The organism is Janthinobacterium darwini (genome assembly GCF_051380905.1).
Classification (GTDB): Bacteria; Pseudomonadota; Gammaproteobacteria; order Burkholderiales; family Burkholderiaceae_D; genus Janthinobacterium.
On record NZ_JBNYXX010000002.1, the window covers coordinates 1 to 661,198 of the forward strand.

The window sequence follows — 661,198 nt, forward strand, 5'->3', positions numbered from 1 at the left end:
CATTGAAGAGTCGGGCGTCCCTGCAGACGAAGTAGTGCGGATCATAGCTGCCCATGAGCAGCTACGTAAAAATGGTGGGCCTCCCGTGAGTCGAACACGGCACCAACGGATTATGAGTCCGCTGCTCTAACCAAGCATGAGCTAGAGGCCCGGGGACTGCGGCGTGGCGGCGCTGTTGATGCCCGCCTCGCGCGGCCGTTATGGAAACGGACACGCGAGGATAGGGGTATCAAGGGCGCACGTCAAGCCCTATTGGCTTCTAGTTGCCTTCCAAGAAGCTTTTCAGCTTGTCGGAGCGCGATGGGTGGCGCAGCTTGCGCAGCGCCTTGGCTTCGATCTGGCGAATGCGCTCGCGCGTCACGTCAAATTGCTTGCCCACTTCTTCCAGGGTGTGGTCGGTGGACATCTCGATGCCGAAACGCATGCGCAGCACTTTCGCTTCGCGTGGGGTCAGGGAATCGAGCACGTCCTTGACCACGCCGCGCATGGACGCGTGCAGGGCTGCGTCGGCCGGCGCCAGGGTGTTGTTGTCCTCGATGAAGTCGCCCAGGTGGGAATCGTCGTCGTCGCCGATCGGCGTTTCCATCGAGATCGGTTCCTTGGCGATTTTCATGATCTTGCGGATCTTGTCCTCGGGCATCTCCATCTTGATCGCCAGGGTGGCCGGATCGGGTTCTGCGCCCGTTTCCTGCAGGATCTGGCGGGAAATCCGGTTCATCTTGTTGATCGTCTCAATCATGTGCACGGGAATACGGATCGTGCGCGCCTGGTCGGCGATCGAGCGCGTGATGGCCTGGCGGATCCACCAGGTCGCATAGGTCGAGAACTTGTAGCCGCGGCGGTACTCGAACTTGTCGACGGCCTTCATCAGGCCAATATTGCCTTCCTGGATCAAATCGAGGAATTGCAGGCCGCGGTTCGTATACTTCTTGGCGATCGAAATGACCAAACGCAAGTTGGCCTCCGTCATTTCACGCTTGGCCTTGCGCGCCTTCATTTCACCGGCCGCCATCTGGCGGTTGATATTGCGCAAGTCCGGCAGCGGCAATACGACGCGCGCCTGCAGGTCGATCAGGCGCTGCTGCAGTTCCTTGACGGTCGGAATGTTGCGGCCCAGGATGGCGCTGTACGCGTGTCCTGCGTTGACTTCGCCATCGACCCAGTCCAGGTTGGTTTCATTGCCCGGGAAGACCTTGATGAAGTGGGCGCGCGGCATGCCGCAGCGGTTCACGGCCACGTCGAGAATCTGCTTCTCGATATGGCGCACTTCATCGACCTGGCCGCGCAGGGTGTCGCACAGCTTTTCCACCACCTTGGCCGTGAAGCGGATGCCCAGCAATTCTTGCGAAATGGCTTCCTGTGCCTTGGCGTAAGGCTTGGAGTTGTAGCCTTCTTTCTCGAAGGCGCGGCGCATCTTGTCGAATTGCTGCGAAATGACGGCAAATTTTTCCAGCGCCGTGCGTTTCAGGGTTTCCAGCTGCTCGGCCGAGAAGCCGGCCGCGCCGGAAGCGCTCGCCTCTTCCTCTTCCTCGACTTCCTCTTCTTCCGCTTCGCCCTCTTCCTCGTCTTCTTCGACGGGAGCGGCCACGACAGGAGCGGTGGCAACCGGCTCGTTTTCATCGACGAGGCCGTCGACGATTTCGTCGATCTTGATCTCTTCGTTGGCGATGCGGTCGGCGGCGGCGATGATTTCGGCGATCGTCACGGGACAGGCCGAAATGGCCTGGATCATGTCTTTCAAGCCATCTTCGATACGCTTGGCAATCTCGATCTCGCCTTCACGCGTCAGCAACTCGACCGAGCCCATCTCGCGCATATACATGCGCACGGGGTCGGTGGTACGGCCGAAATCGGAGTCGACGGTCGACAATGCGGCCTCGGCCGCCGCTTCCGCCTCATCGTCACTAGTGACAACGGCAACGTTATCGGACAACAACAAGGTTTCCGCATCGGGCGCGTGCTCGTAGACGGCGATGCCCATGTCATTGAAGGTACCGATGATGCCTTCGATGGCTTCCGGATCGACGATATTTTCGGGCAAGTGATCGTTGATTTCCGCATAGGTGAGGAAACCGCGTTCCTTGCCGAACTTGATCAGGGTCTTGAGTTTCTGGCGCCGACGCTCGAGTTCTTCCTCGCTCGCTTCCGTGTCGGACGAGAACGCGTCCTTCAACAGCGCGCGCTCCTTCGCCTTGCGGTCTTTGGCCTTGGCCTTGTCGACGGCTTTCAGTTCGGCCCGCTCGACGGCGTTCAGGGCGGCGACTTCATCATTTTCTGGCTGGAATTCTTTTGGCTTACGGCCGCGGCGGCCTGGCACTTTTACCGACGGCAAGACATAGCCGGACGTATCGATGGCCGCCAGTGTGGCGGCGTCGGTGGTCTGGCTGACCACGGGCGCGCTGGTGATGCGCGCTTCTGGCCGGTCGAGCGCCTTTTCGGCTTTCGTGGTAACTTTAGTGGGCTTTACAGCCGCTTTGGATTCGGGTTTCTTGATTGGCACAGGCGCTTTCGATTACACAACGACTTGCTTTACGGTGGATTAGGATAAAGTTTGCTGCCAGTTCCCTGTCTACCTGCGGGAACCACCATCTTCGAACCTGCCGACAACGCAAATTCGACACTGTTACGTTACTTACACCTCATCGGCCACGATCCGCGGGAAGCGCAGCAATTCCTGTCCACCGGCTGTTGCCAGCCGCCTCGGCAAAAATTCCTGCATCGACCGCGTTGGGAGCAAGAGCCTGGCGCGGCTTGCCAGCGTCCGCGAGCCTTGCCCGCAACGCTGAAAACGCCAGTTGGCCCTGGCTGCCGACACGATCCACCGCGCCGATCAAGAGCCTAACTTACTGAAAACAAATACTATTTACGAAACAGAACTAGCTTGCCAAAGCACACAATACTTAGCATTTAATTATAGCACGCGAAAAATGTTTTTCCAGTGCGCGCCATACCCTCAGAGCAAGATTAGCGATTCAATAACTCGGCATCGCGCTCACGCTCCAGATCGCCTTGCTCCTGCATGATTTCGCGGTAGCGTACACCAATTTTCTCCGATGGCAAACCCGACGCAAACAATTGCTGCAATTCCGCCTTCAAGGCATTCAATTTGATCTCGCGGATGGTGCTCACCAGCCACGACAATTCGCTGTCGTAATCGGATTCCGTGCCGGCCGCGATCTCGCCGATGATCTCATCATATTCGCTGCCCAACTCCTTCAACTGCTGCGCCAAGGCGGCGAAACTGCCATGCTCGCCCAGCGCCTGGCCCACGGCCACCAGCTGCCCCAGGCTGTGGGCTGCGTCCGGTCCCAGGTGCTGGAAGGCGGTCAGGGCCGCTTCGTCGATGCGCATGGTCAAGGGCGGATGCGCCACCAGCATGCGCATGATCTTCAATTCCAGCCCTACTGGAACGGGGCGACCCGATTTCGGCGGCGCGCGTCGCGCCACGGCAACGGGCTTGGCCAGCTCGAACAGGGCTTCGATCTCGGCCGGGGTGGACTGCGTCAGCTGCGCAAGTCCCCGCACGATCTGCAGGCGCAAGGACGACGGCGCCATCAGCTGCAGCAGGGGCTTCGCGTCGAACTGCACGCGGGCGCGCCCTTCCGGCTCGGACAGATCATGCTCGCCCGACACTTCTTTCAGCAAAAATTGCGACAGCGGCATGGCTTCATGCACTTGTTGCTCAAAACCTTCGGCGCCAAATTCACGGATATAGCTGTCCGGATCATGTTCCGACGGCAAGAACAGGAATTTGATCGTTTTATTGTCCGACACGTGGGCCAGGCTGGCCTCCAGCGCGCGGCGGGCGGCGCGGCGGCCTGCCTTGTCGCCGTCGAAACTGAAAATCACGTTATCGGTCTGGCGCAGCAGTTTTTGCACGTGGGTGGGTGTGCACGCCGTGCCCAGGGTGGCCACCGCCTGCGGGAAACCCATCTGCGCCAGCGCCACCACGTCCATATAGCCTTCGGTCACCAGCACGTAGCCGGCGTCGCGGATGGCCTGGCGCGCCTCGAACAAGCCATATAGTTCGAAACCCTTGGAAAACAAGGGGGTTTCCGGCGAGTTCAGGTATTTCGGTTCGCCATGGTCGAGGACACGGCCGCCAAAGGCGATAACCTGGCCTTTGGTATTGCGAATCGGAAACATGATGCGTTCGCGGAATCGGTCGTAACGCTTGCGGTTATTCCCCTCTTCATCGACCTTGTCGATCACGAGACCTGCCTCGGCCAGGGCTACCACGTCGTAATCGGGGAAGACGGAGCGTAAATTATCCCAGCCGCCGGGCGCAAAACCCATGCCGAAGCGAGCGGCCACTTCGCCCGTCAAGCCCCGGTTCTTCAGGTAGGCGATGGCTTCGGGCGCGTGGCGCAACTGGCCACGGTAATAGTCGCAGGCCTGCGTCATGGCATCAGACAGGGCCATGCTTTGCGCCTGGATCTGGGCGCGCTGGGCCGGCGGAATCTTGTCATCCGCTTCCGGCACGACCATGCCCACATTCTGCGCCAGGTCCTTGACGGCGTCGACAAAGCCCATGCCCGAGTACTCGATCAGGAAGCCGATCGAGGTGCCATGCGCGCCACAGCCGAAGCAGTGATAGAACTGCTTGGTGGGGCTGACGGTAAAGCTGGGCGATTTTTCACTGTGGAACGGGCACAAGCCCATGAAATTGGCACCACCTTTTTTCAGCTGCACATAGCGGCCCACGACATCGACGATATCGACACGGTTGAGCAAATCGGAAATGAAGGATTGAGGTATCACTGGCTAGGGCGGGTCTTGTTATAGGTCAAACTATACTACCGCACGTGGCCTGAGGTTGAGCCAGGTCAACGTGTGGGCGATTGAGCGGCTGCCAGCATGGGCCGGCAGCCGATTACTACTATTGTATGCTTACGCTGCTGGCGTCAAGGCTTTCTTGACCAGCGCGGACACCACGGTCATATCGGCGCGGCCCGCCAGCTTAGGCTTGACGATGGCCATCACCTTGCCCATGTCTTGCGGACCGGCGGCGCCCGAGGCGGCCACGGCGGCAGCCACTTCGGCCGCCACTTCTTCGTCCGACAGACCGGCAGGCATATAGCCCGTCAGGTGCACCAGCTCGGCTTTTTCGATGTCGGCCAGGTCTGCACGGCCACCGGCTTCGAACTGGGTGATCGAATCCTTGCGCTGCTTGATCATCTTTTCCACGATGGCAGTCACATGGGCATCCGTCAATTCGATGCGCTCGTCGACTTCCTTGCGCTTGATTTCCGCCAGCAACAGGCGAATCGTGCCCAGCTTGCCCGCTTCCTTGGCGCGCATGGCGTTTTTCATGTCTTCGGTAATTTGTTCTTTTAAGCTCATGGCAATCCTCGTGTTGGTAAGTTGGGCTCGATGCTCGTGCGCGCAGACTAAGAGCACCTAACATAAGCTACTGCGCGTCGCGATTTGCGGCCTCCGATGCTCACTGCGCATTCGCACAGCTGCGCTTCTCAGCCGCAACTCACTGCAGCTCGCTACGGTTCTGTTAGGCGTTCCAAGCAGGCGGCCACAAAAGCGAAAACCCGCTGCGGCGAACCGGAGCGGGTATGCGACTCATCTGAAGTATCACTCCAGGCGAATCAAAACAAAACCCGTGGCGAACAATGCGCCGAACTACCCGGGTTGGTTCTGACTGAACAGTCTTAGAATAATTTTTTCGGCAGTTGTTGGCTGCGGATGCGTTTGTAATGACGCTTTACAGCAGCTGCCAGCTTGCGCTTGCGCTCAGCTGTTGGCTTTTCGTAGAATTCGCGTGCGCGCAATTCGGTCAGCAGACCCGTTTTTTCGATGGTGCGTTTGAAGCGACGCATTGCGACTTCGAACGGCTCGTTTTCTTTAAGGCGAATAGTGGTCATGTAAAATTCAAACCGTTGAGGTGGTGTATAGGAAGAGATAGATAGTAGCAGCTTTTATTCGGAAAGGGAAGCCCCTCCCCCACTTGCGTGCGGCATGCAGCCTGCGGTCGCTGCCGGAATGTGGCGTAAACCACGCACCAGGGCCGGCGCACCGGGCGCCAACACCCAATACTACAGAGTTGCTTACTGCAAGGCAATACCTGCCGCCACGCCGGAAGCCCAGGCCCACTGGAAGTTGTAGCCGCCCAGCCAGCCCGTCACGTCGACCGCTTCGCCGATGAAGTACAGGCCCGGCACCTTGTTGGCCATCATGGTCTGCTGCGACAGCTCGCGCGTATCGATGCCGCCGCGTGTCACTTCGGCCTTGCGGTAGCCTTCGGAACCGTTCGGCACGATGGACCAGGCATTGATGGCCAGTCCCAGCTTGCGCAGCTGTGCGTCGGGCATGTCGGCGATGCGCGCGTCCGGCGCCAGGCCGTTGACGGCCAGCATGCAGTCTGCCAGGCGCTGCGGCAGCCATTGCGCGACGATATTGCCCAGCTGCTTCTTCAGGGTGCCCTTGCCTTCGATGAGGGTCTGCGCCACGTCTACTTCCGGCAACAAGTTGATGACGATGGGCGTGCCCGGCAGCCAGTAGCTGGAAATCTGCAGGATCGCCGGGCCGGACAGGCCGCGGTGGGTGAACAGCAAATCTTCGCGGAAACGCGCACCTGTTGCCTTGCGGCCTTTCAGGCTGCCCGTTTCCACATCCACTTCCAGGGCGATGCCGGACAGTTCCGCGAACGGCGCCCAGCTGGCCGCATCGAACGTCAGCGGCACCAGGGCCGGACGCGGTTCGACCATCATCAAATCGAATTGTTTGGCGATGCGGTAGGCAAAATCCGTCGCGCCGATCTTCGGGATCGACAGGCCGCCCGTGGCAATGACGATGCTGGCCGTCTCGATGTCGCCGCTATCGGTCTGCAGCACGAAGCCGCCATCATCTTGCTGGACAACATTTTCAATCTTGCACGGCATGCGCCAGTGCACGCCGCCAGCGGCGCACTCGTCTTTGAGCATGTCGATGATCTGCTCGGCCGATTCATTGCAGAATTGCTGGCCCTTGTGCTTCTCGTGGTAGCCGATGCGGTATTTTTTCACCAGCGCGAGGAAATCCTGCGGCGTGTAGCGTGACAGCGCGCTTTTGCAGAAATGCGGATTTTCCGAGAGGAAATTTTGCGGGGTGGCGTTAATGTTGGTGAAATTGCACCGCCCGCCGCCCGAGATGCGGATCTTTTCGGCCAGCTTGGCTGCGTGATCGATCAACACCACGCGCTTGCCTTGCTGGGCGGCAACAGCCGCACACATCATGCCGGCCGCGCCCGCGCCGATCACTGCCACATCAAATTGTTTTGCCATAAGAATTCCGGTCACCGCTGATTACAAAGACGCCATTGTAAACTGCGGCGACGCAGCTAGCGCGGCCGTGCTGCAATCTCCCGCGATGCCATCAGGCATTGCTCCACCTGCTCGGCGATCGACGGCGGCACGGGCACCTCGCCGCGCAGCACGGCAGCGATCCAGGCAGCCGTGGTGGCCGCATCGCGCTCGGCCGGCAAATGCGGCAACTCTTCCACCAGCGCCTGCTTTTCCACCAGCACCGTGCGTTCAGCACCATGGAACCAGTCGATCTGCTGCGCCTTGTTGGCGTTGGCCACCGTCTCGCCTTCCGTACCGCGCATCAGGAAAGCGTCGCCGCGCGCAGGATCAGAGGCAGTCAGGAAATATTCACCGAGCATTTCCAGGTATTCCGGGTGCGTGTACGACACCAGGCGCAGGGCGGGCCCGGCGAAGGGCTGCATGATTTTCACCAGGGTATGCGTGGAATTGCGCACGCCCAGCACGCGCCGCAGCGACAGCATGTGTGCCAGGCGCGGTGCCAGTGACGCTATGGGCAGGAAGGCCGCTTCCCCGCGCGCCATGGCGGCCTCGGCTTGCGCATGATCCGGCGAGGCCGGCACGCCCAGCGCGGCCAGCACTTCGGCCGTGGTGATGCGACCAGGGTCGCTGGTGACACCATGCACGAGCACGGGTGCGCCCGCGCGCGCCAGCAGCAGCGCCAGCAAGGCCGTCAGATTGGCCATCTTGCGCGCGCCGTTGTAGCTGGGAATGATGATCGGAGCAAATTCACCTGCCGGCGCGGCAAGGGGTACGAACGACGCTTCAGCCGCGTCGAGGAAACCGGCGATCTCATCCACAGATTCGCCCTTGATGCGCATCGATAACAAAATGCCGCCCAGCTCCAGGTCCGACACGCGGCCCTCGAGCATGGCGCGGTACAGGGCGCGGGCATCCATGCGCGTCATGCTGCGCGCGCCGTTCTTGCCGCGTCCTATTTCTTTGATGAAACGTGCAGCGGGGAATGGCTCACCGGCCACGTCAGTATGGGGTATGGAAACAGTCGTCATGGCGCCAGCTTACACGGATTTTTCCCCGTGCAGACGGGCTGGCGGATGGCTTAGGCGCCAATGCAACAGTCTTCCAATCTATTTTTTTACGAATTTGCATCGCGTCTGCATCCGTACGCGCCGCTGCTACGTATAAGACTGCACGGGAGGACTCATCATGGAACACGCGATCAAACAGGAAACGGCCTTCGTCGGCATCGAAACGAGCAAGCTGCTGCTGAAAGCCGTGCTGCTCTCGGGCGGCGAAGTACTGTGCAAGGTGTTGGAAAACGACATGGCCGGCTACCGCTGGCTGCGCAGCTGGCTGCAAAGGAACGACGTCACCATCATGGGCTTGCGCGTCTGCATGCGCCTCGACATGCCGTACAGCGAGGTTCCTGCCCGCGTGCTGGCGGACATGGGCATGCTGGTCTGCGATGCCCAGCCCTCGCAACTGGAAGAATATATACGCGGCCAACGCTTGCCCGAGGACGCGGGGCGCAGCGCCGTGGTGCTGGCCAACTACTGCGAGGACAGGCGCCCCGCGCACTGGACGCCGCCATCGCCTGCCTACGTGGAGCTGCGCCTGTGGCTGCGCCGCCTGCACGCCATCGAAGGCGTGCGCAAGCAGGAGTCGGCGCGCCTCGATGCCCATCTGCAGGCGGGCCAGCATGCGCTGCACGCCCTGTTGCGCCAGCAGGTTGCCTGCCTGGACGCGCAGATACGCCAGCATGAAACGGCGATACTCGAGCATGTGCGGCGCCATCCCGGCCTGCCCCGGCCACCCGAGCTGGCCGGCAACTACCAGCGCATCGCCCGCTACAGCTTTGGCGCCAGCCTGGCCGGCGGCCATTGAGCGCCCGGGAGCAAGGGGCCGGCGGCGTGCCGGCCCTGCCATAAAAACAACTCATGCATTCCCGTTTTGGCCTCATCCCCGCCGCCAGGCCGCATTTCCGCTACACTATTGCCTCTTAAAGAACGCAATAGCGAAAGCCGAGCCAGAATCATGAATACGCCAGACATCGAAAATATCAACGTCACCTCCTTCGCGCCCATGCCGACACCGGCAGAACTGCACGCCAAGCTGCCCCTGTCGGAGAGCGCCTTCGACACCGTCAGCCGCGGCCGCGAAGCGCTGCGCAACATCATCGACCGCAAGGACCAGCGCCTGTTCGTCGTCGTCGGTCCGTGCTCCATCCACGACCCCGTCGCCGGCCTCGATTACGCGCGCCGCCTGAAAGCGTTGCAAGAGGAAGTCAAAGATACGATGCTGCTGGTGATGCGCGTGTATTTCGAAAAACCGCGTACCACCACGGGCTGGAAAGGCTATATCAACGACCCGTATATGGACGACTCGTTCAAGGTCAACGAAGGCATGGAAAAGGCGCGCCAGTTCCTGCTCGACGTGTGCGAACTGGGCCTGCCCACCGCCACCGAAGCGCTGGACCCCATCTCGCCGCAATACCTGGGCGACCTGATCGCCTGGACCGCCATCGGCGCACGCACCACGGAATCGCAGACGCACCGCGAAATGTCGTCCGGCCTGTCGACACCGGTGGGCTTCAAGAACGGTACCGATGGCGACATCAGCATCGCGGTCAACGCGATCTTGTCGTCGGCGCATCCGCACTCCTTCCTGGGCATTAACGCCGAAGGCAACGTCGCCATCGTGCGCACGCGCGGCAATGCGTATGGCCACGTGGTACTGCGCGGCGGCGACGGCCGCCCGAACTACGATTCGGTCTCGATCGCCATCGCCGAGCAGGCACTGGCCAAGGCCAAGCTGCCGGCCAACCTGGTCGTCGACTGCTCGCATGCGAACAGCTATAAAAAGCCGGAACTGCAACCGCTGGTGATGGCCGACGTGGTCAACCAGATCCGCCAGGGCAACCACTCGCTGGTGGGCGTGATGATCGAATCGAACATCGTCAGCGGCAACCAGAAGATTCCGCAAGACCTGTCGCAACTGACCTACGGCTGCTCCGTCACCGACGGCTGCATCGACTGGGATACGACGGCCACCATGCTGCGCGACGCGCATGCGCATCTGCTGAACCGTCCCAAGTAAGCAGCAAAGTGCCGGGGTCAGACCCCCGACCACGTTGGCGCTGACCCTTGCGCTAGCGGCATTGTGGGTCTGACCCCATATACCTATGCCATCTGCACATGCGGCAGCACGGCGTACGACCCGGCCAGCGCCTGTTCCGCCTTGCTGGCCGGGATATTCAGTTCATTGACGTCCAGGTAGATACGCCCGTCCATGATGCGCACGGCGTACAGGCGCGCCATGCCCTGCACGGGCGCCACCAGGCGGCCCGAATCGAGCTCGATGATCCAGCTGTTCTTCGGCCCCATCAGGTTTTTCTCCATCAGCACCCCGTGCGCCAGCGGGCCACCCAGGCAAGGCACCGTATCGAGCAGCGCGTACACCGTATCATCAGCCGTGCGGAACAGCGCCACGCCCGGCAAATCCTGCCACGCAAGGCCCCGCTGCACCATGCGCGCACCCGCCAGCGGCATATCCTTCAGGCGGCAAATCATTTTCCATTGTTCTGGCATCGCGAACTCCCGTGAAAAAGGCACACGCTTGCCTAAGCAAAAGCGGTGCCAGTGCCGGTACAGGCGCAAGAAGGGCGAAATACCAGGCAAAACGCCACTGCGGCGCACTGCGCAAGTGCACACTGCCGCCGAAATGGTGCGCCGGCCGCACGGTGGACTGCCCGGCTTTCCTTTACAATGGCGGATTACTCCTCCCTATTTAACACCTTCATGATTGTTCTTGGCGTCGAATCCTCCTGTGACGAAACCGGCCTGGCCTTGTACGACACGCAACGCGGCCTGCTGTCGCACGCCCTCTATTCGCAAGTAGCCATGCACGAGCAATATGGCGGCGTGGTGCCGGAACTGGCGTCGCGCGACCATATCCGCCGCGCCATCCCGCTGCTGGAAGAGACCTTGGCCAAGGCTGGCATCAGCCTGCCCGAAATCGACGCCATCGCCTACACGCAAGGCCCGGGTCTTGCCGGCGCGCTGCTGGTGGGTTCCTCCGTTGCCTGCAGCCTGGGCCTGGCCATCAACAAGCCGGTGCTCGGCATCCACCACCTGGAGGGCCATCTGCTGTCGCCGCTGCTGGCGTCCGAGCCGCCGGAATTCCCCTTCATCGCGCTGCTGGTGTCGGGCGGCCACACGCAGCTGATGCGCGTCGATGGCGTGGGCCAGTACACCATGCTGGGCGAAACACTCGATGATGCGGCCGGCGAGGCATTCGACAAGTCGGCCAAGCTGCTGGGCCTCGGTTATCCGGGCGGCCCCGCCATTTCGCGCCTGGCCGAATTCGGTGACCCGCTGGCGTATAAACTGCCGCGCCCGATGCTGCACTCGAAGGACTTCAATTTCAGTTTCTCCGGTTTGAAAACGGCCGTGCTGACGGTGGTGAAGAACCATGAAGAAAAAGTCATCGCGAATATCTGCGATCAGGACAAGGCGAATATCGCGCGCGGCTTCGTCGACGCCATCGTCGACGTGCTGACGGCCAAATGCGTGTCCGCCCTCAAGCACACGGGCTTGAAACGCCTGGTAATCGCCGGCGGCGTGGGCGCCAACGCACAGCTGCGCGCTTCGCTCAACGCGGCCGCCGCCAAGAAGCGCTTCAAGGTGTATTACCCGGAGCTGGAATTCTGTACCGATAACGGCGCCATGATCGCCTTCGCCGGCGCCATGCGCCTGCAAATCAATCCCGACGCCGCCAAGCACGATTATTCGTTCAATGTGCGCCCGCGCTGGCCGCTGGACGAAATCCGCGAAGTCTGATCACTCCAGCAGGAAGTTGCGCGCGCCCGCCAGGGCCGCGCCCTCTTCCACCGTTTCATCCTTCAAGTCCACGCCCGACAATTGCCGGCTGAATGCCTGCGACAGCAGGTAGTGCAGCCGGTACGCGGCCGGCGCATACGCCAGCCCCTCGGGGCGCACGTTCGAGATGCAGTTGCGGCGCTCGTCCAGCAAGCCTACTTTTGGGGCCCACGTCAGGTACAGGCCCAAGCTGTCCGGGGAACTCAGGCCCGGCCGCTCGCCGATCAGCACCAGCACAGCCTTCGCTTGCAGCAATTGCCCCACCTCGTCGCCGATGGCCACCCGCCCCTGCGCCACGATATGCAGCGGCGACAGCGTCCACGCCTCCATCGCCAGCCGTTCGCGCAAGGCGGCCAGAAATGGCGCCGCGTGGCGCTGCACGGCCAGCGCCGACAGGCCATCTGCCGCCACCAGCGCCAGGTCTACTCCCTTGGAGCCACCTACCAGCCGCGCGCGTGAAACGTCATCGAGCCGGCGCCCCAGGTCAGGCCGCTGCAGGTAGATGGCACGCGTGGCGGCGGCGCTATGCAGCTGCACGCAGTCTTGCCCTTGCGCGGCCAAGGCGCGTGCCAGTGCCTCGCCATCGAGCGCCAGATGCACGGCATCGCGCGCCTGGGCGTGGGCCAGCTGGAACGCCAGTTGCGCGCGGGTCGGCACGCTGACGCCGCAGCGTCCCAGCGCGATGCGCGCGACCGTATGCCGGCGCAAGGCTTGCCAGTCACTACCGACACCAATATCCGTTTTAGCCATACAGCCTCCCTGCAAGCGCGTATCCTTGCTACACTGCGCCGCAATTCCAGTTTATCACCGTCACTCACCACGCCAGGAACGCCATGATTGTTGCCGCCGATGCCGCACAGTGGGACCAGCTGTACGATTTGCCTTTGCTCGAGCGCCTTGGGCCCGCCCAGGATGAAGTCATCGCCCATGTGGCGCAAGTCAATGCCTCCACCGGCATCGCCGCGCAGCCCACTTCCAAGCAGGTAGACGCTGATTTCCATGCCGACGTGCGCGCGGCCATGGCCACCATGCCGGCCTCCGTGCAGGCGCTGCTCGACGGCGTGCTGCTGGGAGTGGGCTTTGCGCGACAGCTGGGTTCCTCGGCCATCAGCGACATCGTCGTCAGTAGCGAGGGCGTGATCCTGGGCGTAGTGGTGGCGCTCGACGTGGAAGCGTTCGAGGCGCGCACGGCCAATGCCTGGGCCACGTGGAAGGAGAACACGCCCTTCACGCCGCAAGATGGTTATCGCCTTGAAGCGCAGATCGCCGCACCCGAGGACGACAACCGCCAGCGCGCACTGCAATACTTGCTGCTGCACGAATTCGGCCATGTGCTGGCCGCCGGCCGGGGCTTGCTGCCCGAATGGTGGAACGCCGCGCAGGCTATGCGCAGCGCGCACGACTACCACTACCTGCCGCTGACCTGGCAGATCACGCCAGCACTGCAGGTCGTGCCCCTGCCAGGCAACGATTTCTCCCTGCGCGCAGACGTCGTGTATTACCAGGCGCCGCGCCTGGCCGCCAGCCAGATGCGCGACGCGTATGCGCAGCTGCAGGGCACGAACTTCGCCACCCTGTATGCGGCCACCAGCATGCATGAAGACTTTGCCGAATCTTTCGCCAGCTATGTGCACGCCGTCATGCTGGGCCAGCCCCAGCACATCCGCATTTTTCACAATAACGCCCTGCTGCTGCAGTTCGACGGCTACTGGAAAACAGAACGCAGCACGGCCAAGCGCCGGCTGCTGAAGCAGTTATTGGGCAAGTAATCAGTTAGCGGCGCAATCACCGGCAGCTGCCCGCGCCAGCATGGCGCGAAACGCCATAAAGACCCTCTGCATGACCGGACGCTTGTATGGATACAGGACTTCGGCATCCATGGCGTGTACGATCATGGCGTTGTCTGCTTCGAACACCAGCAATTCACCGTCACGCGTTTCGGCGCAATCGATGCCCAGATAAGGCATGCCCATGCGTGCATTGATGGCACACAAGGCAGCCGCATGACGCCGCGCAAATTCCTCGTCAAAATGCGCCATGCACCGGGCCTCCTCGGCGCGCTTGGCCGCGCTTTCCTCCATGCCCGCGTTCAGGTAATGAATCATCCAGTGCGAGGACACGGCGTAGTGGCAGATGTACGGCAAGCCGTCGATCAGCACGATGCGGTACTTTCGGAACTGGCCATCCTCGCTGCGGTAGTCGACAAAGCGGGCGATGTAAAAGAGTGGCGCGTCGACGGCCTGCAGATAGGCGTGCAAGTCGCTGGCGTGCTCCATCTTTTCCAGGTCGTGGCCCGCGTGCGAACCGAGGGGCCGCACGATCAGGGGAAAGGCGTCGCCGGGCAGCACGGCATCGAGCGGCAATTCCCCCGCAGCTAGCGCCGCCAGCTCCGCGCGCGCGATGCGCACCGTGCGTGGCATGGCCACACCGGGAAAATCCTGCAGCTTCCCACACAGGCCATCGCGCGAGGTATGTGCGATATGCTGGGGCAGGTTGATGACCGGGCGTGGCCAGTCCGCCACGAATTGCGCCAGCAGCGCCAGCAAGGGCTGGTTGGCGTCCGACTCGGCCACGCCCACCAGCAGCACGTCGTGATCCGGCACTTCTTCCGGCAAGGGGCCTTCCAGCGTCAGGTACAGCAGGTCGAGCGCCACGTCGGACTGCTCGACGAGAAACTCAATGGGCGTATTCGACATCAGGTCGCCTGGCCCCATCAGTACCAGCACGCGGATGCCAGGGCCAGATTGCGGCGCTTGCGCGGGCAGCGCATACAGCTGCTGCAAGTCGATCGCCTGCGCCTGCACGGCCAGCGCCATCTCGCGCTCGCCCTTCAATTGCAGCACGGTGGAAAAATCCAGGCAGGCGTGCGCGTCATCGGGATACGCTTGCGCGCGCGCCAGCAGCGCTTCGCCCAGCGGCGCCAGGTCTTCCTGCAGAAAGGCAAGGCGCATCAGGGGCGCCAGGCCGATCAGCGGCGCATATGGCGTGGCAGCGTGCAGCAGCAAATCGTTCATATTGGCTTTCCTTTCAGGACAGGCGCGCGGCGCCGAAGCGCAGCACGCCCGCCAGCAGCGCATCGATATCCTCGGTGCGCGTACGGTGATTGACGATGGCGGCGCGGATGGCCAGCTGCCCGCCGATGGTGGTAGTCGATGGCGCCGCAATGCCAGACTCGTGCAAGTCGGCGACGATCTCGCCATTGAAGGCATCGCTGTCACCATCGGCGACGCCACGGTGGCGGAAGCAGACGATGTTCAGGGTCACGGGCGCCAGCAATTCCAGCTCCGGTGTGGCCGCTATCTGCTCGGCCAGGTAGCGCGCCAGCACACAGGTGTGCGCGATGGCAGCGCCCATGCGTTCGGCGCCGTGTACCTTGAAAGTGAACCAGGTTTTCAGCGCACGGAAGCCACGCGACAGGTCGGGGCCGAAATCGCAGGGCCAGGGCGAGCCACCCGCCAGCCCACGCGTTTCGCGCCGCAGATAGGCCGCCGGAGCGGCAAACGCCGCCATATGCCGCGTGCCGTCACGCACCAGCAAAAAGCCCGCGTCATACGGCACTTGCCCCCACTTGTGAAAATCAAACGCCAGCGAGTCTGCCAGTTCAATGCCAGCCAGCAGGGGCGCTACCTGAGGCGAAAGCATGCCCAGTGCCCCATAGGCGCCATCGACGTGGAACCACAGCTGTTCGTGCCTGGCCAATGCCGCCAGCGCCGATAAATCGTCGATGGCGCCCGTGTCCACGGTGCCGGCCGTGCCAGCGATAAAGAAGGGACGCAGGCCCGCCGCGCGGTCACGCGCGATGGTCTGCGCCAGGGCGGCGACGTCGATCTGCTGCCGCTCGTTGACGGCAATGCGGCGCAAGGCAGCCGTGCCCAGCCCGGACAGGTCCATCGCCTGCGCGATGCAGCCATGCGCGGCGGCCGAGGTGTACGCCACCAGCGGCGCGCCCTGCAAGCCATGCTGGCGGGCCTCCATGCCCAGCGCCTGCGTGCGCGCCACCAGCACGCCCATCAAGTTGGCCATCGAGGTACCCGTGACGAACACGCCGCTGGCCGACTCGGGAAAGCCGAACAGTTCGGCCATCCAGCGGGTAATCTGGCGCTCCACTTCCACCGGCATCTGGTTACGCCCGCCTACATTCGCATTCAGGCCGGCCGCCAGCATCTCGGCCAGCATGCCCACGGGCGTGCCGCCGCCATGCACCCAGCCCATGAAACCGGGATGCACATTGCCTACGGCGTAGGGCAGCACATCCTGCATGAAACTGGCGTGGGCCTCACCGAGCTCGCCCGGTGCGCGCGGCAACGGTTGCGCGAATGCCGCGCGGGCGCTGTCCGGCGCCGCCTGCCAAACAGGCCGCTGGCGAATTCGCTGTGCGTAGTCGAGCATGTCGTCGAGCATGCGATGGCTTTGCGCGCGAAACGCATCCCAGTCGTGCGGATCGAGGGAATCGGGGTCGGGTGGCAGCATGATAGCGTCGAATGGGGAGATCGCCGATTATCGCACCGGCGCACCCGCCCGGGGCGTCAATTTGCGCCGTTTTACGCCGGCAGCCGCCCCAGCGCCGCCTGGAAGGCGTGCGCCAGCACCCACTTCAGCCGGCCCTGCGCATCGGTGATCTGCATGTGCGCCAGCCAGGCCTCGAATTCGGGTGCGGGACGCAAGCCCAGCACGCGGCGCGCATACAGGGCATCGTGGAACGAGGTGCTCTGGTAGCCAAGCATGATGTCGTCCGCGCCCGGCACGCCCATGACAAAATTGCAGCCGGCCACGCCCAGCATGGTCAGCAAGGCATCCATGTCATCCTGGTCCGCTTCCGCGTGGTTGGTGTAGCACACGTCGCAGCCCATGGGCAGCCCCAGCAGCTTGGCGCAGAAATGGTCTTCCAGCCCCGCACGCATGATCTGCTTGCCGTCATACAGATATTCGGGGCCGATGAAACCCACCACAGAATTGACCAGCAGCGGCTGATACGCGCGCGCCACAGCATACGCGCGCGCCTCGCACGTTTGCTGGTCCATGCCGTGGTGGGCCCCGGCCGACAGGGCACTGCCCTGCCCCGTCTCGAAATACATGACATTGTTGCCCACCGTGCCGCGTCCCAGCGACAGGGCCGCCGCCTGCCCCTCGGCCAGCAGCGCCAGGTCGATGCCGAAGCTGCGGTTGGCCGCCTGCGTGCCCGCCACCGACTGAAACACCAGGTCGACGGGTGCGCCGCGGCGTATCGCCTCGAGGGTGTTGGTGATGTGCGTGAGCACGCAGGACTGGGTGGGTATTTGATACTGGTCGATGACGGCGTCGAGCAAGTGCAGCAGCGAGACCACCTGCGCCACATTATCTGTGGCGGGATTGATGCCGATCACGGCGTCGCCGCTGCCCAGCTGCAGGCCATCGAGGATGGAGGCGGCAATGCCCGTGGCGTCGTCCGTCGGGTGGTTCGGCTGCAGCCGCGTGGACAAGCGGTTTTCCAGGCCCAGCGTATTGCGAAAGGCCGTGACGACCTGGCACTTGCGGGCCACCAGTACCAGGTCCTGCAAGCGCATGAGTTTCGAGACGGCCGCCGCCATTTCCGGCGTGATGCCGGCGGCGATCCGGGACAGTAGCGCCGTATCCGTCGCGTCATCGAGCAGCCAGTCGCGAAAGTCGCCCACGCAAAGGTGAGAAATCGGCGCAAAGGCGGCGCGCGCATGCGAGTCGATGATCAGGCGCGTGACTTCATCATCTTCATACGGCACCAGCACCTCGTTGAGGAACAGCGATAACGGCACCTCCGCCAGCGCCAGTTGCGCCGCCACCCGCTCCCGCGCGCTCGATGCCGCCACGCCGGCAAGCACATCGCCCGAACGGGGCGGCGTGGCCTTTGCCAGCAGCTCCTTCAGGCTGGCGAACGCATAGGTATGCTTGTCTATCGTATGACTGAAGCGGGGCATGGTTCGGTTCCTCCATGCCCCATTCTACGCCAGGCTACAGGCTGCGCAGCGCCCCTTCCAGCTGTGGATAGCGGAAGACAAAGCCGTCGGCCAGCAAACGGCGCGGTGCGACCCTTTGACCTTCCACCAGCAAGTCGGCCTGCTCGCCCAGCAAGGCGCGCATGGCGAAGGCCGGCGTGGGCATGAAGCTGGGCCGGTGCAGTACCGCGCCCGCCACCTGGGCGAAGCGGCGCTGCTCGATGGCTTCCGGCGCGCAGAAGTTGTACGCGCCGCTCACCGCGCCTTGTTCGCTGCGGCGCGCCAGGTAAGCGACACCGCGGATCACGTCGCGCACATGCACCCACGATACCCATTGCTTGCCGCTGCCGAGCGGGCCACCCACGCCGAAGCGGATCGGCAAGAGCATCTGCGGCAGCGAACCCTGGTGGCCGAAGACGAGGCCAAAGCGCATGCAGCCCAACTGCACGCCAAATTTCTCCGCCTGGCGCGCGGCCGCTTCCCATTCCTGGCACAGCTGCGACATGAAGATGGCTTGCGGCGCGCTCTCCTCCGTCAATTCCGTCGCGTCGCCCTGCGGCTGCACGCCGTAGTAACCGATGGCCGACGCGGACAGCAGCACCCTCGGCTTGTGCTGCGCGCGGGCGATCCACGCCACCAGGTCCTGCGTCAGCACCACACGGCTGCGGCGCAGGGCCGCCTTGCGCGCGTCCGTCCAACGCTTCCCGACGATGCGCGCGCCGGCCAGGTTGACCACCATATCGATGCGCTGCGCGTCCGATAATTCGTTCAGCGACTGGATGCAGCGCAGCTTGCCGTCGAAGGTCCACGCGGCCTGCTTCGGCTGGCGTGTCAGCACCGTCACCGCGTGGCCGTCGGCCAGCAGGGCGCTGACCAACTGCTGGCCGATGAAACCCGTGGCGCCCGTCACCAGCACGGACTGTGGCGCGGCGGCAAAGCTCAGGTGTTCCTCTTGCTCTGCCGTCTCCTGTACCTTGCGCCGGCCCAACTGCCACACGGCATACGCGTCGCGCAGGCCGGACAGGCCCACGCCCACGCCACACAGGGCCAGGAAGACGCTGAGCCAGCCATAAGGCTGCCACACGAGGGCCGTCGGCAGGCTCGCCCACTGGCTGCTGTTCAGGGCCAGCAGGGCGATGAAGGCGCCCGCGTTGATCGCCAGCACCGTGTGCGTGACCCGCTCCGTGGCGGGCAAGAGGCGGGTCTGGTCTTCCACGACGAAGTCCCACAGGGTCAGCACGATTTCCACGCCAAACACGATCACCAGTACCCAGGCCCAGGCGCCATGCCATTCCCAGGCGGCCAGGCCGACGAACAGCAGGCTGTAGATCAGCGCACGCGTGGCATGGATGGTCAATTCCAGGCGCGCCGAGGCCTTTTGCGGCAGCGCTTCCGTGATTTCATGGTGATAGATGGTGTCGAAGGCGCCCAGGCAGCCTTGCGCCGCCATCAGTTGCAGGGCCAGCAGATGCGTATTCATGGTGTGTCCTTGTGAAGGGTGGGCGCCGCGCTTTCGCGGAACACGCCGACCTGGGTGAAGGTGGTGCCGAACAGGGCATGGCGGATTTCGATGCGGATGTTGAACTGCTGCGGCGTGTCGTTGCGGTGGCAGAGATAGGTCCTGCCTGGCGTGAGCACCCCGGGAAGTGGCATCCGCCAGCCGAAAAGATCGAGAAAATAACCATCGCTGGTGAAGTGCAGGTTGCCTTCTTCGACATGCAGCACCAGCTTCATGCCCAGCCCCATACCCACGTATTCGAGCACTTCGCCCTGTGCGCTTTCCGCCATGTAGGACGTGAAGCGGATGGGCGCGCGCCCGTGCAGACGGTAGGTGCGCTGCTTGAAGATGAAGGGGCAGCCGGGACGTGAATAGACTTCGATATCGACGGGGAAGTCGTGGTCGTCGTACGGAATCAGCGCGCCATCGATGAAGGGACGCGTCAGCCATCCCAGCACCTTGCCCAGGCGCGAACTGGTGAGTTCACTGAGTTCGCCCTGGTAATACAGGGGCTGGCCCGGCGCTGGATTTTTCTCGAAGCGGCGGCGGATGTCCGGATGCAGGGAGAGCCACTGCTCGCCCATCACCTTCCTGAACAGTTCTCCTTCGGAAGGCCCGTTCATGACTTGCCCGGCTTTTTCGATTTCGCCGGCTTGTCGTCCGGACTGAGGAACTTGGCCACCTTGCCGCCCATGGAGAGCATGCGCTGCAGGGTGGCCGGCGGCAGGTTTTTATAGTCGCTGTAAGTGCTGCTGAGCATTTCCAGGAAGGCCAGCACTTCGCCCATGCGTTCCAGGGTGGCCGGCGGAATGGCCGCATCGTGCTCGCCCTCGATCGCGCACTCGCGCAGCACCGTCAGGGTGGGATCGATCTCGCGCCGCTTGCGCTCCTCCATGATGACCCGGAAGATTTCCCACACATCCTGCAGGGCGACGAAATGGTCGCGCCGGTCTTTCAATACATGCGTGATGCGCACCAGGCCCCAGCTTTGCAATTCCTTCAGGCTGTTGCTGACATTCGAACGGGCCAAGTTCAGGCTGGCCGCGATGTCTTCCGCCGTCAGCGGTTCGTTGGCCAGGAACAGCAGCGCGTGGATTTGCGCCACCGTGCGGTTGACGCCCCAGCGGGTGCCCATTTCCCCCCAATGGAGAATGTACTTTTGCGTGGTGGGACTCAGTTCCATGATTTTCTCTTATTTCTGTCGTTACAGAAATGTAAGACGGAACGGAAACAGAGTCAAGCACGATTCGTCAAGACTTTGCGGGCGGCTGGCCCATGGCGCGCAGGAAGGCTTGCTGCGAGGCGTGCAGCTGGCCATAACCGAGTTCGCGGTAGACGAGGCCGTGGCGCGGCGCCAGTTCGGCCAGGATGCGCGCCAGCGCCGGGTAGTGGCGGTGATTCCAGGTGGGGAACAAATGATGCGTGAGGTGCAAATTCAAGCCGCCGAGCCAGTAGCCGAGCCAGCGCAGGCTGCGCGGTTGCGGCGTCCAGTCGCAGGCCGTGTAAAACGTGTGCTGGTACCAGTCGTGCGGCAGGATGCCGTCTGCGCCCGGCTGAAAAAACTCCACTTCGGCCCAGTGCGTACCGAGGATCAGCGCCACCAGAGCGCATGAGGCGATCATCTGGCCCACGAAATACGCGCCCAGCACGACGTCCCAGGCTATGCCGTGCTGCTGCAGCAGCCACATGGGCAGCGCCAGCACCAACGCCACATGGCCCAGCTTCCAGCCCAGGAACGACAGCCAGCCGCGCCAGCCCTGCAAGCGGCTGTGCGCGGCCACGGGTGTCTTGCCGAATCGGTCCAGCCAGTCGCCATACCAGTTCAAATAAGGCAGCGACAGGGCAGCCACCACTGGCCAGTACAGGTATTGATAGCGATATTGGGGCGACCAGCTTTGGTACGGCGTCTGGCGCAGGAATGGATTCGGTTCCGTGTCGAGGTCATAGCCTTCCACGTTGGCATAGGTGTGGTGGAAATGCACGTGGCGGATAGTCCAGAAATCCGTATCCACGCCCACGGGCAAGCTCACCAGCCGGATCAGGATGCGATTCAGGCGTCCCTGGCGGAAGACGGCGCTATGGGCAGCATCGTGCAGGGTATTCATGGCCAGCGCCATGGCCGTGACCAGGCAAGCCACATAGCTGCCGACGAAGCCCAAGGTGCTGTCAGCGCGCAGCGCCAGCACATACAACAATACCGTCAGCACGGCCAGGAAGACGGCTTTTGCGTGCATGCGCACATCGCCAAAACGGTGCTTTCCTTCGGCCGCCAGGTAGGCGTCGGCGCGCGCGCGCAGTTCGCGGCGGAAGGCGGAATCGCGTGCGGGCTGGAAGCGCAACGGGGGCAAGGGGGGCACAGGCGTCACGCGCGCGTCCCCGCCGCTGCCGGCCACCACAGGCGGCGCGCGCCGTCGAGTCCATGCGCCAGCAACGCTGCCAGGAATGCCGTGCCCCAAGCATCGCGGGCGCCATACCAGCCCAGATACAGGGCCGGCATGGCCAGGGCGATGGCCACCCAGGCGATGGCGCCCCAGCGGCGCGCATCTGACAGGCCACCCAGGGCCAGGGTGCCGGTGAAGATCAGCGCAAACAGGATCGCCTGCTGAGTGCCGGCCAGCGCCGCTTCATGGTTGACGTAATAGATCACCAGGCCAAACAGGATCACGCCACCAATGCCGATGAACAGCTCGGGCACGTGGAAGTTGCCGCGCGACTGCCAGTGGGGAAAGCGCGCGCGCAGCCATTTGAACAGCTTTCCGTTGCTGGCCAACAGGGGGTTGTGCGTGGGCGTCATGCCCTTCACGCCATAGCGCATTTCCACCCCCGCGAGTTCGGGCTGGAAGCTGCCGAACAGCCTGTCCCACAACAGCAGGGTACCGCCGAAATTACGGTTGATGTAGCGTTTATCGGTGCCGTGGTGTACGCGGTGGTGCGAAGGCGTAACCATAAATTTGTCGAGGATGCCAGACTTGTTCACCAGCGCATTATGGTTATAGAACTGCACCGTGTAATGCAAGGACGAGACCACGAGGAAGATTTCCAGCGGCACGCCAAGCACGGCCAGAATGGCGATGAAGGGGAAATTCGTCAGCGATGAATACCAGGAATTACGCACGCCCAGCGACAAGTTGAAATGCTCGCCCTGGTGGTGCACCACGTGCACGGCCCACAGCAAAGGGATTTTATGGTGCAGCCTGTGCATCCAGTAAAAGCACAGGTCCCAGGCAAAAAAGGCGAACACCCATTGCGCGGCCACGGGCCACTGGTCGACGATATGCAGGTTCACATGGCGCAGCAGCATGGCGAAGGCCGCCACTTCCACGCCACGGAATACCCACATCAGGATGTGGCCGGAATTGAGATTGAAAATGACGTCTTTCCACGGCACCGGCGTCTTGCGCACCCATTTCAGGATCAGCAGTTCGGCCAGCACGAAGGCCAGCATGACAAGGAAAGAGAGGGCAAAGGGATTCATCATGATGCGGATTTTATGGAAATGGCGCGGCGGGCAGTCAAGGATACCTGCATTTTCGCCAACATGCCGCCAGCGATGCCCACGGCCAGACCGGCGGCCAGGTCGATGCTCACGTGCCGGCGCAGCGCGATGATGGCGTAGCAGATCGCCAGGCCCAGCATCACGGCCAGCGCGGTGCGCACCAGGTGACGCCTGTCGCACAAGGCCCACACGCACAGCAGGGTCAGGGCGCCATGCAGCGACGGCAGGCAGTTTTGCGCGGAATCGGCCGCTTGCAGCAAGCGCAGCGCCTGCGTGCTCCAGGCACTGCCTTCACCCACGGGCGGATATGCGAGGGTGGTCGGATACAGCAGGAAGACCACGCCGCAGCTCAGGGCAGAAAGCGCCATTGCGCGCGCCAGCCAGCGCACACGCGCTGCATCGGCCACCAGGTAGGCGTAGGGGATCAGGATAAAGAAAGACAGGTACAGCCAGATGGCGGCATCCGTATAGGGAATGGCGCGGTCGATGGCCGTTTCGGGCAGCAGCACGCCCTGCCCTTGCAGCAAGTCGCTGGAAAAATACACAAGGCCGACACTGCCCCAGCCGGCCAGCAAATGCAGCAGGCGGCCGCGTGCAGTCATGGGAGAAGGATTCATGCTGTCGCAAGGCGCCGGATGCGGCGCCGTTTCATGGTGGGGTCAAAGGAAGGCAATTCGGCGCTCATCGTCCAGGCCAGGCCGTCGACGGCCACGCCCAGGCCGCGCAGCACCGTTGCCAGGTGCGCGCGCAGGGCGGCCAGGCCGGCATCGTCCAGGGCCGCGTGCAGCTGCAAGGCCGCTACATCCGACTGCACCAGACGGTAATCGGCGTCCGGCGGCAAGGCTTGCGCGAAGGCCCGCGTCAATACATCGGCAAACACGGCGACGGGTTCGCCGCCGCACGCGGAAGGCAGCAGCAGCATGTCGTCGCAGCGCCCTTCGATGCCGGCGATAGCGCGCGTGGCGCGGCCGCACGGGCATGGCGTGGCGCGCGCGAGCAGGATGTCATCCAGGCGGTAGCGCACGATGGGCTGCGTGATGCGCGTAAAGTCCGTAATCACGGGCACGAAGCGGCTTTGTTCCTCATCCAGCCATTGCGGCTCGACGTGCACATATTCCTCGTTCAGATGCAGCACGCCGTGCTCGCAGCTACTGGCAAGAAAACCCTCGGTGGCCTGGTAGATTTCATGCACGGCGCTAAACGCCTGCACGATCAGGGCGCGGTCCTGTGCTTCGAGCACTTCGGCAACCGAAATGACTTTTTTCGGTCCCAGCACCAGGCTGCCGTCGATGACGCGCAAGGCCAGCTGGCGCAGCACCTGGGCCGGTGCGACGATGACGGAAGGTTGATATTGCGCAAGCTGCGCGCACAGGCTGTCGAACGGTTCGAACAGGTCATAGAAGGCAAAGGTGAGCCACGGCGAACGCACGGCCGTGTACAAATTGCTGTTCGCGCGCAGGAACAGGGCCACCCGTTCGCCGGAAAACAGCCCGTCTGGCAGCGCCTTGGCCAGCATCACGCCCGCCCATTGGGCTTTTTCGCGGGGGCTGACGGTAAACACGGCGCGCCGCGAGGAGGTGCCCGACGACAGGCCTACGGTGATATCGCCCACGGCAGGCGTGAAGTCGCGGCTATGCTCGGCGGCCATGGCAGAAGCCATCGCCTGCGCTAAAGTGACGCCTTCCGTGTTCATGGCATCAAAGTGTTCGAGCATCAGCGCCTTGTTCATGCTTGGCCACTGCGCCAGGGGCAGCTTGCGGTACGGCGCAAAGTAGCTGCTGCGCGCGCACAGCGTGTCCATGAAACGCGCCAGTTGCTCCTCCTGGTAACTTTCCAGCTGCGTGCGGCTTGCGAAGCGCAAGCGGCGCGTGCGCCAGTACGACAGCAACAGCCAGAAAATACGCTTCACGGGCGGCCCGCCACAGGCAAATAGTCGAGCGTATCTTCATGCGTGATGCGTATCTGCGCATTGCCCGACTGGTGCAGCTGGTGCAAGCGGTTCAGGGTCGCGTAATACGGGGCGCGCTTGTGCTGGATGATGAACGACAGTTCGGACGGCCCGCGCAGCTGCTGAAAACTCTCCGGCACCCAGGCCGCGTCCGAGGCCAGCAAGGTCCAGCCGCCATCCTGCAGCACGAAGGCACCGATATGGCCGATGGCGTGGCCGGGCAGGTCGACGATGTAAATCTCGCCTGTGCCGCTGACATCGCGCCCGTGCGTAAACGGCAGCAAGGCGGCCGGCAAGGGCGTCTCCGGCACGCTTTCGACAAAAGCCAGGCGGTCGGCAATGTCGGACGGCAGCAGCTCGGGCACGAAGGCCTGGCGCACGGCGGCCACGCCGGACAGGCCGCGCACGGCGTCCCAGCCCGGTTTTGACGCCATCAGACGCGCGCCGGGAAAGTCGCGCAGGCCGGCGATATGGTCGGCGTGGAAGTGCGACAGCAGCAAGGTGTGGATGTCGCCGGGGGACACGCCATGCGCGCGCAACTGGCCCTGCAAGGACTCCTGCGCGTCAAACGAGATCGGCGTCACCCACGCATACATGCGGTACACGCCCTTCGCCGTGGCGGCGCGGAAGTGTTCGGCGTAACCGGTATCCCACAGGTACAGGCCCGCGCGCGTTTCGATCAGGTAGGCGCGCGAGGGGAAGCAGAGGCTGGCCAGCCCGCTGCCTTTCAAGACCATGCACGATGGGTGGGTGCAGTGGCCGACGCGAAACGCGGTAATGCTAGCCATTGCGTTCCTTGCCCACCTTGTGCGCCGCCGCTTCCTGGCGCATCCACTGCGCCGTCAGGGCGATGCCTTCCTGCAGGCTGACGATGGGACGGTAGCCGAGCACCTTGCGCGCCTTGGCGTTATCGAGCGTCATGTCGAAACTGAGCGCGCCGATGCTGTAGGGCGTGAGGGAAGGCTCGCGCCGCGTGAAACGCGAAGCGAACTGCATCAGGCGCGCAGCCAGCGCCAGCACGCGGTACGGCACGTTGACGATCTCGAACGGCTGCTGCAGATGCTCGCAGAACAGGCTGCGCAAAATGTCGCACAGGCGCGCCGGTTCGCCATTCGTGATGTTGAAGGCGGCGCCCGAAGCGATGGTCTTGTGCACGGTGGCCAGCCACATCGCGTGCACGACATTGTCGACATAGGTGACATCGATGGTGACCGCGCCGCCCCTGGGCAGCGGCAGCTTGCCGCCGCGCTCCTGCAGCACGCGTGCCAGGCGCGGGATCAGCACCTGGTCGTGCGGGCCGAAGATGGCGCGCGGGCGCAGGATCACGCAAGTCATGCCACGATGGCGGTCGACCGACTCCTGCACCAGCTTTTCCGCCATCGCCTTGGAGCGCGCATAGGCGTTGACGTAAGCTTCTGGGCGGAAGGTTTCCGCTACCTCGTAGCGGTTGCGGTAATCGAAATACATGGCCGGGGTGGAGATGTGCACGAAGCGCGCCACGTGCAGGCTGGCGGCCGCGCGCAGCAACTGGCCCGTGGCCGTGACGTTGGCGGCGATGAAGTCGCGCTCCGGGCCCCATGGCGAGGACAGCGCGGCGCAGTGCCAGACGGTGTCCATGCCGCGCACCAGTTCATCGACCTGGCGCGGCGATGCTTGCGCCAGATCAAGCGCGACGAATTGCGCGCCCATGCGTTCGAGTTCACGGCCGACAGCGGCGTTGCGGCCCGTGGCGCGCACTTCCACGCCCTGCGCCAGCAATGTACGCACGGCATTGCGTCCCAAGCCGCCCGTTGCTCCCGTGACCAGTATCCGCCTCATCGCACCGCCTTCACAGATCAAGAATCATGCCGCCGATGGTCAGGCCTGCGGCCGTGCCCATCATCAGCAAACGCTGGCCTGCGACGGCCCGCCCCGTCATCACCGCCTCGTGCAGGGCGGTGGGCAAGGACGCGGCCACCTGGTTGCCATGCGTTTCGAAGATCTTGATGATTTTAGCATCGGGAACGTCGAGGATGCGCGCCGCATGCGCGAGCCCCAGCGGGCTGGCCTGGTGCGGCACGACCACATCGACTTTCTCCAGGCCGGCGCCCGCTTCCTGCATGAGTTCCGCCAGGAAATCCGGCATCACCTTGACGGCCAGGCGGAACACGGCCTTGCCATCCATGCGGAACAGGTAATCGCCCGGTGCGCAGCCGTTGCGCGGGTTGCGCTCGGTGCCGCCGCCGCGGATTTCGCAGTAGCGCCGCCCTTCCGGATACGTGCCCATCTTGTAGGCGCGGATGCCGGCACTGCCGTCACCCCGCTCGACGATGACGGCGGCGGCGCCGTCGCCAAAGATCATCGACGCTTCCGGCTCGCTCCAGTCGACCCCGCGCGAGGCGAGGTCGGACGAGACGATGGCGATGCGCCGGTAGGCGCCACCGGCCAGCATGGACGCGGCCACGCGGAAAGCGGCCATGAAACTGAGGCAGCTGGCGTTGACATCGAAACTTTGCGTGCCTGGCGGCAATCCCGCGTGTTCTGCAACGAAACAGGCCGTGTTCGGCAAAGCCTGCTCAGGCACGCCGCAGGCGCAGATCAGCAGATCGATGTCGGACGGACGCAGGCTGGCGTTCTTCAGCGCGTCGAGCAGGGCGCCAGCGCCCAACTGGCTTTGCGATTCATCGGGCGCAGCGACAAAGCGCGACAGCACGCCGCTCTTGCGCAAGGTGTAGCCGGCCGGATGGCCCAATTTCAGGTCCAGGCTTGCGGAAGTAACGCTATGCGACGGCACGGCTTTGCCCGTCGCGATCAGGCGAACTGGAATCATGTTGGCCTTAACAAAATAAAGTAAATACGGTCTATGTATGGTCTATGAGCTAATCGCGTGCCAGCGGCGGCAAATCAACACCGCAGTTCTTGCAGAAATTGGCATCATCATCGAGCCCTTCTTTCAGGCACGTGGGGCAGGTACGCGTGGTCACCAGCTTGGAACTGCGCTGTACCGTCATTTCGGCACTGATAATGCCGGTAGGCACTGCCAGGATGCCCCAGCCGAGCAGCATCATCAGAGAAGCGATGGTGCGCCCGATGTCGGTGCGCGGCGTGATATCGCCGAAACCCACCGTGGTCATGGTGCTGATGGCCCAGTATATCGAGGTGGGAATACTGCTGTAACCGTTATCCGGCCCTTCCACGACATACATCACAGTACCCAACAGAAAGACCACCATCATGACAAAAGACAAGAAAATGAGGATCTTGCGGCGGCTGGCCAGCAAGGCCCGCCCCAGCACCGTGTATTCATGCACATAGGACGTGAGCTTGAGGATACGGAACATCCGCAGCAGGCGCAAAATACGCACGTCGATCAGCACGTGCGCACCTGGCAGCAGCAAGCCGATGTAAGTCGGCACGATGGCCAGCAAGTCGATAATGCCAAAAAAACTCTTGGCGTAGCGCACCGGATGCCGCAGGCACGACAGGCGGGCAAGGTATTCGATGGTAAATAAAATGGTGAAAAACCATTCCAGCGCCGTCAGCCAGGTGCCATAGCGCTCCGCCACGGAGGCGACACTGCTGAGCACGACCACCGTCACGCTGATCAGGATAGCGGCGATCAGCAGCAGGTCGAAGGCGCGGCCCGTGCGCGTTTCCGCCTCGAAAATGACGGTGTACACCTGCTCGCGCCAGCCCCGTTCGGGCTTGCCAAATTTTTGCTGCGTTTCCTGCGCCGCAATCTGCTGCGGCGTCAAGGGTGCCGCCCCGCTCTTCGTCGCGGCTTTCATGTGGGTAGTGTGCTCATATACTATTATTGTATAGATAATTGACAAAGCACGGCGACACGCACGTTTGCGCTACAGGTTTCACTACGACAGCACTACGACAGCTTCTTCGCCAGCAGCACGGCATTACGCCGGTCGCGCTCCGCTTGCACGATGTCCGTCGTGCGCGCTTCCGAGAGGCCTACCGTGTGCAGCACGGTGGCCGTCAGCTGCAGCGCCGATTCCAGTGCTTCGGGCACGACCAGGGTGGCGCCCGCCTGCATCAGGGCCACCGCATGCGCCTCGTCGCGCGCACGCGCATACACGGGCAGCTGTGGATATTCGCGGCGGATCGATTTCACGGCATGCAGGACGGACGCTGCATGGTCCATGGTCAGTACCACGGCGGCAGCCCGGTCGGCATTGACTTTTTGCAACAATTCCGCGCGCGACGCGTCGCCGAAATACACGGGGAAACCGCGCGGATGCAGGGTCGTCACCAGGCGCGCATCATTTTCTATCGCCACATAGGCGATATCCTGCTCCGTCAGCACCTTGGCCAGCAACTGCCCCACCCGGCCGAAACCGGCGATGATGACGGTGCTGCCCTGCGGCGGCAGCGCGCCGTGCGCAAGGTCGGCCAGTTGATGGTGATGGCGCTTTTCCCACCAGTTGCCGAAAGCGCGCGCCGCCTTGGCCAGCGCCGGCGTAGCAAACAGGCTCAGGCCCACCACCAGCATGACGAACTGCGCCACCTGCGGGCCGATCAACTTCGTGCCCAGCGCATACGCGACGACGATGAAGGCAAATTCGCCGCCCTGCCCCAGCAGCACGCCCGTTTCCACGGCGCGCCCCCAGTGAAAACCGCCGATGCGGAAAATCACGCTGATGACCAGGGTTTTCACCGCAAACAGGCTCAGCACGGCCAGCGGAATCAAGATCGGCGACTTGAGGATCTCGCGCACGTCGATCTGCATGCCCACCGACATGAAGAATAGGCCCATCAGCAAACCTTTAAAAGGCTCGATCGTCACTTCCACTTCGTGGCGAAATTCCGTTTCCGCCAGCAGCAAGCCCGCCAGCAAGGCGCCCAGCGCCATCGACAGGCCTGCCAGATACGTCAATCCCGCGATACCCAGGGTGCTGAGCAAGGTCAGGGCCATGAACACGTCAGGCTGGCGTTTTTTGACGAAAAACTGGAACAGCGGACGGATCACGCGGCGCCCCAGCAGATAGATCAGCAGGATGGCGCCCGCCGATTTCACGGCTGCAAAGCTGAGCAGATACGCCAGGTCGTCGCTGCGCCCGCTGGCAAACACGTCGATCAGGATGAACAGCGGCACCACCATCAAATCCTGGAACATCAGGATGGAAAAGCCCGCCTGGCCGCTTGGGGTCTGCAGGGAGCGCTGGTCGGTCAGCAACTGCATCACGACGGCCGTGGAGGACAGCGACAGCACCAGGCCCAGCACGATGGACGCTTCCAGCGACAGGCCGAAGTAATACGCGACGACGCCGATCAGGCAAGCGCTGACAGCCACCTGCCCCACGCCCGCGCCAAACACCCAGCGCCGCAGCGCCCACAGGCGTTCGGTCGACAGTTCCAGGCCGATCATGAACATCAAAAACATCACGCCCAGCTCAGCCAGGCCGCTGACCTGCTCGGCACGCACGAACGAAAAATACGTCAGCCACGTGAATTCACCGGCCCACAGACCGAAGCCGAACGGGCCGAACAGGGCGCCGACGGCCAGGAAGCCGAGCACCTGGTTGACCTTCAGGCGTTGCAATAGCGGAATAAAAATCCCGGCCAAGGCGAGAAACAGCAGGGTTTCTCGCAAATACGGTAAGGCGTGTTGCTCTTCCAAAATAGTCCTAACTTAATGACATCCATGCTGAATTAACAATTGTCGCATGCACGGCCACGGCGAAGTAAGTGCACACACGATATTTTTTGCCACAGGGCAACATCTACGCTATTCATACTCCTGCGCGGGTGGCGCCAGCATGTCGGCACGGGGACGGCCCCAGCCCGGCACGTAGGCGGGACAAGGCCGACCCCGGAACTGCTGCAGCTCCACGGTCGTAAAATTGGGCAGCATGCCGGGGTTGAAGCGCACGTCCGTCAGCTTGTCCGCATTCAAGCTGGGCATGCGGGCAAAGCGGAACCAGGCGTCGACATAGCAATTATCTTCCTGCAAGGCGCGCAAGGTCGCCAGGCTGCCCGCCGCCTGGGCCGACACGGCGATGCCGGGCGCCAGTTGCTGGCCCCGCTTGCCGGTTTCGGCCAGCCCGGCCGGGCACGCGGCGGGCGCCAGCGATTCGGGCAACAGGCTCAACGTGCCGCGCCGCAAGGTGTACACATCTGTTTTGCTGTCGAGCGAGACATAGATCCAGCACAGGGGATTGCTGGGGAATGCCGTCATGGCCACATCCCACACGCGCGTGCCGGGGTCCAGGCGCTGCACGGCCGCCTCGATGCGCGTACGGCCGAGGGCCGAGGCCACGCCCTGCGTGCCAATGAAGGTGGCGGCCAGTGCGAAGGCCAGCAGCAGCGCTCCCCGCCCCCGCTCGCCGGCCCGCCCTTGCAGCACGGCCAGCATCACGCCCAGCCCCAGCAGCACGGCCAGCGAGGCGGGTGCCAGATAGGTTTTATAGGTAAAGAAACACAGGGCTGCCGCCAAGGCCGCCAGCAGCACGCTTTTGACGATGCCGTAGCGCAAGGACATGATCACGGGCACGCCCAGCAGCACCCAGAACATGGGCTCGACAATGAAGACCATGTCGCCATACAGCCAGCGGCTGTCGAACGGGTAAAACGGGTGCAAGCCATAGGAATTAAGGAAATCCATGCCCATGTGCAGGCAGAATCCCAGCAGCAGACAGGCTGCCAGGCCCACGCGGGCGGGCACGCTGCTTTTCAGCAGGCGGCGCGCGCCGGGCCACAGCAGCCATAGCAGCGCCAGCAACAGCAGCGCCTGCGGCAAGGCCAGCAGCAAGGTATGCGTGTGGCCACGGTGGTGCAGCATGTAGCCGAAAGGACGCGGCAACAGCCTGGTCAGGACCAGGTCCAGGTCAGGCGCGTTGCTGGCAAACCAGGCCGTAAACAGAAACAGCGCGCGCCGGGTGCGCTGGGCGGGGGCTTGCGGCTCGGGCGGCAGGCTGCGGTGTACCAGTTCGCCGACCCCGAGGCCGATGAACGAATGCGTAATATTATCCATCGGGCAATTTTACAGGATGGGCCGACCCGACGCGCTCTTGGACTACTACTTGCGCTACAGCTTCTCCAGTTCCGGGCCGCGCATGCCCACCAGCAAGGCGCGGCCATCGGGCAGGACGCGGAACTCGCCATAGCGGGCCTTTTCCCAGCGCGCCGCCTCGCCTTCCTTGAAGAACCAGGCATCGCTGACCAGCACCCAGTTCCCATCCTTGGGCGTCAGCTCGAGCAGGAATTCGCCGGGCGCCAGCGCCTCCTTGGTGTACGGGCGCAGCAGTTCTGCCACGCCGCGTGCATCGCGCATGGCCACCACGAGGGGCCGCCCTGGCGCCCTGTCCACGCTGGCCAGGGTGCTGAGGACGCCGAGGTTGACGAAATTGAGCCGCATGTAGTCGCCCTGCATCAGCGAACGGGGATCGACGGGTTCCAGCGCCACGAAGATCGCTTCCCCCTTGGCGATCAGCTGCTCTTTCTGCCAGATGCCGATATTTGCCACCAACAGCACCAGCAGCAAGCCCGCCAGCACGCCCAGGCGCACGGCGCGGGTTTCGGTCAGCGCGGCCGCCTGCTTGCTTTCCACCAGATGCAATACCTTGCCGCGCGTGGCCAGCCACGACAGCGCGCACAACAGCGCGCCCGCCATGGCCAGCAGCGCCGCCTTGCTGGCCAGTGGCCAGGCCAGCTGGTAATAAAAGCTGCCAAGTATCCACGCCGCCGCCAGCCCGGCCGCCACGGCCACGCGCGAGCGCCCGCTCGTCAGGCAATACGCGAGGATCAGCAGCACGGGGCCCAGCGCCGGCATGAACCACGCCAGCACGATCAGCACCAGCGCCACACCAATGGCGGCCAACTGGCGCAACGCCGGCCAGCGCCAGCCTGTCCAGACGGCGGCCGCCGTGGCCAGCACGAACGAGACCCCGTTCAAGGCCTGCGCATACCAGGCAGCGCCCTGGTGCCGCGTCACTTCACGCGCCACGTCGCCGGCAATGCCACCGCCGCCCAAGGCACCGCCCAGCATGAAGGTCATGCCGGACCAGAAGACCAGGCCCAGCAAGATGGCCAATACCCACCCCGTCGACAGCGATTCCAGGAAGGCGGCGATGGGCGCGCCGCGGCCATCGTTGAAAGCCTGCTTCTGCAGCCAGTGCGCGCCCAGCCAGCATGCCAGTGCCAGCATCCAGGCCAGATACAGTTGCGTGGGGTCGTTCTCGAAAATCCAGTCGCGCCCACTATCGACGATGCCCAGCGCCAGCAAGCCGCAAGCGACCAGTCCCAGCAGTACGCGCAGCCAGTCGCGCGGCAGGGATGCCGCCACCACCAGGCATGCCAGGCACATCAATAGCGAGGCAATTTGCGTGGCATAGTCGCGGAACAGGGCGTAGCCCAGCAAGCCGCCGCCCACCAGCAGGCAGGGCACGGCCAGCTGTTCGACAAACAAGGCCACGCCGCGCATGCGGATCAGCAGCACGGACGCCACCAGCACGATGGCGGCCACGACATACGCGCCGGGACCGTGGCGCACCACGCTTTCCAGGCCCACGCCCAGCGCAATCATCAGGGGAATGGCGGCCAGCCAGGCGCCGAAGGCCGTCATCAGCACCAGCGGCCACGGCCTTGCATCCTGCACCGGCCGGCTAGTGCCGGGCGGCAGCACACCAGCGCGCGTGGCGTCATCGATCAGGGTGGCGAGCGCATCGGCCCGCTGACTGTTCAAATTGCTCATGCCGCCTCCTGGCGCGTGCGCCACAGTATTCCTTGCACGGTCAGCGCCAGCAGCACGGCCGCAAACAAGCCCAGCATCACCAGCCTGCCGACACCATCGCCATTCCCCCCATTAAGCAGCACGCGCGCCAGGCCGCCCACCAGCAAGGTGTTGACGCCCAGCGCGACGGCACTCAGGCCGAACACGTCAAAGTAGCGGCGCGTGGCCAGCAAGACGCCGGCGACGGCCAGCAAGCCCAGCCCGGCCCAGTACGGCGATTCGACATGGCTGCCGAACAGGGCGCTGACGGCCGTGCCCGTGATAAGGATCGTGGCGAGTACCAGGCCCAGGCGCAAGGCCCAGCTGCCCGCGCCCGTCCAGCGCGCCAGCAGGGGCGAGACAAAAGCACAGGCAAGCAGCACGGCCAGCCAGCCGCTGACGAAAATGGACAGATCGCTTGAATCGATGCGCCAGCTGTGGTGCGCGTGCGCCTGCATCCACAGGGCTGCAGCCGTGGCCAGCACCAGCATCCACGGCGTCCACAGCACGTCGCTGCGCGCCACCAGGCACAGGGGCAAGGCCAGCGCGGCCCACAGGGCGAACAGCTGCCACGGATCGGCGCCCGTCTGGTACGTCTGGCCGAAATACGCGAACAGGCCGCCAATGGCCAGCAAGGCCAGCAGCAGCAAGGGCACGCGCGCCTTGGGCATGGCAAACGCGCCCGCGCAGGTGGCGGCAAACACGCCTTGCAGCAGGGCAAAGCGGCCCATGCGGCCCAGGTCTTCCCAGTTGGCGGCGACCCAGCAGATCAGGCCCATGCCCAGCAGCGCGGCGCCCAGCACGGCCACGCCGCGCGGCAGCCAGTAGGCCAGGCGCGCAGGCTCGCGCTGGAAGCCGGCCACTTCCTGCAATTGCCGGGTTTGCTGGGCGTCGAGCGCGTTGTCCGAGGCGAGTTGGTACACGGCGAGGCGTAAATCCATCGTCTGCTTTCTTTGTCAGGAAATAGGGGGCGTCAGGTCAGCGCTCGACGCTCACGCCGCGCCAGAAGGCGACGTAGCCGGCAATTTGCCTGGCGGCGTCCTTGGGCTGGGGGTAGTACCAGGCCGCGTTGGCATTTGTCTGGCCATCGACAACGAGGTCGTAATAGCTGGCCGTGCCCTTCCATGGGCAGGTGGTCGTGTGGCTGCTGGGACGAAGGTACTCCTGCGTCACCGCCGCCAAAGGAAAATACACATTGTTTTCAACGACTTGCACCTGCGCATCGGTGGCTTGCGCGATGACGGCGCCATTCCAGCTGGCTGTTGGCATTTGACTATCCTCCCTTTGCGCCGAGTGTAGCGCAAAAAGTCCGCCATGGCGCGCGCCGTTGGCGCCCCGCTCAAGCGCCGGCGATGATCTGGCGCAAGGCTTGCTCAAACACTTCGGGCGGCTGGCCGCCGGAAATCAGGTGGCGCTCGTTGATGATGACGGCGGGCACCGAGTTGATGCCGTTCTGCTGGTAGAACTGCTCCTGTGCGCGCACCTCGTCCGCGTAGGCGCTTGAGGCCAGCACCTCGGCCGCTTTCACCGTATCCAAGCCCACCTCGCCCGCCACTTTCAGCAGCACCTCGTGCGAAGACGGGTTCTGGCCCTGCGTGAAGTACGCATCGAACAGCGCCATTTTGAATGCCTTCTGGCGCCCTTCCAGCGCGGCCCAATGCAGCAAGCGGTGCGCATCGAAAGTGTTATAGATGCGGCCGCGCTTGTCCATGGCAAAGGTAAAGCCCAGCTGCTCGCCGCGCGCGCGGATCGCTTCGCGCGACTGCGCCATCTGTTCCGGGGTGGAGCCGTATTTGCGTGCGATGTGTTCGCCGATATCCTCGCCTTCGGCCGGCATGTTGGCGTTCAACTCGAAGGGCTGGAAGTGGATGTCGGCCTGGACGGTATCGTGCAGCTTGTCCAAGGCTTGCTCCAGCGACTTCAAGCCGATCACGCACCAGGGGCAGGAAACGTCGGAAACGAAGTCGATACGGATGGGAGTGGGTGTGGCGGGAGTGGAACTCATGGTGGGCAGCCTTTGCGCGAGTCGGTGGCGGCCGCACCGCGCGGCGCCGCAAGCACAGCATATGCGTGCGGGCCGCGGGAAATCAAGCGCTTACTTCTTCATGGCGGACGCCTTGGCCGCATCCTTCTTGCCGCCGATCTTGCTTTCTTTGCCAGAGAGCAAGTTCGCGATGTTCTGGCTGTGGCGGTAAGCCAGCAGCACGCTCATGACGATCACGGCCAGCAAGATGGGATCGACCCCGAACAGCAAGCCATAGTAAAACGGCGCGAACAGGGCTGCCACCAGAGCTGCCAGCGACGAATAACGGAAGGCGTAGGCGATGATCAGCCAGGTCGCCAGAGTCGCCAGGCCCAGCCATGGATTGATACCGAGCAACACACCGAGGGCCGTGGCCACGCCCTTGCCACCGACGAAGCGGAAGAACACGGGCCACAAATGGCCGAGGAAGACGGCGATGGCCACCAGGGCCACGGCCGTGTCACCCACGCCCAGCGCGCTGGCAAAATGGTCGGCCAGGAACACGGCCAGCCAGCCCTTGGCGCCATCGCCCAGCAGGGTCATGATGGCGGCGCCCTTGTTGCCGCTGCGCAGCACGTTGGTGGCGCCCGGATTTTTCGAGCCATAGGTGCGCGGATCGGCAATGCCGTAGACCTTGCTCATCACCACGGCAAACGATATCGAGCCGAGCAAGTAAGCGGCCACTGTCATTGCCACGGTTGTGATTACTGGATTCATTTCTTCCCTTTATTATGTTTATTGCACCAGCATCGAGGCTGGCGCAGCAGAATATACACCATGCTCTATGCCCAGCAACAGGCTTTGGGCGATTTCCTTAATCCTGCAGCGCGCACTGCACCGGCTTGGCTTGCAACAAATCAAGCAGTACCTGCGGCGCCAGCGCGACGAGAAAACCGCGCCGCCCGCCATTGATATAGATACGCTCGAGCGCCAGGATGGATTGCTCCACATACACGGGCATGGCCTTCCGGGTGCCGAACGGCGACGTGCCGCCGATCAGGTAGCCGGAATGGCGCTGCGCCACCTCGGGTTTGCACGGCTCGACGGACTTGCAGCCGATGGCGCGCGCCAGGTTCTTGGTCGATACCTTGCAATCGCCATGCATGAGCACGATCATCGGCCGCGCCGCCTCGTCCTGCATCACCAGGGTCTTGATCACCGCGTGTTCCGGCACGCCCAGTTCGCGCGCCGAGACGCTGGTGCCGCCGTGCTCCTCGTAGGGATACGGGTGTTCTTCAAAGGAAACTTGATGCTTGCGCAGCAGCTGCGTCGCCTGCGTTTCGGAAATATGCTCTTTTTTAGCCATGCGTGATACGCTGATCGTTCAGTGAGGAGTACTAATTATGCAGCAAGAAATCCGCTTTGCCACATTCAATGTCTGCAACCTGGCCCCGGCCGGGGCGAAATTGTATGACAACCTGGAACCGTTGAGCCCGGCGCAATACGAGGCCAAGGCGGAGTGGACGGCGCGGCAGATCGACCTGCTCGACGCCGACGTGATCGGTTTCCAGGAAATTTTCTCGCAGGCGGCCCTGCGCGACGTGCTGTCGCGCACGCGCCACTACCGCGACGCCACGCTGGCCGGCTACGATGCGGTCGATACGGCAGGACGCATGCTGCCCACGGTGGCACTGGTGTCGCGACTGCCGCTGGCCGGCGCAGGTGTGGCCCATGCGAACTTTCCCGCCGGTATCAGCCTGCCCGCCGACTCCTATGCCACCGACGACAACGCCTGCCGCTTCGCCCGCGCGCCACTGCACGTGCAGGTGCTCTTGCCTGGAGGGCAACTCACCGATGTGGTGGTCGTGCACTTGAAATCGCGCCGGCCCGACTACCGCCATGGCGACAGCAACGATGCAGCCGCCTACGCGCTGGCCAACCTGCGCTCGCTGCAGCGGCGCGGCGCGGAAGCCGTGGCCCTGCGCGTGCTGGCAAGCGAACTGGGCCACAGCGGCCGTCCCCGCATCGTACTGGGCGACTTCAACGACATCGCCAATGCCGTCACCACGGCCATCGTCATGGGTGCCGGTGCACCCTGCGAATCGCATGGTGACATGCCTGAAATGCGCGCGCGCCTGTACGACGCCAACGCCATCCAGCTGCGCCAGGACGCCTTGCGCCACGTGGGCTACACGAATATCCACGATAGCGCCTATATGACGATCGACCACATTCTCGTGTCCGAACATTTCCACGCCAACTCGCCGCGCGCCATCGGCGTGGTGCAGGAAGTAAGCTGCCTGAACGACCATTTGCTGCTGGGCCTGCCGTACGCGTCCGACCATGGCCAGGTCTTGATGCGCGTCAAGCTGCTGGGAAACATTCATTGATGCAGGCACTAATGTAACAACGGCGCCAGCTGCTGCGCCGTTAAGTCGTCGATGGCCAGCCTGGCACCCACCGCGTCACTTCCCGTTCCAAACAGCCGGCTGGCAGACCCGACACGGCGAGCGCATTTTGTACACTGAGCAATAAATTATTGTGCAGGCATTGCGCCGTCGACAGATTCACGGCCTAGCGCCAGGCATGGCCCGCATCGTGCCAGGCGCGCGCGCCGGCAGGCTTCCTGCCACCCGGTTCGGCAAGTCGGTGAGGACATCGTGCGAGGCCAGGTGGCGCGCGTGCTCCCCGTTTTTCTTGCGCTCACTGAAATCGTTGAGTATGGCCAGGTCATTGCTCAATTGCCCCTGGCTGTCGCGGATGGCCGTCAGCGACAGCCAGGCCGGATAGCCCGGCATCCATGCCGCAGTGGTCTTTGGTCGCCGTTTTTTGCATTCCAGCCCCGATTTTGTGCAATCTGTCGCACGGCGATGGCGGCCGGAGCTGATTCTTCCTAAAGTGGCAACATGCGCATCGCCGTGAACGGCCGCAGCGGCAGGCGTGCTGCCTGCGGCCGCCACGGTGATGCGCTACCCGAATTCCCCCCGGCCAGCGACAGGCCGGGTCCGTACCGAGACCTGGCGCCGAGCCCCTGCGCCGCTCCTGAAAAAAATCTATGAAAAACGAGACCCTGCCCCCCGCCTCTCCCCTTGCCGCCACGCGCCGCCGGCGCTGGCGCACCCCCGTGCTGATCCTCGTCGTACTGGGCCTGGCCGGCGGCGGCTGGACGGTGATGCAGTCGAAGCAGCAGGCCGCCAAGGCTGCCGAATTGCAAGCGAGCAAAAAGAAGGAACAGGCCAAGACGCCCGTGCATGAACTGGCGCAGGGCGACGTAGCCGCCATCGATGCGCGCGCGCTGGCCATCAGCCTGCCTCTGTCCGGTTCGCTGGCGCCCGTGACCCAGGCCACCATCAAGGCCAAGGTTTCCGGCGTCATCGAGGAAACGACCTTGCAGGAAGGCCAGCCCGTGGCCAATGGGCAAATCCTCGTGCGCCTGGATGCGGCCGACCTGCGCGCCCGCCTGACGCAGCAGCAAGCCATGCTGGACGAAGCGCAGGCGCGCCTGTCCATGGCAGCCAAGAATGAAGCGAACAGCCAGGCGTTGCTGAAGCAAAAATACATTTCGCAGACGGCTTATGACACCACGCAAAACTCGGTCGACCTGGCGCGCGCCAACGTCAAGGCCGCCGCCGCCATGGTCGACATCGCCCGCATCGCGCTGGCCGACACGGTGATCCGCGCACCGATGGCCGGCATCGTCAGCAAACGCCACCTGCAGGCCGGCGAAAAAGTCTCGCCCGACATGCCCGTCTACACCATCGTCAACCTGGCGCAGCTGACCCTGGAAGCGCCCGTGCCCAGCGCGGAAATCCCCCGCATCAAACTGGGCCAGGACGTGCACTTCAAGGTCGACGGCTTCGGCGCGCGCGACTTTGCCGGCAAGGTCACGCGCATCAACCCCACCACCGAGAGCGGCTCGCGCGCCATGCTGGTCTACATCGCCGTCGACAATGGCGATGGCGCGCTGCGCGGCGGCATGTTCGCCAAGGGCAGCATCGTTACCGAACGATCAATCGTGGCGCCGCTGGTGCCCCTGACGGCCGTGCGCAATGAAAAGCAGGGCCACGTGGTGTATGCGCTGGTGAACAACAAGGTGGTCGCCCAGCCCGTCACGCTGGGACTGCGCAACGAGGATGAAGGCTATGCGGAAGTGACGTCCGGCCTGGTGCCGGGCGCGAAAGTCATCATCGCCAAACTCGATGGCGTCAAGCCGGGCCACAGCGTGACCTTCGCCGCGCCAGCCACCGCGCCCGCCGCGCCGGCAGCCGTGCTGGCACGGAAGGATTAAGCCATGTGGATGACCAAAGTCAGTATTCAAAACCCCGTCTTCGCCACCATGGTCATGGTGGCGCTGGTGGTGCTGGGCATCTTCTCCTACCGGGGCCTGGGCGTGGAAAGCATGCCCAGCGTGCAGTTCCCGTTCGCCGCCATTGAAGTGAACTACCCGGGCGCCTCGCCCGAAGCGGTGGAAAACGACATCACGCGCCCTATCGAGGACGCCGTCAACACCGTCAGCGGCATCAAGACCATTCGCGCCAACTCGTGGGAAGGACGCGCCGGCGTCTACCTGGAATTCGAGCTGTCGACCAACATGGACAAGGCCATGCAGGACTTGCGCGACAAGGTGGCCCTGGTGCGACCGCGCTTCCCGAAGGAAGCCAAGGACCCGTTCATCGCGCGCGCCGAAGGCGACAACGAGCGCCCCATCGCCACCATCGTGCTGACCTCGACCGGGCATGACCTGCGCTCGCTGTCGACCATGACGGAGCAGATCATCAGCAAGCGCTTCCAGGGCGTGGCCGGCGTGGGGCAGGTCAAGCTGCGCGGCCTGCGCGCGCGCCAGATCCTCATCAGCATGAAGCCCATCGAACTCAATGCCCAGGGCATCGGCGTCGATGAAGTCATCCGCGCCATCCAGGCGACGAATACCAACCTGCCGGCCGGCTCCATCAGCCATGGCGCGGCCGAACAGCTTGTGCGCGTGGAAGGCAAGATCAAGGATGCGCGCGAATTCGGCAAGATCATCGTCGCGCGCCGCGCCGTCGGCCCCGTCTACCTCGACCAGGTGGCCACCGTCGTCGACGGCGAGCAGGAAGAGCTGTCAATCTCGCGCATGAACGGCCAGCAAGCCGTGACCATGGAAATCACCAAGGTGCAGGACGCCAACGTGGTCGAAGTGGGCACAGGCATTCTGAAAGTGGCGGCCGACCTGCAAAAGACCCTGCCGCCCGATATCAAGCTGCGCGTGCTGGACGACGAATCGGAGCGCGTGCAAAGCCAGCTCAATAACGTCAAGCGCACCATCATCGAAGGCGCCGTGCTGACCATGGTGATCGTCTTCCTGTTCCTGCACTCGTGGCGCTCGACCATCATCACGGGCCTGACCCTGCCGATCTCCGTGCTGGCCAGCTTCATCGCCATGAAGGCGTTTGGTTTCACGCTGAATTTCCTGACCCTGATGGCGCTGTCCTTGTGCATCGGCCTCTTGATCGATGACGCCATCGTGGTGCGCGAAAACATCGTGCGTCACCTGGGCATGGGGAAAAATCACTACAAGGCGGCCAACGACGGCACCAATGAAATCGGCCTGGCCGTGATGGCTACCACGTTCGCCATCGTCGCCGTGTTCGTGCCCGTCGCCTTCATGGACGGCATCATCGGCCGCTTCTTCCTGCAGTTCGGCATCACCGTCGCCGTCGCCGTTCTCGTCTCCCTGTTCGTTAGCTTCACGCTCGACCCCATGCTGTCGTCCGTCTGGCGCGATCCCGTCAAGGACCGCTTCAAGTATGCGCCGTGGCTGGGCCGCTTCATGGCCTGGTTAGAGACGGGCATCGACCGCCTGCACGTCTGGTACGGCAAGGTGTTGAAAGTGGCCCTGCGCTGGCGCAAGACGACGCTGGCCACCGCCGTGGCCCTGTTCGTGGGCAGCCTGATGCTCGTGCCGATGATCGGCGGCGAGATGTTCCCGGAAACGGATCAGGGCTGGGTCAATCTGCGCTTCAAGACGCCCGTCGGCTCCAGCCTTGAATATACGGATTCCAAAGTGCGCCAGGTGGAAGCAGCCTTGAAGGAATTCCCCGAAATCGACAGCCTGGTGGCCAATATCGGCACGCCCGATGGACGCAACGCAGCCGAAGTGAACCTGAAGCTGACAGATATCAAGACGCACAAGCGCCGCTCGCAGCAGGAACTGGAAAAGCTGATCCGCGAACGCCTGGCGCCGATTGCCGGCATCACCCTGTCGGTCGGCAACCGCCCCATTTTCATCGCCATCCTGGGCACCGACGAAGGCAAGCTCGATGCAGTGGCGCACCGCCTGATGGACAAGATGCGCACCATCAAGGGCCTGGCCGACATGGAATACAGCCAGGAAGGCGCCAACCCGTCGACCACGGTGAAGATCAACAACGAACTGGCCAGCGACCTGGGCTTGTCGGTGCAGCAGATCGGCAATGCCCTGCGTCCGTTCGTGGCGGGCGACACGGTCAGCCACTGGCTGGCGTCCGACGGGCAAAACTACGACGTCAACGTGCAGCTGCCAAAGTCGGGCCGGCAAAAGGTGGCCGACCTGGCCGACCTGTCGCTGGCGTCGAGCAAGCTTGACGCGAACGGCAAGCCCGTCATGATTCCGCTGCGCCAGGTGGTCGATTTCGTGCCGTCGTCCAGCCCGCAGGTGCTGAAACGCCAGGCCTTGCAGCGCAGGGTGGCCATCTATGCGGGCGTGCAGGGCCGCCCTGCCGGAGACGTCGACGCCGACGTGCAGAAAGCCATCAAGTCCATCGACCTGCCGCCGGGCGTGCGCTTCGATGTGGCCGGCAATGCGCAGCAGATGGCTGAAACAATGGGCGGCGCGATGATGGCGCTGGGTATCGCCGTGATCTTTATCTACCTGGTGCTGGCCTCGCAATTCGGCAGCTTTTTGCAGCCGATCGCCATCATGGTGTCCCTTCCGCTGTCCCTGATCGGCGTGCTGCTGGCCCTTCTCATTACGGGCAGCACCCTGAACATCTTCTCCGTGATCGGCTTCATCATGCTGATGGGCCTGGTCACCAAGAACGCGATTCTGCTGGTGGACTTCACCAACCAGCGCCAGCGCGAAGGCCTGGGACAGTTCGAAGCGCTGATGGAAGCGGGGCAAGTGCGTTTGCGCCCCATCCTGATGACGACACTGGCGATGGTCTTCGGCATGCTGCCGATGGCCATCGGCATGGGCGACGGCGGTGAATCGCAGGCGCCGATGGGCCGCGCCGTCATTGGCGGCGTCATCACCTCGACTCTGTTGACCCTGGTGGTGGTGCCCGTCGCCTACACCTACCTCGACAGCCTGGGCAAGCGCGCCGCGCGCTTTTTCGGCGGCAGCGGCGGCGGCGAGCATGCCCACGCGGATGCCACCGACGACGGCAAAGCACACGCCCACTGATTGACCGGTCGCCTTCACCGTCCCCGCATTGGCGGGGACGACGCGGCGGCTTCCTGAAGAGAGCTTCAGTTGACCAAAGCGGCACCACTGGCTAGACTGTCCCCCGTTATCAATGATATGGAGTGACTCGTGGGTGCTTGTTCCAGTGACAGTAGTCGATTGACCATCGGCGATCGGCCTTAGGCAAGACGCGCGCATTCCGCCCGCCTTGCCCATGGCAAGGTGCGGTTTTACCAGCGGCGATGTACATTCGCCGCCACTTCCCTCCTCATCGTTCCACCGTTATCGTCTGCTGCCCCCTTTCGGGGCGAATTGTCTTCGCCCTTGCACTCGCCTGTTCCTCCCCAGCCGGGAGAAACTGATGGTGGTATTTGACTTTGCGCTGCGCGTTGCCGCAGCATTGACACTGGGGGCCATGATCGGCGCCGAACGCCAGCTGCGCCAGCGCATGGCGGGCCTGCGCACGAACGCGCTGGTGTCCGTCGGCGCCTCGCTGTTCGTGATGGTCTCCGTGCTCGAAGGCGATCCCGACGGCCATCTGCGCATCGCCGCGCAGGTAGTGTCGGGCATAGGCTTTCTTGGCGCAGGCGTCATCATGCGCGAAGGCATGACGGTGCGCGGCCTGAACACGGCAGCCACCCTGTGGTGCTCGGCCGCCATCGGCGTGCTGTGCGGACTCGGTTTCGCGCTGGAAGCGGCCATCGGCACGGGCTTCGTGCTGGTCGCCAACCTGGTGCTGCGCCACCTGGCGCAACGCATCAACGCCCACGGCAGCGAAGCGGGCATCGAGACGGAAAGCATCTACCGCGTCACGGCCGTGTGCGAGGCGGAGCAGGAAGTGCAGGTGCGCAAGCTGATGCTGCGCTTAATCAGCGGCATGCCGGCGCTGATGCTGCAATCCTTGCACAGCGAAGACGCCGCGCAGGCGGGACGCATCGAAGTGCGCGCCGACCTGCTCACACCCTTGTCCAGCCTGGGATTGCTGGAGCAGATCGTCAGCCAGGTCAGCCTGGAAGGCAGCGTCTCGGCCGTGCGCTGGGCGCTGGTCAACAATGCGGAATTTGTCGCCGAGCGGGGAGTGTGATGATGAAAAAATTCTTCCATTGGTTTGCCCGGCGCGGTCCTGTCGTGGCAACCTACCGCCTGACCGTCACCTGCCCTGCGGCGCAAGCCGACCACGTGGTGCGCCTGCTGCTGGCAGAACTCAAGGGAGCGGGCCTGGCGCCGTCGCAGATGCTGCGCAGCTGGGACGAAGCCCGCCAGGTGGTGCGCCTGATCGCCACGGTGCTGTGCCAGGCCGTGCAGCGCGCCGTGCTGGTGCGCTTCGTCAACCGCGCGGGCGCCTGGCCGCAAGTGCGGCAGGTGCGCTGGGAAGGCGTGGCGCCGTCAGCTTGAAGCGGGCAGGCGCATGATGAACAGCGCGCCGCCCTCCGGGCGGTTCTGCGCCTCGATACTGCCGCCGTATGCGTGCACGATAGCTTGCGACAGGGCCAGGCCCAGGCCGAAGCCGGGCGCCTCGCCCGCGCGCGCCTGGGCGCCCCGGTAAAAACGTTCAAACAGATGCGGCAAGTCTTCCACGCCTATGCCCGGTCCCGCATCAGCCACGCCCACCAGCGCATGCTCGCCATCGCGCGACACCTGTACGCTGATAACGCTGTCGGGCGGCGAAAACTTCACGGCGTTATCCAGCAGATTGGCCAGCACCAGGTCCACCGGGCCGGCAGCCACCCGCGCGTGCACGGCCACGCCTTCATCGAAGACAATGCGGATGCCGCGCTGCGCTGCCGCCTTTTCAAGGCGCTGCGCGGCCGCGCGCACGAGCGGATTGAGTGCGATGGTTTCCACGGCATTGCGCTCCTGGCCCGCATCGAGGCGCGTGAGCATCAGCAATTCTTCCACCAGCGTCGTCAGGCGCTGCACTTCATCAAGGCAGGACGCCAGCGCATCGACATACTCGGGCGCCTCGCGCGGGCGGCGCAGGGTGATTTCGATTTCCGTGCGCAGGCGCGACAGGGGCGAGCGCAGTTCGTGCGAGGCGTCGGCCGTAAAGCGGCGCTGCGCATCGTAGCCGTGCTCCAGGCGGTCCAGCATGGCGTTCAAGGTATCGACCAGGCGGCCGATCTCGTCTTGCGTGCCGGAATGCGGCAGCCGCTGGTGCAGGCTGGCCTCGCCGATCGAATGCGCCTGCCGCACCACGTCGTCGATGGCGCCCAGCACGCGGCGCGTCAGCATTTCGCCTGCCAGGCCCACGGCCGCCAGCAAGGCCAGCGCCATGGCGCCAAACAGCACGGTGGCCGCGGCCAGCACGTGGTTGACGTCGTCGAGCGAACCTGCGACCTGCACCGCCAGGCGCGAACCGGGTGTGAGTACGGGGATGGAAACCATGCGCAGCGGCTCCTCGCCAAACTTGGGCAAGGTTTCAAAGACGGTGTCGCCAGCCGCAAGGCGCGCCAGCAGGGCCGGTGGCGCCGGCAGCTGCGCCGCCTCCAGATTGCGGCTGCGCGCCAGCACGCGGCCTTCGCCATCGATGATCTGCACCAGGCGGTCTAGCCGCATCAACGACGGCGGCGCCAGGCCCGACGCCACCTCGTGCACCTGCACGGGCTGGCGCGGCGCGGCCGGCAGCATGGCCATTTCCGTTTCGGCCAGCGCCAGCAGGGCCGCATCCAGCTGGCCATGCACGGCGCGCGACAGCCCCCAGTAGCCGGCCAGCGCGGTACAGGCAACGATGGCGACGATGACGGCCAGGTGCACCCGCAGCAGGCGCTTGCGAAAGCTAGCCACCGCTGTTTTCCGCCAGGCGGAAACCACGTCCGCGCACCGTATGGATCAATGGCGGCAGGCCAGGCGCATCCACTTTTCCCCGCAAGTTGCGCACGTGGACATCGATCAGGTTGTCGATGCCGATCAGGTCCGCCTGCCATATCTGCTCGGCCAGGCGCGCGCGGCTGACCACCTCGCCCGCCTGGCGCAGCAGGATCAATAGAATCGCATATTCCTTGGGGGTCAGCACCAGCGGCGCGCCGGCGCGCATCACCTGGTGGCTGACAGGATCGAGCGTCAGGTCGGCCAGCGCCAGCACCAGCGGGCGGCTGATGTCGGAGCGGCGCAGCAGCGCGCGGATGCGCGCCAGCAGTTCCTCGAATTCGAACGGTTTGGTGAGGTAATCGTCGGCGCCCGTGTTCAGGCCCGCCACCCGGTCAGCCGTGGCGTCGCGCGCCGTGAGCATCAGCACGGGCGTCTGGATGGCGCGTGCGCGCAAGTCGCGGCAAAAATCGATGCCCTGCTTGCCTGGCAACATCCAGTCCAGCACGATCAGGTCGTAATCGACGGCGTAGCTTTCATCCTCGCCTTCCTCGGCGCTGTGCGCCACGTCGACCACAAAGCCTTCTTCCTGCAAGCCACGCGCCAGCAGGCGCGCCGCCTTGCGGTCGTCTTCCACCAGAAGAATTCTCATGCCCGCCTTTCCCATTGCACCGTGTTTTCCATGCTGGCATTTTACCGCGCCGTACCGTACGCGCACCGAACCTGAAGAATGATTCAGGCGAACTTGGGCGCTTCTTCAGGACGGCATTGCTATGCTTTCCCGGCGCTGTAGTGACCCCGTTCTTGTGACGCTAGCTGCGCCCCCCTCTGACCGCCCCCTGGGCACGGCATCCACGCATGCCCCTCACCATCAATAACAAGGAAACACGGGATGAACACGACCACCCGCAACGCCCTGGGCGCCAGCTGCGCGCTCGCTCTCGCCTGCTCGGCCCTGGCCGGCTGCGCCAAACCGACGCCAGCGGCCATACCGCAGACCCAAGCGACGCATCTGGACGATGGCAGTATCGCCGTCGACAAGATGTCGCCGCTGCGCCAGCGCCTGCAGATCGCGCCCGTACTGGAACAGGACATCGCCACGCAGACGGATGCGCCGGGCAGCATCGAAGCCATGCCGGAAAAAATGGTGAAAATCACGCCGCCATTGGCCGGCCGCATCACGCGGCTGCAACGCGCCCTGGGCGACAGCGTCAAGGCGGGCGACCCGCTGTTCACCCTGGACTCGGCGGAACTGAGCGCCGCCTACGCGGACGACAGCAAGGCGAAGTCCGCCCTGCTGCAGGCGCGCCAGGAACTGCAGCGCCAGAAGACCCTGTTCGAGGCGGAGATCACTGCACGCAAGGAGTACGAATCGGCCCAGGCGACCTACGACCAGGCCGCCAGCGACGCACAGGCCAGCGCCGACAAGCTGGCCCAGTACGGTGCCGGCGCACGCGGTTCGCGCCGCGACTACGTCCTGCGTTCGCCCATTGCCGGCAGCGTGATCGCCATGGACGGTGCCCAGGGCGGCTACTGGAACGATATCAACGCCCCCGTCATGACGGTGGCCGACCTGTCCACCGTGTGGCTGTCGGCCAACGTGGCTGAAAGGGACCTGGCGCAGGTGGCCGTGGGCCAGACAGCCCGCATCACCGTCGATGCCTGGCCCGGCAAGGCTTTCGAAGGCAAGGTCGCGTATGTGGGCGCCGTGCTCGATCCCGAGACGCGCACGGTGAAAGTGCGCGTAGCCATCGATAACCGTGCCGCCACCTTCAAGCCGGGCATGTTCGCCCACGCGCTGTTTTCCGGCGCCAGCCGCCGCGCCATCCTGGTGCCAGCGTCCGCCGTGCTGCAAAGCGGGCCGTCGACGCGCGTGATGGTCGAACGCGGCCCGCTGCGCTTCTCGCCTCGCACGGTAGAAGTGGGCGCCAGCCATGGCGGGCAGGTGGAAATCCTCGCTGGCCTGAAGGCGGGCGAGCGCATCGTCGTCAAGGAAGGAGTGCTGCTCAATGATTGACCGTTTCATCGCCACCTGCTGCCAGCGGCGCGGCATCGTCTGGCTGGTACTGCTGTTCGTCGCCGCCTACGGCGTCTACTGCTGGAAGCAGCTGCCCATCGAAGCCTATCCCGACATCGCCGACGTCACCTCGCAAATCGTCACGCAGGTGCCGGGCCTGGGCGCCGAGGAAATCGAGCAACAGATCACGATACCGCTGGAGCGCGCCCTGATGGGCACACCGGGCATGCATGTGCTGCGCACGCGCAGCCTGTTCGCGCTGTCGCTGATCACGGTAGTGTTCGAGGATGGCAGCGATGGCTACTTCACGCGCGAACGGCTGCAGGAACGGCTCGCCAGCGTGAACCTGCCGTACGATGCCAAGCCAGGGCTCGATCCCTACACTTCACCCACGGGCGAGATCTACCGCTACACCCTGGAATCGAAAACGCGGTCCTTGCGCGAACTGTCCGAGCTGCAGTTCTGGAGCGTAATCCCGCGCCTGCAGCAGGTACGCGGCGTGGCGGACGTCAGCAATTTCGGTGGCCTGACGACACAGTTCATGCTGGAACTCGATCCTGCAAAACTGGACAGCTACGGCTTCTCGCTGGCGCAGGTCAAGGACGCCATCAACGCCAACAACATCAGCGGCGGCGGCAGCGTCATCGACCGCGGCCAGCAATCGTACGTCGTGCGCGGCGTGGGCTTGCTGCACTCGCTCGACGACATGGGCAATGTCGTCGTCAGCAGCAAGAACGGCGTACCCGTGCTGGTGAAAGACCTGGGCAAGCTCGCCTACGGCAACGTGGAGCGACGCGGCATCCTTGGCAAGGATGACAATCCCGACACCATCGAAGGCATCACCCTGCTGCTGAAGGACTTCAATCCGTCCGAGGCGCTGGCAGGCATCCATGCGGCGGTGGACGATTTGAATGACAATCTGCTGCCGAAGGACGTCAAGGTCGTGCCCTACCTGGACCGCAGCTCGCTGATCGACGCCACCCTGCACACGGTCAGCTATACCTTGGGCGAAGGCATGCTGCTGGTCGCGCTGGTGCTGCTGCTGTTCCTGGGCAGTCCGCGCGCGGCCGCCATCGTCGCGCTGACGATACCGCTGGCACTGCTGATCGCCTTCATCTTCATGCACCATTTTAAAATTCCCGCCAATTTGCTATCCCTGGGGGCGATCGACTTCGGCATCCTCGTCGATGGTTCCGTGGTGGTACTGGAGAACATGCTGCGCCGCCGCGAGCGCGAGCAGGATCGGCCCCTCACCCTGCAGGACGCCATCGAGGCGACCCTGCAGGTGGCGCGCCCCATCATGTTCGGCATGGCCGTCATCATCGCCGCCTACTTGCCCCTGTTCGCCTTCCAGCGCATCGAATACAAGCTGTTCTCGCCGATGGCGTATGCGGTGGGCGCGGCGCTGGTGGGCGCGCTGGTGGTGGCGCTGGTGCTGATTCCGGGCCTGGCCTGGCTGGCCCTGCGCAAGCCGCGCCGCACCTTCCATCACCGCGTGCTGGAACAGCTGGCGGCCGCCTATGGCCGCTTCCTCGAGCGCATGGTGGGCAAGAAGCGCTGGGTGGCGATGGTGTGCGCCGCCTCGCTGGCGGGCCTGGCCGTCCTGGGCGGGGGCATAGGGCGCGACTTCCTGCCCTATCTCGATGAGGGTTCCCTATGGCTGCAGGTACAGATGCCGCCCGGGATCACCCTGGACAAGGCATCCGAGATGGCCAGTGAACTGCGCCGCGCCGCGCTGGAGTTCCCTGAAGTGTCGACCATCGTCACGCAGACGGGGCGCAACGACGACGGCACCGATTACTGGACGCCGTCGCACATCGAGGCCAGCGTGGGCCTGCATCCGTACAAGAGCTGGAAATCGGGCCTGAGCAAGCAGCAGCTGATCGCAAAAATGAACGAGCGCTTCACCCGCATGCCAGGCGTCACGGTGGCCTTCATGCAGCCGATGATCGATGGCGTGCAGGATAAATTATCGGGCGCGCACAGCGACCTGACGGTGAAAATCTTCGGCAATGACCTCGATGAAGTCCGCGCCATCGCCAGCAAGGTGGCCAATGTCCTGAAGACTGTCCATGGCGCCTCCGACGTGGCTGTGGACGTGGAGCCGCCGCTGCCGAACCTGAAAGTGGAACTGGACAGGGCAAAGGCGGCCCGCTACGGCATCAACGCGGCCGACGTGGCCGACCTGATTTCCACAGGCATCGGCGGCGCGCCCATCGGCCAGGTCTACGTGGGCGAGAAAAGCTATGACATCGCCGTACGCTTCCCGCCCGCCGCGCGCTCCGACCCGGACGCCGTCGCCAAACTGATGCTCACCGCCGCCAATGGCGCCAGGATTCCGCTGGCGCAGGTGGCAAGCATCAGCACCACCTCGGGCGAAAGCGTCATCGTGCGCGAAATGGGACGGCGCCACATCATCGTGCGCCTGAATGCCCGTGGACGCGACCTGGCCGGCTTCCTGGCCGAAGCGCGTCCCCTGGTGGCGCAAGCCGTGGCCAACGAGCACCAGCGCATCAGCGTCGAATGGGGCGGCCAGTTCGAAAACCTGCAGCGCGCGCAAAGCCGATTGGCCCTGATCTTGCCGATGACCCTGGGCGCCATGTTCTTGCTGCTGTTTGGCCAGTTCCGCAACCTGCGCCAGCCCGCGCTGGTCTTGCTGGCCGTGCCGCTGGCCATGCTGGGCGGCCTTGCCGCGCTGCACCTGCGCGGCATGACCTTGAATGTGTCGAGCGCGGTGGGCTTCATCGCCCTGTTCGGCGTGGCGGTATTGAATGCCGTCCTGATGCTGGCGCAGATCAACCGATTGCGCACCGACGAAGGCCGCAGCCTGCGCGAGGCCGTGCTGGAAGGCGCGCGCGACCGCATGCGCCCTGTGTTGATGACGGCTACCGTGGCCGCCCTGGGCCTGACGCCCGCCATGCTGGCGACGGGCCTGGGCAGCGACGTGCAGCGCCCGCTGGCCACCGTGGTGGTGGGCGGGCTGGTGACGGCGACGGCACTGACCCTGCTGCTGTTGCCGTCCCTGTATTACCTGATCGAGGCGCACCTGCAAAAACGCCTGACAGACAAAGGAGTGAACCATGACACGTTTTAATGTACTGCTGGCGGCCTGGCTGATCGCGCCCGGCGCCATTGCCGCCCCCTTGAGCTTCGAGACCTATCTGGCCGCAGTGGAAAGCCACAGCCTGGAACTGCAGGCGCAGCAGACCAGCATCACCTCGGCCAAGGCGGGCATCGGCATCGCCGGCCTGCGTCCCGATCCCGAATTCACCCTGGGCGCCACGCGCGAAACCGTGCGCAGCGTCGAGCACCGCCCCATCACATGGAACCCAGCCATCAGCATGGCCATCGAGACGGGCGGCAAGCGCGCTGCGCGGTTGAAAGCGGCGCACAGCAATGTCGCGCTGGCCGAGGAGACGGTGGCTGGCTTCAGGAGCGAACTGTATGGCACCGCCGCCGCCGCGTTCACGGAAGCGTGCCGCACGCGCGAAGTCGCCGCGCGCAAGCGACAGACCATGGCGGCCCTGTCGACGGTGGTGGAAGCGAACGCCGTGCGGCGCAAGGCAGGCGACGTGGGCGGCATCGAGCTGCTGCAGTCGCGCGTGGAGCGCGACCAGTTCCAGGCCGAGCTGGCACAGGCGCGCAGCGAGGCGGACAGTGCCATGTTGGCCCTGTCGCCGCCGCTGGGGCGCCAGTTCGATGCGCTGTTTCCGGACGCGCAGCTGGCATGCGACTTCGCCGCGTATGAGAACAAGGATGCCAGCGTACTGGTGGCGCAGGCGCTCGACGCGCGCAGCGACGTGCGCATTGCCCGCGCCACCTTGGACAATCTGCGCGACGGCGCGGCGCTGGTGCGCGCCAACCGGTCCGTCGATCCCACCGTCACGCTGGGCCTTGCCGCCGCGCGCGGCTACCATGACGGCATCGATGGCAGCGGCAATCCCGTCGATGGGTCACCCCGCTCACGCGCATTGAGCCTGTCGCTGGCCATCCCCATTCCCCTGTCGCGGCGCGACAAGGGCGACGTGGTGCAGGCGGAGGCGGGCGTCACGCAAGCGATGCTGGCCTTGCGCCAGGCGGAACTGCAAGCGGAGACGCAAGTGCGCACGGCGCAGCGCCAGCTGCGTGCGGCGCAGGACAGGCTGGCGCGCTACCGTGACGGCGTACTGGTCGATGCGCAAAAGGTGGTGGACGGCATGCGCCTGTCCTACGTCAAAGGCAATGCGTCGCTGCTGGAATGGCTGGCGGCACAGCGTTCAGCCGATGACGCTTATCAGGGCTATGTAGAGGCGCGCGCCGATGCCGCCATCGCCAGCACGCAGCTGCAACTGGCGATCGGCCAGCGGCCGAGCTTATAGCGGGTAGAAGGTAGGACGAGGAGATGCCGGCGCGGCGATGCCGCACCGGTCATCAGGAACGGGGAATTACTGCGGCTGAGCTGGCGCGTCGTTAGCGTCATCGGCGTCGTCCGCTTCCGGCTCATCGCCCTCGCTGCCATCGGCCGGCTTGGGATTGTTCTTCGCTTCCAGCTTGCGCCTGGCTTTTTCCTCGGCTTTCTTCTTCTTTTCCAGCTCTTTTTGCCGTTTTTCGTATTGGAAATTTGTCTTGGCCATTTACTACCTCTTTAGTTTTTAGATGTTACAGATAAGCACATAAGGCACATTATGACGTAATTGGACCAAACACCAAATGTTTAGCCTCGCGGATGATGCTGCGCATGCAGCAGTTTCAGCCGTTCGCGGGCCACATGTGTGTAAATCTGCGTGGTGGAAATATCGGAGTGCCCCAGTAACAATTGCACAACACGCAAGTCCGCTCCATGGTTCAGCAAATGGGTGGCGAACGCGTGGCGCAGGGTGTGCGGCGACAGCGGTGCCGTGATGCCGGCGTTCAGCGCGTGTTTCTTGATGATGACCCAGAACATTTGCCGCGTCATGGCGCCCCCGCGCCGCGTGACGAACAGCGCATCGTCCATCTGGCCATCGAGGATGACGCCGCGCGCCTCCTTCAGGTAGCGCTCGATCCACAGCCGCGCCTGCTCACCGAAGGGCACCAGGCGCGTCTTGCTGCCCTTGCCCGTGATGCGCAGCACGCCATCATTCAGGCTCAGCTCCACGGATTTCAAGTCCACCAGTTCCGACACGCGCAAGCCGCTCGCGTACATGAGCTCCAACATCGTGCGCTCGCGCAGGCCCAGCGGCGTGCTCACGTCCGGCGCCGCCAGCAGCGCTTCCACCTGCGCTTCGCTCAAGGTATGCACGAAGCGCGCGGGCTGCTTGGCCGAAACCATCTTCAGGCACGGGTCGGCAGCGATATGCTTTTGCCGCAAGGCCAGCTGGTAGAAGCGCTTGAGCACGGACAGGCGCCGGTTCGACGACGTGGCCTTGCTCTCCTCGTGGCGGGCGGCGAAATACGCTTCGATATCGGCCGTGGACACCTCATACAGGCCCTCGCGTCCGGGGCGCGCCACTTCCAGCCAGCGCGAAAACAGACGCATGTCGCGCCGGTAGGCATCCAGCGAGTTTTTCGACAGGCCGTCTTCCAGCCAGAGGCTGTCGCAGAATTCATCGATCAGGGTGGCGTTGTCCGGCGCCAGCAAGCTGTTCATCATGCGTAACCCTCGACGCCTTCATGTGCCAGCAGCCAGCGCTTTACGCCCAGATGAAAACCGCTGGCATCGTCATGGTGGGCAAAGCCGCCCAGGCCGCCAGCGGCCGTGATCCGGTGACACGGAATCACCACGGGATACCAGTTGGCGCCGCATGCCTGGCCCACGGCCCGCGGCGCGGAGCCGATCAGGCGCGCCACGTCGCCATACGTGCGCACCTGGCCGCGCGGGATGCCGGCGATCGCCGCCCATACGCCTTGCTGGTAGGCGCTGCCCAGCGCGGCCAGCGGCAAGTCAAAGACATGATCGGGATCGCGGAAGTAACGCGCCAGTTGCTGGCACGCCCGCTCGGAGACGGCATCCTGCGGCGCCTTCTCGTCGAAGTGCGGCGGCAGGTAGACCAGTTCGCGCAACTGGCCGTCCTGCGCACGCACACCCATGGCGCCAAACGGGGCTGCCACGATGGCACTGAACAGCTCACTGCCCTGTTGTTTTTTCATCTGCTGATCATTATTCAAGTGTGGCATATATACAACCCGCCGGCGCTGGGTACAGCGCCACGGGAATTATGCACCGACTTTGGGCGTGCCGGCGGACGTTTCCCGCGCACGAAAAAAAAGCGCACCAGTCGGTGCGCTTCAAATATTGCTTCACGTTCCCGGTCGTTTGGGTCCGCCGGTGCCGGCTTGTTGCGGCAGACAGCGATGACTCAACAACTTCTGTGAAACGTGTGTCTCCTCAATATATCCCCGGTATCAATACCGTTTTTATAGACCACTCCCCCACCAACCTTGTTGCCAATTCTGTATTTCAGCCTTGCTACCAGGGCGTATATGCATATACGTGTTTCCCCTTAAGGCTGCCCATCATAGCGCATTTATTCGGCAGGATCGACTTTTTTTGCACCATGACGGGGACAACTGTTTTAGTTGTAAATTAAATTTGGCAGCCACAGCGAGATTTGTGGTACGTAGGTAATCAAGCCCAGGAAGGCGAGCATCGTCAGCAACCATGGCATCACGGCCACGGTCAGCTCCGAAATGCCCATCTTGGTGATGCCGGACGCCACGTACAGGTTCAGTCCCACGGGCGGATGGCACATGCCCACCTCCATATTGACCACGATCAAGATGCCGAAGTGCACAGGGTCGATGCCCAGCTTCATGGCGACCGGGAACAGAATCGGCGCCATGATCAGCACGATCGACGATGGTTCCATGACGTTACCAGCCAACAACAGCAGCACGTTGACTACCAGCAGGAAGCTGATCACGCCCAGGCCTTTGCCCGTGATCCACTCGGCCATCGCTTGCGGGATGTTTTCGCTGGTCATCAGGAACGAGAACAGCACGGCATTGGTGATGATGTACAACAACATCGCCGACATGGCGGCCGAGTCGAGCAAGACCTTGCCCACTTGCTTGATCTTCAAGTCCTTGTAGACGAAGACGGCAATGATGAAAGCGTACACGGCAGCCATGGCGGCCGCTTCCGTGGGCGTAAACGCGCCCGAGTAGATGCCGCCCATGACGATGACGATCAGGAGCAGGCCCCAGGCGCTCTTCTTGAAGGTCACGAAGCGTTCCGTCCAGCTGGCTTTTTTCATGCGCGGATAGTTGTTCTTGCGCGCCAAAAACCAGGTGGTCAAGCCCAGCAGCATCGCCAGCATCATGCCGGGAATCACGCCCGCCATGAACAGCTTGCCCACGGAGGTGTTGGTGCTGACGGAATACATCACCATCACGATCGACGGAGGAATCAGGATGCCCAGCGCGCCCGAGGTGGTGATGACGCCGGCACCGAAGCCCCGTGGATAGCCCTGCTTGACCATGGCCGGCAGGATGATGGAACCAATCGCCACGACGGTGGCGGGGCTGGAGCCGGAGACGGCGGCAAACAGCGCGCACGCCATCACGCCAGCCAGCGCCAGGCCGCCATGCCAGTGGCCCACCATGGAGCTGGCGAAGTTGATCATGCGCCGCGCCACCCCGCCATGCGTGAGGAAATTACCCGCCAGGATGAAGAAGGGGATGGCCATGATCTCGAATTTCTCGATACCCGTGAAAATCTTCAGGGCCACCGATTCGATGGGCACGCTGGTCATGGTAAACAGGAACGTGAGCACCGTCAGGCCCAGCGAAATGGAAATCGGCATGCCGGTCAGCATCAGCGCCAGCAGCAACACAAAAATGATCAGCGCGTTCATGCCTTGGCTCCTTTTTCTTCAGCCGTCAATTCTTCTTCCAGGCCTTCGACATGCGAATGGTCGTGTTTGGGCAAGGCGCCCGTCTTGATGAAATGCACCATGACTTGCAGGAAACGGAAGCACATCAGGTAGGAACCGAGCGGCACGGCCAGGTAGACCAGCCACATCGGCACTTCCATGTCGGCCGAAGTCTGGTCCGTGTGGCCAATCGACCACACGAAGCTGGCGCCCAGGGTCCCGACGATGCCCGTAAACAGGGCGCCGGCGCCCAGGCCGAAGACGATGAAACGGTCGCGCCAGCGGGGGTTCATGCGGTTGATCAAGACGTCGACGCCCACGTGGATGCCCGTGCGCACGCCATACGCGGCGCCGAACTTGGCCATCCAGACGAACATGTAGATGCACAGTTCCTGGGCCCAGCTGGTATTGATTTGTATCAGGAAGTCCTGCACGACCGGTATCGGCAAGCCTGCCAGGTAGCGGTGCACGACCGCGACGAAAATGATGAAGGTGGCGGCGCCCATCAGGGACGCGATCAGCCACTCTTCCAGGTGATCCAGAAATTTCATAGTGGACTTTCAAAGAATGCGGGTACGCAGGCACCCGCGCAGGACGCGCAGGTGCCGGTGATACGGAACGACAGGGGATGCCCTGCCAGCCGCGCCAAGAGGCGCAGCAAACGCTTACTTCGCGCTTTCCTTGTTGATGGCCGAGATCAGATCCTTGCCAATGCGCCCTTCCATGGCCTTCTGCACGGGCGCCAGCGCCTTGCGCCATTCGGCCTGTTCCTGCACCGTCAGGGTATAGATCTGCGTCTTGCCCGCTTTCTTGATGGCGTCGAGGGCCTGGTCATTGTCGCGCTGGGCGATGGCTTTTTCAAACGTGGTCGCTTCGCGCATGGCTTTTTCCAGCTGGCCACGGATATCGGGCGGCAAGCCATCCCAGAATTTCTTGTTGACGATGACGGCATAGCCCAGGTAACCATGGTTCGATACGGTCACGTGCTTTTGCACTTCATGCATCTTTTGCGTGTACATATTCGATGGCGGATTTTCCGTGCCGTCGACCACGCCCGTCTGCAGCGCCTGATACACTTCCGAGAAGGCCAGCACTTGCGGATTGGCGCCCAGCGCGCGCATTTGCGCGTCGAGTACCTTGGACGACTGGATGCGCATTTTCAGGCCCTTGAAGTCGGCCGGGTTGTGCAGCGGCTTGTTGGCTGACATCACCTTGAAGCCATTGTCCCAGTAGGCCAGGCCCGTGATACCCTTGGGTTCCAGTTTTTTCAGCAGGCTCTTGCCGATTTCGCCTTCGGTGACGTTGTACAGCGCCGTCTTGGTGGGGAAAATGTAGGGCAGGTCGAACGCTTCGAATTCCTTCACGCCCAGCGGGCCGAACTTGGCCAGCGATGGCGCCAGCATTTGCACGGCGCCCAGCTGCAGCGCTTCGAGTTCTTCCTTGTCCTTGTACAGCTGGCTGTTCGGGTACAGTTCGACCTTGACCTTGCCATTCGTGGCTTTTTCAGCCAGTTGCTTGAAGCGCTCGGCGGCCTGGCCTTTTGGCGTATCGGTCGCCACGACGTGGCTGAACTTGATGACGATGGGGGCTTGCGCGTAGGCGTGTACGCCGGCAGTGGCGCCGATGGCTGCGCACAGCGCGACGAACAGGGTTTTCATTTGTGGCAGTTGCATTTTTGTCTCCTGAGTGGTTTTTTAAAAAACTTTATTATTTGTCTACTTGGATATTGTGCCAAAGAAACAGCCCCGGCTATTGTGGTTAACCACAATAGCCGGCTCCCGATAAGCCGCTACCCTGCCAGCCATGCCGACTCCCCCCACCCTTGCGCGCCGCTTCAAGCTATCGAGCCCGATGCGCTGGCTGCTGCCCGTCATCCTGCTGCTGCTGTTCCTGTCCATCCTGTTCTGGCTACCCTGGCAGGCGCGCCAGATGGAAAGCAACGAGCGCCAGGAGCAATTGATCGCCGATACCCTGTGGGTGGAGCAAACCATCCGCTTCCAGTTAGCGCGCAACGAGGAAAGCCTGTTCAACCTGGGCGTGGATATCGCCAGCGCCTCGCTGGGCGCGGAAAAAGTGCACGAACGGCTGCAGCAGATGCTGCGCAATGGCCGCGAATTGCAGCGTGTGCTGTGGCTCGACACCAGCGGCAAGGTACTGGCCACCAGCGACAACAGCCTGCCGCATGCCCTGGCGTTTTCCCCGGCCTCGCTGACGGCAGCCGACAATGCGCGCCGCCTGCACCGGGGCCAATATGCCCAGCCTTCGCAGCAAAGCGGTTTTCCCGACGCGCCGCCAGGCGCCATGCTGATGGATTACCACCAGCCCCTGTTCGATGGCCAGCGCTATGTGGGCAGCCTGGTGGCAACCTACCAGATCAGCAGCCTGCTCGATGAAATGGTGCCGTGGTGGTTCGCCCAGGATAACCAGATTTCGCTGATCGACCGCGACGACAAGGTGCTGGCGCGGCGCGCCGCCGCCGGTCCCGGTCACGGCGTGTACACGCACAAGCGCGCGCTCGACGTGCCCGGTGCCACCATCATCCTGTTTACAGACAGCGTGAAAAGCCAGCCCAAGCTGCTGCCCAATTTACTGGTCGGCTCCGTCATCGCCCTGTCGCTGGGTTTGCTGTGGAGCTTGCTTGCCCTGTGGCGGCATATTTCGCGCCGCCTGGTGGCCGAAGGGGCGCTGCGCCAGCAGATGCTGTTCCGCACGGCGATGGAAAACTCGCTGGTGACAGGCATGCGCGCGCGCGACCTGGAAGGCCGCGTCACGTATGTGAATCCAGCGTTCTGCCAGATCGTCGGTTATCCGGCCGAGGAAATCCTGGGCCGCCTGCCGCCCATGCCCTACTGGGTGCCGGAAGCACTGGAGGAATACCAGCAGCGCTTCGTCAAGGCGCTGGCCGGCAATCCCACGCCGCAGTTCGAAACCTATTTTCAGCGCCCGGACGGCACGCGCGTGCCCGTGCTGATCTTCGAAGCGCCGCTGGTGGACAAGAACGGCCAGCAGACAGGCTGGATGGGCTCCGTGCTCGACATCTCGGACCGCAAGCGGGTCGAGGAACTCAATCGCCAGCAGCAGGAAAAGCTGCAAACGAGTTCGCGCCTGGCGACCATGGGCGAACTGGCTTCGATGCTGGCGCATGAACTGAACCAACCGCTGGCGGCCATCTCCAGCTACACCACGGGCGCGCTGAACCTGATCCGCCGCGCGATCGAGCATGGCGCGCCCGTCGATCCGAACACCCTGAAGCCGGCGCTGGAGCAGGCCGGCGCACAAGCGCAGCGGGCCGGCCAGATCATCCGCAGCGTGCATGATTTCGTGCGCAAGAGCGAACCGCAGCGCCAGGATATCGCCATCCGCACGCTGATCGACGGCATCCGCGCGCTGATCGACCTGCAGGCGCGCAAATACTATGTCACCATCCAGGAAGAAATCCCTGCCGACCTGCCGCTGCTGCGCGCCGATCCCGTGATGATCGAGCAAGTGCTGCTGAACCTGACGCGCAACGCCATCGAGGCCATGCAGGATGCGGCGCCCGGACGGCGTATCATGCGCCTGCGGGCCAGCCACGATGCGCAGCAAGGCATGGTGACGGTGGACGTAATCGACCATGGCCACGGCATCCCGCAGGACGTGGCCGAGCGGTTATTCTCACCGTTTTTCTCGACCAAGTCCGAAGGCATGGGCATGGGCCTGAACATCTGCCGCACCGCCATCGAATTTCACGGCGGCGCGCTGACCTTCAGCGCCAACCCCGCTGGCGGTACTATCTTTACATTCAGCGTGCCGGCTGCGCCGCGCGCGCCGCACTAAGCGACAACAACGACAAGCCGGAGACACCATGCTACATATCATTGACGACGAAGAGGTCGTACGCGACTCCCTGTCCTGGCTGGCCGCCTCGCGCAGCATCGACGCGCGCATCTACGCCAGCGCCCAGCAATTCCTCGATAGCCTTGACGGCAGCTTCGACGCCGCCGGCGACTGCGTGCTGCTCGACGTGCGCATGCCCGACATGAACGGCATCGCCCTGTTCGACCAGCTGGTCAAGCGCGACCTGACGGCACGCCTGCCCGTGATTTTCCTCACCGGGCACGGCGACGTGCCGATGGCCGTCGACAGCCTGAAACGGGGCGCCTTCGATTTCTTTGAAAAACCGTTCAACGACAACGACCTGATGGACCGCGTGCAGCAGGGCCTGGCCAACTCGCGCCAGGCAGGCGAGATGGCCGCCGTGCACGCACGCCTGGCCACACTGTCGACGCGCGAACGCGAAGTGCTGGACCTGATTTTGGCGGGCAAGATGAACAAAGTGGTGGCCGACAAGCTGGGCATCAGCATGCGTACCGTGGAAGTCCACCGCGCGCATATCTTCGACAAGATGCAGGTCAAGACGGCGGTGGAGCTGGCGGGATTGTTGAAGTAATGCAGCAATGTTGGATTACGCGGCGCTTGCGCGCCGCTAATCCAACCTACATTGCAATGTAGGTCGGGTAGGTCGGGTTAGCGCAACGCGCGTAAGCCGACACCACCACCATCACTCATCATGATGCTCATGGTGCTCTTCCACCCCATGCTTCCAGTAGCTGGCCACATGCAGATGCTGCTTCGGCACGCCGGCGTCGATGAAATGCCCGCGCAGGCCCTGCACCTGCGCATGCTCGCACGCCACCCACACATAACCGTCGCCATCCTGCGGCAAGGCGACTTGCGCCAACGCTTGCAGTAGCAGCGGCCCCTTGCGGCCATTGCGCGCCACCCAGCGCACGTCCGGCTGCGCCGCGCAATCGAGCGCGATCTGTTCGCCGTCTTCGACGATTTCGATCACGGCAATCGCCCGCGCCGTGGCCGGCAGCTGTTCCAGGCGGCGGGCGATGGCCGGCAGGGCCGTCTGGTCTCCCACCAGCACATACCAGTCGAAGTCGAACGGTACCAGCATCGAGCCGCGCGGGCCGCCCACGCCCAGGGTCTGGCCGGGCGCGGCTTGCGCCGCCCACAGCGATGCAGGCCCGTCGCCATGCAGCACGAAGTCGATTTCCAGCTCACGCCGTTCGGCGTCGTAGCGGCGCGGCGTGTAGTTGCGGGCGATGGGACGCGCGCCTTGCGCGTACTGGATCGGGTTAACGCCGTTGCCCAGCACGGGAAGCACGGGGGTAGCCTCGCCCGGAGCGGGGAAGAACAGTTTCACGTGATCATCGTGCGCGGGCGAGACAAATCCTTCCAGGTCGTCGCCGGCCAGGGTGATGCGGCGCATGTGCGGCGTCAGCTGCTCGGTGCGCACGACGGTCAATACGCGCAGTTTCAAGTCGTGGCGCACGCGCTCGATGGCATGCGGGCGTGGTGTTGCTGGTGATGCGGTAGTCATTGCTTATCCTTGTAAAGTAGGCTCAGTGGCCGTCGACGATGGCGTTCGCCGCCTGTTCCAGCACGGCGGAAACGCGCTCGGCTTCCGCTTCGCTCCAGTTGGACTTGTTCAGCAACAGCGCATGCTTGAGGGTGTGCATGGCCTGGTGCACGCGCTCGGGCAAGGCGTTTTTCGCCTGGACGCGGGCAAACATGTCGAGGCGGGCCAGGATGCCATCCACCTGGGCGCGGTTCTCGTCGAGATAGGCGCGTCCCAGCTCCGTGATCGTGTAGAGCTTCTTGCCGCTGGCGCTTTCGCCCGACGTGACATAGTCCTGCTCTTCCAGCAGGGTCAAGGTCGGATACACGGCGCCGGGGCTTGGGGCGTAGGCGCCGCCGCAACGCTCTTCGATGGCCTTGATGATTTCATAGCCGTGGCGGGGACTGATTTCGATCAGCGCCAGTACGATCAGCGGCAGGTCGCCGCGGCCAAAAACGCGCTCGGCCCGTTCGCCGCGTCCGCCCCGGCCACCGGGGCCACCGGGGCCGCCATGCCCCATGCCGTCGCCGCGCTCGTCGAAGCCGCGCGGGCCGCGACCGTGCATGAAGTGCTCATGGCGATGTTCGTGGCGATGTTCGCCGGAATGGTGATGCTGGCCGCCATGGGCGTGATGATGGTGATGGCCGCCGTGGCCCTGTTCTGCGTGGTGTGAGTTTCTCATGTTTTCTCTTTAAAGATATATCGTTAGTAGGTATCTCTATTTTATAACGATATATCGATAAGTCAAGGAGGAATTTGTTATGCTCGTCTTCTCCCAATCCACATGCCCATGCCATGCCCGACAAAACCATCGCTGAAAAAATGTTTGTGAAAAATGCCAAGACCCTGGACGTGCTCAATGACGGTGGCGAGCATGCGGCCTTGCTGGCGCAGCTGCCGGCGGAGCGACGGGTGAATGAAGGAGAGCGGGCCGACTGGCTATTGCTGTTCGCGCGCAGCCGCGCGGAACTGGAGCAGCATCTGCCAGTGGCGCAGGCGCGCCTGGCGCCCGGCGGCGCACTGTGGGTAGCATACCGCAAGGGCGGCGTGAAGGCAGGCAGCGACATCCACCGCGACGATCTGCGCGCTTTTGCGCAAACGGTGGGACTCGACAGCGTGGCGATGGTCGCCATCGATAGTGAGTGGTCGGCGCTGCGCCTGAAACAGGTTTAAGCGCAGTGATAACCGCGGGTCAAGCGATGCCGTGCAGCGCCAGTGCCCATTCGACGTGCTCGCGCACGATGGCCGACGGGTGCTCGCGGCGCGACAGCAGGGCCGCGACGATATCGGCCTGGCCCCGGGCCTTGGCGGCCGCGTTGCCCATGCCGACGGCCAGGTTGCGCAGCCAGCGTTCGTGGCCAATGCGGCGAATCGCGCTGCCTTCCATGCGCCGGTTGAATTCCTCTTCCGTCCAGGCGAACAGTTCCACCATGCCCGCGCTGCCCAGGCTGTGGCGCTCGTCGAAATCGGGCACCACGGCGCGCTGGGCGAACTTGTTCCACGGGCAGACGGTCTGGCAATCGTCGCAGCCGTACACCTTGTTGCCGATCAAAGGCCGCATCTCGACGGGAATGGCGCCCTTCAACTCGATCGTCAGGTAGGAAATGCAGCGGCGCGCGTCGAGCTGGTACGGCCCCAGGATGGCTTGCGTCGGGCACACCGTGATGCACGCCGAGCACTGGCCGCAACGCGGCGTTTCAGGCGGGTCCACGGGCAGCGGCACGTCGACGAGGATCTCGCCAAGGAAAAAGAAGGAACCGCCCTGGCGGTTGATCAGCAAGGTATGCTTGCCGCGCCAGCCCAAGCCTCCCTTTTGCGCCAGTTCGACTTCCATCACGGGCGCCGAATCGCTGAAGACGCGGTAACCGAAGTCGCCGATCTCGCCCTTGATGCGCTCGGCCAGCTGCTGCAGGCGCGAACGCATGACCTTGTGATAGTCGCGGCCCCGCGCATACACGGAAATCACGGCTGCCGCAGGATCGGCGTCGCGCGCCGCCTCGTGCTCACGCCAGTCGGGCCCCAGCGCCGGCGGCAGATAATTCATGCGCGCGCTGATGGCGCGCACCGTGCCCGGCACCAGTTCGGCAGGGCGCGCACGCTTCATGCCGTGGCGGGCCATGTAGTCCATTTCGCCGTGGTACCCTGCATCGATCCAGGCCTGCAAGGGCGCTTCCATGTGCGACAGATCCACGTCGGCGATGCGCACCTCGGCAAAACCCAGCTCGCGCCCCCACTCTTTAATGGTGCGCGCCAGGACGGCGAGATCGGTGACGGTGGCGGACATAGGGGACTTTACGGAAAACGGCAGGCGCGCGGGCGGTTACAATGACAGCAGCCTCCATTTTATGCGATACCGAAGATAATGACCGAACACTTCAAAGCCCACCTCCACGACGAAGCCGGCACCGCCGCGCTGGGCGCCGCGCTGGCGCGCGCGCTGGCGCCCGGACTGGCGATCTACCTGCACGGCGACCTGGGTGCCGGCAAAACGGCGCTCACGCGCGCCCTGCTGCACGCTGCCGGCCATGCGGGCCACGTCAAGAGCCCCACCTATACGCTGTCCGAACCCTACACGGTGCGGCTCGATGGCCAGCCCATTAACGTCATCCACTTCGACCTGTACCGCATGGGCAGTGCCGAGGAATTTCTCGACGCGGGATTTCGCGAAGACTTCGACGGCCGCAATATCTGCATCGTCGAATGGCCGGAGAAAGCCGAACCGGTGTTGCCGCCGGCTGACCTGAATGTTTATTTGAGCGTTGCGGGTACAGGACGTGATGTAGAATTGCAAGCGTCTTCTGAATTGGGTCTGTCATGCCTTCACCGTCTCAAATTCGCCCCGAACCTTTGATCTCCTCGCCCATCACCCGGCGCACGGTACTCAAGGCCGGCGGCACCCTGCTATTGTCCGTGTTCGCGCCCATGTCGGCGATGGCGGCGCAAATTCTCGCCGTACGCGTCTGGCCGGCCGAGGACTACACGCGCGTCACCCTGGAAAACGACAGCATCCTGAAGGCGACCCACTTCATCGTCAAGGACCCGGAACGGCTGGTGGTCGACATCGAAGGACTGGAACTCAATCCCACCTTGAAAGGCCTGGTGGCGAAGATCCAGTCGAACGATCCGTACATCAAGCAGGTGCGCGTGGGCCAGAACCGGCCCAACGTCGTGCGCCTGGTGTTCGACCTGAAGGAAGAAGTCACGCCGCAGCTGTTTACCCTGCCGCCGGCCGGCTCCTACAATCACCGCCTGATCTTCGACCTGTATCCCGTGCGCGAGCCGGACCTGATCGCCCAGATGATCGAAAAGGGCGACTGGTCGAGCGACCCTGCCAAACCGCCAATGGCCGGCACGCATACGCCGCCCCCCGCGCTGCCCCTGCCCGACAGCGGCAAGCCGCCCGTGGCCGCAGTGGTGCCACCGGTCGCGCCCATCGTGCCGCCGGTAGCCGATATCCGCCCCGAACAGCGCCCCGAGGCACGCCCATTGCCAGGCCAGAAAGTGGTGCGCATGATTACCATCGCGCTCGACCCAGGCCATGGTGGAGAAGACCCGGGCGCCATGGGTAGCAGGGGCAGCCGCGAAAAAGACGTGGTGCTGGCCATTGCCAAGCGCCTGAAAACCAAGCTGGAGCTGCAGCCGAACATGCGCGTCATGCTCACGCGCGACGCCGATTTCTTTGTCCCGCTGGGCATGCGCGTGGAAAAGGCACGCAAGGTTCAGGCCGACCTGTTCGTCTCGATCCACGCCGATGCGTTCATCCAGCCGACGGCGCGCGGCTCGTCCGTCTTCGTACTGTCCGAAAAGGGCGCCACCTCGACTGCCGCGCGCTGGCTGGCCAACAAGGAAAACCAGGCCGATCTGATCGGCGGCGTGAACGTGAAGAACCACGACAAGCAGCTGGCCAGCGTGCTGCTCGACCTGTCGACGACGGCGCAGATCAATGACAGCATGAAGCTGGGCAAGGCCGTGCTGCGCGAAATCGGCGGCATCAACCGCCTGCACAAGGGCTCCGTCGAACAGGCCGGCTTCGCCGTGCTGAAAGCACCCGACATCCCCTCCATCCTGATCGAGACGGCTTTCATCTCGAATCCGGAAGAAGAAGCCAAGCTGACCGACAATGGCTACCAGGACCAGATGGCCGACGCCATCGTCACGGGCATCAAGAATTACTTTGCCAAGAATCCGCCGCTGGCGAAAAGCCGTTTGACCTGACATGGACACCCGCATGAGCAAGAGTACTTTTGGCCAGTTGCCGGCCGTGACCATCCGCGCCGCCGATGGCGCGCAGGCCACCGTCACCCTGTATGGCGGCCACCTGGTCTCGTGGCAGACCAGCGATGGCCAGGAGCGCCTGTTCTGCAGCCGCGCATCCAGCCTTGATGGCAGCCGCGCCATCCGTGGCGGCGTACCCGTGATCTTTCCCCAGTTCGGCGCGCGCGGCACGGGCATGCGCCACGGCTTTGCCCGCGTGGCGACCTGGCAGCTCGCGTCCAGCGGCGAAACCGATGGCGCCGCCCATGCGGAATTTATCTTGCAGCACACGGACCTGCCGGACGCAATCGGCGCCACCTGGCCCTGCGCCTTCACCCTGCGCCTGCGCGTGGCGGTACAAGGCCAATCGCTGGAACTGAATCTGTCCGTGCACAACACGGGCGAGCAGGCGTTCCCGTTCTCGGCCGCCCTGCACAGCTATTTTGCGATTGATCAATTGAGCGAGGCGCGCGTTGGCGGCTTGCAGCGCGTGCGCTATTCGGACGAGACGCCGCAAGATGCCTTGCAGGCGGAAGAGTGGCTGCAATTCGCCGACAAGCTGGACCGCATCTACTACCAGCTGCCGGGCGCCTTGACCCTGCAGTCTGGCAGCCACACGCTGCGCCTGGAGCAGCAGGGCTTCACGGATGCCGTCGTGTGGAACCCCGGCGCGCAAGACGCAGCCGCCCTGCCCGACCTGGCCGACGACGAATACCCGCGCTTCATCTGCATCGAGCCGGCACTGATCCAGCCCGATACGCTGGCTGCCGGCGCCGAGTGGACCGGCCGCCAGCGCCTCGCATTTATTTAATTCGATTCCTTGATGATGCGGCCATTGCCCGCTTGGATGGGCCGCGCATTCAAGGGATACAAGCGGCTGAACAGCGCCATCTGCGCCGGCGAGGCCTGTACCGGCTGCTTCATCACCAGCCACAGCACGCCTTCGCTGCAAGGCGGCTCCGTCATCGATCCCATGTAGGTGTAGTAATCGCGCCGCGTCGGCAGCATCTCGGCCGGGTCGAGCAGGATGGTCGGCTGCATGGTCTCGAATTTTTCCAGCGGCAGGTTGTTCCACACCGTCTGGATGGTCGCTTGCGCAGCGCCGCGTTCCAGCAGCAGGGCCAGCACAGCTTGCCGGCCTTCGGCGTCGCGGTGCACCAGGTGCACCACCATTTCAAACGCCTTGCCATTGATGCGCTCTTCGGAAGGGCGATGGAAATGGAACTGCTGCAGCTCGAACATGCGGTTCTGCACCGTGATGTAATTGCCGCCGCTCACGCCCACCTGCACCGTGTGGCCATTGTCGACCACATTGAACGACGACGGGTGGTAGTCAAAGCTGATACGTTCGAGTTCCACTTTCATGCCATCGCGGATATCGATCGGCGACTGGCGGCTGCCATTGCCACACTTGGCCCAGTCGACATTGATCTTGCTCCAGTTGGCCGGGCCGCTGTCGCCCTCGTACGACCAGTGCGTGCCGCGCGGCACGGGTGGCGGTGGCGGCGGCGCGGCCTTCACCACGGCGGCGCGCCTGGCGCGGGCGGCGGCGCGGGCCGCCTGGGTGGCGCGCATTTCCGCCAGGCGCGCCGCGATGCGCTCGGACAGGTCGACTTCGGCCGCTTCCTCCTTCTCGCGCACTGTGGGCGCGACGACGACAGGCGATTTGGCCTCCTTGCCCTTCACCGATTCGGTCAGGGTTTTCATGGCAGCCGCGCGCGCCGACGCCGACATGGGCGCGGATGCGGCGGCGGTCGCCGACGCGGGGGCATCTTTGGCGCTTGCCATGGACGCCATGGCGGCAAGGCTGCAAGCTAACAGGGCGCTCAAATGTCGCATGGAAATCCAGAAAGTGAGAATACCCTCTGGTTTACGGCTGGAAAGCAGCAAAACTTGAATCAGCGTGGGAGCAAAACAAAAACAACGAAGAGAAAAACGGGATCCGGGGCCTGCTGCGGGCTGTGCCGCAACGCGCTTGCCCCGGATCCATGCGGCCTTAGGCCGACTTGCCGACCATGCGCTTGTAGAGCTTCCACATGCCGCCTAGTACCACTGGCACGACGGCGGCGCCAACACCGATCAGCACGATCAAGGTCAGGTGGTCGCGTATCCACGGGATATTGCCGAAGAAGTAACCCGCCGTCACCAGGCCGACCACCCACAACAGGGCGCCCGTCACGTTGTACATCTGGAAGCGCGCATGCGTCATGTCGGAAATGCCGGCGACGAAAGGGGCGAAGGTGCGTACCACCGGCACGAAACGGGCCAGGATGATGGTCTTGCCGCCATGCTTTTCAAAGAATTCATGCGTGCGGCGCATGGCATCCTTGTTGATCCAGCGGTAATCGTGGGTAAACACCCTTTGCCCGATGGCCTCGCCTATCCAGTAATTGAGCGTGTTCCCCGTGACGGCGGCCGTCACCAGCAAGGCAATCAGCAAGCCCAGGTGCATCTGTCCCGTCGCGCAAAACGCGCCGGCGATAAACAATAAGGTATCCCCAGGGAAGAAGAACAGCACCACGAGGCCTGTCTCACAAAAAATAATGGCAAACAGCACTGCATACACGAGGGTACCGTACTGCTCGATCAAGAGACCCAGCGTCTTGTCGACATGTACGATCATGTCGAGGAATTGCACAAAATCCATATATTTTTCCCTAAAGGTAGCGGCGGAATCATACACCACCCGGCCAGCGCAACGGCAGTCCCCGGGCCGATAATTCAGGATTAATTATGTGCCGCCCTTGCGCGTGTGGCAATTTAAGTAAAGGTTAAGGAAATACCCTCGCCAACTTGCGCAGGCCAGCCTTCCTTCGCGCATGCCATGTTCGGCCCGTACAATGTTTTTTCAGCGAAATATTGCCATTCCGGTATACACTTTCTGACCGGTGCAATTCGCGCCGACCAGGAGAGAATATGTATCTGCATCCACTGAGCAGCCTGACCATGGCCACCGTGCTGGGCCTTGTCCAACTGTCCGCCCACGCGGCACCTGTCCAGATCAAGGCGCCCGCCGAGCTGCCCGCCAAGGCGACGCTCGCCGACGTGATCAAGGCCTCCAAACCGTCCGACTGGCGTCCGCTGGACCCTGACAACACCCTGTACATGGACATTCCCGCCGGTCGCGTGGTGATCGAGCTGGCGCCCGACTTCGCGCCGAAGCACGTGGCCAATATCAAGGGCCTGGTAGCCGAACAGTATTACGACGGTCTGGCCATCACGCGGGCGCAGGACAACTGGGTGGCGCAGTGGGGCGATCCGAACGAGAAAAATCCCAAGCCCATTTTGCATGCCCAGCGCACCCTGCCCGGCGAATTCACCGTGCCCTTGAAAAACGTCAAGAGCTTCACGCGCTTGCCGGACCTTGACGGCTATGCGCCGCAGGTGGGCCATTCGAACGGCTTCCCGTCCGCGCGCGATCCGAAAACCGGCACGGCCTGGCTCGCGCATTGCTACGCCACCGTGGGCGTGGGCCGCGACAGCGCCAGCGACAGCGGCGGTGGCACGGAACTGTACGCCGTCATCGGCCAGTCGCCGCGCCACCTGGACCGCGACATCACTGTCGTCGGCCGAGTGGTCTCCGGCATGCCATTGCTGTCGACCCTGCCACGGGGCGCTGGCCCCATGGGCTTTTATGACAGCCCCGAGAAAAACGTGCCGATCAAGACCATCCGCCTGGCCGCCAGCGTACCGCCAGAGCAGCGCGCAAACCTGGAAGTGATGCGCACCGACAGCGCCGCCTACCAGGCCGTGCTGGAAGCCCAGCGCCACCGAGGCGGCCCCTGGAGCAAAGTCACGGCCGGCCACGTCGACCTGTGCAACGCGCCGATACCGGTGCGGGAGGTGGCGAAGTAGGCCAACTTTTAGCCCAAGAACAAGGGCTGGGGTCAGACCCGACGGGTCTGACCCCGGTATAATTACCGCATGAACGCTCCCATCACGCCCCACCGCCCGATCCAGGCCCTGCCTGACCAGTTGATTTCGCAAATCGCCGCTGGCGAGGTGGTCGAGCGGCCATCGGCCGTGGTCAAGGAATTGCTGGAAAACGCACTGGACTCGGGTGCCACGCAGATCACGGTACGGCTGGAAGAAGGGGGCGTGAAACGCATCGCGATTACGGACAATGGCTGCGGCATCGACAAGGAACAGCTGCCGCTGGCCCTGGCGCGCCACGCCACTTCAAAAATCGCCTCCCTGCACGACCTGGAAAACGTGGGCACGCTGGGCTTTCGCGGCGAGGCGCTGGCATCCATCGCCTCGGTGGCCGCCGTCACCCTGACCTCGCGCACGGCGGACGCTGCCCATGCGTGGGAAATCGTCGGCTCGCACAATGGCAGCGTCTCGCCGTCGTCCGGCGCGCACGGCACCACGGTCGACGTGCAAGACCTGTATTTCAACACGCCCGCGCGGCGCAAGTTCCTCAAATCCGAACAGACGGAATACGGCCACTGCGCCGAAGTGGTGCGCCGCATCGCCCTGGCGCGGCCGGACGTATCGTTCTCGCTGTCGCACAACGGGCGCACCATCGACCAGTGGAATATTAGCGAACTGGCCAAGCGCAGCGCCCACATCCTGGGCAATGACTTCGCCGAAGCGCGCCTGGCGCTGGACGAGTCGGCCGGCACCCTGCGCATTCACGGCTTTGCCGGCTTGCCGACGGCGTCCAAGGCGCGCGCCGACGGCCAGTTCTTTTATGTCAACGGCCGCTTCGTGCGCGACAAGCTGCTGGTGCACGCCGTGCGCATGGCCTACCAGGACGTGCTGCATGGCGACCGCTTCCCATCGTACGTGCTGGCGCTCGACCTCGATCCGGCCCTGGTCGACGTCAACGTGCACCCGTCGAAGATCGAAGTGCGATTCCGCGACAGCCGCTCCGTGCACCAGTTTGTCTTCCACGCCGTGCAGCGCGCGCTGGCGCAGACCTCGGCGACGGCCTTCGGCAGCGTGCCGGCTCCCTTGCCGGCCGCTTCCAGCCTGGGTGCTGGCGACGCTGGCGCCGCCGGCGGTGGCCCCGGCATCTGGCGCCGCGAGCAGACGCAAACCTCGTTCGGCGCGCAATTTACGAACACCTTTGCGCCCGCCTCGCCCGGTGCGGCCCATCCCTTCTTTGCCGAGGTGCCAGGCATCGCCCAGGACACGGCGGCCTATGGTGCCCTGTTCGGCGGCGGCACCGCAACGTCGCCGATCACGCAGGTCGAGCCCTACATCGCCTCGCCCGAAGCGATGGCGCGCGAAGAATACCCGCTGGGCTTTGCCCTGGCCCAGCTGCATGGCATCTACATCCTGGCGCAAAACACCAAGGGCCTGGTGCTGGTCGACATGCACGCAGCGCATGAGCGCATTCTGTACGAACAGCTGAAAAACGCGCTGCAGGCGCAAGTCTCGGGCCAGGATATGCAGGTGCAATCGCTGCTGATCCCCGTGACGTTTTACGCGGATGCCATCGAAGTGTCGACGGCAAATGAAAACCAGGAGACGTTAAAGGCGCTGGGCTTCGACATCGCCGCCCTGTCGCCCACCACCCTGGCCGTGCGTTCCGTACCGACCCTGCTGAAGAACGCCGACGCACAAACCCTGGCGCGCGACGTGCTGCGCGATGTGCGCGAATACGGCGGCTCGCGCGTGCTGATCGAGCGCCAGAACGAGTTGCTGGGTACCCTGGCCTGCCACACGGCCGTGCGCGCCAACCGGATCTTGTCGGTGCAGGAAATGAACGCCCTGCTGCGCCAGATGGAGAGCACGGAACGCGCCGACCAGTGCAACCATGGCAGGCCCACGTGGGTGCAGGTCGAAATTAACGCCCTCGATAAACTGTTCCTGCGCGGCCAGTAGGTCGGATTAGCGCAGCGTAATCCGACACTGCAGCGGCGGCATCACGTCGGCTTACGCTTGCGCTAAGCCGACCTACGCACCACCTTACAAGAGTCAACATGCAAAACACTCAACACCTCCCCCTGGCCGTCGCCATCATGGGCCCCACGGCCAGCGGCAAGACGGCCAGTGCGCTGACCATCGCGCAAGCCATCCCGTCCGAGATCATTTCCGTCGATTCCGCCCTCGTCTACCGGGGCATGGATATCGGCACGGCCAAGCCGTCGAAAGAGGAACTGGCCCAGGTACCGCATCATTTGATCGACATCATCGACCCGCTGGACGCCTATTCGGTGGCGCAGTTCCGCAACGATACCCTGCGCCTGGTGAGCGAAATCACGGCGCGCGGCAAGCTGCCGCTACTGGTCGGCGGCACCATGCTGTACTTCAAGGGTCTGGCCGATGGCCTCGACGACTTGCCCGGTGCCGATCCTGTTCTGCGCGCGCAGCTGGAAGAGGACGCGGCCGCCATCGGCTGGCCCGCCATGCATGCGCGCCTGGCGCAGCAAGACCCCATCACTGCCGCGCGCCTGGCGCCGCAGGACGCGCAGCGCATCGGCCGCGCGCTGGAAATCATCGCCCTGTCCGGCCAGCCCATGTCGGCCTTGCTGGCCCTGCGCGAAAAGACCGTGCTTCCGTTCCAGTTGCAGTCGTTCGCGCTGGAACCGTCTGACCGCGCCGTGCTGCACGCACGCATCGCCACGCGCTTCGACATCATGCTGAAAAACGATGCCTTGCTCGATGAAGTGGAGCAGCTGCGCCGGCGCGGCGACCTGCATCCCGGCTTGCCCTCGATGCGCTGCGTGGGCTACCGCCAGGCCTGGGAGTACCTCGATGGCCGCATCGACCGCGCCACCTTGCGCGAGACGGGCATCATCGCCACGCGCCAGCTGGCCAAACGCCAGCTAACCTGGCTGCGCTCGATGCCGGAACGTATCGTCATCGATTGCCTGGGCTTAGACCCGGCCAGCGCCATGCTGGCACAAATCGTCCCTTTGCTAAAATAAGCGTCGCCACACAAGCACCGGCCAGGCGCTAGGCTCGACTTAGGCTGCGCGCCATGCCGGAACGTATCGTCATCGATTGCCTGGGCTTAGACCCGGCCAGCGCCATGCTGGCACAAATCGTCCCTTTGCTAAAATAAGCGTCGCCACACAACCACCGGCCAGGCGCTAGGCTCGACTTAGGCTACGCGCCATGCCGGAACGTATCGTCATCGATTGCTTGGGCTTAGGCCCGGCCTCGTCCATGCTGGCGCAAATCCAGCCCTTGCTGACGCCGTTACAAAAATAATCACGCCGGCAAGCCGCCACGAAAAATCCACAGATTTTTCATGGCCGGCATTGACAAGGAAATGGGAAGACTGGATAATGCTCGGCTGTTGGGTGATATAGCTCAGTTGGTTAGAGCACAGCATTCATAATGCTGGGGTCGGTGGTTCAAGTCCACCTATCACCACCAAAGAACAAGGATCATGGTTCGCATGGTCACAACCAGCATCCGGTCTGACCGGTCTGTTTGGTGATATAGCTCAGTTGGTTAGAGCACAGCATTCATAATGCTGGGGTCGGTGGTTCAAGTCCACCTATCACCACCAAGAATTTGCAGTCTTGATAAACCCGCCCCTGCCTCGCGCAGCGGCGGGTTTTTTCATTGCTGGGCAGCCTCGCGTGCGGCCTGTAAGCAACACCCGCCTCATCCGCAAGCATTGGGGATTGTGGCAAGCCGCCACTGGCGCTTACAATGAGAATAATTCTCATTCATAATCTTTCGCAACCTTATGTCCATCGCCCAGCCCAGCCTGCAACAGCAAGTGCAGTCGCTCTACAGCGAGCATCACGGCTGGCTGCTCGGCTGGCTGCGCAGAAAACTCAGTTGCCCGCATGGTGCAGCCGACGTGGCGCAAGACACGTTCGTGCGCATCATCGCCTCGCGCGACGCCCTCTTCGGCATGCGCGAGCCGCGCGCCTACTTGTCTACCACGGCGAAGCGATTGCTGCTCGACCGCGCGCGCCGCCAGATACTCGAGCGCAGCTACCTGGCGGAACTGGCCCTGCTGGCCGACAGCCTGCCCGGCGCACCCTCGCCGGACGAGATACTGATGGCCGTGCAGGCACTCGAGCAGATCGCCACGGCGCTGGGCGGCTTATCGACCAAGGCACGCGACGCCTTTTTGCTGCACTACCTGGAAGAACAGCCGCAGGCCGCCGTCGCGGCGCAACTGAACGTCTCCACGCGCATGGTGCAAAAATACCTGGTGCAAGCCTTGCTGGCGTGCCGCCACGCCTGCCCGGCCATGGCGGCATGAATAGCCCCCGCACCGATGTGGCAGCCGAGCAGGCCGCGCACTGGATTGTGCGCCTGAGCGCCGACGACCCGGCCGAGCGCGACATGGCGCAGGCCGGCTTCGCCGCATGGAAGGCAGCCGACCCGCTGCACGCGACAGTGGCCGCCGGCATGGAAAACCTGCTGCGTCAATTGAACGCCGTGCGCGAGCCGGCCGGCGGCGACCATAGGCCCGCGCGCGCCGCCCTGGCCGCCATCGCCCAAAAGCGTCCCCGCCAGCGTCTGCGCCAGCTGGCCGCGGCCAGCGCCGTGGCCGTGCTGGTGCTGACAGGTGCGCTGGTCATCAGCGAGCGCCCCGCCTACCTGCTGGCCGACCTGCGCAGCCCCACGGGACAATGGCAGACGCACACCCTGGCCGATGGCAGCCGCCTCACACTGGGCAGCGACAGCGCCGTCAACGTGCGTTTCAATGCGGGCGAACGGCATGTGGAGCTGGTGCGTGGCGACATCCTCGTCGATGTGGCCAAGGATGCGCAGCGCCCCTTCATCGTCGATAGCAAGCAGGCGGCGATCCGCGCGCTGGGCACGCGCTTTGCCGTGCGCAGGGAAGACGGCGCCACCATCCTGAGCATGCTGGAGTCCAAAGTCCTGGCGCAGGTTCCGCAACATCCGGCCGTCGTGGTGCAGGCGGGCCAGCGCACGCGCATCACGGAAGATGGCGTGGGCCCGATGCAAGCCATCGATGCGGCCAGCGTGCAGGAGGCGTGGCGCGCGCGCCAGCTGGTGGTCGACGACTTGCCGCTGGCCGAGGTGCTCGACGAGCTGGCCCGCCACCGACCCGGCCAGCTGCATTACGACGGGGCGCAGATAGCGGGTATTCGCGTGGCCGCCGTGCTGCCTCTGGACGACACGGACAAGGCACTGCAACTGCTGATCGACAATTTCCCGCAGCTGCGCATCCGCATGCTGACGCGCTACCTGGTGATGGTCGACGCCCCCGCCAGCGGTCCGGCCAAAAAATAAATCAGAAAATTGTGCGTTCGCGGTTCCAATTTGCGCCTCTCGTGCGTCAAGGCAGCTGAGATCATTCAAAAAAGGCTGTCACCATGTCCGTTCAAGTCCTTGCCGTTTCCCCGAACACCCTGCGCACGCGGCTGCACCCCCTGGCCCTGGCTGCCATGCTGCTGGCTGGCGCCGGCCTGCAGGCCCAGGCAATCGCCCAGGCCGTGCCGGCAGTCGCCAGCTATGCCATCCCCGCCGGTCCGCTGGCCGGTGCCTTGAACCGCTATGCCCAGCAGTCAGGGGTATCCATCGTCATCGACGCGGCCAAGGTGCAGGGTTTGACCAGCGCAGGCCTGCAAGGCAGCTACGCCATCGAGGACGGTTTCGCCGTGCTGCTGCGCGGCAGCGGCTACGCCATCGGCAAGACGGCCACCGGCTATGTGCTGGTGGCCGCGCCGGCGTCCGCACCCACGGCGGCGGCAAGTACCGCCTCGGCGGCCGAGCGCACCATGCCCTCGATTACCATCGTTGGCCAGGCCGAACAAGGCGCCACCACGGAAGGCAGCGGCTCCTACACGGCGCGCAGAATCACCCTCGGCAAGGGCGAGCAATCGATGAAGGACATGCCGCAATCGGTCAGCGTGCTGACGCGCCAGCGCCTGGACGACCAGGGCATCACGGACTTGCGTGTAGCCGTCAACAACGTCACCGGCGTGGTGGGCGTGCATGGCGTGGGCCCGGGCGTGGTGATCACGGCGCGCGGCTTCCAGATCGATCAATGGCAGTACGATGGCGTGCCAATCGACCGCAACACCTATGCGCTGGGTAACTGGGGTCAGGAAAACATGGTCATCTACGACCGCCTGGAAGTGCTGCGCGGCGCCTCCGGCATGCTGGTCGGCACGGGCAGCCCCGGTGGTTCCGTCAGCCTGGTACGCAAGCGTCCGACCGCCGCGCGCAGTGTCAGCATGACGGCGCGCGCCGGCTCGTGGGACCATTATGGCGCCCAGCTCGACGTCAGCAGCCCCTTGAACGCGGACGCCAGCCTGCGCGGGCGCGTTATTGTCGATGAAGACGATACCCATTCCTTCGTCGACCAGGTGTGGAGCAAGAACCGCACCCTGTATGCGGCACTCGACTATGACCTGGGACCGGCCACCACCCTGGGCCTGGCCATCAGCAACGTCAATGACCACGGCCGCCCCACCTTCATCGGCCTGCCCCGCTATGCGGACGGCAGCGCGCTGAACCTGCCCCGCTCCACCTTCACGGGTGCCGACTGGAACCGCAGCGAGGCCAGGCAAACCAACGTTTACCTCGACCTGGAACACCACTTCAACAGCCAGTGGAGCCTGAAGGCATCGGCCGTGAACATGAAGGAAAACACCAGTTCCGTGCACCAGCGTGTGGCCATGCCCATCAATCCCGACGGCAGCGGCGCGCGCTATGGCGACTTTGGCATGGATTTCGACAACCGCAAGCGCGGCATCGATGCTTTCGTACGCGGAAAATTCGACAGCCTGGGCGTGGCGCAGGAAGTCCTCGTGGGCGCCAGCTATGTCACGCTGGCGTCGGACGACGTCTATGCCCGCGCCTGGGAATCCGGTGCGGACGTCTTCAACATCAGACACAACCGCCCATGGCAAGATATCGACAGCATCGACAGCATCGCCGCGCGCGGCGTGCGTCCCGTCAGCACTTACGAAGTACGCCAGAAAGGTCTGTATGGCAGCTGGAACGGCCAGTTGACCGGCAAGCTGAAAACCGTGCTGGGTGGACGCTTCAGCTGGTACGACTTCCTGTATGCGACGCCCGAAGGTCCCGAAGAACAACTCAACGCCACCGCCAAGTTCACGCCGTCGGCGGCACTGATCTACGCGCTCGATCCGCAATGGTCGGCCTACGCCAGCTATGCCGACATCTTCACGCCGCAAAGTATCCGCGATGCGCAAGACAAGGTTCTCAAGCCCATCACGGGCAGCAACTACGAGGCGGGCATCAAGGGTGAGCTGATGGATGGCAAGGTCAACACCTCGCTGGCCGTGTTCCGCTACGACCACAAGAACCGTGCCGTCACCGACTATGATGGGGGCATGGTGTGCCCCGACGGGTACTGCTCGCGTGCCTCGGGCAAGGTGCGCAGCCAGGGCCTGGAAGCGGAAGTGTCGGGCGAAGTGGCGCGCGGCTTGCAGCTGTCGGCCGGCTACGCCTATACGACGACGACCTATCTGAACGACCCGGACAATCAGGGCAAGGTCTTTTCCACCTGGACGCCGAAACACATGCTGCGTGTTTGGTCCAGCTATACCCTGCCCGGCGCCTGGGACAAGTTCAGCGTGGGCGCTGGCGCCAACCTGCAAAGCCATACGGTCGATACCGGGTACAAGTTCAAGGTTGCCGGCTTCTCGATCTGGAATGCACGCCTGGCCTGGCAAGCCACGCCGCAGGTGGCCCTGTCGGTCAACGTCAACAACGCCTTCGACAAGCGCTACATCATCCCGGCCTACAACACCACCGGGTCGAATAACTACTATGGCGACCCGCGCAACGTGCAGTTCACGCTGAAGTACACACCGAAGTGGTAGGCTGACACCTTGCGGTGACGGAACAGGCGGGCCGGCATTCAGCCGTGCCCGCCTTTTTTTCGTTTTTTTTCGTTCAGTGCTAGGCTTGCATTCAAGAAACCATTCACAAAAAACCATGCCCCTATCGCTTCCCCTGTCCAGCGTGCCGCTGGCCCTGGCCCTGTACGCCAGTCCCGCCCTGGCCTTCGACGGCGACTATCAAACCAAGACGCCGTATGCGCCGCAGCAGGACCCGGCCACGTATGCCGCGCCCCCGGCCGGCTTCCAGCCCATCTACACGCAACTGGTGGCGCGCCACGGTGCGCGCGGGCTGACGGGCATGAAGGGCGACGCGGCCTTGTACGCGATGTGGCAGCAGGCCGCCGCGCAGGATGCCTTGACGCCCCTGGGGCGCGAACTGGGCCCCGATATCCTGGCCCTGATGCAGGCCAACGCCCTGCTTGGCTATGGCGTGACCGGCATTGAGCGGCCTGGCTACGGCAATCTGTCGCAGACGGGCATCGAGGAACACCGGCAACTGGCCGTACGCATGCTGGCGCGCCTGCCCATCCTGTTTGCGCAAGTGGGGCAAGACGCCGCGACGGCGCCACGCCAGCTCGTCACCATCCATTCCGGCGTGGACCGCGCGCGCGATAGCGCACGCTTTTTCACGCAGTCGCTGCTCGAACACGCGCCCGCGCTGGCGCCCTTGTTGTACCTGCCGCCAGCGCCGGCGCCGTATCCGCAGGGACGCGCGCCCGTGCTGCAGCCTGATGGCGTCAACCGCTTCCTGCTGTACGCGCACAAGCTGGCGCCGCAGACGGATTTTGTCGCCGATCGCGCCACCACGTATTTCGCCGCCTACGGCACCAGCCAGGCTTACCAGCACTACATCAGGACCAAGCGGCTGGACACCCTGATAGCCCCCCCCGCCAGGCAGCCGGCAGCCGCCAAGCATGCGCGCCAGGTGCTGGAGCGCTTGTTCACGCCCGCCTTCCTCGCGCAGTTTAACGGCGGTGCCACCAGCTATGCAGATACGGGCAGCTACACGTTCACCAGCGCGGACGGCAAACTCACGCGCACCCTGAAGGGCAGCGGCAAGACGGCCATCCGCAGCGTGAATGCGGCCGCCACGACGCTGTATGAGCTGTACGCCATCGCCGCCGGCATGCGCCACGAGGTGAAGGCCGATTTCAGCCGCTACATGCCGGCCGACGATGCGCGCTATTACGCCTCGGTGGCCGACCACGAGGATTTTTACAAGAAGGGGCCGTCCACCACGGACAGTGCCGGCGTCACCTGGCGCTTCGCCGTGGCGCTGCGCGAGGATTTTTTCCGGGAAGTCGATGCGCTGGCCGCAGGCGACCTGCGCCACGCGGCCAAGCTGCGCTTCACGCATGCCGAGATGATCATCCCGCTCGCTTCGGCCATGGGCTTGCAGCAGCCGCTGCCGGCTTCGGCCAGCTATGGTTATGACAATCATCCATGGCGCGGCCAGACCGTCTCGCCGCTGGCGGCCAACATGCAATGGGACGTGTACCGCAATGGCGATGGTCAACTCATCGTGCGCCTGCTGTACAACGAAAAGGAAACGCCCTTCCAGGCATCGTGCGACAGCGCCCGCATCGCGCCGGGCAGCGTCTTCTATGACTACACGGAGCTGAAAGCCTGTTACGGCCACGCGGCGGCGCAATAAAAAAGCCGCCAGCTGGACAGCTGGCGGCTTGTGGGGCACTCACACGGGGAGCGCGTTTACTCGTTTATTGCCAGGCTTCCTTGCCTGCCCTCGGCTTGCCCACCATCAACAGCGCGCCCAGGGTCAGCACGGCTGCCAGCGACAGGTAATAGCCCACGTATTGCAAGCCATGATTGGTGGCCAGCCAGGTGGCGATGTACGGCGCCAGCGAGGCGCCCAGAATGCCCGCCAGGTTGAAGGTCAGCGAGGCGCCCGTGTAACGCACTTCGGGCGGGAACAGCTCGGACAACATGGTGCCCAGCGGTCCGTAGGTCATGCCCATCAGGCCCAGGCCGACAGCCATGAAGAGCGTCACTTCCCACGTCACGCCGGAACCGAACATCGGGGCCAGCACCAGGCCGAAGATGGCGATGGCGACGGAAACCCAGATCATGGTGGCACGGCGGCCGCGGCGGTCGGCCAGCACGGCCGAAAACGGAATCGTCAGGGCAAAGAACAGCACGGCGAACAGCTGCACGATGAGGAATTCCTTGCGCGTGAAGCCCAGCTTGGTCGTACCCCAGCTCAGCGCGAACACCGTCATCAGGTAGAACAGCACGAAGGTGGCCAGGGCGATGATGGTGCCCAGGAACAGCATGCGGCCATGCTGACGGAACACGGTGGCGACGGGCAGTTTGACGACCTCGTTCTTGTCGATGACTTTCTGGAAGTCCGGCGTTTCCGTGATCTTCAGACGCACGTACAGGCCGACGATGACCAGCAGCGCGCTGGCCAGGAAGGGGATGCGCCAGCCATAGCTGAAGAATTGCTCATCGGTCATGGTTTCGCTCAGCAGCAGGAAGATGCCGCCCGACAGGAAGAAACCGATTGGCGCCCCCAGCTGCGGGAACATACCGTACCAGGCGCGTTTGCCCGGTGGCGCGTTTTCCGTGGCCAGCAGCACCGCGCCGCCCCACTCGCCGCCCAAACCCAGGCCCTGGCCGAAACGGCACAGCGCCAGCAGTAATGGTGCCAGCGTGCCGATGGCGGCGTAGGTCGGCAGCAAGCCGATGATGACGGTGGAAATGCCCATGGTCAGCAAGGCTGCGACGAGGGTGGCCTTGCGGCCGATGCGGTCGCCGAAATGGCCGAACACGGCCGAACCGATGGGGCGGGCGAAGAAGGCGATGGCGAACGTGGCCAGCGACTGCAGCACGGCGGCCGACGGATCGCCGGCAGGGAAGAACAGTTTCGGGAACACCAGCACGGCGGCGGTGGCGTAGATATAAAAGTCAAAGAACTCGATGGTGGTGCCGATCAGGCTGGCGAACAGCACCGTGCCGGGGGAATTTTTCTTGGGGGGGGTGCTCATTTACTGCGCTCCTTGGGGAGGGTGTCTAAAGGCCATTCTCTGGATGTTTTTTCAGGCAGCAGCACAGCACGTTGTCTAGGCGCGTTGTTGGCATATCATAGCCGTGCGCGCCAGCGTTTGCCGCGCATTTGCTATTAAATTTGCAAACAAAAAACAACGGTTTTTGTTGCCGTAGCGAACTACCGGCAACGCGCGCTAACGCGCTGTGATCAGTACTGATGTAGAGAAACAACGGTCGTGCGCCATCCGGTTACCCGGGGCACGGCAGGAAAGGCGTCAGGGGATGGGCGACGTGTATCAGGCCCGGCGTATCGCCAGGCATTCCGTACCAGACCCGCGCGTCGGCATCGCGGCATCGGTCATTTGTGGTGAATCCTTGCCTGCGGCCCCTCCGGGTGGAGCAGGCCGGCGATCATCGCGCTGCATCACTAAGGATGCGGTTGATCTTGCTGTAAGCGGCTTATCATACGCGCAGTGGTGCAGTGCGGCAAGATAATGTAAGCCCGTTAGGCCTCGATCAGGGCAAACGCCTTGCCGATCTCCGCGCTGTCGAGCGGGCGTACGAGGCGCACCACTTCCTGGCCGTCCTTGAGAAAGATCAAGGTCGGCCACAGTTTCACCCGGAATGAACGCCCCAGCGCGCGGCCGGGCCCGTCTTCCACGCGCAGGTGCAGCACCTCGGGGTGTTGCGCAAATGCGGCGGCCAGCGGCGCCTGGGTGGCGCGGCAGTGGCCGCACCAGCCCGTGCCAAATTCCAGCAGGGCCGGCCCCGCCAAGGCGTCGATCTCGGCACGCGTGGGTTGCGCTACAGAATAAGTGTCGCTCAGCATGGTATCTCCTTGAGTCAAAATAAAAGCCCGCAAGGCGATTGTGCGCCATGCGGGCTTGCTGTGCTGTGCGCCAGGGCGCTTTACACGATCTTGACCCGCAGTTCGCCCAGGCCGTCGATGGCGCCCACCAGCGCGTCGCCGCGCTGCACGGCCGCCACGCCGGCCGGCGTGCCCGTGTAGATCAGGTCGCCTGGCTGCAGGGTGAAGTAGGTCGACAGGTCGGCGATGGTTTCGGCCACGTTCCAGATCAGCATGTCGATGCTGCTGCCTTGACGCAGTTCACCATTCACGTGCAGGGTGATGGCGGCATGGCTGACGTCGCCCGCCTGCGCGGCCGGGGTGATAGAACCGATGGGTGCCGAGTGCTCGAACGCCTTGCCCGTCTCCCAAGGACGGCCCTGCTTTTTCGCTGCGCCCTGCACATCGCGGCGCGTCATGTCCAGGCCTATCGCATAACCCCATACATGGCTCAGTGCATCGGCCACGCCGATATCGCTGCCGCCCTTGCCGATGGCCACCACCAGTTCCATCTCGTGCTGGAAATCCTGCGTTTGCGCCGGGTACGGCAGCTCGCCCGTCGTGCCCGCTGGCACGGGCAGCACGGCGTCGTTTGGTTTCATGAAGAAAAACGGCGCCTCGCGGCCCGTGTGGCCCATTTCCTTGGCGTGGTCGACATAGTTGCGGCCCACGCAATAGATGCGGTGGACAGGGAAAGTATCGACGCTGCCGGTGACGGGAACGCTGGGCTGGATGGCTGCGGGAATAACATACGGCATGAGGACTCCTGATCGGCACGATAAAAAGGCGGTGATGAAAAAGGGGACACCGCAGTGTCCCCCATTTTACGGCAACGTTACTTCAGCAGGCCAGAGCGGCTCGGGTCAGGCATGCGGATGGCAACGATGAAGGAAATCAGGCACATGATGGTCACGTACCAATAGAAATACTCTTCCACGTGCCAGGCCTTGAACTGCAGCGCCACGTATTCGGCCGAACCGCCGAACATGGCGTTGGCAACCGCATACGAGAGGCCCACGCCCAGCGCGCGCACTTCGACAGGGAACATCTCCGCCTTGATCAAGCCGCTGATCGACGTGTAGAAACTGATGATGGCCAGCGCGATGATGATCAGGCCGAACGCCGCGTACGGGCTGCTGATGTCTTTCAAGGCATGCATGATGGGCAACACGCACAGGGTGGCCAGGCCGCCGAAGAACAGCATCGAGGTGCGGCGGCCGATGCGATCGGACAGGGCGCCGAACACCGGTTGCAGAATCATGTACACCAGCAAGGCGCAGGTCATGACGGCGCTGGCCGTCTTGGTATCCATGCCGGCCGTGTTGACCAGGTATTTCTGCATGTAGGTGGTAAATGTGTAGAACACCAGCGAGCCGCCGGCCGTAAAGCCCAGCACGGTGATGAAGGCGCGCTTGTGCTTGAGCAAGCCGCGCAGGCTGCCCGCGTCTTTATCCTTGCGCTCGCTGGCGGTGGTCGTTTCCGTCAGGGATTTACGCAGGTTCAGCGACACCAGGGCCGCCAGGGCGCCGAAGACGAACGGGATGCGCCAGCCCCAGGCACGCAATTCTTCCAGGGTCAGCAATTGCTGCAAGACCACCAGCACCAGCAGCGCCAGCAGCTGCCCGCCGATCAGGGTCACGTACTGGAACGAGGCGAAGAAGCCGCGCTTGCCCGACTCCGACACTTCACTCATGTAAGTGGCGCTGGTACCGTATTCGCCGCCCACGGACAGGCCCTGGAACAGCCGCGCCACGAGCAGCAGGAACGGGGCGAAGGCGCCGATGGTGTCATAGGTCGGCATGACGGCGATCATCAGCGAGCCGCCGCACATCATCAGCACGGAAATCATCATCGACTGGCGGCGGCCGTATTTGTCGGCGATGCGGCCGAACAGCCAGCCGCCCACGGGACGCATGAGGAAGCCGGCGGCAAAGATGCCGGCCGTCTGCAGCAGCTGCGTGGTGGGGTTACCGGAAGGGAAGAAGGCGTGCGAGAAATACAGCGCGCAGAACGAGTAAATGTAGAAGTCGAACCATTCGACCAGGTTACCGGAGGAAGCGCCAATGATGGCCTTGATGCGCTGCTGGGAAGTCAGCTGCGCAACGTCATGCGGAGTATCGTGGGATGTCATATCAATCTTCTTGTTCGTGTAAAAAAGCCAACGCCAGCCTGGTTGCCCGGACTGGTTTTGCATCATACGCCCTTGATCAGGGTCAAAAAGGTGCCCGGCATACGCGTTAATACGTACTGCCGGCAAATTTTTTCGCCGGCGGACGCACAGGATCTAGACGCGTTCCAGCACCAGCGCAATACCCTGCCCTACGCCGATGCACATGGTGCAAAGCGCATAGCGTCCACCCGTGCGGTGTAGCTGGTTGACGGCCGTCATCGCCAGGCGCGCACCGGACGCGCCCAGCGGATGGCCCAGGGCAATGGCGCCGCCGTTCGGGTTGACGCGTGGGTCGTCGTCGCGCAAGCCCAGCTGGCGCAGCACGGCCAGGCCCTGCGCGGCAAACGCTTCGTTCAGTTCGATGACGTCGAAGTCGGCCAGGCTCAAGCCCGTCATGGCCAGCACTTTCAGGGTGGCGGGCGCGGGGCCGATGCCCATGATGCGCGGCGCCACGCCGGCCGTCGCCATGGCCACGACGCGCGCGCGCGGCGTCAAGCCAAAGCGGGCCGCGTTCGCCTCGTCGGCCAGCAGCAGCGCCGCCGCGCCATCGTTGACGCCGGACGCGTTGCCGGCAGTAATCGTGCCGTCCGCGCGCACGACGGGTTTCAATTTGGCCAGGGTATCGACGGTGGTGGCGCGCGGATGCTCGTCGCGGGAGACAACGATGGGGTCGCCCTTCTTTTGCGCGATGCTGACGGGGCAGATTTCGCTGTCGAACACGCCCGCCTGCTGCGCCGCCAGCGCTTTCACCTGGCTGGCCAGGGCGAACGCATCCTGGTCAGCGCGGCTGATGCCAAACTCGACGGCCACGTTTTCCGCCGTTTCCGGCATCGAATCGACGCCATACTGGGCCTTCATCAAGGGGTTGATGAAGCGCCAGCCGATGGTCGTGTCTTCCATTTTCATGCCGCGCGAAAAAGCGCTGTCCGCCTTGCCCATGACAAACGGTGCGCGGCTCATGCTTTCCACGCCGCCGGCGATCAGCAAGCCCGCTTCGCCGCTCTTGATGAAGCGTGCCGCGCTGCCGATGGCGTCCAGGCCCGAACCGCACAAACGGTTCAGGGTGGCGCCCGGCACGCTGTCGGGCAAGCCGGCCAGCAAGGCGGCCATGCGCGCCACGTTGCGGTTGTCCTCGCCAGCCTGGTTGGCGCAGCCGTACAGCACGTCGGTGACGGCCGTCCAGTCCACGTTCGGGTTGCGCGCCATCAAGGCACGGATGGGCACGGCGCCCAGGTCGTCGGCGCGCACGCCGGCGAGTCCACCGCCATAGCGGCCGAATGGGGTGCGCTGCGCGTCGCAGATATAAGCGTGGGTCATGTTCTTTCCTCCAAGAAAGTGTATCGAGTGTAGATGGTGAATTAGCGGGCGTCCCTCAGCGGCACGGCCGTCAAGGCTTGCAGCTGCGCAAAGCTCAAGCCATCGACCAGCTCGACGACGGCGGCGCCGGCGTGGGACAGGTCAATCACGGCCAGGTCGCTGTAGATGCGGCTGACGCAGGCTATGCCCGTCAGCGGATACGAGCACGCCTGCACCAGCTTGCTTTCACCCGTCTTGGTCAGCAAATCCATCATGACCCAGGTCTTTTTCGCGCCGATGGCCAGGTCCATGGCCCCGCCCACGGCGGGAATGGCATCTCGGTCACCCGTGTGCCAGTTGGCCAGGTCGCCCGCGGCAGAGACTTGAAAAGCGCCCAGTACGCAGATGTCCAAGTGGCCACCGCGCATCATGGCGAAGCTGTCGGCATGGTGGAAATAACTGCCGCCCGCCAGCAGGGTGACAGGCTGTTTGCCCGCGTTGATCAGGTCATAGTCTTCCTCTCCCGGCGCGGGTGCCGGGCCCATGCCGATCACGCCGTTTTCGCTGTGCAGGATGATGTCCGCGCCAGCCGGCAAGTGATTCGCCACCAGGGTCGGCAAGCCGATGCCCAGGTTCACCACGGCACCCTCATGGATGTCGGCCGCCACGCGGGCCGCCATTTGATCTCGATTCCATTTATTCATTGTGATATTCCTCAGGCAGCTTTGAAGCCGGCAGGGCCGGTGGCCGTGCGCGGCACTTGCACGATGCGCTGCACGAACAGGCCCGGCGTGATGACGTGCTCGGGATCGATGCTGCCCAGTTCGGCAACCTCGTGCACGGAGGCAATGCTCACTTTCGCGGCCATGGCCATGACGGGGCCGAAGTTGCGCGCCGTCTTGCGGTAGGTCAGATTGCCCCAGCGGTCGCCCTGCTCCGCCTTGATCAGCGCGAAATCGGCGTGGATGGGCGACTCGAATACATACATGCGCCCGTCGATCTCGCGCGTTTCCTTGCCCTTGGCCAGATCCGTGCCATAGCCCGTGGGGGTGAAGAAGCCGCCAATGCCGGCGCCGGCGGCGCGGATACGCTCGGCAAGGTTGCCCTGGGGCACCAGTTCCAGTTCCAGCTTGCCCGCGCGGTACAGCGCGTCAAAGACGTGGGAATCGGCCTGGCGGGGGAAGGAGCAGATGATCTTGCGCACCTGCCCGTTTTTCAGCAGGGCGGCCAGGCCCGTATCGCCATTGCCCGCGTTGTTGTTGACGATGACGAGGTCGCGCGCGCCCTGGGCGATCAAGCCGTCGATCAGCTCGGCCGGCTGGCCAGCGCCGCCGAAGCCGCCAATCATGACGGTGGCGCCATCGTGGATATCGGCCAGCGCCTCAAGGACGCTGGAACGCAGTTTGTCGATCATTGCTGTCTCCTACAAATCAAACACATCATCAATTTGTTCGTATAGAGAACAAATATTCGTATTTAGAACTTATTCGTGAGAATATGCCTGATCGGTGCGCTTGTCAATTTGCCGTTTTCACCAGCGCCATGGCTATAATTGCCACCTTGACCCATTGGAATTGCCATGACCGCACGCAGCAGCACGCCCGTTTCAGCCGAAGAACTCCCCGATGCCGACGGCGCGCCGCGTCCCGGCGACAGCTATGTGCAATCGTTTGCGCGGGGCCTGGCCGTGCTGCGCAGCTTTGGCGCCGACGCGCCGCGACAGACCCTGAGCGAAGTGGCGGAGCGGGCGCAGCTGACGCGCGCGGGCGCGCGGCGCATCCTGCACACCTTGCTGCATCTCGGTTATGTGGAAGCGGATGGACGGCTGTTCCGCCTGACGCCCAAGGTGCTCGACCTCGGCTACGCCTATCTGTCGTCCTTGCCCGTCTGGACACAGGCGCAGCCGCTGCTGGAAGAGCTGATGCACACCGTGCGCCAGTCGTGCTCGGCCACCGTGCTCGACGGCGACGACATCGTCTATGTCGTGCGCCTGTCCGCGCACCGCACCATGTCGATCAACCTGGGCATCGGCAGCCGATTGCCCGCGTACTGCACCTCGATGGGCAGGGTGTTGCTGTCGGGCTTGCCGCCCGAGGTGTTGCGCGAACGGCTGTCGACAATGGCGCTGCTGAAGATCGCGCCGGCGACCAAGGTCGATATCGACGTCCTGATGGAGGAAATTGCGCAAGTGCGGCGCCAGGGCTGGTGCCTGGTGCAGGAAGAACTGGAGCAGGGCTTGATCGCCCTGGCCGCGCCCGTGTTCGACCGGGCCGGCAAGGTGGTGGCGGCGATCAACGTCAGCGGCCAGACGGCGGGGCCGTCCGTGGCGCATCTGCTGGAACACAGCTTGCCGAAACTGCTCGATACGGCAAGCCGGGTCAGCGCCCTGGTGCGGGTGCAGCAGTAAGTATTGCTGCTTGAACCTTATTTTTTAAACTTCGCGCACGGGTCCGGGCGCGGTTGCGCCGGCATCGTTTGCGTCAAGTCGAACGTGCCCTTGTAGCCGCTGCCGCCCTGCTCCAGGTAGCCGATGCTGCGCATGTTCAGTTGCGGGTCAGCCAGCTTCAGCCAGCGGGGCACGCCGATGTCCTTGCGCACGTGCTCATTGCCGGCGATCAGCACCACGTCGCGCGGCGCCTGGTCGCGGATCAGCTTGGCCATCCAGATATCGCGCGCCACCTGGGCGTTGACGACACCTTTGATCATCATGTCGGGCAGCATATTGCAGCGGGCCGCCTGGACTTCCTTCTGTTGCCCTTCCAGAATATCGGTCGGTACGGGCGCGGCCAGGTAAGTGGCGACCATGGCCGGCGGCATGGCCCATTGGATGCCGTCGCGCACGATGCGCGAGGCATCGGCCGGCGACAAATTGCCTGCGACCAGGGTCAGCTGGTAGCTGATGACGAGGTCCAGCACGGGCCGGTACAAGCTCCAGTCCCAGCGCGGCTGTTCCATCACGCGGATGATGCAATCGGGGTCGGCGCAATCGCGCGCAGCGCGCGTCAGCAAGGCCTGGTTTTCGCGATCGAATTGCTCCATGACAATCACGGGACGCCAGCCAGCCGCCAGGCGGCGCTGCAACTCTGCGACGCGCAAGCGCTGGCCTTGTGCATTGTCATGCACTTCCCCCAGCAGCAACACTTGTGGATTGGGCAAGGTGTCAGCCACGGGCGCGGGAGCGGGCGGCGCTTCCTTCTTCAGCAAGCTGCCGCAGGCGGCCAATGCCAGCACGCTGCACAGTAGGGCGGCGCGCGCGCCGGCGCGGAAAATCACGGTCTTCATGTAAGCGGGTATCCGAAGTGGCGATGCGCCAGATTGTACCGTCTCAGGCCGGCGCGGGTAGCTTGCGGCGCTCCAGCACTTCAAACAGGGCCATGCCGGCCAGCATGGCGGCGACAAAAATCCAGGCCTTCGGCTGGCCCGCCAGCAGGGAGACGAGGGCGGGGCCGGGACAAAAACCGGCGATGCCCCAGCCCGCGCCAAAGGCCAGGCTGCCCAGCAGCAAGCGCCGGTCGATGCGCCGCGACGCCGGCAATTGCATGGGTTCGCCCAGCAGCGCCGTGCTGCGCCGGCGCGCCAGCCAGAAGGCAGGCATGGCCACGCCGATGGCGCCGCCCATCACCAGCGCCAGCGATGGATCCCAGGCGCCGGCCAGGTCGAGGAAACCGAGCACCTTGGCCGGGTTGCCCATGCCGGAAACGATCAGGCCCAGTCCAAAGACTAGGCCGCTCAACAGGGAAAGGATCAGCTTGCTCATAAGCTTGCTCACAGATGGCGCAACAGATAGACGGTGAGGAAACCGGCCGCCATGAAGGCACAAGTGGCTGCCAGCGAACGGGGTGACAGGCGTGACAGGCCGCATACGCCGTGGCCGCTGGTACAGCCGGCGCCATAGCGCACACCCACGCCCACCAGCAAGCCCGCCACGATCAGCCCCGTCGTGCCCGCCTCGATCTGCACGGGCGGCAAGGCTTGCCACAGCGAATACAGTACGGGCGTGCCGATCAGACCGGCAAGAAAAGCGATACGCCAGCCCAGGTCGCCACTGCGCGGGCGCAGCAAGCCGCCGAGGATGCCGCTGATGCCGGCGATGCGGCCGTTAAACAGGATCAATAGCGCAGCCGCCAGGCCGATCAGCATGCCGCCCGCCAGCGACGCCCACGGCGTAAAATTCTGCCAAGCAATATTCATGACGAGCCTCAGTCTGCTTCGTCGTTGAACGGGGGGCGCGGCGCGCAAAATTGCGCATACAGCACTTGCAGCACGGCCAGCACGGGTGCGCTGGCAACGCGGTAATAAATCTGTTTGCCGTCGCGCCGCGTGGCCACCAGCATCTCTTCGCGCAGCACGCCCAGTTGCTGCGACAGGGTCGGCTGGCCTATGCCCACTTTTTGCTCGAGGTCGCTGACGCAATGCTCGCCCTGAGATAGCTGGCACAGCAGCATCAGGCGATCGGCATTGCCCATGGCCTTGAGCAGCGAGCTGGCCTTATAGGCCGAGCCACGCATGGCATCGAGGTTGTACTCGGCGTGTTGTGTTGCGACTGTCTCCATCTTGCCCTCCCACAGGCGGTCATGTTGTGCATCATGCGATAAACAATATACTAATCAATATATTGTTTTTCTGCTGGCGATTCGCACAAAAAAACAACAGTGTTTTTTCAGCGATAGCGTGCTCATGCAAAGTGTGAGGCAACGATAGTTTTCGCGCTATCAAAATGATAAATATTCGTAATTTAAAGCAAATATACGTAGCAAAATTGCCACGATTTGTGATGTAATAATATCTCGTCAGAAAAATCGTGATACGCCCCCGTACAGGCGCATTGTCCGTCCAAGCGCATGCCGGTTTCGGCCGCGCCGCACGGTGAACCAGGGAGTCAAAGATGAAGATACTTCAGTCGCTATGCATGACCATGCTGACGCTGTCGGCCAGTGCAGGGAATGCGGTGGCAATCGGAGCTGACACGCCAGGCAACCCGCACACAGTAAACGCCCAGGTCGTGAGCGACGACAGTTTCGGCTTCAATAACACTGCGGACAATCCCGGCTGGGAAACACCGGACTTGCCGTATGCGCGCCTGCTGGCGCAGAGCACGACGCTCAATGCGCCCCCGCGCTGGCGCAGCGCCGGTGCGCGCCAGGGCGCACTGCCGCCGCCCACCGCCACCAACACCCCTGCCGTACAGCACGCGAACGTGCCGCCGCCCGTACCCGAAGCGAGCATGGTCTCGATGTTACTGGTGGGACTGGGTTTACTGGCCTTCAGCATACACGGTGAAAAACAGGAAAAATTCGATGGCTGACCCATTCCGGCGGCCAATACCGCTGCCATAAAAAAATTCCGCCTTGTGCGGAATTTTTTTTGGCTGCTTCACCTGCAAGATCTCACTTGTTGAGCAAGCGGCAAACCCTTTCGATATTGCCCACAGGAATACCAGACTTCAGGGCGCGCGCGATGCAGCCCGCCTTGTCAGGTCCAGAGGCAGACATGAGCACGAAGGCCGTGCCCACTGCGCTGACGGCGACCAGCAGGATCAGCACGCCCTTGACGATATCCCAGTTCATGGCGCCTCAGCAATGTCATACGTAAAATCATAATAATGCTTGCCATCTTCGATGCGGATGGCCAGGCTGCCCGACAGCCCTTGCAACTGGCCAGTGCCCGTGTCGGGCACCACGCTGACGGACAAGCTGGGCGTGCCACGCGCCATGCTGCCACTGTGCTGCAGGTAAAAACTGCCGTGACGCCCGTCCAGGGTGCCTTCCAGCCGTTCCAGCGCCACATAGCCGGCTGAACCTGCCACGGCGGCGCGCACGCTGAGCATCTCGCCCTGCGCGCTGGCCTCGAGAGCGCCGTAGTAGCGCTTGGCTAGCGACAAGCGTCCCAGCCCCGACTGCGCAGCAGTGTCCGACAGGGTTTCCGGGGTGATGGTGACGTCGAACGCACCTGAAATGGTAGGCATCATTACTCCTTGGAAAATGACGATGTGGCGGTCGGATCGGGCCCGTTCAGCAGCGCAAGCAATTTTTGCATGGTGGCCCAGTTGCGCGAGGTGACGCCATCGCCCAACACGACACCCAGTGCCGCCACCACCTTGCTGGCCAGCACGCCCTCGGGGCACCAGGCATACGCGGCCCATCGCCCCAGCGCCAGCGCTTCCGGCTGCCACGGCCGCTGCAAGAGCGGCGCCAGGCGCTGGACATCGGCCGGATTGTTCAGCACCAAGGTCAGCAAGCGGGCCGCATCGGCCGCGGGCGCCAGGGTATTTTGTTCGATCAGTTCGGCAAACTGGGTGGCCGACAGCACCGTCACCCTGGCCGCCACGCCCAGTTTCAGGACCAGCGCTTCCTCGATGCGGGCGGCGGCCTCGGCCGGCGCCACCGCCCCCCCATCATATATGGCGTTGCCGCTGTTGAGTACCGTGCGTACCTGCGTAAAACCCAGGTCGCCCAGCAACTTGCGCAGGTCGGCCATGGCCACGCGCTTGGCGCGGCCCACATTGATCCCGCGCAGGAGCGCCACTTGCTGAGTGTTTTCTAGCTGTGCCATGTCTCTTCTCCTTGCCTACGCAGGGCTGCTGCTTTCCGGCAACGGCGTCACCATGGGCAGGCGCAGCAGGAATGTCGCGCCCTGTCCCAGCGTGCTGCTGACGGTGATGGTGCCGCCAAACTGCTTGGCAATCAAGTTGAATACGATATTCAAGCCCAGGCCCGTACCGCCCTGTCCCCGCCGCGTAGTGACAAACGGGTCAAACACACGGTCGAGCATGTCGGGCGCGATGCCGCAGCCGTTATCGCGCACCTGCATGGAGATCCACTCGCCGTCGCGACGCACGTCGATATGGATGTTGCCGGCCGTGTCCGCGTCGAAGGCGTGCTCGACACAGTTCAAGACCAGGTTCGTCAGCACCTGCGCCAGCGCACCCGGATAGCTGTCGAGCATGATGTCAGCCGGGCAATCAATATCGATGCTGATGCGCGTCTTTTTCAAGGTCGGCTGCAGGCTCGAGATCACTTCACCGATATAGTCGCGCAATTCGAACAAACGGCGCGCCTCGCTGACCTGGTCGACGGCAATCTGCTTGAAGCTGTGGATCAGGTGCGCGGCGCGATAGGCATTGTTCATGATCAGCCGCGCGCTCTCGCCGGCCGTTTCCAGGTAGCGCACGATATCGGTTTTCTTCACGCTGCCGCCGGCCACCGCTGCGCTGAGGTGATCGGTGGCCTCCTTCAGCACCGAGGCGCTGGTCAGCGCGATGCCGACCGGGGTGTTGATTTCATGCGCCACGCCCGCCACCAGGCTGCCCAGCGAAGCCAGGCGTTCCGACTGCAGCAACGATTCCTGCGCGCGGCGCAGCTCGTCCATCGCCTGCGCCGTTTCCTGCTGCGAGCGGCGCGCCATGTCTTCCGCCTCGCGGCTGCCCTCGATGATGGACTTGAGCTTGCGCTGCACGCCATTGAAGCCGCGGATCACGTCGCCCAGTTCATCGCGCCGGTTTTCCGGCAGCTCTTCGACCTCGTCGCTGCCGCGCGTGGCCAGGTCGAACAAGCCGTCGCGCAACTGCTTCAAGGGCCCGAAGACGATGCGCAGGCTCAGCGCCAGGGCGCCCACCAGGATGATGTCAAGCAGCAACACTTCCAGGACCTTGCGCCGCACTTCGCCGCGCAGGGCCGCATCGATCTGCGCGCGGCTGAAATTGACGATGACCTTGCCGACGATTACCGGTTTACCGCCCGTGGCCGCCGCCACGGCATCGCGGAACACCAGCGGCGCCTCGACGGGCGTGCCGCCCATGGCCACATCGGAGGTCAAAGGCACCAGGGTGCCGGCCGCATCGCGTACTTCGCCCGCGAACAGGCCCACGGAGGCGTCGTAGACACGGATGCCGACCAGTTCCGGCGGCAGCATTTCAGCCGCGACAATACTGTCGACCTTGGATTTATCGAGATCCCACAGGGCCGAAGGCAAGCTCGTCTGCAAGCGCGTGAGCACGCCGCTGCGCAAGCGCGCGCTGCCCGATTCGAGTTCCTGACTCAGTGTATATTGGGTGTAGCTGCCAGAAATGCCGAGCACCAAGGTGACGATCACGACAAAAAGCAGGGTCAGCCGGACTTGGATACTCACCATCGATCAACACTCCCCGGGCCAGGCCTGCCGCCGGCCCGCGGCGCGGGCGCAGATACGTCAACGGACTTCAGCCTGAATCAAATGTACGGTATGACCTGCTTATTGGCAAGATTTACAGCATCCCCGTTTTAACAGGGCTTTGATACAGCTTGAGACATTGCGTCATGGCAATGGTAATATCCCGCAATCATCTAAGGAGTCGTCATGGCGGTCTTGCATCAACATCTACCCCTTGAACAAGTGCGTCCTGGCATGGTCTTGTCGGATGTCTTGCTCGACGCGCATGGACAAGTGCTGTTACCACAAGGGGCGGTACTGACGGAAAACATGCTGTCCCTGATGCCGCGCCACGGCATCGACATGCTGCCGATTCAGGCGCCGCCGCCCTCGCCGGAAGAAGTCGCAGCACAGCAAGCGCTCCACAGCGCGCGGCTAGCCCATCTGTTCCGCAAGCATGATCCGGACGATCCCGAGGACGTGGCCACCGCATTGCTGCGCAGCTATGTCACGCAATACCGCCTGGGCACGGGAGGCGCGGCATGAGCAAGCAGCTGACACTCGACGATATCGTCGCCCACCTCGATGACCTGCCTTCGCTGCCCGCCGTCGTCATGGAGTTACTCAACAGCATAGACCAGGAAGACGTCGATATTTCCGTGCTGGCGAAAAAAGTCTCATACGATCAGGCGCTGACGGCAAAAACCTTGCGCCTGGCCAATTCCTCGCAATATGGCTTGCAGGTGAAGGCCACCACCATTCAGCAGGCGATCACTTACCTGGGCTTCCAGACCACGCGCAGCCTGATCACGTCGGCCGCCATCACGGGCTGCTTCCCGGAAGGTCGCTGCCCCGGCTTCGACGACAAGGCCTTCTGGCGCCATTCGGTAGCGACTGCCGCTTGCGCCAAGGCGCTGGCGCGGCAGATCCGCTTCAACCAGGATTACGCCTTCACGGCCGGCTTGCTGCATAACATCGGTCGCCTGGTGCTGGTCAGCAGCTTTCCCGCACAATACGCGCAAGTTATCGTGCACCAGGCGGCGCACGATTGCAGCCTGCTTGAAGCGGAGCAGGCCGTGCTGGGCGTAGACCACGTGCAAGCAGGCGTGGCACTGGCCGAGCACTGGAATTTTTCCGACACCATGCGCCTGGCGCTGGCCAACTACCTGCAGCCGGAAACGCCGGGGGCAGGCTTCCTGGCAGCGCTGATCCACGTGGCCAATGCCATCGTCTGCGCGCTCGACCTGGCGCAGGCGGGCGACGACATGGTGCCGCGGGTCTCGACGGTGGCCTGGGATGCGCTGGGCCTGGGCGAAGAAACCTATCTGCAGCTATTCCGCGAAACGGAGTTGCGCTACGACGAAATCACCTCGGCACTGCTGAGCTAAACGCCGCGCCAAATGCCAACGGCTCTCGCCGCGAAGCGAAAGCCGTTATGGGTACTGCGGTGTGTCCATGCCGCCCGGTCCACGCCAGCCTGTTGCCGCCAGCAATGACGCAAGCAGCACAGTCAGCGTGCAACCGCCACATCAGTGCGCGTAATTCGATTCTTGCGCATCGCCGCGGTCTTCCGCTTTTGGACGGCCCTGGGCGTCGGACAGACGATACTTGGTGCGGCGGTCGCCCATCAAGTCGCGCAGGTCACGGATGCTCATGCCCGTCACTTCGTGCATGCGGATCAGCAGCGAGGCGCCGACCGGCAAGCGGTGGTGACGGATCTTGCTGATGACGGGTGGCGCCACTTCGAGCAGGCGCGACAGGGCTGCGTCGTTCTTCAGCTGCATCTTGCTCAGCAGAATATCCAGCAGGTGATTCGGGTTGTAACTCTCTTGCGATGCTAATGCATGATGTGTCATGATTTTTCCTCGTCTAGTGAATGTTGAAAGAATGCCGATATGAACTTAAGGCTGGCTTAGAGTGTTTAAAGAAACGTCTTTCCATCGGATTCAGCCCTCCCATCTTGTTGCACTGCCCGCACAGGACTCGCACAGCCACGTCCAGCCAACGTGCACAGCTTGCCGCGTGAGTAAAAGCACTGCAATCCACCAAAATGAATTGCATATAAAACAATATACCAGTCCAAACACGCCGCATCCGCGCCTCGCGCAAACTTCCTGATTGTTAAATATCAATCAAGCTGCTGGTTGGCTAGCCAACGATGCTATTTCAACACATTAGGATGCCAGCGGGCGCACACAAGGCTTTGCAGCAACTTGTTACAAATCAATGGTGTCCCACAGCAATAAATGCTTTACGGCATCGCCGTGCCGGGCGCCGTATTCACGCTGCAATCTTGTCGGCAAGGTCAGTGCGGCATGGCCCGTCCCGGCGATTTACGCTAAACTATGGCCTGAACTTGCAGCGAGCCTGCCACCGGGCAGCCAGAGGTGCCCGGCCGGTCATCCAGCGCCTCCCGCCCAGAGCGGCGCACGGCGCAAGCCCCCTGCCCAGCTTATTTGCCGCCACACTTATTTGCCCCACTTATTTGCCGCCACATTTACCGATAAGCACCCGACTCCATGCAGAAAAAAGTATTCATTAAAACCTTCGGCTGCCAGATGAACGAGTACGACTCGGACAAGATGGCCGACGTGCTGGGCGCCTCCGATGGCCTGGTGCGCACCGACACGCCGGAAGATGCCGATGTGATCTTGCTCAACACCTGCTCCGTGCGCGAAAAAGCGCAGGAAAAAGTGTTTTCCGACCTGGGCCGTCTGCGCGAGCTGAAACTGGCCAAGCCGCACCTCTTGATCGGCGTGGGCGGCTGTGTGGCCTCGCAGGAAGGCGACGCCATCGTCAAGCGCGCGCCGTATGTCGACATGGTCTTCGGCCCGCAAACCCTGCACCGTCTGCCGCAAATGATAGCCCTGCGCCGCACCAGCGGCGCCTCGCAGGTGGACATCAGCTTCCCGGAAATCGAAAAGTTCGACCACATGCCGCCGGCCAAGGTGGACGGCGCTTCGGCGTTTGTTTCCATCATGGAAGGCTGCAGCAAGTATTGCAGCTATTGCGTCGTGCCCTACACGCGCGGCGAGGAAGTGTCGCGCCGCTTCGAAGACGTACTGACGGAAGTGGCGGGCCTGGCCGCCCAGGGCGTCAAGGAAATCACCCTGCTGGGGCAGAACGTGAACGCCTACCGTGGCGTGATGGAAGGCGGAGACATTGCCGACTTCGCCCTGCTGCTCGAATACGTGGCCGACATTCCCGGCATCGCGCGCATGCGTTTCATCACCAGCCACCCGAAGGAATTCACGCAACGCCTGATCGACGCCTATGCGAAGATCCCGCAACTGGTCGACCATTTGTACCTGCCGGCCCAGCACGGTTCCGACAAGATCCTCGGCGCCATGAAGCGCGGCTACACGGCCCTGGAATACAAGTCCATCATCCGCCGCATCCGCGCCGTGCGCCCGAACATGGCCATTTCGTCTGACTTCATCGTCGGTTTCCCTGGCGAGACGCAAACCGATTTCGACGCCATGATGAAGCTGATCGCCGACGTGGGGTTTGACAACAGCTACAGCTTCATCTTCAGCAAGCGCCCCGGCACGCCGGCCGCCAGCCTGGAAGACGACACGCCGCACGAAGTTAAACTTGCTCGGTTACAACAACTGCAAGCTGCCATCGACGCCAACACGCGCAAATACAGCCTGGCCATGGTGGGCAGCGTGCAAACCATCCTCGTCGAAGGCCTCTCGAAGAAGGACACGATAGCGCGCGAGCTGCAAGGCCGCACGGAAAACAACCGCGTGGTTAATTTCGACGCCGGCCCGGACGCGCTGCAACTGCTCGGCCAGCTGGTCGACGTGCGCATCACAGAAAGCCATTCCTACACCCTGCGCGGCGAACTCGTCGCCAGCGCCCCCGCATTGAAAAGAGCCAGTTGAAAACCAAAGCCCCGATACAGCCGCATTACTTCATCCCCGAGCCGCTGGACAACACGCGCCTGGCGCACTTGTGCGGACCGCTCGATGAAAACCTGCGCCAGATTTCCGCCGCCCTCGACGTGACGATCTTCCGCCGCGGCGAGAAATTCATCGTCGGCGGCAGCAATGCCGAGCGGGCCGTGGAAATCCTCGATCAGTTCTACGCCATCGCCAACAAGGTCGTGCCGCTGGAAGAAGTGCAGCTGGCCCTGGTGGAGCAGCGCGCGGGTCTGTCCGCCGCCTCGGAACACCACGCCAACGCGCCCATCAGCACCTTCGTGGAGCCGGACATCGCCAGCCCCGTGCTGAAAACCCGCCGCAGCGACCTGCGCGGGCGCACGCCGCACCAGATCGCCTACCTGCGCGACATCCTCGAACACGACATCAGCTTCGGCGTGGGCCCGGCTGGCACGGGTAAAACCTATTTGGCCGTTGCCTGCGCCGTCGACGCGCTCGAACGCGACGCCGTCAAGCGCATCATCCTGACGCGCCCCGCCGTCGAAGCGGGCGAGCGTCTGGGCTTCCTGCCAGGCGACCTGGCGCAAAAGGTCGACCCCTACCTGCGCCCCCTGTACGATGCGCTGTACGATTTGCTGGGCTTTGACCGCACGCAAAAGCTGTTTGAAAAACAGGTGATCGAGATCGCCCCGCTGGCCTACATGCGCGGACGCACCCTGAACCACGCCTTCGTCATCCTCGATGAAGCGCAAAATACCACCGTCGAACAGATGAAGATGTTCCTGACGCGCATCGGTTTTGGCAGCAAGGCCGTGGTGACGGGCGACGTGACGCAAGTCGACCTGCACAAGAGCCAGACGAGTGGCCTCATCGACGCCGTGCACGTGCTCAAGGACGTACGCGGTATCGGCTTCACCCAATTTAACAGCACCGACGTGGTGCGCCATCCGCTGGTCGCGCGCATCGTCGATGCCTATGAAACGGCGCAGGCGGCCGGCGCCAACGCCGCCCAGTTACTCCCCCTGATCAAACCAGCAGCCGCCAAAAATGTCCGAAAAAAATAAACTGTCCTTGTCCGTACAATACCCGGACGCCCGCCTGGAAAGCCTGATCACGCGCCCCAAAGTGCGCCGCTGGGTCAAGGCGGCCCTGTTCGCGCCTGCCGAATTCACCATCCGCTTCGTCGATGCCGAAGAAGGCCGCAGCCTGAACCGCGACTACCGCGAAAAGGACTACGCCACCAATGTGCTGACCTTCGCCTACAACGAAGGCGAAGAGTTGGCTGACGACGAGCCGACGCGCGCCGACATCATCCTGTGCACGGACGTGCTGGAAAAGGAAGCGGCCGAGCAAAAGAAGAGCGTGGAAGAACACACGGCCCATTTGATCGTGCACGGCGTGCTGCATGCGCAGGGCTACGACCACATGGATGACGAGGAAGCCACCGAGATGGAGGGCCTGGAGACGGAAATCCTCGCGAAACTCGGCATCACCGACCCGTACAAGGAATAAGACCATGGGAACCTGGGCCACCGACGCCTTCGGCAACGACTACGCCATGGATTGGGCGCAGGATCTGCACGAATACAAAACCCTGGAATTGGTCGAGACCACGCTCGACAATGTCATCGACAGCACGGAAGCGGAGCTGGAAGCGCCGTTCGCCGCCGAGGCGCTGGCCGCGCTGGAAGTGATCGCGCGTCTTCTGGGCAAACCGGGCGAGGACGACCCGGCCACCGCGGAAGTGGACGAATGGGTAGCCGCCTGCAAGAAGAAAGTCACGCCGCTTCTGCAGGAAAAAGCGCGCCTGGCGTTCGACAAGATCGTGGCCGAGTCGTCGGAACTGCGCCAGCTATGGCAGGACAGCGAGCATTTCGCCGACTGGCAGGCCGACGTGCTGGATTTGCGCACGCGCGTGCTGGGCCAGGACGCCTGAAACGTCGGGCAACGGTACACTTCAGCGTATTAAATTTGCATCAAAAGCGGGGAAATCCGGTATTCCCCCACTTTTGGTGTATCCTATATCCCTTCGCAACAACGGCTCACGCCTCCTATGCCCGAGCACCCTAGTGGCGTCAGAACTGACGTCAAGCCCCACCGGTCACTGTTTGAACGCCTGACCGCACTCATTTCCCCCGAGCCAGAGAACCGTGCAGAATTGCTCGATGTTCTACACGATGCGCATGAACGCAAGCTGATCGACGCCGACGCACTGTCGATGATCGAAGGCGTGTTCCAGGTATCGGATCTCTGTGCGCGCGACATCATGATTCCCCGCTCGCAAATGGATGTCATCGACATCAGCAAGCCGATCGAGGAATGGATGCCGGAAGTCCTGTCCACTGCCCACTCGCGCTTCCCCGCGATTGAAGGCGAGCGCGACAAGGTCATCGGCATCCTGCTGGCGAAAGATTTGCTGCGTTATTACGCAGAAGAAACTTTCGACGTCCGCGACATGCTGCGCCCCGCCATCTTCATCCCCGAATCGAAACGCCTGAATGTGCTGCTGCGCGATTTCCGCGCCAACCACAATCACATGGCCATCGTCGTCGATGAATACAGCGGCGTCGCCGGCCTGATCACCATCGAAGACGTGCTGGAACAGATCGTCGGCGATATCGAGGACGAATACGACTTTGACGAAGCCGAGGACAATATCCTCTCGCTCAAGGAAGGCCAGTTCGGCCCCCGCTGGCGGGTCAAGGCGCTGACCGAGATCGAACAGTTCAACGAAGAAGTGGGCAGCCACCTGGTGGACGACGACGTCGACACCATCGGCGGCCTGGTGTCAAAGTACCTGGGCCGCATGGCGCACAAGGGCGACATCTTCGACCTGGGCAATCTGCGCTTCGAGGTGCTGCGCGCCGATGCGCGCCAGGTGCACGTGCTGCTCGTCGAACGCCTGCCCAACGTACCGGAACTGGAACTCTGACATGCGCGTGCTGTAAATGCGTTTCAGACGCCTGGATCCCAACGCCCCCGCCAAACCGCCCCGCAGTACGTGGGCGCGCATGCTGACTGCCGCCATCGCCGGCGCCGTCGCCGTGCTGGCGTTCGCCCCTTTCGGCTACTGGCCATTGCAAATCCTCAGCCTGGGCGTGCTGTTCTACCAGGTGCTGCGCGCCTCGGACGTCAAGGCAAGCGCGCTGATCGGCTGGGCCTATGGCTTCGGCTGGTGCGCGGCCGGCACGCACTGGCTGTACATCTCCATGCACCGCTATGGCGACATGGCCGCGCCGCTGGCCGTCATCGCCGTGGGCCTGCTGGCCCTCTTGATGGCCATTTACGTGGCCCTGGCCATGGGCGCGGCCGCCTGGCTGCGCAAGCGCTGGGTACTCTCGCTGCCGACAATGACGCTGTTGATCTTGCCTTCCCTGTGGACCCTGTTCGAATGGACGCGCGGCTGGCTGTTTACAGGTTTTCCGTGGCTGGCCACGGGCTACGCCCACAACACGAGCCCGCTGGGCGGCTTTGCCCCCGTCATCGGGTCGTATGGCCTGGGCTGGCTGGCGGCCCTGTCGGCCGGCTCCCTGCTCTTGCTAGTCCACCCCCTGCGCCGCACGCGCTGGAGCGCGCTGGCCGGCCTGGTCTCGCTGTACGCGGCCGGCGTTGGCCTGCAGTACGTGAACTGGACCCATCCTGTCGGACGCCCGATTACGGTGCGCCTGTTGCAGGGCAATGTGCCGCAGCAGCAGAAATTCGACCCCGGCTTCGTCCTCGGCGCCCTGCAGATGTACCAGAGTGCCATCACCAGCGCGCCGGCCGACCTGATCGCCACGCCGGAAACGGCCGTCACTGTGCTGCCGCACCAGCTTCCGCCCGGCTATCTGGATAGCTTGGCGACTTATTCACAGCAGACGGGCAGCACGATTTTGCTCGGCCTGCCGGTGCTCGACGAGCAGCAGCGCTTCTACAATGCGGCGCTGGGGATCACGCCCAACGGCACGCCAGGTCCTTACTATCAGTACCGCAAGCACCATCTGGTCCCGTTCGGCGAGTTCGTGCCGCCCGGCCTGCACTGGTTTGTCGCCATGATGGCCATCCCGCTGGGCGACATGGGCCGTGGCGCCGACGTGCAGGCGCCGCTCCAGGTGCGCGACCAGCTGGTGCTGCCGAATATCTGCTACGAAGACTTGTTTGGCGAAGAAATCGCGGGACAGCTGGCCAGCGCCCACCACAATGGCAAGCAGTCAGCCTCGGTGCTGCTCAATATGTCGAACCTGGCCTGGTTTGGTGACTCAATCGCCATTCCGCAGCATCTGCAGATTTCGCAGATGCGCAGCCTGGAAACGGGCCGTCCGATGCTGCGCTCGACGAACACGGGCGCCACCGCCGTCATCGACGGCAAGGGCGTGGTGCAAAGCCTGCTGCCGCCGGAACAGCAAGCCACCCTGGCGGCCAAGGTGCAAGGCATGGGCGGCATGACGCCATACATTCTGTATGGCAATAAACTGGTGCTGGCCCTGGCCGCACTGGCCTTGCTGACGGCCTTCCTGCTGTCGCGCGCCGCCCGCCGTGGCAGCGCCGCGCAGCAATAAGCGGCCGATATTGCCCGAAGAGTCACAGTGGGCCCGTAAAAACCGCTAAAATTAGCAAAACTCCGGCCCGGACGCGCTTTCCAAGCAGGCGTCCGGCCTTCAAGCAACCCCTTACAGCGCGCAGCCTCCCGCGCGGCGAACTCATACGATGCTCACATTTCAACAAATTATCCTGACCTTGCAAACCTATTGGGACAAGCAAGGTTGCGCCCTGCTCCAGCCTTACGACATGGAAGTCGGCGCCGGCACCTTCCACACCGGTACCTTCCTGCGCGCAATCGGCCCGGAACCCTGGCGCGCCGCGTATGTGCAGCCGTCGCGCCGCCCGAAAGATGGCCGCTATGGCGAAAACCCGAACCGCATGCAGCACTACTACCAGTACCAGGTGGTCTTGAAGCCCGCGCCGGAAAATATCCTCGACCTGTATCTGGGTTCGCTGGCCGCCTTGGGCCTGGACTTGAAGCAGAATGACGTCCGCTTCGTCGAAGACGACTGGGAAAGCCCGACCCTGGGCGCCTGGGGCCTGGGCTGGGAAGTCTGGCTGAACGGCATGGAAGTGACGCAATTTACCTACTTCCAGCAAGTTGGCGGCCTCGATTGCAAGCCTGTGCTGGGCGAAATCACCTACGGCATCGAACGCCTGGCCATGTATCTGCAAGGCGTGGAAAACGTGTATGACCTGGTATGGACGGAGTGGGAAGAAAACGGTATTACGAAAAAACTGACCTACGGCGACGTTTTCCACCAGAACGAAGTGGAACAGTCGACCTACAACTTCGAGCACGCGAATACGGACCTGCTGTTCGAACAGTTCGGCAACTACGAAGCGGAAGCGAAGCGTCTGATCGAGCTGCAACTGACCCTGCCCGCCTACGAAAAAATCATGAAGGCCTCGCACAGCTTCAATATGCTGGACGCGCGTGGCGCCATCTCGGTGACGGAACGCGCCGCCTACATCGGCCGCGTGCGCACCCTGTCGCGCCTGGTGGCGCAAGCGTATTACGACTCGCGCGAGCGCCTCGGTTTCCCGATGCTGCCCGCCGCAGACCAACCCGCCGCCGCTTGAATTCGAGCCTTTACATCGCCGTACCAGACAAGAACACCATGAACCAAACACTGCTCATCGAACTGCTGACCGAAGAACTGCCGCCGAAAGCGCTGGCCAAACTGGGCGCCGCCTTCACTGCCGGCATCGTCAACGGCCTGAAGGCGCGCGACTTCCTGGAAGCCGACAGCGTCGCCACCAGCTACGCCTCGCCGCGCCGCCTGGCCGTCTCCATCACCAACGTGCGCGAAGTCTCGCCCGACAAATCCATCCGTGAAAAAGTCCTGCCTGTCTCCGTGGCGCTGGACGCGAACGGCAATGGCACGCCGCCGCTGGCCAAGAAACTGGCCGCGCTGGGCTTTCCCGATCTGACGGTGGCCGAGCTGGAACGCGCCGTCGACGGCAAGGCTGAAAGCTTCTTCTACACCTACACGGCGCCAGGCAGCCAGCTCGCCACCGGCGCGCAGGCGGCATTGATGGAGTCGGCCGCCAAGCTGCCGATTCCAAAACTGATGAGCTATCAGCGCCCGGACGGCACGACCGTGCAATTCGTGCGCCCGGCCCACAGCCTGATCGCCCTGCATGGCATCAACGTTCTGCCTTTGACCCTGCTGGGATTGACAGCCGGCCGCAGCACCCTGGGCCACCGCTTCCTCACCGACGGCAAGTCTATCACCATCGCGCACGCGGAAAACTATGCGCCTTCCCTGATCCTCAACGCCAGCGTCATCGCCAGCAACGAGGAGCGCAAGGAGCGCATCCGCGCCCAGTTGCTGGACAAGGCCGGTGCCGACCAGGTGCTCATGCCCGAAGCGCTGCTCGACGAAGTGACTGCACTGGTCGAATGGCCGGTCGTGTATGAGTGCCACTTCGAGGAAGAATTCCTGGCCGTGCCGCAGGAATGCCTGATCCTCACCATGCAGACGAATCAGAAATATTTTGCGCTGACCGACAGCGAAGGTAAGCTGCGCTCGCGCTTTTTGATCGTCTCGAACATCGAGACGGACACGCCGGAACACATCATCGGCGGCAACGAGCGCGTCGTACGCCCGCGCCTGTCCGACGCCAAGTTCTTCTTCGAGCAAGACAAGAAAAAAACGCTGGCATCGCGTTTGCCACTGCTGGCCAACGTGGTATACCACAACAAGCTGGGCACGCAGGCGGCCCGTACAGAAAGAGTAAAATCATTAGCCGGCGCCATTGCGACCAAGCTGGGCTACGACGTGGCCCTGGCCGAACGCGGCGCCCTGCTGGCCAAGACCGATTTGCTGACCGACATGGTGGGCGAGTTCCCAGAACTGCAAGGCATCATGGGGACGTACTACGCGCGCCATGACGGTGAACCGGAAGAAGTAGCGCTGGCCGCCTCCGAACACTACCAACCGCGCTTTGCCGGCGACAGCCTGCCGTCCACCGCCACCGGCATCGCCGTGGCCCTGGCCGACAAGCTCGAAACCCTGGTCGGCATCTGGTCGATTGGCCTGGCGCCTACGGGCGACAAGGACCCGTTCGCGCTGCGCCGCCACGCCCTGGGCGTGCTGCGCATGCTGCTGGAAAAACGTTTGCCCCTGTCGATCCAGAGCCTGCTGGGCGACGCCGCCGCGCAATTCGCAGCCATTCCCGGCTTCAAGGACCCGGTGGCGGATGTCACCACCTTCATGCTCGACCGCCTGCGCGGCATCCTGCGCGAACGCGGCTTCTCGCCGAATGAAATCGAAGCAGTCGTGGCGCAAAATCCCGACCGCCTGGACGACATCGTGCAGCGCCTCGAAGCCGTGCAAGCGTTTGCCGCACTGCCGGAAAGCGCCTCGCTGGCCGCCGCGAACAAGCGCATCACCAACATCCTGAAAAAGAACGAGGAAGCAGTCAACCAGGTCGCCGCCGGTGGCGTCAACGTGGCGCTGCTGCAGGACGAAGCGGAGAAAAAACTGGCCGCTGCCGTCTCGCGCGTGCAGCCGGAAGTCGACGCAGCCTTCGCCAAGGGCGACTTCACCAGCACCCTGCAAACGCTGGCGCAGCTGCGCGACGACGTCGACGGCTTCTTCAACGACGTGATGGTGATGGCAGAGGATGTCGCCCTGCGCAACAACCGCCTGGCCTTGCTGTCGTCGCTGCACGGCATGATGAACCGCGTGGCCGACATTTCCAAGCTGGCGGCATAATGGGCACTCCGGCGCTGAAACTGATTATTCTCGACCGCGACGGCGTCATTAATCATGACTCGCCGGACTTCATCAAATCGCCGGCCGAATGGTTGCCGATTCCCGGTTCGCTCGAAGCGATAGCCCGCCTGAACCAGGCCGGCTATCGTGTCATCGTGGCCTCGAACCAGTCGGGTATCGCGCGCGAGTACTTCGACATGACGGTGCTGAACGCGATCCACCAGAAGATGCATACCCTGGCACAGCAAGTGGGCGCCGATATCGACGCCATCTTCTTTTGCCCGCACGCAGGCGCGGACAATTGCGACTGCCGCAAGCCGAAACCGGGCATGTTCCATGAAATCTCGCAGCGCTACAACACCAGCCTGAAAGGCGTGCCCACCGTCGGCGATTCGCTGCGTGACCTGCAGGCCGGTTTCATCAGCGGTTGCGTGCCCTACCTGGTCCTGACGGGCAAGGGCGAAAAAACCAACGAAACGGGTGGCCTGCCGCCTGGTACCCAGGTATTCCCCGACCTGGCCGCCGTAGTCAGCCACCTGCTCAAGGCGCCAGCGGCGCCAGCGCCCACCGTGGCATTCAGTATCTAATTTTCGGAGAACCGCATTGCGTAATATTTCCCTGTTCCTGCGATCCCTGCTGTTCATGACCATCATGATCGTGGCCACCATCGTCTGGGCCTGCGTGTGTTTTTTTGCCGCGCCATTGAGCTACAACAAGCGCTATTGGGTCACCTCGCGCTGGAACGTGTTTATCCTGTGGTGTGCCAAGGTCATTTGCGGCATCCGCTATGAAGTCAAGGGCGCCGAGAACTTCCCGGATGCGCCAGCCATCGTGCTGTCTAAGCACCAGTCAGCATGGGAAACCATCTTCTTGCTGCCCAGCCTGCCCCGTCCGCTGGTGTATGTGTTCAAGAAAGAGATCCTGTACATCCCCTTCTTCGGCTGGGCCATGGCGCTGCTGCGCATGATCCCCATCGACCGCAAGCAGGGCAAGCATGCCTTCAAGAGCGTCGTCGCGCATGGCAAGCGCCGCCTGGCCGATGGCCAATGGATTATCATGTTCCCCGAAGGTACCCGCATTCCCGTGGGTCAGGCGGGCAAGTACAAGAGCGGCGGCACGCGCCTGGCCATCGCCACGGGCGCCGTGGTGGTACCGATTGCGCATAATTCAGGCGAATGCTGGCCCAAGCAGTCATTCCTCAAACGCCCGGGATTGATCACCGTCTCGATAGGCAAACCGATTTCGCCGGAAGGGCAAACCCCGGACAGCATGATGCAACAGGTGGAAAATTGGATAGAATCAGAAATGCGCGTCATTTCGCCTCACGCCTACAACGCTGGCTAGACGGCATCAGCGCGGTCATCCAGGAGCCGACCCTGCGCCAGCAGATGAAGACCATCAAGGTCGGCGATCAACAACTGGATCTGTTCGCGCACGACGTCTCGACCAGCACGCCCCCGGCGGTGCGCCCCACGGCACCGCCAGCGCCGCCCGTGGCGCCACCGCAAGTGGCGCCCGCGCCACCCATCGTTCCCCCTGCCCCATCTCCCCTGCCTTCCCCGCCGCGCACCGCTGATGGCCCGCCACTGCGCCAGCTGCAGCTGGGCAGCCACCTGATCGAATTCGCCCTGCGCCGCTCCACGCGCCGCTCCATCGGTTTCATGATCGACGATAACGGCTTGCGCGTGACCGCGCCCAAGCGCGTCACCCTGGCCGAAATTGACAATGCCATCCGCGCCAAGCAGGGCTGGATTGTGTCGAAGCTGCTGGAACGGGGCGAGCGCAAGGTGCAGCGCCAACAACGCCCACCCGTGGCATGGGTCGATGGCGCCGTGCTACCCTACCTCGGTGGCGAGATCACATTGCGATTGCACCAGGCGCCGCGCCACCGCGCCAGCTTCCAGCGCGAGACGAATGAATTGCACGTCTGGGTCACGCCCACGGGCAGCGAACAACAATTGAAGGAAAAAGTGAAGGGCTGGTTCCAGCATGAAGCGCGCCAGCTGTTTGAAGCGCGCCTGGACCTGTATGCGGACAAGCTGGGCGTGCGCTACGACTCATTATCGCTATCCTCGGCCGGCACGCGCTGGGGCAGCTGCACCATCGAGCGCAAGATCCGTCTGAACTGGCGCCTGATCCACTTCGCCCTGCCCCTCATCGACTACGTGGTGGCGCACGAACTGTCGCACCTGCTGGAAATGAACCACAGCGCCCGCTTCTGGGCCACCGTGGAATCGATTTATCCCGATTACGATGGCGCCAAGCAGGCGCTCAGAAAGCGCTCGCAGGAGCTTCCAGTCCTGTTTAATTAAGCTGCCAGTAAAGGCTTGATGGCCGCAATAGTGCGCGGCGTGGCACCCCGGTGCTGGTTGGCAAACGCCAGCGCTTTTTCTCCCATCAACGATAACCGCGCCGGATCCTGCAGCAATGCCGCCGCTTGCGCCATCAGCGCGTCCGCATCCGCCACTCGCGCGGCGCCGCCGGCGGCAATCGCCTGCTCGGTCACCAGCGCAAAGTTGAAGGTGTGGGGGCCGATCAGCACGGGTTTCCCCAAGGCCGCCGGTTCAATCAGGTTTTGCCCGCCCAGCGGTGGCAGGCTGCCGCCGACAAAGGCGCAATCGCAGGCCGCGTAATACGCAAACATCTCGCCCATCGAATCGCCCAGCAGCACCTGCGTGCCCGCCGCGACGACACCATCCGGGCCCAGACCGGACCTGCGCTGCACGGCCAGGCCGTGGGCAGCAATCATTTTTTCCACCTCGTCGAAGCGCTGCGGATGACGCGGCACGATCAGCAGCAGCGCATTAGCGGGCAAACTGGCGCGGGTATAGGCATCAAGGATCAGCTGCTCTTCGCCTTCACGCGTGCTGGCGCACAGCAGCACGGGACGCTGGCCGATGGCTGCGCGCAGCGCGGCCCCCGTCGCCAGGGCCGCCTCGGGCACGACGACGTCGAACTTGATACTTCCCGTGACGACCACGCCCTGCACACCCAACTGGCGCACGCGCTCGGCATCGTCCTGCGTTTGCGCCGCCACCAGGGTGATGCCGCGCGCCGCATCGGTGATGAGCTTACCCAGGCGCTGCGCCTTGCCCAAGGAACGCTGCGACAATCGCGCATTGGCCAGCACCACCGGCACACCGTGGCGATTGCATTGGTGTATCAAATTCGGCCACACTTCCGTCTCCATCAGGATGCAGATGCGCGGCGCGAAATGGCGGATGAAACGGGCCGGCATGGCGCCCGTGTCATACGGCAGATAGCTTTGCACGAGGCGCACACCATGTTTGGCGAACAGGGTTTTACCGGTCGCGCGCCCCGTGGGCGTCATGTGCGTGAGGACGATGCGGCAATCGGGCCATGCGGCCAGCAACGCATCGATCAGCGGCTCGGCCGCGCGCGTCTCACCGACGGAGACGGCGTGCAGCCAGAGCGTAGGAATCAGTGGTTTGGCCTGGCGACCGTAGCAGCCCAGGCGCTCGCCCCAATGCTGGCGGTAGCCGGGCTCCTGGCGTCCGCGCAGCCACAGCCGCGCCAGCACCAGGGGCAAGGCCAGCCACCAGGCGAGGGTATAAAAAAGTCGCATGATTGTTTAACGTTGAAGTCAGGCGGGAGGATGCTCGGCCAGCAGGCGCTGCGCCGCGGCCAGCACTTCCGGCACGCTGGGAGGCGTACTCTTGTCGCCCAGGTTGATGATGTTCGGCGACCAGTTGCCTTCCGTTTTCCATAGCGGCGAATCGGCATAGATTTCCACCGTTGGGCGCAGGAAAGCGGCGGCGATATGCGTCAGGCCCGTATCGACGCCGATCACCAGCGCCGCGTGGCGCGCCAGCAGCGTGGCCTCGTCCATCGACAGCTTCGGCAGCACGCGCGCATTCGGCAGGCCGGCCGCCAGCACTTCTGCTTCTGCCTTTTCCTTGGGCGAACCCCAGGGCAGCAGAATGGCCATGGGCGAGAGCGCATGGCCGAGGGCGATCCAGTTTTCCGGCGCCCATTTCTTGGCGTCGCGCGCCGTGCCGTGGAAATACACGCAATATGGCGCAGCACCCATCCAGTCCGGGCGTGGTTCCTTGCCTGACACTGCCGGCAAGCCGAAATCAGCCGTCGTGTCGACCGTGTAGCCGAGTGCGGCGGCGGCTACCAGGCGGCCGCGCGCAACCGCGTGCGTACGCGGGTCGAGCGGAATGCTTTTGGTATGGAACAGACGCGAAATACCTTCGTAGCCGGAGCCTTCGCTGCCATTCGCCAGGCCAACCTTCTGTCCGCCTGGCGCCAGGCGCGCAGCACCCATGATGATGCCCGTCTTGAGCAAGCCCTGAGTATCGAACACGTAATCGTAGCGCGTCTGGCGCAGGTTACGGAAAAAGGCAGCGATTTCCGCGCGTGTCTCCTTCTTGCCCAGGCTCTTGCGCCAGCGCCGCAGCGCGAAAGGGAAAATGGTATTCACGCGGGGGTTCAGGCGCACCAGGCTGGTGTAGCCTTCCTCGACCACCCAGTCGATGGTCGCATCCGGATAATGGCAGGCGATGTCCGCCACCATCGGCAGGTTATGCAGCACGTCGCCCAGCGAAGATACCCGCACCAGCAGGATTTTCAAGGGCGCCTGTGCGCCAGATTGACCGGCCATGCTGTCAGAACGGCAGAACGGCGTCAGGCTTGGCGGCCAGGATCACGCTCTTGAACTGGCCCTGGATGCGTGCCAGGGCTTGCGGCGTTTCCGCTTCAAAGCGCATGACGATCACTGGCGTGGTGTTCGACGAACGGGCCAGGCCGAAGCCGTCCGCGTATTCCACGCGCAAGCCGTCGATGGTGATGATCTGTTCATTACCGGGGAAGACTGCGTCGCGGCGCAGCATGTCCATCAACGCGACGTTCTCGCCTTCCTTCAGTTCCAGGTGCAGCTCCGGCGTACTGTCGGACTGCGGCAGGGAGTTCAACAGAGCGGAAGGATTGGCTTCGCGCGTGAGGATTTCCAGCAGGCGCGCAGCCGAATACAGGCCATCGTCGAAACCATACCAGCGGTCCTTGAAGAAGATATGGCCGCTCATTTCGCCGCCCAGCGGCGCACCCGTCTCGCGCAGCTTGGCTTTCACCAGCGAGTGGCCCGTCTTGTACATCAGCGGCACGCCGCCATGCTTGCTGATCCACGGCGCCAGATGGCGCGTGCATTTCACGTCATACAAAATCTGCGCGCCGGGGTGGCGGGTCAGCACGTCGGCGGCAAACAGCATCATCTGGCGGTCAGGGTAGATGATCTGGCCATCCTTGGTGACCACGCCCAGGCGGTCGCCGTCGCCGTCGAAGGCGATACCGATTTCGGCATCCGTCTCGGCCAGGCAGCGGATCAGGTCTTGAAGGTTTTCCGGATGCGCAGGGTCCGGGTGGTGGTTCGGGAAATTGCCATCGACATCGCAGAACAATTCGATGACCTCGCAGCCCATGCCGCGGAACAGGTCGCCCGCGAATGCGCCGGCCACGCCATTGCCGCAATCGACGGCGATCTTGATCGGGCGCGCCAGCTTGACGTCGCCCAGGATGCGCTCCAGGTAGGCGGCGCGGATATCGTGCGTGGCATATGTTCCCAGGTTGGCAACGTCCTTGGCGCTGGCGCTGCCTTCGTGGGCGACGATGCTGTGATACAGCGCCTGGATCGCTTCGCCGTGGATCGCTTCGCCCGCCAGCACCATCTTGAAGCCGTTGTAATCGGGTGGATTGTGGCTGCCAGTGACCATGATGCCGGAGCGGGTGTCGAGCACGTTCGTGCCAAAGTAGACCATCGGCGTGGCTACCACGCCCAGGTCGATCACGTCGACGCCAGCGGCCTGCAGGCCCTGCGCCAGCGCCGCCGTCAGTTCAGGCCCAGACAGGCGGCCATCGCGGCCGATCACGACCCGCTGCTCCCCCTTGGCCAGGGCGGCCTGGCCAAATGCCTGACCGATCTTGTAGGCCACGCTGGCATCGAGGGTTTTAGCGATGATGCCGCGAATATCGTAGGCCTTGAAGATCGTTCTGGACAATGGAAGCATGGTGTGGGCGGTATAAGTAAGGGTATCGATAGGGTGCCTGGCAAGGTACAGCACGTGGCTGGCAGCTTGCCACTGCGCCAAGAGTATACCGAATTATACGCGCAGCAGATCGATGGACTTGCCCGATTCTACCCACTGCCTGACCCACAGCGGCTGGCGGCCACGTCCTGTCCACTGTTCAGCGGCATTGTCAGGATGGCGGTAACGTACCGCGACTTTGCCCGTACGCGGATGCAAGCCGTCGAGTATCAGCTGTTTCAGCGGAATGCCCGCTTGCTGCGCGATGGCCATGATCTGTTCGCGCGCCTTGTTCAAGTCTTCACGCTCGCGGCTATTCAATTCCTGCGTCACATTATTTTCCAGCTTGCGTAATTCCTGCATCGTCATCGTTGACAGATCCATTGCTACATCCTTTATATTAATTCAAATAATAAAATCACTTGGAATATACTACATTGCATAATCCATCGCCGTTTGAATCACGGCTATCGACTTATTGATCTACCCAACATCAAGATTAAATGAGGACTATGCCGATAGCGCGCGTGGAAAATGAATAAACATGGATGAAATGGCATTCCGGCACGTGTGAACGGCGTGCCGGCGGATTACTTTTCGGTATATGGCAGCGGGATATAAAGCAAAATTACATCCTCATGCAGCATAATCGGCATCCGCTTTTTTCATCCCGCTGGCCATGTAAGCAATCGCGCACCTGCCAGGAATACATCTAACGCCAAAAAGCAGCCATGCTTATAATGCATGCGCGTAATTCACTTCACCTCGGCACCTATGAAAACTTACTTTATCGGCGATCTGCAAGGCTGCCATGCACAAACCGTCGAATTGATCGAACGGATCCAGGCAGCGGCAGATGGCCCGTACCGGCTCCTGTTCGCGGGCGACCTGATCAATCGCGGTCCGGCATCGCTGGCCACCCTGCGCCACGTGCATGCGCTGGCGCAGCAGGGCCTGGCCGACAGCGTCCTGGGCAACCACGACTTGCACTTGCTGGCGGTGGCCAACGGCATCCGCCCGGAGCATGCGTCCGACACGCTGGCCGAGATCCTCGATGCGCCCGACCGCGAGCAATTGCTCGCCTGGCTGCGCCACCGTCCGCTCGCCTTGCAGCACCAGGGTCATGTACTCGTGCATGCAGGCCTGCTGCCACAATGGAGCGCAACCCAGGCTTTGTCCCTGAGCGAGGAAGTGTCGACCATGCTGCGCAGCGACGGTTGGGTGGCGTTCCTGCGCACCATGTACGGCAACGAACCGGCCGCCTGGCGCGACGACCTGCAGGGCGCCGACCGGCTGCGCTGCATCGTCAACGCCATGACGCGTTTGCGCTTTTGCACGCCGGACGGCGTGATGGACTTCAAAATGAAGGAGAGCGGCAGCGCGCCGCCGGGTTCCGGCCTGCTGCCGTGGTTCGACGTGCCTGGCCGGCGCAGCGCTGGCGACACCGTCGTCTTCGGCCACTGGTCGGCGCTGGGACTGCAGCTGCACCCCCACCTGATCGGCCTCGATAGCGGCTGCGTCTGGGGCGGAAAACTGTCGGCAGTGTGCCTGGAGGACCGCTCGCTGCTGCAAGTGGACTGTCCCGCCTTCCTGCAGCACAGTGGCAAACAGTAAGCTGCATCGCGCGCATATGCTTAGTCGAAATCGGTCGTTTGCCTTGCCGCGCGTGGCCCGTATGATGCAGCTTTTGCCTGTCCCATCCCATGCATCCTGATACCGACAGACTGGCACGCTGGCTGCTGGGCAGCCTGGAACTTGACACCGCCGTCCTGCATGTGGGCCAGTACTGCGGCCGCTGGCGCGCCTCCACGGCGGGCCGGGAACTGGGCAGCTTTCACCTGGTGCTCGATGGCCATTGCTATTTGCACCTCGATGGGGCGGCACCGATTGCGCTCGGCGCGCGCGATGGCGTCTTCCTGCTGCGCGACTTGCCCCACTTCCTCAGTCCCCACAGCGATCCGCTGCAGGCTGTGAGCGCACAAGCCATGCTGCCGCTGCAGGCGTCCACGGACCAGCCGGCGACGGCGCTGGCGTGCGGCTTCTTTCAATTTCGCGGCGCCCTCTCCGCACTGATCGTCGACTCCTTCCCGCCGTACCTGCTGATACGCGGCGACGCGCCCGCCTTCAGTGCCGCCGCCGCGCTGTTCGACCTGATCCTGGCAGAGGCCGGCGGTGACCCGGAACAGCCATCGCCACTCATCGCGCGCCTGGTCGAACTGCTGTTCTTCTACCTGATCCGCCATGTGGCGCAGGGTGAGCAAGTGGCGGCCGGCCTGCTGTCGCTCTTGCACCAGCCCGCATTTTCGCCGCTGCTCGAACGCATGCTCGACGCCCCCGCCGCCGACTGGTCGATTGAAAACATGGCCAAAGCCGCCTGCATGTCGCGCGCCAGCTTCTGCAAGCATTTCGCCAGCGCCAGCGGCCACTCGCCGGCCCAGTTCCTGCTCCTGCTGCGCATGAAGATCGCCGCGCGGCGCCTGCACGATGGCGTCTCCGTCGAACGCGCAGCCGAACTGGTAGGCTACCGCTCGCACGCCGCCTTTACGCGCGCCTTCAAGCGGGTCACGGGCGAGCAACCGGGCGCCTACCGGCGCGACCAGCGCCAGCGTCAACTGGCCAGCTAAGGTTCAGCTGAGGTTCATCTTGACCTCAAGGTTTGCGCAATCAAAGACGAACGAGCACAAAAGGACGACGCTGACGTCTGTTGCACGCACGGCATGGCCGATATAATGCCGGGGTGACTTACTAACTTAGCAAGGTACCCCATGTCCCGTCTGACGCTGCACACTCTCGATACCGCCCCGGCCGATAGCCGCCCCTTCGTGGAAAAGGCCATCGCCAACAATGGCTACCTGCCCAACCTGATCGGCGTGCTGGCCAATGCCCCATTGGCGCTGGAAACCTATCTGACCGTATCGGGCATCAATGCGCGCGCCAGCCTGAGTTTGATGGAACGCGAAGTGGTGCAAATCACCGCCGCGCGCATCCACGGCTGCGATTTCTGCATCGCCGGCCATAGCGCCATCTCGCTGAAAAAAGCGGCACAGACGCCTGATACGGTGCGCGCCCTGCAGCATGGCCAGCCGACCGGCGACGCCAAGCTGGACGCCGTCGCCGCCTTCACCACGGCCGTCATCGCCACGCGTGGCGCCGTCAGCGACGCCGAATATCAAACCTTCCTGGCAGCAGGCTACAACGAGCAACAGGCGCTGGAAGTCGTGCTGGGCATCAGCCTGGCCACCCTGTGCAATTTCTCCAACAGCCTGGCCGGCACGCCCGTCAATCCGCAATTGACGCCCTACCTGCCTGGCGCCGTCTGAGATGGCGAACCTCAATCATTGGCTGCACATGCATGCCGACCAGCTCGACCAGTCATCGGCACTGGCTGACACCGTCTTGCCGGCATTGGCCGGCGACCAACTGCTGGCCATCGGCGTGCCACAAGAGCACGGCGGCGCGGGCGGCGACGTACGTGACGCCATCGACGCCATCGCCAACGTGGCCGAGCAATCGGTAACGGCGGCCTTTGTCTTCTGGGGCCAGCGCTGCTTCATCGAGTTCCTGCTGCAAAGCGAGAACCGCGCGCTGGCAGAACGCCGCTTGCCAGGCCTGCTGGCGGGCACGCAGGCGGGAGCCAGCGGTTTGTCGAACGCCATGAAATTCTTGTCCGGCATAGAGCAGCTGCAAATTACGGGCGCACGCCAGGATGACGGCTTGCTGGTCGATGGCGGCCTGGCGTGGGTGACAAATTTACGCAAAGCGGGCTTTGTCGCGGCGGCCGCCGTGGCGCCCAACGATGGCGCGCCCCCCGTCATCGTCGCCTTTGACAGCAGCACGGCAGGCGTCAAGCGCAGCGACGATCTGGACTTGATCGCCCTGCGCGGCAGCAATACCGCCTCCGTCAAGCTGACGCAGGTGCATATTCCCGCAGCGGACATCATCAGCGACAATGCGCCAGCCTGGCTGCCGCAAGTGCGCCCATCGTTCCTCGGCATGCAGTGCGGCCTGTCCATCGGCCTGGCGCGCGCCAGCCTGGCGCAGGCGGCGCAGATCTCGGCCGGCTCGCGCAACCAGCTCACGCCGCGCATCGAAGCGCTGCAAGCGACCCTGGAGGCGGCTGTTGCCACCCTGCTGGCCGGCGTGCACGATGGCCGCTTCAAGACGCAGGCGCCGGCCATGTTCCGCCTGCGCATACAGCTGGCTGAATTGCTGCAGCAAGCCCTGATGCTGGAACTGCAGGCCATGGGCGGACGCGCCTACCTGAACGCGGAGCAGCAGGGCTTTGCGCGCCGCTGGCGCGAGTCGTCATTCATCCCCATCGTCACCCCCAGCCTGACGCAATTGCAGGCAGCCTTGCAGCTGTTCGACAGCCAGCAGGCGGCAACAGCGGCGGGAGCGCCCGCATGACGGCAGCAGTGGAAGCACAAGACTGGGCGCTGCAGGCGCAGGACCTCAGCTACGCCTACCCGGGTACGGCGCCCGTTTTCCAGCACGTCTCGCTGGGCGTGCGCAAGCGCGAAATTGTCTGCCTGCTGGGCGGCAGCGGCTGCGGCAAATCAAGCCTGCTGCGCGTGCTGGCCGGCTTGCAGCCACCATCGACGGGCGCGATCCAGTTTCTCGACGCACCGATGCGCGAACCGGACCCGCGCAGCGCCCTGGTGTTCCAGCAGGCGAGCCTCTTGCCCTGGCTGAACGTCACGGGCAATGCCGGCTTTGGCCTGGACTTCAAGCACCAGCCGCAGCTGACGCGCGAAGCGCACCAGGCGCGCGTGGCGCAAGCCATCGAAGCGGTGGGCCTGAAGGGCCGCGAAAAGCTGTATCCGTCCGCCCTGTCGGGCGGCATGGCGCAGCGCGTGGCCTTGGCCCGCGCACTTGCGCGCGAACCGGAACTGCTGTTCGCCGATGAGCCGTTTTCCGCGCTCGACGCCATCACCCGCGCCGAGATGCAGTCGCTACTGGTCGACGTGGTGCACCGCTGGCACACGGCCGTTCTGCTGGTCACGCATGATATCGACGAAGCCATTCTGGTGGCCGACCGTATTTTGCTCATGGGTGGCAAACCGGGCAACATCGTGCGCGAATGGCCCGTTGCCATCGCCCAGCCCCGCATCGGCCACAGCGCCGACGTCATCGCCCTCAAGATGGACATCCTCGACGCGCTGCAAGCGCTGCAAAAGCAGGACCAGCAGCCCGCCGTCGCCCCCTTTAATTGACCGGAGTACTTCCATGTCCTTCCAAGAAAATAACAAACCCCTGCACATCTGCGCCTCCTCCGATTGCGACTGCGGCCTGACGCGGCGCGACTTCCTGCGCATGTCGGCCCTGGCCACGGCCAGCGTCGCTTCGCCCCTGCTGTTCGCCGGCGACGCCATGGCCCAGCAAGGCCCGAAAGGCGACGACCAGCCCGTGAAAATCGGCTACCTGCCGATCACTGACGCCACCCCGCTGCTCGTCGCCCACGCCCGCAAGCTGTTCGAGGCGGAAGGCTTGCAGGCGGAAACGCCGCGCCTGTTCCGCAGCTGGGCGCAGATCATCGAAGCTTTCGTGGCTGGCCAGGTCAACGTCATCCATTTACTGTCGCCCGCCACCCTGTGGGTGCGCTACGGCGCCAAGTTCCCGGCGAAAGTCGTCGCGTGGAACCACGTCAACGGCTCCGCGCTGACGGTGGCCAACGAGATCAACAAGGTCTCCGACCTGGGCGGACGCACGGTCGCCATCCCGTTCTGGTACTCGATCCACAACATCCTGCTGCAGCAAATCCTGTCCTCGAATGGTTTGACGCCGGTCACCCGCGCGCGCAACGCAGCCATCAAATCGAATGAAGTCAACCTGATCGTGCTGGCACCGGCCGAAATGGTCTCCGCCCTGGCCAGCAAATCCATCGCCGGCTACATCGTGGCCGAACCGTTCAATGCGGCGGCGGAAAACGCCGGCATCGGCAAGATACTGCGCTTCTCGGGCGACGTGTGGAAAAACCATGCATGCTGCGTCACTTTCCTGTCCGAGCGCGACATCAACACGCGTCCCGAATGGGCGCAAAAAGTCACTAACGCCATCGTCAAGGCGCAGCTGTGGACGCGCTCGAACCAGGTCGACACGGCCAAGCTGCTGTCGAACGTGGGCGAACACCGCTACACGCCGCATCCGCTGCAGGTGCTGACCAAGGTGCTGGCCACGACCGATTACGCCGGCTATGAAAAGCAGGGCCTGATCGTGCACAAGAACTGGCAGCAGCGCCGCATCGACTTCCAGCCGTATCCGTTTGCCTCGTACACGGAAGAACTGGTGCGCGCCATCGGCCGCACCAAGGTCGAAGGCGATACGCGCTTCCTGGCCAACCTCGATCCGAAGTTCGCCGCGCGCGACCTGGTCGATGACCGCTTCGTGCGCAAGGCCATCACGGCAGTCGGCGGCCCGGCCGCCTTCGGCTTGCCGGCCAACCTGCTGCGCAGCGAAACCGTGGCGGTCTGACGATGGCAAGCAAGTTGTTCACGAAGTTTGGCCTGCCCCTGGTGGGGCTGGCCTGTGCCTTGCTGCTGTGGTCCATGGGCGTGACGGCACTGGAGAAATCCACGCCCATCGCGACCGCCTTTGCGCCGCTGCCCACAGCGCTGGCGTTCAAGGAAATGCTGGGCGGTTCGGATATCTGGCTGCACGTGGTACTGAGCCTGCAAAGGGTGGCCGTGGGCCTGGGGCTGGCCATCGTCATTGGTGTGCCGCTGGGCGTGCTGGTGGCCATGTCGAAAAGCTTTTCCGGCGCGGCCATGCCGCTGTTCCAGCTGCTGCGCATGATTTCGCCGCTGTCGTGGATGCCGATTGCCGTGATGGTGCTGGGCGTCGGTGACGCGCCCGTGTATTTCCTGCTGGCGTTTGCGGCCGTCTGGCCGATTCTGCTCAATACGGCGGCCGGCGTGGCGCGCCTCGATCCGAACTGGCTGCTGCTGGCGCGCAGCCTGTCTGCCACGCGCAGCGAAATCGTCTTCAAGGTGATTTTGCCGGGCATCACGGCCGATATTCTGACGGGCGTGCGCCTGGCCATCGGCATCATCTGGATCGTGCTGGTGCCAGCGGAAATGCTGGGCGTGTCGGCCGGCCTCGGCTACTTCATCCTCGACACGCGCGACCGCCTGGCGTATTCGGAGCTGATGGCTGCCATCGTGCTGATCGGGATTCTGGGTTTTATCCTCGACTATCTGGCCCGCGCCGCGCACGCGCGCTGGCTGCATGTGAAGAACTAAGCGGCCTTTTCCAGCGGCAGCGCGGCGGCAACCGCCGCCTGCGTTGCCGCAGCCAGCTCACGCCGGTGTGCACCGGCCGTGGCTTCCGGCGCCAGGCAGGTCAGGCGCGCCGTGATCGGCGGGCCGCTCAAAATCGCCACCATGCTTTGCGCAAAGCTCATCTCGCCAATGAAGTCGACGGCGTGATGCAAAGCCCCCTTGTCATCCACATACACGAGCGCGAACGGCTGCACCGGCACTTGCGCATCGATGGCCGCCTCGAACAAGTTAGCGTGAAACGGCAAAATCTGCCCTTGCGCGGCGGTCGTGCCTTCGGGGAAGAACGCAATGCGCTCGCCCGCCGTCAATTTATCGACCAGGCCCTGAAAGATCAGACGCAGGTCCCGCTTGCTGCCGCGTGAAATGAAGATGGTGCCGGCGCGCCCCGCCAGCCAGCCAAGAATCGGCCAGGTGCGGATTTCCGCCTTGGCGACGAAACGGCAGGGATGGACGGCATTGATGACGAAGATGTCGAGCCACGAAACGTGGTTCGCCACCACCATCGCATGGTCGAGTGCCGGCACGCTGTCGGCCGGAAGCACCACGTGCACGCCGCAGATATCGAGCAACTGCGTCGACCAGCGGCGGATGCGCCGGTTGCGCCCTTCCAGGTCCAGCCAGGGAAACAGCACGGCGCTCTTGGCCATGCCGCAGCTCAGGTGAATGGCGATGCGCGCGAGGCGGTAAGTAAACAGAAGTTTCAAATGACACCAAGGTTGGAAGCAAATCCATACAGCCGCGTAGGTCGGCTTAGCTGCGCCGGTGAGGCGCTGCGTAAGCCGACAGAAGCCGCCATGGACTGGTCGGATTACGCGTACCGCTCATCCGACCTACGGCTCCGATACAAATAATTAACGCTGAAACGCCACCTGTCCAGCCACGATGGTCGCCTTCACGATACCACTCAGCTCATAGCCGAGGAAAGGCGTGTGCTTGCCCTGACTGGCCAGCGACGCCGACGACACCGTCCAGCGCGCGTGCGGATCGAAGACGCAGATGTCGGCCTCTTCGCCCACGGCCAGGCTGCCGGCCGGAATGCCGGCGACACGTGCCGCGTCGGACGTGACCTTGGCCACGGCGCGCGCCAGTGGACGCGCACCGGCCTGCGGCTGCGCCAGCGCATAGTCGTCAGCCCATTTCAGGGCCAGCGACAACAGCAGTTCCAGGCCCGTGGCGCCCGGCGAGGCTTCGCCGAAGGGCAGCAGTTTTTCATCGTCATCGACTGGCGTGTGGTCCGAGCACATGGCGTCCACCGTGCCATCGAGCAGGCCGGCACGGATCGCATCGCGGTCGCGCTGGCTGCGGAACGGCGGCGTGACGCGCGCGTTCGGATCGAAAAAGCCGATGTCGGCGTCCGTCAGATGCACATGGTGCACGCCCACGTCGCAGGTGACTGGCAATCCTTCGGCCTTGGCGGCGCGGATCAGCTCCAGCCCCGCCGCCGACGAGATGCGGCACAGGTGCACGCGCGCGCGGCTGGCGCGCATCAATTCAAAGATCGTATGCAGGGCGATGGTTTCGGACATCACGGGCACGCCCGACAAACCCAGGCGCGACGCCAGCGGACCGCTGTGGGCGATGCCGCCACGACCGATGTGCGGATCCTGCGGGCGCAGCCAGACCGTGTAGCCGAATGTGTTCGCGTACTGCATCGCGCGCAGCAGCACGGTGGTGTCTTCAATTGGCTCTTCCGCCTGCGCGAAGCCGATGCAGCCCGCTTCCGTCAGCTCCGCCATTTCCGTCAGCGACTTGCCTTTCAAGCCCATGGTCAGCGCGCCCAGCGGGTGCACGTGGGCCTTGTTCTGCGTCTTGGCGCGGTATTTCAGCATCTCCACCAGGCCAGGCTCGTCGAGCACGGGATCGGTATCGGGCGGGCAGACCAGGCTCGTGACGCCGCCCTGCAGGGCCGCCTGCAATTCCGATTCCAGCGTCGCCTTGTATTCGTAGCCCGGCTCGCGCAGGCGCGCGGACAGGTCGACCAGGCCGGGGGAAACCACCAGGCCGGCCGCATCAAAGGTGGTATCAGCCTTGAAACCGGCCGGAGCGCTGCCCACGGCAAGCACTTTGCCATCGGCGATAAACAGGTCTTGCAAGCCATCGATGCCGTTGGCAGGGTCGATCAGGTGGCCGTTCTTGATATGTAGTGTCGTCATGCTCGCTTACTCGTCCTTGGGCTATCAGCCCTGATTACCAGCCAAAATACTCATCACCGCCATGCGCACGGCGATACCGAACGTCACCTGCGGCAGAATCACCGCCTGCGGGCCATCGGCCACGGCCGAATCGATTTCAACGCCGCGGTTCATCGGGCCCGGATGCATGACGATGGCGTCCGGTTTCGCCAGCGCCAGGCGCTCGGGCGTCAGGCCGTAGCTCTTGAAATATTCCTGCGCCGATGGCAGCAGCGCGCCGCTCATGCGTTCATTCTGCAGGCGCAGCATGATGATCACGTCCACGCCTTTCAAGCCTTCATCCATGTTGGTGAAGGTGCGCACGCCCATTTGTTCCAGGCCGCCCGGCAGCAGGGTATGCGGGCCGATGGCGCGCACTTCCGGCACGCCCAGTGTGGTCAGCGCATGGATGTCGGAACGGGCCACGCGGCTATGCAGGATGTCGCCCACGATGGCCACCGTCAGATTGGTGAAATCCTTCTTGTAGTGGCGGATCGTGTACATGTCGAGCAAGCCCTGGGTCGGGTGCGCGTGACGTCCGTCGCCCGCGTTGACGACGTGGACGTGCGGCTGCTTGGTGTCGATCAGGTGCTTGGCGATCAGGTAGGGCGCGCCCGACTGCGCGTGGCGCACGACGAACATGTCGGCATGCATGGCCGACAGGTTGTCGATGGTGTCGAGCAGGGACTCGCCCTTGCTGGCCGACGAAGCCTGGATGTTCAGGTTGATGACATCGGCCGACAGGCGCTTCGAGGCGATCTCGAAGGTGGTGCGGGTGCGCGTGGAGTTTTCAAAGAAAAGATTGAAAACGCTCTTGCCGCGCATCAGCGGCACCTTTTTCACGTCGCGGTCGGAAATGCCGACGAACGAAGATGCGGTGTCGAGGATGTGGTTGACGATAGACTTCGGCAAGCCTTCAATCGTCAGCAGATGTTGCAGTTCGCCGTGTTTATTCAGTTGCGGATTAAGCATGGTGGGTATCTAGGGTGAGCGTGAATTTTCCATCGTCGGCTTGCTTCAGGACCAGGGCCTGGCCCGCCGGCACGGCAGTGAAGGCGGCCACAAAATCTGCGGCCACCGGCAGTTGGCGCTCGCCGCGATCGACCAGGGCGGCCAGCATGATCTTGGCCGGACGGCCATAGTCGAACAATTCATTGATGGCCGCGCGCGTGGTGCGGCCCGTGTACAGCACGTCGTCGACCAGCAGGATGGTGGCGCCGGCGACGTCAAAGCTGATTTTCGTCGGCTTGACGTCGGCATGCAGGCCTTTCTGGGCAAAGTCGTCGCGGTAGAACGAGACGTCGAGCACGCCCAGGCGATCCACCAGGTTCAGGTCGCGCGCCAGGCGCTCGGCCAGCCAGGCGCCACCCGAATGGATGCCGACGATGGCCACGTTGGGGATGCCCGCCAGGCCGCTCTGCACCTGCTGCAGCAAGACCGCGTACAGGGCCTCGGCGTCGAGTTGGGAAGGATTCGTAGGATGCGGCATAGAGTTCTTAATCATTCAGGATGGGAGGCTAAGGTCAGATTAATAATTCGCGTCGAAATACTGTTGCAGGATAATGGCGGCGGCGCGGTCGTCGATGACTTCACCGCGCTTGGCGGCGATAACGGCCGAGGAATAACGCTCATCGACCAGTTCCACCGGCAGGTTGAAGCGGCCATGCACCTGGTTGGCGAAACGGCGGCAACGCGCGCTCATCTCGTGCTCGGTGCCATCCGGATGACTGGGCAGGCCTACCACGATGCGGCTCGCGCCCCACTCCCTGATCAGGCTATCGATGGCGGCAAACTTCGGCTCATTCGCCGTGGCCGTGATCACGCTGAGCGGCTTGGCCTGGCAAATCATGGTATTGCCGATGGCCACGCCGATGCGTTTCAAGCCGAAATCGAAGGCGAGGATGGTGTCGATGGCGTCACTCGTCACAGCATTTTTCCATAATAAAGATCAACATAGGTGGTGCCATAAACCGTGGCGAGCAAGCTCAAAGTCGGGTTGAATAGCGGAGCTGCTCGAAGGTACAGCGAGCAACGGATGCCCGAAAGTGGGCTGCGCAATAGGTTTATGGCATCCACCTCATGCGTGTCCGGCCTCGCTCGCCAACATGAGGGGATCGATGCCCAGCAATTTGATGGCCGCGACGTAACGCTGCTCGATGGGGAAGTCGAACAGGATATCGGCCGAGGCGCCCACCGTCAGCCAGCCATTGCGGCCGATCTCGTCTTCCAGCTGGCCCGGGCTCCAGCCTGAATAGCCGATCGAAACGAGCATGCGCTCGGGACCATCGCCCTTGGCGACGGCTTCGAGCACGTCGATCGAGGTGGTAAACGCGATTTCATCGGTCACCGTCAGCGACGAGGAATAGTGCGCACCCGGCGTATGCAGCACAAAGCCGCGGTCGTCCTGCACGGGGCCGCCGAACATGATAGGTTCATTGATGATGGGCGTGTCGCTGCCGGCCGCCAGTTTCAGATCGATGCGGTCAAACAGCACTTCCATGGTCATGTCGGTGGGTTTGTTGATGACAACACCCAGCACGCCGTTTTCATTGTGCTCGCAGACGTACACGACCGTGCCGCCGAAGATCGGATCTTGCATGGCCGGCATCGCGATCAGGAAATGGTTGGCCAGATTCAAGGTGGAGGAACCGGTCGCCGCCGGCTCTCCCACACCCTGCATCAAACGATGCCCTGGTAGAGTCTGGTCAATTTTATTTTTCATACGCGATGCTCTCTCTGTGGGCTTGCTGGCAAGTCTCGCTTACCCCGCTATCGTACGCCTGGCGCAAGCTGCCGCGAATGCTGGGCGGCGCGCACCGTGATGCCAGGCGCTATTCTTGTTATGTTGTAAATTTATTATAAATTAGCTATCAATTCGCTTGGCCTTGCGGCTACGCCACGCACGCTTTGCGATTTGCGCAAAATTAAACATCACCCTGCTTGCGGGCGCATGGCCATGCCAAATGTAAAATTGATTGCACAATCGCTGTCGCACATAAACCACCACGAACATACACACTAGTTTACACTGAATTGCCGCTGCAGCGACGCCAAAGGCACGACGCGAGCGGCCATAAAGCCCTGTTGGCGGCAAAAAATGACCTATCTTTGACCCTGAACACGCAAATAATGACTATCAAGACTTCCCTGGTGTGGTTCCGGCGCGATCTGCGCGCGTTTGACCATGCTGCACTGCATCACGCCCTGCGCCAGAGCCAGGCCGTGCATTGCGTCTTCGTGTACGACACCGCCATCCTGGCAGCGCTGCCGCGCCGCGACCGGCGGGTCGATTTCATCCATGCCAGCGTGGCCGAGCTGGCCGGCGAGTTGCGCCAGCTGGGCGGCGACCTGATCGTGCTGCACGCGGACGCCGCCGAGGCCATCCCGCGCCTGGCCGCCGAATTGAAGGCCGACGCCGTGTTTGCCAACCACGACTACGAACCGCAAGCCATCGCGCGCGACGCCACCGTGGCCGCCGCGCTCACGCAAGAGGCGCGCCTGTGGTTCAGCTTCAAGGACCAGGTCATCTTTGAAAAGGACGAGGTGCTGACGCTCTCGGCCAAGCCGTACACCGTCTACACGCCGTACAAGAATGCCTGGCTGAAGAAAATGCGCGCCGAACCCGGCTGCCTGGCGCCGTTCGCTGTCGAACCGCACGCCGCCAGCCTGGCGCCGCCGCGCACCGGAACGCCTGCGCCTCTGCCCACCTTGGGCGAGCTGGGTTTCGAAGCCAGCAACCTTGCCGAACTGGCGATTCCGACTGGCATGTCGGGCGCCAGCACACTGTTCGAAGATTTCCTGCCGCGCGTGGCCCGCTATGACGTGGCGCGCGATTTTCCCGCCTTGAAGGGACCGTCCTACCTGTCCATGCATCTGCGCTTCGGCACCGTGTCGCTGCGCTATCTGGTGCGCACCATTGTCGACCTGATGGACCGGGGCGGCGGCGGCGATGGCGCGCCCGTGTGGCTGGCCGAACTGATTTGGCGCGATTTCTACGCCATGATTCTGTACCAGAACCCGCATGTGGAAGGCGGCGCCTTCAAACCGGCCTACGACGCCATCGCCTGGGAAACGGGGCCCGAAGCCGATGCCGCGTTTGCCGCCTGGTGCGAGGGGCGCACCGGCTACCCGCTGGTGGACGCGGCCATGGCGCAGCTGAATCAGACTGGCTATATGCACAACCGCCTGCGCATGGTCACGGCCTGCTTCCTGATCAAGGATCTGGGCATCGACTGGCGCCGCGGCGAAGCGTATTTCGCGCTGCACCTGAATGACTTCGACCTGGCTTCGAACAACGGCGGCTGGCAATGGGCCTCCTCGTCCGGCTGCGACGCGCAGCCCTATTTCCGCATCTTCAATCCCATCACGCAGTCGGAAAAATTCGATGCGAGCGGGCGCTTCATCCGCCGCTACCTGCCACAGCTGAAGGCGCTGGGCGACAAGGAAATCCATGCGCCCTGGCTGGTGCCGCGCATGCTGCTCGAACAAAAAAACATCGTGCTGGGGCGCGACTATCCGGAACCGCTGGTGCAGCACGATGAGGCGCGCAAGGAAACGTTGGCGCGCTATGCGGTGGTGAAGGTGGTCGCGTAGGTCGGATTAGCGGGGCAAGGCCCCGCGTAATCCGACGATATTGTTGCCTAGGCCGGTGGTGGTGTCGGGTTACGCGCTGCGCGCTAACCCGACCTACGCCACCTCACCGCCCAGCAAGCGCCCTACTTCCGCCAGCAATTCCTCTTCCTGGAACGGCTTGCCGAAATACGCATCCACGCCCAGTTCAAACGCGTGCGCGCGGTGCTTGTCGGCGCTGCGCGAGGTGATCATGATGACGGGGATGGCGCGAGTCTTGTCATCGCTGCGCACATTGCGCGTCAAGTCAAAACCGTCCATGCGCGGCATCTCCACGTCGACCAGCAGCAGGGCCGGCATGGCAGCCGGTTCCATTGCATGCAACTGCTCCAGCGCATCGAGGCCATCCTTGGCCAGCAACACCTGGTAGCCTTCGCGCTCGAACAGACGCTGCATCACGCGGCGCACCGTCAGCGAATCATCGACCACCATCACGCGGATGGCAGGCACGGCCAGTGCGCTGGAGGCGGCATGCTGTTCGCTGCTGGCCAGCGCATACTGCGACAGCAGTTCCGGGTGATGCTCCAGGTGCTGCGCCAGCGCCACCGGATTGAGGATCAGCACGATATCGCCCGTGCCCAGTACCGTGGCGCCGGCGATGCCCGGCATGCGCGCCAGCTGCGGCCCCACATGCTTGACCACGACCTCTCGGTTGCCCACCACGTCATCGACCTGCAGCGCCAGCCTGTCATTGCCATTCCTGAGCAGGAGCACGGGCGCATAGCGCAGCGTGGCCTGCGCCACCGGCGTTTCGCCCAGCATGGCCGACAGGTGATGCAGTGCCAGCGACTGCCCGTGCGACGCGATGCACCCGGCTGCCCGCACCTGCTCCAGCTGTTCGCCTTTCAGGTGCAGCACCTGCTCCACCAGCACCGATGGCAAGGCATACGTCTTGCCGTTCGCCGCCAGCAGCACCACTTGCGTGACGGCCAGGGTCAGCGGCAGGTGAATGGTGAAGCGCATGCCCAGGCCGGCTTGCGTCAGCGTCTCCACGCGGCCGCCCAGGGCCAGCGCTTCAGAGCGCACGATATCCATGCCAAAACCGCGGCCTGCCAGTTCCGTCAGGCTGTCGGCGGTGGAAAAACCCGGCGTGAAAATCAGCTCGGCCGCCTGCACGTCGCTCAGAGGCGCATCCGTCGCCACCAGGCCGGTGCCGTGTGCCTTGGCGCGAATGCGTTCCAGGTCGAGCCCAGCGCCATCGTCGGAAAATGCAATCGCCACTTCATTGCCCTGCTGGCTGACCTGCACCAGCAGCTCGCCCGTCTCGCTCTTGCCCGCCACCAGGCGCGCTTCGCGCGGCTCGATGCCGTGCACGATGGCGTTGCGCAGCAGGTGCTCGAACGGCGCGGCCATGCGTTCGAGCACGCTGCGGTCGATTTCCACGCCACCGCCGCGGATGTCGAGGTTGACGCGCTTGTCAACTTCCTTGGCGCTTTGCCGCGCCACACGGAACAGCCGTTCGGCGATGCTGGCAAACGGCACCATGCGTATCTGCATCAGGTCGCGCTGCAGCTCGCGCGTCAGCCGCGCCTGCAGCACCAGATCGTCCGTCACCGCATCGACGCTGTGGCTGAGATTTTCGTGGAACGAGGCCACGTCGTTGACGCTTTCGGCCATCATGCGCGTGAGTTCCTGCAGGCGCGTAAAGCGGTCGAATTCGAGCGGGTCGAATTCGCGCTCGCTGCCGACGGCCATGCGCGAGGCGATCTGCGATTCGGCCTGCATTTCCACTTCGCGCAACTGGCGCCGCAGACGCGCCAGGTTGTCGGAAAACTCGGACAGCGAAGCGCCCAGCACGCCGACCTCATTTTCCATTTTAGAACGCGTGATCGACACTTCGCCGGCCTGGTTCACCAGGCGGTCGAGAATATCGGCGCGCACGCGCACCAGCGCCGCCTTCGGTTCGGCGGCCGGCGTGTCTTCCATGCCCGGCAAGGGCAGCAACGGTTGCTGCAACTGCTCGAACAGGTGCAGCGCATGGTCGTAATGGGCCAGCAACTCCTCGAAGGCCTGTGGCGTGGCGGTGCCCGCGTGCAGCATGTTTTCGATATGCGTCTCGATTTCATGCGCATGCTGGCCCAGGCGCATGGCGCCGGCCATGCGCGCGCTGCCTTTGACGGTATGCAGGGTGCGCAGCAGCATCTGCGCCTGGCTGCTGTCGTGCGGCTGCTGCTGCCAGCTGCGCAGCGCCTCGCCGATCTGCGGCAGCAGGTCGGCGCCCTCTTCCAGGAAGACAGACAATAGATCGAGATCGAGTTCATCGCTGATGCCGGCGCTCGCTGCCAGCAGCGCGGCCGCATCTGGCGGCATGATGGCCGGCGCCGGCGCTTCCGGCACGGCGTGCTCCAACGGCGGCGCGTGTTCGAAGCCGGCGTCGAACAGGTCGTCGCTGGCGCCGCGGTCGTGTGCCTGCGCCTGTGCCGGCGCCGGCGCCGGCGCATCAGCCGGCCGCAGTGCATCGGCGACGATGCTCGCATACGCCGCCTCGAACAGGGTCTCGAGCTGCGCCGCAGGGATCTCGGCCAACGCGTCGTCCTGCGCTTCGGCCGGCAGCACCGGCGTGCCGACGATGCTGGCGTAAGCGGCCGCAAACAGGGCGTCGAGCCGGTCTTCCTGGCTCTCGCCGGGCGGCGCCGTCAAGGTGCGCCACAGGGTGTTGAGCGCTTCGATCATGTCCGGCTGCGATGGTGCCAGGTCGCCCAAGGCAAACGCCTGCAGCATCTGCGCGATGCGCTGCGTGGCCTGTTCCAGCACGTCATGCTGCCCGGCGCGCAGGCCGGCCAGCGGCACCACCACCGTTTCGATCACTGTCTCTAGCGCGTGCGCCAGGTCGCGCAGGGACTGGAAACCGACCGTGCCGGAAGTTCCCGCCAGGGTATGCACAGCTTGCAGCGCCTCCGCGCTGACGGCGCGCTGTTCATGGCGCCATTCGCCGAAATCGCGCGTGAGCACGCGCAGCAATTCATCCGTCTCGGCCAGGTAGATGTTGTACAAGGGGAGGCTGATGCGCAGTTCGCCGACGTGCTTGAGGTTATCGTCAGGCGCGTCGTGGGCGGCGGGCGCCGTGGCGGATGGAAAGCCGATCACATTGCCGCTGCTGGCCACGGGCGTCGCCGCGCGCGGCTTGCGCAGTTCAAACGGACCGCCTTCGCGCACGCGCTCAGCCGCCGCCAGCAGCATGCCGGCCTCGCGCTCGCGCCCTGCGCCGCCTTCCAGTTCGGCCAGCCATTCGCTGAGCTGGTACCAGCCGTAATTGAGCAAGGTGAACAGATCATCGCTGACGGGGCGCGCTTCAGCCAGCCAGGTATTCATGACACGCTCGATGGCGCCGGCTGCTTCGGCAAACTGCGCCAGGCCGATCATGCGGCTGCTGCCTTTCAGGGTGTGGAACGAGCGGCGCAGCATGGCCAGGTGGTCGCCGCTGGCGGCCTGCTCGCGCGGCAAGGCCAGGGTGGTGTCAATGAAGGCCAGTACTTCGCGCGCTTCGGCGATAAAGATGTCGAGCATCTCGGCGTCGACACCGGTCACTTCTGGCGCAGCATCCATGCCAGCAGGCGCGGCGGGCGCCAGCGCCTGGTCGAGCAAAGGCACCGGCACGGCGCCGGCGGCGGCGACTTTTTCAAATGGCAGGGCGCGGAAGGTGCCGGCGACGGCATCGAAATGGAAACGCCCGCTGGCCGCTTGCGCGTTGCGGCCCAGCATATCGACAAAAAAGCCCAGTGCGCTGACATTTTGCGCGATCTCGTCGAGCGCCTCGGCATGCGCCTTCGCATTGGCATCCGCATTTGCGTCACCACCAGCCAGCTGCCGCACGGCCGCGTCAACCTGCAGCACGGCGGCGCGCGCATCTTCCTGTCCCAGCCCGGCCAGCTGCTGCTGCAACTGCCCCAGCACAAGCGCGACGCCATCGAGGCCCCCCGCCCTCGCCCCCGCTGCATCCGCGTAATAGGCGTTAAGCACCTTTTCCACCTGGCGCAGGCCCGTCTTCATTTCCTCGGCCAGCGCGGCGACGGTCTGCCCCTGTTCGATCTGGCGCGACAGCTCGCCCGCCGTGACGGGTGGCGGCGCTTCGCCGGCCAGCAGCGCCTGCAGGCGTGCGGCGATGGTTTCCGCATTGCCGGCAAAATCGTCGGGCAGGCGGCGCACCTGCTCCAGGCCCGTATCGGCAAACAGCAGCGCCATGCCGATTTCATTCTCCAGGGCCGCGCTACGCCCGGTGGCCACGGCTTGCCGCGCCACCGCCGCGCATTCGCGCAGCAGGCTGGCCAGGGCCGGCTGCTTCAGGGACTCCACATGTGCCGCCACCTCTTGCAGCGACGCGTCAAAATCCGTGCCCAGAACGGGATCGAGGTCGGCTTGCGCCAGGCGGCTCCAGCTGGCGCGCGCCTGCGCCAGGGCCGTGCGGGCCCCTTGCAAGGCATCCTGGTCGACCTGGCCATAGCGCCGTGTTTCCACGTCGGCGGGCACCTGCCCTTCCAGCGCAAAAGCGGCACGCAGCTGGCGTGCCTCCGGCGTCGGCTCAGTGGCGGCCGCGATGAAGAACAGGGCGTCGCGCAGCATCGGTTCGGGCAGGCTGGCCGTGCCCTGCGCCAGGCGGCGCAATTGCAGGTTGATCAGGCCGAACAGCTGTTTGACGTTGAGCGTGCCCATGCCCTCGCCGCTGGCCGCCAGTCCGGCAAACGCCTGCATGGCGAACCAGAAGGTGCGCGCCGGCGCTTCTTGCTGGGCGTCCGCCACCAAGGTCAGGGTGGCATGCAATTCGCTTGCGTGCTGGCGCCGCGCCGCATCATCCTGCGCCTTCAGGAAGGGCAGCAATGACTTTTCAAAGCGCCCGCGCCAGGCCGGATAATCGGCCAGCGGGGGCGCGTCCGCCAGCGCGATGGCATGCCCTTCCAGCATCGATGAAGGTGGAAAAAACAGGTCCGCCGGGTGTATGCGCTCGGCGCCCAGCATGGTTTGCAGGGCGCGATAGTAGGGGAACAAACGCGTCGGCTGCGGTGGCGTGCCGGCCACCAGGTCTTCCAGGTATTCGATCAGGGCCTGATACAAGTCGGCGACAATCTGCGCATGGTCCAGCGTGTATTCCAGGCTGCCGTCGCGAAAGCGCGCCAGTGCCTGTTCCGCGCCGTCCGTCAGCAGGCTGGCGCCGGCTACGTCCACCATCACCAGCGCGCCATGCGCCTGGTGCAGGTGCGAGCGGGCATGCTGCAGGGCCGTGGCGCGTTCCTCGCGCTCGCGGCCACCCGCTTCGAACAGCGCCGTTTTCGAGCGGCCCAGCGCTTCGCGGATTTCCACCATCACCCACGACAACGGCTCACTGTCAAACGGCTTGGACTGCTGTGGACTAACAGGTGTGCTCATGCATGCCTCGGTAAAGAAATCGCCTGGACTGGCGCGGCGTTCAGGCGGCGACGCGGAAGCGCGACACCGAATTTTTCAGTTCCTGCGCCAGCATCGACAGTTTATGGATCGATTGCGCCGTTTGCTGCGTGCCATCCTGGGTCTGCTCCGTCACGCTCAGGATATGCTGGATATTCAAGGCTACGCCGCTGGCCGAACCGGCCTGCGTGCCCGTGGCGAACGAGATGCCCTGAATCAGTTCGGCCAGGTGTTTCGACACCTGGCTGATGTCGTTCAAGGCAGCGCCGGCCGCGTCGGACAGGTGTGCGCCCTCGACCACGCCCTGCGTGGATTTTTCCATCGCGCGGGTAGCATCCTGGGTATCGGCCTGGATGGTGCGCACCAGCGCGCCGATCTGCTTGGCGGCAGCTGCCGAGCGTTCTGCCAGGCGCTGCACCTCCTCGGCGACAACCGAGAAGCCGCGCCCCGCTTCGCCAGCCGATGCAGCCTGGATGGCGGCGTTCAGCGCCAGCACGTTGGTCTGTTCGGTGATGTCGGAAATGAGCTCGGTGATTTCGCCGATTTCCTGCGACGATTCGCCCAGGCGCTTGATGCGCTTGGAGGTATCCTGGATCTGCTCGCGGATTTCATGCATGCCCTTGATGGCATTTTCCACCGCCGTCGCCCCCTGCTGCGCCGCCGCCACCGACTGGCGAGCCACGTCGGCCGAGACACTGGCCGACTTCGACACGTCGGTAATCGCATTGGCCATTTTGACCACGGTGGCGCTCACGCCCTGGATTTCGCGCGACTGCTGCTGCGAAGCGATCAACAGCTTGCTGGAGATACTTTGCGCCTGCGTCGAGGCGCGGTTGACCTGTTCGGCCGTCGCCGTCACGCGCCCCACCAGGCCGCGCAATTCCTCCACCGTGTAATTGACGGAATCGGCGATAGCGCCCGTGATGTCCTCCGACACGGTGGCCTGTACCGTCAGGTCGCCGTCGGCGACCTTCTGCAATTCGTTCATCAGGCGCAGGATGGCCGCCTGGTTCTGGTCATTCTTGGCCTTGGCCTGCTCTTCCTTTTCCTGCGACAGCAGGCGCAGGATTTCCGCTTCCTGACGCCGCCGCTCGGCGTCGCGCGTACGGTTGACGGAGTCCTGCAGCAGCACGCGGCCGATGCCGGCCGCCGCGATCAGGGTCAGCAATACGCCGCCAACCATCATCCAGAAGGCCATGCCCAGGGTTTCCTGGTTCACGTGGTACATCTGCTGCAGCAGGGTCAAACGCTGGCGCAGGTCTTCGTTCTCGTTGAAAATCAGCTGTTCGGCGCTCTTGGCCGAACTGAATTTATCCAGCCGGTCGAGTATCGACGAAACCAGCTTCTGGTAAGTGTCGAAACTGGCTTTCAGCGCCACCAGCCGGTCGCGCAGTTCGGCGTCGCGCGTGGGCGCCAATTGCAGCGACATGCTGCCGTTGAGCAAGCCTTCGACGGCGGTACGGAAATACGTCGTGTCGCGCCCCAGCGAAAATGCCGTTTCCGAGCTGATGCTGCCCGACGACAGAAACTCGCTGGCACTGCGACTCATGCGCTGGCTCAGCATCATCAGGCGGCCGATGACGGCCAGGTCGCGCGCGTTGCCGCCGCGCTGCACCTTGAGCGCCGCTATTTCCTCGGTCTGCGCCAGCAGCGCCGGCGACAGTGCGTTCAATTGCTGCAAGGTCTTGTCGAATTCACCCAGCTCCGTTTTCAGGCGCAAGATGGTGCTGGCCGCGCGGTCGCTGCTGGCCCACTTCTTGCGCGCGTCGGCCACCGCCGCCAGCAGGCCGGAACGCGACTCGCCGATATCGCGGCCGTGATACGTCCCGCCGCGCAGCATCAGGCGGAAATCCTGGTTCAGCTCATTGCGACTTTCCTCGAGCTGGCGGAAGGCTTCCGGATTACCCTGCACGGCATTCGGCGCAGCCTTGCCGATGCGCTGCGAATGCATTAACGCGTCGCTGGCCAGCTGCGTCTGCGCCGAGGCGATATTGCCGCTGCGCGTATTGAGGCCGACGAACAGCAGGCTGGCGGCCAGACTCAGGGCCATCACCGTCGACAGGATGCTCAATTGCCTTTGCAGCGGCAAATGGCCGATCAGCGGCAGCTTCAAGTCGCTGACCGGTGCCTTGGCCAGCGACTTGCGCCGTCCCAGCGCGTCGCGCAAGCGCAGCGGCAGGTCGGCCGCCGCGGTCGGCCCGTCAGCAACGTGGTCCGTCTCGGGCATGCCGGTAGTCAGGATAGGAGAATTGGCGCCCATCAGCGTATGTCCTCGTGGTCGGCGAATCCGCCAAAACCGGCATCAAGGAAGCGTTCCGATTGCGCCAGCTGCGCCAGGTCCAGGCGCAGCCACTGCTGCCCTGCGCTGTCGCACAGCGTCTGCGCCGCCCAGGAAGGCACCTCGCGAGCCGCCTCCGGCATGGGCATGGATTGCATCGTGCGCAGCTGGCGCAAGCCCAGCACGCGCTCGACCAGCAGTGCGCAATTGAGGCCCAGGCGGGGAGAAAACGTGATGATGCGGCAGTGGCTGCCGGGCGCGCAGGCCGGTTCGCCCATGTAGCGGGCCAGGTCGACAACCCCCGTCAGGCGTCCGCGCATGGCCGCCAGGCCCAAATACCAGTCCTGCGCCAGCGGCACGCCCTGGATCTGCACCCCGGCGGCAATGACGATTTCACCGAGCTGCGTCAGATCGAGCAGGCACGGCCGGCCACCGAGCATCACGCCCAGTTCCTTGCGCGCTGCCAGCGCGCCGCTGCGCGCGGCCTGTATCCGCTCGATCAATTGCAGCTGATACTGGCGCAAGCGCCCCTGCCGCGCCCCCATATCGAAAGATGACATGGCGGCAGCGGCAGGCGGGAAGGCCGCTGTGGACACGCCGTGACCTGGCATCGTTTGCATTCTCAGGAAATCGCGGCAATCTTGGCCAGCAGCTCGGCTTCGACCACCGGCTTGACCAGGTAATCGCGCGCGCCCTGGCGCAAGCCCCAGATACGGTCCGTTTCCTGGCTCTTGCTGGAACAGATAATCACCGGCACGTCCTGCAGTTCGGGATCGCGCGCAATCGCGCGCGTGATCTGGAAGCCATTCGCACCGGGCATCACCACGTCCATCAGGATCAGGTCGGGCCTGGCCTGCTTCAGTTGCGCCAACGCGTCGGCACCGTCCTGCGCCGTGACGACGGCATAACCGGCACGCACCAGCATCTCGCTCAGGTAATAGCGTTCTGTCGGCGAGTCATCGACGATCAGAATTGTGTGTATGGCCATCTGCTTCCTTGCTGCGTTGTCAATCAATAAACCACTTACTCAAATTGCCTGGCCAGGTGCAGCCGCACGGCTTCCAGCAGCGCCTCGCGCGCCAGCGGCTTGACCAGGCAGGCGCTGGCGCCTGCCATGGCACCGCGCGCGCGGTCAAACAAGCCCTCCTTCGACGACAGCATCAGCACCGGCGTGGCATGAAAGGCCGCACTGGCCTTGATCAGCGCACACGTGCGGTAGCCGTCCAGGCGAGGCATCACAATGTCGCACACGATCAGCGCCGGCTGGCAGTCGGCGATCTTGGCCAAGGCCTCGAAGCCGTTTTCCGCCACCACCACGCGATAACCTGCCTCGCGCAAGACCTTTTCGGCCGCGCTGCGGCTGGTGGCGCTGTCGTCGATGACCAGTATCGTGGCGCTGGCGCACACGGCATCGGACGGTGCCTCGGGCAGAATTGGACGCGACATGTAATTATTCGACAATCTTTCATACCATAGCACAGGCTGCCGCGATACCAGCGTGCGGCAGCACCATCCCAGGGTTCTGGATTAGTTAAAGCGCCACCATCTCGAAATCATCCTTGCGCGCACCGCATTCAGGACAGGTCCAGTTCATCGGAACATCGGCCCAACGCGTGCCGGGAGCGATGTCTTCGTCGGGCAGGCCGGCCGCTTCATCATAAACCCAGCCGCAAATAAGACACATCCACGTTTGGAATTGCTGCGTTGTTTCGTTGCTACTCACGTTCTGCCACCCTTCAATCAAGTAAAATGCTGAATTAGGTATCTTAATCTACCCGCCGTGCAAAACCAAACTTCTCCCCTCATATTAAGCTTCGGCGTGTCCGATCCGGTCGGCGCGATCGGCATCCAGGCCGACCTGGCCACGTTTTCAGCCTTCGGCTGCCATGGCCTGTCGGTCACCACGGGCCTGTTGATCAGCGATACCGCGCGCGTGGAAGACGTGCAAGCGGTCGACCCGGACTGGGTTTCCGACCAGGCGCGCGTGCTGCTGGAAGACATGTCCGTCTCGGCCATCAAGATCGGCGCCCTGGGCAGCGTGGAAAACGTCACGGCCATCGCCGAAATCGTCTCCGACTATCCGAACGTGCCGCTGATCCTCGATCCCTTCATTTCGGCGCTGCCGGAACAGGGCATGGACGACGAAGACATCCTCACCGCCGTGCGCCAGCTATTGATCCCGCAAACGACTTTGCTGGTGCTCTCGCCGGTGGAACTGGAGCGCCTGGCAGAAACCTGGCGCGACGCCGACCCGGACGACACCCTGCAAAACGATGTCGATTACCTGGTAGCTCTGGGCTGCGAGTACGTGCTCGTCACCGGCATGCCCGCCGACGCCAGCAAATCCGGCACGGCCGAAGGCAAGTTGCGCGCCAATACCCTGTTCGGCGAGGACGGCGTGGTGCGCCACGACGAATGGCAGCACCTGCCGGGCATCTTCAACGGCGCCGGCAGCACCCTGTCGGCGGCGGCCACCGCCCTGCTGGCCCTGGCTGAAAACGAAGACGATGTACCGCAGGTGGTCGTGGCGGCGCAGGAATTTACCACCGGCGCGCTGGCCCACGCGCAGCGCCACGGCATGGGCAAGCTGGTGCCAAACCGGCAGTTCCAGCAGCAGCGCCAGCGCGGCGTCCAATAAGCACAGACCAGACGACACAGACAACGATCCACTTTCAAGGCACGATTATCATGACGACGACTTCACAGAACGACATCCTGTTTGCCCGCGCACAAAAAACCACGCCAGGCGGTGTCAATTCGCCCGTGCGCGCCTTCCGCTCCGTCGGTGGCACGCCGCGCTTCATCACGCGCGCCGAAGGCCCGTACTTCTGGGATGCGGACGGCAAGCGCTATATCGATTACATCGGTTCGTGGGGCCCGGCCATCGTCGGCCACGCCCATCCGGAAGTGGTGAAAGCGGTGCAGGATGCGGCCGCGCTGGGCCTGTCGTTCGGCGCGCCGACCGAAGGCGAAGTGCTGATGGCCGAGGAAATCACGCGTCTGGTGCCGTCGATCGAGCAGGTGCGACTGGTCTCGTCGGGCACGGAAGCGACCATGAGCGCCCTGCGCCTGGCGCGTGGCGCCACGGGGCGTGACAAGATCGTCAAGTTCGAAGGCTGCTACCACGGCCACGCCGACTCACTGCTGGTGAAGGCAGGCAGCGGCCTGCTCACCTTCGGCAACCCGACCTCGGCCGGCGTGCCGGAAGATTTTGTGAAGCACACCCTGGTACTTGACTATAACAACGTGGAACAGCTGAAGGACGCCTTCGACAGTTTCGGCGCGGAGATCGCCTGCGTGATCGTCGAGCCCGTGGCCGGCAACATGAACCTGGTGAAAGCCACGCCGCAATTCCTGCAGGCGATGCGCGATCTGTGCACGCAGCACGGTGCTCTGCTCATTTTCGATGAAGTCATGTGCGGCTTGCGCGTGGCCCTGGGCGGCGCGCAGGCGCTGTACGGCATCAAGCCCGACCTCACCGCGCTGGGCAAGGTCATCGGCGGCGGCATGCCGGTGGCGGCCTTCGGCGGCAGCGCGGCGCTGATGCACCACATGGCGCCCCTGGGCGCCGTCTACCAGGCCGGCACCCTGTCGGGCAACCCGGTCGCCGTGGCGGCCGGCATGGCCACCTTGAAACTGATCCAGCAGCCTGGCTTCTACGAGCAGCTGGGCGCCACGGCCAAGCGCCTGGCCGAAGGCCTGACCGCCGCAGCCAAAGAGGCGGGCGTGGTCTTCTGCGCCGACTACATCGGCGGCATGTTCGGCATTTATTTCAGCGCCACGCCACCGAGCAGCTACGCGGAAATGATGGCGGGCGACCGCAGCAAGTTCAACGCCTTCTTCCACGCCATGCTGGACGAAGGCGTGTACTTTGCGCCCGCTGCCTTCGAGGCAGGCTTCGTCTCGGCGCAGCACGATGATGCCGTCATCGACGCCACCATCGCTGCCGCGCGCAAAGTGTTTGCCAAGCTCGTGTAAGTTATACCACCGCGGTGTCCATTACCGCCGCCACCAGCGCCGGCAGCTTGGCCATGTCGCTGAACACGACATGCGCGCCGGCCGCCTTCAGGCGCGCTTCCTGGCCGGCGGCGATATGCCCGCCGCCGATGAATCCCAATACCGTCATGCCCGCCGCCACGGCGGCCGTCACGCCCGTGACGCTGTCTTCCAGCACCAGGCACTGGCCTGGCCGCACGCCAAACGCGGCAGCCGCCGCCAGGTAGACGCCCGGGTGCGGCTTGGCGTGGCCCACCAGGTCAGGCGTAAAGACGCGTTGATCGAACAGCGGCGCCATGCTAGTGCGCTCGAGCGCCGACAGCACGCGTGCGCTGACGCTGTTCGAGGCCACGGCCTTGGGCAGGGGAATGGCGGCCAGCGCCTGCGCCACGCCGGGCACGGCGCGCAATTGCGCGTCGCAGGCCGCATCGACGGCGTTGCCGATAGCCATGATTTCGTCGGCCGGCAATTGTGGCAAGCCCAGTTCCTTGTAAATATCCTGCATCAGCGGCACCAGGCGCTGGCCCAGGCGCGGCTCGATCAAGCCTTGCAGGGTAACACCCTCGGGCAGGTTCGGCAGGCGCGGCGCCAGCAATTCCAGCAGCGCTTGCAGGGCCACGGCTTCGCTGTCGATCAGCACGCCATCGCAGTCGCTGATCAGATGGGTGAAACGCGGTGGGGTAGTGGCGGTATCAGGCATGGACTCTCCAGAAAGCAACGGTGACGGGAAATGCGGCGGCCGGCCGGCCAAGGCTGGCATCGCACGATCATAGGTGGAACAGGCGGACGCTACTACGCAGAAAACGTCTCAATGACGATACTTTTCTGCAAAAAGCAGACTACGGGGGGAAGAATCGGGCGCCAGGCAAGCGTTGACGGACAAACACCAATTCAATACCACGCAATACCAATGATTATCGCTGATTTTTGAATTTGCTGCGTTCGCCTTGGAATCCGGGACGCAGCCCGGTGGCGTATCCGGAACGCGGACGCGTCCCGGCGAAGAATGCTTATTTCAGCCAGCCGCGATGGCGGAAGTACAGGAAGGGCGCGATGGCGCTGGTGATCATCAGGCCCCAGGCCCACGGATAGCCAAACGACCATTCCAGTTCCGGCATCAGCTTGAAGTTCATGCCGTACACGCTGGCGATCAGGGTAGGCGGCAGGAAAGCCACGCTGGCCACCGAGAAGATCTTGATGATCTTGTTCTGGTTGATGTTGATGAAACCGACGGTGGCATCCATCAGGAAGTTGATCTTATCAAACAGGAACGAGGTATGGCCATCGAGCGATTCGATGTCGCGCAAAATCTGCCGCGCTTCCTCGAACTGCTCGGAATTGAGCAAGCGGCCGCGCATCAGGAAACTCACGGCGCGGCGCGTATCCATCATGTTGCGGCGGATACGGCCATTCAAATCTTCTTCGTGGGCAATGGCATTCAGCGCTTCGGCTGCGTGCGCATCGGTAAATTCCTTTTGCAGCACGCGCGTGCTGACTTCTTCCAGGTTCTGGTAGATGCCTTCGAGCACGTCAGCCGAATATTCGGCATCGGTGGCGTACAGGTCGAGCAGCACATCCATGTAGTCGGCAATCGAACCGGGCCGCGAACGGGCGCGCATGCGCACCAGTCGGAACACGGGCAGATCGTCCGTATGCATGGAAAACAGAATCTTGCGGGCCAGAATGAAGGCCACGGTGATGACGCGCGAGGGACCATCGTCCTCTTCGCGCAAGAAGTCCGTGCGCAGATGCAAATCGCCGTTTTCCGCTTCGTAATAGCGCGCCGACGCTTCAATATCCTTGACTTCGTCTTCGCCCGGCAGGGTAACGTTGTAAATGGCCTTGACCCAGCCCCGTTCATCGTCGGTGGGATCGGTCAGGTCGACCCACACCGGTTCGGCATTTTCGAGGTCTGCGCGGCTGTCGATCGGCACCTGGTTGAGCCGGCCATTCTGTAATACAAAGACATTGATCATGCGCGCTCTCAGCCGGATGTTGGGTTATCGTGATGTGCTGGCGCTTGCGCCAAAAATGAAAACAGCGCAAGTGTACCCGCAAAGGCCTTTTCACGACCACCCCCCGGCACCGCTTTTTCACGGAAAAAGTGCGGCGTTGCACCAAGCGGGGTGATTAAGATGCTGCGCCGCAATAGTACAGATTAAGCATTCTTAATTTTATGAAAAGAAAGCCGGCGGCCATCAAGGCAATTCAGCCGCCCCCATGCGGCGCAGGATGACACCCGTGCGCCGGTTCAGGTAGCCAGTATCGCGGTGGCGGTCGTAAAAGCGGGGATTCGGCAGCATCACGGCCAGTTTCGCCGCCTGCGCCGCGCTCAGGCCCGCCGCGCTGACGTGATAATAGTGGCGCGCGGCCGCTTCGGCGCCGAAGATGCCCGTGCCGAATTCCACCACGTTCAAATAAATTTCAAAGATGCGCTGCTTATCCATCAGACTTTCTAGCATGTAGGTGATGATCAGTTCCTGGCCCTTGCGCACATAGCTGCGCGAACCGGACAGGAACAGATTCTTTGCCAGTTGCTGCGTGATGGTGGAGCCGCCCGCCACGACCTTCTGCTTTTTATTATTTTTTTCGTACGCCTTTTGCAAGGCTTCCCAGTCCACCCCTTCATGCTCGGAAAAATTCGCATCTTCCGAGGCGATGATGGCCCGTTTTAAATTGTTCGAGATGCGGTTGTACGGCACCCACGTCTGCTGGATGGTGGCATTGGGATTCTTGTCCTGCAAGACAGACAACTGTTCGCGCATGAAGGCCGTGCTGGACGGGTTGTGGTCGACCCACCACCAGATTTGCAGGAAGAAATACAGTTGCACGACGATAAAGGCCAGCACGGGCACGATAAACAGCCACTTGATCCAGCCATAGCGGCTGCCGCGACCAGCTTTGTGCGCGCCTTTCTTGCCGCCGCTCACGAACTGCCCCGCATGTGCGCCAGCAAGTCCTGCGTCTGCGGCCGCACGCCGCGCCATACGTAAAACGCTTCCGCCGCCTGCTCCACCAGCATGCCCAAGCCGTCGCGCACCTGCGCGCCATGCTGGGCGGCAAAGTCCATGAAGACGGTGGGCTGGGCGCCATACATCATGTCCAGCGCCAGCGTGTGGCTGCCGAAGACACTTGCGGGCACGGGCGGTAAATCGCCCGCCAGGCTGGCCGAGGTGGCATTGATGACGATATCGAAGACGCCTTCGGGCTGCGTGTAGCCGCAGGCATGCAGTTGACCGGGATGACTGAGCGCATCGGCAAACTGGGCCACCAGCGCCTCGGCCGTGGCCACGGTGCGGTTGGCAATAAGAATTTCCTTCGGCCCCTGTTCCAGCAAGGGCAGCACCACGCCGCGCGCCGCACCGCCCGCGCCCAGCAGCAGGACGCGTTTGCCGGCGATGTCCACGCCCGCGTTGCGCACGATGTCCGCCACCAGGCCCGCGCCGTCGGTATTGTCACCAAGAATGGCGTCGCCATCGAAACGCAAGGTATTGACGGCGCCGGCCGCTTGCGCGCGTGGCGTCAGGACAGTGGCCAGCGCACACGCATCGAGCTTGAATGGCACCGTGACATTCGCGCCCTTGCCCCCTTCGGCGGCGAAGCTGCGGGCCGCCAAAGCAAAGCCGTCCAGCGGCGCCAGCCGGCGTTCATAGGCCATGGCTTGTCCTGTCTGCAGCGCAAACGCGGCGTGGATCAAGGGAGACTTGCTGTGGGCGATGGGATTACCAAAGACGCAATATTGATCAGAATGTACTTCGCTTGTATTTAGTTCGTGTGTACTCAATTGCTGCCGCCAGTCAGGTTAGCTTCCATTTTTTCTTCGCGCGTAAATTTGAAACGGGTGATGACGACCCACAGGTCATCCTTGTCACTCGACAACATATTCGGTGGGAAACGGCCGAAAGGCGCCGCGCGGCGCACGATGGCCAGGGCCGCCGCATCCAGCGCCGGGTTGCCCGAGCTTTTCTCCACGCGGGCGCCGCCCTCCTTCTGGTAAATCGTGCCGTCCTGGAAGATGGGGATGTAGACGACCAGTTCGCCATATATCTTGCGGCCATTCTTTTGCGGGAAATTCAGGGTGCCTATTTCCTCGATGCGCTTTTGCAGGGTCTTGTAATACATGGCATAGCCGACCTCTTGCGTGCTGGGCGTAATGAAAGTCTTGCGGGGACGCTTGTTCTGGTCTTCCACGGTCTGGCTGATCTCGGCCGCCATGCGCGCGATGGCCTTGCTGCTTTCCATCAAGTCCGAACCGCTGGCCAGGGGATTGGGCTTGTCTTTTTCCGTGACGGGCGCGGCGCTGTAGGGCGTGGTCTTGGCCGCCTGCGTCAGCAGTTCCTGCTGCTTTTGCTCCAGTTCGGCAATGCGTCGGGCGCTGGCCTTGGCGCTATCGCCCTCTTCTACCTTGCGCATGTCGGGCAAGGGCGACTTGGCGCGGCCCTTGTCGGCCTGGCCACCGCCGTCGAGATTGGCTTGCGCCAGGGCCTCGGCCTTCAGCGGCTTGTTCGCATGCTTGGCGTTGACCAGGATCACTTCCAGGCCGGGATCGGTGGCCACGGCCCGCTGCGGGGCCGGGGCGACAAAATGCATCGCCAGCAAGGCGCCGTGCGCCAGCAGCGACACCGCCACGGCGATCATCAGGAAACGATACTCTCGGAAATACTTCACGCGCAACCCAGTTCGCAACAAGCACAAGATGTGCTGAATTCTACGTCAAAGGGCGGTGCCGGCAACAGTTATCAGCACCGCCTTGTGGCTTGGCGGCGGCCTTACTTGACCTCGGGCTCGCTGACCACGTCCTCGCTGGCCAGTTCCGCCACTTCCGCATCGGCGTCGCTGACCTGGTTCGCCGCTTCCGGAGAAGCTTCCGGCGCCACTTCGACCTCCTCGGCGCCTTCGTCGCCCGCATCTTCCTCGTAGTCGAGCTCGGCGTCGGCCGCCGCATCCGGCACGGCGGCAATTTCCAGCAGGCGCGCTTCGATGCTCAGGTCGACTTCATCCCAGCGCAGCAAGTCCAGTTTCACCTGGGCGCCGCGCGCCACCGATGGCATGCCTGGCAGCTTGATGACCAGCGGGATATCGACCAGGCGCAGGATTTCATCTTTCAAGACGACGGCATCGACCTGGCGTGCATTTTCCTGGTGCAGCCAGCGCAAGCACCAGTAGCGTTCCATGTTCGACTGGAAATCGCCATACGCGGCATACGCCGCGTCAAACGCCGAGACGATGGCGAACAAATTCGCATCGCGCGGCTTGAACGGGGCCACCAGCGGTGCCGTCACGCCATGCTCGGCGCAGGCGATAATTTGCCATTGGTTCACCAGGTCCGTGTAGCGGCGCAAGGGCGAGGTGCTCCACGCGTATTGATCCACACCAAGACCCTGATGCGGCGCCGCATGGGTGACCATGCGCACCTGCATTTTTGCCGCCCAGCTATTGCCGCTGCCGCCGCCCTGGCTGCGGTAAATGCCTGGCACACCATGGTCGTGCAGCATCTTGCCCCAGGTACTGTTGGCAAAAATCATCAGTTCAGCGACGATCTTGTCCAGCGGCGCGCCACGCTTGCGGCGCGCCACGGTGACGATGTCGTTTTCCACATAAAAGTTGAAATCGACGCGGTTATTCTGTTCCGGCTTCAGGCCAAACGCTTCGCGCTTCTTCATGCGGCCCTGTTCCAGCTGCTGCGCCCATTGCCACAACACGGCGAAATCGGCCTTGTGCGGGTACTCGCCTTCGCCGCTGGCCAGGGTTTCTTCGTTGACCAGGTCGTCCAGCTGGTTATGGCGCAAATTGCTGGCGATGGGCACCAGCTCGGCGCGCGTCTGCGTGCTGATTACCGCCCACTCCGCTTTCGGGTCCAGGGTCGCGTACAGCGACAGGGCCGGGCACGTCGTGCCTTCTGCGAGCGTGAAAGCATTCACGATTTCGTCCGGCAGCATGGTGATCTTGTCGCCCGGCATGTAGACGGTGGACATGCGCTGGCGCGCCATCTTGTCGATCACGTCTTCCGGGCGGATGCCCAGGCCCGGCGCGGCGATGTGGATACCCACCTTGATCGTGCCATCCGGCAATGGCTGCACGGAGAAGGCATCGTCGATCTCGGTGGTAGTCACGTCGTCGATCGAGAAGGCGGCCACGTCGGCCAGCGGCAGCTTGGCCGTCACGGACGGCACGGGCACGCTCGGGAAACCGGCGCCCTTGGGGAAGTTCTCGAACAGGAATTTCGACAGGTGCAAATCTTTTGCCGAAGCAATACCACCAACGGCCAGCATCAGGCGCGGCGGCGTCGTGTGCAATTCCGTGCAAGCCGCTTCCAGCGCCTTGTATTCAATCGTATTCTTGTCGGGCTTGAACAACAGTTGCAGCACCATGGGCTGCATGGACGCAGGCAAACGGTTCTGTTTCAGCTCTTCCACATACGCGGCTTGCACCAGCGCCTGCTGTTTTTTCTTTTCGATGCCGGCCAATGCCGCCTTCAAGGACGCTTCCGGCGCCGCCTTGTAGCGACCACGGCCCTTCTTGTAGAAATACACGGGCGCCGAATGCAGGGCCAGGATCAGGCCGGCCGCTTCCGGCGGCAGCGGGGCATGGCCGAAATACTCGGCGCCCAGCTCGGCAAAGCCGAACTCGTCTTCGCCCGCCACTTCCCACAGGAAATCGAGGTCGATTTCGGCGGCCACGGCCTTGGCTTGCTCCAGCAGCTCGGCCGGGGCCGGTTTTTCATACTGCAGCAGCACGTCCTTGGTCTTGACCTTGGTGCGCTTGCCGCTGGCCATTTCGACCTGGTAAGCCTCACCTGCTTGCGACAGGACCGTGCCGACCTTGAAATCGCCGGATTCTTCAAAAAATAGATTCATTGTTATGCTTTGTTCATTAATGTGTCGGTTGCAACGGTGCGAGTGACGGGCTTCAACTCAAACACCGCCGGCAAAAATACTTCGGTTACCAGTAGCAAGCCCTGGTGGCGCTGATACAGGCAGCGGCGGGCAAAAAACAGCGCCTTTTCATCGACGCGCTGCCCTTCCCGTGCCAGCGCCGCCTGCGCCCGCTGTACCAGCGGGTGACCTGCGCGCAAGCGGGCAAATTCAAGAGTGCCGCGTCGCACCATGCGGTCGCCAAACAGGGTCGTGCCCAGCGAGCGCTCGCCCAGCGCGGAAAACAAAGGCCAGTCCGTGGCCGTCGCCTGCATGGGCACGACGGTATGGCCAAACACGGCCGGCCTGTTATCACACCGCAGCAGCACTTCGCGTTCCCACACGCGGCCCGAACGGTGCAGGCCGATGCTGGCCGCCTCGTCGCTCAGGCAGCGTGCAGTTTCCTGATGCAAACATTGCACGCGGAACGCGCTGCTATGCGCTTTCAGCTTGGCCGTCAAGGAACCGCCACCCTTGAGCCAGTGGCGCAAGGCCGGCGGCGCATTGACGGCGTTCACGTGCGCATGCCATTGCGCCTGCCGCAGCGAACCAGGCCTCACCGGGCGGCGTCCGTATGGATGCCACAAAAGGCCAGCACGGGCACCAGGTATGCGGCAAATTCGCTGATGCCATGGTCACTGCCGTCGATGACGCACTGCTGCGCCCCCTGATAATGCGCCAGCATGTCGCGGTAGTCGAGTACTTCATCGCCAGTGGCGGCAATCAGGAAATAGCGTTGCGGCTGCGTAATTTTCTGTACGGCAAACGCGCGCAGCTCAGCTATGTATTCGCGCTTGAACTCGAATGGCTTGTCCGAATGGAACTCAGTCGTCACGCCCACATGCTGCTCCAGGTCGATCAGCGGCACGATGGCGGGGTTGAGCAGCACGGCGCGGCAACCGAGTTGCTCTGCCAGCCAGGTGGCGTAATAGCCGCCCAGCGAAGAGCCGATGATCGTCAGGTCGCCCGGCGCCACGTCCTTGACCAGCGACAGAGCCAGTGCGATGGCCAGCTTGGGCGAGGCCGGCAATTGCGGGCACAGCCACTCTGCTTCGCGGCCCAGCGCCTGCATCTGCGCGGCCAGCAGGCGCGACTTCATCGACAGGGGCGACGAGCGAAATCCATGCAGGTACAGAATCATCGGCCCAGCGCCTCCAGCAATTTCTGGTGCACCCCGCCAAAGCCGCCATTGCTCATGACGACGACCTGGTCGCCGGGACGGGCGCTAGCGACCACGGCCGCCACCAGCATATCAATGTCTTCATAGGCGCTGGCAATCTTGCCCAGCGGCGCCAGCGCGTCGCCCAGGCTCCAGCCCAGCGCAGCATGGCTGCCGAAACCGAAGACCAGGTCGGCATCCTTCAGGCTGCCCGGCAGCGCATCTTTCATGGCGCCCAGCTTCATGGTGTTCGAACGTGGTTCCAGCACGGCCAGGATGCGGCCGCTGTCGCCGACGGTTTGGCGCATTTTTTGGCGCAACCCGCCCACGGTGGTGGCAATGGCCGTCGGGTGATGCGCGAAATCGTCGTACACGGTGATATCGTTGACCACGCCGCGCACTTCCATGCGCCGCTTGACACTCTCGAATGTGGCCAGCGACGCGCAGGCCTGGGCAATAGGCACGCCCACGTGGCGCGCGGCGGCGATGGCCGCCAGCGCATTGCTGCGGTTGTGCTTGCCCGTGAGCGCCCACGCCACATGGCCTTCCTGCTGGCCATTGAAAACCACGTCGAAGCTGCCATCGGCCTGCTCTTGCAGTTGCCAGTTGGCATCTTGGCCAAAACATTCCTTTTCACTCCAGCAACCGCGCGCCAGCACGCGCTGCAGCGACGCTTCGTCGCCATTGAACACAAGGCGGCCGATGCCGGGCACCGTGCGCACCAAGTGGTGGAATTGCGTCTCGATCGCGTGCAGATCGGGGAAGATGTCGGCGTGATCATATTCCAGGTTATTCATGATCGCCGTCTTCGCATGGTAATGCACGAACTTGCTGCGCTTGTCGAAGAAGGCCGTGTCGTATTCATCGGCTTCGATGACGAAGAAGTCCGAATCTACGCTCTTGCCATCGATCTTGCCGCTGAGGCGGGCAGAAATGCCAAAGTTCATCGGCACGCCGCCGATCAGGAAGCCGGGCGCGTAGCCCGCGTCTTCGAGTATCCATGCCAGCATGGCCGAAGTTGTCGTCTTGCCATGCGTGCCGGCCACGGCCAGCACCCATCGATTGCGCAAGATGTGTTCGCCGATCCACTGCGGTCCGGAGACATATGGCAGGCTGCGGTTGAGGATTTCTTCCACCAGAGGGTTGCCGCGCGAAACCACATTGCCAATCACATACAAATCCGGATTCAACTGGGTTTGTTCCGGATCAAAGCCTTGGATCAGTTCGATTCCCTGCGATTCCAGCTGAGTGCTCATCGGCGGATAGACGTTGGCATCGCAACCGGTGACTTTATGGCCGGCTTCCTTGGCCAGGACGGCCAGACCGCCCATGAAGGTACCGCAAATACCGAGAATATGAATATGCATGTGATCAGTGCGAAAGGTGCACGCTAAAGTAAGTAAGACGGTGAGCTAAAAAAGGGCAAGTGTAGGATTTTACCTGACGCCATGACTTTTTCCGCTTCGGAGTATCATCTCGCTCATGACGAACGATGCATTTGACGATAGCGCGCAGTTGCGCCTGGAAATCGCCGCCGCTGCCGCGCGCCTGGTGGCGCAGGATGGCGCCGACTATGGCAGCGCCAAGCGCAAGGCCGCGCGGCAGGTACTCGGCGACGCGCCGAACCGGCCCAATGTACTGCCTGACAACGACATGATCGAAGAGCAGGTGCGGCAATACAATGCCCTGTTCCTGGCCGACAGCCAGCCGGCGCGCCTGTTTCAGCTGCGCACGATTGCGCTGCAGGTCATGGAAGCGTTGCAACAATTTCATCCCCTGCTCAGCGGCCCCGTGCTGAACGGCACGGCAGGCCCCCACGACGAGATCTATTTGCAGCTGTTTGCCGAGAGCGCCAAAGATATCCATATCTTCCTGCTCAATAAAAATGTCGTGCTCGACATGTCGGAAAGCCCGCATTTCAAGGGAGCGCGTTATGATGCGGTCGAGACGGCCAGTTTCTTATGGAAAAACGAAGGCGTGCATGCAGCCATGTATGAGCTCGACGACATGCGCGGCGCGCTGAAAGCCAAGGCAGATGGAAAAGTGCTGCGCACCGATATCGCGGGTCTGCGCAGCCTGCTGGCCGCCAGCCTCGCCGATGGCGTGCCGGCTGCCGACTAACATTGATATAGATAAAGTTATGACAAAAAAGAATTGGATCGCCTGCGCCATCGTGGCACTGATGTTTGGCGGCATGGGCGCCTACGTGGGCATGCATAAAGAGAAGGAAAAAGCGGGGCCTCTGACGACGACCATCGCGCCGGGCGCGACGGGTCCCGTCAACGAACTGTATGCACTGTCCCTGCCGGACGCGGCTGGCGCCACGCAAGCCTTGTCGCAATGGAAAGGCAAGAATTTGCTGGTCAATTTCTGGGCGCCTTGGTGTCCGCCTTGCGTGGAAGAAATGCCGGAGTTATCCGAAGTACAAGGGCACTATGCGGCGAAAAATCTGCAGGTCATCGGTATTGGTATCGATTCGGCCAGCAATATTGCTACTTTTGCCAGCAAGGTAAAGATCGCTTATCCCGTGTATGTTTCCGGCCTGAGCGGTACCGACCTGTCGCGTCATTTTGGCAATGCCACGGGCGGTTTGCCCTTTACGGTGCTGATCGGCGCCGATGGCGAAGTCAAAAAGACCTATCTGGGCCGCTTGAAATTTGATCAGTTGCGCGCCGATCTGGATAAATTGTAAATTCGGAGCGTGCTTTTTTCTCTTGCCAATGCGTATCTTTGGCGGCAAAATGCGGAACTTTCGCTAAAACGGTCTTCCATACATGGCAAAAAACCTCCTTCTGCTCAACGGTCCCAACCTGAATTTGCTGGGAACGCGCGAGCCTGAGGTCTACGGCGCCAGCACCTTGGCCGATATCGAGCAGGCAGCAATGGCGCAAGCCATGGCGGCCGGTGCCGACCTGGTCTGCTTTCAAAGCAACCATGAAGGCGCGCTGATCGACCGCATCCATGCCGCGCGAGCGGAAGGGATCGATGCCATCGTCATCAATCCTGGCGGCCTGACACATACCAGTGTTGCCTTACGCGATGCGCTGGCCGGGGTCGCCATTCCGTTCGTGGAAGTCCATATCTCGAATATTTATCAACGCGAAACGTTTCGACATCACTCATTTCTCAGCGCGATCGCGCAGGGGACGATCTGCGGGCTAGGTATCGATGGATATCGGCTTGCCATCGACTTCGCGCTTAAAAAACGTTAATCTACGCGATCTGCACGCATTTAGCGCGGCGATAGGTTCTGGACATCACCGCATCACTCATAAAACAAACTACATTCCTAGGGGTTTTACATGGATCTACGAAAACTCAAGACCTTGATCGACCTGGTCGCCGAATCGGATATCGCAGAGCTGGAAGTTACCGAAGGCGAAAGCAAGGTTCGCATCGTCAAATCGTCGGCCATGCCGCAAAACCAGATGGTCATGATGCAGCCGCAAGGCATGCAAGCCCACTACCAGCCCGCCGCGCCAGCCGCCGCTCCCGCTGCGGCAGCTGCCGTCGTGGTAGCCGCCGAGCCAACGGGCTATGTGGTCAAGTCGCCCATGGTTGGCACCTTCTACCGTTCCTCCGCTCCTGGCAGCGCCGCCTATGTTGAAGTGGGCGCTACCGTCAAGGAAGGTGATACCCTGTGCATCATCGAAGCGATGAAGCTTCTGAATGAAATCGACTCCGATAAAGCCGGTGTCGTGACCCAGATCCTGGTCGAAAACGGCCAGCCGGTCGAATTCGGTCAACCCTTGTTTGTGATCGGCTAAAACCCAGTCCACACGGCCGGCAACGGCCGTTTGCAGTTTTAGTCCCTCACACTTGTTGTTTCGCCGGCTCGCCGGCTCTCACAGACATACGCGAACCTACCATGTTTGAAAAAATCCTGATTGCCAACCGTGGTGAAATTGCCCTCCGTATTCAGCGCGCCTGCCGCGAAATGGGCATTAAAACGGTTGTAGTCCACTCCGAAGCCGACAAGGACGCGAAATACGTCAAGCTGGCCGACGAATCCGTTTGTATCGGCCCGGCACAGTCGTCCCTGAGCTACCTGAACATGCCCGCCATCATCAGCGCCGCTGAAGTGACGGATGCACAAGCAATTCACCCAGGCTATGGCTTCCTGTCGGAAAATGCCGACTTTGCCGAACGCGTCGAGAAATCGGGCTTCGTCTTCATCGGCCCCCGCTCCGAATCGATCCGTTTGATGGGCGACAAAGTGTCGGCCAAGCAAACCATGATCAAGGCTGGCGTACCCTGCGTCCCAGGCTCGGAAGGCGCGTTGCCGGATGATCCGAAAGCGATCGTGCAAATTGCCCGCAAGGTCGGCTACCCGGTCATCATCAAGGCTGCCGGCGGCGGTGGCGGACGCGGCATGCGCGTGGTACACACGGAAGCCGCCCTGATCAACGCCGTGGCGATGACCAAGACGGAAGCCGGCACGGCTTTCGGCAACCCTGAAGTGTATATGGAGAAGTACCTGGAAAATCCGCGCCACGTGGAAATCCAGATTCTTGCCGATGAACACAAGAATGCCGTCTGGCTGGGCGAGCGCGACTGCTCCATGCAGCGCCGCCACCAGAAAGTCATCGAAGAAGCACCAGCGCCGGGCATCCCGCGCAAACTCATCGAAAAAATTGGCGACCGTTGCGCCGAAGCCTGCCGCAAGATCGGCTACCGCGGCGCCGGCACGTTTGAATTCCTGTACGAAAACGGCGAGTTCTATTTCATTGAAATGAATACCCGCGTGCAAGTTGAACATCCGGTCACCGAGATGATCACCGGCATCGACATCGTACAAGAGCAGATCCGCATCGCCGCCGGCGAAAAATTGCGTTTCCGCCAACGCGACGTCTTGCTGTCGGGCCACGCCATCGAGTGCCGCATCAATGCCGAAGATCCATTCAAGTTCACGCCATCGCCAGGCAAGATCGTGTCCTGGCATGCGCCGGGCGGCCCTGGTATCCGCGTCGACTCGCACGCCTACGCCGGCTACTACGTGCCACCGCACTACGACTCGATGATCGGCAAAGTGATCGCTTACGGCGCCACGCGCGAGCAAGCGATCCGCCGCATGCAGATCGCCCTGTCCGAAATGGTGGTCGAAGGTATCAACACGAATATCGCCCTGCACCGCGAACTGATGATCGATGCGCGCTTCATCGAAGGCGGCACCAACATTCACTATCTGGAACAGAAACTGGCCGACATGCCGGACCTGGGCAAGAACCTGAATGGCGGCAGCCCCAGCATCGCCAAGAAATCCGAAATCAAGGCGGGCGCATGAGCTGGACGGAAATCGTCATCGAAATCGCCCGTGACAACGCCGAGGCCATGTCCGACGCGTTGATGGAAGCGGGCGCCCTGTCGGTATCGGTGGAAGACGCCGATGAAGGCACGGATGCCGAGCAGCCCCTGTTTGGCGAGCCAGGCATGGAACCGAAGGAAGCGGCGTGGGAACGCAGCCGCGTGGTGGCGCTGACCGACGTCGACGCCGACCAGGCCGCCATCGTGGCCGCCGCAGCCGAAGCTGTCGGCATGGCAACGGTACCGGTGTTTACCATGCGCCCCGTGGAAGAGCAGGACTGGGTACGCCTGACCCAGTCGCAATTCGCACCGATTCACATCGGCAAGAATATCTGGGTCGTGCCCAGCTGGCACGAGGCACCGGATCCTGCTGGCCTGATCCTGGAACTGGACCCGGGCCTGGCATTCGGCACGGGCAGCCATCCGACCACCCGCCTGTGCATGGAGTGGCTGGAAGCCAATCCCGCCCCTGGCAAGACCGTGCTCGACTACGGTTGCGGCTCCGGCATCCTGGCCATGGTGGCAAAGAAGCTGGGCGCGCAAACAGTGGTCGGCGTCGATATCGACCCGCAAGCGATCGAATCGGCTGGCGACAATGCCGAACGCAACCAGTGCGAGATCGAATATTTCTTGCCAGATACTTTTGCCACTTCGGCGCACGCCACGGCGAAATTTGACATCGTCGTTGCCAACATCCTGTCGAGCCCATTGAAGCTGATGGCGCCGATGCTGTCGGGCAGAGTCGCCGACGGCGGCGCCCTGATCCTGTCCGGCGTGCTGGCACGCCAGGCGGAAGAAGTCGCTGCTGCCTACGCACCGTTCATCCAGCTGGGTGTCTGGGCCGAGCAAGACGGCTGGGTAGCCCTGCATGGCCGCCTGGGCAGCACGCAAGCGCCTGCGCCCCGCGCGGAAGGTGCATAAGCACTGTAATGGCCCTCGCCACCAAATGCCCCCATTGCAACACGATATTTCGGGTCGCTGCTGACCAGTTGAAGTTACGTGGGGGCATCGTACGCTGTGGCACGTGCAGGGAAGTGTTTGACGGCAATGCCGCGCTGGTCGATCCAGCTGCCGCATCGCCGTTTTTAACGTCTCGCCCCGGCGCTGCCGCCCCGCTGTCGACCAGTTACCCTGCCGACAACAGCCTGCCGTCCGCCACGGACGACGAACCCATCTATTCTCTCGATTTCGACACCTCGTTCGACCCGTTCGGCATCTTGCCGGAAACGGCGCAGCTCAAGGAAGACGATGGCGAACACATCGAGCTGAACCTGGACATCGGCCTGCCCGACGAGGCGCTGGCCGACGCGCCTGTCGCCGCCCCTGTCATTGCACCGGTCGAACCGCCCGAAGCGCCGCTGCCCCAGCCGATGGCGCCCTTCAAGCGCCGCCAGGTCGATGACGCACCCGCCTTCGCCACGTATTTGCGCGACAGCCGCCGCGAACCGAACCTGGAAGCGGGCCCGGCGCCAATATTGCCTGCGACCGAAAAAATCAGCCTGGACAAACCATTGCCTGTCGCGCCTGCACCAACGCGCTTGGAACCGACCTTGGCCGACCACTCATTTGAAGCAATGCCCGCCCCTGTTGCGCCCGAGCCAGTGATGGAAGCCGAGGCCGGGAAAACGGCAGTGGTGCCGGCCGACGACGAACCGGCCTTTGTGATCCAGGGCCGGCGCCGCGAACAGAGCGGCAGAGCCTTGCGCGTGGCGATGGCCATCGGCTCGGTGGTGCTGCTGCTATTATTATTGCTGCAGGTGATGACCACCTTCCGCAATCCGCTGGCGGCGCAGTTTCCGCAGTGGAAGCCGACCCTGGTCGCGCTGTGCAAGGTCAGTGGCTGCCAGGTCGACTTGCCGGCGCAGATCGAGGCGCTGTCCATTGAACAGGGTGAATTGCAAACCCTCAGGGAACAAACCTTTTCCTACGTCTCGCTGCTGCGCAACCAGAGCCGCAGCGTGCAAGCCTGGCCCAGCATCGAACTGATACTCAACGATGCCAACGACAAGCCGCTCTTGCGCCGTGTGATCGCGCCGCGCGACTACCTGCCGGCCAATATCGACGTGAGCAAGGGTTTTGCGCCTCGCTCCGAACAAACCATCAAACTGTACTTTGCATTAGACCAGCTCACGGCGTCTGGCTACCATATCGCCATCTTTTACCCTTAACCGACACTATCATGACCAAAACATCGCTGATCTGCGGCTCGCTTGCCACCGACACCATCATGCAATTCCCTGGCCGCTTCGGCGAATCCCTGCTGGCCGACCAGTTGCACAAGGTGAACGTGTCCTTCCTCGTGCCCACCATGCGCACGGAGTTCGGCGGCTGTTCGGGCAACATCGCCTACAGCCTGAAAATGCTGGGCGGCGACCCGCGCATCGTCGGCGTCATGGGGCAAGATAGCGCCGCCTACCTGGAACGCCTGCAAAAGCTGGGCATTTCCACCGCCAATATCCTGATCAAGGCCGACAGCTATAACGCGCAGTGCTTCGTCACGGCCGATGCGGACAATAACCAAATCAATGCCTTCCACCCGGGTGCCATGTCGTTTGCACATGAAAACCCGATCGCCAATGCGGGCCCAGCCAAGGTTGCCATCATTTCGCCGGACGGCGACCTTGGCATGCTCAAGCACGCCGCCGACCTGGCCGAGCTGGGCATCCCCTTCATGTTCGACCCAGGTCAACAGCTGCCACGCTTCAATGGCGAACAGTTGATCGACTTCATCAACAAAGCCACGTATGTGTCGGCCAACGACTATGAAATGGAAATGTTGATGGAACGCACGGGCTTGACCCTGCCGGACATCGCCAGCCGCCTGGATGCGCTGATCGTCACGCGTGGCGAAAAAGGTTCGGAAATCTATACGGACGGCAAGCGCATCGACATTCCTGTCGTGGCCGCCAAGGAAGTGCTGGACCCGACCGGATGCGGCGACGCCTACCGTGCTGGCTTGCTGTTCGGCATCACCAATGACCTGGGCTGGGAAACCAGTGGCCGCCTGGCCAGCCTGCTGGGCGCCATCAAGATCGCCACGCAGGGCGCGCAAAACCATGTATTTACGCCAGCCGGTATCGCAGACCAGTTTGAAGCGGCGTTCGGCTACCGCTATTAATGAGCTGGGGTCAGATCCGCCGGTTCTGACCCCATATGCACGTCGGCTTGTGCCAAAGTGCTGATGTCGGGTTACGCTACGCTAACCCGACCTACGCCACCATCACCGTCATCGCAGCACGATAATCATCCCCACCAGCACTTGCGCGACCTGCAACAGAATCAGCGCCACCAGCAGGGACAAGTCCAGACTGCCGACCAGCGGCACGACCTTGCGGATCGGACGCAGCAGCGGCTCGTTCAGGGCCCGTACAAACGGTGCCAGCGGCGCATGCGGGTTGACCCAGCTAAAGATGGCTTCGATGATCAGCAAGGCCATGAAACCGTAGAGTATCCATTGCAGGAAGCGTTGCAGCGACTTGAGCAGCACCACTTCGACGGGAGCGCCGGAAATAAACAGGAGCGAGCTGGCCAGCAGCACGATCAGGAAGGCGCCGATCAGGCTGGCCCAGTCATACCCGCCCACGCCCGGCACCACGCGGCGCAGGGGGCGCACCAGCCAGTCGGACAATTGAAACGTGAATTGCGCCACCGATGAAGGGGGCCGCACGCGTACCGCCTGCATCCAGAAGCGCAGCAGCAGCACGCCGCCCAGCAAGGTGGCAATGGTATCAACGATCAATGTAAGGATAACGATCAGCACGACTAATTCTCCAAAAAAAAACCGCTGTGTGATTGAGTCACACAGCGGCGTGTTGCCTCATCCAGGCACCCGTATCGTAGGAATTACGATGGGCGAGTGCTGGTTGGGAATGGCCAGGCTGCAGCCGGTGCCAACACGGTTTTTGCTACAGGTGCGATAGGCGCCGATGGCTTGGCGACAGGCGCTGCCTTCTTCGGTGCGGCCTTCTTAGGCGCGGCCTTTTTGGCTGCTGGCTTGGCGGCCACGGCGGCTGGTGCCGCTGGCGCCGCTGCTGGCACTGCTGCCACGACTGGCGCTGCGGCTGGCTTGGCGGCAGGTTTCGCTGCTGCTTTCGCTGCCGGCTTGGCTGCTGGCTTGGCTGCAGCTTTCACTGCTGGCTTCGCTGCTACCTTGGCCGCTGGCTTGGCTGCCGGTTTCGCTGCGACCTTGGCGGCAGGTTTCGCTGCTACTTTGGCTGCCGGCTTGGCGGCCACTTTGGCGGCTGGCTTGGCGGCAACTTTTGCTACCGGCTTCGCTGCTACCTTGGCCGCTGGCTTGGCTGCAGCTTTTGCTGCTGGCTTCGCTGCTGCCTTGGCTGCTGGCTTGGCTGCAGCTTTTGCTGCTGGCTTCGCTGCTGCCTTGACCGCTGGCTTGGCTGCGGCTTTTGCTGCTGGCTTGGCTGCTGCCTTGGCGGCCGGTTTCGCTGCTGCCTTGGCGACGACTTTTTTCGCTGCTGGCTTGGCTGCCGCTTTGGCGGCCGGTTTCGCTGCTGCCTTGGCTGCAGGTTTCGCTGCTGCTTTTTTCACTGCGGGCTTGGCTGCTGCCTTGGCCGCTGGCTTGGCTGCTGCTTTTGCTGCTGGCTTCGCTGCTGCCTTGGCGACGACTTTTTTCGCTGCTGGCTTGGCTGCTGCCTTGGCTGCCGGTTTCGCTGCTGCCTTGGCTGCAGGTTTCGCCGCGGCTTTTTTCACTGCTGGCTTGGCTGCTGCCTTGGCGACAGGCTTGGCTGCGACTTTTGCTGCTGGCTTCGCGGCCGGTTTTGCTGCAGCTTTTTTCGCTACAGGCTTGGCTGCTGCCTTGGCGGCAGGTTTCGCTGCTGGCTTGGCTGCCGGTTTTGCTGCAGCCTTGGCCGCTGGCTTGGCTGCGGCTTTCGCTACTGGCTTGGCAGCCACTTTTGCTGCAGGCTTGGCTGCGGCTTTGGCGACGGGTTTGGCGGCTGGTTTCGCTGCTGCTTTGGCAGCTGGTTTAGCGGCAACCGTCTTCGCTGCGGCTGCCGGCTTCTTCGCGGCAGGAGCAGCCTTGGCGGCTGGTTTCTTTACTTCTGATTTCTTAGCGGCTGTTGCCATTTGTCTCTCCTTCATCTGAGATGAGAAATTTAAGCTACAAGATTTAAACCCGTCCGACCCACCACAGGGATAGGCCAGGCGAATTATTCATCGGCACAAACGGTCGTTTGCGCTAATGAATTCGGCACCAGCTGAACTGCTGCAACTCCTCACGTTTGCAGCACTTCAGCCATCGTCGGTGCCACCCTGCTTTATCTCGCAGCTGGTGGCAAAGTCTGAATTCGGTCATTCGTTTTCGATGCCGTGCGTTTTTTCGCTCCTCGCATCGCGCTCGCTACAACACCCATGCGTCAAATAAAAAACCGCCATGCCTGAAAAAATTCGGGCACGGCGGCAGACGAAAACGGTGTGGTTTTGTGCATATCCGTGTAAATCTGTATCCCTGTTTTGCGAGGTTTTTTCGCTACCGCGCTGGTTAAAAAACCCCGCATTCTAACGCTCGCATTTGCAATCTCATAAAGTACACGAAAACCTTGTCAATGCGCAACCGGCACGACACGTTTTCGCCCGCTTTTTTGCACGTTACGCGTGCTATCGCACAATCGCGCGGCAAATGCCGCCACCAGCGTCTCCGGAAACGCTTTTTTACACCCGCGATGCGGCCGTTCGCGGCATCCGAAAAACCTGGCACAAGGCGCTTCACATTGCTGAATGATGCCCGCATTTTTCCGCCGTGACGGCGGCGCTTTTAACCTCGCGCGGCGGCCGCATTTTTCGCCGCCAGCACGCGAAAAAAAAGCGCCGTCACGATGACGGCGCTTTTGGCATTGGCAGGAAAACGCTTATTCCCAGTTCAGCGCACCACCGGTCTGGTACTCGGTCACGCGCGTTTCGAAGAAGTTGCGTTCCTTCTTCATATCGATCATTTCGCTCATCCACGGGAACGGGTTTTCTTCCTGCGCGAACAGCGGCTCGATGCCGATCTGCTGCGCGCGGCGATTGGCGATGAAGCGCAGATAGCCCTTGAACATCGGCGCGTTCAGACCCAGCACGCCGCGCGGCATGGTGTCTTCCGCATACGCATATTCCAGCTCTACGGCCTTCATGAACAGCACTTTGATCTCTTCGCGGAATTCGGCCGTCCACAGCTGCGGGTTTTCCATCTTGATCGTGTTGATCAAGTCGATGCCGAAGTTGCAGTGCATCGATTCGTCGCGCAGGATGTACTGGTACTGCTCGGCAGCGCCCATCATCTTGTTCTGACGGCCCAGCGCCAGGATTTGCGTGAAGCCCACGTAGAAGAACAGGCCTTCCATCAGGCAAGCGAAGACGATCAGGGATTTCAGCAGCTTCTGGTCGTTTTCCACCGTGCCGGTGACAAACGCAGGATCGGTCAGCGTGTTGATGAACGGGATCAGGAATTCATCCTTGTCGCGGATCGACTTGACTTCGTTGTAGGCGTTGAAGATCTCGCCTTCATCCAGGCCCAGCGACTCGACGATGTACTGGTAGGCGTGCGTATGGATCGCTTCCTCGAACGCCTGGCGCAGCAGGTACTGGCGGCATTCCGGCGCCGTGATGTGGCGATAGGTGCCCAGCACGATGTTGTTGGCGGCCAGCGAGTCGGCCGTCACGAAGAAGCCCAGGTTACGCTTGACCAGGCGACGCTCGTCGTCCGTCAGGCCGTTCGGGTTCTTCCACAGCTCGATATCGCGCTGCATGTTCACTTCCTGCGGCATCCAGTGGTTGGCGCAACCGGCCAGGTATTTGTCCCACGCCCACTTGTACTTGAACGGCACCAGCTGGTTGACGTCCGTCTTGCCGTTGATGATGCGCTTGTCGTCGGCATTCACGCGGCGCGCCACTTGCTCGGCGTTCGCTTCGGACGGCTCGGCACCGGCCGGCAGGTTCAATTCGGTATTCCCCAATGGCGCTTGCTGCGCCGGACGCGGCACAGCTGCCGACGTGGTTTCATCATCCCATGACAACGACATAATCTTCTTCCTTTCCATGCCGGCAAGCCGGCGATCCGCAACAGGTCCGTTGTATCGGACAATGCGGACATTAACAACATTGAATCAGCCCGACCGTGCCGGGCTGACAACTTTAAATTTTTTAAAAACCGTCGCGAGCAAGCCCGATATCGGGTCGAGTAGCGGAGCCGTACTTTAGTACGGTGAGCAACACAGAACCCGAGAGGGGGCTGCGCAGCAGGTTTTTACTGGCAAGCTTCGCATTCTTCGAAACCGTCATCACCCGGACGCAGGTAGCAGGCTTCGCCATCGGCGTCGTCCGCTGCCGCAGCCACCACGGGTGCCACCACGGCGGCAGCGGCTGCCGCCACGACCGCTGCCTGGGCGCTCTGCGCGCTGGCCGACATGCCGCCATCGACGGCCACGGCGTTCAGGGCACCCGTCTTGGAGGTCGATTTCTCCATGTGGGTAGCGGCGATGGTACGCAGGTAGTAGGTGGTTTTCAGGCCACGCAGCCATGCCAGCTTGTAGGTCTCGTCCAGTTTCTTGCCCGATGCGCCAGCCATGTAGATGTTCAGCGACTGAGCCTGGTCGATCCACTTCTGGCGACGCGAAGCCGCTTCCACCAACCAGCTTGGCGACACTTCAAAGGCGGTGGCGTAGATGTCACGCAGGTCTTGCGGGATGCGGTCGATCTTCACCAGCGAACCGTCGAAGTACTTCAAGTCGGAGATCATGACTTCATCCCACAGGTCGCGCGCCTTCAGGTCGCGCACCAGGTAGCCGTTGATCTCGGTGAATTCGCCCGACAGGTTCGATTTCACATACAGGTTCTGGAACGTTGGCTCGATACAGGCCGACACGCCGATGATGTTCGAAATCGTCGCCGTCGGGGCGATTGCCACGCAGTTCGAGTTGCGCATGCCGAACTTGGCGATGCGTTCGCGCACCGGGGTCCAGTCCATGGCCGACGAGGAATCGACTTCCAGGTAGCCGCCGCGCTCTTCGGCCAGCAGTTTCACCGAGTCTTGCGGCAGGATGCCACGGTCCCACAGCGAACCGGCGTAGGATTCATAGCGGCCGCGCTCTTCGGCCAGTTCCGTCGACGCTAGGTAGGCGTAGTAGCAGACCGCTTCCATCGAGGTGTCGGCAAACGATACGGCAGCGTCCGAGGCGAACGGGATGCGCATCATGTGGAGGCAATCCTGGAAGCCCATCACGCCCATGCCGACCGGACGATGGCGCATGTTCGAATTGCGCGCCTTTTCGACGGCGTAGTAATTGATGTCGATGACGTTGTCGAGCATGCGCATGGCGGTGCGGATGGTCTTGGCCAGCTTGACGTGATCGAGCTTGCCTTCCTTCATGTGCGCCGGCATGTTCACTGAACCGAGGTTGCAGACGGCGATTTCGTCAGGGCCCGTGTTCAGCGTGATTTCGGTGCACAGGTTCGAACTGTGGACGACGCCGACGTGCGACTGCGGGCTGCGGATGTTGCAAGGATCCTTGAACGTGATCCATGGGTGGCCCGTTTCAAACAGCATCGACAGCATCTTGCGCCACAGGTCCAGCGCCTGGACCTTCTTGAACGAGCGGATTTCGCCGGCGGCGGCCTTGGCTTCGTAGCCCAGATAAGCCTTTTCAAAGGCTTTGCCGACCAGGTCGTGCAAGTCTGGCGTTTCGGATGGCGAGAACAGGGTCCACTCGCCTTTTTCCATGACGCGCTTCATGAACATGTCGGGAATCCAGTTCGCCGTGTTCATGTCATGCGTGCGGCGGCGGTCGTCGCCCGTGTTCTTGCGCAGGTCGAGGAATTCCTCAATGTCCATGTGCCAGGTTTCAAGGTAAGCGCAGACGGCGCCCTTGCGCTTGCCGCCCTGGTTGACTGCCACGGCCGTGTCGTTGACCACTTTCAGGAATGGCACCACGCCTTGCGACTTGCCGTTGGTGCCCTTGATATGGGCGCCCAGGGCGCGCACTGGCGTCCAGTCGTTACCCAGGCCGCCAGCGTACTTGGCCAGCAGCGCGTTGTCCTTGATGGCGTCGTAGATGCCTTCCAGGTCGTCCGAGACGGTGCTCAGGTAGCACGACGACAGCTGCGAGCGCAGGGTGCCCGAGTTGAACAGGGTCGGGGTCGAGCTCATGAAGTCGAACGAGGACAGCAGGCTGTAGAACTCGATGGCGCGTGCTTCGCGGTCCGCTTCGTTCAGCGACAGGCCCATGGCCACGCGCATGTAGAACGCTTGTGGCATTTCGATGCGCACGTCCTGGATGTGCAGGAAGTAGCGGTCATACAGGGTTTGCAGGCCGATGTAGCCGAATTGCAAGTCGCGATCGGCAACGATGGCCTTGGCCAGGCGCTCCAGGTCGAAACTGGCAAGTACCGGGTTCAGCAGGTCATTGGCGATGCCCTTGGCGATATATTGCGGGAAATACGTCAGGTACTCGGCAGCAGCGGCCGCTTGCGGCACTTCCTTGCCGAACACTTCCTTGCGCACCGTGTGCAGCAGGATGCGGGCCGTGACCTGGCTGTAGGCCGGATCTTTTTCCATCAGCGCGCGCGCCGCCAGGATGGCAGACTTGTGCAGCTCTTCGACGGGCACGCCGTCGTACAGGTTCTTCACCGTTTCAGCCAGGATGGCGTCGGCATCGACGTGCTTTTCCAGGCCGGCGCAAGCGGCGTTGATCAGGTCGCGCACTTCCTGCATGTCCAGCAAGCGGCGCACGCCGTTATCAAGCACGTTCAGCTGGGGCGCTGCGACTTGCGCGGAGGCGCCTTGCGCCTCCTTCTGCAAACGGCGCTCTTCCATGTGCTTGGCACGGTACAGCACGTAGGCACGCGCCACGTCGTGCTCGCCCGAGCGCATCAGCGACAGTTCCACCTGGTCTTGCACGTCTTCGATATGGAAGGTGCCGCCACCCGGATGGCGGCGCACCAGCGCGGCGACGACGCCGTCGGTCAGTTGTTCCACCAGTTCGCGGATGCGTGCCGAAGCGGCGCCCTGGCCGCCGTTAACGGCCAAAAATGCCTTGGTCATGGCGATGGCGATCTTCGACGGCTCAAATGCCACCACCGCGCCGTTGCGGCGGATGATGCGATAGTCGCCCAATGCCGCGCCCGTGCTCGCCACGCTATTGGCCGCGCCTGGCGCTGGCGATACTGGCGTTGAATGGATGGAAATATCTTGTGGTGATTGCATTGAAGCTCCCGTTGTCAGCTAAAGTCAGCCTGCAGTTTTGCTGCCGCGTGTGTTGTTGAATAGAACGCCCGATGGTCAGGGTTTCTTCAGGTATTTGTTGCTAAATAGTAAATAATATACAGCCAGAAATCATACGGCCAACCTGTACAGCCGGGCTGGCGCGAAACACGATCAAGGGTGATGAAACGCCAGTTCCCGTTGCTATATCAACAAACAGGGTAGCTTTGGTAATAATTCTGAAAACGTCTGTGATGGCACTACATATAGTCTTTAAATCCAAGTTGTGCACTAATTGTAGTGCCCATCGAAAGGCGATGCAATAGTTTTCCGGCATCCTCCAGCGTAATTTTTTGTATTTTCATATACGATTTCGGTTGACTTTTCAGGGCATGGATGGAAAGCCCAATGCCCGCGTAGTAAGCGCTAACGCAGCTTGCCCGCGCACAGTTTCCAGCCAGCATTCTTGATAAAAATGCCAGTCAAAAAACGGCCCCGGATCCGTCTTCCTCCCCGGCGCAATATGCTCGTGGCCGCGCACCTGGGACAGCCCGTAGCGCGCCACCAGTGCCGCCGTCAGCGCCGCCAGGACATGGTATTGCCGCTGCTGGAAGGGCACATCGTCCGCGCCTTCCATTTCGATACCGATAGAATAGCCATTGCAGTGCGGGCGTCCTTCGAACATGGACACGCCGGCATGCCAGGCACGTTGATCAGTAGAAACATATTGCAACAGCGCACCATCGCGCCGCACAAAAAAGTGCGCCGACACCTGCAAGCCACGCAGGTCGGCGAAAGAAGGATCGGCATTATAGTCTACCCGGCCGGTAAACAAGTCCGACACATGCGGTCCGCCAAAGTGGCCTCCCGGCAAGCTGATGTTATGGATCACCAGCAAGTCGACTTGCGCACCGTCCGGGCGCGCATCCTGGTACGGCGAGTCATAGCGCCGCGCGCCGTCGCACCAGCCGTCTTCATCTATCGTCCATACTGTCATCAAGGTAGCGGTTCCTGTATCGTCAATTTCTGCATGCGGTAGCGTAACTGGCGCACGCTGAGTCCCAGCTGGCGCGCCGCCCGTGCGCGGTGATAGCGCGCCTGCACCAGCGCCTGCATGATCATGTCACGCTCGGCCTGGCGCAAATACATGTCCAGCGGCAAGGCCGGGGCAAGGCCGGACAGCGCCATGCCGGGCAGGCACAGTTGCCGCTCCGGCACTGCCGATGACTGCGCCGCCCGCTGCCCGGTGACGCTCGCCGCCGACGGCAAGCCCAGCCCATCGAGCGCGATCACGCCGCCATCGGCAAAAGCCAGTGCCCGTTCCAGCACGTTTTCCAGTTCGCGCACATTGCCGGGAAACGCATACGCGGCCAGGGCCGCCAGCACCGGCGGCGCCAGGCTCACGGCCTGGCCCGGTGCCAGACGCGCCAGGATTACCTCACATAATACCTGCAGATCGCCGCACCGCTCACGCAGCGGCGGCAGCGCCAGTTCGATGACATTGAGGCGGTAAAACAGATCCTGGCGAAACGTGCCGGCATCCACGCCGCGCGCCAAGCCATGCTGGCTGGCGCACAAAATGCGTACGTCGATGGCCTCGTCCGTACTACCGCCCAGCTTGCGCACGCGTCGCTCCTGCAGGACGCGCAACAGCTTTACCTGCATGGCCAGCGGCAGATCGTCGACTTCATCGAGCAGCAAACTGCCGCCATGGGCCGCCTGGAACAATCCTTCACGCTCGTGCAGCGCGCCCGTATAGGCGCCCTGACGGCAGCCGAAGAATTCAGCCTCCATCAACGCTTCGGGAATCGCGCCGCAGTTGACGGCAATAAAAGGGAAGCTGGCGCGCGCACCCTGCGCATGGATGGCGCGCGCCGCCAGTTCCTTGCCCGTGCCCGATTCGCCCCGGATGGCCACCGGCGCGCCACTGCGAGCGATGCGGCCAATCTGCGCGCGCAGCGCCTGCATGGGCAGGGAGTTGCCGCTCAGTTGCGGCGCGGGCGGCATGCGGCCAGCCCCCAGCTTGCCGGTGGCGGTCAAGGAATGCGGGCTGAGACTGGACATAGGAGAACGCGCCTCTCTGCAGGGACGGTGGCGAACCGCTTCGCTGCAGATGCTACGCCGGACGGATGCCGGGGGACGTTACGATACGGATGAGCAACGCGGCGCTAGCCTGTCCTTACAGCGTGGCGTGCGCCTGGCTGCAGTAATCGTGGCCCTTGGCCTGCACGTTTTCGGAGGCCGGGTAGTACACACCGCAATGGGCGCAACACAGCATCAGCTCCGCATCCGGCAATTCCTGTGGCCGGCCCGGTGGCGCAAATGGATTCGGCTGCTGTTGCTGTTGCTGCGCGCGGGCCCGTTGCTGCATGCCCCGGATCTTGCTGCGGATGGCAAACAGCACCAGGAACACCAGCGCCAGCCAGAATAAAACACGTGTCATGCGAATCCTCGGTGTAAAACCACTTCCAGTACAAAACGGCTGCCGACATAGGCCAGCAGCAAGGTGGCGAAACCGGCCAGTGTAAAACTCAGGGCCGTCTTGCCGCGCCAGCCGCGAAAGCGGCGGCCTGCCAGCAGGGCGGCAAACAACAGCCACGACAGCATGGTAAACACGGATTTATGATCCCAGTTGAGCGCCTTGCCAAATAATTGCTCGGAAAACACGATGCCCGACAGCACGGTCAGGCTCAGCAGGATGAAGCCCAGGCCGATCATGCGGAACAGCAGCTTTTCCATGGTCAGCAGGGCTGGCAGCTGGTCCAGCGCGCTGCCGATGAAGCCGCGGCTTTCGCTGCGCGTATGCAAGCGCGATTCCTGCAGCGCCATGAGCACGGCGTGAAAGGCGGCAATCGTCAAGGTGCTGTAGGCCAGCACGGCCACGGCAATATGCCAGCCGAAGACGGCAGACTTGCCCTCCATGCTGACCTGGCTGCCAGGAAAGGCCCAGGCCAGGCCGATGGCGATGACGGCGCTGGGCATGACCATGCGGCGCAGTCCATCCAGGCTGAAATTGCGGTTCTCTATCCAGTAGGCGCCCACCGATACCCACAGCGCGGCCGACAGCATGGCGGAGAAACCGAAACGCAAGGTGCCAGGCGCCATCAGGTCGAACCACAGGGTGGCGGCATGCGCCAGCCAGGCGACGCCGGTCAGGCCGGCAATGAGTCGGGCACGGGATGAGGGAAGCACCGCGCACGCCGCGTACAACAGGGCGGCGATGAAAAAGAAATAGATCTGCATAGTTTAAGTTTACACCATAGCCGACAAGCGCGATTCAAGCGACAGCCCGGGTGACAGGCATTCCGCCGCCAGCCAATGCTGCAAGCCTGCCATGATATCGCGCCTGAGGCGCAACGGGGTAGCGCACCCTCAAGATTTCGACAATCTTTCCTGCTGCGCACTGCCGTAGCGCGGCGGCCACATTGCCATCCTGTTGGGCCAGTCCTATAATTATGTCCATAAAGCAATATTCATCCACCCTTACGCCCTCCCTCCCTCGCCATGTCTTTTCGAAAATTTTCCTGGACCTGCCTCCTGCTGGCCGCCTGCACTGTATTAAGCGGTTGCATGAAAGATGCGCCGTCCCAATCCACGTACGAGGAATATTTCCGTACCTCGATTCAAAGCTATGACCTGTACACGGACTACTTCGAGATCGCGAAACTGGAAAAGCTCAATGGCTGGAAAGAGAACGAACAGTACGAAATCAAGGGCTCGGCCATCCTGCGCGCCAAGGTAGGCTACCTGGAACTGCTGGCCGACGTGGTCGACAAGCTCGAGACGCAGGCGAAGACCGATGGTTCCGTGGGTATGACCATGGGTCTGGGCCTGATGGCGCGCGGCATGAGCGGCGAAAACAAGGTTTTCCGCGACTTCTGGGCGCAGCAGCAGGAAAAGAAAGCGATTCCCGCGCCGCTGCTGGCCCGCCAGGCGGCGATGACGGCCGAGCGCTTCGACAACCTGCTGCAATGGTCGGACCAGATCGTGCAAGACAATTACGGCGCGATCATCAACCGCCAGCTCAAGAAAGGCGATGAACTGACGCGCATCTATACGCTGAGCTTCCGGCAGACGGAAAAAGGCTGGATGGGCTTTAACGCCCGCTAAGGGCGCTGCACATAAAAAAACCTCCGGACCATCGCTGGCGCGGAGGTTTTTTGATGGTTTTACTGATTTACTTCACATTCAAGCTCTTTTTCGCCTGCTCCAGCAAGTCCGTCTTGACCCAGTCCTTGGCCACGGGCGGCTTCGTCATGCGGCCCACGCCCGTTTTCACCATGACATCGGTGGTCACCTGGATATGCTCGGGCGAGATATCGTACGAATATGGCGAGTTGCTGATCGCGTCGTCGAAGTCATCCTTCGTGATCTGGCCGCGGAACACGACTTCGCGCACATACTTTTCCGCCGTCGCCTTATTGTCGATAAAGGTTTTCGTCGCTTCGACGAAGCAGCGCATGAATTTCTCCGCCACGGGGCGGCGTTCCTTGTAGAACTTTTCCGTCATCACCATGGTGCGCACGGGCTCGCCGATCGGCGTGTCGTACGGTTTGATGACTTCGGTGCCAAAGCCCTTGTTGATCGCCTGCGACGATTGCGGTTCCGACTGCATCATGGCATCGATATTCTTGCCCATCAGTGCCTGGTTCAGGTCGGCGTAAGCAAGGAACACCAGTTGCACATCCTTGCCCTTGGTTTCGGAATACGTCAGGCCCGCTTGCGACAGCTCGGCCAGCAGCAGCACTTCCTGAATGCCGCCGCGCGTCACGCCCACGCGCTTGCCCTTCAAATCCTTGACGCTGGCGATCTTTTGTCCCATGCCCCCCACCAGGCGCGCACCGCCCTTGGCAAAGCCGGCCACCACATAGATGGGCGCGCCGCCGGCGCGGCCGGAAATGGCAGCTTCGGACGCCGTCGCACCCACGTCCAGCTCGCCCGCGATAATCGCCTGCATCACATCGAGGCCCTTGGCGAAGATATGCTCTTCGACCTTGATGCCACACTTGGGCGCGATTTCCTTGATGTACGACACGGCGCCGTAATGGGCAAACTTCAAATTACCCAGGCGCACGACTTCCTGCGCCTGGGCCGACCCCACGCTGAACGCCAGCATGAGGGCGGCGGCAATACCGGTCGTCAAGGTTGATTTTTTCTGCATCGGGTTCTCCTGTGGTGGTTGGTATGTGCCCGCAAGGGCATAAAACGCGAAACACTGCTTCTTATTATGAGGAGATAGTACCGCGTGTTGGAACCAGGGCAACATTTTTTTGCCGGCAGCCGCGCTGCCGGCCTCGTTGGCATACCTACTGTCCGGCCAGCGCCACCACCGGATCGAGTCCCGACGCCTTGCGTGCCGGCATGAAGCCAAACACCAGCCCCGTCACCACGGCGCAGGCAAAGGCGCCGGCGATGGCGCTCAGTGAAAAGATCACCGGCACGTCCCATACCAGCAGCAAGCCGGCCACCGTCACGCCGACCACGATACCGGCCACGCCGCCCACCACCGACACCAGCACGGCTTCGGTAAGGAACTGGCGCAGGATATCGCGCCGGCGCGCGCCCGTCGCCATGCGGATGCCGATTTCGCGCGTGCGCTCGCGCACCGTCATCAGCATCACATTCATGACGCCGATGCCGCCCACCACCAGCGAGACGGCCGCGATCAGGCTGAGCATCATGGTCATGTTGTCCTGCGTCCTGGCTTCGGCGGCGATCGACGCGGCCGCGTTGCTGATGCCATAGTCGCGGATGCGGTGGCGCTCGAACATGGTGGCGTCGACTGCCGCCTCCACCTCGGTCACGCGCTTGACGTCGCTTACCGCCATCACCGTGTACGTCGGCTCGCGCTGGCCGAAGACGCGGATGCCGGCCGTGGAAAACGGCAGCAGCAGCACGTCGTCTTCATCCTTCTCGCCCGTCAGCGCGCCCTTCGCGCTCATCACGCCGATCACCTGGAACGGCACATTGCCGATCAGGATGCTCTGCCCCACGGGATTGGGCACGTCGGGCATCAGCTTTTCGGCCAGGTGCGCGCCCAGCACGGCCACGGTGGCCATCTCGCGCTCGTCTTCCTCGGTAAAGAAGCCGCCCTTGGCCACCGGCCAGGTCTGGATCTGCGGCAGGGCCGGCCCCGTGCCGCGCACATAGGTCTGCACGTCGAGGTTGCCGTGGCGTATCACCTTGTTGCCGGTGACATTCGGCAGCACGTGGGAAATACCTGGCACATCTTTCAGCGCATCGAGGTCGGCCAGGGTGATGCTGCGCCCGGGGATGCGCGAGCTTTCGCCGCGCGACGCCATGTACAGCAGATTCGAGCCGAACGCCCCCAGCTGCGCCATCACCTGCTGGCGCGTGCCCAGGCCAATGGCCAGCATGACGATCACGGAAGCGACGCCGATGACGATGCCCAGCAGGGTCAAGCCCGTGCGGAAGCGGTTGATCCACAGCACGCGCCAGGCCGCGCGCGCCGCGTCGAGCAATTCCGTGCCCAGCGACGCGCCCGTATCGTGGGCGGCGCGCGACATGTCCAGCGGCGGCAGGGCCGTCGACGTGGCGGGGATGGCGACGGCGCCCGAGTCCGCGATGATTTCGCCATCGCTGATCTCGATCACGCGGCGCGCCTGGGCCGCCACCTTGCGGTCATGCGTAATCAGGATGATGGTGTGGCCCGCGTCGGCCAGTTCGCCCAGCAGCGCCATGACTTCGGCGCCGCTGCTGCTGTCGAGCGCTCCCGTCGGTTCATCGGCGAGGATGATGCGCCCGCCATTCATCAGGGCGCGCGCGATCGACACGCGCTGTTGCTGCCCGCCCGACAATTGATTCGGCCGGTGATCGAGCCGTTCACCCAGGCCCAGGCGCTTGAGCAGCGCTTCCGAGCGGGCGTGGCGGGCGGCGGCCGGCATGCCCGCGTACAGGGCCGGCACTTCCACGTTTTCGCGCGCCGACTCGGTGGCGATCAAATGGTAGCCCTGGAAGACGAAGCCGAAAGCTTCGCGCCGCAGCCACGCCAGTTCATCGGGATTCAGGCTGGCCACGTCCTGGCCGGCGAAGCGGTAGGTGCCGTCGCTGGGACGGTCTAGGCACCCGAGCAAATGCATCAGAGTCGATTTGCCGGAACCGGACGCCCCCACGATGGCGACGAATTCGCCGGCGCCGATAGTCAAGGTCAGGCCGCGCAGCACTTCCACGGCCGGCGCGCCCTCATGGCCGCCGTAGCGCTTGCGGATGCCGGCAAGTTCAATCAGTGGCGCCGGCTGGCCAGGTTCTCCGGCTTGCCCCAGCGACGCGGCCTCGCTCATGGCACTCATAACTGGAACCTGCTGGCGCCGCTGCTGGCCGGCTGCTCGCCCGTGACCAGTAATTCACCTTCGCGCAAGCCTTGCAGCACTTCCGCGCTAAGGCGGTTGCGCACGCCCACGGTGACGGAGCGCGTATTGACCTTGCCGTCCGCATCCATCACACGGGCCGTGAACTGCCCCGGCTTGGCGCCTTCCTCGGTCGATGGTTTCAGCGCCGGCAAGGGCACGGCCAGCACATTCTTCGCCGCGGCCGTGACAAACACCACTTGCGCCGTCATCTGCGGCATCAGTTCGCCATCGGCGTTATCCACGTCGAACAGCACTGTATACAGGATCACCTTGCTGGTCGACGGCGCCAGGGCCGTGCCAGCGGCGGAACCACCGGGCACCGGCGGGGCCGGCAGCACTTGCCGCACCTTGCCGCTCCAGCGCCGCTGGTCGCCGCCCAGGGTGGTGAAGTACACGGGCATATCCGGGCGCACGCGACGCACGTCCGCTTCCGACACTTCCGTCCATACCGTCATGGCCGACAAATCAGCAATGCGCAGGATGTTCGGCGTCTGGTACGTGGCGTTCAGGGTTTGCCCTTCTTTCGCGTCCAGGCCCACGACCTTGCCGGCCATCGGCGCGTAGATGCGCGTATAGCCGAGGCGCGCCTCGTCCGCCTTCAGGCTGGCCTGGGTCTGGTCGATCTGCGCCTTCAGGTGGTCGATCTTGGCACCGGCCGAGGCCAGGGTGGCTTCGGCCGTTTCCAGGTCGGCCAAAGGCGTCGAGTCGAACTTGGCCATCTGCTTCTGGCGCACGTGCTGCTGGCCTGCCAGGCGGTGCTGCGCCTGCTGGTCGGCCAGCTGCGCGCGCAAGCCCGCCAGGGCGGCGCGGCCCGCGTCGACCGTGGCTTGCTGCACGCTGGGGTCGATCTCGGCCAGCAACTGGCCTTTTTCCACGGCGCTGCCAGGCTGCACGTGCAGGCGCGTGATCTGGCCCGACACCTGCGCGCCCACGTCGACATAGGTTTGCGGCTGCAGGGTGCCGATGGCCGTCACGCTGGCCTCGATGTTGCCGCGCTTGACGGGCGCCGTGTCGAACACGGTTGCAGGGCCCCGCGTGGCCCACAGTGCACCGGCGCCCAACAGCGCCAGCAAGACCGCACCGCCCAGGATGCGGGCGCGGCGGGTAGGCAGGCGGGCCGCCATCAGGAAGCCGCCTTCAATACATTAAAAAAATCAAACGGTGTCGCCTGGCGTGAAAAGTACATCGGTCTATCCTTGAAAATGGCGGTGAACATCACCGCAGGAACGTTACAAGACCTGCCAGCGCGGCGACGGCTGCCAGCAGGGAACTACGCAACAGCAATCGGGGGGCATACGGCAGCAGCAGGGCCACCAGCAGCGCTCCCGCGCCGATGAATCCCAGCCAGGCGACGACGCCGACGGTGGCGCTCCAGCCGGCCACGCAAGGCCAGATGGCCAGCGCCAGCAACAGCGCGCCGGCCAGTTGCAGCGCGCGCCGCACGTTCGGCGCCGCGTCCCTGCCCCAGATCTGGCCATGATGGCGGTCCATCGCCAGCGAGAGGCTGGCCATGCCCGCATACGACAGGCCCAGCGCACACAGGATGGTATTGATCATGACTGTCCTTCCGTAGTGACTTGCAGGCTGGCCGATGGTGCCGGGCCTTCCTTGGCCGCAGCCTTTCCGGCCGGTTTTTCCTTGCGCGTGTGGACTTTCCACGCGCCCCATCCAGCCAGCAGGCCGAAGGCCATGCTGCCCAGTTCCACGCCCGCGCTTTCCCAGTCGCCGCGCACGACCTGCGCCACCAGGTTGTCGCCCGTGCTCAGTACATTCAGGACGGGCAGCAGCAGGCACAGGGCGGCCAGCAGGCACAGTTGCTCGATCCACGCGCGCTTTTCCGCGCGCAGGCAGGCATGCACCAGCATCAGGAACCATACGCCGAAGAAGGCGCGCACTTCCCAGCCGGCGCGCTGCTCGAGGCCGACGGGGATCAAACGGTTGGCCCACAGGAAGCCCACGCAGGCGATCGCCAGGCCGGCAATTGCCGCCACGTTCAGGCATGCGATGACGCGGTACACGCGCTGCGTATAGGCGCCGAACTCGCCGCCGGACTTCTGACGCCGCTTGACCAGGAACAGGATCGCGCCCGTGCCCATCATGGCCGTGCCGGCCAGGCCGCAGAGGAAATACAGCCAGCGCATCGGCGTGCCGCCGAAACCGACCATATGCAGGTTCGACATGACGGAGCGCGTCAGGCCGGCGCCGCCCGTGTCCGACTCGCCCGGCCGGCGCACGGCGACCTGCTCGCCCGTGGCCAGCGCATAGCAAGCCCGGCCCGTGTTGGCGCTGAGGCGTTCCATCGTGTCCGTATCTTCGTTCCAGCCATACATGCAGACGCGCATAGAGGCATCGTTCGGATTGTCCAGCACCACGGCGCGGATTTCCTGGCCGATGGCCTGCTCGGCGCGCAGCGCGAACGATTCCAGCGCGGGAATCGCCAGCGGCTGGCCCGACCGTGCAGGCTTGCCCGCATCGTTCCAGTCGGCCAGGAAGGCCTTCTTGGGATTGTCCATGCCGTATTGCGCCACCACGGGGGCCGGCACATAGTCATCGCTGAAAAATGCCAGGCCTGTGTAGGCGATCATGAACTGGAACGGCAACGTCAGCACGGCCACCGCGTTGTGCGCGTCGAGCCACGAACGCTGGCCCTTGGCCGGGCGGAAGGTAAAGAAATCCTTGAAGATGCGCTTGTGCGTGATGACGCCGCTCACCAGCGCCACCAGCATGATCATGGTGGTGATGGCGACGATCCATACGCCGATGCGTCCCGCGTGCAGCTCGTAGTGAAAATCGACGAAATGGTGGCCGCCGATGGTTTCCCGTTCCGTTGCCTCGCGCGCATGCTCGATGACGGCGCCCGTCAGCGGATCGAGGTCCGCCGAGCCATAGCCGCCGCTGGGCTGGAACCAGTAGGCGGACAAGCCGTGGCCGGGACGCTGCACGGGCCAGATTTCCCACATGTCCGCCTTCGGGTGCTCCTTCGCCATGAAATCGAGCGCCAGCTCCAGGCGGTGCGCGCGGTCCGTGACCTTTGGCAGCGGCGGATCGTTTGCGTGCGCCGCCTCTTCCAGGGCGTGTTCGGGCGTCATCCAGTGGCCGATCGGGTCGTCGAAGACAGCCAGGGTGCCGGTCAGGAAAATGGCGAACAACAGCCAGGAAATCCACAGGCCGCTCCACGTATGCAGCCAGGCCATGGCCTGGCGCAAGCCGCCCTGCTGTGGCGTCTTGACCACTTTATCTACCTTGACGGCGTTCATGCGGCACCTCGCGACAGCAGCATGCCCATGCCGCCGCAGACGATGGCCGGCAGCAGCATGCCTAGCCAGGCGCGGCGCAGGTCTTGCACGGCAAAGACCCAGATCACGGCGCAGGTGTAGACGACGAAGGCGCTCAGGGTCGCCGTCAGCACGGCTTCGGCGCGCGACAGCGGCAGCACGGCAGACAGCAGCACGGCTACGCCGGACGTGAGGGCATAGCCGCCAAAGACGGCGGCAAGCACGCGCGAGAACAACATCATGTTGGCCGATTTCATCATCGCGGCGCTCCCTGCGGCATACGCGGCTTCACGCCATCGCGGGCCAGATTCAACTGCACATCCATAAGCCATGCATCCTTCATCAAGATAGATCATTCAAAAGTGATTATTTACAGTTTGTAGTTCAAGGTCAGCATCAGGTTGCGCGGCGCCCCCGCCAGATTGCCGAAGACATCGGAGTAGATGCTCTGGTAATAATGCTTGTCGAGCGCATTGTTCACGTTCAGGCGCAACTCGGCGCGGCTGTCGATCTGCCACGCTGCGTTCAGGCCCAGGATCGCGTAGCGGCCCTGGCGCAGATGGTAGGTGCCGTCGCTCGACTCGGTCGCGCCCTGCCCGTACACCGAGGCGCCGATGCGCCAGCCCTGCGCCGCGCCGGACAGGCGGTAGCTGGTGGCCAGCTTGAGCTGCTGGCGCGGATAGCGGCTGTTGAAATCCTTGCCGATGTTGGCCGGATCGCTGTCGCGCGTAAATTGCGCCTTCACATAAGTAAAACCGGCCGACAGCTGCCAGTCGGGCGTCAGCGCGCCCGCCACGTCCAGCTCCACGCCTTCGCTACGCACTTCGCCCGACGCGCGCTGGCAATAGCCCCAGGTACTGCCCGGGCAAGGATTCGGGCCAGCCAGGTCGTCCACGCCCCGGTTTTGCTGGCGGATCTGGAACACGGCCGCGCTGGCATTGAGCGCGCCGCCAAAGTATTCGCCTTTCACGCCCGCTTCATAGTTGGTGCCGCTGATCGGCTTCAAGGGTTGCGCATAGACGTCGGTGGCTGCCTGCGGCTGGAAGATCTCGGTCCAGCTGGCGTAAACGGAATGCTGCTTGTCGAGGTCATACACAACACCGGCGTAGGGCGTGAATTCGCGCGCCACCGAGTAGCCGGCGTCGTCCTTGTACCAGCTCACACGCCCGCCCAGCACCAGCGACAACGGATCGGCCAGGCGCAGGCGCGTACCCGCATACACACCGCTTTGCTCGGTAACGCTGGCCGTGCCCCACTGCGCATAGTTGATGACGGGGCGCGCCACGCTGCCCGCATCCCAGTGGTATGGGTCGATCACCGGCGCGGCCGCGCCCCAGCTGTACGGCGCCCAGCCGCCATAGCTGTTTTTCGACGAACGGCGGTGGCTGGCGCCGACGGTCAGCTCGTGCTGGCGGCCAAACAGGCTGTAACTGCCGCTGGCATAGGCGTCGTAGCTGGTGTTCGCCAACTCGGCGCGGTAGCTTTGCGAATTGAAGCGCAAGGTGTCGCCGCGGCGGTTGATGCCGGAAAAGGTCGTGTCAATCTCAGGCGTCTTGCGCGTGGCTGCCAGCTTGACCTTCCAGCCGTTGCCGAAGCGGTGCTCCAGTTCGGCGAAGAGGGTCTTGTCCGTCTGGCGCCAGTCATCGAAGTCGGTACCCAGATAAGTCGAGCGGGGCAAATTCAAAAAGCTGCCATCGGCAGCCGTCACCACGCCCGTGGTAACGCCGTCGTTATCGGTCTTGCGGTAGTGGGCGCCCACGGTCAATGTCGTGTCGGGGCGTAAATCAGCCTCGATGATGCCGTACAGCTGGTGATTGCGGCCATGCAGCACGTCGACAAAATCCTGCTTGTCCTGCAGCGTCACGACGATGCGCCCGCGCAGGGTCTTCGCTTCGTTGAGCGCATTGGCCGCATCGGCTTCCAGGCGATAATTGCTCCAGCTGCCGATGCTGGCCGAAAACGACGCTTGCGGCGTGACCGTGGGGCGCTTGCGCACCAGGTTGATGGCCGCGCTGGGCGTGCCGCTGCCCGTCATCAAGCCCGTGGCGCCGCGCACCACTTCGATGCGGTCATAGATGGCCAGGTCGTCATTATCGCCATTGAAAGTGCCATTCGCGCCCAGGCTGGTGGGCAAGCCATCGAACAGGATGTTATCCACGGGAAATCCCCGAGCGCTGAAACTGCCCGAATCACCCGTAAAGTTGCCTTTTTGCGTGACCAGGCCCGTGATCGACTGGACAGCGTCGTCCAGGGTCGTGATGCCCAGGTCATCGATCTGCTGGCGCGTCAGCACGCTGACCGACTGCGGCGTCTCGCGCAGCGACAGATTCAGTTTGGTTGCCGTATTGCTCACGCCCGTCGTATAGGAACCGCTGCCTTCCGTTGTCGCATCGCGCCCTGCCGTGACGGACACGCCGAGCATGGTTTGCTCGGTGGCGGGAGCAGCAGGCGTGGCCTGCTGCGCCAGCGCCGGCAGGCTGGCGGCCAGGCACAAGGCGGCCGCCGCTTGCGCCAGCGGGCGCAGTGCGGAGTGAGACGATGGCAAACTGACAAAATGCAAAGCGTACAACATGAAAATTCCTGATGGTGGCGTCATGAGACGGTGAAAAACAGGCGCCCTACTCTGTAGGTGCCGCGAAAACGAAAAACGGGCAGCCGGATGGCTAAATATTTTTGCGCAGCGTGCTATGGCGCCGGTTCGACGCTGACCCAATACCGCGTGCGGCTGCGCACCTGCACCGGCAGCGAGTTGGGCAGCATGTTCAAAATGCGCTGCGTGTCGGCCAGCGGGAATACCCCTGACAGGCGCAGCTGGGACACTGCCGGCGCGCAGTCGATCACGCCAGGGCGGTAGCGGGCCAGGTCGGCCAGGAAATCGCCCAGGGTCACGTCATCGACGATCAGTTGCCCGCGCGACCAGGCGGCCGCATACGCACCGATGGCGTGCGGCGCGTCAAGCGCGTGGCGGGAAAATGCCACGCCCCGCCCTGCCGCCAGCAGCAAGGGTGCGCCGCCGCTGCGCAGGCGGACTTCAACGGCACTTTCAAACACCTCCACCCTGCTGTAGTCATCCTGCTGGCGCACGGCAAAGCGCGTCCCCAGCGCACGCACCTGGCCTTCGCGCGTAGCCACCACCAAAGGCGCGCCGCTGCCGGTGCCGTGACCGCTGGTGATGAGGATCTCTCCGGCCAGCAGCTCGATCAGGCGGCGGCTGGCGTCGAAACGCACGTTGACGGCCGATCCCGTATTCAGGCTGAGCACACTGCCATCGCCCAGCACCACCTCGCGCCGCTCGCCCGTGGCCGTGCGATAGTCGGCACGCAAGGCGCGCACGCCATCCCAGGCACCCGCTTTCGCGGCCAGCATGCCGCCGCCAGCCACCACGCCCAGCCACGCCAGCAACTGGCGCCGCTTGCCGTTGACGGCTTTCTGCTGCGTGCCTGCCAACGCCTGCGCGGCCGCACTGCGGTGCAAGCCGTTGAAGCGCTGCGACACCGCTTCGATATGCTGCCAGGCCCGTTCATGTTCCGGGTCTGCCCCGCGCCAGCGCTGCCAGGCGGCGTGTTCCGCTTCGCTTGCCTCGTCCGACATCAGCACGGTCAGCCACTCGGCCGCCTGCTGCTGCACGTCCTCGCCGATGGCCATCGGGCCTGCTGCCTCTGTCACCGCGCTCATGCTGGCAGTGAGAAAAACACCTGGCGGTTGGCACGCGTCAGGTATTGCTTGACCGAGCTGGCAGACACGTTCAGGCGCGCAGCGATCTCGGCATAGCTGAGGCCTTCGAGCTGCGCCAGCAAAAACGCCGTGCGCACGGGCGCCGGCAAGCCATCGAGGGCGGCATCGATTTCCTGCAAGGCTTCCAGCGCCAGCAAGCGATCTTCGGGCGCGGGCGCCACTTCGGGCGGCAAACAGGCCAGCGCCTCCAGGTAGGCGTCTTCCAGCACTTGCCGGCGGTAGCGGTGCGCCACCAGGCGCCGCGCGATGGTGGCGAGAAAAGGCCGCGCTTCGCGGATCTGCGGCGCCGCGCCGTTGGCCAGCACGCTGAAAAAGGTGTCTTGCGCCAGGTCCGCCGCTTCGCCCGCATTGCCCAGCTTATGCCGCAGCCAGCCCTGCAGCCAGCCGTGATGGCTGCTGTAGAGCGCGTGCAGGTCTTGTTGCTGGGCAAAATCGGCGGCCGACATGGCATCCTTTCCGGTCAAGCGCAGTGCGCCTGCAAATGTAAATAAGAATTATTCTCATTTTAACCGTGTTTTTGGCTTTCATGCAATCGTGGCATTGGCAGAAATACCAACTAATTCAAAAGTAGGCGAACCGCCAGGCAGCGCAGCGCAAGACCGCCAGGGCCGCGCGATGGGGTAAAATGGCGCCCATCGTCCGGCTTGCGCCGCCCACTCCCAAGCTTTTCATTGCAGGTTCATCATGCTAGATAATCTCACCCAACGGCTTGCCAAAGTCGTCAAGACCATGCGCGGCGAGGCGCGCCTGACCGAAGCGAACACCGCCGACATGCTGCGCGAAGTGCGCCTGGCGCTGCTCGAAGCCGACGTCGCCCTGCCCGCCGTGCGCGAATTCATCGCCAAAGTCAAAGAAAAAGCCATGGGCGAGGATGTCATTTCCTCGCTCACGCCAGGCCAGGCCCTGGTCGGCGTGGTGCAGCGCGAGCTGGCCGCCCTGATGGGCGCCGATCTGGGACCAGAAGCGTCGCAGATCAGCTTTGCGCAGCAGCCGCCCGCCATCATCCTGATGGCCGGTCTGCAGGGTGTGGGTAAGACCACCACCGTCGGCAAGCTGGCGAAATACCTGAAGGAAGAAAAGAAGAAGAAAGTGCTGACCGTCTCGGCCGACGTGTATCGTCCTGCCGCGATCGCCCAGCTGCAATCGGTCACCGCCCAGGTGGGCGCCGACTTCTTCCCGTCTTCCAGCACCGACAAGCCGGTCGATATCGCCCTGGCCGCGCTGGACTGGGCGAAAAAGCATTACCACGATGTGCTGATCATCGATACGGCAGGCCGCCTGGGTATCGACGAAGAGATGATGCGCGAAATTGCCGCCGTCCACAGCGCAGTGAAACCGATCGAAACCCTGTTTGTCGTCGACGCCATGTTGGGCCAGGACGCCATCAACACGGCGAAAGCCTTCAACGATGCGCTGCCGCTGACCGGTATCGTGCTGACCAAGCTCGATGGCGATGCACGCGGTGGTGCCGCCCTGTCAGTGCGCCACATCACGGGCAAACCGATCAAGTTTGCCGGTGTCTCGGAAAAACTCGACGGCCTGGAAGCGTTCGACCCGACCCGCATGGCCAACCGCATCCTGGGCATGGGCGACATCCTCGCGCTGGTGGAAGAAGCGCGCAAGGGCGTCGACAGCAAGGCGGCGGCGGACCTGGCGCAAAAGATCAAGGTCGGCGGCAAGTTCGACATGAACGACTTCAAGGCGCAACTGGGGCAAATGAAAAAGATGGGCGGCATGGCCAACCTGATGGACAAACTGCCGGCGCAGTTCCAGCAGGCGGCTGGCGGCAAGAACATGGATCAAGCCGACAAACAGGTGCGCCGCATGTGCGGCATCATCGATTCGATGACGCCGCAGGAGCGCGCCAAGCCTGAACTGATCAAGGCCACGCGCAAGCGCCGCATCGCTGCCGGCGCCGGCGTGCAAGTGCAGGAAGTAAACCGCATGCTGACGCAATTCGAGCAAATGCAGACGATGATGAAGAAATTGTCGGGCGGCGGCATGATGAAGATGATGCGCTCCATGAAGGGCATGATGCCTGGGATGAGGTAGTAGAAGGCTTCAAAATCCGCTGCGCGGTGGTCCTTGCGGCCGGCGATGCTCACCGTACTAAAGTACGCTTGCGCTTCCCGGCCACAAATCATCCCCGCTCGCTGTGGTTTTGAAGGCCTTTTTGACGCTCCGTATCTAAACTCGACAGGTCAGAAAACATCGTTCCACATAGCGCCGGATTGCATTTTCATGTATCCGGCATCACTCTTCCCTCCCCCCGCAGCCCCCCTCCCCGCATAGCCAGCAAGCATGCCATTTACGGGCAAAAACGCCGTTCTGCGTCCCCAAGCGGTGCGCCCGGGCGACAGCATGGCCATTTCCCTGCTTTTTCCTCGTAAAAACGTGAAAAACACTTGCATACAAGGTAAATCCACACCAATATTAGCCGTGCGATTAATTGCGCAATTTCCCATGTGTTTGTTAAGGAGGCTCGAAGATGGCAACAGCCAAAAAAACCCCAGTAGCAGCGCCAGCCAAAGCAGCAGCAGCCAAGCCTGCAGCAGCCAAAAAAGCAGCACCCGCAGCCAAAGCAGCAGCTAAACCGGCAGCGGCGAAGAAAGCGGCAGCACCGGCAACACCACGCAAGCCAAACGCAGCATTCATGAAAGCAATGACGCCATCGAAAGAGCTGGCCGCCGTTGTTGGCGCAGCACCATTGCCGCGCACGGAAGTGACCAAAAAGGTATGGGATTACATCAAAAAACTCGATCTGCAAGATCCGGCCAACCGCCGCATGATCAATGCGGACGACAAGCTGAAAGCTGTTTTCGGCGGCAAAGCCCAAGTCTCCATGTTTGAAATGACGAAACTGATCTCCGATCATTTGAAATAATCAGATACGCGCCGGCCCAACACCGAGCGAGTGCCCCGCAGCTGAATCAGCGAGCGGGGCATTTTTTTTGGGGGTCAGACCCTCAACACCGTTAACACAGAGCTCTGCGCCAACGCTCCCGGAGGTCTGACCCCAGCCTTCATCTGAACTCCCACTGCCTCCACGCCGCCCGCACGGCATTCGGATACTCGGCTCGCCCCCGGCTGCCGTTATACCGCCCCAGCGCCAGGTACAAGTCCCCTCGCTCCATGTCCAGGTACATGCGCAAAATCGCGCAGCCATAACGCAAATTCGTTTGCATGTGGAACAGTTTGCTGCGGTCGCTATCGCCGATGACGCCCGTCCAGAAGGGCATCACCTGCATGTAGCCGCGCGCGCCGGCCAGCGAGACGGCGTATTTTCGGTAGGCCGACTCCACCTGGATCAGGCCCAGCACCAGGGCTGGCTCCAGACCCGCGCGGCGCGCTTCGTACCATACCGTCTCCAGAAACTCCGTGCGCAACTGCGCGTCCGGCAGCTTGCGCTGCAGGCGTTGCGACATTTGCGCCAGCCATTGCTGGTAGCGCTGCAGTTCGATGGGGGTGGCAAATTTGGGTTGCGGCGGGCGTTCGTCGCGGATCGCGTGCGACAGGGCCAGGCGGACGGAGTCGGCCAGCGCCTCCTCTTTCTGATTACCGGCCTGCGCCGGGAAAGCGCAGGCCAGACTGGCGGCAAGCGCGAGCGCGCCAGCCACCTTGCTTACGGATAAACGCTTCACTGCGCCATTTTGCCCTGGATGAAGGCGACGATCTCGTCCGGCGCTACGCCGGTGGCTTCCGCGTCGCGGCGGCCCTGGTATTCCAGCTTGCCTTCTTTCAGGCCGCGCTCGCCGATGACGATGCGGTGCGGCACGCCGATCAGTTCCCAGTCGGCAAACATGGCGCCAGGACGCAGGCCGCGGTCATCGACGATGACATCGACGCCAGCGCCTTGCAGGGCCGCGTACAGCTTCTCCGTCTCTTCCTTGACCAATTCGCTGCGGTCCATGCCCATCGGGCACAGCACAACTTCAAACGGCGCGATCGACGCTGGCCAGATGATGCCCTTGTCGTCGAAGTTCTGTTCGATGGCGGCGCCCAGGATGCGCGTCACACCGATACCATAGCAACCCATCTGCAGCGGCGCAGGCTTGCCATTTTCGTCGAGGAAGGTGGCTTTCATGCTTTCCGAGTACGCCGTACCCAGCTGGAACACGTGGCCCACTTCGATGCCGCGCTCGATGGCGAGCAAGCCCTGGCCGTCCGGCGAAGCGTCGCCGGCGACGACATTGCGCAAGTCGGCCACAATGGCAGGCTCGGCCACGTCACGGCCCCAGTTGGCGCCCGTGTAATGGTAACCGGCGTCATTCGCGCCGCAAACGAAGTCGCTCATATGGGCGACCGTGCGGTCCGCCACCACGGTGACGGGTGCTTGCGTGCCGATCGGGCCCAGATAGCCGGGAATCGTGCCATAGACTTCCAGAATTTCCGCTTCGGTCGAGAAACGATGGCCGGCCAGACCGGCAACCTTGCCTACCTTGATCTCGTTCAATTCATGGTCGCCGCGCAGCAGCAGCATGAAATGCTGTTTCGTGACTTTCTCGTCCTTGCCCGTCGTTTCCACCGTCAGTGCGATGGTTTTCACGGTTTGCGACAGATCAATACCCAGCAAGGCGGCTACGGTTTCGCACTTGACGGTGTCCGGCGTGGCCGTTTTTGTCAGCGCCTGGGCAGCAGCTGGGCGCTCGCCCGCTGGCGGCAGCGCTTCGGCCGCTTCCATGTTGGCGGCATAATCGGAGGTCGGGCAGTACACGAGCGCGTCTTCACCCGTGTGGGCGATGACGTGGAATTCATGCGAACCGGAACCGCCGATGGCGCCGTTGTCGGCTGCGACAGCGCGGAATTTCAGGCCAAAGCGCGTGAAGATGCGCGTGTAGGCGTCAAACATGACCTTGTACGATGCCTGCATGCCGGCCAGGTCGCGGTCGAAGGAATAGGCGTCCTTCATGGTGAATTCGCGGCCGCGCATCAGGCCGAAGCGGGGACGGCGCTCGTCGCGGAATTTGGTCTGGATGTGATAAAAGTTCAGCGGCAACTGGCGGTAGGACTTGATTTCCGTACGCACGACGTCCGTGATGACCTCTTCCGATGTCGGCTGGATCGCGTACTCGCGGCCGTGGCGATCTTTCACGCGCATCAGTTCGTCGCCCATCTTGGTCCAGCGGCCCGTCTCCTGCCACAGTTCGGCCGGCTGCACGAGCGGCATCAGCAGTTCGATGCCGGCGGCTTTGTTCATCTCGTCACGGATGATGGCTTCCACCTTGCGGATCACGCGCAGGCCCATCGGCATGTAGGTATAGATGCCGGAACCGAGGCGTTTGATCATGCCTGCACGCATCATCAATTGGTGGCTGACGATTTCCGCGTCAGAAGGTGCATCTTTAAGTGTGGAAATAAAAAAACGGGAGGCGCGCATAACGGTGAATTCTTTTTAAAAAGAGAGGGTTATAATCAACCTAATTTTAAAGGATTAGCTGGCTGATGCGTCCATACTTTACACAAATGCGCTCAATTGGTGCGATTCCGGCGCTTTTCGCACCCCGAAAAGGTCACCGGCTTGCGAAGTTGTGGGTAATTATGTAAAAAAGGACGCACTGTCGCAGAAAGTTTGAGGTGCATTATGCTCGACCGTGAAGGGTTTCGGCCCAACGTCGGCATCATCCTGCTAAACGCCCAGAACGAGGTGTGGTGGGGCAAGCGGGTGCGCGAGCACTCATGGCAGTTTCCGCAAGGCGGTATCAAATATGGCGAAACACCGGAACAAGCCATGTTTCGCGAACTTGAAGAGGAAATCGGACTCAGACAGGAACACGTCAAAATTGTCGGCCGCACCCGCGACTGGCTGCGCTATGAAGTGCCAGACCACTTCATCAAGCGCGAGATTCGCGGCCATTACCGTGGCCAGAAGCAGATTTGGTTTCTGCTGAGAATGTGCGCGCGCGATAACGACGTCAATCTGCGCCTGACCGACCATCCCGAGTTCGACGCCTGGCGCTGGCATGAATATTGGGTCCCGCTCGATGTCGTCATTGAATTTAAACGCGATGTCTACCAGCGTGCCTTGCAGGAGCTGTCCCGCTTCCTGACCTGGCCCGTGCATGGCAACGCGCAGCAAGCGCACCGCCACACGTCGCGCTATCTGCGCCAGCCCCATGCGCCACGGGCGCAGGATGGTACGGCACTGGCCAAACCTTGCGACGGCGTTGCCGCCGAAGGGTGTACGCCGGAGCTGATTCTGCCAGGCAAGGGGTAGTCCACCGCAATGAACGCACTCTCCCACGCAAAAGGGGCAGCCTGAACAGGCTGCCCCTTTTTTCATGCCGGCAGGAAACTTCCCTGCCGGTCAGACAGACTTAGTTTGCTGCCGGCGCTGGTGCAGCGGCGGGAACGTCCAGCGTAATCGCTTTCAAGCCCAGGATATTGCTGCTGTACTGGCGGATCTTGTTGGCCAGGGCTGGGTCATTGTTCAGCTTTTGGCCGTACGACGGCACCATTTCCACCATCTTCGCCTGCCATTCCGGCGTTGCCAGGCGGCTCTTGAATGCCGTTTGCAGCACCTTGATCATGATCGGCGGCGCGGTCGAGGCGCCTGGCGATGCACCCAGCAGGGCAACGATGCTGCCATCGGCGGCGCCGACGACTTCCGTACCGAACTGCAACAAACCACCTTTGACAGGGTCATCCTTGACGATCTGCACGCGCTGGCCCGCGTTTTGCAGCGTCCAGTCTTCCATCTTGGCGTTCGGCAAGTATTCGCGCAAGGTCTTCAAACGGTCTTCCGGCGTGTTCATGACTTGCTCGACCAGGTACTTCGTCAACGGAATATTGTCGTAGCCGGCTTGCAGCATGGGCTTTACATTGCCCGTGCCGATCGAGGCCGGCAAGTCGATCCAGGAACCGTTTTTCAGGAACTTGGTCGAGAAGGTGGCAAACGGGCCAAACAGCAGGGCTTTCTTGCCATCGATGATGCGCGTATCGAGATGCGGCACGGACATCGGCGGCGAACCCACGGATGCCTTGCCGTAGACCTTGGCCGCATGCGCCGCCACCAGTTCCGGATTGGTGGTGACCAGCCATTGGCCGCCCACCGGCACACCGCCGTAGCCCTTGGCTTCAGGAATACCCGATTTTTCCAGCAGCGGCAGCGAACCGCCGCCCGCGCCGATGAAGACGAACTTGGCACGCACGGTCTTTTCCTTGCCGGCGGCCAGGTCTTTCACCGTCACGTTCCACACGCCATCGGCGCCGCGCTGGATATCTTCCACCTGGTGGCGCAGGTGCAGGACCATGCCGTGGCTGTCCGTCAGGTATTTCACCAGACCGCGCGTGAGGTTGCCGAAATTGACGTCAGTACCGATTTCCATGCGCGTCGCGGCCACTTTCTGGCCCTTGTCGCGGCCTTGCATGACCAGCGGCGCCCATTGCTCAATCTGCGCCTGGTCTTCCGAGTACAGCATGCCCTTGAACAGGTTTTCCTTTTGCAGCGCGGCATAGCGCTTCTTCAGAAAGGCAATATTGTCATCGCCCCAGACAAAGGCCATGTGCGGCACATTGTTGATGAAGGTTTGCGGCGCGCCCAGGTGCTTGTTGGCTACCTGATAGGCCCAGAATTGCTTGGATATTTCGAATTGCTCGTTGATGGCAACGGCTTTTTTCGTCTCGATGCTGCCATCGGCCGCTTCCGGCGTGTAGTTCAGTTCGGCAAAGGCCGAGTGGCCCGTGCCCGCGTTGTTCATCGCGTCCGAGCTTTCGGCGGCCACGGAATCGAGGCGCTCGACCATTTCCATCGTCAGCGATGGATCGAGTTCCTTGAGCATGCTGCCCAGGGTGGCGCTCATGGTGCCGGCGCCGATCAGCAGCACGTCGACCGGTTTTTCGGACGAGGCCGGAGGGGTCTTGTTACATGCCGCCAGGATCAGGCACGACATCAAAAGTAATAGCGATTTACGCATTCGTAACTCCATTTTTGGATACTGAAGGATGATTCTTGCGCGCCACCGTGGCGACACCATCGCGGCTATCGACGGATCCGACGAAAAACAGCCCAGCCTCCGGCACGCCAAGGCGGCAGGACAGGTCAATGTCGATGGTGATAGGCATGCTGCCGTGCTCCGGAATATCCCGAGAGCAAGATCTGGTGGCAAAGGTGCGGGCAAAGGACAGCGCGGACTGCGTTGTCGGCTGAAAAACCGGCAATGAAATCGCCGTCATGTCCAGTGCAAATATCAAGAGCGGCGATTTTATCACCGTTATTTGACACCGCCGGGCCGCGGCGGTAGTGGATAATACTTACTGCAGGGTATTAAATTGCAGTGACTATAGGGTCCCGCAAACTGGTGCCAGACGACAAAAAGGGCATCCTCGATGCCCTGAATTGACGTACGCGGTACAATGCCGGCTGCCCTTTAGCCATAGTCAGTCAGCCATGTTCAACCCCTCTTCCGACGACGTGCGCCGTTTCTTTTGTGAAACATTGCGCAAGCACCGCGCCCATGAAATCCTTACGCCGATGGAAGCCATCGCGCTCGACTGGATTCTGGAACACCCCGAGTACGAAAACGAACTCTCCGACGTCGAAGCGGCACTGGCGCGCGACTACTCCGTCGAAGGTGGTCAGGCGAATCCGTTCTTGCACCTGTCCATGCACCTGTCGATCACGGAGCAGGTGCAGGTGGACCAACCGCGCGGCATCCGCCCGGCCGTCCAGCAACTGACCCAGCGCCTCGATTCGGCCCATGCGGCCCAGCATGAAGTGATGGAATGCCTGGGCCAGATGATCTGGGCTTCGCAGCGCTCGGGCTTGCCGCCGGACACGGACGCCTATATAGACTGCGTGCGCCGCCGGTAGGGACACAGGTGCTGTACCAGTACTACCTCACATCGGTTTTACTGCCGCTTTCATACGCTGAGGCAATACCTGTGCTGGCCCTTTTTCCAGCAAGCCCAGCACCACTTGCAGCGCCATGGCGACGGCGCCGACGATGAAGACCACGTCACCGAAGGTGCGTATCCAGCGCAGGTTCTGCAACAGCGGCTGCTGCATGAATTCCTCACTGCGCGCATACCACAGGCCTTCCGTCACGCTGGCGTGGAACTGGATGACGCCAATCGGCAACAAGCTGGTAAAGATCATCAACACCAGGCCCGCGTTCAAGCCCCAGAAAGCCGTCTTCATCAACGCAGTGCTGAAGCGGTAGTCGGGCCGTAAATAACGTAGCACCAGCAAGGTAAAACCCAGCGCCAGGAAGCCATACACGCCGAACAGCGCCGCATGCGCATGCACGGGAGTCGTGTTGAGGCCCTGGATGTAGTACAGCGCCACGGGCGGATTGATCATGAAGCCCAGCACGCCCGCGCCCAGCATATTCCAGAAGGCGACGGCGACAAAGCACATCATGGGCCAGCGCAACTGCTCCATCCACGGCGCACGCTCCTTCAGGCGCCAGTTTTCCCACGCTTCATGCCCCAGCACGATCAGCGGCACCACTTCGAGCGCGCTGAAACTGGCGCCGATGGCCATCACCGGCGTGGTGGTGCCGGCAAAGTACAGGTGATGGAAAGTGCCGGGTATGCCGCCCAGCATGAACAGCGAGGCCGACGCCAGGCTGGCCGCCGTGGCCATGCGCACCGACACCAGCCCCAGGGTCGAGAAGATGAAGGCCAGCGCCGTGGTGGCGAAGACTTCGAAGAACCCTTCCACCCACAGGTGCACCACCCACCAGCGCCAGTATTCCATCACGGACAGGTGCGTGCGTTCGCCGTAGAACAGGCCGGCACCATAGAACAGGCCGATAGCGCCCACGGACGCGGTCAGCAGCGCCAGCAGATTCTTGTCACCGCCTGGCTGGCGCAAGGCCGGCACGACGCCGCGCAGCATCAACACCAGCCACAGCAGGATGCCCACGTACTTGCCGATCTGCCACAAGCGTCCGAGGTCCACATATTCATAGCCCTGGTGACCGAGCCAGAAGTTCCACTCGGGCGGCATGATTTGCGCAATCGCCAGGTAATTGCCGATGAAGGAGCCGACAACTACAAGCACCAGTGCCCAGAACAGCACGTCGACGCCCAGGCGCTGCCACCTGGGATCCTTGCCGCCATTGATCAAGGGCGCGAGGAACAAGCCAGCGGCCAGGAAGCCCGTGGCGATCCAGAACAGCGCGGCCTGGATATGCCAGGTGCGCGTGAGCGCATACGGGAACCAGCGCGACACATCGATGCCGTAGAACTGCTGTCCTTCCACCGTGTAATGCGCCGTAAAGCCACCGATGAAGACCTGGAAGATGAACAGCGCCACCACCAGGAACAGGTACTTGCCCAGTCCCCGCTGCGAGGGCGTGAGGGCGAACGTCGTCAACGGGTCGCGCGGGCCGGGCGCGGGAAGCGCTTCGTCGTGGTCGCGCAAAAAGGCCCAGCCCCACACGAGGAAGCCGACACCGGCCAGCAGCACCACCACGCTGGCGACCGACCAGACGAGGTTTTCGCCGCTGGGCTGGTTGCCGATCAGCGGTTCATGTGGCCAGTTGTTCGTGTACGTAACTTTCTGGCCCGGACGCTCGGTGGCGGCGGCCCATGCCGTCCAGAAGAAAAACTGCGTCATCTGTGCGCGCCGCTCGGCACTGGGCAGGGTATTTTCCTTCATGGCGAAATGTTCGCGGCTGGCGTGCAGCGCTGGCGCGTCGGAAAACAGCTGGTCGTAATAGTGCGCCGTGTTGGCGATGGCTTGCACGCGGCGCGGCGACAGGTGCAGTACTTGTTCTTCATCGACCCGGTTGCCGCGGTATTCCAGCTTGAGCGCTTCGCGCAACGCCGCCTGCGCGGGGCCGTCAAGCGCCGCGTACGTCTTGCCATGCTGCTCTTGCGCGGCCAGTTCCAGCCAGGCCGTCAGTTCGCGGTGCAGCCAATCGGCCGTCCAGTCGGGCGCCTGGTAAGCGCCGTGGCCCCAGATGGAACCCAGCTGCATGCCGCCGACGGATTGCCAGGCTGTCTGCCCATCGAGGATGCCCTCGCGGTCGAACAGTTGCCGGCCATCTTGCGCCAGCACTTGCGCGGGGATGGGCGGTGCCTGCCGGTAAACTTCGACACCGTAGTAGCCGAGCAGCGAAAACGTCACGATCAGCACACCGATCAGTGTAAACCAGAGTTTTTTGTAGGGACCCATGGGTCTTTCCTTTGTCAGTGCACCACGGCCGGCGCAAAGCGCTCGAACAGGATATTGTTTTCGGTATGAATGTGCGCCATCAAGTCTGCACGGAAGGTACGCAGGCCCGTGTACAGCGCGCGCCAGGTGGTGCAGGCGCCGGCCGGCGCGGTGATATCGTTCGTCATTGCCTCCATGGCGCGCAAGGCCACGCCATGGTCGTCATGCTCCATGCGCATCACGTTGATGGGCGCGCCGGCCCGGGGGCCATGGCCGCGCACGATCATGGGGAACAGCACGTCTTCTTCCTTGCGCATATGGCTTTCCAGCTCCTGCGCCATGGCCGACAGATGTTCTGCCAGCCCGTGCGGACAGTCGGCGCGGTCGCCATGCACCTGCTCGACCTTGCGTGCCAGGCGTATCAGCTCTGGCAGCTGCTCGCGGTGCACGGCGTGGTAGCGCGCCAGGATATGCTCCACCAGCTCGGTGGCCGGGGCTTCCTGCCAGTCACGCTCGCCACTGGTATCGGCGCGTGCTGCCAGCACTTGCAGTTCCTCGACGATGGGCGCCGCGTCCACGCCGGCCGCTTCGGCCGCCGCGCGCAGGGTCTTGTTGCCGCCGCAGCAAAAATCCAGGCGGTGGGCATCGAACAGGCGCGTGGCGCCAGGGATGCGGCGGGCCAGCTGGCCCAGGGATAGGTCGATCATTTCCATAACAGTTCCTTGATGATGAATGGGGGTGGTTTATTGCACGGCGCCCGCGTGGTAGACGCCCGGTACGGGCTCGCCCGTCACTTCCAGCACGCCAACGGCGCCCTTGCCGGCGCGCGACAGCGCATGGTCGACCAGCAGATAGCTGCCCGGGTGCTGTACCTTGAGTTCGACGATGGTCGCGCCGCCCGGTGCCACGAGGGTGGTTTGCACGTCGTGTTTCGGGCTGCTGATGGAGCCTTCGCTATATACCTTGTCGAAGATCTCGCCGATGATGTGGAAGGATGAAATCTTGTTCGGGCCGCCCACGCCGAAATAGATGCGCACCGTCTCGCCGACCTTCGCCTGCAATTTGTGCGTCTTGCTCAGGGCGCCTACTTCGCCATTGAAGACGTAATAGTCGGGCAGTTCATTGGCCATTTTTTCCAGGTTAGGTTCCTGGTGCACGGGCGCGCCGTGCGGACGGCCCGTGTACATTTCGCCCTGCATCACGTAATACTCGCGGTCCACTTTGGACAGGCCGCCTTCCGGTTCGACCAGGATCATGCCGTACATGCCGGCCGCGATATGCTGCGGCACCAGGGGCGTAGCGCAGTGGTACACATACAGGCCTGGATTGAGCGCCTTGAAGGTGACCGTTTTTTCCTGCCCTGGCGCCACCTGCGTATGCTGTCCGCCGCCATGGCCGCCCGTCACCGCGTGCAGGTCGATCGAGTGGATCATCTTGCTGTCCTTCGCATTGAACAGGGTCAGTTCCACCGTGTCGCCCACCTTGGCGCGCAGCATCGGACCGGGCACTTGCCGGTTGAAGGTCCAGTAAGTAAAACTGGTGCCGTCATCGAGCTTGCCCGGCAGCTCCACCGTCTCCATGCGGTACTTGAGCAACTGCGGCGCGCGCGCGCCGATGGCGGCCGGCACGGAGGCCGGGTTGGCCGCCACGCTGACAGCCGAGGGATCGGGACCGCGCATCGGCGACGGCGCGGGCGTGTACAGGGCCAGCGCGGCGGCCTGGCTGGACTCGTTGGCCGCGCTGCCGGTGCCAGCAGCCTTCGGTGCTCCGGCTTCGGCCTGCGACGTCCCGCTCACTTCCAGCTTGCCTTCCATGCCGATCTGGCGGTGGCCGGGGATCGAGCAGTAATAGGTGAACGTGCCGGCGCGCGTGACCTTGAAGCGCACGCTGGTGCTGCCGCTACTGGCGCTGAATTTGGCGGATGCCACGTTGAGTTCCGGGATCAGCAGATCGTGCTCGGCACCTTCGCCGCTTTTCAGCACCAGTTCGACCGTGTCGCCCACGTTCGCCGCCAGCACGGGATTGACCTGGCCCTTGGCATCGATGAATACCATCTTGCCGTCGACGATATTGGTTTGCAGTTCATAGCGCTTGAGCGCGGCGGCGGCAGAAGGTTTGGCCGCAGTAGCGGCAGCGCTGGCCGGCAGGCTCGCCTGTGCTTGCACGGACAGGGGCATGGCCAGGACGCAGACGGCGGCGGCAATGGCGCGGAGGGAGGGAGTCGTTTTCATCAAGCTTTCCTTGGTCTTGTATGCCGGTTCGGCACTCTTATCTAGGCAAACCGTGTGCCAGGAAAAACTTGTTTTAAATCAACGATTTGAAAAATGCAGGGTCGTAATGACCCATGTTTGCCGTGGTTCCTTGTACCCTGCATGGTACTTATGACCACCACCGCCGTCCACCTGCTGCTACTCACCGATCTGGTCGCCGACCTGCCCGTGGCCGTGCGCCTGCAGCGCCTGGTAGGCAGCCTGCGCGCGCACTTCGGCTGCGAGGCCGTGGCCTTGCTCAAGCTCGATGGCGAGCACCTGCGCCCCGTGGCGATGGCCGGCCTGGCCAGCGACGCGCTGGGACGCCGCTTCGCCGTCGCCGACCACCCGCGCCTGGCCTCCATCCTGCAGCGGCGCGGCGTGCTGTGCTTTCATCACGACAGCTCCCTGCCCGATCCCTACGATGGCCTGATCGCCGAGCGGGCGGGCGAGCCGCTGCCCGTGCACGACTGCATGGGCATGGCGCTGGACCTGGAAGGCGAACGCTGGGGCGTAATTACGCTCGACGCGTTACAGGTGGGCACCTTCGACGCGCGCGCGCAGCGCGACCTGGGCGAGCTGGCCTGCGCCATCGAAGCGGCCGTGCGCGTGACCCGCCTGGAGACGGAAATCCGCGCCCTGCGCCTGTCGGGCGGCACCATGCTGGCCGACGCGCAAGCGCCGCGCGAGGAACACGACTTCGTGGGCCAGAGCAGCGCCATCATGCAGCTGCTGCACGAGCTGCAGGTGGTCGCCGAATCGGACCTGCCCGTGCTGCTGCTGGGCGAGACGGGCGTCGGCAAGGAACTGTGTGCGCACCGCCTGCACCGGCTGTCGCGCCGCGCCGGCAAGCCCCTGATCCACGTCAATTGCGCGGCCTTGCCCGAATCCCTGGCAGAAAGCGAATTGTTCGGCCATGTGCGGGGCGCGTTTTCCGGTGCCGTCAGCGATCGGCCCGGGCGTTTCGAGGCGGCCGAAGGGGGCACCCTGTTTCTCGATGAAGTGGGAGAGTTGCCGCTGTCGATACAGGCCAAGCTGCTGCGCACCTTGCAAAATGGCGAAATCCAGCGCCTGGGCGCGGACCGGCCGCGCCGGGTCAACGTGCGGGTGATCGCCGCCACCAACCGCAGCCTGCGCGAGCATGTGCGCGACGGTTCGTTCCGCGCCGACCTGTATCACCGTTTGTCCGTGTATCCGGTGCAGATTCCGCCGCTGCGCGAGCGGGGCAATGACGTGCTGCTGCTGGCCGGCGGTTTCCTTGAGCTCAACCGCGCGCGCCTTGGCCTGCGCAGCCTGCGCCTGTCCGCCGCAGCGGAAAACGCCTTATGCCATTACCGCTGGCCGGGCAATGTGCGCGAACTCGAACATGTGATCAGCCGGGCCGCGCTGAAAGCGGTGATCCGCGGCGCGGACCGCAAGGACATCGTGACCCTGGAAACGGATATGCTCGACCTCGATGCGCTGGAGACGCCAGCCGGTACGGAGACGCTGCCCCCAGTGCCAGGCGCGTGCGGCACGCCGGCGGCGCCGCTGCTGTCCATGCATCAGATCGTGGAAGCGAGCCAGCGCCAGGCCATCCGGCAAGCGCTGCTCCTGCATCAGGATAACTGGGCCGCCGCCGCGCGCCAGCTGGGACTGGACTCCAGCAACTTGCACAAGCTGGCGCGCCGGGTGGGACTGAAGAACAACTAGGAAAACCTACTGCGCGTCGTGATTTGCGGCCGCCGATGCTCACTGCCTCGGCGTCACCGTACATTCACACAGCCACGCGTTTCGACCATAACTCAGCGCCGCTCGCTACGGTTTTGTCAGGTGTGAGAAAAACGAATGGATCCGGCGATACCGCTCAGCGGTGAATGACCAGGGTGGTCGGCAAGCTGTGCAGATAGGCGGCCAAGTCCTTGATGTCCTGGTTGCTCAGCGGTTTCACCTGGCCCGTCATGATGGCGTTATTGCGGCCATTGGCCTTGTCGCCCCGTTTATACGCCGTCAAGGCGTGTTCCAGGTAATCCTTGTGCTGGCCCGCCAGTTTTGGGTACGACGGATCGATGGGCGAGCCGTAATCCTTGCCGTGGCAGGTGGCGCAGCTGTATTTTTCGGCCAAAGCCTTGCCCGTGTTGATATTGCCGGCGGCGCTGGCGCCGAACGAGACAGTGGCGCATACGAGGGCGGCGAGTAGTGTTTTCATCATCTGGCTGATCCTCAGTTCGGCTTGGCTTGTTGCGCATAATACGCGGCGACATCGGCGATATCCTGGTCGGACAGGCTGCTGGCGATGCCCTTCATGCTCGGGTGCTTGCGGTCGCCCTTCTTGTAGGCTTGCAGCGCATTCTCGATATATTTTGCCGGCTGGCCACCGATCATCGGCACCTGGAACACTTCGGGGAAGGTCGCCTTGTAACCGGGAATGCCGTGGCAGCCGATACACATTTCCACCTTGGCAGGGGCTGCCTTGGCGTTTCCTACAATGTCAGCCGCTGTGACGGCATTTGCTATGCCGGCAAGCACGAGAAGTGCAAATATTTTTTTCATAGTGGCAATGTGAACAAAGGTAATCGGAGAAACGCCAGAGCTGGTTTTTATTGATCTTATGTGTTGACAATTAAGGTTGACAATTAATCTGCTGCTTGCCGATTCTAGCCAAGATATTCTTGCAAGTCCACCTATAAAACCCGCATTGTAGGCAGGCAGGCACAGCCCGTCCGCGTGGCGGTGCGCCACAGTTCTGTTTATACTCTCCATTTCCCTACTTTGGCAGACCGCTCATGCAAGCACAGCACACCCAGCAAGGCCAACGCTTCGAAGGTTCCGACAGCTATGTTGCCACCGCCGACCTGAAACTGGCCGTGAACGCGGCGCTGACCCTGCAGCGCCCGCTGCTGATCAAGGGCGAACCGGGTACGGGAAAGACCATGCTGGCAGAAGAAGTGGCCGCCGCGCTGAACATGCCGCTGATGCAATGGCATATCAAATCGACTACCAAGGCGCAGCAGGGCCTGTACGAATACGACGCCGTTTCGCGCCTGCGCGATTCCCAGTTGGGCGACGAGCGCGTGCGCGACATCCAGAACTACATCGTCAAGGGCGTGCTGTGGCAGGCATTCACGGCGCCCGAACCGGTGGTGTTGCTGATCGACGAGATCGACAAGGCCGACATCGAATTCCCGAACGACCTGCTGCGCGAACTGGACCGGATGGAATTCTATGTCTACGAGACGCGCGAAATGGTCACGGCGCGCCACCGCCCGCTGGTCATCATCACCTCGAACAATGAAAAGGAATTGCCGGACGCCTTCTTGCGCCGCTGTTTCTTCCATTACATCAAATTCCCGGACAAGGACACGATGGAGCAGATCGTCGCCGTCCACTACCCACACCTGAAACAGGAATTGCTGGCCCAGGCGCTGCAAACCTTCTATGAAGTGCGCGACGTGCCAGGCCTGAAGAAAAAACCCTCGACGTCGGAATTCCTCGACTGGCTCAAGCTCCTGCTGGCCGAGGACATCCCCGTCGAAGCGCTGCGCAGCAAGGACAACAAGGCGGTCGTGCCGCCCCTGCATGGCGCGCTGCTGAAAAACGAGCAGGACGTGCATCTGTTCGAGCGCCTGATGTTCATGTCGCGCACCAACCGCTAAGGAGCTCCGGTGAACGACATCAGTCCGGACAAAGTCTTCGTGCCCCTGGAACTGCACGGCATCCGCCTCGAAGCGCTGGCGCCGCACCACGCGCCCGGCCTGCGCGCGGCGGCTAGGGATGGCGAACTGTGGAATCTGCGCGTTACCTCCGTGCCCGAACCGGACCAGGTGGACCAGTACATTTTCAAGGGAATCGAGATGCGCCCCGCGCGCTTCGCCTTTGCCGTCATCGACGTGGCCAGCGGCGAGGTGCTCGGCACCACCAGCTACCACGACGTGGTGCCAAGTATTGGACGCCTGGAAATCGGCTACACCTGGTATGCGAAGCGCTGCCAGCGCAGCCACGTCAACACCACCTGCAAATTGCTGCTGCTGGCGCACGCCTTCGAGGCCCTCGGCTGCGCGCTGGTGGGTTTTCGCACCGATAATTTCAACCATGCCTCGCAGGCGGCCATCGAGCGCCTGGGCGCGAAAAAGGATGGCGTGCTGCGCCACCATGCGCTGCGCCGCGACGGCACCGTGCGCGACACGGTCATGTACAGTATCACGCGCGGCGAGTGGCCCGAGATCGCCGCCCACCTGCGTTACAAGCTGGCGCAGCGCCCTGTCGCCGCGCTGCCTTGCGCAGGAGGCGAAGGGACCGCGGCAGGGACAGAGGAAGCGCCATGCTGATCGATTTCTTCTTCACGCTCAAGGATGCGAAGATTCCCGTCTCGATCAAGGAATTTTTGACCCTGCTCGAAGCGCTGCAAAAGAACGTCATCGACGCCTCCATGGACGATTTCTACTATCTGGCGCGCCTGACCCTGGTCAAGGACGAAGCCCATTTCGACAAGTTCGACCGCGCGTTTGCCCAGTACTTCAAGGGCGTCAACGCGGCCTTTGACACGAACGCGGCGATTCCACTCGACTGGCTGCTCAAGCGCATGCAGCGCGAGCTGTCCGAGGAGCAGAAGGCGCAGCTGGAGAAATTCGGCTACGACAAGCTGATGGACCGCCTGAACGAGCTGCTGAAGGAACAGAAGGAACGCCACGAGGGCGGCAGCAAGTGGATCGGCACGGGCGGTACTTCGCCGTTCGGCAATGGCGGCACAAATCCGGAAGGTATCCGCATCGGCGGCAAGGGCGGCAACCGCACGGCGGTGAAAGTGTGGGAAGCGCGCAGCTACAAGGATTACGACGGCGAGCGGGAACTGGGCACGCGCAACATCAAGGTGGCACTGCGCCGCCTGCGCAAATTCGCGCGCGAAGGCGCGGAAGACGAACTGGCCCTGGACGCCACCATCGCCGCCACGGCCAACAACGCGGGCTACCTCGACATCCGGATGCGGCCCGAACGCAAGAACCGCATCAAGGTACTGATGCTGTTTGATGTGGGCGGCAGCATGGACGACCATATCGAGCGCACCGAGGAACTGTTTTCGGCGGCGAAGACGGAATTCAAGAACATGGAGTTCTTTTACTTCCATAACTGCGTCTACGACACCCTGTGGAAGAACAACCGGCGCCGCAATGCCGAGCGCTTTCCCACCTGGGACGTGCTACGCAAGTATCCGCCCGATACCAAGCTGATTTTTGTCGGCGACGCCACCATGAGCCCCTATGAAATCCTGCAGCCGGGCGGTTCGGTCGAATACAACAACGAAGAAGCGGGATCGACCTGGCTGGCACGCTTTACCCAGGCGTTCCCGAAATTCATCTGGCTCAATCCCGAGTCGGAGGGATTGTGGCAGTACCGCCAGTCGATTGGCGTGATGCGGCAATTGATGAACAACCGCATGTTCCCCCTGTCGATCGACGGGCTGGAACGGGGCATGCGTCTGCTCAGTAAATAAAAGCACGCAACAAAAAGTCCATGGCGGCAGGGGGCCGCCATGCCGTACACTGCGACACGAAACTACCGTGCGGAGCATCTCCGCTGCGGGCGGGTACCATACGCTGATACCAGCCCTGCCCTAACCTGCTGCATCCTGTGCGCGGCCGCCATGGCTGCGACACTGTTCGATTGCGCACATCGTGCGCGCCTTCTGCTCCGGTAGAATCGGCGCATCGCTCTGCGCAAACTATGCACCATCGCTGCACCACGACCTTGCCGCGCCAGCCCCGTGCTGCCGGCAGGTGCCAGCGCCATTTTCAAAGGAATGAGCATGCAAAGTCTGATCTCGATCGCCGCCGACCTGTCCTGGCCGTTCGCCATTACCCTGGCCTGGGTGGTGGGCGAATTCGGCCACCGCTGGACTGGCCTGCCACGCATCAGTTTTTATGGCGTGATCGGTTTCGTCCTCGCGCAGACGCAGGTAGGCGTACTGCCGCAGACGGACGCCGGCCCCATGCTGGTGCTGGCCGACGTGGCCTTCGGCCTGATCCTGTTCGAGGTGGGCTACCGCATCAACCTGCGCTGGCTGAAGAACAATCCGTGGATCGCCGTCACGGGCCTGGTCGAATCCTTGCTGACCTTTGCCGTTGTCTACTTCATCGGCATCGAATTCGGCAGCACCTCGATGACGGCGCTGCTGCTGGCCTCTCTGGCCATGTCCACCTCGCCGGCCACCATCATGCGCGTCATCAACGAGGAACGCAGCTCAGGCCAGGTCACGGAGCGCATCGTCCACCTGACGGCGCTCAACTGCGTGCTGGCCGTCTTTACGTTCAACATCATCGTCGGCTTCTGGATGTTCCAGAGCTCCACCGACCTGATCGAAGCGAGCAGCAGCAGCGCCGCCGTGCTGGCCGCCTCCGTGGCCGCTGGCACCGTCTTCGGCATCGTCGTGCCGGCCATGCTGCGCCGCCTGGGCAATATGGCGCAGGATGCCACCGTGGCGTTTGCCCTGTCAGTGATGCTGCTCGTCGCCCTCACCTATACCACCAGCCTGTCACCGCTTTTGGCCACCCTCACTTTTGGCCTGGTGGCGCGCCACCGCCGCGTCGCCTTCAGCCAGGCGCAGCGCAATTTCGGCGCATTGGGCGAACTGCTGACGGTGCTGCTGTTCGTCTATGCCGCCTCGACCCTGGAATGGGCCAGCGTGACGGCCGGCGCGGGCCTGGCCCTGGCCGTCGTCGGCGGGCGCCTGCTGACGAAAGTCGTCGGCGTGGCCGCGTTCTCGCATGTGAGCGGCATTTCCTGGCGCAAGGGCGTGCTGACGGGCGTGGCCCTGACGCCCGTCTCCGTTTTCATCATCCTGCTGCTGGAACACGCGCGCCAGCACGGCGTGAACTTCGGCGACGAATTGAACGCCTTGGCCGCTGTCACCCTGGGCCTGGAACTGGTCGGGCCCGTGCTGGTGCAGCGCGTGCTGATGCTGGCTAAAGAAACCCATGAAATCAAGGAGCGCTAAATGCCGCTGGAACCCTTTGGCCAATCGGCCGCGCTGACCTTCGGCGTCGAACTCGAACTGCAACTGGTGAACCTGTCGGACTATGATTTGACGGCTGCCAGCCCCGATCTGCTGCACCTGCTGAATAAAAAACCGTTCCCGGGCAACGTCACGCCGGAAATCACCGAGAGCATGATCGAGATTAACTCGAGCGTGCACACGCATCACGGCCCCCTGCTGGAGCAGTTGCAGGAAATCCGCGACACGCTGATCACGGCCGGCGACAAGCTCAATATAGGCATTGCGGGCGGAGGCACGCACCCGTTCCAGCAATGGTCGTCGCAAAAGATCTTTTCTAAGCCCCGCTTCCAGGAGATTTCGGAACTGTACGGCTACCTGGCCAAGCAGTTCACCATCTTTGGCCAACACGTGCACATCGGCTGCGCCTCGGGCGATGACGCCATGTTCCTGCTGCATTCTCTGAACCGCTACATCCCCCACTTCATCGCCCTGTCAGCGTCTTCGCCCTACGTGCAGGGGCGCGACACCCTGTTCGATTCGGCCCGCCTGAACTCCGTGTTCGCGTTTCCCATGAGCGGGCGTGCGCCTTTTACACTGAGCTGGGACCAGTTCTCCAACGAGTACTTCGCCAAGATGGAGAACACGGGCATCATCAAGAGCATGAAGGATTTTTACTGGGATATCCGCCCCAAGCCGGAGTTCGGCACCATTGAACTGCGCGTATGCGACACGCCGCTGACAGTGGAGCGGGCCGCCGCGCTGGCCGCCTACCTGCAAGCGCTGTGCCGCTACCTGCTCGAACGCAAGGAAGCGCCGCCTGTGGAAGACGATTACCTCGTATACAACTACAACCGCTTCCAGGCTTGCCGCTTTGGCCTCGATGGCGCCATCACGCATCCGAAAACCTATGAGACGATGTCGCTGCGCGAAGACATCATGACCACCCTGCGCAAGATGGAGCCGCATGCCGAGGCGCTGGGCAGCACACCGGCCTTGAAACACCTGTCGGACGTGGCCAAGCAATGGAGTGACGCGCAATACCTGCGCAAACAGCACAGCCTTCAGGGCAGCGCCGAGGGCATGGTCGACTCGGCAATCCGATGTTTTCGCGGTGAGCCGATGAATTATTGACGCTGTCCAGTCCAGCCAACGTCGCGTCCATGGGGTCTGACCCGCCGGGTCAGACCCCAGCATTCAACAACGTCAACCAAAAAACCACACCCCGCCTCCCCGTCATTTACAGCCCCCACCCCCGCTTGTTACAATAAGTGAGAATGATTCTTATTATTGTTTAAAAACACCAGTCCACCCGGACCGGCCATGCAAGGGGAACGCGATGCCGCTGGCAGAGCCGCTACGACGCCAGGACATCGCGACACTGTATGCCAACCACCACGGCTGGCTGCAGGGCTGGCTGCGTAAAAAACTCGGCAGTACGGCCTGCGCGGCCGATGTGGCGCAAGACACCTTCATGCGCCTGCTCGACCGCGAAGACGCCGTCGCCGCGCGCGAACCGCGCGCCTTGCTCGCCACTGTCGCGCAACGCGTGCTGTTCAACCATTACCGTCGCCAGAAGCTGGAACAGGCCTACCTGGACGTGCTGGCGCAACTGCCGCCCCTGCACACACCGTCGCCGGAAGATCGGGCAATGCTGCTGGCCACCGTGTTTGAACTCGACTGCATGCTCGACGGCTTGCCGCCCCCCGTGAAACGGGCTTTCTTGCTACGCCAGCTCGACGAGCTGCCGCAGGAAGACATCGCGCGCCAACTCGGCATCTCGCTGGCCACAGTGAAACGCCATCTGCAGCGGGCCGGCAGCGCCACCCAGGCGTGGCAGCAGCTGCAAACGCAGCACGAGCATCTGCCGCCCGCCATGCACGCGACCCTGCTGCGCGCCTGCGTGCAAGCGAATGCGCCGCGCCGCCATGCCGTCAAGACCCTGGCCCTGCTGCTGACCTGCGGCGCCTCGCTGTATGCGTTCGAACGCCGCAGCCCCTGGCGCGACTGGACAGCCGATTACCGCACGGGCGTCAACCAGCACCGCGTCGTGACCCTCGATGATGGCACGCAGCTCACGCTCAACACCAGCAGCGCCGTGAATTTCGATTACAGCGGCGCGCAGCGCCGTATTGAACTGCTGGCCGGTGAAATTTTCATCGCCACCGGCAAAGATGCAGTACAACGCCCCTTCTTCGTCGACACACGGCATGGCAGCCTGCAGGCGCTGGGCACGCGTTTCACCGTGCGCCTGCACCAGCAATACGCCAGCGCCGGCGTGCTCGAAGGCGCCGTCGCCGTGCTGGCCGGCGATGGCGCACAGCGCCTGGTGCTACATCCAGGAGAAGGCGCCCATTTCGACGGCACGAGCTGCCACCGCCAGGCGCTGGCACCGTATGGCGGCGCATGGCTGGACGGCATGCTGGTGGCGCGCGACATGCGCCTGGCCGATTTCCTCGCCGAGCTGTCGCGCTACAGCGACCATCCACTGCGTTGTACGCCCGCCGTCGCCAACCTGCGCGTGTCCGGTTCCTACCCACTGGCCGATGTGGGCGCCATCCTCGACGCCGTCAGCGCCAGCCTGCAACTGCGGCGCAATACGGTCACGCGCTTCTGGGGCAATCAGGTGGTGCGCATCGAATTGGCGGCCCACTGAAGAATATTTTCAGCAAAGTGAGCTGTTTCGCCGTGCTCGCGTGACTTGGTAGATAGGCAGTCTCCATCTTGCGCATCCACGAAAGGCTTTATTCCATGTACCACGCTTCGCGTTCCCTCCTTACCCGCACCGTCCTGGCCTGCGCCCTGTCGCAGATCGGCATGGCCCTGGCCCTGCCGGCGCCAGCCCTGGCACAAAGCCAGCAAGTACGCGTCTATGGCATCCCCGCCGGCCCGCTCGGTGACGTGCTGACGCGCTTCGGCAGCGACAGCGCCATTTTATTGTCGTTCTCCAGCGAGGCTACGCAAGGCTTGCGCAGCGCCGGCCTGCAAGGCAGCTATGACGTACAAGACGGTTTCCGCGTGCTGCTGGCCGGCAGCGGCCTGCAAGCCGTGCCGCAATCGAATGGCGGCTACCTGCTGCAAAAGATCCCCGCCAGCGCCAGCGCACCCACGGCGGACAGCCGTGGCGTGACCGTCATGAGCGGCGTCACCGTGGTGGCGGCGGCCGAGCGCAGCGCCGCCACCAGCGGCACGGGCAACTACACTGGCGGCCCCGCCAGCGGAGCCACGGGCCTGGCCTTGACGCAGCGTGAAACGCCGCAATCGCTGACCATCGTCACGCGCCAGCAGATGGAAGACCAGAACAGCAATGCCGTTTCCGACGTCATGAAAAACGTCAATGGCGTGAGCGTGCAAAACTATGACAGTGACCGCTGGAGTTTCCAGGCCCGCGGCTTTTCTGTTACCAATTTCCAGTACGATGGCGTGTCGGCCATCTATGACGGCGTCTACGACTGGGGCACGACGAATAGCGACATGGCCATCTATGACCGCATCGAAGTGCTGAAGGGCGCTACGGGGCTGATGAGCGGCTCGGGCGACCCATCGGCCACCGTCAACATGGTGCGCAAGCGCCCCACCGCCCACTTCGAGGGCTCGGCCACCCTGGGCGCCGGCTCGTGGGACAACTACCGCGGCGAAGCCGATATCTCCGCCCCCCTGAATGACAGCCGCACGCTGCGCGGCCGCCTGGTGGGCGCCTACCAGGACAAGCACTCCTACCTGGACCGCTACACGCAGCAGAAATCCGTCGCCTACGGCATCATCGAGGCGGACCTGACACCAGTCACCTTGCTGACGGCCGGCTTCACGCACCAGGATTACAAGCCACGCGGCTCCACCTGGACGGGCTTCCCCTTGCTGCTTTCCGATGGTTCGCGCACCGATTTCCCCACCGCGTGGAACCCGGCTACGGACTGGAGCCGCCGCGACATGCAGAACACCACTCTGTTCACGTCGCTGGAACATAGCTTCGCCAACGAGTGGAAAATGAAATTGAGCGCCAACCAGTTGCGCAGCAAGCATGACAGCGTTCTCGGGTCGGCCAGCGGCGGCAACCCACGCCCCGACACAGGCGAAGGTAGCTATTTCTTCATGGGAAAATACAAGGGCGACCGCCGCCAGAGCACAGTCAACGTCGACGCCAGCGGCCCGTTTACCCTGTTCGGTCGCCAGCATGAAGCAATGATCGGCTATTCCACCTCGACGGCCAAGCAGGATGGCCCCGTCTACGAATCGATCTATCCACCCCTCGATGGCAGCTATTTCCACTGGCGCGGCCAGTATGCGGAACCGGCCTTCAAGCGCCTGGGTAACGACAACGACCGCACGCGCCAGAGCGGCCTGTATGGCGCCGCGCGCCTGCATCCCGTCGATGCGCTGTCCGTCATCGTCGGCGCGCGCGTCAGCAACTACAAGCAGGAACAGGACCGCACTTTCTTCGACGCCGGCACCGCACGCATCACCTCGCGCATCGAAGAAAACAACGTCATCACGCCGTATGCGGGCGTCGTGTATGACCTCGACAAGACATACTCCGTGTTCGGCAGCTACACGAGCATCTTCGCACCGCAGAGCAATCGCGACATCAACCGGCGGTTTCTATCGCCCGTGCGCGGCAAGGGGTTTGAAGCGGGTGTGAAAGCGGAGTACCTCGACGGCAAGGTCAATGCCAGCGCGTCCCTGTTCCAGATCCGTCAAAGCAACGTGGCCAGCTCTGTGGGCGAAGTCAACGGCGAAGAAGCGTATAAAGCCATCGACGGCGTCACCAGCCGCGGCGTGGAAATGGAGGTGACGGGCGAAGTGGCCAGGGATGTGAAGCTGAGCGCCGGCTATACCTACACCCACGTGCGCGACGCGGATGGCAAGGACGTGTTTTCCACCATGCTGCAAACCACGCAGCCTGCCCACCTGCTGCGCGTGCAAGGCACGTGGCGCCTGCCGGCCAGCCTGGACAAGCTGACCGTCGGTGGCGGCATCAACTGGCAAAGCAGCTACTACGGCAATATCTGGAATCCCGCCATCGAGGACTATTCACGCATCAAGCAGGGCAGCTACGCGCTGGTCAACTTGATGGCGCGCTACGAGATCAGCAAGAACGTCACGGCCAGCGTCAACGTGAACAACCTGCTGGACAAGAAGTACTTCACGGGACTGGGCCTGTTCCAGACGGGCTTCTACGGCGAACCGCGCAATGTGATGTTCACCGTGCGCACGAAGTTCTAACGCGAAGTTCTCACTAAGCACCGTACAGCGCCAGCGCCCAGGCTGGCGGGCGCAATTCCAGCGCCAACGGCAGGTAAGCGGGATCGAAGCGCGCCGCCAGCAGGTACACATTGGCGGCGCCCTTCGGCTCCCATTTCCCCGTAAAGCCCTTTTCACCGGCCGCCACGCGCTTGCGGTCGAAGGGCACAGCGCTCTTCGCGAATTCCTCGTGCGTCTTTCTGCCCTGCGCATACGGCGCCAGCCAGGCCAGCGCCTCGGCCAGGCGCCGCGCTTCCGGCGCGTCATACCAGTCATCGCCATGCGCCTGCGCCATCAGAGCTGTCGTCAGCAGCGGCTCCAGGCTGTAGGTGGTGTAATGCAGGGCGTCGCGCTGCTCGAAGTCGAAGGGCACGCCGCCTGCGCCGATATTGCGCGGCACGTGCGCCAGGAAGCGCTCCTTCGCGCGCGCAATCAGCAAGGCCTCGCCCGTGACATACGCGGCGGCCGTGCCGATCTTGATGCGGTGGCTATGCCAGTTGTTGCGCGCCGTGGACGGACCGCCCACCTTGATGGGATCACTCAGATACCCCTGCGCCAGGGTGCGGCAGAACACGTGCACCTGCTCGCGCTCGACGCCGCTCAAACGCTCCTGTACCAGGTCAAAGCCCATCAACAGGCTGGCCAGCTCCGTCTCATCGACAGGGCTGAACGATGGCTGATAAGAACCGCTCCAGGTCAGCAACAGCTGGCGCGCTGCCTCGAAATGCGCCATCTCGCCCGACAGTCTCCAGGCCAGCGCCTGCAAGCGTGCCTGACGCCAGTCTTCCTGCGCCTGCTGGCTGGTCTCGCGCCCGCCCTCGCCCTTCAGCAAGCCGCCCGTGCGCACTTCGGCCATCAGGTGCACGGGCCGTGCTGCATCCTTGCGCGCCGCCTTGAGCACCTGTTCGGCAACGGCCGGCGCCACCCGCGCCTTGAGCGTGCGGGTGCGCGCCGCGGACATCAGCGCAAACGGCGGCGCGCTATCACGCGGGTGCGGCGCGGCGCGCAAGCCGGCCAGGGGCAGCGCCAGCAGGCCGCCCAGCAAGGTGCGCCGGCGCGTAAAGTGCGCGCTCAAAACCGCGTTTCCCGCGCCGCGCGCAAGAAGTTATCGAGGATGGGCGTGCAGTCGAGCAACTCGACGCCGCCCGCCGAATGAAATTCCGGGTGCCACTGCAAGCCCATGACGAAGCGCGCCCGCTGGTAGCGGATGGCTTCGACGATATTGTCCCCTTGCGAATACGCTTCCACGGTGATATCGCGCCCCAGGTCCTTGACCGACTGGTGGTGAATGGAATTGACGAGCGCCTCGCCCGTCTTCGGGAACAGGCCCGCCAGGGACGAGCCTTTCGGGAAGACGATGGTGTGGCGGTGGCGGTCATACAGGTCGTTGACGTGGGAGGTCGCGCCATCCACGTCCGAGGCGATATCCTGGTACAGGGTGCCGCCAAAGCCCACATTGATGAGTTGGCAGCCGCGGCATATGCCCAGCACGGGCTTGCCGGCATCGACGAATTCGTGCAGCAGTTCCAGTTCGTACAGGTCGCGCGCGCGGTCGCCGCTCCATTCGGGCCGTGTGGCCGCCTCGGAATAGGTCTGCGGCGAGACGTCGGCGCCGCCCTGCAGCACCAGGCCGTCAAGGTGACGCGCATAGTGGCGCAAGGTGATATTGCTCGGGTGTAGCTGGCCACTGGTATTGACCGTCGGGATCATGAACACCAGCACGTCGCGCGACATGACCCATTGGGCGATCGACTCTTCCAGGTATTGCAGGTTCTTGCTGCGCAGGCCAGTGGCGCCCGGCTCCGGGTGGAAAATGCGTGCCGAGATGCCGATGCGCAGAGTACGCCGCATGAAATCGCGGCTGGCCTTGTCGCGCATCGAGCGGTAGCGCGACGAGATCACCCGCCAAGCCAGCGCCAGCGGCGTGTCGTTATCCTTCAGGTAGCGGGGCGCCGCATCGCGCGCACGGTGCTCATCATCGGGTGCCCTGCCGACCCGGTCGGGTCGCGCCGGCGGCGCTGGATCGGGGGAAGGGGAATGCTGGGGATCTTTTTCGTCTGACATGGCAAGGCTGACTGAAAGCGGAGACGTTTTCAATATAAACCCCTGCCTCCCAAAGCACGATTCAATTTTGTAACAAAAGCACATGTGCGGCGCATCCACGCAACAATTCCGCGGCCCAGCGCATACAGCCCGTTTACGCGGGCGGCCTCGCTTTTTAGAGAATCTTTACGCCCCCGCTGCTAATCTTGAACGTACCTCAACCACCGCTGCAAAGCCACCATGGAACCCCATTCACGCCTGCAAACGCATCAAGCACATCAAGCACTGCCCCACCGCCACCCCCGCCTGCCCACTTTCCTCATGCATATCACGGTCGACAAGTCCTGCCTGGCCGAGCTGCGCCAGCTGGTCGTCAAGACGTGCGGCGGCATGCTGTCGTTCATGCGCGTCGAGGCGGTCGACCACGCCGAACGCATGAAGGTATGGCTGTGCGTGACGGAGCCGGCCCTGCGCCTGACCATGGATGCCGTCATGCGCCTGCTGCCGGCGGCGGAATTTGGCCGCATCAGCCAGGGGAAATCGTCATGAACCAGTACTCCTGCGAGCAGGCGATGTCTTCATCGCGCATTACCGCGCATTTCCAGGGCATCTGGGTGCCGATGGTCACGCCATTCCGTGATGGCGATGGCGAAATCGACTTCGACGCCGCCCAGCAGCTGGCCAGCGAACTGGCCGCCAGCGGCATAGATGGCCTGGTGGTGTGCGGCACCACGGGCGAAGCGGCCATGCTGAGCGCCACGGAGCAAACCATGCTGCTCGAAAGCGTACTCGAAGCCATCGGTCCCCGCTTCCCCGTCGTAATGGGCGTGGGTGGCAGCGATACGCGCGGCGTCGTCGCCACGGTGCAGCGCTATCACGACCATCCGCTGGCCGGTCTGCTGGTCTCGGCACCGTCCTATGTACGCCCTTCGCAAGACGGCATCGTGCGCCACTTCCAGGCCATCGCCGCCGCCACCGACCAGTCCATCGTGCTGTACAACGTTCCTGCCCGCACGGGGGTCAATATCGAACCGCAGACGGCGGCGCTGCTGGCGTGCGACTCGCACTTCGTCGCCATCAAGGAAGCGGGTGGCAAGCTGCAGCAACTGGGCGAACTGCTGCTCGACACGCGCCTGGACGTGCTGTGCGGCGACGATGCGCTGCTGCTGGCCAGCCTCTCCATGGGCGGCCATGGCGCCATGTCGGCCGCCGCCCAGATACGCCCCGACCTGTATGCGCAGCTGTACCACCTGGTCAAGCAGGGCCGCCACGGCGCCGCCGGCGCCCTGTTCAAGGTCATGCTGCCCGTCATCCGCCTGCTGTTTGCCGAACCCAATCCTGGCCCAGTGAAGGCGGCGTTGGCCATGCAGGGCAAGGTGCGCGACGAGCTGCGACTGCCGATGACGCCGATGTCTTCGGCCGGCAAGCACAAGCTGGCCGAAGCACTCGAACCACTGATGGCACTGCCCGTATGGACAGCCGGCGACAGGGACGCGCCACGCGAAGGCTGTTTGCTGCAACTGATCTCCGCCGCCAACCTGATGCCAGCCGTGCGCCAAGATGATCATCGCCATCACGGATGAACGCGGGGGGATGGAGAAATCCATCCTGGCCGGGCGGCTGGCCGCCTCGCGCGCGCTGGCCGGACGCAAGGTACTGCTGCTCGATGCCGATCCACGCCAGGGAGCCATGGAGCAGGCCAGGAATATGCACGACGGGGCCAAGCACGGCAGCATGACGCGGCCAAGCCTGATGGCGCGTGCCATCAGCGCCAAGGGCCTGCAGCCGGAGCTGGAACACCTGGTGAACTGCTACCATGACATCGTCATTGACAGCGAAGGCCGCGACTCCATGGGCAGCCGCTCGGCCCTGATCGCCGCGCGCGTGCTGGTGGTGCCGCTGGACGGTGTCGTGGACGGCGCCGCGCAGGCTTGCCTGGCGCGCCGCATCGCGCACGCGCGCAGCGTCAATCCTGACCTGCGCGTCCTGCTGGCGACGGACACGCAAGCGGCCCCCGCCCATGCCCTGGCCGCACAGATTCCCGCCTCCCGCGTGGTCAGCCTGGGACAGCTGTATTGCGCCGTCTTTAACCTGCCAGCCTAGCTCGGCATGCAAAAAAAAAAGGCGGCGCATGCGCCGCCTCTCCTTTTATCTCCGTCAATTAAAACGTTTTGCTGACCGTCAGTTGCAGCGCTGTCTTGCCCATGAATTTGCCATTCACCGGCGACGCATAGGCCGACTTGCCCGCGTTCGTGCCGATCACGGCCAGCGCGCCTGTCACGATGCCGAAATCGCGCGTGACGCCCACTTTCCAGTCCGTGTAGCTCGACGCATCATTGTTTTTGACCTTCTGGTGGCCAGCGTGCAGGGTGCCGGTCCAGCCGTTCGTCAGGTCGATATTCGCGCCAATGTCCAGGTAGCCGCTGTTCTTGCTGTTGACGATACCGAACAGGTTGGAGACGGCGTGCGAATACTTGATATAGGCGGGACCATACGACAGCTGGCCGTAGACTTCCTGCGTATCCGCGTCGGCCAGGCCGGCGATACCCTTCAAGCCATTGTCCGCATACACATACGCGAGCACGCCCACGTCATAGCCGATATCGGCCGTCAACTGGCCGCGCTTGCCCGCATACAGATCCACTTCCACGTCGCCACTGCCGCCCGCATCCTTGGTCCACTTGATGGTGGAGGCCCAGGCGCCCGCATACAGGCCGGTGGGGTTGTTGACGTAATCGACGCCGCCCTGCAGCGCGGGTTTCAAGCGCGTCTGCGAAATGCCGCGATAACGGTAGTCGGACACGCCGGCCACGTTGAAGCTGACTTCATTATCGGGCTTGGCCTCTTCCGCATGGGCCAGGCTGCCCGTAAAGGCGGTGGCGACGGCAAGTGCAAGTAGCATTTTATTCATGGTTTTTTCTTCTTCATGGGTGGTATGGGCCTTTGCCAACATGGCGCAGCTGGCCCGCCGCTGCAAAACAATGGGTAAAGCGTCCCCCCGGCGCGCGCGGCGCCCGTTTTCCAACAGGGGATTAACAGTTGTTAGAGCGGCAGCAGCAAGCGGTAGCCGACAGCCGTTTCCGTCAGCAGGTACTGCGGCTGGGCCGGGTCGGCTTCCAGCTTCTGGCGCAGATGCCCCATGTAGATACGCAGGTAGTGGCCGTTTTCGCTATTCGATGGCCCCCACACTTCACGCAGCAGTTGCGGATTGGTGACCACCCTGCCTGCGTTCTTCACGAGTACCGACAGCAAGCGGAATTCCGTTGGCGTCATGTGCACCAGTTGCTTGTTGCGCGTCACCAGCCGGTCCTTCAAGTCGACCCGCACGTCGCCGAACTGCACCACACCATCGTCGCTGGCGGCAGGCTGGCGCTGACGGCGCAAGGTGGCGCGCACGCGGGCCAGCAGCTCGCCAACGCCGAACGGCTTGGTCAGGTAATCGTCGGCGCCCGCGTCCAGCGCGCGTATCTTGTCCTCTTCGTCGACACGCGCCGAAAGCACGATGATGGGCACGGCCGACCATTTGCGGATGTCAGCGATGAAGTCGATGCCGTCGCCGTCGGGCAGGCCCAGGTCCAGCACGATCATGTCGGGCCGGCGAGTGCCGGCATCGATCAGACCCCGCTGCATGGTGGCGGACTCGAAAATCTGCCAGCCCTCGTCCTCCAGCGCGGCACGCACGAAGCGGCGGATTTGCGGCTCATCCTCAACCAGCAAGGCGGTGGCGGAAGGTTCGTTCATGATGGTTTTCCTGTTTCATAGTCGTTGGCGTCATCGAGTTCTATCTCTGGCGGCGCAGGGGGCGTGCCCAGCGGCAGGCTGAACACGATGGCAGCGCCCTGTCCCGGCGCGTGCGGCTGCGCGTGGATGGTGCCACCGTGGGCTTCGACGATGGCGCGGCAGATGGCCAGCCCCAGTCCGACGCCCGGCTTGTTCGATTCGCGCTCGCCGCGCGTGAATTTTTCAAAGATGGCTTCTTCGCGGCCAGGCGGCAGGCCCGGGCCATCGTCAAACAACCTCACCTGCAGGAACTGGCCGTGCACCCCGGCCGCGACCGTGATGGTGCTGCCGGGCGGCGTGTACTTGGCCGCGTTTTCCAGCAGGTTGCACAGCACGCGCTCGATCAGCACGGCGTCGTAGCGCACCAGCGGCAAATCCGGCGCCAGCTGCGTCTGCACGGCATGTTGCAGCAATTGCGGGCCGCTGGCGCGCAGCGCGCTGCCCACCACTTCTTCCAGCGCCTGCCATTGCAGGTTCAGGCGCACCTGTCCGCTTTCGATGCGCGCCATGTCCAGCAAGTTCGCCACCAGGGCGCTCATGCGCACGGTTTCGGACTGCAGCGAGCGCGCCATGTCCAGCTGCGCAGGTGACAACGCCGGCCTGGACAGGGCCAGCGATTCGGCCAGCCCCACCAGCGACGTCAATGGCGTGCGCAAGTCGTGCGAGAGTGCCGCCAGCAGAGAGTTGCGCAGGCGCTCGGACTCCATCTGCAGCAGCGCACCCTGGGCCACGTCGATGTAATGCACGCGCTCGAGGGCGATGGCCGCCAGGGCGGCAAAGGTATCGAGGTGCTGGCGCTGCTCCGGTACCAGCAGCCAGCGCCCGTGCTGGGCAGCCTCCAGCGGCAACAGCGCCAGCACGCCCCGCGTGCGCATCGGCGCGATCAGCGGCAGGTAGAAAATGGGGGAAGCAGGCAAGGTATCGGTACCCGTGCCAGCTGCCTGCGCATGGTCGAAGGCCCACTGCGCGATGCCCATGTCCAGCGCCTCGCTTCCGTTCGGGGTCTGCAGGCTGCCCTCGTCATCAGGCAGGAGCAAGGAGGCGCGTGCGCGGAAAGCCCGCTCGATGGCGCTTTTCGTGATATCGAAAATCTGCTCCGTCTGCAGCACGCCGGACAATTCCCGCGAAAACTCGTACAGGGCGCGGGCGCGCGCTTCGCGGTGCGATGCAACGCGTGCCTGGAAGCGCAGGCCGGCCGTCAGGTGGCCTGTGATCAGGCCCACGGCCAGCATCACCCCAAAGGTGATCACATACTGAAAATCGCCCACGGCAAACGAGAAGCGGGGCGGCACGAAAATGAAATCGAAGCAGGCCACGCCCACCAGGCTGGCCAGCGCCGCCGGCCCGCGCCCCAGGCGCACGGCCACCAGCACCACCGTCAGCAGCGACAGCATGGCGATATTGGCCAGGTCCAGGTAGGGTTGCAGGGGGACCGAGGCCAGGGCCGTGCCCAGGCTGGCGCCGGCGGCCAGTATGTAGCGCCAATGGCGCGATGGCCTGCGCGTCGCCTCCGCATCCTCGCCCGGCGCGCGCCGGGGCGCCGCATCCGCTGGCGGCAAGCCTACTTCGATCAAATCGATATCGGGTGCCAAAGTGGCCATGCGCACGGCGGGCGGCGCATGCCACAAGCGCGCCAGCGCACCGGCGCGGCCACGGCCTACGATGACTTTCGATATATTCGCGCTGCGCGCATACTCGACCACGGCGCCGGCGATGTCGGCGGACGGCACAATGGCCGTGCGTGCGCCCAGGTCCTGCGCCAGTTTCAGCGTTTTCAGGATGCGTTCGCGTTCGCGCGCCGGCAGACGCTGCAGGCGCGGCGTTTCCACGTACAGCGCGTGCCATTCGGCATTCAGCTGGCTGGCCAGGCGCGCCGTGCTGCGGATAACGTGTTCGCCACCCGCGTGCGGCCCCACGCAGGCGAGCAGCGCGGCGCCCGTCTTCCAAACGGAATTGATGGATTTCTCGACGCGGTAAGCCTGCACGTCGTCCTGCACCCGGTCCGCCGTGCGGCGCAAGGCCAGTTCGCGCAGGGCGATCAGGTTACCCTTGCGGAAAAAATGCTGGGATGCCCGCTCGGCCTGCTGCGGCTGGTATACCTTGCCCTGCTTCAGGCGGCGCAGCAATTCATCAGCCGGAATATCGACCAGCACCACTTCATCGGCGCGGTCGAACACTGTGTCAGGCAGGGTTTCTGCCACGCGCACGCCCGTGATCCCGCCCACCACATCGTTGAGGCTTTCCAGGTGCTGCACATTCACGGTCGACAGCACGTCGATGCCGGCCGCAAGCAACTCCTCGACATCCTGCCAGCGCTTCGGATGACGCGAACCGGCCACGTTCGAATGGGCCAGTTCATCCATCAATATCAGCGACGGCGCGCGGCGCAGGGCCTCGTCCAGGTCGAACTCGAAAAGGGTCTTGCCCCGGTATTCGATCGCCTTCAAGGGGAGTACGGGCAAACCGTCAAGCTGGGCGGCCGTATCCTGGCGCCCATGCGTCTCCACCACGCCCACCAGCAGATCCTGGCCATCGGCCAGCAGTTTGCGGGCGGCGGCCAGCATCGCATAGGTCTTGCCGACGCCGGCCGATGCGCCGAAGTAAATGCGCAGCCGGCCGCGCGCGGCTTTCTTTTCCTGTGCCTGCACTTGCGCCAGCAGGGCATCAGGGTCGGGGCGTTGGCTGTCGTTGGGGAGCATGGGTATCTTTTAATTGTCGATTAGCCCAAGAACAAGGGCTGGGGTCAGACCCGACGGGTCTGACCCCGATATCATCTTACTTCGCGGCCGCATCGAGCGCCAGATTCAGTTCCAGCACATTCACCCGTGGTTCGCCGAAAAAGCCGATATACGCGGTTTTCTGTACCTTGGCGATGGCGTTTTCCACCTGCGCCAGCGGCACTGCGCGTACGCGGGCCACACGCGGCGCCTGGTACAAGGCTGCCGCCAGGCTGATTTCCGGGTCCAGGCCGCTGCTCGATGCCGTCACCAGGTCGACGGGAATGGCGCGCGTGTTGCCTGGATCAGCTTCCTTCAGCGCGGCGATGCGCGCCTTGACGGCGTCCACCAGGGCCGGATTGGTCGGTCCCTGGTTCGAGCCGCTCGAACCGGCACCGTTGTTGGCCATCGGCGCGGTGGCCGATGGACGGCCCCAGAAATACTTGGGCGAGGTGAAGGACTGGCCGATCAGCATCGAACCGACGGGCTTGCCACCACGCTCGACGATGCTGCCATTGACTTCATCGTTGAAGGCCAGCTGCCCGATGCCGGCCGTGGCAAACGGATAGACGACACCGCAAATCACGGTCAGTGCGGCAAACAGGACCAGGGCGGGACGTACGATAGTGCTCATGATGGTTCCTTTAGACTAAATTGAGTGCGGACAGCAGCATGTCGATCAACTTGATCCCGATGAAGGGCAGGATGATGCCGCCCAGGCCGTAGATCAGCAGATTGCGACGCAACAGGCTGGCCGCGCCGATGGCCCGGTATTGCACGCCCTTCAGGGCCAGCGGGATCAGCACGACGATGATCAGTGCATTGAAGATCACAGCCGACATGATGGCCGAGGCGGGGCTGGCCAGGTGCATGATGTCGAGCGCCTTCAACTGCGGATAGGTGCCTACGAAGGCGGCCGGGATGATGGCGAAGTACTTGGCGATGTCGTTCGAAATCGAGAACGTCGTCAGCGAACCGCGCGTCATCAGCATCTGCTTGCCGATTTCAACGATTTCCAGCAGCTTGGTCGGGTTCGAATCCAGGTCGACCATATTGCCAGCCTCTTTTGCCGCCTGCGTGCCCGAGTTCATGGCTACGGCCACGTCGGCCTGGGCCAGCGCCGGGGCATCATTGGTGCCGTCGCCCGTCATGGCCACCAGGCGGCCTTCGGACTGGTAGCTGCGAATCAGCTTGAGCTTGTCTTCCGGTGTCGCTTCGGCGAGAAAATCGTCCACGCCAGCCTCGGCTGCGATGGCCGCAGCCGTCAGCTTGTTGTCGCCCGTGATCATGACGGTCTTGATGCCCATGCGGCGCAGTTCCGCAAAACGCTCCTTGATGCCACCCTTGACGATGTCCTTCAGTTCCACGACGCCCATGACGCGGCCATCGTCGACCACGACCAGCGGCGTGCTGCCGCGGCGCGCGATATCGTCGACGGCGCGCGCCACCTCGGCCGGATACGGCTCGCCCAGCGCTTCCACATACTTTTTCATGGAATCGGCCGCACCCTTGCGCAGCTGGCGCACCTGCTGTTCGCCAGGGATATCCACACCGCTCATGCGCGTTTGCGCCGTGAAGGGCACGAAGGTGGCGTGCAGGCTGGCCATCTCGCGTTCGCGGATGTTGAACTTCTGCTTGGCCAGCACGACGATGCTGCGCCCTTCCGGCGTTTCATCGGCCAGCGATGCCAATTGCGCCGCGTCGGCCAGCTGCTGCTCCGTCACGCCGGGAGCAGGCACAAAGCTTGACGCCTGGCGGTTGCCCAGGGTGATGGTGCCCGTTTTATCGAGCAGCAGCACGTCCACGTCGCCCGCCGCTTCCACTGCGCGGCCCGAGGTGGCAATCACATTGGCTTGCATCATGCGGCTCATGCCAGCCACGCCGATGGCCGACAGCAGGCCGCCGATGGTGGTCGGAATCAGGCACACCAGCAGCGCGATCAGCACGGTGATGGTAACGGGCGTGCCACTGCCGGCTGCCGCCACGGAAAACAGCGAATACGGCAGCAAGGTCACAGTGACGATCAGGAAGACGATCGACAGAGCCACAAGCAGGATCGTCAGGGCGATTTCATTCGGCGTCTTCTGGCGCTTGGCGCCTTCGACCATGGCGATCATGCGGTCGATGAAAGCTTCGCCCGGGTTGACGGAAACGCGCACCAGCAGCCAGTCCGACAGCACGCGGGTGCCGCCCGTGACGGCGGAGAAATCGCCGCCCGATTCGCGGATCACAGGTGCCGATTCGCCCGTGATGGCGCTCTCGTCGACGGAGGCCACGCCGGCCGTCACTTCGCCGTCGGCGGGAATGACGTCACCCGCCTCGACCAGCACCGTCATGCCCTTGCGCAGGTCGGTTGCCGGCGTGGGCAGCCAGGAGGTGCCGTACTTCGGCGTTTGCATTTTCTTTGCCATCACCGTTTGCTTCAGGGCGCGCAACGAGGCCGCCTGGGCCTTGCTGCGGCCTTCGGCGAGCGCTTCGGCGAAGTTCGCGAACAGCACGGTAAACCACAGCCACACGGCGACGGCGACAATGAAGCCGAACGGCGCTTCACCCTGGCCGTTCAGGGCCTGGATGGCCAGCAGGGTCGTGATGATGCTGCCCACGTAGACGACGAACATCACGGGGCTGCGCCACTGCGTGCGGGGGTCAAGTTTTTTGAACGCATCGACGATGGCAGGGCCAATCAATGCGGAATCGAACAAGGTCAGGCTTGTGCGTGACATGGTAGCCTCTTATTTTGTAAAAAGTTGCAGGTGTTCGACGATCGGGCCCAGGGCCAGCGCGGGAACGTAATTGAGCACGCCGACCAGCACCACCACGCCGATCAGCAGGCCGATGAACATGGGGCCGTGCGTAGGCATGGTGCCGGCATTGGCCGACAGGCGCTGCTTGGCCGCCAGCGAACCGGCCACTGCCAGCACAGGTACGATCACGCCGAAACGGCCGAACCACATGGCGATCGCCAGCATCACGTTGTAGAACGGCGTGTTGGCGGACAGCCCGGCAAACGCGCTGCCGTTATTGTTTGCCGCCGACGTGAAGGCGTACAGAATCTCCGAGAAGCCGTGCGCGCCGGGATTGGCCACGCCGATCTTGCCCGGTTCGACCATCACGGCGATCGCCGTGCCCGTCAACACCAGGGCTGGCGTGACCAGGATGGCCAGCGACACCATCTTCATTTCATAGGCCTGGATTTTCTTGCCCAGGTATTCAGGCGTGCGGCCTATCATCAGACCGGCGATGAAGACGGCCAGGATGGCAAACATCAGCATGCCGTACAGGCCCGTGCCCACGCCGCCGAAAATCACTTCGCCGAATTGCATCAGCAGCAGCGGCACCATGCCGCCCAGGGGCATGTAGGAGTCGTGCATGGAATTGACTGCGCCGCACGATGCCGCCGTCGTCACCGCCGCGAACAGAGTCGAGGAGCTGATGCCGAAGCGCGTTTCCTTGCCTTCCATATTGCCGCCCGATTGCAGGCTGCTGGCCTGCTGGTCCACGCCCAAGACCTGCAAAGCGGGATTGGCTTGCTGCTCGGCGCTCATCACGCCGGCTGTCATGACGACAAAGATCAGGGTCATGGCGGCCAGCACGGCCCAGCCCTGGCGCAGGTCGCCCACCATGCTGCCGAACGTGAAGCACAGGCCGGCGGGAATGATGAAGATGGCCAGCATCTGCAGGAAGTTCGACAGCACGGTCGGATTTTCATACGGATGCGAGGAATTGGCATTGAAGAAGCCGCCGCCATTCGTGCCCAGCAGCTTGATCGATTCCTGCGACGCGACGGGGCCCATGGCGATCGTCTGCGTGGTCGCCACTTGTGCTTCCATTACGGGCTTACCGGCGGCATCCACCACGGGCTGACCATCGGCCGTCATTTTCGGCGTTTCATACGCCACCTGGTCGAGCAGCGTCACTTCCTTGTAGGCGGAAAAGTTCTGGATCATGCCTTCGCCCATGAAGACGACGGACAAGGCCAGCGACAGCGGCAGCAGGATGTACAGGGTGGAGCGCACCAGGTCGACCCAGAAGTTGCCGATCGATTTACCCGAGCGCGAGGCGAAACCGCGCACCAGCGCGAAGATCACGGCGATACCGGTGGCCGCCGAAAAGAAGTTCTGGCATGCCATGCCCAGCATCTGGGTCAGGTAGCTCATGGTCTGTTCGCCGCCGTAGCCCTGCCAGTTGGTATTGGCGACGAAGCTGACGGTGGTATTGAACGAGGAGTCGGGGCTGACGGCACCCAGGCCCTGTGGATTAAGTGGCAAGAAGCCCTGCAGGCGCTGCAGGCCGTAGACGAAGACGGCGCCCACGGTATTGAAGACGATCAGGGCGATGGCATAGCTTTTCCAGCCCATGGCCTTATCGGCAGGCAGGCCGGACCAGCGGTACAGCAGGTTTTCCAGCTTTTGCAGCCAGCCCAGGCCACGCACGGGGCCATCGCCGGCCACCTTGGCCATGTAGAGGCCCAGCGGATAGCCGGCGGCCAGCAGTACAACCAGGAAGGCCACCAATAACAGTATCGATTGCGTCGTCATCACAGTTCCTCCGCCTTCAACAGTGCCACCAGCAGGTACACGAGCAGGCCAGCCGACACGACGGCGCCCAGCACATAAAACGCGTTCATTTGACGCTCCCTAATTTGTCGCAGGCGACGGCAAAGCCGACCACCACGACGAAAAAAACGGCAATCAAGCCGAGATACACGATATCCATTCCCACCCTCATTCAGGTTTGTTTTGATAGTGAGCAGATTAGCCAAAAGGGTCTAAAAAATTCGTAAAGACTGGAGAGTCAGCTGTAAACAAGATGTAAAAACGGGGGCTTTAGGGCATAAAATCGTCCACAATGGGCGCAAAACCGCGCGCGCAGCGCACTGTTGTTGCCCTGGAGTAGCGCTATTGCTCGCTGGACAAGATAGAATGCGCGAGCGTCCGCACAAGGACGCCATGCCTGCCGCACTGCCCTCTCCCAGTGACGCTGGACGGGATATACTGTATATTCATACAGTTATCGCCGCCGTTGTCACTGCGCCCTGCAGTGCCCTGGCCTGGCGTTCCAACCACTGTCTTTACTTAGCTTGAACACGTATGGCCACTAAAAAACCAGCATCCGACTACAGCGAATCATCCATCCGTGTCCTGAAGGGACTGGAACCCGTCAAGCAGCGCCCGGGGATGTACACCCGCACTGAAAATCCGCTGCACATCATTCAGGAAGTGATCGACAATGCCTCCGACGAGGCGCTGGGCGGTCACTGCACGCATATCGCCGTCACGCAAAACACGGATGGCAGCATCACCGTAGAAGACAATGGCCGCGGTATTCCCGTCGGACTGCACCCGGAAGAAGGCGTGCCGACGGTGGAAATCGTGTTTACAAGGCTGCACGCGGGCGGCAAGTTCGACAAGGGTTCGGGCGGCGCCTACGCGTTTTCGGGCGGCTTGCACGGCGTTGGCGTGTCCGTCACCAATGCGCTGTCGACGCGCCTGGAAATCACCGTCTGGCGCAAGGAAAGCGACGGCAACGGCTTGCACCACATGGTGTTCGCAAATGGCGACGTGATCGAACCCTTGAGTTCCCGCCCCGCTCCGCGTGACGGCAAGAAGTCGGGCACGCGCGTGACGGCCTGGCCCGATGCGAAGTATTTTGATTCGCCCAACATCTCGCAAACCGAGCTGCAGCGCTTGCTGCGCTCGAAAGCCGTGCTGCTGCCGGGCGTGACCGTCACCCTGACCAACGCGAAAACCGGCGACACGCAGACCTGGCTGTACGCGGAAGGCTTGCGCGGCTACCTGACCGAATCGCTGGCGCAGGTGTCGAATGGCGAAACCCTGATTCCCCTGTTCGAAGGCGCGCAGTACGCGGGCCCGGACTCGGAAGGCTTTGCCGAAGGCGAAGGCGCGGCCTGGGTGGTGGCGTGGACGGAAGAAGGCGCCATCGTGCGCGAATCGTATGTCAACCTGATTCCCACCTCGAATGGCGGCACGCACGAATCGGGCTTGCGCGACGGCCTGTTCGGCGCCGTGAAAAATTTCGTCGAGATGCACTCGCTGCTGCCGAAAGGCGTGAAACTGCTGCCGGAAGACGTGTTTGCGCGCGCTTCCTTCGTGCTGTCGGCGAAAGTGCTGGACCCGCAATTTCAGGGCCAGATCAAGGAACGCCTGAATTCGCGCGACGCCGTGCGCCTGGTCTCGACCTTCACCAAACCACCACTGGAACTGTGGCTGAACCAGCACGTCGACTACGGCAAGAAGCTGGCCGATCTCGTGATCAAGCAGGCGCAGTCGCGCCAGCGTTCACTGCAAAAAGTAGAAAAGAAAAAATCCTCGGGCGTCGCCGTCCTGCCGGGCAAGCTGACGGACTGCGAATCGTCGGACATCACGCGCAATGAACTGTTCCTCGTCGAGGGTGACTCGGCGGGCGGTTCGGCCAAGATGGGCCGCGACAAGGAATTCCAGGCGATTTTGCCCCTGCGCGGCAAGGTCCTGAACTCGTGGGAGACGGACCGCGACCGCCTGTTTGCCAATAACGAAATCCACGACATTGCGGTGGCCATCGGCGTCGATCCGCACAGCGTGGGCGACACGCCCGATCTGTCCGGCCTGCGCTATGGCAAGATCTGCATCCTGTCGGATGCGGACGTGGACGGCTCGCACATCCAGGTACTGCTGCTGACCCTGTTCTTCAAGCACTTCCCGGCCCTGATCAACAAGGGCCATATTTGCATCGCCCGCCCGCCCCTGTACCGGGTCGATGCGCCAGCGCGCGGCAAGAAGCCGATGCAGAAAATCTATGCGCTCGATGACGGCGAACTGGTCGCCATCGAGGACAAGCTGCGCAAGGAGGGCGTGAAACAGGGCGCCTGGTCGATCTCGCGCTTCAAGGGCCTGGGCGAGATGAACGCCGAGCAACTGTGGGAAACGACGATGAACCCGGACACGCGCCGCCTGCTCCCCGTGACTCTGGGCGAAATCGACCACATGACTTCCGCCGCGCGCTTCAACATGTTGATGGGCAAAGGCGAAGCGGCAGGACGGCGCGCCTGGATCGAGGAACACGGCAATGAGGCGGAGGCCGATATCTGATGATCATCGGCATCGACCTGGGCACCACCAACAGCCTGGTCGCCATCTGGCGCGACGGCAAGGCTTCCATCATCCCGAATGCGCTGGGTGAACACCTGACGCCGTCGTGCGTGAGCATCGATGACGACGGCACCGTGCTGGTTGGCCGCGCCGCGCGCGAGCGCCTGCAGACGCACCCGCAGCTGACGGCCGCCGTCTTCAAGCGCTACATGGGCAGTGAAAAGAAGATCACCCTCGGCACGCAGCAATTCCGTCCGGAAGAGCTGTCGTCGATGGTGCTGCGCGCGCTGAAGGAAGATGCCGAAGCCTTCCTGGGCCACAAGGTCGAGGAAGCCATCATCACCGTGCCCGCGTACTTCAGCGATGCGCAGCGCAAGGCCACGCGCATCGCCGGCCAGCTGGCGGGCTTGCGCGTGGAGCGTCTGCTGAACGAGCCGACAGCCGCCGCGCTGGCCTACGGCATCCGCGACAAGGAACAGGAAAGCAAATTCCTCGTCTTCGACCTGGGCGGCGGCACGTTTGACGTGTCGATCCTGGAGCTGTTCGAAGGCGTGATGGAAGTACGCGCCTCTGCCGGCGACAATTTTCTGGGCGGCGAAGACTTCGTCACGGTGCTGGTCGACGCCTTTTTGGACGGCAGCGGCTTGCGCGACGCGGCCGGCAGCCGCCTGTTCGACCCGCGCCAGCAGCAGTTGCTGCGCGATGAAGCCGAGCGCGTCAAGCGCCTGTTGTCGGAGCAGCCATCCGTGCGCATGGCCACGCGCTACGAGGACAAGGAATACAGCTGGGAAATCAGCGAAGACAGGCTGGCGCAGTTGTGCGAACCGCTGCTGGCGCGTTTGCGCCTGCCCGTGGAACGGGCGCTGCGCGACGCCACCATCCGCGCTGCGGAATTGAATGAAGTGGTGCTGGCCGGCGGCGCCACGCGCATGCCGCTGGTGCGCAAGCTCGTATCACGCATGTTCGGGCGCTTTCCCGCCATCCACCTGGACCCGGACGAAGCCGTGGCACTGGGTGCCGCCGTGCAGGCTGGCCTCAAGATGCGCGATGCGGCCCTGGACGAAGTGGTCATGACGGATGTGGCACCGTATTCGCTGGGCATTTCGATTTCGCGCCAGGTCGGCGCAAACCAGTATGAAGGCGGGCATTACCTGCCCATCATCGAGCGCAACTCCGTGGTGCCCGTCTCGCGCACGGAAAACATCACCACCATCTACGACAATCAGAAGGAAATCAACGTGGCGATCTTCCAGGGCGAGTCGCGCCTGGTGGCTGACAACGTCTTTCTCGGCAAGATCAGCTTCCCGATACCCGCAAAAAAGGCGGGCGAGATCGGCATCGACGTGCGCTTCACCTACGACGTCAGCGGCGTACTGGAAGCGGAAGTAACGGTGCTGGCCACGCAGGAACGCCACAAGATGATCATCAGCGACAACGCGGGCGTGATGACGCCGGAACAGATCGAGCAGCGCTTCCTTGAACTGGCCGACCTGAAGATCCACCCACGCGAACAGATGGAAAACCGCACCCTGGTCACGCGCGCCGACCGCCTGTACGAACAGTCACTGGGCGACGTGCGCCAGTATCTGGCGGCGCACACGGCCAATTTCCAGGCCGCGCTGGAAACGCAGGACCCGAACACCATCCGCAAGGCCCGCCAGGCGCTCGACGAGGTGTTGCGCCAGGTCGAGAGCGAAAGTTTCCTGTAAATGGACGGTGGCATGCACAACGGACAGCGCAGCCTGTGGGATATCCTGGGCACGGAGCCGACCGGCGACGAACGCGCCCTCAAGCGTGCGTATGCGAAGCGCCTGAAGGTGACGCGCCCCGAAGACGATCCGGCCGCCTTCCAGGAACTGCGCGAAGCGTATGAATACGCGCTGCGCAATGCGCACCTGTTTGCTGCGGAGTTGCCGGAACCGCAATCGGCTGGGGCCGAAGCGGAAGCGGCGGAAGTGCCAGAAGCGGCGCCCATGGAACCGGCCGACCTGTGGGGCGTGATCGACGATGCGGCGCAGGAGCCGCCCGCAGAACTGTGGGGCATCATTGCCCGGGAGCCCGCACCGCCGCCAGAACAATGGGGTGTGGTCGCCATCGATCCGACGCAGGAAGCGGCCAATCTGTGGCAAGGCTGCCTGGCGCAGACGCGCCACGCCGATACCAGCGACGTGCTGGCCCGCATGCTGCAGGACGACGCCATGCTGAACCTCGACGTGCGCGAGGAGTTCGACCTGTGCGCGCTGCGCTATTGCGCCAGCGCCGGCTATGACCTGGCGCTGCGCCAGGCCCTGTTCGAGCAGCTGGGCTGGGACCGCGATTTTTCCTACCTGGCGCGCAGCCATGCGGACCTGGTGCGCAGCGCCGTGCAGCGCTACCGGGCGGACCGCTCGTTCGCCCATTTCAGCGACAACCGCGACAGCTACCCCGGCCTGGACTGCCTCATGTCGCAGCAGCCGCCATCGGCCTACGCGCGCCAATTGTTCGACCGAAAATTCACGCTGCAGCTGCGCGAACTGCTGCACGCGATACGCTGGCAGCACGCCGAGATGCTGGCCTGCAAGCTCGATACGGACCTGTTCGAGCAGTGGGAACACGCCGTCCATGCCAAGCGCTACTTCAAGCAGACGGCGCTGGCCTCGGGCGGCCTGGGTTTCGTGCTGCACTTCATGCTCGCCGGTGTGCTCGATGCGGCCGGCTTCAAGCTCGGCGATACGGCCGCCTATGCCAGCCTGCTGGGCTTCCAGGCGCTGGCCTTTGCCCTGCTGGCCATGCATGCTTTGCGCTGGCCCTCGCCGCTGTTCGCGCGGCTCGACACGCTGCAGGAAGCGCTGCAGGAACGCCTGCCCGTGCTGTGGGCGCGGCCCGGCTTGCGGCAACTGGGCTGGATCGTGCCCTATCTCGTGCTGGCGCTGCTGCTGTTCCTGCCCGAGCGCAGCGAGACCATGCACCTGGTGACTGCGGCCGGTTTGTGCGCGTCGGCCCTGCTCGCGTATGCGCTCAATCGCCAGCTGCTGCATGGCATGCTGCTGCTCCTGTGCCTGGGCCTGTCGCTGTTCGTCGCCATGTTCATGAGCGGCAAAGGTTCCACCGCGCTGGCCATCGGCGATGCCATGCCATTGATGTTTTGCCTGGCGGCGCTGGCCCTGCGCAGCGCTACCGGCCTGTATGGCGATTGCGGCTGGCCCGAGGCGCTCTTGCCCCGCCTGCGCGCGGCATGGCTGGTCGGCTGTGCGGGCTTGCTGTCGCTACTGTATGCGCAGCAGTTGCCAGCCCCCCTCGTCGGCGCCACGCTGTATGCCTGGTCGTGCGCCGGCTTGCTGTTTTCCCCCAGCGATTTCAAATGGAAGACGATGTGGCCGCTGGTGCTGGTGCCCTCCATTGCCAGCTTCGTGCTGGCCGGTCAGGCTCTTTCCATCCGCGCCATGCCAATGATGCATAACAGCGTCGCACTGGCCGTGGCCGTGCTGTATCTGACCTTGCGCTACATGTATCTGACGTACGGCAAGTCCTTTTCCAAATCCAGGCTGTCATAATCAGCCCCACGAATTCAACCGCAACCACTAACACCGAAACAAGCGCCATGTCCACACAAACCAATTTATTTGACGATGCCCAGCCTGAGCCGATCGAGCCGGATGAACCGGTATTCGACGGCGAAGCGCTGACCCTATCCACCTTTGCCGAGCGCGCCTATCTCGATTACGCCATCTCCGTCGTCAAGGGTCGCGCCCTGCCCGACGTGTGCGACGGCCAGAAACCCGTGCAGCGCCGCATTCTGTATGCGATGAATGAACTGGGGCTCAATTCCACGGCCAAGCCGCGCAAATCGGCGGCAGTGGTCGGCGACGTGCTCGGTAAATTGCATCCGCACGGCGACCAGTCCGTGTATGACGCGCTGGTGCGCATGGCGCAGGATTTCTCGCTGCGCTACCCCTTGATCGATGGCCAGGGCAACTTCGGCTCGCGCGATGGCGATGGCGCCGCGGCGATGCGCTACACGGAAGCGCGTTTGACGCCCATCGCCAAGCTGCTGATGGATGAAATCGGCATGGGCACGGTGGACTTCCAGCCCAACTACGACGGTTCGACGGAAGAACCGAAGCTGCTGCCGGCGCGCCTGCCGATGGTGCTGCTGAACGGCGCCTCCGGCATCGCCGTGGGCCTGGCGACAGAAATCCCGTCGCACAACCTGGCGGAAGTGGCGAAAGCGGCCGTGGCCATGATCCGCGATCCGAAGATGACGCACGCCGAACTGATGGCCATCATTCCCGGCCCGGACTTCCCCGGCGGCGGCCAGATCATCACACCGTCCTCGCAAATCCAGGACATGTATGCGAGCGGCCGTGGCAGCATGAAAGTGCGCGCGCGCTGGAAGATCGAAGAGCTGGCGCGCGGCCAGTGGCAAGCCGTGGTAACGGAACTGCCGCCCGGAACCTCGTCGCAAAAGGTGCTGGAAGAAATCGAGGAACTGACGAATCCGAAGATCAAGCTGGGCAAGAAGGCGCTGTCGCCGGACCAGGTGGCCCTGAAGGCGCTGATCCTCAATTCGCTCGACACCATCCGCGACGAATCGGGCCGCGCCGCGCCCGTGCGCCTGGTGTTCGAGCCGAAGTCGAAGAACCAGGACCAGACGGAATTCATGCTGATGCTGCTGGCGCACACCTCGCTGGAATCGTCGACCTCGATCAACCTGGTGATGATAGGCGGCGATGGCCGCCCACGCCAAAAAGGACTGGGCGACATCCTGCGCGAGTGGATCGACTTCCGCTTCGAGACCGTCACGCGCCGCACCGGCTACAAACTGGGCAAGGTCAAGGACCGCATCCATATCCTGGAAGGCCGCGAAGCGATCCTGCTCAATATCGACAAGGTGATCCAGATCATCCGCAATTCGGACGAACCGAAAGCGGCCCTGATCGAAGCGTTCAATCTGTCCGAACGCCAGGCCGACGACATCCTGGAAATCCGCTTGCGCCAGCTGGCGCGCCTGGAAACGATCAAGATCCAGCAAGAGCTGGCCGAGCTGCGCAAGGAAGAAAAGTCGCTGCAAGACCTGCTCGACAACCCGGGCTCGATGAAGCGCGCCATCATCCGCGAAATCGAGGCGGACGCCAAGCAGTTCGGCGACGCGCGCCGCACCGTGATCGAGGAAGCGCAAAAAGCCGTAGCGGAACAGAAGGTCGTCGACGAGGCGGTCACCGTCATCATTTCGGAAAAAGGCTGGGTGCGTGCGCGCACCGGCATCGGCCACGATGCGGCGCAGTTCACCTTCAAGGCGGGCGACACGCTGCATGGCGCATTCGAATGCCGCACGGTCGACACCCTGCTGGGCTTTGGCAACAACGGCAGGATTTACTCGGTTCCCGTCTCGGCGCTACCCAACGCGCGCGGAGATGGAGTGCCGATCACGACCTTGTGCGACCTGAGCGGGGGCACGCCGGGCAACGCCGTGCGCATCCTGCATTACTTTGCGGGCAATGGCGCCACCAACTTGCTGCTGGCATCGAGCGCCGGCTACGGCTTTATCGCCAAGGCGGGCGACATGAGCAGCCGCCTGAAAGGCGGCAAGGCCTTCATCACCCTGGACGACGGCGACGTGCCCCTGGCGCCGAAGGTCATCCCCGATGCAGCCAGCGCCCTGGCCTGCCTGACGGAAGGCGCACGCCTGCTGGTGTTTGGCCTGGATGAAATGAAAACCCTGTCCAAGGGCGGCACCGGCGTCAAGCTGATCGACCTCGATGCCAAGGACAAGCTGCTGGCCGTGCAGCCGATCACCCAGCGCGGCGTGGTGGTCTCGGGCATCGGCAGGGGATCGAAACCGCAGGATGCGTCGCTCGGTGCCACGGCCCTGGCCGAGCACTTCGGCAAGCGCGCCAAGAAAGGCAAGGCGCTGGCGGCCAAGCTGAAACCGGTGTCCATGGCGGCCATCGGCTGAGCGCCACCCGTCCATACGAAAAGACAGGTTCGCCTGTCTTTTTTTTCGTCCATCGCCGCGTACCGGCAACAGGAGAAAATAGTTTTATAGATACGCGCCGCGTTCCCGTTATCCCTGCAGGCATTGCCACCGGCATGCAGCACATGGACAGGAGAACAGGGATGAGAAGTCAGTTTTCAGGCACAGCGACATGCAGCGCCTGACCCCGGCCGAGCGGCTGGTCGCGGCCATGGCGGCCGAAGGCTTGCCGTACAAAAGTATCGCCAGGGAGCTGGGCAAGTCGCCGGCCACCGTACGCAACCAGCTACATGCGATTTATCAGAAACTCGGCGTGGGCAACCGCACGGCGCTCGCCTACAAGCTGCGAGGCGCGCTTTAAGGCCGCGACAGGCGCAGCACCTCGGGCGTCGCTTCAACGATATCGATCACGTCCTGCGCCCCGCTTGCATCGCCCAGCGCGTAACGCCCCATGCCCAAAGGCCGCAGCCGGGTAACGGAGCCGGCACGGGGACGGTCATCGGGGCCGGGTGCCACGGACGTCAATGTCGCCTCCTCCTGCGCCATGGCGGCGGGCGCGCCGAACTCCAGCACCTTGCGCCCCTTGCGGCTGGGAGGAAAGGTGAACGTGGCCGTGGGCCGGTACACCTCGATACCATCGGCATCCTCCTCGAAGGAATGCGTCCAGCTACCGCTGGGCAATGCCGTTGTCATGCCGTGCATGCTGCCTCCCGTTTACACATTGACGTCAGAAACACGATACCACGCCGCCCAGGCTTTCATAGCCGCTCACGGAGGGCGACCAGGCCGTCCCGTTCCACGCCTTGTGGAACAGGGCGCCATTCGTGCCCGTGACAAACACATCGAGGCGATTCGGCGCCCAGGCCGTGGCGCGTGGCCGCGAGGTGCACACGCCGCCCAGGTTGTCAAAGCCCGTCAAGAAAGGCGACCAGGCAGATCCATTCCACGCCTTGTGGTACAGGGCGCTGTCCGTGCCGATGACGAACAGGTCGAGTCGCTTGGCCGCCCACGACACGGCTTCCACTTCGCCCACGCAGATGCCACCGAGGCGCTCGAAGCCATCGTTGGACGGCCACCATTGCGCGCCATCCCACCACTTGTGGTACAGGGCGCCATCGGTGCCCGTGACAAACACATCGAGGCGGTTCGGCCCCCACGCCACCGCCTTCGGCAACGAGGTGCAGATGCCGCCCAGGCGCTCATAACCCGTCAGCGACGGCTCCCAGGCCGTGCCATTCCAACACTTGTGGTACAGCGCATGGTCGGAACCGATCACGAAGACGTCGAGGCGGTTCGGTCCCCAGGCTACCGCTTCCGGCCGCCCCAGGCAGATGCCGCCCATGGCTTCGTAGCCCGTCAAGGATGGCCCCCAGGCGGCGCCATTCCACCACTTGTGATACAGGCCGCGGTCCGTACCGACGACAAACACGTCAAGGCGGTTTGGCCCCCAGGCCACGGCGCTGGGGTCGCCCACGCACAGCCCGCCCAAGGATTCATAAGCTGTCAGCGACGGTCCCCAGGCCGTGCCATTCCACCATTTGTGGAACAAGCCGCTGTCGGTGCCCGTCACAAATACGTCAAGCCGGTTCGGCGCCCACGAGACCACCTGCGGCGCACTGGTACAGATGCCGCCCTGCCCTTCATATCCGGTGACGGACGGCGCCCAGGCCGTGCCATTCCAGGCCTTGTGGTTAAGCGCGCGGTCCGTGCCCAGCACAAAGACGTCGAGGCGGTTCGCGCCCCAGGCCACGACGGGAGATGAGCTCTGGCGCGGCGTGGCGCCGGTGCCGCCCGACCCCGTGCCGATGCTGGCGCGCGGGCCATCGAGACAAGCCTGCATGCGCGCAACCTGGCCTGCCGTGAACATGAACATGGCCGGATCATCGACATAATCCATATAGTTCATGAACATGTCGCCATTCGGCCCGTTGCTGCAGGACACCTGGGGAAACGAGGGCTGGCCCGTGTTCGGCCCGCCCTGGTTCGGCGTGTCGGCCACGTTGTCGGTGCCCGAGCATCCGGTGCCGTCGTCGCCCCAGATATGATTCAGGTTCAGCCAGTGACCGATTTCATGCGTGGCCGTACGCCCCAGGTGGAACGGTGGCGCCGCCGTGCCGCTCGTGCCAAAGGCCGATTGCAGGATCACCACGCCGTCGGTGGCGGCCGGGCCGCCGGGGAACTGCGCGTAGCCAAGCAAGCCGCCGCCCAGCTGGCACACCCAAATATTCAGGTAACTGTCGGCTGGCCAGGCATCCATGCCGCCCGTCGCCTGCGACTTGACGGCATCGTCCGCACCAAAGGACGTCACCGTCGTCTGGCGCCGCTCGATGCCGCTGGTGGCCACGCCATGCGGATCGATCGTGGCCAGCACAAACTCCACGCGCGCATCGGCCGTCAGCGGCAGGAAGGGCGCCGGCGTGCCGTTCACATCCGGATTGACGCGGCGGAAATCGCGGTTCAGTACGTCGATCTGGCTGGCAATCTGCGCAACCGAAATATTCTGCGCGGCCGTATTCCACACCACGTGCACGACCACCGGTATCTGCGTCGCGCCGGAACGTCCGGCAATGCCGCTGTCGCCCTCGTACAATCCGGCCTGATTTTCGATATCGGCGCGCACACTGGCATAGGAAGGATCTTCGCTCAGCAGGCGGCGATGCACGTCCATCGTGGCGCAGGTACGCGTCTGCGGCGTGCCCCCTCCCTGGCCGCCGCCGTCGCCGCCCATGCCACCTCCGCCGCCCCCACTATCGCGGTCGTCCCCCATGCCGCCGCCACCGCCCACGTGCATGCAACTGGTGCCAGCCGTGCCATGCGATGCGTGCAGCATGCCGCCGCCTGGCATGGCATCGCCGCCGGCCGCATCAGCGTCGGCCTGCATGTCACCTTCGACCGGCATGGATTGCATGGCGGACATGGCTGGCGTGCCTTCAGCCGTACTGGTAGCCGGTGATTTTTTCGTTTTAGCGATGCTCATGATGTCCCCCTTGGTCTGTTTGCCAATTCACTATGGCACGGCGAAAAGAGGAGCATTTGCGCCAGATCAAGACTGGCAAGCGGTGCAAAAGAAAAGCGGCAGGCGAAAAAAAAGACAGCCGAAGCTGTCTTTTGGGCTTGCAGGCCGTGGCCCGCAAACGGGAAATTACTTGGCGGCGGCGGCCTTGACTTCAGCGTCGGCCTTGGCCTTGGCTTCTTCCGTCTTGGTGGCGGCGATGGCTTTATCGGCGTTCGCTTCCACTTTTTCCTTGGCGACTTTGGCATCCGCTTTCACGGAGGTTTTGCCCGCTTTAGCATCGGCCTTGGCAGCAGCCTTGTCAGCCTTGGCTTGCGCCTTCATTTTGTCTTCCGGATCGGCATCGACTACTTTGTCGTGGGCCTTGGCCTTGGTTTTGTTCGCCTTGTGCTGGGCGTCGGCTTTCTTTTCGTCAGCCTTCATTTCAGCCTTGGCGACATTGGCGTCAGCCTTGGCATCGACTTTGGCTTCCTTGTTGGCAGCCTTGTTGACGTCATGCTGCGCAGACGCTTGGGCGCTGGCAACGGCTGGGGTAACTGGCGACGTTTGCGCGATGGCAGCGGTGGCAAACAGGGTAGCGATCAGGGCGGCGAGTAATTTGTTCATGATGAGACCTTTCAATATGGTTTAATTTTATTCTTACTAAAGGCGGGCAAAATGTTCAAAATTTGCCAGGCATCGCGCTGTTTCTTGATGTAGCGCAATGGCATGACTTCATAGTAAAGATAACTGGCAAACCACACAGTGCGTTAGCGCACTCAACGGAAAATATGTGCAATTCGGCAAATTTCCGCTGAGTGCGATGGCACTGTCAAATCCTCAAGCGCTCACTGCCAGCGCCGCGTGGCGTGCCGCCACCCACTCTTCATTGGCCGGCTCCACGCCCACCACGATGCGGCTGGCATCGCTGGAAATGCGGCTGGCGTTGCGCGCATTGGCCTCCGCGTCAAGCACCGGGCCGATGAAACCCAGTTCGGCGCAGATACGCTGGCGCAGTTCGGCGCTATGCTCGCCGATACCGGCCGTAAATACCAGCATGTCCAGCCCACCCAGCACGGCCGTCAGGGCGCCGATCTCGCGCACGATGCGGCGGATATACAGGGCCAGCGCAGCGCGGATCCGTTCGCCCGTGGCATCCTGCCGGTCCTGCTGCGCCAGCAAGACTGGTGGGTCGGCCGACACGCCCGACACGCCCAGCAAGCCCGATTCGTGGTACAGCACATGCGCCACCTTTTCCAGCGACAGTTTTTCGATTTCCATCAGGTAGATGACGGCACCCGGATCGAGCGAACCGCAGCGCGTGCCCATCATCAGGCCATCGAGCGCGGAAAAACCCATGGTGGTGGCAACGCTGTGCAAATTGTCCATGGCGCACAGGCTGGCGCCGCTGCCCAGGTGGGCCACGATGACCTTGCCGCGCGCGACAGCACCAAAACGCTGCTCCAGCACCAGCGACTGATATTCATACGACAGGCCGTGGAAGCCATAGCGGCGCAAGCCCCGCTCCCATGCATCGTAAGGCAGGGCCAGCATCTGTTCGACCTGCGGCACCGTGTGGTGAAAGGCCGTGTCGAAGCACGCCACCTGGGCGATATCGGGACGCGATTCCAGCAGCACCTCGATCGCCTCCAGTGCGAAAGGCTGGTGCAGCGGCGCCAATGGAACGAAACTTTTCAGGTCCGACAACACGGCAAAATCGATGCGCACGGGGGAGAAATACTTGCTGCCGCCATGCACCACGCGGTGCGCCACGGCGCGCAGCGGGCGCCCGGCCAGCTGCGCCACGACCTGCGCACGGATGGTTTCGAGGGCTGCGTGATGGGGCTGCTCCGGATCGAGCTGCAGGGATACGGCCGGCAGGCCGCCGGCGCGGTAAGTGGCGTTCTCGCGGCCGATGCCTTCGACCTTGCCGCTCCATTGCGCCTGCTGCGGCAGCACGCCACCCGCTTGCTCGAACAGGGCGAACTTGATGCTCGACGAGCCGCAATTGAGCACCAGGATCAGGGCGCCATCGGCGGCATGTTGGACTGCTGCGCTCATGGTGGCGTGCTCCGGTAATGATTGGCCAGCATCACGGCGATGGCGCACGAAGCGATGCGGCTGGCACGCGAATCGGCGCGACTGGTGAGAATAACGGGAACCTTCGCCCCCAGAACGATGCCGGCGCTGTCCGCGTCGCCCATGTATTCAAGCTGCTTGGCCAGCATGTTGCCGCTTTCCAGGTCGGGCACCAGCAAAATATCGGCACGGCCCGCCACTTCCGAGACGATGCCCTTGACAGTGGCGGCAGCAATTGAGACGGCATTATCGAAGGCCAGCGGGCCATCGAGGATGGCGCCCGTGATCTGCCCGCGGTCGGCCATCTTGCACAGGGCGGCCGCATCCAGGGTGGCAGGCATGTCCGCATTCACCGTTTCCACGGCGGCCAGGATGGCCACGCGCGGCCTGGCCACGCCGATTACGTGCGCCAGGTCGATGGCGTTGCGCACGATGTCGGCCTTCATGGCCAGGTTCGGCGCGATATTGATGGCCGCGTCCGTGATGATGAAGGGGCGCGGATACGCAGGTGTCTGCATCAGGAAGCAGTGGCTGATGCGGCGCTTGGTGCGCAAGCCGGCGCTGGCAGACAGCACGGCCGACATCAATTCATCAGTGTGCAGGCTGCCCTTCATCAGCGCCTCGACTTCGCCCTTGCCTGCCAGCTCGGCGCCACGCGCGGCGGCGGCATGGCTATGTTCGACGTCCTCGATGGCGATGCCGGCCAGACTCAGACCAGCCTCCAGCGCCACCGCTTCCAGGCGCGCGCGCGGCGCCACCAGCACGGGCGTGATCAGGCCGGCCGCATGGGCGTCCAGCGCGCCCGACAGGCTCAGTTCATCGCAAGGATGGATCACGGCCACCTTGATCGGCCCCAGCGTGCGCGCATGCTCGAGCAGGCGCCGCGTGCCGTCGCCGTTATGCAGGCGAACTTCAGGCAAGGTAGCGCGCACTCTTTCGATCTGTTCGGCGGGCGCGATTACCTGCGCTTCGCCGTCGAGCACCACGGCGCCATGCTGGTTAACACAGCGGCAGGCCAGAGTCACGTGGCGGTTGCGCGGTTCGAGCGCGGTGACGGTGACGCTGATGGCCAGCGTATCGCCCACGCGCACGGGCTGCAGGAAGCGCAGGGTCTGACCCGTGTAGACAGTGCCGGCGCCGGGCAGGCGCGTGCCCAGCACAGCGGAAATGAGGGCGGCGCCCCACATGCCGTGAGCGATGACGCCCTCGTAGCGGCTGGAGGCTGCAAATTCGGCATCCAGGTGCTGCGGGTTGTCATCGCCCGACATCACCGCAAACAGGGCGATATCGTCCATGCTCAGGGTGCGCGTGATGCTGGCGCTGTCGCCGATGGCGATCTGGTCGAAGGTGCGGTTACGCACGATATGCAAATCATCGTCTTGGGTAGTAGTCATCATGGTCTTTTATGCAGAGATAATGTTTTTGGCAGGTTTTCCTTTGGCCTTGGCCGGGGGAGCAAGCTGAGATGCAGGCTGGGATGCGCGTGCGGCCGCCGGCAGCGCCTTCGCGTGCGCCTTGATCGCACGATCGAATACCGCCAGCATCTGCTGCAGGCTTGCTTCCTCATCCGGCGTGGGCGCTTCGGGCACTTGCAGCACTTGCTGCAGCCATTCGCCCAGCGCGCCGATGGCATCCGGTTCTGCACGCGACAGCAAAGTTGGCAAGGTGGAGATGGCGGCATCGAAATCATGCAGCATCAAACGTGCCTGCTGACGCACGATGCCGCGGAATTCTTCCATGTTGAAGCCTTGCGTGTATTGCGGCTTGACCAGTTTGAGGGCCAGGTTGACGCGGCGCTCGTCGGCGATCATGCGGAAGCGGTAGATGTAGAACAGTGCGCGTACGGCCGCTTCCACCAGGCCGCCGTGCTGCATGTCCTCGTCCATCTTGCGCGTTTCGCAGCGCACGTATTCGCAGTGCTCGGGCGAGATGCCAGGGTGGGGGCGCGGCGGCGTAGCGTCGCCGATGGCTTGTCCCGTCAGCGCCTGTACCAGGGGCGAACCGTACACCAGGTCGAAGGTCGTTTCCTGCACGGTATCGCGCCAGTCGCGCCAACTGTTCAAGCTGGCCGTGATGGCGCCGGAGATGGCCTCCTGCATGGCCAGCAGCGGGTTGTCCGGCGCCACCGGTTGGCGGTGAGCACGCACTTTCTCCGCCTCCTTGGCTACCAGCCTGGCCAAAGGATTGTGGTCCGTCCAGCGCTCGTACGACACGCGCAGCGGATGCGTGAGCTGCAGGAAGCGTGCCGACTGCGGCGTGACCATGGCGCGTACCCACGGTTGCGCGAAGGTACGGTACAGTGCCAGGTTCACCTCGGACACGCGCGCGGCAGCGGCGAACTTGCGGTCGTTTTCCACGCTTGGCTGCACGATGGCGCGCACGTCCTCTATGCCGCGGTGCTCGACCTGCAGCACATAGTCGCCACTGGCCAGGTCGGCGTTCGGCGTATCAGGCGTCTTGTCGACGATCCTCGCTTCGTAAATGCCGGCCGGCAGCAGGTTGATCAGGTCGATATTGCTGGCGAATTTCTGGTGTTCCTTGTGTCCCACCTTGGACGACACGAAAATACCCAGGTGGCCGATGCTGTCATGTACTGCATACACGATGGTCTGGTCGTGCAGCAGCACATCGTTGTCGTCGCGGTACAGGTCCGTGATCCAGCCCAGGGCCTGCGGCGGCGGCGTGATGTTGTCGCCGTTCGAACAGAACACGACGATGGGCGAACGGATATTGCGCAAGTCCAGGCGCACGCCGTCGGAAGTGATCAACTCCGCCGTGGCAAGGCGGTTGCCGATGAACAGGTTGTCGACGATATACTGCATCTCGACATCGTTGAGGAACACGTGGCCGCCCCAGTATTTTTCAAATTCCAGGTAACGGGGCGCTTCCGTATCGATGTGCGCGTACAGGTTGTACTGCTTGCTCCACAGGGTATTGGCCGGATTCAGCTTCTCGAAATTCTGCACCAGGCTGGCGCCGTCGAAACGGCCGTTGCCCAGGTCGCCCGCCAGCGCCGTAGCCCAGCTGCCGCCCATCAGCCCACCCGCGTAGCGCATCGGGTTGCGGCCATGCCAGCCGGCCCAGTACGACACGGGTGCGCCGGCAACGATGATGGGGCCGAACAGCTCCGGTCGCATGGCCGCGGTCATGAGGATTTGCCAGCCCGCCTGGCAATTGCCGATGACGACAGGCTTGCCCTCGCTCAGAGGATGCAGGGCGATGACTTTTTCCAGGAAGGCCGCCTCGGCGTGCATCACGTCTTCCACCGTCTGTCCCGGCACGGGATCGGGCAAGAAGCCGATGAAGTAGCACGGATGTCCGGCGCGCAGGGCCACGCCGATTTCGCTCTCGGCCTTGAAGCCGCCGATGCCGGGACCGTGGCCGGCGCGCGGATCAACGACGACGAACGGCCGCTTGGCTTGATCGGGCTCCGGTGCATCGGGCGTCAATATGCGCGCCAGGCCGTAGTTGACGGGACGCGCAAGCTCCAGGCCGGACATCACCAGTTCGGCGGGAAAATCCAGCACGTTCGGCACGTCCTCGGCCAGATGTTCCTGGTACTGGTTGCCGCGCCGGCGCATCACATCGGCGTACAGCACGATGCGCTGCCACGAGTCGCGTGCATAGTCGCCCAGCATGCCCAGGGACGGCAAGCCGCCGGTGGAGAAAAATGGAGCAGTTTCGATCTTCATGGCTATCCTTTTCATGCAAACAAACGCCGGAACATTCCGGCACGGGGGCTACGCCATCTGGCTGATGGTCTTGCGAAAGCGCGCCAGCGCGAAGGTAAACAAGGCCGTACCAATGGCCAGCAGTGCCAGGAACGGTTTCCACACCACGTCGATGCCGGCGCCCCGGTACAGGATCGCCTGGCTCAATTCGACGAAATGCGTGGTAGGCGCGATCAGCATGATGTTCTGCACCAGCTCGGGCATGCTTTCGCGCGGCGTGCTGCCGCCCGAGAGCATCTGCAGCGGCAGCAGCACGAGGATCAGGAGCATGCCGAACTGCGGCATGCTGCGCGCCACGGTGGCCAGGAAAATACCCATCGAGGTGGTGGCAAACAGGTGCAGGGCCGCGCCGCACAGGAACAGCGCGATCGAGCCTTCGATGGGCACATGCAGCATGCCGCGCACCACCAGGTTCAGCGACAGGGCGGCGGCCAGCAGCACCACCAGGCCCATCGACCATACCTTGCCCAGCATGATTTCGGCCGGCGTCACGGGCATCACCAGCAAGTGCTCGATGGTGCCGTGTTCGCGCTCGCGGATCAGGGCCGCGCCAGTCAGGATAATTGACAGCATCGTCACCTGGTTGATGATTTCCATCAGCGAGCCAAACCATGCCTGGCTCAGCGAAGGATTGAAGCGCGCGCGCATCACCAGTTCCACCGGCGAGACCGTTGCGCCGCGATAGCGCTTGGCGAATTCGGCCACTTCGCCGGCGACGATCTGCTGGATGTAGCCGCTGCCGCTGAAAGCCTGGCTCATGCGCGTGGCATCCACGTTCAGCTGCAACTCCGCCTGGCGCCCACCCAGCACGTCCGACTGCAGCTTGGGCGGTATCGTCAGCACGAAGGTGTACTGCCCCGCGTCCAGGCCCGCATCGACCTGGCTCTGGTTGATCATGGCCGGCGGCGTGAACTGCGGCGGGAAAAAGGCCGAGGCGATGCGCCCGGACAGCGGCGATCCGTCCTCGTCGACGATGGCGATCGAGGCCATGTGCAAGGTTTCCGGCTTGGCCGTGGCGGCCACGTAGATCGCCAGCGTAAAGGTGTACAAAATCAGGACCAGCATCATCGGATCGCGGATCAGGCTCCAGATTTCCTTCACTCCCAGGCGGTAGATATTTTCAAGATGGCGCATACGTTTACGACTCCTGTTTCTTCAGCAGCGCCACCGTCACGCCGAGGATCACGGGGATCGCCACGATCAGAGGCCAGAACGAGGCGTGCAGGTCGCCGAATCCCAGCGCCTTGTTGAATACGCCGCGGCTGATATTGAGCATGTGCGTGGCCGGGTACATCAGGCCGATCGCCTTGCCCACGCCTTCCATCGAGGAGACAGGATTGAGCAGGCCGGAAAACTGGATGGCCGGGATCATGGTGCCGATCATGGTCACGAACAAGGCCGCGATCTGGCTGCGCGTAAACGTCGAGGCGAACAGGCCGATGCCGGTGGCGCAGATGTTGAAGATGAAAGTAGCGCCGATCAAGGTCGGCAAGCTTCCCTTTATCGGCACACCGAAGGCTGTCACCGCCAGCAGGGCCATGAGCACGAAGTTGAGCATGGCCAGCAGCACGTAAGGCACCTGCTTGCCGAGCAAGAATTCCAGGCGCGTGACGGGGGTCACGTACAGATTGATGATGGAACCCAGTTCCTTTTCGCGCACCACGGATAGCGCAGCGAGCATGGCCGGCAGCATCAGCAGCAACAAAGGAATCACGGCCGGCACCATGGCTGGCAGGCTTTTCACGTCCGGGTTGTAGCGGTAGCGCGTCTGGATGGCGACGGGATTGTTCATCTTGATGCCATAGCGGTGCAAGGCCTGGTCGGCCAGCCACAGTTGATGCATGCCCTGCACGTAGCCCTGCACGGTTTCGGCGCGCATCGGCATCGCGCCGTCGATCCACGCTCCCACCTGCGCAGGCGCGCCGCGCTGCACGTCGCGCGCAAAGCCAGGGGGAATCTCGATGGCCAGCGACAATTCGCCGCTGCGCATGCGCTTGTCGATATCGGCGTAGTCGCGCAGCGGCGGGCGCTCGACAAAGTAGCGCGAGCCAGCCAGGTTGTTTGTGTAATTCTGGCTCAGGGTCGTCTGGTCGTGATCGAGCACCGCATAACTGAGGTCTTCGACGTCCAGGCTGATGCCGAAGCCGATGACGAACAGCAGCAGCACGGAGCCCCCCAGCGCGAGCGTCAGGCGCACGGGATCGCGGCGCAATTCCAGCGTTTCGCGCCACATGTAGCTGAGCATGCGCCCAAGACTGAAGCGGCTTCGCTGCTGCTTTTGCTGCGGCGCCTGCGCTACCGCTTCCTGCACGGGTGCCGCCGTTTCCGCCACTGTCGCCGCTGCCGTGCCACCACCCGCTTCTTCCAGGTAGGCGATGAAGGCCGCTTCCAGCGATGGTGCACCCTTCTTGCGCACCAGTTCTGCCGGTGCATCGCTGACCAGCACTTTACCCGCATGCATCAGCGAGATGCGGTCGCAGCGCTCGGCCTCGTTCATGAAGTGGGTGGAGATGAAGATGGTAACGCGGTCGCGCCGCGCCAGCTCGATCATCAGGCGCCAGAAATTGTCGCGCGCGATCGGGTCGACGCCGGACGTGGGTTCGTCGAGGATCAGCATCTCCGGCTTGTGCACCATGGCCACGGCCAGCGACAAGCGCTGGCGTATGCCCAGCGGCAGGCTGTCGGGCAAGTCGTCCATCACTGCGCGCAAGTCGAAGCGCTGCGCCATTTCATCGATGCGGGCAGCGATTTCGGCTTCCGGCACGTGGAACAGGCGCGCATGCAGCACCAGGTTCTGGCGCACCGTCAATTCACTGTACAGTGAAAACGCCTGCGACATGTAGCCGACTCTTCGGCGCGTGTCGATATCGTTGGAATCGACTTCCTTGCCGAACAGCCAGGCCTTGCCTTCCGTCGCCGGCAGCAGGCCCGTGAGCATCTTCATGGTGGTCGACTTGCCGCAACCGTTCGAGCCGAGAAAGCCGAAGATCTCGCCGCGGCCAATGCGGAAATTCACATGATCGACGGCCGTAAAATCGCCGAAGCGCATGGTCAGGTCCTGCGCCTCGATGGCGACATCCTGCGCACTGGCGGCATCGAGCGGCGTGATCACCACTGGCTGATGGCCCGCCCGCTTGGCTTCGGGCAGCAGCTTGATGAAGGCGGCCTCCAGGTTATCGCTTTGCGTACGCGCCAGCAGTTCGGCCGGAGTGCCCGTATCAAGCACCTTGCCGTCATCCATGGCGACCAGCCAGTCGAAGCGCTGCGCTTCGTCCATGTAGGCGGTGGCGACCATCACGCTCATCTGCGGGCGCTGCACGCGGATGCCGGCGATCAAGTCCCAGAACTGGGCGCGCGCCAGCGGGTCGACGCCGGTGGTCGGTTCATCCAGAATGAGCAGGTCGGGATCGTGGATCAGGGCGCAGCACAGGCCCAGTTTCTGCTTCATGCCACCCGACAGTTTGCCCGCCGGGCGTGCCAGGAAGGGATGCAAGCCCGTGCTGCGGGTCAGCTGGTCGATGCGGCGGCGGCGTTCGGCGGCATCGTGGCCGAACAGGCGTGCGAAGAACTGCAGGTTTTCCTCGACCGACAGGGTCGGATACAGATTCTTGCCCAGGCCTTGCGGCATGTAGGCGATGCGTGGGCAGACATCGTCGCGATGGCGCGCATCGCGCATGTCGCCGCCCAGCGCCATCACGCTGCCTTGCTGCACGACGCGCGCGCCGGCCACCAGCGACAGCAGGCTTGATTTGCCCACGCCATCGGGCCCGATCAAGCCCACCATGCGGCCGGCCGGCACATCAAGGTCGATGCCGTCGAGCGCCACCGTCTTGCCGTAATGCTGGCTGACGCCCTTGATGCTGACGACAAATGGGGTCACGTCCATGGTCACTGCGGAACCTTGGCCGTCAGTTCAGCCGGCCATGCCTGCTTTGTATCGAGACGCACCCAGGCTACGCCGGGCAAGCCCACTTTCACCAGCGCCAAATGCTTTTGCAGCAGCTCGCGGCTGATCTGGGCTTTCACGCGGAACATCAGCTTCTGACGCTCGCTGGCCGTTTCCACCGTCTTCGGCGTGAACTGCGCGCTGGCAGCGACAAACGAGATCGTTGCCGGAATCACGTAGTTGGGCGCTGCGTCGAGGATGATGCGCACTTCGCCGCCCATCGCCACCTTGCCAGCCGCCGTCTCGGGCAGGAAGAAAGTCATGTAGACGTCCGACAGGTCGACCAGGTTGAGGACCTTGCCGCCACCGGCAAGTACTTCACCCTGCTGCGCCACCAGGTATTGCACGCGGCCGTCGCGCGGCGCGGCCAGCTGGCCATCGGCCAGGTCGGCGTCGATGCGCGCGGTGGTCGCTTCGGCGGCCGTCACTGCTGAACGCGAACCGACCACCTGTGCCTTGGCCGCATCGATGGCCGCCTGCGCCGCCGTGACCTGTGCCTTGGCCGCATTCAGGGCTGCGGCCACGCTGCGCACGCGGGCGCGGTCATCGTCAAGTTCCTGCACCGAGGAAGCGCCCTCTTTCGACAAGGTTTCCGAGCGGGCCAGGCGGCGCCGGGCCGCATCGAGTTCGCTTTCACGCTGCGCAACCAGCGCCAGTGCGGCCGCCTTGTCGCTCTCGCGCACGGCCACCTGGGCCTGCGCACCGACCACCGCGTCGGACGCCTGCTGCTGGCGCGCGCGCGCCTCGTCACGCTGCGCCGTCAGCGAGTCCACCTGCATGGTGGCCAGCGGCTGGCCCGCCTTCACGAAGTCGCCCTCGCGCACGAGGATGTCCTTGACGCGGCCGGACAGCTTGGTGGCGACGTCGATTTCGGTTGCTTCGATGCGGCCATTGCCGCTGACGAAACCTTCACCGGGTCCGGTGGGGCGCATTTTTTGCCAGGCCACAAAGCCCAGTATGAGAACGGCGGCGACCAGCGCGGCGGGGATGAGTTTTTTCTTCAGTTGTGGAGTCATGGTGTCGGCAATCGCAATTAATTGGAGAACGTGGTGGCGGCAGCGGGTGCGCCGCCGCCCAGGGCGGCATACAGGCTGACCTGGCTGGAGAGCAGCGCGCGGCGCGTCTGCACCAGTTGCTGCTCGACCGTCAGCAGGTCGCGCTGCGCATCAAGCACTTCCAGGTAGGGCGCGGCGCCATTGTCGTAGCGCAGCTTGGCCAGGCGCGCACGTTCGCTCTGCGCGGCCAGGGTAGTCTTGCCGATGTCCACCTGCAGCGCCAGCCAGCGCCGGTTCGACAACGCGTCGGCCACTTCGCGAAACGCGCCCTGAACGCTCTTTTCATAATTGGCCACGGCCACGTCGCGGCGTACCTCGGCCAGGTCCATGTTGGAGCGGATGCGGCCCGCGTCAAAGATCGGCAGCACCAGGCGCGGCGCGAAATTCCAGGCGCCGCTACCCGAATCGAACAGGCCGCTCAATTCAGCGCTGGCCGTACCGTAGGCCGCCGTCAGCGAAATGGTGGGAAAGAAGGCGGCGCGCGCGGCGCCGATATTGGCGTGCGCGGCGCGCAGCTGATGTTCGGCCGCCACCAGGTCGGGGCGCTGCGCCAGCAAGGCAGATGGCAAGCCCGCATGCAAGGGCTGCAGCACGCTGGCGTCATCGAAGCGGCGCACCTCACCAGCCACCGGCGTCAGGTCGACGGGGCCGCCCACCAGCTGGGCCAGCGCGTGCGCCTGGACGGCACGCGCCTGCTCCAGCTGCGCCGACAGCGACAAAGCCTGGCTAAGCAGGGTTTCCACCTGCGTCAGATCCAGCTTGGAAATCGAACCGACCTCGAAGCGACGCGTAAAGATGCGCAGCGACTCGGCGCGGCTGTCGACCGTGGCGCGCGCCAGCGCCACCCGTTCATCCAGTTCGCGCAAGCCCAGGTAGCCATTGGCCACCTGCGCTACCAGGGCCACGCCGACGGCGCGGCGCGCCTCGTCGCTGGCCAGCAAGGTTTGCAGCGCGCTGTCCTTCAGGCTGCGCACGCGGCCCCAGAAATCGAGCTCCCAGGCGCTCACGTTCAAGCCCGCCTGGTACTGCGCGCTTGTCATGGGGCGGCCCGTCACGCTCAGGTCACCGGGCACGCGCGCACGGCTGCCGGAAGCGCCCAGCGCGATGGTGGGGAACTGCTCCGCGCGCTGTATCCCATACGCGGCGCGCGCCTCTTCCACGCGCAGGGCGGCGATGCGGATATCGCGGTTGCTGGCCAGCGCCTGCGTAATCAGCGCCTGCAGGCGCGCATCGGCAAAGTAGGCTTGCCAGGCGATATCGGCCGCGTGCGCGCCGGCGGAATCGGTTTCCGGATACTGCTCCGCCACGGGGAGCGGCGGTGGCGCGTACGGCGGCGCCATCGAGGCGCAGCCGGCCAGGGCCAGCGTGGTGGCCAGCGCGGCCATCCTGGCGCACGCGGATAATGCGGGAACAGGCATGATCATCTTCTTCCAGTCAATTCAGAATGTTGTAGCCGCCATCGACATACAGGGTGCCACCCGTGATGGCGCGCGCGCCGTCGCCGGCGAGGAAGGCGCACAACGCGCCCACGTCCTCGATAGTGGCCAGGCGCCGCATGGGCGAGCGTTCGATGGCGTCGGCCATCAGGCGGTCGAAATGGGCAATGCCGGAAGCGGCCCGGGTCTCCAGAGGACCCGGCGAGATGGCATTGACGCGGATGCCTTGCGGGCCCAGTTCGGCGGCTAGGTAGCGCACCGATGCTTCCAGCGCCGCCTTCACGGGTCCCATCAAGCCATAATCGGCGATGACTTCCTCGGCGCCCAGGTAACTCATGGTCATCAGGCTGCCGCCGTCCGGCATCAGGGGTTCGGCCAGCTTCGCCATGCGCATGAGGGAGTGGCAGGAGATATCCATCGCCTGCGCGAAGCCGTCAGCCGAACTGTCCGTCACGCGGCCATGCAAGTCTTGTTTGGGCGCGTAAGCGATGGAATGGACCACGAAATCGAGCCCCCCCCACTGCTGCGCGATCTGCGCAAACAGCGCTTCGAGCTGGCCCGGCACGGCCACGTCGAGTGGCGCCATGATGGCCGCCTGCACTTGCTGCGCCAACGGTTCCACATGTGGACGGGCCTTGTCATTGAGCCAGGTGACTGCCAGTTCGGCACCGGCTGCGCGCAATGCGCTGGCGCAGCCCCAGGCGATGCTTTGCGCGTTGGCGATACCGACCACCAGCCCCCGCTTGCCCTGCAAAGGCAAGTACTGCTGCAAGGCGGCCGTCATGCCTGAACAGGACGCAGTGCGGGCCAGGGAGTGGCCGCATGCACGCAACGCACTGCGCCGGCACGCATGGCGGCGGCGCAAATGGCCAGGGTAACGCCGCCGGCACGCGCATACGGCAAGGCAATGGGAGTGTGGGGGTGTAAGGTACTGCACGCGTCAGGCGCGGGGATCTGCATCTTCATGAATCGGGCTTCCGTCACTGAAATTCGAGGCCAGCACCAGTGCATTCTCGGGGAACTGGTACGGGGCGAAATTACTCTACAGCATTTAGAAGCGTGATTCGTGATAAGTCCGATCCGCATTTCATGACGCTTTGAGCTAGGTCAACTATAAGTGCGATTGCGGCAATGCAACATTGATGTAAATCAAATTTTACCTCAATATTATCTAAATGAAATATTTTTCAAGCAAGCGTGCGGGGATGCTCATTTGATAATTTCACTGGGCTGGCGGGAAGAAAAGTGACTTTGCCAGCGAAGGCAGGAGTTGCCAGGAAAACAAGCAACACTGGGCAGTGGCGGGCGGTGGGTGGTGAAGGATGGACAGAATGGGGGCCATGCTATTGCGTTGCAACATGGCCCGCCATGCCTTGCGGGGTTAAGCTGAACGACCTTATTTGCGCGGCGCCGTGGCGGGACGCGAATACAGGTCGATGATAGTGCTGATGCCATCCTGGCATACGGAGCAGAACGTCTCGCTGCGGTCGAACATGATGCACTGCATCTCCGGCCGGTAGTAGCCGGACGATTCGTAGTTGGCGCCTTCAAAGGCGCCCACCGCATGGCGCTGCGGCGCCTTCGAGAACAGCTGTTGCGTGTACGCCAGGTCGGCCTTGAACAAGTCGCTCATCTCGCTTTCCGGGCGGTTGGCCGAACGCAGGGCGGCGCGCTGTTTCTGGTACTCGCGCGCATGGATGTCGTACGCCTCCTTCGGCCATGGCGTGGGCAGCGGCGTGCCCGCCTTGACATGGTTCTTCCATTTCAGCCTGGCCGGATCGCGCAGCGCCGTGGCATTCGGCTCCCACGGTTCCTGCCGCTCGCCATTCGACTGATAGGCCACGGGCGAGGTGTAGTACTCGTCGGCCAGGCCGGCGAAATGGTGGCCGAATTCATGCACGAACAGGTAATTGGCCCAGTCGTTGTTCGCTGCGGCCGTGCTGAACTGGCCAAAGATGCCACCGCCGCCGTAGGTGTCGTTGTTGACGAGGATTTCAATGAATTCATACGGCGCATATTGCGCCAGGTCGCGCAGGGCGCGGTTATCCGTCGTCAGCACATAGCGCTCGCTGCCGAAGATATCGTAGCGCGTGCCCAACGGCGACGCATGGTGCACGCCCGTCGATGGACGCGACACACCCGACTCCTGCGTCGGCGCGGCCATGGCCCACACATTGAAATCATTGGCCCGTTCGCGGAACGGCGACACAGTAAACAGGTGCTCGGCCAATTTCCGCGCCGTCGCTTCGAACTTGCCCATTTCCGCGGCCGTGTAGCCATCTCCCATGATCAGCAGGTCGACCTTGCCGGACGACGGACCGCTGACACGGATCGGGATCGGTTTGACGGGCGCCGGCGGCTGCTTGCGGATCACATCCTGCGCCGCCGGGTCGACATCGGTGCTCCATACAATGGAAAACAGGCCACGCTCGTCGCGCTTCAGGATGCGTACGCGCACGGGCTGCTCCGGCTGCGGGAAACGCACGGATTCCTGGAAGGCGCGCGTGGTGGTTTTCGCTTCATCGGTGCTGGCCCACTCGCCGAAGATGGTGGAAAAGCCGCGCGAATACAGCACCTTGCCCGACTTGATATCGACCACTTCCAGCAGGTTGTTGCCGCGGTTGCTGTCGTCGATAGGGCGCGCCGGATTGCCAGGCCATGGCAAGGGCTCGACCAGCACGCGTTCAACCGCATAATGTTCGCCCAGCGCATTGCCGCTGTGCTGGTAATCGAGGCGCATGGTGGCCTGCTGGGCGGCAATGGTCGCCGCCGCGACAGGGAGCGTGCCGGCGGCCAGCGCCAGAGCGCAGAGGAAGGAGCGAATCGGAGTCTGCTGCATGTCATTCCTAAAACGGTAGAAAAACAGGTGAAGGGAACGGTTTTCCAAACAATCAGCGGGCTCGCCGGCAGGCGCGGGGAAAACCGCTGCGGCACATTGTAGCGACAGGAAGGGGGCATGCAAAGCGCCCATTTCACCCGATACGCTTGACCATGCCACCCTATCGGTTTATATTAGATTGACTAGTCGATTAAAGAATTAATACGGAAAACGGACAGACACCATGCGCACCATCGATCCTGATAAACACGCGGCCCGCCGTGACGCCATCGTCGCCGCAGCGCGCCACTGCTTTGCCCGCAAAGGCTTCCATCAGACCAGCACGGCCTCCATCTGCGCGCAAGCGGGCATGAGTCCCGGCAACCTGTTTCATTACTTCCCCACCAAGCAAGCCATCATCGCCGCCATCGTCGACCAGGAAGGCAACGAGACGGCCGCCTATTTCGCCGGCGTGCAAGGCGGCGCCGATGCGTACGGCGCCCTGCTCGATTTCATGGACCTGGTGCTGGCGCTGGCGGCCGACGGGGATTTTGCGGGACTGGCGCTGGAAATTTCTGCCGAAGCGATGCGCGATCCAGATATCGCGGCCAGGGTGGCGCGCAACGATGTCGTGCTGCGCGCCGGCGTGCAGGCGCTGCTGGAAAGCGCTGCTGCGCAAGGCCAGGTCGACACCGCGCTGGATGCTGCGCAAACGGCCAGCTGGATCGCCGCGCTGATCGACGGTATCTTCAATCGGGTCGCCGTCGATCCCCAATACGCACCGCTGGCGCAGCGCGCCAGCTTGCACCTGCTGCTGGCGCGCTTCCTGCGCCCTGCCCGCTCATGAGCGGCGCCATGACGGCAACACCGGCGCGCATCGCTGACGTCGACGCCCTGCGCGGCTGCGCGTTATTCGGCATTTTGGCCGTCAATATCGGCGCCTTCGCCACGCCCTGGTTCGGCTTGGGCTTGACCGATCCCGCCTTTCACGGCGGCGTGGACCGCGCCACGCATTTTCTCGTCGCCCTGCTGTTCGAGACCAAGTTCTATCTGCTGTTTTCCTTCCTGTTCGGCTACAGCTTCACCTTGCAGATGCAGGCTGCCGCGCGCGCCGATGCGCCGTTCGTGCCGCGCATGCTGCGGCGGCAAGCTGGCCTATGGCTGATCGGCGCCCTGCATGCAGTGGTCCTGTTTCATGGCGACATACTCACCACCTACGCCCTGCTGGGCATCGTGCTGCTGGCGCTGCATCGTTGCGGCGAACGCCAGGCACTGTCCCTGGCCCTGATTCTCGTCACCGTCTGCGTGGGGTTCTGGGGATGGATGGCCTGGCTGCAAAGTCTGCAGCCGGCGGGCGACGCCGCCCAGCAGGCCGTGGCCATGGCGCAGAAAGCGGCAACCGCGCTGGCCGCCTACCGCGCCACTCCGGCCACCGTCATCCTGCAGCATCTGCGCGAACTGAGTGACATCTGGATCGTCCTGCTGCTGGTACAGGCGCCGTGCGCGCTGGCCATGTTCCTGTGCGGCCTGGCTGCCGGCAAGCGCGAGATGCTGCTGCACGCAAGCGATTACCTGCCTCTGCGCCGCCGCCTGCTGTGGGCCGGCACGCTGGCGGGATTACCCGGCGCCGCCTTCTATGTATGGACGTCCGTGTATGTGCAAAGCCAGGCATGGCAGCTGGCGGGACTGGCCGTGGGACTGGCGAGCGCGCCGCTGCTGGCCGGCACCTACCTGGCGCTGGCGCTGGCCCTGTTCGAGCGCCTGCGCGGCGGAACGCTGTTCCCCCTGCTGGCCGATATGGGCCGCATGGCCCTGTCGAACTACCTGCTGCAGTCGGCCATCTGTGCCTGGCTGTTTCTCGCGTACGGCGCGCGGCTGATGGGCAGCGTCTCGCCGCTCGGGGCACTGGCGCTTGCCGTCATCCTCTTTTGCGTGCAGCTGCCACTGAGCCGCTGGTGGCTGCGCGGCCACGCGTATGGCCCTGTCGAGTGGCTGCTCAGGGCATTGACGATCGCCGCCTGGCCACGCTGGCGGCGCGCCAACGCCGCTTATTTGTAGCGGTACAGCGGCTGGCGCAACTGGATCGGGCGGATATCGAGGCGCAGCTTCAGCACCGAATACGCTTCCGCCTCGGTCGAGCTGTAGCCGACGCTGTTGACGGTCTTGCTGAACCTGAATTCAAAACCCAGGTCCGGATACGGATCGCGCGGGTTGCCAAAGGCGATGCCGATGGCTTCCTGCTGCGCGTTGTCGATCAGGTTGCCCATCAGGTCGAGCACAGCGTTATTGCCGAGGATATCGTTGGTAAACACGGGCTCGCGCATATCCGGCTGGTTCGGATCGAGCTTGTTGTCGGCCTTGTCCGGCGACGGCGTAAACACGCGCGTGACGAGGTTGAATTTGTCGCCCCGGTCCAGGTAGCTGATGGCGGCGTTGCTGATATTGAAATTTTTCACGCCACGGTCGCTGATGGCGCCCGACAGGTCGATCAGCAAGGCGCCGCTGTAGCCGATGACTTCCACGTCGCGCATGGCGTCGACCACCATGGCGCTGTTTTCATCGATGCCCAGTCCCAGGTGATAGCCTTTTTTCAGCATCACGGGAATCATGCGCGCAAAGCGCCCGCGCACCAGCAGATGCTGGTCCACGAAGACATCGCTGCCGATGAAGCCCAGTCCCGGCGCAATCTCGCGGCCATCCGTCACGCCCATCTTGAGCATGTCGAGCACGGGTTTGGCGTCATAAAACATGGTGGTGCTCATGATGGCCGCACCGGCGCTGGAACCGGCGATCACGCCGCCGCTGCGGTAAACCGACCAGATGGCTTCCAGCGCGGCCGTGCGGCTGCCGTCCGGGCGCAGCAAGGCTTGCGTGATGCGCCCCTGGTCGCCACCGGCAAAATAAATGCCGGTGGCCGACTTGATCTGCGTGACGATGGCCGGATCTTCGGCGGCCTTGCGGTAATCACGATTGGCCAGTTTGACGGCCAGTGGCACGAAAAAAGCATCGGCGCCATATTGATTGAGTTTCTTAATGATGCTTTCACCCGATTTTTCCGGATTCATCGCGGCCGAGGCCAGCACGGCAATACGCGCGCCCGGCCCGCCCGACAACTTGACGATGCGCTGCCAGACTTCGGCATTGTCGGCGCGCAGGCCGCCACCGATGATGACGAGGGTGCCCTGCGGGGCGCTGCCGATGGCACTTCCGCCAGGCGCCGCCACGGCATGGAAGCTGCACAATGCCAGCGCGAACAGCAGCGCGGCGCGGAAGGTGTGATACAGGCTTGAAGATGATTTCATGGTACCTCTCGAATACACGGAAAGGGGCACGCGCCTGGCGCGCGCCCTTGCTGCCCAAACCACTGCTTGCAACCCAACTCCATCGAACTACGATATTACTTGCTGCATATGACAGCGTTGTTGCGGTATCTCCACGCTTCAATGTAAAACTGCTTACTTGAAGCTGTAATTGGCGCTGGCATAGAAGCGCCGGCCACGCGGATCCGAATAGCTGGGATCATAGCCGGACAGGAAGAAGTACGCCTGGTTCGAGTACGGCGGGCTGGTATTGAACAGATTCTGTATGCCCGCGCGCAGCTTGAACTGCTTGCTGACCGCATACGCGCCCGACATGTCCCACAGCGTGTACGCCTTTACCCGGTTCGACTTGACCACGCTGCCATCGTCCGTGTTGATGGCCGAGTTCTGGTCATCGTAGCCGCTCGAATAGGTGTTCGACAGGCTGGCCGAATACGGGCCGTTGTCCCAGTCGAGGGTGATCGTATGGCGCCAGCGCTGCACCACGCCGTCCGTGACGAATTTATTCAAGTTGCTGATGAAATCGTCTCCGGGGCTGGTCTGGATTTTCGAATCGAGCACATAGGTGCCGCTCAGGTGGCCGCCAAAACGTCCCCAGGCCGTTTTTACGCCATGCAGGTCGGCCGTGATATCGATGCCCGCAGCCTTCTGCGCGCCACGGTTTTCCTTGCGCAGCTCGATATAGTCGATTTCATTGTCCTTGTTGCGGTGCACCAGATCGCCGTATTTGGCCAGGTTGCCCAGGATGATGTCGTCGCCGATTTCGCTGATCAGATCCGTGCGCTTGATGTTCCAGTAGTCGGCACTGAAGGTCCAGTGGTGGCTCGGTTCCAGCACCAGGCCGACCGTGAACTGGCGGCTGCGCTCCGGTTTCAGCTTATCGTTGCTGTAGCGGCGCGTATCCCAATTATCGGCGCAGACGGAGTAATCATTGTTCTCGCTCGCGCAATACACGGGATCCGGTAGCGTCGCCGTACTGCTGTAGGCGGTGGGCCGGTGCAGGTCCGACATCGACGGCGCGCGGAAGCCCTTGCCAGCCGACGCGCGCAGCAGCACCTGCTTGCTGGGCATGTAGGTCAGGCCGATCTTCGGACTAAGGGCACCGCCCACCTGCTGGTAATGGTCGTAACGACCAGACAACTGCGCCTGCCACTGCTTGGTAAACGGCAGCAGCAATTCGCTGTAGATGGCTTGCACCTTGCGGCTGTCGCTGGTGGCCACGCCGCCTTCGGGCGCCGCGTCGTTGTTGATGTTGTCGCTCATCAGCAATGCCGATGGACGGAACTCGGTGCGCTCGCGGCGCACTTCGCCGCCCACAGCCAGCGCCATGTCGCCGCCACCCAACGCCATCAGCGCGCGCGATGCCTTGAAGTCGAGTGCATCCATGGTGCCGCGCGCATGCCGTACTTCGTCATTGACCTGGATGCTGTCGAGCAGCGCCCTGCCCTTCGCGTTCGATGGGCCAAACGGGTTGATGTCGCCGGAGGCGATGCCTTCCAATAGCTTGTCGTACAGGACATAACCATGCGTATCGCGGTCCTTCACGATGTTGACGCTGTGATTGAAGCCCACGTCGTAATCCCAGCCGGCGAGCGTGCCGCTGGCGCCCACCACGAAACGCTGGCTCTCGCTGGTCAACTGGCTGGTGCGCATGCCCGCCTCATTAAGGCGCATGCGCAGTTCCAATTCGCGCGCAGTCGGATTGCCGTCTTCGTCGATGATGCTATCGAGGCCGGTATTGGCCAGTTGCGGTACCTTGCTGTAATCGAGATAGCCGATCACGCGCGCCGACGAACCCACGTAATAGCTGCGCGAGCGGCTCAGCGCCACTTCCGCGTACAGCTGGTGATCATTATTCAGCTTCAGTACGCCGCGCGTGAGCAAGTTCTGCTTGTCCGTCTTCGGGTACAGCTCCGTGTCGCCCATGTAATCGTAGGTACAGGCATCGACGCCGCCCGTTCCGGCCGGCAGGTACAGATTGGCCGGAGGCGAACAGTTCGGTATCGACAGATTGATCTGTCGGTTGGTAATCGGCTTGCCATTGAGCAGAAAGCCATTGTCCTGCAAATAGTCACGCTGCTCTCCCGACAGGCGGATATTCGCCGGGCTTGTAAAACTTGACAGCAAATGCCCCAGGCGCTGCGGAACCTGCAGGTTAGGAATGAACTTGCGCTGCGAGGAGCTGAGGCGGTCTGTTTTTTGCAGGTCGACCACAGCAAAGATATTGTAGCCATCCGTGGCCAGGTCGCCCGTGCCGGCCGTGATACTGGCCGTGCGCTTGCCGGCGCCCCCTTCATCGGTGCGGCTGCCGTAGACATTCAGCTCCACGCCCTGGTAATCCTTACGCGTAATAAAGTTGATGACGCCACCGATGGCGTCCGTACCGTACAGGGCCGAGGCGCCGTCGAGCAGCACTTCCACGCGCTGCAGGGCGGCGGCGGGAATGTTGTTCAAGTCCACGCCGGCATCGTCGCCCGGCGAGGCAAAGTTCGCCATGCGCCGGCCATTGAGCAGCACCAGGGTCGATGAGGTTCCCACTCCGCGCAGGTTGGCGCTGTTGAAGCCGCGCTGGTCGCCGCCCACATTGATGCTGGCGCCGTCGGTCAGGCCGCCCACGTTGGCTGACACGCGCGCCATCAGCTCGGCCGCCGTCGTAACGCCCGCCTTTTCGATCTCGGCGCGCGTGATGACCTGCACCGGCAGCGCCGTCTCCGATTCCAGGCGCTTGATGGCCGACCCCGTGATCTCCACGCGCTGCATTTTTTTCGGCGCAGGCTCTCCATCCTGTTCCTGCGCCTGCGCGGCGCTGGCCAGCATGCCCAGCGCAGCCGACACGCTCAAGGCGCCCAGCGCGAGACGCACGCCTTGCGCCAACGCCGATTCGCGTGGAAATATGGAACGGTCGTCCTGTCTTTTCATGTGCATTGCATCTCTCCCCGATGGTGTATGTCTGATTTTTGTCATGATTTTTATACTGCCTTGCGCTGCCTGGATACTGCTTTCCGGGGCCCCGGCACGCCATGCTCGCCGCCATACAGATAGGCGGCAATGACTTCGCTCAGGCGGGCCGCTTTTTCAACGTTCTTCTTGTTCGATACCATCAGCGCCACGGCCAGCGCCTCGATCATGGCCAGCGCGGTGCTGGCGCTGCTGGGCAGGACAGGATGCGTGCTTTGCGCATACAGCGCGTGATCGGCCAGTTCGGCGAGGGGGGATGCTGGAGAGTCGGTGAGCGCCACGATGCAGGCGCCGCGGTCGCGCGCGAAGCTGGCCAGGCCGATGCAGTCGAGCGTGTAGCGGGGGAACGAGATCACCACCAGCACGTCTTGCCCCGTCAGGTTGACCAGGTGTCCGGCCGCCACTTCCGAACCGCCGATGCCCACCACTTCCACCACATGCGGGCAAAACGGCTGCAGATGCTGCACCAGCATGCCCGCCAGGTTGGCCGACAAGCCAAAACCCATCACATACACTACCTTGGCGCGCGTCAGGCGCCGCACCACGGCCTGCATGGCCGGCGGCGACAGGGCATCGGACGTGGCCGCGATGTTCGCGGCCGCATACTCCAGGCTTTCCGTGATGGGTGATGTGGCGCGCGCACGCCGTTCTATCGTGCGGCGCAATTTGTCGACTGGCTGCAACAGCGATTGCAGGGTTTCGGCCATGGCGCTGCGCATAGCCGAATAATTCTTCTGGCCGATGTCGCGCGCAAAGCGGCTGATGGTCGCCGTCGATACCTGGCAGCTATCGGCCAGTTCCTCGATGCCCAGCGCCGTCACGCGCATTTGGTTGCGCAGCAGGTAATCGGCGATCTGCCGCTGCGAGGCCGAGCCGCTGGCCAGCACGTACATCAGCGCTTGCCCCAGCGGCGATTGCGCGAAGGCGGCATCGGGCGACGACAGGACGGCGGCCACTGGCGTGCGGGAGCTGTTACGGGCAGGACTGGCGGATGATTTCATATCACTGGCGGCCTGTGTTCTTGTGCATGGCGGATGAAGGATAAAAAGGCGAAAACGGGTCGTTGGAACTTACTCTACTCATATCAAAAAGAAAACTCAACAAATATTTGTAAAAGGATTTTCATTGATTTACTTCGTGAAAATAATGCTACATAATCGACCGAAATCCATCAACCGCGCCCCGTTTTGGGGCGAATTCACCATGCAAGTACAACAGCATCCCATCTCCAGCGCGCACGCCAGCGTATCTTGCCAGTTGAGCAGCTTTCACTTTGGTACGGCGGCGGCCGGCAGCCGCAGCGGCAAGAAGGTGTATATCCAGGCAGCGCTGCACGCGGACGAAGTGCCGGGCATGCTGGTATCGCAATTCCTGCGCCGCGAACTTCTGGCGCTGGAGGCGGCGGGCAAGATCCACGGCGAAGTGATCCTGGTGCCGGCCGCCAATCCCATCGGCCTGGCGCAAGCCATCCATGGCGCGCCGTTTGGCCGCTTCGACCTGACCACGGGCATCAACTTCAACCGCGCCTACCGCCACGTGGCAGATGAATTGAAAACCACGCTCGATGGCCTGCTGGGACAGGATGCGCAAGCCAACGTAGCGCTGATACGCGAGCATGCGCGCGCCGCCGTCGCCGCCTGGCGGCCGGGCACGGACGCGGAAACACTGAAAAAAACCTTGCTGGGCATGGCAATCGATGCCGACATCGTGCTCGACCTGCATTGCGATAACGAAGCGGCACTGCACATCTATACAGGCACGCCGCTGGCGGCGCAGATCGCGCCCCTGTCCGCACTGCTGGGCGCGCGCGCCGTGCTGCTGGAACTGGCTGCCGGGGAAGAGCCTTTCGACGAAGCCTGCAGCCGCCTGTGGTGGGATCTGGACGCGCACTTCCAGGGACGCTATCCAATCCCCGCCGCCTGCCTGTCGACCACCGTCGAATTGCGCGGCGAAGTGGAAGTGAGCTACGCCCTGGCAGAGCGCGATGCCACTGCCTTGCTGCGCTTTCTTGCCATCGAGGGCGTGCTGGAGATAGCCGGCGCCGGCGACGACCTGCCCGCACCGCAATGCGAACCAACGCCGCTGGCCGGCGTGGAGCCGATCCTCGCGCCGCACCACGGCGTACTGGTGTATCTGCGCGAAATGGGCGATGTGCTGGCCGCCGGCGATGCAATAGCCGACTTGATCGATCCCGTCAGCGGCGAGACGACGACCTTGCGTTGCACGGTCGCCGGTGTCTTCTTTGCGCGCAGCGCCCACCGCCACGTCCTGCGCGGCATGAACGTCGGCAAGGTCGCCGGCGCCATCGCCTTCCGCGGCGGCAGCCTGCTGAGCCAATGACGCCATGAGAAAATTCAAGCTCCCCAACACCTTCGTCCTGCTGTGCGGCATCCTGGCCATGATCGCCCTGGCGACATGGCTGGTGCCGGGCGGGAAATTCGATACGCAACTGGTCAACGGCAAGCAGCTGATCATCCCCGGCACGTTTCACTACGTGGACAACAAGCCGCAGGGACTGGCTGCGCTGATGATGGCGCCCATCAAGGGCTTCGTCGACGCCAGCCTGATCATCGGCTTCGTGCTGATCGTCGGCGGCGCCTTCGCCGTGCTGCAAAAGACGGAAGCCTTCGATTCGCTGATCAAGGCCATCGCCAAGGCGCATACCAGTTCGCGCTTCGTGCGCGCGGCCATCATTCCCGTCTTCTTCACCATGTTTTCACTGGGTGGCGCCACCTTCGGCATGAACGAGGAAGCGATTCCCTTCATCCTGATCTTCGTGCCGCTTGCCCTGGCCCTGGGCTATGACACCATCACGGGCGTATCGATTCCCTTCATCGGCTCGCAGGTGGGCTTTTCCGCCGCCTTCCTGAACCCGTTCAATGTCGGCATCGCGCAGGGTATCGCCGGCGTGCCGATCTTTTCCGGCATCGGCTACCGCCTGATCGTGTGGGCCATCGCCACGGCGGTCAGCATCGTGTTTTTGATGTGGTACGCGGCGCGCATCAAGCGCCATCCGGAAAAAAGCCCGACCTATCTGCTCGACATCGAAAAGCGCAGCGAACACTCGATGGACCTGGACAGCTTTGCCGGCATGACGCGCACGCACCGTGCCGTGCTGTGGATTTTCATGGCGACCTTGCTGACGATGGTCGTCGGCGTCGTCAAGTACGACTGGTTCATCGATGAAATCGCCGCCCTGTTCCTGGTGATGGCCATCGTCGTCGGTCTGGTCGGCCGGCTCGACATGGACAGCCTGGTGGCGTCTTTCGTGCAGGGCGCGCGCGACATGGTGAGCGTGGCGCTGGTCATCGCGCTGGCGCGCGGCACCATGATCCTGGCGCGCGATGCGCAGATCATCGACACCATGCTGCATGCGCTCACGCCCCTGGTGGCGTCGTCAAGCCCAGTCTTTGCAGCGCAAAAGATGTTCTTCATGCAGTCGGTAATCAATTTCTTCATCCATTCCGGCAGCGGCCAGGCCGCGCTGACCATGCCCATCATGGCGCCGCTGGCCGACCTGGTGGGCGTGACGCGCCAGACGGCCATTCTTGCCTTCCAGTTCGGCGAATTCACCACGCCGATGATTCCCACCTCAGGCATCACCGTCGGCGTGCTGGCGCTGGCGCGCGTGCCGTGGATTACCTGGGCCAAGTGGATGATCCCGTTGCAGCTGATCTATCTGGTGCTCGCGCTGCTGCTATTGATTCCCCCCTGCCTGATGCACTGGCAGTAAAGAAAGCCACGGCGATGCACAGTCGCCGTGGCTTTTTTGCGCCCGACGCTCAAGGTAATCAATCAACGCTGGTAGATGTCCGGCACATAGCGTTCCATCAGCGTTTCCGGGCGCAGCGGCGCCGTAAAACCGTAACGCGCGTACAGCGTATGCGCCGTGCTGGTGGCCAGCATGAAACGGCGCAAGCCCTGCAAGTCGGGATGTGCCATCACGGCGTCCATCAGGCGCTTGCTGTAGCCGCGGCCGCGGTACTCTTCCAGTACATACACGTCGACCAGATAGGCAAACGTGGCGTAGTCGCTGACCACGCGGGCAAACGCCACCTGGCGGCCGTCAAGCGTGCCGCCGAAACACAGCGAACGGTCGATGGCGCGCTGTACGGTAGCCAGCGGGATGCCGATGGCCCATGTCGATTGCGTGCTGAGAAAATGGTGGATGGCCGGAACGTCAAGTTCCGCCTTGTCGGTACTGATCATCAAAGCTGACATTGTGCAGGCCTTGCTATCGTTGAAAACACGATCATCGGTCTTTTTTCTGCTGCTGTCACCTGGGCTGGAAAGAACCGGGGGGGCGACGCCCGTTCTGACTGTCCATGTACGGTACTGCTGTGTGCTACTGATATTTTTCGTACTAGCTGCATTGCATCGCCACTCTTACAGGGCGGCTTTTTCTTCTGCGCTCAGGCGCTTGGCGCTGACATACACGGTGTGCATGGTGGCTTGATCGGCGCTGGCGTGGATGGTGGCTGGCGCAGCGCGGAACTTCGGCACGGCGGCGGTGGCCAGACTGGTGGCGGCGGCGATGGCGACGATGGCAACGAAGATGGCTTCCATGTTTTTAGCGATGTTCACGATATTTTCCTTGAGGTTGAGGGGTGTTGCTGTTTGTCCTGCGATGATTGAACTGTAGGCCGATCACCGCTGAACTGCCATCGGATTGCGACAAAACGCACGATTTGCGGGACAGAATACAAAAAGCCCGGATGGAACGCGCAACAGCGCCCGTACCGTGGCATTTGATGCTTGCCAGCCCCATTACTGGCCATTTCAGCGCCCTGCAAGCCCCTAAAAGCACTACCGCAGGCCAACCTTGTTTATAATCGCCCTACACTAAAGGACTTCTTTCATGACTGATCAATTCTCCAAAAAGGGCGAAGCCTGGTCGGCCCGGTTTTCCGAACCGGTCTCGGACCTCGTCAAGCGCTACACAGCTTCTGTATTTTTTGATAAGCGCCTGGCGCTGTTCGACATCGAAGGTTCGCTGGCCCATGCGGAAATGCTGCATGCGCAAGCCATCATCAGCGCGGCCGACTACGCGGAAATCCAGCGCGGCATGGCGCAAATCTCGCAGGAAATCGCCGCTGGCCAGTTCGAATGGCTGCTGGACCTGGAAGATGTCCACCTGAATATTGAAAAGCGCCTGACCGAACTGGTAGGCGATGCGGGCAAGCGATTGCACACGGGCCGTTCGCGCAACGACCAGGTGGCCACCGATATCCGCCTGTACGTACGTTCTGCCATCGACGACATCACCACCCTGTTGGCGACGTTCCGCAGCGCACTGACGGACCTGGCAGAGCAGCATGCCGACACCATCATGCCGGGCTTTACCCACATGCAGGTGGCCCAGCCGATTACCTTCGGCCACCACATGCTGGCGTATGTCGAGATGTTCGGCCGCGATGCCGAACGCATGGCCGATTGCCGCAAGCGCGTCAACCGCCTGCCGCTGGGCGCAGCCGCCCTGGCCGGCACCACCTTCCCCATCGACCGCCTTCGCGTCGCCAAGACGCTGGGCTTCGACGACGTCTGCCACAATTCGCTCGACGCAGTGTCGGACCGTGATTTCGCCATCGAATTCTGCGCCGCTGCCTCCGTGCTGATGATGCACGTGTCGCGCATGGCCGAGGAACTGGTGATCTGGATGAGTCCACGCATCGGCTTCATCGACATCGCCGACCGCTTCTGCACCGGCTCGTCGATCATGCCGCAAAAGAAGAACCCGGACGTGCCGGAACTGGCGCGTGGCAAGACAGGCCGTGTGTATGGCCACCTGATCGGCTTGCTGACCCTGATGAAAGGCCAGCCGCTGGCCTATAACAAGGATAACCAGGAAGACAAGGAACCGCTGTTCGATACCGTCGATACCGTCATCGACACGCTGCGCATCTTCGCCGACATGGCCGGTGGCATCACGGTGAAACCGGAAGCGATGCGCGCGGCAGCCCTGCAGGGTTATGCCACTGCGACCGACCTGGCCGACTACCTGGTCAAGAAGGGCCTGCCGTTCCGCGACGCCCATGAAGCGGTTGCCCTGGCCGTGCGCGCCTGCGTCGATGCCGGTTGCGACCTGGCCGACCTGTCGCTGGAGCAGCTGCGTGCGTTTTCCCCGCTGACGGGTGAAGACGTGTTTGAAGTGCTGACCCTGGAAGGCTCCGTCGCCGCGCGCGACCACGTGGGCGGCACTGCGCCGCGCCAGGTGCGCGCCGCGATCGCCCGCGTGCGCACGCAGCTGGAAAAATAAACCGCGCTTGCGCGCACAAGCGCCCCGCTGCATCGCTGCAGCGGGGCGTTTTTCATTGCGCGAGGATTGTCGACAACACGGAAAAGGCGGCGTCCGTCTGCGACGCTTCCAGCAGCAAGGTCAGCTGGGCGGATACACACCCACGGTAGCCGTGCCGATGGCACAGCTGACACGCCAAAGGGCGAAGGAGCAGGAATTACGCAGCGCCCTGATCGAGATACCTGTAGCCGTCGATGCCTACAAGCGCGCTTGGGACAATAGACGCATCAAGCTGTCGCTGGGCGCGTCCGGCTATCCGAAAAATCTCGATGAACTGGTCGAGGGTGTGCCCGACCAGTTCAGCGCCGCAAACAGCACTATGCGGACTGGCATTTCATTATCCGCACGACCTCGTGCTGCCCCCGCCCGATGCCGCCGGCGGCGCGCCCTGGCTCCAGCAGAAAGGCGCGAACTGATATCATGCCCGCATTCCAAATCAGCATCGAGCAAAGGAGCAGGCATGAGCATAGGTGGCACTTCCATCGAACAGGCATTGGCATCGCTGTCGGACATGACGGGCGGCATGGTTGCCATCGGCAAGGACGAACACGCGCAACGCATCGCCAAGGCGCAAGCATTCATGCGCGAGCAGGGCATCGCCGCGATCTACCTGAACGCGGGCGCCAACCTCACCTACTTCACGGGCACCAAATGGTATGCCAGCGAACGCATGGTGGGCGCCATCCTGCCGGCCAGCGGCGAGATCGAATACATCGCTCCCGCCTTCGAGGAAAGCACCTTGCAAGGCTTCATGCTCATCGAGGGCATGGTCAATTGCTGGGAAGAGCACGAGAGCCCGTACCAGCTGTTCGTCGACGTACTGGCGCGCATGGGGATTGCCCAGGATGCGGACGCGCCGCCGCGCGTGGGCATCTGCGAAAGCGCCGCCTTCTTCATCTATGACGGCATCCGGCCGCTGGCACCCGGCTACGCGCTGGAAAATGCGCGTGCCGTCACCGCGTACTGCCGCAGCCGCAAGTCACAGGCCGAAATCGCCCTGATGCAGCGCGTGATGGACATGACCCTGGCCGTGCACGTGGCCACGGCCAGCATGCTGTACGAAGGCATCACGACGGTGGAAGTGGAAGAATTCATCCAGCGCGCGCACCGCAAGGTGGGAGCACCCCGCTCGTATTTTTGCATCGTGCTGTTCGGCGAAGCGACGGCCTATCCGCATGGCGTAAACTACGTGCAGACACTGAAGGCAGGCGACACGGTACTGATCGACACGGGTTGCCAGGTAATGAATTACATCTCCGACATCACGCGCACCTATGTGTTTGGCGCCATCAGCGAACGCCAGCGCAGCGTGTGGAACAGCGAAAAGGCGGCGCAGGCAGCGGCATTCGCCGCCGCCCGGCTGGGCGTGCCCTGCGGCGACGTGGACCGCGCCGCGCGCGTCTCGCTGGAGGCCGACGGCTTTGGCCCAGGCTACAAGCTGCCGGGACTGCCGCACCGCACGGGCCACGGCATCGGCCTCGATATCCACGAATGGCCTTACCTGGTGGGCAATGACACGACGCCGCTCGACGTGGGCATGTGCTTCTCGAACGAGCCGATGATCTGCATCCCCGGCGAATTCGGCATCCGCCACGAAGACCATTTCTACATGACGGAAAACGGTCCGCGCTGGTTCACCGAACCGGCACACAGCATCGACGATCCGTTCGGCTTGCGGACTTAAGCCGCCTTCGTCAACGCCAGCCGCCGTGCCGCCGGCACGGTAGCGATCGGCGCCAGGCTGCCCTGTGTCAGCTTGAACACGGCCAGCGCCGTGCCCAGTTGCACGGCCTGTTCCTGCAGCGATTCGGCGGCCGCCGACGCTTCTTCCACCAGCGCGGAATTTTGCTGCGTCATCTGATCCATGCTGCCGATGGCCACGCCGATGTCGCCGATGCCGGCGCTTTGCGCCTGGCTGGCGGCACTGATCTCGGCCATGATGTCGGCCACTTTTTTCACGGAATCGACGATCTGCCCCATGGTCAGCCCAGCCTCGTCGACCAGTTTCGAACCGACATTCACCTTTGCCACCGAATCGCCGATCAATTGCTTGATCTCGCGCGCTGCTGCCGCACTGCGCTGCGCCAGGTTGCGCACCTCAGATGCCACCACGGCAAAGCCGCGCCCCTGCTCTCCCGCGCGAGCCGCTTCCACGGCCGCATTCAAGGCCAGGATATTCGTCTGGAAGGCGATGCCGTCGATGACGCCGATGATGTCGACGATGCGCCTGGATGAATCGTTGATCTCACCCATGGTGGTAACCACCTGGCTGACTACCTGCCCGCCTTTGACCGCCACCACGGATGCCGACACGACCAGTTCATGCGCCTGCCCCGCATTGGCGGCGTTGTCGCGCACAGTACTTGTGAGGCTGTCCATGCTGCGCGCCGTCTGGTCCAGGCTGCCCGCCTGCGACTCCGTACGCGCGGCCAGATCCGCGTTGCCCTGGGCGATTTCCGCGCTGGCCACCTGGATGGTTTCGGCCGATGCCTTGATACCGGACACCATGCCGGCCAGCCGGCCGCGCATCTCCTTCAGCGCCGCCAGCAGGCTGGCCTGGTCGCCCGCCTCGGTCACGATCTGCATCGAGAGGTCGCCGTCGGCCACGGCGCGTGCGATCTGGCGCGCATATTCAGGCTCGCCGCCGAGCTGCTGCCAGATGGCACGCACGACGAAATGTGACACGGCCACCAGGCAGACGATGACGGCCAGCGCCACGGCAATGCTGGTATTGAGGGCATTGCGCACATTGGCCGCGCTGCGTTCGATGCCCTGTTTGAACTGCGTCTGCGCCTGCTCATTGGTCTTCGCCAGGTCCGTATTGAGCACGGCCAGCGCACCCTGCATGCGCGCCACGGTCGCTTGCGGGTCACCCTCTTCCATTTCCAGCATGATGCGCGCCGCGCTCAGTGCCGGCGCATAATAGGCATCGAATTCCTTTGCCAGGCGCTGGCCCTGCTCGCGCTGCCCGGGGATCGCCGCAAAGTCGGCCAGCTTGGCACGCAGCTTGACCGCCTGGCCGCCGACTTGCCCGATACGCTCCTTGTCGCCTTCGCTGACGGCATCGCGCAGGGCGTCGCCGACGGCAGCCACGTCCAGGGTCAGCGACTTGGCCATGTCGAGCACGGGATAGTCGGCGCTCTCGGTGGCGTGGATGGAATTGAGCGTGGCCGTGGACAGATAGGCGCTGACAGCCAGCCCCAGCCCGAAAATCACGGCCGAGATGACAGGCAGCGCCCATATCTTGCGTTTGATGCTCATTGCTGTCTCCTGATTTTTGATGAATTATCGGGCCGCCGCATGGCGTGCGGCCCGAGCGGGCTTTATGGCGCCGTCAGCACAACTTTCACGGTGCCGTCGACGGCACTCTTTTCGATATAGCCGATAGCTTTCGGATCGGCCGCCACGGCCTTCTTCACGTCAGCGCTATTGGCCACTTCCTTTGGCAAAGTCGCCTTGCCCGTGAACACCAGCTTGGACCAAAGGGCCTTCGCCTGCGACGGCTCCTTGTCCGTCACCTTCTTGTAGAACTCGGCGCGCACAGGGGCGCTTTCCGGCTGATCGATCGGCGTCATGGCTGTCGATTTTCCGAGAAAGAATTGTGCCACCTGTTCATTCGTCATCGCACCGGCAGCACTCTTCGAATTGACCACAACGACTACTTCAGCCATGGCAGGAACGGCAACCGACAGCGCCAGCAAGGCAGCCACATTCACAATAAATGGTTTCATGCGGCGCTCCTTAAAAAACGAAATCGATGGCGGCGGCAGCCACCGTGACTGGGCCATGGAAGCCAGGCTTGGCTTGCACGAAGAGACCTGGGCCATTCTTCGGCTTGATGCGGTCGATCTGCACTTTCAGCGCAGCCGAACGGTGGAAGTCCCAGCGCACACCGATGCTGTCCGTCGATTGCTCCAGCTGATTGCGCATAGTGGCCAGCGCGTCGACGCCTGCCGACAGGGCGCGCAAGGTCGGCGTGCAGGCGGCAGGATAACCGGCAGGGCAGGCGGCCGGCACGGTGTTGCTCACGCGGCCATCGGCCTTCAGGCTGGCGTGGCTGTAATACGGAAGGAAGGCACCGATGCGGTAGCCTCCCATCACGTACCACGAGGTGCTGTCGCTGACATAGCTGTCCGTCTTGCGCTTCGCATATTCGGACTGCACCAGGACATTGTTCCAGTCCAGGCCCAGGCCCACGGAGGTAAATGACGCCTTCTTGTCCTTGACTTCCAGCGCATCGGCCAGGGCGCCCAACTGGGAGATCCGATAACCACGACCGGCCGCGCGCAAGCTGCCCATCAAGGTATTCAGGCTGGGCGAATCGTTGATCGTCAGCTTGGTCTCGGCACGGCCGAAACGCACAGTAACGGGGCCATGTTCGGCCACTACGTTGAGGGCGACGATGGACTTGCCTTCCACCTGCACGGTCGAATCGGGCCCTGTCGCCAGGGTCGCCTTGGTACGGCCCAGCGCCAACTGCGTAGTGATGCTGGTGTCGCCCGCGCTGAACTGGTAGGTGCCGTCGATGCCGTCGATGCTGTTCAGGGGCACCTGCGAATACATTTCGCCCGGTGGGCGCAGCATGGTGTTGGTATAGCCCACGTTACGGTAATCGGAAATCATGAAGACGGGCAGACCCATGCGGCCAACGCGCACACTGAAGCTGTCCGACACCTTGGCCTTGGCGAAGGCCCACGCCAGTTCAGCGCCGAAATCATCCTCGCCATCCTTGCGCGCCAGTCCCTGCACGGTGGCCGAGAGCCAAGGATTGACGGTGACATTGGCCTGCAGACCCAGGTTGGAATCGACGCCCGTGCGGGCAGTGCGGCCCGCGCCGGCAGCCTGGTTCGGACGCGCAAACTGCGCCTTGTCCGTATCGGCCATGGTCAGCGCGGCCGTGCCGTAACCGCTGATCTTGACGGTGGGACCACTGGCCTCGTCGGCGTAGGCGTGGCTGATGGCCAGGGGCATGGCCAACAGGAAAATCAGGACGTGTTTATTCATAGTAATCAAATACCCGTAGCGGTGAACATTAATCGTGGAGTGGACTCGAGATCGACGGCTCACCGGCCGTAAAAGGCCGGGTCCGTTTTTTCGCGCCGCCATCGCCTAGGGCGTGCATGGCAGCGTGACCAGTGAGTAAAACCATGCTACAGAGAAAAGGTTTTACGTTGGAAAGTTTTCTTGAGGCAATGAGCGAATTCGCCCGTTTTCATGAAAAAAGCACGCCTTCTAGAGGGGTTTATCTAAATAGCACGCCGTGCAAAACCACACTTTCGCCAGACTTTTCATACACTTATGGATAGTTCAGCCGGTACAAAGTCCTGGCGCCCTGCCAAGCGTGCCAGTGTGCTTCTCAGGCCGTCAAGCGCACGCCGGCGGCGCCGGCAAGGGGCCGAACAGCGCCTCCAATGACAGGCCGATGGCCAGCAAACGGCTGTCGCTGGCCAGCGGTCCGTCGACCTCCATCCCCACCGGTAAACCTGCAGCCGTCACACCCGCAGGCAGGGACAAACCGGGAAGGCCCGCGTTGCTGGCCGGGTCCGTATTGCGGATCAGGGTAGTAAACGCGTCGCCAGGCGCACCGTCCGCCACCGCGATGACCGACGAACCCTGCACGCCATCAATGGCCACGGCGCACACGGGCGTTGTCGGAAAAAAAATGGCATCCAGGCGGTGGCGCGCAAAATAGTCGCGGTACAGCGCCTGCAAACGGGGCCGCTGCACCTGCACGGCATCGGGATACGCGGCACCAAACGCGTCGCCCAGGATGGCGCCAAACGCGTGCCGCACATCGGGGCTGGCCACTTGCGCGGCGATATCGTCCAGCGTGATTTGCGCGCCGCTGGCGGCCAGGTAGGCGGGAATCGCCTGGCGCGGCTCATGCAGCGCCAGCGGGAACGACACCTTGCCGTTCACCGCCATCACGTCTTCCATGCCGATATCGACCAGCACCACGCCCGCCTGCGCCAGCGTCTCCCTGGCTTGCGCCATCACGGCCGCCACGTCGGCGTCCAGCGGCTGCCAGAAAGCGGCCGGCACGCCGAAACGCAAACCGGCCAGCGGCTCCGGCGATGGCACGGGAAGGCCGGACAGCACGCTGTCGAGCAGAGCCACGTCGGCCACCGTGCGCGCCATCGGGCCCACCGTGTCGCGCGTGTGGCTGATGGGGACCGTGCCGCTGGAATCGTAGCGGCGCTGTATGCCGCCATCGCCCACGGACGGGCGCAAGCCAACGATGCCGCACAAGGCGGCCGGCACCCGCGTGGAGCCGCCCGTATCCGTGCCCAGGCCTGCCGGCGCGATGCGCGCGGCGATCGCCGCCGCCGTGCCGCCGGAAGAGCCACCGGGGATGCGCGCGGTGTCATACGGGTTTTTCACGTGGCCGGCGAAACTGGAAAAATTCGTGCTGGTGGCGCCAAACGCCAGTTCATGCATGTTCGCCTTGCCCAGGATAATGGCGCCAGCGTCCAGCAGGCGCTGCACGCTGGGCGCGTTCACGGCCGGATGCCAGTCGCGCAAGGCCGGCGTGCCGGCGGTCGTCGGCATGCCGCGCGCGTCGATATTGTCTTTTACAACGATGGGCAAGCCGGCCAGCGGCGGCAAGGCATGGCCCGCCGCGCGCGCCGCATCGACCTGCGCGGCGGCGTCCAGCGCGGACGCCGCATTGACCGTGATCAGGCTGTTCAAGCCGGCTTGCGCACGGGCCTGCGCCAGCAGGGTATGCATGTAGTCGACGGCGCCCAGGCTGCCATTGGCGATGGCGGCAACGGCATCGCTGGCGCTCAGGGCCAATTGCGCCTGCACGGCGATGGAAGGTTGATCGTCTGCCTTGCTCATGATGTATCTCCAAAAAAAATGCGCCGCCCTAGCGTACATCGCAGGCGGCGCCGGTCAAACCTGTCCTGCCAACGTGGCTTACTCGCGCTTGGAGACCAGGGTCAAGATGTCGTAGCTGGCCACCAGTTCCTCATTCTGGTTGGTCACCTGCACGTCCCAAGCGACCACGCCCTGGCCCACGCCAAACACGTCCTTGCGGTTACGGTCGACCTTGCGCTTGCAGGTCAGGCGGGCGCGGATGGTGTCGCCGATGGCGACGGGCGCGACAAAACGCAAATTATCCAGGCCATAATTGGCCAGCACGGGGCCGACGCCAGGCGAGACGAACAGGCCAGCGGCGGCCGACAGCACGAAGTAGCCGTGGGCGATACGCTTGCCGAACTGCGATTCCTTTGCAGCGATTTCGTCGAAGTGCATGTAGAAGAAATCGCCCGAGATGCCGCCGAAGGCGACGATGTCCGCTTCGCTGACGGTGCGGCGGTGCGTGAGCAGCGAGTCGCCCGTCTTCAGGTCCTCGAAGTGCTTGCGGAACGGGTGGATCGGGCTTTCGTTGACATCCGCGCCGCGCACGTATTCACCGGTGATCGCCGCCAGCATGGTCGGCGAGCCTTGCACGGCCGCCCGTTGCAGGTAATGGCGCACGGCGCGCACGCCGCCCAGTTCCTCGCCGCCGCCCGCGCGGCCTGGGCCGCCGTGCTTCAGTTGCGGCAAGGGCGAGCCATGGCCCGTCGAATCGACGGAGGCCACGCGCTCGAGCACATGCACGCGGCCATGCGTGGCCGCCACGTGCGGCACCACGCGCGCAGCGATCTTCGGATCGCGCGTCACCAGGGTACTCACCAGGCTGCCCTTGCCGCGCGCGGCCAGGGCCAGCGCCTCGTCGATATCCTTGTAGCCCATCATGGTGCTCACGGGGCCGAACGCTTCCACGTCATGCACGGCATCGTTGCCGAAAGCGTCGCGGCACAGCAGCAGGGTCGGCGAGAAGAAGCTGCCATCCTGTGCCCCATCACCCAGGGGACTGAAGCCGTCGGCCGCGCCGAACACCACTTCGTTCCCTTGCGACAGCGTGGCGACCCGTTCCGCCACGTCGTTCTGCTGTTCTTTCGATGCCAGCGCGCCCATGCGCACGCCTTCGATGGACGGGTCGCCCACCACCACCTTGGCCAGGCGCTCGCGCAGGCGCGTGCCGACGGCGTCCATCAGGTGCTCGGGCACGATGATGCGGCGAATCGCCGTGCACTTCTGGCCCGACTTGCCCGTCATTTCGCGTACGACTTCCTTGACGAACAGGTCGAATTCCACGTCGTCGGGCGTGACGTCTGGCGCCAGGATGGCGCAGTTGAGCGAATCGGCTTCGCCGTTGAAGGGCACGGACTGGGCGATCAGGTTAGGATTGGTGCGCAGCTTGGCGGCCGTGGCGGCCGATCCCGTAAACGTGACGAAGTCCTGTCCATTCAGGCGGTCCAGCAAGTCGCCCGTGGAGCCGATCACCAGTTGCAGGCTGCCAGCCGGCAGCAAGCCAGATTCATGCATCATGCGCACGACGGCTTGCGTCAGATAGCTCGTCGCCGTGGCCGGCTTGGCGATGCAGGGCATGGCGGCGAGAAAACTCGGCGCAAATTTTTCCAGCAGACCCCAGATGGGGAAGTTGAAGGCGTTGATGTGCACGGCCAGGCCGCCGCGCGGCACCAGGATGTGCGTGCCGGCGAAACCGCCCTTCTTGCCCAGCGCGATGGCCGGGCCTTCATGCAGCACGTTCGACGACGGCAGCTCGTTGCTGCCCATGCTGGCGTAGGCGAACAGCGTGCCCGTGCCGCCTTCGATATCGACCCAGCTATCTGCGCGCGTGGCGCCCGACAGGTGCGAGATCGCATACAGCTCTTCCTTGCGCTCGACCAGGTACAGGGCCAGCGCCTTCAGGCGCGCGGCGCGCTGCTGGAAGTCCAGCGCCATCAGGCCCGGCACGCCCGTCTTGCGGGCATACGTGACGGCTTCGTCGAAGTCGATCTTCTCGGCATGCGTGTGATAGATGACGCGGTTGTTCAAGGCGCTGTGCAGGGGCACGGCGGCGCTTTCGCCCAGCCAGCGGCCGGCGATCAGGCTTTGCAGGGTGGATATTTGAGCCATGTGGTTTCTCCGTAAAACGAGGGTGTTGGTGACGTTGGTGTGGTGTCGGATTACGCTGGGCGCTGCCCCGCTAATCCGACCTACGCCCATATTGTTTATTGCGCTGCGGCGTTCTTGTGCAAGTGCAGCGGCAATGCGGATTCGAAATTGAGACGCTGGCGGTTCGCCTCGACTTCCGTCAGGGCTTCCACTTCGCGCATCGTCTGCATCGAGCGTACGGCCAGTTCGTGGTACTGGCCCGTGCCCGAACTCTTCCATTTGATTTCATCGTCGGTGAGCGACCGTATCACCTTGGCTGGCGTGCCGACCACCATGCTGCGCGGCGCAACGATCATGCCCGCCTTGACGAAACTCATGGCGGCGACGATGGATTCCTCGCCAATGATGGCGTTATCCATCACCACGGCGTTCATGCCGACCAGCGCGTTGCGGCCGATGCGGCAGCCGTGCAGCACGGCGCCGTGACCGATATGTCCGTCGACTTCGACTACCGTGTCGCAGCCGGGGAAGCCGTGCATGACGCAGGTGTCCTGCAGATTCGCGCCCTCTTCCAGGATCAGGCGACCGAAGTCGCCGCGGATCGAGGCCAGCGGGCCGATGTAGCAGCGCGGCCCGACGATCACGTCGCCAATCAGTACAGCCGACGGGTGCACATAGGCGCTGGGGTGGACGACGGGGGTGACGCCGTTGATTTCGTAGACTTTGACCATGTTGCTCTCCAAAACATTATTGCCGGCCGTAGCGGCTGATGTCGGATTACGCGCAAGCGGCTCGGCGCCCCCGCTAATCCGACCTACGTCTTCACATACCCAAGTAGGCGCTTTGTACCTGCTCGTTAAGCAGTAACTCGGGACCGGGACCGGACAGCGTGATGGCGCCCGTCTCGATCACATAGCCCACGTCGGCGATCGACAGGGCGGCGTGCGCGTTCTGCTCGACGAGGAAGATGGTGATGCCCTGGTCGCGCAGTTCGGCCACGATGCGGAAGATTTCCGCGATCAGCAAGGGTGCCAGGCCCATGCTCGGTTCGTCGAGCAACAGCAGTTGTGGACGGCCCATCAGTGCGCGCGCCATGGCCAGCATCTGCTGCTGCCCGCCCGATAAGGTCCCGGCCAGCAGCAGCCGCTTTTCCTTCAAAATCGGGAACAGGCCATACATGCGCTCCATGTCACCCGCCACGTCCTGTGCGGGGCGTGTAAAAGCGCCCAGGCGCAGATTGTCTTCCACCGTCATGGGGCCGAACACTTGCCGCCCTTCCGGCACTTGGCAAATGCCGGCGCGCACGCGCCTGTCGGCGCTCATGCGGCTGACGTCCTGACCGGCGAAGGCGATGCTGCCGGCGCTGATCGGCTGCACGCCGGAAATCGCCCGCAGCAGGGTCGTCTTGCCGGCGCCATTCGCGCCCACCAGCGCCACCAGTTGCCCTTGGCGCACCTGCAGGTCGATGCCGTGCAGGGCCTGAATGCGGCCATAGTGGCTGGTCAAGCCCTTGATATCGAGCACCAGCGGCGTCTGATGTTTTTCCTGATTTTTTTCGTACTTCATGCAGCCACTCCCAGATACGCCGCCACCACATCGGGATTGGCGCGCACTTCGGCGGCGGTCCCTTCGGCCAGCTTCTTGCCATAGTCGAGCACCAGGATATGGTCCGACAGGTTCATCACCAGTTTCATGTCATGCTCGACCAGCACCACCGTCACGCCCGATTGCGCCACCTTGCGTATCAAGGCTTCGATCTCGCCCGTCTCCGTATGGTTCAGGCCAGCGGCCGGTTCATCGAGCAGCAGCACCTTCGGCTTGGCCGCCAGTGCGCGGGCGATTTCCAGGCGCTTTAATGCGCCATACGACATCTGACCCGCCTCGTCGTCAATATGCCGGCCCACGCCGACAAACTCCATCAGGCCCGCCGCCTCGTCGCGGCATACCGCATCGGCACGGCGTACGGACGGCAAACGCAGCATGGAAGCGAACAGGTTCTGGTTCAAGCGCAGGTGCGCGCCCACCATCACATTGGCTATGGCCGTCATGTTCATGCACACCTGCAGATTCTGGAAGGTGCGGCTCATGCCGCGCCGCGCCAGCGCATCGGGCGGCATGGCAGCCACGTTCTCGCCATTCAGCAAAATCTCGCCCTTGGTCGGCGTGTACACGCCCGTAATCAAATTGAACAAGGTCGTCTTGCCGGCGCCATTCGGCCCGATCACGGAGTGGATATTGCCTTCCTTGACGGTGAAGCTCACGTCCTGCACCGCGTGCACGCCGCCAAAGCTCTTGCTCAGACTATTAATCGTCAGCATTTCACACCTCCTGTGCCGATGGTTTTGCCGTGCCTTCGTCGGCTTTGGGTGCCTGCGGCACCCCTGCCCGCTTGCGCGAACGGCTGGCCAGGCTGGGTACGAGACCTTTCGGCATGAAAATCATGGTCGCCATCAGGATCACGCCGAACACCACCGTTTCCCAGCCTTCAAAACTGGATAGCAGTTGCGGCAGGATCGTCAGCAGGGCCGCACCGATGATGGAACCGAAGATCGATGCCATGCCGCCCACCACCACCATCGTCACCAGCTCGATCGAGTGGAAGAAGCCGGCCAGGTTGGGGGTGATAAAACCGATGTAGTGGGCGCTGATGCTGCCTGCAATACTGGCAATGACTGCCGACAGCACGAACACGCGCACCTTGAAGCGGGTCGTGTCGACACCGACCACGCGTGCCGCCACTTCCGAGCCGTGAATCGCCTGCAGCGCGCGCCCGACGGGCGAATCGATCAGGTTCAGTGCCAGCCACGTGACCAGCAACAGCAGCACGGCGCACACCAGGTACCACGATTTTTCACCGGCGATTTCCAGGCCGGCGACACTGAAGGCGGAGACGCCGATGCCGTCCGGGCCGCCCGTCCACTGCGTTTCGTTGTTGATGACGATGGAAATGATGATGCCCAGGCCCAGGGTCGCCATGGCCAGGGTATGGCCCTTGAGCTTCAGGACGGGACGCGCCAGCAGCAGGGCCAGCAGACCCGTGGCGACGGCACCCGCCGCCAGGGCAGCTAACGGGGGCCAGCTGTAGTGCGTGGTCAGCACGGCCGACGCGTACGCACCCAGGCCATAGAAACCCGCGTGGCCCAGGCTGATCTGGCCTGTGTAGCCCATCAGGAGATTCAGGCCGATGACGACGATGGCGTTGAGCGCAATGCGGATCGCCACGTCATAGTAGAACGCGTTGGTGAGGAACAGCGGCAAGATGGCCAGCACCAGAGCCAGCACCAGCAAGCCACCGTGACGCGAGCGGGTAAAGAATGTTGGCAACCGCGTCTTCATACACGCTCCGAATTTTTAGCACCAAACAAGCCTTGCGGCAGGAAGAACAGAATCAACAGGATCAGCACGAAAGGCACGGCGTCCTTGTAGGCCGAGGAGATGTAGCCGGCCGTCATGGCTTCAGCGATGCCGAGAATGAGGCCACCGGCAATTGCACCCACGCCACCGCCAAGGCCACCAAGTACGGCGGCGACAAAACCTTTCAGACCCAGCATGATGCCCGCGTCATACGAGGTGTAGGTGATCGGTGCGACCAGAATACCGCCAGCCGCGCCCAGCAAGGCTGACAAGCCGAACGAAAACAGCAGTACCTTGCGCGTGTTGATGCCCACCAGTTGCGCGGCCAGCTTGTTGTGCGATGTGGCCAGCATGGCCTTGCCCATCAGCGTGCGGCCAAAGAACCAGCCCAGCACCAGCACGATGACGACGGTGACACCCAGCACCCACAGGCTTTGCGGCAGCAGGCTGGCGCCCAGGAATTCGATCGGCGCGTCGCCGGAAAAGGCTGGCAATGTATGCGTATCCTTGCCCAGCCAGATTTGCACCAGGCCACGCAGCACCAGCGAGGCGCCGATGGTAATGATCAGCAGGGTGATGACCTGCGCATTTTGCGCCGGTTCGATCACGGCTTTTTCCATCAACAGGCCAACCAGGCCCGTGGCGATGACGGCCAGGATGATGGCCAGCGGCAGCGGCACGCCAGCGGCGGACATCACGGCGGCCAGCATCCCGCCCAGCATGATGAATTCGCCTTGCGCGAAGTTGATCACGCCGCTGGTGTTGTAGATGATGGTGAAGCCCAGCGCCGCCAGCGCGTAGGCGGAACCGACCGTCATCCCGGAATACAGAAATTGTAAAAATTGAGCGACTTCCATGGTGTCTCCATTATGTTCGGCTATGCGCGGGCCGCCTTCGAGGACGGCCTCGCGCAGGTACTTCCGGCTTACATTATTTCGACAATTGCCATTCGCCGTTCTTCACTTCCACCATGCGGAACGCCGACAGGTCCAGGCCCATGTGGTCTTTGGCCGACATGTTGAAGACACCGGTGGTGCCCACAAAACCCTTGGTCTGTTCCAGCGCCGTGCGCACTTTTTCGCGGTCCGTTCCCCCTGCGCGCTTGATGGCATCCACCGACAGGTTCAGGGCATCGAGCGCATAGCCGCCAAAGGTCGACGGATCGATCTTGTAGCGCTCTTTATACGTCTTGTCGTAGCCAACCACGATGGCCTTTTGCGCGTCGCTGTCCGGCAGCATGGCGCCGATCAGCAGGGCCGGCGTTGGCAGACGCACGCCTTCGGCAGCCTTGCCCGACAGTTTCAGATACTCGTCCGATGCCACGCCGTGCGACTGATACAGCGGCAGTGCGGCCATGCCCAGCTGGCCATAGTTCTTGGTCACGACCGCAGGGCCCTGGCCCAGTCCAAAGACGAATACGGCTTGCACGCCAGCCGTGTTCTTGATGCGCGTGAGCTGCGCCGTGATGTCCGTATCTTTCGGTCCATAGGTTTCATCGGCCACCAGCGTGATGCCATATTTCGAGGCGACGATCTGCGATTCCTTGCGGCCCGAGGCGCCGAAGCCGCTCGTTTCCGACAGCAGGCCTACCTTGCTGATGCCGCGCTTTTTCATGTCTTCGAACACCTTCTCGGCAGCCATGCGGTCCGTATGCGGCGTCTTGAACACCCATTTCTTGACCGGATCGATAATGACTACAGCGCCCGCCAGCGAGATGAACGGCATGCTGGCGCGCTCCACCAGTGGCGCCATCGCCATCGTCGCACCCGTGGTGGTGCCACCAATCAGCACATCGACCTTGTCCGACTCGATCAGGCGCTTGGTAAAACCGTTGGCCTTGGCCGCGTCGCTGCCATCATCGTAGTGCACCAGTTCCAGCTTGCGTCCCAGCACACCGCCTGCCGCATTGATCTTCTCGATATACAGCTGCAGGGTTTTCAGCTCCGGATCGCCCAGGAAGGCGGCAGGTCCCGTGACGGACAGCACGGAACCGATCTTGATGTTATCGGCCGCATACGCGCCCGCAGCGGACATCGCCAGCACACCGGCGATCAGGGTTTTCTTGAAAATATTGGCAATCATTGTGGTCTCCACCAGGTTGGCACTACGGTCAATGTATTGTTGGCGCTTTTTTACAAGCCTGCGCCTTTTTTGTTTTTACTTTGTTATACGCGTTCAATTACTACAGCAATACCCTGCCCCACGCCGATGCACATGGTGCACAACGCATAGCGCCCGCCCGTGCGTTCCAGCTGGTTCAGGGCCGCCATCACCAGCCGCGCGCCCGATGCGCCCAGCGGATGGCCGATGGCAATCGCGCCGCCATTCGGGTTCACGTGGGCCGCGTCGTCAGCCAGGCCCAGGTCGCGCGTGACGGCCAGTGCCTGCGCCGCAAACGCTTCATTGAGCTCGATGACATCCATCTGCTCGATGGTCAATCCTGTCTGCGCCAGCACCTTGCGCGAGGCTGGCGAGGGTCCAAAGCCCATGATGCGCGGCGCCAGACCGGCCGTGGCCATGCCCAGCACTTTTGCGCGCGGCGTCAATTTGTATTTATCCACGGCAGCGGCGGACGCCAGCAGGATGGCGCAGGCGCCGTCGTTCAGGCCCGAGGCATTGCCGGCAGTGACCGTGCCATCCGGCTTGACCACGCCCTTGAGCTTTGCCAGCATGTCCAGCGAAGTATCGGGACGCGGATGTTCATCCATTGTCACCATCTTCGGCTCGCCTTTTTTCTGCGGCACGGCAACAGGCACGATTTCGCGCTCGAAGACGCCAGCCGCGTTAGCGGCGGCCCAGCGCTGCTGGCTGCGCAAGGCCAGCGCATCCTGGTCGGTGCGGCTGATGCCAAATTCCACGGCCACGTTTTCCGCCGTTTCCGGCATGGTATCGATGCCGTACTGCGCCTTCATCTTGCCGTTGACGAAGCGCCAGCCCAGGGTCGTGTCTTCAATTTTCGCAGCGCGCGAGAATGCGCTGTCAGCCTTGCCCATCACGAAAGGCGCGCGCGTCATGCTTTCCACGCCGCCGGCGATGATCAGTTCCGCCTCGCCCGCCTTGATGGAGCGAGCGGCCATGCCGACGGCGTCCAGGCTGGAGCCGCACAGGCGATTGATGGTATTGGCGGGTACGGAGGCAGGCAAGCCAGCCAGCAGCGCGGCCATGCGGCCGACGTTGCGGTTGTCCTCGCCCGCCTGGTTGGCGCAGCCGTAGAACACATCGTCGATGGCGGACCAGTCGACGGACGGGTTGCGGGCGATCAGCGCGGCGATCGGCAGCGCGCCCAGGTCGTCCGCGCGCACGCCGGCCAGGGCACCGCCATAGCGGCCAAATGGGGTGCGTACGGCGTCACAGATAAAAGCGTCGTTCATGTGTGTTTCCTTGTTCGGGCTATCAGGAGAAAATCTTCGGGCGCTGGTCGACCACGCGGCGGGCCTTGCCCGTCAGGGTGCGTTCGATGCCGGCGGCGGCCACCAGGCGCACGCGCGTGCTCACGCCCACATGCGTCTTGATGCGGTGTTCCAGCTCGCGCGCCAGACCTTCGGTCTCGCTGGCCGAGATGGTGGCAGTGAGATCGATACGCAGCTCGGCGATCACTTCAAGCTTGTCGAGGTGGCCGTCGCGCGTGACCACCAGCTGGTATTGCGGCGCCAGCTTCGGCATCTTCAAAATCAGCTCTTCGATCTGCGTGGGAAAGACGTTCACGCCGCGGATAATCAGCATGTCATCCGAGCGGCCCGTGATCTTGCCAATGCGGCGCATCGAGCGTGAGGTGGGCGGCAGCAAGCGGGTAAGGTCGCGGGTGCGGTAGCGGATAACGGGCAGCGCCTCCTTCGACAGCGAGGTGAAGACCAGTTCGCCCTCTTCGCCATCCGGCAGCACTTCGCCCGTTTCCGGATCGATGATCTCGGGATAAAAATGGTCTTCCCAGATGACGGGACCGTCCTTGCTTTCGATGCATTCGGAAGCCACGCCAGGCCCCATTACTTCGGACAGGCCATAGATGTCGACGGCGTCGATGCCGGCGCGCGCTTCGATTTCCGAACGCATGGCGTCGGTCCACGGCTCGGCACCGAAGATGCCCACCTTCAGTGACGATTCAGCCGGATCGAGACCCTGGCGCGTGAATTCCTCGATGATGTTGAGCATGTACGACGGCGTGACCATGATAATCGATGGCTTGAAATCCTGGATCAGTTGTACCTGCTTTTCCGTCTGGCCACCCGACATCGGGATGACGGTGCAGCCCAGGCGCTCGGCGCCATAGTGCGCACCCAGGCCGCCCGTGAACAGGCCGTAGCCGTAGGAGATATGCACCATGTCGCCCGCGCGGCCACCGCCGGCGCGGATCGAGCGCGCCACCACGTTGGCCCAGGTATCGATGTCGTTCTGCGTGTAGCCAACCACCGTTGCCTTGCCCGTGGTGCCGCTCGACGCGTGGATGCGCACAACTTGCTCGCGCGGCACGGCGAACAGGCCAAACGGGTAATTGTCACGCAAGACTTTTTTATCGGTGAACGGGAATTTCGACAAGTCGGACAGCGACTTCAGGTCGTCCGGATGCACGCCCGCTTCGTCAAAAGCGGCACGGTAATGGGGCACGTTGTCATACGCGTGCTTGAGCGTCCATTTCATGCGTTCAAGCTGCAGCGCCTGCAATTCATCCTTGCTGGCGCGCTCGATCGGCTCGAGGTCATTTGGGGAAGGCGTACGTTGGACCATCATTGTCTCCTAATTGGTTCTTTAACTTTTCAAATCAGCTGCGGCAGTTCGAAGCTGCTCTTGTAACCTCACTTGTCACCTCAGCCGCTAATGACTTCACCCGCCACACGGATCGACTTGCCGCGAAAGAGCGCGATGGCGCGCCCTTCCTGGTTGCTGACCTTGACGTCGTAGACGCCGCTCTTGCCGGCCAGCGCCTGTTCGACCGCGTGCGCCGTCAGCACGTCGCCCTCGCGGCCCGGCGCCAGGTAATCGATGGTGCAGCCGGCGCCCACGGTATTCATGTTGTAGCTGTTGCAGGCAAACGCGAAGGCGCTGTCGGCCAGGGCGAAGATGAAACCGCCGTGGCAGGTCTGGTGTCCGTTGAGCATGTCGGCGCGCACCGTCATCGTCATGCGCGCATGGCCGGGGCCCACCTCGGCCAGGGCGATGCCCATGGCAGCGGTGGCGTTGTCGCGCGACAGCATGGAAGCGGCCGCCGCTTCGGCCAATGCCTGTGCAGTCATGTTGTGATCTTCATTCGGCATGAAACGTCGCTCCAGTGGCAAGTTTGCGGCGCAGCAGCGGCGAAACACGGTAGCGGTCTTCGCCATAGCCATGCGCCAGGTGGTGCAGCACGGTCACGATGTGTTGTATGCCCACCGCATCGGCCCAGGCCAGCGGTCCGCGCGGATAGTTGACGCCCTTCTGCATGGCGATATCGGCGGCAGCCACCGTGCACACGCCCTGGTTGACAGCATCGGCTGCCTCGTTGGCCAGCATGGCGACCGTGCGCATGACAGCTAGGCCAGGCACGTCGTCCAGGCGCGTGACGATGAAACCGGCCGCCTGGAACAGGCCGACGACGGCCGCATAGGCGGCATCGCTGCACTGGTCGGCACGCGCCACGGCGATGCGTTTTGCCCCGGCGTAATCGAGCGCCAGGTCGAACAGCACCGTGTCCGGATGCTGGTTATCGTGCGCGCGCTGGGTGGCGCTGCGCCCATCGGTCAGATAAATCGCGGCGCCATGGCAATGCAGGGCGGGCGCCTCGTCGTGTGTCTGGCCTTCCTGCATCACGCGGCGGCTCACGGTGATGCCCGCCTGCTCCAGGCGCTGCACCAGGCTGCGAATGACGCCGCTGTGGCCACGGCCATCGCCGCCGATGGCCGCCGACAGGGCAACAAATTCCGGCTTCGGCTGCGCGCTTTCCGCCTGCGCCACGGGGGCCGGCGCGCCTTCGTGATACTGGTAAAAGCCACGGCCCGATTTGCGACCCAGGAAACCGGCGCTGACCATTTCCTGCTGCAGCACGGACGGCGTGAAGCGCGGGTCGTTGAAATAGGCGCCGAACACGGATTGGGTAACGGAAAAATTGACGTCGTGGCCGATCAGGTCCATCAACTCGAATGGGCCCATGCGGAAACCGCCCGCTTCGCGCAGAACCGCGTCGATGGTGGCGGGATCGCCTGCCTGCTCGCTCAGCAAACGCCAGCCTTCTGCGTAAAACGGACGGGCGACACGGTTGACGATGAAGCCGGGCGTCGATTTCGCATGCACGGGATTCTTGCCCCAGGCAATCGACGTGTCATACACGGTGGCGGCGACTTGCTCGCTGGTAGCCAGGCCACTGATCACTTCCACCAGCGCCATCAAGGGAACCGGGTTGAAGAAGTGCATGCCGACCAGGCGTTCCGGGCGGCGCAGCTTGGCGGCGATGGCCGTCACGGAAATCGACGAGGTGTTCGTCGCCAGGATGCAGTCGTCGCTGACCACAGCTTCCAGTTCGGCGAACAGGCCGCGCTTGACGTCGAGGTTTTCCACGATGGCTTCCACCACCAGCGCGGCATCTGCAACGTCGGCCAGGCTGCCGGCCGCCTGCAGGCGCGCCGTGGCGGCGGCCGCTTCGTCCACCGTCATGCGGCCCTTTTCCGCCAGCTTTGCGTACATCTTGCCAATATCGAGCAATGCCTTGCTCACAGCTTCCGCGCGCGTGTCGTACAGTTTTATCCGGTAACCGGCAGCCGCCGCCACCTGTGCGATACCGGCGCCCATGGCGCCGCTGCCGATGACGGCAACGATACTGTTGTTTGCCAATGCGGTCATATCAGTGTCCCTTGAATTGCGGTGCGCGCTTTTCCATGAAGGCGGCCACGCCTTCGCGGTAATCGTCGCTGTTACCGAGTTCGCTCATCATGCGCGCTTCCAGCGCCAGCTGCTGCGGCAGGGTATTGGCGCCGCTGGCGGCCAGCGCCTGCTTGGTGAACGCCAGGCCCTTGGTCGGCGCCGTGGAAAAGTGCACGGCCAGCTTGCGCGTTTCCTCCACCAGTTGGGCATCCTCTACGCATTTCCAGATCAGGCCCCAGTCTTCCGCTTTTTCCGCCGTCAGTTTTTCACCGAGCATGGCCAGGCCGATGGCACGCGCGGAACCGATCAAGCGTGGCAGGAAGAAAGTGCCGCCCGTATCGGGAATCAGGCCCAGCTTGCAGAACACTTCCACGAAACTGGCCGACTTGCCAGCGATGACGATGTCGCAGGCCAGCGCCAGGTTGGCGCCCGCGCCGGCGGCGACGCCATTGACGGCGCAAATCACGGGCATCGGCAGTGCTTTCAAGGCCAGCACCAGCGGCGCATAGTTCTTTTCCACCGACTCGCCCAGGTCCACGCCCTTCGAACCTGGTTCGACGGCGCGGTCGGACAAATCCTGGCCTGCGCAAAATCCGCGCCCCGCGCCCGTCAGCACGAAGACACGCACGGAGCCGTCGGCGTTTACTTTCGCAATCGCATCGCGTACTTCCTCGTGCATGGCCTGGGTAAAGCTGTTGAGCTTGTCGGGACGATTCAGGGTCAGCGTGGCGATGCCCTGCTCGATGGTGAAGAGGATATTCTGGTAGCTCATGGCGTCTCGTTTTTTTTAATGGGTACGGCGGGGCGCGTGCCCTGCGCCGGCTTTACTCTGCCTGGTCGAAGTCGACCACGACCTTGTCGGTGAGCGGGAAACTCTGACAGCTGAGGACGAAGCCGCGCGCTACTTCATAGTCTTCCAGCGCGTAGTTGACGTCCATTTCGACCTTGCCATCGAGGATCTTGCAGCGGCAGGTCGAGCATACGCCGCCCTTGCACGAGTAGCGCATGTCGATGCCATGGCGCAGGCCCGCATCGAGGATGGATTCCTTGTCCTTGTCCATCGTGAAGGAGGTGTGGTTGCCATCCATGATGACGGTCACTTCCGTTTCCTGCACGGCGCCCGCGTCGAGCTGGGCGCGCGGCTTGTGGGCGTTTTTCGGGATGCTGGCGGCGAACAGTTCAATCTTGATGTTCTGCTTCGGCATGCCGGCCGCCTGCAGGGCGGCGGAGACGCCCAGCATCATGTCTTCCGGGCCGCAGATGAAGGCGTTGTCGTAATCTTCGACCTTGATCCAGTGCTGCAGGAATTGTTCGCATTTTTCCTGCGTGATGCGGCCATTGAACAATTCGATGTCCTGCTGCTCGCGGCTCATCACGTACACCAGGTTCAAACGCTCCAGGTACACATCCTTCAAATCCGTCAATTCTTCCTTGAAGATGACGGACGACGAAGCGCGGTTGCCGTAGAACAGGGTGAAGCGGCTCAATGGTTCCGTCAGCAGGGTCGTCTTGATGATGGAGAGAATGGGCGTGATGCCGCTGCCGGCCGCGAACGCCAGGTAGTGCTTGCGGTTGACGCAGTCGAGCGGCACGTTGAAGTGCCCCATGGGCGGCATCACCTCGATGGTGGCGCCAGCCTTCAAGGTGTCGTTCGCCCAGGTGGAAAAAGCGCCGCCCGGCGTGCGCTTGATGGCCACACGCAGAGTGCCATCCTGCACCGCAGAACAGATGGAATACGAGCGGCGCACGTCTTCCGCATTGATATTGGCGCGCAGGGTCAGGTGCTGCCCCTGCTGGAAGCGGAACTGCTGCTGCAGGTCGGCTGGCACGTCGAAAGTGACGGCGATGGTGTCGCGCGTTTCATTGCGTACGTTCGCCACGGACAGCGGATAAAATTTACTCATGCTTCATCTCCAGTTTCTTCGGAACGTGTGCCTGTTTTTTTTAGTGGCACTTGAAGTAGTCAAACGGTTCGCGGCAAGCCAGGCATTTGTACAGGGCCTTGCAGGGCGTGGAGCCGAACTGGCTGGTCAGCTGCGTGTGCGCGGAACCGCAATTCGGGCAGATCACCTCCAGCGTCGGCATGGGCTGACGCTTGACACCACCCTTCAAGCCGCTGATGTCGATCACCTGCTGCTGCGGCGGGGCGATGCCATAGCCTTTCAGCTTGGCCTTGCCCGCCTCGCTCATCCAGTCCGTGGTCCAGGCGGGCGCCAGCTGGTTCACCAGTGTCACCTTGGCCACGCCATGGCTGCGCAAGGCATCCGTGACGGCATCGGCGATTACCTGCATGGCCGGGCAGCCCGAATAGGTGGGCGTGATCGTCACGATGCACTCGTCGCTGCTGACCACGTCGACGGCGCGTACGATGCCCAGGTCCACCACCGAAATGACGGGAATTTCCGGGTCCGGCACGTCGCCCAGCCAGGCCCAGACCTGGGCGGCGTCCAGCGCAGCCGCGGGCGCGTTCATTACCACTCCGCCCCGGGATAGGCGCGCTGCAGGAATTGCATCTCGGCCAGGATGAATCCCAGGTGTTCCGTGTGCGTGCCCTGCTTGCCGCCCTTTTGCATCCAGGCGTCGGGCGCCGGCATGGTCAAGGTGGCTTCGGCGAAAATCTCGGCCACGTGTTCGAGGAAGGCCTGGCGCAACACGTCCGATGGCGGCGCGATGCCGGTGGCAAGCATGGCCTGGTCGACGGCGTCGTACTTGAACATCTCGCCCGTGTACATCCACAGTTTGTCGGCCGCCGCCTGCGTCTTGGCATGGCTGTCCGCCGTACCGTCGCCGAGACGCACGATCAGGTCACCGCTGCGGCGCAGGTGATAGGTCACTTCCTTGATCGACTTCTGCGCCACTTCGACGATGCGTGGATCACTGCATTTCGCCAGTTCCAGCAGCTGGAAGTAGTGCCAGGTATCGAAGAAGAACTGGCGCATCATGGTGTCGGCGTAATTGCCGTTCGGCTGCTCCAGCAGCAAACAATTCTTGAAGTCGTGGGCATCGCGCAAAAAGGCGATGTCATCTTCGTCGCGGCCTGCGTTTTCCAGTTCGGCCGCATAGCTGAACCACAAACGCGTCTGGCCCAGGAGGTCGAGCGCCACATTGGTCAGCGCCATGTCCTCTTCCAGCGCGGGCCCCTTGCCGCACAGCTGCGACAACTGCTGGCTGAGAATCAGGGCATTGTCGCCCAGGCGCAAGAGGTAATTGACTTTGTCATCCATTGCAAGCGCTCCCATCACAGGTTCTTGACTTCTTCCGGCATCGGGAAGAAGGTGGGATGGCGGTACACCTTGCTGTTCGACGGCTCGAACAGGGCACCCTTGTCACCGGGGCTGCTGGCCACGATGTCGGCCGCGCGCACCACCCAGATGCTCACGCCTTCATTGCGGCGCGTGTAGACGTCGCGCGCATGGTTGACCGCCATGGTGGCGTCGGAGGCGTGCAGGCTGCCCACATGCTTGTGCGCCAGGCCGTGCTGGCTGCGGATGAAAACTTCCCACAATGGCCATTCTTTGCTCATGTTGCTCTCCCCTATCTGTCTTATGTATTTACGCTGCCGCTTTGACTGCGGCTTGTTTGTCTGCATACGCGAGCAAGGCATCGCGGAACCATGCACCGTCTTCATACGCCTTGACCCGCGTTTGCAGGCGCTCGCGGTTGCACGGGCCATTGCCCTTCAGGACATTGTTGAACTCGGACCAGTCGATTTCGCCAAATTCATAGTGGCCCGTCTCCGCATTGAACTTCAGGTCGGGATCGGGCACGGTCAAGCCCAGGTACTCGATTTGCGGCACGGTCTGGTCGACCATGCGCTGGCGCAATTCATCATTCGAGAACAGCTTGATGCGCCATTGCGCCGATTGGGCGCTGTTGACGGAGGCGGCGTCGGACGGACCGAACATCATCAAGGACGGCCACCACCAGCGGTTCAGCGCATCCTGTGCCATGGCTTTCTGTTCTGGCGTGCCCTTGCACAGTGACATCATGATGTCGTAGCCCTGGCGGGCATGGAATGATTCTTCCTTGCAGACGCGGATCATGGCACGGGCATACGGGCCATACGAGCAGCGGCAGAGGGGAATCTGGTTGATGATGGCAGAGCCGTCGACCAGCCAGCCGATGGCGCCCATGTCGGCCCACGACAGGGTGGGATAGTTAAAGATGCTGGAATACTTGGCTTTGCCCGAGTGCAAGGCAGCGAGCAGATCGTCGCGCGACACGCCAAGGGTTTCGGCAGCGCTGTACAGGTACAGGCCGTGACCCGCTTCATCCTGAATCTTCGCCAGCAGGATGGACTTGCGTTTCAAGGTCGGTGCGCGCGTGACCCAGTTACCTTCGGGCAATTGACCGACGATTTCCGAATGCGCATGCTGTGAAATCTGGCGGATCAGGGTCTTGCGGTAAGCGTCCGGCATCCAGTCTTTGGCTTCGATCTTGATGCCTTCGTCGATACGCGCCTGAAAAGCGCGCTCTTCCGCCCCCATGTCATCGATGGAACGGACGTTCTTGAGGCCGGTTTCAACCATTTGTGCGTACATGATCTGTCTCCCATGTCTTGATTTTGCGCAGCAATGCGGTGCGATGAACAGATAATACGATACAAAAAACGATTTGCATACACTTGATGTGAGTCATTTTAAAAATTCGTATCTTGTGCGGCTTTTTTGTGCGTATGATATTGCTGATGAGAAAACACTGCGAAGTGCCACCAGCGCTTCCTGCAAATTATTGACGCGCTACCCGCGCAGCCAAGTAAACTGCTGCTTTTATTGAATCGACCGCAACACGGCCAGACCGGAACCACATGAAGAACACCCGCTGCACGGCATGGATAGCCGATTTCCTGGAAAGCGACCCACCGCGCTCGAAGTCCCTGGTGATGACCATTTTTGGCGACGCCATCGTGCCGCGCGGCGGCGCCATCTGGCTGGGCAGTCTGATCGACCTGCTGGCACCATTTGGCGTAAATGACCGCCTGCTGCGCACCAGCGTGTTCCGCCTTGCGCAGGAGGGCTGGCTCAGCTCGCAGCGCGACGGCCGCCGTAGCGCCTATACGATACGCCCGGAGGCGCTGTTCCGCTTTGAGCGCGCTTATCGCCGCATCTATGCGCCACTGGTCGTGCACTGGGATGGCAGCTGGACCCTGGTGATCGGGCCGGCCGGAAGCATCGGCGCCGCCGAGCGGGGGGCGCTGCGCAAGGAATTATTGTGGGCTGGCTATGGATTGATCTCTCCCGGCATCTTTGGCCATCCGGCCAGCAACTCGGAGGCGCTGGAAGACATCCTCGTGCGCAACGACGTACAAGGCAAGCTGTATGTCTGCCACACTACGGAGTTGCCGGATGTCAGCACACGGCCCCTGCGCGACATGGTGGGAGAATGCTGGGACTTGTCGGAAGTGATGGCCGGCTACGAAAAATTCATCGCCAGCTTCCAGCCGCTACTGACCCTGCTACAAGAAGAGCCCGTGTTCGATGCCGAGCAAGCCTTCGTCATCCGCTCGCTGCTGACGCACGCCTACCGCCGCGTGCAGTTACACGATCCGCAACTGCCCGTCGAACTGCTGCCCGAACCGTGGCCCGGCACGCAAGCCTATGCGCTGGCGCGCGACCTGTACCGCCTCACCTATGCGGCGGCCGAAGAACATATCCTGGCCACATTACGGCGCGAGGATGAGCACGCGCCAGACGTGGAGCCCTGGTTCTACGAACGTTTCGGCGGCCTGAACACCTGACAAAACGTCCATGGCGGCGTTGCAGGGCCTGGGCGTACGTTCGTTCTGCCTGCGGCCCCGCGCCTTGCCCTGAACATTTTTCAGGCGTTCAGCAAGCGTCGTTATCAAACTTTCATTACTTGGCGACGACCTGCTTGGCCCCCGCCAACAAATCCTGCCCCAGCTTTTCCAGCGCATTGGCCTGCACCAGCATGGTGTCGAGAATGGCGGCATTGAAGGTGAATTCGGCCGGTGTCGTATAGCCGGGAAAACGCAGGATGCGCAGCAATTCCTGCAAGGTCGTTCCCTTGCCCAGGTGCGCCAGGGCGTCGCTGAGGGCGCTGACTTTCTTTTCCAGTTCGCGTAAATGTTTGCCGTTGTCATCCATGATGCTCTCCCCGTGTTGGAGCTTCCACCTTAGCAAAGTACATCCGTCATCGTTTGCGCCAGCACAAAGGCCACCGCAAAACAGGTATCATCGCGCCATTGCACACGATGCAAAACCCATACGTTTTTATCAGGAACACTCATGACCATTAAAATCAGCCAGCAATTCGACGCCGGCGCGATCGAGGTGCTGCGCGCCGACGATGCCCAATCCATCGAGCTGAACATCCGCAAGGATTCCCACGCCGACATCACGCAGTGGTTTTATTTCCGCCTGCAAGGCGCGCAAGGCGAAGCGTGCACGATCCGCTTCATGAATGCAGGCAAGTCGGCTTACCCGGACGGCTGGAAAGACTACCAGGCCGTGGCCAGCTATGACCGCGAAACCTGGTTCCGCGTGCCAACCAGCTTTGACGGCACGGTGATGACCATCGAACACACGCCGGAAGAAGAAAGCGTGTATTACGCCTACTTCGAACCGTACCCATGGGACCGCCACCTGGCCCTGATCGACAGCGCGCAAGCATCGCCGCTGGTACGCTTGATCGACCTGGGCAGCACCGTGGAAGGCCGTGACATGAATCTGCTGGTGGTCGGCGACGCCGATGCCGAGAAAAAAGTCTGGGTCATCGCGCGCCAGCATCCAGGTGAAACGATGGCAGAATGGTTTGTCGAAGGCATGCTTGAAGCATTGCTGGACCAGGCCAATCCCTTTGCCCGCCAGTGCCTGCAAGATGCCGTCTTCTACGTGGTGCCGAACATGAACCCGGACGGTTCCGTGCATGGCAACCTGCGCACCAACGCGGCCGGCGCCAACCTGAACCGCGAATGGATGACGCCGACGATGGAACGCAGCCCGGAAGTGTTCCTGGTGAAACAGAAAATGCATGAAATCGGCTGCGATCTGTTCCTCGACGTGCATGGCGACGAAGGCTTGCCTTACGTCTTCGTCGCCGGCAGCGATGCGCTGGAGAATTTCACGCCGGCACAAAAAGCCGAGCAAGACCGCTTCATCGCCGACTTCAAGGTGGCCAGTCCCGACTTCCAGGATGAGCACGGCTATGAAGACGGCCCGTTCACGCCGGAAGTGCTGACCATGGGTTCGCCCCACATCACGCACGCCTTCGGTTGCCTGTCGCTGACCCTGGAATTGCCGTTCAAGGACAATGCCAACGATCCCGACGCGCAAACGGGTTGGAGCGGCGCGCGCAGCGCCGCCCTGGGCGCCGCCGTCTTGCAGCCTATTCTGGCCAGCCTGCGCGCCTGAGCGCTTGCAGCGAACCGGCCCGCAAGGGCTGGCGTCCTGCCTGTTTGACACCATGCCCCGCACGCCGGGGTATTTTTATGCCAGCGCGCAACGCGCGGCTTGCGTTGCGGATAAAACGTATTTTTATACGAACGTCTTGCCTGTTGGAAATTATCGTTCTACACTCAATCATCGAATCGGAGCATGCCGGCATGCGTGCTCCTGCAACAATAATATGCCGGATGACAAGGCACCCTCTCCTCCCCGGCATGCACGCCCACGGCATCTGCGTGGCATCACGGCCCCATACCTGCCGAGCTAGCTTTCAGTACCACAACGTTTCCGTATCAGCAGCACCTCCCATGAGGCCGGCGCTGACCTGACCACACGATGTTTGTCTTTAGCTCAGGATGGATTGCATATGTCGAATCTCAAGATCAGTACCCGCCTGGGCCTCAGTTTCGGCTTGATCATCGTCCTGCTTGCCATGGTGGCTTTTGTTTCCGTCAACCGCATCCACAACATCAATGCATCGACGGATAAAATCCTCAATGACCGCTATGTCAAGGTCATGCTGTCAAATACGATCCAGTCCGAGATCAATATCCAGGCCCGCCTGCTAAGCAATGCCATCATCGGCGCCAACGATGCCGACGAAGTCAGCAGTGCCCTGGGCAAGATTCAGGCGTCGGCAAAAAAGAACGTGGAACTGCTGGCGCGCCTGAAAACCCTGATCAACACGCCCAAGGGCCAGGAACTGTTCCAGGCCGTGATGACCAGCCGCGAAAGCTATGCCAGGACGCGCGATGCGAATATCAAACTGCTGCAAGAGGGCAAAACCGAAACGGCAGGCATCTTCCTGCTGACGCAGCTGCGCTATCCACAAGAGAAATTCCTGACGGCGCTGGCGGCCATGGCCGGCTTCCAGGAGTCGCTGATGGCAGCCGAAGGCAAGCAAGCCCTCGTCGACGGGCGCCTGGCCATCATCCTGACCCTGTCCCTGTCCCTTGCCGCGACGGCGATCGCCATCGCGCTGGCCATCCTGATCAGCCGCTCCATCAGCCGGCCCATCGGCGAAGCCGTCAAGGTGGCCCAACGGGTCGCGTCCGGCGACTTGTCGGGCAGCATCGACGCGCGCGGCACCGATGAAACAGGCATGCTGCTGCGCGCCCTGAAAGAGATGAACGACAATTTGCAAGGCATCGTGGCCCGCGTGCGCCATGGCACGGATGCCATCGCCCATGGCTCGCGTGAAATCGCCTCCGGCAATATGGACTTGTCTTCGCGCACGGAGCAGCAAGCCAGTTCGCTGGAAGAAACGGCATCGTCGATGGAAGAATTGACGTCGACCGTCAAGCAGAATGGCGAAAACGCACGCCAGGCCAACCAGATGGCGCAATCGGCCTCAAGCGTGGCCAGCAAAGGCGGCCAGGTGGTGGCGAAAGTGATCACGACCATGGAGTCGATCAATGCCTCGTCGAAGAAAATCGTCGACATCATCAGCGTCATCGACGGCATTGCCTTCCAGACCAATATCCTGGCCCTGAACGCGGCAGTGGAAGCGGCCAGGGCGGGAGAGCAGGGCCGTGGCTTTGCCGTGGTGGCCACGGAAGTGCGCAACCTGGCTCACCGCTCAGCCTCCGCCGCCAAGGAAATCAAGATCCTCATCGACGATTCCGTACACCAGGTCAATCTGGGCAGCACCCTGGTGAACCAGGCGGGCAGCACCATGGAAGAGATCGTAAGCAGCGTGCGGCGCGTCACGGACATCATGGCCGAGATCACGTCCGCCAGCAACGAGCAGGAAGCGGGCATCGAGCAGATCAACCAAGCCATCACGGAAATGGACGCCGTGACACAGCAAAATGCCGCCCTCGTGGAAGAAGCGGCGGCCGCGTCCGAAGCGCTGCAGGATCAAGCCGGCATCCTGGCCGAAGCCGTCAGCGTGTTCAAGCTCGACGGCATGCAAGCGCTGCCGCCGGTTCAGGTTCCAGCCATCCGCGCGCCAGCCAAGCCTGCCGCCGCACCACGCGTCACGGCCACTGCCGCACCCGCCAGGAAATCAGGCAAGGCGGTCGCACTGGCCGCGGTCGCCGAGACCGAGTGGGAAGAGTATTGAGACCATCTCAAACCAAACTCAGCCCTTGGCCAGCTTGCGCAGGGCATCGACCAAGCTGTCCAGATGCGACTCGGGCGTAAAGATGCCCGGCGTGACGCGCACGCACGCGCCGCTGGCCAGACCGTCGCGCGGCACGGCAAAGATGCCGTGGTCCTGTACCAGCTTTTTCGACAGGGCATAACTGTCGGCCACGCTGGTCTTGCCTTGTAACCGGAACGAGGCGATGGCGCTCGTCAGGCGCAGATCGGATGACGCCAGCACGTCGATGCCATCGATGCCACGTGCCGCTTCGACCCAGCGGTTGCGCAGCAGCCGTAGCCGCGCCTGCTTGTTGGCCACACCTATGTGCGCGTGCAAGTCCAGCGCCGTCGGCAGACTCAGGTAGGCGGCGAAATTCACCGTGCCCGTATGCACGCGGGTGCGGATATCGTCGCCCGCCTTTCCCCCCCGCGGTTCCCCCATGTACGGATCGATATCGGCCAACCTGCCCCGCTTGATGTAGGCAGCGCCCACACCCACGGGCGCGCCTATCCATTTGTGCAAGTTGATGCCGGCAAAGTCCGCCTGCAAATCGGGGATCGTCATGTCCAGCTGGCCAAAGCCATGCGCCGTGTCGACGATCACATCAATGCCCCGTGCGCGCGCCAGGTGGCTGATCTCGGCCACGGGCATGACCATGCCGTTGCGGTGATTGACATGCGTGAGCAGCATCAATTTCAGCTTCGGATGACGTTCCATGGCGGCAACATAGACAGCAACGACATTGTCATGCGTAAATGGTTCCGGAATGGCAATCGATACCACCTGGGCGCCGCGCCGTTGCTGCAGCCAGCGCGTGACGGTGATCATATTGTCGTAATCGATATCCGCGAATAGCACCGCATCGCCCGGCTGCAAGCGGTTGTAGCCGGCGATCAAGACTTGCAGCGCTTCCGTGGCGCCCCGCGTCAACACGATTTCATCGATGCCCACGCCCAGCGCCATGGCTGCCGCCGCGCGGGCCGCCTCAAAATCGGCCGGAAAGCGCATGCGCGCATACCAGGCGTTGTCGCGGTTGACCATGCTCAATTGCTGCTCGTAATGACGCAGCACGGGCCTGGCCATCGAGCCCCAGAAGGCATTGTCCAGTTGCACGATGGCATCGGTGGTGTCGTATTGCGCGGCCACGGCCTGCCAGTAAGCCTGGTTGCCGGCCAGGGATTCCGGCGTGGTGCCGGCTGGCACCGCTGGCAATGGCGGCAAGGGTGGAGACAGGGCGGCGGACGCTGCCGCAGCCGATCCGGCGCCCGCCGTCAAGGGCAGCGCCACCGCCAGCGAACCGGCGCGCAACAAGGCGCGGCGTTGTGGATTCATCATCATCCCCCCTTAAAATTTCACTTTGTACTCGACGTACAGATTACGGCCGTCCGTGTCGTACGGCGCATTGCGCGAATAGATCAGACCGCGGCTGGCCTGGAAGCTTGCTTCATCAGGATACTTGTCCAGCACGTTGTCGATACCCAAGCGCACCGACTGCTTGTCGCTGATCTTGTAGCTGGCCGCCAGGTCGAGAAATTGCATGGCGCCAAAACGCTGGAAGATATCGCCCGTCGCGTTGCCGGAATTGTCCGTCCACGCACCGTAGTAGCGTACGCGGGCCAGGGTATTCCAGTTGCCCAGGTCATAGTTGCCGCTGATGGTGGCTTTCTGGCGCGGCAGGCGCTCTTCAAACACTTGCCGCTGGGCCGGATTAGTCACCAGGCTGGACTTGCCGCCATCGACCTTGGTGGTGTTGTAGTTGTAGGCCAAAGTCAGGTTCAGCTTGCCGTCGCCGATACGGCTCAGGTGGCTGCCGACGATATCGATGCCGCGCGTGGTGGTGTCGAAGTCGTTCGTGAAATAGCTGACCGAAGTGTAACGCAAGGGGTTGGCCACGCCAGCGGGAACGGCAAACGAAGCGGACGTGCTGAAGCGGTCGCTGACCTTGATGTCATACACGTCGACGGAACCGGAAAAGCCGGCCGGCGTCTTCCACGTAAAGCCCAGCGACAGGTTTTTCGATTTTTCCGGCTTCAGCGCCTGCGCACCGAGCAGGATGGCCAGCGGGTCGTTGTTGGCCAGGCGGCCGCTGGTAAACAACAACAGGGTCTTGGTGTCGAGGCCTTGGTTCGTGCTGTTGGTGTTCGACTGGCCGGGCGTTGGCGCGCGGAAACCCGTCGAGTAGGAGCCGCGCAGGGCCAGGTCTTCACTCAGTGCATAGCGGGCCGATAACTTGCCATTGACGGTGCTGCCGAATTCAGAGAAATGTTCGTAGCGGGCTGCACCGCCCAGGCTCAGGGCCTTGGTGAGGGGCACTTCCACGTCCAGGTAGGCTGCATAGCTGTCCTGGCCCCAGCTGCCAGCCTGGCGGTCGCTGAAACCCGGTGCGCCGTTGGCGTTTGCGTCCAGGCCGATGGCGGCGCCCGGCCCGACCGTCCAGGACGCCGCATCGCCCGCCTTCACCCCATACGTTTCATTACGCGCTTCGGCGCCGAATGCGATATTGACCGGCTGCGGCAAGGACGCCACCGGCAATTCATAGTTGAAGTTGGCGTTGAGAATCTTTTCCGCCTGCGACAACTGGCCCAGGTAGAACGACGTCGGGCTGCCCGGCCCCATTGAGGCGTTGATGGAATTGGCCAAGTTATAGTCGATGCGGTTGCGGCCGTAGGAAGCACTCACATCCCAGCCGAAGCGCTCGTTGAAGTGACCGCGCACGCCGGCCACCAGCTGTAAGTCATCCTGGTCGTTCGAATAGCTGGGGCTGAAGCCGAGCGCATACACACTACGCAAATCCCAGCCGGGGAACAGGCTGCTGGTTTTATACGCGCCCGTGCTGGTGTCGGGATTCCTCCAATTAAAGTCCGAGGTGCCGTCGCTGCGGCTGAACAGGCCGAAACCGTACAGTTCCATCGTGTCGGACAGCGCCATGCTCGCATTGAAGCCGATGCGCTTGCTATCGAGCTCAGGCTGGCCCCAACGCTGCACGGGATTGGGGACCTTCAGTTCCGGATGGGCATTCTGGAAAGCGATGGCGTCGGCTCGCTGGCGCGTGCGCGAGGTGGGGTCGGACTGGGCCAGCGCGCCGAAAATCGTCGCCTTGCCCGTCTCGCCAAACGCAAAGCCCGTCTTCAGGTTGAGCTCATTACCTTTGCCATCGCCTTCCGAATATTGAGAATGGTGCACGGACATCTCCGTACCGGGCGTGTCGTCAAGAATGATGTTGATCACGCCGGCAATCGCGTCGGAGCCGTACTGGGCCGAGGCGCCGTCGCGCAGTACTTCGATGCGCTTGATAGCGGACACGGGAATCTGCGCCAGATCCGGCGCCTGCGCGCCGCGCGCGCCCAGCAGAGCGCTGCGGTGGAAGCGCTTGCCGTTAATCAGCACCAGAGTCTGGTCCGGCGACAGGCCGCGCAAGGTAGCGGGACGCACGAACACTTGCCCATCGGCCATCGGCAAGCGCTGCACCACGTACGAGGGTACGAGTTGCGCCAGTACATCGTTCAAGTCCGACGATTCGACGGCGCCGATATCTTCGCGGTTGAACACATCCACGGGCGCCATGGTATCGAACTGCGTGCGATTGCTGCCGCGCGTGCCGGTGACGATCACGGCTTGCGGTACCTCAAGGGTATCGCTGGCAGCAGCTGGTGCGGCGGACGCATCGCCAAGGGCTTGCGCCTGGTTGACGAACAGGGTGTTCATGGCACACAACAGGGCCACCGCGCGGGCGATGCGGGTACGGGAGTAGGTCATGGAGAGTTCACTATGCAGGTTGGATCAACAACGACGCGTTACTGCAAGACTCGCATCTTGCATGAAATATCACGAAGTTCGGCTTACTTACATTAAAAGCATCTAAATTGCGCAAATAACGTCAGATGGCGCCATCATACGAAGCGAATATTTCCGCCGTATGACGATCAAACCGCTGCAAAAAAAACACAGGGACAAGAAAAAAGGCGCCAGCGGCGCCTTTTGATCAAGAAAAATACATCCGTTCAACCGCCCGCCACCACCATGCTCTCGATGAGGATGGAACCCGTCTCCTTGGTGCCGCGGCGCAGCACATCGGCGCCTACGGCAACGATGTTGCGCAGCATGTCCTTCATGTTGCCGGCGATGGTGATTTCTTCCACCGGGTACTGAATCACGCCATTTTCCACCCAGAAACCGGACGCGCCGCGCGAATAGTCGCCCGTCACGTAATTGGTTCCTTGTCCCATCAGTTCCGTCACCAGCAAACCCGTGCCCAGCTTTTTCAGCATGGCACTAAGATCGTCTGTGGCGGCCGTCTGGCTGGACGTCAGGTACAGATTGTGCGAGCCGCCCGCGTTACCCGTGGTCTGCATGCCCAGCTTGCGGGCCGTATAAGTCGACAGGAAATAGCCTTGCACCACGCCATTCTTGACGACATCGCGGCTGACGGTTTTCACGCCCTCTTCGTCGAACGGGGCCGAACCGACGCCGCCGATCACATGCGGGTCTTCAAAGATCTGCACATGATCAGGCAATACTTGCGTACCCAGGCAATCGTTGAGGAACGTGGATTTGCGGTACAGGGCGCCGCCCGAGGTCGCTTGCACATAGGTACCCAGCAAGCCGGCCGCCAACGGCGCCTCGAACAGGACGGCACAGGTGCGCGTGCCCAGTTTGCGCGCGTTCAGGCGCGACAGGGCGCGCTCGGCGGCGTAGCGGCCGATGGCTTCCGGACTCGACATTTTGGAGGCGTCGCGCACGGACGAATACCAGTCGTCGCGCTGCATCTTCGCCCCCTTGCCGGCGATGGGCGCCACGGACAGGGTGTGGCGAGAGAATGGGTAGCCGCCGATGAAGCCGCGCGAATTGGCAGAGACAAAGTGCGATTGCTGCACGTGCACGCCCGCGCCTTCGCTATTCGTGATGCGCGGGTCGACGGCAAACGCGGCCGCCTCGGCCCGCTGGGCCAGCACGACGGCTTCCTCGGCGGAAATCAACCAGGGATAAAACAGTTGCAAGTCGCGTGGGGACATTTCCAGCATGTCGGCGTCGGCCAGGCCGGCGCAATCGTCTTCGGCCGTGAAACGGGCGATGTTGTAGGCGGCGTCCACCGTGGCGCGCAAGGCGGACGGCGAAAAATCGGAGGTGCTGGCATTGCCGCGCTTCTTGCCGACAAACACGGTCACGCCCATGCCCTTGTCCTTGTTTTGCTCGATCGTCTCGATCTTGCCTTTTCGGACAGAAACGGACAAGCCGCCGCCTTCGCTGACTTCGACGGCTGCGTCGGTGCCGCCCGCTTCCCGCGCAAAAGACAACACATCACGGGCTAGTTGCTGCAATTGCTCTTGACTATGGGTAAATACGGAGTCGTTCATGCGCTGTTTTCTTCGGAAAGCCGCTAAAAAGGTTATCATAGCAGTCGTTTACAGTTTACAGGTGCGGCCTACGCGGCCAATCCCGCCTTATCATGCCAAATCCAAACCGGGGAGCTTGCGGCTTCCAATCTACCGAATTCGAACAGGAATATGAACGTCCTTCGAAGTCGGAACTCAAGCGCCAGATGACCGTCCTGCAAAAGCTGGGCGAAGAACTCGTCAATGAAGCACGTGATCGCGTCAAGCGCGTCCCGATGCCGGAAGACGTGCGCGACGCCATTCTCGAATGCCAGCAGATCAAGGATCACGAAGGCCGCCGCCGCCAGCTGCAATACGTGGGCAAGAAGATGCGCACCCTGGATGAAGAAGAAGTTGCCGCCATCCAACGCACCATCGATAGCTGGAAAGGCTTGTCGAAAGCAGACACGGCCAATATGCACGCGATGGAACGCCGCCGCGACAAACTCTTGACGGATGACAAGGCGCTGACCGTCTTGCTGTCGGAAAACCCGGAACTGGACGTGCAACACCTGCGCACCCTGATCCGCAATGCCCGCAAGGAGCAAGCCGAGAACAAGCCGCCTAAAGCCTACCGTGAAATCTTCCAGATCTTGAAAGAGATCGCCAAGAAGAAAAACAGCGGCAAGAAAGATGCCGACGAAGATGACGTTGAAGGCGAAGACGACGAGTAAAAAACTGGGGTCAGACCCGGCGGGTCTGACCCCGAAAGTAGCTAAAAACCGGGATCAGCCCGGTTTTTTTACGACATAGACAGGTGCCGCATGACCACGATAGAAGACGAATTGATTATCGGCCTCGTGTCGATCTCGGACCGCGCCAGCGGCGGCGTGTATGAAGACCAGGGCATCCCGGCCCTGGAAAGCTGGCTGTCCGCCGCCATCCGCACGCCTTTCCGCCTGGAAAAACGGCTGATCCCGGACGAGCGCTCGCAGATTGAAAACAGCCTGATCGACATGGTCGACCTGAGCCACTGCCACCTGATCCTGACGACGGGCGGCACGGGTCCTGCGCGGCGCGACGTGACGCCGGACGCCACGCTCAGCGTCGGGACCAAGGAAATGCCCGGTTTCGGCGAACAGATGCGCCAGATCAGCCTGCAATTCGTGCCGACGGCGATTTTGTCGCGCCAGGTGGCCGTGATCCGCGAGACGCCCGAGCGCGCCGCCCTGATCATGAACTTGCCGGGCCAGCCGAAGGCCATCAAGGAAACCCTGGAGGGACTGAAAGACGCTGACGGAAATCAATTGGTCAACGGCATCTTTGCCGCCGTGCCGTATTGCATAGACCTCATCGGTGGTCCCTACATGGAAACCGACCCGGCCATCTGCAAGGCCTTCCGTCCCAAATCGGCGCTGCGTCCGGCGCAACCTTTACCTGAGGAAAATACATGAGCACCTTGCTGGAAACCATACAACTCGACAGCGCACCGAACCCCACCGTCTCCATCATCTGGATGCACGGCCTGGGCGCCGACGGCAACGACTTCGTGCCACTGGTGAAGGAACTCGATTTGCGCGGCTGTCCTGCCATCCGCTTCATTTTTCCCAGCGCCGGCACCATGCCCGTCACCATCAACAACGGTTATGTGATGCGCGCCTGGTACGACATCCTCGTGAACGACCTCGTGCGCCGCGAAGATGAGAACGGCTTGCGCGCCTCGCAGGCACAGATCGAAGCGCTGATCGCGCGCGAAAAGGCGCGCGGCATTCCTGCCAGCCGCATCATCCTGGCCGGCTTCTCGCAAGGCTGCGCCATGACCTTGCAAACGGGCTTGCGCCATACGGAAGCGCTGGCCGGCCTGATGTGCCTGTCCGGCTATCTGCCGCTGGCCGACAAAACGGCTCTTGAGCGCACGCCGGCAAGCCTGCAGACGCCCATCTTCATGGCGCACGGCACGGCCGACCCCGTGGTGCCGATCGCCCGCGCACAGCAGTCGCGCGACTTGCTCACCGGCATGGGTTACAAGGTGGAGTGGCACGAGTACATGATGCAGCATTCGCTGTGCCAGGAAGAGATCGACGCGATTGGCGCGTGGCTGAAAAAAGTATTGGCTTGAAGCAAAACAGGCGCGGTGTGCGCCGCGCCTGTTGTTGTTCGGAACGCCGGGAGCTTAGTTGCTCGCCGGCGTTTTTTCATTCCATATTTTCAACATATCAGGTGACGCTTCCGAGCGGATGCCGTTGTCCGTCAGCACCGATTCCGTCGCTGCCAGCATCTCCTTGCGGGGCACGACGACCATTTCCGCATCGCGCTGCTGGAAGCGGAACGTCAGCAGCTCATCCGTCTGGTCGCGCAGCAAGGCCACCAGGTGCGCCAGGCTGCGCACGCGCACGCCATTGACGGAATCGACGACCGAGAAGAAACGGGTACTGTAGCCATTCATCAGCTTGTGCGGAAAGAACGGCGCGGCAATCACCACCAGTTCTTCGCGCTCGCTATCGGGCGCATCGCCGCGCCGCGTGACCAGCGGATTACCGGCAAACGCCATGCCGCCCAGCATCGCTGGATTGCCATTCGGCGCGGCCATGAATTCCGTGGTGGCTCGCGAAAACACCATGGGTCCGAAAATGAAATAGGACGGATAATTGCCCTGCAGGCTGGCAATGAGCATCGGGTGTGCAGCCGAGACGGGCACCTTGATTTTCAGGGGCGCGCCCTGGCGCACCACCGTCAACGGCAACTGGCCGTCTTTCGCCAGTTGCTGCACCCGGTACTGGAAGCGCACGCGGCTGTTGACATTCAGCTTGACCATGCCCTGGTTGTCGATAGGAAAATCGCCGATATGCGTGATGACATCCCACTCCTTGAGCGGATAAGCGGCGTCCTTGCTGGCCGGCGTCATCACGACGGCCCCCTCGACACCCTTGGCCAGTTTCAGGTAGGTGCGCAGGGCAGGATTTTCCAGCGTTTGCGTCACGTCGCGCATGGCCGGCTTGCCCCGGGGCGCGCCACTTTCCTGGTCGCGCAGGAACAGCTCGATTTCCTCGTTGGGGATAATGTAACCGATGTTTTGCGCATTGAGCATGCCGGCAAAGGCCAGGCCGATCATCTTGTCGCCCGCAATCACGGGGCCGCCGCTATTGCCCGGGTTGATGGCCGCATCAATCTGGATGCGCAAGCCGGAAACGGGGAAGTTATAGCGCACGAATTCGATGCGCGAGACAATGCCCTTGGTAATCGACAACGACGTGCCGCCCGTCGGATAGCCATACGCCAGCACGGCATCGCGCACGTCCGGCAAGACATTGGCGCGCGGCACCGCTTTGTGGCTGGCGAAAAAACTGTCGTCGTCGATCTTCAGCAAGGCCAGGTCCATGCCACGCGAAATGGCCAGCACGGTCGCCGGTATCTTGTCGCCCGCGCCGTTGGCCTGGATCTGTACCTGGCTGGCATAGCCGACCACGTGCGCATTGGTGAGAATGCGGCGGCCTTCGATGACGACGCCGGAACCCGTCACCTCTTGCGGCGCGGCCTTGCTCCACGGCCTGTACGGATCGGGACCGCGCAGGGTGGAAAACACCTTGACGACGGAATTTTCCAGTGCGGAAGCGCTGGCGGCAGCACCGGTTTCGGCGGCAAGCACACGCACCGTCAACAATGGGCCAAGGACCAACACCAGAAAGGCGCGGCCCATCAGGGTGGAGCACGGACGAGTTTTCATTGAGCTTATTGGCAATGGAAGGGAAGTAAAATTATATATTGAATAATTTCAACTTCATTACACTTTGTCCATCTTTGCCCGAAGAACTCTTCCAATCAGGCGGGCAGGGGCGGCACGCCCAAGGCCGGCACCGCCGTCTGCGCCCCGTTCATGACCATGGCCAGGAAAGTGTAGTAGCCATTGATACCCATCAAGTCCACCACGCCGTGCTCGCCAAACAGGGACAGCGCGCGCGCATACGTGGCATCGCTGACGCGCTTGTTCTGCTGCAACTCGATGCAGAAGTCGTGCACGGCTTGCTCATCTTCTTTCAGGGCAAGCGGTGTGCGCCGCGCGGCGATGGCGTCCACGGCCGCTTGCGCGATGCCGTTCTGCACGGCCAGCGGCGCGTGGATGGCCCACTCGACTTGCTGGTCCCACTGGCGCGCCGTGACCAGGATCGCCAGTTCCGACAGCCGCGTGCCGATGGCGCTGCGGTAGCGCAAATATTCTCCCATGCGCTGCGCCGTTTCCATCAGCTCGGGGCTGCGGATCAGCGGCACGAAGGGGCCGTACAGCGCCCCGCGCGGACCGTCGATGATGGCTTGCGCGGCCGCGCGCTGCTGCGGGTCCAGCTGGTTCAGCGGCAGCGGCGGCAAACGGTCGATATCGCTACCGGCCATCAGGCAGTCCAGGCGACCACGTCCTGCTGCTGTTCGCCGAGGCCGGCGATACCCAGGCGCATGCTGTCGCCCTTTTTCAGGAAACGCTGCGGCTTGCGGCCCTGGCCCACGCCCGGTGGCGTGCCCGTGGCGATGACGTCGCCCGGTTCCAGGGTCATGAATTGCGACAAATAGCTGACGATCTGCGCCACCGTGAAAATCATGGTTTGCGTATTTCCCGTCTGCATGCGCTTGCCATTGACTTCCAGGTACAGGTCCAGGTCCTGCTCGTCGATGACTTCATCGCGCGTCACCAGCCACGGACCGACGGGACCGAAGGTGTCGCAGCCTTTGCCTTTATCCCACTGGCCGCCCCGCTCCAGCTGGAAAGAGCGCTCGGAAATGTCGTTGACGACGCAATAGCCGGCCACGTATTTCAGGGCATCCTCTTCGCTCACATATTGCGCGCGCGTGCCGATGATCACGCCCAGCTCCACTTCCCAGTCTGTCTTCTTGGAACCTTTGGGCAACACGACATTGTCGTCCGGGCCATTCAGGCAAGTAATCGCCTTCATGAAGACGATGGGTTCGGCGGGAATCGGCATGCCGGACTCGGCCGCGTGATCCGCGTAATTGAGGCCGATGCCGATGAACTTGCCCACTTTCGCCAGCGGCACGCCGAAGCGTGGGTTGCCGCGCACCAGGGGCAAGGTCTTTTCGTCGAGTTTGGCCAGCTTGCGCAGGGCCTTGTCGGACAGTTGTGCGCCGTCAATATCGGCAATCACGCCGGACAGGTCGCGCAGTTTGCCTTCTTCATCGATCAGGCCCGGTTTTTCCTTGCCTGGACGTCCATAACGAACGAGTTTCATAGTCTTCCTTGGAGTTGATCATTGCCGCTGTGCAGGCCGCCATTTTACCGGATGGCCCGGCACGCCTGTAACGTCGAATGAAAAACATCGCAAGTCCCGGCAATTGCAAGGCTGCCAGCACGCCAAACGCCACCTGGTAGGCTTGCGGCGGATACTGCTGCAAGCTGTTCAGGGGCCAGCAGCCGAGGATCAGGCCAAAGCCCGCCTGTACCAGGAAGGCGCCCGTAAAAATGAGTAAATTGAGGCAGGTGGCCGCCCTGCCCGTCAAGCTGGACGGCATGCTTTGCGCGACGATCGCATATTCGAGGCCCGTCACCGTGCCCAACAAGGTAAACAGCACGGATAGCAAAGGCAGGCTGGGCACCACATTGCATGCCATCGCCAATTGCACGGCAACAAACAGGACGAGGCCGGCGCCCGCCACTTGCATCGGTTCAATCGCCCGCCGCCCTGCCCATTCCGTCAGCATGCCCATGCCGATGGCGCCAAAGATGACGGACGCCATGCCCAGGTACAACAGATACGCCACGCTGTCATCGGACAGGCCACCCACATCGGCCAGCCAGCGCCCGATCCATAAGCCCTGCACGCCAAAGAACACCGCGTGCGGCAGCAGGATCAGCGCGATGGTGCGGCGAAAGGCCACGTCGCGGTACACATTCCAGGCACTGACCTTGCTCACCGTGTGCGTGGGGGCGCGGCCGGGCATGGCCGGCGACAGCAGGCGGATCAGCACGCCGATGGCCAGCGCCGCCAGCGCCAGGCCCAGGAATACGCCGCGCCAGTCCGTGTAATGCAAGGCCAGCTTGACGGGCATGGTGGCCGTGGCCGCGCCCAGGCCGCCTACGGCGATCAGGTAGCCGTGCACGGAAGGCAGGCGAGATGGCGCGATGGCGCATGAGATCGCTTTCACGGCGGCCATGAAACAGCCGCCCAGGCCCGCCCCCATAACAGCCCGTGCCAAAATCAGCTCGGCAAAGCTGTGGCCCCGGCTGAACAGCCACACGCCCAGGGCCGCCAGCGCCAGCAGCCACAGTTGCACCGTGCGGGGGCCGTAACGGTCGAGCGCCATGCCGATCGGCAGTTGCACCAGCGCAAAGGCGAGAAAAAAGGCGCTGGTCAGCAGGCCCAGTTGCGCTGGCGTCAGGGCGACAGAGGCCAGCAATTCCGCCGTCAGAACGGCATTGACGCCGCGCAGCAGGCACGACAGGTAATGACCGAGCGCAAACGGCAGGAATACCAGACAAAACACGGCCACGCCGGAACGGGAAGACGCGTCGGCGCCGTGCATGCTCAGGCGGCCTGTGCCAGGCGGATGATTTTATGCGGCAACTGCGGCATAGGCTCATCCGTTTCAAAGAAAAACCTGGCGTGGCCGAACGCGGGCTTTAAATCGTCCATCCACGTCGCTTCCGCATCGAACTTGGCATAAAACGGCCGGCGCACCCAATCCGGATTGCGCGCCTGCAAGAATTGCAGGGCAAACAGTTTTTCGCCGTTGATGCTGACGATGCCATCGATGACGACCTTGCCGTGAAAGGCACTCATGGACGGGCCGCGCACCGTGCGCGACAGGCCCGACACCATCTGGTAAGCGGCCTGGAAAATTTCATGCGCCTTCGCCAAGGGCAACTCGAAATAGCCGCGCGGCCCCGTGTCCCGTTCGACAAACATGTAATACGGAATCGCTCCCAGGCGCGTGCCCGTCTGCCACAGCTCCGCCCAGCTAGCCGGGTCTTCATTGATGTGGCGGATCAGCGGCCCCTGCATGCGCAAGGTGGCGCCCGTGGAGACGATGCGTTTCACCGCTTGTTGCGCGATGTCCTGGCGCAATTCCACGGCATGGCTGTAATGGCCCATCACGGCCAGGTTCTTGCCCGCCTTGACGATGCGCTCGAACAGGCGCAGCAAATCGTCCGCATCGCGGTCGGAGACAAAGCGCTGCGGCCAATACGCCACTGCCTTGGTGCCGATGCGGATGTTCTGGATGTGCTCCAGGCCCGGCTCCAGCAGCGGCTCCAGGTAGGCTGCCAGTTGGCGCGTATTCATGATCATCGGGTCGCCGCCCGTGATCAGCACATCCGTCACTTCCGGATGCAGTTTCAGGTAGGCGGCCAGCTCATGCGATTCGCGCGCATCGAACTTCATGTCGTCCATGCCGACGAACTGGGGCCAGCGGAAGCAGAAGGTGCAATACGCGTGGCACGTCTGGCCCGCGCTGGGGAAAAACAGCACCGTTTGCGCATATTTATGCTGCAGGCCGCGCACGGGTGCATCGTTGATTTTCGGCACGTTATGCGTCATCTGCCCGGCCGGATGGGGATTCATGCCCAGGCGGATACCATGCACATAGGCATCGATGGCGGCCTTGTCACGCTGCACCAGCACCAGATCGCGCAAGTGGGCGTACTGCTCGGGTGGCAGCATGTCGCGGTGGGGGAAAACGAGGCGGTAGATGGGATCATCAGGAATATTGTTCCAGTCGATCAGCTGGTCGAGCACATAGGCATTGGTGCGAAACGGCAAGACGTGCGAGACCACTTGCACGGCGACACGCTGCTCTTCCGGCAGCCATTTCCACTGCCGCGCCTGATGTATGGTTTGCCGCGTGTACGGCTTGAACTTGGGTGGAAACGGCTCGGTAATGAGTGCGGACACGATAGTCTCCTTGCCTATAAATAGCGATAACTTTCATGAAATTGGCCCTATATCGGTCAATTGCAGCCCCCTCAGGCAACGCCTGCTCGGCATGCTGTGAAAGTCATGATAATTCTTGCCATACAGAACCAAATTGCCACATATCAACAAGCATGCCGATACCTGGCTCGCTGCCTACAAGCAACTCTTTAGTTTGTTCCATCGCAATTTGATGGGGCCCTCGACGACGTAAATTACGGCTTGGCAACACATCCCTCGACATCACAAGGAGCTGTCATGAAACGCTTATTCACGGGTAGCCTGCTGTGCCTGGCATTTGCCGGCGGCAGCGTCAATGCCGCAGTCGAAGCAACGGAAAAAGACGCCATCGCCATGGCCGAACGGGGCGCCGCCTTCATGAAGGCGCATGGCAAAGAAGAGATGATGAAGAAAATCACGGCGAAAGACCCCGACTTCGTGCAAGGCTCGCTGTATGTGGACATGCGCGACATCAAGACGGGCATCGTGCTCGCCCACCCCATCAATGCTTCCATCGTGGGCAAGGATTTGACGGACGTGCCTGACGCGAATGGGAAAAAATATCGCCGTGAAATCATCGAACTGGCGCAAAAGCAGGGCAAGGGCTGGGTCGACTACCAGTACAAGAACCCCGTCAGCGGCAAGATCGAGCCAAAGACCACATATATCCTGCGCGTCAACGATGTGGTGCTGGAAGCGGGCATCTACAAGAAATAGAACCGGGGTTGCGCGCACGAACGCCGTGCGCCGCCAGCGCTTGGAACAGCCATCGCCAGGAGTCAAGCATGCTCAATACATTACGCATCGGACCAAAATTATTGCTGGCGCCCGCCCTGGTCTTGCTGCTGCTGATACTCAGCTCGACCGGTGCCTGGTATGGCATGGTGCGGCAAAATACATCGCTGGAAAACATGGTGCGCGTGCGCATCACGCATTTGAAGGCGGCCGCCGACATACTAGGCGAGGCCAAGCAGGTGCACGGCAATATGTACCAGTTGCTGTCATGGACGAATGGCAGCTTCGCCAAAGCCCGCATCGACGCGCTGGAACAACAGATCAAGGCGCGCCACGCGGCCATCGGCACCCAGCTGGCCTCGCTGCGCGCCATGGCCACGGGCGCCGAGCGCACCCTGGTCGATGCCGCCATCACGGCCCTGGCCGGCTATCGCAAGGCTGTACTGGAAACCATGGAAATGGCGCAGATGGATCAGTCGATCGCCACCAATTCCATGCTCAAGGCGGAAACGCAATTCGGCCAGTTCAATACGCAGTTGGCGCAGCTGTCTGCCCTGGAAACGACGCTCAGCCGCCAGGCCCATGCGACGGCCAGCGCCGAGTTTCGCAGCCTGGGCTGGAGCCTGCTGCTGACCGTTCTGCTCTCCATCCTGGTCTCCATCGTGGTGACCATGCTGGTGCGGCGCGCCATGCTGGTGGAAATCCGCGGCATCGCCGACGCCGTGCAAGACTTGGCGGCGGGCAAGCTGATGTCCGGTGCGCCCAAGCAGGGCAATGACGAGATCGCCGCCACGTCGCGCGTGCTGGACCAGGCCATCGCCCACCTGAACCAGACCTTGCGTACCATCAGGGGCGCCGTGCAATCGATCGACGCGGCCTCGCGCGAAATTGCCGCCGGCAATCTGGATTTATCGGCGCGCACGGAACTGCAAGCCAGTGCGCTGGAAGAAACGTCAAGCGCCATGGAAGCGCTGACGCAAGCCGTCAATGACAACGCCGCCAACGCCCAGCTCGCTTGCGAGCTGGCGGGGCAAGCGTCCACCCTGGCCGTACACGGGGGAGTGCTGATGCAGCAAGCGGTGACGACGATGGCAACGATACGCGCCAATTCGCGCCAGATCGTGGATATTATCGGCGTGATCGACGGCATTTCTTTCCAGACCAACATCCTCGCGCTAAATGCGGCGGTGGAAGCGGCGCGCGCGGGCGAACAAGGCCGCGGCTTTGCCGTGGTGGCGTCCGAAGTGCGCACCCTGGCGCAACGCTCGGCGCTGGCCGCCAGGGAAATCAAGACACTGATCGCCACATCCGTCACGACCATCGATGGCGGCAGCGTGGCCGTGCAGCAAGCGGGCGACAGCATGGGCGCCATCGTCGCCTCGGTGCAGCAAGTCCATGACATCATCCAGCGCGTAAAACAGGCCAGCGCCGAGCAGGCGTCGGGCATCACGGAAGTCAACCAGGCCGTCACGCAAATGGATGACGTCACGCAGCACAATGCGGCCCTGGTGGAACAGGCGGCAGCGGCGGCAGCCAGCTTGCAGGACCAGGCCGTCAAATTGTCGGCGGCAGTCAGCGTCTTTACCCTGGATCACACCACGCCAACGACGCCCGCCAGCGTAGACGATGAAGTCTTCCTGAATCCGGCCAGGAAACCGGGCCAGGACAGACGCGCTGTGCACAGCCCGCTGCGAAGCATGCCCGGCCTGCGCGGCGCCAAGGATGCGCCGCAGCGCCAGCGTGGCCAGATGCGCGATTAACTGGCAGGTGTGCGCATGGGCTTGCTCAGGTAGCGCGAACCGGCCAGCACGAAGCGCCACGGCGTCTCCATCGCCCTGGAGATGCCGATGCGCGGCCCCGCCTGCACTGTCAGTTCATCCTCGCGGGCCAGCAGCATGAATGGTGGTGCATCGAGCGCCAGGCGATTCTGCAGGTGGCTCACACCGAGCGCCTGGCACACCTTGCCCGGCCCCGAACACAGCAGCCGCAGATCCTCGACGCCGCGCCGTTGACGCATGGCATCGAGTCCCGCCAGCGGCTCGATGGCGCGAATCAGCACGCCTGCCCCATGGCCCGCTTCGCGGCACACAAAATTCAAACACCAATGGATGCCGTAGGAGCGGTAGACATAGGCGTGCGCGGGCGGGCCGAACATGGCGGCGTTGCGCGGCGTCATGCCGCCATACGTGTGCGAAGCGGGGTCCAGCCGGTCATACGCTTCCGTTTCCACGATGCGCCCGCCCACGCCGTCAACCAGCACGGTCACGCCGATCAGCTGGCGCGCCACGCTGCTGGAATCGTCCGCAAAATCGATACCGGCAATGAGTTTTTTCATACGTTAATTGTACTGCCGCACTGTCCACCACACGCCGCCCCGCCGCCTTGAAAACAAATAAAACTTGATCTTTTAATCACAAATTCAGGGATGGACTTCGTCGTAAAATGAGGGAAATAGCGTATCGACACGATCAAAATGGGGATTTTTTCCAGAATATATTGTCGAGATGAACTATTGCCACGCATAAACAGCGATAATCGTCGGGCACTGCGCCGGACGCTCATGAAGCGGGCAGCGGCAGCGCGCCACAGAATAAGCACCGGGCACAAAAATGATGATGAAAGCGTGATGATGAGAGCGGCAGCGCAAAAGCAGGTAGTGCAGGAAGATCCGGTTGACGCCTTGATGCGTTCCATCCGCATTCCGCCACGTCCCAGCCTGCTGGTTGATTTGCAGCGCGAACTGGCCGAAGACGACCCGTCGCCGCGCCGCATCGCGCGCATCATCGCCGACGATGTCGGCATGTCCGGCGCCCTGCTGAAGCTGGCCAACTCGCCTTTCTACGGCGCCGCGCGCAAGGCCAAATCCGTCGAGCAAGGCATCAACTTTCTCGGCATTAACCAGTGCAGCGCCATGATGACGGGCTTGCTGGCGCGCCAGGCGCTGGAAGCGGAAGGCGTGGAACTGACCAACTTCTGGGATGTGTCGGCCAAGCGCGCGCGCGCCCTGGTATTTACCTCGCGCAAGCTGCGCATCGCCCCGCCCGACATCGCCCATACCTTCGGCCTGTTCTGCGATATCGGCGTGCCCCTGCTGATGAACCGCTTCCCCGACTACGTCAAGACCTACGCGGCGGCGGCCAACAATGCGCACAATTGCTTTACCAGCCTGGAAGACGCGCGCCACCAGACCAACCACGCAGCCATCGGCTGCTTGCTGGCGCGCAACTGGGGCCTGTCTTCCGATGTCTCCTGGGCCATCCTGCACCACCACGACTACACGGTGCTGGCGGACCCGTCCACGGACGACGCCATCCGCTCGCTCGTCGCCCTGTCGCTGCTGGCCGAAAAGGGCATTCAGCGCTACCATGGCAACAGTACCTCGCTGGAGTGGGACAAGGGCGGCGAACTCGCCTGCCAACATCTCGGCCTGTCGCAGGAAGAAGCCGCCGACCTGCTCGACGAGCTGCACGAGATGTTCGATACCGACCATTGAGGTATCAGGCGGCCGCGTCCGCCTGTATCATCTGTCCCGGCGCCTGGCAAAGCCTTGGCGCCTGTTTCCGTTTGCCTGACCCGTATTTCTTAACCTGTTGATCGCCATGCCCAAAAATAAGCGCCCTGTCCCCCGTAAATCCGCCAACACGCCTGAAGACAAGGATGAGTCCGTCACGCGCATGCTGTGCACGATGGCCCTGAACCTGGCGGAGCAGGAAGACAGCGAATCGCAGGGCACGGTCCTGGCCGAGCAAGCCGTCGAGTTCGGCCGCCTGATCCGCAAGGCCTTGAATCAAAAGAAGGATGAAATCCTGTACGACGCCATCGAACGGGCCAAGTACGAAGACGTGGGCGCCTACCAGTACCTGCGCAGCCATATCGAGGAAGCGGCGTCCATCTCCGTGATCCGCCGCGAAAATGCCCCTGCCATGGAAATCAACGCCTTTGTCGTGCCCCTGCTGGTGCAAAGCACGGGCGGCCTGAAGGAAGCGGACAGTTTCCAGGACCAGGACGCATTCGAAGCGCTGGTGAAGAGTTTTCAACAGTCTCAATTGGAAAGCGCCAAGGCCAAGGTCGTCTTGATGAGCCACGCCTACGACCTCGATGAAATCGACCGCATCACCTATAGCCACCTGCACGAGATGGTGCGTGATGCGTACTCGTCGATGACAGACAAGAAAATCGTCGCCACGCCGGGCCTGGAAAGCAGCATCATCGGCTGGAGCGAGACGGCTTTCGGCCCGCAGGATACGGCCGTCGAGCTGCGCTTCCTGCTGGGCTTTGCCTTGAAACGCGTGGACGACCCTTTCTATGCGGAACCGAAGGATGAAGCGGCGCTCGACGCCTGGTTCGATGCGCGCATGGCCCGCTATCAACAATGGACGACGGAAGTGGGCGAGCTCGTCAAGCGCTGCCTGGCGCCGGCCGGCAGCGCCCTGGAAGTGAGCTTCCTATACCAGGATCTATTCCATGGCGGCAAGGAACAAGGCATGAGCGAATATGCGATGCTGCAAATGATGTCGGGCATCAACCACGCGCTGGCGGAAAACAAAGTGGATGCTGCGGATGTCTCGGTGGTCGTCGGCCCTGCCGATGAGCACGGCGACATGCTGTTGCGCGTCAACGTCACCACGGCGGACGGCGCACTGCTGCACAGCGCCGACAAGCCGCTGGATCTGGCTGCCGACCTGCAGGACGAAGTCGACGACATCTGCGATGCGCTGGCTACCATTGGCGTGACGCAATTGTCCGTGGCCTTGAAATTCGATGCCAAGGGACAGCCGGTGGAAGCGCAGCCGTACGCACCGGCCTAAGGAACTGGCACGGCCCGCGTTCTGCATCAAAACGGCTGTAATGTTTTCCATTTCAGCAACTTGGCAGCATAGGCGAGCGTGTAGGCAGGACTGCTCGACGGCAAGCTGACGATGCGGTAACGCTGCGCGTGTTCGCCCAGCACCTTGATGCCCAGCTTCGCCGCCGTGCCGCCGTTGAAGGCGATCGTATGCAGCTGCGGCAAGCTGGCGGTCAGGGCCACCAGGTCGTTGTCGTCGCGGGCGCGGATGTTGCTGTCCAGGCTGCCTGTGCGCTGCGCCTGCGCCACCACGTCCCACAGGCCCACGCCCTGCGCCAGCAAGGTTGCCAGACGCACTTCATAGGGCAGGCTGGTCAAATGCACGCCCAGCACTTCGCCCAGCAGCATCCAGAACTTGTTTTGCGGATGCGCATAGTACTGACTGTGCGCCAGTGATTTTTCGCCGGGCAAGCTGCCCAGGATCAGCAAGCGCGTGCCGGCGTCGATGACGGGAGCAAAGCAGCGCTTGCGCGCATCTGCAGCATGGTCTGGCAAGAAGGCAGGGCTATTCAAATGAGATATCCGGAAGGGAAGGCGTAGGGCCATTTTACCCGGCCACGCGACGGTGTAGAATTCCCGGACAAGCTCCCAACACAAGAGACCGCCCATGCGCATCATCGATACCCTGCTGACCCAATATGGCGAAAGCCATCGCAACCACGTCAATGAATGGGTGCACATCGTGTGCGTACCGCTGATCGTTTTCAGCCTGCTGGGGCTGCTGTGGAGCGTGCATCCCAGCGTGGCGCTGCTCGGCAGTATTCTCGCTTTATACTATTATTACAAGCTGTCGCGCCCGTTTGCGGTGGGCATGCTGGCCATGCTGGCCGCCATGCTGGGCGTACTGCTGCTCATGCCGGCGATGACCATCCTGCCCGTGTCGCTGGGTGTTTTTGTGCTGGCCTGGATAGGCCAGTTCATCGGTCACCAGATCGAAGGCAAGAAACCGTCGTTCCTGGACGACTTGCGCTTTTTACTGGTGGGCCCCCTGTTCGTGCTGGGTTTTTTGTACCGGCGCCTGCGGCTGGCGTATTGAGAGGCATGCGGTCACGCGGGGGCCGTAACAGATTTTTACTATTCGCAACTAGTTATCTGCGACAAGTGTCCTTATGATAAGTCTGCATCTTTACTGCCGGTCTACGCAATCGGCAACTAACTTTTGTCCAAGGGAGTCCCACATGAAAGCACCAATCATTGCAGTGGCATTGCTCGCCACCCTGGCAGGCTGCGCCGTACAACCGAACTCGGCGAATGTCTATAATGCGCGCCAGGCGCAAAATGAACAATCGGTTCGCATGGGCACGGTTGAGTCCGTGCGCCAAGTGACCATCGACAAGGGCGAAACGGGTACCGGCGTGCTGGCTGGCGCGGCACTGGGCGGCGTGGCCGGCTCGACAGTCGGTGGCGGCAAGGGCGCCATCGCGGCCAGCATCCTCGGCGCGGTCGCCGGCGGCATCGCCGGCAAGAGCATCGAAGCGAATGCCTCGAACAAGGCCGGCCTGGAAATCACCGTGCGCCTGGACAATGGCGACATGCGCGCCATCGTGCAAGACGCCGATGAACTGTTCCGCCCGGGCGAACGTGTGCGCCTGCTGTCGGATGGCCGCAAGACCCGCGTCACGCATTGATCGGCAGGCTGGCGCCCAGGCATTAGCCGAAGGCGCCGGCAAGGAGCAAGGCAGAAGGGTGCAGCCTGATGGCAATCACGGTTGCCACGATGACGTAAACAAGCACGCTCCAGACTTTGATCTGCAGTGAAGCTGGCATGGCGGTCCCCTTTCAACGATACCATTCAAAAAATATTTACTTGATCATAAAGTAAATATTTTCATAAATTTAACATTTTCCAGAAGTACTGCGCTGGCTCAATGCCTGAGGGTATCTTGCCGCGCATTTCGCCCCTCCATTTGCCAAGCTCGACCGGAACGCGCGATGCCCGTATACTCGCGCGATGTCCTCTCCTCTCCTGTTCATCATTGCCTGCCTGATCTGGGGCTCCACCTTCTGGGCCATCACCTTGCAGCTGGGCGATGTCGCCCCTGCCGTTTCCGTGGTCTACCGCTTCGGTCTCGCATCCGCCACCTTGTTTGCCTGGTGCGCCTTGCGCGGCGACCGCTTGCGCCTGCCCTGGCGCGCGCAAAAATGGATGCTGCTGCAAGGCATGGCCTCGTTTGCCCTCAGCTATGTGTGCACCTACAGCTCGGAGCAATACCTGGTGTCGGCCCTCGTCAGCGTGCTGTTTGCGCTGATGGTGTTCTGGACACCCTTGCTGAACCGCATCGCCTTCGGCACGCCCATCACCTGGAGCACCTGCTGCGCGGCGTTTGTCGCCATCTGCGGCATCGTGCTGCTGTTTTACCAGTCCATCGGCGCGGCGCTGCAAGATATTCTGGGCGGTGGCAATGGCCATTTCCTGCTCGGTTTCATGCTGGCACTGGTGGCCACCATATCGAGCACGGTGGGCAATGCCCTCGTCATGAAAGTGCGAGAACATTCGGGCAACGTGATGCTGACCATGGCCTGGACCATGCTGTGGGGCACCTTGATGGTGGCCGCCTGGGCCATCGCCACGGGCCAGTCCTGGCAGCTGCCCACGCGCCCCAGTTACTGGATGGGACTGATCTATCTGGCCATCTTCGGCTCGGTGATCGCCTTCAGCGCGTATTTCACCTTGATCGCGCGCATCGGCACGCAAAAGACCGTGTACATCGGCGTCGTCACGCCCGTCATCTCCGTGCTGCTGTCAGTGCAATTCGAACACTATCGGCCCGCCGCCATCGAATGGGTGGGCATGCTGCTATGCCTGTCCAGCGTGGCCTGGGCCCTGACCTCGGGCGCGCGCAAGACGAGTACCATTGCTACCCTTTCCACCACTCCATCAACAAAGGCAACATGAGCACCTCTTCCTCCCTCGCCATCCGTCCCGCGACCGCATCCGACGTGGCAGCCATCTTTGGCATGATCCATGAACTGGCCGTGTTTGAAAAACTCGAACACATGATGATCGCCAAGGAATCCATGCTGCACGACAGCCTGTTCGGCGAGCACCCCGCGTGCGAAGCGCTGGTCGGCGAGGAAAATGGCGAGGTGGTGACGTTCGCCCTGTTCTTCCATAATTTTTCCACCTTCCTGTGCCGCAAGGGGCTGTACCTGGAAGACCTGTATGTGAAGCAATCGGTGCGCGGCAAGGGCTATGGCAAGCAGATGCTGGTGGCGCTGGCGCAACTGGCTGTCGAACGCGATTGCGGCCGCTTCGAATGGTCGGTGCTGGACTGGAATGAGAACGCGATCAACTTCTACAAGGGCATGGGCGCGGACGTGATGCCGGACTGGCGCATCTGCCGTGTCGCTGGCGATGCCTTGACGCAATTGTCGGCGGGCACGCCAAAAACCATCGCGTTGGAACGGTAAGCGTAAGTTCCAAAAAAAATCCCCGCGGGCTAGCGGCACCGCGGGGTGAACCCATTGTCAAGTGGGAGGGGGAGAATGCAATCAACGGTTATCAATATAAACGCTACGACTGGTCACCGCGCCGACCTTTACATTTGCTTACCGGGCCTTACATTTTCCTTAAGTCTGTCAGCTAACTGTCCATCCTTCACCACAGTTTATTTCCGTGCTTCAATCAATGTGCCGTGCAAACCGCTATGTTGTCGCGTAACCCCAATGGCACCCTGCGCATTTTTATAGATTTGCTACACTGTGAAGCAGGCGATGCCGCCAGCGACCACGGCAAAAATGACCATGCGACGATCCTTGGGGATGCTTGAAGGTATCTGGGGGATCAGAACCTGCGGCTGATGATGGCCAGGCAGGGAAGATCCAGTCTGGCATCTTCTGCTGGTGGGGCATTGCGGAATATCAAACGCGTCAACGTGACGGCGCGCTGGCGTTTGATGCGACGCAAAATGGCGGCAATGCGCTCACACACAATGAACGAATCGTTACGCCTATGGGAGCCACATCATGAATGTCTCTGCCAAACCGCTCGTCATGAAAATCTACCGCGCCTACCTGCGCTCGCGCCTGGAGCGCTACACACGCGACTTGCAAGCCATCGCCGAACAGCGCGAGAACGACTTCCAGGCCGAACGCATCCTGCACCAGGCCGTCGTCTCGGTGCGCTCGAAACTGCACTCGCTGTAACCGTGATGCCTTCAGCGCTGCCGGCCGGCCACGGCCCAGCGTTCCACCAGCTCGAACAAGCCTTGCGTCAGCAGGGCCAGCACGGCTGCGGGGATCGCGCCGGCCAGCAGCATGTCGTTGTCGTTCAACGCCAGGCCGATGGTAATGCGTTCGCCATAGCCGCCCGCGCCGATGAAAGCGGCGATGGTGGCCGTGCCCACGCTCATCACGGCCGCCGTTTTCACACCCGCCAGCATCACGGGCAAGGCCAGCGGCAAGTCCACGTGCAGCAGGCGGTCGCGCCGGCTCATGCCCAGCGCCAGCGCCGCCATGCGCAAGCCTTGCGGTACCTGCAAGATGCCCGTGCACGTATTGCGCACGATGGGCAGCAGGGCGTACACGAATAAGGCCACCAAAGCCGGCACGGTGCCGATCATGCCCAGCACGGGAATCAAAATCGCCAGCAAGGCCAAGGAGGGCACCGTCTGCAGCACGCCAACGAAGGCCAGCACCGTTTGCCGCAGCGGCGCCGAAAACGCCGCCAGCACGCCCAGCGGAATACCGATCAGGCACGCCAGGGCCACCGACAGCAGCACCAGGGTCAGGTGCTGGCGCGTCAGGGTCCACAAATCGTCGCCGATGATTTTATGCAGCAGCGTGCTGCGCGCCGCCGGTTTGTCCACCTGCGTCCCCGAGGTCAGCCACTGCCGCGCCACGCCGGCAAAGCTCTTGCCGTCGATTTCCACGGCCGCATTCATGGCGATCATGTCGCTCTCGCTGATGCGCCCCTGCAGCCCTTGCAAGGCTTGCCAGGCGGCGGGAAAGCGCGGCGGCAGGTCGAGCCGGAACAGAAGCATGGCATCGTAGCGGGGAAAGTACTGCTGCGTGTCGGCCAGCACGCGCAAGCCGTACTGGCGTATCTTCGCATCCGTCGAATAAATGTCGATCACATCCACCTGGCGCTGCGCCAGCGCTTCATAGGCGATGCCGTGATCGAGCCCGCGCGGGCGCTGCGGCAAGCCATAGCGCGCGGCCAGGCCCGGCCAGCCATCGACGCGGCCAATGAATTCATGCGACAAGCCAAACTTCAAGGCTGGGTGCTGTGCCAGCTGCGTCAAGTTCGTGATGGATTTTTCATCGCCGCGCATGGCCAGCGCATAAGTATTGTTAAAGCCCAAAGGCACGGCCACGCCCAGCCCCAGCGCCGCCAGCTCGCGCCGCATCTGATCCAGATCAATCGGTTTGTCGTGCTTGAGGATTTCGCTGGCGATCGTGCCCATGTATTCGGCATACACGTCGATGCTGCCCGCCTGCAGCGCGGCCAGCACGATGGCCGTATTGCCCAGGCCTTGGCGGTGCTCCGCCCTGACGTGCGGCGCGGCGCTCTGCCGGATGATTTCGCCGAGGATATAGGATTCCGTGAAACGCTTCGAACCCACCTTCAAGGTGCCGCCGTCCATGGCGTGCGCGGGCGCGGCGGCGAAAACAAGCATCAACAGCAGGTAGACAGCACGCACGCGGCGCTCCAGGACGAATGATCAGTCCGTCAAGCTTACCACCGGCGAACGCCAGACACCGCCATGCACCACGCCCGCGCACGGATTCAGGCCCAGCGCATACGCCAGGTCGGCCGGGCGCGCAATGCGCCACAAGGCGAAATCGGCGCGCTTGCCCACCACCAGGCTGCCCGTTTCCTGCTGCAGGCCCAGCGCGCGCGCCGCGTGGCACGTAGCACCGGCCAGCGCCTCCTGCGGCGTCAAACGCCACAGGGTGCACGCCATGTTCATCGCCAGCAGCAAGGACGTCATGGGCGACGTGCCCGGATTGCAATCGGTGGCTACGGCCATCGGCACGCCAGCCGCGCGCAAGGCCGCGACAGGCGGCGGCTGCGTCTCGCGCAAAAAGTAATACGCACCCGGCAGCAGCACGGCAACCGTGCCATGTTCCGCCATGGCGGCGATGCCCTCCGCCGACAAAAATTCCAGGTGGTCGGCCGACAGGCCAGCGTAGCTGGCAACAAGCGCCGCGCCGCCCAGGTCGGACAACTGCTCCGCATGCAGCTTCACGGGCAGGCCCAGGCCTCGCGCCGCTTCGAACACGCGCTGCGTTTGCGCCGGCGTAAAGCCGATGCGCTCGCAAAACGCGTCGACGGCGTCGACCAGGCCAGCGCCAGCGAGCCTGGGCAGCATCTGCGCGCACAGCAGGTCGATATAAGAGTCGGGCTGGCCCGCATATTCGGGTGGAAGCGCATGTGCGCCCAGGAACGTGGTACGCACAGTGACCGGCAGCTTTTCTGCGATCCTGCGCGCCACGCGCAGCATCTTCGCTTCGCTATCCGCATCGAGACCATAGCCGGACTTGATCTCCAGGGTGGTCACGCCCTCGGCCAGCAGCGCCAGCACGCGTGGCAGGCTTTGCTGCAGCAATGCGTCTTCGCTGGCCGCGCGCGTGGCGCGCACGGTGGACATGATGCCGCCGCCGGCGCGGCTGATGTCTTCATAGCTGGCGCCATTCAGGCGCGCCTCGAATTCGTCGCTGCGGTTGCCCGCGTAGACGATGTGCGTATGGCAGTCGATCAGTCCGGGCGTCAGCCAGCAGCCCTGGCCATCGACCAGCACCGCGCCGCTGGCCGGCAGCTCGTCGCCGGGGCCAAACCAGGCGATGCGGCCATCCTTGACGGCGATGGCCGCGTCGAGCAGTTCGCCATAGCCGTGCTCCATCGTGGCCAGGTGAACGTTGTGGATAACCAGGTCCCAGTCTTGCATGTCGTTTCCTTCCTAGATGAACAGGTCGACGCGGAACACGGCCGTGCGCTGCAAGGCGTCGAGCCGCCATTCCTGCGCATCGTCGGCGTCCAGCAGCAAGGCGTCATAGCGGGCCAGCGCGAACTGCTGCTCTCCACCGCGCGCCAGCACGGAGCCATCTCCAGCAACAAACAGCAAAGTCGCCGTGCTGCGCCGCGCCAGCTTGCCAGGCGCCGTGATCTTTTCCAGCTGGTGGCGGCAGCGGTCGCGCCGCGTCATCACATTGAAATCCGTCGTCGCCCCCTTGACTTGCGCAACAACGGCCGCTTCGCCGGGAAACCATAGCATGGGCTGCGCCGCGTTCAAGAGCACCTTGCGCGTGCCATCGAGCGTCAACTGCACGCTGTCGCCATCGACCAGCATCAGGCTGCGGTCGATGCCGGGAAAGCTGGAAAATGGTCCGCTGGCCGTGATCGTCGCCAGGCTGATACGCCAATCAAAATCGTCAAAGCCTGCCCCCAAGGGGGCAATGGCGATTTCCGTCGTGCTGCCGCCGCCATTTTTCCATGGCGCGGCGCGCAGGCATTCGTGAGGGATGAAGGTGGCCATCAGAGCGCTCTCAGTTGCGCCAGGGTGTGTTTGTAGGCGGTGGCGATGGCGTCCTGCGCCACGTGGCGCCCGCCGCGCACCTGCCACCGGCCGCCGCACAGCACGTGGCGCACCAGGTTGTCGTTGCCGCAGAAAATAAAACTGCCCAGCACATCGGTGATGGCCACGCCGCACAGGTTCACATGCGCGTCGTCGAGCACCAGCAGGTCGGCGCGGCAGCCCGGCGCCAGTGCGCCCAGCCTGCGTCCGGCTGCCTGCGCGCCGCCCCGCAAGGCCGCCTGCCACAGGTAGTCTCCAACATGGTGTTCATCAGGCGTGACGGCCACGTTGCGCTGCTGGCGCTGCAAGCGCTGGCCGTATTCAAGCCAGCGCAACTCCTCGACAGGCGACTGCGATACATGGCTGTCGCTGCCGACGCCGAAGCGCCCACCGGCGGCGATGAATTCGGTCAGCGGGAACAGGCCATCACCCAGGTTCGCCTCCGTCGTCGGACACAGGCCGGCCACGGCGCCGCTGGCGGCCATCAACGCCACTTCGTCAGGCTGCACATGCGTGGCGTGCACGAGGCACCAGCGCGCGTCGACATCGACGTGCTCATACAGATACTGCACCGGGCGCCGGCCGCTGTAATCAATACATTGGCGCACTTCGCCCTGCTGCTCGGCGATGTGAATGTGGATGGGCCGCTGCGCCGGCAACGCTTGCGCCACCTCGCGGATCTGCGCCACCCCGGCGGCGCGCAGCGAATGGGGCGCAAAACCCACCTCTACCTGTCCGCCGCGCTGCGGCGCCAGCGCCTCGACGATGCGCAGCACATCATTAGCATCGGTGCGAAAGCGCGCCTGCTCCGCTTTCAACGCTTGTTCGCCAAAGCCCGCATGGCTGTACAGCACGGGCAGCATGGTCATGCCGATGCCGCTGATGCGCGCCGCCGCCAGCACCCGTTCCGCCGTTTCGGCGGGGCGCGCATACAGCGCGCCAGCCGCATCGCGCTGCAGGTAGTGAAATTCGCAAACAGCCGTGTAGCCATGGCGCAGGCATTCGGCAAACAGCTGCGCGGCGATGGTTTCCATCTGTTCCGGCGTGATGTGGCGCGCAAAGCGGTACATCAGGTCGCGCCAGGTCCAGAAGCTGTCCGGCGCGCTGCCCGCTTCCTCGCCAGCGGCTTCCGTCATGCCCCCCAGCGCCCGCTGGAAGGCATGCGAATGCAGGTTGACCATGCCCGGCAAGACATATTCGGCCACTTCGACGCCGGCAGACGATGCTGTATTTTCCGTCACCACCGTCAAATCGCCAGCCGCATCCCATTCCAGCAGAACGTCGCGGCGCCAGCCCTGCGGCAGCAGCGCATGGCGCGCGAACAAACAGCCGCTCAACGCGCTACCCATGCCACGGCCGCTTCCATCATCTGGCGCAGCAGTGGCTGCACCTGTGCTGCCAGGTCGGGCCGGTAGCCGAACGGCATCGCTTCATCCATGTAAAGGCACTGACACATCTCCAGCTGGATCGCATGCACGCGGCTGGCCGGCTGGCCGTACTGGCGCGTGATATGTCCGCCCTTGAAGCGGCCATTCAGCGCCACGGTAAATGTATCCTGCGCGCGCGCGATATCGACCACGGCGGACGTCAGGCCGCTATCGCAGCTGGCGCCATCGGCCGTGCCGAAGTTCAGGTCGGGCAGCTTGCCGTCAAAGAAACGCGGCACGTGCGAGGCGATGGAATGGGCATCCCATAGCACCACGGCGCCATGCACGCGCAGCAGCCGGTCCAGCTCCGCGCGCAGCTGCCGGTGATAAGGCGCCCAGTAGCGCTGCAAGCGCTGCTGCACGTCGGCCGCGTCGGGTTCGCGGCCTGGCAGATACAGCGGCTCGCGGTGAAAGGTATCGTTGGGCAGCAAACCCGTCGTATCCTGGCCCGGATACAGATTCGTGTCTTCCTGCGGGCGGTTCAAGTCGATCGTGTAACGCGACCATCGCGCCGACAGCACCGACGCATCCATCTCCTGCAAAAATCCATACAGCTCGCGCAAATGCCAGTCCGTATCGGCCTTGATCAAGGCCTGCGGCGTCATGCGCGCGGCGATATCGTCCGGTATATCGGTGCCTACGTGGGGCATAGACACCAGCAGCGGGATGCTGCCTTCGTTGAAGCGGAAATCCATGCTTGTCTCCTAGCGCCCGCTCAAGCGTACAGCGGGGCGAACAAATTCTTGCAAGTGCTGCTCAATTCGCCGCGCAAGACCATCTGCTTGGCCGCTTCGATATCCGGCGCGAAGAAGCGGTCGGCGTCGAAGAACGGCACCTTCTGGCGCAACTGGTGATGCACGTGTTCCAGGTGCGGCGAGGTTTTCAGCGGACGGTGGAAATCGATACCCTGCGCAGCAGCCAGCAGCTCGATGCCGACGATGACGGCAGTGTTGTGCGCCATGTCGTCGAGGCGGCGCCCGGCGAACGTGGCCATGCTCACATGGTCTTCCTGGTTGGCCGAAGTGGGCAGGCTGTCGACGCTGGCCGGATGCGCGAGCGACTTGTTTTCCGACGCCAGCGCGGCGGCCGTCACGTGGGCGATCATGAAACCGGAATTGACGCCCGGGTCGCGCACGAGGAAGGGCGGCAGGCCGGACAGCGTGGCGTCGATCAGCAGCGCGATGCGGCGCTCGGCCAGCGCGCCGATTTCGGCAATCGCCAGCGCCAGGGTGTCGGCCGCAAAGGCCACCGGCTCGGCGTGGAAGTTCCCGCCCGAGACGATTTCCGCCTGTCCGCCGGGACCATCCTGGAAAATCAGCGGATTGTCCGTGACGGCATTGGCTTCGATCAGCAGGGTGCGGCCCACATTGCCGATCAAATCGAGGCAGGCGCCCATGACTTGCGGCTGGCAGCGCAGGCTGTACGGATCTTGCACGCGCTCGTCGCCTTCCAGGTGCGAAGCACGGATTGCGCTGTGCGCCACCAGTTGGCGGTACATCTGCGCGGCCAGGATCTGCCCCGGCTGTCCGCGCACGGCGTGCACGCGCGCGTCGAACGGCGCATCGCTGCCCTTGGCCGCATCGAGCGACAGCGCGCCCGTGACCATGGCAGCTTCCAGCAGGCGCTCGGCCATGAACAAGCCATGCAGCGTCAGTGCGTTCGACACTTGCGTGCCGTTGATCAGCGCCAGTCCCTCTTTTGCCGCCAGCACGACAGGCGCGATGCCCGCCTGCGCCAGCGCCTCGGGGGCCGGCATCAATTCGCCGTTGACGCGCACGTCGCCCACGCCCAGCATGGCCAGGGTCATGTGCGACAGCGGCGCCAGGTCGCCCGAGGCGCCCACGGAACCCTTGGCGGGAATGGCCGGCATGATGCCAGCGTTGTACAGGGCGATCAGGGTATCGACGATCAGCGGGCGCACGCCGGAATAGCCGCGCGCCAGGCTGCCGATCTTCATCAGCATGATCAGGCGCACGACGGCGTCCGACAGCAGCTCGCCCGTGCCGACGGAGTGCGACAGGATCAGGTTGCGCTGCAATTGCTCCAGCTTTTCATCGGGGATGCGCGTCTTGGCGAGCAGGCCGAAGCCCGTGTTGATGCCGTAGGCCGCATCGCCCTTGGCGACGATGGCTTGCACGGCGGCGGCCGACGCCTCGATGACGGGATACGCCTCGGCGGCGAGTATCAGTTTGGCGGGCGCGGCCCAGACGGCGCGCAGGTCGCCCAAGGTCATCGCGCCCGGTTTCAGGGTCCAACTTTTGGCATGCTGTGTCATAGTCATTCGGGTCCAGGTCTCAAGAAAGCATGGGAAGAATCAGGCCGTTGCGCTTGGCGCAGGCGGCCGCTGTTTCGTAGCCGGCATCGGCATGACGCATCACACCCGAGCCGCTGTCGTTGACCAGCACCCTGGCCAGGCGTTTCGCCGCGCTTTCCGTGCCGTCGGCTACGATGACCATGCCCGCATGCTGAGAATACCCCATTCCCACCCCGCCGCCATGGTGCAGCGAGACCCAGGTGGCGCCGCCGGCCGTATTCAGCATGGCATTGAGCAGCGGCCAGTCGGAGACGGCGTCGGTGCCATCCTTCATGCTTTCCGTCTCGCGGTTCGGGCTGGCCACGGAACCCGTGTCCAGGTGGTCGCGGCCGATGACGATGGGCGCCTTCAGTTCACCCGTGCGCACCATCTCGTTGAAGGCCAGGCCGGCGATGTGGCGCTCGCCCAGTCCCAGCCAGCAGATGCGCGCCGGCAGCCCCTGGAAGGCGATGCGGTCGCGCGCCATGTCGAGCCAATGGTGCACCTGTTTGTGGTGCGGGAATAGTTCCTTGATCTTCGCATCCGTCTTATAGATATCTTCCGGGTCGCCCGACAGTGCCACCCAGCGGAACGGCCCCCGTCCTTCGCAAAATTGCGGGCGGATGTAGGCGGGCACGAAGCCGGGGAAGTCGAAGGCATTCTGCACGCCCTGGTCGAACGCCACCTGGCGGATATTGTTGCCGTAATCGACGGTGTGCACGCCCATGGCGTGGAAATCGAGCATGGCTTGCACGTGGGCGGCGCAGGAATCGGCAGCCGCCACCGTCAGGCGCGCGTGGCGCTGCGGGTCCTGCTGCGCCGCCTTCCAGTCCGACACGCTCCAACCACGTGGCAGATAGCCGTTGACCAGGTCATGCGCGGACGTCTGGTCCGTCACCAGGTCGGGCACCAGGCCGCCCGCTTTAGCGCGGCGCACCAGTTCCGGCAGCACTTCGGCCGCGTTGCCCAGCAAGCCGATGGAAATGGCTTCCTTGCGCTGCGTATGGTATTTGACCAGCTCCAACGCTTCATCCAGGCTGGCCGCCTGCTTGTCCAGGTAGCGCGTGCGCAAACGGAAATCGATGCTGCTTTGCTGGCATTCGATATTGAGCGAGACGGCGCCCGCCATGGTGGCGGCCAGCGGCTGCGCGCCGCCCATGCCGCCCAGGCCCGCCGTCAGGATCCAGCGCCCGCCCCAGTCGCCGCCGAAATGCTGGCGGCCCGCCTCGGCGAAAGTTTCATACGTGCCCTGCACGATGCCCTGCGTGCCGATGTAGATCCAGCTGCCGGCCGTCATCTGGCCATACATGAAGAGGCCCTGGCGATCGAGTTCGTTGAAATGTTCCCAGTTGGCCCATTTCGGCACCAGGTTGGAGTTCGCGATCAGCACGCGCGGCGCATCCGCGTGGGTCTGGAACACGCCCACCGGCTTGCCTGACTGAATCAGCAAGGTCTGGTCGTCTTCCAGTTCGCGCAGCGAGGCGAGAATCTGGTCGAAACAAGCCCAGTTGCGGGCGGCGCGGCCGATGCCGCCATAGACGACCAGGTGCTGCGGATTTTCCGCCACTTCCGGGTCCAGGTTGTTTTGCAACATGCGGTAGGCCGCCTCGGCCTGCCAACTCTTGCAAGCCATGACCGTGCCGCGCGGGGCGCGGATGGTACGGCTGGCATCAAAGCGTGGATCGGTGTCCATTGTGCTGTTCATGCTGTCTCCTCGTAGGGTGCGAGCGGGCGTACCTGCCCCGGTACCTTGCCCGCTCCGGTACTCCCAGCATAGGTTGTCTATACAACCAAGTCAACAGATTTTCTTTGGGGTTCAGCCCCGGCGGGTCTGTCCCCTGCCTTTATTTTTTCTCGAACACGCGCTGGCCCGCCACCCACGTCTGCAGCACCTGCGTCTTGCCGATGGCGGTCGGTGCCACCTTGAACAGGTCCTGGTCGACGACGACGAAGTCTGCCCATTTGCCCGCTTCCAAGGTGCCGATGACCTTTTCCTGGTGTGCCGCCCAGGCCGCGTCGAGGGTGAAGCAGCGCAGCGCTTGCGTCACCGTCATGGCCTGCTGCGGATACCAGCCGCCGGCCGGGAATCCTTCGCTGTTTTGCCGCGTGACGGCCGCATGGATGCCCTCGAACGGATTCGGCGACTCGATGGGGAAATCGGAACCGCAGGCGATGCGCGAACCCTGCTTGAGGAAGGTGCGCCACGCATACGCGCCCTTGATGCGCTCGTGGCCCACGCGCTGCTCCGCCATATTCTGGTCCGAAGTGGCGTGCGTGGGCTGCATCGACGGCACGATGCCGAGGCTCTTGAAACGGGGGATGTCGCTCAATTGCACTACCTGCGCGTGCTCCATGCGGTGACGCAGGCCCACGCTGCGGTACTGCGCTATCAAGGCCTGATAGCCATCGAGAATTTGATGGTTGCCCGCGTCGCCGATGGCGTGCACGTTCACCTGGTAGCCGGCGCGCATGGCTTTTTCCATCTTCGCGCGCATGGCGGCGTCCGGGTAGAACAGCAGGCCGCTGGTCGTCGGATCGTCGCTATACGGCGCCAGCAGGGCCGCGCCGCGGCTGCCCAGGGCGCCGTCGGACAGCAGTTTGACGGCGCGCAAGGCGTACATGTCGCGCGCATAGCTATTCAGGGGGCCGTTTTTTGACAGCGCGTCGAAATCTTCCGTGGTGTCGGCAATCATGCCGTACACGCGCACCGTCAGCTTGCCGTGGTCCGCATAATCGCGGAACAATCGGTCCTGCATCTGGCCGATGCCCGCATCGTGCACGCTGGTCAGCCCCACTTGCGACAATTGCGCCAGCGCGCCATCGAGGGCGGCCCGGTTTTCCACGTCGCCGGGCTTGGGCAGCACGGCATCCATCAAGTCCATGGCGCTGTCGACCAGCACGCCGGTGGGGTTGCCACCCGCATCACGGTCGATTTTGCCGCCCGCCGGATCTTGTGTGGCATGCGTGATCCCGGCCAGCGCCAGCGCGCGGCTGTTGGCCCAGCCCGCGTGGCCATCGACGCGGCGCAGCCACACGGGCCGCGCGCTTTCGGCCGCATCGAGCTCCAAGGCTGTGGGAAAGCGCCCCAGCTTCCAGATTTCCTGGTTCCAGCCATTGCCGACGACCCAGCTGCGCTCAGGATGCGCTCTGGCGAAGTCGCCCACGGCCTGCACGGCGGCCGGCAGCGATGCGGAACCGTACAGCAACACGCCGCTGGCGATCGTCCCCAGGCCGAACACGTGGCCATGCGCGTCGATCAGGCCCGGCAACACGGTTTTTCCCTGCAGGTCGACGTGCAGGGCGTCCTTGGCGACCTTGCGTTTCACCTGCGCGGCACTGCCGACGGCGACGATCTTGCCCGCGTCGTCAAACGCCAGCGCCGTGAAGCGCACCACCTTGCCGGCCGCATTGAGCGTATAGCCGTTGGCGTTGTCGATGACGGTATCGGCACGGGCGTGGGCCAGGGTGCCCAGGCAGGCGAGAACAAGCAGGGTGCGGCGCAATTGCGAGGTCGGCATTTCCATCTCCAGGTCTTTTACGTCAATGAGCGAAAAGACGAGTGTATAGAAATTGGAAAAATGGTCAATCAGTCAGCGTGCGAGTTTCCTGCAGCGGGCCGTCGCATCAGCCAGTAATCGCAGCCCGTGACGGCTTCCGCGTAACGCCCCGCCACCAAGAAGCCAAGGCGGCCATAGAACGGCAGGCTGCGCTCGTTGTACGTCTCCAGGAAGCACGCGGCACGAGCAGCATCAACGGCCGCCAGTCCCGGCGCCAGCACGGACGCGCCCAGTCCCTGCCCTTGCCCGGCAGGATCGATGCCGGCGATCGACAAATACCAGGCATCCTGCAATTCGTATTGCGCCAGCGCGTGCTCCATGTTGTCGACGATGGCTGAAAAATGCGCAAAACCGCGCTCTCCCAGCAGCGCGCGCAAGGCGATCTCGCGCTGCGCATACGCGGCCTGGCGCAGTGCTGCCGGCGCATCCGTCGTCCAGATGGCGGCGCCACTGCCAGCGTCGTCAGCCAGGTCGACGCGGCCCGCCTGCCAGCCTTCGGCAAGGGCCAGCGAGAAGTAGTGCGTCAGCATGGCCAGCCGCGCCGCTTCGTCCTCGCCGCACGCCACAGTCACGGTGCGGTAAAACGGGTCGTCGATCAGGGCGGCGGCCAGGCTGCGGGCGGTTCGCGATGCTTCACTGTGTGGTGCGCTGGGCATGGGTTCTCTTTCTTCTCATCGTAACGTGGAAACGCCCGGCATGTTAACGCAAGCGCCCATGTCTTGCGGCCGCTCGATACATTCGATACGGCACTGAGATTTGCTGCAATTGTCATGTGGAGCGTGCCATGCCATCAGCATGTCGCTGCGGCCTTACTTCGCCCCCTGTTCCGGCTTGTGCGCCGGCGCCCTGAACCATTCACCGGGCGGCACCACGTGCGATTCTTTCGGGTCATCAATGTAATGCGGCGAAGTGATTTGCACGTCGAACTCGTTGAAGACATCGATGATGTTCTGGTGCAAGCGGTTCAGCACTTCGGCGCGCTGGCGGGGGACTTCGGCGCTGGCGTAGGCGACGAGGCGGTATTGCACGTAGTAATCCTGCAGCGCCAGCTGCATCACGTAGGGTTTCGGCGTGGCAGACAATTCCGTCGTGCGGGAGGCGGCCAGTTCCAGCATGGCGTGCACCTGCCGCCATGGTGTGGCATAGCCGATGGTGACGGTGGAATCGAGCACGAAGCCGCCGCCAGGCTGGGCGCGCGAATAGTTTTTAGTCGTTTGCGACATCACCCAGGCGTTCGGCAAGGCCACTTCTTCGCCCAGGCCCGTGCGCAAGCGTGTCTCGAACATGCCCACGTCGACCACCGTGCCTTCGCTATCGCCCACGCGCACATATTCCCCCTTGCGCAGGGCGCGCGTGTACATCAGGATCAAGCCGCTGGCGCCCTGGCCCACGATGCTCGAGGCGCCGATCGATACCATCAGGCCCACCAGCACGGACAGCCCCTGGAAAGCGGCCGTGTGCGAACCGGGCAAATACGGATACGCCATGGCCAGCGCGAACAGCCAGATCACCACGCTGGCGATGCGGCGCGTGGGCAGGGCCGTGTCCTTGTCGAGCCAGCCAATTTGCAGTTCTCCGCTTTCCACGCGCTTGAACAGCGAGGCGGCGGTGGCGGCGATCAGGCGCGCGATGGCGAAGATCACGCACACCAGCACCAGCCCCGGCAAGGCGCCAATGATGGCGTGGAAGACGTCGGCCGCCACGTCGAACAAATAACCGTTCAGGCTTTCTCCCCAGGAACGCGTGTAAGGCAAACGGCTCAGCACGAAGGCGGCCCACAGATAGGTGGCCATCAGGCGCAAGCCCCACAGCACGGCGCTCAGCAGCTGGTAGGCAAAGGCGATGTAGTGCTCGGCGTCGAGCACGCGCACGTTTTTCAGGCGCACGTCGCGCAGGCGCGAGGCCAGCAAAATGCCGCTGCGGCGCTTGGCCCAGCGATAAAAGCGTGTCAAGCCCATCCACACCAGCCAGAACACGAGCGTGGCGGCCGCGCACACGGCGGCGGCGATCGCCAGGTAGCGCCAGCTGCCCTGTTCGCGGTAATCGAGCACGGCTTTGCGCAATTCCCCGGCAGCCGTTTTCGCCACACTTTCCGTCGTGTCGCCGGCCAGCTGGTTGACGTCGCCGGGCACGACGACGAACAGCTGCACCCCGTCGAGCAGCACTTGCGTGCCTTCGGGAATCGTCCGCGTGCCCGTCTGCAGCGGGCCATTCTTTGCCAGTACGCCTTCCAGGCGGCGCTGCGCGCCGATGGCCCGTTCATCAGGCGGATAGCCGGCCAACCCGGCGCGGAAGACGAACACCTTGCGGTTGGCAAACATCAGCGGCGCCGTCCTGGCCGCAGCGCCTTGTGACGGCGCGATGGCGGACGCGGCCTCCGCAACGAGCGAGGATGCGCCCTCGTCCGCATGGGCAACGGGCAGCAGGAAGATCGTCAAGAGGCACAACAGGCGGAGCAACGCGGACATGGCAAAAATAGAAAGTGACAGGGAGTAGCCATCATGCCATGTAATCCTGGAAACTCAAGCGCCGCCGCTATTGTTCAGCTCGCATCGTGAAAAATGATGCCCAGGGTATGGCGCAAGCCCGTGCGCAGGCGCGACACGCCATGGCGCATGTTGACACGGTAGCTGCCACGCGTGCCATTCACGGGGCGCTGCGCGACCGGAAAGATGACGGCGTCGCCCTGCGCCAGGGGCACGACCGCCACGCGCGACTGCATGCGCGGGCGCTGCTCCGTCAGCACGAACTCGCCGCCCGTGAAATCGTCTTGCGGGCGCGACAGCAGCACGGCCAGTTGCAGCGGAAACACATGCTCGCCATACAGGTCCTGGTGCAGGCAGTTGTAATCGCCCTCGCGGTAGCGCAGCAGCAAGGGTGTGGGCCGCGCTTGCCCGGCCGCATGACAGCGCGCGAGGAAGTCCCCGTGTGCCAGCGGAAAGCGGCTCTCGAGGCCCATGCTGGCATGCCAGCGGTTGGCAATCGCCGCCAGCGGCGGATACAAGGTAGCGCGCAGCTCGGCGACCGGCTCCGGCAGCGGATACGCCCAATACTGGTACTCTCCCTGGCCAAAACCATGGCGCTGCATCACCACACGGCTGCGAAAACGCGATGCATCGTCATACTGCGCCGCCAGCGCCCCGCACTGCGCACGATTCAGCAAACCTGGTACGACGGCGCTACCGTATTGATTCAGATCATCCTCGATCTGCCGCCAGTCCAGCGCCCTCACCGTTCGCCCTCGCGCTCAAGCAGCGCCTGCTTGCGTTCCACGCCCCAGCGGTAGCCGGACAGCGCGCCATCGTTGCGCACCACACGGTGGCAGGGGATGGCGACGGCCAGCGCATTGGCGGCGCAGGCGCCCGCCACGGCGCGCGCGCCTTTCGGCGCACCAATGCGCCGCGCCAGCTCGGCATAGCTGACCGTGCTACCGGCGGGAATCTCGCGCAAGGCTTGCCATACGCGCTGCTGGAACACCGTGCCGCGCACGTCGAGCGGCAAGTCCAGGCCCAGGCCCGGCGCCTCGACCAGGCCGACGACTTGCGCCACCGTCTGCTCATAATCAGGCTCGGCGCCGCGCAGTTCGGCTTGCGGAAAGCGGTCCTGCAAGTCGCGCAGCAGCACTTCCGGGTCGTCATCGATCAGAATCGCGCAGATGCCCTTGTCCGTGCTGGCCACCAGGATGGCGCCCAGCGAACAGGCGCCGATAGCGAAGCGGATCACGGCGCCGCTGCCGCCATCGCGAAACGCGCCCGGCGTCATGCCCAGCAAGCCTGGCGTGGCGGCGTACAGGCGGCCGCTGGAATTGAAACCGGCCGCGTACAGTGTCTCGGTGACATTCGCCGCGCCTTGCAAGCCGGCCTTCAGCCGTTCGCCGCGCCGCGCCGCCGCATAGGCCTTGGGTGTGATGCCCGTGTGCGCCTTGAAGACGCGGTGAAAGTGAAAGCGGCTCATGCCGGCGGCCCGAGCAAGGCTGTCCAGTTCCAGCATCTCGTCGCTGGCGTCGATCAGGCGGCAGATGTCGGCCACGATGGCGGCCTGACGATGAGCCAGCGGCGGCAGGTTCGGCTTGCAGCGCAGGCAAGGGCGAAAGCCGGCCACCTCCGCCTGCTCGCAACTGTCGTGGAAGGCCACGTTGCGGCGCAAGGCGGGGCGCGCCGCGCAAGAGGGACGGCAATACACGCCCGTCGTGCGCACCGAGTAATAAAAAACGCCGTCGGCATCGGGCGCGCGCCGCTGCACGGCATCCCAGCGTTCATCGTCGGTCGAGTAAGAATGTTCCATGGCGAACTCCGTGCAGGTCAATGGTAAGTCGCCAGCATAGCCAGCACCGGCCAGCGCCACACTCCGGCGCTTGCTTTTGAATTCAAAAAAGGCTGGCGGCAGGCATCATGCTCGGTGCTAAAATCGGCCATCGCGCCTCCAGCCGGCGGCGCGCCCTGCCCGTGCCCCGGAGAAACCGCATTGGACGATCATACTACCCAGGAAAATACGCCGATTTTCCAGCGCATCAAGGATTTTCTGCTGGCCGGCATCGCCGCCGGACGCTGGAAGGAAGGCGACGTAATTCCCTCCGAGCAAGCATTGGTGAAACAATTCGGCGTCTCGCGCATGACGGTCAACCGCGCCGTGCGCGAACTGACCAGCGAACAGGTACTGACGCGGCGCCAGGGTTCCGGCACCTATGTGGCACAGCAAAAATACCAGGCGACCTTGTTGGAAATCAAGAGTATCGCCGATGAAGTGCGCGCACGCGGGCATATCCACCGCAGCAGCTTGCAATTGCTCGAACGCACCAAGGCCTCGGATTTGCTGGCCAAGCAATTCGGCCTGCCGCCGGAACACCCGCTGTTTCATTCGCTGATCGTGCATTTTGAAAACGGCGTACCGATCCAGGTGGAAGACCGCTGGGTCAATCCCGAGTGCGCGCCCGACTACATGACGCAGGATTTTTCCAGCATCACGCCGAACGAATATCTGATGGCCGCCGCCCCCTTGCAGGGTGCCACCTACAGTATCGAAGCGCTGTCGGCACCGCGCGATATCGCCGAAATGCTGGCCATCGACACGAAACAGGCGTGCCTGGTGCTGCGCCGCCAGACGCGCTCGGGCGGCAAGATCGCCTCGATCGCCACCATGTGGCATCCCGGACACCGCTATCAGTTCGCCGGAAGCTTTACTTGAGGACACCTTGAAAAACCTGCTGCGCGTCGCGCTTTGCGGCCTGTGATGCTCACCGGCTCGCTACGGTTTTATCAGGCGTCTTCCGAGCTCGCCGTTTAGTAGCACGATTTTGCGCTGAATTTCTCTCAAATTCTCACAGAACAATGAATAAATCCGCCCTTTCGGGGCAAAAAAAATCCCGTTTTGGCCGTTTCTGAACTTAAATACTCCGACTAAATATTCGATGCTATAGTTGCCGCCAGAAAGCGCCGCAGGCGTTTATTTAAGCGCGCATCATGCACCGCCAGCCCAGCCCAATCACGCCCCAGAAAGGGATGCATTTGTCGTATTGCAGCCACACGAGTTTCAGCGCATCACGCCGTCGGCGCCCTGCGCTGCGCCGGCTCGCTCGTACGATGCTGGCGGCAGGCATGGCACTCTCGCTGCCGGTGCAGGCGGCGGCACAGGGCATGGCCCCGACACTGCTGTGGCCATATGCAGCCGCCAGCGCCACCGCCCTGGCGGGACTGGCTTGCTGGCAAGCCTGGCGGCTGCGGCAGCAGTTGCGCCGCCGGCTACTGCCCGCACATGCCCTGGCAGAACAGGATGCCGGGCAAGCCTTGCGCGGCGCGGCCCTGACTGGCTGGACCTGGCGGCGCCAGTCCGACCGCTTGCAGTTCGCGCCCCAGTACCAGGATGTGCTGGGCGACAAGAGTGCCAAACTCGACCATACACTGGCCGGCTGGCTGGCCGAAGTGCACCGGGACGACCGCGCGCGCCTGAGTCTTATATTTCGACAGCATCTGGATGGCCAGGCGCACGGCACCTTCAATTGCGAATTCCGTTTGCGCCACAGCGACGGCCACTGGCGCTGGCTGCTGGCGCGCGGCGCCGTGCTGGCACGCGCCTCTGATGGCACCGCCACGCAGGCCAGCGGTATCGTCTGCGATATCAGCGAACGCAAGCAGGACGAGCAATCGCGCATGCGTTCAATGCTGGAAGCGGCGCCCGAAGCCATGCTGGTGGCCGATGTCGAGGGCAAGGTGCATTACGCGAATCAGATCGGCGCGCGCTGCTTCGGCTATCCCCTGGCCGAATTGACGGGCATGTCACTGGAGCAACTGGTGCCGGAAAGCGCGGCCAGCCACTCCGTGGGCGACCCGCAATCGCGGCACAGCCTGCCGGGCCGGGTGATGATGGCGCGCCGCCGCGACGGTACGCACTTTCCCGCCAAGGTCAGCCTGTCGCCGCTGCGCATGGCTGGGCAAGTGTTTTCCATCGTCTCGCTGCGCGACATGACGCAGCGCCAGCGCGCCGAGGAAGCCTTGCACGCCAGTTCAGAGCGCTACCGCCTGATCGTGCAGACGGCGGCCGAAGGCATCTGGATGACGGATGCGGATGGCAAAACCACTTTCGTCAACCCGAAGATGGCGCAGATGCTGGGCTACACGGTGCAGGAAATGCTGCACCGTCCCATGCTTGACTTCATGGACCGCGACAGCCAGTTGCTGATGCAGCGCCGCCTGGCCAGCCATGGCAGCCTCGCCAGCCAGCCGGACCAGGTCGACTTCCGCTTCTTCCGCAAGGACTTGTCCAGCCTGTGGGGTTTGCTGTCGAGCACCAGTATTCAATCGGACAATGGCGAGCCGGGCGGCACGCTGGCGATGATTACCGACATCACGGAACGGCGCCAGGCGTCGATCGCCCTGTCGAATTCGAGCCAGCGCATGGCGTCCGTGTTTGGTGCCGTCACCAACGGCCTGGTGGTGCAGGACAGCCACGGCCATATCCTGGAAAGCAATGCCGCCGCCGAGCGCATGCTGGCGGCGAGCCCGGCCGGCAACAGCCTGTGGCAAGCCATCCGCGAAGACGGCTCCGCTTTCGACCAGCGCAGCCATCCCGTGCACATCACTCTGTCGACGGGTGTCGCCATGCGCGACGTGCTGATGGGCGTACAGCAGCCCGACGGCAGCCTGTCGTGGCTCTCCGTAAATACCGAGGCCATCCGCGATGAATACGGCAAGGTGGGCATGGTAGTGGCCAGCCTGACGGACATCACGTATCACAAGCGCAGCGAGAGCGCTTTGCGCGAACTCAATGAACATCTGGAAGAGCGCGTGGCGCAGCGCACCGAGCAGCTCGACCAGGCCAAGCAAGTGGCCGAAGAAGCGAGCCTGGCGAAGGGGCAATTCCTGGCCAATATGAGCCATGAAATCCGCACGCCGATGAATGGCGTGATCGGCATGGCCTATCTCGCCCTGAAAACGGACCTGGAGCCGCGCCAGCGCGATTACCTGGAAAAGATCCGCTTTGCCGGCGAGCACCTGCTGGGCATCATCGACGATATCCTCGACATCTCGAAAATCGAGGCGGGCAAGCTGGAAATCGAACGCGTCAACTTCAGTTTTGACCACGTGGTGCAAACCCTGATGACGGTGGTAGCGCCGCGCGCCGCCGGCAAGAACCTGGAACTGCTGTTCGAGATCGACCCGCAATTGCCGGCCGTGCTGGTGGGCGATCCGCTGCGCCTGGGGCAAGTGCTGATCAACTACGCCAATAACGCCATCAAGTTCAGCGAACAGGGCAGCATTACCGTGAAAGTGCGCAAGGTGGTGGCGGACGCCAAGCACTGTCTGGTGCGCTTTGAAGTATGCGACCACGGCATCGGCCTGTCGCAGGATGAAATGAGTAAACTCTTCCAGTCCTTCCAGCAAGCCGACACCTCCACCACGCGCGAATATGGCGGCACGGGCCTGGGCCTGGCCATCTGCAAGCAGCTGGCCCAGCTGATGGGTGGCGACGTGGGAGTCGACAGCCGTCCCGGCGCCGGCAGCACCTTCTGGTTCACGGCCAACCTGGGCATTTCCGACCAGGCGGCGCCGGCCATGCTCGACAGCATGGCGCAGACGGCAGCGGCCATGCGCGCCAGCGCCGACGCCGCCCTGGTCATGAGCACGCTCAAGCATGCGCGCATCCTTCTGGTGGAAGACAATACCTTCAATCAGCAAGTGGCGCTGGAATTGCTGGAAGAAGCGGGTGCCTCCGTCTGCCTGGCCAACAATGGCGAAGAGGCGCTCGACCTGTTGCGCCAGACGCAGTTCGACTGCGTGCTGATGGACGTGCAGATGCCGTTGATGGATGGCTTGCAAGCGACGCGCCACATCCGCACCGACCCGCAACTGGCGCATCTGCGCGTGCTGGCGATGACGGCTACGGCCACCAGCGAAGACCGCGTGCGCTGCCTGGAGGCGGGCATGGACGATTTCATTTCCAAACCGATCCAGCCGGCCATGATGTACCAGACCATCGCCAGCTGGCTGCCGGCGCGTGAAACGCCGCCGCCTCCCGCACGCAGCCGCGCCGCGCCCGCCTTCAAGACTACCCTGGCCGGCGACCCGCAAGTGATCGACCTGTCCATCCTGGCCAAGTTACTGGGCTACAACCCGGAGAAAGTGCGCAAATTCGCCTTCAAGTTCCTGCAGACGACGCAAGATGGCTTCGACGACATCGATGCGGCCCTGGCGCGCGGCGACGTGCGCCAGGTACGCGAACTGGGGCACCGCATCAAGTCGTCGGCGCGTACCGTGGGGGCCCTGGGGCTGGCCGAGCTGTGCCACAACCTGGAAACCCTGGCGCCAGGCGAGCCGGCCGACGAGGCTGAGCGGGCACAACGCATCGTGGCGCGCCTGTGGCCCCTGCTGGAACAGATTACCGAACAAATCATGAATAACACCAGCTTTGCCAATGACGATTAGCTACCGCCAGTGCGTTGAGGCAAGGTATCGGCATCGACAACGATGCAGCATATCAATAGGAAGACAGGACGATGAATACTGTATCAAACCAAGCAAGCCGGGAACAGAACGAAGCAGGCCTGGCGCCGCTGCGTGTGCTGCTGCTGGACGATGATGTCTTCATGCTCGACGTGCTCAGCGACATGCTCGAACATATGGGCTCGTTCGACATCCGCTGCGAGTCGCACAGCGAACAGGCGCTGGCTACCCTGAAGCAGCACCAGCCTGACCTGCTGATCTGCGACCTGTCCATGCCCGACATCGACGGCATCGAATTTTTGCGCATGGCGGCGGACAATGGCTTCCGCGGTGGCGTGGTTCTGCTGTCGGGCCTGCATTCGGCCGTGCGCCTGGCAGCCGAACGCCTGGCCGTGGCCAATGGCCTGCATATATTAGGCACCTTCCGCAAGCCGATGGAAAGCGCGGAATTGCAGCTCATGGTGAACTTGCAACTGCAGCACACGGCCCGCCAGGCCAGCGTACAGGCCTGAGCGCGGAGGATGGCCGGGAGGGCGGACGCGGCGCTGCGGGCCAGAAGGCATGCGGCTTTGCCGCCCTGCCGGCACGCACGGTGGCGATATGTTTCAAGTTTTTCCGCAATAATCGCCACGCTTTGAAAAAATGGGTTATTATTTCAGCCATCCCCGCCTGCATACCTCTGGTCGCACCTTCCAAGAATATTGAATTTGTGCCCATTGCCCCCATCTGCTAGCTGCATTCCAGGAAGCATGGATGGCGAACCAGCGTATGGTTAATCCCAGGCATTATTGATCCCACCCTCATTTGAGGAAAATATGAGCGAAAATATCAAACACATTAGCGATGCATCTTTTGAAGCAGACGTCCTGAAATCCGACTTGCCCGTCCTGGTGGACTTCTGGGCTGAGTGGTGCGGTCCCTGCAAGGCTATTGCCCCGATCCTGGAAGAAGTAGCCAAGGAATACGCAGGCCGCATCGTGATCGCCAAGATGGACGTGGACGCGAACCAGGCAGTGCCTGCCAAGTTCGGCATCCGCGGCATCCCGACCCTGATCCTGTTCAAGGATGGTGTCGCAGCTGCTCAAAAAGTGGGCGCCATGGCCAAGGGCCAGTTGACCGCTTTCGTCGACAGCAACATTTAATGTATGATAGGCAGCGCTGCGCCCGCAGCGCCGCCTGACTGGATAGACCGGGAAACGGCTTTGCCATCATTCGTGCACAGCCTACCCAATAATTAATCAACGCCACGCAGTCCCCTCCCCTACCTTTACATCCCGTCTCGGGACACTCAACACATATGCATTTATCCGAACTAAAGGCCCTACACGTATCCGCCCTGCTTGAGATGGCGATCGGTCTTGACATTGACAACGCAGCCCGCTTGCGCAAACAGGAGCTGATGTTCGCTATCCTGAAAAAACGCGCCAAGTCCGGCGAACAGATTTTCGGCGACGGCGCCCTGGAAGTGCTGCCAGACGGCTTCGGCTTCCTGCGCTCGCCTGACGCCAGCTACATGGCGTCCACCGACGACATTTACATCTCCCCTTCGCAAATCCGCCGCTTCAATCTGCACACCGGCGATTCGATCGAGGGCGAGGTACGGACCCCGAAAGATGGCGAACGCTATTTCGCATTGGTCAAAGTCGACAAGGTCAACGGCGAATCGCCGGAGATGTCGAAACACCGCATCCTGTTTGAAAACCTGACGCCGCTGCACCCGAATGAGCCGCTGCGCCTGGAACGTGAAATGAATGGCCAGGAAAACATCACCGGCCGCATCATCGACCTGATCGCACCGATCGGCAAAGGCCAGCGCGGCTTGCTGGTGGCATCGCCGAAATCCGGCAAATCCGTGATCCTGCAGCATATCGCCCATGCGATCACGGCAAATCACCCGGATATCACGCTGATCGTGCTGCTGATTGACGAACGCCCGGAAGAAGTTACCGAAATGCAACGTTCGGTACGCGGCGAAGTCGTCGCCTCGACCTTCGACGAGCCAGCCACGCGCCACGTGCAAGTGGCCGAAATGGTGCTGGAAAAAGCCAAGCGCCTGGTCGAAATGAAAAAAGACGTAGTGATCCTGCTCGACTCGATCACCCGTTTGGCGCGCGCCTACAACACCGTCATCCCTGCCTCGGGCAAGGTATTGACTGGTGGTGTCGACGCAAATGCGCTGCAACGTCCAAAACGCTTCTTCGGCGCCGCGCGCAATATCGAAGAAGGCGGCTCGCTGACCATCATCGCCACGGCGCTGATCGAAACGGGTTCGCGCATGGATGACGTGATCTTTGAAGAATTCAAGGGTACCGGCAACATGGAAGTGCATCTGGAACGCCGTCTGGCAGAAAAGCGTGTCTATCCGGCAATTAACCTGAACAAATCGGGTACCCGCCGCGAAGAACTGCTGATCAAGCCGAACGAACTGCAAAAAATCTGGATCCTGCGCAAGTTGCTGTACTCGATGGACGAGATCGAGGCGATGGAGTTCATTCTGGACAAGATGAAAGCCACGAAGAACAACGCAGAGTTTTTCGATATGATGAGACGCGGCGGCTGATTTTAGGGGTCAGACCCGTCGGGTCTGACCCCAGCCCTCCGTTGATCATCCCGCGAAAGCCGCTCATTGAGCGGCTTTTTTATTGCCGTCCGCCCGAAAGCGCTATATAATCGACGGTTGCATTATTTTAAACCCTGGCAAGTGATCGGCAATCGGGTCAAGAAGCTGGACGACCGACGAAGTGCTGTTTGGCTACCAAACTAGAGAGAAGACCATGAAAGTCGATACCCATCCAGAATACCGCGAAGTTGTTTTCCACGATCTGTCGTGCGATTTCAAATTCGTTACCCGCTCGACCATCCAAACCCGCGAAAAAATCACCCACGACGGTAAAGAATACCCACTGGTGAAGATCGAGGTTTCGGCTGAATCGCACCCATTCTTTACGGGCAAGCACAAAATCGTCGATACCGCTGGTCGCGTCGAGAAGTTCCGTCAGAAGTTCGGTACCGTTGGTTCGAAAACCGCAGTCGCAGCAGGCTGATTTTTGCCGCTTTGCGGCAAAAAAGGGCAGCTTCGGCTACCAGAGAAAAGGCAGCTACGGCTGCCTTTTTTGTCTTTGGCCGCTTTACTTTATACTCGCGCATACCCGACGCCATTCGTCGCGTCTTGCCATTTTTTTCTGATACCGACTATCGATGAAGCCAGTCCGCCTTCCCGCCGCTGCCACACTCGCGCTGCCACGATGGGCCTTGTTTGCGCTCGGCCTGCTGTACATCCTGCCTGGCCTGATCGGCCGCGAACCGTGGAAGAACGATGATGCCGCCAGTTTCGGCATCATGTGGACCATGGCACATGGCGGCCTGAGCGATTGGCTGTGGCCCAACGTGGCCGGCTTGTCCTCGCCAGAGGAAGGCCCGCTGGCCTTCTGGCTGGGCGCCATTTTCATCAAACTGTTCGGCTGGATCGACGGCGACGTCTTTGGCGCGCGCATGTCGACCATCGGCATCTTCGTCGTCAGCACCCTGTCCGTCTGGTACACCGCCTTCAACCTGGGCCGCCGCAACGATGCCCAGCCCCTGCGTCTGGCCTTCGGCGGCCAGCCCGAGCCGGACGATTTCGGCCGCACCCTGGCCGATGCCGCCGTGCTCATCTACCTTGGCTGCCTCGGCTTGCTACAGCACAGCCACGACATCACGGCCGAAGCGCTGCATGTGTCGCTGATGGCCTACCTGCTGTACCGCGCCGTGCGCTATGTGGAGGGTCCGTCCGTGCGCAATGCAGCGCTGCTGGGCCTGGCACTGGGCGGCCTGACACTCACGCGCGGCTGGATCACGCCGGCGGCGCTGAGCATCGCCATGCTGTTGTGCACCGTCTTCCTGCGCCTGCCGCTGCTGCGCAGCGTACGCCACCTGGCACTGGCCGTGCTCGTGGCCATCGCACTGGCCCTGGTCTGGCTGCTGCCGGGCGAACTGCTGCAGCCATACGGCCATTCGCCGCTGCAGGCATGGATGGAGTGGAATAGCCGCCAGTTCAGCGCCCCGAGCCTGAAAAGCCTGCAATATTTCTTCCGCGTCGGCATCTGGTTCTTCTGGCCCGCCTGGCCGTTCGCCGCCTGGGCCGTGTATGCCTGGCGCCGCCAGCACCATGTGCTGCACATCGTCGTGCCACTGACCTTTGTCGCCATGCTGGCCATCCTGGGCCTGTTCCACCCCGACCCGGAACCGAGCCAGTTGCTGCCCCTGCTGCCGCCACTGGCCGTGATGGCCGCGTTCGGCCTGCTGACCATGAAACGGGGCGCCATCAACGCCATCGACTGGTTCTCCGTGATGGTGCTGACCATCTGCGGCCTCGTCCTGTGGCTATTCTGGTTCGCCACCCTGACGGGATGGCCGCCGCGCCTGGCCTACAATGCATTGAAACTGGTGCCAGGATTCAAGCCTGAACTGGAACTGGTGGCCTTCTTCGTCGCCGCCAGCGCCAGCGCAGGCTGGGTGGCGCTGGTGCACTGGCGCATCTCGCGCCAGCCTGCCGTGCTGTGGCGCGCCGTGGTGCTGTCGTCCGGCGGCCTGATTTTGATCTGGGTGCTGATCATGACGCTGTTCTTGCCCGAGCTGAACTACAGCAAGAGCTACGCCAGCGTGGCGCACCAGATTTCCGTCCACCTGCCGCCAGGCAGCAAGTGCATCAACAGCAACGTCGGCGGCGCCCAGCGCGCCTCGTTCGCCTACTACGGCCACCTGCCGTTTGCCAGCGTGGGGCAGCAGCAATGCGATGTGTTCTTGTTACAAGACAGCATCAAGGTTCCTGACAGCAAGGAACAGCTGCCCGAGCACCACGGCGCGGACTGGATCAAGCTGTGGGAAGGACGCCGCCCCACCGATGATGTGGAACGTTTCCGCCTGTATCAGCGCGTCAGGTAACACACGAAAAAACCGGGCATGTCCCGGTTTTTTCTTGCCCGCCTGGCCAATGTCGATAATCGATAAAATGTTGCCTTTAAATATAGTCAATTACCTAAATTGAACTATAATTGCTTTTTATATTATAATGTCGGCCAGCGCGATGGCGGTGTACTTGCTTTCCCGCCCTTCCATCCCTATTACTACGAAAATATTTATGACATTTTTTGCCTCACGCACCTTGCCGCTCATCAGCGCCGCCCTGTTCGCCTTCTCCTTCAGCGCCTCGGCCCAAGCGACCGTGATTGACCTCGGCGTCGCCAACGGCTACTCGGCCTTCATCTTCGGCAACATCGGCAGCAGCGGTGCCAGCGGCTTCACCAGCGTCGGCGGCAGCATTGCCGCTGGCGGCAATATCTACCTGGACAACTACAACGTTGGCACGAATAAAAAGCCAGGCAGCGCGACCAACGCGATCGTTGCTGGCGGCGACCTGAACACGGGCTGGGGCACCATCGGTGGTTCCTCCGTGTATGGCGTCAGCAACCCCAACGCCACGTTGACAGCGCCACAATGGTTCCCACGCGACAATATCAGCAAGGGCAATGCCTCCACCCTGGACTTTGCAGCCGCCCAGCAACAGCTGACGACCCTGTCGGGCGACGTGGCCAAGCTGCAATCGAACGGCACCGTGCTTTCGCAATCGGGCGGCTACAAGCTGGTGGGCGACATCAACGCCGACGTGAATATTTTCAACATCGATGCGTCGAACCTGCATAACCTGACCCTGGACGTATCGTCGCTGAAAAGCACGGCCAGCATCATCATCAACGGCACGGCCACCGACATCACCATGAGTGGCGGCTTCGACAATTTCGGCAGCTTCGCCGACCGCACGCTGTTCAACTTTGCCAATGCCACCACCACCAGCCTGACCAATGCAGGCGTGAACGGCAGCATCCTGGCGCCGAACAGCGCGTTTTCCGGTTCGGGCAGCCTGAACGGCACCCTGATCGCCAATTCGGTCAGCTCGATCAATTATGGCCACGTCTCGATGAACGGCGCCGGCTTCAACACGGTGAACGTATCGGCCGTACCAGAGCCAGGCACCTACGCCATGCTGCTGGCCGGCCTGGGCTTGCTGGCATTCATGCGTCGCCGCACGCCAGCGCGCGCGCCGCAAGCACAACTGGCCTGAGCTTCACGCTGAATCCATGCAAAACACCGGGCCGCGCAAGCGTCCCGGTGTTTTTTTATGGACTGGCGAAACGATTATTCCGCGCTCAGACCCAGGTCCGTGGCGACTTGCTTGCGCAACAAATATTTCTGGATCTTGCCCGTCACCGTCATGGGAAATTCCTCGACGAAGCGCACATAGCGGGGAATCTTGTAATAGGCGATCTGCCCGTCGCAAAAGGCGCGGATATCCTCGCTGGTGGCCTGCGTGCCCGGACGCAGAATGATGCAGGCGCACAACTCCTCGCCATACTTGGCGTCCGGCACGCCAACGCATTGGACGTCGAGCACGCTCGGGTGGCGGTACAGGAATTCCTCGACCTCGCGCGGATAGATATTTTCGCCGCCACGGATGACCATGTCTTTCGAGCGGCCGACGATGCTGCAAAAGCCGTTCTCGTCGATGACGGCCAGGTCGCCCGTGTGCATCCAGCGCGCCGTATCGATGGCTTCGTTTGTTTTTTCCGGGTCGCCCCAGTAGCCCTGCATCACGGAATAACCGCGCGTAAGCAATTCGCCTTTCTCGCCACGTGGCACGATGCGCCCTTCCGCATCGATGATTTTCACTTCCAGGTGCGGGTGGACGCGGCCAATCGAGGACACGCGCATTTCGCGCGGGTCTTCGATCGATGTCTGGAAGCTGACGGGCGACGTTTCCGTCATGCCATACGCGATGGTAATTTCCGCCATGTGCATCAGTTCGATGACCCTCGTCATGACTTCCATCGGGCAGGGCGAGCCGGCCATGATGCCGGTGCGCAAGTTCGACAAATCGTATTGCTTGAAGTCAGGATGATCGAGGATGGCGATGAACATGGTCGGCACGCCATGTAAACCCGTGCAACGCTCGGCCTGCACGGTTTCCAGCACGGCCTTCGGGTCGAAGCCTTCACCCGGAAACACCATGGCAGCGCCATGCGTGACGCATGCGAGGTTGCCCAGCACCATGCCGAAACAGTGGTACAGGGGCACGGGGATGCACAGCCGGTCCTGTTGCGTGAGGCGCATGGCTTCACCGATGAAAAAACCGTTATTGAGGATATTGTGGTGCGTCAGGGTGGCGCCTTTCGGCGCGCCCGTAGTGCCGGACGTGAACTGAATGTTGACGGCGTCATCAAACTGCAAGGTAGCGCTGACTTCTTCCAGGTGCGCCAGGTCGGCGTCGGAGATGCCCTCCATCAAGGCATCGAAGTTATGCATGCCCGGTGTGGCGGCCGCGCCCAGGCGGATGACGTGGCGCAACTGGGGCAGGCGCGGCGACTGCAGGGCGCCCGCGCGCGAACGGGCGATCTCAGGCACTACGTCCTGCACGATGGCCAGGTAATCGCTGGACTTGAAGCTGGGCGACAGGATCAGCGCGCTGCACTGCACCTTGTCGAGCACGTATTCGAGTTCCGAACGCCGGTAGGCGGGGTTGATGTTGACCATGATCAAGCCGGCTTTCGCCGTGGCGAACTGGGTCAGCACCCATTCGGCGCAATTCTGCGACCAGATGCCGACCCGGTCGCCCGGCTGCAAGCCCAGCTTCAGCAAGCCGGCGGCCAGGCGGTGCACGCGCTGCTGGAATTCCAGATACGTCCAGCGCACGTTCTGGTGCGCCACGATCAGGGCATCGTGCTGGCCATAGCGGGCGGCGATGGCGTCCAGGTAAGCGCCTATCGTTTCGCCGATCAACGGTGTCTCGTGGGCGCCATGTACATAACTCATTGCTTGCATGCTGTCTCCAGGGTAATGGCGCGACGCGCTCTTGTTATCGTCTTCGATGCTGAAAATTATAGCCCCAACCACCCCCGCCCTGCACCGGCTTGCTGTAATGTGCAGGCCGGTGCCACATTATCCGGGCACGACACGGACACGAAGGCATGGACAGCACAGTACCCCCTCCCGCACAGGGCTTTATCCTGACCCGCCACTGGCGCGATACCAGCGCCGGCACCGAGGTCGATTTCTGGCTGGCAACGGATGCAGGCCCCCGCCACGTGCGCCTGCCCGTGCAGACGGCGGTCGCCTTTATTCCCATGGAGCAGCGCGAGCAGGCGGAACTGCTGCTGCGCGGCGAGCGCCATGCAGAGCTGCGGCCCCTGTCGCTGAGCGATTTCCACCACCGCCCCGTACTGGGCTTGTACTGCAAGCAATACCGGCATTTGCTGAAGCTGGAAAAGCAGTTGCGCGCCCACGGCATCGATGTGTACGAAGCCGACATCCGCCCGCCCGAGCGCTATCTGATGGAGCGCTTCATCACGGCGCCGGTATCGTTCAAGGGAGAAACACTGCAGGAAGTGCAGCTCAAGCCGGCGCCCGGCTACCGCCCCACCTTGAAACTGGTGTCGCTCGATATCGAGACGACGGCGCATGGCGAGCTGTATTCGCTGGCGCTGGAAGGCTGCGGCCAGCGCCAGGTCTACATGCTGGGGCCGCAAAACGGCGGCGACGAGACACTCGATTTCGACCTCGAATACTGCGACAGCCGCGCACAGATCCTCGAGCGCCTGAACACCTGGATGGAACGCCACGATCCGGACGCCATCATCGGCTGGAACCTGGTGCAGTTCGACTTGCGCGTGCTCAAGGTACATGCCGAGCGCTATCAAATTCCCTTGCGGCTGGGACGCGGCGGCGCCGTCATGGAATGGCGCGAGCATGGCGGCAAGCAGGAACACTATTTTGCCGCTGCGGCGGGACGGCTGATCATCGACGGCATCGAAGCCTTGAAGTCGGCGACGTGGAATTTCTCTTCGTTCAGCCTGGAAAACGTGGCGCAGACGCTCCTGGGCGAAGGCAAGTCCATCGACAATCCCTATCAGCGCATGGCCGAGATCGACCGGCGTTTCCGCGAGGATAAACCTGCGCTGGCGCGCTACAACCTCAAGGATTGCGAACTGGTCACGCGCATCTTCGCGAAAACCGAGTTGCTGACCTTTCTCCTGGAACGGGCCAGCGTGACGGGCCTGGCAGCCGACCGCAGCGGCGGCTCCGTGGCCGCCTTCGAGCACCTGTACCTGCCACTGATGCACCGGCAGGGCTACGTGGCGCCCAACCTGGGCGATGTGTCCGGCGAAAACAGCCCGGGCGGCTTCGTCATGGATTCCCAGTCGGGGCTGTACGACTCCGTGCTGGTGCTCGACTACAAAAGCCTGTACCCGTCCATCATCCGCACTTTTCTGATCGACCCCGTGGGCCTGGTGGTGGGCACGAGCGGCGACGAAGCCGATACCGTGCCGGGCTACCGGGGCGCGCAATTTTCGCGCGTGAAACATTGCCTGCCCGCCATCGTGCAACAGGTGTGGCAAGGGCGCGAGGCGGCCAAGCGCGAACGCAATGCGCCGCTGTCGCAAGCGCTAAAGATCATCATGAACGCGTTTTACGGCGTGCTGGGGTCCAGCGGCTGCCGCTTCTTCGACCCGCGCCTGGCCTCGTCGATCACCCTGCGCGGCCACGACATCATGCACCGCACGCGCGAGCTGATCACCGAACAGGGCTACCAGGTCATCTATGGCGACACGGATTCCACCTTTGTGTGGCTGAAAACGGCGCATAGCGACGAAGAGGCTGGCAAGATCGGCCGCGCGCTGGTGACGCACGTGAATGCCTGGTGGGAGCGGCACCTGCGCGAGGAATTCGGCCTGGACAATGCGCTGGAGCTGGAATTCGAGACGCATTACCGGCGTTTCCTGATGCCCACCATCCGCGGCTCGGAAGAAGGCAGCAAGAAGCGCTACGCGGGCCTGGTGGGCAAGCCCGACGGTAGCGAAGAGATGGTCTACAAGGGCCTGGAAACGGTGCGTAGCGACTGGACGCCGCTGGCGCAGCAATTCCAGCAAGAGTTATACCGGCGCATCTTCCAGCGCGCCGCCTACCAGGACTATGTGCGCGACTACGTGGCGCGCACCGTGCGCGGCGAATGCGACGCTTTATTGGTCTATCGCAAGCGCTTGCGCCGCCCCCTCGACGACTACCAGCGCAACGTGCCGCCCCATGTACGCGCGGCGCGCACGGCCGACGCCTACAACCTGGCGCAGGGCCGGCCGCTGCAATACCAGAATGGCGGATGGATCAGTTATGTGATCACGGTGGCCGGGCCGGAACCGCTGGAAACGCAGCGCTCGCCCATCGATTACCACCATTACCTGACGCGCCAGCTGCAGCCGGTGGCCGACGCGATACTGCCCTTCCTGGGCGACGACTTTTCGCGCCTCGTATCGGGCCAGCAGGATTTGTTTTAGGTCAATTTTACTGACCGGCACGGCCAAGCTGAGGTAATATCGGCGCCTGCCAGGCCAGTCCGCAGGCGCTGCGCGTCACGGCAGCGTAAAATACGCCATGGCGAAAGAATAAGAGCTCCACCGCAGAAGAAGATGCCGCTCCAGACGAGAATCGTTCGCAACATGATTTTCCCAGCTGAAATGGCGCATAATTTACAACCATGTTGAACCAGCGGGCAGCAGCACTAGCCATCTGCCCTGCTAATTTTTGAATGAATTGACACCATGACCGAGATTACGTCCTTAAGAGACATCCCGCAAAAAAATATCTTCCGCAAGGGCGACACCTTTGTGCTGTTCGGCGAGCTGTTCGGCCGCGGCTATGTGAATGGCTTGCTGGACGAAGCGCGCAAGGCGGGGATGAATATCGTCGGCATGACGGTCGGCCGCCGCGATGAAAACATGGCGCTGCGCCCACTGAACGCGGAAGAGCTGGCGGAAGCCGAAGCCAACCTGGGCGGCCGCATCATCAATGTGCCGCTGATGGCCGGTTTCGACCTCGACGCGCCAGCCGGCGAGCCGACGCCGACGGCCCTGCTGGCCGACATGACCCTGAAAAGCTGGCAAGAAGACAAGCTGGACTGGGCGCAGATCGAACGCTGCCGCGAAGCAGGCATCGCCCGCTTCAGCGCTTCCGTGGCGAAAGCCATGGCCGAGCTGGACAGCCTGATTCCTGACGGCAGCAATGTGTATTTCGCCCACACCATGGCTGGCGGCATTCCCAAAGTCAAAGTCTTCCTGGCGATCGCCAACCGCATCTACAAGGGCCGCGGCGAGCGCTTCATGTCCTCGCGCGCCCTGCTCGACAGCGACCTGGGCAAATTGATCCTGATGAACTTCGACGAAGTCACGGCCAACACCCTGCAGCACCTGATCGACGGCAGCGCCGCCATCCGCGCTCGCATCGAGCAAACGGGCGGCCAGGTGCGCTACAGCGCCTACGGCTACCACGGCACCGAGATCTTGATCGACGGCAAATACCAGTGGCAAACGTATAGCAACTATACGCAAGGCCTGGCCAAGATGCGCCTGGAAAACGTGGCCAAGGCCGCGTGGGAAAAAGGCATCAAGGCCACCGTCTTCAATTGCCCGGAAATCCGCACGAATTCGTCCGACATTTTTGTCGGCGTGGAACTGTCGCTGTTCCCCCTGCTCGACGCACTGAAAAAAGAAGGCGGCAGCGCCTGGGCCGAAGAGCAATGGAAAATCTGCCAGGGCTTGCTGGAAGACGGTGTCTCGCTGCAAGACTTGCTCGACCGTATCGCCACCTACAACGGCGACGCCACCAGCGTGCAGTTCCGCAACTTCGCCGCCTGGCCGATGGACAACACGCCAGAGCTGGCCGAAGTCATGATCGGCACCTCGGACGACATTACCAAGCTGCACAAGGACCGCAAGGAACTGATCACGGACCACCTGAGCTCGCTGGTGCTGGAAGGCACGGGCCCGCTGATGTTCCACGCCATGTCGGAGCCGCAAGCGCCCGTCGTCTGGCTTAACCACGACATCATCGCGCGTCAGCTGAACTCGGTTCACAACTGAGCTTGATGTAGCGCAAGCTGCAAGACACCGACGGCCCGGCTCATCCCCGGGCCGTCGGCGTTTCCGGCGCCGCATTACGTATCTCTTGCGCGCGCACGACGGATACCCCGCCATCGGCCAGCAGCGCCGTGCGGTGGTGAAGCTGGACGCATCGGAAGCCAGGTACAGCGCCGAGCGGGCGATTGCGTCCGGCGAGACCAGGCGCTTCAATGCATGCAAGCCCGCCCCCCTAGGGCGTGGCAGCCACCGCGCGCCCCGTCGGCGTATCTGCCCCTCCCGGCAACAAGGCATACACGCGGATGCTTTCCAGTTGTTGCATGGGATATCCATCCAGGTAATGAAGGGACACGACGAGACGGCTGGCCAGGCGCGGCACTCCGCTTCCTGTGCTGGAACCGGCACGTTCAAGGATGCTCAATGCTCATGTAAAACACACGCCAAGCATAAAACTTGCCAGATTGTGACAAATCAGTGATAATGCGTCTCGCGTTGCCGGGATGGCGGAATAGGTAGACGCACGGGACTCAAAATCCCGCGCTGGAAACAGCGTGCCGGTTCGATTCCGGCTCCCGGCACCACAGAACAAATCGAAGAAGTACCGACAAAGCCATTAAATCCAATAAAATCAAGGATTTAGTGGCTTTTTTCTTGCCTGTTCGTTCCGAACAATACCGATTATTCCCGATAGAAACAGCTGGTCATTACGCAATGATTAGCCACAGAAGCCGCTGCTTGAGCGGTCGAAGGGGAAGCGCTACTGTGCCGCAGCGACGTATACGTCTTGAATCGGTATGGGGGCCTACGGTCAGGGGCGACCTCAACTTGATCTCGCATGGTGTGTGGTGAAGATAGACCGCGCCAACCCAATGCCACCGAGCAGACCCGCTCAGAAAATACAACGCCAACGCATTCCAGCGGCAATTTGCCAATGCCCGGAGCAAGGGCCATGAAGCACCTCAATGCAAAGCCTCATGGCTTGCCGATGAATAGGCCCGCAGCGATGCTGATGGGCCGAGGCGAGCGCTGACCCGCCTGCCGATGCTGCCCGAGCCGCATCGGCGAATTGCTGCCGCATCACTGGATATCGGCCGACGATTCTTTACCCTCAGGGGAGGGTCATGTCCAAACCGACCATACTGACAACGACAAAGGTGACGATCCCCAGGGCCAGGAGCGATAGCACGAAGACTCCGACCACCTTGCTGCTTGCGCGCAGCACCGCGCGATTCTGCTTCGCCTTATCCTTATCCTTCTTGCCTTGATCGTAATGCCACTTGATGGCGAAGAACATGCCAATGCTGAGCACGAGAGCCTTGAACGTAACGAAGACTATAGGGGTCCAATCTATCATTTTGAGTATTTCCAGTCTATTACTTGACACTATCCATCGTGAGGAGCACTACCTCAAAACGCTGCTTCCGCAGCTTCTGTTCAAACCATCCCACAGGCATCCTGTTTGAATCTTTCATTATATCTAGCTATGAAATAACAATGGCATCGAGCGTAGTGATTTGCCGAATGCAGATGAGAGAGGAGAAAACGTCAGCAACTGCCATGCAAGGATGGTGTTACTGCACGCTCTGATGCATACTACTTAAAAACAATTTCCATACATTGAGACAAAATGTCCCAGTTGAAAACCATACAAGATGAACATTTACCTATCTGGATGCCGCGCTTGGCCGGGAACAGAGGGCCACGCTTTTTGCAGATTGCCGATGCGTTGCAGGCGGCGGTGGCAGACGGATCTTTGACACCGGGTGACCGCCTGCCTACGCAGCGCCAGTTGGCAGCACAGCTGGACGTCGACCTGACGACGATCACGCGCGCATATGACGAAGCCAGGCGCCGCAACTTGCTGGAAGGCCGCGGCGCGCGAGGCACTTATGTCGCGGCGCCGAAGGTCGAATTGACCGCTATCCTCGACCTGAGCATGAATACGCCGCCACCGCCGGATGGCGTGGACTTCGACGACATGTTGAAACAAGGTTTGTCCCAGGTCTTGATGAGGGCAGACAATGAATTGCTGATGACTTACCATTTGGGCGGGGGAAGCGACTCCGACCGCAAGGCTGGAGCCAAATGGCTGGCACCGATGTTTGGACATCTGGATTCTCAACAGGTTGTCGTCTGTCCGGGTGCGCAAGCGGCGATCGCCGCATTGATCCTTGCGCTGACGGAGCCTGGCGACGTTATCCTGGCAGAGCCAAGCAGTTATCCCGGCTTGCGTGCCGCAGCGACCCAATTCGGCCGGCACATCATTGCGGTGGAAGCGGACAGGCATGGGATGGTGCCTGAGAGGCTTGAGGAAGCGTGCCGCCAGCACAAGCCTGGGCTGGTCTACCTCAATCCGACATTACAGAACCCGACCGCCATCACCATGCCGGAAGGCCGGCGCAGTGAGCTCGCCAGCATCGCGAAGCGCTGCAATGTACGCATCGTCGAGGACGATCCCTACTGGCTCCTTGCCGATGCCCCGCCACCTCCTATTGCCACGTTTGCCCCGGAACAGGTGGTCTACATCTCAACCCTGTCGAAATGCCTGACGCCTGGCTTGCGTGTCGCCTTCGTGCTGATACGCGACCCGCACGAACGCGAACGCTTCCTGGTCGCGCTAAGATCATTTGCGCTGATGGTCGCTCCGCTGACTGCCGCACTGGCCACGCAGTGGATACTCGACGGTTCGGCCGACGGATTGATGGAGGGCGTACGCAAGGAGGCGCGCCTGCGCCACCGGATGGCTCGGGATATTCTGGCGGGGCGGTACAGCGGCTTTGGAGACGGCCTGCATGTCTGGCTCGAGTTGCCGGCGTATTGGAACTCCTTGCAGCTTGCGCGTGCAGCCGCTAGCTCCGGCATCGCAGTCACGCCGGCGGAGGCATTCGCAACTGGCAGCGTCTCCGTGAATGCAATTCGGATTTCTTTGGGGTGCATCAAGGACCGTGGACGCTTGCAGGCGGGCCTTCAACGGCTGTCTCACCTGCTGGCGCGACGACCCGAGTCATTCAGCGCCGCGGTGGTTTGACTGTCCTGGAAACACCGTGCTGCATCCGGGAGTGATGGCAATGCGGTCGCCCATTGGTTTGCTGTCTCCGTGTTTATTTATCGTGAGATCAGGCGCGACAGTGAACAGACTGGAAGAAAACTACCTTGGCCGTGCAGCACAATGTCCGCTTTGGGGTGCGGATTCAAGCGGACACCGCAGCAGGGAAGCTGCCGCATCCGGCTAGCCAAACGGCCGCACGCCAAACAGCACGCCATGCAACCAGAATGCCAGCAGCAGCCACAGCGCACAGCCCGCGACTATGGCGATCAGGGTGCCTGTCACGGTGCCGCCCTGGTATGCCACGCCGGTCGCGCGGTCGCGCCGCACGGCGGCATACAGATCAAGCAGCGACCAGGCGAGGAAGCCGCCGAACAGCAACACGTCGGCCAGGCTGCCGTTGGCCAGCAGATGCGCCACGGCCCAGAGTTGCGTGCCCAGCAGCATGGGATGGTGCACCCAGGTCTTGATGCGGTTGCGCGGTACATTGGCCGCCGCCAATAAAATCAGCGAGAACAGCATCAACAGGCCGCTGGCGTGACGCAAGCCCATGGGCGGCGCCCACAGGACCAACTGTTGCTGACGCGCCAGGCCGTAGCCCCAGATGATCAGGCCCAGCCCGGCAAACGCGACGAGCGAATATAGCCCCTTCCAGCGCTTTTCGCCGATGCGCGCCAGCTGGGCACTGCGCCAGCCGTCGGCGACAATGCGCACCGAGTGCAAGCCCAGGAACAGCAACAAACCGAGTATCAGCACCGTCATCGTCTTCTCCCGCAGTCAATACCAGCTATCGAGCATACGCGACACCATGACCGGTGCCGGCCACGCAGATCAACGTTCCTCGCGATAATAGTCGCAGCCCTCGAACGTGGTGCGCAACGCCTGTTGCAGCTGGGCGTAGCGCTCGGGCGTCAAATTAAAGCGCACGTCGATCTGGCCGTCGTCATCCATCTGCATGGCCGCCTCGGCATCCATCTGCACGGACAGGCGGTTCGGATGCAGGATCACGGCATGCATGTGGCCATACCAGGCAAATTCCTGGCCGCCATATTCAATATAGGGTTCGTCCATGCCCATGGCGACGTCCTGCTCGTCATACTTGTCGGCGCGCTGCAGCATCAGGTAGACGGGCTCGCCTTTGCCGGCTGGCGCGGCCAGGGTGGTGATCAGGGCGTCGTCTTCATTAATAACGGACAATTCGGTGGCGGTAAATCCTGCGGACATGGCGTGCTTTCAACAAATAGGGGGATGACGCCACCATAGCGCAAAAGCGCCCCGGACGACATAGGGGCCGGCGAATAAAGCGTGCCGCCCTGGAAACGCATCGCCGCCTATAATTACCGCTCCAACCAATTCACAGGAGAGCGTCTTGACCGCAGCATCGCCCTACACCACCCGCCTGGCCATTCCCCCGGTCGCCACCTACCAGCAGCTGCGCGTTGCCGCCGGCCTGAGCGCGAAAACCACGGAGGCAGCGGCCAAGGGCTTGCCACACTCCCTGTTTGCCGTGCAAGTGCTGCACGGCGACACCGTGGTGGGCATGGGCAGGGTCATCGGCGATGGCGGCTGCTTCTTCCAGGTGGTCGATATCGCCGTGCTGCCGGCCCACCAGGGCCAGGGCTTGGGCAAGCTGATCATGCGCGAAATCCGCCAGTTCATCGACAGCGACGTGCCGGAAAGCGCGTATGTCAGCCTGATCGCCGATGGCCAGGCGCAAGACCTGTATGCGCAGTTCGGTTTCAAGCACACAGCGCCCGCCTCGGTCGGCATGGCGCTGAAGCGTTAGGCGCCCGATGCCTGCCTGGCTGCTATGCAGCATGGCGCTGGCGCTGCTGCTGTCGGCCGGCGCCTGGCGCGCCGAGCGCCTGCTGCAGCGGCGCGGGCGCACGACGCGCTGGCTGTGGCTGGCGGCCATTGCCGCGTCCGTCATCGTACCCCTGGCATGGCTGCCGGGCGTGCTGGCGGCCATGCCGGCGGAACAGGCGCAGCTGAAACTGGGCTGGTTTGTCTTGTCGGTGGGCATGCTACTGCTGTTGGCGCTGCGCAGCGCCTGGCTGCTGTCGCACCAGCGCCGCTGGCAAAAGACCAGTCTGCTGGGTACACCCGTCTTCCTGAGCGGCGGCATCGGCCCCTGCGTGGCGGGGCTGCTGCGGCCCCGCATCGTGATGCCCGTCTGGCTGCAACTGATTCCACCCCGGCAGCAGGCGCTGCTGCTGGCGCACGCGCAATGCCGGCTGGCCGCGCGCGACCCGCAGCTGCTGGCCTTGGCCTACGCATTGCTCGTGCTCATGCCGTGGAACCTGCCCCTGTGGTGGCAGTTGCACCGGCTGCGCTTTGCCATCGAAGTCGATTGCGACGCACGCATGCTGGCGCACGGCCACGCGCTGCGCGACTATGCCATCGTCCTGCGCCAGCACGGCCAGTATTATTCGGGGCTGACGGGCGCCTCGCCTATCGTACTGAACGCCCCGCGCGCACTGCGCCGGCGCCGCCATCTGATGGCCAGATTTACCCGGAAGCAGGCGACGAACTTGCTATAGTAGCGGCAACGCCGCGCAGCCCGCCCGCGCCCCGGTTCCCACCTTAGAAATCAGAGAGATACCATGCTTTACCTGCTTGCCATCGTCATCGTCATCGCCCTGCTGTATTACGTCTTCAGCGGCCGCACACCCGTGAAACCGCTGCACAAGCCGCTCGTCTCGGTGCGCCAGTACGTGCCGGCGATTCCTCCCGGTGCCCCTGCACATCACTGGAACGACGAGGGGCGCTTTGCGTCGGAAGTGGAAAACGAATCGATGTACCAGCCCGCCATCGCCAAACTGGCCGGCGAGCACGGCCCTGGCAACGCGGAAGAAAAATGCCTGGCCCTGCTCGTCTGCGACGATGCCAATCCGTTCCAGGACAAGGCCATCGCCGTCTTCATCGATGGCCAGCTGGTGGGTTACCTGTCGCACAACGACGCCCTGCGCCTGCGCCGCAATCTGGGCCGCCAGGACCTGGTGGGCCAGCTGACCTCGTGCGATGCCGTCATTCGCGGCGGCGGGCTGTGGAATGGCAAGCGCCTGTCGTATGCCGTGTGGCTGGACTTGCAGCCCTACAATTAAGTGAACTCCCGCCACGGCCAGCGTTGTTGCGTCACACAAAGAAGTGCCGACACGATGCTGCCGACGCCGATGCAGACCACTGGAAGGGCAAGGAGTTCACGACCATTATCGCTGGCTGCGCCGCGAGCATATTGATGCATATCAAGTAGGTCGGCATTTTGTCGCGATGGGATTGCAAATGACCATGGTCTGTCTCTTTTTGACCCATATCAAGTCCCGCATAAGAAAAACGCCATCCGGCACGGCAATGCTGGACTTGCCCGTGTTGCCGTTCTAGCCTTGTTGCCATCCTGACTACCGAGTGACAACATGGCTTACAAATCCATCCTGGTCCACGCCGACCTGTCGCGTCATGCGCCGCAGCGCATCGCCATCGCGGCGCAGCTGGCGCACGCGCACCAGGCGCACCTGATCGGCGCGGCGATGACGGGCATGTCGCGCTTTACCCTGGAAAACAATCGCGGCATGCGCGGTGGCGCCGTGGCGGCGCAGATTTCAGCACTGCACGGCCAGGCGGAACGGGCACTCGACCAGTTTGAGACGCTGGCGCGCCAGGCCGGCGCCGTCTCGCTGGAAAGGCGCCTGATCGAAGACGATGAAGATGGCGGCATGGCCGTCAGCGCCCGTTACAGCGACTTGACAGTACTGAGCCAGCATGACGACAGCGAGGCATTGCCCGGCGCCATGAGCGACCTGGTGCCCTACGTGATGCTCAACGCGGCCCGCCCCGTGCTGATCGTGCCGCGCAGCGGCCAGTTTGCAGCGCCAAACAACACCGTGGTGGTGGCCTGGGATGGCAGCATGGAAGCGACGCGCGCCATCGGCCACGCCCTGCCCCTCTTGCGCGCGGCGCGCCTGGTAGTGCTGGCCCTGCTGCACCCGCCGGCCGGCCATGCGCAGCCGGCCCGCCATCCGGGCGCCGACATCGCCGCCTACCTGAGCCGCCATGGCGTGCCCGTGGAAGTGCGCCCGGCCGTCGCCACGGGCGACATCGGCGCGGCGCTGCTGGCCATGGCCGCCGAAGTGCATGCCAAGCTGCTGGTGATGGGCGGTTACGGCCACGCGCGCTTCCGCGAAATTTTATTGGGCGGCGTGACGGAAACGGTGCTGCGCCAGATGACCTTGCCCGTGCTGATGGCGCACTGACGTAAAAAAGCCGCGCCACCCTGGCGGATGGCGCGGCTTTCAGGAAGTGCTAATGATCAGACCTTGCGTTGTGCTACGGCATCAACGACACAGAGTGCCGTCATGTTGACGATGCGGCGCACGGTGGCCGATGGCGTCAGGATGTGCACGGGCTTGGCGCAGCCGAGCAGGATCGGGCCCACGGCGATGCCGTTGCCGGCTGCCGTCTTCACCAGGTTGTAAGCGATGTTGGCCGATTCGATGTTCGGCATGACCAGCAGGTTGGCGTCGTTCTTCAGTGCCGAGTTTGGCATGATTTTTTGACGCAGCTTGCTGTCCAGGGCCGTATCGCCGTGCATTTCGCCGTCGATTTCCAGGTCCGGCGCGCGTTCCTTGATGATGGCCAGCGCGGCGCGCATCTTTTGCGCCGAGGCACTGTCGCTGGAACCGAAGTTCGAATGCGACAGCAGGGCCGCGCGCGGCGACAGGCCAAAACGGGTCATCTCTTCGGCGGCCATGATGGTGATCTCGGCCAGCTGCTCGGCATCCGGGTTTTCGTTGACGTGCGTGTCGACCATCACCAGTTGGCGCTCCGGCATGATCAGTACGTTCATCGCCGCGTAGACATTGCTGCCGGCGCGCTTGCCCAGCACCTGGTCGATGTATTTCAGGTGCAGCTGGGTAGTGCCGAAGGTGCCGCAGATCATGCCGTCAGCATCGCCCTTGTGGATCATCATCGAGCCGATCAGGGTATGGCGGCGACGCATTTCCAGCTTCGCGTATTCCTCGGTGACGCCCTTGCGGCTGGTCATGGCGTAATACGTGTTCCAGTAATCGCGATAGCGCTCGTCGAAGTCCGGGTTGATGACGTCGAAGTCGACGCCTTGCTTGAGGCGCAGGCCGAACTTCTGGATGCGCGCTTCAAGCACGGGTGGACGGCCGACCAGGATAGGACGCGCCAGTTTTTCATCGACCACCACTTGCACGGCGCGCAGCACGCGCTCTTCTTCGCCTTCGGCGTAGACGATGCGTTTGAGTTCGGCCGGAGTGGACTTGGCCATCAGGAACAGCGGCTTCATGAAGGTGCCGCTGCGGTAGACGAATTGCTGCAGGCTGTCCGCGTACGCTTGCAAGTCCTTGATCGGACGCGTGGCGACGCCCGATTCCTCGGCTGCCTTGGCGACGGCCGGGGCGATCTTGATCAAGAGGCGAGGGTCGAACGGCATCGGGATCAGGTATTCAGGACCGAACGACAGGTTGCTGATGCCATACGTCGTGGCCACGATGTCCGACTGCTCGGCATGCGCCAGGTCGGCGATCGCGTGCACGACGGCGATTTCCATCTCGCGCGTAATCGTCGTTGCGCCGCAATCGAGGGCGCCGCGGAAGATGTACGGGAAGCACAGCACGTTGTTGACCTGGTTCGGATAGTCCGAACGGCCCGTGGCGATGATGGCGTCGCTGCGCACGGCCTTGACTTCTTCCGGCAGGATTTCCGGATTCGGGTTGGCCAGCGCCAGGATCAGCGGGTTCGGCGCCATCTTGCGCACCATGTCTTGTTTCAGCACGCCACCGGCGGAAACGCCGAGGAAAATGTCGGCGTCCGGGATGATCTCGGCCAGGGTGCGCAGCGGCGTGTCTTGCGCGAAGCGTTCCTTGTCCGGGTCCATCAGTTCCGTGCGGCCCTTGTAGACCACGCCGGCCAGGTCGGTGACGTAGATGTTTTTGAGGGGGAAGCCCAGGTCAACGATCAGGTCCAGGCAGGCCAGCGCTGCGGCGCCCGCGCCCGACACGACCAGCTTGCAGTCCTCGATTTTCTTGCCGACGGCTTTCAGGCCGTTCAGGATGGCCGCGCCGACGATGATGGCGGTGCCGTGCTGGTCGTCATGGAAGACGGGGATCTTCATGCGGTCGCGCAGCTGGCGCTCGATGTAGAAGCACTCGGGCGCCTTGATGTCTTCCAGGTTCACGCCGCCGAAGGTCGGTTCCAGCGAAGCGATGATGTCGACCAGTTTATCCGGGTCCATCTCGTTGATTTCGATGTCGAAGACGTCGATGCCGGCGAATTTCTTGAACAGTACGCCCTTGCCTTCCATCACCGGCTTGGCGGCCAGCGGGCCGATATTGCCCAGTCCCAGCACGGCCGTGCCGTTGGTGATGACGGCCACCAGGTTGCCGCGCGCCGTATATTTATAGACATTGGCCGGATCGATGACGATTTCTTCGCAGGGTGCCGCCACGCCCGGCGAGTAGGCCAGCGCCAAGTCGCGCTGGTTGGTCAGTTGTTTGGTGGGCGTCACGCTGATTTTGCCGGGGCGCGGGCACTCGTGATATTCGAGTGCGGCCAAGCGCAATTGTTGACGCAATTCTTCTTTTTTATCAGATGACGAATCCATGCTGTGCTGCCTTCCTGTTTGGTCGATCGGGTGTTCCGGATTTTATCAGACCGATTCTTTCAATTAGCTAGGTATTTTCCGCTAGCCACAGTCTGATATCACGAAAACGCATAACCTAGCATTGTAAGGCCGTCCGGCGGCACAAACGTCCTTAGCAGGAAAAACTATCAAATTTTAAATTTCAATTAATTTTTACGATAGAGAACCAGGGGCACGCCACAGCGGCAATGCCTCGACGGCGCGCTCGATATCGTCCATCTCGTCGGCGCCCAGGGTGGTGTCGAAGGGCGCGGACAGGATGCTGCGCATCAGCGCCAGACGGGTCGTGGCTTGCTCCTCGTCAATGAAGCGTGTCGTCTCTGCGCAATACTGCGCGCGGCGCAGCGCATCGGCGCCGTCATCGGCGCCGTCGGGATAATAATGGCGGCCGATGTGATGCAGCGACTGCAGCAGGAATTCGATCTCGCACAGGATGCGCAACGCATCCTCGCCGGACAGCACGATGCGGCGGTTGGCGGGCAGCAGCGATGGCGGGGTGGCTGGGCTATTCAAAATTTTCCTCAATCAGGAAGCCGTAGCCGTCGTCGATCAGCATTTGCAGATAGGCGTCGAAGCTGTCGGCGATGACCTGGTAGTTGTCGGGGTCGTGCAGGAAGCGCACGATCTGCCCGACCTTGCCCGACGCCGCCGGCGTGAAATCGATATACAGCCGCGAGGAGCCGCCATTGTTCATGCAATGCGAAAAACACAGGCGCTGGCCCTGCTGAATAGCGGCGTCGATGCGGGCGTCGACGATGCCGGGATCGTCTTTCAGGTAATGGCCGTAAATATCGGCGATGCTGCGCTGGTTCGCCTGCCCATCCTCCAGGATCTGCTCGACCGAACTCAGATAATACGGATACTCGAACACGTCCGAGCCCAGCATATACACCAGCACCGTGCCGCCGGCATACTTCTGATAATAGGTGCCGTTGTACTTGCCCAGCAAGTGCAGCAAGCTGTCCGGGCACAACGGATAGGCCCGGCGCAAGCTGGCCAGTTGTGCCGTGCTGGCGCCGCTGGCCAGCGCCAGCTCCGCCAGCGGTTCCGGCGGCAAGGCCTTGCGCAAGCCTGCTAAATAATGGTCGACGATGTTCATGCGCGAAATATATCAGCTGCCAGCACACGCCATGCGCACGCTAGCGCGACTGAGCCAGCCTGCCTCCCGGCGCAAAGCGCACCGCGATCAGCAATAACACCACCACGCCACCGGCCATCACCATCCACGCCTGGGCCAGGCTGGACGAATGCTGGCGGATCAATCCGGCAATGAAGGGCATGCTGCTGGCGATGATGTAGCCGCCGCCCTGCACAAAGCCCAGCAGTGCGCCGGCGCCGGCCGGGTCACGCACGTGGTCCATGCTGACGATCAGCGACAGGGGAAACAGGGCGCCGATGCCACAGCCCAGCAGGATCACGGCGGGGATGGCCAGTTGCGCGGGCGCCACGATCAGGCAAGCCAGGCCCGCCAGCACGGACAGCAAGACGGACAGCAGCAGGATGCGGCGGTCGGGGAAGCGGTGGATGATGCTTGAAATCACCAGTCCCGCCAGCACCTCCACCAGGGTCAGGGCACCCAGCAGCAAGCCGCTGTCGGCCGCACTCCAGCCCAGTTCCGTGTAAAACGGCGGCAGCCAGGCCAGCACCAGCGTGTAGGCGCCCGTACCGATGCCGAAAAACACCATCAACAGCCAGGCGCGGCCGCTGCCCACGGGCAGGCTGGCGCCTGCGCCGCTGGCCACCTCCACGCGCGAAGCGGCAGCACGGCGCCACAGCAGCGCGGCGGCCACGGCGGGCAGCGCCCACAGGGCCAGCAGCGCCTGCCAGCCCAGCGACTGTGCCAGCGGCGAGGCGGACGCGGCGGCAATGGCCGCGCCGCCCATGATGCCCGTCGTGTAAAACCCCATCAACTGGCCCGCCCGAGCGGGAAAATGACGCTTGATGAAGGCTGGCAGCAAGGCTTGCACCAGCGCAATGCCCAGGCCGCCCAGGGCTGCCGTGGCGATCAGGCCGCCGCTGCCATGCAAGGGCCAGCGCAGCGCGCAGGCGCAAGCGATGATGGCGATGCCCAGCGAGATGCCGCGCGTCACGCCCAGACGGCGCTGCAGCTGCGCACCCGCCAGCGCACACACGCCCATGGCGAACACGGGCACGGTGGTCAGCAAGCCCGCGTCGGCGTTGCTGATGCCCGTACTGGCCTGGATGCTGTCAAGCAAGGGGCCGATGGCGGCCAGGATGGGGCGCAGGTTCAGGCCCAGCAGGATGATGGCGGCCACCAGCAGGGCGGACGAGAGAGGGGGGGCGGTGTCGGGGCGTAAGGATGGCATGGGATAGTAGTCCTTGCCTCGCAGGGAGGCACATGGTTTAATGCGTCATAGAATAACTCGATGAAAAGTATCTTAACATAGAGATAGAAATCTATCTTGATGTCGAGATAAATACCTAGCCATGACAACTACCCCGCAAGAACATACGCGCGCGCAATTTGCCGCAGCACAATGGCAGCGCGAGCTGCCGCAGATGGATACGGGCGCCATGCAGCTGGTGGGCCAGCTGGGCACGGTGGCGCAGCTGATGGCGCGCGATTGGCTCAATCCGCTGTTCGCCGAACATGGCTTGCAACCGGGCGAATTCGACGTGCTGGCGACCCTGCGACGCTCAGGCGCGCCGTACAGCCTGACGCCGACGGCACTGTACGAGGCGGCCATGCTGTCCTCGGGAGGCATGACCAACCGCATCGACCGGCTGGAAGCGGCAGGCCTGATCGAACGCCAGAAGCACCCGACGGACCGGCGCGGCGTGCTGGTGGCCCTGACGCCCCGGGGCCTGGCATTGATTGAACAGCTGGTGTTGCTGCACGTGGAGAACGAGCGCGCCATGCTGTCGGCGCTCAGCGCGGACGAGCAGCGCCAGCTCGACCAGTTGCTGGCCAAGCTGCTGCAGGGTATGGCCCAGGCGAAGAAAGGCTAAGCGAGCAGGCCCGCCAGTTCGCGCAGCGCCGCATTGCCGCGCCGTGCCAGGCGCTTCAGTTCAGCAGGGTCGCGGCTGTCGTACAGGGCCTGGACATGGCCCACGCTGGCCGCGCGCAAGTCGATATCGCTGTCGCGATCCGGAACATGGGCGTCGGCCACATGTCCCTCGACCAGGGTCAGGTAGTAATGACGGGGCTTGCCCCACAAGTTGGCGGAAAACTGCAGCACCAGGCCGCTGTCGAACAGCAGGGCGCCGCTGCGCCCCCCCTGCTCGAGCAGCACGCGAAACGCCGGCAAAGGCTGCCGCGCCGCGCGCAGAAAACCGGCCAGGTGCACCTGATCACCGAGGCCCAGGCTATTCGCGACCAGCTGGCCGCGCTGCAGAAACGCCTTGAACAATACATGCACCGGCCGCTTGCCCCTGCGGAACAGGCGCTCGTCCTCGTACAGGCACAGCTGGTCGACGTCGCTGACGGCATAGAAGCCGTGCGCCACCAGCTCCTGCGCCTCGAAGGTGGCCAGGCCGACGGCTTGCGGGTCGCGCAGCCAGCCATGGTCCAGCCAGGATTGCAACAGGACGTGAATATCGAGGATGGGCATAGTAAGCTGCTCGGCAGTGGCAAAGGCCTGTATTGTAGGCCAGCCTATAATAGCCGGGCCACACCATCATTCAACGCACAGACTACGCCATGGCCCCACACGACGCGCTTTCCGAATTCGACCTGATCAAACAATACTTCGTGCGCCAGCGCCCCGGCCGCGCCACTCTGGGCATTGGCGACGATTGCGCGCTGCTCACGCCAGGTGCAGGCAAGCAGATCGCCATTTCCTCGGACATGCTGGTCGAGGACCGGCACTTCTTTGCCGGCGCCGACGCCCGCATGCTGGGCCATAAAAGCCTGGCCGTGAACCTGTCCGACCTGGCCGCCATGGGCGCGCGTCCCGTAGCGTTCACGCTGGCCCTGTCGCTGCCGCAAGCCGAGCGCGCCTGGCTGGCCGGCTTCGCCGAAGGCCTGTTTGCGCTGGCCGACGCATTCGGCTGCGAATTGATCGGCGGCGACACCACCAAGGGCCCGCTGAACATCTGCATCACCGTGTTCGGCGAACTGGCGCCGGGCCAGGCCCTGCGCCGCAGCGCAGCCGTGGCGGGCGATGATATCTGGGTCAGCGGCACCGTGGGCGACGCGCGCCTGGCGCTGGCCGGCTACCGCATGGAACAGGAGCTGGCGCCAGCCGACCTGCTGGCAGCCGCCGCGCGCATGCACACGCCCACGCCGCGCGTGGCGCTGGGCTGCGCCCTGGCGGAAGCGGGCCTCGCGCATGCTGCCATCGACATTTCGGACGGCCTGGTGGGCGACCTGGGCCATATTCTGAAGGCTTCGCAAGTGGGCGCCACCCTGGACGTCGACGCCCTGCCGGCCGGCCCCGTGCTGGCGCAGCAGGAAACCGGCCTGCGCCGCCGCTACACGGCCGCCGGCGGCGACGATTATGAGCTGTGCTTCACGGCGCCCGCCTCGTCGCGCGATGCCATCGCCGCCCTGGCGGCAAGCTGCGGCACGCCTGTCACGCGCGTGGGCAGCATCGAGGCGCAATCAGGCTTGCGGCTGGTCGATGCAGCCGGGCAGCCGCTGGATCTGGCCTTGAGTTCTTTCGACCACTTCAGCGACTGAGCTAGCGCACCGCCAAGCGCGCCAGTCCCGGCTGGTTCACCATCCAGTAGTGCTGGAAGGCCAGGCGGATGTTGTCGCGCAGCTGGGTGTCATCCCACGGTTTCGTATAAAAACGGTAGATGGCGCCCCGGTTGATCGAGTCGAGCACGGCTTCCAGGCCCGTGTAGCCGGACAGGATGATGCGGATCGTTTCCGGGTACAGTTCCTTCACCTTGCTGAGGAACTCCGTGCCACTCATGCTGGGCATGCGCTGGTCGCAGACGATCACGTGCACGCGGTGCAGGGCGAGCATTTCAAACCCTTCGGCCGGCGTGCTGGCCGTGAGGATCTGGTAGCCTTCGGGACGGAACAGGCGGTGCAGCGACGACAGCACGTTGACGTCGTCGTCGACGATGAGCAGGGTCTGCGCCGGCTGGGCGGCCGGGTCGTGGCCGGGCGGCAGGCCGGCGCCGGCGACGATCATCTGCCCCAGTTCCAGCGCCGGCAGGGCGCGGCTGAAATAAAAGCCCTGGATCTCGTCGCAGCGGTTGCGCCGCAGGTATTCCAGCTGCGGGCGCGACTCCACGCCCTCGGCCACCACGCTCAGTTTCAGGCTGTGCGCCATGCTGACGATGGCCAGCGCGATGGCCGCATCGTTCGGATTGCTGGTGATGTTGCGCACGAAGGCAATGTCGATTTTCAGCTTGTCGATGGGGAAGCGCTGCAAATACGCAAGGCTGGAGTAACCGGTGCCGAAATCGTCGATGGCCACTTTCACGCCGATTTTCTTCAACTTGCCCAGCACGACGATGGTGCGCTCGGCGTTCGACATCAGCGCCGTTTCTGTCAGCTCCAGTTCCAGCAGTTCCGGCGCCACGTTGTGCTGCTCCAGCGCGCGCGTCACCTCGCCTTCCAGGTCGCCTTCGGCAAACTGGCGGCTCGACACGTTCACTGCCACATGCACGGGCCCCACTTCGCTGTCGCGCCACTCGGCGATCTGGCGGCAGGCAGCCTGAATCACCCAGGCGCCCACCCGCACGATCAGGCCCGTGTCTTCCAGCACGGGCACGAATTCGGCCGGCGCCACCAGGCCGTAGCCGGGGCGGCGCCAGCGCAGCAGCGCTTCCACGCCGCTGATGCGGCCCGTGCGCAAATCCACCTTGGGCTGGTAGTACAGGATGAATTGCTCGTGTTCCAGCGCATGGCGCAGCGCCAGTTCCAGGTCCAGGCGCGCCAGCACCTGCACGTTCATGCCAGCCGTGAAAAAGCGGTAACCGTCGCGCCCCGCCTGCTTGGCGCCGCCCATGGCCGTATTCGCGTACTTAATGAGCGTTTCCGGGTCGGTGGCGTCGTCCGGATACATGGCGATGCCGATGCTGGCCGTCAGGGTGGCCGCGTGGCCGCGCAAGTCGAACGGCGCGCGCAAGGCTTCGCGCACCTGGTTGGCCACCGCCACGGCTTCCTGCTGGTTGCGGCTCATGGTGAGTATCAGCGCGAATTCGTCGTTGCCCAGGCGCCCCACCGTGTCGCGCAGGCGCACGCATTCGACCAGGCGGTTGCTGAACTGGCGCAGCAATTCGTCGCCCAGCGCTGCGCCCAGGGTGTCGTTGATGCTTTTGAATCGGTCCAGCGCGATGAACAGCACCACGATGCGCCAGCTTTTTTCCTGCGCCAGTTCGACGGCCTGGGCCAGGGTCTGGTAAAACAGGCTGCGGTTCGGCAGCCCCGTCAAGCCATCATAGTGGGCCAGGTGCTTCAGGCGCTCCTGCGCCTGGCGCCGCTCGCTGATGTCGCGCGCCACGGCGATCAGCAGCAGGCCGCCCGCACCCTGCCCACCCGCCACGGGCGCTTGTGCATACCAGTGCCAGCCCAGTTCCACGGGCACCAGGCTCAGGTCGCGCCGCACCAGCTCGCACTCCGTCACTTCCGTGGCCAGGTGGGCCTGGCCGCCCGGCAGCGCGGCCAGGGGCGGGGCCGGCGGCGATGGCAGCAAGGTGCCGGGCGCCAGCGCCAGCAGCTCGGTGCGCGCATAGCCGAGCAGGCGGCACGCGCCGTCGTTGACGTCGACCAGGGTCATGCCCAGCACATCGACGAGGAAGATGGCGTCGGTGGTGGCGTCCATGGCGCCGCGAAAGCGCTGCAGTTCGGCCGTGCGCTGGCCCACCGTGCGTTCGAGCAGCGTGTTGTAGTGTCGCGCGGCGCGGTGCAGCAGCCGCACTTCAAGCATGTTGCGTATGCGCGTGAGCACTTCGAGCGCGTCGAAGGGCTTGCTGATGAAGTCGCGCGCGCCCGCTTCCAGCGCGGCCAGCTTGGCGTCCGGGTCGGCGGCGATCACCAGCACGGGTAAATAGCCTTCCAGCTCCAGCGGGCGCAGCGCGTCCATCACGGCATAGCCGCTCATGCCGGGCATCACCAGATCCAGGATGATCAGGTCAAACTGATGGCGCTGGTGCAGGCTGGCCACGGCACGCGCATCGAGAGTGCTGGAGATGGCCGTGTAGCCGCCGCCGCCCAGCAAATGCTCGAGCAGGCGCAAATTGACTTCCTGGTCGTCGACGATAAGAATTTTCGCCGCATAGATATCGGCCTGGCTGATCATGGCGCGCCTGTTCCCTTCTGCCGGCGCTGCTGCGCCACATAGGCCAGGGTACTGTTGATCGCCTCGGTAAATTCATCGAGGTTGATCGGCTTGGTCAGGTAGCGGTAAAAGCCCAGCGCCATGCTGCGCTCCACATCGCCCGGCATGGCATTGGCCGTCAGGGCGATGACGGGAATGTGCGCCGTGCGCGGATCGGCGCGCAAGAGTTTCAGCGCATCCGTGCCATTCACATGGGGCAGGTTGATGTCCATCAGGATCAACTGCGGCAAATGCGTGCGCGCCATCTCCACGCCCAGGCGGCCATCCGTTGCCGTCAGCAGCTGCAATTGGGGGCAGTAGCGCACGATTTCCTCGACCAGGGTCAGGTTGGCGGGATTGTCCTCCACATACAGCAAGGTGACGGGGGCGCTATTGTCGAGCAGCGCGCCGGCCAGGTCCGGCCGCGGCAAGGCCGGTGCGCTCGGGACGGGCACGGCATCGACCACGCGCAGTTCGATCCAGAACGTGCTGCCTTCGCCGGGCGCACTCGTCACGCCGATACTGCCATCCATCAATTCCACCAGGCGCTTGGTCACCACCAGGCCGATGCCGCTGCCTTCTTCCGTGCCGCCCTCCTGCCCCAGTCGGTTGAAGGGCTGGAACAGCAGCGCCACCTGTTCGGCATCGAGTCCCACGCCCGTATCGCGCACGCTGATGCGCACGCGTCCGCCGACCTGCGGTGCGCAATCGATGGCCACCTGCCCCTGTTCCCGGTTGTACTTGAGCGCATTCGACAGCAGGTTCAACAGAATTTGCTTGAGGCGCGTGCGGTCGGCCAGCACGTTGAGGGGACAGGCGTCGGGGAAAGCCATGCCGATGCCGCGCTGGCTGGCCAGCGGCGCGATCATGTCGCGGCATTCCTGCAAGATGGCGTCCAGTCCCACGGGTTCAAGCGACAGGCTGACCGTGCCCGACTCCACCTTTGCCAGGTCGAGGATTTCATTGATCAGGGTCAGCAAGTGGCGCCCCGATTTCAGGATATGGCCGGCGAACTCCTTTTTTTGTTCCAGGGTCGACGGCAGGCGGTCGGAACTGAGGATTTGCGCAAAACCCAGGATGGCGTTCAGTGGCGTGCGCAATTCATGGCTCATCGACGACAGGAACGCCGACTTCGCATAGTTGGCGCTGCGCGCCTCTTCCATCGCCATGGCCAGCTCGCCATTCGTCATTTCCAGCTGCATCGTGCGCTCGTGCACGCGCACTTCCAGTTCCTGGTTCAGGCGCATGACTTCCTGCTGCGCGTGGGTGCGCTGCTCTCCTTCGCGCGCCAGCTCGCCGTTCGAGCGCTCCAGCGCGTGCGTGCGCAGCTCGATCTCGGCCAGCATCTTGTTGAAGGAATCGACCAGCTGCGCCACTTCGTCGACGCTGAGCTTGCGCGCGCGGCGCGAGTAGTCGCCCGTCTCGATCACTTCGCGCGCCACGTCGGCGATATCGAGGATGGGCTGCGTGATGACGAAATCGAGGCGGCGCAGCAGCAGCAAGGCCACCAGCAGCGCCAGCACCGTCACGCCCAACGCGATGGCCAGGTAGTCGGCCGCGCGGCCGGCAAGCTCGTAATCGGCGCGCAGATACACGGTGCCCAGCAATTCGCCATTGTCGACGATGGGCTTGAACAGTTCCACCGAGCTGCCCTGGATGCTTACACCTTCCTTGCCCACCTTCGCCGGCAGCTCGCCCACATGCGCATTTGCGCGATAGCTGGCAAACAGGCTGCCATCGGCTTTGTACAGGGCGCCGGCCGTCACGCGCGGGCGGATGCGCATCAGGTTGAGGTTTTCCAGCGCCAGGCGTTCGTCGTCGAAGGCCAGCGCGGCCGAGCTCATGTGCCCCAGCAGCTCGGCCTGAGTACTGATATCGGCTACCAGGTTGCGGTGGTAGGCGCGCAAGTCGTAGACGACGATGGTGCCCAGCGAAATGACGAGCGCCACCAGGGCGGTCAGCAAGACCACCGACATCAGCTTGTGGCGGATGGAACGCAGTCTGATCATCTAGGCGCCCCCCGTCTGCACGCGATAGGCGGCCAGCAGCATGCGCGCGCTGATGCGGATATGCGCCTGCGCCACGGGCTTCAGGGCCACGTCGAAGCGCACCTTGTCCTCGGCCATCACAAAATTGATCATGCTGCCCATCGCGTAGACCTCATCCGAATCGGACACCGTCAACAACGCCAGGCCACGGCTGGCGGCCAGCATCTCCTGCAGCGCCGTTTTATCCAGCGCGCCCAGGTACAGCACGTGCAGCCCGGCCAGCGCTTCGCCGCGGCGCACTTTTTTCACCTGCACGGCGCGGCCGTTGACGCTGTGCCCGGCCACGCTCTGTTCGAGCTGCTCGGCCAGCGCATCGGCGCCAGCCACGCCGATCACCAGCGGAGAGTCTGGCCGGACAAAGCTGCCGTCTGGCCACTCGACATAGCCGGCAAACTTGTACAGATACCCGGCCTTGACCTGGCGTTCCAGCTCCCCCGGCACCTGCGCCCGCGCATCGGCGCACAGCACGCCCAGGAGCAGCAATAGCCAGCCCAAGCGGAGGGAGCGGCGGCCGGCGCCGCGCACGGGGCGGCGCAGGGGGCCAGGATGACGCCACCAGGACCAGTTCAAAATTGCCATGACAACCGAGTAAAGAGAATGCATACGAAGGCGCGGCACCATGCCGCTTGCCGGTTCGAGCGATGCGCACCAGGGTGGCGCAGCGACAGAGCGCCTGCCGGCCCGAAGTGGTAGCAAATGTATAAAAGAGTGTACGCATTTTCGCTGTTACCGGGGAAAGTTTCTTTTGCCGTTGACCATGCTACAGTCTTGCCACCATTTTCACCGCATGCAGGAGTCATCCATGAGCAAGGAACACATCCCCCTCTCCACCGCGGTCGGCCTGGCCTTGCAGGCAAAGGGCCTGCTGCTGGCCACGGCCGAATCGTGCACGGGCGGCGGCGTGGCGCAGGCCGTCACCGACATCAGCGGGTCGAGCGCCTGGTTCGAACGGGGCTTCGTCACCTATTCCAACGGGGCCAAAAGCAGCATGCTGGGCGTGCCCGCCGAGCTGATCGCCGCACATGGCGCCGTCAGCGAGGAAGTGGCCGCCGCCATGGCGCAAGGTACCCTGGCCCACAGCGAGGCCCAGGTGGCCGTCTCGACCACGGGCATTGCCGGCCCCACGGGCGGTGTGCCCGGCAAGCCCGTTGGCACCGTCTGCTTCGGCTGGGCCATGGACGGGCGTGTGCAGACGCAACGACTGGTGTTTGCGGGCGATCGCCAGGCCGTGCGCGAGCAGGCGGTGGCGCACGCCCTGCGCGAACTGCTGCGTTTTATCCAGTAGCGTCGGCGATGCAGGCACGGTCGCGGCCGGCCTGCTTGGCCGCGTACAGGGCGCTGTCGGCACGCATCAGCAATTCGTGGCGGCCGGCGCCGTGGCGCGGATATTCGGCGATGCCGGCCGAAAAGGTGCAGCCGGTCAGGCTGTGCGGCGCCTGCTGGATCAGCAACTGACGGTAGCGCGCAGCGATATCGTCGATCTTGTGCGCCGCGATGGTGCTGTCGGCTTCGCGCAACAGCAGGCAGAATTCCTCGCCGCCATAACGGCACAGCATGTCGCTGCCGCGCAGCTGGCTTTCCACCAGGCGCGCGAACTGGATCAGCACTTCATCGCCAAAATTATGCCCGTAGGTATCGTTGACGCGCTTGAAGAAATCCAGATCGATGATGGCGATGGCCACGGGCGCATCTGCATCGGCTTCGTGCAGGATGGCATTGAGGCAGGTTTCAAAATGGCGGCGGTTGTACAGGCCCGTCAGGTGGTCGCGCATGGCCTGCTCCTTCAGGCTGTCCTGCAGGGAATTGACATGCAGGATCTGGTGCGCCAGTTCGCGGTTCAGGTGCTCAAGCTTGGCGTTTTCCGTCTCGCGCGCCGCCTGCAGTTCCAGCGCCTTGTCGCGCTCGGCTTTCAGGCTGTGCATTTCCTTTTCCAGGTTGCGCATCAGGCTGCGCGAGGCGCGCGCCGACCTGCTGCCGGCCTCGTAGGCGGCCTGGTATTGCTGCAGGAAACCATACGCGGCTTCCCATTCGCCCAATTGGGCATTGATGTCGGCCAGTCCCCGCAAGATCTGCTGCTGGTGGAATGGGTTGCGCGTCCAGCTCAGCAGGCTGTGCGCCTGCGTCAGGGACGCCAAGGCATCTGCCGTCTGGCCCGCGTGCAGGTCCAGCTTGCCGCGCACCAGCCACGCATGCATCTGCTCTTCCAGGTCCTGGCCCCGGCGCGCGTATTCTTCGGCCCGCAACAGCAGTTGCAAGGCGCTATCGGGCTGTTGCAGCAGGATGGCAGCGTGGGCGGCGATGCAAAACAAGAAGGCGCGCACGGCCAGGTCTTCTTCCGGCCACTCGTAAAACGGTTCCACCAGCGCCAGCGCTTCGGTCGGTTTGCCCGTGGCCAGCAGGCACATGGCCAGGTTGGCCGAGACGATGGTTTGCTGGTATTTGAGCTTTTGCGTGCCGATGATGTCGAGCGCCTCGACCAGCAGGGGAATGGCATCTTCATCGTTGCCCAGGTCATGCTGCGACGACGCCAGGTTCGACAGGCTGTTGACCCGGTGCGCAGGGCTGCCGAAGCGCTCGGCGATGTCCAGTGCCAGCAAAAAATTGCGCGGGCCGTCCTGCGTATCGCCACGGTTCAGGGCATCGACGCCCAGGCGCGCGTAGAGCATGAACTTGTGCAGCGAGTCGGGTATCTGCGCGGCCAGGCTGCGCGCTTGCAGGAAATGCTGCTCGGCATCGGCAAAGTCGCCGCGCCGGCTCGCATACGCGCCCTGCAGGGCCGCCACTTCCATGCCCCCTTCCAGGTCGCCGCTATGCTGGAAATACCCGCCCAGGCGCTCGCACGACGGCTCAGCCTCGCCCGCGTAATACGCCAGCCAGCAATGATTGAGTTCCGCATACGCGCCGCCGCGCGCATACTGTTGCCGTTGCGCCGCCGTCAGCGCCATCTGCGCCAGCCGGCGTGCCTGGCGGCGGTTGCCAACCAGGCAAGACAGGGCTTGCTGATTCAGACGGTCAATATCGGCTTTATCGAGACTGGAGATCGGCACTGCGTCCTCGTTCACACTCTGGGGTGGATTTTTCACACAAAACTTGCTCTGTATCAATGGTATCCTGATTAACATCATAACCAGATTCGCTGTTCCGCATGGCATATTTGCAAAGGATTGTGGTAAAAATGCCATTCGTGGCCTCGCCGGGCGCGCGCGCCGCCGTCACGGATCTTTGATTGTCACTGACGCAACAACTTGGAGTAGTCGCAATGCAAAACACGGTACATTTCATCCTGCAGGGCAAGGGCGGCATCGGCAAGACCCTCGTTTCGACCCTGCTGGCCCAATGGATAGGCGGCAAGGACGACACGCCCTTGCGCTGCTATGACACTGATCAGGAAAACGCCACGTTCTCGCGCTACAAGGCAATGAACGTCAAGCATGTGCCCGTGATGACGGATGCGCGCAACATCGACCCGAAACGCTTTGACGCGCTGATGATCGATATCCTCGACACAGACGGCAACTGCGTGGTCGACAATGGCGCGAACACATTTTCGCCGCTGATGGGCTACCTGTTGGAAAACGACTGTTTTTCGCTGCTGGAAGAATCGGGCCGCAAGGTGTATATCCACACCATCGTCGGCGGCGGCGATACCCTGCACGACACGGCCACGGGTTTTGTCGCCACGGCGCAAGCGACGAAAGTGCCGCTGGTGCTGTGGCAAAACGAACACTTCGGCCTGCTGCAATCGGCGTCCGGCAAGCAGTTTGTCGAATCGCAGTCGTATGCCGACAACCGCGCTCGCGTCAAGGGCAGCATCACCTTGAGCCAACGCAATCCCGACACCTTCGGCGCGGATGTCAAGAAAATGAACACGGCACGCCTGACGATGCAGGAAGTGCTGCAGAACGACAAGTTCAACATCATGGAAAAACAGCGCATCAAGGTCGTCTACCGCGACATCTTCGAACAACTCGACAAGGTGCAATGGTAGATGGACCAGCACAAACTGCGCAGTCACGTGTTCGACAAGACGGGCATCAAGATCGACGTTGACGACCCGATATTCGCCCTGGTGGCGCTGAACGAAGCGGTGCTGGCGGAAACCGTCGAGCGCCAACTGGCCCTGCTGGACGCCGCCACGCAAGCGCTGGCGGCGCAGGCACGCGCGGCGGGCGGCTTGCCGGCACTGCCGGCGGCAGCCATGGCCCAGCCAGCGCCGAAAGCGCCCGTACCCGCGCCATCGCCGGCCGGCTTCACGCCGCGCGAATGGCGCCTGCTGGGCGCGGCCGCCATCGTCTCGCTCGCCTGCGCGCTGCTGGTGCTGGGCGGCGCGGCCCTGCTGTATAAACTGTAGCACCGACCGTTGCACCATCGCGCTGCGCCAGCCACGAGCGAGCCGCAGCATCTTCCCCCACCCTAGCCTGGAAGCATGCATGAAACCGATCAAACTGTTGGCCATTCCCGCCCTGATGCTGTCGCTGTACGGCGCCCCGCTCACCCTCGCCCACGCCGCCGGTGCGGCCGCCGCGACGGCAGCCACGGCCGTGCCAGATGTTACCTACGAAAAATACACGCTGCCGAATGGCCTCGACGTGATCCTGGTGGAAGACCATAAATTGCCCGTCACGGCCGTCAATGTCTGGTATCACGTGGGTCCCGCGAATGAAGCGCCGGGGCTGACGGGCTTTGCGCATCTGTTCGAGCACATGATGTTTGCCGCCACCAAGCACGTGCCGCGCGGCATGGCCGACCAGTTGCTGGAAGGCGCGGGCGCCACCGATTCGAACGGCAGCACGGATTTCGACCGTACCAATTATTTCGACACGGTGCCGTCGAACCAACTGGAACTGGCCCTGTGGGCCCATTCCGACCGCATGGGCTATCTGCTGGACGTACTCGACCAGACGGCGCTGACGAACCAGCAGGACGTGGTGCGCAACGAACGCCGACAGAGCGTGGAAAATGCGCCCTATGGCATCGTGCAGGAAGCCTTGTACCACCAGCTGTTCCCGAAAACCCACCCGTATTACGCCAGCGTCATCGGTTCGCATGCGGATATCCAGAATGCCAAACTGGCCGACATCAAGGAATTCTTTACCAAATACTATGGTCCCAACAACGCCAGCCTGGTGATCGCCGGCGACATCGACAAGGCGAAGACCAAGGAACTGGTCAACAAATACTTTGGCAGCTTCAAGAGCGGCCCCGCCGTGGCCAAGCCCGATGTCGTGACGCCGTCCATCACGCAGGAACGCAGAGTCGTGGTGCAGGACCGGGTCGAGTTGCCGCGCGTCTTCATGGCCTGGCTGACGCCGTCCGCCTACGCCAAGGATGACGCGGAACTGTCGATGGCCGCGCAAATCCTGGCCGGCGGCAAGTCCAGCCGCCTGTACAAATCCCTGGTGTACGACAAGCAGATAGCGCAGGACGTGGGCGCCAACCAGAGTTCGAACGCCCTCACCTCCGTGTTTACCATCGACGTGACGGCCCGTCCCGGCCACCAGCCCGAGGAAATCGAGCAAGCCATGCAGGCGGAGCTGGAGCAGTTGCGTGCCAAGGGCCCCACCGAGAAGGAAATCGAGCGGGCCCGCAACAGCATCGAGACCGCCATGCTGAGCCAGGTGGAAAAAGTGGGTGGCAACGCCAACATGATGAACCAGTACAACCAGTACCTGGGCGACCCCGGCTACCTGGGCAAGGATATCGAACGCTACCGCCAGGTGACGGCGGCCGGCGTACAGCGCGCCGTCGACACCTACCTGAAAAACCAGGCGCGCGTGGTCGTGTATGGCGTGCCGGGCACGCCGGACCTGGGCGCGGAAGTGGCGACACCGGCACCGGGCAAGGTCAAGGCGGCGCCAGGCACGGCCATCAATGCGGACGAGCCATGGCGCAGTACCGTGCCAAAAGCCGGTCCGGCGCCGAAGATCGTGCTGCCGCAAGCGACGTCCTTCACCCTGAGCAATGGCTTGACGGTGATCCACAATTACAACCCGGCCGTGCCGCTGGTGGCTAGCCAGCTGGTGGTGAAAAGCGGCTCGGGCGCCAATCCGCTGGCGCAGCCGGGCTTGTCGGGCTTTACGGCGCAAATGCTGCAGGAAGGCACTGCCACGCGCAGCGCGCCGCAGATCGCCGACGACGTGGCACAACTGGGCGCTTTCCTGGGCACGGGTTCCGGTGCGGATGCCTCGTTCGCCCAGCTGACTTCGCTGAAAACCACGTTCCCGCAAGCGCTCGACGTGCTGGCCGACGTGGTGCAGCACCCGCAATTCCCCTCGGCCGAGGTGGAGCGCCAGCGCGCCAGCCGCATCGGCGAACTGGCGCAGCAGCGCGAAAACGCGGGGGCCGTGGCGGCCCGCGTGGAAGCGGCGGCCCTGTATGGTCCGCAACATCCGTACGGCACCATCCAGCTGGGCACGGAAGCGGCGCTGAAGGCCACCAGCCGCGCCGACCTGCAGGCGTTCTGGCAGCAGCACTATGTACCCAACAATGCGGCCCTGATCGTCTCGGGCGATATCGGCGCTGCGGAATTGAAGGCCTTGGCCGAAGCCAAGTTCGGCAGCTGGAAGGCTGGCACGGTGGCGCCGTCCGTGACAGCGGCGCCGGCCACGACGAAAGCCAGGCTGATCCTGGTCGACAAGCCGGGCGCGCCGCAGACGGCCGTGCGCCTGTCGACCATCGCCGTGGCCCGCACGACGCCCGACTATGCGCCGCTGCAAGTAATGAATGCGGCGCTGGGCGGCTTGTTTACGAGCCGGCTGAGTAATAACTTGCGCGAAGAGAAGGGCTACACGTATGGCGTGCGCTCGCAATTCCAGTACCGTAGCCAGCCGGGACCGTTCTCCATCGCGGCAGGGGTACGCACCGACGTGACGGGTCCGGCCGTGTCGGAAACCTTCAAGGAAATCCGCGCCATGATCGCCAAGCCGTTAACGGCCAAGGAATTGTCGAATGCGCGCAATTCGCAGGTGCTGTCGCTGCCGGGCCAGTTCGAGACGAATGCCAGCATCAGTGCCAGCATGGCCAATGTGTATATCTACGGCCTGGGCCTGGACTACTACGCGACCCTGCCGCAGCGCTTTGCGGGCGTGACGGACAAGCAGGTGCAGCAGATGGCGAAGAAATACCTGCAGCCGGAAAAGCTGATCGTCATCGGCGTGGGCGACAAGGCGAAGATCGCCCCGCAATTGAGCAAACTCAAACTGGCACCCGTGGAATTGCGCGACGCGGAGGGTAACGTCAAGTGATACTGAGGGGGCTAGTCCTGTCAGGGGAACGTGTCCCAATGGGACGCATTGCGATTCCGAAGGAACTGGCCCCACATATCAAAGCTCAGCGGCGCTTGAACAGCGCCAGCTTGTCGATGAACGCCGCCACGGCCACGCCGGCCGTGTAGGCGATCAAGTCGGCCCAGCCGAAGGTGGAACCCAGTACCAGGTGACCCAGGTGATGCGCGCGCAGCTCGACGATCCATGGCGCCTGGACCAACTGGCCACATTCGACGGCAAAGCAGATCAGCAGCGAAGTCAGCGCCAGCTGCCACGTGCGCATGCGCGTGGCGATCGCGCCCAGGGCAAAGACGATCATCATGGCCCACAGGGCGTCGCCCGGATATTTGCCGAGCGCGGCAGGAAGGAATTGGGGATAAGCGCGCGAGGCCAGGCCCAGCGCGATGACAGCCACGGTTGCGCCCACCTGCAGCAGGCGGCGGCGTTCAGGTTTTACCAGGAACATATTTCCATTCAAAGACACAATTCGGGCCGAACCATTGCGGCCCGTCCGATATTGTACTGCGCCTGCCGTGCCAGCCTGGCGCATATTTCGCCATGGCAAGTTCAACCGGCACCCTTGCGCTGCACCGCCGGGCGGGACGACGCTCAGTCGCCCAGGCCCGCGTACAAGGCCGTGCTCAGGTAGCGCTCGCCAAACGACGGGATGATGGTGACGATGGTCTTGCCCGCGTTTTCCGGACGCTGCGCCACTTGCAGGGCAGCCCACAGGGCGGCGCCCGACGAGATGCCGACCAGCAAGCCTTCATCGCTGGCGGCCAGACGCGCCGTGGCGAAGGCATCGTCGTTCTTGACGCAAATGATTTCGTCGTAGATGGCCGTGTTGAGTATCTGCGGCACGAAACCGGCGCCGATGCCCTGGATCGGGTGCGGCCCTTTCGTGCCTTTCGACAGCATCGGCGACGCTTCCGGTTCCACGGCAATCACTTGCAGACCAGGCTTGCGTTCCTTCAGCACCTCGCCGATGCCGGTGATCGTGCCGCCCGTGCCCACGCCGGCGACGACGATATCGACTTGTCCATCCGTATCGCGCCAGATTTCCTCGGCCGTCGTGGCGCGGTGGATGGCGGGATTGGCGGGATTGTTGAATTGCTGCAGCATCAGGTAGCGCGGATCGGCCGCGACCATTTCCTCGGCCTTGCGGATGGCGCCCAACATGCCTTCGCTGCCGGGCGTGAGCACCAGTTCGGCGCCATAGGCGCGCAGCAGGATGCGCCGCTCGCGGCTCATGGTGTCGGGCATGACGAGGGTGCAGCGGTAGCCGCGTGCGGCGCACACCATGGCCAGCGCGATGCCCGTATTGCCGCTGGTAGGCTCGACGATGACGGTATCGGAATGGATCTTGCCCGCCGCTTCAGCAGCGACGATCATGGACAGGCCGATGCGGTCCTTGACGCTGTGGGCGGGATTGTAGAATTCGAGTTTGGCCAGGATGGTGGCCACGCTGCCGGCGGCGATGCGGTTGATGCGCACCAGGGGGGTGTTGCCGATCAGTTCAGTGACGTCGTTGGCGATGTTCATGGAAGCAATCTCCGCTATTTCAAGAAACCCCAGTCTACCGCGTTTCAGAGCGCTGATGGCAGCAGCGCGAGCATGCGCCACCGCCAAAGTGAACAATTACTTAACGTCCAGCAATTCCACGTCGAAGATCAGTGCCGAGTTCGGCGGAATGTCGCCATTGCCGGCGCCGCGCGAGCCATAGGCCAGCTCGCCTGGAATGATCAGGGTGCGCTTGCCGCCCACTTTCATGCCCGCCACGCCCTGGTCCCAGCCCTTGATGACCATGCCCTTGCCAAGCGGGAAGTCAAACGGGCCACGGCCCACGGAGCTGTCGAACTTCTTGCCGCGCGAATCTTTCGCCAGGGGACGGTACAACCAGCCCGTGTAGTGCACGGTGACGTTACTGCCGACGGACGCTTCCTTGCCCGTACCGACCTTGTTGTCGATCAGAATCAATTTATCGGCGACAGGGCCGGGGCTCAGCGAGACGGCGGAGGCGGGAACAGGCGCTGGCGCCTGTGCCTGCGCCAGCGACGCGGCGACGGAGCAGATCAGGGCAAACAAAACGGAGCTACGCGTCATGATGTATTCTTTCAGTGAGTTTCGGTGAGATCCCTGGCCAGCCAACCGGCAGGGAATGCCAATAATAGCAAACCGCTGCAACGATAGGAAAAACTTGTCGCCCGATACACATTGTCCCCGTCTGTTTTACGCCCTGTGGCCCGACGCGGCCACGCGCGCGGCATTGGCCGCCTGGCAGGCGCCCTTGCAAGGCAAGCCCGTGCGCGCAGAGAAACTGCACCTGACCCTGGCCTTCCTGGGGCAGCGCCCGGCCAGCGATATGCCGGCCCTGCAAGAACTCCTGGCGCACTTGCCAGCGCGCGCCATGCCCCTGGTATTCGATCACGCCAGCCACTTTCCCCAGCTGGCGCTAGCCTGGGCCGCGCTGGCGCAGGCCTCGCCCGCCTTGCTGGACTTGCGCGCTGCCTGCATGCACGGCTTGGCAGAACAGGGGCTGGCGCCCCGCTTCGAGCGCGACCGTTTCACGCCGCACGTGACCCTGGCGCGCCAAGCGCCGCCCCCAGCCAGCCAGGACTTCGCGCCCATCGCCTGGCAGGCGGACGAACTGGTGCTGGTGGAATCGATCAAGAGCAGCGGCGACTATCGCATCCTGGCCAGCCGCAAGCTGACCTAAACAGCGTGACTTAGGCGGCGTCCGGCACTGGCACTGGCACCGCGGCAAGCTTGTCCTGACGCAAGCTTTTCAGCGCATGGGCGGCCGCCACCATGCCGAAGCTGGCCGTCACCACCACGCTGGAACCGAAACCGGCGCAATTCAAGCCCGTCACGCCGGCAGGCGTGCTGCCATCGATGGCGCACGCTTCGGCACTCTCGGGCGTGCTCAACGGTTCCATGGAAAACACGGCGTCGACGTTGAATTTGTTTTTCACGCCACGGGGGAAACCATATTCCGTGCGCAACAGTTTGCGTACACGCTTGAGCAGCGGTTCCTGCTCCGTTTTCGACAAATCGCGCACGGCGATCAGGGTCGGGTCCGTCTGCCCGCCCGCGCTGCCGATGGTCAGCATGGGAATGTTGCGCGCGCGGCAATACGCGATCACGGCCGCTTTCGCCTTGGCATTGTCGATGGCGTCGATCAGGTAGTCGAAATCGCGCCCGCCCAGCAATTGCTCCAGGTTATCAGGGGTAATAAAATCCTCGATCTGCGTGACCTGGCAAAACGGGTTGATCAGTTCGATGCGCTCGGCCAGGGCTGTAATCTTGGCCTTGCCGATGGTGTCGCTCATGGCCTGGATCTGGCGATTGATGTTCGATTCGGCAACATTATCGAGGTCGATCAGGGTCAGGCGGCCGATGGCGCTGCGCGCCAGCGCTTCGACGATCCAGGAACCGACGCCGCCCACGCCGATCACACCCACATGGGCGGCGCGGAAGCGCGCCAACACGGGGGCGCCATACAGGCGGGCTATGCCGCCGAAACGCCGTTCAAAATCGATCTCGGTCAAGTCCATGGAAATTAGTTCATTGGTGGAGGTATGCATGGCGCCATTTTAACGGACACTGCGCAGGCAGATATCCTAAAATAGCCGAATTGACACAGCGACAAGAGCAACTGTCGCCGCGCCCCCACACCGCCCACCACGAGAACTTGCCATGACCTCTCCCCTGTTCGACTCAGTTCCCGGCTTTGACCAGCCCATCGCCGTGCTCAAGCATTGCCACGACAAGATCCGCAAGCAATTGGCGACCCTGCAAAACCTGCTGGGCCATCTGGGACAGCATGGCAACACGGCGGAAGCGCAACAGGCGGCCAAGGCAGTGTTGCAATACTTTAATAAAGCCGCCCATTTGCACCATGACGATGAAGAACAGGACTTGATGCCCATGTTGCTGGCGACGGCCATGGGCGACGACGCGGCCCTGCTGGCGACCCTGGTGCCGGAAATCCTGGCCGACCACCAGCGCATGGACCAGGCCTGGCTGACCCTGCGCCCGGAACTCGACGCCATCGCGGCCGGCACGAACTCGCAGCTGTCGCACGACGGCGTGCGCGACTACGTGGCCGCCTACCAGGCCCACATGGCCAAGGAAGAAGGACAACTGGCGCCCATGGCCAAGCGCCTGTTCAGCGCGCAACAGATGGAGCAGCTTGGCACAGCCATGCAGCGCCGCCGCGGCATCGTGCCGGATGCGCCTGAAGTGCCGGACGCAGCCGCCGTACTGGCAGCCATGCGCACCGATTACGTGCAATCGAGCCTGAGCGAGACCGATGTGCTGGCAGATCCCATCGCCCAGTTCCAGAAATGGTTTGCCGAGGCCGTCAAGGCCCAGGTGATGGAACCGAATGCGATGGACTTGTCCACCGTCAGTCCCGACGGCAAGCCCAGCTCACGCATCGTGCTGATCAAGCAGTTCGACGAGCGCGGCTTTACCTGGTACACGAATTACAACAGCGACAAGGGCCAGCAGCTCGAACACAATCCGCACGCCGCCCTGCTGTTCTTCTGGCGCGAACTGGAGCGGCAAGTGCGCATCGAAGGCACGGTAGTGAAAACCACGGCTGCCGAGAGCGACGAGTATTTCAATGTGCGTCCCCTGCAAAGCCGCTTGTCGGCGATTGCCTCGCAACAAAGTACGCCCATCGACAGCCGCGCCGCACTGGAAAGCAATTACGAGGCCGTCGCCGCCGCTCTCGGCGCCACCCAGCCGCCGCGCCCGGCCCACTGGGGCGGCTACCGTTTGCAGCCGGAACGCATCGAATTCTGGCAGGGCCGCCGCTCGCGCTTCCACGACCGCATCGTGTTTACGCGCGGTGCTGACGGGCAATGGAGCATGCAGCGCTTGCAACCTTAAGCGCGCAGTCAAGGCTGTGCAAAGCAAGCTGGTCAATATAGGTGTAGGCTATGAGGGTAGAAGTTACTAAATAACATTGTTTCTCAATTTGCAGCCCCAGCTGGGGCCGCTTCATTGGAGGCCATTTTGTTTGTACAAAACCAACTCAGGTCCTGGATCGCCAGCATTCGCAGCAAGACCGCCTTGCCGCTCCGCATAGAATTGTGGAATGGCCAGCATGTCGACCTGTCCAGCGAGGTGCCGCGCGTGACCATTCGTCTGCCGACAGTTGCCTCGGCCCGCTACCTGCTGAACCCCTCGCTGGCCAATCTGGGTTCGGCCTATGTGGAAGGCAATATCGAGGTCAAGGGCACGGCGATGGACATGATTTCCATCTGCAATGCCCTCGCCCGCAACACCCTGAAACCGGAAGGCAAGCTGGCCCGCATCGTGCGCAGCTTTACGCACGACAAGAGCAAGGATGCCGAAGCCATCCGCTACCACTACGATGTGTCGAATGCCTTCTACGAGCAATTCCTCGACCCCGGCCTCGTGTATTCCTGCGCTTATTTTGAAGATGGCGATGAAACCCTGGCGCAGGCGCAAGTCAAGAAGATCGACCATATCCTGAAGAAAATCCAGCTGCAGCCGGGCCAGACCCTGCTCGATATTGGCTGCGGCTGGGGCGCGCTCGTCATCCGTGCCGCACAGCAATATGGCGCCCGCTGCGTGGGCGTGACCCTGTCGGAAAACCAGTACGCGCTGGCGCGCGAGCGCGTGGCGGCGGCCGGCCTGGCGCACCTGATCGATATCCGCCTGCAAGATTACCGCGACGTCACGGGCCAGTTCGACCGCATCACCAGCGTGGGCATGTTCGAGCACGTGGGCCTCAAACACTTGCCCGAATACTTTGCCATCATTAACAAGCTGCTGGCACCCGATGGCATGGCGATGAATCACGGCATCACCTCCACCGACCCGGACAATGGCGAAACGCCGTATGGCGGCGGGGAATTTATCGAGAAATATGTGTTTCCACACGGCGAACTGGCGCACATCGGCAATGTGCTCAAGACCATGCAGCAAGGGGGACTGGAAGTGCTGGACGTGGAAAACCTGCGGCGCCACTATGCGCGCACCTGCGCCCTGTGGACGGAGAATTTCGAAGCCAACGCCGAGCAAATTCGTCCGCTGGCGGGCGAACGGCGCTTCCGCATCTGGCACGTCTATCTGGCCGGCTGCGCCTATGCCTTCGAGCAAGATTTGATCAGCCTGTACCAGATCGTCTGCGTGAAGGCGGGACGGCGTTCCACCAACCTGCCCTGGTCGCGCAACTACATGTATGCGCGCGATGCCAGGCCCGCGCCCGTGCTCACGACCTGACAGGCGCGCGCGGCGCTGGAGGCTGCCTCACTTCAGGCGCCCCGCATACATGGCGCGGAATTTCTCCACCTTGGGCGCGACGACCAGCGCGCAATATCCCTGCAAGGGATGCTGCTCGGCATAATTCTGGTGGTAATCCTCGGCTGTATAAAAAGCTTGCGCCGGCGCCAGTTGCGTGACGATGGGCGCATCCCACACGCCGGCCATCTCGGCGAGTACCTTGCGCGCCACTTTTTCCTGCTCGGGCGACTGGTAATAGATGACGGAACGGAATTGCGTGCCGACATCGTTACCCTGCCGGTTCACGGTGGTGGGATCGTGCAGCGTAAAAAAGATTTCCAGCAAGTCGTGGTAAGGGATGATGGCGGGATCGAATTCCAGGCGCACCACTTCCGCGTGGCCCGTGTCGCCCGTGCAAACCTGTTCATACGTGGGATCGGGCACGCTGCCGCCCGTATAGCCGGACGCGACGCGCGTCACGCCGCGCACTTCCCCAAACACGGCGGCGTGGCACCAAAAACAGCCACCGCCCAGTATCGCCACTTCCGTCTGCTGATGCATGATGTCCTCCCGCAATGCTGCTGCGCCTTATCATTTCACTACTGTAACGCAAAGCGCCGTGGTCTGCAGCGCCGCTAGAAACGGCGCGTGGTGCACCGCACATACGGGCATGCCGACGACGATTGCGCTGGCGTGGCCGATTTTTGGCATAATGTCAGCAAATAGACAGGTCACCCATGAACACACGCTCTCCCCGCGCGCCAGCGCAAGAATTCGATACGACACATTTCCGCCAGGCACTGTCGCAGTTTGCCACCGGCGTGACGGTCATTACGACACGCCTGGCCGACGGCAGTTTCCGTGGCTTGACGGCCAGTTCCTTCAATTCCGTCTCTCTATCGCCGCCCCTGGTGCTGTGGAGCCTCGGTTCCGTGGCGAACAGCATGCCCATTTTCAGCGGCAACTCGCATTACGTCATCAACGTGCTGGGCGCCGACCAGGCGGAACTGGCTACGCGCTTTTCACGCCGCACGCCGAATCCCTTCGACAACGTCGAATACGAACTGTCGCGCACGGGCCAGCCCATCCTGAAAGGCGCATCGGCCTGGTTCGAATGCCACAACCGCAGCCGCTATCCGGAAGGCGACCACGTCATTTTCGTGGGCGAAGTGGAACAATGTGCGTTTGCCGCGCAGCCGCCCTTGATCTTCCATAATGGAAAGTTCAATACACCGCCAGCCTGAGCGGGACAAAAAAAAATCCGCCGAGGCGGATTTTTTGTTTTACAGGGTAAAGTTGTACCCGATGCTGACACTCACGGCAACCGGATCGAGCTTGATGTCCTGCGTCTGCCCCGTCGAGAATTTCGCCTTGGTTTTCAGGTAGGTCTTGACCACGGCTACGTCAGCAAACCAGCGCTCGTTGAAGGCCACGGTGCTGCCGACCACCAGGCTGCCTGTCAGCTTGTTGTCCATGCGGTAGGTCACTGGTTTTCCACCCGGATCCAGCAAGGCCGTCATCTGACCCGAGCCGGTTTCCTTCTGGAAATAAGCATACGTCAAGCCCGCGCCCACGTATGGACGGATCATCGCATTGGGCTGGAAGAAACGGTACTGGATGAAGGCCGTCGGCGGCAAGACTTCCGCCGTGCCCAACTTGCCTGTGCCCTTGATGGAGCCGTCGCCAAGCAGGTCGTGCTTGTATGGCACGCCCAGGATCATTTCAGCGGAAATATTGTCCGTGAGCATGTAGGCAAAGCTCAGGATGGGCTTGGTATCGGCCTCGACGTCGGCTTTCGTGCCCGGCAGTGCCGGTGCGGAAATGTCGCCACTGTCGACATGCGGCGTGATCTTGTTAACGCCAGCCTTGACCATCCAGGTGCCTGCGCTTTGCGCCGAAGCGCCCGTCGCCATGGCCATCGCGGCGGCGGCGGCCAGCACGCGTACAGCGGTATTCAAACGATTCTTCATCTTGTCTCCTGATCATTATGTGCGGATAGTTCAGCTATCCAGTCTTGTCACTGCCAGCCGCGTCCCGCGGACGCAGCCGGCACGGCCATTCCTTACAGCCAGCCCCGCACGACCATGTCCTTGGCCACATAACGGGCCAGCAACAGATTGTTGAACGGCGTAGGATGCACATCGTCGGCATACGAGTAGTGGCTGACATCGCCCGCTTTCAGGTTCGTGCCATTGCACACGAGCGAGCTGCCCAGGATATTGCCTGGCGCGCTCAAATCGCACGCCGTCTCGCTGACGTTGGTCAAGCCATACGGGCCGGGATTGACGCCCTGGTCATGGCTGACGGCAAACACGTCGACCAGCAATACTTTCGCATTGCCATTCAAGCCGGCGCTCAATTCGCCATTGAAGGCGCTGACCATGGCGTTGATGAGCGCCTTGGTATTGGCATCCTTGCTCAAGCCCGATGGCGTACCGGCCACGTCAGGCAGGTTGTTGACTATCACGTAGTTGGCGCCCTTGGCGATGATCTGGTCCTTGACCAGCGCCACCAGCTCCTTGCCTGCCTGTCCCATCGCCGTCACCAGCAACGGCCCCTGAGCCGCGGCGTAATCGGCACCTGCCTTGGCGCCGGCAGCATTGCCCGTCACCGTCGCATCGGCTTGCGCCTTGGCGGCCGCAGCGGCGGCCAGCGATGGGGCATTCGTATTGCCAGCAATAACGGCGGCTTGCACGGCAGCACCGACGATGGTCGTCGATGTCGCGCCCGGCGCCGCACTGGCCGTTTTGATGGCGGCACCGATGGAGGCTGCGGCCGTGGCCGGATTGGTAGCGCCGGCCGCCAGGGCCAGCGCCAGGTTGGTGGCGAAGGCTTGTGCCCCCGCAGCAGCACCAGCGGCCTGGCCAGCAGCGGTCGCGCCCGCTTGCAATGCACCCAGCTGGTACAGCACGTCATTACCACCTGCCATCACGAAAACGGCTTCCGTGCCGCTGAACTTGCCGCCTGACACAGCCAGGTGATTGGCGATCTGCGTCACCACGGGTACGGTCAAAGCGCCCAGCGCACTGCCCGTCAGCTTATTGTTCGGGCCAACCGGATTGGTCACGCGCGAGCCGCCCATGGCGTAGCCGTAGCAGCCTGCATGCTTGACGCGCGCCACGGACAAGCCTTGCGCCGCATTGCCTTCCAGACCAGTCTCGGCGGCACACGGCACGGCCAGGCCAAATTGCGCGGCCAAGTGCTCGGTCCAGTTCTTGCCCGTCAGTTCAGGATTGATCTTGGTATTGTCGCCATTGATGGTGAACTTGCCGCCACCTTTCGCCAGCACCGTGCCCACGGCATACGATCCGACATCGGACAGGCTGTCGCCGAACGACACCTGCGCCGTGTATTTGACTTTCAAGGCTTGATCACCGCCACTGGCGCCGCCGCAACCTGCCAGGACAGCCGCAGCCAGCACGGCCAGCGCGAATTTTGTTTGATGCATTTTGTCTCCTCGGTCTTTTTTCTGGTTTCTAAACGAACGGGCGTGCTATTCGCTACCCAACTAATATGCCATCGTTCCTCAGGCTTGTATAGAAAATATGTTTTAAAAATCAACGAAATAACAACACTGGCAGCGCCCTGTCACGACAGGGTGATTGCATGAATTATGGGGGATTTAAGATGTTTCGTGGCAAGCATCGCTATTGCGCTGCATCAAGAAAAAGCCCCTTGCGGGGCTTTTCATCATGCGGACAGAAACTGCTGCAAGATACCACTTGAGCCGAACGCGGCACGCCGCAAACGGTCATTCACGCCCAACCACTCGGGGCCGGTGGGCGGTGCTTCGACGAGTATCAGCTCAGCGCCGACCTGGTCCATCGTGCGCAGCGAGGCATACAGCGCATGTGCGTAATTTTCCGGGCTGGCTACCAGGCGTACGCTGGCGCTGGCCGGCGGCAGATCCGAGTAATGGATCAGGGCCACGCGGCGTCCGTCATTGAGCAGGCGGTTCAAGGTGGCGCGCACGTCGTCGCTGTGCTGCATCGCAACAGGCGTATGTGGCGCGTAATGCGATTCCAGGGTGCCCGAGGCACGCGGCGCAGCCGCGTCGGCCATGGCTGGTGCGCGGCCGATGACGGCGGCGATCTGCTCGCTGCTGATATGGCCGGGGCGCAAGAGTACGGGACCGTGCGTGGCCAGGCGCGACAGGTCGACGATGGTCGACTCGATGCCCACGTCGCTCTGCCCGCCATCGAGGACGAGGCCCAGCAAGCCGCTGTCGAGTTCTACCGCGAATTCATCGCGCACGTGCTGCGCCGTGGTGGGGCTGACATTGCCGAATTTGTTCGCCGACGGCGCCGCCAGGCCGCCCTTGCCACCCTTGAAGCTGCGCAGCAAGGCAATTGCCACCGGGTGCGACGGGCAGCGCAAGCCCACCGTATCCTGGCCACCGGAAACGGCGTCCGGGATATGCGCGGCGCGCTTGACGATCAGGGTCAGCGGACCGGGCCAGAAAGAGGCCACCAGCTGTTCCGCCTCGACCGGAATGTCATCGGACCAGTGCGCCAAGTCGGCACCGGGCGCCACATGCACGATCACGGGGTGGTCCGATGGACGACCCTTGGCTTCGTAAATGCGCGCCACGGCGGCCGGGTTTTCCGCATCGGCGCCCAGGCCATATACCGTTTCTGTCGGGAAAGCGACGAGGCCGCCCGCTTCCAGCACGGCGGCGGCCGCAGCCAGGTCTTGTGCGGGCAAGGTCACGGCACGATTCCCAGGATCAGGCAAGCGTCGCGCAGGCGCTGCTGCGCCTCTTGCAGGCTGGACGCGATGAAGGTCAGGTGGCCCATCTTGCGCCCGCGGCGCGGATCGTCCTTGCCATACAGATGCAAACAGGCGCCCGGCAGCGCCAGCACCTGGTCCCACGCCGGTTCGCTGGCAAGCTCGCTACCGTCGGCGAACCAGACATCGCCAAGGATATTGAGCATCACGGCCGGCGAATGCTGGCGCACGTCGCCCAGCGGCAAGCGCGCCATGGCCCGCACCTGCTGCGCGAACTGGCTGGTGACACAGGCATCCATCGTGTAATGGCCGCTGTTGTGCGGACGCGGCGCCATTTCATTGACCACCAGGCTGCCGTCGGTGAGCACAAAAAATTCGATGCACAGCACGCCGACATAGCCGAGTTCCGCGACCATGGCTTGCGCCGCCCGCTGCGCCCTGGCGGCGCAGTCGTCCGACACGTTCGGCCCCGGCACGGTGGTCGTAAACAAGACGCCATCGCGGTGCACGTTTTCGGCGATCGGATACACGACCGATACGCCGTCCACGCCGCGCGCCGTCAGCACGGACACTTCGTACGCCAGCGGCAGCATTTTCTCCAGCAAGCAAGTTACCTCGCCCATTTCGGCAAAGGCGGCGCGCACCTCGTCGCGCGTGCGCACGCGGAATTGGCCCTTGCCGTCATAGCCCATGCGTACGGTTTTCAGTATGCCCGGCAGCAAGTCGTCGGGGATGGCATCGATATCGTGCTGCGTGGCAATCACCATGTGCGGCGCCGGCAACACGCCGGACTTGTCCGCGCAGTCGACAAAGAAACGCTTTTCCGCGATGCGGTCTTGCGCCACCGACACGCCATGCGCATTCGGCGCCACGAAGACCCGCTCGGCCAGGCGCGACAGGCTGTCGGCCGGCACGTTCTCGAATTCCGTGGTGACGGCCAGGCATTGCCCCGCCAGCGCGTCGAGACCGTCAAGGTCGCTGTAGCCGGCATTGACCAGGCGCTGCGCCACCTGCCCCGCAGGGCAGGCATCGGACGGTTCCAGTACGGCAACCTGATAGCCCATGCTCTGGGCGGCCTGGGCAAACATGCGGCCGAGCTGGCCGCCGCCCATCACGCCCAGCCACGCCGGTGGGTTGGCGGCAGGCAGCAATGGGGAAGTCGATTTACTATTCATTATTTTTCAAACACATTATTCAGGCAAGACCATGGCCTTGGCGGCGGCCGTTTGCGTGGCACGGAAAGCTTCCAGCTGGTCGGCCAGGGCGTCGTCATTGGCGGCAAGCATCGCCACCGCCGTCAGCGCTGCATTCGCCGCACCCGCTTCGCCGATGGCGAAGGTGGCTACCGGAACGCCCTTGGGCATTTGCAGGATGGACAGCATGGAATCTTCGCCGCGCAGGTATTTCGACGGCACGGGCACGCCCAGCACGGGCACGATGGTCATCGCCGCCACCATGCCAGGCAGGTGGGCCGCGCCACCGGCGCCGGCGATGATGGCGCGCAAGCCGCGCGCGCGCGCGCTTTTCGCGTACGCGTACATTTCGTCTGGCATGCGGTGGGCGGAAATGACTTGCGCTTCGTACGGCACGCCAAACTGTTTCAGGATGGCAACCGCATTCTGCATCACTTCCCAGTCCGAGGACGAGCCCATGATGACGCCAACCAGCGGCTTGGGGTTCAACTTGTGCTCACTCATCTCAGGCCTTCAGCTTCTCGCCCGTCAGGCGTTCGATGGCTTCGAAGTACTTGGCCTGGGTTTTTTCAATGACGTCGGCCGGCAGCGCAGGCGCCGGCACGGTCTTGCCCCAGGTCAACGTTTCCAGGTAATCACGCACGAATTGCTTGTCGAACGACGGCGGCGAGATGCCAGGCTGGTAGGAATCGGCAGGCCAGAAACGCGACGAGTCGGCCGTCAGCACTTCATCCATCAAATGCATCACGCCATTGTCGTCCAGGCCGAATTCGAATTTGGTGTCGGCAATGATGATGCCGCGCGTGGCTGCGTACTCGGCGGCAGTCTTGTACAGGGCAATGGCGACATCGCGCATCTTGGCGGCCAGGTCGGCACCGATGCGCTGTTCCATTTCCGCAAAGCTGATGTTTTCGTCATGCTCGCCCAGCTCGGCCTTGGCCGCCGGTGTGAAAATCGGTTCCGGCAGTTTTTCCGCCTGTTGCAGGCCCGCTGGCAATTGAATGCCGCAGATGCTGCCCGTGTCCTGGTAATCCTTCCAGCCCGAACCGATGATGTAGCCGCGCACGACCGCCTCGACCATGATGGGCTTCAAGCGCTTGGCCACCACGGCGCGGCCTTTGACTTGCTCCACTTCATCTGCTGCCACCACGGATTCCGGCGCCACGCCGGTCAGGTGGTTCGGCACGATATGGCCCAGTTTCTCGAACCAGAAGTCGCTCATCTGGTTGAGGACCTTGCCCTTGCCGGGGATAGGCTCGTTCATGACGACATCGAAGGCCGACAGGCGGTCCGTGGTGACGATCAGGATCTTGTCGTCGCCGACGGCGTAATTGTCGCGGACCTTGCCGTGGCCCAGCAATGGCAGGGAGTGGATGGAAGTCTGATAGAGGCTGTTCATAGCGGGGGAATAGTTGGATGAAACGAAACCGGCAGACGGGGGATGCCCGCCGGTCGAGAAAATCGGGCACGGAGCATTGCTTCCGGCCCGTTCCAGACAGAATTTTACTTCACAATTTGCGACAGCTCGCCGGCCTTGTAGCGCTCGGCCATTTTTTCCATCGTGATGACCTTGATCTTCGACGCCTGGCCTTCGCAGCCGAAGGCCTGCATGCGCGCGCGCACGATTTGCTCGGCAGCGGTGCGGGCTGGCTTCAGGAAGTCGCGCGGGTCGAATTTCGATGGGTTTTCAAACAGGTACTTGCGGATCGCGGCCGTCATCGCCAGGCGGATGTCGGTGTCGATGTTGATCTTGCGCACGCCGTGACGGATGCCTTCCTGGATTTCTTCCACTGGCACGCCGTAGGTTTCCTTCATGTCGCCGCCGAATTCGCGGATGATGGCCAGCAATTCCTGCGGCACCGACGAGGAACCGTGCATCACCAGATGGGTGTTCGGAATGCGCGCGTGGATTTCCTTGATGCGGTCGATGGCCAGGATGTCGCCCGTCGGCTTGCGCGTGAATTTATACGCGCCGTGCGAGGTGCCGATGGCGATCGCCAGGGCGTCGCACTGGGTACGCTGCACGAAGTCGGCCGCTTGTGCCACGTCCGTCAGCAGTTGCTCGCGCGTCATCGTGCCGTCGGCGCCGTGGCCGTCTTCCTTGTCGCCCTTCATGGTTTCCAGCGAACCGAGCACACCCAGTTCCGCTTCCACCGTCACGCCAATGGCGTGCGAGAATTTCACCACTTCACGCGATACTTCCACGTTGTATTCGTAGGAAGCAACCGACTTGCCATCCGCTTCCAGCGAGCCGTCCATCATCACGGACGTGAAGCCCGAGCGGATGGCGGCCATGCAGACAGCCGGCGACTGGCCGTGATCCTGGTGCATGACGACGGGAATGTGCGGATACGCTTCGACGGCGGCGTCGATCAGGTGGCGCAGGAAGGCTTCACCGGCGTACTTGCGCGCGCCAGCAGACGCCTGCATGATCACCGGGCTGTTGAGCGCATCGGCGGCAGCCATGATGGCTTGCACTTGCTCCAGGTTATTGACGTTGAAAGCAGGAATGCCATAACCGTTTTCGGCGGCATGGTCCAGCAGTTGACGCATGGATACGAGAGACATGGTAATACTCCAGAGAACAATAGAAACTGTTGCGGCGCTTCGCGGTCGATAACCGCGCCGGCGCCTGAATTCTTGGGCCTTTATTCAAACTCGCCGACTGTCACAATCTTCAATGCATTCGTGCCGCCCACCTGGCCCATCGGCTCGCCCCAGGTGACGACGATCATGTCGCCCTTCCTGACAATGCCCTGCGCCACCAGCAGCTCTTCCGCCTGCTTCAGCACTTGCGCGCTGGGGGCGTTCTGCATCAGATGATACGCCCGAACATTGCGGTACAGTGCGGCTTTGCGCAAAGTGGTGACACTGGGTGTGAGCGCGTAGATCGGCGTGTCGATGCTGTGGCGGCTCATCCACAAGGCGGTGGAACCGGATTCCGTCAGCGCCACGATGGCTTTGACGCGCAAGTGATGGGCCGTAAACAGCGCGCCATACGCGATCGACTGGTCGATGCGGGTAAATGTGACGTTGAGGAAATCGGCATCGAGCTTGTTGTATTCGGACTGTTCCGCCTCGACGCAGATGGCGGCCATCATTTCCACCGTCTCGATCGGGTACTTGCCCGACGCCGTCTCGGCCGACGTCATGACGGCGTCCGTGCCATCGAGCACGGCATTGGCCACGTCGGACACTTCGGCGCGGGTCGGCACGGCGTTGACGATCATCGATTCCATCATCTGCGTGGCGGTAATGGCCAGTTTGTTCGACGCGCGCGCCATCTTGATCATGCGCTTTTGCAGGGCCGGCACGGCCGCGTTGCCCACCTCGACGGCCAGGTCGCCACGCGCCACCATGATGCCGTCGGAAGCATCGAGGATTTCTTGCAGCGCAGGAATGGCTTCGGCGCGCTCGATCTTGGCGATCATCATCGGCTTGTGGTGGTACGGTTCGCCGGCGATATTGGCCAGCTGGCGCGCCATTTCCATGTCGGTTGCGCATTTCGGGAAGGAAATTGCCAAATAGTCGGCCTGGAAACTCATGGCCGTCTTGATATCTTCCATATCCTTGGCCGTCAGAGCGGGCGCGGACAGGCCGCCACCCTGGCGGTTGATACCCTTGTTGTTCGACAACTCGCCGCCGATCTTGACGGTGGTGTGGATTTCGCTGCCGTGGATGCGTTCGACGATCAGCACGATGAGGCCGTCGTTCAGCAGCAGCACGTCACCCTTGTGCAAGTCGCGCGGCAGGGCCTTGTAATCGAGACCTACCCGTTCCTGGTTGCCCAGTTCGCCATTTTCGCCCCACTTGGCGTCGAGAATGAAGCGTTCGCCCGCTTCGAGCTCGATGCGCGTGTTTTCAAACTTGCCGACACGAATCTTCGGCCCTTGCATGTCGGCCATGATGGCCACTTCGCGGCCGCATTCGGCCGCCGCCAGGCGCACCAGTGCGGCGCGGTCGATATGGTCTTGCGCCTTGCCGTGGGAAAAATTCAAACGCACCACGTCGACACCCGCACGTATCATCTTCACCAGGATGTCGAAGTCGGTGGAGGCGGGGCCGATTGTTGCTACGATTTTTGTACCGCGTGGCATAGGAATCCTTGTGCGCCAACAAGACGCTAGCTGAGCAAGACCTGGCGGCTGCGCCGCCCGGCAAGGTAAAAGCGCAGCGGTCAGGCTGCGCTTGGTACTGAAATGCTGACTGCTGCCGAATTAAGCAGCGCGCTGCATGAGAATTTCCACGGCCGGCAAAGTCTTGCCTTCCAGGAACTCCAGGAAAGCGCCGCCGCCCGTCGAGATATAGCTGATTTTATCGGTAATGTCGTATTTGGCAATCGCCGCGAGGGTGTCGCCACCGCCAGCGATGGAAAATGCTTTCGATTCGGCAATGGCCAGCGCCAGGGTCTTGGTGCCGTTGCCGAACTGGTCGAATTCGAACACGCCCACGGGACCGTTCCACACGATGGTGCCGGCGGCGGCGATCTGCTGTGCCAGCAAGGCGGCCGTTTTCGGGCCAATATCGAGGATCATGTCGTCGTCCGCCACATCGGCCACGTCCTTGACGGTGGCAGCGGCCGTAGGCGAAAACTCCTTGGCGCACACGACATCGACAGGAATCGGCACTTGCGCGCCGCGCTTGGCCATGATCTCGATGATGGCCTTCGCTTCTTCGACGAGCTCCGCTTCCACCAGCGACTTGCCCACGTTCAAGCCGACGGCTTTCATGAAGGTGTTGGCGATGCCGCCGCCAACGATCAGATTATCGACCTTGTCGGACAGGGCTTTCAGGATGGTCAGCTTGCTCGATACTTTCGAACCAGCAACAATTGCCAGCAAGGGACGGGCAGGTGCGTGCAAAGCTTTGCCCAGCGCATCGAGTTCGGCGGCCAGCAGAGGTCCGGCGCAGGCGATGGGGGCAAACTTGGCGATGCCATGCGTGGATGCTTCCGCGCGGTGGGCCGTGCCGAACGCGTCATTGACGTAGATATCGCACAGCTTGGCCATTTTTTGCGCCAGCTCATCGCTGTTTTTCTTTTCGCCCTTGTTCACGCGCACGTTTTCCAGCAGGACCACCTGGCCGGCAGCCGTGTTTTCCAGGCCGGCGCCATCGACCCAGTCTTGTTTCAGTGCGACTTCCTGGCCCAGCAGCTCGGACAGGCGGGCAGCCACTGGCGCCAGGCTGTCAGCCGGTTTGAACTCGCCTTCCGTCGGACGTCCCAAGTGCGACGTCACCATGACAAAGGCGCCAGCGTCGAGGGCGGCGCGGATGGCCGGCACCGAGGCGCGGATGCGCGTGTCTTCGGTGATCTTGCCACTGTCATCTTGCGGGACGTTCAGGTCGGCGCGGATAAACACGCGCTTGCCTTGCAGTGCATTTTGGTCGATCAAATCTTGCAGACGGATGAAGTTGAGAACAGCTGACATGGCGATCCAGATGACGAGTGGAAGGAAGTGCGCTATTTTACCGCAATGCCCAGCGCACATCCCCGATTTGTCCTGCTTTACTGAAAAACATGCAACAGTCGCAAGCCCGTGAAAACCAGCATGCCAAACACGATGGTTTGCAGCATATTGCGGCGGATCACAAAAAATAGCGTGGCGGCAATACCCGACAAGAGTTTCAAATTCGATAATTCAAAGTGTACTTGCTGCCCGTCCATCAGTAGGTCGGGCGCGATGATGGCCGCCAGCGCGCAGGCCGGCGCATAGCGCAGCATCTCGCCCACGCGGCGCGGAATGCTGATGTGATGGCCGATCAGCCAGAAGGTGCTGCGCGTGGCGGCCGTGGCCACCACCAGCACGGCGATGGCGATCCACACGTCGCTCCTGCCCCAGTCTATGCCGTCAAACATGGCGTTTTGTCCATTTTTCTGTCAATTCTTCCACGGCCATGGCGCTGACCATGCCCACCAGCACGGCCAGCAGCAAGCCCAGTTTATACGGCAGGCTGAAGGCCAGCACGGCCACCGTGCCCGCCACCAGCACGCCGCACAGGGCGGCGCGGCTGAGGATCAGCGGCACCGTCACGCACAGGATCGCCAGGGTGCCCGCAAAACCCAGCCCCCATTCGACCGGCACGACAGCGCCCAGCAAGATGCCGATGAAGGAACCGATTTGCCAGGCCAGCCAGTTGGGGTAAACCAGCCCCTTGAGGAAGGGCAGCTTGGCCGGATCCGGCGTTTCATGGGGGTAGCGCTGCAGGAACAGGCCCACGGTGATGTCGCCCGCCACATAGCCGAGCGCAAAGCGCTGGCGCCACGGCAGATGGGCGAAATGGGGCGCGAGCAACACGGAAAAGATAACAAAACGCAAATTGACAACGAGGGCCGTGGCGAAAATCACCCACACGGGCGCGTGCGCGGCCAGCAGGGGCAGGGAGGCGAGCTGGGCCGAGCCGGCAAAGACAAACAGGGTCATCGCCACCGCCTGCGTCACCGTCAAGCCGCTTTTCACCATGGCCACGCCCACCACCATGCCCCAGGCGGCAATGCCCAGCATGCTGGGCGCACCCAGTTTCAGGCCGGCGCGCCAGGCATCCTTCAGCAGGCCGTCGTCCTTGTCGGCCATGACGGCGCTCACGCGGGACTCCGGCAAACGGAGTGTGGTAACTGCACAACAGTGGTGCGCGCAGTAGTGCTACGCAACGGTGATACCAGCAAGGCAAATCCAGTCAGTGTGGCGCTGCAGCTGCCATATTTCCACAAAAAAACCGCGCCGCAGCCGCAGATAATCGAGCCGCCATTTTAGCCATGATTTTTGCTGTCTGCCTGAATCCGTTAAAATCGTACTTTTGGCAGCAGCCGACTTCCATCCATACAGCCTCACGGAGCATGACAAGATGACAAAAACCACCCAGCCAGCGGTCGAACTTGACGGTAAAGACTTGCCAGCCCACTGCCCTAACCCGGCCATGCCGCTGTGGTCGTCGCATCCGCGCGTGTTTCTGGAATTCAACAAAGACGGTATCGCCAAGTGCCCCTACTGCGGCACGGCGTATACCCTGAAGGAAGGCGCCAGCGCCGGCCATCATTAAACTGCCCAGCGGCGCGCCTCCAGCGCGCCGTTTTCATTTGCACCTCTGAGTGTCTTGTATACCGCTCAAGCCGGAGTCGTCATGAAACGTCTGAAAGAACTCAATGGCAGCGCCGCTGAAGTCGAAGCGGCATTCTACGATGCCTTGCACCGCGCCGACCTCGAAGCGCTGATGGCGCTGTGGGCCGACGATGAAGAGGTCGTCTGCATCCACCCGGGCGGCGCGCGCCTGATCGGCCATGCCGCTATCCGCGCCTCGTGGGAAACCATTTTGGCGGGCGGCGGCCTGCACATCGTGCCCACGCAGCTGCATGAAACGCACAATCTGATGAGCTCCGTGCACACTGTGGTCGAAGGCGTCACCCAGGAGGAAGGCGGTCCGGCGCACCTGCTGGCCACGAACGTGTACGTGAAAACGCCGCGCGGCTGGCGCATCGTCCTGCACCACGCCTCCGTTGCCCCCGGCGGTGCGCCGGCCGACGCCACGGGAGCGCAGATCCTGCACTGATGACTTTCCCTTTGTCCTATACCGCGCCACTCTGGCTACCTGGCGGCCACGCGCAGACGATTTACCCGGCCGTGTGTCTCGCCAAGCCGGCCGTGGCCTTCCGCCGCGAACGCTGGCAAGCGCCCGATGGCGATTTCGTCGACGTCGACCTGGTCGACGGCCAGCCGGGCCAGCCCTTCGTGGTGCTGTTCCATGGGCTGGAAGGTTCATCAAGCAGCCACTACGCGCGCGCCCTGATGGCCGAGGTGGCGGCGCGCGGCTGGTCGGGCGCCGTGCCGCATTTCCGCGGCTGCTCGGGCGTAGCCAACCTGGCACCCCGCTTTTACCACTCGGGCGATGCGCAGGAAGTGGACTGGATCGTGCAGCGCCTGCGCCCGCGCGCGACAGGCAAGTTTTACGCGGCAGGCGTGTCCCTGGGCGGCAACGCCCTGCTGTGCTGGCTGGGCCAGTCGCAGCACCAGGCCGATTTCATCGATGCGGCCGCAGCCGTGTCCGCCCCCCTTGATCTGGCGCAAGGGGGCAAGGCCCTGTCTTCGGGCGCCAACCGGCTCTACACGCGCATGTTCCTGAACACGCTCAAGCCCAAATGCCTGGCCAAGCTGGAGCAGTTTCCCGGCCTGTTTGCGCGCGATGCCATGCTGGCCGCGCGCGACTTGCACGCCTTCGACAATGTCGTCACGGCGCCCCTGCATGGCTACCGCGACGCCGACGATTACTGGCACCGCGCCAGCGCCAAGCACGTCTTGCAGGACATCACCGTGCCGACCCTGGTGCTGAATGCGCAAAATGATCCCTTCCTGCCCGGGCGCTACTTGCCGCGCCGAGCAGCGCCGCAGGTCATGCTCGAGTATCCCCGCCACGGCGGCCATGTCGGCTTTGCCGCAGGCAAGTTGCCGGGAAGTACACGCTGGCTGCCGCAGCGCTTGATGCATTTTTTTGAAGGCGGCAACACGGCGCCATCGGCACCACAAAGCTGTCACGCTGCTAGCTCGCAAACGCACACGGAAAACGCTACACATGGATGAACTCGTCAAACAGGCGCTGGCCAAATGGCCCAACGTGCCCCACTGCTACGGTTGGCTGGGCCTCGATGCCCGCGGCAACTGGCGCATGCGCGACCAGCAGGCGCAACAGCAACAACTGCCCGGCGACAAGATCGCCCACGTGGCCCTGTTGGGATTTATCAACCGTAATTACGACCATGACGAACGCGGCTGCTGGTTTTTCCAGAATGGCCCGCAGCGCGTCTACCTGAACCTGGAAGCGACGCCGTATATCGCCCGCAGCGATCCGCAGCACGGTTTCATCCTGCAGACAGGCGCACCGCTGGCGGCCATCGATGCCGCCTATCTGTGCGACAACGGCGCGCTGATCCTGCTCCAGGGCGACAGCGTGGCGCAGGTCGATGACCGCGACATGGCGCATGTGCTGCCGTCGCTGCGCGTCGACGGACAGGTGGCCGGAGACGAGGCCCTGCTGGCCTGGCTGGAAAATGCTCAGGGAAACCTGGTGTTGTTGCATGACGGCAAGGAGATTGCCGTGCAGCCGCTGGCCTACGCCAGCGTGCCGCAAACCTTCGGCTTCCAGCGCGCGCCGCAAGCCGAATAAGCACTAGCCCTTCTGGTCCTTGATCTGTTCACGGCGCTTTTCCTGCAGTTCACGCTCGCGCGCATCGATCACGGCCTGGTCATAGAAAGTCGCGTCCGTCGATTTACGGGCGATCGTCAGCTGGTCCAGCGCGGCCATGGTGGCGCCCTGCAGCACGTAGGATTCGGCCAGCGCCATGTGCTGCAAAGTCATCTTGCCCTGGTCCGCATACGATTTCGCCAATAAGTCATACAGTTCCGGCTCTTCCTTGTAGAGCTGCACCTGGTCGCGCAGGTACAAAGTAGCCTGCTCCAGCTTGCTGGCAGCTATCAACGCTTCCGCATATTGGTGGGCAATGCCACGCGAGAGGGGAAACTGCTGGCGCGCCGCATCGGCCGCCTTCAGGGCTTGCTGCGCCACCTCCTTCTTCTGCGCCGGCATCAGCAGCACTTCCAGCGCCATCGCCGCCAGCAGCGAATTGGGACCCTGCGTGCCACCCGAAGTAAACACATTCGGCCCGGCCGGCCGGTGCAGGGCGGCATTGGCCGCGTCGAGTTCCTTCTGCGCCTCGGCCGGCTTGCCCTGCTTGACGGCGACAAAGGACAAGCCGTAATGGGCGGCCACCACCTGGAAGCGGCTTTGCTGCTCCAGCTGCGTCTTGAACACCGCCTTGGCATTCAACAACCCTTGCACGCTTTCATCCTGCAGCACGCGGGCGCGGGCGCGGGCCAGGTGAAAACTCAGGCTGTCAGGACGCTGCTTGTAAGGCTGCTCGCGGATGCGCGCCTGGATGTCGGCGATGCGCTCCGTCGTCAGCGGGTGGGTCTGCAGGTAGGCGGGCATCAGGTCGCTGTACGAACGGCTGGCCGCCTGCATGCGGCCGAAGAAGGCCACCATGCCGGTGGTGTCGAAGCCGGCTTCGCCCATGATCTGGAAACCGATGCGGTCCGCCTCGCGTTCGGCGTCGCGGCCAAAATTGAGCTGGCGCTGGATGGCCAGGCCCTGGCCGGCGGCAAACACGCCCAGCGCCACATCGCCGCCCGCGCGCGATGCCAGCGCCGCCAGCAGCATGGCCGCCAGCGGCATCAAGGCATCCTGGCGCTGCTGGCCCAGCATGCGTGCGATATGGCGCTGCGCCACGTGGCCGATCTCGTGCGACAGCACGGATGCCAGTTCCGCCTCCGTTTGCGCCGCCAGCACCAGCGCCGAATGGACGCCGATGAAGCCGCCGGGCAAGGCAAAAGCGTTCAATTGGGGATCACGCACGGCAAAGAAGAAATAGTCGTAATTCGTTTCCCCGCGCACGCTGGGTCGCGCCGCCACGAGGGCGTTGCCAAAGGTATTCAGGTATTCCAGCAAGGGAGCGTCGTCGAGGTAGTCGCGGTCGCCGCGGATGCCGCGCATGATTTCCTCGCCGATCTTGCGCTCCATCGCCGGCGACAGGTCATCGCGCGAGGTATCGCCCAGGTTCGGCAAGTTCGGCGCTGGCGGCACGGCCAGCGGCGTCCAGCTGCCGGCCGTCTTGGCCGCCACACTGGGGGCCGGCGCCGTCGGCGCGGACGTATAGGTCTGCGCCAGCGCAAACGGCGCCGCCAGCCACAATGCAGCCAGCGCGGATGCGCGCCGGGAGCCGCGCAACCATGCCGCACCGGCGTTTTCAAGTACGATCGGAAGGGTAGTTTTTGAATTCACGGGTGCTATCATACCTTGTTAGCGGCGCCCATTCCCACGCGACAAGCATGCGCCACGCCAGTGGCATGACGTCGTGGCCCGGCGTGCCGCATCTCCACTCCTCACCTATTTTGACGCCATGACAACAGCAGACAAGCAAGCCCCCACCGGGGAATTGACCCATTTCGACGCCACGGGCCAGGCCCATATGGTGGACGTGGGTGCCAAGGAAGACACGCGCCGCAGCGCAGTGGCCGCCGGCACCATCCGCATGCAGCCCGCCACCCTGGCATTGATTATTTCCGGCAACGCCAAGAAAGGCGACGTGCTGGGCATCGCCCGTATCGCCGCCATCATGGGCGCCAAGCGCACCAGCGATCTGATTCCCCTGTGCCACCCGCTGGCATTGACGCGCGTCACCGTCGACTTCGAAGTGGAGGTAGCGGCCAACAGCGTGCACTGCCGCGCCCAAGTCGATACCACCGGCAAGACGGGCGTGGAAATGGAAGCGCTCACTGCCGTGCAAATCGGCTTGCTGACAATTTATGATATGTGCAAGGCCGTCGACCGGGGCATGGTCATGACCAATGTGCGCGTGCTGGAAAAGCATGGCGGCAAGTCGGGCGATTGGCACGCGGAGGTGTAATTATGCCGCCTGGCGCGCCAGCTGGTCCTGGACGCGGCGCAAGTCGCACAGCAGCCAGACGGCACTGGCCAGGCACAGCACGATGATGGCCACGGACAGGGGCAGGTGGAATTGCTCCAGCCCCACCAGCGCGAAGCCGGCATGGATCAGACACGTGCCCACGCCCAGCGCGGCGCACACGCCCGCATACAGACCCGCCCGTGTGGTGCTCAGCAGCACATGCCGGTAACCGGCCACCACCAGGGCAATCGCCGCCAGATTAAATACCAGGAAACCCTGGATGCCGCCCGGCACATGGAACATTTCCCATTCGCGCCAGTAGGCAGCATCGACCTGATGCAGGATCAACAACAACATCGTCCAGAAATAGCTGCGTGCCATAAGATTTACATTCATCAATATTGACGTAATTGTAAAGGCAGAATCACGCCCCGGCATGCGTGCGTGGCATTTTTCAATGCCAAGTTGAATTTCATTGATATAAGTGCTTTTTCATCAAGAAATCATGCATACTGCGAACCGACAATATCAAGATGAGTATCGCATGACAAGCAACAAGCCCGCCGCGGAAAGCAAGCTCCAGGACTTCGAATTCGAGGCGATGAATCTGCAGGTGGGGGGACGCATCCAGTTCATCACGCACCGCACCATCAAGCCCATCCAGCATTTCTCGACACTGATCGGCTACGTGAAAGACGAGTACCTGATCGTCAAGATTCCCATGGAAAACGGCGCCGCCATCGTGCTCAACGAGGGCGACAAGCTGACCATCCGCGTGTTTTCCGGGGTCACCGTGTGTTCGTTTGCCTGCAGCGTGCTGCGCATCTTCGGTCGCCCCCTCAATTATGTGCACCTGAGCTTTCCCGACGCCATCCAGGGCACCAGCCTGCGCACGGCCATGCGCGTGAAAGTGGACATTCCGGCGCAGCTGAGTTACCGCGACGTGGCGCCCGTGCCCGTCTTCATCGTCAACCTCAGCGTCTCAGGGGCACTGATCGAGGCGCCCAGCATGCTCACGCCAGACGACGAGGGTGTAGCGCTCAGCTTTACCCTGCTGGTGCAGCCGAACAAGCATCAGATGCGCGTCAACACGCGCGCGCGCATCCAGAACGTCAGCGTGGGCAAGCCATCGAATGGCCATGCGACCGACGTCGCCGAAATCTATACGTATGGCGTGCAATTCATCGACCTGGAACCCACACACTACACCCTGCTGCAAAACCTCACTTATGAAGCGCTGATCGCGGACCGGCAAAAAATCGTCTGACACTGGCGCGGCAGGCGCCGCTCACTGGGTCGCCACCACCTTGGGAATATTGTTCCGGGTGATGGCTTCCCTGGCCGCCGCATTCGTCACGCTGGTGCTGTTGAACCAGCTCAGGCTGCTGCTACCGAGCTGCAACTCCATGGTCACCGTCTGGCCGCCCATGCCGCTACCCAGATCGCCCGCCAGGGTCAGCTCGATATTGCCCTTGTCGACCTTGGCGCCGGACACTTCGCGCGTCGGGCTAAACACGGGGATGGCGCTGGGCACGGCTTCGGTGGGAGTGCTGCAAGCGGTCGCCAAGCCCCCGTTTTCCTGCACGCACAGGGCCACGGCTGTCTTCAGGGGCGCAGCGGCCGCCAGCACGTTGCTGACCTTGGCCCGCATCGTATAGTCGCCGTACTGGGGAATGGCCACGGCCGCCAGGATGCCGGCGATAGCCACCACGATCATCAGCTCTATCAGGGTAAATCCGCTCTGCGCGCGCATCGTCTCCTCCCATTGTGCACATGCTCGTGCCGTGCACGGTGCAAGCGCCATGCCAGCAGCGCGCCCGGGCAGCGGCGGTACACGTGGAAAGAAAAGCGACACTTTTGGGCAGGTTCGGACCAGCGCCGTCGGCCCAGGCCGGGAAGCGGCCTGTCTTGCGGACAAAAAAAAGGAGCCGAAGCTCCTTTTTTGTACTGCGTGAACCAGGCTGGAATTACAGCATGGCTTTCAGCAGACGCGCCATTTCCGACGGGTTTTTGGTCACGGTGATGCCGCAAGCTTCCATGATTTCCAGCTTGGCTTGTGCCGTGTCAGCACCGCCCGAGATCAGCGCGCCGGCGTGGCCCATGCGCTTGCCTGGAGGAGCGGTCACGCCAGCGATGAAGCCAACGACCGGTTTTTTCATGTTGTCTTTGATCCAATACGCCGCGTTGGCTTCGTCCGGACCGCCGATTTCGCCGATCATGATGACCGCGTCGGTATCTGGATCATCATTGAACATCTTCATGATGTCGATGTGCTTCAGACCGTTGATAGGGTCGCCGCCGATGCCGACTGCCGACGATTGGCCCAGGCCCAGTGCGGTCAGCTGACCCACTGCTTCATAGGTCAGGGTACCCGAACGCGATACCACGCCGATGCGGCCTTTTTTATGGATGTGGCCTGGCATGATGCCGATCTTGATTTCGTCTGGCGTGATCAAGCCTGGGCAGTTAGGGCCCAGCAGCAAGGTTTTGCTGTTGGCTTTAGCCATGCGGTCTTTCAGGGCCATCATGTCACGCACAGGAATGCCTTCGGTGATGCAAATGGCCAGATCCATTTCAGCTTCAACAGCTTCCCAGATCGCCGCTGCCGCGCCTGCTGGCGGCACGTAGATCACGGACACGTTGGCGCCGGTTTCTTTTTTCGCTTCGGTGACGTTAGCGAAAATTGGAATGCCTTCGAAGTCTTCGCCGGCTTTCTTCGGGTTCACGCCTGCCACGAAGGCAGCTTTGCCGTTCGCGTAGTCGCGGCAACCGCGGGTGTGGAACTGGCCGGTCTTGCCGGTGATCCCTTGGGTTACGACTTTGGTATCTTTATTGATCAGAATGGACATGTTGATTCCTTAATTAAGCTTGACCAGCAGCGGCGGCAACGACGCTCTTTGCTGCATCTTCCATGGTGTCGGCTGCGATGATAGGCAGACCGGAATCGGCCAGCATCTTTTTGCCCAGGTCTTCGTTGGTGCCCTTCATGCGCACGACCAGCGGTACGTTCAGCGAGACGGCTTTCACCGCGGCGATCACGCCTTCAGCGATCACGTCGCAACGCATGATGCCGCCGAAAATGTTCACCAGGATGGCTTTCAGGCCTGGGTTTTTCAGCATGATCTTGAACGCTTCGGTCACTTTTTCTGCCGTGGCGCCGCCGCCGACGTCCAGGAAGTTGGCTGGCTCGCCGCCGAACAGCTTGATGGTGTCCATGGTGGCCATGGCCAGGCCGGCGCCGTTCACCAGGCAACCGATGTTGCCGTCGAGCGAAATGTAAGCCAGGTCGAATTTCGACGCTTCGATTTCAGCTGGATCTTCTTCGTCCAGATCGCGCAGGGCGACGATTTCCGGATGACGGAACAGGGCGTTCGGGTCAAAGTTGAACTTGGCGTCCAGGGCGATGACCTTGCCGCTGCCGGTGACGATCAGCGGATTGATTTCGGCCAGCGAGCAGTCGGTTTCCCAGTATGCTTTGTACAAGCCTTGCAGGTTGACGCGGGCGTCGGCGATGGAACCGGCAGGCACGCCGATTTTGGTCGCGATGTCGTCTGCCTGGGCATCGGTCAGGCCTACGCCTGGATCGATGGTGACGTGATGGATCTTCTCAGGGTGGCTCTCGGCCACTTCTTCGATGTCCATGCCGCCTTCGGACGAAGCCATCAGAACGATTTTCTGGGTGACGCGGTCGGTGACCAGCGAAACGTACAGTTCTTGTTTGATGTCGGCGCCTTCTTCCACCAGCAGGCGGTTGACTTTTTGGCCTTCGGCGCTGGTCTGGTGCGTGATCAGCTGCATGCCCATGATCTGGTCAGCGTATTGCTTGACCTGTTCGATCGATTTTGCCACTTTCACGCCGCCGCCCTTGCCGCGACCACCTGCGTGGATCTGCGCCTTGACGACCCATACCGGACCGCCCAGGGTTTCCGCAGCCTTGACGGCTTCGTCGACGGACATGCACGGAATACCGCGTGGTACCGTCACTCCATACTGCCGGAGGATTTCTTTGGCTTGATACTCATGGATTTTCATGCTGGCTTCCCTTCTGATACTGATTTGTAAAAATACGGTTAGTGGTGCAAAAAAAACAGGAAAAACAGCGCCGGGGTCACGCTTTGGCTACCCAGCGCGGGTAATACTGTGCAACCGCCCCGCCATCGGTGCGCAGGGCGTGGCATTTGTCGAGTTGAAACGGCTTTTCATGCGGCAAATCAGCATTCTCACCGTCGCGGGTCGACCAGACATCGCCGGCAAATGCCTGAACCGTCGCAGTCGGCAAGACTTGCGCCAGTTCGGTCAAATGGGTACAGCCGGCGATTCCCGCCAGGCGCTGTTTCAAGTCGCGGCGGAAATTCTTCAATAAATTCAAACCGATCAGCGCCGTGTAAGCGGGGCCGATGGTATCGCAAAAACCGGGATAGGGCACGGCATCGGAGGCAGCTTCGGCCTCGACGATGGTCAGTTCGTGATCGACGGTAATGCGCAAGTGGAGGTCATGCAGGGGAGTGCCAGCGGGGCGGGGGCCGGAGGCCAGCATCGCGTCATAGCTTTTGATATCGGTAATTCGGGCGTCAATATCCCACAGGCCGTCGTCGCGCACATACGCTTGGACGTCGATAACGCGGGAGTGCCGTAGGGCGCGCCGGGATACAGGAGTTGACAGGGGCATAAGACCGATGCCGCTTGCGCGGCCATAATTTAGTAAGCAGCCATGTGCATAAAGCACGCTGTTCGCAGCTTCTACGAACAGCAACCGCACCTGCGGCGCCGCAAAAACCCTAAAAGTGTAGCACATTGGGCGCTGGTTGCGCCGCAACATAATTTTTCATTGCTTCGATAAAAACATTTCAAAGCATAAGGAGAACACATGAAAATTTACGTAGTTATCACATTCAGTGATGATTGATATGCGCGCCTGGGAGCGTGAACCGCATCCAGTTGCCACCACCGCACCGATATCGCACAGCGCTGGTAACGCTCGCCACGTGCAGCGCAACAATCTGCCGCCGGTCTGACAGGACGATGACCGAAGAAAGATCCTTGCAAAGAAAATAATGGCAAACAGCAAGGCCCGCCTGCCCGAGCAAACGGGACATCGTGCGGACTTGTTGTAGAAGGAACACAGCGCGGCCTGGGCGGGTATGCCGGCAACACACAGGCGCGCGTGAAAGCAGACAGAACCGCGCCAGTCGCCGCCTAGTCGTCCTCGGGCTCCAGCCCCTTCAAGGCCACCTGCACGGCGCGCTGCGAAAAGCCGCGCTGCATCAGGAAGCGTACCTGCTTGTTGCGCTGTTCGGCATCCTGCGCCACTTCACCGAATTTGCGACGCCACACTTCGCAGGCGCGGGCGGTCTCGCCTTCGGCCAGGCCCGCCTTGAGTTCCTGCAGCGCTTCGCCGGCAATGCCATGGCTTTGCAATTCCGCCATGATGCGGCTATTGCCGAAACGGGCCGAGCGGCGGTGGATCAGCGATTCGGAAAAACGCTCCTGCGAGAGCCAGTTGGCCTGTTCCAGGCTGTCGAGCAAGGCTTCCACATCGTCGCCTTCCTGCGCATGCCGCTGCAGCTTGCGCCGCAATTCCATGCGGCTGTGTTCACGCATCGACAAAAAGCGTAGCGCCCTGCCCTTCAGGCTTAGTTGTACTGCAGCCATACACCCACCTTGTCTTTCATTCCACGATCACAGCACCCAAACACAATCGCCGCCCGGCGCAACAGCGCGGGACGGCGATCAGGGTCCTACCTTGCGGCAAGCCATGCATAGGTCGGATTAGGCCCCTTGGGCCGTAATCCGACAACATTGTTGACGTCTGTGGTGTTGTCGGATTACGCGCGGCTTTGCCGCGCTAATCCGACCTACTCTGCCTTGGCTTCCGCAGCCTTGGCAGCCTTGTCGGCGGCTTTATCCGCTTTTTCCGGCTTTTCAGCAGCCAGCGGTGGCAGTTCGCGCACGCCCAGCGAGGCGCGGACCTTGTTTTCGATTTCGCGGGCCAGCGCCGGACGCTCTTGCAGGAAGGCACGGGCGTTGTCCTTGCCCTGGCCGATGCGTTCGCCGTTGTAGCTGTACCACGAACCGGATTTTTCCACGATCTTGGCATCCGAGCCCAGGTCCAGGATTTCGCCTTCGCGCGAGGTGCCGGCGCCGTACAGGATGTCGAAGTGCGCTTCCTTGAACGGTGGCGCGATCTTGTTCTTGACGACCTTGACCTTGGTTTCGTTGCCGATCACTTCGTCGCCCGACTTGATCGAGCCGGTGCGGCGGATATCGAGGCGCACGGAGGCGTAGAATTTCAGCGCGTTGCCGCCAGTGGTCGTTTCCGGACTGCCGAACATCACGCCGATCTTCATGCGGATCTGGTTGATGAAAATGACCAGGGTATTCGTGCGGTTGATGGAACCGGTCAATTTACGCAGGGCTTGCGACATCAAGCGCGCTTGCAAGCCTGGCAGGGAATCGCCCATGTCGCCTTCGATCTCGGCGCGTGGCGTCAGTGCTGCCACGGAGTCGATGACGACCAGGTCGACGCTGCCCGAACGCACGAGGGCGTCGCAGATTTCCAGAGCCTGCTCGCCCGTGTCCGGTTGCGAGATCAGCAATTCATGCAAGTTCACGCCCAGCTTTTGCGCGTAACCGACGTCGAGCGCGTGCTCGGCATCGATAAAGGCGCAAGTGCCACCCAGTTTTTGCATTTCAGCAATGGTTTGCAGGGTCAGCGTGGTTTTACCTGACGATTCCGGACCGTAGATTTCCACCACGCGGCCGCGCGGCAAGCCGCCAACGCCCAGCGCGATATCGAGGCCGAGCGAACCTGTCGACACGACTTGCACTTCTTCGATCACCGCGCTGGCATCCATGCGCATGACCGAACCTTTGCCAAACTGCTTCTCGATCTGCGCCAGTGCGGCGGCGAGCGCCTTGGCTTTTTCCGATGCGGGTACTACAGCTTTTTTATCGTCCATATGTTCTTTCAGCCGTTCTACAGTTGCAGATTCACGTGAATCCTGCAGCCTGCGATAGCGCCAGTGGGTTAAATTCTTTATACAGACAGTACTGTATAAAAAAACAGTGATCAATGCAAGCGGAACGTGGATTTGTTTTGAAACAGATCAATACAACCCTGTTTTTCACAAAAACTATCCACCTTGCGGAAAATGAAACACAATACAGACTTCAGATGTCCTGATGTTGCAAGCATAGGAAGTTCACCATGCGTATTTTACTTGCCGAAGATGACAGCGTGCTGGCCGATGGCCTGACCCGCTCGCTGCGCCAGTCCGGTTATGCGATCGACTACGTCAAGACCGGCCAGGAGGCCGATACGGCCCTGTCCACCCAGGAATTCGACCTGCTGATCCTCGACTTGGGCCTGCCGAAGATGTCTGGCCTGGAAGTGCTGCGCCGGCTGCGCGCGCGCGCCTCGCTGCTGCCGGTGCTGATCCTGACGGCCGCCGATTCCATCGAACAACGCGTCAATGGCCTCGACCTGGGTGCCGATGATTATATGGCCAAGCCGTTCGCGCTGTCGGAACTGGAGGCAAGAGTGCGCGCCCTGACGCGCCGCGGCGCTGGCGGCGGCGCCACCGTCATCAAGCACGGCCCGCTCAGCTACGACCAGGTGGGGCGCAGCGCCTACATCAACGACCAGATGCTCGACCTGTCGGCGCGCGAACTGGGCTTGCTGGAAATCCTGCTGGGTCGCACCGGCCGCCTCGTTTCGAAAGAGCAACTGGTCGACCACCTGTGCGAATGGGGCGAAGAGGTATCGAACAACGCCATCGAAGTGTATGTGCACCGCCTGCGCAAGAAGATCGAGGTGGGCGGCGTGCGCATCGCCACCGTGCGCGGTCTCGGCTATTGCCTGGAAAAATACTCGGAAGCGGCGCGCCTGAACGCCGAAGCGAGTGAGGCGGCAGGCCCGGCCAGCGGCCCCGCCAGCAAGTGAAGCCGCGCGAGGCGCCTGCGGACGAGGCGGACGACGACGACTGGTTCGAGCCGCCCACCACGGAGCAGGATGACACCATCGAACATTCGCTGTTCGGCGAAATCCTCGACTGGATGCTGGCGCCCTTGCTGCTGCTGTGGCCGATGAGCATCGCCATCACCTATCTGGTGGCCAAGGGCATCGCCAATCAACCGTTCGACCACGCGCTGGAAGACAGCGTGACGGTGCTGACGCAGCAGGTCAAGCAAGCCGACGGCGCGATGCTGCGCCGCGTGCCGGACAAGAACGGCAACAGCAAGGGCCGCGACTTCCTGCGCGGCGACGATGTCGACACCCTGTATTACCTGGTGGTGGGCGGGCACGGCGAATACCTTGACGGCGACCGCGACTTGCCGCCGCCGCAGGATCCCGATAAATACCGCAGCGGCATGGTGCTGTTTCGCAACGACACCATCCATGGCACGCCCGTGCGCGTGGCGTTCAGCTATCTCGACATGCCGTACAGCACCGACGACGAACCGCGCCGCATGCTGGTGCAAGTGGCCGAGACGCTGGAAAAGCGGGCCCAGCTGGCCAATGAAATCATCAAGGGCGTGATCTTGCCGCAGTTCATCATCCTGCCCGTGATCCTGGCCCTGGTCTGGTTTGCCCTGGCGCGCGGCCTGTCGCCGCTGGCGCAATTGCAGGAACGCATACGCGCCCGGCCACCCGACGATCTCTCCCCCATCGAATCGGGCCAGGTGCCCGAGGAAATCACGCCGCTGGTCGGTTCGCTCAACGAGATGCTGGCGCGGCTATCTCTGTCGATCGACATGCAGAAACGCTTCATCGCCGATGCCGCGCACCAGATGAAAACGCCGCTGGCCGGCATGCGCATGCAGTCCGAGCTGGCCCTGCGCCAGACCGACCACGATGAAATTCACCGCTCGCTGCTGCAACTGGCGAAAAGCTCGGAAGCGGCCACGCGCCTGGTGAACCAGCTGCTGGCACTGGCGCGCGCGGAAAACCAGCCGCAGGCGGGTACGGCGTTCGAACCGATCGAGCTGAGCGAACTGGCACGCGGCGTGGTGCAGGACTGGGTGCAAGCTTCGTTTGCCCAGCATATCGACCTGGGTTTCGAACAGCCTGCGTATTCGATCATGATTTCCGGCAATGCCATGATGCTGCGTGAACTGCTGAGTAATCTGATCGACAATGCCCTGCGCTACACGCCGTCCGGCGGCAGCGTCACGGTGCGCGTGCGCAGCACCCTGGAACTGGCCATCCTGGAGGTGGAAGATACGGGTCCCGGCATCCCCCAGGCCGAGCGGGCCCACGTGTTCGAACGCTTTTACCGCATTCTCGGCAGCAACGTCGACGGTAGCGGCCTGGGCCTGGCCATCGTGCGCGAGATTGCTCAACAGCATGGCGCCGAAGTCGATATTTTTAACAATCCGCGCGCGCAGTCGCCGAAGCTGCCGGGCACCTTGTTACGCCTGAGCATTGCCCTGCTGTTGCCGGACGCGCCCGAAGAGGATGAGATCACGTATGGATAAGCCCAGCCTTCCTGCGGCGCCGCTGCGGCCGGCGCGCACGCCCAGCCCCGAGCTGCAGGCGCGCCTCGCTGTGCACTGGCACAAGACGCGGCGCCTGACGGCCATCCTGCTGCTGATCTGGCTGCTGACGGGCTTTCTGACCGTGTTTTATGCGCGCGAACTGTTGCATCTGAACCTGTTCGGCTGGCCGCTGCCCTTCTATATGGCGGCCCAGGGCGCTTCGCTGGTGTACCTGGCCATCATCGCCTTCTATGCCTGGCGCATGCGGCGCCTGGACCGGGATTTTCATGCAACGGAGCAAACATGAGCGGCCAGCGCAGCTTCTTTGCGCGGCTGTGCCGATACTACCTCCTGTTTACCGCCGGTTTCGCCGCCTTCCTGCTGGCCCTGTCGGTACTGGAACAGGAAGGCATGCCGCGCGCCTGGATCGGCTACCTGTTCATGCTCGTCACCATCACCCTGTACGCCACCATCGGCGTCATCAGCCGCACCTCGAACGTCACCGAATACTATGTGGCAGGGCGCAGGGTGCCGGCCATGTTCAACGGCATGGCCACGGCCGCCGACTGGATTTCGGCCGCCAGCTTCATCAGTCTGGCCGGCGGCCTGTACCTGAACGGCTTCGACGGCCTGGCCTTCATCATGGGCTGGACGGGCGGCTATTGCCTGGTGGCGCTTTTGATCGCCCCCTACCTGCGCAAGTTCAGCCAGTACACGATTCCCGACTTCCTCGCCGCCCGCTACGGCAGCGGCGCCGACAAACGGGGGGCCAGCGTGCGCGTGGTGGCCGTGGCCGCCACCATCATCGTGTCGTTTACGTATGTGGTGGCGCAAATCTACGCCGTCGGCCTGATCGCCTCGCGCTTTACGGGCGTGGATTTTTCCGTCGGCATCTTCCTGGGCCTGGCCAGCATCCTGGTCTGCTCTTTTCTTGGCGGCATGCGCGCCATTACCTGGACGCAGGTGGCGCAGTACATCATCATCCTGGTCGCCTTTCTGATTCCCGCCATGTGGCTGTCGGTCAAGCATGCGGACAACCCTGTGCCGCAGATCGCCTACGGCAAGGTGTTGCCGCAACTGAGCGCGCGCGAACACCTGCTGGAAACGGACCCGAAAGAAAACGAAGTGCGCGCCATCTTCCGCCAGCGCGCGCAAAGCTACCAGGAGCGTATCGCCGGCTTGCCCGGTTCCTGGGAGCAAGGCCGGCTGGCGGCCCAGCGCCAGCTCGATAGTTTGCGCCAGCGCAATACCTCGCTGTTCGATATCCGCAACGCAGAGCGCTACCTGATTGCCTATCCGAAGAGCCCGGACGAGGCACGCGTGCTGTGGCAGGCGGCGCAGACGCAGAACCAGAAACGCGCCGAACCGATCATTCCACACGCGCAGCCGTTTCCCGCCGCCGACCGCGAGCAGTCCGACATCAAGCGCAACAATTTCCTGGCCCTCGTGTTTTGCATGATGCTGGGCACGGCCGCCCTGCCGCACATCCTGATGCGATCCTATACCACGCCCTCCGTGCACGAAACACGTGTCTCCGTCTTCTGGGCCCTGTTTTTCATCTTGCTGATCTATCTCACAATTCCCGCGCTGGCCGTACTGGTCAAGTACGATATTTACTCGGCACTGGTAGGCACGCAATACACGAACCTGCCCACATGGGTGTCGTACTGGGCCAATGTGGACAAGCTCAGTCCCCTGATCAGCATCGTCGACGTCAACCGCGACGGCATCGTGCAACTGGCGGAAATATCCATCGACGCCGACGTGCTGGTGCTGGCCACCCCCGAGATCGCCGGCCTGCCCTACGTGATTTCCGGCCTGGTGGCGGCCGGCGGCCTGGCCGCCGCCCTGTCGACGGCGGACGGCTTGCTGCTGGCCATTTCGAATGCCCTGTCGCACGACATCTATTACAAGGTGGTCGATCCCAGCGCCTCGACGCAAAAGCGCGTGACGATTTCAAAACTGCTGCTGCTGGCCGTGGCCTTCATCGCCGCCTATGCGGCCTCGCAAAAGCCGGCCGACATCCTGTCGCTGGTGGGCGTGGCCTTTTCCCTGGCCGCATCGACCCTGTTCCCACCGCTGGTGCTGGGTGTCTTCTGGCAACGCGCCAATTACCAGGGGGCGCTGGCCGGCATGCTGGCCGGCTTTGGCGTGTGCCTGTATTACATGCTGCACACCAGCACCATGCTGGGTGGCAATGCCAGCGGTCAATGGATGCATATCGCGCCCATTTCCGCCGGCATCTTCGGCGTGCCTGCCGGCCTGGCCGCCGCCATCCTGGTCAGCTGGCTGACACCGGCGCCGGGTCGGCGCAGCATGGGGCTGGTCGAGCATATCCGGGCGCCGGAGTAATGGCATGAAAATACCTGGCGGGACTCGCTAAAAATTGCCGCAAATGATAGCCTAGAGGAAATATTATTCAAAATGAATACTATATCTTGCAACTTGATGCGGAGTGTCCATGCGGTCCAGCCTTGCCTGCCTTACCCTTACTGCCCTGTTATCGAGCACCATCAGCATGCCGGCCCATGCCGCGGCATCCATTACGCCGGCAGCGGCAATTCCCGCCTCCGATTTCTTTGCCAATGCCACGCTCAGCGGCGCCGTGCTGTCGCCGGACGGGCGCCACGTGGCCGTGCTGGTCAGCGCCAAGGACGGCCGGGTCCAGCTCTACACGGTGGACTTGCCCAGCATGAAGGTCGCGGGCCTGACCTCGTTCGAAGACGCCGATATCAGCAGCATCGCCTGGGTCAACGAGCGGCGCATCGTATATAGCGTGATGGATCGCAATATCGCGCAGGGCGACGTGCAATACGGACCGGGCCTGTATGCGATCAATATTGACGGCAGCGGCTACCGCCAGCTGGCCAGTAACACCTATTCGCGCAAAGCGACGCACGGCGCGCGCGAGATGCTGAGCTGGAATACGCGGCTGCTCAGCGCCAGCGGCGACCGCGGCACGGACGACGTGTATGTCACGGAAGCCCACTTCAGCGCCACCGGCACCCTCTCGCAATCGTTGCTGCGCCTCAATACCGTGACCGGCATCAGCAAGCTGGCCGCCAGCATGGCTGATGCCCAGGGATGGCTGCTGGACCAGCAGGGCGACGTGCGCATCGCCCTGACGGTGAAGGACAACAAGCGCACCCTGTATTACCGCGACAATGCCGCAGCTCCTTGGCGCAAGCTGCGCGAGAGCGACGTGTACCAGGCGGAGGCGGGCGACTTCTCGCCGGCCTTCTTCGATGCCAAGGGCAACTTCTATGTGCATGCGGCCTACAAGGGCGCGGCCGCCGTATACCGCTACGACCTGGCCGCCGGCGCCATCCAGGGCGCGCCGCTGGCAAACACGCCCGGCTACGATTTTGCCGGCATCCCCGTCCAGGGCAGCAAAGCCTTGCTGGGCATGCGCTTTGAAACGGATGCCGCCGGCACGGTCTGGTTCGACAAGACGCTCGACGCCGTCCAGGCCAAGGTCGACGCACTGCTGCCGGCCACGGTGAATGTCCTGTCCGTGGCCAAGCGGGCGGAGACGCCGTTCGTGCTGGTGACGGCCAGTTCCGATGTGCAGCCAGCCAGCGTACTCATCTTTAATACCGAAACGGGCCAGCTCATGCCTGTCGGCAGCAGCCACCCGGCCATCGATCCACTGCAAATGTCGCACAAGACCCTGGTGCGCTACCAGGCCCGCGATGGCCTCGACATCCCGGCCTACCTGACCCTGCCCAAGGGGCATGCCGGCAAGAACCTGCCCATGGTGGTCATGGTGCACGGCGGCCCCTGGGTGCGCGGCGGCCACTGGAACTGGAACCGCGAAACCCAGTTCCTCGCCTCGCGCGGCTACGCCGTGCTGGAGCCGGACTACCGCGGCAGCACCGGCTATGGAGATGCGCACTACAAGGCAGGCTGGAAGCAATGGGGCTTGAAGATGCAGGACGATATCGCCGATGGCGCCCGCTGGGCCATTGCCAAGGGCTATGCCGACCCGCAGCGCATCTGCATCGCCGGCGCCAGCTACGGCGGCTATTCCACACTGATGGGCTTGCTGAACGATCCCGATCTGTTCAAGTGCGGCATCAACTGGGTGGGCGTGACCGACATCAACATGATGCGCGACGGGCACTGGACGGGCGATTCCGACCTGGCCGACTCTTACAAGAAGAGTGGCATGAAGGACATGGTCGGCGATGCCGTGCTTGATGCAGCGCAACTGCAAGCGACTTCGCCGCTGCAGCAGGCGGCCCGCATCAGGCAGCCTTTGCTGCTCGGCTATGGCGGCGCGGACCAGCGCGTGCCGGCAAGCCAGGGCCGCCTGTTCTACCAGGCCGTCAGCAAGACCAATCCCAACGTGGAATGGGTGCTGTATAACGAGGAAGGTCATGGCTGGGCGCTGCAAAAAAACAATGTCGATTTCTGGAGCCGCGCCGAGAAACTGCTGGCGCGCAGCATTGGCCCAGCCAGCGCCGCCGGTGCCGCCGCAGCCGTTCCCACCGCCATGCCCTGAACCGCATGCCGGGCGCCGTATGCGCCTGGCATGCGGCCGCCCGCCACCTCTCCCCCGTACATCGCCGATGACTGTTCCAGCCTTCCTGTGCGCTGCCCTGGCGGCGCGCATCACCCAGCCCCTGCTGATGGCATACGGCACCGCCGACCAGCGGGTACCGCTGTACCACGGCAAGCCGTTTTATGAGGCCGTCAAACAGCACAAGCGCGACGTCGGATGGGTGGTGTACGACGAGGAAGGGCATGGCTGGACGCTGCCGAAGAACCGCATCGACTTCTGGGGCCGGGTGGTGAAATTTCACGACAGAACTATCGGAAAAGACAGCGCGGCCACAAAAAAGGAGTAGGCTGGAGGGCCGTTCCATTTACGAGGAAATCCCATGTCGTCTGGAAAAATTCTTGTTGCCCAGGGAGGCGGCCCCACCGCCGTCATCAACCAGTCGCTGGTGGGCGTGGTGCTCGAATCGCGGCGTTTTCAACATGTCACGCGCGTGTATGGCGCGCTGCACGGGGTGCGCGGCATCGTCAATGAAGAATTCGTTGATCTGACGCAGGAAACCAGCCACAACCTGGAACTGGTGGCAGCCACGCCCTCGTCGGCGCTCGGCTCCACGCGCGACAAGCCCGACATCGCCTACTGCCACCAAATCTTCGAAGTGCTGCGCGCACACGAGATCGAACATTTCTTTTACATCGGCGGCAACGACTCGTCCGACACAGTGCGCATCGTCAGCGAGGAAGCGCACAAGGCTGGCTATCCGCTGCGCTGTATCCACATCCCGAAAACCATCGACAACGACCTGGTAGGCAGCGACCACACGCCAGGCTTTCCCTCCGCCGCGCGCTTCGTCGCCCAAGCGTTCGCCGGCGCCAACCTCGATAACGCCGCCTTGCCCGGCGTCTACGTGGGCGTGGTGATGGGCCGCCACGCGGGCTTCTTGACGGCCGCCTCGGCACTGGGCAAGAAGTTCCCCGATGATGGCCCGCATCTGATCTACCTGCCCGAAAGAATCTTCGTGCTGGAGCAATTCCTTGCCGACGTGAAAGCCACGTATGAAAAATACGGCCGCTGCGTGATCGCCGTCTCGGAAGGCATCCACGATGCCTCGGGCGAGCCCATCGCCAGCCTGCTGGCCAAACAGGTGGGCAATGAGGTGGAACGCGATGCGCATGGCAATGTGCAATTGTCGGGCACGGGCGCGCTGGCCGACCTGCTGTGCGACGAAATCAAGGCCAAGCTGGGCATCAAGCGCGTGCGCGGCGATACCTTCGGCTATCTGCAGCGCTCCTTCATCGGCTGTGTCTCTGATGTAGATCAACGCGAAGCCCGAGAAGTGGGAGAAAAGGCGGTGCAATTCGCCATGTGGGGCGACCGCGACGGCTCGGTTGCCATCAAGCGCACGGGCTTTTATTCCGTCGACTACGAACTGCTGCCCCTGACGGACGTGGCGGGCAAGACACGCACCATGGAAGATGAATTCATCAGCGCCAGCGGCACGGACGTGACGGATGCCTTCCGCCTGTATCTGCGCCCGCTGCTGGGCTCAGGCATGCCCGATGCCTTCCGCCTGCGGGCGGCGAAGGTGGCAAAGGTGCTGAAACCCTAGCTGGACTCCGCCAGTAATAGCGGCCGCAGCTTGACGGCCGCCTCCTTCAACTGCGGCACGTGCTGCATCAGCTGTTCCACGGACTTGCGCGCCACGGGCGCGTGGCAGGCGACGGCCGCCACGATACGCCCGTCGGCCGCGCAGATGGGCACGGCAACGGCCACCATGCCGTGCACGAATTCCTCGTCGTCGATGCCGATGCCCAGACGGGCGATGCGCACAATCTCGCGCTCAATCAGCACGGGGTCCGTGATGCTTTTCGGCGTGCGCGCTTCCAGTGTCAGCATGGCCAGCAATGCACGCCGCTCCAGCAAATTCATGTGCGCCAAGAACAGCTTGCCGCTGGCCGTGCAATGCATGGGCGCACGCGTGCCCAGCACCAGATGCAGGCGCAGCGGTTCCTGGGTTTCCACCCGGTCCACATACACGATGGCATTGTTTTCGGGAATGGCGAGATTGCACGTCTCGCCCGTGGCTGCCACCAGGCTGCCCAGGATGCTGCGGCTCACGCGGATCAGGGCATTGTTGCGCAAGGTCGCCAGCGCCAGGTTGGTTGAAGCGGCACCAGGCACGTAGCCGCGTCCCACGGGCGTGCGCAGCACATAGCCATGTTGCTCCAGGGTATCGAGCAGGCGCATCATGCTGGCCTTGGGCACCTGCATGCGCGCGGCCAGCTGCGACAGGGTCAAGGGCTGGCTGGCGCTGGCCAGGTGCTCGTTCAGGCGCAGCACGCGCAAGCCCCGCGCCTCGTCGCCATGGCTGGCTACCGCGCTGGTAGCCGCTGCGCCGCCCGCCGAGCTGTCTTCTTCGGCCTCGGCCTGCCGTTTTTGAAACGCATCATGCATGTTCTGTTTCACCTCTCGCGTATGCGGCTGTTTCCGCTTGTCCCGGTGCTGCACGTCTTTTATAAATGGAACCATACGTTCCACAAACAACCAATAAAGACCAGTGTATCGCAAAAAGCGCCCGCCGAGGCGGCGCGATACCGCAACGCAGGAGACAAGAACAATGTTGCAAAAAAACTATGATTACATCGTCGTCGGTGCCGGTTCGGCCGGCTGCGTGCTGGCCAACCGCCTGTCGCACGACAGCAATAAGCAGGTACTGCTATTGGAAGCGGGCGGCAAGGACAACAATCCATGGATACACGTGCCGGTCGGCTATTTCAAGACCATGCACGATCCCAAGCTGGACTGGTGCTACCGCACGGAAGCCGATGCCGGTATCGCCGGGCGCCAGCTGCAATGGCCGCGCGGCAAGGTGCTGGGCGGCTCCAGCTCGCTCAACGGCTTGCTGTATGTGCGCGGCCAGAAGGAGGATTACGACCGCTGGGCCGACCTGGGCAACGCAGGATGGAGCTATGCCGAGGTACTGCCCTATTTCAAGAAATCGGAAGACCAGGAACGCGGCGCCAGCGACTACCACGGTGTGGGCGGCCCGTTAAAAGTGTCGGACCTGCGCCTGCGCCGCCCCATCGCCGAACATTTTATAGCGGGCGCCACGGAAAGCGGCATCCCCTTCAATGCCGATTACAACGGCGCCACGCAGGAGGGCGTGGGCTACTTCCAGCAAACGGCCAGCAAGGGCCTGCGCTGGAGCACGGCCAAGGCCTTTTTGCGGCCGGCCCGCAAGCGCGCCAACCTGCGCGTGGAAGTGCGGGCACAGATCACGCGCGTGCTGTTCGAGGGCAAGCGCGCCGTCGGCATCGAGTACCGGCAGGATGGCCAGTTGCGCCAGGCGCGCGCCAGCAGTGAAGTGATACTCTGCGCGGGCGCCATCGGCTCGCCGCAAATCCTGCAATGCTCGGGCGTGGGGCCGCGCGCCCTGCTCGAGGAAGTGGGCGTGCCGCTGGTGCACGACTTGCCCGGCGTGGGACAGAACCTGCAAGACCATTTGCAAATCCGCCTGGTCTTCAAGACGCGGCTGAAAACCCTGAACGATGAAGTCAACAGCCTGTGGGGCAAGCTGTGGGTGGGCATGCAATATGTGTTTTCCCGCTCCGGGCCCTTGACCTTGGCGGCCAGCCAGGTGACGGTATTTACCAAGTCTTCGCCCGAGGTGGAGCGGCCCGACATCCAGTTCCACATGCAGCCGCTGAGCGCCGACAAGCCGGGCGAAGGCGCCCATCCGTTTTCCGCCTTCACGTCGTCCGTGTGCCAGCTGCGCCCGCACAGCCGCGGCCACGTATCGATCAAGTCCGCCGATCCCCTCGCCTATCCGGGCATCTACCCGAACTACCTGTCCGACCCGCGCGACCAGCAGACGGCGATTGCCGCCCTGCGCGTGGCGCGCAGAATCGCCGCCGCGCCGTCGCTGGCGCCGCACATCATTTCCGAGTTCGTGCCCGGCCCCCAGTTCGAGACGGACGCGCAGCTGCTGGACGCGGCGCGGCGCTTCAGCCAGTCCATTTACCACCCCAGCGGCACCTGCAAGATGGGGCACGACGCGATGGCCGTCGTCGATGACCGCCTGCGCGTGCACGGCTTGCAGCACCTGCGCGTAGTCGATGCGTCGATCATGCCGGAGATTGTCTCGGGCAATACGAATGCGCCCACCATCATGATCGCCGAAAAAGCGGCTGACATGATCCTGGCGGACGCCGTGCGCCTGCCCAAGGCGGCCTGACCCGCCTTTTTCATTCCAATCCCTGCAAGGAGGATGCCAGCGGCGGGCAGACGGCCCCGCTCCCAATGACTCGGCAAGCAGCCAAGCATCAGAAAAAAATACATAATCGATATCGATTGGAGACTAGATATTATGGATAACAATCCCAACAATCCGAAAAAGGCCAAAGAGCTACGGAAAGTCGTGATGGCCAGCGTGATCGGCGCCACCATCGAATGGTATGACTTCTTTTTATACGGCGTCGTCGCCGGCATCGTGTTCAGCAAGCTGTATTTCCCGGGCGGCGATCCGCTCGTCTCGACCATGCTGGCCTACGGCACCTTCGCCGTGGGCTTTTTGTCGCGCCCCATCGGCGGCGTGATCTTCGGCCACTTCGGCGACAAGATCGGCCGCAAGAGCATGCTGGTCATGACCCTGATGATCATGGGAATTTCCACCTTCCTGATCGGCGTGCTGCCGACCTATGACCACATCGGCTACTGGGCGCCTGGCCTGCTGCTGTTCCTGCGCGTGCTGCAAGGCATCGGCCTCGGTGGAGAATGGGGTGGCGCCGTGCTGATGGCGTATGAGTATGCGCCGCCGAAAGAGCGCGGCTTCTATGCCAGCCTGCCGCAGATCGGCCTGGCCATCGGCCTGTGCCTTGCTTCCGGCGTGGTGGCAATTCTGTCGTACAGCCTGACGGATGCGCAATTCCTGTCCTGGGGCTGGCGCGTCGCCTTCATCCTGTCGGCCGCCCTCGTCTTCATCGGCATGTGGATACGCCTGAACGTGATGGAAACGCCTGAATTCCAGGCCGTCAAGGAGAAGAATGCAGAGACGCAGATTCCGTTTTTCGACCTTTTGAAACGCTATCCCGGCAACGTCTTGAAGGGCATGGGCGCGCGCTATATCGACGGCGTGTTCTTCAATATCTTCGGCGTGTTTTCCATCACCTATCTGACCAACACCATCAAGATCGCCCGCACGGAAGCGCTGATGGGCGTGATGGCGTCGGCTGTCGTGATGTGCTTTTGCATCCCGTTCTTTGGCCGCCTGTCGGACCGTATCGGCCGCAGCAAGGTATTTTTCTGGGGTGCATTGATCACCGGGGTTTCGTCGATTCCCGCCTTCTGGATCATGCTCCACCACGCCGACAATCCGCTGCTGCTGTGGTGTTCCGTGATCATCCCGCTGGGCGTGCTGTATTCAGCCGTGTACGGCCCGGAAGCGGCCCTGTTCTGCGACCTGTTCGACGCCAAGGTGCGCTACACGGGCATCTCCTTCGTGTACCAGTTCTCCGGCATCTTTGCCAGCGGCCTGACGCCCATCATCGCCACCTACCTGCTGAAAACGGGCAATGGCGAGCCATGGCACATCGTCGGCTACATCCTGTTCGCCTCCCTCGTCTCGGCCGTCAGCGTGGCCATGATCGGCAAGGACGGCTCGCAGCAGGAAGGCAGCAGGAAGCCGGCGCACGCAAGGTAAGACATCTGGACGTAAAAAAAGGCAGGCCTCTCGCGAGTGCCTGCCTTGTTTGTTCAAGCTACAGCTTAGATAACAATTGTTTGATGCTCATCGCCCACGCGCGCGCGGATGGTGCCGATGCGCGAGACGGTTTCGCCGGCCGCTTGCAATTGCGCGATGGCGGCGTCCGCGTTTTCCTGCGAGACGATGACGGTCATGCCGATGCCGCAGTTGAAGACGCGGTGCATTTCGGCGTCAGCCACGCCGCCGTGCTGTTGCAGCCACGTGAACAGCGGCGGCATGGTCCATGCCTTCGAGTCCAGCTCGGCCACCAGGCCAGGCTGCAGCACGCGCGGAATGTTTTCCACCAGGCCACCACCGGTGATGTGCACCATGCCTTTGACTTCCATGGCGTCCATCAGTGCCAGCAATGGCTTGACGTAGATGCGCGTCGGCTGCATCAGCACGTCGGCCAGCTTGCGGCCGTGGAAGTCGCCTTCCAGGTCCGGCTTGGCCACTTCGATGATCTTGCGCACCAGCGAGTAACCGTTCGAGTGCACGCCCGACGAGGCCAGGCCCAGCACCACGTCGCCCGGGGCGATCTTGGTGCCGTCGATGATTTTCGATTTTTCCACGGCGCCGACGGCAAAACCTGCCAGGTCGTATTCGCCGGCCGGGTACATGCTCGGCATTTCCGCCGTTTCGCCGCCGATCAGCGCGCAGCCGGCTTGTTCGCAACCCTGGGCAATGCCTTTGATGACGTCGGTGGCAATGGCCACATCCAGCTTGCCGCAAGCGAAGTAGTCGAGGAAGAACAGGGGCTCGGCGCCTTGCACCAGGATGTCGTTGACGCTCATGGCGACCAGGTCGATGCCGACCGTGTCATGGCGGTTCAGTTCGAAGGCCAGGCGCAATTTCGTGCCCACGCCGTCGGTACCCGAGACCAGCACCGGCTCCTTGTACTTCTTGCTGATTTCAAACATGGCGCCAAAACCGCCCAGGCCGCCCATCACGCCTTCGCGCAGGGTGCGCTTGGCAAACGGCTTGATTGCTTCGACTAAAGCGTCGCCTGCGTCGATATCGACGCCAGCGTCACGGTAGGAAAGGGAAACATTAGAAGTCTGGTTCATGGTGTGGTGGCAGCGGAGGCGGTAAAATAGAAGGCGGATACCCGCCGGCACGCGCGCGCAAGCATGTTTTTCAACATCGTGCGGCAGGACGCCAGCGGGTGAATTCGGTCGATCAAGTCGCTATTTTATCAAACTGCCCCGCAATTTCGTAATTAACTGCCTTTTTTTAACGCAACAGCACAAACTACATGCCATTCGCCATCACCGCCGAACAGAAGCAAACAGCATTTTGGATCGCGGTCTGGCTGGCATTCTTGCTGCTGCTCGTCAGCCTGGGCCCCATCCTGACGCCCTTCCTGGCGGCCGCCATCCTCGCCTACGTGCTCAATCCGGGCGTGGACCGATTGCAACGCCTGCATTACAAGCGCTTTTACGTGCCCCGCCCGCTGGCCGTGCTGGTCGTCGTGGTGTTGTTTTTCCTCGCGATCACGGCGCTGGTGCTGATCGTCGTGCCCGTGTTGCAGAAGGAAATTCCCCTGCTGCAAGCGCAGATCCCGCAATTTCTGAACAAGGCGAACGACTTCCTGGCGCCAAAACTGCGCGACCTGGGTATCCGCGTGCGGCTCGACGGCACGGGCATCAAGCGCATGCTGAGCCAGCAGATGGCCACCAGCGGCGATGAAATCTGGAGCACCGTGCTGGCCTCGGCCCGCATCGGCGGCACGGCCGTGCTGGGCTGGCTGGCCACCGTCGTGCTCATTCCCGTGGTGCTGTTTTATTTGTTGCTGGACTGGCATCCGATGCTGGCGCGCATCGCTGGCGCCGTGCCGCGCCGCTGGGTGGGCCGCACCGTGGGCATGGCGCAGGAAGTCGACACCCTGCTGGCGCAATACCTGCGTGGCCAGTTGCTCGTCATGCTGGTACTGGCGACGTATTACTCTGTGGCGCTGGCCATCGCCGGTTTTGAAGTCGCATTGCCTGTGGGCATTATTACGGGCTTGCTGGTGTTCATCCCCTACCTGGGCTTCGGCCTGGGGCTGATGCTGGCGCTGATCGCCGCCCTGCTGCAATTTGCCGACTGGAGCGGCGTGATCGCCGTCGCCGTCATCTATGGTTGCGGCCAGGTCATCGAGGGCTTTTTCCTTACGCCGCGCCTGGTGGGCGAGCGCATCGGTTTGAATCCGCTGGCCGTGATCTTCGCCCTATTAGCCTTCGGACAACTATTCGGTTTCGTCGGCGTTTTGCTCGCTTTGCCCGCTTCTGCCGTCCTGATGGTCGCTTTTAAGCATCTAAGACGCCACTACCTCTCCAGCAGCTTCTATAATACCTAGTAAAAGCGGATATCATATCAACCTAGCAATACCACGATGCACATGCAGTAATGAAAAACAGGACAAGGCGTACGCCATGAAACAACTGGTGCTCGATTTAGGCACAGACCAGGCGCACAGCCTCGATACCTTCGAGGTGGGACAGAATGCCGAAGTGGCGCAGCTGATGCGCCAGTTCGCCGCGCGTACCTCGCGCGAACATTTTGCCTACCTGTGGGGCGAACTGGCCGCCGGCAAGAGCCATCTGCTCAAGGCCCTGGCCAGCACCGAGCGCGCGCGCTATATTTCGCCGTTCTCGATCGAGTCCGAATTCGTGTATTCGCCTGACGTGGATTTGTACCTGCTCGACGACTGCGAAAAGCTCTCGCCGCTGGCGCAGATCGATGCCTTTGCCCTGTTCAATGAAATCCGCGCCAACAAAGCCTATATGGTGTGCAGCGGCGCAGTGCCGCCGGCCGTGCTGCCCGTGCGCGAAGACTTGCGCACCCGCATGGGCTGGGGCTTGATTTACCAGATCCACGGATTGACCGACGATGAAAAAATCGCCGCCCTGACCCAGGCGGCCACCACCCGCGGCTTGACCTTGTCGCCGGGCGTGTTACCCTATCTGCTGTCCCATTTCCGGCGCGACATGCGTTCGCTGTCGACGATGCTGGACTCTCTCGACCTCTACTCCCTTGAAACCCAACGCCCGATCACCTTGCCATTGTTGCGCGAGTTGCTGCAGGCGGAAGCGAAAGAATGATGAATCTGGCCCTGTTTGACCTCGACCACACCCTGCTGCCCATCGACTCGGATCACGAGTGGGGCGAATTCCTGGTACGCATCGGTGCCGTGGACGCCGCCGAATTCACCCGTCGCAACGACGAATTCTTCGCCCAGTACCAGGCCGGCACGCTGGATCCGGTGGAATACCTGGAATTCTCGCTCGGTACCCTGGCGCAGTTTCCGCGCGAACGCCTGGAAGCGCTGCACCGGCAATTCATGGCCGAAGTGGTCTTGCCCGCCATCCGCCCCGAAGTCGTGGCCCTGCTCAAGCAGCACCAGGACGCGGGCGATTTGCTGGCCATCGTCACGGCCACCAACCATTTCATCACCAAACCCATCGCCGATGCGCTGGGCGTCGAGCATCTGCTGGCCGCCATGCCCGAATATGACGATGCAGGCAACGTCACGGGCAAGCTGCTGGGCACGCCAACCCTGGGCGCGGGCAAGCTGACCCACACCCACGCCTGGCTGGAAAAGATGGGCAAGGAACTGGGGCAGTTCGAGCGCAGCTATTTTTACAGCGATTCACACAATGACATTCCCTTGCTGTCGGTCGTTACCCACCCTGTAGCAACCAACCCCAACACCGCTTTGAGCGCACACGCATCCCTCCACGGCTGGCCATCACTCCACTTATTCAATGATTAAAAAATTCATCCGCAAGATCCTCGGCGTTAAAAAAGAGGCAGCGCGCGACACCACGGCACCCGTCGTGCTCGGTCCTGCGCAACACGGAATCGACCCGAAACTGGTGTCGTCGAATGCCATCCGCGTCACCAGCAGCCTGCAGGAAGCGGGCTTTGAAGCCTTTGTCGTCGGCGGCGCCGTGCGCGACCTGCTGCTGGGCGTGAAGCCGAAAGACTTCGACATCGCCACCAACGCCACGCCGGAACAGGTCAAGCGACTGTTCCGTCGCGCCTTCATCATCGGCAAGCGATTCCAGATCGTGCACGTCATGTTCGGCCAGGATTTGCTGGAAGTGACGACCTTCCGCGGCGCCGGCGCCGATTCGGCGCCCAAGGATGAACATGGCCGCGTCCTGCGCGACAACACCTTCGGTCTGCAGCACGAAGATGCACTGCGCCGCGACTTCACCATCAACGCCATGTACTACAACCCGGCCACGCAGGAAGTGCTGGATTACCATGGCGGCGTGGAAGATATCCGCGCCCAGACCTTGCGCATGATCGGCAAGCCGGAAGAGCGCTACCGCGAAGACCCCGTGCGCATGCTGCGCGTGGTGCGCTTCGCCGCCAAACTGAAATTCACCATCGAGCCGCATACGGCCGCGCCGATTCCCATCATGGCACCGCTGATCAACAACGTGCCGGCTCCGCGCGTGTTCGATGAGATGCTGAAACTCCTGATGAGCGGCCACGCGCTGGCCTGCCTGCAGCAACTGCGCAAGGAAGGCTTGCATCACGGCTTGCTGCCGTTGCTCGACGTAGTGCTGGAACAGCCGCTGGGCGCGAAATTCGTCACCCTGGCGCTGGACGCCACGGATCAACGCATCGCCGCCGGCAAGACCGTCTCGCCGGGCTTCCTGTTTGCCTCGCTGCTGTGGCACCAGGTGCTGGAAAAATGGACGGCCTACCGCGCCGCTGGCGAGTCGACCATCCCCGCGCTGCACCTGGCGGCCGACGACGTGCTCGATTCGCAAACGGAAAAACTGGCCCTGCAGCGCAAGATCGGCTCGGACATGCGCGACATCTGGTCGATGCAGCCCCGCTTCGAGCGCCGCGTCGGCAAGGCACCTTACAAATTGCTGGAGCACTTGCGCTTCCGTGCCGGCTACGACTTCCTGCTGCTGCGCTGCGCCTCGGGCGAGATCGACATGGACATCGGTGAATGGTGGACGGCCTTTTACGAAGGCGACGAGGAAACGCGCGAAGCCTTGCTGGTCAGCGCGAATGCGGCACCGGGCGCCGTCAAGAAGAAGCGCCCGCCGCGCCGCAGCACGCGCAGCAAGACCGGCACCGGCGGCGGCTCGACCACCGGAAGCGGCAGCGACGAATAATGGCAGTCATTGCCTACATCGGCATCGGTGCCAACCTGGGCGACGCGCGGGCGAATGTACAGGATGCGATCGCGCGCCTGGCGCGCCTGCCCGGCGCCAGCTTGCTGGACGCCTCGGCCAGCTACCGCACGGCGCCCATAGCTTCCAGCGGTGACGACTACGTCAACGCCGTGGCGCGCATCACGACCACCCTGCCGGCAGAGGAACTGCTGCTGGCCCTGCACGCCATCGAGGCGGCGCACGGGCGCGAGCGGCCGTACCGTAACGCCCCGCGCACGCTGGACCTGGACTTGCTGCTGTACGGCGATGAACAGATCGCCAGCGCCACGCTGACGGTGCCCCATCCGCGCATCACCGAACGCGCCTTCGTGCTGGTGCCGCTGCTGGCTCTGGCGCCCGCCATCGTCGTACCAGGCCTCGGGCCGGCGCAGGACTACCTGGCAAGCGTCGCTGACCAGGCCATCAGCCAGCTCTGACCCGTTTCGCTCCCATCCTCTACAATGCCGCTCCTGCAGCGCGCCGCATAAAGTACTACACTAGCGGCGTCGTATCCCTTTCACTCTAGAGAATACCTATGTCCGCTTATTTGCAAGGAACAGATCTGGCCGCAAAAGACAAGGCCGCCACACCGGCGCCGGCGCCATCCAGGCCTGTCGCCAACAAGGCCGTGACCATCCATACGCTGGCCACGCTGCGCGCCGCCGGTGAAAAAATCACCATGCTGACCTGCTATGACGCCAGCTTCGCGTCGCTGATGGACCGCTGCGGCGTGGAGATCCTGCTGATCGGCGATTCGCTCGGCATGGTCTGCAACGGCCACAATTCCACCCTGCCCGTCACCGTGGCCGAACTGGCCTATCACACCGCTTCCGTGGCGCGCGGCGCCAAGTCGGCCATGATCATGTCCGACCTGCCGTTCGGCGCGTATGGCACGCCCGAAACAGCCTATGCCAACGCCGTCATCCTGATGCAGGCTGGTGCGCACATGATCAAGATCGAGGGCGGCGCCTGGCTGGCCGAGACCGTCCGTTTCCTCACGGAGCGCGGCATCCCCATCTGCGCCCACATCGGCCTGACACCGCAATCGGTGCACCAGCTGGGCGGCTACAAAGTGCAGGGCAAGAGCACGGAAAGCGCCGCAGAGCTGAAGAACGACGCGCTGGCGCTGCAAAACGCGGGCGCCGCCATCGTGCTGATGGAAGCCATGCCAACGCAGCTGGGCAAGGAAGTGACCGACATGCTGACGATACCCACCATCGGCATCGGCGCCGGTCCCGACTGCTCGGGCCAGGTACTCGTCATGCACGACATGCTGGGCGTGTTCCCAGGCCGCAAGGCGCGCTTCGTGCGCAACTTCATGGAAGGCGCGGCCAGCATCGACGACGCCGTCATCGGCTACGTCAAGGCAGTCAAGGATGGCAGCTTCCCGGCGCTGGAACACTGCTTCTGATCTTCTGATCTTCTGATCTTCTTATCTAGCCTATTGAGGCGATATCGCCCCGGCACTCGCCGGGGCGATTTTTTTTTCACGCAGCGTTTCTGTCCGTACAAAGGCTACCTCCAGGCCAAAGAACTGCCCGATACGGTTCAACGTCTGGATAGTCGGATTGCCCTTGCCGCTCTCGATCTCCTTGATGACCTTCGTGCTCACGCCCCGGTGCGTCGCAAACTCTGCCTGCGTCATGCGCGAGATGGCGCGCATTTCCTTGACGGCGTGCTGTAGCGTGACGGCTCCTGCCTCAATGGCGTCGTAAAGCATTGCCCTGCGCTGCCGCAACTCTTCCTTGTCAACGGTCTTTTTCGTACGCGCCATGTCAGTGCTCTCCCAATGCCTTGAGCTGTTCGATCTGCCCGGCGATATGTGGCCGGAGGAAAGCAATGATGTCATCATCCACACCTGCCTCCTGCATATGCTGTTCCAGCGCAACCAGGTGCTGGGAAAATCCGTAGAGCGCGAGGCGGATCTGCTGGCGCTCCACATCCGGCATGCCAATCGTAGCCAGTATCGTCGTCCAGTCATGCAGCTCGTTTTTGGTATCCGGGTGATACCAGCGCGCCGCGCGTGGTATGCCATCCGGGTCCAGGTACATCGGCGCAAAATCGAACAGCGGCGTGAGGCGCACCTCGGTACCAATTTGCTGCACCGCCGTATTGCGTGCGTGATTATCGGTATTGCGCATGGCCAGGTTCAAGATATCGCGTTTGATAAATTCGATGGTTTCCGCAGTCTTGTCGCTGACGACGGCGCGCAGCGCCTGCAATAGGTCGAACTGGCTGGGCGTGGCTTCAAAGCCAACAATACCTGCCAGAGAAGCGGCGCTTTCCTGGTGCAGCCGCAGCACTTTTCCATCCCGGATGCGGCGGTCAAAACGGGGAATGAACAAGGTATCGTCCTGGTAGCGCAGCTGGCCTTCAGTGCGCAAGCCCACCGCGCGCGCCACAGTCATGTACGCGGCTTCATTTCTCAATACCTTGGCGTCGCTGGCGGTCTTTCCGCGCGGACGCTTGACGATGAAATGCGCAGCCGCGTACTGGTCCGCCAGGGCACTATCGGCATGCCAGAGACCAGCATGGTCGGTGGTCAGCAGATATTTCGGCGCCGCTCCTTGCACCCCCAGACTGCCGGCGGCCAACATGCCATGCATCAGCATGCGCTCATTGAAGGCATCGCCGCGACCTATGATCTCGTCCAGTGAAAAGCCGGGCAGTGGCTTGCCCTTGTCATGACGATTCATATGTTGTGCGTAGTACTGCACGGCCTCGGCGATGCGCACGCGCCCGACGGGATTGAATGCGCCGGCACACGCCAGCGCAAAATCGGCAGCCGGACCATCGGCAAGTTGAAGCTGCCCAAGCAGATATGTCCGTCCGCTTCCTTGGGGAATCAGGTCAAAGATAAAGGCTGGCCATTGCGCCAACTTCTGCATCTCTGCCGTGACGGGGAAACGCAGCGAGACAGGTCCACTCTCAAGCTTGAAGAAGGCATAGTCGAGGTCATACTCGAACAGGGCAGCGGTACGTGGATTGCCGCCTGCAGGTTCAAGCAAAGTCAGCGATGCGCAATCGTGCCACGCATCATCATGAAAAATTTGAAAATGGCACTGCATGGCGGCTCCACTGGATCTTTTAGTAGCTAATTGTGTTCAGTTTATCCTTAAATTAGCACTTATACGATCCAAATTTTAGCAGGTGCAGCGCCATGAAAAATTTAATAGAACCTAAAAGAACTATTTTAAGTCGGCAACACCATTAATTAGCCCTTTTAAGTACCCTTATAAAAATTATCCCACCTGTATCCACGTCGTCTTCAGCTCCGTGTACTTGTCCAGCGCGTGCAGCGACTTGTCGCGCCCATTGCCCGACTGCTTGTAGCCGCCGAACGGCACGGTGATGTCGTCGCCGTCGTACTGGTTCACGTGCACAGTGCCCGCACGCAGGGCGCGCGCCGTCTGGATGGCCTTGGCAATGTCGGACGTCCACACGGCCGCCTGCAAGCCATACGGCGTGGCATTCGCCTGTTTGATGGCATCGGCGATATCCGTAAAGCCCAGCACGGACAGCACAGGGCCGAAGATCTCTTCGCGCGCAATCGTCATGCCCGCGTCCACGCCGAAAATGGTCGGCTGCACATAGTAGCCGCCCGTCTCCGCGCGCACGGCGTCGCCGCCGCCCAGCAGCTGTGCGCCTTCCTGCTTGCCGGCCGCGATATAGCCCATGACAGTGCTCATCTGCGTGGCGTCGACGATGGCGCCCATGACGGTGGCTTCGTCGAGCGGGTCGCCGGGCTGGAAACGGGGCAGCATGGCCAACGCCTTGGCCAGTAATTCTTCCCTGATCGATTCTTCCACGAACAGACGCGAGGGCGCATTGCAGCTTTCGCCCTGATTGAAAAAGATGGAACCGACAGCCGCCGCCACGGCCTTGTCCAGGTCCGGGCAGTCGGCGCAAACGATGTTGGCGGACTTGCCGCCCAATTCCGTCCAGGCCCGTTTCAAATTCGACTGGCCCGCCATCTGCACGATCAACTTGCCCGTGCGCGTGGAACCCGTAAAGCCGATGCAATCGACATCCATGTGCAGCGCCAGCGCCGCGCCCGCCTCGTTGCCATAGCCGGGCAGCACGTTGAAGACGCCCGCCGGCACGCCCGCCTGCAGCGCGATGTCTGCCAGGCGCAGGGCCGTCAATGGCGATTTTTCCGACGGTTTCAATATCACGCTGTTGCCGGCTGCGAGGGCCGGGGCGATCTTCCAGGCGGCCATGATCATCGGGTAATTCCACGGCACGATGGCGGCGACGACGCCCACCGGTTCGCGCGTGATCAGTGCCAGGCTGTTGGCGGGAGTCGGTGCGATTTCATCGTAGACCTTGTCGATCGCCTCGCCATACCAGCGCAGGCAGTTGGCCGTGGCGCCCACGTCCACGCTCTGGCTGTACTTGATCGGCTTACCCATGTCCAGGGTTTCCAGCAGGGCCAGCTCGGGGCCGTTCTGCTGCACCAGGTCGGCGAACTTGATCAGTATACGCTTGCGCTGCGCGGGGGACTTGCCTGCCCAGCGGCGGTCCTCAAAAGCAGCGCGGGCGGCCAGCACGGCCGCGTCCACGTCGGCGCTGTCGCAGCGGGCCACCTGTCCCAGGAGACGGCCATCGATGGGCGACAGATTGTCGAAGGTCTGGCCAGACCTGGCCCCCATCCGTTCGCCATTGATGAAGGCGCGTCCATCGATCGTGAGCGCTGCCGCCCGTGCATGCCAACTGGTGTTTTCCGTCATGGTCGTCTCCCGCAAGGTGAAAACGCCAGCTTACTCCTAGTCTGCCAAATAGGCCGCAGACATCTGCTTGCGGCGCTGTCGGTCGGCGCGCGCCAGCATCACGGCATACACGATCACGGCGATCGTCACGACAAGAATGGTCAGCGCGGCAATCGCATTGACGCGCGGATCGAGCCCCAGACGCGCACGCGAGAAGATCACCAGCGGCATCGTCGTCGAACCTGGGCCGGACAGGAAGGCCGTCAGCACCACATCGTCCAGCGACAGCGTGAACGTCAGCAGCCAGGCCGAAGCCAGCGCCTGCGTGATGTTTGGCAGGGTAACGAGGAAGAAGACCTGATGCGCGCGGCAACCCAGGTCCATGGCCGCTTCGGCCAGGGATTTACTCATTTCCTGCAGGCGCGACTGCACCACCACGGCTGCATACGCCATGCCCAGCAGAGTGTGACCGAGCCAGATCGTCAGCACGCCCCGCTCGGGGAAACCGAAGACTTTTTGCATGGACACCAGCATCAGCAGCAGGGACAGGCCGATGATCACTTCCGGCATCACCAGCGGCGCGCTGACCATGGACGAGAACAAGGTACGGCCACGGAAGCGCTGGTAGCTGTTCAAGGCGAAGGCGGCGAAGGTACCCAGTATGACGGACGAGGTGGCCGACATGAAGGCGATCTTCAGCGACAAACCAAAACCCGAGATGATTTCCGTATCCCTCATCAACTCGCTGTACCAGCGCAGCGAAAAGCCGCTCCACACCATGTCCTGGCGCGAGCTGTTAAAAGAGAAGACGATCAGTACGATGATAGGCAGGTAGAGGAACAGATAGCCGAGCGAGAGCCAGCCGCGCCCGAACCAGCGCTGTAAAAAGGTGCGTTCGTTCATGCTTGTCCCTCCGCGCCTTGATCGGTCTTGTATTTGTTAAAAATGGCCATCGGCACGAGGATCAGCAAGACCACCAGCACCGTCACCGACGAAGCCATGGCCCAGTCGTTATTCGTGAAGTATTCATCCCACAGCACACGGCCGATCATCAACGTTTCCGGGCCGCCCAGCAGCTCAGGAATCACGTATTCGCCCACGGACGGAATGAACACCAGCATGGCGCCGGCGATGATGCCCGACTTCGACAGCGGCACCGTGATGCGCCAGAACGCCTGCAGGGGCGTGGCGCCCAGATCGGCCGCCGCTTCCAGATAGCGCATGTCCATTTTGACCAGGTTGGCGTACAGTGGCAGGATCATGAATGGCAGGTAGGCGTACACCATGCCGACCACCAAGGAGAACGAAGTGTTCATCATGTGCAGCGGTTCGCTGATGACGCCCAGCGCGATCAGCAGGTCGTTGAGCAAGCCGTGGTTGGCCAGGATACCCTTCCAGGCATACACGCGCAGCAGGAACGAGGTCCAGAACGGCAGCATCACCAGCATCATCAGCACAGGGCGGATCGATGGCCTGGCGCGCGCCATGAAGTAGGCGAACGGGTAGCCGATAAACAGGCAGATGGCGGTGGTGATCGCCGCATATTTCAGGGAGCTGAGATAGGTAAGCAGATACAGTTCATCGGCGGCGATGAACAGGTAGTTGGCGATTTTGACCTTCAGCACGACGATGCCGTCGACGTACGACAGCAGGCCGCCGAACGGGCTGCCTGCCGTGTCCATGTCGGACAGGCTGATGCGCAGCACGATCAGGAAAGGCACCAGGAAAGCGGCCGTCAGGAACAGCGACGGCACGGCGATAACGGCGTTGCGGCCCGTCAGCCAGCGCAAGGTAACGAAGTGGCGCAGCGATTGCAGGAGGGACGTCATGATGGCCTCAGCTGGTCAGCACGACGATGTCGGCGCCATCCCACCACACCCACACGCGCTGCTCGCGCCCGAGGCGCGAGACGTCGTGGCGGGCCGCGTTGGTGCGCGAGACTTTCACCACCGTGCCGCTGTCGAGACGCACATGGTAGCTGGTTTCATTGCCAAAATACGCCATGGCGACGATCACGCCCTGGGCGCAGTTGTAGCCGTGTTCCGCGGGCGACGCGCGCTCTTCCAAGGCAGGTGGCTCGATCTGGATACCGATTTTCTCGGGGCGCACGGCCACCGAGACATCCATGCCCAGGTTGCCCGTGATGCCGTGCGAGACATAGTGCTCGCCATCGGGCGTGGCGATCACCACGTGATCCGGTTCGTCCTGCGTGATGCTGCCGTCGAACAGGTTGACGCTGCCAATGAAGTCGGCCACGAAACGGCAGTTCGGCGTTTCGTAGATTTCACCCGGTGCGCCCACCTGCAGTATGCGCCCTTCGCTCATGACGGCGATGCGCGTGGCCATGCTCATGGCTTCATCCTGGTCGTGCGTGACCATCACGCAGGTGACGCCCACCTGCTCGATGATGTTGACCAGTTCCATCTGCGTGCGCTCGCGCAGTTTCTTGTCGAGCGCGCCCAGCGGCTCGTCGAGCAGCAGCAATTGCGGACGCTTGGCCAGGCTGCGCGCCAGCGCCACGCGCTGCTGCTGGCCGCCCGACAGCTGGTGCGGCTTGCGCTTCGCGTATTGGCCCAGTTGCACCAGCGCCAGCATCTGCTCGACACGCGCCGCCACTTCCGCTTTCGGCAAGCCGTCCCGGCGCAGGCCGAAGGCGATGTTATCCCACACGGACAGGTGGGGGAACAGCGCGTACGACTGGAACATCATGTTGATGGGCCGCTGGTGCGGCGGCACATCGACAATGCTGTTGCCCGCCAGGGCGATGCGCCCCGAGGTCGGCGTCTCGAAACCGGCCAGCATGCGCAGCAGGGTCGACTTGCCGCAACCGGAACTGCCCAGCAGGGCGAAAATCTCGCCCTTGTTGATCGTCACGGAAATATCATTGACGGCGCGCACGCCATCGAATTCCTTGACCAGTTGATCAATCAGCAAGAAAGGCGCTTGGGCGTCGCTGGCCGACGCGGCAGGTGTTGCTATCGTCATGTGTGGTTAGCTTCTGGGTAAGAGGGTGTCAAAATGAAAAACTGGCCGCTGTAGTAGCGGCCAAGATGGAAGTTTAGCGGAACTCACCCGCATGTGCTGTGAAAAATGTGAATTCTGTGGCGCATTCAGCAGAAATCCGGGGTCAGTCGCTTCGCGATCGGAATACGTCCCACTGGGACGTATTCCCCCGGCGGGTCTGACCCCGGTATTTAAGCCAGCTCAGAGCTAAACCCAGCCCTTCGCCTGCACGTCCGCATAGGTCTTGTCCAGACACAGGTGTATCAAGCCCACCATTTCATCGATCTGCGCGCGCGTCATCACCAGGGGCGGAGCGACGATCATGCGCTCGCCCACGGCGCGCATGATGACGCCGTTGTCGAACATGTGGCCGCGGCAGAGCATGCCGACGCCCTGGTCCTCGTCAAACAACACGTTTTCATGCACGGTGGCCCCCTTCTTGCGCACCAGGTTCAGGCCCGCGACCAGGCCGCAGCTGTCTGCGTAGCCGACCAGCGGATGTTCTCCCAGGCGAGCAAAGCACTGCTTCAGGTAAGGCCCCGTATCATCAGCCACCTTGGCCACCAGTTGCTCTTCCTCGATGATGCGGATGTTTTCCAGCGCCGCCGCGCAAGCGACGGGGTGGCCCGAATAGGTAAAGCCGTGCGTGAATTCGCCGCCTTGCTCGATCAGCACCTTGGCCACCCTGTCGCCCACCAGCACGCCGCCCAATGGCACGTAGCCCGAGGTGACGCCCTTGGCAAAGGTGATCAGGTCGGGCTTGATGCCGAACAGTTCGGAGCCAAACCAGCGCCCCAGGCGACCGAAGCCGCAGATGACTTCATCGGCGATCAGCAGGATGCCGTACTTGTCGCAGATGCGCTGTACTTCTGGCCAGTAAGTGCTTGGCGGGATGATGACGCCGCCGGCACCCTGCACCGGCTCGCCGATGAAGGCGGCCACCTTGTCGGCGCCGATTTCCAGGATTTTGTCTTCCAGCCAGCCCGCCGCTTTCACACCGAATTCCTCGGGGCTCATACCTTGGCCAGCTTCCAGGTAGTTCGGCTGGCCGATATGCGCAATGCCCGGTATCGGCAAGCCGCCCTGCGCATGCATGCCATCCATGCCCCCCAGCGACGCCCCCGCCACCGTGCTGCCATGATACGCGTTGTGGCGGCTGATGATGGTATGTCTCTCCTTGTAGCCGAGGAGATCCCAGTAGCGGCGCACCATGCGCAGGTTCGTGTCATTGCCCTCCGAGCCGGAACTGGTGAAGAACACATGCTGGAATTGCGGCGGCGAGATTTGCGCCAGCTTGGCGGCCAGCTGCGCGGCCGGCACGTTCGTCGTGCCAAAAAAGCTGTTATAGAAGGGCAGCGTCTCCATCTGCCGGTATACGGCTTGCGAGATCGACGTACGGCCATAGCCTACGTTGACACACCACAGGCCCGACATGCCATCGACGATTTTCTTGCCCTGGCTATCCCACAGGTAGACGCCATCGCCGCGCACCATCACCCTGGCGCCTTTCGATGCCAGGTCCTGGAAATCGGTAAACGGATGCAGGTAGTGGGCCGAGTCCATGTGCTGGATGGCGGCCGTGTCATACACCTGCGGCGCCACGTTTTTCTGCGCTACAGAGGCAACCAGCGCGGCGCTGGGCGCCAGCGGATTGTTTGTTGTGCTCATGCGTGCTCCTTTTAAACGTGCAATAACAGGTGTTCGCGCTCCCACGGGCTGATGACCGTCATGAATTCCTGGTGTTCAAGGTCCTTGATGGCCGCATACACGTCGATGAAGCGCTCTCCCAGCACCGTGCGCAGCTTGTCTTCCGTGCGCAGCAACTGCAGGGCCTCGGGCAAGCCTTGCGGCAGTTCGAACTTCATGTCGTAGGCGCTGCCCACCATCATCGGCGTCGCTTCCAGCTGCTCCGTCATGCCCAGATATCCGCAGGCCAGCGTGACGGCCAGGGCCAGGTAGGGATTGGCGTCGGCCCCGATGATGCGGTTTTCCACGCGGCGGTCCTGCACGCCCGATTCGGGCACGCGGAAACCCACCGTGCGGTTGTCCAGGCCCCACTGGATGTTGATCGGCGCGGCAGTGTGGCGCACGATGCGGCGGTAGGAATTCACATACGGCGCAACGATGGCCATGGCCGAAGGCATGTAGCGCTGCAAGCCCGCGATGTAATGTTTGAAGATGGGCGCGGCCGAACCGTCCTCGTTGCTGAAGATATTCAGGCCAGTCTTCGCATCGACGACGCTCTGGTGCACATGCATGGCAGAGCCCGGTTCACCCGCCATGGGCTTGGCCATGAAGGTGGCGTACATATCGTGTTTCAGGGCCGCTTCGCGCAGGGTGCGCTTGAAGAAGAAGACCTTGTCGGCCAGGCCCAGTGGGTCGCCATGCAGGAAGTTGATTTCCATCTGTCCGGCGCCGATTTCGTGGATCAGGGTGTCGACGTCAAGGTTCATCAGTTCGCAATAATCGTAGATATCCTCGAACAGGGGATCAAACTCGTTGACGGCGTCGATGCTGTACACCTGGCGGCTGGTTTCGGCACGGCCGCTGCGCCCGATGGGCGGTTTCAATGGCAAGTCCGGGTCCGTGTTTTTCGCCGTCAGGTAGAACTCCAGCTCCGGCGCCACCACAGGCCTCCAGCCCTTGTCCGCATACAGTTTCAGCACGCGCCGCAGCACAGAGCGGGGCGCAAAATCGACCAGCATGCCGTCGGCAAAATAGCAGTCGTGGATGACTTGCGCGGTGGGATCCGTAGCCCAAGGCACCATGGTGATGGTGGTGGGATCGGCTTTTAAAATCATGTCGCGGTCGGTGCTGGATATGGCGCGGTCGTAGCCGCCATCGTCGACCGGATAATTGCCCGTGACGGTCATGCCCAGCACCGCCTCAGGGATGCGCATGCCGCGCTCCTGGGTGAATTTCCCGCGCGGCAGGATCTTCCCGCGCGCCACCCCCGTCAAGTCGGGCACCAGGCATTCGATTTCCGTGACGCGCTTTTCATTGAGCCACAAATCCATATCCGTATAGGTAAAATTTTCGCGTATTGCCATGTTTCCCTCTCGCTGGTCTTGATCAAACGCCGCGCAGTGCTGGTGCGGCGCGCCTGTCATCCTTGCCTGTCATTCTTTCTTTCTGCGCTGCTGTTCCTGGTAATCGCGGCACGCCTGGCCGAAGGCGCCAAAGAGCAGCATCGACTGCGGATGGTCTTCCACCTGCCATTCCGGGTGCCATTGCACGGCCAGCGTAAAACCGGCGGCGCTGGCTACCGTATAGGCTTCCACCAGGCCGTCGTCGGCCAAGGCTTCCACCAGCAAGCCATCGGCCAGCCGGGCAATGCCCTGGCCATGCAGGGAGTTGACCATCATCTCGCTCTCGCCGCCCAGCAGGCCGTCCGGCATCAACTTGATGCGGTGCGCGGGCGCGTACTGGCGCGCCAGGGGATCGAGCACATTCTCGCGGTGGTCGAGCATGCCCGGCACCGCATGCACGGCCTGGTGCAGGCTGCCGCCCAGGGCCACGTTGACTTCCTGGAAGCCGCGGCAAATGGCGAACAGGGGCAGCTGGCGCGCCAGCGCGGTGCGGATCAAGGGCAAGGTGGTGGCGTCGCGTGCGAGGTCTTGCGGCAGATCGGGATGGAGAATCTCTTCGCCATACAGGCGGGCGTCGACGTTCGAGGCGGAACCGGTCAGCATGACGCCATCGGCAATCTGCAGCGCCGCTTCCAGGTCCGCATCCGCGCCCAGGGCGGGCAGCAAAAGCGGCATGCAGCCGGCACCGTGCAGCACGGCATGCAGGTATTTGTCCTGCGCCATGTGCCAGGCGTGACTGCCCAACTGGCGCTGGCAGGCGGGAACGAGAACGATGGGACGGCGCATAGAGTGCTACCTCGCTGGCGTGACGATCCAATGACAGCGCCATGACAGCGCTGCCGCTCGCTACACTGTACAGCAGAGCCGCTAGAAACGGCCACACGTGGCCAACGGCGGCACACATCGCCTACACTACGGCTTTGCAATTTTGCTTTTGTTCAAATCATCATATGCCCGTCTGGCGCCAAACACCAGCGCCTGCGGCAAAGTTCCCTTACTTCCCCATGCATCCACACCGTTTTCCAGCCATCCCGACCACCTTTTCCATCCTGCGGGGGCAGCCATGAAGCACATGCCGTGGCGCGACTTCTTCGCCCTCGTGGTCAGTATCGGCGTGGTCGGCCTGGGCCTGGGCGCGACCATGCCGTTGACGGCGCTGACCCTGCACCAGCGCGGCGTGGGTACGGACATCATCGGCATGATCACGGCCGTCAGCGCGCTCGGCATCCTGGCCGCCTCGCCATTCGTCTCCGGCTGGGTAGGGCGCTTCGGCGCGCGCGCCACCATGCTGGGCGCCGTCTGGGCGGCGTCGCTGGCGACGATCGCCATGCAGTTCACCGACCACCTGCTGGCGTGGAGCGTGCTGCGCTTCCTGTTCGGCGGCGCCATGGGCGTGCTGTTTACCATCGGCGAAGCGTGGGTCAACCGCCTGGCACCCGATAATTCGCGGGGACGCGTGGTGGCCATGTACACCACCAGCTTTACCTTTTTCCAGCTGATCGGCCCCGCCCTGGTGGCCCTGTTCAACGACAAGATCAGCTGGAGCTTCGCCGCCTGCGGCCTGCTGTTTTTGCTGGCCGTGCCGGGCCTGATGCTGATCTCGAACAGCGGCCCGGAGCGCGAGCCGGAGGAACAGGGCGTGAAGTGGACCTTGATCTTGCCGCGCATGCCGATGATCGTGCTGGGCGCGGCCTTCTTTGCCCTGTTCGACACCCTGGCATTGAGCCTGTTGCCCTTGTACGCGATGGAGCACGGCATCGGCACCGACCTGGCCCTGCTGTCGGCCACCGTGGTGCTGGTGGGCGACACGGGCCTGCAATTCGCACTGGGATGGATGGCCGACCGCTTCGGCCGCGCCAAAGTCCACGCGGCCTGCGGCGTGGCTGTCTGCCTGCTGCTGCCGCTGCTGCCGTTCGCCGTCGGCACGCCGTGGCTGTGGTGGACCTTGCTACTATTGCTGGGCGCAGCGGCAGGCGGCATCTACATGCTCGCGCTGGTGGCCTGCGGCGAGCGTTTTACGGGCCTGTCGCTGACCAGCGCCAGCGCCATCGTCAACGCCACCTGGGGCGTGACCAGCGGCGGCGGCCCCCTGCTGACGGGGGTCCTGATGCAATCGGTGGGCGTCAACGCCCTGCCGGCCGTGATGTGGGTGTGCGCCGCCATTTTCGTGGGCAGCGCCGTGTGGGAGCGCAGGAAGGGCATCGTGTAGCTTGCGCTACGGCTTCGTTTTCTCCAGCCGCTGCCGCAATTCATCGGCCACCGGATAGTCGGGATAGGCCTGCCGGAACGCCACCCATTCCTCGTGCGCCAGCGCGCCTTCGCCCGCTTTCAACAAGGCGTCGATCTTCACCAGCCATACGGAAGCGTCGAGCCTGGCCGGTGGCGGCAGCGGCGCCGACTTTGCCGCGACAGGAGCGGGCATGGCCATCGCGCGCTGTACCGGCACCTGGCGCTGCAGGCTGGACTCGGCCTGCATGGCGGCTTGCTGCTCCATTGCCCGCTGCATGTCCGTGGCTGGCGGCGGTGGCGGCGCCAGTTCAGGCAGCGGCGCCGGCTTGGCTGCCGCCATGGCGCGCGGTGCTGGTGCTGGCGTCGGCGTCGGCGTCGGCGCTGGCGCCAGCACCGGCGCCGTGGAGACGGCAGCCTGCGGCACTGGCGCCGCAACCGGCATCACCTCCTGCGTGACCGGTTCCCCGACCACGGGAAATTGCGCCGGCTTCGAGCCGAACCAGTCCACGCCGATCAGGTTCACCGTCAGCAGCACGGCCGCGGCCAGCCCCAGCGGCACGCGCCAGCGCTGCAGGTAGTCCGGGGATTTCTTGGTGGGCAAGTTGCGCAGCACGCCATCGGCGCTGTCGTTCGCCGCCGGCTTGTGCAGGGCCTTTTCCGCATCCGCCAAAATGGCCGCATCGAGCGCGCTGGAAGGCGCGGGCTGCGGCAAACTGGCCAGCAGCGCGTTCAATTCTTCGTCGTGATGATCGTGATGATCTTGATGATCTGTATCGTGCGTATTCATGCCTGTCCTCCCGCGCCAGCGGCGCTATCCAAGCCCGTGCGCAATTTCTGCATGGCGTAGCGCAGCCGGCTCTTGACGGTTTCCGCTTCCGCTCCCGTCACCACGGCGATATCCTGGATGCTCATGCCGCTGAACTGCTGCAGCACCAGCGCTTCCCTTTGTTCCACGGGCAGCGCGGCGATGGCAGCATGCAGCAGCGCGTGCTGCTGTTTCTGCTCCAGCGATTGCTGCGGCGATGCGCCCTCGTCGGCCGACTCGCCTACTTCCCCTTGTTCCTGCCCTTCCCGCTGGCGCAGGAGGTCAATCAGGCGGTTGCGCGCGATCTGGTACAGATAGGTGCGGAACGCCGCCTGCGGCTGGTAGCCCGTGCGCGCCGCGTGCAGGCTGGCCCACGCATCCTGCACGATCTCGTCGACCCAGGCGCGACGCGGCGCACGCCAGGCCACGAAGCGGTACAGTCCCTGGCTATGGCGCCGGTACAATTCGCGAAACGACGGCAGGTCGCCGGCGCCGTAGCGCAGCATCAGCTCTTCATCCGTCGCGGTCAGTAAAGTGTCGGGCATGCGGACCAGTGTTGCCGAACTACGCGGCAGCGACAATTTCCCTGCGCCTTCAGCGTGCAGTGGACGCAATGGGCGCATAGCTGATGCGGCGCACTTCGCGGATCTGTCCGTCCTTGAGCACCCCTTCCACCAACTCATAGCCGAGCAGGGCGAAGACCCGGCCCTGCAGGAACAGGGGCCGCGCATTGCCATACCAGTCCACGCAGGAAGCGCGGCAGCCGTCGTCCGCCGCCGATAATTGGCCCGGCCGCGCCGCCAGCGCGCCCAGCTCCGTCAACTGCAAACCGCTGTTACGCAGATAGAGAACGGATGCGGCTGACTTGTTGAGACCAGGCCGCTCGTCCGCGCCCAGGATGGGCAGCCCGATCATGCCCTCGCTGGCCGTTTGTGGCTTGTAGAAAAAGCCGTGGCTGCGCGACTCGCCCTGCGCCGCATCGGTGCGGATGTAGCGCGTGGCAATCGCCGCCTGCGCCCCCAGGCGGATGCTGCTGAAGTGCAGATCCCTGCCCTGCGCGCCGATCACCACGGCGTCATTGCCCAGCGCCTCAATGCGCTCCACGCCGTGCGGCAGGGACAGGGCTTGCACGCTGCCCGCATCGGCCCAGCGCACGGCATACAGGGGCTGGCGCGGCCAGGCCTGGTCCGCCTGCCGCCGGCCGCCATTGCCCGGATTGCCGTACAACAGATACGGCCCCACATAGCGGTTCTGCAGACCGTAGCCGCCACCACCGGGCAACGGCTTGTAGCTGCTGGCGGGTGCACTGTCGCGGCCATCGGAAAACGACGTCAATGGCACGCGCAGCAAGGCCATGTCGCCACGGCCCCGCGCGCCGTCCCACATGGCGTCGCCCTGGCCTTCGGCGCGCAGCAGGACGTTCAGGTGCCCGTCAACGCTTTCCAGGAACGAGAACTGGTCGACGGGCGCGCCCGCCACCTTCAGGGCGCTGGGCGCCGAACCATCGAGGGGAATGCGGAACACGCCCGAGTCGCGGCCCCGCCGCGTGGTCCACACGAAAACGGACTCGCCCGACACATAAAACACGCGGCCCTGCGGCCCCATCACGGCGGTCGCTTCGCAGCGCATGTCGCGCTGCGCCAGGTCGCACACGGTGACCGTATGCAGGGTCAGGCCGGCGCCCGCTTCGGGCTCTTCATCGGTGCGGTAAATGCGCGTGGCCGGAGCGATGCGCTTGAAGTCGGATGGCACGGCGTCAGGGCGCCAGCGGCGCAGCGCGGGGAAGCCGCCAAAGGGGTCGCCCCGACGCAGGTTCAGCGACAGGGGCGAATAGAACACCAGTTTGCTGCCGACCAGGCGGCTGGCGTAATTACGCGAGGAATAATAATCGTTGGAACGCAAGTGATACGTGGCGCGGTAGGCCAGCTTGCCGTCTGCCGCAATGTCGAACAGGCCGATCTCCGTGCCGCCGCGGCTGTAGCTGTAGCCGATGACCACCACCGTGTCGCCATCGATCAGCATCTCGTCATACCAGCTGCCGGACGGGTCGCTACCCGGCGCGAACGCATCGAGCGAGGACACCGGCTGCAGAGCATTTCCACCCACCTGCACGGTGAACAGCTTGCCGCGCCGCAGCATCACCAGGTGCTTGCCATGCAGCTTGACGATGCCGCCTTCGTCCACGCCCGCCGTCTGCACATTGGTGACGGATTCCGCCGCTTCTGCCGATGTTGCCGGCGCGGCTTTCGCCATCATCGGCGCAGCAGGGGCCGGAGGCGCCGCCGTGTACTGCGCCGAATACTGCGCCGTGGCCCGCTGCAGTTTCTGCTGCTCCCTTTGCAGGGCCGCCTGACGCGTTTGCAACTGCTGCAGATAGTCGCTCAAGGCCTGCTCGCTGGCAAACGGCGCCAGGGTCTTGCGCGGCGCCGTGCCGGCGGCGTGGCAGCCTGCCGACAAGAGCAGGGACAGTATCAATGTGAACTTGAGGGCGCAGGGCATCGCTTCTTCTCCGGTTGGCTGGGGTGACAACCATGAAACGCAGCGGCGGAGAAAAAGGGGTTAAATGCGCGTGAAAATATTCACGCGGCGGTTGCTTTACTCAAATCCCCGTATGCGGTCGCCATTGAAATTCGGCAGGCGCCACTCGAAGTGCAGGGCCAGGAAACGGAACAGGAAACCGGCACCGATGGACGCCAGCTGCGCCACCGCGCTATCGACCTTGAAGTACAGCAGGCCCACGTACAGGCTGCCCGTAAACAGCGCCACGGTGGCATACACTTCTCGCTGCAGCACGAGCGGAATCTGGTTGCACAGGATATCGCGCAGCAGGCCGCCGAAGACGCCCGTGATCATCCCCGCCAGCACGACGATGGCCGGATGCATCTTGGCCGACATGGCGATGTCACAGCCGATCACGCAAAACGCCACGAGGCCCAGGCCGTCCACCAGCAGGAAGATGGCGCGCAGATGGTGCAGGTAGCGCGCGACAAAGGCCGTGACGACGGCAGCGCCGATGGTAAAGAGCAGGTATTCGGGATGCGCGATCCAGCCCAGCGGATAGTGCCCCAGCAGCACGTCGCGCACGGTGCCGCCACCGAGCGCCGTGACGGTGCCGATCATGCAGATGCCGAACAAATCCATGCCGCGCCGCATGCCCATGATGGCGCCGGACATCGCTTCGGCGACAATCGCCACCAGGTAAATCGTATATAACAGCATGCTCTTACTCTTCCGAAAATGATTTGAGAATTTGTTCGCGTTCGCGCGCTTCGCTCAGGGAGCGCGCCTCGCTCGTGCCCGTACTGGAGCCGCCATTGCCAGCGTCACCTTGCGCCATGCGTGTATCCGCACCGTCGCTGCCGCAACTGACACTGCTGTGGATGAAGGCGTGGCTGTCTCGCAGGCAGTCGCCGGCCAGGTATTCGGCATACACGTAATCGCCATCGAGCAGCGCCAGGCCTGGCGGTTCGGCCAGCACCTGTTCGCGGCGGCCCTGCACGGCCACTTGCATGTAGTCGCGCCAGACGGGCAGCGCCAACGTCCCCCCGGTGGCATTGCCCAGGCTTTTCGGCTGGTCGTAACCGAGCCAGACGACTGACACGAGGCCCGAGGAATAGCCTGCGAACCAGGCGTCATACGCATTGTTCGACGTTCCCGTCTTGCCGGCCGCGTCACCGCGCCCGAGCGCCAGAGCACCGCGTCCCGTGCCGCTCTTGACGACGTCGCGCAACATGCTGTCCATGACGTAGGCATTGCGCGTGGAGATGACTTGCGTGCCTGGTACCGGCTCGCCCTTGGCGCGTGGTGCCGCATCGCTGAACAGCACTGCGCCGCTGCGGCTGCGCACTTCCTTGATCAGTTTCGGCGGCATCTGCATGCCGCCATTGGCGAACACCGCATACGACTGCGCCAGCTGCAGCGGCGTGACTGCGCCCGCGCCCAGCGCCAGCGGCAGGGAGACGGGATTGCGCGCGCCTTCAAAGCCGAAGCGCGTGGCGTAGTGCTGCACGTAGCCGGGACCGGCCGCCTGCATCAGGCTGACGGCCACCAGGTTTTTCGAGCGCACCAGGCCGCGCCGCACGCTGATGAAGCCTTCATAGTTGTTGCCGTAATTGCGCGGACGCCAGGGGCGCGCGCCCGTTTCCTGCGGCAGCAGCAGGCGCTGCGCATCGTCCACGGCCGTGCCGGGGAAATATCCCTTTTCCAGCGCCGCCGAATACACGAAGGGTTTGAAGCTGGAACCAGGCTGGCGGTATGCCTGCGTGGCGTGGTTGTAGTGGTTGCGGTAGAAATCGAAGCCGCCCGCCATGGCGACGATTTCGCCGCTGTGTGCATCGACGGAAATGAGCGCGCCTTCCATCTCGGGCAACTGGCTCACCAGCCAGCGTTTTTTCGCCGCATCGTGCACCACGCGGATCACGCTGTTTTCAACGATGGCGCGCTTGCCATCCCACTGCAGCTTGCCGCCCAGGCGCGCATCCGAGGCGGTGAGCACAATCTCGTCGCCATTGCGCAGCTGCGCCGTCAGTTGACGCTTGCCCGACGTCCCGACCTTGCGCACCAGCGCGGCGCGTAATTCTCCGCTGTCCGGATAGGCGGCCAGCTGGCGCGCCACGCTATCTTCGGAGGCGGCCAGGCGCGCTTCCGGGCCACGGTAGCCGCGTCTCGCCTGCGCGTTCAGCAAGCCATCGCGCAGCGACTTGTCGGCCGCAATTTGCGGCGCCATGCGGATGGTGGTCGTCACATCCAGGCCCATGCTGTAGGCACCCTCAGGGTAGCTTTGCAGGATCAATTGACGCGCTTCCTCGACCGCATACGCGGCCGCATGCACGGAGCTGTTGCGGTCCTTGTTCAGGGCCAGTTTTTCCGCCACGGCGGTGTCGTATTCTGCTGGCGTGATGTAGCCGAGTTCGCGCATGCGCTGCAGGATGTAATGCTGGCGCACGGTGGCGCGTTGCGGATTGGCGACGGGGTTATAGGCCGACGGCGCTTTCGGCAAGCCGGCCAGCATGGCCGCTTCGGCGATGCTGACTTCGGCCAGGGGCTTGTCGAAATAAATATTCGACGCGGCGGAAAAGCCGTAGGAACGCTCGCCCAGGTAAATCTGGTTCATATACAGTTCCAGCAGCTTGTCCTTGCCATAGTGCTGTTCCAGCTTGTAGGCGAGCAGCATCTCCGTCAGCTTGCGCTGCACGGTTTTTTCGCGCGACAGGAAAAAGTCGCGCGCCACCTGCATGGTGATGGTGCTGGCGCCCTGTGCGTGGTGACCCGTGACGACGTTGGCGAGCGTGGCGCGCGTCAAGCCATAGAAATCCACGGCGCCATGCTCATAGAAACGCGCATCCTCGATGGCCAGCAAGGCCTGGCGCATGCGCAGGGGGATCTCCTTCAGGGGCAGGAATTCGCGGCGCTCCTCGCCGTATTCGGCCAGCAGCTCGCCTTCGCTGGAGAAAATGCGCAGCGGCAGCGCGGGCTTGTACTGTGCCAGGTGCTCGACGGCCGGCAAATCCTGCCAGGCCTGGCGCAGCCACCAGCCGCCCGCCAGCGCGGCTGCCATGCCCAGGCCCAGGGTCAATCCCAGGCCGAATTTCAGATTGCGCGCCAGCTTTGATGGGGACTTGCGGGTGGTAGTGTCGTTCGCTTGTGCTTCCATGGTGGTAATCCCTTGCTGCCAGGAGGCCGCGCGCTGGCGCGCGGCACTCCATCAAAGAGACATTGTGCACTGCAACACACCCATCCTTATGGAAAGTAAGTATTATTTAGTATTGATAAATTTTTCTTATGTTAGGCCTTGACCATGGATCTCAATCCCAAGCACACGGAAGCGTTCCGCGCCGTCGTCGAAACGGGCAGCTTCGAGCAGGCGGCGCTGCGGCTGCACCTGACGTCGCCCGCCATATCCCAGCGCGTGCGGGCGCTGGAAAGCCAGCTGGGCAATGCGCTGATCGTGCGCAGCCGTCCCGCACGCGCCACGCGCATTGGGCAGCGGCTGATGCAGTATTTGAAGCGGGCCAAGCTGCTGGAAGCGGACTTGCAGGCGGAACTGGCGGTGCAGCAAGATGCCCCGCTGACCCTGGTGCTGGCGCTGAACGCGGATTCGATGGGTACCTGGTTCTTTCCGGCCCTATCCGAGGTACTGATACGCGAGCGCGTGCTGCTCGACCTGACCGTGGAAGACCAGGACCACACCTACACCTTGCTGGAAACAGGCATGGCCATCGGCTGCATCAGCACGGAAGCCAAACCCATGCGCGGCTGCACGGCCGAACCGCTGGGCGTGATGCGCTACTGGCTGGTGGCCACGCCCGCGTTCCGCCAGCAGTGGTTCGCGCACGGCCTGACGCGCAAGGCGGCGCGCACGGCGCCCGTGGTCGCCTACACGCGCAAGGACACCTTGCAGTCATCGTTCCTGCAAGAGGCGCTGGGGCTGCCGGAAGGGGCTTACCCCTGCCATTACGTACCGGGCGCCACCTCGCACTTCAACGCCATCCGCTACGGCCTCGGCTACGGCATGGTGCCGGAACTGCTGCTGAAGGCGAACACGGATGGCGAGCTGGTGGAAATGCTCACACCCAAGACCCCGGCCGACGTGGTCCTGTACTGGCATACGTGGAAAGTGCAGTCGCCGCGCATGGACCAACTCTCGCGGCAAATCATTGCGGCGGCGCGCACCATGCTGAAGTAACTATCGCTGCATGCCCCAGCGGCGCAGGGTGACCCGTTCCAAGGTGCGAAAGCCGATGTTTTCCACCAGCAAACCAATCACGATGACGGCCGCCAGGCCCGCGAATACCTTGTCCGTGTACAGCTCGTTGCGGTTCTGGAAGATGTACCAGCCCAGGCCGCCCTGCCCCGACGTGGTACCAAACACCAGTTCGGCCGCGATCAGGGTACGCCAGGCAAACGCCCAGCCTATTTTCAGGCCCGAGACAATGGACGGCAAAGCGCCCGGCACGAGGATGTGCAGGACCAGGCGCAAGCCATTCAAGCCATAATTTCGGCCCGCCATGCGCAGGGTTTCCGGCACGCCCTGGAAGCCAGCATAGGTGTTCAGAGCCAGCGGCCACATCACGGAATGGACGATGACAAAGATCAGGCTGGCACGCCCCAGGCCGAACCACAGCAGGGCCAGCGGCAACAGGGCGATGGCTGGCAAGGGATTCAACATGGCCGTCAGCGTTTCGAGCACGTCGCGTCCAATGCGGCTCGACACTGCCAGCAAGGTCAGCACAAAGGCGGCCAGCACGCCCACCGCATAGCCCTGCAGCAAGACGACCAGGGACGCAGCCGTACGCGCGAGCAATTCACCGCTGGCGATGCCAGCGGTGAACGCCTGCGCCGTTTGGAGAAAACTGGGCAAGAGTAAATCGTTCTGCGTCCAGCGCGCCGCGCCTTCCCACAACAGGGCCATGCTGAGCAAAATCAAGGCCTTGCGCCACAGCGCGTGCTGACTCCAGCGCTGCCAGCGCGACAGCGGCCGTTCGACGGTGACGCCGGCCGGCGGTGGCGCCGCATACACGAACTCCTGGCGGATCGGCGGCTCCAGCAGCGCGCTCATACGGCCTCCCGCTGCGTGCTGGCTGCTTGCGGGACCGCCCTTGTTTCTTCATCGAACAGCAAGCCGTGGATGCGGCTGCTGGCGGCCTGGAATTCGGCACTACCGGCGCTGTGCAAGCCGAACTGATGGCTGTTCAGTTCTGCGCGCACCCTGCCCGGATGGGGCGACAGCAGCAGGATGCGATTGCCCACCACCAGCGCTTCCTCGATCGAATGCGTGACGAACACGAGGGTAAAGCGCAACTCTTCCCACAAGCGGCTCAGCTCTTCCTGCATCTTGCGCCGCGTCAAGGCGTCGAGGGCGGCAAACGGCTCGTCCATCAGCAGCACTTCCGGCTGCATGGCCAACGCACGGGCGATGGCTACCCGCTGCTTCATGCCGCCCGACAAGGTGTGCGGATGGGCATCTTCGAAGCCGGCCAGGCCCACCTTGGCGATCCAGTGATGGGCGCGCTCGCGGGCCGCCACCTTGTCCAGCCGCTTGCTGGCCAGCAAGGGGAACATGACGTTTTCCAGCACGGTCTTCCACGGCGGCAACTGGTCGAATTCCTGGAACACGACGACACGGTCCGGTCCCGGCGTATGTATAGGCTGCCCATGCATGGCGATACCGCCCGCGCGCGGCGCGATGAAGCCGGCCACGGCTTTCAACAGTGACGACTTGCCGCAGCCGGAGGGCCCCAGCAAGACGAAACGGTCGCCGCGGAACACGTCGAAACTGACGTCATGCGTCGCGCGTACGGTGCGCTGCTCCGTCCGGTATTCCAGGCTGACATGGCTGACGCTGAGCAATGGCGCCACTGAGACCGGAGGACGTACCAGGTGAAAAGCGGGTGCATTCATCTCAGCTTCCTTGCGTGATGGCGGGGTCGTCAAAGAAATAGTCGCGCCAGCTGTCGGGCAGGTTGCGAATGGCATTCACGCGGTGCAGGAATTGCGCCAGGCCATAGGTGTTTTGCGGCGCGATTTTGAACTGCACTTGCGGATTGGCAAAGATTTTCAAGAGCAGATTGCGGTCCACCTTGCTTTTATTCACCTTGATATAGATGTCGGCCGCGCCCTGCGGATTGCTGCTCGCATACTGCGCCGCTTCGGCCAGCGCGGCGATGAAGGCGCGGTAAGTCTTGGGATTATCCTTGCGGTATTTTTCCGTCGCATACAGCAGGGTCGATGAGCTGGGCCCGCCTTGCACGTCATACGAGTTCAGGAGGATATGGGCGTTCGGGTTCTGTGCCAGTTCCTGCTCCTGGAAAGGCGAGTTGCCGAAATGGCCGCTCAACTCCGTGCCACCGGCGATGATGGCAGCCGCCGCATCCGGGTGCGGCAGGGTTTGCGTGATGTTATCGAGGCGGGCAAACTCCTTGTCGCCCCACTGTTTCGCCACCGCCATCTGCAAGATGCGCGCCTGCACGGAGACGGACACGGCGGGCAAGGCGATGCGGTCCTTGTCCGTCAAGTCCGCCAGGGTTTTCACCTTCGGGTTGTTGCTGATCAAGTAGTAGGGAAAATTGCCGAGCGAGGCCACGCCGCGCACATTCTGCCGCCCTTTCGTGCGGTCCCAGATGGTCAACAGCGGTCCCAGGCCGGCGCCTGCAATGTCGATATTGCCCGACAACAAGGCGTCATTGATGGCAGGGCCGCCCGACAGGGTGATCCACTCGACCTTTACATCGACGCCCTGCTGCTTGCCATGCTTTTCGATCAGCTTTTGTTCTTGCGCAATGTTGAGCAGCAAGAAGGTGATGCCATGCTGGCCCGCGATGCGGATCTGGCCTTCGGCCATGGCCATGGGCATGGCCATGCACAGTATGGCAATGGTGGCGAGCAGGCGGCGGGCAAAGGTAAAGATCGGCAACATGGACACTCCTTGGTCAACTACGGTCAAAAAATCAGTACGGCGCATCGCCTTCGATGGTGGTTCGGTAAAGTTTGCGACGCTGGTCGGGCGGGCACCCCGTCGCCAGGTGCATCAGGGAACGGTTATCCCAGAACACCAGGTCATGCGGCTGCCAGCGGTGCACATATAAATGCTCCGGGCGCACGCTGTGCGCAAACAGTTCGTCGAGCAGGGCGCGGCTTTCATCGTCGGGCAGGCCAACGATGCGCGTGGTGAAATGTTCGCTGACAAACAGGGCGCGCCGCCCCGTTTCCGGATGCACGCGCACGACGGGATGGGTGACAGGTTTGACTTCATCGATCTGCGCCTGCGTCAGTGCGGGACGCCAGGGATTGCGGCGGCGCAACTCCTCATACTGGCTCAGGTAGCTGTGTTCGGCGCGGGCGCCGCGCACGGCGTGGCGCAGCGCAGCCGGCAAGCTTTCCCAGGCCAGGTGCATATTCGCAAACACGGTATCGCCGCCCTCTTCCGGCAATTCTTGCGCGTGCAGCATGGAGCCGAGGCTGGGCACTTCCTTGTACGACAGGTCCGAATGCCAGAAATGGCCCGCATCGCCCAGGCCGATGGGCTGGCCATCCTCGACGATGTTCGAGATGATCAGCACTTCCGGTTGCGTGGGCAGCTGGAACTGGCGCAGCACGTGGATTTGCAGGGGACCGAAGCGGCGGCTGAAATCGACCTGCTGCTGCGGCGTGATGTGCTGTGCGCGAAACACCAGCACGTGATGGTCGAGATGGGCGTGGTGCAGGCGCTGGAAATCGCCCAGCGACAGCGGCTGCGCCAGATCCAGCCCCAGCACTTGCGCGCCGAGCGGCGCATCGAAAGTCTCGATACGGAAATGGCTGGTGGAATGCACGGGTTTCAGGACGGCCGACATGGGAATTCGACTAGAGTCAGGGGAAGTCCACTGTATGCCTGCGCATCGATCCTGCAAACGAAGCATTTCTGATATGGATATGCGCAGCGCGTTGCGCCATGCTGCAACAGGTACTGTCACGCAATGGCGCAGCAGCATCGGCTTTGCCCGGAAATGGCGCTAGCACGCAACTTGCTTGACTACCAATCTTTCACCATCAACCAGGAAAGCCATGCCCACTATCGCCCTCTTGCTCGCCATGCTGCTCGCCATTCCCGCCCATGCGCAGGATAGCCAGGATGAAGGCGATCTCAGCTATAAAGCCTATGTGCACAGCGACAAGCGCATCAAGTGTTTGTACGGCTATGCGGCCGACAAGACGGGCGACCATGCGGCGGCCGTCGCCATCTTTGAAGATTGCATCCGGCGCTGGAACGATGTGTATTCGATGATTTGGCTGGCCCAGCTCTATGAAACGGGCGTGGGCGTGCCCAGGGACCTGGTGCAGGCGACGGCACTGATGCGGCGCGGCGCCCATACGAATGATGACGCCGCCTATGCGCGGCTGGCGCGCTACCACTATGGCGTGGCGCTGGCCGAAGGCCGGGGCACGCCCCAGGACATTCCCCAGGCCAGGACCTGGCTGCGCTTGGCTGCGCAGGAGGGCGTGCGGGAAGCGGCCGATTATCTGGGCCGACTGGAAGGCACCACGCCATAGGCACTGCGCCAGCGTTGCTTACGCCGTTGCTTCGTAGCGAGCCAGGCGGGTCGCCATGCGCGGCGCCAGCTCGTGGCCGGCCGTGACCGTCACTTCCAGGTCGTTCAGCAAGCCATCCTTCAAGCCATAGACCCAGCCATGGACGCTGAGTTCCTGGCCCCGTTCCCACGCATCTTGCACGATGGTGGTCTGGCACACATTCAAGACCTGTTCCACCACGTTCAGTTCGCACAGGCGGTCGCCGCGCTGGCGGCTCGTCAGCACGTCACCCAGGTAGCGTTCGTGCTTCTGGCCCACGTCCTGCACGTGGCGCAACCAGTTGTCGACCAGGCCGATGCGCGTGCCCGTCATGGCCGCATGCACGCCCTTGCAACCGTAATGGCCGACGATGATGACATGTTTGACTTTCAGCACGTCCACGGCAAATTGCAGCACAGACAGGCAATTGAGGTCGGAATGCACTACCACATTGGCGATATTACGGTGCACAAACACGTCGCCAGGTGCCATGCCCAGCAGTTCGTTGGCGGGCACGCGGCTGTCGGAACAGCCGATCCACAGGTATTCGGGCGATGTTTGCGCTTCCAGGTTCTTGAAGAAGTTCGGGTCTTTCGCCACCATCGAGTCGGCCCAGCGGCGGTTACGCTGCAGCAGTTCCGCCAGGGCCATGCCATTTTTCGGTTCGGTCATATCGCTCCCATTGTGTAAGTACGACTGAGGGCGGCAGATCGCGCCCATAGGCCGGCGATGCGCGCGCATTGTTCAGTCGCAGTGAAAAAAACGCCGGGATGTTTCAGCATCCCGGCGCATGGTGTTACGTGTGCTTATTCAAAAAAATCCTTGACCTTGTCTTTCCAGGTCTTGCTTTGCGGACTGTGCTTGGCACCGCCCTCGGTCGTCGACTTTTCAAAGTCGCGCAGCAGGTCTTTCTGTTTCTCCGTCAGCTTCACCGGTGTTTCGATCGCCACGTGGCAGAACAGGTCGCCCGCATAACCGGAGCGCACGCCCTTGATGCCCTTGCCTTTCAGCCGGAAGGTTTTACCCGACTGTGTGCCTTCCGGGATCGTGAACGACACTTTTCCGTTGAGGGTAGGCACTTCGATTTCACCACCCAGTGCCGCCTTGGTGAACGAGATCGGCATTTCGCAATGCAGGTCGTCGCCTTCGCGCTGGAACACGGCGTGCGGCTTGATGTGGATTTCCACGTACAGGTCGCCCGACGGGCCGCCATTCGTGCCCGGTTCGCCGTTGCCGGACGAACGGATACGCATGCCGTTGTCGATACCGACTGGAATTTTGACTTCCAGGGTCTTGTTGCGCTTGATGCGACCGGCGCCGCCGCATGGCGTGCACGGGTCGGTGATGACCTTGCCGCTGCCATGGCATTTCGGGCAGGTTTGCTGGATGCTGAAGAAACCCTGCTGCATGCGCACCTGGCCATGACCACCGCAAGTACCGCAGGTGGTTGGCGACGTGCCCGGCTTGGCGCCGCTGCCGTGGCACGTGTCGCACTTGTCCCAGCTCGGCACGCGGATGGTCGTGTCGAAGCCGTGCGCAGCTTGCTCCAGTGTAATTTCCAGGTTGTAGCGCAAGTCGGCGCCACGGTACACCTGTGGACCGGCATTGCGGCTGCGTCCACCTCCACCGCCAAAGATGTCGCCGAAGATATCGCCGAAGCTGTCGGCAAAGCCGCCAGCACCGCCGCCGAAGCCGCCACCGCCGCCCATGTTCGGGTCCACGCCAGCGTGACCATAGCGGTCATACGCATCGCGCTTTTCCGGATTGGTCAGCATCTCGTAGGCTTCTTTGACTTCCTTAAACTTTTCTTCCGATTCCTTGCTATCCGGATTGCGGTCCGGATGGTATTTCATCGCCAGTTTACGGTAAGACTTTTTGATCTCTTCTTCCGAAGCATTTTTTGCGACACCGAGTGTCTCGTAAAAATCACGCTTTGCCATGTTGTCGGCACCTTGCAGTCTATCTACTGATGTAAAAATTACACGAAAAAGCCGAGTCGAGTGCTGCACTGGGCAACGACTCGGCTCGGCCGGTCTTCGCGGCTAATCCCGCGATGTAGCGTTCAGCCCGGCTGCCCCCAGTTCATGGGAGCGCAAGACATTATTTGCTGTCTTTGACTTCTTTGAAGTCAGCGTCAACAACGTCGTCTTGCTTGGCGCCTGCGTCCGATGCGCCAGCAGCTTGCTGTGCACCTTCCGCGCCGCCGGCAGCTTGCTGCGCTTGCATGTCGGCATACATTTTTTCGCCCAGTTTCTGCGATGCGCTCGACAGTGCTTCCACCTTGGCGTCGATCTCAGCCTTGTCGCCCGCCTTGATGCTTGCTTCCAGGTCGGTGATCGCCGCTTCGATCTTCTCTTTCTCGCCCGCATCCAGCTTGTCGCCGTATTCGGTCAAGGATTTCCGGGTCGAGTGTACCAGAGCATCGGCCTGGTTGCGCGACTCGGCCAATTCTTTGACCTTCTTGTCTTCTTCCGCGTTCAACTCGGCGTCTTTGACCATCTTCTGGATTTCAGCCTCGGTCAAGCCGGAATTGGCCTTGATCGTGATCTTGTTTTCCTTGCCGGTGGCCTTGTCTTTCGCGCCGACATGCAAGATGCCGTTGGCGTCGATGTCGAAGGTCACTTCGATCTGTGGCGTACCACGCGATGCTGGCGGGATACCTTCCAGATTGAATTCGCCCAGGCCCTTGTTGCCGGCGGCGATTTCGCGCTCACCCTGGAAGACCTTGATGGTCACCGCAGGCTGGTTGTCGTCGGCCGTCGAGAACACCTGGCTGAACTTGGTCGGAATCGTCGTGTTTTTGTGGATCATCTTGGTCATCACGCCGCCCAGGGTTTCGATACCCAGGGACAGAGGGGTGACGTCCAGCAACAGCAAGTCTTTGCGTTCGCCCGACAGGACCGAACCTTGAATCGCTGCGCCCACGGCGACGGCTTCGTCCGGGTTCACGTCCTTGCGTGGATCCTTGCCGAAGAATTCCTTCACTTTTTCCTGCACCTTCGGCATACGCGTCATACCGCCGACCAGGATGATGTCATCGATGTCCGACACTTTCACGCCAGCATCTTTGATGGCGATGCGGCATGGTTCCATCGTGGCCGTGATCAGCTCTTCCACCAGGGATTCCAGCTTGGCGCGGGTCATCTTCAGGTTCAAGTGGACCGGTGCGCCGTTCGCCATGGCGATGTACGGCTCGTTGATCTCAGTTTGTTGCGACGACGACAACTCGATCTTCGCGCGCTCGGCCGAAGCCTTGATGCGCTGCAGAGCGATCGGATCTTTTTTCAGGTCGATGCCGTTGATCTTCTTGAACTCGTCGATGATGTAATCGATGACGCGTTGGTCGAAGTCTTCGCCGCCCAGGAAGGTGTCGCCATTGGTCGACAGCACTTCAAATTGTTTTTCGCCATCAACATCTGCGATTTCGATGATCGACACGTCGAACGTACCGCCGCCCAAGTCATACACGGCGATTTTACGGTCGCCTTTTTCGGTCTTGTCCAGGCCAAACGCCAGCGCTGCCGCGGTTGGCTCGTTGATGATGCGCTTGACGTCCAGACCAGCGATACGGCCTGCATCCTTGGTCGCTTGACGCTGCGAGTCGTTGAAGTACGCAGGCACGGTGATGACGGCTTCGGTGACTTCTTCACCGAGGTAGTCTTCTGCCGTTTTCTTCATCTTGCGCAGCACTTCAGCCGAAATTTGTGGCGGCGCCAGTTTTTTGTCGCGCACGCCGATCCATGCATCGCCATTGTCGGCTTTCATGATTTGGTATGGCATCAGCGCGATGTCTTTTTGGACTTCTTTTTCGTCGAACTTGCGACCGATCAAACGCTTGACTGCGTACAGCGTGTTTTTCGGATTGGTAACGGCCTGGCGTTTCGCTGGCGCGCCGACGAGAATTTCGCCATCTTCTTGATAAGCAATAATCGACGGCGTCGTGCGTGCGCCTTCAGCGTTTTCGATTACCTTTGGTTGACCGTTTTCCATGATGGAAACGCAGGAATTCGTGGTTCCCAGATCGATACCGATAATTCTACCCATGATTTTTTCCTTTTATTTGCTAGATTTCAGATGGTTCTTATATGTGGCAAAGCGGCATGGTTTCAAGGCTTGCTTGATGCCGCCCTCTGATTATTTTGCTTGCGCGGTCGTTACAATGGCTGGACGCAACAGGCGGTCCGCAATCATATAGCCCTTTTGCAGGACTGACACGATGGTATTGGCTTCCTGCTCCGCTGGCACCACGGCAACAGCCTGGTGTTTCATCGGATCCAGCTTTTCACCCTGCACTGGCAACACTTCCACCAGGCGGTTGCGCTCGAACGCGGCGTTCAGTTGCTTCAGGGTCATCTCGACGCCTTCTTTCAGCGATTCGATGGTCGGTGCTTCCACCGTCAGCGCCGTTTCCAGGCTGTCTTTCACCGGCACCATGGCTTCGGCAAAGCTTTCCACTGCGAATTTGTGCGCTTTAGCAACATCTTCCTGCGCGCGGCGGCGAATGTTTTCGCCATCGGCCTTGGCGCGCATGAAGGCATCGTGCATCTCTGCGAGACGCGCTTCGGTACTCGCCAGTTGCTCTTCCAAAGTAGGCTCTGCGGGAGCCGCGTCGTCCGCTTGCGGATTAGGTACAGCTTGGTTTTCCTGATCTTGCATCTAGAAAGCTCCTACAATCAATGACTTAAATGAGTTAGTCTAATTATCTTTACAACACTGACGGGCAGATGGGGCTATATCCTATTGTTTCAAGGGGTATGCATGGCAAAACCAGCGATTACATCGATCCATGTTACAGCTTATTACAAAGCACTTCCCATTTCGGGCAGCGATCCGTGCGCGCCCCCCCTTGAGTTTCCAGGCTTCCCACGGCGAAGCGGGCATTCTACCAGCCCCGCCGCAGCCATCGCCACTGGCGGCGATGCTATCTTGATAGTACTTTTGTCGCGCCAGACATGACAAAGCCGCGCAAGCGCGGCCTCTTATTGTTAAAAAGTTAATATTGTTTAATTCGCCGCGCCCAGCGCCAGCGCCGCCGTGCGCGCCTGCTCGCCCGCTTTCCTGTCGGCCTCGCGCTGCGGCGCCGTCTTCATCGTCGGCCAGCCTATCATGTGTTGCTCGGCAATCTCCGCCATGCCCGCAATCCAGGCTGGCGTTTCGTTCAGGCAAGCGATGTAATGAAACTGCTGGCCACCGGCCGTTTCGAAATCATGCTTGGCTTCCATGGCGATCTCTTCAAGCGTTTCCAGACAATCGCTGGTAAAGCCCGGACAAAGCAGATCGACGCGCTTGATACCCTGTTGTGCCAGCGCCACCAGGGTGGGGGCCGTGTACGGCTGCAGCCATTCGGCCTTGCCAAAGCGCGACTGGAAGGTCACCACATATTGCTCTTTAGCCAACCCCAACTTTTCCGCCAGCAGGCGCGCCGTTTTCAGGCATTGGCAATGGTAAGGGTCGCCCAGCAGCAGGGTGCGCTTGGGCACGCCGTGAAAACTCATCACCAGTTTTTCCGGACGGCCATGCGCTTCCCAGTGGTTCAGCACGGAATCGCGCAAGGCGTCGATATACGTGTCGTGCTCGTGATACTGCTTAATAAAGCGCAATTCCGGCACATTGCGCACCGTGGCGTAATGGGCAAACACGGCGTCGTAGATGGAACCCGTCGTCGTGCCCGAGTATTGCGGATACGCAGGCAGGATGGCGATGCGCTCGCAGCCTTCGCTTTTCAACTTGGCCAGCACCTCGGGCAAGGAAGGCGAACCGTAGCGCATGGCCATGGCCACCGTGACGCCGTCATGGCCACGCTCGGCCAGGGCGCCGGCCAGCAATTTCGCCTGTTTCTGCGTATGCACTTTCAAGGGCGAGCCCTCGCGCGTCCAGATCGACGCGTATTTCTTGGCCGACTGGCCAGAGCGGAACGGCAAAATGATCAGGTTCAAAATGAACCACCAGACCAGGCGGGGAATCTCCACCACGCGCGGGTCTGACAAAAATTGCTTCAGGTAGCGCCGAACGGCCGACGAGGTCGGCGCATCGGGCGTGCCCAGGTTGACCAGCACCACGGCGCTGCGGTCGATACTGCCATGCGTGTACGGCGGCTCTGTTTGAAATGACATAAAGGCTCTTCGAAGGCGTTGGATGGATTAGCCCAACCATTATAGTTACATTGCGTCAACATCGGGAAAGATGGAAAGGAACGGCATAAGGCTAACTGCCATTCTCACCAGACCGGTTTACGCTAACAACGCCTAACAAAACCGTAGCGAGCGGCAGCGAGTTGTGGCTGAGAAGCGGAGCTGTGCGAATGCACAGTGAGCATCGCAGGCCGCAAATCGCGACGCGCAGTAGGTTTGGTTAGGTGTGCTAGATAGCCAGTAATTCACGGGCATGCTTGCGCGTGGTGGCCGTGATTTCCAGGCCGCCCAGCATGCGCGCCACTTCTTCCACGCGGGCCTTGGCATCGAGCATGTCGATGCGCGAAGCTGTCTTGCCATTGTCCAGGGTGCTTTTTGCCACCTGAAAATGCTGGTTCGCCTGGCTGGCCACTTGCGGCAAGTGGGTCACGCACAGCACCTGGCGTCCCTGCCCCAGGCGTTTCAGCAGCCGGCCCACCACTTCGGCGACGGCGCCGCCGATGCCGCTGTCGACCTCGTCGAAGATCAGGGTCGGCGTGGTGGTGGCGTGCGAGGTGATGACGGAAATGGCCAGCGCGATGCGCGCCAGTTCGCCGCCGGACGCCACTTTCGCCAGCGAGCGGGGTGCCGTGCCCGCATGGCCGGCGACGAGGAATTCCACCTGCTCCAGGCCGTGGGCGGCCGGTTCGCATGGATTGAGGGCGATCTCGAAGCTGCCGCCCGTCATGCTCAATTCCTGCATGGCGCGCGTGACGGCTTGCCCCAGCTCCAGCGCGGCGGCGCGGCGCGTGTTGGACAGGCGGCCTGCCACGTCGCGGTACTCGGCTTCGATCTTCGCTTCCTGGCGCAGCAAGCCCTCGATATCGGAAGCGTCGGCCAGGTGCTGCAGCTTTTCCGACAGCTTGGCGTGCTCCTCAGGCAATTCTTCGGGCGTGACGCGGAATTTGCGGGCAGTGCTGTGCATGGCTTCCATGCGCGCATCGAGCTGGTGCAGGCGCTCAGGGTCCAGTTCGACCCGGTCCAGGTAATTGTTCAGCGCGTATACGGATTCCTGCAGCTGGATGCGCGACGATTCGATCAGGTCGACAATGGGCTGCAATTCCGCATCCACGGACACCAGCTTGCCCAGCTTCTGGTTCAAGGCCGACAGTTGCGACACGATAGGGTGGTCTTCCGACTCGGAAATGAGGGATAGGGCTTCCTGCGCCCCTTCCAGCAGGCTGGCCGCGTGCGACAGGCGGCTGTGCTCGTTCGTGATCTCCGTCCACTCGCCGGGCTTGGCCGCCAGTTTTTCCAGTTCGCCCACTTGCCATTCCAGGCGTTCGCGCTCGTACAGCACGTTGGCGGCATTCGTTTCGAATTCTTCGCGCTGGCGCACGAGGGCGCGCCAGCGCTTGTGCAGCGCCGCCACTTGCCGCACATCCTGCTCCGCGCCCGCTTCGCGCGCCGTCGCCTGGCCGTCGAGCAAGGCGCGCTGCGCTTCGCTTTTCAACAGCGACTGGTGCGCGTGCTGGCCGTGGATATCGACCAGCATGTCCCCCAATTCGCGCAACTGCGCGGCCGTGGCGGGGATGCCGTTGATATACGCCTTCGAGCGGCCCGCATTGTCGATCACGCGGCGCAGCAGCGCGCCGCCATCGTCGTTGGCGAATTCATGCGCCACCAGCCAGGCCTGCGCCACCTCGCTGACGGAGAAATCGGCCGTGATGTCGGCCTTGGCCGCGCCTTCGCGCACCACGCTGGCGTCGCCGCGCCCGCCCAGCGCCAGGGTCAGCGCATCGATGAGGATGGACTTGCCGGCGCCCGTCTCACCCGTCAGCACGCTGAAGCCGGCGGAAAATTCCAGTTCAATGGTATCGACAATGACAAAATCGCGAATGGACAGTGTATGGAGCATGGCTTCTGTGGTTAGGCGGCGCACCGCGGGTTAGCGTGGAGAAAACTTGTTAGCTGAGCTTGCCCTCGCCCGACGGGTACTCATTCCAGTGCAATTTTTCACGCAGGGTGTTGTAGTAACTCCACCCTTCCGGATGCAGGAAGGTAATCGTGTGCGGCGAACGGCGGATGAGGATGCGGTCTTGCTGGACCAGGCTGGCAAAGGTCTGCATGTCGAAATTGACGCTGATATCGCGCCCGCGCACGATTTCCACCACGATCTGGCTGGAGTCGGGCAGGACGATGGGGCGGTTTGACAGCGCATGCGGGGCAATCGGCACGAGCACGATGCCACCCAGGGTCGGGTGCAGCAAGGGGCCGCCGGCCGACAGCGCATATGCGGTCGAGCCCGTGGGCGTGGCGATGATCAGCCCGTCAGAGCGCTGGTTGTACATGAAGTGGCCATCGACCTCGACGCGCAATTCCGCCATGCCGGCACCGCCGCCCCGCGAGACGACGACATCGTTGACGGCCATGCCCACGTGAATCGACTCGCCATCGCGCAGCACGCTGCCTTCGAGCAAGGTGCGGCGTTCGGCCTTGAAGCGGCCGCCGAGAATTTGCGCCAATACAGGCAGCATGCGCTCGAGCGGGATATCCGTCATGAAACCCAATCGCCCTTGATTGATACCGATCAAGGGGACGTCGAATGGCGCCAACTGGCGCGCAATGCCCAGCATGGTGCCGTCGCCACCCATGACGATGGCGCAATCGGCGGCGGCGCCGATCTCAGCCGGCGACATGGCGCGCACGCCGGGAAACGCCAGGTTCAGATGCGCGGCCGTCTCCGCTTCAAAGACCACCGTGTGGCCCAGCACCTGCAGGAAATCCACGATGCTTTTAACGGGCTCGGCAATGCCATCCGTATTCTGGCGCACGACCAGAGCGATGGTCTTGGCGCCCAGGTTGAAGCGCTCGCCAGGGGCTGGCAAGGTTGCGGCTGGCTGTTCGGCGTGTGTATCGACGGGCATAAGAGTCTCGGATGTAAATTCAGTGGCAAGCCGCCCCAGGCTGTCGCGTCGCACGCCGCCACCGCATGATACTGTATATATGAACAGTATAGTGCGGCTGCCGTGTGCCTGCAAGGGGCGTTCTTGGTGTTCACGCAGTGTAGCGCAGAAAAAGAATCGTCCATGCGTGCGCCAGCGCTCCCAGCATGGACAAATCCGCTTGCAGACGGCCTGAAGCGGCAGGACACTGGGTTCACGTCATCTTTACTGTCAGGAGGCCATATGCATACCCCACCAAGTGAACGCAAGATCAATACCGATGAAAAGGTCAAAAATGACGGTGTCGACCGTCTGCCGCACGAGCGCGATGAATCGCCCGATGCGCAAAACGTGCGCCCGCGCAAAATCATGCAACAGGCGGCCAGCGACCTGGAGCGCGGCCTGGTCGATACGGACCGGCACGCCCAACCCGGTGTGGAAAAGGTCAAGCCCGCCGCGCCGCAGCAAGCCCGCCCCGACGCGCAACTGGAACCAAAGAAGGCGCGCTGAATCGTATCCTCATGCACTGCTATTGTTCCGGAGTACGCCATGCACCGCTATGTCTGTCCCTTCTTGCTGGCCGCTGCCTGCGGCACCACGCTCGCCCACGCCCAGGCGCCCGCCATGCCCGTGGGCTTCGGCCCGCAGCCCGCCCTGCCCGCACCGGACAGGCAATTCATTCCCACCGTCAACGTAGCACCCGTGCAGCGCTGGACGGCCGCGCAGCGCCCCGTGGTCGCGCCCGGCCTGGCCATCCAGGCGTATGCGCGCGACCTCGACCATCCGCGCTGGCTGTACGTGCTGCCGAATGGCGACGTGCTCGTGGCGGAAACGAATGCCCCGCCGAAACCGGACGACAGCAAGGGCATCAAGGGTGCCATCATGCAGATGCAAATGAAAAAGGCGGGTGCCGCCACGCCCAGCGCCAACCGCATCACCCTTCTACGCGGCCTTGACGCGAATGGCGTGGCGCAATCGCGCAGCGTGTTCCTGCAAGGCCTGAACTCGCCATTCGGCATGGCCCTGGTGGGCAAGGAGCTGTACATCGCCAACTCGGACGCACTGATGCGCTTCCCGTACGAAACAGGACAGACCGCCATCACGGCGCAGGGCGTGAAGGTGATGGATTTGCCGGGCGGGTCCATCAATCACCACTGGACCAAGAACGTCGTCGCCAGCGCCGACGGCAAATTTCTCTATGTTTCCGTCGGGTCCAACAGCAATGTGGGCGAGAACGGCATGGGGGCCGAAGATGGCCGCGCCGCCATTTGGCAATTCACGCGCGCGACGGGCAAGGCACGCGTGTATGCCACCGGCTTGCGCAATCCGAATGGCATGGCCTGGCAGCCCAAAACGGGCGCCCTGTGGACAGCCGTCAATGAGCGCGACGAGCTAGGCAACGACCTGGTGCCGGACTATATGACCTCGGTCAAGGAAGGCGCCTTCTATGGCTGGCCCTACAGTTACTTCGGCCAGCACGTCGATGCACGGGTCAAGCCGCCGCGCCCCGAACTGGTGGCCACCGCCATCGCGCCCGACTATGCGCTGGGTGCGCACACGGCCTCGCTGGGACTGGCATTCTATGACGGCACCTTGCTACCCGAACGCTACCGGGGCGGTGCCTTCATCGGCCAGCACGGCTCATGGAACCGCAAGCCCTTCAGCGGCTACAAAGTCATCCATGTGCCCTTCGCCAATGGCGTGCCCAGCGGCCCGCCACAGGATGTCGTCAGCGGCTTCCTGGACGAGAACGGCAAGGCGCAGGGGCGCCCCGTCGGCGTGGCCGTTGACAAGGCGGGCGCACTGCTGGTCGCGGACGACGTGGGCAATGTCATCTGGCGCGTGACACCTGCGCCTTGAGTGCATGGACGCCGCGCATGCGCCCCCTGTGTGACGCAACGAACGGAAGCGCCAGGGTGGGGCGCGCATGATGGATGTTCGAACCACGCAAGGAGTACATCATGAAAAAAACAGGATCAGCCGTCTGGAGTGGAGGCCTTAAAGATGGCAAAGGGTTTATTTCCACCCAAAGCGGCGCGCTCGACAATGTGGCATATGGATTCAACACGCGCTTCGAAGACGGTCCCGGCAGCAACCCGGAAGAATTGATCGGCGCTGCCCATGCCGCCTGCTTCACCATGGCCCTGTCCGGCCAGCTGGGAGAGGCGGGCCTGCGCGCCACGGCCCTGAAAACCACGGCCGATGTCAGTCTGGAAAAAATCGATGGCAGCTATGCCATCACGGCCGTCCACCTGACCCTGGTGGCCAGCATTCCTGGCGCCACCGAGGAAGCGTTCCAGGGTGCAGCACTGCGCGCCAAGCTCGGTTGCCCCGTGTCCAAGTTGCTGGCCACGGAAATTACCCTGGACGCCCATCTGGAGTAAATCCAGGGCCACTGACGTCACCGTCCACTGCTGTCCTGCACCAGGGCAGTCGGGGCGGTCTCGGCAAGAAAGCCATAAAACGCATAAAATCCTGCCATTCTCCTCTCACCCTCAAGGATTTACGATGCGTATTTTGCACACCATGTTGCGGGTCGGCGACCTGCAGCGCTCCATCGATTTTTACACCAAGGTCCTGGGCATGAAGCTGCTGCGCACCAGCGATAACCCGGAATACCAGTACACGCTGGCTTTCGTCGGCTATGGCTCGAACCCCGACCACGCGGAACTGGAACTGACGTATAACTATGGCACCACCAGCTACGAGCTGGGCACGGCGTATGGCCACATCGCCATCTCGGCCGACGATATCGTCGCCGCTTGCGATGCGGCACGCGCGAATGGCGGCAACGTCACGCGCGAACCGGGCCCCGTGAAAGGTGGCAACACGGTCATCGCCTTCATCACCGACCCGGACGGCTACAAGATCGAGTTGATCGAACGCAAGTTCGACGGCCAGGGCGGCGGCTTGTAATACCTCAGCCTGGCTCGACGGCCTGTGCAATGGCCGCGCGTAGCCAGGCGATGCCCGCATCGCCGTCCGTACGGCGGTGCCGTATCACTTCAAACGCAAACGGCGCGATGGCAAACGGCGCAGCATACAGCGCCAGCCCTTGCGCCGCGCTTGCCTGCAAGGCGCGCCGCGCCACCGTCAGTATCAAGTCCGTCCCCATCACGACATTCGGTGCGACCGTCCAGTAAGGCACACGCACGGCGATGCGGCGCGTCTGGCCCAGCTGGGCCAGCGCCGCGTCGACTTCGGCCGCCATGCCGATTTCGCTGGACGCCACCAGCACATGCGGGCGCGCCAGATAGGTGTCCAGACTCCATGTTTCGCCCGGCGCCAGGCTGGCCGGGTCCAGCGCGCATACGAACGTTTCCTCGAATAAGGTTTCCCTGTGTAACTGCTCGGGCAATTGCGGGAACACACCCAGCGCCATGTCGATCTCGCCATCCTGCACACCAGCGACCACGGCTTGGCGGCTGGCATAGCTGACGACGAGGTCGATGCCGGGCGCTTCCACGCGCAAGCGGTGCAGCAAGGCAGGCAAAATCAGCGCTGCGCCATAGTCTGACATGGCCAGGCGGAACACGCGCTGTGCCGTGGCCGCCTCAAAAACGGCGCCGCCCAGCACGGAGCGCACGCTTTGCAGGGCCTCGGCCAGGGGCCGCGACAATTCCAAAGCGCGCGCTGTGGGCTGGAAGCCGCCCTTGCCGCGCAGCAGCAGCGGGTCGTCGAGCAGATGGCGCAGGCGTGACAGCGCGTGGCTGACGGCAGGCTGGCTCATATGCAAGCGCTCCGCCGCGCGCGACAAATGGCGTTCGCTGAGCAACGCTTCCAGGATCACCAGCAAGTTCAAATCGACGGCGCGCAGATTATTCATTTGGTGCATGGTTGGCTGACAAATTACGAATTGGATTTAATCATGACAGCATAATACGATGCCCCCATCAACTCAACAGTGATGGAGTCACACATGCAAGGATGGATTACCGTATTCGCCCCGCTGGCCATGCTGGCCGGCGCCGTCGTCCCCTTCCAGGCGGGCGCGAATGCCGCGCTGGGCCGCAACCTGGGCCACCCGCTGTGGGCCACCCTCGCCTCGCTGGCCGTCAGCGCCGTGCTCGCATCGCTCGTGATGCTGCTCTGGCGGGTGCCGGCGCCCGAGGTCAGCCTCGCCATGCGCGGGCCGGGCTGGTCCTGGCTGGGCGGCGCAGCCGGCGTGTTCTATATTACGGCCGCGCTGATGCTGGCGCCGCGCATGGGTTCCGGTCCCTTCATGGCGGCCGTCATCGGCGGGCAAATGCTGGCCGCACTGGCCATCGACCGCTACGGCTTGCTGGGCTTTGCCGTCAAGCATATTTCTCCGCTGCACTGGGGCGGTGCGGGCCTGGTGGTGGCCGGTGTCGTGCTGACACAATTCGCCAACAGCCGTGCCGTGTGACAACACCGCTAGACGAAAAAAAACCAGCGCCGTTGCCGGTGCCGGTTTTAATTTTGAACAATACCTGGTTTATTTGTCGAGCAAGGCGTTGACGGGCATCAAATCCGTTTCCTTCAGGGTGCCAGCCGCCGCCTTCAGGCGCAAGCCGTTCATGATGGTGTCGTAGCGCGCTTTCGACAGGTCTTTTTGCGTCGAGAACAATTGTTTCTGCGCATTCAAGACATCGATATTGATGCGCACGCCTACCTGGTAGCCGAGCTGGTTCGATTCCAGCGCCGATTTGCTCGACACTTCCGCCGCTTCCAGCGCCTTGACTTGCGCCAGGCCGCTGTTGACGCCCAGGAAAGCCTGGCGCGCGCCTTGCGACGCCGTGCGGCGTGCCGTTTCCAGGTCGTTGCGGGCCTTGTTTTCCAGCGCTATCGACTCGCGTACCTTGCTGGTGACGGCAAAGCCGCTGAAGATGGGGATGCTCCACTGCACGCCGATGGCATTGTTGTTGGCGCTGCCAGTGCCGCCACCCGTCGTATAGGTATGGCCCGTGTTGGCGATCAGGTCCAGGGTCGGATAGTGGCCCGCGCGGTTGCGGCCAATGTCGCGCTTGGCCGATTCCACGTTGAACTGGGCCGTGACGACGCCATAGTTCTGCTCTTCGGCGGATGACACCCACGGTTCGATGGCGGCCGGTTCCGGCGCGCTGATGATCACGCCCGTGCGCATGGGCGCCAGGCTCGTTGGCGCTTCGCCGATGATGGTTTGCAGGGCGCTGCGCTTGTTGGCCAGGTCATTGATGGCGGCAAATTCCTGCGCCACCACCAGGTCATAGGCCGCCTGCGCTTCGTGCGTGTCGGTAATCGTTTGCGTGCCGACTTCGAAGTTGCGCTTGGCCGATGCCAGTTGTTCCGTCGTGGCGACCTTTTGCGCCTGCGTGGCGCCCAGGTTGTCCTGCGCGCTGAGCACGTCAAAATACGCCTGCGCCACGCGCGTGATCAAGTCTTGCTGCACTTGTGCAAATTGCGCTTCAGCAATCGCTTGTGCCAGTTTGCTTTGCTGGTAAGTTTCCCAACGGTCCCAGCGGAACAGCGGCTGCGCCAGGGTCAGATTGTAGGTATTCGTGTGCACCTTCACCGTCGGCATGGAGATCGTGCTGGTGATCGGCTCGATGCTGTTGCGCGTATTGCTGCCCGAAGCGGAAATCTGCGGCAGCAAGCCTGCCAGCCCCTGCGGAACCCGCTCCATCCCGGCCGACAGGGCCGCACGCGCGCTGGCATACTGCGCGTCATTGGCCAGCGCCTGCTGGTACACCTGGATGAGATCGGCCGCCTGCGCTTGCAGCGAGCATGTCATCGAGACAAAGGCGCTGGTCATCAGCACGGCGATAAGGGGTTTCCGCATTGCATTTCTCCGTTGGAGTCGTCAAAAGTTGATGGAATCAAAAATCTGCTACCGCTTGCCTTGCGCCCGCCGGATGAGCGGGGTACAGGCCTCCGCAGGCATGCATGAAAACATGCCTGGGTGCAACTACTGCAAAATAACTTAGTATTTAGGCATTGCGCTGTCAACTTGCAGCGCCCAGGCATGCACGCCGCCCGTCAAATTACTGATCTTGCCAAAACCATTGCGCTCCAGGAATGCCGCCACTTGCATGCTGCGCATGCCGTGATGGCAAATGCAGACGATCTCGGCATCTTCATCGAGGTCATCGATGCGCGCAGGAATCGAGTTCATCTGCATCAGGGTGGCACCGTCGAGGTGGCACAGATCGAATTCCCACTGTTCGCGCACGTCGAGCAAAAACGGGCGCGGGCGGGAAGGGTCAGCCAGCCAGGCGGCCAGCTGCGGTGCACTCAAATGCTCCATCGAATTGCTCGCCTCAGAACTGGAAATGCGACGGTGCCACGGCTTGCAGTGGCGTGACGTTGGTTTCAAACAGCTTGCGCGTGTCGTAAGCCTTGTCCGAACTGCGCGTGATCAAATGCGCCGACATGATCGGCGCTTCGCCGATGATGGCCAGGATGCGGCCGCCGACTTTCACTTGTTGCAACAGTGCTTCCGGCAACACGGCCAGGGCGCCGGAAACGACGATCACGTCGTACGGTGCGCCCTTGCTCCAGCCTTGGGCGGCGTCGCCCAGTTCCACGGTCACGTTCGTCACGCCGTTGGCGGCCAGGTTCTGCTCGGCCAGGGTTTTCAATTGGGGAACGATTTCCACACTCGTCACATGACGTGCCTTGTACGCCAGCAAAGCGGCCATGTAGCCGCTACCGGTGCCGATCTCCAGCACATTTTCATGCTTTTTGACGGCTACGTCTTGCAAAATACGCGCTTCCAGCTTCGGCGTGAGCATGTATTCGCCGCCGCCCAGTGGAATTTCCGTATCGACGAAGGCCAGGTTTTTATAGGCGGCCGGCACGAAATCTTCACGCTTGACCACGTTCAACAGCTCCAGCACGTCGATATCCAGTACGTCCCATGGACGGATCTGCTGTTCGATCATATTGAAGCGGGCTTGTTCGATATTCATCTTTGGACTCGGTAAGTGAAGTAATAATCCGCCATTTTATCGTTGAACTGGCTGAAAGCACATGTTAACCATAAAGGCGGGGAATGGAGGAAATTTGCGACGATCTGCAGATTTGGGGGGGCGAACCTTGGAAAAGGGGCAACTGAACGGTAGCAGGCAGGCCCGGCGCATCAGCTTTTCCCTGGCGCCTCCAGCTGCAGGCTGCGCAGGCTCATGTCGATAAACGCATCCATGTAGGCGAGCGGATCGATGTTCTTGACCTCGCATGGCAGAAAGGAATGCGTCCACATCATGAGCATGGTGACGGGCGCGCTGAGGATGGCGCTGACCAGCACGGGATCAACCTGGCGGAACTCGCCGCGGCGCATACCGCGCTCGACCAGGCTGACGATCAGCGCATTACCGCGCGCGACCACCTCTTCGTTGTAAAACTGCGCCAGTTCCGGGAAATTGTTCGATTCGGCCAGCATCAGCTTGGTCAAGCCGGCCAGCTTGGTGGCGCCGAACTCTTCCCACCATTGCATCATCGTGCTGCGCAACAACTCGGCGCTGGTGCTGTCCGAGACGGCCATGCTGTCTTCCGCCTCGCCAATGGAATGCACGATATTGTCGCGCACCACGGCCTTGAACAGCTCTTGTTTATTCTCAAAGTACAGGTACAGCGTGCCCTTCGACACGCCGGCCCGCTTGGCCACATCCTCCAGGCGCGTCGATGCAAACCCCCGTTCGACAAACAGGTCGAGGGCGGCGGCGAGCAATTCCTGCGGACGCGCATCCTTGCGCCGCTCCCAGCGGGGCTTGGTATCAATCGGGGCTTGCATGTATCTTTCCAAGTAACTTACTTTTGAGTCATTAATAGTAGACCTGTCTGCCGCCAAGGTCAAGCGCAGGCCACTGGCGCGACGCGGGGCACCGCCCGGTACGCCGAACACGGGTATTGTACGCTCCGTGCCGGCGTTGGCGACAGCTCCTCTGGCGCCGAACCTGTGGCGCCAGGTGAAGCAGAATGCGTTTCAGCCCCCGTTTTGCGCAGTTCATCGCATTTCCACTCAGCAAGCGTGTCAGATTTGCTACCTTGCTATCAACAGCACGGCAGCCGCGGCGCGGCAGCCGGCTTTTTTCTTGTTCCGAACTACAACAATCATAAAGGAAACACCATGCGTACCTTGCTGGCCCTGTGCTGTGCCGTTGCCCTTGGCGGTTGCGCCATCGTCATCAACCCCAACGATGGCGAAGTGCGCTATGCCGACGCGGGTGGCAATGCCACCCAGGGCAACGAGCAAGTGAGCCGCGATGTGCGCCAGGTCAGCAACATCAACACGCTCGACATCGACAGCATGAAGCGCATCGATATGAAGATCGACGTGCGCGTCGGCCCGGCAACATCGCTGGTGATCGAAGCGGACAGCAATCTGCAGCCGCGCATCCATAGCGAAGTAAGCGGCAACACCCTGCGCATCTGGAGCGATACAAACATTCGCAGCAGCAATGGCATCCACGTCATTTATACGACGCCGCAATTGAAGAAGATCAACATCTCCGGCTCTGGCCGCCTGGTGGCCAGTGGTTTCAATGGCGAAGATTTCAGCCTGGAGCAACGTGGTTCGATGAAGAGCGAACTGTCGGGCAAGGTGGGACGCTTGGACGTTGCCAACAATGGCTCGGGCAGCATCAATGCGGCGGCCCTCGCCAGCGGCAATACGGATGCGGTGCAGAACGGTTCGGGCAACATCCAGCTGGGCACTGTGCGCGGCGAACGCATCAACGTGGCCGTCAACGGCTCGGGCAGTATCAGCGCCAGCGGCGCCGTGCAACGCCTCGACGCCAACGTGAATGGCTCGGGCGATATCAACCTGGCCGCCCTGCACAGCGACGTTGCCTATCTGGCGAGCAACGGTTCCGGCGACGTCGATGTCACTGTCCAGAGTGAAGTCAATGCCCGCGCCAGCGGTTCCGGCCGCATCACCGTGCATGGCGATCCGGCCCGCCGCACCCTGTCGGGCAAGCGCGTCAGCATCGTGCGTTAGCCACCACCCTGGCGAGATGCAGGGTACGGGGGCCGGCTTGCTATACTGTCGGCTCCTCACCCGCTCGCCTGAAATCCCATGTCACCTTCTGCCACCCTGGCATGCCGCCCATCCTGCGGCGCCTGCTGCACCGCGCCCTCCATCACCAGCCCGATTCCTGGCATGCCGGATGGCAAACCTGCGGGCGTGCGCTGCGTGCAACTGGCCGAGGACAACCGCTGCAAGATCTTTGGCCAACCGGAGCGGCCCGCGTTTTGCGGCGGCTTGCAGCCGTCCGCAGAGATGTGCGGCAGCAGCCGCGAACATGCCATCGGCTGGCTGGCAGAGCTGGAACGGCTGACGGCGCCCTGAACGGCGGCGCCAGCCCTCTCCCTTTAGAGGCCGTCTTCGACTGCTGCCGAGGCTTCTTCTGCGTCGCGCAGGCGCTTGTATTCCAACAGCATGACAAGGCCCAGATAGATCAGCAGCAGGAACAGGGAATCGCGCGCATCGCGCCAGCCCAGCGTAGCGTAGCGCATCCAGTGCATGACATTAAAAAACAATACCGCCCCCATAATCCCCCATCCATGGCGGCGCATGGCACGGTCCAGCAGGGTGGCCAGCAACGACGTACGTGACAGCATGATGTTTCCCTATTCATTCTATTTTTTGCAACACTAACAGAAATTATGCCTTTCTGGCAATGCCTGCCAAGTTCATACATCCGGCTTGACTCAGATTGCACGTTTGCGTATATTCATGCACATTCCTGCACGCTTACAAGCTCATATGTCTGCCACCCTGCTCCTCAAACAACGCCACGCGCTGATCCAGCAACAATTGCACGCCGACGGCCGCGTGCTGGCGCTGGACTTGGCGCGCCAGCTCGACGTGTCCGAAGATACGATACGGCGCGACCTGCGCGAGATGGCGGCGGCCGGCCTGTGCCAGCGCGTGTATGGCGGCGCCCTGCCGCTGGCGCCGGACGGCGGTACGCTGGCACAGCGCAAGCACGAAGCGCCGGAACGCAAGGCGAGCCTGGCGCAGGCCGCCGTGTCCCTCGTGCGCGCGGGCCAGGTGCTGTTCCTCGACGCGGGGTCGACCAACCTGGCCATCGCCAGCGCCTTGCCGGAGCTGGCGCTCACTGTGATCACCAATGCGCCGGCGATTGCCATGGCGCTCATGGAGCGTCCCGAAATCGAGCTGATCATGGCTGGCGGCCGGGTCGACCGCCGTGCCGGCGCCAGCCTGGGCCCGCAGGCGCTGCGCACCGTCGAACGCATGCATCCCGACCTGTGCTTCCTGGGCGCCTGCGGCGCCGACGCGGACGCGGGCATCACGGCCTTTAATTATGACGAGGCCGAATTCAAGCGCAGCATCGCCGGCGCCAGCAAGGCCGTCGTCGTGGCCGTCACCAGCGACAAGCTGGGCACGGCCGCGCCCTTCGGCGTACTGGCCACGGGCTTGCTGCAACACCTGGTGCTCGAAGCCGATGCCGATGCCGCGCACGCGGCCGCCTTTGAACGGCTGGGCGTGCAAGTGCTGCGCACCCGTGCCTGATTTTTATTCACCCTGACTCTGGAAAACCGCTCCCATGCATCTCACCGGTACCCTGCAACAACGCGCCACGCGCCTGGTCTTCTTCGCCGCCGGCCTAGGCATGGCCGCCTGGGCCCCGCTGGTTCCCTACGCCAAGTCGCGCCTGGGCCTCGATGAAGCCACCCTCGGCATCTTGCTGCTATGCCTGGGCGCCGGCTCGCTGTGCGCGATGCCGTTTACGGGCATGCTCGCGGCCCGCTTCGGCTGCCGCAAGGTCATCGTCGCCGCCGGCCTGCTCCTGACCGCCATCCTGCCCGGCCTGGCGCTGGCCGCCACGCCGCTGCAACTGGGCCTGGTGCTGCTGGTGTTCGGCGCGGCCATGGGAACCTTCGATGTGGCCATCAATATCCAGGCCGTGATCATCGAAAAAGCCAACGGCGGCGCCATGATGTCGGGTTTTCATGCGCTGTTCAGCGTGGGCGGTTTCGCCGGCGCGGCCTGCATGGCCCTGCTGCTGTGGCTGGGCCTGACACCGGCCTGGTCCTGCGTGGTAGTGATGCTGCTGCTGTGCGGCGTGCTTGGCGCGGCGCAAGGCCATCTGCTGCCGACAGCGTCCGCATCCGGCGAAAAGACGCCACTGTTCGTCATGCCGCATGGCGCCGTCATTTTCATCGGCCTGCTGTGCTTTATCGTCTTCCTGGCCGAAGGCGCGATTCTCGACTGGAGCGCCCTGTTCCTCACCACCACGCGTGGCGTCGAAGAAGCCAAGGGCGGCCTCGGCTACGCCGCCTTCGCCATCGCCATGACGCTGGGCCGCTTCACGGGCGACAAGGTGGTCAGCCGCTTTGGCGGCAAGCGGGTACTTACTTTTGGCGGCTTGTGCGCAGCGGGCGGCTTCTTCCTGGCCGTGCTGGCGCCCCACGCCAGCCTTGCCATGCTTGGCTTCGTGCTGATCGGCCTGGGTGCAGCGAACATCGTGCCCATCCTGTTCACGGCCGCCGGCAACCAGCGTGCCATGCCGGCCAGCCTGGCGGTGGCGGCCATCACCACCATCGGCTATGCGGGCATCCTGGCCGGTCCGGCAGTGATCGGTTTCGTGGCCCACGCCACCAGCCTGAATATCGCCTTCGCCATGCTGGGCGCCGCCCTGCTGCTGGTGGCGGCCAGCGCGCGCCTGGTGGCGCCGGCAAAACAGGCATCCTGATCCTCCCTCACGCCTGGCGGACGACGCTAAAAAAGCGCCGCCCGTCAGCGCCCAAATAAGGTTGGCAAGCCTCTGTCGTGGTAAGCTTCGACCCCGCGCACATTGCTGGCGCCACGCGCTCACCCCATCCAGTCACTTACACCCGTTTATACATCTATGGATCTCATTCTTGCGTTAAAAGCCATCATCATGGGGCTGGTCGAAGGTTTTACGGAATTCTTGCCGATTTCGTCCACGGGTCATCTGATCCTGGCCGGCAGCCTGCTCGACTTTACCAAGGATGTATCAAAAGAGGTCATGGATGTCTTCGAGATTGCCATCCAGGCCGGCGCCATCCTGGCCGTGTGCTGGGAATACCGCCAGCGCATCGGCAGCGTGCTGTCTACCTTCAGCACCGAGGTCAAGTCGCGCAAGTTCGTGCTGAACGTGGCCATTGCCTTCCTGCCGCTGGCCATCATTGGCCTGGCCATCGGCAAGATGATCAAGCATGCGCTGTTCAAGCCCGTGCCAGTGGCGATGGCCTTCATCATCGGCGGCATCATCATCTTGCTGGTAGAGCGCCGCGCGCGCACCAATCCCGTCACCGTACGCGTCAACTCGGTCGATGAAATGACGCCGCTCGACGCCTTGAAAGTGGGCTGCGCGCAGGCATTTGCTCTGATTCCAGGCACCAGCCGTTCCGGCTCGACCATCATCGGCGGCATGCTGCTGGGCCTGTCGCGCAAGACCGCCACCGAATTCTCGTTCTTCCTGGCCATCCCCACCCTGCTGGCGGCCACCTTCTACTCGCTGTACAAAGCGCGCGACATCCTGTCGGCCACCGATGTGCCCCTGTTCGGCCTGGGCACCGTGGCAGCCTTCATCTCCGCCTTCCTGTGCGTGCGCTGGCTGCTGCGTTACATCAGCTCGCACGACTTCACGTTTTTTGCCTGGTACCGCATTGTGTTTGGCTTGCTGGTCCTGGCCAGCGCCCACTACGGCTGGGTTGTTTGGGCAGAATAAGGCACTATGAATCAAGATCTTAACCAGCGCGCGCTGCACCTGCTGCAGACCGTTTTCGGCTATCCGGCCTTCCGCGGCCAGCAAGCCGACATCGTCGACCACGTCAGCCATGGCGGCGATGCGCTGGTGCTGATGCCCACGGGTGGCGGCAAGTCGCTGTGCTATCAGATTCCCGCGCTGCTACGCGATGGCGTGGGCGTCGTCGTCTCGCCATTGATCGCGCTGATGCAGGACCAGGTGGACGCGCTGGCCGAAGTGGGTGTGCGCGCCGCCTTCCTGAACTCTACGCAAACCTACGAAGAAGCAAGCCGCATCGAGCGACTGGTGCGCACGGGCGGCATCGATGTCGTCTACGTGGCGCCCGAGCGCCTGATGACGCAGCGTTGCCTGGACCTGTTCCAGGCGTCAAAAATCTCCCTGTTTGCCATCGACGAGGCGCATTGCGTGGCCCAATGGGGCCATGACTTCCGCCCCGAATACATCAAGCTGTCGGTGCTGCACGAGCAGTTCCCGGACGTGCCGCGCATCGCGCTCACTGCCACGGCCGACCCGCAGACGCGTGCCGAAATCGCCCTGCGTTTGCAGCTGGAAGACGCGCGCCAGTTCGTTTCCTCCTTCGATCGGCCGAACATCCGCTACCAGATCGTGGAAAAGGCGAATGGCCGCAAGCAGCTGCTCGACTTCATCAACACGGAACACACGGGCGACTGCGGCATCGTCTACTGCCTGTCGCGCAAGAAGGTCGAAGAAACGGCGGAGTTCCTGAACCAGAGCGGCATCCGCGCCCTGCCCTACCACGCCGGCATGGAATACGCCAAACGCAGCGCCAACCAGGCGCGCTTCCTGCGCGAAGAAAATATCGTCATGGTCGCCACCATCGCCTTCGGCATGGGCATCGACAAGCCCGATGTGCGCTTCGTGGCGCATCTGGATCTGCCGAAAAGCATCGAGGGCTATTACCAGGAAACGGGCCGCGCGGGCCGCGACGGCATGGCCGCCAACGCCTGGATGGCGTATGGCTTGCAGGACGTGGTGCTGCAGCGGCGCATGATCGATGAATCGGAAGCGGACGACACTTTCAAGCGCGTGCTGGGCGTGAAACTCGACGCCATGCTGGGCCTGTGCGAAACGCTCAGCTGCCGCCGCATGCGCCTGCTCGAATACTTCGGCGAACCGGCTTCGCCGTGCGGCAATTGCGACACCTGCCTGGTGCCGCCCGTGTCGTTCGACGGCACGGTGCCCGTGCAAAAACTGCTGTCGGCCATCTACCGCGTCGACCAGCGCTTCGCCGGCGGCCACGTGATCGACGTGCTGCGCGGCGTGGAATCGGAACGCATCAAGACCTGGCACCACGATTCACTGTCCGTCTTCGGCATCGGCTCTGACCTGGGCGAAGCGGAGTGGAAAGCTATCCTGCGCCAGGCCATCGCGCTGGGCCTCGTCTCGGTCGACCATGAACAATACAGCTCGCTGAAACTGACGGACGCATCGCGCCCCGTGCTCAAGGGCGGCCAGAAGGTGCAGCTGCGCCAGTACCAGAAACCGGTGAAAACCAGCAAGCGCGGCACCAGCGTGGCGAAGGGCTATGTCGAGACGGACCTGTCCACCAGCGAGCAGGCAATTTTCGACAAGCTGCGCTGGTGGCGGGTGGAGACGGCGCGCACGCACAATGTGCCCGCCTACGTGATTTTCGTCGATGCCACCCTGCGCGAAATCGCCAAAGCCAAGCCTACCTCGCTGGAGCAGATGCGCGGCGTGAGTGGCGTGGGTGAGAAAAAACTGGCCTCGTACGGCGACGACATTGTCGCCATGATCCTGGAGATGATTTAATGGAAGCACTCTCGTCCGACCTGATTTACCAGGCCGTGAAACTGCTTGGCGCGCAGCGCGACGCCAGCGAAGAGCAAGAAGAGGAACAATTGCGCGCCCTGGTGCGCGACGAACTCACCGTACGCCGCCTGGCCGACGTGATTCCGGAAGCGTTCGGCCTGGTGCTGGCGTCACACCTTCCCGGCGCCGAAAACATGACCCTGCCCGACACCTTCTGCGCCCAGGACGACGACGAATGGGTGGAGTTCAGCATGCGCCGCGAACCGATCTTTGTTGTCGCCTTGGACATCGCCCAGCACACCTTCCACAATGGTCCGCGCGCGCTGATGCAGAACCTGGCGGACCGCAGCTCCCTGCTCTCGACCATCAACAAGGCCCTGGACGCGGGCAGCTCGCTCGATGGCACGACGCTGGGCCCGCCATCCTTCTTCGGCCTGCCCGCCGCGCTGTACCAGCCGGCGGCATCAAGCGATACGCCCTGACCATTTCATTTTGCCCCTGCCCTTGATAACGGAACGCTGCCGCGATGGAAACCAAATGGCTGGAAGACTTCATCTCGCTCGCTGAAACGCATAATTTCAGCCGTTCCGCGGCGCTGCGCCACGTCACCCAGCCCGCCTTCTCGCGGCGCATCCAGTCGCTGGAAAACTGGCTCGGCATCGACCTGGTTGACCGCACCTCCTACCCCACGCGATTGACGCCGGCTGGCGCCGTGTTTTACGAGCAGGCGCTGGAAATGCTGGGGCAGATCAACGGCGTGCGCGCCCTGTTGCGCGGCAAGCGGGCGGCCACGCAAACGAGTGTCGACTTCGCCGTGCCGCACACCTTGTCGCTGACTTTCATGCCGAAATGGCTGACGGCGCTGGAAGAAGGTTTTGCGCCGATCAACAGCCGTTTGATGGCCCTGAACGTGCACGACGCCGTGCTGCAACTGGTCGATGGCGGCTGCGACCTGCTGCTGTGCTATCACCATCCGCGCCAGCCGGTGCAGCTGGACCCGGGCCGCTATGACATGCTGGTGATGGGCCGCGAAACCCTGCGCGCGTATGCGCGCTGCGGCCAGGACAAGGTGCCCGACTTCGTCCTGCCGGGCAGCGCCAAGGAACCGCTGCCTTTCCTCTCCTATACCAGCAATGCCTACCTGGGACGCATGGTGGAACTGCTGGTGGCCGATGCCAAGGCGCCCCTGTTCCTGGAAACCTGCTACGAAACGGACATGGCCGAAGGCTTGAAAATGATGGCGCTTGAAGGCCGCGGCATCGCCTTCCTGCCCGAATCGGCCGTCATGCGCGATGTCAAGTACAAGCACCTGGCGCGCGCCGACGGCGGCGCGCCAGGCTGGGAAATCGAGCTGGAAATCCGTTTGTACCGCGAACGGCCGTCCAGCCTGCGTCCGGGAAAGCAGATCGTCGAAAGCCTGTGGCAATACCTGGTGCAGGCCCAGGAAGGCAGGGCGCGCGCAGGCAAACGCCGCAAACGCGCCACAGAGACCGCCCGGTCCTGACTGGCAATCCTGGCAATACAACTATGCAATAAATGCATAACCGGATGCGCACAAAGCATTGGCCGGGGCATGAGGCTATCGCCTACGATGCGGTTCCGCTGCGCGCAACTCAATTGGGTGCGCCTACCACAGCATTTTTGAATGCCAGGAAAAATCGTAGCGAGCGGCGATGATTTGTGGCCGAGAAGCGCAGCTGCACGAAGGTACAGCGAGCATCACCGGCCACAAAGCACGACGCGCAGTAGATTTTTCGGCATTACACCACCGTTTTGTCCAGGAGCTTATCAAGCATGACCAGCAAGCACGCACTTCCTTCCTACCTCAATCCTGAAGACCTGGGCCCATGGGGCGTCTACCTCGAGCAGATCGACCGCGTTACGCCTTACCTGGGCAACCTGTCGCGCTGGGTGGAAACGCTGAAGCGTCCAAAGCGCATCCTGACAGTCGACGTGCCCATCGAACGCGATGACGGCACCATTGCCCACTACGAAGGCTACCGCGTGCAACACAATCTGTCGCGCGGCCCGGGCAAGGGCGGCGTGCGCTTCCACCAGGACGTGACCCTGTCGGAAGTGATGGCCCTGTCGGCCTGGATGACGGTCAAGAATGCAGCCGTCAACGTGCCATACGGCGGCGCCAAGGGCGGTATCCGTGTCGATCCGAAGACCCTGTCGCGCAACGAACTGCAGCGCCTGACCCGCCGCTACACGAGCGAGATCAGCATGATCATCGGACCGAACAAGGATATCCCGGCGCCGGACGTCAACACGAATGAACAAGTCATGGCGTGGATGATGGACAGCTACGCCATGATCGGCGGCAATATGTCGACCGGCGTGGTGACGGGCAAACCAATCTCCCTGGGCGGCAGCCTGGGTCGCCGCGATGCGACGGGCCGCGGCGTATTCGTCGTCGGCTGCGATGCGGCCGCCAAGGTCGGCATGTCGCTCGAAGGCGCGAAAGTCATCGTGCAAGGTTTCGGCAACGTGGGTGGCGTCGCTGCCCGCATGTTCGCAGAAGCCGGTTCGAAAGTCGTCGCGGTACAAGACCACAAGACCACCGTCGTGCATTCCGGCGGCTTGAACATCCCGCAACTGCTGGCACACGTGGCCGAAGTGGGCAGCGTCGAAGGCTTCCCGGGCGCCGAGGCATTCGTGCCGCGCGAAGATTTCTGGGGCATCGATTGCGACATCCTGATCCCGGCTGCGCTGGAACAGCAGATCACCGCTGAACGCGCACAAGTCATCCGCGCCAAGATCATCCTGGAAGGCGCTAATGGCCCGACCCTGCCGGCAGCGGACGATATCCTGACCGACCGCGGCGTGCTGATCGTGCCAGACGTGCTGGCCAACGCCGGCGGCGTGACCGTCAGCTACTTCGAGTGGGCGCAGAACTTCTCGAGCTTCTTCTGGACCGAAGAAGAAATCAACAGCCGCCTGACCCGCATCATGCGCGAAGCATTCGACGCGGTATGGCAAGTGTCGCAAGAGAAGAAAGTGTCGATGCGTACTGCCACCTTCATCCTGGCGTGCACGCGTGTTCTCCAGGCTCGCGAAGTGCGCGGCCTGTATCCATAATGGCTGCCTGAGAAAATGCCTGGGGCGTTGTTGCCGTGCCTAGCCCCCGACATTTTTCAGGCGCCATTGCTACCTTTGACGCCATTGGGTTGATGGCGCTCTAAAAAAAAATCCCGCCACACTATCGTGTGAGCGGGATTTTTTTATGGGCGCCGGCTTTGCTTCAAGCTGCGTAGCCTTGCGGGTTCTGGTGCTGCCAGCGCCAGTGATCGCGGCACATGTCGTCGATGTTTTTCTGCGCTTGCCAGCCCAGTAATTGCTTCGCCTTGTCGGCCGAGGCGTAGCAGCTGGCGATGTCGCCGGGGCGGCGCGGCACGATATCGTACGGCACGGCACGTCCACTGGCCGCTTCGAAGGCCCGCACGGTATCGAGCACGCTGTAGCCATGGCCAGTGCCCAGGTTGACGGTGAAGCCGCCCTCGGTGGAAAACAGGCGGTTCAACGCGGCCACATGACCCAGCGCCAGGTCGACCACGTGGATGTAGTCGCGCACACCCGTACCATCCGGCGTATCGTAATCATTGCCGAAGACGGCCAGGCGCTCGCGGCGGCCCACTGCCACCTGGGCAATGAAGGGCATCAGGTTATTCGGGATGCCGGCCGGGTCTTCACCGATCAAGCCGCTGGCATGCGCACCCACCGGGTTGAAATAGCGCAACACACCGACTTGCCATTGAGCATCAGCATGCACGAGATCAGCCAGAATCTGCTCGACCATCAGCTTGGAGCGGCCGTATGGGTTGGTCACGGACAAGCGCGACGATTCCAGGATCGGCAGGGCTTCCGGATCGCCATACACGGTGGCCGACGAGCTGAACACAAAACGCTTCACGTTCGCCGCCGCCAGCACTTCCAGCAACGCTACGGTGCCTGTCACATTGTTATCCATATACATCAGCGGCTGGGCCACGGATTCGCCCACCGACTTCAGCCCCGCAAAATGGATCACTGCATCGATGGCATGCACGCGCAGTACGGTGGCCATGGCCACGCGATCGCGTACGTCAGCCTCGTAGAAAGGCACGCTTTTGCCGGAAATGCGCTCCACGCGCACCATCGCCTCGCGCGCGCTATTGCACAGATTATCCACCGCGACCACATCGAAGCCGGCAGCCAGCAATTCGACGCAGGTATGCGAACCGATGAAACCGGATGCGCCGGTTACGAGTATTTTCTTGGACATAATCTCAATCAATGCAAAAAAGATAAGACTACCGTAATTCGCCCACCTTGCCTAGCCAGCGCACGCTAGTGCGCATGAAAAAAGCCTGCGGCGTCGCTGCGGCAGGCTTGTTCTCGTGCAAATGGCACAGGCTGGCAAACCGCCAGATTTATTTCTTGATGAACACCAGATCCCACACGCCATGGCCCAGCTTCAAGCCGCGGTTTTCAAACTTGGTCAGCGGACGGTACGCTGGCTGCGGCGCATAAGCATCGGCGCTATTGTGCAACTGCGGCTCGGCGCCCAGTACCTCCAGCATTTGCACCGCGTAATCTTCCCAATCGGTGGCGCAATGCAGATAGCCGCCCGGCGCCAGGCGATCGGTCAGCTGCTTGACGAAAGGCGACTGGATCAGGCGGCGCTTGTTGTGGCGTGCCTTGTGCCATGGATCGGGGAAAAACACGTGGATACCGGCCAGCGAATTGGCAGGAATCATGTGCGTCAGCACTTCCACGGCATCGTGCTGCAGCAGGCGCAGATTCGTCAGCGACTCTTCGCCGATCAGTTTCAACAGACTGCCGACACCCGGCGTATGCACTTCGACACCGATAAAATCCTTCTCCGGCATGGCCTTGGCGATATGGGCGGTCGTCGCCCCCATGCCAAAACCGATTTCCAGGATGACCGGCGCCTTGCGGCCAAACACCTGTTCGAAGTCCACGGACTCCTTGGCGAAAGGCAACAGGAACTGCGGCCCCAAGGTCTCAAGCGCGCGCGCCTGCGCGACAGACAGCCGTCCCGCGCGGGTCACGAAGCTGCGGATGCGGTGTTCGGTCGGATCGTACATCATCGGCCGCGCCGGGCCGTTTGCTGGGGTATCAGAAGACATGGGAATGGAGAAATAAGTGGCCGCGCCACATAAAACCGGGCGCCAGCGAAAAATGGAGCGGGTGAAGGGAATCGAATCCTCGTCGTTAGCTTGGGAAGCTCGACAAGGAACTCAACAGCCATGCGGGCTTGCGGCCCGTTTCTGCTCCGCAAAAATGACATTATAGCAGCCGCAGAAGCGGCCATCCATGCAGCGAATTGTGCGATTGTGGAGTGACTGGTAACGATTACACCGCCCTGTCAATCTCAATCAATTCCAGGCTATCGAACAAAGGTCCTATTTTTTATCCGAGCATATCGCCGATGGATGCGAACTTTGGCAATTATCAGGTCTTCTTGCCGGCTTGCCGGCAAAGCGCCGTCCCCTTTTCCAGTGCGCCACGCTGGCGCAATATCGATGCTACGCGCGGCGCACCCAGACATTCGGCATACGCCAGCGGGCTAATCCGCTCATCCGGCGATGCGTTCAGGTCGAGACCGGGTCTGGCTTGCATGATCTGGAGGAGAATTTCGTCCTTGTCGCCATCAAGGACGCGTAGCCAGGCGGGGAAGCCTTCCGCGTCTTTTGCTTGCGGGTCGGCGCCGAAATCGAGCATCGTTTTGACGATCTCCATGCTGCCTGTCTCAATTGCATATTTCAGTAGCGGGTTGCCGAAGCCATTGCCTGCCACTTCCTTGGCATTGTTATGGCTGCTCAGCAGCATGCGCACCACGTCTGCCGACTGCGCCGACAAACTGCCGGTCGGATCGCGCATTCTCAAGTAGCCGCCCAGCGGCGTGTCGGTTTGCCCGTCGCGCGCGATCGACAGCGCATAGCGCTGATCGAGCCGCATGCCTGCCTTCAATAGAGGGCCAAGCACGCTGGGGCAGTACAGCAATCTGACCGCCAGCACATTTTTCGGAATAGTCGGATGCAGGAAAAAACGCGTAGGATCAGCTCCCAGCAGGAACGCCAGAGAGATGGCATCGTTGCCAGTGCAGTCGTCCAGCGCTCGCCGCAACAGATCATCGGCCACGTCAGCCTGCAACTTGCCCTTGCCGCCATGGACGTATTCGATCAAGGCGGACTTGTACGCCGTGGCCGCGGCTGACTGACTCAGCACATGCGGCGCAGCCCAGCGATTGAGGGGACTGGCGCCCGCATCCAGCAGGCGCCGCACGCCAACGGCATCATCACGGACGATCATGTGCTCAAGCACGCTGGAGGCATCGAGCGCCGCCATCCCCGCCTCCCGCGTCAGCCAGTCGAATACCGGCATGGGCAGCGCGCCGACGCGGACTTTTCCCAGCACCTCATCGGCCAGATACTTGTGGAATGTCACCAGTTCGTCCGGCACTTGCATGGACTTGATGACATCGAGCGTGCGCAATGCCGCATCGTCAGGCAAGTTGACGGCGTGCCGTGCCAGCAGCCAGGTATTGCCATGGTCGGCCGGATCGGGTCGGCTAGCGGCCAGGCGGGGTAAAATCTCCTCGGCAAAAAGCGCATAATAATCTTGCCGCATGGCCGGGATGGCCTGGTTCGGGGATATTGGCGGCTCGCTGCCCGCCAGGAAACGCCGGGATGCCTCCCACCATGCCGATTCGCCGCTGGCGGTGCGCGGAACCGATCCAGCGGCCAGCAAAACACGGATGTGCCGCAGCACGACAGCGCGCGCAATGGCATCATTGGCCGGACTGGGCGTTGGATTTTCGCTCCCCGCCATCAATCCATGCAGATACTGCCCACACATCACCTCGCGCTGGAAGTCCTCGGACTGACGGTGTCGCTTAAGGTCGGGCGGCAGTGCATGGAATGCGGCCAGGCTCATATCCGCAGGCATGCCATGGGCACAATATTCGCTGTTTGCCGGTGCGGGTGGCTTGATCGCCTGCCGCACGGGGTACAAATCCATGCCTCCCGGGGCAAATCCATCCAATGAAACCAGGACGGTGCCCGTCTTGCTCGTACGCATGGGGGCGGCGAAATTCTGGCTTGCAGCCACGCCGGAGAATTGTGCGCCAGAAAAGGTTTTAACAAAAAACACACCGGCACCGGCCAGCGCGCAGGAAGCGCCATCCATTTGCACGGGAATCTGGCTGAACTGCTCACGCGTCATTGGCCTGAGCGACACCTGATAAGAAGTCCACGCTTTTTGCTCAGGATCGTATGTCGACAAGACATAACCGTGCTCCTGATGCTCGATCCAGATTCGGGCAGGCTCGCCTTCCTGCACCGCATAGCTTCCGACCAAACCATCACATGCGGGCGCTTCAGCGTATATGAACAAGGTAACAATCCCTATAACAAGGCTTTTAAATTGACGCAGCAGAAATTTCGTCGTTGTTCGCATTTTTTCATGCATCGTTTGATTTTGCATCTTGATTGTACATATCCCTCGGTAATTCCCGCATTTTTTGAGCGCGCTAAAAGTAGAGGTTAAGCGGCCAGGGCAAGCTTCTGTTTTGGCGTGACGCTAACGTCGGTGCGAATGCTACGCTTGAGTGCGCCATATTGGCCACACATGACACAAATGCCTGGTCATTTCTTGTCGGAAAAACCTGCCCGGCTATCAAGGCGTTTTGAGTAGCTAGTCATAGTTGCCATTTATTATTCCCAAAAAGAACATTGCATCCATAGGCAGCGCGCACTTTGCAGCAGATCCATGGGGACCTGAAAGAGCTGGACTATGCAGGGTCATACGACCGCGTGGCAGCGTTTGCCAGGCAGTGGAAGGCGGGTCAAACAGCGTGGGGCAATTCTGCGAGCAAACGAACAGATAGCCGCCCAGGAGGATAGCAAATTGCTCAATTGAGATAGTCACGAATTGTCACACTGAAGCGAATGTCTCAGCCCAGTCTGAAGCGAGGCGAAGGGCTAGACACCATTCGGAAGCGCGGCGTTGGATCAAGGAAAACTAACGCGTTTGACACGACTTGTGGAGCAGTTTAGCTCTGTGGAGCAGCGAAAGCAGGTTTTTCGCCGTTTTTCATTGGAGCGGGTGAAGGGAATCGAACCCTCGTCGTAAGCTTGGGAAGCTCGACAAGGAACTCAACAACCAAGCGGGCTTGCGGCCCGTTTCTGCTCCGCAAAGGTGGTATTATAGCAGCCGCACAAGCGACTATCCATGCGATCGCATTTGTGATTGAGGAGTGAATTATTAAGGCCTAGTGGCAAGCCTACAGTGCATAATTTATCCTCGGACAGTGCAAGTCACGACTCCTTACCGTAGAGGCCGGCTACGTTTCCAACGCCTTCCCGCAAGTGCTCTACAGAGTGTCGCTTACCGTCGCGGATAGGGGATCGCACTCCCCCCTTCCGGTCTAATCATCTCGTTTTTTTGCCGCAGGGAGCGTACTTAAAAAGCACATTTGTGATTGAGTTCAGCACGTCGCGATCAGACCTCCTTGGTCAGCAAATAGAGAAAAAAACACCCGTCGGATTCCAGATGTATCTCCGAATAAAAACGTCCGCGAGTCGTATTTAGCTCTCAAGAAGTGCTCGTATTGCTGCTCCGGACTCAGCGAAATAGCTGTTGAACTCTCCTCCACAATTGCACAGAAAAATTACGAATAAGTAAGTACGTATAGCGGCACTGATACAATAGAGAACTCAACTGCACGATGACATCGAGAACGACGCATGTTAGACCTACATCAATAGGGCCGTGTGACGCGTAAAACGAACAGGTATTACAATAAACAAACGACTATGAACATCGACAACCTCTACCCTTATGCTGGTAATCATGCGGTTCAAAACGCTATCTTTGTTGTTGAGTGGGCTGAACCACTGAAAACTGATGCGATGATCGCTATCAATAAGCTAGCTACTAAGTACAAAAACTTAGGGCTATCGCATGTTCAACATCAGCAAATGTTAGAGGTTAATTTTGAGCACATGCAGACGGCGGCACAGGAGCCGCGTCAGACGAGCCGGGTTAGCAATCAAGCGCTAAGCGGTATAGTGTTTGCAAGACCTGCAAGCGTTGGGGAGATCTCCCGAAGTGTGACTATTTCGCGGAAAAATTGCATGATCGCCATCCCTGATTACACCCGTTGGGCTGACGTCTTCAAAGATGTAGAGTCGTACCTAAAAATAGCGCTTGAGGAAGTTGGATCGACGAGGCCGCTTACGACGATTGGGCTACAGTACAATGATGTTTTCAATTGGAAAGATGCGCCTTCAGAATTAGATCTTCGAGCAGTCTTCTCTGAGAAGGCCTTTATTCCTCCCAATGCTTTCGAGCAGACTGGATTATGGCATCTTCATCATGGATACTTAGAAAACCATTCAGATCCGGTACCGCACAGTCGTGTAGAGAACATAAATGTTGATATGCTTGACACTGCAGGTGAGCGAATTATTCAGATCGTGGGATCCCATCGCGCTTCCTTAAGAGAGCCTTTATGGCAATCACATCTTAAAAATAAGTCGGTAATGCTAGAGGTATTTACTTCGCTGCATAAAGCGAACAAAATCATGCTTGGGAAGCTTTTGACAAGTCAGGTCTGTGAAAAAATTCGTTTAACTACAGATTGAGGACATCATGGAACCACTTACCACCATTTCTTTTATCGCTTACTGTGCAGTTGGCGCGGCCGTTACATCCCGCAACATTTTGGAAGCTCCACGAATCGAAGAAAAGTCGCCTACTCCAAATATGATAATTAAAAGTAGGCCGGCCCCCTCAAATATATTGGTAGCAAACGCGATGCCATTAAAGGCTCTTCCATTTTTGACCCTTAAAGACAAAATCATAACTGAACTTGAAACTTTCACTCCTGGACATCCAGGGGGGGATCCAGGTATAGTCTCGAAAACTGACGATATCGCAACGGCAAAAGAGTTCATTCAGGTATTACCTGCGGGAATTCCACTCCCTACGTTGATGAGAACAGACGATGGGCAGATAGGAATGTATTGGGATATTAACGACGTTTATGTTGATATAAATATCGATCCTGGACGTACCATTTCTGTATTTTCACGTATTCGTTCTCAAGGTAAAGACTCGATCTTAGACGCCGTACCGATTCAAGCGGTTACACCCCTTTGGGCATTGGAAAACATGGCTGTGCTTGCGGACTCGCATGCACTCGCAGCATAAGTAAGGCAGGCGATGGGTTGTAGAATTTTTTTTGATGCTAATCGTGAAAATTCGCAAAAATGCAAAGAACTTCAGAAAATCGAGATAGACAAACTAGCCGATTGGGAAGATCAAACTGCATCCGAATTTTCCCCGAGCGTTGTTCATGACGGAGAGATCCTTTATCAACAAATCGTTGATCCTACGCATCTTGAACCCGATGGCAGAAATCTGAAGCCAACTGCTTTTCAAGACAGCGCAAATAAAGGTATGTCTACTCATCGGGCTGAGCACATAGAGTGGGACGAACTAATCGAGCTTGGGAAAAAACGTGCCTCGGATTTCAATACAACAAATCCTGAACGGCCCAAACGATCATTGTGGGGTTTTGCTAAATTCCTTACGGAAGACGTGCGTCGGATCGTTGCGGAGCCTGAGGGTGGGCGACACTACTTCGTGTACGACACTGCAAATGAGAGCGATAAATCTCATGCAGATATTTGCCAGGGAGTTGCTGGTAACAAAATCGTCGAACGCGCCATCAGAGCGTCCCTTTTTGACCTGGCAAAGGGAGCTTTGATAAAATTAGAGGATAGTTTGGATGTAGCCAATAACGATCCAATGTCAGCAGCGCTTGCGGATGCAGCCTAATTAAATGATATATCCCAAGTTCGATGTTGGCAGCTAACAGCACTGCACTCTTAACATGCTGCAGTTTGCTTTAAGATGGTTACAACAACTCCAAATCACCTCTGAACCATCTGTTTTCAGCTACCACGTAAGTCTTAGGTAGGCTCCCCCTATTAACATTAATACCCGCCTGGAAAATCTCGCCATCGTGTACTGGAAGCCGGCGCTACACGCTTAACGCTTCGTGAGTACGGAACTGAATCTTGGCGCAGATGGGCCGCAGGTTGCCGCGCCGCTGGCCAGCAGCGAATAGCAATGGGCCGTGCGGCTGTCATACAGCCCCGCCAGCACGCGACAACAGCGACTCCCACGCCATCCGAACCACCTGCACGAAAAACCGCTCAAAGTGCGTCAAAATGCGTCAAATCGCATGCCGCCTCTTCGCCCCGCCGCGCCAGTCCTCATGCGCTTTTGGCCATGGCGCAAATTTGAGTCAAAAGAGACCTATATAGCGGGCAGGTGTGGAGGGGGGACAACTGCGCGCGCCGGGCCGAAACCGGCCTTTTTCTTGCCCCAAGAGCAACATCAATCGGCGGGACGTGAAAAAGCCGCCTCGTGGGCGGCTTGTGCGGTGGCTGGGGCGCTCTGGCGCGGCGGGACTGTCACGGCCCCGCCCTGCGGGCTAGCGCGTTGTGGCGCTCATCCTGCGCGGCCGGCACGGGCCTTGGCTGCTTGCTCCTTGTCGTAATCGTCGCGGCAGCGCATGCTGATACGCCAGCGCCTTGCCGCTGCGGCTGGGCCGGTCTTCCAGGTAGGCATCGCCAAACGTCAGGAAGTCCAGGGCCGTGCGCTTGAAGGCGTCGCGCGACAAATACTTGCTGGGGATCAGTGTGGACGCCAGCACGTTGGCCTTGAAGTGGATGGCGCTGCTGTGGTGCACGCCCGCGTTGAAGGACTTGGCCAGGCCGGCCAGGTTGCCTGGCGGCTCATAACCGTTGCAAGCGGGTTTTCTCCACCATGTGGAACCATGCGCGCGGCTGGGGCTACACCGACCTGCCGAACCCTTGCGAGGGCATCCAAGGCCACTCACTAGCGAAGCGTACCGTCTACATTACGGATGCAGTGTTCTCCGCTGTGCGCATGTACGGCAGCGCGCCGCTACGCGATGCGATGGACCTGGCCTACCTGACCGGTCAGCGCCCTGCTGATGCACTGCGCATGACTGAACAAGACATTATCGATGGCCACCTGATCATTACGCAGGAAAAAACCAAGCAGCCGCTGCGCATCACCATCACTGGGGAGCTGGCCAAGTTGGTGGAACGTATCCGAGCGCGCAAAGCGACGCACAAGATCGTGACAGGCGCGCTACTGACCAATATTCACGGCAAACGCCTGACCGCGCCAGCGCTTCGCACACACTTTGACGCGGCAAAAAAGCGAGCTTCCAAGCATGTACCCGAGCTAGCACAGGACATCATGGCATTTTGGTTTTACGACCTGCGCGCAAAGGCGGCCGACGATACTTCGGATGATCGCGGTGACCAGGCCGCCAGCGATCTTTTGGGGCACGATAGTGTGAAAACCACCCAGCGACATTATTTAAGGCGAGGAAAAATTGTAGCCCCCACAAAGTGACACTGAAGACAATAATCAGGAATGTTTCGGACAAAGCTTAGAACTATGGGTTTGGTACTTGTTGTAGCAGCACCGAGTGCCAATCAATTGCGATATCGTCTGCAAAAGTTTTTTCAAGGCTTTGTAAGCCCTCTTGCCCGGGATAGTTTTCAACGGCCAACACGATCATTTCTCGGGCTGAAGAAAATTCCTGCGCAACTCTATACCGTTCAGCGAGGGATAGTATGGCCGCCGACTCCATGAGACGGTGTACACGAAGACCTGTTTTCGATTTTCGAGAACGAAAATAGTCATCCAATAGTTGACGATCTTTCTCAATAGGAAATGGCGTTTTTTCCTTAAACAGCGCATGAATGAACATGCTCACAACACTTGGCTGCAGCGAGAGTTCATCCTCGATATATCTCTCTATCGTTCCCGAAGTATCGATCGTCATCTCAGGCGTTGCACAGGAGTTAAAGATCAAGTACAGCGCTAAATACGGAAGCCGTTCCTCCCTCTTAAAGGTAGAGATTGTCTTACCTACCTCTGTCAAAAGAGGCCTCAGATCCGCCAATTCGGCACCAGGAAGCTTAAGTAGGCTATATGAAAGTAGTTCAAGAAAGCCTTCAAGCTTCTTTTTGCCAGCACTTCTGATATCAACACCAACATGCCCAACCCAACACTGAGGCGCCAAATTAAATACAACTACGTTACTAGATTCGCGAACATAGTCATATGGCTCACTCTCAATGGTTGGCTGGCGCATGACAAACTCAATAATGACATGGCGCATGAGTCGTGTCAGTCCTTGCAACGTCATCATCTTTTCGTGGCCGAAAATCATCGTTTCAGCATATGAACTACCAATCGTAAGAGCTTTTGGCAACTGTAGTGCCTGATGCACATACTCCGAACGTGCGCTATAGGCAGCAGACAAGACCTGTGGCAATTCAGATCGTCCGATGGGGTCATCGCTTGGATTAAAGCCGCTTCGAAAAAACGAGGGGCCAACATGAGCTATGGCAAACTCCCGAAAACGGCGCCCGAGAGCTGAGTGCTCTATAGACAATATTGCCGACCGAACGCGTTCTTGCACATCGGACGACGCCTCGGCCAAGGCTCTATCGATGGCATTTCTCTTATTTTCCGTATATGAATCCCAGTCGGACTCATGCCCATCGAAATCCTGTGCAAGAGTTTCCACAGCCGCTACAAACAGCGTATATGCAATTTCGACATTATCGGAAATACGATACATTCCGGTCATGTAGGTACGAATTGCACGCATCACCGTAAGATAGGTCTTACGATGCAAACCGATCAAGCGCTGACTGAAGTCAACCAGAAATTGAGCGTCATCTGGCTGTATCCAAAGCTCTTTTTCGAATACCCGACGCACAAGTTTATTTGGAGCAACACGGGTCGCCACCCCCCGCTCTCCACTTGTCAAGCGTCTAGCGAAATCGATATCTGCAGCACAGATGCAATTTAAGGCAAAACCAAAAACAACGGTAAAGTCTGGGAGATAGGCCTCTCCGCAATTAGAGAGAAGCACCTGAGGAGCGGGAGCCGTCGATTCGATGCGTTCCTTAAACTCATACAGCACTGCGCTTGGAGACCTGACCAGAGCAGACGTCTGAACTATCCGACCAAAGGCGGTATCTATTGCGTCTTCTCCAAGAGCTGCATTCGTGTAGATCACCCCGCGTAGCGTGTTCTCGTGACTGACAGCCTTAGTGAACAACCTTCCGTCTTTTATCTGCAGCATTATGCACTCCTTGCCCTAAGTATCATATGAAAAGCAAGGTTTGTGGAGCGGAACTAGATTTGTGGAGCGGTCTATCTGAACTTTTAACCGTTTTTCATTGGAGCGGGTGAAGGGAATCGAACCCTCGTCGTAAGCTTGGGAAGCTTCTACTCTACCATTGAGCTACACCCGCGAAGCCTACATTTTACGCGGCTTTCACCGCTGTTGGCAACGTTACAGCATGGTTGCTGTGATCGAAAATGCGATGGCCGATTTCTCTGAGGTGTGATGGCAAGAGACGTCATGTCTAACGAGAACGTAGCAATAAATACAATCATTGCTTGCATTTTTAACACCACTGACATCAGAAGCTCAGCTGCAGATCCCCTTGACAAAAATAAAAAAGCATGGAGACTGCACTGCAGCGAGCCCAGGGAATGATAAAAACTGGTAAAATTTCACTATAACAGTGACGATGCTCGATGTCAAAAATGACGTACTCCGTTATCATAGTCCCCTAACTTCAAGGTAATAATTAGATGTCTCGGAAAAGCTCGTCTGGCTCAAAAAATATGGTTTCAAAAGAAAAAAACGAAATAAAAGCGCCACAAGATTTAAAAAATTTAAATGACAGTGGTGCAGTGTGGAAAACTCATTCAAATTTACGTATTGCTTCACTGTTTGCAGGAACCGGAGGCTTAGACCTTGGCTTTATTCATGCCGGCCACAAGGTTGTTTGGGCAAACGATTTTCAGCCCGACTCCGCTCTATCTTATAAAAAAAATATTGGGGACCACATAGTTTGTGGTGATATTTCTGATATTCACGCATCAGAAGTTCCCGAAATTGATTTGTTGGCAGGAGGATTGCCATGCCAAGGCTTCAGCAATGCAAATGTAAATAAGATTGACAACGATTCTCGAAATGATCTATATGCTCAGTTTGTTCGAATTTTACTCTCAAAACTTCCAAAATTCTTTGTTATAGAAAATGTCCGTGGAATGCTTTCCCTCCATGGAGGAGCTGCTTTTGAGAAAATCCTTCTTGCATTAGACGAAGCTGGATACGAGACTCAATACAAGGTTTTAAATGCTGCGGACTATGGCGTGCCACAGACTCGCATCAGGCTCTTTGTAATAGGTATTAGAAAAGATCTCACTGAAACATATCGCTATACTTTTCCAGAGCCGACCCATTCGAGGTTTCCTGAAAAGACTGGTCTGAAGCCCTGGGTAACCGTTGCTGAAGCCTTAAAAAATATTCCGGAGCCTGATGAACCTTCTAATTTATTGAATCATATTTGCAGCAACTATAAAATCACAAATAGAAATTTCACGGGGCATCGTACAACAGATCCTAATAAGCCATCTCCAACAATTCTAGCTAGAGGAAATGCAGGAGGAGGAGTTTGTGCGATTCAACACCCCAACAACCACAGACGTATGTCCGTCCGTGAATCTGCAATCATTCAAACTTTTCCAATAGATTTCGAATTCGTTGGAAAAACAAACTCTATGTATAGGCAAGTAGGAAACGCTGTTCCAGTTTTACTTGCTAAATGTGTAGCTCAAGGATTTGAGCGGATAGGTTAATTATGTTAAAAGTAGCTTCATTATTTTCTGGTGCTGGTGGTTTAGATTTCGGTTTCAAAGAAGCTGGCTTCGATATTGTCTGGGCAAACGATATTTTTCTCGAAGCAGCAGAAACCTACAAAATAAATATCGGCCCACATATCACAACTGAGTCCATAGAAAATATTCCATCTTCATCCATCCCAGATGTTGACATAATAATTGGAGGTTTTCCTTGCCAAGGATTTTCCCTTGCAAATACAAAGCGCCATACTGAAGATTCGCGCAATAAGCTTTATTTGGAATTTGTTCGTGTTCTTTCTGATAAGCGCCCCCTCTTTTTCATTGCTGAAAACGTTAGAGGAATTCTCAGCTTAGGCGAAGGGAAAATATTCGAAAGAATTTTGCAAGATTTTAGTGACGCAGGTTACAACGTAAAATTCAAGCTTTTTAATACTGCAGATTATGGAATCCCTCAAAGTAGGCATCGCGTGTTCTTGTTTGGGACAAGAAAAGATTTAGATATCGATAGCGATCATTTCCCACCAAAGGCAACTCATTGCAATCCAATTAGCGCCAAAGAGAAAGGTTTATATCCATGGATTTCAATAGGACAAGCTCTTAAAAATATTCCTGAACCTGAGCAAAACCACAATCTTGAAAACCATACAGCTTCTCAGTATAAATTACGCTTTAATGGATATATTGGTCATCGTTTAATTGACCCCGACCAACCGTCTCCAACGATAACTGCCCGAGGGGATGAACGTGGAGGGGTCGTTATACATCATCATCCAAAGAATCATCGAAGGCTAACTGTCAGAGAAGTAGCATTAATTCAGACTTTCCCCATTAATTATAAATTTATTGGGTCAAACACTTCTGTTTATAGGCAAATTGGCAATGCAGTTCCTCCAATGATGGGGAAAGTAATTGCCGAGGCTGTGTTAAAGACGCATCATCAGTGGCAAAAAAAGCAACACGACACTAAACACGCGATCGCCGCATAAAAATGACTCGACCATAAGGCTTTCTTTTTGTTCTAGTGTGCGATAGAGTTGTTCCTCTCACCCGGAGGAACAACATGCTATATAAAGATGTAAAAAAGCCGTTCCCAGAGTTTAAATGGCGCTGGGCCAGTTTTACGCCAAGTGAAGGTTTAAATGATCCACGAGTACATCTAGGTGTGCTTAGAGCGATGCGAGCTCATGAAAACAAGTCGCCCTCGTCGCCAGCTTTTCTTAAGTCACTGCAATTGGTAGAGGATGACCTTAATGAATTTCTTCCTAATGGTCTTAACCTAGCGCGAGACAATGATAGAAATTTGTTGCGTAACTCACAACAATACTGGTCAGGAGTTGGACTTCTCGCGGGAACAGAGCCAGGTATTCACCTAACAGAGTTTGGACGAAAGGTAGCTGATGGTAATCTTACCCGCGACGAATTCGCAGCAGCCACAATTCGAACTCTTTGCCTCCCAAATATTCGTATCGAAAACGAGAATGTTACAGCAAAGTGGACTCAAAATGGGTTAGAAATTTTCCCACTGACACTAATATTAAATCTAATATATAACTTGGGCAGAGGCAATTCGGCTAATGCTTATCTTACAAATGAAGAGCTTGTCCGCGTTACTATTCCGCTATCAAGCGTTCAAGCTACTATTGAAGAACACGTTGAGCATATAATATTATTTCGAAACGAATCCGACATATTCGATGATTATGATGACTTTGCGCCAAAATCTAACGACAAACGGATTTCTCGTGAATTTTTATTATTTTTAAAATACCATGGTTATCTATCAATTTCCAACCCGAACGAGGTCAATTTCAAGCAGAGATTCTTTGCTGATAGGAATTCGAGACGAGTAATTAAAGACCTGCTAGATATTAAGTTTGACTCCCATGATCTTGAAAAGATTGCCAAAGAAGTATCTAACGATGCAGACCTAGAGATGCAGCAACGTGAGAGACGATTGGTAAGTATAACTGCGCGGCCTGGGCAGACAAAATTCCGCAGAGAAGTTCTACGTGCGTCTGGAAAAAAATGTTTGCTCACTGGGGAAACTTTACCCGTAGTATTACGTGCGTGTCATATAGTCCCAGTTGAATTTGACGGTCCAGATGACGTAGGCAATGGGATATGCTTGCGGGAAGATTTGCATATCCTCTTCGATTCTGGACATTTACGTATCAACAGTATTGGAGAGATTCATTTATCTGAGCATGCAGCTGAAAGTAAAAGCTATATGGGTCTCCCAAAGAAAATAATATTGCCAAAATACATTAATGCGAAATGTATTGAACTTCGTTGGTCATACATTAGTTAATACGCAATATTTATTTGCAAGTAAAGATGAAAGCGCCCTGATTGCGAGCATGAAAGCCACCGCGGTCAGGATATTTCCAATATTAGATATACATTACTCAAGTTGTGACAAAATTGCGGTGCCTATCTGCCCAGAAACGCCAGAAATTGCTGATGCTGTGGGTGCTAAAATCTCTTCCCGCTATGATGAGCATGCTATTCTTCGCAGCCATTGCAAATGGTTTTCTTAATACCAATGATGTCGCGTAAACCTTGGTTTATTGCTCAAATATGTCCAACAACACACACAGTAATAGTAAGGAAATCCATGACCACATATCAAGAATACACCGCGAAGATCGCAGAACTGCAACAGCTCGCGGAAGCTGCACGTAAGAATGAACTCTCAGGTGCAAAAGCACAAATCGCCGGCATCATGAAGGAATATGGTCTGAGCATCGACGACCTCAGGGAAACCAAAACGAAGTCTGTCAAGGCTCATAGCCCCGTCCCAGTGAAGTATCGCGATGATGCTACTGGCGAGACCTGGACAGGTCGTGGCCGTCCGCCAAGGTGGTTGGAAGGTAAGGATAAGAATCAGTATTTGATCAAGTAATTACGCACGTTCACAAGAATCGTTAGATGCTGCGGCAAAAGATGCCGTAGTATCCTAACCCTTTATTCAACGGCCACTTACCTAATAGAAAAGCGTCTGGCGAGTAGCATACCCTGTTTCTCGCAAACATATAAAGTAGCTAGCGCCATCATATATTTAAATTAGCAATATATATATTTGATCGGATTCTGACTGCCGTTTGTAAAAAAGTGTGCGACTGATTTACCAACAAAATGTTGATACTCAGCCGCATCCAGCTCCCCTATCATTTGCTTTCGATTGTTATGGCTGACCGTCTCCCAGTCAGACGGTACAAATACGCCGCGCACAATACCACGTGCCACAGCCAGTACACATGCAGCTTCCTTGGCTCGCCGAACGCTTACGACCCAATTACCCTTAACGGCATTAAAAATATCAGAACGATTAATGGAAATCGGACTATTATTGTTCAGCTCTAGCAGGTCGCTCCACTTACGCTCAATCTTAATAATTAGTAATGGAAGTTCCTCAAGATTATCCAGCTTTGGTGCACTCAATGCCGACTTTAAGTCGCGAGCGTCAATAATACCCTCAGCCACTCCATGACCTGATATTTCATTTTTCAATGTTCCAGGTTCGATATGATTGATCATATCGATAAGAGAGGCTTCAACTTTGATCGCTTCCTCATGTGACATGCCGTAGCGAACAATTTTAAGAATCACCTCTTTGCCAGCCTTAAGTATCTGCAAGATAACTTCCTGTTTGGCTGACATAAATTCATCTGATTCAAGTCGTGTCAACTGACCACGAGCGTGTGCGAAAACCCGATTTCCAACACCCTTACCGACGTAAAACGGCTGATTCGGTTTGTTTGGATCGAACAACGCATATACATAATGTCCGAGAATTGGCCAGGCATCCTGATGAAACATAAAAACTCCTAAATCAAATATAGTGCGAATGGTGTTTCGATTTTTTACGCCGACCATAGTTGAATATACTATGCTTTATACGACTGAATTTTATCAGTACTGTTTTCAGAACCCTACAAAAATAGGTGTGGGCGGCAGATAGGCGAACATAGTCATCAAAAGTTGATGCCTATAAAAGTGCCTACTATTAGAGCAAATTTGAGGCACCATATTTTATTTTTTAGGGTGCTTGACTAACTATTATGTCAGGATAATCTTGATCTTGATCTTGATCTTGACCTTGCTAGAAATCGATTTTAAGACGCCTAGAAACGATTTCATTTCGATTCGGCGCGTCGATGCATCTCTATCTCACTCCACGCCTTAGAAACGTTTCTAGTCGTTCTAAAGCCGTGGTCTGTGATAGCTCTCTAAATGTCTACGATCAGTTCACGCGAGGCGAATCGACTTACATAAGCGCCCACTGTCCGGGCAGATATCATTCGTTGCAGTGAACTTTCCTGTCTTAAGCAGTGCATCGATCACATAATTGTCAGCGAGTTTCGTATCCTGTTTTTTCGGGAAACGCTTACGCAACCACACGTCGAGCGAATTGAGTTTAGTATGGTTTTCTAAAGTCTTGTTTCTCTGGCCTTGCACCAGAAACTTCTTACCGGACGCTTTGATGAAGTCGATTAGTTCTTGCTCATCAAATGCCAAACCGGGGTACTGTAATTCGATCATAGAATTCGTCTGCTTGTCGTGTTGATATGAGGATAAAAGTGCCAACGATGATAGCAGAACGGTGGACAGCCGGGGCTGCATTAGCAACCCCGGCAGTTCTAACATAAGACCTTATTTTTCAGGTGTCTGCTGCTCAAAAATCAAATGGATGATGTTAGTGACCAGGTCCACGTTCGAGGGGGATAGCTTCGCGAGCATATCGGCGATACGCTGAAGTGCATCATCATGTGGCACAACGCCTGACGATTGCGGCTGGTGGGCCATATTGCTGAGCGTGGCAGCGTCTAGCTTCGTGGGTTGGCGTGCCGGCATACTTTTGCTAGCACTGGGCTTTTTGTTGGTCATGCAGGGCTTTCGGTCATTGATGGTGCTGACACCGTCAATGCGTGCGCCGAAAACCTCAACGCAACCTGTAGCTAATTGATCTGCTGGCCAAACAGATAAGGTCATTCCACTCTACGAGCCATTTTCCTGGCTAGTGAGAATGCAGCGCACAATGCTCTCTACCATGCGAATGTTCTTCGGCGACAGTTTCGCAAGAAGCTCGACCACAGGCACAATCGCCGCTTGATTCTTGCCGACCACCACAACCCCCACTTCACTTTCCGCAGATTTGCTGCTGGCCTTCGCAGCTCGGCGCTTGCCTGTTCCAAAACGCAGCCACTCAGCTGACACCTCTAGCCATTCCGCCAGACTCATCAACTTCGCCTGTGTAGGTATTGCATCGGCCAGGAGCCACTTGCGCACCGTTTGCGCGGCAATCTTGTTCTCGGGATAAAGCTCACTAAATTGCCTGGCAATCTCTGTGGGACTGGAGATAGGTAAGCCAGCACGGGTGAACTCTTTTTGCAGCCGTTCGCTGAACTCTAAGCGAAGGTTTTCGTTGGTGTTTTGCATGTGGTAGCACGCTACCGACTACCATAGTAACTATGTAGAAATATTGACGTTGTGCAATAACGTATAGTTACTATAAAATGTTCTCATCGGCATCGCTGCCGTCCAATTCCAGCAATTCAATACCTATCTTCACGGCGGAAGTGAGACCACATGAATCAGAATAATCAGGGAATGACAGTGCTGCCGGAGCATGTCCGGGCGAACTTAGCCAAGTACAGTGAGCATGAGCAATTGACGTGCTTGGAATGCGGCTATGTAGGCATGATGGGCGTGGCGCAGAAAACAGATCGTGTCTCATCAAAAAAATCTTTGACTTACCTCGTTATTGCTCTCGCCATCTTGGTATTTATCGACATCGTTCTGTCAATGAAGGGTGCGTCAATTCTGCCGTGGTGGCTGCACGCAATCGTCGGCCTCGGCGTCGCTATCTTCACGACAGGCTCAGTGAAGACATACGAGTGCCCGAACTGCAATGCAGCGCTAGGAAAAAAGTAAATTCGACTCACAGCCGCCTTGTCAGCCAGGCTATTGATGAGCATTGCGCATACAGGCGACGACCTGCCATCTTGACCAAAAAGGATACCTGCACATGCGCGTCAGATTTGCGTTACTCGCTTTGTCACTGACGATGTCCACCAGCACGGCCCAGCAGTCGCGTCTTCGGTTCGTAGAAGTAATCGAAGTAAGTCCTCAGTACGTAGAGGTTCCCTGTGATCGCTGTGGCCCACTGCCTGACTTGCGATTTACAGGAACCAAGTTTAAGTATCGCTGCGATGGTGATCTATACGAAAACTGGTCAGCAGGACCTTTGCATACTGGCGCACGCATACAAGTACTCGATTGCTCAAACGTGGTCGTCACGACAGATCGAAAACCCGTTATAGCGCAGTAGAAAAATCTACCAGAATTTTCGTATTAATAATCTCAGGGAATCAACTATGAAATGTCCACACTGTCGCGGCGAAATTTCAATGATCGCTGAAATTTGCCCACATTGCCGCTCGAATCTTACCGAATATTTCGCCGATCATGGTGCAGACGTATCTGAAATGAAGCCATTTATTAATTTTATGGTTCAGTGGGTCTTCCAAACATTCATGCTGTACATACCAGTTTTAATAGTTATTGCAGTTACTATCGGAGATATGCCGGATCTCTTATGGTGGACGGTATTTTTCACCTGCGCAGTTATCGCCGTCATTTATCGCGACAAGCTTCCCGTTCCATAAATTTTAATTAAAACGCACATTCAAATAGCTTGCATTCAGTATTACCATAAAAGACGTTATCATCGATCACAGTAGTGATAACGTCTTTTACTATATTAAAACCCCTCTGCCCATTTGTCCCAAAAGCCGGGCGCATCATGGTGGGCATTTTTCATGCAATAAGGCAGCGTGTAAAGGGTGAAACTCACGCCCTCCCAACGCATCGTGCCATCGGCATCTTCCAGGTACGATTCCAACTCCAAGTAAGCCGGATCCTGTACATCGTATGGCAAGTCGATGTAAATCTGCCCTCGATACGACTCCATCCGCATCTCACTGGTGTAGCCTCCGCATTCCATGTATGCGATGCCTTTGTGCTCAAGCCACACGAGGATCTTTTCACGCATGGGGTTTGCTGCATAGTGACCTTGAAATCCGGAAAATTCTAAGCCCAGCACATCACGTTGCTGGGCACGACCGATCTGGTCGATGTTCTGTAAAAATTGTGGCATAGGCCGATCCTGCGTAAGTTGGTGAGGTATTTATCAGGAAAAAAACTGACGGGCAAAGCATCGTCACGCGGCTAAAAACGTTTTAACCCCGTACAGTCATTGCCTGCTGATTAGCCCTGAATTGCAAAGAATTGACGGTCGTGTTTCCGGCGTTCATGCCTGCAAATATGCGGTGTATATGCGAAAAAGCAACACAGCAGAAATTGATGAATCCTGCCGCGCTGACTCATCTAGCCTTGCAGCGCATTGATGATGCCCACGGCCTTCCTGCTGGCGTCGTTTGGTGCAAGGTGAGCGTAGCGTTGCGTCATTTTCGGATCGCTGTGACCCAGCAGAACAGATACTTCAAACAGGCTGACGCCGTTCCTTACCAGCTTGCTGGCATAGGAATGTCGCAGTGTATGCATCGTGACCTTGCCACCCTTCTCCTTCACCACATCAGGATCGTTCATTCCTGCGCGATCCATCGCCTTCTTGATCGCCTGCGCCGCATAGCCGCGTGCTGTGCCTAACTTGTTTTCAAAGAGGTAGCGGGCATCTGGCCGACGATCTGCCTGACGACGCAGCACCACTTCGCGCAACCGATCCGTCATGAACAGCACATCTTCATTGTTGACCTTGCTACGATAGATGTTCAGCGTTCCGGCGTCCAAATTAACAGCCGTCCACGGCAGGTTCGCGGCCTCGGAATATCGACAGCCAGTATCAAGTAGCATGATCACGAGATCATAATTATCTTGAATATTGCGCTGCATCTCCGGCGTGCGTGCTTCAAGCGTTTTAACGCCGCTTCTCACGGTGTTCGGATCGAGTTCACGCAGCAATGCAGCTTCATCGTTGGAATCTAGATACCGCAGGCGATACGAGGTTTTCAGCTGCGGAAACACCACGTCGCGATTGGTCTTGTACCCCAGCCGTTGCATCTCGCGCAGCGTCGAGCTAATAAGGCCGATCTCATGCTTGATGGTCGCAGGCTTGTCACCTTCAGCCTTCCGCTTCGCTACCAAGCGCTCGATGTGCTTGGTCTGGATCTCATGCAAAAACAGGGTCGCTGGAAGACCGTAGCATGGATTTTCATTCTTGGTTTTCGGATCGCGTTTGCTGCCGAACATCTTGCGCGAGATCGATTCCATGCCTCGATAGTAAGAATACTGCTTGCGTGGCTCCAGGTACTTGCTCACGGCATCACGCAGCGAGATTTCCTCAGCTTCACCAAGATAGGCCTCGCTGTGTATCTTGTTGCGCATTTCACGTTCTACCTGCAAGGCCTTGGTTTTATTTGCCGTACCTGTGCTGCCCACATATTTCTTATTCTGTGCTTGAAATGCGTAATACCAATTACTACTGTTTTCTCTCTTGTGTAATCCCAAAATACTCTCCGCTGAATTAATATAAACAACTACATCATCAGCTATTTATACGAACAGCTCAACGGAGGCATTTCACCCTTATAAATTAAAAGGATGTATTAGGCAGACAACACCTAATATAGACAAATTAAAATATAGTATTTTAATAAATGCAACCCTACAAAAGGCCTTGTATGGTGTTACAACTCGCGACCTTATATGTAGACACCTACAGACTATGTAACACAATGGCGAGGCTAAAAATTAATACCCGCCAAAACTGCGCAGAAACGCGTGTACTCAGTTATAAAATTACATCATAGAGTTGCTGGAAATTTTTGTAAGCCCACAGACAGCTTCTTATTCGACTTAATGCCATTTACACAACTTATTGAGACAAGATATGGCTAGTCACGGCTGTGAGCCTATCGATATACTGACCTATTCAAGTCCCCCTCGGGCCGGAAGCCCACGTCTCAAAGCCGCCTGCTAAACACGCCATCGGCTGGTTTCACTGGAAAAAATCGACCAGTGGAACTCTCAATATATGCTCCAGCTTTTTTCAAATGCCGGCTAATAGTAGCGGCCATTACATTGCGCGCGTTTTCCCCAAACGACTGCGGCAAAGAAGGATCGGTGACGGCTTTTTTCGCAATTGTCAGTTTTCCTTCCTTAAGTAAACGCTCACCAATTCTCCAAAGTGTCAACTTCGGCTCGGCCTTATGGAGGTCATAGACGTGAAGCATTTCCTTCAGTGCCTTCAGTTTCGGATAACCAACAATTCGATATTTTGCACCACTTTCATAAGCAGGTCTCCCCGCCTTCTTTGTTGCAAATTTCGCATCGACCATCATCGAAAAATGACGCTTGATATCTCGCTTCGATAGCACTTTGCTACCTATGCGAATCGGATTGACGACGACCATAACAGCACTCCAGTCAATTCCATCCAACTCGGATGCGCTCTGGATCTCGGTCAATTTATCTGGAACATGCGGCTCGCGAAACAGGATGTCTCCATGCATAAAGAACCACTCATCGAAATCATCGGTGCGTACATCTCCCCAATCAAGATATAGCTCAGCGTGCTCACCTTCACCACCGCGCTCACAACACGCAAGGTAGTCGTTATTCCGCTTCAGGTACTGGAACCACCAATAGTACGGGCTAGCCTCGGGGCAATCATCGTCCGGGTAGCCAAAAAGGTAAGGCGACTCGCCCTCGTTGAGTTCTCGATCAACATTATTGAACAATTTTCCTAACACTTTAATTATCTCCAATTTCAATGACAGTGGTTATACCACAGAAGGCACCTCATCATAGAGGTCGTGGCAAATGCTGCTGCGAACACAAGAAGGCCCTGGGATGCTTTGCAAACGGGAACCTCCGATGTCTTGATTATTTAACCACTAGGAAGATGCATGCAAAAAGAATACGTATTTAATCAACTTTCACTCATTGAACAATTACCAGTGAAGTCAAAAACAAAACGCAAAATGATGCCTACAAATGTTCCATATTACCTCGCCATGGACAATCAAGAATTGTTGAGTGTTTTACCTGTCCCAGCCTTCAAGCACGTTATTGGGGATAAGCGCACTCAAGAAGATCTCGTCACGATTGCAACAAACTTTCGTTACGCAGTAAAAAAAGCGATTGAAGATGGTCTGGGTGAAAAATTTATTAAATTTGATGGAATTATGCGCGTCAATTTTAAGCAAGTGATCAACGAAAAAATGAGCATGATCACCTTTATTAAGGATCTGCAAGTAACGTTCATTCCAGATTGGCTCAGTGATGATATTAAAAGTGACGAGAATCCACTTCGCAATCACAAAACTGGCTTGATTGTGATCGACCAATATGGCGACTCGACAGAAACAAAAGGTGGAATCGCTTGTGTAAATGAACCGTTCGCTACGTGCCTGAAAAATATCGCAAATATTATCTACGACATTAGCTTGACCATCTGCGATCAATATAAACATTGGATTAAAAAAGAACTCAAAGCCTTCAATACTGACAAAACTCTGTCAGCTGATCAGCTGCATCAAGCAATGGAAAATTTGCTGCTTCGTGTGCCAGAAATTACGCTACGCATTAAAAATTTGATCCAGGAAGAAACTGTCATTAGCGCGCCTTAGCCTAATTAGTCAGTAAAACTACCTCATTTCCATCAGGGAATGAGGCTCCCAGGCAATGCGGCGGCCCCGCCGAAAAATATGAAAGAAAGACACAAAAATGAACGACGAACAGATCCAAACCGCAGCAACTGACCTGACCCAGAACTCCATGCAAACTATCTTGCCAGACGCCAGCAGCATTGCACCATCAACTGCGATGTTGCCAGAAATGCCGCTCCCCATCAGCAAACAGGCACAACGTTACCAGCTCGCCTGCAAGCTCACCACGGCGCGCTGCGAAATCGAATCGCAGGTAAGTGCAGCGCTCAATGCGAAGTGTGGCCAGCGCTACAAGGGCACATTCGAAGTTCGCTTTGACATGCTGAACGAAGTAACGACAAAGGCCCTCAGTGCGTTCTGCAGCAACGGGGCTGTGTTCTTCACGCCAGAAGACCTCGATCAGCATCCTGCATTAAAGAATATCCGCAAGAGCCAGGATGGAATCGACTTGTCTGCACTGATGAACCGCGTCAAGCGTCCCACCAACATCGACGATACCTCATGGCATCAGCTTGAAGAAATGTGGAGCGAGGTTTCAACAACGCTTTATAGCCAAGGACTGGCACCGATGCACATTCTTATCGCGGGGGTGTTGGCGGCCAAAGGGTTGGGTGGACCAAAGATTAACAAGAAACTCTGCGCCAGTATCAACGCAGACACAGGAAATATGCACGAAGTCATGTGCCAGATTCTTGATGACCTGAACGAACAACTTGTTCAGCATCCAACGATTAAATAAGGAATGATATGGCGGCATTGGCCATCAATGCCAATCCCGCCTTTTTTATGTAGAAATCATTTCGATTTAATAATAAAAATTTACCAATGAAAATAGCCATCCATACCAAGATTGACTTCAAGCCAGATAGTTCTGACTTAAATTCATTCTTTTCTCTTGCAAACGACTTTGAAAATGTTGATCTGAGCATTGAAGAAACTGCCATCCATATCGGGTTAGGCCATTCTATTTGCACCCAACACAAGGGAAAGCGCTCGCGCAATAATTTTATTGCGTCTGACTTCGTAGCCGTTGACATTGATGGCGGAATGACTATTGAACAAGCGATGAATGATCCTTACGTAATACAGAATGCAGGGATTATTTATCCTACGTGGAGCAATACTCCAAGCCACAATCGATTTCGCATCGTATTTTTTCTTGAGAGAACTATTCAAGATGTGCACACGATGGAGAGTGCATACACTGGATTGATCCGCATGTTCGGAGGCGATGGCGCATGCAAGGATGCATGTCGAATTTTCTATGGAAACAAAAAAGGATTGCCGATTATTCTCGGCAATACTCTTCACAATGATTTGTTAGATGAGCTAATAAAATTAGGATCTGAAAAGCGGGAACGTGCAGAACACGGTGAAAATGACAGTGTTAAATCGGGGGCAAGCACAACCAGGGCAGAGCAACGACTTCGTGCCGATCATCAAGTGGAAACTATCGCTGGATCGATGGAAAGTGTTGCATCGCTAAAAAAAGGTTCTATTGTCCGCTGCCCCTTCCATATTGATAAAAGTCCTAGTGCATTTGTAACCGAATCGCGGAATGGAACAAAAGGAATCCATTGCAGCTCATGTGCAAAAACTTTTTGGCCAGAAGCGATGAACTTTCGAGCACTACAGAACTATGATTTTAATCAGATTGAATCTGATTTACATGCTATCGAATTTGAAGAAGATCCATATAACTATCTGGATGAAAAAGCTCCTTCTGAGTTCTTCACGCATGATGGACGGATGGTATTACCAAGAAGCAATCATCGACTAAATGATATCGAACTAGGTCCAGGAATAATACTAATTCGCAGTCCAAAAGACTCAGGAAAAACACATCAACTAAAAAGGATGGTGCAAGAATGCAAAATAAATGGTTTATCCGTACTTCTAATTGGTCATCGCCAATCATTAATCTCCTCGCTAGCGAAGAGGATTGGTCTTGATTGTTACTTGGATAAAAAAGATGCTGATGGCAACGCCATTGCAGTATCTGATTACTATGCGATTTGTCTCGACAGTATTCCACGCTTATTAAATTTAAGAGTTCATCGTTTCGACGTAGTTATCATTGACGAGTCAGAACAGGTATTTTCCCATTTAACTTCAGAAACTTTGAGAAAACAGCGGCGAGACTGCTTTCTGATGATGGAACGTTATCTGGAAAAAGCTAAGACTGTCATTGCGTGCGACGCTGACCTTGGCTATTTGACACTGGCAACTATTGCTAGTGCACGGGGTGGCGAAATGCCAGCTAAGTTCTACATCAATCGCCACAAAGAAAATAATCGAGAAATTGATCTCTACAACAGCGAAAATCAATTGCTAAGTGAACTTATAACAGCGGTGCGGTCAGGCGGAAAATATTATGTGTGCTGTAATTCAAAAAAGAAAGCTCAACTCATCGAAAACTCAATCAATGCGGAAACTTCGGGTAGTCTACGCGTCCTTTTAATTACGTCGACAAACTCAAAAGAGCCAGAAATACGAAATTTCATCGAAAATATTTCGGAAGAAATTCTCAAATATGATGTAGTGGTTTCCTCACCATCACTAGGAACGGGAATCGACATCACATTTGCAGAGAATGCAAAGCTGATAGATGGTGTGTTTGGTTTTTTCGGTGCCAGAATTAATACCCACTTCGATATTGATCAGCAACTTTGCCGGGTACGGCATCCGAAGTTTGTGAAAGCATGGATCTCGCCAGAGAAATTTACATTCGAAATCGAGCCTGACGTCATTAAACGCAATTGTATTGAATTAGGCCAGATCACTGATGTACAGATTTCCTACGATGCAAACGACATGAAAATCTATGCCGATGATGACAAATTACTGACGTTGTATGCAGAAGTACTTTCATTGCAACGTGCATCAAAGAATAATTTGAAACAACATTTCATTGATCTTAAAAATCACAATGGATGGAAAGTAAATATCATTGAAGCAGATGAAACTGCCTCTGTTCTTGGTAGGGATGCGCGCAACGAAGCACGCCTTAACCTCGAACGGAGCAATATTAATGCCATTTGTTCCGCAATGCAGATTTCGAAAGAAGTCGCTGTACAGTTCTCAAAGTTACCATTTCTCAACTTGCAAGATCAAGCAAAGTTAGATCGTTATCGAATGGAGAAATTTTATGATGAAATTGTCACCCCGAAGCTTGTTGAACTGGACAACAACGGCACTTATCGTAACAAAATTGGCCTCTTGGCAATTTACATAGCATCGGATCATGAAACAGAAAATAAGAATTTTTCGAGAATAAAAATACCAGTTACAGATAGGGAATTTTTATCTAAAACGAAATCATTGCTACGTGAGCTTTTTGATGCAACCACACTGACAGACGTGCATGGAAATTTTATCAAAGATAAGGCTATTTGCAATGCTGATCTGGAAGCATTTAAAAGCTTGTGCTTGCAACGAAAACTTGATATTGAATCGCTATTAAAAATATCACTCCGGGCAGATTTGCAGATTAAACCAATTTCGCAACTTGGTGAGTTATTGCGTGCGATTGGTTGTGAATGGAGAAAACCAATAAAGACAGATGTTAAAGGCCAACGCATTGTCAAATACATGATCAATTATGAAAAATACAAAATGGTATTGAAATATGCAGAAGGAGTCAATGATCACCAAATATTCCTGAATGAATTATCTTTTAATGGAAAAAATAAGAAATTGGTAAATAAATAATTTTAAGTAAACCTTTACAAATTTACGAACCCCAACCAAATTATATAAATTAAAAATAAATCTACGTATTACGGACAACACCTGATATTTTTTTGTATGTGATAGAAGGCATGTGTTGTCCGGAATAATCCATCATTACCTTAACAATCCACCAATCCTTGAAAGAGAAATAACTATGCCGTACAAAACAAAGCTCAATTTAATACCAAAGGGAGATAAAGAAGAATTAATGGAAAAATACAATGCGTTTAAGGCAAAGTTCAGCGCTATGACAGAACCAGATATCGACGATTTTTCTGACTACGTACATGTATCAATGACCAGTCTTCAAGACTCGTTGCAAGATGAACTCACTTCTTTAATGCGTAGTCTAAAGATCATCGCCGATGATGCAACAAATTATTTGAAATTTGCGTTTGGAATGCCTAACTGCAAAACTTTCTTTTGTCATCCAGTCGAACCATTTGATCTGATAGCAACTATCAGCAGCTTCAAAACTGTAAACTACAAAACTGAAGAAGAAGCAAATTCAGCGGGTTCTTCATTGTACTGGCCTGGGGGCGGCAGGGTTACAGCTGAATATCGAACCAAAAATAACGAAAACGTCTTACACATGGCAAGTTCAGATTCATACATTTCGGAAGCATGGCTCGAACTTTCTAACCAATTACGTCAGCATATGTCCAAGTGGCATAATGATGTTAGTGAAGAGAATCATCAATCAGAAAAAGATACATCGCATTATTATCGCTGGACGATTGCTATTGAAAATAAAAACACAGAGTTCATGAACAAACTTACCTATATCAAGACATTGCTACCGGAAATCGTTATTTCGATGCAGGCATGGTCCAGTTGGATGGCAGAAAATATTATTGAACAAGAGATTTTATCAAAATGTGACGAAGGTATTGACATGACTGTCTTTGAATAAACATTGATGAAGTAAATCCGGACAACACCTACCTTGTGTGTGTATGTGATGAGAGGCACCTGTTGTCCGGAAGATAGTCATGTGGATCAAGTAAGGATATAATTATTGCAACATAACTATGCTTGGCAACCTCTTAGATCGCTAAACCCGGTTTTGTTACATCCGTTATAAGCTCTCAAACCTTCTGGCCTATCCCTGAAAACCAAGCGTTCATGCAGGTCTGCAGGATACAGGCGTCGCGCTGTAGGTGGAAATGCGGCAGCTTGTCTCGGGTCTGGGCGACGTGCGTACGTTATGAGCCTTCAAAGCTTCTAACGTAGTTCGCGTAACCCCGCATTCGTGCGGGTCTTAGGCGGATACCCTCGCAGGTGTGATGGGAAATGAAGTGGTTGCCCACCGAAAATTGCTGACACCACGTTGATGAAACCGCTGGAACAAGATGAGGTGAACAAGTCTAGGCTTGGCAGCTAGCCGTTGCCTAATAATTAAAAAATGTTGATGGTAAAGGCTCTTTAAAAATGCGAGAGCCTACATCATGAATGCGAATATTACTTCAACCGAGCTGCCGAGGACAACGAGCGACCACAGACCGGCAATGCCATCCAACGCGATCACTGTCTCGCAGATAGCTGCGACCGGTGCTTCGACCAGCGTGAGTGGACCGATTAATAACACCGCTACGGCGATTTCATCGATGCTGACGGCGGATACGACGGGGAGCGAAGGAAAACTCGATTCGGGCGTTTCATCTATGGCCAAGGCCGAGAGGAAGCCTAAGGCGCCGACGAAGATGGAACTCGCTTCCACCATCTACCTACGCATGTCTAAGCAGAAAGATATACCCGCAAGCAGATCGTTGAGCAGTTCGAGGCCGAAGCCAAGTTGAGCACAGCAGATCCCAGCACCTACTACCAACTGATCAACGCGAAGTTAGGTTAGATGTTGGGCGGATAGCTAGCCTGCATGCCCATGTTAGCTTGCTTCAGGAAGAGCGCACATCCCTTGTACTACGAAGTTTTAGACAGCAACATGGCGACCTCCAACAACCCAAGTCATGGCATCCCGTTTTCTTTAAAAGTAATAAAAATTTTTGATTTCAGATACTTAAGGGTTTTTCCATAAAGTTATTTTTGCATTTTTAATCATACCCAACTTCTCAGGTAGAAGGAATGCGGTCACTAGCTGAAACTGTGCAGTCGAAAAATCTACAAAATGTGAAACTCACGTAAAGCCAGGCCGGTACAAATCAATGCCAGGAAAAATATCACGACACTCATGGTTCGTGTTGTTCGCTGCAGTCGGTCCTTTTCCGCAGCATGGTTGTCTCGGAGTAAATCAATCTGCGCCAGAAGCGAGGGTAATTGCTTTTCTAGCTCCATGCCCTTATGCGCCAATAAGTTGAGTTTTGCACTCGCGTCAGTCTGTCCTTGTATGAGCGTGTGGACTGAATCCATTGCTTCGTTGATCTTCGTGGAGTGAGTCTCCGCTAATGCTAATTGTTCTGCAATACGAACTCTGGCATTGCCCGTCAGCTTTTCGACCGCGCGCGTTCGCGCGTCAAAGGATGCCGCAATCTCAGTAACATCTCCGACGCGATGCTCGAGATTTTGAAGTGCCCTAAGGTTGCCTGCTGATTGTTCGGTGGCTTGGCGAGTCGCTTCCTCGAATCTATTGTCTATGTTTTTTATGCTACACGAAACAAACTCTGAGAGTTTGTCTACATCAAGACGCAACGCTATTGCAGCCTCAGTGTTTGCGTCAATTCTTCCTTGTGTTTCGCGCGACGCGTCGAGGATTGCGCTGAACATCGCTTTTGCGGCTTTTGCGACATTCTTTCCATTTTCAGAGAGCACATGAATTCGGCCATCACTATCTTTCACGCCTTCATTAACCTGACGCTCGAATTCTGCGATGACGCTTGTGAGGTAAGCGAAGCCTAAGGTATTCAGACCAATGATTTCCTGGTTCAGTTTAACCAGCAAGTCATTAATTTCGCCTTGTGACCGTGCAGTGGAGATAAGGTCATCTCTGCTACTAGAAACAATGTTTTTCCACCATCCACGACTCTCGATCTCTGAGACCTCGAGACCGGCCTTCTTGGCGGTATCCTCTAATTTCTTTATCAGGCTGAAGATGCGTGATGCTTGTTCTTGTGGCGATGCTGTTTTCGTCGGTAATAGTTGAATTAGTGCGGTCATTGATTGAAAGAGTTCAAAAGTTGCTGAAGGCCGCTGACTTCGGCGTCGTACTCGTTCATCGACTTATCGAGTGTGCCACGGCGGACGTCACGTTCGGCCGAGTGAGTTTCGATGCGCTTATGCATCTCTGTGTGAGTAGCTGTAATTAATTGGGCAGAGGTTTCAATCATGAAACATGTGCGGCGCATTTTCAGCAGTGTCACCTGATTACCCCGGTGTACATCGGCGAACTGCTTATTTCTGAATGCAAGGCTTGCTTTGAGATGATCGAATGCCAGCAGAAGGATAATCGTGCCGACACTCACAAGAGCGCCAGACAATACGGTTGCAAGTGTTTCGGCAAACGGGGCGAGAGGAGGCAACGACAGCAGCATCTTGGCAATTGCTTCTTCAGCGCCGATACCGATGACTGTGGTTGCGGCTCCGCCAACAATGGCCAACACATCGCGCGCAATATCAGACCGCGTCATGCCAGGTTCGGGCGCAACCACGACTTTCACTGCACGCACGAGTGAGACGATGACTTCGCGAATAATCGTCACAACGTTGCGTACAGTGGTGACGAATGAATTGATGAGGAACGTCGCGAGATTTGAGAGCAAACCAGATACCGCTGCAGCAAGCCCCTCCTTGAGGAACTCCGCCCACCGTGTTTTCATTTCTTCAACGATGGCTCTTGCACGCGCGCTCAATATAGACATTATCTTGTCGACGTCCCGTAATCCGTCTTTCGCAAGCTGACGGATATCTGCCACTATGCCTTTCAACAGACTGCGCAACGCAAGCCCTACAATTTGCCGCAACGCCACTTTTCCCGCTTCTAGTCCGCCTTGCACCGCCAGATCTTGCGCATTCTTCTTAAGTGCGGCTAGGCGTTGTGCGCTGTTGACGGCTTCACGAGCTGTTTTGTCCACCGCATTCATCGCTTGTCGATCGACATCAAAGGCTTCGGCGTTTTGTAAGCTCTTCTCTTTTCTGCTGGGTTTGTTCGCCCATTCTTCGAGAGTAAGATCACCCTTTGACTGGTTCATACCACTATCAGTCCATACGATATTTGCGTCTTGATTGGCAATCTCGACACGCTCTTCGCGTGTTTGCGCAAAGTGCCCCTTCGCAGAGCGTTCGATTTCCGATGCGGACACTACGTGATCTTGTTGCGCTTGACCGTTGCGGGGCAACTCTTTGCCTGTGTATGCATCCACCACTGGCTCAGGATTTTGGAAGCGTTCCTTGCGGGCTCCCTTTTTCTTGCGCTCTGCATCATAATCGGTACGATCAAATCTTTCCGTTTGAGCTTTTTCATAGTTCTGGCGGCGTAAAGCGTCTTCGGCATTTGCGGTGACGCCCTGCTCGAAGTTATGCAGCGTTGTAACGTTACCTCCATCGACGTCCTCTAGCAAATCTGCGGAAAGCCCGAAGGGACCGATGAGTGTGTTCAGCAGCGCCGCCTGGAGATCATCTAGCACTTTTTCATTATCTGGTGATGGTGGGCTAGATTCGATGATGCGAATGAGCCGTTCGGTCTCGTCATCGATCCATACCGTTTCATTTGCTGTCGCTTCTTTGCTCAACATGAGCTCCTCTAATGAATTTGTTAGACAGCGCTTAGTCAAAAACTTCGCGCTAGGCCCCGGATTCCGATCCTTCGCGTTGAGATCGCAAGAGATGGCACCGTTCATGTTTTCCAACAGGCCGAGTGCTCAAACTCTGCATGCGCAGCATGGGGCTCAGGGTGATTTCCATTGTTGAATCCTGGTTATATTCGAACTCAGCCACCGAGCAGAACGATAGCATTTTTTCCCGATGGAAAGTTCACCGAAACTAACAAGTGGAACATAGGAGCCGATGCGCGTCACGAACAAGGGTAACCAATGTTAATCTGAAGCGAAATCTAACCTACTTTACCGCATAATTTGCACACGAAATTGCCCCACGTATAAGACACAATCCTGCTCATGACATTGAGTGAGGAATTGGGGTGATCGACGTAGCATTACTAGGCGTTATTCGGCGCTGGCACATTCGCGACAAGGCCAATCCTGCCAGCAAACGAACACATAGCTCATAAGCGTTTAAACCTTCTGATCGACCAGTGATTGGTCCCACAGCCGAGGCGTTTAAACCTTCTGACCGACTAACGATTGGTCCCACAGCCGAGGCGTTTAAACCTTCTGACCGACTGGTTATTGGTCCCTCAGCCGAGGCGTTTAAAGCTTCTAACGTAGCTCGTGCAACCCAGCATTCATGCGGTTCTTCTGCGGATACCCTCGCGGGTATGATGGGAAATGAGGTGGCTGCCCACCGAAAATTGCTGTCACCACGTTGGTGAAAATCAAAGGAGCGCGAAAAAGCAAACAAATCTTGGCCTGCCATCTGGCCGTTGCCTAGTCATCGGAAACTGTTGATGGTAAAGGCTCCTTAAACACCCGAGAGCCTACATCATGAACGCTAAGATTACTTCAACCGAACTGCCGAAGGCAACGAACAACCAGCAACCGGCCACACCGACCACAACAACAACTTTTTCGCAAACAGTTGCGACTGCGGCTGGACCGATTAAAAACGCCTCTACGCCGATTCCATCGACGCCGACGGCGGATACGACGGGGAGCGAAGGAAAACTCGATACAGGCGCTTCATCTTCGGTCAGGGCCGAAAAAAACCCGAAGGCACAGACGAAGATGGAAGTCGCGTCGGCCATCTACCTGCGTATGTCTAAGCAGAAAGATATGACCCGCAAGCAGATTGTGGAACAGTTCGTGGTTGAAGCCAAGTTGAGCGCAGCAGGTGCCAGCACCTACTACCAACTGATCAAGGCGAAGCTGGGCTAAGAATTGATGCGATCCGTTCCCTGCATGCGTACGCTGGAAGGTTGCGCGTTGTGGTTTTGATCACATCACTTGCATCGATATGGTAAATCGGGCAAAATCGACAACGGATGCACCACAAGGGCATCCGATTCGCTAGTCAGACTAAGTCGACTAGTTCCCGCGATGCTCTGAGAGCGAACGGGTTTCTCTAACCAAGGAGCCTGTATGCCCAAAACTCTCAAGCGCATTCGCGCATGTGCATTTCTTCGTCAAGATGGCCAGTGCATCTACTGTCACAAGTTGATGTGGTTATCAAACCCTCTTCAGTTTGCCTTCCAGCAGAAAATCACCACCAAGCAGGCACTTCAATTTCAATGTACGGCTGAGCATCTCTTTGCGCGAAAGAACGGCGGCACCAATGCTACCGCCAACATTGCCGCGGCATGTCGATTTTGCAACCAGCACCGCCACATGCGTAAAGCGGAACTAACGCCAGCGCAGTTTGAAATTCATGTACGCATGCGGATGGAGCGCGGCCGATGGCATACCTGATCAACACTGACACGCGCCAGACAAGGTTACGCTCACTGTGCGAGCTTAGCCTTCGGCTGGTTTCGGCCCTCAGCAATCATCTTCATCAACCACTGTTCCAGGAAGTTGTTCAGTTCCGCTTTTGCAAGTGGGCTAAAAGCCATCAATTCGGGGCAGAACACTTTTCGAGAACCGAAGCAATCGCAGTACGTCAACGCGCCGACGGTCTCGGCCATCAAATACACTTCGATGGTCATATCAGGGTCAGGTATCGCCGCACCGTGCAATCGCTGAAGGTAGTGGCTCATGCGCAGTACGAGCCTGTGCTTATGCCGCTCGATCACGTCTACTTGCACATCGGTGTGTCCAAGCGCCGTGAGCTTAGCTGGCCCGTTCATATCATGCAGACCTGGAAGAAGTTGCAGCAGTTTGATGTAGTTTTGATGGTAGAGATCCATGCCGATTCCACGTTATTTACGATACGGGAACCATCCATGAGAAACGGCTAAGGGACAACGGAGTTAGGGTAATTTATGCATCGAGTGATACCGTCTTTATGATCATCTCGAATTCGGCCAGCATTTCAGATTGCCTCTGCTTAAGGAAGCGAGCAACAGCTTTATTTGCCAGCAGCTTTGCAAGATAGCTTTTAGCAATCACTAAGTTTAAAATGTCCTCACCATAGGTCTGCTCGACAGCTTTGTACTGTCCCTGCAGGTTGCTCATCTCGCGCTCCATCCGCGCCATTTGCTCTTGAGTTATCCCCGTAAGTTTTGCCGTTTTTTTCCCCTTCACTAACATCTCCGGTGGCGTCGCTAACAACATGGCTTTAGCGTAGGCTATCGTAACGGTGTTGGCGGAAATCATCAGCTCCACGCACTCTACCTGTCGTGTAGGCTTCATCTTGCGCAAAACACGAGCTAAGTCTGTAGCGAATTGGTGGTCTTTCAGTAAATCGGCGGCCTCCGCACAGATCCCGTCTAGCAATGTAGCCTTCGTCGTTATCGTACGCGGGTCTACATCAAATGCTCTAGCCAATCTCTCAGGAGTAACGCCATTTTCAAGGGCCCACCGTAGCATGTGAGATGCCTGAATTGATGTTACGCGGTTGAGACGGTTGTTGTAGGTATAGCCCTCATCATCCGATGCCACCAAGCAGGGAACTTCTGTGTAGCCCAATTCAGCAAGGATCAACAGTCGAATATGGCCATCAAGAAGGACATGTTGATCTGTCTCCGGCGACGACGCTGCCACGGACAATGGCTCAATTAGCCCGATCTCATTGATTGATGATCGAATCTTTGAATATGTACGCGACGTTACGACGCCGACCGGCGGTTTTCGTGACGGCAAGATTTTTTCAATCGGTACCTTCAGCGGAACAAGATCAAAACCTATAGATATCTTACTCATGCTGCACGTCCCGCTGGCCAGACGCGCTCGGCCAGGTACTTTGGCAATGAGTCCAGTCCTTCCGCACGCAACAAAGTCGTAAAATTCTCATCCAGTAGAAGTTGTCGCAAGGCCCCAACGACAAGCAAGAGGCGCTGCTGGGCGATCTCAGCCTTCCTTACCATTTGCTTCTGACGCTCAACCTCTTTTTGATAAGTCCTCACAAGACTAGAACTTGTGACATCCTGAATTTTTCGGGGAGTACCGCGTGCCATGGACCGTCCCAAACTTAGACGACGCTCAATGACACGACGAGCCTGAAGCAACTGCTTTCCACGGAGCTTGCCAGACTCATATGCATCTTGAAGCGCAGCCTGCACCGCTTTGTCATCGTCACCTGCGCCAACGATTGTCAACGCGGCATTCAATGGAATCTTCCCTTTCTCTACTGCGACAAGCAATCGCTCCTCACCGCTGTTTAGCAGTATTAAAATGCCCTGAACGTATTCAACGGTGAGGCCAATTTTTTGGGCGATGGCTTTCTTGTCGTAGCCCCGATCCCGAAGCTGCTCAATGCCGGCTAGTAGTTCAAGCGCTCGATACTTGCGGCGTGCAATGTTTTCGACCAAACTCATGATAAAAGCATCCTCGTCGCTGACATCTACGACAAGCGCCGGAATGGTTTTTTCACCGAGCGAACAGAATGCCTTCATGCGGCCCTCACCACAAATCAGTAGATACCGCTCGCTGCCACTCTCGCCAGCACGTCGCGCAACCGTGATTGGTTTTTTTAGCCCAATGGCCTGAATGTTGGCGACGATTTCTTCAAATGCGGCTTTGTTTCGCTCCCGTGGATTAAGCACATCGATCTTGTCGAGGGGAATCATCATTAGTTCACCCGGGTCTAATTGTTCACTCACGCAGCCCTCCTTATTCGCGTACGCTCAGCCATGCCATAGAGATAGTCCAGGCTGTCAAAGCGATAGCTTTCAAATTCAGCTGGATTCCGCACCCCAAGACTAATGCGCGGTTGCCCGAAATCTAAACGCGGCAACAAGTAGTAGTCTAGGGCTGCTTGGTTAGTAGAATTAAGGCGCACGGCGACCGTTATGTCAGGTGCCAGACCAGTATCAAATCGGATCTTCCAGTGGAGCCTTCCTTCGACTGGAGCCTGGCAACGTGCAAGTACCAATGAAATGCTAAATTCATCGTTGATCCGCAGAAGATCCGTAGCTGGATCACGAAGCACTGCGCCGCCAAGACTGACGATTTTTTTCTCCGTGCTACTTACAACGTCAGGGTGCAAGCGCCTTAAAAACTTGTTCGTTTCCAAGTACCTGTAGTCGCGATCTGGAGTGAATCCGACAATTTCATAGGCTCTAAGCAGGCTCCCAAAACGATGAGTGTAGATCGATGAAGACGGCATGCCCTCTGCCTCATCAATAATCAACCCAGACAGCAGTCCACGCTGCTGGTACAAGGATCTCAGGCGGTCGATTAATTCGCTATTCGTGTACCTATAAGCACGTGCGCGAGCGATGCCCTGTGCTGTGTAGAAAATATCTGTCGCTACAATTGGTTCGAAGGCACCAACTTTTTTTATCCACATGTCAGGGCTATTTTCCACCCTCAACTTCTTCAGCTTGAAGGACATCCTGTTGTACACGTTGTTACCGATGTACTTCTCGTTCGTCAATACCTCATGCACTGTAGCGCGTGTCCATGCGCGATCCAGATCGGTTCGAATCGACATGCTATTCAAACGTGCAGCGATCTCGGACTCGATCAGCCCTTCATCAATGAACCACTGATACATCAGCTGAACTATACGAACCTCATCGTCAGGACCAGGAACAAGAATGACTCGATCAGTCTGCAAGCATTTATGTTCACCTCGAGTCAGCTGCGATTTGAACGCACCAGTTTGATCGACGAGAACACGACGCAAACCATATCCAGCAGGACCACCCTGCCGATAGCCAAGTTCAATCAAGCGACACTGCCCAGCGAAGACTTTTGCAGATAGCTCACGACTATACTCACCGGCCATGGCGCGCTTCACGCCCTTCACAATTGTCGAAACTGGCGAACCGTCATTCTCAAACTGCTCTGCGCAATAAACGACCTGAATTCCGGCACGACGGCAACGATACTCGTAGTAAGCACTTTCGTCTGCATCCTGAAATCGTCCCCAGCGACTGACGTCATACACTAGAATTATTTGAAAATCTGGGGTTCCGCTTTCAACGTCATGGATGAGACGCTGAAGTGATGCACGTCCTTCGATGCTCAGACCACTTTTCCCAGCATCCGTATATGTGTGCACAATCTCGATGTTCCGTCGCTTGGCATACTCCCTAATTTTTTCGGCCTGATTTTCAGTCGAGTACTGCTGGTGCTCAGTAGACATGCGCACGTATTGCACCGCCCTTAGCGACATGGTCTCACCCTCGGTAAAATCGAGTCGCTCTCCGTCATGCATGATTTTCCACCGGCCCTAAGTAGCAATGGATTCTTCAATGAATTCCGCATCCCTTCACCCACGCGATCCCTGCGCGTAAAAAATGAACAAGATGACGCCATCGGACGCAGGGCACTAAGCTAAAACTAGCCTGAGTCTTTGCAGTACGGTAACATTGCTGCGGTACGTCCTGCTCACGTCCTATCTTTACAATTATGTGGATTCACGTTGTCTGAGCACACATGCTCTGTGATTTCGACGGTCCACACGTCCTTCTTTACAATCGCTCCAGGCTGCAGCAATTTCATTTGATACAACCCTGATTGCAGTGGATTTTTCAAGGTTGACACGTTCATCTTTGCAATCATCCGTGACTTGTTGCCAGTGTTTCGTGCATGCTGCAATGCCCGATTACGAGCGGTATAGTCCGGGTGAGAGTCACGGTACTCCCGCCAATATTCAGGGTTTCTTTCGCGCCATGCCTGCTGCGCCCTTGCCTTATTTTCACGATGGTCTGGATCGGTATGCAGCTTACGGCGTTGCCATTCGCGCTTACGCTCGCGTTGGCATGTAGATGCTGAACAATATGATTGATTTGGAACCTGAGGACGCGCCTGAAAAAGCGCGCCACATGCAACGCAGCGCTTCTTCCCCATGAAGTTCTCCATGCAGAACTGATAGATGACATGATTGCATGAAAAAAAACGGGGCTGGCAAGTCCAGCACGTAGCGTATCTCAGAATAAATTCAACAACATATAGAGTTAGGCTGATCTGCCCCAGCTGATACCTGCGAACGACAGGGCGTTACATTGGTCGCGTGCTACGTGAAAAATATAGCCATATCGTCCCAGATGAAGTTGAGTTCGGGGAGTATGACGACCAGGTATCCACGCAGAGTCCCACGATGCTTGCAATATGGGCGCCATCCATGGAAAACGAAAAAGCAACGCGAACTAGCATTAGCTTTGACGTGTTATCTTCAATTGACCGGCAAATAATTTTAGATTTTTCCTGCCACCCAGCGCTTGGGGAACATGAGCACATCAGCACAGTGAGCACAAATTGAGCACAATGAGCAATGGAGCACGCTCGCTTTAAATAAAATCCATAAAATTCAATAAGTTACAGAATTTCTGGTAGATGAATCACGCTAACTCACATAGTGAGTTGACTTCTAAATGTATAACTGTGTTAGTGTGTTGGCAGCAAACATACGAGGCTGGTGGTGTGAATTCTGAGTTTTCATTCATGGCTTTTCACGTGTGGGTAGGCGAGAATTCCTCATCGGAACAGCGCAAGTAGCGAAGGACAGAAAATGAACGCAACACAAGCGGCCACAAAAAAAACAAAGATGGCTGATCGTGCAAAAGGACTACGAGAAAACTTCTTCCCTGAAATTGCCCAAGAATGGCTCTGGCTACGGAAACGTAATGACGGCTACGCGACGATACCAAGGACCTTAGCAATGGTCATGGCAATTATTGATAGCCTTTCCAAGAACAAACCGTGCGGACTAACGTATTTCGTGCTTTGGTGCCGTGCTTGGGATGATCCGCTGCTGACCATCGAAAATCCAGCAGTGTTTGCTGCTGAAGCAGGATTTTCGGGAGAGCGGGCAGTGATCACTTGGCGTCAACGCATGAAGACGCTAAAGGACCTAGGGTTTATTGCATGTAAAGAAGGAGCCACCGGCGAATACCACTATGTCCTAATTCTGAATCCACACTTAGTCATCTGGAAGGAGCGGGACAAAATTGCTCAAAGCCTCGTTATGAAATTGTTTGATCGAGGGCATGAAATTGGGGCGAAAGATCTTATTGATCCAGTAGCGGCACTGACCCCTAAGCCTCCTGCCCCGACTATAGTGTTATCAGTACCGGAACTTCAACCTCTACCGGTGTTTGGTCCAGCTGCGCCTGTGCTTTCGGTTCCACCAGCAGCGGTGACAACTCCGGTTCTGACACCAACAGCTTCTTCAACACACGAGCAGCTAGGAGCAGACACACGCACTCCTGCGGAAGTTTTTGGTGGTGTAGTCACGATTCAGAGTTGATGTAGAAGGAGGAAGTGCCAGTGTTACTAGCACTGACACTTCCAGTTTTTTGACCCCAGCCGCTTGCGAGGCGGAACATAACTAGCAATGTTTGAGCTAGGAAGGCAGGGATCAGATATGGCGAAAACCCATATGATCAGGAGATCGTAACGGCTTAGAACGAAGCTATGGAAGACCAGAACGCCGTTCAACCATGGCTTCATTTTAAGCGAACTTTTGCAAACGACAGTACTTTTATGGCGAGTTGTGCCCCGCCATGTATGATTTCGCAACTAAAGGAGCTTCAAAAATGGCAACGAAACCAGCAACCAAGTCCATGCCGATCAGCGCAAAGACTGGACGAATTGTTACCCCTGGGTACGCAAAGACGCATCCTGCAACTACGGTTGTATTGAAAGTTCCCGTTGTAGCACCTGGAAAAGCTAAGAAGTAAAGTAGTGGGGAGGAGCGATGTATCGCACCTCCCTTTCCGCAACCACACACATCAGCAGCTTTTTCGACTAGATGTGGGGGCGAAAATGTGATGGCAAGTAACTTGTTGATTGAGGTGGAGTTTTGGTGTGATCGCAGATTCATGCGCTTCAAAGTCGCATGAACAGTGGTTCTTGACGAGGTGGAGGGGCTTGGGAAGCTTCTGCTCTACCATTGAGCTACACCCGCGAAGAGTGCATTTTACGCGGCTTTCACCACTGTTGGCAACGTTGCAGCATAGTTGCTGTGATCGAAAATGCGATGGCCGATTTCACCGAGGTGTGATGGCCGAGAAGGTATGGGATGCAGATACGGCTAAAACACATTTAGAAATCAAATATGTTCGATTGCTCGCAGAATTGACCCACTACAATCTGCTTCAAATTGCGCCGCTGCTTACGCGGCTTAGTCGTCTCGGCCTTGAGCCACCCGGATAGCTGCACCGAGTATTTGTCTAATTCGCTAACTGATCGCCGCTCCGCATAGGAGGGCTCATTGGTTTCCGAGCGCAGATAGCGTCGGACGGTATTGCGTGAAATATCCAGTCGCCTGGCGATTTCTCGTATTGGGATCTGGTCACGAAGGTGCCAGCGTCGAATGATACCGAGTAGAGCCACGTTGATCACTCCAATCTCCTGCCGATAAGACAGGTGGAATTGTGCTACTAACGTGAGTCAGATTCCGTTGCAAATTCGTGGGGAAAGTGGGTCAATTTTCAGTGCAACTCAACAGCCTACATCATGAATGCGAAGATTACTTCAACCGAGCTGCCGAAGACAACGAACGACCAGCAACCGGTAATACCATCCAACGCGACAACTATGTCGCAAACAGTTGCGGCTGGTGCTTCGCCCGGCATGACTGGACCGATTAAAAACGCCTCTACGCCGATTTCATCGACACCGACGACGGATTCGACGGGGAGTGAAGGAAAACTCGATACATGCGCGTCCTCTACGGCCAAGGCCGAGAAGATGCAGAAGGTGGCGACGAAGATGGAAATCGCTTCCACTATCTACCTACGTATGTCTACGCAGAAAGACATGACCCGCAAGCAGATTGTGGAACAGTTCGTGGCCGAAGCCAAGTTGAGCGCGGCAGGTGCCAGCACCTACTACCAGCTGATCAAGGCGAAGTTGGGTTGAGCCTTCGGGATGAAGCGGCCATTAAAGAAGGTCTCGGCCGCTTTCAAAATATGCATTCAAGGTTGTACCATCATCTAGCTTCCAGTTGTCTCGTCCGTTAATCGAGTATCCCGTAATAACTCCTGCCGCTTGCGATGGACTCTTGAACATATGGTCTCGCTTAAAAGCCATCTTCTCATTTGATACTGATAGTACCCCAGCTGCAATAAGCGACTGCCTGAGGGCAGCCAGCCCTACAGGAATCTTTGCTGATGCATTGAGCGCTGCGTCTGATCCTTCAAAGACGACCATCCCCTCTTCTGTCCAAACGGCTCGTGCCTGAAGACTACTAACACGCAAATAGAAAACGGCAGAAGGCTCAAGAACCTTTTCTGCCGGCGCGGGGATATTTTTAATCATAGTTGCGATTTGTGCATCCACGCTGGTCTTCCGAACAACAAAGGGGTCTAATATGCGGTGGCCTAAAACGCCTAATAGCGTCTTGGCGAAGCCGAGAAACTCCTCCATCGCATCTCGATCAGCCCTAGGGAGAGATGGAAGTGTTGGTGCCACATTATTCTCCAACCGATATCGGTTAGCTTCATTGGCCATCGATACAAGCCGTGCCTCCAAATAGCGTACATGGGCTTTGGTAAGGTTTTCGTCTTTGCTACTGAAACTCACCAACTCCGACCAAAACTCCTTCCCTGACAGGTGGCTGTGCAAGCGATCAGCGAGCACTTCAGCTTCGCCGATATATGCGATTTCGGCCCCAGTCTCATCATTCACACCGAACAAAATATAAACCCCGGGACGTTGGATCTCGGGCCATTCGCGTAATTCGCTGAAAAGTGAGCGAGGACATGCAAGAGCTTGCCCAGTCCAGTTTGCTATTTCGGCGTGACGAATACCGGCCACCGTTTCGTTCGGAAGGTAGATCCTTATGCTTTTTCCCATTTGTCCACCCTAGCTTGAAGTGCTAGAACAATAGCAGAACACGGCACCGAGGTTCCATGAGAAACGCACCCCTTAGGAAATTGCGCTACAACAATGTAGTACTAAGTGGCATTTTTCGTCAGATCTGACTTCGTCTGGCTCCGGCCCTCAGCAAGCATCTTCGTCAACCACTGTCCTAGGAAATTGTTCAGTTCCGCTTTTGCAAGTGGGCTGAAGGCCCTCAGTTCCGGGCAGAACACTTTTCAAGAACCGAAGCAATCACAGTACGTCAGCACGCCGACGGTCTCGGCCATCAAATACACTTCGATGGTCATGTCAGGGTCAGGTATCGCATCGCCATGCAAGTATTCGAGATAGTGGCTCATGCGCAGGGTAATCCCCCAGCAAATGATCGCGCTTAACAGGAGGCTACTGGCGCGGGATACTGACGCGCATGCCGAACTGGAGCGCGACTTCAAGCTGAAGAACGAGAGGCGACATGAGCCTGCTCGAGCCGCGTCCCGTTATCGAAGCCGAACTGGAGCGCTATGCCGGGCAGATCGAGTATTGTCTTGAAGCGAAACCCGGAGGCACATGCCGATGACAAATGAGCGGCGAAACGATGCCAGTTACGATACCCGCTCCTATCTCGACGCCTGGTATGTCAATAACTGGTCTTTGTTCAATGATATTGTTATCCTGCCTAAAACGGTTAAGGTCATTTTCAAGAAAGATGGCGCTTACTAATGACATTAGCAACTCAATAATTGTACTTTGAAAACATTTCGTGGCCCTCGCACTCAGACAATCGGACGAGGGAGCATTGTGACAATATGCGAGTAAAAGAGGATAACAGCATGATTTTAGTAACTGGCGGCGCCGGCTTCATCGGTTCCAATTTTGTACGCGACTGGCTTGCGCTCAACGATGAGCCCGTGATCAATTTTGACAAACTGACCTACGCTGGCAATCTCAGCAACCTGGCCAGCCTGGAGCACGATCCACGCCATATCTTTGTGCGTGGCGATGTCTGCGATACGGCCCACATCTCCCGCCTGCTGACGGAACACCAGCCGCGCGCCATCGTGCATTTTGCCGCGGAAAGCCATGTTGATCGTTCGATTCATCACCCTGGCGAATTCATTACCACCAACGTCAACGGCACCTTCAGCCTGCTGGAGGCCACGCGCGCGTATTGGTCCGGCTTGGCAAGCGAAGCCAAGGATGGCTTCCGCTTCCTGCATGTCTCGACCGACGAAGTCTATGGCACCCTGGGACCAAACGACCCGCCGTTCACGGAAACGACGCCGTATGCGCCAAACAGCCCCTATTCGGCATCGAAAGCGGCATCCGATCATCTGGTGCGCGCGTATTTCCACACATATGGCATGCCGGTGCTGACGACGAACTGCTCGAACAACTATGGTTCCTTCCATTTCCCGGAAAAACTGATTCCGCTCATTATCAGCAACGCCCGTGCCGGCAAGGCCCTGCCTATCTACGGCGACGGCATGCAGGTGCGCGACTGGCTATACGTGGGCGACCATTGCTCGGCGATTCGCCGCGTGCTCGAGGCGGGCCGCCTGGGCGAGGTCTACAACGTGGGCGGGTGGAATGAAATGCCCAACCTGGAAGTCGTGCACACCTTGTGCAACATCCTCGATACGCTGGCCCCGAAAGCATCCGGCAGCTATCGCGAACAAATCACCTATGTGCAGGATCGCCCTGGCCATGACCGCCGCTATGCCATCGATGCGCGCAAGATCGAGCGCGAACTGGGCTGGAAGCCGGCCGAAACCTTCGCCACCGGCATACGCAAGACCGTCCAGTGGTACTTGGACAACCAGCCCTGGGTACGCGATGTCCAGTCGGGCGACTACCTGAAGTGGGTAGAAAAAAACTACGCGGCGCGCGATGCGGCACAGGAGCAAAAATAATGGTCGGCACCATCGAACGCAAGGGCATCATCCTGGCCGGTGGTTCCGGTACGCGTCTGTATCCGGTCACCATGGCGGTGTCGAAGCAGCTGCTGCCCGTCTATGACAAGCCGATGATTTACTATCCGCTGACCACCCTGATGCTGGCCGGCATACGCGACATTCTGATCATTTCCACGCCACAAGATACGCCGCGCTTCCAGGAGTTGCTGGGTGACGGCAGCCAGTGGGGCATCCGCCTGACCTATGCCGTACAGCCTAGTCCGGACGGCCTGGCACAGGCGTTCATCATCGGCAAGGAGTTTGTCGGCAATGCACCATCGGCCCTGATTCTGGGCGACAACATCTACTACGGCCATGACTTCGAAATCCAATTGCGCAAAGCATCCGCGCGCACCAGCGGGTCCACCGTGTTCGCCTACCATGTGCACGATCCGCAGCGTTATGGCGTGGTCGATTTCGATGATCAGCGCCGCGCTGTCAGCATCGAGGAAAAGCCGCTCAAGCCAAAATCGAACTATGCCGTCACCGGCCTGTATTTCTACGACAGCCAGGTGTGTGACATCGCCGCCGGTATTATTCCTTCGGCGCGTGGCGAACTGGAAATCACTGATGTTAACCGTGCCTACCTGGAACGCGGTCAATTGAACGTCGAGCTGATGGGCCGCGGCATGGCCTGGCTCGACACTGGCACCCATGAATCCTTGTTGGAAGCGAGCCAATTCATTGCCACCATTGAAAACCGCCAGGGCTTGAAAGTTGCCTGCCCCGAGGAAATCGCTTACCGCAAAGGATATATCGATGGCGCCAAACTGGAGCAACTGGCCCGGCCATTGAAAAAGAACGCCTATGGCCAGTATCTGTTGCGTTTGCTCGACGACAAGATATTCTGAGCTGTGCCGCGCTTTCCACCTAGTTCATACGATACCGAAATACCATGCAAATCCAGACCACAGCCATTCCTGAAGTATTGATACTCGAACCGACCGTGTTCGGAGACGACCGCGGCTTTTTCTATGAGAGCTTTAACCAGAAGCGCTTTGCCGAACTGACCGGCGTTACACGCCCCTTCGTGCAGGATAACCACTCCAAGTCCGCCAAGGGTGTATTGCGCGGCCTGCATTATCAGATCCAGCAGCCACAAGGCAAACTGGTACGCGTCACCGCCGGCGCAGTATTCGACGTCGTCGTTGACCTGCGTAAAAGCTCGCCAACCTTCGGTCGCTGGGTCGGCGTCGTGCTGTCGGCCGCCAACAAACGCCAGCTATGGATTCCCGAAGGTTTCGCCCACGGCTTCTTGGTAACCAGCGACAACGCTGAATTCCTGTACAAAACCACCGATTACTGGGCGCCGGAATTTGAGCGTAGCCTGCTGTGGAATGATCCGGCAATCGGCATCGACTGGCCGCTGGACGGCGAACCGCTATTGTCGGGCAAAGACAAAGCCGCAACATTGCTGGCCAACGCCGACCTCTTCGCCTGAGCACCGCAATACAGACGCCCCGCATTCGAGGTGTCAATCGCACCGTGCCAGTGCATCACCTAGCCGGCTATCGCCGCCAAGTGTTCGCGCACCCGCGCCAGATCTGTCTCGCGCATACGCGCCGCTGTCTGGCGCAAGGATTTTTCCGCACCGGCCACACCGGCCGCCGCGGCCATCGACAGCCAGATATACGCCTGCTGCAAATCAAGCGGGCCACCCTGGCCGCTGGCCGCCATCAAGCCCAGATTCATTTGCGCCCGTGCATGGCCCTGGCGCGCGGCCAGCGCGTACCAATCCCAGGCGGCGGCATAATCCTGCGGCACATCCTGGCCATTATCGTGCCGCAGGCCCAGCGCAAACTGGGCCAGGCTATGGCCCTGCGCGGCGGCGCGGCAATAACAGGCGCAGGCCAGCTGGCTGTCTGGCGCCGGGCCATCGTCGCGGTCATGCAAGACGCCCTGCATGTATTGCGCCGGCGCGTAATCCTGCTCGGCGGCACGGCGGTACCACTCCAGCGCCAGCGACAAATCCTGCGGTACGCCCTGGCCATGTTCGTAGCGCAGGCCCAGGTCGAACTGCGCCCGCACATGCCCCTGGTCGGCCGCCTTGCGGTACCAGAAGATGGCTTCCTGCATATCGACGGGCATGCCCTGTCCATGCTCATGCAGCAGTCCCAGCTGGTACTGCGCGGCGGGAAAGCCCTGCCCGGCCGCCTGGCGGTAGAACACCTGCGCCCGGATGTAGTCCTGCGCGCCATGTTCATGGTGCAGGCCCAGGTTATGCTGGGCCGCCGCATGCCCCTGCCCAGCCGCCTTGACATACCAGTCGAGTGCCGCCTGCTTATCGCAGGGCACGCCCTGACCATTGTCGTAGATCAGGCCCAGATTGAACTGCGAACTGGCGTGGCCCTGCTCGGCGGCGCGCCGGTACCAGCTGATCGCCTTCCCGCTGTCCTGCGGCAGCACGTCGCCGTTTTCATAGCGTAGCGCCAGGTTGAACTGGGCCGGCGCATAGCCTTGTTCGGCCGCCTTGCGCATCCAGGCCGTCGCCTGCTGGCGGTCCTGCCGCACGCCCTGGCCATTGTCGTAGCGCAGGCCCAGGTTGAACTGGGCGCGCGCATAGCCCTGTTCGGCCGCCTTGCGATACCAGGCGATGGCTTGCACGAAATCCTGCGGCACGCCCTTGCCATTGTCATACATCATGCCCAGATTGTTTTGTGCTCCCGCGTCGCCCTGCTCGGCCGCGCGGCTAAACCACAGCATGGCTAGCCCGCTGTCTTGGGCGAGTCCCTGGCCCTTGGCATACAGCCAGCCCAGGTTGTACTGCGCCGCCGCGTAACCCTGCTCGGCTGCCTGCTGGTACCAGTGCGCGGCCTGCGCAAAATCCTGCGCCACGCCCTGTCCCTTCTGGCACATCACGCCCAGGTTGTATTGCGCGTGCTCGAGTCCCTGCGCGGCAGCCATGCCATACCAGTGCAATGCCAGCGCATAGCTTTGCTCGATACCCTGGCCGTTGAAATACATGAAACCCAGGCTGTGCTGGGCATTCGCATTGCCCTTCTCGGCCAGTCCTTTCAGGCGCAGGTAGTCGGCCGTGTAACGGGGAGCTGCAGGCGGCATGGATCAGGCCTCGATGGCCAGCGGCTGCGGAGCACCCGGTGCGGCATCGGCGATCAGGCGATTCTGCTCCTGCAGCACGCCGATGAAATTGCCCAGCGAAATGGGGCGGTGATACAGATAGCCCTGCATCGTGGTGCACCCCTTGTCCTGCAGGTAGCGCGCCTGCCCTTCCGTTTCCACGCCCTCGGCGATCAGGTGCAGGCCCAGTCCGCGCGCAATCGAAATGATGGCCAGGATGACGGGATAGTGTCCGTGCTCGTCGTGGATTTCCTTCACAAACGACTGGTCGATCTTGATGGTGTGGATGGGGAAGCGATGCAGATACGACAGCGAGGAATAGCCAGTGCCGAAATCGTCGATGGCGACAGACACGCCCAGCTGGCACAGCTTGTTCAATTGCTCGATCGCATACTGCGGGTTGCGGATGCAGATGTTTTCCGTGATTTCCACTTCGATCTTTTCCGGCGCGATGCCATAGCGCGTCAGCGCGCCGCGCATCTTCTCAAAAAAGTCACCCCGGTCCAGGTATTGCGGCGACAGATTCAGCGACAGACGCACAGCTTCGCCGCCGGCCGCATTCCACTGCACCAGATCGCGGCACAGGGCGCCCAGCATCCAGTCCGAGATCGGCAGCATCAAGCCGTTTTCCTCGGCAAACGGCAGGAATTCGCCGGCAGTCAGCAAGCCCCGTTGCGGGTGGTTCCAGCGCATCAGGCCTTCGGCGCCAACGATGCGGCCCGTCATCACATCCACCTGCGGCTGGTAATACATCTCCAGCTGGTTCAGCTCCAGCGCCTTGCGCAGGCTCTGCTCGAGCGCGATCTTCTGGTGCGACACATCGAGCATGGACTCGTGATAAAAACTGTGACCGTTCTTGCCCAACGCCTTGACCTGGTACATGGCGATGTCGGCATGGCGCAGCAGCTCGTCGATGGTCTCGCCGTCACCCGGATAGATGGCGATGCCGATGGACGCCGAAATATGCACCTGGTTGCCATCGAGGTCGAAGGGCTGGTGCAGGCATTCGAGGAATTTGTCGGCGATCAGGCGTGCATCCTGGCGGTCGCGCAGTTCCGGCAGCACGATGGTGAATTCATCGCCGCCCTGGCGCGCCAGGGTATCGCCGCGGCGCAGGCAATCCTTCAGGCGCAGCGCCACCTGTTGCAGCAGCTCGTCGCCCTTCACGTGACCCAGCGTGTCGTTGACCAGCTTGAAGCGATCCAGATCAATGAACATCACGGCCAGTTCCGTCAGCTTGCGCCGCGCCTGGATCACGGCCAGCCCCAGGCGATCCTTGAACAGCATGCGGTTCGGCAGATCCGTCAAAATGTCGTGGTAGGCCTGGTAGGAGATGACTTCCTCGGCCCGTTTGCGGTCGGTGATGTCGCGCGCCACGCCATAGGTGCCGAAGTACTCCTGCTTCCTGGCCTCGTGATCGAGGCTGTGCATGCCGATCGAATTGAGCGGGATCGTCATCAGCGTGTTGCTGAAGGTTCGGTCGCTGCCGCTGCCGCTATGGCATTTCAGGCGCAGTTCCACATTGCGCGAAGCGCGCTCGTCGAGGCGGCGTTCATTGAAAGCATAGCGCGCCCGCTCCTGGTCTTCATCATGCACGAGAATCGAGTAATGGCTGCCGATCAGCTCTTCCCGGCTAAAGCCCAGCAACTGGTGCACCCTGTCGTTGATGAAGGTGATGCGGCCTTCATGGTTCAGGGTATAGATGATGTCGGGCGAGCTGTCGACCAGGTAGCGGTACATCTTTTCCGAGTTTTCCAGCTGCAGCGCGATGCGCTCGTTCTCCAGCGCCAGCTTGCGCTTTTGCAGCGCGTTCTCTACCGTCTTGAGCAGCTCCTCGCGGCTATAGGGCTTGCGCAGATAATCGTAGGCGCCACGTTTCAGGGCGCCGATGGCCGCCTCGATGCCGACGTCGCCGCTCATGACGATCACGTCACCCTCGATGCCGCGCCGGTTGATGTGGTCCATGATTTCATGGCCGCTCATGTCGGGCAGGCGCAAATCGAGCAGGATCAGGTCGAAGCGCAGTTTCGACAGCTGCGCCAGCGCCTCGCTGCCGCAGGTGGCCGTGTACAGCTGGTAGCCACGATCCTTCAGCAATTCGTGGAGGGAAGCGAGCAGGCGGGGCTCGTCATCGACCAGCAGGATGCGCGGGCTGTTTTCCAGATCAAATGGAATGGCGGATGAGGTCATGGACGTTACGAAGACAAGGCAGTATTGTCGGGTGCGGGCAGCGCGGCTGACGCGCTAGTCGGCAAGGGAATGGGCAGTAGAATTTCAAACGACGTGCCGGACTTGCTGCTGCGGCAACCGATCACGCCATGCAGGCGCGTGACCAGGTCATGCACGATGGACAGGCCCAGGCCGTGATGCGCCCCTTCCTTGCTGCTGCGCACAGGGGAAAACAGATTGGCCAGCACCTCCGGCGCCAGGCCGGCGCCATTGTCGCTGACGCACAGTTCCAGGTACAGGCGACGGTCGCGGTTGACGTGGCCACGATTCGCCACTTCGATGCGCCCGCCATTGGGCAGGGCTTCGACGGCGTTTTTCAGCAGGTTGAGCAGGATTTGCTTGAGCATGTCGGCATCGGCCTCCACCTCGCATGGCGCGTCCTGCATGCGCGTGACCACCTCGATCTTGGGCGGCAGGAAGTCCGTGGCACGGAACAATCGCAGCACATCGTCGACCACGCGCGCGCAATCTGTGACGCCGCCCGCTACCGTCGGCTGCAGATCTGCCAGGCCGCCGATCAACTGCCCGACCCGGTCGATTTCTTCGTTCAGGATAGCCATCTCGCCGCTGACCTGCTCCTGTTTCTCCAGCTTGTGATCGAGCACGCTCAAGTAGTTCTTGATGATGGACAGCGGGTTATTCACTTCATGCACGACGCGACGCGACGCGGCACGGTATTCTTCGGCCACGTGATCGAGCTGGCGCCGTGCCAGGCCGCGCGCGCTGATGGCCGTTTCCAGCGCCGTGGCGGCCTGGTTGGCATACGCGCGCAGGAAACCCTCGCGCTTCTGGAAGGCGGGAATCCGCCACGCCGCCACGCCGCCAATGAGGACACCAAGGCTGCGCTGGCCCGACGCCAAAGGCACGCAGACCAGGCTGTCGGTACCGAGAATGCGAAATAGCTGCTCCTCGACGATGCCCAGCGCCGGCATGTCGCGCTTTAAAAAGGCCAACTGGGACTCCAGCGCCGAAGCGGCCAGCGGACCGCCCTTGGCCAGCGGGATCGAGAAGCCGGCCAGACGCTGCTGATGTTCACCCGCCGCCACGCCCACCAGCGCATGGCCGGTGGGGTTTTGCAGCAGGATGACGGCGGTTTCAAAGTCGAACAGGATGCGCGCCGAGCGCGTGATGGCTTCGAGCAGGCTGCTCTCGCCCTGCTGCCGTGCAAAGGTCTGGCCCACTTCGGAGACCAGCACCATGTTGCGCACTTCGTCGGACAGGCGCTGCTGCACCGGATCGACGGGTGGCGGAGCATACGCGGGCGGAGTGGCGATATCGTCCGCGCCGGCCAGGTCGATGCCCAGGTGTTGTGCGGTCTGCTCCACCTGGCGCGCAACGCCGCCGGCCAGGTTTTCCAGTACCTCCAGTTCCAGCGCGCATAACTGGGCCGCCTGCGCAATCGATTCCGCATCGTCGGCATGGCAGCACAGCAGGTGCGCCAGGCGCACGATGCGGATCAAAGGATGACTGGCCTCCAGGCGCGCCAGCGGTTCATGGTGATACAGTACACTGTCGGCCAGGAAGGAATCGAGATGCCAGCGCTCGATCAGCCAGGCGCCCGCTTCGGCATGCGTGATCTGCAAGGTGCGCTGCTCCACCGCGCACAGGGCGGCATCGTCGCGCGCCATGAAATTGAATGCGTATTCCTTCGGCGCCGTGGCCAGCAAGGCCAGGCGGCCCACGTTGTGCAGCAATCCCGCAAGGTACGCTTCCTCGACGTGCGGATAGGCCATGGCCTTGGCCAGCGCGCGCGCCATGACGGCGGCCGACAGCGAGCTTTTCCAGAAGGCGCGCAAATCTGTGCTGCCGGAATGGGGAAAGCTGCTGAAGGTCTGGAACACGGATTCGCTGATGACCAGGGTCTTGATCATGTCCGTGCCCAGCGACACGAGCGACTGTTCCAGGCTGACGACCTTGCCCTGGCGATGGTAGGCCGAGCTGTTGGCCACGCCGAGGATCTTGCTGGTCATGCCCGCATCCTTGGCGATCAGGGCGGCCAGCTCAGGCATGCCTGCATCGTCGGCCTGCAGGTGGGCGATCAGCTTGATGAGAATCTGCGGCATGGCCGGCAGGCGGGCAATCAGCAGGCGATTGCGAATATCTTGATCAGATTGATGCATCGTATCAGGCATTGCCGGTTCGAAAAGGATGAGCGCTCAGCTGCAAAGCGCGGCCACGTTCAGAGGAATCCTCCACTCCTGTAACCCAAAAATAAACTGCCTGAGAGGATGCCGGGTAAAAAGTCATCTTATCATAAGCATCGGATATTACTTGCAATATAGAAAATTAAGTTGAAATAAATCCAGCGTTCCGCCATGGAAACTTATGCCTTGAAGGAACCCAGCAAACGGTGGCGGAAGCGCCGCGAGATTAGCCACAGCGCCAACGCCAGGGCCGTAAATGCCAGCTGGCCCGAGGCCAGCCACAGCACGGAGCCGGACAGCAGGGGCGAAATCACGCCGGCTACCACGGCGCCGAGCAAGGTGCTGGCGAACGACTGGCACGAAGCGACCGTGCCGCGGATATGCGGGAACAGGTCCAGCGCCAGCAGGGTCGCGCCCGGCCCCACCAGCGACATGCCGAAGGTGTAGAAGAACAGGGGCAGCACCGACCAGGGCAACGAGGGCGGCAGGAACAGGTGGTATATGACATTGACGCTGGCAGCGCACAGCAGGAAGGCAAAGCCGATGCCGATCTGGCGCGCGAACGTGACCTTGCCGGCGATGCGGTTGGCCGCCAGGGCGCCCATGAAAATCCCGCTCACGCACGGGATGAAGAGCCAGCCGAACTGCGACGGCCCCAGGTGCAGCTGTTTGGGCAGCATTTCCGGTGCGGCCGTGATGAACAGGAACAGGCCAGCGAAATTGAGGGCGACGATGCCGGCCTTGATGTGGAACAGGGGCGAGCGCAGGATCTGGCCATAGCTCGATGCCAGGAAACGGGGATTGAAGGGCTGGCGCTTTTCCATCGGCAAGGTTTCAGGCAAGCGCCAGTAGCAGAACGCCAGCAGGATCACCGTGTAAAAGGCGAGGAACAGGAAAATCGAGCGCCAGTCGAACCAGATGACGATCCAGCCGCCAAGAATCGGCGCCACGGCCGGGGCGATGGAAAAGATCATCGTCACCAGCGACAGCAACCGCGCGGCCGCCGCATCGGAATACAGGTCGCGGATAATGGCGCGGCTGATCACCACGCCGGCGCCGGCCGAGACGCCCTGCATGATGCGGAAGAACCACAGATAGTGCACCGTGTGCGCCGAAGCGCAACCGAGCGAGCCGATGGCAAACATCAGCAGCGACACAAGGATGACATTGCGCCGGCCGAAGGTATCCGAGATAGCCCCATGCCACAGCACCATGCCGGCAAAGGCCAGCATGTAGAACGTCAGCGACTGCTGCACTTCCAGCGGCGACGCCTGCAGCGAACCCTGGATCGCGCCAAAGGCGGGCAGATACGTGTCGATCGACAGGGGACCCAGCATCGACAGGCCGGCCAGCATCATGGCCAGTGCACCGCGGCTCAGCGGTGCCATGTGGCTCGGGGTGGGAGGCGGAACGGGCGTAACCGGGTCGGGCGGCACATCGGCAGGAGGGGTGGGAAACATGGCGGATCCAAAGTAGCGCGCGGACCGGTTACGGTCCGCGCGCGGGGTTACTGCGGGTGTCTTGCTGTGAACGCTTACTGCTGTGGTTTGGGTTTGGCTTCTTCGCGGCGATTGTATCCCGCCACCATGTCGAAACGGAACAAACGGCATTCCAGCGCGCCGTTGAAGAATGGCGTCTTGCGCGCTTCCTTCAAACGCAACAGCTTGGGCAAGCCCAGGTCGGCCGTGAACAGGAACACGGTCCAGCCGGCGAAGCGCTGCTTCAGGGTCGTGCCCATGGCCGAATAGAAGGAGGTCGACAATTCATCTTCCGGGATGGTGCTGTCGCCGCGCACACCGATACGTTCGCCGTACGGCGGATTGGTCAGCATGATGCCTGGCACATCGCTAGGCGGCTTGACTTCCTGCGCCTCGATCTGTTTCAAGGGCACGTCGAAGCGCACGCCGGCGCAACGCAGATTATGGCGCGTCATAGCCACCATGTCGCCCGAAATGTCGCTGCCGAAAATGGTCGGTTCCGCTGGAAGCGGATTGACCTTGATGGCGTTTTTCATGGCATTCCATGGCGCCGGATCGAAGTCATGGAAGTTCTCAAAGGCGAACTGGCGCGTAGCACCCGGCGGAATGCCTTGCAGCATCTGCGCCGCTTCGGCCAGGATGGTGCCGGAGCCGCACATCGGGTCGAACAGCACCATGCCCGGCTTCCAGCCCGATACGCGCAGCAGGCCGGCGGCCAGGTTTTCGCGCAACGGCGCGTCGCCCGTCTCTTCACGCCAGCCGCGCTTGAACAGGGCTTCGCCCGAAGTATCGAGGTAGACGGTAAACGTGTGTGCGTCAAGGAAGCCGACGATGCGCATGTCCGGCGTCTTGGTGTTGACTGATGGACGCTCGTTGAACTGGTCGCGGAAGCGGTCGCAGATCGCATCCTTGATTTTCAAGGTGGTAAATTCCAGGCTGCGCAGCGGAGATTTCACCGCCGTGACGTCGACGCGAATCGTGTGGTGCACGCCGAACCAGTCTTCCCAGGATTGCGCCAGGGTCAGATCATAAATATCGTTTTCCGTCTTGTAGCCGGAATGGGCCATGCGCATCAGCACGCGCGAAGCGATGCGCGAATGCAGGTTGATGCGGTAGGAGTCCAACAGGTCGCCCGAGCAGTGTACGCCGCCTGGTACCTGATTATGGACCTTCATGGTCGAACTATCCTGGGCGATCTCGCCCAGTTCCTCGGCCAGCGCCGCTTCCATGCCGCGCGGGCATGGGCAAAAATATGAAGCCATAATTAGGATACCTTTTATCCGTTAAAAACAATTTTACTTAAAAGCAAATGAAATCTGGGGTCAGACCCGACGGGTCTGACCCCGGTACTAACTACTTTACTGCCAGCGCCCGCTCGACAAAATCGAGGCGGTCCTGGCCCCAGTACCCTTCGCCATCGACGATGTACCACGGCGAACCGAAGACGCTGGCGGCGGTGGCCGCTTCCGTATTGGCATCATATTCGGCCTGCACGCTGGCCGTTTCCGACGTCTTCAGCAACTGGCGGCCATCGAAGCCGGCATCAAGCGCGATCTGCACCAGGGTTTCCTCGTCGCCGATGTTGCGCTCTTCAGCCCACAGGCCGCGCATGATGGCGTGGGCCAGATTCAGCGACGCCTCCACGCCGTGCGCCAGGCGCGTGGCGATGATCAGCTTGGCCGATGCTTCCGGCGACACGGGGAAGAACTTTGGCTGCAAGGTCAGTGGCACTTGCAAAAAGGCCGACCAGCGCGCCAGTTCGGCCAGGCGATACGCCTGGCGCTGCGGCGCGCGCTTGGCCAGCGGCAGGCCGCCCGAAACACTGAAGACCTTGCCCAGGTCAAAGGGGCGCACGTCAATCTGTGCACCCGTCTTCGCGGCGATGGCCATCAGGCGCGCGTGCCCCAGGTAGGTCCACGGCGAGTGGGGCGCGAAGAAATACTGCACGACTTTGCTCTGGCTTGCACTCATCTCGATTCCCTTAGAAAGGCTTGACCACGACCAGCACGACGACGGCCAGCAGCATCACCACCGGCACTTCATTAAACCAGCGGAACCAGGTGTGGCTGCGCTTGTTGATACCTTTTTCAAACTTGCGCAGGATGGAACCGCAGGCGTGGTGGTAGCCAAGCAGCAGCACCACGAACGTCAGCTTGGCGTGCATCCAGCCCGGTATCTTCACGCGGCCTTCACCCCCACCGTACAGCATCCACATCAACGCCAGCCCCAGGACCATCGCCGGCAGCGCCAGCAGGGACATGAAGCGATACAGCTTGCGCGCCATCAGCAACAGTCGCTCGGTGGCCACCGTTTCCGTCTCCATCGCCAGGTTCACGAAAATACGCGGCAAATAAAACAGGCCGGCAAACCAGGACATGACGAAGATGATGTGAAAGGCTTTGGTCCAGAGAAAGAGCATGGGGTTCCCAGTGTCGAGGTGGAGAAAAATGAGAGCACGGGCCGCCTTGTGGGCAACCCGCGAAAGAGGCTATTTACGGACTTCGCCGTGGCCAAATACCACGTACTTGAGCGATGTCAGGCCTTCCAGTCCCACCGGGCCACGCGCGTGCAGCTTGTCGTTCGAGATACCTATCTCGGCGCCCAGTCCATATTCAAAACCATCGGCAAAACGCGTCGATGCGTTCACCATCACCGAGGCGGAATCGACTTCGCGCAGGAAGCGCAGCGCATCGCTGTAATCTTCCGTGATGATGGACTCGGTGTGCTTCGATGAATACTGGTTGATGTGGTCCATCGCTTCGTCGATGCCGTCGACCACCTTTACCGACAAGATCGCCGCCAGGTATTCGGTGCGCCAGTCTTCTTCGGTGGCGGGCACCAGGTGCGGATAGGAAGCGGCGGCCAGGATCGCATGGCTTTCAGGATCGGCACGCAGTTCCACCTGCTTGGTCAGGTACAGTTCGGCCAGCTGCGGCAGCACGGTAGCGGCAACGGCGCGCGACACCAGCAGGGTTTCCATGGTGTTGCAGGTGCCGTAGCGGTGACACTTCGCATTGAAGCCGATATCGATCGCTTTCCTGATGTCGGCCTTGGCGTCGATATAGACGTGGCAGATGCCATCGAGGTGCTTGATCATCGGCACGGTAGCCTCTTCCATCAGGCGCGCGATCAATCCCTTGCCGCCGCGCGGCACGATGACGTCCACGTATTGCGGCATGGTGATGAGGGCACCGACGGCGGCGCGGTCGGTGGTGTCGATCACTTGCACGGCATCGGCCGGGAGACCTGCTCCCAGCAAGCCCTCTGCCACCAGCTTGGCCAGCGCGCGATTGCAATGAATGGCTTCCGAACCACCGCGCAAAATCGTCGCGTTGCCGCTCTTGATGCACAGGCCGGCGGCGTCCACCGTCACGTTCGGGCGCGCTTCATAGATGATGCCGATGACGCCCAGCGGCACGCGCATCTGCCCCACCTGGATGCCTGTCGGGCGGAATTTCATGTTCGAGATCTCGCCGATCGGGTCGGCCAGCGCGACGATTTGCGTCAAGCCTTCGACCATGGTGGCAATGGCGGCGTCGGACAGGGTCAGACGGTCAAGCATGGCCGGCGCCAGGCCGGCGGCAGCAGCCGCATCGAGGTCGCGCTGGTTGGCAGCGCGCAGCAGGTCCGCGTCGCGCACGATGGCGGCGGCGATCAGGGTCAAGGCGCGGTTGCGCGTGGCGCTATCGGCACGCGCCATGGCGCGCGAAGCGACGCGCGCGCGCGTACCCACGTCCTGCATATATTCTGTGATGTCCATGCTCGTATCCATAGTGTAAGAACCTAACCTCGGGCGATCTTCAGGCCCAGCTGCAGCATGGCATCCCAGGCATCGCCTGCATATCCCTTGGCGCGCAAGCCCTTGATCATCTTGTCAACCTGCGCCGCCTGCTGCAGCGCCGCTTCCAGCACGGGCAGCGAAATGCGCCGCAGGGCCGGTTCCATCATCCGCTCGCGCGGTCCCCAGATGCGGTATTCCTTCAGCAGCGCGCCCAATGGGCGCCCTTGTGCCATCCCGGCCTTCAATTTTAACAGCGTGCGAATTTCCTCGGAGACGGCCCACAAAACCAGCGGCAGCGCCTCACCCTCGCCTTTCAAGCCTTCGAGCATGCGCACCAGGCGCGCCGGATCGCCGGCCAGCATGGCTTCGGACAGCTTGAAGACATCGTAGCGGGCCACGTTCAGCACCGCGTCCTGCACTTGCTCATACGTCAGCTTGCCCGCTGCATGCAGCAAGCCCAGTTTCTGGATTTCCTGGTGTGCCGCCAGCAAATTGCCCTCCACCCGTTCGGCGATGAAGTCGATGCTGGCCCGTTCGGCACTTTGTCCCTGCGCGGCCAGGCGCTGGGATATCCACGCAGGCAACTGTGCCCGCTCCACATTCGGAATCTCGATATATACGGCCGCCTGCTGCAGGCTGGCGACCCACGCCGCCTTCTGCGTGGCCCAGTCCAGCTTGGGCAAGGTGATCAGCGTCAGGTTGTCGGGGCTGAGGTTTTTCGCATAGCTTTGCAACGCCGCCCCGCCATCCTTGCCCGGCTTGCCGGTAGGGATGCGCAGTTCGATCAGTTTCTTATCGCCAAACAGCGAAAGCTCCTGGTTTGCCGCCAGCAGTTCGCCCCACTTGAAGCTGCGCTCCACCGTCAGCACGTCGCGTTCGGAATAACCCTGCGCGCGCGCTGCGCGGCGGATCTTGTCGGCCGCTTCCAGCGCCAGCAAGTGCTCGTCGCTGGTGATCACATATAGCTGCGCCAGCGGCTTGGCCACATGCCCGTCGAGCGCGTCTATCCGCAATTGCATGGCGTCCCCGTTACTGCTGCGGGGCTGCCGGCGCGACCGGAGTCACAGGCGCCACTGGCGCCACCGACATGGCCGGCAGCACCGGCTTGATGGCGGCCAGGCGGCGCATGATCTGCTGGACCAGGTCGTTGCGCATGTCGCGGTACAGCGCCGCCTCCTCGGTTTCCTTGGCCAGTACCTGCGACTCGTCGAAGGTGATCGGACGCACCAGGCTGATGGTCGTCGGTGCCAGCAACTGGTTGCCCGCCTTGTCCACGACGCGGAAATTGATCGAATAGCCAAGTTGATACTCTTGTACGCGGCCATTTTTGTTCAGCGACAAAATGGTCTTGGTACGATTCCTCTCCGGGTCGGTGAGCACTTCAAGGACAGCGTCGGCGCCATCCTTGGTGTCGACCACCTCCGTGCTGCCAATGGCGCGGATATAGCGCTTCAGGCCGATCGCCAGCGGCGATGTCTCGGGCAAGCCGATGTACATCGTCGCGAACGGCAGCATGAAACTGCCGTTCGAACCGCGCAAATGAAAGCCGCAGGCCGACAGCAGGACGGTCAGGCCCAACGCCAGCACGGCGCGGCGGCCCAACAGCGATACTTGAGAGGAGGTCGTCATGATTACACCACGATGCTGATTAACTTGCCTGGCACGACGATGATCTTCTTCGGCGTGGTCTCGACGTACTTTTGCACACTTTCGCACGCCAGCGCAGCCGCTTCGATGCTGGCCTTGTCAGCATCCTTGGACACCGTGATCGAGCCGCGCAACTTGCCATTCACCTGGATCATCATCTCGATCTCGGACTGCTCCAGCGCTTGCGGGTCGACTTGCGGCCACGGCGCGTTGAGCAGGTCGCCCTGCACGCCGGCGTAACCCAGCTCTTGCCACAGCACGTGGGTGATGTGCGGCGCGACAGGATTGAGCAGGCGCAGGAAGATGGAGAAGCCTTCGGCGATCAGGGCCTTCGACTGCGCGCTATCGTCCAACTTGGCCGATTCCAGCGTATTGAGCATCTTCATGCAGGCCGAGACCACGGTGTTGTACTGGATGCGCTTCAAGTCGTAATCGGCTTGCTGCAGCAGCTTGTGCAATTCGCGGCGCAGGTTTTTCTGCGCGTCGCCGGTGGCCGGTGCGGCGCCGCCAGCCAGTGCGGCTTGAATCGTGGCCGACTGGGCGTAGCCGAAGTTCCACACGCGGCGCAAGAAACGGTTCGCGCCTTCGACGCCGCTGCCCGACCACTCCAGCGTCTGTTCCGGCGGCGAAGCGAACATGGTAAACAGACGGGCAGTGTCGGCGCCGTACTGCTCGATCTGCGCTTGCGGATCGATGCCGTTGTTCTTCGACTTCGACATTTTTTCCGTGCCGCCGATTTCCACCGGCTGGCCATCGGCCACCAGGATGGCGCTTTGCGGACGGCCCTTGTCATCGAGCGACAGGCGCACGTCGTCCGGGTTGAACCAGGTGGTCTTGCCCACGGCATCCTTGCGGAAGTACGTTTCGTTGAGCACCATGCCTTGCGTCAGCAGATTGACGAACGGCTCGTCGAACTTGACCAGGCCGAAGTCGCGCATGATCTTGGTCCAGAAGCGAGCGTACAGCAAGTGCATGACGGCGTGTTCGATGCCGCCGATGTACTGGTCCATCGGCATCCAGTAATCATTGCGCGCGTCGACCATGGCGTCGTTCGAGCCTGGCGAGGTATAGCGCATGTAATACCACGACGAATCGACGAAGGTATCCATGGTGTCCGTCTCGCGGCGCGCCGGCTTGCCGCACTGCGGACAGTCGCACTGCAAAAAGGCTTCATATTTGTTCAGCGGATTGCCCGTGCCATCGGGCACGCAGTCTTCCGGCAGCACCACCGGCAGATCTTTTTCCGGCACCGGCACCACGCCGCAATCGGCGCAATGGATCATCGGGATCGGCGTGCCCCAGTAGCGCTGGCGCGAAATACCCCAGTCGCGCAGGCGGAACGTGGTTTTCTTTTCGCCCAGACCCAGCTCCGCCAGGTCGGCGGCCACCGCATCGACGGCGGAAGCGAAATGCAGGCCGTCATATTTGCCGGAGGCGATGCAGACGCCATCCTTGCTGCCATACGATTCCTGCCAGGCGTCCGTCGAAAACTCCTGGCCCTTGACTTCGATCACTTGCTTGATCGGCAGATTGTATTTCTTGGCAAAGCCGAAATCGCGTTCGTCGTGTGCCGGCACGCCCATCACGGCGCCATCGCCGTAGGTGATCAGGACGTAGTTGCCGACCCACACTTCCACTTGCGCGCCCGTCAACGGATGCGTAACGAACAGGCCGGTCGGCATGCCCTTCTTCTCCATCGTCGCCATGTCCGCTTCGATCACGGAACCGAGTTTGCATTCGGCGTTGAAGGCGGCCAGCGCAGGATTGGTTTGCGCGGCGTGGATGGCCAGCGGGTGCTCGGCGGCCACGGCGCAGAAGGTCACGCCCATGACGGTGTCCGGACGGGTGGTAAACACATACAGCTTGCCGTCGCCGATCAGGGCGCCATTCGCGTCCTTGATTTCATGCGGGAAGGCAAAGCGCACGCCCGTCGACTTGCCGATCCAGTTGGTCTGCATGATGCGCACGCGCTCGGGCCAGCCCGGCAGCTTGTCGTCCACATAGGCCAGCAACTCCTCCGCGTAATCGGTGATGCGCGCGTAGTACATGGGGATTTCGCGCTTTTCGATCAGCGCGCCGGAACGCCAGCCACGGCCATCGACCACTTGTTCGTTGGCCAGCACGGTCTGGTCGATCGGGTCCCAGTTCACGGTACCGGTCTTCTTGTAGATGATGCCTTTTTCCAGCATCTTCAGGAACATCCACTGGTTCCACTTGTAGTATTCGGGCTTGCAGGCGGTCATTTCGCGCGACCAGTCAATGGCCAGGCCCATCGATTCCATCTGCTGCTTCATGTGAGCGATATTCGAGTACGTCCATTGCGCGGGCGGCACGTTGTTGGCCATGGCCGCATTTTCCGCCGGCATGCCGAACGCGTCCCAGCCCATCGGCATGAGCACGTTGTAGCCGTTCATGCGCAGATAGCGGTACATCACGTCATTGATCGTATAGTTGCGCACGTGACCCATGTGCAGCTTGCCCGAAGGGTAAGGCAGCATCGAGCAGGCAAAATACTTGCCTTTTGGGAAACGCGGGTCGTGTTCGACGGCTTTATAGGCGTCGATCGCCTTCCAGTGCGATTGGGCGGCTTGTTCGACGTCGGCGGGACTATATTTATCTTGCATGATGTGCGGCCAATAGTGGATATGAACCGAGCATTATACTGGTTGTCGCCGCCTGATAGCGCGGCACGCTGGCGGCCCGGGCCGGCAAATTTTGGCAGGCGCACGATTACGCTATGTCATATGCAAAAATATATATGCAACAATCTTATTCTTTACTTCAAGTCTTGCCATGATCGTCTACCAGGAATATATGCCCATTCCCGCCCTGCGGCCCTGGCTGGACTGTGTCTGGACGTGCCGCGTGCAGACGGACGCGACGCCCCTGACACACCAGGTCTTGCCCGACAATTGCATCGACATCCTGTGCCAGGACCAGCAGGATGCCAGCTTTGCCGTGGGCATGATGACGGCGCCGATTGCCGTTGTCAGCCACGGTCTCGTGCAGACGGTGGCGGCCCGCTTCAAGCCGGGCGCGGCGGCACGCTTCTTCCAGCTGCCCTTGTGCGAACTGAGCGATGGCCGCACGGGGCTGCAGCAGTTGTGGGGCCGCGAGCTGGCAGCGCGCCTGGCTGACGCGCTGTGGAGCGAGCCCTTGTCCAACGCGCAAAGAGTTTCCATTTTGCAAGATTATCTGCTGCTGCGCCTGCGCACAGCGCCGCCACGGCGCCAGGCCACTGCAGCCGGGCATGCCATCGCGGCCATCGAGGCGGCATCCGGCCAGGTACGCGTGGAGGGACTGGCCGCACAGTTGGGCGTGTCGCGCCAGCACCTGGCGCTGCAATTTCGCCAGCACGTCGGCATCAGCCCGAAATTGTTTGCCCGTATCTGCCGTTTTCGCGCCGCCAGCAAGGGGCTGACACACCTGGCGGGGCAGCCAGACTGGGCGCAAGTGGCCTTGCAATTCGGTTATTTCGACCAGTCGCACCTGATCCACGATTTCCAGGATTTCGCCCACACTTCGCCCGAAGCCTGGCTGACGGGCCGACGCGCGTGAGCAGCTTCCATTTTTCCAATCGCGCGGCGCGCGCCGGTGGCATGATGACGCCAGGTATTTCGCCGACTATGTCAACCAACAGGAGCAGAACATGATCAAGGGCTTGCGCACCGTCACCTATCCCGTCCCCGACCTGGACAAGGCCAAGGCCTGGTACAGCCAGGTATTTGGCACCACGCCGTATTTCGACCAGCCTTTTTATGTGGGTTTTGCCATCGGCGGCTTCGAGCTTGGGCTGCTGCCAGGCGGCGAGCCAGGCACGCAAGGCAGCGTGACCTACTGGGGCGTGGACGGCATCGAGCAAGAAGTCGAGCGCATTATCAAGCTGGGCGGCACCCTGCACCATCCGATCACGGACGTGGGCGATGGCATCCGCACGGTGGAATTGCTCGACCCGTTTGGCAACCAGATTGGCCTCATCGACAATCCCCATTTCGACACTGGCAAAGTCGCTTAAGCCGCTTCGCCCTGCAGCCATGCGCGGAATTGCTGCAAGGCCGTCTTTTCATGCGCCGTTTCGGGCGTGATCAGGTAATACGCCCGCTGGCCGCGTAGTGGGCGCTCGCATACGATGCGCAGTTCGCCACGCGCCAGTTCCGCTTCGACCAGCATGCGCGGCAGCAGGACTGCACCTTGCCCTTGCACGGCCGCCATGGCCAGCATGGAAAACAGTTCGTAGCGGGCGCCATAGTGCACCCCATCGCGCCCCTCTCCCTCGACCTGCATGGCGTCAAACCACTGGCGCCAGGCGCCCGGACGCGTACTTTGTTGCAACAAGGTCAGTTCCAGCAAGTCCTGCGGCTGCCAATGGCTGCGCGCCGCCAGCAGACGGGGACTGGCGACGGGCACGATTTCTTCATGCATGAGCAAGGTGGCGCGCGTGCCAGGCCAGCGTGCCAGCTGCTCTGGCGTGCCCGCGTACAGGGCGCCGTCGTATTCCGTATCGGCAAACATGAACGGTTTCGTATAGGCATCGATATGCACGACGATGTCGGGATGCTGTCCCGCCAGCGAGGACAGCCGTGGCATCAGCCAGCGTGTGGCAAAGGTGGGCACGGAAGCGAGCTGCAAGGCGCCGCCACCGCCCTGGCGCGCCATGGTATCGAGCGTGTCGCGCTCCAGACCATCGAGGCGCGCCGCGATCTGGCGCGCATACGCGGCGCCGGCGCTGGTCAGCAGTACGCCATGGCGCGTGCGCTGGAACAGTTGCACACCGAGAAAACTTTCCAAGGACGATATCTGCCGCGACACGGCGCTTTGCGTCAGCGACAGTTCGCGTGCCGCGTGCGTGTAGCTCTGGTGGCGGGCAGCGGCCTCGAAACAATGTAAAGCTTGCAGCATCGGAATTTTGCGTGACATGGGGCTTCCTGGCCGGTGAAAGATACCAGTATGCCGCAAGATATGCATAACAAGCATATCTGGGTGCAAAAAAATCGTTTGCGCAAGGCTAGGCAAGAACCTACCATGAGCCATATTCAATCTTGCGCCGATCACCGGCGCTCACCTGCGAGGCCTGTGATGAGCAAAACCGTATTCGACTGGAATTCCCCCCTGCTGCTGGAAGAACAACTGACGGGCGACGAACGCGCCGTGCTGGAAGCGGCCCGCGACTATTGCCAGGGCAGCCTGGTGCCGCGCGTGCTCGAATCGTTCCGCCATGGCCGCACGGATGCCGCCATCTTCCGCGAAATGGGCGAACTGGGCTTGCTGGGCACGACGATACCCGAAGAATACGGCGGCGCCGGCCTGAACTACGTCTGCTACGGCCTGGCCGCGCGCGAAGTAGAGCGCGTCGATTCGGGCTACCGCTCGATGATGAGCGTGCAATCGTCGCTGGTGATGGTGCCAATCAATGCCTTCGGCAACGAGGAAACCAAACAGAAATACCTGCCGAAACTGGCAACGGGCGAATTCATCGGCTGCTTCGGCCTGACAGAACCGAACCACGGCTCCGATCCTGGCAGCATGGTCACGCGCGCGCGCAAAGTGCCGGGTGGCTACAGCCTGTCCGGCGCCAAGATGTGGATCACCAACAGCCCCATCGCCGATGTGTTCGTCGTCTGGGCCAAGGACGATGAAGGCGCGATCCGCGGTTTCGTGCTGGAAAAAGGCTGGAAAGGCCTGTCGGCGCCGGAAATCCATGGCAAGGTCGGCTTGCGCACCAGCATCACCGGTGAAATCGTCATGGATGAAGTATTTTGCCCGGAAGAAAATGCCTTCCCCGACGTGCGCGGCTTGAAAGGCCCGTTCACATGCCTGAACAGCGCCCGCTACGGCATCGCCTGGGGCGCACTGGGCGCGGCCGAAGACTGCTACCTGAAAGCGCGCCAGTACACGATGGACCGCCAGCAATTCGGCCGCCCTCTTGCTGCGAATCAATTGGTGCAAAAGAAACTGGCGGATATGCTGACGGAAATCACCATGGGCTTGCAGGGCTGCTTGCGCCTGGGCCGCATGAAGGATGAGGGTTCGCCTGCCGTGGAAATCACGTCTATCATGAAACGCAACAGCTGCGGCAAGGCGCTCGATATTGCCCGCATGGCGCGCGACATGATGGGCGGCAACGGCATTTCCGACGAGTTCGGCGTCATCCGCCACCTGGTCAACCTGGAAGTGGTCAACACCTATGAAGGTACGCACGATGTGCACGCGCTGATCATCGGCCGCGCCATCACCGGCATCGCCGCCTTCAACTAATGGACGCCTTGGCTTCCACCCTCGCCTCCACCTTGCGGCCCGCGCCGCTGACCGGTTTGCGCGTGCTGGACCTGTCGCGCGTGCTGGCCGGCCCGTGGGCCGGGCAATTGCTGGCAGACCTGGGCGCCGACGTGGTCAAGGTTGAACAGCCGGGCCGCGGCGACGACACGCGCTCGTGGGGACCGCCCTACCTGAAAGATGAAGACGGACGCGATACGGCCGAGGCCGCCTACTTCCAGTGCGCCAACCGTAACAAGCGCTCGCTGTGCATCGACCTGGCCGCCCCTGAAGGCCAGGCGCTGGTGCGCCAGTTGGCAGCCGAAGCAGATGTCTTGCTGGAAAATTTCAAATTGGGTGGCTTGAAACAATATGGCCTCGATGCGGCCAGTTTGCTGGCACTCAACCCGCGCCTCGTGTACTGCTCCATCACGGGCTTTGGCCAGGATGGACCATACGCGGCGCGCGCCGGCTATGACTTCCTGATCCAGGGTATGGGCGGCCTGATGAGCATCACGGGCGTGCCCGATGGCCAGCCGGGCGCCGGGCCGCAAAAAGTGGGCGTGGCGCAAACGGACATCATGACAGGCCTGTACGCCACCATCGCCGTGCAAGCGGCGTTGGCCGAACGCGAACGCTCGGGGCTGGGCCAGCATATCGACCTGGCCTTGCTGGACGTGCAAGTGGCGGCGCTGGGCAACCAGGCAGCCAATTACCTGTGCGGCGGCAAGGTACCCCAGCGCATGGGCAATGCGCATCCAAACATTGTTCCATATCAAGACTTTCCCACGGCCGATGGCGACATGATTTTGGCGATCGGCAACGACGGACAGTTTTCCCGCTTCTGCACCGTCGCCGGCCACCCGGAATGGGCGCAGGACGAGCGTTTCATGACCAATCCGCAGCGCGTGGCGCACCGGGCGGTCTTGATCCCCTTGATGCGCCAGACCACCGTGATGCGCACGACGGCCGAGTGGATCAGCGCCTTCGAGGCGCAAGCCGTGCCGTGCGGTCCCGTCAACCGCATCGACCAGGTCTTTGCTGACCCGCAAGTGCTTGCGCGTGGCTTGAAAGTGGAGATGCCGCATCCGACGGCGGGCACGGTGGCGCTGGTGGCCAACCCCGTGCGCCTGTCCGCCTCCCCGGTGCAGTACCGCTTGCCGCCGCCGTTGCTGGGGCAGCATACGCAGGAGGTATTGCAACAGTGGCTGGGATTGGAGAGTGCGGAGATTGACGGCTTGCGCGAGCGCAAGGTGGTATAAATGTTGGTCGTCTGGACGTAGGTCGGATTAGCGCTTGTGCGTAATCCGACTTGCACAGCCAACAATGTTGTCGGATTACGGCCCGCAGGGCCTAATCCGACCTACGATTCTATTCACTTGAGCACCAGTTTCAGCGCCGGCTTCTCGCCATAGTCTTCATAGCGCTCGTTGATGCCGGCGATGCAAAACGTGATTTCTTCCAGCAAGTCCGGCGCCTGCGCCTTCATTGCCTCCGCGTCTTGCACGACAATTTCCAGCACCTCGTTTGGCTTCAGGCGGAACTGCGTCATGTTTTCGTCGTCGCGCAGATAGCTGAGGCAATCGACCCAGGCATCCATGCTGTTGCCGTAGAACGCGGGGAAACCGAACGCTGGCACGCATTGCGCGTGAAAGCTCGCTTCGTCGGAGATGTCTTTTCCATTCAGGATGGCAGTGGCCATGGTCTTCCTCAGTTCTTCAGCGACAGCACATCCTGCATGTCGAACAGGCCGGTCGGCTTGTCGGCCAGGAAACGCGCGGCGCGCAGGGCGCCGTGGGCGTAGGTGACGCGACTGCTCGACTTGTGGCTGATCTCGATGCGCTCGCCGATGCCGGCAAACAGCACCGTATGGTCGCCCACGATATCGCCGCCGCGGATGGTGGCAAAACCGATGGTCGACGGGTCGCGTTCGCCCGTCACGCCTTCGCGGCCGTACACGGCGCATTCCTTCAAGTCGCGCCCCAGGGCGCCGGCCACTACCTCACCCATTTGCAGGGCCGTGCCCGAAGGCGCATCGACCTTGAAGCGGTGATGTGCTTCGATGATTTCAATGTCGTAGCCTTCGGACAGGCTTTTCGCCGCCAGTTCCAGCAACTTCATGGTGACATTCACGCCCACGCTCATGTTTGGCGCGAACATGATGGCCGTCTTTTCGGCAGCGGCGGCAATCGCCGCCTTGCCCGCATCATCAAAACCGGTAGTGCCGATGATCATCTTAATGCCGTGCTCGGCGCAATACGCCAGATGCTGCAAAGTGCCTTCGGGACGCGTAAAGTCGATCAGGTAATCGGCGCCGGCCAGGCCGGCGTCCAGGCTTGACTCGATCAGCACGCCGGCAGGCTTGCCCAGGAAGGCGGCGGCGTCCTGACCCACGGATGGCGAGCCAACGCGGTCGAGCGCGCCAGCGAGCACAGCGTCGGGGGCATTGCTGACGGCCTCGATCAGGATATGGCCCATGCGGCCACTGGCGCCAGCGATGGCGATTTTCAGTTCAGTCATTTTATTCTCTTACAGCAACTTATTTGGTGGGTTCGGCAGCAGGTGCAGGCTCGGCGGCAGGCGCCGTTGCAGGTGCAACGTCAGGTTTGCTCACCGGAATGGCAGGAGCGGCATCGGCCGGCACCGGCACGGCGCTCGGCGCCACGGGCGATGGGACGGCGGCGGCAGGCACGTCGGCCTTGGCGACCTTGGCGAACGGCGACGGACCGGCGATACGGTTGATGTATTCTTTCTCGGTCGGCAGATTGCCGCCTTCGAAACGTGCAACCTTGCCTTCTTTATCAAAAAACACGACCACGCGGCTGCTGGTGGTTTCGCCACTGCCCCGTGCCAGTCGGAATGGATAATCCCAACGGTCAGCATGGAAAATATCGGTCAGCAGGGAGGTGCCGAGAACGAAACGCACTTGTTCGCGCGTCATGCCCACTTTCAACTGGGCCAGCATCTCTTCGGAGACAAAGTTGCCTTGTTGAATGTCAGGACGATACGGCGAGAAAAACCACATGAATTTCTGCAGCGGCGTAATGGTGGTCGTTTGTGCGCCCTGTTCGGGGACCACTTCCTTGCCTTCTTTTTGGCTGGCTGCCGGCTTTTCGCCAAGGATGCCGCGGCTGGCGCAGCCGGACATGGCGAGCGCGACACAGACCATGCCTGCCATGACTGGTGCTCGAAATGAAATACGGTGCCAGAGAGATGGCAATACAGCCGGTGTTACGCGCATAAATGACCTCAATTGGATGAACAAAACGCCAGGAGTGACCGGCCTGCCAAAAAATGCATATTTTGGCACTCCCCGACAAAACGCTATATGATAAAGCACCTGACCCACATACGAGCAACAAACATGAGTAACAATCCTAGTGATCTCAAGGCAAGCGGCCTGAAAGCCACCCTGCCACGCCTGAAGATACTCGATATCTTCCAGAGTAGCCCGGTACGCCACCTGACAGCAGAAGACGTCTATAAAATTCTGCTGGCCGACAATATGGATGTCGGCTTGGCAACTGTCTACCGTGTCCTGACGCAGTTTGAACAGGCAGGCTTGCTCAACCGCAACCATTTTGAAACAGGCAAGGCAATTTTCGAACTCAACGAAGGTTCCCACCACGACCACCTGGTGTGCCTCGACTGTGGCCGGGTCGAAGAATTCTTCGACGAAGACATCGAAATCCGCCAGCAAAAAGTGGCTGAAGAGCGCGGCTTCAAGATCGCCGAACACGCCTTGGCCATCTACGGCAACTGCATCAAGACGGCTTGCCCGCATAAAACAGCCTGACGCTTGCCGGCCGCTCCCACGGGGCGGCTGGCGCAGCATTGAGCTGCATCAATGATGACTGAGCGCGCTCGACAGTAATTTAGCCGTAATATCGACGATAGGAATGACGCGCTCATACGCCATGCGCGTCGGTCCTATCACCCCCAAGGTTCCCACGATCTTGCCGTTGACTTCATACGGCGCCGTCACCACGCTCATCTCATCCATCGGCACCAGGTTCGATTCGCCGCCGATGAAAATCTGCACGCCCGTCGCCTTGCTCGACACGTCGAGCAACTGCATCAAGCCCGTTTTTTGCTCGAACATGTCGAACATCTGGCGCAGCGAATGCATATTCGATGACAGATCGCTCACGCTGAGCAAGTTGCGCTCGCCGGAAATCACCATGTCGTCGCTATGGTCGGCCATCGCTTCGCTGCCCGCTTCCACGGCCGCCTGCATCAGGCTGCCCATATCGTCGCGCAGCTGGCGCAATTCGCCCTGCAGGCGCACGCGCACGGCGTCGAATGACAGGCCGCCATAATTCTGGTTGATGTAATTGGCCGATTGGATCAATTGCGCCGGCGTGTAGTCGGCCTCCGTCAGCAGCAAGCGGTTCTGCACGTCACCGCCCGGGGCAACGATGACGAGCAGGATGCGCTTTTCGGACAGGCGCAGGAATTCAATTTGCTGGAACACGGATTCCCGGCGCGGACTGAGCACGACGCCGGCAAACTGCGACAGCGACGACAGCATTTGCGCCGCATTGGCGATGGTTTTCTGCGGCTGCGGCGTCTGCAGGCGCATGCGCGACTCCACCAGGTGCTCGTCCAGATGCCGGACAGTCAGCAAGGTGTCGACAAAGATGCGGTAGCCGCGTGGCGTGGGTATACGTCCAGCCGAGGTATGGGGGCTGGACACATAACCGAGCTCTTCCAGATCGGCCATGATGTTGCGGATCGTGGCCGGCGACAAATCCAGGCCGGAAATTTTCGACAAGGCGCGCGAACCGACCGGCAGGCCGTCGGCGATATAGCGCTCGACCAGGGCTTTCAGCAGTGTTTGGGCACGTGTATCGAGTTGCATGGTGTAATTAGTTGGACAAATTTTCTATTAAATAAGTAGCAAGACAAGTAGCAGTATAAATAGCAAAAACAGCGGCCAGACGCGCATCCCCGGCGCCTGACAGCTCCTATTATGCACGTTCGCCCGTCCGGCGGCGATCAATCTTCCAGTTGCCCCTGCAGCCACAGCAGCAACTCGTCAAAGTTGGCGCAGATGGCGTCGGGCTGCACGCCGGCGGCCAGGTGGGCGTCGCTGCCCTTGCGGTTCATCCAGACGGCACGCATGCCCGCCCCTTGCGCTCCCGTCACGTCGAAATACAGGTCATCCCCCACATACACGGCTTCGTGCGGGGCCACCTGCAGCGCGGCGCACGCAGCCAGGAAGATGCTGGCATCGGGCTTTGCCACGCCAAAGTCGCTGGCGGCGATGGATACCTTGAAATGCTGGGCCAGGCCGATAATGTCAAGGTCCGCATTGCCATTCGAGATGGAGCCGACCAGCATGCGCTGGCGCATCCAGGCCAGGCCAGGCAAGACGTCGTCATACGGCTGGACGCGGTTGCGCGCGGCCAGGAAGTGCACGATGGCCTGCTCGACCAGGGCGGCATCCTCGCCAGCGGTCTCGAAAGCGGCCAGCAGGCCGGCGCGCCGCAACTCGATCAGGTTGCCATGGAAATGCGGTTGCTCCTTGAGCATGGCCAGACGGTGCTGGCGCAGCACCTCGATGGAAAACTGCTGCGCCACCCTGGGCGCATGCGTGGCCAGCCAGTCGTGCAGCAGGGTTTCGGCGGCGGCAATCACGGGCGCGATGGGCCACAAGGTATCGTCGAGATCGAACAGGATGGCCTTGGGCGGCACGGCGGGTTTTACTGGGGCAAGGGACATGGGACTCACAGTGGATGCCGCGCCACGATGCGCAGGCTACATCTATTGTCGCACCGATCGGCGCCGCCGACATGGCGGTGCCACCGTAAAATGGGGCCGGGCCGGCGCTTCCCGGCGAAAAATTGTTACAGGGTGATACAAGGCAAGATCATTCGGCTTGCCAGATAGACTAAAATAGGCGCCATTCCAATGCGGCGCCAGCGTCCGCGTTGCGCTACCCAACCTAATTCGTTTTGGAGAATGTATGAAAAATTTGTACCTGCGCTCGATGCTGGCGGCGGCTTGCGCCGTCACACTGGCAGCCTGCGGCGGCAGCGGCGGCAACCTGTATCTGCAAGGCGCAGTCACCGGCCTGGCCAAAGATGGACTGATTCTGCTGAATGATGGCGAAAAATTACCTATTTCTGCGAACCAGACCAGCTTTGTTTTCACCAAGCTGATCAAGACCGATGACCGCTACGAAATCAGCATCTTGCAGCAGCCTAAGGGCGCCGTTTGCAGTATGAACAACGGCACCGGCAAGGCAACAAGCTATTCCGTGAGTACGGCCTCTGTCAGCTGCATTACCAACACCTACCCGTTGAGCGGTACGATCACGGGCCTGACCGCTGGTGGCTTGCGCCTGGTGATGGGCCCTAACGGCACCAGCCCACTGGCTGGTACCACCTCCTACAAATTCGATTCGGTACCTGACGGCGCCCCATACAGTATTTCCGTACTGACTCAGCCAACGGGCTTGAAGTGCCGCTTCCAGGGCTCCGCCAGTGCCGACGGCAGCGATACGGTCGGCACGATGGGCTCTGCCGCCACGACCGCGGCCACACTTGACTGCACGCCGCAGTAATCCTTGCGATCCGTCACCTATTTTTGGAGAAATACATGAAGTTATCCTGCCTGCGCCCACTCGCCGCGCTGCTGCTGACCCTGGGACTGGCCGCTTGCGGCGGCAAGGCCTCGTATGATGTCAGCGGCACCGTCAGCAACTTGAACAACAATGGTCTGATCCTGACCAACGGCGGGGAGGACCTCCCGGTTGCCGCTGGCCAGACCTCGTTCACCTTTAAAAAGCGTATCGACTATGGCACCGCCTACAACATCGACTTCAAGCATCAACCAGACCATATGACTTGCGGCATCATTGGTGGTACCGGAACGGCTGGCCATTACATCAGCATCAGCGCCGCTGTTTCTTGTTCGCAAAACACGTATAGCGTGGGCGGCACGATTTCCGGCCTGACGGTAGACAGCTTGGTGCTGATTAACGGCAATGTAACGACTACGGTGGCCAAGGATGCCAAGACCTTTGTCATGGCCGGCCCTGTCGCCGATGGCTCCACCTATAACGTCAGCGTCTCCAGCCAGCCGAAGGGCCTGCTGTGCGTCGTACAGCCTGGCACAGGTGCTGGCACCATGGGCAGCGCCAATATCACCACCGTGCAGATCGCTTGCACTCCGGCCGCTGCAAGCTAAGCAAGTCTTCCTGGCAGCCGGACCGCGACTGCCAGGAAGAGATATCATTAAAACTTATAGTTGATATTCCAAAGATAAATTGGAGTTATATGTGGCGATGCAGCATAATGCATCTGTCTCCTCCAACTCTTCCAAGAATTGGATTTAGCCCGCTTTTACCAGCGGGCTTTTTTTTGCCCAAAATTCCTCAGGCCGCAGGCGTTGGCACACCAGGCTGCAGCATCTGCACGATGCTGGAAAAATCCTGCTGCGCATAACCGGATTGCGCATGCATCTGGTACAGCTGGCGCACCAGGCCGCCCAGTGGCGTAGGGGCGTTTGCCGACAAGGCCGATTGCTGCGCCAGGCCCAGGTCTTTCAGCATCAGCGCCGTGCCGAAGCCGCCAGTGTAATTGCGCGAAGCAGGCGAGCCGTCCATGACGCCGGGCCACGGGTTATACACTTCCAGGGTCCAGTTGCGGCCCGAACTCTTGGCCATGATGTTGGACAACACTTTCGGGTCAAGACCATGCGCCACGCCCAGGTTCAGCGCCTCGGCCGTACCGGCCATCAAGATGCCCAGCAGCATGTTGTTGCAAATCTTCGCCACCTGACCCGCCCCCGCTTCACCCGCATGGAAAATGTTCTTGCCCATCTTTTCCAGCAGGGGCCGCGCCTGCTGCAAGGCCGCTACGCTACCGCCGACGATGAAGGTCAGGGTGCCAGCCGCCGCGCCCGCCGTGCCGCCCGAGACGGGCGCATCGATCATGGCAAAACCCCGCTCGCTGGCTGCCTGCGCCACCTGGCGCGCCACATCGGCGGCGATGGTGCTGCAATCGATGAACAGGGCACCGGGCTTGGCCGAATCGAGTACGCCCCCTGCCGCCAGGTACAGTTCCTGCACGTGCTTGTTGGCTGGCAGCATGGTGATGACGGCGTCGGCCGTCTGCACGGCCGCGCTGGCGGACGCGGCCGCCGTGGCGCCCGCCTCGACCAGGGACGCCACTGCCGCCGGCGCCAGGTCGAATACGGAGACGTGGAAGCCGGCGGCCACCAGGTTGCGGGCCATCGGCGCACCCATGTTGCCCAGGCCGATAAAAGCGATATGTTGCATAAATTTCTCCTGTAGCACCTAAAAAAGCCCATGGCGTTGTTGCCTTGCCTAGTCGTACTGGTCGTACTGCCTTCGGCAAGGCGCCTAGCCCTGAGCATTTTTATGCACTACTAAAATGTTTAAATGGATAGGTCGCGCAAAGGATGGTTTTCCCACGGCGCCGCGAAATACTCGTCCAGATACGTGTCGCTGACCTCGGCCAAACTGGCCGGCTGCCATTGCGGCGCATTGTCCTTGTCTATCAGCAAGGCGCGCACGCCTTCGCTGAAGTCTGCGTGGGCGCAGCATTGCACGGCAACAATAAGCTCCAGCTGGAACACTTGCGCCAGGCTCAGGTGCCGCGTGCGTTCGCGCATGGCCCACACCAGGGAGGCCGAACTGGGCGCGCCCTTGGCCAGTGCATGGGCCGCCTTTTGCAGCCAGGCTGATTCACCGTCATAGGCAGCTATGGCTGCCACCACTTCGGGCAAGGTGGGCGCTTGCGTCAGCGCGGCGATAGCGTCGAAGTTGGCGCGCACTTCGGAGGCGGGCAACATGGACGTTGGCGCCGAGAAGCCGCTCAGCAAACGGCTCAGCTGCTGATGATTGGCCTGAGGGCTGGCTTGCCATTGCCCCAGCGCCAGCGCGTCAAGCACCATGGCGCGCTCTTCCTGGCGCAGGGCATAGTCGCCCAGGCCCGTGAACAGGGCATCGGCTGCGTTCATGGGCGCGCCCGTCAAGCCCAGGAACAGGCCGCTGCGCCCCGGCATGCGGCCCAGGAACCAGCTGCCGCCCACGTCGGGGAACAGGCCAATCGTAATTTCCGGCATGGCGATGCGCGTGCTTTCCGTCACCACGCGGTGGCTGGCGCCGGCCATCAGGCCCAGGCCGCCACCCATGACGATGCCGCCGCCCCACACCAGCAGCGGTTTCACATACGTATGGATGCGGTGGTCGAGCCGATATTCCTCGGCAAAGAAGGCCAGCGCCTGCGGATTCGGCACGACACCCGATTGCTCGGCCACGGCCGAACGCAGGCTGCGCACGTCGCCGCCCGCGCAAAAGGCCTTGTCGGTCGACGATTGCAGCACCACGCAGGCGATGGCCGCGTCACTGGCCCAGCGCACCAGGGCGCCATCGATGGCGCGTATCATGTCCAGCGTCAGCGCGTGCAAGGACTTTGGCGCATCGAGGGTGATGACGCCCAGCTTCATGCCGCCGGGACAGTCGCGCTCCTCGATCTTCACGGTATCAAGCAGTATTTCAGCCATTTTTTCAACCATTCTTCCACTCCGCCGGACGTTTTTCCAGGAACGCTTGCACGCCCTCCTTCTGGTCTTGCGTATCGAACAGGCCCAGGAACAGGGTGCGTTCATCGGGCAAGGAATTGACCAGCGGATGGCTGCGCGCGCCCTGGATCAGGGTTTTGCATGCCGTCACGCTGCTGGGGCTCTGGCGCGCCACCTTGGCGGCCAGGGCCAGCGCCGTGGCGGCAGCCTTGCCGGTTGGTACGACTTCCTCGACCAGGCCGATGGCCAGGGCCTTGGCCGCATCGACTCTTTCACCGCACAAAATCATGCGCTTGGCCCAGCCTTCGCCCACCAGCCACGGCAAATGCTGCGTGCCACCCGCGCACGGCAGCAAGCCGACGGACGCTTCCGGCAAGGCCATCTGCGCGTGTTCCTCGGCAATGCGGATATCGCAGGCCAGCGCGCATTCGAGCCCGCCGCCCATGGCATAGCCATTGATGGCGGCAATGCTGACGCCGCGAAACGCGGACAGCGCCTCGAAAGCCTCGCCAAACGCGGCAGCCATGGCAAAAGCCGTGTCCTTGTTGCCATCGGCAAACACTTTCAGGTCGGCGCCGGCCGAGAAGAACTTGGCGCCGCCGCCCGTGATCACCAGCGCATACACGTCCGGGTCGGCATTCAGGTCGGCCACCAGCTGGGTCAGCGCGTTCAGGCTGGCCAAGGTCCACGTGTGGGCAGGCGGGTTGTCGAGGGTCACCAGAGCCGTATGGCCACGGCGCTCAAACAACAAATTGGTATACACTTTGCTCATCGTAAGGTCTCCGTGGCGCCGTCTTTTAGAATCGCTCGCGCGACGATCAGGCGCATGATTTCATTCGTCCCTTCCAGGATCTGGTGCACCCGCGTGTCGCGCACGTGGCGCTCGAGCGGATACTCGCGGATGTAGCCGTAGCCGCCATGCAATTGCAGCGCGTCGTTGGCGACATTAAAACCCACATCCGTGGCGAAACGTTTTGCCATGGCGCAATACGCAGTAGCATCCGGGCTTTCCTGGTCCAGTTTCCAGGCTGCCAGGCGCACCATCTGGCGCGCCGCCACCAGTTCCGTCAGCATATCGGCCAGCTTGAATTGCAGCGCCTGGAATTGCGCCAGCTCGCGGCCGAACTGCGTGCGCTCCTTCATGTACGCCTGCGCGCGCGTGAGGGCAGCCTGCGCCGTGCCCACCGAGCACACGGCGATATTGATGCGCCCGCCATCGATGCCCTTCATGGCAATGGCAAAGCCTTCGCCCTCGGCACCAAGCAAGTTAGCAACCGGCACCTTGACCTGGTCGAAACTGATGATGCGCGTGGGCTGGCTGTTCCAGCCCATCTTTTCTTCTTTCTTGCCATACACGATGCCGGGCAAATTCGCCGGTACGGCAAAGGCGGAAATGCCCGCCGCGCCCTCGCCGCCCGTGCGCGCCATGACGATCAGCATGTCCGTCTGGCCCGCGCCCGAGATAAACGCTTTCGTGCCGTCGAGGACGTAGAAATCGCCATCCCTGACAGCCTTGGTGCGCAGGGAGGCCGCATCGGAACCCGACTGCGGTTCCGTCAGGCAATAGCTGGCCAATTTCTGGCCGGCGGCAAGGGCAGGCACCCACTCGTCGCACAGCGCTTCCTGCCCCCAGCGCGACAGCATCCAGGTGGCCATGTTGTGGATGGTGATGTAGGCCGTGGTCGACGTGCAACCACCCGCCAGCTCTTCAAACACGATGGCCGCATCCTGGCGGCTCAAACCCAGGCCGCCCCAGCGCTGCGGCGTGTACAGGCCGCAAAAGCCCATCTCGCCCGCCTTGGCAATCGTTTCCACGGGAAAGATCGATTCCGCATCCCAGTGTGCCGCGTGCGGCGCCAGTTCGCCTTCGGCAAACGCGCGCGCCGCCTGCTGGAACTCGCGCTGCTCGTCGCTCAATTCAAAGTCCATGGCAGCTCCTTACTTGAGGCTGATGGTGGTGTTGACCTTGCCCACCGACGCCGCATCCGTGAACCAGCGCTGGGTAATCGTTTGCGTCTGCGTGTAGAACAGCACGACTTGCTTGCCGAACGGACCCAGATCGCCCAGTTTCGAGCCGCGCGAACCCGTAAAGCTGAACAGCGGGACGGGCACGGGAATGGGCACGTTGATGCCAACCTGGCCCACGTCGATTTCTTCCTGGAAATAGCGTGCGGCCGCGCCGCTCTGCGTGAACAGCGCCGTGCCATTGCCGTTCGGGTTCGCGTTCACCAGGGCGATGGCTTCGTCCAGGGTATCGACTTCGACGACGATCAGGACGGGGCCAAAGATTTCCTGGTCATACACGACCATGCCTGGTTTCACGCCGGACAAAATCGTCGGTCCGACGAAGTTGCCGTTCGGATAGCCATCCACCTTCACATCGCGGCCATCGAGGGTCAGCACGGCGCCCTGTTCGATGCCCTTGGCGACCAGGCTGAACACGCGCTCTTTTGCCGCGCACGAAATCACGGGGCCCAGGTCGGGATTGTCCTTGCCCGCACCCACCGTCAGGGTCTGCGCCTTGGCGGACAGTTCCGGCAGCCACTCGCGCGCCGCGCCCACCAGCACGGCGACAGAGGCGGCCATGCAGCGCTGGCCGGCCGCGCCGAAACCTGCGCCCAGCAACTGGTTCAGGGTCTGCTCTTTATTTGCGTCCGGCAAGACGACAGCGTGGTTCTTGGCGCCCATCATGCATTGCGCGCGCTTGCCGTTCAGGCTGGCGCGCTGGTACACATGCGTGCCCACCTTGCTCGATCCCACGAACGAAATCGCCTTGATGTCCGGGTGGTCGCACAGGGCATTGACCACGTCTTCGCCGCCGTGGATCACGTTCAGCACGCCGGCCGGGATACCTGCCTGCAAGGCCAGGCGCACGAGTTTTTCCGTCACCAGCGGATCTTGCTCCGATGGTTTCAGCACGAATGTATTGCCGCAGGCAATCGCCATCGGAAACATCCACAGGGGGATCATGGCGGGGAAATTGAATGGGGTGATACCGGCGCACACGCCCAGCGGCTGCATCACGCTGTAGGTATCGACGCCACCGGCCACGTTTTGCGCATATTCGCCCATCTGCAGGGTGCCGATATTGGCAGCGTGCTCGACCACTTCCAGGCCACGGAAGACATCGCCTTCCGCGTCGAGCAGGGTCTTGCCCTGTTCCATGGTCAAGGTCGCCGCCAGGTCGGCCATGTTTTCGCGGATCAGCTGCTGCAATTTCAGGAAAATGCGGGCGCGCGCGCCGATCGGCGTCTTGCGCCAGGTTTTGAAGGCGCGCTGGGCCGAGGCGATGGCGGCGTTGACTTCGTCCGGCGTGGCGAACGGTACACGGGCCAATACTTCCTGGGTGGCGGGGTTGACGACATCGCGCCAGATGGTGGTTTGGGATTCAACCCACTCGCCGTTGATCAAGAGGGGAACGGTCGGAATTGCGTTTTGCGTGGTCACTCGGTGTCTCCTGGTGTGGGTATAAGTCTGTTTGCATTATTCGCACAATCGCCGCCGCGAACAAGGCGTGAAAATGCGAGATAATGCAAAGCTGAATCTGTTAATCTGCAAATATTGTAAATTTGCAGATTCCACAATCCGGGAAAGAGGAAACGCGATGGCGAAGGTTTTCATGGGCGTGCGCCTGCAGCGGCTGCGCGAAGAACGGCGCATGACGCAGGTGGCGCTGGCCAAAGCCCTGGGCATCTCGCCCAGCTATCTGAACCAGATGGAACGCAACCAGCGCCCGCTGACGGTGCCGATTCTGTTGCGCATCGGCACGGTACTGGGGGTCGATCCGCAAATCTTTTCCGAACACGACAGCGCCAGCCTGGTGGCAGATGTACGCGACGTGTTCGGCGAATTGCCCGACGCACCGCCCACCTCGATGGCCGAGCTCAAAATGCTGGTGGAAAACATGCCGGAACTGGCCCGTTCCATCCTGCTACTGCAGCGGCGCTACCGGGTGATGGCGGAGCGGGCCGACACGCTGGCCGCGCGCCTTGATGACGGCAGCCGCGGCGCCAGCTCGGCGGCGCCCTCCACGGACGAGGAAGTGCGCGAATACCTGAACCGGCGGCAAAACTATATCGATGAGCTGGACCGGGCGGCGGAGCTGGTGGCGGGCGAACTTGATCCGCAGCTGCGCACGCTCGACGCGCTGCAGAGCCGGCTACTGGAGCGTCACGGTATCCAGGTGCAACTGTCCGATGGCGATGCGGGCATGGTGCGCAAGCACCGCTTTGATGCACAACAACATATCCTGTGGTTGCCCGACACTTTGACGGGCGGCCAGCGCGCCTTCCAGATGGCGGCGCAGATCAGCCTGCTCGAGCACAGTGACCTGATCGACGCCCTGGTGCTGGCGGCGGGACTTTCCGGCGCGGCTGCGCAAACGAGCGCGCGCCTGGCGTTCTCCAATTATTTCGCGGGCGCCCTGCTGATGCCGTATCAACGCTTCCTGCAGGCGGCGGAAACGCGCGCCTACGATATCGAGCGCCTGGCGCACCAGTTCGGCGTGGGTTTCGAAGCCGTGTGCCACCGTTTGAGCACCATGCAGCGCCCCGATGCGGCGGGATTGCCGTTTTTCTTTGTACGTGTCGACCGCGCGGGCAATGTCTCGAAGCGCCAGTCGGCCACGGACTTCCATTTTTCAAGGGTGGGCGGTACTTGCCCGCTATGGATCGTGTATGACGCCTTCAGCCATCCGGGCCAGGTGCTGACGCAAGTGGCCAGCATGCCCGACGGCTGCACCTATCTGTGGATCGCGCGCCAGGTGAGTACGGCGTCACCAGGCTTCCGCGCGCCCGGCAAGACCTTTGCCGTGGCGCTGGGTTGCGACATCTCGCAGGCGCACCGCTTGATTTACTCAAAGGGACTCGATTTGCACGACCCGAGCAGCGCCACGCCCATCGGCACGGGCTGCAAGGTGTGCGAGCGGCAGGCGTGCCCGCAGCGGGCGTTTCCGTCCCTGCTGCTGCCGCCACCCGTTTCGGCCTAGGAGGCGTCGACCACGCGTGCCCGCAGCGCGTCGAACTCGCGCGTAAATTCCGCGCGCCAGTCGCTCCGCGTGGTCTCGGCTATCCAGGCCGCATCCAGGCCATTCAGCATGAAGCCGCGCATGTCGTCCAGGCCGAAGCCGAACTCGCGCATCATCATCCAGGCGCCCGTCGGCGTCACGTGGTGCAGGGTCGGGTCGTCCGTGTTCGGATGCAGTTTCAGGCCCAGCTTGGCCATGGCGCGGATCGGGTGATCGAGCGCCCAGCGCTCGGGCGCCAGGGTGCGCAGGTAATACGAATTGGTGGGCACCACGGTAAACACCAGGCCCCGTTCCACGCAGCGCTGCGCCAGTTGAGGATTATCGACAATCGTGTAGCCGTGGTCGACCCGATCCACCTGCAATTGCTCGATGGCCGTCTCCACGTTCATCCACGGCATGCCGAATTCGCCCGCATGCGCCGTGCATTTGAAGCCCGCCTCGCGCGCGGCGCGGTAGGCTTCGATGAACAGTTCCGGCGGTCGGTCGTTTTCGCGGTAGTCGATGCCGATGCCGATCACTTCCGGTGCGCGGTGGGCCTTCATCCATTCCACCATCTGCACGGCTTCGGCGGGAGCGGCTTCGCGGTCGATGCTGGGGATCAAACGGCCGATCACGCCAAAATCACGCTGCGCGTCGCGGATGGCGGCCACGATGGCGTCTTGCGCCGCGTCATAGCGAATGCCCGAGACGCGCACGGTGCCGGTCGGATTCCAGAAAAACTCCGCATAGCGCACCCCGTGGCCATGCACATCTTCCAGGTATTCGTAGGCGAGGCAGTACAGGTCGGTCGGCGAGACGATCAGGTGCGCGTCGAGCGCGCGCAGCACGCGCAGCACGCCGACGGGCTTGTCGCCGCGCGTATAGAACGCGTCGATTTCCTCGGGGGTGACGACATTGCCCGTTTTGGCGGCCAGCGCGCGGAAAGTAGCCTGGCGCACCGTGCCGAACAGGTGGCAATGCAGCTCCACCTTCGGCATGGCGCGTAAAAACTGTTCGATGCTCAGGGCTGGCAGGGTGTCGGCAGAGTTACTCATGAAGCTCGCTTCGTTAGTGGGAAAAAGGTCAGACGAGAATGGCGGCCAGGCGGCGCATCAGGCGCTCGATGGCGGCCGGGCCATCGGCCAGCATCGCCACCTGCGTGTTGACGGGCGCACGGCGCGGCACGCGGAATTCGCACACCGTCATGCCGCGCGTCAGTTCGCCCGTCAATTCGATAGCCACGTGGGCCGGCTGGAACTGGAACAGCTGCGGCGCTTCCAGGTACAGAGCCACCACCGGGTCGTACATGGGCATGGGTACGGAACCGTCCGCGCTGCGGATGCGCACATACGCTTCCAGGTAACCCGCAAGACGCAGCGCGCGCGGCGTGCCGATGGCGCGCAGCTGCTGCACTTCTGCGTTCGTCACCAGCAGCTGGCGGCACAGGTTCAAGCCGAACATGCGCAGCGGGATGCCGGCCTGGAAGACCTGGGCGGCCGCTTCCGGGTCGGCGTAGATGTTGAATTCCGCCGCCGCCGTGTGGTTACCCTGGTCGGTCGAGCCGCCCATCAGGATGATTTCGACGATCTTGCCGGCGATATCGGGCGCGCGGGCCAGCGCCGTGGCCAGATTCGTCATCGGCGCTATAGCAATGACCGTAATCTGGCCAGGGTGGGCCCGCACGGCGGCGATCAGTGCATCGACGGCGTGGCCGGCCGCGTCACTGGCGGCGCCAGGCGGCAGGATCTCGCCTGTCGTCGGCATGCCGCTGTCGCCGAGGATGCGCTGCGCCGTCTCGATGACGCCGGCCAGCGGTTCTTCGCAGCCCCGATAAATAGGCACCGTCAAGCCATCGTGGGCCTTGATGCGCAAGGCATTGTCGTAGGTGATGTCGACAGGCGCGTTGCCCGCCACCACGCTCACGCCCAGCCACTCGATATCGGGATTGCTGCCCAACAGCAACATCGTCAGCCAGTCGTCAAATCCGGGATCGGTATCGAGCCAGATCTTTTTCAAGGGTTGGGTCATGATGCTTTCCAGTCGATTGATAAGGGAAGTCAGGCGGCCATTAAGCAGCCAAACAAAGCGCGCTGTCGGACGGCAGCACGAACGAGACGGCCGTGCCTTCGCGCCAGGCGGCGCCACCGGCCGCGCAAATGCCCTTGACCTGGCCCAGCGGGGTTTGCAGCAGGTATTCGACGGTGTCGCCCAGGAAGCCCCGTGCCAGCACGGTGCCCGGGTATTGAGCAGCCGCGTCGTCCGGCGCGCACACGCGCACCTTGTCGGGGCGCCAGCCCAGCACCGTCGTGCCGGTGGTCACTGGCGCCGTGTACGGCAGGCTGGCGCCCGCGTGGTGCAGCGCGCCATCGCGGTAATCGAACAGGTTCTCGAAGCCCATGAAGTTGGCCACAAAACGCGTCGATGGCGTATTGAAGACGGCTTCCGGCGCGGCCAGCTGCTCGATGCGGCCGCCGTTCATGACGACGATGCGGTCGGACAAGGCCAGCGCTTCTTCCTGGTCATGCGTCACGTACAACATGGTGATGCCCAGTTCGCGCTGGATGCGGCGCAATTCGGCACGCATCTGCACGCGCAGCTTGGCATCCAGGTTCGACAGCGGTTCGTCCAGCAGCAGCAGGGCCGGTTCGACGACGATGGCGCGCGCCAGCGCCACGCGCTGCTGCTGGCCGCCGGACATCTGCGCCGGCAAACGCGTTTCAAAGCCCGTCAGGCCGACGGCGGCGATCACCGCCTCCACTTTCGTTTTCAACAAGGCTGGCGCAACCTTGCGCAGGCGCAAGCCGAAAGCGATGTTGTCGTAGACATTCAAGTGCGGGAACAGCGCATACGACTGGAAGACCATGCCGATATTGCGTTTATTGGGCGCCAGCTTGCCGATTTCGCGGCCATCGAGCACGATGCGGCCCGATTGCAGCGGCATCAGGCCGGCGATGGCACGCATGGTGGTGGTCTTGCCGCAGCCGCTGGGGCCCAGCAGGGAAATCAGCTCGCCCTGCTCGACGTGCAAGTCCAGGTCTTTCACGGACGTCGTGTTCTTGGCGTAGCCGAGGTTCAGCTTGTGCAGTTCCAGATAACTCATGGTGTGTTGCCTCTTACATGTATTTAGAAATGCCCAGCACCTTCTCGGTCACCATCACGAAGGCCATGGTGAACAAGACCAGCAAGGTCGACAGGGCAGCGATCGACGGATCGAAACTGTTTTCCATATGCCCCAGCATCTCGATGGGCAAGGTGCTGATGCCCGGCCCCGTCAGGAACAGCGAGACGGGTACCTGGTTGAACGAGGTGACGAAGGCGAGGAAGAAGGCTGCGATCACGGCGTTGCGGATATTCGGCAGCACGATCATGAAGAACGCGCGCAGGCGCGACGCTCCCAGGGTGATGGCCGCATCCTCGATATCCACGCGCAGGTTCACCAGGCTGGCGTACACCACGCGCACCGAATACGGAATCAGGAGCGCGATATGGCCGATCAAGAGGCCCACATACACGGGCGCGTTGATGGTGAGGACCAGGTGATGCAGCAAGCCCAGGCCCACCAGGATGGCGGGGATGATCAGTGGCGACGTCAGGATCTGGCGGATGGCGCCGATGCCGGGCGGCGGCATGCGCGAAAATGCATACGCGACAGGAATGCCCAGCAACAGCGCGATGACGGTAGCGATCAGGCCGATTTCCAGGCTGGTCTGAAAGGCGCGACGGAATTCGGGCGCCGCCCACACTTCGAGAATCCAGCGCAGCGAGTACGACTCGGGCGGGAACGCCAGGGTTTCGCCGCCGCTGAAACCGGCCAGCACGACGATGGCAAAAGGTCCCAGCAGGAACAAAAACACCAGCCACAGGACGGCGCGTGAGAACAAGCTTTCTTTCATACGGAGCTCCGGCTCGAGGAAATACGTTTAAGGCCGGCGTTGACCAGCAGGGTCATGCAGACGAGGATGACTGCGATCACATTCGCGGCGCCGAAATCGCTCTCCACGCTGACCTTCTGGTACAGCAGGGTTTCCAGCATCAGCACCTTGGTGCCGCCCAGCAGGGCAGGCGTTACATAGGCCGTGACGCAACCCGTAAACACCAGGGTGCCGCCGACCACCAGGCCCTCTTGCGTCAGCGGCAGGGTGACCTTGCAAAACACTTGCCATGGATTGGCGCCCAGGGTGGCGGCGGCCGGTTCCACGTCGCGCGGCAGGTTTTCCAGCGCGCCAGCCAACGACATCAGCATCAAGGGCAGCAGCAATTGCAGCAGGCCGACAAACACGGCGAATTCACTGAACAACAGGCGCAGCGGCTCGTCCGTGAAACCCATGTTGACCAGCGCCGCATTGAGGGCGCCATTACGCCCAAGCAAGACGATCCAGGCGTAGGTACGCGCAATCGGCGAGACCATCAGCGGCAGGATCATCATGCCGACCACCAGGCCGCGCCACTTTGGCGATACACGCGCCACGGCTTGCGCAGCCGGGTAGCCCAGGAGGATGGACGCCAGGGTCACCAGCGCGGCGATGCGCAGGGTGCGCCAGAAGATGGTGCGGTTGAATTCCTGCGAGAAGAATTCAATGAAGCGGTCAACGCCCCACTGCATGCCGTCGCCGACGCGGAAGGCGTCGACCAGCAAGGCCAGCACGGGCAGCAGGAAGCAGACGACGATAAAGATCAGCGCCGGCAGGACCAGCAGCAGTCCCAGGCGCTTTTTTGGATCAGCAAACATGGTGTTTTCTCCTCGTCACCACTATTTGCTCATGGCCTTGTTCCACTGCGTCATCCAGTTGCTGCGCTGCTTGAGGATGGTTTCCGGCTTGACGAACTTCAGCGAGCTGATTTGTTCGGCGCCATAGGTATTGAATTGCGCGGCCGCCACCGACAGGCGCACGTCCTTGTTGACGGGCGAATCGACCAGGTTGGTCGCCAGCTGCGTCTGCACTTCCTTGGACAGCCAGAAATCCATCAGCTGATATGCCAGGTCCGCATTCTTCGAGCCGGCAACGATGCCCATCACGTTCATGCCGGCCGCCTGGCCTTCAGCCGGGATGCTCCATTTCAGGGGCAGGCCCGTCTTGAGCATTTGCGACCAGGTAAAGCGCGCCACGGGAGCGGCCCAGATTTCATCCTGGGCGAACAGGGCAGCCAGCTGCGCGCTGTTCTTCGAGAACGTGACGACGTTGCCCTTCATGCCGACGATCTTGGCAAAGCCGGTCGCGTAGTCGTCCGTCTTGCCGCCCCAGGCCGCATCGGCCATGCGCAGCATCAAGGGGCCCTGCGTGGTGCTCACGTCGGGGAAGGCCACGCGGCCCTTCAGTTCGGGGCGCCACAGGTCCTTCCAGGACGTCAGCGGGGCGATCTTGTCGCTGCGGTACACCAGGCCGACCGAATACAGCGTGTAGCCGACGGCGTAGTTGCCGCCGATGGGGTTTTTCGCCACGTCATACAAGGCTTTGTAATTGCTCAGCTTGGAGTAATCCATGGGCTGGATGACGCCCTTTTGCGCCGCTTCCAGCATGCCGGAATCGGACAGCAGTACCAGGTCGATCACCGGGTTCTTGCTGTGCACCACCAGCTTGGCGATGCGGTCTGCGTTATTCCCCGTTTCCACCTTGATATCGCAACCGCATTTGGCCTTGAACGGCTCGTACACATACTTCATGAACAAGGGTTGGGCAATCGGATAGGCCGAAATGACCAGCTCGCGTTTTTCCGCGTGGGCGGCGTTGGCCAGCAAGCCTAGGCTCAACGCCAACATGAGGTGCTTTTTCAAGATGCTTCCTTTCAGGGGACGGCGCTGCGGGACAGCGCCTGTAAAGATGAATCAGACTCAGAAATAATGTCGCATGCCGACGATCAGGACACTTTGCGTCTTGCCGCCGGAGGCGCCGAAGCCGAACACGCGGGCGAACGTCGCATCGCCGGCCGCTTTCTGATAGCTCCAGGTGACGGCGACGTCGGTGCGCTTGGACAGGAAGTAATCGGCCTGGAAGTTGACCTGATGCCATTTTGGCGTCTTGTTGATCACGTCGTATTTACCGGTGGTATAGAAATACGACGCGCCCAGGTTCAGCGCTTCCGTCAGCTTGTGGTTCACGTTCAGATCCACGTTTTGCAGGGTCAGATTGCTTTGATCCAGGTAGTGGTAGCGCACGTTGGTGTACAGTGCGCCAAACTTGGTCCTGCCCACATTATAAAAGCCTCCCGTGCCGGCGATGGCCTGGCTGTCCACGCCGGCGCCCTTGACGGCGCTCTTGTTGAAGATCAACAGGGAACTGCCGTAGTCGTTGCCGATGGCGCCATTCGGCGCATCCGGGCTGTTCGGATGGTCCATCTTGGTATAGGCGACGGCCCAGCTGAAGGCATCGACTTTGTAGCCGGCGCCCATGCTGTAGACGCGGTTGCGGTTGGAGTCGGCCGGATTTTCGCTGAAACCGTACAAGCCCGTGAACGAGAGGTTGCTGATGTTCGGGCTGACATACTTGACGGCGTTTTGCACGCGCAGGTTGTTGTAGCCATTGTCGTTGTCGCCGATGTGCACGCCGTTACTGGCGATGACCACCGGGCCCAGCAAGTCCTTGACGGCTTCGTACTGGCGGCCCAGGGTCAGGGTGCCCTTGTCATTGCTCGACAGGCCCACATACGACTGGCGGCCGAACAAACGGCCGCTTTGCGCAGCCGTGCCCGTCATGACGTTAAAACCGTTTTCCAGCACGAAGATAGCCTTCGTGCCGTCGCCCAGGTCTTCCTGGCCGCGGAAACCGATGCGCGGATTCTGATTCGTGCCGCTCAGCGCATGCGTGCGGCTGCCGTTACCCTCGTCCGACACATAGCCGATACCGGCCGACAGCAAACCATACACTTGCACGCTGCTTTGCGCCTGCGCTGCGCCCTGCGCAGCCAGCAAGCCGCCCACCACCATCGTTCCAGTCATCCATTTGTTCATCGCCGCCACCCTAAAAAAGAATAAACCCTGAGTTTTTTTCGAATTATTTTATTGATGCGCCCCTTGCCTGGCGCGTCGCAGCGAGTGCCGGCGCCGCATTCCAGGCTCTTCTCCTGAATATTGTTGCTTTCAAGACAAGTAAGGACCAGTCCAGAATATGGTAAATTGCGGGATAAGAAAATTTGTTTATTTTTATAAATCCATTACTTTTTCTAATAAGCAAAGCCCATGCATGAACTGAGCAAGAAGATTTCCTTACGACATTTGCAAGCGTTTTCCACCTTAGCCCGGGTAAACAGCTTCAGCAAGGCCGCACAAGAATTGTGCGTGACCCAGCCGGCCCTCAGCGCGTCGATCAAGCTGCTGGAAAATCAACTGGGAAAAAAGTTGTTTAACCGCACAACCCACCAGCTGGAATTGACACGCGAAGGCAAGCTGGCGCTCGATTACGCCACGCATTTATTGAATACGGCGAGCAACACTTTTGCCGATATCCAGCGCGCCATCGGCAGCGGCCGGCACCGCATCCGCATCGGCGCGATTCCGTCGGCCATGGCGATGACGGCCGTAGTGGTGGCGCGCTACAGCGAGCAACATGGCGATGAAGTGGAAATCGTCCTGTCGGACATGCCCAATGACGGCTTGCTGCATGCGCTGCATTCGGGCCAGCTGGACTTTTGCGTGGGCATCGAGGTGCCCGGTTCCGTCTCGCTGGAAAGCGTGGGCCTGTTCGAAGACGAGCTGGTGCTGGTGACGGCGGGACGCCATGCGCTGGCGCCGCTCAAGGAAGTACGCTGGGAGCAGCTGGCCGGGCAGGAAATCGTCGTCTTTACCAAAGGCAGCATCTGGGAGTTCGCCTCGAGCGCGCTGCGCCAGCATGGCTTGAGCCCGTCGAGCCTGTATCAGATGATACACAGCGAGTCGCTGTATGGCGTGGTGCGCGCCGGCATCGCCGTGGGCATCATGCCCAGCCTGTACACGACTTTCCTCAACGACGAGGATCTGCATGTGGCGCCGCTGCGCCAGCCCACCTGCAAGCGCAAGATCGCCTTGATGCGGCGCAATGAAATCAGCCGCAACCACCATGTGGACGACTGTTTTTCAGCGCTGCGCAAAGATTTACAACAGGTCGACCAGTGGTTTTGATTGTCACTGCCGGCGTCAGCCCCCAGCTCACGTCGACGCCTGCTCCGACGCTAATGGTGGAGAGGGCCTGACCCCGGCCGTTGAGATTACTGCGGTGCCTTGAGCAAATTGGCCAGCGCCACGTATTGCTCCAGGCCCACGGTTTCCGGACGCTTGGTCGGGTCGATGCCGGCTGCCTTGATCTGCTCTTCCGTAAACATGCCGGCCAGGCAGTTGCGGATCACCTTGCGGCGCTGCGAGAAGGCCTTCATGACCACCGCTTCCAGGGTGGCCTGGTCGCAGGCCATGCGCTCGGCCACGGGGATCATGCGCACGATGGCCGATTCCACTTTCGGCGGCGGATCGAAGGCCGTCGGCGGCACGATGAACATCAAGGTCATGTCATAGCGCCATTGCAGCATCACGGACAGGCGGCCATACGCCTTGCTGCCCGGCTCGGCCACCATGCGTTCGACGACCTCCTTTTGCAGCATGAAATGCTGGTCTTTCACCAGCGGTGCGAAGTCCGCCAGGTGGAACAGCAGGGGGCTGGAGATGTTGTACGGCAAGTTGCCCACGATGCGCAGCTTTTCGCCGGCCGGCACGGGGATTTGCGCAAAATCGAATTTCAGCGCGTCGCCCGAGTGGATCGTCAGCTTGGCCGGATTGAAGGTTTTTTCCAGGCGCACGATCAGGTCGCGGTCCAGTTCCACCACATGCATCTGCTTCAGGTGACGCAACAATTGCTCCGTCATGGCGCCCAGGCCAGGGCCAATCTCGACCATGGCATCGTCCGCCTGCGGCGCGATGGCGGCCGTGATGTCATCGAGGACGAAGCGGTCATGCAGGAAGTTCTGGCCAAAGCGTTTGCGGGCAACGTGTTTCATATTCTGTTTTTCTATTCTAAAGGCGGTGTAGCGGGGTAAAACCGGTGGGTATCAGGCGCGGGTGCTGGCGCGCAGCATGTCGAGCGCCGTTTGCAGGGCCTGCTCCATGCTGTGGCAATCGGCCAGCCCCAACCCTTGCGCGGCCAGATCCAGCGCCGTGCCATGGTCGACCGAGGTGCGGATCAGCGGCAAGCCCAGTGTGATATTGATGCCGCGCCCGAAGGTCGCGTATTTCAGCACGGGCAAGCCCTGGTCGTGGTACATGGCCAGCACGCAGTCTGCGTCGGCCAGATATTTGTGCTGGAACAAGGTGTCGGCCGGAAACGGCCCGCGCGCATCAATGCCGCGCGCTTGCGCCGCAGCGATCGCCGGGGTGATGACATCGATTTCCTCGCGCCCCAGGTAACCGCCCTCGCCCGCGTGCGGGTTCAGGCCAGTCACCAGGATGCGCGGCGCGGCGATGCCGAATTTCTGTTGCAGGTCTGCCTGGAGGATATCCAAGGTGACGGCCAGGCTGTCCATGGTAATGGCAGCGGACACGTCCTTCAAGGGCAGATGGGTGGTGGCCAGCGCCACGCGCAGGGTCGGTTCGCCGTGCCCCGGTTCGCCGGCCAGCATCATCACCACCTGCGGCGTACCGGTTTTTTCTGCCAGGTACTCCGTATGGCCGGAAAAGGCCACGCCGGCGTCGTTGATCGTGCTCTTTTGCAAGGGCGCAGTGACCATGGCGCCAAACCAGCCGGCCTGGACACCTTCCACGGCCGCGTCCAGGGTAGCGAGCACGGAACGCCCATTTTCCTTGTCCAGCACGCCAGGGATGACATTGTTAACAGTGGGAATATCGATCACGGCCAGGCGACCGGGTCCGAACTGGGGCAGGCCGTTGTTGCGCACGGCTTGCAGCGACAGCGCCGCCAGGCGAATCTCCGGGTCGATCAGGCTGGCCGTCAGCGCCAGGAAGGCGGCGTCGCCCAGCAAGATACAGTTGACTTCATGCCGCATGGCCCAGGCGGCGCGGATCGAAATTTCCGGGCCGACGCCGGCCGGTTCGCCACAGGTGATGGCGATGGCCGGGCGGCGTGCAAGGGGCAAGTTACTCATGCGCAAATAGTCGGCAGCATTACTGGTCTTCCGCGCGGAATTCAACGTAGGCGCGGTCGCGCACTTCACGCGCCCAGTTTTCCGTCGCCTCTTCCAGTTTGCGTTCGCGCAAGGCGTTGCGCGCTGCGCTGCGCTGCTTCTCTTTCGAGACGTCGTCGCTCTTGCGTTCCAGCACTTCGATCAGGTGGAAGCCAAAGCTCGATTCGATCGGCTGGCTCACTTCGCCCGGTTTCAGCGCATTCATCGCCGTTTCGAATTCCGGCACGGTGTCGCCTGGATACAGCCAGCCCAGGTCGCCGCCCTTGGCCGCCGAACCGTCGTTCGAGAACAAACGGGCCAGGTCTTCGAACTTGGCAGCCTTGTTATCAAGACGCTCTTTCAATTCCAACAATTTGCGCTTTGCTTCGGCAGCCGACAAGGTCGGCGTAATTTTCAGCAAAATGTGGCGGGCATGCGTCTGCTGTACGGCAGCGACGGCTTGCGCTTCGGCTGCGCTGCGACGGTCCACCAGCTTCAGGATGTGGAAACCTGTGTTGCTCTTGATGATAGGCGTGATCTGGCCAGGTTTCAATTTCACCAATTGTTCCGTGAACAGAGGTGGCAAGCGGTCGCTATGGCGCCAGCCAATATCGCCGCCACTCAGCGCATCGCTGGCGTCGGAATAGGTGGCGGCCATCTTGGCAAAATCGGCGCCCGTGCGCAACTGTCGGCTGACTTCTTCGGCGCGCGCGCGGCGCGCGGCGATCTGTTCCGGGCTGGAGTTTTCCGGAATGCGCACGAGAATCTGCGCCAGATTCAACTCGACCTGTTCGCTGGCCGCCGCTTTTTCCGCTTCCAGGAAGTTATCCACTTCGGAATCGGAAATCTGGATCTTGGCGTCGACTTCATGCTCGCGCAAGCGCTGCATGATGATTTCATCGCGGATTTCCTCGCGGAAGGTCGCAAACGGCGTGCCTTCTTTTTCCATCTGGTTGCGCAACTCTTGCACCGTCATTTTTTGCTGTTCAGCAATACGGCCAATCGCGCGGTCCAGGGTAAGGTCATCCACGCGCACGCCCATTTCCTTGGCCAGCTGCATTTGTGCGCGTTCAACGATCATGCGCTCCAGCAATTGACGACGCAGGTCGGCGGGATCGGGCAAAGGCACGTTCTGCGCCTTCATGCGCTGCTCCACGCTCTTGATACGGGCTTTCACTTCATTGCGCGTGATGACGTCGTCATTGACGACGACGGCGATGGAGTCGATGGTCTGGCCGCTGCTTGAGGCCGGTGGCGTGAAGCCCTTGACCGGTGCAACTGCCGCGGCAGCGGGCTTGGCCGCAGGCGCTGGCGCAGCCTGTTGCGCCCAGACACTACTGGCCGTGGCGCCGGAAATGGCGCACAACAAAACCGTTGCAATTTTGAGTTGGTGCATACTGGCATTACGCATAATGTGTAGAGCGCTCATGAGTTCGGGTGAATAAAAAAACCGGTTTGTGCCAGCGCCGGGAACACCGGCGGCGGCAACGGTGCCTATCTTAACGGAGTGGCTGGCTCAGTGCCTGGTAGCCAGGGATGGTTTTGGTAAATGTTTCCAGCCCATTCGCGCCCAGACCCAATCCATTCGACAGCCCAGTCAGTTCCAGCTGGAAGAAGATCGGCGTCGATGCCTTGTTGGCCGAGGTCACGAAACGCTGCGCCCCCATGCGGAACACCCAGCAGTCGCCCTTGTATTCCAGGCCGACCAGGCTTTCCAGCATGCGCCGGTCCAGCAGGGAGTAACTGATGCGTCCCACGCCATACAAGCGGTCCGTCAACGGCCATTGCGTCGACACTTCCGCATTGCGTATGCTGCCACGCTGAAAACGGTTACTAAAGTTCAATACTTTCTTGGCACCTGGCTGATATTGCAAGGTGTACGTCGAACTCATCAACTGGCGATCGCTGGGATTGTACTGCACCAGGCTGTCGATGGTCCAAGTCTCCGACACGCGGCCCGTTGCTGCCAGCAGGATATCCGAACGGGACTGGTTGACCGGCGTGGTCGAATTGAGCTGCACGCGCTGGTCGGCAAAGTAGAAACGCTGGCCGAAGGTCAGGCGCATGCGCTCCGTGCCGTCCGTTTGCAGGAAGCGCGACACGACAGCAGCCGTGACCTGGTTGGCATCGCCGATGCGGTCGCTGCCAACAAAACGGTTTTCCGTGAAGATCTGCGTCAGGTTGAACGTGCCGGCTGCCGTATCGAAATTCGGGAACTGCGACTGGTCGCGGTACGGCGTATAGACGTAGAACAGGCGCGGCTCCAGGGTTTGCGTGCCGCCCTTGGCGCCAAACAGATTCGTGTCGCGTTCGAACACCAGGCCACTGTCGACCGAAAAGGTGGGAACGGCGCGCGTAAACGACGTATCCGGAAACAGCGCCTTGGTCCTGGCATCGTTGTCGAGCTGATACGCGCTGGCATTGAGCATCAGCTTGGGCGTGATGAAGTAGCCAGGGCGCACGATGGGGAAACTCACTTGCGGCACGGCGACGAGGCGCGATCCTTGTACGAGAGTCGGGTGCGCGAAGCGCGTCGCTTCCGCGTCGAAGGTCCAGTCGAAACCGCCCCAGACATCATATTTACCAGCGTGAAAGTTCACCGCCGGCAAACGGTCATACGGCCGCGACACAGTCAGACTGGGATCTTTGGCGGCATCGGGGTCTTGCAGCACCTGGTAATTCTGTACGCGCGCCGTCAGGCTCCAGTCCTCGGTCCGGTAATCGGTGCGCAATTCGCGCAGCAACTGGCGCTCGGTGGCGGAGGCGACGTTTTTCGAAAAATCGTTCGGGTAATTATTGTCGGATGCGTCGCGCAGATCCCAGCTGTAAGTCCAGTCCTTGGCCAGCGCCTGCTCGTGCTTGGACTTGATCATGTAGCGGTTGGTCTTGGTCTGCTTGTCGTTGGGCAAGAACTCAACCGACGTTTCGCCGTTGTACAAACCGGCATCCGTCTCGCCCATGTAGCGGCCCGTCGCACCGAGCTGGATGCCGCGCCGCTGTATGTAGCGCGGGTACAGGGTCAGGTCGCGGTTGGGCGCGATGTTCAGGTAATACGGCATCAGCAGCTCGAAACCGTTCTTCGAGGCAAAGCCCGGCGTGGGCGCCAGCCAGCCCGAGCGGCGTGCGCCCGACAGCGAAAACGAAATGCCCGGCGTACCCAGGATCGGCACGTCCTTGAAATAAATGATGGTCTTGCTGCCGGTACCCACGTCGCGGCCCGTATCGAGGTTCAAGGTGCTCGATTTCAGGTACCAGTCCGGATTCGGCCCCTCGCAGGTACTGTACGTACCGTCGATAACATTGGCTTCGTCGGGGTTGATGAAGTCGACGCGCTCGGCCTTGCCCCGGCCGCCGCCCACTTCGAAGCGGTACGTCGGGTTGAGCAGGAAACCCTTGCCGGTCTCCATGTTCAGCTTCAGGACGTCACCCGTGTAGTAATCGCCGAAACGCCACATCTTGATATGGCCCTCGGCGTCGAACTGATCTTCAACTTGTTTGTAACAAGCTGTATCGGCCGTCATTTTTGTGGTTTTTCCGCGCTCAATCACGACATTTTGATCGAGATTGATCTCCCTTTCGGGCCGTCCGTTCATGCTGTTTGACGTCATGACGGTGGGCGCGTCGGGATCTTCCACATGCACCGGACGCGGTGCTTTCTGGGCGTGGGCAGGCACCGTCGTGGCGGCGACGAGCGCGCTGATGGCGAAAGCCCAGCGCTGCGAAGGGGGGGAGGCCGAAAACCAGCTCATGAATTGGAAGGGGCAAGCACCATTGACAGGCGATTTTTTAATTTGAATCCCTTATTATATGGGAATCTGCATCATCAACCCGATTCCACAGGCCGCTTAATGTCATTCTCTTCCAATTCCTCCACCGCGCCGGCCCAGGCCGACGCTCGCCTGACCCTGTTGAAAGCCTGGTTGACCTCGCTTAACCTCGTCGCGCCCGATTCCGCCCGCCCCGCTTCCAGCGATGCCAGCTTCCGTCGCTACTACCGTCTCGATATGCTGCCAGGCAATGCAACATTGCCGGGAAGTACACTGATTGCCATGGATGCGCCGCCCGAGCGCGAAAACGTGCCGGCCTTTGTCAAGGTAGCCGGCTTGCTGAAAGGCGCCGGCGTGTCCGTGCCCGAGATCATCGCGCAAGACCTGGACAACGGCTTCCTGCTGCTCTCCGACCTGGGCACGACCACGTATCTCGACGCGCTGAACCACGACAATGCCAGCGTGCTGTACGCCGAAGCGCTGGAGTCGCTGATGAAAATCCAGCTGGCAAGCCAGCCCGACGTGCTGCCCGAGTTCGACCGCGCCTTCATCCTGCGCGAAATGAATCTGTTCCCGGAATGGTTCATCGGCAAGCACCTGGGCGCCACCTTGACGGATGTGCAACAAACCCAGCTGGACAAGGTCTTCGAGGTCATCACGGCGAATATTTTGTCGCAACAACAAGTATTCATGCACCGCGACTACCATTCGCGCAATTTGATGCACATCAACGATGGTTCGATCCCGAATCCCGGCATCCTCGATTTCCAGGACGCCGTCTTCGGTCCCGTCACTTATGACATCGCCTCGCTGCTGCGCGACGCCTACCTCCAGTGGGATGAAGAATTGGTGCTCGACTGGGTAATCCGCTACTGGCAACGCGCCAAGCAGCTGGGCTTGCCCGTCAATCCAGACATCGACGCCTTCTACCGCGATTTCGAATTCACGGCCCTGCAGCGCCACCTGAAAATCCTCGGCCTGTTCGCGCGCCTGAATTACCGCGATGGCAAGGATCTGTACATGGGCGACTTGCCAACCGTGCTCGACTACGTGCGCAAGACAGCCAACCGCTATACGGAACTCAAGCCGCTGGTGCGTCTGCTCGATGCGCTGGAGAATAAAACGCCCCAAGTCGGCTATACCTTCTGAGGACACCGGCCAAAACCTACTGCGCGTCGCGCTTTGCGGCCGGCGATGCTCACCGTACTAGAGTACGGTTGCGCTTCTCGGCCACAAATCACTGCCGCTCGCTACGGTTTTGTCCAGTGTCGTGACTGCAGAAAAATTACTGAACAAATCAGAAAAGAATACCCATGAAAGCCATGATCTTTGCCGCAGGCCGCGGTGAACGGATGCGTCCGCTTACCGATACCTGTCCCAAACCGCTGCTGAAAGTGCGCGGCCGTCCGCTGATCGTCTGGCATGTGCTGAACCTGGTGCGCGCCGGCATCACGGACATCGTCATCAACCACTCCCACCTGGGCCATCAAATTGAGGAAACCCTGGGCGACGGCAGCGCGTATGGCGCGCGCATCGCCTATTCGCCGGAAAGCACGCCGCTGGAAACGGCGGGCGGCATCGCCCAGGCGCGCCACTTGCTGGGAGAGGAACCGTTTCTCGCCATTTCCGGCGACATCTATTGTCCCTACTTTGATTTCAAGCAAGTACTCGATGTGCTGGCCGACAAGGATGTACTTGGCACGCCGTATCCGGCCGACCAGCGCGACATCGCCTGGACTTACCTGGTGCCCAATCCCGACTTCCATCCGAAGGGCGACTTCGGCCTGACCTTGTTTGCGATCAACAATACCGACGAAACCAAATGGACCTTCGCCAATATCGGCGTGTACCGTCCTGAAATGTTCGACGGCATCGCGCCGGGCAGCCACGCCAGGCTTGGCGACCTACTGCGCAAGTACGCGGACCAGGGCCGCGTGGGCGGCGAAGTCTATACTGGCGAGTGGACCAATGTGGGCACCCCAAAGCAGCTCGACGCGCTCAATGGCGTAACGGCCAAGGTGGACGCGGCATGATGGGCAATTACGCGGCACGGCGCGCGGCGCTGCTGGCGCAGATGCTGCCGGGCAGCGTGGCCATCCTCGCCACGGCGCCCGAAGTGCCGCGCAACAGCGATTGCGATTATCCGTATCGCCACGACAGCTATTTTTACTACCTCAGCGGTTTCACGGAACCCGACAGCGCCGTGGCGCTGGTGGCCGCCAGCGCCACGGCACCCGCGCGCGCCATCCTGTTTTGCCGCGCCAAAAACACGGAGCGCGAAATCTGGGACGGTTTCCGCCATGGCCCCGAGGCGGCGCGCGCCACCTTCGGCTTCGACGCGGCCTTCCCCATCGAGGAACTCGACGTGGAAATGACGCGCCTGCTGGCCGACTCTCCCGCCATTTACTATGCGCTGGGCGGCAGCCTCGATGCGCAAGTGAAAGTCTGGCGGCACAACGTGCGGCAAAAGGCACGCAGCGGTGTCACGGCACCCGCCATCGCGCATGAGATCAACGGCATGCTCGACGCCATGCGCCTGCTGAAAGACCCGCAGGAACAAGACCTGATGCGCCGCGCGGCCGCCATTTCCAGCGCCGCCCACGCACGTGCCATGCGCGCGACGCGGCCCGGCATGCACGAATACGCGCTGGAAGCGGAACTGCTGTACGAATTCCGGCGCAACGGCGCGCAGTTCCCCGCATATTCTTCCATCGTGGCAGGTGGCGACAATGCCTGCATCCTGCATTACAGCGCCAACAACGCCATCTTGAAAGAAGGCGAACTGGTGCTGGTCGACGCAGGCTGCGAACTCGATGGCTATGCCTCCGACATCACGCGTACCTGGCCCGTCAACGGCCGCTTCAGCGGCCCGCAGCGGGCGCTGTATGAACTGGTGCTAGCGGCGCAGCAGGCGGCGCTGGACATGGTGCGCCCCGGCTTGCCGCATAGCGCCATCCACGAGGCGGCCGTGCAGGTGCTGGCGCAGGGCATGCTGGATTTGAAATTGCTGGAGCGGCAAAAAAGCGGCAGCGTGCAGGATGTCATCGCCGACAAGTCCTATATGCCGTTTTATATGCACGGCACCAGCCACTGGCTGGGCATGGACGTGCACGACGTGGGCGCCTACCGCGACACGGGCGCGCCCGGCAAGCCGTGGCGCGCTTTGGCACCGGGCATGGTGCTGACGGTGGAGCCGGGCATCTATGTGCGCCCCGGCGCGGGCGTGCCGGAGCAGTTCTGGCATACCGGCATCCGCATCGAAGACGATGTGGTGGTCACGCCGCAAGGCCATGAAGTCTTCAGCTCGGCGCCCAAAAGCGTCGCTGAAATCGAACAACTGATGTCACAGGATTGACGCCGCGCATGCATACACCGTCCACTTTCGATCTCGCCATCTGCGGCGCCGGCCCCGTCGGCATGGCGCTGGCCGCCCTGCTGGTGCAGCGGGGCGCACGCGCCGCCGGCATCGCCCTGCTCGACGCCAAATCCATCGAGCAAGCCAGGCGCGACCCGCGCACCATCGCCCTGTCGCATGGCAGCCGCCAGATTCTCGAGGAAGCGGGCGCCTGGCCTGTGGAGGCGACGACTATCCACCAGATTCACGTCTCGCGCCGCGGCCAGTTCGGGCGCAGCCTGATGGACCGCAGCGAGCATGGCGTCGAGGCGCTCGGCTATGTGGCGCGCTATGGCGCCGTCGTCAGCGCGCTGGCCGATGTATGCGAGCGCCTGGGCGTGGCCAGCTTGCGACCGGCGCTGGTGACGGGTAGTGCGGAGGATACCGACGGCGTCAGCGTGCAAATCGAACAGGCAGGCGCCACGTCAAGCTTGCGCGCCAGCCTGCTGGTACAGGCCGAGGGAGGCCTGTTCGGCCAGCAGCCAGAGCGCGCCGTCAGCCGCGATTATGGCCAAAGCGCCATCATTGCCCATGTGCGTACCAGCGCTCCCATCGCCCACCGGGCCTATGAGCGCTTCACCGACGAAGGCCCGCTGGCCCTGCTGCCGCAGGACGACGGCTACGCGCTGGTGTGGTGCGTTCCGCCGACGCGCGCCGAACAATTGTTGGCCCTGGACGACGCGGTCTTCCTGGCGCGCCTGGGCGCCGCCTTCGGCAGCCGCCTGGGGCGCTTTACCCACACGACGGCGCGCCTGGCCTATCCGTTGGGCCTGAACGCGCAGGCGGTCGGCACGGCGCGCACGGTCGCCATCGGCAATGCGGCGCAAACTCTGCACCCGGTGGCGGGGCAAGGCCTGAACCTTGGCTTGCGCGACGCCGCCGTGCTGGCCCGCGTGCTGGCGCAGGACAGCAGCCCCGCAGGGCTGGAACGCTACGCCAGCCTGCGCCAGGCAGACCGGGGACTGACCGTGCGCGTCACTGACACCATGGCGCGCATTTTCACGGGCAGCGCTCCCACGCAAGGCTTGCTGGGCCTGGCGCTGGGCTTGCTGGATGCCTTCAGCCCGGCGCGCAAAAGTTTGGCGGAACTGATGATGTACGGCCGCCGCTGAGTCTCCGCCATCCTGGAACGGGCGAAAAAGAAACAGGGCGCATATCCGGCATGGAGTAAACCGCCTGCGGATGCGACAATGGCTGTCACCTGGCTTTCGGCGACCGTTCCATGACAGATGCTTTGCCCGCAGCACCGCCTGCCGCTCTTCCCGCAGTACTTTTTTCCCGTCTGCTGGAAGATTCCCTCGACGCCGTGATCATCATCGATGAACATTGCCGCATCCGCTATATCAATGGCGCCATGCAGGCACTGTCGGGCTATGCCAGTGGGGAATTGCTGGGCCAAACCCTGAACGGACTGCTGCCCGACGCCGTCGGTGCGCAGCACGACAACCACGTGATCAACTACATCCGCAGCTCGCGCACCTCCAGCGTGCTGGGCAAGATACGCGAATTCGCCATCCGCCACCGCAACGCGCAGATGATCCCCATCGAAATGAAGGCGCTGGACCTGGGCGTGGTCGACGGCATGCGCTATTTCGGCGCCTTTTTGCTCGACGTACGCGAACGGCGCGAACTGGCGGTAAAAAATGCCAGCCTGCTGGCGCAGCTGGAACAGCAGGCGCTGCACGATGCGCTGACGGCGCTGCCCAACCGGCGCTCCTATGAAGCCCAGGCCGCGCAGGCGATGGCGCGCGCGGCGCGCAGCGGCGCCGCCCTGAGCGTGGGCGTGGCCGACCTCGACCACTTCAAGAAGATCAACGACCGTTATGGCCATGCCGTGGGCGACGCCGTGCTGCGCACGGTGGCGCAGGCGCTGCGCGACACGGGACGCATCACTGACGTGGCAGCGCGTCTCGGCGGCGAGGAATTTGGCCTGTTGTTCCCCGACGCCAGCCTGCAGCAGGCACACCAGGTGGCCGAACGCATCCGCGCGGCGGTAGCCGCCGCCGTCACCTCCTTGCCCGATGGCCGCCAGCTGCAGGTGACCATCAGCATCGGCGTGGCCTCATTGATCGCCGGCGCCAGCCTCGACGCGGCCATGTCGGATGCCGACAAGGCCCTGTATGTAGCCAAGCATCAGGGGCGCAACCAGGTCGTCGCGGCATCGGCCGACCAATAAAAACGGCCCGCGCAAGGCGGGCCATCTTCGTAGCATAAGGCATTACCTTACTCAACTGCCTTGAGCATATCCTCGATCACCTTCTTGGCGTCGCCAAACACCATCATCGTGTTCGGCTGGTAGAACAGTTCATTGTCCAGGCCCGCATAGCCGGAAGCCATTGAGCGCTTGTTGACGATGATGCTCTTGGCCTTGTAGGCTTCCAGAATCGGCATTCCGGCGATCGGCGATGTCGGGTCTTTCGCTGCCGGGTTGACCACGTCGTTTGCGCCCAGCACCAGCACCACGTCCGTCTGGCCGAATTCACCGTTGATGTCTTCCATCTCGAAGACCTGGTCGTACGGCACCTCCGCCTCGGCCAGCAGCACGTTCATGTGGCCCGGCATGCGCCCCGCCACGGGGTGGATCGCATACTTGACGGTGACGCCCTTGTGCGTGAGCTTTTCCACCAGTTCCTTGAGCGAATGCTGCGCGCGCGCTACGGCCAGGCCGTAGCCTGGCACAATGATGACGGTTTCCGCATTGCTCATGATGAAGGCTGCATCATCGGCCGAACCCGATTTCACGGGACGCTGCTCCTGCGCGCCGGCCACGCCTGCCGCCGGCGCAGCGCCGCCGAAGCCACCGAGGATGACGTTGAAGAACGAGCGGTTCATGGCCTTGCACATGATATAAGACAGGATCGCGCCCGACGAGCCCACGAGCGAGCCGGCGATGATCAGCATCGAGTTATTCAGCGAAAAACCGATGCCGGCCGCGGCCCAGCCGGAGTAACTGTTGAGCATCGACACCACCACCGGCATATCGGCACCGCCGATAGGAATGATGATCAGCACACCCAGCGCAAAGGCGATGACGGCCATGACGATGAACGGCGTCCAGGCTGGCTCCACCCCGTCGGCAAAGCAGAACACCAGGCCCAGCGCGACCATCACCAGCGCCAGCACCAGGTTGAGCATATGCTGACCCTTGAAACTGACGGGTGCGCCCTGGAACAGGCGGAACTTGTACTTGCCCGACAGCTTGCCGAAGGCGATCACCGAACCGGAGAAAGTGATGGCGCCGACAAAGGTGCCGATGAACAACTCGAAGCGGTTACCGATGGGCAGCGCCTGACCTTGCTGGGCGATGTTGAAGGCCCACGGTTCCGACACGGCCGCCACGGCGATGCAAACGGCCGCCAGGCCGATCAGCGAGTGCATGGCTGCCACGAGTTCCGGCATCTTCGTCATTTCCACGGTTTTTGCCAGGTAGGCGCCGATGGCGCCACCCGTGACGATGCCGATAATGACCAGGGTCAGGCCCATGCCACCCGTTTGCTGTTCCTTCAGCTTCAGGATCAGCGCCACGGTGGTGACGGCGGCAATCGCCATGCCGCTCATGCCGAAGGTATTGCCGCGGCGTGCCGTCGAGGGCGACGACAGCCCTTTCAAGGCCTGGATGAAGCACACCGAGGCAATCAGGTACATCATCGTCACCAGGTTCATGGTGACGAAGCTCATGGCGTGACTCATTCTTTTGCTCCTTGCTTGGCCTTCGGTTCTTTTTTGCGGAACATCTCGAGCATGCGCTGCGTGACGAGGAAGCCGCCAAACACGTTGACGGCGGCCAGCGCCACGGCCAGGGTGCCGGCCGCCTGCGCCAGCGGGCCCTGCGTCAGGCCGGCCGCCAGCATGGCGCCAACGATGATGATGGCGGAAATGGCATTGGTGACGGCCATCAGCGGCGTGTGCAGCGCCGGCGTGACGGTCCAGACGACGTGGTAGCCGACATAAATGGCCAGCACGAAGATGATCAGGTTAATGATGGTGTGACTGATTTCCATGATGTTGTTCTCTCCGGCGCCGCGTTATTTACGTAAGATTTCACTGCCTGCGCACACCAGGCTGGCCTTGATGATTTCATCCTCGCGGTCGATCAGCAACTGGTCGTCCTTGTCGATGATGAGCTTTAAAAAGTCCAGCACGTTGCGCGCATACAGGGCCGAGGCATCGGCCGCCACCAGGGTCGCCAGGTTCGGCTCGCCCACGATGTACACGCCGTGCTTGACGACCGTCTTGCCCAGTTCTGACAGGGGGCAATTGCCACCTTGCTCGACGGCTAGGTCGACGATGACGGAACCCGGCTTCATGGCTTTCACCGTTTCTTCGGAGATCAGCACGGGCGCGGCGCGGCCGGGGATCAGGGCTGTGGTGATGATGATGTCGGCCAGTTTCGCCCGTTCATGCACCAGTTCGGCCTGGCGGCGCATCCAGTCGGCGGGCATGGCGCGCGCATAGCCGCCCGAGCCCTTGGCGATTTCCTTTTCTTCATCGGTCAGGAAAGGCACGTCGAGAAACTTGGCGCCCAGCGACTCGACCTGCTCCTTGACGGGCGGGCGCACGTCGGACGCTTCGATGACGGCGCCCAGGCGCTTGGCCGTGGCGATCGCCTGCAGACCTGCCACGCCCACGCCCATGATCAGCACGCGGGCTGCCTTGACGGTGCCGGCCGCTGTCATCAGCATGGGCATGAAGCGCTGATACGTATTGGCCGCCACCAGCACGGCCTTGTAGCCGGCGATATTCGCCTGCGAGGACAGCACGTCCATCGACTGCGCGCGCGTGATGCGCGGCACGGCTTCCAGGGCGAAGGCGGACAGGCCGGCCGTGGCCATGGCGGCGATATTGTCCGCGTCAAACGGGTTGAGCATGCCGATCAGCACGGTGCCACTGGCCATCAAGGCCCGTTCACCGGCATCGGGGGCGCGCACCTTGAGCACGATGGCGCAAGCATAGGCTTCCTGGGCGGTGCCGATTTGCGCGCCAGCGGCGGCATACGCATCGTCGGGAATCGAGGCTTGCAGGCCAGCTCCCGACTGCACGACGACCTGATGCTTGGCTGCCAATTTCTTGACTGTCTCGGGCGTGGCTGCCACCCGCGTTTCACCAGGCCGTGTTTCGGCCGGTATGCCTATCCTCATGATGCCTCCGCTAATTGATAAACTGACTAGAATCTAACACGGAAAGCAGCGCGTCAAACGTTTGTGAACCAGCAACTTTTAGTTGTACGACACTAATTCCACCCCCATCGCCATATTCGTTTCACCATGCGGCGCGGCGACCATATTGTGGGAAAGGTGTGTCAATCTCACCACAGTCGAGCGTCAGTGCCCGCTTGTTTTGACCACAGGGAAAGCCTATATTAGCGGGCGTTTCCTGCCATCTTGCCGCCTAAGCCCCCATGCTAGTGCGCTCCCCGGGAAAGACGTAAGTATCTCCCACCGCTATTTGCTAAAACGTTGTCATTTATCAATATCTCCGCGCAACAGAAGGCCGGGTTCAAACCGCGCGCGCAGAACAAGATAAAATGTCGGCTCTTTCAAGGATGGAATCATGCCGAGAATCTGGAAACCCTCTGTCACCGTTGCCGCCATCGTCGAGCGCGACGGCCTGTTTTTATTGATTGAAGAAGAGACCAGCGAAGGCATCAAGCTCAATCAGCCGGCCGGTCACCTCGACCCGTTCGAGTCGCTGGAACAGGCGGTGATCCGCGAAACGCTGGAAGAAGCGGCCTACGATTTCATCCCCACGGCACTGGTCGGCATGTACATGTCCCGCTATCAGTCACTGCGCACGGGCGAGGACGTGACCTATTTGCGCTTCACCTTTTGCGGCACGGCCGGCGCCGAGCATGACCGCCCGCTGGACGAAGGCATTATCCGCACCCTGTGGATGACGCGCGACGAGCTGGCGGCATGCCAGGAACGCCACCGCAGCCCTCTGGTGCTGCAGTGCGTGGACGAATACCTGGCTGGCCGGCGCGCACCGCTGGCCCTGCTGCACACGCATGCGTCTGTCTTTAACAGCGCATAGCAACATTATCTAAAGTACACTGGAAAGCAAGATGAGCAAGAAGAAAGTCGTTATCGGCATGTCCGGCGGGGTTGATTCCTCGGTCGCGGCATGGATGCTGAAGGAACAAGGCTATGAAGTCATCGGCCTGTTCATGAAAAACTGGGAAGATGACGACGATTCGGAATACTGCTCCACGCGCCAGGACTGGATCGATGCGGCCAGCGTGGCCGACGTCATCGGCGTCGATATCGAAGCCGTCAATTTTGCCTCCGAATACAAGGACCGCGTGTTCGCCGATTTCTTACGCGAATACCAGGCCGGCCGTACGCCGAATCCGGACGTGCTGTGCAACGCCGAAATCAAATTCAAGGCTTTTCTTGACCACGCCATGACCCTGGGCGCCGACCTGATCGCCACCGGCCATTACGCGCGCGTGCGTCAGGCGCCCCTGGATGCCGGCCGCTATGAGCTGCTCAAGGCAGTCGACGCCAGCAAGGACCAAAGCTACTTCCTGCACCGGCTGAACCAGGCGCAATTGTCAAAAACCCTGTTTCCGCTCGGTGAAATCCCGAAGACGCAAGTGCGCAAGATCGCCGAGCAGCTGGCGCTGCCGAACGCGCAGAAAAAGGATTCGACGGGCATCTGTTTTATTGGCGAGCGCCCGTTCCGCGAATTTTTGAACCGCTACCTGTCGTACCAGCCGGGTCCCATGAAAACGGCCGACGGCAAGACGGTGGGCGAACACGTGGGGCTGAGTTTTTATACCCTGGGCCAGCGCAAGGGCATCGGCATCGGCGGCGTGAAGTCGTACCAGAATGCCGATGGCAGCAGCGACGCCTGGTATGTGGCGCGCAAGGATATCGCCAACAATACCCTGTGGGTGGTGCAGGGCCATGACCACCCGTGGCTGCTGTCGCCCGCCTTGACGGCCGATCAGGCCAGCTGGGTCGCCGGCACTGCGCCACAAGCGGGCGCCCTGTCCGCCAAGACGCGCTACCGCCAGGCCGACGTGGCTTGCCAGCTGCTGCCGGATGGGAATGAACACTTCAGCCTGGCGTTTGACCAGGCGCAATGGGCCGTCACGCCAGGCCAGTCGGCCGTGCTGTATGATGGGGATGTCTGCCTGGGCGGCGGCATCATCGCCAGCGCCTCGGGCTTGCCCTGATCATGGATTGAAAGGATATGCTGATGCACACACTGCACGCCCGGATTGTCACCGCATGGAATGCCTTACCCGTAGTCCTGCAAGCGAGCTTGCTGCTGGGTGCCACTGCGTACTGTTTACTGCATCTCGGGAAGTCACTGGGCCAGGCGCTGTATTACCTGACCCACTGACACCTGACAATGCCGCCAGTTCAGCCGGGCTGATTGGTCGATTGTGCGGCGGCCAGCGCCTGCTGCTGCTTGCGCACCATCGCGATAACCGTGTTGCGCACGGTTTTCAGTACCGTGTCGGCCATGAAGGGTTTCACGATGAAGCCCGACACGCCCATGGCGTGGGCTGCCTGCAGCGAGGCGGCGTCGATGCCGCCCGAGACCATGAAAATGAGCGTTTTCGGATACTGGGCGCGGATGGTTTGCACCACATTGCTCCCATCTTCCACCTGCTCGCGCGCGATGCACACGAAATGCGGATGGTGCTTGACCAGCAGCGCCAGTCCCAGTGCGCTGGTATGCGTCTGTCCGCAGACATCGTAGCCGCCATCGGTCAGGACCGTGTTCAGCAGGCCGCGCGCCACGGCGCTGCTATCGATCAGGACTGTCTTTAACATCATGATTACTTCCCTTGCTTGATTGTTCTTGTCTTGCGCCGTGTCTTACTTTTCCCACACGAGCTTGTTCCAGGTCACGCCTAAAGTCACGTCAGTCTTGAGCGCGACTAACTTTCTTGAAAGATACAGTATTTCCCGCTCTTTTCGCAGGCTTTCGCCCAGTGCGCCGGGCAAAATCCCCGCGCCGGCCATCACGGCGTCGATATTGCCGTAAGCACGCAACAGTTTCGCGCCCGTCTTCAGGCCGATCTTCGATACGCCGGGGATGCTGTCGGTGACGTCGCCCATCAGCGCCAGCAAGTCGGGCAGCAGTTCCGGCGGCACGCCGAACTTTTTCTCGACCCAGGCGTGGTCGTGCCAGACCCCCTTGAAATGATCCCACACCAGCGCGCCGTGGGCGATCAGGCCATGTAAATCCTTGTCGGTGGTGGCGATGACGGCCGCGCCGCGCCCCTCGTGCAGCCAGCGCATGACGGCCGTGCCGATCACGTCGTCGGCCTCGACCTCGGGAATGCTCACCACATGCATGCCGAAGCTGGCCAGGGTGGCATAGAAGCCGGGCAAGGCGTCGCGCAGCACCTGCGGCATGGGCTGGCGCCCCTCGCGGTAACCGGCATACAGGGCGTGGCGCCAGGTGGGGCCGCCAAAGTCGAAGGCCGGCAGGATGTGCGTCGGCTCATGGTCGTTGATGAGGGTGCGGAACGACGACAGCGCATGGCGCAGCGCGATCTCCGCCTTCAGGTCGGAATCGGGTTCAGGACTGGCTTCGTAGACGCGGCGTACGATATTCAAGCCGTCGATAGCGAGGAGTCTGGCCATGCGGTTAGTCGATACTGGTTGAATCGGGCATTTTACCGTATGGTTCCCCGCATATCGGCCTTGAATGCCCCTTATTTGGCGAAATCGTAGGGCCCGCCACGTTCGAGCGCCCGCTGGTAGGCCGGGCGCGCGTGGATGCGCTGCAGGAACGCCGTCAGCTTCGGCTGGCGTTCGTCGAGTCCGCCGCGCATGGCGGCCGCTTCCAGCGGAAAGCTCATCTGGATGTCGGCCGCCGTAAATTCGTTGCCTGCAAACCATTTGCTGCTCTCCAGTTCGGCTTCCATGTAAGCCAGCTGGCTATTGATGTTGGGCATGATGAAGCTGCTCCTGACCTTGCTGGCGATGCCGCGCGCAATGGGCTTGACGAAAAATGGCATGGGCGACGATTCGACCTTGTCGAATACCAGTTTCATCAGCAGCGGCGGCATGGCCGAGCCTTCCGCGAAATGCAGCCAGTAAGTCCAGCGCAGCTTCTCCGGCGTGCCCGCCGCCGGTACCAATCGGCCATTGCCGTAGCGTTCGACCAGGTACTCGATGATGGCGCCCGATTCGGCGATGGTGTTGGCGCCATCCGTGATCACGGGCGACTTGCCCAGGGGATGCACGGCTTTCAAGGAAGCGGGCGCCAGCATGGTTTTCGGGTCCCGCTGGTAGCGCTTGACCTCGTAGTCGAGGCCCAGCTCCTCGAGCAGCCAGAGCACGCGCTGCGAGCGCGAATTGTTCAGATGGTGGACGACGATCATGGTGTTTCCCGTTAGGCGATGGTTGAGTTCCAGTATAGCCGGGACGGGAAAATCGCGGCGGAAGGGGCTGCACACCAAAAGAAATTGCGAAAAACAGTATTTTCAATTGATAACTTTTCAATCTTCCCTTATCGTGTTTTGTTTCCAATAAGTAAGGAACTCCTCTGTGGATTTCGACACAAACAACACTACGCCCCAGCGCGAAGCCATCACCTTCAGCGCCACCGGCAGCGAATACTTCCGTATCTGGATCGTCAACCTGCTGCTGAGCATCGTCACCCTGGGCATTTATTCCGCCTGGGCCAAGGTGCGCCGCAACCGCTATTTCTATTCGAGCACCCACCTGGCGGGCAGCAGCTTCGAATACCACGGCAACGCCGTCGCCATCCTGAAGGGCCGCATTGCGGCCGTCGTGCTGATCGCCGGCTACAACATCGCCCTGCGTGTCTCGCCCATCGTGGGCCTGCTGATGTTCGTACTGCTGGCCGCCATCCTGCCCTGGCTGGTATGGAAAAGCTTGCAGTTCAAGCTGTACAACACCAGTTACCGCGGCATCCGCTTCGGTTTCGGCGGCAGCGCCAAGGAAGCCTACAAATACTTCCTGTGGCTGCCTATCCTGAATACCTTCACGGCTGGCTTGATGACGCCCTTCCTGCACCAGCGCCTGAAGCGCTTCCAGCACACGCAAAGCCGTTTCGGCACCAGCCCGTTCAGCTTTGACGCCACGGTCGGCAGCTTTTACAAGACGTACCTGCTGTTCTTTGCGCTGCTGCTGGGCGGCCTGCTGGTGCTCATTTTCGTCGTCTTCGGCAGCGTGTTTGCCTCGTTTGCTGCGCATGCCAACGACGCCACCAAGGTCGGCAGCCTGATGTTTGCCATCGGCGCCCTGTATCTGTGGGCGTTTACCGTTCTGCCCCTGTTCCTGACCATGATCCAGAACCTGATCTGGAACCACACGCGCCTGCAGCAGCACCAGTTCCAGTCGCAGCTGACCTGGGGCCGCACCACCTTCATCATGCTGACCAACCTGCTGGGCGTCGTCGTCACGCTGGGCCTGTTCGCGCCATTCGCCCACGTGCGCTGGCTGAAGTACCGCCTGGAGGCGACGTCGATGCTGGTGCATGGCAGCCTGGACGAGTTTGTCGCCGCCACGGGCCAGCAAGTGTCGGCCACCGGCGAAGGCATGGCCGACCTGCTGGACTTCGACCTGTCGATGTAAGCAATGAACGCCAACACGCAAGAAGACCACGCCGCTCTGGCCGCCCGCTATTTCGACGGCCAGAGTTCGCGCCTGTACCACGTGACACTGTCCGTGCGCGATGGCGTGGCCGTGCTGACGGGCGACATCGAACGCAGCTGTCCGCTGGGCGAACTGCACGTGTCCGAACGCAGCAGCCACGCCGTGCGCAAGGTCAGCTTTCCCGACGGCGCCTACCTGGAAATCGCCGACCAGGCGGCCTTCAACGCATTGCTGCACGATACGGGCCACCGCGATGGCTGGGTGGTGCGGCTGCAGCAAAGCTGGCGCGGCGCCCTGCTGGCCACGGTCGCCACCGTGCTGGCTCTGTGGCTCAGCTATCAGTACCTGCTGCCGGTCGTGGCGAAAGGCATCGCTTATGCGATTCCCCAGTCCGTCGAGCGCCAGCTGGGTCAGGGCGTGCTTGATTTCCTCGACCAGCACGTGTTTGAAGCGAGCAAGCTCACTGGCGTACGCCAGCAAGCCTTGCGCAGCCAGTTCGCGCGCCTGACCACGCCCGGCGACAGCACGCCCGAGCACCGCATCGTTTTCCGCAAGAGCAAGATCGGTCCGAACGCGTTTGCCCTGCCGTCGGGCGACATCGTGCTGACTGATGAAATGGTGGAACTGCTGCCGGACGATGCCGCCATCATGGGCGTGCTGGCGCATGAGCTGGGCCATTTGCAGCAGCGCCACCTGACGCGGCGCATCATCCAGACCTCGGCAGTGGGCGCCGGCGCAGCGCTGCTGTTCGGCGACGTGTCGACGGTGGTGGCCACCGTGCCGCCGCTGTTGCTGGATTTGAAGTATTCGCGCGATGTCGAACGCGACGCGGACGACTATGCGATTGCCATGCTGCGCCAGAATGGCATCCCGCTGGAACACCTGGCGCAAGTGTTTGTCGCCCTGGGCAAGCTGGACCAGGGCACGCCCTACCTGTCGAGCCATCCGGCCAGCGCCGAACGGGTCGAACGCATCCGCGCCGCACAACGGTAAACACCTGACAAAACCTACTGCGCGTCGCGCTTTGCGGCCGGCGATGCTCACCGGCTCGGCGCCCCCGTACAGAGTACGGTTGCGCTTCTCGGCCACAAATCACTGCCGCTCGCTACGGTTTTGTCAGGCGTTGCAAGTATGGATAGCACCGCTCTAACAGCACACTTTTCCAGTCAGCAAGATCTACAAATCACCGGTACACTCAGCAATATCAGTCTGACTTCACCGGAGTGCCCATGCACCTAGTACCATTTCGCTACCTGACCTTCATTGCGACGGCCACCATCTTTGTCCTGTCCCTGTTTTACTATGACCATTACTGGCTGCCCCTGCTGGCCGGTGCACTGACCCTGGTCGGCTTCAGCGACCTGCTGCAAACGAAGCGCGCCCTGCGCCGCAATTACCCCATCCTCGCGCATTTCCGCTTTTTCTTCGAGAGCATCCGCCCCGAAATCCGCCAGTATTTCCTGGAGAGCGACAGCGAAGCGACGCCGTTCTCGCGCAGCCAGCGCAGCATCGTCTACCAGCGCGCCAAGGAGCAGACGGACAAGCGCCCATTCGGCACCCAGCTCGACGTGTACCAGGCGGGCTACGAATGGATCAACCACTCCATTGCCCCTGCCAAGGTCACGGGCCACGATTTCCGCATCGAGATCGGCAACCACCCGGACTGCCCGCGCGACAAACCGTATTCGGCCAGCGTCTTCAATATTTCGGCGATGAGCTTTGGCGCCCTGTCGGCCAACGCCATCCTGGCCTTGAACGGCGGCGCGCGCAGCGGCGGCTTCATGCACGATACGGGCGAAGGCAGCATCAGCCCCTACCACCGCGAAAACGGCGGCGACCTGGTATGGGAAATCGGCTCCGGCTATTTCGGCTGCCGCAACCAGGACGGCACGTTTTCGGAAGAACGCTTCATCGCCAACGCCAGCTCCGAGCAAGTGAAAATGATCGAGCTGAAAATGTCGCAGGGCGCCAAGCCGGGCCACGGCGGCGTGCTGCCCGGCCCGAAAGTGACCATCGAGATCGCCACCACGCGCGGCGTGATGGTGGGCGAGGATTGCGTCTCGCCGGCCGCGCACAGCGCCTTTTCCACGCCAATGGAAATGCTGCATTTCATCGACCGCCTGCGCACCCTGTCGGGCGGCAAGCCGACGGGCTTCAAGCTGGCCATCGGCCATCCATGGGAGTTTTTCGCCATCGTCAAGGCCATGCTGGCAACGGGTATCACGCCCGACTTCATCGTCGTCGACGGCAGCGAAGGCGGCACGGGCGCGGCGCCCCTGGAATTTACGGACCATGTGGGCACGCCGCTGCAGGAAGCGCTGGTGCTCGTGCATAACACCCTGGTGGGCGCCAACCTGCGCGACAGGATCAAGATTGGCTGCTCGGGCAAGATCATCACGGCCTTCGACATCGCCCGATTGCTGGCACTGGGCGCCGACTGGTGCAATTCGGCGCGCGGCTTCATGTTCGCGCTGGGCTGCATCCAGTCGCAAAGCTGCCACACGGACCGCTGTCCCACGGGCGTGGCCACGCAAGACCCGCAGCGCCAGCGCGCACTGGTGGTGTCCGACAAGATCGCCCGCGTGGCGCACTTCCACCAGAACACCATGAAGGCGCTGGCCGAACTGATCGCCGCCGCCGGCCTGGCGCACCCGCAGGAACTGCGCCCGCATCATCTGGTGCGGCGCATCTCGCCGAACCAGGTGAAACTGGCTTCGGCCCTGCTGCCCTTCCTGGAAGCGGGACAATTGCTCGACCCGAGCCAGCTGCCGCAGCTGCCGCCCGTGTTCGGCCTGTACTGGCCCAAGGCCCAGGCGGTATCGTTCCAGCGCCTGGATTGAGATGGCCGTTGCGCAAGTTGAGCAATACCACTTAATAACCACTTGCGCAAAAACCTGAATCCAATACAATACCAAAACAAGCACAAAACAAGGCAGCTTTTCCGGTGACGGCCGCGCCGCGTCGCCACGGGCCACAATACGTCTGCCATCATCACAATGAATACCGGAGGAGTTGCAGCATGGAACAGGGTTTGCGCGAAAAAGTAGGACAGTTATTCATGGTGGGCTTCGACGCCCTGCAGGCGGACGAGCACATCAAGACCTTGATACGCCAAAAAAAGGTGGGCGGCGTGATCCTGTTCCGCCGCAATGTGCACACGCCCGCGCAAGTGTCAGCCCTGTGCCGCGAACTGCAGGAAATCAACGCGGAAGTGTCCGACATTCCGCTGCTCATCTCCATCGACCAGGAAGGTGGCATGGTGATGCGCATCGAGCAGGGCGTCACGCCAATTCCCGCGGCCATGGCCTTTCAGGCGGCCGGCTCCACCGAGGATTGCGAACGCATGAACCGGATCAGCGGCGATGAAATGCGCCAGGTGGGCATCAACCTGCTGCTCGCCCCCGTGCTGGACGTGAACAACAACCGCAACAACCCCGTCATCGGCGTGCGCGCGTATGGCGAGGATGCCGCCACCGTCATCGACTACGGCATGGCGGCCATGCGCGGCCAGCGCGCCAGCGGCGTGGCCGTCACTGCCAAGCATTTCCCCGGCCACGGCGACACAGCCATCGACACGCATTACGCCATGGCCCTGGTCCCGCATGACAAGGAACGCCTGCACGCCGTCGAACTGGCGCCCTTCCGCGCCGCCATTGCCGGCGGCGTAGACGCCATCATGACGGCGCACGTGGTCTTCCCCGCCTTCGAGGCCGACACCAGCGTGCCGGCCACACTGTCCAAAGGCGTGCTGACGGACCTGCTGCGCGGCGAGATGAAATACAAGGGCGTCGTCATCACCGACTGCCTGGAAATGGCGGCCATTGCCGACGGCATCGGCATCGCCCAGGGCGCCATCACCACCTTGCAGGCGGGGGCCGACATCGTCCTCATCTCGCACCGCGAAGCGCAGCAGACAGCCGCCATCGAGGCAGTCGTCGCCGCCGTGGAGCGCGGTGACATTCCCATGGCCCGCATCGACGCAGCTTGTGCGCGCGTTCTTGAACTCAAGCGCAACCGCGCCGTGCGCGACTGGCGCTCGCGCCCCGTCGTCCCGCCTGCACTGATGCAGCCGGCCGCCATGGCCCTGTCGCAGCTGCTGCAAAAGGCCGCCTTACGCGTGCAGGGCGAATACCGCGCGCTGGACGCCAGCTTGCCCGTGACCCTGCTGACGGTGGAAGTGCGTTCGCGCAGCGAAATCGATGAAGTGGCGCTGGGCCGCAACAAGGAAGCGCGCAGCTCCATGCTGCCGGCGCTGCTCGAAGCGGGCCTGGACGTACGCGAATATGCGCTGTCGGCCGAAGCGCTGGACGAAGAGGTCGATGCCGCGATCGCCTTTGCGCAAGGCGCGCAGCAGATCGTGCTGCAAACGTATAACGCCATGTTCGTCGACGGCCAGCGCCGCCTCGTCGAGGCCCTGCCGCAGGATAAGCTGTGGCTGGTGGCGGGCCGTTTGCCCTACGACCTGGACCTGGCGCCGCACGCGCAAGGTCGCCTTGCCGCCTTCGGCTGCCGCCCGGCCGCGCTGGTGCCCGTGGTGGAAAAGCTGGCGGGCAAGGCGTAAGACCACGCCGCCCTCCTGCACATGCCGGGCGTTACCCGGCATGTTCTATTCTGCGTCGCAATCGAAGCGCACGCCCGTCATCTGCTCGCTCAGCGCCCATAGATGGCGCGCCTGCGCAGGATCGACGGCCCAGCGCCGCACGCCCGGCCCCGTGCTGTCGCCAGGTGCCAGGGCGGCGATATCGCAATCCTCGCAATACACGCCTCCAATACCCTCGAGCTGCGCGCTGGTGGTGCACCAGACGGCCGTGGCTGCGCCCTGCGCCACATTCTTGAAACCCGATTGCGGCGGCGGATTCACCTGTCCGGCCTCATCGAGCGCGCCCACACGGCGCAGGTCATCGAGGTCCAGGTGGCGCACCAGCGGCGTCAGGATGGCCCCCGGATGCAGCGAGAAGGCGCGCACGCCGTGCGTCGCAGCGCGCCGGTCGAGTTCCACGGCAAACAGCGCATTGGCACTTTTCGACTGCGCATACGCGCGCCACTTGTCGTACGGCTGATGCAGGAAATGCGGGTCGTCCAGGTCCACGCCTGCCTGCCGGTGTCCCAGCGACGACACGCACACCACGCGTGCACCCTTCGCCCGCCTCAAGGCGGGCCACAAACGCGCCGTCAGCTGGAAATGCCCCAGGTGATTCGTCGCGAACTGCGCCTCGTAGCCACGCGCATCGCGCAGCAGGGGCGTGGCCATGATGCCGGCGCCATTCACCAGTACGTGCAGGGCGCGGCCGGTGGCAAGAAAGGCGGCGGAAAAGCGGTCGATGGCTTGCGGATCAAGCAGGTCGAGCGCGGCGACCTCCACGCCGGCCATGCCAATCAAGGCCGCTTGCGCCTGATGCGGATCGCGCGCCGGCACCAGTACGCGGGCGCCGGCGCCGGCCAGCACGCGCACCGTTTCCAGCCCCAGGCCCGACGCGCCGCCCGTGACGATGGCCTGCACGCCGGACAGGTCGCGGCCGGCCAGCGCCTCGGTGGCGGTCGTAGTGGCGTCGAAGCCGGAGTGCAGGGGAGTTTGTTTATTGTCGATGCTGCCCATGGGGTCTGCCTTTGCAAGTAGAGCCAGTCCGAATGGCTGGCGAGATGGACATTTTGCGCGCAAGGAACTGGACTGTGAATGGCGTAAAATCTGCAATACTATCGCCATCGTCCAGAACTGAACCCCACCATGGATTTACTCTCCGATGTACTCTCGCTGCTTGATACGCGCAGTTCCTATTTTGCGGGCCTGAAGGCGGGTGGCGACTGGGCCATCGACTTTCCGCCGCCGGAGGGCATCAAGTTCAACGCCGTGATCGAAGGCGGTTGCTGGCTGACGGTCGCGGGCATCGACGCTCCCGTGCAGCTACAAACGGGCGACTGCTTCCTGCTCGCGCCTGGGCGCGCGTTCACCCTGGCCAGTACACCCGGCTTGCCAGCCGCCTCGGCGCTTGAAGTGTACCGGCACGCGCCGCAGGGCGTGGCCCGCCACGGCGCGCCGGAACATGATTTTTTCCTTATCGGTGGACGCTTCAGCTTTGGCGACGAAGCGACCATCCTGCTCGACTGCCTGCCCCCGCTGCTGCACCTGCGCGGCGATACGGACCAGGCCAACGTGCTGCACTGGGCCTTGCAACGGCTGGCGCAGGAATTGCAGGCGACGGCGCCCGGTGCGGCGCTAATGACGCGCCACCTGGGCCACATAATGCTGCTGCAAATGCTTCGCCAGTACCTGGCAGCGCAGGCTTCGCATCCAGTGGGCTGGCTGTTCGCGCTGGCCGATCCCCGGCTGCGCGCCGCCATCGAGGCCATGCATGCGCAGCCGGCGCGGCGCTGGACCTTGCAGCAGCTGGCCGCCGTCGCGGGGCAGTCACGCTCGGCCTTTTCCCTGCACTTCAAGAATAGGGTGGGCGTGACGCCGCTCGACTACCTGCTGCGCTGGCGCATGCGCCTTGCCACACGGCGCCTGAGGGACAATGCCGCGACAGTGACGTCGATTGCGCAGGCGCTGGGCTACGATTCGGACAGCGCCTTCAGCCACGCCTTCAAGCGCGTCATGGTCTGCTCGCCGCGCCAGTACCGGCTGCGTCACGCGGGCACGCAGGCGTAAAAAAACCCGCAGCAGCGGGTTTTTTTACGTTCAGGGCCGCGTGACGGGCGGCAAAGCGGCCACCGCCAGCAAGGCAAACGGCCCGAGGAACAGGCCGATGCAGAACCAGACGCCGCCATTGCGCCCACGCCGGCTGGCCAGCAGCCAGGAGGCGATCGCAAACAAAAACATGAAGATCAACAGTATCGCCATTGCCACTCCTTGCCATGCGGAAACCCCAGTGTAGCCGACGGGCGGGCCCGTGCCTAGACGTACATCAGTCCTGGCGCTGCACCTGCATCAGGATCACGCGCTTGCTGCTGCCATCGGCCGGCGGCGTGGCGGATGGCGGCGGTGGGCTGTCGCAGGAGCCGCAGGAACCGCAGCCACTGCCGCAGCCCGGCGCCACCTTGAAAAAGGTCGACATCTTCGCCTCATCGAGGCCGCAGCGCACCAGGCCACGCACGATGGCGCGGCGCACGCCCGGCGGCAGGTACTTGGTCGAAAAATGCAGCAGCGCGGCTGCGACGATCAGGGCGACGATAATGGTTTGCCACATGGTGTACTCCTAAGCGCCCAGCATCAGAGCGACGCGGTACGTGATGAACGAGGCTGCGTAGGCCAGGGCGAACATATAGCCGGCCATCAGCAGCGGATAGCGCCAGCCTCCCGTTTCGCGTTTCACCACGGAGAGGGTCGACAGGCACTGCGGCGCGAACACATACCAGGCCAGCAAGGACAGCGCGGTGGCCATTGACCAGGAATGGGCGATCAGCGGTTCCAGGGTGGAGGCCAGCGCGTCGCCCGTTTGCGACAGCGCGTACACGGTGCCCAGGGCGCCGACGGCCACTTCGCGCGCCGCCATGCCTGGCACCAGCGCGATGCAGATTTGCCAATTGAAACCGATGGGCGCGAAGATCACTTCCAGGCCGCGGCCCAGGATGCCGGCCAGGCTGTAATAGATCGGCGGATGGATCGCGTTGTCCGGCGCGCCGGGGAAGGTGCTGAGGAACCACAGGATAATCATCAGGCTCAGGATGATGGTACCGACGCGCGTCAGGAAGATCTTCGCGCGCTCCCACAGGCTGACGGCCAGGTTGCGCAGATGGGGCCAGTGGTAGGCTGGAAGTTCCAGCATCAGCGGCTGGTTGCCGCGCACGCCCATGCCGCGCTTCATGACCCAGGCCACGGCCATGGCCGAGATGATGCCGGCGAAGTACAGGACAAACAGCACCAGACCTTGCAGGCTCAGATAACCCCACACCTGGCGCTGCGGGATGAAGGCGGCGATGATCAGCGCATATACGGGCAGGCGCGCCGAACACGTCATCAGCGGGGCGATCATGATGGTGACCAGGCGGTCGCGCGGGTTCTGGATGGTGCGCGCCGCCATCACGCCGGGAATGGCGCAGGCAAAGCTCGACAACAGCGGGATGAAGGCACGGCCCGACAGGCCCACGCCGCCCATCAGGCGGTCCAGCAGGAAGGCCGCGCGCGGCAGGTAGCCGCAGTCTTCCAGGCTCAGGATAAAGAAGAACAGGATCAGGATCTGCGGCAGGAATACCAGCACGCTGCCGACGCCGCCGATGATGCCTTCCACCAGCAAGCTTTTCAGGTGGCCATCGGGCATGTTCGCCGTCAGCAAGGCACCCAGGTGGCCCACGCCATCGGTGATCATTTCCATCGGCGTGGCAGCCCAGGCAAACACTGCCTGGAAGATCAGGAACATCAGCGCGGCCAGGATGAGGGGGCCGAACACGGGGTGCAGCACCACATCGTCGATTTTTTCCGTCAGGTTGCCCGTGTCGCTGGTGTTATTGCTGACGGCTGCCAGGATGCGGCGCACTTCGCGCTGGGTTTCTTCGACGCTGACGGCATCGATGGCCGCCAGCGGTTTTGCGTCCACGACCGGCAGCGGCAGCATGGCGTCAATGGCGTTCAACAGGGCTTTTTCGCCGTCGTGCTGCACCGCGACGGTTTCCACCACGGGCATGCCCAGTTCTAGCGACAGCTTGGCCGTATCGATGAGCATGCCGCGCTTGCGCGCCACGTCCGTCATGTTCAGGGCCAGCAGCATGGGCAAGCCCAGGCGCTTGACTTCCAGCACCAGGCGCAAGTTCAGGCGTAAATTGGTGGCGTCGACCACGCAGATGATGGCGTCCGGGCGCGGGTCGCCCTTGCGCAATCCCCCCACCACGTCGCGCGTGATGGCTTCATCGGGCGTGGTGGCGGACAGGCTGTAGGCGCCAGGCAGGTCGAGCAGGCGCACGGGCGTGCCACCCGGCGAGGTGAAATGGCCTTCCTTGCGCTCGATGGTCACGCCGGCGTAGTTCGCCACTTTCTGGCGCGCACCCGTCAAACGGTTGAACAGGGCGGTCTTGCCGCAGTTCGGGTTGCCCAGCAAGGCAATTTGTGGCTGATGCGGCGCTTTGTGCGCGCCCGCATCGACGATAGTTTCGACAGCACCCATGGTTATTCCGGTTGAAGCAGCGGTTGAATCGTGATCAGCGCCGCTTCGAAGCGGCGCAGTGCGAACGTGGCATTGCCGACCTTGATGGCCAGCGGGTCGCCGCCGGGCATGCCGCGCTTGAGCATGCGGAGTCGTTCGCCAGGAACGAATCCCAGCTCCATCAACCGGCGGGCGAGATCGACGCCGTCTTCCGTCTGTCCTGCCGCGTGGGGCGTGATATGCAACACCGTGCCGCTCTGGCCGACTGCCAGCGCGTCGAGCGTCATCAGGGGTGGAACTAGAGTCATGAGCAAATTCCGTTCAAATTAAGAACACCGGGGACAGACTGCTGCGCGCGGCGCATGCCCTGGGTGTTGTGAGGTAAAACGCAACTGTTGCGCATTACCGACAAGCGGCCTTTCAAACTGTCCAGATGGCGACCGTCCGAGACAATACCAGCATTATAAACATGAATGCGAATTGTTTTTATTTGGCCCGGAGAGTGGCCCCTGTCAAGGGCTGCGCCATGCGCGCGAAGCGCATATCAAGCTGCCGCGCCGAGCCGCCAAGCGCCGCACACTTGATCAAAATCGCTTGCATTGTCCTGCACTTTGCGCGACAATGAAACGTAATGATAATGATTCTCATTAAAACACTAGCAACAATGCTTCAGGGTACTAGTGTCTATTCATCATCCAGCCAGAAGGTGTATCAATGATTGTATGTGTCTGCAACAACATATCTGATCGTGAAATCCGTCAAGCCGTCGATCTTGGCCTCTCCAGCATGGCCGAACTGCGCCGCGACCTGGGCGTGGCCACCTGCTGCGGCAAATGCCATAGCTGCGCGCGGGAAGTGCTGAACGATCACTTGAGCGCCACCGTGGTACTGCAAGAAACCGTATTGATGCGAGCCGTACTGACAAACTAAAGAAAGCGATGAACGCCATGACGATGATGCCCCCGCCCGTAACGGTGCAGGCCGTGCAACAATTTGCCAACTTCGACAAGAAGCGCAACAAGTTCGCGCCGCTGATGGCCATCGTCGTCCTGCATATCGCCGGCTTTTACGCCATCCAGAGCGGCCTGTTGAGCCGCGTCGTCACGGCGGCCATGCCGACCATCACCACCATCAGCATCATCGCCCCGCCGGCGCCACCCAAGCCCCCGGCACCGTCCGTACCGAAAACCGTGGAACTGAGCGCTCCCGTGCCGCGCGCCGTGATCCCGCCGCTGCCGCTGATCGCCGTGGCGCCGAGCGAACCGACGATCACGCCGCCACAGCCTACGCGCGCAGAAGCGGCGCCTGTGGCCGCCGCCGCGCCGGCAGCGCCATCGACACCGGCGCCGTCACCACCTGCACCCGCGGCACCGCGCACCGTCAGCAGCGTCGAATACATCAAGGCACCGCAACTGATCTACCCGAATTTGTCGCGCCGCCTGGGCGAGAGCGGCACCGTGGTATTGCGCATTCTGATCAATGAAAAAGGTTTGCCTGAGCAAATCCTGATCCATAAATCGACCGGCTACGGCAACCTCGATGAAGCGGGCCGCCAGGCCGCGCAGCGCGCGCTGTTCAAGCCCATGATCGAAAACGGCAAGCCCGTACCCGTGTACGTGCTCGTGCCCCTGACCTTCCAACTGAGCTAGCCTTCCGGCGGCCCTTGCGCCGCTGCCAGCCCGCAAGCATCGCACCGTGTGCCTGCTTGCTTTTTTGCGCCCTGTTTTTAGTCAAGCGATTTGCTTGTTTCAGTCTGCCAGCCACCATCCCCGGGCCAGGCAGACTTTTTTTTGCCAGATGCGCAGCGCGCTATGGGGTCAGACCCTCAACACCGCCAACGCAAAGTTCAGCGCCAACGTCGCCGGGGGTCTGACCCCTGCCTTACATCTCCGCCCACATCCTGAGCAGGTTGTGGTAATGCCCCGTCAAGCCCACCGTCGCCGGCGAATCGCCGTGCTCGCCACGCACGCTCTGGATGTTCTGATCGAGTTCGAACAGCATGCTGCGCTTCCAGTCTTCGCGCACCATGCTTTGCGTCCACAGGAATGAACAGATCCGCTCGCCACTGGTGACGGGCAACACCTGATGCACGCTGCTCGACGGATACACGATGACGTCGCCTGCAGGCAGCTTCACTTCATGCGTACCGTAGGAATCGACCACCACCAGCTCGCCGCCTTCGTACTCATCCGGCTCGCTCAGGAACACGGTCGAGGAGACGTCCGCGCGCATCGACTGCATGCCATTTTTCGGCGTGCGGATGGCGCCGTCGATATGCAGACCATAGTGCTCGCCGCCCGCGTAGCTGTTGAAGAACGGCGGCAGGATGCGCAGCGGCAGCACGGCCGAAAAGAACAGCGGATTGGCCATCAGCGCGCGGCTGACGATCTCGCCCAACTCCAGCGCCAGCGGCGAACCCTCGGCCAGCTGGCGGTTGCGCTTGACCTGCGCGCCTTGCGCCCCGACGCTGGCGCGACCGTCGACCCAGTCCGTCTGCGCCAGGCGCTGGCGAAAATGCGTCACCTGTTCCGGTGTCAGCACGCCGGGTATATGCAGCATCATCTTGCTATCCTTTGTAGTGAGTTTCCCCGGTGATTATCGCATCGCCACCAGCAGCCAAGAATACGTAAAGGCAAGAATGTCGCAAACATTTTGCGCCGTTTCCACGCGACAATCCAGGCCCGCTGAAAACGCACGACAGACGGCATGAACGCGAATGAGAATGGCCTTCATTTTCCTTGACAAATAAAAAACGGAAAAATCTGGCAATCCATTTGAGAATGGGTTTTATTCGCACGATATTTACGTTAAATAGACGGAAAAACACCGTTTCACAGCAAGAAACGCCCATATTTTGCGCTATCATGCGGGCATAGCGAGACCGGCAACCTGCGCGCCACCAGGCAGCCCTGCGCCACCCGGCAGTGAACGCCAGCAGCCTCCGGTTTCATCATCGAACGCGACACAGAACAAAGGAAATCCCATGAAGGGCGATAAAGAAGTCATCCGCATGCTCAACGCACAGCTCACCAACGAACTGTCGGCCATCAACCAGTACTTCCTGCATGCGCGCATGTACAAGCACTGGGGCCTGGAAAAGCTGGGCAAGAAGGAATACGAAGAATCGATCGGCGAAATGAAACACGCCGACAAGCTGATCGACCGCATCCTGATGCTCGACGGCCTGCCTAACCTGCAAGCGCTGCACAAGCTGCTGATCGGCGAGAACACGCCGGAAATGCTGGAATGCGATTTGAAACTGGAACGCGCCGCGCACGCCACCGTCAAGGAAGGCATCGCCATCAGCGAAAAAGCGGGCGACTACGTCTCGCGCGACCTGTTCCTGATGATCCTGGAAGACACGGAAGAGCATATCGACTGGCTCGAAACGCAGATCGATCTGATCGCCAAAGTCGGTATTCAGAATTATCTGCAAAGCCAGATGGCGATTGAAGAGTAATCCTTTCGCAGCATCGTAAAAAAACCGGCAGAGCCGGTTTTTTTACGTCCGTCCTCAAGTCTTTGTGGCCTGCGGCGGGCGCAGCTTGACGAACAGCACCGCCACCGCAGCGCACAGCAACAGGGCGCCGGCCAGCCGGATGACGTTCTCCGGATTGCCGCCCAGCCAGCTGCGGTAATACAGGGGCAGGGTGAAGATCTGAATGATCATCGGGATGACGATGAACATGTTGAAGATGCCCATGTAGACGCCCGTGCGCTCGGGCGGAATGCAGCCGGCCAGCATGATGTAGGGATTGCCCATGATGCTGGCCCAGGCCAGGCCCACGCCCAGCATGGGCAGCAACAGCAGCGCCGGGCTGTGGATCAGCGGGATGCTCAGCATGCCCACTCCGGCCGCGCACAGGCACAGGCTGTGCATGCGCTTGGGGCCGAAACGGCGCGTGAACGGCACCAGCGCAAAGGCAGCGACAAAGGCGACGAAATTGTAGAAGGCACCCACCTGCCCGTTCAGCAGGCCCGCGTCGCGAAAGCCTTGCGACGCGGGGTCCGTCGTGTGGAACAGGGTCGCTGCCAGCGACAGCGCAATGTACTGCCAGTAGCAGAACATGGCGTACCACTGGAACAGGTTGACGATGGCCAGCTGCTTCATCGTCGGCGGCATCTCGCGCAGGGCCGCGCCGATATCGGCCAGCGTGTGGCGCCAGCCCGGCGGGCGGCTGCGGATGGCCGCCAGCTCGGCCGCCGTGAGGGGGTTTTCCGGCGTCGTCTTCAGGGTCCACAGCACTGAGGCAAGCGAGAACACGGCGCCGATCAGGAAGGCGGCGATGACGATATGCGGGATATGGCTGCCATTGACGGCATCCTTGTTCATGCCCAGCATGACCAGCAGCGATGGGGTCAGGTAGGCCAGCGTTTGCCCCAGCCCCGTAAACGCACTTTGCGTAAGAAAGCCCAGCGAATGCTGCTTCTTGTCCAGCTTGTCGCTGACAAAGGCGCGGTATGGCTCCATCGTCACGTTGTTGGCCGCGTCGAGTATCCACAGCAGGCTGGCGGCCATCCACAGGGTAGGACTGAACGGCATGGCCAGCAGGCCCAGGCTGCACAGGATGGCGCCGATCAGGAAGTACGGCGTGCGACGGCCCCAGCGCGTCACCGTGCGGTCGCTCATGGCGCCGATCAGGGGCTGCACGAGCAGCCCCGTCATGGGACCGGCCAGCCACAAATATGGCAGGCTCGCCTCGTCGGCGCCCAGGTATTTGTAGATGGGGCTCATGCTGCTTTGCTGCAGCCCGAAGCTGAACTGGATGCCGAAAAAACCGACATTCATGTTGACGATCTGCCAGAACGACAGATGCGGGCGGTGCGTGGTGGCGTCGCTCATGCCGGTTCCCTTTCCAGCCACAGCATATGCCAGGGCTGCAGACATACGGTGCCGGCCAGCACGCTGCCATCGAGGCTGTTGCGCCACTCGCCTGTTGGCAAGGTGTAGCGCTGACTGGCGCCGCTGAAATTGCTCAGGTTGAGAAACGCGTCGCCCCGCAGCAGCGCCAGCACGGCCGGCGTGTCGGCCGGCAGCACGCTGCGCGGCGCAGCGGCGGCCAGGGCCGGCAAGCGCCTGCGCGCGTCGATCAATTGGCGCAGCGCCAGGTACAGCCGGCCGCTGGCGCTCACACCATCGTGGCGCCATGCGAGCAGGCTGTCGTCGAACGCCGGACGCTGCAGCCAGCGGCTGTCCATCGCCCGGTCCGCGCGCTGCGTGTAGCTGTAATCGTTGGTCATGCCCAGTTCATCGCCCATGTACAGCACCGGCAAGGCGCCAAAGCTCAAGGCCAGGCCATGCAGCAGCAGCAGGCGCCGCAACGCGTATTCCTGCTCCTGTACCGTGGTGGCGCTTTCCAGGCCGGCCAGCGAGGCGGCCATGCCGTTGCTGCCATGCGCCTTGTCGGCGCTGCTGCTCTGGAAGGCGGCGCCGCGCGCATAGCTGCCTGTGCCCGGCGTGCCGGCAAAGAACTGCGCGATGCGCGCCAGGCGCGCCGGCCCGTCCGCGCCCGCTTCATTGAGCAGCACGTTCCAGCCGATGTCATCGTGGCAGCGTACATAACTGAGCCAGCTTGCGGCCGGCGGCAGCGGTGGCGTGGCGGCGATCACCTGCTGCAGCAGATCCGTGCTTTCCTCCGCCAGCGCGCCCCAGCCGGCGGCCATCAGGCTGCTGTGATAGGCGATATGGCATTCGGGCGCGGCATCGCTGCCAAAATAGGCGGGCAGCTTGGGCGTGGGCACGATGGCTTCGGCCTTGAGCAATACGCCAGGCGCAACGAGGGCGGCGATGGCGCGCAAAGCTTGCAGCAGGCTGTGGGCTTCAGGCTGGTTCATGCAGTCCGTGCCTTCGCGTTTCCACAGGAAGGCCGTCGAATCGAGACGGAATACTTCGATGCCCTTGTTGGCCAGGCCCAGCATGGCGCAGGCCATGGCCGCGAAGACGGCCGGATTGGCGTAGTTCAAATCCCACTGGTAGGGATAAAACGTGGTCCAGACCCAGCGCTGGAGCTCTGGCACGAAGGTGAAATTGCCCGGCGCCGCCTGCGGGAAAACCTGGCCTACCGTTCGCTCGTAGCGGTCCGGCTGCGCGCGGTCGGGATAGGTGTGGAAAAAATCGCGCAGCAGCGGATCGCCCGCCTTCGCGCCCAGCGCCCACGCATGGTCATCGGCCACATGGTTGAGGATCAGGTCCGAGCACAGGCTGATGCCGGCTGCGCGCAGCTGCGCAGTCAATGCCTGCAAGTCGGCATTGCTGCCCAGCGCAGGGTCGACTTCCTCGAAGCTGGCGACGGCAAAGCCTCCATCGCTTTCGCCGGCGCGCGGCCGCAAAAATGGCAGCAAATGCAGATACGTCACGCCCAGTTCGCGCAAGTGGGCAATGCGCGCGGCCACCCCCTGCAGGCTGCCGCCGAAGCGCTGCACGTAGGCGCTGTAGCCCAGCATGGACTGGCTGGCAAACCAGTCCGGCTGCGCTTCGCGCTGCGCATCTTGCCGCAGCAGCGCCGGCGCGCGCGCCGCGTATAGCCGCCCCACGCTTTCCATCAGGTCTCCCAGCCAGGGCAGGAAGTCCGGCCGCTGGCCATACAGGCTGCCCAGGCGTTCAAGCAAGACCGCCTCCTGGCGCGCGTAGCGGCGCGCCGCATCGTTGCGCAAGGGCGTGGGGAGCGGCGCCAGCAGGCGCGCCAGGGGGCTGCGTATCGACATCATGAATCCTATCCTTGCTTAAAATGCGTATTTCAGGCTGACCTTGACGGCGCGCCCCGTGATCGAGCGGGCAGCATGGCCATCACCCTCGACTTCCGTATAGCCGATCTTGTTGAGCAGATTGTTCGCCGTCAGCGCCACCTGCATTTGCGGCGTGAGCTGGTAATTGACGAAGGCATTGAGCACCTGGTAGGCGGGCAAGGTGATCGTATGCGCATCGTCGCCCCACGACTTGCCCGTGCCGACCAGGCTGGCGCCCAAGGTAGCCGCTCCCCATTCATAGGTAGGCGCGAGCTGGTACACGACACGCGCCTGGCGCCGCGGCGTATTGCCGATCAGCGCCACATCGGCCGCTGCCGTGCCCGTGATCTCGGCATCCGTGAACGTCAGGCCGCCATTGATGCGGAAGTCGCCCGCGCTGTAGGCCGCTTCCAGTTCCACGCCCTTCGCTTCATAGCTGTTGGCCGTGCGCAGCTGGGTAGTCGCTTCGTAATTGCTTTCCTTGGTCTTGGCCTGGAACACGGTGACGAAGGTGCTCAGGGGACCTTGGCGCCATTTCACGCCGCCTTCAAGCTGGCGCACGGTATTGATGGCCACGGGCACGCTGCCATCCAAGGGCGTGCCGAACAGGATGCGGTCGGCATTGAAGGCCACGCCTTCGCTGACACGGGCAAACACGGCCAGGTTGGCTTGCAGCTTGTAGTTCGCGCCCAGCGAGTACGAGGTGTGGCCCAAGGTGTAGTCGACCTGCTGCACCGTCGACGGCAGATAGGCTTGCGCGCCGGTGGCGATATTGGCCGTGCCGCTGGCATGCTGGCGGTCGCGCCGCAGGCCGCCGTCGAGGTTCAGCGCACCGCTTTCCCAGGCCAGGTTCAGGTACGGTGACGTCGTGCGGTACTCCATGTCGACGGCGCGCGAGCAGCAGGCACCGAAGGCCGGGCCGATATAGCCTGGCGTGCTGCTGGCCGTTTGCAGCAGCGCCGGCTGGTCGCCCGTGGCCTGCATCAGGTATTCATTGAAGTTCCAGGTCAGGCCCAGCTTTTGCTGCGACAGGTACAGGCCGGCCGTGGTGGTCAGTTTGCCGCTGTCGAGAACAAAAGTCTTGGCCAGCTTGGTGTCGCTCAGGGTATTGCTGGCGTCGTCGATCGAGGTATTGAACACCACGGCGGAAAAGGCCCGGCCGACATAAGGCTTGCCCAGATTCGGTCCGCTCGCAAACACATAGCTGCCGTCGCTGCCGTTATTCGACGGGAAGACGCCCGTGAAGCGGCCGGAATTGTCTGCGTAGCGGAAGTTTTCGCTCACGCTCCAGCCCTGCCCAAGCTTGAATGATGCTTCCAGGCCTACGGTGTCGCTCTTCACGTGCAAGCCGTCGTTGACGCGGGTGGCCACGCGCTGGTTATCCTTGTTCAGCACCATGTCGGGCACCCAGTACGGCGAATAGAAACTGGCCTTGCGCGGGTCGATGCCGGCGATTTCCGTGATGCGGCCATTGCTCACGCTGACCGGCACCGGCAGGGCCGTGGGCGACTGGTCGTCGAGGTGCTTGAACGATAGCCGCACGAAGCCGCTGTCGAATTCATGCGTGACATTGCCGCGGATCTGGCCGCCCTTTTCACTGTTGACGCCGCTGTGGCGGATGCCTTCGCCCGTACGCCAGGAGCCGCCGATGAAGAAGCGCGTACGCTCCGAGAGCGGCGCGCCATAGTCGAAGTCCACGCGGGTCTGGTCATAGCCCAGGCCGCGGCTGATGGCCACGCTGCCACCCTGCTCCTTGCCATTCTTGCTGATGAAATTGATGATGCCGCCCGGCGAGTTGGTGGCCAGGGTGGAGGCCGAGCCGCCGCGCACCACTTCCAGGTGGTCCAGGGTGGAATCGATTTTCACGAAGCTGTCGGGCGTGGTGAAGTTGAAGTCGCCAAACTGCAGCACCGGCAAACCATCTTCCTGGATCTGCACATAGCGCGCGCCGCCGGCGGAAATGGGCAGGCCGCGCACGGTGATGTTGGCATTGCCTTCGCCGCCCGAAGACTCGGCCCGCAAGCCCGGCACCGAGCGCAGGACTTCGGCGGCGCTGGTCGGCGCATTGTGCAGGATGGTGTCGAGTTCCATGCTGCTGACGGAATTACTCGATTTCATTTTCGACGTGCCGCCGGTGGTGCCCGTGACCACGATGCGTTCCAGGTTCAGGCCATCGGCGGGGGCGGCGCTGGCGGTGTCGCCGGTGGATTGTGCCTGGGCCGCGCCCAATTGCAGCATGGCCAGGGCGACGGCTGCGGCCATGCAGCCGCGTTGAGCAGTACGTGTCTTCATCTTGTCTCCAGTGTTGTATGCCGATACATCGAGGTATCCGCTTGTTATGAGTCCTGGCCGCTACATGCCGTGGCGCGCTGGCTGAGCCGGTACGTCATTATTCAACGAATAAGAATTTATTGCAATCGATTGCAATCGAGCACTGCAACATGAAATTTATGTTGTTTTTAAGAGAATAATACGAAGGGAGCAGAGGTAATAAGCGCTTATGCGCTGAGCAAACAGGGCTTTTCATGCGGCACTGCAGCATGAAAATATAGGAGGTAAATCTAAATTATTGCAATCGGTTGCAGCCGATGAAGCATGCCCACCTCAGCGGCCCGAGGCGCGTACGATCAGCTCGGTTGGCAATTGCTGGGATGGCGCTGCTGCGCCGTCGACCAGCGCCAGCAGCGAGGCCACCAGCGCGCGCCCGGCGGCGCGGATCGGCTGGCGCACGGTGGTCAGCGGCGGATGGAAATACGCGGCCAGTTCGATATCGTCGTAGCCAACCACGGCCACCTGCTCCGGCACGGCCACGCCGCGCGCGCGCAGGGCACTGATGGCGCTCATGGCCAGCAAGTCGCTGCAGGCGAAGATGGCGTCGAACGGGAGGCGGCGGTCCAGCAATTCCTGCACGTCCGTCGCTCCGCCCTGCGGCAGGAAGGAACCGGCCACGTACAGTTGCGGGTCGGGCACCAAACCCTGCGCGGCCAGCGCCTGCGCATAACCCTGGTGGCGCTGCGCCACTTCGGGCAGCTTGGCGTCGCCAAAGAAGGCGATGCGCGTGCGCCCCGCCGCCAGCAAGTGTTCCGTGGCCAGCCTGCCGCCGGCGACGTTATCGCCCCCGACGGTGCAATACAGCTGCTGCGGCAATTGCGCGCCCCACACGACGATGGGCACCTGGCGCGCGGCCAGCTGATTCAGTTGTTCATGGTGGCGCCACTGGCCGATCAGGATAATGCCGATCACGCGGCCGCTATCGAAAGACTGGGCGGCAGCATCGAGCGTTTCGGCATCCACGCGCGAAATGAGCATGTCGAAGCCCTGCTCCGTCAGCGCATCGGCAAGGCTGCCCAGCATGCTGAGGAAAAAGGGGTCGGACAGGTGCTGGCGCGTGGCTGCGTCATACGGCACCACCACGCCTACCGTGCGGTTCTGTTTCAGGCGCAGGTTTTGCGCGCCGATATTGATGGAATACTTGAGCGAACGGGCCAGCGCGATGACGCGCGCGCGCGTCTCTTCATTGACCAGCGAACTACCGCTCAGCGCGCGCGACACGGTGGACGTGGATACGCCAGCCAGGCGCGCGATATCGGCCATCTGCAGGCGTTGCTGCGCCTTCGAATCGGTACCGGTCATCGTACGCTCACTGCGGCACGGTGTCCTTGAACGATGGCCGCTCGGACAGTTTGTCGAACAGGCGCGCCAGCGCGGGATGGTCCGCACGCCAGTCGATTTCCGGGAAGCGGAAGCTGAGCCAGCCCAGCGTGCAGCCCACGGCCACGTCGGCCAAGGTGTAGTTCTTGCCGGCGCAATACGCACTCTCGCCCAGGCGCGCCTCGAGCGCGGCCAGGCCCAGCGTGATCTTGTCGAGCTGGCGCGCGATCCAGGCCGCGCTCTGCTGCTCGGGCGGGCGCTGCGTGCGCTCCAGGCGCACCAGCACGCCCGCGTCAAGGATGCCGTCGGCCAGCGCTTCCCAGTTCTTGATATCGGCCCGCTCGCGGCCATTGCCGCCGGCCGGCAGCAGCTTGCACACGGGCGTGAGCGTGTCGAGGTATTCGACGATGACTTTCGAATCGATCAGCGTGCTGCCATCCTCCATCACCAAGCAGGGCACCTTGCCCAAGGGATTAGCCTGGGCAATGCGGGTTTCCGGCACCCACACGTTTTCCAGCTCGAAGACATAGTCGAGCTTTTTTTCCGCCAGCACGATACGGGCTTTGCGGACATACGGGCTGGCGAGGGAGCCGATCAGTTTCATAGGTACTTTAAGGTAAAGGAGCAGCAATCAGTATAGCATCGGCGGCAGCGGCGTTTGGCAGCACGCGCCTGGCGCTGCCTCAGGTGTGGCAGGCACGCCGCATCGGGGCCGGATTCGGCCAGAATGGGGGCCATCCGCCGCCGACGGACGGCTGGCCAGCGGCCAGCGGTGGTAAAATCGCCCTTTACTGTGGCGCCGTCAGTGTTGCTGTATTGCAATAACCCTGCCCTCCCCGCGCGCCACACGCCAACCGTTTCTTTAACTTGCGTCCGCTCTCATGACTTCTACTACTCCGTATTCCACGCTGTCGGCCCTGTCTCCGCTCGATGGCCGCTACGCCAGCAAGACCGATCTGCTGCGCCCGATCCTGTCCGAAGCCGGTTTCATGCACCACCGCGTGAAAGTGGAAATCTCCTGGCTGCAAGCGCTGTCGCAAGCCGGTTTCGCTGAAATCAAGCCTTTCTCGGCAGAAGCGAGCGCCCTGCTCGACAAGATGGCGGCCGACTTTTCGGAAGCCGACGCGGCCCGCATCAAGGCCATCGAAGCGGTCACCAACCATGACGTCAAGGCTGTCGAGTACTGGCTGAAGGAACAAGTGGCGGACGTGCCGGAACTGGTGGCGGCGTCGGAATTCATCCATTTCGCCTGCACCTCGGAAGACATCAACAACACCTCGCACGGCATGATGCTGAAAGCCGCGCGCGATGGCGTGATGCTGCCGGCATTGAACGGCCTGGTGGCCAAGCTGACGCAGATCGCGCACGACAATGCCGACGTGCCGATGCTGTCGCGCACGCACGGCCAGACGGCCAGCCCGACCACCCTGGGCAAGGAGTTTGCCAACGTCGTGGCCCGCTTGCAGCGCGCGGTGAAACGCATCGAACAAGTGGAAATCCTCGGCAAGATGAATGGCGCCGTCGGCAATTACAACGCCCACCTGTCGGCCTATCCCGGCTTCGACTGGCCCGCATTCTCCCAGGCCGTCATCGAACAGCGCCTGGGCCTGGTGTTCAACCCGTACACCATCCAGATCGAGCCGCACGACTACATGGCCGAACTGTTTGACGCCTTCGCGCGCGCCAACACGATCTTGCTGGACCTGAACCGCGACATCTGGACGTATGTCTCGCTGGGCTACTTCAAGCAAAAGCTGAAAGCGGGCGAAATCGGTTCGTCGACCATGCCGCACAAAGTCAACCCGATCGACTTCGAGAACTCGGAAGGCAACCTGGGCCTGGCCAATGCCGTGCTAAAACATCTGTCGGAAAAACTGCCTGTCTCGCGCATGCAGCGCGACTTGACCGATTCGACCGTGCTGCGCAACATCGGCGTGGGCCTGGGCTACACCTTGCTGGCCTATGACAGCTGCCTGCGCGGCCTGAACAAGCTGGAAGTGAATCACGCACGCCTGGCGCAAGACCTGGACGCGACCTGGGAAGTACTGGCCGAGCCCGTGCAAACCGTCATGCGCCGTTATGGCATCGAAAATCCGTACGAGCAACTGAAAGAATTGACGCGCGGCAAGGGCATCTCGAAAGAGGCGCTGCAAACCTTCGTCAATGGCCTGGCCATTCCGCAAGATGCCAAGGATGTGTTGCTGACCATGACACCGGCTAACTACATCGGTATCGCGGCGCAATTGGCCAAGGCGATCTAAGCGACCATCGCTATCCGGATCAGGCAAATCCACTCCTGCGGGGCGGCCAGCACATAAATGCTGCCCGCCCCGCAGTTTTTCCGGCAGTCTTTCTTGTAGAATCTGCAGCACGCAGCGCCATTTGCTTTTCTTTGGTATATTAGGCCGAATTAGTCCTAATACGTACTACATTCAAGAAAGCCACCGATGCAACGCTACACCACCACCGCCATCATCCTGCACTGGCTGACCGCCCTGCTGATCATCAGCGCCTTTGTCATGGGCCTGGTCATGACGGACATTCCCGGCCTGACGCCCACCAAGCTCAAATATTTCTCCTGGCACAAATGGCTGGGCGTGACCGTGCTGGCCATCGCCGCCATCCGCTTGCTGTGGCGCAAGGCCAACGTGCCGCCGCCGCACCCGGCCAGCATGGTTGCCTGGCAAAAGAAGGCGGCCGACGCCATGCACGTGCTGCTGTATATCCTGATCTTCGCCGTGCCCATTTCCGGCTACCTGTACACCCTGGCCGCTGGCGTGCCGGTGGTGTACCTTGGATTATTCCAGCTGCCCGTCATCATGGCGCCGAACCCGGAACTTAAGCCGCTTTTAAAAGAAATTCATTATGTTCTGAACATGACAATGGCCGCCGCTGTGGCCGCCCATGTGCTGGCAGCGCTGAAGCACCAGTTCATCGACCGCGATGGCGTGCTCAAGCGCATGTTGCCTTAACGTCCTCCCCTTGCTCACTGAAACACAGGAAAAAACAAGATGAAAACCACCCAACGCCTCGTCCTCGCTTCCCTGCTGGGCCTGTCCGTGGCCGCCACCGCAGCCACCCTGCTGAAAGTTGATCCCGCCAAGACCAGTGTGTCGGCCGTGTTCAAGCAAATGAACGTGCCCGTGGAAGCGAAGTTCAAGAAATTCAATATCGCCATCGATTACAACCCGGCCACGCCGGACGCCTCGAAAGCGTCGGTGGAAATCGACACGGCCAGCATCGATATCGGCGACCCCGAGTACAACAAGGAAGTGGCCAAGAAAGAATGGTTCAACTCGGCCCAGTTCCCGAAAGCTACCTTTGTCTCGAGCAGCATCAAGGCCGCCGGCGCGGGCAAGCTGACGGTGAGCGGCAAACTGAGCATCAAAGGCAAGACGACCGACGTGACCTTCCCCCTGACGGTGAAAGCCGATGGCGGCAAATATGCCTTCGACGGCGCCCTGCCGATCAAGCGCCTGACCTACAACATCGGCGAAGGCGAGTGGAAAGACACGAGCATGGTTGCCGACGAGGTCACTATTAAGTTTCATGTTTCTGCTCAGTAACGCCCGAAAATCTGTTGTTTAACTTAATTAGGAATTCAATGAAATTGAAGCATTTGATGATCGCCGTACTGGCAGTAGCCGGCGCGGGTTCGGCCATGGCCGCTACCGACACTTACAACCTCGACCCGACGCACACCTTCCCCAGCTTTGAAGCAGATCACATGGGCATGTCCGTCTGGCGCGGCAAGTTCAACAAGACCAAGGGCACGGTCACCCTCGACCGTGCTGCCAAGACGGGCAGCCTGGACCTGGTCATCGATGCCGATTCGATCGATTTCGGCCTCGACGCCATGAACACACACGCGAAAAAAGCAGACATGTTCAATGTGGAAAAATTCCCGGCAATCACCTACAAGAGCAAGTCGTTCAAGTTCAACGGCGATCAGCTGGTGGAAGTCGATGGCGAGCTGACCTTGCTGGGCGTGACCAAGCCCGTCAAGCTGAACGTGAGCAAATTCAAGTGCATCATGCACCCGCGCTACAAGCGTGAAGTGTGCGGCGCCGACGCCAGCGCGGAATTCAAGCGCAGCGACTTTGGCTTGAGCTACGGCATGCCGGCCTTCTCGCCGGAAGTCAAGCTGGCGATTCAAGTCGAAGCCATCAAGGCCGACTAAGGGTGCTGTAAAGCACCCCTTGCCGCATGACAAGCCCGCCTCGCTGCCCGCAGCCAGGCGGGCTTTTGCATGCGCGAAGCAAATCCGCTGGACTTTTCTATCGTGTGGCATCAGTATCACCTGGCATGATGTTTTTCTAACATGAAACCCCACTTACCCACCGCGCGGAGGACTACATGAATTTCATTATCTGGATCGTTATTGGCGGCGTCATCGGCTGGCTGGCCAGCATGGTCATGAAAACAAATGCGCAACAAGGCATCTTCCTCAATATCGTCGTCGGCATCGTCGGTGCCTTCCTGGGCGGCTGGCTGCTGGCGCCCCTGTTCGGCACGGGCACCATCAATAGCGACAATTTCAGCATGTCCTCGCTGCTGGTCTCGTTCCTGGGCGCAGTCATCCTGCTGGGCATCGTGAATCTTTTGCGCCGCGGCAAAATACGCTAAACCGGCAACTCGCCGTGCATCACGAGATGGCCGGGTCGCGCAAGCGCCTGGCCATTTCTCATTGCGGCCCAGACACGTATGGACAAATACCACAGCCAGCGGACGGAAAAATGCGCGCTGGCGGCCTATTTTCTCCTCTATGCCAGCAAAAATAATGCAATTTGGACAATTCTATGCAAGCGTGCCACCCGGAAAATGTGATTGACTAGTGCGAGTTCGATACGGATACTCTAGGTCGCCCGCTGAGAAAAGACACTGGGTACACGTTGGTTCCGACTTCCCTCCATGTAAAAAGACTAGAACTCGAATGAAAAAATCTTTAATCGCGCTCGCCATCCTGAGCAATTTCGCACACGCCGACGAAGGCATGTGGATGCCCCAACAGCTGCCACAAGTAGCCAAGGAACTGAAAGCAGCCGGACTGAAACTCGATCCGGCCACCCTGACCAAACTGACCGAGTTCCCGATGGGCGCCATCGTCAGCCTGGGCGGTTGTTCGGCCTCGTTCGTCTCGCCACAAGGCCTGGTTGCCACCAACCACCATTGCGTCTACAACAGCGTGGCGGTCAATTCGACCAAAGAGCGCGATTTGCTGGCCAATGGTTTCCTGGCCAAGACCTTCGCTGAAGAATTGCCGGCCGCCCCGGGCAGCCGCATCTTCGTCACCTCGGCCGTGACGAATGTCAGCGACAAGATCATCACCGCCGATGTTGCCAAGCTGCAGGGCAAGGCGCGCATCGACGCGATCGAGAAAAACCAGAAGAAACTGGTCGCCGAATGCGAAAAAGAAGCGGGTTTCCGCTGCACAGTGTCGAGCTACTACGGCGGCCTGGAGTTCTACCTGATCAAGCAACTGGAAATTCGCGACGTACGCCTCGTGCACGCGCCACCAGCGGGCGTGGGCAAGTTCGGTGGCGACACCGACAACTGGATGTGGCCGCGCCACACTGGCGACTACGGTTTCTACCGCGCCTACGTCAGCCGCGACGGCAAGGCTGCTGACTTCAGCAAGGACAACGTGCCATACCAGCCAAAACACGTGCTGAAACTGGCCAAGGATGGCTTGAAAGAGGGCGATTTCGTCATGGCGCTGGGCTACCCTGGCCGCACCAACCGCCACCGCCTGCCATCGGAAGTGGCGTTCACGTTTGACTGGAACTACCCGGCCTTCGTCAAGGCATCGGGCGAAACCCTGGCCATCATCGCGCGCGAAACCAAGGACAACAAAGATGTTGCCCTGAAATACGCGGGTCAGGTCGCTGGCGTGAACAATTACTACAAGAACCGCCAAGGCATGCTCGACTCGTACGCGGGCAGCGACTTCCTGGCGCGCAAGACGACGGAACACGAAGCCCTGAAAACCTGGGTCAACGCCAATCCTGCGCGCAAGGCTGAATTTGCCGGCGACATCGAGCAAGTGGAAAAGCTGATCGCCGAGCGCGATGCCGATACCAAGCGCGACTTCTTCCTCAGCTACGCACAGCCACGCCTGCTCAACACGGCACGCAGCCTGTACCGCCTGTCCAACGAAGGCACCAAGGCCGATACGGAACGCAAGTCCGGCTACCAGACGCGCGACTTGCCACGCCTGGAAGCGGGTATTACCTCGGTCGAGCGCACCTACGATGAAAAAGTCGACAAGGCGCTGGTACTGAACAGCCTGACCAAGTACGCCGCGCAACCGGCCGCACAACGCCGCGCCAGCTTCGACGCCGCCATCGGCATCAAGGACGGCATGTCGCCGGCCGACCTGTCCGCCGCCCTGGACAAACTGTATGCCGGCAGCAAGCTGGGCGACAAGGCCGAGCGTGCAGCATGGCTGAAACGCACGCCAGCCGAATTCCAGGCCAGCAAGGACAGCTTCATCCAGGCAGCCGTCGCCATGTACCCTGATTCGCTGAAAAACGAAGCGGAAGACGAAGAACTGGCCGGCAAGATCCAGCAAGCCTACGCCAACTACATGAAAGCAAAAATTGCCTTCATGAAGAGCAAGGGCCAAGCCGTCTATCCTGACGCCAACAGCACCCTGCGCGTGACGTTCGGCAAAGTTGCCGGCCGTGACCATGGCGCCGATGGCACCACCTGGACCGCCTTCACCACCGTCAATGGCGTCGTTGCCAAAGCCACGGGCCAGGGCGAGTTCAATGCACCAGCAAATCAACTGGCCGCGATCAAAGCCAAGGACTTCGGTAAATTCGTCGATCCTAAACTGAAAACCGTGCCGGTCGACTACCTGGCCACCCTGGACATTACCGGCGGCAACTCCGGTTCGGCTGCCCTGAACGCGAAAGGCGAATTCATCGGCCTGGCATTCGATGGCACCTTGGACTCGATCATTTCCGATTGGGATTACAACAAGGCCAACACCCGTTCGATCCAGGTCGACCTGCGCTACATGCTGTGGAACATGAAACACATCGACCACGCAGACAACCTGCTGAAAGAAATGGGCGCTGAATAACAAAAAGCAATAACCCGGTAACGGGCGCTTGTCAGCTGAGCCACTCCTGCGGGAGTGGCTTTTTTTCGCCTAACGCTTTATTTTGGCGAAGCGGTAAGGCACGGCTTGCTCCGCGCCAAACACTTGCGCACGACCGCTTCGCAGCGGCAACATGACCCTCCGGCCATCTTCGCGCAGCAAGGCCAGGTCGGCGCCGGGAAAACGTTGCGCCAACAAAGGATAGGCTGGCCTCGCTATGGTCGCGGCGGGAATCACGATGCGATAATCGGCCTCGCCAAAGTCCAGCAGCAGCGCGGGAGCCTCAGGTCCCGGCAGCGCAGTGATGCGCAAGCGCGTGCGTCCCTTGACCAGCTCGAAGGCTGACCACGGTAGCAAGAGATGCCGCGTGGCCCCGATCTGCAACTGCGGCGCCCGGCCTGCATCCGCCGAAGCCAGCAGGACATCGGGCCGCGCCTCCGACGCTGCCCCATCGACGGCCAGCAGCCAGCCCCGGTAACGTATCAGCGCGCCCTGCGCGGTGGCCGTGACGGAGCCGCCCTGCACCACGGGTTCCTTGCCCGCCGGCAAGCGCAATGGCGCTGCCTGTGCCGCCATGCTAGCCCACCACACCAGCGCCGCCATCGCCGTCTTGCCCATGCAGCCTCCCCTTGCGCGTGAAACGTATTCATAACACAAGTGCGGCACTCGCCCGCTGTTGCGCATCAAGGCAGAAGCGCCGGTGCTACAATTGGCCCCTAGCGGGCGTACTTACCCAGCGCGCCTTCCCCCTCCCAGACTCAGACCGCTATGCCACCAGACTTGCGCACGACCTACGAACTCGGTAACCACAACCAGACCACGACCTGGCTGGAATGCATTACTTTCTACAAAGATCTCGCCGCACGCTATCCGCAGGTGCTGCACTTCGAACAGATCGGCCTGTCCGACTCGGGCGTGCCTATCCACGCTGGCGTCGTCAGCGCGGACGGCGTGTTTGACCGCGAGCAAATCAAGCGTGCTGGCCGCACCGTCTTTTTCAACAACAACGGCATCCATCCGGGCGAACCGGAAGGCATCGATGCCTGCATGGCCATCGTGCGCGACCTGTGCACGCAACCCGAACGCCTGGCTGCGCTGGGCACGACCGTGCTGTTGTTTATTCCGATCTACAACGTCGATGGCAGCCTGAACCGCGCCAATACGTCGCGCGTGAACCAGGATGGCCCGGAGCAATTCGGTTTCCGCGGCAATAGCCGCCACCTGGACTTGAACCGCGATTTCATCAAGTGCGACAGCCTGAACGCGCAAGTGTTCAACCGCTTGCTGGCCAGCTGGGACCCGGACGTGATGGTCGACACGCATACATCGAACGGCGCCGACTACCCGTACACGATGACCCTGATCCATACGCAGACGGATAAACTTGGCAATGGCCTGGGTCCCTTCCTGCAAGACACCATGCTGCCGCACATCTTTGCCCAGATGGAACAGGCGGGCTGGCCCACCTGCCCGTATGTCAATCCCGTCAAGGATAGCCCCGACCACGGCATCGCCGAATTCCTCGAAGTGCCCCGTTTCTCGACCGGTTTTGCCGCGCTGCATCACGTGATCGGCTTCATGCCGGAAACGCATATGCTGAAACCATTTGCCGACCGCTACGCTTCCATGCGCGCCCTGCTCGACATCACCATGGCGTTCACGGTGGAACATGGCGAGAAAATCCGCCAGCTGCGCGCGCAAGCCAAGGCAGCAGGCCGCACGCAGGCAGAATGGCCGATCCACTGGGCCATGAACGAAGAACAACCGTCTACCTTCCCCTTCAAGGGCTACGCGGCGCAATACACGCCGAGTATCCTGGGCGACTACCAGCGCCTGTCCTACGACCGTTCGCAGCCGTGGGAACGCGATATCAAGTACTACAACCGCTTCGATGCAGACGTCACCGTGGCCGCGCCGAAAGCCTATGTCGTGCCGCAAGCCTGGCGCGAAGTCATCGAGCGCCTGCGCTGGAACGGTGTGGAAATGAGCCGCATCACCGCCGAACAGACGCTAACGGCACGCTATTACCACATCACCAACGTCGGCACGCGTGCCACCGCCTACGAAGGCCATATGTTCCACGATACGGTGGAAGTGGAAGCGCGCACGGGAAAATTCACCCTGCAGGCGGGCGACTACGTCATCAGCCTGGAGCAGGACAACGCCCGTTACGCCGTGGAAACACTGGAACCGCAGGCACACGACAGCTTCTTCCGCTGGGGCTTCTTCAACAGCGTACTGGAGAAGAAAGAGGCGTTTTCCGATTACGTATTTGAAGACATGGCCTCCGAACTGCTGCGCGACGAACCGGCGCTGGCCACCAAGTTTGCCGAGTGGAAAGCAGCCAACCCGGCCCTGCTGAGCAACCAGGAAGCCGTACTCGATTTCATCTTTGAGCACTGCCAGCGCTTTGCCGAACCTGAATGGCGGCGCTACCCCGTCATTGCCCTGATGTAAATCAAGGCTGCAGCAACTGCAACATCCTGGCGCCGCATCGGAGATCCCGGTGCGGCGCCTCTTTCTGTGCCCTGCCCACAAGGTAATCCCATGCACTACGCACTGAACCTGCGCACCTTCATTTACAGCCATTATTTTTACCTGGGCTTGCGCGTGGCCATCGGCCTGGTCGGCCTGACCCTGCTGACCCTGGAAATCAGCGACAGCACCACTGCCATGACGGTGTGCATCGGCGCCCTGTGCACGACCCTGATGGACATGCCCAGCCCCCTGCGCCACAAGTTCAACGAAATGCTGGCTTCCGTGCTGCTGTGCAGCGCCGTCACCTTATTAATCAGCCTGTGCGGGCCCGTGCAGTGGCTGTTGATGACGGTACTCGTGCTGGTGAGTTTTCTCGCCAGCATGATGGTGGTGTACGGCAAGAAATCCATGCCCTTGCAGCTTGCCGCCCTGTTCATCATGACCATGTCGATGGAGCACCAGATGACGTGGCAGCAATCATTTCACCATGCGGGCCTGTTCATGCTGGGTGGCCTCATCTATCTGGCCTATGCCATGGCTATCGCCTGGGTCTTGCGCCACCGCATCAAGCAGCAAGTGCTGGCCGAAGCCCTGTTCGAGTTAGCCGCCTACATCGACATCAAGGCCGATTTCTACGACACGCGTTTCAATTTGACGGAGCAATTCAACAAGCTTGTGCGCCACCAAAGCATTTTGGCCGACCGCCAGCAAGCGTCGCGCGATTTGATCTTGCGCAGCCACAAGAACAGCAAGGATGCCATCGTCGTGCAGGTGCACGTGTGCATGCTCGATTTATACGAGCTGATTCTTTCCACGCACACGGATTACGCGCTGCTGCGCCAGCACCTGGCCGACTCCGACGTGCTCAAATCCTTGCACGATCTCGCTTACAAGGCGGCGCGCGACATCGAAGCCGTGGCCTACGCCGTCACGCGCAAGCGCGCCTCATATGCGCACATCAGCTACGACAAGGAATGGTTTGATATCGAAGCAGAAATTGCCCGCTTGCACGCAAAAGGCGACGGTGCGCAGGAAGCGCTGGCCACCTTGCGCGCACAGCGCAACAAGATCCGTGCGATTCTGAAGATGATAGTCGAACTGCATCTGGCCACGCAAAAAGTCTATGCCGACGTGCCGTTCTGGAGCGGTGCGGACATGGCGCCCTTCTTGTCGCAGCAAAAATATGAACTGAAGACCCTGCTGTCAAATCTGCGCCTCGATTCGCCCGTGTTCCGCTTCGCCCTGCGCGTATCGATGGCCATTTCGGTCGGATTGCTGATTGGCCACTGGCTGCCGTACGCGGCGCACAGCTACTGGATCGTGCTAACCATCGTCATCATCCTGCGCCCCACGTTCAGCATGACGCGCCAGCGCCGCGCCGACCGCATCATCGGCACCATCATCGGCTGCGTCATCACGGCCATCGTGATCCGCTTCGTGCACAGCAATATCGTGCTGATGGCCATTTTATTTCTCTCCATCGTGGCCACGCCCACCTTCATCTATCTGCGCTACCGCTACACGGCCATCGCTGTCAGCCTGATGATCTTGCTGCAAATGCACCTGGTGGCGCCCAGCAACCCCAACCTGGTCAGCGAACGCCTGATCGATACCCTGATCGGCGCGGCGGTGGCCACCGTGTTCAGCTTTGTGCTGGCCAACTGGGAATACCAGAGCCTGCCACGCCTGGTGCGCCAGGTGCTGAATGTGAACTTGAGCTATATGCAGGCCAGCTTCGCACTGCTGCAGGGAAAATGTTTCGATGATTTCGCCTACCGCATCGAGCGCAAGCGTTTGATGGATAGCTTGGCCGCGCTCAGCTCGGCACTGGTGCGCATGCTCGATGAACCGGCCAGCAAGCAGCGGGCCGTGGAAGACATCAACCTGTTCATCGTGCAAAATTATTTACTGGTCGCCCACGTGGCGGCACTGCGCTCGATCTTGGGACGCCACGCCAGCCAGCTGCCTGTCGCACCCGTCAACGCCTTGCTCAGCCACAGCCATACGCAAGTGTGTTTGACCCTGTCGCGCGCGCTGGAGCAGCTCGACAACAAGGCCACCATCAGCGCGCCGCTGGCCACCCCTGCCGCACCGCCCGTCAGCGACGTGGCCTGGTCAGGCTGGCCACTGGTGCAGCGCCGCATCCGGTTGTTGCAGGCAGATGCGGACAAGATCGTAATACATAGCGCGGCGATCGTGCACATTGTCTCACCGCGCTAAGCTGCCATTTACTTCAGATACTGCTCGAACCAGCCGATGGTGCGCTTCTGCAAGTCGCGCTGGTGCTCGGGCTTGCGGAAGGAATGGCCTTCGCCGTCGTAGATGAACAGGCTGGACGGCACGCCCATGGCGCGCAAACCGTGCCAGAATTCCAGCGACTGGGCGGCCGGTGTTTCCACATCGCGTTCGCCTACATAGATGAGGGTCGGCGTCTTGGCCGCCTTGATCGATTCGATGGGCGAGGCACGGCGGTAGACTTCGGGCTTGTCATATGCGGAGGCGCCAAAGAAAGGGATCATCCACTGATTGATGCCGTTCTGGCCGTAATAACTGATCCAGTTCGACACACCCGCACCCGCCACGGCCGCCTTGAAGCGGTCGCTGTGCGTGACGCCCCACATGGTCATGAAGCCGCCATACGAATGGCCAATCAGGCCCAGGCGTTGGCCGTCGACGGGCGCCACTTTTTCCACCGCGTCGATGCCGGCCAGGATGTCGCGCCAGTCGCCGCCGCCAAAGTCCGCCATGTTGGCCCGCGTAAATGCCTGTCCCTGGCCAAAGCTGCCGCGCGGATTGGGCAGGAAGACGAAATAGCCTTTTTGCGTCAATTCGCGGATCAGGCTGCTCGCCGCCACATAGCGGGGCGAGGCGGCCGCGCCCGGGCCGCCATGCACGTTGACGATCATCGGGTAGCGCTTGCCCGCCTCCACCGTCATCGGCCCCAGCAACCAGCCCTGCACCTTGTATTGCTCATTGTTCCAGCCCACGTTCTGCACCGTCAGCTGCGGCGCAAAGCCGTCATTGTCGCGCGTGATTTTTTTCAGCTGGCCCACCGGTCCCGCCACCAGATAGCTGGCGTGCGTAAAATCTTCCTGCGCGGCAGCGGCTTGCCGGCCATCGGCGCTGAACGACAGACGGCCATCGCTGCCGCTGCTGCTGATCTCACCAAGCATCACCGGCTGGGCCGGACCGGTTTGCGCGTCGACAGGCACCAGCGACAGTTGCGAGTCGATCAGCGCGGTCGCCAGCAAGCCGGCACCGCGCCAGACGACGCCATTGAAGGTGCCGCGATAATCTTGTGTCAGATTGCGCGGCGTGCCGCCGGCCAGCGGTACGGTGTAAATATCACCGCCGATGGAGCCGAAATCGCTCATCAGGCCACCGATGAAGACCACCGTCTTGCCGTCCGGCGAGACAGACGGCAAGTTCAGCTGCATGGCAGGTGATGCGATCACGCGCAGGGCGCCCGTGACCGCATCGATATGGCTGAGCTTGGCGACCCACCAGTTGCTGTCGCCATTGCCTTGCGCGCTGGTAGCGACAAAGCCGCGGCCATCAGGCGTCCAGCTGTATTCATACACATAGGTATCGCTTGGTGACAGCAAACGCGGCTCGCCGCCGCTGACTGGCACGACGGCGATGCGCTGGGCATCGTCTTCGCTGCCCACTTCTCCCACCTGGCGCGCACCCGCCTCCACGGCGCCGGCCAGCTTGCGCGCTCCCACTGTCGCGAGCACGGCCAGTTGCTTGCCGTCCGGCGACCAGCGCGCCGTACTGGCCACACCCTTGATACTGGTCAACAAGCGCACTTGCGCCTGTGACATCGTGGCCAGGTACAGCTGCGCCATGCCCGCCTTGGCGTCGTAACCGACAAAGGCCAGCTGCCTACCATCGGGCGACCAGCTGGGCTTGTCGTAGGAACACATGGCACACGGATCGAATTGCTGCACGATGGCGCCGTTGGCGGCGTCGCGCACGACGATGGCAGCATGCGGACGCTCCGGCTGTTCGTCCGCCTTGCTCGATTCGATGGCGGCAAGGCGCTGGCCATTGGCCGACAAGGCGACGGCGCGGTAATCGCGCAGCACCGCGCCGCTGGCAGGAGCGGCCTGCGCCATGGTTCCCATAAGACTGCCTGCCAACAAGCCGCAAGCGGCCAGATCAGTTATTTTCATCATGTAAATTCCGGTTAAGAATAAAAAAAACCGCCGGCAAGCGCGGCGGTTTTGGATGGAGCAGGCTGCATTAGCGGGCCTTCTTGCCCAGGTGCGAATGCCGCATGCTGTACAAGAAATAGATGGCCACAGTCACCGCCATCCACACGCTGAACACGATAAACGTCGTATGCGGCAAATCGCGCATGATGTACAGGCAAGCCAATATGCTCAGGCCAGGAATCACATACGGCCCGAATGGCACGCTGAAGCCTTCGATGCGGTTGGCGCCCTGCTTGTGGCGCAGCACGGGCACGGCAACCGAGACCACCATGAAGGCTGTCAGGGTCCCGATGCTGACCATGTCCCACAAATAAGTCGCATCGACGGAACCGGCCACCAAGGCCACCACCAGGCAGACGATGATGGTATTGCTGACCGGCACCAGGGTGCGCGGGTGGATCTTCTGGAACGACTTCGGGATCAGGCCGTCGCGGCTGACGGCAAACAGGATGCGCGTCTGGCCGTAGATCGTCACCAGGGTCACGCTGAAGACGGAAATGACGGCACCGGCCGACAGCACCAGCGCGGGCCAGGTCTTGCCCGTGACGTTTTGCAGGATCACCGCCAGGCCCGCTTCCTGGCCTTCGAACAATTTCGCCTGTTGCGCGCCCAGAGCGGCCACGGCCACCAGCAGGTAAAACACGGTGACGATGAGCAGGGCGCCGAGGATGCCGCGTGGCACATTGCGCGTAGGATTTTTCACTTCGTCACCCGCCGTCGCCACCGTATCGAGACCGATGAAGGAGAAGAACACGGTGCCGGCTGCGGCTGTGACACCCGTCATGCCGGCAAAGCCCTTGCTGTTGTCGGTATTGAAGAAGGGGAAGAAATTGTCGGCATTAAAACCGGAAAACGCGATGATGATGAAAAACACCAGGATCGCCAGCTTGATGATGACCATGATGGCGTTCATCAGGGCCGATTCCTTGGCGCCGCGCAGCAGCAAAAAGCCGCACATGCAGATCAAGAAGATCGGCGGCAGGTTGATGTGGCCGGCATGAAACTCCATGCCATGTGGGCCGGAAACGATCATCGGCGTGCGCAGCATCTCGGGGATGTGCCAGCCGAAGGCATTTTCCAGGAAGTTGTTCAGGTAGGACGACCAGCCGATGGCCACGGCACTGCCCGCCAAGCCGTATTCAAGCAGCAAGCAGGCGGCCATAATGAAGGCAAGAAACTCGCCCACGGTGGCGTAGGCAAACGAATACGAAGAGCCGGAAGCGGGAATGCGGAATGACAATTCCGCATAGCACAGGGCCGTCAGGCCGGCCGTGATGGCGGCGATCAGGAAAGACAGGACGACCGATGGGCCCGCCTTGGGCACGGCTTCGACCATGGTAAAGAAAATGCCCGTGCCGATGGTGGCGCCGACGCCGATCATGGTGAGGGAAAACAGGCCGATGGACCGGCTCAAGCCACTGCTGCTGAGGCCTTCACCATATTCGACCGTGGTATCGATCGGCTTGGTGCGGCAAAGTTTCTGGACCAGGGTTTGGCTCACTAGCATTCCTTTATGAGGCATGCACTTGAACACCTGCCAAAACCTACTGCGCGTCGCGATTCGCGGCCTGCGATGCTCACTGTGCATTCGCACAGCTGCGCTTCTTAGCCACAACTCACTTCCGCTCGCTACGGTTTTGTCAGGTGTTGTTAGGAACATGACGGGTAAAAACAAGAGAAAACGGCGCCCCGGCCCTACCTGGCAAAAAACCGGAAAGATCGCGTCCATTTTCAAAACTAAGCGATTATAGGGCTTTCATCGGCTCAGCTAAACAGAACTTTGATGCAAGGAAACAACGCCAGGCGTGCGCCGGCAAACCCGCCAGCGTGCTGGCGAAGAAGAAATTGCTTTTATGAAAGAAAAAGCGCGCCGCTGCAGGGGCAGTGGCGCGCTTCTGGCTCAGCTCAACTACGCTGGTTTACTTCTTGACGTGTGGCGCATCGGCCGCCGGCCAGCCTGCCTCGTAGCCTTGCGGCACGTCATCGCGGCGCTCTTTCGGCGCCAGGCCCAGCACGTAGTACAGCACCGTCAGCAGGATCAGCCAGGCTGGTCCCACCATCAGGGCGATGCGCGTATCGGGGAAATACGCCATCAGGCCGATCACCAGCGCCAGGAACGCCAGCGAAATCCAGGAACCGTACGGCGCGAACGGCATGCGGAAGGCCAGGTTCTTGATTTCCAACGGCGTCAGGGTCTTGCGGAACTGGATCTGCGTGACCAGGATCACGCCCCAGGTCCAGACGGCGCCAAAGGTGGAAATCGACGTGACCCAGATAAACACTTTTTCCGGCACCAGATAGTTCAGCAGCACGCCCAGCAGCAGGGCAAACACGGACACCAGAATGGCGCGGCGTGGCACGCCGTTGGCCGTGGTTTCCGCAAACGCCTTTGGCGCCTGGCCTTGCAACGCCAGGTTGTACAGCATGCGGCCCGTGCTAAAGATGCCACCATTGCACGACGACAGGGCTGCCGTCAGCACGACGAAGTTGATAATGCCGGCCGCCGTCTTGATGCCCAGGCGTTCAAACGTCATCACGAAGGGGCTGCCGGTGGTGCCGATTTCATTCCATGGGTAAATCGACAGGATGACGAACAGCGCGCCGACATAGAAAATCAGGATGCGCCAGAACACGGAATTGATGGCGTCGGGAATCGATTTCTTCGGGTTTGCCGCTTCGCCAGCCGTCAGGCCGATCATTTCCACGCCCAGATAGGCAAACATCACCATCTGCAGCGACATCAGCACGCCCTGCGCGCCGTTCGGGAAGAAGCCGCCATGCGTCCACAGGTTCGAGATGCCGATGGCCACGCCGTCGTTGCCGAGACCGAAGATGATCATGCCAGTGCCGCCGATAATCATCAGGATGATGGTGACCACCTTGATCAGGGCGAACCAGAATTCGAACTCGCCGTAGGCTTTCACGGCCAGCAGGTTGATCGCGCCCATGGAACCGAGGGCCGCCAGGGCCCAGATCCAGCGCGGCACGTCGGGGAACCAGATGCCCATGTAGATGGCGACGGCGGTAATTTCCGCCACGCACGTGACCAGCCACAGGAACCAGTAGTTCCAGCCCGTCAGATAGCCTTGCAGGGGGCCCAGGTAATCCTGGGCATAGCGGCTGAAGGAGCCGGCCACCGGATTGTGCACGGCCATTTCACCCAGGGCGCGCATGATCATGAAGATGACCGCGCCACCGATGATATACGACAGCATGATGCCGGGACCGGCCATCTTGATGGCGTTGCCGGAACCCAAAAAGAGGCCCACGCCAATCGCGGCGCCCAGCGCCATCAGGCGGATCTGCCGCTCGCCCAGGCCGCGGTGCAAGCCTTGTTCACTCGTTTTCATTACGTGTCTCCGTTTTTTCTTGAATACACCGATCCCTCCACCCCAATGGCGGTTCCGCTCTTGCTGGACAGGAGGAAACGGCGAGCCGGCGGCAAGCGCCGGCATGCTCAGATGATCAGGCCAGTTCGGCGATCAGCTCGATCTCGACGCAAGCACCCAGCGGGATTTGCGCCACGCCGAAGGCGGAGCGGGCATGCTTGCCGCTGTCGCCGAAGACTTCGACGAACAGTTCCGAGGCGCCATTGGTCACCAGGTGCTGTTCCGTGAATTCGGAAGTGGAATTGACCAGGCTCATGACCTTGACGATGCGTTTAACTTTGTTCAAGTCGCCGCCGCACGCGTCTTGCAGGGTGGCAATCAGTTCGATGGCGATACCGCGCGCAGCGATCTTGCCTTCTTCCGTGGTGACGTTCTTGCCCAGTTGACCAACCCATACCTTGCCATCCTTCTTGGCCAAGTGGCCGGACAGGAAGACCGTGTTGCCCGTGCGGGCATGCATTACGTAAGCGGCAGCTGGTGCGGCAACGACTGGCAATTCGATGTCGAGGGCCTTGAGTTTTTCGTAAAACGACATGCTATTTCTCCAAGAAAACAATATAAACGAAACCGAAATTCATCAACAGCAGGAACAGGATGATGGCGGGATGACGGCGCCCTGGCAGCGCGGCAGTGACCGACAACAGCGCCAGATTAAACGTCATCATATTGGTGAACCGGCAGTTTTAGTTCACAAATAGGCCCGGTTATTCAGTGGATTATACCGACAATCAAACAAAATTCAGCATTGGTTCATGAAGCATGCTCTACAGGCATCGAGCATGACTATTTTCACTTGATTGTCTTTTTTGTATTGTCAAGCCCTCTGGGTCAAGCATCAGGCCATCCAGAAATGCGCGGTCGTGCGATACCACAAGTAGCGCCCCCTGATATTGCAGCAGCATCTGCTCCAGCGCCTGCAGGCTGGCCAGGTCCAGATGATTGTCGGGCTCGTCGAGCAGCAGCAATTGCGGCGGTGCCTGTGCATACAGTTCGGCCGCCAGCGCCACCTTCATGCGCTCGCCCCCGCTGAGAAAACGGCTGGGCATGGTGGCGCGCTCACCGGCAATGCCCAACAGCGCCAGCCGCGTGCGCAAGGCGCCTTCCGCCAAGGTGCTATTGCGTGCCTGCAAGCGTTGCACGGCGCTCAAGTCGCCGTCTTGCAGTCCAGCATGCTGGTCCAGCCAGGCCACCTGCGCATGGCAGCGCAGCTCGCCGCTGGCCGGCGCCAGTTGCCCGGCGATCACGCGCAGCAAGGTCGACTTGCCGCTGCCATTATTTCCTGTGACGGCCAGGCGGCGCGGGCCACTCACTACCAGGTTCAAGGGCTGCGCCTGGCCATGCGGCAAGACCACGTCGCGTAATTCCAGGATCAGCTTGCCGTTCGGCACGGCGCTATCGGGCGCCAGCAGCAGCCGCTCGGCCTCGGGTGCACAGCGGGCGCTGGCGTCCATCACCCTTTGCTGGCGCACCTGCTGCGCCTCTTGCGCGCGCAGGCGCAACTTGCCCTGGCTATCCTGGCTTTTCTCCTTTTTCGCATCGAGCAAGAGCTTGCTTTGATTGCCTTCGCGTCCGTCCCGTTCGCCGCGCATCACCCTTTTCTGCTGGCGTTCTGCTTGCTGCTGCGCCTCGCGCTGTTCGCGTCTGGCGCCCGCCTTTTCCGCCTGCAGGGCAGCGGCGTAGCCTGCCTGCTCCAGCGCGCGCTGCTGCGCATACAGCTGATAATTGCCGCCATAGCTGCGCAGGCCCTGCGGCGACAACTCGGCGATTGCATCGACGTGCTGCAACAAGGCGCGGTCATGGCTGATCAGCAGCAAGCCGCCCGGCCAGCGCGCCATCTGTGCCACCAGGCGGGCGCGCTGCTGCACATCGAGATGGTTGCTCGGCTCATCGAGCACCAGCCAATCCGCCTGCGACATCCAGGCACCTTGCAAGGCAATGCGCTGGCGTTCGCCGCCGCTGAGACTAGCCGAGCAGGTATCGGCATCGACATGGCATAAATCAAGTGCATCGAGCGCCTGGCGCAAACGGGCGTGGGCATCCCAGCGCTCGCCCACCAAGGTGTAGTCGGCCTCGTCAATGCTGCCCGCAGCGATGCGCGCCAGTGCCGCCAGCAACTCTGCCATGCCGGCGAGCGCCGCCACGGTGGGATAGTGCTGCGGGTCCAGTTCCTGCGCCACATAATGCAGGCGGCCATCACAGCGCACGGCGCCGCCCGATGGCAGCTCCTGGCCCGCCAGCAGGCGCGCCAGCACACTCTTGCCCACGCCGTTATCGCCGACGAGGCCGATACGTTGCGGGGCAAAGGACAATTGCAAATCGGAAAACAGCACCCGGCCATCAGGCAAGGCATGGGACAGACGGTCGAGTTGTAGGAATGCGGGCATGGATACTCCTGGTACGTGCAGACAGGGCTGGCGAACCCGCGCGGCGCAAGGCGTCGTGGCGGGAAGGGCGAGGCCGTGCAGAGCACGGCAGTATCAATGGCGCATGTCGAAGCGTCCTGGAGAAATGGAGAAGAAGCGCCAGTGTAGCAGAGCAGGGCCGTTAGCGTTAGCGCTGGCCCAGGGTCGTGTCGCCGAACAGGTTCTTGTACTCGCGCGGCTGCGAACGCCAGTACTGGGGCGGCGCCGACACTTGCGCGCCCAGTTGGGCCGCCGCATGCCAGGGCCAGCGCGGGTCGAACAGGATGGCGCGCGCCAGCGCCACCATGTCGGACTGGCCGTTGGCAATAATATCTTCCGCCTGCTGCGCCTCCGTGATCAAGCCCACGCTGATGGTGGGCAAACCGCTGTCGCGCTTGATGCGTTCGGCAAACGCCACCTGGTAGCCGGGTCCCACGGGAATCTGCTGCTGCGGCGAAATCCCGCCGCTGGAGACATGGATGAAATCGGCGCCCAGTTGCTTAAGTTCCTGCGCGAAACGCACGCTTTGTTCGATTTCCCAGCCGCCATCGACCCAGTCGGTGGCGGAAATGCGCACGCCCACGGCCACCGTGGCGGGCACGGCTGCGCGCACGGCTTCATAGACTTCCAGCGGAAAACGCATGCGGTTTTCCAGGCTGCCGCCATACGCATCGCTGCGGTGATTCGACAGGGGCGAGAGAAACTGGTGCAGCAAATAGCCGTGCGCCGCATGCAATTCGATGCCTTCGATACCGAGCGCATGCACGCGCTGGGCGGCCGCGACAAAGGCGCCCTTGATTTGCAGCAAACCCATCTCGTCCAGGGCGATCGGCACGGTTTCGCCGGGTGCGTGGGCGATGGCGGACGGCGCCACCGTCTGCCAGCCGCCCTCGGCCAGGTGCACGCAGGCGCCGCCCTGCCAGGGTGCGCGGCTCGACGCCTTGCGTCCCGCGTGACCCAGCTGCACCACCAATGGAATCGGTGCGTGGCGGCGGATCGCCTGCACCACCTTGTCCAGCGCCGCCTGGTTGGCGTCCGACCACAGCCCCAGGTCCTCGGCCGAGATGCGCCCCTCGGGCGAGACGGCCGTCGCTTCCGTCATCAGCAGCCCCGCGCCGGACAGGGCCAGGTGGCCCAGGTGGATCATATGCCAGTCGGTGGCGTTGCCATTCTCGGCCGAGTACTGGCACATGGGCGCGATGGCGATGCGGTTGGCCACGTGCAGCGGCCCCAGTGCATACGGCGTGAATAGCTGGCTCATGGCGGACTCCGGGAAAGGGGAAGCACCGATTCTACTGCGCTTTGGCGATCGGAGCCTTACACCTGCTTACGTTTGATACAGCGCACCGTCTAGCCTTGCGGCGAGGAGACCGTTAATCTGGACACATCAATAACACCCGCAGTACCACCCCAGGAGAACACATGAACACGACGACTACCGCCAGCCGCATCCACCCCTTGATGGCCGGCGCCGCCATTTCCGTGACGGTCCTGTGCCTGGTGGGCGCGGCGTCCATCGCCGGCATCCTGCCCAATTCGCGGGCGAATGTACCTGCCGATGTGGCCGCCATGACGCCGGCGAACGCCGCTGCCCTGGCAGCGCCCGCGACTGTTCCCGTGACTGCACCGGTTGCCGCGCCTGTCGTCGCGCAAGCGGCCCCCGCTCCTGCGCCGGCACCTGTCGTGCACAAGCGCGTCGTGCACCACACGCAAGTGGCGCAAGCGCGCCCCGCCTACAATGACAACAATGATGGCTACCGCGAGACAGCCTACCGCGAACCGGTACGCCAGCCTCAGCCAGTGCCTGCGCCCGCACCGGCACAACCGAACTACGTGGGCATCGGCACGGGCGCCGTCATCGGCGGCTTGATCGGCAATCAGGTAGGTGGCGGTCGCGGCAAGGCGCTGGCGACAGTGGCCGGCGTGATCGGCGGCGGCATGCTGGGCAATGCGGTGCAGAATCAAGTTCAGCAGCCACCACAACGTTAAACCAGGTCAGTCGTACGGGCCAAGATAGTCAAGCTTGCCCACGGCCACGCCATTGTTTCTCAGGATGGCGTGGACCATGGAGACGTGGAAATAGAAATTCGGCAAGGCAAAACTGAGCAGGTAATTGTCGCCCGAGAACTTTTTCCCCTCGTCAGTCCAGTTCAGCACGACTTCCTTCTGCGCGCTGCCCGCCATCTGCCCCGCATTCACGCTGTCGATATAGGCGATAGTGCTGGCGATACGTTCTTGTAACTGCTCGAACGACGCTTCGTTATCCTCGAACTTCGGCGCCGGCACGCCGCTCAGGCGCTCGACCGACATCTTCGACGTATCGCTGGCGCGCTGCACCTGCGCCGTCAAGTCCAGCATGTCGGGCGCCAGCTGCGCGCCCAGTAAAATCTCGGGCACGATGCCATCTTCCTCCACATGGGCTTGCGCTTTTTCCAGCAGGGCCGAGACGACCCGCAAGCCGCGAATGAAGACGGGGATGGTTGCCTGATACATGGACACGGACATGGCGAACTCCTGATAGTGAACGATGAGCCAGTGTACCCGAGGCGCTGTTTTCCGGCAGCGCGCGCAATGCCACTCTTGTGCGCCAGCGCACCAAGCGGCACAGTTGCCCTTACTTGTCCAGGTTCACCTTGCCATCGGGCGCACGGTCCGGCTGTGCCACCGGTTCTGCCTGCGGCAGTGGCTGCGGTGCCGGCTTGTCCTTGCGCTTGCCGCCCAAGAACTTGACGATGGCAGCACCAGCGCCCACGACGGCCAGGATCAGTACCTTCTTGAAGGCCAGCAGCAGCGCCAGCAACTTGCCAAACAGGCCCAGCTTGCTGGCCACGCCACCGGCCACCAGCGCCGCCAGGCCATACTCGGCCACCTTGTCCGTCTTGCTGTCGAAATCCGTGTAGCGGTTACCCTCGGTAAATTCCGTGAATGCCGTCACTTGCTGCATCTCTTTCTTGATCGCCTCGATCTGCTGCATGCCGGCGATCGCGTTCAGGTTCAGCACGCCTTCGCGGCCCAGCACGCGCACGTTGTAGTTCAGCGAGTGCTCGCCGCCGTCAACCATCAGATCCTTGGCCCAGTACAACTTGTGCGTATCCTTGGCATAGCTGGGTTTTTCCGCCCAGCCCATCAAATGGATGCCGGGATAGCCCTGCTTCTTGCGCTCCGCATTGTTTTCCAGCACGGACGCCTGCATATCCTTGAGCAATTCGTCGTATTTGATGCTGTCCGCATCGTCATCCTTGATATGCCCTTCCTTTTCATACGTGACAATGACACCCCAGCTATCGCGCTCGAGCACGCTGGTCTTGGCGGGCACGATCATGCCCAGCGACTCCATGCCCGGTGGGTTTCCCCAGGCATCAACCAGCACGCGCTCGGTATCGGCCGGCGACAAATAGCGGAAGTTGGCGGGCAAATCCAGGGTGGCGATACCGCCCGGCAAGGTGATCTTGCCGCGTTGCAGGTGCAACTGGGCGAGGAATTGCTCGGCCGTCATTTCCGTTGCGCCAGCCTTGTCACCGGCAGGAGAGGCAGACGTCAGGCCGGAGAGGGTCAGGCACAGCAAGGCTGTCAGCAGGCGTTTCAACATGATCGATCCAAAAAATTGCAAAGGGTAAATATTTTAAATCAATTGATTGCCTAATGGATAATTATTTCCGTGCGGAATTTTTTTGTAAAAAAAAGCGCCAGGCGGGTTTCCCCGGCTGGCGCCTGACACAGTACGTGGCTGGAAGATCAGGACACGCGCACCACCATCAACCCGGCGCGCAAGCCTACCCGCACGTCCGGGTTCGGGAACACCACCAGCTCTTCCGCATGCTGGACCGTGTACACATGGTCGCCATCGCTGGCGATCACGGCGTGCTGCGGCAAAGACGTGAAATTCTGCGTGCTGCGATCAAAAGCCATGCGGAATTCATCGCTGTGCTTGATGATTTCCTGCGCCACCTTGAACACGTGCGGCGCAGCCTTGACGGCTTGCGCAGGCAAGCCGCGCAGCAGGCCGTCCAGCGCCCGCGACACGTCATCGAACAGGGACAAATCGTTCTGCCCCAGGGTGCCCACGCGGCCCAGCTCCACCGTGCTGGCGGCCGCGCCGAAATGCTCGGCCGAATAATAACTATACGTGCCGGCCGACTGCGGGTTCATGATGATGGCGCCGATGGCCGCCTGGCCCAGCCAGGCTATCAGCTGTGCCTTGGCGTCGTCGGCCACCAGGTCCGGCACGATGGCAAACGTGGGGTACACGGAAGGCCGGATGGCCGTGTGCAAATCCAGGTGCCAGCGCACGGGGCCCGCAGCGTCAAAGAACGCTTTTGTCGCAGCGATCATTTCATCGGCGCGCGCGCTTTCCGCCGCTTGCGCCAAGCTCCCCCGCACGGGGCGGAACATGCGATTCAGGTCGGCGTCGATGAAACGCTTGCCGGCCCGGATCGCATCGACATTGCCCACGCAGACAAGCAGGTCGACGGCCAGCTTCGATGCATCGCGCGACAATGCGTCGAGCAGATGCGCCAGCACTTCGATCGGCCCCGTCTCGTCGCCATGCACGCCCACCGAGATGGCCACGCTGGCGCGGCCCGCATCGGCTTGCGGCTTGACGACTTGCAGCATGCCGGGCGCCGGCAAGGCCACCGTGAAACCCGCGTTGGCGAACAGCTGCGCCACGCCACTGAAATCGGCCTGCGCCAGCGCCTGCACGGCTGGCGGCAAGCCGCCAGCGCCCTGTCCAACTTGTAGTACTGCTTGCGTCATTACACCGCCGCTTCCGCTGTGGGTTTCTCCGTGATTTTATTCACGGCTTCCGACAAGGTCCACACGTCCAGCATGGCTTGCTCCAGTTCCGTCGCCGCCACGTAGGCCGACAGTCCCAGCGCACCCGTCACCGCATCGACGGCCTGGCCTACATTGCCTTGTCCGGCACGCGCCAGCACCTGCGTCAGCAAACGCTGTTGTGTGCGGCGCAGGGCTTGCTGCGCGTAGTTGCGCAACTGCTCCTGCGACTTGCCTTGCGCGGCCAGCTTCAGGCCACGCTCCAGCGTATCGATGCCCGCCTGGCTGCGCAGGGCCAGGCCCACTTGCAGGAAGGCGGCCAGGTCCATCGAGGCGGGGCGCGGCACGGACAGGGCCGGGAACAGGAAGCCGGCCACCACTTCCAGCGCGTCGACCGCATCCCACGCCTGCACGAAGGCTGGCGTCAAGCCAGGCACCAGCGCAGCTTCCGACTTGATGCCAACGGCTTTCAGCAGTTCGCGCTTCGATTCCGCGCCAAACAGGCGGGTCAACTCGGCCAGGCCAGCGCCGCGCAATTGCTCGGCCGGCACGGACAGCACGCCGGCGATCATCGTTTGCTGCAGCACGCGCGTTTGCGCGTCGACCTTGATCGACACGGCACGCGGTACCGTCAAGGCATCGGCGTCGAGCGCGTCAAACACGGGCGCCAGGTTCAGCGCCACCCATGCCTGGCCCCAGGCCAGGATGACTGCCGATTCGTCCACGCCATGCTCCGCCGCCAGGTTGCGGATCATCAGCGGGCCGCAGCGGTTGATCACTTCATTGGCCAGCACGGTCGCCAGGATGGCGTTGGCCAGCGGGTGGTCGAGCGCCGAACGCGTTTCCACCAGCAAGGATGGGAAGTACGGTTTCAGCACCGGTTCGGCCCACGTTTCTTCCGTCAACGGCAGCGCGGACAGGATGCGCTTGAAGCGGTTCTTGACGTTAGCAATCACCACCGCCAGTTCCGGTGTGGTCAAGCCACGGTTATCGAGCTTGCGGCGCGCCAGTTCTGCTACCGATGGCAATTGCTCCAGTTCGCGCGACAGGGCACCTTCTTCTTCCAGGCTGGCGATCAGGGCTGCATAGCCATCCTGCACGGCACTCTCGCTTTGCGCCTGCAACTCGCGCACCAGCAAATGCGTCTGCTGCGTGTTGTCGCGCAGAACCAGACGCTCGACGTCGTCCGTCATCGCATACAGCTCGCGGTTGCGTTCTTCTTCCGTCAGCTTGCCCGCATTGACTTCCACATCCAGCCAGATTTTGACGTTGACTTCATGGTCTGAGCAATCCACGCCGGCCGAGTTGTCGATCGCATCGGTGAAGATGCGCCCGCCCGCCAGCGCGAACTCGATGCGGCCTGCCTGCGTCGCACCCAGGTTGCCGCCTTCGGCCACCACTTTCACGCGCAACTCATTGCCGCTGACGCGGATATGGTCATTCGCGCGGTCCTTCACCTGTGCGTGCGTTTCCGTCGAGGCCTTGATGTAGGTGCCGATACCGCCGTTGTAGAACAGGTCCACGGGCGACTTCAGGATGCGGTGCATCAGTTCTTCCGGCGGCAGCGAGGTTTCTGCGATATCGAGCGCGGCGCGGATTTGCGGCGACAGCTCGATCGTACGGGCGGAGCGCGGATACACGCCGCCGCCTGCCGAGATCAGCTCCTTGTTGTAGTCGTCCCACGAGGACCGCGGCAAGGCGAACAGGCGCGCGCGTTCGTCGAACGAGACGGCGACGTCCGGTGTCGGGTCGAGGAAGATGTGGCGGTGGTCAAATGCGGCCACCAGTTTCAACTGGCGCGACAGCAATACGCCGTTGCCGAACACGTCGCCCGACATGTCGCCCACGCCGACCATGGTGATCGGCGTGGTGTTCAGGTCGTGGTCCATTTCATAGAAGTGGCGCTTCACGGCTTCGAATGCGCCCTTGGCGGTGATGCCCAGTTTCTTGTGGTCGTAGCCGTTGGAGCCGCCCGAAGCGAATGCGTCGCCCAGCCAGAAGCCGCGCTGCACGGCGATGCCGTTGGCAATGTCGGAGAACGTGGCCGTGCCCTTGTCGGCGGCCACCACGAGGTAGGGATCGGCGTCGTCAAAACACACGGTATCGACTGGCGGGACGATATTGCCCAGCGAACGGTTGTCCGTCACTTCCAGCAGGCTGGAAATGAACAGGCGGTACACGGCTTCGCCTTCGGCCGCGATGGTTTCGCGCACGGCGTCCTTCGGCATCATCTTGCAGACAAAGCCACCCTTCGCGCCGGCCGGCACGATGACAGCGTTTTTCACCATCTGGGCTTTGACCAGGCCCAGGACTTCGGTGCGGTAATCTTCCATACGGTCGGACCAGCGCAAGCCGCCACGGGCGACAGGGCCGCCGCGCAGGTGCACGCCTTCGAAGCGGCGCGAGAAGACAAAAATCTCGCGGTAAGGACGCGGTTCCGGCACCAGCGCCAGGCTGCTGGTATCGAACTTGAAGATGATCTTGTCACCGGCTTGATTGTTCTGGAAGTAGCTGGTACGCAGGGTGGCGGCCATCAGGTCGGCCAGCGCGCCGAGAATTTCCTCGGTGTCGGCGTGATTCACGGATGGCAGGCCGGCCTTGATGGTGGCAATCGCCTCCAGGGCGGCCGCGTGCTGCGCGTCGGACAGCGAGGGATCGAAGCGCTGCAGGAAGGCGTCGACCAGGGCTTTCACATGGGCCGGCTGCTTGCGCAGGCTTTCGGCAATGTAGCGCACCGAGAAGCGGCTGCCCGTCTGGCGCCAGTAGCTGGTGTAGGCGCGCACCAGCTGCACTTCGCGCGTCGACAGGCCGCCTTCGATGACCAGGCCATTCAGGCGGCCATCTTCGGCCGTGTCGTTGAACAGAGCTGCAAACAGTTCCTGCGCCACGGCGACAATTTCCGGCTGCGCCAGTTTCGCCGCACTGGCGGCATCGACCGTCAGGCTGGTGACGAAATAGCGCGTGCCGTCCAGTGGCGAAATCGAAAAGGCTTGCTCGCGGTCGATCGCCACGCCCGCGTTATGCAGCGCCGGCAGGATGGCCGACAGCGGCGGCACCTTGTTGGCCGAATGCAGGCGGATGGTGGTAACGGCCCCCGTCTCGATGCGCACGGCCACATGCGATGGATCGGTGTTGCGCAAGATGGTGTCGAGGTCGCGGAAGGCGACGGCCGGTGCGGTGGCGGCAACGTAGTCGAGCGGCAGGGTGGCGCAGAGTTTGCGCAGGCTGGTGCGCAGGGCTACGTCGGGCACGGCGTCGGCCACGGCGGCAAAGCCGTTATGCCAGCCATCGAGCACGCCAAGGAGGGGCTGCTCAATATCCGTTTCCAGGTCCAGCGGGTATCGGGCGGCGTGCGCGATCAGGTAGACGCGTGCCAGGGGACCGTCGGCCACCAGGGTTTGCGTGCTCACATGCGTGGCGCCGGAACTGGCTTGCAGCGCCTTTGCCAGGCTCGATGCCACGCTGGCGCTGTAACGCTCGCGCGGAAGGTAGACCAGCACGTTCAGGTGACGCGCATACACGTCGCGGCGCGCGAAGACCTTGGTGCGCGGCTGCTTGTACAGCGAGACGACGGCGCCGCATACCTGCGCCAGCCAGTCGAGGTCCGCTTCCAGCGCTTCGGTGCGCGGCAGCGATTCGAGGATTTCGCGGAATTTCTCGGCGCGGAAGCCTTGCTGGCGCACACCGGCCAGGCTCAGTACCTTGGCCACGCGGCCGCGCGCAAATGGCAGCGCTGCCAGCGGAGTGGAGTTGCCGGCACGGGTAAACAGGCCGACAAAGCAATGCTCGCCCAGGATCGCGCCTTGCGCATCCATGTCGCGCACGCCGATGAAGTCCAGCTGCTGGTCGCGGTGCAAGGTGCCTGCCACATCGGCCTTGACGATGGACAGCGCCGATTCGCGCTTGGCCAGGGTGTCGAAGTCACCCGGGATATTCGCCAGGCAGGTGCCGTAGACTGGGTGGGCCGTATCCTGCAACACGCCCACGCGGCTTGGAATATCGCGTTCCAGTTCGCGCACGCCCGGCTTGACGCGGTAATAGGCGTAGCCGAACACTTCAAAGCCGCCGCCGCGGGCCCATTCCAGGAAGGCGGCGACTTCCGCGCCTTCTTCGCCATGCTGGGCGGCAGTCGTGGCGACGGCGGCCAGGCGCTCGCCCATCGCGGCGCTGTCGCGGCGCACGACAAAGGCGTCACGCGCAACCATCTCCAGGGCGGCGACCAGCGCGGCCAGGGCTTCCGGCGCCAGCTCTTCGTCGAGCAGCACCAGCACATACGATTCGAGCGGGTCGCCCGGTTGGCGCACCGCTTCCACGCTGCCGTCAGCGGCGCGGCGCACGGGCAGCACGGTGTTCATCACGCCCCGCACGGCCAGGTGCTGGCGGCGCATGGCCATGACGATGGAGTCGACCAGGTAAGGCATGTCTTCGTTCAGGATCAGCAAGGCGCTCGCCATGCCACCACGGCCATCCGCATAACGCAGGGTGGCAATCTGGCAGCCGCTGCCGGTACGCTTGGCCGCTTGCGTAAAGCCGTCGACCAGCACGGGCGCCAGGCTGTCGGGCGCGATATCGGCCAGGTCTTCGGCGTCGAGGGAGTCCAGCCATGCCTGCACCAGTTGTACGACAGGCGCTGCCGCCTTGTTCGCACTGCCAGCCGCGTTAATCAGCTCCAGCGTTTGTGTGCGCAAATCTTGTGGCGTGTGATTCATCTTGCATCTCCATTACGGTAATGTGAATGTCCAACGCTGTCGTTCGGGCTTGTGGCTGGGCGGCAGCGGTGTCAAGAGACGGGGGTCGCCCGTCCAATTCTGTATTGCGGATAGTCTGTCTCGGATTTTCTGTGTATTTTTCTATCGCCTACAAGTCGTACAATCCAGGTAAGTTGAGGATGATCGTCAATTCTTCAAGCGCCGCATGCACTTCCAGCGCCAGCTGCGGGTCGGCCAGGTCGCCCGGCTCCAGATGATCGCGGTAGTGTTTTTCCACCCACTGTACCAGCCGATGGTACAACGCTTCCGTCATGATCACGCCCTGGTGCATGGCGCGCGCTTCGGTTTCCGTCAGGGCCACGCGCAAACGCAGGCAGGCTGGCCCGCCGCCGTTGCGCATGCTCTGGCGCAGGTCGAAATGAATCAGTTCATCGATGGGCCCACCGCTGACCACCAGGCCTTCCAGGTAGCGCGATACGGCGCGGTTTTCCTGGCATTCCTGCGGTATCACCAGCGCCATCTGGCCGCCCTCTTTCGTCAGCAACTGGCTGTTGAACAGATAGCTGCTGACGGCGTCCGTAATTGGCACCTGGCCCGTGTCCACGCGCAGCGCCTGCAAGTCGGCATCCGTGGCGGAGACGGCGCGGTGCAGCTGCGACAGGCTCTCCTCTTCATCGGCAAACGCCTGCTCATGATAGAACAGCACATTGCCATTGCCGACGGCAATGACGTCGTTATGGAACACGCCCTGGTCGATCACTTCCGGATTCTGCTGCACGTACACGGTGCGCCTGGCGTCCAGGCCATGCAGGCGCGCCACGGCTTGCGACGCTTCCAGGGTCTGGCGCGCCGGGTAGCGCTTCGGCGACGGCGCGGAAGGATCGAACTCCACCCGACCATACACGAACAACTCAACCGATGGCGCGCCGTGGCTCGCGCCGAGACGCGTGTGATTGGCCGCGCCCTCGTCGCCAAAGGCGGGCGTCGATGGCAGCGCGTCATGCACGGCGAAGTGCCTGTCATCGCTGAAGATGGCGCGCAGGCTGCGCGCCGACTGCGCGTGCTCGAAGGCGCGGTGCAGCTTGTTATTCAGGTTGGCGGCCGTGAAATGCACGCGGCCGTCCTGCGTGTCCGCCGAAGGGCTGACCGTGGCGGCGTTCGCCGTCCACATGGGCGAGGCAGAATACGCGCACGCCAGGATCACGGGCGACTCCTTGTAGGCACGCGCCAGCACTTCGGCGTCCGTCCCGGTGAAACCGATAGCGCGCAGCAGGCGGAAATTGGGACGGTCCTGCGGCGGCAGCAAGGCTTGCGCAAAGCCGCGCGCGGCCAGCGCACGCATCTTGGCCAGGCCCTGCAAGGCGGCCTGCTTCGGATTCGAAGCGCTTTTCACATTGCTGAACGAGGCCACGTTGCCGAACGACAGTCCGGCATAGTTATGCGATGGGCCAACCAGGCCGTCAAAATTGTATTCGCGCGTGCTGTGCATGGGGTTTCCTTAAAAATTCAGGCCGGGCGACAACTTGGCCGGCATTTCCAATGCGCTGTTCTCGATCGAGGCGACCGGGTAGGCGCAGTAATCGGCCGCGTAATAGGCGCTCGGACGGTGGTTGCCCGACTTGCCGACGCCGCCGAACGGCGCCGTGCTGGCCGCGCCCGTGGTAGGACGGTTCCAGTTGATAATGCCGGCGCGCGCGCGAACCTGGAAGCTTTGCCACAGGGCCGGATCGTCGGACAGCAGCGCGGCGGCCAGGCCGAATTCGGTGGCGTTGGCGACCTTCAGGGCCGCGTTGAAATCGGCAACGCGGATCACCTGCAACAGTGGGCCGAACCATTCTTCGTCGGGGATGCCGGCAGCATTGGTGACGTCGACGATGCCGGCCGTGACAAAACCCGCCTCGGGATTCAACTGGCGCATCTGCAGCAAGGTGGTGCCGCCCTTGGCCACCATATCGGCTTGTGCCTGCACCAGGCGCGCGGCCACGGCACTCGATACGACAGGGCCCATGAAAGGCTGCGGCTGGGCGTCGGAGGCGCCGATGCCCAGTTTCGCGGCCACTTCCACCAGGCGCGCCACAAACGCAGTGCCAAAGGCGTTATCCTGCACCACCAGGCGGCGCGCACAGGTGCAACGCTGGCCAGCCGAGACGAACGCGGAGAAGATCGCATGGTGCACGGCCGCGTCCACGTCCTTCACATCCCACACCACCAGGGCGTTATTGCCGCCCATTTCCAGCGCCAGCATCTTGCCCGGCTGGCCGCCGAACTGGCGATGCAGACTGATGCCCGTCTGGCAGGAACCCGTAAACAGCACGCCGTCGAGGTGTGGATTGGCGCCCAGGGCCACGCCCGTGTCGCGCCCGCCGTTGACGAGATTGACGACGCCATTCGGCAAGCCAGCCTGCTGCCACAGCTGCACGGTTTTGATGGCAGTGCGCGGCGCATATTCGCTGGGTTTGAAGACGATGGTGTTACCGGCGATCAGGGCCGGCACGATATGGCCATTCGGCAGGTGGCCGGGAAAATTATACGGGCCAAACACGCCGAATACGCCATGCGGACGGTGGCGCAGCACGGCGTCGCCATCGGCGATCTTGCTTTGCGTGATGCCTGTGCGCGCGTTGTACGACTGCACCGAGATATCGATCTTGTTGGCCATGGTGGCCACTTCCGTGCGCGACTCCCACAAAGGCTTGCCCACTTCTTCCGAAATCAGCAGCGCCAGCGCTTCCGCATGCTCCTTCAGCAGTTCGCGAAAGCGCACGCAGATGGCGATGCGCTCCTCGACAGGCGTATCGGCCCATGCTTCGAAAGCGGCGCGGGCGGCCTGGCAAGCCTGCTCGACTTCGTTTTCCGTCGCTTCCAGGCTGGCCCAGGTCTGCTTGCCGTTCGACGGGTCGATGGTGAGCAGTTCGCGGCCAGTGCCTGGCAGCCAGGCGCCGTTGATGAAGTTCGATGCTGCGGTAGATGAATGAAGGTCGGACGATTTAGACATGGGGATGCTTCCTCGGGTTGAGTGACAAGGTGCGCACGGTGTCGCCGTTATGGCAGCGCAGCAGATGCAGTTCATCGTCATCGAGCGCGATCTTGCCGCTGTGCGGATTGGCGCTGGTGACGATCATGCGGAAATCTTTCAGGTCGGTGTTCGACACCAGGTAAGGCTCGGCTTGCGCCACCTCGCAGGCGTCATGCGCCGCTTCGGCATCGAGCACGGCCGGCATGCTGTCGCGCATGGCGCGCAGTTCGGAGACACGTGCCTGCAGCACGGGACCGGCGTCAAAAATGTCGACATAACCTTCGAAGTGCAAGCCTTCCTGCTCCAGCAGGCGGCGCGCGGGCGCCGTGCTCAGATGCACCTTGCCGATCACTTCCTGCGCCTCGTCGGGCAGGTAGGCCACGTACATGGGCTGGCGCGGCATCAATTCGGCGATGAAGGATTTCTTGCCCAGGCTGGTCAAGTCGTCGACGTGGTGGAAATCCATCTTGAAGAAGTGGCGGCCCAGGCCTTCGTAGAACGGCGAGCTGCCGTCCGCTGCCTGGTAGCCGCGCATTTCCGCGATCAGCTTTTCCGTGAACAGGTGGGGGAACTGGGCGATGAACAGGAAGCGGCTCTTCGACAGCAGCTTGCCATTGTTGCCGCTGCGGTAATCGGGGTGCAGGAACAGCGAGCACAGTTCCGTGCTGCCCGTCAGGTCGTTCGACAGGTACAGCGTTTCCATGCGCGTAAACACGTCGAGCTCGCGGCTCGAATGGACCAGGGTGCCGATGCGGTAGTTATAAAACGGCTCTTCCAGGCCCACGGCGCCCTTGATGGCGCACACGCCGGCCAGGCGGCCCGTGTCGGTATCCTCCATGACAAACATGTAGTCGCGCTTTTCGGGCGGGATGGTTTCGGCGAACGAGGCGCAGGCAATGGCCAGGCGGTCGCCCAGCATTTTCATGTCCGGCTTGAGGGTGGTCATGCCGGTGCCGACCTGGCTGGCCAAGCCGTACAGGGCGTCCAGGTCAGAAGCGTTGATGGCGCGTACTACTAGCATAATGTTCTCTCGGTTAGATGCGCACGCAAATGACGCTGTCGCCTTCGGCCACGGCCAGCGCTTCAAGCAGCTCGGGCGGCAAGCCGACGGTGTCCTGCGCTTCGAGCGCATCGCAGGTAAAGGTGACGGCGCGGAAGTTGCGCTCCGCGCCCGACGCGACCGCGTAATGCACTTTCAGGCCCGTGCGGCTGGGCGTGACGCCTGCGACGACGCGGCGCGTGAGCGAGCCCGTAAACGAGCGCAGCGCATGCTTGTGCGCCTGCAGGATCGGACCGCCATCGAAGATGTCGATGTAATCGTCGGCTTCAAAGCCTTCTTCCGTCAGCAAATTGAACGCCAGTTCCCCGCTCGGGTGGATCTGGCCCATGGCCGCCTGCGCGTCGCCGGGCAGCAGCGGCACGTACACGGGGTAGTGCGGCATCAGTTCGACGATCAGGGTGCGGTTGCGGGCGCCGCCGATGACTTTTTCGGCATCGAGGAAATCCATCTGGAAGAACTTGCGGCCCAGCGCATCCCAGAATGGCGACTGGCCGTTGGCGTCCGTGATGCCGGCCAGCGGCACGAAGAAGCGGTCGCCAAAGCGGTGCGGTGCCAGCACGGCGAACAACAGCCGCGCGCGCGACAGCAGGGCCGCTTCCAGGCCCGCTTGCTCCATATTGCGCACGTAGAAGCCGGACAGCTGCGAATACGCCGTCAACTCCGAACACAGGGTCAGCGCATGCACGCTATGGCTGATGTTCAGGTCACGCGAGACTTGCTGGATGACGTCGTTTCGAAAGGAAAAATAGGTGCCGTTCGAGCCAGCCGAGGCGAAGATGGCGGCCGTGCCGGCAATGCTCTTGTCGAGCAGGGATTCAAGCACGAAGAGATACGACTCTTCGCTGGGGATGTCGACATGGGCGGCAAACGAGGCGATGGAGCGCTCGACGGAGGCGGCGATTTTTTCGCGCGTCTTCGGCAGGGTATGGACACCCGGCATGGTTACCGCGGCCAGCGCTTCGAGGGCTGCAATATCCGCAATTTCTACCGGACGGACAACATACATGGGTACTCCTTCAATGCTGACGATGCTGGGGTAGAACCAAGCCGGCCCGCAGCAAAGCGGCGGGCCGGTGATAGTACGGGGGTAAGACTAGCCTCAGGCTTTCAGCAGGCCGTCGATGGCCACGCGCAGCAAACGGCCCGCTTCGGCGATCTGCTCGTCCGAGACGATCAGGGCAGGCGCCAGGCGCACCACGTCCATGCCGGCGATCAGCACCATCAAGCCTTGCGCTTCGGCCGCTTTCTGGATGTCTTTCGCGCGGCCCTTGAAGGCATCGCTGACTACCAGGCCCAGCAGCAAACCGCTGCCGCGCACCACGGAGAACACTTGCGGGTAATCCGTGATCAAGCCTTGCAGCATGGCGATGGTGTTGACGCTCGCTTCCTTGACGCGCGCCAGGAAAGCTGGCGTGTTGATCGTTTCGAGCACGGTTAGGGCCACGGTGGCGGCCAGCGGATTGCCGCCGTAGGTGGTGCCGTGGGTGCCGACGGCCAGGGTTTGCGCCAGTTCATTGGTCGTCAGCATGGCGCCGATCGGGTAGCCATTGCCCAGCGCCTTGGCGGCCGTCAGGATATCCGGCGTGACGCCGTAGCCCATGTAGGCAAACAACGCGCCAGTGCGGCCCATGCCGCACTGGACTTCGTCGAAAATCAGCAGGGCGCCGGTCTTGTCGCACAGGGCGCGCAGCTCCTTGAGGAACTCCGGATTGCCCGGCACCACGCCGCCTTCGCCTTGTACCGGCTCGACGATCACGGCGCACACGTCATCGCCGATGGCGGCGCGTGCCGCTTCGATATCGTTGTAGGCGATGTGGTCGATCGATGGTGGCAGCGGCTCGAAGCCTTCCGTGTACTTGGCCTGGCCGCCGACGGAGACGGTAAACAGGGTGCGGCCGTGGAAAGAGCTGAAGCACGAGATGATGCGCGACTTGTGCGCGCCAAACTTGGTGTGGGCGTATTTGCGCGCCAGTTTCAGGGCCGCTTCGTTGGCTTCCGCGCCAGAGTTGCAGAAGAAGGCGCGGTCGGCGAAGGTCGCTTCCGTCAGGGCCAGCGCCAGACGCAGGACAGGTTCGTTGGTGTAGCCGTTGCCCAAATGCCACAAATTGTTGATTTGCTTGGTCAGCACGTCAACCAGGGCCGGATGGCAGTGACCCAGGCTGTTGACGGCGATGCCGGAGGTGAAATCGAGGTAATGCTTGCCTGACTGGTCCCACAGATCCAGTCCGGAACCGCGCACGGGCACCATGGCGGCAGGGGCGTAGGTAGGAACGAGGACCTGGTCAAAGGTTTCCCGGGTGACTGGACGAGCCGTTACGGTCGAATCAAGCTTGGCATTCATAGCATTTCCCCATCAATATGTTAGGTACTCCGCAGCTACGACAGCTACGTGTGTACTGCATTATAAAAAGCGGGATGCTAAAACTCTTTTGAATCTGCGACAAGGATTTTCACAATTCATCACAGCTGTGCTTATCGTACGATAGTGCGAAATACATAACGCCTGGCGAAATCGTAGCGAGCGGCAGTGAGTTGTGGCTGAGAAGCGGAGCTGTGCGAAGCACGGGGCCGCCGAGGCAGTGAGCATCGGCGGCCGCAAATCGCGGCGCGCAGCAGATTTCACCAGACGTTAGACCGGCGGCATCAGCTTGCGCTGTCGCTCTTCGCGGGGGGTATTGCCAAACAGGGTGCCAAACGCCGTGGAAAAGTGCGAGCCGGAAGAAAAGCCGCACATCAAACCGACTTGCACGATGGAATAATGCGTATCGAGCAACAGTTGCCTGGAGCGCTGCAGGCGCAGCTCCAGGTAATAGCGCGATGGCAGGCTGCCCAGGTATTGCTTGAACAGCCGTTCCAGCTGGCGCCGCGACAGGCCCACCAGGCTGGCGATGTCGTCGGTCGACAGCGGCTCCTCGATATTGGCTTCCATCAAGGTGACGGCTTCGGACAATTTCGGCTGCAGCACGCCGAAACGCGCCTGCAAAGCCACGCGCTGGCGCTCTTCCTTGCCGCGCACCTTGTCCACGCACAACGCTTCCTTGACGAGCGCCTGCACGTCGGCGCCAAACACGGTCTCGATCAGGGTCAGCGAAAAGTCGATGCTGGCTGCGCCGCCGCAACAGGTGATGTGGGGGCCGTCGATGTCGAACAGGTGCGGCGTCAGGATGGCCCGCTCTGCCTTCGCTTCCGCATCGGCGTACAGGGCCCAAGGCAAGGCGATACGCACGCCATCCATGACACCCGCGTCAGCCAGCCACAGCACGGCCGCGCCCACGCCGCCCCAGAATGGTGCCGAACGGCAGCGTTCGATCACCGCCCGGCACAACTCGGCACGCAGCGGCGCTTCCGTTTCATCGGCCACCAGCAACGCAATATGCCAGTTTCCGCCCTGCGCGGCCACCTGCTCCGGCGTGCGCACGTCCAGTTGCAATGCACCGGGCCCCAGCGCCCGCGCACACAGGCGCAGCGGCTGCACCAGGCCGGCCCAGGTGATCGATTCGGCATCGCCGGCATGGACCAGCAACAGGCGCAGCGGCTTGTCGAGGCCGATACGGGAAAGATTAGCGAAGGACATCGGCGAGGCGGACCAGGGGCAAGGGCTGAGTTGCCCACATGATACCGGACTTCCGCCCCATCCAGCCCCTCATGCAAGGGCGCATCCCGGTGCGGCGGAAAAAAGCGGAGCGGAAGGATATAATCCCCCCCATGGGTGAACGATATTTAAAAAGTATCCGGCTGCTGGCCGAATGCATGCAAGGCTTCGAGCGGTTTTCTAGCGACTTCGTGCGCCAGTACGGCTTGACGCATGCGCAATTCGACATCATTGCCACGCTCGGCAACACCTGCGGCATGTCCTACAAGGAACTGGGCCAGAAAACCCTGATTACCAAGGGCACCTTGACGGGCGTGGTAGACCGGCTGGAGCAAAAGGGGCTGGTGGTCCGCGAACGTTGCACGAAAGACAAGCGCTCCTACTTCGTGCGCTTGAGCTGCGAAGGCGAACAAGTGTTCCATGACGTGTTCCCCAAGCTGACAAAGCAGGGCCAACGCCTGTTTGACGGCTATACCGAAGACGATTTCATGCGCCTGGAAACCACCCTGTCGGGCTTGAAACACGCCATCGCCAACGGCCACAGTTGACAATTCACCAAGCACAGACATTCAAACAAGACAAAGGAAACCAAGTTGAAAACCACACTGCTCGACGGCAAAAAGCCTGCTCATTTCGATAAACACATCATCGGCAACCTGCTGCTCAACGCCAGCACGCCGGAACTGGTACGCCAGGAAAAACTGATCATCGGCGTGCGCAACGAAGACGGCGAAATCTACCGCCTGATCGGCGCCACCAAGCACAACAGCTTCATGAATGCCGTCGAGGAATTGTTCGATCTGGGATTGACGGATGAGCTGGAAGACAGCGAAGAGCTGGTCGAAGGCTGCGATGCGATCTTCAGCGAAACTCTGTAGTAAGGCTTAACAAGACCTGCTGCGCGTTGCGCTTTGCGGCCTGCGATGCTCACCGTACCAGCTTGCGGTTGCGCTTCCTGGCCACAAATCCCATGCGCTGGCGATGGTCCTGTTCAGCACTTTAAGCATCGCTGCCATTGAAAAGGCATGCCGCTGATCCAGCCGCATGCCTTTTCCCGTTTACGGGGCTTTGCTTGTCTTTTACTTGCTTGTTTGCGAAAAGATCATGGTTAAAAAGTTCCGCACGGAAATATTGCGAGTATAATTTTTTCAATGAACAGACTCGACGCCTTTAAAAGCATCGCCGCACAAGCCGCTCGTGGCGAGCTGACCTTTCCTGCCAACGTGGCCGCTTCGCTCAAGCTGCAAGAGGCACTGAGCGATCCCGACTGCCATATCGAGGCCGCTGCCAAGCTGGTGCAAGCCGACCCGCTGCTGGCAGCGCGCACGGTGGCCATCGCCAATTCGGTGGCGTTCAACCGCTCCGGCAACGAAATCACCAGTGTGCGCAACGCCGTGCAACGGCTTGGCGTGCGTACCCTGCAATCGGTGGTGGCATCGCTGATCGTGCGCCAGCTAGGCAGCACCATCACCGATCCCGTGCTGCAGGCGAAGGCCAACCAGTTGTGGGAACATACTGCCCACGTAGCTGCCCTGTCGCAGGTACTGGCGCGCCGCGTCACCAGGGTGGACCCCGATACGGCCCTGTTTGCCGGCATCATGCATGAGGTGGGCGGCTTTTATCTGCTGTCGCGCGCGGCCGAATTCCCCGGCATCCTCGACGGCGAGCCGGAGGACTGGGTCGAACATGGCGAACAAGCCATCGGCCATGGCGTCCTGACCAAACTGAAGGTGCCGGAAGCGGTAATGGGCGCCATCGATGCGCTGTGGGAAGGCTTGCGCGCCATCCCGCCCGAATCGCTGGGCGATACCCTGCTGCTGGCGAATGACCTGGCGCCCGTCTCGTCGCCCCTCAACGAAAGCCCGGCCGCCATCGCTGTGCGGGCCGCCCGCGCCGCTGGCAGCATCGATTGCGTGATCGGCGATGCGACCCTGTCGAGCATCATGGAAGAATCGAACGATGAAGTACAGTCGTTGCTGAAGGTGCTCGTGCACTAATCCTGTTTTACCGGCACCGGCGGCATGATCGGCACGCCTGGCGCCGGCTGCGGCACGTCGACGATCAGCACATGCTTGTCCATGGCCTTCTTTCCCTGCTTCTGCTGGACGACTTGCGTGGCGACAGCCCGGGTACTCCATAGTGGCTTCGGATGACGTGGCATGAACATGGCGTACCTGCTGAAAGTGGGATGCGCCCCATATGTGCAGCGATTATCAACTTATCAAGGCACTTTTCAAGCGCCGGACAAAAAACCGCTCGAAAGCGGAAAAAAAAACCCGCTCGAAAGCGGGTAAAGTCCAAAGCTAGGGATGTCCTGAAAGAGACAACCCTATCTTATGCGGTGCGTCGCGCCGGCTCCGTGCGCTGGCACACTTAGCGCGCACATTATCCCGGCAACAGCTCCACGTCCGTTTCCTGCCAGGCACGCAACTGGCGCACGCGGGCGAACCACGCCTGGATATGCTGGTACTGCGCCAGCGGCAGCCGTACGGCCTCGCTGTACATCAACGGCGCGGCCACGCCAAAATCGGCCAGGGTCACATCGTCTCCGCTGAGCCAGCTGCGCTGAGCCAGATGCGCGTCCAGCACCACGGCGCACTCATGCAGTTCGCGCTCGCCGCGCGCCTCTTCCCGCGGGTCCGCCGGACCATTGCCCGTCATACCTTTCCACGCGCGCTCCCAGGACAGGACGCTGATGGCGGGAGCGAAATGCTGCGTGGCCCAGAACAGCCAGCGATTGACGTCGGCGCGGGCCTGCGGCGCCTGCGGGTAAATCGTCTGGCCCGGTACCTGCTCGGCCAGGTATTGCATGATGGCGCACGATTCCCACAGCAGGAAAGCGCCATCGGCCAGCACGGGCACTTTGCCGTTCAGGTTCAGTTCGGCCAGGCGGCGGCGGTCGTCCGCATTCATCAGGTCGACTTCGGCCAGTTCCAGAGGCAGGCCGAGGTGGATCGCCGTCATCCGGGCGCGGCGGGCATTCGAGGACATGGGGTGGTGGTACAGACGCATGATGGAGTACTCCGGTGTGTGAAGAAGCCACCATCGTAGAACCAGTCACTGACAGTTTTTGTCAGGAGCATGGCCTAGGTCTCCGGGTCGCTAGCTTTCCGGATCAATATCGTGCGCCTTGCGCCAGGTGTCGAGCAAGGCGTGGCGGCGCGTGGGATAGCGCTCCTCGTGCCGCTGCACGCTGGCGATGCGGTCGATGCGGAAATGCCGGTAATCGCCGCGCAGCTCGCACCAGGCCGCCAGCAGGCGCTTGCCTTCAAAAAAGGCCAGGGCAAAGGGCCATACCGTGCGCGAACTGGCGCTGCCATGCTCATCCTGGTAAGCCAGGGTAAGCTTCTGTTCATAACGGATGGCCTCGCGCACCGGCTGCACGTAAAGGTCGGCCGGCTGCGCGCCATCGGCGGGACGCCCCAGCGGCACCCACAGGCTGGTGTCGGCCATGCTGTCGCGCAAGTCGCGCGGCGAAGCGGCCGCGATCTTCGCCAGGGCATTGCTGGCCGCCTGCGCCAGGCCCGCATCGCCCTGGCGGCGCACCCATCGCGCGCCCAGCACCAGCGCCTCCAGTTCATCGGCGCCGAACATCAGCGGCGGCAAGAAGGCGCCACGGCGCAGCACATAGCCGATGCCCGCCTCGCCCTGCAGGGGAGCGCCCAGTTCGGCCAGCGTCTGGATATCGCGGTAAATCGTGCGCTCGGAGACCCCCAGCTGCTGCGCCAGCTGGGCCGCCGTGACGGGCACGCGCCTGGCGCGCATGGCGTCCATCAGCAGGAACAAACGGCCACTGCGGCTCATGGACAGTCCTGCAATGCCTGGTCGCCCATGACCAGGGCTGACAGGGCTGGCACGTACAGATAGCCGTCGGGCGCCAGGCGCGCCGCGCGCGGCCCCTCTTGCACTCCCGCGATGCCGTAACAGCGCTGCAAGCGGCCTGCGGCGGGCCACCAATAGATGGCAGCATCCTGGTCGGGAAAGCGCTGGCGCACGCTATCGGCCTGCGCCGCCACCTGCCGGAAATCTCGGTAAAAGGCCGGAGCTATGCCCAGCTCCGCCGCAAAGGCTGCTTCCAGCGCCGCCACCTGCGCCCGTTGCGCGGCCAGCGCCGCTGTTTCACGGTCCAGCTCATCGGCCGGCACGCCCGCCTCGCTCAGGCTGCGGCGCATGTGCTGCTGGCCTTCCTGCGCGCGCAGGAAGGCCGTGTCCTGCAGCGCCAGCACGGCGGTGCCGGGAATGCTTTTGCGCTGCGCGGCCGGGAAAACGTACAGGGTGCAGCTGCCGGCGCACACGGTGTCGATGGCGAGACTCCATTGCCGCTGGCGCAGGTAGCGCCCCAGCAGCATGGCGGCCTGCGGGTCACCGCCATGGCTATTGATGCGCAGCATGGTTGTCCCTGGCGTGGCCAGTTGCCTCAGCTTGTCCACGTCGCCCTCGGCGATGGCGCCGCCCAGGGCGATGGTATCGCTGGCCACACGGCTCAGTTCTGCGGCACTGGCCAGCATACTGATACCCGTCATGATGCCCATCAAGATAAAACGCTTCATCGTCATCCGTCACAAAAAAAAACGACCACCGCAAGGGTGATCGTTCTTCCATTCAACATGCAGAAAGCTGTGCTTACACCACGGCGCCGTCGGTTTCGTCTTTTTCCTTGACCGGCTTGATCAAGTCTTCGCGCTTGACGCCCAGCCACATGGCGATCGAGGCCGCGACGAATACGGACGAGTAAATACCGAAGCAGATACCGATGGTCAGCGCCAGTGCGAAATGGTGCAGGGTCTGGCCGCCGAAGACCAGCATCGACAGCACCATCATCTGGGTGGAACCGTGGGTGATGATGGTACGCGAAATGGTGCTGGTGATCGCGCTGTCGATCACTTCATGCACGGAAGCCTTGCGCTGCTTGCGGAAGTTTTCACGGATACGGTCAAAGATCACCACCGATTCGTTGACCGAGTAGCCCAGCACCGCCAGGATCGCGGCCAGTACCGTCAGCGAGAATTCCCACTGGAAGAAGGCGAAGAAGCCCAGGATGATCACCACGTCATGCAAGTTGGCGATAATGGCCGAGACGGCGTATTTCCACTCGAAGCGCACGGCCAGGTAAGCCATTACGCCCAGAATCACCATCACCAGCGCGTTCAAGCCGTTCTGCGTCAGTTCGTCGCCTACTTGCGGTCCGACGAATTCGACTTTCTGCAGCACCAGCGCTTCATTACCGGCAGCGTCCATGCACGCGCTCTTGAGCACATGCTCGCCCTTTGCAGTGACAGTGTCGATTGCCTTGGTCGTGCCTTGCTCGGCCTTGCACAGCGCGTCAAACACGCGCTGCGACGTGTTGGCGGCGCTGACGCCTTTTTCCACCGGCAGGCGGATCATCACGTCGCGCGCCGTATCGAAGCTGGTCACGCCTGGCTCTTCATAGCCCATGGCGATGAGGCTGCCGCGTATGCCTTCGAGATTGGCCGCCTTGGGGTATTTCACCTCCATCAGGGTGCCGCCCTTGAATTCCACGGACAGGTGCAAGCCCTTGTGGAACAGGAAGAAGACGGCGGCAAGGAAGGTCACGGCCGAAATCACGTTGAAAATCAACGCATGGCGCATGAAGGGAATATCTTTTTTGATCCGGAAAAATTCCATGAAATCCTCTGAGTTCTATTCTGTGCGTCCGGCGGCTGGGCCGCCGGATGCTATCGCTGTTGTCGCTATTGGCTAAGGCTGGACCGCCGCTTATTTGCTGGTGCCCGGCACCCACACCGTGCCGATCGACAAGGTCGTCAGCTTTTTCTTGCGGCCATACCAGAGGTTGACCACGCCGCGCGAGACGAAGACGGAGGAGAACATCGAGGTCAGGATGCCCAGGCAATGCACGACGGCGAAGCCGCGCACCGGGCCGCTGCCGAAGGCCAGCAGCGCCAGGCCGACGATCAGGGTGGTCACGTTCGAGTCGAGAATCGTAGCCCAGGCGCGGTCGAAGCCGGCGGCGATCGCCGCTTGCGGCGTATTGCCGGCGCGCAGCTCTTCGCGGATACGTTCATTGATCAGCACGTTGGCGTCAATCGCCATGCCCAGTGCCAGCGCGATAGCGGCGATACCTGGCAAGGTCAGCGTCACCTGTATCATCGACAGCAAGGCGATCAGCAACAGCAAGTTGGCGGCCAGAGCCAGCACGCTGAAGGCGCCGAACAGCATGTAGTAGGCGATCATGAAGATGGCGATGGCGATGAAGCCATACAGGGTCGAATGGAAGCCCTTGGCGATGTTTTCCGCGCCCAGTTGCGGTCCAATCGTGCGTTCCTCGATGACGGTCATCGGTGCGGACAAGGCGCCCGAGCGCAGCAGCAGCGCCAGTTCGGTGGCATTTTCCGCGCCGCCCATGCCCGTGATCTGGAAGCGCGAACCGAGTTCCTGCTGGATGGTCGCGACCGACAGCACTTCCGGCTTGCCCTTTTCAAACAGCACGATGGCCATGCGCTTGCCCACGCGTTCGCGCGTCGCTTCGCGCATCTTGCGCCCGCCGTCGCCGTTCAGGTCGATCGACACGGCCGCTTGCTGGTTCTGGTCGAAGCTGGCCGTGGCGCTGGAAATGTAGTCGCCCGTCAGGATCACGTCTTTCGACAGCACGACAGGTACGCCCTTGCCAACCGTAAACAATTCCGAGTTGAACGGGATGGCGCTCGACAGTTCCGTGCCAGGCACGATGGTTTCATCGACCAGGCGCACTTCCAGGGTGGCCGTGCGGCCGATGATGGCTTTCGCGCGGGCCACATCCTGCACGCCAGGCAGTTGCACCACGATGCGGTCAGGACCTTGCTGCTGGATCAACGGCTCAGCCACGCCCAGCTCGTTGACGCGCTTGGACAGGGTGGAGATATTCTGTTTCACGCCTTCGTCGATGGTCGCCTTCAGGGCGGCCGGTTTCAGGGTGATATTCAGTTTCAGGTCGCTGCCTTCGCCCGCATCGGCGAACGCCAGTTCCGTCATCTGGTCGGACAACACATTCTTGGCCTTCAGGCGCGTTTCCGCGTCGCGGAAGTTGATTTGCACGCTGTCACCCACGCGCTCAATGCCGGCGTGGCGGATATTCTTGTCGCGCAGCACGCTACGCGCGGCGGACTGTACGCCCTGGATTTTCTTGTTCAGTACGGCTTTCGCATCGACCTGCATCAGGAAGTGCACGCCACCGCGCAAATCCAGGCCCAGGTACATGGGCAAGGCATGCAATTTTTGCATCCACATCGGCGTATTGGCTTGCAGGTTGACCGTCACGATGTAGGCGGGGTCGGTGGAATCGGGGTTCAAGTCCTTTTCCAGCGCCAGTTTTGCCTTGAACTGGGTATCGGGATCGGCAAAACGCACGCGCACGGAAGCGAGATTGCCAGCGCCATCCATGGTGACACCTTCCGACTTGACGTTCTCTTTCGTCAATATTTGCTCGACTTGCGTCATCAGCTCGCCCGTCACTTTGACAGTCGACTTGCCGCTGGTTACTTGCAGCGCCGGTGACTCACCGAAATAATTGGGCGCCGTATAGAGTGCGCCCAGCAATAAGGCGACGACGATGAGGATGTATTTCCAGGCAGGATAGCGATTCATAGTGATTCAGCGTTCAGTGTTGAGCGTCGGAGGCGTCGCGAGGGGCGGCGGGTAGCCGCCCCGGTCATCATTGCAGGTGCAATGACAGCGAGGAATTACAGCGCCTTCAGGGTGCCTTTAGGCAACAGGGTGGTGATGGAGCTCTTTTGCACCGTGACTTCGGTGCCGGTCGCCACTTCGATGGTGACGTAAGCGTCCACTACCTTGACAACACGGCCCAGCATGCCGCCGGCGGTGACGACTTCGTCACCCTTGGCCAGCGCGTCCATCATCGCCCGTTGTTCTTTGGCGCGTTTTTGCTGTGGGCGGATCATCAGGAAATACATGACCACGAACATCAATACCAGCGGCAGGAAGCTGGTCAGGTTGCCGCCGAAACCCAGGGCATCGGCAGGGGCTTGCGCATAAGCGTTGGAAATGAAAAACACGGTGACTCCAGTTCTAATCAGTTTGAAAAAACAGCGCTGTATTCTAGCATTGGCAAAAGGCCATCCCCCGAATTGCAGGCATGGCAACTTCAAATGGGGCTAAAAAAGCATTATGCAATGCTTTATCGCCCCAGTCCAAGCACCAATCTCGAAAACATCAGCTCAGGACCTCGCGGCCCATGAACCTAAGCATTTCTTAAGTTCCCCGTGCGCGTTCCGCATGGAATTGCAGGGTGAACGCATGGAAACGGTCTTCGTCCAGCGCTTCACGCATCTGGCGCATCAAGTCCAGGTAGTAGTGCAGGTTGTGGATAGTATTCAAGCGCGCGCCGAGGATCTCCTTGGAACGGTGCAAATGGTGCAGGTAGGCGCGCGAAAAGTTGCGGCAGGCATAGCAGCTGCAGGTCTCGTCTAGCGGCGCCTGGTCTTCCTTGTACTTGGCGTTCTTGATCTTGATGTCGCCGAAACGGGTAAACAGCCAGCCATTGCGGGCGTTACGCGTCGGCATGACGCAATCGAACATGTCGATGCCGTTCGACACACCGGCCACCAGGTCTTCCGGCGTGCCGACGCCCATCAGGTAATGGGGCTTGTTGGCCGGCAGGCGCGGGCCAACGTGGGCCAGCATGCGCATCATGTCTTCCTTCGGCTCGCCGACGGACAGGCCGCCGATGGCGATGCCGGGGAAATCGATCTCTTCGAGCTTGGCCAGCGACTCGTCACGCAGCATTTCGAACATACCGCCCTGCACGATGCCGAACAGCGCGTTCGGGTTTTCACCGCGGTGGAACTCGTCCTTCGAGCGCTGCGCCCAGCGCAAGGACATGCGCATGGACTTGGCCGCTTCCTCAATGGTAGCCGGACGGCCGGCGATTTCGTACGGCGTGCATTCGTCGAACTGCATGACGATGTCGGAGTTCAGCACGCGCTGCACCTGCATCGACACTTCCGGCGACAGGAACAGTTTATCGCCGTTGATGGGCGAATTGAAATGCACGCCCTCTTCCGTAATCTTGCGCATGACGCCCAGCGAAAACACCTGGAAGCCGCCCGAATCGGTCAGAATCGGCTTGTTCCAGCCCATGAAACCATGCAAGCCGCCGAATTTCTCCATGACAGTGTTGCCTGGACGCAACCACAAATGGAAAGTATTGCCCAAAATAATTTGTGCATCGATCTCGTTGAGTTCCAGCGGCGACATGGCTTTCACGGAGCCGTAAGTGCCCACTGGCATGAAGATCGGCGTCTGCACGACGCCATGGTTGAGTTTCAAGGTGCCGCGGCGTGCCTTGGTCAGGCCGCTCGTGTCGGTCTTGAGTAGTTTAAATTCCAGCATGGTCAGTCTTTCACGGGAGTATCAAGGTTCAGCGGAGCGCGCGATTGCGTAGTGAGCAGCATCGCATCGCCATAACTGAAGAAGCGGTAGTTCTGCGCGATCGCGTGCGCGTAAGCACTGCGGATCGGCTCATAGCCGGCAAAGGCCGACACCAGCATCAGCAGGGTCGACTTCGGCAAATGGAAATTGGTGATCAGGCGCGTCACCGTCTTGAAGGCATAGCCGGGCGTGATGAACAGGGCCGTATCGGCGCTGCCCGCCACCAGCTGGCCGCTTTGCGAAGCCGATTCCAGCGCGCGCAAGCTGGTCGTGCCGACGGCTACCACGTCGCGCCCGGCAAGTTGGGCAGCGCGCACGGCGTCGACGGTGTCCTGCGGCATGGTGTACCACTCGGTGTGCATCTTGTGTTCGGCCAGCACCTCCGTGCGCACGGGCTGGAAGGTGCCCGCGCCCACGTGCAGGGTCACATAGGCAAAGTTGACGCCCTTGGCCTTCAGTTGATCAAGCAGCGCCTGGTCGAAATGCAGGCCGGCCGTCGGCGCGGCGACAGCGCCCGGCACCTTGTTGAACACGGTCTGGTAGCGCGTCTCGTCAAATTCGTCCGCATCGTGCTCGATGTAGGGCGGCAGCGGCAAACGGCCATGCGCCTCGATCAGCTCGAACACGTCGGCCTCGAAGTGCAGCGTGAAGAATTCGCCGGCACGCTGGCCGACAGTGACGTCAAACGCGTCGGCGAGGCGGATGCGGCAACCGGGCGGCGGAGACTTCGACGCGCGCACCTGGGCCAGCACGGTGCGCTCATCGAGCACGCGCTCGACCAGTGCCTCGATCTTGCCGCCGCTTTCCTTGACGCCAAAGAAGCGCGCCTTCAGCACGCGCGTATCGTTCATCACCAGCAGGTCGCCCGCTTGCAGCAATCCTACGATGTCGGCGAACTGGCGGTCGACCAGGGTCTCGCCGTCCAGATGCAACAAGCGCGAGGCGCTGCGCTCGGCCAACGGAGTTTGCGCAATGTTTTCTTGCGGCAAATTAAAATCGAAATCAGAAAGCGAATACATGCGTTTTGCTTCAAAAGTACGTCAAAAATGATTAGGAGTGCGCAATGGAACATCTGGCACTATACTGTGCGCCTATACAGGCATTACAATAATCCGCCGCAACACTACAACTGCGGTATGCACAGGGTGTGCCGGACAACCCTCTATTTTACGCTAGCGGCACAAAAATCTCCGATATGTCCGAACCCAAGCCCGATCTTCCTCCCATAGCCAAGCCCGCCGCGAAGCCGAAAGCCGCCAAAAAAGTGGTCAGCACGGAAAGCCGGCTGGCAAAACTGGGCTTGCGCAGCGACATGGATCTGGTGTTGCACCTGCCGATGCGCTACGAGGACGAGACGAAGGTCTACACGATACGCGACGCCTGCCTGCGCGGCGGCGAGTCGTGGCAAGTGGAAGGCGTCGTCACCAAGTGCGAAGTCAATTTCAAGCCGCGCAAGCAATTGCTGGTGACGATCGCCGACGAAACGGGAAATTTGCTGCTCCGCTTCATGAATTTCTACGGCAGCCAGGTCAAGCAACTGGCCGAAGGCACGCGGGTACGTGCGCGCGCTGAACTCAAACACGGCTTTTTCGGCGCCGAGATGGTGCACCCGACGTATAAAGTGGTCAACGAAGGCGCGCCCCTGCCCACGGCCCTGACGCCCGTGTATCCGTCCGGCGAAGGCCTGTCGCAGCACGTCCTGCGGCGCGAGATCGCCGATGCCATGCGCCGCATCGACTGGCAGGATACCTTGCCTGACGATTTGTTGCGCCAGATGCAGCTGTCGCCGTTCCGTGCCGCCGTACACCTGCTGCACTACCCGCCGCAGGATATCGATGAAAGCGCGCTGATGGACCGCTCGCACCCGGCCTGGGTGCGCATGAAATTCGATGAGCTGCTGGCGCAGCAGCTGTCGCTGAAACGCGCCCAGCGCGCACGCCGCTCGAAAGGCGCTGCCTCCCTGCCCATCGTCGGCAACCTGTCGCATGCCTTTGGCGCCGCCCTGCCCTTCAAGCTGACGGGCGCGCAGGCGCGCGTACTCGAGGAAATCCGCGCCGACCTGCACCAGCCGTATCCGATGCAGCGCTTGCTGCAAGGTGACGTCGGCAGCGGCAAGACGGTGGTGGCGGCGTTGTCGGCCACGCAGGCCATCGACAGCGGCTACCAGGCCGCGCTGATGGCGCCCACGGAGATCCTGGCGGAGCAGCACTTCCGCAAGATCGCCGCCTGGATGGAGCCGCTGGGCGTGAAGGTCGCCTGGCTGACGGGCAGCCTGAAGAAAAAGGAAAAGACGGCGGCGCTGGCCCTGATCGAATCGGGCGAAGCGCAACTGGTGATCGGCACGCATGCGCTGATCCAGGACAATGTGCTGTTTGCCAAACTGGGCCTGGTGATCGTCGACGAACAGCACCGTTTCGGCGTGGGCCAGCGCCTGACCCTGCGCAACAAGGGCGACAGCGCGGCCGTGCCGCACCAGCTGATGATGTCAGCCACGCCGATTCCGCGCACCCTGGCCATGACGTATTACGCCGACCTGGAAGTGTCGGTGATCGACGAGCTGCCGCCCGGACGCAGCCCCATCGTCACGCGCTCCATCGACCAGAACCGGCGCGACGAAGTCATCGCCCGCGTGTATGCGGCCGCGCTGGAAGGCCGGCAGGTGTACTGGGTCTGCCCCCTGATCGAGGAATCGGAAGCGCTGCAGCTGCAAACGGCCACCGATACCTACATGATGCTGGCAGAAGCCTTGCCCGCGCTGCAGGTGGGCCTCGTGCACGGCCGTTTGAAACCGGCGGAAAAGCAGGAAGTGATGGATGCCTTCATTGCCGGCCATATCCATGTGCTGGTGGCCACCACCGTCATCGAGGTGGGCGTCGATGTGCCGAACGCCTCGCTGATGGTGATCGAGCACGCCGAGCGTTTTGGCTTGTCCCAGCTGCATCAGCTGCGCGGCCGCGTGGGCCGCGGCTCGGCGGCCAGCGTCTGCCTGTTGCTGTACCAGGGTCCGTTGGGAGGTGTGGCGCGCCAGCGCTTGATGACCATGCGCGAGACGACGGACGGCTTCGAGATCGCCCGCCGCGACCTGGAAATCCGCGGCCCCGGCGAATTCCTCGGCGCGCGCCAGTCCGGCCAGGCCATGCTGCGCTTCGCCGACCTGGAGACGGATCAATGGCTGGTCGACCAAGCGCGCGACGTGGCGCACGATCTGCTGCACGCCACCACAGCCGCCGCCGCTGCCACCGTGGAAGCGCACCTGGCGCGCTGGCTGGGTGGGAAAGAAGAGTTTTTGAAGGTGTAAATCTGGTATTGCATGCTTCAGGGTGTTGTCGGATTACGCGCTGTGCGCTAATCCGACAACATTGTTAGCGCTCCTCACTCCCGCCCAACACACTCAATCGCCACACCGTCCCCGCCCCAATCCTCTGCACACAAGCCGTGCTTTACATACTGGTGAAAACTGGAATACGGCCAATCGATAACTTTGCCCACTAAACCATGTTTGACAGGGTTGTAATGGATGTAATCGACATGGTTGGCGAAGTCGCGCTCGTCGCGCAAGACATGCTCCCAATACCGCTGCTGCCAGATATTTTTAAGATCGCTATGCTTGCTGAACCACGTCTTGATCAAGCGCCAGCGCGTCATGAAATCGGCATCGCCTTCAGGCAAAGTCCAGATGCAGTGCAGATGGTCAGGTAGGATGACGATAGCGTCGATAGCGAATGGCCTTTTATGGCGCACGGCGCTGAATGAGCCACGCAGCAAGTCCACGGCTGTTGCCGACGAAAAAATGGGTCGGCGATGAGCCGTCACCACCGTGAAGAAAAAGCTTCCACCTGGCTGGAATGCGCGTCGGTATCGCATGGTTTCAGGGTGTTGTCGGATTACGGCCTGCGGCCCAGACGCCGTCGGTACTGTTTGTTTTCGGGTGTTGTCGGATTACGGCCAATGGCCCAGACGCCGTCGGTACTGTTTGTTTTCGGGTGTTGTCGGATTACGGCCTGCGGCCTAATCCGACCTACGCGAATACGCTGACGGCAGGTCGGGTAGGTCGGATTAGCGTAGCGTAATCCGACTTTTCGCAAACCACCTTGCGCCCGCGCAGTCTACATGCACATCCAGAAGCGGTTCGCCAGGTCGAGCATGAAGTCGGGTCGCAGATAGGCCATAAAAACGATGGCCAGCAGCGCGGCGCCAGCCAGGCACCATAGCCATATGCGCCAGCTCCCCATTACGCGGCCACCGCCACGCGCTTGACGGCGCGCTCGTCGATGGGCAAGTTGATCAGCGCGGCCAGCAAGCCCAGGCCGATGGTGATCATCCACACGACGTTGTAACTGCCCTGCCGCTCGTACAGATAGCCGCCAAGCCACGCGCCCAGGAAACTGCCCACTTGGTGCGAAAAGAACACCATCCCGGCCAGCATCGACAGGTGCTTCACGCCGAAGATGCCGGCGATGATACCGTTCGTCAGCGGCACGGTCGACAGCCACAGCACGCCCATGCCGGCGGCAAACAGGTACACCGACCACGCCGACAGGGGCGCCAGCAGGAATAGCGTGATGACCACGGCGCGCGTCACGTAGATGGCCGACAGCAGATAGCGCTTGGCGATTTTTCCACCGAGTTTGCCCGCGTAATAGGAGCCAACGATGTTGAACAGGCCGATCAGTGCCAGCGCCGTGACGGCGATGTTCGGATTCATCAGTCCCTGGTCCTTCAGGTAGGCCGGCAAATGCACGCCTATGAAGACCAGCTGGAAACCGCAGACAAAATACCCTGCCAGCAGCAGCCAGAACGAGCGGCTGGCGATGGCTTCGCTGAAGGCCGCGCCTATGCTTTGCTGCGGACCGCTGGCGTGCGACACGGGCGGCTCGCGCAGGTAGAAGGCCATCGGGATCATGGCCAGCAGCACCAGCGCAGCCAGCACATAAAAGGCGTTTTGCCAGCCCACGGCGGAGATGAGCTGCTGCTCGACCGGCATCATGAGGAACTGGCCGAACGAGCCGGCCGCCGAGGAGATGCCGAAGGCCCACGAGCGCTGCTCGGGCGGCGCGCTGCGGCCAATGATGCCGCTGATGGCGCCAAAGGCCGTGCAGGCCAGCGCCAGGCCGATGAAGACGCCGGAACCGGCGATGAACAGCGTGGGCTGCGTCACGAGCGCCATCCACACCAGGCCCGCCATGTAGCTGATGGCGCCGACGATGACGACGCGCATGGTGCCGAAGCGGTCGGCCGCCATGCCGGCGAACGGGCCAAAGACGCCCCACATCAGGTTTTGCATGGCCAGCGCCAACGAATACGTTTCGCGCGTCCAGCCATTGGCTTGCGAGATCGGCTGCATCCAGAAGCCCAGGCCATGGCGCACGCCCATCGCCAGGGTCAGGACGACGCCGCTGGCGATCAGAACGGTTTTCAGGCTGGGACGGGAAGAGTGCAATGTCATGGAGATTCCGGCCTAGGCCTGGTCGGCACGGTACACGAGGCCGATCTGGCCGCGCATGGTGTCAAGGTTGTGCATCAGCGCCACGCTGTCGGCGTGCGGCATGACGGGGCTTTCCAGCATGCCGGCGCGGATGCAGCGCATCGCTTCGATCGCCTCGTGCGCATAGCCATTGCCCAGATGTGGCGCGGCGACGACGCGGCGTTCGCCATCCATTGATTCGACGATCAGGTGGTCGGGTTTGTAAAAACGGCTGGGCAGGCGAATCCGTCCCATACTCCCGGCAATGGTCATTTCCGTCGGCGTCTGCGCGCGCAGGCTGCAGGCGCAGGACGAGGTGCCGCCGCCCGCGTGCAGCAGCGAAAACACCACCTGTTCATCGACGCCGGTGGCGCCCATTTCAGCGAGCGCCTGCACCTGCGATACCGGGCCGAGGAAAAACGCCGCCATTGACAGCGGATAGATGCCCACGTCGAGCAGCGCGCCGCCCCCCAGTTCCCGATTGAACATGCGGTGCTCGGGCGGGAAATTGGCGACAAAGCCGATATCGGCCTGCACTTGCTGCAGCACGCCGATTTCACCGCCGGCGATGATGCGCTGCGCTTCCTGCACAGCGGGCAGGAAGCGGCTCCACATGGCTTCCATCAGGAACAGTTTTTTCTCACGCGCCAGGTCGACTACAGCCTGCGCTTCGCGCGCGTTCATGGTGAACGGTTTTTCGCAGACGACATGCTTGCCGGCAGCCAGGCACATCAAAGCATTTTCCGCATGCAAGGTGTGCGGCGTGGCAATGTAGATCACGTCCACATCGGGGTCTTCAGCCAGCGCCTGGTAGGATCCATGGCAACGCTCGATGCCGAATTCGGCGCCGAAGGTCTGCGCGCCTGCGGCGCTGCGCGAGGCGACCGCCACCAGCTGCGCGCCGGGCGCGTCGCGCAAGCCATTGGCCATTGCGCGGGCGATCTTGCCGGTGCCGAGTATGCCCCAACGGACGGTGTTTTCCATGCTATTGATCTCTTTCTGCGCCAGCTGTCTTGCGCTTCGGGCGGAACACCGCCGTGTCATTGTAAAAATCGTCATCCTGGTCCTCGCACCAGCCGGGCAAGCCAAGCACGGGCAGCGGCGTGAAGTCGGCTGTCGTCAAGCCATCACTGGCCAGGTCTTGCGCCACCCGTTCGTCGAGCCAGGTGCGCCGTGCCGCATCATCGAGTGTGAAGTAGGCGTCGCTGGCAAAGATCACGCGCGTGTGCGCCGTGATGGCCTTGCGCGGCGCCACCAGTTTTTCCATCAGCGCGTGGCCAAACAGCCAGACTTCGGCGTCGCCACCGGCGCCAAACTTGTCGCGCTGCGCGATAAAAGCGCTGCGCCAGTCGTGTCCGCGCAAGGCTGCTTCCAGCGCGCGTCCAGCATCGCTGTCGCGCAGCACCAGCAAGGCGGAATTTTCGTCAAAGATCGTGGCGCCGTCGCGTGCCGGCCCGCGCGATTTGCCGACGCCGGACAGGGCGATCTGCGCCGCCTGCAGCGCGTTCAGCTGCCGCTTGATGCAGGGGAAGGTGAGCCACACGAGCGCGTTGAAAAAATCGTGCAGATTGTCGCGCGTTGGCACGCCGCCCGTCGCGCCGATGAACTCCTCGTACGCCACGCCTTCGGGCAAGTCCGCTTGCGGCACGAAGGCCAGCGGCAGGCCGGACGGATTGCGCAGGTCCAGCGCCCGCGCCCGCCGGTTGAGCGCCTGGACCACCGTGTCGCGCTGCAGGTCCAGCTGCCGTCGCGCCGGCAGCACCGTGGCAAACCAGGGACGGGTCCAGTCTATCGATGGCAGCATGGAACGCTTAGACCATTTTCCAGTTGATCTGCTCGCCCGCGTTGAGCGGAATGACATGGCTGTCACCCAGTGGCAGCGAGGCTGGCAAGGTCCAGCTTTCGCGCTTCAAGGTGATGGTGTCCGTGTTGCGCGGCACGCCGTAGAAGGCCGGACCATGGAAGCTGGCAAACGCTTCGAGCTTGTCGAGCGCGCCGGCGCGTTCGAACGCTTCGGCGTACATTTCCATCGCGTGCAGGGCCGTGTAGCAACCGGCGCAGCCGCAGGCCATTTCCTTGGCGCCTTGCGCGTGCGGCGCCGAATCGGTACCGAGGAAGAAGCGCTCGTCGCCGCTGGCGGCGGCCGTCATCAGCGCCAAACGGTGCTCTTCGCGCTTGAGGATGGGCAGGCAGTAGTAATGGGGGCGGATGCCGCCCTTGAAAATCTCGTTGCGGTTGTACAGCAAATGATGCGCCGTAATGGTGGCGGCGATCGGACCTTCCGCTTCGGCCACGTACTGCGCCGCATCCTTGGTCGTGATGTGCTCGAACACCACGGACAGGGCCGGGAAGGCGCTGCGCAGCGGGCGCATCACGCGTTCGATGAAGACGGCTTCACGGTCGAAAATGTCGATCTCCGGATCTGTCACTTCGCCATGCACGAGGAAGGGCATGCCCACTTCCTGCATCACTTCGAGCACCTTGTAGCAATTCTTCAAATCCGTCACGCCCAGGTCGGAATTCGTCGTGGCGCCGGCCGGATACAATTTGACGGCCTGCACGATGCCGCTGTCCTGCGCGCGGCGGATTTCGTCGGGCGAGGTGTTGTTCGTCAGGTACAGCACCATCAGCGGATCGAAGTTCACGCCTTCGGGCACGGCAGCCAGGATGCGCTCGCGGTAAGCGCTAGCGTCCGCCGTGGTGGTGACGGGCGGTTTCAGGTTCGGCATGACGATGGCGCGGCCGAACTGGCGCGCGCTGTGCGGCAGCACACTGGCCATGACGGCGCCGTCGCGCAGGTGCAAATGCCAGTCGTCAGGACGGGTAATGGTAATGGATGCGGGGGTGTGATCGAGTGTGGACATGGCGGCTGCTCTCAGGCGGTCATTGCGGATACCGCCATTTTACCAGCCACAGGGCCGTCCCGCCGGCCCGGAGAGGCAGTGCACACCAGCTGCCGGGCGACAAAACGGCCAGTGATCACTGGCCGTTTTCAATATCAGGAGTACACGTGAATCAGGACGCGGCAGGCGCAAGCTCTTGTTTCGCCACCCAGGCACGGATTTCGGCGAGCATCCGGTCCAGCGCGGCGCGGTCATACACGTGGCCACGGCTAACCACCAGGCGGATCTGGCGCGTGGCGCCAATGTCCTGCAGCGGGTTGGCGTCGAGCACCAGCAAATCGGCCGCCTTGCCGGCCGCCACGCTGCCGTAACGGCCCAGCTTGCCCAGGAAGCGGGGCCCGTTGATGACGGCCGACTGCAAGGCTTGCTGCGGTGTCAGGCCGTACTGCACGTACAGGCCGATTTCATCGTGCAAGGCCTGGCCCGGATAGTCGAAGGAATTCAAAAATCCCGCATCGGTGCCGGCGATGATGCTCACGCCCTGCTGCTGCAAAATGGGCAGCAGCTTTGCCGACTGCTCGAACTGCGCATGGCGCTGGACGATCGCATCCGGGCCATCCTTGGCGGCGCGCTGCACGCGCCAGTCGTAGGTGGCGCGCAAGCCCTTGCCGATATATTGCAGGGCCGGATCGTGCGTGTGGTCTTCGCGGTCCAGGTAGGCCGTCACGCGCGAGCCCCAGAGGGTCGGCACGATGGCCGTGCCGCGGGCGGCCAGGTAGCTGAAGGCCTTGCGCGCCGTCGGCTCGTCGTAGCTCTGCAAGCTCTCGCGCATGGCCTCCTTGCCCGTCATCGCGCCGGTAGCCACCTTGTCCGTCAGCTCCTGTTCGCGCGGCGTGGTGGCGCGCAGCAAGTACGATTGATGCTCGATGGTGCCCAGGCCCGCATCGGCCATCTGCTCCAGGGTCAGCTGCACGGGGATATGGCCCGAGGTGCGCATGCCCCGTTCGCGCGCCTGGCGCAGCGCTTCCAGGTACAGCTCCGGCTTCAGCGTGTTTTCCGTGATCTTCACAAAGTCCACTTGCTGCGCCTGCAGGCCGTCGAGCGCGCGCGTGACTTCCTGCGGCGTACCTACTTCGATGGTGCCCTTCCACAGCGGCTTGATGCCCTCGAGCTTCGCGCCGGAAGTAAAGATCGTCGGGCCTTGCAGCTGGCCCGCGTTGATTTGCTGGCGCCAGGCCAGTACCGTGTCGGGCAAGTCGCCCGAGCAGTCGCGCACCGTGGTGATGCCATGCGCCAGGTACAAAGGCAGCAACTGCTTGTTCTCGTCAATCAGCTCTGGGCCGCCGCCAAAATGCACATGCGTGTCCCACAGCCCCGGCATCAGGTATTTGCCGGGCAGGCGGATGGTCTGCTTCGGCGCGTAGTTGCGCAACTGCGCGTCATTGATGACGGCGACGATACTGTCGCCTTTGAGCAGCACGGTCTTGCCCTTGACGGTGCGGCCGGCGGCAACGTCGATCAGGGTAGCGTCGCGCAGGGCGATGTCGACGGCGATCCTGTCAGCCGCGTGGGCATGGACCAGCATGCCCAGCGCCAGCATCGCGCCGGCTAATTGTTTCATGAGAGGCATTGGCACTCAACTTCAAAAAAATAGCGGGAGTTAATGGATGATCTTGGCGAGGAAGTCGCGCGCTCGGTCCGATCGCGTCGTGTTGAAGAAATCATCCTTGCTGCAATCCTCGATGATCTTGCCCTGGTCCATGAAGACGATGCGGTTGGCCACACGCTTTGCAAAGCCCATTTCGTGGGTGACGACCATCATCGTCATGCCTTCCTGCGCCAGGCCCACCATCACGTCGAGCACCTCGTTGATCATTTCCGGGTCGAGCGCCGAAGTGGGCTCGTCAAACAGCATGGCGATCGGGTCCATCGACAGCGCCCGGGCGATGGCCACGCGCTGCTGCTGGCCGCCAGACAGCTGGCCCGGGAATTTATCCTGCTGCGACAGCAGGCCCACGCGGTCCAGGTATTTCAAGCCCTTGGCATTGGCTTCGTCGGCACTGCGACCGAGCACCTTGATCTGTCCGATGGTCAGGTTTTCGCGGATGGACAGGTGTGGAAACAGCTCGAAATTCTGGAACACCATGCCGATGCGCGCGCGCAGTTTCGACAAGTTCGTTTTCGGATCGTTGACGCTGATGCCGTCGACGATGATCTGTCCCTGCTGGATCGGTTCGAGGCCGTTGACGGTCTTGATCAGGGTCGACTTGCCAGAGCCGGACGGGCCGCAAATGACCATCACGTCGCCCTTGGCGACCTCGGTGGTGCAGTCGGTCAGTACCTGGAACTGTCCATACCATTTGCTGACGTTATTGAGTTCAATCATCTTGTTCTTTCTTTTTCAGTTAGCGAATGATGGCGACGCGTTTCTGCAGGCGTTTTACCAGGAACGACAAGGCGTAGCACAGCACGAAATACACGACGGCCACAAACACATACATTTCCACCAGGCGGCCGTCGCGCTGCGCGATTTTCGAGGCGGCACCGACGAAATCGGGAATCGACAGCACGTACACAAGCGACACGTCCTGGAACAGCACGATGGTCTGCGTCAGCAGCACGGGGATCATGTTTCGGAAGGCCTGCGGCAGCACGATGCTGCCCATGGTTTGCCGGTAGTTCATGCCCAGCGCCTGGCCAGCCCATACCTGGCCACGCGGAATCGACTGTATGCCACTGCGCATGATCTCGCAATAGTAGGCCGCCTCGAACATGATGAAGGTGATCAACGCGGAAGAAAACGCGCCCACTTTCACGGGTTCGTTCGCGCCGATGACCCAGGCAGCGATGTACGGCACCAGAAAGTAGAACCAGAAGATCACCAGCACCAGCGGGATCGAGCGTATCAGGTTGACGTAGCTTGATGCCACGCCCGAGATGAGGCGGTTGCTGGACAGGCGCATCAGCGCCAGCAGTGTGCCCAGCACGATGCCGCCCACCATGGCCAGCGCCGTCAGTTTCAGGGTGAAGACCATACCTGTCTGGAACAGGTAAACCCACGAGCGGGAGATGACATCGAAGTCGAAGTTGCCCAACATATCAGTGTCCTCCCGTCTTGGCGCCGGCGACGATGAAGCCCGGGATGGCGACCTTTTTTTCGATCAGGTGCATCAGCACCACCACCAGCAAATTGACGACGACGTAGATGATGGTGGCGGCCGAAAACGCCTCGAACACCTGGAAGGAAAACTCCTGGATGGCGCGCGCGCTGGCCGTCAGTTCGATCAGGCCAATGGTCAGCGCCACGGAACTGTTCTTGATGATGTTCAGAAATTCACTGGTCAGCGGCGGCATGATGACGCGCGCGGCCATCGGCAGCAAGATGAAACGGTAGGTTTGCGGCAGGGTCAGGCCCAGCGCGGTGCCAGCCAGTTTCTGCCCGCGCGGCAGCGCCTCGATACCCGTCGTCACCTGCACGGCCACGCGGGAGGAGGTGAAGAATCCCAGGCACAAAACTGCCGTGACGAATGGTGCATTCGGCAGCGACTTGACCCAGGCGCCCAGGTCCGGCGGCAGCAGTTCCGGCATGACGAAATACCACAGGAACATCTGCACCAGCAGCGGCACGTTGCGGAACAATTCAACGTATGCATTGGCCGCGCCCACCAGCCATTTGTTCGGCAGGGTGCGGACGGTGCCGATCACCAGGCCCAGGATCAGGGCCATGATCCAGGCCGCACCGGCCGTGGCCAGGGTCCATACCAGGCCGGACCACAGGGTATCCATATACGTGCCCACGCCATCGGGGGACATCTCCCAGAAGATGCGCCAATTCCAGTTGTAATTCATGATCATCCTTCCCATGCAGCTCAAGGAAAGCGGCCAGCCGCCCACCCCGCAAATGAAGCGGGAGGCTTGCGCCCCCCGATTTGTTACGCACTCTTGTTACTTTTTCCGTTTGTCCGAGGTCTTCTGTGCTTCGGGCACGGCCGCATACGCAGCCGGGTCACCGGAGTCGGTAGGATTCATGAACACGGCCTTCAATTGCGGCGGCATGGGGAATTTCAGGTTGATGTTTTTCGGCGGGATCGGCGAGGTAAACCATTTCGCATAAATGCGGTTGATGTCATCGCTCTTGTACAGGCGAATCAGCGCTTCGTCGACCACTTTCTTGAAGGCCGGGTCGCCCTTGCGCAGCATGATGCCGTACGGTTCGACCGACAGCGCTTCTTTGGTGATTTCGTAGTCGTTCGGGTTCTTCGAGTTGGCCACTTGCGACGCCAGCAGGATGTCGTCGTTGGCTTCAGCCACCGCGCGTCCCGTTTCCAGCATCAGGAACGATTCAGGATGATCCTTGCCGACGGCGATGGTCATGCCCAGGTTCTTTTCCTTGTTCAAAATCGTCATCTGCTTGATGGTCGACGTGCCGGCCGTGGCGACGAGAGTCTTGCCGCGCAAGTCTTCCAGGGTCTTGATGTTCGACGTTTTCTTCGACAGCACGCGGTTTCCGATGACAAACATGGTGGGCGCGAATGCCACCTGTTGCTGGCGCTCCAGGTTGTTCGTCGTTGAACCACATTCAAGGTCGATGGTGCCGTTGGCCATCAGCGGAATGCGGTTGGCCGACGTGACGGGGCTCATCACCACTTTCAGTTCGCTCATGCCCAGGTGCTTTTGCAGGGCCGTGACGACTTTCATGCACAGGTCGATCGAATAGCCTTGGTATTGCTGCTTGTCATCGAGATAGGAGAAGGGAACGGAGCCGTCGCGCACACCGAGGGTGACGGAACCGGCTTTCTTGATCTTGGCCAAGGTGCCGGTCAATTCCTGGGCCTGGACTGGCGACATGCTGCTGATGACACCGACGCTAAGCAGCGTGGCGATGATTTTGGTCAATTTCATAAATTCTCCTGGACGGACAAACCGGACACAAAGCCGGACGAAACAACTGTGGTGCTAACGCCACCAATGGAATTAATTTTATTTCATTTTCAGCGCTCGACTAGCCGTTTTCTGCGATTGTCCGCAAATAGGCGCTATACGCGCGCCTGAATCAGCGCGCCTGTAGCATTTTTCCTACTGATTTCGCCCCGCCGATTTATTTTGCCGGCGCCAAGCCCTCCAGCGCGTCGCTCTCCTCCTCCTCATCATCATCCCTGTTCGCCTGCTGGCGTTGCCACATCTGCGCATACAGGCCATCGAGCACCAGCAATTGCGGATGCGTGCCCCGCTCGACGATGCGGCCATGGTCGAGCACCAGGATTTGCTGGGCGTCGGCCACCGTCGACAGGCGGTGCGCAATAACCAGCGTGCTGCGGTTTTTCGCAATTTCCTTTAACTGCGACTGGATCGCCTGTTCGGCCTTCGAATCGAGCGCCGAGGTGGCTTCATCGAAGATCAGGATGGCCGGGTCTTTCAGCAAGGTGCGGGCGATGGCCACGCGCTGCTTTTCGCCACCCGACAGTTTCAAGCCCCGTTCACCCACCATGGAATTGTAGCCATCTGGCAAGCTTTCAATAAAATCATGGATCGATGCCGCTTTCGCCGCCGCCACGATGGCGTCCTTGCTGGCGCCCGGCTTGCCGTAGGCGATGTTGTATTCGATGGTGTCGTTGAACAGCACCGTGTCCTGCGGCACGATGCCGATGGCGGCGCGCAAGGAGTCCTGCGTGATTGTCCGCAAATCCTGGCCATCGATGGTGATGCTGCCGCCATCGACTTCATAAAAGCGGAACAGCAAACGCGACAGCGTCGACTTGCCCGAACCGCTATGTCCCACCACGGCCGTGGTGGTGCCGGCGGGTATCTGGAAATCCACGTCGAACAGGATTTGCCGCTTGGCTTCATAGCTGAAATCCACATGCGAGAAACGCACCGCCGCGCCCCGCGTCACGAGCGGTTTGGCCTCTGGCGTATCGGCGATTTCGCGGTTTTCGTTCAGCAGGGAAAACAATCGTTCCATGTCGGCCAGGCTTTGCTTGATTTCGCGGTAGATGACCCCTAAAAAATTGAGGGGAATGTACAGCTGGATCATGAAGGCGTTCACCAGGACCAGGTCACCCAGAGTCATGCTGCCGTTGATCACCCCCACCGTGGCGCGCCAGAGAATTAACGTCACGGCCGTGGCGATGATCAGGGACTGGCCCGTATTGAGCAGGGACAGGGACGTTTGCGATTTAACGGCGGCTGATTCATAGCGCTGCAAGCCTTCGTCGTAGCGCTTCGCCTCGTAATCCTCGTTGCCGAAATATTTCACGGTTTCATAGTTGATCAGCGAATCGATGGCCTTGGTATTCGCCTTCGAGTCGAGGTCGTTCATGGTGCGGCGGAAATGCGTGCGCCAGTTCGTCACCAGCACGGTAAACGCGATGTACGACACGAGCGCGACGGCCGTGATCACGGTGAACCAGATGTCGTAATGCAAGACCAGATAGCCGAGCACCAGGGTGATTTCCACCAGGGTCGGCAAGATGTTGAACAAGGTATAGGAAATGAGCGAGCCGACGCTGCGCGTGCCCCGTTCGATATCGCGCGTCATGCCACCCGTCTGCCGGTTCAAGTGGAAGCGCAGCGACAGCGCATGCAGGTGTCGGAATACTTGCAGGGCGATGGTGCGCACGGCGCGCTGCGTGACCCGGGCGAACAGGAATTCGCGCAGCTCCGTAAACAAGGTGGTCGACAGGCGCAGCAAGCCGTAGGCTACCAGCAAGCCGACCGGCAGCACCAGCAGCGCTTGCGGGTGCGCCGCCGTGATCGTCATGGCGTCGACGAGTTTTTTCAGGATCAGAGGCACACCCACGTTGGCCATCTTGGCGCCCACCAGGCACAGCAGCGCCAGCAGAACCCGCCATTTGTAGACCCACAAATACGGCAGCAAGGTCTTGATGGTGGCAAAATCGCTGTGGCTGGCGGAAGCTGGCGAGTGGGGCGGAGGGGGAGTCTGGGAACGGCGCATGGCGAAGGTCGGCTTTTTATGGTTCAATCTGGGCAATTGTAGCCTTTCATGAGAATAAAAGATGAGCACCTCCCCCGACCGCCCCGACAACTGCCTCGCCTCCGGTCTGCCCGCCGGAAAAATGCCGGAACTGCGCATGATGCCCGCGCCGTCCGACGCCAATGTGTACGGCGACGTCTTCGGCGGCTGGATCATGGCGCAAGTCGATATCGCTGGCTCGCTGCCAGCCACGCGGCGCGCCAACGGCCGCGTCGCCACCATCGCCGTCAATTCCTTCGTCTTCAAAAATCCCGTGTTCGTCGGCGATCTGCTGTCTTTCTACGCCGAAATAGTCAAGGTTGGCAATACCTCGATCACTGTCAATGTCGAGGTGTATGCCGAACGCAACCGCCTGCAGGCATGCATCGTGAAAGTCACGGAAGCGACTCTGATCTATGTGGCGACGGACTCCGACCGCAAGCCGCGCAAGGTGCCGCCCATCGAGACCCTGCTGTCGCAATAATTCCACACTATGGATAGTCAGCGCCGCATCTTTCTGCAGAGCGCTGCGCGCATCACGGCACTGGCTGCCGCTGGCAGCGTGCTGTCACGTTCCGGTGCGAGCGCCGCCACACGCCTCAATGGCACAGGCTATCCGTTTGCGCTCGGTGTCGCTTCCGGCTCGCCCTTGCCCGACGCCGTCGTGCTGTGGACGCGCATCTGCTACGACCCGCTGCACGCAGCCGCCACGCCCGCCATTGCCCTGACCGTCCGCTGGGAAGTGGCCGAAGACGAGGCTTTTCGGCGCATCGCCGCCAAGGGCCAGGCCACGGCCATGCCCTCCCTCGCGCACAGTGTGCACGTCGACGTGGCAGGCCTGGCGCCCGGGCGCTGGTACTGGTACCGCTTTATGTTTGGCGACGCCGTCAGCCCCATGGGCCGTACGCGCGCTGCACCCGCCGCCGATGACCTTCCCGCCTCGCTGAAGCTGGCCGTGGCCTCATGCCAGCACTGGGAATTCGGCGCGTATGCGGCGCACCGGCACATTGCCGCAGCCGCGCCCGACCTGGTGGCCTTCCTCGGCGACTACATCTATGAATGGGGGCCATACCAGCTGCAGCACCCGGGCCGCGCCTTGCGCACGCACGAAAGCTTTACCCTAGACGACTACCGCGCCCGCTACGCACAATACAAGAGCGACCGCGACTTGCAGGGTGCGCACCTGGCCGCGCCATGGATCGTCACCTGGGATGATCATGAAGTGGCCAACGATTACGGCAACGACCGGGACGAATTGCTCACGCCCACCTTTTTGCAGCGCCGCGCGGCCGCCTACCAGGCGTTTTATGAACACATGCCGCTGCGCCTGCTGCCGCTGGGACGACGGGGCTTTGTCGACATGCGCATCTACCAGCGCTACGACTGGGGCCGGCTGGCGCGCTTCCACGTACTGGACGACCGGCAATACCGCGCCTATCACGCGTGCGCCAGGCCTGGCCGCGGCGGGTCCAATTCCGTCACCACGCGTAATTGCCCCGACTTGCTGAAACCGGAACGCACCATGCTGGGCGAGGAGCAGCAGCGCTGGCTGCAAGCAGGGCTCGATAATTCTCCCGCGCGCTGGAACATCCTGACCCAGCAAACCCTGATGGCGCAATCTAGCCAGGTGCCCATCCTGCGGCCCGGCGACGAGCGCATCTGGACCGATGGCTGGGATGGCTATCCCATGGCGCGCCAGCACCTGCTCGACTCCCTGCGCAGCAGCAAGGCAAGCAACCCGCTGGTGCTGTCGGGCGACGTGCACACGTTTTATGCCACGGAACTGAGCCGCAACGCCATGCGCCCCACCGGCAGGGATAATCCCGTGCTGGCCACGGAGTTTTGCGGGACATCCATCACGTCCAGCTCCCGCCCCCAGGCGCGCACGGACCAGTACGTGGCGATGAACCCGCACATCCGCTACGGACGCAGCGACAAGCGAGGCTATATGTTGATGGAAATCACGCCAGAGAAAACCACGACCCTGTTCCAGGGTCTGGAGGATGTGCGCGACAGCGCTTCTACCATCGCGACACTGGCCAGCTTTACCGTCCGGGACGGCAAGGCTGGCTTGCAAAGTTGAAGCCTAGGCAACCTTCTTTTCGTCGCGCAATTGACGGCGCAAGATCTTGCCGACATTGGTCTTCGGCAATTCATCGCGGAACTCGATGTATTTCGGTTTCTTGTAGGCCGTCAATTCATGCTTGCAATGCTCGCGGATCTGTTCCACCGTCAGGTTCGGATCCTTGCGCACGACAAACACTTTCACGGCTTCGCCCGAGTTGGCGTCCGGCACGCCGATGCAGGCGCATTCGAGCACGCCCGGGCACGACGAAACAACGTCTTCCACTTCATTCGGATACACGTTGAAGCCGGACACGATGATCATGTCTTTCTTGCGGTCGACGATCTTCACGTAGCCGCGCTCGTCCATGACACCCACGTCGCCCGTCTTGAAGTAGCCATCCGCCGTCATCGACTTGGCCGTTTCGTCCGGACGCTGCCAGTAGCCAGCCATCACTTGCGGGCCGCGCACGGCGATCTCGCCAGGCTCGCCCAGCGGCACTTCCACGCCGTCATCGTTCAAAATGGCCACTTCCGTCGAGGGGAAAGGCAAGCCGATGGTACCCGTGAATTCCGTGATATCGACACGGTTGCCCGTCACCACAGGCGATGTTTCCGACATGCCATAGCCTTCGATCAGCGGGCAGCCCGTCAGTTTCAGCCAGCGTTCGGCCACATTGCGCTGCAAGGCCATGCCGCCGCCATTGCACACCTTATAGCTGGAGAAATCAAGCTTGGCAAACTCGGCATTATTCAGCAGCGCGTTATACAAGGTATTAACGGCCGGGAAAACGACGATCTTGTGCTTGGCCAATTCCTTGACGAAACCGGGGATGTCGCGCGGGTTGGGAATCAGCACGCTCATGCCGCCCAGGCGCATGCCCATCAAGGCGCTGACCGTCAGCGAATAGATGTGATACAGGGGCAAGGCGCACATGAAGCCCATCGAGGTGGCACGCATTGCAGGCGTCATCACGGGCGACATCCACGCCTCGTTTTGCAGCACGTTGGCGATCACATTACGGTGCAACAACATCGCGCCTTTCGACACACCCGTCGTACCACCCGTGTATTGCAGGAAGACGATATCGTCATGCCCCTGCTGCACGGGCTGCAAGGTCAGGCGCGCGCCTTCGGCCAACATCTTGTTGAAACTGATGGCGCCCGGCAAGGAAAACGCGGGCACCATTTTCTTGATCTTGCGCACGACGAAGTTGACGATGGCGCCCTTCAAGCCACCGAGCAAGTCGCCCATGGTGGCGACGATCACATGCTTGACCTGGGTATGCGGCAGCACCTGTTCCACCGTGGTGGCAAAGTTTTCCAGCACGATAATCGCTTCGCTGCCTGAATCGATCAACTGGTGCTGCAATTCACGGGGCGTGTACAGCGGATTCACGTTGACCACCGTGTAACCGGCGCGCAGGATCGCCGCCATGGCGACCGGATACTGCAGCACGTTCGGCAGCATGATCGCCACGCGCGCACCCGTCTTCAGGCCCTTGCTTTGCAGCCAGGCGCCCATCTGCAGCGACAGCTTGTCGAGCTCGCGGTAGGTAAGGAATTTATCCATGCACACGAAGGCGTTGCGGTCCGCATATTTCTGGAACGACTCTTCCAGCAAATGCGTGACGGAACGGTATTGCGTGCAATCAATCTCTGCGGGAACGCTGTCCGGGTACGACTTCAACCAAATCTTGTCCATCTCGCCTCATCTTTATCTGTAAAAGGGACGCGCCTCCAGGCGCATCCCACACTGTTTATGCTGCTATCTTCGTTTCGTCACGCAGGGCGCGACGCAAAATCTTGCCGACGTTGGTTTTCGGTAGTTCATCGCGGAACTCGATGTATTTCGGCCGCTTGTAGCCCGTGAATTGTTCTTTGCAATACGCGGCCAGCACTGCCTGAGTCAGGTTCGGGTCCTTGCGCACGACAAACACTTTCACTGCCTCGCCAGAATGCTCATCGGGCACGCCCACGCAGGCGCACTCGAGCACGCCAGGATGGGCCGCGATGACGGCTTCGACTTCGTTCGGATACACATTGAAGCCGGAGACGAGAATCATGTCTTTCTTGCGGTCCACGATCTTCACGTAGCCGCGCTCATCCATGATGCCCACGTCGCCCGACTTGAAGTAACCGTCCGGTGTCATGACCTTGGCCGTCTCGTCGGGGCGATTCCAGTAGCCCGTCATCACTTGCGGGCCACGGATGGCGATCTCGCCCGTCTGTCCCAGAGGTACTTCCTTGCCGTCATCGTCGAGGATGGCGATCTCGGTCGACGGAATCGGCAAGCCGATGGTGCCGGAGAATGCCGTGCTGTCGGCGCGGTTGCAGGTAGCGACAGGCGACGTTTCCGACAGGCCATAGCCTTCAATGATGGACACGCCCGTCGCCTGCAGCCACTTGTCGTTGACGGCTTGCTGCACCGCCATGCCGCCGCCATTGGCGATCTTCAGGCCCGAGAAATCAAGCTTGGCGAAGTCGGGGTGGTTGACAAGCGCGTTATACAGCGTATTGACCGCTGGCAGCAGGTTGAACTTGTACTTGCCCAGTTCCTTGATCAGGCCCGGGATATCGCGCGGATTCGGGATCAGGATATTCAGGGCGCCCACGCGCGTGCCCCACATCGCACATGCCGTCAGGGCAAAGATATGGTACAGCGGCAAGGCGCAGACGATGATCAGCTGCTCCTTGCTGTTCTGGTCGAGCGCCGCGCCCGACCACGCTTCGCTCTGCAGCACGTTGGCAATCACATTGCGGTGGCTCAAGGTCGCGCCTTTCGACACGCCCGTCGTACCACCCGTGTATTGCAGGAAGGCAGCGTCATTGATGCTCAGCTCGACAGGCGTGAGTTTCATGCGGCTACCCAGCGCCAGCGCCTGCTTGAAACGCATGGCATTCGGCAAGGAATACGCGGGCACCATCTTCTTGACGTTGCGCACGACAAAATTGACGATCATGCCCTTCAAGCCACCCAGCATCTCGCCCATGCTGGCCACGATGATGTGCTTGACGGCTGTCTTGCCCAGCACTTGCTCGAGCGTATGGGCAAAGTTTTCCAGCACGATGATCGCTTCGCTGCCCGAATCGTTGAGCTGATGCTCGAGTTCGCGCGGCGTGTACAGCGGATTGACGTTGACCACCGTGTAGCCGGCACGCAGCACGGCAGCAATGGCGACCGGATACTGGAGCACGTTCGGCATCATCAGGGCAACCCTGGCGCCCTTCTTCAAGCCACGGCTTTGCAGCCAGGCGCCCAGCTGGCGCGAATAGGTGTCGAGTTCGGCATAGGTGAGAAATTTGTCCATGCAGACATAGGCATTGCGATCCGCATATTTTTGAAACGCTTCTTCCAGCAAATGCACCAGCGAACGATATTGATCAGGATCGATGTCGGCGGGGACGCCGGGAGGGTACGACTTCAGCCAAATTTTGTCCATCCTGTGCCTCTTGTCTCGAATAATCGTGGGGGAGCCGGCGCATCTTGCCGGCGCGGATCATTGCTGCGGATTCTGTTGTCCTGCAGTCAGTTTGAGCATTCTGACGAGCAATTGCTCTATGCTACTAATGCGATGCTATCGGTCGCCGCGCTTCCATGCAAGCGCTTTCAACAGTATTCGAGCGGCAACTCTAGGGGTATTTTATGCTGCAATGCAGCACGGCAAATACACTGTTGCAGGATCGTTTGCCCTGACGTGCGAGACAATCTTTACGGGTCACGGGCTGGACAATTGTTCCAGCGCATGCCTGCGCTCAGGCTTCTTGACTTGAGCCATTGTGTGCACTGCAGCATAAAAAGCACGAAAGTTCTTTTTTTCTTCCAGCAATTTTTTGAAGGCAGGCAGAAATTCATTGTAGGTGGACACGGAAGCCAGGTGCGCATTGCTCAATGGCTGCTCGAACCAGCGATCGTAACCGGCAAACCCACCCCAGTGTTGCTTGAGCACCTGATATGCTTCTTGCAATGCCGCAAACACCTGCGCCTTGCGCGCACGCTTGTCCGCATCGCTGGCGTCGCTCGCATACACGGCTTCCAGTTCACTCCGGTAACGCAGCAGCAAGGCCAGGAAATCCTGGCGCCGCGCCGCATACTGGGCGTATGACGCCCGCATCGCGTCATTGCCCTCGCGCGCCAGCCAGCGCTGCACGCCCGCCTCTTCCACCGCGCTGGCAAACGACTCGTTGAAGGCGGAATCGCCGGGCACGTACACGACCTGGTGCGCCAGTTCATGGAAAATCAGGCGCGCCAGTTCCGCATCGTTGTAATTGATAAAGGTCGACAACAGGGGATCATCGAACCAGCCCAGGGTGGAATACGCGGGCACGCCGCCAACCTGCACGTCGTAATGCTGGGCCCGCAGTTCGTCGGCATACGCGAACGCCTCTTCCTTGCTGTAATAGCCGCGGTAATTCACGCAGCCGGCGATGGGGAAACACCATTGCAGCGGCTGCAATGACAGTTCCGGCGTGGCCACCACGTTCCACAGTACGAAGGGGCGCCGCAGGGCCGCGTAGTTCTTGTAACTGCCATTGTCGGGCAAGTCCAGCTCGCTGACGGCAAAGCGGCGGATCTGCTGCGCCTTGGCCAGGCGCACTTTGAGGCGCGGCTCGGTGGCCGGGTCGTCCAGCCAGTCACCGATGGGCCGCGCACCCGACCACAGGGCATATTGCCCCTGCGCCGCTTGCGTGTAGTAGCGCAACTGCGTGCAGCCGCCCAGTAGCAGGCACACCGTGCCGGCAAGCAACCGGGCCGGCCAGCGCAGCAGGGCCATGGTCAGCCAGCCTTTTCCACTTCGACCAGCGTATCGTAAAAGGTCGGCGCGCGGCCCATGTCCGTCAGGCGCTGGCTCGTCACTTCATTGGCGTTCTTGCCGTCGCTGGCGAGTTTCTTCCACCACACGGACAAGCCCACCACCAGGCCTTTTCTCGCCTTGTCGGTGATCCTGGCCTTGGCAACAAAACTGCCGCGGTCGTTGAAGATGCGCACCATGTCGCCGGCAGCGATGCCGCGCGCGGCGCAGTCGTCAGGATGGATATCGAGGTGCGGCTCGCCCTCGGCCGCGCGCAGGCTTTTCACGTTCACGAAGGTGGAATTGAGGAAGTTGCGCGCCGGCGGCGAAATCATGGCCAGCGGGAAACGCGCCGCCAGCGCGGGATTGCTGGCCAGCGACTCGTGCGGTGCAATATAGGTCGGCAAAGGATCGAGTCCCGCCTGCGCCATGGCGCTGGAATAAAACTCGCACTTGCCCGATGGCGTGGGAAAGCCGCCCGTGGCGAACGGCGCCTCGGCCATGGCCAGCTTTTGCCAGCCCGTGCGTTTCAGCGATTCCCAGTCGAAATGTACGGCGCGCGCATCCGTCGCATCGAACGCCTTGGCCGCCAGCGCATCGTCGCTTTCCTGGAAGCACGGGTCGTCAAAGCCCATGTGCTGCGCCAGCAGGCGGAAGATTTCCGTATTCGCCTTCGCTTCGCCCAGCGGCGCCACGGCCGCATTGTTTGCCATCATGTACAGGTGGCCATAGGTAGAGTGCGCATCGACATGTTCCAGCTGCGTGGTGGCAGGCAGCACGATGTCGGCGTAATCGACGGTATCGGTCTGGAAGTGCTCGAGCACGACCGTAAACAAATCTTCGCGGGCAAAACCCTGCGCCACTTTCGAGGAATCGGGCGCCACCGCCAGGGGATTCGAGTTGTAGACGATCACGGCCTCCACTTGCGGGCCGAACTCGGGCGAGCTGGTTTTCAGCAGATCGTCGCCGATGGTGCTCATGTTGATCGTGCGCGGCGTGCCTTTGAGCAAATCAGGGCGCTGCAAGGCCTTGCGGTTGACGGGAAAGGAACCCGAGCTCGACAGCTGCATGCCGCCGGCCGGATGGCGCCAGGCGCCCGTCAGGGCCGGCAGGCAGGCGATGTTGCGCACGGCCATGCCTCCACCATGCACGCGTTGCACGCCGTAGTTGGTGCGGATGGCGGCGCCCTCGCCAGAACGGCACGCCTGACCGTACAGGCGTGCCAGTTCCACTACTTCCGTGGTGGTGATGCCGCACACCTCGGCTGCGCGCTCGGGCGGCCATTCCAGGGCGCGCTGTTTCAGGGCATCGTAGCCTACTGTGTAGCGTTCGATGTAATCATGATCGAGCCAGTCTTCAGCGATCAAGACATGCATCAAGCCCAGCGCCAGGGCCGCATCGGTGCCTGGCAGCAAGGCGATATGCTGGTGGCACTTTTCGGCCGTCAGCGAGCGGTAGGGATCGATGGCGATCAGGGTCGCGCCATTGCGCTTGGCCTCTTGCGCCCGCATCCAGAAGTGCAAGTTCGAGGCGATCGGGTTGCCGCCCCAGATGATGATCAATGTCGCGTTCTGGAATTGCTCCAGGTCCGTGCCGATGCTGGCGCCCACCGTGTAGCGGTAGCCCGTGGCGCCGGCCGAGGCGCAAATGGTACGGTCCAGCAAAGAAGCACCGAGCTGGTTGAAAAAGCGCGAAGACATCGATTCGCCCTGCACCAGGCCCATGGTGCCGCAGTAGCTGTACGGCAAAATCGCCTGTGGATCGCGCGCGGCGATCGGTTTCAAGCGGGCCGCGATGGTCTGCAGTGCTTCTTCCCAGCTGATGCGCTCGAACTTGCCTTCCCCCTTCTTGCCCACGCGGCGCAGCGGATGCAGCAGCCGGTCCGCATGGTAGGTGCGCTCCGTGAAGCGCGACACCTTCGTGCACAGCACGCCAGCCGTGGTCGGGTGGTCAGGATCGCCCTTGACGGCGGTGGCCACGCCATCGGTCACGGTGACCAGCAAGGCGCAGGTATCAGGGCAGTCGAGCGGGCAGGCGGCGCGCACTTGGGTGGTGGTCATGGTGCAATCCAAAAACGTTGGGGGAAGGCGATACTGTAAACCATTCCGCGCGCTTGCTGTTGGCGCCATGGCAAGCTGGTCCGTGCGCTGGATTTACCCGGCAAACAAGGGCTACAATGCATTATTAGCCGCGCCTGTTTTTGATCAAACAGCCGCGGTCCGGCGCGCCATACATTGCTGCGTGCCAGCATCCACAGGAGAGTTCCATGAAACTAGTTGATCCCATCTTGGCGTTTCAATCTGAGCTGCAAGGTATCCGCCGCGACCTGCACGCGCATCCCGAGCTGTGCTACGAAGAACAGCGCACCTCGGACGTGGTCGCCGCCAAACTGACGGAATGGGGCATTCCCGTGGTACGCGGGCTAGGCCGCACTGGCGTGGTCGGCATCATCCAGAATGGCACCTCGACACGCGCCATCGGCTTGCGCGCCGATATGGATGCCTTGCCCATGCAGGAAATGAATACCTTCGAGCATGCTTCACGCCACCCGGGCAAGATGCACGCCTGCGGTCATGACGGCCACACGGCCATGCTGCTGGGTGCCGCCCATTACCTGGCGCAGCACCGCCATTTCGACGGCACGGTCTACCTGGTCTTCCAGCCGGCAGAAGAAGGCGGCGCCGGCGCGCGCGAAATGATCGAAGACGGTTTGTTTACCCGTTTTCCCATGGATGCCATCTACGGCATGCACAACTGGCCAGGCGCTGAAACAGGCACCCTGAGCGTGGTGGAAGGCCCGATGATGGCGTCGAGCAATGAATTCCACGTCACCGTCAAGGGCAAGGGCGCGCATGCGGCCCAGCCCCACAAGGGCATCGATCCCGTGATGGTAGCCGTGCAGATCGCGCAAAGCTGGCAAACCGTCATTACGCGCAACAAGAGCCCGCTCGACACGGCCGTGCTGTCGATCACGCAAATCCATGCGGGCAGCGCCACCAATGTCATTCCCGATGACGCTAGCCTGGTCGGCACCGTGCGCACCTTCACCACGCCCGTGCTGGACCTGATCGAGGAGCGCATGCGCGAGATTGCCGTGCACACGGCCGCCGCTTTTGGCGCGGAAGTCGAGTTCCATTTCAAGCGCAACTATCCGCCGCTGGTCAACCACGCGAAGGAAACGGCGTTTGCCGTCGAAGTAATGAAAAGCGTGGTGGGCCCGGACAAGGTCAACGCGAACGTCGAACCGACCATGGGTGCGGAAGATTTCGCCTTTTTTCTGCAAGAAAAAGCCGGCTGCTACATCTTCATCGGCAATGGTGATGGCGAGCACCGCGATGGTGGCCACGGCCTTGGCCCCTGCGTCTTGCACAACGGTAGCTATGACTTCAACGACCATCTGCTGCCCATCGGCGCCAGTTTCTGGGTCAAGCTGGCTGAAGCGAGCCTGCCCGTCGCTTGAATCAGCTCAATTTATCCGGACCGGCGCCCAGGCGCTGGCCTGGATTCAACGCTTCCAGGGCCAGCAAGGCGGCCGCATGGTCGGCCGTCGGGTACGTTTTGGCAATGGTTTCATAGCGCTGCGTCACCAGTTGCGTCACAGGTAATGTGACATGCGCCGTCTCGGCTGCCGCGAGGATGTTGTGCATATCCTTGATCTGGCTTTTTACCTGCCCTCCGGCAACAAAGTTGCGTTCCAGCATGCGCAGGCCATGGGCCTCCAGAATCTTGCTCTCAGCAAAACCGCCACGGATGGCTGTGCGCACGGCGGCAGGGTCGGCGCCGGCAGCCTGTGCCAGCAACAGCGCTTCGGCCACGATGGTCAATGTTGCACCGACGATCAACTGATTGCACAGTTTGGCAACTTGGCCACTGCCTGGCGGGCCCACCAGGGTCGGGCGCCCCATTGCTGACAGAATCGTTTCAATTCGTGCGTAATCGCTGGTATCGGCACCGGCCATGATGGCCAGGCTGCCCGCCTGCGCCCCACCGACGCCGCCCGACACGGGCGCATCGATAAAGGCATGGCCTGCCGCCTGCAAGGTGGCATGAAATTGCTGGGCTTCCGATTGCTTGGTGGAACTCATATCGATCCAGAGCGCCCCTGCGCGCAAGGCCGGCAGCGCCTCTTGCAGCACCTGTGCCACGATGGGACCGGCTTCCAGCATCGAGATAACCACTTCCGCACCATAGACTGCCTCAGCCACTGAAATGGCTGGCTGCGCCCCTGCCGCACGCAGGACTTCGGCCTTACTGTGCGTGCGATTCCAAATTGTGACAGAATATCCAGCGCGTAGCAGGCACCGGACCATCGGATCCCCCATCAGACCGATACCGAGAAATGCGATTTTTGTAGAGAATGTCAATTGAACCCCTGATATTTACAAGTGGCGAGAGCGGCATGCAAAGCAAGGTGCCTGTACAAACAAGACAATAGCCTATCGGCCAATTTTACGATGAAAGCCTCTATGTTCTTCAAGAAGAATCTCCTCAAATCCATCGCCGCCGTTGCCGCGTTGATGGCGGCCAACGCCGGCTTTGCCGCCGACGACAAGCTGATCGACTCCGTCTACGGCGAATATGCCAAGGGAGTTAAGGTACAAATGGTACGCGCCGGTGTGACCTCGAACTGGGATAAAGCCTGGTTCGTATCGAATGGTACGCAGCTGAGCGGTTACTGGGATGCCAGCATTGGCGGCTGGGATGGCAAGAGCTATCAGAATGTCCCAGGCCAGCATCAAAAACTGTGGGACCTGGGCTTTACTCCCGTCTTCCGCTTTGAAAATACGAATAAGCTGGGCTTCTATGCAGAAGGCGGTATTGGCGTACACATGCTGTCGAAGCTGTACGATAACGACGATAACCGCCTGTCGACCCACTTCCAGTTCGGCGATCATATCGGCATCGGCTATATCTTCAATAACAAATGGGAAGTCGCTGCGAAAATCCAGCATTTCTCAAATGGCGGCTACAAAAAGCCAAACAGTGGCGTCAATTACATGAACGTCAAAGTCGCTTATCACTTTTAATTGGTTTAATAAATAACAAAGGCAGCGCGCAGCGCTGCTTTTTTTACGCCTGCTGAACAGCCGGGGTCAGACCCTCAATGCCGCTAACGCAAAAGTCATTGCTAACGAGCGAGGGGGTCTGACCCCAGCCTTCGCTTGGGGCTAACACTAAAACCACCAGACGAAAAAAAACCCCACCGGAGTCCGGTGGGGTTTTTCTCTACTACGAATAACAAGCCTGACGATAACCTACTTTCACACTGGTTGCAGCACTATCATCGGCGCAAAGTTGTTTCACGGTCCTGTTCGGGATGGGAAGGGGTGGGACCAACTTGCTATGGTC

At 61.7% G+C, this 661,198-nt stretch carries 594 protein-coding genes, 5 tRNA genes, 1 rRNA gene and 4 pseudogenes; 233 read left to right on the forward strand and 371 right to left on the reverse strand.

Features of this window, described 5'->3' with window-relative positions; translation table 11 throughout:
- Positions 1 to 72: 72 nt before the first annotated feature.
- The 7 genes from ACQ4WZ_RS15445 to ybiB all read right to left on the reverse strand — a co-directional run bounded on the left by ACQ4WZ_RS15445 (position 73) and on the right by ybiB (position 8,323).
- Positions 73 to 151, reverse strand: a tRNA-Ile gene (locus ACQ4WZ_RS15445).
- Positions 152 to 259: 108 nt separating this feature from the next.
- Complete coding sequence (gene rpoD, locus ACQ4WZ_RS15450; RefSeq protein WP_101482658.1) at positions 260 to 2,500, reverse strand: RNA polymerase sigma factor RpoD; 2,241 nt, start codon at positions 2,498 to 2,500, stop codon at positions 260 to 262.
- 464 nt (positions 2,501 to 2,964) lie between these two features.
- Positions 2,965 to 4,761 carry a DNA primase gene (dnaG, locus tag ACQ4WZ_RS15455; protein ID WP_101482659.1) on the reverse strand — a complete coding sequence of 599 codons (1,797 nt, stop codon included), beginning with the start codon at positions 4,759 to 4,761 and terminating at the stop codon, positions 2,965 to 2,967.
- A 129-nt stretch (positions 4,762 to 4,890) separates the two neighbouring features.
- Positions 4,891 to 5,343 (reverse strand): GatB/YqeY domain-containing protein, encoded by a 453-nt coding sequence (locus ACQ4WZ_RS15460; protein WP_034746974.1) that lies wholly within the window; start codon positions 5,341 to 5,343, stop codon positions 4,891 to 4,893.
- Between the two features lie 320 nt (positions 5,344 to 5,663).
- Positions 5,664 to 5,876: a 30S ribosomal protein S21 gene (gene rpsU, locus ACQ4WZ_RS15465; RefSeq protein ID WP_008451879.1), complete on the reverse strand. Its 213-nt coding sequence runs from the start codon at positions 5,874 to 5,876 to the stop codon at positions 5,664 to 5,666.
- Between the two features lie 183 nt (positions 5,877 to 6,059).
- Positions 6,060 to 7,274 carry a BaiN/RdsA family NAD(P)/FAD-dependent oxidoreductase gene (locus tag ACQ4WZ_RS15470; protein WP_133989409.1) on the reverse strand — a complete coding sequence of 405 codons (1,215 nt, stop codon included), beginning with the start codon at positions 7,272 to 7,274 and terminating at the stop codon, positions 6,060 to 6,062.
- A gap of 56 nt (positions 7,275 to 7,330) precedes the next feature.
- Positions 7,331 to 8,323: a DNA-binding protein YbiB gene (gene ybiB / locus ACQ4WZ_RS15475; RefSeq protein WP_436573906.1), complete on the reverse strand. Its 993-nt coding sequence runs from the start codon at positions 8,321 to 8,323 to the stop codon at positions 7,331 to 7,333.
- Positions 8,324 to 8,480: 157 nt separating this feature from the next.
- Here ybiB and ACQ4WZ_RS15480 point away from each other — a divergent pair, with 157 nt between their 5' ends.
- Positions 8,481 to 9,158, forward strand: coding sequence for a hypothetical protein (locus ACQ4WZ_RS15480; RefSeq protein ID WP_436573907.1), 678 nt, complete (start codon positions 8,481 to 8,483; stop codon positions 9,156 to 9,158).
- A gap of 150 nt (positions 9,159 to 9,308) precedes the next feature.
- Positions 9,309 to 10,370, forward strand: coding sequence for a 3-deoxy-7-phosphoheptulonate synthase (locus ACQ4WZ_RS15485; protein ID WP_101482663.1), 1,062 nt, complete (start codon positions 9,309 to 9,311; stop codon positions 10,368 to 10,370).
- A gap of 83 nt (positions 10,371 to 10,453) precedes the next feature.
- Here ACQ4WZ_RS15485 and ACQ4WZ_RS15490 read toward each other — a convergent pair whose 3' ends face one another.
- Complete coding sequence (locus tag ACQ4WZ_RS15490) at positions 10,454 to 10,861, reverse strand: nitrite reductase (NAD(P)H) small subunit (protein ID WP_101482664.1); 408 nt, start codon at positions 10,859 to 10,861, stop codon at positions 10,454 to 10,456.
- Positions 10,862 to 11,071: 210 nt separating this feature from the next.
- Between ACQ4WZ_RS15490 and tsaD the strand changes: the two genes are divergently transcribed.
- Complete coding sequence (gene tsaD, locus ACQ4WZ_RS15495) at positions 11,072 to 12,112, forward strand: tRNA (adenosine(37)-N6)-threonylcarbamoyltransferase complex transferase subunit TsaD (RefSeq protein ID WP_133989403.1); 1,041 nt, start codon at positions 11,072 to 11,074, stop codon at positions 12,110 to 12,112.
- Here the strand turns inward: tsaD and eutC are convergent, their stop codons facing one another.
- Positions 12,113 to 12,901, reverse strand: coding sequence for an ethanolamine ammonia-lyase subunit EutC (eutC, locus tag ACQ4WZ_RS15500; protein ID WP_436573908.1), 789 nt, complete (start codon positions 12,899 to 12,901; stop codon positions 12,113 to 12,115). It abuts the gene before it with no gap.
- Between the two features lie 83 nt (positions 12,902 to 12,984).
- Between eutC and ACQ4WZ_RS15505 the strand changes: the two genes are divergently transcribed.
- Entirely contained in the window at positions 12,985 to 13,920 is a 936-nt protein-coding gene (locus ACQ4WZ_RS15505) for a hypothetical protein (RefSeq protein WP_436573909.1), read from the forward strand.
- Here ACQ4WZ_RS15505 and ACQ4WZ_RS15510 read toward each other — a convergent pair whose 3' ends face one another.
- The 22 genes from ACQ4WZ_RS15510 to ybaK form a co-directional block, all read right to left on the reverse strand.
- Positions 13,921 to 15,165 (reverse strand): ATP-grasp domain-containing protein, encoded by a 1,245-nt coding sequence (locus ACQ4WZ_RS15510; protein ID WP_436573910.1) that lies wholly within the window; start codon positions 15,163 to 15,165, stop codon positions 13,921 to 13,923. It abuts the gene before it with no gap.
- A 13-nt stretch (positions 15,166 to 15,178) separates the two neighbouring features.
- The gene (locus ACQ4WZ_RS15515; protein WP_436573911.1) at positions 15,179 to 16,621 is read right to left on the reverse strand and encodes a pyridoxal phosphate-dependent decarboxylase family protein; all 1,443 of its coding nucleotides are present in this window, start codon (positions 16,619 to 16,621) and stop codon (positions 15,179 to 15,181) included.
- Between the two features lie 71 nt (positions 16,622 to 16,692).
- A complete protein-coding gene (locus ACQ4WZ_RS15520; protein ID WP_133989395.1) occupies positions 16,693 to 18,081 on the reverse strand; it encodes an ethanolamine ammonia-lyase subunit EutB in 1,389 nt (462 codons plus the stop codon).
- Between the two features lie 34 nt (positions 18,082 to 18,115).
- A complete protein-coding gene (locus ACQ4WZ_RS15525; protein WP_436573912.1) occupies positions 18,116 to 19,579 on the reverse strand; it encodes a TIGR01777 family oxidoreductase in 1,464 nt (487 codons plus the stop codon).
- On the reverse strand, positions 19,576 to 20,220 hold the full coding sequence (locus tag ACQ4WZ_RS15530) for a DUF4166 domain-containing protein (RefSeq protein ID WP_436573913.1): 645 nt from the start codon (positions 20,218 to 20,220) through the stop codon (positions 19,576 to 19,578). Before ACQ4WZ_RS15530 ends, ACQ4WZ_RS15525 begins: the two co-directional genes overlap by 4 nt.
- Positions 20,217 to 20,780, reverse strand: a complete 564-nt coding sequence (locus ACQ4WZ_RS15535; RefSeq protein ID WP_436573914.1) for a GbsR/MarR family transcriptional regulator — start codon at positions 20,778 to 20,780, stop codon at positions 20,217 to 20,219. The genes ACQ4WZ_RS15530 and ACQ4WZ_RS15535 overlap by 4 nt, the downstream gene beginning before the upstream one ends.
- 67 nt (positions 20,781 to 20,847) lie before the next feature.
- Positions 20,848 to 21,963: an acyl-CoA desaturase gene (locus ACQ4WZ_RS15540; protein ID WP_436573915.1), complete on the reverse strand. Its 1,116-nt coding sequence runs from the start codon at positions 21,961 to 21,963 to the stop codon at positions 20,848 to 20,850.
- Positions 21,960 to 23,075 carry a sterol desaturase family protein gene (locus ACQ4WZ_RS15545; protein ID WP_133989387.1) on the reverse strand — a complete coding sequence of 372 codons (1,116 nt, stop codon included), beginning with the start codon at positions 23,073 to 23,075 and terminating at the stop codon, positions 21,960 to 21,962. The genes ACQ4WZ_RS15540 and ACQ4WZ_RS15545 overlap by 4 nt, the downstream gene beginning before the upstream one ends.
- Positions 23,072 to 23,710, reverse strand: a complete 639-nt coding sequence (locus ACQ4WZ_RS15550; protein ID WP_243857942.1) for a phosphatase PAP2 family protein — start codon at positions 23,708 to 23,710, stop codon at positions 23,072 to 23,074. Before ACQ4WZ_RS15550 ends, ACQ4WZ_RS15545 begins: the two co-directional genes overlap by 4 nt.
- The gene (locus ACQ4WZ_RS15555) at positions 23,707 to 25,002 is read right to left on the reverse strand and encodes a F390 synthetase-related protein (RefSeq protein ID WP_436573916.1); all 1,296 of its coding nucleotides are present in this window, start codon (positions 25,000 to 25,002) and stop codon (positions 23,707 to 23,709) included. The genes ACQ4WZ_RS15550 and ACQ4WZ_RS15555 overlap by 4 nt, the downstream gene beginning before the upstream one ends.
- On the reverse strand, positions 24,999 to 25,829 hold the full coding sequence (locus tag ACQ4WZ_RS15560) for an MBL fold metallo-hydrolase (protein ID WP_133989383.1): 831 nt from the start codon (positions 25,827 to 25,829) through the stop codon (positions 24,999 to 25,001). The genes ACQ4WZ_RS15555 and ACQ4WZ_RS15560 overlap by 4 nt, the downstream gene beginning before the upstream one ends.
- Entirely contained in the window at positions 25,822 to 26,859 is a 1,038-nt protein-coding gene (locus ACQ4WZ_RS15565; protein WP_133989381.1) for an NAD-dependent epimerase/dehydratase family protein, read from the reverse strand. Before ACQ4WZ_RS15565 ends, ACQ4WZ_RS15560 begins: the two co-directional genes overlap by 8 nt.
- A gap of 10 nt (positions 26,860 to 26,869) precedes the next feature.
- On the reverse strand, positions 26,870 to 27,850 hold the full coding sequence (locus tag ACQ4WZ_RS15570) for a 3-oxoacyl-[acyl-carrier-protein] synthase III C-terminal domain-containing protein (protein ID WP_101482680.1): 981 nt from the start codon (positions 27,848 to 27,850) through the stop codon (positions 26,870 to 26,872).
- 49 nt (positions 27,851 to 27,899) lie between these two features.
- Positions 27,900 to 28,808 (reverse strand): ion transporter, encoded by a 909-nt coding sequence (locus tag ACQ4WZ_RS15575; protein ID WP_101482681.1) that lies wholly within the window; start codon positions 28,806 to 28,808, stop codon positions 27,900 to 27,902.
- Between the two features lie 92 nt (positions 28,809 to 28,900).
- The gene (locus tag ACQ4WZ_RS15580; protein ID WP_101482682.1) at positions 28,901 to 30,652 is read right to left on the reverse strand and encodes a cation:proton antiporter domain-containing protein; all 1,752 of its coding nucleotides are present in this window, start codon (positions 30,650 to 30,652) and stop codon (positions 28,901 to 28,903) included.
- 108 nt (positions 30,653 to 30,760) lie between these two features.
- On the reverse strand, positions 30,761 to 32,005 hold the full coding sequence (locus tag ACQ4WZ_RS15585) for a metal-dependent hydrolase (RefSeq protein ID WP_436573917.1): 1,245 nt from the start codon (positions 32,003 to 32,005) through the stop codon (positions 30,761 to 30,763).
- Between the two features lie 54 nt (positions 32,006 to 32,059).
- A complete protein-coding gene (locus ACQ4WZ_RS15590; protein ID WP_436573918.1) occupies positions 32,060 to 33,724 on the reverse strand; it encodes a GDYXXLXY domain-containing protein in 1,665 nt (554 codons plus the stop codon).
- On the reverse strand, positions 33,721 to 34,683 hold the full coding sequence (locus tag ACQ4WZ_RS15595; RefSeq protein WP_133989373.1) for a DUF2157 domain-containing protein: 963 nt from the start codon (positions 34,681 to 34,683) through the stop codon (positions 33,721 to 33,723). Before ACQ4WZ_RS15595 ends, ACQ4WZ_RS15590 begins: the two co-directional genes overlap by 4 nt.
- Positions 34,684 to 34,720: 37 nt before the next feature.
- Positions 34,721 to 35,011, reverse strand: a complete 291-nt coding sequence (locus tag ACQ4WZ_RS15600) for a DUF427 domain-containing protein (RefSeq protein ID WP_101482686.1) — start codon at positions 35,009 to 35,011, stop codon at positions 34,721 to 34,723.
- 70 nt (positions 35,012 to 35,081) lie between these two features.
- On the reverse strand, positions 35,082 to 35,747 hold the full coding sequence (locus tag ACQ4WZ_RS15605) for a DsbA family oxidoreductase (RefSeq protein WP_101482687.1): 666 nt from the start codon (positions 35,745 to 35,747) through the stop codon (positions 35,082 to 35,084).
- A 90-nt stretch (positions 35,748 to 35,837) separates the two neighbouring features.
- Complete coding sequence (gene plsY, locus ACQ4WZ_RS15610; RefSeq protein WP_243857941.1) at positions 35,838 to 36,482, reverse strand: glycerol-3-phosphate 1-O-acyltransferase PlsY; 645 nt, start codon at positions 36,480 to 36,482, stop codon at positions 35,838 to 35,840.
- 97 nt (positions 36,483 to 36,579) lie between these two features.
- The gene (gene ybaK, locus ACQ4WZ_RS15615; RefSeq protein WP_436573919.1) at positions 36,580 to 37,071 is read right to left on the reverse strand and encodes a Cys-tRNA(Pro) deacylase; all 492 of its coding nucleotides are present in this window, start codon (positions 37,069 to 37,071) and stop codon (positions 36,580 to 36,582) included.
- A 37-nt stretch (positions 37,072 to 37,108) separates the two neighbouring features.
- On the opposite strand from ybaK, the gene ACQ4WZ_RS15620 reads away from it, so the two are divergent.
- On the forward strand, positions 37,109 to 38,095 hold the full coding sequence (locus ACQ4WZ_RS15620; RefSeq protein WP_133989367.1) for an endonuclease/exonuclease/phosphatase family protein: 987 nt from the start codon (positions 37,109 to 37,111) through the stop codon (positions 38,093 to 38,095).
- A gap of 177 nt (positions 38,096 to 38,272) precedes the next feature.
- On the opposite strand, the gene ACQ4WZ_RS15625 is transcribed toward ACQ4WZ_RS15620, so the two are convergent.
- Complete coding sequence (locus tag ACQ4WZ_RS15625; protein ID WP_436573920.1) at positions 38,273 to 38,503, reverse strand: hypothetical protein; 231 nt, start codon at positions 38,501 to 38,503, stop codon at positions 38,273 to 38,275.
- A 257-nt stretch (positions 38,504 to 38,760) separates the two neighbouring features.
- On the opposite strand from ACQ4WZ_RS15625, the gene ACQ4WZ_RS15630 reads away from it, so the two are divergent.
- From ACQ4WZ_RS15630 to ACQ4WZ_RS15645, 4 genes are all read left to right on the forward strand, one after another.
- Positions 38,761 to 39,993 (forward strand): efflux RND transporter periplasmic adaptor subunit, encoded by a 1,233-nt coding sequence (locus ACQ4WZ_RS15630; RefSeq protein WP_436573921.1) that lies wholly within the window; start codon positions 38,761 to 38,763, stop codon positions 39,991 to 39,993.
- A 3-nt stretch (positions 39,994 to 39,996) separates the two neighbouring features.
- On the forward strand, positions 39,997 to 43,125 hold the full coding sequence (locus ACQ4WZ_RS15635) for an efflux RND transporter permease subunit (RefSeq protein ID WP_436573922.1): 3,129 nt from the start codon (positions 39,997 to 39,999) through the stop codon (positions 43,123 to 43,125).
- Between the two features lie 364 nt (positions 43,126 to 43,489).
- Positions 43,490 to 44,209 (forward strand): MgtC/SapB family protein, encoded by a 720-nt coding sequence (locus ACQ4WZ_RS15640; RefSeq protein ID WP_207781108.1) that lies wholly within the window; start codon positions 43,490 to 43,492, stop codon positions 44,207 to 44,209.
- On the forward strand, positions 44,209 to 44,520 hold the full coding sequence (locus ACQ4WZ_RS15645) for a hypothetical protein (protein ID WP_101482694.1): 312 nt from the start codon (positions 44,209 to 44,211) through the stop codon (positions 44,518 to 44,520). The genes ACQ4WZ_RS15640 and ACQ4WZ_RS15645 overlap by 1 nt, the downstream gene beginning before the upstream one ends.
- Here the strand turns inward: ACQ4WZ_RS15645 and ACQ4WZ_RS15650 are convergent.
- Together ACQ4WZ_RS15650 and ACQ4WZ_RS15655 are read right to left on the reverse strand one after the other, a co-directional pair.
- Entirely contained in the window at positions 44,512 to 45,909 is a 1,398-nt protein-coding gene (locus tag ACQ4WZ_RS15650) for a sensor histidine kinase (RefSeq protein WP_436573923.1), read from the reverse strand. The genes ACQ4WZ_RS15645 and ACQ4WZ_RS15650 overlap by 9 nt on opposite strands.
- Entirely contained in the window at positions 45,902 to 46,582 is a 681-nt protein-coding gene (locus tag ACQ4WZ_RS15655) for a response regulator transcription factor (RefSeq protein ID WP_133989355.1), read from the reverse strand. The genes ACQ4WZ_RS15650 and ACQ4WZ_RS15655 overlap by 8 nt, the downstream gene beginning before the upstream one ends.
- A gap of 240 nt (positions 46,583 to 46,822) precedes the next feature.
- On the opposite strand from ACQ4WZ_RS15655, the gene ACQ4WZ_RS15660 reads away from it, so the two are divergent.
- Genes ACQ4WZ_RS15660 through ACQ4WZ_RS15670 form a run of 3 tightly spaced genes read left to right on the forward strand, consistent with a single transcriptional unit; the run spans position 46,823 to position 52,305 of the window.
- The gene (locus ACQ4WZ_RS15660) at positions 46,823 to 47,947 is read left to right on the forward strand and encodes an efflux RND transporter periplasmic adaptor subunit (RefSeq protein WP_133989353.1); all 1,125 of its coding nucleotides are present in this window, start codon (positions 46,823 to 46,825) and stop codon (positions 47,945 to 47,947) included.
- Positions 47,940 to 51,041: an efflux RND transporter permease subunit gene (locus ACQ4WZ_RS15665; RefSeq protein WP_436573924.1), complete on the forward strand. Its 3,102-nt coding sequence runs from the start codon at positions 47,940 to 47,942 to the stop codon at positions 51,039 to 51,041. The genes ACQ4WZ_RS15660 and ACQ4WZ_RS15665 overlap by 8 nt, the downstream gene beginning before the upstream one ends.
- Positions 51,028 to 52,305: a TolC family protein gene (locus ACQ4WZ_RS15670; RefSeq protein ID WP_436573925.1), complete on the forward strand. Its 1,278-nt coding sequence runs from the start codon at positions 51,028 to 51,030 to the stop codon at positions 52,303 to 52,305. Before ACQ4WZ_RS15665 ends, ACQ4WZ_RS15670 begins: the two co-directional genes overlap by 14 nt.
- A 66-nt stretch (positions 52,306 to 52,371) precedes the next feature.
- Here ACQ4WZ_RS15670 and ACQ4WZ_RS15675 read toward each other — a convergent pair whose 3' ends face one another.
- From ACQ4WZ_RS15675 to ACQ4WZ_RS15700, 6 genes are all read right to left on the reverse strand, one after another.
- Positions 52,372 to 52,560, reverse strand: a complete 189-nt coding sequence (locus ACQ4WZ_RS15675; protein ID WP_436573926.1) for a hypothetical protein — start codon at positions 52,558 to 52,560, stop codon at positions 52,372 to 52,374.
- Positions 52,561 to 52,640: 80 nt separating this feature from the next.
- Positions 52,641 to 53,558: a site-specific tyrosine recombinase XerD gene (gene xerD / locus ACQ4WZ_RS15680; RefSeq protein WP_180338532.1), complete on the reverse strand. Its 918-nt coding sequence runs from the start codon at positions 53,556 to 53,558 to the stop codon at positions 52,641 to 52,643.
- Positions 53,555 to 54,055 carry a methylated-DNA--[protein]-cysteine S-methyltransferase gene (locus tag ACQ4WZ_RS15685; protein ID WP_133989347.1) on the reverse strand — a complete coding sequence of 167 codons (501 nt, stop codon included), beginning with the start codon at positions 54,053 to 54,055 and terminating at the stop codon, positions 53,555 to 53,557. Before ACQ4WZ_RS15685 ends, xerD begins: the two co-directional genes overlap by 4 nt.
- Before the next feature lie 425 nt (positions 54,056 to 54,480).
- Positions 54,481 to 55,761, reverse strand: a complete 1,281-nt coding sequence (locus ACQ4WZ_RS15690; RefSeq protein ID WP_101482701.1) for a TRAP transporter large permease — start codon at positions 55,759 to 55,761, stop codon at positions 54,481 to 54,483.
- The gene (locus tag ACQ4WZ_RS15695; RefSeq protein WP_071075592.1) at positions 55,758 to 56,330 is read right to left on the reverse strand and encodes a TRAP transporter small permease; all 573 of its coding nucleotides are present in this window, start codon (positions 56,328 to 56,330) and stop codon (positions 55,758 to 55,760) included. The genes ACQ4WZ_RS15690 and ACQ4WZ_RS15695 overlap by 4 nt, the downstream gene beginning before the upstream one ends.
- Positions 56,331 to 56,444: 114 nt before the next feature.
- Positions 56,445 to 57,437: a TRAP transporter substrate-binding protein gene (locus ACQ4WZ_RS15700; protein WP_101484717.1), complete on the reverse strand. Its 993-nt coding sequence runs from the start codon at positions 57,435 to 57,437 to the stop codon at positions 56,445 to 56,447.
- A gap of 145 nt (positions 57,438 to 57,582) precedes the next feature.
- On the opposite strand from ACQ4WZ_RS15700, the gene ACQ4WZ_RS15705 reads away from it, so the two are divergent.
- Together ACQ4WZ_RS15705 and ACQ4WZ_RS15710 are read left to right on the forward strand one after the other, a co-directional pair.
- Positions 57,583 to 59,595, forward strand: coding sequence for a sensor histidine kinase (locus ACQ4WZ_RS15705; protein WP_243857940.1), 2,013 nt, complete (start codon positions 57,583 to 57,585; stop codon positions 59,593 to 59,595).
- A gap of 28 nt (positions 59,596 to 59,623) precedes the next feature.
- A complete protein-coding gene (locus ACQ4WZ_RS15710) occupies positions 59,624 to 60,208 on the forward strand; it encodes a response regulator transcription factor (RefSeq protein WP_101482703.1) in 585 nt (194 codons plus the stop codon).
- Between the two features lie 111 nt (positions 60,209 to 60,319).
- On the opposite strand, the gene ACQ4WZ_RS15715 is transcribed toward ACQ4WZ_RS15710, so the two are convergent.
- Positions 60,320 to 61,147: a siderophore-interacting protein gene (locus ACQ4WZ_RS15715; protein WP_436573927.1), complete on the reverse strand. Its 828-nt coding sequence runs from the start codon at positions 61,145 to 61,147 to the stop codon at positions 60,320 to 60,322.
- A gap of 22 nt (positions 61,148 to 61,169) precedes the next feature.
- Positions 61,170 to 61,730 carry a PadR family transcriptional regulator gene (locus tag ACQ4WZ_RS15720; RefSeq protein WP_436573928.1) on the reverse strand — a complete coding sequence of 187 codons (561 nt, stop codon included), beginning with the start codon at positions 61,728 to 61,730 and terminating at the stop codon, positions 61,170 to 61,172.
- Between the two features lie 230 nt (positions 61,731 to 61,960).
- On the opposite strand from ACQ4WZ_RS15720, the gene ACQ4WZ_RS15725 reads away from it, so the two are divergent.
- Positions 61,961 to 62,338, forward strand: coding sequence for a DUF3052 family protein (locus ACQ4WZ_RS15725; RefSeq protein WP_133989341.1), 378 nt, complete (start codon positions 61,961 to 61,963; stop codon positions 62,336 to 62,338).
- A gap of 19 nt (positions 62,339 to 62,357) precedes the next feature.
- On the opposite strand, the gene queG is transcribed toward ACQ4WZ_RS15725, so the two are convergent.
- Complete coding sequence (gene queG, locus ACQ4WZ_RS15730) at positions 62,358 to 63,449, reverse strand: tRNA epoxyqueuosine(34) reductase QueG (RefSeq protein ID WP_436573929.1); 1,092 nt, start codon at positions 63,447 to 63,449, stop codon at positions 62,358 to 62,360.
- 78 nt (positions 63,450 to 63,527) lie between these two features.
- Here queG and tsaE point away from each other — a divergent pair, with 78 nt between their 5' ends.
- The 3 genes from tsaE to ACQ4WZ_RS15745 are packed head-to-tail and all read left to right on the forward strand — an operon-like array spanning position 63,528 to position 66,230.
- Positions 63,528 to 64,016, forward strand: coding sequence for a tRNA (adenosine(37)-N6)-threonylcarbamoyltransferase complex ATPase subunit type 1 TsaE (tsaE, locus tag ACQ4WZ_RS15735; RefSeq protein ID WP_436573930.1), 489 nt, complete (start codon positions 63,528 to 63,530; stop codon positions 64,014 to 64,016).
- The gene (locus ACQ4WZ_RS15740; protein WP_101482709.1) at positions 63,980 to 65,380 is read left to right on the forward strand and encodes an N-acetylmuramoyl-L-alanine amidase; all 1,401 of its coding nucleotides are present in this window, start codon (positions 63,980 to 63,982) and stop codon (positions 65,378 to 65,380) included. Before tsaE ends, ACQ4WZ_RS15740 begins: the two co-directional genes overlap by 37 nt.
- A 13-nt stretch (positions 65,381 to 65,393) precedes the next feature.
- Positions 65,394 to 66,230 (forward strand): D-hexose-6-phosphate mutarotase, encoded by an 837-nt coding sequence (locus tag ACQ4WZ_RS15745; RefSeq protein WP_436573931.1) that lies wholly within the window; start codon positions 65,394 to 65,396, stop codon positions 66,228 to 66,230.
- Here ACQ4WZ_RS15745 and ACQ4WZ_RS15750 read toward each other — a convergent pair.
- Positions 66,227 to 67,207, reverse strand: a complete 981-nt coding sequence (locus ACQ4WZ_RS15750; protein WP_373918145.1) for a carbonic anhydrase — start codon at positions 67,205 to 67,207, stop codon at positions 66,227 to 66,229. The two genes, ACQ4WZ_RS15745 and ACQ4WZ_RS15750, sit on opposite strands and share 4 nt — an antisense overlap.
- A gap of 208 nt (positions 67,208 to 67,415) precedes the next feature.
- Positions 67,416 to 68,066, reverse strand: a complete 651-nt coding sequence (locus tag ACQ4WZ_RS15755; RefSeq protein ID WP_071075583.1) for a VTT domain-containing protein — start codon at positions 68,064 to 68,066, stop codon at positions 67,416 to 67,418.
- 269 nt (positions 68,067 to 68,335) lie between these two features.
- On the opposite strand from ACQ4WZ_RS15755, the gene ACQ4WZ_RS15760 reads away from it, so the two are divergent.
- From ACQ4WZ_RS15760 to ACQ4WZ_RS15800, 9 genes are all read left to right on the forward strand, one after another.
- Positions 68,336 to 69,274, forward strand: coding sequence for a peptidylprolyl isomerase (locus ACQ4WZ_RS15760; RefSeq protein ID WP_101482711.1), 939 nt, complete (start codon positions 68,336 to 68,338; stop codon positions 69,272 to 69,274).
- Between the two features lie 69 nt (positions 69,275 to 69,343).
- Positions 69,344 to 71,251 carry a DNA mismatch repair endonuclease MutL gene (gene mutL, locus ACQ4WZ_RS15765; protein ID WP_436573932.1) on the forward strand — a complete coding sequence of 636 codons (1,908 nt, stop codon included), beginning with the start codon at positions 69,344 to 69,346 and terminating at the stop codon, positions 71,249 to 71,251.
- A 98-nt stretch (positions 71,252 to 71,349) separates the two neighbouring features.
- Positions 71,350 to 72,297, forward strand: a complete 948-nt coding sequence (gene miaA, locus ACQ4WZ_RS15770; RefSeq protein WP_436573933.1) for a tRNA (adenosine(37)-N6)-dimethylallyltransferase MiaA — start codon at positions 71,350 to 71,352, stop codon at positions 72,295 to 72,297.
- 377 nt (positions 72,298 to 72,674) lie between these two features.
- A tRNA-Met gene (locus tag ACQ4WZ_RS15775) sits at positions 72,675 to 72,751 on the forward strand.
- Positions 72,752 to 72,810: 59 nt separating this feature from the next.
- Positions 72,811 to 72,887: transfer RNA gene (locus ACQ4WZ_RS15780), tRNA-Met, on the forward strand.
- Positions 72,888 to 73,070: 183 nt separating this feature from the next.
- Complete coding sequence (locus ACQ4WZ_RS15785; protein WP_133989333.1) at positions 73,071 to 73,598, forward strand: sigma-70 family RNA polymerase sigma factor; 528 nt, start codon at positions 73,071 to 73,073, stop codon at positions 73,596 to 73,598.
- Complete coding sequence (locus tag ACQ4WZ_RS15790; RefSeq protein ID WP_436573934.1) at positions 73,595 to 74,599, forward strand: FecR family protein; 1,005 nt, start codon at positions 73,595 to 73,597, stop codon at positions 74,597 to 74,599. Before ACQ4WZ_RS15785 ends, ACQ4WZ_RS15790 begins: the two co-directional genes overlap by 4 nt.
- 83 nt (positions 74,600 to 74,682) lie before the next feature.
- Positions 74,683 to 77,163 carry a TonB-dependent siderophore receptor gene (locus ACQ4WZ_RS15795; protein WP_436573935.1) on the forward strand — a complete coding sequence of 827 codons (2,481 nt, stop codon included), beginning with the start codon at positions 74,683 to 74,685 and terminating at the stop codon, positions 77,161 to 77,163.
- Between the two features lie 115 nt (positions 77,164 to 77,278).
- Entirely contained in the window at positions 77,279 to 78,838 is a 1,560-nt protein-coding gene (locus ACQ4WZ_RS15800; RefSeq protein ID WP_436573936.1) for a histidine-type phosphatase, read from the forward strand.
- Between the two features lie 64 nt (positions 78,839 to 78,902).
- Here the strand turns inward: ACQ4WZ_RS15800 and ACQ4WZ_RS15805 are convergent, their stop codons facing one another.
- The 7 genes from ACQ4WZ_RS15805 to ACQ4WZ_RS15835 all read right to left on the reverse strand — a co-directional run bounded on the left by ACQ4WZ_RS15805 (position 78,903) and on the right by ACQ4WZ_RS15835 (position 85,917).
- Positions 78,903 to 80,189, reverse strand: coding sequence for an MFS transporter (locus ACQ4WZ_RS15805; protein ID WP_101482716.1), 1,287 nt, complete (start codon positions 80,187 to 80,189; stop codon positions 78,903 to 78,905).
- 506 nt (positions 80,190 to 80,695) lie between these two features.
- Entirely contained in the window at positions 80,696 to 81,019 is a 324-nt protein-coding gene (locus ACQ4WZ_RS15810) for a thioredoxin family protein (RefSeq protein ID WP_436573937.1), read from the reverse strand.
- A gap of 80 nt (positions 81,020 to 81,099) precedes the next feature.
- Positions 81,100 to 81,795, reverse strand: coding sequence for a fumarylacetoacetate hydrolase family protein (locus ACQ4WZ_RS15815; RefSeq protein ID WP_101482718.1), 696 nt, complete (start codon positions 81,793 to 81,795; stop codon positions 81,100 to 81,102).
- Positions 81,796 to 81,872: 77 nt separating this feature from the next.
- Positions 81,873 to 83,168: an MFS family transporter gene (locus ACQ4WZ_RS15820; protein ID WP_101484721.1), complete on the reverse strand. Its 1,296-nt coding sequence runs from the start codon at positions 83,166 to 83,168 to the stop codon at positions 81,873 to 81,875.
- A gap of 153 nt (positions 83,169 to 83,321) precedes the next feature.
- Positions 83,322 to 84,524: a 3-oxoadipyl-CoA thiolase gene (gene pcaF, locus ACQ4WZ_RS15825; protein ID WP_436573938.1), complete on the reverse strand. Its 1,203-nt coding sequence runs from the start codon at positions 84,522 to 84,524 to the stop codon at positions 83,322 to 83,324.
- 41 nt (positions 84,525 to 84,565) lie between these two features.
- On the reverse strand, positions 84,566 to 85,207 hold the full coding sequence (locus ACQ4WZ_RS15830) for a 3-oxoacid CoA-transferase subunit B (RefSeq protein ID WP_436573939.1): 642 nt from the start codon (positions 85,205 to 85,207) through the stop codon (positions 84,566 to 84,568).
- Positions 85,208 to 85,218: 11 nt separating this feature from the next.
- Complete coding sequence (locus ACQ4WZ_RS15835) at positions 85,219 to 85,917, reverse strand: 3-oxoacid CoA-transferase subunit A (RefSeq protein WP_101482721.1); 699 nt, start codon at positions 85,915 to 85,917, stop codon at positions 85,219 to 85,221.
- 165 nt (positions 85,918 to 86,082) lie between these two features.
- On the opposite strand from ACQ4WZ_RS15835, the gene ACQ4WZ_RS15840 reads away from it, so the two are divergent.
- Positions 86,083 to 86,910 carry an IclR family transcriptional regulator domain-containing protein gene (locus ACQ4WZ_RS15840; RefSeq protein WP_436573940.1) on the forward strand — a complete coding sequence of 276 codons (828 nt, stop codon included), beginning with the start codon at positions 86,083 to 86,085 and terminating at the stop codon, positions 86,908 to 86,910.
- Between the two features lie 17 nt (positions 86,911 to 86,927).
- Here the strand turns inward: ACQ4WZ_RS15840 and ACQ4WZ_RS15845 are convergent, their stop codons facing one another.
- Genes ACQ4WZ_RS15845 through ACQ4WZ_RS15860 form a run of 4 tightly spaced genes read right to left on the reverse strand, consistent with a single transcriptional unit; the run spans position 86,928 to position 89,056 of the window.
- Positions 86,928 to 87,785: a ChaN family lipoprotein gene (locus ACQ4WZ_RS15845; protein ID WP_436573941.1), complete on the reverse strand. Its 858-nt coding sequence runs from the start codon at positions 87,783 to 87,785 to the stop codon at positions 86,928 to 86,930.
- Positions 87,786 to 87,828: 43 nt separating this feature from the next.
- Complete coding sequence (locus tag ACQ4WZ_RS15850) at positions 87,829 to 88,260, reverse strand: YeeE/YedE family protein (protein ID WP_101482724.1); 432 nt, start codon at positions 88,258 to 88,260, stop codon at positions 87,829 to 87,831.
- Between the two features lie 8 nt (positions 88,261 to 88,268).
- Entirely contained in the window at positions 88,269 to 88,694 is a 426-nt protein-coding gene (locus tag ACQ4WZ_RS15855; RefSeq protein ID WP_101482725.1) for a YeeE/YedE family protein, read from the reverse strand.
- An 8-nt stretch (positions 88,695 to 88,702) separates the two neighbouring features.
- Entirely contained in the window at positions 88,703 to 89,056 is a 354-nt protein-coding gene (locus ACQ4WZ_RS15860; protein WP_070310209.1) for an ArsR/SmtB family transcription factor, read from the reverse strand.
- A gap of 332 nt (positions 89,057 to 89,388) precedes the next feature.
- Here ACQ4WZ_RS15860 and ACQ4WZ_RS15865 point away from each other — a divergent pair, with 332 nt between their 5' ends.
- A complete protein-coding gene (locus ACQ4WZ_RS15865; RefSeq protein ID WP_133989321.1) occupies positions 89,389 to 89,808 on the forward strand; it encodes a hypothetical protein in 420 nt (139 codons plus the stop codon).
- A gap of 82 nt (positions 89,809 to 89,890) precedes the next feature.
- Here ACQ4WZ_RS15865 and ACQ4WZ_RS15870 read toward each other — a convergent pair whose 3' ends face one another.
- From ACQ4WZ_RS15870 to ACQ4WZ_RS15885, 4 genes are read right to left on the reverse strand one after another with little or no spacing between them, the layout of a single operon-like run.
- Positions 89,891 to 90,070 (reverse strand): hypothetical protein, encoded by a 180-nt coding sequence (locus ACQ4WZ_RS15870; protein WP_101482727.1) that lies wholly within the window; start codon positions 90,068 to 90,070, stop codon positions 89,891 to 89,893.
- On the reverse strand, positions 90,067 to 90,468 hold the full coding sequence (locus ACQ4WZ_RS15875; protein ID WP_436574172.1) for a DUF3224 domain-containing protein: 402 nt from the start codon (positions 90,466 to 90,468) through the stop codon (positions 90,067 to 90,069). Before ACQ4WZ_RS15875 ends, ACQ4WZ_RS15870 begins: the two co-directional genes overlap by 4 nt.
- 2 nt (positions 90,469 to 90,470) lie before the next feature.
- Positions 90,471 to 91,055, reverse strand: a complete 585-nt coding sequence (locus tag ACQ4WZ_RS15880) for a DUF1697 domain-containing protein (RefSeq protein ID WP_436573942.1) — start codon at positions 91,053 to 91,055, stop codon at positions 90,471 to 90,473.
- Positions 91,056 to 91,070: 15 nt separating this feature from the next.
- Positions 91,071 to 92,633, reverse strand: coding sequence for a sensor histidine kinase (locus tag ACQ4WZ_RS15885; protein ID WP_133989318.1), 1,563 nt, complete (start codon positions 92,631 to 92,633; stop codon positions 91,071 to 91,073).
- A 204-nt stretch (positions 92,634 to 92,837) separates the two neighbouring features.
- On the opposite strand from ACQ4WZ_RS15885, the gene ACQ4WZ_RS15890 reads away from it, so the two are divergent.
- Complete coding sequence (locus ACQ4WZ_RS15890) at positions 92,838 to 93,176, forward strand: hypothetical protein (RefSeq protein ID WP_243857937.1); 339 nt, start codon at positions 92,838 to 92,840, stop codon at positions 93,174 to 93,176.
- Positions 93,173 to 94,018: an HDOD domain-containing protein gene (locus tag ACQ4WZ_RS15895; protein WP_101482732.1), complete on the forward strand. Its 846-nt coding sequence runs from the start codon at positions 93,173 to 93,175 to the stop codon at positions 94,016 to 94,018. Before ACQ4WZ_RS15890 ends, ACQ4WZ_RS15895 begins: the two co-directional genes overlap by 4 nt.
- Positions 94,019 to 94,159: 141 nt before the next feature.
- On the opposite strand, the gene ACQ4WZ_RS15900 is transcribed toward ACQ4WZ_RS15895, so the two are convergent.
- Positions 94,160 to 94,486 carry a hypothetical protein gene (locus ACQ4WZ_RS15900; protein WP_101482733.1) on the reverse strand — a complete coding sequence of 109 codons (327 nt, stop codon included), beginning with the start codon at positions 94,484 to 94,486 and terminating at the stop codon, positions 94,160 to 94,162.
- A gap of 663 nt (positions 94,487 to 95,149) precedes the next feature.
- On the opposite strand from ACQ4WZ_RS15900, the gene miaB reads away from it, so the two are divergent.
- The 11 genes from miaB (at position 95,150) to ACQ4WZ_RS15955 (ending at position 106,571) form a co-directional block, all read left to right on the forward strand.
- Positions 95,150 to 96,517 (forward strand): tRNA (N6-isopentenyl adenosine(37)-C2)-methylthiotransferase MiaB, encoded by a 1,368-nt coding sequence (miaB, locus tag ACQ4WZ_RS15905; protein ID WP_436573943.1) that lies wholly within the window; start codon positions 95,150 to 95,152, stop codon positions 96,515 to 96,517.
- Positions 96,514 to 97,578 (forward strand): PhoH family protein, encoded by a 1,065-nt coding sequence (locus ACQ4WZ_RS15910; protein WP_101482735.1) that lies wholly within the window; start codon positions 96,514 to 96,516, stop codon positions 97,576 to 97,578. Before miaB ends, ACQ4WZ_RS15910 begins: the two co-directional genes overlap by 4 nt.
- Positions 97,562 to 98,026 carry an rRNA maturation RNase YbeY gene (gene ybeY / locus ACQ4WZ_RS15915; protein WP_436573944.1) on the forward strand — a complete coding sequence of 155 codons (465 nt, stop codon included), beginning with the start codon at positions 97,562 to 97,564 and terminating at the stop codon, positions 98,024 to 98,026. Before ACQ4WZ_RS15910 ends, ybeY begins: the two co-directional genes overlap by 17 nt.
- A gap of 4 nt (positions 98,027 to 98,030) precedes the next feature.
- On the forward strand, positions 98,031 to 98,450 hold the full coding sequence (locus ACQ4WZ_RS15920; protein ID WP_101482737.1) for a DUF4259 domain-containing protein: 420 nt from the start codon (positions 98,031 to 98,033) through the stop codon (positions 98,448 to 98,450).
- 117 nt (positions 98,451 to 98,567) lie between these two features.
- Positions 98,568 to 99,446, forward strand: a complete 879-nt coding sequence (locus ACQ4WZ_RS15925) for a CorC family transporter (protein ID WP_071075558.1) — start codon at positions 98,568 to 98,570, stop codon at positions 99,444 to 99,446.
- A 79-nt stretch (positions 99,447 to 99,525) separates the two neighbouring features.
- Entirely contained in the window at positions 99,526 to 101,052 is a 1,527-nt protein-coding gene (gene lnt, locus ACQ4WZ_RS15930) for an apolipoprotein N-acyltransferase (protein ID WP_133989315.1), read from the forward strand.
- 148 nt (positions 101,053 to 101,200) lie between these two features.
- On the forward strand, positions 101,201 to 102,118 hold the full coding sequence (glyQ, locus tag ACQ4WZ_RS15935) for a glycine--tRNA ligase subunit alpha (RefSeq protein ID WP_099376578.1): 918 nt from the start codon (positions 101,201 to 101,203) through the stop codon (positions 102,116 to 102,118).
- 38 nt (positions 102,119 to 102,156) lie between these two features.
- Positions 102,157 to 104,259, forward strand: coding sequence for a glycine--tRNA ligase subunit beta (glyS, locus tag ACQ4WZ_RS15940; RefSeq protein ID WP_436573945.1), 2,103 nt, complete (start codon positions 102,157 to 102,159; stop codon positions 104,257 to 104,259).
- Positions 104,259 to 104,846, forward strand: coding sequence for a D-glycero-beta-D-manno-heptose 1,7-bisphosphate 7-phosphatase (gmhB, locus tag ACQ4WZ_RS15945; RefSeq protein WP_101482739.1), 588 nt, complete (start codon positions 104,259 to 104,261; stop codon positions 104,844 to 104,846). The genes glyS and gmhB overlap by 1 nt, the downstream gene beginning before the upstream one ends.
- Before the next feature lie 16 nt (positions 104,847 to 104,862).
- On the forward strand, positions 104,863 to 105,603 hold the full coding sequence (locus ACQ4WZ_RS15950; protein ID WP_100874414.1) for a lysophospholipid acyltransferase family protein: 741 nt from the start codon (positions 104,863 to 104,865) through the stop codon (positions 105,601 to 105,603).
- A gap of 44 nt (positions 105,604 to 105,647) precedes the next feature.
- Entirely contained in the window at positions 105,648 to 106,571 is a 924-nt protein-coding gene (locus ACQ4WZ_RS15955) for a M48 family metallopeptidase (protein ID WP_101482740.1), read from the forward strand.
- On the opposite strand, the gene waaA is transcribed toward ACQ4WZ_RS15955, so the two are convergent.
- The 4 genes from waaA to ACQ4WZ_RS15975 all read right to left on the reverse strand — a co-directional run bounded on the left by waaA (position 106,568) and on the right by ACQ4WZ_RS15975 (position 110,687).
- Positions 106,568 to 107,845, reverse strand: coding sequence for a lipid IV(A) 3-deoxy-D-manno-octulosonic acid transferase (gene waaA, locus ACQ4WZ_RS15960; RefSeq protein WP_436573946.1), 1,278 nt, complete (start codon positions 107,843 to 107,845; stop codon positions 106,568 to 106,570). The genes ACQ4WZ_RS15955 and waaA overlap by 4 nt on opposite strands.
- An 18-nt stretch (positions 107,846 to 107,863) precedes the next feature.
- On the reverse strand, positions 107,864 to 108,886 hold the full coding sequence (gene waaC / locus ACQ4WZ_RS15965; RefSeq protein WP_436573947.1) for a lipopolysaccharide heptosyltransferase I: 1,023 nt from the start codon (positions 108,884 to 108,886) through the stop codon (positions 107,864 to 107,866).
- 4 nt (positions 108,887 to 108,890) lie between these two features.
- Positions 108,891 to 110,285 (reverse strand): phosphomannomutase/phosphoglucomutase, encoded by a 1,395-nt coding sequence (locus ACQ4WZ_RS15970; protein ID WP_101482743.1) that lies wholly within the window; start codon positions 110,283 to 110,285, stop codon positions 108,891 to 108,893.
- Between the two features lie 93 nt (positions 110,286 to 110,378).
- Positions 110,379 to 110,687 (reverse strand): H-NS histone family protein, encoded by a 309-nt coding sequence (locus ACQ4WZ_RS15975; RefSeq protein ID WP_101482744.1) that lies wholly within the window; start codon positions 110,685 to 110,687, stop codon positions 110,379 to 110,381.
- Between the two features lie 390 nt (positions 110,688 to 111,077).
- Between ACQ4WZ_RS15975 and ACQ4WZ_RS15980 the strand changes: the two genes are divergently transcribed.
- The 7 genes from ACQ4WZ_RS15980 (at position 111,078) to ACQ4WZ_RS16010 (ending at position 117,541) form a co-directional block, all read left to right on the forward strand.
- Positions 111,078 to 111,917 carry a symmetrical bis(5'-nucleosyl)-tetraphosphatase gene (locus tag ACQ4WZ_RS15980; protein ID WP_101482745.1) on the forward strand — a complete coding sequence of 280 codons (840 nt, stop codon included), beginning with the start codon at positions 111,078 to 111,080 and terminating at the stop codon, positions 111,915 to 111,917.
- Between the two features lie 89 nt (positions 111,918 to 112,006).
- A complete protein-coding gene (locus ACQ4WZ_RS15985; RefSeq protein ID WP_133989311.1) occupies positions 112,007 to 112,927 on the forward strand; it encodes an AraC family transcriptional regulator in 921 nt (306 codons plus the stop codon).
- Between the two features lie 141 nt (positions 112,928 to 113,068).
- The gene (locus ACQ4WZ_RS15990; protein ID WP_436573948.1) at positions 113,069 to 113,623 is read left to right on the forward strand and encodes a carboxymuconolactone decarboxylase family protein; all 555 of its coding nucleotides are present in this window, start codon (positions 113,069 to 113,071) and stop codon (positions 113,621 to 113,623) included.
- A 1-nt stretch (position 113,624) separates the two neighbouring features.
- A complete protein-coding gene (locus ACQ4WZ_RS15995; RefSeq protein WP_436573949.1) occupies positions 113,625 to 114,710 on the forward strand; it encodes an acyl-CoA dehydrogenase family protein in 1,086 nt (361 codons plus the stop codon).
- Positions 114,707 to 115,516: an ABC transporter ATP-binding protein gene (locus ACQ4WZ_RS16000; protein ID WP_436573950.1), complete on the forward strand. Its 810-nt coding sequence runs from the start codon at positions 114,707 to 114,709 to the stop codon at positions 115,514 to 115,516. Before ACQ4WZ_RS15995 ends, ACQ4WZ_RS16000 begins: the two co-directional genes overlap by 4 nt.
- 13 nt (positions 115,517 to 115,529) lie before the next feature.
- Positions 115,530 to 116,774 carry an ABC transporter substrate-binding protein gene (locus ACQ4WZ_RS16005; protein WP_101482750.1) on the forward strand — a complete coding sequence of 415 codons (1,245 nt, stop codon included), beginning with the start codon at positions 115,530 to 115,532 and terminating at the stop codon, positions 116,772 to 116,774.
- A 2-nt stretch (positions 116,775 to 116,776) separates the two neighbouring features.
- Entirely contained in the window at positions 116,777 to 117,541 is a 765-nt protein-coding gene (locus ACQ4WZ_RS16010) for an ABC transporter permease (RefSeq protein WP_101482751.1), read from the forward strand.
- On the opposite strand, the gene ACQ4WZ_RS16015 is transcribed toward ACQ4WZ_RS16010, so the two are convergent.
- The 6 genes from ACQ4WZ_RS16015 to ACQ4WZ_RS16040 all read right to left on the reverse strand — a co-directional run bounded on the left by ACQ4WZ_RS16015 (position 117,538) and on the right by ACQ4WZ_RS16040 (position 122,431).
- A complete protein-coding gene (locus tag ACQ4WZ_RS16015) occupies positions 117,538 to 118,284 on the reverse strand; it encodes a lysophospholipid acyltransferase family protein (protein ID WP_436573951.1) in 747 nt (248 codons plus the stop codon). The genes ACQ4WZ_RS16010 and ACQ4WZ_RS16015 overlap by 4 nt on opposite strands.
- A 147-nt stretch (positions 118,285 to 118,431) precedes the next feature.
- A complete protein-coding gene (locus tag ACQ4WZ_RS16020; protein ID WP_436573952.1) occupies positions 118,432 to 119,733 on the reverse strand; it encodes a dihydroorotase in 1,302 nt (433 codons plus the stop codon).
- 24 nt (positions 119,734 to 119,757) lie between these two features.
- Positions 119,758 to 120,723 (reverse strand): aspartate carbamoyltransferase catalytic subunit, encoded by a 966-nt coding sequence (locus ACQ4WZ_RS16025; RefSeq protein WP_034746695.1) that lies wholly within the window; start codon positions 120,721 to 120,723, stop codon positions 119,758 to 119,760.
- Entirely contained in the window at positions 120,716 to 121,240 is a 525-nt protein-coding gene (gene pyrR, locus ACQ4WZ_RS16030; protein WP_101482754.1) for a bifunctional pyr operon transcriptional regulator/uracil phosphoribosyltransferase PyrR, read from the reverse strand. The genes ACQ4WZ_RS16025 and pyrR overlap by 8 nt, the downstream gene beginning before the upstream one ends.
- 39 nt (positions 121,241 to 121,279) lie before the next feature.
- Positions 121,280 to 121,663 (reverse strand): Holliday junction resolvase RuvX, encoded by a 384-nt coding sequence (gene ruvX / locus ACQ4WZ_RS16035; RefSeq protein WP_070256114.1) that lies wholly within the window; start codon positions 121,661 to 121,663, stop codon positions 121,280 to 121,282.
- Positions 121,664 to 121,828: 165 nt separating this feature from the next.
- A complete protein-coding gene (locus tag ACQ4WZ_RS16040) occupies positions 121,829 to 122,431 on the reverse strand; it encodes a YqgE/AlgH family protein (RefSeq protein WP_101484723.1) in 603 nt (200 codons plus the stop codon).
- Between the two features lie 449 nt (positions 122,432 to 122,880).
- Here ACQ4WZ_RS16040 and ACQ4WZ_RS16045 point away from each other — a divergent pair, with 449 nt between their 5' ends.
- Positions 122,881 to 124,344 (forward strand): cryptochrome/photolyase family protein, encoded by a 1,464-nt coding sequence (locus tag ACQ4WZ_RS16045; protein ID WP_436573953.1) that lies wholly within the window; start codon positions 122,881 to 122,883, stop codon positions 124,342 to 124,344.
- Positions 124,345 to 124,437: 93 nt separating this feature from the next.
- On the opposite strand, the gene ACQ4WZ_RS16050 is transcribed toward ACQ4WZ_RS16045, so the two are convergent.
- From ACQ4WZ_RS16050 to ACQ4WZ_RS16075, 6 genes are all read right to left on the reverse strand, one after another.
- Positions 124,438 to 129,741, reverse strand: a complete 5,304-nt coding sequence (locus ACQ4WZ_RS16050; RefSeq protein WP_436573954.1) for an Hpt domain-containing protein — start codon at positions 129,739 to 129,741, stop codon at positions 124,438 to 124,440.
- 40 nt (positions 129,742 to 129,781) lie between these two features.
- Entirely contained in the window at positions 129,782 to 132,019 is a 2,238-nt protein-coding gene (locus tag ACQ4WZ_RS16055) for a methyl-accepting chemotaxis protein (RefSeq protein ID WP_133989302.1), read from the reverse strand.
- Positions 132,019 to 132,597: a chemotaxis protein CheW gene (locus ACQ4WZ_RS16060; RefSeq protein ID WP_436573955.1), complete on the reverse strand. Its 579-nt coding sequence runs from the start codon at positions 132,595 to 132,597 to the stop codon at positions 132,019 to 132,021. The genes ACQ4WZ_RS16055 and ACQ4WZ_RS16060 overlap by 1 nt, the downstream gene beginning before the upstream one ends.
- A gap of 62 nt (positions 132,598 to 132,659) precedes the next feature.
- Positions 132,660 to 133,025 (reverse strand): response regulator transcription factor, encoded by a 366-nt coding sequence (locus tag ACQ4WZ_RS16065; protein ID WP_101482759.1) that lies wholly within the window; start codon positions 133,023 to 133,025, stop codon positions 132,660 to 132,662.
- A 35-nt stretch (positions 133,026 to 133,060) separates the two neighbouring features.
- The gene (locus ACQ4WZ_RS16070) at positions 133,061 to 133,483 is read right to left on the reverse strand and encodes a response regulator (protein WP_101482760.1); all 423 of its coding nucleotides are present in this window, start codon (positions 133,481 to 133,483) and stop codon (positions 133,061 to 133,063) included.
- An 85-nt stretch (positions 133,484 to 133,568) separates the two neighbouring features.
- Complete coding sequence (locus ACQ4WZ_RS16075; RefSeq protein ID WP_010401308.1) at positions 133,569 to 133,721, reverse strand: rubredoxin; 153 nt, start codon at positions 133,719 to 133,721, stop codon at positions 133,569 to 133,571.
- Between the two features lie 96 nt (positions 133,722 to 133,817).
- Between ACQ4WZ_RS16075 and thiD the strand changes: the two genes are divergently transcribed.
- Positions 133,818 to 134,675, forward strand: a complete 858-nt coding sequence (thiD, locus tag ACQ4WZ_RS16080) for a bifunctional hydroxymethylpyrimidine kinase/phosphomethylpyrimidine kinase (RefSeq protein ID WP_101482761.1) — start codon at positions 133,818 to 133,820, stop codon at positions 134,673 to 134,675.
- Between the two features lie 50 nt (positions 134,676 to 134,725).
- On the forward strand, positions 134,726 to 136,015 hold the full coding sequence (gene hemL / locus ACQ4WZ_RS16085) for a glutamate-1-semialdehyde 2,1-aminomutase (RefSeq protein WP_436573956.1): 1,290 nt from the start codon (positions 134,726 to 134,728) through the stop codon (positions 136,013 to 136,015).
- Position 136,016: 1 nt separating this feature from the next.
- Here the strand turns inward: hemL and ACQ4WZ_RS16090 are convergent, their stop codons facing one another.
- The 9 genes from ACQ4WZ_RS16090 to mpl form a co-directional block, all read right to left on the reverse strand.
- The gene (locus ACQ4WZ_RS16090; RefSeq protein WP_436573957.1) at positions 136,017 to 136,733 is read right to left on the reverse strand and encodes an HAD-IA family hydrolase; all 717 of its coding nucleotides are present in this window, start codon (positions 136,731 to 136,733) and stop codon (positions 136,017 to 136,019) included.
- Between the two features lie 310 nt (positions 136,734 to 137,043).
- Positions 137,044 to 138,009 carry a magnesium/cobalt transporter CorA gene (gene corA / locus ACQ4WZ_RS16095; protein ID WP_101482764.1) on the reverse strand — a complete coding sequence of 322 codons (966 nt, stop codon included), beginning with the start codon at positions 138,007 to 138,009 and terminating at the stop codon, positions 137,044 to 137,046.
- Positions 138,010 to 138,231: 222 nt separating this feature from the next.
- Entirely contained in the window at positions 138,232 to 138,906 is a 675-nt protein-coding gene (gene mtgA / locus ACQ4WZ_RS16100) for a monofunctional biosynthetic peptidoglycan transglycosylase (protein ID WP_436574173.1), read from the reverse strand.
- Between the two features lie 53 nt (positions 138,907 to 138,959).
- Positions 138,960 to 139,817: a shikimate dehydrogenase gene (gene aroE, locus ACQ4WZ_RS16105; RefSeq protein ID WP_436573958.1), complete on the reverse strand. Its 858-nt coding sequence runs from the start codon at positions 139,815 to 139,817 to the stop codon at positions 138,960 to 138,962.
- Positions 139,814 to 140,671, reverse strand: coding sequence for an energy transducer TonB family protein (locus tag ACQ4WZ_RS16110; protein ID WP_133993228.1), 858 nt, complete (start codon positions 140,669 to 140,671; stop codon positions 139,814 to 139,816). The genes aroE and ACQ4WZ_RS16110 overlap by 4 nt, the downstream gene beginning before the upstream one ends.
- A 131-nt stretch (positions 140,672 to 140,802) precedes the next feature.
- Positions 140,803 to 142,890: a ribonuclease catalytic domain-containing protein gene (locus tag ACQ4WZ_RS16115; RefSeq protein WP_101482768.1), complete on the reverse strand. Its 2,088-nt coding sequence runs from the start codon at positions 142,888 to 142,890 to the stop codon at positions 140,803 to 140,805.
- 2 nt (positions 142,891 to 142,892) lie between these two features.
- Positions 142,893 to 143,507 carry a chorismate--pyruvate lyase family protein gene (locus tag ACQ4WZ_RS16120; protein WP_101482769.1) on the reverse strand — a complete coding sequence of 205 codons (615 nt, stop codon included), beginning with the start codon at positions 143,505 to 143,507 and terminating at the stop codon, positions 142,893 to 142,895.
- Entirely contained in the window at positions 143,504 to 144,088 is a 585-nt protein-coding gene (locus ACQ4WZ_RS16125; RefSeq protein WP_436573959.1) for a YqiA/YcfP family alpha/beta fold hydrolase, read from the reverse strand. The genes ACQ4WZ_RS16120 and ACQ4WZ_RS16125 overlap by 4 nt, the downstream gene beginning before the upstream one ends.
- Positions 144,085 to 145,473 carry a UDP-N-acetylmuramate:L-alanyl-gamma-D-glutamyl-meso-diaminopimelate ligase gene (mpl, locus tag ACQ4WZ_RS16130; RefSeq protein ID WP_436573960.1) on the reverse strand — a complete coding sequence of 463 codons (1,389 nt, stop codon included), beginning with the start codon at positions 145,471 to 145,473 and terminating at the stop codon, positions 144,085 to 144,087. Before mpl ends, ACQ4WZ_RS16125 begins: the two co-directional genes overlap by 4 nt.
- 115 nt (positions 145,474 to 145,588) lie before the next feature.
- Here mpl and ACQ4WZ_RS16135 point away from each other — a divergent pair, with 115 nt between their 5' ends.
- The 8 genes from ACQ4WZ_RS16135 (at position 145,589) to ACQ4WZ_RS16170 (ending at position 152,528) form a co-directional block, all read left to right on the forward strand.
- Positions 145,589 to 146,227 carry a hypothetical protein gene (locus ACQ4WZ_RS16135; protein ID WP_436573961.1) on the forward strand — a complete coding sequence of 213 codons (639 nt, stop codon included), beginning with the start codon at positions 145,589 to 145,591 and terminating at the stop codon, positions 146,225 to 146,227.
- A 19-nt stretch (positions 146,228 to 146,246) separates the two neighbouring features.
- Positions 146,247 to 146,798, forward strand: coding sequence for a TlpA family protein disulfide reductase (locus ACQ4WZ_RS16140; RefSeq protein WP_101482772.1), 552 nt, complete (start codon positions 146,247 to 146,249; stop codon positions 146,796 to 146,798).
- A gap of 82 nt (positions 146,799 to 146,880) precedes the next feature.
- Positions 146,881 to 147,318, forward strand: coding sequence for a type II 3-dehydroquinate dehydratase (gene aroQ, locus ACQ4WZ_RS16145; RefSeq protein WP_101482773.1), 438 nt, complete (start codon positions 146,881 to 146,883; stop codon positions 147,316 to 147,318).
- 90 nt (positions 147,319 to 147,408) lie between these two features.
- Entirely contained in the window at positions 147,409 to 147,873 is a 465-nt protein-coding gene (gene accB, locus ACQ4WZ_RS16150; protein WP_101482774.1) for an acetyl-CoA carboxylase biotin carboxyl carrier protein, read from the forward strand.
- Positions 147,874 to 147,974: 101 nt separating this feature from the next.
- Positions 147,975 to 149,390 (forward strand): acetyl-CoA carboxylase biotin carboxylase subunit, encoded by a 1,416-nt coding sequence (gene accC / locus ACQ4WZ_RS16155; RefSeq protein ID WP_101482775.1) that lies wholly within the window; start codon positions 147,975 to 147,977, stop codon positions 149,388 to 149,390.
- Positions 149,387 to 150,331, forward strand: a complete 945-nt coding sequence (prmA, locus tag ACQ4WZ_RS16160) for a 50S ribosomal protein L11 methyltransferase (protein ID WP_133989294.1) — start codon at positions 149,387 to 149,389, stop codon at positions 150,329 to 150,331. The genes accC and prmA overlap by 4 nt, the downstream gene beginning before the upstream one ends.
- 8 nt (positions 150,332 to 150,339) lie before the next feature.
- Positions 150,340 to 151,578 (forward strand): DUF3426 domain-containing protein, encoded by a 1,239-nt coding sequence (locus ACQ4WZ_RS16165; RefSeq protein WP_436573962.1) that lies wholly within the window; start codon positions 150,340 to 150,342, stop codon positions 151,576 to 151,578.
- An 11-nt stretch (positions 151,579 to 151,589) separates the two neighbouring features.
- A complete protein-coding gene (locus ACQ4WZ_RS16170) occupies positions 151,590 to 152,528 on the forward strand; it encodes a carbohydrate kinase family protein (RefSeq protein ID WP_101482778.1) in 939 nt (312 codons plus the stop codon).
- 108 nt (positions 152,529 to 152,636) lie between these two features.
- Here ACQ4WZ_RS16170 and ACQ4WZ_RS16175 read toward each other — a convergent pair whose 3' ends face one another.
- The 8 genes from ACQ4WZ_RS16175 to ACQ4WZ_RS16210 all read right to left on the reverse strand — a co-directional run bounded on the left by ACQ4WZ_RS16175 (position 152,637) and on the right by ACQ4WZ_RS16210 (position 162,845).
- Positions 152,637 to 153,170: a YggT family protein gene (locus ACQ4WZ_RS16175; RefSeq protein WP_243857934.1), complete on the reverse strand. Its 534-nt coding sequence runs from the start codon at positions 153,168 to 153,170 to the stop codon at positions 152,637 to 152,639.
- An 83-nt stretch (positions 153,171 to 153,253) separates the two neighbouring features.
- Positions 153,254 to 154,492, reverse strand: a complete 1,239-nt coding sequence (locus tag ACQ4WZ_RS16180; RefSeq protein ID WP_101482780.1) for a transcriptional regulator — start codon at positions 154,490 to 154,492, stop codon at positions 153,254 to 153,256.
- Between the two features lie 782 nt (positions 154,493 to 155,274).
- Positions 155,275 to 156,426 carry a ribonucleotide-diphosphate reductase subunit beta gene (locus ACQ4WZ_RS16185; RefSeq protein ID WP_101482781.1) on the reverse strand — a complete coding sequence of 384 codons (1,152 nt, stop codon included), beginning with the start codon at positions 156,424 to 156,426 and terminating at the stop codon, positions 155,275 to 155,277.
- Between the two features lie 224 nt (positions 156,427 to 156,650).
- Positions 156,651 to 159,605, reverse strand: coding sequence for a ribonucleoside-diphosphate reductase subunit alpha (locus ACQ4WZ_RS16190; protein ID WP_101482782.1), 2,955 nt, complete (start codon positions 159,603 to 159,605; stop codon positions 156,651 to 156,653).
- Between the two features lie 382 nt (positions 159,606 to 159,987).
- A complete protein-coding gene (gene ampD / locus ACQ4WZ_RS16195; protein ID WP_436573963.1) occupies positions 159,988 to 160,599 on the reverse strand; it encodes a 1,6-anhydro-N-acetylmuramyl-L-alanine amidase AmpD in 612 nt (203 codons plus the stop codon).
- Complete coding sequence (locus ACQ4WZ_RS16200) at positions 160,599 to 161,666, reverse strand: sigma 54-interacting transcriptional regulator (RefSeq protein WP_436573964.1); 1,068 nt, start codon at positions 161,664 to 161,666, stop codon at positions 160,599 to 160,601. Before ACQ4WZ_RS16200 ends, ampD begins: the two co-directional genes overlap by 1 nt.
- Positions 161,667 to 161,781: 115 nt before the next feature.
- On the reverse strand, positions 161,782 to 162,045 hold the full coding sequence (locus tag ACQ4WZ_RS16205; RefSeq protein WP_436573965.1) for a PP0621 family protein: 264 nt from the start codon (positions 162,043 to 162,045) through the stop codon (positions 161,782 to 161,784).
- On the reverse strand, positions 162,042 to 162,845 hold the full coding sequence (locus tag ACQ4WZ_RS16210; protein WP_070218587.1) for a cytochrome C assembly family protein: 804 nt from the start codon (positions 162,843 to 162,845) through the stop codon (positions 162,042 to 162,044). The genes ACQ4WZ_RS16205 and ACQ4WZ_RS16210 overlap by 4 nt, the downstream gene beginning before the upstream one ends.
- Positions 162,846 to 163,172: 327 nt before the next feature.
- Here ACQ4WZ_RS16210 and ACQ4WZ_RS16215 point away from each other — a divergent pair, with 327 nt between their 5' ends.
- Positions 163,173 to 163,712 (forward strand): hypothetical protein, encoded by a 540-nt coding sequence (locus tag ACQ4WZ_RS16215; RefSeq protein ID WP_436573966.1) that lies wholly within the window; start codon positions 163,173 to 163,175, stop codon positions 163,710 to 163,712.
- 67 nt (positions 163,713 to 163,779) lie between these two features.
- Here ACQ4WZ_RS16215 and ACQ4WZ_RS16220 read toward each other — a convergent pair whose 3' ends face one another.
- The 9 genes from ACQ4WZ_RS16220 to ACQ4WZ_RS16260 all read right to left on the reverse strand — a co-directional run bounded on the left by ACQ4WZ_RS16220 (position 163,780) and on the right by ACQ4WZ_RS16260 (position 174,428).
- Positions 163,780 to 164,763, reverse strand: a complete 984-nt coding sequence (locus ACQ4WZ_RS16220; RefSeq protein WP_373918177.1) for an ABC transporter substrate-binding protein — start codon at positions 164,761 to 164,763, stop codon at positions 163,780 to 163,782.
- Positions 164,764 to 164,908: 145 nt separating this feature from the next.
- A complete protein-coding gene (locus ACQ4WZ_RS16225) occupies positions 164,909 to 166,903 on the reverse strand; it encodes a MacB family efflux pump subunit (protein WP_436573967.1) in 1,995 nt (664 codons plus the stop codon).
- A gap of 5 nt (positions 166,904 to 166,908) precedes the next feature.
- Positions 166,909 to 168,096 (reverse strand): efflux RND transporter periplasmic adaptor subunit, encoded by a 1,188-nt coding sequence (locus ACQ4WZ_RS16230; protein ID WP_436573968.1) that lies wholly within the window; start codon positions 168,094 to 168,096, stop codon positions 166,909 to 166,911.
- A gap of 91 nt (positions 168,097 to 168,187) precedes the next feature.
- Complete coding sequence (locus tag ACQ4WZ_RS16235) at positions 168,188 to 168,529, reverse strand: DUF3325 domain-containing protein (protein ID WP_436573969.1); 342 nt, start codon at positions 168,527 to 168,529, stop codon at positions 168,188 to 168,190.
- The gene (locus ACQ4WZ_RS16240; RefSeq protein ID WP_436573970.1) at positions 168,526 to 170,229 is read right to left on the reverse strand and encodes a PepSY-associated TM helix domain-containing protein; all 1,704 of its coding nucleotides are present in this window, start codon (positions 170,227 to 170,229) and stop codon (positions 168,526 to 168,528) included. The genes ACQ4WZ_RS16235 and ACQ4WZ_RS16240 overlap by 4 nt, the downstream gene beginning before the upstream one ends.
- A complete protein-coding gene (locus ACQ4WZ_RS16245) occupies positions 170,226 to 170,507 on the reverse strand; it encodes a hypothetical protein (RefSeq protein ID WP_101482789.1) in 282 nt (93 codons plus the stop codon). The genes ACQ4WZ_RS16240 and ACQ4WZ_RS16245 overlap by 4 nt, the downstream gene beginning before the upstream one ends.
- Positions 170,508 to 170,617: 110 nt before the next feature.
- Positions 170,618 to 172,819 (reverse strand): TonB-dependent siderophore receptor, encoded by a 2,202-nt coding sequence (locus tag ACQ4WZ_RS16250; RefSeq protein WP_436573971.1) that lies wholly within the window; start codon positions 172,817 to 172,819, stop codon positions 170,618 to 170,620.
- Between the two features lie 113 nt (positions 172,820 to 172,932).
- Positions 172,933 to 173,922 (reverse strand): FecR domain-containing protein, encoded by a 990-nt coding sequence (locus tag ACQ4WZ_RS16255; RefSeq protein WP_436573972.1) that lies wholly within the window; start codon positions 173,920 to 173,922, stop codon positions 172,933 to 172,935.
- A complete protein-coding gene (locus tag ACQ4WZ_RS16260) occupies positions 173,919 to 174,428 on the reverse strand; it encodes a sigma-70 family RNA polymerase sigma factor (RefSeq protein ID WP_133989283.1) in 510 nt (169 codons plus the stop codon). The genes ACQ4WZ_RS16255 and ACQ4WZ_RS16260 overlap by 4 nt, the downstream gene beginning before the upstream one ends.
- On the opposite strand from ACQ4WZ_RS16260, the gene ACQ4WZ_RS16265 reads away from it, so the two are divergent.
- The 3 genes from ACQ4WZ_RS16265 (at position 174,427) to ACQ4WZ_RS16275 (ending at position 176,866) form a co-directional block, all read left to right on the forward strand.
- Positions 174,427 to 174,606: a hypothetical protein gene (locus ACQ4WZ_RS16265; RefSeq protein WP_436573973.1), complete on the forward strand. Its 180-nt coding sequence runs from the start codon at positions 174,427 to 174,429 to the stop codon at positions 174,604 to 174,606. The genes ACQ4WZ_RS16260 and ACQ4WZ_RS16265 overlap by 2 nt on opposite strands.
- Positions 174,607 to 174,666: 60 nt before the next feature.
- The gene (gene ffh, locus ACQ4WZ_RS16270) at positions 174,667 to 176,034 is read left to right on the forward strand and encodes a signal recognition particle protein (RefSeq protein ID WP_010401368.1); all 1,368 of its coding nucleotides are present in this window, start codon (positions 174,667 to 174,669) and stop codon (positions 176,032 to 176,034) included.
- A 436-nt stretch (positions 176,035 to 176,470) separates the two neighbouring features.
- Entirely contained in the window at positions 176,471 to 176,866 is a 396-nt protein-coding gene (locus ACQ4WZ_RS16275; protein ID WP_071653383.1) for an SWIB/MDM2 domain-containing protein, read from the forward strand.
- Positions 176,867 to 177,005: 139 nt separating this feature from the next.
- On the opposite strand, the gene ACQ4WZ_RS16280 is transcribed toward ACQ4WZ_RS16275, so the two are convergent.
- Together ACQ4WZ_RS16280 and ACQ4WZ_RS16285 are read right to left on the reverse strand one after the other, a co-directional pair.
- Entirely contained in the window at positions 177,006 to 177,623 is a 618-nt protein-coding gene (locus ACQ4WZ_RS16280) for a lytic transglycosylase domain-containing protein (protein ID WP_436573974.1), read from the reverse strand.
- On the reverse strand, positions 177,620 to 179,359 hold the full coding sequence (locus ACQ4WZ_RS16285) for a proline--tRNA ligase (RefSeq protein WP_101482794.1): 1,740 nt from the start codon (positions 179,357 to 179,359) through the stop codon (positions 177,620 to 177,622). The genes ACQ4WZ_RS16280 and ACQ4WZ_RS16285 overlap by 4 nt, the downstream gene beginning before the upstream one ends.
- 204 nt (positions 179,360 to 179,563) lie before the next feature.
- On the opposite strand from ACQ4WZ_RS16285, the gene ACQ4WZ_RS16290 reads away from it, so the two are divergent.
- A complete protein-coding gene (locus ACQ4WZ_RS16290) occupies positions 179,564 to 180,196 on the forward strand; it encodes an RNA pyrophosphohydrolase (protein ID WP_101482795.1) in 633 nt (210 codons plus the stop codon).
- A gap of 100 nt (positions 180,197 to 180,296) precedes the next feature.
- Here the strand turns inward: ACQ4WZ_RS16290 and mqo are convergent, their stop codons facing one another.
- Entirely contained in the window at positions 180,297 to 181,895 is a 1,599-nt protein-coding gene (gene mqo, locus ACQ4WZ_RS16295) for a malate dehydrogenase (quinone) (RefSeq protein WP_436573975.1), read from the reverse strand.
- On the reverse strand, positions 181,888 to 182,154 hold the full coding sequence (locus tag ACQ4WZ_RS16300; protein WP_436573976.1) for a hypothetical protein: 267 nt from the start codon (positions 182,152 to 182,154) through the stop codon (positions 181,888 to 181,890). Before ACQ4WZ_RS16300 ends, mqo begins: the two co-directional genes overlap by 8 nt.
- 214 nt (positions 182,155 to 182,368) lie before the next feature.
- On the opposite strand from ACQ4WZ_RS16300, the gene ACQ4WZ_RS16305 reads away from it, so the two are divergent.
- Positions 182,369 to 182,791, forward strand: coding sequence for a DUF1841 family protein (locus tag ACQ4WZ_RS16305; protein ID WP_034780276.1), 423 nt, complete (start codon positions 182,369 to 182,371; stop codon positions 182,789 to 182,791).
- Between the two features lie 27 nt (positions 182,792 to 182,818).
- Here ACQ4WZ_RS16305 and ACQ4WZ_RS16310 read toward each other — a convergent pair whose 3' ends face one another.
- From ACQ4WZ_RS16310 to nirK, 3 genes are read right to left on the reverse strand one after another with little or no spacing between them, the layout of a single operon-like run.
- Complete coding sequence (locus ACQ4WZ_RS16310) at positions 182,819 to 185,104, reverse strand: nitric-oxide reductase large subunit (protein ID WP_436573977.1); 2,286 nt, start codon at positions 185,102 to 185,104, stop codon at positions 182,819 to 182,821.
- A gap of 14 nt (positions 185,105 to 185,118) precedes the next feature.
- Positions 185,119 to 185,796 carry an iron-sulfur cluster repair protein YtfE gene (gene ytfE / locus ACQ4WZ_RS16315; RefSeq protein WP_436573978.1) on the reverse strand — a complete coding sequence of 226 codons (678 nt, stop codon included), beginning with the start codon at positions 185,794 to 185,796 and terminating at the stop codon, positions 185,119 to 185,121.
- Between the two features lie 30 nt (positions 185,797 to 185,826).
- Positions 185,827 to 187,314, reverse strand: a complete 1,488-nt coding sequence (gene nirK / locus ACQ4WZ_RS16320) for a copper-containing nitrite reductase (protein WP_436573979.1) — start codon at positions 187,312 to 187,314, stop codon at positions 185,827 to 185,829.
- A 150-nt stretch (positions 187,315 to 187,464) separates the two neighbouring features.
- On the opposite strand from nirK, the gene norR reads away from it, so the two are divergent.
- Entirely contained in the window at positions 187,465 to 189,024 is a 1,560-nt protein-coding gene (gene norR, locus ACQ4WZ_RS16325; RefSeq protein WP_436573980.1) for a nitric oxide reductase transcriptional regulator NorR, read from the forward strand.
- Between the two features lie 154 nt (positions 189,025 to 189,178).
- Here the strand turns inward: norR and ACQ4WZ_RS16330 are convergent, their stop codons facing one another.
- Both ACQ4WZ_RS16330 and ACQ4WZ_RS16335 read right to left on the reverse strand, forming a co-directional pair.
- A complete protein-coding gene (locus tag ACQ4WZ_RS16330) occupies positions 189,179 to 189,520 on the reverse strand; it encodes a c-type cytochrome (RefSeq protein ID WP_071075485.1) in 342 nt (113 codons plus the stop codon).
- Between the two features lie 14 nt (positions 189,521 to 189,534).
- Positions 189,535 to 189,864, reverse strand: a complete 330-nt coding sequence (locus tag ACQ4WZ_RS16335) for a c-type cytochrome (RefSeq protein ID WP_046684254.1) — start codon at positions 189,862 to 189,864, stop codon at positions 189,535 to 189,537.
- 233 nt (positions 189,865 to 190,097) lie between these two features.
- Here ACQ4WZ_RS16335 and ACQ4WZ_RS16340 point away from each other — a divergent pair, with 233 nt between their 5' ends.
- The 8 genes and pseudogenes from ACQ4WZ_RS16340 to ACQ4WZ_RS16375 all read left to right on the forward strand — a co-directional run bounded on the left by ACQ4WZ_RS16340 (position 190,098) and on the right by ACQ4WZ_RS16375 (position 199,522).
- Positions 190,098 to 190,967, forward strand: a complete 870-nt coding sequence (locus tag ACQ4WZ_RS16340; RefSeq protein ID WP_099376505.1) for an AAA family ATPase — start codon at positions 190,098 to 190,100, stop codon at positions 190,965 to 190,967.
- 9 nt (positions 190,968 to 190,976) lie between these two features.
- A complete protein-coding gene (locus ACQ4WZ_RS16345; protein WP_436573981.1) occupies positions 190,977 to 191,639 on the forward strand; it encodes a GNAT family N-acetyltransferase in 663 nt (220 codons plus the stop codon).
- Positions 191,633 to 192,802, forward strand: coding sequence for a vWA domain-containing protein (locus ACQ4WZ_RS16350; protein WP_436573982.1), 1,170 nt, complete (start codon positions 191,633 to 191,635; stop codon positions 192,800 to 192,802). The genes ACQ4WZ_RS16345 and ACQ4WZ_RS16350 overlap by 7 nt, the downstream gene beginning before the upstream one ends.
- A 312-nt stretch (positions 192,803 to 193,114) precedes the next feature.
- Complete coding sequence (locus ACQ4WZ_RS16355) at positions 193,115 to 194,302, forward strand: cation:proton antiporter (protein ID WP_166674688.1); 1,188 nt, start codon at positions 193,115 to 193,117, stop codon at positions 194,300 to 194,302.
- Positions 194,303 to 195,433: a YbdK family carboxylate-amine ligase gene (locus ACQ4WZ_RS16360; protein ID WP_101482803.1), complete on the forward strand. Its 1,131-nt coding sequence runs from the start codon at positions 194,303 to 194,305 to the stop codon at positions 195,431 to 195,433.
- Positions 195,434 to 195,638: 205 nt separating this feature from the next.
- Positions 195,639 to 196,121: pseudogene (locus ACQ4WZ_RS16365) on the forward strand (sigma-70 family RNA polymerase sigma factor); the annotation flags it as partial.
- A 54-nt stretch (positions 196,122 to 196,175) separates the two neighbouring features.
- Positions 196,176 to 196,955: a FecR family protein gene (locus tag ACQ4WZ_RS16370; RefSeq protein WP_436574174.1), complete on the forward strand. Its 780-nt coding sequence runs from the start codon at positions 196,176 to 196,178 to the stop codon at positions 196,953 to 196,955.
- Between the two features lie 95 nt (positions 196,956 to 197,050).
- On the forward strand, positions 197,051 to 199,522 hold the full coding sequence (locus tag ACQ4WZ_RS16375; protein WP_436573983.1) for a TonB-dependent siderophore receptor: 2,472 nt from the start codon (positions 197,051 to 197,053) through the stop codon (positions 199,520 to 199,522).
- A 13-nt stretch (positions 199,523 to 199,535) separates the two neighbouring features.
- Here the strand turns inward: ACQ4WZ_RS16375 and ACQ4WZ_RS16380 are convergent, their stop codons facing one another.
- Positions 199,536 to 200,615, reverse strand: a complete 1,080-nt coding sequence (locus tag ACQ4WZ_RS16380) for an alginate lyase family protein (RefSeq protein ID WP_436573984.1) — start codon at positions 200,613 to 200,615, stop codon at positions 199,536 to 199,538.
- A complete protein-coding gene (locus ACQ4WZ_RS16385; protein ID WP_101482806.1) occupies positions 200,612 to 201,604 on the reverse strand; it encodes a gamma-glutamyl-gamma-aminobutyrate hydrolase family protein in 993 nt (330 codons plus the stop codon). Before ACQ4WZ_RS16385 ends, ACQ4WZ_RS16380 begins: the two co-directional genes overlap by 4 nt.
- A gap of 219 nt (positions 201,605 to 201,823) precedes the next feature.
- Between ACQ4WZ_RS16385 and ACQ4WZ_RS16390 the strand changes: the two genes are divergently transcribed.
- Genes ACQ4WZ_RS16390 through ACQ4WZ_RS16400 form a run of 3 tightly spaced genes read left to right on the forward strand, consistent with a single transcriptional unit; the run spans position 201,824 to position 203,686 of the window.
- A complete protein-coding gene (locus ACQ4WZ_RS16390; RefSeq protein WP_243857931.1) occupies positions 201,824 to 202,132 on the forward strand; it encodes a hypothetical protein in 309 nt (102 codons plus the stop codon).
- Complete coding sequence (gene dapA / locus ACQ4WZ_RS16395) at positions 202,129 to 203,166, forward strand: 4-hydroxy-tetrahydrodipicolinate synthase (RefSeq protein ID WP_101482807.1); 1,038 nt, start codon at positions 202,129 to 202,131, stop codon at positions 203,164 to 203,166. The genes ACQ4WZ_RS16390 and dapA overlap by 4 nt, the downstream gene beginning before the upstream one ends.
- Entirely contained in the window at positions 203,144 to 203,686 is a 543-nt protein-coding gene (locus ACQ4WZ_RS16400) for a division plane positioning ATPase MipZ (protein WP_101482808.1), read from the forward strand. Before dapA ends, ACQ4WZ_RS16400 begins: the two co-directional genes overlap by 23 nt.
- A gap of 58 nt (positions 203,687 to 203,744) precedes the next feature.
- On the opposite strand, the gene ACQ4WZ_RS16405 is transcribed toward ACQ4WZ_RS16400, so the two are convergent.
- From ACQ4WZ_RS16405 to kdpF, 7 genes are all read right to left on the reverse strand, one after another.
- Positions 203,745 to 204,494 carry a TorF family putative porin gene (locus ACQ4WZ_RS16405; RefSeq protein WP_101484729.1) on the reverse strand — a complete coding sequence of 250 codons (750 nt, stop codon included), beginning with the start codon at positions 204,492 to 204,494 and terminating at the stop codon, positions 203,745 to 203,747.
- Between the two features lie 131 nt (positions 204,495 to 204,625).
- Positions 204,626 to 205,324 carry a two-component system response regulator KdpE gene (gene kdpE / locus ACQ4WZ_RS16410; protein WP_010401402.1) on the reverse strand — a complete coding sequence of 233 codons (699 nt, stop codon included), beginning with the start codon at positions 205,322 to 205,324 and terminating at the stop codon, positions 204,626 to 204,628.
- Entirely contained in the window at positions 205,321 to 208,062 is a 2,742-nt protein-coding gene (locus ACQ4WZ_RS16415) for a DUF4118 domain-containing protein (protein WP_436573985.1), read from the reverse strand. The genes kdpE and ACQ4WZ_RS16415 overlap by 4 nt, the downstream gene beginning before the upstream one ends.
- Positions 208,063 to 208,138: 76 nt before the next feature.
- Positions 208,139 to 208,714, reverse strand: coding sequence for a potassium-transporting ATPase subunit KdpC (gene kdpC, locus ACQ4WZ_RS16420; RefSeq protein ID WP_101482810.1), 576 nt, complete (start codon positions 208,712 to 208,714; stop codon positions 208,139 to 208,141).
- 10 nt (positions 208,715 to 208,724) lie between these two features.
- Positions 208,725 to 210,803: a potassium-transporting ATPase subunit KdpB gene (kdpB, locus tag ACQ4WZ_RS16425; protein WP_133989271.1), complete on the reverse strand. Its 2,079-nt coding sequence runs from the start codon at positions 210,801 to 210,803 to the stop codon at positions 208,725 to 208,727.
- A 9-nt stretch (positions 210,804 to 210,812) separates the two neighbouring features.
- On the reverse strand, positions 210,813 to 212,618 hold the full coding sequence (gene kdpA, locus ACQ4WZ_RS16430; RefSeq protein ID WP_101482812.1) for a potassium-transporting ATPase subunit KdpA: 1,806 nt from the start codon (positions 212,616 to 212,618) through the stop codon (positions 210,813 to 210,815).
- Positions 212,618 to 212,707, reverse strand: coding sequence for a K(+)-transporting ATPase subunit F (gene kdpF / locus ACQ4WZ_RS16435; protein ID WP_034746483.1), 90 nt, complete (start codon positions 212,705 to 212,707; stop codon positions 212,618 to 212,620). Before kdpF ends, kdpA begins: the two co-directional genes overlap by 1 nt.
- A gap of 463 nt (positions 212,708 to 213,170) precedes the next feature.
- On the opposite strand from kdpF, the gene ACQ4WZ_RS16440 reads away from it, so the two are divergent.
- From ACQ4WZ_RS16440 to ACQ4WZ_RS16460, 5 genes are all read left to right on the forward strand, one after another.
- A complete protein-coding gene (locus ACQ4WZ_RS16440; protein WP_101482813.1) occupies positions 213,171 to 215,168 on the forward strand; it encodes a DNA topoisomerase IV subunit B in 1,998 nt (665 codons plus the stop codon).
- Positions 215,168 to 216,877, forward strand: coding sequence for a molecular chaperone HscC (locus ACQ4WZ_RS16445; RefSeq protein ID WP_101482814.1), 1,710 nt, complete (start codon positions 215,168 to 215,170; stop codon positions 216,875 to 216,877). Before ACQ4WZ_RS16440 ends, ACQ4WZ_RS16445 begins: the two co-directional genes overlap by 1 nt.
- 12 nt (positions 216,878 to 216,889) lie before the next feature.
- On the forward strand, positions 216,890 to 218,701 hold the full coding sequence (locus tag ACQ4WZ_RS16450; protein WP_436573986.1) for a J domain-containing protein: 1,812 nt from the start codon (positions 216,890 to 216,892) through the stop codon (positions 218,699 to 218,701).
- Positions 218,702 to 218,748: 47 nt separating this feature from the next.
- Positions 218,749 to 221,103, forward strand: a complete 2,355-nt coding sequence (parC, locus tag ACQ4WZ_RS16455) for a DNA topoisomerase IV subunit A (protein ID WP_133989268.1) — start codon at positions 218,749 to 218,751, stop codon at positions 221,101 to 221,103.
- A 190-nt stretch (positions 221,104 to 221,293) separates the two neighbouring features.
- Complete coding sequence (locus tag ACQ4WZ_RS16460) at positions 221,294 to 221,482, forward strand: helix-turn-helix domain-containing protein (RefSeq protein ID WP_101482817.1); 189 nt, start codon at positions 221,294 to 221,296, stop codon at positions 221,480 to 221,482.
- On the opposite strand, the gene ACQ4WZ_RS16465 is transcribed toward ACQ4WZ_RS16460, so the two are convergent.
- The 12 genes from ACQ4WZ_RS16465 to ACQ4WZ_RS16520 form a co-directional block, all read right to left on the reverse strand.
- Entirely contained in the window at positions 221,479 to 221,823 is a 345-nt protein-coding gene (locus ACQ4WZ_RS16465) for a hypothetical protein (RefSeq protein WP_133989267.1), read from the reverse strand. The genes ACQ4WZ_RS16460 and ACQ4WZ_RS16465 overlap by 4 nt on opposite strands.
- 25 nt (positions 221,824 to 221,848) lie before the next feature.
- A complete protein-coding gene (locus ACQ4WZ_RS16470) occupies positions 221,849 to 224,098 on the reverse strand; it encodes a DUF8189 domain-containing protein (protein ID WP_436573987.1) in 2,250 nt (749 codons plus the stop codon).
- A 165-nt stretch (positions 224,099 to 224,263) separates the two neighbouring features.
- Entirely contained in the window at positions 224,264 to 224,740 is a 477-nt protein-coding gene (locus ACQ4WZ_RS16475) for a hypothetical protein (RefSeq protein ID WP_101482819.1), read from the reverse strand.
- Positions 224,741 to 224,953: 213 nt separating this feature from the next.
- Entirely contained in the window at positions 224,954 to 226,174 is a 1,221-nt protein-coding gene (locus tag ACQ4WZ_RS16480; RefSeq protein ID WP_101482820.1) for an acetate/propionate family kinase, read from the reverse strand.
- On the reverse strand, positions 226,171 to 227,586 hold the full coding sequence (locus ACQ4WZ_RS16485; RefSeq protein ID WP_133993216.1) for a bifunctional enoyl-CoA hydratase/phosphate acetyltransferase: 1,416 nt from the start codon (positions 227,584 to 227,586) through the stop codon (positions 226,171 to 226,173). Before ACQ4WZ_RS16485 ends, ACQ4WZ_RS16480 begins: the two co-directional genes overlap by 4 nt.
- A 9-nt stretch (positions 227,587 to 227,595) precedes the next feature.
- A complete protein-coding gene (locus ACQ4WZ_RS16490; RefSeq protein ID WP_495542711.1) occupies positions 227,596 to 229,884 on the reverse strand; it encodes a DUF3141 domain-containing protein in 2,289 nt (762 codons plus the stop codon).
- Between the two features lie 48 nt (positions 229,885 to 229,932).
- Complete coding sequence (locus tag ACQ4WZ_RS16495) at positions 229,933 to 231,057, reverse strand: ABC transporter permease (RefSeq protein WP_101482821.1); 1,125 nt, start codon at positions 231,055 to 231,057, stop codon at positions 229,933 to 229,935.
- Positions 231,058 to 231,061: 4 nt separating this feature from the next.
- Positions 231,062 to 233,809, reverse strand: coding sequence for a ribosome-associated ATPase/putative transporter RbbA (rbbA, locus tag ACQ4WZ_RS16500; RefSeq protein ID WP_436573988.1), 2,748 nt, complete (start codon positions 233,807 to 233,809; stop codon positions 231,062 to 231,064).
- 2 nt (positions 233,810 to 233,811) lie between these two features.
- Complete coding sequence (locus ACQ4WZ_RS16505) at positions 233,812 to 234,885, reverse strand: HlyD family secretion protein (protein WP_101482823.1); 1,074 nt, start codon at positions 234,883 to 234,885, stop codon at positions 233,812 to 233,814.
- Between the two features lie 17 nt (positions 234,886 to 234,902).
- On the reverse strand, positions 234,903 to 236,348 hold the full coding sequence (locus ACQ4WZ_RS16510) for an efflux transporter outer membrane subunit (RefSeq protein ID WP_436573989.1): 1,446 nt from the start codon (positions 236,346 to 236,348) through the stop codon (positions 234,903 to 234,905).
- 10 nt (positions 236,349 to 236,358) lie between these two features.
- Positions 236,359 to 237,144 (reverse strand): enoyl-ACP reductase FabI, encoded by a 786-nt coding sequence (fabI, locus tag ACQ4WZ_RS16515; RefSeq protein WP_101482825.1) that lies wholly within the window; start codon positions 237,142 to 237,144, stop codon positions 236,359 to 236,361.
- Positions 237,145 to 237,756: 612 nt separating this feature from the next.
- Entirely contained in the window at positions 237,757 to 239,199 is a 1,443-nt protein-coding gene (locus ACQ4WZ_RS16520; RefSeq protein WP_436573990.1) for an IgA Peptidase M64, read from the reverse strand.
- Between the two features lie 223 nt (positions 239,200 to 239,422).
- On the opposite strand from ACQ4WZ_RS16520, the gene ACQ4WZ_RS16525 reads away from it, so the two are divergent.
- Together ACQ4WZ_RS16525 and ACQ4WZ_RS16530 are read left to right on the forward strand one after the other, a co-directional pair.
- Positions 239,423 to 240,025 carry a TetR/AcrR family transcriptional regulator gene (locus tag ACQ4WZ_RS16525; protein ID WP_436573991.1) on the forward strand — a complete coding sequence of 201 codons (603 nt, stop codon included), beginning with the start codon at positions 239,423 to 239,425 and terminating at the stop codon, positions 240,023 to 240,025.
- An 8-nt stretch (positions 240,026 to 240,033) separates the two neighbouring features.
- Complete coding sequence (locus ACQ4WZ_RS16530) at positions 240,034 to 241,236, forward strand: DUF418 domain-containing protein (RefSeq protein WP_436573992.1); 1,203 nt, start codon at positions 240,034 to 240,036, stop codon at positions 241,234 to 241,236.
- On the opposite strand, the gene ACQ4WZ_RS16535 is transcribed toward ACQ4WZ_RS16530, so the two are convergent.
- The 3 genes from ACQ4WZ_RS16535 to ACQ4WZ_RS16545 form a co-directional block, all read right to left on the reverse strand.
- A complete protein-coding gene (locus ACQ4WZ_RS16535; RefSeq protein ID WP_101482828.1) occupies positions 241,227 to 242,480 on the reverse strand; it encodes a cyanophycinase in 1,254 nt (417 codons plus the stop codon). The genes ACQ4WZ_RS16530 and ACQ4WZ_RS16535 overlap by 10 nt on opposite strands.
- Positions 242,481 to 242,633: 153 nt before the next feature.
- Positions 242,634 to 245,423: a TonB-dependent receptor gene (locus ACQ4WZ_RS16540; RefSeq protein ID WP_133989262.1), complete on the reverse strand. Its 2,790-nt coding sequence runs from the start codon at positions 245,421 to 245,423 to the stop codon at positions 242,634 to 242,636.
- Between the two features lie 44 nt (positions 245,424 to 245,467).
- Positions 245,468 to 246,457 (reverse strand): MurR/RpiR family transcriptional regulator, encoded by a 990-nt coding sequence (locus tag ACQ4WZ_RS16545; protein WP_133989261.1) that lies wholly within the window; start codon positions 246,455 to 246,457, stop codon positions 245,468 to 245,470.
- A 202-nt stretch (positions 246,458 to 246,659) separates the two neighbouring features.
- Here ACQ4WZ_RS16545 and ACQ4WZ_RS16550 point away from each other — a divergent pair, with 202 nt between their 5' ends.
- Both ACQ4WZ_RS16550 and ACQ4WZ_RS16555 read left to right on the forward strand, forming a co-directional pair.
- Complete coding sequence (locus tag ACQ4WZ_RS16550) at positions 246,660 to 247,796, forward strand: succinylglutamate desuccinylase/aspartoacylase family protein (RefSeq protein WP_101484733.1); 1,137 nt, start codon at positions 246,660 to 246,662, stop codon at positions 247,794 to 247,796.
- A gap of 4 nt (positions 247,797 to 247,800) precedes the next feature.
- Positions 247,801 to 249,189, forward strand: a complete 1,389-nt coding sequence (locus ACQ4WZ_RS16555; RefSeq protein ID WP_101482831.1) for a YfcC family protein — start codon at positions 247,801 to 247,803, stop codon at positions 249,187 to 249,189.
- A 62-nt stretch (positions 249,190 to 249,251) separates the two neighbouring features.
- Here ACQ4WZ_RS16555 and ACQ4WZ_RS16560 read toward each other — a convergent pair whose 3' ends face one another.
- Together ACQ4WZ_RS16560 and ACQ4WZ_RS16565 are read right to left on the reverse strand one after the other, a co-directional pair.
- Positions 249,252 to 249,677, reverse strand: a complete 426-nt coding sequence (locus tag ACQ4WZ_RS16560) for a GNAT family N-acetyltransferase (RefSeq protein WP_133989260.1) — start codon at positions 249,675 to 249,677, stop codon at positions 249,252 to 249,254.
- Between the two features lie 165 nt (positions 249,678 to 249,842).
- Positions 249,843 to 250,040 (reverse strand): hypothetical protein, encoded by a 198-nt coding sequence (locus tag ACQ4WZ_RS16565; protein ID WP_101482833.1) that lies wholly within the window; start codon positions 250,038 to 250,040, stop codon positions 249,843 to 249,845.
- A gap of 274 nt (positions 250,041 to 250,314) precedes the next feature.
- Here ACQ4WZ_RS16565 and argH point away from each other — a divergent pair, with 274 nt between their 5' ends.
- The gene (gene argH / locus ACQ4WZ_RS16570; RefSeq protein ID WP_101482834.1) at positions 250,315 to 251,712 is read left to right on the forward strand and encodes an argininosuccinate lyase; all 1,398 of its coding nucleotides are present in this window, start codon (positions 250,315 to 250,317) and stop codon (positions 251,710 to 251,712) included.
- Between the two features lie 499 nt (positions 251,713 to 252,211).
- On the forward strand, positions 252,212 to 253,435 hold the full coding sequence (locus ACQ4WZ_RS16575) for a M24 family metallopeptidase (protein ID WP_436573993.1): 1,224 nt from the start codon (positions 252,212 to 252,214) through the stop codon (positions 253,433 to 253,435).
- On the opposite strand, the gene ACQ4WZ_RS16580 is transcribed toward ACQ4WZ_RS16575, so the two are convergent.
- The 21 genes from ACQ4WZ_RS16580 to paaA all read right to left on the reverse strand — a co-directional run bounded on the left by ACQ4WZ_RS16580 (position 253,432) and on the right by paaA (position 275,423).
- Complete coding sequence (locus ACQ4WZ_RS16580) at positions 253,432 to 255,012, reverse strand: methyl-accepting chemotaxis protein (RefSeq protein WP_133989258.1); 1,581 nt, start codon at positions 255,010 to 255,012, stop codon at positions 253,432 to 253,434. The two genes, ACQ4WZ_RS16575 and ACQ4WZ_RS16580, sit on opposite strands and share 4 nt — an antisense overlap.
- A gap of 62 nt (positions 255,013 to 255,074) precedes the next feature.
- On the reverse strand, positions 255,075 to 255,482 hold the full coding sequence (locus ACQ4WZ_RS16585; RefSeq protein ID WP_101482837.1) for a type 2 periplasmic-binding domain-containing protein: 408 nt from the start codon (positions 255,480 to 255,482) through the stop codon (positions 255,075 to 255,077).
- Positions 255,483 to 255,492: 10 nt separating this feature from the next.
- A complete protein-coding gene (locus ACQ4WZ_RS16590; protein WP_436573994.1) occupies positions 255,493 to 256,755 on the reverse strand; it encodes a hypothetical protein in 1,263 nt (420 codons plus the stop codon).
- A 360-nt stretch (positions 256,756 to 257,115) separates the two neighbouring features.
- Complete coding sequence (iaaH, locus tag ACQ4WZ_RS16595; RefSeq protein WP_436573995.1) at positions 257,116 to 258,591, reverse strand: indoleacetamide hydrolase; 1,476 nt, start codon at positions 258,589 to 258,591, stop codon at positions 257,116 to 257,118.
- A gap of 78 nt (positions 258,592 to 258,669) precedes the next feature.
- A complete protein-coding gene (gene paaZ / locus ACQ4WZ_RS16600) occupies positions 258,670 to 260,721 on the reverse strand; it encodes a phenylacetic acid degradation bifunctional protein PaaZ (protein WP_101482840.1) in 2,052 nt (683 codons plus the stop codon).
- A 95-nt stretch (positions 260,722 to 260,816) separates the two neighbouring features.
- Complete coding sequence (paaY, locus tag ACQ4WZ_RS16605) at positions 260,817 to 261,431, reverse strand: phenylacetic acid degradation protein PaaY (protein WP_101482841.1); 615 nt, start codon at positions 261,429 to 261,431, stop codon at positions 260,817 to 260,819.
- A 91-nt stretch (positions 261,432 to 261,522) separates the two neighbouring features.
- A complete protein-coding gene (locus ACQ4WZ_RS16610) occupies positions 261,523 to 262,266 on the reverse strand; it encodes an ABC transporter ATP-binding protein (RefSeq protein ID WP_101482842.1) in 744 nt (247 codons plus the stop codon).
- Positions 262,263 to 263,018 (reverse strand): ABC transporter ATP-binding protein, encoded by a 756-nt coding sequence (locus ACQ4WZ_RS16615; RefSeq protein WP_101482843.1) that lies wholly within the window; start codon positions 263,016 to 263,018, stop codon positions 262,263 to 262,265. The genes ACQ4WZ_RS16610 and ACQ4WZ_RS16615 overlap by 4 nt, the downstream gene beginning before the upstream one ends.
- 1 nt (position 263,019) lies before the next feature.
- Positions 263,020 to 264,036: a branched-chain amino acid ABC transporter permease gene (locus tag ACQ4WZ_RS16620; RefSeq protein WP_101482844.1), complete on the reverse strand. Its 1,017-nt coding sequence runs from the start codon at positions 264,034 to 264,036 to the stop codon at positions 263,020 to 263,022.
- Positions 264,033 to 264,911, reverse strand: a complete 879-nt coding sequence (locus ACQ4WZ_RS16625; protein WP_101482845.1) for a branched-chain amino acid ABC transporter permease — start codon at positions 264,909 to 264,911, stop codon at positions 264,033 to 264,035. Before ACQ4WZ_RS16625 ends, ACQ4WZ_RS16620 begins: the two co-directional genes overlap by 4 nt.
- A gap of 73 nt (positions 264,912 to 264,984) precedes the next feature.
- On the reverse strand, positions 264,985 to 266,136 hold the full coding sequence (locus tag ACQ4WZ_RS16630) for an ABC transporter substrate-binding protein (RefSeq protein WP_101482846.1): 1,152 nt from the start codon (positions 266,134 to 266,136) through the stop codon (positions 264,985 to 264,987).
- 83 nt (positions 266,137 to 266,219) lie between these two features.
- Entirely contained in the window at positions 266,220 to 267,425 is a 1,206-nt protein-coding gene (gene pcaF, locus ACQ4WZ_RS16635; protein ID WP_101482847.1) for a 3-oxoadipyl-CoA thiolase, read from the reverse strand.
- 22 nt (positions 267,426 to 267,447) lie between these two features.
- Entirely contained in the window at positions 267,448 to 268,776 is a 1,329-nt protein-coding gene (paaK, locus tag ACQ4WZ_RS16640; RefSeq protein ID WP_101484734.1) for a phenylacetate--CoA ligase PaaK, read from the reverse strand.
- Positions 268,777 to 268,856: 80 nt separating this feature from the next.
- Positions 268,857 to 269,303, reverse strand: a complete 447-nt coding sequence (paaI, locus tag ACQ4WZ_RS16645; protein WP_101482848.1) for a hydroxyphenylacetyl-CoA thioesterase PaaI — start codon at positions 269,301 to 269,303, stop codon at positions 268,857 to 268,859.
- A complete protein-coding gene (gene paaH / locus ACQ4WZ_RS16650) occupies positions 269,293 to 270,861 on the reverse strand; it encodes a 3-hydroxyacyl-CoA dehydrogenase PaaH (protein WP_436573996.1) in 1,569 nt (522 codons plus the stop codon). Before paaH ends, paaI begins: the two co-directional genes overlap by 11 nt.
- A gap of 1 nt (position 270,862) precedes the next feature.
- On the reverse strand, positions 270,863 to 271,654 hold the full coding sequence (gene paaG, locus ACQ4WZ_RS16655) for a 2-(1,2-epoxy-1,2-dihydrophenyl)acetyl-CoA isomerase PaaG (protein ID WP_436573997.1): 792 nt from the start codon (positions 271,652 to 271,654) through the stop codon (positions 270,863 to 270,865).
- 52 nt (positions 271,655 to 271,706) lie between these two features.
- On the reverse strand, positions 271,707 to 272,786 hold the full coding sequence (gene paaE, locus ACQ4WZ_RS16660; RefSeq protein ID WP_101482851.1) for a 1,2-phenylacetyl-CoA epoxidase subunit PaaE: 1,080 nt from the start codon (positions 272,784 to 272,786) through the stop codon (positions 271,707 to 271,709).
- Positions 272,787 to 272,826: 40 nt separating this feature from the next.
- Positions 272,827 to 273,354: a 1,2-phenylacetyl-CoA epoxidase subunit PaaD gene (gene paaD / locus ACQ4WZ_RS16665; RefSeq protein ID WP_436573998.1), complete on the reverse strand. Its 528-nt coding sequence runs from the start codon at positions 273,352 to 273,354 to the stop codon at positions 272,827 to 272,829.
- Complete coding sequence (paaC, locus tag ACQ4WZ_RS16670) at positions 273,354 to 274,106, reverse strand: 1,2-phenylacetyl-CoA epoxidase subunit PaaC (RefSeq protein WP_436573999.1); 753 nt, start codon at positions 274,104 to 274,106, stop codon at positions 273,354 to 273,356. The genes paaD and paaC overlap by 1 nt, the downstream gene beginning before the upstream one ends.
- Positions 274,107 to 274,120: 14 nt before the next feature.
- Positions 274,121 to 274,405, reverse strand: a complete 285-nt coding sequence (gene paaB, locus ACQ4WZ_RS16675) for a 1,2-phenylacetyl-CoA epoxidase subunit PaaB (RefSeq protein WP_034746356.1) — start codon at positions 274,403 to 274,405, stop codon at positions 274,121 to 274,123.
- A gap of 28 nt (positions 274,406 to 274,433) precedes the next feature.
- Positions 274,434 to 275,423, reverse strand: coding sequence for a 1,2-phenylacetyl-CoA epoxidase subunit PaaA (gene paaA / locus ACQ4WZ_RS16680; protein WP_101482854.1), 990 nt, complete (start codon positions 275,421 to 275,423; stop codon positions 274,434 to 274,436).
- 266 nt (positions 275,424 to 275,689) lie between these two features.
- On the opposite strand from paaA, the gene paaX reads away from it, so the two are divergent.
- Complete coding sequence (gene paaX, locus ACQ4WZ_RS16685) at positions 275,690 to 276,619, forward strand: phenylacetic acid degradation operon negative regulatory protein PaaX (RefSeq protein ID WP_436574000.1); 930 nt, start codon at positions 275,690 to 275,692, stop codon at positions 276,617 to 276,619.
- A gap of 115 nt (positions 276,620 to 276,734) precedes the next feature.
- Here the strand turns inward: paaX and ACQ4WZ_RS16690 are convergent, their stop codons facing one another.
- Complete coding sequence (locus tag ACQ4WZ_RS16690) at positions 276,735 to 276,986, reverse strand: hypothetical protein (protein WP_101482856.1); 252 nt, start codon at positions 276,984 to 276,986, stop codon at positions 276,735 to 276,737.
- Between the two features lie 141 nt (positions 276,987 to 277,127).
- Between ACQ4WZ_RS16690 and ACQ4WZ_RS16695 the strand changes: the two genes are divergently transcribed.
- Together ACQ4WZ_RS16695 and ACQ4WZ_RS16700 are read left to right on the forward strand one after the other, a co-directional pair.
- On the forward strand, positions 277,128 to 278,252 hold the full coding sequence (locus tag ACQ4WZ_RS16695) for a M14 family metallopeptidase (RefSeq protein WP_101482857.1): 1,125 nt from the start codon (positions 277,128 to 277,130) through the stop codon (positions 278,250 to 278,252).
- Positions 278,253 to 278,652: 400 nt separating this feature from the next.
- Complete coding sequence (locus ACQ4WZ_RS16700) at positions 278,653 to 280,350, forward strand: methyl-accepting chemotaxis protein (RefSeq protein WP_436574001.1); 1,698 nt, start codon at positions 278,653 to 278,655, stop codon at positions 280,348 to 280,350.
- A gap of 18 nt (positions 280,351 to 280,368) precedes the next feature.
- Here ACQ4WZ_RS16700 and ACQ4WZ_RS16705 read toward each other — a convergent pair whose 3' ends face one another.
- The 3 genes from ACQ4WZ_RS16705 to pmbA form a co-directional block, all read right to left on the reverse strand.
- Positions 280,369 to 281,706 (reverse strand): aminotransferase class V-fold PLP-dependent enzyme, encoded by a 1,338-nt coding sequence (locus ACQ4WZ_RS16705; protein ID WP_436574002.1) that lies wholly within the window; start codon positions 281,704 to 281,706, stop codon positions 280,369 to 280,371.
- Positions 281,707 to 281,715: 9 nt separating this feature from the next.
- Positions 281,716 to 284,127, reverse strand: a complete 2,412-nt coding sequence (locus tag ACQ4WZ_RS16710; protein WP_436574003.1) for a TonB-dependent receptor plug domain-containing protein — start codon at positions 284,125 to 284,127, stop codon at positions 281,716 to 281,718.
- Between the two features lie 245 nt (positions 284,128 to 284,372).
- Entirely contained in the window at positions 284,373 to 285,725 is a 1,353-nt protein-coding gene (gene pmbA, locus ACQ4WZ_RS16715) for a metalloprotease PmbA (RefSeq protein WP_133989251.1), read from the reverse strand.
- 92 nt (positions 285,726 to 285,817) lie between these two features.
- Here pmbA and yjgA point away from each other — a divergent pair, with 92 nt between their 5' ends.
- From yjgA to ACQ4WZ_RS16730, 3 genes are all read left to right on the forward strand, one after another.
- Positions 285,818 to 286,417 (forward strand): ribosome biogenesis factor YjgA, encoded by a 600-nt coding sequence (yjgA, locus tag ACQ4WZ_RS16720; RefSeq protein WP_101482860.1) that lies wholly within the window; start codon positions 285,818 to 285,820, stop codon positions 286,415 to 286,417.
- Between the two features lie 90 nt (positions 286,418 to 286,507).
- Complete coding sequence (gene mog, locus ACQ4WZ_RS16725) at positions 286,508 to 287,137, forward strand: molybdopterin adenylyltransferase (protein WP_436574004.1); 630 nt, start codon at positions 286,508 to 286,510, stop codon at positions 287,135 to 287,137.
- Positions 287,134 to 287,802, forward strand: a complete 669-nt coding sequence (locus ACQ4WZ_RS16730) for an alpha/beta hydrolase (protein ID WP_436574005.1) — start codon at positions 287,134 to 287,136, stop codon at positions 287,800 to 287,802. Before mog ends, ACQ4WZ_RS16730 begins: the two co-directional genes overlap by 4 nt.
- 54 nt (positions 287,803 to 287,856) lie before the next feature.
- Here the strand turns inward: ACQ4WZ_RS16730 and ACQ4WZ_RS16735 are convergent, their stop codons facing one another.
- The 5 genes from ACQ4WZ_RS16735 to ACQ4WZ_RS16755 form a co-directional block, all read right to left on the reverse strand.
- Entirely contained in the window at positions 287,857 to 289,407 is a 1,551-nt protein-coding gene (locus ACQ4WZ_RS16735; protein ID WP_436574006.1) for a S1C family serine protease, read from the reverse strand.
- Positions 289,408 to 289,502: 95 nt separating this feature from the next.
- On the reverse strand, positions 289,503 to 290,069 hold the full coding sequence (locus ACQ4WZ_RS16740) for a carboxymuconolactone decarboxylase family protein (RefSeq protein WP_436574007.1): 567 nt from the start codon (positions 290,067 to 290,069) through the stop codon (positions 289,503 to 289,505).
- Positions 290,069 to 290,917, reverse strand: a complete 849-nt coding sequence (locus ACQ4WZ_RS16745) for a fumarylacetoacetate hydrolase family protein (RefSeq protein WP_289913062.1) — start codon at positions 290,915 to 290,917, stop codon at positions 290,069 to 290,071. Before ACQ4WZ_RS16745 ends, ACQ4WZ_RS16740 begins: the two co-directional genes overlap by 1 nt.
- Positions 290,862 to 292,208, reverse strand: coding sequence for an MFS transporter (locus tag ACQ4WZ_RS16750; RefSeq protein WP_436574008.1), 1,347 nt, complete (start codon positions 292,206 to 292,208; stop codon positions 290,862 to 290,864). The genes ACQ4WZ_RS16745 and ACQ4WZ_RS16750 overlap by 56 nt, the downstream gene beginning before the upstream one ends.
- A gap of 2 nt (positions 292,209 to 292,210) precedes the next feature.
- Positions 292,211 to 293,575 (reverse strand): KamA family radical SAM protein, encoded by a 1,365-nt coding sequence (locus tag ACQ4WZ_RS16755; RefSeq protein WP_436574009.1) that lies wholly within the window; start codon positions 293,573 to 293,575, stop codon positions 292,211 to 292,213.
- 276 nt (positions 293,576 to 293,851) lie between these two features.
- Between ACQ4WZ_RS16755 and ACQ4WZ_RS16760 the strand changes: the two genes are divergently transcribed.
- Positions 293,852 to 294,310, forward strand: a complete 459-nt coding sequence (locus tag ACQ4WZ_RS16760; RefSeq protein ID WP_101482867.1) for a cache domain-containing protein — start codon at positions 293,852 to 293,854, stop codon at positions 294,308 to 294,310.
- A gap of 68 nt (positions 294,311 to 294,378) precedes the next feature.
- Positions 294,379 to 296,088, forward strand: coding sequence for a methyl-accepting chemotaxis protein (locus ACQ4WZ_RS16765; RefSeq protein WP_436574010.1), 1,710 nt, complete (start codon positions 294,379 to 294,381; stop codon positions 296,086 to 296,088).
- Here ACQ4WZ_RS16765 and ACQ4WZ_RS16770 read toward each other — a convergent pair.
- Positions 296,085 to 296,663: a DNA-3-methyladenine glycosylase gene (locus ACQ4WZ_RS16770; protein ID WP_436574011.1), complete on the reverse strand. Its 579-nt coding sequence runs from the start codon at positions 296,661 to 296,663 to the stop codon at positions 296,085 to 296,087. The genes ACQ4WZ_RS16765 and ACQ4WZ_RS16770 overlap by 4 nt on opposite strands.
- A 291-nt stretch (positions 296,664 to 296,954) precedes the next feature.
- Between ACQ4WZ_RS16770 and ACQ4WZ_RS16775 the strand changes: the two genes are divergently transcribed.
- A complete protein-coding gene (locus tag ACQ4WZ_RS16775) occupies positions 296,955 to 297,821 on the forward strand; it encodes an HDOD domain-containing protein (protein ID WP_436574012.1) in 867 nt (288 codons plus the stop codon).
- Between the two features lie 106 nt (positions 297,822 to 297,927).
- Positions 297,928 to 299,136, forward strand: a complete 1,209-nt coding sequence (locus ACQ4WZ_RS16780) for a hypothetical protein (RefSeq protein ID WP_436574013.1) — start codon at positions 297,928 to 297,930, stop codon at positions 299,134 to 299,136.
- 26 nt (positions 299,137 to 299,162) lie between these two features.
- Here ACQ4WZ_RS16780 and ACQ4WZ_RS16785 read toward each other — a convergent pair whose 3' ends face one another.
- A complete protein-coding gene (locus tag ACQ4WZ_RS16785; protein WP_436574014.1) occupies positions 299,163 to 299,687 on the reverse strand; it encodes a DNA-deoxyinosine glycosylase in 525 nt (174 codons plus the stop codon).
- Between the two features lie 94 nt (positions 299,688 to 299,781).
- Here ACQ4WZ_RS16785 and ACQ4WZ_RS16790 point away from each other — a divergent pair, with 94 nt between their 5' ends.
- From ACQ4WZ_RS16790 to ACQ4WZ_RS16810, 5 genes are all read left to right on the forward strand, one after another.
- A complete protein-coding gene (locus tag ACQ4WZ_RS16790) occupies positions 299,782 to 300,210 on the forward strand; it encodes an Mpo1 family 2-hydroxy fatty acid dioxygenase (protein WP_436574015.1) in 429 nt (142 codons plus the stop codon).
- A gap of 142 nt (positions 300,211 to 300,352) precedes the next feature.
- Positions 300,353 to 300,802 (forward strand): outer membrane lipoprotein, encoded by a 450-nt coding sequence (locus tag ACQ4WZ_RS16795; protein WP_101482874.1) that lies wholly within the window; start codon positions 300,353 to 300,355, stop codon positions 300,800 to 300,802.
- Positions 300,803 to 301,125: 323 nt separating this feature from the next.
- A complete protein-coding gene (locus tag ACQ4WZ_RS16800; protein WP_436574016.1) occupies positions 301,126 to 302,070 on the forward strand; it encodes a DMT family transporter in 945 nt (314 codons plus the stop codon).
- The gene (locus ACQ4WZ_RS16805; RefSeq protein ID WP_436574017.1) at positions 302,067 to 302,585 is read left to right on the forward strand and encodes a GNAT family N-acetyltransferase; all 519 of its coding nucleotides are present in this window, start codon (positions 302,067 to 302,069) and stop codon (positions 302,583 to 302,585) included. Before ACQ4WZ_RS16800 ends, ACQ4WZ_RS16805 begins: the two co-directional genes overlap by 4 nt.
- Positions 302,586 to 303,140: 555 nt before the next feature.
- The gene (locus ACQ4WZ_RS16810) at positions 303,141 to 303,320 is read left to right on the forward strand and encodes a hypothetical protein (protein WP_034746290.1); all 180 of its coding nucleotides are present in this window, start codon (positions 303,141 to 303,143) and stop codon (positions 303,318 to 303,320) included.
- Between the two features lie 11 nt (positions 303,321 to 303,331).
- Here ACQ4WZ_RS16810 and ACQ4WZ_RS16815 read toward each other — a convergent pair whose 3' ends face one another.
- The 12 genes from ACQ4WZ_RS16815 to ada form a co-directional block, all read right to left on the reverse strand.
- Positions 303,332 to 304,792 (reverse strand): glycine betaine ABC transporter substrate-binding protein, encoded by a 1,461-nt coding sequence (locus ACQ4WZ_RS16815; protein ID WP_133993206.1) that lies wholly within the window; start codon positions 304,790 to 304,792, stop codon positions 303,332 to 303,334.
- A gap of 45 nt (positions 304,793 to 304,837) precedes the next feature.
- Positions 304,838 to 306,064: an imidazolonepropionase gene (hutI, locus tag ACQ4WZ_RS16820; RefSeq protein WP_436574018.1), complete on the reverse strand. Its 1,227-nt coding sequence runs from the start codon at positions 306,062 to 306,064 to the stop codon at positions 304,838 to 304,840.
- Positions 306,065 to 306,076: 12 nt separating this feature from the next.
- The gene (locus tag ACQ4WZ_RS16825; protein ID WP_436574019.1) at positions 306,077 to 306,652 is read right to left on the reverse strand and encodes a HutD/Ves family protein; all 576 of its coding nucleotides are present in this window, start codon (positions 306,650 to 306,652) and stop codon (positions 306,077 to 306,079) included.
- On the reverse strand, positions 306,652 to 308,040 hold the full coding sequence (locus ACQ4WZ_RS16830) for a formimidoylglutamate deiminase (RefSeq protein WP_436574020.1): 1,389 nt from the start codon (positions 308,038 to 308,040) through the stop codon (positions 306,652 to 306,654). The genes ACQ4WZ_RS16825 and ACQ4WZ_RS16830 overlap by 1 nt, the downstream gene beginning before the upstream one ends.
- Positions 308,025 to 308,813, reverse strand: coding sequence for an N-formylglutamate deformylase (hutG, locus tag ACQ4WZ_RS16835; protein WP_133989236.1), 789 nt, complete (start codon positions 308,811 to 308,813; stop codon positions 308,025 to 308,027). Before hutG ends, ACQ4WZ_RS16830 begins: the two co-directional genes overlap by 16 nt.
- 20 nt (positions 308,814 to 308,833) lie before the next feature.
- Positions 308,834 to 310,393 (reverse strand): histidine ammonia-lyase, encoded by a 1,560-nt coding sequence (gene hutH / locus ACQ4WZ_RS16840; RefSeq protein ID WP_133989235.1) that lies wholly within the window; start codon positions 310,391 to 310,393, stop codon positions 308,834 to 308,836.
- 19 nt (positions 310,394 to 310,412) lie between these two features.
- Positions 310,413 to 312,116 carry a urocanate hydratase gene (hutU, locus tag ACQ4WZ_RS16845; RefSeq protein WP_436574021.1) on the reverse strand — a complete coding sequence of 568 codons (1,704 nt, stop codon included), beginning with the start codon at positions 312,114 to 312,116 and terminating at the stop codon, positions 310,413 to 310,415.
- Positions 312,117 to 312,255: 139 nt separating this feature from the next.
- Complete coding sequence (locus ACQ4WZ_RS16850) at positions 312,256 to 313,929, reverse strand: amidohydrolase (protein WP_436574022.1); 1,674 nt, start codon at positions 313,927 to 313,929, stop codon at positions 312,256 to 312,258.
- 68 nt (positions 313,930 to 313,997) lie between these two features.
- A complete protein-coding gene (locus ACQ4WZ_RS16855; RefSeq protein ID WP_436574023.1) occupies positions 313,998 to 314,624 on the reverse strand; it encodes a GNAT family N-acetyltransferase in 627 nt (208 codons plus the stop codon).
- Between the two features lie 153 nt (positions 314,625 to 314,777).
- On the reverse strand, positions 314,778 to 316,436 hold the full coding sequence (locus ACQ4WZ_RS16860) for a mechanosensitive ion channel family protein (RefSeq protein WP_436574024.1): 1,659 nt from the start codon (positions 316,434 to 316,436) through the stop codon (positions 314,778 to 314,780).
- Between the two features lie 74 nt (positions 316,437 to 316,510).
- The gene (locus ACQ4WZ_RS16865) at positions 316,511 to 317,200 is read right to left on the reverse strand and encodes a 2OG-Fe(II) oxygenase (protein WP_101482887.1); all 690 of its coding nucleotides are present in this window, start codon (positions 317,198 to 317,200) and stop codon (positions 316,511 to 316,513) included.
- Positions 317,197 to 318,252, reverse strand: coding sequence for a bifunctional DNA-binding transcriptional regulator/O6-methylguanine-DNA methyltransferase Ada (gene ada / locus ACQ4WZ_RS16870; RefSeq protein ID WP_436574025.1), 1,056 nt, complete (start codon positions 318,250 to 318,252; stop codon positions 317,197 to 317,199). The genes ACQ4WZ_RS16865 and ada overlap by 4 nt, the downstream gene beginning before the upstream one ends.
- A gap of 180 nt (positions 318,253 to 318,432) precedes the next feature.
- Between ada and hutC the strand changes: the two genes are divergently transcribed.
- The 8 genes from hutC to ACQ4WZ_RS16910 all read left to right on the forward strand — a co-directional run bounded on the left by hutC (position 318,433) and on the right by ACQ4WZ_RS16910 (position 329,004).
- Entirely contained in the window at positions 318,433 to 319,152 is a 720-nt protein-coding gene (gene hutC / locus ACQ4WZ_RS16875; protein WP_070224202.1) for a histidine utilization transcriptional repressor HutC, read from the forward strand.
- 410 nt (positions 319,153 to 319,562) lie between these two features.
- Positions 319,563 to 322,886, forward strand: coding sequence for a PAS domain-containing hybrid sensor histidine kinase/response regulator (locus ACQ4WZ_RS16880; protein ID WP_133989229.1), 3,324 nt, complete (start codon positions 319,563 to 319,565; stop codon positions 322,884 to 322,886).
- 71 nt (positions 322,887 to 322,957) lie between these two features.
- On the forward strand, positions 322,958 to 323,416 hold the full coding sequence (locus ACQ4WZ_RS16885) for a response regulator (RefSeq protein ID WP_101482890.1): 459 nt from the start codon (positions 322,958 to 322,960) through the stop codon (positions 323,414 to 323,416).
- A gap of 303 nt (positions 323,417 to 323,719) precedes the next feature.
- Entirely contained in the window at positions 323,720 to 324,046 is a 327-nt protein-coding gene (trxA, locus tag ACQ4WZ_RS16890) for a thioredoxin TrxA (RefSeq protein WP_071075390.1), read from the forward strand.
- A gap of 155 nt (positions 324,047 to 324,201) precedes the next feature.
- Positions 324,202 to 325,464 (forward strand): transcription termination factor Rho, encoded by a 1,263-nt coding sequence (rho, locus tag ACQ4WZ_RS16895; protein WP_034746249.1) that lies wholly within the window; start codon positions 324,202 to 324,204, stop codon positions 325,462 to 325,464.
- A gap of 214 nt (positions 325,465 to 325,678) precedes the next feature.
- Positions 325,679 to 325,948, forward strand: a complete 270-nt coding sequence (locus ACQ4WZ_RS16900; protein WP_010401544.1) for a type B 50S ribosomal protein L31 — start codon at positions 325,679 to 325,681, stop codon at positions 325,946 to 325,948.
- 154 nt (positions 325,949 to 326,102) lie between these two features.
- A complete protein-coding gene (locus tag ACQ4WZ_RS16905) occupies positions 326,103 to 327,827 on the forward strand; it encodes an ArnT family glycosyltransferase (protein ID WP_133989228.1) in 1,725 nt (574 codons plus the stop codon).
- A 196-nt stretch (positions 327,828 to 328,023) separates the two neighbouring features.
- Positions 328,024 to 329,004, forward strand: a complete 981-nt coding sequence (locus tag ACQ4WZ_RS16910) for a choice-of-anchor A family protein (protein ID WP_101482892.1) — start codon at positions 328,024 to 328,026, stop codon at positions 329,002 to 329,004.
- Positions 329,005 to 329,078: 74 nt separating this feature from the next.
- Here the strand turns inward: ACQ4WZ_RS16910 and ACQ4WZ_RS16915 are convergent, their stop codons facing one another.
- Entirely contained in the window at positions 329,079 to 330,758 is a 1,680-nt protein-coding gene (locus tag ACQ4WZ_RS16915; protein WP_101482893.1) for an AMP-binding protein, read from the reverse strand.
- A 146-nt stretch (positions 330,759 to 330,904) separates the two neighbouring features.
- Here ACQ4WZ_RS16915 and ACQ4WZ_RS16920 point away from each other — a divergent pair, with 146 nt between their 5' ends.
- Together ACQ4WZ_RS16920 and ACQ4WZ_RS16925 are read left to right on the forward strand one after the other, a co-directional pair.
- On the forward strand, positions 330,905 to 333,265 hold the full coding sequence (locus ACQ4WZ_RS16920; RefSeq protein ID WP_436574026.1) for a DNA polymerase II: 2,361 nt from the start codon (positions 330,905 to 330,907) through the stop codon (positions 333,263 to 333,265).
- A gap of 264 nt (positions 333,266 to 333,529) precedes the next feature.
- Positions 333,530 to 334,846: an enoyl ACP reductase FabMG family protein gene (locus tag ACQ4WZ_RS16925; RefSeq protein ID WP_101482895.1), complete on the forward strand. Its 1,317-nt coding sequence runs from the start codon at positions 333,530 to 333,532 to the stop codon at positions 334,844 to 334,846.
- Between the two features lie 40 nt (positions 334,847 to 334,886).
- Here ACQ4WZ_RS16925 and ACQ4WZ_RS16930 read toward each other — a convergent pair.
- Positions 334,887 to 335,147: pseudogene (locus ACQ4WZ_RS16930) on the reverse strand (SDR family oxidoreductase); the annotation flags it as partial.
- A 190-nt stretch (positions 335,148 to 335,337) separates the two neighbouring features.
- On the opposite strand from ACQ4WZ_RS16930, the gene ACQ4WZ_RS16935 reads away from it, so the two are divergent.
- A tRNA-Leu gene (locus ACQ4WZ_RS16935) sits at positions 335,338 to 335,424 on the forward strand.
- A 527-nt stretch (positions 335,425 to 335,951) separates the two neighbouring features.
- On the opposite strand, the gene ACQ4WZ_RS16940 is transcribed toward ACQ4WZ_RS16935, so the two are convergent.
- Complete coding sequence (locus tag ACQ4WZ_RS16940) at positions 335,952 to 336,197, reverse strand: hypothetical protein (RefSeq protein ID WP_101482896.1); 246 nt, start codon at positions 336,195 to 336,197, stop codon at positions 335,952 to 335,954.
- Positions 336,198 to 336,470: 273 nt separating this feature from the next.
- Here ACQ4WZ_RS16940 and ACQ4WZ_RS16945 point away from each other — a divergent pair, with 273 nt between their 5' ends.
- On the forward strand, positions 336,471 to 337,871 hold the full coding sequence (locus ACQ4WZ_RS16945; protein WP_436574027.1) for an aminotransferase-like domain-containing protein: 1,401 nt from the start codon (positions 336,471 to 336,473) through the stop codon (positions 337,869 to 337,871).
- Positions 337,872 to 338,072: 201 nt separating this feature from the next.
- Here the strand turns inward: ACQ4WZ_RS16945 and ACQ4WZ_RS16950 are convergent, their stop codons facing one another.
- Together ACQ4WZ_RS16950 and ACQ4WZ_RS16955 are read right to left on the reverse strand one after the other, a co-directional pair.
- Complete coding sequence (locus ACQ4WZ_RS16950; protein WP_436574028.1) at positions 338,073 to 338,651, reverse strand: NnrU family protein; 579 nt, start codon at positions 338,649 to 338,651, stop codon at positions 338,073 to 338,075.
- A gap of 69 nt (positions 338,652 to 338,720) precedes the next feature.
- Positions 338,721 to 339,113 carry an Imm10 family immunity protein gene (locus tag ACQ4WZ_RS16955; RefSeq protein ID WP_436574029.1) on the reverse strand — a complete coding sequence of 131 codons (393 nt, stop codon included), beginning with the start codon at positions 339,111 to 339,113 and terminating at the stop codon, positions 338,721 to 338,723.
- Positions 339,114 to 339,258: 145 nt separating this feature from the next.
- On the opposite strand from ACQ4WZ_RS16955, the gene ACQ4WZ_RS16960 reads away from it, so the two are divergent.
- The 4 genes from ACQ4WZ_RS16960 (at position 339,259) to ACQ4WZ_RS16975 (ending at position 342,139) form a co-directional block, all read left to right on the forward strand.
- The gene (locus ACQ4WZ_RS16960) at positions 339,259 to 339,675 is read left to right on the forward strand and encodes a GNAT family N-acetyltransferase (RefSeq protein ID WP_101482899.1); all 417 of its coding nucleotides are present in this window, start codon (positions 339,259 to 339,261) and stop codon (positions 339,673 to 339,675) included.
- A 7-nt stretch (positions 339,676 to 339,682) separates the two neighbouring features.
- Positions 339,683 to 340,429: a M56 family metallopeptidase gene (locus ACQ4WZ_RS16965; protein WP_436574030.1), complete on the forward strand. Its 747-nt coding sequence runs from the start codon at positions 339,683 to 339,685 to the stop codon at positions 340,427 to 340,429.
- A 63-nt stretch (positions 340,430 to 340,492) separates the two neighbouring features.
- Positions 340,493 to 340,993: a hypothetical protein gene (locus tag ACQ4WZ_RS16970; RefSeq protein ID WP_101482901.1), complete on the forward strand. Its 501-nt coding sequence runs from the start codon at positions 340,493 to 340,495 to the stop codon at positions 340,991 to 340,993.
- 309 nt (positions 340,994 to 341,302) lie between these two features.
- Positions 341,303 to 342,139 carry a universal stress protein gene (locus tag ACQ4WZ_RS16975; protein WP_436574031.1) on the forward strand — a complete coding sequence of 279 codons (837 nt, stop codon included), beginning with the start codon at positions 341,303 to 341,305 and terminating at the stop codon, positions 342,137 to 342,139.
- 56 nt (positions 342,140 to 342,195) lie between these two features.
- Here ACQ4WZ_RS16975 and ACQ4WZ_RS16980 read toward each other — a convergent pair whose 3' ends face one another.
- The 4 genes from ACQ4WZ_RS16980 to ACQ4WZ_RS16995 all read right to left on the reverse strand — a co-directional run bounded on the left by ACQ4WZ_RS16980 (position 342,196) and on the right by ACQ4WZ_RS16995 (position 346,880).
- On the reverse strand, positions 342,196 to 344,514 hold the full coding sequence (locus ACQ4WZ_RS16980; RefSeq protein ID WP_436574032.1) for an NADP-dependent malic enzyme: 2,319 nt from the start codon (positions 344,512 to 344,514) through the stop codon (positions 342,196 to 342,198).
- A 192-nt stretch (positions 344,515 to 344,706) separates the two neighbouring features.
- Positions 344,707 to 345,066, reverse strand: coding sequence for a hypothetical protein (locus tag ACQ4WZ_RS16985; RefSeq protein ID WP_436574033.1), 360 nt, complete (start codon positions 345,064 to 345,066; stop codon positions 344,707 to 344,709).
- Entirely contained in the window at positions 345,059 to 345,652 is a 594-nt protein-coding gene (locus tag ACQ4WZ_RS16990) for an SMI1/KNR4 family protein (protein WP_436574034.1), read from the reverse strand. Before ACQ4WZ_RS16990 ends, ACQ4WZ_RS16985 begins: the two co-directional genes overlap by 8 nt.
- Positions 345,653 to 345,692: 40 nt before the next feature.
- Positions 345,693 to 346,880, reverse strand: coding sequence for an MFS transporter (locus tag ACQ4WZ_RS16995; RefSeq protein ID WP_436574035.1), 1,188 nt, complete (start codon positions 346,878 to 346,880; stop codon positions 345,693 to 345,695).
- A gap of 121 nt (positions 346,881 to 347,001) precedes the next feature.
- Between ACQ4WZ_RS16995 and ACQ4WZ_RS17000 the strand changes: the two genes are divergently transcribed.
- Entirely contained in the window at positions 347,002 to 347,523 is a 522-nt protein-coding gene (locus ACQ4WZ_RS17000) for a MarR family winged helix-turn-helix transcriptional regulator (RefSeq protein ID WP_101482906.1), read from the forward strand.
- On the opposite strand, the gene ACQ4WZ_RS17005 is transcribed toward ACQ4WZ_RS17000, so the two are convergent.
- On the reverse strand, positions 347,520 to 348,125 hold the full coding sequence (locus tag ACQ4WZ_RS17005; protein ID WP_436574036.1) for a hypothetical protein: 606 nt from the start codon (positions 348,123 to 348,125) through the stop codon (positions 347,520 to 347,522). The genes ACQ4WZ_RS17000 and ACQ4WZ_RS17005 overlap by 4 nt on opposite strands.
- Positions 348,126 to 348,214: 89 nt before the next feature.
- Between ACQ4WZ_RS17005 and thiL the strand changes: the two genes are divergently transcribed.
- Positions 348,215 to 349,195 carry a thiamine-phosphate kinase gene (gene thiL, locus ACQ4WZ_RS17010; RefSeq protein WP_436574037.1) on the forward strand — a complete coding sequence of 327 codons (981 nt, stop codon included), beginning with the start codon at positions 348,215 to 348,217 and terminating at the stop codon, positions 349,193 to 349,195.
- A gap of 1 nt (position 349,196) precedes the next feature.
- Here thiL and ACQ4WZ_RS17015 read toward each other — a convergent pair whose 3' ends face one another.
- The 3 genes from ACQ4WZ_RS17015 to ACQ4WZ_RS17025 are packed head-to-tail and all read right to left on the reverse strand — an operon-like array spanning position 349,197 to position 354,418.
- Positions 349,197 to 351,773: an EAL domain-containing protein gene (locus ACQ4WZ_RS17015; protein WP_101482909.1), complete on the reverse strand. Its 2,577-nt coding sequence runs from the start codon at positions 351,771 to 351,773 to the stop codon at positions 349,197 to 349,199.
- Positions 351,770 to 353,800 (reverse strand): sensor histidine kinase, YfiR-like protein-associated, encoded by a 2,031-nt coding sequence (locus ACQ4WZ_RS17020; RefSeq protein ID WP_436574038.1) that lies wholly within the window; start codon positions 353,798 to 353,800, stop codon positions 351,770 to 351,772. The genes ACQ4WZ_RS17015 and ACQ4WZ_RS17020 overlap by 4 nt, the downstream gene beginning before the upstream one ends.
- On the reverse strand, positions 353,801 to 354,418 hold the full coding sequence (locus ACQ4WZ_RS17025) for a TOL_0243 family YfiR-like periplasmic protein (protein ID WP_166674687.1): 618 nt from the start codon (positions 354,416 to 354,418) through the stop codon (positions 353,801 to 353,803).
- Between the two features lie 223 nt (positions 354,419 to 354,641).
- Here ACQ4WZ_RS17025 and ACQ4WZ_RS17030 point away from each other — a divergent pair, with 223 nt between their 5' ends.
- Entirely contained in the window at positions 354,642 to 355,124 is a 483-nt protein-coding gene (locus ACQ4WZ_RS17030; protein WP_101482912.1) for a CinA family protein, read from the forward strand.
- Here ACQ4WZ_RS17030 and ACQ4WZ_RS17035 read toward each other — a convergent pair.
- A complete protein-coding gene (locus ACQ4WZ_RS17035; RefSeq protein WP_436574039.1) occupies positions 355,114 to 356,886 on the reverse strand; it encodes a GGDEF domain-containing protein in 1,773 nt (590 codons plus the stop codon). The genes ACQ4WZ_RS17030 and ACQ4WZ_RS17035 overlap by 11 nt on opposite strands.
- 212 nt (positions 356,887 to 357,098) lie before the next feature.
- Here ACQ4WZ_RS17035 and ACQ4WZ_RS17040 point away from each other — a divergent pair, with 212 nt between their 5' ends.
- The 3 genes from ACQ4WZ_RS17040 (at position 357,099) to ACQ4WZ_RS17050 (ending at position 361,083) form a co-directional block, all read left to right on the forward strand.
- Positions 357,099 to 357,827 (forward strand): P-loop NTPase family protein, encoded by a 729-nt coding sequence (locus ACQ4WZ_RS17040; protein ID WP_101482913.1) that lies wholly within the window; start codon positions 357,099 to 357,101, stop codon positions 357,825 to 357,827.
- Positions 357,828 to 358,190: a conjugal transfer transcriptional regulator TraM gene (gene traM, locus ACQ4WZ_RS17045; RefSeq protein WP_436574040.1), complete on the forward strand. Its 363-nt coding sequence runs from the start codon at positions 357,828 to 357,830 to the stop codon at positions 358,188 to 358,190.
- A 79-nt stretch (positions 358,191 to 358,269) separates the two neighbouring features.
- Positions 358,270 to 361,083 carry a M16 family metallopeptidase gene (locus ACQ4WZ_RS17050; RefSeq protein WP_436574041.1) on the forward strand — a complete coding sequence of 938 codons (2,814 nt, stop codon included), beginning with the start codon at positions 358,270 to 358,272 and terminating at the stop codon, positions 361,081 to 361,083.
- A gap of 85 nt (positions 361,084 to 361,168) precedes the next feature.
- On the opposite strand, the gene ACQ4WZ_RS17055 is transcribed toward ACQ4WZ_RS17050, so the two are convergent.
- The 3 genes from ACQ4WZ_RS17055 to ACQ4WZ_RS17065 all read right to left on the reverse strand — a co-directional run bounded on the left by ACQ4WZ_RS17055 (position 361,169) and on the right by ACQ4WZ_RS17065 (position 363,207).
- Entirely contained in the window at positions 361,169 to 361,570 is a 402-nt protein-coding gene (locus ACQ4WZ_RS17055) for a ribosomal maturation YjgA family protein (RefSeq protein ID WP_436574042.1), read from the reverse strand.
- 143 nt (positions 361,571 to 361,713) lie between these two features.
- Positions 361,714 to 362,646, reverse strand: coding sequence for a cysteine synthase A (cysK, locus tag ACQ4WZ_RS17060; RefSeq protein ID WP_436574043.1), 933 nt, complete (start codon positions 362,644 to 362,646; stop codon positions 361,714 to 361,716).
- A gap of 96 nt (positions 362,647 to 362,742) precedes the next feature.
- Entirely contained in the window at positions 362,743 to 363,207 is a 465-nt protein-coding gene (locus ACQ4WZ_RS17065; protein WP_101482918.1) for an FKBP-type peptidyl-prolyl cis-trans isomerase, read from the reverse strand.
- A 94-nt stretch (positions 363,208 to 363,301) separates the two neighbouring features.
- Between ACQ4WZ_RS17065 and thpR the strand changes: the two genes are divergently transcribed.
- The gene (gene thpR / locus ACQ4WZ_RS17070; RefSeq protein ID WP_436574044.1) at positions 363,302 to 363,820 is read left to right on the forward strand and encodes an RNA 2',3'-cyclic phosphodiesterase; all 519 of its coding nucleotides are present in this window, start codon (positions 363,302 to 363,304) and stop codon (positions 363,818 to 363,820) included.
- Positions 363,821 to 363,830: 10 nt separating this feature from the next.
- Here thpR and ACQ4WZ_RS17075 read toward each other — a convergent pair whose 3' ends face one another.
- Positions 363,831 to 364,688, reverse strand: a complete 858-nt coding sequence (locus tag ACQ4WZ_RS17075) for a tRNA threonylcarbamoyladenosine dehydratase (protein ID WP_436574045.1) — start codon at positions 364,686 to 364,688, stop codon at positions 363,831 to 363,833.
- 112 nt (positions 364,689 to 364,800) lie between these two features.
- On the opposite strand from ACQ4WZ_RS17075, the gene pdxH reads away from it, so the two are divergent.
- Together pdxH and ACQ4WZ_RS17085 are read left to right on the forward strand one after the other, a co-directional pair.
- On the forward strand, positions 364,801 to 366,000 hold the full coding sequence (pdxH, locus tag ACQ4WZ_RS17080) for a pyridoxamine 5'-phosphate oxidase (protein ID WP_436574046.1): 1,200 nt from the start codon (positions 364,801 to 364,803) through the stop codon (positions 365,998 to 366,000).
- Positions 366,001 to 366,126: 126 nt separating this feature from the next.
- On the forward strand, positions 366,127 to 367,362 hold the full coding sequence (locus tag ACQ4WZ_RS17085; protein WP_101484742.1) for a class I SAM-dependent methyltransferase: 1,236 nt from the start codon (positions 366,127 to 366,129) through the stop codon (positions 367,360 to 367,362).
- Between the two features lie 27 nt (positions 367,363 to 367,389).
- Here ACQ4WZ_RS17085 and msrA read toward each other — a convergent pair whose 3' ends face one another.
- Positions 367,390 to 367,923: a peptide-methionine (S)-S-oxide reductase MsrA gene (gene msrA, locus ACQ4WZ_RS17090; RefSeq protein ID WP_133989211.1), complete on the reverse strand. Its 534-nt coding sequence runs from the start codon at positions 367,921 to 367,923 to the stop codon at positions 367,390 to 367,392.
- Between the two features lie 176 nt (positions 367,924 to 368,099).
- Between msrA and ACQ4WZ_RS17095 the strand changes: the two genes are divergently transcribed.
- Positions 368,100 to 368,606: a flavin reductase family protein gene (locus ACQ4WZ_RS17095; RefSeq protein WP_101482923.1), complete on the forward strand. Its 507-nt coding sequence runs from the start codon at positions 368,100 to 368,102 to the stop codon at positions 368,604 to 368,606.
- Positions 368,607 to 368,645: 39 nt separating this feature from the next.
- Here the strand turns inward: ACQ4WZ_RS17095 and ACQ4WZ_RS17100 are convergent, their stop codons facing one another.
- The 11 genes from ACQ4WZ_RS17100 to ACQ4WZ_RS17150 form a co-directional block, all read right to left on the reverse strand.
- Complete coding sequence (locus ACQ4WZ_RS17100) at positions 368,646 to 369,332, reverse strand: OmpW/AlkL family protein (RefSeq protein WP_180338536.1); 687 nt, start codon at positions 369,330 to 369,332, stop codon at positions 368,646 to 368,648.
- Positions 369,333 to 369,424: 92 nt separating this feature from the next.
- A complete protein-coding gene (locus ACQ4WZ_RS17105) occupies positions 369,425 to 370,810 on the reverse strand; it encodes an SGNH/GDSL hydrolase family protein (RefSeq protein WP_101482924.1) in 1,386 nt (461 codons plus the stop codon).
- 242 nt (positions 370,811 to 371,052) lie between these two features.
- Positions 371,053 to 372,072: an L-threonylcarbamoyladenylate synthase gene (locus ACQ4WZ_RS17110; RefSeq protein WP_436574047.1), complete on the reverse strand. Its 1,020-nt coding sequence runs from the start codon at positions 372,070 to 372,072 to the stop codon at positions 371,053 to 371,055.
- Positions 372,069 to 373,265 (reverse strand): 5-(carboxyamino)imidazole ribonucleotide synthase, encoded by a 1,197-nt coding sequence (locus tag ACQ4WZ_RS17115; protein ID WP_436574048.1) that lies wholly within the window; start codon positions 373,263 to 373,265, stop codon positions 372,069 to 372,071. The genes ACQ4WZ_RS17110 and ACQ4WZ_RS17115 overlap by 4 nt, the downstream gene beginning before the upstream one ends.
- 15 nt (positions 373,266 to 373,280) lie before the next feature.
- Positions 373,281 to 373,787, reverse strand: a complete 507-nt coding sequence (gene purE / locus ACQ4WZ_RS17120; protein WP_101482927.1) for a 5-(carboxyamino)imidazole ribonucleotide mutase — start codon at positions 373,785 to 373,787, stop codon at positions 373,281 to 373,283.
- Position 373,788: 1 nt separating this feature from the next.
- Positions 373,789 to 374,682: a phosphoribosylaminoimidazolesuccinocarboxamide synthase gene (locus tag ACQ4WZ_RS17125; protein ID WP_436574049.1), complete on the reverse strand. Its 894-nt coding sequence runs from the start codon at positions 374,680 to 374,682 to the stop codon at positions 373,789 to 373,791.
- A gap of 104 nt (positions 374,683 to 374,786) precedes the next feature.
- Positions 374,787 to 375,851 carry a class II fructose-bisphosphate aldolase gene (gene fba / locus ACQ4WZ_RS17130; RefSeq protein WP_010401625.1) on the reverse strand — a complete coding sequence of 355 codons (1,065 nt, stop codon included), beginning with the start codon at positions 375,849 to 375,851 and terminating at the stop codon, positions 374,787 to 374,789.
- Between the two features lie 80 nt (positions 375,852 to 375,931).
- Positions 375,932 to 377,380 (reverse strand): pyruvate kinase, encoded by a 1,449-nt coding sequence (gene pyk / locus ACQ4WZ_RS17135; RefSeq protein ID WP_101482929.1) that lies wholly within the window; start codon positions 377,378 to 377,380, stop codon positions 375,932 to 375,934.
- 120 nt (positions 377,381 to 377,500) lie between these two features.
- On the reverse strand, positions 377,501 to 378,712 hold the full coding sequence (locus ACQ4WZ_RS17140; RefSeq protein ID WP_436574050.1) for a phosphoglycerate kinase: 1,212 nt from the start codon (positions 378,710 to 378,712) through the stop codon (positions 377,501 to 377,503).
- A gap of 77 nt (positions 378,713 to 378,789) precedes the next feature.
- Positions 378,790 to 379,140 (reverse strand): AzlD domain-containing protein, encoded by a 351-nt coding sequence (locus ACQ4WZ_RS17145; protein ID WP_101482931.1) that lies wholly within the window; start codon positions 379,138 to 379,140, stop codon positions 378,790 to 378,792.
- The gene (locus tag ACQ4WZ_RS17150; RefSeq protein WP_101484744.1) at positions 379,133 to 379,855 is read right to left on the reverse strand and encodes an AzlC family ABC transporter permease; all 723 of its coding nucleotides are present in this window, start codon (positions 379,853 to 379,855) and stop codon (positions 379,133 to 379,135) included. The genes ACQ4WZ_RS17145 and ACQ4WZ_RS17150 overlap by 8 nt, the downstream gene beginning before the upstream one ends.
- A 271-nt stretch (positions 379,856 to 380,126) precedes the next feature.
- On the opposite strand from ACQ4WZ_RS17150, the gene ACQ4WZ_RS17155 reads away from it, so the two are divergent.
- The 4 genes from ACQ4WZ_RS17155 to ACQ4WZ_RS17170 all read left to right on the forward strand — a co-directional run bounded on the left by ACQ4WZ_RS17155 (position 380,127) and on the right by ACQ4WZ_RS17170 (position 382,436).
- The gene (locus ACQ4WZ_RS17155) at positions 380,127 to 380,321 is read left to right on the forward strand and encodes a zinc-finger domain-containing protein (protein WP_070220739.1); all 195 of its coding nucleotides are present in this window, start codon (positions 380,127 to 380,129) and stop codon (positions 380,319 to 380,321) included.
- A gap of 81 nt (positions 380,322 to 380,402) precedes the next feature.
- The gene (locus ACQ4WZ_RS17160) at positions 380,403 to 380,828 is read left to right on the forward strand and encodes a YybH family protein (protein ID WP_101482932.1); all 426 of its coding nucleotides are present in this window, start codon (positions 380,403 to 380,405) and stop codon (positions 380,826 to 380,828) included.
- Positions 380,828 to 381,853, forward strand: a complete 1,026-nt coding sequence (locus ACQ4WZ_RS17165) for a YheT family hydrolase (protein ID WP_436574051.1) — start codon at positions 380,828 to 380,830, stop codon at positions 381,851 to 381,853. The genes ACQ4WZ_RS17160 and ACQ4WZ_RS17165 overlap by 1 nt, the downstream gene beginning before the upstream one ends.
- Entirely contained in the window at positions 381,846 to 382,436 is a 591-nt protein-coding gene (locus ACQ4WZ_RS17170) for a DUF2946 family protein (RefSeq protein WP_436574052.1), read from the forward strand. Before ACQ4WZ_RS17165 ends, ACQ4WZ_RS17170 begins: the two co-directional genes overlap by 8 nt.
- 3 nt (positions 382,437 to 382,439) lie before the next feature.
- On the opposite strand, the gene ACQ4WZ_RS17175 is transcribed toward ACQ4WZ_RS17170, so the two are convergent.
- Positions 382,440 to 384,026: a M48 family metallopeptidase gene (locus ACQ4WZ_RS17175; protein ID WP_495542713.1), complete on the reverse strand. Its 1,587-nt coding sequence runs from the start codon at positions 384,024 to 384,026 to the stop codon at positions 382,440 to 382,442.
- A 199-nt stretch (positions 384,027 to 384,225) separates the two neighbouring features.
- On the opposite strand from ACQ4WZ_RS17175, the gene moaC reads away from it, so the two are divergent.
- On the forward strand, positions 384,226 to 384,732 hold the full coding sequence (moaC, locus tag ACQ4WZ_RS17180) for a cyclic pyranopterin monophosphate synthase MoaC (protein WP_101482935.1): 507 nt from the start codon (positions 384,226 to 384,228) through the stop codon (positions 384,730 to 384,732).
- Here the strand turns inward: moaC and ACQ4WZ_RS17185 are convergent, their stop codons facing one another.
- Complete coding sequence (locus ACQ4WZ_RS17185) at positions 384,733 to 385,113, reverse strand: DUF6713 family protein (RefSeq protein WP_436574053.1); 381 nt, start codon at positions 385,111 to 385,113, stop codon at positions 384,733 to 384,735.
- A gap of 163 nt (positions 385,114 to 385,276) precedes the next feature.
- Here ACQ4WZ_RS17185 and ACQ4WZ_RS17190 point away from each other — a divergent pair, with 163 nt between their 5' ends.
- Entirely contained in the window at positions 385,277 to 385,999 is a 723-nt protein-coding gene (locus ACQ4WZ_RS17190; RefSeq protein ID WP_436574054.1) for a flagellar brake protein, read from the forward strand.
- A gap of 21 nt (positions 386,000 to 386,020) precedes the next feature.
- On the opposite strand, the gene ACQ4WZ_RS17195 is transcribed toward ACQ4WZ_RS17190, so the two are convergent.
- The 6 genes from ACQ4WZ_RS17195 to recA all read right to left on the reverse strand — a co-directional run bounded on the left by ACQ4WZ_RS17195 (position 386,021) and on the right by recA (position 391,691).
- A complete protein-coding gene (locus tag ACQ4WZ_RS17195) occupies positions 386,021 to 386,485 on the reverse strand; it encodes a pilin (RefSeq protein WP_436574055.1) in 465 nt (154 codons plus the stop codon).
- 214 nt (positions 386,486 to 386,699) lie between these two features.
- On the reverse strand, positions 386,700 to 387,581 hold the full coding sequence (gene sucD / locus ACQ4WZ_RS17200; protein ID WP_034746085.1) for a succinate--CoA ligase subunit alpha: 882 nt from the start codon (positions 387,579 to 387,581) through the stop codon (positions 386,700 to 386,702).
- Between the two features lie 13 nt (positions 387,582 to 387,594).
- The gene (gene sucC / locus ACQ4WZ_RS17205) at positions 387,595 to 388,764 is read right to left on the reverse strand and encodes an ADP-forming succinate--CoA ligase subunit beta (RefSeq protein ID WP_101482939.1); all 1,170 of its coding nucleotides are present in this window, start codon (positions 388,762 to 388,764) and stop codon (positions 387,595 to 387,597) included.
- A gap of 76 nt (positions 388,765 to 388,840) precedes the next feature.
- A complete protein-coding gene (locus tag ACQ4WZ_RS17210; RefSeq protein ID WP_101484746.1) occupies positions 388,841 to 389,401 on the reverse strand; it encodes a DUF2889 domain-containing protein in 561 nt (186 codons plus the stop codon).
- A gap of 527 nt (positions 389,402 to 389,928) precedes the next feature.
- Positions 389,929 to 390,384: a recombination regulator RecX gene (recX, locus tag ACQ4WZ_RS17215; protein ID WP_101482940.1), complete on the reverse strand. Its 456-nt coding sequence runs from the start codon at positions 390,382 to 390,384 to the stop codon at positions 389,929 to 389,931.
- Between the two features lie 203 nt (positions 390,385 to 390,587).
- Positions 390,588 to 391,691, reverse strand: a complete 1,104-nt coding sequence (gene recA, locus ACQ4WZ_RS17220; protein WP_101482941.1) for a recombinase RecA — start codon at positions 391,689 to 391,691, stop codon at positions 390,588 to 390,590.
- Positions 391,692 to 391,939: 248 nt separating this feature from the next.
- Here recA and ACQ4WZ_RS17225 point away from each other — a divergent pair, with 248 nt between their 5' ends.
- The 7 genes from ACQ4WZ_RS17225 (at position 391,940) to ACQ4WZ_RS17255 (ending at position 400,319) form a co-directional block, all read left to right on the forward strand.
- On the forward strand, positions 391,940 to 392,674 hold the full coding sequence (locus ACQ4WZ_RS17225) for a response regulator (RefSeq protein ID WP_099761989.1): 735 nt from the start codon (positions 391,940 to 391,942) through the stop codon (positions 392,672 to 392,674).
- Positions 392,671 to 394,209 carry a sensor histidine kinase gene (locus tag ACQ4WZ_RS17230; RefSeq protein WP_243857925.1) on the forward strand — a complete coding sequence of 513 codons (1,539 nt, stop codon included), beginning with the start codon at positions 392,671 to 392,673 and terminating at the stop codon, positions 394,207 to 394,209. The genes ACQ4WZ_RS17225 and ACQ4WZ_RS17230 overlap by 4 nt, the downstream gene beginning before the upstream one ends.
- Positions 394,202 to 394,516: a DUF4212 domain-containing protein gene (locus ACQ4WZ_RS17235; RefSeq protein WP_101482942.1), complete on the forward strand. Its 315-nt coding sequence runs from the start codon at positions 394,202 to 394,204 to the stop codon at positions 394,514 to 394,516. The genes ACQ4WZ_RS17230 and ACQ4WZ_RS17235 overlap by 8 nt, the downstream gene beginning before the upstream one ends.
- Positions 394,513 to 396,561, forward strand: coding sequence for a sodium:solute symporter family protein (locus tag ACQ4WZ_RS17240; protein ID WP_436574056.1), 2,049 nt, complete (start codon positions 394,513 to 394,515; stop codon positions 396,559 to 396,561). The genes ACQ4WZ_RS17235 and ACQ4WZ_RS17240 overlap by 4 nt, the downstream gene beginning before the upstream one ends.
- Before the next feature lie 166 nt (positions 396,562 to 396,727).
- Positions 396,728 to 398,713: a S9 family peptidase gene (locus ACQ4WZ_RS17245; protein ID WP_436574057.1), complete on the forward strand. Its 1,986-nt coding sequence runs from the start codon at positions 396,728 to 396,730 to the stop codon at positions 398,711 to 398,713.
- A 67-nt stretch (positions 398,714 to 398,780) separates the two neighbouring features.
- Complete coding sequence (locus ACQ4WZ_RS17250; RefSeq protein WP_436574058.1) at positions 398,781 to 399,059, forward strand: alpha/beta hydrolase family protein; 279 nt, start codon at positions 398,781 to 398,783, stop codon at positions 399,057 to 399,059.
- Between the two features lie 33 nt (positions 399,060 to 399,092).
- The gene (locus ACQ4WZ_RS17255) at positions 399,093 to 400,319 is read left to right on the forward strand and encodes a 6-phosphofructokinase (protein ID WP_101482944.1); all 1,227 of its coding nucleotides are present in this window, start codon (positions 399,093 to 399,095) and stop codon (positions 400,317 to 400,319) included.
- On the opposite strand, the gene ACQ4WZ_RS17260 is transcribed toward ACQ4WZ_RS17255, so the two are convergent.
- Positions 400,316 to 401,164, reverse strand: coding sequence for an IclR family transcriptional regulator (locus tag ACQ4WZ_RS17260; RefSeq protein WP_436574059.1), 849 nt, complete (start codon positions 401,162 to 401,164; stop codon positions 400,316 to 400,318). The genes ACQ4WZ_RS17255 and ACQ4WZ_RS17260 overlap by 4 nt on opposite strands.
- A 163-nt stretch (positions 401,165 to 401,327) precedes the next feature.
- Here ACQ4WZ_RS17260 and ACQ4WZ_RS17265 point away from each other — a divergent pair, with 163 nt between their 5' ends.
- Positions 401,328 to 402,944, forward strand: a complete 1,617-nt coding sequence (locus ACQ4WZ_RS17265; RefSeq protein WP_436574060.1) for a GMC family oxidoreductase — start codon at positions 401,328 to 401,330, stop codon at positions 402,942 to 402,944.
- 132 nt (positions 402,945 to 403,076) lie between these two features.
- Entirely contained in the window at positions 403,077 to 404,408 is a 1,332-nt protein-coding gene (locus tag ACQ4WZ_RS17270; protein ID WP_436574061.1) for an MFS transporter, read from the forward strand.
- Between the two features lie 65 nt (positions 404,409 to 404,473).
- Here the strand turns inward: ACQ4WZ_RS17270 and purM are convergent, their stop codons facing one another.
- On the reverse strand, positions 404,474 to 405,517 hold the full coding sequence (gene purM / locus ACQ4WZ_RS17275) for a phosphoribosylformylglycinamidine cyclo-ligase (protein ID WP_034788683.1): 1,044 nt from the start codon (positions 405,515 to 405,517) through the stop codon (positions 404,474 to 404,476).
- A 188-nt stretch (positions 405,518 to 405,705) separates the two neighbouring features.
- Between purM and ACQ4WZ_RS17280 the strand changes: the two genes are divergently transcribed.
- The 6 genes from ACQ4WZ_RS17280 to panB all read left to right on the forward strand — a co-directional run bounded on the left by ACQ4WZ_RS17280 (position 405,706) and on the right by panB (position 411,023).
- Positions 405,706 to 406,788, forward strand: coding sequence for an AI-2E family transporter (locus ACQ4WZ_RS17280; RefSeq protein WP_133989202.1), 1,083 nt, complete (start codon positions 405,706 to 405,708; stop codon positions 406,786 to 406,788).
- 76 nt (positions 406,789 to 406,864) lie between these two features.
- Positions 406,865 to 407,533, forward strand: coding sequence for a DnaA regulatory inactivator Hda (gene hda, locus ACQ4WZ_RS17285; protein ID WP_034788687.1), 669 nt, complete (start codon positions 406,865 to 406,867; stop codon positions 407,531 to 407,533).
- Positions 407,533 to 408,204, forward strand: a complete 672-nt coding sequence (locus tag ACQ4WZ_RS17290; RefSeq protein WP_070220747.1) for a histidinol-phosphatase — start codon at positions 407,533 to 407,535, stop codon at positions 408,202 to 408,204. The genes hda and ACQ4WZ_RS17290 overlap by 1 nt, the downstream gene beginning before the upstream one ends.
- A complete protein-coding gene (gene pcnB / locus ACQ4WZ_RS17295; protein ID WP_101482948.1) occupies positions 408,197 to 409,573 on the forward strand; it encodes a polynucleotide adenylyltransferase PcnB in 1,377 nt (458 codons plus the stop codon). Before ACQ4WZ_RS17290 ends, pcnB begins: the two co-directional genes overlap by 8 nt.
- On the forward strand, positions 409,573 to 410,049 hold the full coding sequence (gene folK, locus ACQ4WZ_RS17300) for a 2-amino-4-hydroxy-6-hydroxymethyldihydropteridine diphosphokinase (protein ID WP_436574062.1): 477 nt from the start codon (positions 409,573 to 409,575) through the stop codon (positions 410,047 to 410,049). The genes pcnB and folK overlap by 1 nt, the downstream gene beginning before the upstream one ends.
- A 98-nt stretch (positions 410,050 to 410,147) precedes the next feature.
- Positions 410,148 to 411,023: a 3-methyl-2-oxobutanoate hydroxymethyltransferase gene (gene panB, locus ACQ4WZ_RS17305; RefSeq protein WP_180338537.1), complete on the forward strand. Its 876-nt coding sequence runs from the start codon at positions 410,148 to 410,150 to the stop codon at positions 411,021 to 411,023.
- Between the two features lie 30 nt (positions 411,024 to 411,053).
- Here panB and ACQ4WZ_RS17310 read toward each other — a convergent pair whose 3' ends face one another.
- The 9 genes from ACQ4WZ_RS17310 to ACQ4WZ_RS17350 form a co-directional block, all read right to left on the reverse strand.
- Positions 411,054 to 411,386, reverse strand: coding sequence for a helix-turn-helix transcriptional regulator (locus ACQ4WZ_RS17310; RefSeq protein ID WP_436574063.1), 333 nt, complete (start codon positions 411,384 to 411,386; stop codon positions 411,054 to 411,056).
- 1 nt (position 411,387) lies between these two features.
- The gene (locus ACQ4WZ_RS17315; protein ID WP_436574064.1) at positions 411,388 to 412,680 is read right to left on the reverse strand and encodes a type II toxin-antitoxin system HipA family toxin; all 1,293 of its coding nucleotides are present in this window, start codon (positions 412,678 to 412,680) and stop codon (positions 411,388 to 411,390) included.
- A gap of 174 nt (positions 412,681 to 412,854) precedes the next feature.
- The gene (locus ACQ4WZ_RS17320) at positions 412,855 to 414,342 is read right to left on the reverse strand and encodes an aldehyde dehydrogenase (RefSeq protein WP_436574065.1); all 1,488 of its coding nucleotides are present in this window, start codon (positions 414,340 to 414,342) and stop codon (positions 412,855 to 412,857) included.
- 36 nt (positions 414,343 to 414,378) lie between these two features.
- Positions 414,379 to 415,224, reverse strand: a complete 846-nt coding sequence (locus ACQ4WZ_RS17325) for an ABC transporter permease (RefSeq protein WP_436574066.1) — start codon at positions 415,222 to 415,224, stop codon at positions 414,379 to 414,381.
- Positions 415,221 to 416,150, reverse strand: coding sequence for an ABC transporter permease subunit (locus tag ACQ4WZ_RS17330; RefSeq protein WP_101482954.1), 930 nt, complete (start codon positions 416,148 to 416,150; stop codon positions 415,221 to 415,223). Before ACQ4WZ_RS17330 ends, ACQ4WZ_RS17325 begins: the two co-directional genes overlap by 4 nt.
- 7 nt (positions 416,151 to 416,157) lie before the next feature.
- Positions 416,158 to 417,306: an ABC transporter ATP-binding protein gene (locus tag ACQ4WZ_RS17335; RefSeq protein WP_436574067.1), complete on the reverse strand. Its 1,149-nt coding sequence runs from the start codon at positions 417,304 to 417,306 to the stop codon at positions 416,158 to 416,160.
- Positions 417,307 to 417,531: 225 nt separating this feature from the next.
- A complete protein-coding gene (locus tag ACQ4WZ_RS17340) occupies positions 417,532 to 418,992 on the reverse strand; it encodes an aspartate aminotransferase family protein (protein WP_436574068.1) in 1,461 nt (486 codons plus the stop codon).
- 11 nt (positions 418,993 to 419,003) lie between these two features.
- Positions 419,004 to 420,374 carry a glutamine synthetase family protein gene (locus ACQ4WZ_RS17345; protein ID WP_101484750.1) on the reverse strand — a complete coding sequence of 457 codons (1,371 nt, stop codon included), beginning with the start codon at positions 420,372 to 420,374 and terminating at the stop codon, positions 419,004 to 419,006.
- A gap of 69 nt (positions 420,375 to 420,443) precedes the next feature.
- Positions 420,444 to 421,199, reverse strand: a complete 756-nt coding sequence (locus ACQ4WZ_RS17350) for a gamma-glutamyl-gamma-aminobutyrate hydrolase family protein (protein WP_436574069.1) — start codon at positions 421,197 to 421,199, stop codon at positions 420,444 to 420,446.
- A gap of 277 nt (positions 421,200 to 421,476) precedes the next feature.
- Between ACQ4WZ_RS17350 and ACQ4WZ_RS17355 the strand changes: the two genes are divergently transcribed.
- The gene (locus ACQ4WZ_RS17355) at positions 421,477 to 422,622 is read left to right on the forward strand and encodes an MFS transporter (RefSeq protein WP_436574070.1); all 1,146 of its coding nucleotides are present in this window, start codon (positions 421,477 to 421,479) and stop codon (positions 422,620 to 422,622) included.
- A 6-nt stretch (positions 422,623 to 422,628) separates the two neighbouring features.
- On the opposite strand, the gene ACQ4WZ_RS17360 is transcribed toward ACQ4WZ_RS17355, so the two are convergent.
- The 5 genes from ACQ4WZ_RS17360 to ACQ4WZ_RS17380 all read right to left on the reverse strand — a co-directional run bounded on the left by ACQ4WZ_RS17360 (position 422,629) and on the right by ACQ4WZ_RS17380 (position 429,100).
- Positions 422,629 to 423,429, reverse strand: coding sequence for a hypothetical protein (locus tag ACQ4WZ_RS17360; protein WP_436574071.1), 801 nt, complete (start codon positions 423,427 to 423,429; stop codon positions 422,629 to 422,631).
- On the reverse strand, positions 423,426 to 423,992 hold the full coding sequence (locus ACQ4WZ_RS17365; protein WP_436574072.1) for a sigma-70 family RNA polymerase sigma factor: 567 nt from the start codon (positions 423,990 to 423,992) through the stop codon (positions 423,426 to 423,428). The genes ACQ4WZ_RS17360 and ACQ4WZ_RS17365 overlap by 4 nt, the downstream gene beginning before the upstream one ends.
- Positions 423,993 to 424,041: 49 nt before the next feature.
- Entirely contained in the window at positions 424,042 to 425,946 is a 1,905-nt protein-coding gene (locus tag ACQ4WZ_RS17370) for a beta-propeller domain-containing protein (RefSeq protein WP_436574073.1), read from the reverse strand.
- A 96-nt stretch (positions 425,947 to 426,042) separates the two neighbouring features.
- Positions 426,043 to 426,666 (reverse strand): trimeric intracellular cation channel family protein, encoded by a 624-nt coding sequence (locus ACQ4WZ_RS17375; RefSeq protein WP_101482962.1) that lies wholly within the window; start codon positions 426,664 to 426,666, stop codon positions 426,043 to 426,045.
- Between the two features lie 4 nt (positions 426,667 to 426,670).
- The gene (locus ACQ4WZ_RS17380) at positions 426,671 to 429,100 is read right to left on the reverse strand and encodes a penicillin-binding protein 1A (protein ID WP_436574074.1); all 2,430 of its coding nucleotides are present in this window, start codon (positions 429,098 to 429,100) and stop codon (positions 426,671 to 426,673) included.
- Positions 429,101 to 429,238: 138 nt separating this feature from the next.
- On the opposite strand from ACQ4WZ_RS17380, the gene ACQ4WZ_RS17385 reads away from it, so the two are divergent.
- Positions 429,239 to 430,132, forward strand: a complete 894-nt coding sequence (locus tag ACQ4WZ_RS17385) for an HTH-type transcriptional regulator ArgP (protein WP_436574075.1) — start codon at positions 429,239 to 429,241, stop codon at positions 430,130 to 430,132.
- Here ACQ4WZ_RS17385 and ACQ4WZ_RS17390 read toward each other — a convergent pair whose 3' ends face one another.
- The 4 genes from ACQ4WZ_RS17390 to ACQ4WZ_RS17405 are packed head-to-tail and all read right to left on the reverse strand — an operon-like array spanning position 430,133 to position 433,778.
- On the reverse strand, positions 430,133 to 431,005 hold the full coding sequence (locus ACQ4WZ_RS17390) for an ABC transporter permease (protein WP_436574076.1): 873 nt from the start codon (positions 431,003 to 431,005) through the stop codon (positions 430,133 to 430,135).
- Entirely contained in the window at positions 431,002 to 431,847 is an 846-nt protein-coding gene (locus tag ACQ4WZ_RS17395) for an ABC transporter ATP-binding protein (RefSeq protein ID WP_436574077.1), read from the reverse strand. Before ACQ4WZ_RS17395 ends, ACQ4WZ_RS17390 begins: the two co-directional genes overlap by 4 nt.
- Position 431,848: 1 nt before the next feature.
- A complete protein-coding gene (locus ACQ4WZ_RS17400; RefSeq protein WP_133989189.1) occupies positions 431,849 to 432,862 on the reverse strand; it encodes an ABC transporter substrate-binding protein in 1,014 nt (337 codons plus the stop codon).
- Positions 432,863 to 432,893: 31 nt separating this feature from the next.
- Positions 432,894 to 433,778 (reverse strand): TauD/TfdA dioxygenase family protein, encoded by an 885-nt coding sequence (locus ACQ4WZ_RS17405; RefSeq protein ID WP_436574078.1) that lies wholly within the window; start codon positions 433,776 to 433,778, stop codon positions 432,894 to 432,896.
- 211 nt (positions 433,779 to 433,989) lie between these two features.
- Between ACQ4WZ_RS17405 and ACQ4WZ_RS17410 the strand changes: the two genes are divergently transcribed.
- Entirely contained in the window at positions 433,990 to 434,475 is a 486-nt protein-coding gene (locus tag ACQ4WZ_RS17410; RefSeq protein WP_436574079.1) for a tetratricopeptide repeat protein, read from the forward strand.
- Between the two features lie 18 nt (positions 434,476 to 434,493).
- Here the strand turns inward: ACQ4WZ_RS17410 and can are convergent, their stop codons facing one another.
- From can to ACQ4WZ_RS17445, 7 genes are all read right to left on the reverse strand, one after another.
- On the reverse strand, positions 434,494 to 435,165 hold the full coding sequence (gene can, locus ACQ4WZ_RS17415; RefSeq protein ID WP_071075293.1) for a carbonate dehydratase: 672 nt from the start codon (positions 435,163 to 435,165) through the stop codon (positions 434,494 to 434,496).
- Positions 435,166 to 435,299: 134 nt separating this feature from the next.
- Complete coding sequence (gene dnaJ, locus ACQ4WZ_RS17420) at positions 435,300 to 436,433, reverse strand: molecular chaperone DnaJ (protein WP_034745985.1); 1,134 nt, start codon at positions 436,431 to 436,433, stop codon at positions 435,300 to 435,302.
- Positions 436,434 to 436,593: 160 nt separating this feature from the next.
- Positions 436,594 to 438,537 (reverse strand): molecular chaperone DnaK, encoded by a 1,944-nt coding sequence (gene dnaK, locus ACQ4WZ_RS17425; protein WP_034745982.1) that lies wholly within the window; start codon positions 438,535 to 438,537, stop codon positions 436,594 to 436,596.
- 90 nt (positions 438,538 to 438,627) lie between these two features.
- Positions 438,628 to 439,149 carry a nucleotide exchange factor GrpE gene (gene grpE / locus ACQ4WZ_RS17430; RefSeq protein ID WP_101482971.1) on the reverse strand — a complete coding sequence of 174 codons (522 nt, stop codon included), beginning with the start codon at positions 439,147 to 439,149 and terminating at the stop codon, positions 438,628 to 438,630.
- A 347-nt stretch (positions 439,150 to 439,496) separates the two neighbouring features.
- Positions 439,497 to 440,606, reverse strand: a complete 1,110-nt coding sequence (gene hemH / locus ACQ4WZ_RS17435) for a ferrochelatase (RefSeq protein WP_101482972.1) — start codon at positions 440,604 to 440,606, stop codon at positions 439,497 to 439,499.
- Between the two features lie 247 nt (positions 440,607 to 440,853).
- A complete protein-coding gene (recN, locus tag ACQ4WZ_RS17440; protein WP_436574080.1) occupies positions 440,854 to 442,521 on the reverse strand; it encodes a DNA repair protein RecN in 1,668 nt (555 codons plus the stop codon).
- Positions 442,522 to 442,570: 49 nt separating this feature from the next.
- Positions 442,571 to 443,530: an NAD kinase gene (locus tag ACQ4WZ_RS17445; protein ID WP_226938801.1), complete on the reverse strand. Its 960-nt coding sequence runs from the start codon at positions 443,528 to 443,530 to the stop codon at positions 442,571 to 442,573.
- A 261-nt stretch (positions 443,531 to 443,791) separates the two neighbouring features.
- Here ACQ4WZ_RS17445 and ACQ4WZ_RS17450 point away from each other — a divergent pair, with 261 nt between their 5' ends.
- From ACQ4WZ_RS17450 to gloA, 4 genes are all read left to right on the forward strand, one after another.
- Positions 443,792 to 444,058, forward strand: a complete 267-nt coding sequence (locus ACQ4WZ_RS17450; protein WP_101482974.1) for a hypothetical protein — start codon at positions 443,792 to 443,794, stop codon at positions 444,056 to 444,058.
- Between the two features lie 39 nt (positions 444,059 to 444,097).
- Entirely contained in the window at positions 444,098 to 445,408 is a 1,311-nt protein-coding gene (locus ACQ4WZ_RS17455; protein WP_101482975.1) for a PQQ-dependent sugar dehydrogenase, read from the forward strand.
- A gap of 101 nt (positions 445,409 to 445,509) precedes the next feature.
- Positions 445,510 to 445,932 carry an OsmC family protein gene (locus ACQ4WZ_RS17460; RefSeq protein ID WP_436574081.1) on the forward strand — a complete coding sequence of 141 codons (423 nt, stop codon included), beginning with the start codon at positions 445,510 to 445,512 and terminating at the stop codon, positions 445,930 to 445,932.
- A gap of 124 nt (positions 445,933 to 446,056) precedes the next feature.
- Positions 446,057 to 446,464 (forward strand): lactoylglutathione lyase, encoded by a 408-nt coding sequence (gene gloA, locus ACQ4WZ_RS17465; protein WP_010401713.1) that lies wholly within the window; start codon positions 446,057 to 446,059, stop codon positions 446,462 to 446,464.
- A gap of 4 nt (positions 446,465 to 446,468) precedes the next feature.
- On the opposite strand, the gene ACQ4WZ_RS17470 is transcribed toward gloA, so the two are convergent.
- The gene (locus ACQ4WZ_RS17470) at positions 446,469 to 447,374 is read right to left on the reverse strand and encodes a LysR substrate-binding domain-containing protein (RefSeq protein ID WP_436574082.1); all 906 of its coding nucleotides are present in this window, start codon (positions 447,372 to 447,374) and stop codon (positions 446,469 to 446,471) included.
- Positions 447,375 to 447,467: 93 nt separating this feature from the next.
- Between ACQ4WZ_RS17470 and ACQ4WZ_RS17475 the strand changes: the two genes are divergently transcribed.
- Complete coding sequence (locus ACQ4WZ_RS17475) at positions 447,468 to 447,935, forward strand: DMT family transporter (RefSeq protein ID WP_133989184.1); 468 nt, start codon at positions 447,468 to 447,470, stop codon at positions 447,933 to 447,935.
- A 69-nt stretch (positions 447,936 to 448,004) separates the two neighbouring features.
- On the opposite strand, the gene ACQ4WZ_RS17480 is transcribed toward ACQ4WZ_RS17475, so the two are convergent.
- From ACQ4WZ_RS17480 to ACQ4WZ_RS17495, 4 genes are all read right to left on the reverse strand, one after another.
- On the reverse strand, positions 448,005 to 449,327 hold the full coding sequence (locus ACQ4WZ_RS17480) for a TolC family outer membrane protein (RefSeq protein WP_101482978.1): 1,323 nt from the start codon (positions 449,325 to 449,327) through the stop codon (positions 448,005 to 448,007).
- 141 nt (positions 449,328 to 449,468) lie between these two features.
- Positions 449,469 to 449,792 (reverse strand): rhodanese-like domain-containing protein, encoded by a 324-nt coding sequence (locus tag ACQ4WZ_RS17485; RefSeq protein ID WP_034788759.1) that lies wholly within the window; start codon positions 449,790 to 449,792, stop codon positions 449,469 to 449,471.
- A gap of 13 nt (positions 449,793 to 449,805) precedes the next feature.
- Positions 449,806 to 450,456 carry a protein-L-isoaspartate O-methyltransferase family protein gene (locus tag ACQ4WZ_RS17490; RefSeq protein ID WP_101482979.1) on the reverse strand — a complete coding sequence of 217 codons (651 nt, stop codon included), beginning with the start codon at positions 450,454 to 450,456 and terminating at the stop codon, positions 449,806 to 449,808.
- A gap of 170 nt (positions 450,457 to 450,626) precedes the next feature.
- Positions 450,627 to 451,277, reverse strand: coding sequence for a TetR/AcrR family transcriptional regulator (locus ACQ4WZ_RS17495; protein ID WP_101482980.1), 651 nt, complete (start codon positions 451,275 to 451,277; stop codon positions 450,627 to 450,629).
- A 336-nt stretch (positions 451,278 to 451,613) separates the two neighbouring features.
- Between ACQ4WZ_RS17495 and ACQ4WZ_RS17500 the strand changes: the two genes are divergently transcribed.
- Both ACQ4WZ_RS17500 and ACQ4WZ_RS17505 read left to right on the forward strand, forming a co-directional pair.
- Complete coding sequence (locus tag ACQ4WZ_RS17500; protein WP_133989183.1) at positions 451,614 to 452,483, forward strand: head GIN domain-containing protein; 870 nt, start codon at positions 451,614 to 451,616, stop codon at positions 452,481 to 452,483.
- Between the two features lie 78 nt (positions 452,484 to 452,561).
- A complete protein-coding gene (locus ACQ4WZ_RS17505; protein ID WP_436574083.1) occupies positions 452,562 to 452,834 on the forward strand; it encodes a YkgJ family cysteine cluster protein in 273 nt (90 codons plus the stop codon).
- Between the two features lie 23 nt (positions 452,835 to 452,857).
- On the opposite strand, the gene ACQ4WZ_RS17510 is transcribed toward ACQ4WZ_RS17505, so the two are convergent.
- Positions 452,858 to 453,106 (reverse strand): hypothetical protein, encoded by a 249-nt coding sequence (locus tag ACQ4WZ_RS17510; protein ID WP_436574084.1) that lies wholly within the window; start codon positions 453,104 to 453,106, stop codon positions 452,858 to 452,860.
- Between the two features lie 145 nt (positions 453,107 to 453,251).
- Here ACQ4WZ_RS17510 and ACQ4WZ_RS17515 point away from each other — a divergent pair, with 145 nt between their 5' ends.
- The 7 genes from ACQ4WZ_RS17515 (at position 453,252) to ACQ4WZ_RS17545 (ending at position 461,118) form a co-directional block, all read left to right on the forward strand.
- The gene (locus tag ACQ4WZ_RS17515; RefSeq protein ID WP_101482984.1) at positions 453,252 to 454,022 is read left to right on the forward strand and encodes a DeoR/GlpR family DNA-binding transcription regulator; all 771 of its coding nucleotides are present in this window, start codon (positions 453,252 to 453,254) and stop codon (positions 454,020 to 454,022) included.
- A gap of 34 nt (positions 454,023 to 454,056) precedes the next feature.
- A complete protein-coding gene (locus ACQ4WZ_RS17520) occupies positions 454,057 to 455,205 on the forward strand; it encodes an MFS transporter (protein ID WP_101482985.1) in 1,149 nt (382 codons plus the stop codon).
- 156 nt (positions 455,206 to 455,361) lie between these two features.
- The gene (locus tag ACQ4WZ_RS17525) at positions 455,362 to 456,207 is read left to right on the forward strand and encodes an undecaprenyl-diphosphate phosphatase (RefSeq protein WP_101482986.1); all 846 of its coding nucleotides are present in this window, start codon (positions 455,362 to 455,364) and stop codon (positions 456,205 to 456,207) included.
- 6 nt (positions 456,208 to 456,213) lie between these two features.
- Positions 456,214 to 458,037, forward strand: a complete 1,824-nt coding sequence (gene recQ / locus ACQ4WZ_RS17530) for a DNA helicase RecQ (protein WP_101482987.1) — start codon at positions 456,214 to 456,216, stop codon at positions 458,035 to 458,037.
- The gene (locus tag ACQ4WZ_RS17535; protein ID WP_436574085.1) at positions 458,037 to 458,519 is read left to right on the forward strand and encodes a hypothetical protein; all 483 of its coding nucleotides are present in this window, start codon (positions 458,037 to 458,039) and stop codon (positions 458,517 to 458,519) included. The genes recQ and ACQ4WZ_RS17535 overlap by 1 nt, the downstream gene beginning before the upstream one ends.
- Before the next feature lie 44 nt (positions 458,520 to 458,563).
- Positions 458,564 to 459,541, forward strand: a complete 978-nt coding sequence (locus ACQ4WZ_RS17540) for a LysR family transcriptional regulator (RefSeq protein WP_101482989.1) — start codon at positions 458,564 to 458,566, stop codon at positions 459,539 to 459,541.
- 290 nt (positions 459,542 to 459,831) lie between these two features.
- Positions 459,832 to 461,118, forward strand: coding sequence for a Glu/Leu/Phe/Val family dehydrogenase (locus ACQ4WZ_RS17545; protein ID WP_070220497.1), 1,287 nt, complete (start codon positions 459,832 to 459,834; stop codon positions 461,116 to 461,118).
- 163 nt (positions 461,119 to 461,281) lie between these two features.
- Here ACQ4WZ_RS17545 and galE read toward each other — a convergent pair whose 3' ends face one another.
- The 3 genes from galE to ACQ4WZ_RS17560 all read right to left on the reverse strand — a co-directional run bounded on the left by galE (position 461,282) and on the right by ACQ4WZ_RS17560 (position 465,528).
- Entirely contained in the window at positions 461,282 to 462,301 is a 1,020-nt protein-coding gene (gene galE, locus ACQ4WZ_RS17550) for a UDP-glucose 4-epimerase GalE (RefSeq protein WP_436574086.1), read from the reverse strand.
- A 148-nt stretch (positions 462,302 to 462,449) separates the two neighbouring features.
- Entirely contained in the window at positions 462,450 to 463,130 is a 681-nt protein-coding gene (gene trmB, locus ACQ4WZ_RS17555; RefSeq protein WP_133993187.1) for a tRNA (guanosine(46)-N7)-methyltransferase TrmB, read from the reverse strand.
- A gap of 364 nt (positions 463,131 to 463,494) precedes the next feature.
- Positions 463,495 to 465,528, reverse strand: a complete 2,034-nt coding sequence (locus tag ACQ4WZ_RS17560) for an ankyrin repeat domain-containing protein (protein ID WP_436574087.1) — start codon at positions 465,526 to 465,528, stop codon at positions 463,495 to 463,497.
- Between the two features lie 1,331 nt (positions 465,529 to 466,859).
- Between ACQ4WZ_RS17560 and ACQ4WZ_RS17565 the strand changes: the two genes are divergently transcribed.
- The 3 genes from ACQ4WZ_RS17565 to ACQ4WZ_RS17575 are packed head-to-tail and all read left to right on the forward strand — an operon-like array spanning position 466,860 to position 468,888.
- Complete coding sequence (locus ACQ4WZ_RS17565) at positions 466,860 to 467,690, forward strand: TIGR04255 family protein (RefSeq protein ID WP_436574088.1); 831 nt, start codon at positions 466,860 to 466,862, stop codon at positions 467,688 to 467,690.
- A 7-nt stretch (positions 467,691 to 467,697) separates the two neighbouring features.
- Positions 467,698 to 468,258 (forward strand): hypothetical protein, encoded by a 561-nt coding sequence (locus ACQ4WZ_RS17570; protein ID WP_436574089.1) that lies wholly within the window; start codon positions 467,698 to 467,700, stop codon positions 468,256 to 468,258.
- Positions 468,259 to 468,270: 12 nt separating this feature from the next.
- Positions 468,271 to 468,888 (forward strand): hypothetical protein, encoded by a 618-nt coding sequence (locus tag ACQ4WZ_RS17575; RefSeq protein ID WP_436574090.1) that lies wholly within the window; start codon positions 468,271 to 468,273, stop codon positions 468,886 to 468,888.
- A 777-nt stretch (positions 468,889 to 469,665) separates the two neighbouring features.
- Here ACQ4WZ_RS17575 and ACQ4WZ_RS17580 read toward each other — a convergent pair.
- Positions 469,666 to 469,858, reverse strand: a pseudogene (locus ACQ4WZ_RS17580) (phage portal protein); the annotation flags it as partial.
- 26 nt (positions 469,859 to 469,884) lie between these two features.
- Here ACQ4WZ_RS17580 and ACQ4WZ_RS17585 point away from each other — a divergent pair.
- Complete coding sequence (locus ACQ4WZ_RS17585; RefSeq protein ID WP_436574091.1) at positions 469,885 to 470,505, forward strand: tyrosine-type recombinase/integrase; 621 nt, start codon at positions 469,885 to 469,887, stop codon at positions 470,503 to 470,505.
- Positions 470,506 to 470,548: 43 nt separating this feature from the next.
- Here the strand turns inward: ACQ4WZ_RS17585 and ACQ4WZ_RS17590 are convergent, their stop codons facing one another.
- Both ACQ4WZ_RS17590 and ACQ4WZ_RS17595 read right to left on the reverse strand, forming a co-directional pair.
- The gene (locus tag ACQ4WZ_RS17590; RefSeq protein WP_436574092.1) at positions 470,549 to 472,255 is read right to left on the reverse strand and encodes a hypothetical protein; all 1,707 of its coding nucleotides are present in this window, start codon (positions 472,253 to 472,255) and stop codon (positions 470,549 to 470,551) included.
- Positions 472,256 to 472,353: 98 nt separating this feature from the next.
- A tRNA-Gly gene (locus tag ACQ4WZ_RS17595) sits at positions 472,354 to 472,427 on the reverse strand.
- Between the two features lie 379 nt (positions 472,428 to 472,806).
- On the opposite strand from ACQ4WZ_RS17595, the gene ACQ4WZ_RS17600 reads away from it, so the two are divergent.
- The 5 genes from ACQ4WZ_RS17600 (at position 472,807) to ACQ4WZ_RS17620 (ending at position 476,731) form a co-directional block, all read left to right on the forward strand.
- On the forward strand, positions 472,807 to 473,826 hold the full coding sequence (locus ACQ4WZ_RS17600) for a DNA cytosine methyltransferase (protein WP_436574093.1): 1,020 nt from the start codon (positions 472,807 to 472,809) through the stop codon (positions 473,824 to 473,826).
- Between the two features lie 2 nt (positions 473,827 to 473,828).
- A complete protein-coding gene (locus tag ACQ4WZ_RS17605; RefSeq protein WP_436574094.1) occupies positions 473,829 to 474,815 on the forward strand; it encodes a DNA cytosine methyltransferase in 987 nt (328 codons plus the stop codon).
- Between the two features lie 74 nt (positions 474,816 to 474,889).
- Positions 474,890 to 476,137: an HNH endonuclease gene (locus ACQ4WZ_RS17610; protein WP_436574095.1), complete on the forward strand. Its 1,248-nt coding sequence runs from the start codon at positions 474,890 to 474,892 to the stop codon at positions 476,135 to 476,137.
- Positions 476,109 to 476,366: a hypothetical protein gene (locus ACQ4WZ_RS17615; RefSeq protein WP_436574096.1), complete on the forward strand. Its 258-nt coding sequence runs from the start codon at positions 476,109 to 476,111 to the stop codon at positions 476,364 to 476,366. Before ACQ4WZ_RS17610 ends, ACQ4WZ_RS17615 begins: the two co-directional genes overlap by 29 nt.
- Positions 476,367 to 476,443: 77 nt before the next feature.
- Positions 476,444 to 476,731, forward strand: a complete 288-nt coding sequence (locus ACQ4WZ_RS17620) for an H-NS histone family protein (protein ID WP_436574097.1) — start codon at positions 476,444 to 476,446, stop codon at positions 476,729 to 476,731.
- Between the two features lie 161 nt (positions 476,732 to 476,892).
- Here the strand turns inward: ACQ4WZ_RS17620 and ACQ4WZ_RS17625 are convergent, their stop codons facing one another.
- The 4 genes from ACQ4WZ_RS17625 to ACQ4WZ_RS17640 all read right to left on the reverse strand — a co-directional run bounded on the left by ACQ4WZ_RS17625 (position 476,893) and on the right by ACQ4WZ_RS17640 (position 479,268).
- Positions 476,893 to 477,648 carry an LEM-3-like GIY-YIG domain-containing protein gene (locus ACQ4WZ_RS17625; protein WP_436574098.1) on the reverse strand — a complete coding sequence of 252 codons (756 nt, stop codon included), beginning with the start codon at positions 477,646 to 477,648 and terminating at the stop codon, positions 476,893 to 476,895.
- A gap of 429 nt (positions 477,649 to 478,077) precedes the next feature.
- Positions 478,078 to 478,476 (reverse strand): hypothetical protein, encoded by a 399-nt coding sequence (locus tag ACQ4WZ_RS17630; RefSeq protein ID WP_436574099.1) that lies wholly within the window; start codon positions 478,474 to 478,476, stop codon positions 478,078 to 478,080.
- Between the two features lie 6 nt (positions 478,477 to 478,482).
- Positions 478,483 to 478,821, reverse strand: coding sequence for a hypothetical protein (locus ACQ4WZ_RS17635; RefSeq protein ID WP_436574100.1), 339 nt, complete (start codon positions 478,819 to 478,821; stop codon positions 478,483 to 478,485).
- A gap of 6 nt (positions 478,822 to 478,827) precedes the next feature.
- Positions 478,828 to 479,268, reverse strand: a complete 441-nt coding sequence (locus tag ACQ4WZ_RS17640; protein ID WP_436574101.1) for a hypothetical protein — start codon at positions 479,266 to 479,268, stop codon at positions 478,828 to 478,830.
- A 150-nt stretch (positions 479,269 to 479,418) separates the two neighbouring features.
- Between ACQ4WZ_RS17640 and ACQ4WZ_RS17645 the strand changes: the two genes are divergently transcribed.
- Both ACQ4WZ_RS17645 and ACQ4WZ_RS17650 read left to right on the forward strand, forming a co-directional pair.
- Positions 479,419 to 479,763: a hypothetical protein gene (locus tag ACQ4WZ_RS17645; RefSeq protein ID WP_436574102.1), complete on the forward strand. Its 345-nt coding sequence runs from the start codon at positions 479,419 to 479,421 to the stop codon at positions 479,761 to 479,763.
- A gap of 443 nt (positions 479,764 to 480,206) precedes the next feature.
- Positions 480,207 to 480,497, forward strand: coding sequence for a hypothetical protein (locus ACQ4WZ_RS17650; protein WP_436574103.1), 291 nt, complete (start codon positions 480,207 to 480,209; stop codon positions 480,495 to 480,497).
- Between the two features lie 95 nt (positions 480,498 to 480,592).
- Here the strand turns inward: ACQ4WZ_RS17650 and ACQ4WZ_RS17655 are convergent, their stop codons facing one another.
- The 3 genes from ACQ4WZ_RS17655 to ACQ4WZ_RS17665 form a co-directional block, all read right to left on the reverse strand.
- On the reverse strand, positions 480,593 to 480,988 hold the full coding sequence (locus tag ACQ4WZ_RS17655) for a hypothetical protein (RefSeq protein ID WP_436574104.1): 396 nt from the start codon (positions 480,986 to 480,988) through the stop codon (positions 480,593 to 480,595).
- 230 nt (positions 480,989 to 481,218) lie between these two features.
- The gene (locus ACQ4WZ_RS17660; RefSeq protein WP_436574105.1) at positions 481,219 to 482,358 is read right to left on the reverse strand and encodes a tyrosine-type recombinase/integrase; all 1,140 of its coding nucleotides are present in this window, start codon (positions 482,356 to 482,358) and stop codon (positions 481,219 to 481,221) included.
- Between the two features lie 455 nt (positions 482,359 to 482,813).
- Entirely contained in the window at positions 482,814 to 483,602 is a 789-nt protein-coding gene (locus ACQ4WZ_RS17665) for a hypothetical protein (protein WP_436574106.1), read from the reverse strand.
- Positions 483,603 to 483,758: 156 nt separating this feature from the next.
- Between ACQ4WZ_RS17665 and ACQ4WZ_RS17670 the strand changes: the two genes are divergently transcribed.
- From ACQ4WZ_RS17670 to ACQ4WZ_RS17685, 4 genes are all read left to right on the forward strand, one after another.
- Complete coding sequence (locus ACQ4WZ_RS17670; protein WP_436574107.1) at positions 483,759 to 484,481, forward strand: hypothetical protein; 723 nt, start codon at positions 483,759 to 483,761, stop codon at positions 484,479 to 484,481.
- A 97-nt stretch (positions 484,482 to 484,578) separates the two neighbouring features.
- Positions 484,579 to 485,259, forward strand: a complete 681-nt coding sequence (locus ACQ4WZ_RS17675; protein WP_436574108.1) for a hypothetical protein — start codon at positions 484,579 to 484,581, stop codon at positions 485,257 to 485,259.
- An 86-nt stretch (positions 485,260 to 485,345) separates the two neighbouring features.
- Positions 485,346 to 488,231 (forward strand): plasmid replication protein, CyRepA1 family, encoded by a 2,886-nt coding sequence (locus tag ACQ4WZ_RS17680; protein ID WP_436574109.1) that lies wholly within the window; start codon positions 485,346 to 485,348, stop codon positions 488,229 to 488,231.
- Positions 488,232 to 488,406: 175 nt separating this feature from the next.
- Positions 488,407 to 489,165: a hypothetical protein gene (locus ACQ4WZ_RS17685; protein ID WP_436574110.1), complete on the forward strand. Its 759-nt coding sequence runs from the start codon at positions 488,407 to 488,409 to the stop codon at positions 489,163 to 489,165.
- A 528-nt stretch (positions 489,166 to 489,693) separates the two neighbouring features.
- Here ACQ4WZ_RS17685 and ACQ4WZ_RS17690 read toward each other — a convergent pair.
- The 3 genes from ACQ4WZ_RS17690 to ACQ4WZ_RS17700 all read right to left on the reverse strand — a co-directional run bounded on the left by ACQ4WZ_RS17690 (position 489,694) and on the right by ACQ4WZ_RS17700 (position 492,937).
- Positions 489,694 to 489,975 (reverse strand): hypothetical protein, encoded by a 282-nt coding sequence (locus ACQ4WZ_RS17690; RefSeq protein ID WP_436574111.1) that lies wholly within the window; start codon positions 489,973 to 489,975, stop codon positions 489,694 to 489,696.
- Positions 489,976 to 490,370: 395 nt separating this feature from the next.
- Positions 490,371 to 491,363, reverse strand: coding sequence for a hypothetical protein (locus ACQ4WZ_RS17695; protein WP_099395012.1), 993 nt, complete (start codon positions 491,361 to 491,363; stop codon positions 490,371 to 490,373).
- Complete coding sequence (locus tag ACQ4WZ_RS17700; protein ID WP_436574112.1) at positions 491,360 to 492,937, reverse strand: hypothetical protein; 1,578 nt, start codon at positions 492,935 to 492,937, stop codon at positions 491,360 to 491,362. Before ACQ4WZ_RS17700 ends, ACQ4WZ_RS17695 begins: the two co-directional genes overlap by 4 nt.
- 867 nt (positions 492,938 to 493,804) lie before the next feature.
- On the opposite strand from ACQ4WZ_RS17700, the gene ACQ4WZ_RS17705 reads away from it, so the two are divergent.
- Positions 493,805 to 494,194, forward strand: a complete 390-nt coding sequence (locus ACQ4WZ_RS17705) for a hypothetical protein (protein ID WP_436574113.1) — start codon at positions 493,805 to 493,807, stop codon at positions 494,192 to 494,194.
- Between the two features lie 204 nt (positions 494,195 to 494,398).
- Complete coding sequence (locus ACQ4WZ_RS17710) at positions 494,399 to 494,725, forward strand: HNH endonuclease (RefSeq protein WP_152615123.1); 327 nt, start codon at positions 494,399 to 494,401, stop codon at positions 494,723 to 494,725.
- Positions 494,726 to 494,757: 32 nt separating this feature from the next.
- On the opposite strand, the gene ACQ4WZ_RS17715 is transcribed toward ACQ4WZ_RS17710, so the two are convergent.
- The 5 genes from ACQ4WZ_RS17715 to ACQ4WZ_RS17735 form a co-directional block, all read right to left on the reverse strand.
- Positions 494,758 to 495,162, reverse strand: a complete 405-nt coding sequence (locus ACQ4WZ_RS17715; RefSeq protein WP_436574114.1) for a DUF1249 domain-containing protein — start codon at positions 495,160 to 495,162, stop codon at positions 494,758 to 494,760.
- A 73-nt stretch (positions 495,163 to 495,235) separates the two neighbouring features.
- The gene (locus ACQ4WZ_RS17720) at positions 495,236 to 496,117 is read right to left on the reverse strand and encodes a plasmid partitioning protein RepB C-terminal domain-containing protein (RefSeq protein WP_436574115.1); all 882 of its coding nucleotides are present in this window, start codon (positions 496,115 to 496,117) and stop codon (positions 495,236 to 495,238) included.
- Positions 496,114 to 497,016, reverse strand: a complete 903-nt coding sequence (locus tag ACQ4WZ_RS17725) for a ParB/RepB/Spo0J family partition protein (RefSeq protein WP_495542712.1) — start codon at positions 497,014 to 497,016, stop codon at positions 496,114 to 496,116. Before ACQ4WZ_RS17725 ends, ACQ4WZ_RS17720 begins: the two co-directional genes overlap by 4 nt.
- On the reverse strand, positions 497,013 to 498,578 hold the full coding sequence (locus tag ACQ4WZ_RS17730) for a recombinase family protein (protein ID WP_436574116.1): 1,566 nt from the start codon (positions 498,576 to 498,578) through the stop codon (positions 497,013 to 497,015). Before ACQ4WZ_RS17730 ends, ACQ4WZ_RS17725 begins: the two co-directional genes overlap by 4 nt.
- A 173-nt stretch (positions 498,579 to 498,751) precedes the next feature.
- A complete protein-coding gene (locus ACQ4WZ_RS17735; protein WP_436574117.1) occupies positions 498,752 to 499,213 on the reverse strand; it encodes a hypothetical protein in 462 nt (153 codons plus the stop codon).
- Between the two features lie 661 nt (positions 499,214 to 499,874).
- Between ACQ4WZ_RS17735 and ACQ4WZ_RS17740 the strand changes: the two genes are divergently transcribed.
- Positions 499,875 to 500,612 (forward strand): hypothetical protein, encoded by a 738-nt coding sequence (locus tag ACQ4WZ_RS17740; RefSeq protein ID WP_436574118.1) that lies wholly within the window; start codon positions 499,875 to 499,877, stop codon positions 500,610 to 500,612.
- Between the two features lie 842 nt (positions 500,613 to 501,454).
- Here the strand turns inward: ACQ4WZ_RS17740 and ACQ4WZ_RS17745 are convergent.
- Positions 501,455 to 501,709, reverse strand: a pseudogene (locus ACQ4WZ_RS17745) (helix-turn-helix domain-containing protein); the annotation flags it as partial.
- Positions 501,710 to 501,823: 114 nt separating this feature from the next.
- Here ACQ4WZ_RS17745 and ACQ4WZ_RS17750 point away from each other — a divergent pair.
- Positions 501,824 to 502,228 (forward strand): hypothetical protein, encoded by a 405-nt coding sequence (locus ACQ4WZ_RS17750; protein WP_436574119.1) that lies wholly within the window; start codon positions 501,824 to 501,826, stop codon positions 502,226 to 502,228.
- A gap of 21 nt (positions 502,229 to 502,249) precedes the next feature.
- On the opposite strand, the gene ACQ4WZ_RS17755 is transcribed toward ACQ4WZ_RS17750, so the two are convergent.
- The gene (locus ACQ4WZ_RS17755) at positions 502,250 to 503,164 is read right to left on the reverse strand and encodes a GIY-YIG nuclease family protein (RefSeq protein ID WP_436574120.1); all 915 of its coding nucleotides are present in this window, start codon (positions 503,162 to 503,164) and stop codon (positions 502,250 to 502,252) included.
- Positions 503,165 to 503,406: 242 nt separating this feature from the next.
- Positions 503,407 to 503,529, reverse strand: a complete 123-nt coding sequence (locus ACQ4WZ_RS17760; RefSeq protein WP_436574121.1) for a hypothetical protein — start codon at positions 503,527 to 503,529, stop codon at positions 503,407 to 503,409.
- Positions 503,530 to 503,743: 214 nt separating this feature from the next.
- On the opposite strand from ACQ4WZ_RS17760, the gene ACQ4WZ_RS17765 reads away from it, so the two are divergent.
- From ACQ4WZ_RS17765 to rfbC, 4 genes are all read left to right on the forward strand, one after another.
- Entirely contained in the window at positions 503,744 to 503,890 is a 147-nt protein-coding gene (locus tag ACQ4WZ_RS17765; protein ID WP_373918950.1) for a sugar transferase, read from the forward strand.
- Positions 503,891 to 504,000: 110 nt separating this feature from the next.
- The gene (rfbB, locus tag ACQ4WZ_RS17770) at positions 504,001 to 505,080 is read left to right on the forward strand and encodes a dTDP-glucose 4,6-dehydratase (RefSeq protein ID WP_133989179.1); all 1,080 of its coding nucleotides are present in this window, start codon (positions 504,001 to 504,003) and stop codon (positions 505,078 to 505,080) included.
- The gene (gene rfbA / locus ACQ4WZ_RS17775) at positions 505,080 to 505,973 is read left to right on the forward strand and encodes a glucose-1-phosphate thymidylyltransferase RfbA (RefSeq protein ID WP_436574122.1); all 894 of its coding nucleotides are present in this window, start codon (positions 505,080 to 505,082) and stop codon (positions 505,971 to 505,973) included. The genes rfbB and rfbA overlap by 1 nt, the downstream gene beginning before the upstream one ends.
- A 44-nt stretch (positions 505,974 to 506,017) precedes the next feature.
- Positions 506,018 to 506,563, forward strand: a complete 546-nt coding sequence (gene rfbC, locus ACQ4WZ_RS17780; protein ID WP_101482995.1) for a dTDP-4-dehydrorhamnose 3,5-epimerase — start codon at positions 506,018 to 506,020, stop codon at positions 506,561 to 506,563.
- Positions 506,564 to 506,622: 59 nt separating this feature from the next.
- Here rfbC and ACQ4WZ_RS17785 read toward each other — a convergent pair whose 3' ends face one another.
- From ACQ4WZ_RS17785 to leuS, 11 genes are all read right to left on the reverse strand, one after another.
- Entirely contained in the window at positions 506,623 to 508,182 is a 1,560-nt protein-coding gene (locus ACQ4WZ_RS17785; protein WP_436574123.1) for an SEL1-like repeat protein, read from the reverse strand.
- A gap of 3 nt (positions 508,183 to 508,185) precedes the next feature.
- Positions 508,186 to 510,390 carry an EAL domain-containing response regulator gene (locus ACQ4WZ_RS17790; RefSeq protein WP_101482997.1) on the reverse strand — a complete coding sequence of 735 codons (2,205 nt, stop codon included), beginning with the start codon at positions 510,388 to 510,390 and terminating at the stop codon, positions 508,186 to 508,188.
- Between the two features lie 5 nt (positions 510,391 to 510,395).
- Positions 510,396 to 512,549 carry an HDOD domain-containing protein gene (locus ACQ4WZ_RS17795; protein ID WP_436574124.1) on the reverse strand — a complete coding sequence of 718 codons (2,154 nt, stop codon included), beginning with the start codon at positions 512,547 to 512,549 and terminating at the stop codon, positions 510,396 to 510,398.
- Between the two features lie 203 nt (positions 512,550 to 512,752).
- Positions 512,753 to 514,033, reverse strand: a complete 1,281-nt coding sequence (locus ACQ4WZ_RS17800) for a multidrug effflux MFS transporter (protein ID WP_208327675.1) — start codon at positions 514,031 to 514,033, stop codon at positions 512,753 to 512,755.
- Positions 514,034 to 514,107: 74 nt separating this feature from the next.
- A complete protein-coding gene (locus ACQ4WZ_RS17805; RefSeq protein WP_373918266.1) occupies positions 514,108 to 515,313 on the reverse strand; it encodes a THUMP domain-containing class I SAM-dependent RNA methyltransferase in 1,206 nt (401 codons plus the stop codon).
- 91 nt (positions 515,314 to 515,404) lie between these two features.
- Positions 515,405 to 516,022 carry a 2-hydroxychromene-2-carboxylate isomerase gene (locus ACQ4WZ_RS17810; protein WP_101483001.1) on the reverse strand — a complete coding sequence of 206 codons (618 nt, stop codon included), beginning with the start codon at positions 516,020 to 516,022 and terminating at the stop codon, positions 515,405 to 515,407.
- A gap of 10 nt (positions 516,023 to 516,032) precedes the next feature.
- Complete coding sequence (locus ACQ4WZ_RS17815) at positions 516,033 to 516,470, reverse strand: CopD family protein (protein ID WP_101483002.1); 438 nt, start codon at positions 516,468 to 516,470, stop codon at positions 516,033 to 516,035.
- A 69-nt stretch (positions 516,471 to 516,539) separates the two neighbouring features.
- The gene (locus ACQ4WZ_RS17820; RefSeq protein WP_101483003.1) at positions 516,540 to 517,811 is read right to left on the reverse strand and encodes a glutamate-5-semialdehyde dehydrogenase; all 1,272 of its coding nucleotides are present in this window, start codon (positions 517,809 to 517,811) and stop codon (positions 516,540 to 516,542) included.
- A gap of 23 nt (positions 517,812 to 517,834) precedes the next feature.
- The gene (gene holA / locus ACQ4WZ_RS17825) at positions 517,835 to 518,851 is read right to left on the reverse strand and encodes a DNA polymerase III subunit delta (RefSeq protein ID WP_092802781.1); all 1,017 of its coding nucleotides are present in this window, start codon (positions 518,849 to 518,851) and stop codon (positions 517,835 to 517,837) included.
- Between the two features lie 10 nt (positions 518,852 to 518,861).
- Positions 518,862 to 519,461 carry an LPS-assembly lipoprotein LptE gene (locus tag ACQ4WZ_RS17830; protein ID WP_101483004.1) on the reverse strand — a complete coding sequence of 200 codons (600 nt, stop codon included), beginning with the start codon at positions 519,459 to 519,461 and terminating at the stop codon, positions 518,862 to 518,864.
- 2 nt (positions 519,462 to 519,463) lie between these two features.
- Entirely contained in the window at positions 519,464 to 522,103 is a 2,640-nt protein-coding gene (leuS, locus tag ACQ4WZ_RS17835; RefSeq protein WP_133989172.1) for a leucine--tRNA ligase, read from the reverse strand.
- Positions 522,104 to 522,293: 190 nt separating this feature from the next.
- On the opposite strand from leuS, the gene ACQ4WZ_RS17840 reads away from it, so the two are divergent.
- Together ACQ4WZ_RS17840 and ACQ4WZ_RS17845 are read left to right on the forward strand one after the other, a co-directional pair.
- Positions 522,294 to 523,037, forward strand: a complete 744-nt coding sequence (locus ACQ4WZ_RS17840) for an AraC family transcriptional regulator (protein WP_436574125.1) — start codon at positions 522,294 to 522,296, stop codon at positions 523,035 to 523,037.
- A 91-nt stretch (positions 523,038 to 523,128) separates the two neighbouring features.
- Positions 523,129 to 523,494, forward strand: coding sequence for a VOC family protein (locus ACQ4WZ_RS17845; protein ID WP_101483006.1), 366 nt, complete (start codon positions 523,129 to 523,131; stop codon positions 523,492 to 523,494).
- Here the strand turns inward: ACQ4WZ_RS17845 and ACQ4WZ_RS17850 are convergent.
- Positions 523,491 to 524,396: a LysR substrate-binding domain-containing protein gene (locus tag ACQ4WZ_RS17850; protein WP_166674683.1), complete on the reverse strand. Its 906-nt coding sequence runs from the start codon at positions 524,394 to 524,396 to the stop codon at positions 523,491 to 523,493. The two genes, ACQ4WZ_RS17845 and ACQ4WZ_RS17850, sit on opposite strands and share 4 nt — an antisense overlap.
- 159 nt (positions 524,397 to 524,555) lie before the next feature.
- On the opposite strand from ACQ4WZ_RS17850, the gene ACQ4WZ_RS17855 reads away from it, so the two are divergent.
- Entirely contained in the window at positions 524,556 to 525,734 is a 1,179-nt protein-coding gene (locus ACQ4WZ_RS17855; protein WP_034778773.1) for an acyl-CoA dehydrogenase, read from the forward strand.
- Between the two features lie 8 nt (positions 525,735 to 525,742).
- Positions 525,743 to 526,993, forward strand: a complete 1,251-nt coding sequence (locus ACQ4WZ_RS17860) for a CaiB/BaiF CoA transferase family protein (protein ID WP_373918271.1) — start codon at positions 525,743 to 525,745, stop codon at positions 526,991 to 526,993.
- 113 nt (positions 526,994 to 527,106) lie between these two features.
- On the opposite strand, the gene ACQ4WZ_RS17865 is transcribed toward ACQ4WZ_RS17860, so the two are convergent.
- From ACQ4WZ_RS17865 to ACQ4WZ_RS17875, 3 genes are read right to left on the reverse strand one after another with little or no spacing between them, the layout of a single operon-like run.
- The gene (locus ACQ4WZ_RS17865; protein ID WP_133989168.1) at positions 527,107 to 527,433 is read right to left on the reverse strand and encodes a barstar family protein; all 327 of its coding nucleotides are present in this window, start codon (positions 527,431 to 527,433) and stop codon (positions 527,107 to 527,109) included.
- Positions 527,434 to 527,441: 8 nt separating this feature from the next.
- Positions 527,442 to 528,251 carry a 4-hydroxy-tetrahydrodipicolinate reductase gene (gene dapB / locus ACQ4WZ_RS17870; RefSeq protein ID WP_101483010.1) on the reverse strand — a complete coding sequence of 270 codons (810 nt, stop codon included), beginning with the start codon at positions 528,249 to 528,251 and terminating at the stop codon, positions 527,442 to 527,444.
- 19 nt (positions 528,252 to 528,270) lie between these two features.
- Positions 528,271 to 528,972 (reverse strand): outer membrane protein assembly factor BamE, encoded by a 702-nt coding sequence (locus ACQ4WZ_RS17875; protein WP_306821370.1) that lies wholly within the window; start codon positions 528,970 to 528,972, stop codon positions 528,271 to 528,273.
- A gap of 123 nt (positions 528,973 to 529,095) precedes the next feature.
- Here ACQ4WZ_RS17875 and fur point away from each other — a divergent pair, with 123 nt between their 5' ends.
- Positions 529,096 to 529,527 carry a ferric iron uptake transcriptional regulator gene (fur, locus tag ACQ4WZ_RS17880; RefSeq protein WP_071075246.1) on the forward strand — a complete coding sequence of 144 codons (432 nt, stop codon included), beginning with the start codon at positions 529,096 to 529,098 and terminating at the stop codon, positions 529,525 to 529,527.
- 48 nt (positions 529,528 to 529,575) lie between these two features.
- Here fur and hrcA read toward each other — a convergent pair whose 3' ends face one another.
- Together hrcA and ACQ4WZ_RS17890 are read right to left on the reverse strand one after the other, a co-directional pair.
- On the reverse strand, positions 529,576 to 530,592 hold the full coding sequence (gene hrcA, locus ACQ4WZ_RS17885) for a heat-inducible transcriptional repressor HrcA (protein ID WP_101483011.1): 1,017 nt from the start codon (positions 530,590 to 530,592) through the stop codon (positions 529,576 to 529,578).
- 137 nt (positions 530,593 to 530,729) lie between these two features.
- Positions 530,730 to 531,455, reverse strand: a complete 726-nt coding sequence (locus ACQ4WZ_RS17890) for an HAD family hydrolase (protein ID WP_436574126.1) — start codon at positions 531,453 to 531,455, stop codon at positions 530,730 to 530,732.
- A 244-nt stretch (positions 531,456 to 531,699) separates the two neighbouring features.
- On the opposite strand from ACQ4WZ_RS17890, the gene ACQ4WZ_RS17895 reads away from it, so the two are divergent.
- Positions 531,700 to 532,299, forward strand: a complete 600-nt coding sequence (locus ACQ4WZ_RS17895; protein WP_436574127.1) for a hypothetical protein — start codon at positions 531,700 to 531,702, stop codon at positions 532,297 to 532,299.
- A 35-nt stretch (positions 532,300 to 532,334) separates the two neighbouring features.
- Positions 532,335 to 532,925 (forward strand): hypothetical protein, encoded by a 591-nt coding sequence (locus ACQ4WZ_RS17900; protein ID WP_101483014.1) that lies wholly within the window; start codon positions 532,335 to 532,337, stop codon positions 532,923 to 532,925.
- Positions 532,926 to 533,112: 187 nt separating this feature from the next.
- Here the strand turns inward: ACQ4WZ_RS17900 and mmsB are convergent, their stop codons facing one another.
- The 5 genes from mmsB to ACQ4WZ_RS17925 all read right to left on the reverse strand — a co-directional run bounded on the left by mmsB (position 533,113) and on the right by ACQ4WZ_RS17925 (position 538,733).
- Positions 533,113 to 534,018, reverse strand: a complete 906-nt coding sequence (mmsB, locus tag ACQ4WZ_RS17905; RefSeq protein ID WP_436574128.1) for a 3-hydroxyisobutyrate dehydrogenase — start codon at positions 534,016 to 534,018, stop codon at positions 533,113 to 533,115.
- Positions 534,019 to 534,137: 119 nt separating this feature from the next.
- Complete coding sequence (locus tag ACQ4WZ_RS17910) at positions 534,138 to 535,268, reverse strand: enoyl-CoA hydratase/isomerase family protein (protein WP_436574129.1); 1,131 nt, start codon at positions 535,266 to 535,268, stop codon at positions 534,138 to 534,140.
- Between the two features lie 4 nt (positions 535,269 to 535,272).
- On the reverse strand, positions 535,273 to 536,058 hold the full coding sequence (locus ACQ4WZ_RS17915) for an enoyl-CoA hydratase (protein ID WP_101483016.1): 786 nt from the start codon (positions 536,056 to 536,058) through the stop codon (positions 535,273 to 535,275).
- On the reverse strand, positions 536,055 to 537,215 hold the full coding sequence (locus tag ACQ4WZ_RS17920; RefSeq protein ID WP_133989165.1) for an acyl-CoA dehydrogenase family protein: 1,161 nt from the start codon (positions 537,213 to 537,215) through the stop codon (positions 536,055 to 536,057). The genes ACQ4WZ_RS17915 and ACQ4WZ_RS17920 overlap by 4 nt, the downstream gene beginning before the upstream one ends.
- A 9-nt stretch (positions 537,216 to 537,224) precedes the next feature.
- Positions 537,225 to 538,733 (reverse strand): CoA-acylating methylmalonate-semialdehyde dehydrogenase, encoded by a 1,509-nt coding sequence (locus tag ACQ4WZ_RS17925; RefSeq protein WP_436574130.1) that lies wholly within the window; start codon positions 538,731 to 538,733, stop codon positions 537,225 to 537,227.
- A gap of 157 nt (positions 538,734 to 538,890) precedes the next feature.
- Between ACQ4WZ_RS17925 and ACQ4WZ_RS17930 the strand changes: the two genes are divergently transcribed.
- A complete protein-coding gene (locus ACQ4WZ_RS17930) occupies positions 538,891 to 540,273 on the forward strand; it encodes a short-chain fatty acyl-CoA regulator family protein (RefSeq protein ID WP_101483019.1) in 1,383 nt (460 codons plus the stop codon).
- Here the strand turns inward: ACQ4WZ_RS17930 and ACQ4WZ_RS17935 are convergent.
- The 7 genes from ACQ4WZ_RS17935 to ACQ4WZ_RS17965 are packed head-to-tail and all read right to left on the reverse strand — an operon-like array spanning position 540,270 to position 547,237.
- The gene (locus ACQ4WZ_RS17935) at positions 540,270 to 541,346 is read right to left on the reverse strand and encodes an adenosine deaminase family protein (RefSeq protein ID WP_436574131.1); all 1,077 of its coding nucleotides are present in this window, start codon (positions 541,344 to 541,346) and stop codon (positions 540,270 to 540,272) included. The two genes, ACQ4WZ_RS17930 and ACQ4WZ_RS17935, sit on opposite strands and share 4 nt — an antisense overlap.
- A gap of 28 nt (positions 541,347 to 541,374) precedes the next feature.
- Complete coding sequence (locus ACQ4WZ_RS17940) at positions 541,375 to 542,319, reverse strand: nucleoside hydrolase (RefSeq protein ID WP_436574132.1); 945 nt, start codon at positions 542,317 to 542,319, stop codon at positions 541,375 to 541,377.
- Between the two features lie 40 nt (positions 542,320 to 542,359).
- The gene (locus ACQ4WZ_RS17945; RefSeq protein WP_436574133.1) at positions 542,360 to 543,391 is read right to left on the reverse strand and encodes an ABC transporter ATP-binding protein; all 1,032 of its coding nucleotides are present in this window, start codon (positions 543,389 to 543,391) and stop codon (positions 542,360 to 542,362) included.
- A gap of 13 nt (positions 543,392 to 543,404) precedes the next feature.
- Positions 543,405 to 544,184 (reverse strand): ABC transporter permease, encoded by a 780-nt coding sequence (locus tag ACQ4WZ_RS17950; RefSeq protein ID WP_070290842.1) that lies wholly within the window; start codon positions 544,182 to 544,184, stop codon positions 543,405 to 543,407.
- A complete protein-coding gene (locus ACQ4WZ_RS17955) occupies positions 544,181 to 545,020 on the reverse strand; it encodes an ABC transporter permease (protein ID WP_101483022.1) in 840 nt (279 codons plus the stop codon). Before ACQ4WZ_RS17955 ends, ACQ4WZ_RS17950 begins: the two co-directional genes overlap by 4 nt.
- A 21-nt stretch (positions 545,021 to 545,041) precedes the next feature.
- Entirely contained in the window at positions 545,042 to 546,064 is a 1,023-nt protein-coding gene (locus ACQ4WZ_RS17960) for an ABC transporter substrate-binding protein (protein ID WP_436574134.1), read from the reverse strand.
- Between the two features lie 57 nt (positions 546,065 to 546,121).
- On the reverse strand, positions 546,122 to 547,237 hold the full coding sequence (locus tag ACQ4WZ_RS17965; protein WP_436574135.1) for a porin: 1,116 nt from the start codon (positions 547,235 to 547,237) through the stop codon (positions 546,122 to 546,124).
- Positions 547,238 to 547,465: 228 nt separating this feature from the next.
- On the opposite strand from ACQ4WZ_RS17965, the gene ACQ4WZ_RS17970 reads away from it, so the two are divergent.
- Positions 547,466 to 548,383 (forward strand): LysR family transcriptional regulator, encoded by a 918-nt coding sequence (locus tag ACQ4WZ_RS17970; protein ID WP_101483025.1) that lies wholly within the window; start codon positions 547,466 to 547,468, stop codon positions 548,381 to 548,383.
- Between the two features lie 86 nt (positions 548,384 to 548,469).
- Here the strand turns inward: ACQ4WZ_RS17970 and rsmA are convergent, their stop codons facing one another.
- The 4 genes from rsmA to ACQ4WZ_RS17990 all read right to left on the reverse strand — a co-directional run bounded on the left by rsmA (position 548,470) and on the right by ACQ4WZ_RS17990 (position 554,117).
- The gene (rsmA, locus tag ACQ4WZ_RS17975) at positions 548,470 to 549,249 is read right to left on the reverse strand and encodes a 16S rRNA (adenine(1518)-N(6)/adenine(1519)-N(6))-dimethyltransferase RsmA (protein WP_133989161.1); all 780 of its coding nucleotides are present in this window, start codon (positions 549,247 to 549,249) and stop codon (positions 548,470 to 548,472) included.
- Positions 549,250 to 549,300: 51 nt separating this feature from the next.
- Complete coding sequence (pdxA, locus tag ACQ4WZ_RS17980) at positions 549,301 to 550,341, reverse strand: 4-hydroxythreonine-4-phosphate dehydrogenase PdxA (protein WP_436574136.1); 1,041 nt, start codon at positions 550,339 to 550,341, stop codon at positions 549,301 to 549,303.
- 28 nt (positions 550,342 to 550,369) lie between these two features.
- A complete protein-coding gene (locus ACQ4WZ_RS17985; protein WP_243857917.1) occupies positions 550,370 to 551,764 on the reverse strand; it encodes a peptidylprolyl isomerase in 1,395 nt (464 codons plus the stop codon).
- A 103-nt stretch (positions 551,765 to 551,867) separates the two neighbouring features.
- Positions 551,868 to 554,117: an LPS-assembly protein LptD gene (locus ACQ4WZ_RS17990; protein ID WP_101483028.1), complete on the reverse strand. Its 2,250-nt coding sequence runs from the start codon at positions 554,115 to 554,117 to the stop codon at positions 551,868 to 551,870.
- A gap of 99 nt (positions 554,118 to 554,216) precedes the next feature.
- Here ACQ4WZ_RS17990 and ACQ4WZ_RS17995 point away from each other — a divergent pair, with 99 nt between their 5' ends.
- The 5 genes from ACQ4WZ_RS17995 to ACQ4WZ_RS18015 all read left to right on the forward strand — a co-directional run bounded on the left by ACQ4WZ_RS17995 (position 554,217) and on the right by ACQ4WZ_RS18015 (position 559,705).
- Entirely contained in the window at positions 554,217 to 555,284 is a 1,068-nt protein-coding gene (locus ACQ4WZ_RS17995; RefSeq protein ID WP_133989160.1) for an aminoglycoside phosphotransferase family protein, read from the forward strand.
- Positions 555,285 to 555,448: 164 nt separating this feature from the next.
- Positions 555,449 to 556,168 carry an N-acetylmuramate alpha-1-phosphate uridylyltransferase MurU gene (gene murU / locus ACQ4WZ_RS18000; RefSeq protein ID WP_133989159.1) on the forward strand — a complete coding sequence of 240 codons (720 nt, stop codon included), beginning with the start codon at positions 555,449 to 555,451 and terminating at the stop codon, positions 556,166 to 556,168.
- Entirely contained in the window at positions 556,168 to 557,490 is a 1,323-nt protein-coding gene (locus ACQ4WZ_RS18005; protein WP_436574177.1) for an aminopeptidase P N-terminal domain-containing protein, read from the forward strand. The genes murU and ACQ4WZ_RS18005 overlap by 1 nt, the downstream gene beginning before the upstream one ends.
- 8 nt (positions 557,491 to 557,498) lie before the next feature.
- Positions 557,499 to 558,641 carry a UbiH/UbiF/VisC/COQ6 family ubiquinone biosynthesis hydroxylase gene (locus ACQ4WZ_RS18010; RefSeq protein WP_133989157.1) on the forward strand — a complete coding sequence of 381 codons (1,143 nt, stop codon included), beginning with the start codon at positions 557,499 to 557,501 and terminating at the stop codon, positions 558,639 to 558,641.
- Between the two features lie 110 nt (positions 558,642 to 558,751).
- The gene (locus ACQ4WZ_RS18015; protein ID WP_101483032.1) at positions 558,752 to 559,705 is read left to right on the forward strand and encodes a GGDEF domain-containing protein; all 954 of its coding nucleotides are present in this window, start codon (positions 558,752 to 558,754) and stop codon (positions 559,703 to 559,705) included.
- 47 nt (positions 559,706 to 559,752) lie between these two features.
- On the opposite strand, the gene ACQ4WZ_RS18020 is transcribed toward ACQ4WZ_RS18015, so the two are convergent.
- Genes ACQ4WZ_RS18020 through ACQ4WZ_RS18030 form a run of 3 tightly spaced genes read right to left on the reverse strand, consistent with a single transcriptional unit; the run spans position 559,753 to position 562,667 of the window.
- Entirely contained in the window at positions 559,753 to 561,207 is a 1,455-nt protein-coding gene (locus ACQ4WZ_RS18020) for an NAD(P)(+) transhydrogenase (Re/Si-specific) subunit beta (RefSeq protein ID WP_436574178.1), read from the reverse strand.
- Positions 561,208 to 561,215: 8 nt separating this feature from the next.
- Positions 561,216 to 561,530, reverse strand: coding sequence for an NAD(P) transhydrogenase subunit alpha part 2 (locus ACQ4WZ_RS18025; protein ID WP_034778841.1), 315 nt, complete (start codon positions 561,528 to 561,530; stop codon positions 561,216 to 561,218).
- Positions 561,531 to 561,554: 24 nt separating this feature from the next.
- Complete coding sequence (locus ACQ4WZ_RS18030; protein ID WP_101483034.1) at positions 561,555 to 562,667, reverse strand: Re/Si-specific NAD(P)(+) transhydrogenase subunit alpha; 1,113 nt, start codon at positions 562,665 to 562,667, stop codon at positions 561,555 to 561,557.
- Positions 562,668 to 563,079: 412 nt separating this feature from the next.
- Here ACQ4WZ_RS18030 and ACQ4WZ_RS18035 point away from each other — a divergent pair, with 412 nt between their 5' ends.
- Complete coding sequence (locus tag ACQ4WZ_RS18035; protein ID WP_010401817.1) at positions 563,080 to 563,559, forward strand: NUDIX hydrolase; 480 nt, start codon at positions 563,080 to 563,082, stop codon at positions 563,557 to 563,559.
- A 31-nt stretch (positions 563,560 to 563,590) separates the two neighbouring features.
- Entirely contained in the window at positions 563,591 to 564,706 is a 1,116-nt protein-coding gene (mnmA, locus tag ACQ4WZ_RS18040) for a tRNA 2-thiouridine(34) synthase MnmA (protein ID WP_436574137.1), read from the forward strand.
- Between the two features lie 190 nt (positions 564,707 to 564,896).
- On the opposite strand, the gene ACQ4WZ_RS18045 is transcribed toward mnmA, so the two are convergent.
- The 3 genes from ACQ4WZ_RS18045 to ACQ4WZ_RS18055 all read right to left on the reverse strand — a co-directional run bounded on the left by ACQ4WZ_RS18045 (position 564,897) and on the right by ACQ4WZ_RS18055 (position 566,875).
- The gene (locus ACQ4WZ_RS18045) at positions 564,897 to 565,313 is read right to left on the reverse strand and encodes a response regulator (protein WP_101484760.1); all 417 of its coding nucleotides are present in this window, start codon (positions 565,311 to 565,313) and stop codon (positions 564,897 to 564,899) included.
- Between the two features lie 45 nt (positions 565,314 to 565,358).
- Positions 565,359 to 566,132 carry a 5'-3' exonuclease gene (locus ACQ4WZ_RS18050; protein ID WP_034778849.1) on the reverse strand — a complete coding sequence of 258 codons (774 nt, stop codon included), beginning with the start codon at positions 566,130 to 566,132 and terminating at the stop codon, positions 565,359 to 565,361.
- Positions 566,133 to 566,203: 71 nt separating this feature from the next.
- A complete protein-coding gene (locus tag ACQ4WZ_RS18055) occupies positions 566,204 to 566,875 on the reverse strand; it encodes a glutathione S-transferase (RefSeq protein WP_436574138.1) in 672 nt (223 codons plus the stop codon).
- 166 nt (positions 566,876 to 567,041) lie between these two features.
- Here ACQ4WZ_RS18055 and ACQ4WZ_RS18060 point away from each other — a divergent pair, with 166 nt between their 5' ends.
- The 4 genes from ACQ4WZ_RS18060 (at position 567,042) to nagZ (ending at position 572,676) form a co-directional block, all read left to right on the forward strand.
- The gene (locus ACQ4WZ_RS18060) at positions 567,042 to 568,094 is read left to right on the forward strand and encodes a YjgN family protein (protein ID WP_101483037.1); all 1,053 of its coding nucleotides are present in this window, start codon (positions 567,042 to 567,044) and stop codon (positions 568,092 to 568,094) included.
- Between the two features lie 3 nt (positions 568,095 to 568,097).
- Positions 568,098 to 569,108 carry a M48 family metallopeptidase gene (locus ACQ4WZ_RS18065; RefSeq protein ID WP_133989155.1) on the forward strand — a complete coding sequence of 337 codons (1,011 nt, stop codon included), beginning with the start codon at positions 568,098 to 568,100 and terminating at the stop codon, positions 569,106 to 569,108.
- 236 nt (positions 569,109 to 569,344) lie between these two features.
- A complete protein-coding gene (locus tag ACQ4WZ_RS18070) occupies positions 569,345 to 570,955 on the forward strand; it encodes an FMN-binding glutamate synthase family protein (protein WP_133989154.1) in 1,611 nt (536 codons plus the stop codon).
- Between the two features lie 179 nt (positions 570,956 to 571,134).
- Positions 571,135 to 572,676 (forward strand): beta-N-acetylhexosaminidase, encoded by a 1,542-nt coding sequence (gene nagZ, locus ACQ4WZ_RS18075; RefSeq protein ID WP_436574139.1) that lies wholly within the window; start codon positions 571,135 to 571,137, stop codon positions 572,674 to 572,676.
- A gap of 45 nt (positions 572,677 to 572,721) precedes the next feature.
- Here nagZ and ACQ4WZ_RS18080 read toward each other — a convergent pair whose 3' ends face one another.
- The gene (locus ACQ4WZ_RS18080) at positions 572,722 to 573,702 is read right to left on the reverse strand and encodes an oxidoreductase (protein ID WP_436574179.1); all 981 of its coding nucleotides are present in this window, start codon (positions 573,700 to 573,702) and stop codon (positions 572,722 to 572,724) included.
- 138 nt (positions 573,703 to 573,840) lie between these two features.
- Between ACQ4WZ_RS18080 and ACQ4WZ_RS18085 the strand changes: the two genes are divergently transcribed.
- A complete protein-coding gene (locus ACQ4WZ_RS18085; protein ID WP_436574140.1) occupies positions 573,841 to 574,761 on the forward strand; it encodes an AraC family transcriptional regulator in 921 nt (306 codons plus the stop codon).
- Between the two features lie 30 nt (positions 574,762 to 574,791).
- Here the strand turns inward: ACQ4WZ_RS18085 and ACQ4WZ_RS18090 are convergent, their stop codons facing one another.
- From ACQ4WZ_RS18090 to ACQ4WZ_RS18105, 4 genes are all read right to left on the reverse strand, one after another.
- Entirely contained in the window at positions 574,792 to 574,953 is a 162-nt protein-coding gene (locus ACQ4WZ_RS18090) for a hypothetical protein (protein ID WP_166674680.1), read from the reverse strand.
- Between the two features lie 64 nt (positions 574,954 to 575,017).
- Positions 575,018 to 575,299: a DUF6587 family protein gene (locus tag ACQ4WZ_RS18095; protein ID WP_436574141.1), complete on the reverse strand. Its 282-nt coding sequence runs from the start codon at positions 575,297 to 575,299 to the stop codon at positions 575,018 to 575,020.
- A 9-nt stretch (positions 575,300 to 575,308) separates the two neighbouring features.
- Entirely contained in the window at positions 575,309 to 577,210 is a 1,902-nt protein-coding gene (feoB, locus tag ACQ4WZ_RS18100) for a ferrous iron transporter B (protein WP_133989151.1), read from the reverse strand.
- Positions 577,211 to 577,212: 2 nt separating this feature from the next.
- Entirely contained in the window at positions 577,213 to 577,497 is a 285-nt protein-coding gene (locus ACQ4WZ_RS18105) for a FeoA family protein (RefSeq protein ID WP_101483044.1), read from the reverse strand.
- 406 nt (positions 577,498 to 577,903) lie between these two features.
- Here ACQ4WZ_RS18105 and ACQ4WZ_RS18110 point away from each other — a divergent pair, with 406 nt between their 5' ends.
- The gene (locus tag ACQ4WZ_RS18110; protein ID WP_101483045.1) at positions 577,904 to 578,119 is read left to right on the forward strand and encodes a (2Fe-2S)-binding protein; all 216 of its coding nucleotides are present in this window, start codon (positions 577,904 to 577,906) and stop codon (positions 578,117 to 578,119) included.
- Positions 578,120 to 578,136: 17 nt separating this feature from the next.
- Positions 578,137 to 578,838, forward strand: coding sequence for an energy transducer TonB (locus tag ACQ4WZ_RS18115; RefSeq protein WP_101484762.1), 702 nt, complete (start codon positions 578,137 to 578,139; stop codon positions 578,836 to 578,838).
- 232 nt (positions 578,839 to 579,070) lie between these two features.
- Here ACQ4WZ_RS18115 and ACQ4WZ_RS18120 read toward each other — a convergent pair whose 3' ends face one another.
- Entirely contained in the window at positions 579,071 to 579,751 is a 681-nt protein-coding gene (locus tag ACQ4WZ_RS18120; RefSeq protein WP_101483046.1) for a Fe2+-dependent dioxygenase, read from the reverse strand.
- A gap of 421 nt (positions 579,752 to 580,172) precedes the next feature.
- On the opposite strand from ACQ4WZ_RS18120, the gene bfr reads away from it, so the two are divergent.
- A complete protein-coding gene (gene bfr / locus ACQ4WZ_RS18125; RefSeq protein WP_034745609.1) occupies positions 580,173 to 580,649 on the forward strand; it encodes a bacterioferritin in 477 nt (158 codons plus the stop codon).
- Positions 580,650 to 580,703: 54 nt separating this feature from the next.
- Here the strand turns inward: bfr and ACQ4WZ_RS18130 are convergent, their stop codons facing one another.
- The 5 genes from ACQ4WZ_RS18130 to ACQ4WZ_RS18150 all read right to left on the reverse strand — a co-directional run bounded on the left by ACQ4WZ_RS18130 (position 580,704) and on the right by ACQ4WZ_RS18150 (position 588,170).
- On the reverse strand, positions 580,704 to 582,032 hold the full coding sequence (locus tag ACQ4WZ_RS18130; RefSeq protein ID WP_436574142.1) for an MFS transporter: 1,329 nt from the start codon (positions 582,030 to 582,032) through the stop codon (positions 580,704 to 580,706).
- Positions 582,029 to 583,897, reverse strand: a complete 1,869-nt coding sequence (locus ACQ4WZ_RS18135) for an alpha-amylase family glycosyl hydrolase (RefSeq protein WP_436574143.1) — start codon at positions 583,895 to 583,897, stop codon at positions 582,029 to 582,031. Before ACQ4WZ_RS18135 ends, ACQ4WZ_RS18130 begins: the two co-directional genes overlap by 4 nt.
- A 15-nt stretch (positions 583,898 to 583,912) precedes the next feature.
- Complete coding sequence (locus ACQ4WZ_RS18140; protein ID WP_436574144.1) at positions 583,913 to 586,207, reverse strand: TonB-dependent receptor; 2,295 nt, start codon at positions 586,205 to 586,207, stop codon at positions 583,913 to 583,915.
- Positions 586,208 to 586,519: 312 nt separating this feature from the next.
- Positions 586,520 to 587,548, reverse strand: coding sequence for a LacI family DNA-binding transcriptional regulator (locus ACQ4WZ_RS18145; protein ID WP_436574145.1), 1,029 nt, complete (start codon positions 587,546 to 587,548; stop codon positions 586,520 to 586,522).
- Positions 587,549 to 587,555: 7 nt separating this feature from the next.
- Complete coding sequence (locus tag ACQ4WZ_RS18150) at positions 587,556 to 588,170, reverse strand: glutathione S-transferase N-terminal domain-containing protein (protein ID WP_101483050.1); 615 nt, start codon at positions 588,168 to 588,170, stop codon at positions 587,556 to 587,558.
- A gap of 277 nt (positions 588,171 to 588,447) precedes the next feature.
- Here ACQ4WZ_RS18150 and purB point away from each other — a divergent pair, with 277 nt between their 5' ends.
- From purB to ACQ4WZ_RS18180, 6 genes are all read left to right on the forward strand, one after another.
- Positions 588,448 to 589,827 (forward strand): adenylosuccinate lyase, encoded by a 1,380-nt coding sequence (gene purB, locus ACQ4WZ_RS18155; protein ID WP_070302851.1) that lies wholly within the window; start codon positions 588,448 to 588,450, stop codon positions 589,825 to 589,827.
- Between the two features lie 186 nt (positions 589,828 to 590,013).
- Positions 590,014 to 590,538 carry a cytochrome b gene (locus tag ACQ4WZ_RS18160; protein WP_070311507.1) on the forward strand — a complete coding sequence of 175 codons (525 nt, stop codon included), beginning with the start codon at positions 590,014 to 590,016 and terminating at the stop codon, positions 590,536 to 590,538.
- 39 nt (positions 590,539 to 590,577) lie between these two features.
- The gene (locus ACQ4WZ_RS18165) at positions 590,578 to 591,132 is read left to right on the forward strand and encodes a YceI family protein (RefSeq protein ID WP_101483052.1); all 555 of its coding nucleotides are present in this window, start codon (positions 590,578 to 590,580) and stop codon (positions 591,130 to 591,132) included.
- A gap of 38 nt (positions 591,133 to 591,170) precedes the next feature.
- The gene (locus ACQ4WZ_RS18170) at positions 591,171 to 591,746 is read left to right on the forward strand and encodes a YceI family protein (RefSeq protein WP_436574146.1); all 576 of its coding nucleotides are present in this window, start codon (positions 591,171 to 591,173) and stop codon (positions 591,744 to 591,746) included.
- A gap of 176 nt (positions 591,747 to 591,922) precedes the next feature.
- Complete coding sequence (locus tag ACQ4WZ_RS18175) at positions 591,923 to 592,192, forward strand: GlsB/YeaQ/YmgE family stress response membrane protein (RefSeq protein ID WP_101483054.1); 270 nt, start codon at positions 591,923 to 591,925, stop codon at positions 592,190 to 592,192.
- A 307-nt stretch (positions 592,193 to 592,499) separates the two neighbouring features.
- A complete protein-coding gene (locus tag ACQ4WZ_RS18180; RefSeq protein ID WP_101483055.1) occupies positions 592,500 to 594,653 on the forward strand; it encodes a S46 family peptidase in 2,154 nt (717 codons plus the stop codon).
- A 69-nt stretch (positions 594,654 to 594,722) separates the two neighbouring features.
- Here ACQ4WZ_RS18180 and ACQ4WZ_RS18185 read toward each other — a convergent pair whose 3' ends face one another.
- Entirely contained in the window at positions 594,723 to 595,289 is a 567-nt protein-coding gene (locus ACQ4WZ_RS18185) for a hypothetical protein (protein WP_101483056.1), read from the reverse strand.
- A gap of 150 nt (positions 595,290 to 595,439) precedes the next feature.
- Between ACQ4WZ_RS18185 and ACQ4WZ_RS18190 the strand changes: the two genes are divergently transcribed.
- Positions 595,440 to 597,128, forward strand: a complete 1,689-nt coding sequence (locus tag ACQ4WZ_RS18190; RefSeq protein ID WP_436574147.1) for a M14 family zinc carboxypeptidase — start codon at positions 595,440 to 595,442, stop codon at positions 597,126 to 597,128.
- Positions 597,129 to 597,218: 90 nt separating this feature from the next.
- Positions 597,219 to 599,369, forward strand: coding sequence for an FUSC family protein (locus tag ACQ4WZ_RS18195; protein ID WP_436574148.1), 2,151 nt, complete (start codon positions 597,219 to 597,221; stop codon positions 599,367 to 599,369).
- Positions 599,370 to 599,377: 8 nt separating this feature from the next.
- On the opposite strand, the gene ACQ4WZ_RS18200 is transcribed toward ACQ4WZ_RS18195, so the two are convergent.
- The 4 genes from ACQ4WZ_RS18200 to ACQ4WZ_RS18215 form a co-directional block, all read right to left on the reverse strand.
- The gene (locus ACQ4WZ_RS18200) at positions 599,378 to 601,327 is read right to left on the reverse strand and encodes a S9 family peptidase (protein WP_436574149.1); all 1,950 of its coding nucleotides are present in this window, start codon (positions 601,325 to 601,327) and stop codon (positions 599,378 to 599,380) included.
- Positions 601,328 to 601,394: 67 nt separating this feature from the next.
- Positions 601,395 to 602,867, reverse strand: coding sequence for an amino acid permease (locus tag ACQ4WZ_RS18205; RefSeq protein ID WP_101483059.1), 1,473 nt, complete (start codon positions 602,865 to 602,867; stop codon positions 601,395 to 601,397).
- 418 nt (positions 602,868 to 603,285) lie between these two features.
- Positions 603,286 to 604,716: an amino acid permease gene (locus ACQ4WZ_RS18210; RefSeq protein WP_101483060.1), complete on the reverse strand. Its 1,431-nt coding sequence runs from the start codon at positions 604,714 to 604,716 to the stop codon at positions 603,286 to 603,288.
- A 115-nt stretch (positions 604,717 to 604,831) separates the two neighbouring features.
- Entirely contained in the window at positions 604,832 to 605,290 is a 459-nt protein-coding gene (locus ACQ4WZ_RS18215) for a RidA family protein (protein WP_101483061.1), read from the reverse strand.
- Between ACQ4WZ_RS18215 and ACQ4WZ_RS18220 the strand changes: the two genes are divergently transcribed.
- Positions 605,289 to 605,453 (forward strand): hypothetical protein, encoded by a 165-nt coding sequence (locus tag ACQ4WZ_RS18220; RefSeq protein WP_166674679.1) that lies wholly within the window; start codon positions 605,289 to 605,291, stop codon positions 605,451 to 605,453. The two genes, ACQ4WZ_RS18215 and ACQ4WZ_RS18220, sit on opposite strands and share 2 nt — an antisense overlap.
- A gap of 66 nt (positions 605,454 to 605,519) precedes the next feature.
- On the opposite strand, the gene ACQ4WZ_RS18225 is transcribed toward ACQ4WZ_RS18220, so the two are convergent.
- On the reverse strand, positions 605,520 to 607,139 hold the full coding sequence (locus ACQ4WZ_RS18225) for an ATP-binding cassette domain-containing protein (RefSeq protein WP_436574150.1): 1,620 nt from the start codon (positions 607,137 to 607,139) through the stop codon (positions 605,520 to 605,522).
- 166 nt (positions 607,140 to 607,305) lie between these two features.
- Complete coding sequence (locus tag ACQ4WZ_RS18230) at positions 607,306 to 608,418, reverse strand: NADH:flavin oxidoreductase/NADH oxidase (RefSeq protein WP_101483063.1); 1,113 nt, start codon at positions 608,416 to 608,418, stop codon at positions 607,306 to 607,308.
- 161 nt (positions 608,419 to 608,579) lie between these two features.
- On the opposite strand from ACQ4WZ_RS18230, the gene ACQ4WZ_RS18235 reads away from it, so the two are divergent.
- A complete protein-coding gene (locus tag ACQ4WZ_RS18235; protein ID WP_101483064.1) occupies positions 608,580 to 609,146 on the forward strand; it encodes a glycine zipper 2TM domain-containing protein in 567 nt (188 codons plus the stop codon).
- 6 nt (positions 609,147 to 609,152) lie between these two features.
- On the opposite strand, the gene ACQ4WZ_RS18240 is transcribed toward ACQ4WZ_RS18235, so the two are convergent.
- The 10 genes from ACQ4WZ_RS18240 to ACQ4WZ_RS18285 all read right to left on the reverse strand — a co-directional run bounded on the left by ACQ4WZ_RS18240 (position 609,153) and on the right by ACQ4WZ_RS18285 (position 624,289).
- On the reverse strand, positions 609,153 to 609,662 hold the full coding sequence (locus ACQ4WZ_RS18240; protein ID WP_166674678.1) for a DUF1993 domain-containing protein: 510 nt from the start codon (positions 609,660 to 609,662) through the stop codon (positions 609,153 to 609,155).
- A gap of 109 nt (positions 609,663 to 609,771) precedes the next feature.
- Positions 609,772 to 610,746 carry a DUF2167 domain-containing protein gene (locus tag ACQ4WZ_RS18245; protein ID WP_436574151.1) on the reverse strand — a complete coding sequence of 325 codons (975 nt, stop codon included), beginning with the start codon at positions 610,744 to 610,746 and terminating at the stop codon, positions 609,772 to 609,774.
- Between the two features lie 146 nt (positions 610,747 to 610,892).
- Positions 610,893 to 611,912, reverse strand: coding sequence for a succinylglutamate desuccinylase (locus ACQ4WZ_RS18250; protein WP_101483065.1), 1,020 nt, complete (start codon positions 611,910 to 611,912; stop codon positions 610,893 to 610,895).
- The gene (locus ACQ4WZ_RS18255; RefSeq protein WP_436574152.1) at positions 611,912 to 616,639 is read right to left on the reverse strand and encodes an NAD-glutamate dehydrogenase domain-containing protein; all 4,728 of its coding nucleotides are present in this window, start codon (positions 616,637 to 616,639) and stop codon (positions 611,912 to 611,914) included. The genes ACQ4WZ_RS18250 and ACQ4WZ_RS18255 overlap by 1 nt, the downstream gene beginning before the upstream one ends.
- A 148-nt stretch (positions 616,640 to 616,787) precedes the next feature.
- Positions 616,788 to 618,128 carry an N-succinylarginine dihydrolase gene (gene astB, locus ACQ4WZ_RS18260; RefSeq protein WP_436574153.1) on the reverse strand — a complete coding sequence of 447 codons (1,341 nt, stop codon included), beginning with the start codon at positions 618,126 to 618,128 and terminating at the stop codon, positions 616,788 to 616,790.
- Between the two features lie 9 nt (positions 618,129 to 618,137).
- Positions 618,138 to 619,634 carry a succinylglutamate-semialdehyde dehydrogenase gene (gene astD / locus ACQ4WZ_RS18265; RefSeq protein ID WP_436574154.1) on the reverse strand — a complete coding sequence of 499 codons (1,497 nt, stop codon included), beginning with the start codon at positions 619,632 to 619,634 and terminating at the stop codon, positions 618,138 to 618,140.
- A complete protein-coding gene (astA, locus tag ACQ4WZ_RS18270; RefSeq protein ID WP_436574155.1) occupies positions 619,627 to 620,676 on the reverse strand; it encodes an arginine N-succinyltransferase in 1,050 nt (349 codons plus the stop codon). The genes astD and astA overlap by 8 nt, the downstream gene beginning before the upstream one ends.
- 13 nt (positions 620,677 to 620,689) lie before the next feature.
- Entirely contained in the window at positions 620,690 to 621,721 is a 1,032-nt protein-coding gene (locus ACQ4WZ_RS18275) for an arginine N-succinyltransferase (RefSeq protein ID WP_099376231.1), read from the reverse strand.
- 93 nt (positions 621,722 to 621,814) lie between these two features.
- Positions 621,815 to 623,056 carry an acetylornithine/succinylornithine family transaminase gene (gene astC, locus ACQ4WZ_RS18280; RefSeq protein ID WP_101483070.1) on the reverse strand — a complete coding sequence of 414 codons (1,242 nt, stop codon included), beginning with the start codon at positions 623,054 to 623,056 and terminating at the stop codon, positions 621,815 to 621,817.
- A 288-nt stretch (positions 623,057 to 623,344) separates the two neighbouring features.
- Positions 623,345 to 624,289: a GlxA family transcriptional regulator gene (locus ACQ4WZ_RS18285; RefSeq protein ID WP_101483071.1), complete on the reverse strand. Its 945-nt coding sequence runs from the start codon at positions 624,287 to 624,289 to the stop codon at positions 623,345 to 623,347.
- A 131-nt stretch (positions 624,290 to 624,420) separates the two neighbouring features.
- Here ACQ4WZ_RS18285 and ACQ4WZ_RS18290 point away from each other — a divergent pair, with 131 nt between their 5' ends.
- The 3 genes from ACQ4WZ_RS18290 (at position 624,421) to ACQ4WZ_RS18300 (ending at position 626,304) form a co-directional block, all read left to right on the forward strand.
- Entirely contained in the window at positions 624,421 to 624,855 is a 435-nt protein-coding gene (locus tag ACQ4WZ_RS18290) for a MarR family winged helix-turn-helix transcriptional regulator (RefSeq protein WP_243857914.1), read from the forward strand.
- Between the two features lie 45 nt (positions 624,856 to 624,900).
- Positions 624,901 to 625,185 (forward strand): hypothetical protein, encoded by a 285-nt coding sequence (locus ACQ4WZ_RS18295; protein WP_436574156.1) that lies wholly within the window; start codon positions 624,901 to 624,903, stop codon positions 625,183 to 625,185.
- Positions 625,186 to 625,458: 273 nt separating this feature from the next.
- Positions 625,459 to 626,304 (forward strand): HDOD domain-containing protein, encoded by an 846-nt coding sequence (locus ACQ4WZ_RS18300; protein WP_101483073.1) that lies wholly within the window; start codon positions 625,459 to 625,461, stop codon positions 626,302 to 626,304.
- Here ACQ4WZ_RS18300 and ACQ4WZ_RS18305 read toward each other — a convergent pair.
- The 9 genes from ACQ4WZ_RS18305 to queA all read right to left on the reverse strand — a co-directional run bounded on the left by ACQ4WZ_RS18305 (position 626,301) and on the right by queA (position 634,731).
- On the reverse strand, positions 626,301 to 626,474 hold the full coding sequence (locus tag ACQ4WZ_RS18305; RefSeq protein WP_436574157.1) for a hypothetical protein: 174 nt from the start codon (positions 626,472 to 626,474) through the stop codon (positions 626,301 to 626,303). The two genes, ACQ4WZ_RS18300 and ACQ4WZ_RS18305, sit on opposite strands and share 4 nt — an antisense overlap.
- Before the next feature lie 218 nt (positions 626,475 to 626,692).
- On the reverse strand, positions 626,693 to 627,319 hold the full coding sequence (locus tag ACQ4WZ_RS18310; RefSeq protein WP_436574158.1) for a glutathione S-transferase family protein: 627 nt from the start codon (positions 627,317 to 627,319) through the stop codon (positions 626,693 to 626,695).
- 90 nt (positions 627,320 to 627,409) lie between these two features.
- Entirely contained in the window at positions 627,410 to 628,111 is a 702-nt protein-coding gene (locus ACQ4WZ_RS18315) for a helix-turn-helix transcriptional regulator (protein ID WP_166674676.1), read from the reverse strand.
- Complete coding sequence (locus ACQ4WZ_RS18320) at positions 628,108 to 628,857, reverse strand: hypothetical protein (RefSeq protein WP_436574159.1); 750 nt, start codon at positions 628,855 to 628,857, stop codon at positions 628,108 to 628,110. The genes ACQ4WZ_RS18315 and ACQ4WZ_RS18320 overlap by 4 nt, the downstream gene beginning before the upstream one ends.
- Before the next feature lie 73 nt (positions 628,858 to 628,930).
- Positions 628,931 to 629,953, reverse strand: coding sequence for a protein translocase subunit SecF (gene secF, locus ACQ4WZ_RS18325; protein WP_133989132.1), 1,023 nt, complete (start codon positions 629,951 to 629,953; stop codon positions 628,931 to 628,933).
- A gap of 90 nt (positions 629,954 to 630,043) precedes the next feature.
- Positions 630,044 to 631,909 (reverse strand): protein translocase subunit SecD, encoded by a 1,866-nt coding sequence (gene secD, locus ACQ4WZ_RS18330; RefSeq protein ID WP_436574160.1) that lies wholly within the window; start codon positions 631,907 to 631,909, stop codon positions 630,044 to 630,046.
- Positions 631,910 to 632,004: 95 nt separating this feature from the next.
- Positions 632,005 to 632,337 carry a preprotein translocase subunit YajC gene (gene yajC, locus ACQ4WZ_RS18335; protein WP_101483079.1) on the reverse strand — a complete coding sequence of 111 codons (333 nt, stop codon included), beginning with the start codon at positions 632,335 to 632,337 and terminating at the stop codon, positions 632,005 to 632,007.
- Between the two features lie 196 nt (positions 632,338 to 632,533).
- Entirely contained in the window at positions 632,534 to 633,673 is a 1,140-nt protein-coding gene (gene tgt, locus ACQ4WZ_RS18340; protein WP_436574161.1) for a tRNA guanosine(34) transglycosylase Tgt, read from the reverse strand.
- A gap of 2 nt (positions 633,674 to 633,675) precedes the next feature.
- On the reverse strand, positions 633,676 to 634,731 hold the full coding sequence (queA, locus tag ACQ4WZ_RS18345; RefSeq protein WP_436574162.1) for a tRNA preQ1(34) S-adenosylmethionine ribosyltransferase-isomerase QueA: 1,056 nt from the start codon (positions 634,729 to 634,731) through the stop codon (positions 633,676 to 633,678).
- Between the two features lie 176 nt (positions 634,732 to 634,907).
- On the opposite strand from queA, the gene recG reads away from it, so the two are divergent.
- Entirely contained in the window at positions 634,908 to 637,010 is a 2,103-nt protein-coding gene (recG, locus tag ACQ4WZ_RS18350; protein ID WP_436574163.1) for an ATP-dependent DNA helicase RecG, read from the forward strand.
- Between the two features lie 74 nt (positions 637,011 to 637,084).
- On the opposite strand, the gene ACQ4WZ_RS18355 is transcribed toward recG, so the two are convergent.
- The 12 genes from ACQ4WZ_RS18355 to ACQ4WZ_RS18410 all read right to left on the reverse strand — a co-directional run bounded on the left by ACQ4WZ_RS18355 (position 637,085) and on the right by ACQ4WZ_RS18410 (position 648,974).
- Positions 637,085 to 637,576 (reverse strand): REP-associated tyrosine transposase, encoded by a 492-nt coding sequence (locus ACQ4WZ_RS18355; RefSeq protein WP_436574164.1) that lies wholly within the window; start codon positions 637,574 to 637,576, stop codon positions 637,085 to 637,087.
- 242 nt (positions 637,577 to 637,818) lie between these two features.
- Complete coding sequence (locus ACQ4WZ_RS18360) at positions 637,819 to 637,944, reverse strand: hypothetical protein (protein ID WP_279587379.1); 126 nt, start codon at positions 637,942 to 637,944, stop codon at positions 637,819 to 637,821.
- Positions 637,944 to 639,158 carry an MFS transporter gene (locus ACQ4WZ_RS18365; RefSeq protein ID WP_101483082.1) on the reverse strand — a complete coding sequence of 405 codons (1,215 nt, stop codon included), beginning with the start codon at positions 639,156 to 639,158 and terminating at the stop codon, positions 637,944 to 637,946. The genes ACQ4WZ_RS18360 and ACQ4WZ_RS18365 overlap by 1 nt, the downstream gene beginning before the upstream one ends.
- 12 nt (positions 639,159 to 639,170) lie before the next feature.
- On the reverse strand, positions 639,171 to 640,160 hold the full coding sequence (locus tag ACQ4WZ_RS18370) for a Gfo/Idh/MocA family protein (protein ID WP_436574165.1): 990 nt from the start codon (positions 640,158 to 640,160) through the stop codon (positions 639,171 to 639,173).
- Position 640,161: 1 nt separating this feature from the next.
- Positions 640,162 to 640,980 (reverse strand): DUF3025 domain-containing protein, encoded by an 819-nt coding sequence (locus tag ACQ4WZ_RS18375; protein ID WP_101483084.1) that lies wholly within the window; start codon positions 640,978 to 640,980, stop codon positions 640,162 to 640,164.
- 7 nt (positions 640,981 to 640,987) lie between these two features.
- Entirely contained in the window at positions 640,988 to 642,040 is a 1,053-nt protein-coding gene (gene pyrC, locus ACQ4WZ_RS18380) for a dihydroorotase (protein ID WP_101483085.1), read from the reverse strand.
- A 151-nt stretch (positions 642,041 to 642,191) separates the two neighbouring features.
- Positions 642,192 to 643,640 (reverse strand): amidohydrolase family protein, encoded by a 1,449-nt coding sequence (locus ACQ4WZ_RS18385; protein ID WP_436574166.1) that lies wholly within the window; start codon positions 643,638 to 643,640, stop codon positions 642,192 to 642,194.
- Between the two features lie 39 nt (positions 643,641 to 643,679).
- Positions 643,680 to 644,405: an amino acid ABC transporter ATP-binding protein gene (locus ACQ4WZ_RS18390; RefSeq protein WP_101483087.1), complete on the reverse strand. Its 726-nt coding sequence runs from the start codon at positions 644,403 to 644,405 to the stop codon at positions 643,680 to 643,682.
- A 19-nt stretch (positions 644,406 to 644,424) separates the two neighbouring features.
- Positions 644,425 to 645,117 carry an amino acid ABC transporter permease gene (locus tag ACQ4WZ_RS18395; RefSeq protein WP_099761845.1) on the reverse strand — a complete coding sequence of 231 codons (693 nt, stop codon included), beginning with the start codon at positions 645,115 to 645,117 and terminating at the stop codon, positions 644,425 to 644,427.
- A gap of 1 nt (position 645,118) precedes the next feature.
- Positions 645,119 to 645,868, reverse strand: coding sequence for an amino acid ABC transporter permease (locus ACQ4WZ_RS18400; RefSeq protein ID WP_101484769.1), 750 nt, complete (start codon positions 645,866 to 645,868; stop codon positions 645,119 to 645,121).
- A gap of 96 nt (positions 645,869 to 645,964) precedes the next feature.
- Positions 645,965 to 646,921, reverse strand: coding sequence for an amino acid ABC transporter substrate-binding protein (locus ACQ4WZ_RS18405; protein WP_101483088.1), 957 nt, complete (start codon positions 646,919 to 646,921; stop codon positions 645,965 to 645,967).
- Between the two features lie 196 nt (positions 646,922 to 647,117).
- Positions 647,118 to 648,974, reverse strand: a complete 1,857-nt coding sequence (locus ACQ4WZ_RS18410; protein WP_436574167.1) for an ABCB family ABC transporter ATP-binding protein/permease — start codon at positions 648,972 to 648,974, stop codon at positions 647,118 to 647,120.
- 136 nt (positions 648,975 to 649,110) lie between these two features.
- Here ACQ4WZ_RS18410 and ACQ4WZ_RS18415 point away from each other — a divergent pair, with 136 nt between their 5' ends.
- Both ACQ4WZ_RS18415 and ACQ4WZ_RS18420 read left to right on the forward strand, forming a co-directional pair.
- The gene (locus ACQ4WZ_RS18415) at positions 649,111 to 649,476 is read left to right on the forward strand and encodes an acyl-CoA thioesterase (RefSeq protein ID WP_226938791.1); all 366 of its coding nucleotides are present in this window, start codon (positions 649,111 to 649,113) and stop codon (positions 649,474 to 649,476) included.
- 9 nt (positions 649,477 to 649,485) lie between these two features.
- Positions 649,486 to 651,075: an alkaline phosphatase D family protein gene (locus ACQ4WZ_RS18420; protein ID WP_436574168.1), complete on the forward strand. Its 1,590-nt coding sequence runs from the start codon at positions 649,486 to 649,488 to the stop codon at positions 651,073 to 651,075.
- A 3-nt stretch (positions 651,076 to 651,078) separates the two neighbouring features.
- Here the strand turns inward: ACQ4WZ_RS18420 and ACQ4WZ_RS18425 are convergent, their stop codons facing one another.
- The 4 genes from ACQ4WZ_RS18425 to ACQ4WZ_RS18440 form a co-directional block, all read right to left on the reverse strand.
- Positions 651,079 to 652,761, reverse strand: coding sequence for a long-chain-fatty-acid--CoA ligase (locus ACQ4WZ_RS18425; RefSeq protein WP_101483091.1), 1,683 nt, complete (start codon positions 652,759 to 652,761; stop codon positions 651,079 to 651,081).
- A 55-nt stretch (positions 652,762 to 652,816) separates the two neighbouring features.
- Positions 652,817 to 654,499, reverse strand: a complete 1,683-nt coding sequence (locus tag ACQ4WZ_RS18430) for a long-chain fatty acid--CoA ligase (protein ID WP_101483092.1) — start codon at positions 654,497 to 654,499, stop codon at positions 652,817 to 652,819.
- 276 nt (positions 654,500 to 654,775) lie between these two features.
- Positions 654,776 to 655,831, reverse strand: a complete 1,056-nt coding sequence (locus ACQ4WZ_RS18435) for an aminopeptidase (protein WP_436574169.1) — start codon at positions 655,829 to 655,831, stop codon at positions 654,776 to 654,778.
- Positions 655,832 to 655,833: 2 nt separating this feature from the next.
- The gene (locus ACQ4WZ_RS18440; RefSeq protein ID WP_436574170.1) at positions 655,834 to 657,909 is read right to left on the reverse strand and encodes a molybdopterin-containing oxidoreductase family protein; all 2,076 of its coding nucleotides are present in this window, start codon (positions 657,907 to 657,909) and stop codon (positions 655,834 to 655,836) included.
- 206 nt (positions 657,910 to 658,115) lie between these two features.
- Here ACQ4WZ_RS18440 and ACQ4WZ_RS18445 point away from each other — a divergent pair, with 206 nt between their 5' ends.
- Positions 658,116 to 659,309, forward strand: coding sequence for a M20 aminoacylase family protein (locus ACQ4WZ_RS18445; protein WP_101483095.1), 1,194 nt, complete (start codon positions 658,116 to 658,118; stop codon positions 659,307 to 659,309).
- A 1-nt stretch (position 659,310) separates the two neighbouring features.
- Here ACQ4WZ_RS18445 and ACQ4WZ_RS18450 read toward each other — a convergent pair whose 3' ends face one another.
- Positions 659,311 to 660,213 (reverse strand): NAD(P)-dependent oxidoreductase, encoded by a 903-nt coding sequence (locus ACQ4WZ_RS18450; RefSeq protein ID WP_436574171.1) that lies wholly within the window; start codon positions 660,211 to 660,213, stop codon positions 659,311 to 659,313.
- 90 nt (positions 660,214 to 660,303) lie between these two features.
- Between ACQ4WZ_RS18450 and ACQ4WZ_RS18455 the strand changes: the two genes are divergently transcribed.
- Positions 660,304 to 660,876 (forward strand): acyloxyacyl hydrolase, encoded by a 573-nt coding sequence (locus ACQ4WZ_RS18455; RefSeq protein WP_243857911.1) that lies wholly within the window; start codon positions 660,304 to 660,306, stop codon positions 660,874 to 660,876.
- 215 nt (positions 660,877 to 661,091) lie between these two features.
- On the opposite strand, the gene rrf is transcribed toward ACQ4WZ_RS18455, so the two are convergent.
- A 5S ribosomal RNA gene (gene rrf, locus ACQ4WZ_RS18460) occupies positions 661,092 to 661,198 on the reverse strand; the annotation flags it as partial.

Coding starts and splice junctions, on each gene's coding strand:
- ACQ4WZ_RS16775 (WP_436574012.1), top strand. CDS start 296,955: ATGATGAGAGCGGCAGCGCAAAAGCAGGTAGTGCAGGAAGATCCGGTT.
- nirK (WP_436573979.1), bottom strand. CDS start 187,314: ATGAAAACGACTCCCTCCCTCCGCGCCATTGCCGCCGCCGTCTGCGTC.
- ACQ4WZ_RS17890 (WP_436574126.1), bottom strand. CDS start 531,455: ATGTCCCTTGCCCCAGTAAAACCCGCCGTGCCGCCCAAGGCCATCCTG.
- ACQ4WZ_RS17400 (WP_133989189.1), bottom strand. CDS start 432,862: ATGTTGCCGATCTTTACCTTTGCCCGCCGCCTGCTCGCCACCATTGCC.
- ACQ4WZ_RS15560 (WP_133989383.1), bottom strand. CDS start 25,829: ATGGCTAGCATTACCGCGTTTCGCGTCGGCCACTGCACCCACCCATCG.
- ACQ4WZ_RS16975 (WP_436574031.1), top strand. CDS start 341,303: ATGGCTTACAAATCCATCCTGGTCCACGCCGACCTGTCGCGTCATGCG.
- ACQ4WZ_RS18435 (WP_436574169.1), bottom strand. CDS start 655,831: ATGGCCCTGCTGCGCTGGCCGGCCCGGTTGCTTGCCGGCACGGTGTGC.
- ACQ4WZ_RS16815 (WP_133993206.1), bottom strand. CDS start 304,792: ATGCTTGTTTTCGCCGCCGCGCCCGCGCACGCCATGGACGGCGGCACC.
- ACQ4WZ_RS17685 (WP_436574110.1), top strand. CDS start 488,407: ATGCCGTACAAAACAAAGCTCAATTTAATACCAAAGGGAGATAAAGAA.
- ACQ4WZ_RS16925 (WP_101482895.1), top strand. CDS start 333,530: ATGACCGAGATTACGTCCTTAAGAGACATCCCGCAAAAAAATATCTTC.
- ACQ4WZ_RS15880 (WP_436573942.1), bottom strand. CDS start 91,055: ATGGCACAGCTAGAAAACACTCAGCAAGTGGCGCTCCTGCGCGGGATC.
- cysK (WP_436574043.1), bottom strand. CDS start 362,646: ATGAACATCGCCAACGACGTCACTGAACTGATCGGCAACACCCCCCTG.
- ACQ4WZ_RS15720 (WP_436573928.1), bottom strand. CDS start 61,730: ATGCACGGTCGCGGCCCGCGCGGCTTCGACGAGCGCGGCGACGGCATG.
- ACQ4WZ_RS18220 (WP_166674679.1), top strand. CDS start 605,289: ATGCTATTTCTCCAAGAAAACAATATAAACGAAACCGAAATTCATCAA.
- ACQ4WZ_RS15835 (WP_101482721.1), bottom strand. CDS start 85,917: ATGATCGACAAACTGCGTTCCAGCGTCCTTGAGGCGCTGGCCGATATC.
- ACQ4WZ_RS17840 (WP_436574125.1), top strand. CDS start 522,294: ATGCCCATTCCCGCCCTGCGGCCCTGGCTGGACTGTGTCTGGACGTGC.
- ACQ4WZ_RS16955 (WP_436574029.1), bottom strand. CDS start 339,113: ATGTCCGCAGGATTTACCGCCACCGAATTGTCCGTTATTAATGAAGAC.
- ACQ4WZ_RS15750 (WP_373918145.1), bottom strand. CDS start 67,207: ATGGCAAGCGCCAAAGATGCCCCCGCGTCGGCGACCGCCGCCGCATCC.
- paaY (WP_101482841.1), bottom strand. CDS start 261,431: ATGGTCAAAGTCTACGAAATCAACGGCGTCACCCCCGTCGTCCACCCC.
- ACQ4WZ_RS16090 (WP_436573957.1), bottom strand. CDS start 136,733: ATGCCTGATACCGCCACTACCCCACCGCGTTTCACCCATCTGATCAGC.
- ACQ4WZ_RS16245 (WP_101482789.1), bottom strand. CDS start 170,507: ATGATGAAATCGGCCAACATGATGTTGTTCTCGCGCGTGCTTGCCGCC.
- ACQ4WZ_RS17095 (WP_101482923.1), top strand. CDS start 368,100: ATGAACACACGCTCTCCCCGCGCGCCAGCGCAAGAATTCGATACGACA.
- ACQ4WZ_RS15855 (WP_101482725.1), bottom strand. CDS start 88,694: ATGAATATTGCTTGGCAGAATTTTACGCCGTGGGCGTCGCTGGCGGGC.
- ACQ4WZ_RS16740 (WP_436574007.1), bottom strand. CDS start 290,069: ATGGCCGGTAGCGATATCGACCGTTTGCCGCCGCTGCCGCTGAACCAG.
- aroQ (WP_101482773.1), top strand. CDS start 146,881: ATGGCAAAAAACCTCCTTCTGCTCAACGGTCCCAACCTGAATTTGCTG.
- ACQ4WZ_RS17270 (WP_436574061.1), top strand. CDS start 403,077: ATGGATAACAATCCCAACAATCCGAAAAAGGCCAAAGAGCTACGGAAA.
- leuS (WP_133989172.1), bottom strand. CDS start 522,103: ATGCAAGATAAATATAGTCCCGCCGACGTCGAACAAGCCGCCCAATCG.
- ACQ4WZ_RS15565 (WP_133989381.1), bottom strand. CDS start 26,859: ATGAGGCGGATACTGGTCACGGGAGCAACGGGCGGCTTGGGACGCAAT.
- ACQ4WZ_RS17930 (WP_101483019.1), top strand. CDS start 538,891: ATGGCGAAGGTTTTCATGGGCGTGCGCCTGCAGCGGCTGCGCGAAGAA.
- ACQ4WZ_RS16055 (WP_133989302.1), bottom strand. CDS start 132,019: ATGGGCGCCAATTCTCCTATCCTGACTACCGGCATGCCCGAGACGGAC.
- ACQ4WZ_RS16475 (WP_101482819.1), bottom strand. CDS start 224,740: ATGAACAAATTACTCGCCGCCCTGATCGCTACCCTGTTTGCCACCGCT.
- ACQ4WZ_RS15970 (WP_101482743.1), bottom strand. CDS start 110,285: ATGCTTCCATTGTCCAGAACGATCTTCAAGGCCTACGATATTCGCGGC.
- ACQ4WZ_RS17695 (WP_099395012.1), bottom strand. CDS start 491,363: ATGACCGCACTAATTCAACTATTACCGACGAAAACAGCATCGCCACAA.
- trmB (WP_133993187.1), bottom strand. CDS start 463,130: ATGATGTACGATCCGACCGAACACCGCATCCGCAGCTTCGTGACCCGC.
- ACQ4WZ_RS17940 (WP_436574132.1), bottom strand. CDS start 542,319: ATGACCCAACCCTTGAAAAAGATCTGGCTCGATACCGATCCCGGATTT.
- ACQ4WZ_RS17475 (WP_133989184.1), top strand. CDS start 447,468: ATGCAAGGATGGATTACCGTATTCGCCCCGCTGGCCATGCTGGCCGGC.
- ACQ4WZ_RS17395 (WP_436574077.1), bottom strand. CDS start 431,847: ATGAATGCACCCGCTTTTCACCTGGTACGTCCTCCGGTCTCAGTGGCG.
- ACQ4WZ_RS15510 (WP_436573910.1), bottom strand. CDS start 15,165: ATGAACGATTTGCTGCTGCACGCTGCCACGCCATATGCGCCGCTGATC.
- ACQ4WZ_RS17795 (WP_436574124.1), bottom strand. CDS start 512,549: ATGCATCAATCTGATCAAGATATTCGCAATCGCCTGCTGATTGCCCGC.
- ACQ4WZ_RS18300 (WP_101483073.1), top strand. CDS start 625,459: ATGAACAGACTCGACGCCTTTAAAAGCATCGCCGCACAAGCCGCTCGT.
- dapA (WP_101482807.1), top strand. CDS start 202,129: ATGAACCAGTACTCCTGCGAGCAGGCGATGTCTTCATCGCGCATTACC.
- kdpF (WP_034746483.1), bottom strand. CDS start 212,707: ATGAACGCGTTTTATGTGCTGGGCGCCGTCGTGTCGGCTGGCCTGCTC.
- ACQ4WZ_RS17670 (WP_436574107.1), top strand. CDS start 483,759: ATGCAAAAAGAATACGTATTTAATCAACTTTCACTCATTGAACAATTA.
- gloA (WP_010401713.1), top strand. CDS start 446,057: ATGCGTATTTTGCACACCATGTTGCGGGTCGGCGACCTGCAGCGCTCC.
- corA (WP_101482764.1), bottom strand. CDS start 138,009: ATGATCAATGTCTTTGTATTACAGAATGGCCGGCTCAACCAGGTGCCG.
- ACQ4WZ_RS17115 (WP_436574048.1), bottom strand. CDS start 373,265: ATGAATAGTAAATCGACTTCCCCATTGCTGCCTGCCGCCAACCCACCG.
- hemH (WP_101482972.1), bottom strand. CDS start 440,606: ATGTCATTTCAAACAGAGCCGCCGTACACGCATGGCAGTATCGACCGC.
- ACQ4WZ_RS17485 (WP_034788759.1), bottom strand. CDS start 449,792: ATGGAGCATTTGAGTGCACCGCAGCTGGCCGCCTGGCTGGCTGACCCT.
- ACQ4WZ_RS18440 (WP_436574170.1), bottom strand. CDS start 657,909: ATGACCACCACCCAAGTGCGCGCCGCCTGCCCGCTCGACTGCCCTGAT.
- ACQ4WZ_RS18095 (WP_436574141.1), bottom strand. CDS start 575,299: ATGTGGCAAACCATTATCGTCGCCCTGATCGTCGCAGCCGCGCTGCTG.
- ACQ4WZ_RS16265 (WP_436573973.1), top strand. CDS start 174,427: ATGGCATCCTTTCCGGTCAAGCGCAGTGCGCCTGCAAATGTAAATAAG.
- ACQ4WZ_RS17605 (WP_436574094.1), top strand. CDS start 473,829: ATGTTAAAAGTAGCTTCATTATTTTCTGGTGCTGGTGGTTTAGATTTC.
- ACQ4WZ_RS15535 (WP_436573914.1), bottom strand. CDS start 20,780: ATGGAACTGAGTCCCACCACGCAAAAGTACATTCTCCATTGGGGGGAA.
- trxA (WP_071075390.1), top strand. CDS start 323,720: ATGAGCGAAAATATCAAACACATTAGCGATGCATCTTTTGAAGCAGAC.
- ACQ4WZ_RS15725 (WP_133989341.1), top strand. CDS start 61,961: ATGCCCGACAAAACCATCGCTGAAAAAATGTTTGTGAAAAATGCCAAG.
- ACQ4WZ_RS17915 (WP_101483016.1), bottom strand. CDS start 536,058: ATGAGCAAAGTGTATACCAATTTGTTGTTTGAGCGCCGTGGCCATACG.
- norR (WP_436573980.1), top strand. CDS start 187,465: ATGACCACCACCGCCGTCCACCTGCTGCTACTCACCGATCTGGTCGCC.
- ACQ4WZ_RS15630 (WP_436573921.1), top strand. CDS start 38,761: ATGAAAAACGAGACCCTGCCCCCCGCCTCTCCCCTTGCCGCCACGCGC.
- lnt (WP_133989315.1), top strand. CDS start 99,526: ATGCTGACTGCCGCCATCGCCGGCGCCGTCGCCGTGCTGGCGTTCGCC.
- ACQ4WZ_RS17125 (WP_436574049.1), bottom strand. CDS start 374,682: ATGAACAGCCTCTATCAGACTTCCATCCACTCCCTGCCATTGCTGGGC.
- ACQ4WZ_RS17640 (WP_436574101.1), bottom strand. CDS start 479,268: ATGCAAAACACCAACGAAAACCTTCGCTTAGAGTTCAGCGAACGGCTG.
- ACQ4WZ_RS18230 (WP_101483063.1), bottom strand. CDS start 608,418: ATGAGCCAGCTATTCACGCCGTATGCACTGGGGCCGCTGCACGTGGCC.
- ACQ4WZ_RS17785 (WP_436574123.1), bottom strand. CDS start 508,182: ATGCCGCCTGCAGCTCCCCGTTACACGGCCGACTACCTGCGCCTGAAA.
- ACQ4WZ_RS16695 (WP_101482857.1), top strand. CDS start 277,128: ATGACCATTAAAATCAGCCAGCAATTCGACGCCGGCGCGATCGAGGTG.
- ACQ4WZ_RS16750 (WP_436574008.1), bottom strand. CDS start 292,208: ATGCACGGCGCCGACGCGTCTTCCCGTTCCGGCGTGGCCGTGTTTTGT.
- ACQ4WZ_RS17900 (WP_101483014.1), top strand. CDS start 532,335: ATGAAGTTATCCTGCCTGCGCCCACTCGCCGCGCTGCTGCTGACCCTG.
- ACQ4WZ_RS17750 (WP_436574119.1), top strand. CDS start 501,824: ATGAATGCGAAGATTACTTCAACCGAGCTGCCGAAGACAACGAACGAC.
- recN (WP_436574080.1), bottom strand. CDS start 442,521: ATGCTCCATACACTGTCCATTCGCGATTTTGTCATTGTCGATACCATT.
- ACQ4WZ_RS15700 (WP_101484717.1), bottom strand. CDS start 57,437: ATGAAAACCCTGTTCGTCGCGCTGTGCGCAGCCATCGGCGCCACTGCC.
- ACQ4WZ_RS15895 (WP_101482732.1), top strand. CDS start 93,173: ATGAGCAAGCAGCTGACACTCGACGATATCGTCGCCCACCTCGATGAC.
- ACQ4WZ_RS15865 (WP_133989321.1), top strand. CDS start 89,389: ATGAAGATACTTCAGTCGCTATGCATGACCATGCTGACGCTGTCGGCC.
- waaA (WP_436573946.1), bottom strand. CDS start 107,845: ATGCGACTTTTTTATACCCTCGCCTGGTGGCTGGCCTTGCCCCTGGTG.
- ACQ4WZ_RS17280 (WP_133989202.1), top strand. CDS start 405,706: ATGCCATTCGCCATCACCGCCGAACAGAAGCAAACAGCATTTTGGATC.
- ACQ4WZ_RS16995 (WP_436574035.1), bottom strand. CDS start 346,880: ATGCCATCCTTACGCCCCGACACCGCCCCCCCTCTCTCGTCCGCCCTG.
- ACQ4WZ_RS18025 (WP_034778841.1), bottom strand. CDS start 561,530: ATGGAAATCAGTCACACCATCATTAACCTGATCATCTTCGTGCTGGCC.
- ACQ4WZ_RS17500 (WP_133989183.1), top strand. CDS start 451,614: ATGCGTACCTTGCTGGCCCTGTGCTGTGCCGTTGCCCTTGGCGGTTGC.
- ACQ4WZ_RS17815 (WP_101483002.1), bottom strand. CDS start 516,470: ATGCTCTTTCTCTGGACCAAAGCCTTTCACATCATCTTCGTCATGTCC.
- ACQ4WZ_RS17560 (WP_436574087.1), bottom strand. CDS start 465,528: ATGCAAAATCAAACGATGCATGAAAAAATGCGAACAACGACGAAATTT.
- ACQ4WZ_RS16940 (WP_101482896.1), bottom strand. CDS start 336,197: ATGATAGATTGGACCCCTATAGTCTTCGTTACGTTCAAGGCTCTCGTG.
- ACQ4WZ_RS15585 (WP_436573917.1), bottom strand. CDS start 32,005: ATGGATAATATTACGCATTCGTTCATCGGCCTCGGGGTCGGCGAACTG.
- ACQ4WZ_RS15620 (WP_133989367.1), top strand. CDS start 37,109: ATGCAGCAAGAAATCCGCTTTGCCACATTCAATGTCTGCAACCTGGCC.
- ACQ4WZ_RS17160 (WP_101482932.1), top strand. CDS start 380,403: ATGAAACGTCTGAAAGAACTCAATGGCAGCGCCGCTGAAGTCGAAGCG.
- ACQ4WZ_RS15655 (WP_133989355.1), bottom strand. CDS start 46,582: ATGAGAATTCTTCTGGTGGAAGACGACCGCAAGGCGGCGCGCCTGCTG.
- ACQ4WZ_RS17730 (WP_436574116.1), bottom strand. CDS start 498,578: ATGCATGACGGAGAGCGACTCGATTTTACCGAGGGTGAGACCATGTCG.
- ACQ4WZ_RS17315 (WP_436574064.1), bottom strand. CDS start 412,680: ATGCAGTGCCATTTTCAAATTTTTCATGATGATGCGTGGCACGATTGC.
- ACQ4WZ_RS17600 (WP_436574093.1), top strand. CDS start 472,807: ATGGTTTCAAAAGAAAAAAACGAAATAAAAGCGCCACAAGATTTAAAA.
- rbbA (WP_436573988.1), bottom strand. CDS start 233,809: ATGGACGTGACCCCATTTGTCGTCAGCATCAAGGGCGTCAGCCAGCAT.
- ACQ4WZ_RS17140 (WP_436574050.1), bottom strand. CDS start 378,712: ATGTCAGCTGTTCTCAACTTCATCCGTCTGCAAGATTTGATCGACCAA.
- ACQ4WZ_RS16950 (WP_436574028.1), bottom strand. CDS start 338,651: ATGACGGTGCTGATACTCGGTTTGTTGCTGTTCCTGGGCTTGCACTCG.
- ACQ4WZ_RS16065 (WP_101482759.1), bottom strand. CDS start 133,025: ATGGCCATACACACAATTCTGATCGTCGATGACTCGCCGACAGAACGC.
- ACQ4WZ_RS16505 (WP_101482823.1), bottom strand. CDS start 234,885: ATGACTCCACAACTGAAGAAAAAACTCATCCCCGCCGCGCTGGTCGCC.
- ACQ4WZ_RS18375 (WP_101483084.1), bottom strand. CDS start 640,980: ATGCTGCCATCGATAGACTGGACCCGTCCCTGGTTTGCCACGGTGCTG.
- recA (WP_101482941.1), bottom strand. CDS start 391,691: ATGGACGATAAAAAAGCTGTAGTACCCGCATCGGAAAAAGCCAAGGCG.
- ACQ4WZ_RS16625 (WP_101482845.1), bottom strand. CDS start 264,911: ATGGAAGTCGCTCAATTTTTACAATTTCTGTATTCCGGGATGACGGTC.
- ACQ4WZ_RS18105 (WP_101483044.1), bottom strand. CDS start 577,497: ATGACTCTAGTTCCACCCCTGATGACGCTCGACGCGCTGGCAGTCGGC.
- ACQ4WZ_RS18180 (WP_101483055.1), top strand. CDS start 592,500: ATGAAAAAATCTTTAATCGCGCTCGCCATCCTGAGCAATTTCGCACAC.
- tgt (WP_436574161.1), bottom strand. CDS start 633,673: ATGCTGGAATTTAAACTACTCAAGACCGACACGAGCGGCCTGACCAAG.
- ACQ4WZ_RS16050 (WP_436573954.1), bottom strand. CDS start 129,741: ATGAGCACACCTGTTAGTCCACAGCAGTCCAAGCCGTTTGACAGTGAG.
- ytfE (WP_436573978.1), bottom strand. CDS start 185,796: ATGGAAATGATCGACCTATCCCTGGGCCAGCTGGCCCGCCGCATCCCT.
- ACQ4WZ_RS15840 (WP_436573940.1), top strand. CDS start 86,083: ATGACCGCACGCAGCAGCACGCCCGTTTCAGCCGAAGAACTCCCCGAT.
- ACQ4WZ_RS16615 (WP_101482843.1), bottom strand. CDS start 263,018: ATGCTGACGATTAATAGTCTGAGCAAGAGCTTTGGCGGCGTGCACGCG.
- ACQ4WZ_RS16140 (WP_101482772.1), top strand. CDS start 146,247: ATGACAAAAAAGAATTGGATCGCCTGCGCCATCGTGGCACTGATGTTT.
- ACQ4WZ_RS17805 (WP_373918266.1), bottom strand. CDS start 515,313: ATGGCTTCATATTTTTGCCCATGCCCGCGCGGCATGGAAGCGGCGCTG.
- ACQ4WZ_RS16770 (WP_436574011.1), bottom strand. CDS start 296,663: ATGAAAAAACTCATTGCCGGTATCGATTTTGCGGACGATTCCAGCAGC.
- ACQ4WZ_RS17235 (WP_101482942.1), top strand. CDS start 394,202: ATGGATAAGCCCAGCCTTCCTGCGGCGCCGCTGCGGCCGGCGCGCACG.
- secD (WP_436574160.1), bottom strand. CDS start 631,909: ATGAATCGCTATCCTGCCTGGAAATACATCCTCATCGTCGTCGCCTTA.
- ACQ4WZ_RS16215 (WP_436573966.1), top strand. CDS start 163,173: ATGAAAGATGCGCCGTCCCAATCCACGTACGAGGAATATTTCCGTACC.
- ACQ4WZ_RS15490 (WP_101482664.1), bottom strand. CDS start 10,861: ATGCCAGAACAATGGAAAATGATTTGCCGCCTGAAGGATATGCCGCTG.
- ACQ4WZ_RS15665 (WP_436573924.1), top strand. CDS start 47,940: ATGATTGACCGTTTCATCGCCACCTGCTGCCAGCGGCGCGGCATCGTC.
- ACQ4WZ_RS15600 (WP_101482686.1), bottom strand. CDS start 35,011: ATGCCAACAGCCAGCTGGAATGGCGCCGTCATCGCGCAAGCCACCGAT.
- purM (WP_034788683.1), bottom strand. CDS start 405,517: ATGAACCAGACTTCTAATGTTTCCCTTTCCTACCGTGACGCTGGCGTC.
- ACQ4WZ_RS15955 (WP_101482740.1), top strand. CDS start 105,648: ATGAAGACCATCAAGGTCGGCGATCAACAACTGGATCTGTTCGCGCAC.
- can (WP_071075293.1), bottom strand. CDS start 435,165: ATGACCGAACCGAAAAATGGCATGGCCCTGGCGGAACTGCTGCAGCGT.
- hrcA (WP_101483011.1), bottom strand. CDS start 530,592: ATGCAACTCGATACACGTGCCCAAACACTGCTGAAAGCCCTGGTCGAG.
- ACQ4WZ_RS17150 (WP_101484744.1), bottom strand. CDS start 379,855: ATGGCCGACAAGGACGACGGCCTGCTGAAGGATGCCTGGCGCGCCGGC.
- ACQ4WZ_RS16560 (WP_133989260.1), bottom strand. CDS start 249,677: ATGTCAGCTTTGATGATCAGTACCGACAAGGCGGAACTTGACGTTCCG.
- mqo (WP_436573975.1), bottom strand. CDS start 181,895: ATGCGTAAATCGCTATTACTTTTGATGTCGTGCCTGATCCTGGCGGCA.
- pcaF (WP_436573938.1), bottom strand. CDS start 84,524: ATGACCCACGCTTATATCTGCGACGCGCAGCGCACCCCATTCGGCCGC.
- ACQ4WZ_RS17470 (WP_436574082.1), bottom strand. CDS start 447,374: ATGAATAATCTGCGCGCCGTCGATTTGAACTTGCTGGTGATCCTGGAA.
- ACQ4WZ_RS17510 (WP_436574084.1), bottom strand. CDS start 453,106: ATGCTGTCACGTACGTCGTTGCTGGCCACCCTGCTGGACCGTGCCATG.
- astC (WP_101483070.1), bottom strand. CDS start 623,056: ATGAATGCCAAGCTTGATTCGACCGTAACGGCTCGTCCAGTCACCCGG.
- ACQ4WZ_RS17525 (WP_101482986.1), top strand. CDS start 455,362: ATGGATCTCATTCTTGCGTTAAAAGCCATCATCATGGGGCTGGTCGAA.
- ACQ4WZ_RS16690 (WP_101482856.1), bottom strand. CDS start 276,986: ATGGATGACAACGGCAAACATTTACGCGAACTGGAAAAGAAAGTCAGC.
- ACQ4WZ_RS16535 (WP_101482828.1), bottom strand. CDS start 242,480: ATGAAATCATCTTCAAGCCTGTATCACACCTTCCGCGCCGCGCTGCTG.
- rfbA (WP_436574122.1), top strand. CDS start 505,080: ATGGTCGGCACCATCGAACGCAAGGGCATCATCCTGGCCGGTGGTTCC.
- moaC (WP_101482935.1), top strand. CDS start 384,226: ATGACAACAGCAGACAAGCAAGCCCCCACCGGGGAATTGACCCATTTC.
- ACQ4WZ_RS17040 (WP_101482913.1), top strand. CDS start 357,099: ATGCAAAACACGGTACATTTCATCCTGCAGGGCAAGGGCGGCATCGGC.
- sucC (WP_101482939.1), bottom strand. CDS start 388,764: ATGAAAATCCATGAGTATCAAGCCAAAGAAATCCTCCGGCAGTATGGA.
- ACQ4WZ_RS16405 (WP_101484729.1), bottom strand. CDS start 204,494: ATGAATAAAATGCTACTTGCACTTGCCGTCGCCACCGCCTTTACGGGC.
- ACQ4WZ_RS18255 (WP_436574152.1), bottom strand. CDS start 616,639: ATGAATCACACGCCACAAGATTTGCGCACACAAACGCTGGAGCTGATT.
- bfr (WP_034745609.1), top strand. CDS start 580,173: ATGAAGGGCGATAAAGAAGTCATCCGCATGCTCAACGCACAGCTCACC.
- ACQ4WZ_RS17680 (WP_436574109.1), top strand. CDS start 485,346: ATGAAAATAGCCATCCATACCAAGATTGACTTCAAGCCAGATAGTTCT.
- ACQ4WZ_RS15900 (WP_101482733.1), bottom strand. CDS start 94,486: ATGACACATCATGCATTAGCATCGCAAGAGAGTTACAACCCGAATCAC.
- eutC (WP_436573908.1), bottom strand. CDS start 12,901: ATGGCTAAAACGGATATTGGTGTCGGTAGTGACTGGCAAGCCTTGCGC.
- ACQ4WZ_RS16620 (WP_101482844.1), bottom strand. CDS start 264,036: ATGAAGACGCGGTTGCCAACATTCTTTACCCGCTCGCGTCACGGTGGC.
- ACQ4WZ_RS17310 (WP_436574063.1), bottom strand. CDS start 411,386: ATGGCGCGTACGAAAAAGACCGTTGACAAGGAAGAGTTGCGGCAGCGC.
- pdxH (WP_436574046.1), top strand. CDS start 364,801: ATGACCTCTCCCCTGTTCGACTCAGTTCCCGGCTTTGACCAGCCCATC.
- paaI (WP_101482848.1), bottom strand. CDS start 269,303: ATGCCGAATGAAGATCACAACATGACTGCACAGGCATTGGCCGAAGCG.
- ACQ4WZ_RS17990 (WP_101483028.1), bottom strand. CDS start 554,117: ATGAGCTGGTTTTCGGCCTCCCCCCCTTCGCAGCGCTGGGCTTTCGCC.
- ACQ4WZ_RS18455 (WP_243857911.1), top strand. CDS start 660,304: ATGAAAGCCTCTATGTTCTTCAAGAAGAATCTCCTCAAATCCATCGCC.
- ybeY (WP_436573944.1), top strand. CDS start 97,562: ATGTCCGAAAAAAATAAACTGTCCTTGTCCGTACAATACCCGGACGCC.
- ACQ4WZ_RS16005 (WP_101482750.1), top strand. CDS start 115,530: ATGTCCTTCCAAGAAAATAACAAACCCCTGCACATCTGCGCCTCCTCC.
- ACQ4WZ_RS17250 (WP_436574058.1), top strand. CDS start 398,781: ATGACTGTTCCAGCCTTCCTGTGCGCTGCCCTGGCGGCGCGCATCACC.
- fba (WP_010401625.1), bottom strand. CDS start 375,851: ATGTCTCTCGTATCCATGCGTCAACTGCTGGACCATGCCGCCGAAAAC.
- ACQ4WZ_RS16900 (WP_010401544.1), top strand. CDS start 325,679: ATGAAAGTCGATACCCATCCAGAATACCGCGAAGTTGTTTTCCACGAT.
- ACQ4WZ_RS17540 (WP_101482989.1), top strand. CDS start 458,564: ATGGAAACCAAATGGCTGGAAGACTTCATCTCGCTCGCTGAAACGCAT.
- ACQ4WZ_RS18085 (WP_436574140.1), top strand. CDS start 573,841: ATGGATTTACTCTCCGATGTACTCTCGCTGCTTGATACGCGCAGTTCC.
- ACQ4WZ_RS17720 (WP_436574115.1), bottom strand. CDS start 496,117: ATGAGTAAGATATCTATAGGTTTTGATCTTGTTCCGCTGAAGGTACCG.
- queA (WP_436574162.1), bottom strand. CDS start 634,731: ATGTATTCGCTTTCTGATTTCGATTTTAATTTGCCGCAAGAAAACATT.
- ACQ4WZ_RS17490 (WP_101482979.1), bottom strand. CDS start 450,456: ATGAATATCGAACAAGCCCGCTTCAATATGATCGAACAGCAGATCCGT.
- msrA (WP_133989211.1), bottom strand. CDS start 367,923: ATGCATCAGCAGACGGAAGTGGCGATACTGGGCGGTGGCTGTTTTTGG.
- parC (WP_133989268.1), top strand. CDS start 218,749: ATGTCCACACAAACCAATTTATTTGACGATGCCCAGCCTGAGCCGATC.
- yjgA (WP_101482860.1), top strand. CDS start 285,818: ATGCCAAATCCAAACCGGGGAGCTTGCGGCTTCCAATCTACCGAATTC.
- ACQ4WZ_RS18235 (WP_101483064.1), top strand. CDS start 608,580: ATGAACACGACGACTACCGCCAGCCGCATCCACCCCTTGATGGCCGGC.
- ACQ4WZ_RS18320 (WP_436574159.1), bottom strand. CDS start 628,857: ATGAAGCGTTTTATCTTGATGGGCATCATGACGGGTATCAGTATGCTG.
- paaA (WP_101482854.1), bottom strand. CDS start 275,423: ATGTACGCACAAATGGTTGAAACCGGCCTCAAGAACGTCCGTTCCATC.
- ACQ4WZ_RS16525 (WP_436573991.1), top strand. CDS start 239,423: ATGCGCACCATCGATCCTGATAAACACGCGGCCCGCCGTGACGCCATC.
- ACQ4WZ_RS17645 (WP_436574102.1), top strand. CDS start 479,419: ATGAATCAGAATAATCAGGGAATGACAGTGCTGCCGGAGCATGTCCGG.
- ACQ4WZ_RS16610 (WP_101482842.1), bottom strand. CDS start 262,266: ATGAAGTACGAAAAAAATCAGGAAAAACATCAGACGCCGCTGGTGCTC.
- ACQ4WZ_RS16710 (WP_436574003.1), bottom strand. CDS start 284,127: ATGACCTACTCCCGTACCCGCATCGCCCGCGCGGTGGCCCTGTTGTGT.
- ACQ4WZ_RS15595 (WP_133989373.1), bottom strand. CDS start 34,683: ATGGATTTACGCCTCGCCGTGTACCAACTCGCCTCGGACAACGCGCTC.
- ACQ4WZ_RS18210 (WP_101483060.1), bottom strand. CDS start 604,716: ATGAAAACGAGTGAACAAGGCTTGCACCGCGGCCTGGGCGAGCGGCAG.
- ACQ4WZ_RS15635 (WP_436573922.1), top strand. CDS start 39,997: ATGTGGATGACCAAAGTCAGTATTCAAAACCCCGTCTTCGCCACCATG.
- ACQ4WZ_RS17320 (WP_436574065.1), bottom strand. CDS start 414,342: ATGACGGAAAACACCAGTTGGCATGCACGGGCGGCAGCGCTCACGATC.
- mnmA (WP_436574137.1), top strand. CDS start 563,591: ATGAGCAAGAAGAAAGTCGTTATCGGCATGTCCGGCGGGGTTGATTCC.
- ACQ4WZ_RS16040 (WP_101484723.1), bottom strand. CDS start 122,431: ATGCAGGGTGTGGGAGAGCCGGCGGCGACCGGTTCCTCCACCTTGAAT.
- ACQ4WZ_RS16275 (WP_071653383.1), top strand. CDS start 176,471: ATGGCAACAGCCAAAAAAACCCCAGTAGCAGCGCCAGCCAAAGCAGCA.
- paaG (WP_436573997.1), bottom strand. CDS start 271,654: ATGAGCTACCAGAATATCCTCTTCACCATCGAGCAGGGCATCGCCACG.
- ACQ4WZ_RS17065 (WP_101482918.1), bottom strand. CDS start 363,207: ATGACGCGTAGCTCCGTTTTGTTTGCCCTGATCTGCTCCGTCGCCGCG.
- ACQ4WZ_RS18045 (WP_101484760.1), bottom strand. CDS start 565,313: ATGTTAAAGACAGTCCTGATCGATAGCAGCGCCGTGGCGCGCGGCCTG.
- ACQ4WZ_RS18090 (WP_166674680.1), bottom strand. CDS start 574,953: ATGGCGATACTGTTGATCTTCATGTTTTTGTTTGCGATCGCCTCCTGG.
- ACQ4WZ_RS16075 (WP_010401308.1), bottom strand. CDS start 133,721: ATGTGTCTTATTTGCGGCTGGGTTTATGATGAAGCGGCCGGCCTGCCC.
- ACQ4WZ_RS15470 (WP_133989409.1), bottom strand. CDS start 7,274: ATGGCAAAACAATTTGATGTGGCAGTGATCGGCGCGGGCGCGGCCGGC.
- ACQ4WZ_RS15850 (WP_101482724.1), bottom strand. CDS start 88,260: ATGAGCAAGCTGATCCTTTCCCTGTTGAGCGGCCTAGTCTTTGGACTG.
- ACQ4WZ_RS16310 (WP_436573977.1), bottom strand. CDS start 185,104: ATGGGTCCCTACAAAAAACTCTGGTTTACACTGATCGGTGTGCTGATC.
- ACQ4WZ_RS17675 (WP_436574108.1), top strand. CDS start 484,579: ATGAACGACGAACAGATCCAAACCGCAGCAACTGACCTGACCCAGAAC.
- ACQ4WZ_RS16780 (WP_436574013.1), top strand. CDS start 297,928: ATGCCCAAAAATAAGCGCCCTGTCCCCCGTAAATCCGCCAACACGCCT.
- ACQ4WZ_RS15990 (WP_436573948.1), top strand. CDS start 113,069: ATGTCCCGTCTGACGCTGCACACTCTCGATACCGCCCCGGCCGATAGC.
- ACQ4WZ_RS17760 (WP_436574121.1), bottom strand. CDS start 503,529: ATGAGCCACTATCTCGAATACTTGCATGGCGATGCGATACCTGACCCT.
- ACQ4WZ_RS15575 (WP_101482681.1), bottom strand. CDS start 28,808: ATGAAAGCCGCGACGAAGAGCGGGGCGGCACCCTTGACGCCGCAGCAG.
- ACQ4WZ_RS17705 (WP_436574113.1), top strand. CDS start 493,805: ATGAACGCTAAGATTACTTCAACCGAACTGCCGAAGGCAACGAACAAC.
- pyk (WP_101482929.1), bottom strand. CDS start 377,380: ATGCCACGCGGTACAAAAATCGTAGCAACAATCGGCCCCGCCTCCACC.
- ACQ4WZ_RS16250 (WP_436573971.1), bottom strand. CDS start 172,819: ATGTTGTACGCTTTGCATTTTGTCAGTTTGCCATCGTCTCACTCCGCA.
- paaZ (WP_101482840.1), bottom strand. CDS start 260,721: ATGGCTCAAATATCCACCCTGCAAAGCCTGATCGCCGGCCGCTGGCTG.
- ACQ4WZ_RS17075 (WP_436574045.1), bottom strand. CDS start 364,688: ATGCATACCTCCACCAATGAACTAATTTCCATGGACTTGACCGAGATC.
- ACQ4WZ_RS18445 (WP_101483095.1), top strand. CDS start 658,116: ATGAAACTAGTTGATCCCATCTTGGCGTTTCAATCTGAGCTGCAAGGT.
- ACQ4WZ_RS17330 (WP_101482954.1), bottom strand. CDS start 416,150: ATGACGTCCCTCCTGCAATCGCTGCGCCACTTCGTTACCTTGCGCTGG.
- ACQ4WZ_RS15460 (WP_034746974.1), bottom strand. CDS start 5,343: ATGAGCTTAAAAGAACAAATTACCGAAGACATGAAAAACGCCATGCGC.
- ACQ4WZ_RS16825 (WP_436574019.1), bottom strand. CDS start 306,652: ATGGCCACCTTCATCCCTCACGAATGCCTGCGCGCCGCGCCATGGAAA.
- ACQ4WZ_RS18370 (WP_436574165.1), bottom strand. CDS start 640,160: ATGGAAAACACCGTCCGTTGGGGCATACTCGGCACCGGCAAGATCGCC.
- argH (WP_101482834.1), top strand. CDS start 250,315: ATGACTGATCAATTCTCCAAAAAGGGCGAAGCCTGGTCGGCCCGGTTT.
- ACQ4WZ_RS17025 (WP_166674687.1), bottom strand. CDS start 354,418: ATGGCAATTTTGAACTGGTCCTGGTGGCGTCATCCTGGCCCCCTGCGC.
- rfbC (WP_101482995.1), top strand. CDS start 506,018: ATGCAAATCCAGACCACAGCCATTCCTGAAGTATTGATACTCGAACCG.
- ACQ4WZ_RS18240 (WP_166674678.1), bottom strand. CDS start 609,662: ATGTCCGTGTCCATGTATCAGGCAACCATCCCCGTCTTCATTCGCGGC.
- ACQ4WZ_RS15995 (WP_436573949.1), top strand. CDS start 113,625: ATGGCGAACCTCAATCATTGGCTGCACATGCATGCCGACCAGCTCGAC.
- ACQ4WZ_RS16200 (WP_436573964.1), bottom strand. CDS start 161,666: ATGTCCAGTCTCAGCCCGCATTCCTTGACCGCCACCGGCAAGCTGGGG.
- paaD (WP_436573998.1), bottom strand. CDS start 273,354: ATGAACGCGCCCGCGGCTGCGCTGGACGCCGCCCAGGTCTGGGCCTGG.
- ada (WP_436574025.1), bottom strand. CDS start 318,252: ATGGAACATTCTTACTCGACCGACGATGAACGCTGGGATGCCGTGCAG.
- ACQ4WZ_RS15760 (WP_101482711.1), top strand. CDS start 68,336: ATGTATCTGCATCCACTGAGCAGCCTGACCATGGCCACCGTGCTGGGC.
- mutL (WP_436573932.1), top strand. CDS start 69,344: ATGAACGCTCCCATCACGCCCCACCGCCCGATCCAGGCCCTGCCTGAC.
- ACQ4WZ_RS16110 (WP_133993228.1), bottom strand. CDS start 140,671: ATGATCGCCGTGGCGGTGTCGCTGCTGGCGCACGGCGCCTTGCTGGCG.
- waaC (WP_436573947.1), bottom strand. CDS start 108,886: ATGGCCGGTCAATCTGGCGCACAGGCGCCCTTGAAAATCCTGCTGGTG.
- ACQ4WZ_RS17735 (WP_436574117.1), bottom strand. CDS start 499,213: ATGGGGAAGAAGCGCTGCGTTGCATGTGGCGCGCTTTTTCAGGCGCGT.
- ACQ4WZ_RS16880 (WP_133989229.1), top strand. CDS start 319,563: ATGGCACTCTCGCTGCCGGTGCAGGCGGCGGCACAGGGCATGGCCCCG.
- ACQ4WZ_RS17225 (WP_099761989.1), top strand. CDS start 391,940: ATGCGTATTTTACTTGCCGAAGATGACAGCGTGCTGGCCGATGGCCTG.
- ACQ4WZ_RS15790 (WP_436573934.1), top strand. CDS start 73,595: ATGAATAGCCCCCGCACCGATGTGGCAGCCGAGCAGGCCGCGCACTGG.
- ACQ4WZ_RS16850 (WP_436574022.1), bottom strand. CDS start 313,929: ATGCCGACCTCGCAATTGCGCCGCACCCTGCTTGTTCTCGCCTGCCTG.
- ACQ4WZ_RS16705 (WP_436574002.1), bottom strand. CDS start 281,706: ATGATGAATCCACAACGCCGCGCCTTGTTGCGCGCCGGTTCGCTGGCG.
- ACQ4WZ_RS15875 (WP_436574172.1), bottom strand. CDS start 90,468: ATGCCTACCATTTCAGGTGCGTTCGACGTCACCATCACCCCGGAAACC.
- ACQ4WZ_RS16550 (WP_101484733.1), top strand. CDS start 246,660: ATGCAAGTACAACAGCATCCCATCTCCAGCGCGCACGCCAGCGTATCT.
- ACQ4WZ_RS15485 (WP_101482663.1), top strand. CDS start 9,309: ATGAATACGCCAGACATCGAAAATATCAACGTCACCTCCTTCGCGCCC.
- rpsU (WP_008451879.1), bottom strand. CDS start 5,876: ATGACCACTATTCGCCTTAAAGAAAACGAGCCGTTCGAAGTCGCAATG.
- ACQ4WZ_RS17290 (WP_070220747.1), top strand. CDS start 407,533: ATGAATCTGGCCCTGTTTGACCTCGACCACACCCTGCTGCCCATCGAC.
- ACQ4WZ_RS17865 (WP_133989168.1), bottom strand. CDS start 527,433: ATGGCCACTGCCATCCTGAATGGAAAAGACATCTCCGACGAAGCGAGC.
- ACQ4WZ_RS17335 (WP_436574067.1), bottom strand. CDS start 417,306: ATGACGATAGCAACACCTGCCGCGTCGGCCAGCGACGCCCAAGCGCCT.
- ACQ4WZ_RS17955 (WP_101483022.1), bottom strand. CDS start 545,020: ATGTTTGCTGATCCAAAAAAGCGCCTGGGACTGCTGCTGGTCCTGCCG.
- ACQ4WZ_RS17000 (WP_101482906.1), top strand. CDS start 347,002: ATGACAACTACCCCGCAAGAACATACGCGCGCGCAATTTGCCGCAGCA.
- ACQ4WZ_RS18160 (WP_070311507.1), top strand. CDS start 590,014: ATGCAACGCTACACCACCACCGCCATCATCCTGCACTGGCTGACCGCC.
- prmA (WP_133989294.1), top strand. CDS start 149,387: ATGAGCTGGACGGAAATCGTCATCGAAATCGCCCGTGACAACGCCGAG.
- ACQ4WZ_RS18385 (WP_436574166.1), bottom strand. CDS start 643,640: ATGAAACAATTAGCCGGCGCGATGCTGGCGCTGGGCATGCTGGTCCAT.
- ACQ4WZ_RS16450 (WP_436573986.1), top strand. CDS start 216,890: ATGCACAACGGACAGCGCAGCCTGTGGGATATCCTGGGCACGGAGCCG.
- ACQ4WZ_RS17450 (WP_101482974.1), top strand. CDS start 443,792: ATGCATACCCCACCAAGTGAACGCAAGATCAATACCGATGAAAAGGTC.
- pcnB (WP_101482948.1), top strand. CDS start 408,197: ATGATTAAAAAATTCATCCGCAAGATCCTCGGCGTTAAAAAAGAGGCA.
- paaB (WP_034746356.1), bottom strand. CDS start 274,405: ATGAGCAAAGAATGGCCATTGTGGGAAGTTTTCATCCGCAGCCAGCAC.
- ACQ4WZ_RS17740 (WP_436574118.1), top strand. CDS start 499,875: ATGAACGCAACACAAGCGGCCACAAAAAAAACAAAGATGGCTGATCGT.
- ACQ4WZ_RS16230 (WP_436573968.1), bottom strand. CDS start 168,096: ATGGCGGCCCGCCTGCCTACCCGCCGCGCCCGCATCCTGGGCGGTGCG.
- ACQ4WZ_RS17565 (WP_436574088.1), top strand. CDS start 466,860: ATGAACATCGACAACCTCTACCCTTATGCTGGTAATCATGCGGTTCAA.
- pmbA (WP_133989251.1), bottom strand. CDS start 285,725: ATGAACGACTCCGTATTTACCCATAGTCAAGAGCAATTGCAGCAACTA.
- ACQ4WZ_RS16135 (WP_436573961.1), top strand. CDS start 145,589: ATGACGAACGATGCATTTGACGATAGCGCGCAGTTGCGCCTGGAAATC.
- ACQ4WZ_RS17445 (WP_226938801.1), bottom strand. CDS start 443,530: ATGCCCGTCGATACACACGCCGAACAGCCAGCCGCAACCTTGCCAGCC.
- ACQ4WZ_RS18135 (WP_436574143.1), bottom strand. CDS start 583,897: ATGATGTCGATACGCAGCCCCCTGGCGCGCCTGCTGGCGCCGCTCCCC.
- ACQ4WZ_RS17965 (WP_436574135.1), bottom strand. CDS start 547,237: ATGAACAAATGGATGACTGGAACGATGGTGGTGGGCGGCTTGCTGGCT.
- ACQ4WZ_RS18020 (WP_436574178.1), bottom strand. CDS start 561,207: ATGAGCTTCGTCACCATGAACCTGGTGACGATGATGTACCTGATTGCC.
- ACQ4WZ_RS18110 (WP_101483045.1), top strand. CDS start 577,904: ATGATTGTATGTGTCTGCAACAACATATCTGATCGTGAAATCCGTCAA.
- ACQ4WZ_RS17710 (WP_152615123.1), top strand. CDS start 494,399: ATGCCCAAAACTCTCAAGCGCATTCGCGCATGTGCATTTCTTCGTCAA.
- ACQ4WZ_RS18225 (WP_436574150.1), bottom strand. CDS start 607,139: ATGCCCGCATTCCTACAACTCGACCGTCTGTCCCATGCCTTGCCTGAT.
- fur (WP_071075246.1), top strand. CDS start 529,096: ATGAGTAACAATCCTAGTGATCTCAAGGCAAGCGGCCTGAAAGCCACC.
- ACQ4WZ_RS15505 (WP_436573909.1), top strand. CDS start 12,985: ATGATTGTTGCCGCCGATGCCGCACAGTGGGACCAGCTGTACGATTTG.
- ACQ4WZ_RS17625 (WP_436574098.1), bottom strand. CDS start 477,648: ATGTTTCATCAGGATGCCTGGCCAATTCTCGGACATTATGTATATGCG.
- ACQ4WZ_RS18395 (WP_099761845.1), bottom strand. CDS start 645,117: ATGTTGGGCAACTTCGACTTCGATGTCATCTCCCGCTCGTGGGTTTAC.
- astD (WP_436574154.1), bottom strand. CDS start 619,634: ATGTCTAAATCGTCCGACCTTCATTCATCTACCGCAGCATCGAACTTC.
- ACQ4WZ_RS17460 (WP_436574081.1), top strand. CDS start 445,510: ATGAAAAAAACAGGATCAGCCGTCTGGAGTGGAGGCCTTAAAGATGGC.
- ACQ4WZ_RS15795 (WP_436573935.1), top strand. CDS start 74,683: ATGTCCGTTCAAGTCCTTGCCGTTTCCCCGAACACCCTGCGCACGCGG.
- ACQ4WZ_RS17715 (WP_436574114.1), bottom strand. CDS start 495,162: ATGGATCTCTACCATCAAAACTACATCAAACTGCTGCAACTTCTTCCA.
- paaK (WP_101484734.1), bottom strand. CDS start 268,776: ATGGTCCAACGTACGCCTTCCCCAAATGACCTCGAGCCGATCGAGCGC.
- ACQ4WZ_RS17145 (WP_101482931.1), bottom strand. CDS start 379,140: ATGTTTGACGGCATAGACTGGGGCAGGAGCGACGTGTGGATCGCCATC.
- ACQ4WZ_RS17030 (WP_101482912.1), top strand. CDS start 354,642: ATGAGCAAGGAACACATCCCCCTCTCCACCGCGGTCGGCCTGGCCTTG.
- ACQ4WZ_RS18190 (WP_436574147.1), top strand. CDS start 595,440: ATGCCACCAGACTTGCGCACGACCTACGAACTCGGTAACCACAACCAG.
- ACQ4WZ_RS15520 (WP_133989395.1), bottom strand. CDS start 18,081: ATGCCCCGCTTCAGTCATACGATAGACAAGCATACCTATGCGTTCGCC.
- ACQ4WZ_RS17265 (WP_436574060.1), top strand. CDS start 401,328: ATGTTGCAAAAAAACTATGATTACATCGTCGTCGGTGCCGGTTCGGCC.
- ACQ4WZ_RS17845 (WP_101483006.1), top strand. CDS start 523,129: ATGATCAAGGGCTTGCGCACCGTCACCTATCCCGTCCCCGACCTGGAC.
- mog (WP_436574004.1), top strand. CDS start 286,508: ATGACCACGATAGAAGACGAATTGATTATCGGCCTCGTGTCGATCTCG.
- ACQ4WZ_RS15645 (WP_101482694.1), top strand. CDS start 44,209: ATGATGAAAAAATTCTTCCATTGGTTTGCCCGGCGCGGTCCTGTCGTG.
- ACQ4WZ_RS17260 (WP_436574059.1), bottom strand. CDS start 401,164: ATGCATGATGCGTTTCAAAAACGGCAGGCCGAGGCCGAAGAAGACAGC.
- ACQ4WZ_RS15480 (WP_436573907.1), top strand. CDS start 8,481: ATGGAACACGCGATCAAACAGGAAACGGCCTTCGTCGGCATCGAAACG.
- ACQ4WZ_RS17375 (WP_101482962.1), bottom strand. CDS start 426,666: ATGCTGTTATATACGATTTACCTGGTGGCGATTGTCGCCGAAGCGATG.
- ACQ4WZ_RS17700 (WP_436574112.1), bottom strand. CDS start 492,937: ATGTTGAGCAAAGAAGCGACAGCAAATGAAACGGTATGGATCGATGAC.
- ACQ4WZ_RS15570 (WP_101482680.1), bottom strand. CDS start 27,850: ATGATTCCAGTTCGCCTGATCGCGACGGGCAAAGCCGTGCCGTCGCAT.
- ACQ4WZ_RS16700 (WP_436574001.1), top strand. CDS start 278,653: ATGTCGAATCTCAAGATCAGTACCCGCCTGGGCCTCAGTTTCGGCTTG.
- ACQ4WZ_RS17790 (WP_101482997.1), bottom strand. CDS start 510,390: ATGACCTCATCCGCCATTCCATTTGATCTGGAAAACAGCCCGCGCATC.
- ACQ4WZ_RS18305 (WP_436574157.1), bottom strand. CDS start 626,474: ATGTTCATGCCACGTCATCCGAAGCCACTATGGAGTACCCGGGCTGTC.
- ACQ4WZ_RS18400 (WP_101484769.1), bottom strand. CDS start 645,868: ATGAATTACAACTGGAATTGGCGCATCTTCTGGGAGATGTCCCCCGAT.
- ACQ4WZ_RS18355 (WP_436574164.1), bottom strand. CDS start 637,576: ATGCGATACCGACGCGCATTCCAGCCAGGTGGAAGCTTTTTCTTCACG.
- ACQ4WZ_RS17810 (WP_101483001.1), bottom strand. CDS start 516,022: ATGAGTGCAAGCCAGAGCAAAGTCGTGCAGTATTTCTTCGCGCCCCAC.
- glyQ (WP_099376578.1), top strand. CDS start 101,201: ATGCTCACATTTCAACAAATTATCCTGACCTTGCAAACCTATTGGGAC.
- tsaE (WP_436573930.1), top strand. CDS start 63,528: ATGACCGAACACTTCAAAGCCCACCTCCACGACGAAGCCGGCACCGCC.
- ACQ4WZ_RS15530 (WP_436573913.1), bottom strand. CDS start 20,220: ATGAACGGGCCTTCCGAAGGAGAACTGTTCAGGAAGGTGATGGGCGAG.
- ACQ4WZ_RS15870 (WP_101482727.1), bottom strand. CDS start 90,070: ATGAACTGGGATATCGTCAAGGGCGTGCTGATCCTGCTGGTCGCCGTC.
- ACQ4WZ_RS16965 (WP_436574030.1), top strand. CDS start 339,683: ATGCCTGCCTGGCTGCTATGCAGCATGGCGCTGGCGCTGCTGCTGTCG.
- ACQ4WZ_RS15545 (WP_133989387.1), bottom strand. CDS start 23,075: ATGATGAATCCCTTTGCCCTCTCTTTCCTTGTCATGCTGGCCTTCGTG.
- ACQ4WZ_RS17170 (WP_436574052.1), top strand. CDS start 381,846: ATGGATGAACTCGTCAAACAGGCGCTGGCCAAATGGCCCAACGTGCCC.
- traM (WP_436574040.1), top strand. CDS start 357,828: ATGGACCAGCACAAACTGCGCAGTCACGTGTTCGACAAGACGGGCATC.
- ACQ4WZ_RS16370 (WP_436574174.1), top strand. CDS start 196,176: ATGCACGCGACCCTGCTGCGCGCCTGCGTGCAAGCGAATGCGCCGCGC.
- ACQ4WZ_RS16540 (WP_133989262.1), bottom strand. CDS start 245,423: ATGCACATGAAAAGACAGGACGACCGTTCCATATTTCCACGCGAATCG.
- ACQ4WZ_RS17340 (WP_436574068.1), bottom strand. CDS start 418,992: ATGAGCACAACAAACAATCCGCTGGCGCCCAGCGCCGCGCTGGTTGCC.
- ACQ4WZ_RS18425 (WP_101483091.1), bottom strand. CDS start 652,761: ATGGACAAGATTTGGTTGAAGTCGTACCCGGACAGCGTTCCCGCAGAG.
- ACQ4WZ_RS16765 (WP_436574010.1), top strand. CDS start 294,379: ATGCTCAATACATTACGCATCGGACCAAAATTATTGCTGGCGCCCGCC.
- ACQ4WZ_RS16980 (WP_436574032.1), bottom strand. CDS start 344,514: ATGGATTCGTCATCTGATAAAAAAGAAGAATTGCGTCAACAATTGCGC.
- ACQ4WZ_RS17935 (WP_436574131.1), bottom strand. CDS start 541,346: ATGAGTAACTCTGCCGACACCCTGCCAGCCCTGAGCATCGAACAGTTT.
- panB (WP_180338537.1), top strand. CDS start 410,148: ATGTCCGCTTATTTGCAAGGAACAGATCTGGCCGCAAAAGACAAGGCC.
- ACQ4WZ_RS18215 (WP_101483061.1), bottom strand. CDS start 605,290: ATGTCGTTTTACGAAAAACTCAAGGCCCTCGACATCGAATTGCCAGTC.
- ACQ4WZ_RS18170 (WP_436574146.1), top strand. CDS start 591,171: ATGAAATTGAAGCATTTGATGATCGCCGTACTGGCAGTAGCCGGCGCG.
- ACQ4WZ_RS15860 (WP_070310209.1), bottom strand. CDS start 89,056: ATGGAGACAGTCGCAACACAACACGCCGAGTACAACCTCGATGCCATG.
- ACQ4WZ_RS18185 (WP_101483056.1), bottom strand. CDS start 595,289: ATGGGCAAGACGGCGATGGCGGCGCTGGTGTGGTGGGCTAGCATGGCG.
- ACQ4WZ_RS18365 (WP_101483082.1), bottom strand. CDS start 639,158: ATGACATTGCACTCTTCCCGTCCCAGCCTGAAAACCGTTCTGATCGCC.
- ACQ4WZ_RS17765 (WP_373918950.1), top strand. CDS start 503,744: ATGACAAATGAGCGGCGAAACGATGCCAGTTACGATACCCGCTCCTAT.
- ACQ4WZ_RS15805 (WP_101482716.1), bottom strand. CDS start 80,189: ATGAGCACCCCCCCCAAGAAAAATTCCCCCGGCACGGTGCTGTTCGCC.
- ACQ4WZ_RS16350 (WP_436573982.1), top strand. CDS start 191,633: ATGCTGATCGATTTCTTCTTCACGCTCAAGGATGCGAAGATTCCCGTC.
- kdpC (WP_101482810.1), bottom strand. CDS start 208,714: ATGAGCACTATCGTACGTCCCGCCCTGGTCCTGTTTGCCGCACTGACC.
- ACQ4WZ_RS17610 (WP_436574095.1), top strand. CDS start 474,890: ATGCTATATAAAGATGTAAAAAAGCCGTTCCCAGAGTTTAAATGGCGC.
- ACQ4WZ_RS16355 (WP_166674688.1), top strand. CDS start 193,115: ATGCAAAGTCTGATCTCGATCGCCGCCGACCTGTCCTGGCCGTTCGCC.
- ACQ4WZ_RS15695 (WP_071075592.1), bottom strand. CDS start 56,330: ATGAAATTTCTGGATCACCTGGAAGAGTGGCTGATCGCGTCCCTGATG.
- ACQ4WZ_RS16855 (WP_436574023.1), bottom strand. CDS start 314,624: ATGCCCAGCGCACCACACAGTGAAGCATCGCGAACCGCCCGCAGCCTG.
- hutG (WP_133989236.1), bottom strand. CDS start 308,813: ATGGATTTCCGCTTCAACGAAGGCAGCATCCCGCTGCTGGTGTCTATG.
- ACQ4WZ_RS17875 (WP_306821370.1), bottom strand. CDS start 528,972: ATGCGCGTAACACCGGCTGTATTGCCATCTCTCTGGCACCGTATTTCA.
- ACQ4WZ_RS16340 (WP_099376505.1), top strand. CDS start 190,098: ATGCAAGCACAGCACACCCAGCAAGGCCAACGCTTCGAAGGTTCCGAC.
- ACQ4WZ_RS16790 (WP_436574015.1), top strand. CDS start 299,782: ATGCGCATCATCGATACCCTGCTGACCCAATATGGCGAAAGCCATCGC.
- ACQ4WZ_RS16830 (WP_436574020.1), bottom strand. CDS start 308,040: ATGGGTAGCGCGTTGAGCGGCTGTTTGTTCGCGCGCCATGCGCTGCTG.
- paaH (WP_436573996.1), bottom strand. CDS start 270,861: ATGACCGCATTGGCAAACAACAGTATCGTTGCCGTCATCGGCAGCGGC.
- murU (WP_133989159.1), top strand. CDS start 555,449: ATGAAAGCCATGATCTTTGCCGCAGGCCGCGGTGAACGGATGCGTCCG.
- pyrR (WP_101482754.1), bottom strand. CDS start 121,240: ATGCCGCATCCTACGAATCCTTCCCAACTCGACGCCGAGGCCCTGTAC.
- ACQ4WZ_RS16025 (WP_034746695.1), bottom strand. CDS start 120,723: ATGCTTAATCCGCAACTGAATAAACACGGCGAACTGCAACATCTGCTG.
- ACQ4WZ_RS18065 (WP_133989155.1), top strand. CDS start 568,098: ATGAACGCCAACACGCAAGAAGACCACGCCGCTCTGGCCGCCCGCTAT.
- ACQ4WZ_RS17850 (WP_166674683.1), bottom strand. CDS start 524,396: ATGTCACGCAAAATTCCGATGCTGCAAGCTTTACATTGTTTCGAGGCC.
- ACQ4WZ_RS16070 (WP_101482760.1), bottom strand. CDS start 133,483: ATGTCGCGTCCAATTCTGCCCGAGGCACCGTCCGATGCCGTGTGCGCC.
- ACQ4WZ_RS16290 (WP_101482795.1), top strand. CDS start 179,564: ATGCTCGACCGTGAAGGGTTTCGGCCCAACGTCGGCATCATCCTGCTA.
- nagZ (WP_436574139.1), top strand. CDS start 571,135: ATGGAACAGGGTTTGCGCGAAAAAGTAGGACAGTTATTCATGGTGGGC.
- ACQ4WZ_RS16190 (WP_101482782.1), bottom strand. CDS start 159,605: ATGCAATCACCACAAGATATTTCCATCCATTCAACGCCAGTATCGCCA.
- dapB (WP_101483010.1), bottom strand. CDS start 528,251: ATGACTGAACTGAAAATCGCCATCGCTGGCGCCAGTGGCCGCATGGGC.
- ybaK (WP_436573919.1), bottom strand. CDS start 37,071: ATGGCTAAAAAAGAGCATATTTCCGAAACGCAGGCGACGCAGCTGCTG.
- ACQ4WZ_RS16240 (WP_436573970.1), bottom strand. CDS start 170,229: ATGAACGCCGTCAAGGTAGATAAAGTGGTCAAGACGCCACAGCAGGGC.
- paaC (WP_436573999.1), bottom strand. CDS start 274,106: ATGGATGACAAAGTCAATTACCTCTTGCGCCTGGGCGACAATGCCCTG.
- ACQ4WZ_RS18315 (WP_166674676.1), bottom strand. CDS start 628,111: ATGAGCCGCAGTGGCCGTTTGTTCCTGCTGATGGACGCCATGCGCGCC.
- ACQ4WZ_RS16305 (WP_034780276.1), top strand. CDS start 182,369: ATGTTCAACCCCTCTTCCGACGACGTGCGCCGTTTCTTTTGTGAAACA.
- ACQ4WZ_RS16630 (WP_101482846.1), bottom strand. CDS start 266,136: ATGATTGCCAATATTTTCAAGAAAACCCTGATCGCCGGTGTGCTGGCG.
- ACQ4WZ_RS17020 (WP_436574038.1), bottom strand. CDS start 353,800: ATGATCAGACTGCGTTCCATCCGCCACAAGCTGATGTCGGTGGTCTTG.
- accC (WP_101482775.1), top strand. CDS start 147,975: ATGTTTGAAAAAATCCTGATTGCCAACCGTGGTGAAATTGCCCTCCGT.
- recG (WP_436574163.1), top strand. CDS start 634,908: ATGTCCGAACCCAAGCCCGATCTTCCTCCCATAGCCAAGCCCGCCGCG.
- ACQ4WZ_RS16480 (WP_101482820.1), bottom strand. CDS start 226,174: ATGAGCGCAGCAGTCCAACATGCCGCCGATGGCGCCCTGATCCTGGTG.
- ACQ4WZ_RS16415 (WP_436573985.1), bottom strand. CDS start 208,062: ATGCTCCCCAACGACAGCCAACGCCCCGACCCTGATGCCCTGCTGGCG.
- miaB (WP_436573943.1), top strand. CDS start 95,150: ATGCAGAAAAAAGTATTCATTAAAACCTTCGGCTGCCAGATGAACGAG.
- ACQ4WZ_RS17585 (WP_436574091.1), top strand. CDS start 469,885: ATGTGGAACCATGCGCGCGGCTGGGGCTACACCGACCTGCCGAACCCT.
- ACQ4WZ_RS17410 (WP_436574079.1), top strand. CDS start 433,990: ATGCCCACTATCGCCCTCTTGCTCGCCATGCTGCTCGCCATTCCCGCC.
- ACQ4WZ_RS17015 (WP_101482909.1), bottom strand. CDS start 351,773: ATGATCAGCCAGGCCGATATCTATGCGGCGAAAATTCTTATCGTCGAC.
- ACQ4WZ_RS16440 (WP_101482813.1), top strand. CDS start 213,171: ATGGCCACTAAAAAACCAGCATCCGACTACAGCGAATCATCCATCCGT.
- pyrC (WP_101483085.1), bottom strand. CDS start 642,040: ATGTCCACACTCGATCACACCCCCGCATCCATTACCATTACCCGTCCT.
- purE (WP_101482927.1), bottom strand. CDS start 373,787: ATGAGTGAGCACAAGTTGAACCCCAAGCCGCTGGTTGGCGTCATCATG.
- ACQ4WZ_RS15590 (WP_436573918.1), bottom strand. CDS start 33,724: ATGAGCAATTTGAACAGTCAGCGGGCCGATGCGCTCGCCACCCTGATC.
- ACQ4WZ_RS17635 (WP_436574100.1), bottom strand. CDS start 478,821: ATGACCTTATCTGTTTGGCCAGCAGATCAATTAGCTACAGGTTGCGTT.
- rho (WP_034746249.1), top strand. CDS start 324,202: ATGCATTTATCCGAACTAAAGGCCCTACACGTATCCGCCCTGCTTGAG.
- ACQ4WZ_RS17100 (WP_180338536.1), bottom strand. CDS start 369,332: ATGAAGAATCGTTTGAATACCGCTGTACGCGTGCTGGCCGCCGCCGCC.
- ACQ4WZ_RS17495 (WP_101482980.1), bottom strand. CDS start 451,277: ATGCAAGCCCCGATTGATACCAAGCCCCGCTGGGAGCGGCGCAAGGAT.
- ACQ4WZ_RS18145 (WP_436574145.1), bottom strand. CDS start 587,548: ATGACCGGTACCGATTCGAAGGCGCAGCAACGCCTGCAGATGGCCGAT.
- ACQ4WZ_RS18115 (WP_101484762.1), top strand. CDS start 578,137: ATGACGATGATGCCCCCGCCCGTAACGGTGCAGGCCGTGCAACAATTT.
- ACQ4WZ_RS15715 (WP_436573927.1), bottom strand. CDS start 61,147: ATGACTACCGCATCACCAGCAACACCACGCCCGCATGCCATCGAGCGC.
- ACQ4WZ_RS16810 (WP_034746290.1), top strand. CDS start 303,141: ATGAATGTCTCTGCCAAACCGCTCGTCATGAAAATCTACCGCGCCTAC.
- ACQ4WZ_RS17005 (WP_436574036.1), bottom strand. CDS start 348,125: ATGCCCATCCTCGATATTCACGTCCTGTTGCAATCCTGGCTGGACCAT.
- ybiB (WP_436573906.1), bottom strand. CDS start 8,323: ATGACGACTGTTTCCATACCCCATACTGACGTGGCCGGTGAGCCATTC.
- ACQ4WZ_RS16735 (WP_436574006.1), bottom strand. CDS start 289,407: ATGAAAACTCGTCCGTGCTCCACCCTGATGGGCCGCGCCTTTCTGGTG.
- ACQ4WZ_RS16920 (WP_436574026.1), top strand. CDS start 330,905: ATGGACAGCACAGTACCCCCTCCCGCACAGGGCTTTATCCTGACCCGC.
- ACQ4WZ_RS16910 (WP_101482892.1), top strand. CDS start 328,024: ATGACATTTTTTGCCTCACGCACCTTGCCGCTCATCAGCGCCGCCCTG.
- hutI (WP_436574018.1), bottom strand. CDS start 306,064: ATGCAAGACTGGGACCTGGTTATCCACAACGTTCACCTGGCCACGATG.
- ACQ4WZ_RS17630 (WP_436574099.1), bottom strand. CDS start 478,476: ATGTTAGAACTGCCGGGGTTGCTAATGCAGCCCCGGCTGTCCACCGTT.
- ACQ4WZ_RS15625 (WP_436573920.1), bottom strand. CDS start 38,503: ATGCCGGGCTATCCGGCCTGGCTGTCGCTGACGGCCATCCGCGACAGC.
- ACQ4WZ_RS15890 (WP_243857937.1), top strand. CDS start 92,838: ATGGCGGTCTTGCATCAACATCTACCCCTTGAACAAGTGCGTCCTGGC.
- ACQ4WZ_RS16375 (WP_436573983.1), top strand. CDS start 197,051: ATGTACCACGCTTCGCGTTCCCTCCTTACCCGCACCGTCCTGGCCTGC.
- dnaK (WP_034745982.1), bottom strand. CDS start 438,537: ATGGGTAGAATTATCGGTATCGATCTGGGAACCACGAATTCCTGCGTT.
- ACQ4WZ_RS17515 (WP_101482984.1), top strand. CDS start 453,252: ATGTCTGCCACCCTGCTCCTCAAACAACGCCACGCGCTGATCCAGCAA.
- ACQ4WZ_RS15925 (WP_071075558.1), top strand. CDS start 98,568: ATGCCCGAGCACCCTAGTGGCGTCAGAACTGACGTCAAGCCCCACCGG.
- ACQ4WZ_RS15515 (WP_436573911.1), bottom strand. CDS start 16,621: ATGCTGCCACCCGACCCCGATTCCCTCGATCCGCACGACTGGGATGCG.
- ACQ4WZ_RS17345 (WP_101484750.1), bottom strand. CDS start 420,374: ATGGCAATACGCGAAAATTTTACCTATACGGATATGGATTTGTGGCTC.
- rfbB (WP_133989179.1), top strand. CDS start 504,001: ATGATTTTAGTAACTGGCGGCGCCGGCTTCATCGGTTCCAATTTTGTA.
- ACQ4WZ_RS17950 (WP_070290842.1), bottom strand. CDS start 544,184: ATGAAAGAAAGCTTGTTCTCACGCGCCGTCCTGTGGCTGGTGTTTTTG.
- ACQ4WZ_RS18410 (WP_436574167.1), bottom strand. CDS start 648,974: ATGCGCCGTTCCCAGACTCCCCCTCCGCCCCACTCGCCAGCTTCCGCC.
- hemL (WP_436573956.1), top strand. CDS start 134,726: ATGACGACGACTTCACAGAACGACATCCTGTTTGCCCGCGCACAAAAA.
- ACQ4WZ_RS16860 (WP_436574024.1), bottom strand. CDS start 316,436: ATGTCCGCGTTGCTCCGCCTGTTGTGCCTCTTGACGATCTTCCTGCTG.
- gmhB (WP_101482739.1), top strand. CDS start 104,259: ATGGGCACTCCGGCGCTGAAACTGATTATTCTCGACCGCGACGGCGTC.
- ACQ4WZ_RS16060 (WP_436573955.1), bottom strand. CDS start 132,597: ATGTCATCTTTCGATATGGGGGCGCGGCAGGGGCGCTTGCGCCAGTAT.
- purB (WP_070302851.1), top strand. CDS start 588,448: ATGACTTCTACTACTCCGTATTCCACGCTGTCGGCCCTGTCTCCGCTC.
- ACQ4WZ_RS16220 (WP_373918177.1), bottom strand. CDS start 164,763: ATGCAGAAAAAATCAACCTTGACGACCGGTATTGCCGCCGCCCTCATG.
- recQ (WP_101482987.1), top strand. CDS start 456,214: ATGAATCAAGATCTTAACCAGCGCGCGCTGCACCTGCTGCAGACCGTT.
- ACQ4WZ_RS17800 (WP_208327675.1), bottom strand. CDS start 514,033: ATGTTTCCCACCCCTCCTGCCGATGTGCCGCCCGACCCGGTTACGCCC.
- ACQ4WZ_RS17325 (WP_436574066.1), bottom strand. CDS start 415,224: ATGAACGAACGCACCTTTTTACAGCGCTGGTTCGGGCGCGGCTGGCTC.
- ACQ4WZ_RS16795 (WP_101482874.1), top strand. CDS start 300,353: ATGAAAGCACCAATCATTGCAGTGGCATTGCTCGCCACCCTGGCAGGC.
- ACQ4WZ_RS16580 (WP_133989258.1), bottom strand. CDS start 255,012: ATGAGCATCAAACGCAAGATATGGGCGCTGCCTGTCATCTCGGCCGTG.
- ACQ4WZ_RS16010 (WP_101482751.1), top strand. CDS start 116,777: ATGGCAAGCAAGTTGTTCACGAAGTTTGGCCTGCCCCTGGTGGGGCTG.
- ACQ4WZ_RS17190 (WP_436574054.1), top strand. CDS start 385,277: ATGACAAGCAACAAGCCCGCCGCGGAAAGCAAGCTCCAGGACTTCGAA.
- ACQ4WZ_RS17240 (WP_436574056.1), top strand. CDS start 394,513: ATGAGCGGCCAGCGCAGCTTCTTTGCGCGGCTGTGCCGATACTACCTC.
- ACQ4WZ_RS17620 (WP_436574097.1), top strand. CDS start 476,444: ATGACCACATATCAAGAATACACCGCGAAGATCGCAGAACTGCAACAG.
- ACQ4WZ_RS17480 (WP_101482978.1), bottom strand. CDS start 449,327: ATGCGGAAACCCCTTATCGCCGTGCTGATGACCAGCGCCTTTGTCTCG.
- ACQ4WZ_RS18150 (WP_101483050.1), bottom strand. CDS start 588,170: ATGAAACTGATCGGCTCCCTCGCCAGCCCGTATGTCCGCAAAGCCCGT.
- ACQ4WZ_RS16360 (WP_101482803.1), top strand. CDS start 194,303: ATGCCGCTGGAACCCTTTGGCCAATCGGCCGCGCTGACCTTCGGCGTC.
- ACQ4WZ_RS17185 (WP_436574053.1), bottom strand. CDS start 385,113: ATGGCACGCAGCTATTTCTGGACGATGTTGTTGTTGATCCTGCATCAG.
- ACQ4WZ_RS17690 (WP_436574111.1), bottom strand. CDS start 489,975: ATGGTGGAAGCGAGTTCCATCTTCGTCGGCGCCTTAGGCTTCCTCTCG.
- ACQ4WZ_RS16300 (WP_436573976.1), bottom strand. CDS start 182,154: ATGACGGCGATTTCATTGCCGGTTTTTCAGCCGACAACGCAGTCCGCG.
- fabI (WP_101482825.1), bottom strand. CDS start 237,144: ATGACGGCCGCCTTGCAGCAGTACTTGCCTTTGCAGGGCAAGCGGGGG.
- ACQ4WZ_RS18165 (WP_101483052.1), top strand. CDS start 590,578: ATGAAAACCACCCAACGCCTCGTCCTCGCTTCCCTGCTGGGCCTGTCC.
- ACQ4WZ_RS17105 (WP_101482924.1), bottom strand. CDS start 370,810: ATGCATCAAACAAAATTCGCGCTGGCCGTGCTGGCTGCGGCTGTCCTG.
- ACQ4WZ_RS18405 (WP_101483088.1), bottom strand. CDS start 646,921: ATGAAATTGACCAAAATCATCGCCACGCTGCTTAGCGTCGGTGTCATC.
- secF (WP_133989132.1), bottom strand. CDS start 629,953: ATGGAATTTTTCCGGATCAAAAAAGATATTCCCTTCATGCGCCATGCG.
- ACQ4WZ_RS16745 (WP_289913062.1), bottom strand. CDS start 290,917: ATGAAACTCGTTCGTTATGGACGTCCAGGCAAGGAAAAACCGGGCCTG.
- ACQ4WZ_RS17855 (WP_034778773.1), top strand. CDS start 524,556: ATGAGCAAAACCGTATTCGACTGGAATTCCCCCCTGCTGCTGGAAGAA.
- ACQ4WZ_RS16225 (WP_436573967.1), bottom strand. CDS start 166,903: ATGAGCGAGGCCGCGTCGCTGGGGCAAGCCGGAGAACCTGGCCAGCCG.
- ACQ4WZ_RS17405 (WP_436574078.1), bottom strand. CDS start 433,778: ATGTCGGCCGTCCTGAAACCCGTGCATTCCACCAGCCATTTCCGTATC.
- ACQ4WZ_RS15745 (WP_436573931.1), top strand. CDS start 65,394: ATGAGCAAGAGTACTTTTGGCCAGTTGCCGGCCGTGACCATCCGCGCC.
- ACQ4WZ_RS16800 (WP_436574016.1), top strand. CDS start 301,126: ATGTCCTCTCCTCTCCTGTTCATCATTGCCTGCCTGATCTGGGGCTCC.
- ACQ4WZ_RS16460 (WP_101482817.1), top strand. CDS start 221,294: ATGCAGCGCCTGACCCCGGCCGAGCGGCTGGTCGCGGCCATGGCGGCC.
- ACQ4WZ_RS16000 (WP_436573950.1), top strand. CDS start 114,707: ATGACGGCAGCAGTGGAAGCACAAGACTGGGCGCTGCAGGCGCAGGAC.
- ACQ4WZ_RS15740 (WP_101482709.1), top strand. CDS start 63,980: ATGCCTTCACCGTCTCAAATTCGCCCCGAACCTTTGATCTCCTCGCCC.
- ACQ4WZ_RS17380 (WP_436574074.1), bottom strand. CDS start 429,100: ATGGAAGCACAAGCGAACGACACTACCACCCGCAAGTCCCCATCAAAG.
- ACQ4WZ_RS17055 (WP_436574042.1), bottom strand. CDS start 361,570: ATGTTCCTGGTAAAACCTGAACGCCGCCGCCTGCTGCAGGTGGGCGCA.
- ACQ4WZ_RS18035 (WP_010401817.1), top strand. CDS start 563,080: ATGCCGAGAATCTGGAAACCCTCTGTCACCGTTGCCGCCATCGTCGAG.
- ACQ4WZ_RS17210 (WP_101484746.1), bottom strand. CDS start 389,401: ATGCCCCTGTCAACTCCTGTATCCCGGCGCGCCCTACGGCACTCCCGC.
- ACQ4WZ_RS17655 (WP_436574104.1), bottom strand. CDS start 480,988: ATGCCACAATTTTTACAGAACATCGACCAGATCGGTCGTGCCCAGCAA.
- rsmA (WP_133989161.1), bottom strand. CDS start 549,249: ATGAAACACGTTGCCCGCAAACGCTTTGGCCAGAACTTCCTGCATGAC.
- ACQ4WZ_RS15670 (WP_436573925.1), top strand. CDS start 51,028: ATGACACGTTTTAATGTACTGCTGGCGGCCTGGCTGATCGCGCCCGGC.
- ACQ4WZ_RS18250 (WP_101483065.1), bottom strand. CDS start 611,912: ATGACGCAAGCAGTACTACAAGTTGGACAGGGCGCTGGCGGCTTGCCG.
- ACQ4WZ_RS17830 (WP_101483004.1), bottom strand. CDS start 519,461: ATGACGACCTCCTCTCAAGTATCGCTGTTGGGCCGCCGCGCCGTGCTG.
- ACQ4WZ_RS17350 (WP_436574069.1), bottom strand. CDS start 421,199: ATGCGCCGTCCCATCGTTCTCGTTCCCGCCTGCCAGCGCCAGTTGGGC.
- ACQ4WZ_RS15605 (WP_101482687.1), bottom strand. CDS start 35,747: ATGAGTTCCACTCCCGCCACACCCACTCCCATCCGTATCGACTTCGTT.
- ACQ4WZ_RS17050 (WP_436574041.1), top strand. CDS start 358,270: ATGAAACCGATCAAACTGTTGGCCATTCCCGCCCTGATGCTGTCGCTG.
- ACQ4WZ_RS16445 (WP_101482814.1), top strand. CDS start 215,168: ATGATCATCGGCATCGACCTGGGCACCACCAACAGCCTGGTCGCCATC.
- ACQ4WZ_RS18175 (WP_101483054.1), top strand. CDS start 591,923: ATGAATTTCATTATCTGGATCGTTATTGGCGGCGTCATCGGCTGGCTG.
- ACQ4WZ_RS18285 (WP_101483071.1), bottom strand. CDS start 624,289: ATGTCCTTCGCTAATCTTTCCCGTATCGGCCTCGACAAGCCGCTGCGC.
- ACQ4WZ_RS17365 (WP_436574072.1), bottom strand. CDS start 423,992: ATGCCCGACACTTTACTGACCGCGACGGATGAAGAGCTGATGCTGCGC.
- ACQ4WZ_RS17370 (WP_436574073.1), bottom strand. CDS start 425,946: ATGCCCTGCGCCCTCAAGTTCACATTGATACTGTCCCTGCTCTTGTCG.
- ACQ4WZ_RS16385 (WP_101482806.1), bottom strand. CDS start 201,604: ATGTCAGACGAAAAAGATCCCCAGCATTCCCCTTCCCCCGATCCAGCG.
- ACQ4WZ_RS18010 (WP_133989157.1), top strand. CDS start 557,499: ATGCATACACCGTCCACTTTCGATCTCGCCATCTGCGGCGCCGGCCCC.
- ACQ4WZ_RS17910 (WP_436574129.1), bottom strand. CDS start 535,268: ATGGCTGAAATACTGCTTGATACCGTGAAGATCGAGGAGCGCGACTGT.
- plsY (WP_243857941.1), bottom strand. CDS start 36,482: ATGAATCCAGTAATCACAACCGTGGCAATGACAGTGGCCGCTTACTTG.
- ACQ4WZ_RS16545 (WP_133989261.1), bottom strand. CDS start 246,457: ATGAAATCATCCGCCAGTCCTGCCCGTAACAGCTCCCGCACGCCAGTG.
- pcaF (WP_101482847.1), bottom strand. CDS start 267,425: ATGAACGACGCTTTTATCTGTGACGCCGTACGCACCCCATTTGGCCGC.
- astB (WP_436574153.1), bottom strand. CDS start 618,128: ATGCACAGCACGCGCGAATACAATTTTGACGGCCTGGTTGGCCCATCG.
- recX (WP_101482940.1), bottom strand. CDS start 390,384: ATGGCTGCAGTACAACTAAGCCTGAAGGGCAGGGCGCTACGCTTTTTG.
- hda (WP_034788687.1), top strand. CDS start 406,865: ATGAAACAACTGGTGCTCGATTTAGGCACAGACCAGGCGCACAGCCTC.
- kdpB (WP_133989271.1), bottom strand. CDS start 210,803: ATGTCACGCACAAGCCTGACCTTGTTCGATTCCGCATTGATTGGCCCT.
- ACQ4WZ_RS17970 (WP_101483025.1), top strand. CDS start 547,466: ATGCATGAACTGAGCAAGAAGATTTCCTTACGACATTTGCAAGCGTTT.
- ACQ4WZ_RS15845 (WP_436573941.1), bottom strand. CDS start 87,785: ATGAAGACCGTGATTTTCCGCGCCGGCGCGCGCGCCGCCCTACTGTGC.
- ACQ4WZ_RS18245 (WP_436574151.1), bottom strand. CDS start 610,746: ATGTTGAAACGCCTGCTGACAGCCTTGCTGTGCCTGACCCTCTCCGGC.
- ACQ4WZ_RS16510 (WP_436573989.1), bottom strand. CDS start 236,348: ATGATCATGCCTGTTCCCGCATTATCCGCGTGCGCCAGGATGGCCGCG.
- ACQ4WZ_RS16235 (WP_436573969.1), bottom strand. CDS start 168,529: ATGATCAATACCATCCTGTGTGCGCTGGGCCTGTCGTATGCGGGCATG.
- ACQ4WZ_RS18415 (WP_226938791.1), top strand. CDS start 649,111: ATGATGCCCGCGCCGTCCGACGCCAATGTGTACGGCGACGTCTTCGGC.
- ACQ4WZ_RS16945 (WP_436574027.1), top strand. CDS start 336,471: ATGTCCCAGTTGAAAACCATACAAGATGAACATTTACCTATCTGGATG.
- ACQ4WZ_RS17355 (WP_436574070.1), top strand. CDS start 421,477: ATGAAGCACATGCCGTGGCGCGACTTCTTCGCCCTCGTGGTCAGTATC.
- ACQ4WZ_RS15690 (WP_101482701.1), bottom strand. CDS start 55,761: ATGAACGCGCTGATCATTTTTGTGTTGCTGCTGGCGCTGATGCTGACC.
- ACQ4WZ_RS16760 (WP_101482867.1), top strand. CDS start 293,852: ATGAAACGCTTATTCACGGGTAGCCTGCTGTGCCTGGCATTTGCCGGC.
- ACQ4WZ_RS15550 (WP_243857942.1), bottom strand. CDS start 23,710: ATGAATCCTTCTCCCATGACTGCACGCGGCCGCCTGCTGCATTTGCTG.
- ACQ4WZ_RS16495 (WP_101482821.1), bottom strand. CDS start 231,057: ATGCGCCATCTTGAAAATATCTACCGCCTGGGAGTGAAGGAAATCTGG.
- ACQ4WZ_RS18290 (WP_243857914.1), top strand. CDS start 624,421: ATGGGTGAACGATATTTAAAAAGTATCCGGCTGCTGGCCGAATGCATG.
- hutU (WP_436574021.1), bottom strand. CDS start 312,116: ATGAACAGCACAATGGACACCGATCCACGCTTTGATGCCAGCCGTACC.
- ACQ4WZ_RS18050 (WP_034778849.1), bottom strand. CDS start 566,132: ATGGCCAGACTCCTCGCTATCGACGGCTTGAATATCGTACGCCGCGTC.
- ACQ4WZ_RS17255 (WP_101482944.1), top strand. CDS start 399,093: ATGTCGTCTGGAAAAATTCTTGTTGCCCAGGGAGGCGGCCCCACCGCC.
- ACQ4WZ_RS18030 (WP_101483034.1), bottom strand. CDS start 562,667: ATGAGGATAGGCATACCGGCCGAAACACGGCCTGGTGAAACGCGGGTG.
- ACQ4WZ_RS15785 (WP_133989333.1), top strand. CDS start 73,071: ATGTCCATCGCCCAGCCCAGCCTGCAACAGCAAGTGCAGTCGCTCTAC.
- ACQ4WZ_RS17895 (WP_436574127.1), top strand. CDS start 531,700: ATGAAAAATTTGTACCTGCGCTCGATGCTGGCGGCGGCTTGCGCCGTC.
- kdpA (WP_101482812.1), bottom strand. CDS start 212,618: ATGACGACGCAATCGATACTGTTATTGGTGGCCTTCCTGGTTGTACTG.
- ACQ4WZ_RS16115 (WP_101482768.1), bottom strand. CDS start 142,890: ATGAATCTATTTTTTGAAGAATCCGGCGATTTCAAGGTCGGCACGGTC.
- ACQ4WZ_RS15525 (WP_436573912.1), bottom strand. CDS start 19,579: ATGAATACGCATCTGCTGGCCCTGCAACTGATGGCGGCGCAAGGCTGC.
- ACQ4WZ_RS15830 (WP_436573939.1), bottom strand. CDS start 85,207: ATGAATAAATGGAATCGAGATCAAATGGCGGCCCGCGTGGCGGCCGAC.
- feoB (WP_133989151.1), bottom strand. CDS start 577,210: ATGGGTGCTGTCGAAACTATCGTCGATGCGGGCGCGCACAAAGCGCCG.
- kdpE (WP_010401402.1), bottom strand. CDS start 205,324: ATGAACGAACCTTCCGCCACCGCCTTGCTGGTTGAGGATGAGCCGCAA.
- ACQ4WZ_RS17985 (WP_243857917.1), bottom strand. CDS start 551,764: ATGCACCAACTCAAAATTGCAACGGTTTTGTTGTGCGCCATTTCCGGC.
- ACQ4WZ_RS16125 (WP_436573959.1), bottom strand. CDS start 144,088: ATGATTCTGTACCTGCATGGATTTCGCTCGTCGCCCCTGTCGATGAAG.
- ACQ4WZ_RS15710 (WP_101482703.1), top strand. CDS start 59,624: ATGCTACATATCATTGACGACGAAGAGGTCGTACGCGACTCCCTGTCC.
- accB (WP_101482774.1), top strand. CDS start 147,409: ATGGATCTACGAAAACTCAAGACCTTGATCGACCTGGTCGCCGAATCG.
- ACQ4WZ_RS17155 (WP_070220739.1), top strand. CDS start 380,127: ATGACAAAAACCACCCAGCCAGCGGTCGAACTTGACGGTAAAGACTTG.
- ACQ4WZ_RS16180 (WP_101482780.1), bottom strand. CDS start 154,492: ATGGCAACAGCCGCTAAGAAATCAGAAGTAAAGAAACCAGCCGCCAAG.
- mmsB (WP_436574128.1), bottom strand. CDS start 534,018: ATGCAACATATCGCTTTTATCGGCCTGGGCAACATGGGTGCGCCGATG.
- ACQ4WZ_RS15810 (WP_436573937.1), bottom strand. CDS start 81,019: ATGCTGAGCGACACTTATTCTGTAGCGCAACCCACGCGTGCCGAGATC.
- ACQ4WZ_RS16020 (WP_436573952.1), bottom strand. CDS start 119,733: ATGACGACACTACATATCAAGAACGGCCACCTGATCGACCCTGCCAAC.
- ACQ4WZ_RS16990 (WP_436574034.1), bottom strand. CDS start 345,652: ATGAACATCGTCGACCATTATTTAGCAGGCTTGCGCAAGGCCTTGCCG.
- ACQ4WZ_RS17520 (WP_101482985.1), top strand. CDS start 454,057: ATGCATCTCACCGGTACCCTGCAACAACGCGCCACGCGCCTGGTCTTC.
- thiL (WP_436574037.1), top strand. CDS start 348,215: ATGGCCCCACACGACGCGCTTTCCGAATTCGACCTGATCAAACAATAC.
- ACQ4WZ_RS18275 (WP_099376231.1), bottom strand. CDS start 621,721: ATGTATGTTGTCCGTCCGGTAGAAATTGCGGATATTGCAGCCCTCGAA.
- ACQ4WZ_RS18420 (WP_436574168.1), top strand. CDS start 649,486: ATGGATAGTCAGCGCCGCATCTTTCTGCAGAGCGCTGCGCGCATCACG.
- ACQ4WZ_RS16885 (WP_101482890.1), top strand. CDS start 322,958: ATGAATACTGTATCAAACCAAGCAAGCCGGGAACAGAACGAAGCAGGC.
- sucD (WP_034746085.1), bottom strand. CDS start 387,581: ATGTCCATTCTGATCAATAAAGATACCAAAGTCGTAACCCAAGGGATC.
- ACQ4WZ_RS17650 (WP_436574103.1), top strand. CDS start 480,207: ATGAAATGTCCACACTGTCGCGGCGAAATTTCAATGATCGCTGAAATT.
- ACQ4WZ_RS16915 (WP_101482893.1), bottom strand. CDS start 330,758: ATGCAAGCAATGAGTTATGTACATGGCGCCCACGAGACACCGTTGATC.
- ACQ4WZ_RS16260 (WP_133989283.1), bottom strand. CDS start 174,428: ATGTCGGCCGCCGATTTTGCCCAGCAACAAGACCTGCACGCGCTCTAC.
- ACQ4WZ_RS16585 (WP_101482837.1), bottom strand. CDS start 255,482: ATGAAACCATTTATTGTGAATGTGGCTGCCTTGCTGGCGCTGTCGGTT.
- ffh (WP_010401368.1), top strand. CDS start 174,667: ATGCTAGATAATCTCACCCAACGGCTTGCCAAAGTCGTCAAGACCATG.
- ACQ4WZ_RS15980 (WP_101482745.1), top strand. CDS start 111,078: ATGAAAACTTACTTTATCGGCGATCTGCAAGGCTGCCATGCACAAACC.
- ACQ4WZ_RS16255 (WP_436573972.1), bottom strand. CDS start 173,922: ATGAGCGCGGTGACAGAGGCAGCAGGCCCGATGGCCATCGGCGAGGAC.
- ACQ4WZ_RS17455 (WP_101482975.1), top strand. CDS start 444,098: ATGCACCGCTATGTCTGTCCCTTCTTGCTGGCCGCTGCCTGCGGCACC.
- ACQ4WZ_RS16805 (WP_436574017.1), top strand. CDS start 302,067: ATGAGCACCTCTTCCTCCCTCGCCATCCGTCCCGCGACCGCATCCGAC.
- ACQ4WZ_RS17390 (WP_436574076.1), bottom strand. CDS start 431,005: ATGAGCGCGCTGCTGGAGCCGCCGATCCGCCAGGAGTTCGTGTATGCG.
- ACQ4WZ_RS16490 (WP_495542711.1), bottom strand. CDS start 229,884: ATGAAGATCGAAACTGCTCCATTTTTCTCCACCGGCGGCTTGCCGTCC.
- ACQ4WZ_RS16970 (WP_101482901.1), top strand. CDS start 340,493: ATGCTTTACCTGCTTGCCATCGTCATCGTCATCGCCCTGCTGTATTAC.
- ACQ4WZ_RS18390 (WP_101483087.1), bottom strand. CDS start 644,405: ATGATTGAACTCAATAACGTCAGCAAATGGTATGGACAGTTCCAGGTA.
- ACQ4WZ_RS16185 (WP_101482781.1), bottom strand. CDS start 156,426: ATGTCGTTGTCATGGGATGATGAAACCACGTCGGCAGCTGTGCCGCGT.
- ACQ4WZ_RS16470 (WP_436573987.1), bottom strand. CDS start 224,098: ATGAGCATCGCTAAAACGAAAAAATCACCGGCTACCAGTACGGCTGAA.
- ACQ4WZ_RS16400 (WP_101482808.1), top strand. CDS start 203,144: ATGATCATCGCCATCACGGATGAACGCGGGGGGATGGAGAAATCCATC.
- ACQ4WZ_RS16165 (WP_436573962.1), top strand. CDS start 150,340: ATGGCCCTCGCCACCAAATGCCCCCATTGCAACACGATATTTCGGGTC.
- ACQ4WZ_RS16555 (WP_101482831.1), top strand. CDS start 247,801: ATGAGAAAATTCAAGCTCCCCAACACCTTCGTCCTGCTGTGCGGCATC.
- ACQ4WZ_RS15755 (WP_071075583.1), bottom strand. CDS start 68,066: ATGGATTTTGTGCAATTCCTCGACATGATCGTACATGTCGACAAGACG.
- ACQ4WZ_RS18130 (WP_436574142.1), bottom strand. CDS start 582,032: ATGAGCGACGCCACCACGCACCGCCCGCATCTGTCGTTCTGGCAGATC.
- ACQ4WZ_RS16170 (WP_101482778.1), top strand. CDS start 151,590: ATGACCAAAACATCGCTGATCTGCGGCTCGCTTGCCACCGACACCATC.
- ACQ4WZ_RS15705 (WP_243857940.1), top strand. CDS start 57,583: ATGCCGACTCCCCCCACCCTTGCGCGCCGCTTCAAGCTATCGAGCCCG.
- ampD (WP_436573963.1), bottom strand. CDS start 160,599: ATGACAGTATGGACGATAGATGAAGACGGCTGGTGCGACGGCGCGCGG.
- ACQ4WZ_RS15820 (WP_101484721.1), bottom strand. CDS start 83,168: ATGACATCCCACGATACTCCGCATGACGTTGCGCAGCTGACTTCCCAG.
- ACQ4WZ_RS18070 (WP_133989154.1), top strand. CDS start 569,345: ATGCACCTAGTACCATTTCGCTACCTGACCTTCATTGCGACGGCCACC.
- ACQ4WZ_RS18200 (WP_436574149.1), bottom strand. CDS start 601,327: ATGATGAAAATAACTGATCTGGCCGCTTGCGGCTTGTTGGCAGGCAGT.
- ACQ4WZ_RS15920 (WP_101482737.1), top strand. CDS start 98,031: ATGGGAACCTGGGCCACCGACGCCTTCGGCAACGACTACGCCATGGAT.
- ACQ4WZ_RS17920 (WP_133989165.1), bottom strand. CDS start 537,215: ATGGACTTTGAATTGAGCGACGAGCAGCGCGAGTTCCAGCAGGCGGCG.
- ACQ4WZ_RS16285 (WP_101482794.1), bottom strand. CDS start 179,359: ATGCGCGCCTCCCGTTTTTTTATTTCCACACTTAAAGATGCACCTTCT.
- ACQ4WZ_RS17575 (WP_436574090.1), top strand. CDS start 468,271: ATGGGTTGTAGAATTTTTTTTGATGCTAATCGTGAAAATTCGCAAAAA.
- ACQ4WZ_RS15685 (WP_133989347.1), bottom strand. CDS start 54,055: ATGAAAAAACAACAGGGCAGTGAGCTGTTCAGTGCCATCGTGGCAGCC.
- ACQ4WZ_RS15885 (WP_133989318.1), bottom strand. CDS start 92,633: ATGGTGAGTATCCAAGTCCGGCTGACCCTGCTTTTTGTCGTGATCGTC.
- ACQ4WZ_RS16730 (WP_436574005.1), top strand. CDS start 287,134: ATGAGCACCTTGCTGGAAACCATACAACTCGACAGCGCACCGAACCCC.
- hutH (WP_133989235.1), bottom strand. CDS start 310,393: ATGACACAGCATGCCAAAAGTTGGACCCTGAAACCGGGCGCGATGACC.
- ACQ4WZ_RS16330 (WP_071075485.1), bottom strand. CDS start 189,520: ATGAAAACACTACTCGCCGCCCTCGTATGCGCCACTGTCTCGTTCGGC.
- ACQ4WZ_RS16485 (WP_133993216.1), bottom strand. CDS start 227,586: ATGACTACTACCCAAGACGATGATTTGCATATCGTGCGTAACCGCACC.
- holA (WP_092802781.1), bottom strand. CDS start 518,851: ATGCAATTGCGGATAGACGCGCTCGACGGGCATGTGGCCAAGCCGCTG.
- ACQ4WZ_RS17945 (WP_436574133.1), bottom strand. CDS start 543,391: ATGAGTTATCTGGAACTGCACAAGCTGAACCTCGGCTACGCCAAGAAC.
- mpl (WP_436573960.1), bottom strand. CDS start 145,473: ATGCATATTCATATTCTCGGTATTTGCGGTACCTTCATGGGCGGTCTG.
- ACQ4WZ_RS17360 (WP_436574071.1), bottom strand. CDS start 423,429: ATGAATACGCACGATACAGATCATCAAGATCATCACGATCATCACGAC.
- ACQ4WZ_RS17245 (WP_436574057.1), top strand. CDS start 396,728: ATGCCGGCCCATGCCGCGGCATCCATTACGCCGGCAGCGGCAATTCCC.
- ACQ4WZ_RS15675 (WP_436573926.1), bottom strand. CDS start 52,560: ATGGCCAAGACAAATTTCCAATACGAAAAACGGCAAAAAGAGCTGGAA.
- astA (WP_436574155.1), bottom strand. CDS start 620,676: ATGCTAGTAGTACGCGCCATCAACGCTTCTGACCTGGACGCCCTGTAC.
- ACQ4WZ_RS15985 (WP_133989311.1), top strand. CDS start 112,007: ATGCATCCTGATACCGACAGACTGGCACGCTGGCTGCTGGGCAGCCTG.
- ACQ4WZ_RS16045 (WP_436573953.1), top strand. CDS start 122,881: ATGACTATCAAGACTTCCCTGGTGTGGTTCCGGCGCGATCTGCGCGCG.
- ACQ4WZ_RS17545 (WP_070220497.1), top strand. CDS start 459,832: ATGACCAGCAAGCACGCACTTCCTTCCTACCTCAATCCTGAAGACCTG.
- ACQ4WZ_RS16465 (WP_133989267.1), bottom strand. CDS start 221,823: ATGCACGGCATGACAACGGCATTGCCCAGCGGTAGCTGGACGCATTCC.
- ACQ4WZ_RS15975 (WP_101482744.1), bottom strand. CDS start 110,687: ATGGATCTGTCAACGATGACGATGCAGGAATTACGCAAGCTGGAAAAT.
- ACQ4WZ_RS17570 (WP_436574089.1), top strand. CDS start 467,698: ATGGAACCACTTACCACCATTTCTTTTATCGCTTACTGTGCAGTTGGC.
- queG (WP_436573929.1), bottom strand. CDS start 63,449: ATGTCCGCCACCGTCACCGATCTCGCCGTCCTGGCGCGCACCATTAAA.
- ACQ4WZ_RS16335 (WP_046684254.1), bottom strand. CDS start 189,864: ATGAAAAAAATATTTGCACTTCTCGTGCTTGCCGGCATAGCAAATGCC.
- ACQ4WZ_RS16390 (WP_243857931.1), top strand. CDS start 201,824: ATGGAACCCCATTCACGCCTGCAAACGCATCAAGCACATCAAGCACTG.
- ACQ4WZ_RS15800 (WP_436573936.1), top strand. CDS start 77,279: ATGCCCCTATCGCTTCCCCTGTCCAGCGTGCCGCTGGCCCTGGCCCTG.
- ACQ4WZ_RS18430 (WP_101483092.1), bottom strand. CDS start 654,499: ATGGACAAAATTTGGCTGAAGTCGTACCCTCCCGGCGTCCCCGCCGAC.
- ACQ4WZ_RS16210 (WP_070218587.1), bottom strand. CDS start 162,845: ATGCAGATCTATTTCTTTTTCATCGCCGCCCTGTTGTACGCGGCGTGC.
- paaE (WP_101482851.1), bottom strand. CDS start 272,786: ATGAGTAAATTTTATCCGCTGTCCGTGGCGAACGTACGCAATGAAACG.
- ACQ4WZ_RS15815 (WP_101482718.1), bottom strand. CDS start 81,795: ATGCCGTATGTTATTCCCGCAGCCATCCAGCCCAGCGTTCCCGTCACC.
- ACQ4WZ_RS16590 (WP_436573994.1), bottom strand. CDS start 256,755: ATGAATAAACACGTCCTGATTTTCCTGTTGGCCATGCCCCTGGCCATC.
- ACQ4WZ_RS15660 (WP_133989353.1), top strand. CDS start 46,823: ATGAACACGACCACCCGCAACGCCCTGGGCGCCAGCTGCGCGCTCGCT.
- ACQ4WZ_RS16530 (WP_436573992.1), top strand. CDS start 240,034: ATGACGGCAACACCGGCGCGCATCGCTGACGTCGACGCCCTGCGCGGC.
- ACQ4WZ_RS17505 (WP_436574083.1), top strand. CDS start 452,562: ATGTCACCTTCTGCCACCCTGGCATGCCGCCCATCCTGCGGCGCCTGC.
- ACQ4WZ_RS18195 (WP_436574148.1), top strand. CDS start 597,219: ATGCACTACGCACTGAACCTGCGCACCTTCATTTACAGCCATTATTTT.
- ACQ4WZ_RS16205 (WP_436573965.1), bottom strand. CDS start 162,045: ATGACACGTGTTTTATTCTGGCTGGCGCTGGTGTTCCTGGTGCTGTTT.
- ACQ4WZ_RS17995 (WP_133989160.1), top strand. CDS start 554,217: ATGTCATTCTCTTCCAATTCCTCCACCGCGCCGGCCCAGGCCGACGCT.
- ACQ4WZ_RS17535 (WP_436574085.1), top strand. CDS start 458,037: ATGGAAGCACTCTCGTCCGACCTGATTTACCAGGCCGTGAAACTGCTT.
- dnaJ (WP_034745985.1), bottom strand. CDS start 436,433: ATGGCAAAGCGTGATTTTTACGAGACACTCGGTGTCGCAAAAAATGCT.
- ACQ4WZ_RS17820 (WP_101483003.1), bottom strand. CDS start 517,811: ATGGACATCACAGAATATATGCAGGACGTGGGTACGCGCGCGCGCGTC.
- ACQ4WZ_RS17165 (WP_436574051.1), top strand. CDS start 380,828: ATGACTTTCCCTTTGTCCTATACCGCGCCACTCTGGCTACCTGGCGGC.
- iaaH (WP_436573995.1), bottom strand. CDS start 258,591: ATGAGCAAGGCAGACGATCAACCTTCCATCGCCGTGCAGGCGCAATTG.
- ACQ4WZ_RS17755 (WP_436574120.1), bottom strand. CDS start 503,164: ATGGGAAAAAGCATAAGGATCTACCTTCCGAACGAAACGGTGGCCGGT.
- xerD (WP_180338532.1), bottom strand. CDS start 53,558: ATGATGAACAGCTTGCTGGCGCCGGACAACGCCACCCTGATCGATGAA.
- ACQ4WZ_RS18360 (WP_279587379.1), bottom strand. CDS start 637,944: ATGGGGAGCTGGCGCATATGGCTATGGTGCCTGGCTGGCGCCGCGCTG.
- ACQ4WZ_RS18015 (WP_101483032.1), top strand. CDS start 558,752: ATGACAGATGCTTTGCCCGCAGCACCGCCTGCCGCTCTTCCCGCAGTA.
- tsaD (WP_133989403.1), top strand. CDS start 11,072: ATGATTGTTCTTGGCGTCGAATCCTCCTGTGACGAAACCGGCCTGGCC.
- ACQ4WZ_RS18140 (WP_436574144.1), bottom strand. CDS start 586,207: ATGAAGACACGTACTGCTCAACGCGGCTGCATGGCCGCAGCCGTCGCC.
- ACQ4WZ_RS16520 (WP_436573990.1), bottom strand. CDS start 239,199: ATGCAGCAGACTCCGATTCGCTCCTTCCTCTGCGCTCTGGCGCTGGCC.
- ACQ4WZ_RS18005 (WP_436574177.1), top strand. CDS start 556,168: ATGGGCAATTACGCGGCACGGCGCGCGGCGCTGCTGGCGCAGATGCTG.
- paaX (WP_436574000.1), top strand. CDS start 275,690: ATGAAGAACACCCGCTGCACGGCATGGATAGCCGATTTCCTGGAAAGC.
- grpE (WP_101482971.1), bottom strand. CDS start 439,149: ATGCAAGATCAGGAAAACCAAGCTGTACCTAATCCGCAAGCGGACGAC.
- glyS (WP_436573945.1), top strand. CDS start 102,157: ATGAACCAAACACTGCTCATCGAACTGCTGACCGAAGAACTGCCGCCG.
- miaA (WP_436573933.1), top strand. CDS start 71,350: ATGCAAAACACTCAACACCTCCCCCTGGCCGTCGCCATCATGGGCCCC.
- ACQ4WZ_RS18055 (WP_436574138.1), bottom strand. CDS start 566,875: ATGATCGTCGTCCACCATCTGAACAATTCGCGCTCGCAGCGCGTGCTC.
- ACQ4WZ_RS16575 (WP_436573993.1), top strand. CDS start 252,212: ATGAGCATAGGTGGCACTTCCATCGAACAGGCATTGGCATCGCTGTCG.
- ACQ4WZ_RS18310 (WP_436574158.1), bottom strand. CDS start 627,319: ATGCGTCTGTACCACCACCCCATGTCCTCGAATGCCCGCCGCGCCCGG.
- folK (WP_436574062.1), top strand. CDS start 409,573: ATGGCAGTCATTGCCTACATCGGCATCGGTGCCAACCTGGGCGACGCG.
- ACQ4WZ_RS16905 (WP_133989228.1), top strand. CDS start 326,103: ATGAAGCCAGTCCGCCTTCCCGCCGCTGCCACACTCGCGCTGCCACGA.
- ACQ4WZ_RS17195 (WP_436574055.1), bottom strand. CDS start 386,485: ATGCGCGCGCAGAGCGGATTTACCCTGATAGAGCTGATGATCGTGGTG.
- galE (WP_436574086.1), bottom strand. CDS start 462,301: ATGTCCAAGAAAATACTCGTAACCGGCGCATCCGGTTTCATCGGTTCG.
- ACQ4WZ_RS17590 (WP_436574092.1), bottom strand. CDS start 472,255: ATGCTGCAGATAAAAGACGGAAGGTTGTTCACTAAGGCTGTCAGTCAC.
- ACQ4WZ_RS18120 (WP_101483046.1), bottom strand. CDS start 579,751: ATGATGCTGCATATACCCGGCGTGCTGACACCGGAACAGGTGACGCAT.